Source organism: Pseudomonas sp. B21-053, assembly GCF_026016365.1.
Taxonomy (GTDB): Bacteria; Pseudomonadota; Gammaproteobacteria; order Pseudomonadales; family Pseudomonadaceae; genus Aquipseudomonas; species Aquipseudomonas nunensis.
Genome location: NZ_CP087205.1, coordinates 1,489,708 through 2,409,676, shown reverse-complemented (window position 1 = coordinate 2,409,676; position 919,969 = coordinate 1,489,708). Strand labels below are relative to the sequence as shown.

Genomic DNA, 919,969 nt, shown 5'->3' with positions numbered 1-919,969 from the left:
GCGTGATGGTGAACTCGCCCTCAGGCGTGAGATCACCTTCGACCCGTTCATTGATGATGTCGACCACCGGCCCCGGCGCGATATTGGGCAGGTGCAGGGTCTCAGTGATCGGCGTCGAGCCGAAGTTCAGCGCGGTGATTTGCGTGCCTTTGCCGGCCGGCAATTCGTGGACCATGATCAGCAGCCCTGGATGTTCGACGTCCGGGATCAGGATCTGGCGACTGGCGGCGATGTCGTAGGCGCGACGTGCGGCGAGGATTTTGCGCAGTTGCGAGACGAACGAATCCGGGTCTTTCAACTGGCTCGGCAAGCTGCCGTATAGCGTCTTCGGTCGCGGCATTTGCCCGGCCGACAACGGCGCATCCGGGTTGAGGTCCACCAGGTCATAGGCACCGCGATGAATCCAACGGGTGTCACCGTCGCCCATCAGATGTTCAACCTGTTCCGCCGGCAACGGCAGCGCACCGACCAAATCCCAACCCGACAGCGCGAACACGCCCGGCTGCATGGCGTTGTACATCACCAACAGTAAATGCACCTGGCGAATCTGCTGGATATCGGCGGTGGTAATCGCATCAAGGTCACGAATCCCCAGCGCGGCAGTGATGATGCTCGCGGTGGTGCAGGACACGCCGTTGGTGACGAATTTCAGGTTGTACGGCGCGTGCTCGCCGGCGAGGCGTTCGTACATCTGCTCGCGGATGTGCTCACGCAGGATGCTGCCGGGAAAGGTCTGGCCTTGGAAGAGGTAGGTGTCGTGGGCGTGCAACGTCCAGAAGTGCACCAGTTCCAGGGTCAGTTCGTCGTGATTCTGCAACGCATGGATCAGCGAGCCCGGATCGATGCCCTGGGTGTGCATCTGTCGCAGCATCAGGCGCAGGAATTCGGTATCGCCCATCAACAGCGCATGCTGGTAAGCCGGACGCGTGATGAAGTCGTACGAGAGATCGGCACCGCCATGCGACATCGCAGCGATGTCGTCGACGGTCAGGTTGAGTTCCTGGAAACTGAAACCACCGGCCTTGCGGATCGCCCCGGCGAGCAACTGATTGCCGGTGATCGACAACGGATGGCTTTCAGACCAGGCAGTGCCGTCGAGCTTGCGCTCCACGCCGAGGAAACCGTTGGCGTCCAGGCGCAGAATCTTCGCGCCCATGACATCGATGGCATGCAACGCATCGCCGATGATCATTTGCTGCGCGGCGAAGGTCGGGTCCAGCCAGTTCAGCGAGGGCTGCCCTTCCTTGAAGTAATGCAGGTAGACCCAGCGCCGTGGCTTGCCGTCGACGCCGATCACGACATCGGTGGCGCTCCAGTCGGTTTCCTTGACCCCCGGCTCGAAGAAGATCACACGCTGCAATTGCCCGACGATGTAATGCTTGTCCCTCAGCACATCGACCTGCGCCGGGCTGAGGTTCTGGGCATCGCGGCCTTCGGCGATGTCCGGCAGCAGCGACCAGTCTTCTTCACGGATCTCGACCATGTGGTACAGGCCCGGATAATCCTCATACGCCATCTCGGCCAGGCGGAAATCCGCGCCTTTGCCGGTGTGCGAAGGGATCACGTCATCGATGATCACCGCGTTATGCGCAGCGGCCATGCGGGTCAGCGCCTGAAGCTGGGCCTCGGTGCCCAGTTGCGGGTCGATCTCGAAACTGATGCGGTCGAAATTGCCATCAATCGTCGGCGTGTGTTCAGTCCCCGTCAGGCCACCGGACATCTTCAGCGGCCCGTTGTGGATGCCCTGGATACCGATTCTCGACAGTGCATGCCACAGGGTTTCATCCCCCAACGCCTCCAGCACCGTGCCATTTTCACGGGTCACGATGGAGGCCGGGTACGCGGTGAACCACACCGACGCCAGGGCCGAAGCATCCCGGGGCCGCGTATGCGCATACGGTTGTTGCCACAGCCGGCCTTGCCCGGAATACAACTTGGCCCGTTGTTTTGCCGCATGCAGCATGGATTGCTCGACCAGCCAGGTCACTTGGTTCTTTTCAGCAGCCGTCATAAAACAATTACCTATTGTCGGAGTAAAACCGCAATTGGCCAGTGCCTACGTACAGCAAAGGCTTCGCTCGTCTTTATATGAGGGCCTGGCGTGGCATTCGTTGCGTCGGAGTGGCAGGAAGCTGGAGATAGGCGGCTGGTTCGTAGCCCCGCATCACGCGCGCTGCCTCTGAAGGTCACGTATTGGACGGCGATTGCGGCGTATCCGGATTGAGCTGCTGGCGTCTGAATTGCCCTGGAGGCTGGCCGTGGATCTGCCGAAAGCGTCGCGAGAAATACGCCTCGTCGGCGAAACCGCACAACCTCGCCACCTCCCCCACCGGCCGGGTTCCATTGAGCAAATAATTGCGCGCAGCGTGCATCCGGCGTTCGAGCACCAGCTCGGTGAAGGTCTTGCCGATTTCCTTGCGCAGCCAGTGCGTCAGGTACGTCGGTGACAGGTAGGTCGCCGCAGCCACCTTGATCAGGTTGAGGTCAGGGTCGGCGATGTTCTTGCGCAAGTATTCCGACATCCTGCTCAACGCATCGCGTCGGCTGACCTCGGCGGCATTCTCTTCGGCCAGGCGTTTCAGCGGCTCGGCATACAGGGCGCAGACGCTTCCCACCAATTGCAGCAGCAGGCCCTTGAGCATCTCGCGAGTGCCGAACTGGCGGTTTTCGTCCAGCACGCGCATCTGTTCGATCAGGCCACAGACTTTGTTGAAATCCTCATCGCCGAGGATGAAGTCCAGATGTTCCTGGAAGCGGAACGGCGACAACTCCGGGGCCAGCAGAATCGAGACTTCCTCAAGATCCATCGGGTCGCACTGCAAGTGCGGCAGCAGAAAGGTCTGGGAAAAATTGATCACCATGAAATTGCTGTCGGCCGGGTGCGGAATCACGTGCACGCGATGCGGCAGGATAAACGCCAGCGTGTTGCGCGGAAACGGACGTTCGACGTTGCCAATGTGCTGCACGGTGTCGCCACCGAGGTTGACCTGAATCTGGAAATACTCGTGGCGATGCGGACTGGTTTCGGCGCGCCGGCCCTTTTTATCGCGGATGTAGAAATCCGTCAGTTCGCTGCGCTGCTGCATGACATAGGTGGGGACTCGACTCGGTGACGACATTTCCTGAGGATCCTCGACAGGTGCATGGGCAGGTTGTCGTCGCGCCGAGATGCTGGCGGCGACGTGGGTGATTGTGACGGTGCACATCGGCAGATTTCAACCTGTCATAGGATGACCATGGCTTTCAACGAATTAATTGAGCCCGTGTGCTCTCTATCGCCTGTCCAAAAAGCAAAGTGCGATCACAATTATTTTATCTATATATAACAGCTAGTTATCGACAATTTAAGCAACAAACCTGGAAATGAGCGGACCGCCGTTTTCTTGGACACCCTCAATAATCCCTATTTTCAGAGGAAAAAACGTTCTAACACCTCCGTTGATTTTGAAATGTTGTACGACCACTGTGGCAGCCAATGCAGCCCGATCTTCCAAAAACAATCAAAAGGTGCGCACTCATGAACCGACTTTTTTTCCCCGCGACTCCTCCCCCGACCAGCCCTGTCCGAAGGCGTACCTGAGCGCCTGACAGCAGCTGTCCGCGCCTCCCATTCAAGCAACGATTGCCCTGCCCCGGTACTGGGGGCTTCGGTTTCGGCTGCGCGCGAACATCTCGATTTTCTAACAATAAAAAGGTCCATCCATGTCGAACTCGCAAACCTCCCCGTCCACCGCGTCGTCGGTGAGTATCGGCGCCCGGGACGCCGTACAGACTCAGCGCCTGCCAACCCGTCGGCGCTGGTTCATGCTGTCGTTGCTGCTGATTGCGACCATCATCAACTACATCGACCGCGTGAACATCTCGATTGCCGCACCGTTCATGGCCAAGGACCTGGGCCTGGACAAGATTGAAATGGGCCTGATTTTTTCCGCGTTTGCCTGGACCTACGCCCTCGCTTTGGTACCCGCCGGGTTCATTGCCGATCGCTTTGGGTCGCGGTTCACTTACGGGGTGTCGCTGATCAGTTGGTCGACGGTCACCGTGTGCCAGGGCTTTGCCACGGGATTTGCCTCGCTGTTCGGGCTGCGCCTGGCCGTCGGCGCCATGGAAGCGCCGGCCTTCCCGGCCAATAGCCGTGCGGTGACGGTGTGGTTCCCGGCTCGCGAACGCGGTCTGGCCAGCAGCATTTACGTGTGCGGCCAATATCTGGGCACGGCGTTGTTTACCGGCGTGCTGTTATGGCTGGCGACGACCTATGACTGGCGTCATGTGTTCTACAGCACCGGGATACTCGGCATCGTATTCGGAGTGATCTGGCTGTGCGTGTACCGCGATCCGCTGAGCTGCAAAAAGGTCAGCAAGGAAGAGTTGAAGTACATCGAATCCGGCGGTGGCCTGGTCAAGAGCAGTCAGGAACGCACCCGGTTCAACTGGCGGCAAATCGCCGAGCTGTTCAGCTATCGGCAGATCTGGGCGATTTGCATCGGCAAGTTCGCCAGCACCTCGGCACTGTACTTCTTTCTCACCTGGTTCCCGACCTACCTGATCGAAGAACGCAAGCTGACCATGATCAAAGCCGGGATCTTCGCGGTGCTACCGTTCGTGGGTGCCACGGTGGGCATTTTGCTGGCGGGTATCGTCTCCGACCTGCTGATACGCCGGGGCTATTCCATGTCCTTTGCGCGCAAGTTGCCACTGGTGGTCGGCTCAATGCTGGGCATGTCGATTGTGCTGGTGAATTTCACCGATTCGAACGTGATCTGCATTGCCGTGTTGACCATCGCTTTCTTCGCCCAGGGCATCGCCTCATCGTCGTGGGCCGCAGTGTCGGAAGTCGCGCCCAAAGAGTTGATCGGCCTCACCGGCGGGGTCACCAGCCTGGCGGCCAATATCGGCGGGATTGTTACTCCGATCGTGATTGGCGGCATCGTCCACGCAACGGGCTCCTTTGCCTACGCATTCTGGTTCATTGGCGGCGTAGCGCTGATCGGAACCTTGTCCTATTCGCTGCTGCTTGGCCGCTTGTATCGCATCGAACTCAAGGTGCGCTAAGCCGGAAAAAAGCGTTTTTCTCCAACACGAGGCGGCATTCGTCCAACTTTGCAAAAGAATGCCGCCGTACGCTGACGTGACTAACCGGACGACTACAAAAATGACCATGACCGAATACGTGTTTACCCCGGATCTGCCCGTAACCCTGCCAGTTGCCGGCAGCCCGCAGCGCTTTCCCGTTGGCCGGGTATTTTGCGTCGGCCGCAACTACCCTTGGCCAGACACCCAGGGCCAGTCTCGCCAGCCACCGGTGTTCTTCATGAAACCGGCGAGCACAGTGGTGGATGCTTCCGGTGAAGTGACTTTCCCGCCGCTGACCGAAGAGTTTGCCCACGAAATCGAGTTGGTCGTGGCCATCGGCGAAGGCGGCGCCAACATTCCGGAGAGCCAGGCGCTGGCGTATGTCTGGGGCTACGCTGCCGGGCTGGACCTGACCCGGCGCGATGTGCAGCGCGCCGCCAAGAGCAACGGTATGCCGTGGGAAGGTGCCAAGGTGTTCGACGGCGCCGCGCCGATGACGGCCATCGTGCCGATCACTCGTGCCGGGCACCCTGACGGCGATTTGTGGCTGAGCGTCAACGGCGAAGAGCGCCAGCGCGACAGCCTCGACAGCCAGATCTGGTCAGTGAGTGAAATCATTAGCCGTATCTCGCAGTCGGTAGCCCTGCGGGCCGGCGACCTGATCATGACCGGCAGCCCGTCAGGCGTCGATGTGCTGCAACCAGGTGACATCATCAACGCCGGGATCGACGGCATCGGCCAACTGGAAATGCGTGTCGGCCAGCGGCCTTGAGCCCGGTACATGCCCTCATAAATCGAAAAGGAGATAACAACATGAACAGTCCTTTGAAAGTCGCCCTGGTCACCGGCGCCGGCAGTGGCATCGGCCGCGCCGTGGCCCTGGCCCTGATGGCCGACGGTTTCACCCTGGTCTTGGCCGGACGCCGACCAGAGCCGTTGCAGGCGGTGGTCGAACTGGCGCACAGCGAGGGGCACCAAGCGTTGGCGGTGCCCACGGATGTGCGCGACCCGGCCAGTGTCGATGCGCTGTTTGCAACCATCAGCGAGGTTTACGGACGCCTCGATGTGGTGTTCAACAACGCCGGGATCAACGCCCCTGCGGTGCCGCTGGATGAGCTGAGCTTCGAGCAGTGGCGCAACGTGATCGACACCAACCTCAACGGTGTTTTCCTCTGCGCCCGTGGTGCCTTCGGAATGATGCGCCGACAACAGCCACAAGGCGGACGCATCATCAATAACGGCTCGATCTCGGCGCATACCCCTCGCCCGTTCAGCAGCGCCTACACCGCCAGCAAACACGCGGTGTTGGGACTGACCAAATCCTTGGCCCTGGACGGCCGCGAATTCAACATCGCCTGCAGCCAGATCGACATCGGCAACGCCCTGACCGATCTGTCGGTGCGCATGACCAAAGGCGTGCGCCAGGCCAACGGCACCATCGCTGTCGAGCCGATGGTCGACGTCAAGCACGTGGCCGATGCCGTGCGCTACATGGCCGGCCTGCCGCTGGAAGCGAACGTCCTGAACATGACCGTCATGGCCAGTGCCATGCCGTTTGCCGGTCGCGGTTAAACCGGCTTTTTTATTCTGTCACGAGGTCCACATGAAGCCAGAAGTCTTGCAGCTCAGCCCGATCCTGATCCCTGAAATCAACGCGCGGCTCGATCAGCTGTTCACCGTCAGACGTTACTTCCAGCAGGCCGACAAGCAGGCTTATATCCAGGAGCACGGCGCAAACATTCGCGGGGTAATCACTGGCGGGCACACGGGGATCAGCCAGGCACTCATGGCGCAGCTGCCCAAACTGGAAGTGATCGCGGTCAACGGTGTCGGCACCGATGCGGTGGACCTGGCGTATGCCAGGGATCGCAGGATCCGCGTGACCGCCACCATCGGCGCACTGACCGAGGATGTCGCTGACCTGGCCATCGGCTTGTTGATCGCCGTGTGCCGTGGACTGTGCACGAGTGATCGCTATGTGCGTTCGGGCGAATGGCCCCAGAGTCCAACGCCGTTGGCTCCGCTGCCGCTGGCACGTCAGGTGTCCGGCATGCGCATCGGCATCGTCGGCATGGGCCGGGTCGGTCGTGCAGTGGCGACCCGGGCTGCCGCGTTTGGCTGCCCGATCAGTTACACCGATCTGCAACCGATGAGCGATGTGAGCCACACCTTTGTCGCCGATCTGAAGCAACTCGCCAGCCAAAGCGATGCGCTGATTCTCGCGGCCGCCGCCGATCAAGCTGAGGCGATCATCAATGCCGATGTGTTGCAGGCGCTGGGCAAGGACGGATACCTGATCAACGTCGCGCGGGGCAAACTGGTCAACGAGGCCGATCTGGTGGCGGCGCTCGCCGCTCATGAAATCGCGGGTGCGGCGCTGGATGTGTTTGTCGATGAGCCGAATGTACCCGAGGCGCTGTTCGCCAACGAAAACGTGGTGCTGCAACCGCATCGCGCCAGTGCGACGTTGCAGACCCGCACACGCATGGGAGAAATGGTGGTGGCGAGCCTGGTGGACAGTTTCGCCGGTAGAATACCGCAGGGTTCGGTGACTGACTGAGCCATCGCTGCCGAGGGGACATTGCATCCCCTCGGCGACTCGATGTCAGGTAAACAGATCGACACCCAACTGGAAGGCGACCCACAGCGCCAGGCCAGTGGCAAACAGCAGTGCCACGTTCTCAAACAGGTTGTTGCGATATTTCTTGTCCAGCAACGATTTCTGGTTGGACATGATCAGCAGGCCCAGGGAAATGACCGGCAGGCCAATGATGTTCAGCGCGCTGACACCAATGGTCAGGGTCACGAAATCCGGCATGCCTGGCAACGACCAGATCAACGGAGTCACAAGGATGAACAGCATGAACCATTTGTGCATCGGATCATGGTGAAACTCTTTGCCGTACTTCTCGCGACGCTCAGGAAGAACGTGCTGGAAGGCATCGGTAATCAGCATCGGGAACGCGGTGGTCTTGCCTGAAATACTGGCAAACAGCGTGGCGAATACGCCGATGAAGAATACGTACCAACCGATCGGGCCGAAGAAAATTTCCAGCGCCTTGCCCAGGTCGGCCAGGGTCTTCACCTCGATGCCGTTGGGCCGCAGGATTTCCGCGCCGACGATCCAGATGGCCAGGTTGATGACGATCCCGACGAACACGGCGAACAGCAAATCGTTGCGTTGCACGCGCTTGTGTTGCGGCCCTGTCCAGCCCTTTTGGCGCATGACGTAAGGATGGACGAAGTTGGCAATCGAACCGGCCACCGCGCCGATCACCGAGACCGCCACCAGCAACGCGCCATGCACGCCTTCATCCGGCGGAATACTGAAACCGATGGTGCCTTTGACGATGCCGACGACATCGGGGCCGGACATCACGGCCAGGGCAATGAACGCCAAGGTCATGATCGCCAGCAACACCTTCATCACGCCTTCGATCATCGAATAAATATTACGCCCCACCAGCATCCACACCGCGAGCACCACCGCCAGTGAACACAACAGTGGCTGGTCGATTTTCAACAGCATCGCCAGCGACTCACCTGCCCCTTTGATCATGTAGGCGTTCATCAAGTGCCCCATCAGCAGGGCGTAGACCAACATGAACCAGGCGAAAAACGGATTCAGCTGCGCATAGCCTTGCAGGATGGTCATGCCCTGGTTATTGCACAGCTGGAAGCGAGCGATGATGTTGACGATCAGGTATCTCAAGAGCAGAGAGACCGCCAGCACCCACATCATTGCGTAACCGTAATTGGCACCGGCCACGGATGAGGTGATCAGGTCACCTGCGCCCAGCCAGGACAGCACCGCGATAATGCCGGGGCCCAGCAGTTTGAGTACTCGTGAGAATCGGTTTTGTGCGGGTGCCGCAGCTTTGCCTTCGACCGAAGGAATGCTCGTCATAGAGGGTATCTCCGTTTATTTTTTTTGTGAGACCGAGCGCAGTCGAACACAGTAGATAAGACGTCGTACAACTATTATTGAGCCAGAGTATGTTGAAATGTTTCCGCTGTGTGGCCTTTACCTATTGGCTTTAGCCTGAATTTCCCGCTATCCAGGTAAAACAGGTATTGATGCCATTCAGGGACAGTCATAGGATGACCGATCACAATCATAAAAATAAGGAATCACTGTGGCCAAACCCCTTCTCATCGCCGCTGCCGTTGTGTGCGGTATCAGTCTGCAAGCCAATGCCGCCACCTTTGCCTACATCTCCAGCCCCGGAGACGGTCTGATTTCCCAGTATCGCCTTGACCAGAGCAACGGCGCGCTGAGCCTGATTGAACAGGTCAATGCCGGCGATCAGGTCAACCCGATGGCCATCACGCCTGACGGCAAAGTGTTGTTTGCGGCATTACGGGTCAAGCCGTTTCAGGTGCTGGGTTACCGCATAGATCCCAAGAGCGGACACCTGGCTCCGCTGTCCAAAGCACCCTTGGCAGAAAGCATGGCTTACCTGTCTACCGATAGAAAAGGACACTATTTGCTCGGCGCATCCTATGGGGCCGACACCGTCAGCGTGCAGTCCATCGACAAGGCCTATCAGCCTTCTGCCAGCATCCTGACCTACAAGACCGGCCCACATGCGCACTCACTGCGTACCGACCCGAGCAACCGGTTTGCGTACGCGGGCAATCTGGGCGCTGACAAAGTGCTGCAATATCGCCTCGACGCCAAAACCGGCGCGCTCACGCCGATCGGCAGCGGCTACATCAGTGTCCCGAGCAATACCGGGCCTCGGCACCTGGCCTTTTCCCCAAATGGGAAATACCTGTACGTGGTCGGTGAAATGAGCGGCACCGTCACGGCGTTTTCGATCGATAACAGCACCGGTGCATTGACTCAGATCAGCGTGGCCAATGGCATTCCCGAGCGTTTGAAACTGGCTCACGGCGAAGTGCGTGACGCGCGCAACAACGACCTGAAGGACGACCCCACGCCACGTATCTGGGCCGCCGACCTGCGGATCTCGCCGGATGGCAAGCTACTGTTGATGACCGAGCGCACCAGCAGCTCGGTGTCGGCATTCGCGGTTGATCCTTCCACCGGCCACTTGAGCTTTCTCGAGAACTATCCGGTTGAAGAGAAGCAGCCACGCAATATCGCGTTTTCACCCAACGGTCGCTGGTTGCTGGTGACGGGTGAGAAAAGCGAAAAAGTCGGCACGTATGCCGTCAGCGACAAGGGCGCCTTGAAACGTGTCGGCGAAGCGGCATCGGGCAAAGGCGCACTGTGGATTGAAGTGCTGCAAACGTCGGTGGAGTAACTTTCGGGAGCAAGAAGCACCGGACACGGAGGTCGGGGCGGCGTGATTCGAACACCCGCCCCTCGCCTTCCTCAACACCCTGTGCAGGCTCCCGAGTGAGACGCCACAAACAGCATCACATGACCAGCATGTTCAGGCCGGACGCCATTTTGCACCCGAAAATGATGCATCGACGTTCTTGCGCAATGCCTCAACCAAGAGCGTAAACGCGGGAGACTGCTGACGTCGGCTGGGGAAATAAAGGTGGTATCCCGAAAAAAACGGGCACCACTCATCAAGCACCTGAACAAGCTGACCGGATCGCAGTTGTTCCTGCGCAACGTCTTCAAATATGAATGCCAGGCCGAAACCCTCTACCGCCGCTTGTTGCACCATGCGCATGTTGTTGAACGTCAGCGGGCCATCAACCCGTACATTCAAGTCACGTCCCTGGTGATGGAACTCCCAGACGTAGAGCGCTCCCGAGGATGGCAGACGCACATTGATGCAGGCGTGACGGGTCAGGTCATGCGGCCTGGTGATCGCGGGACTGCGCGCCAGGTACGACGGCGATCCGACGACGATCATTCGCAGGTCAGGACCGATCCGTACGGCGATCATGTCCCGATCTATCTGCTCACCCAGTCGCACTCCGGCATCGAAACGATCAGTGACGATATCGGTCAATGCCGAATCGCTGGATATCTCGACCTTGATGTCCGGATATTCGAGTAACAGCCGTGAAACCGTGGGCCAGAGAATGCCTTCCGCTGCGTGCTTGCTCGCCGTGATGCGCACGCTGCCGGCCGGTTTCTGGCGCATCTCACTCAGCTCGCTCAGCTTGGCTTCAATGTTGCCAAATGCTGGTCGTACGGTTTCCAGCAACCGTTCTCCCGCCTCCGTCGTGGCCATGCTCCGGGTGGTGCGAGCGAGCAATCTGACGCCTAGGCGAGCTTCGAGCCGGCGAATGGTCTGGCTGACCGAAGACTGCGACGTAGAGAGTCGTGCGGCTGCGCGAGTGAAGTTCAGCTCCTGCGCCACGACAAGGAAAACCGCCAGATCGCCGAGCTCAGACCGATCCATTTATTATCTCAAAGTATAAGTTCATGCAGATCCTAGCATCTAATCATGTGGATGCTGGCGTTCTATATTGGTCAGCCATACGCCCCGCGACGGATGAGTCCGACGCCCTTGAAGGTGTGTTGTCGGGCATGGCGATCCAGGATCACACGCACTTTTCAGTAAACGCTCACAGGACAAATACATGTTGAGTTCCATGGCGCACGCTGACGAAAGCCCAGAGATTATTGATGTCCTGAACGCCTATCACACTGCCATGGTGGAGGCTCGTACGCCTGATCTTGATCGCTTGCTCGAACCGGGTTTCTCACTGGTGCACATCACCGGCTACGTTCAGCCCAAGCACGAATGGCTCGATCTCGTCTGGTCGGGAGACTTCAACTATCACCGAATCGAACTGGTGCAGAACTCGCTTGAAGTCAGCGTCAAGGAAACAGACTCCACAGTGCAAGGCCGCGGCATTTTCAACGCCAGCATTAACGGCATGACTGCCCCCTGGAGATTGAGATTCGTTTTAGAACTCAAGCAGCACGAAGGTGCATGGATGATCGCGAGTGCCCGCTACACCGCGTTCTAAAGAACTGCGTTTGAACAGTGGCTGAGATATTTAGAGATCTGCTGATCGATGGCGGTGTCATAGCGGCAATGCGCGCAGGGAACTTGCCCACTCCGGGCTGAAAATCATGGCCTGCGATTGCTTGCGAAAGCGATCAACCGGATGAATCAACTCAAGCCTGACCAAGGATCTGCTCATGAAAAATTATTCAAAAGTGATTGTCGTTATAGGCGCCGGCTCGATCGGACAAGCCATTGCCCGCAGAGTCAGTGCCGGTAAGCACGTCGTATTGGCAGACCTGAAGCAGGAGAATGCTGATGCCGCGGCCAAGGTCTTGCTCGACGCAGGATTCGAGGTCACTACGGCCATCGTAGATGTCTCTTCTCGCGAGTCGGTTCAGGCGTTGGTGCGGACCGCAACGGCAATTGGAGAGATCACCGGCGTCATCCACGCGGCGGGTGTTTCACCCTCTCAAGCGCCGGTTGCAACCATTTTGCGGGTTGATTTGTATGGAACGGCGGTCGTTCTTGAAGAGTTCGGCCATGTCATCGCCGAAGGCGGCTGCGCAATCGTGATCGCTTCACAATCCGGCCATCGCTTGCCCGCGTTGAGCGTCGAACAAAACAAGGCGCTGGCGACCACGCCAGCGGATGACCTGCTCGCGCTCCCGATGCTTCAAGCGGACCAAGTCACCGATCCTTTAAACGCTTACCAAATCTCCAAGCGTGGGAATTCGTTGCGAGTCACGGCAGAAGCTGTTCGCTGGGGCAAACGCGGTGCGCGAGTCAATACGATTAGCCCGGGCATCATCTTCACCCCATTGGCGCGGGACGAGTTGAGCGGCCCACGTGGCGAGGGCTACCGGCGCATGATCGACGTGAGCGCGGCAGGACGCGGTGGAACGCCCGATGAAGTGGGCGCCGTAGGAGCGCTGCTCATGGGACCGGAGGGCACCTTCATTACCGGCAGCGATTTCCTGATGGATGGTGGTGTCACGGCGGCTTACTGGTACGGCGATCTGGCACCCCGGTAAAGGGTGCGCCACGACCGGATTAATGAATACACCTCATCAACCCTTGCCGATTTACCCGTCTAGTCCCCACCCGATAGCTCGCTTACTGTTTGCGCAGCGCTATTGCACATGGCCGACATTCACTGACCGCAGCCTTGTCCGATCTTTGATCTGCAAATCACATGCAGATCGCGACAAGCAGGGAGATTGAAATGCAAAAACGCAAACTCGGAAACAGCTCACTTGAAGTATCCGCACTGGGCCTGGGCTGCATGGGGCTCAGCCATGGCTATGGCCCGGCGACCGACACGAAACAAGCCGTCGCCCTGATCCGCACGGCAGTTGAGCGAGGCATCACCTTCTTCGACACCGCCGAAGTGTACGGTCCTTACCTGAACGAAGAAGTGCTTGGCCAGGCGCTGGAGCCGGTTCGCGATCAGGTGGTCATTGCCACCAAGTTTGGCTTTACCTTCGGGGCCGATAACAAACAACAGATCCTCAACAGCCGCCCGGAGCACATCCGGGTTGCAGTCGAGGGCTCACTGCGCCGGCTGAAGACAGATTTCATCGATTTGCTCTACCAGCATCGGGTCGACCCGGACGTACCCATCGAGGATGTCGCGGGCGTGGTGAAGGCGCTTATCCAGGAAGGCAAGGTCAAGCACTTCGGTCTTTCGGAGGCGGGGGCGCAAACCATTCGACGTGCCCATGCTGTCCAGCCTGTTACCGCACTGCAAAGTGAGTACTCGCTCTGGTGGCGAGAGCCTGAACAGGAAATTCTTCCGACACTTGAAGAGTTGGGTATCAGCTTCGTGCCCTTCAGTCCGCTGGGTAAAGGTTTTCTCACTGGGACCGTGACGGCAGACGCCTCCTACGGCAGCGACGATTTTCGCAGCATCGTTCCCCGCTTCAGCCCCGAAGCCCTTCAGGCCAACCAGGCATTGGTGGTCCTGATCCGCAAGCTCGCGGCCCAAAAGGCCGCGACACCCGCCCAGATCGCGCTCGCCTGGCTGCTCGCCCAAGCGCCCTGGATTGTTCCAATTCCCGGAACCACCAAACTGCATCGCCTGGAAGAAAACATTGGCGGTGCGAGCATCACGCTCACCGAGCTCGATCTCAAGGCAATTGATTCGGCGCTGTCGCAGATCCGCATCCAGGGCGACCGCTACCCCGAGTCTCTCAAGGCTCGTGTCGGGCGTTGACGGTGAAATGCCGTGAATAACGGAATTGAACCGTACACGCCTTGATGTCTGAAATTGGAGTAGATCAATGAAAATTCGCAAGCTGGGCAACGGCCTGGAAGTGTCCGCTCTGGGCCTTGGTTGCATGAGCATGACTTCGGCCTACGGGCCGGCCGCTGACAAACACAGCATGATCAAGCTGATTCGCTCCGCGCATGATCAAGGGATCACCCTGTTCGACACCGCAGAGGCGTACGGCCCGTTCAGTAACGAAGACCTGTTGGGTGAGGCCCTGCAGCCGATTCGCGATCAGGTGGTGGTGGCCACCAAGTTCGGCTTCGACATTGACCTGATCACCGGCGAGCGAGGCGGCGGCACCAACAGCCGGCCGGAGCACATCAGGGCGGTGGCAGAGGCCGCGTTGAAGCGCCTTCGAACGGATCGCATCGATCTGTTCTACCAGCATCGTGTGGATCCCGAGGTGCCGATTGAAGATGTCGCCGGCACCGTCAAGGATCTGATCACCGAGGGCAAGGTGAAGCACTTCGGCTTGTCCGAGGCTGGCGTGCAAACCATTCGCCGTGCCCATGCGGTTCAGCCGGTGACAGCGGTACAGAGCGAATACTCGCTGTTCTGGCGTGGCCCGGAGCACGAACTCCTGGGCGTGCTGGAAGAGCTGGCTATCGGCTTCGTGCCGTTCAGCCCGCTCGGTGCCGGTTTTCTCACGGGCCAGATTGATGAGAACACCCGGTTCGATGCGTCCGACTTTAGAAATTTCGTCCCGCGCTTCTCCCCTGAGGCACGCAAGGCCAACCTCGCACTGGTCGACGTGGTGAAGGCCGTCGCACAACGCAAAGACGCTACGCCCGCGCAGGTCGCGTTGGCTTGGCTGTTGGCGCAAAAGCCCTGGATCGTCCCGATACCTGGCACGACAAAACCACACCGGTTGGAGGAGAACCTTGGGGCTATCGAGCTGGAGCTGACCGGCGAGGATCTACGCTTGATCAATGACCAGATGTCGCGGATTCAGGTGCAAGGTGAACGCCTGCCCGAGCCTGCGCTGAAGATGACCGGGCTCTGAAGCCTCCCCTATGGCTGCTCCACCCGGAGCAGCCTTGCTGTCGGCTCACCACCTTGCAGGAACGCTGCCTATGAATCCCTTGATTGCTCCGCTTGTTGCCTTGTCGCTCTTGGCCGGGGAAGCCTGTGCCCAGGCCTCTAACGAGATCCGGATTACCCGCGTTGGTGCTCAGCCCTCGATCAAGGGCGCAGTAGAAAACTTCACGGGCACGGTGCGTGTTGATGGCATGTTCAAGGGTGATCCCCCGGCTCGCATCGGCGGTGGCACGGTGACCTTCGAACCCGGCGCGCGTACGGCCTGGCATACCCATCCGCTGGGGCAAACACTGATCGTCACCGCCGGCGTCGGCTACGTGCAGCAAGAGGGCGCGCCCCGTCAGGACATTCGCCCGGGCGACATTGTCTGGATCCCGCCGCAAACACGCCACTGGCATGGGGCGACTGCCGACAATGGCATGACCCATATCGCAATCGCCGAAGCCGAAGACGGGAAAACCGTCGCATGGGCTGAAAAGGTGTCGGACGCGCAATACGAAGGCCGAACGCCCGCTCAGGGCCTGTAAATGAAGTATCAGGATGTGTCGGCGCCTCTCGCTCGGCGCGGTTGCTTTCGAGTAACCAACAGCGTGTGCCCCCCGATTCTTCGGCTTTGCGTCATGGTTTCAACGCCCATTGACGCTCGGACTCGTGAACTCTGCTCATGAGTGCTTGCGTAATATTGGGGTTAATCGTCACAACCATCCTCCGTACGATCCAGTGACATCGGCAGGCAAGCCATCACTGACTTTTCTCGCAGCCTGTCTACATCAACCTCACTGGAGCACTGCCTGCATGGCGCAGCGTTGTGCATTGGATGGAGCCTTTTACGATGTCCACTGACACACCGATTGCACATCGCAAGACCACCCCCTTCCCCGCGCTGATAGTCCTGTTTCTGGGCCTTGGATTGGTGTCGGGTATTGCCATTCAGAACGCCGAGGCATCGCCACCCATGACCAGCACACAACCCGCGTCAAAAACGCTGTCAGCCAAGCAACAAAGCATTCCACTGATCGCAGCATTCATGGCAACCAGTGACATGCCTAAGCTCAGCGCTGCATTGAACCAAGGCCTGGACGCCGGCCTGACGGTCAGCGAGGCCAGGGAAATCCTGGTGCAGCTGTACGCCTATGTCGGTTTCCCGCGCAGCCTCAACGCATTGAATGAACTGATGACGGTCGTGCAAGCGCGCAAACAACGTGGCATCCACGACGCGCCTGGACGTGAACCCGACCGCGGCATTCCCACAGGTGAGGCCTTGCTCGCGGCAGGAACAGCCAATCAAACCCGAATTTCGGGCGGCCCGGTCAAGGGGCCGGTGTTCGAGTTCGCCCCGGTCATCAACCAGTTTCTGCAAACCCACCTGTTTGGCGACATCTTCGAGCGCGACAACCTGGACTGGCAGAGCCGCGAGCTGGCGACCGTCGGAGCGCTGGCGGCGACGCCGGGCGTGGAATCGCAGTTGCGCTCGCACATGCAAGCGAGCATGCGGGTGGGCCTGAGCGCCGATCAGTTGCAGCAAGTCACAGAGCTACTGGTCAAGCACGCGGATGAACCAACCGCCAAGCGTGCAAGCGCAGCGCTGATGCAGGCACTCGCAGCGTCTGGAGGTTGAAGATGAAGGTCGGAAAAACTCTGCTGGGCATCACCCTGCTCGGCTTGCTTGCCGCCTGCGCAACTCAGGGCCCCGGTCATGCCAATGGCCCCTTGCTGATTCAGGAACAGGGCAGCTTCGCCGCTGGCGGGACGATGACCACAGCTCCGGGTACGTTCAACCCGCGCAAGCCGATGACGCCTGATGGCCAGACCTACCACGGCGACCATGCCTACACCTTCTACCAAATCCCGGTCGATGCCCGAAAGCTGCCCATTGTCATGTGGCACGGTGCCGGCCAGTTTTCCAAGACCTGGGAAACCACCGCTGATGGCCGGGAGGGTTTCCAGAACATCTTCCTGCGCCGCCAGTTCGGCGTGTACCTGATCGACCAGCCGCGTCGTGGCGATGCCGGGCGCAGCATGGTCGAGACGACGCTCAAGCCGACGCCGGACGAGCAGCTCTGGTTCAACCAGTTCCGTATTGGCCTGTGGCCCAACTATTTCAACGGTGTGCAGGTTGCCCGGGATGCGCAAACGCGCGACCAGTTTTTCCGCGCGATGACACCGAACACCGGGCCGTTCGACATGGGCGTGGTCTCCGATGGCGTATCGGCAGTTTTCGACCGAGTCGGCCCCGGCATCCTGTTCACTCACTCACAGGGTGGCGGTCCGGGCTGGTTGACGGCGATCAAGAACGACAAGGTCAAAGCCATTGTGGCGTTTGAGCCGGGCAGCAGCTTTGTATTCCCGGAGGGTGAAGTGCCCGCACCGATTCCCAGCGCGTTCGACACGGTGCAGGGGGCGGCGGTGCCGATGGATCAGTTCATGGCGCTCACGCGCATTCCGATCCTGATCCTTTATGGCGACAACATTCCGGAGCAGCCCGTCGACCTGCCCGCCCAGGACAGTTGGCGCGCCCGGCTCACGATGGCCAGGCTTTGGCGTGATGCCGTCAATAACCATGGCGGTGACGTGAAGCTGATTCACTTGCCGGAGATTGGCATCAAGGGCAATACCCACTTCCCCATGTCGGACTTGAACAACGTGCAGATCGCGGACTTGGTGTCCAGGTTTCTGGAAGAGAAACATCTGGATTAACGAGAAATCGTGCCGCCACACAGCAGAAACCCGGTCACCCAAAGTCAATTTTTGAAGCGCTCTTTTGCTCAGGAAACTTCACATGAGAAACACAGTTTTAAAAGCCACGCTCATGGCCGCAATGGTCGGTATTTCGGCAGGCGAAGCCGGTGCCGCAGACTACAAAAAGAACCCGTTCACCCTCGCCTACGATGGCGCAATCACCAGGAATGAGCCCGGCAAGGTCAATATTCATCCGGTCACCTACAAGCTCAACGGCCTGGACATCGCTGCCAACGTCTACACCCCTGCCAACTTCGATGCGAAGAAGGTTTATCCAACCGTCGTTGTGGCACATCCGAACGGTGGGGTGAAAGAGCAAGTCGCCGGTTTGTATGCGCAGCGACTGGCTGAGCAAGGCTATATCACGATAACCGCCGACGCTGCGTATCAGGGCGCAAGTGGTGGACAGCCGCGCAGTATCGACAAGCCTGCGTACCGTATCGAGGATATCCACGGCATGGCGGATTTCATCACTCAGTATGCAGGCGTTGATGGGAAGCGCCTGGGTCTGCTTGGCATCTGCGGAGGCGGTGGATACTCCTTGGCTGCTGCGCAAACCGACAAGCGATTCAAGTCGGTCGCGACGGTGAGCATGTTCAACTCGGGACGGGTTCGTCGCAATGGCTACAACGACTCTCAACTGGATTCTGTCCAACAACGTCTGCAACAGGCTTCCGCTGCTCGCGCCCAGGAAGCGGCCGGCGGTGAAGTCCTCTATTCAGGTGATGCCAACCTCACCGATGAGCAAATCGCCAAGCTGCCGTTTGAGTTGTATCGTCAGGGTTACGAGTACTACTGGAAGACGCACGCCCACCCGAACTCGACCTTCAAGTACACCACGAGCAGCCTGCTGGATCTGATGCGCTTCGACGCCACCAATCAGATCGAACTGATTAATCAGCCGTTGCTGATGATCGCGGGCAGCAAGGCCGACAGCCTGTACATGACCCAAGAAGCGTTCCCCAAAGCCACGGGAACCAAAGACAAGGAATTGTTCATTATTGACGGCGCAACGCATATCGAAACCTACTGGGTTCCTGAATATGTGGACGCTGCACTTGGACAGTTGACTCCGTTCTACGCCAGAACCTTGTGATTCGAGGACACCTGCCTATTCTGGTTTCGCCGCCCCTACCGCGCGCCATGGGTAACACTCACCCCGGATCCAGGCGGGACACAGTTACATGGGATAATCCCGCGTTCCTCATGACAGGTTCTCATCAATGTCCCGAGCCAATCTCAACGACCTGCGAGCCTTCGTGGTCATTACCCGCGAAGGCAGCTTTACCCGCGCCGCCGCACAGCTAGGTGTTTCTCAGTCCGCCCTTAGCCATACAATGCGCGCTCTTGAGGCACGGCTCGGCGTTCGACTGCTGACCCGAACCACGCGTAGCGTATCCACCACCGAGGCAGGTCAGCGGCTCTATCTCTCCATGGCACCACGCTTTGAAGAAATTGAACTTGAATTGGCTGCTGTCAGCGAGTTTCGCGATACCCCGGTAGGCAATGTGCGGATATCAGCCTCCGAACATGCAGCGAACAACATTCTTTGGCCCAAGCTATTGAAGGTTCTTCCCGACTACCCAGACATCAAGGTGGAAATCACAGTCGACTACGCCCTGTCCGACATCGTCGCGCAGCGTTATGACGCAGGCGTGCGTCTGGGCGATCAAGTCGCCAAGGACATGATTGCCGTTCCAGTCGGCCCCCAATTACGCATGGCGGTAGTGGGCTCTCCAGAGTACTTCAAGCGGCAACCCTCACCGGAAGTGCCTGGCGACCTCGCGGAACATAGTTGCATCAATCTGCGTTTGCCTACCCACGGAAGTCTTCTGCAATGGGATTTTGAAAAGGACGGCCACGAACTGAAAGCGCGTGTTGAAGGACAATGGACGTTCAACAGCAGCATGCCAATCCTGCGTGCAGCTGTCGCGGGTTGCGGGTTAGCTTTCCTGCCAGAAGATATGGTGATGAAGGAGCTTGCCGACGGAAGCCTTGTGCGGGTACTGGAAGATTGGTGCCAACCTTTTTCTGGCTACCATCTCTACTACCCTAACCGTCGCGAACAGTCGTCAGCGTTTGGCGTAGTGGTTGATGCGCTGCGCTATGAGCGATGAGCCGTCCATCAACAAGGTGCTTTGGCGGCTACAGATCCAGTCGTTTTGTGGGGTAGAAACGACTGAAAACAAAAAGGGGCCGCGAGATAAAATCTCGCGACCCCTTTGAATTATATGGTCGGGACGGAGTGATTCGAACACTCGACCCCTAGCACCCCATGCTAGTGCGCTACCGGACTGCGCTACGCCCCGACTAGGCGTTAAACCTGTTCCTCAGCTCGAGGAACGCTCAAGAATATATCGCAAGCTTTTGAAAACTGGAAGTATTCAAACGCAGGAATTTATTTCTTGAGGACAACCAACACGTCTTCCAACTCAGCAATCATCTGCCGAATCATCTGTTTGTATTGGGTGGTGTCGTCTTTGGCTTCATCGCCGGACAAACGCAAGCGTGCGCCGCCGATGGTGAACCCCTGATCGTAAAGGAGCGCGCGGATCTGCCGGATCATCAGCACGTCTTGTCGCTGATAATACCGGCGGTTTCCGCGGCGTTTGACGGGGTTGAGTTGAGGAAACTCCTGCTCCCAATAGCGCAGCACGTGTGGTTTTACCGCACACAGCTCGCTGACTTCACCAATGGTGAAGTAGCGTTTGCCGGGGATGACGGGTAGCTCGTCGTTATGACTTGGTTCCAGCATAAGCCTCAACTCGGGCCTTCAACTTCTGCCCTGGACGAAAGGTGACCACACGGCGAGCCGTGATCGGGATTTCTTCACCCGTTTTCGGATTGCGGCCAGGCCGCTGGCGTTTGTCCCGAAGGTCGAAATTGCCGAAACCGGACAATTTGACTTGTTCGTTGTCTTCAAGAGCGTGCCTGATTTCTTCAAAAAACAGTTCGACCAATTCCTTGGCCTCCCGTTTATTCAGGCCCAGCTCTTCATACAGACGTTCCGCCATCTCAGCTTTCGTCAGAGCCCCCATACGTCACTTCCTTAACGTGGCGTTCAACCTTTGTTCGAGCGAGGTGAGGATATTTTGCGTCGTGTTATTCACCTCATCGTCATTAAGAGTGCGCGATGGATGCTGCCAGGTCAAGCCAACTGCGAGGCTTTTTCTATCAGGATCAATGCCTTTACCCTGATACACGTCAAATAGCCTGAGGTCCGTCAGCCATTCCCCTGCATTTTCACGGATTACGTCCAGTACGGCGCTGGCTGCGACGTCTTTTTCGGCAATCAGTGCAAGGTCACGACGCACTTCAGGAAAGCGCGACAACTCTTGGAATTCAGGCATTTTACCCAACGCCACTTCCGCCAGAACCAGCTCGAAAACGAAGACCGGACGGTCGAGACCGAGGGTTTTCGATAATTCCGGGTGAATCGCGCCGACGTAACCGACCAAACGACCTTCACGCTCGATGCGCGCAGTCTGACCTGGGTGCAGCGCCGGATGCTTGCCTGGCACGAAAGTGAACGAATCCAGTGCCCCGGCAAAACCCAGTACCGCTTCCACGTCAGCCTTGACGTCGAAGAAGTCCACGACATCGCGACCTTGCGCCCAGCCTTCCGGCAGACGGCTACCGCACACAACACCTGCCAGCATCGGCTCTTGCTTCAAGCCTTCCAGTTGACCGACAAAACGCAGGCCGCTTTCGAACAGACGGACGCGATCCTGCTGACGGTTCAAGTTGTGCTGAAGCGCCTTGACCAGACCTGGCCACAGGGACGAACGCATCGCCGCCATGTCGTTGGAAATCGGGTTGGCCAGCAACAGCGGTTCAACACCCGGATTAAACAGTTCGAACTGTTTCGGATCGATGAAGCTGTAGGTGATCGCTTCCTGATAACCACGGGCTACCAGCAGGCGGCGCAGTTCAGGCAGGTCGCTACGGGCTTCGGCCTTGGCTTGCGGCGCCAGACGGGCTTGCGGGTAACGAACCGGCAGACGGTTGTATCCGTACAGACGAGCCAGTTCTTCGATCAGGTCAACTTCGAGGCTGATATCGAAACGATGACTTGGCACTTCTACGCGCCACTGCCCTGCCCCATCGGCGGAAACGGTCAGGCCCAAGCCGTTGAGCAGGCGCTCGACTTCGGATGATTCCATTTCCATGCCCAGCATCTGGGTGATGCGTTGCGCGCGCAGGGTAACCGGCGCGATTTTCGGCAGGTGCTGCTCGCTGACGGTTTCGATGATCGGGCCGGCTTCGCCGCCAGTGATTTCCAGCAGCAGGCCAGTGGCGCGCTCCATGGCTTCACGGGCCAGTTGCCAGTCCACGCCACGCTCGTAGCGGTGCGAAGCGTCGGTGTGCAGGCCATAGGAACGGGCTTTGCCAGCGACAGCAATCTGATCGAAGAACGCGCTTTCAAGGAACACGTCGCGGGTGGTCGCGGTGTTTACGCCGCTGTGTTCGCCACCCATCACACCAGCAATTGCCAGGGCGCGGGTGTGGTCGGCAATCACCAGCGTATCGCTACGCAGGCTGACTTCCTGACCGTCGAGCAGAACCAGCTTCTCGCCTTCTTCAGCCATGCGCACGCGGATGCCGCCATTGATTTCGGCGAGATCGAACGCGTGCAGCGGTTGACCCAGCTCCAGCATCACGTAGTTGGTGATGTCGACGGCAGCGTCGATGCTGCGCACGTCGCCACGACGCAAACGCTCGACCATCCACAGCGGCGTTGGCTTGGACAGGTCGACGTTACGGATCACACGACCCAGGTAACGCGGGCAAGCAGCAGGTGCCAGCACTTCAACCGAACGCACTTCGTCGTGCACGGCTGGCACGACAGCCACCACCGGACGAGTGACTTCGGCGTTGTACAGCGCGCCGACTTCACGGGCCAGACCGGCCAGGGACAGGCAGTCGCCGCGGTTCGGGGTCAGGTCGACCTCGATGCTGGCGTCGTCCAGGCTCAGGTATTCACGAATGTCCTGACCAACCGGCGCATCGGCCGGCAATTCCATCAGACCATCGTTGCCTTCGCCCACTTGCAGCTCGGCTTGCGAGCACAGCATGCCGTTGGACTCAACGCCACGCAGCTTGGCTTTCTTGATCTTGAAGTCGCCTGGCAGTTCGGCACCGATCATGGCGAACGGGATCTTCAGGCCCGGGCGCACGTTAGGCGCACCGCACACGACCTGGAAAGTCTCCGAGCCATTGCTGACCTGGCAAACACGCAACTTGTCGGCGTCGGGGTGCTGCTCGGTGCTCAGCACCTCGCCCACCACCACACCGGTGAATTCGCCGGCGGCCAGCGTAACGCTGTCGACCTCAAGACCGGCCATCGACAGACGAGCAACCAGCTCGTCACGACTTACCTGCGGGCTTACCCAGCCACGCAGCCATTGTTCACTGAATTTCATCCTGCTCTCCTAAGAATTCGTTACGACTAGCGAAATTGCGCGAGGAACCGCAAGTCGTTGTCGAAGAACAGACGCAAGTCGTTCACGCCGTAACGCAGCATGGCCAGACGCTCAACGCCCATGCCGAAGGCAAAGCCCGAGAACTCTTCCGGGTCGATCCCGGACATACGCAGCACGTTCGGGTGAACCATGCCGCAGCCCATGACTTCCAGCCAGCCAGTCTGTTTGCAGACACGGCAGCCTTTACCGCTGCACATCACGCATTCCATGTCGACTTCGGCGGATGGCTCGGTGAACGGGAAGTACGAAGGGCGGAAACGCACGGCCAGCTCTTTTTCGAAGAACACGCGCAGGAATTCTTCGATGGTGCCTTTGAGGTCGGCGAAATTGATGTCGCGATCGACCAGCAGGCCTTCGACCTGGTGGAACATCGGCGAGTGGGTGATATCGGAGTCGCTACGGTACACACGGCCTGGGCAGACGATGCGGATCGGCGGTTGCTTCGATTCCATGGTGCGGACCTGTACCGGCGAGGTATGGGTGCGCAGCAACATGTTGGCATTGAAATAGAAGGTGTCATGCATCGACCGGGCCGGGTGGTGGCCTGGGATGTTGAGCGCTTCGAAGTTGTGATAGTCGTCTTCGACCTCAGGGCCTTCGGCGATGCCGTAGCCAATGTGGGTGAAGAACTGTTCGATACGTTCCAGAGTGCGCGTAACCGGGTGCAGACCACCAGAGGTCTGGCCACGGCCAGGCAGGGTCACGTCAATGGACTCGGCAGACAGTTTGGCGGCCAGGTCGGCCTCCTCAAACAGTGCCTTGCGGGCATTGAGAACCTCTGTGACACGCTCCTTGGCAACGTTGATCAGTGCGCCGACTTGCGGACGCTCTTCTGCCGGCAAATTCCCCAGGGTCTTCATCACCTGAGTCAATTCACCCTTTTTGCCAAGGTAGTGAACCCGGATTTGCTCCAGGGCATTGATATCTTCAGCGCTTTGCACAGCCTCTAGAGCTTGAGAGACCAGCGCGTCCAGGTTTTCCATGTACAGACTCCAGATACAAAATAGGGGAAGAGCTTGAAGGCTCTTCCCCTATTTATGACGTTTAACACCTGGCCCCACAGAGGTGAGGCCGGGTGACTGTCGGGGGTACTTAAGCCAAGGTGGCTTTAGCTTTCTCGACAATCGCAGCAAACGCCGCTTTTTCGTTCACTGCCAGATCAGCCAGAACCTTACGGTCGATCTCGATGGACGCTTTTTTCAGGCCGGCGATGAAACGGCTGTAGGACAGACCGTTGATACGTGCACCAGCGTTGATACGAGCGATCCACAGAGCGCGGAACTGACGTTTTTTCTGACGACGGTCACGGTAGGCGTATTGGCCTGCCTTGATTACCGCTTGCTTGGCAACACGGAATACGCGCGAGCGAGCGCCGTAGTAGCCTTTAGCAAGTTTCAGAATTTTTTTGTGACGTTTACGGGCAATGACGCCACGCTTTACACGAGCCATGAGTTACTTCCTCTATTCTTGACTAAATTAACGAAGGCGCAGCATGCGCTCGACTTTTGCCACGTCACACGGTGCCAGCAAGCTGCTACCGCGCAGTTGACGCTTACGCTTGGTCGACATTTTAGTCAGGATGTGGCTCTTGAAAGCGTGCTTGTGCTTGATACCGTTAGCAGTTTTCAGAAACCGCTTAGCAGCACCACTTTTAGTTTTCATTTTTGGCATGTTCGGATACTCCGCATTCAGTTGATAAACATAATCAGAAGGCCTGCCGTGCCCTATTGATTACTTCTTCTTTTTCGGGGCGATGACCATGATCAGCTGGCGTCCTTCCATCTTAGGATGCTGTTCGACCGAACCGTACTCGAGCAAGTCACCTTCAACTCGCTTGAGGAGTTCCATCCCCAGCTCCTGGTGGGCCATCTCACGGCCGCGGAATCGCAAGGATACCTTGGCCCTGTCCCCATCACTCAGGAAACGTACCAGGTTGCGCAGTTTTACCTGGTAATCCCCTTCCTCCGTCCCTGGACGAAACTTGATTTCTTTAACCTGGATCTGCTTCTGGTTTTTCTTGGCCGCGGCAATCTGCTTCTTCTTCTCGAAGATCGATTTGCCGTAGTCCATCAGTTTGCAAACAGGGGGTACTGCATCGGCGGAAATTTCCACCAAATCCAGTTTGGCCTCTTCAGCCTTAAGAAGCGCGTCTTCAATTGACACAATCCCAAGCTGCTCACCCTCAGCCCCAATTAACCGAACCTCGCGTGCCGAGATATTCTCGTTGATCGGGGCTTTCGGTGCAGCTCGTTTATCTTGTCTCATTTCACGCTTAATAGTAATTACTCCGAATCTGGGCGACCACGCCGGGAAACCGCTTGAGCGAGGAACTCAGCGAATTGGGCGACGGGCATCGAGCCCAGGTCAGCACCTTCACGAGTACGCACAGCGACAGTCTGCATCTCGACTTCCCGATCTCCGATAACCAAGAGATAAGGAACCTTGAGCAAAGTATGCTCGCGGATTTTAAAGCCGATCTTTTCATTTCTCAAGTCAGACTTGGCACGAAATCCGCTTTCGTTGAGAGTTTTTTCAACCTCAGCGGCGAAATCAGCCTGCTTGTCAGTGATATTCATGATCACTGCCTGGGTCGGAGCCAGCCACGCAGGGAACGCACCCTCGTAGTGCTCGATCAGGATTCCGACAAAACGTTCGAAGGAACCGAGGATCGCCCGGTGCAACATAACCGGGTGCTTGCGACTGTTGTCTTCGGAGACGTATTCGGCTCCCAAACGGACAGGCAGATTAAAATCGAGCTGCAGGGTACCACACTGCCAGACACGGCCGAGGCAATCTTTCAGCGAGAATTCGATCTTCGGACCGTAGAACGCACCTTCACCCGGCTGTAAATCGTACGGCAAGCCAGCACTATCAAGGGCTGCAGCCAAGGCTGCTTCGGCGCGATCCCACAATTCGTCGGAACCGACGCGTTTTTCCGGACGAGTGGACAGCTTCATTTCGACGTCTTTAAAGCCGAAGTCGGCATAAACGTCCATGGTCAGCTTGATGAACGCAGCGGATTCGGCCTGCATCTGCTCTTCGGTGCAGAAGATGTGGGCGTCGTCCTGGGTGAACGCACGTACACGCATGATGCCGTGCAAGGCACCCGATGGCTCGTTACGGTGGCAAGCACCGAATTCGGCCAGGCGCATCGGCAACTCGCGGTAGCTCTTCAGGCCTTGATTGAACACTTGCACGTGGCAAGGGCAGTTCATCGGCTTGATGGCGTAGTCGCGGTTTTCCGACTGAGTGGTGAACATGTTGTCGGCGTAGTTGGCCCAGTGCCCGGATTTCTCCCACAGGCTGCGGTCAACGACTTGTGGAGTCTTGATCTCCAGATAGCCGTTGTCGCGCTGAACCTTGCGCATGTACTGCTCGAGCACCTGGTACAGGGTCCAGCCGTTCGGGTGCCAGAACACCATGCCCGGCGACTCTTCCTGGGTATGGAACAGGCCCAGTCGCTTGCCGATCTTGCGGTGATCGCGCTTTTCAGCTTCTTCGATGCGCTGGATGTAAGCCGCCAGCTGCTTCTTGTCAGCCCAGGCAGTACCGTAAACGCGCTGCAATTGCTCGTTCTTGGCATCGCCACGCCAGTAGGCGCCGGACAACTTGGTCAGCTTGAAGGATTTCAGGAAGCGCGTGTTCGGCACGTGCGGACCGCGGCACATGTCGACGTATTCTTCGTGATAGTACAGACCCATGGCCTGCTCGTTCGGCATGTCCTCGACCAGGCGCAACTTGTAGTCTTCGCCACGGGCCTTGAACACTTCGATCACTTCGGCGCGCGGAGTGACTTTCTTGATCACGTCGTAATCTTTCTCGATCAGCTGCTGCATGCGCTGTTCGATGGCGGCCAGGTCGTCCGGAGTGAAAGGACGTTCGAAGGCGATGTCGTAATAGAAGCCTTCGTCGATGACCGGACCGATGACCATTTTGGCCGTCGGGTACAACTGCTTGACCGCGTGGCCAACCAGGTGGGCGCAAGAGTGGCGAATGATCTCCAGCCCCTCTTCATCCTTTGGCGTAATGATTTGCAGCGTGGAATCGCTGTCGATGATGTCGCTGGCGTCGACCAGCTTGCCATTGACCTTGCCGGCCACGGTGGCTTTGGCCAGGCCAGCACCAATGGATGCGGCGACCTCGGCTACGGAAACCGGGTGATCGAATGAACGTTGACTGCCGTCGGGAAGAGTAATAGTTGGCATGGCGCCTCCTCTCCTAGTGGTGACCCCTACCAAAGGTCACGTGGGTTGGGATGAGCCAGTACAAGATCCGATCCAGGCCATTCAATAACGAACGCCTGCCTTACAGCGGCAGGAGCCTTGCGGCCAACCGGAAAACCGAACCAGAGTGACTGGGATTCAAATCAGGGTTATTCGTGCCTCTGCCGCTACCGGGACCAATGGTCACCGGAGCCCGCAAAAGCCCGAGCGAGGCATGCTAGCACAGATGAACGGTCGTCGCGGTAGAGAGGTTTTCTGCTGGGGCAAATCAGGCGATTTTATGCCAGAGTGATGAACTTGAACCCCGCTTTACCTCTCAGATAACAAGACATTGACCCACAAGGAGCATCCCAGCATGCGTCTGAATCGTTTGTTCGCTGTAGTAGCCCCCATCGTCCTGCTGCTGCCACTGGCCGCCCATGCCGATTGGCCAAAGGGTGAACGCGAGAAATACATGGCTCAGTGCACAGAAGCAGCCACCCCGCAGATCGGTGCTGCGGCAGCTAAAGCTCACTGCGCTTGCGGTGCCGACGCGATCAAATCGTACCCGGCCAAAGACCTTCAAGCCCTGATGGACAACAAAGCTGATGAAGCTTTGCAACGTAAGGCGCTGACCCAGATTTCTTCCTGCAAAGCCGATAACAAGGCAAAAAAATAAGCACTGAAGAGTGCTTTCAAGGCTTATCCAGCCAGTGAAAAGCCTCCGAAAAGCGCTTTTTTGTACAATTTATGCAGGTTTTACAGCTTTTTTTATCGTCTTTACTTTCGGCTGAAAGCCTTTTAAATCGGGGCTTTCAGCCCGATCAAGCAGCAAAGAAAGCACGACTGTTTGGCAAACAACCCCTCCGGGGGGCTCCCAAACCGTACATTTCGACTATGATAGTCCCGTGTGCCCAGTTGGCCTGAGCAGCACAGTACTACTGAAAATATATGTTTCTTGGAGATACACCATGTCTAATCGCCAAACCGGCACCGTTAAATGGTTCAACGATGAAAAAGGCTTCGGCTTCATCACTCCTCAAGGTGGCGGTGACGACCTGTTCGTACACTTCAAAGCTATCGAAAGCGACGGTTTCAAAAGCCTGAAAGAAGGCCAAACCGTTTCCTTCGTGGCTGAGAAAGGCCAAAAGGGTATGCAAGCTGCACAAGTTCGCCCAGAGTAAGTTTCTGGCGCACTAAAAAAACCCCGTCCATGTGACGGGGTTTTTTATGCGCGAAATAAAAGCTGCCAGCGATCAGCCGCAGTTGACGCGCGTGATCACCAGGTTGTCATCGGTGTTCAGGTTCAGGCGATCGGAGCGGTACTCCAGAGTCACCATGTCGCTGGGCTTGAGTATCCGGGCATTCTGCGCGCCTGCGCGAGTGCGAGCCTGTTCCAGCAGTTCTGGCGAGGCCTTTTTGCCGATGGTGAATTGCGCCGCTTCTGAATCACAGCGGCTGTGGCCGGTGTCGGTCACCACAGGGTCCTTTGCTGCCGACTCGGTGGAGGGAGTACTGCAACCGGCCAGCATGGCAACGGCCAACAAAGTACCCAATGACGCGAGCTTCCAAGGCATGAAGCCTCCTTCTTTCAATAGTTAAGCTGAGTTCGTGCGACCGCCAATCCGGCCTTTGGTTTCACAGGCAGCGCTATCGCCCTGCCCCTCTGTCTGGACAATCGTCGAGTTTGCCTGAGCGTCGCCGTGCCGTTCAGCACTCAATCGTGACTGAATATGAACAGCACTCAATAGATGTCGATGTAGTCGAACGGCGGCGTCGGCCAGTTCTCTTTCAGCGCATTGAAGATCTGCATGACCCAGACCTCATCACTGGCGGCGACCAATCCCACGTAGCCCGAGCCCTTGGCCCACGTCTCAAGACGAAACAGCAGCCCACCGATGTCGGTGCCGCCCACAACGCCCGACGATATGTAAGCGATGCCAGCCTTGGTGACCCGCAACTGGGTGTGCTCATCGTCGCTGGCAGAGGCCAGCAGTTGGCGCACAGCTTCAAGGGTCAAACCGTCAGGGGTATTCAAATCGATCTGCACAGCGCTGTCCTTGAAAATCCATCAAAGACCAAGTGTCGCATAGCCCTCCCCTCATGCCTAAGTCGGAGTGCCAAACAGCGCGCAAAATGGTTAACTCGGTACTCAGACTTTTCCGACTTCACGAGCGCCATCATGACCACCCTAAGCATCGACGCCGACATCAAAGCCAAGTGGGCACAGGGCCACAGTTCTTACAGCCCTGGCAGCCCGGAAGAGCTGGCAATCATTGGAATCGATCTGTTGGTCAAGGAACTGGGAACGCAAGCCGCACAGTCATTCATCGCTCAGGTATTCGAGAAATACCCGGCTGACTATCTCGGCGTGGTGGATTCAGGCAGGGAATAAAAACCCGCAGGCTGGCACCTGCGGGTATACGGCTTACTTCAGGCGAGCAAGACGCTGGGTCAGCAGGTCGAAGAAACCCTGAGCATCGCCATTCTCGACCCAGAAAGCATTCTTCGGGGCTTTCAGGCCGTCATACCAATCCACGACAGTCTGGCCAAAGGTGATGCCTTCGCGGCTGTCGATCGCTACGTTGACCGAACGACCGGTGAACAGCTCCGGCTTCAGCAGGTAAGCGATAACGGTGGCGTCATGCACCGGGCCGCCCGGAATGCCGTAGTGCTCCATATCGCCCTTGACGTACTCATTGAGAATATCGCCCACGATCTTGCCGGCATTGTTGTTGAGCGCGGCGATCTGCTTCAGGCGCGCCTCGCTGGTGAGGATCTTGTGGGTCACGTCCAGCGGCAGGTAAGTCAGCTTCACGCCGCTCTTGAGTACCACTTCCGCCGCCTGTGGGTCGGCGAACAGGTTGAACTCGGCCACCGGCGTGATGTTGCCGCCATTGAAGTGCGCACCGCCCATGATCACCACTTCCTTGATGCCCTGAACAATTTCAGGTTCCTGGATCAGCGCCAGGGCCAGGTTGGTCTGCGGACCAAGCATGGCGATGGTGATGCTGTGGGGCTTGGCGGCTTTCAAGGTATCGATCAGGTAATTGACCGCATTGCCCTCGGCCAGGCCTTTCTTCGGCTCGTGCACGGTGACACCCGACAGGCCTTCCTTGCCATGGATGTTCTCGGCGTAGATCGGCGTGCGCATCAGCGGTTTCGGCGCGCCTGCGTAGACCGGCACGTCTTCGCGCCCTGCCCACTCACGAGCCAGCCGCGCATTACGCGAAGTCTTGTCCAGACGCACGTTGCCCGCCACGGTGGTCAGCGCGCGAATGTTCAGTTCTTCCGGCGAAGCCAGCGCAAACAGCAAGGCAACCACGTCATCGGCACCCGGGTCGGTGTCGATGATCAAGTCGATCTTTTCCGCCGCCTGGGCGCTTGTTGCAGTGATGAAAGACAAAAGCAGCAGACTCCGGAGCAGATGATGCAGTTTCTGAGCATAGCGGTGCATAGCGCACTCCTTGTGCGTGGGAAAGCAGAAAAGGATACAGCGAGTTAGAACGTCACCCCGGACACCAGCACGATGTTGCAGTACGGCGAACATTCGCCTGTACGAACAATCGCCCGCGCCTGTCGGCTGAGGACTTTGAATTGCTCATGGCTGAGCAGGTCACGGCGGCCCAGCGAGCCTTCGGCATTCAGCTCATCGAGCGTCGTCAGGGCCGTGGGTTGCTTGTCCAGAATCTCTTGGGCAAGCACATGGCTTTCGACCTGCATTTCGCTAAGCAGCACTTTCAAGGTGCTGACGAAATCCGGAATACCGTGGGTCAAGGCCAGGTCGATCAGTTCGACGCCCGGCGGCACTGGCAGGCCGGCATCGCCGATCACCACCATGTCGCCATGACCCAAGGACGCGATCAGCCGCGACAGAGCGACGTTGAGCAAAGGTGTCTTTTTCATGGTGTCTTAAAGGCCTGTACGTCGGACAAGGTAGGAATCGAAGGCTGGGCACCCGCACGGGTGACCGACAGCGCCGCAGCGACCTGACCGAAACGAATCGCTTCGGCCTCGGTTTTACCGGACGCCAACGCCGCGGCGAAACCACCGACAAAGGTGTCACCCGCCGCCGTCGTATCCACCGCTTTAACGGTCGGCGCAGGGAAATGCTCGAAGCCAGTGCCGTTGGCAAACAGCGAGCCTTGGGCGCCCAGGGTAATGATGACTTTCGCGGCGCCCATGGCGAGCAATCGGGTCGCGGCAGTTTCGGCGGTTTCCAGGGAATCCACCGGCAAGCCGCTCAGGGCCGACGCTTCGCTTTCGTTGGGGATCAGGTAGTCGATGGCTGAGTACCAATCCGCCGGCAGCGGACGGCTGGCCGGGGCTGGATTGAGGATCACGGTCTTGCCCAGTTCACGGCCGCGCTTGAGCGCATGACCGACCGTGGCATCCGGCACTTCCAGCTGACAGATAATCACGTCCGCCGCCTGCAACACCGCGTCGAAACGGTCGATCACTTCAGGCGTCAGCGCACCGTTGGCACCGGCGACAATCACGATCGCGTTCTGGCTGTTGTCATCGACCACGATCAACGCCACGCCACTGGCGCCGTCGACAATGCTCACCGCCTGACAATCGATCTGTTCGGCCAACAGCGCCCCGCGCAGTTCCTGGCCATAAGCATCAGTGCCGACGCAGCCGACCATCGACACCTCAGCACCCAGACGCGCGGCAGCCACGGCCTGGTTCGCACCCTTGCCGCCGGACACCGTGGCAAACGACTGGCCGATCAGCGTTTCACCGCCGCGAGGCAGCCGTGGCGCCCGAGTCACCAGGTCCATGTTAAGGCTGCCTATTACCACTACTTTTGCTGGCATACGTCACTACTCATTAATTCGGTTTCTGCTGTGCTTTCAGCGGAATTCGGAGAACACACCGGCCAGCGGCGCGGTCGACTCTCGCAAGACAATGCTGGGGGTCACGATCCGTTGATCGGTGGCCAGGCCCGGCGTGGCAATCCGGCGCAACAGCACTTCGGCGGCCATCTCTCCCAATTGCAGGATCGACTGGCCGACGGTGGTCAGCGCCGGGTAGACATAACGACTCATCTGGATGTCATCGAAGCCGATCACCGACAACTCGGTGGGCACGCGAATATTGCGCTCGGCAGCCGCTCGCAGCACACCGATGCCGATCATGTCGTTACCGGCGAAAATCGCACTGGGCGGGTTCTTTTCCAGCAGGGTCGCGGCGGCACTGTAACCGCCAGTACTGGTGAAGTCGCTTTCCAGCATGCGCTCGCGCGGCACTTCGACGCCCGCCTCTCGCAACGCCCGGCAGTAACCGGCCAGACGCATTTGCGCCACGCTGGTGTCCGCCGGCCCGCCGATGGTGGCGATGTCCCGATGGCCCAGTTCCAGCAGATGCCGGGTCGCCAGGTAGGCGCCGTATTCGTGATCGATGCGCACCAGGTCGGCATTCACACCATCGAGCCCACGGTCGACAATCACCATTGGTGTGCGCACGCCCGCCAAGCCTTCGGCGAGTACGGCATCGCCACCGGCCGAGGCCACGATCAAGCCGTCAATGCGTTTTTCCAGCAACACCCTTAAATAGCTGCGCTGCTTGTCCGGATTGTCGTCGGAGTTGCAAAGGATCACGCAATAGCCGTTACGCTCGCAGTAATCCTCGATACCCCTGGCCAGTTCGGCGAAGTACGGGTTGAGGCTGTTAGGCACAAGCAAACCGATGGTCGCCGTGGTTTTCGCTTTCAACGAGCGCGCGACGGCGCTGGGCACGTAGTCGAGGCTTTTGATCGCCGCCTCGACTTTCACCCGCACTTCTTCACTGACCGGGCGCGTCTTGTTCACCACGTGGGACACCGTGGTGTAGGAAATTCCTGCGAGTGCCGCCACATCCTTGATCGTTGCCATGAATCAGGTCCGCCGGCTTGCGCGCTGACTGCGATAAGTATCAAGCACCACCGCCACCACAATAACCGCACCGGTGATGATGCGCTTGGTCGGTTCGGTCGCACCGATCTGCGCCAGACCAGCCGCCAATACCGAGATGATCAACACACCGAAGAACGTACTGATCACCGAACCGCGCCCGCCCATCAGGCTGGTGCCACCGATCACCACGGCGGCGATCACTTGCAGCTCCAGGCCGGAACCGGCATTCGGGTCTGCGGCTTCCAGACGGGAAATCTGGAACAACGCAGCGATGCCAGCCAACAGCCCCATCAGGCTGAATACCAGAATCTTGTAGGGTTTTGGATTGATCCCTGCCAGACGCACCGCTTCTTCGTTGGTGCCGATGCCGATCAGGTAGCGGCCGAACACCGTACGGGTCAGCACTGCCTGGGCGACGATGATGATCACAAAGGCAATGATGAACGACGGCGAAATGCCAAAGGCGATCGGGTTGGACAGCCAGGCGAAGGCGTCACCGATGTAGGCCGTACGCGAGCCGGTCATCTGGTACGCCAGGCCACGGGCCATTTCCAGCACGCCGAGGGACACGATGAACGACGGAATGCGCCAGGCCACGGTGATCGAACCAGTGATGGTCCCGGCCAATGCCGCCACGGCCATGCCGAACAGGGCCGCCGGCAAAACGCTCCACCCCCAGCCGAGAATCGCCACGCTGACCGCCGAGGCCGCAAGCGCCAGCACCGAACCGACCGACAGGTCGATGCCGCCGATGATCAGCACGAAAGTCATGCCGACCGCCAACACCATCAAGTCCGGGATCTGGTTGGCCAGGGTACTGAAGGTGTCGTACGACAGGAAATGGCTGCTCAGCATCGAGAACAAAACGATCATCGCCAGCAAGGCACCGGCCAGGCCCAGATAGGTGCCGAGGCCGTAAAAATTGCCACTACGTTTACCGGCAGACGTTGCAGTTTTCATGGAAGATCCTTAGGCGCTGCTTCGTTGAGCAACGCATCACGTTTTTGGTAGCCGGCGAAAGCGGCGGCAAGCAAATCATCCTGGGTCCAGCTGTCGCGCTCGAACGTGTCGATCAGGCGCCCCGCCGACAACACGCCGATCCGGTCGCAGATCAGCATCAGTTCACGCAAGTCACTGGACACCACCACCAGCGCTTTGCCCTGGCGAGTCAGTTCGCCGAGCAAGGCATAGATGTCGAACTTGGCGCCGACGTCGATGCCACGGGTCGGCTCATCGAACAACATCACCGAACAATCGCGTTCCAGCCAACGGCCGATCACGACTTTCTGCTGGTTGCCGCCGGACAGCTCGGAGACTAATTGCGTCGGGCTGGAACTGCGGATCCGCATCGCGCTGATCTGACGTTGAGCCAGGGCCATCTCGTCACCGTTGTTGACGACGCCCGCGCTGGAAATCACCGGCATGTTGCCCAAGGCAATGTTGGCACTGATCGACTGGGTCAGCAGCAGGCCTTCGCCCTTGCGGTCCTCGGTGATCAGGGCAATGCCGTGACCCACCGCGTCGGCCGGCGAACGAATGCTCACGACTTTGGCCGGAGAGCCCAGCGCAACCGTGCCGCTATCTGGCGTGTCGGCGCCGAAGATCAGGCGCAGCAACTCGGTGCGCCCTGCCCCGATCAGCCCGGAAATGCCGAAGATCTCACCGGCGCGCACTTCGAAAGACACGTCACGGACCTTGTCGGAGCGGGTCAACCCCGTGACCGTCAAGGCCGGTGCACCGATGTTGCGCGGCCCCATGTCCATGTGTTCGCCCAACTCGCGACCCACCATCAGGGTGACCAGTTGCTCACTGTTGTAATTGGCCATCGGCTCGACGCAGACCAGGTTGCCGTCGCGCAATACCGCAATGCGCTGGGCCACTCGTGCCAGTTCTTCGAGGCGGTGGGAAATGTAGATGATCGACACGCCACGAGCTTGCAGGCGGGTGATCTGTTCGAACAGCATCTCGACTTCCCGCGCCGTCAGCATCGCAGTCGGTTCGTCGAGGATCAGCACATGGCAGTCGCCGATCAGGTTGCGGGCGATCTCGACCATTTGCTGGTGACCGATGCCCAGCTCGCCGACCAGGGTGTCCGGGTCAATCGCGTCGAGGCCGACCTGGGCCATCGCTTCGATCGCTGCCTTGCGCAATTGCTTGCGGCTGATCCAGCCACCGCTGCTCGGCAGGTTATCGAGAAACAGGTTTTCCGCCACCGACAGGGTCGGCAACAGATTGAGTTCTTGCATGACCATGCGGATGCCCAGGTCTTCAGCCTGGGTACGGCTGCCGGGACGGTATTCCTGACCCTGGAATTGCATCTGGCCGGTGGTCGGTGTGACCAGGCCGCCGATGATCTTCGACAGGGTGCTTTTGCCGGCGCCGTTCTCACCGGTCAGCGCCAGCACTTCACCGCGCATCAGCGTCAGGTCGATGCCGGTCAGGACCGGTTGGGCATAGGTCTTACCGATACCGCTGACCGAGAGGACAGCGTTCGGGGCGGAAACTGACATAAAAACTCTCCATGCGCTCGCCCGGACGGGCGAGCACCGTTGTGTCGCCAGAAGGACTACTTGGTAACCAGCTCTACCGGAGTTTCGATCACGCCGTTGGTACCGCTGTCGACTTTCTCGCCTTTGATGATCTTCAGCGCAGTCTCGATCCCGAACACGGCTTGCTTGGCAGCAAACTGGTCAGCGGTGGCCAGGACACGGCCATCCTTGAGCATCGGCTTGATGGCGTTGATGTTGTCGTAACCGACTACCTGGACCTTGCCTGCCTTGCCGGCGGCACGGACGGCGGAAACGGCGCCAACGGCCATGCTGTCGTTACCGGCCAGCAGGGCTTTGACATCCGGGTATTCGCTGAGGATCGAAGCGGCAACCTTGTTGCCTTTGTCGATTTCCCAATCACCGGACTGCAAGGAAACCACCTTGATCTGCGCCGCTTCCATCGCGTCTTTGAAACCGGCGGTGCGCTGCTGGGCGTTGGTGGTGGTGGACACGCCTTCGATGATGCCGACTTCGTCACCGGCTTTCAGTTGCTTGGCCAGGTACTCACCCACCAGACGCGCGCCTTTGCGGTTGTCCGGGCCTACGAACGGTACGGTGATGTTTTTGCTTTTGACGACGGCCGGGTCGAGTTGGTTGTCGATGTTGATCACGGTGATACCGGCATCGACGGCTTTCTTGATCACCGGCACCATGGCTTTGGAGTCAGCCGGCGCGATGACCAGCGCATTGACCTTGGCCAAAATCATTTGCTCGACGATGCGGGTCTGGCCAGCGGTGTCCGTTTCGTCCTTGATGCCGTTGGAGATCAGGTCGAAATCGGCGGAATGGTCTTTCTGATAAGCCTTGGCGCCGTCTTCCATGGTCAGGAAGAATTCGTTGGCCAGGGATTTCATGACCAGCGCGACTTTAGGTTTTTCAGTATCGGCGAACGCCGAAGAGAGGGGCAACGCGGCGGATGCGGCAGCCAGCATAGCGACAGCGAGAAGACGTCCAGCGAATGGCAGCTTCATGGGTTCACTCCGATCTTATGATTATTGTGAGCAACGCTTGCGCTGGCGTAGGCTACAGGGTGTCCTTCGATGGAACGAGCCATCGAGAACGCCGCGCAAACGTTTGCGTAGACCGAACTATGCGAACCCTGCCGAGATTTGTCAACGAGCAGAATCGACCATTTTGTGCGCTGGCTGGCAAAAAACAGGCATAAGCCTCAGGCCGTGGTATCGACCATCGAGCCGGTGCTGGAGCCCTTGGCCATTTCCTTGACCAATGCCCCGGACACTTCCAGCAGCGCGCCGTTGGTCTCGGCAATCTGACCTTGAATCGCCATGACCACTGTCGACTTGGCTTCCGGCGTCGGATAGGACGCCGCTTGGGCTGCGGCCAGTTGTTGCTGTTGCTCACGCAGTTGCTGTTGCAGCTCTTGCATGCGCTTGAGCAGGATTTTCACCGCGGCGCTCTGGTTGCTCTTTCCTTCAGATGCAGCCTCGGTATTGGTGCTTTTATCCAGCCCTACCGGGCCAGTCTTGACGACCTTGCCGTCGTCTTCTTGAGTGCCCAACGCTTTGGCGGCCTCAGCCTGCGTGGCATCGTTCAACGCGCGGATCGTGGCAGCGGATTTGCCGCCAATGGTCACGCCTGCGGCGTTGGGAAGACCGACTGATAACGACATGTGAACTCCTGAAAAAAGATTCCTTTGAAGACCATCGACCTGTGCGGGGTTTTCTTTAGCACTGATTTGAAATTCGGCAAGGTAACTAATCAACAAGGATCGTAGGTCCTTTCGGAGAACCGAACGCAAATACTCAACGTATTCGGAAACCCGGACAGAAGGTTGTTTAACTTCATTACTGCCGACATAAATACTGATATAAATCATCAGCTTAAAGTTTTCTCTCATTCAAAGTAGGGCTGGTACAGATCCTGCTCTTTCTTGTGCACCCCAGGCGTTCAGATCTGCCGGGGGCGTATCTAGATGAACCTGCATCAGCACCGTCACTACTAGAGAGAAAATAATGAAATCTGCATTCAACACCTTTATTCCGGGCGCTTTGGCCCTCCTGCTGCTCCTGCCCACCGCCCTTCAGGCGAAAGAAGCTGAAACCCAACAGAAACTGGCGAACGTGGTGATCCTGGCCACTGGCGGCACCATCGCCGGCGCTGGCGCCAGTGCGGCCAACAGCGCTACTTATCAGGCTGCCAAAGTCGGTATCGAACAATTGATCGCTGGCGTGCCGGAACTCAGCCAACTGGCTAACGTGCGTGGCGAACAAGTCATGCAGATTGCTTCCGAAAGCATCACCAACGACAACCTGTTACAGCTGGGTCGCCGCGTCGCGGAATTGGCCGACGACAAAGCCGTCGATGGCATTGTCATCACCCACGGCACCGACACCCTGGAAGAAACCGCCTACTTCCTGAACCTGGTGGAAAAAACCGACAAGCCGATCATCGTCGTCGGTTCCATGCGTCCGGGCACCGCGATGTCCGCCGACGGCATGCTGAACCTGTACAACGCCGTGGCCGTGGCCAGCAGCAAAGAGGCACGCGGCAAAGGTGTGCTGGTGACCATGAACGATGAAATCCAGTCCGGTCGCGACGTCAGCAAAATGATCAACATCAAGACCGAGGCCTTCAAAAGTGCCTGGGGCCCGCTGGGCATGGTGGTTGAAGGCAAATCCTACTGGTTCCGTCTGCCGGCCAAGCGCCACACCATGGATTCGGAATTCGACATCAAAACCATCAAGAGCCTGCCTGACGTAGAAATCGCCTATTCCTACGGCAACGTTAGCGACACTGCCTACAAAGCCCTCGCGCAATCGGGCGCCAAAGCGATCATCCACGCCGGCACCGGCAACGGTTCGGTGTCTTCCCGCGTGGTGCCAACCTTGCAAGCCCTGCGCAAGGATGGCGTGCAAATCATCCGTTCGTCCCACGTCAACGCCGGTGGTTTCGTCCTGCGTAACGCCGAACAGCCTGACGACAAGTACGACTGGGTCGTGGCACATGACCTGAACCCACAGAAGGCGCGCATCCTGGCCATGGTCGCACTGACCAAGACCAACGACAGCAAAGAGCTGCAACGGATGTTCTGGGAGTACTGATCCGCCCTCGCCCGACCGATTCCGGTCGGGCACCGCTTGCGCCACTTGCCTGTTCTGGTGAGTGGCATCTCCTACAAAAAAACGTCAACCGTCTTACACCAAACGGAAAAAAACACTGTCAGAGGATTTTCTTGAATTTTAAGCAGTTGCGAAAATGCTTACAGTTAAATACTGTATGCCCGTACAGCTTAATAAGGATAATTCCGTGGCCACTACCGCTGCCTCTCCTGGCTCCTTTGAACGCATGGGTCTGCGCGTTCAAAAAATCATCAATTCCCCTACCGCGCAAAAATCCAAAGCCGCGCTGATTTTCCGTCTGCCGGATGAACCGGTGGACGAATGGGAACAGCTGCTCGAAGAAATCGACGAAAACGATAACGTCACCCTCGCCTATCGCGACGATGGCGGTGTGCAGATTTTCTGGGTTGTGCCGAAGGAAGATTGAGTCAATGAGTGTCCGCTGTTTTGCTTTGCTGTTTCTGTTCATTGCCATGGGCACCCAGGCAGGCGCCCCGCGCACCTTCAACGAAGCCAAGAAAGTCGCGTGGAAGCTCTACGCACCGCAATCCACCGAGTTTTATTGCGGCTGCAAATACACCGGCAACAAGGTCGACCTCGCTGCCTGTGGTTATGTGCCGCGCAAAAGCGCCAAGCGGGCCGCCCGCATCGAGTGGGAGCACATTGTCCCGGCCTGGCAGATCGGCCATCAGCGCCAATGCTGGCAGTCGGGCGGACGCAAAAACTGCACACGCTACGACCCGACCTATCAGAAGGCCGAGGCTGACTTGCACAACCTGGTGCCGAGCATCGGTGAGGTCAACGGTGACCGCAGCAACTTCAGCTTTGGTTGGCTACCGGTGCAATCGGGCCAATATGGTTCGTGCCTGACCCAAGTCGATTTCAAGGCCAAGAAGGTCATGCCTCGTCCATCGATTCGCGGGATGATCGCCCGGACCTACTTCTACATGAGCAAACAGTACGGGTTGAAACTGTCCAAACAGGATCGCCAACTGTATGAAGCCTGGAACAAGACTTATCCGGTGCAAACCTGGGAGCGCCAGCGCAATCAGAGCGTGGCGTGCGTGATGGGACGCGGCAATGAATTTGTCGGCCCGGTGGACATGAAAGCCTGCGGCTGAACAACCGCTGAAAACACAAAGGCCTCGGGCATTAAAACCCGAGGCCTTTGTTGTTTCTAACCGCCGACTTTGTTGTAGCGCCAGTAGCCCATCAGGTTCAGCGACTCCCGGGGAATGCCGCGTTCCTTGATCAGGTACTTGCGCAGGCTCATCACCGCGACCGTCTCTCCGGCGATCCAGCCATAGAAGCCATCACTGGCCGATGCGGAGGTTTCCCAGAGGATCTCCTCGTCCACATTCACTTCCGCCAGTTCCACGGATTCTTTGGAAACATATGACGGCAGGTTCGCCCGCTGGACCGCCTCGACCATCAACGACCCTGCGCTGGCATGCTCGCGAACCAGCCACTCCACCGAAAGCCCCGGCCAATCTGGAACCGGCAACGCATCTTCCAGGCTGTCGACTTCAAAAAAAGCCTGGGTCAGCGGCGGCTCATCAAGGACGGACAACTCGTCGAGGATCCCGAGCGCCGCTGGCAACGCCGTGGCATCGGCGACCAGCAACAATTGCTTGAGCGCTTGCGGCGGCTTCCATTCGAAACCGCCTGCATCCTGGGCCGTGAAGTGCCGATCCGGCGCGGTGATCTGGATCGAAGCACCCGGCACCGATCGAATCGCCCAACGGGAAGCCGGACCGGTTTCACCGTGCAACACAAAATCGATGTCCACTTCGCCTTGATCGGCGCGCAGATGGCGGATGGTGTAAGTACGCATCGCCGGACGCTGGGCTACCGGCATTGAACGGTAACGGGCGTACCAGCCATCTTCATGGGACAGCCGGGCCGGCGATCCATCTTCGGCGGGGAAGAACAGTTTGACCCGCTGATCCGGCGCCCAGGTGGCCATATCGGTGACCATCGGCCCGGCCAGAGTGACGCGCATCATGTGCGGGCTCAGGGCCTGCTTGCGCTGCAAGACCGCGTCGAAGATTTTGTAAGGATTGGCGGAGGCCATGGGGAGCTCCTTCTGGGAATCGACAGTGACTACGTATAAATACGAGTCACCGCGGCCACCCTTTAGGATTCCCCGCTGAACGGCGCCTGAACCGTTACGCGATTACTGAGCCGCCGGACGCTCGATGATCAGCGATTCGATGTTCATCTTTTTTGCCCGGGTCAGCGCTGCGTTCAAGTCAGCCTGCCTGGCCTCAGCCTCGGCTTTGGAAGCGAACGGCCCGAGCAGGATCCGGTCCTTGCCGTTTTCCCGGACCACATTGGAAACGAAGCTGTGCTCGATCAACCAGCCGCTCAAGTCGCTGACGGCCTGGGTTGTTTCGCCCCGCACCTCGAGATCCCATTGCGGACCCGTTGCAACAGCCGGCGCTGTTGCCGGTGCGGAAACAGTCGCAGAAGGCGTCTTTTGAGCGCTCGCATCCTTTCCTTCACCGCATCCCGCCAACGCCAATACTGCGATTACCAAGGCCATTTTGCGCACAACGTTTCCCTCTGAATGCTGAAAGCGCGGATTTTAGCATTCATGAATACTTCCCGAGTGCCGCAAAATGGGCACAAAACAACGAGAATCATGGATGCGGCCTCTGTATAGTTACGCCTTGGGAATTAATGCAGCATCTGCGCGTCAGAAAGAGGCACCCAAACCGTGAGACTTCGCACTAATCTATAACTACACCGACCTCTGCACTGTCTGAATCAGGTGCCCTACAAAGCAATCAAGGAGAAGACCATGCTGATACTCACCCGCAAAGTCGGTGAAAGCATAAACATTGGTGATGACATCACTATCACCATCCTGGGCGTTAGCGGCCAGCAAGTCCGAATTGGCATCAACGCCCCGAAAGACGTTGCCGTGCATCGCGAAGAGATCTATCAGCGCATTCAGGCCGGGCTGACCGCTCCAGACAAGCCGCAACCCTGAATCCTGCTGCAGTCAGTAGCCAGCCCGTTCGCTTCAGCGCAATGGCTGGCTAAAGATTCATGCACATTGTTTCGCCCCGCCCTGCCCCACCGTTCATCCCCCTCGTGATGTGAAGCCGATACTAGCGGCTTCGGCGACGCCTTGGCTGTCAGACCATTCGCTTTAACCCCGACGAATAGGTCACCGCTAGCCGAAGGTCACAGCCCGTGCCATGCCAGTGGCCGCGATGACCATGAGCATCATCAACAGCGCTTCGACATGGCTGATCCGTGCGAACAGCTTCGCCCGCCCCAGATCCACCGAAGCGCCACGCCCCAAGGCGATCCGCCACTTGATCAAAGTGATCATCGGCGCCAGCTCCAGCAGCAGGATGATCACGAACAGCGTCATCTTGAGATGAAACAGCGGCTGATGAAGGTAATAGTCGGTGCCTTTTTCGTACCCGCCGAAGGCCCGCATCAGCCCCGTAATTAGCAAAATCCCCGCAGAGATTCCCCACACGTTATCGGCGACCAGCACGCTGCGAACCTGCGCCGTGCCCGCAGCCAGGCGGCTTAATGCCGTGCCCCGAGTCAGCACACCCCAAAGGCCCATGGCAAACGCCAAGAGATGGATCGCCGCGAGAAACCAGTGAGACAGCATAGGGATGCTCCTGACAGGGAAATGGAAAAGGGCTTGTCAGTAGTAGCCCAAAACCTGGAAATCTGCCTGCCAGTGACCTACAGAAAAAGAGGCCGATTCTGACCAGCATGCTGCGAGTCAAATGCGCCAGAATAGGCACTCACCAAGGATGGAACACATGGACCGATCAAAGCTGCCGACGCTTGTCCTGCTACCGGGAATGGATGGAACCGGCGAACTGTTCAAGCCTTTCGTGTCGGCGTTGCAGCACGCTTGCGACATCGTAGTCGTGAGCTACCCCTGCGATGTCCCGTTGAGTTACGGGGAGCTGGAAACCATTGCCAGACAGTCGCTGCCCACCGACCGACCGTTCGTATTGCTGGGCGAATCATTCTCCGGACCGATCGCCATCGCGCTGACGGCTTTGCGCCTGCCGCAACAGGTCGGGATGGTGCTGTGCTGCACGTTTGCTCGAAACCCTCGGCCGTTGCTCAGTCCTCTGCGCTTGGTAGCCAACATCCTGCCGATAGGAGCCGTGCCCGCCACATGGCTCAGCCCGCTGTTACTCGGTCAATTTTCTACCGCCGCATTGCGCACGCCCCTGAGCCTGGCGATCAATCGGGTCAGCCCCACTGTAATGCGCTCGCGACTGCGGTCGGTGCTCGATGTCGATGTGTCGGCGCAACTTGCCCAAGTGAACGTGCCGACTATTTACCTGCGGGCCACCAAAGATCGCCTGGTTCCACACACCGCCTCCACGCGGATATCTCAACTGAAGCCACAGATGCAGGTGATCGACGTCAACGCTCCGCACTGCCTCCTACAAGCGGCACCCGAAGAGGCCGCGCGCCTGATCATTGAGTTTTTGCGAGCCTCTGACACCTCGTAACGCATTACAACTTTGTCATTGAGTTGTCAGCGAAGGTCGCACCCTCGATTCATACAGTGTCGTCGTCAGCCACCCAATCCGGGGGGCTCGCCTTCTACCGATGATGACAAGGGTCGACACCATGAAACCAATGAACAAACTCTGCCTGATCGCCGCCAGCCTGATGATGCTCGGCACCGGCTCCGCCATGGCCGCCAACATTGCGCCCGTGAAGGCCAACAACGTCGTGCTGGTGCACGGTTCCTGGGCCGATGGTTCGAGTTGGTCCGAGGTGATCACGCGATTGCAAGCCGCCGGTTTGCACGTCACTGCCGTGCAGAACCCGCTGACCTCTGTGGCCAACGATGTTGCCGCCACCCAACGCGTACTCGACCAACAGGACGGCCCGACCGTTTTGGTCGGCCACTCCTACGCGGGCACCGTGGTCAGTGAAGCCGGGGTGGATCCGAAGGTCAGCTCGCTGGTCTACGTCGCGGCACGCGCCCCGGATGCCGGCGAAGATTTCGTCGCCCTCTCCGGCAAGTACCCGACCATGCCCGTGCGTGCCGGCACCGAAGAGCACGACGGCTACGTCAGCTTGAAACAGGACGCCTTCCTTAAGTACTTCGCCAGCGATGTTCCCCACGACAAGGCTATGGAGTTGTTCGCCGTGCAACAACCGATCGCCAAAACCCTGTTTGGCGAGCGCACCACCGCCGCAGCCTGGCACACCAAACCGTCGTGGTACGCGGTGTCCAGCCTCGACCAGACCATCAACCCGGACCTGGAACGCTTCCTCGCCAAGCGCATGGGCGCGACCACCATCGAGCTGCCATCGAGCCACCTGTCACTGGTCTCGCACTCGAAAGAAATCGCTGACCTGATCCTCGAAGCCTCCGGCCGCCAGCCGTAATCCCGGGCCAAATTGCATTACAACTTTGTCATTCAACTGTTGGTCGGCTGTTCGGATCGCCTCGTTAACCTGAGCTCACTGCCCAGTCAATCAACCGGCAGCCACCGCCATCCAGATTAGAGAGAGACACACCATGAAAATGTTAATCCTCGGTTTCGCCGCCCTCCTCGCCACCGGTTCAGCTTTTGCCGACACTCAGCCACAAGCGTCGGTGATTCATGACAAGACCGGTTTCTTCGTCCACATGGACGTCGCGAAAGTGCTGTCCAGCACTGACATCTCACAACAGTGCGGCATTATTCCTGCGCGGCTGGACTACCTGGACCACAGCGGTCAAGAGCACGTGTTGGATTACCAGGTCGAAGGCTCCGGCTGCATCAATGACAATTGAGTATGTTGCGCCCACGATGTGTGGCCCGAGTCACGCGCAATTGATCGGGCTACACTGGCTCACGCCCCTCACGTCGCACTGAATTCTTTACGGACATCGACCATGAACATCCTAGTCGTTGAAGACGAGCCCAAGGCAGGCAACTACCTGCTCAACGGTCTGCAGGAACTCGGTTACTCGGTCAGCCTGGCGCGCAATGGCGTGGACGGCTTGCACCTGGCCCTGGAAACCTCGTTCGACGTCATCGTGCTCGATGTGATGATGCCGAAAATGGACGGCTGGGAAGTGCTGCGGCGCTTGCGCAAGGAAGCTGATACACCGGTGCTGTTCCTCAGCGCCCGCGACGACATCGCTGACCGCATCAAGGGTCTGGAACTGGGCGCCGACGATTACCTGATCAAACCGTTCTCCTTCGCCGAACTGGTGGCGCGCCTGCGCACCCTGACCCGACGCGGTCCGTCCCGGGAAGAAGAACAGCTGCAAGTGGCCGACCTGCAAATCGACGTGCTCAAACGCCGCATCACCCGCGACGGCGTGCGGATCACCCTGACCAACAAAGAATTCGCCTTGCTGCACTTGTTCGCCACCCACCAGGGCCAAGTGTTGTCGCGCTCGCTGATTGCCTCGCGGGTGTGGGACATGAATTTCGACAGCGACACCAACGTGGTAGACGTCGCGGTGCGGCGTTTGCGCTTGAAAGTCGACGACCCGTTTCAACTCAAGCTGATCCACAGCGTGCGCGGTATCGGCTATCGCTTCGATACGCAGCCATGAACGGTCGGCCGCATTCCCTGACCCTGCGCCTGGCATTGTTGTTTGCGTTGCTGGCCTTTGCTTCAGTCATCACGCTGGGCGTGTGTTTGTATCGCGAGCTGGAACGCGAGTTGATCCGGCGGGACGATGCCGCGCTGATCACCCGGGTCGATCAACTGCGCACTTTTCTGAATGACAGCAACACCCTGGACCTGATCAAGAGCAAACCGGCCTTGTTCCAGAACATGCTCGGCAACCGCGAATCGGTGCTGGTGATCGGCGCGGCCGGACAAAAACCGTTGCTGGTGGTCAATCCCGGCAGACTCGACTTGCCAAACTTGTCGCCCGTGACCATGGACCATCCGCTGGTCCTGGCCGATGTGCAGCACTTTTCCGGCGTGGACGGCGTGCCCTTCGCGGCGCTGGCGGCGACCATCGACTCCGGCGACCTGGGCAGCCTGCAAGTCGTGGCCGGGCGGTTGATGACTGAACGCACCAGCGTGTTGGCCAACTACCGGATACGCGTTTACCTGCTGGCCGGTGTCGCCGCCCTATTGCTCGCGGTCTGCGGCTATTTACTGCTCTATCGCGGGCTGCTGCCGTTGCGGCGCCTGGCCAAACACGCCCACGGCATTGGCGTCGGCAACCTCACCGAACGCCTCGACAACCACGGCGCGCCGCTGGAAGTGCAGCCGATGATCGATGCCTTCAACGGCGTCCTCGACCGCCTCGCCAAAGGCTTCGTCCAGCTCGGCCAGGTCTCCACCGACATGGCCCACGAACTGCGCACCCCGATCAACAACTTGCTCGGCGAAACCCAAGTCGCCCTCCAGCAAAACCGCAGCGTCGAAGCCTACCAACAACTCCTCGCCTCCAACGTCGAAGAACTCGAACGCCTCGCGCGCATGCTCGACAACATGCTGTTCCTCGCCCGAACCGACCCCGCCAGCGCCCTGCGCCAACGCCAGGAACTGGACGCCGCAGACGAAATGGAACGCATGGCGGATTACTTTGAAGGGTTGGCGGCGGATGTCGGGATCAGCATCAACGCCCATGGCAGCGGCGTGATCTGGGCCGAGCCGATGTTGCTGCGCCGGGCGTTGGCCAATCTGTGTTCGAACGCCATCAAGTATGGCGCGCCGGATTCGGAGTTGGTGGTGAGTGCGACGCCCTCTTCCGAAGGGATCAGTCTGCGGGTGAGCAATCACGGCGCGACCATTGCGCCGGAGCATCTGCCGAAACTGTTTGACCGGTTTTATCGGGTGGATGAGTCGCGGGAGCGGTCGGCGCAATCGAACGGGTTGGGGTTGTCGATTGTGGCGACGATCATGCAGTTGCATAACGGAGGGTATGGCGTCACCAGTGAGAATGGGGTGACGTGTTTTGAGTTGTTCTTTCCGGGGCGGGTGTTGGAAGGATGATCGGGCTTGATTAGTTTATTTGAGGAGCAGGCCGATACATAACTGGCGAACAGCCATCTATCTCCCTATCATGCCGCCCACTGGCCCTTGCGTAAGGGGTCAGAGGACAATCATTCAAAAGGGAATAGACGTGAAAGAGTTCGTAATTGGCGTAAACAACGTAGTTCTGTATGTCGCGCTGGCCGTTATCTGGATCGCCGCAGTGGTCATGATCTTCGTTCAGGGCTTCTGGTCCGGCGCAGGCGTTTTCATTACCGGCACCCTGACCTGGTGCATCATCTCCGGCTTCTGGTTTGTGCAGTCGGCGACTTATGAAGAACTGAAAAAGTTGAACGCCAAACAAGGCTGACACTTGTTGGCTGGACCTACCGCACAGGTCCGAAAGTGCTTCATGCAACAAGTGTAACGAGGGGGCAATCCCCTCGTTACAGTGCCTGGCGACTACCCAGGCTTGTGGTTATCCAATACCCGATTCACCGCTAACTCACCCAACCTGATTACCTGCTGCAACACCAGCATTCTCTTGCGCTGTGGGCCGTCCATGGTGCTGGCGATCTCACTCACCATTTCGGTGGCAGACCCCAACGATTCGCAGGCCTGGACGAGCAATGTTTCGTCATTCGCCGCTGGGTTGATGATGAAGGTGTCGTTGCTGGGGCTGCGGGGCGGTATCTGCGTTTTCATCGCCCCGGGGTTCAGGTAGAAATTGAGTGCGCGGTCGGCTGCCTCTTTTAGTTTCTTGGGGTCAAGATCAAGGGAAGCGTCGTAGGGTACTGGATTGGTGTGCGGGGGATTGGGCGTTACTTTGAACATGTCTTAGTTCGCTCTAATAAGGCTGCATCCACTTCGCGACTAAACGAAAGGGAGGCAGCTGTGCACAGGTTAGTCGACCGACGAGCTAAGAAATCGGCGCACTCGAGAGTGCCCTGCGCACAGCTACCATCAAGTGCAGGATGAAACCCCTGACTGATTGGCACTTATGCGACTTAGCAACGACAGGCGACTAAACCCGACCACTGATGGGCAGTGGCAGGCAAACGATAGAGCCCAGGCGCAAGAGGCACAAGCCGGCGGATTCTGGCGTACGCGTAGGTAAAGGCGCAAGCGCTTGTAGCCTTTAGGACGTAACACTGGGTGTCTTTAAACGTCCTGCCCTATCCAGTTAAACACCCACCAAAAAAACCCGTAAACCTTCGGTCAGAGCCAGCAAAAAGGTAACGACGCCGTATCCGCCACGAAGGTGAATGGCAGATCGATCAGCGCAAACGGACCAATAAACTGCGCGAGCTGGTACTCAACGTCTAACCCGCTATAGCAGTCGTATGAGTGGTAGGGGTTCGTCACTGCGCCAAGCCAGGCGCAACCGCTCAACTGCAAAATAGCCACTATCAAAACAAGCTTCCGTAGCACGTAATTTCCTTATTACTTTTATACGCAGAACTGCAGAGACGGCATCGCAAGAAGTTAGTCACCAATGCCGAGTTCGTCAGTGACTGCGATGCCCTTGCGCGCTAGATACCTCGGAGCGCGGGATCAACTTATGACTTGCTCGCCTGCCCCTGGAACAGCTTGGTATAGGCGAAATACCCCCCCGCAATCCCAGCGACGGCCAGCACCCCATACACCGCGCCAAACATGAACGATGAGGCGATGAAACCTATCGCCACGATGCCAACAAACACTTGGATGATTTTCAGCGTCTTTTCTTCCAGAGAAAATTTCCCATGCAGAAACAGACCTGCGGCAAGACCAATCAGAACGCCCACAATGATTCGTGCAAACATCACTCAACTCCTTTTGCTGAAAGGTGGGAAGCTTACTCCAGAAAAGACAACCGCACCCCTTCCAGAAGGATTCGGCTGCACTCAATCGCCCCACTACCCTTGACACTACAAGCTGACTTTAAAAACCTGGCCGAGATGACCTATGCTCCTCGGCAGCAACTCCCTTCGAGTGTTCCCTCAATGATCAAACGCTGCACTTTGCTCGACCATAAAGGTTGGCTGCCCCTGCGTATCGCCCTGTGGCCTGATTCCGCCCCGGACAATGACCATGACAAACAAACCCTACTGAGCACGCCAGAGCGCTATCTGGTATTGATCTTCGTTAATGAAGAAGGCAATGCGCTAGGGTTTGCGGAAGCGTCAATCCGAACGGACTACGTTAACGGTACCAACTCCTCGCCCGTGGCCTTTCTCGAAGGTCTATACGTCCAGCCTGCCAGTCGGGGCGAAGGCATAGCGCGGCAACTCGTGGCGCGCATTCGACAGTGGGCCGAAGAAATGGGCTGCACCGAACTGGCTTCGGATGCACTGCTGGATAACCAGGGTAGCCACGCCATGCATAAGGCCCTGGGCTTCGCAGAGACCGAACGGGTGGTTTACTTTTTGAAGCCTTTGGGCAAGGCGAAGTAAAACTGCGTGTATGACCAGCATTCATAACAAAAAAGTGACAGGTTAATTTACCGGTTGGACCAATGAAAAAAATGATCCGCCACTTTTCTACAGTTTACTTTTTTCTGTAAGCGTAGAAAAGCAGTTCCGTCCCACCCCAAGTGGTTGAGTCCCCCACAGGAATCCAATTTGCCCAGAAAACCCAATGTTAACCGGTCAAATAGAGCCCTACAAAACCGACATACTAACCAATGTACTTTTTGCGGAGCACTGGCCCTCGGCAAGAGGGCCTTTGAGATCAGCCGACAAGCTGAGCCTCTGTCGAGGTCTTCCCTTCGCTGCGAGATTTTGACCGGGACTTCAGCAGGCGCTTGGCGGGCTTCTCAATCATGAAATAGCTGCAGGATGCCAGGAACAGAAGCGCCGAGAAATACATCAGCGGGGTTACCGGGAGTTCTGGAACGAACGAAAACGCAAAGATTTTCATAAGGACGAGATGCAGCATGTATATCGAGAAACTGATTTCACCGAGATAGACCAGCACGCGGTTGCTCAGGATCAGGCCAACCACCCCCCTGCCCGATGCGACGACGGCTATTAAAATCGCGAACACCCAGCACGAACCCATGTTGTTTGTAATGACATTCACTAGTACAAAAGACGATGTGGACCCAATTAAAAGTTGTGCCCCATAGAAAATCCACCATACCGTAAAAATCAGAGCGGCAGACTCAACCAAGCTCCAAAAGGCGAATGAAGCATTGTAGTGTCGAATGTACTTATCCCAAACTACCCATAGAGACATACCCAAGCAAAACTCAAACCCACGAAAAATCGGATTGGCATACGCTGCATAGGTAATAACAACCCCGGCGTCTTTCCCCATTGAAGTTTCTGCAAACTTCATCATGACAAACACATAAAAAACTGAAGCCATGGCTGAGACCAATAGTTTTACCGACCAATTTTTCTTGATCCCGATAACCAGAAATGGAAATGCAAGGTAGAAAAAAAGCTCAGTAGAAATACTCCATGACACTGAATTCCAAGAGAACAATATTTTTTCAAATGGAAATATAGATTGCATCAAAGTTAAGTTGAGGGCTAACTGAACAGACCTGTCAAAAAAACCCTCTCCGTTAAACGAGACGTAATCATACCGAACAAACAACACCAAAAAACAAAGGGCAAACAGGTGAACAGGCCAAAGCCTCGAAAGGCGATCACGGATAAAACCAAAATAACTAGTTATCTGTTTTGACGTATACACGTGCGTAAGAATGAATCCTGAAAGAACAAAAAAGAAACTTACACCATGGGTTAATGTTTGTGGAGCACCGGAAAACCAAGACCAGAACATTAACGAATGCAAAACTACAATCATGAATGCAGCAAAGAATCGCAAACTCGTAAGAGGCTTTAAAGTCTCTATTGAGGCGCTACTGGCAGAAACCATTTTTATTCTCGTTTTATTCAGAGGCTCAACAGAACCCCCATCCAATATAATGCACTGAGCTTAGTGCTCACATGCTTCCATGCGAAAAACGAGCGAATAATATCTGCTCCGTCGCTTTACAGGTAGCGAAAAAAAAAATAAATACCCATCCTTCAAGCGGCATATGGCTAGACGGCCTTGTACCAGTCGTTAAGGGTATAGATCGTTATTGGCGCTGCTGGAGCGATTTTAAGAAGAATGGCTGCCCACTCGAAACTAAGCCCAAAGCTCGCTCGATGAAATCGGATTCAAGGTGGCGAAATATAAGAAGGAACCCGGGCACCTGATGGTTGGCCAAATTACCCGACACTATCAGGAGGCACACAGGCAACAAAAAAGGGCCCACCTTTCGGTGAGCCCTTCTAGACCGCCCAGCAGAGCGGATTTTGTTTGGTAGGCGCGATTGGACTCGAACCAACGACCCCCACCATGTCAAGGTGGTGCTCTAACCAACTGAGCTACGTGCCTGCTGTGAGGCGGCATTCTACGGAATTCCGGAGGGGTGTCAACACCTTTTTTCGAGCTAACCCTATGAATATGCAAAATATTTAATTTCGGTGCTGCGACGAAGATTTTCCGGTGGCTGGCGGTGGTTTTTTAACTCGGGTAGGATCGGCGGACTCGTAAAATATATTAAACAGAGGCTGCAGGATGGCGAACACCCCCTACCCAGAGTCCTATTACGCTGCATCGGCGAATGCGGTCCCGCCGCGTCCGGTTTTGCAGGATGACGTAGAGACTGATGTCTGTGTGATCGGCGCCGGTTACACCGGTCTGTCCTCTGCCCTGTTTTTGCTGGAGAACGGTTTTAAGGTAACGGTGCTTGAGGCGGCCAAGGTTGGATTTGGGGCGTCGGGGCGTAACGGTGGCCAGATCGTTAACAGTTATAGCCGTGACATTGATGTGATCGAGCGCAGTGTCGGGCCCAAGCAGGCGCAGTTGCTGGGGCAGATGGCGTTCGAGGGTGGGCGGATCATTCGTGAGCGGGTCGCCAAATATAATATCCAGTGCGACTTGAAGGACGGCGGTGTGTTCGCGGCCATCACGGCCAAGCAGATGGGGCATCTGGAATCGCAGAAGCGGCTTTGGGAGCGCTTCGGGCATACGCAGCTTGAGTTGCTGGATCAGAAGCGCATCCGCGAAGTGGTGGCGTGCGATCAATACGTCGGCGGCATGCTCGACATGAGTGGCGGGCATATTCATCCGTTGAACCTGGCGCTCGGTGAAGCGGCGGCCGTGGAGTCGTTGGGCGGCACTATTTATGAACAGTCGCCGGCGGTGCGCATCGAGCGCGGGGCGAATCCGGTGGTGCATACGCCGCAAGGTAAGGTTCGGGCCAAGTTCATCATTGTTGCGGGCAACGCTTACCTCGGCAATCTGGTGCCGGAGCTGGCGGCGAAGTCGATGCCGTGCGGGACTCAGGTGATTACCACTGAGCCGCTGGGCGATGCGTTGGCCAAGGCGTTGTTGCCGCAGGATTACTGTGTCGAGGACTGTAATTACCTGCTTGATTACTACCGTTTGACCGGGGATAAGCGTTTGGTCTTCGGCGGTGGCGTGGTCTATGGCGCGCGGGATCCGGCGAACATCGAGGCGATTATTCGGCCGAAGATGCTCAAGGCGTTTCCGCAGTTGAAGGACGTGAAGATTGATTACGCCTGGACCGGAAATTTCCTGCTGACGTTGTCGCGTCTTCCGCAGGTCGGGCGGCTGGGGGATAACATTTATTATTCCCAGGGTTGCAGCGGGCATGGTGTGACGTATACGCATTTGGCGGGCAAGGTGTTGGCCGAGGCGTTGCGTGGGCAGGCAGAGCGGTTTGATGCGTTCGCGGATTTGCCGCATTACCCGTTTCCGGGTGGGCAGTTGTTGCGCACGCCGTTTGCGGCGTTGGGGGCCTGGTATTACGGGTTGCGGGATAAGTTTGGGTACTAAGCAATACCGCAACAGCCTGTAGGAGCTGAGCTTGCTCGCGAAGAGGCCGTGTCAGTCGACATTAATATTGCCTGATACGCCGCCTTCGCGAGCAAGCTTCGCTCCTACAGGGGGTTGGGTGTCAGGCGACGGTGACGGTGTCTGACACGGCCTCTTCGCGAGCAGGCTCGCTCCCACAGGTTTTGTGTTGTGCCTGTTAATCGGGGAAGTCTGCGCCTTCGCTGACGCTCGCCCAGCCTTCGAAATCCTTGCGCAGCGCTTCGATCTTGCCTCGGCCACCGGCCAGCGCTGCTTTGCCCAATAGCAGACGCAACGGTGGATTTTCGGCCTCGACCGCATCAACGATCGCCACCGCCGCACGCACCGGGTCGCCCGGTTGTTTGCCGTTGTAGCCACGGATCATGTCCATGCGTTTGCCCGCCGTTTCATCGTAATCGCTGATGGTCCGGTTCGCCTCGTTAGCCGAGCGCCCTGCCCAATCGGTGCGGAATCCGCTGGGTTCGACGATCAGCACCTTGATGCCCAGCGGCCCGACTTCCTGGGACAGGGACTCGGAAATACCTTCCACGGCGAACTTGGTGGCGTGGTAGAAACTGACTGCCGGGAACGCGACGATGCCGCCGACGGACGAGATGTTCACCACCGAGCCGCTACGCTGCTGGCGCATGCCGGGCAACACGGCGCGGGTCATCTGTACGAGGCCCCAGACGTTGATTTCCATCATGTTGCGCACTTGCTCCAGATCGCTTTCTTCGAACGAACCGAAGTAGCCAATCCCTGCGTTATTCACCAGCACATCGATACGGCCGAAACGCGCTTGAGCGGCTTCCACGGCAGCATCGATCTGTGCCGGATCGGTGACGTCCAGTTTCAGGACCAGCGCGATATCTTCGTGACCTTTGACGATGTCTTCGACCTGCGCCGGGTTACGCGCGGTGACCACGGTCGGGTAGCCGAGGCTGAGGGTGTGCAAGGCCAATTGGCGGCCGAAACCTGTTGAGCAGCCGGTGATGAACCAGACCGGTTTTGTAGTCGATGCAGTCATGCGGATCTTCCTCCAGGTAACTGCCCGCGAGTGCGAGCGATGTCCTGAGTATGGACACGCCTGGCTTTGCGAAAAAGAGCCATAATCTGCAAGACCTTTTCGGAAAAACCACACAATGAAAGATCCGGATTTTCAGCAGCTGCGTCTGTTTATGCAGGTGGCCCACGCTAAAAGCTTCACCAACGCGGCCGATGCCACGGGGTTGTCGGTGTCCACGGTCAGCCATGCCGTGCGCGAATTGGAGAAACAGTTGGGGCTGCGTTTGCTGAACCGGACCACCCGCAGCGTCAACATCACGGAAGCGGGCGAACAGTTGATCAGCAAGATCGCGCCGTTGATGGAGGACCTGGGGTTGGCATTGCGCAGTGCGTCGGCTGCAGGTGATGAGGTGGCGGGAACGCTGCGTTTGAGCGTGCCCACCAGCGCCAGTCGGCTGATCCTGCAACCGCTGTTACAGAAGTTTCTGTTGACGCATCCGGGGATCAATCTGGAAGTCGCGGTGGACAACAGCCTGATCGACATTGTCACCAAGGGCTACGACGCCGGCATTCGTTATGACGATGTGCTGGAGGAAGACATGGTAGTAGTGCCAATTCTGACGGACATGCGCTTCGTGGTGGTGGCCTCGCCCGAGTACCTGGCAGGTCGGACGATTCCACAGCAGCCGCAGGATTTGTTGCAGCACGAATGCGTGAATTATCGCAGCGCCACGACAGGCTCCCTGCCCCGCTGGGATTTCGAGAAGAACGGCAAGCACACCCGGATTGCGGTCAAGGGACGCCTGGCGACCAACGACAGTGAATTGCTGCTACGGGCAGCGCTGGACGGGTTTGGCTTTGCGTACTTGTTCCATGCACCGATTGTGATGGACTACTTGGCCAGCGGGGAGTTGGTGTCTGTGCTGGACGACTGGGTACCGGCTGGCACGCTCTATCTGTATTACTTTGAACGCAATAACACGCCAAAAAAGCTGCGGGCGTTTATTGATTTCTTGAAGGGTGAGGTTGCGAACAATTAACCATCGACAACCGCAAATCCCCCTGTGGGAGCGGGCTTGCTCGCGAAGAGGCCGTGTCAGTCGACATCAATGCTGAATGACACACCGCTTTCGCGAGCAAGCCCGCTCCCACAGGGGGAAATGGGGTTAGAGCCGATGACGGGGGATGCCGCTGCGGATTCGCAGGATATCGGCCAGAACGGCCAAAGCAATTTCCGCCGGTGTCTTGCTACCGAGGTTCAGACCAATCGGCGCATGAATCCGCGCCAACTCCACATCCCCCAACCCACCAATTCTGCGCAACCGCTCAAAGCGCTTCTGCGACGTTTGCATCGACCCCATCACACCGATATAAAACGCCTCGGTGCGCACGGCTTCCATCATCGCCAAATCATCAATTCGCGGGTCGTGAGTCAGCGCCACCACCGCCGTATCGCTGTGACAGCCGCCATCAGCGATAAACACCGACGGCAACTGACGCCGAATCTCGACGCCCTGCAGCACCACGCCTTCCAGCACTTCATCGCGAGGATCACAAAGGATCACCTCGAAGCCCAAACCCACGGCAAATTCCGCACACGCCTGGGCCACGCTGGAATACCCCGCCAGCAATAAGCGCTGAGCCGCGCCGATCCGCACGCGCACCCGGTCGATCTCGCGTTCGATGCGCACACCTTGCTCGCTGTCCGCGAACACACTGCGCGCGCCGCTGGCCAGATCGACCTCGCGGATCAACCGACGCTGCCCCAGCAACGCCGATTCCAGTTCCCGCAAATGCGCCTGAACCTCGCAATCCGGTTCAAGCTTCTCCACCAGCAGATCGAGCACGCCGCCACACGGCAGGCTCACTCGCGAACGCGGGTCGTCGCCTTCGCCGTATCGCACGACGCTGACGGCTTGCTCGAACAAACCTTCGGCGACGCGCTCAAGGAAATCCTCCTCAACGCAGCCACCGGACAGCGAACCGATCCACTGCCCATCCGCGTTTACCGCCAGCAGCGAGCCCGGCGCACGTGGCGCCGAGCCGTAGGTGGCGAGCACCGTGCACAACCACACACGCTGACCGGCTACCGACCATTCCAGTGACCGGCGCACCACTTGCAGATCGAGATGCTGCATGTCAGTGCGCCTTGTGCTCGGCCGGTGGTGCGTCCGCTTGCAGCTTCTGCACATCGCTGACCGCCAGCTCACTCGACTGGCCGCCCCAACCCTGACGCAGGTAGTTCAGCAGATCGGTCAGTTGCTCATGATTGAGTTTTTCGGCGAAGCCCGGCATCGGCTGCATGCGTTCGAACCCGGCGAATTTCTGTTCGCCGATGCCGTCCTCGATCACTCGCAACAGGTTGCGCGGATCTTCCAGGCGCAACGTGGTGTTGCCGCGCATGGCCACCGCGATGTGCGGCTTGCCCTCACCGTTCGGCGCGTGGCAACCGGCACACACGTTCAGGTAATCCTGACGACCGCGCTGGGCACTTGGGCTCATCTTGTCCAACGGGACTTCGGTCAGCACTTTGGCCGCAGGCGCTGGATCGCCCAGCAGGTACGTCGCCATTGCCGCCAGGTCAGGGTCGCTGAGGCCTTGGGTGCTGTTGTGGAACACCGGGAACATCTCGTTGAACATCGTGCCCTGGGCGCTCATGCCGTGCTTGAGGAACGTGCTCAGATCCTGTTGATTCCAGCCGCGCGCGGCCAGATCAGTGGCCAACAGGCTTGGCGCCAGGTAGCCGTTGAGCAAACCGCCAGTCAGGCGTTTGTCCATCTGCATCGCACCGGGCAAACCGCGCGGGGTGTGGCATTCGCCGCAGTGACCAAGCACTTCGACCATGTATTCGCCGCGCTTGAAGGCTTCGCTTTTGCCCTCGGTGGGCGCGAGTTTCACGTCCTTGCCGTAGAGCATGTTCCAGCCCATCAAACCCAGGCGCACGTTGAACGGAAAGCTCAGGCTGGTGACTGGTGCTGCGCGCTCAATCGGCTCGACGGTTTTCAGGTAGGCGTGAATCGCATCCGAATCTTCGCGCGGCATCAGGTGATACGAGGTGTACGGCATCGCCGGGTACAGGTTCGCGCCATCCCGGCGTTTGCCTTCGGTGAGCGCGGCGAAGAATTCGTCATCGGTATACCGACCGATGCCATGCTCTTTGCTCGGGGTGATGTTGGTGCCGTAGATCGTACCGAACGGCGAGACGATCGGCAGACCACCCGCATACGGCGCGCCGCCCGGTGCGGTGTGGCACGCCATGCAGTCAGCTGCGCGAGCGAGGTATTCGCCGCGCTTCACCTGATCATCTGCATGTGCCAGCAACACCGGCGCAGCCAGGCCGGCCGCCAACGCTAGGCGGGAAAGTAGTTGCTTCATGCTTAACCCTCCTTGACCAGGCCGAGATCGGTCAGCACGTTGCGCGTCGCGCTGTAGTACCGCACATAGCCGGTGCAGCGGCAGATGTGATGGCCGAGGCTGTCTTCGATGACTTTTTCCAACTGGCTTTTCACGATGGGCTGACGCTGGAGTTTTTCAACCAGCACCGTCGCGGCGTTGACGAAACCCGGTGCGCAATAGCTGCACTGGAAGGCGAATTCATCGACGAAACGTTGCTGGATCGGGTTCAGCTCAGTGACCTTGCCCTGCTCATCGCGGGTCGCATGGCCTTCGATGGTCCGCACTTTCTTGCCTTCGAAGTAATGCGCGCCGGTGATGCAGGTGCGCACTTCTTCACTGGTGCCGTCCGGGTTATCGACGATCACCACACAGGCGTGACAAATGCCCTGCCCGCAGCCGAGGCGCGAGCCGGTGAGGTTTTTGTATTCGTGCAGGTAATCGATCATCGGCAGGTCATCAGGGATGTCCACCGGGCCGACGGATTGACCGTTGAGGGTCAGTTGAAGCGGACGGTTAGCCATTGAGGGCCTCCTTGATGCGTGCGGAAGTGATAGGCAGGTCGCGGACCCGTTTGCCGATGGCGTGCGCCACGGCGTTACCGATGGCGCCGACCACCGGGATCATCACCACTTCGGCAATGCCCTTGGACGGATCGCTCGGCGACAGCGGCGGCAGGATCTCGGCGGTCTGGTTCCAGACGGCAACGTGCCGGGCCATCGGCAAGCGGTAACGGTTGAAGTTCCAGTCACCCTCCCCCGGCCCGCCTTCATACAACGGCATCTCTTCGAGCAGCGCATGGCCGATGCCCATGGCGATCCCGCCTTCGAGCTGGCCCTTGACCAGTTCTTCCACCAGTACGCGACCGCACTCGACCCACGAGTGATGGTTGAGCACTTGCACTTCAGCGGAGCCCTTGTTCACTTTCAATTCCACCAGCGTCGCGACCGGGCTGTAGTACGTCACCGCCGCGTTGTTCAACTGGGTGTCCGGGTAGTGCACGTTCTGGCGATCCAGCAAGTGGAAACCGGCGCTGGTCATCTGCGCTTTCTTCGCGTTCGGGGCACCGTCGCCGTACTTCACCGCCAAGCCGTCGAGAGGCAGACGCTCGCGTACGCCGTCGATGCTGAACTCGGCCTCGGCCCAGCTCCAGCGGTTGAAACCGTGCACGGTTGCGCCGGTCACCAGGCCTTTTTCGTGGGCGTGTTTCGCCAGTTGCTCAAAGCTCAGCGGCTGCATGCCGTTGGCGGTGAGTTTGCCGTCGACCCAATGCGCATCTTCGCGACGTACCACATACGGGTTGGCCTGGCCGCCGTAAGGGCCTTGGCCCCAGATCTGCAACGCCGCCGGCCACAAGCCGTGGTTGAACAGCACGCGGGACGCTTCGCGGGTGGCGTGGCTGAAGTAGTACGCGGAGTTCGTCGCCGACGAGGCCGAAGCGATTTTGCCGACCCAGCGCGGGTTGCGCAGGAAACCGTCCTGTTCGGCCTGGCTCATGATGTACGGGTTGCCGCCGGTGATCAGTTGCAACTCTTTCCATTCGGTTTCGCCGGTCTTCACTTCGGTGGCCGGGATGCCGATGAAATCCGCTACTACCAAGGCTTGGGACGTGGACATGCCGGTGCCGATTTCGATGCCGATGTGGCGCAGGGTCACGTGGCCTTCGGCGGTGAATTCGATGCTGGCCATCGGCGCTTCGGAACCGGTGCCGAAGTCTTTCTGGCAGATGGCGAAACCGACGCCGTACCAGTGATCCGGGTCGGCGGCTTCGCGCTGCAGCTTGATCAGGTCGCGACTTTTCCAGACTTCGTGGGCCGAGGCCTTGTCGAGAATTTCGTGCAGGCGCAAGGCTCCGGCCGGAACCGCGCCCTGGGTATTTTTCATGCCCGAGAGCATGGCGTTTTTCTTGCGCAAATCGATGGCGTCAATGCCGAGGCGACCGGCGATTTCATCGACCATCATCTCGGTCGATGCCATGCTTTGCAGGGTGCCGTAGCCGCGCATCGAGCCAGCTTCAACAGCGCGGGAATGGTAGGCCGTGACCTGCAAATCGTTCTGCGGCATGTAGTAGATCGACTGCGCCGCCGTGGCGCCAACCGCCGCTACTGAAGGGCTGTAGTTGATCCGTCCGCCACCGTCGACGCTCATCTCGGCGCGGAAAATCTTGAAGCTGTGATCGTTTTTGTCCACGGCCAATTGGTAGCGGATGTCGAACGGGTGACGCTTGATGCCGCTCTGGAATTGCTCGTAACGGTCGTTGGCCAGACGCACCGGCACACCGGCGCCGTACAACGCGGCCAATGCGGCGTAGTAGACGAAGATGTTGTGGTCTTTTGAGCCATAACCGACGGTGTAGCCAGGGTGCATATTCAGGTTGGCCAGGCCGAAACGCGACGGTGCGATCATCTTCGCGGTTTCGGTGGCGGCTTCCAGCGGGCACTGGGTGGCGACCACAAAATGCAGGGTTTTGGTCGCCGGGTCGTACCAGCCGTTGCCGTTGTCCGGCTCCATCGCGGCGGGTTCGATCGACGGGGTTTTGTAGCGCTCGTCGAACACCAGCCAGTTGTCCGGCGGCGAGTCGATTTGCTGCTTCATGCGGTCGGCGTAGAACAAGCCGCGCTCGGTCAGGTTGCCGTGCAGATCCGGCTGGGAATTCCACACCGGACGACGGTTTTTCAGCATCGGGAACAGGATCGAATCCTTGAGGCTGGCGAATTCGTCTTCGTCCGCCGAGGTCGCGCCGCCGACCCGCACGTAGCGAAAGCTGCCATACGGATCGCCTTCGTAGAACGGCACCTGAGCACCGTAACGAATCGCTTTGTCATTGAATTTGAGTTTGGCCTTGGCCTGGCGGAAGCGCTCGAAGTCGTTCCAGATCAGGATCGCCACCGGGTGGCCGATGAACATCGGCACCTTGCCTTCGGGCAGCAGCGGATCGGGCGCGTGCTCTTCCGGGAAGACAATGCCGTCCTTGTCGAGGTCGGCGGCGGTGACGATGCGGTCGGGCTGCAAGTCAGCGCCGAGCCATGCCAGGTCTACACCTGCGTAGATGCGGTCGGCCTTGGTGGTTTTCAGCAACATGGCGTGGCCCTGCTGCTGCGGCCAGCCCGGCATGTCCTTGGCGCGGATGTCGCGGGCAAAGACTTTGCTGCCGCAGACCTTGGACAAGGCATCGTTACGCGAGCGCGCCTTGCCGTTGTTGCCGAGCCATTGCTCGGACGGCACGGTCACGCTGTTTTCCATCAAGGCAGCCAGCGCCTGGGAGCTGAGCGGCGTGAGCGTCACGCTCACACCCGCCACCAGCCCGCCCTGAAGGAACGAGCGCCGGGAGATATCACGGTTGGACATGGATCATCCTCTGGGCGGTTATGGGTCCGCCCTTCTGGTTATGTTCTGGGGATCTCGAGTCTTGCAGAAGCGCTTTTGGACGAAGCAAAAGGCTGTATTTGACAGTGCAAAGCTGACCGAAAGGTTAACTTTATAGGTTTCTGCGCTTGCGGCAAACAACCGGTTACAAAAAAACTGACCAACGAATCAAAATATTGCTGCGTTGCGCGGCAATACATCGCTGGAATGCGGGTCCTGTGGGAGCGAGGCTTGCCCGCGAAGGCGTCCTCAAAGGCACCACCTGTAGAAGCAAGGCTTGCCCGCGATAGCGATCTCGACGACGCCTTCGCGGGCAAGCCTCGCTCCTACAGGTTTTACGTGAGCCGGGCAGCTCTAGCTACGTCGGGCTTCGAGTTTCTGGAGGAATTCTGTGCGGCGGCGTTGGTCGGCTTCTTCTTTAGCCAACAGGTCGGGCAGAAGCTCGGCAGCTCGCCCGGCATCGAGGATGTAGACGCCATCATCGTCACCAATGGCCAGATCCCCCGGATGCACCGTCACCTCGCCAACCTGAATCGGCTGATTGACCTCACCCTGAACGCCAATACCACGCGTGGTGTACGCACTGACGCCGCGACAAAACACCGGCAAGCCATGTCGGCGTAGCGCGCTGACATCGGTGACCGCGCCCGACACCACAACTCCGGCCAACCCTTTGATCAATCCGGCCAAGGTCCGCAATTCGCCCCAGCAGCCGCACTCTTGATCACCCACGCATTCGATCACCAGCACATCCCCCGGTTGACTCAGCAACAGCGCCTCACGCAAAACACTACCATCCGGCGGGAAGACTTTGCCCGTGACCACGTTGCCGACCATGCGAATGTCGTTGAACAGCGGCTTGATCCCGCGCAGGAAGCCGTGGTCGGAGAAATGGCCGATGGTGGACGATGGGATCGTCCGGTACTGGGCGATCAACTCTGGGCTGAGGTTTTGCTGGCGGGGATTGATCAGGTAACTCATCGGCATTTTTTCCCCGGACGCAGCAATGGGCAGGTCGAGCAATATTCAGCAGGCTCGGTGGCCAGGTAGTAGAAGCAACAAGTGCGGCGAAAACGAATACTGCGTTGCCCGTCGTCCACCAGCGTCGGCGGTCGGCGGAAATGGCTCAGCGGGTTGTAATCGAGGCCGAACAGCGCGGGTTCGGCTTGGGTCATCAGCCAGGTGAAATCCGCTTCACAGCGCTCACGTACTAAGGGGTCCTCGATTTTCGCCATGCGTTTTTCATACAGCGAGTACACGCGCACCGCAGTGTTTTCCCAAAGGATACGCCGGGAAACACCGGTGATGCGGTTGAAGGTTTGCCACAGCGGTTTCAGCAAGTCGGCGAACAGCGCTTGAACGATGGTTTCGCGCCAGGCTTCGCGTTCGCCCGCTTCATACGTCAGCGGAAAGGAATGGCTAATCGGCATAGACGACGTCCACAACCCGTCATCGTGGCCATACTCGACCACCGTGTTGTCCAGCGACATCAGCAAGCCTTTGTCGTACACCGACATCGCATACAAACACGCGCCGGTCGCCAGAAACGATAAACGCTTGCCCAGCAACGAGGCGGTAATCGCCCGAGTCGGCGAGCCGATCACCGGGCCCAACGCGTCCAGCAGTTGCACGCACACGTCCTCTTGCAACAAATCCCGAGCCATCAACGAACGCAGCGAATCACGTTCCGCGCTGTCCTTTAGCCGCAGCCCGCCGGACAACACCGCCCACTCCGACTCAGTGAAATGGCCAGCCAGATTCATTGCGGCAATTCCCGGCCAAACGGAATGCACAGCGGCGTGCCGAAGAACGGATCGGGAATGATCCGGCAGTTGAGGTCGAACACGGTTTTGACCAGCGCCTCGGTCAGCACTTCATCGGGCCGGCCCTGGGCGAATGCGGTCTGGTTGTGCACCGCGACCATGTGGTCGGCGTAGCGGCATGCGAGGTTGAGGTCGTGCAGCACCATGATGATGGTTTTGTTTTCGAGCCGGTTGAGATCGCGCAGCAGGTCCAGCACTTCGATCTGGTGCGCCAGGTCGAGGAACGTGGTCGGCTCGTCGAGCAGCACGATGCCAGTGTCCTGGGCCAGGGTCATGGCGATCCACGCGCGCTGGCGCTGACCACCGGATAACGCATCCACCGGCCGATCCGCTAGGGCCAACAGACTGGTTTGCGCCAGCGCGCGGTTGACCATGGCTTCATCTTCCGCCGACCACTGTTGCATCCAGCTCTGATACGGATAGCGCCCCAGCGCCACCAATTGCCGCACGGTGATGCCCTCCGGCGCGCTCGGGGTTTGCGGCAATATCGCCAACTCCCGAGCCACGGCGGCGGTGGATTTTTGCTGGATATCCACCCCATTGAGAATCACCGAGCCCTGCTGCGGTTTCAGCAGCCGGGCAAAGGATTTGAGCAAGGTGCTTTTGCCGCAGCCGTTGCTGCCGATCAATACCGAAATCTTGCCTTGGGGCAGTTGCATGTCCAGCGCGTCAATAATCACCTGGCGCTGATAACTCAGGGTCAGGCCGCGACTTGCAATCGACGTCATACGTTGAATTCCTTAATGACGTTGTTTAATCAACAGATAGAGAAAAAAGGGTGTGCCGAGCACGGCGACAAAAATCCCGGCGGGCAGATCCAGCGGCAAAAACAGCGTGCGCCCGGCCAGATCAGCCAGCACCACCAGGTTCGCGCCGACCAGCGCCGCCATCACCGCCTGACCGCCAAACCCCGGCGCTACCAGACGCTTGGCAATGTGCGGCGCAATCAACCCGACAAACGCAATCGCCCCGCCCCAGGCAATCGCCGCACCGGCCAACGCCACGCTGACCAGCAACAGACCGGCGCGCAGCCACTGCACGCGTACGCCGATGCCCATGGCGAGGCTGTCATCCAGTTGTTGCACCATCACCTGCCGCGCCAGAAAAACCAGCAGCGGACAAATGCCCAGCAACCACGAGCCCAGCGCCAGCGGTTCCGGCCAACTGGCACCGTACACGCTGCCGGTCAGCCAGACGTAGGCCGACAGGGTCGTGGTCAACGGACTGAACACCAGAATAAACGTGGTGGCAGCGGTCAACATCGCGGAGATGCCGACGCCGATCAACACCAGCCGCAGCGGTGAAGTCCCCTGCTTCCAGGCCAGCAAATAAATCGCCAATGCTGCCAGCCCCGCACCGAGCATCGCCGCCAGCGGCAGATACTGTTGGCCCAGCGCCACCGAGAAAAACGACAAATACAACACCGCCGCCGCACTCGCGCCGCTGGTAATTCCCAGCAGGTCCGGTGAGGCCAGCGGGTTGCGGATGATGCTTTGCAGGATCAGCCCGGACACCGACAACGCCGCGCCCACCAGCGCCGCCAGCAGCAGGCGCGGAAAGCGCAGTTGCTCGACGATAAACGTCAGGCTGGCGTCCTGGTTCGAGAACAATATGCGCAGCACTTCCAAGGGCGAGAGCATGACTTTGCCCAGGGACAGCGAGCCGAGCATGATCAATGCCGTGACAACCACGGCCGCCAACAAACGCCACAGCGTCGCGACATTGATCCGTCGGGAAAACCCGCTGCGACGCCAGGTCAGGACCTTATCCATAACGACCTCCACGGCGCGCCAACAGAATGAAAAACGGCGCGCCGAACAGTGCGGTCATCACGCCCACCGGCACCTCTTGCGGCAGGATCAACACCCGCGACAAGGTATCCGCCAGCAGCAACACAATCGCACCGAGCAGCGCACTCCCCGGCAGCAACCAGCGATGGTCAATCGACAAACCCTTGCGCACCATGTGCGGCACCAGCAACCCGATAAACCCGATGCTGCCGGCCAACGCCACCGCGCTTCCCGCCAGGCACACCACCAGCACGGCCATCAACAAGCGGATCAAACCCGTGCGCTGTCCGAGGCCAGTGGCAATTTCTTCGCCGGCGTTCAGCACATTGACCTGCCCCGCCAGCAACATCGAGCCGAACAAGCCGAGCACGCCACACAGCAACAACGGCGCGGCGACCGACAGGCTGCGTTCGGTCAACGAACCGGCGAGCCAGAACAGCACCGTGTCCAGTCCATCCTGATTGACCACCAGCAATGCCTGGCTGAACGCGGAAAACAACGCCGCCATCGCCGCACCCGCCAGCACGATACGCAACGGGCTGAGACTGCCCTGCCCCATGTTGCCGATCAGCCACACCAGACTGCCCGCCACCGCCGCGCCGATAAACGCGCACCACAGCCAGGCGTCCGGGGATGCCAGGGAAAACAACGAGGAACCGAGGATGATAAAAAACGTCGCGCCAGCGTTGATCCCGAACAGACCGGGGGACGCCAGCGGATTGCGGGTCAGCGCTTGCATCAACGCGCCGGCCACCGCGAGGCTCGCGCCGACGGCCATTGCCATCAAGGTCCGCGACAGGCGCGTAGTGGTGACCAGCACATGGCTGACGCTCAATGGATCGGGGTGCGCGAATGCTGCGAAAATCTGCGACAACGGAATCCAGGTCGCGCCGACCGCCAGGCTCAACACGCAGCTCAGCAACAACACAACGCCCGCACTCCACATCTTCAACGCATTGCTCATGAAGCTTTAACCAGACGGGCGACATCATCGAGCATCAGATTTGCGCCAAGCATGCCACCCGACAGACTCCACGCCACGCCATCAACCCGCCACACCTGGCCCTGTTGCGGCGCGCGCATTTGCTGCCACAGCGGATGCTGCACCAGGCTTTCATAATTTCGCTGAACTGCCGCTTTCTCCGCGCGCAAGAAGATGAAGAAAATATCGGCATTCACGACCGCCAGGCTTTCCTTGCTGGTGAGTTTGATCGACACCCCGCTCGCCGCCCGACTGGCTTCGCTCCAGTCGAAGCCCAACTCGGTGATCACGGAGCCTGGAAAACTTGCCGGCAGGTAGCTACGGATATGGTCTTCACGCACATCCAGAATCGACACCGTCGGCGGCCAGCGTCCGGCAAACTTCTGCTGCAATTGCAGGCGCAGTTGCGCCACCCGCTGTTGCCAATGGGCCAAGACCTCGTCCGCCTGTTGCTGGCGATGCAACGCCAGGCCCATCAGCGCCAGGGTCTTTTTGAACTCGAACACTTCCTCCAGCATCACCACCGGAGCGATCTGCTTGAGCAACGGGGCGATGCGTTCATGCCGAAAGCGCGAGGCGATGATCACGTCCGGTTTGAGCAGCGCGATGTCTTCAAGACTGGGCTGGGTCTCCAGCCCGACGTGGGGCACATCCTCCAGCGCCCAGCGCAGATAGTGATAGGTGGGTTTCTCGCTCCAGGAATCCACGATGCCGCACGGCGTAACGCCTAACGCCACGGCGCTGTCGGAGGCACCCTGAAACAAGGTGATCACCCGCAGCGGCGCGGCGTCGGTCTGCGCCCATGCGGGCATGGAAAACTTGACTGCAAGCACGCCCAACGACAGGCGCAACAGCGTACGCCTGGTGGGATGAGGTTGAAGGTCAGTCTTCACGATGCAACCGGTGGAACGGGTTCACCACCTGGCCTTTGCCAAACGGCATGCTGCCGGGGCCGCCCGCTCGCTCGATCATCGGCGTGAGCAGCAACTTCTGTGGCCAGTGCGGTGCTTCGAACAGTTGCTGTTTAATCATCGCCCGAGCTTCGGTGTCGAAGTCGATGGTGTCAACCAACTCGTTCAACACTTCGCCCATCGCCTTCCACAAATCGCGCTCCGGCAACGCGTAAACCAGCGCCAGAGTTTCGATGATCGAGCGGAAGTTGACCTGGATGCCGAGGGTCTGCAACCAGAACAGCAGGTCTTCAGGACGCTCGTGATACAGCGTGTTGGCGTGGCCCTTCTTCAAGCGGTACGCCGGATCGGCGAGGCCGTTGCGTTCCAGCCATGGCACGAAGATGCGCAGCGAATCGTGATCGCGCAGCAGCAAGCCCTGGGCATGACCGGCCTTCCACACCAGTACCGCGTTTTGCCCGTGGATCTCGCCGAGCATGCCGATGCGGAACATCCGCAGGTTGATGTCGAAGAAGCTGTGGCTCAATTCGCGGAACAACGTCATCACCGACGCGGCGTTGGCCGGCAGTTGACGGTAGGCCATCCAGTCATCGAAGAAGTGCTGATTGCTGCCGGGCAGCGGCGTGCCGAGGGCGGCCATCGGCACCAGTCGGGTGTCCCGATCTTCCAGCAGCGCCGGTGGATAACCACGGACCATGGCGGCCAAGTGACGCGGTGCTTCGTCGAACAACGTCGCGTCCGGCGGCATGAACGCCCACCACTTGGTTTCATCGCACAGGTGCAGTTTCTCTTGCAGGGTTTCGTCCTTGCCCAATGCCTGGCGCAGCAGCTTTTCACTCAAGCCGCCGTTGATCATTTTCACTGCTGGCAGGTAACGCGAGGCGCCGAGGGAATAGATCGCCATCGGCAACTTGAGGTAATCGGCGCTGTTGAAGCACGGGGTCATCGAACGCAAGGACGAGGTGGCGTAGAAATCACCGTCGTTGAAGTCCAGGCGTTGGCAATCACCCTTGGCGAAGGCGTCGCCGAGCTGCGTTTCCAGCACATGGTCGAACTGCCAAGGATGCACCGGCAGCGCGATATGACTCTCGTAAATGCCCCGTTGCTGCATCTCGTGTTGCAGGCCGGCGTGCAGCGCGAATGGCAGCAAGTGCTCGGCGGGGTTATCCAGCGCCAAGTCCGTCACGCCGTCGCCGCATTGCAGCAACGTGCGATCGATCGCGACCCAGTTCAGCGCCACCGGGCGGGCGAATTCTGCTTGATAGTGCTGATATTCCGCGTCGTTCAAACCCTGCTTGGCTTTGGCCAACGGGTGATAAGGACGATCACGCAACGAAGCCCACTGCTCCATGGTCAGGAAAAAGTCGGCGTTGCTCTTTTCCAGCAAGCGCTCGCTGTTGACCCGATGGGCCAGGGACAACTCGGTCTGGCGCACGCTGGTGCGCAGCACGTCGAGGAACAGCGCAAAGCCCTTTTCATTGTCCTGGTAACGGTCGGTCATCCCGGCCAGTACCTGGGTCATGAAGACTTCAGGAGACAGCTCGATCAGTTGGCCATTCTCGCGACCCAATACCGGCGTGCCCGGCACTTTCTCCCATTGCTGAGTGATGCCGGGGCGCAGGGCGACGAAGATTGAACCCTTCCATTCCCAGATGCGCTGCTCGGCACTCAACCCGCTGAACGGCTGGTCGGCGGCGGGCGCCACCAGGTTCAGCGGCTCGGTCCCGAAAAAATGTTCGGCCAGCAAACAATCGACCAGATCCTGCATCACCCTGTCGGCGGCCATTGTGGTGAAGTTCATCGGATTATTTTCCTTCTGCTGAAGTGGCGGCCAATTTGGCCTGGAGGGCACGAAAAGCGATGCCACGCTCGTCACCCAAAACAAAACTGTTTACGCCGCGAGCCAACCACCGTTCGTGGTCGCCCGGCTGGCGTGGAATCGCGCAGTACGGCACGCCGGTAGCACTGGCGGCTTGCCAACTGGCGAGTAGCGCTTGCTGCACATCGGGGCGGTCGATCTGCCACGGCGTCCCCATCGATTGCGATAAATCCGCCGCGCCTTCGAGGATCATGTCGAGGCCCGGCACCGCAGCAATTTCTGCCGCGCGCCGCACGCCTTCGGCGCTTTCGATCATCGCCACGATCATGATTTGTTCGTTGGCCAGACCGATGTATTCCGCCAGGCTGTGTTTGCCGAATGCACCGGGGCGCCCGGCGTTCAGGCTGCGATTGCCCTGCGGATGGTATTTGCAAGCACGGATGCTTTCGGCCAACGACTCGGGGCTTTCGATCATCGGCAACACGATGCCCTGGGCGCCGCCATCGAGCAGGCGCAGCATGGTTTTCGGATTAAGGTCCGCTACCCGCACCAGCGGCGTGAGCGCGTAGCTCTCGGCGGTGCGGATCATGTTCTCCACGGTTTGCGGGTTGATCAGCACGTGTTCCATGTCGATGATCACGAAATCGAAACCGGCTTCGGCAATCAACTCGATGGCCGCTGGCGCCGGAATCGAGCTGATCAGACCGTAGGCCGACTCCCCGTTAAGGAGTTTCTGCTTGAGCAGATTGGTCCTCAGCATGATTGCGGCCGGAACGCGTGCAGCGGGTTCGGCACCTTTTTGAAGCGACGTTCGCCATCGCCCAACAGGCGGCGCTTGGTCAGTTCTTCGACTTCGTAGAACGGCGCGAACACATCAAACGCGTCGTAGCGCGCACGGTGTTGCGGGTGATCAGCCTGGTAACCGGTGATCACCTCGGCGGTCATCTGCCAGAACTCGGTTTCGGCCAGTTGATAGTGCTGATGCAGGAAGATCGCCATCTCGGCCAGGGCGATGAAGAAGAACGAATCACAGGAGAAATCGCGCACCGCATCCAAATCATCAGTGAGGATGAACGAGTTGCGGTTGAGCTTGGCGTGGCTGGCCGGCAGCGGTACCAGGGTCGGGCTCAGCTCGGGGCGGCCGAGGTGTTGCGGCGAATAGCGCACGCCGTCGTGGAAGTCTTTCAGGGCAATCCGTTGCGGCCAGCCTTGCTTGACGATCAGGACGATGTTCTGCCCGTGGGATTCCATGCCGATGCCTTCGGCGTAGAGCATGTGAATGATCGGCGACACCGCGACTTGCAGCAGTTGGCGGGTCCAGGCGTGCAGGCCGTATTGCTTGATCCAGGCGTCGATAAACGGCGTCTGTTCACCGTCGCCATAACGGTTGTCCACGGAGCTCAGGCCGTTGAATGGCACCGCTTGTTCATCGTCCTCCAGGTACTGGTGAATGCTTTCGCGCCACAGGGTGCCCATGGTGCCGTAGGCCTGGGCCATGCGCGTAGCGGGCAGGTGATCGTAGTCAAAACTGACGCCAACCACTTCGCCGAGAATCACGAAGCCAAGGTCGCGGGCGGTGCTGTCGCTGCGGATCAACTGATGCAACCAGTCGGTGATAATCGGGCCGTTCATCACGGTGTGACGGGCCAGGATGCGCGTGCTGGAGGTGTTGGTCATGCTCAGCGCGAGCTTGACGTAAGGCCGCTGTTTGTCCGTAACGTTGGCCAGGGTGCGGATCGATTGCTGTGCTTTATAACGATCATCCGTGGTGCCGAGATAGATCAGCTCACCGCTGACCAGTTCCGGGTAGAACACCGGAACAACAACGTTTTCCCACTGCCACGGGTGCACCGGCATCAGCCAGTGATCGCCCATCGACTTGCCTTGATCGGAGAGGCTTTCTGCGAGTTCCTGCCAGCGCTGAAGGCCGAATTCCTGCTGGATGAAATCGTCGTAGTTCAGGTGTCGGGAGATGTTCATCGCCCCGCAGGTTTTCGCCACCGCCAACCAGACAATGGCGACTGGCGTGGCGAACTCTGGCCCGTAATTGGCGTTGTCTTTCAGCGAAAAACCGATGCGTGATTTGTAGCAAGGGTGATAGCTGTGGGCATCCATGAAGTGCTGTTCCAGCGCATCGACGTCCAGTTGATACGGTGGCTTTGCAGCCTGATAACCCTGGCTGCGCGATTGCAGGTCCTTGAGCAGGGTTTGTTCCAGTTCATGGGTGAAGCGTGGCAGGTGCGGACTGTCCTGAAGCTCGCTCAACAGTTCGGCCAGCGCCTGATGCAGGCGCGGCTGACTGTGCTTGCCCTGGGCATCGATGCGCTCAAGGCTGGAGTAGTCGAGGCGGATCAGTTCGAAACTGGCGCTGAGCAAACCGGTGCAGTGGTATTCCACCGGTTTTTGCAGGGCGTCGACGCCGCTGACGACAAACCGGTATTGGCTACCAGCCAGAGGTGAATGTTGGTACGGCAGCACGTTTTCATACAGCAGGGTTTGCAGCAGTTGGCCGACCACCCGCTGTTCCACTTGTTGATAGCGCTGTGTGTCAGCGGTCGCCAGCCAGACGCCTGGAACCTGAGGTGTTGCCTGAGATGAGGTCGCCATTGTCATACCTTGTCGATTAAAGAATTAACGCTGTTCGAGGGCCGAAGGCAGTGCCTCGGCCGGCTCGTCGGATGCGTGGACGGGAAAACGCCAGGCGCAGGGCAGCGCCAGCAAAACCAGGATGCCGGTGGCCATGAACACTTCACTGATTGCCCCCGGCGTAGCGGCGGAATCAACCCCGGTGCCAAGTCGAAACTCGAGCCAGAGCGAAGCGATGACGATGGCCAGCGACGACACGAGGCGCCGCGAAATGTTGTTCATCGCCGCGCCCTGGGTAACCATTGGTTCGGGCAGCGCATTGAGCCCGGCGGTGGTAATCGGGATGTACGACAGGCCGAGCCCGGCGCCGCGCACCATCATCAGGAAAAACACCACGCCGATGGAGGAGCCGGCACCGAGCAGGCCCAGGCCCAGCGTCGCGGCGCCGGTCAGCAGCAGGCCCCAGAGCACCACGCCCCGAGGTCCGTGCCGATCCAGCCAGCGACCGCCGAGATGCCCGAACAGACTGGCAAACGCCGCAGTGCACAGCAGCGACAGACCGGTCCAGATCGCGCTGTAGCCCATCACCACTTGCACCAGCAGCGGCAGCAACACCAGGCACTCGAACATGCCGACCGACTGCACCACCGCGATGATCACGCTCAAGCGATAACCGCGCAGGGCGAAGATCCGCAGATTGAGCAACGGTGAGGTGCGGTTCAGTTCCAGGCGCACAAAGGCGACCAGACACAGGATCGCCGCCAGCAACATGCCGAGGTTGAGCGGATCGGTCAGGGCTTCGGCGTGACGCAAACGCCCCACCGCGACCATCAGCAGGCCAATGCCCGTTGCGATCAACAGATAACCCGCCAGGTCGAACGGTTTGCGCTCGGACGCTTCGGACGCTGGCAGCACGGCCACGCCGAGAATCAGCGCCACCAAGCCAATCGGCACATTCATCAGGAACAGCGAACGCCAACTAAACCACTCCAGCATCAGGCTGCCGCACAACGGCCCCAACGCTGGCGCCAGCATCACCGCCGCGCCCCACATCCCCGTGACCCGGCCCCGCTCGCCCTTGGCGTACACCGAAAAAATGATCGCCAACGACAGCGGAATCATCAGCCCGCTGGCAATGCCCTGCACCACTCGCGCGGTGATCACCAGCGCGATGGAGTTGGCCAGCGCGCCCATCAGCGAGCCGCAGACAAACAGCGCCACGCCCCATAAATAGAGACGCTTGCGCCCTACCCGCTGGCTGAGAAAACTGGTGAGCGGCATGGTCATGCCCATGCTCACCATGAATGCCGCGACGATCCACGTGGCCAGCAGCGGCCCGATCTCGAAGGCAGTCATGAACGCCGGCAATGCCGGGTTAAGCGAGCTGTTGTTGAGGCTGACGGTCAACGTGCCCAACAGCACATTGACCACCACCAGCCAGCGCGGAGCGGCGACCGTCAAACCCAAGATGCGCCTCCTGCGTCTTGCACGAACAGCTGTGGCGGTCGCGGATGACAGAGGAAATCGGCGTGGGAAATGTTGTAGCCGTAGGCACCGGCCAGCGGCAGCACCAGCATGTCGCCGACTTCGACACCGGTCAGCGGGCAATCGCGGCTCAGCACGTCCTTGGGCGTGCAGAGCTGCCCGACCACGGTCCACTTCTGCTGCACTGCACCGGAAGTTGCGGGATGCGGTGGCAGATGAATCACCGGGTGATCGTGCCCCTGCGCCACCGGCAGGCGGAAATGGTGAGTGCCGCCGCGACAGACCAGGAAGTGCTTGCCGTGACTGGTTTTGCTGTCCAGCACTTCGATCGCGTAGTAGCCGCAATACGCGCTGATGAAACGACCGGGCTCAAAGCGCACGATCGGCGCATCGGCACACGCCGCCAGGGACTCGCCCAGGTGCGCGCACAAGCGCTGCCAATCGAATTGCTGCGGGCCGAGGTAATTCACACCGATGCCGCCGCCGACATTGAGATGAGTGATGGTCGCCGGATTCGCCGACAACGCCTTCCATTGCGGCCAGCGTTCCAGGTACAGGTCCAGCAGTTGCTCGTGACGTTCCACCAGCGACTGATGGGACATCGCATGCACATGGAAACCCTTGAGCCGCAGGTGACTGGCGTTATCGACCCAGCTCACCGCTTGGGCCAGTTCCGACTCGTCAATCCCGAACGGCGTGGCGGTGCCGGCCATCGCCAGTTTGCTCGACAGTGGCGACGGCAGTTCCGGGTTGATCCGCAGCAACACGTCCTGCACCCGCCCCGCTTCCAGCGCCAGCCGTTGCAGACGCACGATTTCATTCAGGCTTTCGATGTGAATCGCTTCGACCTGATGTTGCAGCGCTGAACGCAGGTCGGAATCGAGTTTGCCGGGGCCGGAGAAGATGAATGGCTTGGGCGTCGGGCAGGTCTGGAGCCGGTCGATTTCGCCGCCGGAGGAAATCTCGAAGCCGTGCACCAACGGCGCCACGGTGGCGAGGATTTGCGGTTCGCTGTTGGCCTTGATCGCGTAGTAAAGCTCCACGCCTTTGGGCAGTGCCGCCATCACTTGAGTGACGTGCTGTTTCAGCGCATCCAGGTCGTAGATGAACAGCGCCAGCGGGTCTTCGTTTTGGATGCGGGCTTCGTCGATGGCGGCCAGCACCGTTGCGGGCAGCTTATCCATGCCGGGTCTCCTTGCCCCACGGGGACTCCAGGGTGACGTAGCCGGCCTGACGATCAGCCTTGGCCGCCAGACGCACTTTCAGGTTGGTCTTGCAGGCAATCGGCTGACCGTCGATCAGCGCATCCAGCTCCGGTGCCGCGCGAGTCAGTTCGGCGCGGATGCTGATCAGTTGCTGCTCGACCCGTTGCCACATCAGCGGCGCCAGGTGCGGACGCTCCCAACTCAGGGCCAGCACGGCCTCGGACAAGTTGTTGACGAACAGGCAATAGACGATGCGGTTCCAGCCTTGTGCGCGGGTATAGAGCAACGACTCACGCACCCGCGGATGTACGTCGGCGTCGATCCGCGAGGCACCGAGTTCTTCGGTCAGTTTCACCCCTTCGAAATCCCGCAGCAGCAGGCGTTGCGGGCGACCGTTATCATGTACCAACACGCTGTTTTGCAGGTGCGGTTCCATGACGATGCCGTGGTTGAAGAACAGCGCCAGCACCGGTCGCAGCAGCAGCGCCTGGTAATCATCGAACCAGCTCAGCAACTGTTGATCGTCGATGTCGTGGCCGTTGAAGCGGCTCAGGAACTCATGCACCAACGGCCGCAGATGCAGGCCGCGAGCGAACAGCGTGCCGGCCATGATGCTGCAGTCGGTGCCGCTGTCGAGGCAGAAGTTCTCGCGCAGGATTGCTCCGGTCTGTTCGCGGAACCAATGGCTGTCGGCTTCGCTGGCTCTGTGCGGCGCCCAGCTCAACAGGCCCGGTTCGGCCACCACCGACAAGCCGCCGAGGGTTTCGGGTTGGGTCAGTTGCAGGTTGCGGAAAATGCGGTCGATCATCAGCGCGCTTTCCAGTTCGTACCAGGCGTTTTTCCGGACGCAATTGGTGATGCGCACGTTCAGCGAGCCCTTGATAAAGAACTCATGACCTTCGATGTACCAGGTGCGGATCGAGGCCGTGGGATTGGCCATCAGGCCCGTGGCGCCGAGATCGACAATCGCTTTGGACTTGAGCAATTGCTGCACCCGGCCGTCCTGCATGAACAACTGCGCCTGGACCGGGTGCATGCAGATGACTGCGTGCCCTGGTCGCGCCTGTGACTGATCGGCAAAACCGGCCAACACTTGCGCTTTGCTCAGGCCGTTGGCGCCGACGCTCAAGCCTTCCAGCGGCACTTCGAACAGGTGCAACGCCGTGCGCGCCTGGAATTCCGGAGCGTAGGTTTCCTGGGCCAGATGCGCTGGCCACAGTCGCGCTTTAGGTGCCGGGTGGTTCGGGTGACCAAACCACAAGCCTTGCTCACTGGCCAGGTAACCGCTGAGCGGGTCCGAGTCCTTCGGCGTGTTGTGGCCGACGATGGCGGCGGTCAGCAACTGGCTTTGCAGCACCTGATCCAGCAGTTCATCGTTGCTGGCGCGAGTCATGTGTTCGCACGCCGTGAGCAACTGCTCGACGAACTCGGCAAACCCCAGGCACGACCAGTCGCCCTCGCCGCGCCGGGCATAAACGTCCGACAGGTAACGGTGACTGCCGAGACCGTCACGGCGGTCCACCATCACAAAGAATTGCTGCTGGTTGGGCAGCTTGATGGTCAGGGGAATGCCCTTCCATTCCAGGCCTTCGAGGTAACTGCCCGGAGCGATACCTTGCATCTGCGTCGGCCAACTGTAACTGAGGCAGTTTTCCGGCAAGGCAAACTCTTTGATCAAGCAATTAAGCAACGCGCACGTCGTTGCCAATTCACTGACCATATTCGGTAACACATTGCGATTTGGATGATTCATGGGTGCTCCACAGTAGCCCGTGAGGTCACTGAATACGTCTCGCGAAAAAATTAGTTGCTGATCGACTGATTTAACGGCCGAAGAAACTCCACATAACGACATGACTTCGTTGAGCCTTTTAAATAATCAATGGCCTCTGCACCAACACCCTAAAACTGAAACAAGGCGATTGGCTTACGCAACTTCGATGGATTAACTCAAGGGCGCAATTGCAATAAAGCAGCGGCCACGGCGTTATCAAAACGCTGGATCACTTGTTGGCATTGTTCATCGTCGATAATCAACGGTGGCAACAAACGGATAACATTGCCCTTGCGGCCGCCGCGTTCCAGCAACAAGCCTTGTTTGAAACACTGTTGCTGGATGGCCACGGCCAGCGCCGGGTCCATCGGGAAATGCCCGTGGCGATCAGCCGGTTGGCGTTCGTCGACAATCTCGATGCCCAGCATCAAGCCGCGACCGCGCACCTGGCCCAGCGCCGGATAGTGCTTCTGCAACCCGATCAACCGATCCTTGAGCCACTGGCCACGGCGCTCGGCGTGGGCTGCGAGGTGTTGTTGTTGCAGCACCTGCATCGTGGCCAGCCCGGCGGCCATGGCCATCTGGTTACCGCGGAAAGTACCGGCGTGGTTGCCCGGCTCCCAGGCGTCGAACTCGCGACGGATGCCTAGCACTGCCATGGGCAAACCACCGCCGAGGGCTTTGGACATGACGATCAGGTCCGGCTCGATTTCGGCGTGCTCAAAGGCAAACATCTTGCCGGTGCGACCAAAACCGGTCTGCACTTCGTCGAGGATCAGCAGGATGCCGTGCTTGCGGGTCACCTCGCGGATCGCCCGCAGCCAGCTGACCGGGGCGCAATTGACCCCGCCCTCGCCCTGCACCGCTTCGAGAATTACCGCCGCTGGCAGCGACACGCCGCTTTCGACGTCTTCAATGAACTGGGTGAAATAGTGGGTCAGAGCCTCGACCCCAGCCTCACCGCCAATGCCCAGCGGGCAGCGGTATTCGTGGGGGAACGGCATGAACTGCACCCCCGGCATCAGGCTCGCTATCGCGTTTTTCGGCGCGGTGTTACCGGTCAGGGCCAGGGCGCCGTGGGTCATGCCGTGGTAGGCCCCGGAAAAACTGATGATGTTGTTGCGCCCGGTGTAGGTCTTGGCCAGTTTCAGCGCCGCTTCCACTGCATCCGCCCCGGACGGCCCGCAAAATTGCAGGCAGTAATCGCGACCCTGGCCCGGCAACAGGCTGAGCAGCGTCTCGCAGAACGCATCCTTGACCGGTGTCGTCAGGTCCAGCGTGTGCATCGGCAAGCCAGACGTGAGGAAGCTGTCGAGGCAGGCCATGACCGCCGGGTGATTGTGCCCCAGGGCCAACGTACCAGCGCCGGCCAGGCAGTCGAGATAAGTATTGCCCTCGACGTCAGTTACCCAGACTCCGTGCGCCTTGGCGATTGCCAGTGGCAATTTACGCGGATAGCTGCGTACATTTGATTCGAACTTGCTTTGTCGAGCCAGATAGTCGGCATTGGTTTTTTGCAATGGATTAGAGTGCAATAAGCCATCATTCAACATCGGTTTATCCTCGATAAGTTTCGATATGCAAACTATTCCCATTTAGAAATGGACGCAACTACTGGCCCTGACTTTTTTGGAATATTTACATAACTTGATATCCAGCTATTAAAACTTTTCGCGCACACAACCTCACAAGTTATGAAAACCTGAGAGTCGATCATCAGTGCCATTATCCGGCCATGTTCTTGTTATAAATCTGACAACTTTGTTATTACCCTGGAGCAGGCACTAACTTATAAAAATGTATCGATAGTTTCTCAAGTCAGGGTGAGCATGGTTTCTTCCTCTAAAGGAAATAGCTGACTGCGGCGCCCCTCCCTGTGGCGCAGCGCACGTTTGAATGGATTTAGAAGTCGACGGTCGCCGACAGGAGGTAGGTTCGTGGGGTCGACAGCGTCAATCCAGGCTCGCTGTCATCCGAGGCACCGGCCGAACTCCAGTAGCGCTTGTCCGCTACGTTCTCGACGTTGGCACGCAAGGTGATGTTCTTTTCGTCGACCTTGAAGGCGTAGCGAGCGCCGACGTCCATACGCGTCCAGGAATCGATTTCCTTGACGTTGGACTGGTCCAGGTACTGCGAACTGGAATAGATGGCGCGGCTGGTCAGGGTCAAGCCTTCCACGGAGCGCACGTCATATTCGGCGCCAACGTTGACGTTGTATTTCGGCGTCGCAGGCGCGCGATTGCCGTCGAAGGTGCCATTGGTGGTGTTTTTCAACTCGCTGTCGATGTACATGACGCCGCCGAGCAGGCGGACGCCTTTGAGCGGTTCACCGAACATGCTCACTTCCACGCCGGTGTTTTCGCGCTTGCCGTTCGGGCCGAAGACGCGCGTCTGGGCGTTGGTCTCATAGGCCGGCTGCTTGATGCGGAATACTGCGGCGGTGACGGCGAACGGGCCCGCGTCATACTTGGCACCGACCTCAACCGAACGGCTGATGAACGGCGGGAAGATTTCGTCTTCGTTCACCGAAGTCGACGGCGCGATCTTGCCCTGGCTCAGGCCTTCCATGTAGTTGGCGTACAACGACAGCTTGTCGGTGGCCTTGAACAGAATGCCGCCCGACGGTGAAACTTTTTCCTCGTCGTAGGCCGTGTCGCCCTTGATATTGTCCGACCAGTCGTCAACCTTCACGCGCTGCCAGCGGGCACCGAGTGTCAGCAGTACACGGTCATCGAAAAAGCCCAGAGTGTCGGACAACGCCACGCCGCTGAAGCGGTTCTCGGTGTAGACCTTGGGATCCTGTCGCGTGGGTCGGACCGGCGTCGGCGTTTCCACCGGGTCATAGAGGTTGCTGGGGGACGCGGCATAACGGGCGCCGCCGTTTTCAAAGTCCATGTAGAAGTAGCTGGCTGCCAGGTTGACTTCATGGCTTACCGGACCGGTGTGGAACCAGTTGCGCACACCGAAATTGGCCGTGCGGACATTTTCGTCACGGGTGAAGTCGCGCGGTTGAACGCTGAAATCACCAGCGTTGTTGGTGATGGAAACGGCATGCCGGAGGAAGTCATGATTACTTTTCCGCGCGCCCACGCCACCGTAGAGCATCACGGAATCACTGACATCGAATTCACCATTCACCGTGCCGAAGGTGTCCTTGGTCCGCGCTTTGCTCCACGGCTGCGCATAGTTGCTGCGGACTTCGCTGGCGTGCGGAACCTGTGCGTTCGCACCGACGATCACACGCTCTTGCGGCGCATCGGTATCACGCTCGGTGTGCCCGACGTCGGTCGAGAGGCGCAGGCGCTCACCGCGAAAATCCAGGCCCAGCACGAACATGTCGCGGTCGACGCTCTGGTGATCCCATTCGGTATCACCGGATTGCTTCACGCCGTTGAAGCGCAAACCGAACTTGTCATCCTCACCAAAGCGCCGACCGATATCCACGGCGCCGCCGATCTGGTTGTTGGACGCGTAATTGGTGGTGAACGAGGTGATTGGCTTGTCGGTGGCGCGCTTGGGCACCACGTTGATTCCGCCACCGACGCTGCCCCGGGGCGAGATGCCGTTGATTAGCTGGCTCGGGCCTTTGAGGATGTCGACGCGGTCGGCCATCTCCATGTCGATCGTGTAGGTCGGCAGCACACCGTAGAGGCCGTTGTAGGAAACATCGCTGTTGAACAGGCTGAGACCGCGAATGGTGAACTGTTCATAACGTCCGCCCGCCGGGTTGGTCGCACGAACGGACGGATCGCTGGCAACCAGATCGCCCAAGGTCCGCGCCTGTTGGTTCTTGACCGCCTCACTGGTGTAGGTGGTCATGCTGAACGGCGTTTCCATGAAGTCTTTTGAGCCCAGCAAGCCTTGCGAGCCTTTGCGCGCGACCTGGCCACCGGCATACACCTCGCCGTCCGATCCGCCTGTGGCACCGAGAATCGAAGTCGGCGCCAGTTGCAGGCTGCCGCCTTCCGGCGCCGGGGTCAGGATGTAGGCCTGTTCGCCTACCGGCTGCAGTTGCAGACCTGAACCCTGCAACAACCGGGCAAAGCCCTCCTCGACGGCGAAGTCACCGGAAAGACCCGGGCTGTTACGCCCGCTGACGAGTGCCGGGTCCACCGACAGATTGACCCCGGCAAGCCCTGCGAAACGGGTCAACGCGGCACTGAGGCTGCCGGCCGGCACCTGATAACTGCGTTTAGACGCATCGGCGGCCCAACCGGAAGTGATGAACAACGGGCAGGCACTCAGGCTCAACAACAGACTCAAGTGCAACAACGGGCGCAGCCTGGATGGAGCCAGACGCGTACTGCAAGGCATCACTGCGGGCATTGAGAATCTCTCTGATTTCGTTTCACTTGCCTTGAATGACAAGCGACGCGAAAAAAGGGGACACGCCTCAAACAATATTTTTGCGCGGCAGCAGCGTTACCCAATAACGCGTACGCGAATGCACCTCCAGCGGCAGGCTGGCCGCTAGCAACGCAAGGATGCGATCAGTGTCTTCCAGACGAAAACTGCCGGTGACGCGCAGGGATTCCAGTTCAGGTTCCCAGCGCAACACGCCAGGGCGATAGATGCTGAGCTCACGCAGAAAATCCCCCAGAGGCTGGTTCTGCGCCATCAGCACACCGTCACGCCAGCCTGGGGCGAGCACGTCGAATGGCTCGACAGCGCCGACGCCCATCGCCTGAAGGTTGACCTGCTGGCCGCCGCGCAACGAAAAGACCGGCCCGCGCAAAGGCTGCAACTGCACCGCGCCTTTAAGCACCGACACCTTGCACCCCGTCTGCCCCTGACGAACGCAGACTTCGCTCTGACTGACGATCACTTGCCCGAAGTGGGTCTGGATCGTCAGCGGCGAAGTCCCAGGCACGTTCAGCGCGATCTCGCCTTCCACGAGTTTAAGCAGCCGATTTTTCATGTCGATATCGACGGCGCTGGCGGTGTTTAATTGCAGCGTGCTGCCATCGGCCAACTGGACTTTCTTGCCCTCCCCGGTCGCCGTTCGCAGGTCGGCGCTCCAGACATCCAGCGGCAACTGTCGACTGATCAGCCAGGCAGTCGGCACCAGCGCCACCGCGCCGACAGCGCGTTTGAGGACGGTGCGCCGACTCGCTTGCGGCCGATCCAGACTGGCCATCGCCAGGGCTGGCGGCAGGTCGGCAAAACGCTGACGCAAGAGTTGCGCCTTTTGCCAGGCTTGTTCGTGACTGGAATGACTGTCGCGCCAGCTCTGCAACTCGGCGCGATCGCGCTCATTGGCAGAGCCGGACTCCATCAGCGCCAGCCACCGCGCGGCGGCCCGCACGACCTGGCGGGCTTCAGCCGAAGGTGCTGAACCGATCACAGCTCCACCAGCAGGCAATGTTCATAGGCTTGAGCCATATAGCGCTTGATCGTGCGTTCCGAGACTTGCAGGCGTTCGGCGATCTCTTGATAACCCAGGCCTTCGAGCTGACTCCAGAGAAACGCCCGTCGCACCGGGCTCGGCAAGCCATCGAGCAATTCGTCCAGGGCTTGCAGGGTTTCCAGCAGGATCCAGCGCTGCTCGGGGGATGGCACGCAGTCCTCGGGCAGCAGCGCCAATGCACTGAGATAGGCCTGCTCCAGGCTGCGGCGTTTGTAGAAGTTGGTCAGCAGGCGCTTGCCCACAGTCGCCAGGTAGGCGCGGGGTTCTTGCAGGTCGGCGATGCTCTGGGAGCTGGCGAGTAAACGCACGAACGTGTCCTGACTCAGGTCCGCGGCATCACTGCCGTTGCTCATGCGTCGTCTTAACCAACTCTCGAGCCAGCCCCGGTGGTCGCGGTACAGGTCGTGGAAGGTTTGCCCCGTCGGCATCGCTGCATCACTCATCTAATGGAACCCTGCGCGAAGAAATATTTTAAATGCGACTCATTCTAATTAGTGATGGGACTTCAAATAAAGCGCTTTGTGCGGTTTGCACCCAGTAAATACTTGAATAAATCAGTCACGAGAGGGGGATTTAGGCGTGCAAGCACCGGTTGATCAGGGCTGCGGGTATTTGAGAGGAATTATCACGAAACGTCAGAATTCATTGCAGATCGCGCCTGTTTGGCGGATGCGAATCCCTGAAGCGAGGGAAAAGGAGGGAAAAGCCAAATCGCAGACACAAAAAACCCCGGTCTTTCGACCAGGGTCTTTGCTATCGACTCGAAGTGGATACTGGCATGACCAGCGTCTTTCTTCGTAGCTTCAAGGCGTTCAGTGGGCCTTGAGGCAGATATGGCGCAGCGGACGGGACTCGAACCCGCGACCCCCGGCGTGACAGGCCGGTATTCTAACCGACTGAACTACCGCTGCGTATCGCTTTGGACTTGCGTCCAATTAACTCGTCTTACTGGAAGCTTCGAGGCTTTCAATCTCGAACCAGGTCAAAACCTGCTTCGGAAATATGGCGCAGCGGACGGGACTCGAACCCGCGACCCCCGGCGTGACAGGCCGGTATTCTAACCGACTGAACTACCGCTGCGCGTCGGTGGAGGCTTTTAAAAGCTTCCATCTTGCTTTCGCAAGACTCTCGGAAGTGGTGGGTGATGACGGGATCGAACCGCCGACATTCTGCTTGTAAGGCAGACGCTCTCCCAGCTGAGCTAATCACCCGTTTGCATCTCCGAGGCCGCGAAATTTACGCAGGTAGCGAACCTAAGTCAATAGCAGGATTGAAGTTTTTCTGAAAAAGACAAAATCGTGTCATTCCGGACGGGGTCGGTAACTGCCAGACCGCTTTCGCGAGCAGGCTCGCTCCCACAGTGGATCGCGTTATTCAGGCAGCATGCTTTGTAGTGTGGGAGCGAGCCTGCTCGCGAATACGACGGCACACTCAATATCAACGCTTCCACACCGAAGCGGACTACTCGCTGTAAATCATCTTCTTGGTCATGCCGCCATCCACCACGAACTCCTGGCCCGTGACGAAACCGGCGTTCCTGGATAACAACCACGCCACCATTGCCGCCACGTCCTCGACCGTCCCTACCCTGCCCGCCGGATGCTGGGCATGGTCGGCATCGGTCAACGGTTCGGCACGTCGTGCCGTTGGATCCCGGGCATCGATCCAGCCAGGGCTGACCGCATTGACGCGGATCTCCGGCCCCAGGCTGATCGCCAACGCATGAGTCAGGGCCAACAGACCACCCTTGCTCGCCGCGTAAGCCTCTGTGTCCGGTTCCGACTGCCCGGCGCGGGTCGAGGCCAGGTTGACGATTGCACCGTTGTGAGCACGCAGGTACGGCGCACAGTGCTTGGCCAGCAACATCGGCCCACTGAGGTTGACCGCCAATACGCGGTTCCAGTAGGCCAGATCGAGGCTTTCGAGGGTGATGTTGTGCGGATCAGCCACCGCCGCGTTGCACACCAGCGCATCCAGGCGCCCGAACTGCCCCAGCACTTCGGCGACGCCCAACGCGACCTGTCCTTCGTTCGAGACGTCCATGGCGATGAACCAGGCGTTGTCGCCCAGCACCTTCGCCACTTTCGAACCGCGCACGCGATCCAGATCCGTCAGCACCACTTGCCAGCCTTCGCTGATCAGCCAGGCCGCGATGCCCAGGCCGATACCGCGCGCGGCACCGGTGACCAGCGCCACACGACCATGGGTGCCCGTACTCGGCGTAGACAACTCGATCACAAGGCAGCCAACCCGCGTGCCAGATCGGCTTGCAGGTCGGCTACATCTTCCAGGCCGACCGCGATGCGGATCAGGCTGTCACGGATGCCCGCCGCTTCACGCTCTTGCGGCGCCAGACGGCCGTGGGAGGTGGTGCTCGGGTGGGTGATGGTGGTCTTGGTGTCGCCGAGGTTGGCGGTGATGGAAATCAAACGGGTCGCATCGATAAAGCGCCACGCGCCCTCTTTGCCGCCCTTGACCTCGAAACTCACGACCGCGCCGAAGCCCTTCTGCTGACGCAGGGCCAGTTCATGCTGCGGATGGCTCTTGAGGCCGGCGTAATGCACCTTCTCGATACCGTCCTGCTGCTCCAGCCATTCGGCCAGTTGCTGGGCGTTGGCACAGTGGGCCTTCATCCGCAGGTTCAGGGTTTCGAGGCCCTTGAGGAAAATCCAGGCATTAAACGGGCTGAGGGTCGGCCCGGCAGTGCGCAGGAAACCGACGATTTCTTTCATCTGCTCACTGCGACCAGCCACCACACCGCCCATGCAACGGCCCTGGCCGTCGATGAACTTGGTCGCCGAGTGCACAACGATGTCCGCACCCAGCTTCAACGGCTGCTGCAAGGCCGGCGTGCAGAAGCAGTTATCAACTACCAACATCGCGCCTTTGGCGTGAGCGATTTTCGACAGTTCGGCGATGTCCACCAACTCGGCCAGCGGGTTGGACGGGGACTCGACGAACAGCAACTTGGTGTTGGCCTTGATCGCCGCGTCCCAGCCGGACAGGTCCGCCAGCGGCACGTAGTCGACTTCGATGCCGAAGCGCTTGAAGTACTTCTCGAACAGACTGATGGTCGAGCCGAACACGCTGCGCGACACCAGCACGTGGTCGCCAGCGCTGCACAGGCTCATCACCACCGCCATGATCGCAGCCATGCCAGTGGCCGTGGCCACCGCTTGCTCGGCGCTTTCCAGCGCGGCGATACGCTCTTCGAACGCACGCACGGTCGGGTTGGTGTAGCGCGAGTAAACGTTACCCGGCACTTCACCGGAAAAACGCGCCGCCGCATCGGCAGCGGTGCGGAATACGTAGCTGGAAGTGAAGAACATCGGATCACCGTGTTCGCCTTCCGGCGTACGGTGCTGACCGGCGCGTACGGCCAGGGTATCGAACGCTACGCCATCGAGGTCGCTGTCCAGCCGACCGGCATCCCAATCCTGACTCATGCTGTCACTCCTTGCCTTGTTCTTTTGGTAGATACAAAACCGGCCCCTCAGGGCCGGTAATTACTCAGTTGTTATACAGATCAATGATCGCGCTGACTGCCTGGGTCTTGACCTTGGAGGCATCGTTACGCGCCTGCTCGATCTTGTTCAGGTAAGCCTCGTCGACGTCGCCGGTAACGTACTGGCCGTCGAACACTGCGCAATCGAACTTCTCGATCTTGATCTTGCCGCCACCGACCGCTTCGATCAAGTCAGGCAAGTCCTGATAGATCAGCCAGTCAGCACCGATCAGATCGGCCACGTCCTGAGTCGAACGGTTGTGGGCGATCAGCTCGTGAGCGCTCGGCATGTCGATACCGTAGACGTTCGGGTAGCGAACGGCCGGGGCCGCCGAGCAGAAGTAGACGTTTTTCGCGCCGGCTTCACGGGCCATCTGGATGATCTGCTTGCAGGTGGTGCCGCGAACGATCGAGTCGTCCACCAGCATCACGTTCTTGCCGCGGAATTCCAGTTCGATGGCGTTGAGCTTCTGGCGTACGGATTTTTTCCGTGCAGCCTGGCCCGGCATGATGAAGGTCCGGCCGATGTAGCGGTTCTTCACGAAGCCTTCGCGGAACTTGACGCCCAGGTGGTTCGCCAGCTCCAGGGCCGCAGTACGGCTGGTGTCCGGGATCGGGATGACCACGTCGATGTCGTGCTCAGGACGCTCGCGCAGGATCTTCTCGGCGAGTTTCTCGCCCATGCGCAGACGAGCCTTGTAGACCGACACGCCATCGATGATCGAGTCCGGACGCGCCAGGTAGACGTGTTCGAAGATGCACGGGGTCAGGGACGGGTTGGTCGCGCACTGACGGGTGTGCAGCTTGCCGTCTTCAGTGATGTAGACCGCTTCGCCCGGTGCCAGGTCGCGAATCAGGGTGAAACCGAGCACGTCCAGGGACACGCTTTCGGAGGCGATCATGTACTCGACGCCTTCGTCGGTGTGACGCTGACCGAAGACGATCGGGCGGATGCCGTGCGGGTCGCGGAAACCGACGATGCCGTAGCCGGTAATCATCGCCACGACCGCGTAACCACCGACGCAACGGTTGTGCACGTCAGTTACGGCGGCAAACACGTCTTCTTCGGTAGGCTGCAACTTGCCGCGCTGGGCCAGTTCGTGAGCGAACACGTTGAGCAGCACTTCCGAATCGGAGTTGGTGTTGACGTGGCGCAGGTCAGATTCGTAAATCTCCTTGGCCAGCTGTTCAACGTTGGTCAGGTTACCGTTGTGCGCCAGGGTAATGCCGTAAGGCGAGTTGACGTAAAACGGTTGAGCCTCGGCCGAAGTCGAGCTGCCCGCGGTCGGATAGCGCACATGGCCAATGCCCATGTGCCCGACCAGGCGCTGCATGTGACGCTGATGGAACACGTCACGCACAAGACCATTGTCCTTGCGCAGGAATAACCGGCCATCATGGCTGGTGACAATACCGGCAGCGTCCTGGCCGCGGTGCTGGAGCACGGTTAGCGCGTCATACAGCGCCTGATTGACGTTCGACTTACCGACGATACCGACGATGCCACACATGCGACGCAACCCCTACTTAATGGATCTGAACTGAACACCACTCACTGAGGCGTTTTGGCCGTCGGCAAGAGGTGATCCTTGAACGGAATTTCAGCGGGTACGCTGATTCCGCTGGCAAGCCACTGACTGCTCCACCCGAGGATCAGGTTTTTGGACCAGTCTGCGACCAATAAAAATTTTGGCACCAGCTGTGATTCTTTCCACCAGCTGTCCTGCTGTACCGGCCCCAGGCTCAACAGCCCGACCGCCACGACCACCAGCAACACGCCACGCGCGGCGCCGAAGGCCATGCCGAGGAATCGATCGGTCCCGGACAGCCCGGTGACGCGAACCAACTCGCCGATAAGATAATTGATCATTGCGCCTACGATTAACGTGGCGACAAACATGATGGCGCAGCCCGTGATCACACGAGCCGAAGGCGTTTCGATGTATCCGGCGAGGTACTCGGACAATGAACCACCGAACATCCAGGCGACGACTCCTGCGATGATCCAGGTCACCAGCGATAATGCTTCTTTAACGAAGCCGCGGCTCAGACTGATCAATGCGGAGATGGCGACGATTGCAACGATCGCCCAGTCAACCCAGGTAAATGGCACAGTGCAGCCTACAGACGGATAAGGCGGCGCATTTTAGCAGAGCCCATGCTTATCGGTAAGCTGCGATTGTCAGTGCATTTCAAATCGGGGCGATAGTATTAACCGCGTTCAGGCTGGAAGCGTACGACAAAACCTTTGAGGTTCTGCTGGCGACCCAACAAATCACGCAGGCGATCGGCTTCTGCACGCTCGATCAGCGGCCCGACAAACACCCGATTCTTGCCATCGGCGGTACGGATGTAGGCGTTGTAACCCTGGCTGCGCAGGGATTTCTGCAGGCTTTCGGCGCTGGCGCGGCTCGACAGACTGGCCAGTTGCACCGACCAACTGACTGACAAGCCATTGGCATCGACGCGGCTCTGGGTGGTGTCTGGTTTTGCCGGCGCGGCTGCAATCGGCTGGGCCGGTGCCGGTTTAGCGACAGGCGCAGGTGGCGGCGTTACCGGTTTTGCGGCAGGTGCCGGGGTCGAAACCACGGGAGCAGCCGGAGCAATCGGTGTCGATGGCGCTTGCTGATCGGCAATCTCGTCGTCGCTCGGCACGGGTTCCTGAGGCAAAACTTGCGGCTCAGGCACCACCACTGGCTCGACCTGCAACTGCGGCACCGACGGTGCTTGCGGCGCAGATGGCGCCTGCACCGTCACCTGACGCTGTTCGTCCTGACGGGAAAACAGCATCGGCAAGAAAATCACTGCCAGCGCGATCAGCACCAGGGCACCGACCATGCGCTGTTTGTACGCCTTATCCAGCAAAGCCATTTGCCGCTTCCTCCGTGGAGCGCCGGGCCAGCCATTCAAGGGCCTCGGCAACACAATAAAATGATCCGAACAACAGAATCTCGTCGTCGCTCGTCGCCAGTGCGCACTGCCCTTCCAGGGCGGCCGCCACACTGCCATAGGACGTTACCGACGCGCCAAGGTTCTGCAAGGCCGCGTGTAAATCCGCAACCGGGCGCGCCCGTGGAGAATCCAGTGGCGCGACAGCCCATGACTGGACACTAGCATTCAATTCGCCGACAACACCATCCAGATCCTTGTCCGCCAGCAATCCGAACACCGCCAGACGCTTGCCAACCGGTGGACGACTGGCCAGGCGCCGGGCCAGATACTCTGCCGCATGCGGGTTATGCCCCACATCCAGCAACACATTCAGCTGTTTGCCCTGCCACTCGAACTGCCGGCGATCGAGACGACCGACGATCCGTGTAGCTTTCAACGCCTCAATAATCTGCGCATCGACCCACGGCAAACCGAGCAGCAAGTAAGCCTGCAGCGCCAGCGCCGCGTTTTCCATCGGCAGGTCCAGCAACGGCAAGTCATGCAACTCGACCACGCGCACTTGAGCGTCGAGGCCGCGCCATTGCCAGTTTTTATCGGTGATGCCGAGGTCGAAATCACGCCCACGCAGGAAAAACGGGCAAGCCAGCTCGCGCGCTTTGTCCAGCAGGGGTTGGGGAGGATTCAGATCGCCACACAGCGCAGGCGCGCCCTGGCGGAAAATGCCGGCCTTCTCGAAGGCCACGGACTCACGGGTATCACCCAGGTAATCGGCGTGATCGACGCCGATGCTGGTGACCAGCGCGATATCGGCATCCACCACGTTGACCGTGTCCAGACGCCCGCCCAGGCCGACTTCCAGCACAACGGCATCGAGACTGGCCTGTTGAAACAGCCAGAACGCCGCCAGGGTACCCATTTCGAAGTAAGTCAGGGTCGTCTCGCCACGGCCGGCCTCGACTGCAGCAAAGGCTTCGCACAGCTCGGCATCAGAAGCTTCAACGCCGTTGACCTGCACCCGCTCGTTGTAACGCAGCAGGTGCGGAGAACTGTAGACACCAACGTTCAAGCCCTGGGCCCGCAGCAACGAAGCCACGAACGCACAGGTGGAACCCTTGCCGTTGGTGCCGGTGACCGTAATCACCCGAGGCGCCGGCTTGCCCAGTCCCATGCGGGACGCTACCTGTTGCGAGCGCGCCAGGCCCATGTCGATGGCCGAAGGGTGCAACTGCTCAAGGTAGGCGAGCCACTCGCCAAGGGTACGTTGGGTCATATGTTGGCAGGTACCGGCGGAACCACGATTGGCTCGATTGGCGCGGCGACGAATTTCGGCGTCGGCAGCCCCATCATTTGTGCCAGCAGGTTACCCAGGCGCGGACGCAGTTCCTGACGGTGAATGATCATGTCGATCGCGCCGTGTTCCAGCAGGAACTCGCTGCGCTGGAAGCCTTCCGGCAGTTTTTCACGCACGGTCTGCTCGATTACGCGCGGACCGGCGAAACCGATCAGGGCTTTCGGCTCACCGACGATCACGTCGCCAAGCATCGCCAGACTGGCGGAAACGCCGCCGTAGACCGGGTCGGTCAGTACCGAGATAAACGGAATGCCTTCTTCACGCAGACGCGCCAGTACCGCGGAGGTCTTGGCCATTTGCATCAGCGAGATCAGGGCTTCCTGCATCCGCGCACCACCGGAGGCGGCGAAGCAGATCATCGGGCACTTGTTTTCCAGCGCGTAGTTGGCGGCGCGAACAAAGCGCTCACCAACGATGGCGCCCATGGAACCACCCATGAAGGAGAATTCGAACGCCGAAACAACCACCGGCATGCCCAGCAGGGTGCCGCTCATGGAGATCAGTGCGTCTTTTTCGCCAGTCGCCTTCTGCGCAGCGGTCAGGCGATCCTTGTACTTCTTGCCGTCGCGGAATTTCAGACGGTCAACCGGCTCCAGGTCAGCGCCCAGTTCGGCACGGCCTTCAGCGTCGAGGAAGATGTCGATACGGGCGCGGGCGCCGATACGCATGTGGTGGTTGCACTTGGGGCAAACGTCCAGGGTCTTTTCCAGCTCTGGACGATACAGCACAGCCTCGCAAGACGGGCATTTGTGCCAAAGACCTTCAGGCACCGAGCTCTTCTTGACCTCGGAACGCATGATCGAAGGGATCAGTTTGTCTACTAACCAGTTGCTCATGCTTTCTTTCTCCAGTACCGGCGGCCCGAACGCTTTGGTTCGCAGCCCCGCGTATGCCCTTGAGCTAAATTCATGTGTATGGCGATGATCAGCGGATTGCCGGGTCAGGGAAACTGACCTGCGTACATCCCAAAAACCCTCAGCCGTGCCTGCTTTCGTGCAAGTGAAGTTATGGACGGCGGCAGTTAGCCAGCCGTCACATCACGTACCGCTTTGATAAATGCGCGGATCTTTGCGTGATCCTTGATGCCTTTGCTCGCCTCTACTCCACCACTGACATCCACCGCATACGGCCGGACCCGGGCAATCGCCTCGGCAACGTTTTCAGGGTTGAGCCCGCCCGCGAGAATGATCGGCTTGCTCAAGCCTTGCGGTATCAATGACCAGTCGAACGCTTCGCCGGTTCCGCCCGGCACCCCTTCGACATAGGCATCAAGCAGGATACCGCTGGCACTCGGAAACGCATCGCATGCCGCCGCAATATCATCCCCGGCCTTGACCCGCAGGGCCTTGATGTACGGTCGATGCCAGCCTTCGCATTCGTCAGCGGTTTCGTCACCGTGGAACTGCAGCAGGTCCAGCGGCACCGCGTCGAGGATCTCGCCCAACTCGCAGCGACTGACATTGACGAACAAACCCACGGTGGTCACGAACGGCGGCAAGGCCTTGATAATCGCCCTCGCCTGCTGAAACGTCACCGCCCGTGGGCTCTTGGCGTAAAACACAAACCCGATGGCATCGGCCCCGGCCTCGACTGCCGCCAGCGCATCTTCTATGCGGGTAATCCCACAAATCTTGCTGCGAACGGCTGACATGTCGATAAAACCCCAGGGCGAATCCGAGAAAGTCCCGGATGGTAACAAATGCGTTCGAGGGCGTCAGCCGTCAAGTTCGGCGAAACCGGTCAAGAAGTGCGGCCCAATGTAACGCTCGGGCAACTGGAACTCATCGCGGTATTCCACCTGCACCAGATACAGGCCGTACGGGTGCGCCGTCACGCCGCCGGAACGGCGAATGCGGCTCTCCAGCACTTCTTTCATCCACTCCACCGGGCGCTCGCCGGAGCCAATGGTCATCAGTACCCCGGCGATGTTGCGCACCATGTGATGCAGGAAAGCGCTGGCGCGGATATCGAGCACGATCATCTTGCCGTGCCGCGTCACCCGCAGGTGGTGCAATTCCTTGATCGGCGACTTGGCCTGGCATTGCCCAGCGCGAAAGGCGCTGAAGTCGTGCGTGCCCACCAGGTACTGCGCGGCTTCGGCCATGCGCTCGACGTCCAGCGGACGGTGGTTCCAGGTGATTTCTTCGTTCAGGTGCGCCGGGCGGATCTGATCGTTGTAGATCACGTAGCGATAGCGCCGGGCGATGGCCTTGAACCGCGCATGAAAATGCGCCGGCATGACCTGCGCCCAACTGACGCTGACGTCGTGGGGCAAATTGATGTTGGCGCCCATGACCCAGGCTTTCAGCGAGCGCTCGACCTGGGTATCGAAATGCACCACTTGACCGCAGGCATGCACGCCCGCATCGGTGCGCCCGGCGCAATGCAGCGACACCGGCGAATCGGCGACTTTGGACAAGGCGTTTTCGAGGGTTTCCTGCACGGTCAGCACGCCAGAGGCCTGACGCTGCCAGCCGCGATAACGCGAGCCTTTGTATTCAACGCCCAACGCGACCCGGAAAAAGCCGTCGGCCGCCATTTCAGCGGCCGGATTATCTATATTTGCCAAGGGGTGACAGCCTGCTGATCTACGCAAAGGCGGGCATTATAAGGCCGCAGGTCGATGACGCCAGAGCTGTGTGGCGTTTGGACCATTGCATCGCTCCCGCCGACTTCGCTATATAGATGACTACACAACGAAAACATAAAACCGAGACCTGATGATGACCGCCACCCTAAAAGAAGCCGTAGGCCTGGCTTATAGCCTGGACGGCATGCTCCACGCCAAACGCAAGACCTGGGAAGCCATCGAAGAAATGGCCCGCCGCGTCAAACCCGGCATGCTGGAATCCGAAGCCCAGGCGATGAGTCTCGAAGTGCTGAACGAACTGGGCATGGACCGCATCTGGCACCCATCAAAGATTCGTTTTGGCGAAAACACCCTGAAAACCTTCAAGCAGCGCTCCGACGGTGATCCGGTGCTGGCGCAAAACGATATTTTCTTTATCGACCTCGGCGTGGTCTGGGATCGTCACGAAGGCGATTCAGGCGCGACCTTCACGGTCGGCGACGATCCCGAGATGAAGGCGTGTGCCGTGGCGGCAAAAACCCTGTTTGATCAGGTTCACGAGTACTGGCGCACGCAACAGGTGGCCGGCCCCGAGCTGTATCGCTATGCCGATGAGCAAGCGACGGCGATGGGCTGGAAGCTGAACCTGGAGATCAAGGGGCATCGAGTCAGCGATTTCCCCCATGCGATTTATCGTGCGGGGGATTTGGGCAATTTCGAAGACTGCCCGAATGTCGGGTTGTGGATTCTGGAGATCCAGATTGCCCACCCTACCCGGCCGTTTGGTGCGTTTTATGAGGATCTGTTGGCCTGATTAGCGCAGTAGATCCCCTTGTGGGAGCGGGCTTGCTCGCGAAGGCGGTGTGTCAGTCACCATCAATGCTGAATGACACACCGCATTCGCGAGCAAGCCCGCTCCCACAGGGAATTCGCGGTGATACAGAAACAAAAACGGCAGCCCCGATGGGCTGCCGTTTTGTTTACAACTGACTTAACCATCAAGCCAGGCGCGAAAGCATTTCCTTGGCTTCGCTCTTCTGCCCTGCATCACCCTCGGTCACCACTTCGTTGAGGATGTCACGGGCGCCGTCGTTGTCGCCCATGTCGATGTAGGCCTGGGCCAGATCGAGTTTGGTGGCGACTTCATCGGTGCCGGAGAGGAAATCGAATTCCGGCTCGTCAGCCACCAAGGCGGCCGCGTCTTCGGCGGTGAAGGTAGGCTCGTTGATGGTCTGGGACAGACGATCCAGCTCGGCGTTGACGTCATCCAGCTCAGCCGCGAACGCATCCTTGGGCTCAGGAACGTCCATTTCGTCAGCCAGGGACAGGTCGAAATCGGCCGGCAGTTCCAGGTCATCCAGCGCCGCTTCGTTCACGGTTGGCGCATCGACAGGAGGCAGGTCTTTGACGCCTTCGTCCAGGTCCAGCAGGAAATCGTCTTCGGCCAGGGTCGCTGGCGAAGCATCGCCACCGAGGTCCAGGTCCAGATCGAAGTCCGACAGGTCGTCGAGGTTTTCCTTGATGTCGGTCTGCTGCTGCAGCACCGACTCAAAGCTCAGGTCGTCGTCCAGCGGGAATTCGTCCAGCTCGGCCAAAGGTTCCGGCACTGGCGTTGGAGCAACCACTGCCGGAGAAGCGTTTTCCAGATCATCCAGGCTCAAGTCGAACGCGCTGTCGAGATCGTCTTCAGCCACAGGAGTTGGCGCTTCAGGTTCATCCAGCAGCAGGTCCTTGACGTACTGGGCGTCCAGTTCGGCGGCAATGGCAGTGGCAGCGATACCACCGGCCGCCGCAAGGGCCATGGCCGGGAAACGGCTTTTCAGCTGTTCGACCTGGGCGAAGTTATCGCCATTGGCCACCAGTTGGCGTTCCTGCGCGACGAACGCATCACGATCGCCTTGCTGACCGTAGACTTCCATCAGCTTCAGGCGCAGATCACTGCGTTGCGGTTCTTGCTTGATGCCGTCTTCAAGCAACGCGGCTGCCTGATTCAGGCGACCCGCGTTGATGTGCGACTGGGCGTGGCTCAGTACGTCATCGTTGCGCTCGGCGGCTGGCGAAACCAGCGGTGCGGCGATCGGCGGAGTGACGATGACCGGCGCAATCACCGGAGCCGGAGCTGGCGGAGGTACTGGCGCCCCTGGCTTGGTGAGCGTCACCGCTGGCGGCGGAACTTCAAGGCCTTCGAAGCTGCTTTCCGGCAAGTCTTGCTCGGTGGAAAACTCTTGCTCTTCAGCCAGGGCACGCGCCATACGCAGGTGCTTTTCGGCTTCTTGCTGGGCTTTGCGGCGACGGGCCAGCAGCAACAGCAACAGCAGCAGGACGATGGCACCACCGCCCACCAGACCCAGCAGGATCGGGTTGGTCAGCAGGTCATTGAATTTCTGGTTGTCGGACGCGGCAGGCGTCGGTTCGACTGGGGTTTCAGCCGGGGCCGGTGTGGCCTCCGGTGCGGTCACCACAGGCGCAGGCGTAACCGGAGCCGTGGCAGTCGGTGCAGCTTCAGCCGGGGTTGCCGCCGGTGCAGGAGCAGGCGTCAGTTCCGCCGAGATCGCCGGAGCAGCAGCCGTCGCCGCTGGAGCTGCCGGAGCAGCAGCGCCTTCAGCCTGCAACTTGGCCAGTTGATTGTTTTTCAGCTCGATCAGGCGTTGCAGCTTGTCCAGCTGACTTTGCAGATCGGTCATGCGGCTTTTCAGTTCGGCGTTGTCACGACGGGTCGTGTCGAGGCTTTCCTGGGTCACCGCCAGTTTGTTGCTCAAATTCTTGGCATCACCGGCGGCACCCTTGCGGCCCTTGCCGGATTCGGCAGACACCAGGCTCAGCTTGTCTTTCGCTGCCTGGGTCGGAGTGGTATCGGCACTCCCACGCTTGGTGGCATCGAGTTGCTGCTGGCCGGTGCCAGGCTTGGCCACATAGCGACGGCCCTGGCGCCACGCGGTGTTCTGCGCGGCGACTTCAGCGATGGCCTTGGGTTGCGGCAGGCTGGTGCTTTGCACCTGATCCGGCATGCGCAGGACCTGGCCGGTTTTCAGCAGGTTGATGTTGCCGTTGATGAACGCATCCGGGTTCAGCGCCTGGATGGCCAGCATGGTCTGTTGCACCGAGCCGCCATTGCGCGCCTTGGCCGCGATTTCCCACAGGGTATCGCGCGGCGTGGTGGTGTAGGTCGATGGCTTGGTGGCACCGGTCATCGGTGCGGTCACTGCCTGGGACGGCGCAGGTTGGGCGGCGGCATCGGCAGTTTGCGGCGAGAATTTGGACGGATCGAGCAGCACGCTGTAATCGCGCAGCAAGCGACCGTTAGGCCACATCACCTGAACCAGGAATTTCACCATCGGTTCGGAGAGCGGTTTGCTGGAGGTCACGCGCAGAATGCTTTTGCCGCTGGCGTTGAGCACCGGGGTGAACGTCAGGTCGTTGAGAAACGCCTGGCGATCAACCCCGGCCTTGGCGAAATCTTCTGGCGAGGCCAGGCTCGGCACCACTTCGGCAGCGGTGAGGTCCTTGACGTCGAGCAGCTCGATTTCTGCGACCAGGGGCTGGTTCAGCGTCGATTTCAGGGTCAGTTCCCCGAGCCCGAGAGCATGCGCCATACCGGAGGACAGCGCCGAGGCGGCCGCTATTGCTAACACCAGTTTGCGAACTTGAACCATAGCCTCATCCTTTGTTTGAACATTCCTCGGCCAGCGAGAAGGTATTGAAAGTCGCTGCCGTAAGGCATTGCGCGCGGCGGCGAAGGGTCGTCGCGCGCGATCATTTCTTTGATGCCCCGGAAAGTCCCGTAGGGTGACTTGCCTTTAGCACTCCGGCCAAGCATAGCGCTCGGCTAGAATCATTCGACAAATTGTTGCCAAGTATCTTTTACAGCAGGTCTTTTATCAACAATTCAGCCACCTGCACAGCATTGAGCGCCGCGCCTTTGCGTACGTTATCTGACGTCAGCCACAAATTAAGTTCCGACAGGTCGTCGACACCGCTGCGTACCCGACCAACGTAGACCACATCCTGCCCGACCGCATCACCTACCGGTGTCGGGTAATCGCCGGCTTCCACCAGTTCGATACCCGGCGCGTCTTCCAGGGCGGCGTTGACTTTGGCCAGGTCGACCGCGCTCGCTGACTGCAAGGTCACGCTAAAGCTATCGCCAAAAAACACCGGGGCTTGAATGCAAGTTGCGGAAATCTTTAATAAAGGTAGCGCCATGACCTGACGCAGCTCTCGCACCAGGCGTTTTTCCAGCAGCGTATGACCTTGCTCGTCAGGTTTGCCGACCTGGGCCAGCAGGTTGAACGCCATCTGCCGATCGAAGAATGTCGGCTCCAGCGGACGCACGTTGAGCAGCTCGGCGGTCTGCCGGGCCAGTTCGGTCACGGCTTCGCGGCCCTGGGCGGAGACGGCCAGGCTGGCGGTCACGTTGACCCATTGCAGGTCGATCACGTCGAGCAAAGGCGCGAGCACCACGGCCAATGTGGTGGCCGACGGGCTCGGGCTGCTGACCTGGAATGGCTTTTTCAGGCCAGCCAGAACATGGGCATTGGCTTCCGGCACGATTTGCGGCGCTTCATCGGCCGACAGTGCGCCGGACAGGTCGATCAGCGAGCAACCGGCCGCGCGGGCACGGGAAGCGAAGCTCAGGGTGACTGCCGGGCCGGCGGCGAAGAACACCAACTGAACCTTGCTGAAATCGAACTCATCGACTTCGCGCACCCGCACGTTCTTGCCGCGAAACGGCACCGAATGCCCGGCGGATTCGCTGCTGGCCAGCAGGTGCAGGTTGGCGACAGGGAAGTCCCGCTCTTCGAGAATCTGCACGAGCGTTTCGCCGACAGTACCGGTGGCGCCGATCACGGCAATATCGAAGGACTGGCTCATGGTTCTACCTCTGGCGAAACGGGGGGAGCGGCACTTTACCGGGTGGGTGGCGTACAGGCAATTCGGTCGGGGATTTGTGGTGGCTGTGCAGGCCTCTTCGCGGGCAAGCCTCGCTCCTACAGGTTCAGTGTCGTTCGTAAAATATGACACAACCTGTAGGAGCGAGGCTTGCCCGCGAAGAGGACCTCACTGGCGACACATCACCCATAAAAAAACCCGTGCATCTTTCAAGGCACGGGTTCTTTCACAGCTTTAAACGATCAACGCTCAAGCAGGATCCGCAGCATGCGACGCAGCGGTTCGGCCGCGCCCCACAGCAGTTGGTCGCCCACGGTGAAAGCGCCAACGTACTGGGTGCCCATGTTCAGCTTGCGCAGGCGGCCAACCGGTACGTTCAGGGTGCCGGTGACTTTCGTCGGGCTCAGTTCCTGGATGCTGGCTTCGCGGTTGTTCGGCACCAGCTTGACCCAAGGATTGTGCTGGCTGATCAGCCCTTCGATATCAGCGATCGGCACGTCTTTGTTCAGCTTGATGGTCAGCGCCTGGCTGTGGCAGCGCATGGCGCCGATGCGCACGCAGATGCCATCGACCGGGATCGGGCTCTTGAAGCGGCCGAGGATCTTGTTGGTCTCGGCCTGGGCCTTCCACTCTTCGCGGCTCTGGCCGTTCGGCAGTTCCTTGTCGATCCACGGGATCAGGCTGCCGGCCAGCGGTACGCCGAAGTTTTCAGTCGGGTACGCGTCGCTGCGCATGGCTTCGGCCACGCGACGGTCGATGTCGAGGATCGCGCTGGCCGGATCGGCCAGTTGATCGGCGACAGCGGCGTGGGTCGCGCCCATTTGCTTGATCAGTTCACGCATGTTCTGCGCGCCGGCACCGGAGGCCGCCTGATAAGTCATGGCGCTCATCCACTCGACCAGGCCGGCTTCGAACAGACCGCCCAGGCCCATCAGCATCAGGCTGACGGTGCAGTTGCCGCCGATGTAGTTCTTGGTGCCCGCGTCGAGCTGCTGGTCGATGACCTTGCGGTTCACCGGGTCCAGCACGATGACCGCGTCATCCTGCATGCGCAGGCTGGAAGCGGCGTCGATCCAGTAACCCTGCCAGCCGGCTTCGCGCAGTTTCGGGAAGACTTCGCTGGTGTAGTCGCCACCCTGGCAGGTCAGAATCACGTCGAGGGTCTTCAGCTCTTCAATGCTGTAAGCGTCCTTGAGCGGAGCAATGTCCTTGCCCACGGACGGGCCTTGGCCACCGACATTGGAAGTGGTGAAAAACACCGGCTCGATAAGATCGAAATCCTGCTCTTCCAGCATCCGCTGCATGAGCACGGAACCGACCATACCGCGCCAACCGATCAGACCTACACGTTTCATCGCAACTACACCTTCTTTAAAAAGTGGGCCGCTGCTTTCGAAGTTGAAAGTGGCAGCGGGCCCGAGAGATTACAGATTCCGCAGCGCGGCGACTACTGCGTCACCCATTTCCTGCGTACCGACTTTAGTGCAACCGGTCGACCAGATGTCGCCAGTGCGCAGGCCCTGGTCCAAAACCAGACTGACGGCCTTCTCGATCGCATCCGCCGCATCCTGCAAGTTGAAGCTGTAACGCAGCATCATCGACACCGACAAAATGGTTGCCAACGGGTTGGCAATGCCTTTGCCCGCGATGTCCGGCGCCGAACCGTGGCACGGCTCGTACATGCCCTTGTTGTTGGTGTCCAGGGACGCCGAGGGCAGCATGCCGATGGAACCGGTGAGCATCGACGCCTGGTCCGACAGGATGTCGCCGAACAGGTTGTCGGTGACGATCACGTCGAACTGCTTTGGTGCGCGCACCAGTTGCATGGCGGCGTTGTCGACGTACATGTGGCTCAGTTCGACTTCAGGGTAATCCTTGGCCACTTCTTCGACAATTTCACGCCACAGTTGGCTGGAGGCCAGCACGTTGGCCTTGTCCACCGAACACAACTTCTTGCCACGAACCATGGCCATGTCGAAACCGACACGGGCGATACGGCGGATTTCGCTTTCGCTGTACGGCAGGGTGTCGTAGGACTGACGCTCGCCGTTTTCCAGGGTACGGGTGCCGCGTGGCGCGCCGAAGTAGATGCCGCCGGTCAGCTCACGGACGATCAGGATGTCCAGGCCCGCGACGATTTCAGGCTTCAGGCTGGACGCCTCGGCCAGTTGCGGGTACAGGATCGCCGGACGCAGGTTGCCGAACAGGCCCAGTTGCGCACGAATCTTCAGCAGGCCGCGCTCAGGGCGGATATCACGCTCGATGGTGTCCCATTTCGGGCCGCCCACGGCGCCCAGCAGTACCGCATCGGCAGCGCGCGCGCGATCCAGGGTTTCGTCAGCCAGCGGCACGCCGTGCTTGTCGATGGCGGCGCCACCGATCACGTCGTGGCTCAGCTCGAAGCCCAGGCTGTACTTGGTGTTGGCCAGTTCCAGCACTTTGACTGCTTCGGCCATGATTTCCGGGCCAATACCGTCACCTGGGAGAATCAGAATCTGCTTGCTCATGCTTTCCTCATGTCATCAGTCGGTGCGCCCTCAGGCACACCCGGAAAAATTCTATCGTTTATCTTTCAGCCATCAGCACCAGTACATCTGTACTGAACGAACCATCGGCCTCAATCTCAAAATATTCGCGTACTTCATTGCCCATCGACTGCTGCAACTCGCGGATCGCCGCGCGCATCACTTGCGGTGTGCGCATGCGTTCGACCCAGCTGTTGTACTCCAGACGCAGCCGCTGACGGGTGGTGCTTCGGGTATGCAACCCCGCTTCGCTGACCTGGCGCAACCACTCGCCAGCAGAATAATCGCGTACATGGCTGGTGTCGCGCAGCACTTCGACGCTTTGCAAGTAGGTGTCGAACAACGGACTGCCCGGCGACAGCACGTCGACGAACGCCGCCACGCCGCCCGGTTTCAGCACCCGGCGCACTTCCCGCAAAGCCAGGCCGAGATCGCTCCAATGGTGCGCCGAATAACGGCTGAACACGAAGTCGAACTCGCCATCGGCGAACGGCAGGCGCTCGGCGGCACCGTTGACCGTGGTGACATTGCTGAAACCACGATCAGTCGCTGCGGCGGCCACCACGTCGAGCATTTGCTGGGACAGGTCGTAGGCCACGACTTCTTTCACCAACGCGGCCACATGAAAACTCACGTGACCGGCGCCGCAACCCAGGTCCAGCACACGGGCCTCGCCCTGCCCGGCCAGTTCAGCCTGTAGCAGCGCGAATTCAGTGCCTTGAGCGTGAACGGCACTGCTCAGGTAGGCCGAGGCCTGTTCACCGAATTGCTTTTGTACGACTTGGCTGTGCTGGGTCATGGGCACTTCCTTTTGGGGTTTAGCCTTGTGGTGTCTGGGCTGCCGTCTTCGCGAGCAAGCCCGCTCCCACATTGGAATTTCGTCGTTCACAAAACCCCTGTGGGAGCGGGCTTGCTCGCGAAGAGGCCGGCCCTGTCTACATCAATCCCGGATCAATCAAACATCGCGAAACAACCAAGGCTGGCTCGCCCGGTGCTTGCTTTCAAAAGATGCAATCGCCTCGTGATCCATCAATGTCAGACCGATATCGTCCAGGCCATTCACCAGGCAATGCTTGCGGAATTCATCCAGCTCGAAGCTGTAGACCTTGCCATCCGGCCGGGTCACGGTCTGGGCTTCGAGGTCGACGGTCAACTGGTAGCCAGGATTCGCTTCGACTTGCTGGAACAGCTCATCAACCTCAGCGTCGCTCAAGATGATCGGCAGCAAGCCGTTCTTGAAGCTGTTGTTGTAGAAGATGTCGGCATAGCTCGGCGCGATGATGCTGCGGAAACCGTATTCTTCCAGGGCCCACGGCGCGTGTTCACGGCTGGAGCCGCAACCGAAGTTTTCCCGGGCCAGCAATACGCTGGCGCCTTGATAACGCTCGGCGTTGAGCACGAAATCCTTGTTCAACGGACGCTTGGAGTTGTCCTGGTAGGCATAGCCCACGTCCAGGTAGCGCCACTCGTCGAACAGGTTCGGACCAAAACCGGTGCGTTTGATCGACTTCAGAAACTGCTTCGGAATGATCTGGTCGGTGTCGACGTTGGCACGGTCCAATGGCGCGACCAAACCAGTGTGTTGGGTAAAAGCTCTCATGTGCGGTTCCTCAGATCAGTTCGCGAACGTCGATGAAACGACCGTTGACGGCAGCCGCCGCGGCCATGGCCGGGCTCACCAGGTGCGTACGGCCACCGGCGCCCTGACGCCCTTCGAAGTTGCGGTTGGAGGTCGAAGCGCAATGCTCGCCCGATTCCAAACGGTCCGGGTTCATCGCCAGGCACATCGAGCAACCCGGTTCACGCCACTCGAAACCGGCTTCGAGGAAAATCTTGTCCAGGCCTTCAGCCTCGGCTTGCGCCTTCACCAGGCCCGAGCCCGGCACCACGATGGCCTGCTTGATCGTCGAAGCGACTTTGCGGCCCTTGGCGATCACTGCCGCGGCCCGCAGGTCTTCGATCCGCGAGTTGGTGCAGGAGCCGATAAATACGCGGTCCAGCTGAATATCGGTGATCGCCTGATTGGCGCTCAAACCCATGTATTTCAAGGCGCGCTCGATGGAACCGCGTTTGACCAGGTCCATTTCCTTCGCCGGGTCCGGCACGTTCTGATCAACCGCCAAGACCATCTCGGGCGAAGTGCCCCAGCTGACTTGTGGCTTGATCTGGGTCGCGTCGAGCTTGACCACGGTGTCGAACACCGCATCGGTGTCGGAAACCAGGTCTTTCCAGGCTTCGACCGCCATGTCCCATTCCGCGCCTTTCGGAGCGAATGGACGGCCCTTGACGTATTCCACGGTTTTTTCGTCTGCGGCTACCAGACCTACGCGAGCGCCGGCCTCGATGGACATGTTGCAGATGGTCATCCGGCCTTCGATGGACAAGTCGCGAATCGCGCTGCCAGCGAACTCGATGGCGTGGCCGTTACCGCCGGCGGTGCCGATCTTGCCGATCACCGCGAGCACGATGTCCTTGGCGGTCACGCCGAACGGCAATTTGCCTTCGACCGACACCAGCATGTTTTTCATTTTCTTGGCGACCAGGCACTGCGTGGCGAACACGTGTTCAACCTCGGAGGTGCCGATGCCGTGGGCCAACGCGCCGAATGCACCGTGAGTCGAGGTGTGCGAGTCGCCGCACACCACGGTCATGCCCGGCAAGGTAGCGCCCTGCTCCGGGCCGATCACGTGAACGATGCCTTGGCGCACGTCATTCATTTTGAACTCAGTGATGCCGTATTCGTCGCAATAGTCATCGAGGGTCTGAACCTGCAAACGCGAGACCTGGTCAGTAATCGCTTCGATGCCGCCCTTGCGATCCGGGGTGGTCGGCACGTTGTGGTCCGGGGTGGCGATGATCGAGTCGACACGCCAAGGCTTGCGCCCGGCCAGACGCAGGCCTTCGAAAGCTTGGGGCGAAGTCACTTCATGGATGATGTGGCGGTCGATATAGATCAGCGACGACCCATCGTCGCGCCGTTTCACTTCATGGGAATCCCAGAGCTTGTCGTAAAGCGTTTTGCCGGCCATCAGACGGTCCTCATCAGCTTGCTTCTATTTTCTATGCCTTGGGTTGTGCAGCGGTTCAATAACCCCTTGGCTTGTGAGGTCGATCCTAGGGGGTTACATTAAATAACTCAAATTCATATTTTTTATGCTTTGGATAACCAACTGGAATACATGAATGGATCTGGCCAACCTCAACGCCTTTATCGCGATTGCCGAGACCGGGAGTTTCTCCGGCGCAGGCGAACGGCTGCACCTGACCCAACCGGCGATCAGCAAACGCATCGCCGGGCTGGAGCAGCAATTGAAGGTGCGCCTGTTTGATCGCTTGGGCCGTGAAGTCGGCCTGACCGAGGCCGGACGCGCCCTGCTGCCGCGGGCTTATCAGATTCTCAACGTGCTGGACGACACCCGCCGCGCCCTGACCAACCTCACCGGTGAAGTAAGCGGTCGCCTGACCCTCGCCACCAGTCACCACATCGGCCTGCACCGCTTGCCGCCCTTATTAAGGGAGTTCACCCGGCGTTACCCACAGGTCGCGCTGGATATTCAGTTCCTCGATTCGGAAGTGGCCTACGAAGAAATCCTGCATGGCCGCGCCGAACTGGCGGTCATCACCCTGGCGCCGGAGCCCCATGCGCTGGTCAAGGCCACGCCGGTGTGGGACGACCCGCTGGATTTCGTGGTCGCCCCCGAGCATTCGCTGATCAGCAACGGCCCGGTCACGCTCGCGGATATTGCCCTGCACCCGGCGGTTTTCCCCGGTGGCAACACGTTCACCCACCACATCGTCCAGCGTCTGTTCGAGGCCCAGGGCCTGACGCCGAACATTGCCATGAGCACGAATTATCTGGAAACCATCAAGATGATGGTCTCGATCGGCCTGGCCTGGAGCGTTTTGCCGCGCACCATGCTCGATGATCAGGTGGCGCGGATAGCTTTGCCGGGCATACAACTCACTCGCGAGCTAGGCTATATCCTGCACACAGAAAGGACGCTTTCGAATGCGGCACGTGCCTTTATGGCCCTGCTGGATGCACAAATTGATCTGCCAAGGACCCACGGCTAACTTGTGCTACTCCTATAGAGCTGCAAAACCCCGTGCCTAACGCCCCATTCAGCCCAAGGCCTGCTGCCAATGCCCAAATCTGTTGACCGTATTCCGCCGATGCCGCGTATTCAGGCCATTGACCCGCAGCGGTCGGAGCAGAGCTGGGAAAGCGCGCCGCAGCTGTTGGCCGCGCTGAACGGTGCGCGCCTGGGGGCGTGGTATTGGGACATCGAACGCGGGCAGATCAGTTGGTCCCGGGGCACCCAGGCGCTGTTCGGCTTCGATCCCAAACAGCCCTTGCCGGCGGATCTGGAATACCTCGACCTGCTGCCCCCGGAGGACCGGGCGAAAACCATTCGCGCGTTCCATCAGGTGATCGCCGGCGCCCCGCTGGAACAAGCGATGCATCACCGCATCCGGTGGCCCGACGGCAGTCTGCACTGGCTGGAGATCAACGGCAGCCTGTTGCCGGATAAACACGGCCGGCCACGAATGATCGGGGTGATTCGCGAGATCACCCACCAGCGGCAACGGGAACAGGCCCTGAGCAGCTCGGAAAAGCGCTTCGCCACGCTGTTCCACCTGTGCCCGAACATGGTGCTGCTGACCCGCCAGGAAGACGGCTTGATCAGCGAGGCCAATCAATATTTCGAAAGCCTGTTCGGCTGGCCGGTGCAAAGCGTCATTGGCCGCACCACCCTGGAACTGGGCCTGTGGGTGCATCCCGAGCAACGTGCATTGCTGGTCAAGGCGACCAAGGCCAAGGGCGAATTGATCAACATGGAAGTGCAGTTTCGCGCCAGCAACGGCCAGGTCCACGATGGCATTCTCAGCGCGCAAAAGGTCGAGCTCGAAGGCCAGCCGTATCTCCTGAGCACGTTCCTCGACACCACTGAACGCAAAGCCGCCGAACATGCGCTCAAGGACAGCCAGGAACGCCTCGACCTGGCCTTGGACTCGGCACAACTCGGTACGTGGGACTGGCACATCCCCAGCGGCATGCTCTACGGCTCGGCGCGGGCGGCGCAGTTGCACGGCATGGAGCCCAAGCCATTCCATGAAGCCTTCGATGAATTCTTCGAAGGCGTGCCCGGCGAAGAACGCAACAGCATGCGCAATGCCTACCGCAGCTTGCGCGAAGGCCCGGCCGGCAATTATCAACTGACCTATCGCGTGCAATTGGCCGATGGCAGCTCGCGCTTCCTGGAAAGCCGTGCGCGGCTCTATCGCGATGAAAACGGCCAGCCGCTGCGCATGGCCGGCACGCTGCTGGACATCACCGATCAGGTCGAGCGCGAGCAGCAACTGGTGGCCTCGGAGGAGAAATTCGCCACGCTGTTCCAGGTCAGCCCCGACCCGATCTGCGTGACTCGCCAGGACAGTGGTCAGTTCATCGAGATCAATTCCAGTTTCACCCAGATTTTCGGCTGGACCACCGACGACGTGATCGGCCGCAGCGCCGATGAAATCGGCCTGTGGGACGCTTCAGCGAAAAGCCTGCAACGGATCGAGCAAGTGATCCGCGAACAAGGCCTGAGCAACGTCGCGATCCTCGTTCAGCACAAGGACGGGCAAACCCTGACCTGTGTGATTTCCAGCCGACAGATCAGCGTCGGCGAACAACCGTGCATCGTCACCACCCTGCGCGACATCACCCAACAACAGCGTTCGGAAGCGGCGCTCAAGGCCAGCGAAGAGAAATTCGCCAAGGCGTTCCACTCCAGCCCCGACGCCATCACCATTACCGAGCGCGACACCGGGCGCTATCTGGAGGTCAACGACGGTTTCTGCCGCCTGACCGGCTACCGCGCCGATGAAGTGGTGGGCAAAACCGTGTATCAAGTCGGCATCTGGGCGGAAGAAAAACAACGTTCGTCGCTGCTGGCCGAATTGCAGATCAAGGGCCGCGTGCACCACCAGGAGATGCTCGGGCGCAATAAACGCGGGGAACTGCTCACCGTCGAAGTCTCGGTAGAACCGATCACCCTCAACGAAACCGCGTGCCTGCTGCTGACCGCTCGCGACGTCAGCCTGTTGAAAAACGCTGAAGCGCAAATCCGTCACCTCGCCTACCACGACCCGCTGACCAACCTGCCCAACCGCGCGCTGTTGATGGATCGCCTGAGCCAGCAGATTGCCCTGCTCAAACGCCACAACCTGCGCGGCGCCTTGATGTTTCTCGACCTCGACCACTTCAAGCACATTAACGACTCCCTCGGTCACCCGGTCGGCGATACGGTGCTGAAGATCATCACCGCGCGACTCGAAGCCAGCGTGCGCATGGAAGACACCGTGGCGCGCCTCGGTGGTGACGAGTTCGTGGTGCTGCTCAGCGGCCTGGAAGGTTCGCGCAGTGAAGTCAGCGAGCAGGTTCGGGACTTGGCCGACACCTTGCGCGAATTGCTCTCGGAACCGATGTTCCTCGACGGCCAGCGCCTGCAAGTCACGCCGAGCATTGGCATCGCGCTGATTCCCGATCACGGCTCGACCCCGACCGACCTGCTCAAGCGCGCCGACATTGCCCTGTACCGGGCCAAGGATTCGGGGCGCAATACCACGCAGATGTATCACAACACCATGCAGAAGGCCGCCAGTGAACGCTTGCGCATGGAAACCGACCTGCGCCTGGCCCTTTCCCGCGGCGAATTCAGCGTGCATTACCAGCCCCAGGTCGATGCCCAGGACAACCGCATCATCGGCGCCGAAGCATTGGTGCGCTGGAACCACCCGGAACTCGGCGCACAATCGCCCACTGAATTCATCAAGGTCCTGGAAGACAGCGGGCTGATTCTGGAAGTCGGCACCTGGATCCTCGACGAAGCCTGCGATGCCTTTAAACAATTGATCGCCAAGGGCCTGATTGACCCGCTCAATTTCAGCCTGTGCGTGAACATCAGCCCACGCCAATTCCGCCAGAACGACTTCGTCGAACGCATCGAACGCAGCCTCAGCAGCCATGGCTTGCCCTGTTCGCTGCTGAAACTGGAAATCACCGAAGGCATCGTCATTCAGAACCTGGAAGACACCATCAACAAGATGCGTCGCCTGAAAAAACTCGGCGTGAGCTTTGCCATGGACGACTTCGGCACTGGCTACTCTTCGCTGACCTACCTCAAGCGCCTGCCGGTGGACACGCTGAAAATCGACCAGTCGTTCATCCGCGACGCCACCACCGACCCCAACGACGCCGAAATCATCCGCGCCATCGTCGCCATGGCGCGCAGCCTGGCGCTGGAAGTGATTGCCGAAGGGGTTGAGACGCCAGAGCAACTGGAGTTTTTGCAGGGGTTAGGTTGCCATTTGTATCAAGGCTATCTGCACAGCCGGCCATTACCGGTGGAGGCGTTTCAGACGCTGCTCAAATAAATCCCTGTAGCAGCTGTCGAGCCCCGGCGAGGCTGCGTCCGGCGGCAAAGCCGTCGTGAAATCAGATGACGCGGTGTATCAGGTAAAACGCGTGCGCTGGGTTTACGACGGCTTCGCCGCCGAACGCAGCCTCGCTGGGGCTCGACAGCTGCTACGGGGCCGGGAATTGCGAGTTTTTCTCTCAGCCTGTAGGGTCGCGTTTTTTGCGCCGCCTCAAAGAGATCAACCATGCAGGATGCAACCCTCCCCCGCCCGGCCTTGCTGGGTATCGACCTTGGGACCACCAATAGCCTGATCGCCGTCTGGCAGGACGGTCGGGCGCAGTTGATTCCCAACGCCCTCGGTGATGTCCTCACCCCCTCCGTGGTCAGTCTCGATGAAGACGACAGCATTCTGGTGGGCAAGGCTGCCCGCGCGCGCCTGACCACGCATCCGGAACGAACGGTGGCGGCGTTCAAGCGTTTTATGGGCAGCGACAAACAGTTCGAACTGGGCGGGCGACAGTTCAGCCCGGAAGAACTTTCGGCGCTGGTGATCGGTTCGCTCAAGCAGGATGCCGAAGCCTGGCTTGGCCACGCGGTGCACGAGGCGGTGATTTCGGTACCGGCGTATTTCAGTGACGAGCAACGCAAGCGCACGCTGTTTGCCGCCGAGTTGGCTGGCCTGAACGTGTCGCGGCTGATCAACGAACCGACCGCCGCCGCCATGGCGTACGGGCTGCATGAGCAGAAGTTTGAGCGCACGCTGATATTCGACCTGGGCGGCGGCACCTTCGACGTCACGGTGCTGGAATATGCCCTGCCGTTGATCGAAGTGCATGCCTCCACCGGCGACAACTTCCTCGGTGGCGAAGACTTCACCGCCGCGCTGCTGCAGGCCTGCCTGAAAGACTGGCAACTCACCCCGCAAATGATCGATGGCCAGGGCTTGGCCAGCCTCGGCGATGCCTTGGAACAACTTAAATGCAAACTCAGTGAAGGCACCCAACACCTGAGCTGGAACGGTGCTGGTGCATTGCGCGAATGGTCGCTGGATGAAGCCTCGGCATTGAACATTTGGGAGCCGCTGCTCGCCCGGTTACGCGCGCCCATCGAGCAAGCGCTGCGCGATGCCCGGCTCAAGCCCCGGGACCTCGACAGCCTGGTGATGGTCGGCGGCGCCACACGGATGCCGGCCGTGCAGCAAATGGTCGCGACGCTGTTCGGGCGCCTGCCCTATCGCCACCTCGACCCGGACACGATTGTCGCGCTGGGCGCCGCCACTCAGGCCGCGTGCAAAGCCCGGGACAGTGCAATCGAAGAACTGATCCTGACCGACGTCTGCCCCTACACCCTGGGCATCTCGACCAATCGCGGAGAAGACGTCAGCGGCGCCTTCTCCCCTATCATCGAGCGCAATACGGTGATCCCGACGTCCAGGGTGAAACGCTTTTACACGACTCATCCCCAGCAAACGCTGATCCGCATTGAGGTCTACCAAGGCGAGCGGCCGTGGGTGCGGGACAATATTTTCATCGATGCCTTCGACGTCGCGCTGAAACCCAGCGAACAGACCGAAGCGCTGGATGTGCGCTTCAGCTATGACATCAATGGTTTGCTCGAAGTTGACGTCACCCTGCTGGCCAGCGGTGAACGTCACAGCCATAGCATCGACCGCAGCCCCACCGGGCTCGACCCGCAGTCGCGGCAAAATAGCCATGAACGGCTCAGCGCCCTGAAAATCCACCCACGCGACACCCTGCCCAACCGCACGCTGCTGGCGCGCCTGGAGCGGGCCTGGGCGCAAAGCCTGGGTGACGAGCGCGAACAGATTGCTGATTGGCTGGATACCTTCACCACCGTGCTCGGTGGCCAGCAATCGGTGGAGATTGCCAGCCATCGCTCACAGCTCAATAAAGCCCTGGATGAACTGCGCCTTTAGTCGTTAAGCCGCCGCAAAGCCACCTGCAAACCGCCGGACAAGGTGTCTTCACCACCGCTGTCCGGTGGCACGCCATAGCGGTTGGGCAGTTTGTCGCCGGGAAAGCCGAACAACAGCAACGGCATGAACGGCAGCACTGGCGACAGACAGCCAAAAATCAGCAGCGTGGGAATCCCGCGACCCATGTCATGCAGTCGACGCAGAATCGCGCCGAGCAGCAACGCGAAGCCCAGCAACAACACGCCAATGCCCGAGAGCGCAGTGCCGCTCATCAACGCCAGATACGGGGTGATCAGCAGACACCCCAGCACTTGCCCGATAAACGCCTTGCGCCCGAGCCGGGAACCCAGACGCCAGAACGCAGTGGCCGGCACAGGCCGAGTGTCGCTGTTGGCCAGCAGCAGGCGTTCGTTCCAGGACAACAGGGCGGTTAGCGCCAGTCGCAGGCCCACGCTGTTCTCGGTGTCATCCTTGCCGTACTGCAAGATGCTCAGCACCTTGTTCCGCGGCACCCCTGCCGCGCCATGACGGACCAGGCTTTTCAGCGTATCGAGGAGTGAATAAACCACCAGTTTCTCGACACCGAAATCCGCCAACACCTTTTCAGGCGGCCACTCCGGCTCGCCTTTGATCAAGCCATTGCGGAACCCTTCGAACCATTCATCTTCGCAACTGACGGCGGCGATGGATTGCAACAGCGCGCGGTGCTGCTCGGCATTCAGAGTCGGATCGTGATACAGCACACCCCAGAGCAACATCAGCCCCAATACATCTTCGCCGCAGGCGTCAGGATCGCTTTCAATGCAGGTATAGAGTTGCGCGTTACCCGGTAGCGCCGCGCTGTCGAGGGCCTGTTGTACGTTGAACAGCTTTTGCACGAGCAAGCCATGCACCGGATCGCTAGGTTGCAACCAACCCAGTAACCCGCTGCAACTCCCTTGTTCGCGTTGCAAACGCCGCAGTAGTGGTTGGAGCCGACTCAAAGGATGAGCCGGGTTGACGTCCAGCCGCTCAAGGCAGGCCGAATCGATCAACGCCAGCCAACGTTCCGGCTGATCGAGCAATGCCAGCAGGAACATCGTTTGAGCGTGCCATTGCCACGTCGACTCGCCATGAGCAATGGCCGGCAATACCACGCCACGTTGCTCCAACTGGACCAGCAGGCTCAAACCGCGCAAGTCCACGTCCGCTTGCGCGTCTTGCAGATCAAACGCCTGATCGATCCGCACCAGCGCGGACTGATCGTAAGGCCGCAGCCTGCGCAACCAGAGGCGGCCGATGTTGTGCGGTTCGTCCTTTTTCAGTTCCTCGGCCAGTTGCGGCTGAACCGAACGACTGCTGAGGTACGACTTCATCGCCAACGGGATCGGCGCCTGAGTCAGCCAGCACAGTTGCTGCTCGGCCTGATACTTGAACCCGTGCAACACCAGGCCTTCGAGGGCATCAATCGGCTGCGGTTCGTCGAGTATTTGTTGCAACAACCCCACATCGCCACGGTGCAAGGCCCAGGCATGTCGGTACAGCTGCTGCAAACGGGAATCCGCAGGCTCGCCTAGCAGCGAGGCCAGCAGCGGCAGTTCATCCCCGGTCATGCGCCAATCGACAAAAGCCGCCGCCAAGCCTTGCAGGCTGAGTTGACCGACTCCAAGCCAGCGAGCCAGCGTCTCGGGACGTTGTGAAGGACTGCCATAGATCTGGCTGCCATCGGCGAGGTCGGTGGGCCAGGCGCGGACGTTCTCCAGACGGTCAAAAGCCTGGATCAGCAGCGCCAAAAAGTCCGGCTGCCGCTTTGCGCAAAGTTCCAGCAAACGGCTTTCGGCCTTCGGGTGGCGATGCTCCTGCCACAGCCGGACCCAGCAAGGCAGCGCCTGATCTTCTAGGCCCAGCAAGCTGTTTTGGCAGGCCAGCAGATACAGCCAGTCGACATCGTCGGGGGCTTTCGCCTGTTGCTCGGCGCACTGTTGCCGCAGACCGGCACCGCCGATACCCGCCTGAGTGAACTGCACCAGCAGACGCTGGATGAATGCGTCATCTGCCGGCAGCGGCACACAGGTGTGGTGGCTGGCGAAGTCTTCGAACTCATGCAGAGGACGATGCTGGAATATGTAGTCGAGGCTGCGGGCATACCAGAGGGTTTCGATTTGCACAGGCACGGGCCAATCGCCCATCAGCGCCGTGTCGAACGGGTCGGGACCCTTGATGCGCTGCAGGAACGCTTCGACTTCTTTCGCCTGGTCGAACTCCAGATCCAGCAATTGCTGTTCCCAGGCCAGCCGTTGCGCCAACAGATTCGCGCAGCGGTACGACAGAGGGCCCGCGTTGGCCAATGGGTGGAACAGCCCCCAACTAAGGTCATCGAGCACGTCCAGCGGCAATTGATCCAGCGCTTTGACAAAGGCTTGCCAGGCCTGCGGATTGAAACGCCGCGCCGGGTCCTGGAGCAGCGCGTAAAAATCCACCAGGGTCTGCGGCATCTCAGGGATGCCCGCACCCTCCTCCGCTTCTACGTCGTCCTCTTCCTGCCGGGCGAAACGGTTGGCGCTTTCATAGGCTTCACGCAGTGCCTGGAAGCCTTCGGGATCACTTTCCGGATGATGCTGCGGCAGACGCGCGCGATAGGCATCCCGAATCAGTGCCTGGTCTTTGGTGGGCTCTATGCCCAGACGTATCCAGCAAGTCATGACCAGTCGAACTCCCCTAAAGATGCCGGGCGCTGCGGCGGATCAAGCTCCAGGTGCCAAGGCAAATCGGCCAGGAAAATCGGCATGTTTTGGCTCAGGCCGCGAGCGATGCGCAGACTGCTCGAACACTCCCCTTGTCGGTCCAGTTCGTAAGCAAGCGTCTCGTCACTGCTGCTCAGGCAGCCCCAGAACGCGCGACCGGTCAGGAATCCGTTGAAATAGGCAAACCAGTCGTCATAGTGATATTGCGCCCTGACGGCCAGACGCCAATGCAGCCAGAGGCTCTCGGAAAGATCGATCCACTCGTTGCGCACGGCACACCGCAACAGAAACCCCATCCGCCCCAAGTCCCACGCCTGGATACCACCGGAGCCGCAGCCCTCAAAGGTACGGCTGGCAAACTCATGCAAGATGCGCTCACGGGGTTCCAGCGTCTCGAGCAGCGCCTGCCACTCACCGGGCAAACAACGTTGCCATGAGCGATATGCTGCTTCGAGGTGTGTGGCGTGACCGTTATCGGTCATTCTTTCGAGCATGCCCAACAACTGTGGCCGGTCATTGATGCCCCAGCTGCATTGCAGGTCGATAAATTCCGGATCGGAATAGAACGCGGGCTCGTCGTATTCGGCACGAGGATTGAGGGCAACCATTGGCGCGGAAAGACCGCATAGCCAACGCTGTTGTATCTCTTCCATGAAAAAAAGCTCCGGGCCGACCAGGCAGAATGGGAGTCGGCAAAACTGCGCGGATTGTAGAGAAACCGGCTCAAGGCAGCAAAGTATGCATTTCGCTTTTTGCTGGAAAACAAAAAGGCCCCGACACGTCGGGGCCTTCATTTAGCGGGTTACAGCGAGATCACGCGAATCTATTTCTGCGCATGACACTCAGTGCTGAAGCGCCGGCTTCTGCGTCCCATTGATCGGGATGCGCTTGGCTTTCGCCTCTTCCGGAACAACCCGCAGCAGGTCGATGCTCAACAGGCCATTGCTCAAGTCGGCGGCCTTGATTTCGATATGGTCCGCGAGACGGAACGACAGTTTGAACGCACGCTGGGCGATGCCTTGATGCAGGTAGGTCACGCTGTCATTGGCGTCACGCTTGCCGCCGCTGATGGTCAGCACACCTTTCTCGACTTGCAGTTCCAGGTCTTCTTCCTGGAAACCGGCGGCCGCGACAACGATGCGGTATTGGTCATCACCGTGCTTTTCAACGTTGTACGGTGGGTAGGTGCTGCCAGGTTCGTTGCGCAGGGCGGTTTCGAAGAGGTCGTTGAAACGGTCGAAGCCTACCGAGGAACGGAACAGTGGCGCGAGGGAAAATGCAGTACTCATGGTTCAAATCTCCTGAAAACAATCAGCAAGGTTTTTTGTCTCCGCGACCCGAATTCGGCATCGCGTAACCCTTAGATAGGGACCGCTGATTGCATTTCAAGAGATTATTTACAGATTTTTTTTACGCTGCTTCGGCGACTTGCAGGCCGAGTAAACGCGAGACCTGATCGAGCTCGGTTTCACGCCGCAGGACGGTGAACAGCTCCACCGCCTCGGGATAATTACGGGTCAGCATCGCCAGCCACTGCTTCAAGCGGCCCGGCGATTGACGGGCCGTCATCTGCGCCTTGGCTTGCAGCCAGAAGTCCTGGATCAGCGGCAGCAACTCCGCCCAGGTCATCTCGACCACTTCTTCACCGGCGCGCGCGGCGGCGATTTGCCGGGCCAGGTCCGGACGCGACACCAGGCCGCGACCGAGCATGATGTCTTCCACGCCGCTGATTTCGCGGCAACGGCGCCAGTCTTCAACGCTCCAGATATCGCCGTTGGCGAACACCGGGACCTTGACCACGTCTTGCACGCGAGGAATCCATTCCCAGTGCGCCGGAGGTTTGTAGCCATCGGTCTTGGTCCGCGCGTGAACCACGATGTGCGCCGCGCCGCCTTCGGCCAGGGCCGTGGCGCAGACCAGCGCGCCGTCCGGGCTGTCGAAACCCAGGCGCATCTTGGCGGTGACCGGGATATGCGCCGGCACCGCACGACGCACGGTTTCGACGATTTGGTTGAGCAGTTCAGGTTCTTTGAGCAGGACCGCGCCGCCACGGGACTTGTTGACGGTCTTGGCCGGGCAGCCGAAGTTCAGGTCGATGACTTCGGAACCCAGTTCGCAGGCCAACGCGGCGTTTTCCGCCAGGCACACCGGGTCGGAACCGAGCAGTTGCACGCGCAACGGCACACCGGACACGGTACGGGCGCCAGTCAGCAGTTCCGGGCCGAACTTGTGGTAATAGGCAGGCGTGAGCAGTTGATCGTTGATCCGAATGAATTCGGTCACGCACCAATCGATACCGCCGACACGGGTCAGCACGTCCCGCAGGATGTTGTCGACCAACCCCTCCATGGGCGCCAAAGCAATTTGCATGGAAAACACACTCAACGAAAAACGTGCGGCAGTTTACAGGTTTCACCCCGTAGGAGCTGCCGAAGGCTGCGATCTTTTGATCTTGGCTTTGCCTTTCCAGATCAAGATCAAAAGATCGCAGCCTTCGGCAGCTCCTACAGGGATTGGGTCAGGTCAGAGCTTACAACGCCGGGCCATAGCCCTCGATAAACTCCGTCGGCATGCGCTTGGGCTTGCCGGTGGACAGTTCGATGCAGACGAAAGTGGTCTGGGCGCGCAGCAACGTGGTGTTGTCGCTGGGGCGCTTGAGCTGGAAGTGACGGGTCATTTTCAGGCGCTGGTCCCAATCGACGATCCAGGTCGCCAATTGCAACTCATCGCCTTCATAGGCGGCGGCGAGGTAATCGATCTCATGCCGAACCACGGCCATAGCCCGATCCAGCCGCCGGTACTCGACCAGATCCAGGCCAAGCCGTTGCGAGTGACGCCAGGCACAGCGCTCGAGCCAGGTCACGTACACCGCGTTATTCGCATGGCCCAGCCCGTCGATGTCTTCGGCGCCGACTTGCAGATCAATGATAAATGGCGTTGCCCGATCCCAGCCCATGCCCCACTCCCGGTCAGATAATTTCAACCGGGGCAGTGTAACGGATGCTCAGGCCGATTGCCGCGCCTGAAGGCTGCGGCCGGACAGCAGTGATAACACCCCATCAATCACCCGAGGGTCTGCCATCACTCGGTGGTGACCGCCCTCTTCCAGGCGCAGCAGGCGACTGTCGAACCAGGCTTCGTGAATCAGTTGGGATTCCTTGGCGCTGACATAGCGATCGTCTTCGGCGTGGACAATCAGCCCCGGCATATCGAGCTGGTAGTGCGCGACATCCAGGGTCGCAGCGCGCATCCCGACGTCTTTCTCGACCTGACGAATAAACGCTGAACGCGCCTTGGGCGGCAGCTTGACCATTCGGGCGAAACCACGCAGCACGCCAAGAATCCGCGCCGGAGCACCAATCGTGACCAGGGTTTCGGTGCGCAGACCCAACTGCACCGCGAGCATCGCACTGGCGCCGCCCATGGAATGGCCGATCACCGCTTGCAGGGGCGGCAACTCAGCGGCAGCTTCGAGCATGGCCCGGGCGAACAGCACCACATTCGCCTCGCGCCCCGGCGAACGACCGTGAGCCGGACCATCCAGGGCCACTACGGTGTAGCCGGCATCCACCAGCGCTGTAATCAGGTTGGCGAACTGGGTAGGCCGACCCTCCCAGCCGTGCATCAGCAAGACCGTCGGGCCCTGCCCCCAGCGCAACGCCGAGAGGCCGAAACGCAGGGTGATCCGCTCGGATTTCGCCAGCAGCGGTAATTCCCAGTCACTGGGGGCAAACGAGCGCGGTGTCATAAACGCCAGGCGCATTTTGCTCGCGACCAGCTGGGGTGCGAACCAGCCCAAGGTGCCATTAACGCCACGAACCCACTTTAACGTGCTCATCGCTCCACTCCTCAGGCCATTTCGCCTTCAGGTCATAGCACCGCTGATTTGGCGGCGCGCAGCAATCGATCGGATAATTCGCCTGGCCCCAGCGCCCGCGCCAGAGCCAAACCACCGACCATCAAGGCCATGTCGGCCAAGGCTTTGTCGGTGTCTTCCGGGCTGGCCGCCAACTGCGCGACCATCAGTTCTACGTGCTCATTCAATGCCACTCGAAATTCATCCGGCAGTCGCCCCAGTTCACCGACCGAAGCCGGAATCGGGCACGCCGAGCTGGAAGAATCACGGTGTTTGCGCGACAGGTAGAACGCAGCCACCAAGGCGCGGCGTTCTTCGCCGGTCAACTCGGCATCCATGTCGGCAATCAGCTCTCGGCGGTGGCCGAGCAACTGCTTGAACGCTTCCAGCATCATCGCGTCCTTGCTTTCAAAGTGCGCGTAGAAGCCGCCGACCGTCAGGCCAGCCGCGCCCATCACTTCGCCCACGCTTGGCTCGGCCGGGCCGCGCTGGATCAGCGCTGCGCTGGCGGCCTTGAGGATGCGTTCGCGGGTTTGAGCTTTTTTATCGTTCATCGTTGCCTCCGAATATTACGACTAGAATATTATTCGCATAATAAATTTGCGCAAGTCATGGGTGTGACCGCTGGTCTGAAGAACAGTTTTGAAGAAAAAGGAGAATTGGCCAAACGCCAGACAAACAAAAGGGCCATTCAATAATTGAATGACCCTTATAAATCCCGCAGAGCGGGTAATCGTGGCGTCCCCTAGGGGACTCGAACCCCTGTTACCGCCGTGAAAGGGCGGTGTCCTAGGCCACTAGACGAAGGGGACACAAACCCTTCTATACAGCTGATCAGTGCTAAGCGCTGATCGATTCAAGGCCGGTGTGGCCAGACCTTGAACTGTAAAATTGGTGGAGCTAAACGGGATCGAACCGTTGACCTCTTGCATGCCATGCAAGCGCTCTCCCAGCTGAGCTATAGCCCCGATTTATCGCCTGGCGGCGGAGCAGCATCTTGCGACACTACTTCTGTAAAACTGGCGTCCCCTAGGGGACTCGAACCCCTGTTACCGCCGTGAAAGGGCGGTGTCCTAGGCCACTAGACGAAGGGGACGCAAACCCTTCTATACAACTGATCAACGCTGAGTGTTGATCGCTTCAAGGCCGGTGTGGCCAGACCTTGAAGTGTAAATTGGTGGAGCTAGACGGGATCGAACCGTCGACCTCTTGCATGCCATGCAAGCGCTCTCCCAGCTGAGCTATAGCCCCTCATCGCTGAGGACGGGGCGAATCTTAATGGCGCATCGGAAGGCTGTCAAACTTATTTTTAAAATATTTCAAAGTTTTTTGCCGACATAACAATCACTTACCGCCCTCCCCCCGTAAATTCGGGGGTGCGCCGAAGAGCAGGATCAAAAGATCGCAGCCTTCGGCAGCTCCTACACAGAGTCAAACGCTGTTCAGGCGATATTGCCCAACAGTTTTTCCCACTCCTTGTTTTCCTTCTTCGACACGCCACCGAGCAAGTCGAGGGCCTGGCGCAGACGGAAACGCGTCAGGTCCGGGCCGAGGATTTCCATCGCGTCGAGCACCGACACCGAACTCGCCTGCCCGGTGATCGCAGCGAACATCAGCGGCATCGCATCACGCAGCTTCAGCTCCAGGGATTCAACCACGGCTTGAATGGTCGCGGTGATGCTGTCCTTCTCCCACTGACGCAGGCTTTCGAGCTTCCACAGGATCAACTGCATCAACTGACGAACCTGATCACCCGAGAGCTTCTTGGACTCGAACAGCTTGGCATCCGGATTCACGCCACCGGCGAAGAAGAACCCGGCCAGCGGTGCAACCTGGCTGAAGGTTTCAACCCGGCCCTGCACGTGCGGCGCGATCTTCATCATGTATTCAGGATTCAGCGCCCAAGTCTGCAAGCGGCTGGCGAACTCTTCCACCGGCAAGTCACGCAGCCATTGGCCGTTGAGCCAGGACAGTTTCTCGATATCGAAAATCGGCCCGCCGAGGGACACGCGGCTCAGGTCGAAATTGTCGACCATTTCCTGCAACGAGAACTTCTCGCGCTCGTCCGGCATCGACCAGCCCATGCGACCCAGATAGTTGAGCATCGCTTCCGGCATGAAGCCCATGCGCTCGTAGAACGTCACCGAGGTCGGATTCTTGCGCTTGGACAGCTTGCTCTTGTCCGGGTTACGCAGCAGCGGCATGTAGCACAGCTCCGGCTGTTCCCAGCCGAAGTACTCGTACAGCAGAATCAGTTTTGGCGCCGAAGGCAGCCATTCTTCACCGCGCAGCACGTGGGTGATGCCCATCAAATGGTCATCGACCACGTTGGCCAGGAAGTACGTCGGCAGGCCGTCGGTCTTCATCAACACTTGCATGTCCATGCGATCCCACGGGATCTCGACGTCGCCACGCAACATGTCCGGCACCACGCAAACACCTTCGCTCGGCACTTTCATGCGGATTACGTGGGGTTCGCCAGCGGCCAGACGACGGGCGACTTCTTCCGCAGACAGCAACAGCGCACGGCCGTCGTAACGCGGGGTTTCGCCGCGAGCCATTTGCTCGGCGCGCATCTGGTCCAGTTCTTCGGCGGTGCAGAAGCACGGGAAGGCGTGACCCATCTCAACCAGTTGCTGGCAGTACTTCTGATAGATATCGCCACGCTCGCTCTGACGGTAAGGACCGTGCGGGCCGCCGACGTCCGGGCCTTCGCTCCAGTCGATTCCCAACCAGCGCAGGGCGTCGAAAATCTGCTGTTCGGACTCGCGGGTCGAACGCAATTGATCGGTGTCTTCGATCCGCAGGATGAACTCACCGCCGTGCTGCTTGGCAAAGCAGTAGTTGAACAATGCGATGTAAGCGGTACCTACGTGGGGGTCCCCGGTAGGCGATGGCGCGATGCGCGTGCGGACGGTGGTCATGGCAAGTCTCGAAATAAAGGTCAAACAAAGGGCGAATGGTAACAGGCGATACCCGCCCGGCTCCAGTCAGCAGGGCATTTAAGCCAAGGTTGCGTCTACAACGCCCGTAAGCCGTGGTGAATGGCCGAATATCAGCCGATGGCATTTACCGTTTATCGGCTGTATGCCAGATTCGCCTGCTGATAACTTTCCTTACAATTTCTCGACTACAGTCTGCCCCATGCCTGCCCAACTCAAGCGTCGCCTGTTCTTCTTCCTGCTGATCGTCCTGTTGATCGCCGGGGGCTTCTTTGCCCATTGGTTTTTCAAGGGGCGCTTTTATGAAAGCACCGACAACGCGTATGTCCAGGGCGAGATCACCCGCATCTCCAGCCAGCTGGGCGCACGCATCGATGAAGTGCTGGTACAGGACAACCAGCACGTTGAGAAAGGCCAGTTGCTGATCAAGCTTGAAGGCGATGATTTCCACCTCGCCGTCGACCGCGCCAACGCCGCCCTGGCCATGCGCGAAGCCGAGCAAGTGCAGGCCCGAAGCAAGCTGACCCAACAATCCAGCCTGATCGCCGCCAGCGATGCGCAAGTCGCGTCCAGCCAGGCCAGCCTGGGTCGTTCGCAAATCGACCTGTCCCGCGCCCAGACCTTGCGCAAACCCGGCTATGTCTCGGAAGAGCGGGTGACCACCCTCTCCGCCGATAACCACATCGCCCGTTCGCAAGTGACCAAAGCCCAGGCCGACGCGCAAAGTCAGCGCCAGCAGGTCAACGCCCTGAGCGCCGAGATCAAGCGCCTCGACGCCATGATTTCCAACGCCAAGACCGAGCTGGCCCAAGCGCAACTGAACCTGACCCGCAGCGAAATCCATGCACCGATCAGCGGCCTGATCGGCCAACGCGCCGCGCGCAACGGCCAGTACGTGCAGGCTGGCGCTTATCTGCTGTCGATCGTGCCGGACCAGGACATCTGGATTCAGGCCAACTTCAAGGAAACCCAAATCGGCCACATGCAGCCCGGCCAGAAAGCCGAACTGACCTTCGATGCCTACGGCGACACGCCGATTGAAGCGCGGGTCAACAGTCTGTTCGCTGCTTCGGGGGCGCAATTCAGCTTGTTGCCGCCGGACAATGCCACGGGCAATTTCACCAAAGTCGTACAACGGATTCCGGTAAAACTGACGTTCGCCGCGGACAATCCGCTGCACGGCAAGATCCGCCCGGGCATGTCGGTCACCGTCAAAGTGAACATCAAAGACGCCCCTGACGATGGCCGGTGATCAACTGATCCGCCCGGCCGGGGAACCGACCCGGCGGGATTGGATCGCGGTGATGAGTGTGATGCTCGGCGCCTTCATGGCGGTGCTCGACATCCAGATCACCAACTCTTCGCTCAAGGACATTCAGGGCGCGTTGTCGGCGACCCTGGAAGAAGGCTCGTGGATTTCCACCTCGTACCTGGTGGCGGAAATCATCATGATCCCGCTGACGGCGTGGCTGGTGCAGCTGTTGTCGGCGCGGCGCCTGGCGGTGTGGGTGTCGCTCGGCTTCCTCGCCGCCTCGCTGCTGTGCTCGATGGCCTGGAGCCTCGAAAGCATGATTGTCTTCCGCGCCTTGCAGGGCTTCACCGGCGGTGCGCTGATCCCGCTGGCGTTCACTCTCACGCTGATCAAACTCCCGGAACATCATCGCGCCAAAGGCATGGCCATGTTCGCCATGACCGCGACCTTCGCCCCCTCCATCGGCCCGACCATTGGCGGCTGGCTCACGGAAAACTGGGGCTGGGAATACATTTTCTACATCAACATCCCGCCCGGCCTGCTGATGATCGCCGGTCTGATGTATGGCCTCGAGAAGAAAGAAGCCCACTGGGAACTGCTCAAAAGCACCGACTACATGGGCATTCTCACCCTCGGCGTTGGCCTCGGTTGCTTGCAGGTGTTTCTTGAGGAAGGCCATCGCAAGGACTGGCTGGAATCGACCCTGATCGTGAGCCTGGGCAGCATTGCGCTGTTCAGTTTGATCACCTTCGTGATCGTGCAATTCTCCAAACCGAATCCGCTGATCAACCTGCGCATCCTCGGTAATCGCAACTTTGGTTTATCGAGTATTTCCAGCCTGGGCATGGGTGTCGGGTTGTATGGCTCGATCTATCTGCTGCCGTTGTATCTGGCGCAGATCCAGAATTACAACGCGCTGCAGATCGGCGAAGTGATCATGTGGATGGGGGTTCCGCAGCTGTTTTTGATTCCGCTGGTGCCGAAGTTGATGAAGTTCATCCCGCCGAAATGGTTGTGCACGATTGGCTTCGGGCTGTTCGGTTTGGCGAGTTTTTCCTCGGGCGTGTTGAATCCGGACTTCGCCGGGCCGCAGTTCAATCAGATCCAGATCATCCGCGCGCTGGGCCAACCGCTGATCATGGTCACCATCTCGTTGATCGCCACGGCGTACATCCTGCCCCAAGACGCGGGGTCGGCGTCGAGTCTGTTCAACATCCTGCGAAACCTTGGCGGCGCGATCGGCATCGCCCTCCTCGCCACCCTGCTGGATGCGCGGACCAAGACGTACTTTGATTATTTGCGCGAGTCGATTGTGCCGAGCAATCCGCAGGTGGCAGAGCGCATGGCGTCGATGGCGGACCGGTTTGGCAGTGACACTGCGGCGTTGGGCAAGATGAGTGAAATCGTGCACCAGCAGGCGTCGATCATGGCCTACAACGATGCGTTTCACTTTGTCGGGATTGCGTTGGGGATCAGTATGCTGGCGGTGCTGTTGACCAAGGCGTTGCCGGCGGGGTTGAAGGCTGGCGAGGCGCATTAAGACCGAGTCGCGCCCTTCGCGAGCAGGCTCGCTCCCACAGGGATCACACTGAACCTTGTAGGAGCGAGGCTTGCCCGCGAAGAGGCCATAACAGCCTCTGCAAAACTCAGACTGAGATCAACCGCTCCCGCAACTTGCCAATCTCATCGCGCATCTGCGCCGCCGCTTCGAATTCCAGATCACGCGCCAACGCGTACATTTTTTCTTCCAGCGCCTTGATCCGCTTGGCGACTTCGCCCGGCGAACGCAATTCGGCTTCGTACTTGGCGCTCTCCTCCGCAGCCTTGGCCATGCCTTTGCGCTTCTTGCTGCGCGAGCCCGGCACGGTGGCGCCTTCCATGATGTCGGCGACGTCCTTGAACACACCTTTAGGCGTGATGCCATTGGCCAGGTTGAACGCAATCTGCTTGTCGCGACGGCGCTCGGTCTCGCCGATCGCCCGCTCCATGGAGCCGGTAATCCGGTCGGCATACAGAATCGCCCGACCGTTGAGGTTACGCGCCGCCCGGCCGATGGTCTGGATCAGCGAGCGCTCGGAACGCAGGAAGCCTTCCTTGTCCGCATCGAGAATCGCCACCAGCGACACTTCCGGCATGTCCAGGCCTTCACGCAGCAGGTTGATCCCCACCAGCACGTCGAAGGTGCCGAGGCGCAAGTCGCGGATGATTTCGACCCGCTCGACCGTGTCGATGTCCGAGTGCAAGTAACGCACCCGCACGCCGTGGTCAGCGAGGTAATCGGTCAAGTCTTCGGACATGCGCTTGGTCAGCGTGGTGACCAGCACCCGCTCTTCCAGCGCCACGCGCTTGCCGATTTCCGAGAGCAAATCGTCGACCTGAGTCAGCGCCGGACGGATTTCGATTTGCGGGTCCACCAGGCCGGTCGGACGCACCAGTTGCTCGACCACGCGACCGGCGTGTTCCGCTTCGTAGTTGCCTGGCGTGGCCGAGACAAAAATCGTCTGCGGGCTGATGTTTTCGAATTCGTCGAAACGCATCGGCCGGTTATCCAGTGCCGACGGCAGGCGGAAACCGTATTCCACCAACGTCTCTTTACGCGAGCGGTCGCCCTTATACATGGCGCCAACCTGCGGCACGCTGACGTGGGATTCGTCGATTACCAGCAAGGCGTCGGCCGGCAGGTAGTCGAACAAGGTTGGCGGTGCCTGACCAGATTCACGGCCCGACAGGTAGCGCGAGTAGTTTTCGATGCCGTTGCAGTAACCCAGCTCCAGGATCATTTCCAGGTCAAACCGGGTGCGCTGCTCCAGACGCTGGGCTTCCACCAGTTTGTTGTTGGTGCGCAGGTAATCCAGGCGCTCCTGAAGCTCGACCTTGATCCCTTCGATGGCGCCCAGCAGGGTTTCCCGTGGCGTCACGTAGTGGCTTTTCGGATAGAACGTGAAACGCGGCAACTGCCGGGTGACTTCGCCGGTCAGCGGATCGAACGCGGAAATTTTCTCCACTTCGTCATCGAAGAGCTCGATGCGGATCGCTTCAAAATCGGATTCCGCCGGGTGGATATCGATCACGTCGCCGCGCACACGGAAGGTCGCCCGGGCGAAATCCATGTCATTGCGGGTGTATTGCAGGTCGGCCAGACGTCGCAGCAAGGCGCGTTGATCGAGCTTGTCGCCGCGATCCACGTGCAAGACCATTTTCAGATAGGTTTCCGGGCTGCCCAGACCGTAGATGCACGACACCGTGGTGACGATGATCGCGTCTTTTCGCTCCAGCAACGCCTTGGTCGCGGACAGTCGCATCTGCTCGATGTGGTCGTTGATCGAGGCGTCCTTCTCAATGAAGGTGTCCGACGACGGCACATAGGCTTCGGGCTGGTAGTAGTCGTAATAGGAAACGAAGTATTCGACGGCGTTGTTCGGGAAGAATGCCTTGAACTCGCCGTACAACTGCGCGGCCAGGGTTTTGTTCGGCGCCAGCACCAGGGTCGGACGCTGCACCTGGGCGATTACGTTGGCGATGCTGAAGGTCTTGCCCGAACCGGTCACACCGAGCAACGTCTGGTGCGCCAGCCCGGCTTCGATGCCCTCGACCATCAGGCGGATGGCTTCCGGCTGATCGCCGGCGGGCTCGAAGCGGGTGACTAGCTGGAATTCAGACATGAAATACCTCTGGGTTCGCACCTTGCACGGTCAAACCGACAGGAGCGAGAAAGGCCGCAAACGACTGACGTCGCCCGAGGAAAAAAACTGGATTGTGCTCAATGTGGAGCCGATTGCCCGCGCTTTCAAGGCAAACGTCCTACATCCCTCGAAGTCTTTGACGATGCCAATCGACTAACGGTCGAAAAATAATCGAAAAAACTTGCTGTAAAAGCCGAATCGTCTGTCGCCATCAATCGCAGATGGCCTCTATACTAGCTCCCCGTTTGTGCACCGCTCTAGTGCATTCGGCTGGAGCGCGACACGTCCCTCCACACTCCATTCAGAGCCGCCGCAAAAATGAGCCTGTTCTCCGCTGTCGAAATGGCACCACGCGATCCAATCCTGGGCCTCAACGAAGCATTCAACGCCGATACCCGTACCAACAAGGTCAACCTGGGGGTCGGTGTTTATTGCAACGAGGAGGGGCGAATTCCACTCCTGCGCGCCGTTGTCGAAGCCGAGACGATTCGCGTCGCTCAACACGCTTCCCGTGGCTACTTGCCGATCGATGGCATCGCTGCCTACGACCAGGCCGTGCAAAAACTGCTGTTTGGCAATGACTCGCCGCTGATCGCCTCCGGTCGCGTCCTCACCACCCAAGCCGTAGGCGGTACGGGCGCACTGAAAATCGGTGCCGACTTCCTCAAGCAACTGCTGCCGAACGCTGTCGTGGCGATCAGCGACCCAAGCTGGGAAAACCACCGCGCGCTGTTCGAAACCGCCGGTTTCCCGGTGCAGAACTATCGCTACTACGACGCCGCGACCCACGACGTTAACCGTGCTGGCCTGCTCGAAGACCTGAACGCCCTGCCGAACGGCTCGATCGTTGTACTGCACGCTTGCTGCCACAACCCGACCGGCGTGGACCTGAGCCCGGCGGACTGGAACAACGTGCTGGACGTGGTGAAAGCCAAGGGTCACGTGCCGTTCCTCGACATGGCCTACCAGGGCTTTGGCGACGGCATCGACGAAGACGCCGCCGCTGTGCGTCTGTTCGCCGAATCGGGCCTGACCTTCTTCGTCTCCAGCTCGTTCTCCAAATCGTTCTCGTTGTACGGCGAGCGCGTTGGCGCCCTGTCGATCGTCAGCGAATCGAAAGAAGAAAGCGCGCGCGTGCTGTCGCAAGTCAAACGCGTGATCCGCACCAACTACTCCAACCCGCCGACCCACGGTGCAAGCATCGTCGCCGCCGTGCTGAACAGCCCGGTACTGCGCGCGCAGTGGGAAGAAGAACTGGCCGAAATGCGCCTGCGGATTCGCGGCATGCGCATCCAGATGGTTGAGGCGCTGGCGAAGCAAGCCCCACAACGGGATTTCAGCTTTGTCGGTCGTCAACGTGGCATGTTCTCGTACTCCGGCCTGACCGTTGAGCAAGTGACCCGCCTGCGCAGCGAGTTCGGTATCTACGCCCTAGACACCGGCCGCATCTGCGTGGCCGCGCTGAACCAGAGCAACATCGACGCCGTGACCAAGGCCATCGTTCAGGTGATCTGAGTCTCGCGCGGTACGAAAAACGGGAAGCCTTTGGGCTTCCCGTTTTTTATTTGTCGCAGATAAGTGTCAAAGCGATGTCTGCGCCCTCTAAACTGCACACAACGATGCACCCTGTAGGAGCGAGGCTTGCCCGCGAAGGCGTCATCACTGACGCTAGAAGCTTCGCGGGCAAGCCTCGCTCCTACAAGTTATGTGTACACCCGAGAATATCTACGAGAACCCACATGAAAAACGATGACCTACGCGCTGACCGGGACGAGCTGGACCATTTTGTGCCCCGCACCCCGGCCAAACGCGGCAACAACCTGGTGCTGCAAGTGGCTGTCGGCGTATTTCTTGGTGGCCTGGCCTTGTGGCTGGTGCAACTGGCCGCCACCTCGCTGTATGCCAAGCTGATGCTCGGCACCTTCACCTTCGGCGGTTAAGCCAGTTCGGTTGCGCGCTGGCTGGCGGCGTCGTCGTAAGCCACGTAAAGCGACTCGGCCACCTGGCTTTTGATCGCCTTGGCGCTTTCCAGGCCAAGGACGAAGCCTTCAGCCTTGCCACCGGCGCGGTTCAATTCGTCAGCGGTGCTGGCCTGAGTGATGGCGTCCAACAGTTTTTCGGCGTGAGGGCCGACACCCTTGGGCAGACTGATCTGGGCGATGCTCATGCGAACACCCCGTTTGTTTGCGATGCGAGTGCTGGATGATTCATGGCGCTTACCTTTTCGGCGAATGGCCGGTAGCGCGTGTCACCACTTCCGGGCAGCTATGGTAGACCTCTCCCACGATTCTGGTAACCGCCAATCAGCGCTAAAACACCACTCGTGCCATTGAATCGATGAAGTTAGCAATGGGTGCTTGACTTCTCTTTTTGAATCAGTAACATACACGCCATTCCGCGATAGCTCAGTTGGTAGAGCAAGTGACTGTTAATCACTGGGTCCCTGGTTCGAGTCCAGGTCGTGGAGCCAGACAGCAACATCGAAAAGCCCCTGAATCGAAAGGTTCAGGGGCTTTTTTGTGGACCTGTGAAAAGTCAAAAGATCGCAGCCTTCGGCGGCGCCCAAAGGCGCGTAGGAGCTGCCGAAGGCTGCGATCTTTTGATCTACAGCCCTTTTTATTTAGCAAATACAGCCGTCAGACATGCTCACCACTTTTCGAATGCGCCGACCGTGGTTCTGCATGCCCATGGTCGGCCTCGATGACCGGGATTTCCTTGCCGTCGCAGTCATGCAGTTTGCCTTCGCTGAAGTAGTCCCCTTCGCGCAACGCAGCCAGGTCCTGGTAGCGCAGGACGCGTTCGGTGCCGGCTGCAAACACTGACTGTTGGTCCGAGTTGCCGGTGGTGAAGTGGTTGAAGGTCAGGTTCAGCACGATGGCCATGATCGCCGACGAGCTGATGCCCGAATGGAAGATCGTCGCAAACCAGCTCGGGAAGTGGTCGTAGAAGTTCGGCGCGGCGATGGGGATCATGCCGAAGCCGATGGAGGTGGCGACGATGATCAGGTTGACGTTGTTGCGGTAGTCGACCTTGGACAGCGTACGAATGCCGCTGGCCGCCACGGTGCCGAACAGTACGATGCCGGCGCCACCGAGTACCGACGTCGGCACAGCGGCGATGACCCGGCCCATGAACGGTAACAGGCCGAGGATCACCAGGAAGATACCGCCAGTGGCGACCACGAAGCGGCTCTTGATGCCGGTTACCGCCACCAGCCCGACGTTCTGGGCGAAAGCACTTTGGGTGAAGGAGCCGAAGATCGGCGCGATCATGCTCGACAGCATGTCAGCGCGCAGACCATTGCCCAGGCGTTTGGAGTCGACCTTGGTGCCGATGATCTCGCCCACCGCCAGGATGTCAGCGGAGGTTTCCACCAGGGTCACCATGATCACGATGCACATCGACAGGATCGCGGCGAAGTGGAAGGTCGGCATGCCGAAGTGGAACGGTGTCGGGAAGCCGAACATCGGGCCTTGGGTGACGGACGAGAAGTCTGCCATGCCCAGGAACACCGCGATCACCGTGCCGATGACCATGGCCAGCAGGATCGATAGACGCGAGATGGTCGCACTGCCGACCTTGCTCAACAGCAGCACCAATACCAGGGTCACTGCCGCCAGACCGATGTTCGCCATGCTGCCGAAGTCCGGGGCGTGGCTGTTGCCGCCCATGGCCCAACGTGCGGCCACCGGCATCAGCGTCAGGCCGATGGTGGTGATCACAATGCCGGTGACCAGCGGCGGGAAGAACTTGGTAATTCGCGAGAACACCGGCGTGATCAGCAAACCGATCAGCGAGGCAGCTATCACCGCGCCGAGGATCGACTGGAAGCCGCCCTCCCCGCCGCTGCTGACAATCGCCACCATGGTCGCGACGCCAGAGAACGACACGCCCTGCACCAGCGGCAACTGACAACCGAAAAACGGTAACCCGAGGGTCTGCAGCAACGTCGCCAAGCCCCCCGCAAACAATGAAGCAGCAATCAACAAACCGATGTCCGCCGGTGAGAGCCCGGCCGCCTGGCCGATGATCAAGGGTACCGCGACGATGCCGCCGTACATGGTCAGAACGTGTTGCAGGCCGTAAGCCATATTCGCGCCGATCCCAAGGTTTTCATCCTCGGGCCGTTGGTGTGAAACATGGGGCGTTTTCATGGTTGGGGGGTTCCCTGGTTTTTGTTATGCGCACACTGTATGCAAGACTCAGGACAAATGTCTATAGAGTTGTATACAACCGACTAGTCAAATTATGGACATCTGTTCATCCTGCTCGTTGAACAGCGCACTTGAGCCAGCAAAAACCTTGCAATACATCCATCCCTGCACAACCCCCACCCCCCGCTAGTCTTTTGCCTTCATGGCGACCGCCGGCACGGATGCCCTCTTTTTTATACATATAAAGTATGCATAATGAAGCCATTCGAAATTCAGTACGACAAAGCAAAGAATGCGGCCAATAAACTCAAGCATAGGGGAGTCAGCCTGGCCGAGACCGAAACCGTATTCAATGACGAGCGAGCCCTGACCTTGCAAGACTGCGATCACGATGGACAACGCTGGATCATCCTGGGACAGGATGCCAAAGGACGTGTGCTGGTGGTTGCCTACACCTGGCGTGACCCGAATTTCGTTCGAATTATTTCCGCGCGCACCGCTACCAAAAACGAGCGCCACCAATACAGGGAGGCATGACCATGAAAGACGAGTACGACTTCAGTAACGCCAAGCGCGGGGCCATTGCTTCCAGCAAAGGCAAGACCCGCATCACCATCATGCTGGATGATGCCGTGATCGAGGCGGCGCGTACGCTCGCGGAGAACGAGGGCTTTGGGTATCAGACGGTGATCAACAATACGCTGCGTCAGGTATTGCTCAGCGATAAGGGACAAGCCGCGAAGGTCGCGCCACACAGCGGTGCCAGCGGCGGCCATCTCAAAAAAGGTGTAACGGCGACTGATCTGAAATGTCTGGAGAAAAAACTCGCTGACGCCCTCAGCGAAATCCATCGGGTGATGGAGCCGGATGTCCGGCCGTAGCTAACAACCTCACCGCCCGGCATCGGTGTCTGGGCGGTATCCAAAGGAAATGGTGTGGTGATTTACAGGCAGGGCAAGAATTGAAACGTCCATCACTGTTAAGGCTTTTAGCCGCCCTGTTAATGCTCTTCGCCAATGGTGCCAAGGCCGAGCTCCAGTGCGACGACTTCTTGGCAAAGCTCAGCGACAAGCCCGGGTTTATCGAGTTTCAGGGCTGTCAGCAGTCAGTCGATCGCCAGGGACAGCCGTTCTCGGCCAGCTACCGGGTGTCGGGGGAAAACGCCTCTAAAGCTGAAAAATACCTCAAGCAACAATTTGGCCAGCCCGCTCTCAAGCGAGTGTGTTGCATATGGGAATCGACAGCACATTTCTATCGAGACAAGCAGACCGACATTGGTTATTCCATCACGATGGGCTCAGGAGAGACGCTGATCCATGATCGGAAATCATGGCCAGCCATCGACTACTTTTACATCGGCGTCGATGCGTATGCAGAAGATCCCTGAAACGCTTGGCAATGACCGCCCGATGCACAGCAGACTCGATCAGGCTTGTTCTTTCGGCTCAATCAAACGCGCAAGCACCTGCCGCAACCGGTCATTGGCCGGCACCTGAATCCCGAACTCGCTTTGCAGCAGCCCGGTCAATTCATCCACATCTGTCACTTGGCGCCGCTCGCTCTCGCTGCCAATCCGGTGGAGCGCAAAGCTGCCGTTGTTCAGCGTCTTGCGCCACCCTTCCCCTGTACGCGCCACCATCAACTGTTTGACGAAAGACGATTCAGGATGCGTCGAGACATACCAGTTGCCGACGGTGTAATCGATGTCTTCCTGGCGTTGCAAATCGAAGATATACATCGCCCGCCATTCATCACCGACCTTGGCGCGAAGGGTGTAGCCGTCGACATGTTGTTCGATGCGATAGGGTTCGTGAGGGGTGAGCTGTTCGTCGGTGCTATCGAGCTTCAGCGGTGCGGTGGGCACCATGCCGCCGAAGCCAACATCGGTGATGTAGCGCAAGCCGTCCAGAATCACCAGGCTTAAGCGGTGGGTACGCGCCGTCCATGCACCTTCGGGCTGGCCCATCACCACACGACCGCTGATGCCGCGAGCGTCGAAGCCCAGTTCCTGCAGCAGAGCGAGGAACAGGTTGTTCAGTTCATAGCAGTAGCCACCACGGCCCTGATGCAGGACTTTCTGCTCAATCGAAGGCAAGTCGATGAGTACCGGTTCGCCGGATAACGTCGTGAGATTCTCAAACGGGAAGGCGCCAGTGTGGCGCAGCTGAAGTTGACGCAAGGTTTCCAGAGTGGGCGCGGGGGGCGCGTTGAAACCCAGGCGTTGTAAATACAGGTTCAGATTCTTCAGGCGTGACTCGCTCATTGCTCAGTCCTTATGTGCGGGGCCGCGGATCACTCCGCCGATGGGCGCCATATATAAGGGAAAAAACCCTGTGACCGACAATTGATTTCGCCAATCGCCACCGGCGGAAATATCAACGCCGCTTGCGCGTGCCCAGCCGGATCCAGGTCGGCGCATGGTCGCTGGCATGGGGCTCGTTACGCACCCAGGCATCGACACCGGCTTCTTGCAGATACGGACTCAGCGCCGGGTTCAACAGTAGATGATCGATGCGCAACCCGGAGTTTTTCTGCCAGTGCTGTCGGAAATAATCCCAGAACGTGTAAAGACGATCCTCGGGATAGAGATGACGCAGGGAATCGGTCCAGCCCTGGTCCAGCAATCGTTGATAACACTCACGGCTCTCGGGTTGCAGCAACGCGTCCTTGAGCCAGGAGCGCGTGTTGTAGATGTCGAGGTCGGTGGGCACCACGTTGTAGTCGCCGGCCAGGACCACCGGATGCTCGCTGACTTGAAGGGCCTGTGCATAACTGATCAACCGTTCGAACCAGGCCAGTTTGTAATCGAACTTCGGCCCCGGTTGCGGGTTACCGTTGGGCAAGTACAGACACCCCACCAAAACCCCGTGCACCGCAGCTTCGAGGTAGCGGCTTTGGGTGTCGCTGTCGTCGCCGGGCAAGCCGCGACGACTCTCGAGCGGCTGCGCGTCCCGGGCCAGAATCGCAACACCGTTCCAGGAGGACTGACCCTGCCAGATCGCGCCGTAACCGGCCGCTTCCAGCTCGGCGGCGGGGAACGCACTGTCGACGGACTTGAGTTCTTGCAGGCAGACAATGTCCGGTTGTTCTCGCGCCAGCCAGGCCAGCAAGTTAGGCAGCCGGGCCCGCAGGCCGTTGACGTTGAACGTCGCGATTCGCAAATTCTTCATCGAACGAGGCTCCTGGCAGCGAGGTGTCCAGGTTGTGACAGCAGCCCGTTCTGGTGGTTGCGCCCGGGAAGTAATCTGCGGCGTAATAAGCGTCCAACGCCCTAGCCGATTTGCCGAGAATAGCGACTCATGGAAACCCGCCTCGAAGGCCACAGAATCCTCCTGCGCCCCTTGCAATACACCGATGCCGACGCTCTGGTCGAGGCGGCCGGGGACGGTGAACTGTGGAACCTGACAGTCACCGTCGTGCCCTCCCCGACCACCGTCGACAGCTACCTGAAAAGAGCTCTTGATGGGCGCGACACTGGCACTGTCCTGCCATTCGTCATCGTGCTCAAGGACACCGGCAAGGTCATCGGCTCGACACGCTTCTGGAAAGTCGACCGACTCAATCGCAAGCTCGAAATCGGCAGCAGCTGGATCGGCGCCAGTTGGCAGAAAACCTTCGTCAACACCGAAGCCAAATACCTGATGTTGCGCCACGCCTTTGAAGTGCTCGATTGCGTGCGCGTGCAATTCACCACCGACGAAAATAACCAGAAGTCACGCAACGCGATCCTCAGGCTCGGCGCGCAGCAGGAAGGCATCGTGCGCCACGAGCGGATCATGCCGGACGGACGCAAGCGCAACTCGGTGCGGTTCAGCATCATCGATGATGAGTGGCCACAGGTTCGGCAGCATCTGGAAAAGAAACTCGCCGAATACAACCCTCACTGACACCACGACTTAATGTGGGAGCGGGCTTGCTCGCGAAAGCGGTATGCCAGTCGCCATCAATGTTGGATGTGCCGACGCTTTCGCGAGCAAGCCCGCTCCCACAGTGGAAGGTCGCCATTCGTCATCTTGTCGGCACCAACCGCGCCTACCCAAACACCAATATCAGGTAACGACTCAACTCTGGAGACGTACCATGATCACGACAAAAATCACCTCATTGCTGCTGGCAGGTTTGCTGTGCGCCGCGCCGCTGGCCAGTTATGCCGCCAACGATGCCCCTGACGCCACCGGCACCAAATCCGGCGGGGTCAGCGGCTCGACACTGCCACCCAACAGCACCCCCGGCGCGCCGTCCGGTGGTAAAGAAACCAATAACGGCACCAACTCATCGAGCACAGGCTCGGGCGTCAATGGCAGCAACGGCGGGACCAGCGGTTCTGGCGCGGGCGGTGGCACCGGGGCGCCCGGTGGCGGGACGGGCGGAGCTGGCGGTGGCACGGGCAGCTGAACGCGAAAAGGCAGCTTCTAGTCTTGAAGGTCGGGAACAGGACCTGTCTTTTTACCTATTCAGCGATCCGAACGCATCAACGCCTCGACGCCACCCTCCAGCGACAGCACCGCCGAACGATTTCGTCCGGAGTGCTTGGCCTGATACAGCGCGGCGTCTGCGCGCTGGATGAAGACTTCGATGCTGTCGCGCCCGGTCGGCACAAATGCATAGCACCCCAGGCTGACGGTTACGTACCCGGTGGGCGAGCCGCTGTGGGTGATGTTCTTGTCCATGACACTGCGGCGAATCTGCTCGGCAATCACCAGTGCACCGTGAATGTCGGTGTCCGGCAGCAGCACTGCAAACTCTTCACCGCCATAGCGCACCGCGAGATCGGCCTTGCGATGACAGCAACTCTTCAGCGCGCGCGCCACTTCGGCCAGGCAATGGTCCCCCGCCACATGACCGTAAGTGTCGTTGTAGCGCTTGAAGAAATCGATATCGAGCATCACCAGGCTCAGCGGGCTCGCCTGTCGGGAACCGCGACCGAACTCGATGTCCAGCGCCCGTTCGAACAGGCGTCGGTTGGCCAAACCGGTCAGGCTGTCATGGGTGGCGATCAGCTCCAGCGCTTCCTGGGCCTGACGCAGATCGGCTTCGATCCGCCCACCGTCGCGCACCTGATGAATGAACACCCAGCCGAACAGCCCCACACCCAATATCACCAGGGCGACGATGACACTCGATTGAAACGCCGTGGCGTACCAGTCCTGGAGAATCGCGTCTTTTGACGAGGCCGCCGACACCACCAACGGATACGCTTCCAGCTGACGGTAGCCATACAACCGTACCGTGCCATCGACCACCGAATTGATCATCGCATTGCCGGAATTTGCACTCGGCAAGTGCCTTTGAAAAATAGCACCTTGGGCCAACGACGTGCCGATCTGCGACTCCACGAACGGTCGCCGCGCCAGCAACGTGCCGTCCGTGAGCGCCAAAAACATCGTGCCCTGCTCATCGATGCTGAAGCTTTTGAAGAACTGATCGAAGTAAGCCATCTTGATCCCGGCCAGCAACACGCCCTGGAAGTTGCCATCCTTGTCGTTGACGCGCTTGGTCACTGGAATGACCCACTCACCGTTCTCGCGACTGCGGATAGCCGGGCCGATGTGCGCCAGGGACGAAACGTTTTGCTGGTGGAACTTGAAGTACTCGCGATCCGATACACCCGAGCCACGAGGCAAGTCCTGGAACGAGGTCACGATCCATTGTCCCTGTTTGTCGAACAGGAAAATCCCGTGCAATTGATGCAAGGCTTGCACTCGCTGCACAAAGGTTTTGTGCAGGCGCGGCAATTGGGTCGCGTCGTAACCGTCGGCCTGAATCCAGTCGGCCAGGCTGGTCAGCACCAGATCGGCCTTCATGAACGTGTCTTCGGCCTGCTGCGCCATGGCCCGGGTCAGGTTCGACGACGCGACTTCTGCCAGCGCCAGGTCATGGCGCCGCGATTGCTCCAGTTGCAGGTACAGCAAACCACACAGGCACAAGCACACCGCCGCGATAAAAAACGCTGCAGCCTTGAGCAAAGGCAAGCGTTTCAGGGCGCCGGGGGCGTGATGCGAGTCGTGAATGGGGATAGGCAAAGGTGTTTCCTGGAGGGCACGGCACGGGCGAAGGCCCAAAGCCCTTATTTTTTGTGAGCTTAGTCTACGGGGTTGTCGGGAGCCAATGGGAAACCCGCTCTGCTAGGATCAAAGGCCTCAGGACCTGTCCCGCAGGTTTACCCATGGAGGAAAACATGAGTGCTCAGTCTCACCCGGTCGCCATCAATACCGCCGTTTTCGATCTCGGCAATGTACTTATCCGCTGGAACCCCAGAAACCTTTACAAAAAATTGTTCGGTGACGACGTAGAGGCGATGGAAACCTTCCTCTCGGAGGTTTGCAACACGGCCTGGAACGAACAACAGGACAAGGGCCGGACCTGGCAGGAAGCTATCGAGGAAGCCATCGCCCGGCATCCTGGCCAGGAAGCGCTGATCCGCGCCTACCGCGAACGCTGGGAAGAAACCCTCGACGGTGCCATCGAAGACACCGTGTCCATTCTTGATGAACTGCATGCCAACGGGATCCGGCTGCTGGCGCTGACCAACTGGTCCGCCGAAACCTTTCCGATTGCCCTTGAGCGTTTTGAGTTCTTGCAGCGTTTCGAAGGGATTCTGGTGTCGGGCGCCGAGGGCGTGATCAAGCCTTCGCCGGAGATTTTCCAGTTGTTGGCGTCACGTTATGACGTTGATTGCAGCCGTGCGGTGTTTATTGATGATCACCGGCCGAACATTGAAGGGGCGCAGCGTGAAGGGTTTCATGCGATCCAGTTCTTCGACGCGGCGCAACTGCGCAAGGATTTGGTGGCGTTGGGGTTGCCGGTTCAAGTTGGCTGAAATTGGGGATACCTCATTCGCGAGCAGGCTCGCTCCCACATTGGATCGGTGTCGTCCACAAATCTCCCTGTGGGAGCGAGCCTGCTCGCGAAAAGGCCCGCCCAGTCACCGCAAAACCTACCGAGCCAACCGCCGCATCGCACTCTGCAAATGCGCCCGCGCACTCTCGGCATCCCCCAATCGCATCTGCTCATACGCCCGCTGGGCAATTTCGTGCGGCACCGGTTTGAGCTCACGCCCGCTCGCCATCGCCAGCAACTGCACCTGAGCAGCACGCTCCAGGTAATACAAATCGTCCCAAGCCTCAGCGATAGTTGGCCCGGCAACGATCACTCCGTGATTTTTCAGGAACAGGATATCGGCATCGCCCATCACGCTGGCAATCCGGTCACCTTCGGACTCATCGAGGGCCAAACCGTTGTAATCCTCGTCCACTGCCGTGCGCCCATAAAACTTCAACGCAGTCTGCCCCAGCCACAGCAGCGGTGGACCTTGCAGCAAACACAGCGCCGTGGCATTCGGCATGTGGGTGTGAAACGCCACTCTCACCCTCGGCAGTTGTTTATGCAGCCGCGCATGGATGTAGAACGCGGTCGCCTCGGGCTGCCCGTCACCCGCCACAACATTGCCATGAAAGTCGCAGACCAGCAGGTTCTCGGCACTGACCTCGGCAAACGCATAGCCGTAAGGGTTCACAAAAAACAGGTCATCGCGCCCCGGCACCATCGCCGAAAAATGGTTGCAGATGCCCTCCTCCAAACCGTGCAGCGCCGCCAGTTGGAAGCACGCCGCCAATTCCGTGCGAGCAATGAGCGCGGCCTCCGAATCCAGATCCAGATTGGCGTAGCGCGCCGGACGGGAACTGCCTGCAAGGGTGTGTGCCATAGCGACTCCGTGAGTTACCAGCCAAGTGAAGTGAATAACGGCACGACCTGATCCAGCGTGCTCAAGATCGCATCAGGTCGATAGTCCGGCAGCAACTGCCGACCGGTGCCGCGGTCGATCCAGACGCAGCGGAACTGCATGTCCCGCGCGGCGGTGTGGTCCAGCATCGGACTGGCGCAGATGTGCACCACCCGATCACGGCGCACGCCCAGCTGTTCATGAGCGTAGTCAAACAACCTTGGATTGGGTTTGTAAGCGCCGGCCTGTTGCGCCGTGATAACCCGATCAATATGCCCACCGAGTTGCGCAACGTTGCCGGCGATGATGTCGTCATCGGTATTGGACACAATGCACAGCTTGAACCCCATGGCTTTCAAACGCGCCAGGGTCTCGATCACTTCGGGAAACGGCGGCATCCGCGGAATCGCCCCGGCCAATCGCTGACTGTCTTCGGGAAGACTCGCCAGCCCCAACTCTTCCAGGGCGAGTTGCAAGCCCTGGGTGCTCAATTGGCGAAACGACCGGTGCGGCGGCATCTGTTCCAGCCGATGTTCATGGCGGTCGTACACCGCGATCAGGCGATCGACATCGACCGAGTGATCGCCCTTGTCACGTAAAATCTCGGCGACCACGGCTTTCAGGCCTTCGTCCCATTGAATCAACGTGCCGTAGCAGTCGAAGGTCAGCCACTCGGGGCGCGGGGTGTGCTGGAGCGTCATGGGGAGATCCTCTGAGATGAGAGCTTCAGCTTATGAGTGCTTGGTGATAGTGTGAAATTAAATCTATACCGCAACCTCAGTTGAAAATCGAATATCAGGAGGCCCGCCATGCTCGATCTCGAATTGCTCAAAAGCTTCGTCTGCGTGGTCGACGAAGGAAGCTTCACCCGCGCCGCCGAGCGCGTGCACCGGACCCAGTCCACGGTCAGCCAACAGTTGCGCAAACTGGAAGAGCTGATCGGTCACCCGTTGCTGATTCGCGACCGCACCGGGCAGAACGTCAGCGTCACCGAACATGGCGAACGGCTGATTGGTTATGCCCGGCGCTTGCTGGCGCTGTCTTCGGAGGCGGTACAAGCGCTGGCCAGCGACGTCGATCTGGAGATCCTGCGCCTCGGTGTGCCGGAAGACTTCGACGCCCGACGCATGGCCACGCTACTCGCCGGGTTCAGCCAGGCGAAACCGCATGCACGACTGGAAACCATCAGCGGCATGAGCCTCGACCTCAAGCAGAAACTCGACGCCGGTGACATCGACATCGCCCTGATCAAACGCGAACCGGACAGCGGTCCGTGCTGGGCGTCCTGGCCGGAAGTGTTGGTGTGGGTTAAAGGTGCAGGAGTGGATTCGGCTAACGGGGTGTTGCCGTTGGCGTTGTTTCCACAGGGGTGTATTTACCGACAACGGGCGATTCGCTTGCTGGATAAGGCTCAGCGGCCGTGGCGCGTGGCGTTCGGCAGCCATAGCTTGACCGGGATTCAAGCAGCGGTGGCGTCTGGATTGGGGATTTCCGTATTACCAGAGTCGGCAGTGCTGCCGGAGCATACGGTGTGTACGGATTTGCCTGAGTTGCCGTCTTCGGAGTTGGCGTTGGTGAGTCGCGAGGGTACGTTGACCGGGTTACAGCGGGGGTTGGTGGAGTTTTTGAAGGAGGCGTTGAGTGGGGAGGCGCGAGGTTGAAGATTGCGCCTCCGGGTTGTCGTCATTTGGATTTTGGCTTGTTGATTTCGCGAAGGAGATCGGCGGTTGGGATGTGCATGGTGTTCGAATAGTAGGGTTTGTAACCGTAGGCGGTAATGACCACTTTGCAGGGGATGTCAGTTTTGTTTGCCAGAATCGGATTCAACTCATCCACCGAAAGATTTCTCCGAGACGTGCCTTTATTGCGTGTTTCGCTCAAAAAGGCACGGGTGACATAGTTGAATGCGCCTTGAACATGACCGGAAGCGCTCTTCTCTATCAAACCATAAGCTGAGCGTTCTATCGTGTTGCCGACGGAAAAATCACTGTCATTTTCCAACGCGCAAATAAGATTAGTTGAAGCCTGCCCCAGCCCTTCTCCTCGCCCATAAAGGTCCTGAAGATCAATATTGGAACTGAAACTGATATCGTACAGTGGAAGTCCTCCCTCCCGCTCGACTGACAAAAACTCCAAATCCGCAGATGGCTTATTATGATCTTTAGCACAAGATGCGCATGCCAGGATCAAAAGAAACAGCACTATCTTTTTCATATCATGGAATCTCTTTCATGATGGATTCATACATCATATCGCTTGCAGACTTCGAACCTGCAATAGGTCTGGTGATCATCGCAACTGCATTATAATGATTGACATCCATAGTTACGTTTATCGCAGGACCACCAGCAACTCGCCATTTCTCACCGAACTCGGCTACTGAATCCGACTGATCCTTTTTGGTCGGCATTGCTTTTATATTGATCCATTGTTCGGCCACCGGAGTAGGCGCCTCTTGGTAGATGTCAGAGCCTATCCAGACCAATGCTCCCTCACCCACCGGATCCAGGGTGATTAACATTTTTATTTTATAGCCCCAATCTGACATTATCTTGGTTAAGTGAGCACCATTCCACCCACCCAAGCTATGCCCAACGATATATATAGGGCACGACTTATAAGGGATCACATTCAAAACAAATTTCTGGATATCCTTCTTCCCTCTAACCTCGTTATAACCCAACCATTCAGAGCGATACTGATCTTTTTCTTGCAAACACACGGTTCGTAAATTGAAGGATGTCTGAGCATCCTTGGCGTTCTCAAAGGTTCCGGAAAAGTAATATTTCTCCTTATCCCCCGCCCCGCCAATAAAAAACACTATCGCCTTGGTACTCTCAATCGGCACAGTCTTCTCGCTGACATCCTTCTTGTCCGTCAACGTATGTTCACTTTGCTGCTTATATGTATTGCCTTTCGCGCACGTAACCGTTTCACCCGCCATGCCTTACTCCTCCAAAAACAACTTGATGCTTTCGGGGAGGTGCGAGCTGATCGTGTGGGTGAACCCCGACGCGTCAGATACGCCATGCTCTTGGCGCCCGTCCGCACGCTGAATCATGTAGGGATGATTCGGCATCGGCTCGCCGGTCGTCGCGTTCACCAGTTTCAACTTGTCGGTGAAGTTGACCGGCATCGGCAATAGTCCGGTGAACGGAGCATTGACCACGGTATCGCCAATAATCACTGTGCCTGAACCACCAATGACCACATTGCCGTGGCCACCTACGCTGTCGAGGGTGGCGGCGTTCAAGCCGTTGATAAACACCGTGGCTGAGACGCCGCCGGTGATCGGGCTGCCGCAAGCCGATTTGTCGGTCATGCGCGCAGCGGCCAGGCCATCGAAGTTCACATTCGGCGAACCGCTGGCGATGGGATTGGTGCCGTGTCCCGGTAGCGGGCAAGCGGTGGGGTCGGTGAGGCGGGCAGCGGGTTTTCCGCTCATGCACAAGCTCCTTGCAGGCTTTTCTGACAATCCATTGAATTAGCGCGCAAGGATGAGGGATGTGGGGGATTTGTTCAAATGCTGGCTTCAAAAAAACCGGCATTATCAAGAACTAAAGAACAACAGCAACCCTGTGGGAGCGGGCTTGCTTGCGAAGAGGCCATATCAATCGACATCAATGTTGGCTGACACACCGCTTTCGCGAGCAAGCCCGCTCCCACAGGTTTTGCGTTTTAATTAAGCGATATCAGCGCGACGGCGGAACCCGGATATCTCCCGCCCGGCATTGGGTCTTCACACCCTTCCCGCACGCGCCGAACTCCAGATCCTTGCCCATGCACACCCGCACTTCCGACAACTCCGGGCCGCTGCACAACACAGCAATGCCGTCCGCCGGAATCCCGGGGTTGCTCTCGCGGAACAGGTCGCTGATTTTCTGCGCCGTGAAGTAATGCGTGCCGCTGAAAGGTTGAAGTTGCTCTGGGACTTTCACGGCAGCCACGGCTTTGTCCGCCGCATCCAGATAACCCGTCGCGCCGAGACCGCTGCAAGTGCCGTGTTTCGACCATTCATGTTCAAGCAACTTCGGCGTCGGGAACAGCGTCAGCCCTTGGGTGCGTTCGGCCGGTGACAACGCGACCATCGGCGGGCACGACTCCGGCCAGCCGCCCTTGGCGTATTGCGGCCAGAGGCCGTGGAGCACAAAGCCGTAGCCTTTGCCGGAGCATTGCACGTCGTCTTTGTGGGTCAGGCAGAAGGTCGGCGACCAGGACAGCGTCAGCAGGTAGTAATCGAATACTCCTGCCACAGACTCGACTGGCGCTTTGCCTTGGTGTGTTTGCCGAGCACTGCTCAGCCCGATGTTGCCGAACGTTATCGCGAGGATCGCGAGGGCTGCGTAAAACTTTTTCATATACCCACTCCTTGGGAATGATGACTTGGTTGAGTCCTTGGCCGACGATCGGCCAAGGGTTGTTTTGTCATGCAGGTGTTTCAATCGCATGACGCAAGGCAAAACGTGCATTACCTTGATAACGCTATGATCACTCTTACATCACGACAGGGAATCGACATGAGTAAGGCAGACGAACTCGCCGCAAAACTGAGAGAGACCCGGCATTCCGGCGTCGACGCAACCAGCGGCACCGATCAGGCGATCGACAGTTGGCCGGGCGAAGTGTACGCAATGTATCACCAGATCGAAGCGTGGCTGAAGCCGCTGCTCGAGGCTGGCCTGAGCATCCGGCGCAACCCCACGCATGTTTTCGAGCGCCATCCTGAAGGCGCGACTTACGCCTACTCCATCGACCAATTGGTGATTGAAGGCAACCACCACAGCCTCACTTTCGTGCCGATCGTGCGCTTCACCGCCGACGGCGCTGGCCGGGTCGAGATTCATCTCAAGGGCAAAGAGATTCCGCTGCTGCGAACCGTCAGCGAGCACGGTGAAAGCCAGTGGTGGTTACAGTCGATCGAGCAATCCGGGCAGCAGCTGGATGCGGTGGCTTTGACTGAGGTGAATCTGCTGTCGGTGATTCAGGAAGGACTGGATCTCTAGACCACATCAGTTCCCCTTGTGGGAGCGGGCTTGCTCGCGAAGGCAGTGTGTCAGTCCCCACATGTATTGACTGATACACCACTTTCGCGAGCAAGCCCGCTCCCACAGGAGATCAGTGCTCATTTCACTGGCTAACCACAATCTTCCCGATCATCTGCGGATGCAGCGAGCAGAAATATTCAAACTCCCCCGGCGTGTTGAACACGTAGGAAAAGCTGTCATTGGTGTCCAGCGCCCCCGAGCGGAACACCTTGTGGGTTTCCGCCACGGTATGCGGGATCTCGTCATCGTTCACCCACGTCACTTTGGTCCCGACCGCTACGGTCATGTCCTTGGGTCCGAACATGAATTCCTTGATATCGATTTTCACGTCCTGAGCCCACACCGGCATCGACAGCATCAGACACACCATCGTCAGCAATAGCTTTTTCATCCTCGCGCCCTCCCCTTAAACCAATGTCGAATCGATCAGCGCCAGCGGATGCTCGCCCTGTGTCGCGCGCACATCAGTGACGCCCAGGTAATTGCGCAGTTGATCCGCCGCGACCGTCATCGGCCCCGGTGACGGCGCCGTGCCCGGTGCGGGTTGTGGATAAGCCGTGCCGCGAGCGGTGTGGAAGGTGATGTTGCCTTCGACCTTCTGGATAACCTGGTGGATATGCCCGTTCAGCACCGTCACCGATCCATACTTGCGCAGCATGGCAATCGCCTGGTCGCCGTCCTCGGTGCCCCAACCCCACGGCTGATAAATCGTCCATAACGGAATGTGGGTAAACACCACGATCGGCGTGCTGGTGCTCACGGCGCGCAAGTCGTCGGCCAGCCAGGCGAGTTGATCAGCGCCCAGGTTCGCTTCGCGTCCGGCCTGGAAGTTGAAGACATTCACCAGCGCGATGAAATGCACGCCGTGATCATCGAAGCTGTACCAGCCGTTGCCTTTGGTGCCCCTGCCGTAGCGTTCGAGATAGAGCTTGCCGCCGCCCTCGTCGAGGGTGTCGTGCTCGCCCGGCACGTAGTGCACGGTGGACGGCAGGCCCTTGAGCAGTTGCGCGGCGGTGTCAAACTCTTCGGCTTTGGACAGGTGGGTGATGTCGCCGGTGTGCAGGATCAGCGCCGGCCGTTTCGGCAACGCGATGACCTTGTCGATGGCCACCTGCAAGGTCTTCACCGGTTCCGGGTTGGCTTCTTTGTTGAAGCCGATGTGCGAGTCGCTGATCTGCACAAAGTGAAACGTGCTGGCCAGTGCCTTGGGGTCGGTGACGTTGCCGGAACTGTCCAGCGCAAAGGCCCGGGGAATGCCGCCGCTCAAAGCCCAGATCACCCCGGCCCCGGCCCATGCGGAACACTTGAGCAGCGTCCTGCGGTCGGGGTTCAGCGGACCGTCGGTACGTCGTTGATGTTTTGATTGAATGTCCATCGGTATGCCCTCGTTGGCGGACTACAGTGAAGTAGCTGACACGAGGTACAACCGGGTAGGACAAGTCTTTATTCCGCGTCGAAAAATATAATTTTTCCCGGGAATAAAACACCGTTAATCACAGTTACAGGAGTGGGACGGTGCGGGAAACACTATGAAGCGATTTGAGGAACTGTTTGCGCCCCACATGGACGCGGCCTATAACCTCGCGCGCTGGCTCACCGGTAACGACAGCGCCGCGCGCGATGTCGTGCAGGAAAGTGCGCTGCGTGCCTTTCGGTTTTTGCACCGCTTCGCCGATGGCAATCCAAAAGCCTGGTTCCTGACCATCGTGCGTAACGAAAGCTACACCTGGCTCAAGGCATCGGCCGGCCACCGCTGGGTCGCCATCAACGATGAACTCATCGACGACGAACCGGCCCTGAGCCACAGCCAAACCCCGGAACTGCTGGCCATTCACACGGAAAACGCGGTGCAGATCCAGCAAGCCCTGAGCGCCCTGCCGCCAGCGTTTCGCGAGGTAATTATTCTGAAGGAGCTGGAAGACCTGCCCTACAAGGACATCGCCCTGGTGGTCGACATTCCCATCGGCACCGTCATGTCGAGACTGGCCCGGGCTCGTGCCATGCTCAAGCTCGAATTACAGAAGATGCACGATCATGAATGAACTCGACTGCACGGCTTGCCAGACGCTGGTTCATGGTTATCTGGACAAGGAACTGGACAGCGTGACGGCGGCGAAAGTAGCCGGGCATTTGGCCGAGTGTGCCGAGTGCGCGCGGCTGCATGATGAGTCGCGGTTGCTGATGAACAGTGTGAAACGGCACGCACCGTATTACGCGGCGCCAGCGTCGTTGACCGCCAATGTGTTGGCATCCATTGCGCCACAGCGGAGCGCTTTCGAACGCTGGCGGACATGGTTCGCACCAGCCTTTTCAGCGGCGGCACTGGCCCTGGCGTTGGTGCTATTTGTGGCGACGCCTGGCAGTGAACAACCGCTGATGGATGAGGCGGTGTCGAGCCATGTTCGCTCATTGATGGGCGAACATTTGAATGATGTGGTGTCGTCAGATCGCCACACGGTGAAGCCCTGGTTCACCGGCAAACTCGACTTCTCGCCACCGGTGTTCGATTACGCGGCGCAAGGGTTTCCGTTGTTGGGCGGGCGGCTGGATTATCTGCAACACCAGACTACGGCGGCGCTGAGTTATGCGCGGGCCAAGCACATCATCAACGTGTTTATCCTGCCGACGACCGAGGCGGATAAACCGCCGCAAACACGGTTGATTCGAGGTTTTAACGTGGTGTCGTGGGAGGAAAATCACATGCGGTTTGTGATGGTTTCGGATGTGGAAAAAAGTGAGCTTGAGGCGCTGGGTCAGTTGCTCAGGAATGGCACCTGAGGTGATCACATAACCTTGTAGGAGCTGCCGAAGGCTGCGATCTTTTGATCTTTAGGATCAAGATCAAAAGATCGCAGCCTTCGGCAGCTCCTACGGGGTGGTTACAGCCGGCCTTGCCCCGCCGCCGCCTGCAAATCCAGCGCCGGCAACTTCGCCGGTGAATTCAGCGCTTTCAACACTGGATTATCGTAGCCATACACATCCGGTTTAAACGCCACTCGCCCGTTGCTACCCATATCCACCGTCCAATACGCCAACAACACCGGCACTTTCACCGGCAAGCGAATGTTCTCGGTCTTGCCATTGGCCAGTTGCTTTTGAATCCCGGCGCTGTTCCAGCGCACCGGATCGTTGAACAGCAACTCGACCAACTGCAATGGGTTCTCCACCCGAATACAGCCCGAACTGGTAGCGCGGACGTTCTTCGCGAACAACTCCCGGTGCGGCGTGTCGTGCAGGTAAATCGCATAGTCATTCGGGAAGCGGATGACCACCTGGCCCAACGAGTTTTCCGGCCCTGCGTCCTGACGCAAAGTAATGCCCTGCGGGTGGCTCCAGTCGATGGTCGCCGGATCTAGCAGATTGCCTTCCCGATCCAGCGGACGAATGCGGTTGGCACTGAGGTAATTTGGGTTACTCAGGATCTTCGGCAATACATCTTCTTTCAAAATCGTTGGCGGCACGGTCCATGTTGGGTTGAACGTGACGTAAGTAATCTCGGCCTGAAAAATCGGCGTGCTACGAAACGGTTTACCGACCTGCACCCGGGAACGCCAGACGGGTTGGCCATCGCGATACAGCGCCACTTTGTACCCGGCGATATCGACAATAACGAACGTGCCCTCCAGCTTATAAAGCAGCCAACGCGCGCGCTCCATGTTGACCCGCACCTGATCGATGCGCGCCTGCACCGGCACGTTCAACGCCGCAAGGGTCGCCGCACCAGCCACGCCGTCCGCGCCCAAGTACTGTTCGGTCTGGTATTTTTTCACGGCCGCGATCACGGCATCGTCGTATTCATTGTTTTTGCTGTGTTTCGAGTCCAGGTAACCGCCCGCCGCCAACCGCGCGCGCAACTGCGCCACAGCGGGGCCGTCCATTCCTGGCTTGAGCGATTGCCCTTCGGTGATTTTCGGCCAGCCGCCACGATCGCGAATCGTGCGCAACTGCGCCAAGGCTTCACGCAAACCGACATACACCGCCTCTTGCGGCGGCGCTTGCGCAAAGGCGCGAGCGACATCATGCGTGTCGAGCGCGATGAAGAAGTTATTCACGTCATCCCGAGGATCGGCGCCGGTAATGTCGAAATTCCAATGCATGTCCAGCCGCGCAGGATCGACCTTGCCCCGGCGCAATTGCAGCAATGCCGTGAGGTAAGTACGGGTGGCCGCGAGGTCGAAGGCAGCTTGCTGGGCCGGCGTCGGCGCCGTGTTCTGCATCGACGCCTGAGCCATGGCCAAATCATCGCCACGAAAATCCGCAGGCTCCAGGCCATCGATTTGCGTGTCGTTGAGGCTTTTCAGCAACTGGGCGACATCATCAGGGTTGGTCCAGGCCGCACGAAATTGGCGATGGGTATAGAAATCCAGCACCACGCGGTTAACGTCGATGCGTTGATGGCGCGGCCGGGTTTGCAACGGTGGGAATGCCGAAATCATCGGCTCCAGCACTGCATGAATCTCCTGGGCGACGTTATCGTCGGGTATCGCCTCGATCATGCTGATCGACGGATTTTCCGGCGCGATCGGCGAAGTTTCAGCGACGGCCGTGCCGCTGATCAGAAAGCCCATAAAAAAGACATGGCTTATGACGAATAACCTTGATAGTTGCCTCATGGATAATCCTTAATCTCGTGCGTTCAGCACTTGTCGTTTGCCCTGCTAAACTCGAAATAACTTAATGAGACATCTCTATGGCGCTAAACCGCTTTGGCTTTCTATGCTCGGCCCTGCTGCTGACGGCAACGTCAATACCGCTAGCCTACGCCGATTCTCTCGCCGCCGCCCTCGCCAAAGCGGCCCCCGGTGCTAACGCCAACGTCATTGGTCTGGCCGTTCGCGCCTCACAATGTCGAATCGCCCAAGGCTCGGCCCCAGTACAACGGCTCGCCGTCATCGATTACTCACTGCCTTCGACCGAACAGCGCCTGTGGGTGTTCGATTTAAAGAAGCGCAAATTGCTGTTTCATGAACTCGTCGCCCATGGCCGCAACAGCGGCGAAAACATGGCCGTCAACTTCTCCAACCAAAACGAAAGCTTCGCCACCAGCCTTGGCTTATACCGCACCCAGTCCAGTTATGTCGGGCAAAACGGCTATTCGCTGCGCATGGAAGGGTTAGAACCCGGGTTTAACGACAATGCGTTTGATCGAGCGATCGTGATTCACGGCGCGCCGTATGTCAGCCCGAAACTGGCAAAGATTAATGGGCGGATTGGTCGTAGCCTGGGATGCCCGGCGGTACGGCCGGCGATTGCGCATCGGTTGATTGATTCGATGAAGGATGGGCAGTTGTTGTTTTCGTATTACCCGGATCAGCGGTGGTTGAAGACTTCTTCGTTTGTGAATTGTGGGAGTGGGACGATGGCGGGGGTTTCTGGGGTGAAGACTACTCGGTGAGCGGGCGGGCCACATGTCTATGGATTTGACTCTGGAACATAAAAATCGGGTACGCATAGCTCTGGCAGAAGCGTTTGTAGACAGCTGGGTTGATTACGCCTACATGGCTGAGCAAATTCGGCCCTATGACTTAAAAATCGTGGAAGACATCCTCTATATGGAAGTCGCACCGGTTTGCTTCTGGAATCTGGAGGCCGCTGTCCCACCGATCTGGACTGGCTTTGAAGATGAATCTCTACTGAGTGAAATCGAGAAGGCGTTGAGCGCTCGAGAGACGAGTACGGTTCAGCGCATCATTGATAGGCTGAAAATCGCTTGGTTGCGTTATAGCTATGGATATATCTGGAAGGAAATCCTGAAAAATTTATGAGTTCCAGGTGAGATCTATACGCTTGGATGCTTCCTCCTCTATTCCGACTTTCGGAATATCCAGTGACTCTCGATGAAGTTGTAGGCAAAATCCGAGAGTTGCGTAAGAGGGTGCGTTTACTGTGCCTTCCGGCTGGCGCACTCCTTGTTGGCCATATCTTCGACGGATACTCTCCTGACGTCGCTGCACATCAGCGACCGGGCTTGGTAACCCGACGAGTTACGCAACGGCGGTCCAATCACAATTCCTTGCGGCTTACGCCTACGAATTTGTGTTATGGCGGCTGTGCGTGGGACGCCCTCGGGCGTGCCGGTTTCCTTGACTCCCGGTTTACCAACCTGCGCATAGCTGCCACCCTTTCGCTTGGTAACGAAAGTGGCAGCTCCTTATGTCAAGGAGTTCGACAATGCACAGCGCAAATCCGTATCAACTCAGCCTTCCCCTTCAACGTAATTCCGCGTCGCGTAATACCCCTTCGCTAGACGTCTCTTGCTGCCTCGCCCGCGCAGGAGGTGAAATATGACCGATCCCACAGAAATTAAAACCCTCGGCTTTACCCCCTGCATTTACTGCCCAGATTCAGAACTGGCAATGTTCCACGTCAGTGCGGATGTACCGGTCAGCGAAGCATTGTTAAAAGCGTCTGACTTGCTATCCCTGGCCAAGGCGCTTGCGCAGGACGCCGCGTTCGAAAGAGACACCGACCGTCACGCCTGGGCCGCGCACTATCTAACGGCGATGGGTAAGGCGATCATTGATGATGTGATGAAAGCTGTTTCACCGCGACCTAACCTTTCGGTAAAGAAAACAGCTAAATAGCAAGAACCATTCTTATATTCGCCCCGAGTAATCGGGGCGTTCGATCCTGATTGTACGAAGGTATGCAAAAAGGAAATCCTGTCCTTCAGGCCCTCCTGAGTTGTATTCAGCATTTTCCTCGATACGAACAAACCCTGCGCACGGCGGGATTCAATGCTTAAGCCATCTGTTCCACGCATGGAAGCACTTATGAAATATGCAACGATCCTTTTGACTACCGCTTTACTCGGCGGCTGCTCCTCTTACAGTGAACGCGGCACCGGCGAAGGCGGAAGGGAAATCAACAACAAGGGTTACACCGTTCGCTGCGATGCGACACCGGCCAACCAACCGGGCTGCTACACCCCGCCGCCATCTTGGTCCTGGTGGCCGTCCAACAACATCAAATTTAAATTGGGTGCGAACTGAACCGGAAAGAACGGAGGTAGGTTTATTTGCTTGGGGCTAAGGATTGGCTGACTTGGTAAACTTGGGCACCACCACGATACACGCGTAGTTATGCAGTACTGATTGGCACTGTCGCCAGCGCGTTTCCTTGTACTGATCGTGGCCGTGGTCAATTTGGTAAAATTTAGAAATGAATAGGTACATCGTACCGGCGCCGCAAAAACATCGGTTCCCCGCCCAAAATCAGCCTCAAACACGTAGAGCAAAATGATACAGAATCTCGCTACAGCCCCAGTAAACACAAGCTCTGCGCCGTCGCGGCGGTTCTCCGTCGCCCCGATGATGGATCGGACTTACTAATCGCCCCACCCTAATAAACAATGGCCCATATACCTGCTCCGAACCGCCCGTACCACTTCCGTACCACCAACAGTTGCTTCCATCCCGCCTACTTCTTCCTTCCGCCCGTTGTAGCAAAATTTAAGCAACCGTTTTCAGCTCCAATCACGAGCACTATCGCTGCCGTACTTTCACGCTGTCGGAAGCTTCCCAAGCTGATACCGAGGGTTCGCTCCCCTTCACCCGCTCCCACTATTTTCAAGGCCTCCAGCAGTATCGAGGTAGCGTTAGGCGGGATTGGTGACAGTTACACAAATTGCTTGGAAGCGTCGGCCAAGCTCCCCTTTCTCCCTGCAATACCCGGTTTTAGGTTGACCCATGGGAAAAAGGTAATTTTGGTAATTCTCTTTTTACATGGCAAAATAACTCAATAAATTCAATAACTTAAGTAACTTATACAAAAGTAATAATAGGGTAAGGAATAGGTTAGAACATTACCTTTGACCCTAGTAATCCCCCGCTTTACAAAACCCTTTAAAATCAGTCACTTGGCAAAATATTACCTCCAGCCTTACCAAATATTACCCTTTGAGGTAATACGCCAAAGCTACGGTTTATAAGGGCTACAGCCCCTTCTCCGCATCGCCTTACCAAAATTACCCTTTCCCCGCCCTCGACCCGAAATTGCCCTTCCGGCCATGCTGTTATGCGTTCAATTTTCCGATTGGAGTTGAAGTCATATCCAGCGAGTATTCGCTCCCGATAGTCCTTGAAAAGATCTCAGAAAATCAGTTAACCCTGGCAGCTGCGATCATGGTACCTAGAATTAAGTAGCTTCCTTCGACTCCACTCTCGGGCATTTGCCACTGCTATCCTTAGCGCTTTCTCGAACGGAGTCGATACGATCCCGGTTGAGCATCGCGCCAAAAACGCGCCCAACGTGGCACCAAACCCCTCAATGCACCATCATCATTTGATAAGGAAATACGGAATATGGGTGAGTTGGCAGTTGCAGAATGGACGCTGGAAGGTGTTTTGGAGGAGATGAAGCACATCCACCACACGATGAAGGACCGACAATTTGCATTCATTCTCGGTGCTGGAGCGTCATTCACCTCAGGCATTCCCACAGGTCAGGATCTAGCCCGGAAATGGCTGACGGACTTGCACCTACGCGAGTGTGCGGACGGCCGTTCTTTGCATCAATGGATTGCTGGGTGCGGTGTTGGTGTTGGTGAACTGAATTGGCAAACGGCAGCCCAGCATTACCCTCAAATCTTCGAACGCAGATTTGAAGGCGACCGAGAGGCCGGTTACGCCGAGCTAGAAGCCGCTATGGAAGGAAAGTCACCTAGCTTAGGTTATTCGCTGCTTGCAGAGATCATTCAACACACTCGTCATAAAGTTGTAGTCACCACCAACTTTGACAACTTGGTAGCTGATGCACTGGCAATGCATGCGCACCAGTCTCCTCTAGTTGTCGCCCATGAGTCGTTAGCTGGATTTGTGCGGCCCCAAATGCGTCGCCCCCTAGTTGCCAAAATCCATCGTGACCTGTATCTGCACCCCATTAATGACCCGGCCGGGGTTTCCACAATGGAGCAAGGCTGGAAAATTGCTTTGAAAAAGCTATTTCAATATTTTACGCCGGTAGTCGTGGGGTACGGTGGAAATGACGGCAGCCTCATGGACATGCTCATGGGTCTGGAGGAAGGAGATATCGCTGGGCGCATGATCTGGTGTTATCGCGATGGCTCCCCTCCGCCAGAAAAGGCATTAGGCGTATTGAGCAAACATCGCGGTCTTCTTGTCAAAATCCCGGGTTTCGACCAATTCATGCTGCAACTTGCTGCAAAATTAGTAACAGACTTCGATGTGGCAGCGATCGCCGAACGGACTGCAAAATTAGGTCAAGAAAGAGCAGTCCGTTATCGTGATCAAGCAAGTAAACTCAGCGAAGATTCCTTAACCGGATCGCCAGCTGAACAACGTGCAGGAGAGGTGTTGACACAGTCGGTGCGCTCTGGACAGAGCTGGTGGGCATGGGAAATCAGAGCCAAAGCCGAGACGGACTTTGAAAAGCGCAATCGCATCTATCTGCAAGGCATCAAGCGCTTTCCGAACAGCCCGGAACTCGCGGGTAACTATGCAATATTCTTGAAGAACTCATTAAAGGACTATGACGCCGCCGAGACGATGTACCTGAAGGCGATGGAGCTCGATCCATTAGACCCAACGTACGTTGGTAACTACGCAAGTTTCTTGGCACATCAGCGCAACAATTACGATGCAGCCGAGAGCTTTTACAAAAAATCACTCGAGCTAGACCCAAATAATTCAGCCAATATCGGAAACTACGCAACGTTTCAGGCCGACATAAGAAACAACTTTGGCAAGGCTGACGAGCTGTATAAAAAGGCTATAGAACTCGATCCAAAAAATGTAAACAACTTCGGAAATTATGCAATATTTTTGAAATCTCAACTCAAAGAATACGATACAGCAGAAACCATGTATAAACGAACTCTGGAGCTCGACCCTTCTAATGCCGGCTACACTAGCAGCTACGCCAACTATCTTTCAGATCAACGCGGCGATTACAATGCGGCAGAGGAATTGTACAAGAGAGCAATCGAGCTAGACCCGTCACATGCTGACTACATTGGCTGTTACGCAAATTTTCTAGCGGACCAGCGCAAGGACTATGATGCGGCAGAGAAGTTGTACAAGAAAGCGCTTGAGCTTGACCCCCAAAATGCAAACAATGTAGGTAACTACGCAAACTTCCTGGAAGATCAACGTGGCGACTATGACGCTGCCGAAAAAATGTACGAGAAAGCTATCGAACTCGACGCCGATCACGCGAGTAACAAAAGAAACTATGCCTCATTTTTAGAAAACCACCGGAAGAGTCCAATGTAGCCAGCCCAGTCATTGCAAGACTTAATAGAAGGGCTATCAAGTAAGGATCCAAAGCCGGTGTTGATATGTTTTTATCAAGATAAAAATTTCGGCAGCAACTAGCAATTTTTCTCCCTCACCTCTCTCGTTATCTGCTTCCCAAGCGATAACGAGGGTTCAATTCCCTTCACCGCTCCACTACTATCAAGTCCTCCAGCGGTATCAAGGTAGCGTGAGGTGAGACTGGTGCCAGTTTTGGTGACAGTTAGTCAGTTTGCGTGGAAGCGCCGGTCAGCATCCCCTTACCTTGCAAGCCTCCTTTTTCAGTTGCCCCGTGGAAAAGAAAATTTGATAATTTCCTTTTTATCATCCTGAAAGACCAATGCAATCAATCACTTACAGAAAGCCTTCAAATGGTAATAGTTGAGTAACAGAGAAGTTAAAAAATTACATCTTCACTCAGTAATACCACCTTATAAAAACCAAATAAATCAGACGCTTGGTGAAATATCACCTCCAGCCTTACCGAATATTACCTATCAGGTTAATGAGTGAAAGCCGGGGCCTGTAAGGGATTCCAAGCCACTCCTTGGCCTCGCTTACCAAAATTACCCTTCCCTACGCAGTTCCTGAAAAACAGACTGTACTTTTCCCCAACAGATGTTTTTTAAGTCCTCCAAATCGCCGCACAGATACGGGTCAGTAGTGGTCATCCGTGCAATTGACTATGTGATCGAGAAGCCAGACGGACCGGGGCTTTCAGGCATATCGACGTTTTTCCTGGTTGACGTCGATAGCTCACCTGGTGCGAGTCATTAGAAAATGAAAAATCAGCAAAACATCTGTTTTCAAAGGCCCTCCCCTTGTAAACCGTGGCCCTCAGAAAACTGCTATCGATCTCCTGCCCTGAGACCGTCGCGAAACGCCCTCACTTCTTTGCAGAACCTTGCACAGCGTGCAATTGCCAAACACAGCACAGACCCCATAGCGGGCCTTGGCGGGGGCATCGTTTACATCACCACCGGGGTTTGCAAAAAAAAGGGATGCAAAGCCCGTCGGCGGGAGGGGGATAAGTGCTTTTTCGTGAGTTTTTTTCTTGGCGATGGGATTTTTCCAATCACTTGCGTCCTTGCCATCAGTCGGCCTTTCGGTGCGACTAGAAGCCGAATCGAAATACTGTTCATGCATACAGTTAATTTGATTTTGCAGGGGTGACGCATGAACAGCGGTTACGGTGGAATGGAAGCGGCGAAGTCTTCGGCGCTGACGCATTGGCAAACAATGCTGCGCGATGAAGTTTCATTGCTGGCTATGCCTGGAGCTCACCACAAGGCGTTGCTCAGGCAAGCCAGGGTCTTGCACCAGGAACAGCTGATCGATGCCGATGATCTCAGCGACTTGTTGGAATTCGCAGATGCGGCGCTTGCCTACGCCATGGAATCACTGCTCGGCATCAAGACCGACTAATAAGGGGCCGTGTATGCATTTACTTGTCACACCTATGCGGTTGCGCGGTATTGCGCTCGATGTCAAAGAGCGGGGTCGTTACCCGGCGATTCGAGGCAATGTCATGGTGAATTCAACCGTGTGCGCCCAGTTGGGTCGGGCCACCAACATGGCCCGCGTTGACGTGGGTATGCCCCTCGATCCTGACCCCTTACCGCCGTTGCTCGATGCAACCCTTGCCGGGATGGCAGTGACAGGATTTGTTCTAAGCGGCATTGAGTACATCGATGGCTGCGCCTTCGCGCAATCTTGGTGGTGTTGTGAGGGGTAACGAAATGTTTCGACTTTGATACAGCGATTCGTTTCGGGGAGAATGCTGGTCGCGAAATGCCACCAGGCCAAGGATCTCAAATGGAAGTCACCCAAATCGCAGCGCTGATCGTCAACCGACTTGACGATCAGCGCCGATATTCAACAGCAATGGAATAACCCCGAGGGCACCCACACGCGCCACTTCGTCGTAGACGGCCTACTCATGGCCGAGATGGCCCAGAACATCTACGATGCGTTTCCACGCAATGCAGACGCGTTCTTCGACAGGCAATCGTTCCGGGAGAAGAAAAAAACACTCACGGATCTATCCGACTATCCGCAGATCCTCAGCGCCATCATTACGCGATGCAGCACCACTCGGTGGTGAACAAGGTCGCTCAATTGGTTGGAATGCACGATATCGTTCCGGACCCTAGCCTCTATGCGGGCGGTCTGTCGATGATGTTCAAAGACGACTTTCTCAATCCACTCATCGACAACAGTCACGATGGCGCGCGCAATCTGTATCGCCGCTTGAACCTGCTGTACTACGTGTCCCCGAACTGGGCCGTGGAAAACGGCGGCAACTTTGAGCTGTGGGACCACGACGTGAAAAAGCAGAAAACAATCGCCTCTCTGTTCAATCGCCTGATGGTGATGGACACGAACAAGTACTCCTGGCATTCAGTGAGTGGGGTTCTCGCTGAGAAGCCTCGGTGCTGCGTCTCCAATTATTATTTTTCAGAGACTTCACCTGACGATCATGAGTACTTCCACGTGACGTCGTTCAGCGGCCGTCCGGAAGAACCAGGGCGTCGTCTACTAGGGATCGTGGACAACAATCTGCGCAACGCGATTTCGAAGGTACTGCGAGTAGGGCGAGGCACGAAGCTGATCAATAAAACGAAAGGATGACCGGAGGCCGCTTGATACGGATCCGTTACCGCCGTTGTTGGATGCAACACTAGCCTGGGATGGCGGTGACAGGTTTTTTGATTGGCGTCGAACATATCGACGGCTGCGTTTATGATCAGTCCTAGTGATGTAGAGGGATAATCATTGCCCTCATCAGGGCCTCGCTATTCTATTGGTTTCGACTAAAGTCTACTCCAAACCATGACGCGAGCCAAACAAAACAGTTTAATCGCAGCCCACCCACTAGGACATGCAATTATGCTAATTAGCCTCTACAACAACGGCATACACTCTCTAGCCCAGGGCTTAAGTTGCTTTCATGATTATGAAAACGGTGAAAAAAACCCATACTTAATGAAAGAGGTCGTTATAAAAATCCACCACGGACTTGAGGCCTTATTCAAAGATATATTATTTCAAGCTAATCCTGTTTTCCTTTTCGAAGACGAAGCAAAGATTTCAAAGGTTATTCAATGCTATCAAAAATATCATGAGAGCAACAACCATCACTTATTCGATGACGAAAAAACCAAGACAATTAACGTAATAGAAGCACTGACCAGAATACAAGCATTATTCGGCGATGCCATATCAAGAAAAGAGTACGGCCAGCTAATAAACTCTTTCAAAGAAATAAATAAATACCGCAATCAACTTCAGCACTTTGCAATAGACACAGACCCTGAATTAATTGTAAAAAACTTAGGGAACGTGATCCCAGCAGCGATTTCATTACTGAAATCACTTTATGGTGCACACCTACAAAATGGCAATTACTTGCCCCACATAGCCATTAAAGGAATGGAACATTTTTATAACGCAGAAGCTAATATAATCGAAAGTCTTCAGAGCGTTTTCCCCGACGCCGAAGAGGCGATCAATCACTTGCAGCACAAGTACTCCACATTACTAAGGGAAGCGATCAAGAATTTCAAAAGCATCTCGGTTGCAGACCTATTTCAAAGAATTGAAATTGTAGATAGCGGAAAATCCGGCGCCCCACCTTACATGCCAAGAATTATGTTGAGCGGCTGGGTAAATCAAGAACTCGATGCGTATCGAAACTCACACGAAAGTTCGCGACAATTTTACGACACAGGAATTTCTGCCACATACAATGCCATCCTAGACATAGGAGAGTTCACACTTACACCTTCCATCGAAAAAGAAACACATTCATTCTCTACGAACATCCTATTGAATAGCGATATCCTAGTCCTTGATCAAACGGAATTTTTCAAACTTAAAGAGTTGAGTGAGCATCTCCCTTTTATTAGGAAGCCGAAAGTAGAGCTAAGCATATCAATGAAAATAAAAGGGCTATGTCAAAAGGACGCACGCCACTTTTACGTAACCGAAGTTATCGAGATCGAAGGTTTTGCCGAAATGGTATTCAGTTCCGCAATTTATGGGGACGATGAAAAATCCCCAACAATCTCCGGAAAACAAATATTAAAGTTAGACAATAAAAACACTTCGCTTACTTACCACGCATTCGTCACCTCAACCGGCGAAATATCAGACAGACGAACTATATCCATAACAATAGATGCATCATCCGAACTAAATTTCAAATAGTATATTTAAATGGTGATCATCCTTAGTTTTAAATTTAATAACTGAAATTGCGTCGCGTTGATTTTAAACGCGGCGGTATCTGCCGGGGCCGGAGTCGGCCCTGGAAGGTGGGTATGTGCTGCGAGCTGTGTGTTCATTTGCTGCAGAAGATCCAGCATGTCGCACACCACCTGGAACAGATTCACACTTTCGGAACCGATCCAGTTTTTTGGTGCCAGTAACTGCTGGCTGATCCCAGCCACGCTCTTGCGCAGGCCCTGAATCTTCTCCTGCATGTCGCCACCCACCGTGGCGTTGTGCTTCTGTCCAACCACCAGGTTCAAATCCCGGCCAGTGGCCTGGTGCAGATCGTCTACTGCCGCCAGGCTAGCCGAACCAGCCGACAGCAACTTGAGTGCTCCCAGCGCCTCTATCTTCTTGACGCCACCCACAGACTCGGTTGAATGGTCGTCCACTGTCCTGGTGTGGGTCTGGAAGCGCTCGGTATTGTCCAAGGCTTCCACTTCGCGCTCGATCGCCTTGTCCTGGATCTTTCCGTCTGTCTGGCGCAGCCAGTTACCGTCGGCGTCCACCCGTTGTTGCACGGCGTCGCTGTGCTGCCACACCTGGTCACCTTTCGGCACCTTGGGCAACGTCAGTCCGTGCGGCAAGATGGTCTGGATATATGGCTTGTTCGGTAAGCCATAAGCGAAACACACCACCACGCTGGTGCCCTCCTCCGGAAACGCAAAGAAGCCCATTTCGTCACCACCTACCGGCATGGGCAGCGGCACGCCCGACAGCGTCGGTAGGTCGGGATCGGGCTCGCCGTCGGGTCGAAGTACCTGCAGGTCAACCGAGTAGCGCGGTCGGAAGTCGTCACACAGCCCAGCATTCGCCGGTGCGTCGGCCACGGCCACCACCTTGGCGAAACGCGGCAAGTGATAGCCGCCGGTGAGTTCGGGAAATTGGCGTTCTACACTGCGCTTTATTGCGTCGTCCATTTGATGGCCATCTGTGTGCCGGCCAACGTCACGTTCGTGATCCGTTCGCCCTGGTTGATTGATACGCCTGGTCGCAGGCCTGGCAAGGCGGCGATCATCGCGCTCTGGCTGCCCTGGTAACCATCGAATAGGTTGACTGGTAGTTGTAGCGGCGATCGAGCGCCGAAGAAACTGTCAGCCCAGGCGCCGACGTAGATCTCGCCGTCACCCTGTTGCTGCCAGATAAAATCTTTGATACCGAACACCCGCGCCATGCTGTCCATCGCCTGGTAACCAGCGGCCAGGTTGTAGAAAAACGGCGTCTTGACCCGCGTATAGACCTGATCCGGAACCCGAAAGCGCAGGCCGGTCTTGCTGCCGATATCGGCCAGCACGGCGCGTAGATCCACATGACGCAAGTTCATGAGCAACGGGTTGGCCAGCACCGCGGCTAACTCGCGACACAGCACCATTTGCTCGATGCCGTTGGTGGCGGTGCAACGCTCTACGTAGCCGATGAAATGACGCTGTAGCACCGCTTCGTTGTAGCCGATATCCACCTGGCCCGTCAGGACTGAAAGAAAAAGAAGCGATGTCGAGGAGTTGGCCCTCCCCGACATCAACCACCACTGAGGGCAACACCATGCAAGCACAGCACCTAAGCAGCAGTGATTCGAAGGCTAACACATTGACCAACATTGACGCCCAGTCCACCCGGCATCTGATGGCTGTTCGGATCGTCGGCACGGCGTTGTTCGAATACCAGGTACGGAAAACCGACGATGCACTGATCCGCCTTGAATGCCTCACCGGCTTTGCCAAGGAGCTTGGCGACATTGATGCGGCCGAATGCGCCGTTGTAGCTCAGCTGTTAGCAGGCCATTCATCGACTAAGCAGGACACGACTGTTCAGGCTTTCACACTTGTAGGAGCAACACTATGAAAACGTTATTTGTCCTCATGGCCCAATATAACGGTCAAGTGGTTATTCCCTTAGAGCGAGTCTGTCAGGATTACTTCACTCATCTCACCACGGACATGTTTCAGCGCAAGGTCGGGGCTGGACAAATCAAAATTCCCATTACGCGTATGGAATCAAGTCAGAAGAGCGCAAAGGGCATTCACATTACTGACCTTTCCGAATACCTGGATGCTCAGCGCGCTGCCGCCGTCAAAGAAAACAATCAGCTGAACAGCGCGCCACGCAGTAGCTAATTCACCTTAGTGTCCTGGCGCCCAACTTTACGGGCGCCTGTAGGATCTTCTCGAACCATTTCCAGCTTTCGTAGGCGTCACCGCGTCCGCGTAGGTGGGTGTAACGCCGCATCGAGTTCCAATCGCGATGCCCCGATACACTCGCTACCCGGGGAATGTCCCAGTCCATTTCGAACAACCGGCTCACGCCGTCGTGGCGCAGATCATGAAAGTGCAGATTCTCGATACCAAGTATCTGACAAGCCCTGGTCCATGACGTGGATACCGACTCGGCACTGTACGGAAATATCTCCGGCAGCACTTTCGGCATGGTTTGAAGAATCGCCCAGGCTTCCGGCGGTAAATGGCACCAAACGTCATTGCCGATCTTCTGGCCAGGGTTTTTCATGTCACGCACCAGTATCCGCTGACCCACCTCATCGAGATCCGTCCACTGGATCCGCGTAATTTCCTCTTGGCTGCGTGTTGAGAACAACGCGAATCCAGTCATCTTGAGCATGTTGATCGACGTCGGGCGACGCTTTTGGATGCCCTGGAAGTGCGTGAGTAGCTTGTCGAGTTCATCCAAAATGGGACGCCGGTCGCGCTCGCGACTTTTCATGTTGTACCCCAGCTTTTTCAAGACTCGCCGGGCATCCGTCATTGCGTGCGGATCGACCGCATAACAGGCGGGCCGAGCGATCGACAGCACCGCACCCAGGTGCGCCAGATCATTACCTGCCGTCTGCGGCTGTACGCTCCCGTCCTCTTCACCCATGCGCCACAGCGCGTACTCCACCAGCACCTGGCTGTTGATGTCCTGGTCATTCAATTTGCCCAGGTACGATTCGCTGATAGCCTTAAGCGTGGCGAGCTTGGTCTTACCCAAAGGCCGGACCTTCTCCATCTCAGTCAAATAACACTCGATCATCTCCTTGACCGTCGCGCACTTGCGGTTTGCCCGTTCAATCGCACCGGGCTCAGCCAACTCCGTTTCGCGTTTTCGAGCCCATGCCACTGCAGCCTGTTTCCGGGCGAAGGTCTGGCACTCTTGGTAGACTATCCCCCCTTTGTTTTTAAGGCGGATCTGGACCGTATAACTGACCGATCCGTCGGCCACTTTCTTGCTTTAATGGTTGCCAACGTTCCAGTGGTACAAATGAGAAAGTGAGTGGTACATTTTTACCACCGGCCTTAAAAAACGTCTGAAAACGCCTAAAAACGGCCCAGAATGCGCAGAGTAAAATGCTAGCTAAAACAGTCACTAACCCACAGAACACAAGCTCTGCGCTGTCTCGCCGCTTCAGCGTCGCCCCGATGATGGATTGGACCGACCGCCACTGCCGTTTCTTCCTACGCCTCCTATCCAAACACGCCCTCCTCTACACCGAGATGGTCACCACTGGCGCGCTCCTTAACGGCGATCACGACCGTTTCCTCCGTCACAACGAAGCCGAACACCCGCTCGCCCTGCAACTCGGCGGCAGTGTTCCGCTCGACCTGGCCGCTTGCGCACGCATGGCGCAGGAGCACGGTTATGACGAGGTGAACCTGAACGTCGGCTGCCCAAGCGATCGTGTTCAGAACAATATGATCGGTGCGGTGTTGATGGGGCATCCGCAGTTGGTGGCGGATTGTGTGAAGGCGATGCGCGATGCGGTGTCGATTCCGGTGACGGTGAAGCATCGGATCGGGATTAACGGGCGGGACAGTTACGAGCAGTTGTGTGATTTCGTCGGTACGGTTCGGGATGCGGGGTGCACGAGTTTTACGGTGCATGCGCGGATTGCGATTCTGGAGGGGTTGTCGCCGAAGGAGAATCGGGACATTCCGCCGCTGCGGTATGACGTGGCGGCGCAGTTGAAGAAGGATTTTCCGGAGCTGGAGATTATTCTCAACGGCGGGATCAAGACGCTGGAGGCTTGCCACGAGCATTTGCAGACGTTCGACGGTGTGATGCTGGGTCGCGAGGCGTATCACAATCCTTATGTGATGGCTGAGGTGGATCAGCAGTTGTTCGGCAGCACGGCGCCGGTGATTACTCGGGCCGAGGCGCTGGCGCAGTTGCGGCCTTATATTGCGGCGCACATTGATACCGGCGGTTCGATGCACCATATCACCCGGCATGTGCTGGGGCTGGGCACCGGGTTTCCGGGGGCGCGCAAGTTTCGGCAGTTGTTGTCGGTGGATATCCACAAGGCGAAAGAGCCTTTGGTGCTGCTGGATCAGGCGGCGGAGTTGCTTGAGGGGCGCTAACCCCTCTCTTCTATTAAGGACGGTCAGGCGGCTGCGGCTGCCGTCCAGTTCACCCAGCCGAATAGCCAGGTCGCCAGAATCAATAAGCCGAAGCCAATCCGGTACCAGGCGAACACCGCGTAGCTGTGGCTGGCGATGAACTTGAGCAAGCCACGCACGGCGATCATCGCGAAGATGAACGCAGTGACAAAACCCAAGGCAAATACCGGCAGGTCGCTGGCCTGGAACAGGTCGCGGTACTTGTAGCCGGAATACACGGCGGCGCCGACCATCGTGGGCATCGCCAGAAAAAACGAGTACTCGGTCGCGGCCTTGCGCGACAGTCCAAACAGCAATCCGCCGATGATGGTCGAGCCTGATCGGGACGTCCCCGGGATCATCGCCAGGCACTGCGCGAAACCTACCTTCAACGCATCCGGCCAGCGCATGTCATCCACATGCTCGACGTGCACCACGTGCTCGCGCCGCTCCGCCCACAACATGACGACTCCGCCCACGACCAAAGCGACAGCGACGGTAATTGGATTGAACAGGTACTCATGAATGTTATCGGCAAACAGTACACCTAGAATAACCGCTGGAAGAAAACCGATTAACAGGTTCAACGTAAAACGTTGCGCCTTAAGTTGGGTTGGCAGGCCTTTGACAATCTCGAATATTTTTGGACGAAACTCCCAGACCACGGCCAGAATGGCGCCCAGCTGAATAATGATATTAAACGCCATGGCGCGTTCACCACCAAAGCCCAACAGGTCTGCAACAATAATCTGGTGGCCCGTACTGGAAATAGGCAAGAACTCTGTCAGCCCCTCTACTGCGCCCAACACCAGTACTTGTATAAACGTCCAAAACTCCATCAATCCTCCGCCAGGCTATTCTTGTTGAACGCCCATTAACCGTATCTAGTTATTAAATAACTACGCAGCAGACTCACACTTAACGCCTACTCAATAATTAAAAGCCTCGGCGAATAATAGGTCTTATCAAACCACCGCCTCAAGTATTGTTAGTAATCGTCCGGCTAACGGACTATCGGAACCGTCGGTATAGAGAGAAGAATCCCGCCACGAGCAAAACGTGATGCAGCACACATATTCATCTTATTTAAGGACTAATCCCCCGCAATCACCACTCTATACCGTGATGGCCTTTTAGAGGCAAAAACGAATCGCCATCGGCTAAAAATAGTGGCACTATTGCATATGGCCATCACGCTGAGACGCCATTTCGTTAGTTCAGCTGATCGCAAGAAGCAATTAAAAGATTGTTTATGTTAGAAAACTCGCTCGCAACGCCTGAAAATGCGTTTTGAATGTTACCAATTGTCAGTCACAGATGAGAACCGGTGCTTTAACATCCTGATGTCAGCACCCATTCGAGTCAAAAAGCATGATGCTTACAGGGAAATTAGCGACTAGAAGCCAGCGCGCGACAAATGAGGAACCCGGTGTTCTCACCTTGGGTCGTACCCGCAGCGTGGCTGAAAATTTTAGAGCGTTAGTCGCAAGGCACGTGCAATCCGATATAGCTCTTGATGCTAGCGCTTACACTAATTTACATAAGAAGAATGAACACCCGGATTTGTATCGGGCTATCTTCATCATTATTGACAGCCCTCATGCACTCGATGAGAGCCTGGCACTGGTGGAAAATCTTCGTTCTACCAACTTGAACCCACTCATATGTGCCGTTATCACGGGACGCGGCACCTATAACAAGATGAAGTTTTATCTTGCTGGCGCCGACTGCTGTATCAAGATCAATACATTGTCCGACGAAAGCACTGCGTTTCTGTCCGAATTCTTCAACAGTGAAGAGTGGCAACGGGACGTCAATCTGGTGTTGGACCCCACGCGCATATGCCTGATGGGCACCCGCAAGAAGCTGGAGATTTCGTTTGCAGAAATGAAAATTCTGGAGGCATTTGCGCAAACCAGTAACCACATATTAAGTCACGATGAAATCGCCCGAATCATGGGGCTGAACACTAATTTCTACGACCCCAGGGCTTTGGAGAAGTCCATCAGTCGTCTTCGCGGAAAAATCAAAGGCATGTATGGCACCAATGCGATTCAAAGCATTCGCGGGTATGGATACCGTTTGATGAGGGGTCTGATCTCGACCGCCTGATTTACCTATGGAAAGGAGTTGTTGCATGAATGCGACTGGAGGTATTTCCCCCGCAAAGGCCCCGTATCGCTATCTCACCCGGCAACTGATCCTGTCACGTGATGATCGCCCCTTTGCCAGTGAGATAAGCACCGGCCCTCTTCCCGCTACGTCGTCGTGCACGACGCAGGCGGGCCAATTGTGTGAGCGCTGCAATGAACCGTCGGCGCACTTGCGCCGGGAGCCCTACTCCCTGAAGGATCGCCGCTTGCACAGACCGGAAAAATATCTGAACCGTACACTCCTCAGTCTTACTGAACCGGGCCTTGCCAGCTTTGCGCTGACCAACGAGCTGATCCAGTCTGGCAACAACCTGCGCGATTTCGGCCACACGCTGGTCGTGTCACTCAAGGGGCGTGCATTCTGGGAAGTGGATTCCAAATATAAAAAAAACATTATTTATCATATGTATCACTTGAAAGATCATGGTATAGAAATCGCGTTGGATGACTACAACATCCAAAGGGAAGCACTAACACGCTTCAATACTCTGAACCTGTTCAACTACATCAAGGTATCGATTTCATCCTTGGGCCAGCGTTTGAAACTCAATAGTGATCCTGAGTTTTTCAATCGACTCCATGACCACATGGTGACACTGACCCACCACAACAAGATTTCGTTTATTGCCGATCGAGTAGAGCATATCGAGAGCCATTCATTGGCCCGGGCGCTGCCCTTTGATTATTTTCAAGGGAGCTATTACTCCCCTGCCGATCATCTTTAACAAAACTTTGGCGACTACTTTAGGAGAGCGACGTGGAAATAAGTACAACCCTCCCCAGAAAATATTTTGTTGTCGTGACTCACAGCATAAGTTCCCAGCGTGAGCTCGAGACCATACTGTCCAGCGAGCGTTTCAACTCGTTTGGTACATCCCAGGCACAAATGTTTATCGAAGGTGTTGCCCCGCCCTCTTCCGCACCTGTGCTGATGGAGTTCACCTACCCCAGTGGGACAAGGAAAAATGTCGCCCACACGATTGAACATGAGACCCAGAACATACTCGCGACCCTAGAGGCGGAATGGTTGGCGGCGCAATCCGGGGCGCGTCCCGTTGTGCTGCCCAATCAAGCTGAACGCGGTGAAACACCCCGGGAAACCGAGGACAACGACGTTTACAGCGAAGCCTGGCAACTCGACGATGATCAAAGTGTGCTGGTCAAAGAGAACGTCGAGATCGCCCTTACTGGACTCGAAGCGGCCCTCGTCAAGAAGATGCTCCATCATGAAGATCGTGTCGTCAGTCGGGATGATCTGATTCTAAGTATCGGTCGGGAACCGGAGCAGTATCGCGGCCTGGAAATGTGCTTGAGTCGATTGCAGGACAAGTTCAAAAGCGCCAGCAAAGGTGAGCGATTATTTCGGGCAGTGAGAAATCGAGGTTATTGCCTTATCCAGGAAGTTGTCTCGGAAGCGCACCACGCCTGATCCACTTTGTACAAACATGTGACAGTGCTATTACAATAATAAAAAGTGCACTTTGTTTGTGACGCCCTCGCTCCAGATACCTCCCTCCTGAATTTCGACCTTTTCTAACACTCAGTACTTTCCACCTCAAAAGTTGGCACTTTGCCATCTTGTTAGAACTCGTCAGACAGCCCTCCCCATCTATAACTTAATCTATTGACTGACGACAGTTCGACCTCTCGGCGTTGTTAGTCTCAGGGCATTAGTTAAAGCAATAACAATCCTGCTTAAACAACTCGCGGTTCAACTGTCGATACCTGAATGGACGTATTTTGGGGATATCGCATGGATCTTACACTTCGTATCAATCGAAATACCGGCCTCAAGGGACTTACCTTTTGGGGCCAATGGGCGCTGGCGCAGGGCTTTGTCGTTACATTGCTGTTTGTACTCGCCGAGCAGCATACCGGAGCGGTGGAGTTCTATTACCGGGTGTGCGCGGCATTGAGCGTACTGGCCTCGGTGCCGGCCTACACGTTCAGTGGCGTCTACCGCAAAAGAGACAGCTATCTGACGGGGTTGGGTCGCCTGTTCATGGGCTGGTCCATGACCATGGCGGCACTGGCCTGCATGGCTTTTATCTGCAAGGCCGATGAGCTGTTTTCGCGGCAGGTGATTCTCAGTTGGGCGGTATACGGCTTCCTCGGGCAGGCGCTGCTGTACGCGCCGTTGCACGGGTTCTCCAAGTACTATCAGCGCTCACGCAAAAGCGAGCATCGGACCCTGATCGTCGGCACTGGCGAACTGGCGTTGGGCCTGGCCAAGAAGTTGAGCAGCGTCGAGAACCTGCCGTTGGTGGGTCTGGTCAGCAACGGCGCCGTTGCCCCGTTGGAGCCGGATGCCCCGCACATCGTCGGTGTGCAGGAGGATCTTCTGGAGCTGATCAGCTTCCATGACATCCGACGCTTGTACATCACCCTGCCGCTGAGCGAAGCGGCAAAAATCGAAGCCATGTATGTCGATTTGCTGGGTGCCAATGTCGACGTGGTCTGGGTGCCGGACTTGAACAGCCTGACGCTGCTCAATCACTCGGTGCGGGTCGTGGACGGTCTACCCGCGATCTATCTGAATGAAAGCCCATTGACCAGCCAGCCCACCGCCGCGCTGAGCAAGAGCCTGGTGGAAAAAGCCGTGGCGCTGCTGGCAATCATTCTGCTGAGCCCGGTTCTGGCGGCGCTTGCCTTGGCCGTGAAGCTCAGTTCGCCCGGCCCGGTGTTCTTCAAGCAGGACCGCCATGGCTGGAACGGCAAGGTGATTCAGGTCTGGAAGTTTCGCTCGATGCGCGTCCACGACGACCATGAAGTGAAACAGGCCAGCCGCAACGATTCGCGCATTACCGCCGTCGGCCGCTTTATCCGCCGCACTTCGCTGGATGAGTTGCCGCAACTGTTCAACGTGCTGCAAGGGCACATGGCCCTGGTCGGTCCACGGCCTCACGCCGTCGCCCACAACAACTACTATTCGGGGAAGATTCTGGCCTACATGGCTCGTCACCGAATCAAGCCGGGGATTACCGGGCTCGCGCAAATCAACGGTTGCCGTGGCGAGACGGACACCATCGACAAGATGCAGAAACGTGTAGAGATCGACCTCAAGTACATCAATAACTGGTCGTTGTGGCTGGACCTGAAGATCCTGGTGAAGACACCCTTTACCTTGCTCTCGAAGGACATCTATTGATGGCGTAACGGTCGAAAACAGCATCACCACAAGGGGACGAAAGTCCCCTTTTTTGTGGCTGGGATTCGCCGGTCGCCTATCCACAAATCCCTGTGGGAGCGAGCTTGCTCGCGAAAGCGGTGTGTCAGTCAATCTATATGTCGACTGACACGGCCTCTTCGCGAGCAAGCTCGCTCCCACAGGGGTTTTAGGTCGTTCAGAAAGACCGGGCCCACCCGAACGAATGTGGGAGCGGGCTTGCTCGCGAAAGCGGTGGGTCAGTCAACACTTATGCTGGCTGACACACCGCCTTCGCGAGCAAGCCCGCTCCCACAGGGTCCAGCGATGATCGTTACTCGGTGATCTTCTCGAAGTTGCGGTAGAACATGTCGTTGTCGCGGCTGTCGGTCATTGAGTGCAACTGGAAGCTGCGATTGAGCCGTGCGCCACCGTCACGGGTCAGTGGCGACCACACGAGGTTGGCGCGGCGCATCGTGGACATGCTCATCAATTCATCGAACGGAATGGAAAGGTACAGGCCCTTATCAAAACTACCCTCGCCATATTCAGCGCCGGTGGCGGTGGTGATCGTCGCCCAGGCGCCAAAGCGCACGCCGTTGGAGAATTCCCGCGAGAGATCGATCGTGGTGCCCCAATCCCCCGCCAGGTAACGTCCGACGCTAACCGCCGCCAGTGTGTCGTAGGGTAAATCGGTATAGCCGGTGATATGCCCGGTGACAACCGAGTAGTCTCGCAGGCCAAAACCCTGGTCGAATTCGCGCTGACGCACGTAGTTCAAATCCGCACCGACCGACCAGCGCTGGCCCGTCGGGCGAAACAGCACTTCGCCGCCGACGCCGGCAAACATTGACTCCAGATAACCGCCGTAGACCATGCCATACAGGTCTTTGTCCAGTTGCTCGGCGTGGCTGACCTGGAACAGCGGCATGGTGACTTCGGACGTGGTCAGGTACTGACGCAAGTCCGTGCGCACTCGTGGCAAGCCACTGGGTGCATCGTATTTGAAGCCATCAAAGTTGTTCAGCAGATTGGCGCTGATCAGGCCGCTCCACCAGGTGTTGCGGTTGAAACGGTACTCGGCGTCCGCATCGGCACTGAACTGATAGAAGAAACCATCAGGGCCGCCGACGTTCTGCTTGAAGCCCAGCCCGGCGCCGTAGCTGAAGGGGTCGCGGGCTTCGGTGTAGAGGGTCTTTTCGTTGTGCGGCATCGCCGGGTTGATCTCGGTGGTGCGGTGCAACGCTTGCAGCGGTTCCTCGTTATTGAGCACTTCGCGAAAGGTCTTTCGAGGCACGCTGGTTTCTTCCAGCGGCAAGTCGTAGCGCTTGTTCACCAGAGTGAACCAGTCGATATCGGCGTTGACGCTGTTGTCCAGAATCCGGCTGGCACGCCCGACCGCTTTGGCCGAATGGAAATAGCGGCCCTGCTCGCCGTAGACGATCAACTCGGACCCGCGCTGGCTGATGCGCTCGACCTTGTAGCCGGCATTTTGCTGCAAGCGCCGGGACACCTCGGGCCAGTTGACCTGATCCATCGCAACGGTCGGAGCCTTGGCCGGCAACGGTTCTGCCGGCGGATCGAAGCTCTTGGCTGGAGCCTTGCGGCTGACGAAGTTGGTATGAAACGTCAGGCCGAACATCGCGGTGTTGCCCCGTTCCCACGCCGCGCTCACGTCCAGCGAATCGGTGACCTTGAACACCGCACCGAGGTTGATCGGTGAATCCTGCTGGATCACGTTGTCCTTGGGCTCGTGTTTATAGTCGTTGCCTTCGTACTCGAGTTTAAGGCTGAGCCGGTCCCAGGGTGTCTGGTAGGTCACGCCGCCAAACAGCGAAGGCTTGCCACGAAAATAGGCGCCTGCGTTGACGTCGCCAGTGCCTTCCATGTTCGGCCGAGTCTTGAAGCGATCATCGAGCCAGCCTGCCGGGTTGTCGAAGTCGCCGCGATTGCCTAGGTAACCCCAGGCAATCCCGGCACTGAAATCAAAATCGTCATAACGCTTGTTGGCCACCAGGAATTCACTGGAGAACAGGCCCGTACCGCCGATGTCTCGGAAGCCCAGCGCCACGTCAGGTGCCCAGTGGGTTTCCTGCCATAGCCGGACTTTGAGATCGACCGCCTTATCCTTGTAGCTCTGGTTGCCGCTCAACGATTCGGGGCCGTAAGGGCGGTTGGTGATGGCGGTGTAGCGAAACGCGCCTTCCAGCCAATCGAACGGCTGTAGCGCCACGCTGTAGCGGCTATAGGGCTCGGTGCGGTTGGCGTTGACGCTCAACTCGCCGGCCGGGGACATCCGCGCGGTCGGCGTCTGCCACAAGCCGACGCCGCCGAAATCATTCTGGGTAAGGCGCGGTTCGGCATGCACCAGGCCACAGGGCAATAACAACACTGCTGCAAAACGTAAATTCAATGAACCACCTCAGCCAATTGCGTGGCAAGAAATTCGGCCAACTGCTGATTCAGTTCAGGGATAGGCGGATCTAGATCATTGTTCTTGACCGGCACCAGGATCTTGCTGCCAGCGGCAGGCACCTGCCCGCGCTCACGATTCCACGGCGCGATGCCGACCTGGCGGGTGACGCCGTTAGGCTGGATCAGCCACAGGTAATCGGCTTCGGCATCGTCCAGGGCTGTGCAGGATTGCAGGTAATCCCGGGCCTCCTGCCCGACGACATGCGGCAACCGGCACGGCGCGACGACAGCGCCGAGCACTTCAACTTCATCGACGCGCAACGGATAGATCAGGCGATCGCCGTCGCCCAGACGAACGTTAGGCGCGAACCCGACTTCGATCGCCACCGGGTCCAACACCGTGACCTGGCGCCCGGTCACCGGCATGGCGCTGACTTGCTCGTACAGACGCGTCGCCAGTGCTGCCCGGCCGGGCCTGTCGAAGATCAAGGCTTCACGCTGCAACACCTGCAAATCGAACAGCACCCCGGTCTTGAGCCGGGCCTGTTCTTCCTGCAACGACTGACGCAGCAACGCCGCCGCCAGCCAGTAGCTCTCGGCATTGGGCACGGCGACGCTGATCACGTCCGACAATCGTCCACCGGGTGGCAGGTCCACCGGTCCCGGGATTTGCACATCACCGGTAACGGTGACCGCCGCCTGGCTCACGCTGGAAATCAACAGCAGGCACGCCGACAAAAACCGCAGCCGCTTCAACGGGCAAACCTGCGTTCTGGGGTCAGTTGCACGATCTTGACCCGCAGGCGCGTGGTCAGTTGTTGCTCACTCTTCAAGATGAAACCGTCAACCGGATCGACCCAATAACGATTGGTCGCACGCAGGCCAATGGCCGGGGCGTCAATCTGTTCATCGACACGTAGCACGGCGTATTCCTTGTTGAGGATGTCGAGGGTTTCCATGGATTTTCGCGAGAAGCGACTGTTCAGGATCACGCCCGTTTCGCTGCCTCGATACAGATCGATCCAGCGCTGGCTGGTGTAGCCATCCGGCAGCGTGTGCAGGCCTTGCTTGAACGGCGAAGTGGCAGACAGCCGCGTGCCGTCGAGATCGCCTTCGACGCCCAGGCCGATGCTGCGCACCGCGAGTCCATCGCGCAGCAGCAACACCTGTTTGCCGGACGCGACCCAGAACTGCAGGTCGCCGCGCTCACGCACCATCGCCAACACCCCGGAGCCGGACGGCGTGGTCAGGGTGAGCTGGGGAAACTCGACCCGGGCCACTTCAGCTTGCGTGACTTCCAACTCATCGGGGCCGACCACCGCCGCCTTGAAGTTGCTCAAGGACGCGGTCATCAGCGGGTTACAGCCACACAACAACACGGCCGCTATCAAGCCGACGCCAACATTCAACGTTTTCACAGACCTGACCTTATTTGCCGTTATCGCGGACTTCACTCAGGTTCTTCGCCGAGGAAGCGCCCACGCCGAGAATGGCCGCCGATGGCACCAATTGGCTGATGAAGCGGTTCCAGCGCGTCACATTGGCAGGGCCCACGTAGACGATGTCCTGGGGCCGAACATTGAAGTGCGTGGCGAGCGCCATGGCGGTCGGCGACTCGGCTTGTAACTGGTAGATTTTCGCCGGTTCCACATCGAGGTTTTCCACCCCGCGAATCACGTACACGGCGTTGCCGTTGGAGGTGGTCTGGCTCAAGCCGCCGACCGAGCCGAGGACATCGGACAGGTTCATGGTGCCGGTCTTGAAGGTCAGCGCGCGCGGCTGATTGACTTCGCCCATGACGTAGATGCGCTTGTTGTCGTTGTACGGCAGGTACAGCTGATCGCCCCCCTTGAGGTAGACGTTCTGCAGTTCGGAATCCTGCTGGTTGAGTGCATCAAGGTTCAGCGGATAGACCCGCCCGTTGCGCGTCAGCAGCAGGCCGGACAAATCCGCATTCTGTGGGTCGATGCCAGCCGTACCGAGGGCTTCGACGACATTCAGCGGGTTGGTGGAAATCGGTTGCGGACCGGCCTTCGATACCGCCCCCGACACCACGACTTTCTGGCTGGCGAAGCGCAACACCGCGACGTCCACTTGCGGGTCGGCAATGAACGCCGACAGGCGTTCGGAGATGTCCGCGCGCAGTTGCTGGATGGTCCGGCCGGCGGCCTGGACTTCCTTGATATAGGGGTAATACAGCGTGCCGTCGGAGCGCACCAGGCGACCATTGGCATCGATCTGCTGTTGCGCGCCGGAGGGTGCGGTCAGCTCGGGATGATCCCAGACCGTGATGTACAGGACATCGTTGTTGCCGATGCGGTATTCGCCAGGCGTCGCCAACAATTCCGCCGGCAGCGACGTGTGTTTCTGCGTCGCCCGGTCCATCGCGATGAGCTTGGGCGTGATCGGAATCAGCTCCACGCGGCTGCTTTCACTGGCGCCCTGGCGCGTGATATCGCTGGTGCTCAGGTATTGCCCCGGGGAAAACATACAACCTTGCAAAGCGATACTGGCCAACAACAAAAAAGGAAAACTACGATTCATAATGGCACTACGCTATTCAAGGGCAAATCCAACAAGGTCACCCGACTTGCATCGGGCGACCTTGTATTACACCTGCAGAGAGACTCAGTTACTGGTGCCGGTTGTCCCGGTAGTCCCTGTGGTCCCGGTGGTTCCGCCATTGGCGTTGCCACCACTGTTGGAAGCGGCCACTGCACCCGCAACCATCGCCGTACTGGCCGCAGGCGCTGTGGAAGCGGCTACGTTACCGGCGACATTAGTTGCTTGTGTCAGCGGTGCTTCCGCCGCGGACGCCCAGTTGCCAAACATCGACAACAGGGCAATTGCCATGACTTTCTTCATATCAACTCCTTTCTAACGTTCTGCTATGTTAGAAAACACAGCATTCAGTTAGAGGTGGAAAGATCAAGCCGCAAAAGTGCGAACAAGATCCGTTGTTCATCCACAATCAAACTTGATTGATAGATGTCGAACGGCAGGGCTTATATCTACGGATTTGCCGGAAGTAACTCCAGCCTAATTTCCCGACGTTACCTAACATTCCTGTCGGTTTATAACATTCGGCACAATCACTACTTATCCGAGATAACCCTTCGGATGATTTGATTGCCAACGCCAAGTGTCAGTCATCATTTGCTGCAAACTGCGCGTCGCCTTCCAGCCCAGTTCACGGGCAGCCTTGGACGGGTCGGCCAGGCTCTCGGCAACATCACCCGAGCGGCGCGGCAATATCCGGTACGGCACTGGCCGTCCCGACGCCTGCTCAAACGCGTGCAATACCTGCATCACGCTGTAGCCGTCACCGGTGCCGAGGTTCCAGATGTTGATGCCGGTGGTTTGGGAAATCGACTGCAAGGCCTTGAGATGCCCGTCCGCCAGGTCCACGACGTGGATGTAGTCGCGCACGCCGGTGCCATCCGCCGTGGGGTAATCGTCGCCGAAAATCGACAACTCTTTCAGGCTGCCCACCGCCACCTGGCTGATGTAGGGCACCAGGTTATTCGGGATGCCATTCGGGTCTTCGCCCAAGTGGCCGCTGGCATGGGCGCCGACCGGGTTGAAGTAGCGCAACAGCGCGATGCTCCAGCGCGGCTCGGCCACACATAGGTCTCGCAGCAGGTTCTCGACGATCAGCTTGGATTGGCCGTAGGGATTGGTCGGGTTGCCCGTGGGGAAATCCTCGCGGATCGGCATCTGCTCCGGCGCGCCGTACACCGTGGCCGATGAGCTGAATACAAGGCGAAACACGCCCGCAGCCGCCATCGCCTGGCACAGCGTGATACTGCCGCCGACGTTGGCTTCGTAATACTCCAGCGGCTTGCGCACGCTTTCGCCGACGGCCTTGAGCCCGGCGAAATGCAGGACCGCATCAATCGCGTGTTGCTGGAAAATCCGGTCGAGCAAGGCTCGGTCGCAGACATCCCCGTGAATCATCAGCGCACTTCTGCCGCAGATGGCTTCCACGGCATGCAGCGCAGCGTCGGAACTGTTGGAAAGATTGTCCAGCACCACCACCTCAAAACCCGCTTCAAGCAGCGCAAGTGTAGTGTGCGAACCGATATACCCGGTGCCACCCGTTACCAGAATCTTCATAGAGCGGTCCATAGTGGGGTCGTGAAGTACGCAATAACGTGTGCCGATCAATAATTACTTCGACCAGACAGTCATACCGGGTACTTATTTAGCACTCTGAAACGCTCACCACTATCAACAGATACCGACGAAAAATAACTAACGAGCCGTCGACCGACAACTCATAACATTACGCTGTTATACACCTGACAATAATTGCCATTAACAACCGATGTCAGGTATTAAAGTAGCCGCTTAATTGTGAAACATACAATGACTGTTTAGCTGCGCCCATGACTTCCAGGATATTTTTATGATTCGTAAATGTTTATTCCCCGCCGCGGGTTATGGCACGCGTTTCTTGCCGGCCACCAAAGCCATGCCCAAGGAAATGCTGCCGATCGTCAACAAACCGCTGATCCAGTACGCGGTAGAAGAAGCACGGGACGCCGGCCTGCAACACATGGCCCTCGTCACCGGTCGGGGCAAGCGCGCATTGGAAGATCATTTCGATATCAGCTATGAGCTGGAGCATCAGATTCGCGGCACCGACAAAGAGAAATTCCTCGCCGGCACCCGCGAACTGATCGAAAACTGCACCTTCTCCTACACCCGCCAGGTCGAAATGAAGGGCCTGGGCCACGCGATTCTCAGCGGTCGTCCATTGATCGGAGATGAGCCTTTCGCCGTGTCGCTGGCGGATGACCTGTGCCTGAACCTGCACGGCCCTAGCGTGCTGGCCCAGATGATCCAGCTCTACAAGAAATACCGCTGCTCGATCGTGGCCATTCAGGAAGTGCCCCGTGACCAGACGCACAAGTACGGTGTGATCGCAGGCGAATTGATCGCCGATAACGTCTACCGCGTCAGCAGCATGGTGGAAAAACCCAACCCGGAAGATGCCCCGTCCAACCTCGCGATCATTGGCCGCTACATCCTGACGCCCGACATCTTTGATCTGCTCGCCGATACCCAGCCCGGCAAAGGTGGGGAAATCCAGATCACCGACGCCCTGATGAAACAGGCGCAAAACGGTTGCGTGCTGGCCTACAAGTTCGACGGCCTGCGCTTCGATTGCGGCGGTGCCGAGGGTTATCTCGATGCGACCAACTTCTGCTACGAGCACCTGTACCTCAAGGGCCTCTGATCAGGCTCTCAACCGTCGCTCACTCTTCAATCAGGCAGGCCATTATGAACATTGCAAAAAACTCGGCAGACATTGAACAGGGCAACGTCGGGGTGATGGCCTGGTTGTCACTGAATCCGTCGTTGCCCTCTCCGGCCGAGACCTGGCTGGGCTCGCTGTTGATGGTGGAACGCATCGGGGTGTTTCCTTCGTCAGGGGAAATCCGCCGGCCCATTCGCGATCCTGACGCGCTCCTCGCCTACCTGAAAAACCTCTACGGCGAGCAGGCGCTGGATATCGACGAACGCGCCGGGCTGAAAGTGATTTTCAACGACTGGCGCTTCCGGGCGCGTGTTGTTGGCAGCGATCCTGCGATCGTGATCACAGTGGAAACCCGGTGTGATCCGCAGCTGATGCCACTCAAGACTGCCGAGCTGATGAGTCAGTTGGAGCACTTCGAGAAAGGCATGCGTTGAACACTCCGCCCCTTTAGGAGCGAGGCTTGCCCGCGAAGGCGGTGTGTCAGTCAAACAAGTTATCGACTGACATGACGCTTTCGCGGGCAAGCCTCGCTCCTACAGGTTCTGCGTCTCGCTCACTGGCAGGTAGTCTGCGGCGCGACGATCAGGCTGTAGAGATAATCCGCAATCACCCGCCCTCCCGCCCCCGGGATCGGGTGAATCCGGTCCGGGCCGATCATCGGCGCGGGTCCGCCCAAGGCATAGCGTTTGACGTCAGCGCCGAACGCGCACTGCATATTCGCGTAACCCAGGTGTTCCTTGCGCGCCCAGGGTTCCAGCACCTGTGCATAAGCCGACATCGGATACGCACTTGAGCGTGTGGTGTCCTGGCGCAGGATCAGGTTGATGCTCGCCGCCGGGTGAATCTCGCGCACCATCCGCACCAGTCCCTGAATGTTCGCCAGATACTGTTCGGGTTTCACGCCAAAACCCTGGTCATTACCGCCCAACATGATCAGGTAAATGTCCGCCGGAATCTTCGACACCACCGATTTCCACTGCGCCTGCCACGGGCCGTCGCTGTGATAGAAATCAGCGGAGGCCGCGCCGGAAGCTGCGAGTTTGGAGACCCTGACGCCGCCCTCGCGATTGCTCAGCCACAGACCGAACAAGGTCGGCGCGCCTTTGACCACTTCGAGTCGAAACGCCCACGCGGCCGTGTCAGACGCGCCAGGCAGCAGCACCTCCTGGACACCCGAACCGCCAAGCTGCAATGAATGCCACGTGTCTGAAGCCGTCCAACGATAGCGCACCTCACTGGTTTTCCCGTCACCGAGATACAGCAACTTCGCCTGGGCGATGGACGTGTCAACGCTGGTTGTCGGGCGCGCATCGATCTCCAGATAAGCGCCGGGCTGGCCGGTAATCGTGCGGCTGTCAGGACTGGCCTGGCCAAGACCGGACACGTCCCACCCACCGCCAAAATACTTTTCACTGCCACGGGTGTACTTGTAGTGCGTCCCGCCAAGCGCCGCGCCGTGGTTGAAACCGACATAACCCGGCCCGGCGAAACCCGCCTCGTGGGTGAGCCGCTGGACGAGTTTATTCAGGTAAAAATCCTGCCCCGCGCTATAGCTGTCGCCGATCACCGAAATGGCCAACACCTTCCCCGCCTTGCCTTCGCGCCATTGCGCAAACCGCTCGCGAGCGTCACCCACTTCGATCACCGAAGCCGGTGCGGGACGCACTTCATCAACTGCAAACATGCGTCACTTCCTTATCCGCCACCACGGCGACAGCTAATTGTTGGTTAAACACACTTTCGTAGCAGCTGCCGAGCCCCGCGAGGCTGCGTTCGGCGGCGAAGCCGTCGTAAAACCTGAGCGCGCGGTCTTCCTGAAACACCGCGTCGCCCGATCTCACGACGGCTTCGCCGCCGAACGCAGCCTCGCGGTGCTCGGCAGCTGCTACGGGGAGCATTACGGGTTAGCCATTGCGATGATCGGCGGTTTTTTGCGGGCGGCGCGCTCACCTAGGAACAGCACCGAGGTGAAGTTGAAGCGACTGAAAATGCTCGACAACAGCACCGGCCCCAGCAAGCCACAGGTCACGCCGCTGAGCACCAGAACGCTGTCATCACTAACTCCCAGGCGCCCCAGCACGGATCGCGAAGTGGCGGCAAACAGCACATGAAACAGGAAAATCCCATAGGAATAACCACCGAGCCAGATCAACCATCGCGCCTGCAAGTTACTCGACAGCAGCGCCACGCAAGACACACACCCTACCAGCAAACCCACCAGGCTACGGCGATCCACGATCAACACGCGATCCACCGTCGCCACATACAGCAGCACCAGCGAGATCAACACAAACACCAACGGCCCGATCACTCTGAACGTTTGCCTGATCTCGCTGACCTTCTCATGGCCAATCATCCCCAGCACAAAAAACGGCAGCAGATAGACCGCGCCATTGATGCCGAACGCGTCCACCGCAAACGGTGGCAGAAGAAACACCGCCGCCGCGAACGCCAGCAACAGGTACTGACGCGTCACCGTCTGCAACAAGCCGCGCCACTCCAGCAGCCCGACAAACATGAAGATGATGAACACCGCCTGCAAAAACCAGAAGTGGTTGATCGGCACATAGAACGACAACAGCGCATCGATCACGCCCACGTCTTTGTTCACTCCGGGCCCGACCGCTTGCAGCACCGAGAACGGCACACCCACGCAAAACAACGGCACGATCAGACGCCGGACCTTGCCGACCACGTAGGCCTGGAAGTCATTGCCACGAATTTTGTAGAGGGAATAGATGTAGCCCGAGATGAAGGTGAACAGCGGCATGCGCACGTACACCATGGAGTCGGCGATCACCCGGAACGGCGATCCGACGTCTATTTTCAAGCCGCCACCCAGCGGCCCGATGACGTGATACAGCACCAGCAGCAGGCAGGCCAGGCCGCGCAGGGTTTCGATTTCCAGCGACTTTTTCTTGCTCGACATAACGCACAACCTCAGCTCAGGATTCTTGCTTCAACCGGCACAGGTTTCTTCGCGCGCAGCTGCAAACCCAGGCCCATGAACAGCACCGGCACCACCATGGAAAAATGCCGGGCGAAGGAACCGAAGTCCGGTTCGAACAAACCCTGCACCAGCAAAAAAGACAGGGGAATGGCGATCAGCTCTCTGACCTTGGTGTCGATGCGCACGCCCTTGTAGTCGCTGGACGTGATCATTTTGAACATCAACAAAGACGTCATCATCATCAACACCACGAAGATGATCTGGCCCAGACCGGACAGCAAAATCAGCTCCACGGGAAACGACAGGCGAAAGAAAATGATCATCGAGTCCAGCGCCTGCGACACGAAGTCGCCGCCGCTAAGCCAGGACACGATCAACGACTTCGAGCCCTCCTCCCCCGCCGTGCGCAGCTCATTGTTGCTGGCGCGAATCGACGACACCGAATAACCGACCACCAGTTGAATCGCGGTGGCGATGGCGAGGTAGAACAGAAACAGCATCAGGAAAAACGTGAGCCGCGACACGTACTTCTTCATCACGCACACGCCGAACCAGGCCAGGGAAAACAGGATCCAGTAGGGCCGGATCAGCACGCCGTAAATCACTGCCGAGCAGAAAAATCCGCCGCGATACCGCCGGGAAAACGAGAACAGCAGAATCGAAATCATCGCCACCGAAACGATGATTTCCTTGGTCAGGTTTTCGAGGAAAAACGAGCGCACCACACCCCACAAACACAGGGTAAAAAAGATCGTCAGCGGCATGCGCCGGAACATCAGCACCGGCACCGCCGTCAGGAACAGGTTGCACGCCATCCCGTAGGCCCAGGCGTTGGTCAGGTTGATGCCGGTGGGTCGCAGCAGGTACGCCGAGCATTCGTAGGAGGAGCGATCCGGCGAGAACGGATTCCAGAAGTTGCAGTTATCGGCGCGGGCGTAGGACGACCACAACGTCATGGCATCGGGTCCCGGATCGCGGTGCATCAGCAGCGGCATTGCCACCGACAGAAACAGACCGCTGAACAGAATCAGGAACGAAATGGACGAGTCGAGTTTTCTGCCGCGAAACTCGATGGAAGGCAATTTCAGCGCCATTACGCGGTCACCTTCACGGGAACAAACCGCGTCAGCAAAGCAATGACGCCGAGCTGCACGCAGATCGAAAACACATTGCCCCAGGCCGCACCATAAATCGAATAGTGCTTGATCAGCAGGTAACTGACCGGCAGCGAAACCAGCAGACAAATCGCCGCGCTGGCGAGTGATACCCGACTGTTTTTCGACGCGATCAAACCACCCCAGACGATGTCGCCAACGGCACGCAGGGCGAAGGAAAAAATCAGCACCGCGAGCAGGTCGTTATCCGGACGCGGCACCGTCGTCGCCACGTAATCCAGCACGACGTTGAAGAACACAACAATCATCAACGCCACGGCGCCGGACAGCAGCAGCGCGCGCGTCACCCACTGATTGACGAACAACTGGCGGACGCTCAGCGGCTGCTGGTCGTTCTGATAGCGCTTGGCGAGCACCGGAATGCCCACCACCGCCACCACCGCGTAGGACAGCGCTTGCAAGGTGTTGGCCGCCGACCAAGCGTAGACGTACTTGCCGAGGCTGGCGTAGGGCTCAAGGTCGATAATCAGAAAGCGCTCGGCGTACTGACTCAACGCGATCAGTCCCGTGCCCAGGTAAAACGGCAACCCGGCTTTCCACACCGAAGCCGTGGTCAGCGCAGCAGTCACTCGTCCACGGTGAACGTTCACCACAATCAGGTAACCGGCCACCATCACCGACACATTGGCCGCCACCCACAACCACAGCACACTGGCGATGTCGGTGACCCAGCCGAGCATCATCCCGCCCAGGGCCAACAGCGCCCAGAGGCCGGTTTTGATGAAGAACAGCAGCGCGCCCAAAGTGGCTTTCTGCGCAGAAAACACGAAGGAATTGATTTCGAACGACAGGTGCTCAGTGAGCAGCAACAGCGCTACACATACGATCAGTGCGGCGCTCGCTTCGATTCCCTGGAACAGCGAATACACCGTGACCGTCGCCAGCGACAACACGATGCCCACGGCGAGGTACAACAGCAGGACCTTATCCACCACCCAGCGCGAACTGCGACCGACGCTGATCAGCCGATTGATCTCGGAACTGAAACCGACGCTGTAGAACTTCGACGCTATCAACGAGGCGGCCACCACCACGCCGTAAAAACCCAACGCGTCATAGCCCAGGTAATGGGTGATGGCCAACACCAGCAGAAACTTCGCGCCTAACGCTCCGCCCCGGAGCAGTAGCCGAAATATCATCGAACGATGCCCTTGATGATCCCGTCCATGACCAGGGTCTTGGCTTCGATTTCCCGGCAGGTGTCGGTCAGCTTCTGGCCAAACCGCGACAGGGCATTCGGTGCGTAAACCGTGTCGATAATGCGCTCGACATTGATGTCGCCGCCATTGATCACCCAGTCCTCCACGCCCATGTCCTGATAGGCGCCAAAGCCCTTGCGCTCATAGCTGATATGGAACGCCGGAACGCCCGCCAGCAGCGATTCGATGGCGCCGTGCAAGCGCACGGAAATCACCAGGTCCGGCTGGTGTTTGGCCAGGGTGGCCTTCAACGGCAGCAAGTCTTCGGTAATGCCCAACTCGCGATAGAACGCGCCATCATCGTTGCCGCGCACCGCGCTTTGCACCGCGCACACCACTTTGCTTTTGTTCTTCAAGCGCTGCAGCAGCAACTTAAGATTGGCCACGTAACCGGCCTTCTTTTCCTTGCTCCACGCCGGTGGTTTACGCAGCACTACGCAGACCACCGCCGGCGTTTGTGCGCAACGGGTGAACTTGGGTTGCTGCAGAATCTTGCTGGCCAGCGCCTGCACGGCCAGGTCCGGTGCGCGGTAGACATTTTCATAGGTGCCGAACAGCTCCGAGGAGCGGTTATCGCGTACAAACACCGCGTCGGCCTGGGCGTAATGCTCGACGATCTTGCCGCCGTCACCGTGGAACGGACCGATGCTTTGCGGCAGGTACACCGACGGCACTTTGCTCAGGATCGCGGTTTCCAGTTGCTTGGCGTGTCCCAGTTTCAACTTGATGTGTTCGAAGGCGCTTTTGGAACGCATGTAGCCGCCGCCGACCCCGACGATCAGGTCGCTCGACTTCAATACATCCGCAAGCCCTGCGTAGGAGTGATTCAGGAACAGTGCCTGCTTGACCCGCCCCAACCCCTTGGCCGCCATCACCGGCGCGTCATGGCGCTGGTACGGCAAATAATGGAAGGATTTCGGGTCCGAGGCCACGACGCTGATCGAGGTGTCGGCACCAAAGTTTCGCAGCACCAGGGCGATGGCCAGGTCCACGAGCAGGCCGTCACCGGAGTTGGAGGCGCTGTAGCCATGCAAAATCGTTACGTTCATAAGCTGATATCTACTTAATAAGTGGGAGCTGAATAGGCGTCGTAGGTCTGCTTGATCATCAACGTGGCACTGAACCGCTCACGGACCTTTTCGCGCCCCTGGACGCCGAGCGCCAGCAAGCCGGGCTTCTGGATGTTCACCAGTAGCTTGGTGAGTGCCTGATGATCGCCGGAGGGAAACACGTAGCCGGTCACGCCGTGGGTGACCAGTTCGGGCAAGGACGTGCAGTCACTGGCAATCACCGGCAGCCCCATGGCCATGCCTTCCAGCGGCACCATGGCAAAGCCTTCCCAGCGACTCGGCACGATCAGCGCATCCGCCGCCTGATACAGCGCATTCACTTCGGCCGGCGTCACCCACGGCACGTACTCGACCCCGTCCATTTCCGGGCAGTCGACGCTGTCCTCGTTGACCGCACTGCCGACCACCGTGAGTTTCAGATCGGTGCGCTTTACGCCGGCAAATGCCTTGAGCAACACATCGAAGCCCTTCTGATAGTCGAGCCGCCCGACAAACAACAGATGAATCGGTGCTTGACCGGTGGTCTTCGGCTCATCGTTTTTGTAAGGAATGCCGTTGTAGATCAACTTCATCCGCCGGCGCTCGATGCCAAACCGCGCGGCCTTATCCAGTTCGTATTGGCTGACGCAAATAATCACGTCCGTGACCTTCTGCAACAGCCGCTCGATCAGCGAATAGACCTTCTGCTTGGCCGGCGAACTCTCCATCAAAAATGAAAAGGCATGCGGGCAGTAGACAATTTTCGGTGACCGCCACGGCCGCAAAAGCACGCACACGCAACGCCCAATCACCCCGGAAAAAGTGCTGTGCAAATGCACCACATCGGGCTTTTCCTTGAAGATCAAACGGCCCAATTGCCAGGCGAATCGCAGCAACGAGCGCACATCACGCTTGGTCCGGTCGAAGGTGCGGATCTGTTTTTCTTCAATGCCGTGCAGCTCTTTTCGCTGATCGAACGGGATCAGATACACCAGCTCATAGTTCGCAGCCTGGCCCTCGGGAGGCGCCGATATCGTGCGAATAACGGTCGCCACGCCACCCTTAATCGTTTCGGCCACATGCAGTATTTTTTTCACAATCCACCCATTTCCATTCAGGTAACGCCAATGCCGAATCAAGCCTTGTCGGACGCATACTCGTAGTTGTAATTGCCGTAGCCGCCGTTCCCGTAATAGCTCGACGCACGCTTCTCGACGCCATTGAACACAGCGCCTTTCAACTGGATGCCGTTCTGGGCAAATCGACGGATCGTCAGTTCGATTTCTTTGGCGGGGTTCACGCCGAAACGGGTGACGATCAGGCTGATCGCGGCTTCACGCCCGACGATCGCGGCGTCAGTCACCGCCAGCAGCGGTGGCGTATCGATGATCACCACGTCATACCGCTCGCTGAGTTGTGCCAGCAGCTCGCGAAAGTTCGCGTGCATCAACAGCTCTGAAGGGTTAGGCGGGACCTGTCCGCGGCTGATGAAGTGCAGGTTCTCGACCTCGGTTTCATGAATGCCCTGCTCCAGGCTGCAGCGCTTGACCAGCAGGTCCGACAAGCCATTGGTGATCGGTGTGTTGAGCGTCTTGTGCAGATGCCCTTTGCGCATGTCGGCATCGATCAGCACAACTTTTTGCCCGCTTTGCGCCATGACGGCGGCGAGGTTGGACGAGACGAAAGTCTTGCCGACCTGCGGGCTCGGGCCGGAAATCATGATGCGGTTGTTAGTCGAATCCAGCCCGGCGAAGTGCAGGCAAGTGCGCAAACTGCGGATCGACTCGATCGACAGGTCGGTCGGATTGCGCAGGGCCAACAGGAACGCCTGGCGTCGCGATTCATCACTCAGGCGCAGTTTTTTACTGTCCTCTTCCTGTTGCAACGCGCTGTAGGGAATCGACGCATACACCGGCAACCCGAGCTGCTCGATGGCTTCCGGCCCTTCCAGACCGCGACTCAGGGATTTGCGCACCAGCACCAGGGCCACACCGACAAACGCGCCGAGGAAGGTCGCGATCAGCACGATCAGCGCCTTGCGCGGTTTGACCGGAGTGGTCTTGTCGACATCCGCCGCATCGATCAGCCGCGCATTGCCCACCGCCCCGGCCCGGACGATGTCCAGCTCCTGGGATTTGTTCAGCAACTGGGTGTAGATCTGCGAGGCGACTTCGACGTCGCGGGTCAGGTTCAGCAACTCTTGTTGCGTGGCAGGCAGGTCCTGAACCTTGCTCTCCAGGCTCTTCTGCTGACGGGTCAATTCTCCGATCTGCGCCATCAACGCGCGATAGACCGGATGCTGTTTGGTGAACTTGCGATCAAGCTCCGCCTGTTGCAGCTTCAACTCGGAAATGCGCGTGTCGAGGGTGACGATCTGTTCCAGCACCGATTGGGTTTCGAGGGAAATGTTGACCGTCTTGCCACGGGTTTGATAACCGTTGAGGGCATCGCTGGCCTTGATCAGGTCGTTCTTGACCTGCGGCAGTTGAGCTTGCAGAAAGTCCAGGCTTTGCGCCGCTTCGGCCGAGGTGCGCTCGACGTTTTGCTGCACATATAACGAGGCGACTTTATTGAGGATCGTCACCGCTTGGGCGTAGTCAGGGCTGGCCAGGGCCAGGCGAATAATGCCCGACTCCTTGCCTTGCTCGGACACGTCCAGGTCATCCTGATAATCGAGGATGGTGACGATTCTTGGGCTGCGCACCACTTGGAAACGCGTGCCAGGATTGGCGGCCAGATCGGCGATCCGTCCCTCGATGCCGTTTTGCGCGAAGGCTTCGCCGACAACGCCGTCCACCAACAGATTGTCGTTGTCATCGAACAGCTGGAACCGCTGCTGCTCGCCGACCACCAGCGTCAGTTTCTTGCCCAACAGTTCTTCCGGCAGGTTGAGCTGTGCGATGTCCAGGCGTTCACCGCCCCAAGCGTAGCTGCTCAGGCCGAAACGCGGTGGCGCAACAGCGTCACCCTTGTAGCGCCGGGCCAGAAAACCGCCAATGACCGGGAAGGTGTTGGGCGTGACGTCGATATCCAGGTGCAGGTCGTCGACGGTTTTGCCGATCACCGCGCGGGACTTGATGATGCCGATCTCGGTCACCGACGGCGATTGCCCATTGAGCATGCTGTTGAGGTCGGAAAAACCGAGCATGTCGTTCTTTTTCGGTTCAACCTGGACCACGGCGTTCGCCAGGTACACCGGCGTCGCCAAAATCGCATAGGCCACGCCGGTCAGCATAAATGCTCCGGTGAGCGCGCCGATTAACCATTTCTGGTCAATTAAACTGCCGAATATACCGAGAAGATCAATATCATCTCGTTCGTTGTCCCGGGTGCCGACTACTGACGGTAACTGCATAAGTGAGTTCTTACCATTTACTGATCTGAAAATTATTCATCAATGCCCAAGGCGCTGCGCCCATGAGCAAACAGCATCTTCAATCAATGCATGGGCATGAATAAAAGCTGCTCTTCCTTGACGATACGGGTCCTGTATTTCTCGCTCACTCTGCCACTTGCCGAGAAGAAACACTTTGCCCCTGGCGTGCGATGCAATCTTCAGCACTTGGCTTACATGCTGTTTTTCCATGACCAGAATCAGGTCTGACTCATTGACGATGTCCGGGGTGATTTGCCGCGCCTTGAAGCCTTCGGCGCAATGCCCGTGGGCTTCCAGCACCTGGCGCGCCGCGGGTTCCATGGCTTCGCCAACGCGAGCGCTCAGGCCCGCCGAGGTGACGGCGATGGTTGAAGACGCCAGCGCATTACGCAGCAGCAGTTCTGCAGTGGGGCTTCGGCAAATATTGCCCACGCAGACGACAAGGATCTTTCTGAACAAGGCAACGCTTCCCGTGTAATGTCGAATCAACCAATGCGTAGTGGGGATTCAAATGAACCCACGGGTTCATCCCGCACTCAGAAACGGATCAACCTTGTAAATACAAGCGTATTAAGTACCACGGCAGCCAAACGCCGCCCAACCAGAATAGCCGGACCAAAAATAACGAACGTTTTCTAACAATGCTTATCCGACAAAACATAACAGTCGTGCACTTAGCAGCCTTATCGCCATCGAACTAATAGCGTCGAAAAACCAATAAACAATGTTATTTCCAGCCCGACGTGAGGAAACCGCCATGAGCTCAGCACCTTTCAAATGCCTTGCCGCTTCGACGCTGCTGATACTCAGTAGTCAGGTTCACGCCAGCACACTGTTTCCGGCCCTGAACGCCGACAAGACTTTCGGCGTCCAGGTGAAGATCCAGACATTCACTCCCGCCGACGCCGCGCAGATCAAAACAGCGGGCTTCGGCTTTGTGCGTTTTGGCGTGTGGACGGACAGCCTCGGTGGCGCGGCGTATCAAAAGCAGATCAGCGATGCGTTCGCCGTCGCCAAAGCCGCCGGATTACCGGTGCTGATGACCATTCGCTCAACCGAGGCGCTGACGACCGCGCCCGGCAATGCCAGTGAACTGGCGGCGGCCGGAACGCAGTTCGCCCAGTCGGTAGTCGCCCTGGAACAGTCCTACCGCACGCAATTGGTGGCGATTGAAATCTGGAATGAGCCGGACCTGGAAAAGTATTGGCCGACCGGCAACTTCGAGACGACGTTCGTGCCGTTCATGAGCGCGATGTGCCAATCCCTCGGATCAAAAGCCCGCACTACGCCGCTGATCGGCTTCGGTTTCTCGAAAGCGCCGAGTGCGGGCTCCGCGTCGACGGTGGCGTTGAACCGGATTGTCAGTGAACACCCCAAATGCCTGAGCGCGATTTCCTATCACCCCTATGGCCTGACCGGTACGCAGATCAGCACCGCCCAGGCATTTATTCAGCAGAATTTCCATTTGCCCGGGGTTATCAGCGAGTGGGGGGTGTCGGCGCTCAGTTCCAATGGCGGGGTCGACGGGCAAGCCAGCAAAGTCAGCACTTTCATTTCCGATGTCGAAAAACTGAAAATCCCGCTGACGTCGGTTTATGAATGGAAGAACAGTGAATCGGGCGGCAACGACCGAGAAAGGAATTTTGGCCTGCAGACGTCAGATGGTCAGCCGAAGCCGGCACAGTTGGCGGTCCAGACCCTGCTTAATGCGCAGTAGGCCACGTTAACGGTCAGTTGCTTTGAACCTGTGCCCCGATTTGGCATCGTATTTACCGATACCACGCCCCGCCATTCAAACACCTGTTTTCAGGTTGTTGCCATTGGGGCCATCGATACGCACACCCGCCCTTGAGTGGCTGTCAGCGCTCGGGTAATGTCATCAGACCCATAGGACAGAGCACGCCCATGACTTCCAAGCTGGAACAACTCAAACAAATCACCACCGTCGTTGCCGATACCGGCGACTTCGAAGCAATCGCTCGCGTTAAACCCGTGGACGCTACCACCAACCCTTCCCTGCTGCTCAAAGCGGCGGCCATTTCCGGTTACGCCGAGTTGCTGAACGCCTGCGTTCACGACTGCAAGGGCGACGTCGGCCTGGCCAGCGACCGTTTTGGCGTCGCGGTAGGGCAAGAAATCCTCAAAGTGGTCCCTGGCCGTATTTCCACCGAAGTGGATGCACGTCTTTCGTTCGACACTGACGCCGTATTGAAGCGCGCGCACCGTCTGATCGAGCTGTACGACAAGGCCGGCATCGGCCGTGACCGCGTACTGATCAAGATCGCTTCCACCTGGGAAGGCATCCGTGCCGCCGAGATCCTGGAAAAGGAAGGCATCCAGACCAACCTGACCCTGCTGTTCTCCTTCGCTCAGGCCGCCGCTTGCGCTGACGCTGGCGTGTTCCTGATTTCGCCGTTCGTGGGCCGTATCTACGACTGGTACAAGAAGGCCAACGGCAACGACTACACCGGCGCGGATGATCCGGGCGTGCAGTCGGTTACCCGCATCTACAACTACTACAAAGCCAATGACTACAAAACCGTGGTCATGGGCGCAAGCTTCCGCAATCTGAATCAGATCGAGCAACTGGCGGGTTGTGATCGCCTGACCATCAGCCCGGATCTGCTGGAGAAACTGGCGGCGGACAACGGCAAGCTGGAGCGCAAACTGGCGCCAGGGCATGCCGGTGAAGCACGTCTGAGCCTGAATGAAGCGCAGTTCCGTTGGTTGTCCAACGAAGATGCGATGGCCACCGAGAAACTGGCCGAAGGTATTCGTCAGTTTGCCCGTGACCAGGAAAAGCTTGAGGCGTTGCTGCAAGCCAAGCTGTGATCTAGTTCAGCGCAATGCAAAAAGGGCGAACCCTCACGGGTTCGCCCTTTTTTGTATGTTGAATTCGCCGCTTGACCAATGTGGGAGCGGGCTTGCTCGCGAAAGCGGTGGGTCAGTCAACATCTATGCTGGCTGATACACCGCTTTCGCGAGCAAGCCCGCTCCCACAAGAGAACTGCTCGGGATCAATGCCGCTCCAGCGCATTCACCAGATCATGGAACGCTTCACGATTGGAGTCGTTCAGGCCCATGAGGATCTTGTGTGCTTCGAGCACTTTGATCCGCACCACTTCTTCGGACTGATCCTGGTCTGGCAGGTCGGTCAGGCACTCAGGGCATGGGATCGGGCGGTCAACGATGTTGAACACCTGCTCGAAGCCCATGGACTGCAGCAGACGGGTGATGTCTTCGTGGGTGGTGACGACGGTCGGCAGCAAGCCGACCTTCTGCCGCGACAGGATCGACAGTTTGGCCAGCAGGCCCAACGTGGTGCTGTCGATGCTGCGGGTTTCGGTCAGGTCGATCACGATCGCGTTGAAGTTCAACGCCGTGAAGATCCGCTCAATAGTCGCATCCAACGCCGAACACAGGGTCAGGCGAACTTCACCGACGAACTTCAGGACGAAGGTGCCGTCCTGCTCGGCGAACTGGATTCTACCGGTACTCATTAAAGATTCCTGCTCAACACCAACAGGGCGATATCATCCGGCATCTCCCCTAGCGTGGCCAATCCAAAAACCTGCCGCAGCCCATCCAGGGTGCCGCCCGCAGCCTTGACCCGTTGGGGCAACGCCGCTTCTTTCTCTTTGAGTGTGGGTTCTGGCAAAAGGTCCAGAATGCCATCAGACATCAGCGTCAGGCTGAACGTCGGAGGCAATTCCATCACGTGGTCTTCGTAGGTGGCTTCATTGAAGAGGCCTACCGGCAGACCACGCCCGTCCAGATAACGAACACTGTCTGGCGTGTACAACACAGGCAACGGCAGATGACCGCCGATGCTATAGGTCAACAAACCTGTCTCCTCGTCGATGACACCACCGACCATTGTGACGTGTTTACCCAGCTTACAACTGATCAGGCCTCGGTTGATATGACCAAGTACCTCTGAAGGCTTGAATTCTGGCAACGTGCCATTGCGCTTGGATTCGAACAGCAGGCGCGTGGTCATGAATTTCAGCAGCACGGTGACGAAGGCTGAAGAAGCGCCATGACCGGAAACATCCGCCAGGTAGAAGGCTACACGACGCTCGTCGACCCGAAAGTAGTCAACGAAATCACCCGACAGGTACAGCGACGGGATGATCTGGTGGGCAAACTGGAACTCGTCGATGGTCCAGGGACTGACCGGCAGCATGTTCATCTGCACCTGGCGACCGGCGTTCTGGTCTTCCTGGAGCAGGTTCAGGCTGGCTTCGAGTTCGCGGTTGGCCTTTTCAAGCTTGTCGCGATAACGCTGGTTTTCCAGCAGCAGGCGCGCACGATCCAAGGCCCGGCGCACGGAGTGCTCGAGCACGGCCAGATCTTCGAGAGGCTTGATCAGGTAGTCCGCCGCGCCCAGGCGCAGGGCCTCGACCGCATCGTTCATCACGCCGGCACCCGACACCACGATAACCGGGGTTTGCGGCGACAGCTCGGTGACCTGGCGAATGAGTTCGAGCCCGCCCATCTGCGGCATGCGCAGATCGCAGATGACCAAGTCGGGCTTGTCTTGCTCGAATACCTGAAGACCCTGCTGGCCATTGCTGGCTTGCAGGACACTGAAACCACTGTCTTCCAAATAGGCGGCGAGGCTCGCGCGCACTACTTCGTCATCATCGATTATCAGCAGCGTGGCACTGGTTTTTGGCATGTGGGCAAACGGCGCCAGAATTAGGTTGGCGTAGCAGGCAGGGGTTTAATCCCGGCTCACACTACTGGATTCGCTTTCTAGCCTCTCTGTTGCACTGTTTTCGAGCGTTTGCCCGACACACAGGTCCACCAGAGGTGCCCTTCTAAGGCGCAGACGGTACTCCCATCCGCGGGGCGTTTCAAGCTCACGCCGATGGTCGCTTGACGTCTTTACTTCTCAAATCACCGGGAGTTATAAGAACAGGTAAAACCGGAACCTAATGGAAGGATCGAACCCATGAGTCAAACCGATCGGGACTACAGCGAAAAGCGCGATTTCATTCGCATGCGGGTCGATGCCGATGTCTCGCTGATTCATGAGGGCGATGAGGTGCCAGCCGTCTGCATCGACCTTTCCAGCAGTGGCATGCAGGTGGAGGCACCGCGCCTGTTCAAGGTCGGAGACCGTCTGAGCGTGCGGATCGATTCCGATCACGCGGCCCTCAAGGGGCTTGAGGCCGACACCGAAGTGGTGTGGGTAAAGGAACAGGACGGCAGCAGCCAGAAACTCGGGCTTACAATCTTGAAGATGAAATAATCAGGATCCGAAAATAAAGAAGGCGGCCAATGGCCGCCTTCTTCGTTTTACCGGGCTGAATCAGAAATCGTCTTCGACTTGGCCGTCTTTGACTTTGAATTCGCGGTTCTGCAGGTAAGCGTTGCGGATGAAGATGTACTTGTCGCCATTGATCAGCTTCTCGGCCGACAGCAGGCTGGCGCGGGTATCGACGATGTTCAGGCCGAATACCGAGTTACGCACTGGCACGTCATTGATGTAACGGTACGGGCCGGTGTAGCTGTCGACGAGCTTGGACGGCGCGTCACGCAACGTGCTTGGGCCGAGCAATGGCAGCATCACGTACGGACCACTGCCGACGCCCCAGTAGCCGAGGGTCTGACCGAAATCTTCATCGCTGCGTTGCAGGCCCATCTTGGTGCCCACATCGAAGAAGCCCAACACACCGAAGGTGGTGTTGAAAATCAGTCGTGCGGTGTCAACGCCTGCGGCGGCCGGTTTGGCCTGCAGGATATTGTTCGCAAGGTTGGTCACATCACCGACGTTGCGGAACATGTTGTGGATGCCGTCTTCCACGAACTGCGGCGTCACGAACTCATAGCCCTGGGCAATGGGCTTCAGCGCGTAGGTATCGACGAAATCGTTGAACTGGTAAATCGGGCGGTTGACGCTTTCCCAAGGATCATCTTCCGAAGCCGCCTGGGCGGCAAACGGAACCAGCAACACGCTGGCACACACACATAGCTGAGCGAGTTGATTGCTCCAGCGCATAGAAAACTCCTTGGATTGTACAAGCGCGGGCGCGCGGCCCAAGCGTAAAGGCGGCTAGTATAAGACGGAAACTCAGGTTTAGGCAGCACTGTGCGAACCTGCCTTCGCAAGTTGCAAAACGGCTGTGAGCGATTCACATCAATGTCACTCAACTGTCACCGTCCTCCCATAGCCTTGTCGCTATTTCAGGGACGTTGATATGCCGCATGCCGAAGCCTTGCCCGATGCCGCACCCAGCCTGACCGCCGTGCTGTTCGGCCTCAGTGGTTGCCTGGTGGATTTCGGTGCCCGCACGCGCCAGCCCGGCGCGCCCTCTGCCGAACATGCCGAAGTCACCCCCGGTGCCCTGGATAGCTTGCGCAGTTTGCAGCGCTTGCAGATTCCTTGCGCATGGCTCGATGAGCTTCCCGCTGCCCTCAGCCACACGCTTGCCGCGAGTCTGCCGGCGTGGATCAAGCCATCGCAACATCCCGCAACAATCAATCCATGGCCGGCGCCGAATGCCTGTTGGCAAGCCTTGATGGCGTTGAATGTCGAGCGTCTCGACGGTTGCGTTCTGGTCAGCGGCGAGCCGCGATTGCTGCAAGCCGGGCTCAATGCTGGGCTGTGGACCATCGGCCTGGCGTCTTGCGGCTCACTCTGCGGTTTGGCGCCGAATGAGTGGCAAGCCTTGAGTCAAAACGAGCGTGAACACCTGCGTGGCAAGGCAACGGTGCAGCTGTTTGGCCTGGGCGTGCATTCGGTGATCGATCATCTTGGCGAGCTCGATACCTGCCTGGCAGACATCAGCCTGCGCCGGCTCAAGGGCGAAAAGCCCTGACAGAGATCATGCAGGCTGCCCGTGAGTGGATTAATCTAAAGGTCAGCCATAGACCTTTGGCGTGCTGCTGCGGTCTATGCCAGTGCCTATCGATAAAAGGAAGAACGCCATGCCTGCCCGCGAACTGCAAGACCAGCTCAATACCCTGCGCGAGCAATTGGAACAGAATCCGCCGCTCTCCGAAGCCGAGCGTGAAGACCTGCACGCGCTGATGCAACAGATCGAACTCGAGCTTGAGCTGGAAACCAAAACCAAGGACTCCAACCTCGCCGACGGCGTGAACCTGGCCGTCGAACGCTTTGAACTCGAACACCCCGCCATTGCCGGCACCTTGCGCAACATCGTGCAAACGTTGGGCAATATCGGGATCTGAACCTGCCAGATGCAAAAAAGCCCTGCTAGCGATAGCAGGGCTTTTTCATATCCGGAACATCAATCAAAAGATCGCAGCCTTCGGCAGCTCCTACAGGGGAATGCATTCCAATGTAGGAGCTGCCGAAGGCTGCGATCTTTTGATCTTATTGGCGGGCCAAACGGTGGTTCGGCAGTTGGACCGTTTCAGTACTGCGATACGGGTTGATATCCAGCCCACCCCGTCGCACATACCGCGCATACACGGTCAATTTCTCCGGCTTCAACAAACGTTGCAGGTCGAGAAAGATCCGCTCCACGCACTGCTCATGGAAGTCCGAGTGCTGGCGGAAGCTGACGATGTATTCCAGCAGACTCGCGTGATCCAGCGCCGCGCCACGGTATTCCACCGCCACGCTGCCCCAGTCCGGCTGACTGGTGACCGGGCAATTGGATTTGAGCAAATGGCTGTGCACAGCCTCTTCGACAATCCGCGAATCATCGCAACGCAACAGCTCCGGACGCGGGTGCTCGTAGTTGCTGACGCTGATGTCCAGCTCATCGATACACACGCCAGGCAAGGCCACGACGCCTTCCGCTTCAACGTCCTTCAGGCTGCGAATCCGCACGCCAACCGGTTTGCCGGCCGCCGCCGACAGGTCTTTCACCAGCGTGGCTTCAAGGCTCGCGGTGTCGGCAAACGGCGTCTGGTTCAGGGAATTGAGGTACAGCTTGAACGACTTGGATTCGATGATGTTCGGCGAATCCGCCGGGATGCTGAATTCACCGATCGCCACCACAGGCTTGCCCGATGGCAGCAGCCACGACAGCTCGAAGCAGTTCCAGAAGTCCACGCCTTTATACGGCAGTGTGTCCGCCGTCAGGCCCAGCTCGGCCCATTTCGCGGTGCGCGGGATCGGGAACAGCAAGGACGGCGTGTAGGTGGCGATGTATTCGCTGGATTTGCCCAGCGGCGAATGTTCGGCTGCGGGATGCATGGCGGAAACCTGACTGAAGAATCAGCGGATTCTATCAGCCTTTGCGCCCGCCTTTGAGTGCTTACTGACTGACAGTCAGTTTGCCGACCATCCCCGCCTGATAGTGACCCGGAATATTGCAGGCAAATTCCAACTGCGTGGCTTTGGAGAACGTCCAGGTCAATTCGGCGGTTTTGCCCGGTGGCACCAGCACGCTATTGGGGTCGTCGTGTTTCATTCCATGGTCCATCCCGGCCATCGAACCGTGGTCCATTTCCTTCATTGCTGTAGGCGTCAGCATGCCGCTCTGCTGCATCGTCAACATTTCCTGCTGGTGCGCGGCGTGCATCGCCGCGTCACCGAGGTTGAATTCGTGCAGCAACTGGCCTTTATTCACCAACACAAAACGAATCGTCTCACCGGCCTTGATATCAATGGCCTTCGGATCGAACGACATATCGCCCATCACTACTTCCACGCTGCGGCTGGCCTTGGCCGCCGGGGCCGGCTGACCGAAGTCGTAAGTCTGCGCAGGCGACGCCCACACCGGCGAACTCAACGCCAGCAAACACGCGGCCAGCACCAGACGATTGCGCAAAAACATAGTCGTACTCCAACAAGATAAGGTTCAGCCTGTGGAAAACTCTAAACTGACACGCCTGCCCGCAACCTGACAGGCAGATTACAACTTTGTCAGGTTGGCCCGCATCGGCAGCCCCCACGGTATAAAGCGTCCGTTCTATTTGCCCAGAGCTATTTATTAAACAGAGCTACCCATGAAACTGCTGATCGTCGAAGACCAAGCGAAAACCGGCCACTACTTGCGCCAGGGCCTGACCGAGGCCGGGTTCAATACCGAACTGGTGGCCGACGGCAGCACCGGCCAGCAATTGGCGCTGACCGGCGATTACGCCTTGCTGATCCTCGACGTGATGCTGCCCGGCCGCGATGGTTGGCAGATTCTGCAAGCGGTGCGCGGCGCCGGCCTCGACACGCCGGTGCTGTTTTTGACCGCCCGCGATGCCGTGGAGGACCGGGTTCACGGCCTGGAACTGGGCGCCGACGATTATCTGGTCAAGCCTTTCGCGTTTTCCGAATTGCTGGCCCGGGTGCGCAGCCTGTTGCGCCGTGGCAGCGCCACGCCGCAGGAAACCACCCTGCAGCTGGCCGACTTGCGCCTGGACCTGATCCGCCGCCGGGTCGAACGCAACGGCCAACGGATCGATCTGACCGCCAAGGAATTCTCCCTGTTGGAAATGCTCCTGCGCCGCCAAGGTGAGGTGTTGCCCAAATCGCTGATCGCGTCCCAGGTGTGGGACATGAATTTCGACAGCGACACCAATGTCATCGAGGTGGCAATCCGGCGCCTGCGCCTGAAGATCGACGACGACTTCCCCAACAAACTGATCCACACCGTGCGCGGCATGGGCTACGTGCTCGAAGAGCGTGACGCCTGATGCGCCGACTGTCCTTGAGCAATCGCCTGGCCCTGCTTTTTGCAGCCTGCACTGCGGTGGTGTCATTGTTTGCCGGGGTGCTGTTCAGCCGCGCCAGCGAAGCGCATTTCGTTGAACTCGATCAGCAGTTGCTGGACGGCAAGTTGATCGGCTTGCGCCGGGCGCTGCATGACCTTCAATCCAGTGAAAGTGAAGTCAAACTGCAAGATGAGTTGAGTCGGCAGGCCGATTTGTCGCTGCGCATTACCGGCAGCGATGGTCAACGCTGGTATGACAGCTCGATTCGCCTGCCCAAGGACCTTCCGCAAACGCCGGGCTTATCGACCCTCAGCAGCGAGGGCACCGACTATCGCGTCCTCAATGCCCCGCTGTTTCCCGACAAACCCGACTCCCCGCAACTGACGCTGTTGCTGGACATCACCCATCACCAACACTTCCTGCAACGCATGCAGAACCTGATCTGGCTGACCGTCGGCCTGTCAGCCCTGGCCACTGCCCTGCTCGGCGCCTGGGCGGCACGCAGCGGTTTGCGCCCTTTGCGGCGCATGAGCGCGGTGGCCAGTGGGGTTTCCGCACATTCGCTCAACGCACGCTTGCCGGAAGCGAACATGCCGCCAGAACTTGCGGAAATGGCCCACAACTTCAACGCCATGCTCGGACGCCTCGACGACTCTTTTCAACGGCTCTCGGCCTTCTCCGCCGACATCGCGCATGAACTGCGCACGCCGCTGTCGAACCTGCTGACCCACACCCAAGTCACCCTCACCCGCCCACGACCGATCGAAGATTATCGCGAGGCACTGCACAGCAACCTCGAAGAACTGCAATGGATGGCGCAACTGGTCAACGACATGTTGTACCTGGCCAAGGCTGACCACGGGTTGCTGATGCCCAAGCGCGAACCGCTGGAACTGGCGGAGGAAGTGGATGTGTTGCTGGAGTTCTTCGCGCCGCTGGCCGAGGACGCGCAGGTGAAACTGAGCCGTGATGGCAGCGCGCAGATAGAGGGCGACCGCAGCATGTTGCGCCGGGCGCTTTCCAATCTGCTGGATAACGCGTTGCGGTTTACACCGGCCGAGGGTGAGGTTCGGGTGCGGATTGTCGATCAGGCCAAAGGTATGAGCCTGACGGTCGAGAACAGTGGGGACGGGATTGCTGAGGCGTTGCTACCGCGATTGTTCGACCGGTTCTATCGGGCTGATCCAGCGCGTCAGGAAGGCAGTAGCGAGCACGCGGGGTTGGGGTTGGCGATTACCCAGTCGATCATTCGTGCCCATGGTGGGCAGATTCGTTGCGAATCGGAGAATGGGTGGACGCGGTTTGTGATTGAGTTGCCCAAGAAGGATTGAGGCCAGCAGGACCGGCCCCTTCGCGGGCAAGCCTCGCTCCTACACAGGGCGATGTAAAACCTGTAGGAGCGAGGCTTGCCCGCGAAGACAATTTCAGCCCTTACGAATACCGCAACGCATGCGCCGGCTCGATCTTCGCCGCACGCCAAGCCGGATAAACCGTCGCCAAAAAGCTCAGGATGAAACCCGCCGAGCAGATCAACAACACATCCCCGCCCTGCAATTCCGACGGCAAGTTGCTGACGAAGTACACGTCCGAACTGAAGATGTGTTGCCCGGTCACCCGCTCCAGCCAACCCACCAGTTCACTGACGTTCAACGCCGCGATCACGCCCAGCACGCCGCCGATCAAGGTGCCGACAATCCCGATCACCGTGCCCTGCACCATGAAGATCGCCATGATCTGGCGTGGCGTGGCGCCAATGGTGCGCAGGATTGCGATGTCTGCGCCCTTGTCATTCACCACCATGATCAAGGTAGCGATGATGTTGAACGCCGCCACCGCGACGATCATCAGCAACAGCAGGCCGATCATGGTTTTTTCCATTTTCATCGCGCTGAACAGGCTGCCCTGGGTGTGGGTCCAGTCGTCAGCCTTGTAAGCGGTGCCGAGGCCATTGGCGATGTCGTTCGACACCTTGGGCGCTGCGTACAAATCCTTCACCGCCAGGCGCACGCTCTGCACCTGGTTCGGCTGCCAATGCTGCATCTGCGCGGCGTCGGCCATGTGGATCAACGCCATCGAACCGTCCAGTTCGGCGCCAACCTTGAATACCCCGACCACGTTCAGTCGCTGCATGCGCGGGGTGATGCCACCCGGCGCGCTGCTGACTTCCGGCACGATCAGGGTGATCTTGTCGCCGACGTTCAAGCGGAAGCGCCGTGCGGTGATTTCACCGACTACCACGCCGAACTCGCCGGGCTTCAGGTCATCGAGACGACCTTGCACGATGTGCTGGGCGACGATGGAGACCTTGCCTTCCTGCGCCGGGTCGATGCCGCTGACCTGGATCGGCTGCATCGAGCCTTTATAAGAAAGCATGCCTTCCATTTCGGTGAACGGCACGGCGGCGGTCACTTCAGGATTTTTCATCGCGGCGGCGGCCACCGGCTGCCAATCGTCGATCGGGTTTACGCCGACGATGGTCGCGTGGGGCACCATGCCGAGGATGCGCGAGCTCATTTCGCGCTGGAACCCGTTCATCACCGAGAGCACCACGATCATCGCCAACACGCCCAGGGCGAGGCCGATCATCGAGGTCATCGAGATGAAAGATACGAAGCGATTGCGGCGCTTTGCGCGGGTGTAGCGCGCGCCGATAAAGATCGATAACGGTCTGAACATTCGCTGGGGCACCGTATAAAAATAAAAGACCCGACGGACTTTTCAGTCACGCCGGGTTTGGGCCGATCAGATGGGCGTCAGGCAACCTTCCTGCAAATGCAGGACGCGGTCCATCTGGCGGGCCAGGTTCATGTCGTGAGTCACCACCAGGAACGCGGTGCGCATCGAGGTGCTGAGTTCCAGCATCAAATCCTGAATGCCTTGCGCGGTGTGGGAGTCGAGGTTGCCGGTCGGCTCGTCGAGCATCACCAAGCCAGGGTTGTTCACCAGGGCGCGGGCGATGGCCACACGCTGACGCTCGCCGCCGGACAACTCTGAAGGTTTGTGCTGCAGGCGATGCCCCAGCCCTACCCGCTCCAGCAATGCGGTGGCACGCTGACGCGCTTCCGGGATCGCGGTCTTGCCGATCAGCAGCGGCATGCAGACGTTTTCCAGCGCGGTGAATTCCGGCAGCAAGTGGTGGAACTGGTACACGAACCCGAGGGAACGGTTACGCAGCAAGCCACGATTTTTCTCGCTCAGGGCCGAGAGCTCTTCGCCGTCGAGCCAAACGCTGCCCTTGGTCGGCGTATCGAGGCCGCCCAGCAGGTTGAGCAACGTACTTTTGCCCGAACCCGAGGTGCCGACAATCGCCACACGCTCCCCCGGATGCAGCTCCAGTTGCAGACCGGCCAACACTTCTACCGACTCCGGGCCTTCCTCGTAGGATTTGCCCAGGTTGCGGCAGCTCAAGATTGCTTTTTCACTCATGCCCGACTCACTCATAACGTAGCGCCTCCGCAGGCTGGGTGCGCGCGGCACGCCAGGCTGGATACAGGGTGGCGAGGAAACTCAGTACCAACGCGGCGGCGCAGACCATCAACACGTCCTGGCTCTGCACTTGCGACGGCAGGTAATCGATGAAATACACGTCGGCGTTCAGGAATTTATGCCCGATCAGCCCTTCGAGGGCCGAGATCGCGGCGCTGACGTTCAGCGCGGCGAAGATCCCGACCACGGCGCCGATCAGCGTACCGACCACACCAATGACCGTGCCCTGGACCATGAAGATCGCCATGATCGAACCCGGCGTCGCGCCAAGGGTGCGCAGAATCGCGATGTCGCCCTTCTTGTCGTTCACCACCATCACCAGCGTGGAGATGATGTTGAACGCCGCCACGGCGACGATCAGCAGCAATAGCAGACCGATCATGGCTTTTTCCATGCGGATCGCCTGATACAGGTTGCCGTGGGTACGGGTCCAGTCGCGGGCGTAGTAATGGTCTTCGCCGAGTTGCTGGGCGAGGGTCCATGCCACGCGCGGGGCCTGGAACAGGTCGTCGAACTTCAGGCGGATGCCCTGGACCTGATCCGGTTTCCATCGATGCAGCCTGGCCAGATCCTGCAGGTTGGTCACGCCCAGGTAGCCGTCCAGCTCACCGGCGCCGACATGGAAGATGCCGACCACGGTAAAGCGTTTCATGCGCGGGAACATCCCGGCCGGGGTCACGGTGACTTCCGGTGCGACGAACGTCAGCTTGTCGCCAATCGACGCGCCGAGCTTGGCCGCGGCCTTGTCACCGATGACGATGCCGAAGCTGCCGGGGGTCAGGTCGTCGAGTTTGCCCTGCTGCATGAAGTTATCAATGATCGAGACCTGGCGCTCCAGCGTCGGGTCGATGGCATTGAGCAACACCTTGGAGACCTTGCCGTTGTTGGTCAGCAGCCCCTGCATCTGGGTGAACGGCGCAACGGCCGTCACCTGCGGGTTCTGCTTGACCTTGGCGGCCAGGCTTTGCCAGTCGCTGATGGGTTCACCGGACTCGATGGTCGCGTGGGGCACCATGCCCAGCACGCGGGTGCGCATCTCATGATCGAAGCCGTTCATGACCGACAGCACGACGATCATCACGACCACGCCAAGGGCGAGCCCGATCATCGAAGTCAGGGAAATGAACGACACAAAATGATTGCGACGCTTTGCACGGGTATAACGCGTGCCAATAAATACGAAGAGAGGTCTGAACATGTCGGGGCTTGTTCGGAGGGAAAAGGAACGTCCTTGTGGCGGGGGTCGATAACCAGCTTTACACTCAGACCACCGCCGCTACCATGGGTTCGCCATGTCGACATTAGATGAAGAAGATCGCCGCGAATACTACCGTATCGAGGACTCGATCGCACTGGAAATTCGGCCCCTGTCTGCTCCCGAAGCCGCAGGCCAGGAAGTGTTGCAGGATGCTTCCCCACTATTCAACCTGCTCAGCGAATTGCACCTGAGTGAATTCGAGTCGCAGCACCTGTTGCGCCAGATCAGTGAGCGCGACCGGGCGATTGCGGCATTCTTGAAATCCCAGAACAAACGCATCGACCTGCTGAGCCAGGTGGTCGCCTTGACCGTGCTCGGGCAGATCGGCGAACCGCAACCGGTGATCATCTCCGAAGGCGGCATCGACTTTCAGCACCCGACACCGATTGCGGTCGGCGCGCACCTGTCGGTCAAACTGGTGCTGATGCCGCAAGCGCTGGGTCTGTTGCTGCGCGCCAGGGTCACCCACTGCGACCGCAAGGGCGACGGCTACGATGTCGGCACCGAGTTCGAATACCCGACCGATGCCCAGCGCCAGTTGCTCGCCCGCTACATCTTGCAGAAGCAGGCCCAGGAACGACGCCTGGCCCGCGAACAAAACGAATCAGGCATTTAATTAAGGAAGAACCGTGACCCTCATCTACGGCCATCGCGGCGCCAAAGGCGAAGCACCGGAAAACACCCTGACCAGTTTTCAGGAATGTCTCAAGCACGGCGTGCGCCGTTGCGAACTGGATCTGCACCTGTCCATGGACGGCGAGTTGATGGTCATCCATGACCCGACGCTCAAGCGCACCACCGACCGTCGCGGCAAAGTGGTCGAGCACTCCGCCAAGGATCTGGTGACCTACGACGCGCGCAAGGGCGGTCCGGGCTGGATCAAGCCGTGCCCGATTCCGACGCTGGAAGAACTGTTCGAGAAATGTGATTTCGAGCACTGGCAACTCGAAGTCAAAAGCGCTTCACGCACCCGCGCCGCGACCACCGTGCTGGCGATTCGTGAAATGGCGGTGCGTCATGGCCTGCTGGACAAGGTGACGATCACCTCGAGCTCGCGCGAAGTATTGAAAGCCGCGCTGGACCTGGTGCCGGACGTGTCCCGGGGATTGGTGGCCGAATACGCCTGGCTCGACCCGTTGAAGGTCGCGCAAAGCTATGGCTGTGAGATTCTGGCGCTGAACTGGACCCTGTGTACGCCAGAACGCCTGCAGAAGGCGCAGCGTCAGGGGCTGCATGTGTCGGTATGGACAGTCAACGAGCCCGCGCTGATGCGCAGACTCGCCGACTTCGGCGTTGACAGCCTGATTACAGACTTTCCCGGTTTGGCCACTGCCACGCTCGAGAATTGCTGAAATCGGTCTCCCCGGCCGGCTCAGGCCACCGGCCGGAGCCGCTCAAAAAAGCCGGTTGAGGCCATCGTACGCCGCTACCCGATAGGCTTCGGCCATGGTCGGGTAGTTGAACGTCGTGTTGACGAAGTATTTCAGGGTGTTCAGTTCGCCCGGCTGGCTCATGATCGCCTGGCCGATGTGAACAATCTCCGACGCCTGATAGCCGAAGCAGTGAACGCCCAGCACTTCCAGGGTTTCACGGTGGAACAGAATCTTCAGCATGCCCTGGGGCTCGCCGGCGATCTGTGCACGCGCCATGCTCTTGAAGAACGCCTTGCCCACTTCGTACGGCACCTTGGCCTGGGTCAGCTCCTGCTCGTTCTTACCGATCGAGCTGATCTCCGGAATGGTGTAGATGCCGGTCGGCACGTCATTCACGAAGCGCCAGCTGTTGTTATCCACGATGCTGCCAGCGGCCGAACGACCCTGGTCGTGCGCGGCACTGGCCAGGCTCGGCCAGCCGATCACGTCGCCGGCACCGTAAATGTTCGGTACGCAAGTGCGATAGGCTTCATCGACTTCGATCTGGCCACGGCTGTTGACCTTCACGCCGATGTTTTCCAGACCCAATGCGTCGGTGTTACCGGTACGGCCGTTGCACCAGAGCAAGGCGTCGGCCTTGATCTTCTTGCCGGACTTGAGGTGCAGGATCACACCGTTGTCCACGCCTTCGACGCGGTCGTAGTCTTCGTTGTGGCGGACTGTGATGTTGTTGTTGCTGAAGTGATAGCTCAGGGCCTGGGAAATTTCCGAGTCCAGGAAGCTCAGCAACTGACCACGGTTATCCACCAGCTCAACCAGCACACCCAGACCACTGAAGATCGAGGCGTATTCGCAACCGATCACGCCAGCGCCGTAAACGATGAGTTTGCGCGGGGTGTGGTTGAGGCTGAGGATGGTGTCGCTATCGTAGATACGCGGGTGATGGAAATCGATGTCCGCCGGGCGATAAGGACGCGAGCCGGTGGCGATGATGATGTGCTTGGCCACCAGTTTCTCGACCACGCCGTTGGCGCACACCACTTCGATGGTTTGCTCGTCGGCGAAGCTGCCGGTGCCGAAGAACACGTCGACGCGGTTACGGGCGTAGTAGCCGGTGCGCGAGGCGACTTGTTTGGAAATGACTTTTTCAGCGCTTTTCAGCACGTCCGGGAACGAGAACCAACGCGGCTCACCAATGGCCCGGAACATCGGGTTGGTGTTGAACTGCATGATCTGCCGGACCGAGTGACGCAATGCCTTGGACGGGATGGTGCCCAGGTGGGTGCAGTTGCCGCCGACCTGGCGACGGCTGTCGACCATCGCCACCTTGCGCCCTGCTTTGGCGGCGTTCATTGCCGCGCCTTCTCCCGCCGGGCCGGAACCCAGCACCACCACGTCGTAGTTGTAGACAGCCATGCGTACTCCTCAGAACAGGCCGCGGCGCCATCGGCACCTGCGGCTAAATCACGCCGATCTGCGGCGTGAAGGAACAATTTGGGGCCAGTGCAGAACCCGGACACAGTCTATAGAAGCGTCAACGCCGCGCACATTAACCCTTGGTCGCGTCGTAGGCTACTTTTGCCTGCGCTACAACGCCAGTCTTCAATGCTCGGATCGCCGTAATCATTCGGTTTTGCCGCCACTGAGCCGTTCAAAAGCCTGATTGGTCCGTGTGACGAAACCTGTATCGGCACGAATCACAAAGAATGCACCGATGTTGTGTTTTTCCGCGTAGTCCCATCCTCGTTCCGGGCCGAGAATCAGCAACAGCGTCGATAAGCCATCGGCCATCAGGGCTGAAGGATTTATTACCGTGACCGACGCGAGGTTGTGGGTAATCGGCGCACCGGTGCGGGCATCGAAGGTGTGGGAATAGCGTCGGCCGCCCTGCTCGAAATAATTGCGGTAGTCGCCGGAGGTGGAGACGCCGTAGCCGTCCACGTTAATGATGCGTTCGGCCACCTGCTGGTCGTCCCGAGGTTCTTCCAAGGCAATTTTCCACGGAGAGCCGTCGAGTTTTTTACCGGCGGCCTTGAGTTCGCCCGTGGCTTCGGCGAGGTAGTTGTGGATGCCCATGCTGTCGAGTCTGGCGGCGATGGTGTCGACCGAGTAGCCGGCGGCGATGCTGTTGAAGTCCACCTCGACGGCGGCGTCCTTGCACAGTTGATCGCCGTCGATGCGCAGGTGCGTGTAGCCGATTCGCTGCATCGCGGTGGTCAGTGCTTCGGGACTGGGGACTTTTTCCTCGCGGGCCTGTGGGCCGAAACCCCAAAGGTTCATCAGGGGCTCGACGGTCAGGTCGTAGGCGCCTTCGCTTTGCAGTGACAGTTGTTCGCCGACGCGAACCAATTCGAGGATTGGAGCGGGCATGGCCTGACAGCGATTGGCCGGCAGATCGTTAAAGCGTTCGATGTCCGAGTCGCTGCGGTAGGTGGACATTTGCAGGTCAACGTCAGCGAGGATTTTTTCGACTTCGGCCTGCACCGCTTTCGGCGCGGGCAGACCTTGGGTTCTTACGTACTTGATCGAATAGGTGCTGCCCATGGTCGGGCCGCCGAAGCTTTCCATGGAATCGCCGTTGCCGCAGCCGGACAGCGCAATGAACAACAACGGGAAAACCCCCTTCCGCTTCAACAATCTCAATCCCCCTGAATACCCCGACACAGCGCCAGTGCCGGCCATTATGCAACACCCCTGTAGGAGCGAGGCTTGCCCGCGAACGCGATCAACCTGACACACCGCCTTCGCGGGCAAGCCTCGCTCCTACGGGTTTCTAAGTCGATCAACCTCTATATCCATACCGGCTAATGGCTATAACGTTTAAGCAGCAGCCTAACTAGTGGTTGCCTATCTATCTTCATACACATATCGTTACAAAACTGTTCGGTGTGTGCCTGTGTGCTTGAGGCCGACAGCCAGGAAGCGTCAAGACCAGGGATTTCCAATAAGACAGCCAAAGTGAGAGCGTTAAAATGTCCTCGAATACGGGCAAAGGCAAAGCGATCTTTCGCGTTGTCAGCGGTAATTTTCTTGAGATGTTCGACTTTATGGTCTACGGCTTTTACGCCACGGCCATTGCGAAGACCTTCTTCCCTGCCGACAGCGCATTTGCCTCCCTGATGCTGTCCCTGGCGACATTCGGTGCCGGGTTCCTGATGCGTCCGCTGGGCGCGATTTTCCTCGGCGCCTACATCGACCGTCATGGCCGTCGTAAAGGGCTGATCATCACTCTTGCCCTGATGGCCGCCGGTACGGTGCTGATTGCCTGCGTGCCGGGTTACGCCACGCTGGGCGTAGCAGCGCCGCTGATCGTGCTGTTCGGGCGCCTGTTGCAAGGCTTCTCGGCAGGCGTGGAACTGGGCGGCGTGTCGGTGTACCTCGCCGAAATCTCCACCCCGGGCCGCAAAGGCTTCTTCGTCAGTTGGCAATCCGCCAGTCAACAAGCGGCCGTGGTATTCGCCGGTTTGCTGGGTGTGGGCTTGAACCATTGGCTCAGCCCGGAACAAATGGGTGACTGGGGCTGGCGCGTACCGTTTCTGATCGGCTGCATGATCGTGCCGGTGATCTTCGTGATTCGTCGCTCGCTGGAAGAAACTCCGGAATTCCAGGCGCGTAAACATCGCCCTACCCTGCAGGAAATCATCCGTTCGGTCGGTCAGAACTTCGGCATTGTCATCGCCGGCATGGCGCTGGTGGTCATGACCACCGTGTCGTTCTACCTGATCACCGCGTACACGCCGACCTTCGGTAAAGCCGAACTGCATTTGTCCGATCTGGATGCGTTGCTGGTCACCGTGTGCATCGGCCTGTCGAACTTCTTCTGGCTGCCGGTGATGGGGGCTGTGTCCGATAAGATCGGGCGTAAACCCCTACTGTTGGCGGCGACCATTCTGGCGATCCTGACCGCCTACCCTGCCCTGTCGTGGCTGGTGGCGAACCCGAGTTTCAGTCATCTGCTGATCGTCGAGTTGTGGTTGTCGTTCCTGTATGGCTCGTACAACGGCGCCATGGTGGTAGCCCTGACCGAGATCATGCCAGTAGAAGTTCGTACGACCGGTTTCTCCCTGGCCTACAGCCTGGCGACCGCGACCTTCGGCGGTTTCACACCGGCGGCGTGCACCTACCTGATCCACGTGCTGGACAACAAGGCTGCGCCGGGGATCTGGCTCAGCGGTGCGGCGGTGCTGGGGTTGATTGCGACGCTGGTGCTGTTCCGTGGCAACAAGCATGAATTGCGGACTGCGCAGGCAGCGGTGGTTGGCGGCGCCCAATAGATCGCATTCGCGGGCAAGCCTCGCGCCTACAGGTCGCGTGCAATATCAAAATTCACGCATAACCCGTAGGAGCGAGGCTTGCCCGCGAAGAGGCCCGCCAGAACACCCAAAAATCACCGATCCGCCACCTTCAGCGACCGATTCCAGCCCCCGCCCAACGCCTTGTACAACGTCACCTGATTAATCTCTCGCGCCAGCTCAAGCTGTGCCCATTTCTGCTGCGCATCAAACAACGAACGCTGGGCATCCATGGTGGAAAAGTAACTGTCCAGACCCGCCTCGAAACGCAAGCGCGATTGCCGATACGCCTCTTGATAATCCCCCACCAGTTTTTTCTGAAACTCCACCTGCGTGAGCATTTCCTGCCGGGCATTCAAGGCATCGGCGGCTTCGCGAAAGGCATTCTGCACGGTGGCCTCATACGCCGCCGCCCGACCGTCGAACCGCGCATGACTGGCATCCACCTGGGCCCGCCGTGCCCCGCCATCAATCAAAGGCATCGAGCCCGCCAGCGCCAGCGACCAGAATTCCGCCGGGCCACTGAGCAGTCGGGAAAAGTCGCCGGTCAGGCTGCCCAGGGCCGAGGTCAGGGAGAACGTCGGAAAATACGCACTGCGCGCCGCACCAATATCCGCGTTGGCAGCACGCAACTGCGCTTCAGCCGACATGATATCGGGACGTCGCTCCACCAGTGACGACGGCAAACCGGCTGGCACATCCAGCGTTGCCAACTGCTCACCCAACGGGCCGGTCGGCAACAAGCCCACGGGCACCGGTTGTCCCACCAACACCCGCAAGGCATTCATGTTTTGCGCCACTTGCATGCGGTAGGTGTTGACCTGCACGGCGGCGGTGTTGGTTTGTGCATCCGCCTGGTGAACATCGATCCGTGCACTGGAGCCCAGGTTGAAACTCTTGCGCAACAATTGCCCGTAACGATCCTGTGACTGGTAGGTGTTTTGCGCCAAATCGAGCAAATGTTGATTGGCCTTGAGGCTCAGCCAGGTATTGGCCACTTCGCCGATCAGCGCCAGCCGCGCCGTTTGATAGTCCGCCTCGGACGCTTCGAAACGTGCCCCGGCGGCATTGCGCTGGCTGCGGATGCGCCCGAACAGGTCCAGCTCGTAGGAGGTAAAACCACCAGTCGCCTGAAACGTATTGGCGATGCTGCCGGCACTGTCGCCGCCGCCCGGCGTACGCACCAGCGGCGGCAGCTTGCTGCGACCGGCGTAGGTGTCGATCCCGATCGTAGGAAACAGCCCGGACTCGGCGCTCGCATACCCGGCCCGCGCCTCTTCAACGCCGGCCGCAAACTGACGCAAGCTGCGGTTATTGGTCAGGGCCATTTCGATCAACTGACGCAGTCGGTCATCGACCACAAACCCGCGCCAGTCCTTGTCGAACGCCTGCTTGCCGACGCAACACTGGCCGGCGGTATTGGCCGGCCATTGCTGATCGATGGGTGCATCAGGTTTTTCGTAAGTGGGCTCCAGCGAGCAACCGCCGAGCAACAACAACGACATCAAGTATGAAGTGGGCAAGCAACGGTTCATGGTGCGCACCTACAAGCGTTGGCCGAGCAAGGCTCGCAACGGAGAAAGAAGCAACGTCCACACACCGGACGACCTGGACACACTGACGGGCGGCAAGGGTTGCTTGCGCGAACGGACCACCACTGGCCGCCAACGCGGCAGCGGGACGTAGGACGATGTCCTGGCGGGCGCAGGCAAACGCGGCGCGTGGTTCTTTTCGCCCAGCAGCGCGCGCCGCAGCAAGGTGCCGAAGGCCAGCGCCGGCTCGGCCTTGCTGACAACATTGATCGTCGCATCGCTGAACAGCCGCGCAATCAGGCGCCGCCGCAGCCCTTCGTCAAAATCAACAAACCTCAAGCCCAATTGGTCGGCACCGTGATTGCGCATGACCTCGACGTCCAGCCAACCGAGCCGGTTAATCCACACCTGGCCGCATAACCCTGGCTTGATCGAGGACGCGAAGGCGCATGTCAACGAAGCGCCGCTGAGGGAAATATCCTTCAAGCGCCCGACCAACGTCTTGCCGCCAAAGCGCAAACCGGTGGGTTTATCGAAAGGAAACCGTTCTTCGCCGTGTAGTCGTGGCCGGTCGACACACGCCACCAGCGTCGCGAGGTTGTAGACCAGCGCGACCACCGTCCAACACAGGTTGAACATCATGTTGCCGTCAAACGCCGCAGCGGTGCTGATAGCGATGTAGGCGCCGATTTGCGAGAACAGCGTCAGCGCGAAAAAGAACCCGAAAAGCTTCCAGTGCACCATCGTCTTTGAGCGGTCGAGGCCTTTGGCAGTGACTTTGAACGGCCGCCCGAACGGACGAATCATGGCGCTGGCAATGGTCGCGGTGACGGCCAGCGAGGCAACGATCTGCGTGACTTCGGTGAAAATCGGCAAGGTGCGCCGGTCGGTGACCCAGGTTCCGTAGCCCCAGAACGCAATCAATGCCGGCATGCCGAAGGCGAGGAAATCCACCGGGTTGGCATAAAACCCGGCAATGCCGAAGTACCAGTACAGCACCGGTGACACCAGCATCATCAAAATGAACGGCTTGGAGAACCAGTGCATCAAGCCGTGGATGTAATGCAATCGGTCGTTGAGCGTGTAGCCGCTGCCGCGCAACGGTCCGTCCTTGAGCAACGCGACCTGGATCGTGCCCAGGCACCAGCGCCCACGCTGGTTGATGTATTCGGTCAAGCCTTCGGCGGACAAGCCGATGGACAGGCGCTCGTTCAGCCAACGGGTGACGTAGCCCTTTTGCAGCAATCGGTAGGTGGTGTAGATGTCTTCGCACACCGAGCCTGTAGGAAAACCGCCTATCTCGGTGATCAAATCCCGCCGCACCACGAAGGACGTACCGACGCAAAACGCCGCGTCCCAGCCATCCTTGGCCGGTTGGAACACATCGAAGAACACCCGCTGTTCGTCCACCCAGCACGCGGACGTGCCGAGGTTGTGCTGGATCGGATCGGGGTTGTAATAAAACTGCGGGGTTTGCACCAGACCGACTCTCGGGTCGTCGAACAGGCCCAGGGTGCGCATCAGGATCGGCTGCTGCGGGGCAAAGTCAGCGTCGAGCACCAGGATGTACGGCGCATTGCTACCGGCCGCTGACTGACGCAAGCCGTTATTCAGGTTGCCGGCCTTGGCGTGGGCATTGTCCGGGCGCCGGGCGTACTGCACGCCGACCTCGGCGCAGTAGTCGCGCAACCAGTCGCGCCGGGTATCGTCGAGCACCCAAATGGTGAAGTTGGGATAGTCGATGGCCTGGGCGGCGATGATGGTTTTCTCGAGGATCTCCAGGCCTTCGTTGTAGGTGGCGATAAACACATCGACTGCCGGCACATTGCGCCCCTCGGCACGCAATCGTCGTTCACCGGCATCCGCCTGCGAACGGTGATCCGAACGACAGAGCATGACGATGATGGAAAACAGCGTGTAGCCGATTGCCAACATCTCGAAGAACAGAAAGGTGTAGGCCCAGACCGTGGCGAATCCGGAGTGGCCGTCGGGCAAGGTGTCGCGAATCCGCCAGGCCGCGTAGTTGACCAGCAACAACGCGGTGACGGCGCCGAAACCGGCGCGCGCCGCCCATTGATCGCGGTGGGTCAGGCAGGTGAACAGAATCACCGCCGCCAGCGTCCAGAAATTGATTTGCAGCAGTTGCAACGAGTCCAGTGCCTGCATGTCAGTCAGCCTCTAGCGAACCGGTAAAGGGATTGACGCCCGTGGCCGCAATCGCCGCCCACGCCGTGGCGCCCAAGTGAGGCAGGTGGTAATAGAAGAAGTCGTTGGTGACGGAGTCCGGGCCTATGGCCAACCCGGTACTGATACGCGGTGCCGGGGTCGCGAACAGCCAACCGTTGCCTGCCTCTTGAGCGAGCAGCACGCTCCACAGCGGCTGCGCCTTGTCACTCAAGCCGCTCAATTGCGCGACCGCGGCAGCCTGGGCGGTGCCTTCAGTCCATAACCCGTCGGGGTCGCGATTGAAACCATAGCCATCGCCCGCACGGTGGGCGTGATCGATAAAGGCGAACACCCGTCGCCAATCCTTGGGTGGATCGTGCAAGGCAATCAACGGCCAGATCTGCGCGTCCAGCCCCGAACGCACGCGGTCCGAAGTCTGGCCATCGGCGCCGGTGCCGATCAGGAAGCGCCCTTCCCCGGCATCCCACTGGCTCGCCACAAACTGCCGCGCGATCTGCGCCTGCCGTGCAAAATCCTGATCCGGTGCCACGGCGTTGAGCCCGCTCCAGGCGGCCGCCAAATCGACGTTGTGCTCGGTAGATTTCCAGTTCTGCTGGGTTTGTTTGTCAAAGTAGCCGTAATAGCCACCGCTGAATCCCGCTGGGGATTGGCCGTCGTAGGTATTTTTCTGCGACCAGTGCAGAACTTTTTTCGCCGCTTCAAGGTATGACGCCTCACCGCTCTGACGAAAAGCTTCCAATAACGCCAACGCAGCCCAGGCCTGATTCCCGGTGGCGCTACTGACTTGATAGGCATCCTGATTCCAGGCGTTGCGTTCGGTGCTCCAGTAACCCGGCAGCTTCATCGGCGCAGTGCCGACCGGCCCGGCGGCATAGGCGTTACGCAAGCGACCGTCCTGGTACTCGGGGTCATGGTGGGTGGCAAAGACCAGCGCATCGGCAATCCGCCGCGCCGACTCGACCTTGCCGCAGGCAAACAGGGCGATGCTGGCCAAGGCGTTGTCGTAAGTGAAGGCAACCCCGCGCAAGGCCAGGATCGGCGCAGGTTGCCCGTTGAGCGGTGGATAACTGGCCACCAGCACAGGGCCGGCCGGCTGCGATGCGACCGCCCGATCCAGTGCCGCGCAGGTCATCGCCACCAGTTGCGGGCGTGCCTGCGCCGCGAGTGCAGTGGCGCCGCTGCCGATCAGGATCACGCCGACGATTCCTCGAAAAACGCTATTCATGGCCGCGACACCTCGGCACTCGCCCACAACCCCGGGTTGCAGGTCATGGCACGTTGAGCATCGGAGAGGTCCGCGGCAAATGTGCCTACGACGTAGACCGAATTCTGTTCGGCATACGGGAACGGCACGCTGTAACTGTTGGCGCGAATGTCCGAAGCGCTGGACAACAACTGCACCACGCTGGCCTTGAGCGGCTCGGCGAGACCGCGAATCTTCACGGTCAGCACGCTGTCGCGATCGATCTTGCTGGCCATGCGCTCGGGGAAGACCGCAATCACGTAGCTCTGCCCACAATCGGTGGCGCGCAGCAGCGTCGAACCGGCCTGCACCAGCGTGCCCTGGGGCGCCAACAACTCCTGAACGGTGCCCGGGGAATAAGCCACCACGTCGTAGCCGGCCATCAACTTGACGCGGTTCTGCTCGGTTTCAATCAACTGATTGAGGTTATCGAGCTCACGTTGGTAGGTCGCCCGATTGCGCGCCTGATTATCGAGGCTGAGTTTGAGGGTGGTCATTTGCGCACTGAGATCGAACATGCGTAGTTGATCCGGATCGAGATACACCTGTTTATTGGCCGCGCTGACATCGCCGTCATTGATCCGCAACTGCGAACGCACCGACTCGGCCGCGCCCTGCAAGGACGCCAACTGAGCTTTGGACGAAGCGACTACGGCACCACTCACCGCGCCTTGGGTAAACAGATCGAGATTGCGTTCGACGGTTTCCTGAGCGTCCATCAAGCGTGCATTCGCGGCACTGCTTTCGGCCTTCAAGGCTCTTTGCGTGAAGAGTTGCCGGGTATGGAACGCGGTTTGGTATTGCTGACTGGTGCGCTCCAACGCCTCGTAATACTGCTGATCCTGCTCGGCCTGACTGGCGGAAGAGGACAGTTGCTGTTCCAGGGTCAGGCGCCGGGTTTGCAGGGTTAGCAAGGTTTCCTGGTTGGCCCGGGGGTTTTCCACCACGGCGATTTTCTGACCCTGCGTGAAGGTTGTGCCGGGTTTGACTTCCAAAGAACTGACGACACCGTCAATCGGGGTGGTCAGCAATATCACCGGCGCATTTAAAATCGCCCGCGTCGCGGACGCCGATACCAACGGCATCAGCAACGTCGACAACAGCAGCCAGACAATAAACCCCAGGACGCCCAATCCCACCAGGCGTGGCAACAGTGACAATAACTTTGAGCGCTCTTCAGCCATGTTCAACTCTCCCGATAGACCCATGAACACACATGGCCATAGCCCGTACTGCGTAACAGTCAGGCAATAGCAGGCCTTGACCGCGAAACACACTTGGCAGGGTGAGCAAGAACGAACGAGTGCAATGGAAGGCAACTAAGCCAACGCTGTTTATCAGGATTTATTGTGATGTGAGCAGGAATGGGATTCCTGTCTTTTTGGAGAGTTATATAGCGTGCAGCACTGACATTAATCATAACGCCAGAGGCAGAGCGGGCGCTGTCATTGGCGACACTATGTTCAGTACTTTGGACTGTCAAGCATTTGAATGACACAAATAAATGACGCCAATATTGTGCCGAATTTTATATTGGATCCAGCTCAAGCAACTAACGACCGCGTGCTGGCAACTGTTTATTTTTTGAAGACATTTTATTGTTTTTAACAGTGAGGAACTTTGTATCGTTTTTTATATAGTTCTGACTGCCTAACCGAACAGATTAAATTGATATAAGTAGCGACACTTCTTCGAGCACAAACAAAAACGCCCCGACCAAAGTCGGGGCGTTTTCATGTGCGGCTAAAGCTTAGCGCGGGAATGCAGGCGGGTTAACCCCGGCCATGTCTTCCATTACACGCACTACCTGGCAGCTGTAACCGAATTCGTTGTCGTACCAAACGTACAGAACAACGCGGTTGTCTTGGCTGATGGTTGCTTCAGCATCCACAACACCGGCGTGGCGCGAGCCAACGAAGTCGGTGGACACCACTTCCTGCGAGTTGACGTAGTCGATTTGCTTATGCAGATCGGAGTGCAGCGCCATGTAGCGCAGGTACTCGTTCATCTCTTCACGGGTGGCGGCTTTCTCAAGGTTCAGGTTGAGAATGGCCATCGACACGTTAGGCGTCGGAACGCGGATCGCGTTACCGGTCAGCTTGCCGGCCAGTTCAGGCAGAGCCTTGGCAGCAGCGGTGGCAGCACCGGTCTCGGTGATGACCATGTTCAGCGCGGCGCTACGGCCACGGCGATCGCCCTTGTGGAAGTTGTCGATCAGGTTCTGGTCGTTGGTGTACGAGTGAACCGTTTCAACGTGACCGTTGATGATGCCGAACTTGTCGTTGACAGCCTTCAGCACCGGCACGATGGCGTTGGTGGTGCAGGACGCCGCGGAAACGATCTTGTCGTCAGCGGTGATTTCGCCGTGGTTGATGCCGTGAACGATGTTCTTCAGCTTGCCTTTGCCAGGCGCGGTCAGCACAACGCGGTCGATACCCGGGCAAGCCAGGTGTTGGCCCAGGCCCTCGGCGTCACGCCATACACCGGTGTTGTCCACCAGCAGTGCGTCTTTGATGCCGTACTGGGTGTAATCCACTTCAGTCGGGTTCTTCGCGTAGATAACCTGGATCAGGTTGCCGTTGGCGGTGATGGTGTTGTTTTCTTCATCGATGGTGATGGTGCCGTTGAAGGAACCATGAACCGAATCGCGACGCAGCAGGCTGGCGCGCTTGACCAGATCGTTCTCGGCGCCCTTGCGGACCACGATGGCGCGCAGACGCAGGCCGTCGCCGCCACCGGTTTTCTCGATCAGGATGCGCGCCAGCAGACGGCCAATGCGACCGAAGCCGTACAGGACAACGTCGGTGCCTTTGCGCGCCGTAGCGTTTTGCTGGCCAACAACGTCAGCCATTTCTTCACGGACGAACTGCTCGGCGGTGCGGCCATTGCCTTCGTTACGGAATTTGAACGCCAACTTGCCCAAGTCTACCGAAGCCGCGCCGAGCTTAAGCTCGCTCATGGCTTTAAGCAGAGGGAATGTTTCGTGGACGGAGAGTTCGCTGTCGTCGGTAGAGCGATGGCGAGCAAAGCGGTGAGCTTTGAGAATCGCGATGACAGACTGGTTGATCAGGCTGCGGCCATAGATCGAGCTCACCACGTTGTTATTGCGGTAGAGCTGACCGATAAGCGGAATCATCGCTTCTGCGAGTGCTTCACGGTCGATCCATTCACCAAGACACTGGTCGGGCTTCTGAGTCACGGGAACCTTCCACATATGTAGGGGCAGAAAAAAGGGGCTACATTATGCCGCCGAGTGCCTCTCGTAGCAATGCGCGCCTGTCGTGCGAGTCGTAACAAATTCCGCTTAAAAAAAATTACGCCCCGCTGGAGCCCAGTAAATACGGGCCTTCCAGCGCAGTCAAATTTTTGGAGGTAGCGCTGCCTTGTCCGTAACCATCCGTAACACTGGTTGTTTTTGCCACTACATAATCGGCAATTTTCACTGAAAAACGGCTGGATTTTGTCTTTACCACTACATTTTGCCCAACCCGCGTAATAGACATATCTGCAACTGACAGCCGGCACCCGAGGCCGCTACAATTACCGACTTTGTCGCAACGCTTGGAGCTCAACCTTCCGTGCCCGTTCTGCGTCTACCGCTACTCCCTGCCGCGGCAGGTAAACAGCACTGGGGCAACCTGCCCGGTGCCGCCCTGAGCCTGGCCATTGCCGAGGCCGCCAGCGCTGCCAAGCGCTTTACCCTGCTGCTGACCGCCGACAGCCAAAGTGCTGAACGACTGGAACAGGAGCTGAGTTTCTTCGCCCCGGATTTGCCCGTGCTGCATTTTCCCGACTGGGAAACCCTGCCCTACGACCTGTTCTCGCCGCACCAGGACATCATCTCCCAGCGCATTGCCAGCTTATATAGGCTGCCGGAGCTGACCCACGGCGTGCTCGTGGTTCCGATCACCACGGCATTGCATCGTCTGGCGCCGACCAAGTTCCTGCTCGGCAGCAGCCTGGTGCTGGACGTCGGCCAGAAGCTCGACGTCGAGCAGATGCGCACCCGGCTCGAGGCCAGTGGCTATCGCTACGTCGATACGGTGTACGAGCATGGTGAATTTACCGTGCGTGGTTCGCTGATCGACCTGTTCCCGATGGGCAGCAAACTGCCATTTCGGATCGACCTGTTCGACGACGAAATCGAGACCCTGCGCACTTTCGATCCGGACAACCAGCGCTCCATCGACAAGGTCGACACCGTTCGCCTGCTCCCGGCGCGGGAATTCCCCCTGCAAAAGGATGCGGTCACGCGTTTCAAGGCGCGCTTCCGCGAACGTTTCGACGTGGACTTCCGGCGCTGCCCGATCTTTCAGGATCTGAGCAGCGGGATTACGCCGGCCGGTATCGAGTACTACCTGCCGCTGTTCTTCGATGAAACCTCGACCCTGTTCGATTACCTGCCGCAAGACACCCAGGTGTTTTCGCTGCCGGGTATCGAACAAGCCGCCGAGAACTTCTGGAACGACGTGCGCAATCGCTATGAAGAGCGCCGCGTCGATCCTTCTCGTCCTTTATTACCGCCCGCCGAATTGTTCTTGCCGGTGGAAGACTGCTTCGCGCGCCTGAAGAACTGGCCGCGCGTCGTGGCCAGTCAACAAGACGTGGAAACCGGCGTCGGCCGCGAACGCTTCCCGGCGCAGCTGTTGCCGAACCTGGCGATCGAAGCCAAGGCCACCCAGCCACTCGCTGCGCTGGCCGGTTTCCTCGACGAATTCCCCGGTCGCGTGCTGTTTACCGCCGAGTCGGCGGGCCGTCGTGAAGTGCTGCTGGAATTGCTCGAACGCCTGAAGCTGCGGCCGAAAACCGTCGACAGCTGGCCAGACTTTGTCGCGAGCAAGGATCGTCTGGCGATCACCATTGCGCCGCTGGACGAAGGCTTGATGCTGGACGATCCGGCACTGGCGCTGATCGCCGAAAGCCCGTTGTTCGGGCAACGGGTGATGCAACGTCGTCGTCGCGAAAAACGCGCCGACGGTAATAACGATGCAGTGATCAAAAACCTCACCGAGTTGCGCGAAGGTGCGCCGGTGGTGCACATCGATCACGGCGTCGGCCGCTACCTCGGACTCGCGACCCTGGAAATCGACGACCAGGCCGCCGAGTTCCTGACTCTGCAATACGCTGAAGGCGCCAAGCTGTATGTGCCGGTGGCCAACCTGCATCTGATCGCTCGTTACACCGGCAGCGACGATGCACTCGCCCCGCTGCACCGTCTCGGCTCCGAGACCTGGCAGAAAGCCAAGCGCAAAGCCGCCGAACAAGTGCGCGACGTCGCCGCCGAGTTGCTCGACATCTATGCCCGCCGCGCCGCCCGCGAAGGTTATGCCTTTGCCGACCCGAAAGCCGACTACGCAACGTTCAGTGCCGGCTTCCCGTTCGAAGAAACCCCGGACCAGCAGACCACCATCGACGCCGTACGCGCCGACATGCTCGCGCCTAAACCGATGGACCGACTGGTCTGCGGCGACGTGGGTTTCGGCAAGACCGAAGTGGCGATGCGTGCCGCATTCATCGCGGTGCACGGTGGTCGCCAAGTGGCGATCCTGGTGCCGACCACCCTGCTCGCCCAGCAGCACTACAACAGCTTCCGCGACCGCTTCGCCGACTGGCCGGTGAGCGTGGAAGTGATGAGCCGCTTCAAGTCGACCAAGGAAGTGAATGCTGCCATCGCAGAGCTGGCCGAAGGCAAGATCGACATCGTGATCGGCACGCACAAGCTGCTGTCTGACGATGTAAAAATCAAAAACCTCGGGCTGGTGATCATCGACGAAGAGCACCGTTTTGGTGTGCGTCAGAAGGAACAGCTCAAGGCCCTGCGCAGTGAAGTCGACATCCTGACGCTGACCGCCACGCCGATTCCGCGCACGCTGAATATGGCGGTGTCGGGCATGCGCGACCTGTCGATCATCGCAACGCCGCCGGCACGTCGCCTGTCGGTGCGGACCTTCGTCATGGAGCAGAACAAAAGCACGGTCAAGGAAGCCCTGCTGCGTGAGTTGCTGCGTGGCGGTCAGGTCTACTACCTGCACAACGACGTGAAGACCATCGAGAAATGCGCCGCCGACCTCGCCGAACTGGTGCCGGAAGCGCGGATCGGCATCGGCCACGGGCAGATGCGTGAACGCGAACTCGAACAGGTGATGAGCGACTTCTACCACAAGCGCTTCAACGTGCTGATTGCCTCGACCATCATCGAAACCGGCATCGACGTGCCGAGCGCCAACACCATCATCATCGAGCGTGCGGACAAGTTCGGCCTGGCACAGTTGCACCAGTTGCGCGGCCGGGTCGGTCGCAGTCACCACCAGGCTTACGCGTATCTGCTGACCCCGCCGCGCCAGCAAATCACTGGCGACGCCGAAAAGCGTCTGGAAGCAATCGCCAACACCCAGGACCTCGGCGCGGGCTTCGTGCTCGCCACCAACGACCTGGAAATCCGTGGCGCCGGCGAACTGCTGGGCGACGGTCAGAGCGGGCAAATCCAGGCTGTCGGCTTCACGCTGTACATGGAAATGCTCGAGCGCGCAGTGAAGTCGATCCGCAAGGGCGAACAACCGAACCTCGACCAGCCGCTCGGCGGTGGCCCGGAAGTCAACTTGCGCGTACCGGCGTTGATTCCCGAGGACTACTTGCCGGACGTTCACGCCCGTTTGATTCTGTACAAACGCATCGCCTCGGCCACCGACGAAGAAGGTCTCAAAGACCTGCAAGTGGAGATGATCGACCGTTTCGGCCTGTTGCCGGAGCCGACCAAGAATCTGGTACGCATCACCCTGCTGAAGTTGCAGGCCGAACAACTGGGCATCAAGAAAGTCGACGGCGGCCCGCAAGGTGGCCGAATCGAGTTCGCCGCCCAGACGCCGGTCGACCCGTTGACGCTGATCAAACTGATCCAGAGCCAACCCAAACGCTACAAATTCGAAGGCGCCACGATGTTCAAGTTCATGGTGCCGATGGAGCGCCCGGAAGAGCGCTTTAATACTGTAGAGGCGCTGTTTGAGCGCCTCCTCCCGAAAACTGCTTGAAGGACGCCGTATGCGCCTGTTTCGCTCGCTGACTTTGTTGATGACGCTGATTGCTCCTTCGGCGTTTGCCGATGATCTGTATCAGGTCGAAATGATTCTGGTCCGGCAGAACGCCGTGCCTGCCATCGTCAGCCGCGCCGCGCCGGAAGACTGGGCTGCCGGCGCACAACGCCTCAGCCCCGACAGCCAGCGCACGCCAAGCCTCAATGGCGAAGTGGAGAAACTCACCGCCAGCAATGATTACACCGTGTTGCTGCACAAGGCTTGGCAACAGACCTTGGGTGAAACCGAAAGCAAAGTTGCAATCAGTGACGGCACAGAACAGTTCGGTCAGTTCCCGATCGAGGGCACGCTGAACCTGAAACTGGGACGCTTCACCGATGTTGACGCAGACTTTTGGGTCAACCAGATCGATGCCAACGGCATGGTCACCGCCAGCGAACGCCTGAAGCAGGAAAGCCACACCAAGAACGGCCAGCTGAACTTCCTCGACAATGGCCACCTCGGCCTGTTGATCAAGATCACGTCGCTGACCGCCCCTGCGCCTCGGCCAGTCCCCGATGAAATTCCGGACTGATTGACGTCCTTATGTCTGCGACCCTGAGCAAACCCCTGGGACCTTCCTGGGTCAGCCGATTCAAGGAACAGAGCCTGGAGCGCGGCCGTCGCTACGCTTTGGAAAACCGCGTCAGGATCGTCGAGGCTGGCGACGCCACGATCATCGCTGCCTGCGAAGGCTCGGGCGGTAACGTTTACCGTCAGACCATTCGCCTGCGCGAGTCAGCCAAAGGCACGCTGCTGATGATCGACGCCAGCTGCACGTGCCCGGTCCACAGCAACTGCAAACATTGCGCGGCGGTGCTGCTCAAAGTCCAGGAAACCCTGGCCTATCCTGCCGCCGCGCAAGATGCCGAACTGCTGGAAAAACTCCAGGCCGTACTGGAAAACCGTAGCCCGAAGGCGCCGCCACAAGTGCTGGTGGATAACGTGCAACCGGTGCCGCGCCTGTGGCTGGCGAGCATCGAGTTCAGCGCTTTCGAACCGCGCAACGGCAAGATGCAGCGCTATATCCAGCATCGCGCGGCGCTGTCCTTCAGTTATCTGGATGAATACGTGTCCGGGCAGAAGAATGCCGACGTGCTGATTCGCCAGGAAACACAGACATTACGGATAAAACGTCACCCGGAAGTCGAACAGGCCTACAGGGAACAACTACGAATCCTCGGCTTCAAGATCGCCACCCGGCAAAGCAAGGCCTTGCCGGAAAGTGCCGGCGAGCTGTTCGAGATGGTCAACGACAGCGCTTGGCTGACGTTCACCCTCAATGAACTGCCGAAGCTGCGCACCCAGGGCTGGGAGTTGCAGATCGACGAGGAATTCGGTTTCGACCTGACCGCCGTGGACGATTGGTACGCCACCGTCGAGCAAGCGCCGGAACGCGACTGGTTTGATCTGGAGCTGGGGATCATCGTCAACGGTGAGCGGCTGAGCTTGCTGCCGATCCTGTTGAACCTGATGCGCTCGCACACCGAGATTCTCAACCCGGAACGCCTGTCCCGACGTCGCGACGACGAGCTGATCCTGGTGAACATCCCGAACCGCCCGAACTCCGAGTACGGTCCGCTGCAGGTTGCCCTGCCCTTCGGTCGTTTGAAACCGGTGCTGGCGACTCTGGGCGAGTTTTATCTGCAAGAGCCCGGCGAAACCACGCTGCGCCTGAGCAAGGCCGACGCCACGCGACTGAATCCGCTGGAAGGCATGCCGTTGCTGTGGGAAGGCGGCGAGCAGATCCGCACCTTTGCCCAGCGCCTGCGGGACATCAAAGACTTCACTACGGTCGCGCCGGAGGGTTTGAACGCGACGTTGCGGCCGTATCAGCTCGAAGGCTTGAGCTGGATGCAATCGTTGCGGCAACTGGAAGTCGGCGGGATTCTCGCGGATGACATGGGCTTGGGTAAAACCCTACAGACCCTGGCGCATATTCTCAGCGAGAAAATCGCCGGACGCCTCGACCGCCCGTGCATGGTGGTGATGCCCACCAGCCTGATCCCCAACTGGCTCGACGAAGCGGCGCACTTTACGCCGAAGCTCAAAGTGCTGGCGCTGTACGGTGCCAGCCGCAAAAAGCACTTCGCGAACCTGACCGATTACGACCTGATCCTGACCACCTACGCGCTGCTGCCCAAGGACGTTGAAACCCTGGCCGCCGTGCCGCTGCACGTGTTGGTCCTGGATGAAGCGCAGTACATCAAGAACCCCAACAGCAAGGCTGCCCAGGCTGCCCGCGAACTGAATGCACGGCAACGCCTGTGCCTGAGCGGCACACCGCTGGAAAACCACTTGGGCGAGCTGTGGTCGCTGTTCCACTTCCTGCTGCCCGGCTGGCTCGGCGATGTAAAAAGCTTCAATCGCGATTACCGGGTGCCGATTGAAAAGCGCGGCAGCGAAGTCAGGCTTCAGCACCTGAACGGTCGGATCAAACCGTTTCTGCTGCGCAGGACCAAAGAGCAAGTCGCGACCGAATTGCCACCGAAAACCGAGATCATCCATTGGGTGGACCTCAACGAAGCCCAGCGCGACGTGTACGAAACCATGCGCCTGGCCATGGACAAAAAAGTTCGCGACGAGATCACCCGCAAAGGCGTCGCGCGCAGTCAGATCATCATTCTTGAGGCTTTGTTGAAGTTACGTCAGGTCTGCTGCGATCTGCGTCTGGTCAATGACGCCGTCCTGCCCACTCGCGGCAGCACGTCTGGCAAGCTCGACAGTTTGATGGAGATGCTGGAGGAGCTGTTCGAAGAAGGTCGGCGGATTTTGCTGTTCTCGCAGTTCACGTCGATGCTGGCGTTGATCGAGGACGAACTGAAGAAACGCGGCGTTGAGTACGCAATCCTGACCGGGCAAACCCGCGACCGCCGCGCACCGGTGAAGGACTTCCAGAGCGGCAAGCGTCAGATCTTTCTGATCAGTTTGAAGGCTGGCGGCGTGGGCTTGAACCTGACCGAAGCCGATACGGTGATTCACTATGACCCGTGGTGGAACCCGGCGACAGAAAACCAGGCGACCGACCGCGCGTATCGCATCGGCCAGGAAAAACCGGTGTTCGTCTACAAGCTGATCGCCCGGGGCACGGTGGAAGAGAAGATTCAGCATCTGCAAAAGGAAAAGTCCGACCTGGCGGCGGGCGTACTGGATGGGCGCTCGGCTGGGGACTGGAAGTTGCAGAATGATGATATCGAGGCGTTGTTTGCGCCGTTGCCGGATAAGTTGGAGAAGCGTTGAGATTAGCGGTGCCTGGTCAATAGCCTTCGCGGGCAAGCCTCGCTCCTACAGGGTTTGCGAGCAACCTCAAACCTGTAGGAGCGAGGCTTGCCCGCGAAGAGGCCATCACTGAAGGAACCATGTATCAGGATTTGAGATGGGGCAACGGCGCAAACAGCGCCTCAATATCACTCTGTTCAAGCTTCAACCCACCCGTTGTCCCGCCTTCAAGCACTGCCCCGGCCAACGCGGCCTTCTCCTGCTGCAACGCCTGGATTTTTTCTTCCACCGTGCCTCGGGCAATCAACTTGTAGACGAACACCGGTTTGTTTTGCCCAATGCGGTAGGCCCGGTCGGTCGCCTGGTTTTCCACCGCCGGGTTCCACCATGGATCGAAATGGATCACGGTGTCCGCAGCGGTCAGGTTCAGACCTGTGCCACCGGCCTTCAGGCTAATCAGAAACAGCGGGACTTTACCGCTCTGGAAATCCTTCACCGGCGCACGTCGATCCGTGGTTTCACCGGTCAGCAAGGAATAGCCAACACCACGCTGCTGCAACTCCTCTTCAATCAAGGCCAGCATCGAAGTGAACTGCGAAAACAGCAGAATCTTGCGGCCTTCACTGAGCAATTCTTCCAGCATCTCCATCAAGCTGACCAGTTTCCCGCTGCCCGAGCGCAGGGCCTTGGCCGTGAGCGTCATCTTGATCAGGCGTAGATCGCAACAGACCTGACGCAGCTTGAGCAGCGCGTCGAGGATGATGATTTGACTGCGCCCCACTCCGCTGCGAGCGATTTCGTCGCGCACCTTCTTGTCCATCGCCACGCGCACGGTTTCATAAACATCCCGCTGCCCATCGCTGAGATCAACCCAATGCACGATTTCGGTTTTCGGCGGCAATTCGGTGGCCACCTGGTCTTTCTTGCGACGTAGCAGAAACGGTTTGATCCGGGCTGTCAGATGCTGCATCCGCTCGCTGTTGCCGTGTTTCTCGATGGGTGTGCGGTAGTCGCGATTGAAGGTTTTGCTGTCGCCCAGCCAACCGGGCAGCAAAAAGTGAAACTGCGACCACAACTCGCCGAGGTGGTTTTCCAGCGGCGTGCCGGACAGACACAATCGCTGACGGGCTTGCAGATCACGGGCAGCTTGAGCGGCTTTACTGACCGGGTTCTTGATGTTCTGCGCCTCATCAAGAATCAGCACGCTCCAGACCTGCGCCTGCAAAACCTCCAAGTCCCTAGGTAACAGCGCGTAAGTGGTCAACACCAGGTCGTATTCGGCCAGGCTGGTGAAGTCTTTCTGCCGTGCCGAGCCATGCAACGCCAAGACCTTCAATTGCGGAGTAAAGCGCAGTGACTCGTCGAGCCAGTTGGGGATCAGGCTGGTGGGCATCACCGCCAGTGCCGGGCGATCAAGGCGGCCGGCCTGCTTTTCCGTCAGCAGATGTGCCAGGGTTTGCAGGGTTTTACCCAGCCCCATGTCGTCGCCGAGGATGCCGCCGACCCCCAGCTCGCGCAGGGTTTGCATCCAGTTCAGGCCTTCAAGCTGATACGGGCGCAGCGTTGCGTTCAGGCCCTCGGGCGCAGGGACATGCGCATGAGTCGACTCCCGTAGACGCTTGGCAAAACTGCGCAGGCGTTCACCGCCCTGCCAAACCAGCGGCACACCTTCCAGCGCACTCAACCGCGCGGCATCCGGGGCAGTCAAACGCAACGAGTCGCCCTCATGCGAGCCCAGGTACAACTCGCCGAGCGTGGCCATCAGCGGTTTGATGCGGCCATAGGGCAGAGCAACTTTCACATGCGCCGTGGAACCGCCAAGCTCGATCAACAGTTGTTCGTCATCGTTGCGCTTGGCCAGACTGGCAGGATCGAGCAACTGTGGCTGGCTGCGCAGCAAATGCAGCAAGATCGGCAGCAGGCTGTGACGCTCGCCGTTGACCACGATGCCCAGTTGCAGATCAAACCACTGGTGCGCCGACTCTTCCTCAACATCGGCATACCACTGCTCTACCGGCTGCACATTGAAGTGAAAGGCATGGCTGATATCGACGTGCCAATTTGCCTTACGCAGCAGCGGGATTCCTTCCTGCACAAAGGCAAGCCAGGCCGAATCATCCGGCAACGCGAACATTTCGCCCGGGCGGTCCACGCTGCTTTTAATCGTAGCCTTTTTAAAACCGTGTTTTTGCAGGGCCTGGCGCAGGGCTTTTTCGGCGGCCGGCTTGCGCTGGATACGCTGGGTTTCGGTGCCGGAAAGGATCAACACTTCGGGGTTTCGGTCCGTGGCCGGGTGCCCGTCGTAGGTGAACGCCAGCGTGGCACGGTGCTCCGCCTCATACTTCCAGTTCTTGTAGCGTTTACCGCTGTTGAGCGTCAGGTGCGCCGTGGGAAAAATGTCATCGACCACCCGTTCCGTCAGTTGGTGCGGCGGGGCCACTTGCGTCGCGGAACTCATCCGATGGCTGAACTGCATCGCCTGACGCGCCGGAATATCCGGCGCCAAGGTCAAATGACACGCCAGTTTTTCATCCTGTTCGGTGAACAAGGTTCCGACTTGCAGTCGCTCGCGGTCAAGGTAGTACAAGGGTTCAATGGCCAGTACCGTTTCCGGCTCGACTTCGTCGCTGCTCCATTGAGGCCGAAAACTGCCGTTGGCTTGTTCGGCCCAGGCAAACCGACCTGCCCTCTTCGCTCCCGAAGCCAGGGGCGGCTGCTCGAAATCGAGGAACAGCCGCGCGGTACGCAGCAACATCTCCAGGAGTTCAGCGCCACTGCTGCCTTCCAAGGGGTAGCCGCCGTAATAGGCGTGATGGGAGTGAATGGCCACCAACAGCCTGGCGATCCGAAGGTCCAGTTCCGCCAGATAGCCGGGTTGGCGCAGCAGCATTTCCGATAACGAGTACACCGGCTTGAGGTCTTGCAAGACGCCGCCCTTGAGTTGGCGGGCCTTGAAAATTTCCAGCGTCCACTTCCCTGCAGCGGGAGTGGCCTTGAGCCGGTAGACCAGGCGCGTATTCGTCCCCAGCGCTGGCTCATCGGGCGTTTTTCCCGTAGCAGGAATACCGTCGAGCCAGCGTTCCAGCTCGCGACTCAGGTGGACCTGGGCGGTGCTTTCGGAAGGTTTATCGCGTTGATCCAGCAGGTGATAAATAACTGCGGCGCAGTGTTTGCAGTTGAACATGACCGGGCAGGAACAGACACATTGCAGCCGCGCTTGCCCACGATGATCTGTGGTGAGCTCGATGACCTGCTGGTACTGCTGATTTTCGGAGCCTATGCACGCTGCAATGATCGCGAAGTCGTCGATCTGATCGATCGTTACACGATCCTCATCCGCGTACCTGCGGGCCTTTTCCAGAGCACGATGACTGAACACCTCTGCCCAGGTTGGCGCATGAAGCTGCTCAGTAATTGTCGTCATGAAATCAACGCCGTTTAAAACTCAGAAAATCGGCCAGGCACTTGCTCTGGCCGCTGAAACTCAACCCGCCAGCACCCGCGCCAACGTCGACTTCACCTTGCCCATCCCGTCATGCAACGCCTGTTCGATCTCGGCCATGGTGATCACCGCCGTGGACTTGCCCGCCGCCGGGTTCACCACCAGCGCGAGGCAGGCGTAATCCAGCTCCAGCTCACGGGCCAGTGCCGCTTCCGGCATGCCGGTCATGCCGACGATGTCGCAGCCGTCACGTTCCAGCCGCGCAATTTCAGCGACGGTTTCCAGGCGAGGCCCTTGGGTGCAGGCGTACACGCCATGACTGCTGTAGCCGACGCCTTCTGCCGCCAATGCGGCGATCAACTGCTGACGCAACGGCTCGCTGTAGGGGTAGCTGAAATCGATGTGGGTGACCTGCTCCAGGTCACCGGCAAAATAGGTGTGCTCGCGACCGCTGGTGTAGTCGATCAGTTGATGAGGTACGCAGAAATGCCCGGTGCCCATCGCGGCATGAATCCCGCCTACGGCATTGACCGCGAGAATCGCTTCGGCCCCGGCCTGCTTCAGCGCCCAGAGGTTGGCGCGGTAGTTCACCTGATGCGGTGGCAAACGGTGCGGGTGACCGTGACGCGCGAGGAACAGGACTTCCTTGCCGGCGTACACGCCGATCTGCACTTCGGCCGAAGGTGGGCCGTAAGGCGTGTCCACCGCCAGTGATTGACGAATATTCAGGCCTTCCAGTTGAGTCAGGCCGGTACCACCGATGATCGCGTAAACCGTCATAACGAAAAGTCCTTATTCAATCAGTTGAGCTTCTTTAAGCGCGCCGACAGCGGTGAGCCAGCGCGGATCCTGGCGGTACTCGGTGCCGGCGAACGACTGCCCGCGCATCCGCGCAATACGTGGCGACGGCTTGACCTTCATGCGCTGGGCGGCGCTCAGGGCCAGTTCCGCAGCGGCGCGGTCGTTGCACACCAGGCCCATGTCACAACCGGCGGTCAGCGCAGCTTCGATGCGGCTGGCAGCATCGCCGACTACATGGGCGCCGGCCATGGAAAGATCGTCACTAAAGATGACGCCATCGAACTGCAGCTCACCGCGCAGGATCTCCTGCAACCAGCGCCGGGAAAAACCGGCTGGTTGGGAATCGACCTGTGGATAAATAACGTGGGCCGGCATGACCGCGGCCAATTGCTTGCTCAATCGAGCGAACGGCACCAGGTCGTTGGCGCGGATTTCTTCGAGGCTGCGCTCGTCATTCGGGATGGCGACGTGGGAGTCTGCCTCGGCCCAACCGTGACCCGGGAAATGCTTACCAGTGGCGGCCATCCCAGCGCTGTTCATGCCGCGAATGAAGGCCCCGGCGAGCAAGGCTGCGCGCTCGGGATTGCCTTCGAACGAGCGGGTGCCGACCACGGCGCTGCGCTGGTAATCCAGGTCCAGCACCGGGGCGAAGCTCAGGTCGAGGCCGACGGCGAGGACTTCGGTGGCCATGATCCAGCCGCACTGCTCGGCCAGGTATTCGGCGTTCGGGTTGTCGGCGATGGCGCGCATGGCCGGCAGGCGCACGAAGCCCTGGCGCAGACGCTGAACCCGCCCGCCCTCTTGGTCTACCGCCAGCAGCAGATCAGGACGAATCGCGCGAATCGCGGCGCTCAGCTCACGCACCTGGCGTGGGTGCTCGATGTTGCGGGCAAAAATGATCAGGCCGCCCACTTCGGGCTGGCGCAACAATTGGCGATCTTCGGCCGTCAGCCAGGTACCGGCGACGTCCACCATCAACGAGCCTTGCAGGCCAGCAGTCATAGGGATTCCTTGAAAACAATAAACCCGGCCCGCACCTGTTCGCCGCCGTGGGCTGTGCCCGGCAGGTCGGCGTATTCAGTGGGAAACGGGTTCAGAACGAGAGTCGGCATGGGCGGCTAGCTTAGCGGATGTCAGCTGCCGCGCCCACCCGTGTGCGGTTAAACCTTGGCGGCAACCGGAGTCGATTTACTGCGCGGACGCAATTGCGCAGTGGCCATGGCGGTATCGGTGACGCCGGTTTCGGCCCGCATGCCAGCGGCCAGGAACGGCACCATCAGGCGCATCACCTGCTCGATAGAGGTGTTGACACCGAAATCGGTCTCGGCAATCGCCCGCAAGGCCTTGATCCCAGACATGCTGAACGCGGCGGCGCCGAGCATGAAGTGCACGCGCCAGAACAGTTCGATGGGTGGAATACGCGGCGCGGCTTCGTTGACCAGCATCATGTAGCGGCGGAACACCTTGCCGTACATGTCTTCCAGATAACGACGCAAGTGCCCTTGGCTCTGACTGAAAGCCAGGCCCAGCAATCGCATGAAAATAGAGAGATCGTTGCCGCTGCGTGGCTGAACCACCAGGGCTTGCTCGACGAGGATTTCCAGCAGCTCTTCAAGCGTCGGCTTGTTTTCCGGCTTGGCCTGACGCCGCTCCAGCTCTTTATCGAGGCTGATGCAGAACGGCCCGAGAAAGCGCGAGAACACCGCCTGGATCAGCGCCTTCTTGGAGCCGAAATGATAGTTCACCGCCGCCAGATTGACCCCGGCCTTGCTGGTGATCAAACGCAACGAGGTTTCGGCGAAACCTTTTTCCGCGAACAACTGCTCGGCAGCATCGAGAATGCGTTCAACGGTTTCCGACTGGGCCATGGCTACTCCGCCTGACAAACACTTGTTTGAAACATACGTTTCAGCCTGTGCAATGTCAAGCCTGCCGGTTCGTTTTGGGAATGGTCGGTCAGCTATTTAACCATACAACTCTGCGTCGTTAATCAGCGAGCTGACTGACCGTCCAGCGGCGAGCGAAAAAAGGGGCATTGCCAAGAAGCTTTCACTGTATATAATCCCAGTCACTGTATAAAAAGACAGAGCGATCAATATGCTAAAGCTGACGCCACGCCAAGCAGAGATTCTGGCCTTCATCAAACGTTGCCTCGAAGACAACGGCTACCCGCCGACCCGTGCGGAAATCGCCCAGGAACTGGGGTTCAAATCGCCGAACGCGGCGGAAGAACACCTCAAGGCGCTGGCCCGCAAGGGCGCGATCGAGATGACACCCGGTGCCTCCCGTGGCATTCGCATTCCAGGTTTCGAAGCCAAGGCCGACGAATCCACCCTGCCGATCATCGGCCGCGTGGCTGCCGGCGCGCCCATCCTGGCCCAGCAACACATCGAGGAATCCTGCAACATCAACCCGACGTTCTTCCATCCACGCGCCGACTATCTGCTGCGGGTGCATGGCATGAGCATGAAAGATGTGGGCATTTTCGACGGTGACCTGCTGGCCGTCCACACCACCCGCGAGGCCCGCAATGGTCAGATCGTGGTGGCGCGGATCGGCGATGAAGTGACCGTCAAGCGCTTCAAGCGCGATGGTAGCAAGGTCTGGCTGATTGCCGAAAACCCTGAGTTCGCCCCAATTGAAGTCAACCTGAAAGATCAGGAACTGGTGATCGAAGGCTTGAGTGTCGGCGTGATTCGCCGCTAAAGGAGGCTTTATGCAGTTCCCACATACACCACAGCAAGCCCAACTGCCGTTGTTCGAGGCGTTCATGGCGCAACCGCTGGCGCCGATCCTGAAAGACGTGGTCGAGTCGCCCTGGAGCGCAGAACCTGAGTTCTTCAGTGAGCTGTCACTGCGTGGTGCAGCAGGGAGCTGCCTGAGCCTTCTGGCGCCGATCCTGCGGGAATTGAGCCAGGACCAGGACGCGCGCTGGCTGACCCTGATCTCGCCACCTGCCAGCCTGACCCAGGCCTGGTTGCGGGACGCCGGTCTCAACCGCGAACGCATCCTGCTGCTGCAACCGCGCGGCACCCAGAGCGCTCAACAGCTGACCTGCGAAGCCTTGCGACTGGGCCGCAGTCACACAGTCGTCAGCTGGCTCAACCCGCTGAACGCTACATCGCGGCAACAACTGATCAGCGCCGCCCGCACCGGGGACGCTCAAAGCCTGAATATTCGACTGGGCTAACTGACTTTCAATGCGCGCTTCAAACAGCGCAGGGCTTCTCCAGGGATAGAGAAGCCGATCTGTAGCGGTATCAGCAGAAACCGACGGACGGGATCAATGAAGGATGCGCGGCTCTTCATCTTTATTGAATTCGCCTTCAACCATGCGCCCTGCCATCTGCACACCGACGCTCAACATCGCCTTGGCGACTTCCACGTGGTTGCCTTGCAGGAACGCTTTGGCGTCCTCGGAGAAATCCAAAGTAACCAGAGAACCCTCGTCCTCGGCTCTGCGCAGCTCGATTCGGCCGTCTGGTAACTCAACAATTTCTAGAAAGGACGTTGGCATAAAGGTCTGTTCTCCACGAAAGGCGGGGATTATATAGGCATCGGCCAGGCTTCGCTCGGGATCTTGACCAGAAGTCATTTCGAAAAAATATCTGCTGGCACTCATCTGAACGGACAACCCAACGGATCGTCCGCGACATCGGTTAATCCTTTAGCACTCGTTCAACCCTTCACGGAAGCGGATCGCCAAACCTTTAAGGTTCTGTCGCCAGCTCTCCAGCTCCTCTCGACTCAGCTCTTGAGGCGCCTCTTCTTCGTCCAGGTTAACCGCCATGATCAATGGCTGCGTCACGTCACCCTTTGGTTTGTGCGGAACCCGTGGCGGCTGAAACAGTGCGGCATGGGCCGCGAGCAGCTTGGCCAACCAGGTTTCCGAATTACCCGCCAACTCGACCATCTCGGCCATTTCAGGAATGGCGATAGCGTCCAGCACCTCACGGGTCAGCAACATCTCCGCGCGCGGCGCATTGGCCTGAGGCAAACGATAGAAGCCGGCGATTTCATGGCACAGGCCCAGCAACGCACCGTAAAGGTGAAACAGCGCCGATTCGCGCCCAGCCTGAATCAACGCCAGGGAGTTCATCGCCCGCCCCTCTTCGGCCCTGGCGAGTGCTTCGAGCGACAGGCCGGCGAAATAAATCTTCTGGTTGGTACGGGTATAGAGTTCGTGGGCCATGACGGCAGCCTCCACAGCGAAATAATTGCGTCACACAGACCCGACAGTGTCGTGGATCACCCAAGCCGACCGCAAGCCCAAAACAAAAGGCCGCATGAAAATCCGAGGATTGTCATGCGGCCTTTTATGTACGGCTGCTTTTAAGCTTTTGCGGCTGGCCGCTTGTCTTCAACCGTCCACTTACCGCCGTCGTAGTACGCCTTCCAGCCTGTCGGCTTACCGTCGACTTCAGTCTGCACGTACTGCTCTTTGGTTTTGCGACTGTAGCGGATCACGGAAGGCAGGCCATCCGGGTCCTTCTTCGGTGCTTCGCACAGGAAGTGGTACTTCGGATCGATCTCATCCTTGTGCGGCACGATCTCGATCACCAGCGGAGCACGGGTCTCGCGGTTTTTCGGGAACTGGCTCGCCGCCAGGAACAGGCCGGAAGCCCCGTCGCGCAGGATGTAGGTGTCGTTGACCTTTTCGCATTTCAGCTCAGGCATCTTCACCGGATCCATCTTCGGCGGCGCCGCGTCACCGCTTTTCAGCAGTTTGCGGGTGTTCTTGCAGGTTGCATTGGTGCAGCCGAAGAACTTGCCGAAACGGCCGGTCTTGAGTTGCATCTCGCTGCCGCACTTGTCGCATTCCAGGCTCGGACCTTCGTAGCCCTTGATGCGATAACTGCCTTCTTCGATTTCGTAGCCGTCGCAATCCGGGTTGTTACCGCAGATGTGCAGCTTGCGCTTCTCATCCAGCAGGTAAGCGTCCATCGCCGTGCTGCAGATCGGGCAGCGGTGCTTGCCGCGCAGCACAAGCGATTCCGATTCACCCTCGTCGTCCGCGGCGATTTCGTCGCCCGGCACCAGGTTAACGGTGGCCTTGCAGCGCTCTTTCGGCGGCAGGCTGTAGCCCGAGCAGCCGAGGAACACGCCAGTCGATGCGGTACGAATCTGCATCGGACGACCACACACCACGCACGGAATGTCAGTCATCACTGGCTGGTTGGCGCGCATGCCGCCTTCAGCGCTTTCGGCTACTTCGAGTTTCTTCTTGAAGTCGCCGTAGAACTCGTCGAGCACGTTTTTCCAGTCGCGTTCGCCCTGGGCCACGTCATCGAGGTTCTCTTCCATGCCGGCGGTGAAGCCGTAGTCCATGAGATTGGAGAAGCTCTCGGCCAGACGCTCAGTGACGATGTCACCCATCTTTTCCGAGTAGAAACGACGGTTGTGCAGCGCAACGTAGCCGCGGTCCTGGATGGTCGAAATGATCGCTGCGTAGGTCGAAGGACGACCGATGCCGCGTTTTTCCATTTCTTTTACCAGGCTCGCTTCCGAGTAACGGGCCGGCGGCTTGGTGAAGTGCTGGGTCGGATCAAGCTTGATCAGCTTCATCGCATCGCCCTGGGCCATGTCTGGCAGCACGTCGTCATCGCCCGGCTTGGCGATTTGCGGCATGACGCGGGTGTAACCGTCGAACTTCAGGATACGGCCCTTGGCACGCAGCTCGAAATCACCGGCACCTACGGTTACCGTGGTCGACAGGTACTGCGCTGGCAGCATTTGGCAAGCGAGGAACTGGCGCCAGATCAGCTCGTAGAGCCGCTCGGCATCACGCTCCATGCCCGACAGCTTGCTTGGCTCGGTATTGGCGTCGGAGGGACGAATCGCTTCGTGAGCCTCTTGTGCGCCTTCCTTGCTGCTGTAGACGTTCGGGTTTTCCGGCAGGTACTTCTTGCCGAACTCGCCTTCAATATAAGTACGCGCCATCGCCACCGCATCAACCGAGAGGTTGGTGGAGTCGGTACGCATATACGTGATGTAGCCCGCTTCGTACAAACGCTGGGCCATCATCATGGTTTTCTTCACCCCGAAGCCCAGGCGGTTGCTCGCGGCCTGCTGCAGGGTGGAAGTGATGAACGGTGCCGACGGCTTGCTGCTGGTCGGCTTGTCTTCGCGCTTGGCGATGCTGTAGCTGGAAGCCTTGAGCTTCTCCAGCGCGGCCATGGCCTGGGCTTCGTTGAGCGGTTTGAAGGCTTCGCCTTTCTCGCGGGCCACGTCGAAGCGCACAGTAGCGCCTTTGGCGGTGCCGAGATCCGCGTGAACTTCCCAGTACTCTTCCGGGTTGAACGCGCGGATTTCACGCTCACGCTCAACAACCAGTTTGACCGCAACCGACTGCACGCGACCGGCGGACAGGCCGCGAGCGACCTTGGCCCACAGCAGCGGCGAAACCATGTAACCCACCACGCGGTCGAGGAAACGACGCGCCTGCTGGGCGTTTACACGGTCGATGTCGAGCTCGCCCGGCTTGGAGAAGGCTTCCTGAATCGCCTTCTTGGTGATTTCGTTGAACACCACGCGCTTGTAGCGGCTGTCGTCACCACCGATGGCTTCGCGCAGGTGCCAGGCAATGGCTTCCCCCTCGCGATCCAAGTCGGTTGCGAGATAGATGGTGTCAGCATCTTTGGCGAGCCGGCGCAGCTCTTCGATGACCTTTTCCTTGCCCGGGAGGATCTCGTACTTGGCTTTCCAGCCATGATCGGGATCGACACCCATACGCGAGACAAGCTGCTTGCGCGCTTTCTCTTTCGGCGTGAGCACCGGACCTTCACCCGCGGCGGCCTTGCCGCGCTTGGCGGCTGGCTCTTTGCTGGCGCTAGCCGAACCGCTGGTGGGCAGGTCTCGGATATGGCCGATACTCGACTTCACCACGTATTGGTTACCCAGATACTTGTTGATGGTCTTGGCCTTAGCCGGGGATTCCACAATGACCAGCGATTTGCCCATGGATCAGAAAATTCCTGAATTCTAGAAGTGAAAGGCGGTTGGCGCCTGACGCGGCACCGCTATATATAGTGGCTACAAGGTGAGGTCAAGCGCAGGGTCTTGCGCGAACTCAGCTTATGGCTTCGAAAAAAGGCTCGGTTCGGCTTGCACCAAAGCAAAGCGTGGGACCTGTTCGCCGTCAACCTCGACCGACTCCAGGAACATGTTCAAGGGACGTACCCAAAAGCCGTAATCGCCATACAGGGCTTGGTAGAAGACCACTTCTTCTTCGGTCTCGGAATGCCGCGCAATACTGAATACACGGTACTGCGGACCTTTGTAATGTTGGTAGAGCCCAGGTTGTATCGGCATGGTTTGGCCCTCACTCAAATCTTTTCAAAATAAAAACAAAAATAAATTCAGAAAAACAAAAACCGGGGCACTTGGCCCCGGCTTCCATCAACGAGACGCTTAAACGCGTTCGAAGACGGTGGAGATGCCTTGGCCGAGACCAATGCACATGGTGGCTACCCCGAAGGTGCCGCCATTTTGCTTCATCACGTTCAGCAAAGTGCCGGAGATACGCGCACCGGAGCAACCGAACGGGTGACCCAAGGCGATCGCGCCGCCGTGCAGGTTAACCTTCTCGTTCATCTTGTCGAGCACTTTCAAATCTTTCAGCACTGGCAGGGCCTGTGCGGCGAAAGCTTCGTTGAGCTCGAAGAAGTCGATATCGTTGATCCCAAGGCCCGCACGTTTCAGTGCTTTCTGTGTAGCCGGTACTGGACCATAGCCCATGATTGCCGGGTCCACACCTGCCACTGCCATCGAACGAATCACCGCCAGAGGCTGGATGCCCAGGTCCTGGGCACGCTGCGCCGACATCACGATCATGCACGAAGCACCATCAGTGATTTGCGACGAAGTACCGGCTGTCACGGTGCCGCCCTTTGGATTGAAAGCAGGCTTCAGAGCCGCCAGGCTTTCCAGGGTGGTTTCCGGACGAATGGTTTCGTCGTAGTCGAACAGTTTCAGGAAACCGTTCTCGTCGTAGCCCTGCATCGGGATGATTTCGTCTTTGAACTTGCCTTCCACAGTCGCCTTGTGAGCGAGCTGGTGGGAGCGCACGCCGAAAGCGTCCTGTTGTTCGCGAGTGATGCCGTGCATTTTGCCCAGCATTTCAGCGGTCAGGCCCATCATGCCCGAGGCTTTCGCCGCGTACAGGGACATGTGCGGGTTCGGATCGACACCGTGCATCATGCTCACGTGGCCCATATGCTCGACGCCGCCAACCACGAACACGTCACCGTTGCCGGTCATGATCGCTTGTGCCGCGGTGTGCAAAGCGCTCATCGACGAACCACACAGACGGCTGACGGTCTGGCCGGCAGCAGTGTGCGGGATCTGAGTCATCAACGATGCCATGCGAGCGATGTTCCAGCCCTGTTCCAGGGTCTGGTTAACGCAGCCCCAGATCACGTCTTCGACTTCGTTCGGATCAACCTTGACGTTGCGTTCCAGCAGTTTGCTGATCAGGTGCGCCGACATATCTTCGGCGCGGGTGTTGCGGTGCATGCCGCCCTTGGAGCGGCCCATCGGAGTACGACCGAAGTCGACAATCACGACGTCTCTTGGATTCAAGCTCATAAAATTTCACTCTCGCTCAAGTGTTGGGACGCTTAACCGAAGAACCGTTGGCCAGTCTTGGCCATTTCACGCAGCTTCGCGGTCGGGTGGTACAGCGCGCCCAAATCAGCGTACTGGTCAGCCAGGGCAACGAACTCGGCAACACCGATCGAATCGATGTAGCGCAGCGCACCGCCACGGAATGGAGGGAAACCAATACCGTAGACCAGACCCATGTCGGCTTCGGCGGCGGTTTCGACAATGCCGTCTTCCAGGCAACGCACGGTTTCCAGGCACAGCGGGATCATCATCCAGTTGATGATGTCTTCGTCAGTGACTTCGCGCTGCTCGTAAACGATCGGCTTGAGCACTTCCAGCACCGACGGGTCGGCGACCTTCTTCTGCTTGCCCTTCTTGTCGGTCTCGTAAGCGTAGAAACCCTTGCCGTTCTTCTGGCCCAGGCGCTTGGCTTCGTAGAGCACGTCGATAGCCGAACGGCGATCGTCTTTCATGCGGTCCGGGAAGCCTTCAGCCATCACGTCACGACCGTGGTGACCGGTGTCGATGCCGACCACGTCCATCAGGTATGCCGGGCCCATTGGCCAGCCGAATTTTTCCATGATCTTGTCGATACGGACGAAGTCCACACCAGCGCTGACCAGTTTGGCGAAACCGCCGAAGTACGGGAACAGCACGCGGTTGACCAGGAAGCCCGGGCAGTCGTTGACGACGATCGGGTTCTTGCCCATTTTCTTGGCGTAGGCAACGGTGGTGGCAACGGCCAACTCGCTGGACTTCTCGCCACGGATCACTTCAACCAGCGGCATCATGTGCACCGGGTTGAAGAAGTGCATGCCGACGAAGTTTTCCGGACGCTTGAGGGCTTTGGCCAGCAAGGTGATGGAAATGGTCGAGGTGTTGGACGCGAGGATGGTGTCCTCTTTGACGTGACCTTCGACTTCGGCCAGTACGGCTTGCTTGACCTTAGGGTTCTCGACGACCGCTTCGACCACCAGATCCACGTGACCGAAATCACCGTAGGACAGGGTTGGACGAATGCCGTTGAGCACTTCAGCCATTTTCGCCGGGGTCATGCGACCTTTATCAACGCGACCGACCAGCAGCTTGGCGGCTTCAGCCAGGCCTTGCTCGATGCCGTGCTCGTTGATGTCCTTCATCAGGATCGGCGTACCTTTGGAGGCCGACTGATAAGCGATACCGCCACCCATGATGCCAGCGCCCAATACGGCAGCCTGCTTCACGTCGCGAGCGATTTCGTCGTAGGCCTTGGCCTTTTTCTTCAGTTCCTGATCGTTCAGGAACAGACCGATCAAGCTCTGCGCGGCAGAGGTCTTGGCCAGTTTGACGAAACCGGCAGCTTCGACTTCCAGCGCCTTGTCACGACCGAAGTTCGCGGCTTTCTGGATGGTCTTGATCGCTTCAACCGGCGCCGGGTAGTTCGGGCCAGCCTGACCGGCCACGAAACCTTTGGCGGTTTCGAAAGCCATCATTTGTTCGATGGCGTTCAGTTTCAGCTTTTCCAGCTTCGGCTGACGCTTGGCCTTGTAGTCAAACTCGCCGGAAATGGCGCGCTTGATCAGTTCCAGGGCGGCTTCCTGCAGTTTCTCAGGTGCAACCACTGCATCGACTGCGCCAACTTTCAGCGCGTCTTCAGGACGGTTTTCCTTACCAGCGGCAATCCACTCGATGGCGTTGTCGGCACCGATGATGCGCGGCAGGCGCACGGTGCCGCCGAAGCCCGGGTAGATGCCCAGCTTGACTTCCGGCAGACCGATCTTGGCCTTGGTGGACATGACGCGGTAGTCCGCCGCCAGGCACATTTCCAGACCGCCACCCAGGGCGATACCGTTGATCGCGGCGACCGTCGGGACATTGAGGTCTTCGAAATCGCTGAAAATCTTGTTGGCTTCGAGGTTGCCAGCGACAAGCTCTGCATCAGGCAGCTTGAAGTTCTCGACAAATTCGGTGATGTCGGCGCCGACGATGAACACGTCCTTGCCACTGCTGACGATCACACCCTTGATCGAAGCATCTGCCTTGATGGTGTCTACGGCCTGACGCAATTCGTTCAGGGTTAGACGGTTGAACTTGTTGACGGACTCACCCTTGAGATCGAACTTCAGTTCGACGATGCCACTTTCAAGAGCCTTAACCGTGATGGCTTTACCTTCGTAAATCATCAACTGATCTCCACGATATGGAAGCTGAACAGTACACGTCGGACGCAGGCGAATGGCTCGGCAGGACGCTTTTCGTCGATGCTAACGCCAATCCACCCGGCACACCCGCCAACGCGATAGTCGGGATTCTGTAGGAGCGTTCTGGAATACAAACGCTCAATTCATACGCCCGTTTGATTTGGGTACGCCACCTTCACGGAATTTCCGGCAATTGTCAATCGCCCAAAATGCTGGTTGAAACGCGACTTTGCAGTCATTTCCGTAAGACGAAGGTTCACAACACGCAGGTGCATGTGAGGCCATTCATAGAATCAATAGTTAGAAAAGTCGCCCTAATTCACGGCAGCCTGCGTTTAAGCAGCTACGCTGGCGGGACATTGAGGAAAAAATTTGAACACTTTTGGCGAATACCCGGCGTAAGATCAGCGCCACAAAGATTTCCGGCCTGCCTGGCCAATCCCAGCCCGATGATGATGTCGGGCTTTTTATTGCCTGTCTGTCAGGCGCGGGCGCTGGTTCTTGTAGGAGCTGACGCAGGCTGCGATCTTTTGACCTGGCATTGAAAGACCAGATCAAAAGATCGCAGCCTTCGGCAGCTCCTACGGAGATCCGGGGTCAGGCGAGAGCTTTCAGTGTGGCGTCGATTTGTTGCAAAACCTCGACTTCGCCCTTCTCGCCCCAATACAAAAAGATCATCTGCTTGTCCGCTTCGATCTTGTAGACGTTGGCTGGCAATTTTTCGAAATGATTGAGCAGCGTCCGATCCTCACAGACCTCCTGCCACTGATTGACCCACACACCCGGCGCTTTTTGCCAGTAACTCCAGCACTTCGGCTGATTGCCTCGACGTGGCCGATGGTACTGCGCACACGGGCTCGGCGGCTCCTGGCTCAGCCAGTGCGGCCACTCCTGCGGCGCCAGTTGCATGGCCAGGCCGATGCGTCGTGCTTCCATTCGCAAGGCCATGCGGCCGCTCTGGTGGCGCGACGGCCGCAACCATGCCAATGGACTCAGTACCACCAGCAGGATTGACACCACTATCCAGACCGTCATATCTGTACTCCCGATTCTTGATGAGCGCTTTGAGTCACTTTGGAACCATCGCGCTTGAAACCAGCCATACTTACCAATATCGCAATCCTCAGGAGGAGCACCTCATGCCCTACCACCATATTCTGGTCGCTGTAGATCTAACCGAAGAGTGCGATCCTGTTATCCACCGCGCTCGCGAACTGTCGGTGAGCAACGGTGCGAAGCTGTCCCTGGTGCACATTGTCGAGCCGATGGCCATGGCCTTTGGCGGCGACGTGCCGATGGACCTGTCCCAGTTGCAGCAGCAACAGTTCGATCAAGCCAAGGAGCGCCTGGACCGACTGATCCTGAAGTACCCGGAGCTCACCAAGGAATACAGCCACCTGACTTACGGCCAGCCGCGTCAGGAAATCCATCACCTGGCCAAGGAACAGACCTGCGACCTGATTGTGGTCGGCAGTCATGGCCGGCACGGTCTGGCGCTGCTGCTCGGCTCCACCGCCAACGACGTGCTGCACGGTGCGCCTTGTGATGTGCTTGCGGTGCGCCTGGTCAAAAGCTGACAACCGACTTCCCTTGTGGGAGCGAGCCTGCTCGCGAAGGCGGCCTTACAGTCAACATTGATATCGACTGACAGGCCCTCTTCGCGAGCAGGCTCGCTCCCACAATGAATCGGTGTCGCCCAGTAGATCGCATTCCATACGAAAAGCCCGGCGTTCATCTCTGAACGCCGGGCTTTTTTATTGCAGGATCATTCAGGCATCCAGCTCGGCCCAACGCTCGACCATCACGTCGAGTTCAGCCTGCAATTGCTCAAGTTGAGCAATCACCGCGGCCGTTTCGGTAGCCGGACGCTGATAGAACGCAGGGTCCGCCATTTGCGCTTCAACTGCCGCAATCTGCGTTTCCATGGCTTCGATCTGGCCCGGCAGCATTTCCAGCTCACGCTGGTGCTTGTAGCTGAGCTTCTTCTTCGCCACTGGTGCTTCGACTACAGCAGCGACTGGCGCCGCTTCGGCCGTCACTACAGCGGAGGTCAGGTCGGCTTTGCCAGACTTGCTCTCGGTCACGCCCAGCAGGCGCGGCGAACCGCCCTGACGCAGCCAGTCCTGATAACCACCGACGTATTCACGAACCTTGCCTTCACCTTCGAAGACCAGGGTGCTGGTGACCACGTTGTCGAGGAATGCCCGGTCGTGACTGACCATCAGCACGGTGCCGTTGAAGGTCAGCAAGACCTCTTCCAGCAACTCGAGGGTTTCGACGTCGAGGTCGTTGGTTGGCTCATCGAGCACCAGCAGGTTTGCCGGTTTGCTGAACAGCTTGGCCAGCAACAGACGGGCACGCTCACCACCGGACAGCGCCTTGACCGGCGTGCGGGCACGCTGCGGGCTGAACAGGAAGTCGCCGAGGTAGCTCAGCACGTGACGGCTCTGACCATCGATGTCGATGAAGTCGCGACCTTCGGCCACGTTGTCGATCACGGTCTTTTCCAGGTCCAACTGATGGCGCAATTGGTCGAAGTACGCCACGTCGATGCGCGTCCCCTCTTCCACGGTGCCGCTGGTTGGCTGCAAGCCGTTGAGCATCAGTTTCAGCAAGGTGGTCTTGCCGGTACCGTTGGCGCCGAGCAGACCGATACGGTCGCCGCGCTGCAGGACCATCGAGAAGTCCTTGATCAGGAACGGGCCGCCCGGGTGAGCAAAACTCACGTTCTCGAGGACCATTACCTGCTTGCCGGACTTGTCAGCGGTGTCCAGCTGAATGTTGGCCTTGCCGGTGCGCTCACGACGCTCGCTGCGCTCGTTGCGCAAAGCTTTGAGGGCACGCACGCGGCCTTCGTTACGGGTGCGGCGCGCCTTGATGCCCTGGCGGATCCAGACTTCTTCCTGGGCCAGTTTTTTGTCGAACAACGCGTTGGCCGTGTCTTCAGCCGCCAGCGAGGCTTCTTTGTGCACGAGGAAACTGGCGTAGTCGCCGTTCCAGTCGATCAGGCCACCGCGATCCAGTTCGAGGATGCGGGTCGCAAGGTTCTGCAGGAATGAACGGTCGTGCGTGATGAACAGCACGGCGCCCTGGAAATCCTTCAGCGCTTCTTCAAGCCAGGCAATCGCACCGATGTCCAGGTGGTTGGTTGGTTCGTCGAGCAGCAGCAGGTCCGGTTCGGAAACCAGGGCCTGAGCCAGCAGGACGCGGCGACGCCAGCCGCCGGACAATTCGGCGAGGGTCTTGTCGGCAGGCAATTGCAGACGGCTCAACGTGCTGTCTACCAATTGCTGCAAACGCCAGCCGTCGCGGGCTTCGAGGTCGTGCTGGACGTGCATCAGCTTGTCCAGATCGGCGTCGGTGACGATGTTCTGGCTCAGGTGGTGATACTGCGCAAGCAGCTCGCCCACACCGTCCAGCCCCTCAGCCACAACGTCGAACACGGTCCGCTCGTCGGCTACCGGCAATTCTTGCGGCAATTCGCCAATCTTGAGGCCGGGTGCGCGCCAAACGGAGCCGTCATCGGGCTTCTGGTCGCCCTTGACGAGCTTCATCATGCTGGACTTGCCAGTGCCATTGCGGCCGATGATGCACACCCGCTCACCACGGGCGATCTGCCAGGACACCTTGTCCAACAACGGCGTAGAGCCGAAAGCAAGGGACACATCGCTGAATTTGAGCAGGGTCATGAGCTTCTCCAAAAACCGGGCGCGCATTCTACCTGACTTGAGGCTTCAGAAGGCCGGCAATTTCACCTCTGTAGCACTCTGCATGACAATTGTTGCGATCTTGCACCGGAAGGCCGGCAAAGCTTTCGCCGGTTGCTGGCAAAAGGCTAAGCTACAGATTATTCAGTGCCGATCCTGTCAGCACTTGTCATGATTTTTCTGCCCGGATGTCTCATGCGCAGTCGCCTTTTCAGTCTTTTATCGTGTTTGCTTCTTTCTGCCACTGCTGCTCAATCAGTCCAGGCGGTGGACTTGTCCACCCAACGCCAGTATTACGATGAAGCCAAGCGTGCCTTGGCCAAGGGCGATTCCGAGCCCTATTTCCGCTATAGCCAGGCACTCAGCGATTATCCGCTGGAGCCGTATCTGGCCTATGACGAACTGACCGCACGCCTTAAAACCGCCAGCAATGCCGAGATCGAGAAGTTTCTCGCCGAACACGGTGACCTGCCCCAGGCCAACTGGATGAAATTGCGCTGGTTGCGCTGGTTGGCGGATCGCGGTGACTGGGCGACCTTCGTCAAGTACTACGACCCCAAGCTGAATTTCACCGAACTGGACTGCCTGAACGCGCAGTACCAGATCGGCCATAACCTCAAGCCCCAAGGCTACGCCAACGCCGAAAAGCTCTGGCTGACCGGCAAATCGCAACCCGCCGCCTGTGATGGCCTGTTCGGGATCTGGGCCGCCGAAGGTCAACTGACCGAACAGAAACGCTGGGAACGCACCAAACTTGCGGCCCAGGCACGCAACTATCCACTGGCCAACAGCCTGGTCAGCGGCCTGACCACCCTCGCCCCGCGCGGTCGCTTGTTGGTAGATGTGGCGCAGAAACCCGAACTGCTCAATCAGCCGTCGCGGTTTGTCCCGGCCGATGAGCCAATGTCCGACATCGTCAGCCTCGGCCTGCGCCGTCTCGCGCGTCAGGATCCGGACAAGGCCATGGACCTGCTCGACGGTTACGCCAGCAGCATGCATTTCTCCCGCGACGAAAAAGTAGCGATCGCCCGGGAAATCGGCCTGACCCTCGCCCGACGTTTTGACCCGCGCGCGCTGGACGTCATGACCAAGTATGACCCGGAACTGCGCGACAACACCGTGTCCGAATGGCGCCTGCGCCTGCTGCTGCGCCTGGCCCGCTGGGATGATGCCTATCAGTTGACCCGGCGCTTGCCGCAGGACCTGGCGACCACCAACCGCTGGCGCTACTGGCAGGCGCGCAGCCTGGAACTGGCGCAGCCGCAAAATCCGGAAGCGCAGACGCTGTACAAGGGCCTCGCCCGCGAGCGGGATTTCTACGGTTTCCTTGCGGCCGACCGCTCGCAACTGCCCTATTCGCTGCTCAACAAACCGCTGGTGCTCAGTCAGGCATTGATCAACAAGGTGCGTAACACCCCTGGTGTGCGTCGCGCCCTGGAATTCCACGCCCGCGGGCAGATCGTCGACGGTCGTCGCGAGTGGTATCACGTCAGCCGTCATTTCAACCGTGACGAAATGGTCGCCCAGGCGAAACTGGCCTATGACCTGAAATGGTATTTCCCGGCGATCCGCACCATCAGTCAAGCGCAGTACTGGGACGACCTGGACATCCGCTTCCCGATGGCCCACCGCGACACCCTGGTGCGTGAAGCCAAGGTCCGTGGCTTGCATTCGAGCTGGGTGTTCGCCATCACTCGCCAGGAAAGTGCCTTCATGGACGACGCCCGCTCCGGCGTCGGTGCCAGTGGCCTGATGCAATTGATGCCCGGCACTGCCAAAGAAACCGCGCGCAAATTCAGCATTCCCCTGGCCTCGCCGCAGCAAGTGCTCGACCCGGACAAGAACATCCAGCTCGGTGCCGCCTACCTGAGCCAGGTTCACAGCCAGTTCAACGGCAACCGCGTCCTCGCCTCCGCTGCCTACAACGCCGGTCCCGGTCGCGTGCGCCAGTGGCTGCGCGGTGCCGATCACCTGAGCTTCGACGTGTGGGTGGAAAGCATCCCGTTCGACGAAACCCGCCAGTACGTGCAAAACGTGTTGTCGTACTCGGTGATCTACGGCCAGAAACTCAACTCACCGCAGCCGCTGGTGGATTGGCATGAGCGGTATTTTGATGATCAATGACCGGTAATGCCGGTCGCGTAGGAGCTGCCGCAGGCTGCGATCTTTTGATCTGCTCCTGAAAAAATGCCCGCATCGATTGATGCGGGCATTTTTGTTTGTGGTTCAAAGGAAGATCAAAAGATCGCAGCCTCGTTTCACTCGACAGCTCCTACGCGGGTCTCGTCGGTACTGATGCCTTGCCGTGCGCAGTCAAACGGTATCGTTGAGCAGGGCTTTTAGGTGAGTCGGGATCGGTCATTTCGATCAAACCAGCGACCAATGCAGGCTTAAGGTAGTTGACCCGAAAGGTCGCCTTATGCGCCAGACCGACCTCTGCCATCAACTCATTGACCTTGAGCGGGTTACTGCCACGGAGCGCCAAAAGCAATTTCGCTACTTGGTCGGTTACTTGGTCGGTTACTTGGTCGGTCAGGGGTTCGCTTCTGGCCGCTTCCGCCAGCGCAAGACTCAACGCCTTAAGCATGAACTCAACAAAAGGCGTCGATTCTGCCAACTGGTCAGCAGCCGACAATGCTGCGTAATACGCATCCTGCTGCTCACGAATCACCGCTTCGACCGGCAGATAAGCCAGCACAGGACGCCACTGACTGAGTATCAGGGTCTGCCAGAGACGCCCCATCCGCCCACACCCGCCTGACGAAACCGCCCGCAATCATCAATCAATCCGTGCATAAGCAGTTCATGAGCGCGGAGCAAATCGGCTCGACTGCCAGGCTTCAAGTCCGGCATCGCTTCATAGGCTGTAAAAGCGTTGCGTACTTCCTGGATTTCCCGTGGCAAACCCAATACGCGCTGCCCGGCCAAGACAGCCGTTACCTGCTCGATGCTGAGGGTGTTGTTTTCGATCGCCAACGAAGCCTGAATCGTACGAATACGGTTACTGCGGCGTAGCTGAGGTGTCTGTCGACTATCACTTACAGCCGACAGCTGACCGATCTGTTCACTGATCTCAGCGATCAACGCCAGTATTTTCGTGGTCAGGGTCAACGGTGGTTGGTAGCGACTCATAGCCTCATCCGGGCAACTTGATCAAGGCGACATGGTGCCCGAACAGAGGGGTTCAGGCAGCTTTCATTCGCAGCTTTCATTTAGAGTCAAAAGATCGCAGCCTCGTTTCACTCGACAGCTCCTACACAGCTCCTACGCAGTTTCTACACAGCTCCTACGCGTGCAGGTCGAGTTCGGTTTTGCCGTCGCTAAACTGCAATGCCGCCAACCGCGCGTACAGCGCATTGCTTGCCACCAACTCCTGATGCGTCCCCACCGCCACCAGTTTCCCTTGGTCCATCACTGCGATTCGGTCGGCGTTTTTCACGGTGGCCAGGCGGTGGGCGATGACCAGGGTGGTGCGGTTTTTCATCAGGCTCGGCAGGGCTTGCTGGATCAGGTGTTCGCTTTGGGCGTCGAGGGCGCTGGTGGCTTCGTCGAGCAGCAGGATCGGTGCGTCGACCAGCAGCGCCCGGGCGATGGCCAGGCGTTGGCGTTGGCCACCGGACAAGCCGAGGCCGCCGTCGCCGAGGTGGGTCTGATAGCCGTGGGGCATTTGCTCGATGAAGTCGTGGGCGTAGGCGATTTTCGCCGCTTCCTGGACTTGGGCCAGGGTTGCGCCTGGATTGCCATAGCGAATGTTTTCTTCGATGCTGCCGAAGAACAGCGCCGGATTTTGCGAGACCAGCGCGAAGCAGCGGCGCAGGTCGAGTGGATCAAGCTGCGTCAGCGGCACGCCGTCGAGCAGGATGCGGCCTTCGGCGGGGTCGTAAAACCGCAGGAGCAAGTCATACACGGTGGACTTGCCCGCACCGGACGGCCCGACCAGCGCCAGGGTTTCGCCCGCATTGATCGTCAGATTCAAGCCATCGACTGCAAAGCTTTCGGGACGCGACGGGTAGGAAAAGCGCACATCCTGCAACTGCAGATTGCCCTTTACCCTTTCAGGCAAGGTCACCAGTCCGCTGGTCGGTGGCTGGATGATGTTTTCCGAACGCAGCAACTCGGCGATCCGCTCTGCCGCACCCGCCGCTCGCTGCAATTCTCCGATGACTTCGCTCAACGTGCCGAAGGCGCTGCCAACGATCAGGCTGTAGAAGACAAATGCCGCCAGTTCCCCGCCGGAAATTCTCCCGGCGATCACATCCATGCCACCGACCCAAAGCATGACGCCCACCGCGCCCAGCACCAGCACGATCACCAGCGTGATCAGCCACGAACGCTGGACGATGCGTTTGCGCGCGGTTTCGAAAGCCTGTTCCACGGTCAGCGCAAAGCGTTGTTCGTCCTGGACCTGATGGTTGTAGGCCTGCACGGTTTTGATCTGGCCGAGGGTTTCGGACACGTAGCTGCCGACATCGGCAATCCGGTCCTGGCTCTCGCGCGACAGGCTGCGTACCCGGCGACCGAAGATCAGGATCGGCGCGATCACCAGCGGCAAGGCGATCACCACGATGCTCGTGAGTTTGGGGTTAGTGATAAACAGCAGCACGATCCCGCCAATGACCATCAGCAGATTGCGCAAAAACAGCGACAGCGACGAACCGATCACCGATTGCAGCAGCGTGGTGTCAGCAGTCAGCCGTGACTGGATTTCGGAGCTGCGGTTGTCTTCGTAGAAGCCCGGATGCAGGTACACCAGATGATTGAACACCTGGCGCCGAATATCCGCGACGACCCGCTCGCCGATCCACGACACTAGATAGAAGCGCGCAAAAGTACCGACCGCCAGGGCAAGCACCAACACCATGAACAGACCAATGGTCTGGTTGAGCAAATGCGGCGATTGGGTCATGAAACCCTGATCCACCAGCAGTCGAATGCCCTGGCCCATGGACAACGTAATGCCGGCGGTGACGATCAACGCCAGCAAGGCGCCCAGTGCCTGTAAGCGATATGGCACGAGAAAACGACTGGCCAGACGAATGGCACGACGGTGACGGGAAGAGAGCATCGGGTTCATCCAGGTTCGCGGTAGAAGCGATTGATGGGGCCAGCCTACACACTCAATGGGGTGGAACTCTGTAAATCACAATGAGTCAGGTTAATTATGTCCGCCAAGACTAGCGGCTAGACGCTATTGGTCTAAAGTCCGGGTGGCAACACTGCGGGATTTCTGGTGGACTGGAGTTGTCGCTTGGGAGAGACCGCAGGGAGTTGTCACAGCCCGGTCACCTGGCGGTTTTAGAGTAAGCACACAACCTGATGAGGAGACAGGCCATGTCCTTGCAAAACAGCAGCGAAGACAAGATTCAAGTGATCCGCACACAGCCAGACCAGTCTCTGGGTTGCTCGATTATCGATGAGGACGGGCACGAAGTACCGATCACTGAAGGCATGATCCAGGACGCCTGCCGCGAACTGGAGAAGCGATTGGTCAAGCCTGCCGAACAAGAGTGATATAGCCACCGTCTTCTTTGACCCGGCCCAGGTTGGCCGGGTTTTTTATGGGCGATTATCCGGACATTGTGGTGCGGCTATTCGCGAGCAAGCCCGCTCCCACAGGGGATTTTTGGTGAACACAAATGTGGTGCTCAACCGAGATCCAGTGTGGGAGCGAGCCTGCTCGCGAAGGGGCCGACTCGATTCCTAGACGGTCACTGCACCAAGGGCCGCCACGATCTTCTGCAACACCGGCGAATCCCCCTCAATCCGCACCTGCAACCCATCAATCTCCCGGCGCGGCGGATAGTTCTTGCGCAGCGCATCAAACGCCGCACGCTGCTCGCTCACATTGCCCACAAGACTGCGGCGGAAATCCGCATCGTCGCGGCGCGGGTCGTACACGCCTCGGCACAACATCGCCAGCGCCCAGGCCGGATCGCTGTCAGCGTGCAAGGTCACTTGCGTCAACCACGGCGCGGGCAGCAAATCACTCAGGCTGACTTCGGCCGGCTGGCCGAGGAAGTCGCAATACGCCTGATAGATCTGCGCCGTGCCGCGCTGTTTGCCGTCGAGGCTGTAGCCGGCGATATGCGGTGTCGCCAGCACGCAAAGGTCAGCCAGTGCCACGTCGACCTCGGGCTCGCCTTCCCAGACGTCCAGCACCGCTTGCAGGTCTTCACGCTGCAGCAACACCTGGCGCAGGGCCGCGTTGTCCACCACCGGGCCGCGGCTGGCGTTGATCAGCCAGGCGCCGGGCTTGAGTCGGTTCAAACGGGGCTTGTCGAATAGGTGCCAGGTTGCCTGAACGCCGTGCTTCTTCAACGGCGTGTGTAAGCTGATGACATCGCACTGCTCGATGATCTGCTCAAGGCTGACAAAATCGCCGCCCTCCGCCGCTTGCCGGGGCGGATCGCACACCAGCACGTTCCAGCCCAGGCCTTGCAGGACCTTGACCAGCCGGCCGCCCACTTCGCCGGCACCGACCACGCCATAGGTGCGTTGAGTCAGGTCGACACCTTCAATTTCGGCGAGAGTCAGCAGGCTGCCAAGCACATAGTCGACCACGCCCCGGGCATTGCAGCCGGGTGCGCTGGACCAGGTGATGCCAGCCTGTTGAAAGTAATCCAGGTCCAGGTGATCGGTGCCGATGGTGCAGGTGCCGACAAACCGTACCTTGCTGCCTTCGAGCAACGCACGATTGACGTTGGTCACCGAGCGCACCAGCAGTACATCGGCCTGCTCGACCATGGCGCGGTCGATGGAACGCCCCGGCACCCGGCGTATTTCGCCGAAACCCTGGAAAAAGGCGTCGAGCAGCGGGATATTTTCGTCGGCAACAATCAGCATGGCGAGGCTCCTTTGGCGGATCGGCAGTGTAGTTGCAGATGACCTGTCACGCCTAGCACGCATCCCCGGCATGGGCTGCGTAGGAGCAATGTCGGGGCCGTGTAGGAGCTGTGTAGGAGCTGTCGAGTGAAACGAGGCTGCGATCTTTTGATCTTGTTTTTAAAAAGCAAAGTCAAAAGATCGCAGCCTCGTTTCACTCGTCAGCTCCTACGGGGGATGTGCAGTAGGTGGAAAGAATTACAAATCCACAACACAGCGCTTTTCCTGACCAGTGCGTCAACGGGGTAGAATGCGCCGCCCTGCGCCTCAAGTACCCTGGACGTTTCGCTCGTGAATTCCGTGACTGATCACCCCGCTGCAACTCCCCTCACCCGCCCGGCCCGGATTCGCCTGGAGCTGAAGACCCTGCTCGCGCTGGCGTTGCCGATCATGATCGCGCAACTGGCGACCACCGCCATGGGCTTCGTCGATGCGGTGATGGCCGGCCGGGTCGGTCCCCGTGACCTGGCCGCCGTAGCGCTGGGCAACTCGATCTGGGTCCCGGTGTTCCTGCTGATGACTGGCACGTTGCTGGCAACCACGCCCAAAGTCGCCCAGCGTTTCGGTGCCGGGACTCACAACGAGATCGGCCCTATCGTGCGCCAGGCGTTGTGGCTGGCGCTGGTGGTGGGGTTGATGGCGACCGGCATGCTGATCGCCGCCGAACCGATCCTGCACATCATGAAGGTCGATCCCGAGCTGATCGGCCCGTGCATGCAATACCTGCACGGCATCGCCGCCGGTTTGCCAGCGGTTGCGCTGTACCACGTGCTGCGCTGCTACAGCGACGGCATGGGCCGTACGCGTCCGGCGATGATCCTCGGTTTGTGCGCCCTGGCGCTGAACATCCCGCTGAACTACGTGTTCATTTATGGGCACCTGGGCGTGCCCGCCATGGGCGGCGCCGGCTGCGGCTGGGCGACAGGGATTGTGATGTGGTTCATGGCCCTCGGCATGATCGTCTATACACGCTGGGCGCCGGCCTACCAGAAAAGCGAGCTGTTCAGCCGCTTCGACTGGCCACAATGGTCGGTGATCAAACGCCTGCTGAGCATCGGCTTGCCGATCGGCATTGCGGTGTTCGCTGAATCGAGCATCTTCGCGGTGATTGCCCTGCTGATCGGCAGTCTCGGCGCGACCGTCGTGGCCGGGCACCAGATCGCCCTGAACGTCAGCTCCCTGGTGTTTATGATCCCCTACTCGCTAGGCATGGCCGTCACCGTGCGCGTCGGTCAGGCACTGGGCCGCAATGAACCGCGTGAAGCGCGCTTCGCTGCCGGCGTCGGCATGGGCACCGCGCTGGCGTATGCGTGCCTCTCAGCGAGCATGATGTTGTTGCTGCGCGAACACATCGCCACGATCTACACCGCCGACCCTACGGTGATTCATGTGGCGGCGATGCTGATTGTGTATTCGGCGCTGTTTCAGTTTTCCGATGCGATCCAGGTCACGGCGGCCGGAGCATTGCGCGGTTATCAGGACACGCGGGTGACGATGATCCTGACCTTGTTCGCGTATTGGGGGATCGGCTTGCCGGTGGGTTACGCCTTGGGCCTGACCGATTGGTTCGGCGCGCCGAGCGGCCCGAGCGGCCTGTGGCAGGGTTTGATCGTGGGCTTGAGTTGCGCGGCGCTGATGCTGTCGATCCGCCTGACGCGCAGTGCACGCAAGCGGATTCGCATCAGCCAATCGATGGGTTAAGCGAGTTTCTTGCGGATCCAGTAGAGGTAGGTGCCTGCCTCTTCGTGCTGCGCCACCAGTTCGTGGTCGAGAAACACACAGAACTTGGGAATGTCGCGCCGGGTCGACGGGTCGGTGGCGATCACCTTGAGCAAGCCACCGGGCGCCAGGTCACGGATGTGCTGGTGCAACATCATCACCGGCTCCGGGCAGTTGAGGCCGGTGGCGTCGAGGGTGCCGTCTACCGGCGTATCAAGCATTTCACTCATGATTCACTCCTGAAACTGGCCGGCATTGTCGCGCATTGCCGGGTGTTCGGTCATCTGTGGCATGACGCCATCCCCCTGTGGGAGCGGGCTTGCTCGCGAAAGCGGTGTGTCAGTCGACATCAATGTTGAATGTCAGCCCGCCTTCGCGAGCAAGCCCGCTCCCACAGGGGATCGTTGGTCTCAGCGGGACTTGGGTTTCTTCACGTCAATCCGGCGCAAATGGCAGGTCACTTCTTCGCGGTCGTGGTACAGCTGTTTGCAGCCGATCTCGACCTTGATCCCGCGCTCCTTGAAGCCATCGGCGATGCGTTCGAGCAAGCGCTTCACTTCCGCGTAACGCTGTTTCATCGGCAGCTTGAGGTTGACCACTGCTTCGCGGCAATGGCCTTCGCCAATCCACTCTTCCAGCATCGCGGCGTTGCGCGCCGGTTTCTCGACGATGTCGCAGACCATCCAGTCCACCGGTTGGCGCGGCTTGAAGGTGAAACCGTCGGCCATCAAGTGTTGCACCAGGCCGGTATCCATCAGGCTTTCGGCCATTGGACCGTTGTCGATGGCGGTCACCAGCATGCCACGGTTGACCAGTTGCCAGGTCCAGCCGCCCGGCGCGGCGCCGAGGTCAACGCCGGTCATGTCGCTATGCAGGCGCTCGTCCCACTGATCACGCGGGATAAAGTGGTGCCAGGCCTCTTCCAGCTTCAGCGTTGAACGGCTTGGCGCGTCACGTGGAAACTTCAGGCGTGGAATACCCATCGGCCACATCGCCGAGTTATTCGACTCAGCCAGGCCGACGAACACTTCACGACCGCTTTTGAAGGTCAGCAACAGGCGCGGCTTGCTGGCGTCTTCCACCAGTTTGCCGGCCGCCATCAGTGCCTTGCGCAGGTGGCCTTCGAATTTCTTGCAGAAGTTCGACAGTTCCTTGCCATCGTTGGTGTCGACCATTTCCAGCCACAGACTGCCGCACACCGGGAAATCGACGATGTGCGCAAGGATCACGCTGATGCGATCGGTTTCCGGCAGGTCGATGAAAATCCCGCGCGCCCATTGGCGCGGGAAGATCAGCTCGGCAAAGCGCTGGCCGCGCATCAGGCGCTCGGCGCCGTCTTCTTCGGTGCAGATGAATTCGGCACAGGCGCTGGCGGTCTTGGCCTTGGCATAGCCGGCCACGTTCAAGCGTGCGGCGTGTTCGGCAATCTCGGAACAGACTTCGCCTTCGAAGCCCGGCCGGCAATGCATAAATAGGGTGTTCATTCTTACTCCTGGGCAGATGGCGAGGAATTCAGCCACTGCGCGATGCCCAGGCTTGCGGTGAAGCAAAGCCTGTCACGAAAACCGGCGCATGATAGCCGAGTTCGGAACATTGGACTTGTCGATAGAGTCCAGTTATTAGCCAGCTACTTAAAACAGGGCTAGGTTTAATGCTCTGTTTGTCCCGTCAGTCCGTAGCCGTGCGGCCCCAAAGGAGTCATTTCAAATGCCGTCCCTCGATAGCCTGAAAACCCTTAAAACCTTACAAATAGACGACAAGACCTACCATTATTTCAGTCTGCCCGACGCTGCCAAGACCCTCGGTGATCTCGACAAGTTGCCGATGTCGTTGAAAGTCCTGCTGGAAAACCTGCTGCGCTGGGAGGACGAAAAAACCGTCACCGGCGCCGACCTCAAGGCCATCGCGGCCTGGCTCAAGGAGCGTCGCTCCGACCGCGAAATCCAATACCGCCCCGCCCGCGTATTAATGCAGGACTTTACCGGTGTGCCCGCCGTGGTCGATCTGGCCGCCATGCGCGCCGCGATGGCCAAGGCTGGCGGCGACCCGCAGCGCATCAACCCGCTGTCGCCGGTGGATCTGGTGATCGACCACTCGGTGATGGTCGACAAATTCGCCAGTTCCAGCGCTTTCGAACAGAACGTCGACATCGAAATGCAGCGCAACGGTGAACGTTACGCGTTCCTGCGCTGGGGCCAGAGTGCCTTCGACAATTTCAGCGTGGTGCCGCCGGGCACCGGGATCTGCCATCAGGTCAACCTCGAATACCTCGGGCGCACGGTCTGGACCAAGGATGAGGACGGCCGCACTTATGCGTTCCCCGACACCCTGGTCGGCACCGACTCCCACACCACCATGATCAACGGCCTCGGCGTACTCGGCTGGGGCGTGGGCGGGATCGAAGCGGAAGCGGCGATGCTCGGCCAGCCGGTATCGATGCTGATTCCGGAAGTGATCGGTTTCAAACTCACCGGCAAGCTCAAGGAAGGCATCACCGCCACCGACCTGGTGCTGACTGTCACGCAGATGCTGCGCAAGAAAGGCGTGGTCGGCAAATTCGTCGAGTTCTACGGCGACGGCCTGGCTGATCTGCCACTGGCCGACCGCGCGACCATCGCCAACATGGCCCCGGAATACGGCGCGACTTGTGGTTTCTTCCCGGTGGACGACGTGACCCTGGAATACCTGCGCCTGTCCGGCCGCCCGCCGGAAGTGGTGAAACTGGTCGGGGCCTACTCCAAGGCCCAGGGCCTGTGGCGCCTGCCAGGCAAGGAACCGATCTTCACCGACAGCCTGGAACTCGACATGGGCTCCGTCGAAGCCAGTCTCGCCGGGCCAAAACGCCCGCAGGACCGTGTCTCGCTGCCGAACGTCGCCCAGGCCTTCAGCGATTTCCTCGGCCTGCAAATCAAACCCACCAGCAAGGAAGAAGGACGCCTGGAAAGTGAAGGCGGCGGCGGTGTCGCGGTGGGTAACGCGGACATGGTCGGCGAGGCGGACTACGAGTCTGACGGCCATACCTACCGGCTGAAAAACGGTGCGGTGGTGATCGCAGCGATCACGTCCTGCACCAACACCTCCAACCCGAGCGTGATGATGGCGGCCGGGTTGGTGGCGAAGAAGGCAGTCGAGAAAGGCCTGAAACGCAAACCGTGGGTCAAGAGTTCATTGGCGCCCGGTTCGAAAGTGGTCACCGATTACTACAAGGCTGCGGGCCTGACGCAGTACCTCGATGAACTGGGTTTTGCCCTGGTCGGTTATGGCTGCACCACTTGCATCGGCAACTCCGGGCCGTTGCCGGAGCCGATCGAGAAAGCCATCCAGAAAGCCGATCTGGCGGTGGCGTCAGTGTTGTCCGGCAACCGCAACTTCGAGGGCCGGGTACATCCGCTGGTGAAAACCAACTGGCTGGCCTCTCCGCCGCTGGTGGTGGCTTATGCGCTGGCGGGTACGGTGCGGATCGACATCAGCAGCGAATCCCTGGGTGATGACAAGGACGGCAACCCGGTTTTCCTGCGGGACATCTGGCCGAGCACCAAAGAGATCGCCGACGCGGTGAATCAGGTCAACACCGCGATGTTCCACAAGGAATACGCCGAAGTGTTTGCCGGCGACGAGCAGTGGCAGGCGATTGAAGTGCCGCAGGCCGCGACTTATGTCTGGCAGGAGGATTCGACGTACATCCAGCATCCGCCGTTCTTCGATGACATCGGCGGGCCGTTGCCGGTGATTCAGGACGTGAAAAAAGCCAACGTGTTGGCGCTGCTCGGCGACTCGGTCACCACCGACCACATCTCCCCCGCCGGCAACATCAAGGCCGACAGCCCGGCCGGTCGTTACCTGCGCGAGAAAGGCGTGGAGCCGCGGGACTTCAACTCCTACGGTTCGCGTCGTGGCAACCATGAAGTGATGATGCGCGGCACCTTCGCCAACATCCGCATTCGCAATGAAATGCTCGGTGGCGAAGAAGGTGGTAACACGATCTACATTCCGACCGGCGAGCGACTGCCGATCTACGATGCGGCCATGCGCTATCAAGCGTCGGGCACGCCGCTGGTGGTGATTGCCGGGCAAGAATACGGCACCGGGTCGAGCCGCGACTGGGCGGCCAAGGGCACCAATCTGCTGGGGGTGAAAGCGGTTATCGCTGAAAGCTTCGAGCGCATTCACCGCTCCAACCTGGTGGGCATGGGCGTGCTGCCGCTGCAGTTCAAGCTGGATCAGAACCGCAAGAGCCTGAACCTGACCGGCAAGGAAACCGTGGATATCCTCGGGTTGACCGGCGTCGAGGTCACACCGCGCATGAACCTGACGCTGGTGATCACCCGTGAAAACGGGACCACTGAGAAGGTCGAGGTGTTGTGCCGGATTGATACGCTGAACGAAGTCGAATACTTCAAGGCCGGGGGGATTTTGCATTACGTGTTGCGACAGCTGATTGCCTCATAAGCACTGCTGCTGACAGAGACACCGCCTTCGGGCGGTGTTTTTGTTTGTGCTGAGAAGTGAACAAAAATACCCTGCACACCAGCGATCAATTGTGGGAGCGGGCTTGCTCGGGAATTCGGTGCACCAGTCGCCTTAATTGTTGAATGACACTCCGCTTTCGCGAGCAAGCCCGCTCCCACAGGGGGTTATGTGTTGTCCACAAATCCCCTGAACTCCACTGACCCACTGTGGGAGCGAGCCTGCTCGCGAAAGCGGTGTGTCAGCCGACATGGATGTTGGATTTGATGGCCCCTTCGCGAGCAGGCTCGCTCCCACAGGGGTAAATGTGTTGAACACACATCCCTTGAACACCACCGCTCCCACAGGGGATCACCTCACACTGCAAAATTTACTGGTACAAGGACTCCAACATGCCCGCTCTGCCATGGCTCTACCTGGCACTCCTCTCCATCGGTTATGCCCTGGCCCTGATCTACGGCCATCTCGGTTGGCTGGCGGCTATCTCTGTCGCCCTGCTGCTGTTCGCCGGTTTCGCCGTGCGCCAGCAAAAGGTTCCAGTCGCCCGCTACCTCGGCCATGGTTTGTTTATCGTCCTGGCGCTGGCGCTGGCGATGCACTGGCTGCCCGGTTTCTACAATGGTCGCGGTATCGATCCACAGCGATTCACCGACGATGCCGTGCCGTTTTCCATGTATTTGAACCAGGACAAACCGCTGATTGGTTTCTGGTTGTTACTGGTGTGCCCATGGATTGTTGGTCGGCGCTCGCTGCGGCTGTCCATCTATGCCACGGCGTTGGCGCTGACCTTGAGCATCGTCCTGGCATTGGGTGGCGCGTTATTGCTGGGCGTGATCAGTTGGGCGCCGAAGTGGCCGGACCAGGCCTGGCTCTGGGTCTTGAACAACTTGCTGCTGGTGACACTGGTCGAGGAAGCACTGTTTCGCGGCTATATCCAGGGCGGTCTGAGCCGGCATTTCAAACATCTGCCCTACGGCGAAAACCTCGCCCTGTTGCTGGCCTCGCTGTTGTTCGGCCTGGTCCATCTGGGCGCAGGCTGGCAATGGGTGTTACTGGCGAGCCTGGCGGGTGTCGGCTATGGTCTGGCCTACCGATTTGGCGGGTTGGGTGCGGCCATCGCTACCCATTTCGGCTTGAACCTGCTGCATTTCGGTCTCTTCACCTACCCGATGCTTGCCGGCTGACGCAACGGTCGTTTTGCGACGCGCCGCTGATTATTGAAATTTAATTTCAATAAATCCCTGACCACGCCGACAACCTCTCAAAGCCTCACGGATTGAAATAGCCATGCGTAACAACCAACCCATTACACAACGCGAACGGACCTTCCCGGCTCAGCAACGGTTGATTTCCACGACCGACGCCAAAGGCGTGATCACCTACTGCAACGACGACTTCGTCGAAATCAGTGGGTTTTCCCGTGAGGAGCTGATCCGTGCGCCGCACAATCTGGTTCGTCACCCTGACGTGCCGGCGGCGGTATTCGCGCACATGTGGGGTACTTTGAAACAAGGCTTGCCATGGATGGGCATTGTCAAGAATCGCTGCAAGACCGGTGACCATTACTGGGTTAACGCCTATGTCACGCCGATTTTCGAAGGCAACCAGGTGGTCGGTTACGAGTCGGTGCGGGTCAAACCCACCGCCGAACAGATCGGCCGGGCCGAAGCGCTCTACCAACGCATCAACCAGGGCAAGTCGGCGATTCCTTCGTCAGACAAATGGCTGCCGGTTCTTCAGGACTGGGTACCGTTTATTCTGGTCAGCCAACTGAGCTTCATGATCGGTGCCTCGCTGAACTCCCAATGGGGTTTTGCCTTGGCGGCCGCTCTCTCCGTGCCACTGGGCCTGCTGGGTCTGAGCTGGCAACAACGCGGTCTCAAGCGCCTGCTGGTCCTGGCCGGACAAACCACTTCCGACCCGCTGATCGCGCAGATGTACACTGACAGCCGTGGCGCCCAGGCGCGTCTGGAAATGTCGATCCTCAGCCAGGAAGCCCGCCTGAAAACCTGCCTGACTCGTCTGCAGGACACCGCCGAGCACCTGACCGAGCAAGCGAAGCAGTCCGACACTCTGGCGCACAACAGCTCCAGCGGTCTGGAACGTCAACGGGTCGAAACCGAACAAGTGGCCACCGCGGTCAACCAGATGGCTGCTACTACCCAGGAAGTCGCCAGCCACGTGCAACGCACCGCTGACGCCACCCAGGAAGCCAATCGCCTGACCAGTCGCGGTCGCGACATCGCCGGGGAAACCCGCGAAGCCATCCAGCGCCTGTCAGTGGTGGTCGGTGAAACCGGTTTGACCGTGACGCAACTGGCCAAGGACAGCGACGAAATCGGCGGCGTGGTCGATGTGATCAAAGGCATCGCGGACCAGACCAACCTGCTGGCACTCAACGCCGCCATCGAAGCGGCACGCGCCGGTGAGATGGGTCGTGGTTTCGCGGTCGTCGCGGACGAAGTGCGCCAACTGGCGCAACGCACCAGCGAATCGACCGGGCAGATCCATGCGCTGATCGCCAAGCTGCAACAGACCGCCAATACCGCCGTGCAGACCATGGACGCGGGGCATCGCCAGGCCGAGGAAGGTGTGGCGCGGGTTCTGGAAGCGGATCAGGCATTGATCGGCATCAGCGAAGCGGTGGCTCACATCACCGACATGACCACGCAGATTGCAGCCGCGACCGAAGAGCAAAGCTCGGTGGCCGAAGAAATCAGCCGCAACATCAGCAACATCTCGCAACTGGCGGACCAGACCTCGGAACAGGCGCAACACTCGGCGTTGCTGAGTGAAGAACTGACCAAGACGGCCAGCACCCAGTACTCGTTGGTGGAGCGGTTTAACCGCTGATTGATGCTGGAAAGACAAAACCCGGACAGCGAAAGCTTCCGGGTTTTTTATTGCCTCGAGATCAAGATCAAAAGATCGCAGCCTTCGGCAGCTCCTACAGGATGTACGCCGAACCCATGTAGGAGCTGGCGGAGCCTGCGATCTTTTGATCTTGCTTCTTATAAAAACCCTGCAACCTTCCCCGCCGCAGCCGCCAAATGCTGCTCATGACTAAACCCGGACGCCTTCAACGGCTTCAAATCATGATCCCCCGCCACCAGCCAGAACACCTCGATGCTCGGCGACAACGCGTAAGCCTCGACCGCCTCACGATTACCCAACGCATCCCGCTCACCCTGCACAATCAAGGTCCGGGTCTTCAGCCCGGCCAGATGCTCGACCCGAGGTTTTTCCGGTTTACCCACCGCATAGAACGGATAACCCAGGCACACCAAGGCATCCGCACCCAATTCATCCGCCAGCAAACTCGCCATCCGCCCGCCCATGGACTTGCCGCCAATGGCCAAGCGCCCAGTGACATGGCGTCGCACCTCGGCATACACCTCACGCCAGCATTCCAACAGTTTCGGTGCCGGATTCGGCGGGCGTTTGCCGCCATCGAGGCGCCGTTGCGCCATGTACGGAAACTCGAAGCGCAGCACGTTGACGCCCTGTGCAGCAAGGCGCGCAGCCATGTCTTTCATCCAGCCGCTGTCCATCGGCGCACCGGCACCGTGGGCGAGGATCAGCGTGGTCGATGACGGCGCCGAAGCCGCATCCCACAACCAGCCATGTTCGGCCACGCACCGCCCCCATTGATCCCCGTCAATACTGGCCTTGTGCTCTTTGTCCATGCTTGCCTCGCTTTTAGTCTGCCTATAACTCCAGGCGAAGGGAGCGCTTGTCTTGCGGCTTACTCGCAAAGACACGCCTCTACTTCGGCTGAACCGTGGATGGGGAACCATGAACACTTCTATCAGTACCGCCTACAACTACAAGGTGGTCCGCCAATTCGCCATTATGACGGTGGTGTGGGGCATCGTCGGCATGGGCCTCGGGGTTTTTCTCGCGGCCCAATTGGTCTGGCCCGAACTCAACTTCAATTTGCCGTGGACCAGTTTCGGCCGCCTGCGCCCGTTGCACACCAACGCGGTGATCTTCGCCTTCGGCGGCTGCGCCCTGTTCGCCAGTTCGTTCTACTCGGTGCAACGCACCTGCCAGACCCAACTGTTTGCTCCGAAAATCGCCCAGTTCTGTTTCTGGGGCTGGCAACTGGTGATTGTCCTGGCGGCCGTCAGCTTGCCGTTGGGTTACACCAGTTCCAAGGAATACGCCGAGCTGGAATGGCCGATCGACATCCTGATCACCATCGTCTGGGTCGCCTACGCCATTGTGTTCTTCGGCACACTGGCCAAGCGCAAGACCAAGCATATCTACGTCGGCAACTGGTTCTTCGGTGCGTTCATCGTCACCGTGGCGATCCTGCACATCGTCAACAACCTGGAAATCCCGGTCAGCCTGACCAAGTCCTACTCGCTGTACGGCGGCGCGACTGACGCCATGGTGCAGTGGTGGTACGGCCACAACGCGGTGGGTTTCTTCCTGACCGCCGGCTTCCTCGGGATGATGTATTACTTCGTGCCGAAACAGGCCGAGCGTCCGGTGTATTCGTATCGCTTGTCGATCGTGCACTTCTGGGCCCTGATCACCCTGTACATCTGGGCCGGCCCGCACCACTTGCACTACACCGCGCTGCCGGACTGGGCACAGTCGCTGGGCATGGTGATGTCACTGATTCTGCTGGCGCCAAGCTGGGGCGGGATGATCAACGGCATGATGACGCTCTCGGGCGCCTGGCATAAGTTGCGCAGCGATCCGATCCTGCGCTTCCTCGTGGTCTCCCTCGCGTTCTACGGCATGTCGACCTTCGAAGGGCCGATGATGGCGATCAAGACCGTCAACGCCCTCTCCCACTACACCGACTGGACCATCGGCCACGTTCACGCCGGCGCGCTCGGCTGGGTGGCGATGATTTCCATCGGTGCGCTGTACCACATGATCCCGAAAATCTTCGGCCGCCCGCAGATGCACAGCCTCGGTTTGATCAATGCGCACTTCTGGCTCGCGACTATCGGCACCGTGCTCTACATCGCTTCGATGTGGGTCAACGGCATCGCCCAGGGCCTCATGTGGCGCGCTGTCAATGAAGACGGCACGCTGACCTACTCCTTCGTCGAAACCCTGGTGGCCAGCCACCCAGGCTTCGTCGTGCGGTTGGTGGGCGGTGCGATCTTCTTCAGCGGCATGTTGCTGATGGCCTACAACACCTGGCGCACCGTGCGGGCCTCGCAGCCTGCCGAAGCCGCCGCTGCCGCGCAGATGGCCTGAGGAGTCCGCCATGAAACACGAAACAATCGAGAAAAACGTCGGCCTGCTGCTGTTGCTGATGGTCCTGGCCGTGAGCATCGGCGGCCTGACGCAGATCGTCCCGCTGTTCTTCCAGGACGTGACCAATAAACCGGTGGAAGGCATGAAACCCTACACCGCGCTGCAACTGGAAGGTCGCGACATCTACATCCGCGAAGGTTGCGTTGGTTGCCACTCGCAGATGATCCGGCCGTTTCGCGCCGAAACCGAACGCTACGGGCACTACTCGGTGGCCGGTGAAAGCGTCTGGGATCACCCGTTCCTGTGGGGCTCCAAGCGCACCGGGCCGGACCTGGCCCGGGTCGGTGGCCGCTATTCCGAAGACTGGCACCGCGCGCATTTGTACAACCCGCGCAACGTGGTACCGGAATCGAAAATGCCGGCCTACCCATGGCTGGTCGCCAATCAACTCGACAGCAGCCACACCGAAACCAAGATCAAGGCCATGCGCACCCTCGGCGTGCCGTACAGCGACGACGACATCAGCGGTGCCGTCGCCTCGCTCAAGGGCAAGACCGAGATGGACGCTTTGGTCGCCTACCTGCAAGTGCTCGGCACTGCCATCAAGAGCAAGAGGTGAGCCATATGGTCTTTGAATTGAGCAGTGGAATGATCCGCGGCCTCGGCACGGTCGTGGTGTTCGTGGCCTTCGTCGGCCTCGCGTTGTGGGTGTTCAGCGGCAAGCGCAGCCCGGAATTCGCCGAAGCACGTTTGCTGCCGTTCGCCGACGAACCGCTTCCCGACGACGCCACCCAAGAACCTGAAACAAGGAGTACCCGGCCATGACCACCTTCTGGAGTACGTGGATCTGCGTACTGACCATCGGCAGCCTGATCGGCCTGACCTGGCTGCTGGTCGGCACCCGCAAGGGCGAGACCAAGGGCAGCGTCGACCAGACCATGGGCCACAGCTTCGACGGCATCGAGGAGTACGACAACCCGCTGCCGCAGTGGTGGTTCATGCTGTTCGCCGGCACGCTGGTGTTTGCCGTGGGTTACCTGGTCCTGTATCCGGGCCTGGGCAACTGGAAAGGCATCTTGCCGGGTTACGAGGACGGCTGGACCGGCGTTCACGAGTGGGAAAAGGAGATGAACAAGGCCGACGCCAGGTTCGGACCGATCTTCGCCAAATTCGCCGCCATGCCGGTGGAAGAAGTCGCCAAGGACCCGCAAGCGCTGAAAATGGGCGGTCGCCTGTTTGCCTCCAATTGCGCGGTGTGCCATGGCTCGGATGCCAAGGGCGCGTTCGGCTTCCCGAACCTGGTCGACAGTGATTGGCGCTGGGGCGGCGATGCCGACATGATCAAAACCACGATCATGGGTGGACGCATGGCGGCGATGCCGGCCTGGGGTGAAATCCTCGGCGAGGCGGGCGTGAAGAACGTCGCCGCGTATGTGCGTCACGAACTGGCCGGCCTGCCGCTGCCCGCCGACAGCAATGCAGACGTGCAAGCCGGACAGCAATTGTTCAGCACTACTTGCGTAGCCTGTCATGGGGCAAATGGCCACGGCACTGAAGCCATGGGCGCGCCGAACCTGACGCACCCGGCCGGATTTATCTACGGTTCAAGCCTGGCGCAACTGCAACAAACCATACGTCATGGCCGCCAGGGCCATATGCCGGCGCAGAACGAATTGCTCGGCAACGATAAGGTGCAATTGCTGGCGGCTTACGTTTTCAGCTTGTCGCAGGGTGTCAGCACCGAGCGTTTGCAGGCTGAAGGCAAAAGCGAATAATTCTTGACCGCTCTGCTGCCGCATTCTCCCGGATGCGGCAGTTCCCCGCTTCTTTGCGACCCATTGTCGCACCCTCCTTCAGTCTCCCTTTCGGTTCCCCGGAATCGGGTCTACGCTTGCTCGATGCGGACTGGCAAAGTACCGGTTCCAGGTCGACCTTAGCCGATGTGTTCGACGAATCTGCTCGATGACAGGCCGCAAAGGCTGGTAGATACCGGCTGTCGTGCAAATTGCCTTCTGTCACCTGAACCTTGCGTTTGAACACACCCCGTTACAACTGACCTGAACCCCTCGCCTTATTCTTCCGCTGCGACATTTTGTCCGGGGGCAATTTTGTCCTTACGCGGCGCATGGAAAGGCCGCAGAATCAGCTTCTGAAAGCATTGACCCAGGTCATGGTGCGTTGCAATGCCCCCCTGCTTTCTACATACTTGCGGCCGATTTTTATCCTAATAAAACACCCAAACCGTGGAACCTTAGAATGAGCACAGCAATCAGTCCGACTGCTTATAACTATAAGGTAGTCCGCCAGTTCGCCATCATGACGGTGGTCTGGGGGATCCTTGGCATGGGGCTTGGTGTCTTCATCGCCTCACAGCTTGTATGGCCGGAATTGAACTTCGGTCTGCCGTGGACGACTTTTGGACGCTTACGCCCGTTGCACACCAACCTGGTGATTTTCGCCTTCGGTGGTTGTGCACTGTTTGCCACTTCTTATTACGTCGTGCAGCGAACCTGCCAAACGCGACTGATTTCCGACAGCCTCGCTGCCTTCCACTTCTGGGGTTGGCAAGCGGTGATCATCGGCGCGATCGTGACCTTGCCGCTGGGTTACACCACCACCAAGGAATACGCCGAACTGGAATGGCCGCTGGCTATTCTGCTGGCCATTGTCTGGGTCGTTTACGGTCTGGTGTTCTTCGGCACCATCGTCAAGCGCAAGACCAAGCACATCTATGTGGGTAACTGGTTCTACGGCGCGTTCATCGTCGTGACCGCGATGCTGCACATCGTCAACCACATGTCGCTGCCGGTCAGCCTGTTCAAGTCCTACTCCGCCTACTCGGGTGCGACGGACGCGATGATCCAGTGGTGGTACGGCCACAACGCGGTGGGTTTCTTCCTGACCACCGGCTTCCTGGGGATGATGTACTACTTCGTTCCGAAGCAGGCCGAGCGTCCGATCTACTCCTATCGCCTGTCCATCGTGCACTTCTGGGCGCTGATCACCCTGTACATCTGGGCCGGTCCGCACCACTTGCACTACACCGCACTGCCGGACTGGGCACAGTCGCTGGGCATGGCGATGTCGATCATTCTGCTGGCTCCGAGCTGGGGCGGCATGATCAACGGCATGATGACCCTGTCGGGCGCCTGGCATAAGCTGCGCACCGACCCGATCCTGCGCTTCCTCGTGGTATCGCTGGCGTTCTACGGCATGTCGACCTTCGAAGGTCCGATGATGGCGATCAAGACCGTCAACTCGCTCTCGCACTACACCGACTGGACCATCGGCCACGTACACGCCGGCGCGCTCGGCTGGGTAGCGATGATCTCGATCGGCGCGATCTACCACATGATCCCGAAACTGTTCGGTCGCGTGCAGATGCACAGCATCGGCCTGATCAACACGCACTTCTGGCTCGCGACCATCGGTACCGTCCTGTACATCGCTTCGATGTGGGTCAACGGCATCACCCAAGGCCTGATGTGGCGTGCAATCAACGACGACGGCACCCTCACCTACTCGTTCGTCGAAGCGTTGCAAGCCAGCCACCCTGGCTACATCGTTCGCGCCCTGGGCGGTGCGTTCTTTGCCAGCGGCATGCTGTTCATGGCCTACAACGTATGGCGTACCGTACGTGCCTCGAACCCGGCTGAAGCCGAAGCCGCCGCTCAGATTGCTGTAGTTGGAGCTCACTGATGAAGCATGAAGCAGTCGAGAAGAACATTGGCCTGCTGGCCTTCTTCATGGTCATCGCCGTCAGCATCGGCGGCCTGACCCAGATCGTCCCGCTGTTTTTCCAGGACGTTACCAACAAGCCGGTCGAAGGCATGAAGCCTCGCCCGGCGCTTGAAGTCGAAGGACGCGACGTCTTTATCGCCAACGGTTGTGTCGGCTGCCACTCGCAGATGATCCGCCCGTTCCGTGCTGAAACCGAACGTTACGGCCACTACTCGGTCGCCGGTGAAAGCGTCTGGGACCACCCGTTCCTGTGGGGTTCCAAGCGTACCGGTCCGGACCTGGCCCGTGTCGGCGGTCGTTACTCCGATGACTGGCAGCGCGCGCACTTGTACAACCCGCGCAACGTAGTGCCTGAGTCGAAAATGCCGGCCTACCCGTTCCTCGTGGAAAACAAGCTCGACGGCAAGGACACCGCCAAGAAACTCGAAGTCTTACGCACGCTCGGCGTCCCTTACACCGACGAAGACATCGCCGGCGCGAAGGATGCCGTGAAGGGCAAAACCGAAATGGACGCGCTGGTGGCCTATCTGCAAGGCCTGGGCACCATCATCAAAAGCAAACGGTGATTTAGATGGATATCGGGATGATTCGTGGCCTGGGCACCGTTGTCGTGATGGTTGCCTTTATCGGTCTGGCGTTGTGGGTGTTCAGCCCCAAGCGCAAGTCGGAGTTTGAAGACGCGACCTTGCTGCCTTTTGCGGATGATCCCGAAGCCATCAAGCACGTCGAGCAAGCTTCTAGGAGTAACAAAGAATGACTACGTTCTGGAGTCTGTACGTCACAGTCCTCAGTCTGGGTACTATCTTCGCCCTGACCTGGCTGCTGCTGTCCACCCGCAAGGGCCAGCGCAGCGAAGCCACCGAAGAGACTGTTGGCCACTCCTTCGACGGGATCGAGGAGTACGACAACCCACTGCCGAAATGGTGGTTCATGCTGTTCGTGGGCACCATCATCTTCGCCCTGGGCTACCTGGTGCTGTATCCAGGCCTGGGTAACTGGAAAGGCCTGCTGCCGGGCTACAACTACCTCGATAACGACAAGCAGACTGCGTTCGCCAACGGCCAGACCGGCTGGACCGGCGTTCACGAGTGGGAAAAGGAAATGGCCAAGTCGGACGCCAAGTTCGGCCCGATCTTCGCCAAGTTCGCTTCCATGCCAATCGAAGAAGTCGCCAAGGACCCGCAAGCCCTGAAGATGGGTGGCCGCCTGTTCGCCTCCAACTGCTCGGTCTGCCACGGTTCCGACGCCAAGGGCGCTTATGGCTTCCCGAACCTGACCGACGCCGACTGGCGCTGGGGCGGCGAGCCGGAAACCATCAAGACCACCATCATGGGCGGCCGTCATGCGGTCATGCCGGCGTGGGCTGAAGTGATCGGCGAGCAAGGCGTGGCAGACGTTGCCTCGTTCGTGCTGACCAACCTCGATGGCCGCAAGCTGCCGGAAGGCACCAAGGCCGACCCGGTTGCAGGGCAGAAACTGTTCGCCGCCAACTGCGCCGTATGCCACGGCCCGGAAGGCAAAGGTACGCCAGCGATGGGCGCGCCTAACCTGACCCACCCGGCGGCGTTCATCTATGGTTCGAGCTTCGCTCAACTGCAGCAGACCATCCGTTACGGCCGTCAGGGCCAGATGCCTGCGCAAGAACAGCTGCAAGGCAACGACAAGGTTCACCTGCTGGCCGCTTACGTCTACAGCTTGTCTCACGGTGAGAAAGCTCCGGCGGCGGATGCCCAGTAAGGCAAACGCTTGAAGCAACATAAAAGGCCCCGCCAGTTCACTGGCGGGGCCTTTTTCATGGGCGCTGGGCAAAGATCGATTTCACTGGCACCGTGCGCAACAGCTCGCGCGTCTGCCACTGGTTGTCTTCCACGAAATTGACATGCAACAGTTTGCGATCCTCGGAGAAACTGGCGATCAGGTACGTCTGCTGGGATGCACTGCCGCTGAGGAAGGTCGGCACGTTGCCCAGGTACAACAGCGCACCGCCGTCTTCATGGTAATGACCAGCGAAGATCGCCGTAACCTCATACTTCGTGACCATGTCCTTGAAACGCTTGAGCTGGTCCCAGTTGCCTTTCCATTGGTCAGGGCTGTGCATGTTGACGATGATGGCGTAGCCCTGGGTTCGAGCCATCTGCAGGTCATTCTCCAACCAGTCCAGCGCATGGGTGATGTTGAACGTGGTAGGGTTCAACAGATGGGAAATTTTCACCTCATAGGTCGGCTCAAAGTTGAGTTGAACCAGATGCACTTCACCAATGTTCTTCGAATAGGCCAGACTGCCCGAATACAATCTGTTCAAAGGCCCGCCAGTCACTTTCAAATCAAACTCATCGACTTTTCCTTCATGATGTTCTTTATAGTCAACAATACTTCCTGCAGCACAACTGTTGGTAAAACAGTCATCGACATTGTTGGCGTAATCGTGATTACCCAGCCCGTACAGGAAGTCTTTATCGAAGTATTTCTTCAACGTCGAATTGATATAGGAGCGCTGCCAACCGTGACCAAACGCGGTCATGTCGCCGTTGATCATCAAGGGCACCTCCGACTGCCCTCCCGACTGTTTCCTGAAATCGGCAATACTCGCGAACTGGCTTTCCACCAGCCATTTCGCGCGCTTTTCAAACTCGACGTCCAACTCGTCTTCCCGCCGATCGGACTTTTCCGTCCATGGATATTGGGGGTCGGATGCAAACACCATATGGCGAGGTGTATTTTCAATCGAATGCGCGAGAGAAGCGATCGACAATAAACCCAGGCCAGCGAGCAGGCTCGTCACTTTACTGATATTCATAGAATTCCATTTCCTTTATTCTTTAACAAGCGCACAACCCGTTTGCTCTGCACCACTGCAAACTATTCGAGGACTAAATAAATTACAAACATCAGATCGCAACTAATTAATATGAATATATGTCCGCAACTTCCAAAGTAAAGCTATCAAGGAGAGAGATGCATTCACAGGTAATCACCAAAGAAGAAATGACCTGTCCTGTTCTGGAATCAGCTATCCCATCCACTTCAAGCAATCCTTTAGTTGCGGCGCTGGAGCCTGGACACTGCACGGGCGGCCTGGGTGGTGGTCGCCACCCTTGAACGAGACCGCTCCTTCGCACCGTGCAGCGCCAACGCGCTTCTCTCGAAGCACATCGTGGATCGTCTATAGTCAATTGATCTGGATCATGCTTTGTTACATCTGCTACACCATCCAGGCTTTTCTCCCAACGCGACCAAAGGTCGCACCCTTGAGCTAGAGCGACAGGCGTATCATTGCGCCACTGCAACACCTCTTTTTGACCGCGGTCGGCACGTACTGACCGAGGCATTTTTCCACTGCCGTGGGATGCAATGATGAGCAATCAGATTCCGGTACACGACGTTACCCCGCCTGCCAAGAACGCGAACAACAGCGTCGATCTCTACGCCTCTCGAGAAAAGATCTACACCCGCGCCTTCACCGGTTTGTTTCGCAACCTGCGGATGATGGGCGGGGCCGGTTTGTTCCTGCTGTATTTCGGTACGGTGTGGCTGAACTGGGGTGGCCACCAGGCCGTCTGGTGGAACCTGCCGGAACGTAAATTCTTCATTTTTGGCGCGACCTTCTGGCCTCAGGATTTCATCCTGCTCTCGGGGCTGCTGATCATCAGCGCCTTCGGCCTGTTCTTCATTACGGTGTACGCCGGGCGCGTGTGGTGCGGTTATACCTGCCCGCAAAGCGTCTGGACCTGGATTTTCATGTGGTGCGAGAAGGTCACCGAAGGCGACCGCAACCAGCGCATCAAGCTCGACAAGGCGCCGATGAGCGCCAATAAATTCCTGCGCAAATTCAGCAAACACTCGATGTGGCTGTTGATCGGTTTTGTCACCGGCATGACCTTCGTCGGGTACTTCTCGCCGATCCGCGAGTTGACCATCGATTTCTTCACCGGCGAGGCGGATGGCTGGTCGTACTTCTGGGTCGGTTTCTTCACCCTCGCCACCTACGGCAATGCCGGCTGGTTGCGCGAGCAGGTGTGCATCTACATGTGCCCGTACGCGCGCTTCCAGAGCGTGATGTTCGACAAGGACACCCTGATCGTCTCCTACGACCCGCGCCGTGGCGAATCCCGTGGCCCGCGCAAAAAAGGCGTGGACTACAAGGCCCAGGGCCTGGGCGATTGCATCGACTGCACCATGTGCGTCCAGGTCTGCCCGACCGGTATCGACATCCGCGACGGCTTGCAAATCGAGTGCATCGGTTGCGCCGCGTGCATCGATGCCTGCGACAGCATCATGGACAAGATGGAGTACCCGCGCGGCCTGATCAGCTACACCACCGAGCACAACCTGTCCGGGCAGAAAACCCATAAACTGCGCCCGCGCCTGATTGGCTATGCGGTAGTGCTGCTGACCATGATCGGCTTGCTGGTGACCGCGTTCTTCATGCGCTCGCTGGTGGGCTTCGACGTCAGCAAGGACCGCGTGCTGTACCGCGAGAACGCCGAAGGCCGGATCGAAAACGTCTACAGCCTGAAGATCATGAACAAGGACCAGCGCGACCACACCTACCTGCTGGAAGCCAGCGGCCTGCCGGACCTCAAGCTGCAAGGCAAGCGCGAGATCAAAGTCGCCGCCGGGGAAATTTTCAGCCAGCCGGTGGAGCTGTCCAGCGCGCCGGAGCAATTGCCATCGAGCACCAATGAGGTGAAATTCACCCTCAAGGATGCCGATGACGACAGCGTCCACGTTGAAGCCAAGAGCCGATTCATCGGCCCACAAATTCGTTGAGAGAAGTGATCATGCCCGCAGCAACTGCCGCAAGCCCTTGGTACAAGCATCTTTGGCCGTGGATCATCATCGGGATTCTGGCCTGCTCGGTGACCCTGACCCTGTCCATGGTGACCATCGCCGTGAACAACCCGGACAACCTGGTCAACGACAACTACTACGAGGCGGGCAAAGGCATCAACCGTTCGCTGGACCGTGAGTTGCTGGCCCAGACTCTGCAACTGCGCGCCAATGTGCATCTGGATGAGCTGACCGGTGAAGTCGACCTGCGCCTGAGCGGCAACAGCCAGCCCAAGACTGTCGAGCTGAACCTGATCTCGCCGACCCAGCCGGAGAAGGATCGCAAGATCACCCTGACCCGCAGTGAAACCGAACAGGGCCGCTACATTGGCCAGATGAGCGACCAGGTCGAAGGCCGTCGGTTTGTCGAATTGCTGGGCGTGCAGGACGACAAGACCTGGCGCATGTTCGAAGAAGAACAGGTCAGCCACGATAAAGACCTGCTGTTGGGCGATGAGCCGCTGCAAGGTGCGGAAGACCTGAAGAGACCGTAAATCCTGCAAAACCTGTAAACCTGTAGGAGCTGTCGAGTGAAACGAGGCTGCGATCTCTTGATCTTGCTTTTGAAAAACAACATCAAGAGATCGCAGCCTCGTTTCACTCGACAGCTCCTACGGGGATGAGGCCATCCCGGAAGACATAGATCCACATCATGACCACCCCAACCCCGTGCTACCACTGCGCCCTGCCCGTCCCGGCCGGCAGCCGCTTCACCGCCGTCGTCCTCGGTGAAACCCGCGAGCTCTGCTGCCCGGGCTGCCAGGCCGTGGCTGAAGCCATCGTGGCCGGAGGTCTGGAAAGTTATTACCAGCATCGCAGCGAAGCCTCGGCCAACCCCGAATCCCTTCCCGTGCAACTGGTGGATGAACTGGCGCTGTACGACCGCGCCGACGTCCAGCAACCCTTCGTTCGTCACGAAGGCGAACTCGCTGAAACCACACTGTTGATGGAAGGCATCAGTTGCGCCGCCTGCGGCTGGCTGATCGAGAAACACCTGCGCAGCTTGCCGGCAGTGGCCGAGGCGCGGCTGAACCTGTCCAACCATCGCCTGCACGTGCGCTGGGCCGACGCCCAATTGCCGCTGAGCCAGGTGCTCGGCGAACTGCGCCACATCGGTTACGTCGCCCACCCTTATCAGGCCGACCGCGCCAGCGAACAACTGGCCAGCGAAAACCGTCTGGCCCTGCGCCAACTCGGCGTCGCCGGGCTGCTGTGGTTCCAGGCGATGATGGCGACCATGGCCACCTGGCCGGAATTCAATATCGACCTCAGCCCGGAACTGCACACCATCCTGCGCTGGGTCGCCTTGTTCCTGACCACGCCCATCGTGTTCTACAGCTGCGCGCCGTTCTTCAAAGGCGCGATGCGCGACCTGCGCACCCGCCACCTGACCATGGACGTTTCGGTGTCGCTGGCGATTGGCAGCGCGTATCTGGCCGGGATCTGGACCTCGATCACCGGAGTCGGCGAGCTGTATTTCGATGCGGTCGGCATGTTCGCGCTGTTCCTGCTGGCCGGACGATATCTGGAGCGTCGCGCCCGAGAACGTACCGCCGCGGCCACCGCGCAACTCGTCAATCTGCTGCCTGCTTCTTGCCTGCGTCTGAGTGCAGACGGCCAGAGCGAGCGAATCCTGCTCAGCGAATTGCGCGTCGGCGATCACGTGCTGGTGCATCCCGGTGCAGTCCTTCCGGCTGACGGCAAGATCCTCGACGGCCAGTCGAGCATCGACGAATCCCTGCTCACCGGCGAATACCTGCCGCAACCGCGTACCTTGGGCGATGCGGTCACCGCCGGGACTTTGAACGTTGAAGGCGCGTTGACCGTGGAAGTATTGGCCTTGGGTCATGACACGCGACTTTCCGCGATTGTTCGCCTGCTCGACCGCGCCCAAGCCGAAAAACCGCGCCTGGCGGAAATCGCCGACCGCGCCGCCCAATGGTTCCTGCTGCTGTCGCTGATTGCTGCCGCCGCCATCGGACTGTTGTGGTGGGAGCTGGATTCCTCACGAGCGTTCTGGATCGTGCTGGCCATGCTGGTGGCGACTTGCCCGTGCGCCTTGTCGCTGGCCACGCCGACCGCGCTGACCGCCGCCACCGGCACGCTGCACAAACTCGGCTTGTTGCTGACCCGTGGTCATGTGCTGGAAGGCCTGAATCAGATCGACACGGTGATTTTCGACAAGACCGGCACGCTGACTGAAGGTCGGCTGGCGCTGCGTTCGATTCGCCCGCTCGGCTCACTCGGCAGCGATGAGTGCCTGAGCCTCGCGGCAGCCTTGGAAAACCGTTCCGAACACCCGATCGCTCGGGCATTTGGCCGCGCCCCGTTAGCCGCCGAAGAAGTCCTCAGCACGCCGGGGCTTGGCCTTGAAGGCTTGGTCGGTGAGCAACGCCTGCGCATCGGCCAGCCGGGCTTTGTCTGCGAACTCAGTGGCGCCAGCGTGCCGTTGATGCCGGATGAAGCCGGGCAATGGCTGCTGCTCGGTGACAGCTTCGGGCCGCTGGCGTGGTTTGTCCTCGATGACCGTTTGCGCGCCGACGCCCCGGCCCTGCTCGCTGCGTGCAAGGCGCGCGGCTGGCGCACGTTGTTGCTGTCCGGCGACAGCTCGCCGATGGTCGCCAGCGTCGCCGCTGAATTGGGTATCGACGAGGCCCGTGGCGGCTTGCGTCCCGATGACAAGTTGCAAGTGCTGCAACAGCTGCACAAGGAAGGTCGCAAGGTGTTGATGCTTGGTGACGGGGTCAACGATGTGCCAGTGCTGGCCGCCGCCGATATCAGCGTGGCCATGGGTTCGGCCACCGACCTGGCGAAAACCAGCGCCGATGCGGTGCTGCTGTCCAACCGCCTCGACGCCCTGGTGCAAGCCTTCAGCCTGGCGCGGCGCACCCGGCGGGTAATCATCGAGAACCTGCTGTGGGCCGGGCTGTACAATGGGCTCATGTTGCCGTTCGCCGCCCTCGGCTGGATCACTCCGGTGTGGGCCGCGGTCGGCATGTCGATCAGTTCGTTGACCGTGGTGCTCAATGCCCTGCGCCTGACTCGGATGCCGAGCACGCCCAAGGCCAGCGCCACGCCAGAAACCCGCCCGCTGCCGGCCTGAGCCGCGCGGGCATGGAGCCTTCCCATGCCAGCTCTATACGTGATGATCCCGGCGGCGCTGCTGATCGTGGCCATCGCCGTCTACATCTTCTTCTGGGCGGTCGACAGCGGTCAGTACGACGACCTCGACGGCCCGGCCCACAGCATTCTGTTCGACGACCAGGACCCGAACCACACCGCGGCGGTCGATGAGGCTAGCGGCCATCCGGCCAAACCGGACGACAAGGCCCCACCCCATGCTTGAACTGGCGCCACTGCTGGTGTCTGCGGTGATCCTCGGCCTGCTCGGCGGCGGGCATTGCCTGGGCATGTGCGGCGGCTTGATGGGCGCGCTGACGCTGGCGATTCCCAAGGAACAACGCAGCCGTCGCTTCCGCTTGCTGCTGGCCTACAACCTCGGGCGAATTCTCAGCTACGCCACTGCCGGCCTGCTGATCGGCCTGGCTGGCTGGGCGGTGGCCAACAGCCCGGCGGCGATGTTCATGCGCGTCATCGCCGGGTTGCTGCTGATCAGCATGGGCCTGTACCTGGCCGGCTGGTGGAGCGGACTGACCCGCATCGAAAGCCTCGGTCGCGGCCTGTGGCGGCATATCCAGCCGATTGCCAACAAACTGCTGCCGGTGTCGAGCCTGCCTCGCGCCTTGTTGCTGGGCGCGCTCTGGGGCTGGTTGCCGTGCGGGCTGGTTTACAGCACGTTGCTGTGGGCGGCGAGCCAGGGTAATGCGCTTGATAGTGGGTTGTTGATGTTGGCATTCGGGTTGGGGACCTGGCCGGTGTTGCTCGCGACAGGACTGGCGGCCGAGCGCGTCACGGCGTTGTTGCGCAAGCGCAGTGTGCGGATGAGTGGCGGGTTGCTGGTGATTCTGTTCGGGATCTGGACATTGCCGGGGCCGCATCAGCATTGGCTCATGGGACATTAGATCGCAGCCCTGTAGCAGCTGCCGAGCCTGCGAGGCTGCGTTCGGCGGCGAAGCCGTCGTGAAATCAGGCAGTGCGGTGTATCAGGATGATCTGGTACTCAGGGTTTACGACGGCTTCGCCGCCGAACGCAGCCTCGCAGGCTCGGCAGCTGCTACAGGGCGATGGTTGGCAATGACACCGTTGATGCAAATCAAGATGCCCCAACGCCGCACCCCATAGACTCGCAGCCACTGCAAGCCTATCCGGGGGAATGCCCGCATGCTCGACGCCATTCGTTGGGACACCGATCTGATTCGCCGTTACGACCTGTCGGGGCCGCGCTATACCTCGTACCCGACCGCCGTTCAATTCACCAGCCAGGTCGGCACGTTCGACCTGTTCCATGCCCTGCGCGACAGCCGCAAAGCGCTGCGGCCGCTGTCGCTGTATGTGCACGTGCCTTTCTGCGCGAACATTTGCTACTACTGCGCCTGCAACAAAGTCATCACCAAGGACCGCGGTCGCGCACTCCCCTACTTGCAGCGCCTGGAGCAGGAGATCCAGCTGATCGCCTGTCACCTGGACCCTGCGCAGAAAGTCGAGCAACTGCATTTCGGCGGCGGCACCCCGACCTTTCTCAGCCACGACGAACTGCGCCAGTTGATGGCTCAGTTGCGCAAGCATTTCAATCTGCTGGACGACGATTCCGGCGACTACGGCATCGAAATCGACCCACGTGAAGCCGACTGGTCAACCATGGGTCTGCTGCGGGAGCTGGGTTTCAACCGGGTCAGTATCGGCCTGCAAGACCTCGACCCGGCGGTGCAACGCGCGGTCAATCGCCTGCAAAGCCTGGAAGAAACCCGCGCGGTGATCGACGCCGCGCGGACCTTGCAGTTTCGTTCGATCAACATCGACCTGATCTACGGTTTGCCGCGCCAGACGCCCGAAAACTTCGCCCGCACGGTGGATGAAGTCATCGCCCTGCAACCGGACCGTCTCTCGGTATTCAACTACGCGCACCTGCCGGAGCGCTTCATGCCGCAGCGGCGGATCAACACTGCCGAACTGCCAACCCCGGCGCAGAAACTGGAGATGCTCCAGGGCACCATCGAACAACTGACCAAGGCTGGTTACCGCTACATCGGCATGGACCACTTCGCCCTGCCCGACGATGAACTGGCGATTGCCCAGGAAGAATCGACCCTGCAACGCAACTTCCAGGGCTACACCACTCACGGGCATTGCGATTTGATTGGGCTTGGGGTGTCGGCGATCAGCCAGATCGGCGACCTGTACTGCCAGAACACCAGTGATTTGAACCTGTACCAAAACACCCTGGCTTCGGCGCAACTGGCGACTAATCGTGGCCTGCTGTGCAACGCCGACGACCGCTTGCGACGAGCAGTGATTCAGCAGTTGATCTGCCATTTCAGCCTGGAATTCACCGGGATCGAACAGGCCTTCAACATCGATTTCCGTGGCTACTTCGCCGAACTCTGGCCGCAATTGCAGGCGATGGCCAAGGACGGCCTGATCGAACTGGACAGCGAGCGGATCACCGTTCTACCGGCCGGACGCTTGCTGGTGCGCTCGGTGTGCATGGTGTTCGATGCGTACCTGGAACAGCAGAATCGTCAGCGCTTCTCGCGGGTGATTTAGGACTTCATGGCCAGCGACGCCGCCTTGAGGACTTGCTCCGGCGTCAGGCCTGCTTGCTTCATCGCTTTACTGAGCGCGTTGTTGGCGACGATCAAACCTCCGTTGAGGTTGTTGATAAACGCTTGCAAGGCACCGAGCTTGGCTTTTCTTTCTTCGGGGCTCAGCCGTTTATCTTTCATCACTGCCTGCATTTCGGCGAGTTTTTCGGCGATCTGCTGCTGCAATTTACGAATCATCTTCAGGATCTGCTGAATGTTGTCCGGCAAACCGCTTTGCTCGATGTCGCTGTTTTCACCCTTGGCCTCGGCGGCTTTTTCAATGCCGGCACCGGACAGCGACACCTTGATGCCTTCGACTTTAGTCGGGGTGTCGACACTCTGCGCCGTGACATCCGAGTCATTGACCGCAGGAGGTCTGGAGGTGTCGAGCAACGACGATAAGCCGCTGCTACCGGGGTTCAACGTGCCAATGGCGGACATGAATGCGGTTCCTTGCAGGCGATCAGTTGACAGGTTATCGGCCATCCGAGCCGTGGCTTTACACGCCTGCGGCAAAATTGCCGTGCGCTGGCCTGAATGTCCTCCCGTGAGTTACCCTTACGGCTTATGTGTGTTTTCCCACAAGGATTAAAGAAATGTCCGAGCCAGTTAAACTGCGCGCTCACAGCCAGGCCCATTGCAAGGATTGCAGCCTGGCCCCCCTCTGCCTGCCACTTTCTCTGAATCTGGAAGACATGGATGCGCTGGACGAAATCGTCAAACGTGGTCGCCCGCTGAAAAAAGGCGAGTTCCTGTTCCGCCAGGGCGACACGTTCGATTCCGTTTATGCAGTACGCTCCGGCGCCCTGAAGACCTTCAGCCTCAGCGATGGCGGCGAAGAACAGCTCACCGGTTTCCATTTGCCGAGCGAGCTGGTCGGCCTGTCGGGCATGGACACTGAAAAGCACCCGGTCTCGGCGCAAGCGCTGGAGACTACATCGGTCTGCGAAATTCCTTTCGAACGTCTCGACGAACTGTCCATTCAGCTGCCGCAACTGCGTCGTCAGTTGATGCGGGTGATGAGCCGCGAAATTCGCGACGATCAACAAATGATGTTGCTGCTGTCGAAGAAGACCGCCGACGAGCGCATCGCGACGTTCCTGGTCAACCTGTCCGCACGCTTCCGCGCACGCGGCTTCTCGGCCAACCAGTTCCGCCTGAGCATGTCGCGCAACGAAATCGGCAACTATCTCGGCCTGGCGGTAGAAACCGTATCCCGGGTGTTCACGCGCTTCCAGCAAAACGAACTGATCGCCGCCGAGGGCAAGGAAATTCATATCCTCGACCCGATCCAGCTCTGCGCCCTGGCTGGCGGTTCTCTCGACTGACTAGTGCAATTGCGGCTGAGCGAAACGGTTCAGCCGCCGTTATACTGCGACGTTTGCAGCCCTGCCAGGACAACTCGACGATGGTCTTCGACTCCTTCGACATCAAATCCCTGATCCGCCCCGTGATCGACTTCCCCAAGCCGGGCGTGATCTTCCGCGACATCACTCCGCTGTTCCAATCGCCGACCGCCCTGCGCCTGGTGATGGACACCTTCGCCCACCGCTACGTTGAGGCCGACTTTACCCACATCGGCGCGATGGACGCCCGTGGCTTCCTGATCGGCTCGGTGTTGGCGTATCAGCTGAACAAGCCGCTGGTGCTGTTCCGCAAGCAAGGCAAACTGCCGGCGGACGTGCTGGCCGAAGGCTACGCGACCGAATACGGCGAAGCCTTCCTGGAAGTGCATGCCGACAGCCTGTGCGAGGGCGATTCGGTGGTGATGTTCGATGACCTGATTGCCACCGGCGGCACGCTGATCGCGGCGGCGAACCTGATTCGACGCATGGGTGCGCGGGTACATGAAGCGGCGGCGATCATTGACTTGCCGGAGCTGCTTGGGTCGCAACGGCTGGAAGATATGGGGATTCCCACCTTCTGCCTGACGCAGTTTGCGTTGTCGGAAAAGTAAGCGGCGTTTGTAAGGACGCCTTCGCGGGCAAGCCTCGCTCCTACAAGGACAGCGCAAGTCCTGTAGGAGCGAGGCTCGCCCGCGAAGACGTCAGCCGCTACACCACAAAATCACAGACCCATCTGCTTGCTGATAATCTCGTTCATCACTTCCCGCGTCCCGCCGCCAATCGACAGAATCCGGTTATCCCGATACAGCCGCTCCACCAGACTCTCGCGCATATAGCCCAACCCCCCCAGAATCTGCACCGCATCCGTGGTGATGCGATCCGCCGTGTCAGTCGCAAAATTCTTGGCCATGGAAATCTCCTTGATCACGCTCTGCCCCGCCGCCATTTTCGCCGCCTGGCGGTAGGTGAATTCCCGTGACACTTCCAGTGCCGTGGCCATTTCGGCGAGGCGGTGCTTGAGCACCTGAAACTTGCCGATCGGTTTACCGAAGGCCTCGCGCTGACGTGCCCATTTCAGGCTTTCTTCAAGAGCAAGCTGCGCGGTCATATTGGCCATCAGCGCCAGGGCCAGGCGTTCGCTCTGGAAGTTGCCCATGATGCAGGCGAAGCCCATGTTCTCGGCGCCGATCAGATTGCCTACAGGCACCAGGCAATTGTCGAAGAATAATTCGGCGGTGTCCGACGCCCACCAACCCATTTTCTTCAGTTGCCGGCCGACGGTGAAGCCAAGGGTGCCCTTCTCGATCAACAACAGGCTGATGCCGCCAAAACCCGGCTCGCCAGTACGCACCGCGACGGTGTAGAAATCCGCACGCACGCCGCTGGTGATAAAGGTTTTGCTGCCGCTGACCCGGTAGAAGTCGCCGTCGCGCACGGCGCGGGTTTGCAGGTTGGCCACGTCTGAACCGCCGCTGGGTTCGGTGATGGCCAGGGCGCTGATTTTCTCGCCGGACAACACTAGCGGCACCACCCGATCACGTACTTCGGGCCGCGCCCACTTGAGGATCGGCGGCAGGCCAATGTCCAGGGAGCCGAGGCCCGCGACCAAACCACCGGAGCCGCAACGCATCAGTTCTTCGCTGGCAGCGACTTTAGCGAACAGATCAGCTTCATGGCTGCCGCCCAGGTCTTCGGGGTAACCGATCCCCAGGATGCCGGCGGCACCAGCCTTGAGGTAGAGCTCGCGGGGGAAGCTTTCAGACTCTTCCCACTGATCAATGTCCGGCAGAATCTCGCGCTCGACGAAACGCCGGACGCTGTCGCGGACCAATTGGTGGCTGGGGTCGAAGTATTCCTGAAAGGCAGGCATCGGCGAACTCCACTGAAGGGTTCCGCGACGTTAACCGAGCGCTTGCTTGGTTTTCAACAGGATTGTGTTAATCAGGTGGACCGCGGTGCATTCTTCGCGGGCAAGCCTCGCTCCTACAGGTCATGTGGCATTCGCAAATAGGCGGAACGACGCGAACCCTGTAGGAGCGAGGCTTGCTCGCGAAGGCGTCGGCTAAGGCACTACAAAGCGATCGGCTTACGCCCCGCAAACGAATGCGCCAACGTCCCGCCATCCACCAGTTCCAATTCGCCACCCAACGGCACGCCATGGGCGATCCGCGAAGCAACCAGGCCTTTGTTGCTCAGCAACTGGGCGATGTAATGCGCGGTGGCTTCACCTTCCACGGTCGGGTTGGTCGCCAGGATAACTTCGGTAAACGTGCCGGCTTCTTCGATCCGGGCGAGCAATTGCGGAATGCCGATAGCCTCTGGCCCGAGGCCGTCGAGTGGCGACAAATGGCCCTTGAGCACGAAGTAGCGACCCCGGAATCCGGTCTGCTCTACCGCGTAGACGTCCATCGGACCTTCCACCACGCACAGCAAGGTGTCGTCACGCCGGGTGTCGGCACATTGCGGGCAGAGGTCGTCTTCGGTCAGCGTGCGGCACAAGCGGCAGTGACCGACCCCTTCCATCGCCTGGCTCAGGGCCAGGGCCAGGCGCGAGCCGCCGCTGCGATCGCGCTCGAGCAGTTGCAACGCCATGCGCTGGGCGGTTTTCTGGCCCACGCCCGGCAACGTTCGCAGGGCATCGATCAGTTGGCGAATCAGAGGGCTGAAGCTCATGGGGAAAAGTCCGACAAAACAACGAGACGCGGTTTATACCCGCGCCTCTGGCCAGCGTCAAATACTCAGTCCTGGGCGACCCGCACCACCAGTTTGCCGAAGTTGCGTCCTTCCAGCAGACCGATGAACGCCTCGGGCGCCTGCTCCAGGCCATCGACGATGTCTTCACGGAACTTGACCTTGCCGTCGCGCACCCACGGTGCCATGGCGCTGACGAATTCCGGCTGACGATCACCGTAGTCATCGAACACGATAAAGCCCTGGATGCGTACGCGCTTGGTCAGCAAGGTGCGCTGCAATTGCGGCAGGCGATCCGGCCCGCTCGGCGCTTCATAGGCGTTGTAGCCGGCAATCAGGCCACACAGCGGAATCCGCGCCTTTGGGTTGAGCAACGGGATGATCGCGTCGAAGACCTTGCCGCCGACGTTCTCATAATAGATGTCGACGCCTTTGGGGCAGGCCAGCGCCAGATCATTGGCAAAGTCCGGGCTCTTGTGGTCGATGCAGGCGTCGAAGCCGAGCTCCTCGACTACGTAGCGGCACTTCTCGGCACCACCCGCCACGCCGACCACCCGCAGGCCTTTGATCTTGGCTACCTGGCCGACCACCGAACCCACGGCACCCGACGCGGCGGCAACCACCAGGGTTTCGCCGGACTTGGGTTGGCCGATGTCCATCAGGCCCATATAGGCCGTCATACCCGGCATGCCGAGCACACCCAACGCCATCGACGGGCTCGGCAGCCCGGACGGGATCGGAATGATGTTGCGGCCATCGCTGATGCTGTGGCTCTGCCAGCCCGTGGCGCCAACTACCAAATCACCTTCGTGAAACTTCGGATTCAGCGAACGCTCGACGCGACTGACGGCGCCACCGGTCATCACCTCGTCGATTTCTACCGGCGCGGCGTAGGACGGCGCGTCACTCATGCGCCCGCGCATGTAGGGATCGAGGGACAGGTAAAGGGTCTTGAGCAACACTTGGCCGTCGGCCAGATCCGGCAGCGCGATGCGCTCCAGGCGGAAATTCTCCGGGGTCGGCGCGCCCACCGGGCGGGACACCAGGACGATACGTTGGTTGAGGGTCAATGCTTGTGGCATGTGAGCGTCTCCTTTGATCGGTGAATTCAGCGGTATAGGGAGCAGACCTTCGTGGCGGTATGGCGTTCGATGTTTATTCGGGTAGATCGCGCCGACTTCTTCGCGGGCAAGCCTCGCTCCTACAGGATTTTCACTGTCCTTGTAGGAGCGAGGCTTGCCCGCGAAGGCGGCCTCCCTGTCACCCTATCCCCAACCACCAGAAACAAAAATGCCAGGCGCAATGCCTGGCATTTTTTTGTAGCCCATCCGACGCGCCTTGGCGAATCAGAATGGCATTTTCATACCCGGCGGCAGTTGCATGCCAGCGGTTACGCTGCCCATTTTGTCCTGGCTGTTGGCTTCGATCTTGCGCACGGCATCGTTGACGGCGGCGGCGAATACGGCCTCCAGCATCTCTTTGTCGTCTTCGCTCAGGCCTTCCACCAGGCTTGGGTCGATGGTCACGCGCTTGACGTCGTGACGACCGGTCATTACCACGGTGACCATATCGCCGCCGGCCTTACCGGTGACTTCGGCGTTGGCCAGTTCTTCCTGCATCTTGGCCATTTTTTCCTGCATCTGCTGCGCCTGCTTCATCAGGCCGGCCATGCCACCTTTCATCATGGTAATCACCTCAAAGTACTTGGATAAAAACAGTGTCCGGCGACGGTCGCCGAACGCCTTCAGTTATTAGCCCTGACTGACCAGGGCTTCGACAGGTTCAATAGTATCGTTACGGATCACTGCGCCGAACTGCTCCATCATCTGCTGGATTAACGGATCACCGTGGATCGACTCCTCGGCCTCGCGCTGACGGTTCACACGACGGCGGGACGCAGCCTGGGCCGGGGTTTCCTGCTCGGGCTTGATCAGCTCCATGCTCAGGTTCAGCGTACGCCCGTGGAACTGGTTCAACGCATCGTTGAGACGACGTTGCTGGGTCGCGTTGAACAAGGCGCTGTGGGCCGGGTCCAGGTGCAACAGCCAATTGTCGCCATCGACCGCGATCAGCGTGCAGTTGGCGGCGATGCTGCCGGTCATGCCGGAAATCGGCAGTTTCGGGAACAGCTCCAGCCATTGCAGCGCCAGACCGGTGGCCGGCATCGCGGCCGGTTCTGGCTCAGGCTCAGGCGTCGGCTCGGCGGTATGCTCGCTGGCCAGTTCGTCAAGGTAGCTGTAGGCCGAGTCGATGTCCGGCTCGATGTAATCCTCGTCCAGCGGCGGCTCGTCATCCAGATCGATACCCGGCGTGGCGGCGTCGACTTCGGCCACGGACGGCTCGGGAATTGGCGCAGCGGCCCATTCCGGCGCGTCCGGCACCACGCTGTCAGGCGTGGGCATCGGCATCGGTGGCAATTCGGGTTGTTCGCTGGCGGTTTCCAGTACGGGCTCGACCACGGGCTGCTGAACGACTTCGGGTTCAACCGGGTCATTCCACGGCAGATCGACAACGGCTTCGACCGCCACCGCTTCCACCACAGGCTCTGGCGCGACCACTGGCGCAACCGGTTCAGGTTCAGGCTCGGGCTCAGGGACCGGCGCAACAACCGGTGCAGGCACAATCGGGGCAACTGCCGCAGGGGCTACCGGCGCGACTTTAGGCGCGGTAGCCACTGAATTTGCGGAATCAACTGTGGCCTGGCTGATCCCCACTGGCTTTAGCGGCTGCCTCGGGGCATCTGCCGTATCCGCCGGCCGGAACGCCAGCATGCGCAGCAGGACCATTTCGAAACCACCGCGCGGGTCGGGTGCCAGCGGCAAATCGCGGCGCCCGATCAGGCCCATCTGGTAATAAAACTGCACGTCTTCGGCCGGCAACGCCTGGGCCAGTGCCAGCACCCGATCACGGTCGCCGTGACCGTTGTCGACGCCTTCAGGCAAGGCCTGGGCGATGGCGACACGGTGCAACACGTTGAGAATTTCCGAGAGCACGCCGTTCCAGTCCGGGCCTTGTTCGGCCAGATGACGGACGGCTTCGAGCAACGCCTTGGCGTCGCCCTCGATCAGCGAATGCAGGACATCAAACACCTGGCCATGATCCAGCGTGCCGAGCATGGCGCGCACGTCAGCGGCCATGACCTTGCCTTCACCGAAGGCGATGGCCTGGTCGGTGAGGCTCATGGCGTCACGCATCGAACCGTCGGCGGCGCGACCGAGCAACCACAGTGCATCGTCTTCGAACGGCACCTGCTCGACACCCAGTACGTGGGTCAAATGCTCGACCACACGTTCCGGCGTCATGTTCTTCAGGGAGAACTGCAGGCATCGGGAAAGAATCGTTGCCGGAAGTTTCTGCGGATCGGTGGTCGCCAGGATGAACTTGACGTAGGGCGGCGGCTCTTCGAGGGTTTTCAACAGCGCATTGAAGGAATGGCTGGAGAGCATGTGCACTTCGTCGATCAGGTAGACCTTGAAGCGCCCACGGCTCGGGGCGTACTGCACGTTGTCGAGCAGTTCGCGGGTATCTTCGACCTTGGTCCGGCTCGCGGCGTCGATCTCGATCAGGTCGACAAAGCGCCCTTCATCGATCTCGCGGCACACCGAGCACTCGCCGCAAGGCGTTGAAGTGATACCTGTTTCACAGTTCAGGCATTTGGCGATGATTCGTGCGATGGTGGTCTTGCCAACGCCACGGGTCCCGGTAAACAGGTAGGCGTGATGCAGCCGCTGGCTGTCCAAGGCATTGATCAGAGCCTTGAGCACATGGGTCTGGCCGACCATTTCGCGGAACGAGCGCGGACGCCATTTACGTGCAAGAACCTGATAACTCATCGAAAACCGTCGCAACTAAGGAACAGAAGCGGCTAATGCTAGCGGAGCAGGCCCGAAATTGCATCCGGTGTGCTCGTCTAATCTGACTAAGCTGCAGTTTGGGGGCTATTTTCGGCTCGGGGTTCATCAGTACCGGAGCGTTTATGCGGTTGGCCGTGGGGGCACTGTTGTGGATAAGTCTGAACGTCGCAGCCGCCGACGCGCCTGTGCGCTTCGTCATGGCCGACAGCTGGGCCATGCCGATGGTGCAACTGGATCGCGGCCGGCCGACCCAGGGCATCCTTTACGACATCATGCTCAGCCTCGCCACCCAGGTCGGGGTGCCGGCCGAATTTCATGTGCTTCCCCGCGCGCGGGTGCAGGGTGCCATGGAACACGGCGAAGTCGATGTGCGCTGCTATGCGGCGCAGTCGTGGCTGCCGAACCAATCCGGGGATTACATCTGGAGCATTCCACTGTTTCTGCAACGCGACCTGCTGGTTACCCGGCAAGGCTCGCCCGCGTCGATTGTCCCGGCCAGCCTGAAACATGAATCCATCGGCACGGTGCTCGGCTATATCTACCCAACGCTGCAACCGCTGTTCGATAACGGCCAGTTACAACGCGAAGACGCGCGCAATCAGGAACAGGTGCTGGATAAACTCCTGTTCGGGCGCTATCGCTACGCAGTCACTAATCAGTGGACCCTGGACTGGTTCAACCAGCGCCTGATGCCGGGCCGACAGTTGCAGGCGGTGGCGGTGTTGCAGGAGCAGAATGTTGGCTGCTACGTGCGCAACGACCCGAAGGTGCCGGTGCAGCGGATTTTGCGCACGTTGCTGCGGATGAAAATGTCCGGGGAGATTGATGACATTATTGGGCTCTATACGGGCGCGGAACCGCATACGCCCTGATCAGCACCGAAATCCTGTGGGAGCGAGCCTGCTCGCGAATGCAGAGTGTCAGACAACATAAATGTTGAATGCTATACCGCCTTCGCGAGCAGGCTCGCTCCCACAGGGGATTTCTGGTGATTACAAAATGTCAGCCAACCTGATCCAGCACTTGCCATTCCACCGGCGCAACAAACCCCGCAACCCAAGCAGGCACCTCGGCGGGCGGCATCGGTTTGGCAATGAAATAACCCTGGGCCACTTCGCAGCCGAGTTCCAGCAACAATCGACCATGCTCGATACTCTCCAATCCTTCGGCGATCACCTGCCGGCCAAACGCCCGGGCGAGGCCGATCACGGCAGTGGTCAGGGCCAGATCGTCGCGGTCGTGAAGAATGTCGCGTACAAAGGATTTATCGATCTTGATCGTTTGCGTGCGCAGGCGCTTGAGGTAGCTCAGCGACGAATAACCCGTGCCGAAATCCCCTAGCGAAAACTGCACCCCCAGCGCCTGGCAGGCCTGCAAACAGGCACTGACATGCTGGATGTTTTCGACGGCCACCGACTCGACGATTTCCAGGTCCAGCAGTTGCGGCGCGACTTGATTATGTCGAGCAAGCACCTGCCTGAGCCGTTCAACGAAATCCGCCCGCTGAAAATGTCGCGCCGCGATATTAATACTGATCGGCCAGCCCTGCCCCGCCTGCTGCCAGTGGTGCAACTGTGACAAGACCTGATCCATCACCCATTCACCGATGTCGATGATCAGATCCGTTTCCTCCACCAACGGCAGAAACTCGCGCGGTAGAACCAGGCCGTTTTGCGGATGCTCCCAACGCAACAACGCCTCGAAACCGACCACCTCGCCGCGACGCATGTTGACCTTGGGCTGGAAATGCAGGCGCAACTCGCCGCCCACCAAGGCCTGACGAACCCGCTCGACGGTCTGGTGCGTGGCTTTAACCTCCTGATCGCGGGACACATCGAACAGATGAAAACGGTTACGTCCGCGCTGCTTGGCCACGTACATCGCCTGATCGGCGTGGCGCAACAGGGTTTCGGCATCTTCGTTGTCGTACGGAAACAAGGTCACGCCAATGCTGGCGAACACATTGACGTCCTTGCCATGCAGCGAATACGGCGCCGAGATCGCCCCCAGCACCCGATTCAGCGCCGCGCGCAGTTCCGGCATGTCCCGCACGTAACGCAACACCAGCACAAACTCGTCGCCGGCCAGCCGCGCCACCACATCTTCGCCGCGCACAATCGTGCGTAAACGCTTGGCCACTTCCACCAGCAATAGATCGCCGCTGGCATGCCCGTAGCCGTCGTTGACGGCCTTGAAGCCATCGAGGTCGAGCATGCACACCGCCAGCGGAATGTTTTCCTGGCGGGAGAACTCCAGCGCCTGATCCAGCAAATCCGAAAGGAACGCGCGATTGGGCAGGCCGGTCAACACATCATGTCCGACCCGCCATTGCAGGGAATGCAGCAATTGACGTTTTTCGCTGATGTCGAAGCGAATCGACAAGTAGCGGTCAACCCGCCCGGTGGTGTCGTTGAGCACCGGCACCATGGTGCTTTCGACCCAATACAGGCTGCCATCCTTGGCGCGGTTACAGATTTCGCCCTTCCAGATCTCACCCAAGGCAATGGTGCGCCACAGGGTGGCGAAGAAATCGGCGGAGTGCAGGCCGGAATTCAGCAGGCGATGGTTTTGCCCGATCAGTTCCTCGCGGCTGTAGCCGGAGATGGCGCAGAACTGATCATTGACGTAGGTGATCCGGCCGCTCAGATCCGTTTCGGAAAAAATGGCGGCGGCGTCCACGGCCCTGCGGTATTTCTCATCCATGAGTCAGGCTCGCCTGTCGCTAGCGGTGGTACCGCTCGACCAGCACACAATGCCCGGAAGAGATGTTTTGAAACGGTCTGCGCAGAGACACGTGCTTACTCCATGACAGCATTTGATGGCCCCGGGACAGCCGAAGATCAACTAGGCTCACAAGCCTCGGCGAAATTGGAAACGGCGATCCAGACACCATTTTGCAAGGCATCAGGCCACTCGCAACGACCCCACACACCCGGCAATGGAACGCAACGCTGGCAGCTCCATGTCGCCTTAACTTCTGAAAGCAGGTCACCAAATGCCCCCTTTGAGCGGCGATTCTACGAAATGCATCACATTTTGCAAAGCAAGGTGATGGATCATGCAGTTGTCTAATGCAAAAATCTATCGTTAAGTTCTTGATTCTAAATGGGAATTGAGCGATGCAAATTTCAAGTTTGGGTCCAGCCATACGACGCTATCGCAAGGTCGCGGGGCTTACTCAGGCTGAACTCGGCGAAAAAACCGGTTTTGACCCCAAAACCATCAGCCGCTTCGAAACCGGCACCTATACCCCCAGCGTGGAAGCATTGTTCCTGCTTGCCGATGTGCTGGGCGTGAAGCTGAAAGCGTTTTTCGCAGATATGGGCGATGAAGACGAACAGCGGGCGTACCTGTTCAGCGTCATACACAAAGCCACCTCAAAGGATCTGGGAAAGCTGATCGCTGCGGTTGACCAGGCCTTGTCCAAGCCTTAGTGCCAGTAATAAAAAGGCAGATCTGTCGACTCGACCGATCTGCCTTTTGTTTATTCGGGCGCCAACAACCGTCTCGAAGAACGTGCACCGGTAATGGCCATCCGATATCCTTGCGTGAAATTAATTCAAAATGTAAGGGAATACGATGAAACGCCTCCGTCCGTTCTTGATGGCCGCATTGCTGTGCGCACTGCATAACCCCGCACAAGCCGCCACCACGCCCCCGCCAGAAACCGTTGAAGCTGCCCAAGTCGAGCAAACGCCCGAGCAGTTTCTGGCCTCCCTGAAGAAACAGCACGGCACCATCACCCTGCCCTCCGGCATTGCGACGATGAAGCTCAACGACGAGTTTTATTACCTCAATCCCAAAGACACCGAGCGGTTGCTGACCGAAGGCTGGGGCAACCCACCGGGCACCGAGACGCTGGGCATGATCATCCCGACCGGCGTGAACCCGCTGACCGCCAGCGGCTGGGGCGTGATCGTCAGCTACAGCGAAGACGGGCACGTTTCCGACGAGGATGCGGCAAAAATCGACTACGCCGACCTGCTCAAGCAAATGCAGGAGGAGGACGAGGAAGACAATAAGGAACGCCAGAAACAAGGCTATGCCGGCCTGCACCTGCTGGGCTGGGCTGAGCAACCGCATTACGACGGCGCCAGCCACAAAATGTATTGGGCACGGGAACTGAAATCCGACGATGCCGAAGACAGCACCCTGAACTACAGCATTCGGGTACTGGGCCGTAAGGGCGTACTGGAGCTGAACGCGGTTGCCGCGATGGCGGACCTGCCGATGGTCAAGAAAGAACTGCCGAAAGTCATCGCCTTCACCAACTTCACCGACGGCAACCTCTATACCGACTACAGCCCAGCCACCGACAAACTGGCGTCTTATGGTCTGGCGGCATTGGTGGGTGGCGGCCTGGCGGCGAAGGCCGGGTTGTTTGCCAAGATCGGCATCTTCCTGCTGGCAGCGAAGAAGTTCCTGATCGTCGGGCTGGTGGTCATCGCAGGCTTCTTGCGCAAACTGTTCAGCCGTAAAAAGGCTTAAGGGCTTGTCCTTCTGCGCTGCCAGATAATCCTGGCAGCGCAGGATTTGCAAACGGCAGGCACAACAAAACCGCCGCAGGACAACGCAGCAGACAAAATAAACTTAGGGATTTTAAAACGAAGCATATCGAAGGATGTTGCGCGCGCAAGCCTCGAAACTAAGGACTTGGCGTTATGGAGGCAACCCCACCAGCCACACCCCGGCACACAATGTTCCCGCTGTGGCTGCTTCCTTCCGGATCTGACCAGGTTCACGGGTAATCGTTGCGGGGGGACCGATGGAGTCACCATAACGACGTTCACCTCACGGCGAACGGCGCCATTGTACCTATCTGAGTCGAAGTTACAACCGTTCGATCCAGATTAAAAATATGAATCAGGTCAAGGACATGCGCCGCGCCCGAAAACCCGCCTCGTAGCAGCTGGCTGCATCGTTCCTATTGCTGCGCCAACACCTCATCCGCCCTGCCGCCCTCCTGCTGGATCACCAGGTGGATAAAGTGCAGCTTGGCGATCACCGCTGGTGGCAGCACGAACGGATAGAAATCCGGCTGGCCCATGCTGCGCGACAACTCGTTGAGCATGCCGGCCAGTTCGATCCACGCATTGACGAACGACAGGAACGCCGCGCCGCCGGGATGCTGCGGATCGTAGAGCGTGCTGGACGGGAATGGCTGGTAATCGAAATCCATTTCCCGGGCGCTCATGCCAAAGCCCAGGGCGGTGTCCACCGCGTCCATCATGTGCAGGTAGTGCGCCCAGGTTTCGGCCCAGTCTTCCCATGGGTGCATCGTCGCGTAGGCGCTGACGTACTGTTGCTGCCAGTCCAGCGGCGCACCTTGCTGGTAGTGGCGTTCAAGGGATTCGGCGTAGCTGGCGCGCTCATCGCCGAACAGACCACGGAACGGTTCCAGCCAGTGGCTGTTGGCGATCAATCGATCCCAGTAGTAATGCCCGACCTCATGACGAAAATGCCCAAGCAACGTGCGATACGGTTCGTGCATCTGCACCCGGATCTGTTCACGGTGGGCGTCGTCGGCTTCCTTGATATCGAGGGTGATCAGGCCATTGGCGTGACCAGTGGTGGGCGGCTTGCCTTCCAGATCGACGCCGATGAAATCGAAGGCCAGGCCGGTTTCCTCGTCCACGGTTTTCGGGATCACCTGCAAACCGAGGCTGACCAGTTGCGCAACCAGACGCCGCTTGGCCGTTTCGACCTTGCGCCAGCGTTCAGGGTTTTCGGGAATCGATAGATCAGGGATGGTGTGATTCAGACTACACGCGATGCATAACGCGTCATGGTCGTTGGCCGGCAGCAGCCAGTTGCAGGCGGCCGGGGAATCCAGATTGGCGCAGCGACGGAACACGCCGGCCTCGGGATCGGCGTCGAGCAGCCAGGTGTCCGTTTGCGGGCCGGGTTGCAGGGATGACAAGCGACTCTGTTCCGGCTGATAGCCCAGCGCCGCCGAACAGGCCAGGCACTGACTGTTGCGAAAGAACAGTGACTGGCCGCAGCGGCACTGCCAGACCTTGCTGTTGCGCGAACTCTCGCCGATAAAGGGCGCGGCGATGCGGGAACTGAGCTGTTCGAAGAAACGGTACATGGCGAACTCTCCCTGAGGGGTGCCAAGACTAGATCATTTCAGACTCGTGATCGTTCCCGTTTTTTGTGTGGGTAAAATCAAAAGATCGCAGCCTCGTTTCACTCGTCAGCTCCTACAGGGGGAGGTACGCCCTTCAATGTAGGAGCTGCCGAAGGCTGCGATCCTGGCGATCTTAAACGTCGATACCGTATTCCTTCAGGAAGTCGACAAACGCTTCCTCATCCAGCACCTTCAACCCTAGCTCATTGGCCTTGGCCAACTTCGATCCGGCACCCGGCCCCGCCACCACGCAATGCGTCTTGGCCGACACCGAGCCCGCCACCTTCGCGCCAAGGCTCTCAAGCTTGTCCTTGGCCACATCGCGGCTCATCAATTCCAGCGAACCGGTCAGCACCCAGGTCTGCCCAGCCAGCGGCAAGCCTTCGACGACTTTCTTCTCGCTCTGCCAGTGCATGCCGAATTTGGACAATTGCACCTCCGCAGTAATCGAACGCTTACGATTTTCCTCAATCGCAAAAAACTCCCGAACGGAATTCGCCTGTTTCTCCGGCAACGCTTGACGCATATCCAACCAATCGGCGTTCATCACACCTTCCAGCGAGCCAAACCTGTCCGCCAGTTTCTGCGCCCCGCCCGGCCCCACCGATGGAATGTGCAGCTTGTCGAGGAACCCGCCGAGGGTGGTGCTCGCGGAAAACTCGGCGCCTAACTCGCCCTGATCCTGAATCTGCAAACCGTGTTTGAGCAGTTCCTCGATCACCTGCTGGTTATGCGCATCTTCGAAGAAACTGTGAATCTCATACGCCACTTCCAGGCCGACATCCGGCAAGTACGTCAACACTTGCGGCAACGCCTGTTGAACCCGCTCCAGCGAGCCCAGGGAGCGCGCCAGCACCTTGGCGGTCTCTTCGCCGACATCGGGAATCCCGAGGGCGTAGATGAAACGCGCCAGGCTCGGCTGCTTGCTGTCTTCGATGGCGCCGAGCAGTTTCTTACTCGACAGCTCGGCAAAGCCTTCCAGGTCGACAATGTCTTCGAACTTCAGCGCATACAGATCAGCCGGCGAACTCACCAGGCCTTCATCGACCAATTGCTCGACGCTCTTGTCGCCCAGGCCTTCGATGTCCATGGCACGACGGGAGACGAAATGGATGATCGCCTGCTTCAGTTGAGCGCCGCAGGCCAGACGCCCGACGCAGCGATACACCGCGCCTTCGCTGACGGTCTCGCGACCTTTGCTGCGCTTGACCAGTTGCGTGCGCTCGACGTGCGAGCCGCACACCGGGCACTGTTCGGGAATCTGCACCGCCCGGGCATTTTCCGGACGACGCTCAAGGACCACTTGCACCACTTGCGGAATCACATCGCCCGCGCGGCGGATGATCACGGTGTCGCCGATCATCAAGCCCAAACGCGCCACTTCGTCCATGTTGTGCAACGTCGCATTGGCCACGGTCACGCCGGCGACCTTCACCGGTTTCAAGCGTGCGACCGGCGTGACGGCGCCGGTGCGGCCGACCTGAAATTCCACATCGAGCAACTCGGTGAGTTCTTCCATCGCCGGAAATTTATGCGCGATCGCCCAACGCGGCTCGCGGGCACGGAAACCCAGTTCACGCTGCGAGGCAATGCTGTTGACCTTGAACACCACGCCATCGATTTCATAGCCCAGCGCATTGCGGCGCTCGCCGATGTCGCGGTAGTAATCCAGGCATTCGCCGATGCCGTGCGCCAGTTTCAGCTCATGACTGATCGGCATGCCCCAGACCTGCAACTGCTTGAGATTGCCGATGTGAGTGTCAGCTATGTCAGCCGAAATCTGGCCGATGCCGTAGCAGCAGAATTCCAATGGACGGTTGGCGGTGATCTTCGAATCCAGCTGGCGCAAGCTGCCGGCCGCGGCGTTTCGCGGGTTGGCGAAAGTCTTGCCGCCGACTTCCAGTTGCGTGGCGTTGAGCCGTTCGAAACCGGCCTTGGACATGAACACTTCGCCGCGCACTTCCAGGGTCGCCGGCCAGCCGCTGCCGTGCAGTTTGAGCGGGATGTTGCGCACGGTGCGCACGTTGACGCTGATGTCTTCGCCGGTGGTGCCGTCGCCGCGTGTGGCGCCGCGTACCAGCACACCGTCCTGATACAACAGGCTGACCGCCAGGCCATCGAGTTTCGGTTCGCAGCTGTACTCCACCGCCGCGCCACCGCCAAACAGATCACCGGTCGGCAGGTCCAGGCCTTCGGTGACACGGCGATCGAACTCGCGCATGTCGGTTTCTTCGAAGGCGTTGCCGAGGCTGAGCATCGGCACTTCATGGCGCACCTGGGTGAACGCCGACAGCGCTGCGCTGCCGACGCGCTGGGTCGGCGAGTCGCTGGTGATCAGTTCGGGATTGGCCGCTTCGAGGGCCTTGAGCTCATGGAACAACCGGTCGTACTCGGCGTCCGGAATGCTCGGCTCGTCCATCACGTGATAGCGATAGTTGTGCTGATCCAGCTCAGCACGCAGCTCTAGAATGCGGGTTTTGGCGGCGGTCATGGGTGTTCTCTCACAAAGCAAAAGAGCAGCCGAGGCTGCTCAATCTCATCAAGATCAAGAGATCGCAGCCTCGTTTCACTCGACAGCTCCTGCGGAAAATCGATCCCTGTAGGAGTTGTCGAGTGAAACGAGGCTACGATCTTTTGCCTTTATCGTTTCTGGGTCAGTGCGCGACGTTCGAACTCGACGATGCGCTGACGGTAGTGCTCAATCGTCTGGGCAGTCAGCACGCTGCGCTGGTCGTCTTTCAGTTCGCCGTTCAGCTCCTGGGACAGTTTGCGCGCTGCAGCCACCATCACGTCGAAGGCTTGCTTCGGATGACGAGGGCCTGGCAGGCCGAGGAAGAAACTCACCGCCGGGGTGCTGAAATGGTCGATGTCGTCCAGATCAAAAATGCCCGGCTTGACCGCATTGGCCATGGAGAACAGCACTTCACCGTTGCCAGCCATGCTTTCGTGGCGGTGGAAAATATCCATCTCGCCGAAACGCAGACCGCTTTCCAGAATGTTCTGCAACAGCGCCGGGCCTTTGAAGCCGGCGGCGTCGCGGCAGATCACGCTGATCACCAGCACTTCTTCGGCTTGCGGTTGTTCTTTATCGCTGACAGCAGGCGAAGCCTTGGTGTCATCCGGGAAATCGTCATCACGGCTGCTGAAGCTCGGGCCGCCGTCCAGGTCCAGGCTGAGGTTCATGTCGCCCTGGGAAGGCTCGGCATGGCCACGCTTGCCGCGCTTGGAACCCGACTCACGGGGTTCCCGGGCCGGCATGCTCACCGACGGCAGATCATGCTCGTCCAGCTGCGGCTCTTTATGTGTATCCAGCACCCGTGGCGGGCCCAACAGCTCGGCGCTGGTGTCCTCGTCCGGCAGGTTGGACAGACTTCGATCAAGACGGAACTTCAGTTTTCCCTTGCCGCCGCGCATACGGCGCCAGCCATCGAAAAGAATACCGGCAATGACAATAATGCCGATGACGATCAGCCACTCGCGCAGACCGATTTCCATGTAATCCCGTGCCTCTATAAAAAATGCTGAAAAATAAGGGGTTTACAACGTGCAAACCGCTTTAAAACGTGGCGCCAACTCTATGTTCTGACAGGCGTTTTGCCCACGTATACGAAAAATTGACATTAAACTAGCACGACCAAAGGCAACTTTACACCGTCTGTCACAATGGCTTCAGCGAATATGTCGATTGGCCAGCAAGTAAAGGGGGAGTAAATAAGCCTACAGCTCCTGAATACTTGCCCTACAGCTAACGACTCAAGCATCCACCATCGCCATCGCCTCCTCGACATCCACTGCCACCAAGCGTGAGCAACCCGGCTCGTGCATCGTCACCCCCATTAGCTGATCAGCCATTTCCATGGCGATCTTGTTGTGGGTGATATAGATGAACTGCACCGTCTGCGACATCTCTTTGACCAGCCGTGCGTAGCGTCCAACGTTAGCGTCATCCAGTGGCGCGTCAACTTCATCGAGCATGCAGAACGGCGCCGGATTCAACTTGAAGATCGCAAAAACCAGGGCCAGTGCGGTCAGGGCTTTTTCGCCACCGGAGAGCAAATGGATGGTGCTGTTCTTCTTTCCTGGCGGTCGCGCCATGATCGTTACCCCTGTATCGAGTAGATCTTCGCCCGTCAGTTCCAAATACGCGCTGCCGCCACCGAAAACTTTTGGGAAAAGTGCCTGAATTCCGGCATTGATCTGATCAAAGGTATCTTTGAAGCGGTTGCGCGTCTCTTTGTCGATCTTGCGAATCACGTTTTCCAACGTATCCAGCGCTTCCACCAGATCGTCGTTCTGCGCATCCAGATAACGTTTACGCTCGGATTGTTGCGTGTATTCGTCGATGGCCGCGAGGTTGATCGCACCGAGTCGCGCAATGCGCGCGGCAATGCGTTCCAGTTCTTCCTCGGCCTCTTTCTCGTTGGCCTCGGCCACCAGGGTTGCGATCACGCCGTGAAGGTCGTAGCCGTCTTCCAGCAATTGATCTTCGAGGGTCTTGCGCCGCACGGTCAGGGCTTGCCATTCCATGCGCTGGTGCTCGAGTTGGCCGCGGATCAATTGCGATTGCTGCTCGGCCTGATTGCGGCGTTTCTCGGCATCGCGCAATTCGCGGTCGGCATCTTCCATGGCGGTTTGCGCGGTCTTGAGTTCTTCGTCGACAGTCATGCGTTTGTCGAGCAACTCTTCGAGTTTGAGGCGCAGCTCTTCCAGCGGCGCCTCACCCTCCTCCAGGTTCAGACTGAGGTGCTCGCGCTTCTCGGTCAGGCGCTCGGACTGCATCTCCAGACGCTCAAGGGCCTGGCGCGTCGAATCGTGTTGCGCCTTGAGCGAACCCAGTCGCACCGCCAATTGATGCGCGTGATCCTTGTGCTGCCGGGCTTCCTGACGCACCCGGTCGAGGCGTTCACGCAAGCTGTCACGCTGGGCCAGCAGCAACTCGCGCTGCTCGATGTCCAGCGCCATGCTGTCGAGCGCTTCCTGCAATTGCAGGCGCGCTTCGCCGATGTTTTCGTGCTCCAGTGCTCGCTGTTCGCCGAGCTCGGTGAGTTCTTCGTCGAGACGCGTACGGCGCAGGGTCAGTTGTTCAGCCTTGGCTTTGCCGGCGGACAACTGCGCTTTCAATTCACCTTGCTGACGGGCTTCGTCTTGCAGCAGACGGCGCAAATGTTCGCGACCGTTTTCCTGCTGACGCTGTTGCGCCCGCAAGTTTTGCAGCTGGGTTTCCAGGGTTTCGACAGAAGCTTCGCGCTCTTCGCGCTCAAGGCCCAGTTGCTGGATTTCCTGACCACGGGCGAGCACGCCGCTTTCCGCTTCACTGGCGCGACGCACGCGTAAAAAGTGTCGACCGACCCAGTAACCATCGCGGCTGATCAGGCTTTCGCCAGGCTTCAATTGAGCGCGTGAGGCCAAGGCCTGCTCGAGACTGTCCACCGGTTTGACCTGCCCCAGCCACGGCGACAGATCGATCTGCGCTTCGACCTTATCGAGCAAACTGCCGGCCACGCGCACGCCATCGCTGGCGGGGCTGAGCAAGCGCAGATCGCCCTGGGAAAACCCGGCCAGATCGAAATCGCCGAAGTCATCGACCAACACCGCTTGCAGGTCGGCACCGAGCACGGTTTCCACCGCCAGCTCCCAACCGGCCTCGACCTTCAAACCTTCGGCCAGTCGCGGACGCTCTGCCAGATTCTGTTCACGCAACCATTCGGCAGTGCCGGTGCCCGGATCGAGCGCGGCTTGCTGCAAGGCCTCAAGGGACGCAAGCCGACCATTGAGGCGCTGCAAATCGCCCTGCGCCTGTTGCTGCGCGGTCAATGCGTGCTGCAATTCCTGACGCAGTTGTTCAAGCTTTTCGACCTGAGCTTGTTCACTGGTCTGCAAATCCTCAAGCGTCGCTTCGGATTCAGCGAGCTGCTCGCTGAGTTCCATGATCGCCGCATCTTCCGGGTCGGCCGAAAGCAACGCTCGCTCCTCGCCCAGACGCTTCTGACGATCAGCCAGGCGCTCCATACTGGTTTCCAGTTGCTGGATTCGCGACTGCTGCACTTCAGACTGACGACGCGGTTCGGCGGCGGTGAGGTTGAACGTGTCCCACTGCTCTTGCCAGGCGTGCATGGTGGTTTCGGATTCTTCCAGCGCGGCGGCGGCCTCTTCGGCGGCGGCGCTGGTGACTTCCTGCTCCGGCGTGAGCATGTCCAGCTCTTCGCCGAGGGTCAGCAGCAAGGTGCGGTCGTGGCCCAGGTGCGATTCGGTTTCCAGACGCGCACGCTCGGCTTCCTTCAAATCGTCCTGCAACTGGCGCAAGCGCTGCTGGCCGTGCTGGATGCTCTGCTCGACCCGGGCGATGTCGCCACCGACCGAATAGAAACGCCCCTGCACCAGATTGAAGCGCTCGGACAGGTCATGGTGACCGTCACGCAAGCGCTCAATCGCGGCATCGGCATTGCGCTGTTCAGCGACTAACGCTTCGAAAGTGATTTCCTGATTGCCGATGACGGCTTCGCGCTGCCCGACCTGTTCGTTCAACGCATGCCAGCGCAGGGCCGACAACTGGGCCTTGAGCTGACGCTCCTCGCCTTTGTATTCCTGATACTTCTTGGCCGACTCGGCCTGACGATGCAAGCGCTCGAGTTGACGCTCAAGCTCTTCGCGCAAGTCGGTCAGGCGCGCCAGGTTTTCGTGGGTGCGGCGGATGCGGTTTTCAGTCTCGCGCCGGCGCTCCTTGTACTTGGAGATCCCCGCCGCTTCTTCAATAAAGTTACGCAGATCTTCGGGTTTGGCTTCGATCAGCTTGGAGATCATGCCCTGCTCGATGATCGAGTAGCTGCGCGGGCCCAGGCCGGTGCCGAGGAAGATATCGGTGATGTCGCGACGACGGCATTTGGTGCCGTTGAGGTAATAGCTGTTCTGGCTGTCGCGGGTGACTTTGCGGCGAATCGAGATTTCCGCGTAGGCGGCGTATTCGCCAACCAGGGTGCCGTCGGAGTTATCGAACACCAGTTCGATACTCGCCTGGCTCACCGGCTTACGGCTGGTCGAGCCGTTGAAGATGACGTCGGTCATCGACTCGCCGCGCAGGTTCTTGGCCGAGCTCTCGCCCATCACCCAACGCACGGCGTCGATGATGTTCGACTTGCCGCAACCATTGGGCCCGACCACCGCCGCCATGTTACTGGGGAAGTTCACCGTGGTCGGGTCGACGAAGGATTTGAACCCCGCCAGTTTGATGCACTTGAGCCGCACGCTTAAGCGTCCGTCAGGGCGGAAACCACCAGATCACAGCTGCGCTGGGCATACGCCGTCAGCACCACGCGGATCTGCGGGAAGTCACGGGCGATCACGGCTGCGAGCAAGCGCTCGAACAGCTCCAGGAATTCGCTCATCTCGGCCTTGCGTTGCTCCAGGGCGAGGAAATACGCGCGGCTCATGGCCGGTTGCAGGTTCTCGACGGTTTCCTGCAAGTACGGATTGTTGGCGAACGGATACGCCGCGCGCATCACGTTGAAGCTGTCGTCGACGAACGTGCGGATGTCCTGACGCTCGTAGCTGGCGGTGAGGCGCTGCTGAATCTGCACGAACGGCGCCAGGTCGGCCTGGACTTGCCAGCCAGTGGCCACGGCGTTGCCGAGCAAGATGTACAACTCGCTCATCAGCGTGCACAGGCTCTGGACCTTGTGCGCGGTCAGTTCGGTCACGTGGGCGCCACGTCGCGGCAGGATCGCGATCAGGTGGCGGCGCTCGAGGATCAGCAAAGCCTCACGGACCGAACCGCGGCTGACATTGAGGGCCAGCGTGACCTTCTGTTCCTGGATGCGCTCTCCCGGCTTCATTTCGCCGCGAATGATACGTTCGGCGAGGTGGTGAGCGATTTGCTCGGCGAGGCTGTCCGGCGCCTTGAACGTCATGGTTGTCCTTCAAACTCTTCGATCTGCACAAGCGGCGCAGTGTAGCGCAATTGGTACGTCATGGCGGAGTGCCCACCCGGCGGTTTTTGGCACGAATTAAGCAAAAAGCAAGCTTTCGAGTCAGGGTCAATACTGATGAAACGTACTGTTGATCGCCAAAACGGGTTTTCCTGACCTTTAAGTCAGAAAATCATTGACCGAAAAGTCAGACCTGATAAATTCGGCTCAATCGGTTAACAACAATAATGAGTCTGCGAGGCCTTCCGTGATCCAGTTTTTACTAAACCAGGAACTCCGTAGCGAGCACGCCCTGGACCCGAACCTGACCGTGCTCAATTACTTGCGCGACCATGTGGGCAAACCCGGCACCAAAGAAGGCTGCGCCAGCGGTGACTGTGGCGCGTGCACCGTGGTGGTTGGCGAGTTGCAAACGGATGACGACGGCCGCGAACACATTCGCTATCGCAGCCTCAACTCGTGCCTGACGTTCGTTTCGTCGCTGCACGGCAAACAATTGATCAGCGTCGAAGACCTCAAGCACCAAGGCGAACTGCACAGCGTGCAGAAAGCCATGGTCGAGTGCCACGGCTCGCAGTGCGGCTTCTGTACGCCAGGCTTCGTGATGTCGCTGTTCGCGCTGCAGAAGAACAGCGACGAACCGGATTCCCATAAAGCCCACGAAGCGCTGGCCGGCAACCTCTGCCGTTGCACCGGTTATCGGCCGATCCTGCAAGCCGCCGAACAGTCCTGCTGCGGCAAGCAACCGGACCAGTTTGACGCTCGCGAGGCCGACACCATCGCCCGCCTGAAAGCCATCGCCCCCACCGACATCGGCGAACTCAACAGTGGCGACAAGCGCTGCCTGGTGCCGCTGACCGTCGCCGACCTGGCCGACCTCTACGACGCTTATCCACAGGCGCGGTTGCTGGCCGGCGGCACTGATCTGGCGCTGGAAGTCACGCAATTCCACCGCACCTTGCCGGTAATGATCTACGTCGGCAACGTCGCCGAGATGAAGCGCATCGAAACCTTTGACGACCGCATCGAAATCGGCGCCGCCACCGCATTGTCCGACTGCTACGAAGCGCTGAACGCCGAGTACCCGGATTTTGGCGAACTGCTGCACCGTTTCGCGTCGCTGCAAATCCGCAATCAGGGCACCCTGGGCGGCAACATCGGCAACGCTTCGCCGATTGGTGACTCGCCACCGCTGCTGATCGCGCTCGGCGCGCAGGTTGTGTTGTGCAAGGGTGAAACCCGACGCACGCTGAACCTCGACGATTACTTCATCGATTACAAAGTGACGGCGCGTCAGGAAAGCGAATTCATCGAAAAGATCATTGTGCCGCGTGCCAGCGCTGAACAACTGTTCCGTGCGTACAAGGTTTCCAAGCGCCTGGACGATGACATTTCTGCAGTCTGCGCCGCGTTCAATCTGCGCGTGGAGAACGGCGTCATCACCGACGCCCGCATCGCTTTCGGCGGCATGGCCGCAATCCCGAAACGCGCCGCCCATTGCGAAACCGTGCTGATCGGCGCGCCGTTCAATAGCGCGTTGGTCGAACGCGCCTGCGCCGCCCTGGCCGATGATTTCACGCCGCTCTCGGACTTCCGCGCCAGCAAGGAATATCGCTTGCTCAGCGCGCAAAACCTGCTGCGCAAATACTTCATCGAACTGCAAACGCCGCACATCGAGACTCGGGTGACCGCTTATGTCTAATCATCACGCTGTAGAGAAGACCCAAGCCGAACTGGCTGAACTGTTCGCCAAGGACCTGACCACCGGTGTCGGCCGTAGCGTCAAGCACGACAGCGCCGCCAAGCACGTGTCCGGCGAAGCGCAGTACATCGACGACCGGTTGGAATTCCCGAATCAACTGCACGTTTACGCACGCCTGTCGGACCGCGCCCACGCGAAGATCATCAGCATCGACACCAAGCCGTGCTACGCCTTCGAAGGCGTGCGCATCGCCATCACCCACGAAGACGTGCCGGGCCTGAAAGACATCGGTCCGCTGCTGCCGGGTGATCCGCTGCTGGCCATCGATGATGTGCAATTCGTCGGACAACCGGTGCTTGCCGTCGCCGCGAAAGATCTGGAAACCGCACGCAAAGCAGCGATGGCCGCGATCATCGAATACGAAGATCTGGAGCCGGTGCTCGACGTGGTCGAAGCCTTGCGCAAACGCCACTTCGTGCTCGACAGCCACACCCATCAGCGCGGCGATTCCGCCGGTGCTTTGGCGACTGCCGAACACCGCATCCAAGGCACGCTGCACATCGGCGGCCAGGAACACTTCTACCTCGAAACCCAGATCTCTTCGGTGATGCCGACTGAAGACGGCGGGATGATCGTCTACTGCTCCACGCAAAACCCGACCGAAGTGCAGAAGCTGGTGGCTGAAGTGCTCGACGTGTCGATGAACAAAATCGTCGTCGACATGCGCCGCATGGGCGGTGGTTTCGGTGGCAAGGAAACCCAGGCCGCGAGCCCTGCTTGTCTCTGCGCGGTGGTCGCGCACCTCACAGGCCAGCCGACCAAGATGCGCCTGCCCCGGGTCGAAGACATGCTGATGACCGGCAAGCGTCACCCGTTCTACGTCGAGTATGACGTCGGTTTCGACAGCACCGGTCGCCTGCACGGTATCGCGTTGGAACTGGCCGGCAACTGCGGTTGCTCGCCGGACTTGTCGGCGTCGATTGTCGACCGTGCGATGTTCCACGCCGACAACTCGTACTACCTGGGCGACGCGACCATCAACGGTCACCGCTGCAAAACCAACACCGCATCGAACACCGCCTACCGTGGCTTCGGCGGCCCGCAAGGCATGGTCGCGATCGAAGAAGTCATGGACGCGATTGCCCGGCATCTGGCCCTCGATCCGCTGGCCGTGCGCAAGGCCAACTACTACGGCAAGACCGAGCGCAACGTTACCCATTACTACCAGACCGTCGAGCACAACATGCTCGAGGAAATGACCGCCGAACTGGAAGAAAGCAGCCAGTACGCCGAGCGCCGCGAAGCGATCCGTCGCTACAACGCCAACAGCCCGATCCTGAAAAAAGGCCTGGCGCTGACCCCGGTGAAATTCGGTATTTCGTTCACCGCGAGCTTCCTCAATCAGGCCGGTGCGCTGGTGCATGTCTACACCGACGGCAGCATCCATTTGAACCACGGCGGCACCGAGATGGGCCAGGGCCTGAACACCAAAGTCGCGCAAGTCGTGGCCGAAGTGTTCCAGGTAGAAATGGACCGCGTGCAGATCACCGCGACCAACACCGACAAGGTGCCAAACACCTCGCCGACCGCCGCGTCCAGCGGTGCCGACCTCAACGGTAAAGCTGCGCAGAACGCTGCGGAAATCATCAAGCAACGCCTGGTGGAATTCGCTGCGCGCCACTACAAAGTCAGCGAAGAAGACGTGGAATTCCACAACGGTCACGTACGGGTTCGCGATCACATCCTGACCTTTGAAGCGTTGATCCAGCAGGCGTATTTCGCTCAGGTTTCGTTGTCGAGCACCGGGTTCTACAAGACTCCGAAAATCTTCTATGACCGTAGCCAGGCACGGGGGCGTCCGTTCTACTACTACGCCTTTGGCGCGGCGTGCTGCGAAGTGATCGTCGACACCTTGACCGGCGAGTACAAGATGCTGCGTACCGACATCCTCCACGACGTCGGCGCCTCGCTGAACCCGGCCATCGACATCGGCCAGGTCGAGGGCGGTTTCATCCAGGGCATGGGGTGGCTGACCATGGAAGAACTGGTGTGGAACAACAAAGGCAAACTGATGACCAACGGCCCGGCGAGCTACAAGATCCCGGCCGTGGCGGACATGCCGCTGGACCTGCGGGTGAAGCTGGTGGAAAACCGCAAGAACCCGGAAGACACGGTGTTCCATTCCAAGGCTGTGGGCGAGCCGCCGTTCATGCTCGGCATCGCTTCGTGGTGTGCGATCAAGGACGCGGTGGCCAGTCTCGGGGACTACAAGCATCAACCGAAGATCGATGCGCCGGCGACCCCGGAGCGGGTGTTGTGGGGGTGTGAGCAGATGCGCCAGTTGAAGGTGGCGAAGGCTGTCGAGGCTGAGCCTGCGGAGTTGGCTTCGCTCTGATACCGAGGTGCGGCCTTCGCGGGCAAGCCTCGCTCCTACAGGATTGATCGTGGTCGCACGATCAACGCAATCCCGTAGGAGCGAGGCTTGCCCGCGAAGAGGCCCGAACAGACAACAAAGATGTCGAGGTGAAACATGTACAACTGGATCGACGCCCTCGCCGACCTGCAATCCCAGGGTGAACCCTGCGTGTTGGTGACCATCATCGAAGAGCTCGGCTCGACGCCACGCAATGCCGGTTCGAAAATGGTCATCAGCGCCCACCAGACCTTCGACACCATCGGTGGCGGGCATCTGGAATACAAAGCCATGCAGATCGGCCGCGAGATGCTCGCCAGCGGCAAGCAGGACACGCACCTGGAGCGCTTCAGCCTCGGCGCCAGCCTCGGTCAGTGCTGCGGCGGCGTGACCGTGTTGCTGTTCGAACCGATGGGCCAGGTCCAGGCGCAGATCGCCGTGTTCGGTGCCGGGCATGTCGGCCGCGCGCTGGTACCGCTGCTCGCCAGCCTGCCCTGCCGGGTGCGCTGGATTGATTCCCGCGAAGCGGAATTCCCCGAACAGATCCCCCACGGCGTGCGCAAAATCGTCGCCGAAGAACCGGTGGATGAAATCGATAATTTGCCCGCCGGCAGCTACTGCATCGTCATGACCCACAACCACCAGCTCGACCTCGAACTCACCACCGCGATCCTCAAGCGCAACGATTTCACCTACTTCGGCCTGATCGGTTCGAAGACCAAACGGGTGAAGTTCGAACATCGCCTGCGTGATCGCGGTTTCGACAGCGACGTGCTGCAACGCATGCGCTGCCCGATGGGCATCGGCGAAGTCAAAGGCAAGTTGCCTGTGGAAATCGCCGTCTCCATCGCCGGCGAAATCATCGCCACCTATAACGCGAATTTCGGCCAGCAGACCGCCAGCGCCGGATCATCGATTGCCAAACTGCTGCCTGCTTCACGCCGCAGCCAAGCCTCTAATTGATAAGCCTAGAAACCGGGAACCTACATGCCTTTCACTCGCAAAGCCTACCGCGCCGCCATCCTGCACAGCATCGCCGACCCTGCCGAAGTGGGGATCGAAGCCTCCTATGAGTATTTCGAGGACGGCCTGCTGGTAGTCGAGAACGGCCAGATCAGCGCCATCGGTCACGCCACCGAGCTGTTGTCGACGCTGCCGGCAGACATCGAGATCACGCATTATCAGGACGCGCTGATCACCCCAGGCCTGATCGACACCCACATCCACTTGCCGCAAACCGGGATGGTCGGTGCTTATGGCGAGCAACTGCTGGATTGGCTCAACACTTACACCTTTCCATGCGAAAGCCAGTTCGCCGACAAGGCCCACGCCGATGAAGTGGCGGACATTTTCATCAAGGAACTGCTGCGCAACGGCACCACCACCGCGCTAGTGTTCGGCAGCGTGCATCCACAATCGGTGAACTCGTTCTTCGAGGCCGCGCAGCAGCTGGACCTGCGGATGATCGCCGGCAAGGTGATGATGGACCGCAACGCGCCGGACTACCTGACCGACACCGCCGAATCCAGCTACGTGGAAAGCAAGGCGCTGATCGAGCGCTGGCACGGCAAGGGCCGCTTGCACTACGCGGTCACCCCGCGTTTCGCCCCGACCAGCACCCCGGAACAACTGACCCTCGCCGGCCAGTTGCTCGGCGAATACCCTGACTTGTACATGCAGACCCACATCAGCGAAAACCTGAAAGAAGTCGAGTGGGTCAAGGAACTGTTCCCGGAGCGCAAGGGCTACCTCGACGTTTACGATCACTACCAATTGCTGGGCGAACGCTCGGTGTTCGCCCACGGCGTGCACCTGTGCGACGACGAGTGCGCGCGGCTGGCAGAAACCGGTTCGGCGATTGCCTTCTGCCCGACCTCGAACTTCTTCCTCGGCAGCGGCTTGTTCAACTTGCCGATGGCCGAGAAGCACAAACTGAATGTCGGTCTGGGCACGGACGTGGGCGGCGGCACCAGTTTCTCGCTGCTACAAACGTTGAACGAAGCGTACAAGGTCATGCAACTGCAAGGCGCGCGGCTGAGCCCGTTCAAATCGCTGTACCTGGCGACCCTCGGTGGTGCGCGGGCGCTGCGTCTTGAAGACAAGATCGGTACGCTGCACCCGGGCACCGATGCGGACTTCCTGGTGCTGGATTACAACGCCACGCCGCTGCTGAGCTATCGCTTGAAGCAGGCGAATAACATTGCCGAGACGTTGTTTGTGTTGATGACGCTGGGGGATGACCGGACGGTGTTGCAGACGTATGCGGCGGGGACATTGGTGCATCAGCGCTGAGGTTCTTTCGGGCATAAAAAAAATCCCCCGCGGCTGTATAGCCCCGGGGGATTTTTATTGCCTGTTGGCAAGATCAAAAGATCGCAGCCTCGTTTCACTCGACAGCTCCTACAGGATTACGAACTCCAATGTAGGAGCTGTCGAGTGAAACGAGGCTGCGATCTTTTCAGCTGTACTCGACAATCAGAGCTTCGCGGTCGACCGCCCTGGCTTCTTGGTCTGCAACAAATGCGAGAACACCGCATGCAAATCATCCGACGCGCTTTCTTCGTCGAGGTTGAGTTTGCTGTCGATGTGATCCATGTGATGCATCATCAGGTCCACCGCCAGCTCACCGTTGCGCGCTTCGATCGCGTCGATCAACTGGGTGTGTTCATCGTAAGAACAGTGCGAGCGATTGCCGCTTTCGTACTGGGCGATGATCAACGAGGTCTGGGACACCAGGCTGCGCTGGAAGCTGATCAGCGGTGCGTTCTTCGCTGCTTCGGCGAGTTTCAGGTGAAATTCGCCCGACAGACGGATGCCGGCGCCGCGATCGCCACGGGAAAAGCTGTCGCGTTCGTCATTGACCATTTGGCGCAGCTCGGCAATCTGCTCGGCGGTAGCGTGCTGCACCGCCAGTTCGGTGATCGCGCGCTCCACCAGACGGCGGGCCAGGAATACCTGACGGGCCTCTTCGACGCTCGGGCTGGCGACGACCGCGCCACGGTTCGGCCGCAGCAATACCACGCCTTCATGCGCCAGGCGCGACAGTGCGCGGCGAATGATGGTGCGGCTGACCCCGAAAATTTCCCCCAGCGCTTCTTCGCTCAACTTGGTGCCGGGCGCCAGGCGCTGTTCGAGGATGGCCTCGAAGATATGCGCGTAGACAATATCGTCCTGGGTACCGCTGCGGCCGGCTTTGCCTGCTCGCGGTTGTTTCTTTAGGGGCTGCAACTGTTCGTTCATGGGCACTCGAGTCGGGAGAACTGCGGCGAATAGACCGTGACTGTAATACGGCACAGTGGGTCGCTGGCAAGTATCGCGTAAAAAACACCGCGATTGTACACAATGGATGGTGGCAACACGACTGTATGGCTGATTGCGGCCACGGCTGTATTGCAACGGTCCGTTACATTTGAGTTTAGGCTTGAACCCGGAATCCGCCGCTGAAATGCAATCTCCCCTGTGGGAGCGGGCTTGCTCGCGAAGGCGGCGTGTCAGTCGACATTGATGTTGGATGTGCCGACGCCTTCGCGAGCAAGCCCGCTCCCACAAGGGTTCAGTGTTGTTACAGCATCTTCACCAGAACAAGGAACACCGCTGTCATGAACGACGCCACGCAATCGCAACTGCGCCCCTTGGCCGACACGTCGCCTTCGGCCATCGTCGCCGGTTTCATCGCCATGATGACCGGCTACACCAGTTCCCTGGTCCTGATGTTTCAGGCCGGGCAAGCGGCGGGCCTGTCCAGCGGGCAGATTTCCTCGTGGATCTGGGCGATCTCGATCGGCATGGCGATCTGTTCGATCGGCTTGTCGTTGCGTTATCGCACGCCGATCACCATTGCCTGGTCCACGCCCGGCGCGGCGTTGCTGATCACTAGCCTGGGCGGTGTGACCTACGGCGAAGCCATCGGCGCCTACATCACCTGCGCGGTGCTGGTAACGATTTGCGGCCTGACCGGCAGCTTTGAACGGCTGGTGAAAAAGATCCCGGCGTCGCTGGCGGCGGCGCTGCTGGCGGGGATTCTGTTCAAGATCGGCAGCGAGATTTTCGTCGCGGCTCAGCATCGCACGGCACTGGTGCTGGCCATGTTCTTCACCTACCTGGTGGTCAAGCGCCTGTCGCCGCGTTATGCGGTGCTCGCCGCGCTGTTGATCGGCACGGCGCTGTCCGGATTCATGGGGCTGCTGGATTTCAGCGGTTTCCATTTGGAATTGGCGACGCCGGTCTGGACCACGCCGCACTTCTCCCTGGCCGCGACCATCAGCATCGGCATCCCGCTGTTCGTGGTGGCGATGACCTCACAGAACATGCCCGGCATCGCCGTGTTGCGCGCCGACGGCTATAATGTGCCGGCCTCGCCGCTGATCACCACTACCGGAATCACTTCGTTGCTGCTGGCACCGTTCGGCTCCCACGGCATCAACCTCGCGGCGATCAGCGCGGCGATCTGCACCGGACCGCATGCCCATGAAGATCGCAACAAGCGCTACACCGCGGCGGTCTGGTGCGGGATTTTCTACGGGATTGCCGGGGTGTTCGGCGCGACGCTGGCGGCGTTGTTTGCCGCGTTGCCGAAAGAACTGGTGCTGTCGATTGCGGCGCTGGCGCTGTTCGGTTCGATCATCAATGGCCTGAGCATTGCGATGAGCGAAGTGAAGGAGCGGGAAGCGGCGCTGGTGACCTTCATGGTCACGGCGTCGGGGCTGACGCTGTTTTCCATCGGATCGGCGTTCTGGGGGATTGTCGCGGGGGTGTTGACGTTGTTGATTTTGAATTGGCGCAAGGCCTGAAAAGCAAAAGATCGCAGCCTCGTTGCACTCGACAGCTCCTACAGGATAAACGCATTCCAATGTAGGAGCTGTCGAGTGCAACGAGGCTGCGATCTTTTGAGCTTAAAAAAACGGCGACCTTAAGGTCGCCGTTTTTTAGAACATCAAGCTACCGGATTGATCGGCTTTTCCGGGTACCAGACGTCGATCAGCGGGCTGACGGTTGCTTCGGTCAGTTCGCTGCGGCCCTTGAGCCAGGCTTCAACAGCTGCACGCTGCTCTTCGGACACCGAGCCACGTTTCTGCAGGCAAACCAGACCGAAGTCGTCGCCGCCAACATAACCCAGACCGTTGGCTTCCATGGCTTCTTTCAGGAACGCGTCGAGGAAAGCATCAATGGCTTCATCAGCCAAATCTTCTTTGAAATCCAGGTTCAGTTCGAAACCCAGCTCTTGAAATTCATCGACGCACAGTTTTTTGCGCAGACGCTGGGAACGGTTAGTCGCCATTGGAACAATCCTCATAAGTAATAACGGGCGGCACTTTAGCAGTTTAAGGCGCCAATTGCCCGTTTCACGGCGGGCACCTGCCTACCGTCGGTAAAAAAATAGCGAATTAGAGGGCCGGGGCTTGGCACACGCCGCGTCACCTTGGGGCATAATGCCGACACTTTCATGACCACTGAGGGATTTTATCTTCATGCCCTCGCCTTTTTCCCCCTCGCCCGTAGGGTTTTACTTCATATGATCAAATCTTTGCGTCCACTGTTACTCGCCAGTCTTCTTCTGCCCCTGGCCCTCCCGGTTTCCGCTGCTCAGATCAATACCTCGCTGACGCCCAACGTTGAAAAAGCCCTCAAGGCCAGCAAGTTGCAGGACAGCGCCCTGTCCCTGGTGATGCTCCCGCTCGACGGCCCCGGCACCCCGACCATTTACAATGCGGACGTCTCAGTCAACCCGGCTTCGACCATGAAACTGGTCACCACGTATGCGGCCCTGGAAATGCTCGGCCCGAATCATCAGTGGAAAACCGAGTTCTACACCGACGGCACCCTCAGCGGCGGCATCCTCAATGGCAACCTCTACCTCAAGGGTGGCGGCGATCCGAAGCTGAACATGGAAAAACTCTGGCTGCTGATGCGCGACCTGCGGGCCAACGGCGTGACCCAAGTCACCGGCAACCTGGTGCTGGACCGCAGCTTCTTCGTGCAGCCGCAATTGCCGGAATTCAATGACGACGGCAATGACGAGAACAAGCCGTTCCTGGTCAAGCCCGACTCGCTGATGGTCAACCTCAAGGCCTTGCGCTTTGTGGCGCGCAACGATAACGGCAGAGTGCTGGTGTCGGTGGAGCCGCCGATTGCGACGATCAACATCGACAATCAGGTCAAGGCGATCAATTCCAAGCAATGCACCGGTGGCGTGCGCTATAACCCGGTGACTCAGGCCGATGGCAGCGTGACCGTGACGGTCGGCGGCCAATTGGGCGACGGTTGCAGCTCGCAGACCTACCTGTCGTTGCTCGACCACGCGACCTACACCGCCGGCGCCGTGCGCGCGATCTGGAAAGAACTGGGTGGCAGCATCCAGGGCAAGGATGTGCTGGGCGCGACGCCAAAAGACGCCAAGGTGCTGGCGCGGGCGTTCTCGCCGGACCTGGCGGAAATCATCCGCGACATCAACAAATACAGCAACAACACCATGGCTCAGCAGTTGTTCCTGAGCCTGGGCCAGAAGTTTCGCAACGATGCCGATGGCGATGATGCCAAGGCTGCCCAGCGTATCGTGCGCCAGTGGCTGGCCCAGAAAGGCATCACCGCGCCGCACCTGGTGATGGAGAACGGTTCCGGCCTGTCCCGCGCCGAACGGGTGAGCGCGCGTGAAATGGCCGGCATGCTGCAAGCCGCTTGGCACAGTCCGTACGCCGCCGAGTTCATCAGCTCGCTGCCGATCGCCGGCACCGACGGCACCATGCGAAAACGCCTGAAGACCACCGCCATGCGCGGCGAAGCGCACATCAAGACCGGTACCCTGAACACCGTGCGCGCGATCTCGGGCTTCAGCCGCGACGTCAATGGCAACACCTGGGCCGTGGTGGCGATCCTCAACGACAAGGCACCGTTTGGCGCTTCTTCTGTGCTGGATCAGGTGCTGCTGGACCTGTATCGCCAGCCGAAAGTGGCGGCAACGGCTTCGGTGTTGTAACCCGATTCTCCAAAACACTGGAGATCAAATGTGGGAGCGGGCTTGCTCGCGAAAGCGATTTGTCATTCAACATTAATGTCGACTGACACGCCCTCTTCGCGAGCAAGCCCGCTCCCACAATGGATTGTGTGCATTCCGGCCTAATGAAGCTGCACCTCAACCCGATCCCTGCCCGCCTGCTTCGCCGCGTACACCCCCGAATCCGCCCGCAGCAGCAGCGCGTCCGCACCTTCGCCGACTTGCCAACTGGCGATCCCGAAACTCGCGGTCACCGTGCCGACGCCTTCAATCGGCGAGCTGCGCAGCGCTTGCCACAACTGCAAAGCCAGGACATGCGCGTGTTCGCCGTTGATGTCCGGGCACAGCACCATGAACTCCTCGCCGCCCAGGCGGCAGAATACGTCGGTGCGGCGCAGGCGATGGCCGATGCGCTCGCACACCGCTTGCAACACCCGGTCGCCCACCGCATGGCCATGCTGGTCGTTGATGCGTTTGAAATGGTCAATATCGAGCATGATCACCGACAACTCGCCGCCGCCGCGTTCGACCCGGGCCATTTCAGTGGTGAGGCGCTCCTGGAAGTAGCGGCGGTTATGAATGCCGGTCAAAGAGTCGGTCACCGATAGCGCCCGCAACTCCTCTTCAACCCGCTTCAGATCGGAGATGTCCGAGATGTAGCCGTGCCAGAGCACACCGCCACCGGGCAATTCCTCGGGGGTCGCCTCGCCGCGCACCCAACGCAGGCCGCCCACGGGCAGTTGCACGCGGTATTCCTCGCGCCACGGGCTAAGGGTGTCCGCCGAGGCGCGGATCGAGGCGCGGACCCGGGTCGAATCCTGTGGATGAATCCGGGTGAAGATCGCTTCGGCGTTGAGCAGCAACACTTCCGGCTCAAGTTCATAGATGTCGCGGATGCCGTCACTGGCGTAGATCACACTGAAACGCCCGTCGAACTCCATCTTGAATTGATAAATGCCGCCCGGCACATGGGCGCTGAGTTTCTTCAGCAGCAAGTCCCGCGCTGCCAGGGCTTCGTGGACACGTTTACGCTCGGTGATGTCGATGCAGATTGCCAGATGCCCGACCCACAACCCCTGCTCATCCAGCACCGGGGTGGCCAGCATGTTCACCGTCAGGTGGCTGCCATCCTGACGCACCAGCGTCCACTCGCGGGCTTCGTGCCCCCCCTCCTCGCCGCCCTCGACCAGCATCGCCTGGCAAGTCGGGATCAGCTTGCCGTAACGCGCGCTCAACTCCGCCGAACGGGCCACCAGCTCCCGAGGGAAATGCAGGTTTTCCAGGGTCATGCGCCCGACCACGTCGGCGGCGCTATAGCCGAGCATCTGTTCGGCGCCGGCGTTGAAGGTGCTGATGACCCCGCGCAGGTCGGTGGCAATGATCGCCACTTGGGTCGCGGCGTTCAGCACGCCGCGCAACTGGCCATGGGTGCCGCGCAATTCCTGCTCGCGGGCGCGCAATTCCTCGGTGCGCTGCTCGACCATTTTCAACGCCCGTTGCCGCTGGCTGACTAACACGTAGAGCAAGGCGCTGAGCAACAGGCTGAGCAGGCCACCGAGCACCACCAGACTGCTCACCGAAGAATGGTTGGCCGCCAGAAACGCCTCGCTGGGCTGAATGTCCACTTGATAGTCGTGGTCGGCCAGGCGCAGCAGGCGACTCGCGGTCAGCTCACTGGCGGCCGGCGGATTCGTCGATTCAAACAGCACTTCGTGTTGATCGCTGGTGGACAGGTCGAGAATGCGCACCGACAGATAATCGCGTCCGGCCTCCGGCAGGCCGTCGGCCAGCAACTGACGCATGCTGATCACCGCCATGACGTAGCCGAAGGGCTTGTCCGTCGTCGCTTCCGTACTTTGCCGACGATTGACCGGTGCAACCAGCAGCACCCCACGGGCATAGGTCGGCTCGACATTCACCAGGTGCATCGGTTGCGACACCGCCATGCTGCCCCGATCCGCCCGTTCCAGAGTGGCGCGGCGCAACGGCTGGGCCTGCAGGTCGTAGCCCAGCGGCGAACCGAGACGACTTTGGGTCTGGCTATAAAGCACCACCACGTACTCGTCGCGCTCGGCCGCGAGTTGCAGTTCGCCGGCAGGATTGAGTTCGCGAATGGAAAAGTCGCTCAGCCCTTCTTCACGCACCTCTTGTTCAAACGCCGGGCGCTCTTCACGCGTCACGCGCTTGGCGAACGAGTACGCCTGGGTGCGCTGCAATAAAGGTTGGGTGTAACCGTCGAATTCGGTGCGGGACACCGAATCGGAATTAGCGAAAAACCGACGCAGGCCGTCGAGGCGCTGCTCCTGATCTTCGAAACGTTCTTCGATACGGCTGTAACGTTCACTGGCCAGCAGTTGGAAGCGTTGCCGCAATTGATGGTGAAACAGATTCAGCGTCGCCCAGGCCAGCAATCCCGTGAGAATCCCGCCAGCGAGCAATACCAGCATCGCGACCAGCCAGGCCGAGACGTCTTCGCTGATAAAACCCAGGATCTTGGGGCGCACGGCGTGCAACGACATAAAACGCAACTCAAAACGCCAGGTGCCGGAAAAGCCCATTGGCCATGGGTTGAGTTATAGCTATTAGCCACTAATTTGGCCAGCCCTGAAAGAATCCAAGAGCCTTTAAAAATCAAGGCTCTGTGGATCCAATCAAATCAAGTGTCAGCGGGCCGTGATTTTCCAGGCACGATGGATCTTGCCGTTGCGGGCAAAGTCCGGATCAATGGTCTTGTCGGTAATTTCCTCGACCGCGTAACGGGTGGTGAGGTTCTCCTCCAGCACGAACTTGCGGAAGTTGTTGGAGAAGTACAACACGCCGCCCGGCGCCAGGCGCGCCATGGCCAGGTCAATAAGCTGCACCTGGTCACGCTGCACGTCGAAGATCCCTTCCATGCGCTTGGAGTTGGAGAAGGTCGGCGGATCGATGAAGATCAGGTCGTACTCGTCACGGCAGGCATCCAGCCAAGCCATCACATCGCCCTGCTCCAGACGGTTCTTGTCGGAGAAACCGTTCAGCGACAGGTTGCGACGAGCCCAGTCCAGGTAGGTTTTCGACAAGTCGACGCTGGTGGTGCTGCGCGCGCCGCCCTTGGCTGCGTGGACACTGGCGGTCGCGGTGTAGCAATACAGATTGAGGAAGCGTTTGCCCTCGGCCTCTTTCTGGATGCGCATGCGCATTGGCCGGTGATCGAGGAACAGCCCGGTGTCGAGATAGTCGGTGAGGTTGACCAGCAGCTTCACGCCGCCTTCACTGACCTCGACGAACTTGCCCTGCGCAGCCTGGCGTTCGTACTGCTTGGTGCCGCTCTGACGTTCGCGACGCTTGACCACCACGCGGCTCTTGTCGATGTTCAACGCCTGCGGAATGGCGGCCAGGGCATCGAACATCCGCGCCGAGGCTTTTTCCGGATCGATGGACTTCGGCGCAGCGTATTCCTGGACGTGGACCCAATCCTGATACAGATCGATGGCCATCGAGTATTCCGGCATGTCGGCGTCATACACCCGATAGCAGTCGATGCCTTCACGCTTGACCCACTTACCCAGGGCCTTGAGGTTCTTTTGCAGGCGGTTGGCAAACATCTGCCCGCCTTCGCTCAAGCGCGGTTGCTCGATCACCACCGGGGCCGGTTTGATCGGGTTGCCGTTCTTGTTGTACTTCTCGTACTTGCTCGGCGCGACGTCGTTGTCGGCGACTTCGACTTCAGCCTGCTCACGCTCGACCTGACGCTGTTCCGGGGTGCGACGCTCGCCGGTGACGAACTGATCCGGGGTGACCTTGATCAGCAACAGTTTGCACGGCAGCGCGCCGTTCCAGAACGAATACTGTTTGTGGCTGCGGATGCCCATGCGCTTGCCGAGGTCCGGCGCACCGGTGAACACTGCGGCTTCCCAGTTCAGGCACGCCTGACGCAGGCGCTCGCCGAGGTTCTGGTAGAGATAGAGCAGGCTCGCCTCGTCACCCAGACGCTCGCCGTACGGCGGGTTGCAGATGACCAGACCTTTCTGGTTCTGGTCTGGACGCGGCTCAAACGTGCCGACTTCGCCCTGGTAGATCTTGATCCACTCGCTGAGGCCAGCACGTTCGACGTTGTTGCGGCCCGGTTGAATCAGGCGTGGGTCAGCTTCATAGCCGCGAATCCACAGCGGTGGCTTGGCCAAACCAGCAGCGCAGCGCTCGGTGGCTTCTTCGTGGAGCTTTTTCCACAGCGCCGGGACGTGGCCAAGCCAAGCGGTAAAGCCCCACTGCTCGCGACGCAGGTTCGGTGCCATATCGGCGGCGATCATTGCCGCTTCGACGAGGAACGTACCCACACCGCACATCGGGTCAGCCAGCGCGCCGCCTTCGGCCGCAATGCGAGGCCAGCCGGAACGAATCAGGATCGCCGCCGCGAGGTTTTCCTTCAGCGGAGCGGCGCCCTGCTGCAAGCGATAGCCGCGCTGGTGCAGGCTGTGGCCGGACAGGTCGAGGGAGAGGATCGCTTCGCCACGGTCCAGGCGCAGGTGAATTCGCAGGTCCGGGTTGAGCTTGTCAATCGACGGACGGTCGCCTTGCGGAGTACGCAGTTTGTCGACGATGGCGTCTTTTACTTTCAAGGCGCCGAAGTGAGTGTTGTCGATGCCCGAGCCGTGGCCGCTGAATTCGACGGCCAGGGTGCCGTCGTTGAGCATGTGGTCTTGCCACTCGATGTCGAGCACGCCGTGGTACAGGTCTTCGGCGTCCTTCATCGGGAATCGCTTGAGCACCAGCAGCACCCGGTTCGCCAGACGCGACCACAGGCACAGGCGATAAGCGGTTTCCATGGTGGCCATGCCGCGCACGGCAGAAGTGTGTTCACGCGCTTCTTCAAGGCCAAGCCCGACGGCTTCCTCGATGAGCAGGCCTTCAAGGCCTTTAGGGCAAGTGAGGAAGATTTCGAATTGATCGGACATTGGAATTTCAGAGCCTTTGGCTAAGTGAACCGACAACGCATTGCCGGTCCGGTTTTCAATCAGGCGCTTTTCTAAAAGAGCGCCCGCGTGGCACGAAGGTGTGCCGTCCCACCCTGACTGCTCGGTTAAAAGAGCTTAGATGCCAGGGCAGATAAAATAGTTGAAGCAACAAAATGTCATAAAGCGACCCTTCGTCGAATAGTACCCCAGCGCAAACGTGGGTCATTCTCACTAAAGGATTAACCTCGTCATACAGCGCGGAGCTGATCATACCGGGGTTTGGCCAATCAACACGGGTCAAACATCGTGTTACTTATGGCCATAGCATCTTTCTGGTTACGTCCTTATGACAAAACGATCATTCCATCAATGTGACGCATTGGTTAGAACTCAACACAGGTTGACGTCGCAACGGCGTCAACACCTTGGCTCGTGACGCCGGCAGCGAGCCGCCAACGGCAGAATTTTTCTGCCAGACCTCGATTGAGGTCAACGCGATAAATACAGTCAACAAGTGAGGGCAACACCCTATGAGAAGACTTAAGCGTGATCCGTTGGAAAGAGCATTTTTGCGCGGATATCAATATGGCGTTGGTGGCAAATCCCGTGAGCTTTGCCCATTTACTCTACCGTCGGTACGCCAAGCCTGGATTAACGGCTGGCGCGAAGGACGCGGCGACAACTGGGACGGTATGACCGGCACTGCGGGAATCCATAGACTCAACGAACTTCACGCCGTTGGCTAACAAAGGGCCTGACACTGCAACACAATCATCTGAATACGTAACACATTAACCACGCACGTCCCATCCGGACGGCGGGCTCCGGCCCAGGGGCACCTTCGAGGTGCCCTTTTTTATGTCTGTAAAACCCAACCCTTGCCTTGACGACGGCATTGCCTGAACACGATCCCCTGTAGGAGCTGCCGAAGGCTGCGATCTTTTGATCTTGCTTCTCGGCGTTATCTGCGCGAATACAAAGATCAAAGATCAAAAGATCGCAGCCTTCGGCAGCTCCTACGGGGTTTAGCGCAGGGCAGCTATGGCGTCGACGGATTCACGGATCAGCGCCGGGCCTTTATAGATGAAGCCCGAGTAAAGCTGAACCAGACTCGCACCCGCAGCGATTTTCTCAGCCGCGTGCTTGCCTTCGGTGATGCCACCCACGGCGATGATCGGCAACCGGCCGGCCAATTCTGCCGCCAGGACCTTCACGGTGTTGGTGCTCTTGTCGCGAACCGGCGCGCCGGACAGACCGCCCACCTCGTCACCATGTTCCAGGCCTTCGACGCCGACACGGCTCAGGGTGGTGTTGGTGGCGATCACCGCGTCCATCCCGGTTTCGATCAGCGCTTGTGCGACCTGTGCGGTTTCTTCGTCGGTCATGTCCGGGGCAATCTTGATCGCCAACGGTACGTGCTTGCCGTGACGCAATGCGAGTTCGGCCCGGCGCTGGGCCAGATCGGCGAGCAGTTGCTTGAGCGAATCACCGAACTGCAGGCTACGCAGGCCCGGGGTATTCGGCGAGCTGACGTTGACCGTCACGTAGCTGGCGTGGGCGTAGACCTTGTCCAGGCAGATCAGGTAATCGTCCACCGCCCGTTCAACCGGGGTGTCGAAGTTCTTGCCGATGTTGATGCCGAGCACGCCCTTGTACTTGGCGGCTGCGACGCGAGCCAGAAGATGATCGACGCCGAGGTTGTTGAACCCCATGCGATTGATGATCGCCTCGGCTTCCGGCAAGCGGAAAATCCGTGGTTTCGGGTTGCCTGGCTGCGGACGCGGGGTGATGGTGCCGATTTCGACGAAGCCAAAACCCAACTGGGCAAAACCGTCGATGGCCGCGCCGTTCTTGTCCAGACCAGCCGCCAGACCCACCGGGTTCGGAAACTCCAGGCCCATGACCTTCACCGGCATTTTCGCAGGCGCCTTGCACAGCAAGCCGTTGAGGCCCAAACGCCCGCCCGCGCCGATCAGGTCCAGAGACAGATCGTGGGAGGTTTCCGGGGAAAGTTTGAACAACAGCTGACGGGCCAGGGTGTACATGGGCGGGTTTGACTCGGATGGCGGCGAAATGAGGCGGCGATTATAGCCGGGCATGGGGGTCGCAAGCGAGGCGCACACACAAATCAGCGTTCGATGGCATATGCCTTGCACCGGCATAGCTATCAGCACTCATGCCAACGACGGGATGAGTCGACGGACAATGGCGTCGTCACCCGGTTCTGCTCGCGCGGTGACCTGGGACGACGCTTTTTTTTGCAAGGTGTTAACGATGAATGAAACCACAGCCGGCCCGCTGGCCTGGGTCAACGGCAGCGATGCCCCGGAGAAGTCCGCGATCAATATCGGCTTCATGGCCCTGAGCGACTGCGCCTCGGTAGTGGTCGCCGCCACCCAGGGCTTCGCCCAACCCTATGGCCTGACCCTCAACCTCAAGCGCCAGTCGTCCTGGGCTAACCTGCGGGACAAACTGGTCAGCGGCGAACTCGACGCCGCCCACAGCCTCTACGGGCTGATTTACGCGGTGCACCTGGGCATCGGCGGCGTCGCGCCCACGGACATGGCGGTGTTGATGGGCCTGAACCAGAACGGCCAGAGCATCAACCTGTCCCACGGCTTGCAAGCGCTGGGGGTGACCAGTCCTGAAGCACTGCACCGGCGCGTGCACCAAACTCGCCCAAAACTGACCTTCGCCCAGACCTTCCCCACCGGCACCCACGCCATGTGGTTGTATTACTGGCTGGCGAGCCAGGGCATTCATCCATTGCAGGATGTCGACAGCGTGGTGGTGCCGCCGCCGCAAATGGTCGCGCACTTGCAGGCCGGGCGTATCGACGGTTTCTGCGTCGGTGAGCCATGGTGCGCCAGCGCGGTCGATCAGAATCTCGGCTTCACCTTGGCGACGACCCAAAGCATCTGGCCCGATCACCCGGAAAAAGTCCTCGGCTGCACCCGCGCCTTTGTCGAGCAGTATCCCAACACCGCCCGGGCGTTGGTGATGGCGATCATCGAAGCTAGCCGTTTTATCGAAGACAGCCAGGAAAACCGTCGCAGCACCGCGCAGTTGTTGAGCGCGCCGGAGTATCTCGACGCGCCTGTGGAGAGCATCGAACCGCGCCTGCTGGGCGATTACGCCGATGGCCTGGGCAATCGCTGGCAAGACCCGCACGCCTTGCGCTTCCATGGCGGCGGAGAGGTCAATCTGCCGTACCTGTCCGACGGCATGTGGTTCATGACCCAATTCCGCCGCTGGGGTTTGCTGCGCGAAGACCCGGATTACCTCGGCGTGGCGCGCAAGGTCCAGCAACTAGACTTGTACCGTGAGGCCGCAACAGCGGTAGGCGTTGCCGCCTGGGGTCAGGAAATGCGCAGCAGTCAGTTGATCGATGGCAAAGTCTGGGACGGTTCAGACCCGGCCGGTTACGCCCGGAGCTTCAAGCTCCACGCCATGAGCGACAGCTCGCCCCTTCTCGCCAGCCGCTGACAGGAGACCGCCACATGTTGCGAATCCTGCTGATCAACGACACGGCGAAGAAAGTCGGGCGCCTCAAAGCCGCCCTGACCGAGGCCGGGTTCGAGGTAATCGACGAATCCGGCCTGACCATCGACCTGCCCGCACGCGTCGAAACGGTGCGTCCGGACGTGATTCTGATCGATACCGAGTCACCGAGCCGCGATGTGATGGAGCAAGTGGTGCTGGTGACCCGCGACCAACCCCGGCCAATCGTGATGTTTACCGACGAGCACGACCCCGGCGTGATGCGCCAGGCGATCAAGTCCGGGGTCAGTGCCTACATCGTCGAAGGCATTCACGCACAACGCTTGCAGCCGATTCTCGACGTGGCCATGGCGCGTTTTGAAAGCGACCAGGCCCTGCGTGCGCAACTGCATGCGCGAGATCAGCAATTGGCCGAGCGCAAGCGCATCGAGCTGGCCAAGGGGCTGTTGATGAAGATGAAGGACTGCAACGAAGAAGAGGCCTACACCCTGATGCGCCGCCAGGCCATGAGCCGCCAGCAGAAGCTGATTCAGGTGGCAGAGCAGATTATCGCCATGAGTGAGTTGTTGGGTTGAAGAACGCCTTCGCGGGCAAGCCTCGCTCCTACAGCGATTTGCGTGATTAACAATTGGCGCAAGACCTGTAGGAGCGAGGCTTGCCCGCGAATGGCCACGACACGATCCCGGCTGTTGGCACAAATCTCGCTACGTAATCCACACAGGTAACCAACGGCGGTTGCCCCACCTACGACAAAGACGTCGCTCACCTCGTTCGCCCCATGGCGGATCAGGTGGCGGCGTTTTTTAGTTTTGGCCCCTGAGACCGGGGCCGGTGGTGCGGCCGTTGCGGCGCCCCACCTGCAAGCTCATGACTCCTTCTCGAGACGCTTAACAGCTGAGGTGCGCGATGAATTCAAGCTTCTGGAAATCCGGCCATGCCCCGACCTTGTTCGCGGCCTTCCTCTATTTCGACCTGAGCTTCATGGTCTGGTACCTGCTCGGCCCCCTGGCGGTGCAAATCGCCGCCGACCTGCACCTGACCACGCAACAGCGCGGGATGGTGGTGGCCACGCCGATTCTGGCTGGCGCGGTATTGCGCTTTGCGATGGGCCTGCTGGCTGATCGCCTTTCGCCAAAAACCGCCGGGCTGATTGGCCAGGTGATCGTCATCTGTGCATTGTTCGGCGCCTGGAAACTCGGGATCCACAGCTACGAACAGGCGCTAGTGCTGGGGCTGTTCCTCGGCATGGCCGGCGCGTCCTTCGCCGTCGCCCTGCCGCTGGCGTCGCAATGGTATCCGCCAGAGCATCAAGGCAAGGCGATGGGCATCGCCGGTGCCGGTAACTCGGGCACTGTCTTGGCAGCGCTGATCGCCCCGGTATTGGCCGCATCGTTTGGCTGGAGCAATGTGTTCGGCTTCGCCCTGATCCCGCTGATCCTGACCATCATTGTCTTCGCCTGGCTGGCCAAAAACGCTCCGGAACGGCCGAAAGCCAAGTCCATGGCCGACTACCTCAAGGCCCTGGGTGACCGCGACAGCTGGTGGTTCATGTTTTTCTACAGCGTGACCTTCGGTGGCTTCATCGGCCTGGCCAGCGCCCTGCCCGGCTACTTCAACGACCAATATGGCCTGAGCCCGGTCACCGCCGGTTACTACACTGCCGCCTGCGTGTTCGGCGGCAGCCTGATGCGTCCGTTGGGCGGCGCCCTGGCGGATCGTTTTGGTGGCATTCGCACCCTGCTCGGAATGTACACAGTGGCGGCGATCTGCATCGCGGCGGTGGGTTTCAACTTGCCGAGCTCCTACGCGGCGCTGGCGCTTTTCGTCTGCACCATGCTCGGTCTGGGTGCGGGCAACGGCGCGGTGTTCCAATTGGTGCCACAGCGTTTCCGTCGGGAGATCGGCGTGATGACCGGGCTGATCGGCATGGCCGGCGGCATCGGTGGCTTCGCCCTTGCGGCGGGCATGGGCGCGATCAAGCAAAGCACCGGCAGCTATCAAATGGCCCTGTGGTTGTTCGCCAGCCTGGGCGTGCTCGCCTGGTTCGGCCTGCACGGCGTGAAACGTCGCTGGAGAACCACTTGGGGTTCGGCAGCGATGACGGCCGCTCGGGTCTGAGGCAACGTCAATGAGCCTGCAACTGAGTTTCGCCGAAGCCAGCGCCATCGGCCCGCGTGAGGAAAATCAGGACGCCTTGCGCCTGGTGACCCCGGCCCCGGCGCTGGCGGCGAGCAAGGGTTACCTGTTCGCCATCGCCGACGGCGTCAGCCAGTGCGCCGATGGTGGCCTCGCCGCCCGTTCGACCTTGCAGGCACTGGCGCTGGATTACTACGCCACCCCGGAAACCTGGGGCGTGGCCCAGGCGCTGGATCGTTTGCTGTCGGCGCAGAATCGCTGGCTGCAGGCGAATGGCGGTGGGCAACCGCTGCTGACCACGGTCAGCGCTCTGGTCATGCGTGGCAGGCGTTTTACCCTGGCGCATGTCGGCGATTGCCGAGTGTATCGCTGGCACGCCGATCAATTGCAGCGAGTCAGCGAGGATCACGTCTGGGATCAGCCGGGCATGCAGCATGTGCTCAAGCGCGCGTTGGGGCTCGATCAGCATCTGGTGCTGGATTTCCTCGATGGCGAACTGCTGCTCGATGAGAGCTTCGTTTTGCTCAGCGACGGGGTTTGGGCGGTGTTGGGCGATACCGCAATTGCCGGAATCTTGCGTGATCAGCCTGATCTGCAAAGCGCCGCGCAGACCCTGGTCAACGCCGCGCATCTGGCCGGCAGCCAGGACAACGCCAGCGCCCTGTTGGTGCGGGTCGATGCCTTGGGTGAAACCAGCATCGGCGATGCATTGATTCATTTGCAGCAATGGCCGCTGCCGCCCGCACTGAAACCGGGGCAGTTTTTCGAAGGCTGGCAGGTCGAGGGTGTCCTCGCCCAGAGCCAGCAATCGCTGCTTTACAGGGTGCGAGACGCGCAGCAACAACCCTGGCTGCTGAAAACCTTGCCCGGGCATTTGCACGACGATCATCTGGCCGGGCAGGCCTTGTTGTCGGAGGAATGGTTTCTCAAACGCGTGGCCGGGCGGCATTTTCCTGAAGTGCATGCCGCCAGCCAGCGTCAGCATTTGTACTACGTGATGCGTGAATATTCTGGATCAACCCTGGCGCAATTGCAGGACCGAACCGGGCCACTGCCCTTGGCGCAGTGGCAAGAACTCGCCGAGCGTTTGCTGCGGGCGGTAGGCATGCTGCATCGGCGGCAGATCCTGCACCGCGACATCAAACCGGAGAACCTGCTGCTGGGGGACGACGGCGAGCTGCGGTTGCTGGACTTCGGTCTCGCTTATTGTCCTGGCCTGTCCGAGGACCAACCAAGCGCCCTGCCCGGCACACCCAGCTATATCGCACCAGAAGCCTTTCGCGGCGAAGCACCGACGCCGCAGCAGGATTTGTATGCGGTCGGTGTGACCCTGTTTTTCCTGCTGACCGGGCAGTATCCCTACGGCGAAATCGAAGCCTTTCAGCGTCCGCGGTTTGGCGTGCCGGTCAGCGCCAGCCGCTACCGTCCCGACTTGCCGGAATGGCTCGCGCTGAGCCTGGAGCGCGCGGTCGCGGTTGATCCGCTGCAGCGCTTCGAAACGGCTGAAGAATGGTTGTTGCTGCTGGAGCAAGGCGAGCGCCGGAGCTTGAGTGTGAGGCCCAGGCCACTGCTGGATCGCGAGCCACTGAAGGTGTGGCGGACGCTGGCCCTGGGCTCGCTGGTGGTGAATCTGCTGCTGTTGTTTCTGCTGTTTCATAACTGAGTGTTGGCACAGCCGACGCCGTTATCCTGTGAGGAAAATTCGATGAGCGCAAAAGTCTGGCTGGTGGGTGCGGGTCCCGGCGATCCTGAATTACTGACCCTGAAGGCTGTTCGGGCCTTGCGGGAAGCGGATGTGGTGCTGATCGACGACCTGGTCAACGAAGCGGTACTGGAACATTGCCCTAACGCGCGAATTATTCCCGTCGGCAAGCGCGGCGGCTGTCGCTCCACACCGCAAGCGTTCATTCATCGGCTGATGCTGCGTTATGCCCGCCATGGCAAATGCGTGGTGCGGCTCAAGGGCGGCGATCCGTGCATTTTCGGGCGTGGTGGTGAAGAGGCGCAATGGCTGCGCGAGCGTGGTGTTGATGTAGAGCTGGTCAATGGCATCACCGCCGGGCTGGCCGGCGCGACGCAATGTGATATTCCACTGACCCTGCGCGGTGTGGCGCGGGGCGTGACGTTGGTCACTGCGCACACGCAGGACGATAGCAGCCTGAATTGGCAGGCCTTGGCCCAAAGTGGGACGACGCTGGTGATTTACATGGGCGTAGCGAAACTGAGCGAGATCCGCGAGCAACTGCTGGCGGGCGGCATGGCGGCGGATACACCGGTGGCGATGATCGAAAACGCTTCACTGCCGCATCAGCGCGAATGTCGCAGCGTTCTGACAGCCATGGAAGACGATGCCCACAGCTTCGAGCTCAAGAGCCCGGCAATCCTGGTGATTGGTGCTGTTGCGGCCTGCGAGGAGATCAAAAGATCGCAGCCTCGTTTCACTCGTCAGCTCCTACAGGAAGATGCGTTGCAATGTAGGAGCTGACTCGCGGAGCGAGGCTGCGATCTTTAAGGGCGCCGCCAAACCTTCGCCGAAACCCAAATCGCAGACAAAGAAAAGCCCGGCCTAAGCCGGGCTTTTCAGAGCTGCAAGATAATTACTTACCTTGTGCTTCAACCTGCGCTTCTACGCGACGGTTTACAGCGCGGCCAGCTTCAGTTTTGTTGTCAGCAACTGGGCGGGATTCGCCGTAGCCAACAGACTGAACGCGGGACGATTCAACACCGTACTGGTTGGTCAGAACTTGTTTAACGGCGTTTGCACGACGCTCGGACAGTTTCTGGTTGTAAGCGTCAGGACCGACGGAGTCAGTGTGACCTTCAACAGTAGTGGTGGTGGATGGGTACTGTTTCATGAAATCAGCGAGGTTTTTGATGTCGCCGTAGCTGTTAGGCTTGACTACCGACTTGTCGAAGTCGAATTTCACGTCCAGCTCAACACGAACAACTTCAGCAACTGCTGGGCAGCCATCAGCGTCAACAGTTACGTTGGCTGGGGTGTCCGGGCACTTGTCAACGTTGTCGCAAACGCCATCGTTGTCGCTGTCGGAGCAGACTTCAGCTGGTGCTGGAACTGGAGCAGCAGCAGGCTTGGAGCCGCCACCGAAGTTCACACCGATACCGACGCTTGGAGCCCACTCGGTGTCGCCCTGGTCGATGTTGTACTGAGCTTCAACGCCTGCACGGGCGTAGAAGTTCTCGGTGAAGTACAGCTTGGCACCGCCGCCAACGTTGGCGAAGGTGGAGCGGTTACGACCGGATTCGTTCTGACCGATGCTCTGATCGGAGAAACCAGCCGAAACGTACGGACGCAGCATGTCGCCCGGGTTGTTGAAGTGGTACAGAGCGTCCAGAGCGGTGTTGGCGCCCTTGATGTTACGGCCGTTGTCTGCACGTACGTTGTGCACTTCGTCGTAGCCCAGACGCAGTTCAACGTCGTCGGTCAGGAAGTAACCAACCGAACCACCGAACAGGTTGCCGTTGTTCTTGAAGTTACGAGCGCTGTCGAATTGTTCTTTCTTAGCGAAGCCTTCGATTTCAACTGCGCCTTGGCCTTGTGCCAGAGCGCCGAACGAAGTGGCAGCAATAAGAGAACCAATGGCAAAGCCCAAGGTGTTTTTCAGTTTCATCCGTTAAATCCCCATCTGGTGATTGTGAAGCAGTCCCGCAAACCGGGGGACAACTCGGCGGCAAGTCTATCAGAACTTGCCTACACGTAAGAGATATTTGCTCTGAACTAAGTTTCAGCAACGCCTGCAAATTTCTCACGCAATTTGTCTAGAGCACGTTTGTAACGCATTTTTGTTGCACTCAAACCCATGTGCATGATGTCTGCGATCTCCTGAAACTCCAGCTCTGCGACAAATCGTAGCACCAGAATTTCACGGTCAATCGGGTTCACATACACCAACCAGCGATCAAGTCCACCCTTATCCTCGGGTTTCGGCGTCTTTTCTTCTGACGCTTCCTCGAGGGGGTCCAGACTCAAAGCGTCCATCAAGCGACGCTTTCGCCGTTCTTTTCGATACTGCGTGATGCACTCGTTGTACGTGATGCTGTAGAGCCATGTCTTGAACTTCGATTTCCCCTCGAAGTTCTTCAACCCGTACAACACCTTCAACATCACTTCCTGACAGACATCGTCTGCGTCGCGATCGTTCCCAAGATATCGCGCACAGACGTTAAATAATGTTCGTTGGTAACGCCGCATCAGTTCTTCATAGGCGCGTGTTACGTGAAACAGCTCGGTATGCGAGCGCGCGACCAACTCCTCATCAGAGAGCTCGCGGGGGTCGTAGCGCGTGGAGAGCGATTGAGCTTTATTCAAAACAAGTCGGGCCGACAGTCAGGTCAATGTCCGCCGCAGTCCCCTCAGGGCAGTTTGCGGCGGCATACATTAGCAGGGTTTGCCGGATTAGCGGCTACTCACATGCTGCTCCAGGAGGATCCGATTGGAGAGAGAGACTAGCTCACCCTCGTCGGTCAGCAATGTGGTTTTAACCGTGCCGATCTCTTCGATCTGACCTTCGACCTCGCCAACACGCACTTGTTGCCCAACCTGATACAACTCACGCACATAGATTCCCGCAAGAATCTGACCGGCAATTTCCCGGCTTCCCAACCCCATGGCCAGCGCAACTGCCAGACCAACGGTAATCAATACGATCACAATCACATGGTTAAGCAGGTCAGTCTTGACCTCCAACTGGCTGATCGCAACCGACAAACTGATAATAATCACCAGGCCCTGAGCAATCCGCCCCAGGCCAGAGGCGTAATCCAGCCCTACGCCTTCTGCCGCCCCGCGCACCAGCCCATTGGCCAATTGCGCCAGCAACACACCCACCAGCAACACCAGCGCGGCGCCAAATACTTTCGGCAAATACAGCGCAAGCATATCAAGCGTAGCTGAAACTCGTTCAAGTCCAAGGGATTCTGCTGCCGACACGAGAAAAATCAGCAAAACAAACCAGTAGACGATCTTGCCGATCAAGGTCGAGATAGGCACCTGAAGGCCGGCACGGGACAACAATTTGGTCAGGCCGGTGCCGCCCATCAGGCGATCAAGGCCCAATTTGGCGAGCAGCTTGGACAACAAGGTGTCCAGAAGCTTGGCTACGACAAATCCCAGGAGTAGGACAACCAACGCACCGAAGAGGTTCGGAATAAAATTCGCAACCTTGGTCCACAACGCAGTCATTGCAGTGACGAGGCTCTGAGTCCAGAGATCAAGTTCCATATTCAATCAGCCTTATCAGCAGTGCGAACGGTAGGTTTACGGTGACGGGAAACCGGCGCGACGTGGGCCGATCCATTGTTCAACGCGATCATCAGCGCGGGCAGCCAACGGCCCAGCAGGCTGAACAGATCGCCGGCGCCGACCTGGCGGTTAGCGGTTTTCAGAACACGGCCAAGGCACGCATCGTCGTCCCGAGTGGACGGAGATGCCTTGAGCATGTCACGCAAAGACTGTTCAAACGGATCGTGCATACGCACCTCTCGTAATGTCAGTGAAAGACGCGATCAAATTTGCCCGGGTCACATGGCTCATCATCACACCCAGCGCAAACGTCGGAATAACCACCACTGCCCGAGGGCCACCGACACCATCATCAGGCACGCGATCAGGAAGCCATACGGGCTCGCCGAGAACGGAATGCCGCCGACATTAATGCCCAGCAGACCCGTCAGAAAACTCATCGGCAAAAAGATCCCGGTGATGATCCCGAAGCGGTACATCGTGCGGTTCATACGCACGCTCAAACGCCGGTCTTCGGCCTCAAGGACCAGCCCCACCCGCTCCCGGGTCAATTCCAGCTCCTCAAGATAACGGGTCAGGCTGTTGTTCAATTCGTTCCAGTAATCGCCGTCATCTTCGACAAACCAGGGCAGTTTTATCCGCGTCAGTTGTCCGAAAATATCCCGCTGCGGAGCCAGGAAACGTTTCAGCCCGGCCGCCCTGCGACGGATCTGCAAAATGGAGCCATGCTCGGGTGTATACCGTTCGTCGGCATCCAGTTTTTCTTCTTCCTCATCGACCACTTCCGAGAGGCAAGTGACCAGATCCTGCACCTTGTTGGTGAGGTACTGAGCCATATAAAGGATGAGTTCGGAGGCGGTTTTCGGCCCTTTGCCTTCGGCGAGCTGCACCAGCAACTCATCGGTGGCGCGCAACGGACGCAAACGCAGGGAAATCACCCGCGGGGCCGAAGCGAAGATACGCACGGAAACCATGTCCTCTGGCTCGGCGCCAGGGTTCAGGTTTACCCCACGCAAAAATAGCAGCAGTTCGCTGTCGGAAAGCTGTAAAAGCCGCGGACGGGTGTTTTCTTCGAGCAGCAAATCGCAGCTGAACTCACTCAGACCGCTGGATTTACGCAGCCAGGTCTGGGTTTGCGGGTGACTGCGATCCCAATGCAGCCACAGACTTTCATGGTCCTGCAGCTGCAAGTCATCGAGATCAGTCCGGGCTATCGAACGCGCACCGCCTTTACCGTCCAGCACCAGGGCATGCACCAGCCCCCACTGCGCGTTTTCTTCCTCGAACATCCTCACCCCATGGCTACTGCGAAAATTTGCATCGACGCTTATTCAGGCATCGTCAGCGGGCTTGGCGAGATGATCACGCCATTGTTGTCCGCATAAATGTAATGACCTGGATGGAACGTCACGCCGGCGAAGGTCACTGGAACGTTAATGTCGCCAAGCCCGCGCCTGTCGGACTTTCTCGGGTGGCTCGCGAGGGCCTGCACGCCCAGATCGGTCTGCGCGAGAATATCCACGTCGCGGATGCACCCGTAGATCACCAGCCCTGCCCACCCGTTTTTCGAGGCTTTCTCGGCCAGCATGTCACCCAGCAACGCATGACGCAGGGAACCGCCACCATCGACCACCAGCACCTTGCCGTCACCCTGGAGTTCAACTTGCTCTTTGACCCGCGAGTTGTCTTCGAAACACTTGATGGTCACGATTTCGCCGCCGAAGGAATCACGGCCGCCGAAATTGCTGAACATCGGCTCCAGCACCTGCACCAGCTCCGGGTAGGCGTCGCACAGGTCAGGCGTAACGTAATGGTTCATCGAGAAACTCCTGTAAAGAGGAAGACAATCGAGGATGTCGCAAAGTGACCAGAAAAGCTCAATGCGTCATATCTTAGCCGCAAGCCGACGGGAGCGAAATGCCCTTGTTAGAGCAGCGCGCTCAGACCGCCGTGGCCAAATCCGGCTTTTCACCCAGCAATGGCGTCTGTTGATCGACCAGCCAGCGCGCCACCAACGGCCAGACTTCGACCTGCGCCGCTTTGCTCACCAGCATTTCAACATGACCGAAATTGTCGGCGAAACCCTGCTCGCGGCCCAGGTTGATGAACTGCTTGTGCTCCGAGCCGAGCTGATCGAACAGCTTGCGACAGGCCCAGGCCGGATCCTGATGGTCACCCGCCGCGCTCACTGCCAGCACGGGCAGTTGAACCTCGGCCAAACCGGCCCACCAGTCCTTGTCCGCATCGCCAAAGCGCCCGAACAGGCCGTACCAGCGCATGCTTTCCAGGGCCAGGCCAATCGGCTCGTCCTCCGGGCCGCGCTTGAGCCGTGAACCGGACAGCTGGGCAAAACGCTTGAGAATGAAGCGCCCGCTCCACTCCACCGGCGGAATCTTCAGCGGCCAGTAGGTGCGGCTGACCTGCGTACCAAAAAATGCCGCCGACGCCACCACCGGCTCACCGATGTACTGACCGCCCAACGCGGCCGCCAGGGTGATGCCGCCCAGGGAGTGACCGATCCAGTGCGGAACCTGGCCACTTTGCTCGCGCACGAACGCACCGATGGCCGGCAAATCGTAACGGGCGTAGTCGGAGACGCGATTCTTGCGATAGTTCTGGTTGCGCTGGGAAAGACCGTGACCGCGCATTTCCGGGATCCACACATCGAAGCCCAGGCGCGTCAGGTAGGCGCCCAACCCCAGGCCTTTTGGGGAAAACCAGAACCGTCGATTGGAAAAACTGCCGTGCAGCAAAATCACCGGAACGCCACGAGCGTCCGAGCCGTCCGCCATACCCAGGCGCGTTACCGCCAGCTCGACGGTGCCGTCGGGGCTGTTGCCGGGTTTCAATCGATACACGTCTTCGCTCAGATCGCCGCGCCGCTCGGCGCTGATCAGGGCGACAGGAAATAGGTTGCTGCTGCTTTGCATAATGCTCTTGCACAAAAAAGGGCGGCGTCCAGAGGAGCCCGCCCTACTTGAATCACTGAAAAGCCCGATCAGTGTGGGAGCGAGCCTGCTCGCGAAAGCGGTGTATCAGCCAACATCCCTGTGGGATGTCAGTGCGCCTTCGCGAGCAGGCTCGCTCCTACAAGGAAGCGGGCCCTTCTCTCACACCATCAGACCGCTGCCTGGCCTTCAGCCAGGAAGAACCAGGTTTCCAGTACGGAATCGGGGTTCAGCGAAACGCTTTCAATGCCCTGCTCCATCAGCCATTTGGCCAGGTCCGGGTGATCCGAAGGACCCTGACCGCAGATGCCGATGTACTTGCCAGCCTTGTTGCAGGCCTGGATGGCATTGGCCAGCAGCTTCTTGACCGCCGGATTACGCTCGTCGAACAGGTGAGCGATGATCCCGGAGTCACGGTCCAGGCCCAGAGTCAGCTGAGTCAGGTCGTTGGAACCGATCGAGAAACCGTCGAAGAATTCTAGGAACTCTTCAGCCAGGATCGCGTTGGACGGCAGTTCGCACATCATGATGATGCGCAGACCGTTCTCGCCGCGAGCCAGGCCATTTTCGGCCAGCAGGTCGATCACTTGGCTGGCTTCGCCCAGGGTACGGACGAACGGCACCATGATTTCAACGTTGGTCAGGCCCATCTCGTTACGCACGCGCTTGAGGGCGCGGCATTCGAGTTCGAAGCAATCGCGGAACGATTCGCTGATGTAACGCGAAGCGCCACGGAAGCCCAGCATCGGGTTTTCTTCTTCCGGCTCGTAGAGTTTGCCGCCGATCAGGTTCGCGTATTCGTTGGACTTGAAGTCCGACAGACGCACGATGACCTTTTTCGGGGTGAACGCTGCAGCCAGGGTGCTGATGCCTTCAACCAGTTTGTCGACGTAGAAGCCGACCGGATCGTCGTAACCGGCGATGCGCTTGTCGACGCTGTCCTTGATGTCCTGCGGCAGGCCGTCATAGTTCAACAGCGCTTTGGGGTGAACACCGATCATGCGGTTGATGATGAATTCCAGACGGGCCAGGCCCACACCGGCGTTCGGCAGTTGCGCGAAGTCAAAGGCGCGGTCCGGGTTGCCGACGTTCATCATGATCTTGAACGGCAGATCAGGCATGGCGTCCACGGAGTTCTTCTTGATGTCGAAGCCCAGTTCGCCTTCGAAGATGTAACCGGTGTCGCCTTCAGCGCAGGAAACGGTCACGCCCTGGCCGTCTTTCAACAGCTGGGTGGCGTTGCCGCAACCGACCACGGCCGGGATGCCCAGTTCGCGAGCGATGATCGCCGCGTGGCAGGTACGGCCGCCACGGTTGGTGACGATGGCACTGGCGCGCTTCATGACCGGTTCCCAGTCCGGGTCGGTCATGTCGGAAACCAGTACGTCGCCTGGCTGGACTTTGTCCATCTCGGACACATCCTTGATGATGCGGACCTTGCCGGCGCCGATGCGCTGGCCGATGGCGCGACCTTCAACCAGCACGGTGCCGGTTTCTTTCAACAGGTAGCGTTCCATGACGTTGGCCTGGGTACGGCTCTTCACGGTTTCAGGACGGGCCTGAACGATGTAGAGCTTGCCGTCGTCGCCGTCTTTGGCCCATTCGATGTCCATCGGGCACTTGTAGTGCTTCTCGATGATCATCGCTTGCTTGGCCAGCTCGCTGACTTCGGCGTCGGTCAGGCAGAAACGCGCGCGATCGGCCTTGTCCACGTCGATGGTCTTGACCGACTTGCCGGCCGTGGCCACTTCGCCGTAGATCATCTTGATGGCTTTGCTGCCCAGGTTACGGCGCAGGATCGCCGGGCGACCGGCTTCAAGCGTTTGTTTGTGGACGTAGAATTCGTCCGGGTTCACCGCGCCTTGTACGACGGTTTCGCCGAGGCCGTAGGCGCCGGTGATGAACACCACGTCACGGAAGCCCGATTCGGTATCGAGGGTGAACATCACGCCGGCAGTGCCGGTTTCGGAGCGGACCATGCGCTGCACACCGGCCGACAGGGCCACCAGCTTGTGATCGAAGCCCTGGTGGACGCGGTAGGAAATCGCGCGGTCGTTGAACAGTGAAGCGAACACCTCTTTGGCGGCGCGAATGACGTTTTCGACACCACGGATGTTCAGGAAGGTTTCCTGCTGACCGGCGAAGGAAGCGTCCGGCAAGTCTTCGGCGGTAGCGGAAGAGCGCACGGCCACGGCCATGTCAGGGTTGCCGGCCGACAGCGTGGCGAACGCGGTGCGGATCTCGGCGTTGAGCTTCTCGGGGAATTCGGCTTCCATGATCCACTTGCGGATCTGGGCGCCGGTCTTGGCCAGGGCGTTGACGTCGTCGACGTCCAGGGCGTCGAGGGCCGCATGGATCTGATCGTTCAGGCCGCTCAGTTCCAGAAAATCACGATAAGCCTGAGCTGTCGTGGCGAAGCCACCGGGCACCGATACACCGGCACCTGCAAGGTTACTGATCATCTCGCCCAGGGATGCGTTCTTGCCCCCTACGTGCTCTACATCATGGACGCCGAGCTTATCGAGGGAAACTACGTACTCTACCAAGGTGATCTCTCCACTAACTGTGTTGGAAAAGCTCAGAAGCCGGCGGCTCGGGGGAGCCTTTGCCGACTGTATGGCCTGGACCTGGAAAATAAGTGAGAATGCGGGCCAACTGGCGGCCTACAAATCGCGTCTATCATATCCAGAAATCTTCACTAGCTTAAGGCCCAAGGTGCAAATGAAACGATCTGCTTTCTTCATCTCCGATGGCACGGGTATTACCGCCGAGACCCTCGGGCAAAGCCTGTTGGCGCAGTTCGAAAACATTACCTTCAGCAAATTCACGCGGCCCTACATCGACAACGTCGATAAAGCGCGGGCCATGGTACAACAAATCAACAAGGCCGCCGAAACCGACGGCTTCCGGCCGATCATCTTCGACACCATCGTCAATCAGGACATTCGTGAGATCCTCGCTACGTCCAATGGTTTCATGATCGACATTTTCTCGACCTTCCTGGCGCCGCTTGAACAGGAACTGACCGAGCATTCTTCCTACACCGTCGGCAAGTCCCACTCCATCGGCACCAACTCCAATTACATGGAGCGGATCGAGGCAGTGAACTTCGCCCTGGACAACGATGACGGTGCCCGCACGCATTATTACGACAAGGCCGACCTGATCCTAGTGGGCGTGTCGCGGTGTGGTAAGACGCCGACGTGCCTGTACATGGCCATGCAATTCGGTATCCGCGCCGCCAACTATCCGCTGACCGAAGACGACATGGAGCGCCTGACCCTGCCGGCCGCCCTGCGTGCCCACCAGCACAAGCTGTTCGGCCTGACCATCGACCCGGACCGCCTCACCGCAATCCGCAACGAGCGCAAGCCTAACAGCCGCTATTCGAGCTATGCCCAGTGCGAATTCGAAGTGCGCGAGGTGGAGAATCTGTTTCGCCGGGAGAACATTGCGCACATCAACTCCACGCATTTTTCCGTGGAAGAGATTTCGGCGAAAATCCTGGTGGAGAAAGGCGTGGAGCGGCGGTTCAAGTAGGCCTTTAGCGCCTGCCCGACCGCCTTCGCGAGCAGGCTCGCTCCCACAGTAAACCGCGTCGATCACTCTACACGCGGTCAATGTGGGAGCGAGCCTGCTCGCGAAGAACGATTACGCGGTTTCAGATAATGCCCCCACCAACGCCCCAAACCCATCCAGCAACAACCGATCATCCCCCACCGAATTACACACACTCGCCCGAATAAACTGCGGCACGGCCCCATGCCCCACCGCAAACGCCTCGGCGGTCGCCACCCAATAGTTTTTCTCCTTCAGCTCCGCCGCAATCTGCGAAGCGCGCCACGGCTCGGGTACCTCGATCCAGAAGTGTGGGCTATGAGGATGCGTCTTGTAGCCGACTTCTTCTAACACGGCGCTGACCAACCGTTTGCGGCGGCTGATTTCGGCGATCTGCTGCCCCAGCAACTGCTCGGCAATACCGTTTTCGATCCACGCAGTCGCCAGCTCCATGGAGAGCGGACTGGCCATCCAGCAGGTCCCGCGCACCGCCGCGCTCAAACGTCCGATCAACGGTTGCGGCGCGTGCAGGTAACCCACGCGCAAACCCGCCGAAACCGCTTTGCTCAGGCTGCCGATCAACACCGAGCGCTCCGGGGCAAAGTGGCTCAAGGGCAAGGGACGCTGCTGCGCCAGCACGGCATGGGCTTCGTCTTCGATGATCAGCAAGTTGTGTTGACGACAGACCTCGGCGATTGCTTCACGGCGTGGGACAGACATCACCGACGCCGTAGGATTCTGGATCGTCGGCGTGCAATACAACGCCAATACCCGATGCTGCTGGCAAACGTCCGACAGCGCATCGGGCAGCAATCCTTCGTCATCCATCCCGACGCCAATCAGTTTTATCCCGAGCATGCGTGCGACGCTGATCAAACCGGGGTAGGTCAAATGCTCAGTCACCAGCGTGTCGCCCGGTTTGAGCAGCGCCATCAACACGCAGAGCAAGCCATGCTGGCCGCCGTTGACGCAAATCACCTGTTCGGCGTTCGGCACAAAGTCCTGGTGCCGCAACCAATGAGCACCTGCCGCCCGGTGTCGCGGTAATCCGCTGTCAGCCATATAGCCGCTGAGCACCTGCAAAGTCTGCGGATCATTGGCCAAGGCTTGCAGGCTTTGGCTGAGGAAGGCTGCTTCCTGCCCCGGAATCGGCTGATTCCGACTCATGTCGAAGAACGGCTGCGGCTCGTCGCTGACATTGCGAAAGCCTACGTCCCGCGCACGTTCCATCCCGCGCTGACGCACATAAGTGCCATCTCCTACACGGGCCACCACCAACCCGACCCGCTCCAGTTCGCCGTAAGCGCGGCTAATAGTCCCGATGGTCACGCCCAGGCTGTCCGCCAACAGTCGATGGGGCGGCAGTTTGCTACCCGGCTCGATCAAGCCTTCGCCGATGCTTTTTTCCAGGGCCTCGGCCAGGCGCTTGTACTTCACGCCGCGCCCATGAGCCAAGCCTTCGCGCAGGATTGACACCGTGGCAATACTTACTTTGACAGTCATTTCCATCCCGAATAGCGTGCTGAAAACAGGTTCAATCAGGGATAGACCCTTTCCGTTATCAGGTCAATTCCGACGACTCACACAGGAGCTCGAACATGTCGATCGCCATCAGCACGCCGTCCATCACGGGAAAACCCTGGCTGGCGGGATTGATCACCAGCACCTTGTTCCTGATCGTCTGCCTGAGTTGGGGCACCACATGGCTGGGGATCAAGATCGCCGTCGAAAGCGTGCCGCCGCTGACCGCCGCCGGCCTGCGCTTTCTGATCGCCTTTCCGCTGTTCTTGAGCTTCGCCCTGCTGCGTCGCGAGCCGCTGCTGTTTCCACGCCAGAGTCGCTGGTTTTTCGTGTTCGTCACGCTGTCGTACTTCAGCCTGCCGTATTACCTGCTCAACTACGGCGAGATGCACGTCTCGTCTGGCCTGACCGCGTTGCTGTTCAGCTGCATGCCGGTGTTTATCCTGATTTTTTCGGCGGTATTTTTGCGGGAGAAAACCTATCCCTCCCAAGTGATTGGCATCGCCATCGGGTTTGGCAGTTTGTTCATGATTATCCGTAGCCAGGGCCTGCATCTGGACCACGCCGAGTTCTTCGGAGTGCTGGCGATTCTGGCGGCAGCGCTGATGCATGCGCTGTGTTACGTGATCACCAAGAAACAAGGCAGTGCGATCAGCGTGATTACCTACAACACGCTGCCTACTGGTCTGGCGGGGTTGATGCTGTTTGTCGCGGGATTGAGTTTTGAGGCGCCGGTGTTCGATGACATCAGCGTGCGCTCGTGGGGCGCCCTGCTCTACCTGGGGCTGGTGGCGTCGGTGGGCGGGTTTATCGTTTACTTTTTGCTGCTCAAACGGCTGAGCCCGATCATTTTGTCGTTCGTGTTTATTATTTTTCCGGTGTTCGCGGTGGTGATTGGCGCCTGGTACGAGGGGCAGAGTATTTCGCGGGAGCTGATGATTTACTCGGCGGTGTTGCTGGCGGGGTTTGCCATCACCAAATTGCCCGTCGAGAAATGGCTCAAGGCCTGAATACATCTCCCCGTAGGAGCTGCCGAAGGCTGCGATCTTTTGATTTTGATTTTTTAAGATCAAAAGATCGCAGCCTTCGGCAGCTCCTACAGGAGATTTGTGTTTATCCGTTCAGATCACGAACAGGTCGACAAACCGGTTAACCGGCGTTGCTTCCAGCGCAGCCTGATCCTTGCACAAGGCAAAAATCTCGGCGCTGCGCTGACCGGTGAAGCGTGTCGCCAGGTTGGCCTTGAACTTGTCTTCCAGCAGCGGGATGCCATCGGCACGGCGACGGCGATGGCCGATCGGGTACTCGACCACCACGTTCTCGGTGCTGGAGCCGTCCTTGAAAAACACCTGAATAGCATTGGCGATCGAGCGTTTGTCAGCCTCCAGATATTCGCGGGTGAAGCGCGGCTCCTCGACGATGACCATTTTTTCCCGCAGCACATCGATGATCGGGTGCGCGGCATGGAAGTCGTCTTCGTACTGCTCGGCCACCAGATTGCCGAAGGCCAGCGGCACGGCGGTCATGTATTGGATGCAGTGGTCGCGGTCGGCGGCATTGGCCAAGGGGCCGACCTTGGAAATGATACGGATCGCCGATTCGTGGGTGGTGATGACGATTTTGTCGATTTCGTGCAGGCGATTGCGGACCTGTGGGTGCAGGGTCACAGCCGCTTCACACGCGGTCTGCGCGTGGAACTCGGCGGGGAAGCTGATTTTGAACAGCACGTTTTCCATCACGTAGCTGCCGTACTGGCGAGAGAAGCTGAACGCGCGTTTGTCGTCGGGCTTGAGCGCCAGATCGTTATTCGTATGGCTGAACAACACGTCATAGAAGCCCCACTGCTTGGCGGTCAGCACGCCGGGGATGCCCATCTCGCCGCGCATCGCAATGTCCGCCAGACGCACGCCACGACTCGACGCATCACCAGCAGCCCAGGATTTGCGCGACCCGGCGTTCGGTGCGTGACGATAAGTACGCAGCGCCTGGCCATCGGCAAAGGCATGGGACAGCGCCGACAGCAATTGCTCGCGATTGGCGCCCATGAGTTTGGCAGTGACGGCGGTCGAGGCAACTTTCACCAGCAGCACGTGATCAAGGCCTACACGGTTGAAGGAGTTTTCCAGCGCGATCACGCCCTGAATCTCGTGGGCCATGATCATCGCTTCGAGTACCGCGCGAATGGTCAGCGACGCATCGCCATTGGCCAGACGTTTTTGCGACAGGTGATCCGCCACCGCGAGAATCCCGCCGAGGTTATCCGAAGGATGGCCCCACTCGGCGGCGAGCCAGGTGTCGTTGTAGTCGAGCCAGCGCACGATGCAGCCGATGTCCCATGCGGCTTTGACCGGGTCGAGACGAAAAGAGGTGCCGGGCACACGGGCGCCGAACGGGACGACGGTGCCTTCGACAATCGGGCCCAGGTGTTTGGTGCATTCGGGAAAACGCAGGGCCAGCAGGCCACAGCCGAGGGTGTCGATCAGGCAGTTACGGGCGGTGTCGAGTGCTTCGGTGGACTCGATTTTGAAGGTGAGGACGTAGTCAGCGATGTCCTGCAGGACCGTGTCGTAGTCGGGGCGGTTGTTCAGGTCGACGTTGGCGCTCATGTTCGATTCACTCGGTTAGTGCTTCGTTGATGGGACCTCGGTTCAGGGGCAATGTAGGAGCTGCCGAAGGCTGCGATCTTTTGATCTTGATCCTAAAAAAAGCAAAATCAAAAGATCGCAGCCTTCGGCAGCTCCTACAGGGGTTGTGTTGGTTAGAACGAATCACCCGGCACGCGCACGAACCCTTCCATCAACACCCGCGCACTGCGGCTCATGATGGCCTTGTTCACGGTCCATTCACCGTTCACCTGGCTGGCCTCGGCACCCACGCGCAACGTCCCGGACGGATGCCCGAAACGTACCGCATTACGTTCGATACCGCCCGCCGCAAGGTTCACCAACGTTCCGGAAATCGCCGCCGCCGTGCCGATCGCCACCGCCGCCGTGCCCATCATCGCGTGGTGCAATTTGCCCATCGACAGCGCACGCACCAGCAGGTCGACATCACCTGCCGCAATCGGCTTGCCGCTTGACGCCACGTAATCCGCAGGCTTGGCCACGAACGCCACTTTCGGCGTGTGCTGCCGCTTGGCCGCTTCGTCCAGGTCTTTAATCAAACCCATGCGCAACGCGCCGTAGGCACGGATGGTTTCGAACATCGCCAGGGCTTTCGGGTCGCTGTTGATCGCGCCCTGCAACTCGGTGCCTGTGTAGCCGATGTCTTCAGCGTTGATAAAAATCGTCGGGATGCCGGCATTGATCATGGTCGCCTTGAAGGTCCCGACGCCGGGCACTTCCAGGTCATCCACCAGGTTGCCGGTGGGAAACATCGAACCACCGCCGCCCTCTTCTTCCGCCGCCGGGTCCATAAATTCGACCTGCACTTCGGCCGCCGGAAAGGTCACGCCGTCGAGTTCAAAATCACCGGTTTCCTGCACTTCACCGTTGGTGATCGGCACGTGGGCGATGATGGTCTTGCCGATGTTGGCCTGCCACACGCGCACCACGGCAACGCCGTTGTGTGGAATGCGGCTGGCGTCCACCAAACCGTTGCTGATAGCGAATGAACCGACCGCTGCCGACAGGTTGCCGCAGTTGCCGCTCCAATCGACGAAAGGCTTGTCGATGGACACCTGACCAAACAGGTAATCCACGTCGTGATCGGCCTTGATGCTTTTCGACAGGATCACGGTTTTGCTGGTACTGGACGTCGCGCCGCCCATGCCGTCGATTTGTTTGTCGTACGGGTCGGGGCTGCCGATGACGCGCAGCAATAATGCATCGCGCGCCGGGCCGGGAATCTGTGCCGCTTCGGGCAGGTCTTTCAGGCTGAAGAACACGCCTTTGCTGGTGCCGCCGCGCATGTAGGTGGCGGGGATTTTGATTTGAGGTACGTGAGCCATGTCATTCCTCTATTGGCCGACAGGGGACGTGAAATCCCCTGCGGCCCTGGATTTTTAAACGGCGACGGCCGATTCAAGGAAGTCCTGGGCAAAGCGCTGCAACACGCCGCCCGCTTCGTAAATCGAGACTTCTTCAGCGGTGTCGAGACGGCAAGTCACCGGCACTTCAATGCGCTCGCCATTCAGGCGGTTGATCACCAGTGTCAACTGCGCACGCGGTGTACGGTCGCCGATCACGTCATAAGTTTCGCTGCCATCGATGCCCAACGTGTGACGGTCGGTGCCCGGCAAAAACTCCAGCGGCAACACGCCCATGCCCACCAGGTTGGTGCGGTGAATGCGTTCGAAACCTTCGGCGGCAATCGCTTCCACACCGGCCAGTCGCACGCCTTTCGCCGCCCAGTCACGCGACGAACCCTGACCGTAGTCGGCGCCGGCAATGATGATCAGCGGCTGCTTGCGTTCCATGTAGGTTTCGATGGCTTCCCACATGCGCATGACCTGGCCTTCCGGCTCGACGCGGGCCAGAGAACCCTGCTTGACCTTGCCGTTTTCCCGGACCATTTCATTGAACAGTTTCGGGTTGGCAAAGGTCGCGCGCTGCGCGGTCAAGTGGTCGCCACGGTGCGTTGCGTAAGAGTTGAAGTCCTCTTCCGGCAAGCCCATTTTCGCCAGGTATTCACCCGCTGCGCTGTCGAGCATGATCGCGTTGGATGGCGACAAGTGATCGGTGGTGATGTTGTCCGGCAGTACCGCCAGCGGGCGCATGCCCTTGAGCGGACGTGCGCCGGCCAGCGCGCCTTCCCAGTACGGCGGACGGCGGATGTAGGTGCTCATCTCGCGCCAGTCGTACAGCGGCGTGACTTTCGGGCCGGTGTCTTCGTGGATGGCGAACATCGGAATGTAGACCTGACGGAACTGCTCCGGCTTCACCGAGGCTTTCACCACGGCGTCGATTTCTTCGTCGCTCGGCCAGATATCCTTGAGGCGGATTTCCTGGCCATCGACCACGCCCAGCACGTCTTTTTCGATGTCGAAACGGATGGTCCCGGCGATGGCGTAAGCGACCACCAGCGGCGGCGAAGCGAGGAACGCATTCTTGGCGTACGGGTGAATCCGCCCGTCGAAGTTGCGGTTGCCGGAGAGCACAGCGGTCGCATACAAATCGCGGTCGATGATCTCTTGCTGGATCACCGGATCGAGTGCGCCGGACATGCCGTTGCAAGTCGTGCAGGCGAACGCGACGATGCCGAAACCGAGTTGCTCCAGCTCACTGGTCAGCCCGGCTTCGTCGAGGTACAGCGCGACGGTTTTCGAGCCCGGCGCCAGGGACGATTTGACCCACGGCTTGCGAGTCAGCCCGAGCTTGTTGGCGTTGCGCGCCAGCAGGCCGGCGGCGATAACGTTGCGCGGGTTGCTGGTGTTGGTGCAACTGGTGATGGCGGCGATGATCACCGCGCCGTCCGGCATTTGACCGGGCACTTCGGTCCACTGGCCGGAGATGCCCTGGGCGGCGAGATCCGACGTCGCGACGCGAGCGTGCGGGTTGCTCGGGCCGGCCATGTTGCGCACCACCGAGGACAGGTCGAAACTCAAGCCGCGCTCGTATTGCGCGCCCTTCAGGCTGTCGGCCCACAGGCCAGTGGTCTTGGCGTAGTTCTCGACAAGCGCTACCTGCTCGTCTTCACGGCCGGTGAGTTTGAGGTAGTCGATGGTCTGCTGATCGATGTAGAACATCGCGGCAGTGGCGCCGTATTCCGGGGCCATGTTGGAAATGGTTGCGCGGTCGCCGAGGGTCAGCGCCGAAGCACCTTCGCCGAAGAATTCCAGCCATGCGCCGACAACTTTTTGTTTACGCAAAAACTCGGTCAGCGCCAGCACCATGTCGGTGGCGGTGATGCCCGGTTGCAGCTTGCCCGTCAGCTCGACGCCGACACTTTCCGGCAGGCGCATCCATGACGCGCGACCGAGCATCACGCTCTCGGCTTCCAGGCCACCAACGCCGATGGCGATCACGCCCAATGCATCGACGTGCGGGGTGTGGCTGTCGGTACCGACGCAGGTATCGGGGAACGCCACGCCGTCGCGCACCTGGATCACCGGAGACATTTTCTCCAGGTTGATCTGGTGCATGATCCCGTTGCCCGGCGGAATCACATCAACGTTCTTGAAGGCTTTTTTGGTCCAGTTGATGAAGTGAAAACGGTCTTCGTTGCGACGGTCTTCGATGGCGCGGTTCTTCTCGAACGCGTCTGGATCAAAGCCACCGCGCTCGACGGCCAGGGAGTGATCGACGATCAGTTGCGTCGGCACCACCGGGTTCACTTGCGCCGGGTCGCCACCTTGCAGGGCGATAGCGTCGCGCAGGCCGGCGAGGTCGACCAAAGCGGTCTGGCCGAGAATATCGTGGCAGACCACACGGGCCGGGAACCACGGAAAGTCGAGGTCGCGCTTGCGCTCGATGAATTGCTTCAGGGAATCGGTGAGCGTGGCCGGGTCGCAGCGACGCACCAGGTTTTCCGCGAGCACGCGGGAGGTGTACGGCAGGGTGTCATAGGCGCCAGGCTGGATCGCTTCGACCGCCGCACGGACGTCGAAATAATCCAGATGGCTGCCGGGCAGCGGTTTGCGGAATTCTGTGTTCATCGGTCAGGACTCGGTCACGGTAGTTGCAAAAGGGTGGGGCCTGGCTTCGGGACTGAATTGAAACCGGATCAAATGTGGGAGCGGGCTTGCTCGCGAAAGCGGTGTATCAGTCGACATCAATGTTGGATGTCAGTCCGTCTTCGCGAGCAAGCCCGCTCCCACAGGGGTTTGCGGTTTATTCAGCAACCCGCGCTGGCCGCCACCGGTCAGCGTTGTTCGATTGGCACGAACTTGCGCTGTTCGACGCCGACGTATTCGGCGCTCGGGCGGATGATGCGGTTGTTGGCACGTTGTTCGAACACATGCGCGGCCCAGCCGGTCAGGCGCGAGCAGACGAAAATCGGTGTGAACAATTTGGTCGGAATGCCCATGAAGTGGTACGTCGACGCATGGTAGAAGTCGGCGTTCGGGAACAGTTTCTTTTGCTCCCACATGGTCTTGTCGATGGCTTCCGATACCGGGAACAGAACTTTGTCGCCCACTTCGTCCGCGAGTTTTTTCGACCAGCCCTTGATCACCTCGTTGCGCGGATCGTTGTCCTTATAGATCGCGTGACCGAAGCCCATGATCTTGTCCTTGCGCTCGAGCATGCCGAGGGTGCCTTTGATCGCCTCTTCCGGCGACTTGAAGCGCTCGATCATTTCCATCGCCGCCTCGTTGGCGCCGCCGTGCAGCGGACCGCGCAGGGAGCCGATGGCGGCGGTGATGCAGGAGAACATGTCCGACAGGGTCGACGCGCAGACACGGGCAGTGAAGGTCGAGGCGTTGAACTCGTGTTCCGCGTAGAGGATCAGCGACACGTTCATCACTTTGACGTGCAGATCGCTCGGCTTCTTGTCGTGCAGCAAGTGCAGGAAGTGGCCGCCAATCGTCTGTTCGTCGGTCACGCAATTGATGCGTTTGCCGTCGTGACTGAAGCGATACCAGTAGCACATGATCGCCGGGAAGGCGGCCAGCAGGCGGTCGGTGACGTCGTGCTGTGCGCCGAAGTCTTTCTCCGGCTCGATGTTGCCCAGGAACGAGCAACCGGTGCGCATCACGTCCATCGGGTGGGCGTCGGCGGGGATGCGTTCCAGCACTTCTTTCAACGCTTGCGGCAGGTCGCGCAGCTTGCTCAGTTTGTCGATGTAGCCTGCCAGTTGCGCTTTGGTCGGCAGTTCGCCGTACAGCAGCAGGTAGGCGACTTCTTCAAACTGCGCATCAGCCGCCAGTTCGCGAACGTCATAGCCACGATAGGTCAGGCCTGCGCCGGACTGGCCCACGGTGGACAGTGCGGTTTGCCCGGCAACCTGGCCACGGAGCCCGGCGCCACTGAGTACTTTTGCTTCGGCCATTGCTGTCTCCAGTTTTTCTTGAATTTGTCAGGGAAACTTGTAGGAGCGAAGCTTGCTCGCGAAAGCGGTGTCTCAGACGACATTAATGTTGAATGTCAGTCTGTCTTCGCGAGCAAGCTTCGCTCCTACGGAGGTATTCATTATTTCTTCGCGGCAAACAACGCATCGAGCTTCTGCTCGAAGGTGTGGTAGTCGATGCGATCGTAAAGCTCCATGCGGGTTTGCATGGTGTCGATCACGTTCTGTTGCGTGCCGTCGCGGCGGATCGCGGTGTAGACGTTTTCCGCCGCCTTGTTCATCGCGCGGAACGCCGACAATGGGTATAGCACCAGCGACACGTCGGCAGCGGCGAGTTGCTCGGTGGTGTACAGCGGCGTCGCGCCGAATTCGGTGATGTTGGCCAGGATCGGCGCTTTCACGCGGCTGGCGAACAGCTTGTACATGTCCAGTTCGGTGATGGCTTCAGGGAAGATCATGTCGGCGCCGGCCTCGATGCACGCCGCGGCTCGATCCAGGGCAGATTCCAGGCCTTCAACGGCCAGCGCATCGGTGCGCGCCATGATCACGAAGCTGTCATCGGTGCGGGCATCGACGGCGGCTTTAATGCGGTCGACCATTTCCTGCAACGACACGATCTCTTTATTAGGACGGTGGCCACAGCGCTTGGCGCCGACCTGGTCTTCGATGTGAATCGCCGCCGCGCCGAACTTGATCATCGACTTGACGGTGCGCGCGACGTTGAACGCCGAGGAACCGAAACCGGTGTCCACGTCCACCAGCAGCGGCAGGTCGCAGACGTCGGTGATGCGGCGCACGTCGGTCAGCACGTCATCCAGGCCGGTGATGCCCAGGTCCGGCACGCCGAGAGAGCCGGCAGCCACCCCGCCACCCGACAGGTAGATCGCCTTGAAACCGGCGCGCTTGGCCAGCAGCGCGTGGTTGGCGTTGATCGCGCCGACCACCTGCAAAGGATGCTCGCTGGCGACCGCATCGCGGAAACGCTGGCCTGGAGTGCTCTTGTTGGAACTCATGACTCACCTCGTTCAGTGGCTGTCTTAGTGGCGCCGTCCTGGTAGTGACGGGCGATATTGCGTTTGGAGGCGCCGATGTGACGACGCATCAACAACTCGGCCAGCTCACCGTCACGGTCGGCGATGGCGTCGAGAATCCGGTGGTGCTCGGCAAAGGCCTGGCGCGGGCGATTGGGTGTGGTGGAAAACTGGATGCGGTACATGCGCACCAGTTGATAGAGCTCGCCGCAGAGCATCTGGGTCAGGGTGCGATTACCGCTGCCCTGGATGATCCGGTAGTGAAAGTCGAAATCGCCTTCCTGCTGGTAGTAACCGACACCGGCCTGGAACGCCGCATCGCGCTCATGGGTTTCGAGGACCCGGCGCAGTTCGTCGATTTCTTCGAGGGTCATGCGCTCGGCAGCCAGGCGACACGCCATGCCTTCCAGGGATTCGCGGATTTCGTAGAGCTCCAGCAACTCGGCGTGACTCAGGGAAACGACGCGCGCCCCGACGTGCGGTATGCGCACCAGCAGGCGCTGGCCTTCGAGACGGTGGATCGCTTCGCGCAACGGTCCGCGGCTGATGCCATAGGTGCGGGCCAGCTCCGGCTCGGAGATCTTGCTGCCCGGGGCGATCTCGCCCTTGACGATGGCCGCCTGGATGCGCCGGAAGACGTTCTCGGAAAGTGTTTCCGAATCATCCTGCGCAATGACCGGGGGATCGGGTTGATCCAGCATATTGTCGACACCTTGTTAGCCAATGCGGCAAAAACTAGCGAATACAGGCCGTAGAGTCAAAGGATAAATAGGTATTGTCGACAATCGTCTAATAACCACCTGCACCATAACGACGCAGCACCCTTGTTTATAGCCCCCTGCCAGCGGTGGCGCCATAAAACCACCGTGCTAGAATGCCGCCCGCATTTGTTTGTCATTTGCATCTGCACGGCTTGTCATAAATAGCTGATAGGCATACGAGGGAGCTTGCGCAGCAATGCCAGGGCCTTGAATCGAAGTACGGACCGCTGCGCACCCAGGATTTATGAGACTCAAGCCCTTCCCCACCTTTCTTTATTTCTTGTTCCTGCCCGGTGTCGCCGCCGCGGGGGAAAAAACCGTGTACGGCCTCAACGAGTATGCCTCGCTGAACGGCATCGACCTGGAAGTTGCTGCCAAACTCGATACCGGGGCAAAAACCGCGTCCTTGAGTGCCCGCGACATCAAACGCTTCAAACGCAATGGCGAATCCTGGGTGCGCTTTTATCTGGCGATCGATGCCGCGCACTCGCACCCGATCGAACGGCCACTGGCCCGGGTCAGCAAAATCAAGCGCCGGGCCGGTGACTACGACCCGGAAGAAGGCAAGAAGTACACGGCCCGCCCGGTGATCGAGCTGGATATCTGCATGGGTTCGGCGTTGCGCAGCATCGAAGTGAACCTGACCGACCGCAGCGCCTTCCAATACCCGCTCCTGATCGGCTCCGAAGCCCTCAAACGTTTCGATGCGCTGGTCGACCCCAGTCTTAAATACGCTGCTGGCAAACCCGCCTGCGCCACCGACGCTCATACCGCAGAGTAATTCCAATGCGCTCTATTAACCTCCACCTGAAAATCCTGATCGCCATTCTGGTGGTGCTGGGCATTTCAGTTACGGCCTACCAGATCTTCGTGCTCGGGATTCCCGTCACCGAAGACGCCACGGACGACTTGTGGAACATCGACGCCAAGGTCGAGTTCGTCGCCAGTGCCAAGGACCCGGTCAAGATCCAGATGTTCGTGCCGCCGCTGAGCCGCGACTATGTGAGCCTGAACGAAAGCTTCATCTCCAATAACTACGGCGTGGCCGTGAACCGGGTCGATGGCAACCGCAAGGTCACCTGGTCGGCGCGTCGGGCCAAAGGTAACCAGACGCTTTATTACCGTTTGGTGCTGACCAAGCGCTACAGCGGCGAAAAATCCAAGATCAAAGGCCCGACGTTCCGCGACAGCATCGCCGTCGAAGGCGCGGAAAAAGTGGCTGCCGAAGCCCTGCTCGCGCCGATCCGCCAACACTCGGCCGACGTCGAAACCTTCGTCGGCGAAGCGATCAAGCGTGTCAACAATCTCAACGATGACAATGTGAAGCTGTTGCTCGGCGGCGATCCGTCCACCGCGAACAAGGCCCGGATCGTCGAGCTGGTCCTCTCCATTGCCCACGTGCCGGTAGAGAAGGTCCACACCGTCCGTCTGGTGGCCGACCAACCGCAAACCCCTGAACTGTGGCTGCGCAGCTTCAATGGCACCGACTGGCTGTACTTCAACCCGGAAACCGGCGAACAAGGCATGCCAACCGACCGCCTGCTGTGGTGGACCGGCGACGAAAACCTGATCACCGTCGATGGCGGCAAGAAAGCCAACGTCACCTTCAGCCTGAACAACAGCGAAATGAACGCTATTCGCCTGGCCAAGCTGACCGACGAAAACACCGACGCCAACTTCCTCGAATACTCGCTGTACGGCCTGCCGCTGCAAACCCAGCAAACCTTCATGATCATGGTGATGATCCCGATTGGCGTGCTGGTGATCCTGATCCTGCGCAACCTGATCGGCCTGCAGACCCTCGGCACCTTTACTCCGGTGCTGATCGCCCTGGCCTTCCGCGAGACGCAACTGGGCTTCGGGATTGTGCTGTTTACCATCATCACGGCACTGGGGCTGTCGCTGCGGTCCTACCTTGAACACTTGAAGCTGCAAATGCTGCCGAGGCTGTCGGTGGTGCTGACCTTTGTCGTGGTGCTGATCGCGGCGATCAGCCTGTTCAGCCACAAACTCGGCCTGGAGCGCGGGTTGTCGGTGGCGCTGTTCCCGATGGTGATTCTGACGATGACCATCGAACGTCTGTCGATCACCTGGGAAGAACGCGGTGCCGGGCACGCATTGAAAGTGGCGATCGGTACGCTGTTCGCCGCCTCCCTGGCGCACCTGATCATGAGCGTGCCAGAACTGGTCTACTTCGTGTTCACCTTCCCGGCGATCCTGTTGATCCTGGTGGGTTTCATGCTGGCCATGGGTCGCTATCGCGGCTACCGCCTGACCGAGCTGGTCCGCTTCAAAGCGTTCCTCAAGGCTGACTCGTAATGTTCGGTTTCTGGAAGACCTGGAAGGCCCTGGAAGCCCGGGGCATCATGGGGATCAATCGGCGCAACGCGGACTACGTGCTCAAGTACAACAAGCGCAGCCTGTACCCGATTGTCGATGACAAGATCATCACCAAGGAACGCGCGATTGCCGCCGGCATTAACGTGCCGGAGTTGTACGGAATCATTTCCACCGAGAAAGAAATCGACAACCTCGACAAGATCATTGGCGGGCGCAGCGACTTCGTGATCAAACCGGCCCAGGGCGCGGGCGGTGACGGCATTATTGTGGTGGCCGACCGCTTCGAGGGGCGTTATCGCACGGTGTCCGGCAAGATCATCAGCCATGAGGAAATCGAGCACCATGTCTCAAGTATCCTCACCGGCCTGTATTCCCTGGGCGGCCACCGGGATCGCGCGCTGATCGAATACCGCGTGACGCCGGACCAGATCTTCAAGAGCATCAGCTACGAAGGCGTGCCGGACATCCGCATCATCGTGTTGATGGGTTACCCAGTGATGGCCATGTTGCGCCTGCCGACCCGCCAGTCCGGCGGCAAGGCCAACCTGCACCAGGGCGCAATTGGCGTCGGTGTGGACCTAGCCACCGGTTTGACCCTGCGCGGCACCTGGTTGAACAACATCATCACCAAACACCCGGACACCACCAACGCGGTGGATGGCGTGCAACTGCCCTACTGGGACGGTTTCATGAAACTCGCCGCTGGCTGCTATGAGTTGTGCGGCCTGGGTTACATCGGCGTGGACATGGTGCTCGACCAGGAAAAAGGCCCGCTGATTCTTGAGCTGAACGCCCGGCCGGGGTTGAACATCCAGATTGCCAATGATTGTGGGCTGACGTTGCGCACCCATGCGGTCGAGGCGCGGCTGGAAGAGTTGAAGGCTCGCGGGATTGTCGAGACCGTGCAAGAGCGGGTGGAGTTTGTTCAGGAGATGTTTGGGCATATTCCGCCGGTTGAGGGTTGATCCGGGATTGAGGTGCGGCCTTCGCTTGTAGGAGCGAGGCTTGCCCGCGAAGACTGACTAACATTCAGCAAATCGCTCAACCCTGCCCCCAATCTGCCAATCCCCGACATCCCCTCTAGGAGCAATTCCTGCAGAGGACTACAATCGCCACCCCGCCTCGATGGCTGATCCGCAACGCTCATGTTGACCTGTTCCGTACACCCGCTCCCCTATCGCACCAACCCCGCCGACTACTTCGCGGCGATTCGTCATGCCCCCGGTGCCGTGCTGCTCGACAGTGGCCGGCCAAGTGCCGATCGCGGGCGCTTTGATTTGCTCAGCGCCTGGCCGCTGGCGCAGTTGGCCGTGCTCGCGGAGGAAAGCGGTGCCGATTTCCTGAAACGCCTTCGGGACAATCTGACACAGCTGGGCGAAGCGTCCGTCCCCGATGAGTTGCCCTTCGCCGGCGGCCTGATCGGTTACCTGAGTTACGATTTCGGCCGTCATCTGGAAAACCTGCCGAGCCAGGCCCGGGACGACCTGCACTTGCCGGATGCGCGCTTCGGTTTGTATGGCTGGGCGTTGATCAGCGATCACCAGCGGAAGACCAGTCAGTTGGTGTTTCACCCGACGCTGGCCGATGACGAGCGGCAACGCCTGATCACGCTGTTCACTCAGATTGAGGTTGACCCGGTACAGCCGTTCAAACTGAACAGCCCAATGCATGCCGACCTCAGCGCCGACCAATATCGCCAGGCCCTTGAGCAGATCCAGCAGTACATCCAGGCCGGTGACTGCTATCAGGTCAACTTCGCCCAGCGCTTTCGCGCGCCATGCGAGGGTGATCCATGGGCCGCCTATTGCGCGCTCCGTGCGGCTTGCCCGACGCCATTTTCCGGGTTCCAGAGCCTGCCCGATGGCGGCGCGGTGCTGAGCCTGTCACCGGAACGCTTCGTCAAAGTCAGCCAGCGTCAGGTGGAAACCCGTCCGATCAAAGGCACCCGCCCTCGCGGCGTGACTCCGGCCGAAGACGCCGCGAATGCCGCCGAACTGCTGGCCAGTCCCAAGGACCGCGCGGAAAACCTGATGATCGTCGATCTGCTGCGCAACGACCTCGGTCGCACCTGCCGCATCGGTTCGGTGCGGGTGCCGGAGTTGTTCAGCCTGGAAAGTTATCCGAACGTGCATCACCTGGTGAGCAGCGTCACCGGGGAATTGGCGGACGATAAGGACGCGCTGGACCTGATCGCCGGCAGCTTCCCGGGCGGCTCGATTACCGGTGCGCCGAAGATCCGTGCGATGCAGATCATTGATGAACTGGAACCGACCCGTCGTGGCTTGTACTGCGGCTCGTTGGTGTACCTGGACGTGCGCGGCGAGATGGACAGCTCCATCGCGATTCGCAGTTTGCTGGTCAAGGATGGGCAGGTGTGTTGCTGGGGCGGCGGCGGGATTGTCGCCGACTCGGAATGGCAGGCCGAGTATCAGGAATCGATTACCAAGGTGAAAGTGTTGCTGGATACGTTGCAAAACCTGTAGGAGCTGCCGAAGGCTGCGATCTCTTGATCTTGCATTTAAAGATCGCAGCCTCGTTTCACTCGACAGCTCCTACGGGGAATGGCTTTACAGGCTGAGCGCGCGATTCGAAGCCTTGATAAATTCCTGCTTCAAATCCGCAAAGCTGTGCACCGCCGGGAACTGCGGGAATTCGCGAATCACGTTGTCCGGCGCATGGAATAGAATCCCGGCGTCCGCCTCGCCCAGCATCGTGGTGTCGTTGTAGGAATCCCCCGCCGCAATCACCCGGTAGTAGAGGCTCTTGAAGGCCAAAACCGACTGACGCTTGGGATCTTTCTGACGCAACTGATAGCTGGTCACCCGCCCGGCATCGTCAGTAATCAGGCGATGGCACAGCAAGGTCGGGAAGCCGAGTTGACGCATCAGCGGCTGGGAAAACTCGTAGAACGTGTCCGACAGGATCACCACCTGGAAGCGCTCGCGCAGCCAGTTGACGAACTCGATGGCGCCGTCCAGCGGTTGCAGCGTGGCGATCACTTCCTGAATGTCCGAGAGCTTCAAGCCATGCTCATCCAGGATCCGCAGGCGCTGCTTCATCAGCACGTCGTAGTCGGGAATGTCCCGGGTGGTGGCCCTGAGGGATTCGATCCCGGTTTTTTCGGCGAAGGCGATCCAGATTTCCGGGACCAGCACACCTTCAAGATCCAGACAGGCAATTTCCACAAGACACTCCCATTTGTATTGATTATTGAGTCGAGCGAGCAAAAGGACTGCCGAACTCTAGCGACTCGGGCGAGCCTGCGCAACGCAGAGGGCGCGCCAGCAGCCGTGGGATTTTGTTACCATCGGCCCCATATAGAGCGCCCAGCGCCACCGACCTGTAGGAAGCCGCCCTGATGAGCCCATCGTTCGATGTCGTGGAACTCGCCACGACCTATGCCAACAAATCCGCTCAGGACATCCTGAAACTCGCGTTCGCCGAGTTTGGCGATGACCTGTGGATATCTTTCAGCGGCGCCGAGGACGTGGTGCTGGTGGACATGGCCTGGAAGCTGAACAAGAACGTCAAGGTGTTCAGCCTCGACACCGGCCGCTTGCACCCCGAGACCTACCGCTTCATCGATCAGGTGCGCGAGCACTACAAGATCGACATCGAACTGGTGTCGCCGGACTACACGAAACTTGAACCGTTCGTGAAGGAAAAAGGCCTGTTCAGTTTCTACAAGGACGGCCATGGCGAATGCTGCGGCATCCGCAAGATCGAGCCGCTGCGCCGCAAACTGTCCGACGTCCCCGCATGGGCCACCGGCCAGCGCCGCGACCAGAGCCCGGGCACCCGCAGCGCGGTCGCCGTGCTGGAAATCGACACCGCGTTCTCCACCCCGGAGCGCACGCTGTACAAGTTCAACCCGCTGGCGCAGATGACCAGCGAAGAGATCTGGGGTTACATCCGCATGCTGGAGCTGCCTTATAACAGCCTGCACGAACGTGGCTTCATCAGCATCGGCTGCGAGCCGTGCACCCGTCCGGTGTTACCGAACCAGCACGAGCGTGAAGGCCGCTGGTGGTGGGAAGAAGCGACGCAGAAAGAATGCGGGTTGCACGCGGGCAATATCATCAGCAAATCCAAGGCATAACCCTCAGCCTCGCAAAAATCCAAATGTGGGAGCGAGCCTGCTCGCGAAGGCGGTGTATCAGGCGACATCGATGTTGAATGTCAGTCCGTCTTCGCGAGCAGGCTCGCTCCCACAGGGGCACATCGCCAACTTCATAAATGTGTACACACGAATGTCACCATAAGTGCCATTTATGTGTGCACTTTTTGTTTCATCGCCCCAAAAAGTTACACCTCTCCTTCCTGACTTCCTCAGTCGACGTTTCCCAAATCCCCCACGGAAAAATAAATACCTGTTCAATCGGTCAATTTATAGCGTTTTATTTTCAGTTACTTAACGCTCACCAATAACAAAACGAAATTAATGCCGAAATACATAGATCCAGAGATGGCATAGATCTGGCTTAAGTGCAAATATGTTTTGTATACAATCCAATTCAAAACATACACACACTTTCGATCCGCAAGCCTGAAGCGCCCTATCCCGTACAGGCTGCAGATGCCCCGTAACCAGTGATTCTCGCCACCCCGCGACGAAGATTTGTCGAGCCAATGCTCATGCACAGTCATCGCGGCGTTCGAGGATCAGGAGCCTGCCGGAATGCGTACTAGCCTATCCAATAACAACATCGCGCTGGATCTGCCCTCCTCTCAACCTGCCCTCAATGTTCACGATCAGCCCCTTCAAACGCCGGTGGTACTCAGCTCGCGCCTGCACAACAAAGACCTGGCGCCGACCAAAGCCGAAGGCCGGCGTTGGGGGCGCTACAGCATCTTTGCCCTGTGGACCAACGACGTTCACAACATCGCCAACTACTCGTTCGCCATCGGCCTGTATGCCTTGGGCCTGGGCGGTTGGCAGATTTTATTGTCGCTGGGGATCGGCGCGGCGCTGGTGTATTGCTTCATGAACCTCTCCGGCTACATGGGCCAGAAAACCGGGGTGCCGTTCCCGGTGATCAGCCGGATCAGTTTCGGCATCCACGGGGCGCAAATTCCTGCACTGATCCGCGCCGTTATCGCCATCGCCTGGTTCGGAATTCAGACGTACCTGGCCTCGGTGGTCTTTCGCGTACTGCTGACGGCGGTGCATCCCGGTTTCGCCGATTACGACCACAACTCGATCCTCGGCCTGTCGACCTTGGGCTGGATCTGTTTCGTGGTGATCTGGTTCGTGCAGCTGGCGATCCTCGCGTATGGCATGGAGATGGTGCGGCGCTACGAGGCATTTGCCGGGCCGGTGATTCTGCTGACCGTCGCTTCCCTCGCCGGATGGATGTACTTCCAGGCCGACGCAACCATCGCCTGGTCGATCCGCGAACCGCTGACCGGTGGTGAAATGTGGCGCAATATCTTCGCCGGTGGTGCGCTGTGGCTGTCGATCTACGGCACGCTGATCCTCAACTTCTGCGACTTCGCCCGTTCCTCGCCGTGCCGCAAGACCATCAAGGTCGGCAATTTCTGGGGCCTGCCGGTGAATATTCTGGTGTTCGCCAGCATCACCGTCCTGCTTTGCGGTGCGCAATTTCAGATCAATGGCCGGATCATCGAAAGCCCGACCGAAATCATCGCCTCAATCCCCAACACCTTCTTCCTGGTGCTCGGTTGCCTCGCCTTCCTGATCGTCACCGTCGCGGTGAACATCATGGCCAACTTCGTCGCCCCGGCCTTCGTGCTCAGCAACCTGGCGCCGAAATACCTGACCTTCCGCCGCGCCGGATTGATCAGCGCGGCCATCGCCGTGCTGATCCTGCCGTGGAACCTCTACAACAGCCCGTTGGTGATCGTGTATTTCCTGTCCGGCCTCGGCGCCCTGCTCGGCCCGTTGTACGGAGTGATCATGGTCGACTACTGGCTTATACGAAAAGGTCAGATCAACGTGCCGCAGTTGTACAGCGAAGACCCCAACGGTGCTTATTACTACAGCCGTGGCGTCAATCTCCGCGCCGTGGCGGCGTTCATTCCTGCAGCCTTGATCGCCATCGTCCTGGCGCTGATGCCGGGCTTCCATCTTGTATCGCCTTTCTCCTGGCTGATTGGCGCCGGGATTGCAGGGATGTTCTACCTGATCATCGCCAAACGGCAGCCGCATTACGACGATGTCAGCGGCGAATGCATCGCGGTCGATAACGTCAGCCATTAATCCCCTGGCGGCCCGGCAGCGTCGGGCCGCAGAACCACCCCGCTATAAGGACTTCCCATGCGAATTCTCGTGGTCAACGTCAACACCACCGAATCCATCACCCAGGCCATCGCCCGCCAGGCCCAGTCCGTGGCTGCGCCCGGCACTGAAATCGTCGGCCTGACGCCGTATTTTGGTGCCGATTCCATCGAAGGCAATTTCGAAAGTTACCTGGCGGCCATCGCGGTGATGGACCGGGTCATGTCCTACGACCAGCCCTTCGACGCGGTGATCCAGGCCGGTTATGGCGAACACGGTCGCGAAGGTTTGCAGGAATTGCTCAACGTGCCCGTGGTGGACATCACCGATGCCGGCGCCAGCACCGCGATGTTCCTCGGCCACGCTTACTCGGTCGTCACCACCCTGGATCGCACCGTGCCGCTGATCGAGGATCGCCTGAAGTTGTCGGGGTTGTGGGATCGTTGTGCGTCCGTGCGCGCCAGCGGTTTAGCGGTGCTGGAGCTGGAATCCGATCCGCAGCGCGCGCTGGAGGCGATTGTTCGCCAGGCGGAATTGGCGGTGCTGGAGGATAAGGCTGAAGTGATATGCCTGGGCTGCGGCGGCATGGCCGGACTGGATGAGCAGATCCGCCAACGCACCGGTGTGCCGGTAGTGGATGGTGTGACGGCGGCAGTGACCATTGCTGAATCGCTGGTGCGGTTGGGGTTGTCGACGTCGAAGGTGCGGACTTATGCGACACCGCGGCCGAAGACGATTATTGGGTGGCCGGGGCGGTTTGGCAGGTAACACCGCGTTTTCGTTCTTCGCGGGCAAGCCTCGCGCCTACAGGGATTTGCGCAGGACCTGTAGGAGCGAGGCTCGCCCGCGAAGGCCTCACCTCGGTCCCAAGTCGAACTCAAATCGCACTAAACCGCTCCCCCAACCCCCGCTCCGCAAACTGCTCAATAATGAAATCCACAAACGCCCGGGTCTTGCCCGGCAACAATTTGTGCTCCGCGTAATAGATCGAAATGTTGCCATCGTCGACGTACCAGTCCGGCAAAACCCGCTGCAACGTCCCCACCTCCAGATACCCCACGGCAAACGGCATGCTCACCAGCGCGATCCCCAAACCCTGAGCCGCCGTGGCACACGCTGCCTCCGAGTCGCTCATGGTCATCCGCGCCTTGAGCACCAACGGGCTGTGTTGCTGAGCGCGACTGGTCAGTTGCCAGGAGCGCACGCGACCGGTCTGCGGTGAGCGGATCAGAATCCCGTCGCACGATTTGAGGTCGTCAGGTTCGACGATCGCCTCACGCCCTGCCAGATAGTCGGCCGATGCCACCAGTACCCGATGCGCCGGCGTCAACTTGCGCGCCACCACGCCCTGAGGCAGTTCGAATCCGCCGCCAATCGCCGCATCAAAACCCTGAGCGATCAGATCGACCTGGCGATTATCGAAATGCCAGTCCGGGTTGATCGCCGGAAAGCGTTTTAGAAATTCCCCCAGTAACGGCACGATATATAACCGCCCGAACACCGTGCCCATGCTGACTTTCAGCGTGCCTGCCGGGCGCCCTTCGGCACTCGCGAGGTTGGCCACGGCGTTTTGAATGGTGTGCAGGCTGGCGCTGACTTCACTCAAAAATAACTGGCCAGCCTCGGTGAGTGTCAGGCTGCGGGTGCTGCGTTGAAACAGCCGCACACCCAGTCTCGCTTCCAGTTTGGCAACGCTCTTGCCCACGGCCGCCGGGGTCAGGCTCAGGCGCCGCGCGGCTTCGGCGAAGCTGCCAACTTCGGCGCTACGCACGAAGCATTCGATACTGCTGAAGGTTTCCATGATCGCCACTATAAACTTTTGGTTTACACAGACTATCGCAATTACCCTCTACACAGCAGGTAATCCGGAATCGATACTAGGCTCCATCAACCGAGACATCTCGCCTCGGGACTTTGGAGATCGATATGACTACTCAGAACCTCAGCGGCAAAGTGGCTTTGATTCAAGGCGGGTCCCGCGGTATCGGCGCAGCCATTGTCAAACGTCTGGCTGCTGAAGGCGCCGCGGTTGCCTTCACCTACGTCAGCTCCACCGCCAAGGCTGAAGAATTGCAGAACAGTATCACCGGCAACGGCGGCAAAGCCCTCGCCATCAAAGCTGACAGCGCCGATGCCGACGCCATTCGCAACGCGGTGACTGCCACCGTAGAAGCCTTCGGTCGCCTGGACATCCTGGTCAACAACGCCGGCGTACTGGCCGTCGCGCCACTGGAAGATTTCAAACTCGAAGACTTCGACCAGACCCTGGCTATCAACGTGCGCAGCGTGTTCATTGCCACCCAGGCCGCGGCCAAACACATGACCGAAGGCGGTCGCATCATCAACATCGGCAGCACCAACGCCGACCGCATGCCCTTCGCCGGTGGTGGCCCGTACGCCATGAGCAAAGCGGCGCTGGTCGGCCTGACCAAAGGCCTGTCCCGCGACCTCGGTCCGCGCGGCATCACCATCAACAACGTGCAACCGGGCCCGGTCGACACCGACATGAACCCGGCCAGCGGTGACTTCGCCGAGAGCCTGATCCCGTTGATGGCGGTAGGTCGTTATGGCAAAGCAGAAGAAATCGCCAGCTTCGTCGCTTACCTGGTCGGCCCGGAAGCGGGTTACATCACCGGTGCCAGCCTGACGATCGATGGTGGTTTCGGCGCCTGATACAGGTCTGCCAACGCCAATCAAATGTGGGAGCGAGCCTGCTCGCGAAAGCGGACTAACAGTCAACATTGTTGTTGAATGTTAAGCCCGCTCCCACATTTACCGCATCACGCCCATTCAAGTGCCGGCAAACCACATTCACTCGGCGTGAACGCCTTCAACGTACGAAGAATCCCATCTGCATGTGCGTACTTTTCGTCCGCCATCGCTGCATCCGGGATCGCTATCGCGGTCATCCCCGCCGCTTTCGCCGCAGTGACGCCAAACGGCGAATCCTCGAATACCAGGCAATCTTCAGGCGCGACACCCAGGCGCCGTGCAGCCGTCAGGAAGATATCCGGTGCCGGTTTGGCTGCACCCACTTCCGGATCATCCGCTGTAACAACAAAATCAAACAGCGCAAACCAGTCACGGTGCAACGTGGTTTTCTGGCCGAATGATTGGCGGGAGGAGCTGGTGCCCACCGCAATCGGAATGTTGTTGGCCTTCAAGTGCCGAACCAGCTCCTCGGCACCCGGCATCGCCAGTGCCTTGGGGAAACGCTCGCGCATCAGCGGCTCGCGGATCACCAGGAATTCTTCGGCAGTGATCGGCAAATCCAGCGCCTCGACCACATAACGCGCCAGGTCACCCGCGCCACGGCCGATGATGTTCTGTTTGATGCTCCAGTCGAAGGTTCGGCCATAACGTTCGACAATCATCGACGTGACCTCGGTGTAAATGCCCTCGGTGTCCAGCAGCAAGCCATCCATGTCGAAAATCACGGCCTTGATCGGGCCGAACGCTTTCAGTGGTGCATTCATCGCATCTGATCCGTTCTTAAAGACATCCCAGGCGGCTCAGGTACGGCCAGTACTCGGATCGATTAAAGGGTTCAGCAGCATAACGAGCGCGGCTGGCTGAGGGCAACGTGCAATGACCGACGGGTGAAAAAACCTGTATTCCTGTGCTGTGGCTGATTTAGCGACTATCCCTACAGCAAACACCTCCTTTCCTGACTTCTTTCCTCGACGATCCCCCGCAAAGTCTCGCGTCCTTTATTGAAGCGCGCGAGTGACTGCGAATGTTCGACCCCAATGGACTCCTGGCCCTGAACAACACCATCGGCCTGATGGTGGTCGCCGCCATGAACCCGGAGCAACCCGATGTCGAAGCGGTACTCGGTGAGTTTCGCCTCTGCCTGAACGACTACGAGCGTTGGGCAGAAAACTTCTGGAGCGGTTGGGCACTGGATGTCGAGCAGGTGTTCAAGGTCGGCAACGATGTTCGTCTTCGCGCTCCGCTGAACCCCCCCACGCCCGTCAGCTCCGTGGTAACCCAATGCCCCGCCGAAGGCCCGTTGACCCTGGTGCATATGTTCGAGGCGGCGCGTTTCGTGCCGATCGGCAACACACCGGTGATGCTCGAACCGGTGATCGCGGATCACAACGGTAAGCTGACATTCGGTGAACCCGTCCACAAGACCATCGGCCCCAGCGGCATTCTCGAAGTTTCCGATTGCAGTCGGGGCCAGCGTTATCGCATCACCTTCTTTCCCGATGTTTCAGTCGAGCACGTCAAGGTGCTCTACGCCTCTTATCAAGGCCTGATCGACGAACTCGAAGGTTGGCTGCGCGCGGAATGGACCAACGAGTTCGAGCCGCTGTGGACAGAATTCGCCAGCGCCGGCTTTCGTGAGCGCTACGGCCTGCTGCAAGAAGCGGACTGGCTGGGTGTCAGAAATTCGTTGCAGGGTGTTTGGGATGACGTGAAACAGGTCTACGCCCTGCTCGCCGACCTGCAAGCCAATAGCGAAAAGTTGCTGGATTACCTGACCCAGGCCGAGCTGGAAGCGCTGCTCGCGGCCTCCGCTGATGCCATCGCCAATGGCTTGTTGCTGCTGAGTGATGAGCCGCTGCTATTTATTCACCTCGCCGCGTTTACCAGTTGGCTGAGGATGCTGCCGCCGCAATTCGTCGCCGAGGTGGTGGCGGAAATTCGTACAGAACTGCTGATCGCTTTCCTACTGATGGCGGTGACCCGCGGACAAGGCGTGAAGATCGCTTTAAGTGCCAAGGTGCTGGGTAAAGTCAAATCACCACGGGCACGGCAATGGCTGGCGGCCGCCACGTTACGCCTGAGCGAGTTGACCGCCGAATCCAGGCTGACTACCCACGCAGATGCGTTCAAACCGCTGGCGGTCAATGCGCGTCATGCGCCGGTGAGGCCAACGCCGACAGTGCCGCTGGAGATTCGTAACGGCGAGTCACCGGTTCTGGTGGTGAAAAACCCGGTGCCCATCGCTCGGGACAAAACTGACGCACAAACGCTATTGGTCTCACACGAACCTCAGCATGACGCGTCGGACCAGGCGACGAATCCTAACGGCGACAGCGCTGATTGCGGGCCGTTGACCTGCACCAATGGCTGCCCGGTGTCGATGGTCACCGGCGAAGAGCTGCTGACCCTGACCGACGGTTCACTGGACGGAATCCTGCCGTTCGAGTTCACCCGGCTGTATCGCACCAGCGCCGTAGAACTCGACTGTGGCCTGGGCTGGGGCTGGACTCATTCCCTCGCCCACCGTCTGGAGCGGGATGGTCAGCGAGTCATCTGGATCGACCATGAAAACCGCCGTACGACGTTTCCGCTGCCGAGTGTCGAGCGCCCGGCGATACATAACAGCCTGTCGCGGGCGGCGATTTACTTAGGGGATGAGCCGCAAGAACTGATTGTCGCGCTGGCGGGCGAGACGCCGAGGTTCTACCACTTCCGAAACGGGAAGTTGACGGCGATCAGCGATGCCTATGGCAACCGGCTACATATCACCCGCGATCGCGAGGATCGCATTCAGCGCCTCGACAACGGGGCCGGGCGTTCGCTGCTGTTGTGTTACGAGCGCCGACACCTCATCGCTATCGAGTATCAGACGTTTCATCCTGCCGACTCCCTGAGTGACGCCTGGCGTACAGAACAGACGCTGGTTTCCTACCGCTACGACGCCCGTCATCACCTGATCGAAGCGACCAATGCCGCGGGCGAAAGCGAACGGTACGACTACGACGATCAGCACGTGATCCTGCAGCGGCAACTGGCGGGTGGGGCAAGTTTCTTCTGGGAGTGGGAAAAGTCCGGCAAGGCTGCGCGATGCATCCGCCACCGGGCGAGTTTTTCGCAGATGGACACCGCTTACACCTGGGATGACCAGGGCGGGGTTGTGGTTAAGAACGTCGATGGCAGCGAAGAAGCTTACGTCCATGACGATAGGGCGCGCTTGGTACGCCGGGTTGAACCGAATGGCGGTGAGCATCGCAAGGCCTATGACAACAAGGGCCGATTGATTGCCGAGCAGGACCCGCTCGGGGCGGTGACGGAATACCGCTATGACGAAGTCGGACGTCTCGTGGCGCAAATTCCGCCAGAAGGCGAGCCGACTTCCTACGAATATCGCAACGGTTTCCTGCATGCCCGGCGTCGCGGCAAAGCGGTGTGGATGTATCGGCGTGACGCTCGGGGGGATGTCACCGAAGCTGTCGACCCGGATGGACAGGTCACCCATTACCACTAAGGCGCGCAGGGGCAGTTGCTGTCGATCCGTTATCCCGACACCAGTCGGCACATGTTCGTCAGGAACGGTCTGGGGCAATTGGTCGAAGAGACGTTGCCGGACGGCGGGCAACGGCGGTTTTCCTACGATGCACTGGGGCGACGGATTACCCGCCAGGACGAACACGGTGCCGTCACCCATTACCAATGGGATGCCGTCGGCCGACTGGTCCAGACGACTTTACCTACAGGCGCCACCCGCGCTTTCAGCTACAACGCCTACGGCAAGATCACCGCCGAGCAGGACGAACTGGGCCGCGTCACTCGCTACGAATATGCCGACGACCTGCATCTGGTCAGCCGCCGCATCAACCCTGACGGCACTCAGCTGAAGTATCGCTACGACAACGCGCAGTTATTGCTGACGCAAATCGAAAACGAATCCGGCGAAAAATATCAGCTGGACTACACGCCCAATGGATTGATCCGACAAGAAACCGGATTCGACGGGCAGCGCACGGCGTATGCCTACGACCTCAATGGGCAACTGCTGGAGAAAACCGAGTTCGGCGATGACGGTTCGACGCTCATCACCGGTTACCAGCGGGACTCGGCCGGGCGCTTGCTGGTCAAGACGCTGCCCGACGGCATCAAGGTCGAATATCGCTATGACAGCCTCGGGCGCCTGGTCAGCGTTGATGATGGTCACGACCATCCATTGGAATTTGCCTACGACCTGCAAGACCGTCTCATCACCGAACACCAAGGCTGGGGCACCTTGCGTTATAGCTACAACGCCTGCGGCCAGCTCAATCACATTCGCCTGCCGGACAACAGCAAACTCGATTACCACCACGCCAAGGGCGGCACGCTGACGGCCATCGACCTTAATGGCGCGCGGCTGACGTCCCACACCTTCGCCACGGGGCGCGAACAGCACCGCCAGCAAGGCTTGTTGCTCAGCGATTACCAGTACGACGACCAAGGTCGCCTGAAAGCCCACTCCGTCAGCCAACAGCGACGACCTCTGTACCGCCGCGATTATGCCTACAGCGCCAACGGCAATCTCGACAGCATCGCCGACACCCGACACGGTCAACGCAGCTATGTTTACGACGCTCTGAATCGCCTGATCCGCGCCCGCCATTCCCGCGACAACCCACCGGAAAGCTTCGCCCACGACCCGGCGGGCAACCTGCTAATGCAAGACCGTCCCGGTCTGGCCAGCGTAAAAGGCAATCGTCTGCTGATGCAGGGCGACCGTCATTACGACTACGACGCCTTCGGCAATCTCATCCGCGAACGGCGCGGCACTGCGCAGAAACTCGTCACCGAGTATCGCTACGACTGCCAGCACCGGCTAATTGGCGTCACGCTACCGAATGGAAGTTGTGCGAATTATCGCTACGACGCCTTCGGCCGCCGCATCGCCAAAACCGTCGATAACAAGACCACCGAGTTCTTCTGGCAAGGCGATAAGGTTGTCGCCGAAAGCAGCTCCGAGCATTACCGCAGCTACATTTACGAACCCGGCACCTTCCGCCCGCTGGCGATGCTCGACGGCAAAGGCCCGCTACAGGCCTGCCCGTTCTACTACCAACTAGACCACCTCGGCACACCGCAGGAACTGACCGACTACAGCGGCGAAATTGTCTGGGCCGCGCAATACACCGCCTACGGCCGACTGACCCGGCTGAACCGCGATACACATCAAGTATTGGACCAGCCGTTGCGGTTTCAAGGGCAGTACTTCGATGCGGATACGGGACTGCACTACAACCGGCACCGGTATTACAACCCGGATGTTGGACGGTACCTGACGCCGGATCCTGTAAAGTTGGCGGGAGGGTTGAACCAGTACCAATACACGCCGAATCCGACGGGGTGGGTTGATCCGTTGGGGTTGAATACTTGTCCTGGAGGGGATGGGTGTAAGCGGCCGGAGATTGGGGAAGAGGATCCGGCTGGGACGGCGATAGTAGAAAATGGTGAACCCGTCCTACCCAAATTGAATGGTGAAGACAAGTACCTATACCGAGGAGACGATCGAGACCCTGATGATGTCTTTGATACTGGCTTCAAGAGCAAAGGAAAAAGTGATGATTTGCTCCTTCACTCTATAGACAGCGACCATCCCCCTAGCAATTTTATTAGTACTTCGACATCTAGAGATGTAGGAAAAACTTTTGCCACAGGTTTTCACACTAAAACGGGATATCTCTACAACCTTCAAAATATTCCCGGATATAATTTAAAGGAGGAGCTTGGCGCAATGTATCAATTTGGAATTGAAAAAGAGATAGCCATTCGAGGCCGCATAAAAAATGAGGACGTGCTCGGTGCAACACTAGTAATTGATGACGGCAGAGAACTTGGTTACTCAATACCAAATCCAAATAGGGTTATTAGAAAATGATATCAACCGTAAGTATAATCATAAGCATCAATGGTAAAAAAGAGCCTGCCGAACTAAACTGCAACAACAAAAAGATCTCTATTGCCTTTAAAATGGCTAGCGGATCTTGCAAAACTTATTTCGACACTGACTTTTTTAGATGTTTCGGCCGCGTCAGACAAGACAATCCAGAAATAAAATTCTTATGCAAAGGATCAAAAATAAACGTCCATACCTCCAGTATGTCCTCCCAAATGTCCCTTGGATTAAAAGCTTATGAATTAACTATGGGGCAGGAATCGACTCTTGACGATGTCATCTATATTTTTGACTATGACGAAAGCGACCTAACAAATGACCCCGATGAACAAAGAGCATTTTATATGCGATGGATCGAATCAGAGAAAACCTGATAATGCTGAACACGACCGATTGGACGATCAAAGTAAACCATCTACAAAAACGAGCTATATAGAGCAGTTGCTTGCTAACTTTTTTCTAAGGCAAATAAGGCTACCGCATCACTGGAAGGAAATTTTGTACACGATGCATTTTTAGCATTTTTGTCGCACGAAGAAAATAAAACGGTGCGGGACAGTTACTAGCAAATAAATTCATCGAACACTAATTAATTTTTGAAAAACCATAAAATTACATCCCGTTTCAAAAAACCAATTATGGAAATTGACAAAATCATAGACCTGACTTTTATCAAGGGAAAAATCACTTATGATGATTTTTCCTTTTTGAAAAACTTCAAAAACTCCAGACAGATTGAATCTCTAAAAGAGAACCTATTTCAAGTGGAATATCTGGACACCTATTTGCTTGATGTCGGCTGGTATGCTTCCTTCGATATAAACGGCTCTTTTGAAATCAGAGTCATCAAGGCTTACGACTGGAATACACCACTGTTTTTTTCACAGACTGAATCAATAAAAACTCTCCTAAGTAAAATAATTGCAGCGCAGAAAAAAATCAAACAGGACCAATTACCCTCTACAAAACCAACCACTAAGACCAAAAATCTTGATACATCCAGAAATTAAAAACTCAAAACCACGAAAAGCCCTAGTCCGCTAAGAGATAAAACATGAAGCACTGGAACAAACTTAATGGCAGTACCTTCTTCAATATAGCATTCCGCGTTCCCATAGAGATTGATGATATAAAACTGTTCACAATCCATATCGACAACAATCAACCGCCCATAGGTATCGGATTTGACATAAAAAGAAATATCAGATAAGCCGTCAAGAAAATGGATAAACAAGGTATTTAATGCGTGTCGCATTGAGCTTAGCTGCAGCGAAACAAGCTATCTAATTACAAAAATATACCGACCAATGAATTACTAAAAGTCTCAATAACAAAGTGTGGCATCACATATAATATATGCGCAAAATCAGAGCGCTCCTTAATAGAGTTCTCGACCAAGCCCCCACGTCTTTACGACCCTTCTGCCTATCTCACCAACACACCAATGTAATCAACCCTATCAAACACGAAAATTTATCCCCCCTAACAAGACTAATGGGCTTCCAACTATTTAAATATCAAAACTCGCCTACTCGACTCGCCCCATCCGCCCCGCAACCTCCTAAATAAAGACGACCGTTTTATTTAAGCTGACAAAAGGCCAATACGATGAAAAATGAAGAACTGGAATATTTGATCGATGATTTCTTAGCCCAGGTTGAAAAGGCTACAGCCCTGCTGGAGGAGAAATTCGGAAAAAGGTGCATTTTAAGGCTATGGGGAACGAAGCAAATCGCCCAGCGAGGGATTGTGAAAGATGATGTCACCTATGAATTACATGGCGTGGGTTGTCGCGTTTATTTGCCGGATACGTGTATCGATTTCGATTATGGACCAGATGGAAGAATCGATGGATTTGATCCATGGAGGCTCTACATATATGCAAATGAAGTCCCAAAAAAACATCCAAAATACACAGAGCTAGATGATGTAAAACGGGATCTGGATGAATATATAACCGCAGGAAAGGTTGAGAGGATAAAAAACTCCATGTCGCGACTATATTTTAAGAACAAGACTCTCTGGTAACGAACAATCCATTTTTATGCGGATAAGGCCCGACAAATGTACGGGCCTCAATACTCAAAAAGCCAGTTTAAATAACTGCAAGGATCTCAACTCGGCTCCCCCGACCCATCCTCCCCGGCAATATCCGGATCATCGGGACTCGCCTCCACATCCCCTCGCTTCACATCACCCTCCGGAACCTGCTCCACACCCGCGTCATCCTCATCATCAGGCGGACGCTGATCACGGCTCAGGGAATCAGTAGGTGAAGGCAGCGGATATTCAGGGGTTTCGTCAACGTCAGCGACTTTCGGATCAGCGTTCATAAGCACCTCTCGAAGGACCTGAAGGGCAGACCCTGATATTTCGAGGGTGGAGCTATGCAGGCGTTCGATCCGAGGGACGATCGGTCAGTCTTCGTCCGAGTCTTCCTCTTCATACTCGGTGTTGCCCACATCCCCTGCATCATCAGAGTCGTTGAGCGGGACGGTTGCATCGTCCATTAACGAACCTGGATCTTCATTTCCAGGATCGTTCAAATAAGGCACGCCGCTGGAGTCCTCTTGCTTATCTTTGTCTTCGGTTTCAAGGGTCATGGCGCGCCTCACAGTTTCAGCGAGTTGATGAAGTTCGGGGCGTCCTACAACCAAGCATTGCAGAGCCCCTACTCACAGAAGTGCTGTCGCTAGACAGTCAAACTAGCGATGTTTGTTTCTGTGTTTGTTCTTGTGTTTGTGGCCGCCACCAGAATGGGAGCTGCCGCTGTCGCTACCCAGGTTGTTGCCGACAGCGCCACCCGCGGCACCACCCAGGCCTGCGCCAATGGTCGAACCGGTGGAGCCACCCAGACTATGGCCGACCACCGAGCCGCCCGCCGCCCCGATACCGCCGCCGACGGCCGCTTCTGTGCGGCTGCCTTTGCGCGCGCCGACTGCGCTGCCTGCGGCGCCGCCCACACCCGCGCCGATCGCTGCGCCGGTGCTGCCGCCCATTTGCTGGCCGACCACATTACCCAGCGCACCGCCAAGACCACCGCCAACCGCTGCGGTACCATCGCCGGCCGCCATGGCGCCCTGAGCGACCAAAAGACCAAGAACCAACGTGGACAATGTCAAACGCATGATATGAACCTCAATTCCGTATTGGAGGAGCGCAAGTGTCTCAACCTGCTCCCACAGTACTCTGCTAGTCGAGAGGGTTGTAAAAGATTGGAGGCGCGCTGAAAAAAAACGTTCAGAAACGAAAAAGCCCGGCATTACGCCGGGCTTCTTGAGCTGACCTTCAGGATCAGTGGCGCTTGTGGCCTTTCGACAGGTTGGTACCTACCGCGCCGCCAGCAGCACCGCCCAGGCCGGCGCCGATGGTTGCACCGGTCTTGCCGCCCAGGCTGTGGCCAATCACCGAACCGCCCGCCGCGCCGACACCGCCGCCGATAGCCGCTTTGGTACGACTGCCCTTCGGAGCGGCAATCGCACTGCCTGCCGCGCCCGCTACGCCAGCACCGATCGCTGCGCCGGTGCTGCCGCCCATGTTCTGGCCGACGACATTACCCAGCGCGCCACCCAGACCGCCACCGAGCGCAGCAGTGCCTTGACCGGCAGCCATCGCACCTTGAGTAACCAAAAGGCCCAGAACCAGAGCAGGCAGTGTTAAACGCATGACGAAAACCTCAAAAAAGGGGGAAACGAAAAGGCGGAGATTGAATGCTTTAGTGACGGCAAAGTCCAGACACAAACCGGCTCAACCTCGCTATAGGCGACGGTTGGACAGCGTTTATGGAAAAGGTTTTATGACAGGCAAAAAAAAGCCCGCTGGGGAGACGGGCTGGAGTACTGCTTTCTAACGGATGAGCTGAGACTACGTAGGTCCTTGTGAAAAGTTTGTGAAAGAAAACCACCAACTGCCCGTAGGAAATTCTTAAGTCCCTCACACGCCACAAATGAAAAACCCCGCTCAATGGCGGGGTCGTTTTTGCTGACGATTATTTCCTGGAAGGTGCTGCAACCTTGGGCAGAAATTTTGACTTCGGCCCTCGAGGCGCCATCGATTTGATCTTGCCAGTCTTGACCTGATCTTCGCCAAAGCCAGCCACATACTCAGTCTGGCCGCACTGCACGCAATTGTTGATTGGAAACTCAGCCCCGTCGTCTTCGATATACGGATCAGCCATCTCTTCGCCCCTTTCAAAAATGGGCCGATACCGGCAAGCCTGTTTTGCCTGAAAAATATCGACCACCAAGGCTTTTGAGACTAGCCGGTCATTACTGGACTTGTGATTCAGATCACCCTGTGCCCGACGAATGGCCGATGCCCGCGTCCTACAAATCGTTCACGTAACAAACAGAAACATGTCGTACGTCCGTTCCGCCCTCAAGATTTCCAGCGACAAGCCGTTGCCCTTATTCCTACGCAAAAAACTCAGGGAGAGAACATGGAAATCAAGGGAATGCCGTCACTGATCAACACCACGCCTATCACGCTCACCCCCGAGCAGATCGCGGCGGGTAAAGCAGGTGGCGAAAAAATAAAGGACATGATCGACTCCGGCGCGATCGACATGAAAAACCCGACGGGCACGCAGCTGACCCCGGGCGTCATCTATCACCCGAGCAATCCGTCGCCCTCCCAGCCGTCCGACCCGGGAACGCCCATGGTCGCCATCGACGTCTACGTTGGCCGCACCGAGCCCACCAAAGACTTTCCCGCCGCTCATGACCGCTTGATGGCAGCCCATGAATACCTCAAGACTTCGTACATGCAGTTTCTGGACGATTTGAAAAACATCGACCCGACACTTGAGGAAAAAGACTTCGGCTTTACCGTCGATCCGCAAGGGCAACTCAAGGCCACTTCCCCTACCGGCTCGGTCAGCGCCGAAGACCTCGCTCGTCTTACCGAGTACATGAATCAATCCGACGCCTTGAAAGACGCCGCCAACGAATATGCGAGCAGCTCGTTCGAGTATGTGAAGGAAGATCGGGAATACCTGGGCACCGGCGGTTTTATTCTGAACAAGGACAACTTCGAAAAAACCATCGACCTTGGCCAATTGTTTACGTATCAAAAGTCGGGCAACACCAAAATGAGCAACTATTTTTTCATGCAGGTCTTCACCAAGGGCGAACGCGCTACGCTCACCGCCTGATCAACCTGACGACGCCCGTGCGCTGACCGCCACGGGCCGCCTCATCTCAATTTGACCGCCGTCCCGGTCACAAACACCACCACCATCCCGCCCTTGCCGGCCGGCATGCTGATCTCGAAATCAAGCCCCACCACCGCATCCGCCTGCAACGCCCTCGCCCGCTCCTTGATCTCGTCCGTCGCCTGAATGCGCGCCTCCTTCAGCGCTCGCTCGAGCGTCTGCGAACGCCCACCAAAAAAATCCCGCATCCCTGCAAACATGTCGCGAATCACGTTAACGCCCTGCACCGACTCGGCGCTGACGATGTCCAGGTAGGCTGTGATTTGCCGGCCTTCGATGGTGTGGGTTGTGGTGGTGATCATGGGGGTTCCGTGTTTGTCCTGGCGCACGTTAGCGTCAGGTAACTGGTAAATAAAAAAACAGTACGTGGCTGGGCTTGGGGATTGAAGAGACGCCCCAGCCTTCGATACTAAACCTTCATACACTCCTCGACGGGCTGGTGGTTTCCAGACTATTGAGGAAGCGCGAAGCGCCGTAGAGGCTGGTACCGGAAGGACCAAGGTTGAGGATTAGAGAAACTTGATCAAAACCGCCGTAACCGTCGCCACCGACCCTATGAGTCCAGTCGCAACCGCCACCGGATACCAAAAAGTCTCACGGGTCATCTTCCCCGCCTCAGCATTCAGGTTGCGCTGCTCCGCCATCAGCTTGACGATTTCCACATGGATCTTTTCCTGCTCTGCCTGATCCATGGTGAGTTCCTGCATAGCGCGCGTGTTTCCATTCGTCCGGGTAGAGGGGCAATCCGTGTGCGATGCCGTTTCATTCATTCTGTACCCCAACGGCGCAAAACGAACAGCCCCACCCACAGACAGCTAATTTAAGGTGCCAACCTCATCAAGGCCCCGCAGCACTGGGCTTTCGAATACCACGTCCTACGCCACCTACGTTTTTCCTACACCAGTTTCAGAAGCGTCTTTAAGCGCCCTACCCAAAACCCAGACGCCAGAAACCACAAAACCCCTGATTTCTCTCGAAATCAGGGGTTCTGGTTACATCGAATTTGGCGGTGAAGGAGAGATTCGAACTCTCGATACAATTTCTTGTATACACACTTTCCAGGCGTGCTCCTTAAGCCACTCGGACACTTCACCGTATCTCTTCAAACATGTTCTGTCTGTCGAGGCGCGCTAATGTAGTCGAAAGCTTTTCCGATGGCAAATATTTTTTTCAGAATTTTCATGCGCTTAGCGATTCAGGCGCTGCGGCGGGTTCGGGGCCATGGCAAACCGGCCAATCTCCGGCTTCGTCCCCTCTTCTATATAGAGGGGAATGCACGGCTGGTGCGGCCGGCTACGCTTGCCGGACGGGTAAAGCATGACCGGCGGGTCAGTCACGGCGCTTTACCTGGCCTGCGGCGGTGGGTAACGTCTGCCCCAACTTTCATACAAGGAATAGCGTCATGAGTGAGTTGATTTCCTACCACCTCGAAGACGGTATCGCGACCCTGACGTTGAGCAATGGCAAGGTCAACGCCATTTCGCCGGATGTGATTGCGGCGTTTAATGCTGCGCTGGATCAGGCGGTGACTGATCGTGCGGTGGTGATCATTACCGGCCAGCCGGGGATTCTGTCCGGTGGTTATGATTTGAAGGTGATGACGGCCGGTCCCAAGGAAGCAGTTGCGTTGGTGACAGCGGGTTCGACCCTGGCTCGCCGTCTGTTGTCGCACCCGTTCCCGGTGATCGTTGCGTGCCCTGGGCATGCCGTGGCCAAGGGTGCGTTCCTGTTGTTGTCGGCGGATTACCGCATTGGTGTCGATGGCCCGTTCAGCATTGGTCTGAACGAAGTGCAGATCGGCATGACCATGCACCACGCAGGGATCGAGCTGGCCCGTGATCGCCTGAGCAACTCGGCGTTGCACCGTTCGGTGATCAATGGTGAGATGTTCAACCCGCAAAGCGCAATCGCGGCCGGCTTCCTGGATGTGGTGGTGTCGGCCGAGGAGCTGCAAGGTGCAGCGCTGGCAGCCGCGCGTCAGTTGAAGAAGATCAACATGACCGCGCACAAGGCCACCAAACTGAAGGTGCGCAAGGCGCTGCTGGAGACACTGGACAACGCGATCATCCAGGATCAGGAACACTTGGGTTAAAGCCCACGCCTGCTGCAGCAAAAGCCCGACCGTCGTGTCGGGCTTTTTCGTAAGTGCCCTGTTGAAAATCCTGCAACCGCTCTAGGCCGCGTCTGACCTACAAGTCGGAAACATGCGCTTAAACATCGTCTATCTCCCACCTCTATAGCGGCAATTGCCGAAAACAGTGCACATCCGTACACTGCGCCACCTTTTGTCCCGGTGGGGCCTGTAAATGCTCTTTGTGTTTCGTATGTTATTGATGGGCCTGCACTTTATTCTGGCCGGTGTGCTGGGGGTGATACTGGGTCTGTGCCGGCCATTCAACCCGGACAACAGCCGTCTGTGCGCCCGCCTCTATGCCTGGCCGGCGATGTGTATTTTGCGTTTGCGGGTGAAGACCGAGGTCGGTCCGTTGATGGACAAACCCGAGAGCTGCGTGATCATCGCCAACCATCAGTCCAACTACGATCTGTTTGTGTTCGGCAACGTGGTGCCCCGCCGCACCGTGTGCATCGGCAAGAAGAGCCTGAAGTGGGTGCCGCTGTTCGGCCAGTTGTTCTGGCTGGCCGGCAATGTGTTGATCGATCGGGGCAACGCGCACAAGGCGCGCCAGTCGATGCTCACCACCACCCACACCTTGCAGCATGAAGACACGTCGATCTGGGTGTTCCCGGAAGGCACGCGCAACCTCGGCGAAGACCTGCTGCCGTTCAAGAAAGGCGCGTTCCAGATGGCCATCGCTGCCGGTGTGCCGATCGTCCCGGTGTGTGTCAGCAGTTACGTCAAACACATGCGATTGAACCGCTGGCACAGTGGGAAAATTCTGATTCGTTCGCTGCCGGCAATTCCTACCGCCGGGTTGAGCATGGACGACATGCCGCTACTGATCGCCCAGTGCCGTGAGCAGATGCGCGAGTGCATCGCTTCGATGGATCGGCAACTGCAAGCCGCCTGAATCAAACCCTGTAGCAGCTGCCGAGCCTGCGAGGCTGCGTTCGGCTGCGAAGCAGTCGTCAAACCTGAGCATTCGGTCTTCCTGTAACACCGCGCTGGCTGATTTTACGACTGCTTCGCAGCCGAACGCAGCCTCGCAGGCTCGGCAGCTGCTACAGGGGCTGACACAATTGCGCCCTGTCGGTGAACTCCGCAGATTTCACTGAATCTCTACAAGCGGGAGGCTAAGCTGGACACTGCCTGCCACTGCCATTATTCATAAGAAGCGAACCACCATCATGGGTAGAGTTGTTGCTGCTGCGGTTTACAGCGCCGGTAAAAAAATCACCAATATCACCCTCGATGAAGGCGCAGCCTGGGCGGCCAAGACCGGCCACTTTGTGTGGATCGGCCTCGAAGAGCCCAACGCCCAGGAGCTGACCAACCTGCAACGCCAGTTCAACCTGCACGAACTGGCCATCGAAGACGCCCTGGAAAAACACAGCCGACCGAAGCTGGAAACTTTCGGCGATGCGTTGTTTATCGTCACATACTCGCCAATCCGCCACGAAGGCAAACTGGAGTTTATCGAGACTCACATTTTTGCCGGCAAGGGCTACATCATCACCGCGCGCAACGGTCACTCGGCGTCCTACGCCCATGTCCGCCAACGCTGTGAGGCGCGTCCGTTGTTATTGGAGCACGGGGAAGATTTCGTACTCTATGCCATCCTCGATTTCGTGATCGAAAACTACCAGCCAGTGGGCGAAGCGATCCACGCCGAGATCGATGAGCTGGAACGCAACGTGCTGTGCAGCGCGTTGAATGAACGCGACATTCAGAACCTCCACAGCCTGCGCCGAGACGTGCTGCGCTTGCGTCGCTATGCCGCGCCGATGGTGGAAATCGGCGAAGAACTGCAGAAGTTGAGCTTCCCGTTTATCGACAAAAACATGCGCCCGTACTTCCGTGATGTGCAGATCCACGTGACGCGGCAGATGGAAGACCTGACGACCCTGGCGGACATTGCCAGCCAGACCATCGAGGTCGGGGTGTTGCTGGAGGCGTCACGCCAGAGCGTGGTGCAGCGCAAGTTTGCTGCGTGGGCGGCGATTCTGGCGTTCCCGACGGCGGTGGCCGGGATTTACGGGATGAATTTCCAGAACATGCCGGAGTTGAGTTGGCATTACGGGTATTTCGCGGTGCTGGGGTTTATAGCGGTGGGATGTGTGGGATTGTGGGCGAGTTTCAAGCGGTCTGGGTGGTTGTAGTAGGCGAGACCGAGTCGTCTGTAAAATTCGCGAGCAGGCTCGCTCCCACACCGATCTCTGCAACAACGGAGATCCACTGTGGGAGCGAGCCTGCTCGCGAAGCTTTTAGCTTTAAACCGCGCCAACCTCAGGCTTATGCGCCACAAACCGCATCATCCACTCCGCAACCGTAGCGCCGTGATGCTCATGCTCAAGGCTCGCCACGCCTTTGGAATAAACCTGTTCGCCCAACGCTTCCTGACGAATGTCCAGCAGCGCCCGTGAGTAGTCGTGAATGAATTCCGGGTGCCCCTGGAAGCACAGCACCTGATCATTGATGTGGTACGCGGCGAACGGGCAGAAATCGCTCGAGGCGATCACTGTGGCGTTTTCCGGCAGTGCGGTCACTTGGTCCTGGTGACTGATCAACAACGTAAGCTCTTCCCGCACCGGGCTCATCCACGGCGCCTTGGCGGCGAGTTTGTAGTTGTGGATGCCCACGCCCCAGCCCTGGGTCGCCCGCTCGCTCTTGCCGCCCAGCAGCAGCGCCAGCAGTTGATGACCGAAGCACACGCCCAGCAGCTTATCGCCGCGTTCGTAGCGGTTCAGCAGGTAGGCTCTGAGGGTTTCGATCCATGGGTCGGTGCCGAAGGAATCGGCCTTGCTGCCCGTGATCAGGTACGCGTCGAACGTCAGCTCATCGCTGGGATATTCGCCCTGCATCACGTTGTAGACGGTGAACTCGGCAGCGATGGGTTGCTGCGAAAACAGACGCTGGAACATCTGCCCGTAACCCTGATATTGATCGACCAGTTCCGGACGCAGGATGTCGGTTTCCAGAATGCAGATGCGTAACGACATAAAAAATACCTGACACGTGATGGGAATAATGCACACCCCAGAGCCTGCCTTGAAACACGGTGGCAAGGCAAGCCCCGAAATGCGTCATCGGTCCCTTAGAACGCCTGCCCTTTTGCGGCTTTTTCCAACAGCAGCGCGGGCGGAGTGAAGCGCTCGCCATACTGCTCGGCCAGGTACTGGGCGCGGGCGACAAAGTCTTTCACGCCATATTGGTTGATGAATTGCAACGCGCCACCGGTCCAGGCCGCGAAGCCGATGCCGAAGATCGAGCCGACGTTGGCGTCCGCTGTCGAGGTCAGCACGCCCTCCTCCACGCAGCGTACGGTTTCGATGGCTTGCACGAACAACAGGCGATCACGCACGTCCTTCGGCGAAATCTGCCCGTCAGCCTTTTCGAAACGGGTTTTCAGCTCTGGCCATAGATGTTTCTGCCCTCCGGCCGGGTAATCGTAAAAACCACCGCCAGCAGCCTTGCCCGGACGCTTGTATTCGTTGAGCAGCAAGTCAATCACGGCGAACGCCGGGTGTTCTATCAGCGGTTTCCCCTCCGCCAGTAGGTCTTTGGCCGTTTGTTGACGGATATGGCTCATCAGGCTGAGGGAAACTTCGTCGGAGATCGCCAGAGGCCCGATGGGCATGCCAGCCTTGCGCGCTTCGGTCTCGATCATCGGCGCGCTCACGCCTTCGCCGAGCATGGCGATGCCTTCATTGGTGAAGGTGCCGAACACGCGCGAGGTAAAGAAGCCGCGACTGTCGTTGACCACGATCGGGGTTTTCTTGATTTGCAGGACGAAATCGAAACCACGGGCCAGGGTTTCGTCGCTGGTGTTCGCGCCCTTGATGATTTCCACCAACGGCATTTTCTCCACTGGACTGAAGAAGTGCAGGCCAATGAACTTGCTCTGGTCCGGCACGGCAGTCGCCAGGCCGCTGATCGGCAGAGTCGAAGTGTTGGAAGCGATCACCGCGTCCGCGCCGACGACTTTCTGTGCCGCCGATGAGACTTTGGCTTTCAGATCGCGATCTTCGAATACCGCTTCAATGATCAGGTCGCAACCGGCCAGGTCCGCATCGTTTTCGGTGGTGTGAATCCGCGCCAGCACGGCATCGCGCTGCTCGACGCTCAATTGCCCACGGGAGACTTTCTTGTCCAGCAGCGCCGCCGAATGCGCCTTGCCCTTCTCAGCCGCAGCTATATTGATGTCCTTGAGCACGACATCGATGCCCGCCGAGGCGCTGACGAAAGCGATCCCGGCGCCCATCATCCCCGCTCCCAACACACCGACTTTTTTCGTGACGTAAGGCGCAAAACCCTGCGGTCGCGAACCGCCAGCATTGATTTCGTTGAGCTGGAACCAGAACGTACCGATCAGGTTTTTCGAGACCTGGCCGGTGGTCAATTCAGTGAAGTATCGGGTCTCGATCAGGTGCGCCGTGTCGAAATCCACCTGGGCGCCTTCCACCGCCGCGCAGAGGATTTTCTCTGGCGCCGGCAGCGTGCCCTGGGTTTTTGTGCGCAGGATCGATGGCGCGATAGCCAACATCTGCGCGACTTTCGGGTTCGATGGCGTGCCGCCCGGGATCTGATAACCCTTCACGTCCCAACGCTGCACAGCCGCAGGATTGGAGAGAATCCACGCCCGCGACTTGGCCAACAGTTCATCGTGATCCGCTGCCAGTTCATCGATCAAACCAGCCTGCAACGCCTGTTGCGGCCGGACCTTCTTGCCTTCGAGCAAGTATGGCAAGGCTTTCTCAATCCCCAACATGCGCACCATGCGCACCACTCCACCGCCGCCCGGCAACAGGCCGAGGGTCACTTCCGGCAGGCCGAGTTGCACCGACGAATTATCCAGCGCCACGCGGTGATGGCAGGCCAGGCAGATTTCCCACCCGCCGCCCAATGCCGCGCCGTTGATCGCGGCGACAACCGGTTTGCCGAGGGTTTCCAGGGTGCGCAGTTGCGCCTTCAGCGTCAGCACCATGCCGTAGAAGGCTTTGGCTTCAGGCTTGCCGACTTTGATCAGTTCATTGAGGTCACCGCCGGCGAAGAAGGTTTTCTTCGCCGAGGTGATGATGACCCCGGCGATGCTGTCTTTTTCGGTAACCAATTGGGCGACGCGGGCGGCCATGGCCTCGCGGTACACCGCGTTCATGGTGTTGGCGCTCTGGCCCGGCATGTCGATGGTCAGGACGACGATCTGGTCCTGGCCCTTTTCGTAACGAATGGCTTCAGTCATGTCACAGTTCCTTGAAATCGGGGCTCAGAGGCGTTCGATGATGGTGGCAATGCCCATGCCGCCGCCGACACACAGGGTCGCGAGGCCATAGCGCAGGCGCCGGTTTTCCAGTTCATCGAGCAAGGTGCCGAGGATCGCGCAACCGGTGGCGCCCAGCGGGTGCCCCATGGCAATCGAGCCGCCGTTAACGTTGACCTTGTCCGGGTCGATCGCCATGTCCTTGATGAATTTCAACACCACCGAGGCGAACGCTTCGTTGACCTCGAACAGATCGATGTCTTCAACCCGCAACCCGGCCTTGGCCAAAGCCTTGCGGGTAGCCGGTGCGGGGCCGGTGAGCATGATGGTCGGGTCGGTGCTGGTGACCGCCGTCGCCACGATGCGCGCCCGCGGCTGCAAGCCCAGCGCCCGGCCCTTGGCTTCGGAGCCGATCAGCATCAGCGCCGCGCCATCGACGATCCCGGAACTGTTGCCCGGCGTGTGTACGTGATTGATCCGCTCGATGTGGCTGTAGACCCGCAGCGCTGTGGCGTCGAAACCCATTTGCCCCATCATTTCGAAACTCGGCTTGAGCTTGCCCAAGCCTTCCAGGGTCGATTCGGCGCGAATGAATTCATCGTGATCGAGCAGGATGATGCCGTTCTGGTCCTGCACCGGCACCAGGGATTTGTTGAACGAACCGTCCGCCCGAGCCCGCGCAGCCTTTTGCTGGGAATGCAGCGCGTAGGCATCGACGTCCTGGCGGCTGAAGCCTTCAATCGTGGCGATCAGGTCAGCGCCCACGCCTTGTGGGGTGAAGTGGCTGTGCAGGTTGGTTTCCGGGTCCAGTGCCCAGGCGCCACCGTCGCTGCCCATGGGTACGCGAGACATGGACTCGACGCCGCCCACAACGACGAGGTCTTCGAAACCGGAACGGACTTTCATCGCGCCAAGGTTTACCGCCTCCAGCCCCGAGGCGCAGAAGCGGTTGATCTGCAGGCCGGCCACGCTGACATCCCAATCCGCGACCTGCGCCGCCGTCTTGGCGATGTCGGAGCCTTGATCGCCGATGGGCGTGACGCAACCGAGCACCACATCATCGACCTGGCTGGTGTCCAGGGACGTGCGTTGTTGCAACGCCGTCAGCAACCCGGCCACCAGGTTCACCGGTTTGACGCTGTGCAGCGCGCCATCGGCCTTGCCTTTGCCGCGTGGCGTGCGCAGCGCGTCGAAAATCAGAGCTTCGGTCATGTGGTCCTCGAACCTGTGCGGGGAATAAATGCTGAGTTCTCACCTTAAGCCGAGCAGCGCCGGATTCAATGACCGCAATGCTCACGGACGTTGACGGTCACGCTCAGACGGACGGTAGTCAGCTATCGGATTAACCGATTCAGGTGACGAAGCTGTCTAGCAAACGGGCGCCCAAGAAGCTGGCAATAGGCCTCATGCCTTTTTAAGAGCTTTTAACGTCAGGACCATACTAAATGGATCTAAACCAAGTGTGACGCGGGCTCTAAGGTGAAGATGTACGAAGTTGTCGTCGGGTTTTGCCGAGGCACTCGTCCTACAGGAAGTGCAGCGCTTTGCCGTCATGGAGATATGCAGGCAGGCATCAGGAAATAACAAAAAAGGCGGTCAGCCATGTTCAAACATTCGAAAGTACGTCAAGCCGGACTCATCCTATTCGCCACTACGCTGTTGTTGATTTTGCCGAACCTGACCAAGGTGATCGGCTAGTCGCTGGTAAAAAAACAGCGTCAGGATTTACTATCGCCTCATAAAAATGTGACTGGCTCGCTACCCGGGCCAGCGTGGCTGTGCCAACCTTCACGGCACTTCCACGACATGGACGGCGATCACTTGAAAGCACTTTTTCTATTGGGGGCCATGCTGGTCGGCTCGCCCCTGTATGCCGCACAGCTGAACCTGGAGCTGGGCGCGAGCAGTCGCACCTGGCAGACCGAGGAGTTGCTCAAGCATCCTCAGGCCCAGACCATCAGCATCAGCAACGACGTCTCCTACAAGCGCGACATGAGTTATCGCGCCTTGCCGTTGGCCGCTTTGTTGAGCGGAATCAAGCCTGACGACCATCTGCAAGCCGTGGCCCTGGACGGTTTTGCCGCTGAACTGGCGGCGGCGCCGTTACTCAATACGAAAGGCGCGCAGGCCTGGCTGGCGATTGAAGACCCGGCCAAGCCGTGGCCGCCACTCTCCGAAGGCAAGCACAGTGCCGGGCCGTTTTATCTGGTCTGGACCAATCCGCAGGCGGGCAATATCAGCCCGGAGCAATGGCCGTTCGAAGTCGCCAGCATCAAGCGCATGGCACCAGTGGCCCAACGCTTTCCTGCCCTGCTGCCTGATCCCGCGTTGAAGGCGGACGATCCGGTGAATCAGGGCTTTGCCTTGTTCCAGAAGAATTGCCTGGCCTGCCATCGACTCAACGGCGCGGGCGATGCGCAGTTCGGGCCGGACTTGAATATCCCGTTCAACCCCACCGAGTACTTCGGCGCGGATTTCCTCAAGCGTTACATTCGTGATCCGCAGAGTTTGAGGCAGTGGCCGCAGGCGAAGATGCCGGCGTTTTCCGAGCAGGTATTGCCGGCGGGGGATCTGGATTTGTTGGTGGGGTATTTGAAGCATATGGCGGGGCGTAAGGTTAAGCCTTAGCTTTGCGCTGGCCGGGCTGGCCTCTTCGCGGGCAAGCCTCGCTCCTACAGGGGATTTGTGCGGATCACAGATCCCCTGTAGGAGCGAAGCTTGCTCGCGAAGCGGTACCCCCGATTACTGCTGCTGGACGGAGATCACCGGCGCGAAAACCGGCGTCGGCGACACGAACACCTTCGCATGCATCTGCTCGCAGCCACCGCCCCGGCGCATCCCGCGCACCGGGCAGGCATCCAGGTAATCCAGGCCCACCGCCAGTTTCAGATGGCGCTCCGGTCGGGCCAATTGGTTAGTCACGTCGAAGCTGTACCACGCGTCATCCAGCCAGGCTTCGGCCCAGGCGTGACTGGCCAGGTGTTCGCTGTTTTCGCTGTACAAATACCCCGACACATAACGCGCCGGAATCCCCAGGCTGCGGGCACAGGCGAGGAACGCATGGGTGTGGTCCTGGCAGACACCGGAACGCCCGGCGAAGGCTTGGGCAGCACTGGTATCCACTTCGGTGGAGCCCGGCGTGTAGGTCATGTGCTGGTTCAGGCCCTGCATCAAGTCGATCAGCGCGGTGCGATCCCGACGCTTTTTGCATTCCTTTTCCGCGAACGCGCGCAAGGCTTCGTCGGCTTCGGTCAATCGAGTGAAACGCAGGAACGGCAGCGCCGATTGGCTCTCGTGTTCAGCTTCGCGCAGTTCATCGATATCGACCTGGCCGCGAGCGCCAATGATGATCGCCTCGTGAGGCTCGTCCATGGTCAGCACGTGCAGGATGTTGCCGAACGGATCGAGTTGCGCGCGCACCGGGCGCGGCAGGTCGAGTTGCCAGCTGAGTACGTGCTGGCGCTCGCTGTCGTGGGGTGTCAGCCGCAGGTACTGGATGCTCGCCCGCACCTGATCTTCGTAGTGATAGGTGGTCTCGTGGCTAATGGAAAGTCTCATGCAGCCTCCAGGTAGGAACTGTGAATGGCGTTGCCCAACTGGCGCACCAGCGGGATGAACTCGGTCAACCAGGCGTGCAGGCCTTCGTCGAGAATTTCGGAGATGCCGGTGTAGCGCAGCCGCGCGTCCATTTCCGCCGCCAGGCGTTGCGCGGGACGGCCGTTGGCCCCCGGTAACTGGGCGAGGATCTGGTCGATTTCTTCGGTGCAGGCGCGCAAGGAACGCGGGACGTCGGCGCGCAGCAACAGCAATTCGGCGACATGCCGGGCGCCCGGTGCATCGCGGTAGATCTCGGTGTAGGCCTCGAACGAGGACAACGCCCGCAACAACGCGCTCCACTGGTAATAGGCGTGTGCCGTGCCGTCGCTGACCGCTTCGGCCTGATCACCGGCCATTTCGTAACGCGCGTCGAGCAGGCGCAAGGTGTTGTCGGCCCGTTCGATAAACGTGCCCAGACGAATAAAACGAAACGCATCGTTACGCATGATCGTGCCGTAGGACGCGCCGCGAAACAGGTGCGAACGTTCCTTGATCCACTCGCAGAAACGGCTCATGCCGTAGCGACTCAAGCCCTGCTCCGCGATCCCGCGAATTTCCAGCCAGGTAGCGTTGATGTTTTCCCACATGTCGGCGGTGATTCGCCCACGCACCGCATGGGCACTGGCCCGCGCCGAACCGAGGCAGCTGTAGATGCTCGCCGGGTTGGCCGCATCCAGGGCGAAGAAATGCAGCAGCCGTTCGGCATGCAACTCGCCGTGGCGCTCCAGATAATCGTCCAGCGTGCCGGTGATCAGCAGCGGCATGGCGAGTTCGTGCAGACCGTCACCGCGGCCGTCCTGCGGCATCAGCGACAGCGAATAACTGATGTCGAGCATCCGTGCGAGGTTTTCCGCCCGCTCCAGGTAACGCGACATCCAATACAAATCCGAGGCAGTTCTACTTAACATGGCAAGCTTCCTTCAATCCTCGACCACCCAGGTGTCCTTGGTTCCGCCGCCCTGGGAGGAATTCACCACCAGGGAGCCTTCACGCAGGGCAACACGGGTCAAACCGCCGGGTACGACCCGGGTTTCGCGGCCAGACAATACAAACGGACGCAGGTCGATGTGGCGTGGCGCGATGCCGTTTTCGACAAAGGTCGGACAGGTCGACAGGGACAACGTCGGTTGCGCGATGTACGCGTGGGGCTTGGCTTTGATCCGTGCGCGGAACGACTCGATTTCCGCCGCCGTTGCCGCCGGCCCCACCAGCATTCCGTAACCGCCGGAGCCTTGGGTTTCCTTGACCACCAGGTCGGGAAGATTGGCCAGGACGTGGGACAGTTCTGAAGGATTGCGGCATTGGAACGTCGGCACGTTCTTCAGGATCGGTTCCTCATCCAGGTAGAAACGGATCATGTCGGTCACGAATGGATACACCGACTTGTCATCCGCGACCCCGGTGCCGATGGCATTCGCCAGCACCACGTTGCCGGAGCGATAGGACGACAGCAGCCCTGGCACGCCGAGCATCGAATCAGGGTTGAACGCCAGCGGGTCGAGGAACGCATCGTCGAGGCGACGATAGATCACGTCGACGGCTTTCGGTCCGTCCGTGGTGCGCATGAACACCTTGTCGTCGCGCACGAACAGGTCCGCGCCTTCCACCAGTTCCACACCCATTTCCCGCGCCAGAAAGGCGTGTTCGAAGAACGCGCTGTTGAAGCGCCCAGGGGTCAGCACCACCACGCTCGGATTATCGATCGGGCTGGAGCTTTTCAGGGTGTCGAGCAACAGGTTCGGGTAGTGGTCGATGGGGGCAATGCGCTGCGCCGCGAACAACTCGGGGAACAGGCGCATCATCATCTTGCGGTCTTCGAGCATGTAGCTCACGCCGCTCGGTGTACGCAGGTTGTCTTCGAGCACGTAGTACGTGCCGTCGCCATCGCGTACCAGATCGACGCCGGAAATGTGGGAATAGATATCCCGGTGCAAATCCAGGCCTTGCATTGCCAACTGGTATTGCTCGTTGGCCAGCACTTGCTCGGCCGGGATGATGCCGGCCTTGATGATGCGCTGCTCGTGATAGAGGTCGGCGAGGAACATGTTCAACGCCTTGACCCGCTGGATGCAGCCGCGCTCGACGATCCGCCATTCGCTGGCGGGGATACTACGAGGAATGGTGTCGAAGGGAATCAGGCGCTCTGTCCCCTGCTCATCACCGTAGAGCGTGAAGGTTATGCCGGCACGATGAAACAACAGATCGGCCTCGCGTCGCCGTTGTGCCAGAAGCTCGTCAGGCGTCTCGGCCAGCCAACGGGCAAACTCCCGATAATGCGGGCGGACCAGGCCGCCGGCATCGTACATCTCATCAAAATAGGTGCGGATCATGCCGTACTCCTTGTCACCCGGACATCTAGGCTTCGCAAGGCCCGTGCCATCGGCATAAACGCTTTGATTTCAATCAGTTGGATAATCGCCCCAAAAGCACCGCACCAATCCTGTGCGGCAAACGCCCCAACCTGATCGCCCCCGCTTCATTGCGAAGCAATGTTGTCGCCTATCACCAGCATAGTCAGAGTTGATTTCACTGCCCGGGAGTTGGTGCGGATAATCGGCGCATTCGTTTCAAAACCTCTCGAACTTCCCTTTGGCCGCCTGTTCAGGCGGCTTTTTTTTGGGTTTTTGAAATGTTGTGAATCAAAAGCGAAGATAAAAAGATCGCAACCTCGTTGCACTCGACAGCTCCTACATTGAACTGTGTCAAATCGCACAAACAAAAACGGCCAACCCGAAGGTCAGCCGTTGCTGGATGTTGTTGCTGTTCATAGTGTTATGCGAGTAGTCCTCGTACCTCTTGCTTGACGCCCCATCCTTCGATGATCCCGCCCAGAGGCTCAACCACGGCCTCGAAGTCCTGCTCAAAGTCGCCGATGCCATCGTAGGTGGCGTACATCACTTTGCTCAGTTCCAGATGCCACGCGCCGTCGTCGCGCACGCTGATCTGGGCATTCAAGGATTCACCACAAAAATGACCTGCCGCCCTGCGTGCCCGCTCCTCGTCCGGGAAAATCGCGTAGAACTCGATGGGATGGAATCTTGAAAAGTCGAACCCGCCTTCCTTCATGCGGCGCAGTACGCTGGTACTGATGTCTTCTTGATAGGCTGTGCTCATGAATCGTCCTCCTAAAACCATATGGATAGACTTTCCGTACTCCCGACGCCCGCAACCGATTGGTGGAGACGATACGGCAACCAGGTTGCCGTCGGGGTTTAAGCATGTAGCTGACAAGACCAGACCTTAGCGATCCGTTCGCTGATCTCGCTTGCAGAGTAGCCCCAAGTCGGAGCCGCTGCCAAGGTCTGGATGTGAATGAGACAGGTGAGGTTCAGACAGGAGTAATGCCGAGGATTTGAATGCTGTTCTGGGTCTTGAGACTTTTTACGCTGGCGTCGTCGGTTCGCCCTTCCAGATCGTTCAGATCCAGTTCGGCAGCAACGGGCAGGAGCCGGGCCTTGATGAGTTTGGCCGCGTGCTCGTTATCCGGGCACTCGTCGCACTCAAAGACTTCATCGACAGTTTCGCCGTGATCATCCACGAAAGTGATTTTCCACTTTTGCATCAGTGCCTCCTCGATCAAACCCGCAAATGGGCTTACAACTATCTGGACTTTTGGCCTGACTGATCGTTCCAACGAATTACCTGGTACACCCTCTAAAAAACACCACAACCCATTGTGGGAGCGGGCTTGCTCGCGAAGGCGTCGTGTCAGTCGACATTAATATTGACTGACACGACCTCTTCGCGAGCAAGCCCGCTCCCACATTGGGACTGTGGATAACTTTTTAATCGTTACTTGGCTTGTTGATCGCGTTCAGCACGTATTGCGGCATGGCGAAGGCGCCGATATGGATTTCCGGATTGTAGTAGCGGGTGATGATGCCGCTGCCGGCGAAGCGCTGTTGCAAGGTTTCGCGGGACAATTTGCGATACGCGGTGTTGGTCGCGCCCCAGGCGAAGGTCATCGCGCCGCCGATGTAGGTCGGCACGGCGGCCTGGTAGAAGTGCCAGTCCGGGAACAGGCTGCGCAGGCGGCCGGCCGTGGTCTGCACTTCGCCCAGTTGCATGAACGGCGTGCCGTTCTGGGTCACCAGGATACCGCCTTCGTTCAGGCAGCGGTGGCAAGCCTGGTAGAAGTTTTCCGAGAACAGCACTTCACCCGGACCGATCGGGTCGGTGGAGTCGGAAATGATCACGTCGAATTTTTCGGTGGTGGTGGCGACGAAACGCATGCCGTCGTCGATCACCAGGTTCAGCCGCGGGTCGTCGTACGCGCCCTTGGAGTGGTTTGGCAGGAACTCTTTGCACATGTCGACCACGGTGCCGTCGATCTCGACCATGGTGATGTGTTCGACGCTGCCGTGCTTGGCCACTTCACGCAACATGCCGCCGTCGCCACCGCCGATGATCAGCACGCGCTTGGCGGAGCCATGGGCGAGGATCGGCACGTGGGTGAGCATTTCGTGGTAGATGAATTCGTCGGCTTCGGTGGTCTGGATCACACCGTCCAGCGCCATGACCCGGCCCATGCGCGGGTTTTCGAAGATCACCAGGTGCTGGTGCTCGGTGCGCACTTCGTGCAGCAGTTTTTCCATGCGAAAACGCTGGCCGTAGCCTTCGTACAGGGTTTCCAGGTATTCGCTGGTCTTGATGGTGCTCATGGGAAGTGCTCCGATGAATGCGGCGGCAACGGACGGTTACCCGCCCATGATGGCCAATCGAAAGGCTCGATTGCCCGGGAAAGGCGCGCATTCTACGTTGCGGAACATGACAGGTCGAACGTCACTTGCTGACGCGGACGCAATCCCATGTGGGAGCGGGCTTGCTCGCGAAGGCGGTGTGTCAGTCAATGTTGATGTCGACTGACATTCCGCCTTCGCGAGCAAGCCCGCTCCCACAGGTCCTGTGTTCCTACAGGTAAACAGGATTCACCTGTCAGATGCGCACATTACCCCGTGGCCCGGCGATGGCCCAGATGATCAGGCCCAGTACCGGCAGCAGCAGGATCAGCAGCACCCAGATGATTTTCATCCCGGTTTCGGCGCCACTTTTCAGCACGTTGATGATGGCCCAGATGTCCAGGGCAAGAATGATCAGGCCAACCAGACCGTTGAACGTGGAACCCATGGTGTCGCTCCCAAGATAGTGGCATGCAGTCTTAGGATAGTCGGCCCTTGCAAGGGTTCCGTTTTATTCCATTAAACGTGGATCGCCACTTTCAGGGCTTCCAGGGAAGGCGCGGCGGCGATGCCGACCTGTGCGCACAGTTCGAGCACACGCGGTACGTCGTTACCGTAGACCAGCACCACTTGCAGTTCATCGTCGAGCAACTGGCTGAAGTTCATCAGCGTGTAACCGCCGTTGTCCTTGTTCATGCTGCCCATCTGCACCTGGATGCGGTTGAGCGCGGTCAGGGCTTCGGTCTTCGCCAGTTGCTTGGGCTTGATGTTGAAGTCGACGCCCGGGCCGAACGAAGCGACGATTTGCGCGAACAGGTCCACGTAGGTGTCGGCCTGGAACAGCACGGTTTCCGGCAGGCTGCCCACCACGACCCATTCACCCAACGGCATCGGGAAGGTGTCGTCATAGTTGATGTCCGGGTTAGCTGTCAGAAAAGCTTGCGGATCGGCGTAGGCCTGGGCCGCTTCGTCAGCGATCTTCAGGATTTCGTCATCGCCCATGCACCCGGAGCTGATTTTACTGATGAGTTCAACGAGTGCGGCTTTCATGGGGATGGATCCTGTAGCGAGGGAAATTTTAGGGCGCGAAGGATACCCCCAATTACATTGTAGGAGCGAGGCTTGCCCGCGAAGAACGATAACGCGGTCATCCTGTTAAACCGAGTTATCGTTCTTCGCGGGCAAGCCTCGCTCCTACAGAGGTTACGACAGCAGTTTCTCAAGCTGCGCAGTGGTATCCACCGCGCCCATGGTCTTCGCCGCATCCAGCGCGGTCACGCCATTGGCGTCCTTGGCTTTCGGGTCGGCGCCTTTGCTGATCAGGTAGTCGACGATTTCGACGCGGTTGAACATCGCCGCCATCATCAGCGCCGTGCGGCCATCAAACGACGAACCTTCCACTTGCGCCCCGCCGTCGACCAGCGCCTTGACCACCGACAGGTCGCCCTTGAACGCGGCGCCGGCAATCGGGCTCTGGCCGTTGTCATTGCGGATTTCCGGGTCGGCCTTGTGTTCCAGCAGCACTTTCACGGTTTCCACGTGGCCGTGGTACGCGGCGAGCATCAGCAAGGTGTCGCCCTTGTGGTTGCGCAGGTTCGGCGGCAGGCCTTTGCTCAGCAGCGCAGCCATCATGGCGGCATCGCCTTCGCGCGCTTTATTGAACACCTGCTCGGCAAATTCGGCAGCTTCTTCGGGCGTCATCTGGCGGCTTTGGTCTGACATGAGGGACTCTCTATTCGGTCAATCGGAAAGCCGACAGTTTCCCGAGCGCTCCGGCGCCTGTCACTCCTTTTTTCTCATGACCCGCCATAGCCAGATTCAATAGCGGTACTTGCCTGCGTGAATATCCGCCAGCACTTGCCCGGTGACTTGCACGTAGGTCTGGGAGCCCGGCAGCCAGGCGTAGATCGGGTCATCGCCGGTCTTGCCGGGGTCGAAAGCTTCGTCCTTGAGTCGGGTCTTCTGGTATTTGAAAGTCCCGGTAGTCTCCATTTTCACCTTCACCCGCAGGAATAAAGGCACCGCGTAGGCAGGCATTTGCTGGCGGGCAAAACTCAGCAATTCGCTGAAATCCAGAGTGGCCAGGGACTCGGCAGGCGTAATCGCTGCCATCCCGGCGCGGCCATTGGTGTTGCGGATTTCTACACCGTAGGCCACCGCCTCGCAGATATTCGGGTGCTTCAACAGGATATTTTCGACCTCGGTGGTCGAGACGTTCTCGCCCTTCCAGCGGTAGGTGTCGCCCAAGCGATCTACAAACTGCGCATGACCGAAACCGATATTGCGCAGCAGGTCACCGGTATTGAAGTAGCGGTCGCCCTTGGCGAACACGTCGTGGAGCACGACTTTCTCGGTTTTCTGCGGATCGGTGTAGCCGTCCAGCGGCGCCTTGTCGTCGATTTTCGCCAGCAACAAGCCCTGTCCGCCCTTGGCGACTTTGCTCATCAAACCCTTGGCGTTGCGAATCGGCGCGCCGCTGTCGTGGTCATACGCCACCAGTTCCCAGGACATCAGGGAGAAACCGATGGTGTTGTCGAAGTTGAGGATATTGGTGAACCCGATGTTGCCGTCGCTGGCCGCGTACAGCTCGCAAATGTGGCTCACCCCGAAGCGCGTCTTGAACTCGCGCCAGGCGCCGGGACGCAAGCCGTTGCCGATCATCTTGGTCACGCCGTGTTTGTCGTCGTCGGCGCTGACCGGTTGATCGACCAGATAGCGGCACAGTTCGCCGACGTAGCCGAGGGTGGTCGCCTGGTACTTGCGCACGTCGTTCCAGAACTGACTGGCGCTGAATTTGCGGCGGATGGCGAATCCCGAGGCGCCGCTGATGGCCGAGCCCCAGCACACGCAAAGCCCGGTGGCGTGGTAGAGCGGCAAGGTGCAATAGACGACGTCTTGCGGCTGCATGTCCAGGGCGATCATGCCGAAACTGGCAGCGCTGCGCATCCAGCGCCCGTGTTTGAACACGCCGGCCTTGGGCAAACCGGTGGTGCCGGAGGTGTAGATATAGAAGCAGGTGTCGTCGAAAAACACCTGCTGGCTGCTGGCCGGGTTGTCGTCGGGGGCGTCGGCGCAGGCCATCATCAGGTTGACGAAATGATCGGGCGAAATGCCCGGATAGCTGAAGGTATCGCGATCAGCCACGAACCAGGTGTGCGTCGCCGGGATGGATACCCGCTCGCGAACCGCCGAAAACGCCGGCACCAGCTCTTCGCCGACGATAATCGCCACCGGCGCCACCAGGTTCAGGCTGTGGGCCAGGGTGTCGCGGGTTTGCGAGGTATTGAGCAAGGCGCTGATGGCACCGACCTTGGCCACCGCGAGGATCGTGACCAGCAATTCCGGGCGATTCTCTATGAACACCGCCACCACATCGCCCTTGCCGATGCCTTGGCTGATCAAATGATGGGCGATGCGATTGGCCCACTGATTGACCTGTGTATAAGTCAGCAGCACCTCATCTTGCAGCAGCGCAACGCCATCAGGATTGCGCAAAGTCGCCTGCTCGAAGCTCCAGCCGAGGCCACACGGTTGGGTCGGGTCCTTGACGTTGGCGACCTTCATGCCCTTTACCACCCGGGGAATGGCTTTGGCGATGGTCGGCAATTTGCGGAGCATCATGCCCCAGGTAATTGTGTTGCTCATGGTGGCTCCCGCTGATTTTCTTATTGTCGGGCGGCGTTGATTGAGCCCGAAAATACGTCAGCGGTTCTGGAGCTGTACACGCGGTTTTTGCAATGTTTTGTATCCGCAGTGGATACGTGTGAAAACGCGAACCCTGGCCGTGTGATTCGTTCCATCGAATTGCGCGCGACCACGCAAAATGCAGGATGCACGATGGCCATTCATGCAGTTTGCACGAAAGCAAAAAATCGACATATAAATAACTTATTGATTTATAACGACTTTTAAAAATTCAGGTGCTGGCACAATCGCTGCAACTACCTCTCCATGCTTGCTAATTAAGCGCTAACGGAGCTGATAGACATGAGCCTGATCCAAGAAAAATTTACCTCGCTGTTCTCCAACTTCGATGTGACCACCCAGGCACGACCTGACGGCGGCATCCTGCTGACACTGCGCAGCACCGAAGGCAAAGTCTTCAAGCGTTCGATTTCCTACCAGCAATTGCATGCTGGCGACCAACTGTCGTGGGTGATCAGCGCGATCCGCCGTGACCTGGCTGAACAAGCCAGTGAATTGCCACAGATCTCGATGCTGCAAAGCCAGCAACGGTTTGCACTGCCGACTTATCATTCGGCGTAAATCGTCAGACGCTGTAAACACACAGGCCGTGAGAGCTTTCGCTTCACGGCCTGAGTTGTTTCTGGACTCACACAAGTTCCTGAACTCACACAACCCCTGTAGGAGCGAAGCTTGCTCGCGAAGGCGTCGGGTCAGTCAACATTAATGTCGCCTGATACACCGCTTTCGCGAGCAAGCCCGCTCCCACAGGGTTACGTGTCGTTTAGAAGGTAGATGGATCAATCCGCGCGAAGCTGTCGACGGTCACATGCCCCGCCAACTCACCACCCTCTCGCGCCAACCCGCAAGTCGCCATACCCGCCGTGCGCGCCGCATCCAGCTCTTCGACGATGTCGGACAGGAACAGAATCTGCCCCGGCTCCAGGCCAATCGCCTGAGTAATACGAGCGTAAGACTGCGCCTCACGCTTCGGCCCCGAGGTCGTGTCGAAGTAACCGCTGAACAGCGACGACAAATCCCCCGCCTCCGAGCAGCCGAAAATCAGTTTCTGCGCCTGGATCGAGCCCGAGGAATACACGAACAGTTGATAACCGTCCTGATGCCAGCGCTTGAGCGCTTCAACGGCGTCTGGGTAAACGTGACCTTTCAACTGCCCCGCCTGATAACCCTGCTCCCAGACCATACCTTGCAACGCCTTGAGCGGCGTGGCTTTGCGGTCTTCGGCGATCCAGCCCAGCAGGATTTCGATCACCCGCTCGACGTTGGCCTCGGGTTCATTGCTGTCCCGGCGCACGGCGTCCAGTTGCTCGGCAACGTCCGCCCGTGCGGCGTGCTGGCGAACGAAGTCCGGCAGGTGTTTGGCCGCATACGGAAACAACACGTCGAACACAAAACTCACCGCGCTGGTGGTGCCTTCGATGTCGGTGAGAATCGCTTTGATCGGCATCGGCTCAGTCCTCCAGGCGCGGAAAGCGGCTGGCGATGTCTTCGCCAGTGAACTTGGCGACCCAGCCTTCCGGGTTGTTGAACAGGCGGATCGCGACGAAATGAGGATGCTCGCCCATGTCAAACCAGTGCGGCGTGCCGGCCGGGACCGAGATCAGGTCGTTTTTCTCGCAGAGCACCGCGTAGACGTAATCGTCGATGTGCAGGGTAAACAGCCCACGGCCGGCGACGAAAAATCGTACTTCGTCTTCGCCATGCCGATGTTCATCAAGGAACTTGGCGCGCAGTTCGGCTTTTTGCGGGTGATCGCTGTTCAGGCTGATGACATCGACGGTGACGTAGCCACGCTCGGTCATCAGCTTGTCGATTTGTTCCTGGTAAGCGGCAATCACTTCTTCCTGGCTGGCGCCGGGCTGGATTTTCGCGGTGGCTTGCCAGCGGTCGAAGCGCACACCCTGTTCGGCCAGGGTCGAGGCGATGTCTTCGAAATGGGTCAAGACCTTGTTCGGGATTTCCGGGCTTGAGACGTGATAAACGGACAGGCTGCTCATGGGGCAATTCCTCGGTATCGGCCGCGCCTTCCGGTTCTTTCAGACCGGTCAGGCCAGACGCTTCATCAGGCAAATGGGCTACTTCTGGTGAAGTCAGCCTTGGCGGTTCATGACGCTGCGGGTCTTCAACTCGCACTCGAACAAAAATTCAAAGGCCTCGATCTGGCGTAGCGCGTCGCTCATGCGGGCGCCCCAGGTATAGAGGCCGTGGCCGCGAATCAGGTAGCCGACGCAATCGGGATGGGCGTCCAGCCAAGGCTGCACCTTGGCGGCCAGGCGCGCAATATCCTGGTCATTGTCGAAAATCGGCACCCGCACCCGCGACTCGTGGGTGGATACGCCGCTGAAGGCTTTTTGCAATTCGTAGTCTTCGAACTCGATGAAGTCTTGCGGGGTCAGGCGCGACAGCACCGTGGCGTTCACCGAATGGGTGTGCAACACCGCACCGATTTCCGGGCGCCAGCTATACAGCTGAGTGTGCAGCAGGGTTTCGGCGGACGGCTTTTTGCCCGGCTCCAGGCTGTTGCCCGACAGGTCGGTGGCCAGCACATCGTCGAGGCCCAACTGGCCTTTGTGCTTGCCGGACACGGTCAGCAACGCTTCGGTCGGCGACAGGCGCGTCGAATAGTTGCTGCTGGTGGCCGGCGACCAGCCGCGACCATACAAAAAACGCCCGGCGTCGATGATTTCCTGGGCGAGGTGTTCTCGGGTAAGGCTCATGGCCGGTCCTCTTGCATACGTGTGGCAATGATAACGGCAGCCGCGAAGGCCGCGAGGCTGGCAATACTAAAAGTCAATGTGGCGCCGAGGGCATTCCAGCTGTAGCCGGAATACAACGCGCCGAGTGCGCCGCCGGTGCCGGCGAGTGCCGCGTACAACGCCTGGCCCTGACCTTGCTGGCGCGCACCGAAACTACGTTGCACAAACTGGATGGCAGCCGCGTGAAAGCTGCCGAAAGTGGCCGCGTGCAATACCTGCGCAAACAACAGCACCGACAAAAATTCAGCGAATGAACCTAGCAGCAACCAGCGCAGGGCCGCCAGCAGAAAACTCGCCAGCAACACCCGGCGTACCGAGAAGCGCGCAAGGATCCGGCTCATGGCCAGGAACATCAGGACTTCAGCCACCACACCCACGGCCCAGAGCACGCCGATCACGCCACGGCTGTAACCGAGACGTTCAAGGTGCAAGGTCAGGAAGGTGTAATACGGGCCGTGGCTCATCTGCATCAGCGCCACACAACCGTAAAACGCCAATACGCCAGGGCTGCGCAGTTGCTTGAGGAAGCCCTCCCCGGTCACTCGTTCGCTCTGCACCGGTTGCGCGTTCGGCACCCACAGGCTGCTGACGACAATCCCGGCCATGATTAACACCAGCGCGACGGGATAGACGTCCAGGCTCAGCCATTCGAAGACCCGCCCGAGCGCGACCACGGTAATGATGAAACCGATGGAGCCCCACAAACGAATCTGGCTGTAACGGGAGGTCTGGCCCTTCAAGTGCGCCAGGGTGATGACTTCGAACTGCGGCAGCACCGCGTGCCAGAAGAATGCATGCAGGGCCATGACCATCGCCAGCCAGGCGTAGGTTTTGCTGACGAAGATCAGCGAGAACGTCAGCAGCGTGCAGACCGCGCCAAAGCGCACGATGGCCAGGCGTCGGCCGGTGTAGTCGCCGAGCCAGCCCCAGATGTTCGGCGCCACGCAGCGCATCAGCATCGGGATCGCCACCAGTTCGCCGATGCGCGCGCTGGAAAAGCCCAGGTGATCGAAGTACAGCGCCAGGAATGGCGCTGTCGATCCGAGCAAGGCGAAATAGAACAGGTAGAAACTGGAAAGCCGCCAGTACGGGAGCGCCGCCAACGTCGTCAGACCCCGGCGGCTTGAAAGTCAGCCATTAAAGCTGACCCAACACCGGCGTGCTCACACGCACATCGGCGTTCTGCCCACGGTGACGCAGCAGGTGATCCATCAAAACGATGGCCATCATCGCCTCGGCAATCGGCGTGGCACGGATGCCGACGCACGGGTCGTGACGACCCTTGGTGATCACGTCCACCGGGTTGCCATGGATGTCGATGGAACGGCCCGGCGTGGTGATGCTCGACGTCGGCTTCAACGCCAGATGCGCGACGATCGGCTGACCCGAAGAGATCCCGCCTAGAATGCCGCCGGCATTGTTACTGAGGAAACCTTCCGGGGTCATTTCATCGCGGTGTTCGGTGCCGCGCTGGGCGACGCTGGCGAAACCGGCGCCGATTTCCACGCCTTTCACCGCGTTGATGCTCATCAGCGCGTGGGCCAGTTCGGCGTCGAGACGGTCGAAGATCGGCTCGCCGAGGCCCGGCATCACGCCTTCAGCGACCACGGTGATTTTCGCGCCGACCGAATCCTGGTCACGACGCAACTGGTCCATATAGGCTTCCAGTTCCGGCACCTTGTCCGGGTCAGGGCTGAAGAATGCGTTTTCCTCCACCGAGTCCCAGGTCTTGAACGGGATTTCAATCGGGCCGAGCTGGCTCATGTAGCCACGAATGACGATGCCCTGGCTGGCCAGGTATTTCTTCGCAATCGCCCCCGCCGCCACGCGCATCGCGGTTTCCCGCGCCGAGCTGCGACCGCCGCCACGGTAATCGCGTTCGCCGTATTTGTGGTGGTAGGTGTAGTCGGCGTGCGCCGGACGGAACAGATCCTTGATCGCCGAGTAGTCCTTGGACTTCTGGTCGGTGTTGCGGATCAACAGGCCAATGGCGCAACCGGTGGTGCGACCCTCGAACACGCCGCTGAGGATTTCGACTTCGTCGGCTTCCTGGCGCTGAGTGGTGTGGCGGCTGGTGCCGGGTTTGCGGCGGTCAAGGTCACGCTGCAGATCCTCCAGGGAAATCTCCAGACCCGGCGGGCAGCCGTCGACAATGGCGACCAACGCCGGACCATGGCTTTCGCCAGCGGTGGTGACAGTGAACAGCTTGCCGTAGGTATTGCCGGACATGCGGGACGCTCCGTGAAATCGAACCTGAATACGTAATGCGCGCCAGTATACGCAGGCTATCCAAGTAGTTCATCCTCGAACCTTATGGGTGCCCGCGAGTCCAACCGGCACCTTATTGATGATGGCGTGATGATGCTGCGAGTTCTAGCCTTGAGCCTTACCCTGTTTACCGGCTTCGTTCAGGCAACTGTCCTACAACGACCGATCAGTTTGGATACCGGCACCGGAGAACTTTTCGGCTCCTTGTTGCTGCCCAAATCCGACGCGCCAGTGCCGGTTGTCCTGATCATTTCCGGCTCCGGCCCTACGGATCGCGACGGAAACAACCCCGACGGCGGACGCAACGACAGCCTCAAGCGCCTGGCCTGGGTGTTGGCCAAACACAACATCGCCAGCGTGCGCTACGACAAACGCGGCGTGGCGGCGAGCCTGGCCGCGACCCCGGACGAGCGCAATCTGTCGGTGGAAGCCTACGTCGCCGACGCCGAAGCCTGGAGCCAGAAGCTCAAGGCCGATCCGCGTTTCGGCAAACTGATTCTGCTGGGTCACAGCGAAGGCGCGCTGATTGCCACGCTGGCGGCGCCGAGCGTCGATGCAGCGGCGGTGATTTCCATGTCCGGCAGCGCCCGGCCGGTCGATCAAGTGCTGCGCCAGCAACTGAGCAATCGCCTGCCACCGCCGTTGATGCTGCGCAGCAATGAACTGCTCGACAGCCTCAAGGCCGGCCACACCGATGACAACGTGCCGCCGCAGTTGCAGGTGATTTTCCGCCCGAGCGTGCAGCCGTACCTGATTTCGCTGTTCCGCCAGGATCCGGCGGCCGCTTTCGCCAAATTGAAGATGCCGGCGCTGATCATTCAGGGCACCAACGATATCCAGGTCGGTGTCGGCGATGCCAAGTTGCTGAAAGCTGCCAAACCGGACGCCGAACTGGCGGTGATCGAAGGCATGAACCACGTTATGCGCATCGTGCCCAACGATGTGAAGCGGCAATTGGCCTCCTACAAGGACCCGAATTTGCCGCTGGCCGCCGAACTTGGCACGCGGATCCTCGGGTTTATTGACGGACTTCGCTCCAGTTAAGCGCTGTTTAAGCGCTGTTTGCCCTCCAGTCTTGAAAAAAACGGCCGATAAGCCTTTGTCGCCAGCGCTATGACTGGCGGCAAGCAGCGCTTGGACAGGACCTCGCCGTTATGACTGATACCCCGACTTCACCCGACACCACCGCTGAAAAAGACACACCGCCAGCGGTCGAGCTGCCGTGGGCGGACGTCCACGTCGAGCACCACAAGATGCTCCGTCTGGCGCCGCTGCAGACCGACCGCAACACCGGCGGACGGCCATTGCGTTTTGTCGAGTTCGGTTACGCCGAGCGCAACGACAAGCAGCGCAGCCTGATGCGCATGACCATTTCGCTGCCCGGCCAGCGAGTGCGCAAGGAACAGAATCATCTGGACGTCTGGGTCGATCATGAAACCCGACGCGTGCATTTCGGCCCCGCCAGCGGTTTGCAGATTGAACCGATGAACCGTGGCATTGGGCGCTTCCTGGCCGCTCAAGGTATTACTTGGGCGAAAAAGCGCTGGCCCGCGTACACCGTCGACGGCAGCGACCTGAACAACAAGGATGCGCTGAACGAAGACACACGCCTGCGTCGCGATCACTTTTTGCGCATGCATGGTTTTGATGTGGTGTACGCCGACGCCCAGCATTTGAAGGGCAGCGTCAAAGAGGTTCAGGTCGGCGACCTGTTGGCGGACTGGAATCGCGAAAAGCTGCAACAGGTGGAAATTCTCGAAGCCGCGCAGATGTTGCAGCAGGCCGAGCAGAACCTGGCCGAGCAGGAAGTGAAGCTCAAGAAGCACGAAGAAAAGGTCAGCAAGTACAAGCGCGAAGACGCTGGGCTGCGCTTTACGATTACGTGCCTGGTGGCGTTTGCGGTGTTTCAGGCGGGGTTGTTGATCTGGATTGCGACGCACCGGTAACCCGCAGTGCGGCCATTCGCGGGCAAGCCTCGCTCCTACAGGGGGTCATACAGGACCTGTAGGAGCGAGGCTTGCCCGCGAAGCTTTCAGGGTCAGACGCGGGAGGCGAACAGTGCCTGATGATCGCGGCACTGCTCTGCGGTCAACATGAACACCCCATGCCCGCCGCGCTCGAAATCGAGCCAGGCGAAGTCGACTTCCGGGTACAGCGACTCAACGTGAACCTGGCTGTTGCCCACTTCGACAATCAGCAAACCCTTCTCGGTCAGGTGATTCGCCGCTTCGGCGAGCATCCGGCGCACCAGGTTCAAACCATCGTCACCGCAGGCCAGGCCCAGTTCCGGTTCGTGCTGATATTCGTCCGGCATGTCGGCGAAATCTTCCGCATCGACGTAGGGCGGGTTCGACACGATCAAGTCGAAACGTTGACCCGGCAAGCCATCAAAGCCATCGCCCTGAACCGTGTATACCCGCTCATCGACGCCGTGGCGCTCGATGTTCTGGTTGGCCACTTCCAACGCTTCGAACGACAGATCGGCCAGCACCACTTCGGCGTTCTGGAACTCATACGCACAGGCGATGCCGATGCAGCCGGAACCGGTGCACAGGTCGAGAATCCGCGCAGGATCGTTGCCCAGCCACGGCGCAAAGCGCTTTTCGATCAACTCGCCAATCGGTGAACGCGGGATCAGCACACGCTCATCGACAATGAACGACATGCCACAGAACCACGCCTCGCCCAACAGGTAAGCGGTAGGAATGCGTTCCTCGATGCGACGCTTGAGCAGGCGTTGCAGATTGACCAGCTCATCCTCTTCCAGATTGCAGTCCAGATAGCTGTCGGCAATTTCCCACGGCAGGTGCAGCGCGCCCAACACCAGTTGACGGGCTTCATCCCAGGCGTTGTCGGTCCCATGGCCGAAAAACAGATCCTCCCCATGGAAACGGCTGACGGCCCAACGGATATGGTCACGCAGGGTACGAAGGCGGGAAGTGATCACAGCGGCGACTCCAAATAAAACGACGGGCAGAAAAAAACGACTGGCAATTCTAACAGCCAAAACGCGCCACGACGACGCAGGAAAAACACCGGATCAGATGTAGGACTTATCCATTTTTCTGCCTGGCTATTGAACAGAATGGGCATCTTGACAAGGCTGCAAGCCAACAACGACGGTGCCTACGATGGTAGCGATTCACAGAACCGCTCAGCCAGAGGACAATGTCGCAAAAGCCCCACTCCAAGGAGCCCCAGAATGTCCGTTCCAAAAACGATGTTTCAACTCAGCGGTCGCGGATACGCGGCGGCCAATCTGAGCCATGCGACCGTGGTCATCATCGATGCCCAGAAAGAATACCTCAGCGGCCCGCTGGCCCTGAGCGGCATGGATGCTGCCGTCGCGAACATCAAGCAAGTGGTGGCCGCTGCCCGTGCAGCCGGTCGGCCGATTGTACATGTGCGTCACCTCGGCACCGTCGGCGGGCTGTTCGATCCACAGGGCGAGCGCGGGGAATTCATCCCGGGCCTGGAGCCACAGGGCGACGAAACCATTATCGGCAAGCTGCTGCCAAGCGCGTTCCACGGCACCACGCTATACGATCGCTTGCAGGAACTCGGCTCCCTGGACCTGATCGTCTGCGGTTTCATGAGTCACTCCAGCGTCAGCACCACCGTGCGCGCCGCGAAGAACCTGGGTTTTCGTTGCACCCTGGTGGAAGATGCCTGTGCGACCCGCGACCTGCCTTACAAGGGCGGTGTGCTCAGCGCCGAACATGTTCAGCAGACCGAAATGGCGATCATGGCGGACAACTTCGCCACCCTCGCCCTGACCCACGATCTGATCTGATCGACTTCAGATGAGCGGTTGATGCCGCCGCTCATCCGCAAAAGCCTATCATTTGCTGCAATTGCCTTAGCCTCAGGAACATCCCGGTCAACTCCCGGTCGAAGGGCCGATACCCATTGAGGAAGGTCGGAATGAAGTTATCCGATGGTTTTGATGCACGCCGCTTGCGGCCCAAAGGCCAAAGCAACTGGCGTTTTCGAATCGGCGCAGCCATTGCCGCCCTGCTGGCGATGCTCGGCGTATTGATGACGCTGGCCGGTGTCGGCAGCCTGCTCGGCCACGCGCCCGCCATGGGCGAGCTGAATACCAACAAGGTCGGTTCAGCAGTGATTCTGGTGATTGGCCTGTTCGTTCTGTACATCGGTGTGTGGCTATGGCGTCGCTGCCGTCGCCGTTCGCGCCAGTCGCAAGCGCTGAACATGGCCCCGCATTTGATGAAAAAACACGACTGAATCCAGGGCCCGGCATTTAGCCGGGCGCCAATTGTTATGGATAGCGTCGCGACTTGGGTAAACTGGCCGCCCTTCGCGGAGGCTGACATGCAAGACGACGATTTTTCCCTGTTCAAAAGTGCGATCCAAGGCGTCAAGCCGATCAAGCACGATCGCGCCGAAACCGGCAAACCCAAGGCTGACCGCGCGCAGATTGCCAAGCTGCGTCAAGCCGCCACCGTGCGCACCGATGCCACCACCGTAGACGGGTTGTCCGATCAGTTTGTGATCGATGTCGGCCCGGAAGACGAGTTGATGTGGGCCCGCGACGGCGTCCAGGAAAGCCAGATCCGCAAACTCAAGATTGGCCAGATCCCGTTCGAAGGCAGCCTCGACCTGCACGGCATGAACGTGGAAAAGGCTCGGGAAACCCTTTGGGCGTTTCTCGCTGAAGCGACCAAATTCGAAATCCGCTGCGTGCGCGTCACCCACGGCAAGGCGGTACGCCTGGACGGCAAGCGGCCGATGATCAAAAGCCACGTCAACACCTGGCTGCGCCAACATTCACAGGTACTCGGTTTTACCTCCTGCCAACCGAAACACGGCGGCGCCGGAGCCGTTTATGTGATGCTCAAACGCACCATGATGGAAGGTCGCGACGACTAAAGCTGTCGCGCCACGCTTGCAGCGCCGTGTCCGCCACCGTACCCTTGCCCTTTGCGAAAAATCCCACAGGTAGTTTCATGTCCCTGGAACAGAATTACACCGCGATTCTCGGCCAATTGGGCGAGGACGTCTCCCGCGAGGGCCTGCTCGACACGCCGAAGCGTGCCGCCAAAGCCATGCAGTACCTCTGCCGCGGTTATGAACAGACACTGGAAGAAGTCACCAACGGTGCCTTGTTCAGCTCCGACAACAGCGAAATGGTGCTGGTCAAGGACATCGAGCTCTACTCGTTGTGCGAACACCACCTGCTGCCGTTCATCGGCAAGGCCCACGTCGCCTACATCCCGAGTGGCAAGGTATTAGGGCTGTCGAAAGTCGCGCGGATCGTCGATATGTACGCCCGCCGCCTGCAGATCCAGGAAAACCTCAGCCGCCAGATCGCTGATGCGGTCCAGCAAGTCACCGGCGCCCTGGGCGTTGCGGTGGTGATCGAGGCCAAGCACATGTGCATGATGATGCGCGGTGTCGAGAAGCAGAATTCGTCGATGATCACTTCGGTGATGCTCGGTGAGTTCCGCGAAAACGCAGCGACTCGCAGCGAGTTTCTCAGCCTGATCAAGTAATTCGCGTCACGAAGAAAACCGGCATTCATCGCCGGTTTTTTTTCGCCTGTGAAAAATCAGGTAAGCTGCGCGCCTTTCACAATTCCCACCGTGAGGCTTTCAACGTGTTCGTAAAAGCGCTTCGTGTCGGCCTTGGCCAACTGATCATCTTTATCGACTTCATCACCCGTCCGGGCAAAAAACAGCGCCCGGCCGAGGCTCAGGCTCAGGTCAACTCCGCCGCCAAGGACCTGACCCTGTATCAGTTCCACGCCTGCCCGTTCTGCGTGAAAACCCGCCGTACCCTGCGCCGCTTGAACGTGCCGGTGGCGTTGCGCGATGCGAAGAACAATGAACAGGATCGCCAGACCCTGCTGGACCAGGGCGGCAAGATCAAAGTGCCGTGCCTGCGGATTGAAGAGAATGGCCAGACCACGTGGATGTATGAGTCCAAAGTGATTATTGATTATCTGGATAAGCGGTTTGCGGCGGTCTGATGGGTTTGCGGTGTGATTGAAGGCCTCTTCGCGGGCAAGCCTCGCTCCTACAAGGATTGGCGGCGTGCGCGAATAATCGTGGTCAACTCGCCCCCGTAGGAGCGAGGCTTGCCCGCGAAGGCGTCAGCTCAACCACCACAAAATCCAGACAAAAATAAACCGGCCCCTGAGCCGGTTTATTCATTTCTCCCCTCCCCTCAAGCCGCTTCCGCCACCAGCGCCTCTCTCACCACCGCCGCCAATCGCTTCAACCCTTCATCCAGCCGCGCCGGATCAATGTGACTGAAATTCAGCCGCAGGTGCCCAGGATGATTGTCCGGGTCCGGAAAGAATGGCTCCCCCGGCATAAACGCCACATCCGCCGCCAGCGCGGCCTTGAGCAAGGTCCGGGTGTCCAGCGGTTGCTTGAGTGTCAGCCAGAAAAACAGCCCGCCTTGCGGCACGTTCCAGTCCGCCAGATCGGAGAAATGCGTTTCCAGCGCTGATTGGAATGCATCCCGACGCACCCGATAGAAGTCCCGCAGTTCGCTGAGGTGCTGCTGGAATTTCTCGGTGCCGATCCATTGCAGCGCCTGCCACTGCCCCACGCGATTGGTGTGCAGATCCGCCGACTGCTTGAGTTTCAACAAGTGTGGGAACAGGTCCGGGCTGGCGATCAGGTAACCGACCCGCAGCCCCGGCAACAGGGTTTTGGACACGGTGCCGGTGTAGATCCAACTGGCCTTTTTCAAGCGACTGACAATCGGCGTGGCACTGCCACCGTCGAAGGTCAGCTCGCGGTACGGTTCGTCTTCGATCAGCGTGACACCGAATTCGTCCAGCAACGCCGCCACCGCATCGCGCTTGGCTTCGCTGTAGCGCACCGCCGACGGGTTCTGGAAGGTCGGGATCAGGTAAATGAAAGCGGGTTTGTGCTGTTCCAGGCGCGCACGCAACTGAGCCAGATTCGGGCCGTCGGCTTCCTGCGGCACGGTGATGCAGTCGGCGCCGAACAGCTGGAAAATCTGCAACGCCGCCAGATAGGTTGGCGCTTCGAGCAGGATCTCGGTGCCTTTGTCGATGTAGAGCTTGGCCGCCAGATCGAGGGTTTGCTGAGAGCCGCTGACCACCAGCACCTGACTTGCCTCGCAAGGCACACCCAACGCCCGCGCCTCTGCGGCCAGGGCTTCGCGCAACGCAGGCTCGCCTTCGCTCATGCCGTATTGGCCCATGGACAGCGGCATGTCGGCCCATTCGACTTTCGGCAGCATGGCTTCGGCCGGCAAGCCGCCGGCGAACGACATCACCTCCGGGCGCTGGGCTGCAGCGAGGATTTCACGGATCAAAGAACTTTTAAGGCGCGAGACACGTTCGGAAAAAGCCATGGGGTCACCGGTAGCGAGGCCTGAGGAAAATGAGTCAAACTGGTTGACCGAAATTACGACAGCTTGAGCGGATACGTCAATATGCTTGACCTTAAAAACCCCACGACCCAGCAACACGCCATGGAAGCGTTTTTCTTCGGCTATCAGGCGTTCACCGCCAAGGCTGACGAAATGCTTGAACGGCGTGGCTTGAGCCGGGTGCATCAACGCATCGTGTTTTTCATCGCCCGTTACCCGAACCTGAGCGTGAAGGAATTGCTCGCGCTGCTCGGCGTGACCAAGCAGGCGCTAAACATGCCGTTGCGGCAATTGGTGGAAATGCATTTGGTGGAGAGCGTGGCTTCAGAGACCGACAAGCGTAAGCGGCTGCTGGAGTTGACCGAGGATGGCGCGCGGTTCGAGCAGTCATTGCGGCGTGAGCAGGTGAAATTGTTGGAGCGGGTGTTTGCCGAGGCTGGGGAGGCGGCGGTGGATGGGTGGTTGGCGGTGAATCTGGCGTTGGGGAAAAGCCAAGTGACCGCGGACTAAGCGGACTGTCTGTTGGATTTTTATGAATTGATCTGGCGCCTTCGCGAGCAAGCCCGCTCCCGCAGGTGATCGGGTTCCTTCAGGGGAATGCGGTCGAGTGTGGGAGCGGGCTTGCTCGCGAAGGCGCCCGACCAGGCGATATATCCCTATCGCCAAACTTTTCGTCGACAAAATCAAAAACATTATTTGCTTTATTTGTATACAAAAGCATAATCCACTTCGTGCGAGTTCCTGACCAAGAGGTCAACAAATTCGCAAGTGCCTCAAAGGGCCGCTGCCACCCTCATGGGTCCGGCCCTGGAAATAAAAATAAAACTCTTGAGGAGTACTCGCTGTGGAAAGCCGCAAATCCGAAGCCCCGTCGCTGGATCTCTCGCCGCCGTTACGCAATGGCTGGCTGGAGCGCATCTTCAAACTCTCCTTGCACGGCACCACGGTGAAGACCGAGCTGATTGCCGGTCTGACAACCTTCATCACCATGGCTTACATCATCTTCGTCAACCCGAACATCATGGCCGACGCCGGCATTGATCACGGCGCCGCGTTCGTCGCCACGTGCATCGCCGCCGCGCTGGGTTGCCTGTTGATGGGCCTGTACGCCAACTGGCCGGTCGGCCTGGCGCCGGGCATGGGCCTCAACGCCTTCTTCACCTACACCGTGGTCGGCACCATGGGCTACAACTGGGAAACCGCCCTCGGCGCGGTGTTTGTCTCCGGCGTTTTGTTCATGATCCTGACCTTCTCCAAGATCCGCGAATGGCTGCTCAACAGCATTCCGGTCAGCCTGCGCTACGCCATGGGCGCGGGTGTCGGGCTGTTCCTGGGGATCATCGGCCTGAAAACCGCCGGCATCGTCGTCGACAGCCCGGCGACCCTGATCAAGCTTGGCTCCCTGCGCGAACCCGGCCCGCTGCTGGCCGCCATCTGCTTCCTGATGATTGCGGTGCTCAGCTACCACAAAGTCTTCGGCGCGATTCTCATCAGCATCATCACCGTGACCCTCGCCGGTTGGGGCCTGGGCCTGGTGCACTACGAGGGCATCATGTCCGCCCCGCCAAGCCTGGCGCCGACCTGGATGGCCATGAACGTGGCTGGCGTATTCAACGTCAGCATGATCAGCGTGGTGCTCGCGTTCCTTTTCGTGCACATGTTCGATACTGCCGGCACCTTGATGGGCGTCGCTCAGCGCGCCAATTTGGTGAACGCTGACGGCCGCATCGAAAACCTGTCCCGCGCCATGAAAGCCGACAGCGCTTCCAGCGTATTCGGGGCGGTGGTCGGTGTTCCGCCAGTAACAAGCTATGTAGAAAGTGCCGCGGGTGTAGCCGCTGGTGGTCGGACTGGTCTTACCGCAGTGACCGTAGGTGTGCTATTTATTGCCGCGATGTTCTTCGCACCGCTGGCTGGCATGATTCCCGCTTACGCAACCGCCGGTGCGCTGATTTATGTAGCGATGCTGATGATGAGCGGCATGGCGCACATCGAATGGGATGAAGCGACCGACAGCATTCCGGCGATCGTCACCGCGATCATGATGCCGTTGACCTTCTCGGTCGCCGACGGTATCGCGCTGGGCTTCATCACTTATGTGGTGTTGAAGGCCGGTACCGGTAAGTACAAGGAAATCTCCGTCAGCTTGTGGGTGCTCTGCGCGATCTTCATCGCCAAGTTCGTTTTCTTGTAAGCGGTCATAGCTTCAAACAGCCTCACCCCGTCGGGTGGGGCTTTTGCATATTTGGAGGAAAGTGATGAGTCTGGAAACCTGGCTGCTGTTCAGCGGCGCTGCGCTGGTGGTGATCCTGATCCCGGGGCCATTGTCTTTGCTGATGATCAGCAACAGTTTGAATTACGGATTGCGCCGTTCTTACCCGGCGTTTCTCGGTGGAGTGATTGCCTCGATTTGCTTGCTCAGTGCCTCGGCATTGGGTCTGGGCGCCCTGCTGCTCGCGTCGGAACAGCTGTTCAGCGCGCTGAAGATTGTCGGCGCTCTGTACCTGTTCTACCTCGCCTGGCAGAGCTGGCAGCAATCGCGTCTGCCATCAGTCGGTGCCGAAGTGCCCCAGGCTGCGCCAGTGCCGCGTTTTCGTGCGCTGTTTGGTCGCGCGTTCGTGCTGGGTGCGAGCAATCCGAAAGACATCCTGTTCTTCGCCGCTTTCCTGCCTCAATTCTTGAGCGCCGAACAACCGTTCCTGCCGCAGTTGCTGGTGATGATTACCACCTGGACCGTGCTCGATCTGCTGTGCAAGTTGGCTTATGGGCTGGGCGCGCATGGCGCGGCGCGGTATCTGCGTACGGGCAAGGGGCAGAGTTGGTTTAACCGGATCAGTGCCGGGTTGTTCAGTGGTGCGGGTGCGGCGTCGTTGTTGAGCCGTTAAGCGCAAAAGATCGCAGCCTCGTTGCACTCGACAGCTCCTACAGGGGAATGCGTTTCCATGTAGGAGCTGCCGAAGGCTGCGATCTTTTGACTTTCCCAAGGGCAAAAAAAAGCCCGCAGTGTGGGCGGGCAAAAGACCAAAGAAGCTTTATGCGCAGATTCTTGGGGGAGTCTAGCTTCCTCTGTAGGTCGAATAGCTATACGGCGAAATCAGCAACGGCACATGGTAGTGATCCTGCTCGGCAGAGATGCCGAACCGCAGCACCACCACATCCAGGAACGCCGGCTCCGGCAGCTGAACGCCACGGGCGCGGTAGTAATCGCCCGCATGAAACTGAACCTGATAGACCCCGGAACGGTAGTCATCGCCTTGCAGCAACGGAGCATCGACACGGCCATCGCTGTTGGTGATCGCACTGGCGACCAATTCCAGTTGCGAGCCTTCAACGCGGTACAACTCGACCTTGATCGAGCTGCCCGGGCAACCGTGTGCAGCGTCCAAAACGTGTGTAGTCAAACGTCCCATTGATTCTGCGCGCCTGCCTGCATACCGCAGTCAGGCCTCGCGCCTCCCGAAGTCAGTTGAAAGGAGACCGCACCGTTTCGGAGCACGAAAAGCTGCGGCGAGCGACTGATTAAGACACTTTTCAAAAAAATTGTACACAATAAAAACGACATTTTTATCCTGACCACCGCCATTTCGCGATTCACGGCGAATCTGACCACAAACCATGCCTACAGCGGACCTTCTATCCATTAGCTGACCAGTCAGGCAGGTTTCTTGCAGTAGCATCCTTTCATGACAGTCAGTGAAAAATGCAAAAATTCAGGCTTACAAAGTGGATATAAAGTTGTATACAATCAGCCCATCGCTGTGACGCCAGCCTGTCATCTGATCGCCAGGCCGCCACACAAACCTGTCAACGAATAAGAAGGAAGACTGCAGTGAGCGCTGACTACCCACGCGACCTGGTCGGTTACGGCAGTAACCCTCCGCACCCACACTGGCCGGGCAATGCCCGCATCGCCCTGTCCTTCGTGCTCAATTACGAGGAAGGTGGCGAGCGCAATATCCTGCACGGCGATAAAGAATCCGAAGCCTTCCTCTCGGAAATGGTCTCGGCGCAGCCACTGCAAGGCGCGCGCAACATGAGCATGGAATCCCTTTACGAGTATGGCAGTCGCGCCGGCGTGTGGCGGGTGCTGAAGCTGTTCAAGGAATTCGACATCCCGCTGACCATCTTCGCCGTCGCGATGGCCGCCCAGCGCCACCCGGACGTGATCCGCGCGATGGTCGAGGCCGGCCACGAGATCTGCAGCCACGGCTACCGCTGGATCGACTATCAGTACATGGACGAAGCCCAGGAACGCGAGCACATGCTCGAAGCGATCCGCATCCTCACCGAACTCACCGGCGAACGCCCATTGGGCTGGTACACCGGCCGCACCGGCCCGAACACCCGTCGGCTGGTGATGGAAGAAGGTGGCTTTCTCTACGACTGCGACACCTACGACGACGACCTGCCCTACTGGGAACCGAACAACCCGACCGGCAATCCGCACCTGGTGATCCCGTACACCCTGGACACCAACGACATGCGCTTCACCCAGGTCCAGGGTTTCAACAAGGGCGACGATTTCTTCGAATACCTGAAAGACGCGTTCGATGTGCTGTACGCCGAAGGTGCCGAGGCGCCGAAGATGTTGTCGATCGGCCTGCACTGCCGCTTGATCGGCCGTCCGGCGCGTCTGGCCTCGCTCAAGCGCTTTATCGAATACGCTAAAAGTCATGAACAGGTGTGGTTCAGCCGTCGCGTCGACATCGCTCGCCACTGGCACGAAACCCACCCGTACCAAGGGGCTGCCAAATGAGCACCTTTCAAACCCTGAAACCGTCGAGCCTGAACCGCGATGCATTCGTCGCCGCGTTCGCCGACATCTACGAACATTCGCCATGGGTGGCCGAGAAGGCCTTCGACCTGGGCCAGGACGCTTCGATCGACCAGATCGAAACCCTGCACCAGCGCATGAGCGACATCCTGTTGAGCGCTGATCACGCAAGCCAACTGGCCCTGATCAACGCTCACCCGGACCTGGCCGGCAAAGCCGCCGTCCAGGGCCAACTGACCGAAGCCAGCACCAATGAACAAGCGGGCGCCGGTATTCACCAATGCACGGCCGAAGAGTTCCAGCGCTTCACCGAGCTGAACGACGCCTACAAGGCCAAGTTCAAGTTTCCCTTCATCATGGCGGTAAAAGGCAGCAACCGGCATCAGATCCTCGCGGCGTTCGAAACGCGCATTCACAACTCGGCAGATACCGAATTCAAATGTGCGCTGGCAGAGATCAACAAGATCGCCCTGTTCCGTTTACTGACCCTATAGCGAGCCTGGCCCGAGAAACCTCATGAACGCTTGCGTTTCCCAGGGCCCTGCAAGCATCCCAAGCCAACTTATTAAAGGCAGACAAGAAGAATGAAAGCTTACGCCGTACCTTTCGAGAAGTTCGTCAACCTGGCCGACGCCCGCCTGGGCACCAAAATCATCTCGGTCACCGATGACTGGTTCGCTGATGCCAACCGCCTGTTCCAGCCAACCCCGGCTGTGTGGAAAGAAGGCGTGTTCGATGACAACGGCAAGTGGATGGACGGCTGGGAATCGCGCCGCAAGCGCTTCGAAGGCTATGACAGTGCCGTGATCCGCCTGGGTGTAGCGGGCTCGATCAAAGGCGTGGACATCGACACTTCATTCTTCACCGGCAACTACCCGCCGTCGGCCTCCCTGGAAGCCTGTTTCCTGGCTGAAGGCGAACCGACCGAAAACACCCAGTGGGTTGAAGTGCTGTCGGCCGTCGAGCTGCAAGGCAACAGCCACCACTATCACGAAATCAATAACGACCAGGCGTTCAGCCACCTGCGCTTCAACATCTACCCGGATGGTGGCGTAGCGCGTCTGCGTGTGTACGGCGTGCCGCACCGCGACTGGTCGGCTGTGGGCGACAACGAGCAGATCGACCTCGCTGCAGCCTTGAACGGTGGCCGCGCCCTCGCCTGCTCCGACGAACACTTCGGTCGCATGAGCAACATCCTCAACCCGGGCCGTGGCATCAACATGGGCGACGGCTGGGAAACTGCACGTCGTCGTACGCCGGGCAATGACTGGGTAATCGTCGCCTTGGGTCATGCCGGCGAAGTCGAGAAAGTCATCGTCGACACCCTGCACTTCAAGGGCAACTACCCGGACACGTGCTCGATCCAGGGCGCCTTCGTGAAGGGCGGCACCGACAGCCAGATCGAAACCCAATCGCTGTTCTGGCGCGAACTGCTGCCAGCGCAGAAACTGGAAATGCACGCCGAACACACCTTCGCCGAGCAGATCAAGGCCCTGGGCCCGATCACCCACATCCGCCTCAATGTGTTCCCGGATGGTGGTGTGAGTCGCTTGCGCGTATTGGGCAAGGTCGCTAAGTAAGCGGCGCGGCCATTCGCGGGCAAGCCTCGCTCCTACAGGTATCACTGACCGTAGGAGCGAGGCTTGCCCGCGAAGGCGCCAGATCAAACAACACAGAACTCAACGAAAAGAAGACCAGCATGCGCACACTGACGATTGAACCGCTGACCAAAGAAGCCTTCGCCCCTTTCGGTGACGTGATCGAAACCGACGGCAGCGATCACTTCATGATCAACAACGGTTCGACCATGCGCTTTCACAAACTGGCGACGGTGCAAACCGCCACGCCAGAGGACAACGCGATCATCAGCATCTTCCGCGCCGACGCGCAGGACATGCCGCTGACCGTCAGCATGCTGGAGCGTCACCCGCTGGGCAGCCAGGCTTTCATTCCGCTGCTCGGCAACCCCTTTCTGATCGTGGTCGCGCCACTTGGCGATGAACCTGTATCAGGCTTGGTCCGCGCCTTCGTTACCAACGGCAGGCAGGGCATTAATTACCATCGCGGCGTTTGGCACCATCCGGTGCTGACGATCGAAAAGCGGGATGACTTCCTGGTGGTTGATCGCAGTGGCACAGGCAATAACTGCGATGAGCATTTTTTCAAAGAGGATGAGCGTTTGATCCTCGCCCCCCACCAATAAGAGAAGGTCTGATCACTCGACAACAGAGTGACAGGCGAGAGGTAAAGACTGTGGAAGCACATCTGTTGGAATGGCTGAACCTGAGCGTGCGCTGGGTTCACATGATTACTGGCGTGGCCTGGATCGGTGCGTCGTTCTATTTCGTCTGGCTGGAAAACAACCTCAATCGGGTCAACCCGAAAAGTGGTCTGGCGGGCGATCTGTGGGCGATCCATGGCGGCGGTATCTATCACCTGGAAAAATACAAACTGGCTCCACCGACCATGCCGGACAACCTGCACTGGTTCAAATGGGAAGCCTACTTCACCTGGATGTCAGGGATCGCGCTGCTGTGCGTGGTGTTCTACTCCAACCCGACGTTGTACCTGCTGGCACCGGGCAGCACCCTGAGCGGTCCTGAAGGCGTGGCCATCGGTATCGGCTCGCTGTTCATCGGCTGGTTCATCTACTCCTTCCTCTGCGACTCGGCCCTGGGCAAACGCCCTGCCCTGCTGGGTTTTATCCTGTTCGTGCTGATCATTGGCGCCGCTTACGGCTTCAGCAAAGTGTTCAGCGGTCGGGGTGCGTACCTGCACGTCGGCGCGATCATCGGCACCATCATGGTCGGCAACGTGTTCCGCATCATCATGCCGGCGCAACGCGCACTGGTCGCGGCGATTGCCGAGAACCGCACACCCGATCCGGCACTGCCGGCCAAAGGTTTGCTGCGTTCGCGGCACAACAACTACTTCACCTTGCCGGTGCTGTTCATCATGATCAGCAACCACTTCCCGAGTACCTACGGCAGCCAATACAACTGGCTGATCCTGGCCGGGATCGCGGTGCTGGCGGTGTTGGTGCGTCACTACTTCAACACCCGTCACGACAGCCACAAGTTTGCCTGGACCCTGCCGGTCGCCGCTGTCGGCATGATCAGCCTGGCCTACGTGACTGGCCCGGCACAGATGCCGAGCGCACCGGAAGTGGCCAAGGCGCCTGGCACCATCGAGTACCAGCCGTTGCCGGAAACCGCCCTCGGCGGTGGCGCCAAACCTGCTGAAGCCAAGCCTGCCGCGCCTGCCGCTGCACCGGCCCAGGCTTCGAACCAAGGCCCGGCGTTCGACAAGGTGCACAGCGTGATTCAGGAACGCTGCGCCGTGTGTCACTCGGCCAAACCGACCAGCCCGCTGTTCAGTGCAGCCCCGGCCGGCGTGATGTTCGACACCCCGCAACAAATCCAGCAATTGGCCCCGCGGATCCAGGCGCAAGCCGTCGCCAGCCAGATCATGCCACTGGGCAACATCACACAGATGACCCAGCAAGAGCGTGACCTGATTGGTGCCTGGATCAACCAGGGAGCCCAGACCAATTGATTCACCGTTAAAAGCTTCGCGGGCAAGCCTCGCTCCTACAGATATGCAGTGTCCCTGTAGGAGCGAGCCTTGCCCGCGAAAGCGTCGGGCCAGTCAACAGAGATGTTGAATGTCATGGCCTCTTCGCGAGCAAGCCCGCTCCCACAGGTTTGCCTGTTGCACAAAATCACAAGAATAAAAAAGATCCGAGGTGTTGCATGTCCGAGCTATCCGAAGCGCGCATCCCCGACGCACCCGCCATTCAGCGTTTGCCCCTTTTGCAACTGATCCTGGTCGGTCTGCAACATGTTCTGCTGATGTACGGTGGCGCCATCGCGGTGCCGCTGATCATCGGACAGGCCGCTGGCCTGAATCGTGAAGAAATCGCCTTCCTGATCAACGCCGACCTGCTCGTCGCCGGTATCGCCACCATCGTGCAGTCTCTGGGCATCGGCCCGATGGGCATTCGAATGCCAGTGATGATGGGCGCGAGTTTCGCCGCGGTCGGCAGCATGGTGGCCATGGCCGGCATGCCGGGTATCGGCCTGCAAGGGATCTTCGGCGCAACCATCGCCGCCGGATTCTTCGGCATGCTGATCGCGCCGTTCATGTCCAAAGTCGTGCGCTTCTTCCCGCCGCTGGTGACCGGCACGGTCATCACCTCGATCGGTTTGTCGCTGTTCCCCGTCGCCGTGAACTGGGCCGGCGGCGGTGCTGGCGCGACGCAATTCGGTTCCCCGATCTACCTGGCCATCGCCGCGCTGGTGCTGGCCACCATTCTGTTGGTCCATCGCTTCATGCGCGGTTTCTGGGTCAACATTTCCGTGCTGATCGGCATGTGCCTGGGCTACGTCGTCTGCGGGCTGATCGGCATGGTCGACCTCAGCGGCATGGCGCAGGCGCCGTGGCTGCAGATCGTCACCCCGCTGCATTTCGGCATGCCGAAGTTTGAACTCGCGCCGATTCTTTCCATGTGCCTGGTGGTGGTGATCATCTTCGTCGAGTCCACCGGGATGTTCCTCGCCCTCGGCAAAATCACCGACCGCGAAGTCTGCCCGCGCATGCTGCGTCGTGGTCTGCTGTGTGATGCCGCCGCCTCGTTCTTCGCCGGTTTCTTCAACACCTTCACCCACTCCTCCTTCGCGCAAAACATCGGCCTGGTGCAGATGACCGGCGTGCGCTGCCGCTCAGTGACCATCGTCGCCGGTGGCTTGCTGGTGGTGCTGAGCCTGCTGCCGAAAGCCGCGTTCCTGGTGGCGTCGATTCCGCCGGCGGTACTCGGTGGTGCGGCGATTGCGATGTTCGGCATGGTCGCTGCCACCGGGATCAAGATCCTGCAAGAAGCCGACATCGGTGACCGTCGCAACCAGTTGCTGGTGGCGGTGAGCATCGGCATGGGCCTGATCCCGGTGGTGCGTCCGGAGTTCTTCGCGCACCTGCCGATGTGGATGAGCCCGATCACCCACAGCGGCATCGCCATGGCCACCTTGAGTGCGCTGGCGTTGAACCTGCTGTTCAACATTCTCGGCGGTAGAGAACGCGCAGCCATCAACGACTGCCACGCTCACCAGCATTGATCAAACCTGTGACATGGCTGCCTTGTGGCAGCCAGCAACTGCCTGCGCCTCAACAATAAAAACAAGAGGAAGCAACAGATGATTTCTACTCTCTCAAGCCTGTCGTTCAACGACGCCAGGCCCACTACCGCTAACCGTGCCCCAAACCTGTCGTCGGTGCGCTGTTGCGGGGCACTTGAGACCTGGCCAAGGAGTCAGTATTCTCCGCGACCGCCCGAATCTGGTCTAAAAAAAAGCCCGGATTTAATTCCTGACCAAAAAGCCAACTTATCCCGGCTCTGGCCAGTACCAAGGCACCCCCGAATCGCTCTCAATCGACTGTTTTCGAACAGCCGAACGGGAGTTTTTTTGCTTTTCGAAAGCCTTGGCTCAGCTCTTGCTAACAGCATCAAAGCTGACCGATTGGATGAATTTTTACAGCAGCAACAAAAGGCGCCACACCAGAGCGCCGACCTAAGAAAAAAAACGTGGAACCACCTACTTTTTGGGAGCAACCGAATGAAACGTACGTGCACCAGCCTGATGCTTGCGGGATCTTTGCTGGCCGGGGGCCAGGCAATGGCCGGCGACCTGCTGCAATGGCAGAACAACAGCCTGACCTACCTGTATGGCAAGGACTTCAAGGTCAACCCGCACATTCAGCAGACCGTCACCTTCGAGCACGCCGATGGCTGGAAGTACGGGGATAACTTCTTCTTCGTCGACAAGATCTTCTACAACGGCGACAAGGATTTCAACGTCGGCCCGAACACCTATTACGGTGAGTTCAGCCCACGTATTTCCCTCGGCAAAGTCCTCGACCAGAAGATCGAGTTCGGCCCGATCAAAGACGTCCTGCTGGCGATGACTTACGAGTTCGGTGAAGGCGATACCGAGTCCTACCTGATCGGCCCTGGCTTCGACCTGGCGATTCCTGGCTTCGACTACTTCCAGCTGAACTTCTACCAGCGTCACACCGAAGGCCCGCGTGCGGGTGACAACGTCTGGCAGATCACTCCAGTGTGGTCCTACACCATTCCGGTGGGCGACTCGAACATCCTGATCGACGGTTTCATGGACTGGGTGGTCGACAACGATTCCAACTCCCACGGCGACTACCACGCCAACCTGCACTTCAACCCACAGGTCAAATACGACTTGGGCAAGGCGCTGAATTTCGGCGAGAAGCAGTTGTACGTCGGTGTGGAATACGACTACTGGAAAGACAAGTACGGGATCGACGACACCCGTGCGTTCACCACCAATCAGAACACCACGAGCTTCCTGGTGAAGTTCCACTTCTGATGAGCTGAACCGCAGCTGCTGTCCGCCACGTGCGCATCCGGGGTGGGGAGTGGTTGTGGTCTTTTGTTTTTCAGCGGCAAGATCAAAAGATCGCAGCCTTCGGCAGCTCCTACAGGGATCGCATTCCAATGTAGGAGCTGCCGAAGGCTGCGATCTTTTGCTTTAAACCAACCCAAGAAACCGACACAACTCATCCCGCTTGGCCAACGCATCCCGTCGCCCGAGATCAATCAACTCGCTGCAATACCCCGCCTCGAACAGCAGATAACTCAGCACCCCCGCCCCACTCGTCTTGGTCGCCCCCGGTCCGCGCAGGAACAGGCGCAGCGCCGCCGGCAATTCCTGGCGATGTCGCGCGGCGATTTCGTCGATTGGCTGGCTCGGTGAAATCACCAACACCTCTACCGGCGCCACGCCCAACGCACGGGTCGGCGTACCGTCCGGCATCAGGTGGCTGAACTGGTTGAGTCGTTGCAACAACTCGATATCGCTTTCCAGGCTGTCAATGAACGTGCTGTTGAGCATGTGCCCACCGATCTGCGCCAAGGTCGGCTGCTGGCCGGTGTAGGCACGTTGCAGCGGTTGTTCCGGGTCGACCCCGCGCGGATTGCCGCTGACACCCACCACCAGCACCCTGCTCGCGCCCAAGTGCAGCGCCGGGCTGATCGGTGCCGACTGACGCACCGCACCATCGCCGAAAAACTCCTCGCCGATTTTCACCGGGGCGAACAACAGCGGAATCGCCGAACTGGCGAGCAAGTGGTCAACGGTCAATTGGGTCGGCACGCCGATCCGGCGATGGCGCAACCAGGCGTCGATGGTGCCGCCGCCCTGATAAAAAGTGACGGCCTGACCGGACTCGTAACCGAACGCAGTCACCGCAACCGCTTGCAACTGCTTTTGCGCGATGGCCTCGGCGATGCCGTGCATTTGCAGTTTGTCATTGAGCAGGTCACGCAGCGGCGAACTGTTGAGCAACGCCACCGGCACTTGCGCGCCGATGCCGAGCAAACTGTGGCTGACGAAGCGGCTGGCCTGATGGATCACCCCCGGCCAGTCGCTGCGCAGCACCAGATGACTGCGAAAACCCTGCCAGAACGCGGTCAGGCGTTCGATAGCACTGCGGAAGTCCAGCGCGCCACTCGCGAGGCTGACCGCGTTGATCGCCCCGGCCGAGGTGCCCACAATCACCGGAAACGGATTGTCCGCCCCCACCGGCAGCAATTCGGCAATCGCCGCCAGCACCCCCACCTGATACGCCGCCCGAGCCCCGCCGCCGGAAAGAATCAACCCTGTAACCGGTTCAGCTGGGCTCATCGCAACACTCCATGGTGCCTAAAGGGATCGCTGGTTCAACCGCGTTTTGCGTACAACTTGGGCTCGCCCGGCGGACGGCTCTTGAAGCGCCGATGGGCCCAGAGGTATTGCTCCGGGCATTCGCGCAAGGCGCCTTCGACCCACTGGTTGATGCGAATGCAATCCGCCTCGTCGGTCTCGCCGGGGAAGTTATCCAGTGGCGCGTGAATCACCAGCCGATAACCGCTGCCGTCCGCCAATCGTTCCTGGGTGAACGGCACCACCAGCGCCTTGCCCAAACGGGCGAATTTGCTGGTAGCGGTGACTGTCGCAGCCTGAATACCGAACAACGGCACGAAGATGCTTTGCTTGGCGCCGTAGTCCTGATCCGGTGCATACCAGATTGCCCGGCCGGCGCGCAGTAACTTGAGCATGCCGCGCACGTCGTCGCGCTCCACCGCCAACGAGTCAAGGTTGTGCCGCTCACGGCCACGTCGCTGGACAAAGTCGAACAACGGGTTTTTGTGTTCGCGGTACATGCCGTCAATCGTGTGCTGCTGCCCGAGCAGCGCCGCGCCGATTTCCAGGGTGGTGAAATGCAGGGCCATCAGAATCACGCCCTTGCCGTCGCGCTGGGCTTTTTTCAGATGCTCCAGGCCTTCGACATGCGCCAATTTGGCCAGACGCTTGCGCGACCACCACCAACTCATGGCCATTTCGAAGAAAGCGATGCCGGTGGAGGCGAAGTTTTCCTTGAGCAGACGCTTGCGCTCGGCAGCGGTTTTTTCAGGAAAACACAGTTCGAGATTGCGCTTGGCAATGCGCCGTCGGTCGCCGGCCACTCGATACATCAGCGAGCCCAGGACACGACCGATAAACAGCAATGCCGGATACGGCAACTGGACAATCAGCCACAACAGCCCCAGCCCGCACCACAGCGGCCAGAAACGCGGAGAAAGAAATGCTGTACGAAAACGCGGGCGATCCATTAAAGGTTCCGGAAAGACAATGGCCGCGCATTCTACATCGTTCGACCCGGCTTGCGGCTCGCGGGCGTTCTCGTTATAAGTCTCGGCACTTTTAGTGACAAGCCGTTGTATGCCGACCATGAGCCAAACCGAACCGCTAGACCAAGATCCCGTGTTCCAGTTGAAGGGCAGCATGCTCGCCATTACGGTGCTGGAGCTGGCCCGCAACGACCTCGAGACCCTCGATCGGCAATTGGCCGCCAAGGTCGCCCAGGCGCCGAATTTCTTCAGCAATGCGCCGCTGGTGCTGGCCCTGGACAAACTTCCGGCCAGTGAAGGCGCCGTTGATCTGCCGGGCCTGATGCGCGTTTGCCGTCAGCACGGCCTGCGCACCCTGGCGATCCGTGCCAGCCGCATCGAAGACATCGCCGCCGCCATCGCCGTCGACCTGCCGGTGCTGCCGCCGTCCGGCGCCCGTGAGCGTGCGCTGGACCCGAACGAAGGCGTGGTGGTGAAAAAACCGGAAAAACCACCGGAGCCAACCGTCAAACCGACGAAGATCATCACGTCGCCAGTACGTGGTGGCCAGCAGATCTATGCCCAGGGTGGCGATTTGGTAGTGATTTCCTCGGTCAGTCCGGGGGCGGAACTTCTCGCCGATGGGAACATCCATGTATACGGCCCGATGCGCGGTCGTGCACTGGCCGGGGTCAAAGGCGACTGGAAAGCCCGGATTTTCTGTCAGCAAATGAGCGCTGAACTGCTGTCCATCGCCGGCCATTACAAGGTTTCCGAGGACCTGCGACGCGATCCGTTGTGGGGCTCGGGCGTACAAGTCAGCCTGTCGGGCGACGTGTTGAACATCATTCGGCTTTAACGGATACTGCCGCATTTTCCAAGCATCTCTAAAACGTAGCGAAAACGGCTCAAACGAAGTAGGAAAAAGGCCGAAAGCAGTGTTTACCGAAGGTACGCGCCGCCCAGGACCGGATTCCAGCCAAGGCTGTCCGACTGCAGTAGTTTTTCAAGAGATGTTTTTCAGGGGCTAAAAGTCCTTTTTCCTTAGGGGTGAAACACCTTGGCCAAGATTCTCGTGGTTACATCCGGCAAGGGTGGTGTGGGTAAGACCACCACCAGCGCCGCTATCGGTACCGGCCTCGCACTGCGCGGTCACAAAACAGTTATCGTCGACTTCGACGTCGGTTTGCGTAACCTCGACCTGATCATGGGTTGCGAGCGCCGCGTGGTGTATGACTTCGTCAATGTGGTCAACGGCGAAGCCAACCTGCAACAAGCCCTGATCAAAGACAAGCGCCTGGAAAACCTCTACGTACTGGCCGCCAGTCAGACGCGCGATAAAGACGCGCTGACCGTCGAAGGCGTGGAAAAAGTCCTGATGGCGTTGAAAGAAGATTTCGACTTCGTGGTCTGCGACTCCCCGGCCGGCATCGAGAAAGGTGCTCACCTGGCCATGTACTTCGCTGATGAAGCGATTATCGTGACCAACCCGGAAGTGTCCTCGGTACGTGACTCGGACCGCATGCTGGGCCTGCTGGCCAGCAAGTCGCGTCGCGCCGAACGCGGTGAAGACCCGATCAAGGAACACCTGCTGTTGACCCGCTACAACCCGCAACGCGTCAGCGACGGCGAAATGCTCGGCGTTGAAGACGTGAAAGAGATTCTGGCCGTGACCCTGCTGGGCGTCATTCCGGAGTCCCAGGCGGTGCTGAAAGCCTCCAACTCGGGCGTGCCTGTAATTCTCGACGACCAGAGCGATGCCGGTCAGGCATACGGCGATGCGGTCGACCGCCTCCTTGGCAAAGAAAAGGAACATCGTTTCCTCGATGTGACGAAGAAGGGCTTCTTCGAGCGCCTGTTTGGAGGTAAATAATGAATCTTTTTGACTTCTTTCGTGCCAGTAAAAAGGTTAGTACCGCGTCGGTAGCGAAAGAGCGTCTACAGATCATCGTGGCGCATGAACGCGGCCAGCGCAGTACCCCGGACTACCTGCCAGCCTTGCAGAAGGAACTGGTGGAAGTGATCCGCAAGTACGTCAATATCGGGTCCGATGACGTGCACGTCGCCCTGGAAAACCAGGGTAGCTGCTCGATTCTGGAACTCAATATCACCCTGCCAGATCGCTAGTCGATCCAGCGGGAGCCACGGCGGCTCAGGCCTGCGCCCCGTGTAGGAGCGAAGCTTGCTCGCGAACCCAGGCAACTCGGTGTATTTGACACACCGAGTTGACGCGATTCGCGGGCAAGCCTCGCTCCTACAGGGGGCGCTGGGTTCTGAGCCGCCGTTGGCGTTTGTTACGAGGCTGTTTTAATGCCGTTGTCCAATGTCCATATCCTCCATCAAGACGACGCCGTCCTGGTGGTGAACAAACCGACCCTGTTGCTCTCCGTCCCTGGCCGGGCCGATGACAACAAGGACTGCCTGATTACCCGTCTGCAGGAAAACGGTTACCCGGAAGCGCGAATCGTCCATCGGCTGGACTGGGAAACCTCCGGCATCATCCTGTTGGCCCGTGACCCGGATACCCATCGCGAACTGTCTCGGCAATTTCACGACCGCGAAACCGAAAAGGCCTACACCGCCCTGTGCTGGGGTCAGCCGGAACTGGACAGCGGCAGTATCGACTTGCCCCTGCGCTACGATCCGCCGACCAAGCCACGCCATGTGGTGGACCACGAATTCGGCAAGAACGCCCTGACCTTCTGGCGCGTGCTGGAACGTTGCGGCGACTGGTGCCGCGTGGAACTGACGCCGATCACCGGCCGCTCCCATCAGTTACGCGTGCACATGCTGTCCATCGGTCATCCGCTGCTGGGCGACGGGCTGTACGCCCACGAACAAGCCCTGGCGGCCTGGCCACGCCTGTGCTTGCACGCCAGCATGTTAAGTTTCACCCATCCTCAAACCGGCGAACGCTTGCGCTTCGAATGTCCGGCCCCGTTTTAAGCGCTGCCTGAGCAGTTGCCCGCTTTAAAAGGATCCCCATCCGGATGAGTTTTAGCGATTTTCTTGAAACACCCGTCAAAAAAACCCGTCACCAACTGCTTTACCTGATCTACGGCGATCAGGATGTTTACCGGCGCGAAGCCAAGTTCAGCATCCTGACCGCACTGTCCCACGTGAAAAATGCGAAATTCCCACGCATCCGGATTCTTACGGATCGCCCTCAGGACTATGCCGGCTGGCCGGTAGAAACCGTGTTCCTGAGCCAGGACATCCTGACCCGCTGGCAGGGCGAAAACGGCTACCTCCATCGGCGCAAGGCCTGCGCCATTGCAGCCGGCCTGAAGCTCGCGGAAAAGACCCTGTTCGTCGATACCGACACGCTGTTCACCAGCGACCCGAACCGGGCCTTTCGCAAGATAAAGCCCGGCCAGTACCTGATGGATCGCTTCGAGTACGACTGGCAATACGTCTGCGAGCGCCCCGAATATCAGAAACTCGGTAAGTGCCTGGACGCCCACGGCGTCACCCCGGACAACGGCTTCAAGCTGTACAACAGCGGTTTGTGCGGCGTGACCCAGCGCGATGGCCCCCTCCTCGACGAATCCATCCGGTTGATCGACGAATGGACCCGGGACGGTTTCGATATCCACACCATCGAACAGATTGCGTTGTCGTTCGCCATGCACGGCAAACCCGTAGGGGAAGCGAAAAAGTACATTTATCACTACTTCGCGGAGAAGCGTTTCTTCCACGCGATGCTGGCTTATTTCTTCGATCGGCATGGCGAACAGTTCAACCTTGAGCTGATCGAGCTGTGCCGCGATGTGCCACGGATCAAACCGTTCCCATCGTCGTGGCAACGGCTGAAAATCAAATGGAAGTTGCGCAACCAGAGCGGCGCCCTGCGCAAGGTCGGGCGTGACCTGTTGTATGGCAGCGCCGCACCCGAGGGCCCGTACTATTCGGCCTGCCGTCATGAATGGTGGGAATGCGCCACACGGGAGATTCTGCGTTGGGACCAGAGCCGTCAGAAAAAGCTGCTGAGCACCCGCAGTCTCTGGCCGGAGCAACTGCCCAAACCGGAAAAACCCGAAGATGAACGGGTGATCATGCAGTACCTGAAAAAACGCGTCGCGGCCGCCGGTTGATACCGGCGGCACATGTCGTGCCCAAAGCCCCAGGCCAATACGTTAAACTGCCGCCCATTGCTGTCTGGAGTTTCTTATGCGCGAAGAGTTGAACCAAGGCCTGATCGACTTCCTCAAGGCCTCCCCTACCCCGTTTCATGCCACTGCCAGCCTTGTTCAGCGCCTGGAAGCGGCGGGTTTTTCGCGTCTCGACGAGCGCGAGCCGTGGACCATCGAAAGCAGCGGTCGTTACTACGTCACCCGTAACGACTCATCAATTGTCGCATTCAAGATGGGCCGTCATTCGCCCCTGCACGGTGGCATCCGCCTGGTCGGCGCCCACACCGACAGCCCGTGCCTGCGGGTCAAGCCGCAACCGGAACTGCAACGCCAGGGCTTCTGGCAACTGGGTGTCGAAGTCTATGGCGGTGCGTTGCTGGCGCCGTGGTTCGACCGCGACTTGTCCCTGGCCGGCCGCGTGACCTTCCGCCGCGACGGCAAGGTCGAGAGCCAGTTGATCGACTTCAAGGCGCCGATCGCCACCATTCCCAATCTGGCGATTCACCTCAACCGTGAAGCCAACATGGGCTGGGCGATCAACGCCCAGACTGAATTGCCGCCGATCCTCGCGCAATTTGCCGGTGACGAGCGCGTGGACTTCCGTGCTGTGCTCACCGACCAGCTCGCCCGCGAACACGGCCTCAACGCCGACGTGGTGCTCGACTACGAGCTGAGCTTCTACGACACCCAAAGTGCGGCGGTCATCGGCTTGCATGGCGATTTCATCGCCGGCGCGCGCCTGGACAACCTGCTGTCGTGCTACGCCGGTCTGCAAGCGTTGCTGACCACCGAAACCGACGAAACCTGCGTGTTCGTGGCCAACGACCATGAAGAAGTCGGTTCCTGCTCAGCGTGCGGTGCTGACGGCCCGATGCTTGAACAGACGTTGCGTCGCGTGCTGCCTGAAGGTGATGAATTCGTACGCACCATTCAGAAATCCCTGCTGGTCTCGGCGGACAACGCCCACGGCGTGCACCCGAACTACGCTGAAAAGCACGATGCCAACCACGGCCCGAAACTCAACGCCGGCCCGGTGATCAAGGTCAACAGCAACCAGCGCTACGCCACCAACAGCGAAACCGCCGGGTTCTTCCGTCATCTGTGCATGGCCGAAGAAGTGCCGGTGCAGAGCTTCGTGGTGCGCAGCGACATGGGCTGCGGCTCGACCATCGGCCCGATCACCGCCAGTCACCTGGGCGTGCGCACCGTGGACATCGGCCTGCCGACCTTCGCCATGCACTCGATCCGCGAACTGTGCGGCAGCCACGACCTGGCACACCTGGTCAAAGTGCTGAGCGCGTTCTACGCCTGCCGCGAGTTGCCGTAACCGCTGTAGGGGCTGATAGGACTGGTAGGAGCTGGTAGGGCTGGTAGGGCTGGTAGGAGCTGGTAGGAGCTGTCGAGTGAAACGAGGCTGCGATCTTTTGATCTTGTTTCTAAAAAAGCAAAGTCAAAAGATCGCAGCCTCGTTTCACTCGACAGCTCCTACACAGCTCCTACAAGCTCCTACAAGTTCATACCATCTCCTACAATTTGATTATCCATTCCGACAAGGCAGTCACCCATGATCTCGATGTCTTCGTTCCACGCCATGCTGATCCCCATTCTCACCGGGATGATCATGTTGGCCATCGGCTTTAACTTCCGTGACAAGAATGCCGGCGTCTTCGCCATGTGGCTCGGCATGCTGTTGATCCTTGCCACGGTTGTTTACAAGATCCTGGCCAAACTCAACGAATAAATCCGCGCGCCCGCTCGCATTGATTTTGACGGGCTCGTACACTCGGCCGATCCGCTCTTCCCGAGGTTGACCGCCTAGTGTTCGCTCGTCTTTTCGCCCTGCCGTATTTCCTCCTTGTCTGCCTCATGACGCTGCTGCCGATGGCGCCTGCCCAGGCGGTCAGTTTGCCGGGGCTGCTGAATAACTCGGCGAAAACCCAGCCCGAAGCCCAGGAACCCCTGGGGCAATCCCTCGACGAAGTCATCAAGTCCCTGGAAAACGACCAGCAGCGCACCAAGTTGCTGGCCGACCTGAAGAAACTGCGCGACGTCACCAAAAAGGCTCAACCGGCCTCCGAAGAAGGCGTACTCGGCCTGATCGGCGGCACCCTGGCCAGTTTCGAAAAGCAGTTTTCCGGGGTCGACAGCCCGATCACGCGCTGGTCCGACGAGTTCGATCTGGCCAAGGAAGAGCTGTCAGCACTGATGCTGCCGGCCAGTGAATGGCTGCCGATCATCTTTGCCTTCGCCATGATCCTGATGGTCTGGAGCCTGCTCGCCGCCGCGCTGATCTGGGTCAGCCATCGGGTGCGCATGCGCTTCGGCTTGACCGAAGAACTGCCGCAACACCCCAAGGCCCTCGACATGCTGCGTTTCGCCTTGCGCAAACTCGGGCCGTGGCTGATTGCACTGGTGATGACGGTCTACATGACCTACGCGCTGCCCTCGTCCCTGGGCAAAAGCCTGGCGATGGTGCTGGCCTATGCGCTGGTGGTCGGCACCTGCTTCTCGGCGATCTGCGTGATTGCATTCTCTGTGCTCGACGGGCCGCACCGCCATCGCGCCTTGTACATCCTGCGCCACCAGGCCTTCCGGCCGCTGTGGCTGATCGGCAGCTTCGCGGCGTTCGGTGAAGCGCTGAGCGATCCGCGCCTGGTGGCCAGCCTCGGCAGCCATCTCGCGCACACCGCCGCGACCATCGCCAATGTGCTGGCGGCGCTGTCCACCGGGTTGTTCATCCTGCGTTTCCGCCGGCCGATCGCGCATTTGATCCGCAACCAGCCCTTGTCCCGGCGCCTGACCCGCCGTGCCCTGAGCGACACCATCGATATCCTCGGTACCTTCTGGTACGTGCCGGCGCTGGTGCTGGTGTGCATTTCGCTGTTCGCCACGTTCATTTCGGCGGGCGATACCAGCACCGCGTTGCGCCAGTCGCTGATCTGCACCGTGCTGCTGGTGTTGTGCATGGTCATCAACGGATTGGTGCGCCGCCACTCGCTCAAACCGCAGCGCGGGGTGAAGCGCCACGCGCTGTATTCGGATCGCCTGAAAAGCTTCTGCTACACCCTCGCCCATCTGTTTGTGTGGCTGGTATTCATCGAACTCGGCCTGCGGGTCTGGGGCATGTCGCTGATTGCCTTCACCGAAGGCGAAGGGCATGAAGTCAGCGTCAAGTTGTTCAGCCTCGCCGGCACGCTGATTTTCGCCTGGCTGATCTGGATCCTCAGCGACACCGCCGTGCACCACGCCCTCACTCGCTCGCGCAAAGGCCTGGCGAATGCCCGGGCGCAGACGATGATGCCGCTGATCCGCAACGTGCTGTTCGTGGCGATCTTCATCATTGCGCTGATCGTCGCGCTGGCGAACATGGGTATGAACGTCACGCCACTGCTGGCGGGGGCCGGTGTGATCGGCCTGGCCATCGGTTTCGGCGCGCAGTCGCTGGTTGCCGACTTGATCACTGGCTTGTTCATCATCATCGAAGACTCCCTGGCCATCGACGACTACGTGGACGTCGGCGGCCACCTCGGCACCGTCGAAGGCCTGACCATTCGTACCGTGCGCCTGCGGGACATCGACGGCATCGTCCACACCATTCCGTTCAGCGAAATCAAAAGCATCAAGAACTACTCCCGGGAATTCGGCTACGCGATCTTTCGGGTGGCGGTGCCCTACAACATGGAAATCGACGACGCGATCAAACTGATGCGCGAAGTCGGCCAGAAGATGCGCACCGATCCGCTGCAACGGCGCAACATCTGGTCGCCGCTGGAGATTCAGGGTGTGGAGAGTTTCGAGTCTGGCAGCGCGATCCTGCGCGCCCGGTTCAAGACCGCGCCGATCAAGCAATGGGAAGTGTCGCGGGCGTTCAACTTGTCGCTGAAGCGGCATCTGGATGAGGCGGGGCTGGATCTGGCGACGCCAAGGATGAGTATTCAGGTGGTGACGGCGGGTGGCGGCCCTCAGAAAGAACAGGAGTGACTGGGCGGGCCTCTTCGCGAGCAGGCTCGCTCCCACAGGGGAATGCATTTCAAATGTGGGAGCGAGCCTGCTCGCGAAGGGGTCGACACGGTCGAGCAGATAAGCCCGGCCAGTCAAACCACATCCACCCCCACATGAATCGCATCATGCCGCCAAAACTCCAGATCACAATCGATCAGCCGCTCATGCTGATCGTAGTTAACCCGGGCAATCCGCAACCCCGGGCTCCCCACCGACACCCGTAAAGCCGCCGCCGCATCCACCGACAACGACGTCGGCACGATCTCGAAGCGCACCCGCCCGTAGTGCAAATCGTAGTGCCGCGCGTACAGCTCGGTAATCGACTGATTCAAATCAAAGTCCAGAATCCCCGGGAAAAACTGCGGATTCAGATAGTGCTCTACATACAACACCAGTCGCCCATCGATGCGCCGGGCCCGGCATATCTGGATCACGCTCGACAACGCCGGCAACTGCAACCACGCACACACCGCCGCCGACGCCGGTTGCAGGCGCGCGGAAATCACTTCCGTAGAAGGCACTCGCCCCTGGGCACTGACCATCGCGTGAAAGTGGCTGCGCTGCATCAAGTTGTAGGCCAGGCGCGGCGGCGAGACGAACCAGCCACGGCGCTCCTCGCGATAAATCTGCCCCTGTGCTTCCAACTGCAACAGCGCCTCACGCACAGTAATCCGCGTGGTACCGAACAACTCACTGAGCTTGCGCTCGGCCGGCAACTTGCTGCCCGCCGCCAACAAGCCGTGGTCGAGCTGCTCTTGCAGCACCTGGCCAATCGCTGTCACCGCTTTTGTTGCCTCGTCGCGCATCAACGTTACCTATCTGGACTAGACCAGCACTGTTTCGGGGCAGAACCGCACGGTAAAACCCGCTTATCCAACATTCTGCAAGCCTAGGCAGTGCAGATGACTGAGAGATGACAGCTGCCAAACGGTCATCCCGAATCTGCCTGCAAACCTTGCAATACATCGGCCAAGTCCCTTGCCCTGCGGGCGTTTAACCATGGTCTACGCTTACCGGGCACCCGCCAATTCCGGGCAAATAAAAGTCCTGTTCGGCGACGATCGACATGAAAGTGTCATGCAGCCCCCTTAAATTGGCTCAGGTATTGCTGACCTAGACCAACACAACCGCAATCGCAGCGTTGAAAACGCCCAAAGGAGCTTCGGATGAAACAGCTTTTCCTGGCATCACTGTTAGGCTCGACCATTGCCATGTGCACCGCCGCCATGGCTGCTGATACGGATTTGAAAACTTTGGAAGCCGCTGCGAAAGCGGAAGGCGCCGTCAACAGCGTCGGCATGCCCGATGACTGGGCCAACTGGAAAGGCACCTGGGATGACCTGGCCAAGAACTACGGCCTGAAACACATCGACACCGACATGAGCTCGGCCCAGGAAATCGCCAAGTTCGCCGCTGAAAAAGACAACGCCAGTGCCGACATCGGCGACGTCGGTGCCGCCTTCGGCCCGATCGCGGTCAAGCAAGGCGTGGTGCAACCGTACAAGCCAAGCACCTGGGCACAGGTCCCGGACTGGGCCAAGGACAAGGACGGCAACTGGGCGTTGGCCTACACCGGCACCATCGCATTTATCGTCAACAAGAAGCTGCTGCACGGTTCCGAAGCACCGACCAAATGGGCTGACCTCAAGACCGGCAAATACAAAGTCTCCATCGGTGACGTGAGCACCGCCGCCCAGGCCGCCAACGGTGTACTGGCTGCAGCGCTGGCCAACGGTGGCGACGAGAAGAACCTGCAACCTGCCCTGCTGCTGTTCGCAGACATCGCCAAGCAAGGTCGTCTGTCGATGGCCAACCCGACCATCGCCACCATGGAAAAAGGCGAGATCGAAGTCGGCGTGGTCTGGGACTTCAACGGCCTGAGCTACAAAGCCAAGATGGCCAACCCGGATGACTACATCGTGCTGATCCCGTCCGACGGCTCGGTGATTTCCGGCTACACCACCATCATCAACAAATACGCGAAGAACCCGAACGCCGCCAAGCTGACCCGCGAATACATCTTCAGCGACGCCGGCCAGATCAACCTGGCGCGCGGCAACGCCCGTCCAATCCGCGCCGAACACCTGCAACTGCCGGCCGAAGTCAAAGCCAAGCTGCTGCCGAACGAGCAGTACAAAGGCGTGACCCCGATCAAGGACGCGGATGCGTGGGAAAAAACTTCCAAAGCCCTGCCGCAGAAGTGGAACGAAGAAGTCATCGTCGAAATGAAGTGATGCGGTAGCCCTTCAATTGACGGGCTAATGGAGATCCCTGTGGGAGCGAGCCTGCTCGCGAAAGCGGACTTACATTCAACATATGTGTTGACTGGTATACCGCCTTCGCGAGCAGGCTCGCTCCCACAGTGGGCCGAGTGAATTTCGAATTACTGTTTTGCGGAGTCATCGCCCCTATGAAGCACAACGTCATCCTTGTCGTGCTCGACGGTCTCAACTACGAGGTCGCGCGCCACGCCATGGGGCACCTGCAGGCTTACGTTGGCGCAGGACGCGCGGCGCTCTACAAACTGGAATGCGAACTGCCGGCCCTGTCCCGACCGCTGTATGAATGCATCCTGACCGGTGTTGCGCCGATCGACAGTGGCATCGTCCACAACGGCGTCTCGCGCCTGTCCAACCAGCGCAGCATCTACCACTACGCCACCGACGCCGGCCTCACCACCGCCGCCGCGGCTTATCACTGGGTCAGCGAGTTGTACAACCGTTCGCCGTTCGTGGCGGCCCGGGATCGCCACACCAACGACCCGACATTGCCGATCCAGCACGGGCACTTCTACTGGAGCGATCACTACCCCGATTCGCACCTGTTCGCCGACGCGGAAAACCTGCGCCTGCGGCATGCACCAAACTTTCTGTTGATCCACCCCATGAACATCGACGACGCCGGGCACAAGCACGGCCTCGACACCCCGCAATACCGCAACAGCGCGCGCTTCGCCGACATCTACCTCGCGGATTACCTGCAAGGCTGGCTCGATGCCGGCTACCAGGTGCTGGTGACCGCCGACCACGGCATGAACAACGACCGCTCGCATAACGGCCTGCTTCCGGAAGAACGCGAAGTGCCGCTGTTCGTCCTCGGCGACGCCTTCAGCTTCAACGCCGGCGCCACGCCGAAACAGACCGAAATCTGCGGCACCGTCTGCGAACTGCTGGGTGTGGCCCACGACAAACCTGTGTGCCGGGAGCTGCTCAAGTGAATTCCATCTCTCGCGGCAAATGGCTGGCAGCCTTATGCCTGGTGCCCTTCGCACTGTTCTTTATCGTGTTCGAAATCGCCCCGCTGGTCTGGGTGATGATCAACAGCCTGCAATCCGAAGAGTTCGGTTGGGGCGTCGAAAACTTCACCAAGATCTTCAGTTCGAAGTTCTACTTGCAGGCGATCCAGTACAGCCTCGAGATCAGTTTCTGGTCCAGCGTGTTCGGGATCATCATCGCGGTGCTGGGCGCCTATTCCCTGCGCCGGGTCGACTCGAAACTGCGCAACTTCGTGAATGCGTTCGCCAACATGACCAGCAACTTTGCCGGCGTGCCGTTGGCCTTCGCCTTCATCATTCTGCTGGGCTTCAACGGCAGCTTCACGATCATGCTGAAACAGGCCGGGATTATTCAGGACTTCAACCTGTACTCGAAAACCGGGCTGATCATTCTTTACACCTACTTCCAGATTCCTTTGGGCGTGCTGCTGCTCTACCCGGCCTTCGATGCATTGCGTGAAGACTGGCGTGAGTCCGCCGAACTGCTCGGCGCCAACGGCTGGCAGTTCTGGCGCCACATCGGTTTGCCGGTGTTGACCCCGGCGCTGCTCGGCACCTTCGTGATCCTGCTGGCCAACGCCCTCGGCGCCTACGCCACGGTGTATGCCCTGACCACCGGCAACTTCAACGTGCTGCCGATCCGCATCGCGGCGATGGTCTCCGGCGATATTTCCCTCGATCCGAACCTGGCCAGTGCGCTGGCCGTGGTGCTGGTGGCGTTGATGACCTTGGTGACCATCGTGCATCAGCTGCTGTTGAAGAGGAGCTACCATGTCTCGCGCTGAATTAGGGCCTGTCGGTGTCTACCACCGGGTCGTGGTGTATTTGCTGTTCGCCATCCTGTTGCTGCCGCTGGCCGGGACGCTGATCTACTCGATCGCCAGCAGTTGGTCGGCGACGATTCTGCCCAGCGGCTTCACCTTCAAATGGTACGTGCAACTGTGGAGCGATCCGCGCTTCCTGCATGCATTCGGACAGTCGTTGCTGGTGTGTGTCGGCGCGCTGATTCTGTCGGTGGTGCTGATTCTGCCGCTGCTGTTTGTGGTGCATTACCACTTCCCGAAACTCGACGCCTTGATGAACATCCTGATCCTGCTGCCTTTCGCGGTGCCGCCGGTGGTGTCGTCGGTGGGGCTGCTGCAACTCTACGGTTCCGGGCCGTTTGCAATGGTCGGCACGCCTTGGATCCTGATCGGTTGCTACTTCACCGTGGCGCTGCCGTTCATGTACCGGGCGATCACCAACAACCTGCAAGCGATCAACCTGCGCGACCTGATGGACGCCGCCCAACTGCTCGGTGCCAGCACCTTTCAAGCGGCGTTCCTGGTGGTGCTGCCGAACTTGCGCAAAGGCTTGATGGTGGCGTTGCTGCTGTCGTTCTCGTTCCTGTTCGGCGAGTTCGTGTTCGCCAACATCCTGGTCGGCACGCGCTACGAAACCCTGCAGGTCTACCTCAACAACATGCGTAACAGCAGCGGCCATTTCACCAGTGCGCTGGTGATTTCCTACTTCTTCTTTGTGCTGGTTCTGACCTGGGCGGCCAATATCTTGAACAAGGACAAAAGCGAATGAGCTATGTCAGCGTCCAACACCTGCAAAAAAACTACGCAGGCACCACGGTGTTCAGCGACATCAACTGCGAAATCCAGAAGGGCGAATTCGTCACCCTCCTCGGCCCGTCCGGTTGCGGCAAGTCCACGCTGCTGCGCTGCATCGCCGGGCTGACTTCGGTGGATGGCGGCAAGATCCTGCTGGATGGCGTCGACATCGTGCCATTGAGCCCGCAGAAACGCGGGATCGGCATGGTGTTCCAGAGCTACGCACTGTTCCCGAACATGACCGTGGAGCAGAACGTCGCCTTCGGCTTGCGCATGCAGAAGGTCAACGCCGACGACAGCCAGAAGCGCGTCGCCGAAGTGTTGAAACTGGTGGAGCTGAACGACTTCGCCGGCCGCTATCCGCATCAAATGTCCGGCGGTCAATGCCAGCGCGTGGCCCTGGCCCGCTCGCTGGTCACCCGCCCACGCTTGTTGCTACTGGATGAACCGCTGTCGGCCCTGGACGCTCGGATTCGCAAGCACCTGCGCGAACAGATCCGTGCGATCCAGCGCGAACTCGGCCTGACCACGATCTTCGTCACACACGATCAGGAAGAAGCCCTGACCATGTCTGACCGCATTTTCCTGATGAATCAGGGAAAGATCGTACAAAGCGGCGATGCCGAAACTCTCTACACCGCGCCGGTGGATGTGTTCGCTGCCGGTTTCATCGGCAACTACAACCTGCTGGACGCCGATGCCGCCTCGAAGCTGCTGCAACGGCCGATCAACCACCGCATTGCGATTCGCCCGGAGGCCATCGAACTGAGCCTCAACGGCGAACTCGACGCGCAGATCCGCAGCCACAGCCTGTTGGGCAACGTGATTCGCTACCGGGTCGAGGCCCGTGGTGTGGAATTGGTGGTGGATGTGCTCAACCGCTCGGCGGCCGATCTGCACCCCGATGGTCAGCGCCTGGCGCTTTCCATCGATCCGACGGCCCTGTGTGAGGTAGCCTGATGCCTTTGCTGATGTTGAAGAGAGAACTGCACTGATGGCCCTGGCAATTTTTGATCTGGACGAAACCCTGATCCACGGCGACTGCGCCACCCTCTGGAGCGAACAGATGGGCCGGCTGGGCTGGGTCGATCCCGAATCGTTCATGCGGCAGAACAACGAACTGATGGACGCCTATAGCCACGGCAAACTGCGCATGGAGGACTACATGACCTTCAGCCTGGAGCCGATGATCGGGCGCACGCCGGAAGAGGTCGATCACCTGGTCGGCCCGTGGGTGGAAGATTTCATTGAGCCGATTATTTTCAGCGACGCCACCAAAACCATCGCCGCCCATCGCAAGGCTGGGGATCGAATTCTGGTGATCTCGGCGTCGGGCACGCACCTGGTGCGGCCGATTGCCGATCGCCTGGGGATCGACGAGATCCTCGGCATCGAACTGGAAGTGGCGCATGGGGTTTACAGCGGGCACACGGTCGGCACCCTGACCTACCGCGAAGGCAAAATCACCCGATTGCTGGAATGGCTGGATGCGGAAGAGGAAAACCTTGAAGGCGCGAGCTTTTATTCCGACTCACGCAACGACTTGCCGTTGTTGCTGAAAGTGGATTTCCCGCACGTGGTGAACCCGGATCCAGTGTTGCTGGAACACGCCCAGAAGGCCGGCTGGCCGATCCATCTCTGGAAGTAACACATAACCCATGTGGGAGCGGGCTTGCTCGCGAAGAGGCCGTGTCAGTCGCTATCAATGTTGACTGACACACCGCCTTCGCGAGCAAGCCCGCTCCCACAGGAATCGCGCTGAACCTGTGGGAGCGAGCTTGCTCGCGATGCGTTTAAAGCCTCAAACCAGACTTTCGTCGATCACCAACACCAACTTCCCTGCCACAGTATTGCTCGCCAACTCCGCAAACGCCGCTTCGGCATCCTTGATCTTGAACGTCTTGGCCAATTGCGGCTTCAACCGCCCTTCTGCAAACAACGGCCACACATGCTGGCTCAGATCACTGAACACATCTGCCTTGAACTGATCGTCACGGCTGCGCAACGTCGAGCCCAGCAGTTGCACACGCTTGCCCAACACCTGCGCCAGATCCAGCTTCGCCTCGCGGCCGCCCATCAGACCGATCAGCACCCAGCGACCATCCAGCGCCGTCAACTTGAGATTCAGCGCAGCGTAATTGCCGCCCACCGGATCCAGGATCACATCGAACGGCCCCAGATCGCTCAAGCTCTCCAGACCCCCGGTGCGCACCACCCCGCCCTGGGCTCCCAGAGCTTCGCAGTAGGCCAAACGCTCGGCAGACCCGACGCTCACCCAGCACGGGTTGCCGAACGCCTTGCACAACTGAATGGCGGCTGAACCGATTCCACTTGCCCCGGCGTGCAGCAGAACTTTCTCACCGGGTTTGAGGCCGGCCAGATGAAATAAATTTAACCAAACAGTCGCATACACTTCGGGCAACGCTGCCGCCTCGGCCAACGACAAACCTTCAGGCACCGGCAGCACATGCCGTCCGTCGACAACCACTTCTTCGGCCATCCCGCCCCCGGCCAGCAAGGCGCAAACCCTGTCTCCCAGCTGCCAGGACGAGCCCGCGCCGACCTCGCTGATCACCCCCGAACACTCTAGACCGAGCACCTGACTGGCTCCCGGCGGGGGCGGATAAAGGCCTGCCTTCTGTAACAAATCAGCGCGATTGAGACCCGCCGCCGCCACTCGGATGCGAACTTGTCCTACATCACAGGTTGGACTCGGCTCTTCAACCCACTCCACTTGACCGTCAACGCCTTGCAATGCTTTCACAGTGCCTCCATAGTGAGTCTGGACTGAGCCCGTAGCGGTAGCGCCGGGCTTTCTTGCATTATGTGACCGGCCCTTTGTGGAACCGGCGACTTCAAAGACGGCCTAATATGCGTGATCAATTGTCCCCGCGTCGAATCAGCATGAAGCAACTGTTTCCCAGCACCGCCCTAGCCCTATTTATTGGTATCGGCCTTTTGCCGATGTCGAGCAATTCGTTTGCAGCCAATAGCTGGGACAACCTTCAGCCTGATCGTGACGAAGTTATCGCCAGCCTGAACGTCGTCGAGCTGCTCAAGCGCCACCACTACAGCAAGCCGCCGCTCGATGATGCGCGCTCCGTGATCATCTACGACAGCTACCTCAAGCTGCTGGATCCATCGCGCAGCTACTTCATGGCCAGCGACATTGCCGAATTCGACAAGTGGAAAACCCAGTTTGACGACTTCCTCAAAAGCGGCGACCTGAACGCCGGGTTCACCATCTACAAGCGCTACCTGGACCGCGTCAAAGCGCGTCTGGACTTCGCCCTTGCAGAGCTGAACAAAGGCGTCGACAAGATCGACTTCACCGCCAAGGAAACCTTGCTGATCGATCGCAAGGATGCCCCGTGGCTCAAGTCCACCGCCGAGCTCGACGACCTGTGGCGCAAACGCGTCAAGGACGAAGTCTTGCGGATGAAGATCGCCGGCAAGGATTCCAAGCAGATCCAGGAAACCCTGACCAAGCGCTACAAGAATCAGTTGTCGCGTCTGGACCAGACCCGTCCGGAAGACATCTTCCAGGCGTACATCAACACCTTCGCCATGTCCTACGACCCGCACACCAACTATCTGTCGCCGGATAACGCGGAAAACTTCGACATCAACATGAGCCTGTCCCTCGAGGGCATCGGCGCCGTGTTGCAGAGCGATAACGACCAAGTGAAAGTCGTGCGTCTGGTGCCTGCCGGCCCGGCCGACAAGACCAAAATGGTAGCCCCGGCCGACAAGATCATCGGCGTGGCCCAGGCCAACAAAGAGATGGTCGACGTGGTCGGCTGGCGCCTGGACGAAGTGGTCAAGCTGATCCGTGGGCCGAAAGGCACCGTGGTGCGCCTGGAAGTGATTCCGGCCAGCAATGCGCCAAACGACCAGACCAGCAAAATCGTGCCGATCACCCGTGAAGCGGTGAAGCTTGAAGATCAGGCTGTGAAAAAGTCGGTCCTCAACCTGAAACAGGACGGCAAGGACTACAAGCTCGGCGTCATCGAGATCCCGGCCTTCTACCTGGACTTCAAGGCATTCCGTGCTGGCGATCCGGACTACAAGAGCACCACTCGCGACGTCAAGAAACTGCTGACCGAGTTGCAGAAAGACAAAGTTGACGGCGTAGTCATCGACTTGCGTAACAACGGCGGCGGTTCCTTGCAGGAAGCCACCGAGCTGACCAGTCTGTTCATCGACAAAGGTCCGACCGTACTCGTGCGTAACGCCGACGGCCGGGTCGATGTGCTGGAAGATGAAAACCCGGGCGCGTTCTACAAAGGCCCGATGGCGTTGCTGGTCAACCGCTTGTCCGCCTCGGCTTCGGAGATCTTCGCCGGCGCCATGCAGGACTATCACCGTGCACTGATCATCGGCGGCCAGACCTTCGGTAAAGGCACCGTGCAGACCATTCAGCCGCTGAACCATGGCGAACTGAAACTGACACTGGCCAAGTTCTACCGGGTTTCCGGCCAGAGCACCCAGCATCAGGGCGTACTGCCGGATGTGGATTTCCCGTCGATCATCGACACCAAGGAAATCGGCGAGAGCGCCCTGCCGGAAGCCATGCCGTGGGACACCATCAAGGCCTCGATCAAACCGGCGACCGACCCGTTCAAGCCGTACATCGCCGAGCTCAAATCCGAGCATGACGTACGTTCGGCCAAAGACGCGGAGTTCGTGTTCATCCGCGACAAGCTGGCTCTGGCCCAGAAGCTGATGGAAGAAAAAACCGTCAGCCTCAACGAAGCCGATCGTCGCAAGCAACATGCCGACATCGAAGCCAAGCAACTGGTCATGGAAAACATCCGTCGCAAAGCCAAGGGCGAAGAACCGCTCAAAGAGCTGAAGAAAGAAGACGAAGATGCGATCGCGGCCGAGCCGGACAAAATCAAACCGGAAGACGATGCCTACCTGAGCGAAACCGGGCGGGTGTTGCTGGATTACCTGAAACTGAGTAACCAGGTAGCCAAGCACTAAGATGATGGCAATTTAATGCTGACGCTCTCCGGAGCGTCATCAAACAGTCATCATTCTGTCGTGAAATACAGGACTGGGAGCGCCTCTTGAATCAAGAGTCCGCTCCCAGTCCTTTTTTTATCGCCAGAGAACGCCATGACCACGACCGAACAGCTGAGTGCCTTGAGTTCAATACTGGCTCAAAGCGGTTTGCACAGTCTGTTCCAGCCAATCATCTCCCTCTCTGAACGACGAATCGTCGGCTACGAAGCCCTCAGCCGTGGCCCCTCCAACAGCCCACTGCACTCCCCCATCGCCTTGTTCGCCGTGGCCCGTCAGGCCGGGCGCCTCAGTGAGCTGGAAATCGCCTGCCGCCAAAGCGCCTGCCGCCGATTTAATGAACAGCAACTGCCGGGCAAGTTGTTCCTCAACGTGTCGCCGGAATCCCTGCTCGAAACCTCGCACCAACCGGGCCGCACCCTGCAACTGCTACAGGACTTCGGCATCCCGCCAAGTCAGGTGGTGATCGAACTCACCGAACAAACCCCGACCGATGATTTCCAACTCCTGCAAAACGCCCTGCATCACTACCGGGCGATGGGGTTTTCGATTGCACTGGACGATCTCGGCGCCGGTTATTCGAGTTTGCGGCTGTGGTCCGAGCTGCGGCCGGACTACGTCAAAATTGACCGGCACTTCATCGACGGCATCCACCAGGACGCGCTCAAACGCGAATTCGTCGGCTCGATCCTGCAAATCGCCAAGGCCTCCCGCGCGCTAGTGATCGCCGAAGGCATCGAGTTGCCGGAAGAACTCGCGATACTGACGGAAATGGGCGTCGACCTGGTGCAAGGCTATCTGCTCTGCCGCCCCCAGGAACATCCGCCACGGGATGCACGGGCACTGATGCCCAAACAGGAAAGCACCGTGGTGGCGCTGAACGACGAAGGCAGCGACCTCAGCGCCCTGCTCAACGACCAACCCGCCGTCGCCCGCAACACCCCGACCGCGACCGTACTCGAAGCCTTCCGCCGCCAAGCCAACCTGAACTCACTGGCGGTGCTCGACGAACAAGGCCAGCCGTGTGGCATCGTCCACCGCCACTCGCTCTCCGACGCCCTGCTCAAGCCCTTTGCCACCGACCTCTTCGCCCGCAAACCCATCAGCCGACTGATGAACGACGACTTCCTCGCCGTCGAAATGAGCCAATCCCTGCAACAAGTCAGCCGCCTCATCACCAGCCGCGCCCGACAACGCATCGAAGAAGACTTCATCATCACCCTCAACGGCAGCTACCTCGGCCTCGGCCGCGTCATCGACGTACTCAAACTGATCACCGAACTCAAAATCCAACAAGCCCGCTACGCCAACCCGCTCACCCTGCTACCCGGCAACGTACCGATCCAACAATGCCTGACCCGCCTGCTGCAACAAGCGCGGGAATCGGTGATCTGCTACGTCGACATCGACAGCTTCAAACCCTTCAACGACATCTACGGATATGGCCGTGGGGACGAAGTCCTACTGTGTCTGGCGCAGTGTCTGAATGATCGCGTAGACCCTTCCCGCGACTTCGTCGGACATATCGGCGGGGATGACTTTTTGCTGGTGCTCGGGCCGGAGGATTGGCGCAAACGTTTGAACCAGTTGCTGGATGATTTTCATAGCCAGTGTCGTCGGTTCTATCGCGCTGAACATCTTGAGGCTGGGTGCTTCATCGCGCCGAATCGCCAGGGCGTAAGACAGGAATTCCCACTGCTTTCACTGTCCATCGGCGTGGTGCACCTCCATCCCGAAGCCTGTGGACAACTCGATGCGAGTCAATTGGCAGAGATGGCGTCACAAGCCAAACACCACGCGAAGAATGTGCCGGGGTATAGCGTGCATGTGATTGATAGCCTTGCGGTGCCTGGGCGAGAGGATGAACTGCTGATGGGACAGCGGTGATCGACCTAACGCATTCGCGGGCAAGCCTCGCTCCTACGGGGTTTAGCGTAATGCCCAATTTTTGCAACCAACACAAAACCCTGTAGGAGCGAGGCTTGCCCGCGAAGACGCCAGATCAAACACCCAAGACCTGTAAAACTATTCCGCCGAAGGCATAGCTCGCAACCGCCGCCCCAAAACACCCAACACATCACACCCATCCCGCAACGGAATGGCACACAGCAACGCAAAGTCACTGAGGATGAAGGACTCACACTCAATCGACCCACGCATGGACATGTTCTCCAGCACCTGAGTTACCGCGCGAATTCGATAGTTAGCCGTCATACAAAACATCAAGCGGCGCATGGGTATCGACGAACAAGGTAGGCATGTCGTCGCAATTGCTGGTGAGCGCCATGAAACGGCTTTTGGGGTGGGGCGTTGGTTTTTCGTAGGGTGGATCGGGATGTAGTGTTGGCATTTTTAGAACTCCAGGAAAAATAGGAGCTGCCAGATGCCTTCCTACAGGCATGGGTGGCAGCCATACGCGGGGTAGGAATATCGAGCCCCAGAGACACTCGACCACACCGAAGCGTGCCCGCGCACAGCCGCCGCGACGGATTTTACGGATGCAAGTCAGCAGCCGCAAATCAGAAGTCGACACTGATGCCGTCTTTGGGAGATTGAAGGGTTCCTACACCCTGTCACTGAACATTCAGCGACCACCAAAGCCTACCGATTGACTTCACCGCGCACCAGTTCACCAAAACCGCCGCAACTCGAAGGAAATTTCCGAAGACCTTGCCCGGAAATTTCGCTCAAGTAGAAGAGCAAACTGTGCGAGCAACTTCGCTACAGCCCTGCCCTATTTTTCCATTCGACGGGGGTGACCGTTTTCGGCCGAAAGCAGCCGTTTGCACCGCGAACGGACTAAAGGAGTATTTGTGGTATTTAAGATGGATTAATCGAGGGAGTAGTCGAAACACTCACGCGGAAACAGAACGCAGAACCAAATTCTATGGGGTCAGGGTATAGAAATTGCCGCATCTGAAATTTTGAAAACCTATCCAGAATCGTGGTCGCAGCAGTATCGCAATGACGTATAAGCTGATTGGCGAAATTATCGGCCTTGTCTGATGAGGCGTAGAGCAGCTTTACTCCGGGAGGGAGGGCGGTACCATCGAAGTACGTAGCACGACCAGCATTGATGTCAGCGTGTTTACCTAAGTCATGATCGGTGATGAGGCCGACGCGTTTATTGGCTTGACGTGCCAATACGGTATGACGACTTATCGCAAGATGCCACCCTAATAGCTCAGGGCTAATAGACGAATCCTCACTGGCGTCACAGATAAGGTATGACTCCACATGCATAGCACTGTCACTCGGGCCAAGTCGGGCAAGCTCGTTGGAAAAACAGTAAATTGAACAGACGCTTATGCGAATGCCACTCTTGCGCTCCTTGAGCGTGTTCGTGTCTACCGCCATAAGATAATCAAAGTGTTGCACCAACTCAGCCCACTGACTGGCTTCGTGCGTAAAGTCAGTCGCCGGGGCAGCATAGATCACCTTGTCTTGTTTACCTTCCCGCTCATGAGTTAGGCGTCTCTGGATGCTTGCAGGATCAATCTCGGGAATGCTAATCCGACCTTGGGCATCAATGGTGACGGTGAGCGAGGTTACGTTCTCAAGGACGCTGCCATACACCGCGTCAAGCCGTGGCATAGTCTGCTGAGCCTGCCGCTTTCGGTTTCTTTTACTTTGCTTTCCGCTCATGCCTACGCCCCTGTGATGACTGAAGCAGAATGCCATGTGCTCTGACTTCGAGACAAAGGAATTCATAGCGTCGCTGTGGGGTCGTCAGTCCCATGGCAACGGGTTGTCCGCTAGATATGTTGCCGTATTCCCTGAAACCACGCAGGGGTTACGTCTAGAGTGGCCAGCTCATCGGCGAAGATTGTGAACGCCTTCAGCACGGTAACAGGGGCTTAACTTAATCCGTATGCTACTGGCAGCTTTGGGTGGTTTTCTGCCGCTCACGACAGACTGCCTTCGTCCGAAAGCTACCTCTCATCAGGGGCCAAAACGACTAGATGCGAGTAACTGTGCGTGCCATGTCCGCAGCGTTAGAGGAAGATTCGCTTGTGCCTTTTGTCCCACATAGATAGCGTAGCGCTCTGTTATCTAATGCAGAGTTTTTGATGAAATTTCACTCCGTAGTCATTGATGCAAATTTTCTCATGCGCGACTATCCGCTACGCGGCAATGCACTGCAGAAAATGATAAAAACCAAGAGCTTCTATGCGCTGGAGATTTGCATCCCAGAAGTTGTTCGTGATGAATGCATCGGAAACTACGCTAAGGACATGGAAGTTGCTAGCAAAGAACTAATTGGACTGTCCGATAAACTTGATAGGCTAGGTTTGCAGGGGGTGTTGAGCAAAAATACTGTTGCCAAGAAGTTGGATTCATCACGTCAAAAATACACGCGCCGATTAGATGATTTTATTGCTGTTAACGGTGTGAAGTTACTTCCTTACCCTGCTGTCAGGCATAAGGATGTCGTGGAGAGAATGTATCAGCAAAAAAAGCCGTTTACGGATGTTGGGGTGCGGGAGAAAGGCTATAAGGATTTTTTGATCGTTGCATCTATTGAGGAGTACCTGAAGCGGGGCGTGCAAGATAACGTACTCCTCCTCACTGAAAATGTTGCAGATTTCGCTTGCGCTAAGGCATTGTCTAAGAAAGAGAATCCGTTGCTGCCGTTGGACGACCAGTATGGTTTGTCTAACGTATATGTGGCTCGTTCGGCGACGGTGCTGTTTAGTGCACTGAGTTCGAATATCGGGCAATCATGCAGCAGTGAAGTCATCAGCACATTCAATGAAAAATTGGTAAGAGCCGTTAGGGTGCGGCTTTCCGATGTGGACGCGGAACTATTGTTGGACATATTTGGAGCTTTTTTGGATGTGAATATCGAACAAGACACTATCCGCTGCGAAGTTATTGAAAGCCAGATCCAAATTGATGATGAGGTGGACATCATGGAGGCCAAGGGGATCATCAAGGTCTCCTTTCGGTGTACGTTCTCTGTGGATAACTTCGATGTGCAGTTTAAAATAGTGGACGATCAGTTCGTTTTTATGAAGCAGGTTAAAGATAGAGTTTTTCAAGAGCGCCTGCCTTGGCGCGGAGAGTGGTCGGAAAACTTTTCTAATGTGGAGTTCAGCAAGGAGTTCTTGTTCGAATACATTGATATTGACTATGTGGAAAATAATGAAGGTGTGACTCGGGAATTAGATATATTGTATCTTTCCGTCTCCAGATTGTAATTGCGCGGATTTGGAATCGAGTGATGTTTAAGGGTCGAGCTATATGATTTTGCATAGAACGCTCGCGTTTTTTTTGCAATAAAAATGATTCTTAAAGATAATTTCTCGGGTGCCGTTAGGGTCAAACACTCGCAATATGCGGAAAAAATTTCCTCCGCCGCTCCTTCATAACAGCGATGGTAGCTTCGGGCTTGCTTCACTTTAAAGCGAAAACGCTCGGGGCAGCTCGCTCATATCATACCCACGGGAAAGGTTTAGTCGGTAGTTGCTAGAGTCGGTTATCGGCTAGGAAGGATGCTGAATGTCCGCTTTTGGCCGATTGCTGCCTTCCGTAAATAGCGCAATCGCCCCCAAAGCGGTCATTCCCAGACAGCTTTAGTTAGCAGCTAACGCCGAAGTTACGGCAGTGACCGTGGCGACCATCGATAATCCCTGAGTGCCCGTAGGTAATAAACTCGTTATCTTTGCCCCCGAGAAGACTGCGCCAGAAACTCATCAATCAACGAAATAACCTGCCCCTGAATCACCTCCCGCGCTCTCCCACCCTCCCCATCCCCACAAATAATCCCATCCCCAGGCACATCCTCTTCAAGCATCCTCACCGCCCCAGGCTTACACACCGCCATAAAACTAAAGTGACTAGCATCACTAACCTCAACATAGCGCGTCGACGCTTGCGGCAGACGCTTAACCAAATCAGCAGACTCCAACTGCGCGGGAAGCTCTTCAGACGGCACACCCGCCGCAATCACCAACGTCGGCACCGGCAACTTCGCGAGACTTTCATCAGTCATCCCACGCGATAACCCCAAGTCCAATGAAACAACGGCAGTAACACGTTTATCTCGCAGATCAGCAGCCAACCGGGCCGTCGATGCCGGAGTGCTCGCGGGGTTCATCGCTTGGTAGGCGGTGCAACTGGCCAACTTCGAATGGTCAATGCAGTCCTTGGCAAACCGATCAGGATCAAACCGTGCCCCGGCGATTTCCATGACGGTCCACCCGCCAAGCGAATGCCCCACAGCCGCAATTCGATGCTTGGCGACCACACCAAATTTTTCCGGCTGAGCCGTGACTGCGTCGATAGCCCGACTGAGGTCGGCGGGTCGTTGCCATAGTTGTGCGGCGGCTTGGGGGTTGCGGTCTCGGCTGGTGGTGCCGGGGTGGTTGACTGCCGCGACGATGTAACCCTTGTGGGCGAGTGCGCTGGCCAGCCATGTCTGGTTGATCCAACTACCGCCGTTACCGTGGGAGATCACCACTAATGGGTGTTCGCCAGCAGTCGGTGGGGCGTTGGGCACAGCGAGGGCGCCGACGAATACGGGATTGTCGCCGAACAGTTGCGGGGTGGCGGTGCTTGCAGTGGGGTACCAGACGACCATCTCCACCGGCCGTTGGTTTTGCGGGTCTGGCAGCGTGGAGGCCTGGAAGCCGACGGAGTCAGCGAGTGCGCTGGTGGTCAGGCAAACCAATAACAGGGCGCCGATAGCTGTTTTCACTATTTTTATCTTCCTTGATTGGATTTAACTCATTAACACCTGACATCCGCTGTCAGGTGCATCAATGACTCTGTGGGTTAAATGATGCCCAACGCCTTGAGTATCACCAGCGATTTCCCGGCAAACGCTTCAGCCTGTTCGGTCAGTTCGGCAATATTTTCTTCAGCCGTGGTCAGCGCTTTACCGTCCTTGAGCAGACCTTCGCCATGTTCGTTGATGACGTTCCAGGCCAGTTGCGCCCATTCCGCAGGGTGTTTTTTGCCTTGTTTGATTGATATCAGGAACAGCTGCTGGAAGCGGCTGATCGGCACGCCGCCACCCGTTACCGGACTGGCCAGGACCTGGATTTTGTTGCTGAGCAGCGAGCGTTTGCAGAGCTGCAAGTTGAGGGTGCTGCAGCGTGCCTGTACCAGCTTCTCGGCCGCTTCGCTCTGGCACGGTGCCGCTGCGTTCATCCCTACCAGTACGGTGATGGCCTGCACCAGATCGTCGTAAGACATCGAGGGCACGGCCCCTGATAACTGGCGCAACGTTTTGGGCATATAGCCGCTGGCCGCCAGCGCTTCGAGTACGGGGCCATATACTTCTGCCTGTAGCGACGCTTCGCCTGCCGGCCCCTTGATGGTATCGGAGACACTGTCTGCCGCCTGCAGCAGGACAAAACGTGTATTGAACATGCCTTGGCGCTGTTCCGAAGCGGACAGTCGGTTGGCACCGCGCACGTACACATCTCGACGGAAATTCTGATTGACGAAGTAGTCACGCGCTTGTTCGCGCACGATCGGATGATCGATGCCCTCCAGAAAGTCCATGCCTTCTGCACTCAAGTTGAGCGGATCGACCGTATCCAGTGGCACGGCCGTCGTGGCGAAGTCGAGTTTGGCCGGCGCCAGGGCTTCGACCACGTCGGTGAAGTACATGCAGTTCCAGTCGCGGTTGAAGTATTCGTGGGCGACGTACTGCCGATCCTGGCCTTTGATGCTCTGCAACTTGGTGTTCAGGTTCGGGGCCGAGGCGGCGTAGTTAGGGTTGGCCGCCAGCAGCGCTTCGGAGAATTGCAATGCGGCGTCTATGCGCTGGTCCGGGCTTTCGGAACGGTTTGTCCCAAAGCGGTCGTGCAGGCTGAACAGATGACGCAATGGCGCCAAAGGCGACCAGCCGGGGAAGCAGTTGTAGCTGATGTACAGCAGACCACCTGGCTTGAGGTGACGACGGGCGAATTCGACGATCAATTTTTGATTGTCGCGACTGACCCACGTCCAGATGCCATGCAGGCTGATGCTGTCGAATTGCGGCAAATCATGACGGGCCAGCAGTTGCTCGAAGCTGTCGTCATACAGTTGCGCATCGCTGCCCCAGGCAGTCGCAAGCGCATTGGCATGAGCCGCCTGGCCCGGATGGAAGTCAGTGCCTACCCAGGACCCTGGATTGGCTGCGGCATGGATATTGATCGAGACGCCCTGCCCGAAGCCCAACTCGCAGTGATAGCCCTCGGTTGTCTCCAGGCTGGCAAAACCACGCAACAACAAGCAATAGCGCAGGAAGACTGGATTGATTTCACGGCTGTAGCTGTAGGTGTAGCCTTCGTCGGTGAAATACCCTTCATTCCAGGCATTGCTCATGCTCGTATCCTTTTACTTCGAGAGGGAAAGTTGCCTTTATAAGGGGTAGTCATTGCGTGCGACAAGCGTAAAGACGCGGGCGGGTATTTTTCGTGAACGATCGTAGGATTCACCCCGCCGCGTCTGCTTATTGATCAATCGGCGGATCACTGCGAATCGCTATCGCTCGGCAACCCTTTCAATTTGATCTCAGCCAACGGATGTCCAGCCTTCAGCGCAATCCGCCAGAATCGCGCCGCTTCCACCGGGTCCGGCGCTTTGCTCGGCGTGCCCGCCAAACTGATCACGCCAATCTGATACGCCGCTTTGCCATCCCCCGCCAACGCCGCCAGGCGCAGTAATCGCACGCCTTCCTCGCGAGCACCAAGGCCAACGCCGCGAAAGGTCAGGATGTGGCCGTAGAAGCTTTGCGCGCCGACGTCGCCGAGGTTGGCCATACGGGCGAATTGGCCTTCGAGCCATTTCCAGCCTCGGGGCTGTCGCACGAACCATGACCAGTGAAACAGCCTACGGGCCAGTCGGTAACCGGCCCACGCCTTGAGTCGTAAAAACACTCAAGCCTCCGCGGATTCGGGGTACTCGTATTCGAACACCCGCACCACTTCCGAGGCATGCCAAGAAGCAGCGGCGACACCGTCGGATGGGCCGGAGAAGCGCCCCAGGCGTTCGACGCATTCGAAGAAGCCGGTGCGCGGCAGGCGGCTCGCGCCCTGGCTGATCACCAGTGAGCTGCGCAGGGGCTGCTCGGCTTTAGCGTCGAGTGCGGCGAGGTGTTCAAGGGCAGCGGTGAGGGTTTGCATGGCCGGTGTGGGCAATTGCAAACGCTCGAGCAGTGCTCGGTAGGTCAGTAGATGGCGCTGGCGGCGCGCCTGGTCCAACTCGCCCAATAACCCGTCCCAATGTTGACGACTGATGCGTACGCTCACGATTCATCCCTCCACCCTGGCACCGTCAATTCCCAGGCCAGGCTGCGGCGAATCGCAGCGTCGGGTAGACGCTCGCCACTTTCGATCAAGGCCAGATAAGACGGGCTGATGCCTACCGTGCGGGCGAGCGCCTCAATGGCGATGCCCTTCCCTTCGCGCAAACTGCGGAGTTGATCCAGACCCGGAAGAATCTGGTCTGGTGTTGCCGTCGGACGCTCTGGAGCGGCCCGCGGCGGTTGTGGATCGATGCCTGCTGCTTTCAGTAGAGCCTGATACTGAGCCCATGGCAAAACCGCATATTCGGGCTCGCCTTCGCGTGTGATTATCTGAATATCCATGACTTCCCCGTAGGACAACGACACTTAGCGAGTCGGCACTTTTCCCTTGAAGTGTAATCCTAACAGCGGCCAAGGTCGCGGGGGCATCAATCTATGGACGAAACTCAATCAATCCGGTCTTTTTTTGGCGCTTGGAGCTGAAGTTGTTCCGGGGTATCGGGCAGTCGTTCGACCACCGCGAGCTTCTCCGGCAACTGCCGATTGCGCCAGGCGCGGAAGGCGTTGAGTTCGTCGTCGAGGGTTTTCATCACCCAGGCCAGCACGGCGATGTCGTCGAGCATGCCGAACACCGGGATAAAATCCGGGATGGCGTCGAGTGGACTGAGGAAGTACATCAGGCCAGCCACGACGGTCAGGATCGATTTGCGGCTGATGGCCCGATACTCGCCACGCCAGTAGGCCAGGCACAGGGCCTGCAACAGGCGCAGGTCGTCCTTGAGTTTGCCTAGGCGACCACCTTCGCTGGCGCCTTTGCTGGCCACGGCGAACAGCAGGGTCGGCAGGCGACCTCGGGCGAGAAGGCGTCCGGCCAATGGCAGGAAACGAGCGAAATTCCAGGGTGCTTTCATCTTTTCCTCCCGCTGAAATGTTATCCACACAAATTGTGGATAACCTTGTGAACAGAGCTGCATTTCACGGCTGAGAGCCCCGTTTTATAAGGGCTCAACTCAGATCGGGCGTTTTTTACTCACATAAAAAAACCCAAGATTTCATTGACTTGGCGGTCCGGTGCGGCTAGCCCAAGCGCTCACACTGGCTATGACTCCAGCCTACAGCATCCGTTCGCTTTCTTTGTGCTTTGCCAAATGCCAGATACAACAACGCCCCGCTGAATGCGAGGCGTTGTTTTTGTAGCAGACGTCGATTACTTGGCGGCGTCTTGTTTCGCTGGATCTTTGATTGCCAGCAGTTCCAGGTCGAATACCAGCACCGAGTTGGCCGGGATTGCCGGGCTTGGGCTTTGCGCGCCGTAAGCCAGGTCGCTAGGAATGAACAGCTTGTACTTCTCGCCGACGTGCATCAGTTGCAGGCCTTCGACCCAACCCGGGATCACACCGCTGACCGGCAGATCAATCGGGCTACCGCGATCAACCGAGCTGTCAAAGGTAGTGCCGTTGGTCAACTTGCCGGTGTAGTGAACAGTCACTACGTCGGTCGGCTTAGGCTGAGGGCCGTCGGCTTTTTTCACGACTTCATATTGCAGACCGGATGCAGTGGTCACTACACCGGCTTTCTTGGCGTTGTCTTCGAGGAATTTCTTGCCAGCGGCTGCCGACTCTTCGCTCATTTTCGCCATGCGTTCTTCTGCACGCTTTTGCAGTGCTGCGAAGGCCTCGACCAGTTCGTCGTCCTTCAGCTTTTGTTCTTTCTTGCCGACGGCATCTTCGATGCCTTGGGCTACGGCCTTGGAATCCAGATCATCCATGCCTTCCTGAGCCAGGCTCTTGCCCATGTTCAGGCCAATCCCGTAGGAAGCTTTTTGCGCCGGGGTTTTCAGCTCTACGCTGGTCTGCGAATCACAACCCGCAAGTACCAGGCTTACCAGGGCCACCGCCGCCGCCAACCGATGCTGTTTCATGCTATTTCCTTGTTCATGCGCCTAAAGGGCAATCGAATAAAGCCGCGAGCTTATCAGGCGGCCACGACCAATGGCTACCGGCATGAGAGCAGGATACTGCTGATAAGTTCAGGTCTTTTAAAGCATTTCGGGAATGAGCTGGATGAAGTTTCTGTCATCTTCTTCTTATAGACGTCGATGCCGGATCCCACAACATCTGGCGTAATGGCCACTTGCCGCCACCCATGGAGCTGAGGCATAAGAGAGCTAAAAATCGACAAGGATGTTTATCTTGCGCCTCTTATCCCGCTTGCTGGTTCTGACCGTTGTGCTGCTGGTGCTCGGGTTGGCCGTGGTTCTGTACTACGTGGCCAATCCGAAGCTGCCCGACTACTCCCCCGCGCAACAGGTGCATTACCTGGAGCAGTGGAGCGCGGCTGATCGTCAGACTTACTACTTCACCCCCCAGGGCACCCAGGTCAAAGGCCTGCGTTACGAATGGTTCGAGGCGTTGGAACTGCCGTTTTCGCAGCAGCGATTCGCCGCCCCTGAATACCTCGCGCGCTTCGGTTTTCTGATCGATCCCGCGCAGAAAGCCGCGCAGAACAACCCGGGCAACTTGCCCGTGGGCTTTGCCCGGCACCAGAATCCCGGCAGTCAGGAGCAATTCCTCGACATCACCTGTGCCGCTTGCCACACCGGCGAATTGCGCTTCAAAGGCCAAGCCGTACGGATCGATGGCGGCACGGCGCAGCATGTGCTGCCGTCCAGCGTGCCGACCTTGCGCGGTGGCAGTTTCGGCCAGGCATTGGTCGCCAGTCTTGTGTCGACGTATTACAACCCGTGGAAATTCGAACGTTTCGCACGCAACGTGTTGGGCGCGGACTACGACGCTGGACATAAAGCCCTACGCGAGAACTTCAAAGACTCACTCGATACCTTTGTGAAAGTCGCGTGGAACGACACGCATCGCGGACTCTATCCGACCGAAGAAGGCCCCGGCCGCGCCGATGCGTTCGGACGTATCGCCAACGCCACCTTCGGCGATGCGATTTCCCCCGCCAACTACCGCGTGGCCAATGCTCCGGTGGATTATCCACAGTTGTGGGATATCTGGACGTTCGACTGGGTGCAGTGGAACGGCTCGGCGCAGCAACCGATGGCGCGCAATATCGGCGAAGCACTGGGTGTCGGCGCGACGCTGAATTTCTTCGACGCCAACGGCCAGCCGCTGCAAGGCGATGCTCGCTACCCTTCGAGCGTGCGCGTGCGCGACCTGAACCTGATCGAAGAAACCCTGCAACGCCTCAAACCGCCAGCCTGGCCGGAGGATGTGCTGGGCAGCGTCGATAAACCCTTGGCCGCTCAAGGTCGAGCGTTGTTCGCCGAAAACTGCGCCGGTTGCCATGTGCCGCGAGTGAAGCCGGTTGACGGACGCGAGGTGCAACAACTCAAACTGATTCCGGTCGCCGCCATCGGCACCGACCCCACGGCTGCCGACAATATCGCCGACCACCGTTTCGACCTGACGTCGCTGCAATGGGACCCGGCGGAGCTTGGGCAACTGGACGTGCAATTGCATCCCAAACCCACCGAGCCGCTGGACTTGAGCAAGCTCTCAGTGGCCAAGGGGCTGGCCTACGTCACGGCGTTCGTCGAGAACCGGGCGTACCGCGAGGCCAACGTCACGCCAGCAGAGCGACCGAAACTGGATGGTTTCGGCTTGCCGATTGGTGTCCAGGAACTGCGCGCCTATAAGGCCAGGCCATTGGCCGGCGTGTGGGCCACGGCGCCGTTCCTGCACAACGGTTCGGTGCCGAGCATTTATCAGTTGCTCTCGCCCCAGGACGAGCGCGCGACCACTTTCTATAAAGGCAGCTTCGAGTACGACCCTCGGCATCTTGGTTATCGCACCGAAGCCTTTAACAACGGCTTTGTGTTCGATACGCGCATCACCGGCAATCACAACAGCGGCCACGAATTCCGCGCCGGTGAGCGTGGCAACGGCGTCATCGGCCGCTTGCTGCAACCGCAGGAACGCTGGGAGCTGCTGGAATACCTGAAAGTCCTGGGTGGTCCGCTGGAGGCGCAATTGCCATGAACCCTGTCTTCGTCAAAAGGATTTGCTCATGCTGATTACGCTTTGGCTGCGCCTCGGCGCCCTCCTCGGAAAACTTCTGATTTGGCTGCTGGGCCTGGGGCTTTTGGGTTGGGCGTTGGCCACTGCGTGGTTTGCCTGGCAGCACAGCGGCGCGGTATCCGCCGATGAGCAGATCCCGGCCGGTGAAGCGGCGATGACCCAGGACATCATCCAGACCGCCGTGCGCATCGTCGATCAACACCGTGAAAGCACCCGCTATCTGCGCGATGCCCATGCCAAGGCCCATGGCTGTGTGAAGGCTGAGGTCCAGGTGTTGCCGGATCTGGCGGCGGAACTGCGTCAAGGTGTGTTCAGTGAACCGGGTAAAACCTGGCAAGCCACCGTGCGCCTGTCGAATGGCAACGCCTATCCACAGTTCGACAGCATCCGCGATGCCCGGGGTATGGCGATCAAGTTGCTCGATGTGCCAGGCAACCCGTTGCTGCCCGATCAGGCGAATCGTCACGAGCAGGACTTCGTGATGTTCAGTCATCCGAATTTCTTTGTCAGCGATGTCGCCGAGTACCGTCAGAATGTGGCCGCACAGGCTGACGGTAAGTCAGTGATGGCGTTCTTTCCAGGTTGGGATCCGCGCACGTGGCAGGTGCGTCATTTGTTTATTGCCCTGGCGACGCTCTCCCCTGCCCCGGACAGTCCGACGCAGACTACGTACTTTTCGGTTTCGCCTTACAAGTTCGGGGAAGCCAATGCCAAATTTCGGGTGATGCCGGATCCAGGAAGCTGCCCGGTCTATAACCTGCCGAAGCAGAATCAGGACCTGCCGAACTTCCTGCGCAGTGCGCTGAATCAACAGTTATCCACAGACCGCGTGCCGGCGTGCTTCGTCCTGCAGATCCAGCGCCAGGATGCGAACAAGTACATGCCGATCGAGGACACGAGCATTGAATGGCGCGAGAGTGATGCGCCGTTCGAGACGGTCGCGAAGATCAACGTGCCGGCGCAGGATTTCGATACCCCGGCGCTGAATCTGCAATGCGATAACCAGTCGTTCAACCCGTGGTTCGGGCTGGAAGCGCATCGTCCGATTGGCGGGATTAATCGTCTGCGCAAAGCGGTATATGAAGCGGTGAGCGATTACCGCCACAGCCGCAACGCCGAGCAATAACCCACAAATACACACAACCCCTTGTGGGAGCGGGCTTGCTCGCGAAAGCGGACTGTCAGCCAACATCTTCGGCGCCTGACACACCGCTTTCGCGAGCAAGCCCGCTCCCACAGGGGAATCGCGGCAGTCAGTCAAATCCCAGACGACAAAAAGCCCGCATTAAGCGGGCTTTCTGTGTGGTGACCTGGCGTTCAGCGTTCCAGGTTACCGAATATGGCGCAGCGGACGGGACTCGAACCCGCGACCCCCGGCGTGACAGGCCGGTATTCTAACCGACTGAACTACCGCTGCGCGTAGCGTGAAAGTGGTGGGTGATGACGGGATCGAACCGCCGACATTCTGCTTGTAAGGCAGACGCTCTCCCAGCTGAGCTAATCACCCTTTACCTTCGTTGCGGGGCGCATTGTGCCACAGATTTTCATAAAGTGTTGATTTAATTGAATATTTTTTCAAATAAATCTGAAAACCGGTGAAACGACACGACCTGCGGGAACAACGTACAAACTTGAGGCAGAAAAAAACCCGCGTGAGCGGGCTTTTCCGTGGTGACCTGGCGTTCAGTATTCCAGGTTACCGAATATGGCGCAGCGGACGGGACTCGAACCCGCGACCCCCGGCGTGACAGGCCGGTATTCTAACCGACTGAACTACCGCTGCGCGTAACACTAAGAACGAATGGTGGGTGATGACGGGATCGAACCGCCGACATTCTGCTTGTAAGGCAGACGCTCTCCCAGCTGAGCTAATCACCCTTCGCTTCGGTGTGGCGCGCATTCTACGGAGCACCCCAACCTCTGGCAAGCACTTTTTTAATTAATTTTCTCAGGCCTTCCAAAGGCTTAGAGAAGGGTTGGCCTATGGCGCCGCGAAGAGAATAATGCCCCCCTTTGTATAAAGGAGAGACTCGCCCCATGTGGTTCAAAAACCTGCTTATCTATCGCCTGACCCAAGATCTGCCTTTTGATGCCGAGGCGTTGGAAACTGCACTGGCGACCAAACTGGCGCGTCCTTGTGCAAGCCAGGAGTTGACCACCTACGGTTTCGTCGCGCCATTCGGCAAGGGCGAAGATGCTCCGTTGGCCCACGTCAGCGGCGACTTCCTGCTGATCGCCGCCCGTAAAGAAGAACGCATTCTGCCGGGCAGCGTCGTGCGTGACGCGGTGAAGGAAAAGGTCGAAGAGATCGAAGCCACGCAAATGCGCAAGGTCTATAAGAAGGAGCGTGACCAGATCAAGGATGAAATCATCCTGGCTTTCCTGCCGCGCGCCTTTATCCGTCGCTCGTCGACCTTCGCCGCCATCGCGCCGAAACAAGGCCTGATCCTGGTCAACTCGGCCAGCCCGAAACGCGCCGAAGACCTGCTGTCGACCCTGCGTGAAGTAGTCGGCACGCTGCCGGTACGTCCGCTGACCGTGAAAATGGCCCCGACCGCCACCATGACCGACTGGGTCAAAACCCAGAAAGCCGCGGACGACTTCTTTGTACTGGACGAGTGCGAACTGCGCGACACCCACGAAGACGGCGGCATTGTGCGCTGCAAGCGTCAGGACCTGACCAGCGAAGAAATCCAGCTGCACCTGAGCACCGGCAAAGTGGTGACTCAGTTGTCCCTGGCCTGGCAGGACAAGTTGTCGTTCATGCTCGACGATAAAATGACCGTCAAACGCCTGAAGTTCGAAGACTTGCTGCAGGATCAGGCGGAACAGGACGGCGGCGAAGAAGCCCTCGGCCAACTCGACGCCAGCTTCACTTTGATGATGCTGACCTTCGGCGACTTCCTGCCGGCGCTGGTTGAAGCGTTGGGTGGCGAAGAGACCCCACAAGGCATCTAAAGCTTTGTGATATCCACTGTGGGAGCGAGCCTGCTCGCGAAAGCGGTCTATCACTCAACACTTATGTTGTCTGATACTCCCCCTTCGCGAGCAGGCTCGCTCCCACATTGCTATCCCACATTCGATTTGTGGTGTTACTTAATAATAAGGATCAGGCCATGCGCGCCCTCGCCGCTTTAAGCCGCTTCGTCGGCAACACCTTCGCCTACTGGGTGCTGATTTTCGCCGTCGTGGCGTTCTTGCAGCCTGCGTGGTTCATTGGCCTGAAAGGCGCCATCGTGCCGCTGCTGGGGCTGGTGATGTTCGGCATGGGCCTGACCCTCAAGCTTGAAGACTTCGCCGAAGTCGCTCGCCATCCGTGGCGCGTGGCTCTGGGCGTGGTCGCTCATTTCGTGATCATGCCGGGTATGGCGTGGTTGCTTTGCCAGGTGTTTCACCTGCCGCCGGAAATCGCGGTCGGCGTGATTCTGGTCGGTTGCTGCCCAAGCGGCACGTCGTCGAATGTGATGACCTGGCTGGCTCGCGGTGATCTGGCGCTGTCGGTGGCCATTGCCGCCGTCACCACCCTCCTCGCCCCGCTACTGACCCCGGCGCTGATCTGGCTGCTGGCTTCGGCGTGGTTGCCGGTGTCGTTCATGGAGTTGTTCTGGTCGATCCTGCAAGTGGTGCTGCTGCCGATCGTGCTCGGCGTGATTGCGCAACGGGTACTCGGCAACAAGGTGCGTCACGCGGTAGAAGTGTTGCCGCTGGTGTCGGTGGTGAGCATCGTGATCATCGTCGCGGCGGTGGTGGCGGCCAGTCAGGCGAAGATTGCCGAATCCGGCCTGCTGATCATGGCGGTGGTGATGCTGCACAACAGCTTTGGCTACTTGCTGGGTTACTTCACCGGGCGCCTGTTCAAGCTGCCGCTGGCCCAGCGCAAGTCGCTGGCACTGGAAGTCGGCATGCAGAACTCCGGTTTGGGCGCCGCGCTGGCCAGCGCGCACTTCTCGCCACTGGCGGCGGTGCCGAGCGCGTTGTTCAGTGTGTGGCACAACATTTCCGGGGCGCTGCTCTCGACTTATTTCCGCCGGATGAGCGAGAAAGAAGACCGCGAAATCGCCGCGCGGGAAGCAACGGAGTAAGCGCCAAACTTGATCCCCGGGTTAAGGATTGGCACTCTATGGCGCAACGCGAGGACGACCTCGCGGCTCGATCGAGTCATTAATCTGGGGACGACCCCGTCAATCGATGGAGGTCTTTCATGTCCTGGATCATTCTGTTTTTCGCTGGCCTGTTCGAAGTCGGCTGGGCCGTCGGCCTGAAATACACCGACGGCTTCAGCCGCCCGCTCCCCACCGCACTCACCGTCGTCGCCATGGCCATCAGCCTGGGTTTGCTCGGCCTTGCCATGAAGGAATTGCCGCTGGGCACGGCCTATGCGATCTGGACGGGCGTGGGTGCGGTGGGCACGGTGATCGCCGGGATTATTCTGTTTGGGGAATCGATGGCGCTGTTTCGGTTGGCGAGTGTGGCGTTGATTATTGCCGGTTTGATTGGGCTTAAGGTTAGCGCTTAGGCGGCTACCGCTTTCGCGAGCAGGCTCGCTCCCACAGTGGATTAATGGTGTGTCTGCTATTTGTGACACACCAAATTTCTAATCTGGGAGCGAGCCTGCTCGCGAAGAGGCCCTCAATCACACCAACTACCTAACGGCCCCACGCAACTCCCCCACCATCGCCTGCAACTTCGCCGGCTCAGCCACTTCAACCGCCACCGCCGGCCCTGCCACGATGGTCACCCGCGACCACAACCGGCGGAACAAACCCTTGCCCGGATCGCGGCTGAAGAAACTCCCCCACAACCCTTGCAACGCCAGCGGAATCACCGGCACCGGTGTCTCTTCGAGAATCCGCGTCAGCCCGCCCCGGAACTCATTGATCTCACCGTCAGCGGTCAGTTTTCCTTCAGGGAAGATGCACACCAACTCGCCGTCCTTCAGATACTGGGCAATCCGCTTGAAGGCCTTTTCGTAGATCTGGATGTCTTCCTGACGCCCCGCGATCGGAATCGTCCCCGCCGTGCGGAAGATAAAGTTCAGCACCGGCAGGTTGTAGATTTTGTAGTACATCACAAAGCGAATCGGCCTACGCACCGCGCCGCCAATCAGCAAGGCATCGACAAACGAAACGTGATTGCACACCAGCAACGCCGCGCCTTCGTCGGGAATCAGGTCGAGGTTGCGATGCTCCACGCGGTACATGGAATGGCTGAGCAGCCAGATCATGAAACGCATGCTGAACTCGGGAACGATGCTGAAGATGTAGGCGTTGACGCCGATGTTGAGCAGCGACACCACCAGGAACAATTGCGGGATCGACAGTTTCACCATGCTCAGCAGCACGATCGAGACAATCGCCGACACCACCATAAACAATGCGTTGAGAATGTTGTTGGCCGCGATCACCCGCGCCCGCTCGTTCTCGGCCGTGCGTGATTGAATCAGGGCATACAGCGGCACGATGTAGAAACCACCGAAAATCCCCAGCCCGAGGATGTCGATCAACACCAGCCAGGTATGGCCGAAACCAAGGACTTCGATCCAGCCATGGCCGGTCACGCTGTCCGGAATACCGCCGGAATGCCACCACAGCAGCAAGCCAAACACGGTCAGACCAAACGAGCCGAAAGGCACCAGACCGATCTCGACTTTGCGCCCTGAAAGCTTCTCGCAGAGCATCGAACCGAGGGCGATACCCACCGAGAACACGGTCAGGATCAACGTCACCACGGTCTCGTCGCCGTGCATCCATTCCTTGGCGTAGGCCGGGATCTGCGTCAGATAAATCGCCCCGACAAACCAGAACCACGAGTTGCCGACAATCGAACGCGACACCGCTGGCGTCTGCCCCAGGCCCAGCTTCAAGGTGGCCCAGGACTGAGTGAAAATATTCCAGTTCAGGCGCATCTCGGGGGAAGCGGCCGCCGCGCGGGGGATGCTGCGGCTGGCCAGGTAACCGAGCACCGCGACACCGACAATCGCGGTGGAGACGATGGGCGCGTAGTGCCCGGACGACATCATGATCCCCGCGCCAATGGTCCCGGCGAGGATCGCCAGGAACGTGCCCATTTCCACCAGGCCGTTGCCGCCCACCAGTTCCTCTTCACGCAAGGCTTGCGGCAGGATCGAATACTTCACCGGCCCGAACAGCGCCGAGTGAGTGCCCATGGCGAACAGCGCCACCAGCATCAGCGACAGGTGATCGAACATAAAGCCGACCGCGCCGACCGCCATGATCGCGATTTCGCCAAGCTTGATCAGACGAATCAGCGCGTCCTTGGCGAATTTTTCCCCGAACTGCCCGGCCAGCGCCGAGAACAGAAAGAACGGCAGGATGAACAACAGCGCGCACAGGTTGACCCAAATCGAGCGGTCACCGTCGATGGTCAACTTGTACAGAATGGCGAGGATCAACGACTGCTTGAAGATGTTGTCGTTGAAGGCCCCGAGGGACTGTGTCACGAAAAACGGCAGGAAACGCCGGGTGCGGAGCAAGGTGAACTGTGAGGGGTGACTCATCTTCCGTGTTTCCCTGATGTTGGGTAGCTGATGTTAGGTAGAGAGCGGCGTGGATGTTGTTATTCGAATATCGAACGCCGATCCAGGCCACACATTACCTAAACTTTGCAGGTTATTTCTTTAATCCTGCAATGCACGGCGATACAAACAGCTCGCCACGCCACGCGCCCTGCACGGTGCGCTTGCCGACAATCAGCCACATCACCGCCAGCAACGCCACCAGCACACAGCCGAAGACACTGAAAAAGGTGAGGTTCAAGGTGCTGGCCAGTTTCAACGTTGCCAGAGAATAGACGCCCAGCGGGAAAGTGAAACCCCACCAGCCAAGGTTAAACGGGATGCCGGCGCGCATATAACGCACGGTGATCAGCACCGCGATCAACATCCACCACAGCCCGAAGCCCCACAGCGTGATCCCGGCCACCAACCCCAGCCCCTCGGCGATTTCGCCAATGCCTGGCAAGCCATTGGCGGCGAAGATTGCCGGGGCATCGGCGCCCAGCAGCAACATGCCCAGCGCGCCAGTGCCGATTGGGCCGAGCGCCAGCCAGCTCGAGGCGGCCATGTTTTCGTGGGGCAGTTTATGCAGCGCCATGCGCAACAACAGAATTGTCAGAATGCTGAACGCCACCGGTAGGGAAAATGCCCACAGCACGTAGCTGGTCACCAGCACCACCAGTTGCGCATGGGCCTCGGCCAGGTGCGGCGCCAACAGTCCACCGCTGGCGGCCGCCACTTCTGCCGCGACCACGGGCAATAGCCAGACAGCGGTCATTTGGTCGATGCTGTGTTCCTGACGGGTGAACATCATGTACGGAATCAACACCCCGCACGCCAGGGACATCGCCACATCCAGCCACCACAACACTTCAGCCACATGAATCACCCCGTCGCCCCAACGTGGCAAACCGAACACCAGGAAGCCGTTGATGATGGTCGCCAGGCCCATGGGAATCGTGCCGAAAAACATCGAAACGGTGGAGTGACCGAAAATCCGTCGCGCCTCATCGAAGAACAATACCCAGCGCGCGGCGTACAACCCGGTAAACAACACAAACAGAAAGATATTGAACAGCCACAAGCCCTCGGCCATCGCGTGCAAACCGGGGATCGCGACGGGCACTTGCGCGAGCGCCAACGCGAGCACGCCCGTGCCCATGGTCGCGGCGAACCAGTTCGGGGTGAACTGGCGAATCGCTTCCAGCGGACGCGGAAGAAGACTTAAAGGTTTGTAACCGGGCTTGGCAGCATTGGGGCAGATCATGGCGAACTCCTGTCCTCTGATGAGGTAGAGCCCATGGTAGATCCGGATCGAATATCTATATAAAGGGTAATATCTCTAACTGTTATCTGTTTTACAGATATACGGTCAGACGCTGCCCTCTGATTCGATCACCAAAATCCGCGCCACGCCGACGGGATGCGCCACATGCGCAGTGCCCACCGATGCATAAAAAATATCGCCGACTTCGAGCAAGGTTTGCTGCTCGACGCCCTCTTCGCGGTAATGCATTTGCACTTGCCCATCGAGCACCACAAACACTTCCTGACCATCATTGACGTGCCATTTATACGGCTGGTCGGTCCAGTGCAAACGCGTGGTGATGCCGTTCATGTTGGCGATGTCCAGCGCGCCCCAGGCACGCTCGGCAGTGAAGGATTTGCTGCGGATGATCTTCATGGGGCGGTCCGTCGAATGGGTGGCGAGGCCAAGGCTAACTCAAACCGGCGAACAACTGCGCCAGCCAATCAATAAACACCCGCACCCGGTTGCTCAGGTGGCGGTTCGGCGGGTACAGCACATGAAACGGATAGCGCGGCGGGCGCCAGTCTTCAAGGATCGGCACCAGCTCGCCGCGCTCGATGTGCGCCTGCACGCTGTAGGTGAAGGTGTGAATGACCCCGAGTCCGGCGAGCCCTGCAGCCAGGTGCGCATTACTTTCGTTGACACTGAATCGCCTCTGGCCGCGGATCTCCAGTTTTTCGCCATGGCGTTCGAACCGCGCCGGCATCACGCGCCCGGTGCGGGCCGAGTGGTAGGTGATTATGTGATGGTTTTTTTCCAGGTCGCGCGGGTCGGACGGCGTACCGAAACGTTCGAGATAGCCCGGCGTCGCACAGGTGACCCATGACGACGTCCCCAACGGACGCGCTGCCATGGAAAGCTCATCCAGCGGCCCACCGCGAATCACGCAATCGACGTTTTCACTGATCAAGTCGACCTGCCGATCACTGACGCCCATTTCAATCTGGATATTCGGATAACGCGCATAGAAATCCGGCAGCGCGGGAATGATCAGGAGCGTCGCCACTGAACCACCGACGTCCACGCGAACCTTGCCCCGGGATTGGCCCTGGGCGCAGGCGAAGCTGTTGTCCAGATCATCCAGCTCCACCATCAACTGCATGGCGCGCTCGTAATAAGCCATGCCATCGGCCGTGACGGTGAGCCGGCGCGTGGTGCGCTGCAGCAGCCGTACGCCGAGGTGCTCCTCCAACTCGGCGACCAATTTGCTGACGGAGGTTTTCGGCAAACTCAAGGAGTCAGCGGCTTTGGTAAACGACCCCGCCTGCACGACGCGGGCAAACACGCGCATGGCCAACAATTGATTCATGACGAACACCTCAGGCAACAGGCCCTGAGTATTGTCCACAACCATGTACAAACAAACCCGATTCTGGTGATTTTTCTGCTGAATCTTGAGGCATAGAGTGGGTTCAACGGCGCACAACCTGGCCGACCAATTCCTACATGACTCAGCGGAGATTCACACAATGAGCAGCACCCTCAAAGGCAAAATCGCATTGATCACTGGCGGCACCACCGGCATCGGCCTGGCCTCGGCTCAAGCCTTCGTCGACCAGGGCGCGACGGTCTTCATCACCGGTCGCCGTCAGGCGGAACTGGATGCGGCGGTGGCCTCCATCGGCCACAACATCACCGGGATTCAGGGCGACGTGTCGAACCTGGCCGATCTGGATCGGATCTTTGCCGTGATCAAAGACCAGGCCGGCGCGCTGGATATTGTGTTCGCCAACGCCGGCGGCGGCGACATGCTGCCACTCGGTGCAATCACCGAAGAACACTTCGACCGGATCTTCGGCGTCAACGTCAAAGGCCTGCTGTTCACCGTGCAGAAGTCCCTGCCCCTGTTGAAGGACGGCGGTTCGGTGATCCTCACGGCGTCCACCACTGCCACCAAAGGCACGGAAAACTTCAGCGTCTACAGCGCCAGTAAAGCTGCGGTGCGCAACTTCGCCCGCTCATGGTTGCTGGATTTGAAAGCACGCAAGATTCGCGTCAACGTCATCAGCCCCGGCCCGATTCATACGCCTGGCTTGACCGGAATTGCGCCGCCGGATCAGCAGCAAGGCCTGCTGGACTTCCTGACCAGCCAGGTTCCAATCGGTCGCCTCGGCGAGCCGGGCGAAGTGGGGAAAGCGGCGGTGTTCCTGGCTTCGGATGACAGCAGCTTCATCAACGGGATCGAGCTGTTTGTGGATGGCGGGTTCGCGCAGATTTGATCGGTGCCATAAAAAACGCGGCGCCTTGATGGGCGCCGCGTTTTTTATGATTGGCAGACTTTCAGTGATCGTTGGCGCATCAATGTCGCCAGCGCCCCCACGGACAGGACGATCAATACCGCGCCATAACCATCGGTGGTCGCGATCAATCCAAAGGTGCGGGTCAGGTTTCCGGCCAGCAATGACGGCAAGCAGAACGCCAGATAGCTGAGCACATAAAATGACGACATCAAACCGGCCCGTTCATGGGGCAAGGCCAGCGATACGAGGCTGCGCACGGCACCGAGGAAACCGGCGCCGAAGCCGCAGCCCGCCACCAGCGTACCAATGAAAAACAGCGGCAGGCTGGCGATGTGAACCGCCGTCAGGATCAGCACAATGCCTGCCGGCAGCAGACTGGCGCCCAGGCGCAGGACCTTGTCCGCCGGCCGATTGCGCAGGGTGTAGATCATTAACGCACCGGTTACCGACAACGCGGCGACGGTCGATCCGCCAATCAGGTTCGAGGTCGAACCGGTGGCGGTGCGCACCAGCGACGGCGCCAAAGACGCGAAGAAACCACCCAGCGCCCACACCGCCGTGTTGATCGGCAGCACCGCCCACAATGTGCGCCGCGCCTGCACCGGCACATGCAAAGTCGGGCGCAGCGAAGCCCAGACGCCAGGCTGCGGACTGACAGTTTCCGGCAGGCGCCAGACGTACAACGCCTGCATCGCAAACAACGCAAGCAGCACCCAAAAGGTCAGCTGTAATGGCAGCGGCGCAAATTCGGCCAACAAGCCGCAACCCATCGCCCCGACGGCCATACCCAGCAACGGCGCGACACTGCTGATCAACGGCCCGTGCTGGCGGTGAGTATCCAGCAACGCAGCGCTCAACACGGCGGTGGCCATGCCTGTCGCAAACCCCTGAAGGACCCGGGCGCTGATCAGCCAGGTGACGCTGTCGGCATTGATAAACAGCAACATCGCCAAAATGTTCAGCACTGTCGCGGTGAAGATCACCGGTTTTCGCCCGAGGAAATCCGAGAGTGAACCGACGGTCAGCAGCGCCACCAGCAAGCTGAGGGCGTACACGCCGAAGATCAGGGTCAGGGTCGCGGCGGAAAACTGCAGTTGATCCTGATACAGGTGGTACAACGGCGTCGGCGCCGTGGAAGCGGCGAGAAAACTGAGTAAAGTGATCGCCAGAAACCACAGGCTGGAACGATTTGATGCTGGATGAGACATGGGCACACTCCGCAAAAGCTAAGTTTTTGCTTTTGCGGAGTGTGCTACTGACCAGCGCTTAAAGCAAATTCTTTGTGTTAAGGTCCGATCCATGGCTATTAAAGAAGGTTTACGCCCGGGCGGCAGAAGCGCCCGAGTGCAAGAGTCGATTCATTCGGCGGTCCGCGCGCTCCTCGAAGAGCAGGACCGCGCGTCCGTGACCGTGCCGCAAATCGCCGCGCGCGCGGGGGTGACGCCGTCGACGATTTATCGGCGCTGGGGCGATTTGTCGGTGTTGCTGGCCGACGTCGCCCTCGCCCGCATGCGCCCCGACAGCGAGCCGGCCAACACCGGCAGCCTGCGCGGCGACCTGCGCGCGTGGGGCGAGCAGTATCTGGATGAGATGAGTTCAGAACTGGGTCGCAACCTGTTGCGCGACATACAGTGCAGCTCTACGCCGGGCTTTTGCGTGGCGATCATCGGCGGGCAATTGCAGACCATTCTGGATCGATATCCGGATCAACCACTGCCGAGCGTTGATCGCCTGATCAACCTGATCTCGGCACCGACGGTGTTTCGCGTGCTGTTCTCGGCGGCGCCGCTGGAGGTTGAGGAATTGCATCGGTTGATTGAGATTGCGTTGAGTCAGTAATACCCCCATTCGCGAGCAGGCTCGCTCCCACATTGGAATGCGATCAAATGTGGGAGTGAGCCTGCTCGCGAAGAGGCCCGCCCAAACACCCAAGATCCGAAGCCCTGCCCCCCTGCGACACCCCGCCACGCCACGACCTTGGTCGACACTGACGAACCCGTGCCATCGTGCGAGACTGTCTGTCCGGGCCTGAACCCCGGTGTCTTTTGTCTGGAGTTTCCATGTCGCTGTCCAGCGGGCTGATCGCCGCCGTTGCCCTGGCCTATATGGCCATCATGTTCGCCATCGCCTTCTACGGTGACCGTCGCAGCGCGCCGTTGCCGCCGCGTGTGCGTGCCTGGGTCTACAGCCTGTCGCTGGCCGTGTATTGCACCAGTTGGACCTTCTTCGGTGCCGTGGGCCAGGCCGCCGAACAGCTCTGGTCATTCCTGCCGATCTACCTCGGGCCGATCCTGCTGCTGGTGTGCGCGCCGTGGGTTTTGCAAAAAATGGTGATGATCAGCAAGCAGGAGAACATCACCTCCATCGCTGACTTTATCGCCGCGCGCTACGGCAAATCGCAATCGCTGGCGGTGGTGGTGGCGCTGATCTGCCTGGTCGGCGTGTTGCCCTACATCGCCTTGCAGCTCAAAGGCATCGTCCTCGGCGTGAACCTGTTGATCGGCGCCGGGGCCGACGCTATGGGCACCCGCGCCCAGGACACGGCGTTGATTGTCTCGCTGGTATTGGCGCTGTTCACCATCGTGTTCGGCACGCGCAACCTCGACGCCACCGAACACCACCGCGGCATGGTGCTGGCGATTGCCTTTGAGTCGCTGGTCAAGCTGTTCGCTTTTCTGGCGGTCGGCGCGTTCGTGACCTACGGCTTGTACGACGGTTTCGACGACTTGTTCGACCAGGCCATGCTCGCCCCGCGCCTGGAGGAATACTGGAAAGAAACCATCAACTGGCCGTCGATGGTGGTGCAGACCGGCGTCGCGATGATGGCGATTATCTGCCTGCCCCGGCAGTTCCACGTCACGGTGGTGGAGAACATCGAGCCCCAGGATTTGCGTCTGGCCAAGTGGGTGTTTCCGGCCTACCTGGCATTGGCGGCATTGTTTGTAGTCCCGATCGCCCTCGCCGGTCAGATGTTGCTGCCGAGTTCGGTACTGCCGGACTCCTTCGTGATCAGCCTGCCGCTGGCCCAGGCCCACCCGGCGCTGGCATTGCTCGCATTTATCGGTGGCGCTTCGGCGGCCACCGGCATGGTGATCGTGGCCAGCGTGGCGCTGTCGACCATGGTCTCCAACGACATGTTGCTGCCGTGGTTGCTGCGCCGCAATAACGCCGAGCGGCCATTCGAAGTGTTCCGCCAATGGATGCTTTCGGTGCGCAGGGTCACCATCGTGGTGATTTTGCTGCTGGCGTACGTCAGCTATCGCCTGCTCGGCTCGACCGCGAGCCTGGCGACCATCGGCCAGATTGCTTTCGCCGCCGTAACTCAATTGGCCCCGGCCATGCTCGGCGCGTTGTACTGGAAACAGGCAAACCGTCGCGGTGTTTTTGCCGGCCTCGCCGCCGGGACATTCCTGTGGTTCTACACCTTGATCCTGCCGATTGCCGCCCACAGCCTCGGCTGGTCGCTGAACAGTTTCCCCGGACTGGCGTGGCTGCACAGCAACCCGCTGAACCTGCCGATCACCCCGTTGACCCAAGGCGTGGTGCTGTCATTGGCGGGCAACTTCACGCTGTTCGCCTGGGTCTCGGTGCTGTCGCGCACGCGGGTGTCCGAGCATTGGCAGGCGGGGCGATTCATTGGTCAGGAAATCAGTGCCCGACCCAGCGCCCGCTCCATGCTGGCGGTGCAGATCGACGATTTGCTGCAACTCGCCGCGCGGTTTGTCGGTGAAGAACGTGCGCGCCAGAGCTTTATCCGCTTCGCCTATCGCCAGGGCAAAGGCTTCAACCCGAACCAGAACGCCGACGGGGAATGGATCGCTCATACCGAACGCTTGCTGGCCGGTGTCCTCGGCGCTTCTTCGACCCGCGCGGTAGTAAAAGCTGCGATCGAAGGTCGGGAAATGCAGCTGGAGGACGTAGTCCGCATCGCCGACGAGGCGTCGGAAGTGTTGCAGTTCAACCGCGCGCTGCTGCAAGGCGCGATCGAGAACATCACCCAAGGCATCAGCGTGGTCGACCAATCGCTGAAACTGGTGGCCTGGAACCGGCGTTATCTGGAGTTGTTCAACTACCCGGACGGCTTGATCAGCGTTGGCCGACCGATTGCCGACATCATTCGCTACAACGCCGAGCGCGGGCTGTGCGGCCCCGGTGAAGCGGAAGTGCATGTCGCCCGACGCCTGCACTGGATGCGTCAGGGTCGTGCCCACACCTCCGAGCGACTTTTCCCCAATGGCCGTGTGATCGAGCTGATCGGCAACCCGATGCCCGGCGGCGGTTTCGTCATGAGTTTCACCGACATCACCGCGTTCCGCGAGGCCGAGCAGGCACTGACCGAGGCCAACGAAGGCCTGGAACAACGGGTGACCGCGCGGACTCACGAACTCTCGCAACTCAACGTCGCCCTGACCGAAGCCAAAGGCACCGCCGAGTCGGCCAACCAGTCGAAAACACGTTTCCTGGCGGCGGTCAGCCATGACTTGATGCAACCGCTGAATGCCGCGCGCCTGTTCTCCGCCGCCCTGACCCATCAGGACGACGGCTTGTCCAGCGAAGCGCAGAAACTGATCCATCACCTGGACAGTTCGTTGCGCTCGGCCGAGGACTTGATCAGTGATTTGCTGGACATTTCCCGCCTGGAAAACGGCAAGATCAACCCCGATCCCAAGCCGTTCGTGCTCAATGAGTTGTTCGATATCCTCGGCGCCGAGTTCAAGGCGCAGGCGCAGGAACAAGGGCTGAAATTCCGTCTGCGCGGCAGCACGTTGCGCATCGACAGCGACATCAAGTTGCTGCGACGGATCCTGCAAAACTTCCTCACCAACGCCTTCCGTTATGCCAAAGGCCCGGTACTGCTGGGCGTTCGCCGGCGCAAGGGTGAACTGAGCCTGGAGGTCTGGGACCGTGGGCCGGGGATTCCGGAAGACAAGCAGCAAGTGATTTTCGAAGAATTCAAACGCCTCGACAGCCACCAGACCCGCGCCGAGAAAGGCCTGGGTCTGGGCCTGGCGATTGCCGACGGCTTGTGTCGGGTGTTGGGCCACACCTTGCGCGTGCGCTCCTGGCCGGGACACGGCAGCGTATTCAGCGTCAGCGTGCCATTGGCCCGGGCGCAGACAATGGCGCCGAGCAACGTGGTCGAACTCAATGGCAAATTGCCGAGCGGCGCGCAGGTGCTGTGCATCGATAACGAAGACAGCATTTTGATTGGCATGAACAGCCTGTTGACGCGCTGGGGTTGCCAGGTCTGGACTGCGCGCAATCGTGAGGAATGTGCTGCGTTGCTCAGTGACGGGATGCGTCCGCAGTTGGCGTTGGTGGACTATCACCTGGATGACGGTGAGACCGGCACCGAGTTGATGGCGTGGCTGCGTACCCGTTTGGGTGAGCCCGTGCCAGGGGTGGTCATCAGTGCGGATGGGCGACCGGAGACAGTGGCGCAGGTGCATGCGGCGGGGCTGGATTATCTGGCGAAACCGGTGAAACCGGCGGCGTTAAGGGCGTTGTTGAGTCGGCATTTGCCCTTATAAAAGCAAACGTCAAAAGATCGCAGCCTTCGGCAGCTCCTACAGGTTTTTGTGTACCCCCGTAGGAGCTGCCGAAGGCTGCGATCTTTTGATCTTTATTCCGGCAACTCGGCCAATCCATCCACATCGGTCATCGCCCGTTCGAGCAAATCCGCCGGCAGGCTCTTGCTCGCTCGCGCGCCCAACAGCTTCAGTTGCTCGCTGCGGCTGACCAGGTTGCCGCGCCCTTCTGTCAGTTTGTTGCGCGCCGAGCTGTAGGCTTTATCCAGTTGCTGCAAGCGATTGCCGACTTCGTCCAGGTCCTGAATAAACAACACAAACTTGTCGTACAGCCACCCCGCCCGCTCGGCGATTTCCCGGGCGTTCTGGGTCTGGCGTTCCTGTTTCCACAGGCTGTCGATAACCCGCAACGTCGCGAGCAACGTAGTCGGGCTGACGATCACGATGTTGCGGTCGAATGCTTCCTGGAACAGCGTCGGCTCGGCCTGCAACGCCGCGGAAAATGCCGCTTCGATCGGCACAAACAACAGAACGAAATCCAGGCTGTGCAGACCGTCGAGGCGCTTGTAATCCTTGCCGGACAGGCCTTTGACGTGATTGCGCAGGGACAGCACGTGCTGCTTGATCGCGATTTGGCCGATGGCATCGTCGTCGGCAGCGACGTATTGCTGATAAGCCGTGAGGCTGACCTTGGAGTCGACCACCACTTGCTTGTCGCCGGGCAGATAAATGATCACGTCCGGCTGGAAACGCTCGCCGTCCGGGCCTTTGAGGGTGACTTGAGTCTGGTACTCGCGGCCCTTCTCCAGGCCGGCGTGTTCAAGCACGCGTTCGAGAATCAGCTCGCCCCAGTTGCCTTGGGTTTTCTGGCCTTTCAAGGCACGGGTCAGGTTGGTGGCTTCGTCGCTCAGACGCAGGTTGAGCTGTTGCAGGCGCTCCAGTTCCTTGGCCAGGGAAAAGCGTTCACGGGCTTCGGCTTGATAGCTTTCTTCAACGCGTTTTTCGAACGACTGGATGCGCTCTTTCAGCGGATCAAGCAACTGTCCGAGGCGCTGCTGACTGGTTTCGGCGAAACGCTGCTCGCGCTCGTCGAAGATCTTGCCCGCCAGCTCGGCGAACTGCGCCCGCAATTCATCCCGTGAGCCCTGAAGGTCGTTGAGACGTTGCTGATGGCTTTCCTGCTGTTCGCGCAGCTCCGCGTTGAGGGAAGCGGTCTGCGCGTCCAGGCGACGCAACTCAGCCTCTTTGCCGGCGCGTTCGATATTCCAGGCGTGGGCCGCATCGCGGGCGTCGTCGCGTTCGATTTGCAGCAGCTCGACTTCACGGCGCAGCGCGGCAAGATCAGCTTGCTTGGTGGAGTTGGCCTGGCTCAGGTCACCGATTTCGTCGCGGCACGCATCGAGCTGGGCATTCAGGCCGTCCTGGGCCAATTGGGCCATGGCCAGTCGCTCTTCCAGCAGTGCGATGCCGGCCTGCCCTGCACTCGCGCGGCGCTGGATGTGCAAGGCCAGCGCCAACAATGGCACTGCTGCGCCCGCCAGACCGAGCAATATGCTGGTCAAGTCCATAGCCATAGCGACTCCTGCCGATGAGATAAAGCCTGAAGGTTAACCAAGGCGTCAGGTCTTGGACAGCTCAGTCTTCGATCAGCCCCAGTTCCTGCTGGGCGCGGCGGTCACCGGCGCGGGCGGCCTGGCGCAGCAGGTCGTGGCCGATGCGCCGATCCCGGGCGTTGCCACATTCGCGGCACATCAACTGTCCCAGACGACTTTGCGCGGCCACCACGCCTTCGCGGGCCGGTTGCTTGAGCAAACGTCCGGCAAAATGTTTGACGTTGTGGTTATCGCCCAGGCGCGGGCTGTCCAGTAGCCACTCGGCCACACGCATGGAAAAGCGCTTGGGTGGGGTAACAGTCGGGGGCGTTGCGGTAACAGCGGTTGATACTGAGCGAAACTTCATAAAGCACTGTAGGGCAGATCGGAAGGCGCGCCACTCTACTCTTTTTTTCTTACAGGTAAAGTCGAAAAAAACCCGGCACGCCCGTCCTAGAGCAAGCGCTTGGGACAATCCACAGAAGCTGTGGATAACTCAGTGGACAACCGCCCTTGAACTCTCGCAAAGCCCTGTGGAATGGGGCTCGCAGTCAAACTGACGATTTTTTCACCAGTAAAAAAAAGCGATGTTTTTCATTGACTTAAATTTTCATTACAGGCACCCACTGCGATTGAAGCCAAGGTGACAGTGGCGTGACAGGCTGCGCAACTTATGTGCACAAGTACCTTTACGACGGTTATATCAATGCGCTTTTTCGGCGCGTTTTGCAGCCAAGGCCTGGGGATAAGCCTTGGCAGCGAGGCGACCGACGGCAAAGGCCTGGGCCATTGCGGGGCAACCTCGTTGTTTTCAGCCTATAATCACGCCCCCGGAAGTGACTGAATGGCCGCGCCAACAATCTTTTTTGCTAACACACTTCCTTTCTCAAATTCAATCCGTTAGTATCCGCGGCGTTAGTACCAAGCTGAAAGTCAATTCTGGTCGAACAAATCCCCCCGGTCAGCCTTCCCGTAGAGAGAAGCCTCCACCGACAAAGCGGGATCGACCACCTCGATGGTTTCCAGGTAAACCTTGTGTCAACACTGCCTTTGAAATGAATGCAAAGGGTGTTGCGAAGCTCACTTACTCTGACCGAACCAGCCTGCAAATTGATCAGGATCTTCACCCCGGGCCCCGAACCTTTGCCCTTGATGTGTTGCCTGCCCTCCTAAGTACCTACCTGCCAGCCCAAGCGCGCCAATTATCAGCGCTTCAAACTGGCTGCTTTGTTCCAGTCGGGTTCTTCGTTCGACCAATGGTGGTCGTCGTCACTGGAACGTTTTAATTTTGCACGGTTCTTATCCGTGTCGCTTGTAGGAACACCTAATAATGTCTACTCAAATCCACACTCAGGATGCCATTCGCACCCTAACTAACGCTTTTGCCCCAATGAACTGCCTGATCATGGCCGCTCGCAAAGGCTGCTTCAGCTTCACTCTGGTCAACGAACACGGCATCGCCCGTCACAGCGAACGCCTGTACCCCGATCAATACTCCAGCGCTGAACCGCTGCAGGCCGTGATCGATCGTACTCGCCAGGCACTGGTTGCCTGAGACGCCAGAAAGACTGAAAACCTCAAAAGCCCTGCTCAAAAAGCAGGGCTTTTTATTGCCCGATATTTCTCATTCCCCGCTCAACGCTTAAGCACTAACCGATATAACGGTTATAACTGGCTGCCGGAAATATTTTAAAAACAGTCCTTTACGGCGCGAATATGACACTACACTTCAACTCAAGCGGCTTGATCCGCTTCCGGCGAGCCTGATTCGATTCACTGCTGCCAAGCCCCTTCAGGTATCGCCGCCCATTTCATGTTTCGAGGGCTTTATGGGTATCGCTGCCAGCGAACTGTGCCGTTATGTGATCCGCCCGACCTTGATTTACCTCGGGCGCCATAGCGCAACTGCCGAATCCCTGTTGCTGGGCATCGCCGCCAGCCAGTCAGCCCTTGGCTCCGCCCTGCATGACCGCCGTGGACATGGCCTGTATCGAATTGCCGAGCCCCGTCATCGGGCGTTGTGGGATCACTATCTGGCCCTCGACCCTGAGCGAGCGAGCCTGGTGCGTGGCCTGGCCAGCCAGCACGCCTTTTTAAGCAGCCCGCATCTGGAATTGACCGTTAACCTGCGTTACGCCACCGCCATCGCCTGGCTGTTGGTAGAAGAGCAAAACACTCCCCTCCCCGATCCCGATGATTTGCTGGGCATGGCCCGAATCTGGCGCCAGACCTTCCAGCCTCAGGGACGCCTGCGCGATTTCACCTGCGCCTGGCAAACTTGTGTTTCATCGATGAATCAAGTCGCTTGCTGACCTCCCCGTTTCACAAGATCTCGCAACAGGACGCGAATCTGGTCTGATTGTCCTACAAAACCGCTCTAACTCAACCCATACAGGCTATAGCGCTGGGACGAAAATGTTGGTAATTTTCGCCCCGGTGATCACCAGGAGTTCTAATAATGAAAAAAGTCATGCTCAAAACCACCCTTAGCCTCGCCGTTACCTTGGCATCCACCCAGCTCTTCGCAAGTGGCTTCGCCATCAACGAACAAAGTATTAGCGGGATGGGTACAGGTTTTGCTGGGCGATCTTCCTCTGCCGATGACGCAAGCACCATTTTTGGCAACCCTGCCGGCATGTCCCGCATCAAGCGCGAACAAGTCACCGGCGGCGCTGCAATGCTCGACGCACACACCGATATCAGCAAAGCCAGTTCCAGCCCGAACAGCGGCAGCAACCACGGCGACATGGTGCCGTTCATCGCCGTGCCGATGGGCTACTACGTCAAGCCTATCGATGATCAATGGGCAGTCGGTGTAGGCGTATACGCACCGTTCGGCCTGGTGACCGACTACGAGCACGGCTTCGCCGGCCGTTACTTCGGCAGCACCAGCGACGTTAAAGTCGTGACCCTGCAACCCACCGTGAGCTACGCCTTCAACGACAAGGTGTCGATCGGTTTCGGCCCGACCATCAACCGTATCGACGGCAAGCTGGAGTCGAACATCTCGGCTACCCAGGCCGCTCCGGATGGCGAAGTCAAAATCAAGGGCGACGATACCGCGCTGGGCTACAACATCGGGATCCTGGCTCAGTTGACCGACAGCACACGTGCTGGCCTGACCTATCACTCGAAAGTGAAGTACAAGCTCGAAGGCAACACCAAGGTCAACTACGGCGTACTGGGCCTGCTGGGCCAGAACCCGAGCCAGAAGTACGACGCTTCGCTGGACCTGACCACGCCTGAATCGGTGGATTTCTCGGTCACTCACCAGCTTGATGACAAGTGGACCCTGTACGCAGGCAGCACCTGGACTCGCTGGAGCCGCCTGAAAGAAATCACCGTGGAAAACAAAGGTGTTCCGACCATTCTGAACGGTCAATTCGGCTCCATCACCGAAGAACAGAACTGGCACGACACCTGGGCTCACGCCATCGGCGCGTCCTACCAGCTGAACAAGCAATGGGTCCTGCGTACCGGTCTGTCCTTCGACCAGGCGCCGACCAACAACGTCGACCGTTCCCCACGCATCCCGACTGGCGATCGCAAGATTTTCAGCCTGGGCGCCGGCTGGAGCCCGACCGACGACCTGACCATCGACGTCGCGTACTCGTACCTGCGCGAAGAGGCGGTGACGGTCAACAACACCAACGACCGTGGCCAGAGCTACAACGCCAAGTATGAAAACTCGGCGAACGGTTTTGGTGTTGGCGCAACCTACCGCTTCTGATGACTCACAGCGAGGCTGAACCGCTCGCTGCCTGAATCGAAAAAGCCCCGCTCTCTTGTACAGAGGCGGGGCTTTTTAGTGGGTGTCGATCAGGGTTTCGAGGCCAGGGCTTTCTCGACAGCCTCGATGAACTCAGGGTTGTCGGGTTTGGTCAGGCTGGAGAAATTGGCAATCACCTTGCCTTGGCGATCGACCACGTATTTGTAGAAATTCCACTTCGGCGCGCTGCTCTGTTTGGCGAGGCTCTTGAACAGATGGGTCGCATCGTCACCGCGGACTTTCTGCGGCTCGGTCATGGTGAACGTCACGCCGTAGTTCACGTAGCAGACCTTGGCGGTCTCGGCGCCATCCTTGGACTCCTGCTTGAAGTCATTCGACGGAACGCCGATCACCTCAAGCCCTTGATCCTTATAGCGCTGATACAGCGCTTCAAGGCCTTTGAACTGCGGGGCGAAACCGCAGAAGCTGGCGGTGTTGACCACCACCAGCGGCTTGCCAGCGAAGCGCTGGCACAGATCGATGGACTCCTTGGCCCGCAACTTGGGCAGCGAGCCCTGTAACAGCTCGGGACAGTCGGCCGCCTGGGCCAATCCGGTAAACGCCATCAGTAACGCGGGGACTGCAAGCCAGCGTTTCAGCATGTCGGTGGATCCTTGAAAAGTCGTCAGAAAACGAAGTTACTCGCCCTCCTATATGGCTAGCAAGCACCCATGCCCAACTGCATCAGCGCCAGCCCGCCCTGATGCCAGCCCCACCAGGCCAGGGCCAGCAGCAATGCACCGCCGGCGACTGCAATGATGCGCGGCCAAAGACTGTTCATATCGCACTCATTTGGGTTTGCAGCCGCGCCACCGGCCGCTCGCGTACCGGCCAGTTCAAGGCTGCCGCCAACAGGCTTAAAAGAATCGCCACTTGCCAGATCAAGTCGTAGCTCCCGGTCCGGTCATACACCACACCGCCCAACCAGCCGCCGAGGAACGAACCGAGCTGGTGAAACAGGAAAACAATCCCACCGAGCATGGACAGGTTTCGTACACCGAACAAGGTCGCTACGGTGCCGTTGGTCAATGGCACGGTGGATAACCACAAAAAACCCATCGCCATGCCAAACAGATACGCCGTGGTCGTGGTGACCGGCGCCCACAGGAACAGACCAATCACCACCGCTCGTAGCAGATACAGACCCGTCAGCAAACGCGGCTTCGACATCCGCCCGCCGAGCCAGCCGGCGGTGTAGGTGCCGAAGATATTGAACAGCCCGATCAGCGCCAGCACCGTGGTGCCCACGGAGGCCGGCAAATGTTGATCCACCAGATAGGCCGGCAAGTGCACGCCGATAAACACCACCTGGAAGCCGCAGACAAAAAAGCCGAACGCCAGCAGCCAGAAACCGGAGTGGGAACAGGCTTCGCGCAGCGCTTCGGACAAGGTTTGCTCATGGCCGAGGGTCGGCAGTGGCTTGTCCTTGAGCATGCTCACCAGCGGCACGATCAGCGCCACCAGCAGGCCCAGCACCAGCAACGCGGCGGACCAGCCGAGCCAGCCAATCAGCCCCAGCGTGCCGGGCAACATGGCGAACTGGCCGAACGAACCGGCGGCGCTGGCAATGCCCATGCCCATGCTGCGTTTTTCCGGCGGCACCGCACGGCCGACCACGCCGAGGATCACTGAGAACGAGGTGCCCGACAGGCCGATACCGATCAACAGACCGGCGCTCAGGGACAAGGTCACTCCCGAGTCGGCAAAGCCCATGCAGATCAGGCCCGCCGCATATAACACGCCGCCGACCAGCACCACTTTTGCCGCACCGAAGCGATCAGCCAAAGCGCCGGTGAACGGCTGCGCCAGGCCCCAGATCAGGTTTTGCAGGGCGATGGCAAACGCAAACGTCTCACGGCCCCAGCCGAACTCGGCACTCATCGGCGCCAGGAACAGCCCGAAGCCGTGTCGCACGCCCAATGACAACGCCAGAATCAGCGCACTCCCCACCAAAACCCAACCGCACGTACGCCACATCGATGTCATTCTTATTCTCCGGTAGCGGGTATATACCCGCTTAAGGTCGGACTAACCGGCGTCAAGCCAGTTCGTCCAGCAATCTCAGTAAGGTTTCACGTTTTTCGGCGCCCAGACGGTCAGTCAACCGCTGCTGCGCCGCTTCCCAGGCCGGCAAGGCGGCTGCCAAACGTTCTGCGCCAGCCTCGGTGAGCTTGACGATGCGGTTGCGCATGTCCTCGCCCTCGACCAGCATCACCAGCCCTTCGCCTTCCAGCACGCGCAAATTGCGCCCCAACGTGCTGCGGTCCAGGCCCATGGCTTCGGCCAGGGTGGAAATACTCGGTTGATCCAGACGCTGCAAATTGCACAGCAAAGAATACTGGGCAACGTTGATCCCGAAGCCATCAAGAGCGCCGTCGTAATGCCTGCTGACGCCACGGGCGGCGCGACGCAGGTTGATACATAAACATTGGGAATCGAGCATGGTGCGTGTATATACCCGCGGTTAAATGAAAGCAAGGTTCAAAAATTGTTTAAGCCGGCAGGACGCCTTCGCGAGCAGGCTCGCTCCCACAGGTGGCCGCATTACCATGTGGGAGCGAGCCTGCTCGCGAAAGGGCCAGCACATCCAACCAATATCCATCAGAGCAGCGCCAGTCCTACGAGCACCGCCATCTCCAGCAACTCCAGCAACGCCCCCGCCGTATCGCCCGTGGTCCCGCCCAACCGCCGCACCATCACCTGGCGCAACCAGACAAACCCCACCGCCGCCAGCACGAGCGCAACCAGACCTTTGAAAACACCCGCGATCAACACACAGGCCAGTGCACTAAGCACCAGCACCTGCCACCCCATCTTGCGCGGCAGATGATCGGCTAACGCCTGCCCCAACCCACCGGCCCGCACATACGGCGTGGTCAGGAACAATCCCAACAACGTCGCACGCCCGATCAACGGCACGATGATCAAGACAACGCCGTGCCCCTGCTCGATCAACGCGAGCAACGCGGCGAATTTCAGCAGCAACACCAACACCAGCGTGACCACCGCAATCGGTCCGCTGCGCGGGTCTTTCATGATGGTCAGTGTGCGTTCACGGTCGCCAAACCCGCCTAGCCAGGCGTCGGCGCTGTCGGCGAGCCCGTCCAGATGCAGCGCGCCGCTGAGCAGCACCCAAACCGTCAGCAGCAGCGCGGCGTGCAGCAACAATGGCGCGCCCGATAACAATCCGTTCAACGTCCACAACAGACCGCCGAACAGCAGCCCCACCAGCGGATAAAACAGCAGCGAACGCCCAAGTTCCTGAGGCGCCGGCATGCCCGGCAGACGAATCGGCAGACTGCTCAAGAATTGCAGGGCGATCCAGAACGGCAACATGATCAGAATGCTTCCCGTAACAACGGGCCGGCGCCGACCGACAGTGAATGTAACGACGCATGGGCGACTTCAACGTTGAGCAACTGCTCACGGGGCAAGCCACGGGCCTGGGCCAGCAGCAACTTCATGACCCCGCCGTGGGTGATCAGCAGCACCCGCTCGCCCGCATAAGTCCCGTGCAGCCGCTCGATCGCCGCCAGCACACGCGCGGAAAAATCTGCCACCGGCTCACCCTCGGGCGGCGTGAACGAATACGGATCGGTCCAGAACAATCCCAACGCCTCGGAACTGGTTTCCATCAACGCCGCCGTGCTCTGCCCTTCCCAGGCGCCGAAATGCAGTTCTTGCAGGTCTTTTTCCAGTTGCACCGGCAAACCGAGCTGCCCACCGAGTTCTTCGGCAAACCGCGCGCAACGCTGCAACGGCGAGCTGACCAGGCGATCCCACGACCCCTGCCCAATCACCGCCGCACGCAATTGCGCCCAGCCCTTCTCAGTCAGGGCATCGTCGAGACTGCCGCGCAAGCCGCCGCCGAGTTCGGTTTCGCCGTGACGCAGCAAATCCAGACGCAAGGTCATGCCGGACGATCCGCCACCGCAGCTTCAGCGAAGGTCGCCATCTGCCCATGAAGATCGCAAGCCAGGCGCAACAACGGCACCGCCAACGCCGCACCGCTACCCTCGCCCAGGCGCAGGCCGAGATCGAGCAAAGGCTCGGCGTTCAAGGTTTCCAGCACATGACGATGACCCGGCTCGGCGCCGCGATGGCCGAACAGCAACCACTGACGGCACTCGGGATTCAAACGCACCGCGACCAACGCGGCGACGCTGCAAATAAAGCCGTCCACCAGCACCGCAACGCCTTCCTGGGCGCAGGCCAGATACGCACCGACCAACGCCGCGATTTCAAAACCGCCGAGGTTGAACAGGGTTTGCAACGCATCGCCAAGCTGGGCGCTGTGCAGCGCGAGCGCACGCTCGATCACTTGCGCTTTATGGCTGACACCCGCCGCGTTCAAACCCGTGCCCGGCCCGGTCAGATGCACCACCGGGCAATCCAGCAAAGCGCAGGCCAAAGCGCTGGCCGCCGTGGTGTTGCCGATGCCCATTTCGCCACCGATGAACAACTGCGCACCCGCCGCGACGGCGCGCAGCACGCTGTCGCGACCGGCCTGTAGCGCCAGTTCACCTTGGGCCGCCGTCATCGCCGGGCCGTTCACAAAGTTCGCGGTGCCCGGGCCGACATTCAGGTGACGCACGCCGGGCAGGTTCAGCGACGGCGTGACGGTGCCGAGATCGACCACTTCCAGTTGAGCGCCCAACTGCCGCGCCAACACGCTGATCGCCGCGCCGCCGGTGACGAAGTTGTGCAACATCTGCCCGGTGACTTCCTGGGGAAACGCCGATACGCCTTCAGCGACCACGCCATGATCACCCGCGAAGATCGCGATCCAGAGTTGATCGAGACTCGGTTTGACCTGCCCCTGCAACCCGGCCAATTGCACCGCTACCGATTCCAGCCGGCCGAGGGAACCGGCGGGTTTGGTCAGTTGCTGCTGCCGGGCTTCAGCCTGTTCGACGACGGCCGCATCGATCGGTTTGCACGGGTTCAGCCACCAGGTTTGAGTCATAACGCAGTACCTTTCAGAGTCAGGGGCAGGCCGGCGACGGTCAGGACGACACGCTGACAGCGCTCAGCCAGGGCTTGATGCAGCCAACCGGCTTCATCGACATAGCGGCGAGTCAATTCGCCCAGCGGCACGACACCCATTCCGGTCTCGTTGCTGACAAAAATGATTTCACCCGGCAGCGAAGCCAGGCAGTCCAGCAAGGCATCGCGCTCGGCGATCAGGCGCTCGGGGTTGTCGAGCATCAGCAGATTGGTCAGCCACAGGGTCAGGCAATCCACCAGCAGGCAACGCTCGGGGCCGGCGTTTTCGCGCAGGACGCGGGCCAGTTCCAGCGGTTCTTCGATCAACGCCCATTCGGCGGGACGACGGGCGCGGTGATGGGCGACCCGTTCATTCATCTCGCCGTCCAGGGGTTGGCTGGTGGCGATGTAGGTGACCTGGAGTTGACTGTCGGAGGCGAGTTTTTCCGCCAGGCGACTTTTGCCGGAGCGGGCGCCGCCGAGGATGAGTTGGAGCATGGTTTATTCCTTAACGTGTGCGGTGGGGTGACGGGCCTCTTCGCGGGCAAGCCTCGCTCCTACAGGTAACGCGGTGTTCGCAAATGGGTGGCACGACGCTCACCCTGTAGGAGCGAGGCTTGCCCGCGAAGGCGTCCTCAAACCCACCTCAAAACCCACAAAGCTCACGCAGCAGCGCGGTGTCCAAATGCTTCTCCACCAAATCCGCCAACCGCTCGATATCCCGCTCGCGCAAGGCGTGGTAATCCACCGTCTGCACGTTCTGCAAACCCGCCCAGCGCAACAACGCACTGCTCGCCGCAGGTGATTCAAACAGCCCATGCAGATAAGTGCCGAAAATCTGCCCATCGAGGCTTTGCGCGCCATCGCAGCGACCATCGTCCAACTGCACCGCCGCGTTTTCCAGCGCCGGCCCAGTGGTTACGCCAGCATGGATTTCATAGCCACTGACCTCGGCGTTTTCCAACGCCAGTCGCCCACGCACATTGCGCAATTGCTTCTCTTCTTCGAGCAACGTTTCGAACGCCAGCAAACCCAATCCGGCGCTGGAACCCGGCGCGCCTTCGAGGCCCAGTGGGTCATGAACCTGTTCGCCAAGCATTTGCAGCCCACCGCAGATCCCCAGCACTTTGCCGCCGTAGCGCAGGTGACGGGAGATCGCCGTGTCCCAGCCATTCGCCCGCAGGTACGCGAGATCGTGGCGCACGCTTTTCGAGCCGGGAAGAATAATCAGGTCGGCAGACGGAATCGCTTGGCCGGGGCCGATGAATTGCAGGTCGACTTGCGGGTGCAGGCGCAGCGGATCGAAATCGGTGTGGTTGCTGATGCGCGGCAGCACCGGCACCACGACTTTGAGCACTTGATCGGCCTTGTCGGTCTGGCGCTGATCGATGCCGTCCTCGGCTTCCAGGTGCAGGTCCATCACATACGGCAGGACGCCGATCACCGGTTTGCCGGTGCGCTCTTCCAGCCAGTCGAGGCCCGGTTGCAGCAAGGCGATGTCACCGCGAAAACGGTTGATGATGAAGCCTTTGACGCGCGCTTGTTCGCTGGGCGACAGCAGCTCCAGCGTGCCGACCAGATGCGCAAAAACCCCGCCGCGATTGATGTCGGCGATCAGCACCACCGGGCAATCCACCGCTTCGGCAAACCCCATGTTGGCGATGTCGCCAGCACGTAGATTGATCTCCGCCGGCGAGCCCGCGCCTTCGACCATCACCACCGGATACGCTGCGCTCAGCCGTTCGTGAGAGGCGAGCACCGCTTGCATGGCGATCGCTTTGTAGTCGTGATACGCGACCGCGTTCATGGTGGTGACGGCGCGACCATGAATGATCACTTGGGCGCCGGTGTCGCTATTGGGCTTGAGCAGCACCGGGTTCATGTCGGTGTGCGGCTCCAGATTCGCAGCCTGGGCCTGCACCGCTTGGGCGCGACCGATCTCGCCACCGTCGGCGGTCACGGCACTGTTCAACGCCATGTTCTGCGGTTTGAACGGCACGACGCGCACGCCATGGCGCGTGACCCAGCGACACAACGCCGTCACCAAGGTGCTTTTACCGGCGTCGGACGTGGTGCCCTGCACCATCAACGTAGTCATTGGATTTCCTTGGCGAAGGCTTGCAGGGCTTGTTCGAGGCGGGCCTCTTCGGCGGCATCGGCAGGCAAGCCGAAACGCAGGCTGCTGTTGTGGGTGAACAGCCGCAGCAGGATGCCGCGCCGGGCCATGAACTCATGCAGTTCTTCGGCGCGCTCGGTGATCAGCCATTGAAACAAGGCGCAACCGCCCTGGGGTTTGAGATCATAACGTTCCAGCAGTGCGGCCAAACGCTGGCTGGCCTCCTCACTGCGCAACCGTTGCCGGGCATGGCCTGCGGTGTCCTGCAAACAGGCCTGGCCGAGTACGCGGGTCGGACCGCTGACCGCCCAAGGCCCGACTTGCTCGGCGAGCAATTTGAGCAACTTGCGCTCGGCCAGGACGAAGCCCAAACGCACGCCGGCAAGACCGAAAAATTTGCCGAACGAGCGCAACACGATCAACCCGACCTGATTGGCAAACGGTGCCACGCTCAGTTGTGGCGTGTTGTCCATGAACGCTTCATCGACCACCAGCCAGCCACCGCGTTGGGCCAGTCGCGAGTGCCAATCGAGCAGGCGACTCGGACTCAGGCTCAGGCCCGTGGGATTGTTCGGGTTGACCACCACCAACACGTCGAGGCTGTCGAGAAAGAAGTCGACTTCTTGCTCCAGCACTTCGCGCACGATATAGCCGTTACGCCGCCAGGCTTCGGCATGTTCGGCATAACACGGCGAGAGCACGCCGACCTTACCGGAGCGGCGCAAACGCGGCAGCAACTGGATCGCCATCTGCGAACCGGCCACCGGCAGCACTTGAGCTGCGCCGTAATAATCGCAAGCAGCCTGCTCCAGACCGTCGTCGGTTTCCGGCAAACGTGCCCAGGCTCGCAGCGGAATCTCCGGGATCGGAAACGGCCAGGGTGCGAGTCCGCTGGACAGGTCGAGCCAATCGGCTTCGGCGATGCCGTAACTGAGCGCCGCCTTACGCAGCCGGCCACCGTGCTCAAGCATAGAATTCAGCTCCCACGCAGAGAATCAGCAGCCATAACCATACGCCGCGCTGGACCAATTGCCAGCCACGGTCGATGGAGTCGGCATCCGCCGCCGGGCCTTCGCCGAGTTGCGGACGCTGATGCAATTCACCGTGATAGATCGCCGCCCCGCCCAACTCGACGCCTAGCGCGCCAGCACCGGCCGCCATCACCGGCCCGGCGTTCGGGCTGTCCCAGGTCGGGCCTTGAGTGCGCCAGCATTTCAACGCGAGTCGGGTTTTGCCCAGCAGCGCGTAGGTCAACGCCACCAGGCGTGCAGGAATGTAGTTGAGGACGTCGTCGATTTTCGCCGCCGCCCAGCCGAACCGTTCAAAGCGTTCGTTGCGATAACCCCACATGGCGTCGAGGGTGTTGCTCAGTCGATAGAGGACCACGCCCGGCGCACCGGCCACGGCAAACCAGAACAGTGCAGCGAATACCGCGTCGCTGCCGTTTTCCAGCACCGATTCGGTGGCGGCGCGGGCGACTTCGGTTTTATCCAGTTCGCTGGTCTGGCGGCTGACCAGATAACCCACGCGTTTGCGCGCCTCATCCAGATCATCGCTGCGCAGGGCCTTGGCCACCGGCTCGACATGTTCGCCAAGGCTGCGCATGCCGAGGGCGCAGTACAGCGCGAGGATCTCGACCAGCCAACCGACATAAGGCGCCCAGGAAAGCGCCGTGGCCAGCAAGGTCAGCGGAATTACCGCGATCACCCACGCGGTGACGCCATGACTGCGCCAGCCACGGCCACCGGAGTTGAAGCGTTGCTCGATGCGATCGGCAAAACCACCGAACGCCACCAGCGGATGCCAGCGTTTGGGTTCACCCAGCAGCGCATCCAGCGCAACCGCGGCGACACTCAACAACGCCACACTCATTGACTCACTCCCCAAAAATTTTCATACAACATTTCACTGAGTGGACGCGCCTGCGCCCAGCCTTCGAGTACCAGCATCGGCGCCGGATAGAATTCCTTGACCGGGCCGAGGCAAAGGATTGCCAACGGTTTGGCGCCGACGGGCAAACCCAGCAGGTCCGCCAGGGCTTGCGGCTCGAACAGCGAGACCCAGCCCATCCCCAAGCCTTCGGCACGGGCGGCCAGCCACAGGTTCTGGATTGCGCAGGACAGCGACGCCATGTCCATTTCAGGCAAGGTGCGACGACCGAAGATGTGGCGTTCGCGATCATCCATCAGCGCGGCGACCAGCACTTCGGCGCAGTCGTTGATGCCTTCGACCTTGAGCTTCATGAACTCGTCGGTGCGCTCGCCGAGGGCTTCGGCGGTGCGGATGCGTTCTTCTTCCACCAGTTGCTGGATCTGGTCGCGCAGGGCTTTATCGCTGATGCGGATGAAGCGCCAGGGTTGCATCAAGCCGACGCTTGGAGCCTGGTGTGCGGCTTCTAGCAGGCGACGCAGCAATTCGGGCTCGACGGTGCCGCCGCTGAAATGGCGCATGTCGCGGCGTTCGGCGATGGCTCTATATACCGCTTCGCGTTCGGCCGGGCTGAATGCGTTGTCGGTCATGGCCTCTTCGCGAGCAAGCCCGCTCCCACATTAGATGGAGTGCTATCTGAAGAAACTCGGTCGACTGTGGGAGCGAGCCTGCTCGCGAAGGCGGCCTCAAGATCAGGCGCAAACAGCGCGGCAATCGCCGACGGATTCGACGGAAAATAAAAGTGCACATAAGAGGCCGTCATCCGCCCCTCACGATAAACCGCCTCCGCCCCGCGCCCGCCGTTAGGGCTCAGGCCCCGGGCAATCGGCTCCAGCTCAGTGCTGGTCAACGAATGGTGATAGGTGTGCCCGCGCAACAGGCCTTCCGGCAACTCGACTGCTTGCAACGCCAACGCTGCCAGACGCTTTTGCATCACCGCATCACCGGCCAGTAAACCGACCAATTCAGCGCGAGTGCCTTCGACATCGGTCAACGAATCGAGCAGGTACAGCATGCCGCCACATTCGGCCAGCAACGGTTTACCTGCGGCGTGATGCGCGCGAATCGCGGTCAGCATCGTGGTGTTTTGCGAAAGCGCCACATGGTGCAGTTCGGGGTAACCGCCCGGCAGATAGAGGCTGTCGGCTTCCGGTAATTCGGTATCGCGAATCGGCGAGAAGAATGACAACTCGGCGCCCATGGCCCGTAGCAAATCGAGGCTGGCGCCGTAGGTGAAGGCGAACGCTTCGTCACGTGCCACGGCGATTCGCACGCCCGCCAATAATGGCTCGGCTTCAAGCACATCCGGGGCGGCGAATTCCACGGCCGGTGGCAGCGCTACCTCGCAGCTGCTGGCCAACGCATCGGCTGCGGCGTCGAGGCGCAGGTCGAGGTCGTTCAACTCGCTGGCCTGGACCAGACCGAGATGCCGGCTCGGCAATTCGATCCCGGTTTCCCGGGACAACGCGCCGTACCAGCGCAAACCTTCGGTCAGGCTGCCTTCGAGCAATTGCGCGTGACGCAGGGTGCCGACGCGGTTGGCCAGGACGCCGGCAAACGGCAAGTCCGGCTGATACTTCGCCAACCCCAATGCCAACGCGCCAAAGGTCTGGGCCATCGCGGTGCCGTCGATCACACCGAGCACCGGCACACCGAAGTGCCGCGCCAGGTCGGCGCTGGACGGCGTGCCGTCGAACAGGCCCATGACGCCTTCAATCAGAATCAGATCCGCTTCACCGGCGGCTTCCCACAACAGCCGACGGCTTTCCTGCTCGCCGACCATCCACATGTCCAATTGATAAACCGGCGCACCGCTGGCGCGCTCGAGAATCATCGGGTCGAGGAAGTCCGGTCCGCATTTGAACACGCGCACCTTGCGCCCCTGATTGCGATGCAACCGGGCCAACGCGGCGGTGACGGTGGTCTTGCCCTGACCGGAGGCCGGCGCGGCAATCAGTACCGCCGGACAATGACGTATGCTTTTCATAAAATAGTATTCACAGCTCGACGCCTTTTTGCGCTTTGATCCCGGCCTGGAACGCATGCTTGATCACGTTCATTTCGGTGACGGTGTCGGCCAGCTCGATCATTTCCAGCTTGGCGCCGCGACCGGTGACGACCACGTGCTGCATCGGCGGACGCGCTTGCAAGTCGCTGAGCACTTGATCGAGATCGAGGTAGCCGTGCTTGAGGGCGATGTTCAGTTCATCCAGCACCACCAGGCCAATCGACGGATCGCGCAGCAGTTCGCGGGACACGGCCCACGCCGCTTCGGCGGCAGCGATATCACGCTGACGGTCCTGGGTTTCCCAAGTGAAGCCCTCGCCCATCACATGAAAGCGCACTTGCTCCGGGAAGAGGCGGAAGAACAACTCCTCGCCAGTGCTGTTGCGGCCCTTGATGAACTGCACCACACCGCATTGCATGCCATGGCCCATGGAGCGGGCGAGCATGCCGAAGGCCGAGCTGCTTTTGCCTTTGCCATTGCCGGTCAGCACCAGCAGCAGGCCGCATTCGTTCGGCGAATTGGCGATGCGCTCGTCAATCACGGCTTTTTTGCGCAGCATGCGCGCCAGGTGGCGTTCGTCACGATCGGGGGTATCAGTCATGGGGGAGCTCTCCGTTGAGGCTGGATAACGGCGGGCAGGCACAAGAATAGACGGCAAAAAGCCTGGCATCGCCCACCGTGATGCCGCTGGATGGATCAGGCCGGTCTCCGGGCTCATGAGCGGCGTTACGCCAGACTGCGCGCCTTCCCATGTCAGTCGACACAGTGGCTCAAGACGCAGCTTTCACTCATTTACCGTTGCGGGGGCAGCGCCGGGATCGTGGTTGTTCATCAATGAACAACGTCACTCACCGGCTTCCCTGTTTCACTCTGTCGACCACGGCCACAGAGCACCTGAAACAAGCCGCGAAGGTTAGAGGGTTGGGGGTGGAGCGTCAATTAAAGCCGGGACGCCGCCGGGCGAATTTCTGCCGCCGATCAATTATCCGACGTCATTCTTGTGCCACACTCTGAGCAGTGATATCAAAGAGCCACAATCTCACAACACAATAATAAGGGTGAGCCACATGCAAGGCATGATCATCAGCAATCCGAAGCTGGAATTCCTGCGCCCGCTGCTGGAACGCTGGTTTGACTGTATCGACCGCTATAACGCTGTGCGCGGCGATAATGATGCGCCGTACTGGTTCGACGAAAAAGCCAATCTCAGCCTGCTCTCGGCCGCGGCCTGGATGGCGGAAATGGTCACGCTGCAACAGACGCCGACCCGCAAACAGACCGAAGAAGGCGAACGCAATGCTCGCGCCGATCTGTTGATCGCCGCCAGCGAACAACGCGCTTACCTTCAGGCCACCCAGCGCTGGCCCAAGGTCAACAGCCTGAACCTGACACAAGCCCTGGTCGATATCACCGGCGACGCCAAGCGGATCAGCTACGCCAGTGACCTGAAACTCGGCTGCCTGTTCGTGGCTCCGCAAAAAGCCCAGCAAAGCGCCACCCCCGAAGAACTCCAGGACATGGTCGACGACTTGCAGAAGGAACACACCTGCGCCGTGGCCTGGTATTTCCCCTACGCCTACCGCAAGTTGCGCAACGAATCCGGGCAGTATCACCCAGGCATCGCGGTGCTGTTCAAAGAGGCCCGTGGCTGATCGGTTGAACCATCGCGGCTGTTTACTTCTCTAGATTAGATCAGTGCATTCATAGGGAAGATCAGCATGCGCAAACCCCAGCTCGTTCTCGTTATCGCGCTCGCCGGAGGGCTTGTTGCCTGCGGCGAGACCTCCAGCCTGCAAGTCACGGACGGCACCGGCCCATCGCCCAAGCTGCCAGAACCGAACAAAACCCTGATCCCGACGGTGAATATCGCCCCGGCAATCGGCTGGCCGGCTGGCGCCAAACCGACCCCGGCGGCGGGAACCCAGGTGGCGGCATTTGCTGAAAACCTCGATCACCCGCGCTGGCTCTACGTGTTGCCTAACGGTGATGTGCTGGTGGCGGAAACCAATGCCCCGCCCAAGCCCGATGACTCCACCGGGATCCGCGGCTGGGTGATGAAGAAAGTCATGGGCCGCGCCGGTGCCGGTGTTCCAAGCCCGAACCGGATTACGCTACTGCGGGACAAGGACCACGACGGTGTGGCCGAAACGCGCACGGTGTTCCTGGAAAATCTCAGCTCGCCCTTCGGCATGGCGCTGGTCGGCAACGATCTGTACGTGGCCGACTCCGACAAGTTGATCCGTTTTCCGTACAAGGACGGCGAAACCTCCATCACCGCGCCAGCCACCAAAGTTGTCGATCTACCGGGCGGCACGCTGAATCACCACTGGACCAAAAACGTCATCGCCAGCAAGGACGGCAGCAAGTTGTACGTGACGGTAGGCTCCAACAGCAACGTCGGTGAAAACGGCCTGGATAAAGAAGAAGGTCGCGCGGCGATCTGGGAAGTGGACCGCGCCACCGGCAATCACCGGATCTTCGCCTCAGGCTTGCGCAACCCCAACGGCATGGGCTGGGAACCGAGCAGCGGCGCGCTGTGGACCTCGGTCAACGAGCGGGATGAGATCGGCAGCGACCTGGTGCCGGACTACATCACCTCAGTCAAAGACGGCGCGTTCTACGGCTGGCCGTTCAGCTATTACGGGCAGCACGTCGATGTGCGCGTCGAGCCGCAAAATCCGGAAATGGTCGCCAAGGCCATCGCCCCGGATTACGCCGTCGGCCCGCACACCGCTTCGCTGGGCTTCACCTTTGCCGAAGGCAGTAAATTGCCGGCACCGTTCACCAACGGCGCCTTCGTTGGCCAGCACGGTTCATGGAACCGCAAACCGCACAGCGGCTATAAAGTGATTTTCGTGCCGTTCACCGCAGGCAAGCCAACCGGGCAACCGGTGGATGTACTGACCGGGTTCCTGGATAAAGATGAAAACGCCCTGGGTCGGCCAGTGGGTGTAGTGATCGATCAGCAGGGAGGCTTGCTGGTGGCGGATGATGTGGGGAACAAGGTTTGGCGGGTTTCTGCGGCTAAATAAAACTCTTCCTGCCAACACCAAACCCAATGTGGGAGCGGGCTTGCTCGCGAAGAGGGTGTGTCATTCAACAATAATGTCGACTGATACACCGCTTTCGCGAGCAAGCCCGCTCCCACATTTATAAGCGTCAGCGTTTACGGCAAAGCGTTAATCCATCGCCAATCGGCAACAACGACAAATCCACCCGCCCATCATCCTTCAATGCTCGATTGAGCTTCTGAATCGCCCGCGTGTCGACGCTCTCGGGATTGCTCTCCAGCACCCGCCCGCTCCACAACGTGTTGTCGAATATCGCCAGACCACCCACCCGCAGCAAACGCAGGGCGTGCTCCAGATAACGGGGGTAGTTAGCCTTGTCGGCATCGATGAAGATCAGATCAAACACGCCCGGTTGTTCCAGCTGAGCCAGAGTTTCCAGCGCTGGCGCCAGACGCAAATCGATGCGTGCAGTAAGCCCCGCCTCCTCCCAATAACGCCGCGCAATGGCGTTGTAGTCACCGGGAATATCGCAACAGATCAACGAACCGTCCTCCGGCAACGCCGCCGCCATGCACAAGGCGCTGTAACCGGTGAAGGTGCCGATTTCCAACAGACGTTTGGCGCCGGTGAGCTTGACCAGCAAGGCGAGGAACTGCCCTTGTTCCGGCGCCACTTGCCAGCGCGCCATGGGCAGCGTCTGGGTTTCATCGCGCAGACGCTTGAGCAGCGACGTTTCCCTGAGGGAAACGTCGAGCAGGTATTGATACAGGGAATCGTCGAGATTGAGCGTGCGATTGGTCATCACAACCTCTGCGTAAAAATCCTACGGATTACGCGCCAAATGCTCTGGTTGCAAGACGCGTTTGGCGCTCAGGTAGGCTTTCTGCCAATAGGCTTTGGACAGACTGTCGAGCTTCACCGTGCCGCCGGTGGCAGGCGCGTGAACAAAGCGGCCTTCGCCGACGTAGATGCCGGCGTGGCTGACCTGGGAGCCGCCATTGGTGGCGAAGAAAATCAGGTCACCGGTTTGCAGGCCTTCCTTGCCGACATTGGCCGCTTGCATGCTGATCATTTCGCGGGTGGTGCGCGGCAGGGAAATGCCGGTAACGTCACGGTAGACGTAACCGATCAGGCCACTGCAATCGAATCCGGAATCTGGCGTATTACCGCCCCAGCGATAGGGCGTGCCCACCAGGCCGAGGGCGCGAAACAACACGTCTTCCGCTTCAGGGGAGAATGCTTGGGCGGGGCCAAAAATAATCGGCGCTCGAACCACTGGCGCGGGCTGCGGCGGTGGCGTGCGGCTGGCGCAAGCGCTGAGCAGCGCTGCAAAGAGCATCAGGGTGAGGCGGGCCGACATCGTCATAAGCAGAGCATCCTGATCTGGCTGCGGCTTTTTTCTGCCGGGAAGACAGAAAAGAAAACCGCCTGCGCAGAGCACAGGCGGTTTGCCATCAATAATAGACAGGATTCTAGCGCTTATGTGCCAAACTTCAAGTAAGACTTTAAGTTCGCCTTACATAAAGTGTGCTTACTTGCGAGCGGTGACTACAGTCGGGGCCATCGCGAGTGCGCGCTTGGCTTCGATGAAGGTCTTGCTCCAGTAGCTGTCGCCCAGGCTATCGACTCGCACGCCACCGCTTTTGCGGCTGCTGGAGTGGATGAACTGGTCATCACCAAGGTAAATCCCGGCGTGACTGACACGACCGCGACGACCATTGGTGGCGAAGAACAGCAGATCACCGGGCTTGAGATTGTTGCGCGAAACCAGCGGGGCGTCCACGTTGATCATTTCGCGAGTGGAGCGCGGCAGGTTCATGCCGGCCTCTTCGCGGAACAGGTAGCCGATGAAGCCGCTGCAGTCGAAACCGGCTTCAGAGGTACCGCCGAAACGGTAACGGGTACCGATCAGGGACATGCCACGTTCGAGGATGCTGTCAGCAAGGACCGGAAGCTGGTAAGACTTGCCGTCGGCGAAGCTGGCCAGTTCTTTTTCGGTGGCCGTTTCTTCCTGGAAAAGAGTGTCCTGATACAGGACGGAAGATTGGGCGGTAACAGAGTTTTTAACCTGCTGTTGTTGCTCTTGCTGAGTCACTGGGGAGTGAGCAGCGCAACCGAACAACAGGGTGACGAGTGCGAGAGGCACGAGGGGTGCGAAGCGATTTAGCATGGGCACGACCGTGGCTGATAGTTGTAAAGAAGCCGAGACTATGCCCGCTATCAACCTCATTTGCAAATTCAATCGAACTTAATGTGACTTCCCGGTTTCTCGTTTACATCTAAGCGCTTAAACCCGTTCTGAATCTTTACGCAGCCTGCAGCCATGCAGGAAAGCGGATTTTCTGGCGCCTGGAATATGCCAAAAGCCGCTAAAGGCCTTGGTTTACCAGCCTAAAGTCTCTTTCAGAAACGGGATCGTCAGCTTGCGCTGAGCTTGCAGGGAAGCCTGATCGAGACGTTCAAGCAGCTCGAAAAGCGCGCTCATGCTGCGGGTGCCACGGGTCAAAATAAAATGCCCGACTTCGTCCGTCAGGTGCAGTCCGCGACGGGAGGCGCGCAATTGCAGGGCGCGCAATTTATCTTCGTCGGAGAGTGGGCGCATCTGGAAGATCAGCGCCAGGGTCAGGCGTGATTTGAGGTCCGCCAGCTTCACCGGCAATTCACGCGGCGAGGTCGAAGCGGCGATCAACAGGCGCCTACCGCTGTCACGCAGCCGATTGAACAGGTGGAACAGCGCCTCTTCCCAATCCGCTCGCCCGGCGACAGCCTGCAAGTCATCGAGGCAGACCAGTTCGTATTGTTCGAGGTTGTCGAGGATTTCGATGCCGCGATCCAGCAACTCGGCGAGCGGCAAATACACCGCCGGTTCGCCCATCTGCTCGAAACGCAGGCAAGCAGCCTGCAACAAGTGCGTGCGCCCTACCCCGTCCTTGCCCCAGAGGTAAATCAGGCTTTCGGTCCAGCCGGCGTCGGCTTCGCATAGCCGCTCGACATAGCCGAGTGCAGCGGCATTGGCGCCTGGGTAGTAATTGATAAAGGTAGCGTCATCACGCAGACGCACACCTAGGGGCAGCTGAATCGGTTTCATGCTGACTGAACAGTTCCAAAGGAACCGTTAGTGGCCTCTGTGTAAAGTTTGCGAAGTTTATACCCGTGGGGCAGCCCGCACAATGCGGCAGACCACAAGCAAAATCAAAGGTTTGCGTTAACGCACTGGTTTTGTGACAGATTCTTTGGCGGTGCATGTGACAGCCAATAGAAAGAAGCGGGCCAGCCTGGCACGTAACCAGGCCGCCCGTTACGAGATATCAGACAGTTTTACAGCTCGGGCTCATCCACCCCACTGTACACATCTGAATCCTTATACAAATCATGCAGATGGCGCACCAGTACCATGATCACCGCCGCCACCGGCAACGCCAGCAGTACACCGGTGAAACCGAACAGCTCGCCGCCGGCCAGAATGGCGAAAATCACCGCCACCGGGTGCAGGCCGATCCGGTCCCCTACCAGCAATGGCGTCAGCACCATGCCTTCCAGCGCCTGACCGACCATGAACACCGCGACGATACCGAGCATGGGATACAGATCGCCATGGAACTGGAACAGACCGGCAATCAATGCCGCGCCAATCCCGATCACGAAACCCATGTACGGCACGATCGCCGCCAGACCGGCAATCAGGCCGATCAACAGCCCCAGTTCCAACCCGACCAGCATCAGGCCCGCGGCATAGATCACGCCCAGCGCCAGCATCACCAGCAATTGCCCGCGCACAAACGCCCCGAGCACTTCATGGCATTCACCGGCCAGCGACACCACACGCTCTTCGCGATCGCGGGGCAACAGGCTGCGGATCTTGGCCATCATCAGGTCCCAGTCCCGCAGCAAGTAGAAACTCACCACCGGGATCAGCACCAGGTTGGCCAGCCAGCCGATCAACGCCAGCCCGGAGGCCGTCGCCTGGCTCAGCACCACGCCGACAATGTCGGTGGTCTGGCCCATGTGCTCGCTGATCGCAGCCTTGAGCTTGTCGAACTTCCAGAAGTTATCCGACAGGCCAAATTTCGACTGCGCCCACGGCAGCGCCGTGTGCTGCAACCAGTCGAGCATCTGCGGCGCCAGTTCGTACAAGCGAAACAACTGCTTGGCGAGCATCGGCACCAGCACCAACAGCAAGGTCGTGAAGATCAGGGTAAACAGCGCGAACACCGCCACCACACCCCAGGTTCGCGACAGGCCGGCCTTCTCCAGGCGATCCACAAGAGGATCGAACAGATAGGCCAACAGCAGCGCCACCAGAAATGGCGTCAGGATCGGATGCAATAGCCAGACAAACGCGCAGAGCAGGACCACCCCACCCAACCAGAACCAACGCCGCGTATCGGCCATGTACAACTCCCTATGCTTCTATATAAAGAAAGAAAACCTTACCAACGGAATCGCAGCTGCGGCACGGGTGCCGGAGCGGGCGCTACAACCGGTGCCGAACCCTCGGCCGGCTGAACCGGTGCGACAGGCGCCGGCGCTTCACCGGCCGGAACCTCCTGCAACTTCGCCAACGACAGCTGCGAGCGCAATTGCTCGGCACTGCCATTGACCCGATAAACAATACGATCGCCATCGACGCTGACCAGACGCCCGCCAAACGGATCCAGCAAGCGCCCCAGCGCCGCGTAGCGCTCCAGATTCATGCCCTGCACTTCGAGCAACTGTTCGCTCGAGACACCGGCCTTGACCACAAAGCGCGGCGCCATACGCTGAGCGACCGCCAGCATCACCGCATCGGCCACAGCGGCTTGATCCGCGCCCTGCACCGTGCCCGCTTCCTTCTGGTCGCCGAGCCACAAATGCCACTTGGCCTGCCATTGGCCACCCTCTTCCCGGGCATGCACCGCGAGCAGGGCATCGGCGTTGTAACGTTCGGATGCGCCACGCAATGGCGCCGCATCCGTCCCTTCAAGATTCGGCGCTGTAGCGACCAGTTGTTCACTCAAGTCCGCCAGCGGCAAGCGCAACGGCAAACCACGGTGCTGGGCCGCGCGACGCAATGGCGCGGCAGTGGCCTGACCATCGCCGACCAGGCTTGAACCCTCGGCGGAGTCGTTCAGCCACCAGCCCAGGATCGACGGCCGATTCGCGCCCCACAACGACAGCCCGGCACGACGCAGCGCCTGCTCGGTGGTGGCCGGGTCGAAATCGACTTTCAGCACTTCCGGCGGCCCGGCGTCAAAACCGTACTGACTGATGATTTGCTGCGGGTCCTTGCGGATCGCCGCCAGCCCCGGATTTTGCGCAGCCTTGGGGTCGCCGGTCAGGCGCAACACCAGCGTGTCCAGTGCCTCCTGGGTCGCTTGATCGCGCACCTCGGGACTCTGGCTGCTGACAGGCTGACGCACCTGATAAAGGCCTTTCACGGTTTCGGCATGACTTGCCAGGCTGAAAAGCGACAAACAACCCACAACTAAATATTTGGAGAAAAAACGCATGGAAGATTCCTGACGACAAGAGCGGCTGGAACTGGCCGCGAGAACGTGTTGAGCAAGGCTGTGACCACCGCCCTGAGCAAAACATTCACCCGGCCCCGATAAGTTTTTGGCACTGCCCTAACGATAGACGGTTAATGGCGATACCTTATACAGGCATGAGGGAGGCGACCAACACGGGCAATAACGGTTTTTTTCGGCCGATATGCCCCTGCCGTCGGCGCGAGGATGGCCGCTGCCTCTCAAGCCTGATAAAATCGCGCGCCTTCGCAGACCGGCAACAGCCGGGCAGTGTCGGAATAGCGCGCATGGCTTTCGCCTACGCTGTTTCGGCGGCCCTAATGGACTCGGTCGTTACCCCTGAATCCCCCCTAAAGGCCTGGATCATGAGCAAGCAACCCTCCCTGAGCTACAAGGACGCCGGTGTAGACATCGACGCCGGTGAAGCATTGGTCGAACGCATCAAGAGCGTCGCCAAGCGCACTGCGCGCCCGGAAGTCATGGGCGGCCTGGGCGGTTTCGGCGCCCTCTGCGAAATCCCGGCCGGCTACAAGCAGCCAGTGCTGGTTTCCGGTACTGACGGCGTCGGCACCAAGCTGCGCCTGGCGCTGAACCTGAACAAGCACGACAGCATCGGCATCGACCTGGTCGCCATGTGCGTCAACGACCTGGTGGTATGCGGCGCCGAGCCGCTGTTCTTCCTCGACTACTATGCCACCGGCAAACTCAACGTCGAAACCGCGACCCAGGTCGTGACCGGCATCGGTGCAGGCTGCGAACTGTCCGGCTGCTCCCTGGTCGGCGGCGAAACCGCTGAAATGCCTGGCATGTACGAAGGCGAAGACTACGACCTGGCCGGCTTCTGCGTTGGCGTCGTGGAAAAATCCGAAATCATCGACGGTTCCAAAGTCGCTGCCGGCGATGCCCTGCTCGCCCTGCCGTCTTCCGGTCCGCACTCCAACGGCTACTCGCTGATCCGCAAGATCATCGAAGTGTCGGGTGCCGACATCGAAAACATCCAGCTCGACGGCAAACCGCTGACCGACCTGCTGATGGCTCCGACCCGTATCTACGTGAAGCCGCTGCTCAAGCTGATCAAGGAAACCGGCGCTGTCAAAGCCATGGCCCACATCACCGGTGGCGGCTTGCTGGACAACATCCCGCGCGTTCTGCCAAAAGGCGCTCAAGCCGTGGTTGACGTCGCGAGCTGGACCCGCCCTGCGGTGTTCGACTGGCTGCAAGAAAAAGGCAACGTCGACGAAAACGAAATGCACCGCGTGCTGAACTGCGGCGTCGGCATGGTCATCTGCGTGGCTCAAGAGCACGTTGAAACCGCGCTGAATGTGTTGCGTGAAGCCGGCGAGCAGCCTTGGGTCATCGGCCAGATCTCCACCGCTGCCGAAGGCGCGGCTCAGGTCGAACTGAAGAACCTTAAGGCGCACTAATGTCCGCCACCTGTGATGTCGTGGTGCTGCTCTCCGGCACCGGCAGTAACTTGCAGGCCTTGATCGACAGCACGCGGACCGGCGACAGCCCGGTCCGCATCGCTGCGGTGATTTCCAACCGCGCCGACGCCTACGGCCTGCAACGCGCCAGGGAGGCGGGTATCGACACCCGCTCCCTGGATCACAAGGCTTTCGATGGCCGCGAAGCCTTCGATGCCGCGCTGATCGAACTGATCGACGCCTTCAACCCCAAACTCGTGGTACTCGCCGGTTTCATGCGCATTCTCAGCGCAGGTTTCGTGCGTCACTATCAGGGTCGCCTGCTGAATATCCATCCCTCGCTGCTACCCAAATACAAAGGGTTACACACTCATCAGCGCGCTTTGGAGGCCGGCGACACCGAACACGGCTGCTCCGTGCACTTCGTCACCGAGGAACTCGATGGCGGACCACTGGTCGTACAGGCAGTAATACCGGTAGAGTTGCACGATTCGCCGCAGAGTCTGGCGCAGCGGGTCCACGTTCAGGAACACCTGATCTACCCGATGGCCGTACGCTGGTTTGCCGAAGGTCGTCTGTCCCTCGGCGAACACGGTGCTTTACTGGATGACACGTTACTCGCGGCCAGCGGCCACTTGATTCGAACCTAGGAGATATTATGCGTCGCGCCTTGCTCTTCGCTTGCGCTCTGCTCGCCCTGCCCTTCGCACAGGCCGCAGACCTTCAACCTTTCTCCGCCAGCTACACCGCCGACTGGAAACAGCTGCCCATGAGCGGCACTGCCGAACGCAGTCTGACCAAGGGCGCCAACGGCGTTTGGACACTCAGCTTCAAGGCGTCGATGATGATCGCCAGCCTGTCCGAACAAAGCACCCTGACCCTGGACAAAGACACGTTGCTGCCCCAGTCCTACCACTTCGAACGTGGCGGTTTGGGCAAAGCCAAGAAGGCTGACCTGGACTTCGACTGGTCCACCAAAATGGTCACCGGCACCGATCGTGGTGACGCGGTCAAGATCCCGCTCAACCGCGGCATGGTCGACAAATCCACTTATCAGCTGGCCCTGCAACACGATGTGGCCGCTGGCAAGAAAAGCATGAGCTACCAGGTCGTCGATGACGGCGAAGTCGACACCTATGACTTCCGGGTGCTGGGTTCGGAAAAAGTCGATACCAAGGCTGGCCAGATCGATGCGATCAAGGTCGAGCGCGTGCGCGACCCGACACAAAGCAAGCGCATCACCGTAATGTGGTTCGCCAAGGATTGGGATTACCTGCTGGTCCGTCTGCAACAGGTTGAAACCGACGGCAAGGAGTACAACATCATGCTCCTGGACGGTACGGTCAACGGCAAGGCTGTCAAAGGCAGCTGATCCGGCTAGACACCAAAAGCCCCGCGATTGCGGGGCTTTTTTTTGAATCAAAAGATCGCAGCCTGCGGCAGCTCCTACAGGAGAATGCATTCCAATGTAGGAGCTGCCGAAGGCTGCGATCTTTTGACCTTCATCTGGAGGCAGTAGATCAAACCGAAAACCGCGCCACCATACTGTTCAAATCCACCGCCAACCGCGACAACTCCTGGCTCGCCGCACTGGTCTGGTTCGCCCCCGCCGAAGTCTGCAACGCCAGGTCGCGGATGTTCATCAGATTGCGATCCACCTCCCGCGCCACGGCCGCCTGTTCCTCCGAGGCACTGGCGATCACGATGTTGCGCTCGTTGATCAAGGTGAACGCCGAGGCAATCTCCTCCAGCGCCACGCCCGCGGCTTTCGCCACTTCCAGGGTCGAACGCGCGCGGCTATTGCTCTGCTGCATCGAGCTGACGGCAGAATCGGTGCCTTGCTGGATGCCACTGATCATCTGCTCGATTTCCTGAGTCGATTGCTGCGTCCGGTGCGCCAGCGCTCGCACCTCATCCGCCACCACGGCAAAACCGCGCCCGGCATCGCCTGCACGCGCCGCTTCAATCGCCGCGTTCAGGGCCAACAGATTGGTCTGCTCGGCAATCGAGCGAATCACATCCAGCACCTTGCTGATGCCGTAGACCTTCTGCGCCAAATCCTCAACCTGACTGGCATTGGCTGTCACATCGTCCGCCAGGGACTCAATGGACTGCACGGTCTGATGCACCTGCGCGCGGCCATGCTGGGCGATCCGGTCAGATTCCCGGGACGCTTCGGAAGTCGCCACCGCGTTGCTCGCCACTTCCTCCACCGCCGCCGTCATCTGATTCACCGCTGTAGCGGCCTGCTCGATTTCCAGGCTCTGCTGATGCAGCCCACGGGTCGCGTCTTCCGTGACGCAACTGAGTTCTTCCGAGGCCGAGGCCAATTGGCTGGACGAGTCAGAGATACGCCGAATGGTGTCGCGCAAGCTCTGCTGCATGCTCTTGAGCGCGTGCAACAGCCGCGCCGGTTCGTCCTTGCCACTGATGCTGATGTCGCCGGTCAGATCACCGCCCGCCACCACTTCGGCCACCCGCAACGACTGGGACAACGGCAACACAATGCTGCGGGTCAGCAGCAACGCGAGGCCAATGGTCATCAACGCCGCCAGCGCAACCATCACCCCGACCCAGACCCGCGAGTTGCTGAACACCAGGCGTGCCGCCTCGGTGGCCAGGTTGGCGTTGCGTTTGTTCAGCTCGACCAGCGACTTGAGGGTGACCGCGATTTCGTCGGCCAATGGGCTCATCTCGCCATTGACGATAGCCGCCGCGTCTTCGATCCGGTCTTGGGCAGACAGGGTCATCACCTGCCCCTGAAATTGCAGGTACTTTTGCTCCGAGGCCTTGAAGCGATCGAACAGCGAACGCTCCTCGGGCAGCACGATCAACGCGTTGTAGCGCTGCTGCGCATCGCCGAGTACGCCTTTGAGCTCATTGAGTTTGCCGACGTTCTGCGCCAGCGCCGCCGGGTCGCGGTTGATCAGCAGGCGCATGGTCAGGGCACGCAGCCGCAGCATGTCCTGACTCATCTCCCCGACCGCCATCACGCTGGGCAGCCAGTTGTTATCGACCTGATCGGACTGAGTGCGCATGTTCGACATTTGCGCCAGGGCAAACGCGCCCAAGCCAAACACCATCAACGCCAACAGGCCAAAACCCAGGCTCGCGCGCGGGGCAATATTGAGACTGCGGATGCTCATCGCTTTGGTTCCTTCCAAAAATGCACTGCATATCCCTGCAGCGGGTTGCTTTAGAAGGTATCGGCCCGGAGAAAATTTGCGTAAGACCAAAACGTGATATCAAAACGCCTTGCTACTTCGATCGTCCGGCGGGAACGATTCAGCGCGCAACTTTGGGCAACACTGCCAGAAAATTATCTCTCGCGACTTTTCTCGCAACACCTTCCGGCAACGCATCGAGAAACGGGTCGAAGCTGTGCATTTCCTGACCCAATTTATCGAAGCGTCCTACGACATCCGACCCCAGCATGAAACGCTCCGGAAAGCGCTCCACCAGTTTCAGCCATTCGTCCCGTGGCTTGCCCTGCTCATCCAGCAGATAGGGCGTGAGCATGCTCCAGGACAGGTCGATGAACAGATTCGGGTACGCCTCAAGCATCCGGGTCAACGTCGGCAACAGAAAATCCAGCTGCGTCTGGTGCCGATGGATTTCCACGCTGGTGCCGGCATGCGCCCAGATAAACCGCGTGTGCGGGTGATTACGCAACGGCTCTTCCATTTCCGCCAGGTACAGTGGATTTCTCTCACGCTTGGAGGTGATGTTCGAATGCAGCATCACCGGCAGGTCATTTTCGGCGGCGAGGTGATAGATCCGCGTCATCGCCTCGTTATTGGCCCGTGGCGTATCACCCGACGTCAGCGCCGTCAGGTCATCGTGCCGGGTGAAGACTTCGCCGATGCCCTGCCACAACCCCGGGTTGAGATCGAGCATGCGCTGGATGTGCGCCTCGGAGTTTTTATCGTTGGGGTTGAAGCCTGACAGGAATGGGTGAAAACGCTGACGCTGCTCCGGCGTGAGCTTGTTCACCGCGGCGGCGACAATCACGTCGGTCGCGCTGTACCAATAGGCATCGGCGTCGTCACCGGCGTAGTAACGCGGGCGCTTGGGTTCGTCTTCATGCCATTTCTTCGCTACCGGGATGCCGGAAATCATCACGTGATCGATGGAGCTGTCAGCCATCGACTTGAGCAAGGCAGGCATCCCGGCAGTTTCCTGGAAGAAGTCCACGTAATGCAGGTGCGCATCGCTGTAGGCATAGTCGCGGGCGTCCGCGTATGAACTGCAAAGCACCAACCACCAGGCGAGACTCAAGCGGATCCGGGGCACGGGCATTCTCCAATGACATGAGCCCCATAGACCTCGCCGCGCCAATCAGGGTTCAGCCCGCAAGAAAGTGGAACGCAGCACAGCACGAATGCTCTATACCTTCAGGGTCCGTTTTTGCTCGAATGACTTTTCCTACTGCCGAAGAGGTTTCCCATGACTGTTACCGTCAATACCGTTTCCAGTGAAGGCTTTCGTCACACTGTCCAGATCGATGACCACGAACTGTTTGCCGATGTACCGAAGTCCGCCGGTGGCGAAGGCTCGGCGCCGGAACCCCATGATTACTTCGACGCCGCGCTCGGTGCCTGCAAGGCGCTGACGCTGAAAATGTATGCCAAGAAGAAAGACATCCCGCTGACCGGCGTGGGTGTCGAGGTCAAACGCGACAACAGCGAAGAGCAGAAAGGCAAATATGTCCTGCACGTGACCCTTACGCTCAAGGGCGTGCTCACCGACGACCAGCGCGCGGAGTTGTTGCGAGTCGCTGACCGTTGCCCGATTCATAAACTGATGACCACCACCGACGTCACCATCGAAACCCACGCGCCACAGGGCTTCGACAGCCAGTAATTACGACGATGCCAGCGGCGGGTTATGCTCCACGCATTACCCGCCCAGCCTGGAATGCAGCATGAACACGCCCCTCGTGATCCGCCCCCGCGCCGAAGATGTTGAAGGCCAGCCGATTCTTCGCCCGTTGCCGTCAGCCAAATGCCGCAGCGTCGGGCCTTTCGTGTTTTTCGACCACATGCTCGAAACCCGTTATCCGGCGGGTAAAGGCATGAACATCCGACAACATCCGCACATCGGTCTGTCGACCCTGACTTATTTGTTCAAGGGGCAGATCCAGCACAAGGACAGCCTCGGTTCCGATCAAGTGGTGGACATCGGTGACGTCAGCTGGATGACAGCGGGCAGCGCAATTGCCCACGTTGAACGCACGCCTGAAGCGCTGAAAGACAGCGGCTTCACGATGCATGGCTTGCAGATCTGGCTGGCGTCGCCCAAGGAGCATGAGCAAGGCCCGGGGCATTACAGCCATCATCCGGCCGCCACGCTGCCGGTCAGCGATAACCTCGGCGTGAAGATCCGCATGATCGCCGGGTCAGGCTTTTGCCTGGAATCGCCGGTGCCAGTGCTTTCTCCTACGTTGTACGCCGAACTGAACTTGCAAACCGCGACGACATTGCTGATTCCCACCGAGCATGAAGAACGGGCACTGTATGTGCTGGACGGCGAGGTGCAACTCGATGGCGAGCTAATAGAACCGCATTCGCTGGTGGTGTTGCCGGTCGGGGAAGAGATGACGTTGTTTGCCGAAAGCGACTGTCACGCCGTGCTGTTCGGCGGCGCGCCACTGGATGGGCCACGGCGGATCAACTGGAATTTTGTCGCGAGCGATCCGGCGGCCATCGATGAAGCGCGTCGGCGCTGGGCGGCCGGGGATTGGCCGACGGTGCCGGGGGAAAGTGAGCGGATTGAATTGCCTTAAGGGCAAAAATCAAAAGATCGCAGCCTTCGGCAGCTCCTACAGAATGTCACCGTCCCTGTAGGAGCTGCCGAAGGCTGCGATCTTTTGATCTTGAGAGCTATTAGTCGCTAAACACTTCATCCAGCAAGTTATGCATCGACACAAACGCCCGCCCTGCGGTTTTCGCGTCGTACATCATCTTGCCCGGCACATTCGCATGCGGATCGGTAAACGAGTGCACCGCCCCACCGTAGCTCAGCAATTGCCAATCCACGCCCGCTGCGTTCATTTCTTCTTCAAACGCCGGCAGTTGCTCTTTCGGCACCAATGGATCGGACGCACCGTGCAGCACCAGCACCGAGCCTTTGATGTTTTTCGCATCGTCCACGTTCGGCGTATCCAGCGAGCCATGGAACGACACCGCCGCTTTCACTGGCGCACCGCTGCGAGCCAGTTCCAGCGCGCAGCAACCACCAAAACAGAAACCGAAGGTCGCCAGTTTCGAGGTATCGACCGCGACGTCGCCCTGCCCTTGCAACTGCTCGAAAGCCGCCTGCATACGCTGGCGCAGCAAACCGCGATCATTCTTCAACGGCATCATCGCCGCGCCGGCCTCGTCGCCATTCTGCGGACGTACCGACTGACCATAAAGGTCGGCGATCAGGACTACATAGCCTTTGGACGCCACTGACTTGGCGATCTCTTCGGCACCGGCGCTGATGCCCATCCAGTTCGGCGCCATCAGCAAACCCGGGCGCGGGCTCTTATGGTCGGCATCGAAAGCCAGACGGCTTTCATAAGACTGGCCATCTAGCTGATAGACCACGGAACGCACAGTGACTTGGCTCATCTCAAACTCCTAAGACTCAAGAATAAAAAAACCCGCCGAAGCGGGTTTTTGTACAACTCAGTTAAACCGACAGTTCAACCAGCAACTTGTTGAGACGGCGCACATAAGCCGCCGGGTCTTTCAAGCTGTCGCCGGCCGCCAGGGCTGCCTGATCGAACAGGATGTGCGACAGGTCGCCGAAGCGCTCGTCGCTCTGCTCGTTGTCGAGTTTCTCGATCAGCGGGTGAGCCGGGTTGAATTCGAAGATCGGCTTCGAATCCGGAACCTTCTGCCCGCTGGCTTCGAGGATCTGACGCATCTGCAAGCCCAGGTCCTGCTCACCGATGGCCAGGATCGCCGGAGAATCGGTCAGACGGTGGGAAACCCGTACTTCAGCGACGGAGTCGCCCAGTGCGGTTTTCAGACGCTCAACCAGGCCTTCTTTGGACTTGGCGACTTCTTCCGCGGCCTTCTTGTCCTCTTCCGAGTCCAGGTTGCCGAGGTCCAGGTCACCGCGTGCCACGTCGACAAAGCTCTTGCCGTCGAAGTCGCTGAGGTAGCTCATCAGCCACTCGTCGATGCGGTCGGTCAGCAGCAGCACTTCGATGCCTTTCTTGCGGAAGACTTCCAGGTGCGGGCTGTTTTTGACTTGGGCGTAGGTTTCGCCGGTCAGGTAGTAAATCTTGTCCTGACCTTCCTTGGCGCGAGCCAGGTAATCAGCCAGGCCAACAACCTGCTCGCCTTCTTCGCCCTGAGTGGACGCGAAGCGCAGCAGGCCAGCGATTTTCTCTTTGTTGGCGAAATCTTCAGCCGGGCCTTCTTTCATCACCTGGCCGAAGTTTTTCCAGAAGCCTTTGTATTGCTCAGGCTCGTTCTTCGCCAGTTTTTCCAGCATGTCGAGTACACGCTTGGTCAGCGCCGACTTCATGGAGTCGATGATCGGGTCTTTCTGCAGGATTTCCCGCGACACGTTCAGCGACAGGTCGTTGGAATCGACCACACCTTTGATGAAGCGCAGGTACAGCGGCAGGAACGACTCGGCCTGATCCATTACGAATACGCGCTGCACGTACAGCTTCAGGCCTTTCGGCGCTTCACGCTGGTACAGGTCGAACGGAGCACGGGTCGGTACATAAAGCAGCGAGCTGTATTCCAGCTTGCCTTCGACCTTGTTGTGGCTCCAGCTCAGCGGGTTTTCGAAGTCGTGAGCGATGTGTTTGTAGAACTCCTGGTATTCCTCGTCCTTGATCTCGGTGCGAGGACGGGTCCACAGGGCGCTGGCGCGGTTGACGGTTTCCCACTCAACGGCTGGCTTCTCTTCGCCTTCAACGGCTGCCACTTCTTTCGGCAACTCGATCGGCAAAGCGATGTGATCGGAGTATTTCTTGATGATGTTGCGCAGACGGTAGCCATCGGCGAACTCGTCTTCACCGGACTTCAAGTGCAGGACGATACGGGTGCCGCGCTCGGCTTTGTCGACGGTGGCAACTTCAAAGTCGCCTTCGCCCTTGGACGACCAGTGCACGCCTTCGCTGGCGGCAGCGCCGGCACGACGGCTGAACACGTCGACTTTGTCAGCGACGATGAATGCCGAGTAGAAGCCCACACCGAACTGACCGATCAGGTGCGAATCTTTCTTCTGATCGCCGGACAGGTGTTTCATGAAATCAGCGGTGCCGGACTTGGCGATCGTGCCCAGGTGGGTGATCGCGTCTTCGCGGCTCATGCCGATACCGTTGTCTTCGAGGGTGACGGTTTTCGCGTCTTTGTCGAAGCTCACACGGATTTTCAGTTCGGCGCCACCTTCCAGCAACTCAGGCTTGGACAGGGCTTCGAAACGTAATTTGTCGACAGCGTCAGAGGCATTCGAGATCAACTCGCGAAGGAAAATTTCCTTGTTGGAATACAGCGAATGGATCATGAGGTGCAGCAGTTGCTTCACCTCGGTCTGGAAGCCCAGGGTTTCCTTTTGAGTTTCCACACTCATGGTCATCAAACTCCAATCAGATGGCAGTGGCCGCGACCTTCAGGGTCGACGGCGGGTTGTCATCAGAGTTTGGGGCTGAGTTCAGGATTTCAAGGGCTCTTCGATTTTGAAATGCCCTCGGGCCGTGGCAATCGGCTCGGATTCGGTGCTTTGCCAGGCCGTCACCGCCACGTTGGCCACCCGCCGGCCCTGCCGGCATACCTGGCAGCGAGCCCAGGTATCACGAAATTGCCCGGTGCGCAGGTAATCGAGGGAGAAGTCGATGATCTTCGGCACACCCGGCGAGCCGGTGAAGATCAACAGGTGCAACGCCGCAGACAGCTCCATGAACCCGGCAATCACGCCGCCATGAATCGCCGGCAATAAAGGGTTACCAATGTTGTCCTTGTTGGCCGGCAGGCGAAACAGCAGGTCATCCCCGACCCGCGAACATTCGACGCCGATCAACTTGGCGTAGGGAATCAGGTGCAGCAGCGAGGCGTAGTCCCCTTGCGCGTGGGCTTGCTGGAGTTGTTCCTTGAAGGAGTCCGTCATTTCGCACCTCCGGTGATGGCGCCACCAAAGCCTTTGGTGCCCTTGATGCCCTTGCCCATGCGCATAAAGGTGCCAACGACGTGGGCGATGGGTTGTTGCGGGTCGTCCTGATAGGCAAAGCCTCGGGCGAAGATCACATCGGTGGTGACCCGGTAGCATTGGGCGAAACCGTAGACGTCCTTGTGAGGTTCGGCGGCGTGCATGTAGTCGATGCGCAAATCCAGGGTTGGGCAGACTTCGAATTCCGGCAAAACGCACAGGGTGGACATGCCGCACGCGGTGTCCATCAACGACGTCAGGGCGCCGCCGTGAATGACACCGGTTTGCGGGTTACCGACGATTTGCGGGCTGTAAGGCAGGACGACCGTTAGTCCGTCAGTACTCGCGCTGTGAACGCGCAAGCCCAGCACCTGGCAATGCCGCAGCGCTGACAGGAATCGTGTTGCACGCTCAAAAACGGGGTTTTCGGCCATTTGATAAATCCCTTCTTAGTATCCCGACAAAGCCTCAGATGAATCAGGCAAAAGTTCCATCGCGTTTAAAACTTATATATCTGTATGAAATGAGGAACTTATCGATGACGGCTGTGCTCGAAAGGCCAGTAGATATATTCCATAAGGAGAAACACCCCATGCGTAAGACTTTAGCTATTGCCTTGATGTTGACCGCTTCCCTCGGTCTCGCTGCCTGCGATAAAAAATCCGAGGACAAAGCTCAAGATGCCAACCAACATGCTGAGCAAGCTCAGCAAGACATGAACAAAGCTCAGGATAAAGTGAACGACGCTGCGAAAGAAAACGCCGAAGCTGCCAAAGCTCAGGCTGAATCGAACAAAGCCGCTGTTCAAGAGTCGGCTCCAGCCGCTCCTGCTGAAGCACCTAAAAACTAAAACAGTTTTTAGCGTGACAAAAGAAAACCCGCCATGTGCGGGTTTTCTTTTGCCTGTTAGTTGGTGATTTAGATCAACACGGTTCTAAAAGTCGGACTAATCATCAGCAATAACGAGCAGACTAACCCGATCAACCACACCAGGCTGCGCTGCCAGGCTAGATCCGCCCAATAACACAATAAATAGAGGATGCGCGTGATCACAAAGATGATCGCCAGCGAATCGATCAGCCACCCTGCCGTCTGCGTGGTGTGCGCCATCAACACCCCCACCGCAAATAATATGAACGCTTCAAAACAATTCTGATGGGCCGCTACGGCGCGGGCACCGAAGCCGGTCAGTTGCGCCTGTTGCTGGCGCGGCAAGTGATTGTTGTAGCCGCCCTGCTCTTTCATGGCCCTGGCCACGGGCATGCGGGCCACGTAGATCAGCAATGCACTGATAAACACACACCAGAACGGAATACTCATCAAGCGGCCTCTTTGTTGGCTTCGGGCAATGGCGCCTCTGTAGGGGTATAGACCATCACGTCGAGAACGTCGGAATGAAACTCCCGGCGATACAACACCAGCACGACGCCGGCGCTCATCAACATGAACAACCAGGGGCTGACGAACCACGCGAGCATGGTCATGCCGAAGTAGTAGGAGCGCAGGCCGAAGTTGAACTGGTTGGCCGCCATCGAAATCACCCGCGCCGCCCTTGCCGCAAAGGCTTTGCGCTCCTGCTCGGAAACGTGTCGCTCACCGATCATCGGCGCTGACCCCACCAGAATTGCCGCGAAGTTGTACTGACGCATGCACCAACTGAAGGTGAAGAACGCATAGACAAACACCAGCGCCAGGCACAGCAACTTGATCTCCGACATGCCTTGGGACGCCTGCTGAACCATGGGAATATCCGCGAGCAACGACACGGCTCGTTCGGATGCGCCGAGCACCGTGAGAATGCCTGCCAGGATAATCAGCGTGCTGGAGGCGAAGAACGAGGCGTTGCGCTCCAGGTTGCCGATTACGCTCGCGTCGGCGATGCGGTTGTCCCGCAGCAGCATGCGGCGCATCCAGTCTTCGCGGTACAGGTGCAGCACGCTGGCCAGGCACGCGGTGTCGCGGCCCTTCCACGTCGCATAACGGGTGTAACCGCCCCAGCAGATGGCGAACCAGAGTGCGGCGATGAAGTGGATCAGGTTGGCGTGGATGAACGACATGCAGGTCCTTTTGATGGATTTGGCAAAGCAAAACTGTGGGAGCGAGCCTGCTCGCGAAGACGGTGGATCAGCCAACATCAACATTGAATGATAAGACGCCTTCGCGAGCAGGCTCGCTCCCACATGGGTGTTCGCAATGGTTCGACGTTAGCTCGCGGAAAAAGACACTGCCTCATCCCCATAAAAAATGCCCCGTATCGATTGATACGGGGCATTTCTGTTTAACCGACTGCCCGCTTGTGACGGGCGATCAGGTTTACGCCAAGGCTTCGTCGCGCTTGCCCAGCATGCGGTCGCACGCGGCGGCGACGACCAGGGTCATCACCGACGGCACCAACCACGCCAGGCCTTGCTCGCTCAGCGGCAGGTGCGACAGCTGCGTCGGCATCCAGTCCGCCAGGCCGGCGCCCTTGAGCGCGTCGATCAGGCCGAAGATGAACGACACCAGCATCACCGGACCGACAATGCGGCTCTGCTCACGCCAGAAGTCCTTGCAGAAGCTCAGGGCGACCAGAGCGATGCACGGCGGGTAGATCGCGGTCAGCACCGGGATCGAGAACGCGATCAGCTTGGTCAGGCCCAGGTTGGACACAAACAGCGAGAACACCGCCAGGATGATCACCAGTGTCTTGTAGGACAGTGGCAGCACGCGGCTGAAGTATTCGGCGCAGGCGCAGGTCAGGCCGACCGCCGTCACCAGGCAGGCCAACGAGATCAGCACCGCGAGGAAACCGCTGCCCAGCGAACCGAAGGTGTGTTGCACGTAGGCATGCAGGACGGCCGCGCCGTTCGCGGCACCAGCGGCCACTTCATGGCTGCCCGAACCGAGACGGAACAGGCTGACATACACCAGCGCCAGACCGACGCCGGCAATCATCCCGGCAATGATCGCGTAACGGGTGATCAGCGCAGGCGATTCGACACCACGGGAGCGGATCGCGTTAACGATAACGATGCCGAACACCAGCGCGCCCAGGGTATCCATGGTCAGGTAACCATTGATGAAGCCTTGGGAAAACGGTGCCGCCACGTATTCCGGGGTGGCCACGCCGATATCACCGGCCGGCAAGGCGAACGCGGCGATGCCGAGCACGGCCAGGGCGATGATCTTCAGCGGCGCGAGGAAACGTCCTACGGTATCCAGCAGACGGCCCGGATACAGCGAGATGAAGAACACCAGCAGGAAGTACACCGAGCTGTAGAGGAACAGTGCCAGCGGGCTCTCGCCGGTCAACGGCGCCAGGCCCACTTCGAAGGACACGGTTGCAGTGCGCGGCGTGGCGAACAACGGGCCGACCGCCAGGTAGCACGCAGCGGCCAGCAGGCCACCGGCGACTTTACCGATCGGGCTGCTCAACGCATCCATGGCACCGCCGACCTTGGCCAGCGCGACCACGGTGATCACTGGCAAACCGACCGCCGTGATCAGGAAACCCAGCGCCGCCATCCAGACATGAGGCCCGGACTGCAAACCGACGATAGGCGGGAAGATGATGTTGCCAGCCCCGACAAACAGGGCGAATGTCATAAAACCAAGTGCCAGGATGTCCTGGCCTTTCAACACTTTCATTAAGGAAATACCACACTACTGAATCGGAATTTAGAGAGGGATTTCCCTGTTGGGTGAGGGAAATGCTGTCGATCCGTATAGGACCAACCCGTTTAGCGCGTAGCGGCCTTGTGGGCTGCGGACGCAAAAATGGCTGCTAGCCTAACGAATTTGCCCGACGAACGCACTGTTAGAGGGCGAACTATCCGATACGCGACATTTCTGTGTCGCGTTTACATATCTAAATTTCATCAAAAACAGCAAAGATCAAAAGATCGCAGCCTTCGGCAGCTCCTACATGGGATTGCGCTCAAACTGTAGGAGCTGCCGAAGGCTGCGATCTTTTGATCTTCAGAAACAACAAAGGCCACCCGAAGGTGGCCTTTGTCTGGTGAAGCGTCAGCTAAGCGCGAGGCTTACTTGATCGCCCAACCGGTCAGCTCGGACAAAGCCTTGCCGATGTCTGCCAGCGAACGCACGGTTTTAACGCCTGCGTCTTCCAGGGCAGCAAACTTCTCGTCTGCAGTGCCTTTGCCGCCAGAGATGATTGCGCCAGCATGGCCCATGCGCTTGCCCGCAGGGGCAGTCACACCAGCGATGTAGGAAACAACCGGCTTGGTCACGTGTGCCTTGATGTAGGCAGCCGCTTCTTCTTCAGCCGAACCGCCGATCTCGCCGATCATAACGATCGCTTCGGTCTTCGGGTCTTCCTGGAACAGCTTCAGGATGTCGATGAAGTTCGAACCCGGGATCGGGTCACCGCCGATGCCGACGCAAGTCGACTGACCGAAACCGGCGTCAGTAGTTTGCTTCACAGCTTCGTAGGTCAGGGTGCCGGAACGGGAAACGATACCGACCTTGCCTGGCAAGTGAATGTGACCTGGCATGATGCCGATCTTGCATTCGCCTGGAGTGATCACGCCTGGGCAGTTAGGACCGATCAGGACTACGCCCAGTTCGTCACACTTGACCTTGGCATCCAGCATATCCAGGGTAGGAATGCCTTCAGTGATGCAAACGATCAGCTTGATGCCGCCGAATGCTGCTTCCAGGATGGAGTCTTTGCAGAAAGGAGCTGGAACGTAGATAACGCTGGCGGTGGCGCCAGTGGCAGCTACAGCATCTTTCACGGTGTTGAACACTGGCAGACCCAGGTGCTCGGTGCCGCCTTTACCAGGAGTAACGCCACCCACCATCTTGGTGCCGTATTCGATGGCTTGCTGGGTGTGGAAACTACCTTGCGAACCGGTAATACCCTGGCAGATAACTTTGGTGTCTTTATTGATCAGGACGCTCATTATTTGCCCTCCGCAGCTTTGACAACTTGTTGAGCAGCGTCGGTCAGGCTGGTAGCAGCGATGATGTTCAAACCGCTTTCTGCCAGTACTTTAGCGCCCAGCTCAGCGTTGTTGCCTTCAAGGCGAACAACAACCGGGATTTTCACGCCGACTTCTTTCACTGCACCGATGATGCCTTCGGCAATCATGTCGCAACGAACGATGCCGCCGAAGATGTTGACCAGTACTGCAGCGACGTTAGTGTCGGACAGGATGATCTTGAACGCTTCGGTAACGCGTTCTTTGGTAGCACCGCCGCCCACGTCGAGGAAGTTGGCTGGTTTGCCGCCATGCAGGTTGACGATGTCCATGGTACCCATGGCCAGGCCAGCACCGTTGACCATGCAACCGATGTTGCCTTCCAGTGCTACGTAGTTCAGTTCGAACTTGGCAGCGTGCGCTTCGCGCGGATCGTCTTGCGACGGATCGTGGAAAGTCTTCAGCTTAGGCTGACGGTACATGGCGTTGGCGTCGATGTTGATCTTGGCGTCGAGGCAATGCAGATCGCCGTCAGCCTTGATCACCAGCGGGTTCACTTCCAGCAGAGCCAGGTCGTGATCCTTGAACAGCTTGGCCAGACCTACGAAGATCTTGGCGAACTGAGCAACTTGCTTGCCTTCCAGACCCAACTGGAATGCCAGCTCGCGACCCTGGAATGGCTGAGCGCCAACCAGTGGATCGATAGTGGCTTTCAGGATTTTTTCTGGAGTGTCGTGAGCGATTTTCTCGATGTCCACGCCACCTTCGGTGGAAGCCATGAACACGATGCGACGGCTCGAACGGTCAACGACAGCGCCCAGGTACAGCTCTTTAGCGATATCAGTGCACGATTCAACCAGGATCTTGGTGACTGGCTGACCATTGGCATCAGTCTGGTAAGTCACCAGACGCTTGCCCAACCACTGTTGAGCGAATGCTTTGGCGTCTTCTTTGCTGCGAACCAGCTTAACGCCGCCCGCTTTACCGCGACCACCTGCGTGAACCTGGGCTTTGACAACCCATTCGGTCCCGCCGATTTTGTCGCACGCTTCTGCTGCTGCTTCCGGGGTGTCTACGGCGAAACCCTGGGATACTGGCAGGCCGTATTCAGCGAACAGCTGCTTACCCTGATACTCGTGAAGATTCATGCTTATTACCGTCTTCGTTAGGTACTGCGCATTCGGTGCTGCACTTATTCAAGTGCCGCACCACCTGTGACTGCTGCTTGCGTAGGTGTTCCGGATAACCGGTGAGACTACGCAAGGCTGCGTCCGGCGGACATTCCGCGGTGAGTCTTGCACGCAAGGCTCACGACGGGCCTTCCGCCGTGGTTTCTTATTGTCTTGTCTTAACGCTTCTTGCGGTTGGCGATGTGAATGGCGCCGCCATTCACTGCCAGAGCAGCTTCGTGCAAGGCTTCGGACAGGGTCGGATGGGAGAAAACCATCATGCCCAGGTCTTCGGCACTGGTGCCGAATTCCATACCGATCGCGCCCTGCTGAACCAGTTCTGCAGCGCTCGGGCCAATCACGTGGACGCCCAGTACGCGGTCAGTCTTGGCATCAGCAATGACTTTCACGAAACCGCCGGTGTCGTTGGCTGCCATGGCACGGCCACTGGCTGCGAACGGGAAAGTGCCGACGTTAACTTCAACGCCTTCAGCTTTCAAGGTTTGCTCGGTTTTACCGACCCACGCGATCTCCGGGTGAGTATAAATAACAGACGGGATCAGGTCATAGTTGATCTGGGCTTTGTGGCCCTTGATGCGTTCTACAACCATGATGCCTTCTTCGGACGCCTTGTGCGCCAGCATCATGCCGCGAACCACGTCACCGATTGCGTAAACGCCCGGAACGCTGGTAGCGCACTGGTCGTCAACGAAAACGAAACCACGTTCGTCGATGTTCACACCGCTGTCAGCTGCCAGCAGCTCGGTGGTCACTGGACGGCGACCAACGGCAACAATCAGCTTGTCGAACGTGATGTTCTGTTCGCCATTGGCATCGGTGTAGTTCACAACGACTTCGTCGCCATTCACTTTGGAACCGGTGACGCGAGCGCCCAGCTTGATGTCCAGACCTTGTTTGGTCAGGGTCTTGAAGGCTTCTTTCGAAACGGCTTCGTCAGCGGCTGGCAGGAACTTCTCCAGCGCTTCCAGAACCACGACTTCGGAGCCCAGACGGGACCAGACCGAACCCAGCTCCAGACCGATCACGCCAGCGCCGATCACGCCCAGACGCTTAGGTACGGTTTGGAATTCCAGCGCGCCGGTCGAATCGACGATCACGTTCTGGTCAACCGGAGCCGGTGGAATGTCGATCGGACGCGAACCGGAAGCCAGGATCACGTTCTCGGCTTCGATGATTTCAACGGTGCCGTCTGGCTTGGTCAGCTCGACTTTCTTGCCGGCCAGCAGTTTGCCGTGGCCTTGCAGGGAAGTAACGCCGTTAGCCTTGAACAGGGTAGCAACGCCAGAGGTCAGGCCTTTGACGATGTTGGCTTTACGGCCAACCATTGCTGCCACGTCCATGGTCACGCCAGCGTGATTGATACCGTGGATCGCGAAGCCTTCTTTGGCTTCCTTGTATTTCCAGGAGCTGTCCAGCAGCGCCTTGGATGGAATGCAGCCGACGTTCAGGCAAGTACCGCCCAGAGCCAGTTTGCCTTCCTTGTCGGTGTATTTCTCGATGCAGGCAGTGCTGAGACCCAGTTGCGCTGCTTTGATGGCAGCCACGTAGCCGCCAGGGCCCGCACCGATCACTACTACGTCAAATTTCTGCGACATTCAAAAAATCCTCTTTTGGCAACAAGCTTGAAGCCGCAAGCCTCAAGCCAAGCTGCAATTGCTTGCAGCTTGAAGCTTGAAACCTGCAGCCGCTTCTATCAGATATCCAGCAGCAAACGAGCCGGGTCTTCCAGCAGGTTCTTGATGGTAACCAGGAAGGTCACAGCTTCTTTGCCATCGATCAGACGGTGATCGTAGGACAGAGCCAGGTACATCATCGGACGGATAACGACCTGACCGTTGATCGCCATAGGACGCTGCAGAATGTTGTGCATGCCCAGGATGGCCGCTTGCGGCGGGTTGACGATCGGAGTCGACATCATCGAACCGAAGGTACCACCGTTGGTGATGGTGAACGTACCACCGGTCATTTCGTCCATCGACAGCTTGCCGTCACGCGCCTTTTTGCCGAAAGCAGCGATGCCGCCTTCGATTTCAGCCAGGCTCATCAGTTCGGCGTTACGCAGGACCGGTACAACCAGGCCGCGGTCGCTGGAAACAGCCACGCCGACGTCGGCATAACCGTGGTAAACGATGTCAGCACCGTCGATCGACGCGTTGACAGCCGGGAAGCGTTTCAGCGCTTCGGTGGCAGCCTTGACGAAGAACGACATGAAGCCCAGGCGTACGCCGTTGTGGGACTTCTCGAACAGGTCCTTGTACTTCGAACGCAGGGCCATGACTTCGGTCATGTCGACTTCGTTGAAAGTAGTCAGCATCGCCATGTTCGACTGAGCTTCTACCAGACGCTTGGCAACGGTGGCTCGCACGCGGGTCATCGGTACGCGCTTCTCGATGCGGTCGCCAGCAGCGAACACAGGAGCAGCGGCGGCCGGAGCAGCAGCCTTGGCAGGTGCGGCAGCCGGAGCGGCTTTCTTGGCAGCAACAGCGGCTACGACGTCTTCCTTGGTTACACGACCGCCTTTGCCGGTGCCGGCAACGGAAGCGATGTTGATGCCGTTTTCTTCAGCCAGCTTGCGAGCAGCCGGTGCAGCAACAGGATCGTCTTCGCCTTCGGCAGCCGGGGCAGCAGCTTGTGTAGCGGCCGGAGCAGCGGCAGCAGCTGGAGCGGCAGCAGCAGCGCCGCCCTCTTCGATCGAGCCCAGGACTTCGTCGGACAGAACGGTGTCGCCTTCGTTCTTGACGATTGCGCCCAGCACGCCGTCGGCGGTAGCCAACACTTCCAGTACCACTTTGTCGGTTTCGATATCGACGATCAGGTCATCACGCTTGACGGCGTCGCCTGGTTTTTTGTGCCAGGTGGCAACGGTGCCATCGGCAACCGATTCCGGGAAAGTGGGGGCTTTGATTTCGATAGCCATTATCTGTGGGTCCTTAAATTCGGTTTCAGGTGCGCGAAGGCGTTAAACAGTAAAGGCGTCTTGCAACAGTTTTTCCTGCTGCTCAGCGTGCATCGATGCATAACCACAAGCAGGTGCAGCAGAAGCATCACGGCCGGCGTACTCGAGAACGAGTGCCTTGTTGTGATTGCCAATGATGCGGCGCATGTGGTGTTGGCTGCAGTACCAGGCACCCTGGTTCATCGGCTCTTCCTGACACCAAACGATATGTTTGAGGTTGGTGTACGGAGCCAGGACTTCGTTCAAGTCGTCCTCAGGGAATGGGTACAGCTGCTCGATACGCACGATGGCGATGTCATCACGACCTTCGGCACGGCGTTTTTCCAGCAGGTCGTAGTAGACCTTGCCGCTACACAGAACAATGCGCTCGACCTTTTTCGGGTCTTGAACATCGATTTCCGGGATAACGGTCTGGAACGAACCTTCGGCCAGATCTTCCAGGGTCGAAACGGCCAGTTTGTGACGCAGCAGCGACTTCGGTGTCAGCACGATCAACGGCTTGCGCAGCGGACGAATCACCTGACGACGCAGCAAGTGGTAGATCTGGGCCGGTGTAGTCGGCACGGCAACCTGAATGTTGTGCTCGGCGCACAGCTGCAGGTAACGCTCCAGACGAGCCGAAGAGTGCTCCGGACCCTGACCTTCATAACCGTGCGGCAGCAGCATGGTCAGACCGCAAAGACGGCCCCACTTGTGCTCGCCACTGGTGATGAACTGGTCGATAACCACCTGGGCACCGTTGGCGAAATCGCCGAACTGGGCTTCCCAGATCACCAGCGCCTCAGGCGTGGTGGTCGAGTAACCGTATTCGAACGCCAGTACGGCTTCTTCGGACAGGAACGAATCGAACAGGTCGAAACGTGGCTGGCCCTTGTACAGGTTCTGCAACGGGATGTAGCTGCCCGCGTCTTTCTGGTTGTGCAAGACAGCGTGACGGTGCGAGAACGTACCGCGACCGATGTCCTGACCCGTCATGCGGATCGGGTGACCTTCGAACGCCAGGGTCGCGTACGCCATGGTTTCGGCGTAACCCCAGTTGATCGGCAGGCCGCCGACTTGCATTTTCTGACGGTCTTCGTAGATTTTCGAAACCTGGCGCTGAACCACGAAGCCTTCTGGAATTTCCAGCAGCTTGGCGGACAGTTCCTGCAAGGTTTTCAAGTCGAAACGCGTGTCGTGACGTGCAGTCCAGGCGTGGCCCAGGTACGGACGCCAGTCCACGAACAACTCTTTGTTCGGCTCTTTGACCAGGCTTTTCACAACATGCAGACCGTTGTCCAGCGCGTTGCGGTATTCGTCGATCTTGGCCTGTACACGCTCATCATCCACCACACCGGACTGAGTCAGGCGTTCGGCGTACAGCTCACGGGTGGTGCGCTGCTTGGTGATTTGCTGGTACATCAGAGGCTGGGTGCCGCTTGGCTCGTCAGCTTCGTTGTGGCCGCGACGACGGTAGCAGACCAGGTCGATTACCACGTCACGCTTGAACTGCATGCGGTAGTCGATAGCCAGCTGGGTCACGAACAATACGGCTTCCGGATCATCACCATTCACATGGAGGATCGGCGCCTGGATCATTTTCGCGACGTCGGTTGCGTACTCGGTGGAACGCGAGTCCAGCGGGTTGCTGATGGTGAAACCAACCTGGTTGTTGATCACGATGTGCACGGTGCCGCCGGTTTTGAAACCGCGGGTCTGCGACATCTGGAAGGTTTCCATCACCACGCCCTGACCGGCGAATGCCGCGTCACCGTGGATGGAGATCGGCAGAACCTTCTCACCGGTAGGGTCGTTACGACGATCCTGACGGGCGCGAACCGAACCCTCGACCACTGGAGAAACGATTTCCAGGTGGGACGGGTTGAAGGCCATGGCCAAGTGAACTTCACCGCCGGCGGTCATGACGTTGGACGAGAAGCCCTGGTGATATTTAACGTCACCGGAACCCAGCTCGACCTTCTTCTTGCCTTCGAACTCGTCGAACAACTCGCGCGGGTTCTTGCCGAAGGTGTTGACCAGCACGTTGAGACGGCCACGGTGGGCCATGCCGATCACGATTTCCTTGGTGCCGTAGGAACCGGAACGCTGGATCAGCTCATCGAGCATCGGAATCAGGCTCTCGCCGCCTTCCAGACCGAAACGCTTGGTACCCGGGTATTTGGTGCCCAGGTATTTTTCCAGACCTTCGCCGGCAGTAACACGTTCGAGCAGGTGGCTCTTGATGTCGGCGGAGTACGTCGGACGGCCGCGCACGCTTTCCAGACGCTGCTGGAACCACTGGCGCTGCTCGGAATCGGTGATGTGCGTGAATTCAGCGCCGATGGTGCGGCAATATGTCTGCTGCAACGCTTCGTGAATTTCGCGTAGGCTCGCCTCCTCTTTGCCGATGAACAGGTCGCCGGCACGGAAGGTCGTATCAAGATCGGCATTGGTCAAGCCGTAATGATTGATCGACAGGTCTGCAGGTGCAGGACGCTGCCACAGCCCCAGCGGGTCAAGCTGGGCTGCCTGGTGGCCACGCATACGGTAGGCCTGGATCAATCGCAGCACTTCAACTTGCTTCTTCTCGTGCTCACTGCTCACGCTGCCGGCGGAAACCGGTTGTGCGCGGCGCTGGTTCTTTGCCAGCAAGACGAAATGATCGCGAATTGTGGAGTGCGAAACATCGGTGGCAGTGTTGCCGTCAGCAGGCAACTTCTGAAAGTAGGTGCGCCACTCTTCTGGCACAGCGTTAGGGTCGTGCAGGTAGAGCTCATAGAGCTCTTCCACATAGGCAGCGTTACTACCGGATAGGTAGGCGCTGTTCCACATGCGCTGCATCACGCTTTCTTGCATGCTTGGTCACCCTCGGTTAGGGGAACACCACCGGCGTCGACACCGAGCAAACTTGCAGAAGTCCGAATGCAGCGACTAAAACAAGCCACTTAGGATCACGCTGATAGTCCGGGTACCAGCCCGGATGCCCCTGCTTGTCTCATTTCTTCAAAATACGAGCGGCAGCTTTATGGGCTACTGCTCAGGTTAAAACTACGGCGCCGGTTGAAGCCTGCGCCGTAGCATCTACGGGTACAGCGGTCCTGCGATTACAGCCTGAATCACACGCCGCTTTGCAGCAGCATGTTACGTACGTGTCCGATGGCCTTAGTCGGGTTCAGGCCTTTCGGGCAGACGTTGACGCAGTTCATGATCCCGCGGCAGCGGAATACGCTGAACGGGTCATCCAGCGAAGACAGACGCTCGGCAGTCTTGGTGTCACGGCTGTCTGCCAGGAAGCGGTACGCTTGCAGCAGGGCAGCTGGACCCAGGAACTTGTCCGGGTTCCACCAGAAGGACGGGCAAGAGGTCGAGCAGCAAGCGCACAGGATGCACTCGTACAGACCGTCGAGCTTTTCACGCTCTTCAGGGGACTGCAGACGCTCGATGGCCGGAGCCGGCGTGTCGTTCTGCAGGAATGGCTTCACCTTCTCGTATTGCTTGTAGAAGATGCTCATATCGACGACCAGGTCACGGATAACCGGCAAACCTGGCAGCGGACGAACGATCAGCTTGTTACCTTTTACGACAGCGGACAGCGGCGTGACGCAGGCCAGGCCGTTTTTGCCGTTGATGTTCATGCCGTCGGAACCGCAAACGCCTTCACGGCAAGAGCGACGATAGGAGAAACCTTCGTCCTGCTCTTTGATCAGGGCCAGCACGTCCAGCACCATCAGGTCTTTACCACCGGTATCGACCTGGAATTCCTGCATGAACGGCGCGGCGTCCTGATCAGGGTTGTAGCGATAAACACTGACTTTCAACATGGCAGCCACCCTTAATAAGTCCGAATCTTAGGTTCAAAAGTCGGAACAGTCTTCGGCGAGAAGTTCACGGCACGCTTGGTTACGCGCTTGTCACCCGGGAAGTACAGGGTGTGGCACAGCCAGTTTTCGTCGTCGCGGTCTTCGTAGTCTTCACGGGCGTGAGCGCCGCGGGACTCTTTGCGGATTTCTGCAGCGATGGCAGTGGCTTCGGCCACTTCCAGCAGGTTTTGCAGTTCCAGCGCTTCGATACGAGCGGTGTTGAACGCCTGGCTCTTGTCGTTGATCTTGACGTTGGCGATACGGCCACGCAGGTCAGCGAGCTGGGCGATACCCTTCTGCATGTATTCGCCGGTACGGAACACACCGAAGTAGTTCTGCATGCAGCTTTGCAGTTCTTTACGCAGGGTAGCGACGTCTTCGCCTTCAGTCCGCGCGTTCAGGCCGTCTAGACGTGCCAGGGCAGCGTCGATGTCGGACTGACGTGGGCGAGCGTAGTCGACGCCTTCTTTCAGGGTCTGTTCCAGGAACAGGCCGGCAGCACGACCGAATACCACCAGGTCGAGCAGCGAGTTGCCGCCCAGACGGTTGGCACCGTGAACCGATACGCAAGCCACTTCGCCTACTGCGAACAGGCCAGGAATGATCTGGTCAACGCCTTCAGCGTCCTGGGTGATTGCCTGACCATGAATGTTGGTCGGCACGCCGCCCATCATATAGTGGCAGGTTGGAACGACCGGGATCGGCGACACGGCTGGATCGACGTGGGCGAAGGTCTTGGACAGTTCCATGATGCCTGGCAGACGGCTGTGCAGAACTTCTTCACCGAGGTGATCGAGTTTCAGCATTACGTGGTCGCCGTCCGGACCGCAACCGTTGCCGGCGATGATTTCTTTAACCATCGAGCGAGCAACCACGTCACGACCAGCCAGGTCTTTGGCGTTCGGAGCATAACGCTCCATGAAACGCTCACCGTGCTTGTTGATCAGGTAGCCGCCTTCACCGCGGCAACCTTCTGTAACCAGTACACCGGCGCCGGCGATGCCGGTCGGGTGGAACTGCCACATTTCAATATCTTGTACCGGCACGCCAGCACGCAGAGCCATGCCGACGCCGTCACCGGTGTTGATCAGGGCATTGGTGGTGGACGAGTAGATACGGCCTGCACCGCCGGTCGCCAACACAGTAGCGTTCGCACGGACGTAGGAGGTTTCGCCGGTTTCGATGCAGATGACGATCATGCCGACAAAGGCGCCGTCTTCGTTCTTAACCAGGTCGACGCCATAGTATTCGTTGAGGAATACGGTGCCGGCCTTCAGGTTGGCCTGGTACAGGGTGTGCAGCAGTGCGTGACCTGTACGGTCGGCAGCGGCGCAAGTACGGGCAGCCTGGCCACCTTTACCGAAGTCTTTCGACTGACCGCCGAACGGACGCTGATAAATGCGGCCCTGTTCGGTACGGGAGAACGGCAAGCCCATGTGCTCGAGCTCGAAAACCGCTTCCGGGCCTACGGAACACATGTATTCGATAGCATCCTGGTCACCGATATAGTCGGAACCCTTGACGGTATCGTACATGTGCCAGCGCCAGTCATCGTTCGGATCAGCGGACGCGATGGCGCAGGTGATGCCACCCTGTGCGGATACGGTGTGCGAGCGAGTCGGGAAAACCTTGGTTACCACGGCAGTCTTGTGACCACCTTGTGCCAGCTGCAGGGCAGCGCGCATGCCGGCACCGCCGCCGCCAACGATGATGGCGTCGAACGAAAGCGTATTAACTGTAGTAGACATGAATCAGATACCCCAAAGAATCTGCACACCCCAGACGAAGTAGGCGAACATTGCAACGCCGCATACTGCCTGGAAGAGGAAACGTATCGCAGTGGCGGACTTGCCGAACGCCATTGGCGTCAGGTAGTCGGTCGCGATGGTCCACATGCCGACCCAGGCGTGAGCGCCGAGGGCAACGAGGGCCAGGAGACTGAAGATACGCATCCAGTTGCTTGCGAACAGTTCATGCCATTGGGCGTAGCCGATGCCTGGGTGGGCAACGACGTATCCGATCAGGAAAATGAAATAAGCCGCGAGAACGACCGCAGACACACGTTGTGCCATCCAGTCATAGAGGCCCGAACGCGACAGGTTCGTGACGTTAGTTACCATATCCAAACTCCTGCCAGAACGATTACCACCACGGAAACGGCGATAACGATTTTCGAGCCCAGTTTGCCGCCTTCAAGCGTCTCACCGATGCCCATGTCCATGATCAAGTGGCGCACACCGGCAACCAAGTGATACAGCAAGGCGGACAGGATGCCCCAAATCACTAGCTTGGCTAGCGGACTGGTCAGACACGCTTTCACCTGACCGAAGCCTTCTTCTGAGCTCAGCGATTTGTCCAATGCATAAAGCATGATGGCCAGGCTGACAAAGAGAATGACACCGGAGATTCGGTGAAGAATGGACGTGTAAGCAGTGACTGGGAGTTTGATGGTCCTTAGGTCTAGGTTTACAGGTCGTTGGCTATTCACGGCTTTTTTTCACACTGAAGAGCCCCTAACAATCAGGGCAAAGTTGTTGGGGAGTGCACTGGTCAGGTACCCACCACCCAGGGAGTGCGACCCCCAGCAAAGCAGGCCCAAAAGCCCCTGGCGGTCGGAGGCCGAGTATAGACAGTTAGGCTACTAATGACAACGCAATCACCTTCCCCTAATAGCGCATTGCACAAGTCGGATAAAAGGCGTAAATGGCAGGTAATTTCGAGGAAAAAGTCCGGTTAAAGCCTTCTGGAGCAAGACTTTAGGCAAATTGACATTCGAATTTATCTCACTATAGTGGTGCGGGCCCTGCGTGGGGGGTCTGTCTGATGATTTCAAGCATAAATAGGAGGCCACATGGCTGACAAAAAAGCGCAGTTGATCATCGAGGGCGCAGCCCCCGTCGAGCTGCCCATTTTAACCGGCACCGTTGGTCCCGATGTAATTGATGTTCGGGGCCTGACGGCCACGGGCCGTTTCACCTTTGACCCTGGCTTCATGTCGACCGCCTCTTGCGAGTCGAAGATCACCTATATCGACGGCGACAACGGTATCCTGCTGCACCGCGGCTACCCGATCGAACAGCTGGCTGAAAAGTCGGACTACCTGGAAACCTGCTATCTGCTGCTCAACGGCGAACTGCCGACCGCAGAACAGAAGGCCCAGTTCGTCAGCACCGTGAAGAACCACACCATGGTTCACGAGCAGTTGAAGACCTTCTTCAACGGCTTCCGTCGCGACGCCCACCCAATGGCCGTCATGTGCGGTGTAGTCGGCGCCCTCTCGGCCTTCTACCACGACTCCCTCGACATCAATAACCCGCAGCATCGCGAAATCTCCGCGATCCGCCTGGTTGCCAAGATGCCGACCCTGGCAGCGATGGTTTACAAGTACTCCATGGGTCAACCCATGATGTACCCGCGCAACGACCTGACGTACGCGGAAAACTTCCTGCACATGATGTTCAACACCCCGTGCGAGATCAAACCGATCAGCCCGGTACTCGCCAAGGCAATGGACCGGATCTTCATCCTCCATGCCGACCACGAGCAAAACGCTTCGACTTCGACCGTACGCCTGGCAGGTTCTTCGGGTGCCAACCCGTTCGCCTGTATCGCCGCTGGTATCGCTGCACTGTGGGGCCCTGCCCACGGCGGCGCGAACGAAGCTGTCCTGACCATGCTGGACGAAATTGGCGATGTATCGAACATCGACAAGTTCATCGCCAAGGCCAAGGACAAGAACGATCCGTTCAAACTGATGGGCTTCGGTCACCGGGTTTACAAAAACCGCGACCCACGCGCTACCGTCATGAAGCAGACCTGCGACGAAGTATTGAAGGAACTGGGGATCAACAACGATCCGCAACTCGAACTGGCCATGCGCCTGGAAGAGATCGCCCTGACCGACCCGTACTTCATCGAGCGTTCGCTGTATCCGAACGTCGACTTCTACTCGGGGATTATCCTCAAGGCGATCGGCATTCCGACCAGCATGTTCACCGTGATCTTCGCTTTGGCGCGGACTGTCGGCTGGATCTCCCACTGGAAAGAAATGCTCTCCAGCCCGTACAAGATTGGCCGTCCGCGCCAGTTGTACACTGGCTATGAGTCGCGTGACATTACCAAGCTGGAAGACCGCAAATAAGACCTGTCTTGCGATAACGTCTTGAGTTGTACCGGGAACGGCCTCTATTTATATAGGGGCCGTTTTTGTTTGTGTGCTCTGAATGGTCTCAGCGGCCTGAGGGCCGACTGGGTTTGGTTTTGGGTTGGGTGTATATCCGTTGCTTTGGTGATGGCGGCTGGCGGTTTCGCTCTTACAGCGAGTCACTTTTGACAAACGCCTCAAAAGTAACCAAAAAGTCTTCGCCCCGGCGTACGGCATCTCGCTTCGCTCGATGTACCCTCGCTACGGTGTCCATCAGAGGGCATCGCCTACGGTCTGCTTCGCGACGACCTCCTCTCGATGTGTGCGGCTTCGCCGCACGGCGCTACGCGCCTAACCCCCTGATGAACACCTACGCTCGGCCTGCCGAAGGGGCGAGAGATCAAGATCGACATCAAAATCAACGTCAAAAGCCACAGCCACAGCCACAGCCACAGCCACAACCACAACCACAACCACAGAAGATCTAGGGTTTGGGCTCGGATCAAAAGATCGTAGCTTCGGCAACCCAGATATCAGTACCTCAAAAAGAGATGAGTCGACCATCAGACCGCCTTCGCGGGCAAGCCTCGCTCCTACAGGGGGTACGCCACCCGCCCCTCACCACTCAACAGGCCGAGCGTTAGCTCGCCTGCAGCTCTTGATCTTGCTGTGCCCGCCCCTTCGGGAGGCTGAGTGGAGGTGTTCATCTGGGGGTGGGCGCGTAGCGCCGTGCGGCGCAGCCGCACACATCGAGAGGAGGTCGAAGCGAAGCCGACCGTAGGCGATGCCCCCAGATGAATACCGGAGCGAAGGAACGCCGAGCCTAAGCGAGGGGCCGGACGCTCGGGGCGAGCCTTTTTTTGCTTACTTTTTTTTGGCGTTTGAAAAAAAAGTGAGTCGCCGTAAGGGCGAAACCCTAAGCCGCCGTTACCGTAGAAACGGATATGTACACCATCCAAAAATACGATCAACCCGAAGGACGCCTTCGCGGGCAAGCCTCGCTCCTACAAAAACCAAAGCCAAAAAAATGCCCCGATCTCTCGACCAGGGCATTTCCATTCAACGCAGCTTATATATAAAAGCCAGAAGCCTTAGTGCGAAACCGCCCCACTCGCCCCCAACCCAGTCTGCGAACGCACAAATTGCGGGAAAAACAACGCCCGCTCATTGTCAGCCGCAGCAGACTTATCAGTAATCGAGAAAAACCAAATCCCGATGAACGCAATCGCCATCGAAAACAGCGCCGGATACTCATACGGGAAGATCGCCTTCTCGTGATGCAGAATCTGCACCCAAATGGTCGGACCAAGCACCATCAAGCCAACAGCACTGATCAGCCCCAACCAGCCACCGATCATCGCCCCACGAGTAGTCAGCTTCTTCCAATACATCGAAAGCAACAGCACCGGGAAGTTACAGCTAGCCGCAATGGAGAACGCCAAACCAACCATGAACGCAATGTTCTGGCTTTCGAACAAAATACCCAAGCCAATCGCCAACACACCCAATGCGATGGTGGTGATTTTCGAAACGCGGATCTCATCCTTATCGTTGGCCTTGCCCTTCTTGATCACACTGGCATACAGGTCGTGAGACACCGCCGTAGCACCCGCCAGGGTCAAACCCGCCACAACCGCCAGAATGGTCGCGAACGCTACCGCCGAGATGAAGCCGAGGAAAATACTGCCACCCACCGCGTTGGCCAGGTGCACCGCCGCCATGTTGTTGCCGCCCAACAGCGCGCCAGCAGCATCTTTGAAGGCCGGGTTGGTGCTGACCAGCAGGATCGCGCCGAAGCCGATGATGAAAGTCAGGATGTAGAAGTAGCCGATGAAGCCCGTGGCATATAGCACGCTCTTACGTGCTTCTTTCGCGTCACTCACGGTGAAGAAGCGCATCAGGATGTGCGGCAGGCCAGCGGTACCGAACATCAGTGCCAGGCCCAGGGAGAACGCCGAAACCGGATCTTTCACCAGCCCGCCCGGGCTCATGATCGCCTCACCTTTAGGGTGAACCTTGATCGCCTCGGAGAACAGCAGGCTGAAGTCGAAGTTGACGTGCTTCATCACCATCAGCGCCATGAACGAGGCACCGGACAGCAGCAACACGGCCTTGATGATCTGTACCCAAGTGGTCGCCAGCATGCCGCCGAACAACACGTACATGCACATCAGGATACCGACCAGGATCACCGCAACGTAGTAGTCGAGGCCGAACAGCAGCTGGATCAGCTTGCCGGCACCGACCATTTGCGCGATCAGGTAGAACGCCACGACCACCAGCGAACCGCAAGCGGACAGCGTGCGGATCTGGGTTTGCCCGAGGCGGTAGGACGCCACGTCGGCAAAGGTGTATTTACCCAGGTTACGCAGGCGCTCGGCGATCAGGAACAGGATGATCGGCCAGCCCACCAGGAAGCCGATCGAGTAGATCAGGCCGTCGTAGCCGGAGGTGAACACCAGGGCGGAAATACCCAGGAAGGACGCCGCGGACATGTAGTCACCGGCAATCGCCAGACCGTTCTGGAAACCGGTGATCTTGCCGCCTGCTGCGTAATAGTCAGCCGCCGAGTTGTTGCGCTTGGAGGCCCAGTAGGTGATACCCAGGGTCAAACCAACGAACGCGACGAACATCAGGATCGCAGAAACATTGAGGGGTTGTTTGTGCACTTCGCCGGTCAGGGCTTCAGCCGCCCAGGCGGCAGGTGCAAAGGCTGCGATGCTCAATAGAGCCATTAGACGCCGGATCATTGCTGAGCCTCCTTGAGAATCGCATTGTTCAGGTCGTCGAATTCGCCATTGGCGCGTCGTACATAGATTGCAGTCAAGATAAAGGCCGAAATAATCAGCCCGACACCAATCGGTATCCCCCAGGTAATCGAAGACTCAGGACTGATTTTCGCCCCGAGAATATGCGGCCCGTAAGCAATCAAAAGGATGAATCCGGAGTAGAGCCCAAGCATGATCGCCGAAAGAATCCAGGCGAACTTTTCTCGCTTTCTGACCAGCTCCTTGAAGCGCGGGCTGTTTTGAATCGAGAGGTAAATGCTGTCGTTCATTGTTTTTATCCTCGCAGCACAGATTATTGTTAGAACGTAGCCACTTTATGCGGCTGCGGGATGGGTTCCAGACGACCTTAGTATTAGAACGACATGACAGAATCGCCAATTTCTGGAACAAAATAATTAGCTAGCTTTGTACCTGTAGGAGCAAGGCTTGACCGCGATGGCGCCCTGGCGATCGCCATCGCGGGCAAGCCTTGCTCCTACAGGAATGCAAAAGGCCCCTTGGCAGTTAAGCCAAGGGGCCTTTAGAGGTACTGACTAGACGCTTGCGATCAAATCACTTGATCCATTCGGCAACACGGTCCGGGTGTTTCGCGACCCAATCCTTTGCAGCGGCTTCAGGTTTGGCACCATCCTGGATAGCCAACATGACTTCGCCGATTTCGTCTTTCGACGCCCACTGGAAGTTTTTCAGGAACTTGGCCACTTCCGGTGCTTTGGTCGCCAGTTCTTTGCTACCGATGCTGTTTACGGTTTCAGCAGCGCCATATACGCCTTTCGGGTCGTCGAGGAAGCGCAGTTTCCACTTGGCGAACATCCAGTGCGGCACCCAACCGGTGACGGCGATGGATTCGTTTTTCTTCTCGGCGCGGGTCAGCTCGGCAATCATGCCGGCGCCAGAACTGGCCTTGAGGGTGTAGTTGGTCAAGCCGTAATCCTTGATCGCCTGATCAGTCTTGAGCATCACGCCCGAACCGGCGTCGATGCCCACGATGCGGCCCTTGAAGCTGTCATCGGTTTTCAGATCGTCGATAGTCTTGGCTTTCACGTATTCCGGCACGATCAGGCCGATTTTTGCGTCCTTGAAGTTCGGGCCGTAATCGACGACCTGATCCTTGTTCTTGGTCCAGTATTCGCCGTGGGTCACGGGCAGCCAAGCGGAGAGCATGGCGTCGAGTTTGCCGGTGGCCACGCCCTGCCACATGATCCCGGTGGCGACGGCTTGCAGCTTCACGTCATAACCGAGTTTCTGCTTGATCACTTCGGCGGCCACGTGAGTGGTCGCAACGCTGTCGGACCAACCGTCAACGTAACCGATGCTCAGGGTTTTGCTCTCGGCATTGGCGAATGTGGAGCCAATCGCAAGTACCAGAGCGGCACTCGCGCCTAAAAGTCGTCGCATCTTCATCGTTACTTCCCCGAAAGTGCTGCGCCCGACGGATGCCGAGCGGCGTCAACGTATTGTTATGGTGCGAAGCGCCCCATCACGCCTCACCGCAAACTCGTTCGATCGTCAGCGTGATTTAGCAATGAGAACACTGACGCCTCGATAATCAACCTCACGACATCAACGACCTGTGCTGCCAGCGACCTCAAGGCATCGAGAAACGACATCAGAACGCCATTAATCGTGAGCGCCCTAAACAACCCGTCCGATCCGCCCGAACTTTGCATGTCAAAATCATGCAGGCCACCAAGCCCGGGGTAAATGCAGGTAACATGCGCGCCTTTGCTCCCAGACGGCCTGACCATGCCCGCGACATCACGCTTTCCTTTTTTGGCTTATCTTTTCGCCTGCCTGCTCGGGCTGTTTGCCCTCGGTGGTTTTTGGTACGGCCTCGGTAAACCGGTGATCCTGCCGGACGTCGCCAGCGCCACGCACAAGTTGCAATGCGCTTCCTACACCCCGTTCGACAAGGACCAATCGCCGTTCGACCAGCCGTTCAAGTTGCGCCCGGAACGCATGGACGCCGACCTCGCGCTGCTGTCCAAAAGCTTCGAATGCATCCGCACCTACTCCATGACCGGCCTCGAGGCCCTGCCCGACCTGGCGCGCAAGCACGGGTTGAAGCTGATGATCGGTGCCTGGGTCAACAGCAATCCGGTGGACACCGCCAAGGAAGTCGACCTGCTGATTGCCTCGGCCAACGCCAACCCGGACGTGGTGACCTCGGTGATCGTCGGCAACGAAGCGTTGCTGCGCAAGGAAGTCACTGGCGCACAACTGGCGAAGCTGATTAATCAGGTCAAAGGCCAGATCAAACAGCCTGTCACCTATGCCGACGTGTGGGAGTTTTGGCTGAAACACCCGGAAGTCGCCCCGGCGGTGGATTTCCTGACCATTCACTTGCTGCCGTACTGGGAAGATGATCCGTCGAACATCGACGCCGCCCTGCAACACGTGGCCGAAGTGCGCCAGGTGTTCGGCAACAAATTTGCGCCCAAGGATGTGTTGATCGGTGAAACCGGCTGGCCGAGTGAAGGCCGCCAGCGTGAAACCGCGCTGCCGAGCCGGGTCAACGAGGCCAAGTTCATCCGTGGTTTTGTCGCCATGGCCGAAGAGCAAAACTGGCATTACAACCTGATCGAAGCTTTTGACCAGCCGTGGAAACGTGCCAGTGAAGGTGCGGTCGGTGGCTATTGGGGGCTGTTCGATGCCGATCGCCAGGACAAAGGCGTGTTGGCCGGTCCGGTATCGAACGTTCCTTATTGGTCGCAATGGCTGGCGGTGGGCGGCTTGATTTTCCTTGGCACGTTGCTGCTGGGCGGTCGGGTTCGCAGCACCCGCGCCGCGTTGGTGCTGCCACTGCTGGGCGCGCTGGCGGCCTGCTCGATCGGGGCTTGGGGCGATCTGGCGCGGGTGACCACCCGGTTTGCCAGTGAATGGTTGTGGGTCGGTTTGCTGACGGCGTTGAATCTGCTGGTGCTGGCGCATGCCGCGCTGACATTGAGCGCTCGCACCGGTTGGCGTGAACGCGCTTTCAACGTGCTGGAACGCCGGGCGGGTTGGCTGGTGGCGGCGGCAGGCTTTGCGGCGGCGGTGATGATGCTGGAACTGGTGTTCGACCCGCGTTATCGCAGTTTCCCGAGCGTCGCGTTTATCCTGCCGGAGCTGGTGTACCTGTGCCGTCCGGTGAGTGTGCCGCGTCGGGAGATTGCCTTGCTGACCTTCATCATCGGTGCCGGCATTGCGCCGCAGCTGTTTCGTGAAGGGTTGCAGAACCAGCAGGCCTGGGGTTGGGCGCTGGTGAGTGTGTTGATGGTGGCTGGGTTGTGGCGTTGTTTGCGGGTTCGCAAAGGGTAAACATCGGTAAGGCAAGATCAAAAGATCGCAGCCTTCGGCAGCTCCTACAGGGATATGCATTCCATGTAGGAGCTGCCGAAGGCTGCGATCTTTTTCTATCAGGCGCTACGCGACGCCCGGACCAGACGCAAAGCCGCAATCACCACCGCAAACACCGCCAGCGTCGTGTTGTACAACGCCAACGCCGGGAACCCCAGTACCAGCGCCAACACCGCCAGCCACCACCCTGCCCGGCCCGGCACGACAAAACCGATCACTGCTGCGGCCAATGCGCCCCAGCCCAAGACCTTGAAGTGGATCATCAGCCCGAGGTTCGACCGAACCTGGCATTCCCAGCGGCTTGCCTCGTCCACGCAGAGGCCGACCCATTGCGCATCCTCCATGAAGCCATAACGCGCGCCATAACTGGCGGCCAGCCATAAAGGCAGCAAAACAAGCAGCAGAATCACGGGCAGACGGCGGGACATGAAGCACTCCAATAGACGAAAACGGCCGCCAGCTTAATCGCCCGGCGGCCTTGTGCAAGCGTTAACAACAGTTAACTGGGCAACGAATCGCTGCAAAGTGTATCGTCCAGCTACTATTACTCCGAATTTAGCCCTGATTGGTGCCGATCCATGGCACTTTGGCGCAAACCCCGTGGTCATAGCCTGCGAACTTCATTCGGCACCTTTCTCTAAGGGATCTAGTCATGCTCCGTTCCTTGCGCTTCGCCGCCCTGTTTGGCGGCCTTATTTTGAGTGCGTCCGCACTGGCGGTCGATATCGACGCCGCCAGCTATGGCTACCCCTTGACCAACCCGTTCGAGGCGACGATTGCCACGACTCCACCGGAGTTGCGCCCGGAGTTGCCGGCCAACGAAGACATCAATCAGCAAGACCGCAGCGTGCGGTTGCGCCCGGAGCGTGAGTTCAGCCTGCCAGACAACTTCTGGCCGGTGAAGAAACTCACCTACCGCATTGCGACCCAGGATCACGCCGCCCCGCTGATTTTCCTGATCGCCGGCACCGGCGCGCGCTATGACAGCAGCCTCAACGAATACCTGAAAAAGCTCTACTACAAGGCTGGCTACCACGTCGTGCAGCTGTCGTCGCCGACCAGCTTCGACTTCATGAGCGCCGCTTCACGTTTCGCTACGCCTGGTATCACCAAGGAAGACGCCGAAGACATGTACCGGGTGATGCAGGCCGTACGGGCGCAAAACCCGAAAACGCCAGTCACCGAGTACTACCTGACCGGCTACAGCCTGGGCGCCCTGGATGCCGCGTTCGTCGCGCACCTGGACGAAACCCGTCGCAGCTTCAACTTCAAGAAAGTCTTGCTGCTGAACCCGCCGGTCAACCTCTACACCTCGATCACCAACCTCGACAAGCTGGTACAGACCGAGGTCAAGGGCATCAACAACAGCACCACGTTCTATGAACTGGTGCTGAACAAACTGACCCGCTACTTCCAGCAAAAAGGCTACATCGACCTCAACGATGCCCTGCTCTATGACTTCCAGCAGTCCAAGCAGCACCTGACCAACGAACAGATGGCCATGCTGATCGGCACCTCGTTCCGTTTCTCGGCCGCCGACATTGCCTTTACCTCCGACCTGATCAACCGCCGTGGCCTGATCACGCCGCCGAAGTACCCGATCACCGAAGGCACTAGCCTCACGCCGTTCCTCAAGCGTGCGCTGCAATGCGACTTCGACTGCTACATCACCGAGCAAGTCATCCCGATGTGGCGCGCCCGCACCGACGGCGGCAGCCTGCTGCAACTGATCGACCAGGTGAGTTTGTATGCGCTGAAGGATTACCTGCACGACAGCCCGAAAATCTCGGTCATGCACAATGCCGATGACGTGATCCTCGGCCCTGGCGACCTGGGCTTCCTGCGCCGGACCTTCGGCGACCGCTTGACCGTTTACCCATTGGGCGGCCATTGCGGCAACCTTAACTATCGCGTCAACAGCGACGCCATGCTGGAGTTCTTCCGTGGCTAAATATCTCCTGCTTATCGCAGCGTTACTCTGTGCAGGCGTCGCCAATGCCGACAACAGCAAAGCCAACGCGCCGGTCGTGATCGGCAACGACGGCTTCAAGGAACCGCTGACCAAACTCAAATTCAACCCGGGCCTGGACCAGCGCGAGTTCGAGCGCTCGACGCTCAACGCATTGAACGTCTACGACCCGCTGGAAGAGTGGAACCGCCGGGTTTACCACTTCAACTACCGCTTCGACCAATGGGTGTTCTTGCCGGTGGTCGATGGTTATCGCTACATCACTCCAAGCTTCCTGCGTACCGGTGTGAGCAACTTCTTCAATAACTTGGGTGACGTGCCGAACCTGCTCAACAGCATGTTGCAGCTCAAGGGTCATCGCTCGCTGGAAACCACCGCGCGCCTGCTGCTCAACACCACCATCGGCGTCGCCGGCCTGTGGGACCCGGCCACCGCCATGGGCCTGCCGCGCCAGAGCGAAGACTTCGGTCAGACTCTGGGTTTCTACGGCGTACCGAGCGGTGCCTACTTCGTGCTGCCAATCCTCGGCCCTTCCAACCTGCGTGATACCGCAGGCCTGGTGGTCGATTACACCGGCGAGGCGGCGGTCAACTTCCTGAACGTCTCCGAAGTCAGCTCCAACCACCCGGAAATCTGGGTCCTGCGCGGCGTCGACAAGCGCTACCAGACCAGCTTCCGCTACGGTCAGCTGAACTCGCCGTTCGAGTATGAAAAGGTGCGTTACGTGTACACCGAGTCGCGCAAGTTGCAGATTGCCGAGTGACAACCCGTGCCGCCGCCGAGTGCATTTGATGCCTCGGCGGCGGCAACTTTTCAGGCATCGACTACCAGCACCTGACCGGTGATGAAACCGTCTACCGATCGCTCGAACGCCTTGCCAACCAGACTGCCCGGTACTGGCTGGAAACCCGGCATCATCTCGCCATAAACGTCCCACGCCTCGGTCAGCACGGTCGGATTGACCACGTTGATGCGGATGCCTCTCGGCAATTCATTGGCAACGCATTTGACGAAGGTATCAATGGCACCGCTGGTGGTGGCGTCTGCGATGGCCCAAGGGATAGGTTTCAAGTTCAGGATCCCGGAGATCAAGGTGAATGATCCGCCGTCGGCAATGTACTCAGCGCCTATTTTGACCAGATTGATCTGACCTATCAGTTTGCTGCCAATGGTGGTGTCCCACTGCTCTGCGGTCATGTCCATAAACGGCGCGTACTCACAAACACCTACTGTATTAACGACGGCATCAAACTTGCCGACCGTTTTGAACAGCTGAACGATGGACGCCGTATCGGTGATATCGACTTTATAGTCACACCCTTCCCCTGAGCGACTTGCGGTAATTACCCGATGTTTGCTCATACCCGACATTGCCGCCCGGCCCATTTTTCCCTGCGCACCAATCACAATTACAGTCTTCATAAATCACTCATCATTAGAAAAAGTATTTTGTTGAAACCGCTGGCAGTCTAAAAAACCGGCGATACAATAAAAAACAATCTTTCCTTGTAAGTGATACAAGCAATCATGGTAGATCGCATCGAAATCAAGCATATGCGCGTGTTTATGCACCTGATGAAAGAAAAAAACGCGTCCCGGGTGGGCCTGCAAATCGGCCTGTCTCAGCAGGCAATCAGTGAATACCTGAAAAAACTCCGTGAAGAATTCAACGACGTCCTGTTCGTCAGAAACAGTAACGGCCTCACGCCAACTGACTTTGCGTTCGAACTGGCGATCAAGTTTGAGCGGGTATTGGCCGAAGTCGACAAGCTGAACGACGACACGCCTTATGACCTCAAGAGTTTGAAACGCGAATACACGATCATCGCCAATGAACATGCGCAACAAGCGATCATTCCGATATTGGTGTCGAAAGTCATAGCCAGCGCACCCAACATAAGTTTCAAGATTCTTGATTTTTACCCAGAACAATACAAAGACATGTTGTTGTCGGGGGAAGCGGATCTTTTAATTGGGTTCAAGGCCTTTATTGATCAAGGGCTCAATCAGATCGAGTTGAAAAAAGATCACTACGCCTGCGCGGTGGGCAATCGCTCCGACTTGATCAACCAGATTCACAGCCTGAAAGACCTGGAAAAATTCCCGCATGTCTCGGTCAGCAACCGGAAGGACCAGCTCAACGACACGGTGGACAGCTTTCTCAAAAAGCACGACATATCAAGAAAGGTCATCGCGGTATTGCCTTGCTACACCTCTTTGCAACGGTTCCTGGACGCCAACGACGTCATTACGTTCCTGCCCTCGGCACTGGCACCGGGGGCCAATCTCAAGCTACTCGATCTTGACGACCAACCCGAGAGCTTCGACATTGTTGCCGCGTGGCATGGCAGGTCGTCACACAATCAGTTTCACAAGTGGATGATTGAAACGCTTCTGGGTTTGAATTGAGACAACCAGTTTTCAGAACACCACTAATCCAATGTGGGAGCGGGCTTGCTCGCGAAAGCGTTGTTTCAGTCAACATTTCTGTTGAATGTGACACCGCTTTCGCGAGCAAGCCCGCTCCCACATTGGGTTGGGGCTATCTCTGGAGATAACCAGGCTTCAGCCTTTTACCGACTTCCAGATTTTGCTCACCAGCATGACACCGGCCAACACAATGGCACCCGCCACAATCCCCGCCACGGCATTCAACAACGTCGGCACGATGAACCCGGCCCCGCCGGCACTCGCGCTAACGCCTTCAATCCAGTGATGCACCACCGGCACGCCATGGGTCAGGATTCCGCCACCGACCAGGAACATCGCCGCTGTACCAATCACCGACAGGCTTTTCATCATGTACGGTGCTGCACGCAGGATCGCCCCGCCGATGCTTTTGGCCATCTGCCCTGGCTTCTGGGTCAGCCACAGACCGAGGTCGTCGAGTTTGACGATGCCCGCCACCAGGCCATAGACGCCGATGGTCATGACGATGGCGATGCCCGACAGCACGATCACTTGCTGAGTCAACGAGGCGTCGGCCACGGTGCCGAGGGTGATGGCGATGATTTCCGCCGAGAGGATGAAGTCGGTGCGAATCGCGCCTTTGATCTTGTCCTGTTCGAACGCCACCAGATCGGTCGCCGGATCAGCCACGGCCTCGACCAGTTGCGCGTGTTCGGCGTCGTCTTCAGCCTTGCTGTGCAGGAATTTGTGCGCCAGCTTCTCGAAACCTTCGAAACACAGGTAAGCACCACCGATCATCAACAACGGCGTGACCAGCCACGGAATGAACGCACTGATGGCCAATGCCGACGGCACCAGAATCAGTTTGTTGCGAAACGAGCCCTTGGCCACGGCCCAGACCACCGGGATTTCCCGTTCGGCGCGTACACCGCTGACTTGCTGGGCGTTGAGCGCCAGGTCGTCACCGAGCACGCCGGCGGTTTTCTTGGCGGCCATTTTGGTCATCAACGCCACGTCGTCGAGGACGGCGGCAATGTCGTCGATCAGCACCAGCAAACTGCTTCCTGCCATGAATCAGGTTTCCTTCGAATAGTGAATGCCGCGCAGCATAGCGCGAGCCGATGCGCTGCGGGGCATTCTTGAGCGCCGCGCGAGGCCGGTGCTACCATGCGCAACCGCCAGAACAGGCAAGGAACCACCTGGTTTATGAGCACTATCCGCGAGCGCAACAAAGAACTGATCCTGCGTGCCGCCAGTGAAGAATTTGCCGACAAGGGCTTCGCTGCGACCAAAACCAGTGATATCGCGGCCAAGGCGGGATTGCCCAAGCCCAACGTCTACTACTATTTCAAATCCAAGGAAAACCTCTACCGCGAGGTCCTGGAAAGTATCATCGAGCCGATCCTGCAGGCCTCGACGCCATTCAACGCCGATGGCGTGCCCAGCGAAGTGCTGAGCGGCTACATCCGCTCCAAGATCCGCATCTCCCGCGACCTGCCCTTCGCCTCCAAGGTGTTCGCCAGCGAAATCATGCACGGCGCCCCGCACCTGAGCGCCGACCTGGTCGAACGCCTCAACGGCCAGGCCAAGCACAACATCGACTGCATCCAGACCTGGATCGACCGCGGCCAAATCGCCCCCATCGACCCCAACCACCTGATGTTCAGCATCTGGGCCGCGACCCAGACCTACGCCGACTTTGACTGGCAGATCTCGGCGGTGACGGGGAAGGCGAAGCTGGACGAGGCGGATTATGAGGCGGCGGCGCAGACGATAATTCGGTTGGTGTTGAAGGGATGTGAGCCGGACTGATAGACCGAGCGCACCCATTCGCGAGCAGGCTCGCTCCCACACTCGATCTTCGGTGTTCAATAATCCCCTGTGGGAGCGAGCCTGCTCGCGAATGAAGGCAACCCGGTTTCAGTTCAAACCCAAATCGCATCCCACAGCGGATAGTCACCATACTTGGCAACCAGCCCTGCCCTCACTGGGTTGGTGACAACATATCGAGCAATATTCACCAGATTTTCCTCACGGCGCAGCGCTCGATCATGAAAGCCTCTCTGCCATAGACCAGTCCTGCGACCGGTGGCCAGTTTCACCGCTTTGGTACTCAGAGATTTGGTTCTTTGCATCAGCTCGCTCAGTGAGCCCCGCTGCAACTCAATCAGCCAATGAATATGATCAGGCATAACAACCCAGGCCAATGAGTTGGCACAACCCTGGTTCTGAGCAGCTCGGAATTGTTCGACCACTAGTCGGCCCAAGAAAAAGTCTTTGAAGACTGGCTCTCTGCCAAAAGTGTTGGTGGTTAAAAGATAAACTCGGTTCTGTTCGGCATAGCGGCCGATGCGCAGGCGATGTGAAGCAGCTAGATCCGGCATTCCTTTGCCCTTTCATGATTAAGTCATGAAGAAGGCTAGACCTGTAAATGCCAAAGGGTGGGGCAGACTTTTAGCAGGATGTGTCTGGGAAATTGCCTCCGCGAGCAGGCTCGCTCCCACAGGGGATTTTTGAACACTGAAGATCCACTGTGGGAGCGAGCCTGCTCGCGAAGGCGGTCAATCAATCACCACAAATCAAGCAGTAACCCCCGCATCCGCCCGCAACCCCTGCGCTTCAATCGCGCTGATCGCACATTGCTCATCCACGTCCGACAGATCCCCGCTAATTCCCACCGCTCCCAGCACATTCCCATCCTGATCCCGGATCAACACACCACCCGGTGCCGGCACCACGCTGCCCTGCCCCAGACTGTTCAGCGCGGCGATAAACGCCGGCCGCTGTTGTGCATCCAGCGCCAGCAATCGGGAGCCTTTGCCTAGCGCGATGGCGCCCCAGGCTTTGCCGATGGCGATTTGCGGGCGTAGCAGGCTGGCGCCGTCTTCGCGTTGCAAAGAGATCAGGTGGCCGCCGGCATCGAGTATCGCGATGGTCAGTGGTGCTGCGGATATTGCACGCCCTGCGGCGATGGCCTGGTTGCTCAGGCTGACTGCGTCTTTCAAGGTTAAAGCGCTCATGGTGCCGTCCTCATTTTGTTATTGGAAAACGGTGGGGCTGCGGTTTTGTGCCGCAGTCCGATGCAACAAATAGAACACAATAGATTATTTATTTGTATACAATAATTCTCGAAAAGCGCCACATGCGACGAAAAGCCACAGCAGAACGGGCTTCCGACGAATGAAACAGTCGCTTGAGAAAATGGATTGACCTGCGCCGTCCGCCGTGAATACACTCTGCGCAAAGCCACTTGTATACAATTACAAAACGTAAGAGGCACCAAAACCATGAGCAAAATGAGAGCAATCGAAGCCGCCGTTCTGGTGATGCGCCGTGAAGGGGTTGATACCGCTTTTGGCATCCCGGGCGCCGCGATCAACCCGCTGTACTCCGCCCTGCAGAAGGTCGGTGGCATTGATCACGTGCTCGCTCGCCACGTTGAAGGCGCTTCGCACATGGCCGAGGGCTACACCCGCACCAAGGCCGGCAACATCGGCGTGTGCATCGGTACTTCCGGCCCGGCCGGCACCGACATGGTCACCGGCCTGTACAGCGCCTCGGCCGACTCGATCCCGATCCTGTGCATCACCGGCCAGGCACCACGGGCGCGCATGCATAAAGAAGACTTCCAAGCTGTCGACATCACCGCCATCGTCAAGCCAGTGACCAAGTGGTCCACCACGGTCATGGAACCGGGCCAAGTGCCGTACGCGTTCCAGAAAGCTTTCTACGAAATGCGTTCCGGCCGCCCAGGCCCAGTACTGATCGACCTGCCGTTCGACGTGCAGATGGCCGAAATCGAATTCGATATCGATGCCTACGAACCACTGCCGCTGGCCAAGCCCACCGCTAACCGCGTGCAAATCGAGAAGGCCCTGGCCATGCTCGACCAGGCTGAGCGTCCATTGCTGGTAGCCGGTGGCGGCATCATCAACGCCGACGCCAGCGAATTGCTGGTGGAGTTCGCCGAGCTGACCGGCATCCCGGTCGTCCCGACCCTGATGGGCTGGGGCACGATCCCGGACGATCACCCGTTGATGGTCGGCATGGTTGGCCTGCAAACCTCGCACCGCTACGGCAACGCGACCATGCTGAAATCGGACATGGTGCTGGGCGTCGGTAACCGTTGGGCCAACCGTCACACTGGCTCGATCGACGTCTACACCGAAGGCCGCAAGTTCATCCACGTTGACATCGAACCGACCCAGATCGGCCGCGTGTTCACCCCGGACCTGGGCATCGTGTCCGACGCCGCTGCCGCGCTGACCGTGTTCATCGAAGTCGCTCGCGAATGGCAAGCCGCCGGCAAGCTGAAAAACCGTAGCGCCTGGCTGCAAGACTGCCAGCAGCGCAAGGCCAGCCTGCACCGCAAGACCCACTTCGACAACGTGCCGGTCAAGCCGCAGCGTGTGTACGAAGAGATGAACCAAGTGTTCGGCAAAGACACGTGCTACGTCAGCACCATCGGTCTGTCGCAGATTGCCGGCGCGCAGTTCCTGCACGTCTACAAGCCGCGTCACTGGATCAACTGCGGCCAGGCCGGCCCGTTGGGCTGGACCATTCCGGCGGCGCTGGGCGTGGTCAAGGCTGATCCGACTCGCAAAGTCGTGGCGTTGTCGGGCGACTATGACTTCCAGTTCATGATCGAAGAATTGGCGGTGGGCGCGCAGTTCAAGCTGCCGTACATCCACGTTGTGGTAAACAATTCGTACCTGGGGCTGATCCGTCAGGCCCAGCGCGGTTTCGACATGGACTACTGCGTGCAGCTGTCCTTCGATAACCTGAACGCTCCGGAACTCAACGGTTACGGTGTCGATCACGTGGCAGTCGCCGAAGGCCTCGGTTGCAAGGCGCTGCGTGTGTTCGAACCGGGTCAGATCCAGCCTGCCCTGCGCAAGGCCCAGGAACTGATCGAAGAGTTCAAGGTGCCGGTGATCGTCGAGATTATCCTGGAGCGCGTGACCAACATTTCCATGGGCACCGAGATCAACGCCGTCAACGAATTCGAAGACCTGGCGCTGGTCGGCAACGATGCGCCAACCGCGATTTCGTTGCTCGATTAACAGCTTAACGCTTCCCCTGTAGGAGCGAGGCTTGCCCGCGAAGGCGTCGTACCATTCAACATTGATGTCGACTGACACGACGCCTTCGCGGGCAAGCCTCGCTCCTACAGGGGGGAGCCCAAACATACACGGGAGACCACCATGCCGCGTTTCGCAGCCAACCTGTCCATGCTGTTCACCGAACAGGATTTTCTTGCCCGTTTTGAAGCGGCCGCCAAGGCCGGTTTCAGTGGTGTCGAATACCTGTTCCCTTACGACTTCAGCTCCGCCGAGATCAAGGCCAAGCTCGACGCCAACGGTCTGACCCAGGTGCTGTTCAACCTGCCGGCCGGCGACTGGGCCAAGGGCGAACGCGGTATCGCGTGCCTGCCGGATCGGGTCGAAGAGTTCCGCGCCGGGGTCGACCTGGCCATCGCTTACGCCAAGGTGCTGGGCAATAGCCAGGTCAACTGCCTGGCGGGTATCCGTCCACAAAACGTCGATGACGCCACCGTGGAAAAAACCTTCGTCAGCAACCTCAAGTACGCCGCCGACAAGCTGCAAGCGGCGGGCATCAAGTTGGTGATGGAAGCGATCAACACCCGCGACATCCCGGGTTTCTACCTGAACAACACGGCGCAAGCCCTGTCGATTCGCGAACAGGTGGGCAGCGCCAACCTGTTCCTGCAATACGACATTTACCACATGCAAATCATGGAAGGCGACCTGGCCCGCACCCTGCAATCTCACCTGGGAGAGATCAACCATGTGCAGTTGGCGGACAACCCTGGCCGCAACGAACCGGGCACCGGTGAAATCAACTACCGCTTCCTGTTCGAACACCTCGATCGCATTGGTTATCAGGGTTGGGTGGGTTGCGAATACAAGCCGCTGACCACCACAGAAGCGGGCCTCGGCTGGCTGAAAACCCATAACGCGATCTGACACAGATCCCTGTGGGAGCGGGCTTGCTCGCGAATGCGGTGTGTCAGACGACACGGATGCCGAATGACACACCGCATTCGCGAGCAAGCCCGCCCCCACCCAGAGCAGCACTCCCCTATTTGCTTGAAGCAGCATAAAAACAAGAGGATTTTCTCATGGCTAAAATCGGATTTATCGGCACCGGCATCATGGGCCACCCAATGGCGTTGAACCTGCAGAAAGCCGGTCACAGCCTGTTCCTGTCGGCGCACCACGACGCTGCCCCGGCTGATCTGATTGCCAGTGGCGCTATCGCCTTGGCCAACCCGAAAGAAGTCGCGCAAGAAGCCGAATTCATCATCATCATGGTGCCGGATACCCCGCAGGTCGAAGACGTGCTGTTCCGCGCCGACGGCATCGCCGCCGGTGTTGGCAAGGGCAAAGTCGTGATCGACATGAGCTCGATCTCGCCGACCGCGACCAAAGCGTTCGCCGCCAAGGTCAACGAAAAAGGCGCCCAATACCTCGACGCGCCAGTGTCCGGCGGTGAAGTCGGCGCCAAGGCTGCGAGCCTGAGCATCATGATCGGCGGTGATGCCGACGCCTTCGAACGCGCACTGCCGCTGTTCCAGGCCATGGGCAAGAACATCACCCTGGTCGGCGGTAACGGCGACGGTCAGACCGCGAAAGTGGCGAACCAGATCATCGTTGCGCTGAACATCCAGGCTGTGGCCGAAGCCCTGCTGTTTGCTTCGAAAAACGGTGCCGATCCAGCCAAGGTGCGTGAAGCGCTGATGGGCGGTTTCGCTTCGTCGAAGATCCTCGAAGTGCACGGCGAGCGCATGATCAAAGGCACCTTCGACCCGGGCTTCCGCATCAGCCTGCACCAGAAGGACCTGAACCTGGCCCTGCAAGGCGCCAAGGAACTGAACATCAACCTGCCGAACACCGCCAACGCCCAGCAAGTGTTCAGCACCTGCGCGGCCATCGGTGGCAGCAACTGGGACCACTCGGCGCTGATCAAGGGCCTGGAACACATGGCGAATTTCTCGATTCGCGATAAGAAGTAAGCCGTCCCCTCTCCCCTGTAGGAGCGAGGCTTGCCCGCGAAGGCAGCGCCTCGGTCTGACTGACTCTCAACGGCGTTAGTACTGAAGCCTTCGCGGGCAAGCCTCGCTCCTACAGGGGTTCGAGTCGTCTTCTAATAACAAGAAATTCCGGGAGCCCGCCATGTCGGTCGATCCGCAACACCTGCTGCGCGAACTGTTTGCCACAGCCATCGACGCGGCCCATCCGCAGCAAGTCCTCGAAGCCTATTTGCCCAAAGATCGCAGCGGTCGCGTGATCGTGATCGGCGCCGGCAAAGCCGCAGCCGCCATGGCCCAAGTGGTCGAGCGTTGCTGGCAGGGCGAAGTCTCCGGCCTGGTGGTCACCCGCTACGGCCACGGCGCTCCGTGCGAAAAAATCGAAGTGGTCGAAGCCGCGCACCCTGTACCGGACGCCGCTGGGTTGGCCGTGGCCAAACGCGTGCTGGAGCTGGTCAGCAACCTGAGCGAAGACGACCGCGTGATCTTCCTGCTCTCCGGCGGTGGCTCGGCGCTGCTCGCCCTTCCAGCCGAAGGCATCACCCTCGCCGACAAGCAGTCGATCAACAAAGCCCTGCTCAAATCCGGCGCGACCATCGGCGAGATGAATTGTGTGCGCAAGCACCTCTCGGCGATCAAGGGTGGCCGTCTCGGCAAAGCCTGCTGGCCGGCGACTGTGTATACCTACGCGATTTCCGATGTGCCGGGCGACCTCGCGACGGTCATCGCTTCCGGCCCGACCGTGGCCGACCCGAGCACGTCCGCCGAAGCCCTGGCGATCCTCAAGCGCTACAGCATCGAAGTCCCGGCCTCGGTGCGCACCTGGCTGCAAAGTCCGGAATCGGAAACCGTCAAACCCGGCGATCCGAGCCTGGCCCGCAGTCATTTCCAATTGATCGCCCGCCCACAGCAATCCCTGGAAGCGGCGGCGGTGAAATGCCGTCAGGCCGGTTTCAGTCCGTTGATCCTCGGTGACCTAGAAGGCGAATCCCGGGAAGTGGCGAAGGTCCACGCCGGCATCGCTAGGCAAATCGTGTTGCATGGCCAGCCATTGGCGGCGCCGTGCGTGATTCTGTCCGGCGGCGAAACCACGGTCACCGTGCGCGGCAATGGGCGCGGCGGGCGTAACGCCGAGTTCCTGCTGAGCCTGACCGACAGCCTCAAAGGCTTGCCCGGCGTCTACGCCCTGGCCGGCGACACCGATGGCATCGACGGCTCCGAAGATAACGCCGGCGCGATCATGACCCCGGACAGCTACGCTCGCGCCGTAGCCCTCGGTCTGAGCGCCAGCGACGAGTTGGATAACAACAACGGCTACGGCTATTTCGAGGCGCTCGACGCGCTGATCGTCACCGAACCGACCCGCACCAACGTCAACGACTTCCGCGCCATCCTGATCCTCGAGAGCACAAAAAATGACGCCTGATAAAAAGGTCAAAATCCTCGCCACCCTCGGCCCGGCCACGGACGGGATCGATGACATCCGCGAGTTGGTCGAGGCCGGGGTCAACATCTTCCGCCTGAATTTCAGCCACGGCGATCACGCCGACCATGCCCAGCGTTATCAGTGGATTCGTGAAGTCGAGCGCCAATTGAATTACCCGCTCGGGATTCTGATGGACCTGCAAGGCCCGAAACTGCGGGTCGGCAAGTTCGCCGAGGGCAAGGTGCAATTGCATCGCGGCCAGGCTCTGCGCCTTGATCTCGATTCGACGCCGGGGGATGAACGCCGGGTCAACCTGCCACACCCGGAAATCATCGCCGCCCTCGAGCCGGGCATGGACCTGCTGCTGGACGACGGCAAGCTGCGCCTGCGGGTCATCACCAAATACGCCGACGCCATCGACACCACCGTGCTGAATGGCGGCGAATTGTCGGATCGCAAAGGCGTGAACGTGCCGCAAGCGGTGCTCGACCTGAGCCCGCTGACCGCCAAGGATCGCCGCGATTTGAGCTTCGGTCTGGAGCTGGGTGTGGACTGGGTCGCGCTGTCGTTTGTGCAGCGTCCGGAAGACATCCGCGAAGCCCGCGCGCTGATCGGCGACAAGGCGTTTTTGATGGCGAAGATAGAGAAGCCGTCGGCGGTCACGCAGTTGCGGGAAATCGCCGAGTTGAGCGACGCGATCATGGTCGCTCGCGGTGATCTGGGTGTGGAAGTGCCGGCCGAGAGCGTGCCGCAGATCCAGAAAAACATCATCACCGTTTGCCGTGAACTTGGTAAGCCGGTGGTGGTGGCGACGCAGATGCTTGAGTCGATGCGCTTCTCCCCGGCTCCGACCCGCGCCGAGGTGACCGACGTTGCCAACGCCGTGGCCGAAGGTGCGGACGCCGTGATGCTGTCGGCGGAAACCGCGTCCGGCGAATACCCGCTGGAAGCGGTGCAGATGATGAGCAAGATCATTCGTCAGGTGGAGAACGGTCCGGATTATCAGACGCAACTGGACGTGAGCCGGCCGAAGGCTGAAGCCACTGTTTCCGATGCAATCAGCTGTGCGATTCGCCGCATCAGCAATGTGCTGCCAGTGGCGGTGCTGGTGAATTACAGCGAGTCCGGCACTTCGAGTTTGCGTGCGGCGCGGGAGCGGCCGACGGTGCCGATCCTGAACCTGACGCCGAACCTGCAAACCGCTCGCCGCCTGACCGTGGCGTGGGGCGTGCACTCGGTGGTGAATGATCGGCTGCGGCAGGTCGATGAGGTGTGCTCGACGGCGCTGGAGATTGCTCAAGCGCAAGGGATGGCACAGCGCGGCGATACGTTGTTGATTACCGCGGGTGTGCCGTTTGGGCAGCCGGGGTCGACTAACTCGTTGCGTATCGAGACGTTGATTTAGCGCCTGTACCGGCCTCTTCGCGGGCAAGCCCGCTCCCACAGTTGATTTGTGTTGTTCGCAAATCTGATGACTGAACAGAGATTCAGTGTGGGAGCGGGCTTGCTCGCGAATGGGGCGACTCGGTCTCCCTGACACACCAAAGACTTCATCATGCCTGCCAACCACTTCAACACCCACTGCCCCGACTGGGCCACTGCCCTGCTCAACGGTTTCAGTCAGATCTTCCTCCAGCGCCATCCGCTGTGCGGCCTGCTGTGCCTGTTGGCGATTCTTTTTACCGCGCCGGCGCTGCTCGGCGGTGCGCTGCTGGGCGGGGTCGCCGGGTTGCTCACCTCGCAACGTCGCGGCTATGCCAAGGCTGATCGACAGGCCGGCCTGTTCAGCTATAACGGTGTTTTGCTTGGCCTGCTGCTGAGCCTGTATTTCCCGTGGTCCGCCCTGTTGCCTCTGATGATCATCGCCTGCGGCGGCCTGAGCGCGATGCTGACTCAGCAGTGGCTCAAACGCGCGCGGCTCAGCCAATATTTGCCGGCCTACACCACACCCTTCGTGGGGATGAGCTGGTTGCTGCTGTGCTTCGCCACACCGTCGACCACGGCGCATCTGATCGAAATCAACACGCTGAACATGCTCGCAGCGCCCCTCAAAGGCCTTGGCCAGGTGATGTTTCTGGGGCATCCACTGGCCGGTGCGATGATTGCCGCCGGTTTGCTGATCGCTGATCGCCGCGCTTTCTGCTGGGCGTTGTTCGCGTCCGTCGCGGGCATGGGCTGGAGCCTGTTGCACCACGACTTCTACGGCGCATTGCTGGGACTCGGCAGCTATAACGCCGTACTCACCGCCCTCGCCTTCAGCTCGCAGCGTCAACAATCGTGGCTGCCGTTGCTCGGCATTGCGGCGGCGCTGTTGCTGACGCCGGTGTTTGCCACCATCGGTCTGCCCACGCTGACCGCGCCGTTCATCCTCGCCTGCTGGCTGGTCCGTGCCGCCACTCAAAAGCTCGGCAACGCCACAGTCGTCCGTGAGCCTTGCGCTCCTGGGGAGAATCAACCTAGGCTTCGCTGATTCTCGGTTCAGGCGGTATCCATGGACAGCAGCAAAAACTGGCGTGAAGAGCTTTACGTCATGGTTTTCCAAAGCGACACCAAGGCGGGACGTCGCTTCGACGGCATCCTGCTGTTGATCATCCTCGCCAGCATCATCATCGTGATGCTCGACAGCATCGACTCGATCCACCAGAACTACGCCAACGTGCTGGCGTACATCGAGTGGGGCTTCACGGTCATCTTCGCCATCGAATACGGCCTGCGCCTGTACTGCTCGCCCAAGCCGTTGCGCTATGCGTTCAGCTTTTACGGGCTGGTGGATTTGCTCGCGATCGTGCCCGGCATCCTTGCGCTGTATTACGCCGACGCGCAGTACCTGCTGATTATCCGGATCATCCGGATGCTGCGGATTTTCCGCGTGCTCAAGCTCAGCCCGTACCTCAAGCAAGCCAACTATTTGATGTCGGCGTTGCGCGGCAGCAAGCAGAAGATCGTGGTGTTCCTGGTCAGCGTCTGCACCCTGGTGACGGTGTTCGGCACCTTGATGTACGTGATCGAAGGCCCGGAACACGGTTTCACCAGCATTCCCAAAGGCATCTATTGGGCTATCGTGACGCTGACCACCGTGGGCTTCGGCGACATCGTGCCGAAGACGCCGTTAGGCCAGGTGATTTCGTCGTTGGTGATGATCACCGGTTACTCGATCATCGCTGTGCCAACGGGGATTTTCACCGCGGAATTGGCCAACGCCATGCGCGGCGAACAACTGCAACACGACTGCCCGGTGTGCAAGAAAAACAGCCATGAACATGGCGCGGCGTTTTGCTCGCGGTGTGGCAATGCGCTGTTTAAGAAACTGGAATAAGCAAAGTGCTTTTTAATCTTTAAAGGACTATGCGAGCCCGGCTATAGTCGCTGGCAAAACGGTGGCAACACCTCTCTTAATGATTGAAAAACAACCTGTAGGAGCTGCCGAAGGCTGCGATCTTTTGATCTTCGCGGAAGATCAAGATCAAAAGATCGCAGCCTGCGGCAGCTCCTACGCAAAACAAGGAATGCGCAGTGAAAAAACTCTTTGGCGCCTCACTTCTGGCCGCTGGCCTGGCACTGACCAGCGTGGCTCAGGCCGCACCGACCCTGCTTAACGTTTCCTACGACGTGATGCGAGATTTCTACAAGGACTACAACACTGCGTTCCAGAAGCACTGGCAAGCCGAGCACAACGAAAACATCACGCTGCAGATGTCTTTCGGCGGCTCCAGCAAACAGGCGCGTTCCGTGATCGACGGCCTGCCGGCGGATGTCATCACCATGAACATGGCTACCGACATCAACGCCCTGGCGGACAACGGCAAACTGGTCCCGGACAACTGGGTGACTCGCCTGCCGAACAACAGCGCGCCGTTCACTTCGGCCACGGTGTTCATCGTGCGCAAAGGCAACCCGAAAGCCCTGAAAGACTGGCCTGACCTGCTCAAGGACGGCGTACAGGTGATCGTGCCCAACCCGAAAACCTCGGGTAACGGCCGCTACACTTACCTCTCAGCCTGGGGCTACGTGCTGAAGAACGGCGGCGACGAAAACAAGGCCAAGGCCTTCGTCGGCAAACTGTTCAAACAAGCGCCTGTGCTGGACACCGGTGGCCGTGCCGCCACCACGACTTTCATGACCAACCAGATCGGCGACGTGCTGGTGACCTTCGAAAACGAAGCGGAAATGATTGCCCGCGAGTTTGGTCGCGATCAGTTTGAAGTGATCTACCCAAGTGTTTCCGCCGAGGCCGAGCCGCCAGTGTCGGTCGTCGATAAAGTCGTCGATAAAAAAGGCACCCGCGCCGCTGCTGACGAATACCTGAAATACCTGTGGTCGCCGGAAGGTCAGGAAATTGCTGCGGCAAACTACCTGCGTCCGCGTGATCCAGCGGTGTTGGCCAAGTACACCGATCGTTTCCCGAAAGTTGATTTCCTCTCGGTAGAAAAGACCTTTGGTGACTGGCGTACTGTGCAGAAGACCCACTTCAATGATGGCGGGGTTTTTGATCAGATTTATGCGCAGTAAGGGCTAAGCAGCCATGAAAAAGGCGACCTGCAGAGGTCGCCTTTTTTGTGCCCGAACAACAGATTTATATTCACTGAAGATCCCTGTGGGAGCGGGCTTGCTCGCGAAGAGGCCGTGTCAGTCGACATTAATGTTGCCTGACACACCGCCTTCGCGAGCAAGCCCGCTCCCACAGGGGGATTGGGAGTCGGCGCTTACATCGGCGGTGTCACGCCATCCTTGCCAGCCGAAATCGACTGCGCCGTCAGCGTGCCGTCCGCGCTCTGGGTCACGAACGTCACGATCTTCACCCCAACCTTCAGCAAGCTGCGATCTCCCGGCATCAGATTGACGATCGGCACGTCCTCCGGCACCAGAATCTTCTGCTGGCCGCCCTTGTAGTTGACGGTCAATGTGCGGCCGTTGCTGACCACCAGATCACCGACGCTGCCATTAGTCATGCTGCTGCCCTTAGCCAGATCGAAGGGTCGATGGCCGTCGCCGCTGCCCGCCAGTTCCGGCGGGAAGACGTGGACTTCCAATGCCTTGAGGGTGCCGTCATCCTGGGGAATGGCCGCCGAGCCGATGTAGCTTCCGGGCTTGATGTCTTCGATATTGGCCAGGGTGACCGCGCGGACCTTCGTGTCATTGGTCAGCTTGATGACTACGTTCTCGCCGCTGTTGGCGTGGACTTTCAAGCTGTCGGCGCTGACGCCGGTGATCTCGCCGCGCACGCCGATGCGCATGCCCGGCGCTTCGGCAGCCTGGACAGCGCCCGCCGTGAACAAACTGATCAAGGTAACCACTGACGCACTGCGAATCAGGTGACGAAACATCGCATTCATGGAAGTGCCTTCCTGTTATGAAACGTGAAGAGAGAACATAAGCACGCTATCGAACAAGATGTAAGTGAATGTATCATCACACCTCAATGTTTTGACGCCAGGCTCACCGGTAGACATCACGCGCGTCCGTCACTCATTCCGCAATGGAATGATTACTATCACTCCAACCTCTCTTCCGCCGTACCAGTCAGCCGATTAGCCTGCGCGCATCCTCTATTGCTCAGCGAGACACGTTATGAACCCAGCGACCCAGGCGCCCCACGGCGCCACGACAATGACCAAAGGCATGGTGCTGCTGTTTGCCTTCTGCTGCGGCGCCATCGTTGCCAACATTTACTACGCCCAGCCGATCATCGGCCTGATCGCGCCGGACATCGGCCTGACCAGCACCATGGCCAGCTTCATCGTATCGCTGACCCAGATTGGTTATGCGCTGGGCCTGTTTTTCCTGGTGCCGCTGGGTGACCTGCTGGAAAACCGCAAGCTGATGATCATCACCACAGTGGTAGCGATTGCCAGCCTGCTGGGCGCGGCGTTTACCGATCAGCCGAATGTGTTTCTGTTGATCTCGTTGCTGGTGGGTTTCAGTTCGGTGTCGGTGCAGATCCTCATTCCTTTGGCCGCACATCTGGCGCCGGAAGAGTCTCGCGGCCGAGTGGTCGGCGGGATCATGGGCGGTTTGCTGTTGGGGATTCTGCTGGCGCGGCCGGTGTCCAGCGTGGTGGCGGACCACTTCGGCTGGCGCGCAATGTTCATCATTGCAGCGGCGTTGATGGCGGCGATCAGCATCGTGCTCGCGTTGACGATTCCCAAGCGCCAGCCTGATCACAATGCTTCATATGGCCAGTTGCTCGGTTCGCTGTGGACCTTGCTGCGCCAACAACCGGTGTTGCGTCAGCGGGCGTTCTACCAGGGTTGCATGTTCGCCACGTTCAGCCTGTTCTGGACCGCCGTGCCACTGGAGCTCGCACGCAATCATGGCCTGAGCCAGACCCAGATCGCGATCTTCGCCCTGGTCGGCGCCATCGGTGCCATCGCCGCGCCGATTGCCGGGCGCCTGGCCGATGCCGGCCACACCCGCATCGCTTCACTGCTGGCCCTGGTGTTCGCCAGCCTGAGCTTCCTGCCCGCGTTCATCCACCCGCTCTACAGCGTCATCGGCCTGGCCGTCACCGGCGTGGTCCTCGACTTCTGCGTGCAAATGAACATGGTCCTCGGCCAACGCGCGGTCTACGCCCTCGACGCCAAAAGCCGCAGCCGTTTGAACGCGCTCTACATGACCAGCATCTTCATCGGCGGCGCGTTCGGTTCGTCGGTGGCCAGTGCGGTGTATGAACACGGCGGCTGGTTGTGGATCGTGATTGTGGGCAGCGCGTTTCCGCTGTTGGCGTTGTTGCGGTTTTTGAGTGTTTCAGAAAAGCGTTCGCTGGCGACGGCGTGAAGCCTTAAAAGCTTCGCGGGCAAGCCTCGCTCCTACAGGTCTTCGCTAACCTTGTAGGAGCGAGGCTTGCCCGCGAACGCGATTTATCAGGCGCCTCATTCTTCCCAAGAATGAATCCTATGCCCCCCACCCACGTTCCGCTCTCCCCTTCCCAAGGTCACCATTGATCCCAGCCAACCGGCTTCCTCTTCAAGGATTACGATCATGACCCTGCAAGCAAAGCTCGATGCGTTCAAAGCTGACTTCAAGGCGGGTAAACCGCCCTACAACGCTCCGGCTGAAATCCACCCGATCATGGAGCGCGCCACCGCTGAGTTGATTGCGTCCGGCGCGGCGGGCAAAGCACTGAAGGTCGGGGATAAGGCGCCGTTGTTTACGCTCAAGGACCCAGACGGCAACCCTGTGTCCTCCGCCGATCTGCTGGCCAAGGGTCCGTTGGTGCTGACGTTCTATCGCGGTGTCTGGTGCCCGTATTGCAACATGGAGCTGCAAGCCTTGCAGGCGTTCCTGCCGACGTTGCAGGAAGCTGGGGCGAACCTGGTGGCGATCTCGCCGCAGATCGCCGCCAACAGCCGCAAATCGGTGCGCACCAATGGCTTGGAGTTCCCGATCCTGAGCGACACTCTCAACGATGTGGCGCAGGCTTTCGGTCTGCGTTTCGCGTTGCCGGATTACCTGGTCGAGTTGTACAAAAACCTGCGCAACGACCTGCCCACCTTCAACGATGACCCGTCCTGGACCCTGCCGATGCCGGCGCGTTATGTGATCGGTCGGGATGGCGTGATCCGTTACGCCGAGGTCAACCCGGATTACACTCAGCGGCCAGAGCCTGAAGCGATGCTGGATGCGCTTCGCGGCTGAACCGATCAAGTGCCGCGTTACCCGCGGCACATCCTGATAGGAGTTGTCATGACCCGACGTACGTTTCTCATCACCGGCGCCAGCAAAGGCATTGGTCGTGCCGTGGCCGAGCACTTGGACCGTGCCGGTCATCGCGTGGTCGGGATTGCCCGGACACCCGACCTGTCGTTTCCCGGCACGCTGTTTCCACTCGACCTGAGCGACCGGACGCTGACCCGGGAAGTATTGGCCGATCTGGCCAGCCAGTACGAGTTCGATGGGCTGGTGAACAACGTCGGCCTGGTCCGACCGCAGGTGTTGGGGGAAATCGACCTCGACACCTTTGACGATGTGATGCGGGTCAACCTGCACTCGGCCCTGCAAGCAACCCAAACGCTGCTGCCGAACATGCGCGCCAAAGGCTGGGGCCGAGTGGTGAACATTTCCAGCCTGACGGTGCTCGGGATCACCCAGCGCACGGCGTATGCGGCGGCGAAAGCGGCGCTGGTCAGCTTCACCCGATCCTGGGCGCTGGAACTGGCGCAAACCGGGATCACGGTCAACGCCGTGGCACCCGGCCCGACGGAGACGGAGCTGTTCCGCGAGAACAATCCGATCGGCAGCGAAGGTGAAGCACGTTATCTGGCTAGCGTACCGATGGGTCGGTTAGGGCAACCGGAAGAAATCGCTTCGGCGATTGCCTTTCTGTTGTCCGAGCAAAGCGGGTTTATTACCGGGCAGACGTTGTTTGTCGATGGTGGTGCTTCGGTAGGCAAAGCGGCGTTTTGATGGTTTTTTTCAGATCACATAAATCCCCTGTGGGAGCGAGCCTGCTCGCGAAAGCGGTCTGACAGCCGCCATAGATGTTGAATGACATGTCGCCTTCGCGAGCAGGCTCGCTCCCACATTAGATTTATGACAGTCACCACATTTGCACAAGGACTCAAGATGGACCGCCTCGGCGCAATGGAAACCTTCGTCTACGTGGTGGAAACCGGTTCGTTTTCCGCGGCGGCCCGGCGTCTGAATATCGGCCAGCCCGCCGTGTCGAAAACCATCGCGCAACTGGAAACCCGTCTCGCCGTGCGATTGCTGTTGCGCTCGACCCGTGGCCTGACCCCCACCGAAGCCGGGCTGGCTTTCTTTGACCGGGCCAAACGCGCCATCGAAGAAGCCGACGAGGCCGACAACGCCGCTCGCGGTGCCGCCAGCGGGCTGACCGGCAACTTGCGGATCTGCGCCGCCGTGACCTTCGGCCGGTTGCACATCGTCCCGCACCTGGGGCCGTTTCTCGAACAGAACCCTGAACTGAACATCGACCTGATGCTCAATGACCGCAATATCAATCTGGTGGAAGAAGGCGTCGATGTGGCCCTGCGCATGGGCGCTTTGAGCGACTCCGGCCTCACCGCCCGCAAGATCGCCGAGTGCCGGCGCGTGGTGCTGGGCACACCGCAGTATTTCCACAAACACGGCAAACCGGCCTGCCCTGCCGATCTGACTAAACATCAAGCCGTTGTTTACAGTTTGGGCGGCGGCGCGAATTGGCCCTTCAAGCAAGGCGACGAAGAACACCCGGTGATCATCAGCGGCCGCATCCGCGTCAACGCCGCCGAAGGCCTGCGTGAATCAGTGCTGGCTCATCTGGGGCTGACCATGGCGTCCGAGTGGATGTTTGCGCCGGAACTCGCCAGTGCTGCAGTCGTGGAAGTGATGAGCGATTGGGAGTTGCCGAATCAGGACCTGTGGGCGGTGTTTCCGACGGGAAGGATGGCCAGTGCGAAGGCGCGGGCGTTTGTGGATTACGTTCAGGCGCTGCTGGCAAAAGAGTCTTAAACACGCTTCAGTTTCGTTTATTGCGATTTTCGTTTGATTCGAATAGCCTTCCAGCATCGATACTCAGAATGTTGGAAACCATCATGTCTTTAGTCATCCATCCACCGATCAACCTGCCCATAGCCCGCGAAGTTCAAGCTGCCATCGAAGGTCAACGCGCGCTCTCTGCGTATCTCGCGACGCAATTCGAAACCCAACGCATCCAGATTTTCGACGAACAAAATGAAGCTCACAATGTCGAGCTACCGACTTCAGCCCTGCGATTGCTGGTCGACATCCTGGCCGCATTAGCAGAAGGCAATGCCGTCAAAGTCGTCCCGGTTCACGCGGAATTGACCACCCAGGAAGCAGCAGACCTGCTCAACGTCTCACGTCCGCACCTCATCAAACTGCTGGAGTCCGGCGAGTTGTCCTACCACAAAACAGGCAAGCACCGACGTGTGCGCTTTGCCGATTTGATGGATTATAAAAACCGGCGCGACACCGCCAGCGAGCAAGCAATGACGCTTCTCGCCGAGCAAGCACAAGCGTTAAGGACAGGATACGAGTGAGGCACTCCCCGTTTACCGCTGTATATGACGCATGTGTTTTGTACCCTGCCCCTTTGAGAGACTTCCTGATGTGGCTCGCGCTCTCGGGACGTTTCAGGGCGCGATGGTCACTGGAGATACACAACGAATGGAAGCGCAATCTGTTGAAGAACCGTCCAGACCTGACCACGGAACAACTGGATCGAACCTCCGAGTTAATGGATCAAGCCATCCCCGACGCCAATGTCTCTGGATACGAAGACCTGATTGAAGGACTAACGCTGCCGGACATGAATGACCGCCATGTCCTGGCAGCCGCCATTCGCTGCAATGCCAGCGTCATCGTGACCTTCAACCAGAAAGACTTCCCCTGCACATCGCTGGAGCCTTTTGGAGTGGAGGCGCAGCACCCTGACGAGTTCGTCGACAACCTCTTTGATCTGGACCCGGCAGCCGTTGTCGGTGCAGCCCAACGGCAACGCAAACAACTGAAAATGCCGCCGATGGATGTCAGTACCTATCTCGACCTTCTGTCACGACAAGGCTTGGTTCGGTCAGTCGAGACGCTGACCACCTACCGCACCATTCTTTGATGTCCCAGTGCGCTGGATCTTTTCGTATTTCAGACAGTAAAACGGCGATCCGAAGATCGCCGTTCTTATTCATTCCCCAAACTGTCTGCCCAACCCACCCGGCACGCCGTGGATGTCGGTGTCTTCCCACGGGCCGTTCGGGCTGATGGAGCGGCTCCAGCCGTTGTTCCAGCGGTAGTAGGTGCGCTGACGGTAGAAGGTGTTGGGTTGGTCATCGAGGACGTAGACGCCCATCTTCGCATCCCAATGGCTGTTGCCACCCGGTGGCGGGGCGAAGCTGGCGGAGGTGCGAGGCAGCGGTTTGGCGGGTTTGGCCGGGATGCTTGGCTTGCTCGGCGTTGGCGTCGGGGACGGCGTCGGGCTGGGTTGCGACGGCGGGATCGGCGGCAGGGTCTGTTGCGGTGGCCGTTGGACCGCACAAGCGCTTAACCCCAGGACGAGACTGAGCAGGGTGATACGAGCGATGGCGGTCATGTAGGCGCTTCCTGTTATTTATCCGGGCTGTCGATGGTCAGTTGCTGCTGCGCAGTGGTGCTGCTGGCCAGGGGCTGGCTGCGACCGATCCATTCGCCGGCAGTCGGTTGGCCGGCGCGGGAGATGCGCGCAACCAGTTGGACTTCAGGGAAGTTCGACAGTTTCAACTGCGGCATCATTGCATCGGCATCGCCCAGTTCGACGGTGGCCGGCAGGTCAGCCACGGTCAGGCGTTTGGCCGCCAATGGTGCCGGAGGACCGGAGGTGGCACGGGCGAAGATGAATACGCTGTCACCCGGTTGCACCTTGCCTTTCAGGTCGGCCGCCAGCTCCACACGCACCTTGAGCAACGCGCCCTTCACGGCTGGCGCCTGGACAACTTTGCCACCGCTGGCTTCGAGCTTCTCGGTGGCCCGCGCAATCCCGCCTTGCAGTGCGCCACGGGAATTGTCGTCCGGCGGCAGTTGCGCCAGCAGGCGATTCCAGTAGTCGATGGCGTCCTGATAGCGCTGGGCTTCAAACGCGGCGATGCCAAGCAGGCCAAGGCTGGTGACTTCTTTCGGATCGGCTTTCAGCGCTTCGTCAGTCAGGGCCTGGATCTTGTCCGACCACTTCTTGCCATCGGCGAAGTACTGGGCCTGAGCCCACTGGCCGAGCAGTTCCGGTTGGCGACCGGCAAGGTTCACCGTGCGCTCGAAAATCTTCGCTGCGTCAGCCGGACGATCCTGAGCCATGTACGTGCGACCGAGGAAGTACAAGCCTTCCGCCGAATCCGGCTGAGCCGCAACCGCACGCTCCAGGCGATGGGTCATTTCTTCCATCGACTGCGGTGCCTGGGAGAATTCCCGGGTCAGTTCGACTTTATCGCTAGCACCGAAATGCAGGTACAGGCCAAGGCCCAACACCGGCACCAGGATTGCGGCCAGCAACGGCAACGATTTACCCAGGCGGGACACGCGCGGCGCGGCAACGCCTTCGGTGTCGGCCAGCAACTCACGCGCCGCTTCGGCACGACCGCTGTCCATTTGCGCGGCGTCGAGCACGCCCTCTTCCTGCTGAGTCTGCAACTCAGCCACGCGCTCTTGATACAGCGCGACGTTCAGGGCAGTACGATCCTCTTCGAGTTGAGCGCGACGAACGCGCAAAACCGGGATCAACAGAAAACTCAGGGCAACCAGAAGTAGCAGACCTGCAGCGAGCCAGAAATCAATCATTCTTGGTTTTTTTCCAACAGGTGGTCGAGGCGCTCACGCTCCTCGGCAGAAAGCGTGTCCGGGGTGTCAGCGCGTTGCACGCGACGACGGCGGACGATCACGGCGATAACCACGAAGCCGCCCAGCAACAGGCCGGCGGGGCCGAACCAGAGCAAGGCTGTCTTGGCGTTCAGAGCGGGTTTGTAGCGGACGAAATCACCGTAGCGATCGACCATGAAATCGATGATCTGCTGGTTGTCCTTGCCCTCGCCGAGCATGCGGAAAATCTCTTTGCGCAGGTCGGCGGCAATCGGTGCGTTGGAATCGGCAATGTCCTGATTCTGGCACTTGGGGCAGCGCAGCTCTTTGGTCAGCTCGCGGAAACGCTCGCGGTCGCCTTCTTTGGCGAATTCGTAGGTATCGATGGCCGCGTGCGCCACGCCGGCCATGCTCAAGCCCAATACAGCGGCGGCGATCCAGCGCTTCATGGCTTGGCCTCGTCGACCAGCGCCTGATACTTGGCCGCCAGTTTTTCGCGCCAGACTTGCTCGTCGATCACGCCGACATACTTGTCGCGGATGATGCCCTTGGCGTCGATGAAGAAGGTTTCCGGCGCGCCGTACACACCGAGGTTCAGGCCCAGGGTGCCTTCGTCGTCGCGGATATCCAGTTGATACGGGTTATGGAATTCCACCAGCCACTTCAAGGCGTCGGCGTTGACGTCCTTGTAGTTGATGCCGTAGATCACCACGCCCTTCTCGGCCAGCTTGTTCAACACCGGGTGCTCGACCCGGCATGAAATGCACCAGGTGCCCCAGACGTTGACCAGCGCCGGTTTGCCGAGGATGTCGGCCTTGGTCAGGGTCTTGTCGCCCTGCACCGCTGGCAGGGAAAACTCCGGGAACGGCTTGCCGATCATCGCCGAAGGCAACTCGGCCGGGTCCAGGTACAACCCGCGATACAGGAAAACAGCCACCACCAGAAAAATCGCCAGTGGCAACAGCATCAACCAACGTCTCATGCAGTGGCTCCCGTCATGCCGAGCGCTTCACGCACGCGGCTTTTCACCTTGACTCGATAACGTCGATCCAGTGCCGCCAGCAACCCGCCGAAACCGGTGAGCAAGCCGCCGAACCAGATCCAGCGCACGAACGGTTTGACGTGCACGCGCACAGCCCAGGCGCCATCGCCCAGCGGTTCGCCGAGGGCGACGTAGATATCACGGGTGAAGCCGGCATCGATCCCGGCTTCGGTCATCACCGAGTTCTGCACGGTGTAGAGACGTTTTTCCGGGTGCAGCACGCTGACTTCCTTGCCGTCGCGGATGACCCGCACGGTGCCCTTGTCGGAGGTAAAGTTCGGCCCTTCGAAGTGCTTGGCGCCTTCGAAAATGAAGTGATAACCGGCCAGGTCCATGGACTCGCCCGGCGCCAGGCGCAAGTCGCGCTCGGCACTGTTCTGGCTCGACAACACGACCCCGAGGGCGCAAACGGCGATGCCCAAATGCGCAACCTGCATGCCCCAATAGCTGCGGGTCAGGCTCGGCAGGCCTTTGATCAGGCCTTTGTGGCGGGTCTTGTCGAGGATGTCGCGCACGCCGGCCAGCAACACCCACGCAGCGAGCATGAACGTCGCGATCACTGCCCAGTTGAAATCGCCGTAAGCGACGCCGGCCACCACGGCCAGCGCGGCGCTGCCGAGCAATACCGGGGTCAGCATGCCCACCAGCCATTTGACCGGCGTGTCTTTCCAGCGTACTAGCATGCCGACCGCCATCACCACCATCAGCAACGCCATCAACGGAATGAACAGCGCGTTGAAGTACGGCGGGCCGACGGACAGCTTGGCGCCGGTCATTGCATCAAGGATCAGCGGATACAGGGTACCGAGCAGGATCATCGACGCTGCCACCACCAGCACCAGGTTATTACCCAGCAACAGGGTTTCCCGGGACCAGAGGTTGAAGCCGACATGGCTCTTGACCACTGGCGCGCGCAGGGCGAACAGCGTCAGCGAACCGCCGACCACAAACAGCAGGAAGATCAGGATGAACACACCGCGCTCAGGATCGGAGGCAAACGCGTGCACCGAGGTCAACACGCCGGAACGCACGAGGAAGGTCCCGAGCAGGCTCAACGAGAACGCCGCGATGGCCAGCAACACGGTCCAGCTCTTGAACACGCCACGTTTTTCCGTAACGGCCAACGAGTGAATCAGCGCTGTGCCGACCAGCCAAGGCATGAAGGACGCGTTTTCCACCGGGTCCCAGAACCACCAGCCGCCCCAGCCGAGTTCGTAGTACGCCCACCATGAGCCCAAGGTGATGCCGATACCGAGGAAGGCCCAGGCGACGATGGTCCACGGACGCGACCAGCGTGCCCACGCGGCATCAAGTCGACCGCCCAGCAGCGCGGCAATGGCGAAGGCGAAAGCCACGGAGAAACCGACATAACCCATGTACAGCATCGGCGGATGCACGATCAGGCCGATGTCTTGCAGCAATGGATTGAGGTCGCGACCGTCCGCCGGGATCTGCGGCAGGATCCGCGCGAACGGGTTCGAGGTCAGGATCAGGAACATCAGGAAACCGGTGCTGATCATGCCCATCACCGCGAGGACGCGGGCGAGCATGACTTGCGGCAACTGCCGGGAGAACACCGACACCGCAAAGGTCCAGCCGCCGAGGATCAAGGCCCACAGCAGCAACGACCCTTCGTGGGCGCCCCACACTGCGCTGAACTTGTAGTACCACGGCAATGCGCTGTTGGAGTTGCTGGCCACATAAGCGACCGAGAAATCATCGGTCATGAAGGCGTAGGTCAGGCAACCGAAGGCAAACACCAAGAAGGCGAACTGCCCCCAGGCCGCCGGTTGCGCCAGGCTCATCCACAAACGATCGCCACGCCAGGCGCCCATTAGCGGGACCACGGCCTGAACCAGCGCGAAACACAACGCGAGAATCATGGCCAACTGGCCCAATTCGGGAATAAACAGTGCAGAGGTCATCATCAACCCTCCTTGGCTTGAGTAGGCGCCGACTGACCGCTGTCTTTCAGGGCCTTGGTCACTTCGGGCGGCATGTATTTCTCGTCGTGCTTGGCCAGCACTTCATCGGCCACCACCACGCCGTCAGCGTTGAGTTTGCCCAGGGCGACAATGCCCTGCCCTTCGCGGAACAGGTCCGGGAGGATGCCGCGATAGCTGATGGTCACGGATTTGTTGAAGTCGGTGACGATGAATTTCACGTCCAGGGAATCACCGGAGCGTTGCAGCGAGCCCTTCTCGACCATGCCGCCGGCGCGGATGCGCGTGTCTTGCGGCGCTTCGCCGTTGGCGATCTGGGTCGGGGTATAAAACAGATTGATGTTCTGCTGCAGGGCGCTCAGGGCCAGGCCGACGGCTGCGCCGACACCGACCAGGATCGCGAGAATGATGATAAGACGCTTTTTGCGCAGCGGATTCACTTGCCGTTCTCCCGGCGCAAACGACGCGCCTCTTGTTGCAGATACCGCTTGCGGGCCAGGATCGGCGCCGCCACGTTGAGGACCAGCACTGCCAGGCAGATGCCGTAGGCTGACCAGACATACAGGGCATGATGGCCCATGGCGAGGAAGTCGCCGAATGAAGCAAAACTCATCGAACGGCCTCCAGACTGTTCTGCACTTCAGCTTTAACCCAGCTCGCCCGGGCTTCGCGCTTGAGCACTTCAAGGCGCATGCGCAGCAACAGCACCGCGCCGAAGAAACAGTAGAAACCCAGCACCGTCAGCAGCAGCGGCAGCCACATCTCGGCAGGCATCGCCGGTTTTTCGGTGAGGGTGAACGTCGCGCCCTGGTGCAGGGTGTTCCACCACTCCACCGAGTACTTGATGATCGGGATGTTGATCACGCCGACAATCGCCAGCACCGCGCAGGCCTTGGCCGCGCTATCACGATTGCTGATGGCGTTGCCCAGTGCAATGAGACCGAAGTACAGGAACAGCAGAATAAGCATGGACGTAAGTCGCGCATCCCACACCCACCACGAGCCCCAGGTCGGTTTGCCCCAGATCGCGCCGGTGACCAGCGCCACGGCGGTCATCCAGGCACCAATCGGCGCCGCGCATTGCAGGGCGACGTCGGCCAGTTTCATCTTCCACACCAGCCCGACCACGCCGCACACCGCCAGCATCACATAGCAGGACTGGGCCAGCATGGCGGCCGGAACGTGGATATAGATGATGCGAAAGCTGTTGCCTTGCTGGTAGTCCGGTGGCGCAAAGGCCAGGCCCCAGACCACACCGACGCTAATCAGCAGCAACGCCGCGACGCTCAGCCACGGCAGCAGTTTGCCACTGATGCCATAAAACCATTTGGGTGAGCCGAGCTTATGAAACCAGGTCCAGTTCATTACTGTTTCCATCACGGTTGCTCTTCGCTGTGAAGAGCCAAGGGTCTTTACTGGTTAAATTTTAACCAGACCTCATTATTCGCCGACGCTGATCTTCAGGCCAGCAGCTATTGCAAAAGGTGTCAGGGTTATCGCCAGGGCGGTCAGGCTACCAAGCCACAAGAGATAACCGGTCGCCGGCATGCCTTGGAGTGCGGCCTGCAGGGCGCCACTGCCAAGAATCAACACCGGGATGTACAGCGGCAGAATCAGCAGCGCCAACAACAGACCGCCGCGTTTCAATCCGACCGTCAGGGCCGCGCCCACCGCACCGAGCAGGCTCAGCACCGGTGTACCCAGCAATAACGAAAGCAGCAACACCGGCAGACAAGCGGCAGGCAAACCGAGCATCAACGCCAGCAGTGGCGCGAGCAAAACCAGTGCCAGGCCGGAGAAGGCCCAGTGTGCCAGTACCTTGGCCAAAACCAGAAGAGCCAGGGGGTGCGGCGAAAGGACCCACTGTTCGAGCGATCCATCTTCGAAATCACTGCGGAAGAGCCCGTCCAGCGAGAGCAGGACCGATAAAAGTGCCGCCACCCAGACCAGTCCCGGAGACAAGGTTTGCAACAATTGAGACTCGGGTCCGACGGCCAGCGGGAACAACGACACCACGATGGCGAAGAATACCAGCGGATTGGCCAGCTCTGCCGGACGGCGAAACAACAAGCGAGCCTCACGGGCGACCAATAGGCCGAAAACACTCATACGGCCCAGTTCCCCAGATCAATGTCGCGATAGCCGGCCGGTATGCGGCTCAGTGTGTGGTGAGTGGTCAGAATCACCATGCCGCCCCGCTCGCAGTGGCCGGCCAGGTGTTCTTCGAGTTGCGCCACGCCCTGCTTATCGAGCGCGGTGAAAGGTTCGTCGAGGATCCACAGCGGTGGACTGTCGAGGTAAAGCCGTGCCAGCGCCACACGACGTTGCTGGCCGGCGGACAAGGTGTGGCAAGGCACATCCTCGAAACCGCGCAGCCCGACAGCGGCCAGGGCTTGCCAGATCGCTTCGTGGCTCGCCGGCTGGTGCAAGGCGCAGAGCCAGCTAAGGTTTTCTTCCGGGGTCAGCAAATCCTTGATCCCGGCGGCATGCCCGATCCACAGCAGGTTGCGCGCCAGTTCGCTGCGTTGCTCGTTCAGCGGCTGGCCATTGAGCAACACTTGACCGGCGGTCGGTTGCATCAACCCGGACAACAAGCGCAATAAACTGGTCTTGCCGCTGCCATTCGGCCCGCTGATCTGCACCATTTCGCCACTGGACAGTCTCAATTCGAGATTTTCGAAGAGCAGCCGAAGGTCTCGCTCACAGGCGAGGGCAACGGTTTGAAGGACTGGACTGGTCAAGAGATCACTGGGCCTTTACGTTTCAGGTCGGCGGTTCAAGTCGGCAGTGGCGCGGCCGCTAAAGAGATGCAGCATAGATGCATTGGCGGCCGGTTTTAGAGAGCTGCGTCAAAACAATTGCAATGTTTTCACCGCTCTCTCAAAGACGGGCGGCATTATACATGCCATGCCTTACTCTAAAGAGCGCATTTTCCGAAGGTTGTGACCGCGTATGACAGGCGAAATGAACATCCTCCCGGTCCCCCAGACCACGCAGACGGCCACGCGCCCGATGGTGGTCAGTGGCGACTTGCTCAAGCTGCTGACGCCGATGGAGGGCCTGATCAGCGCCGGCCAGACGGCCAGCGCCGAGGTGCTGTCGCTGAAGCAGTCGGATCAGACTTTTCAACTGTTGCTCAAGGTCACCGTCGATGGCGGCCGCCAGACCACGGTCCAGGCCACCAGCACGCAACCGCTGCCCACCGGCACCAACCTGGCGATTACTCAGCCGTCCGCCAGCAACCTGGCGATTACGGTGCAACAGGCGATTGCCTCCAGCGTCGCCACCCTCACCCGCATCGACACCGCGCAACTGCCGGTCGGCACGTTGCTGCAAGGCAAAGTGCTGACCTCGCAGGTATTGCCGCAGACGCCGGGGCAACCGACCGTTTTTCGTTCAATGGTGAGCCTGCTCAACACCGCGCTGAGCGGTAGCACCTTGACCATCGACAGCCCGCAACCGCTGCGCATCGGCACGTTGTTGAGCGCCTTGGTGCAGGACACGCAGACGTTGAAATTCCTGCCGCTGAGCAATCGCCAGGACCAGTTGGCGGTCTCGCAGCAACTGACCACCCAGCAGAGCCGCCAGGGTTCGCTGGACGGCTTGCTCAGCGCCTTGCAGAACCTGCCGCAGTCCGATGAGACCTCCGCCGACCTGCAAGCCGCGGTGAACAAATTGCTCGCTGGCCTTCCAGACGTGCAACAACTGAGTACACCCAAGGGCCTGGCCCTGGCGTTGGCCAACAGCGGCCTGTTCCTCGAAACGAAATTGCTGACCGGCCAGACCCCGACGCTGGCCCCGGACATGAAAGCCGACCTGCTCAAACTGATCGCGCAACTGACCCCGCCCAACACCAATCTCGGTGCCGTCATCGCCGCCAACACCCTGGCCCAGGCGATGCCGAGTTTTGTGCGCAGCGCGTTGGGCATGCTCGGCCAGGTCAGCGCCAAGCCGTCACCCACCAGTTTTCCGCTGCCCGACCGGCTGTTGCAGAGCCAGGACGGTGAAGGCGATCTTGAGCATTTATTGCGCCTGGCCGCTGCGGCGGTTTCGCGCCTGCAAAGCCATCAACTGTCGAGCCTGGAACAAACCGGCGTCACCGACGATGGCCGGCTGATGAGCACTTGGCAGCTGGAAATCCCGATGCGCAACCTGCAAGACATCGTGCCGTTGCAGGTCAAGTTCCAGCGCGAAGAAGCCCCGGAAAAACAGCAGCAAAACGAACGCCGCGAAGAGCGCGAACCGAAACAGCAACTGTGGCGAGTCGAGTTGGCGTTCGACATGGAACCCCTCGGCCCGCTGCAAGTTCAGGCGCAGCTGATACAGGGCAGTCTGTCCAGTCAGCTATGGGCCGAACGGCCGTACACCGCGAGCCTGATCGAAAGCAATCTGTCAGCCCTGCGCGAGCGCTTGCTGGCGTCCGGCCTGAACGTCGGCGATCTGGATTGCCACCTCGGCACACCTCCCCAAGGCGCGCAAACCCGCCTCGAACAACGCTGGGTCGACGAAACCGCATGAGAAACCCCAACGCCCCACGCCAGGCCATCGCCCTCAAATACGACGGCAGCCACGCCCCGACCCTCACCGCCAAGGGCGACGAAGAACTGGCTGAAGCCATTCTGAAGATTGCTCGCGAATGCGAAGTACCGATCTACGAAAACCCCGAGCTGGTGAGGCTGCTGGCGAAGATGGAGTTGGGGGACAGTATTCCGGAAGAGTTGTACCGCACGATTGCGGAGATTATTGCGTTTGCGTGGAACCTGAAGGGCAAGTTTCCTGAGGGACAGGATCCGAATGCGCCAATGGTCGAGAAGGATGTTACTGATCGCGGGGATGATTATTGATGTGTGTTGAATGCAAAAGATCGCAGCCTCGTTTCACTCGACAGCTCCTACATTGGGATTGCGTACACCCTGTAGGAGCTGTCGAGTAAAACGAGGCTGCGATCTTTTGATCTTTCTCAGTTCTTGTGCAACTTGCGCATCAACTCCGCCTCAGCCTGGGTCAACCCGCAAGACTGAGTCAGTTCATCAACGGTGGCGCCCATGCCCACCAATCGCGCCGCCTGGGCAAACGACAGGCTCGACGGGTCGCGTTGTTCCAGCTGCGCCAGTTTTTCCGGCAACGGCGAAACCACCGCGCGCAGTTCGTGCAGGTCTTCACCCATGCGCACATTGCCGCTCTGGTAATTGTCGACGCGCTTGGCCAGGTCCTTGATGCGCTGATCGCGCAGCGCATCACCCTCGGCCTGTTGCGCCGCGATCAGTCGCTGACCGCGGATGTACGCCAGGAACATCGCCAGCGTGCCTGCCCAAAACAGGAACAGGACAATGACAGCAACCTCAAGAATCAATCAGATGTTCTCCAGATCCGACCATTCTTCTTCGCTCATCATCTTGTCGAGTTCGACCAGGATGAGGAGTTCGTTGTTCTTGTTGCAGACGCCCTGAATGAACTTGGCGGATTCTTCGTTACCGACGTTCGGCGCGGTCTCGATTTCCGACTGACGCAGGTAAACCACTTCGGCGACGCTATCGACCATGATCCCGACGACTTGTTTGTCGGCTTCGATGATGACGATACGGGTGTTGTCGCTGATCTCGGCGTTCATCAGGCCGAAGCGCTGACGGGTGTCGATCACGGTGACCACATTGCCGCGCAGGTTGATGATGCCCAGCACGTAGCTCGGGGCACCCGGGACCGGGGCGATTTCGGTGTAACGCAGGACTTCCTGAACGCGCATCACGTTGATGCCGTAGGTTTCATTGTCCAGTTTGAAGGTTACCCATTGCAGGATCGGATCTTCAGAACCTTTTGCATTCGTCGCTTGATTACTCATACCCTGACCCCTCGAAAAACCGCTTCTGGCGGTGTGTGTTCTGTTGGCGGCGTTCAACAACGCCGTCGCATACTTGTTATGTCGGCAGCTATGTCGGTTTGTGTAGCGGCTTGCTGCTGCCCATGTGCTTTGCCCCGCCGCTGGCGATCAACTCGGCCAGTGCGGAAACGTCCAGCAATGCACACATGTGCTCAATCACCGTGCCGGCGAGCCATGGCCGCTGACCTCGGTGACTTCTCCATTTGATCTCGTTCGGGTCCAGGCGCAACGAGCGGCTGACCTGATGCACCGCCAGCCCCCACTCGTAGCCCTGCACCGAAATAACGTATTGCAGGCCCTGGCGGAAGTCATCGCGATAACGGTCCGGCATGACCCAGCGCGCGGTATCCAGCACCTTCAGGTTGCCGGCCTGGCTCGGCAGGATCCCGAGGAACCATTCCGGCTGACCGAACAACGGCGTCAGCTCGTGACCGGCCAGGGAATAAATCGAACCCAGGCACACCAGCGGCACGGCCAGGGTCAGCCCGGCGACATCGAACAGCAGGCATTCGAACGGCTCGGCGGCCCAGGACGGACGGCCATCGGTTTCCACCGGTGGCGGCGTGTTGCTCGGCGGCAAGTGGACTTCGACCACCGGCGGCACCAGGGCTTGCAGCAATGGTGCGATGGTCGAGACCGGCGCGAGGATCGGTGCCGGGGCTTCGATCACGGCGAGCGGTGCTTTCTCAACGACCGGCGCAACCACTGGCGCAGCCACGGCAGGCGCCGGGCGTGCATCACGCGCCTGTTCTTCGAGCACGGCCAACTGAAACTCGTCCAGCGCGGCTTCGACCTCGACCGTTTCAACGACCTCGATGACTTGCGCCACCGCTTCGACTTCCAGCGGCAACTCTTCAGTCGCCTCCATCAACAGGTTGTCCAGATAAGACTGGAGCGCCAATTGTGGACGCGAAGTGGTTTTTACCGGGCGGTTCATGCGCGCACCACCGTAGGAGCTGCCGAAGGCTGCGATCTTTTGGCGGATTCGAAGGTGTCCCAAAGCAAGATCAAAAGATCGCAGCCTGCGGCAGCTCCTACGGGGATTGGGTTCATCAGGCCACCGCCGGGACAAGTTGTGCGGTCAGCAGATGCTTGAGCAGTGCGCGATAGGCGAGAACGCCACGGCTCTTGCCGTCGAATTGCGAAGGCGTGACACCGGCGCGGCTCGCATCACGCAGGCGGGTATCCACCGGGATGTAGCCTTGCCAGATTTCTTCCGGGTACTTGTCGCGCAACACACGCAAAGTCCCGAGGGAGGCCTGGGTGCGGCGGTCGAACAACGTCGGGACGATAGTGAATGGCAACGCCTGTTTGCGTGAGCGGTTAATCATCGCCAAGGTGTTGACCATGCGTTCCAGGCCTTTGACGGCCAAGTGCTCGGTCTGCACCGGGATCACCAACTGCTGGCTCGCGGCCAGGGCGTTGACCATCAACAAGCCAAGCAGCGGCGGGCTGTCGATCACCGCGTAATCGAAGTCTTGCCACAATTGCGCCAGACTCTTGGCGATCACCAGGCCCAGGCCACTCTGGCCCGGCGACTGACGCTCAAGGGTCGCCAGCGCGGTGCTCGACGGCAGCAGGGAAATATTTTCGTGACTGGTGGGCATCAACAACTGGCCGGGCAAGCCCTGGGGCACGCTGCCCTTGTGCAGGAACAGGTCGTAGCTGCTGTGTTCCAGGCTGTCGGGGTCGTAGCCGAAATAGCTGGTCATCGAGCCATGCGGGTCAAGGTCCACCATGACCACGCGCTTGCCCGCCTCGGCCAGTAACCCGGCTAAAGCGATAGAGGAAGTGGTTTTACCAACACCACCCTTTTGATTGGCAACTGCCCAGACTCTCATTCGGATTGTTCCTCCCGGTCGATCAGCTCGACCGAGAAATAGCTCAATGTGTTAATGCGGGTGACGGAGAATTGACGGCGCTCTCTCGTCCCGGCGACTTGACCGGGGTCGGTGCAGTTTGTGTGCCAGCACGCTTCAACGCGGCATCCGGTTTCGCATTCGCGGTTCCGGTGCCCGTCAGGCTGCGGCGTACATCGAGATTTCGCGAAACAACCAGTACCACCCGACGGTTGCGCGCACGGCCTTCAGCAGTGGCGTTATTGGCCACAGGCTGGAACTCACCGTAGCCCACCGACGCCAGGCGCCCGGGGTTCACACCCTGCATCGCCAGCATGCGCACGATGCTTGCCGAACGGGCCGAGGACAGTTCCCAGTTGGTCGGATACTGCGAAGTGCGGATCGGTTGATCGTCGGTAAAGCCTTCGACGTGGATCGGGTTGTCGAACGGTTTCAGGATCCCCGCGACCTTGTCGATGATGTTGAACGCCATGTCGCTGGGCATCGCATCGCCGCTGGTGAACAACAGGCTGGAGTTGAGTTCAATCTCGACCCACAACTCGTTGCCGCGCACGGTCATCTGATTGGATTTGATCAAGTCGCCGAACGCGGCGCTGATGTCATCGGCAATGCTTTTCAAAGGATCGCTGGCACCGGAGATACCGGCGTCAACCTGCTCACTGTCCTTGACCAGCGGCTTGGCCGGGGTCACGGTCACCGGCCGTTCTTCACCGATCGGGATCGGCTTGAGCGCGCGGTCCGAGTCAGTGAACACGCCGATCAACGCTTCCGAGATGACTTTGTACTTGCCCTCGTTGATCGAGGAGATCGAGTACATCACCACGAAAAAGGCGAAGAGCAAGGTGATGAAGTCGGCGTAGGAAACCAGCCAACGTTCATGGTTTACATGTTCTTCAGGTTGCCGGCGACGAGCCATATTCCGTTACTCCCATCAATCCATGAAGCCCTGAAGCTTCAACTCAATAGAGCGAGGGTTTTCACCTTCGGCGATCGACAGAATCCCTTCCAACAACATTTCGCGATAACGCGACTGGCGCAACGCGATGGACTTGAGCTTGGCCGCGACCGGCAGCAACACCAGGTTGGCACTGGCCACGCCGTAGATGGTCGCGACGAATGCCACGGCAATGCCGCTGCCCAGTTGCGATGGATCGGCCAGGTTGCCCATGACATGGATCAGGCCCATGACCGCACCGATGATGCCGATGGTCGGCGCGTAGCCGCCCATGCTTTCAAAGACTTTGGCGGCTTCGATGTCGCGGCTTTCCTGGGTGTAGAAATCCACTTCCAGGATGCTGCGAATCGCTTCCGGCTCGGCGCCGTCCACCAGCAATTGCAAGCCTTTGCGCGAGTAGTTGTCCGGTTCGGCGTCAGCTACCCCTTCCAGACCGAGCAGGCCTTCCTTGCGCGCGGTAAGGCTCCAGTTCACTACACGATCGACGCCACCGGCCAGATCCACACGCGGTGGAAACAGAATCCAGGCAAGGATCTGCATGGCGCGCTTGAATGCGCTCATCGGCGATTGCAACAGCGCCGCACCGACGGTCCCACCGATCACGATCAACGCCGCCGGGCCGTTAGCCAATGCGCCGAGGTGACCGCCTTCAAGGTAGTTGCCGCCAATGATGGCGACGAACGCCATGATGATCCCGATAAGGCTCAGTACATCCATCAGATACAAGCCTCGACCAGGTGCTTGCCAATGTCGTCCAGGCTGTAAATCGCGTCCGCGAGGTCAGCTTTGACGATGGCCATCGGCATGCCGTAGATCACGCAACTGGCTTCATCCTGAGCCCAGATCGCACTGCCGCCCTGCTTGAGCAGGCGCGCGCCTTCACGACCGTCGGCGCCCATGCCGGTCAACACGACCGCCAGAACTTTGTCACCGTAGGATTTGGCCGCCGAACCGAACGTGATGTCCACGCACGGCTTGTAGTTCAGACGCTCGTCGCCCGGCAGGATTTTCACCGCGCCACGGCCATCGATCATCATTTGCTTGCCACCCGGCGCCAGCAGCGCCAGGCCAGGACGCAGGATGTCGCCATCCTCGGCTTCCTTGACGTTGATGCGGCACAGCTTGTCGAGGCGTTCGGCGAAGGCCTTGGTGAAGGCTGCCGGCATGTGCTGGATCAGCACGATTGGCGCCGGGAAGTTGGCCGGCAATTGGGTCAAGACCCGTTGCAGCGCAACCGGGCCGCCGGTGGACGTACCGATGGCCACAAGCTTGTAGGCTTTGCGTTTCGGTGCTGGCGACGACGGGCCGGTAGACGCTGGCGCACGGGTCGGCAAAGGTGCCGGAGCCGGACGCGCGGGCGCACTGCTGCCATACGTGCTGCCGTAGCTGCTGGTGCTCGAAGGCGTCGGTGCAGGCGCGGCCACCGGGGCTGGGGCCGGGGCACTGTAGGTATTGGCGCGACGGTTACTGCGCGAAATGCTCAGGATCTTTTCGCACAGCAGTTGCTTGACCTTCTCCGGGTTGCGGGAGATGTCTTCGAAATTCTTCGGCAGGAAGTCCACCGCACCGGCATCCAGCGCATCCAGGGTGACCCGGGCGCCTTCGTGCGTCAGCGAGGAGAACATCAAGACCGGAGTCGGGCAGCGCTGCATGATGTGCCGCACCGCCGTGATGCCATCCATCATCGGCATCTCGTAGTCCATGGTGATCACGTCTGGCTTGAGGGCCAGCGCCTGATCAATCGCCTCTTTTCCGTTGGTTGCCGTACCGACAACCTGGATGTTCGGATCCGCTGAAAGAATTTCCGAGACGCGGCGGCGGAAAAACCCCGAATCGTCCACCACCAGGACTTTGACTACCATAAACACTCCGTTAGACGCAGCGGGGCGTTGTCGCCCCGCTGCGGCAGAATCAAATACGCCGTGCGGCGTAACGCTTGAGCATGCTCGGGACATCGAGAATCAGCGCGATGCGGCCGTCACCCGTGATGGTGGCGCCGGACATGCCCGGGGTTCCCTGGAGCATTTTGCCCAATGGCTTGATGACCACTTCTTCCTGGCCCACCAGTTGATCGACGACAAAGCCGATCCGCTGGGTGCCCACCGAAAGGATCACCACATGGCCCTCGCGCTGCTCTTCATGAGCGGCGGAGCTGACCAGCCAGCGTTTGAGGTAGAACAAGGGCAGTGCCTTGTCCCGCACGATCACCACTTCCTGGCCGTCCACCACGTTGGTGCGCGACAGGTCGAGGTGGAAGATCTCGTTGACGTTCACCAGCGGGAACGCAAACGCCTGGTTGCCGAGCATGACCATCAGCGTCGGCATGATCGCCAGGGTCAATGGCACCTTGATGACGATCTTCGAGCCTTTGCCCTTGGTCGAGTAGATATTGATGGTGCCGTTGAGCTGGGCGATTTTGGTTTTCACCACGTCCATGCCCACGCCACGACCCGACACATCGGAGATCTCGGTTTTGGTCGAGAAACCCGGTGCGAAAATCAGGTTGAAGCAGTCCGACTCGCTGAGACGGTCCGCCGCATCCTTGTCCATCAAACCTTTCTTGACCGCGATACCGCGCAGAACATCGGCATCCATGCCCTTGCCGTCATCAGAGATGGACAGCAGGATGTGGTCGCCTTCCTGTTCGGCAGACAGAATCACCTTGCCGCTGCGAGGCTTGCCCATCGCTTCGCGTTCGCTCGGCTCTTCGATACCGTGGTCGACCGAGTTGCGCACCAAGTGGACCAGCGGGTCGGCCAGGGCCTCGACGAGGTTCTTGTCGAGGTCGGTTTCTTCGCCGACCAGCTCCAGGTTGATCTCTTTCTTGAGCTGGCGAGCCAGGTCGCGAACCAGGCGCGGGAAGCGCCCGAAGACTTTCTTGATCGGTTGCATCCGGGTCTTCATGACCGCGGTTTGCAGGTCGGCCGTGACCACGTCGAGGTTCGACACAGCCTTGGACATGGCTTCGTCGCCGCTGTTGAGGCCCAGACGGACCAAGCGGTTACGCACCAATACCAGTTCGCCGACCATGTTCATGATTTCGTCGAGACGCGCGGTATCAACCCGCACGGTGGTCTCGGCTTCACTGGCCGGTTTTTCCGCTGGCGGTGCAGACGGCGCGGCGCGAGCCGGTGCCGGTGCAGCCGCGGCTGCCGGTTTCGGCGCTTCAGCTTTAGGCTCGGGCGCTTTGGCCGCCGGTTTCGCGGCAGCCGCAGGTGCCTTGGCGGCAGGCGCTGTCACCACAGTGCCGGTGCCGACTTCGGTGAACTTGCCTTTGCCGTGCAATTCGTCGAGCAACGATTCGAATTCGTGATCGGAGATCAGATCACCGCCGGCCGCTTTAGCGGTAGGCGCAGCCGGGACCGGTGCCGAAGCAATCGCCGATTCCAGCGCATCCACGGCAAAGTTGCCCTTGCCGTGCAATTGATCGAGCAGTGCTTCGAATTCGTCGTCGGTAATGTCCGAGCTGTCGCCGGCCGCTTTTGGGGCTGCTGGAGCTGCTGGTGCAGCAGGCGCTGCCACCGCATCGACCGCGAACTGGCCTTTGCCGTGCAACTGATCGAGCAACGACTCGAACTCGGCGTCGGTGATTTCGTCGCTGGCCGCGGCATTGCTGCTCGGCGCTGGCGCAGCTACCGGGGCTTCGGCCTGGGCCTTGACGGCGTTCAGCGAGTCCAGCAGTTGTTCGAATTCGTTATCGGTAATGTCGCCCGACTCGCTTTCCGCGGCCGGTTCTTCCACCGCTTCGGCAACCGGAGCTGCTTCATCGGCGGTTTGCGGCTCGGCCAGACGGGCCAGTGCCGCAAGCAATTCTGGAGTAGCAGCCGTGATCGGGCTGCGTTCGCGGACTTCGGTGAACATGCCGTTCACCGCATCCAGCGCTTCGAGAACCACGTCCATCAGTTCCGAGTCGACGCGTCGTTCACCCTTGCGCAGGATGTCGAACACGTTCTCGGCGATGTGACAGCACTCCACCAGCTCATTGAGCTGGAGGAAGCCGGCGCCCCCTTTTACAGTGTGAAAACCGCGAAAAATTGCATTGAGCAAGTCCGCATCATCTGGTCGGCTTTCCAGCTCGACCAGCTGTTCGGACAGTTGCTCTAGAATCTCGCCGGCCTCAACCAGGAAATCCTGAAGGATCTCTTCATCGGCGCCGAAGCTCATTAAGGGGGTGCTCCCAAGGTCTAAAAACCTAAAAAACCTAAAATGCTAAAACTCTAAAATCCTAGGCTGGATAACAAATCGTCCACATCGTCCTGACCGGACACAACGTCTTCTCTTTTATCGGCATGAATCTGCGGACCTTCACCCTGAGAGAGATGTTTTTGCGGATCTTTTTCAGCAAGCATCGCTTCACGGTCATGTTCGATACCCGCAAAGCGGTCTACCTGGCTGGCCATGAGCACGAGCTTGAGCAGGTTGCTTTCAACTTCGGTGACCAATTGGGTCACGCGCTTGATCACTTGACCGGTGAGGTCCTGGTAATCCTGAGCCAGCAGAATGTCGTTCAGGTTGCTCGACACCACGCGATTTTCTTCGCTGCTGCGCGTCAGGAAACCGTCGACCCGCCGGGCCAGTTCACGGAACTCTTCAGCCCCAACTTCGCGACGCATGAAGCGTCCCCAGTCAGTGCTCAATGCCTGGGCTTCCTGGCTCAGGCCATTGACCAGCGGCGTGGCGTTTTCCACCAGGTCCATGGTGCGGTTGGCAGCGGCCTCGGTCAGCTTGACCACATAACCCAGACGCTCGGTGGCATCCGTGATCTGCGAGACTTCCTCGGCTTGCGGCATGTTCGGGTCAATCTGGAAATTGACGATCGCGCTATGCAGCTCACGAGTGAGCTTGCCCACTTCCTGATACAGGCCGCGGTCACGGGTCTGGTTGAGCTCATGGATCAGTTGCACAGCGTCGCCGAACCTGCCCTTTTCAAGGCTTTCGACCAGTTCGACCGCATGTTTTTTCAGGGTCGATTCAAAATCGCCCTGTGAAGATTCGTTATGCTCCATAGCTCCCCCGTGGCGCAGTTGCTCAACCGATGCGTTCGAAAATCTTTTCGATTTTTTCTTTCAACGCCTGGGCCGTGAAGGGTTTGACCACATAGCCGTTAACACCGGCCTGGGCCGCTTCGATGATCTGCTCGCGCTTGGCTTCAGCGGTCACCATCAGCACTGGCAAGTGCTTGAGTTTTTCATCGGCGCGCACGTGGCGCAGCAGGTCGATGCCGGTCATGCCAGGCATGTTCCAGTCTGTTACCAGAAAGTCGATGCTGCCGCTGTTGAGAACCGGAATGGCAGTGGTGCCATCGTCAGCCTCGACCGTGTTGGTGAACCCAAGGTCACGCAACAGGTTTTTAATGATCCGCCGCATCGTTGAGAAGTCATCAACGATGAGGATTTTCATGTTCTTGTCCAATTCGACCTCCAAGCAGTCTTAAACGCGCCCAGCACCTGGACGCGCCATTTCAATCAATCCGGCAAAGCACTCAAATGACTGTCTGGAGCACAACAGATCGAGACCGCTGCAGTTCAACACCACACCAGCCTCGTTCGCAGTGTCCCCACACTGCCTTCAGCGCGCTCGCCACTCCCCCAAACGCCCCCGCAAGCGGGCCGCGCACTGGCTGTGTAACTGGCTGACACGCGATTCGCTGACACCCAGGACCTCACCGATTTCCTTGAGGTTCAGCTCTTCGTCGTAGTACAGCGCCAACACCAGTCGCTCACGCTCCGGCAAATTGGCAATCGCGTCCGCCAATGCAGCCTGGAAACGTTCATCTTCCAGATCGCGCGACGGCTCCATATGAGCACTGGCGCCATCCTCGTGCAGCCCTTCGTGTTCGCCGTCCTGCAACAGGTCGTCGAAACTGAACAGGCGGCTGCCCAAGGTATCGTTCAAAATCCCGTAATAATCGTCGAGACTCAATTGGAGTTCGGCCGCAACCTCGTGATCTTTAGCGTCACGGCCGGTTTTAGCTTCAATCGAGCGAATTGCGTCGCTGACCATACGGGTATTGCGGTGGACCGAACGTGGTGCCCAGTCCCCCTTGCGTACTTCATCGAGCATCGCGCCACGGATTCGAATGCCCGCGTACGTTTCGAAACTCGCGCCTTTGCTGGCGTCATATTTGGTCGACACTTCAAGCAGGCCAATCATCCCGGCCTGGATCAGGTCTTCCACCTGGACACTGGCCGGCAAACGCGCCAGCAAGTGGTAAGCAATGCGTTTAACCAGTGGCGCATAACGCTCGATCAGCTCGTATTGCGAATCACGCGCCGATTTCTTGTAGAGGTTGTAGCCACTGGCTGTCATAGGACGGGTCCTGCGGTCTGTTGCACGAGACGCTCGACGAAAAATTCCAGGTGCCCGCGCGGGTTGGCCGGCAGCGGCCAGGTGTCGACTTTCTGGGCAATCGCCTTGAAGGCCAGGGCGCACTTGGAGCGCGGGAAGGCTTCGTAGACAGCACGTTGCTTCTGCACGGCCTTGCGCACGCTTTCGTCATAAGGCACAGCACCGACGTATTGTAAGGCGACGTCGAGGAAGCGGTCCGTGACCTTGGTCAACTTGGCGAACAGGTTGCGACCTTCTTGCGGGCTCTGGGCCATGTTGGCCAGGACGCGGAAGCGGTTCATGCCGTAGTCGCGGTTGAGCAATTTGATCAGGGCGTAGGCATCGGTAATCGACGTCGGCTCGTCACACACCACCAGCAACACTTCCTGGGCTGCGCGAACAAAACTGACTACCGAGTCACCAATACCCGCAGCAGTGTCGATCACCAATACGTCGAGGTTGTCGCCGATATCGCTGAAAGCCTGGATCAGGCCGGCGTGTTGGGCCGGGCTCAGATGCACCATGCTCTGAGTGCCGGACGCGGCCGGCACGATGCGAATACCGCCCGGGCCTTGCAACAGAACGTCGCGCAGCTCGCAGCGGCCTTCGATCACGTCGGCCAGGGTACGTTTGGGCGTCAGTCCCAGCAGAACGTCGACGTTCGCCAGACCCAGATCGGCGTCCAGCAGCATGACGCGCCGGCCAAGCTCTGCTAGAGCCAGGGACAAGTTCACTGACACGTTAGTCTTCCCGACGCCACCTTTGCCGCCGGTCACCGCGATCACCTGTACGGGATGCATGCTGCCCATGTTATTTCTTTACCTTGTCTTGCATAGACGGAGGCCACATTACTGGCTGCGCGTTCATCAACTGAACAATGCATGGCAGACCATCGATGTAGGTACAAAAATTGTTCATTAGTACCTCAGCCAACCTGCTTGGTCGGGCTGTGGTAAATATCAGCGAACATGTCAGCCATGGCTTCTTCGCTGGGTTCTTCCTGCATTTGCACGCTGACCGCGCGACTGACCAACTGGTGACGCCGCGGCAGATGCAAATCATCTGGAATCCGTGGGCCATCGGTGAGGTAAGCCACCGGCAATTCATGACTGATGGCCAGGCTCAACACCTCGCCCAGACTCGCCGTCTCATCCAGTTTAGTCAGGATGCAGCCGGCCAGCCCACACCGCTTGTAGCTGTGATAAGCAGCGGTTAGAACCTGTTTCTGGCTGGTGGTTGCCAAGACCAGATAATTTTTCGATTTGATCCCGCGACCGGCCAGGCTTTCGAGTTGCATGCGCAGTGCCGGATCGCTGGCTTGCAGGCCTGCGGTATCGATCAGAATTACGCGTTTGCGCAGCAACGGATCCAGCGCCTGCACCAGGGACTGGCCCGGATCGACGTGGGTCACCGACACATTAAGAATGCGGCCCAGCGTCTTGAGTTGTTCCTGGGCGCCGATGCGGTAGCTGTCCATGCTCACCAGCGCGATGCTCTGCGCGCCGTACTTGAGCACATAACGGGCCGCAAGCTTGGCCAGCGTGGTGGTTTTGCCCATGCCGGCTGGGCCGACCATCGCAATCACGCCGCCCTCTTCCAGTGGCTCTACTTCCGGTGTGGCGATCATCCGCGCCAGGTGCGCCAGCAACATGCGCCAGGCCTGACGAGGTTCTTCAATATCGGTAATCAGTGCCAGCAGGTCGCGGGACAACGGGCCGGACAAGCCGATGCGTTGCAGGCGACGCCACAGGTTGGCCTGGGCCGGACGGCTGCCTTGCAGCTGATTCCAGGCCAGGGAGCCGAGTTGCACTTCCATCAGTTCGCGCAGGCTGTTGAGCTCGAAACGCATCGAGTCGAAAGCCCGCGGGTCGACACCGCCGGCGGCTGGCGCAGGGGCCGGCGCTGCACGACGAGGTTCGGAATACGTTGGTTCGATCAGCGGCTCGGCGGCGGTCAACGGCAGGCCGGCGAACAGCTGGCGATTGGTGGTCTTGTCACCGTTGGTCTCGCCTTCGCCACGCAGGCTCAGCTCGGCCTGGGCAGTGACGATGCGCGACTGGGTCTTGCGCAGCTCATCCTCGAGTTCCATGTTCGGAACACGCGGGGCCAGCGCCGACAGTTTGTAATCCAGGGCAGCCGTCAGCTCCACACCACCGGCGATCCGGCGGTTGCCAATAATGGCCGCGTCAGCGCCCAGCTCATCACGAACCAGTTTCATGGCCTGACGCATATCGGCGGCGAAAAAACGCTTAACTTGCATAAACCACTACCTCAGCCGTTGGGCCCTACTGTCGCAACGATGGTCACTTGCTTGTTGTCAGGGATTTCCTGATACGCCAACACGTGCAAACCCGGGACTGCCAGCCTGCCGAAACGCGACAACATCGCACGAACCGGACCGGCTACCAGCAGAATCACCGGTTGACCTTGCATCTCTTGACGCTGTGCCGCATCGATCAACGAGCGTTGCAGCTTCTCTGCCATGCTTGGCTCCAGCAGAACGCCCTCTTCCGAGCCTTGTCCTGCCTTCTGAAGACTATTGAGCAATATTTGTTCCAACCTTGGCTCCAAGGTGATAACTGGCAGCTCCGACTCAGTCCCTACAATGCTTTGGACGATTGCGCGGCTTACGCCGACGCGCACGGCGGCCACCAGCGCGGCAGTATCTTGACTCTTGCTGGCGTTGTTGGCGATGGCCTCGGCAATGCTGCGAATGTCGCGAACCGGCACTTGTTCGGCGAGCAACGCCTGCAAGACCTTGAGCAGTTGCGACAGCGAGACCACGCCCGGCACCAGCTCTTCAGCCAGTTTCGGCGAGCTTTTGGCCAGCAATTGCATGAGTTGCTGCACTTCTTCGTGGCCAATCAGCTCACTGGAGTGCTTGTACAGAATCTGGTTCAAGTGGGTTGCCACCACCGTACTGGCATCCACCACGGTGTAGCCGAGGGACTGTGCCTGGGCACGCTGGCTGATTTCGATCCAGACCGCCTCCAGGCCAAAAGCCGGATCTTTGGCGGTAATGCCGTTCAGCGTGCCGTAGACCTGGCCGGGGTTGATGGCCAGCTCGCGATCCGGGTAAATCTCGGCTTCAGCGAGGATCACGCCCATCAGGGTCAAGCGATAGGCGCTCGGCGCCAAGTCGAGGTTGTCACGAATGTGCACAGTCGGCATCAGGAAGCCCAGGTCCTGGGACAGCTTCTTGCGCACGCCCTTGATCCGCGCCAGCAACTGACCACCCTGGTTACGGTCCACCAGCGGAATCAGGCGATAGCCGACTTCCAGGCCGATCATGTCGATCGGGGTCACGTCATCCCAGCCAAGTTCCTTGGTTTCCTGGGCGCGGGCCGGGGATGGCAGCAGCTCTTGTTGACGCTTGACCTCTTGCAGGGCCTGGACCTTGACCACGCTCTGCTTCTTCCAGAACAGGTACGCGCCGCCGGCCGCCAGGGCCGCCATGCTGAGAAAGGAGAAGTGCGGCATGCCAGGCACCAGGCCCATCACCGCCATCAAACCTGCCGCCACCGCCAACGCTTTGGGCGAGGCGAACATCTGGCGACCGATCTGCTTGCCCATGTCTTCCGAGCCGGAAGCACGGGTCACCATGATCGCCGCTGCTGTAGATAACAACAGTGATGGCAATTGCGCCACCAAACCGTCACCGATGGTCAACAGCGCGTACACCCGACCGGCATCGCCGAAGGTCATGCCGTGCTGGAAGATACCGACCGCCATCCCGCCGATCAGGTTGATGAACAGAATCAGCAGGCCGGCGATGGCGTCACCGCGCACGAATTTGCTGGCACCGTCCATGGAACCGTAGAACTCGGCTTCCTGGGCGACTTCCATGCGGCGCAATTTGGCCTGGTTCTGATCGATCAGGCCGGCGTTGAGGTCGGCGTCGATGGCCATTTGTTTGCCGGGCATCGCATCGAGGGTGAAGCGCGCGCTCACCTCGGAAATCCGCCCGGCACCCTTGGTCACTACGACGAAGTTGATGATCATCAAAATCGCGAAGACCACGATACCGACCACGTAGTTACCGCCGATCACCACCTCACCGAAGGCCTGGATCACCTTACCCGCTGCGGCGTGACCTTCCTGACCGTGAAGCATCACCACCCGCGTGGAGGCCACGTTCAGCGCCAGGCGCATCAGTGTCGCCACCAGCAGGATGGTCGGGAAAACCGCGAAATCCAGTGGCCGCAAGGCGTAGACGCAGACCAGCAGCACAACGATCGACAAGGCGATGTTGAACGTGAAGAACACGTCCAGCAGGAACGGCGGCACCGGCAACATCATCATGGCCAGCATGACCAGCAGCAACAGCGGCACACCCAGATTGCCCCGACTCAAGTCGGCGACGTTTGTGCGAGCACTGTTGATTAACTGAGAGCGATCCACCGGTTTTCCCCGTTCCTTTAAAGCAAACTTTTGACGCCTGAAGCAGACGCAGAGCGGCTACTGCAAGAAGCCTTCCAACTTTTGCGGGGCTTGGAAATAGAGGTTTGTGTGGGCCAGAAAGATCAAAAGATCGCAGCCTCGTTGCACTCGACAGCTCCTACACAGCTCCTACGCAGCTCCTACGTGAAATCCGATCCGGTGTAGGCGCTGTCGAGTGCAACGAGGCTGCGATCTTTTAAGAATCGCGACGCAGATCCGGCGGGATCGGCAGGTCGTCCTTGAGCGGATCCGGGCGCTTGCCCTTGCCGGCGCGATGCTGGCGGATCTGGTAGACGTACGCCAACACCTGGGCAACGGCCAGGTACAGGCCGCCAGGGATTTCCTGGTCGAGTTCGGTGGAGTAGTAGATCGAACGCGCCAGGGCCGGCGATTCGAGCAGCAGCACTTCGTTGGCCACGGCGATTTCGCGGATCTTCAGGGCCAGGAAGTCGCTGCCCTTGGCGAGCAGCATCGGCGCCCCGCCCTTCTCCGGGTCGTACTTGAGCGCCACGGCGTAGTGGGTCGGGTTGGTAATGACCACGTCGGCATCCGGGATCGCCGCCATCATCCGGCGCTGGGACATCTCGCGTTGCAGCTGACGAATCCGCTGCTTGACCTCCGGCCGCCCCTCCTGATCCTTGTGCTCGTCGCGCACTTCCTGCTTGGTCATCAGCAGTTTCTTGTGGCTTTCCCATAACTGCACCGGCACATCGACCGCTGCGATGATGATCAGCCCGCAGGCCATCCACAACGTGCTCCAGCCCACCACTTGCAGGCTATGAATGATCGCCAGTTCCAGTGGTTCGTGGGCAATGCGCTGCAAGTCATCGATGTCCGACGACAACACCGCCAGGGCCACGAACAGCACGATAATGAACTTGGCAAACGCCTTGAGCAGCTCCACCAATGCCTTGGTGGAAAACATTCGCTTAAGGCCGCTGAGCGGGTTCATGCGGCTGAACTTCGGCGCCAGGGAGCCGAACGCAAACAACCAGCCGCCCAGGGAAATCGGACCGATGATCGCCGCCAGCACCAGCGAGATCATGATCGGCTGAATCGACCACAAGCCGATTTGCCCGGAATGCAGCAAGTAATTGGCCATGGATTTCTGGTCCATGATCACTTCCCGGGGCAGGGTGAAGTTGATGCGCATCAACTCCATCATGTCCTGGGCCAGGGCACCGCCGAAAATCAGCAGCGCAGCGGAACCGACCAGCATGATCGCCAGGGTGTTGAGCTCCTTGGAGCGCGCAACCTCGCCTTTGTCGCGGGATTCTTTCTTGCGCTTGTCCGTGGGGTCTTCTGTTTTGTCTTGACCGCTTTCGCTCTCAGCCATGACTCAGCGCGCCTGTGCCAGTTCGCGTAAAAACTGCAGGGCCTCGACGGCCATGGGTTGATACTGGTTGAGAATGTCGCCCAGGCTGACCCAGAGAATGAACATCCCGAGCACCAGGGTCAGCGGAAAACCGATGGAAAAGATGTTCAGTTGCGGCGCCGCCCGGGTCATCACGCCAAATGCAATGTTGACCACCAGCAACGCAGTGACCGCCGGCAACACCAGCACCAACGCCGCACCAAGGACCCAACCGAGCTTGCCGGCCAGTTCCCAGAAATGATTGACCATGAAGCCACTGCCGACCGGCAGCGTGGTGAAGCTTTCGGTGAGGACTTCGAAGACCACCAGGTGGCCATTCATCCCCAGGAACATCAGCGTCACCAGCATGGTGAAGAACTGCCCGATCACCGCCACCGACACGCCGTTGGTAGGGTCGACCATGGACGCGAAGCCCATGCCCATCTGGATCGCGACAATCTGCCCCGCCACCACGAACGCCTGGAAAAATAGCTGCAACGAGAAACCAAGCACCGCGCCGATGATGATCTGCTCGCCGATCAGCAGCAGCCCGCTGAGGTCCAGCGGGTTGACCGGAGGCATCGGCGGCAGCGCCGGCGTGATCACCACCGTAATCGCCAGGGCCAGATACGCCCGCACGCGCCGGGGCACCAGGGTCGTGCCGAAAATCGGCATGACCATCAGCAATGTGCCGACGCGAAACAGCGGCAACATGAACGTCGCCACCCAGGTGCTGATCTGGGTATCGGTCAGTTGCAGCAGCGACATGGCTTAGCCGATGACCATAGGAATGCTGCCGTACAACCGCTGGATGTACTCCATGAAAGTCTGCACCAGCCACGGGCCGGCGACGATCAGCGTCACCAGCATCACCAACAGGCGCGGCAGGAAGCTCAAAGTCTGTTCGTTGATCTGGGTCGCCGCCTGGAACATGGCGACCAACAGGCCCACCAGCAGGCTCGGAATCACCAGCACCGCGACCATCATCGTGGTCAACCACAGCGCATCCCGGAAGATGTCTACGGCGACTTCTGGCGTCATGGCGAAACACCTCCGAAACTGCTGGCCAATGTGCCGATGATCAACGCCCAGCCATCCACCAGCACGAACAGCATGATCTTGAACGGCAGGGAAATGATCAGTGGCGAGAGCATCATCATGCCCATGGCCATCAGCACACTGGCCACGACCAGGTCGATGATCAGGAACGGAATGAAGATCATGAAGCCGATCTGGAAAGCGGTCTTAAGCTCCGAGGTCACGAACGCCGGCACCAGGATGGTCAGCGGCGCCTGATCCGGCGTGGCAATGTCCGTACGCTTGGACAGGCGCATGAACAATTCCAGATCGCTGGTGCGGGTCTGGGCCAGCATGAAGTCCTTGATCGGCACTTGCGCCTTGAGCACGGCATCCTGCGCGGTCATTTTCTCCGCGAGGTAAGGCTGCAAGGCATCGTTGTTCACTCGGTCGAATACCGGCGCCATGATGAACATGGTCAGGAACAGCGCCATGCCGGTGAGGATCTGGTTCGACGGCGTCTGCTGCAAGCCCAGGGCCTGGCGCAGGATCGAGAAGACGATGATGATCCGGGTGAAACTGGTCATCAGCATGACGAACGCTGGAATAAAGCTCAGCGCGGTCATGATCAGCAGGATTTGCAGGCTGACCGAATATTCCTGCGCACCCTGCGCATTGGTGCCCAGGGTGATGGCCGGGATCGACAGCGGATCGGCGGCAAATGCCAGCGGCGCTGCCAGCATCAGGGCCAGGGTCAAGACGATGCGGAGCGCACCCATTACTTCTTATCCTTCTGATCCTTGCCCAACAGTTCCATCAGGCGCTGGGCAAATTCCGGGGTCGATTTTTCCGTCGCGCTCGGCACGTGCACCGGCTCTTTGAGCACGTGCAACGCGGTGATGGTGCCAGGGCTCAGGCCGAGCAGAATCTGCTCGTTGCCGACCTGCACCAGCATCAACCGGTCACGCGGGCCCAAGGCGCGGGAACCGATGATATCGATCACCTGGCCCTTGCCGGCGGGTCCGGCTTGCTGCACCCGGCGCAGCAGCCAGGCGAGGAAGAAGATCAACCCCAGCACCAGCAGCAGGCCGAAGACCAATTGCGTCAATTGCCCGGCCATGCCGCTGCTGGCTACCGGTGCAGCGGCGGCCGTCGCGGTGGCCACCGGCTCGGCAGCCAAAGCACTGAGCGGCAACGCCAGTACAAACCCCAGAACCTTGTTCACTTAGCGCAGCTTCTTGATACGTTCGCTTGGGCTGATCACGTCCGTCAGGCGGATGCCGAACTTCTCGTTGACCACAACCACTTCGCCGTGGGCGATCAGGGTGCCGTTGACCAGCACGTCCAGCGGTTCACCGGCCAGGCGATCAAGCTCGATCACCGAACCCTGGTTGAGTTGCAGCAGGTTACGGATGTTGATGTCGGTGCTGCCGACTTCCATGGAGATCGACACCGGGATGTCGAGGATCACGTCCAGGTTCGGGCCGTCCAGGGTGACCTGCTCGTGGTTCTTCGGCACGCTGCCGAACTCTTCCATCTGCAGACGGTTGGAGGCCGAGCCACCAGTGTCGGCGGCCAACAGGGCATCGATATCGTCCTGGCCGGCATCACCGGTTTCTTCCAGTGCGGCAGCCCATTCATCAGCCAGTGCCTGGTCGTCCTGGGCGTTCATATCGTCGTTCATCGTGTGTCCTCGGTAACTCTTCGATCAGAAGCAGTCATGTGGCAAATAGGGGGTTGGAGCGCCGGTCAGCGGCGCTCGATCGGCTCGATTACCTGCAACGCGAGGTTGCCTTTGTGCGAGCCCATCTTGACCTTGAACGCAGGCACGCCGTTGGCGCGCATGATCATTTCGTCCGGCATCTCGACCGGGATGATGTCACCCGGCTGCATGTGCAGGATGTCGCGCAGGCGCAACTGGCGGCGGGCCACGGTGGCGCCAATCGGCACATCCACGTCCAACACGTCCTGGCGCAGGGCGTTGACCCAGCGCTCGTCCTGGTCATCGAGGTCCGACTGGAAGCCGGCATCGAGCATTTCGCGCACCGGCTCGATCATCGAGTACGGCATGGTCACGTGCAGGTCGCCGCCACCGCCATCGAGTTCGATGTGGAACGTGGACACCACAATCGCTTCGCTCGGGCCGACGATGTTGGCCATGGCCGGGTTCACTTCCGAGTTGATGTACTCGAAGTTGACTTCCATGATCGCCTGCCAGGCTTCTTTCAAATCGATGAAAGCCTGCTCCAGCACCATGCGCACCACACGCAGCTCGGTCGGGGTGAATTCACGCCCTTCGATCTTCGCGTGACGGCCATCGCCGCCGAAGAAGTTGTCCACCAGTTTGAACACCAGTTTGGCGTCAAGGATGAACAGCGCGGTGCCGCGCAACGGCTTGATCTTGACCAGGTTGAGGCTGGTCGGCACGTACAGCGAGTGCACGTATTCACCGAACTTCATCACCTGCACGCCACCGACGGCAACGTCCGCCGAGCGGCGCAGCATGTTGAACATGCTGATGCGGGTGTAGCGGGCGAAACGCTCGTTGATCATTTCCAGGGTCGGCATGCGTCCGCGGACGATCCGATCCTGGCTGGTCAGGTCATAACTTTTGACGCTGCCGGGTTCGGAAGCGGTATCGGTCTGTACCAGACCATCGTCGACGCCATGCAACAGCGCATCGATCTCATCCTGGGACAGCAGGTCCTGCACGGCCATGTCGTGTTCCTACTGCAGTACGAAATTAGTGAAAAGCAACTGTTCGATCACCACTTTGCCGAGCTCTTTCTGCGCCACTTCCTGGACGCTGGCGGTGGCCTTCTGACGCAACATTTCCTGGCCGACCGGGGTCGCGAGGGTGGCGAAATCCTGGCCGGAGAACAGCATGACGAGGTTATTGCGAATGACCGGCATGTGCACTTTCAGCGCTTCCAGATCCGCCTGGTTACGACCCTGCATGGTGATACTCACCTGCATGTAGCGCTGGCGGCCGTTCTGGTTGTAGTTGGCGACGAAGGCCGGCGCCATCGGCTCGAAAACTGCGGGTTGCTTGCCGGCCGGTGCGGTTTCAGCCGCTACGGCAGGTTTGCTCTGGGCACTGTGCATGAAGTACCAGGTGGCCCCCACGGACAAACCGATCGCCAGCAGCACCGCCACTACGATCGCAATGATCAGCTTGAGTTTGCCTTTGGTTGCAGGGTCTTTAACCACTGCTGCTGCTTCGCTCTTCGCCATGCCAATAATCCGTCACTATTCAGGTTTTCACAGTTGCACGGCAAGGCAAGAGCAAGTGTTATGCCAGAAGTGGCGCTGAGAAATTAAGCGAGGACTGACTAAGCACCACAAACCAATGTGGGAGCGGGCTTGCTCGCGAATGCGGTGTAACAGACGACATAAATGTTGAATGTTGAACCGCATTCGCGAGCAAGCCCGCTCCCACAGGGTATGGCATTTGATCAGGCGTAGTAGTCGACGGCGCTGGAGCCGATGACGCTGGTGGTGCTGGCGGCCACTTCGGCGATGCTCGGCACAATCTCGTCATCCATGCCATCCACCCGACCACCACTGGCGCTGGTGCGACCGCTCTGCCCCTGCTGTGCCTGTTGATCCTGTCCCTGGCCCTGCCAGCCACGGGACTGGTCGGACACGTTGACATCGACCTGGCCCATGCCCTGTTGCGCGAACATGTCACGCAGGCGATGCATTTGCCCGTCCAGTGCTTCGCGCACGCTCGGGTGAGCACTCATGAAGGTCACTTGGGTCTGCTGGTCCGGCACCATGTTCACCCGAATATCCAGGCGCCCCAGCTCGGCCGGTTGCAACTGAATGTCGGCGGCCTTGAGGTTGGTGCTGGACAGGTACATGACCCGGTTCACCACTTCCTCGGTCCAGCCACTCTGGTGCATGGCGATCGGCTGATTGACCGGCAGCGCATTGGCGGTTTTCGGCGTGGCAGCCTGGGTCAATGCCGCGAGACGGCTGGCGAAATCATCGACCCGGGTATCGCTGCTGGAAGACGTCAGGTCCTTGAGCCCTTCATTAAGCAAACCACTGAAAGCTTTTTCGCCGCCCTGACTGGTGCTGTCCTTGTCGCCTTTCACATCGAGCATGGTCGCCATGCCAGCGGCGAAGTTTTGCGCCGAGGTCAGGTCGCCGTCGGCGGAGGCCTGGGCCGGTGTCGCTTTGGATTGAGACTGGCTGGAGGCGGACACGTGACCGCTTTGCTCCATGGCCATGCGCAGGGCTGGCAGCGCATCGAGAGGATCGGCCTCAGGATCGAAATCCGTGTCGGCGGTCGCGGCAGCTTGCGCCGGAACGGCAGTCGCAGCGGCAGCAACAGCCGGCAACTCGGTTTGTGGTTGTTCAGTCGCGACCACGGCTGGTGTCTGCGCTACTGGCGCGGGAGTCACTGGCGCCACCGCTTGCATCACGGCAGGATCCAGCGTCGGGTCAACCGGCGGAGTATCGACCGCGACCGGCGTATCGGTAACGTCCGCGCCCGCTTCACTGTCGCTGGCGCTCTGGTCGTCCGTGGATGTCGGCGCCGGTTTATCGGCGGGCAAGGATTTGCCGCTATCGGCAACCGTCGGCTTCGAGGCGGCAGACTTATCGTTGCTGACGTCCTTTTTTGCCGGGCTGTCCGGGGTTTTATCCTTGCCCGGTTTGACTGGCGCATCAGCCACCGCGGACGGCTTGTTTTGGGCCTGATTGGCGAAGACGTTGGCGAAGCTGGATGCTTTATCCCCAGGCTCAGCGGCCACTGCCGGCGTATTGGCGGTGGCGGCTTGAGGCTTGGCCTTGGCAGCGGCCTGAAGAAGCGAATTGGGGGTAACGGGCATGACGCGGTCTCCGCTGCACTGGGATCGTAGGTACAGTTGCGAGAGATAACTGCAAAGGTCGAGCCAGGCCAGCCAAATAAAGTCTAAAAGCGCCGGACGGTCGCACTGCCAGCCAGTGAGCGTTGGCGCTCGGCTTCGTAGAGCGGGCGAACAATCGCGAATTCGCCGTCGATTTCCCCGACCAGTTGTTCGATGCCGGCGAGGCTCTTTTGCCTGGCGCGTTGCTCCAGCTCATTGCACAGCTCGGCCAGGCGAATGGCACCCATGTTGCTGCTGCTGCCTTTGAAGCTATGGGCAGCGTTCATCAGTTGCGCAGCATCTTCAGCTTGGCGCAGGACGCGCAAGCGCTCTTCGGAGTCGGCGATGAAGGTATCCAGCAAAGTCGGATACTCGTCCTCCATCACTTCCTGCAACGCGCTCAGTACGTCGCGATCCAGATGTGTGTCAGCCACTTGTTCACTCCTTGATCAAGAATTCGCGGATTATGACAGAGCCTCCCAGTAAAACTCCACGTGTGCACTACGACCATCGTCGGACCAGCTCGCCTTGCGGCTCAACTGGCGGATCAGACTGACACCACGCCCCGATAGACGGACGCCATCCACGGGCCGCTCCATCACTCGCGCCACATCGAAACCTTTGCCACTGTCATCGACCCGAATGCTCAGGCGACCACCCTCACCTTCGGGCGTCACCTGCAAATGCAAGCGCACATAACCGTCCTGCAACTGGTCCAGACGTGTATTGCGCTCCTGATAATAACGCGCAAAACCCGAGGCATCGCGTTTGAGCGTGGAGTCCAGCCCGAGTACTCCGTGCTCCAGGGCATTGGAATACAGTTCGGCCAGAACACTATACAACGCGCCGCTTTGCGCCCGCAGGCCGTGGACCTCAAGCAATAATTGCAATAGATAGGGCAGCGGATTGAAGCGTTTAAGGGTAGCGGCGCGGAACTCGAAACTCACCGACCAATCCAGCGGGCAGGACTGGCCACTGTCGGAATACACCAGCGCCGGCGGGTTCAGTTGGGCCGCCTCCAGTAGACTGACTTCGACCATGCTCACATCGTCCCGGGCTTCGCCCCGGAAGTCGTACAGGGCCTGTTCGATCTCCTCGAACAACGCATCGGGTCGGCGGTTGGCGGTAAACACCTGTTCCAGGCGCTCCACGCCAAACAGTTGCTCGTTGGCATCGCAGGTATCGATCACCCCGTCGGACAACAGGAAGACCCGATCACCGACCGCCATCGGAAACACTTCCGTGCGATCGTTAAAGGTTTGCGGGCTCAATACGCCCAATGGCAAGTGCCGTGCGGTCAGCGGCGTACGCTCGCCAGTGGTGTTGCTGTGCAGGTAACCGTCCGGCATCCCGCCATTCCAGACTTCCACCGAACGACGCTGGAAGCTCAGGCACAGCAGGGTTGCGCAACAGAACATGTCCACCGGCAGGATGCGCTTGAGCTTGGCGTTCATCTCCCGGAGCATTTCGGACAAGCCGTAGCCTTTGGCAGTCATGCCGTAGAACACTTCCGCCAGCGGCATGGCGCCGACGGCGGCCGGCAAGCCATGGCCAGTGAAATCGCCGAGCAGCACGTGCATGTCGCCAGCCGGGTTAAACGATGCCAACAGCAAATCGCCGTTGAACAGCGCATAGGGCGATTGCAGGTAACGGATATTCGGCGCGTTGAGGCAACCAGAGTGGGCGACTTTATCGAAAACCGCCTTGGCCACCCGTTGCTCGTTGAGCAAGTACTCGTGGTGCCTGGCTATCTGGTCACGCTGCTCAAGCACTGTGGCTTGCAAGCGGCGCAAGCGGTCCATCGCCTTGATCTTGGCGGCGAGGATTACCTGGTTGTAGGGCTTCGCCAGAAAGTCGTCGCCGCCAGCCTCCAGGCAACGAGCCAAGGCTTCGCTTTCGGTCAATGACGTCAGGAAGATGATCGGCACCAGGGTTTCCCCGGCCAGCGCCTTGATCTGCCGCGCCGCCTCGAAACCGTCCATCACCGGCATCATGGCGTCCATCAACACCAATTGCGGACGTTGCTCGCGAAACGCTTCGACCGCCTCGGCACCGTTGGCCGCTGTCAGTACTTCATGGCCCTGGCGCCGGACGATACTCGACAGCAGCATTCTATCGGCCGCACTGTCTTCAGCGATCAGGATCGTCAGCGGTTCGAACAACGGCTGCACGGCGTTCACGCCACGTCGAAGATTTGTTCGAAGTTGGAGATCGCGAGGATCTTGCGCACGTCTGCGTTCGCGTGGGTCAACGAGATCTCGGCGTTCTCGCCTCCGGCGTGATCACGCAACAGCAACAACATGCCGAGGGCCGAACTGTCGAGGTAAGTGGCGTCCTTGAGGTTGACTTCGAAGGACTCGGGTTTGGGTTGGAGGTTTTCGTAGGATTCACGAAATTCCTGATGCTTGGCAAAATCGAATCGTCCCTTGATCGAAATCGTCAGCTTTTGCCCATCTTGGGAGACTTCTGTAACGACTGACATTTAACGGCTTCCTTGTCATTGAACAACGTGTGTACAAGGTTTAGCACTTGGCGGGGACGGCGGCAAGGCGGGAAGTGTCTGTAAATCTGGACATTCTCGGTGAATGTGAGGGCCTCTTCGCGAGCAAGCCCGCTCCCACAGGGGGATCCGCTGTGTGACGGAGATCAAATGTGTGCGAGCCTGCTCGCGAAGAACGATGACGCGGTCAACCTGCTTTAATACGGATCCTGCCGCGGCAAGCGCTGGGACAGTTCATCCAGCAGCTTCTGCTCGCGCCGGTCTTCGAGCTTGCGCGCCTCGTCCATGTAGCGCTGCACAAGTTTGCGCAAACCTTCAACCCGGGCAAACGCCTGCTGCCAGGAGTCCCGCGCTTTGGTCAGGTTGTTTTGGTGCCACACCAGGCTCTGGCGCTGCTGATCGATGGCCGTGCCCAGTTGCGCCAGAAAGCCCTGATAACCCAGCAGCCACTGGCCGGAAACGCCACTGCTGCCACGGATGATCCACTGTTCCTGGTAATCGAGGCGAAAGGCTTCAAGGTCGGCGAGTTTGCTCTCGGCCAGGCGCACCTGGCCCTGGAAGTGCCCCAGACGCTGGACCGCGGCTTTCTCGGCCTTCTCGGCCATTTCAACCACGGGTGCCAGGCGCCCTGCGCGACTCTGGGCCATGACCGGTTAACCGCCGGCCGCAGGGGCGAAGATCGTGCCGAGGTAGGCTTCGCTTTCGCCCAGGCTGATGCTGTCGTTCAAGCCTTGGCGCAGGTAGCGGACCAATTGTGGCTGCAATGAGATCGCCAGGTCGGTTTCCCGATCGCCACCGGCCACATAGGCACCGACGCTGATCAAGTCGCGACTCTGCTGATAACGCGACCACAGCTGCTTGAAATACTGGGCGCGCATCATGTGTTCCGGGGTGACCACCGACGGCATGACCCGGCTGATCGACGCTTCGATGTCGATGGCCGGGTAATGCCCTTCCTCGGCCAGGCGCCGGGACAGCACGATGTGGCCGTCGAGCACGCCTCGCGCGGCGTCGGCAATCGGGTCCTGCTGGTCATCGCCTTCGGACAAAACCGTATAGAACGCGGTGATCGAACCGCCGCCCTTCTCGGCATTACCGGCCCGCTCCACCAGTTTCGGCAACTTGGCGAACACCGACGGCGGATAACCCTTGGTCGCAGGCGGCTCACCGATGGCCAGGGCGATTTCCCGCTGGGCCTGGGCGAAACGAGTCAGCGAATCCATGAGCAACAGAACATTCTTGCCCTTGTCGCGGAAATATTCAGCGATGCGCGTGCAGTACATCGCGGCGCGCAGACGCATCAGCGGCGCATCATCCGCTGGCGAGGCGACGACGACCGAACGCTTGAGCCCTTCTTCACCGAGAATGTGCTCGATGAATTCTTTAACTTCACGACCCCGCTCACCGATCAGCCCGACCACGATAATGTCGGCCTCGGTAAAACGGGTCATCATGCCCAGCAGCACCGATTTACCGACACCGGTACCGGCGAACAGCCCCAGACGCTGACCGCGACCGACCGTCAACAAACCATTGATGCAACGAATGCCAACGTCCAGCGGTTCGCTGATCGGGTGGCGCTTGAGCGGGTTGATCGTCGGGCCATCCATCGGCACCCAGTCTTCGGCTTTCATCCCGCCCTTGCCGTCGAGTGCGCGACCGGCACCGTCGAGCACCCGGCCGAGCATGCTCATGCCCATCGGCAAACGACCGGTATCGGCCAGCGGCACCACGCGCGCGCCGGGCGCAATGCCGGCGACGCTGCCGACCGGCATCAGAAAGACTTTGGCGCCGGAGAAGCCCATGACCTCGGCTTCGACCTGTACCGGATGATAACTGTCGTCGTTGATGACCATGCAGCGGCTGCCCATGGCGGCGCGCAAACCTTCAGCTTCTAGGGTCAGGCCAACCATGCGCAGCAGGCGACCTTCAAGGATCGGCGCGCCTTCCAGTTCCGTGGCCTCGGCGTAGCCGCTCAGGCGCTTGGCGAAACTGGTGCGTTCAAGGCGCATCGGGGGTGTCCGGTTCTGGCGGCAGTTCGGCTTCTGGCTCAACCGCAGGTTTTGCCTCAACCGGCAGTTCCAGGCTCAAGTCCGGTGCTGCCGGGTGCAAGGCTTGTTCATGCAGTTGATCGAACAGTTTGTCCATGATCCGCGCGACGCGGGTTTCGACGGTGGCATCGATGCGGCTGTGCTCGGTTTCAACCCGGCAACCACCGGGCAACAGCGCCTCGTCCTCGACGATGCGCCAGGTTTCTTCATGGCGCTCGCGCAGGGCTTTGACCTGTTCGAAATCCTGGGGATTGATGTACAGCCGCACATTGCCCACGCCCAGCGGCAGCAGCTTGAGGGCTTCACGCATGACGCTTTCGATCTGCGTGGAATCGATGGCGAGTTCGCGCTGAATCACCTGCTTGGTGATGTGCTGCACGAGATCAACCAGCGACTTTTCGATCTGCGAATCCTGCTCGGCGATGGGCTCGAACAGATGGCCCATCAGCTGTTCCAGGCTCGCAATCTTGGCGGTCAGGGCCACTTCGGCTTCCTGACGGACCTTGAGCGTGGTGCTGTGGAAACCTTCTTTTTCGCCCGTGGCGAAGCCTTCGTTGTAAGCCTCCTGGCGGATGCTTTCGAGTTCTTCGAGGGTCAGTGGCTGGACTTCTTCCAGCGGCACTTCTTCCATTTCCGGCGGTTCGGGCTCGGGTTCCGGCTCGGGCTCCGGCACATGCGGGTCGAAGCTGGGCAACGACCAGACGTCGAACCCACTGACCCCGGTGCCACGGATCAGGTCAGTGTTGGACTCATCATGTTTGGACGACATAGTGACCTTAGATCATCTCTTCGCCACCCTTCCCACCGAGAACGATTTCTCCGGCTTCGGCCATACGGCGGGCAATGGTGAGGATTTCTTTCTGTGCGGTTTCCACGTCGCTGACACGTACCGGGCCTTTGGCCTCGAGGTCGTCGCGCAACAGTTCGGCCGCTCGTTTGGACATGTTCTTGAAGATCTTTTCCTTGACGCCTTCGTCCGAACCCTTGAGGGCCAGCACCAGTACGTCGGAAGACACTTCGCGCAGCAATGCCTGGATGCCACGGTCGTCGACATCGGACAGGTTGTTGAACACGAACATGAGGTCTTCGATCTGACCGGACAGGTCTTCGTCGACTTCGCGGATCGAGTCCATGAGCTGACCTTCGATCGAGCTGTCGAGGAAGTTCATGATATCGGCCGCACGCTTGATGCCACCCAGGGTGGTGCGCGAGGCATTCGAGTTGCCGGAGAACTGCTTCTCGAGAATCTGGTTGAGTTCTTTCAGGGCCGCTGGCTGCACGGTGTTCAACGACGAGACGCGCAGGATGATGTCCAGGCGCACCTTGTGGTCGAAGTTGCCGAGTACTTCACCGGCCTGATCCGGGTCGAGGTACGCCACGACGATCGCCTGGATCTGTGGGTGCTCGTAACGGATAACGTCGGCGACGGCGCGCGGTTCCATCCACTTCAGGCTGTCGAGGCCGCTGGTGTTGCCACCCAGCAGGATGCGGTCGATCAGACCGTTGGCCTTGTCTTCGCCCAGGGCCTGGGTGAGCATTTTGCGCACGTAGTCGTCGGAGCCGACGCCCAGGCTGGTCTGATCGCCGACGATTTCGACGAACTCGCTCATCACCTGCTCGACCTGCTCGCGGTGCACGTTACCCATTTGCGCCATGGCCACACCCACACGCTGGACCTCTTTAGGCCCCATGTGGCGCAGCACTTGGGCGGCGTCAGTCGAACCGAGGGACAGCAGCAGAATCGCGGCTTTATCGACCCGGGACAGTTTGGCGACAGCGGCTCGGTTATCACTCATCTGCGTTAATCCACTCTTTCACGACCTGGGCCACACGACCCGGATCTTCTGCCACCAAACTTTTGATTGCATTCAACTGTGCGTCATAGCCTTCGCTCGGGCTCGGCAGCAGGATGCTTTGCGGGCCGCCGAGGCTGACGCGGTCGTTGGCCAGTTCGCCGTCCAGGCCGCCCATGCCACCCAACTCGACGTCGCTGCCCAGACCGGCCAGTTGTTTGCCTTTGCCGCCACCGGTGATGTTGTTGAGCACCGGACGCAACACGCCGAACACCAGCACCAGAATGAACAACACACCCAGCACTTGTTTGACGATGTCCCAGAACCAAGGCTGGGAGTAGAACGGAATATCGGCAATCACTTCGCCGCGCTCGGCGGAGAACGGCATGTTGATCACGCTGACGCTGTCACCACGGCTGGCGTCGAAACCGACGGCGTCCTGGACCAAGCGAGTGAAGCGCGCCAATTCGTCGGCGCTCCACGGCGCACGAGTGGTTTCACCGTTGGCCGCATTGATCTTGACCTGGTCATCCACCACCACCGACACCGACAGGCGATTCAAACGGCCCTGTTGCTGTTTGGTGTGGCTGATGGAGCGGTCAAGCTCGAAGTTCTTGGTGGATTGTTGACGCTTGTCCGCCGGGTAAGGTGCAAGCATAGGCTGACCGGTGGTCGGGTCCATGATTTGCTGACCATTGGCATCGAGCAATGGCTGGCCTGGCTGCACCATGCCGGCCGACGCGGTGGCGCCACCGGTGGTTTGTGGCGCCGAAGCAGGCGATGGCGGTTGGTTGCTCAGGGCACCCGGCACGCCTTGCGGACCATTGCTGGCGGTGCGTTGTTCAGAGGTCGATTGCTCGCTGCGCAACGCCGGTTGGTCCGGGTTGAACTGCTCGGAGGTCGATTCGACAGCGCTGAAATCCACGTCAGCCGAGACTTCGGCTTTATAGCGGTCGTTGCCCAACACCGGTTGCAGGATGTTGTGCACACGCTGGGTCAGCATGCTTTCCATGCGGCGGCTGTAATCAAACTGCTTGCCGGCCATGGTCAGTTCGGAGTTCTCCGCCTGATCCGACAGCAGGTTGCCCTTCTGGTCGACGACGGTGATCTGCGACTTGCTCAGTTCGGGAACACTGGTGGCCACCAGGTTGATGATCGCCAGTACCTGACCTGGCTCCAGGGAGCGGCCGGAATACAGTTCAACCAGGATCGAAGCGCTCGGCTTGCGCTCATCGCGCACGAACACCGAACTTTTCGGAATCGCCAGGTGCACGCGGGCACCCTTGACGTTGTTCAGGCTGGAGATGGTACGCGCCAGTTCACCTTCGAGGCCGCGACGATAACGGGTCGCTTCCATGAACTGGCTGGTCCCCAGGCCCTGGTCCTTGTCGAGGATTTCAAAACCGACGTTGCCATCGCTGGGAGTGACACCAGCGGCCGCGAGCTTGAGTCGCGCACGGGACACATCATCGGCCTTGACCAGCAAGGCACCGGAGTTCGGTTCAACGGTGTAAGGAATGTCAGCGGCGGCCAGGGTTTCCATGACCTGCTTGGCGTCCATACCGGCAAGGCTGCCGTACAGAGGCCGGTAGTCCGGCTGCTGCGACCACAGCACCACGGCAAAGCCAATCGCCACGCTCGCAGCCAGGCCGACCAACAGGCCTACCTGACGCAACATGGTCATCTCTGAGAGGTTTTCCAGGAAGGACAACCCGAACAGCGGCGGTTTGCCGTCTATTGGAGTGGCCTTGGCCGGAACATTATCGACGGCTGCTTCTGCCATGACTCAATCTCGTCCTTAAACCGGCATCTGCATGATGTCTTGGTAAGCCTGAACCAGCTTGTTACGCACTTGGGTCAACGCCTGGAAAGATACGCTGGCCTTCTGCGAAGAAATCATCACATCCGTCAGATCAACGCCGCTCTTGCCAATTTCAAAGGCACTGGACAGCTGACTGGACGCCTGTTGGGTGTCGTTCACTTTATTGACGGCCTGACCGAGCATGTCGGCAAAGCTGCTGCCACCCAGTTCGGGAACAGCCGCAGTCGATTTCGGTGCCGACATCGCGTCCATTTGCATGGAGCGCATGTCCAACATCAATCGATTAAATTCAATACCTTGGCTCATGGTCTACTCTCTCTGGCGACCCGCAATTTTTTGACACTCACTCGGCGGGTACTGAGGTGTTAGCAACAAGGGTGCCAGCTCGACAGCCTTGCTTCACAAAAGCCGTCCGCAGCAAAAACCATTGTGGGAGCGGGCTTGCTCGCGAAGGCGGTGTGTCAGGTACACAAATGTCGACTGACACTCCCTCTTCGCGAGCAAGCCCGCTCCCACAGTTGGATCAAGTGGCGAACAAATACGCTTCTACATCCATCCCCGCATCGCGCATTTGCGCCAGCTTGTAGCGCAAGGTGCGCGGGCTGATGCCCAGGCGTTCGGCGGCCTCTTTGCGCCGGCCGCGCTCAGAACGCAAGGTATCGATGATCATCTGGAACTCATGGCGGCGCAGGTCGTCGCCCAGGGCGCTGGCCGATTCAGCCTCGATTTCCGCGACCCGCATCGGCGCGGGCGCCAAGGCTGGCAACGGCGCACAAGCGACCGGCCCCGACAAGCAGAAATCCTGCGGCTGAATCAATCCGCCCTGCTGCAGAATCAGCGCACGCTGGATGGCGTTATCCAGCTCACGGACATTGCCTGGCCACGGATAAGCGATCAGGCATGCCTGGGCCTCCGGCGACAATCTCGCCGCCGCATGCTTCATTTTATTGACGTGTTTGGCCAACAGGCGCTCGGCCAGCGGCAGGATATCGGCGGTGCGCTCGCGCAGCGGACGCCAGGCCAGCGGAAAAACCGACAGCCGATAGTAAAGGTCTTCACGAAAACGCCCCGCCGCCACTTCACCGGCCAGATCACGGTTGGTGGTGGCGACCACACGAATGTCCAGGCTGATCGGCTTGCGCGCGCCAACCCGCTCGACTTCACGCTCCTGCAACACGCGCAGCAACTTGGCCTGCAGGCCCATGGGCATTTCGGAGATTTCATCGAGCAGGATGGTACCGCCGTCAGCCTGTTCAAACTTGCCGGCCTGGGCGGCGATGGCGCCGGTGAACGAGCCTTTCTCGTGGCCGAACAACGTGGCCTCGAGCATGTTGTCCGGGATCGCCGCGCAGTTGATTGCAATGAACGGCTGGCTGGCACGATGGGAATGCTGGTGGATATAGCGCGCCAGCACTTCCTTGCCGGTGCCGGACTCGCCGGAGATCAACACCGTCGAATCGCTGCGCGCCACACGGGCGGCCAGTTCCAGCAATTGCGCACTGGCCGGCTCGAAAGCAATCGGGCCTTCGCCGTCGCTGGCGCCGAGATTGCCCAGTGCATGCCGCGCGACCAGATCGAGCAAAGCCTTTGGCTCGAACGGCTTGACCAGATAATCCGCCGCGCCTTGGCGCATCGCATCGACGGCCCGCTCCACCGCGCCGTGCGCCGTCATCAGCAGCACCGGTAATTGCGGCTGTCGAGCCCGCAGCAATCCGAGCAACTGGTGGCCGTCCATGCCCGGCATGTTGACGTCACTCACGACCAGATTGAACGCCTCGACGCCGACCGCTGCCAGCGCTTCTTCAGCCGAACCGACCGCCTTGTAATCGTGCCCCGCGAGCAGCAGCGTATCCGCCAGTGCCTCCCGGAGCGCGCGGTCATCCTCGACCAGCAGAACCTTGATTGCCATTTCCTTCACTCCGCATCCGATGCGCTGGAAAACAACGGCAGGGACACCAGCGCACAGGTGCCGCGACCGAGCCGCGAGCGCAACTGCAATTCTCCCTGATGAGCGCGAGCCACTGCCTTGACCACGGTCAGGCCCAGGCCGGTTCCAGTGGTCTTGGTGGTAAAAAATGGCTCGCCGAGGCGCGCCAGCACGACCTCATCAATCCCGCTGCCGCTGTCACTGACACACAGGCGCAGGTTGTTGCCACGGGTATACAGATGAACCTTGAGGCGCACCGCACCGCCACTGGCCTGAATGGCATTCTCGATCAAATTCAGAATCGCCCCGACCAGGGTGTCGCGATTGCACAGCAACTCCCCGGCATGACTGTCGCACTGCCAGCGGATCGGCAATTCGTGGACATGGGTCAGCGCCGCCGCTTGCAGCGACTGCATCAATTCCTTGGGGGTAACGCGATTGGTCAGCGGCAGTTCGCCGCGAGCAAATACCAGCATGTCGCGTACTTGATGCTCCAGCTCATGCAGACGCTCTTTCAAGCGCCCGGCGAAGCGTTGCTGGGTGGCGACCGGCAATTCCTGTTCAGTCAAATGACTGGCGTAAAGCAAAGCAGCGGAAAGCGGTGTGCGAATCTGATGGGCCAGCGAGGCGACCATGCGCCCCAGGGATGACAGGCGCTCATGACGCGCCAGTTGACCTTGCAGTTGGCGGGTTTCGGTCAGGTCGTTCAGCAACACTAACTGACCGGGCTCGGCGTCCAGCGAACGCGTGGCGATCGACAGGCGTCGACCGTCCTTGAGGGATATTTCATGACCGTCGTCTTCACGAGGTGCAAAGCAGCGGGCAATCACTTGGCGCCATAGCTCGCCTTCCAGAGGCAGGCCGAGCAATTCGCACGCCGCCGGGTTGGCTTCGCGCACCATGCCTTGGGCGTCGATGACGATGACGCCACCCGGTAACAGATCAAGGAGATTTTGCAGACGGTTGGCCAGGCGTTCTTTTTCCGCCAGTTCCTGCATGCGCTGGGCACTGACGACCGCCAGCTCACCCTTGAGCTCGGTGACCCGGGCTTCGAGCATGCTGTAGGAGTCGGTCAATTGGCTCGACATCTGGTTGAACAGGGCGAATGCCTGCTCAAGGCCCAGCCGGCTTGCCTGTTCTACGGACGACGGTTGCCCCGAAGCGTCAGGGACAGAAGACATCTGGGCGGCTTGGGGCATCGTGCTCTCTCGCTTGGCTGACCGTCAGTGAAACGGAACGTTGCGAGAGCTGTAGCAATACCCGTGCCTAAAAAAAACCGCCTATATATGAAGGACTTGAAAAACAGGCGTCAATCATCCGCCTGTTCATCACCATCACGACGACTCATGCCGTACTTGCGCATCTTCTCCACCAGGGTGGTGCGACGAATACGCAGACGTTCGGCGGCGCGCGCCACGATGCCGTTGGCATCATCCAGCGCCTGCTGAATCAGGCCTTGTTCCAGACCACCGAGGTAATCCTTCAAGTCCAGGCCTTCGGGCGGCAGCAGTGCATTGGCGCTGAAGTCCGGGGTGTGACCGTTGATGGCCACCCGCTCTTCCAGATCGCTGCGCAGGCTGTCGACCAGTTGCTCGTCTTCGTCATCGACGTAGCGGAATTTCTTCGGCAACTCGACCACGCCGATCACCCCGTACGGGTGCATGATCGCCATGCGCTCCACCAGGTTGGCCAGCTCGCGGACGTTGCCCGGCCAGCCGTGGCGGCACAGGGACATGATCGCCGCCGAGTTGAAACGGATCGAACCGCGCTTCTCGTGCTCCATGCGCGAGATCAACTCGTTCATCAGCAGCGGGATGTCTTCTACGCGTTCGCGTAGCGGGGCCATCTCGATCGGGAATACGTTCAAGCGGTAGTAGAGGTCTTCGCGGAAAGCGCCGATCTCGATCATGCTTTCGAGGTTCTTGTGGGTCGCCGCGATGATGCGCACATCGGCGCTCTGGGTCTTGTTGCTGCCCACGCGCTCGAAGGTGCGTTCCTGCAGGACCCGCAACAGCTTGACCTGCATCGGCAACGGCATGTCGCCGATTTCGTCGAGGAACAAGGTGCCGCCGTTGGCCAGTTCGAAACGCCCGGCACGGCTGGTGATCGCCCCGGTAAAGGCGCCCTTCTCGTGGCCGAACAGTTCGCTTTCCAGCAACTCCGCCGGGATCGCCCCGCAGTTGACCGGAACGAACGGCGCGTCACGACGCTTGGAGTGGTAATGCAGGTTGCGCGCAACCACTTCCTTGCCGGTGCCGGACTCGCCGAGGATCAGCACACTGGCATCGGTGTCAGCCACTTGCTGCATCATCTGGCGTACGTGCTGGATCGCGCGGCTGGTGCCGACGAGGCTGCGAAACAGATTGGGCTCACGGTGACGACCGCGCTCGCGGGCCTGGTCGTACATCTCGCGATAGACCTGGGCACGGTGCAGGGAATCGAGCAGCTTGCTGTAGCTGGGCGGCATTTCGAGGGTCGAAAGCACCCGGCGACGCTGGTCTTCAGGCAGGTCAACGGAAGAATTATCGCCCATTAACAAAACCGGAAGGAACTCATCCCAGGTTGAGAGTGTCTTTAACAGGCCCAAAAGCGCACCAGGAGCACTTACCGTCCCGATCAGTACGCAAATGACTTCACGACTTGACGACAAAGAGCCGACCGCCTGCTGCCAGTCATGGCTGCCGCAGGGTAAATTTTCTTCGCCGAGAAAATTTAAGATCACCGCTAAATCGCGGCGACGGACGCTATCGTCATCAATCAGCAGAATTTTGGTTTCACGCCACATGCAATAGCAACTTCCCTAGTCAACTCAATGCCCGAAATGAGGGGGCAAGCTAGACGCTTGCAGACACGTTATGCCTGTAGACGCCTGAAATCTGGAACCAGCCACTAGTTAAGTCAAAAAACCGTGCACAGTCAAATTTATGGCGCACTATGTTTGGATTAACCTGGGATTAATTAACCAAACAGATGGTAAACCTTTGCGGCGTTTTGCGCTTGGTGGATCTGAGACATCTCGTCGACTATCGCTTGTCTCTCCCCCATCGCCACCTCAAGAAGCTCCTTGTACACCCCAAGCAACTCCTCAAGATTGGCGCGCAACGCCACCTCGTCCAGCGAAGCTTCACTCAAGACGTCTTCCATGCAGGAACGGCAATCCAGGTCCAATTGACCGATGGCCTCCCAGTTGCGCTCGGCCAAAGCACCGACCAACGCTTCACGGGTTTGTTCGATTCGCTGCAATACAAGACTCATGGTGATCTCCTTAGAACTGCGGACCAGGCGCGGCGATGGCATCCCATCCTTCTTTTACCGTGCGCAGCAGACCGGCGACTTCATCGAGAATCCGCGGGTCACTCTTGATGTTCGCCTCGGCGAGACGCTTCATCATGTAGGCGTAGAGACGGTCGAGCTCACCGACGGTATCGGCAGCTTTTTCAAGATCCAGGCCTTCACGCAAGCCACCGATGATCCCGATAGCCTTGCTGATCGACGTTCCCTTGCCGGGAATGTCCTTGCGCTCCATGGCGCCTTTGGCCTGAGCAATGCGATCCAGGCCGCCTTCCATCAGCATCTGCACCAGACGGTGCGGGCTGGCTTCGGACGTCTGGGCTTGCGCCCCAACCTTCTGATATTGCCGAAGGGCTAACATCGGATTCATGTTCTACCTCATTGCCACTCAATGACTCGTATGACCAGTGTATCGTCTGCGAGCCTGGAAACTTTAGACCAGAAGACAAAAACCCGGCGCACGCCGAAAAGCGTAGCCGGGTTTTTGTCGTCAGCCCATGACTACTTGGCGGACTGCTGAGCGTTCAAAGACGCGAAGAAGCCAGTGATGTTACTGGCAGTGGCCTTCATCTGGCCGACCAAAAGGTCCATCGCGTTGTATTTGGCAGTCAGGGATGCCGTCAGGTTGGTCACCCGCAGGTCCAGCGCCGTCTGCTGGCTGCTCAGGTCCTTCTGGACCTTGCTCAGGCTGGTATTGCGCTGATCGAGGATGCCGCCGGTCTGGGAGTACGGTGTGATGGCCGCCGACATGCGTGCCAGCAAGCCATTTTTGGTGTCGGTACCGGAGAACAGGGTTTGTACCGAACTGCTCATCCCCGGGGTCGCCATCGCCTTGGCGTACTTGGTCGCATCGATGGTCAACGTACCGGTCTTCTGATCGGTCTGGATACCCAACTGCGACAACACCGACAATTGACCGCCCGCCCCTGGCGCCACCAGTTCATTGCGCACGGCAGTGATCAGGTTACGTGGCAGGGAGTCACCGGTCATGGCTGCGCCGATGGTCGGGTTGCCCTCATCATCCAGGCTTGGCTTGGTGAGAGTGGTCAGGGTGTTGATCACGGTGTTATAGGCGTCGACGAACGTCTGCAACGAGGTTTTCAGGCCGTCGGTGTTGGTGCCCACGGTCACCTTGACTGGTGTCGCGCTTTCCGCCACCAGAGTCATGCTGATGCCGCCGACCGCCCCGCTGATGGTGTTGCTTTTGCTGGTAACGGTCAGGCCATCAATGACGACCGTTGCATCCTCGGCCAAACCGCCGATGTTGCCCGATGCGCCAGCGGCCGGGGTCGTTCCAAGGCTGGTAGAACCGTCGATCTCCAGGCCGGCAATACCGCTGACCTTGAGGTCCGAGCCCGCACCCGTCACCGTCGAACCGATGACCAGGCGCGAACCGTTGGAGTCGGTGACGATGTTGGCGCTGATGCCTTTGCCTTGCAGCGTGGAGTTGATCGCGTCGCGGGTCGACTGCAAGGTCGCGCCGCTGGCAATGGTCACCGGGTAATCAATACCATTTTGACTGATTTTCAAAGTACCAGTCGGAATGGCACTGCTGGCACCGCCGGCAAACGCCGCACTGGCCACTTTAGAACTGGTTGCCAGGTTAGTGACTGTAACGTTGTAGGTGCCGTTTACCGCGGTGTTATCCGAGGTCACGGTCAGCGTCGCCGGTGTGCTCGACGTCGCGGTAAAACCGGAAAACGAAGGCGTATCTTTTTTGCCCAGGTTGGTCATCGCGGTCTGGAATGCTGCCAGCGCCGACTTCAACGAACCGGTAGCGGAAATCTTGGCCGTGTTGATCGTCGTCTGATTGGTGATCAGCGTCTGTTTGGCCGATTTGTCGGAGTTGACCAGCGCGGTCACGATCGCACCGATGTCGAGACCGGACCCTAGACCCGAACCCGGTAGAATTGGACTTGCCATGTGCATCTCCCTATCTGAGTGTCGCCGGTCTTTTGACCACTACGCGCGGACAATGATCGTACAAACACGTTTCATGCCAGTGTCAGGCTTTGGCATCGAACAAAACGTTACTGGCGTTGTGCAGGCTTTCAGCCAGTTTCATGGCCTCGGCCGACGGAATCTGTCGAATCACTTCACCGGATTCGCTGGCAATCACCTTGACGATGACCTTGCCGGACGTTTCGTCGATGGAAAACTCCAGGTTACGCTTGACCGACTGAACAAACTTTTCGATCTCCTGAACGGCCATTTTCAACTTATCCGAGTTGTCCGAAGTGTCCGAGTTGTCTGAATTCGAGCTTTTTGCAGTTGCAGCGACAGCCTGGGGAATTTCGGCGCGAGGCGCATCCGCCGGCTTATCGGTAGTGCTGACCGCCGGTTTAGCGGCCGGGTAAGACAAGTTCAGCTTCACGCTCATGTCCATGACCATCACCTCTTAACCTTTTAAACGGAAAAAGCGAGAGAGCACGCAAGCGCACTCCCCCGCCAAAACACTATCCGATATTACTGAAGCAGTTTCAGTACAGCGGATGGCAGCTGGTTAGCCTGGGCCAGAACAGCGGTGGAAGCTTGTTGCAGAGTTTGCTGTTTGGTCAGGTTAGCGGTTTCTGCGGCGAAGTCGGTATCTTGTACGCGACCTTGAGCAGCAGTAACGTTTTCAGTGATGTTTTGCAGGTTGGAGATGGTGCTGGTCAGACGGTTTTGCGAAGCACCCAGGTTTGCACGGGTTGCACCGATGGCAGCGATTGCAGCGTCGATCGCGGTGATCGCGTTGTCGATGTTGGTTGCAGCGGAGCCAGCACCCGAAACAGCGGTGGTACCGGTCAGAGCTACAGTACCGCTACCTACGGACAGGCTGACGGCGTCGAACTTGGAGCTCAGGGTCAGGTCGATGTGGTTGGCAGTACCGGTGTTGGAACCCACTTGCAGGGTCATGGTGCCAGCCGAACCGTCCAGCAGTTGCTTGCCGTTCAGGTTGGTCGAAGCCGCGATACGAGTCAGTTCGTCAGACATCTGAGCGAATTCGGCGTTGGTTGCGGTCTGGTCAGCAGTGCCGTTGGTGCCGTTACGTGCTTGTACAGCCAGTTCACGCATACGTTGCAGAATGTTGGTGGATTCTTGCAGAGCGCCTTCAGCGGTCTGAGCCATCGAGATACCGTCGTTGGCGTTTTTTACCGCAACGTTCTGGCCACGGATCTGGGAGGACATACGGTTGGAGATCTGCAGGCCGGCAGCATCGTCTTTAGCGCTGTTGATTTTCAGGCCGGAAGAAAGACGAGACATCGAAGTCGACAGAGCGTCGGAAGCGCGGTTCAGGTTTTTCTGAACGTTCAACGACGTGGTGTTGGTGTTTACTGTTAAAGCCATGACGAATTCCTCGTTGGTTGGGTACTGCGGCTTCCGGCCCTGGCAACCGCCGGGTATGGCCTAGAGAACCTTCGTAATAGTTATCGTCGGAAATGCAGGTTGCTTGAGGGCTTTTTTGAAAAATATTGCCATCACACTGCCACCCCCTAGAAAACAAAGGCTTAGCAGCCTCTCACCAGCCGAAAAATGACGCCATAAAACCGTCCGACACCCAAACATCCCAACCAGAGCCGTTGGTCGACTTTCAAAGCTGGACGCTTTCCAGCAAATCAACCAGTTCGTATTCCATGAAGTCGGCCAGTCCCAACCAATCCTGGCGCTCCTGGCACGCGAGCATTTGAGTGAGTACCTGCGTCCATTTCAGCTGAATGTCCCGAGGCGCCGTCGACAACAAGCGCTGCGCCTCATCGAACACATCGACCATGGCCAGTGCCGCTTCGACATCCCGGCCCAGGCGGAACAGTCCGGCGCACTGCCGGCACTCGTCAACGCATTGCTCCAGTGCACTCATTGCACGAACTCCTGATTGAAGCGCGTGCCGGCAATCATCGCGCCCGCCCGACTGCTGTTATAGAAGCGCACCTCAGGGTGTCCGGCGATGTATCGCTCCAGCTCACACAGGTAACTACGGAAATTCAGCTGCGTGCGGACCCGCTCGCCATGCCCGTCGCGCACCCAGTGACGGGCCAGATTCACCCCGGGCCCCAGATCACCATCACTCCAGCCGGCATGGGTCTTGTTCATCGGGAAGGCAAAGTCGGCGCCAAACAACGTAATGCGCTCGGCGCCCATTTTCACGGCCAGGTCCACGGCCGGGTGAATCACACTGCCGCCCACATACAGTTCCGCCCTGGCGTACTGGCGTCGCAACGAGGCATAGACCGGGCTGGCCGAGTAGCCGCCATACCGCTTGCCCCTCCAGGCCTTCAACACCTCGGGATCGCTCATGGGCAGGTACACCAGCGGAATGCCGTCGGAGTCCTCAAAAGGCAAATGCCGGAAACTGATGCGCTGATCGATGCTCACCACCAGATCAGGTTTGATCCCGTGCTCGCGCAACGGTCGATAGGCGGTGTCGACACAAACGAACAGCGGTCGCTGCGCCTGTTCGCGAATCGCCGCCAATTGCTGGAAATGGCTTTCCAGACTCGGCCCGGTGGCGATCACGTAGATTTCCTGACCGGCGCAGGTTCCGAACAGTTGCGCGACGTCATCGTCGGCGAGCAGCAGTTCAAGGCTGTCCTGCAAACGCTGGAGAATCACCGGGGACTGCGGATCGAAATCACGGTTGTTGAAGCTCAGGTGCACTTCACTGACCAGACGATCGCGAATTTTCGCGTTGAAGTCGTCCGCCAGCACCATCTCGGAGGGCAGCGCAAAGAACGGTGTGTAGATATCCGGTTGATCACCGGCGTACAGCAACTCCACGCGAGGGTCGTCGAGCCATTGCCGCTGGTCGAGCAGCTGCAGGACCAAGGCAAACAAGGCGCCGTTGAGAATGTGCACATACAGCCGCTCAAGGTTGTCGCGCTCAAGCAGCACGGCGGGCAAATCCCCCAGGCCGGTGCCATAGACATGTAACCGCGCCTTGTCCGTCGGCAGGCTGGCCGCCTGCACCCGGGCTTCATGCACACGGTCATGCCGACTGGTGAGCTGGATGCCACCGATACTCAGCGTCGAACCCAGCCCTTCGGACAACTCGGCCTGGATGGCCGTGCTGTCTTCCAGCATCAACCGCGTATAGAGCGTCGGCCAGCGCCGTTCTATCACCCGGGCATTGTCGTCAAAGCTGTCGCTCATGCTGCCTCGCTGTACTTACAGGCAAAAAAATAGCGTTCAAGGTTAACCCTTGAACGCTATTTTTGTATCAGCCTTCTGATTTTAAAAGGCCGCAGAACAACCCTGTAGGAGCTGCCGAAGGCTGCGATCTTTTGATCTTGATCTTTTCAAGATTGCCGAAAAACAGGATCAAAAGATCGCAGCCTTCGGCAGCTCCTACGCAAGCAGGGTCAAGGACGATAGATGATCGCCGAACCCCACGACAGCCCTACACCAAAACCGCTCAACGCCACGCGCTTCCAGTCCGAGTCCAGGACGTGTTTTTCCAGCAACAACGGAATGCTCGACGACACGGTATTCCCGGTCTCGACCATGTCCTTGATGAACTTCTCCGGCTCGCCTTCGAAACGCCGGGCCACCGCATCGACAATCGCCGCGCTGCCCTGGTGAATGCAGAAGGCATCGATGTCGTCAGCCTTGAGGCCGGATTCATCGAGCAATTCATGCAAATGCGCCGGAACCTTGAGCAGCGCGAAGTTGAAGACCTGACGGCCGTTCATATAGAACACGCCATCGGTGACCTTCAAATGCGGGGCGCCGGAACCGTCTGTGCCGAACTTGGCCTTGCCCAGCTGCCATGGCGCGCCCTCGCCCATCCAGGTCGCGGTGGCGGCATCGCCGAACAGCATGGTGGTGTTGCGGTCTTCCGGGTCGACAATTTTCGAATACGGATCGGCGGTGATCAGCAGGCCGTTCTTCAGGCCGGCGGCTTCCATGAAGCCCTTGATCGCGTAGATCCCGTAGACATAACCCGAGCAGCCCAGGGAAATATCGAACGCTGCCACGTTAGTCGACAAGCCCAGCTTGTCCTGCACGATGGCGGCGGTGTGTGGCAGGCCTTCTTCGTCACCGTTCTGGGTGACAACGATCAGCACGTCGACGGCTTCACGTTTCAAATCAGGGTTGTTGGCGAACAGCGCATTGGCTGCTTCGACACACAGGTCCGAGGTTTCTTGCTCAGCGTCTTTGCGCGGCAGGAAGGCCGAACCGATCTTGCCCAGGATGAACTCTTCATCCTTCTCGAATTTTGCACCTTGTGCGTAATTGTCCACGCCGGCTACAGGAACGTAGCTCGCAATGCTTTTTATGCCAATCATTACGGCTTCCCAATAATAAACAGCCCAATACCACCGCTCGCAAGGATTCGAGGGGCGCCGACATACAAAGATTTTCAGCCGCCCGCGACGGGCGACAGCGGGGAGCGTCAAGGGCTATCACTGGACCCGATAAAGGGCCAGGCGCCATCTCCCCGGTCAATACAATACAGTGAAGATGCGCGTTATGACTCACAGGTCACGCTATTTTGCCGAATCAACCCGACAAGGGTTATTCGACCAAGGACCAGTCCAGCGCGGTTCCGCGCTTGATCGCCTGGCGAGCGCGGCGGCCCAGAAGGCTTTCAGCGTGTTTGGGCGCCAGCCCCAGGCCCGGGCGGATGGCCCGCAGATTGGCGACGGTGAAGGCTTCGCCGGCAGCCATGTCCTGGGTGACGTATAACGAGCGGCGGTACACCAGCGATTTGCGCTCGGCCTCGGTCACGCCGTAATGCACCTGCCCCATGGCTTGCCAGGCGCGCTCGGTTTCGATCACCAGGCTGGCCAGTTCGGCAGGCTCCAGGGAGAAACTGGCGTCAACCCCGCCAGCGGCACGGTCAAGGGTGAAGTGTTTTTCCACCACCGTCGCCCCGAGCGCCACCGCCGCGACAGAAACGCCGACGCCCATGGAGTGATCCGACAACCCGACTTCGCAACCAAACAACTCGCGCAGATGAGGAATCGTTCGCACATTGCTGTTGGCCGGCGTCGCCGGGTAGGTACTGGTGCATTTGAGCAACACCAGATCCTTGCAACCCGCCTCACGGGCGGCACGCACGGTTTCGTCGAGCTCGGCGATGCTGGCCATGCCGGTCGAGATGATCAGCGGTTTGCCGGTGGCGGCGACCCGGCGGATCAGCGGCAAGTCAGTGTTTTCGAAACTGGCAATCTTATAGGCCGGCACGTCGAGGCTTTCGAGGAAGTCCACGGCCGTATCGTCGAACGGCGTCGAGAAGGCGAGCATGCCCAACTCCTTGGCCCGAGCGAAAATCGGTGCGTGCCATTCCCACGGCGTATGAGCCTTCTCGTATAACGCGTACAACGAAGTGCCGGTCCACAGGCTGTTCGGGTCCTTGATGAAGAACTCGCCTTCATCGAGGTCCAGGGTCATGGTCTCGGCGGTATAGGTTTGCAGTTTCAAGGCATGGGCGCCGGCCTTGGCCGCAGCCTCGACGATTTGCAGGGCTACCTCCAGCGACTGGTTATGGTTGCCACTCATCTCGGCAATGATGAATGGCGGCGCGTCGGCACCGATCAAGCGCTCGCCAATCTTGAAGCTAGTCATTGCGGTGATCCTTTAAAACGCGGGTGAACGCGCAAGCATGCTGGGTGAAACCGGCTTCGCGAAACAGACTCAGCGACGGCTGGTTGGCAGGTAATACTTGAGCAGTGATGGTGTGCAGTTGCGGCCAACGGGCCTTCACGAACGCTTCGCCGCGAGCCAGTAGCGCCCTGCCCCAGCCCAGCCCAAAGCGCCCTTGGAACAGATAAATCGAGACTTCGGCGCTGGCACCGTGAAGGTCATAACGCAGCGCACCCACCGGACCGTCACCCGCTTCGGCGATCAACAGCAACCGTTGCGGATTGTCCAGGCTTGCGGCCAGCCAGGCTTGATGCGCAGGCCAGTCGATGACGCGGCTGTCCAGCGACCAGCGCCGCACGGTGTCGGCATTGCGCCCCTCGAACAACAATTGCGCATCGTCCAACGTCGCCTCTCGTACCGGCAGCACCGCACCGACCAGCGCGGCCGCCACCCGTTGCGCTCCACGGCCATCGACCAACCGACGGGAACGCTCGGCCAGACTCTGGCGCAACCCCTGATTACCGGCGACAAAACCGATGGCCTGGCGCAGTTGCTCGACACTGACCTGCTCACGCGCCCCGAGGAATACATGGGCGCCCGAAGTGGCCATGACCTCGCCATTGGCCTGCTGGTTATTCGACACGGCAATGCAAATCGTCGGCAGCCCCATGGCCGCCCGCTCCCAACTGGTGCCGCCACCGGCGCCGACAAACAGGTCGGCCTCGGTCATCAAGCGATAAAAGTCGCTGACGAAACTGTGCAGGCGCCAGTTCGGACGATCAGCCGCCAGCGCTTGCATTGTCTCCCAGGCCGGGTTGTGGGCCCCGGCGACGAAGTCGACTTCCAGCTCATGAAAATCCGCCAGCGCCAACATCGCGTGATGGGTTTGCCGCGCCGCATCGAAGCCGCCGAAGTTCACCAATACGCGCCTGGCCCGGGGTTTGATTTCTATCGCCGGGCAGCAGAACTCTTCGCGCAGCATGGCGAAGCGAGGCCCGAACAGGGTTCGGCAATCGGCACCAATCAACCCGACATAAGCTTCGGGAGAACCCGAGAGATTCTGATTGAGCAGCAAATCGACGTCATAAGTGCGCGTCGCAAGATCATCCACCACTGCGATCCGAGGCGCCCAGCGCCGCGCGGCGGTTTGCCAGCGATGATCGAGGCCGTAGTGGTCGACGATGATCCAGTCGAAGGACGCGTGGTTTTCCAGTGCCAGGCCCAGCGCGGCAATGTCCGCCTGCCACGGCAGCATCGATTCGATGGCCTGCTGCGGATCTTCATCGGGATAGTGATCGGGCAAACGCAACGCTTCAAAGCCTTCGGATGCCAGACTGTCCAGCCGATGGCCCGGCAACTCACGACAGGCAAAAGCGACGTGCGCACCTTGTTTGCACAAGGTCCTGGCCAAGGGCAGCAAGCGCGCGATATGACCGCTACCAATGGTTGGCGAGGCGTCGGAGCGAATCAGCACCCTCATTGCAATTCACCGCCCGCCTTCAAAGCGGCATACAGGTATTCGGCGCGCTTCCAGTCTTCAGGCGTGTCGATGTCCTGCACCAGATAGCGCGGCAGGATCACCGGCAGGCTTCGCGGTGAATACAGCACGTCGCCGCGCAGCCACGCATCGGTGCGCCCCCAGTAAAACTGCCCGGCATCCTGATAGGCCGGCGGCAAGTCCTGGGAGCGCGTCTCACGAAACTCTGGGTACAGCGCGGTCAAGGCACCCTGATCATCAAGGGTCAGGGCCCGCTGCACCGGAAAACCGAAGTCGCAGACCGAGAACGCGAAAGCTTTGTCCGGGTGCTGCTCCAGCAACTGCATGCCCTGTTGCAGGAATCGCGTTTGCAGCAGTGGCGCCGTGGCGTAGACGCAACAGGCAAAATCAAACTCCTGGCCCTGCAACGTTTGCATCGCATGAACAATCACCGCCGCCGTGCCGGTGAAATCATCTGCCAGTGCCGCTGGCCGCATGAATGGCACCTGCGCACCGCAAGCCCGGGCAAGGTCGGCGATTTCTTCGTCATCGGTGCTGACCACCACTTGGGCGAACAACCCCGAATCGAGGGCGGTTTTAATCGAACGGGCAATCATCGGCACGCCGTCGAACGGCTTGAGGTTCTTGCGCGGTATGCGTTTGCTGCCACCGCGGGCCGGGATGATTGCGACGTTGTTCAAGGGCGTTTTTCCAGAAGGAACCAGGTGATGTCATCCACGGGGAATTGCGGATCGCGGTGGTAACCGAAACCGTAATCCACCAGTTGCAAGTCATCATAACGATCGAGCATCTCACCGGCAAAATCACGCTTGAACAACTTGCCGCTGTTGCCGCGATACGAGACTTCGACCGGCGCCGGGTTGTAGTACTCGGCGATCAGGATGTAGCGCTGGCTCAATTCATACAGCTGCGCGTAGGCCGCCGAGAGCAGCTCCGGCGCCAAGTGGATCAGCACGCCTTTGCTCAGGGTCAGGTCAAAGCGACGCTCGCGGGGGAAATCAAACAACGAGCCGTGCCAGATCTGCGCGATCCCCAGTGCCTGGGCCTGGGCATGGGCGCTGGCATTGATCTCCACGCCGAACAGCTCGCACTGTGGCAACAACTGATGCAACGCCTGCAAATTGTTGCCGGCGTTGGTGCCCAGTTCCACCAGACTTTCAATCCGCCCGGCCCGGGTCAACGCCTTGGCAAACAACGCCAGGTTGGCGGCTACCAGCGGTTGGCCGACGTTGCGGTCGACGTATTGATTGCCGAAGTCGCCCTGCCAGAATTTTTCCTGCTCACTGAGTTCACGCATTGCACACTCTTATCTGCTGATCAATGGCACCTGATGCTATCCCTGTAGGAGCTGCCGAAGGCTGCGATCTTTTGATCTTGTTTTTCGGCGATATTGAAAAGATCAAAAGATCGCAGCCTTCGGCAGCTCCTACGGGGGCGTGGCGTTTATTCGGTCAGTCGTCGCAATTGCTCAACCACATAATCCTGCTGCTCATCACTGAGCAACGGAAACAGCGGCAGGCTGATGGCTTCGGCGTAGTAACGCTCGGCCTGCGGGAAGTCCCCTTCGGCAAAACCCAAGTCACGGTAGTACGGCTGCAAATGCACCGGAATGTAGTGCAGGTTCACCCCCACTCCGGCCGCTCGCAACCCTTCGAACACCTGGCGATGGCTGAGGCTGATGCGATCCAGCTGCAAGCGCACCACGTAAAGATGCCACGCCGACTCGGCCTCGGGCTGAGGGCTGGGCAAGGTCAGCGGCAAGTACGCGAGCAAGCGGTCATACCGCGCCGCCAGTTCACGTCGGCGCGCGATGAAGTCATCCAGTTTGTTCAGCTGTGACAGCCCGAGCGCTGCTTGCAGGTCGGTGATGCGGTAATTGAAGCCCAGTTCCACTTGCTGGTAATACCAGGGGCCGTGGCTGGGTTCGGTCATCTGCGCGGGATCGCGGGTCATGCCGTGGCTGCGCAGGCGTTGCAGGCGCTCGGCCAAGTCCTGGCGATTGGTCAGGACCATGCCACCTTCGGCGCTGGTGATGATTTTCACCGGGTGAAAGCTGAACACCGTCATCGCGGCGAAATCACCACAACCCACCGGGCGCCCGGCATAGGACGCGCCGACTGCGTGGGAGGCGTCCTCAATGATCGTGAAGCCATAACGCGCGGCCAGTTCGGCGAGCATGCGCATGTCGCAGCTCTGCCCGGAGAACGCCACCGCCACCAGCACTTTGGGCAGCGTGCCGCTGTCCTCCGCCGCTTCGAGTTTGGCTTTCAGGGCGTAGGCATCGAGGTTCCAGGTCAGCGGGTCGATGTCGACAAAGTCCACCTCGGCGCCGCAGTAACGTGCGCAATTGGCCGAGGCCAGAAAGGTATTCGGCGTGGTCCACAACCGATCACCCGGCCCGAGACCAGCGGCCAGGCAAGCAATGTGCAGCGCCGCCGTGGCGTTACACACCGCCACCGCGAAATCGGCCTGGCAACGCTCGGCCATGGCCTGTTCGAAACGCTCGATGGTCGGGCCCTGGGTCAGCCAGTCGGACTGCAACACGGCGACTACCGCATCGATGTCGGCCTGATCGAGACTTTGCCGACCGTAGGGAATCATGCCGACAGGTCCGCGTGCAGATCGGCAATCTGGCCGACCGACAGGTAATGCGGATTGGTGTCGGAGCGGTACTCGAAATCTTCGCTGACCGGTTTGCCCTGCTCGCCCAATTTGTCCACGGCAAAATCCACGTCGACGCTGGTGAAGCGGATCGACGGCTGGATGGTGTAGTGATCAGCGAACTCAAGCGTCATGCGCGCATCGTCCAGCGGCACCATCAGCTCATGCAGCTTTTCACCCGGACGAATCCCCACGTGTTTGTGCGGCAAATGTTCGGCCATGCCTCGCGCCAGATCGACAATGCGAATCGACGGGATCTTCGGCACGAACACTTCACCGCCGTGCATCCGGGCGAAGCTGTCGAGCACAAACTGCACGCCGTGATCGAGGGTGATCCAGAACCGCGTCATGCGTTCATCGGTAATCGGCAATTCGGTGGCGCCCTCGTTGATCAGCTTGCTGAAAAACGGCACCACCGAGCCGCGCGAGCCGGCCACGTTGCCGTAGCGCACCACGGCAAAACGGGTCTGCTGTTCGCCGGCGATGTTGTTGGCGGCCACGAACAGTTTGTCCGACAGCAGCTTGGTCGCGCCGTACAGGTTGATCGGGCTGGCGGCCTTGTCAGTGGACAGCGCGACCACCTGCTTGACGCCATTATCGATGGCGGCAGCGATGATGTTTTCCGCGCCGTTGACGTTGGTGCGGATGCATTCGGTCGGGTTGTACTCGGCGGCCGGCACCTGCTTGAGGGCGGCGGCATGCACCACGTAATCGATGCCGCGCATGGCCTGGCGCAAACGCTCGGCGTCGCGCACGTCACCAAGGAAGTAACGCATGCACGGAGCGTTGAACGTCTGCTGCATCTCGTACTGCTTGAGTTCGTCCCGGGAGAACACCACCACGCGCTTGGGCTGGTATTGCTCCAGCAAGCGGCGGATGAAGTTGCGCCCGAACGACCCTGTGCCGCCCGAGATGAAAATCGATTTACCGTTGAACATGCCGTGAATCCTTTTAGGCGATCAACTGTGCCCAGTTGATCGAAGTGCTTTCACCCAAGGCGAAACCTTTGCCGGTAAGAGCCAGGTTGGCGTTGTAGGCCTGATCCTGAGCAAACGCGGCGGCCCATTTGTCACGCAAGGCGTCGAGTACCTGTGGCGCCTGAGGCACCACACCCGGATGAACGACCTGCACCAGCGGCGTCCACACCGTGAGGTAACCGGCCTGGCCGGCCTTGAGGCACAGATCGACGTCGCTCAAGCCTTCGGCGAACGTCACGTCATCCAGGCCACCCAAGGCGTCAAACAGTTCTTTGCGCACCATCAGGCACACCTTCGACACTGCCGAGTAGTTCTGCTCCAGCACCAATCGCTGCAGATAGCTGCCGCTGGCGTCATAGCGCTGGCCGGTAAAGGCCGAACCGACGCCGCCATTCAGCCCCAGGATCAAACCGGCTTGCGTGACCTTGCCTTCACGATCGACCAGTTTGGCACCGACGATACCCACCTCCGGACGCTGGGCATGGTTGAGCAGCGACTCGATCCAGTTCGGGTTGACCAATTCACTGTCGGTGGCCAGCAGCACCAGATATTCACCTTGGGCCTGCTGGCTGGCGGCGTTGTACAACGCCACATTGTTCAGCGGTCGATCGGCGCGCAGCACGTGCACTTTGGCGTGCTGATGGGCCCCAAGCCAATCGTTGACCTCGGAAGACTGATTCGGGTTGACCGCGATCAGTACTTCATAGCGGGTGTAGCGGGTACGCAGCAACACACCTTGCAGGCACTGTTGCAACACCGCCAGATCGTCCCCGGCCGGGATAATGATCGACACCAGCGGACGTTCGGTATGGCGGTAATCAATCTGGTAGGTGCCAGGCGTCGCCGAGGTGACCTTGGCTTTGTAGCCACGGTTGCCCAGATGACGCAGCAAGGCCAGGCGCTCGTGGGCATTGTCTTCCAGCACCGGAGCCCGGGCGATCAGCAAGGGCTCGTCGAGGTGGGCCAGGCCACTCAGGCCACCCGTCTCGATGATGCGCAGCAGCAGATCGAATTCCAGCGCCTTGCTGAAGTCAGGTTGGTAGCCACCGGCCTCGATCAACACGTCGCGACGGATCAGCCAGTGCCGCGCCATCAAGGCGGGCAGGCTTTGCAGCAGGTCAAGGTTGAAGCCGGGACGGAACACATCCACCAGGGCGCCGTTGTCGGTGCGCTGGATTTCATCGGTGGCCACGGCGCGAACGTCGGCGGCGGACAGCAGTTCCAGGCTGGCGCGCAGCAGGCCGCCGGCAGTGAACTCATCGCCCGCCTCCGCCAGCAGCAGCCAGTCACACGGCGACTGAGCGGCGCTCAGGTTCAGCTTGTCGACGAAATTGCTCTGTGTGACCCGGACAAAGTGCAGGGTGTTTTGTGCCGTGGTCGCCGCCGGGGCTTCGCCGGTGGTGAACACCACGACCTTGAATGCTTTGCTGTGACCTTCGAGCAGGCTATCGAGGGTGACCTGCAATTTGTCGACGTTGTTATCCAGGTCCAACAGGAAAATGCCGAACTGTGGGCCGCCGTCATTCGCCGCCAGGTGCCGGGCAATCGACTCGGCTTGCAAGGCGTCAGGCTGACGGGGTTCCAGCCACTTGAGCAGACGACCCGACAGCATAGTGTCGAACGTCGGGCGATGATCCTCGTCCGATACCGCGTCAATGCGCTCGCTCCAGTCACGCATCGACTGCGCTTCTTCGTCTTCGCCCAGCAGTTCCAGTTGCGCCACCAGACGCTTGACCACCGTACGGTTGAACGCGTTGGCGTCGTAGGCCTGCCACAAACGGTCAACCACGCTTTCCGGGGTATCGTTGTTGCGCGGGCTCAGCAAGTGTTCCTGGCGGGTCCATACGCCTTCCAGTTCTTCGAGCTGGAGACGGCCGGCCGGCATGGCATGCAGGAGAAATTCGAAGCGGGTCAACTGATCGAAAAAAGCCTGATTGTAAAAAGGCATCTCGACGTATTGCTGCGGCCCGAAGCGACGCTTGGGCTCCTTCAGGGCATTGTTCCAGAGGGACCCGAAAATCAACTCCGCCGTCAGCGCCCGGCCGGTTTGCAGGCTGTCGATCATGGCATCGAAACTTTCTTGCACAAACGCTTTGCCCTGCGCCGGATCAAGGTCGGTGATGCCGGTTGGCAACGCGGCCAGGAACTCGATAAAGGACTCGCGCTCGGCCACCGATTTGGCATCGGTGTAGGTCAGCGAGTGATACACCTCGGTGTTGTGCTCGGAGTTGCCATAGTTGATCTCGCGCACCACATAAGCGGTCGGCAGGATCCGCGCCTTGGCGCACGCCAGCATGTAGTAGACGTGACCGATTTCCTGCCATTGGAAACTGGTGCCCGGCGGCAACAGCGCATACCAGGATTTCATCAGCGAAGTGCGGGTCACTGCGTAGAACGGCGGCAGGTACTGGCGCATGTACTCGACCACGCGATCCTGCGGCCGCTCGGAGGAATAGTCCTCGCAGACCTTTTTGTCGCGACGGTAATAGCTCACGTTGCCGGCGAGGGTCAGGTACATCAGGCAATAGCCGTGGCACATCCCGTAGTCGCGATTGGCTTCGAGGAAGTCCACCGACTCGGCCAGCGCCTCGTGCACGATGAAGTCATCGTCGGCCGCCAGCACCATGTACGGCGTGGTCACTTGCTCCACGCCATAGGCGATCTTGGCCTGGAAGCCACTGTAGGCAAACTGCGGCACATGACGGTATTCGACGTCGGGGATTTCGCCCTGGAAATACTCGGTGGCGGAATCGAGCACCAGGACTTTGCAAGGCAAGTCGCCGTAATACTTCATCGCCCTGCGCAAAAAAGCCGGACGGTTGTGGGAAATCAACACCACCGTCAGCAGCTCATTCAACGGCAACATGTGCTCAGAAACGGACTTGCCTTGCATAACCTCTCCCACGACCGGCGAAACGCCTGGTTAACGCTTTAATGATGTGCCGAAATTAACGAACGCGACGCAGGTAACCGTCCGGTGCCACGGTGAGCAGCAGTTTGTTTTGCATCTGCTGGTCGATCTCGAAATCCTTGTTCTCTTCGAGGTATTTCCACACGGCGGTTTTCGGGTTATCGCCCGGGCCCCAAGGACGGTCAGGGAAGAAATCGGCCGGCATGTCTTCAACCACGGTGTCCATCACCACGCAGTAGCTGTCGACGGAAACCAGTGGCGCGTAGAGACGCAGCTCTTCCAGCACGTGGTCGTGGGTGTGGTTGGAGTCCAGCACCACGATGACTTTCTTGCCTTCGGCGGCAGCACGCACCTGAGCGGCGATTGCCGGGTCGATGCTCGAGCCTTCGATCATTTTGATGCGCTTGCTCATCGGGTGGCTTTCGATGGCTTCGCGGTTGTGCGGACGGATGTCCAGGTCGATGCCCAGTACTTCGCCGTGGCCTTGCAGTTCCAGCAGGGACGCGTAGTAGATGATCGAGCCGCCGTGGGCGATGCCGCATTCAATCACCAGGTCCGGCTTGACGTTCCAGATGATCTCTTGCATCGCCAGCATGTCTTGCGGCAACTGGATGATCGGACGGCCCATCCACGAGAAGTGGTAGCTGTACTTGTGCTTGGCCGATTCGTTGAAGAAATCCCGGGCCAGGCCGGTGAGTTTCTGGTCGTCGCCCTGACGCGCGATTTCTGCCTGGCACTCGGCTTCGAAAGCTTTATTGATGGTGTTGTCGGTCATTTTAAAAGTCTCAATAGTCACTGGAACGAAGCGCTGTCTACGGCGTGATAGACGTAGCGTCCACCGGTCATCCGCTTGATTTCTTCGAGGTAGTTAGAGTTCATCACAAACAGGTTGGCGCCTTCGGGCAACGCATCCATGGCCTCTTGGGGCGAGGACACCCGTACACCACTCAGGGGCAGATAACGTCCCTGCTTGGCCGGGTTGATGTCCACCACGCGATCCACTGCTACCCCGGCGCGTTGCAGGAACAGCGAATAGATCACGCCTTTGGACGACGCACCCCAGATAGCCGAACCCTGCTGCGGATTGGCCTGGATGATCTGCACCGCACGCTCGAGGCTGCTGGTGAAGTTCTCAGGCAGGTCCAGTCGCGGGACCGGTTGTTCCGGGGTCAGGCGCAAGGTCGACAGGTCGGCGACGATGTACAGGTATTGGCCACCGAACAGGTGACCGGCCTCGTGCACAGTGCCGAACATCCGGCGCAGGTCATCGAGGCGGAAATAATTGACGTGCTCGTAGAACAGATCGAACCAGGCGCGGTGCTCCAGAATCCAGTCGAAGCACGGCACTTCGATGTAGATCTGCCCGCCCTGATTGGCCTCGGCCATTTGCGCGAGGAAACTCACCGGATCCTGGATATGTTCCAGCACATGGCGCAACACGATGGCATCCGCCGCCAGGCCCAAACCACGGGTAAACGGGGCCTTGATCACGTCGGCATTGTTGCCTTCATAGGCCGGGTCGATGCCGGTGATGGCGTAGCCCAGGCCCTTGAGGAGTTCGAGAAAATAACCTTTGCCGCAGCCAACTTCGATCAACTCCTGGCCTTTGAAGTGGCGGGCAATAATCCCTTCCACATCGCTCAGGTGCTGCTGGAACTGGCCGGAATGCGCCTGTTCGTTCTGGTAGTCGGCGTCGTAGCTGAGTTTGTCGGCGTCGAAGGCGTCGTTGAAGATCAACCCGCTCTGTTCATCCTGCACCAGCACCATGTCGGCGCAGGCCGAGGCCCGGGCCGATTGCGGGTCGGCGAAGGTGCGATTCTGCAACACCGGCAGGTCAGCGACCCGATACAACTCATGCTTCATGATTGCCTCCCAACAGTTGTTGCAGACGCTCAGCCACGCCCCAGAACGCCATCGGCTCATGCGTCGGGTATGGGTAGTGGCCGAGGTTCAAACCGATGGAGGCGCCGCGTTCACGCAGCCGCTGTTCCACCAGTGTCCTGACCGATATCGGCTGGCCGCTAGAACAATTGACCAGCCCATTGAAATCCCGCTGTTGCAGGATCGCCGCCAGGTAACCGGCGGCGGTGTCGATGGGCAGGTAATCGCGCAGCTGTTCGCCGGCCGACATATTGAAAGTGGCATCACCGGCATCGATTGCCCGGTCCAGCGCCGCCAGCAAACTGTTGGGGTTCTGTCCTTCGCCATGCAGGTAAAACAATCGCGCCCATTGCAGGGTGAACGGCTGGACCCGCTGCAAACTTTCCAGAAACAACCGCAAGGTGTTTTTCGCCAACCCGTAGGGATTGCCCGGCTGCGGCGCGGATTGCTCGGTGAGCGGCCCGCTCTGCATGCCGTATTCGAAACAGGTGCCGGTGACCAAAACCTGCGACACGCCCGCCTCGACCGCGCCCTTGATAAACCGGTAGTCGGCCATCAGGTTGTGTTCGAAATGGAACAGCGCCTGATAGTTCGGCAAACCGGGCCAGGCCAGATGCGCCAAGGCATCGACGCCCTCGGTCAACGCTGGGATATCCAGGTCGGCGGCGTGAATATCCGCTGCGATGAATTCCACGTCATTGATCCACGGCAAACCCGCAGCAGTCTCGGCATTGCGCGCCACGGCGCGCACCTCACAACCCCGGGCGAGCAACGCTGCGACCAGATGCCGGCCGACGAACCCGGTAGCGCCGGTGACCAGCACCTTCACAGGACGGTCAACTCGGGCACGGCGATCACAAAGCGGCCGTCCCACTCACGGACCTGGGCCAGTTGCTGGCTGACTTCGTGCAACAGGTTCCACGGCAGTACCAGCACGTAATCCGGTTTTTCGAGGTCGATCTGCGCCGGCGACACAATCGGGATGCGGCTCCCCGGCAGGTACTTGCCCTGCTTGTGCGGGTTGGCATCGGCGACCCACGCGAGCAGGTCTGGCTTGACCCCGGCGTAGTTGAGCAATGTGTTGCCCTTGGCTGCGGCGCCATAACCGACCACGCGCTTGCCCTCGGCCTTGGCCTGCAACAGGAAGCGCAGCAGTTCGTGCTTGATGCGTTCGGCAGCCGGCGCCAGGGTCGCGTAGTACTCGGGGGTTTTCACGCCTGCCGCGAGTTCGGCTTGCAACTGTTGCTGCACCGCCGGTTGCACGTCACGACGCTGGCCATCGAGGCGCTGCACAAATACCCGCAGCGAACCGCCATGGGTCGACAACTGACTGACGTCGAATACTTCCAGGCCATTGCGCGCGCACAAGGTTTGCACGGCGGTCAGGGACAGGTAGGAATAGTGCTCGTGATACAGCGTGTCGAACTGCTGGCCAGCCATCAGCGTCAGCAGTTGCGGAAACTCGAAGGTCGCCACGCCGGTCGGTTTGAGCAAGGTCGCAAAACCGCCGAGGAAATCATTGATGTCCGGGACGTGGGCCAGCACGTTGTTGGCGGCCATCAGGTCGGCGGACCAGCCTTCATTGACCAGTTGCGCGGCGGTGTCGCGACCGAAAAACAGTTCGCGAATCTCCAGGCCTTTTTCCCGCGCCGCTTGCGCAGTGCTGCGAGTCGGCTCGACGCCCAGGCACGGAATGCCGCGCTTGGCGACGTACTGCAACAGGTAACCGTCATTCGCGGCGATTTCCACCACGCGGCTGTCGGCAGTCAGGCCAAAGCGTTCAACCATTTCGGCCACATAGCGCTCGGCATGGGCCAGCCAGGTGCTGGAGAACGAACTGAAATACGCATACTCGGCGTCGAACAGGCTGTCGGCGCTGGTGTAATCCTCGGTCTGCACCAGCCAGCAGTGCTGGCACACCGCGACTTTCAACGGCACCCACTGCTCGGCCTGCTCGAGTTGATCGGCACGCACGTAGGCGTTGGACGGCGGCGACGTGCCGAGGTCGATCAGCGGCAAGGCCAGCGGCGTAGCGCAACCACGGCAATTCATACACGCACTCCGGCGAAGTGTTCATCGAGCACGGGATGGCTGGCGTCCCGGGCTGACAGATTATTGACAGGCAACGGCCAGGTAATCGCCAGCCGTGGATCGTTCACCGACAAACCGCCCTCGTGGGCCGGTGCGTAATCGGCGCTGTGCAGATAGAGCAATTCGGCGTCATCGGTGAGGGTCTGGAAACCGTGGGCGAACCCGGCCGGGATCAGCAAACTACGCCCGTCGCCGGCCCGCAGGTGCTCGGCGTGCCAGTGCAGGAAAGTCTCGGAGTCAGGGCGCAGATCCACCGCCACGTCCCAGACTTCACCGCGCAGGCAGGTGATCAATTTGGCTTCTGGTGCATCGGCGTTCTGATAATGCAAACCACGCACACTGCCCCGCGCGCGGGTGCAGGAATGGTTGATCTGACGAATATGAAACGCCTGGCCGAACGCGCTCAGGCTGCCTTCGCAGAACAACCGCGCGAAGTGCCCGCGATCGTCTTCAAAGCGCTTGTGCTGCACGCTGAACAAGCCGTCCAGCGGCAACGCGTTCAATAGAAATTCGCTCACAGCGCGCCTCGGTAAACGTTCAACTGGCCCAGGGTGATGGCGCGCATGTCGTCGCCGTTTTGCCACGCCAGGTGCCAGTCGAGGGTTTGCGTCAGGCACTGTTGCAACGACCAGCGCGGCTGCCAACCGAGCAATTGACGGGCGCGGCTGCTGTCCAGGCGCAGCAGGCCAGCCTCGTGCAAATCACTCGGCTCGATGCGCAAGCCTCGGGCTTGCGGCCAGCGACTGGCGAGCAGCTCGACCACTTCGCCGACGCTGCACATGTCCGCTTCGCTCGGGCCGAAGTTCCACGCACCGGCGTATTCCGGACCTTGTTGGTAGAGGCCAGCGGCCAATTGCAGATAACCGGCCAACGGCTCTAGTGCGTGCTGCCAGGGGCGCACGGCTTGCGGGTAACGCAGGGTCACCGGTTCGTCGGCGGACCAGGCTTTCAGCACGTCCGGGATCAGACGCTCCGGGGCAAAATCGCCACCGCCTAAAACGTTGCCAGCGCGGGCCGTGGCCAGGGCCAGACCGTGTTCGTCATGCTTGTCGGCCGGGAAGAACGACGCCGCATAAGACTGCGCCAACAATTCGCAGCAGGCCTTGCTGCTGCTGTAAGGATCGTGGCCGCCGAGGGCTTCGTCTTCGCGGTATGGCCACAGCCATTCCTTGTTGGCGTAGACCTTGTCGGTGGTCACCAGCACGCAGGCGCGCACGCAACCGACCTGACGGATCGCTTCCAGCAAGTTGAGCGTGCCCATGACGTTGCTGGAATAGGTGCCCAACGGATCGCGATAACCTTCACGCACCAACGGTTGCGCCGCCAGGTGCAGGACGATCTCCGGCTCGGTGTCGGCGATGATCTCAAGCAAGGCACCGAGGTCACGCAAGTCGCCACGCTGATCGTTGATGCCTTCGTGCACCCGCGCCAGTTCGAACAGGCTCGGCTCGGTGGACGGGTCCAGGGCAAAACCGCTGACCTTGGCGCCGAGACTTTGCAGCCACAGCGTCAGCCAACTGCCCTTGAAACCGGTATGCCCGGTGACCAGAACCCGCTTGCCGCGCCAGAATTCCGGGCTCAGTCCCATTGTTTCCATGGGGCCTCCCCGCTCAGCCACAACGCTTCGAGGTGATTCTTGTCGCGCAGGGTGTCCATCGGATGCCAGAAGCCGTCGTGCTGGAAGGCCTGCAATTGTTCTTCGCTGGCCAGTGCCGCGAGGGGCTCGGCTTCCCAGGACGTCTGGTCGTCGGCGATGTACGGCAAGACCTTCGGCGACAGGACAAAGAAGCCGCCATTGATCCAGCCGCCATCACCGCGCGGCTTCTCGATGAAGCCTTTGACGCTGTCACCGTCGCGCTCCAGGGCGCCGTAACGGCCTGGCGGTTGCACGGCGGTCACGGTGGCGAGCTTGCCGTGGGCCAGGTGAAAGTCGACCAACGCGCCGATGTTCAAGTCCGAGACGCCATCGCCGTAGGTAAAGCAGAAGGCTTGTTCGCCTTCCAGATAGCGCGCGGCGCGACGCAGACGGCCACCGGTCATGGTGTCTTCGCCGGTGTCGATCAGGGTCACGCGCCACGGTTCGCTGTAATTCTGGTGAACGTCCATGCGGTTGTTGCACATGTCGAAGGTGACGTCGGAGGTGTGCAGGAAGTAGTTGGCGAAGAAGTCCTTGATCGCGTAGCCCTTGTAGCCAAGGCAAATCACGAAATCGTGGATTCCGTGCGCGGAGTACTGCTTCATGATGTGCCAGAGAATTGGCTTGCCGCCGATCTCGATCATCGGCTTGGGCTTGAGGTGCGACTCTTCGCTGATTCGCGTGCCCAGGCCACCCGCCAAAATAACTGCCTTCATCCTCTTCCCCTCTTGTTCGTCACAGGGCCCGGCCAAGCTGTATCAAGCTTTTGCCGGCCTTCTGGATAAAACGCTCAACGCCGCTGTGTGCACTGCCCGCCGAGGCGCGAGTGCTCGTTTTATGGCGATATGAAGGGGGACTTGCAGGAAACGCGCCAGCTCTGTGGGCCTGGAAGGCGCCCAGAGGGAAGAGAAGCTGTGGGAGCGGGCTTGCTCGCGAAGGCAATCGGTCATCCGACATTGATGCCGACTGACCTAGCGCTTTCGCGAGCAGGCTCGCTCCCACAGGGGAGGTGCTTGTTAGCCGAAAATCATTCAGCCAAACATGGCAAAGCCATCAGCGCTGGTTGGCAAATTGAAGGCCTGGCCGTCGGCGGTCTGGATGTGCTCGATGGTGGCGAAACCGGCGAACCAATCCTGGAGCTTCACGCCGTTATCCAGAACCGCTCCCGACGCAGGGCTGGTGTTGCTGAGGTAAAGGTCATCGCCCACCCGCGTGACATTCAGGTCGGCGGCGGTGGCGACGTTGTTCAGGATCAAGGTGTCATTGGTGAAATAGCCCTGGCCGTCATCCCTGATCGTCACCAGGTTGCTGGTGTTGACGGTGTAGGTGTCGTCATTCTCCCCGCCATTGGCAAAGCCGCTGGCGTTCATGATCAATTGGTCGAAGCCATTGCCGCCCAACAAAACGTAATCGTGGCCGATGCCCGTCAACACATCTTCGCTTTCCCCACCATCGGCCGTGCCGCTGGTGACTGTGATGGTGTCATTGCCATATTCGCCATAGGCGAAGCTGCCCCGATCATTGACCGCGGTGACAATCACGTCGTCGCCGTCGCCGCCGTACAACATGTCGGCCTGGGGAACGCTGCCGGTATCGACTTCGGTGGAAGGACCGCTCGCGGGTCCAAAACCGCCATAGAGGTGATCGGCGACCCAACCACCGTGGATGACGTCATCGCCCAGGCCGCCTTCAAAGTAGTTACTTTCCAGGCCTTTACCTGTCAGCGTGTCGTTGAAGTGACTGCCGCGCAGGATTTCAATATCCCAATACTGGTCGCCTTCAGCGATACCGGAATTCTGCCTAGCCTGCAGATCGATGCTGACCCCCACATCGCTGTCGCCATAGCTGACGGTATCCAGGCCTTCGCCACCGATGAAAAGGTCCGGCCCAGCGCCGCCAAACAGCAGGTCGTTACCCTGGCCGCCCACAAGGGTGTTCTCCAAGTCATTGCCAAAACCGGTGAAGTCGCCGGTGCCGGTATACGTCATTTTTTCAATGAATGACTCCAGGGACTTCACCGCCAGGCTGGTGCGCACCTCATCATAGCCGCCGAGGAAATCCTGTTCGATGACTGTCACGCCCTCGGCATTGATGTTGTAGATATCGTCGCCCCGACCACCTTCGAACGTCACGCCACCGACGGAGCTGGTGAAGGTGTCGGCACCGAACGAACCGATGACCTTTTCCACATTGGCCAGCGTGTCGCCTTCAGCTCCGTTGCCAACGCCGGGCATGCCGATACCTTCGCGGATATCGACGCTCACCGCACCATTGGACCAGGAATAATCCACGGTATCGAAACCGGCCCCGCCATCGAAGCCGATCGGCAAGTCATTGGCCCTGAAAAAGTCATCGAAGTTCGACCCCAGGATCAGCTCGATACCGGTGTAGGTATCACCCACTGCTACGCCGGTGTTCAGTTGCCCGGATATCAGGTCAACCGTCACCCCCTCGGTGCTGTCGGCATAACTCGCGGTATCCAGGCCCGCGCCGCCGATCAAGTGGTCCGCGCCCTCCCCGCCCACCAGCACATCGTTACCGACGCCGCCGGTAATGGTGTTGCCGCCAGCATTGCCGTAACCGGTGAATGAACTCTTCCCGGTATAGGTCAGCGACTCAATGTTGGCGTCCATGGTGTAGGAAGACAGGCCAGTACGAATTTCGTCGATGCCCATCGCGAAGTCGCGCTCGGAAATCGTGACACCCGTGGAATTGATCACGTAAGTGTCATCCCAGATGGTGCCAATGACGTGTTCGATATTTTTCAGCGTAACGCCTTCGGCGTCGCCGCCAATCCCGGGCTTGCCCGTGCCGTTACGGATATCGAGGGTGACCCCCGCTTCCGACATCGAGTAATCCACTGTGTCAAAACCGTCGGCACCGTCCACGGACTTGAACGCTGTACCGCCCAAAAACACGTCATCGTGGTTGGAGCCGCGAATGGCTTCGATATCGGTGAAGGTATCGCCGGCGGCGATTCCGGAGCTGTTGTTACCGTACTTCAGATTAATGTCCAGGGTCAGACCCTCGGCGCTGTCGGTGTAGCTCGCGGTGTCCCACCCTGCGCCGCCGATCAAGTGGTCGGCACCGCCGCCGCCCAGCAGCACATCATTGCCCGCCCCGCCGGTGATCACGTTATCGCTGGCGTTGCCGTAACCGGTGAATTTACCGGTGCCGGTATAGGTCAGGCGTTCGATGTTCTCGTCCAACCGGTAGTGGGCCTGATTGGTCAGCACCTGATCGTCATAACCGCCAGCCCAACCACTCTCTTCAATGATTTTGCCGCCGTCGGCATTGACGATGTAGGTGTCGTTGCCGCGCCCGCCTTCAAGGGTCCGGCTGCCCAACGTGGTGGTGAAGGTGTCATCGTAATCACTGCCAATGACCTTCTCGATATTCTTCAGCGTGTCGCCTTCGGCATCGCCGCCGGTTCCGGGCTGGCTGACGCCGCTGCGCAGGTCGATGCTGATCCCGGCCGAGGACCAGGAGTAATCCGCCGTATCGAACCCGGCACCACCGTCGAGCTGGTCCGCGCCGGCGCCGCCGATCAGAACGTCATCGCCGCGCAGTCCTTTGATCACGTCATCCTCATTCGTACCGATCAGCGTATCCGTGCCGTTTGTTCCATTCATAACTGCCATGTCTTCTTCCTTGCCTTGGTGAGAAAAAACGAAATCCTTGGGCAACTATCGACCACTGACGCTTCAAGCTTGAACCTGCGGACGAAAAAAAAGGCGACCCAAAGTCGCCTTCTTTTCGAGAGCCAGGTGAAACGGTCAGTCCGCCAACCAGCCATTTTCCCAGTAGCGCAGGTTGTCGCCGCGCAGCACGTAGTCGCGCAGCACCACTTCGCGCAATTGATCGCCCAAGCGGTAGCTCGCGTCCGGGTCCGCCAGGTGCATGCGGATGGCTTGCAGCCATTCATCGGTGCTGTTGGTCTTGATCCGGGTACACGGCAAATACCCGCGATAGGCCTCGGTGTCGGTGCAGATCACCGGGTAGCCGCAAGCCCCGTATTCCAGCAGGCGCAGGTTGCTCTTGCAGTCGTTGAAGATGTGGAACTCGAGCGGTGCCAACGCCAGGTCGAGGTTCAGGCTGGCGAGTTTGGCCGGGTAGACATCCAGCCCGATCACCCCGTGGAACTCGTGCATGTAGGGACGCAAATCATCCGGGCACATGCCGAAGAATACCCAGTCGACTTCATTCGCCAGTTCGCGGACCACATCGGCAATCACCGCCAGGTCACCGTGGTGACTGGTACCGCCGCCCCAGCCGACCCGAGGTTTTTTCGAGGTGCGGCGCTGGCTGCGCATGTCGTTCCACAGGTGCCTGGACAACATGTTCGGCACCACGCGAATGTCCTGGTGCATATCCGACAGCGCATTACCCAGCGCTTCGGTGGAGACCACTACACGGTCACACATGCCGATGGCACGCCGCACCAGGCGCTCCATCTCCTCCTTGTTCGGCATATTGCGGATATGCGCGTTGCGATGCGGAACGTTGATGACATAGTCATCCAGCTCGTAGATCCGCCGGGCATTGGAGTAGGTTTGCAGCGGTACGATTTCGTTGATCGTGCCTTCGGAATAGCGCCCCTGCAGGATGATCACGTCAGGTGTCTGGCGCTCGATTTCAATCATCGAGGGCATGTTGTAGTGAATGCGCCCCTCAGCCCGGCCCGCAGCTTCCAACTCGATCATCGGCTGCGTTACGCGATAATGGCCAATCGCGGAGGCATTGATCGGAACGGCGAGGATCTTCGGCAGCTGTGCTTTGGAGAACGGACTCCAACCGGTACGCAAACCTGGCTCAAGGCTGAAGCTCGACCCGCCCAGCCCCTGCAATGACAGGTTGATGTTGTAGGCCGGGTCACGGGCGATAATCGGCAGCCAGCGTTTGTAAAACACTTCCTGTTCCTGGCTGCGCAACGCCGGTTCGCCTTCCTGCGGCAGCACGACCGGGCGCGCACCCAGCGCCAACCGGGCATACGGCGTCCACACCACCAGATAACCGTCCTGGCCGATCCGCAAACACAGGTCGGCTTCATTGAGGGACTGGGCCAGGTGCGTTTCATCCAGGCCACCGACTGCGTCGAACACGGCCTTGCGCACCATCAGGCAATCACCGCCGACGGCACTCAGGTTGTGCGCGACCTGCAACCGGAACATGTAGCCTGCCGCTTGAAGGGACTCGCCGTAAAACGGCACGCCGGCCGGCCCTTGCAAACCGAGAATCAAACCCGCGTGCAGCACCCGCCCGTCCGGGTTGAACAGCTTGGCACCGACCACGCCGACTTCCGGACGCTGGGCGTGATTGAGCAGTTCATCCAGCCAGTCGCCCTGAGTGATCACCGTGTAAGGGTTGAGCATCAGGATGTAATCGCCGGCGGCCTGCTTCACCGCAAAGTTGCACACGGCCGCGGCATTGCCTTGCTGTGGGTACGCCAGCACGCGAATCCGCTCGCTGCCCAGCCCTGCCATGCCGGCCAGCCAGGCCCGCGCCTCGGCACTTTGGCTGCCATTATCGACCAACAGCAATTCGTAATCGGCGTAGGCGGTTTTCTCCAGCAGGCTTTCAACGCAACGCTGCAAAGCGACGGTCTGGTCCTTGCTGACGATGATGATCGACACCAGCGGCCGCGCCGTGTGCTGATAGTCGACACGGTTGATCAATTCGCCGCTGGCGCTGCGGTTCTCATAGTCCACGCCCAGGCGTTGCAAATGCGCGTCCAGCAACAACGGGCTGTTATCCACCACGTCAGCATGAGCCAGCCACTTGCCCAGATCGAACGTCGACTCCAGCAACACCTCGGCGATATGTCCGATCACCTGGGTGCCTTCATCCTCGACCATGCGCCAGAGCACATCGTGTGGCGCCAGTTCCCCGTGCACCGAGTCGAAACCGCCCAGGGCCAGGAAACGTTCGCGCTTGAATGCCAAGGCTCGCCCGACGTAAGGGTAGCTGCGCATCAGGTCGAGGTTGAAGTCGGGTTTGAAGGCCGGCTCGGCCGACTCCCCCTGACGCAAACTGCCTTCGTCGCTGTAAAGGCACGCCAGGGCCGGCGACAGGACAATCCGCTCCGCCATGGCCAACAAGGCCGGCGCTACCAGGCGATCACCGGCACGCAACAGGTAAAACCAGTCGGCACCTTGCAACTGCGGCAACAGTTCATTGACCTGCGCCAGCCAGTCCTCTTGCAATGGCAAACGGAAAACCCGTTCATCCAGCGCAGCGTCGGTGCACGACGCGGACAACACCAGTGTCAGCTCGGGCGCGTAATCCTGCGCGGCAAGCGACTGCAGGGTCAGGTCCAGGGCTGATCGGCTGCCGAGTTCATCGATGATGACCGGGACGATTTTCGGGGTGTGGGTCCAACCGGCGATGGTGTCAGGCAATAGCAACCGTTGACCGTCATTGAGAACACGGCACGCCAGCCACTGCGCGTAGAGTTCGGCAAAACTGTTGCTGGCGATGCCGACAAGCCATTCCTGGGCACTTTGTTTGGTGCCCAGGGTTCGGCTCAAAGGCAGTTCTTCCCAGACCCGGGGCGATTCTTCGGTCCGGGTCAGCGGCAGATAACGAACCCAACCCGGTGCCGGCGCAGACTCGCCACTGCGAGCCTTGAGCATCTGCAAAATCCATTCACGCTCAACCTCTACGGCGTCTTTCATCGCCTGCTGGGCGCTCAAGCGCTCCGGGTACAGGCGCTCGACACTGAGCACGTTGTTGGACATCACCAGATTACCGCGCCGCAACAGGCACACGTACAAGGCAAAATCCAGGGTCGCCACAAAGCAGTGGCCCGGCTGGGACAGCGCTGGCAACAACTCCAGCACGTCCGCCCGACGGAACAGTGCATTGCTGAAACCACCAAGGATGTTGACCGGGAAATTCTCGAAAATCGCCAGCAGGTCGTCACCCTTGAACAGGCCGCTCACCGGGGACAGCGACGTGTTCTCCAGCCGCGAAGGCAGCAGCATGTCATCGGCGTCCCAGAACAAACGCTGGGCCAGCACCAGGCTCACTTCATCACGCGTCATCAGCTCATGGGCCTGCTGCTCGATGCAGGCGGTGAACAGGTGATCGTCATCACACAGAAACTTGATGAACTCGCCCTGGGCCTCTTCCAGGCAAGCCTGCAAGTTGCCCACCATCCCGAGCGTGCGCGGATTGCGCACATAGCGCACGGCAACGCCGGATTGCCCGGAGATCGCGATGGCCGCCTCCTCGATCTCACTGCCACGACTGTCGTCGCACACAATGATCTCGAGATTGCCATAACCCTGAGTCACGGCACTGTGCAACGCACGACTGAAAAAGCGCGGATTGAAGGCAGGAATGACGAGGCTGACAAGCGGGAGTGAATTCACGGCGGACTCGCAGGCGGCGTGAGCTCGCCCAGTAAAGCGAGCCCTTTGAACCGCGGAAAAAGACAGTAGATATCAGAGGGGCAGCAGTGACCGGGCGCCTGAGCGCCCGGCCACCGTCAGATTTTGTTGAACAGGCCCAGCGACGTGATCTTGCTGAACGCCAGTTGCGCGGCTTGCAGCATGGTCTGTTGCAGGGTCAGGCGAGTCATCACTTCAGCAGGATCGGAGTCACGAATCGAGCCTTGGGTAGCGGTGTTCGCCAGGCTCAGGCTCTGGTTGGTCGTGGACTGATCGTCCAGCGACTGACCGCGCGCACCAATCGAAGTAACGGCCGAGCCCAACTGGTCGGTGGCGCTGTCCAGGTTGGCCAGGCCCGAGTCCATGGCTGCCTGGAATTGCTGCTTGGCCACGGTGTTGCCGTCGATTGGCGAGTTCAGTGCGGTGATCATCTTGCCCAGGGTATCGAGCACGTTCTGGGTCTGGTGATCATTGGCCTGCACGGCGAACTGATCGCCGGCGCCCGGTGTACCGCCGCCCAGCGTGAAGGTCACGCCTGCCGCGGTGGCCGTAGCCGGAGGACCCGCCACCACAGCACCCGACGATACCGGACGGCTGTCGGCCGTCACTGGCGCCGCGTACAAATCGAACGCGGTAGCGCTGGTGAACTTGAGGATCGCCCCGCCCGACGGGAACGCCGCGTTGTAGGCCGTCGGGTCGGTCACCGAAGAACCGGTGACGACCGCAGTGGACGCGTTGCCGGCGCTGCGCACGGCACCGATGGTGTCCGGGTTGGCCGTCAACTGGAAGGTATGACCGGCAATGACCGTGTCCGCCACATCACCCGACTTGAGGTTGATGTTCAGGTTCAGGTCGACACCACGGAAGTTGACCACCTGGTTGGCGCCGTTGCTGTTGCTGAACGCGCCGTTCTGGCTGGCCTCGGTCGTGACGTCGTTGCCCAGCCCGTCGGTGATCTTCAACTGGGTGCTGCTCAGGAAGGTGACCGTGTACGGCTGGCCGCTGGCGAACTTGGCGTCGTAGGTGGCGCTGTTGGTCACCTGGCCGTTGGACAAGACCACGCGACCGTCATCCACCGCCGGAGCGGTCATGGCCGCCTGAGTACGACTGGTGTTGATGGTCTGCTGGAACGCGTCCCAACCCGTGGTGTTGCTGGCCACGGTCAAGCCGTCGCCGATGCCCAGGTCGATGTGGGTCTGGTCACCGTTGTAGCTGTAGGTGCCGTCGGAATTCTGCGTGTACGGCGGGGTGTCGGTTTTCGAACCGGAGAACAGATAATTGCCGGAGGAATCCTTGGAGTTCATCAGGCCCAGCACTTGTTGCTGGATCTGGCCCAATTCTGCCGCAAAGGCCTTGCGGTCATCGTCGGTGGTAATGCCGTTGTTGGCGCTGAGGCCGATTTCCTTGGCGCGCTGCAAGGCAGTGCCGATGGAATCCAGCGTGGTCTCTTGCAGGCTCAGCGAACTCTTGGTCGAACTGATGTTGGCGTTGTACTGATCCAGCATCGCGCTCTGCTGACCCAGTTGCAGCAAACGACCGGCACCGATCGGATCGTCGGAAGCCGTGTTGACGCGAGTCAGGCTGCTGGCTTCGTTGCTGGTCGCGATCGCCTTGTTGAAGTTGCGCTGATAGTTGGCAGCGGTTGTCTCGTAATACTGGGCGGTGGAAATGCGCATGAATTACGACTCCTTAAAGGCTGTTGATCAGCGTGCTGAAAGTTTCCTGCGCAGCCTTGATGATCTGCGAAGAGGCGGTGTAGTACTGCTGGTATTTGACCAGGTTGCCGGTTTCTTCATCCAGGTCGACCCCGGACAGCGAATCACGGGCGCCCTTGGCCTGGGTCAGGATCGCCGTGGTGGCGGCACTGTCGGACTTGCCCTGTGCGGCCTTGCTGCCGACGTTGGTCACCAGCGTGTTGTAGGCGTCGGTCAGGCTGATGCCCTTGCTCGCCGAACCGGTGTCCACGGTCTGCTTGGTTTGCAGGCCGACCAAGGCCTGGGCGTTGCGGTTGTCCGAGGACGCCGCGCCGGTCAGCGACATGGAGAAGCTCTCGCCAGTGCCTGGCGAACCACCCACGGTGGTCTGCACAGTGAAAGTCTTCTGCACCGCCGGCGTACCGCCGTCGGTGATCGGATTGCCGCTGGCATCGACCATCGGTACTTTCAGGTTCAGGGTGTTGTCCTGGCCCGGAACGATGGTGCCGCTGCCTATTGAGGTGCCCTTGGCGTCGGTCATGGTGTAAGTCTGGCTGCCACCGCTTGGAGCACCGAAGGTGATCTTGACCGGCGTCGAATACTTGAGCGCGGTCTGCATGTCGGCCTGGTTCGCCGAGTTGTAGATATCGATGGTGCTGCTGAGCGCCGGCTGGGTGTAGGTACCGGTCGCCTTGGAGCTGGCCAAGCCGGTCAACGGAGCGGCCGCTGCGATTTTTTTCGGGTCGGTCAGGACGGTCTGGATGCTTGCTGCGGCGCCGCGAGTCGGGGTCACCTTGAAGCTGTCGCCAGCGCTCAGCGCACCGCCGTTCAGCGACAGGCTGAAACCGTCGATCACCGGTGGCGGCGTGGTCGTGGTGCTGAAGGTGCCCATGTCAGTGCCATCGGAACGCTTGACGCTGTAGTCCGTGGCGCTGGTGAAGGTCACCTGATAATCGCTGGTGGTCAGCTTGCCGGTGTCCTTGATAGTGACATCCAGGTTACCGGAACCTGCGCTGTTGCTCGCATTGCCGATGCTGCGCTGACTGATCAGCGCGGCGCTGTTGATGTTGTTGAAGATCGCCGCGCCGAACTCGCCGTTCTTGTCGATGCCTTGCGCTTGCTGACTGTTGATCTGGTCAGCCACGACCAGGGCCACACGCCCCAGCTCATTGAGCGACGGATCGAGCACTTCCTTACGGTAACTGAGCAGACCACCGATTTCGCCGCCGCTGACCACCGACGTGATGTCGATGGTGCTGGAGCCACGGTTCATCTGCAGCGCCATGCGCGACGGATCATCCTTGCTCGGTACGGTTTCCAGCGTGTTGGTGGTGTTGCCCATCACCAATGGCTGGCCGCTACCGACATAGATGTCGTAGCTGGTGCCGCGCTCGACGACTTGCGCACCGACCATCTCGGACAGTTGGCGCACGGCTTCGTTACGGGTGTCGAGCAGGTCGTTCGGCTGGCCGCCGCTGGTGGAGATTTCGCCGATCTTCTGGTTCAGGTTGGCAATCGAGGTCGCCAGTTTATTCACCTGGGCCGCCATGTCAGCCAGGCTGCCATTGATAGTGGTGTTCTGGTCATTCAACTGTTTGGCGATGCTGTTGAAGCGCGCGCTCAACGCCTGGGCACCGGTCAATACCGACTGGCGCGAGGTATCGTCAGTCGCCGAGGTCGAGACGCCCTGCATCGAAGTGAAGAATTTCTGCAACACGCCGGTCAGGCCGGTGTTGGTGTCGGACAGCGAGGCGTCGAGTGGCGTGGCCTGGTCCAGGTACGAGGCGGCTTCGCTGTTCAGCGAAGTGGCCGTGCGCAATTGCGAATCGAGGTAAGAGTTGTACACCCGGCGCACATCCGCCAGGGTCGTACCGGTGCCGATGAAGACGTTCCCGTACTGCTGCGAGGCCTTGGTGCCCTGCACGGTTTGCTGACGTGAATAACCGGCGGTGTCGACGTTGGCAATGTTGTTGCCTGTGACAGCCAGGGAGGATTGGCTAGCCGCCAGACCCGACATCCCGATATTGAGCAAACTCATGGTTCAGACCTTATGCCTTGTGCCTATAAAGGCGTGGTGGTAGCGCCCGCCGCAGCGTAGTTTTGGTAACTCGTCATCTGCTTGGCTATCTGCGAAATCTTGCTGGCGTAGTTCGGGTCGGTTGCATAACCGGCCTTTTGCAACTCACGCACAAACTGTTCTGGGTTATCGGCCGACTTCACGACATCTTGATAGCGATTATTGGATTGCAGCAACGTCACAAGGTCATGGAAGCTGTCCTTGTAAGAGGCATAGGAACGGAACTCGGCCGTCTCCTTGACCATCGCGCCATCCCTGAATTCGCTGGTGATCGCCCGCGCCGAATCGCCCTTCCAACTGCTGCCGGTCTTGATGCCGAACAGGTTGTGACTGCTGCTGCCATCCTGGGCGCGCATGACCGATTTGCCCCAACCGGTTTCGAGCGCGGCCTGGGCCACCAGGTAACGCGGATCGACGCCAATCCGGTCGGCAGCTTCCTTGGCCATCGGCAGCATGGTGTTGACGAATTCGTCGGAGGAACTGAACGCTTTCTTGGCCGGCGCGAGAGGAATCTGCGCCATCGCGCGGCCGTAAATCTGCATCTGCCCGCTCGACGCCGATGACGTTGGCGACGGCAGCCAGTCGCCGTTGTACAACGGACCGGCACCGGTTGCCGTAGCGGTGGCGCGCTCAGGCAACAGGTTTTTCAGGGAGGTGGCAGCGGTCGTGGTACTGGTCGCGGTGGACGGCACCAGACCGGCGAGCAAACGATCGGCCAGTTTCGGCGGCAAGGCCAAGCGCCGCTGGTTGAGCAGCGCCACGTCATTGCTGTGCGCAGCGGTCGCCGTCGGTGTCTTGACCCCACGCGAGGCCCACAACGGACGCTCGCCGTTAAGGCGCGACAACGGGCCGTTCGTGGCGACCGTACCGGCAGCTACAGGCGTCGTAACGGCTTCGACCTTGGCTTTCGCTGCTTCCTGCTTGGCTGCGGAATTCGCCGCCGCCTCACCCGGAGCCAGCGGTTTGTTCTTCGACATCTGACGCATCAACACGTCCGCCAGGCCAATACCGCCGCCTTCGCGAGACATGGACACAGCCATCTGCTGGTCGGACATTTCCTGATATTGCTTGGCAGCCGGCGTGTTGAGCGGATTGTCCTTGCCCAGTTCGTCGGTGGCCGAGCGCATGGACTTGAGCATTTCACCGAGGAACAGCGACTCGAATTCCTGCGCTACTTTGCGCATGTTCGCGTCGCTGTTCTTGTCGCCGATCTTGAGCTGGTTCAGACGATTGAGGTCGGAGTAAGAACCCGAGTCGCTGGTGCTGAGCGTGCCGCTCTTGCGCATGTCCATGGGTGCCTTCCTCAGATCACGATCAGGTCGGCTTGCAGCGCGCCGGCCTGTTTCAGTGCTTCAAGGATGGCCATCAAGTCACCTGGCGCCGCGCCGACCTGGTTCACCGCACGAACGATTTCGTCGAGGGTGGTGCCCGGACCGAACTTGAACATTGGCTTGGCTTCTTGCTGGGCGTTGACCCGCGAGCGCGGCACGACCGCCGTCTGCCCATTGGACAGAGGACCGGGCTGGCTGACGATCGGGTCTTCGGTGATGGTCACGGTCAAGCTGCCGTGGGTCACGGCGGCCGGGGACACTTTGACGTTCTGGCCGATCACGATGGTGCCGGTCCGCGAGTTGATGATGACTTTCGCCACCGCCTGACCCGGATCGACTTCAAGGTTTTCGAGGATCGACAGGTAGTCGACGCGCTGGCTCGGATCGAGTGGCGCGGTGACGCGGATCGAACCGCCGTCGATAGCCTGGGCAACACCAGGACCGAGCAGGTCGTTGATCTTGTCGACCACGCGCTTGGCGGTGGTGAAGTCGGAACGGTTGAGGTTCAGGGTCAGGCTGTTGCCCTGGTTGAAACCGCTCGGCACCGAACGCTCGACCGACGCACCGCCAGGGATACGACCGGCCGACGGAACGTTGACAGTGATCTTCGAACCGTCACGACCTTCAGCATCAAAACCGCCGACCACCAGGTTGCCCTGGGCGATGGCGTAGACGTTGCCGTCGATACCTTTGAGTGGCGTCAGCAGCAAGGTGCCGCCGCGCAGGCTCTTGGAGTTACCGATCGACGACACGGTGATATCGACCTGCTGACCCGGTTTGGCAAACGCCGGCAAATCAGCACTGATCGAGACTGCCGCGACGTTCTTCAACTGCACGTTGCCCGAACCCGCCGGCACCTTGATCCCGAACTGCGAGAGCATGTTGTTGAAGGTCTGCAGGGTGAACGGGGTCTGGGTCGTCTGGTCGCCGGTCCCGTTAAGCCCGACCACCAGGCCGTAACCGATCAATTGGTTGGTCCGCACGCCGGAAATGCTGGCGATGTCCTTCAACCGCTCGGCTTGAGCGGTGAAGGCTGCGGACATCAACAAGGCAGCGACCATGAGACTTCTGAAGTTCAACGTAGCCACCTAGAAAGGGAACAGCGGGCTAAGGAAGAAACGGTCGAACCAGCCTGGCTGACTCGCATCGGCAAACGCGCCGGTGCCCGAATAGGTGATACGTGCATCGGCGACACGGGTCGACGACACGGTGTTATCGGTGGCGATGTCATCGGCGCGCACCAGGCCGGCAATCCGCACCAGCTCATCGCCCGAGTTCAGGGTCATCCACTTCTCGCCGCGCACGGCAATGATGCCGTTGGGCAAGACGTCGGCGACGGTCACGGTGATCGAGCCGGTCAGGCTGTTGCTCTGGCCGGACTTGCTGGCGCCGTTGGTGGCACGGTCGCCGCTGTAGCCTGCGTCGAGACTCAGGCTGCCACTGCCGACTGGATCATTGGTACTCAGGCCGCCACCGAACAACGACGTCAGACCGATATTGGTCTTGCTGGTCTTGTCGATCTGCGAGTTGGCGCCTTTGCTGGCCTGGGTCCTTTCGTTCAGGGTGATGGTGATGATGTCACCGACCCGGAAAGCCTTGCGGTCGCTGTACAGGTTCTGTTCGAAACCGGCCTGGTAGATCGAGCCATTGTTGGCGGCAGCCGGCAACGGCGTGCGCGGCAACACCGGGGCGTAATACGGGTCATTGGGCTTGGGCGTCGGCGCGACGCAGCCCGCGAGTGCGACTACCCCACTCAGTGCCAGAACAGATACAAAGCGATTCATGACCCTACCTCACGGTGTTGCTGGCGACCGATGGCCGCCCCATAGACTTGATTACAGATTCTGCGTTACGAACGAGAGCATCTGGTCGGCGGTGGAGATCACCTTGGAGTTCATCTCGTAGGCGCGCTGAGTGGTGATCATGTTGACCATCTCTTCAACGGTGCTGACGTTGGAACCTTCCAGGGTGTTCTGCAGCGTGGTACCAAAACCGTTCAGGCCCGGGGTGCCGACTTGCGGCGCGCCACTGGCAGCGGTTTCCAGGAACAGGTTGTTACCCACGGCTTGCAGGCCGGCCGGGTTGATAAAGTCGGCGGTTTGCAAGTTGCCGATCACCTGAGAAGCCGGGTTGCCGGGAACGGTGATGGACACCGTGCCGTCAGTACCGACCGTGAAGGTCTGGGCGTTGTTCGGGATGACAATCGCTGGTTCCAGGGCGAAACCGCTGGCGTTCACGATCTGGCCATTGGAGTCGAGGTGGAAGGTGCCGTCACGGGTGTAGGACGTGGTGCCGTCCGGTTGCAGAATCTGGAAGAAACCGCGACCGTCGACCGCCAAATCCAGCGGCTGCTCGGTGGTTTGCAGGCTGCCGGCCGAGAAGTTTTTCTGGGTGCCGACGATGCGCACACCGGTACCCAATTGCAGACCGGACGGCAGTTCGCTGTCCTGGGTCGACTGGGCGCCAGGCTGGCGTTTGATCTGGTACAGCAAGTCCTGGAACTCGGCGCGATCACGTTTGAAACCCGTGGTCGATACGTTCGCCAGGTTGTTGGAAATGGTGGTCAGGTTAGTGTCCTGGGCGGACAGACCTGTTTTGGCAACCCATAGAGCCGGAAGCATTTCGATTCTCCTCGTGCGCCTGTTTTACGGCGCGACGTTCTGGTAATTAGCTGATCTGCAAGACCCGAGCCATGGCCTGGTCATCGTCTTTGGCGGTGTTCATCATTTTGATGTGCAGCTCGAACTGCTTCGACAAGGCCAGCACCGAGGTCATTTCTTCCACGGCGTTGACGTTGCTCGACTCCAGGAACCCGGACACCAGCTTGACGCCTGCATCGGCTTGCGCCGGCTTGCCGTCCTTGGTGTGGATCGAACCATCCAGGCCTTTGGTCATGTTCTTCAGGTCTGGGTTGACCAGTTTGATGCGGTCGATTTCGGCCATCACGCGCGGGCCTTCACCCATCGAACGAATGCTGATGGTGCCGTCTTCGCCCACTTCGATTTTCTGCTCGGGCGGCACGGCAATCGGCCCGCCATTGCCCATCACCGGCATACCGTTGCCGGCACGCAGAACGCCGAGGGCGTCAATGTTCAGGCTGCCAGTGCGCACGTAGCTTTCGCTGCCATCGGGGCTCTGCACCGCGATCCAGCCGTTGCCGGTCACGGCCACGTCGAGGTCACGACCAGTCTCCACCATCGAACCTGGCGAGAAGTCAGTGGCCGGACGTTCACTCATGGCAAAGGCACGCGCCGGAAAGCTGTCACCAAACACCGGCATCGAACGGGCCTGTTCCAGGTCCTTTTGAAAACCGTTGGTGGAGATGTTCGCCAGGTTGTTCGCGTGAGCCTTCTGCGCCAGTGCATTCTGGCTGGCGCCGGTCATTGCCACATAAAGGTACTTATCCACACTCAATCCTCTGCATGCCGGACGTTTGCCGCCCACTGCTGTACTGATGAGCCTTAAGCAATTTGCAGACCAACTTTTTTCTGACGGCCCGGGGCCCGGCAAACAAAGGACTTGAGGGGTTTGGAGGGGATGAGGGGATTGTGTCGAAGTCGAAAAACCGGCGGTGTTATGCCGTTTGGTGGCAAGGCTCAGCCTTTGCGGCGAACACAAAACAATGTGGGAGCGAGCCTGCTCGCGAAGGGGCCAGCACATTCAGCATCAATGTTGACTGGAATACCGCATTCGCGAGCAGGCTCGCTCCCACAAGAGATCGGCGTTTTACTCTTTGCCGACTTCGTACTCGCGCAACTTATTGGCAATGGTCGTATGCGAAACCCCCAACCGCTTGCCCAACTGCCGACTGCTCGGGTGCTCTGAATACAACCGCTCCAGCACCGCTTTCTCGAAGCGCCCGACAATCGCATCCAGCCCGCCTTCCAGCGAGAAATCGCCAAGCGGCTGACGCACGCCGTAGTCCGGCAAGCGAATGTGCTCGGCCTTGACGGTCCCGCCCTCGCACAACGAAACCGCCTGGAACAACACGTTTTCCAACTGCCGGACATTGCCCGGCCAGTGGTAATGACTGAGCCGCTCCATGGCCGCCGGCGCCAGTTTCGGCAGCGGGCAACCGATCTGCCGACTGGCCTGGTCGAGGAAGTGCTCTACCAGAGGCGTCAAACCGTCGAGGCATTCGCGCAGCGGCGGGATGTGCAACGACAGCACGTTCAAGCGGTGATACAAATCCTGCCGAAATTCGCCGCGTGCGCACAACTCAGACAAGTCCACCTGCGTCGCGCAGATCACCCGCACGTCCAGGTAAACCTCTTCATCACTGCCTACACGACGGAAGCAACCGTCCTGCAAGAAGCGCAGCAATTTCACCTGCAAGCGCGGGCTCATTTCCCCGACGCCATCGAGAAACAGCGTACCGCCGGCCGTCAACTCCAGCAGCCCGAGCTTGCCTTCGGCCCGCGCCCCTTCAAAAGCGCCGGGGCCGTAGCCGAACAACTCGGTCTCGGCCATGGACTCCGGCAGACCGGCGCAGTTAAGCGCCATCAACGGTGACTGACCGCGCGGACTCGCCAGGTGACAGGCCCGCGCCAGCAGTTCTTTGCCGGTGCCGGTTTCGCCTTCTATCAATAGCGGCGCATCCAGCGGCGCCATGCGCCGGGCCTCGCGCACCACCGCTGCCATGACTTTCGAACTCTGGAAGATGCTGTCGAAACCGCGCAGTTCTTGTTTGCGCACGTTGTAGATTCGCTCGCCGACCCGATCCGCCCGGTGCAACGTCAACACCGCGCCGGCCATGGCCTCGCTGTCGTCGTGTTCCGATTGCAGCGGGGCGATGTCGGCGAGGAACACGTCACCCTTGACCTTCACCCGCAGCCCGTTGATCCGCGACTTGTTGGCGCGCACCAGTTCCGGTAAATCGAAATCCTCGGCGTAACGGGACAAGGGAATCCCCGGCACCTCGTCCACCCGCACCCCGAGCAACTGCGCCGCCGCACGGTTGGCCGCGACGATCGAGCCGCCCATATCGATCGATAACACCGGGAACTCCAGTGCGCCGAGCAGCGCATTGAGCTCCATGTGCCGACGCTCGCTGGGCATCAGCCCTACACGCTTGACGCCGAATACCCCGCCAATCGCCTCGAATTTCGGACGCAACGCCTGGAACTGGATGTTGATCAGGTTCGGGCAGTGCAGGTAGATCGCGTTGCCATGCTCACCGCCGACCTCGCCGCGCGCGACGTTGATCCCGTATTCCACCAACAGGTTGAGGATGTCGCGCAGGATGCCGATGCGGTTTTGGCAGTGGACTTTGATACGCATATAAAAGGCCTGAAAAAGCGATGAGTGAATTGGATGCCAAACACATAACCCTGTGGGAGCGGGCTTGCTCGCGAAGGCGTCGGCACATCCAACATCAATGTGTCAGACAGACCGCTTTCGCGAGCAAGCCCGCTCCCACAAGGGGATTGCGGTGTCCTCGGGGGAATTTTTCTGCGAGGACACTCAGATAGTCGTCAAGATTATGTGACACCCAGAGTGCTTTTCAAACCCGGAAAACTCAATACCTGCGCCACAACCCTCAATCCGTAACGAAAACTTTACGAAAAATACGGATTTCTCCTACACGCGACCCGAACCACCTGCTGCATCACCGCACGCCTTGGGGTATCTCTAAGTCCATAGCTGTACATAACAAGAACGACTTCCCCCTAGCAGGAGAGCAGCATGAAGCAGACGCAATACGTGGCTCGCGAGCCCGATGCGCAAGGTTTTATCGACTACCCCGCCGAAGAACACGCGGTGTGGAACACGCTGATCACTCGCCAACTGAAAGTGATCGAAGGGCGTGCGTGCCAGGAGTACCTGGACGGTATCGAGAAACTCGGTCTGCCCCACGACCGCATTCCGCAACTGGGCGAGATCAACAAAGTCCTCGGTGAAACCACCGGTTGGCAAGTGGCCCGGGTTCCGGCGCTGATCCCCTTCCAGACCTTTTTCGAATTGCTCGCCAACAAACAGTTTCCGGTGGCGACGTTTATTCGTACCCGCGAAGAGCTGGATTACCTGCAAGAGCCGGACATTTTCCACGAGATCTTTGGTCACTGCCCGCTGCTGACCAACCCGTGGTTTGCTGAATTTACCCACACCTACGGCAAACTCGGCCTACAGGCCACCAAGGAAGAACGCGTGTACCTGGCGCGCCTGTACTGGATGACCATCGAGTTCGGCATGGTCGATACCCCAGAGGGCCTGCGCATCTACGGCGGTGGCATCCTGTCCTCGCCTAAAGAAACTGTTTACTGCATGTCGGACGAGCCGGAGCATCAAGCCTTCGATCCGCTGGAATGCATGCGCACGCCGTATCGCATCGACATCCTGCAGCCGCTGTACTTTGTGCTGCCTAACCTCAAGCGCCTGTTCGACGTAGCCCATGAAGACATCATGGCCATGGTCAAGCAAGGCATGCAGTTGGGCTTGCACGCACCGAAATTCCCACCGAAACCCAAGGCCGCGTGAACCGCGACTTTTACTGACAAGTGAGCCTGTCAGTCGGCGCGGCTTTGGTTTAGCGTGTCGGCATTGACGGCCGATAAAGCCCATATAAAAAAACATTCGATACAGGAAACAGACCATGTCCGCTTTGAACCAAGCCCACTGCGAAGCCTGCCAAGCTGGCGCCCCTCAGGTCAGCGACGAAGAGTTGCCGGTACTGATCAAACAGATCCCGGACTGGAATATCGAAGTCCGCGACAGCGTGATGCAGCTGGAAAAGGTTTTCCTGTTCAAGAATTTCAAGCACGCCCTGGCGTTCACCAACGCGGTCGGTGAAATCTCCGAGGCCGAAGGTCACCACCCGGGCCTGCTGACCGAGTGGGGCAAAGTCACCGTGACCTGGTGGAGCCACTCCATCAAGGGCCTGCACCGCAACGACTTCATCATGGCCGCGCGCACTGACGAAGTGGCCAAGGATGCCGAGGGCCGCAAATAATGCATTTCGACGCCATCGGCCGAGTACCCGGCGACCCGATTCTCGGCCTGATGGAGGCCTATGCGCAGGACCCCAACCCGCGCAAATTCGACCTTGGCGTGGGCGTCTATAAAGACTCCCAGGGCCTGACGCCGATTCCGCAATCAGTGAAACTCGCCGAGGCGCGCCTGGTGGATCGCCAGACCACCAAGACCTACATCGGTGGTCACGGCGAGCCAGCGTTTGGCAAAGTCATGAACGAGCTGGTGCTCGGTGCCGATTCGGCGCTGATCGCCGAGCAACGTGCTGGCGTCACCCAGACGCCGGGCGGCACTGGCGCATTGCGTTTGAGCGCGGACTTCATCGCGCAAATGCTGCCGGGCCGTGGCGTGTGGTTGAGCAACCCGACCTGGCCGATCCACGAAACGATTTTCGCCACGGCCGGGGTCAAGGTCAGTCATTACCCATACGTGGGCAGCGACAACCGTCTCGACGTTGACGCGATGCTCGCGGTGCTCAACGAAGCGCCCAAGGGTGACGTGGTGTTGCTGCACGCCTGCTGCCACAACCCGACCGGTTTCGATCTGTCCCATGACGATTGGCGCCGGGTGCTCGACGTGGTGCGCCGCCGCGATCTGCTGCCGCTGATCGACTTCGCTTACCAAGGCTTCGGCGATGGACTGGAACAGGACGCCTGGTCCACCCGGTTGTTCGTCGACGCGTTGCCGGAAGTGCTGATTACCAGCTCCTGCTCGAAGAACTTCGGCCTGTACCGCGACCGCACTGGTGCGCTGATTGTCTGCGCGAAAACCGCCGAGAAGTTGGTGGATATCCGCAGTCAGCTGGCCAACATCGCCCGCAACCTGTGGTCGACTCCTCCGGATCACGGCGCGGCGGTAGTGGCAACCATCCTCGGCGACCCGGAGCTGAAAAGCCTCTGGGCCGACGAAGTGGAAGCCATGCGTTTGCGTATCGCGCAACTGCGCAGCGGCTTGCTCGACGCCCTTGAACCGCACGGCTTGCGTGAGCGCTTCGCGCACATCGGCGTGCAACGCGGGATGTTCTCCTACACCGGGCTGACGGCGGAGCAGGTTAAACAGCTGCGCGATCATCACAGCGTATACATGGTCAACTCCGGCCGGGCCAACGTGGCGGGGATTGACGCGACGCGCCTGGCGCTGCTGGCCGAGGCGATTGCTGAAGTCTGCAAGTAATCCAGGCCATTACACATCCCCCTGTGGGAGCGGGCTTGCTCGCGAAAGCGGAGTGTCAGTCGACATAAACATTGACTGACACACCGCATTCGCGAGCAAGCCCGCTCCCACATTTGATTTGCGTAATTGCTACTGACCTGTCTAGACAATCCCATCCGTCGAAACAAATGGAGATAAAAGTCTGTTTGTCATTTCTCCTGCTGTATCCTGCCCAAGCTTTTTAAAAGCGCGGATCTACCAGATCTATCAACAGACTTTGCGAGGAGCGCGAACATGCACGAGATCCCTAATCTCCCCTTCCCAAGCCTGCACGAAACTGAGCAGACAACCCCGCAACAAGCCAGTGCCCAACAGCCTGAGCCGAAAGAAGCCACTGACAGTCGAAAGGCTGACAGCGAAGACTGAAACACCTGCAATGCCAGACCGTGTGGAAAGCGCTAACATGCGCTTTCCACACCGCCTGAACCCCGAGCCCCCCGCCATGACCGATGATTTTAGTTCGACTTTTAATGAAGAGCAGCAGGCCAGCGTTCTGATCGGCACCGCCGAGAAAATGATCGAGATCTGGAATCGCCTCTCCCCGGAAAAACAAGCCGCCCTGCTCGCCCGTTTCGGCAGTGAAGAAAACGCCCTCGCCGCCCTGGTCACCACGCAACTGGTCGCCCCGGCCAAATCCTGACTCATCCCGCCCAACAAATAGTTTTACTTTTCCACGACCGCTCGCCCCTCGCGCCGCTATCATAAGCAGCCTATCTATCCTGCTGCCCCGTGGACTTTTACCCATGTCAGAAAACCAGCGCCCCCTGGCGGTCACGCTGCAAGTCGTTTCCATCGTCCTGTTCACCTTCATCGGCTACCTCAACATCGGCATTCCCCTGGCCGTATTACCGGGTTACGTCCACAGCGACCTGGGTTTCGGCGCGGTGATCGCCGGGCTGGTGATCAGCGTGCAATACCTGGCCACCCTGCTCAGCCGGCCTTACGCCGGGCGCATTATCGACAACAAGGGCAGCAAACTGGCGGTGATGTACGGCCTCGCTGGTTGCGGTTTGAGTGGGGTGTTCATGCTGATTTCGGCGTGGACGCAAAGTTTGCCGATGCTCAGCCTGATCAGCTTGCTGATCGGCCGACTGGTGCTCGGCAGCGCGGAAAGCCTCGTGGGCTCGGGCTCGATCGGTTGGGGCATCGGCCGGGTCGGCGCGGCGAACACCGCCAAAGTGATCTCTTGGAATGGCATCGCCAGTTACGGCGCCATCGCCATCGGCGCGCCGTTGGGAGTGCTGCTGGTCGATCAAATGGGTTTGTGGAGCATGGGCGTGAGCATCGTGCTGCTGGCCGTGTTGGGTCTGGCGCTGGCCTGGCCGAAAACCGCCGCGCCAATTGTGGTCGGTGAACGCCTGCCGTTCATGCACGTGCTGGGTCGGGTGTTGCCGCACGGCTGTGGCCTGGCGCTGGGCTCGATCGGTTTCGGCACCATCGCCACCTTCATCACCCTGTATTACGCCACGCAGCATTGGTCGAACGCGGTGCTCTGCTTGAGTCTGTTCGGCGCCAGCTTCATTGGTGCGCGACTGCTGTTCGGCAACCTAATCAACCGCCTCGGCGGCTTTCGCGTGGCGATTGCCTGCCTGTCGGTGGAAACCTTGGGCTTGTTGCTGCTGTGGCTGGCACCGGATGCGCATTGGGCATTGGCCGGTGCGGCGTTGAGCGGTTTTGGCTTCTCGCTGGTGTTTCCGGCGCTGGGCGTGGAAGCGGTCAACCTCGTGCCGGCCTCCAGCCGAGGCGCGGCGGTCGGGGCTTATTCGCTGTTCATTGACTTGTCGCTGGGGATTACCGGGCCACTGGCCGGGGCGATTGCGGCGGGATTCGGCTTTGCGTCGATCTTCCTGTTCGCTGCCCTCGCCGCGCTGAGCGGTCTGGCCTTGAGCGTCTACTTGTACCGGCAGGCGCCAAAGCACCGTGAAGCGCGCGACGCCGCTTAGAAATCCACCTTGCCCCGCCCGGCCTTGATGCTGCCGCGCTTGGTCTTGGACTCCAGCCGACGCTTCTTCGAACCGAAGGTCGGCTTGGTCGGGCGGCGCTTCTTTTCGACTTTGGTGGCGCTGAGGATCAACTCGACCAACCGCTCCAACGCATCCGCGCGATTGGCTTCCTGCGTGCGGTATTGCTGGGCCTTGATGATCAACACGCCGTCGCTGGTGATGCGACTGTCGCGCAGCGCCAGCAGCCGTTCCTTGTAGAACTCAGGCAAGGACGAGGCCGCAATGTCGAAGCGCAGGTGCATCGCACTGGAGACCTTGTTGACGTTCTGCCCACCCGCGCCTTGGGCACGAATAGCGGTCAACTCGATCTCGGCATCCGGCAGATGCACGTTGTTGGAAATCACCAGCATGGAAAAAAGCGTCCGTATTCAGAAGCCGCAGGATACCGCGAATACGCCAAAGGAACGCGGTCCCTGTGGGAGCGAGCCTGCTCGCGAAGGCGGTGGGTCAGTCGACATCAATGCTGAATGTACCGGCCTCTTCGCGGGCAAGCCTCGCTCCTACAGGGGTTGGGTGGTGTTCGCGGAGGGTGTGTTTGGCGCAGATCCACTGTGGGAGCGGGCTTGCTCGCGAAGGCGTCGGCACAGCCGACATCAATGCTGAATGTACCGGCCTCTTCGCTGGCAAGCCTCGCTCCTACAGGGTTTCGCATAAGCGCCGCGCTTCGTAGTGCCTGGCCTTCTGGCAGTTGGGTTCTACGCTAAAGCATCCGGATCACGCCGATCAGTCGTTTAAATGGAGAGACCCATGCCTCGTCGCTTGCTTGCTGCTTTCTGCCTGCTGCTGTCATTCAACGCCGCACAGGCCGTCGAACGCTGGGAAACACTGCCGGCCACCCCTGCCCCGATCACCAGCGCCAAAACCGGTCGTGCCGACGTCAATGGCATCAAGCTCTATTACTCGATCACCGGCCATGGCTCGCCCGTCGTGTTGCTTCACGGCGGTCTGGCCAACTCCGATTACTGGGGCAATCAGGTCAAGGCTCTCTCGGCGAAGCACACCGTCATCACACTCGATAGCCGTGGCCATGGGCGTAGTTCGCGAGATGCGCGACCTTACGGTTATGACTTGATGGCGGACGACGTCATCGCGGTGCTCGACAAACTGAAGATTGAGCGCGCCGATTTCGTGGGCTGGAGTGACGGCGCGATTCTCGGGCTGGATCTGGCGATGCGCTATCCGCAGCGCGTCGGCAAAGTGTTCGCCTTCGCCGCCAACACCCAGACTTCGGGGGTCAAGGACGGCGTCGAGAAAAACCCGACCTTCGCCGCCTACATCGAACGCGCCGGTAAGGAATACGCAAAGCTGTCGCCCACCCCTAAAGAGTACGACGCGTTCGTCGAGCAAATCAGCCACATGTGGGCGAGCCAACCGAACTGGACCAGCGAAGACCTGGCGAAAATCAAAAGCCCGGTGCTGATCGTTGACGGCGACCATGACGAGGCGATCAAACGTGAACACACCGAATACATGGCCTCGGCCATCCCCGGCGCCGGCCTGCTGATCCTGCCGAATGTCAGCCATTTCGCGTTTATCCAGGACCCGGCGTTTTTCAATGCGTCGGTGCAGAGCTTCCTGGATGAAAAGTAATCACTGACAGCACCTACAAGGGGTTGGGTGGTGTTCGCCGCGGGTGTGTTTGGCACAGATCCACTGTGGGAGCGGGCTTGCTCGCGAAGAGGGAGTGTCAGACGACATCATCATCGACTGACACGACGTCTTCGCGGGCAAGCCTCGCTCCTACAGGGGGTTTTGTGTGAATCCTGAAACGACAAACCCGGCACATGGCCGGGTTTGTTGTTGCGCCCTGCGTTTACTTCACGCTTGAGTTGGCAGCCTGCAGGGTGTGTTGCGCGCTGCGCTTGTTCTTGATGCCGTAGCAGATCCACATGAACGCGACCCACACCGGGATCGCGTACACCGAGATCTGGATCCCCGGAATCAGCAGCATCACGCACAGGATGAACGCCACGAACGCCAGGCAGATGTAGTTCCCGTACGGGTACCACAGGGCCTTGAACAGCGGCGTTTGTTGGGTCTTGTTCATGTGCTGGCGGAACTTGAAGTGCGAGAAGCTGATCATCGCCCAGTTGATCACCAGGGTAGCCACCACCAGCGACATCAACAGTTCCAGCGCGTTTTGCGGGATCAGGTAGTTCAGCAGAACGGCGATCAATGTCACCGCCGCCGACGCCAGGATCGAACGCACCGGCACGCCGCGCTTATCGATCTTCGCCAGCGCTTTTGGCGCATCGCCCTGTTCGGCCATGCCCAACAGCATGCGGCTGTTGCAGTAAGTGCCGCTGTTGTACACCGACAATGCCGCGGTCAGGACCACGAAGTTGAGGATGTGCGCGGCGGTGCTGCTACCGAGCATCGAGAACACTTGCACGAACGGGCTGCCGCTGTAGGAATCGCCCGACGCGTTGAGGGTCGCCAGCAGGCTGTCCCATGGCGTCAGCGACAGCAGGATGACCAGGGCGCCGATGTAGAAAATCAGGATCCGGTAGATCACCTGGTTGATGGCTTTCGGGATCACGGTTTTCGGCTTGTCGGCTTCGGCTGCGGTGAAACCGAGCATTTCCAGACCGCCGAAGGAGAACATGATGATCGCCATGGCCATCACCAGACCGCTGACACCGTTCGGGAAGAAGCCGCCGTGAGACCACAGGTTACTCACCGACGCTTGCGGGCCGCCATTACCGCTGACCAGCAGATAGCTGCCCAGGGCGATCATGCCGACGATCGCCACGACTTTGATGATCGCGAACCAGAACTCGGCCTCACCGAAGACTTTGACGTTGGCCAGGTTGATCAGGTTGATCAGCACGAAGAAACCGGCAGCCGAAACCCAGGTCGGGATATCCGGGGCCCAGTAGTGGATGTACTTGCCGACCGCAGTCAGCTCCGACATGCCCACCAGGATGTACAGGATCCAGCAGTTCCAGCCCGACAGGAAACCGGCGAAACCGCCCCAGTATTTGTGCGCAAAGTGGCTGAAGGAACCGGCGACCGGCTCCTCGACGATCATTTCGCCGAGCTGGCGCATGATCATGAACGCAATGAAGCCGCAGATGGCGTAGCCGAGGATCATCGACGGGCCGGCGGATTTGAGGACGCCCGCCGAGCCGAGGAACAGCCCGGTACCGATCGCGCCACCGAGGGCGATCAGTTGAATATGGCGATTTTTCAGGCCGCGTTTCAGCTCGCCTGAATGCGAGTTTTGTCCACTCATGAAAAGGGTCTCACGCAAGGTTTGATGATGTTCAGTAGACGTTGCTGCTCGGTTGCAATTTCAAGCAGCGCCGATCAAACCCCAGCGCAAGCACCAGGAGTTCAGCGTATTAACAACGGTCATGCGTCACCTGTTTGTTTTTATCTGTGACGAAATCGAACCCGACACGCTTGTGGCGCGGCGGAGTGAACAAGACGGGTAGCCTTGAAATTTGCGCAGATGCGCAGGAGGTCACAGTTAAAACGCGGCGCATTGTACACCGCTAACCCCCTGCTGCCAGACACCGCTGAATCAGCGCGTCGGTTGCCGGGATTGCCTGTGTCCGCCTCGGGGGTGCCGGGCGGCTGCAAATAAGAAGTCAGACCTTTGCAGGTCATCGACGCAGGCGAGTAAAAAACCGGCCCACGGGGAGAGATGGAGATGAGTCACGGCGTTCATTGCGCCTCCTTCTTGTTATGCACCTGCACGGCAGGCATGGGGCGCATCTCACCCTTCCTACGTCGCTGAAACAAGCACGCCAGAGCCTTTCGCGATCGTCCGTGAACGGCGATGCGGAAGGTTTTCCTTACAACCATAAAAATTGGCGTAATCCATGGATGTTGACGGTGGATTTCGTAAATTGTCCGTTACACGCCGTAACGAAAACTTGCCAAATCAGATCTTTCCGCAGGCTGACTGCAAATTGACGTTAGGAAGCTTCCTAAGGAAAAGGTCGAGTCAGTTTTCTGTTTTTTATAAAGAAATTCGCGCTCAAAAAATGGAATAAAAAATTCAAATAAATCTTATTTAATTATTTTTTTGCATTCCAAAACCCTGTGAACTAGGTTTTCAGCGACTTGCCGGACCGCATCAATCGACAAGTTGGCGAGTTATTCACTGATTGAAAAACACGCCGCTGTTCCTATTCAACAGTCGTAAAAGTCATCTGGGAGATTCACTTATGCAACTGGACAAAGACTTGGAAACAGAACTGCAACTGGACGATTGGTTTGAAGCGCCGACCCATGAAGCCGCCGTTGAAATGATGCAAGCCGACGCGGTTGTTCCGTTCGGCACGGCGATGTGGCCTCTGTAAGCCACTCCGGCGGGCACGATCCGGCCGGTTGTGCCTGCCACATTTGCTCGGTTTGTCAGGGAGGACTACATGGATAAGCAACGCGCTATCTCGCATTTCCTTTACTACCTCGAACAACACCCGGCCCTGGTCGGCATCAACCCGGCAAAGGTCCTGCTCGGACACACCGCCGATTACGAGGCACTGACCGGCGCCATCGCCGAACAGGCCGCTAACAGCTCACTGTTCAGTTTCAGCGCCCTGCGCCTGGATCTGGAACCCACGGATTTTCTGGCCCAGGCAATTGCCGACAGCGATCTGTACATTTTCTTCTACGACTCTTCCACCCTGCCCAACCCACGCCCCGAAGGCCCGGAATTCCTCCGCGCACTGCAAGGAGTGATGGCGCAAAACTGGAAGAAGTCGCTGCTGTTCAAGGATTACGGCGATTACTTCTACGACACCTTCAGTGTCACGCCGCAGCGCATTGCCGGGTTGAACAGCCACTTGATCCAGCGCATGTCCCACGCGACAACCCTCAGCTTCAAAGACGAGCATGGCTCGTGGTTTGAAACACCGCTGAGCAGTATCAAGAAGTGGACGGACATCAACGGTGTCGGCAACTTCGATCTGGCACCCGGCGAGATTGCCACCCACAGCGAGGAGATCAATGGCCGGGTGAAGTTCATGGGGACGTTCCTCAGCACGATTCCGTTTGCGCGCAAGTACGGCGTGCTGGAGTCACCGCTGGAGTTGTGGATCGAGAACTCGACCATCAGCAGAATCGCCACGGACGTGCCGGGGCTTGAGCATGACTTCAACAAATACCTGGATGCCAATCCGTCGAACCGGCGAATCGAAGAGTTGGGCATTGGCACCAACGAAGGCGTGAAGGATCTGTATGCGCGCAACGCCGGGTTCGAGGAGCGCCATTGCGGCTTGCACCTGGGATTGGGTGGCGGGGCCAAGGGCAGCCATCACCTGGACCTGATCTTCTCCGGTGGCGTGTTGGCGCTGGATGATGAGCCGGTGTTCGATGGGCGGTTTGTGTTTTAGGGTTTAACCCGGCCGACGCCTTCGCGGGCAAGCCTCGCTCCTACAGGTTTTGCGTCGCCCTTGTAGGAGCGAGGCTCGCCCGCGAAGAGGCCCTGATATTCACCCCATCACTAAAGCCAGACCAAAAAAAAACGCCAACCCGAAGGTTGGCGTTTTTTATGCGGCGCTTACCGATTACTCAGGCTTGCGACGACCAAAGCCCGGACGCTGGCCCGAACCGGCTGGCGCGCCACGGCGTTTGCCCGATGGAGTGTCCTTGTCGACCAACACGATGCCTGGGCGTTTCTTCCCGACTGGCTTGGCCGGGCGCTTGGTGTCGGCCGGACGATCCGCCACTGGCGTACCGCGACTCGAATCACCACGAGGAGCACCGCGATCGCTACGACCACCGGACGGAGCACCACGGCCTTCACCGCGCTCGGTGCGACCGTTGGCCGGACGTGGCGTGCGTGGACCGCGCTCGCCATCAGCGCGTGGCGCTGCTGGTTTGCGGGCTGGACGCTCACCTTCGATTTGCGGTTCACGGGAGTCACGCGGCGTAGCAGCGGTCTGGTTACCGATGGCTGGACGCAACGAACGCACGCGCTCGGTCTTGCCCATCGGACGCGACGATTTACGCTGCATGCGATCGAGCTTGTCTTTGCTCTTGGCGTTCATCTGCGGCATGGCCACAGGCGTCAGGCCCACTTCAGCACTCAGAATGTCGACTTCGTACTGGCTCATTTCGCGCCAGCGACCCATCGGCAGGTCGGAGTTGAGGAACACCGGACCGAAACGCACGCGCTTCAGACGGCTGACCACCAGGCCCTGGGATTCCCACAAGCGACGAACTTCGCGGTTGCGACCTTCCATCACCACGCAGTGATACCAGTGGTTGAAACCTTCGCCACCCGGAGCCTGCTTGATGTCGGTGAACTTGGCCGGGCCGTCTTCGAGGACGACGCCTGCTTTCAAGCGCTCGATCATCTCGTCATCGACTTCGCCACGCACACGTACCGCATATTCACGGTCCATCTCGTAGGAAGGGTGCATCAGGCGGTTGGCCAGTTCACCGTCAGTGGTGAACATCAGCAGACCGGTGGTGTTGATGTCCAGACGACCGATGTTGATCCAGCGACCTTCTTTTGGTTTCGGCATCTTGTCGAAAACAGTTGGACGGCCTTCCGGGTCAAGGCGGGTGCAGATTTCGCCGTCGGGCTTGTTGTACATGATCACGCGGCGTACCGACTCGGCGGCTTCTTCGCGCTTGATCACCTTGCCATCGATGGTGATGGCGTCGTGCATGTCGACGCGCTGCCCGAGGGTGGCGTCTTTGCCATTGACCTTGATGCGGCCGTGGCTGATCCAGGCTTCCACGTCACGGCGCGAGCCGACGCCGATACGGGCGAGGACTTTCTGCAGTTTTTCGCCTGCTGGGCCGATTTCCTGGTCGTCTTTCTGGTCGTTGATACTCATCTGGGCACCTCCCGGTGTGGTCTGTTCAGGCCTTGCCTGAAGCGATGTAAAACTGGTTCTCGGACGAAGGGATCGCCGGAGGGTCGCGAATCATACGCTCATGCAAGCGTTCGCGCATCAGAGACTAGCTGATGAATGGTGACTTACTTGTGTTTCCGCCGACCGGTGGCACCGAGTTTGATCAGCCGCAGCGCCGCTTCGGCCAGCACAATGCGCTTGTCAGCCTTGTCGAGCTTCTTCCAGGCCTTGATTTCCCGCTTGCTGCGGCCACAGCCGAGGCAGATGTCGTCGGTGAATTTGCAGACGCTGATGCAGGGGTCTTTGGTAGAACTCATTGATGCCTCCAAGATCAAAAGATCGCAGCCTTCGGCAGCTCCTACAGGGGAAATGAGTACATCCGTAGGAGCTGCCGAAGGCTGCGATCTTTTAGCGGCCTCTCAGTCGTCGAATTCGCGGCGTTCAGCTTCGATCGCTTCGGCCAGGGCGCGGGCTTCGGCTTCTTCGTCGCTCAGCTCGGGCTCGGGTTCCGGTTTGTGCTGCTCTAAAGCAGCGACGGCGGCCAGGAGTTTTTCGCGCGCTTCGGCGACACCGAGCACATCGTCTTCCAGTTCTGCTTCCGGTTCTTCTTCGATTGTGGCTTCAGGCTCGGGCTGAAGTTCAACTTCAATCTCCGGCGCGGGTTCCGGCTGCTCCAAAATCTCTTCGGTCTCAGTCACCGCCCCATCGCGCAACAAGTCATCAAAGTCGGTCTTGATCCCCTGCTCCATGTCATCCAGTTCCAGCAACAGCGTGTGGAAACTGGTTTCTTCCTTGGGTTCTTCCGGCTCGGCGCTGGCGTCGGCCAGTTCCTGCAGCCCGGCCGGGACCGGCGCGTCGTCGAAGTCGAGCACCGGGTCAGGCTCCATCTCCCGCAGTTCGGCCAGCGGCGGCAGGTCGTCGAGGTTCTTCAGGTTGAAGTGATCGAGAAACACCTTGGTGGTGGCGAACATCGCCGGTTTGCCCGGCACATCGCGGTAGCCGACGATGCGAATCCACTCGCGCTCCAGCAACGTCTTGACGATGTGGCTGTTGACCGCCACGCCTCGCACGTCTTCGATTTCGCCCCGAGTAATCGGCTGGCGATAAGCGATCAACGCCATGGTTTCGAGCATGGCGCGGGAGTAACGCTGCGGACGTTCTTCCCACAAACGGCCGACCCACGGCGAAAACTTCTCGCGAATCTGCAAGCGATAGCCGGAGGCGACTTCCTTCAGTTCGAAGGCGCGGCCGTCGCAGGACTTGGCCAGGATCGTCAGGGCTTTCTTGAAGACCGGCGGCTCCGGGCGCTCGCCCTCTTCGAAGAGTTCGAACAGGCGTTCAAGCGATTGCGGTTTTCCCGAGGCCAACAGAAAGGCTTCAAGCAGTGGCGCCAGCTCGCGGGGTTCAGTCAGGTTCATGATTCAACTCGTTATTCGGCTCGGGCCCGCACATGGATCGGCGCGAACGCCTCATTCTGCACCAGCTCGACCAAGGATTCCTTGACCAGTTCGAGGATCGCCATGAAGGTCACCACCACCCCCAGCCGTCCTTCCTCAGCAGTGAACAGCTCGACAAAGGGCACGAAACCGCCGCCCTTGAGCCGTTCCAGCACATCGCTCATGCGCTCGCGGGTGGACAACGCCTCGCGACTGACCTGGTGACTTTCGAACATGTCGCCACGGCGCAGGACCTCGGCCATGGACATCAGCAATTCCTCCAGACTCACGTCCGGCAACAGTTTGCGCGCCCGGGCTTCCGGGGCGTCGAGCTTGGGCACCACCACGTCGCGGCCAACCCGGCTCAGGCCATCGATACCCTCGGCGGCAGCCTTGAAGCGTTCGTATTCCTGCAAGCGGCGAATCAGTTCGGCGCGCGGATCGTCTTCTTCAGCCTCGATGGTTTCCGCGCGTGGCAGCAGCATCCGCGACTTGATCTCGGCCAGCATCGCGGCCATTACCAAATACTCGGCGGCCAGCTCCAGGCGCACCGATTGCATCAACTCGACATAGCCCATGTATTGGCGGGTGATTTCCGCCACAGGGATGTCGAGGATGTTGATGTTCTGTTTGCGGATCAGGTACAGCAGCAGGTCGAGGGGGCCTTCGAAGGCTTCGAGGAATACTTCGAGGGCGTCCGGCGGGATGTACAGGTCCAGCGGCATTTCCATGACCGCCTGGCCATAGACCATGGCGAAGGGCAGCTCTTGCTGGGCTCCGGCCTGACTGTCGACGGGTTCTACTGCAGACATCTACGCCTCGGCCATAAACGGCGTCGGATCACCGCAACCGACGCGGATCACTTCAGGTTCGCCGTCGGCCAGGTTGATCACCGTGGACGCCTTGATCCCGCCGAAACCGCCGTCGATGATCAGGTCCACCTGGTGCTCCAGCAACTGGCGCATTTCATGGGGATCGCTCAGAGGATCGGTGTCGCCGGGCATGATCAGGGTCACGCTCATCAGCGGCTCGCCGAGTTCCGCCAGCAACGCCAGGGCGATTGGATGGCTCGGCACCCGCAGACCGATGGTGCGTTTCTTGGCATGCAGCAACAGGCGCGGCACTTCACGCGTGGCGTTGAGGATAAACGTGTAAGGCCCAGGTAAATGGGCCTTGAGGATGCGGAAAGTGCCGGTGTCGATCTTGGCGAACAGCCCCAACTGCGAAAGGTCACTGCAGATCAGCGCGAAGTTGTGCTTGTCGTCGAGCTGACGCAAGCGGCGTACGCGCTCCACGGCGTTCTTGTCGCCGATCTGGCAACCAATGGCGTAGGACGAGTCTGTGGGATAAATCACCACCCCGCCTTTGCGGATGATCTCGACTGCCTGTTTGATCAGGCGCGCTTGCGGGTTTTCCGGATGAATCTGGAAAAATTGACTCACATTCTCTACCTGTTCAGACGGCGGCAATAATTGGGTCATGTTTGAATCGACACCATAACGGTGGCAGATCCTCCGGAACCGGGCGGTATTCACCGATTTCCGACCAGCCTCCAGGGCCATGAAAATCACTGCCGGCGCTGACCAGCAGACCGAACTCGCGGGCAAGAATGGCCAGACTGCCGACCTGTTCGGCGGGCTGATGGCCATTGACCACTTCGATAGCGTGGCCCCCTGCTTGAATATAGTCGGCAATCAGGCGACGACGCTTGCTGCGAGTGAAATCGTAGTGCCACGGATGCGCCAGGCTGACCCAGGCACCGGCGGCACGCAGGGTGGCGACGGTGTCTTCGAGGGTCGGCCAGTGTTGCTTGACGTCACCCAGCTTGCCGGCGCCCAGCCATTTGCGGAACGCTTCAGCGCGATCCTTGACGAAACCTTCGCGCACCATCCAGTCGGCAAAATGCGGACGGGCCGGCGCGTTACCGCTGTCGCCGAGCGCCTGCTGCATCTCGCGGGCACCGTCCATCGCGCCTGGCATACCTTTGAGCGCCAGTTTGCGGCTTATTTCTTCGGACCGTAGCCAACGGCCATCGTGCAATTTGGCGATGGCCTCGACCAACGGTACGGCATTCACGTCAAAGCCGTAGCCCAGCACATGAATGGTCGCACCGCCCCAGGTGCAGGACAATTCGACGCCGTTGACCAGTTGCATCCCCAACGCCGTCGCGGCGCTACGGGCCTCATCGAGGCCTTCGAGGGTGTCGTGATCGGTCAAGGCCAGGACTCGCACGCCTTTCTCGAACGCACGCGCAACCAGTACCGCAGGCGCCAGGGCGCCATCGGAGGCCGTGCTATGGCAGTGCAAATCAACATTCACAGGGCTTTGTAACCTCAAATCAGCTGGCGCTATCGCGCGCCAATATGTTTGTTATTATGCCGACACATCCTGCTTCTGGCTGCCACTGTGAAACAATTCATCGACTTCATCCCGCTTCTGCTGTTTTTCATTGTCTTCAAAATCGATCCACGGGTCGTCGACATTGCCGGTCATGAGGTCACTGTAGGCGGTATTTACAGCGCCACCGCCATGCTGATCATCAGCTCGCTGGTGGTTTACGGCACCTTGTTCATCAAGCAGCGCAAGCTGGAGAAGAGCCAGTGGCTGACCCTCATCGCCTGCCTGGTCTTCGGTAGCCTGACCCTGGCGTTCCACAGCGAGACCTTCCTGAAATGGAAAGCCCCGGTGGTCAACTGGCTGTTTGCCCTGGCCTTCATTGGCAGCCACTTCATCGGCGACCAACTGCTGATCAAGCGCATCATGGGCCACGCACTGGCCCTGCCGGATCAAGTCTGGACCCGCCTGAACATCGCCTGGATCGGGTTTTTCCTGTTCTGCGGTGCTGCAAACCTGTTTGTCGCGTTCACCTTCCAGGACTACTGGGTCGACTTCAAAGTCTTCGGCAGCCTGGGCATGACCCTGCTGTTCCTGGTCGCACAGGGCATCTACCTGTCCCGCCACCTGCATGACGCCGATACCACTACGCCAAAAACCGAGGACTGACATGCTTTACGCAATCGTTGCTACAGACGTCGCCAACTCCCTGGAAGCTCGCCTGGCCGCACGCCCGGCGCACCTCGAGCGCCTGCAAGTGCTCAAGGGCGAAGGCCGCATCGTATTGGCCGGCCCCAACCCTGCCGTTGACAGCAATGACCCGGGCGCCGCTGGTTTTACTGGCAGCTTGATCGTGGCCGAGTTCGAATCCTTGACCGCCGCGCAGGCCTGGGCCGATGCTGACCCTTATATCGCCGCAGGCGTCTACGCCAACGTTTCCGTGAAGCCGTTCAAGCAAGTCCTGCCGTAAATTTCCCCTACGCGATGAACCTTGTCGGTTCATCGCGCTCTCAATCGCTCATTATTCTCGTTTGCCTGCCGACAACTTGCCCAATAACTCGATTGGAATCAGGAGTCGTGATGCGCAAGGGTCCGTTGTGTCTGATGTTGGTGACGTTGTCGATCGTGGCTCCCGCACACGGTGAAGAGGCTGCCACTGGCAGCAATTCCACGCCGCTGTCCCTGAGCGCCGGCAGCCAGATCGCCGAGTTGCAGCAACGCTTGAAAGTCAGCGAGCAGCAACGAGAAGAACTGAACAAACAACTGCAAAATGCCGATGCCGAGCGCGAAAGCGCCCAATTGGCCCGGTTGCGCCAAGAGAACCAGCGCCTGAAGCTGCAACTCAAGGAAGCCCAGGCCAACGGTCCGCTGCCACGCTTGCTGACTGATCAGCAGCAATGGTTCGTCACCGGTGGCGGAGTAGCGCTATTGGCCCTGCTCTGCGGTATCTTTGCCAGTGGAGCAAGTCGAAAACGTCGGCAATGGCTAAATTGAGTGAGTCATGAGCGAGCTGTTATTAATTGATGATGACCAGGAGCTGTGTGAGCTCCTGAGCAGTTGGTTGAGCCAGGAAGGTTTTGTGGTCCGCGCCTGTCACGACGGCCAGAGTGCCCGCCGTGCGCTGGCCGAAACCTCACCCGCCGCGGTGGTGCTGGATGTGATGCTGCCTGACGGTAGTGGCCTGGAATTGCTCAAGCAACTGCGCAACGACCATCCGGACTTGCCCGTGCTGATGCTCTCGGCCCGGGGCGAACCGCTGGACCGCATCCTCGGCCTGGAACTCGGCGCCGACGATTACCTGGCCAAGCCCTGCGACCCGCGGGAACTGACAGCCCGGCTGCGCGCCGTTTTGCGCCGCAGTCATCCGACGGCAGTGTCCAGCCAGCTCGAACTCGGCGACCTGTGCTTCAGCCCGGTGCGCGGCGTGGTCAGCATCGATGAACAGGAATTCACCCTCACCGTCTCCGAAAGCCGCCTGCTCGAAGCCCTGATCAAGCAACCCGGCGAGCCCCTGGATAAACAGGAACTGGCGCAGATCGCCCTCGGTCGTAAACTGACCCTGTACGACCGCAGCCTGGACATGCACGTCAGCAACCTGCGCAAGAAGATCGGCCCGCATCCTGATGGCCGTCCGCGCATCGTGGCGCTGCGTAGTCGCGGTTACTACTACAGCCTCTGATCGGGATCTGCTGAACGCAAAAAATCCCCGTAGGAGCTGCCGAAGGCTGCGATCTTTTGATCTTGATCTTTGGCGGGGTTGAAAATCGCCAGGATCAAAAGATCGCAGCCTTCGGCAGCTCCTACCCGGACCGTGTGTAAATCGCCAGAATTGTCAGGTCGGCACAAAACTGTCTTTACCCAAGCTTTACGCTCCGCTGACCGCCGCTGACCTTGATCTCCGTAATCTGAACTCATCCGGAACGTACCGGGAACGAGACAAGGAGATTCACCATGCGCAAGACTCTTATCGCTCTGATGTTCGCCGCCGCCCTGCCGACCGTTGCCATGGCCATGCCTGAAGGTGCCGGCCCGATGGGTGGCCCGCTGGATGGCCCGCGCCACGGCGGTCAGATGCATGACATGCACGGCAAAGGCCCGTACAGCCAGCTGGACCTGAGCCGTGAACAGCGTGAGCAGATCCGCAAAATCATGGGCGAGCAGATGCATGATCGCAAACAACTGGTCGAGAAATACCTGGAGAAACTCTCCCCGGCTGACCAGAAAGCCATGAAAGACGAAATCGCCACCAAGCATCAGAAAACCCAGGCCGATGTACGCGCCGTGCTGAAACCGGATCAACAGAAGAAATTCGACGAGATCCAGAAAAAACAGGCCGAGCGTCGCGCCGAGTGGGCTGAGTTCAAGGCCTGGAAAGCGCAACAGCCGCAAAAAGCGCAATAATGCGTTAACCCCGGACCCAACGGCCAACACCGTTGGGTCTTTTGCCATTCTGTTCAATGTGGAAGCCAACCCCCTGTAGGAGCGAGGCTTGCCCGCGAAAACGATTTAACATTCAACATCGCTGTTGATCATGAAATCGCCTTCGCGGGCAAGCCTCGCTCCTACAGGGGTGGGGTTCGCTCCCACATGGGATTTGTGTTTGCTTGAGGATTTTCTGTGCGCTCATTGTTCTGGCGTATTCTGGCCAGCTTCTGGCTGGCCATCGCTCTGGTTGCAGGGCTTTCGATTCTGCTGGGGCACATGCTCAATCAGGATGCGTGGATCCTCAGCCGTCATCCGGGCCTCAACACCCTGGCCGAAGAGTGGACGCAAACCTACGAAGCCCAAGGCGAAGAAGCGGCTCAGGACATCCTCGAACAACGCAAACGCCAATATCACATCGACGTCCAGGTGCTCAACGAGAGCGGCGACCCAGTGGTGCGTGGCACTTTCCCGCGTCGCGCCGCCGCATTTGAAGCGCGGCAGAACGACGATGACCGTCGCCTTCCGTGGCGCCGCCTGACCGCTGAATACACCAGCGACAAAACCGGCAACACCTACCTGCTGATCTACCGCATCCCGCACCCGGAACTGGATTCCTGGCACCGCGAAAGCCTGCTCTGGCCGCTGAGTGCGCTTGGCATCGCGTTGGTAGTACTGACTTTGTTTAGCCTGCTGGTGACGCTCTCGATCACCCGCCCACTCAGCCGTTTGCGCGGCGCGGTGCATGACCTGGGGCAAACCACTTACCAGCAGAACAGCCTGGTGAAACTGGCCAACCGCCGCGATGAATTCGGCGTGCTGGCCAACGATTTCAACCGCATGGGTGCGCGCCTGCAAAGCCTGATCGGCAGCCAGCGCCAATTGCTGCGGGACGTGTCCCATGAATTGCGCTCCCCGCTGGCCCGATTGCGCATTGCCCTGGCCTTGGCCGAGCGGGCCAATCCTGAGGAACGGGAAAAACTCTGGCCGCGCCTGACGCGTGAATGTGACCGACTGGAAGCGCTGATCAGCGAAATCCTGGTCCTGGCGCGAGTGGATGCGGATAACGCCAGTGCCGAAGACGTCGATCTCAACGCCTTGCTGCACACCCTGCAAAAGGACGCGCAATTGGGCTTTCCGGAACAAACCGTGCGCCTGGAAGCCGAGCCGCAGCTGAATCTCAAAGGCTGGCCGACCATGATCGAGCGCGCCGTGGACAACCTGTTGCGCAATGCCCAGCGCTTTAACCCGGTGGATCAACCGATTGAAATGCAGGCCTCACGCCAGGGCGAACGGATGGTGGTGAGCGTGCGCGACCACGGGCCGGGGGTCGAGGCCGAGCACTTGAACCTGCTGGGCGAACCGTTCTACCGCGCGCCGGGGCAGACAGCAGCCGGGCATGGCCTGGGGCTGGCCATTGCACGCCGAGCCGCGGAACGGCATGGCGGCAGCCTGGTGCTGGCTAATCACCCGGACGGCGGGTTTATCGCCAGTCTGGAATTACCGTTGGTGCCGGGGGCTGTGGTTCAGCCCTAAAAATGGGTGATGCGAAAAGATCGCAGCCTCGTTGCACTCGACAGCTCCTACGGGCATTCACATAACACCTGTAGGAGCTGTCGAGTGCAACGAGGCTGCGATCTCTTGATCTTTAAGCCTTACCAGGCCAGGCGCTGACGAATTCGGCCAGATCAACCTTCTCTGCCACCCGCGGCTCTTTCTGCGGTGTGCCAAGATAAAGGAATGCAATCACCTCTTCCCCGTCCGCCAACCCCAAGCCCTTGGCCACATGCGCCGAGTAAGCCAGTTCACCGGTACGCCACACCGCGCCAATCCCCTGGGCATACGCCGCCAGCAAAATCCCATGCGCCGCACACCCCGCCGCCAACAGTTGCTCGGACTTCGGGTATTTGACGTGATCCTGCAACCGCGCAATCACCACCACCACCAACGGCGCGCGCAGCGGACCATTGCGCGCCTTGTCCAGCACCGCTTCGGGCGCTTCGCTGTCCTGCAACTTCGCCGCTTCAGCCAGCAACTCACCCATTTGCTCACGTGCCGCGCCTTCGACGGTCAGGAAGCGCCAAGGCTGCAAATGGCCGTGGTCCGGCGCACGCAATGCAGCGCCAAACAGCACTTCCCGCTGCTCGGCGGTAGGGGCCGGTTCGACCAGTCGGGGAACGGAAACACGGTTGAGCAAAGCGTCGAGAGCCTGCATCGGCCACCTCCTGAAAAAAATGTTTGGCTATTCTAGCTGCAACCCTGCGGGAGTGCCGGTTTACATGGCAGACCTCACAGGTAGAATGGCGCCCTCCCCACTTTCAGCCCGAGCGGACTTCATGGCGTTGCCGACCTTACGGACTATTGGTTTCATCATCGGCATCTTCCTGATCACGCTGGCCATCGCCATGGTCGTGCCCATGGCCACGCTGGTGATTTTCGACCGCACCGGCGACCTGCCATCGTTCCTCTGGGCCAGCATGATTACCTTCGTCGCCGGCCTGGCGCTGGTCATTCCCGGACGCCCCGAACACGTACACCTGCGCCCTCGGGACATGTACTTGCTGACCGTCAGCAGTTGGCTGGTGGTGTGCATCTTCGCCGCGCTGCCGTTCCTGCTGACCCAGCACATCAGCTACACCGACTCGTTCTTCGAAAGCATGTCCGGCATCACCGCCACCGGGTCGACCGTGCTCACGGGCCTGGACAGAATGTCTCCCGGCATCCTGATGTGGCGCTCGTTGCTGCACTGGATCGGCGGCATCGGCTTTATCGGTATGGCGGTGGCGATTCTGCCGCTGTTGCGCATCGGCGGCATGCGGCTGTTCCAGACCGAGTCGTCGGACCGCTCCGAAAAAGTCATGCCCCGCTCGCACATGGTGGCGCGCCTGATCGTGGCGGCCTACGTCGGCATCACCATCATCGGCAGCCTGGCGTTCTGGTGGGCCGGAATGAGCCTGTTCGATGCGATCAACCACGCGATGTCGGCGATTTCCACCGGCGGGTTCTCCACTTCCGACGAGTCCCTGGCCCACTGGAAACAACCGGCGGTGCACTGGGTCGCGGTAGTGATCATGATTCTCGGTAGCCTGCCGTTCACCCTGTACGTGGCGACTTTGCGCGGTAACCGCAGGGCGTTGATCAAGGATCAGCAGGTCCAGGGTTTGCTCGGCATGTTGCTGGTGACCTGGCTGGTGCTCGGCACCTGGTATTGGTGGACCACCAACCTGCATTGGCTGGAGGCGTTGCGGCATGTGGCGCTGAACGTGACGTCGGTGGTCACGACCACGGGGTTTGCACTCGGGGACTACAGCCTGTGGGGCAATTTCTCGCTGATGCTGTTCTTTTACCTGGGCTTTGTCGGCGGCTGTTCAGGCTCGACGGCGGGCGGGATCAAGATTTTCCGTTTCCAGGTCGCCTACATCCTGCTCAAGGCCAACCTTAACCAGTTGATTCACCCACGAGCGGTGATCAAGCAGAAGTACAACGGTCACCGGCTCGACGAAGAAATCGTGCGTTCGATCCTGACCTTTTCGTTCTTCTTCGCCATCACCATCTGCGTGATCGCGCTGCTGCTTTCACTGCTGGGCGTGGACTGGATGACCGCACTGACCGGCGCGGCGAGCACCGTGTCCGGCGTCGGTCCCGGCCTGGGCGAGACCATTGGCCCGGCGGGCAACTTCGCCACCCTGCCGGACGCTGCCAAGTGGATTCTCTCGTTCGGCATGCTGCTGGGCCGACTGGAGATTATTACGGTGTTCGTTCTGTGTATTCCGGCGTTCTGGCGTCACTGACCTGCTTGGGCGCATCCATCAAACGCGCCCGGTACTCGCCGGGCGTCGCGTCGAACCAGCGGCGGAAGGCGCGGAAGAAGTTACTCGGGTCGGCAAACCCCAGCAGGTAGGCAATTTCCAGCAGGGTCATGCTGGGCTGCGCCAGGTATTGCTCGGCCAGTTCGCGGCGGGTGTCGTCGAGCAAGGTCTGGAAACTCGTGCCCTCTTCCTGCAAGCGTCGCTGCAAGGTGCGTTGCGACAGGTGCAATGTCTGCGCCACCGTATCGCGCTTGGGTTCGCCCTGGGGCAGCAAACGGCATAGCACCTGCCGGGCCTTGTGGGTCACGCGACTTTCAGAAAATCGCGCCAAGTATTCGCCGGCAAACCGGTCATGCAGCAACGCCATCGCCTCGTTCGCTGTGGGCAGCGGCGCCTCCATGTCAGCACGCTCGAAGATCAACGCATCGTAAGGCGCGTTGAACACCAACGGCGCGTGAAAGGCTTGTTTATAGGGTTCGAGATCGGCGGGTTCATCGCCCTGCACCAACACCTTGCGCGGTTGCAGGGTGCGGCCGGTCAACCAGCCGCACAGCGCCAGGGCGCAGGCCAGTGAGGCTTCGGCGCTTTGCCGGGTTGGCGGCAGGTGGTCACCATGCACCGTCAGGATCAGCGCATAGCCTTCTTCCAACAGGCGGAAACTCAGGTCAGCACTTTCGGCGATGATCCGCTGATAGCGCACCAACCGCTGGAAACCTTCGGCCAGGGTCTGACTGGACATCAGCGCGTAGCCGGCGACATGAAAGGATGCCGGTCGCACCACTTTGCCCATGTTCAGGCCGATTGCCGGGTTACCGGACAGCTCGACCGCGCGCTGCCAGAGCCGCGTCATGGAATCTTGTGGGAAGCGTGCATCCGGATCATCCAGTGCCGCGTAGTCGAGCCCCAGCTGTTTGAACAGAACCCGGCAATCCAGGCCGTCCATTTCCAGTGCTTTGACAATCCCCATCGCCCAGCTTGCAGAAGTCGTTCGTTCGCTCATGGCGTTTACTTACATGATGAGCCGCATCTCACGGCCAATTACCGAAGGATACTAAAGTGGCGCCCATTGTCACTGGCTGATGCCAATGATCACTCTAGACTCAAATAAGCTACCCGCAGAACAACTTGCCATCAGAACAATAACCACAGAGATCGCAGTCGTGGAAAACACCAAGCGTTTCAATAGCTTCGCTGAGTTCTACCCGCATTACCTCAGCGAACACAGCAACAGTACGTGCCGACGATTGCACTTTATTGGCACCACGCTGGTTATCTTCATTTTGGCGCTGACCATCGGCAAAGGCGCGTGGTTGCTGCTGATCGCCCTGCCGCTGGCCGGTTACAGCTTCGCCTGGGTCGGGCATTTCTTCTTCGAGAAGAATCGTCCTGCCACCTTCCAGCACCCGTTCTACAGCCTGCTCGGCGATTTCGTCATGTACCGCGACATGATTCTGGGCCGCGTGCCGTTCTAGGCTTGCCGGGCCAGCAAAGCGTCCCGTGCAGACAGTGCGCCAGTGGATCCAAGTTCTACACTCAATCCGTCACTTCGCAAATAAGAAGATCGCCGATGAACGCCAATGCCCGTTTCACCCACATGCAGGACGGCACGCAGGAAGACTGGGCGATCATCGCCGCAGACTTCAGTGCCTACGCACGACAATTGCCGACACGGATTGTGGCGCACCTGAAGTTGCTGGAGGGTGATTTTGGCGGGTTCCCGGTGGATCGCCTGACCCATTCGCTGCAAACCGCCACCCGTGCCTGGCGCGATGGCCGCGACGAGGAATACGTGGTCTGCGCCCTGCTGCATGACATCGGCGACACCCTCGGCTCCTACAACCACCCGGACATCGCCGCAGCGATCCTCAAGCCGTTCGTCAGCGCCGAGAATTTGTGGATGGTGGAGAAACACGGGATTTTCCAGGGTTACTACTTCTTCCATCACCTGGGCATGGATCGGCATCTGCGCGAGCAATTCAGCGGGCATCCGCAGTATCAGGCGACCATCGAATTCTGCGCCAAATACGATGCGGCGGCGTTTGATCCGGCGTATGAGACGCTGCCGCTGAGCTTCTTCGAGCCGATGATGGAACGGTTGTTTGCGCAGCCGAAAAATTCGATCTACAAGGCGGCGATGGAAGAACACGCGCCGGCATGAAGATCAAAAGATCGCAGCCTTCGGCAGCTCCTACAGGAGATCACATTCCCATGCAGGAGCTGCCGAAGGCTGCGATCTTTTGATTTTGCTGTTATGCCGGTTCGGCGACCTTCACCGCTTTCAACTCCGCCTCTCGCGCCTGGGCATCCGCCAACCGATACAGCTCGATGGTGCCGTCCCAGTGCTCGATCAACGCCGTGCACGATTCCACCCAGTCCCCGCAATTGAGGTAATCCACCCCGCCAACCTTGCGAATCTCGGCATGGTGAATGTGCCCGCACACCACGCCATGCAGCTCGCGCTTGACGCATTCGTGGGCGATGGCTTCTTCGAAGTCGCTGATGAAACTGACCGCGGTTTTCACCTTGTGCTTGAGGTACGCCGACAGCGACCAGTAACCGTAGCCATACCGGGCGCGCCAGTGATTGAGCCAGCGGTTGAGGGTCAGGGTGAATTCGTAGGCCGAGTCACCGAGAAAGGCCAGCCAACGGTGATAGCGAGTGATGACGTCGAACTGGTCGCCGTGGATCACCAGCAGATGCCGGCCATCGGCGGTCACGTGCACCGCCTCGTCCACCAACTGAATGTTGCCCAGGATCAGCTTCGAATAACGACGCAGGAATTCGTCGTGGTTGCCGGTGACGTAGATCACTTCGGTGCCGCGCTTGCTCATGGTCAACAAGCGACGGATCACGTTGGTGTGGGCCTGGGGCCAATACATGCCGCTGCGCAGTTTCCAGCCATCGATGATGTCACCCACCAGGTAGATCTTGTCGGTGTGGTAGCCCTTGAGAAACTGCGACAGGTGCTCGGCCTGGCAATCCCGGGTGCCCAAATGCACATCGGATATCCATAAGGTGCGAACACGTTGTTTACGACTGGGTTTGGCGAGCTCGGCGCTGGTCATAGGCAACCCTCTGGGATGTTTTTACAAGCTTGCGCCGGTCGGGTTAATTGCCCATGACAGTGACGAGTCAATCCTGTGACAGCGCCCGGCCGGTGTAGACTGGCCGCATCTTGCCAGGAGACCTGCGATGAGACCGATCCTCACGCTTCGCCAATACAGCCACGACCTGATCGTCCACAGCCACGACCACGCGCAACTGGTGTTCGGCTTGTCGGGCGCGCTGGATTTCGAGGTGGACGGCCAGGGCAGCCAGGTGGTGCAGCAGAGTTTCGTGGTGATCCCGGCCGGCATGCATCATGCCTGCGGCAGTCCCCATGGCAGTCGTTGCCTGGTGCTGGATGTGCCCGACGATCAGTGGATTGCCCAGTCGTTGGGGGAGCACGCCGACGCCAGCCGCCGCTTGCTCGACAACGCCGGACGCCTGCCGCTGGATGCCGGGCAAAGCCAGTTGGTCAGCTGGCTGGCGGGCAGTCCGGTGAGCGATCCGCTGATTGCCCAGCAAGGCGCGGTGCTGTTATTGGCCAGCCTCAACCACATCAAACCGGACGTCATTGGCGGGCGACGCCTGCCGTATGCGGCGCTGAATGCGCACATCGATCAGCATGCGGCCTATCCGCTGCAAGTGGCCGATCTGGCGCGCATCGCCGACCTCTCCAGCGCGCGCCTGCATGCGCGGTTCGTAGCGGAATGCGGACAGACGCCGATGGATTACATTCGCAGTCGGCGGCTGCACATTGCGGTGAGTTTGTTGCGCGATTCGGCGCTGCCTATTGGCGAGATCGCCAGCCGGGTTGGCTACAGCTCCCAGAGTGCGTTCGCGGCGGCGGTGTTGCGCGAATTTGGCGCTTCACCCGGAAAATTGCGCCGCGAGGCTGGCGACAAAAGTCGATAGTTTGCCGACAGACAATCCTGGCCTCACAGGTTTCAATGTAGGAGCTGCCGAAGGCTGCGATCTTTTGATCTTAAAAAGACAAAGTCAAAAGATCGCAGCCTTCGGCAGCTCCTACAGGTGATCGTCGTCGCCTGATTTATACGTTTTCCTAAGGACTCCAATGACTCCCCGTACCGCCCTTGGCGCCCTGCATATCGGCGCACTGATGTTTGGCCTGACCGGTGTGTTCGGCAAACTCGCGGCCGCCACCCCGGCGGTCATCGTCTTCGGTCGTGCGGCGTTCGCGGTGCTGGCGCTGGCGTTTTTTGCGCGGTTCGCCAGCAACACCCGCTGGCAGAAACTCGAAGCCGTGGACTGGCGCCGCCTGTTGCTCAGCGGCTTGCTGCTGGCCGGGCACTGGGTGAGTTTCTTCATTGCGGTAAAAGTCGCGGGAGTGGCGATTGCGACCCTGGGTTTTGCCAGCTTCCCGGCGTTTACCGTGATCCTCGAAGGGCTGATCTTCCGCGAGAAAATCCGCGCCAATGAAATCCTGCTGGTGGTGCTGGTCAGCGTGGGTCTGGTGCTGGTAACGCCGTCCTTCGACCTCGGCACCGGCGCGACCGTCGGCCTGCTCTGGGCAGTGGCTTCCGGTTTGCTGTTCGCCCTGCTGTCCCTGACCAACCGCGCCAGTTCCGCACGCATCCCGGCGGTGCAGGCTGCGCTGTGCCAGAACGTGGTGGTCGCGTTGTGCCTGCTGCCGGTTGCCGCGCCACAGTTGAGCGAAGTGCGCGCCCTCGACTGGTTGTGGATCGGCCTGCTCGGGGTGTTCTGCACCGGCGTTGCCCACAGTTTGTTTGTCGCCAGCCTGGCGGTGATCAAGGCGCGGACCGCCGCAGTGGTGTTCGCCCTGGAACCGGTCTACGGCATCACCATGGCCTGGCTGCTGTTCGATGAAAACCCGACGCTGCGTATGCTGCTCGGCGGCGCGTTGATCATCATCGCGATTGTGGTGTCCAGTCGCTTATCCGGCAGTTCGAGCAAGAAAGCCGTGGCCGCCGAAGCCGCCTCTCACTGAGTGCGATCGTTGTGCCCGAGGTCGCGGTCCGGGTCGATCTGATCCCGGACTCGCTGCTTCAGCACCTTGGCTTCCGGAAAACCGCCGTCCGCCTTGCGCTCCCAGATCTGCACCTCGTTACAAAAAATATGAAAGACCCCGCCCGTGCCCGGCACCAGCGACACTTTGCCCAAGTCATCGCCAAAGGTGCTGAGCAGTTCCTGGGCCAGCCAGGCCGCGCGCAACAGCCACTGGCATTGCGTGCAATAGGTGATGACGATTTCCGGTTTTTGCATGGTCATGATCGCTGAAACTCCTGAGCCAGAGGGGCGCCGCTATAATAGCCGCCTTTATCGCTTGCCCCGAGATTCACGATGCGCCGTTTACTGTACTGCCTGTTGCTTTGCCTCTTCCCTCTGATCGTCCAAGCTACTGACGCAGCCCGACCGAAAATCGGCCTGGTGCTGTCCGGCGGCGCGGCCCGTGGCCTGGCGCACATTGGCGTGCTCAAGGCGCTGGAAGAACAAGGCATCAAGATCGATGCGATCGCCGGCACCAGCATGGGCGCGGTGGTCGGCGGGTTGTACGCCTCGGGTTACAAGATCGATGAACTGGAAAAACTCGCTCTCAACATCGACTGGCAACAAGCCCTGTCCGACGCCCCGCCGCGCGAGGACGTGCCGTTCCGTCGCAAGCAGGATGACCGCGACTTCCTGGTCAAACAGAAACTGAGCTTTCGCGACGACGGCAGCCTCGGCCTGCCACTGGGCGTGATTCAAGGCCAGAACCTGGCGCTGCTGCTCGAAAGTTTGCTGGCCCACGCCAGTGACACTCGCGACTTTGACAAACTGCCGATCCCGTTCCGCGCGGTTGCCACCGACATTTCCACCGGCGAAAAAGTCGTGTTTCGCAAAGGCCACCTGCCCCAGGTGATCCGCGCCAGCATGTCGATCCCGGCGGTGTTCGCACCGGTCGAACTCGGGGGTCGGCTGCTGGTGGACGGCGGCATGACCGACAACATCCCGCTCGACGTCGCGCGGGAGATGGGTGTCGACATCGCCATCGTGGTCGACATCGGCACCCCGCTGCGCAACCGCAAACAGCTGACCACCGTGGTCGATGTGCTGAACCAGTCGATCACCCTGATGACCCGGCGCAACTCCGAAGAACAACTCGCCGCCCTGCACAAGGACGACGTGCTGATCCAGCCGTCACTGGCGAGTTTCGGCGTGACCGATTTCGGCCGCGCCCAGGACATGATCGACGCCGGTTACCGTGCGACCAAGGCCCTCGACGCACGCCTGGCGCAACTCAAACCGGCGCAACCGCTGGACGCCGAACTGTCCGCCGCCCGGGCTCCGAGCCAGCGCACGCCGATCATTACCGGGATCAAAGTGGAAAACGACTCGAAAGTCAGTGACGACGTGATCCGCTACTACATCCGCCAACACGTCGGCGAACCGCTGGACATCGGGCGGCTGCACACCGACATGGGCACCCTGTACGGCCTCGATTACTTCGAGCAAGTGCAATACCGCGTGGTGCACAAGGGCGACGATCACACCTTGGTGATCAGCGCGCGGGGTAAACGCAGCGGCACCGATTACCTGCGGGTCGGCTTGAACCTGTCGGACGATATGCGTGGCGACAGCGCGTTCAATCTCGGCGCGAGTTACCGGGTCAACGGCATCAACCGCCTCGGCGCCGAATGGCTGACCCGGGCGCAGATCGGCGACAAACAGGAACTCTACAGTGAGTTCTATCAACCGCTGGATGTCGGTTCACGCTACTTCATCGCGCCTTATGCAGCCTTTGAAGCGCAGAACGTCGACGCGGTCCTGGACAACGACCCGATCGCCCAATACCGCGTCGAACGTTATGGTTTTGGCCTGAATGTCGGCCGGCAGATTGGTAACAGCGGCGAGATTCGCTTTGGCGTCGGCGAGGCCTGGGGCAAGGCTGACGTGCGCATCGGCGATCAGGATCTGCCGAGTGAAAGCTTCAACGAGGGCTTTTACGAGCTGAAGTACTCGTTCGATTCGTTCGACAACGTCTACTTCCCCCACGAAGGCAAAGACATCGGCCTGGCGTTCCGGCAGTTCGAACCGGGCCTGGGCTCGGACAAGCGTTACCGCCAATGGGAGTTCAAACTGGACAAGGCCATGAGCAGCGGCCCGGACACCTTCATTCTGGGCGGGCGTTATGGCCGAACGCTGGACGATGCCAACGTCGTGACTTCGAGCTTCCTGCTCGGCGGCGCACGGCAGTTGTCGGGGTTTCGCGAGGATGCGATTTCCGGGCAGAACGTCAGCCTGATGCGCGGGGTTTACTATCGCCGCCTGACACCGCGTTCGTACCTGCCGCTGGATTTCCCGATGTATATCGGCGGGTCCCTGGAACGGGGTCGGGCGTGGAACAATGACAATGAGTTCGACAGCGGCTACATCAATGCGGCCAGTGTGTTCATCGGTTTTGATACGCCATTGGGACCATTGAACTTCAGTTATGGCTTCAATGATGCGGATGAACAGGCGGTGTATCTGAATTTGGGGCAGACGTTTTAGCCCGAGCACCACTGTGCCAATGTGGGAGCGGGCTTGCTCGCGAAAGCGGTGTGTCAGTCAACATAGATGTTGAAAGTTAAGCCGCCTTCGCGAGCAAGCCCGCTCCCACATTAGAGATGTAATGACCGCGCTAGCGGATGCCGGCCAATAAAGTCCGCGCTGTCTGCTTGAGCGGCTCGTCGCCCTCTTTGAGCAATTCGTTGAGCAACTCGATGGCGCTGTCCAGATCGCCGTCATCAATGCAGGTCTGGGCTTGTTCCAGCTTGCCGGCACCCGCTGGCACGAGCTCGGGCAGCGGTTCCAGTTCCAGCGACTGGCCGGGCTCGTTGAATGCGTCGAGAAAGTCGTCGTCCAGCGATTGCGCTTCGGGTTCGGCGCCCCACTCCAGCTCCGGTTCGCCCAACGCAGGCTCATCGGGCATTTCATAAACATCCGGCATCACATGCAGGTTTGAGGTGAACGCAGGTTCCTCCGGCAGCGGCGGTTTAGCCGTCGGCGAGGGTGAATCTTCGAAAGGGCTGACCAGATCCCAATTGGAATCCATCGACAGGTCGTCCAGGTTCAAATGGAAGTCATCGCCAGATGCCGCTTCGGGGACCACCGCCGCAACGGTCGCAATGACCGGCGCAATCGGCGCAATCGGCGCGACCGGTACGGCACTCGCCAGTTTAGGGAATCGGGCCCGGAGATCCGCCAGCTGCTGCGGGTCAACCCCGGCGTCAAGCAGGCTGCTTTCCTGGGCGTCATAAGCCGGTGTATCGCCCTGCTTGCCCAGCACTTCCAGCAGATGCAACGCCAGATCGGTGCGCTGCGGCTCCTTGGCCAATGCCTCACGCAACAGGCCCGCTGCTTCGGAGAATCGGCCATAGGCCATGTAGATGCCAACCCCTTCCAGCACATCGCCGGCCGGCGTCTCTTCGCGATGATCGGGAAGCGGCGCGGCGACACGGACAGCGTTTGGCGGGATCTCACGCTCAGGTTCATCGTGCAGCGGCGCGGTCGATAACGGTTCGGTCAGCGCTTGCTGGCGTTGCCGGCGAACAAACAGCCCGAGCAACACCAGCAGCGCCAGCGCCAGCACTCCTGCAATCAACAACCAATTGCTGCTCTCGGGTTCTTCAACCACAACCGGCGCAGGTGCCACGGCGGCGACAGGTGCGGCAGCAGGTTTCTGCGCGACCTCGGCCAAGCGCGTCTGCAAGTCGCTGACCTGCTTGCGCTCATCGGCGATCTGCTCGTCCTGAGTCTTGATCCGGGCATTCAACTCTTCAATGGTTTTTTGCATCTGCTGGTTTTGCAGGACGCTGGCGGCCAGTTGTTCGGCGACCTCATCATTCGCGGGCGCGACCGGTGGTGCAGCGCTTGCGGTGGGCGCTGGGGCCTTGCTCTTGGATAGCGCTTTCGGCGCCGGGGTCGGTTCGACGCTCGGGAACCCGGAGGTCGGTTCTTTGGCCGAGGGTTCGTCCGTCGCGGGAACAATCCCCGGAGAACCCGGCGGATCGATCAACACCGTGTATTCGCGCAGCAAACGACCGTTGGGCTGATTGAGCTGCACGAGGAAATTCAGAAAGGGTTCATTGACCGGTTTGCTGGAGGTCACCCGGATCAGCGTGCGACTGCCCCGCAGGATCGGTGAGAATTTCAGGTTATTGAGGAAGAACACCCGTTCGACGCCGGCCCGGCTGAACTCGTCGGCCGTGGCCAGGCTGATCGAAAGATCGCTTTCTGCCAGGCCCGCCGCATCTACCAGAGCAATATCGGCGCTGAACGGTTGACTCAGCGCCGAATGCACGGTGATGTCACCCAAGCCCAGGGCCGGAGCCAATGCCGAGTAAGTGACCGCACCACCGACCAGAAGCAGTTGGGTGCAATAGCGCAAAACCACGTGCCAACTCTCGAGCATGAGCATCCCTTAGATTAAGCAGAACCAACCTGTACGCGTTCGCACATCCGGTACGAACACGATATTGCCTAGTAGTTCTTTATAGTCTGCCCAACGGGGTATCTCAAAAACACGGCGTAAGGTTTTGCCTCAAGACTTTTCGAGGTTGGCCAGGATGTGACCGTGAACACGCATGCAGACCTTCAGATCAGCCTCATCGACGCCTTCGAACAGCTCGTGGCGCAGTTGAGTCGCAATGGTTTCAATCTGTTCGATCAATGGCCGGGCCGGGGCACAGAGGACGATTTTTTTCGCCCGACGGTCTTCCAGCACTGATTGGCGTTGCACCAGGCCCTGGGTTTCCAGGCTGTCGAGCAGCCGGGCCAGGGTCGGCCCTTCGACGCCGACGCTCTGCGCCAGTTCGCGCTGGGTCGGGGCTTCCTCGAAACGCGCCAGGTGCAGCAGCACCAGCCAACGGGCCTGAGAAAGTCCCAGACCGGCCAGGCGGCGATCCAGTTCGGCACGCCAGCCACGAGACATCTGGGCCAGTTGCATGCCAAAGCGGTGTTGATCGGTTAACGGCATAGAAAACTCATGATTAGACTGAAATAGAGAAAAACTAATTATTAGTCAGCTAAGCATGACCTTTCGCTATAGGCAAGGTTTGCTCTGTACTGAATCGTTACATCTATGCGCCCGGTCACTTAAATCTCGAATTCGGACTGCAGCGCCGCCCGTACACAGTACAAAACCCCTTCCGGAACACGACCGGCAAACAACGCGGCAATTTCCGCGACCGGCGGCAACTCGCCTTCGCCGTCGAGGAACGCGTCCTGGATTTCGCCCATCAGCTCTTCCGGCAGATCCAGTGCCTGTTCCAGCGACAATTGCTGCTTGCCGATGGCTTCGGCGAGCATGGTGTAGACGTTCTTTTCCGAGCATTGCAACTGCCCGGCGATTTGCAGCGGCGTCATGCCGGCACGGGCCAGCGTGATCAGTTCGTGGCGCACGTCGGCCACCACTTTCGGTGCCTCGACCTGGCCGCCGAGCACTTCGAGGAAGGCCTCGCCATAACGTTCCAGCTTGCGTGCGCCGACGCCGCTGACCGTGGCCATTTCCGCCAGCGAGGTCGGTTGACTGCGCAGCATTTCCAGCAACGTCGAGTCGGGGAAGATGACGTACGGCGGCACGCCGTGTTCTTCGGCGAGCTTGCGACGCAGGGCACGCAGGGCTTCCCACTGTTCGCGCTCTTCGCCACGAACCAGTTGGCTCGCCTGGCTCTTGCTGCTTTTGGCGGTGGTTTGCGGCTTGAGGTCGCGGCGCAGCTCCAGGGTCACTTCGCCCTTGAGCAGCGGCCGGCAGGTGTCGCTCAGGCGCAGGCCGCCGTAGCCTTCAAGGTCGATGTCCGCGAGGCCACGCGCAACCAGTTGGCGGAACAGGGAGCGCCATTCGCTCTCGCCCATCGCCTTGCCGACGCCATACACCGACAAATGTTGATGGCCGAAGCTGCGGACCTTTTCGTTGTCCTTGCCCAGCAACACATCCACCAGATGGCCGACGCCGTAGCGCTGGCCGGTGCGGTAGATCGCCGAGAGCGCCTGACGCGCGGGCTCAGTGGCGTCCCAGGTCTGCACGCCGTCGACGCAGTTATCGCAGTGGCCGCACGGCTCGGGCATGTCTTCGTCGAAGTAGGCCAGCAGCGTCTGGCGCCGGCAGCGAGTTTCTTCGCAGAGCGAGAGCATCGCGTCGAGCTTGTGTTGCTCCAGACGCTTGTGGCGCTCGTCGCCTTCGGAGTTCTGCAGCATTTGCTTGAGCATCACCACGTCTTGCAGGCCGTAGGCCATCCACGCATCCGCCGGCAGACCGTCTCGGCCGCCGCGACCGGTTTCCTGGTAATACGCTTCCAGGGATTTCGGCAAGTCGAGGTGAGCGACAAAACGCACGTTGGGTTTGTCGATGCCCATGCCGAACGCCACGGTGGCGACCATGATCAGGCCTTCCTCGTTGAGGAAGCGCTTCTGGTGATGCGCGCGCGTTTCGTTGGGCAGACCGGCGTGGTACGGCAGCGCCGGGAAGCCTTGTTCGCTTAGGAACACCGCCACTTCGTCGACTTTTTTGCGCGACAGGCAGTAAACGATGCCGGCATCGCTGCGCCGCTCGGCGAGGAACGCCAGCAATTGCTTGCGCGGCTGCTCCTTGGGGACGATGCGGTAGAAAATGTTGGGACGGTCGAAACTCGACAGGAAACGCTCGGCGTCCTGCAAATGCAGGCGATCGACGATTTCTTCGCGGGTGCGCTTGTCGGCGGTGGCGGTCAGGGCAATGCGCGGGACGCTGGGGAACAGCTCCGCCAACTGACCCAGTTGCAGGTATTCGCGACGGAAGTCGTGGCCCCATTGCGACACGCAGTGCGCTTCATCGATGGCGAACAAAGCAATTTCAAGGCTTTGCAGGAAGGCCAGCATGCGCGGCTGCACCAGGCGTTCGGGCGCCAGATAGAGCATTTTCACTTCGCCGCGCTTGATCCGTGCGGCCAGGTCGCGTTGCTGTTCGGCGCTCAGGGTCGAGTTCAATGCAGCGGCGGCCACGCCCAGTTCTTCGAGGGTCGCGACCTGGTCGTCCATCAAGGCGATCAGCGGCGACACCACCACCGCCAGGCCTTCGCGCAGCAGCGCCGGGACCTGGAAGCACAGGGACTTGCCGCCACCGGTAGGCATCAACACCAAAGCGTCGCCGCCATTGGCCACGCGCTCAATGATTGCACCCTGGCGGCCACGGAAACTGTCGTAGCCGAAGATGTCCTTGAGGACGCGTTGAGCCTGTTCGAGCATAAAAACTCCAAAAATCACCGAAACATCCCTGCAAGGCTGGTTCAGAACCACGCAGGCTGCACTGACAAATAGTAAGTGCGCATTGCATGACGCTTCACATCTCAGCCGCGACGCCGGCAGGGCATCACAAAACGCGGGAGTATACCCGACCCCTCCGCTGCAAAGGGTGCCGCTGAGAAGACACACAATGACAAACACTGATCCCCCCTGTAGGAGCTGCCGCAGGCTGCGATCTTTTGATTTTGCTTTTAAAAGGCAAGATCAAAAGATCGCAGCCTGCGGCAGCTCCTACAGGGAGAGCGGGCGTGAATGAGGGGCAAATATCCCGCGCGGCTGGCCTGGGGGCTCAAGAAGGCCTAGAATTCCCGCATCTGTTTAATTCCCCAAGGTAGCTTTTAATGTCCTTCGCTGAGCAACTAACCCGCCTGCAAGTCTTCCTCGACGCCGATGAACTGCATGACGAGGCGCTGGACTACGTGGCCGCCCACGGCTACCTCACTGCGCTGTCGATCTGTTCCGAAAGCGTTCCCGACCGTGAATGGATCGACGCCCTCTTCGCCGAAGAGCCGCATTACGCCGACGACACCGAGCGTGAAGCGATCGAATCCACCCTGCTGGCCCTCAAGGCTCACATCGCGCGCCAACTGGCGTCCGACGAAGAGTTCGAGCTGCCATGCGACCTGGACCTGGGCGAAGAGCCGGATGACTCCGACCTGCGCGGCTGGTGCATCGGTTTCATGGAAGGCGTGTTCCTGCGCGAAGCGGCCTGGTTCGAAACCGCCGAAGACGAAGTCAGCGAAATGCTGCTGCCGATCATGGTCGGTTCGGGTCTGTTCGACGAACAGCCTGAGTTCGAAGACATCGCCAAAGACGCGAACCTGATGGACGACATGATCGTGCAGATCCCGGAAGCCCTGACCGCGCTGTACCTGCTGTGCCAGGCTCCCGACGAAAAACCGGCGATCCTCAAGCCACGTCACCACTAAGGTCTTGCCTATGGACAAACCCATAGGCAACCGCTCCCTGATGTTGCGCTACCTGCTGCTGGCCATCGGCTGGCTCAGCGTAGCGTTGGGGGTGATCGGGATTTTCCTGCCGGTATTGCCCACCACGCCGTTCCTGCTGCTGGCCGCCGCGTGTTTCGCACGCAGTTCGCCGCGCTTCTATCAGTGGCTGGTCGAACATCCGCGGCTTGGGCCGTGGATCCGCGACTATCTGGATGGCAACGGCATCCCGCTCAAGGGCAAGGTCTACGCCATCGTCCTGATGTGGGTGAGCATCCTGTTCTCCTGCTACCTGGTGCCGCTGCCGTGGGCGCGGGGGTTTATGTTGACCAGTGCGGTGCTGGTGACGATCTACATCCTCAAACAGAAAACCCTGCAAAAACCCTGAAACACGCCCTGTAGCAGCTGGCGAAGCCTGCGTTCGGCGGCGAAGCCGTCGCAAATTCTACATGCAAGGTTTTACTGACCTGCCGCGTTGCCTGGTTTTGCGACGGCTTCGCCGCCGAACGCTGCCTCGCGGTGCTCGACAGCTGCTACCCGTGCGCGTACCAACCGACGATCTACCCTGCCTTTCAAAAAACACCACCTAAACTCCAGTCATCTGCACCCGAGCAGCCAGACATGTCCAACAGTCGGCGTCGTCCAGGATGGCCAACGCTCCGACTTCGGTTCGGCGGCTGGCTGCTGGCGATGTTTTTGCTGGCCGGGCTGGGCAGTGTGTGCGCCGACTGGAATTTCGGGCAGATCCTGCAAACCGCCGAAAAACGCTACGGCCCCCTCGGTCCGGCACAGGGGCGAATCGAGGCCTGGAACCAGATGCTGCAAGGCGAACGCAACCAGCCAGAACGCGAGCAACTGAACGCGGTCAATCGCTTCTTCAATCAGCAATTGAGTTTTCAGGACGACACCCGCATCTGGCAGCAGATCGATTACTGGGCCACGCCTGAAGAATCTCTGATCAAGGGTGCTGGCGACTGCGAGGACTACGCCCTGGCGAAATATTTCAGCCTGCGCCAGCTCGGGGTGCCCAGCGAGAAATTGCGCATCACCTACGTCAAGGCCCTGACCCAGAACCAGGCGCACATGGTCCTGACTTTCTACAGCAGCCCCACGGCCGATCCGCTGGTGCTGGACAACCTGATCGGTGAGATCCGCCCCGCTTCCCAGCGCAAAGACCTGCTGCCGGTGTACGCCTTCAACGCCGAAGGCCTGTACCTGCCAGGTGCAAATGGCGGCAAGCGCAGCAGCGATTCGAAAAAGCTGTCGCGCTGGCAAGACGTATTGAAAAAGATGCAGGCCGAAGGGTTCGCCGTGGGCGACGGCTAGCCGCCACAGCAAGGAGCGTTTTATGTCATTGCGCAAACAATTGTTTCTCGCCATTTGCCTGTTTCTGCTGGTGGCATTCAGCGGCAGTTTTTTTGTCAGCCTGGAAAGCTCCCGCGAGCAAATGCTCGGCCAGTTGCGCTCCCACGCCCAGGACGCCGCCACGGCGTTGGGACTGTCGCTGACCACGCAGATCGACGACACGGCGATGATTGAATTGATGGTCAGCTCGATTTTCGACAGCGGTTATTTCAGCAGCATCCGCATCATCAACATCGCCGATGAACAGGTGCTGGTGGAGCGCGACGCACCGGCGCGAATCGAAGGCGTACCCGACTGGTTCGTGCGCCTGGTGAACCTTCATGCCCAAGGCGGCGATGCGTTGATCATGCGCGGCTGGGAGCAAGTGGCGCGGGTCGAAGTGTTGAGCAATCCGCAGTTCGCCCTGGCCAAACTTTGGGACAGTACGCTCGGCAGTCTCGTTTGGCTGCTGCTGTGCGGGTTGCTCAGTGCGATGTTCGGCGGCTGGTTGCTGCGTCGGCAATTGCGCCCGCTGGACAAAATGGTCAAGCAGGCCGAGGCCATCAGCAAACGCGAGTTTCTCAGCCTGCCAAAACTGCCGCGCACCCCGGAGCTGAGACGGGTGGTGCTGGCGATGAACCAAATGGTCGAAAAGCTCAAGGCGCTGTTTGCCGAAGAGGCCGCACGCAGCGAAAAACTGCGCGCCGATTCCTATCAGGACAGCCTCACCGGGTTGGCGAATCGACGCTTGCTGGATGAGCAACTGGCCGACCATTTGCTGGTCAGCGAACAGAGCAGCGACGGCCATTTGCTGATGCTGCGGATCAACGACCTCGCGGGCCTCAACCAGCGCCTGGGCGGCCAGCGCACCGATGCCTTGATCGGTGCCGTCGGCGAGTTGCTCAAACGCCTGACGCAACTCCCGGAGCGGCGCACCTGGCTGGCGGCGCGCAATCGTGGCGGTGAGTTCAGCCTGCTGACCCCGGGCCTCGACGACAAGGACGCCGCGCGCCTGTGCGCCGAGATCAGCGCCACCCTGGAGAACCTGCGCCTGACCGGCGCCAGCGACAGCATGCCCGTGGCGCATTTGGGTATCGTCGCTTACCAACCGGGCGAACCGGCGGGCGATGTGCTGCTGCGCCTCGATCAGGCCTTGACCCAAGCCCAGCAGCATCCCGAGCGACCATGGGTGCACCTCGATCACGCCAACACCGCGCCGAACCAGTCCCAGCACGACTGGCGCAACTGGATCGACGACGCCCTGACCCACGGCAAATTGCAGCTGTATTTCCAACCGGTGGTGCAATGCGCCGACACCAGCCAAGTGCTGCATCACAAAATCCTCGCGCGCCTGCTCGACCCGCGAGGCGAAGCGATTGCCGCCGGGCATTTCCTGCCGTGGATTGAACGCCTCGGCTGGTCGGCCCGCTTCGACCTGGCCATGCTCGACGCCACCCTCGACTACCTTGCCGTCAACCGCTGGCCTCTCGCACTGAGCTTGTCCGGCACCACGCTGCGCGACCCACAGTCGTTGCAACAGATATTGCAAACCCTCGACTCCCTGCCGGAACTCGCGCCGCTGCTGATCCTTGAAATCGACGAACGCCAACTACCGCCCCCAGACGAACTACAGCGCCTGAGCCACAGCTTGCTCAGCACCGGTTACCGCATCGGCTTGCAGCATTTTGGCGGTAGCTTCAGCCAGATCGGCAACCTCACTCAGTTGGGGTTGGCGTACCTGAAGATTGATGGAAGTTACATCCGGGGGATTGATCAGCAGAGTGATAAACGCCTGTTCATCGAAGCGATTTTCCGGGCGACAAACAGTATTGATCTGCCGTTGATTGCGGAAAGGGTCGAGACGCAAGGGGAGCTGGAGGCGATCAAAGAGCTTGGGTTGTTCGGGGTCATGGGGCGGTTGATTGGGCCACCGGAGCCGATGTGAGTTTGCCAGCAACACCGCATTGTCGTTCTTCGCGAGCAGGCTCGCTCCCACAGGGGACTGGTGTCGTACCCAACATTTGCTGACTACCCAGATCCAGTGTGGGAGTGAGCCTGCTCGCGAAAGCGGTGGGTCAGCTGACATCTCTATCAACTGGCATGGCCTATTCGCGAGCAAGCCCGCTCCCACAGGGGAATGGTGTCGTACCCAACATTTGCTGACTACCCAGATCCAGTGTGGGAGTGAGCCTGCTCGCGAAAGCGGTGGGTCAGCTGACATCTCTATCAACTGGCATGGCCTATTCGCGAGCAAGCCCGCTCCCACAGGGGAGTGGTGTCGTACCCAACATTTGCTGACTACCTAGATCCAGTGTGGGAGCGAGCCTGCTCGCGAAGGCATTCCTGCAGCCACCGCATGACTAAAAGCCAGACCACAAAAAAACCGCCACTCCCTTTCGGAAATGGCGGGTTTTGTCGTTTCAGCCCTACCGCATCAAACCGTGTCCACCTTCAGCGAATGGTCATTGAGCATGCCGGTGATGATGGTCGCCGTGTCATGTCCGCCTGCGACCACCCCGCCCGCTCCCGGCGTGACGCCGTAGTGGCTGGCCAAGTTGACGCCGGCCAGGTCGATGGTCTGGGTCGGTGTGGCGCCGGCCATGGCGCTGACGTCGATGCTGGTGACCAGGCTCGCACCGCTGCCGGTGACGGTGAAGTGCAGGTAGTCATCCAGCGAAGCAGTGGAGCCGTTTTCGCCTTGCAGCAGTTGTGACAGGTCGAGCTTGTCGGTGCCTGGAGTGAAGTCGGTGACCACGTCATGGCCGCTGTTGCCGGCCAGCCACTGGAAGGTGTCGGCACCCGAACCGCCGGTGAGAGTGTTGTTGCCCAGACCGCCGATCAGCAGGTCGTCGCCGCCACCGCCATTGAGCGTGTCGTTGCCCAGGCCGCCGTTGATCACGTTGTTGTTACTGTCTCCGGTCAAAGTGTCGTTGAAGTTGGAACCCACCAGGTTTTCGATGCCGGTGAGGGTGTCGGTGCCCGCTCCGAGGGTGTTCTGCGCAGTGAGCAGGCCCAGGTTGACGTTGACCCCGGCCGTTGCATGCGCGTAGCTCGCGGTGTCGATGCCGGTGCCGCCGTCGAGCAGGTCGTTGCCCGGCCCGCTGTACAGCAAGTCGTTGCCGGCACCGCCGTGCAGTTCGTTGTTGCCGCTGCCTGCGGTGAGCACGTCATTGCCGTCGCCCGCGTTGAGGATGTTGTTGCCGGTGCCGGCCACCAACACGTCATCGCCCGAAGTGCCGGTGAGGGTATGTCCATCCTGATAGCTGATGGTCACGTTCGCCGTGTCGCTGCCGCCATGGTTGTCGTTGGCGGTGTAGGTGCCGTGATAGTCCGGGGTCAGGTCATGGGCCCCGGCGTAGTTGACGGTCATGGTCAGCTGATAGTTCTCGGACCCGTTAGTGTTGCTGCCACTGGTGTTGGTGATGTTGGTGACGTGGATCTGGTAGGTGCCATCGGCTGCCGCAGTGATGGTCCCGCCGTCGGCGATGCTCACGAACGCACCGCCATTGAGCGAGTACTCCATGGTGACGTGACCGGCCGCCAGGTTGTGGTCCAGGTTGAGGGTCTCGCCCTGTTTCAGTTTGACGGTGATGAGGTCTTCATCGTTGGCGTTGGACGTCGTCACCGCGCCCAGGTAGCCGCTGATCACCAGTACGGCGGTCATCGCTGCCGAGTTCGCCGCGAACAAATTACGCACATCCGCCAGCGCTTGGTTGGCGGCGTTGTTGCCGGTGCCAGTGAAGCTGATGGCGCCCGTGCCGGTGAAGTCCGCCCCCTTCGCCACCCAACCGGTGTTGAAGGTGGTCGGGGTTGCCGTCATCGGATCGCCATTGGCGTCGGTGTCATTGGCCAGCAGCAGCTCGCCCGGCACCACGATGTTGCTCGACAGCACGTTGGTGATGATGTGGTCATCGACCGCCACCGGTGGTGCGTTCGGGATGACTTTGACGGTCAGCGTCGAGCTGGCCAGGTCGCCGTCGTTGTCGCTGACGGTGAAGCCGATGTTTTCGGTAATCACTACCGCAGTGGTTTTCTGCGAGGTGTAGGTGTACTCGCCGGTGTCCAGGTTCACTACCAGCGTGCCGCTGTTGTTGGTAGCGATGCTGATGGTGTTGTTCACCGTGTTGAACGTGCCGTGGTTGGTGCCACTGAACGTCAGCGCGCCCTGGTTGCTGTTGCCTTTCGGGTCATAGGTGTAAGTGGTGCCGTCGACCACCAGGGTTTTGATGAAGCCGCCATCGGCGCCGAACGAGCCTCCCTCCAGCAGCGAGCCAGTGACCGGTGCGCCCTGCACGGTGCCCGAGAGCACCGAGTTGAGTTGATTCAGATCGGTCACCACCACCGCGTTGGTGTTGGTGTGGGTGCTGCCGTCATAGGCCAGCGGGTCGAGGTTGGCGTTGCTGACGCCATTGCCCAGGCCGATTGCATAGTTCTTGATGCCATTGGCGTCGAGGAAGTTTTTCAGCGCGGCCTCGTCCGCCGTGCCGATGTCCCCTTCGTTAGGTTTGCCATCAGAGAAGAAATACCCGACGTTCTGCGCCCCGGTGAGTTTGCCCGACGTATTGAACGCGGTTTGCATGGTCGCCACAGCCGCGTCGTAGTTGGTGCCACCGCCAGCGGTGAGTCCGGCGATGATCGACTTGGCCGTTGCGACATCAACCCACACGGTGGTTTTGTCGGTGGCACTGCTGCTGAAGGTGACGATCTGCACTTTCACATCGCCCAGGTCATCGTATTTGTCGAGCAAGGCACTGATCGCTTGCTTCGCCAGCGCCAGCCGCGACAGGCCTGGCACCCCGGAGGCGTCGGCCATACTGCCGGAGACGTCGATCACCAGCAGCAGGTTGGAATCGACTTCCACCGCCGTCACCGAACGGTCCGACGCCACGGCTTTTGGCACGTCATCGACGATGTTCACCACGATGGTGCTGGTGGTGCTGTTGCCCAGCGCATCGGTGGCTTTGTAGGTGAAACTTTCGCTCAGGGTGTTCGGCCCGTCGTTGGCACCCGGCGAGGTTTTCGGCGCCGAGGTCAGGGTGTAGGTGTAGCTGCCGTCCGGGTTGATCAGGATTTGCCCGTAGGTCCCGGTGGCGCTGCCGACCAGGCTGTAGGTGAACGTGCCAGTACCGCCGGTGACCGAACCGACCAGCGTACCGGTGGCGGTTTCGCCAGTACTTGTAGGGTCGCTGCCGGTGACTGTGCCGGGAGCCAGGTCCAGGCCATCCTTGCTCAGGTCGAGGGCTTTTTCGAAGACCGTCACGTCCTGATCGACCACCGCTTTGAGGGCGCTGTCGGTGACGTTGATGGTGATAGTGGTGGTGCTTTCATCGCCGTCGGAATCACGCACGGTGTAGACGAACGTATCGGTGGCCCCCGCCACGCCAACCGAGTTCGGGTTGCTGTGGTAGACGGCGTTACCCGCCGCATCCAGGGTCAAGTAGCCGTAGGTGCCATTGATATTGGTGCCCAGCCCGCCCACCGCCGAAGTGGCCGTGTTGCTGCCGGCGCGCACGCCAATCACTGCACCGCCGGCTGCCGCGCCGTCGGCACCCAGCACGTCGTTGCCGAGCACGCTGATGTTGATGGTCGAGCCTTCAACGGCGGTGCCGGTGTCGGGCGCTGCCGTCGGCAAGTCATCGACGATGTTGACATTGATCTGGCCCGACGCGGTGCTGCCGTCGGTGTCCGTCGCCACCACGTTGAAGTTCTCGGTGAGGCTGTTGGCGCCGTTGGCGGTCGGATGGGTTTCGTTGTCCACCAGGGTGTAGCTGTAGCTGATCACGCCGGTGCTCGCGTTGTAACCGGTGATGGTCAGCGTACTGCCCAGCGGGGTCACGATCGATTGCGGGAAGCCTGCCGCTACGCCGCCCGCGACCACATGAATGCCGCCGACATCGAGGGTTTGCAGACCGTCCAGCGCGGTGACGGTGAAGGTGCCGCTCTGGGTCAACGCCGGGCTGTTGGGGCTGGTGCCGTCGCTGAGGTTTTTCTCGTAGACAGTCAGCTCGCCGCCATTGACGTTGAGGCCGTTGAGCACGACCGGATCATCGTTGTTGTGGATATTCAGCACCAGGTTGGCGGTGCTGGTGTCGCCGTCCGAATCAGTGATGGTGTAGGCGAAAGTTTCCGTGCCGTTGCCGCCGCCGTGCAGGTTTTTGAAGTCGGCATCATTGGCGTTGAGGGTGTAGGTGTAGGTGCCGTTGGCATTCAGGACCAGCGTCCCGTACGTCCCGGTGAAGGTGCCGGGGGTCACAGGACCGGCGTTCGGCCCGGTGGCGACAAGGTCCGCGCCCTGAATGTCGTTGGTCAGCACGTTGCCATTGAGCGTCAACGCGGTCTCCGACGCCGCACCGACGTTGCTGTCGTTCACGGCTTTTGGCACGTCATCGACGATCTGCACGACGATGGTGCTGGTGCTGATGTTGCCCAGCGAATCGGTGGCCTGGTAGGTGAAGCTTTCAGTCAGCGAGTTGGCGCCGTCATCGGCATGCGGCGTGGTACTCGCCGGCGAGGTCAGGGTGTAGGTGTAGGTGCCGTTGGGGTTGAGCTGGATCTGGCCATAGTTGCCATTCGCGCTGCCCACCAGGGTGTAAGTGATCGCGCCGATGGCCCCGGTGACCGAGCCGACCAGCGTGCCACTGGCGGTTTCGCCGGTGCTGGTCGGGTCGCTGCCGACCACGGTGCCGGCCGCCAGGTCCTGGCCATCTTTGCTCAGGTCCAAAGCTTTTTCGTAGACGGTGACGTCGGTATCGCTGACCGCCTTGATGCAGCTGTTCGACACGTCGATGGTGATGGTGGTGGTGCTTTCATCGCCATCGGCATCGCGCACGGTGTAGACGAAGGTATCGGTGGCGCCCGGTGCGTTCACTGCGTTGGGATTGCTGTGATAGACCGCGTTGCCGTTGGCATCCAGCGTCAGGTAACCGTAGGTGCCATTGATGTTCGAGCCCAGGCCGCCGATGGCCGAGGTCGAGGTGTCGCTGCCGGCACGAACGCCCACCACGGCACCGGTGACCGCCGGACCGTCGGCCCCGCCGATGTCGTTATCCAGCACGTTGCCCGAGACCGTCCCGCCTTCGGCCACCGACGCGCTGTCCGGATGAGCCGTCGGCAAGTCGTCGACGATGTTGACGTTGATCTGATTGGTTGCCGTGCTGCCATCGGTGTCCGTGGCCACCACGTTGAAGTTTTCAGTGATGCTGTTCGCACCGTTGGCGGTCGGGTGGGTTTCGTTATCCACCAGGGTATAGCTGTAGCTGACCACGCCGGTCGTCGCGTCATAACCGGTGACGGTCAGCGTACTGCCCAGCGGCGTCACGATCGATTGCGGGAAGCCGGCAGCCACGCCACCGACCACCACATGAATGCCGCCCACATCAAGGGTTTGCAAACCGTCCAGCGCGGTGACAGTGAAGCTGCCGCTCTGGGTCAACGCCGGCGTGTTGGGGCTGGTGCCGTCGCTGAGGTTTTTCTCGTAGACGGTCAGCTCGCCACCCACGACGTCGAGGCCGTTGAGGGTCACCGGGTCGTCGTTGTTGTGGATGTTCAGCACCAGATTGGCGGTGCTGGTATCGCCGTCGGCATCGGTAATCGTGTAGGTGAAGGTTTCCGTGCCGTTGCCATTGCCATGCAGGTTTTTGAAGTCGGCGTCGCTGGTGTTCAGGGTGTAGGTGTAGGTGCCGTTGGCATTCAGCACCAAGGTGCCGTAAGTGCCGGTGAAGGTCCCGGCGGTGATCGGGCCAGTGGTTGGTCCGGTGGTTACGCGGTCGGCACCTTGCACGTCGTTGGTCAGTACGTTGCCGTTGAGGGTCAACAGGCTTTCCGAGGCGGTGCCGGCGTTGCTGTCGTCCAGCGCTTTTGGCAGGTCGTCGATGACGTTGACGTCCAGGGTCGCGTTGGCGGTGGTGCCGTTGTCATCGACCACGGTGACGGCGAATTGCTCAGGCAGATTGTTCGCACCGGCTGCGGTTGGATGCGCTTCGGTGCCGTTCAAGGTGTAGCTGTAGCTGACAACGCCGGTGGTTGCGTCGAACCCGGTGATGGTCAGGGTGTTGCCCAAACCGGTTGGAATCGATTGTGGGAAACCGGCGGCCACACCGCCGCTGACCACGGTGATACCGCCGACCGTGAGGGTTTGCACGCCATCCAGAGCGGTGATGGTGAAAGTGCCGCTTTGGGTCAGCTGAGTGCTGTCCGGGGCGCTGCCGAGGCTGAGGTTTTTCTCGTAGACCGTGAGCTCGCCGCCCTCGACGTTCAGGCCATTGATGATGACCGGGTCGTCGTTGTTGTGGATCTGCAGGACAAGGTTGGCGGTGCTGGTGTCGCCGTCGGAATCGGTGATGGTGTAGGTGAAGTTTTCAGTGCCGTTGCCGCCGCCGTGCAGGGCTTTGAAGTCTGCGTCGGTGGTGTTGAGCGTGTAGGTGTAGGTGCCATTGGCGTTGAGCACCAGAGTGCCGTAAGTCCCGGCGAAGGTGCCGGGGGTCACAGGGCCGGTAGCCACGCGATCCGCGCCTTGCACGTCGTTGGTCAGTACGTTGCCGTTCAGTGTCAGCAGGGTTTCCGACGCGGTGTTGGCGTTGCTGTCGTCCACGGCTTTTGGCAGGTCGTCGATCACATTGACGTCCAGCGAACCGTTGGCCGTGGTGCCGTTGTCGTCGACCACCGTCACCGAAAATTGCTCAGGCAGATTGTTTGCGCCGCCCGCAGTCGGATGCGCGTCGTTGCCGTTGAGGGTGTAGCTGTAACTGACCACGCCAGTGGTTGCGTCGAACCCGGTGATGGTCAACGTGTTGCCCAGACCGGTCGGAATCGATTGTGGGAAACCAGCGGCCACGCCACCGCTAACCACGGTGATGCCGCCGACCGTGAGGGTCTGCACGCCATCCAGCGCGGTGATGGTGAAGGTGCCGCTTTGGGTCAGCTGAGTGCTGTCCGGGGCGCTGCCGAGGCTGAGGTTTTTCTCGTAGACCGTGAGCTCGCCGCCCTCGACGTTCAGGCCATTGATGATGACCGGGTCGTCGTTGTTGTGGATCTGCAGGACAAGGTTGGCGGTGCTGGTGTCGCCGTCGGAATCGGTGATGGTGTAGGTGAAGTTTTCAGTGCCGTTGCCGCCGCCGTGCAGGGCTTTGAAGTCTGCGTCGGTGGTGTTGAGCGTGTAGGTGTAGGTGCCGTTGGCGTTGAGCACCAGGGTGCCGTAAGTACCGGCGAAAGTGCCGGGCGTCACAGGGCCGGTGGCCACGCGATCGGCGCCTTGCACATCGTTGGTCAACACATTGCCGTTCAGCGTCAGCAGGGTTTCCGAAGCCGTGTTGGCATTGCTGTCGTCCACCGCTTTTGGCACGTCGTCGACGATGTTGACGTCCAGCGAACCGTTGGCCGTGGTGCCGTTGTCATCGACCACGGTCACTGCGAATTGCTCTGGCAAGTTATTCGCGCCGCCAGCGGTTGGGTGCGCGTCATTGCCGTTCAAGGTGTAGCTGTAACTGACCACGCCCGTGGTCGCGTCGAACCCGGTGATGGTCAGGGTGTTGCCCAAACCGGTCGGAATCGATTGTGGGAAACCTGCCGCCACGCCGCCGCTGACGACGGTAATCCCGCCGACGGTGAGGGTTTGCACGCCATCGAGGGCGGTGATGGTGAAGGTGCCGCTTTGGGTCAACGCGGTGGAATCCGGCGCACTGCCCAGGGTCAGGTTTTTCTCGAAAACGGTGAGCTCACCGCCTTCAACGTTCAACCCGCCAATCGTCACCGGATCGTCGTTGTTATGGATTTGCAGGACGAGGGTTGCAGTGCTCGCATCGCCATCGGAATCGGTGATGGTGTAGGTGAAATTCTCGGTGCCATTACCGCCGCCGTGCAACGCTTTGAAGTCCGCGTCCGTGGTGTTCAACGTGTAGGTGTAAGTGCCGTTGGCATTCAACACCAACGTGCCGTAAGTACCCGCGAAAGTACCCGGAGTCACTGGCCCGGTGGCCACACGATCCGCGCCTTGCACATCGTTGGTCAGTACATTGCCGTTCAGTGTCAGCAGGGTTTCCGACGCCGTGTTGGCGTTGCTGTCGTCGACCGCTTTTGGCACGTCGTCGATGATGTTGACGTCCAGCGAACCGTTGGCCGTGGTGCCGTTGTCGTCGACCACGGTCACTGCAAATTGCTCAGGCAGATTGTTCGCGCCGCCAGCGGTTGGATGCGCGTCATTGCCGTTCAAGGTGTAGCTGTAACTGACCACGCCTGTGGCGCTGTCAAACCCGGTGATGGTCAGCGTATTGCCCAGTCCGGTGGAAATCGATTGCGGGAAGCCAGCCGCGACGCCGCCGCTGACAACGGTGATCCCGCCGACACTTAACGTCTGCACGCCATCCAGCGCCGTGATGGTGAACGTGCCGTTCTGGGTCAACGCCGTGGCATCGGGCGCACTGCCCTGGCTCAGGTTTTTCTCGAAGACAGTGAGTTCGCCACCCTCGACATTCAGCCCGCCAATCGTCACCGGATCGTCGTTGTTGTGAATTTGCAGCACCAGGTTGGCGGTGCTGGAATCGCCGTCAGCGTCAGTGAGGGTGTAGGCGAACGTTTCCGTGCCGTTGCCACCGCCGTGCAGCGCTTTGAAATCCGCATCGTTGGTATTGAGCGTGTAGGTGTAGGTGCCGTTGGCGTTGAGCACCAGAGTGCCGTAAGTCCCCACGAAAGTGCCGGGGGTGATCGGGCCGCTGGTTGGGCCAGTCGGGACGCGATCCGCACCTTGCTCATCGTTGGTCAGCACGTTGCCGGTCAACGTCAGCAGCGTCTCGGACGCGGTGCCGTTGTTGTCGTCCACAGCCTTGGGCACGTCATCGGTGATGTTGATGTCGAGCGAGCCAGTGGCCGTGTCGCCATTGGTGTCCCCGGCGACCACGGTGAATTGTTCGCTGAGGTTGTTGGCGCCATCGCCGGCCGAATGGGTTTCGTTGCCGTTGAGGGTGTAGCTGTAGCTCACCACGCCAGTGGCCGGGTTGTAACCGGTGATGGTCAGGGTGTTGCCGAGTTGGGTGGTGATCGATTGCGGGAAGCCGGAAGCCGCCCCGCCACTGATCACGCTGATGCCGCCGATGTTGAGGCTCAGCAAACCGTCGGGCGCGCTCACGGTGAAGGTGCCGGTCTGGGTCAGGGCCGCCGGATTGGCTGCCGAGCCGTCGGGCAGATTGGCTTCGTTGAAGGTCAGTTCACCGCCCACGGCATTCAGGCCGCCGAGGGTGACGAGATTGTTCACCGGCGGCACGACCACCGGGGTGTTGTCGTCTTGCTGAACATCGGCGTTGTGCCGTTCTTCAGGAAACTCCGGGATGCCGCCAAAACCGGCAGTCGGGAATCCGATGGTTGGATCGACCCGTCCGCCCACTTCTTCCAGCAATACGAAATTGTGACCGCCGCCCAAGGCACCGCCGGGGGCACCTGTGGAGGTCGGGCCGGCCGCGGTGGCTTCACCGGTTTGGGTCGGGTCAGCGCCGGCCGCAATGGCTTTTTGCAGCTGTTCGACATCGGTCAGTTGCGCCTGGCTCGGCGTCACGGCTTCAGCCGTGTCCACATGGGGCGCCTGATGCGCGAGCAATTGCGAAGTCATTTGCAGACTGCTGCCACGCCCCAGTGTCAGCTCCTGGCCATTTTGCAGATGCACCGCCACCGCGCCTTCGGCCCCGGTGATCAGTTGATCGCCGGCAAATAACCGGTCGCCCTCGACCAACGCACGTCGAGTACCGTCGGCCGCAACCGCGAACACCTGACCAATAACCTTACTGACGATTCCGATGAGCGTAGCCATGTGCATCTCCTCCGCTGCCAACACCTGTCGGCACCTGTTTGCGCGAAGAGCGTGCTCATGGCGAAAAGCGGGCTGCCTGGCGGATCGTCTACCGGAATGCGTGTTTACCGAAGTAAACCGCTTCCCTGGCGACGTTCACGCCAAGCATGTCACTCGCGGGCCATGTGTCCGGCTCGGCATAAAACCCTCTGCAATCAATGGCATCGGGCCTCCACTGCGGAACAACCTCCCTGCGAGCGATGCGTAACGGTTCTGAACCAACCGAGTGACAAAAAAATGTCGCTCTAAAACCGTCCCACTTCCCTCCCCTCCAGCACTTCTCCGCCCTATGTCGCTAAGTGGATGGAACTTTCCTCAAACCCTCTGGAGCTCCCTAAGGCTCATGAATCAAGGGCTTTCGCATTGAACAATGTGCTGGATTTTTCAGAGCGCATAAGTTTTTTTTGGCATAAACCTTATGAGAAATAGTTCTTAGGTTTTGCCCAGAATGTTCTTAGCTCTGTTGTTACAAGAGTGAAACGGTTTTACCTACAAATAGCGTCAAGTATTTGACGACAAGTAAGCACCATCAGGAAACAGGGAGAAGTACCCATGCGCCTTTTAACCCCCCTCTGCAGCGCGGTTTTGCTGGCCATGGCCTGCACTTCTCAGGCTCAGGCCATGTCGTTGACCGACGCGATCCAAAGCACCATTGCGACGCACCCCGAACTTGCGTCGCGCGTGGACGCGCGGCTGTCGGCGGATGAGCAAGTGAAAGTTGCCAAAGGGGGCTTCTATCCATCAGTCGATTTGAACGCCGCTTACGGGCGCGGCTACAGCGATAACACCAACACTCGGGCGTTCGGCAACCACCACACCGAGATCCTCAATTACACCCAATCGGAACTGCGCCTGCGGCAGATGCTGTTTGACGGTTTCAACACCGCCAACGAGGTCGAGCGCACCAAAGGCGTGTCCAACTCCCGGGCCTATTACGCTCAGGGCACCGCCCAGGATCTGGCCTTGCGCACCATCGAGGTCTACCTCGAAGTGCTCAAGCGCCGTGAACTGGTGACGCTGGCCACCAACAACCTGCAAGCGCACATGCGGGTCAACGACCAGATCGGCCTGCGCACCCAGCGCGGTGTCGGCAGCAACGCCGACTCCGATCAATCCACCGCTCGCCGGGCATTGGCGCAGAACAACCTGGACACTGCGGAAGTGGATCTGGCGGACGCCGAGTCGAACTTCTACAGCGTCGTCGGACGCATCCCCGATGAACTCGAAGCACCGCCCTCGACCCGTGGCGAGTTGCCGACCAGCCTGCCGGAAGCCCAGCAGAGCATGGTCGAAAACAACCCGTACCTGAAATCCGCCCAGGCTGACGTGCAATCGGCCGAGAGCCAGTACGAAGTCGCCAAGTCGCCGTTCTACCCACGCTTCGACGCTGAAGCCGCGGTGGGCGCGAACAACAACGTGCAGGGCGATGAAGGTCACGACAACGAATGGCGTGTCGGCGTGATCATGAACTACAACCTGTTCCGTGGCGGCAGCGACAAGGCGCGCCTGGCGTCCGATGCGCACCAGATCAACCAGGCGATGGACATCCGCAACAACGCCCTGCGCCAGCTCAACGAGAACATTCACCTGGCCTGGAACGCCATGGTCAACGCGAAGAAACAAACCCCGACCGCGCGTGAATACGCGGAAACCACTAAACGCGTGCGCGCTGCCTACCAGGATCAGTTCGGCCTCGGCCAACGGACCCTGCTCGACTTGCTCGACAGTGAAAACGAGCTCTACAACGCCAACCGCCGCTACACCGAAGTGCGCTACACCGAGGAGTACTCGATGTACCGCGTACTGGCGAACATGGGTCAGTTGCTGAGCAAACAACGGGTGGTGCTGCCCGCCGATGCGATCGCCTCCTCGGAAGTGAAAAACGAAGCACGTTTGCCTGAACTGAAGTAACCCCCCGTAGGAGCTGCCGCAGGCTGCGATCTTTTGATTTTGATTTTTTGAAGATCAAAAGATCGCAGCCTGCGGCAGCTCCTACGCCGGGTGATGTGTAGTGACCTATGCCGACAGGAGCGATCAATTTGACTAGCATGGAACCCGGCAACACGGGTGTCGATCCGCGCCTTAGCTTCGATGACCCGCTTCTGGACGGTCTGTTGATCCTCTGCAAACTCCACGGTGCGGCGGTCAGCCGCGCCAGCCTGAGTGCCGGCCTGCCCCTGAACAAGCAACGCATGAGCCTGGACCTGCTGCCCCGCGCAGCGGCCCGGGCGAGTTTGCAGGCGCGTTTGCTGCGTCGGGACCTGGCGGATATTTCTGCCCTCAACCTGCCGGTGTTACTGATCCTCAACGATGGCCGCACTGCCGTGCTGCGCCGTTTTGGCGATGACGGCCAGTTGCTGATTCTGCCCTGCGAAGCCGAGGGCGGTGAACAATGGGTCAGCCGTGAAGAGCTGACCGCCAATTACAGCGGCCAGGCATTGTTCGCCCGGCCGCGCCATGAACTCGAAGACTTGCGCTCGCCGCTCGTGCCGCGCGTCGAAGCGTGGTTTCGTGACACGCTGAAGCTGTCGAAATGGCTGTACAGCGATGCGATCCTCGCGAGTTTCCTGATCAACCTGCTGGGGCTGATGGTGCCCTTGTTCGTGATGCAGACCTACGACCGGGTAGTGCCGAACCAGGCCACCTCGACCCTGTGGGTGTTGGCCATCGGTTTGCTGATCGGCACCGGGTTCGAACTGGTGCTGCGGGTGGTCCGCGCGCACCTGCTGGACACCGCTGGCAAGAAAACCGACGTGATCCTTTCCGCGACCCTGTTCGAACGCATCACCGGCATGGCGATGAAAGCCCGGCCAGCGACCATCGGCGGTTTCGCCCAGAGCATCCATGACTTCCAGGGCCTGCGCGAATTTCTCACCGCCGTAACCCTGACCAGCCTGATCGATCTGCCGTTCGCCGTATTGATGCTGGTGGTGATCGGCCTGCTCGGCGGCTGGCTGGTGGTGATTCCGTTGCTGGCGTTCCCGATCACGATCATCTTCGCGATGGTGATCCAGGTACGCCTGCGCGACACCGTGCAAAAAAGCCTGAGCCTCGGCGCCGAACGCCAAGCGCTGCTGATCGAAACCCTCGGCGGCCTGGAAACCCTCAAGGCGTGCAGCGCCGAAAGCGAGCGCCAGCACAAATGGGAAAGCACCCACGGCGCCCTAACCCGCCTCGACAGCCATGCGCGCAACCTCTCGGCCCTGGCGACCAACGGCACGCTGTTCATCCAGCAATTTTCCGGCATGGCGACCATCGTCGCCGGGGTTTACAGCATCATCGCCGGCAACCTCAGTGTCGGCGCGCTGGTGGCAACCTACATGCTCGGCAGCCGCGTGTTGGCACCGCTGGGGCAGATCGCCGGCTTGATCACCCGCTACCAGCAAGCGCAATTGACCATGCGCAGCACCGATGCGCTGATGTCGTTGCCGCAAGAACGCGATTCGAAACAACGGCCACTGGAGCGCACGCAACTGCAAGGCGCGATGGACGTCAGCGGCGTGACCTTCCACTACAACGGGCAGAACGCGCCGGCTCTGGCCAACATCAGTTTCAGCGTCAAACCCGGCGAACGCATCGGCATCATCGGCCGCAGCGGTTCGGGCAAAAGCACCCTCGCCCGCTTGGTGATGGGCTTCTACGCACCGGAAGAAGGCCAGTTGCTGCTCGATGGCCTGGACCTGCGGCAACTCGACGTCGCCGACCTGCGCCAACAGATCGGTTACGTCGCCCATGACCTGCCGCTGCTGGCCGGCAGCCTGCGCGACAACCTGACCCTCGGCGCCCGCTACATCAGCGATTCGCGAATGCTCGAAGTCGCGGAATTGACCGGTGTCACCGAACTCGCGCGCCAACATCCGCAGGGCTTCGACCGGCCTGTGGGTGAGCGCGGGCAATTGCTCTCCGGCGGTCAGCGTCAGGCGGTGTTGCTGGCCCGGGCGTTGTTGCTCGACCCGCCGATCATGCTGCTCGACGAACCCACCAGCGCCATGGACAACAGCAGCGAAGATGTCCTGCGGCAAAAACTCCACAGCTGGGTCCAGGGCAAAACCTTGCTGCTGGTGACCCACCGCACTTCGATGCTCAGCCTGGTGGATCGGCTGGTGGTGCTGGACAACGGACGGATCGTCGCCGACGGTCCGAAAGAAGCGGTCATCGATGCACTGCGCAAGGGCCGTGTCGGCTCTGCGGCTGTCTAGGAGTTGCCCATGGCTCGTTCATCGTCCGATGTCTCAAAGGATCGCGGCTACTTCGGCAGCTTCAGCAAAAGTGCGGAAAGCGAATACATGCCGGAAACCGCCGGCGCCGCATTGCAGGACTCCCCGCGCCTGTCGCGGATCACCGTGTGGCTGGCGGCGGGACTGCTGATTTCGGCGCTGGTCTGGGCCAAGTTCGCAGTGCTACAGGAAGTGACCATGGGCGAAGGCAAGGCGATTCCGTCGAGCAAGGTCCAGGTGATCCAGAACCTTGAGGGCGGCATCGTCACCGAAATCTTCGTGCGTGAAGGGCAAATGGTGAACAAGGGCGACACCCTGCTGCGCTTGGATGACACGCGGTTTCTGTCGAACAAGGGCGAGAGCGAGGCGGATCGTTATGCGTTGACCGCGCAAGTCGAACGCTTGTCGGCGGAGGCTGAGGGGCGCCCCTTCAAGCTTTCACCCGAAGTGATCGCCAAGGCGCCGCAAGTGGCCGAAGACGAACGCTCGCTGTACGAACAACGGCAACGGCGACTGGCCAGTGAACAACGCACCCTGAGTGAACAACTTCGGCAAAAAACCCAAGAACTGGCAGAATTCCGCTCGAAACAGGGGCAATTCAGTTCGAGCCTGGCGTTGCTGAACCAAGAGATGAACATGTCGGCGCCACTGGTGGGCACCGGGGCGGTGTCGCCGGTAGAAATCCTGCGGCTGAAACGCAGCGCGGTGGAAATTCGCGGCTCGTTGAATGCGACGACCCTGGCGATTCCTCGGGCGGAGTCGGCGATCAATGAGATCAAGAGCAAGATCGACGAATCGGAACAATCCTTCCGTTCCGACGCGGCCAAAGAGTTGAATGAGAAACGCACCGACCTGTCGAAAATCACCGCGTCGAGCATTGCCATTGACGACCGCGTGACCCGCACCACGGTGGTGTCGCCGGTGCACGGGATTATCAAGGTGCTGAAGGTCAACACCATCGGCGGCGTGGTTCAACCGGGCAGCGACATGGTCGAAATCGTACCGCTGGAAGACAACCTGCTGATCGAAGCCAAGGTCCGACCACAGGACGTGGCATTTCTGCATCCCGGCCAGAAAGCCATGGTCAAGTTCAGTGCCTACGACTACACGATTTATGGTGGGCTGAGCGCCAAGCTGGAATTGATCGGCGCGGACACGATTACCGATGACAAGGGCAACAGCTTTTACCTGATTCAGGTGCGCACCGATAAGAATCACTTGGGCGGGGATGTGAAACCGTTGCTGATTATTCCGGGGATGGTGGCGACGGTGGACATTATTACCGGGGAGAAAAGTGTGCTGGATTACCTGTTGAAACCGGTGCTGAAGGCGCGGACAGAGGCGATGCGCGAAAGGTAGCCAGCATCTTGGATCTTTAGGGATTGTTCCACCGCCTTCGCGAGCAAGCCCGCTCCCACATTTTGATCGCGTTCCTCCTGGAAAAATGCGATCCCCTGTGGGAGCGGGCTTGCTCGCGAAGAGGACCTCACAGCCGCCGACTATTTCGGCCCATGGTTACGCTGGAAGGTTTCCTCCCCCATCGCCGCAATCTGGCCTTCTATCAACGCCTCGAAGGGCTTTAACAACGGCTCGAACGTGGTCGGCGCTTCGAGGGTCTGCAACGCCTGCACAATTGCTTCCACCGTCGACAACGCTCCCGGCCCCGGTGCCTTGCGCAAGCGATAGCGCGATACGCCGCCCTCCGCCAACGTCACCCGAGGCAACGCCGCCAGCAGCGGATTGAGGTGCAACATCTTGCGCGCCTTGCGCCAGGTGCCGTCCGGGACCACCAGCAGCAAGGGTTCATCGGTTGAGGTGTAAGCCTGTAACGGCTGCGCCTCTTCAGCGGGAAACAGTAATCGCGCCTGATACCCCGGTCGATTCAACAACACCGGCAAATCCTCAAACACTTCACCGACAATCAACTCGGCATTCTTCAGCCCCAACGCCGCCAGACGCGCAGTGTTCTGCGCATGGTTCACTTCGCTGGGATGCTGCAACAGCAAGACCCGGGTGCGGCTGTCGAGGCTCGGGATCAATGGGCACAGGCAATGGGTTTGCGGGCGCAGGCAGCGTGGGCACTGGATTCTGGACATAGTCTTAAGCCTGGTTGAGCTGTGCTTTGAGCAAATCACGGAAGGTCTGGATCAACGGCTCGCGGCTGCGGCCACGGCGCACGATCATCGAGAACGGCGCCTGATAACCAAACGTCGCCGGCAGCAACACCCGCAAGTCGCCCTTGTCGGCCCAGGCCTGGGCGTAGTGTTCCGGCAGGTAGCCGATGTAGGCGCCGGACAGCACCAGAATCAGCTGGGCTTCCATACTTTCCACGGTCGCGGCGCTGTGTTTGAAACCATGGCGCGCCAGTTCCGCCTGGCTCCAATAGCCACGCCCGACCATGCGTTGCTGGGTGATGACTTGCTCGGGAATGCGCCGTTCAGTGAACAGCGGATGCCGGCTGCTGCAATACAGCCAGTGCTGCTCGCGGTACAGCGGCATGTAGACCAGCCCGCTCATGCGCGTGGAAAACGCACCGATGGCCAGGTCGAGACGGTTGTCCTGCACACCGAGTTGCAGTTCATACGGGCTCATCACCGACAGGTGCAAATGCACGGCCGGGTGTTCCTGGCTGTAGGCGCCGATGGCTTCTGCGAAGGGCAAGGCCTTGTCGCTGACGGTGGAGTCGATGACCCCGAGGTTCAGCGTGCCGCGCAACTCGCCCTTGAGCGCTGCCGCGTATTGCTCGAAACCTTCGAGTTCGCCCAGCAGCCGCAAGGTTTCCTGATGGAACAGCTCGCCCTTGCTGGTCAGGCTGAAACCGCCGCGCCCGCGATGGCAGAGCACTAGGCCCAACGCCGCTTCGAGCTGGCTCATGTAGGTGCTGATCGCCGACGTCGAGAGGTTGAGTTCTTGCTGGGCGTTGGCGAACCCCTGATGGCGGACCACGCTGACGAAGATGCGCAATAGTTTCAGGTCGGGTAAAGCGTTGGCCATGGGGTTCTCCAAAAACCAGCGAAGTCGTCGTTTCGTTCCGTACGAGCCCCTTGTAGGAGCTGTCGAGTGAAACGAGGCTGCGATCTTTTGACTTTGATTCTTTAAAAAAACAAGATCAAAAGATCGCAGCCTCGTTTCACTCGACAGCTCCTACAGGCAATCGCCTCAGGCGGAGAAGTCTATCGCCCCCTCAACCATTAGTTTAGAAAAATCTGAACTAAGTATTTGCCCGTAGCGATTCTTCTCGCCCACTACATTTCGCATGATCGGCCCACAGCGGTGCCCGTACCTTCCGTGAACGGCGTGCCGACATAAATAAAACAACGACGATGAGGCCTTACCCGTGGACAAGATTCTTCACCAACCACTGGGCGGCAATGAAATGCCGCGCTTCGGCGGCATCGCCACCATGATGCGACTCCCCCATTTGACTAACGCTGCCGGCCTGGACGCTGCCTTTATTGGCGTGCCGCTGGACATCGGTACTTCCCTGCGCCCCGGCACCCGTTTCGGACCTCGCGAAATCCGCGCTGAATCGGTGATGATCCGCCCGTACAACATGGCCACCGGCGCTGCACCGTTCGATTCGCTGTCGGTTGCCGACATCGGCGACGTGGCGATCAACACCTTCAACCTGCTCGACGCCGTGCGGATCATCGAAGAGTCCTACCACAGCATCCTCGAACACGACGTGATCCCGCTGACCCTGGGCGGCGACCACACCATCACTTTGCCGATCCTGCGTGCGATCCATAAAAAGCACGGCAAGGTCGGCCTGGTGCACATCGACGCTCACGCCGATGTGAACGATCACATGTTCGGCGAGAAAATCGCCCACGGCACCACGTTCCGTCGCGCCGTCGAAGAAGGTCTTCTGGACCCCGACCGCGTAGTGCAAATCGGCCTGCGCGCCCAGGGCTACACCTCCGAAGACTTCAACTGGAGCCGCAAACAAGGCTTCCGTGTGGTTCAAGCCGAAGAGTGCTGGCACAAATCCCTGGCACCGCTGATGGCCGAAGTTCGCGAGAAAGTCGGCGGCGGTCCGGTGTACCTGAGTTTCGACATCGACGGCATCGACCCGGCCTGGGCACCTGGCACCGGCACCCCGGAAATCGGTGGTCTGACGACCATTCAGGCGATTGAAATCGTGCGTGGCTGCCAAGGCCTCGACCTGGTCGGTTGCGATCTGGTAGAAGTCTCGCCCGCTTATGACACCACCGGTAATACCTCGCTGCTGGCCGCCAACCTGCTGTACGAAATGCTCTGCGTACTGCCTGGCGTGGCCCACCGCTGAGGATTGGTCATGAACGAACGCGATCAGGTTTTGAAAGCCGCCGCCGATCTGGTGACTGCTTTCGCCCGTAACGATCGCGAAGCCTACTTCGGCGCCTTCAGCGCCGATGCCAGCTTCGTGTTCTACACCCTCGAACAGCCCCTGCTGTCGCGCGATGCCTATCAGGCGTTGTGGGACAACTGGCGCGCCGAGGATGGCTTCGAAGTGCTTTCGTGCACTTCAAGCAACGCCTTCGTCAGCCTGCAGGGTGACGTGGCGATTTTCATCCATGACGTGGCCACCGAGCTGCGCATGCAAGGGGAGCAACACTTCAGCCAGGAGCGCGAGACGATTGTTTTCAAGAAACAAGCGTCTGGCCAAGAACAACAAGGCCTATGGCTGGCCTGTCATGAACATTTGTCCGCAATGCCGGAAGGGCTGCCATCCCCTTAGCCAAACAGGTGACGCTCACACACGATGAGCGCGCCTTTATGATCGGAGCTGATCATGAATAACAACAACAAAGACAAAGACCAAAGCCTTACGCAAATTGAAACCTACGGGGTCGAACAGATCCCGGACAGCGAACGCACCGCAGGCCCGACGGACTTGTTCCGGATGATCTTCGGCGGTTCCAACACCTTTGCCACCGCCGTGCTCGGCAGTTTCCCGGTGCTGTTCGGCCTCTCGTTCCAGGCCGGTGTCTGGGCGATCGTGCTGGGCGTGTTGCTGGGTTCGCTGATCCTCGCGCCGATGGGCCTGTTCGGCCCGATCAACGGCACCAACAACGCCGTGTCTTCCGGTGCACACTTCGGCGTGCACGGGCGGATCGTCGGGTCGTTCCTGTCGCTGTTGACCGCCATCGCCTTCTTCTCGCTCTCGGTGTGGAGTTCGGGTGATGCGTTGATTGGTGGCGCCAAACGCCTGATCGGCCTGCCGGAAACCGACCTGACCCTGGGCCTGGCCTACGGTCTGTTCGCGATTCTGGTGCTGACCGTGTGCATTTACGGCTTCCGCTTCCTGTTGTGGGTCAACAAGATCGCGGTGTGGAGCGCCAGCCTGTTGTTCCTGCTGGGCATCTTCGCGTTCGCAGGTCCGTTCGATGTGAACTACGCCGGCACCGTCAGCATGGGTCAACCAGGGTTCTGGGCCGCGTTCATCGGTGCTGCTTTGGTGGCGATGAGCAACCCGATTTCCTTCGGTGCGTTCCTCGGTGACTGGTCGCGCTACATCCCGCGCGACACGCCAAAAGGCCGGATCATGGCGGCGGTGGTGATCTCGCAGATCGCGACCTTCATCCCGTTCCTGTTCGGCCTGGCCACCGCGACCATCGTGGCGATCAAGGCACCGGACTACATCGCGGCCAACAACTACGTCGGCGGTCTGCTGGCGGTGTCGCCGAGCTGGTTCTTCCTGCCGGTGTGCCTGATCGCGGTGATCGGCGGCATGTCCACCGGCACCACGTCGCTGTATGGCACCGGGCTGGACATGTCCAGCGTGTTCCCTCGGGTGCTGTCGCGGGTCAAGGCCACTTTGCTGATTGGTGTGATGTCGATTGCCTTCATCTTCATCGGGCGCTTTGCGGCAAACCTGGTGCAGAGCGTGTCGACCTTCGCGGTGCTGATCATCACCTGTACCACCCCATGGATGGTGATCATGATCATCGGCCTGGTGGTGCGTCGCGGCTTCTACTGCCCGGATGACCTGCAAGTGTTCACCCGTGGCGAGAAAGGTGGCCGCTACTGGTTCACCCACGGCTGGAACTGGCGTGGCCTGGGAGCCTGGATCCCGAGTGCACTGGTCGGCCTGTGCTTCGTGAACCTGCCGGGGCAGTTCGTTGGTGTGCTGGGCGACCTGGCCGGCGGCATCGACATCAGCCTGCCGGTGACCCTGGGCCTGGCTTCGCTGGTGTACCTGACATTGCTGAGCCTGTTCCCGGAACCGCGGGAAGTGTTTGGGCCGCAGGATGCGCGGAGCAAAGACACCAACACCGTCGCAAAGCCTGAACTCCGTCAGCCCGCCTGACACAGATCCACCTGTGGGAGCGAGCCTGCTCGCGAAGGCTGCGGCACATTCAACATCGATGTGACTGAAAAACCGCATTCGCGAGCAAGCCCGCTCCCACAGAGAAGCGCCCCACAGAAACACCTTTGTTTCACCATAAAAAAGACAATCGGAGACACGCCATCATGGCATTGGATTTATTCGTCGTACTCATCTACGCCGCCGCGATGCTGATACTCGGCTATTACGGCATGCGCAAAGCCAAGACCAACGAAGACTTTTTGGTCGCCGGTCGTAACCTCGGCCCGAGCCTGTACATGGGCACCATGGCCGCCACCGTACTGGGCGGCGCGTCCACCGTTGGCACCGTGCGTCTGGGCTACGTGCATGGCATCTCCGGCTTCTGGCTGTGTGCCGCACTCGGTTGCGGGATCGTGGCGCTGAACCTGTTCCTCGCCAAACCGCTGCTGAAACTGAAGATCTACACCGTCACCCAAGTCCTGGAAAAACGCTACAACCCGATGGCTCGCTCGGCGAGCGCGGTGATCATGCTGGCGTATGCGCTGATGATCGGCGTGACCTCGATCCTGGCGATCGGCACCGTGTTGCAAGTGCTGTTCGGCCTGCCATTCTGGGTCTCGGTATTGCTCGGCGGTGGCGTGGTGGTGATCTACTCGGCGATCGGCGGCATGTGGTCGCTGACCCTGACCGACATCGTCCAGTTCGTGATCAAGACCGTGGGCCTGATGTTCATTCTGTTGCCGATCTGCATGTATCGCGTCGGCGGCTGGGATGAATTGGTGCTGAAACTGCCGGCAGCCGCCTTCAGCTTCACCACCATCGGTTGGGACACCATCATCACCTACTTCATGATCTACTTCTTCGGGATCCTGATCGGTCAGGACATCTGGCAGCGAGTGTTCACCGTCAAGTCCGCCAAAGTCGCGCAGTACGCCGGTACGTTCGCCGGTTTCTACTGCATCCTCTACGGACTGGCCTGCGCGCTGATCGGCATGGCCGCTCACGTGCTGATCCCGGACCTGGACAACGTCAACAACGCCTTCGCCGCCATCGTTAAGCTGTCCCTGCCGGACGGTATCCGTGGCCTGGTGATCGCTGCGGCCCTGGCCGCGATGATGTCCACCGCCAGCGCCGGCCTGCTCGCCGCCGCCACCACCCTGACCGAAGACCTGCTGCCGAAACTGCGTGGCGGTAAACAGTCGAGCCTGCGCATCAACCGCCTGTTCACCCTGTTCACCGGCATCGTGGTGCTCGGCATCGCACTGGTCGTGAATGACGTGATCAGCGCCCTGACCCTGGCCTACAACCTGTTGGTGGGCGGCATGCTGATTCCGTTGATGGGCGCGATCTTCTGGAAACGTGCAACCACCGCCGGCGCTATCGCCAGCATGGGCATGGGCTTCGCCACCGCGCTGGTATTCATGTTCAAGGACGGCCTGGATGCGAACACCCCGATCTACTACAGCCTGGGTGTGGGTCTGGTGAGCTTCGTGCTGGTGAGCTTGCTGTCCCGTCGCCCGGCCGTGATGGCGAGTGCCGTCTAAGCTTTCTATAAAGAACTGATGCTTTCTTCGACGGGTGTGGCGTCGGTTGCCACACCCGTTTTTTTTCGTCTGGAGAAAACCTTTGATAAAGATTGTTTCTCGCGACCAGTGGTTCGAGGTCAAACAGCTCAGTGATGGCATTCGCCTGATTCACGAGCCTTACATCCGACCGTTCTACCGCTGCAATCTCTGGCACATCCAGGGTCGCAACAAGGACCTGCTGCTGGACAGCGGCTCGGGGCTGGTGAGCCTGCGCGAGCAATTGCCGTGGATCACCGAGCGGCCGCTGGTGGCGGTGGCCAGTCATTGCCATTTCGACCACATAGCCGGGCATCACGAATTCCCCGAGCGGCTGGTGCACCCGGCCGAAGCGCAGATCCTCGCCGAGCCCGATGGCGAGAACACCTTGAGCACGGCGTTTGTCGGCGACGAGATGTTCGAAGCGCACCCCGACTGCCCGTTGTGCTACGCCGAATACCGGGTCAAAGCCGCGCCGGCCACCGGGATGATTGAAGAAGGTGACGTGCTGGACCTGGGTGATCGCGTGCTGCACGTGCTGCACACGCCGGGGCATTCACCGGGCGGCATCAGTCTGTATGAAGCGGCGACCGAGACGTTGTTCAGCGGCGACATCATCTACGACGGGCCGCTGATCGAAGATGCCTACCACTCCAACCTCGACGACTACGCCCGCAGTTTGCAGCGCTTGCACGCGTTGCCGATCCGCACCGTGCATGGCGGACATTTCGGCAGTTTCTCCGGGGAACATTTGCGCACGATGATTGACGAGTGGCAGCGCTCCCACGGCTGAAGCCTGCTGTACTCAGCCAGGGACAACAACAATAACGCCCTCGAAGAACGACCATGAAAAGAGCCGCCGTGCGTGCTGCCGTGCACCGTTTCATCAGCCGCCTGCTGGAACGTCAGGATGACTTCGACGACAACGCCAGCCTGGCGCAGTTGGGCCTGGATAAAGAAGATATCGAAGAATTGATCTTCCATCTGGAAGATGAGTTGGGGTTGACGGCGTTTACGGCGGAGGAAGACCGGATGCTCAAGGACGCCAGGACGGCGGAGGATTTGAGTCGGTTTTTAGTGAGGATTGGCCGACATTGAATTAGCGCGGCCCTTGTACTTGTAGCACCGCGAGGCTGCGTTCGGCTGTAGCAGCTGCCGAGCCTGCGAGGCTGCGTTCGGCGACGAAGTCGTCGTGAGATCAGGCGGTGCGGTGTGTCAGGAAAACTATGCACACAGGGTTAACGACTGCTTCGCAGCCGAACGCTGCCTCGCGGTGCTCGACAGCTGCTACAGGCAGCGCTCGGCAGTTGCGACATGCGTTGCTCGGCAGTTGCGACACGCGTTGCTCGGCAGAACTTACCGGCGACGCGGCTGGCGTCGGCGCTGTTCGTCGTCAGTGCGAATAGGCACAGGTTGCAGAGGCGGTTCGATCAAACCGAGTGCGACACCCAAGTCGTGCAGCCAGTTTTGGATTTTCTCTTTCATGGTGCCCCCTTCAGGGTAGTGCCGAGTGGCCGGAATTCTGTAGCCACTTCGCACTGATAATAGTCCGAAGTCCTACGCAATGCTCGCCCAAGATCGCAATGATCTGTTACTGAATTGATCAAAATAGCTGACCAATAGTTCAAGCCGTCGCCAACACCTGGCTCGGCACTGTCGGATAGGCCTGTTGTTGCTGCTCAAGCCAGGCATTCAGATTCGCCCCAACCATGCCTTTGCGCCACATCAGCCACGTGGTCGCGCTGGCAAACGGCTCGGCCAACGGGTGCACCGCCACGCTTTCGCGCCCCGGCAGGCTGGCGAGCATCGACTCCGACATCAGCGCCACGCCAGAGCCAGCGACCACGCAGGCCAACATCCCCGGATAAGACTCGATCTCTATCGCCCGCCCCATCGCCGCGTGGTAGTGCGCGAACCAGGCTTCCAGGCGCATCCGGTACGAACAGCCCTGGCGAAAGGTGAACACCGAGCGCCCTTGCACATCCATCGCACTGAGAATCGGCGGGTGATCGGCCTCGCTGATCAGCACCAGCCGTTCGTCGCAAAACGGCACGCCGTCGAGGCCCGCCAGTTCCAGCGGACCGTCCACCAGCGCCGCGTCGAGCCGCCCGGTGAGCAAACCTTCGAGCAATTCGCCGCTGGGGCCGGACTGCACTTGCAGGTTCACCGCCGGATACGTGCGGTGATAACGCGCCAGCAGCCCCGGAAGATGGATAGCAGCCGTGCTGTACATGGTGCCGAGCACGAAGTCACCGGCCGGTTGCCCGCCCTGCACCGCCGCACTGGCTTCGTCGTGCAGGGCAAACAGCTTGGCGGTGTAGTCCAACAGGACTTTTCCCGCAGGCGATAACTGCAAACGCTGACGTTCACGCAGGAAAAGTTCGACGCCCAGTTGCTCTTCCAGTTGTTTAAGCCGGGTCGACAGGTTCGACGGCACCCGGTGCAGGCGTTCGGCAGCGCGGGTGATGGAACCTTCCTGTGCGACTGCCTGGAAAATCCGCAATTGGCTGAATTCCACGATCTTCTCCAAATCAGAACAAGTTACTCACTATTATTCATTTTAAAAGAAAGTCAATCAGTCCTAGCCTGACGGTCATTGATCCATTGCAGGAATTCAGGCCATGTCCCCTCTGATTCGCTTAACCGCCAGCTTCATCGCCTTGATGATGGCCATGGGCATCGGGCGTTTCGCCCTGACGCCGCAACTGCCGCACTTGCTCAGCGAAGGTCAGATCGACCTGACCGCCGCCGGTCTGATTGCTGCGGCCAACTACCTCGGCTACTTCGTCGGCGCAGTGGACGCGATGTTCGCTCGCCGCCATCACCACGTTCGTCTGCGCTTGCTCGGTGGTTCGTGGCTGTGCGTGCTGCTGACCCTGGCATCGTTCTGGGCCAACGGCTTTTGGTCCCATCTGCTGCTGCGCTTTGGCACCGGCGTGGCCAGCGCCTGGGTATTGGTGATGATCACTGCGCTGAGCCAACCATTGGCTGTGGCGGCCGGTCGCCCACGGTTGGGCGCCCTGGTATTTGCCGGACCGGGTTTGGGGATTTTTCTGACGGGGTTGTTGGCCTTGGGCTCACACCTGCTGGGGCAAACTTCCGCCACCTTGTGGCTGATATATGCCGCCGTCGCGCTGGTGATGTTGCTGGGGATTTTGCCGTTCCTGCCGCAACCAGCTACCGCAGTCGTTGCACCGACCGTTAATACATCAGGCAACCAGGGCATCGGTCGCTTAGGGCTGATCTATGGTTTGTACGGCTTGGGCTACATCATCCCGGCCACGTTCCTCTCGCAGATGGCCAACGCGCAGTTCCACGGGCAATGGATGGCGGACCTGTTCTGGCCGTGCTTCGGCCTCGCGGCAGCGATTGGTGTCGTATTGGTGAGTTTGCGTCGGCACAACCCGAACGCCACGCGGCATTGGCTGATGGCGACATTGTGGTTGCAGGCCGCCGGGGTCTTCGCTTGCTTGCTGGGCAGCGGCCCGGGCCTGGCGTTGGGCGTCATCCTCTGCGGCACACCGTTCCTGGCCTGCATGCAATTGGTGATGCAACGCTCCCGGGAGCTGGCGCCCCACGCCACCCAGCGCAACGCCGGATTGCTGACCGCGTGTTTTGCCGTGGGACAACTCGCCGGGCCGTTGCTGGCCGCAACCAGCAGCCATTTCAGTGGTGGTTTGCAACCCGCGCTGATCGTCGCCGGCAGCGGTTTGCTGGTTGCCGGCGGCTTGCTGCTGGGCCCGCTCAGTGCTGGCCGAGGGCTCTGCGCAACCGACGGCGCACCCACTGCTCAGCACTGACAAAAGTGATGCCGAGCAGCACCAGCACCGCGCCGATCACGAAGTTGAGGCTCAGGTCTTCACCCAGTAAGACCACGCCGAACGTGACGCCGAACAACGGCGTCATGAACGAAAACACCGCCAGGTTTGCCGCCAGATAGCGGCGCAACAGCCAAAACCAGGTCAGGTAACTGAAAAACGACACCACCAAACCCTGGAACAGTACGCTGGCCACCGCCACGGTGGTCAGGCTGACGTGGGTGACCTGGCCGCTGAGGACCGCGATCAGCAACAGGCCGACAAAGCCGACGATCAGTTGATAGAACAACGTCAGGGTCACCGGAGCTTCCGACAGGCGCGAAGCGCGCACCACCACCGTGGTCGCGCCCCACGAGGCGCCGGCCAGCACGCCCAACGCATCGCCCATCAGCATCCGATGGTCGAGGTTGTCCCAAGACACGCCACCGGCAAACGCGACGGCGATCCCGACAAACGCGAGAAAAATCCCCAGCCATTGCACCGGTCTCAAACGCTCGCTCGGCAACAGCCAGTGAACGCCCAGCGCGGTGAAGATTGGCGCGGTGTAGAGGAACACCGACATGTGCGCGGCGGTGGTCAGTTGCAGGCCTTCGGAAATAAAGAAGAACTCCAGGCCAAACAGCGCACCGGCCAGTAGTCCACCGCGCCACGTATGGCTGACCTGATCCCAACCACCCTTCCAGCAGATGAGAAGTCCTACAAGCAAAGCAGAAATGCCCGAGCGTCCGGCGGCTTGCATGACTGGCGCAATGTCCGGCGCGGCCCATTTGATCATCACCTGCTGCACGCCCCAGATCAGGCACAGCCCGAGCATCACTTGCAGGGCAAACCCATCGGCGCTACGCCGGGTGGCGCTCACCGAAACACCTCGAAAATACAATCCATGGCAGTGACTCGACAGTAAAAAGCAAAGCCCCGGCGTGCTTGTTTAAAAAGCATCGCCGGGGCGAAAAATTATGCTGTCGATTATTAACCAGATGGCCAGAAAATGCCGCCTGTAAGAGATATACCGAGCAAAGACAATCCTGTGGGAGCGGGCTTGCTCGCGAAGAGGCCATTACATTCAACATTGTTGTTGAATGACAGACCGCTTTCGCGAGCAAGCCCGCTCCCACAATGGACTGCGTTTAGCCAGTGGTCACCATCGCGACCGTGGGCCGGGTTTGCTCACGCCAAGCCAAAACGAAGTAAATCGCGCCGCCGAGGAAGCACCCCGTAAACCAGGCAAAGTTGGCCATCGGTTGCAGCACTGGCGTGAAGGTGATCGCCACGCCCATCAGCGTTGCAGGAATCAGCGCCTTGACCGCCGTCCAGTTGACCCCGCCGCTGTAGTAATACTTACCGTCCGGCCCGTCATTGAATAGCGCATCCACATCGATCTGCTGCTTTTTGATCAGGTAGTAATCCACCAGCAGAATCCCGAACAACGGACCGATAAACGCCGCGAGTACATCCAGTGTGTAATGGATCACTTCGGGGTTGTTAAACAGGTTCCACGGAGTGATGAAGATCGACGCCACGGCGGCAATCATGCCACCGGCGCGCCAGCTGATTTTGCTCGGGGCGACGTTGGCGAAGTCGAACGCCGGAGACACGAAGTTGGCGACGATGTTAATGCCGATGGTCGCGGTCACGAAGGCGAAGGCACCGAGCAGCACTGCCACGCTGTTATCGATGCGCGCCACGGTGGCGATCGGGTCGTGGAGCATTTCACCGAACACCGGCAAGGTGCCGGAGACGATCACCACCGTGACCAGGGAGAACGCCAGAAAATTTACCGGCAAGCCCCAGAAATTGCCCCGGCGCACGTCCGCCATGCTGCGGCAGTAGCGACTGAAATCGCCGAAATTCAGGGTCGGCCCGGAAAAGTACGACACCACCAACGCTGTCGCGACGATCACTTGTCCGAAAGCTTCCCAGCCAGAGAGGGATTTTTCCGCGAGGGTAAAGCTGATATTGCTCCAGCCGGCCTGCCAGACAATCCAGCCCGCGAGCATGAACATCACGCCATACACCACGGGACCGGCCCAATCGATGAAACGGCGGATCGACTCCATACCCGTCCAGAACACCAGCGCCTGGACGAACCAAAGACTGAGGAAACCGAACCAGCCCAAGTAGGACAAACCGGCGAAATGCGGTTCGGCGTAGGCCGCCATCGTCGGAAAAAACCGCAGCACCACGATGATCAGCGCACTCGATGCCAGGTACGTCTGAATCCCGTACCAAGCGACTGCGATAAGGCCGCGAATGACCGCAGGGATATTCGCTCCGAATACGCCGAACGCCAATCGGCAGATCACCGGGTATGGCACCGCCGCTTGCTGGCTCGGCTTGGCCACCAGGTTGGCGATCAACTGCACGATGCAGATCCCGCCGAGCAAAGCGATCAACACCTGCCAACTCGCCAGCCCGAGGGCGAACAGACTGGCGGCAAATACGTAACCGCCGACGCTGTGCACGTCGCTCATCCAGAAAGCGAAGATGTTGTACCAATTCCATTTTTGCGGCAGCGGCCCCAAGTCCTGGTTATACAGGCGGGGGCTATAGCCGTTGGGCACTTGCTCGGTCATCGCGGGCTCCTCGTTAGAACCGGAGCGCCGCACTGCGTACGGGACCCGGCATCGTTTGTATACGAGTTGATAGGCAGAATGCGTGCCATAGGTGCTCAACGTGTGACAGAACACGGTTTTCAAGCTGCGAGGGGATGGGTTTCAGATTGGTTTTCGGGCAACAAATGCCCATGAACAGGGCGTAGGCGCCTGCTAACGGTGCAGAGTTTTATGTATACAACTGGAATGGATGACTGCTGCGCAGCCAATTCGCGAGCAAGCCCGCTCCCACAGGGTTATGCGTCGAATGTAGAGCTCCGGACAAATACAGACTCACTGTGGGAGCGAGCCTGCTCGCGAAAGCATTCGTCCAGCCAGCGAAAATCACGGCTTGGTATTGGCCACTCTGTTCGCCACAAAAAAACCAACCAAACAAGCCACACACGTCGCAAAAGCCCCCCACACCATATCCATCACCGCCAACTGCGCCGACCACCCGTTCAGCGTCGCCCAGTTGCTCAGGTCATAAGTGCCATAAGCCACCAACCCCAACAACGCGCCCAGGCGTGCGGCCCGTTGCCAGCTCTGCGTCGGCAACACCACAAACACCACACAACCGAAGACATAAAGGAGATAGAACACCGCTGCCGGGGCCAGCAGCGGTTGGTCGAGAATCAGCGAGCCGAGCAGCGCGCGGTAGGTTGGCGCCATCAGCACGCCGAGCCATAGGCCGTCGAGCACGAGAAACGCCAGCAAGGTGCCGACGTAAGCCAGAAGAGCCTTTTTCATCGCAGTCCAACCCCATGTCATCGATTTACATGGGGCCGGCGCGAGGTCAGCTTAGTTCAATGCGATCCGCATGAATGACGATCTGACCGTTCTTGTACAACGCGCCGATGGCCTTCTTGAAGTTGCCTTTGCTGACACCGAACATGCTGCTGATCAGGGTCGGATCGCTCTTGTCGCTGATCGGCAGAGTGCCGTTGTTGTCGCGCAACTTGGCGAGGATCTTCGAGTTCAGGCTGGTGGCCGCTTCTTCGCCGACCGGTTGCAGGCTCAGGCTGATCTTGCCGTCGGTACGGACTTCTTTGATAAAGCCCTTCTCTTCTTTACCGGCGCGCATGAACTTGAAGATTTCGTTCTTGTGGATCAAGCCCCAATGCTTGTTGTTGATGATTGCCTTGAAGCCCATGTCGGTCGCTTCGGCCACCAGCAAGTCAACTTCCTGGCCCGGGGTGTAGTTGGCCGGGGTCTTGTCCAGGTAACGGTCCAGGCGCGCGGTCGCGGTGATGCGGCGGGTGTGCTTGTCGAGGTAGACGTGCACCACCACATACTCGCCGGCAGTCATCTGGCGTTTTTCTTCGGAGTACGGCAGCAACAGATCCTTCGGCAGACCCCAATCCAGAAACACGCCGATGCTGTTGACTTCAACGACTTTCAAACTGGCGAATTCACCGACCTGAACTTTCGGCGTTTCGGTAGTTGCGATGAGTTTGTCATCGCTGTCCAGATAAACAAAAACGTTGAGCCAATCTTCATCTTCGCTGGGAATATCTTTAGGGATATAACGATTAGGCAGAAGGATTTCCCCGTCCGCGCCACCGTCAAGATATAAACCGAAGTTAGTGTGTTTAACCACTTGCAAACTGTTGTAACGCCCGACTAAAGCCATTTCCAATACCCTCATTGCGTGGGCGGCATTCTACCCGGTTTTGCGGGCCGCGTTCGCCGGCCGGCCGGGTGGCGAGAGAAATTCCTCTGGAAGCCTTAATTTTCCTGGGCTCGTGGACGGGCCTGAGGCCGCTCGTCTGACGGATCCTGCGCCCTCTTCCAGTCCCAGCCGAGACGAATGAGCTTTTTGACAGCCTGTCTTCTTATTTAAAACAGCAGCTTAGCCGGACAATTCGCACAATAACTTGTGAATAATCGAGTGATGCCCTTGGTTATTTCAGGGGGATATTTACCAAGCAATTGTCAAGTATTTCCTGTACGATGCCTGGCCAAGTTAATTTTCTACAGGTTAATGGCCGCCATGCGTGTAAAAGCATCCAATAGCAAAGCAAAGCCAGCTCCAGCCGTTGAAACCAGCGAATCTATCAACAACCAGATTGCTGCTTTCCTCAAGTCCGGTGGCGAGATCCAGCAAATTGCCAAAGGCGTCAGCGGCCAGACATTCGGCCCGTCGAAGCAAATCACGCTCGGCAAAAAGTAACACCCTGCTTTAACTGGTCCGTAAGCGCTTTGAGCTTCGAAGCGCTTGGACTGGAACCTCCGCAACACCCCGCAAAACCCAATCAATATTCCAGAAATCGACGAACGGCCCTCAATGCCGAGCATTCGCCGGTATGCTTGCACACGTCTAGATTAAGCGTTTCAGCAGATTCGGTTACTGCTCCTCGCGGTCATGGAGTGACGCATGCTCAAACCCTCCTATCTATTGCTCGGCACCCTCCTCTTGTCGTGCTCGAGTGCCAACGCGCAAATTTTCCAGCGTGAATTGGGTGACTTCGACCTCAAGCTCGGCACCACCCCCAGCCGCAGCATGGCCCAAGGGCTGGTGAAGCCCGCCAGCACCGGCTCGTTCCACGGTGGTCTCGACCTGAGTCATGACAGCGGCTTCTACGTCGGCCAATGGTCGCCGAGCATGGGCTTGAGTCCAGGCAGTAACCTTGAAGTCGATTCCTACATGGGCTTTAAACAACCCTTCGATAAAACCCTCGGCTATGAAGTCGGCATGATCCATTACAGCTATCCGAAAGTGGACACCCTCGACAGCCAGGAGCTGTTCGGTGGCCTGACCTTTCTCGGCAGCCGTTTCGGCGCCGCCTTCAGCAACGACCCGGATAAACAGAACAGCACCGTGTTCGCCGACCTGGGTGGCAATCAGCCGTTCAGCATCGGTATCAGCATGAAATACACCACCCACCAGCTCAACACCCCGGTGTCCGTCGACGGCGGCGCGATCGGCAGTTTCACCGACTGGTCGCTGCAACTGTCCCGAGCGTTCATGGGCGTCGACCTGGACCTGATCTACAGCGACTCCAACCTCAGCGGCAGCGATTGCTCCGCGTACTCCGGGCACAACAGCCAATGCGACGGGCTGGTCACGCTGAAGGCCGAACGCTCCTTCTATTGATTGGCTTGAACTGCCGGGCTTATCTTGCGTTCACATAGAGACACCTTCAAAGAAGCCAGGCTTCGCAAGGACTCGCCCATGTCGCGCTGGTTTAAACGCATTGCCCTCCTCGTCACCATCACCTTGGCCCTCGGCGCTTGCAGCCGCGTGGGACTGGCCTACCGCAATCTCGACGTGATCATTCCGTGGACGCTCAGCGACTACCTGGACATGAACGGCGAGCAAAAAGGCTGGTTCAACGAACGCCTCAAGGAACACCTGAGCTGGCACTGCACCACCCAACTGCCGGGTTACCTGGACTGGCTGGACCGGTTGCAGGCGATGGTCGAGACCAATCAGGTCACCGATGAAGCGCTCAAGGCCCGCACCCAGGAAGCCAAGCAAGCCATCGCCCAGACCGCCAAGGAAATCACCCCGTCGGCCATTGAGTTGCTGCAAGGACTGAATGACCAGCAAGTGGCGGAGATGAACGACGCCTTCGCCAAGGACCAGCGAAAACGTCAGGAGGATTACCTCAAGCCGCCCCTCGATCAGCAAATCAAGGACCGTGGCGAGCGCATGGACAAACGCCTGAACGACTGGCTCGGCCCGCTCAGCCCCACTCAGCAGCAACGGGTGACGGCGTGGTCGAAGGCCTTGGGTGACCAGAATCAACAGTGGATCGCTAACCGTGTGCATTGGCAGAAGCAATTCAGCGCGGCGGTGGCGCAGCGCCAGAGTGCAGAATTCCCACAGCGGATCGAGATGCTTCTGGTCAATCGCGAGAGTTTATGGACACCGGCTTACCGCCAGGCCTACGCCAACACCGAGGATCAGGCCCGAGGGCTGCTCGTGGATTTGATGGCCGAGAGCACGCCGGAGCAGCGGCAGCGGTTGTTGAAGAAAATTGATGGGGTGCGGAAGGATTTCAATGATTTGAAATGTTTGAAGGCAGTGAAGCAAGGCTAAGCCAAACACCAATCCCAATGTGGGAGCGAGCCTGCTCGCGAATGGGCCATTACATTCAATATAGATGTTGAATGTTAGACCGAATTCGCGAGCAAGCCCGCTCCCACATTAGTTTTGCGGTGTTCTTCAGGCGATCTGCGCTTTCGACGCCACCTGATCAAACGTCACTTCATCCAGCGCATCCTGCTGCTCATCCAGCACTTGGCGCGGATGATCATTGCCCGGAATGCTGCTGTCGATCAGGCTCAATAAGCTCGAGCCACGTAGCGTCAGAATGTAGTTCGAACCACTGCCGCCCTGCTCTTCCGGCCGGGGCTCGATATAACCGCGCTCCAGCAGTAACTTTTCGTACTCGCCGGCCACCGCTTTCAGGTGGTCCAGGTTTTCAGTCTGTTCGCCTTCCGACGCTTTCTCCGCCGCGTACTGCTCGGCATAGGCCCGAGGCGTGTAGCTGCCTTCACCGTGCTGCACTTCGTGCAACAAGCGTTCAATCAAATCCCAGTTATAAGTCGTCATCCTTTCAACCTCCAAGCCAGAGTGTGTGATGGCCTTCATAGGTTGTGACAGGCAGGTTGGGTAGCCGTTCAGCCGGGGTTTTGAACGGCACCGACCGGTGGTATGTCGAATTTCCCACAAGCCAAACGACTAGCCTGTGTAAGCCAACTCCCAGCATCGCGCAGGAGAAAACCCATGAACATTCAGAATCATCCCGTCGTCTCGCGAGAAGAATGGCTCGCCGCCCGCAAGCAACACCTGGTCCACGAAAAAGCCTTCACCAAGGAACGTGACAGACTCAGCGCCGAACGTCGCGCCCTGCCTTGGGTGAAGATCGACAAGGATTACCGCTTCCAGGGCCCGAACGGTGAATTGAAACTGGCCGACCTGTTCGGCGACAACAGCCAACTGATCATCTATCACTTCATGTTTGCCAAAGGCTGGGACGCAGGCTGCACCGGCTGCTCGTTCCTGTCCGATCATATCGACGGCGCCAATCTGCACCTGGCCCACCATGACGTGGCGGTGGTGGCGGTTTCCCACGCTCCATTCGCCGAATTCCAGGCCTTCAAGCGGCGCATGGGCTGGAAATTCGACTGGGTGTCGTCAGACGGTTGCGATTTCAACTACGACTTTGGCGTCTCCGCCCGCGCCGAAGACATCGCCGCAGGAACGGCGACCTACAACTACGAAAAAAATCCCTGGACCGAAGAAGAACTCCCCGGCCTCAGCGTGTTTTATCGCAACCCAGCCGGCGATATCTTCCACACCTATTCCAGCTATGAACGGGGCCTGGACTTGCTGGTCGGCGCCTACAACTACCTCGACCTGACGCCCAAGGGGCGCAATGAAGAGGAAATCATGGAGTGGGTGAAGCACCACGACCAATACGACGACAAGGCGTCGTCCAGTTGCTGTCATGGGGGGTAGTTCCGAGGGACCGAGGTGCAGCGGCCATTCGCGAGCAGGCTCGCTCCCACATTGGAATGCACTCTCCTGTGGGAGCGGGCTTGCTCGCGAAAGCGGTGTGTCAAACAACATCGATGGTGACTGACACGACGCCTTCGCGAGCAAGCCCGCTCCCACACTAGGATCAGGAATCCGGTGGCATCGGTTTTTTCACAAAATCCACAAACGCCCGCAGCGCCGGGGCGATCTGTCGCTGACTCGGGTAATACAGGTAAAAACCCGGAAAGGCCGGCGTCCACTCTGGCAGCAGATGCACCAGCCGCCCGGAAGTGATGTGCTCGCGAACCTGATGTTCAAACAGGTACGCAATGCCCGCCCCTTCAAGCGCCACGCGGGTGAGCATTTCCGGCTCGGTAACCACCAGCGGACCATTCACCGAAATCGCCAGCCGTACACCCGCGCGCTCGAACTCCCAGCGATACAGACTGCCGTCCGTGGGCCAGCGATAGGACAGGCATTGATGCTCGCTCAAATCATGCGGCGTGTGCGGCGTACCGAACTGCTCGATGTACGCCGGTGACGCCACGACCATCATTTCCAGATGCCCGCTCAGCTCCACCGCGATCATGTCCTGATCGAGGCTTTCACCGAGTCGGATCCCGACATCAAAACCACCCGCGACCATGTCCAACAAACGCTCGTCGGTGACGATGTCGAGACTCACGCCGGGATAAGTGTTCAGGAACGGACCAATCAAAGGCGCCAGATAATGAATCGCCGCAATCCGGGGCGCATTGATGCGCAGTCGTCCGCTAGGCGGCGTGCCCGGTGTTTGCGTGACCCCGGCCAGCGCTGCGTCGACCTCGTTGAGCGCCGGTTGCAGGCGCAACAACAGCCGCGCGCCGGCATCGCTGGGCGACACGCTTCGAGTAGTGCGGTTGAGCAGACGCACGTCCAGCCGCTCTTCCAGTTGGCGGATGGTCTGGCTCAGCGCAGAGGCCGACATGCCCAGATGAGCCGCCGCCCGCACGAAACTGCCATGCTCGACCACCGCGACAAAGGCCCGAAGCTGGGCGTATTCACTGCCTCGCATTATGTATGGGTTCCTTAATAAGTCGGATCGATACTAACGCATTATCAAAGCAATGCCCCTTCGTGATTTCAACCCACACACCGCCAGGGGCTCGACAGGCTGAACTTTTGACGCAATCAACCCCTCAACCGGGTAACGCGCCTTAACCGGAACTGAGGCCTGTCCTATGAAAACCCTGATGAAGCTGACCCTCGCCGCCGCTCTAGTCTGTGCCCTGCCTGCGTGGGCGTGTACCCCCGAAGAAGCCACCGCCAAGCGCGAACAACTGGCCAAGGAAGTGACCAGGCTCACGCAACAGAATCCGCAGAAAGCCAAGGAAATAAACGACGAACTGCAGAAGATGGATCTGGGCACGGCCAGTGCCGATCTGCCGGACAAATGCCAGTTGATTGATCAGCGGTTGAAGGAACTGGATACGGCGGACAAGAAAGCCGAGGGTTAAACGCTAGATCAAAAGATCGCAGCCTTCGGCAGCTCCTACGAAATTCGTGCCCAACCAAAAAATATTGTACGGACGCGAACCCGTGTAGGAGCCGCCGAAGGCTGCGATCATTTGATCTTGTTTTTGCATTAGCGCATTAATTATTTGCATAAACGCATATCCACACCTAAGGTTACATCGAGTCCGGATCGGAGCGGCCATCAAACATGGCAAAACGCATACGCCGATCGCTCGGCAACACCGCTGTACACCCACTAGCTGGACGCTAGTTTTCATTCATGGAGGATTGAAAAATGTTAACCACTGAAGCAACACGATTCACCGGCGAAACACTGCCAAGGTGCCTGGCAAATCATCTGCTCGACCCGCATCTGGTCGAGGTCGAATCGGCTGCACCACTCAGCGCACTCGCCGCTGGCAGCCTCAATTTCACGATGCAGCAACAAACCCAGACCAACTGGTGCTGGGCGGCGGCCTCCGCCTCGGTCGGCAACTATTACGGCACCGGGTCCTGGACCCAATGCGGTGTGGCCAGCGCTGCGCTGGACCGTAACTGCTGCAATCAGGCGGGGCCGTGCAACGTGTACGGCTATCTGGATAACGCCCTGCGGATCACCCGCAGTTTCAACGGGATGAATCAGGGTTCGCTGCAAATGTCGGCGATTCAGAACCAGATCAACATGGGCCGCCCGGTCTGTCTGCGTTGTGCCTGGTACGGCGGCGGTGCGCACTTCCTGGCGATCTATGGCACCAACGGCAACTACGTGCTGGTCGCGGATTCGATCTACGGCTATTCGACCCGCGCGCTGAACTCGTTCCCCGGTTCGTACAACGGCGGCGGCAACTGGACCAACACTTACTTCACCGTGAAAAACTAGGAGGGCGACATCATGCAACTGACTTATCCAAAGGCGCCTTCCAACGGCGTGCAAACCTTGCGTCCGGCGCTGCAAGCGGCGCTGCAAACTCAAGGGTTCGGTATCAATCGCCAGTTTGCCAATGCTACACCGAGCAAGATCAGCCTCAGCGAAGCCTATCGCGGTTACTCGCTCAGCCTGGAGGATTTGAGCCAGGGCAAAGGCCTGAAAGCCGCCAAGGTTGGCGACTGGCATTACCTGGTGTTTTCCGATGGCGTGACGATAGCCGATGCGCAATTGGCCGATGTGCGCGGGCATGTCGAGTTTTCCTCGCTGAACCACGGGGCCATGGCGGCCGCCACGGTCGGTGCGTTGAAACTGGCGGAACAGTCGCCGCAACTGCAGGGTAAAACCGTTGAATTGCGAGTGCTGTTTGTCTCGGCCATTCACCTGGTCGCGATCTGGCTGCATGCCGACACTGAAGACGTGCTGATTCCGATCGAGCCGACGCCCAAGGAATTGGCGGTTACTCAGCTGTACAGCGAAGCCGCCCTGCTCGCTTCGCTGAAACCGGCGGCGAATCAGGCCAAGCAACGCTTTGATGCAGACAGCAGTGGGTTGTTAGGGAGCTGACAAACGCTGGACATAAAAAAACCCGGACATTGTCCGGGTTTTTTATTGGAAGACTACGGCGCTTTATTCAGCAGCCGGCGCTTCCGGCTTGCGGCGCTTGAGCGGCGCCATGCCGTCCTTGCTGACCAGCGACAGGGCGTCGGTCTTCGGGCGGTTGGCGATTTTGCGCTTGGTCGGTGCCTTGGCGCCGGTTTTCTTCTTGTCGCCTTTGGCGTCGACTTTTTTCTTCTTCACGCCAACGGCTTTGCCCGAGGCCTTGACCTTTTTCGGTCCGCCGTAGGTGCCTTTGACTTCCTTGATGGTGCGGCGCTCGAAGCTCTGCTTGAGGTAGCGCTCGACGCTCGACATCAGGTTCCAGTCGCCGTGGCAGATCAGCGAGATGGCCAGGCCATCGTTGCCGGCACGCCCGGTACGACCGATACGGTGAACATATTCGTCGCCGCTGCGCGGCATATCGAAGTTGATCACCAGGTCCAGGCCTTCCACGTCAAGACCGCGAGCGGCAACGTCGGTAGCAACCAGGATTTTCACGCCGCCCTGCTTCAGACGGTCGATCGCCAGTTTGCGATCCTTCTGGTCCTTGTCACCGTGCAGCACGAACGCTTTGTATTCCTGCGCCACCAGACGGCCGTAGATACGGTCGGCCATGGCCCGGGTGTTGGTGAACACGATGGCCTTCTGGTAGGTCTCGTTGGCCAGCAGCCAGTTCACGATCTGTTCTTTGTGCTGGTTGTGGTCAGCGGTAATGATCTGCTGACGGGTCGTCGCGTTCAGGTCGCTGACGTTGTTGAGCTGCAAGTGCTCAGGGTTGTTCAGGACTTTGGCGACCATCTCGCGCAGGCCCGAACCACCGGTGGTGGCGGAGAACAGCATGGTCTGCTGGCGGTTGGTGCACTCTTCCACCAGACGCTGCACGTCTTCGGCAAAACCCATGTCGAGCATGCGGTCGGCTTCGTCGAGCACCAGTACTTCGACTTCTTTCAAGTCGAGGTTGCCGGCGTTCAGTTGCTCGATCATCCGGCCCGGCGTACCGATCAGGATGTCCGGCACCTTGCGCAGCATGGCGGCCTGGACCTTGAAGTCTTCACCGCCGGTGATCAGGCCGGACTTGATGAACGTGAACTGGGCGAAGCGCTCGACTTCCTTGATGGTCTGCTGGGCCAACTCGCGGGTTGGCAGCAGGATCAGGGTCTTGATGCTGACGCGGACTTTGGCCGGGCCGATCAGACGGTTGAGGATCGGCAAAACGAACGCAGCGGTTTTGCCGCTACCAGTTTGCGCAGTCACCCGCAGGTCACGCCCTTGGAGCGCCAGCGGAATAGCCGCTGCTTGCACTGGCGTTGGCTCGACAAATTTAAGCTCGGCCACGGCTTTGAGCAGGCGTTCGTGCAGGGCGAATTGGGAAAACACGGGTGCTACCTCGAAGAAATACAAAAAAACAGCTGCATAGGGTAACGGTTTCGAGCGCGAAGGCCGAGTTTCTTTATGCAAACGACAGTAAACAGTGGCTTTTTTGTTGCCTGATTTGTCCCCAAACGTCATCCGCAGCGTCTTAAATGCTCTAATCGCCCCGACGCAACCTACAGAAGAATCGTTTTCGCCCATGGATATCAAACAGCTCTGGCTCAATGCCCAAGACCTTTGGGGCGCCCTCGACCAGCATCCGCTCCTGCATTCCAGCCTGGCGCTGATCCTGCTATTAGTCGTGGCGCTGGTCCTCGGACGAGTGGCGCGCTACTTGATCCTGCACGCCACCAAGATGCTCGGCCGCCAACCGGCGCTGCACTGGGTCAACGACCTGCGGCATAACAAGGTCTTCCACCGGCTGGCGCAAATGACGCCGTCGCTGGTGATCCAGTTTGGCCTGTACCTGGTGCCGGAACTGAGCAAGACCAGCCGGATCTTCCTCGGTAACGTGGCCCTGTCGTTCACCATTCTGTTCCTGCTGCTGGCGGCCAGCGCCCTGCTCAGTGCCCTGCTGGACATCTACGCCCGCACCGAACACGCCCGCACGCGCTCGATCAAAGGCTACGTACAGCTGACGAAAATGGTCTTGTACGTGCTCGGCGCGATCATCATCGTCGCCACGTTGATCGACCGTTCGCCGTTGCTGCTGCTCTCGGGTCTGGGCGCGATGTCGGCGGTAATTCTGTTGGTCTACAAGGACACCCTGCTGTCGTTCGTTGCCAGCGTGCAACTGACCAGCAACGACATGCTGCGGGTCGGCGACTGGATCGAGATGCCGCAAGTCGGTGCCGACGGTGACGTGGTCGACATCACCCTGCACACGGTCAAAGTGCAGAATTTCGACAAGACCATTGTGTCGATCCCGACCTGGCGCCTGATGTCCGAATCATTCAAGAACTGGCGTGGCATGCAGCAATCCGGTGGACGTCGGATCAAGCGCAGCCTGTTCATCGACGCCAGCGGCGTGCGGTTTGTGCGCGATGACGAAGAATCGAAACTGGCCCAGGTGCACTTGCTGACCGACTACATCAGCCGCAAACAAGCCGAACTCAAAGCCTGGAACGAAGCCCAGGGTAACGTCGCGGCAATGTCGGCCAACCGCCGGCGCATGACCAATATCGGCACCTTCCGCGCCTATGCGCTGGCGTATCTGAAGAGCCACCCGGAGATCCAGCCGAACATGACCTGCATGGTCCGCCAGATGCAGACCACCGCCCAGGGCATCCCGCTGGAAATCTACTGCTTCACCCGCACCACCGCGTGGGCGGATTACGAACGGATCCAGGGCGATATCTTCGATTATCTGCTGGCGGTACTGCCGGAATTTGGCTTGAGCCTGTATCAGCAGCCGAGCGGCGGGGATTTGCGCGCCGGGTTACTACCAGCAGTGCTCGGCGCGAGCCACATTCCCGAGCCGGAAAAACACGTCATGTAGTACCAAATCCCCCGTAGGAGCTGCCGAAGGCTGCGATCTTTTGATCTTGCTGTTACGAACAACATCAAAAGATCGCAGCCTTCGGCAGCTCCTACAGGGGGTGTGCATCCTGTTCGATCCTCAACTGATCACCGCGCCCTTTGGGCCACTGGCAATCAGGGCAGCACCGCACGCGGTTTTCATCCCGTCCAGCGCCACTGCGATACCGCCGACGGTGTAAGTGCTGCTGCCCTCGGCAATCGGAAAAATCCCTTTGCACAGTGGGCAACTGACCTTGTGGCCGACACCGGCAATCGGTTTGCCGTTGAGGTCGGTTTGGGAAAAGGCTTCCAGTACCACGCCACCGTGGCTGGTGGAGTCGCCCAAGCGAATGATGTCTTTCATGATTTGGCCATCCCTGTAAAAACCGAACATCCCGTGAAACGTTGAAAACGCTCGCCAGTCAGCGAGCATCTTTCAGTCCAGGCAATCATATTGGCATGTGCCGCGAACGCATTCACAGACCGACTGACTTCAACCCCTCACGCACACCCTCATCGGCGCCCTTGCACCAGGCTTCAACACCCTGAGGTGCAGCGCTTTCCACGCTCTCGTACTTTCCGTCCGGCCCCTTGCCCTTACCCTCTCGACCATAGGCTTCGTTCTTATCCCCGTCACGGGTGTCCAGACCGCCAGGCATACCCGCCGCGTACGCCACCATCTTCTTGGCGTTTACAGTACTGTCGGACTTCAGAAAACCTTTATCGACACAATAAGTAATGAGACCGGAAATGTTGCGTGTGGAATCGTAGACATTCTTCAGCACTGCGGGATCAACATCTTCTGCCTGCGCGAGGTTAAAGGTTGAAAAAGTGCTTGCGAGTACAAAGATCAATGCTGTGTTTTTCATATTCATCCTTAAATTAATAGTGCTCGGTCTACTGGACTTACTTGAACAACTTCACAATGGCATCCGAATACAGATCAGGTACATCTTTAGCTGACTTCAGTACATTTTGACGCACCGTTTGGCCTTTCGCACTTGGATATTCGGCCACATATTCCGGTGGGAAAGCGAGAGCATCCTTATCAGCACCTGCTGCCATCAAGGCCTTGGTGCAGTCAGGATTGTGGTGGATTGCGCTTTCCAGCAAAGGTGTGCCAACAGGCCATGCCTGCTGCTGTGGCTGAAATGCATCAATCGAAGTGCCGGCCTTGTGCAGCAGGGCAATCCGTTGTGCAGCTTGCGGATCAGGTTGATCGCTCAGCCCATAGGCGCGCTCGCAAACAAAATGCAAAGCAGTTGAACCTACCTTGGTGACACCATAAGGATCGGTGCCAGCGGCAATCAATACCTTGATAACATCAAGATCAGACGCCGACTTCATGAGTGGCGAGAACCCCTGCGGGGTCACCATCTTGGCATCAGCGCCAAACTGTAAAAGTAACTTAATCAGCTCCGGCGCCGATGAGTTCTCTAGCTTCGCCGCCGCAATAAGTGGGGTATTAGTCCCGCCCTGAGCAATTACATTAGCATCGGCACCAGCCTTGAGCAGACTATGCACAATGTGCGTTGTATCTTTGAGCTCGTCTGGATCGCCCATATGCCCCAGCATGGACAACAGTACTGTTTCACCGTTGTCACTAATGGGCTGATTGATATCAACCGGAAATTCAAGAAAACGATCAACCAGGTCAGGACTCTTGTAATAAGCGGCATGCCACAAAATCTGAATATCAGGTTTGGCGCCACTCTTGAGTAACCGGTTCACGGCATCAAGATCTTTCTGCTCTTTGGAATAAGCGTATTGAAGCACCGCATTATCCAGTTGCTTGGACACGTCCGCTGACTGAGCTTGCACCAGGCTCGGACCGCAGAGGAGAACCGAAGTGACGATACAGGCAGTGCGGAAACGGTTAAAGACAGGAGTTAATTGCAGCATACAAAAATCTCATATTGGGATCCCTAAACATGTCAAACGTTGTTCGACAACATAAAACCCTATAGTGCTTCACGCTACATCGTTCCTGGACACGTGAACACTTTAGCTTCTCTCTTTGGTTCTTCGCACGAGCATGAGAGAAAAAAAATAAGTTGGTCTACTTTTTTCCATCTGCTCTCCTTTTACTGAAACAATCACCAGCAGAAAATCTAGCGAGCATATCCCCGCCGCTCTAAGTTATTTTTTGCCGCACTCACTACATCTTCATCTGCATCCATTAACAGGCTCTCCAAGACCGTCCTTGGCGCCTTATTATTCGCTGCAATTTCGACCCTTACATCAGCATCCAAATCATTGGAAAGAAGCTCGAAAAGCTTAAGCGATAGCTTTCTTTTTGAGGCAATAAATCGTCTCACATCCGACGAAAAAACGCATAACTCCTCAAGAATCTCAAGAGGAACCGTCTTGTTATGCGCAACCCACTTCCTATAGTCAGGATACTCACTTATAACTTCGCGCCACACAGATATAGGAGCTTCTTCCATTGCAGCTCTATCGTATTCGTCTTTTATTTGACTACTGCGTAACGCAACAAACTCCTCCGCTGTCTCAATCATTTCGCACCTTTACACTTCATAGAATTAAAATTCAAATTCTTACCTGTATCACCCTTATGCTTTCCTTCCATATAGTCGCCATACGCATCAGCATCAGCGATCCACTCACCGCTTTTACTATGAACTTTCCAAGCACTTTCCCCATGACCGGTCTGGTCTTCAGACCACCACCGTTTATTGTCGGGATCGCGATAATATTTCACATAACCTACGCCTGGCACGTGACCTTCGCATACTCGGTCATAGCGATTTATTTCCCACTTTTTTCTGCACGGACATTTTGAGTTTTGATTAGGTTTATCAGACTGTTGTTTGCGCCCTGCTCCACCTGAAGATTTTGCCAAGCCCAAGGGGTCCACCCATTCAATCGGGTTTGGAGCATAGGCGTGTAGATTGAAACCACCTGCCAATCCAATCGGATCCTGCGAAACAAACCGTCCAACCCCCGGATCATAGTACCGATACCGGTTGTAATGCAGCCCCGTCTCATGGTCGTGATACTGCCCCTGGAACCGTATCGGGTTCACCACCCCGTGCTGCCGCGCCCATTCCGAGCGCTGCTCCGTCACCTGCCCCCACGCCTTGTACTGCGCGGTCCAGGCCATGTTGCCCTGCGGGTCCGTCAGTTCCTGCGGAGTGCCCAGGTGATCGCACTGGTACCACGCCAACGCATCAAACGCTGAGGCGGTTGCCTTGTGATTCCACAACGGATCTTCATCAAGGCTGTACTCGCCGCTGTAATCCGGTTGGCCGAGCAGATTGATCGGTGCGTGACGCACAGCCTGGGCGACCGGGACGAAGCTGCCGGGTTCGAAGAGGTAGTGGACGGTGCGGCCGGGCGCGCCGTCGGTTTGTGTCGGGCTGCTTTCCCAGGCGAGGTTGTCGCCGTCCCAGCCGTAGAGGGTGAAGCCGCAGCCGTATTCGCGTTGTTTGCGCGCGTGCTCGCTGCGGTTCCATTGCGAGCCGGCCTCGGGGCGCTGTTTGTAGTGGGCCGTGGAGTTTTTGTGCAGGCGTCGTCCCAGGGCATCGTAGGCGAAATCGACGGCCAGGCGTGGGTCTTCGAAATGCACGAGCCGATCAAACAGGTCCCATTGCAGGTCGCTGCGGGTGCCGTTGTGCCAGCGCTGGATCTGGTTGCCGCGCTCGTCGTAGTCGTAGTGGGTGCCGGCGTATTCGCGTAGCAGGTTGTCGACCAATTTGCTGCGCGGCGGGGTTTGATCCAGTGGACGGCGGATTTCGGCGGTTTTGGCGTCCAGCAGGTTGCTGGCCGGGTCGAAGGCGAAGGTTTCCACGCCTTGGCGGGTGGTGGCGCTGAGCAGTCGGCCGACCGGATCGTAACGGTACGCAAGCGGCCCACGACGGCTGTCGTTGATGTCGGTCAGTTGGCCGGCGGCGTCGTATTTGTAGTCGCGTTTAAGCAGCGTGGACGGGGCGTCGCTGCGCCCCAGCAGCTGTTCTTGCAAGCGGCCAGCCGGGTCCCATTTTTGCGTTTGCAGCAGACGGTTGCCTTGATGGCGGGCGACTTCGCGATGCAGGTCGTCGCGTTCGTAGCCGATCAGTTCATGATCGTCCAGACGCAGGCCCAGCAAGTGGCCGCTGCCGTAGGTCAGCCAGCTGACGCGGTGACCGTCCGGGCGCACGGTGGCGACACGTTGGTTAAGCACGTCGTACTCGTGCTGCCAGATCGCGACCGTGGGGTTTTCCAGACCGAGGTAGTGCTGGTGTTCACGCAGCAGGTTACCGGCCGGGTCGTGGAACCATTGCAGACGGCTGTCGGCGTTGTTGGCCATGACGAGATTGCCGTTGCCGTCGTAGGCGAAGGTCTCGCTTTGCGACTGGTCGCCCAGGCTGGCGCGGCGTTCGGTCAAGCGGCCCATGGGGTCGAAGCTGACCGAAATCACGCGTTCGCCGTTGACGGTGTGGGCCAGGCGCCCGGTCTGAGCGTCGTATTGATAGCGGGTGGTGCGGCCGTCGAAGCCGGTTTCTTCCAGCAGGCGACCGACCGGGTCGTAGTGGAACTGCGCGCGTTGTTCGTTTTCGTTTTCCAGGGCCAGCAACTGGCCGAGTCGGTCCCAGCGGTAGCGCAAGGTTTGTTCGGCGGCATCGACCCGTTCGGCGATCAAACCGGCGGCGCTGTAGCTCCAGGTGGTGCAACGATCGAGGCCATCAACATGCGCCAACAGCCGACCTTCTGCATCACGCTCAAAACGCTCTTCGGTTTTGTCCGGGTGTTTGATCAACACCAACTGCCCGGCCTTGTATTCGTATTCCGTGCTCTGCCCGGCCGGGTCAGTGAAGCAAATCATCTGCCCGAGTTCGTTGTATTCCCAGGCACTGGTTTTGCCCGAGCAATCGACGTATTCCACCAACTGCCCGGCGTCGTTGTAGGCCAGGGCTTTTTCGTTGCCGTTGGCGTCTTTGATCGCGGTGGGCAGGCCGGCCTTGTTGTAGGCGTATTCGGTTTTGTTGCCCAGTGGATCGATCGCTTCGACCAGGTTGCCCTGATCGTCGTAGGCTCGCTGCCATTGGCCGCCTTCGGCATCGCTGATCTTGATCAGCAAGTCCTGATCGTCGTAGGCGTAATGCATGACGGTGTGGTCGGCGCGGATGTGTTGCAGGCGGTTGCCGCGTTCGTCGTAGGTGCAGCGATCCGTGCTGCCGTCGGTGTGGACATGACGAATCAGGTTTTTAGCCTCGTCACGGAAGAACCATTCCGAGCGCTCATCGGGGTGACGAATGCGGTAGGTGTAGCCAAGGATGTCGTAGTAGTGCCAGGTCTCGTTACCGTGGGCGTCGGTGACGTAGGTCAGGCGGATGTTTTCGTCCCACTCCAAGCGCGTGTCGAAACTGCCGTCATCGGCCCATTCGCGGATGGCCTTGGCGTCGGTGCCAACACCTTGCCACTCCAGATTCATGCCGCGCCCGGTACGGTCGGTGTAACGGGTGATCAGGTGATGCTGGTACTGATACGACCACGCCGCGCCGTTCTCGTCCTGGGCCTGAATCAGGTCGCCATTCCCGTCATATTGGTAGGCGCAGAGTTGCCGCAGAGGAACGCCGTCAACGATTTGCCAGAGGCCGATCAAGCGGCCGTGATCGTCGATCAGCGTGCCGAGGTGCAGGTGGACTTTGCTGAAGTCGTTTTCCTGATAGGTGATCAGGTCCGACAGCACCGACAACTCGCCGTGGCGATGCTCGTAATGCAGCATGATCCCGGCGCCGTTGCGCAGCGAGACGTTGGTCAGTACATAACGCTGACCACGACGGACGTAGGTTTCCTTGCGCTCGAAACCACGGCACAGCAGGAGCTGGTCTTCGCCCGAGCGCACCAGGGTGATGTTTTCGATGGCGTCATAGTGGAACAGGCCGACTTTGGGCAGCGGGTAATTGTGGCTGCGACCGTCAGCGTCGTGAAACTTCAGGCCATCGTTAACGCAGTCGAAACGCGTGGTGAACTCGGTGATCCAACGTGCACCGAGTTCGCTCTGGTCATAAGCGCCCAGACGCGAATTGTAGGCGCGCGACCATTCGACCGGGAACGGCCCCGGCAGGCTGAAATCGGTGTGGCTAAGGCTTTCCGAACCCAAGGCAAAATTGATGCTGTTGCAGGTGCCGGTACAGGTGGCGTTTTTCTTGGCATCGGCGGCATTCGTTGCCGGTGCCTGACGACTGGTGGCCTCCAACCGACCTTCGCCCGCCTTGTGCTCAGCCTGACTGGTCGCCGCAGGTTTGACGCTCGCCCCCTGCCCATGAGCCCGACGCTTGCGCCACGTGGCAACCGCGCCACCCAGCATCTGCAACAACCAACCAATGGAATGCCGAGTCCCCGGATCCCCCAGTTTGCTGAGTTGTTTGTTGATCTCCGGGCCCATGATTCGTAATGAACTGGTGTGGGTCAGCACCAACGCTTTGGCTTGATCGGGCAGGAGATGTTTCGCCGCACTGTTGGAAATGCCCTTGCCCACAGCCTTGTAAAGACTGAACACGGCACCGAGGTAATTGCCGGCGGCCTGCTTGGGATTACTCCAGACCTTTTCGTAAGCCGCAGTGATGTTATTGCGAGCTGCCTTGGCATCACCTTTTGCGTCAAGGTCACCGTTGACCACGGCTTCCAGGCCCGTAGCAATATCACCGACGACTTTTTCGCCGAGTTGGCCGGCGTCCGAAAGGATGCCCGACAGCTTGCCTTGGGCCTGGGTGACGAAGTCATCCAGGGTGCCGATGATGGTCGCGTTGAGGTGTCCGACCAGCACCTCGATCATCGAATCGCCCAGCAGCATCTTGGCGCTGCTGCGCAGCTCCTGACGCACCAGAAACAGGGTCGGGCGCAGGCTCATGCGCGCCGCCGCCATGGTCGGCGGTGCCGGTAAAACACCAATCAGGTTGATGCCGAGGCTGACCCAGTCGAGCAACTCCCGTTGTTTGCTTTTGCTCAGGGTGACGATATCGCCCAACGCATCGACCAGCGCCATGATGTTGCCGATCACAGGCAAGCCACCGGCGACGTTTTTCAAGCGATCAAGGGTGACCACGCCGCCACTGATTTCTTGTAACCAGGCATCGAATACCGCCGCACCGCGCCCGACGTCCTGGACGTCGATGGTGTTGAGCGGAACGATGGCAACCTGAGGTTCACGTTTTACAATTTCAGTGGTCATGACAGCATCTCACCGGCCAGCAGGCCCGGGGTTTTAAAGGAGGTCTTGGGAGGTGTTACCGCTGGCAGACTCGGCAACTTGCCGCTCCTGCTCGCCGCGCCAAGCAAGCTCGAGGCGCTCGGCATCGCCGCACTGGCGAGCTTCGGCAACCCGGCCACGCCGCCCTGCACTGCGCTTTTGACTTGCTGTGCGGTTTGCATGGCGCCTTGCGCAGTTTGCACGGCGCTCATGCCGGTCTGCGCCAGGGCTTTACCTTTCTCCAGCACGTCCCAGTTCTTGCTCGGCAATACCTGCGCGACCATCGCTTGCACCGGGCCAGGAATGTCCTCCGCACTCGGCGGACTCAGCGGCCATTGCGCTTTGCCGATGTAGCTGCCATCGCTCCAGGTGTCCGCCGGGTCCTTGCCAAACATCACCCGCGCCGGCCCCGGGGCCGCGCCGGAGACCGTGGCAAAGCCCTTGGCATCCAGCGTGCCCTTGAGGCTTTTGCCCAAGGCGTCGACGACTTCGAAATCGCCGCCCTTGATGCCTTGAAGCCCGGCGTACTGGTTGAACAACTCCAGATTGCCCTTGCCTGGTTTCGGCGGTTCGGGAAACACGCCCGCGAGACTTTTCGCCCCGGTGTAGGCGAAGTTCGCCGCATGCGCGGTGTACGGCCCGGTGGTGGCGTGGGTGATGCCGCCGGCGTTGTAGGTCGTGGCGCTGCCGCCGCCCTGGATCACCAGTTCGGTTTTCGCGGTAATCGTGATGCGGTCGGCGTTGGCGGTGATGTTGAGTTTGGCCAGCAGGTTGATGCTGTCCTTGAGCGCGCGGATGTCGATGTCACCGGAGGCCGCGACCAGCCGCCAACCGAGGTTTTGCACAAACAGTCGCATGCCCTGACTGGCACTGGCGAGCAGGCGTTTGCCGATCGACAGGCTGGTGTGACCGGTGCTGCTCAACGCCAGGTGTTCGCCGGTGGCGATGTGGCTGGAGCGCGGGGTGCTCAGGGCGATGCCGGCCGGGCTGGCGAGCACCAGATGCGCTTCGGTGAACTCGGGGAATTCGTTGGCGCTCATGTTCGCCGGGCCGCTACCGAGGATGCCCTGATGCTGCGCGTGCAGGGCTTTGGCCACGTCGTCCTGATCGCCGGGTTCCTGGGCTTGCAGTTCCTTGGCTTGCAGCGCAAAACCGTCCTGCTGCTCGCTGGCCGTGGCCAGGCGTTCGGCGGTTTCCGGCAGGTCCTTGTGGTGCTTGGATTCGTTCGGTCGTGGCTCGGTGGTGATCAGCAACCCGGCGGCCGCGCGCACCGCGCCATGGCGGTCGGTGCGCAGTTCAAAACCTTCGCCACGCGGTTGGCCGCCGGAGGGGCGTGGATGGGTCAGGTAGCCGAGGTTGATCGCACTGGCGCCGTGGTCGCTGCGCAGCGCGATGCTGATCTCGCTGGTGGTGTCGTCGATCCGCAGTTCGTTGGCGCGGCTGCCTTTGTATTCCTTGCTCTTGACCGTGGCCAGGGTCTTGAAATCGGGCAGTTTGTACGGCGGCAGGTTGGCGCCGTGGTACAGGCAACCGGTGATCAACGGCTGATCGGGATCGCCTTCGAGGAAGCTGATCAGCACTTCCATGCCGACGCGTGGCAGGTTGATTGAACCGAAGGTCTGCGCGGCCCAGTTCGTGGCGACACGCATCCAGCAGCTGGTCTTGTCGTCGTGCTGGCCTTCGCGGTCCCAGAAGAACTGCACCTTCACCCGGCCGTACTGGTCGCAGAAAATCTCTTCGCCTTCGGGGCCGGTGACCACCGCGCTCTGGGTGCCGAGGACTTTCGGTTTCGGGTGATCAAGCGGTGGGCGGTACGGCACGTCCCACGGGGTCGCGCTGAAACGGTTGCGATAACCCTGGTGGAAATCGTCCTTGTGATCGGTGACGTCGCTGCTGATCACCTCTTCCAGCACTTGCGGCTGTTTGCCTTCGTGGAAGATTTCGGTGAGCAGCCACAGGTCGTTCCACGCCGGATTGGCGTGCGCGGCCAGGGCAAGGAAATGCCCGGTGACCAGCAGCGGTTGATCGCTGCTGCCTTCGGCGAGGCGGTAGTCACTGCGATGGCGTTCCAGAGCACGATTAGCCAGGTGTTTACCGCGTTCGCGATCAACGAAACGGCCAGGATAATCGTAATCCTCGAGGTCCGGTTTGGCCGCGCTTTTGGCGTCGCTTTCCAGTTCGATTTTTGGTTTGGTGAAGTCGTAATCACGCCGTGTGGTGCGGCTGGTGCGGGTGATCATGCGCAGGCCGAAACGCTTGATCACCGGCTGATCGGCGACCAGCCCGGTGTCCTGCTGATAGGTCACCGGCGCGAGTTTCGGGAACACCGTCTGGTCATCGCCGAACACCAGCAGATGGCCGCTGGCACTGTGCTGGAAGTGGTAGTGAATGCCCTCTTCTTCGCACAGGCGCTGAACGAAGTGCAGGTCCGATTCGTCGTACTGCACGCAGTAGATGCGCTCGGGGTACACCGCGCTGAGCTGGAACTTGTGTTCGCTGGCGAGAATGCCGTGTTCCTCCAGCACCTGCGCAATGATCTGCGGCACGGTCATTTGCTGGAAGATCCGCTGATTGACCCGGTGCGCCAGGTACGCCAATTGCGGACGCAGCGAGATTTTATAGCGGGTCAAACGCTTGCCGGCCTCGCCCTGGGCGATGCTGTAGACCAGACCGTGGATGCCGGAGCCGTTTTGCGTGAGCTGCAAAAATGCCAGTTTGTGCAGCAGGCTTTCGAGGTTCAGAGAGGCCTTTTCGCTGACCAGTTCCAGTTCGAATTCGAACGGCTGGTTGAGCGCTTCCCGGCCAGTGAAGGACAGCACCTGGAATTGGCTGTCGGCCCCGTCGATGGTCAGGGCAAAGTGAGTCTGATTGGCCGGTGCGAACATTCCCTGTTCCTCATGCGATGTGGCGGCAGGCGTCAACGCTCGACGACTGCAAAAAATTCTTTAGGGACAACAAACCGCCTCGGCCGCTCGGGCCGAGGCGGTGCAACAGTCGACCTGAATCAGGCGACCGGCAGACGCCAGTCATCGGAACCCGAAGTACCGGATACTTCGTGGGTCCAGGTGATTTTGCGGTAGGTGAACTGCACTTCTTCCAGGTGCGTGAAGTGCGAGTTCGACGGATCCTGGCAGTTGTGCATTTTGTTGTTGATGGCGACGATGATCGCGTCTTCCAGTTTGGTGGTGTAGTAGTGCTCTTGGGTCCCTTGGGCCGAAGTGCGGTACCACTGGATAACGATTTCGCTCAGGCGCTCGCCGGAAGTCAGCGCCGCTTGCAGCAGTGGCGATGCCTTGTCGTAGACCTTGGTGATCGCAACTGGCTTGTGCACGCGCTGGCCGGTCGGCTGGCCGGACTGTGGGTCACGCGGGATGATCACGTCGTGGCTGAACGCCTGAACCATGACTTGGTCTTCGTGACCTTCTTGATAGGTGTTGCCAACCGAGTCGGCAGTGAAGGCGCCGGCGGTGATCAGACCTTGTTTTTCGCCAGTGACGGACATGTAGGCAGGTGTTGCCATGGGGTGCTCTCCTTGCTTGAAAGACAGGACCGGACGGCGTGATTGCCTGTCCAGCTGTCGAAGGAGATATCAAAAGTTGTGCCAGCCAACATGTGCCCATTACGCTTCAAGGGTTTGCGGCCCATGCATGGGGATTTTTCGATTTTGGCCGTAGGAAACGACGTCAAAGTGCGCAAGAAGTTGCGCAGTACTGTGCAACTTCTTGCGCACTTGCCTGTAGGCCTTTAACGGCGTGGCTTGCAGCGATTTTTCAGGCTGATTTCGCCCATTCACTGCGCAACTTCTTGCGCACTCGTCTTTACGAAGCCAGCGCAGTCCGGCGTACGCCCAACCGACTGATCCACACCGCCATCAAAATCACCGACCCACCGAGGAACAAGCGCCCCAGTTCTTCATGCTGATTCCAGATCAGCAAATTGATCAGCAACCCCACCGGCACATGCAGATTGTTCATCACCGCCAGCGTGCCGCCATTCACCAGGCATGCGCCTTTGTTCCACCAGTACAGCCCCAACGCCGTCGAGACCAGGCCGAGGAATACCAGCACGCCCCATTGCAGCGGCGCTTCAGGCAAGAAGTTCTGTTTGCCGAACAGCAGGAACGCCGGTAATGCGACCGCCAGTGCGCCGAGGTAGAAATAGCCGAAACGCCGATAGTGCGGCAGATCGCTCGGGTGCCGCGCCACCAGATGCTTATAAAGCACTTGCCCGGCGGCGTAGGTGAAGTTGGCCAGTTGCAGCAACAGGAAGCCCATGAAGAAGTCCGGGTTGATCCGGTCATAGCGAATCACCGCCGCGCCCGCCACCGCCACCAATGCCGCGACCAACGCCCACGGATTGAAACGCCGGTTCAGCGCATCCTCGATCAGCGTGACGTGCAGCGGTGTGAGAATGGTGAACAGCAAGACTTCCGGCACCGTCAGCACCCGGAAGCTCAGGTAAAGGCACACGTAAGTCACGCCGAACTGTAACGCGCCGATCAGCAACATGCCGCGCATGAAGGCGGGCTCCACCGAACGCCAGCGCGTCAGTGGAATAAACACCAATCCCGCCAACAGCACCCGCACCAGCACCGCGAAGTAACTGTCGACATGCCCGGCCAGGTATTCGCCGATCAAACTGAAGGAAAACGCCTGGATCAGCGTGACAAAAAGTAGATAGCCCATGCTCGCCTCGTTTTGAATGGCGGCGACGATAGCGGGTTTTGCATTCTGCAACCAACATAAATCCCCTGTAGGAGCTGTGTAGGAGCTGTGTAGGAGCTGTCGAGTGAAACGAGGCTGCGATCTTTTCAAAAGATCAAAAGATCAAAAGATCAAAAGATCAAAAGATCAAAAGATCAAAAGATCAAAAGATCAAAAGATCAAAAGATCAAAAGATCAAAAGATCGCAGCCTTCGGCAGCTCCTACAGGGGATCGTGTGAACCAGATAAATCGCAGGCAAAAAAAAGCCCGATCTCGCTAAAGCGTTCAATCGGGCTACAGCACTCAGGAGCAACAAGTGCAAAGGGAGGTTCGATGCGCATGCAAACTTGAAGGGTTGCGCCAGGTCACTTGAACATCAAGGGATTATCTGGCGATTAAAGCCTCAAGCCACTTGGGAAAGCTTGGCGTTGGCCTGGTTCAGGCCCTTCTCCTGGAAGTCACCGCCCAGGTTCATGCCTTCGGCATGGATGAAGGTCACGTCGTGGATGCCGATGAAGGCCATCACCTGGCGCAGGTACGGTTCCTGGTGATCCGCCGGGCCACCGGCGTAGATTCCGCCGCGAGCGGTCAGCACGTAGGCACGCTTGCCGCTGAGCAGGCCTTGCGGGCCGGTGTCGGTGTACTTGAAGGTCACGCCGGCACGCAGCACATGATCGAGCCAAGCCTTGAGGGTGCTCGGGATCGCGAAGTTGTACATCGGCGCGGCCATGACCAGTACGTCGGCAGCCAGCAATTCATCGGTCAACTGGTTGGAGCGGTCCAGGGAAGCCTTTTCGATGTCGTTGCGTTGTTCGGCAGGTTTCATCCAGCCGCCCAGCAAGTTGATGTCCAGGTGCGGCACCGGGTTGACGGCGAGGTCACGGACGGTGATCTGGTCGGCCGGGTGTGCAGTTTTCCATTGGCTGATGAAGGTCTGGGTCAGCTGACGGGATACCGAGTCTTGCTGACGGGCGCTGCTTTCGATGATCAGAACGCGGGACATGGGATGTAGCCTCCATCTGAGAATGCTGTAAGTCGATGGAGTGGAGATTAAACAGAGTTATATCGATGAAAAAGCGCAAATAACTGCTATAAAGCATCGATAAATTCGTTTATAAGCTGAGCGAACGCTGTATTTGTGGGAGCGGGCTTGCTCGCGAAAGCGGTGCGTCATTCAACATTTGTGTCGACTGGCACACTGCTTTCGCGAGCAAGCCCGCTCCCACAGGTTTATTTAGGCGAGCAGCTCAGGTTAATGCGCATCTTGATAATGGTACGGGTGAATTTGGCCGTGGCGTTTTTGTGTTTGCCGGCGGGCACTTCGATGGTGCGGGTACGCGGCGATTCCGGGCCGTTGTTGAACACCACCTTGCAGACCGCATCCGTGGCGCCGTAGTTGTTCACCTGAATAGACGCGATGTCGTTATCCGTGTCGTAGGCGTTGTAGTCGATGCTCAGGCCATTGAGCTGTTTTTGAACATCGATCGGATAGGCAAACGCAGTCAGCGGCAGCATCGCCAACACTACACAACAGAATTTTCTCATTCGGCAGTCTCCAATATGGACCGCCAGCTTAGGACAAGAGGAGCTCATCATGAAAGCGCCCCGCGTGACCCTTGATCAATGGCGAACGTTGCAGGCCGTGGTCGACCACGGCGGTTTCGCCCAGGCCGCCGAAGCGCTGCACCGCTCGCAATCGTCGGTCAGCTACACCGTGGCCCGTATGCAGGACCAGCTCGGCGTGCCGTTATTGCGCATCGATGGCCGCAAAGCGGTGCTGACCGAGGCCGGCGGCGTGTTGCTGCGCCGCTCGCGGCAACTGGTCAAACAGGCCAGCCAACTGGAAGACCTGGCCCACCACATGGAACAAGGCTGGGAAGCGGAAGTGCGGCTGGTGGTCGATGCCGCTTACCCGAGCGCCCGTCTCGTGCGCGCCTTGACCGCGTTCATGCCGCAAAGCCGTGGCTGCCGGGTGCGGCTGCGCGAAGAAGTGTTGTCGGGCGTCGAAGAGGTCCTGCTTGAAGGCGTGGCCGACCTGGCCATCACCGGTTTCAGCATTCCTGGCTACCTTGGCGCGGAATTGAGCGACGTCGAATTTGTCGCCGTCGCGCACCCCGATCACGCGCTGCACCGCATGAACCGCGAACTGAATTTCCAGGACCTGGAAACCCAGATGCAAGTGGTGATCCGCGACTCCGGCCGACAGCAGCCACGGGACGTCGGCTGGCTCGGCGCCGAACAGCGCTGGACCGTCGGCAGCCTGGCCACCGCCGCGACATTCGTCAGCAGCGGCCTGGGTTTCGCCTGGTTGCCCCGGCACATGATTGAACGGGAATTGAAGGAAGGTACGCTCAAGCTGCTACCGTTGGACCAGGGTGGCAGTCGCAACCCGAGCTTCTATCTGTACTCGAACAAGGACAAACCCTTGGGCCCGGCGACGCAAATCCTCATCGAACTGCTGCGCACTTTCGACACCGCGCCGCTGGATGCGCCCTTCGCCGCCCCAGAACAAGCCTGACACGGAGTAAACGAATGGCCTATTTCGAACATGAAGGTTGCAACCTGCACTATGAGGAATATGGCCACGGCGCTCCCTTGCTGCTGGTCCACGGGCTGGGTTCCAGCACCCTGGACTGGGAAATGCAGATCCCGGCGCTGTCCGCCCGCTACCGGGTAATCGTCCCGGACGTGCGCGGTCACGGTCGCTCGGACAAACCTCGCGAGCGCTACAGCATCGCCGGGTTCAGCGCCGACCTGATCGCGCTGATGGAACACCTGAAACTCGGCCCGACCCATTACGTGGGCCTGTCCATGGGCGGCATGATCGGTTTTCAACTGGCCACCGATCAGCCGCAAGTGCTCAAGAGTTTGTGCATCGTCAACAGCGCACCCGAGGTCAAGTTGCGCAGCCGCGACGATTACTGGCAGTGGTTCAAGCGCTGGAGCCTGATGCGTGCGCTCAGCCTTGGCGCCATCGGCAAGGCCTTGGGCGCCAAGCTGTTCCCCAAACCGGAGCAAGCGGATTTGCGACAAAAAATGGCTGAGCGCTGGGCAAAAAACGACAAACATGCTTATCTCGCCAGCTTCGATGCCATCGTTGGCTGGGGTGTCCAGGAACGACTTTCCAAGGTCACCTGTCCAACCCTCATCATCAGCGCCGACCGTGACTACACACCGGTCGCACTGAAAGAAACCTATGTAAAACTGCTGCCCGATGCGCGGCTGGTGGTGATCGCCGATTCGCGCCACGCCACCCCGCTGGATCAACCCGAACGCTTTAACCAAACCCTGCTCGAGTTTCTCACCGCAGTCGACACCACTACTCAGGATCACTGACCCATGCTGAAAAAAATCGCCCTCGTCGCCGGCTCCGTACTGTTCGCCGCCAACCTGATGGCCGCCACGCCCGCCAAGGCGCCGCATGTGCTGCTGGACACCACCAATGGCCAGATCGAAATCGAACTGGACCCGGTCAAGGCGCCAATCAGTACCAAGAACTTTCTGGACTACGTCAACAGCGGCTTCTACAACAACACGATTTTCCACCGTGTGATCCCGGGGTTCATGGTCCAGGGCGGCGGTTTCACGCAACAGATGCAGCAGAAAGAAACCAAGGCGCCAATCAAGAACGAATCCAAAAACGGTCTGCATAACGTGCGTGGCACGCTGTCCATGGCCCGCACCTCTGTGCCGGATTCGGCGACCAGCCAGTTCTTCGTCAACGTCAAGGACAACGACTTCCTCGACCAGGGCGACGGTTACGCTGTGTTTGGCAAAGTCGTCAAAGGCATGGACGTAGTGGACATCATCGTCAACACGCCAACCACTACTCGCGGCGGCATGAAAGATGTGCCTGCCGATCCTGTGTTCATCAAGTCGGCCAAAGTCATCGACTAAGCTGCACAAGGAATGTTGAGCGGTCGCCGGGTCTTTACGGCGCCGCTCATCGTGCTCAAAGGAAAGCCCCTGCGCGGGCGGAGAACCAATGCTTTATCGCCGTTTTGAAAAACTGATCGACATCTTCCGCGACGCACCGACGGCAGCCCCGCCGGATCGGGTTTTCCCCTTCTATACCTATTACTTGAAGCAGGTCTGGCCGAGTTTCGCCGCCCTGCTGATCGTCGGCCTGTGTGCCTCGTTGATCGAAGTCGCGCTGTTCAATTATTTGAGCCGCATCATCGACCTGGCCCAAGGCACGCCGAACCCGAATTTCTTCCAGGATCACGCCCTCGAACTGACCTGGATGGTGGTGGTCACCCTGATCCTGCGCCCGATTTTCTTCGCCCTGCACGATCTGCTGGTGCACCAGACCCTGACCCCGGGCATGACCAGCCTGATCCTGTGGCAGAACCACCGCTACGTGCTCAAGCAGAGCCTGAATTTCTTCCAGAACGACTTCGCCGGGCGCATCGCCCAACGCATCATGCAGACCGGCAACGCCCTGCGTGATTCGGCCGTGCAAGCCGTGGACGCGCTGTGGCATGTGCTGATCTACGCGATCAGCGCGCTGGTGCTGTTTGCCGAAGCCGATTGGCGCCTGATGATCCCGCTGATGACCTGGATCGCAGGCTTTATCGGCGCGCTCTATTACTTCGTGCCACGGGTCAAGGATCGCTCGGTGCAGTCTTCCGATGCGCGCTCCAAACTCATGGGGCGGATTGTCGACGGCTACACCAACATCACCACCCTGAAACTGTTTGCCCACACCAATTTCGAACAGCATTACGCCAAGGAAGCGATCAAGGAGCAAACCGAAAAAGCCCAGATGGCCGGCCGCGTGGTCACCAGCATGGACGTGGCCATCACCAGCATGAACGGCCTGCTGATTGTCACCACCACTGGCCTGGCCCTGTGGCTGTGGACCCAGTCGCTGATCTCGGTGGGCGCGATTGCCTTGGCCACTGGCCTGGTGATCCGCATCGTCAACATGTCCGGCTGGATCATGTGGGTGGTCACCGGCATTTTCGAAAACATCGGCATGGTCCAGGACGGTTTGCGCACCATCGCTCAACCGGTCAGCGTCACCGACCGCGAGCACGCCAAGCCACTGGCGGTGGCCAACGGCGAAGTGCGCTTCGAGCACGTCGATTTCCACTACGGCAAGAAGAGCGGGATCATCGGCGGCCTCAACCTGACCATCAAACCCGGCGAAAAAATCGGCCTGATCGGCCCGTCCGGCGCCGGCAAATCGACCCTGGTCAACCTGCTGCTGCGCCTCTACGACGTGGAAGGCGGACGCATCCTGATCGATGGCCAGAACATTGCCGAAGTCGGCCAGGAAAGCCTGCGCGAACGCATCGGCATGATCACCCAGGACACCTCGCTGCTGCACCGCTCGATCCGCGACAATCTGCTTTACGGCCGGCCCGACGCCACCGACGCCGAACTCTGGGAAGCCGTGCACAAGGCCCGAGCGGATCAATTTATCCCGTTGCTCTCGGACGCCGAAGGTCGCACCGGTTTTGATGCTCACGTGGGTGAGCGCGGGGTGAAACTCTCCGGCGGCCAGCGTCAGCGGATCGCTATCGCGCGGGTGCTGCTCAAGGACGCGCCGATCCTGATCATGGACGAAGCCACCTCGGCGCTGGACTCGGAAGTAGAGGCGGCGATCCAGGAAAGCCTGGAAACCCTGATGCAAGGCAAAACCGTGATCGCCATCGCCCACCGGCTCTCGACCATCGCCCGCATGGATCGGTTGGTGGTGCTGGAAAACGGCAAGATCGCCGAAACCGGCAGCCACGCCGAACTGCTGGCCCATGGCGGGTTGTATGCAAGGTTGTGGGCGCACCAGACGGGTGGGTTTGTCGGTATCGACTAAACAAACCCGGACCCTGTGGGAGCGGGCTTGCTCGCGAAAAGGGAGTGTCAGTCGATATCAATGTTGCCTGACACACCGCCTTCGCGAGCAAGCCCGCTCCCACAGTTGGATCTGCGGCACACCAGAAAACCGCCACAGCCCTCTAACCACGGGCCCTGGCGGTTTTTTATCGCCTGCTGGAATTCCTCTAAAACCCTGCTGTACTCAGCCAAGGTTCTGGAGATGAACCTGTCGTAAATCTGCAGGAAGCATCACGCGATAAAGTCTCGATAGGTCGCCTATCAAGGACGCTCTCATGTCTCTGTTCAAACGTTCAGTCACTGAGTTGTTAGGTACGTTCTGGCTGGTGTTGGGTGGGTGCGGCAGTGCGGTGTTGGCCGCGTCTTCGCCGTTGGGTATCGGGGTGTTGGGGGTGGCCCTGGCGTTTGGTCTTACCGTGCTGACCATGGCGTTCGCCATTGGCCATATTTCTGGATGTCACCTCAACCCTGCCGTGTCGGTGGGATTGTTCGTCGGCGGTCGATTCCCTGCCAAAGAGTTGCCCGCCTACATCATCGCCCAGGTGATCGGCGGGATCATCGCGGCGGCGCTGCTCTACTACATCGCCAGCGGCAAGGAAGGCTTCGATCTGTCGGCAGGGCTGGCCTCCAATGGCTACGCCGAGCACTCCCCCGGCAAATACTCGATGGCCACAGGCTTTGTCTGTGAGCTGGTGATGACGGCGATGTTCGTGCTGATCATCCTCGGCGCCACCGACAAACGCGCCCCGACGGGACTGGCACCGATCGCCATCGGCCTGGCCCTGACGCTGATCCACCTGATCTCGATTCCCGTGACCAACACCTCGGTCAACCCGGCCCGCAGCACGGGGCCGGCGCTGATGGTTGGCGGTTGGGCCATCGCGCAATTGTGGATGTTCTGGGTCGCGCCGTTGTTGGGCGCGGTGGTTGGCGGGGTGACTTATCGCTGGCTGGGCAAGGAAGGCACCTGAGCGGCTGGGCGAGGATTTGTCATGTCTGCTGGCATGGCAATCCTCGCTTCCTCGACATGTTTCAGTCACTCGGCGCAACTACTAAGTGCGTGGCACTTTATTAATCAACTTTCACTCAACAAACACAACCTGCAAAGCCCTCACACAAGCAGAAGCAAACATCTCTTAGGCCTTATTTAAAGTCGTTGTTAATATCCCACCCCTTGAACCACTGGTTCAACCCATCAGCTAAACAACCGGAAAACATTCATGATCAAAAAGATTTTGGTCCTCAGCGTATTGCTGAACATCGGGCTGTTTCAAGGTGCGGCTTTCGCGGAGAACAAAGGGCCCTTCGTTGAGGCAAGCACTCCTCACCATGGCTCCATGCCGCCTCCTGTACCAAGATGCCCGCCAGGCTATATCTGGAGTTCCGTGCAGAACACTTGTACCCGTTAAACACCTAATAAAATCAATTTCCAGCCAGTACCCCTGAAATAAAGCATCAAAAAGCCTGGCTCATTTAAATAAATACCCATGTCTTCTGCAGATACTTAGCCATTATGAAACGCCGCGCCCCTAACAACAGGGGCCGGCGTACTTCCCGCTCACACGAAACAGTTCCTGAAGCCAACTAATACACTAATGAATCGTCAAACCTGCCGATAAGGCAACGCCGTTCTCGCCTCTTCCGCATACGCCAGCACCCCAACTCGCTCCTGCTGCAAGAAGTCTTTGACCGCCGCTTTCAACCCCGGATGACGCAAGTAGTGCCAGGAATGAGTGATCACCGGTTCAAACCCACGAATCAACTTGTGCTCGCCCTGGGCGCCGGCGTCAAAGCGCTGAAAGCCGTTGGCGATGGCATACTCCATGCCCTGATAGAAACACGTCTCGAAATGCAAACGGTCGTACTCCGCCAGACAACCCCAGTAACGACCATAAAAGCTGTCGCCACCCACCAGGCTGAAGGCCATGGCCACCGGCCGTGAGCCTTGCTTGGCCAGCACCACGCGAATCGATTCCGGCATGCGCTCGGCCAACAGGCTGAAGAATTCCCGCGTCAGGTACGGCGTTTGCCGACGCACCGCGTAGGTATTGGCGTAGCACGCGTAGACGAAATCCCACTGCGCCTGGGTCAGTTGCGCACCCTCAAGCCATTCAAATTCGATGCCCTGCCCGGCCACTTGCTCGCGCTCCTTGCGCATCTGCTTGCGCTTGCGCGAACTGAGCGCATCGAGGAAGTCCTGGAAGTCCCGATAGTCGCGGTTCTGCCAGTGATACTGACAACCGATGCGCTGCAACCAGCCAGGTTGTTCGGCCAGCGCAGCGTCGGTGAACGGGTCGGTGAAATTGATGTGTGCGCTGGAAAGTTCTTCGATTTCCAGATAGCCCGGCAGGCTGTTCAGCAACTCGAAACCATCCTCCACGTTGGCCGCCAACAAGCGCGGGCCGCTGACCGGGCTGAACGGCACGGCGGTCAACAGCTTGGGGTAGTACTCGATACCGGCACGGGCGCAGGCGTCGGCCCAACCATGATCAAACACGTACTCGCCGTAGGAATGCCATTTGCGGTAGCTGGGCAATGCCGCAATTAAACGATCGCCTTCGATGTGCAGCAGATGCTCAGGCTGCCAGCCGGAATGCGGGCCGACGCTGCCACTGTCTTCCAGCGCACTGAGGAACGCGTGGCGCAGGAACGGCTGACTTTCGGGTACCAGCGCGTCCCACGTCTGGGGCGCAATTTCGGACAGATTTTCCAGACATTGCAGCGGCATCGGCATTCTCACAGTTCGTTGCGTGACAGCTTCGCGAGTATCGCCTATCGCCGCGCATCCCACACCTTTCATCCGCCGACAGCGCTCTAGAACGATGGTTCATGAAAGATTTGTATCGTCATCGAGACGCCATCACTTTGCCACTGCACTGTCATAAACCATCGCGATACTGGCGCCTGTTTTTAGAGCGCCGGGTTCTTACCCGGTCACTGTTTTCCGTCCGACAACGGTCGGTTGTGTCCTGGATGGCTCAGTCATCCCTTTCATCTTCGGAGATTGATATGCGTCTTGCTTCCACGAAAACTGCGGCGGCCCTGTGTGGCGGCCTGCTGCTGGCCATGAGTGTTCCAGCGAGCGCCGCAGTCGACGCCAAACTGCTCGACATGCTCAAGGCAAATGGCTCGATTTCCCAGGCGCAATACGCCGAACTGCAAGCCGAACTGGCACGGGATCAGAAAGACCAGCAAATCGCCCGCCAGGCTCAGCAAGAGACCAACGAACAGATCGCGGCAACCGCGAAAAAAACCAATGAACTGAGCACCTTCGACCAGAAACTGGCATGGGCGGCCAAGACCCAATTCAAGGGTGACGTGCGCTTCCGTGAAGAAACCGTGCACAACGATGGTGTTTCGAACAACAAAGACCAGGATCGCCAGCGCATTCGTGTACGCCTGGGTGCCTACAGCGAAATCAACCCGCAAGTCGACACCGGTATCCGTATCGCCACCGGCAACAACGACGACGCTCGCTCCACCAACCAGAGCCTGGACGGTTACTTCGACAAGAAGTCGATCTGGCTGGACCAGGGTTACGTGGACTACCACCCTGATTTCCTGAAGAACCTGCACGTGGTTGGCGGCAAGATGCCGCAACAATGGGTGAGCATGGGCGACATCATCTGGGATAGCGACATCAGCCCTGAAGGTCTGGCACTCACTTATAAATACCCGTTGGGTGGCAGCACCGAGCTGTTCGGCAGCGCCGGCCACTACACCCTCAAGGACAACGTCGACGGCGACGGCGTGCAGTTCAAGCACGACCTGCGTCTGTACGCCGGCCAGTTGGGCGCGCGTTTCGCCATCACCGACAACCTGAAACTGACCCTGGGTGGCAGCGTCTACGGCTACGACAACGACGACGACATCACCGCCGGCGGCACCACCACGCCATCCATCCTGGCCACCAACGGCAACACCCCGAACGAACAATTCAAACTGTACGAAGGTTTTGGCCAGTTGGACGTCGCCGGCCTGCCACTGCCGCTCTCGGTATACGGTCAGTACGTCACCAACAAAGACGCCAGCAACGATCAGGACGCTGCCTGGTTGGCCGGTGTGAAGACCAAGCTTTACGGCTTCGCCGTGGACTACAACTATCGCGACGTACAGCGTAACGCGGTGGTCGGTGCCTTCACCGACTCCGACTTCGCCAACGGTTTCACCGGTTCGCGCGGCAGCAAGTTGAAAGTCAGCTATGAAATCGACAAGAACTTCGCCCTTGGCGCGACGTACTTCCTGGCCAAATCCGACTTCACCAACGCCACCATCCGCGATTCGGACATCAAAACCCTGCAACTGGATGCCGAAGCCAAGTTCTGATACCCCGCAATACGACCCGGGCAAGGAAGCCCGGGCGCTTCTTTACAGCCTCGCGTTGGTCTATCGGTCCCCATCATCCGTCCGATAGACCCACGCGGGGCTGTTTTCATAAAAGCGCCCCACAAAAAAAGATCGCAGCCTGCGGCAGCTCCTACAGGATCGGGTTTCAACTCAATATTGAAGTTGAACCCGATCGGCGTAGGAGCTGCCGCAGGCTGCGATCTTTTAGAGCGAACTCAGCGCTTGCGCAGAATCACGCTACCAATCGAATACCCGGCACCAAACGAACTGAGCACGGCCAGCGAGCCTGCTGCCAGGTCATCCTGATTCTTGTGAAACGAAATCACCGAGCCCGCGGAGCTGGTGTTGGCGTAGGTGTCGAGGATCACCGGTGCCTCTTCTTCGGTAGCTTCGCGGCCCAGCAGTTTCTTGACGATCAAGTGGTTCATGCTGAGGTTGGCCTGGTGCAGCCAGAAGCGCTTCACGTCGCTGATGTTCAGCTTGTTCTCTTCCAGGTGCATAGCGATCAGCTCGGCAACCATCGGGCACACATCGCGGAACACCTTGCGGCCTTCCTGCACGAACAGTTTGTCCTTGGCACCGATGCCCTCTTCCGCCGCGCGGTTGAGGAAACCGAAGTTGTTGCGGATGTTGTTGGAGAACTTGGTCAGCAATTTGGTGCTAACAATGTCGAACTGGTATTTGGACGTCGCCAGGTCGGCACGCTCAATGATCACCGCAGTGGCGGCGTCGCCGAAGATGAAGTGGCTGTCGCGGTCGCGGAAGTTCAGGTGACCGGTGCAGACTTCCGGGTTGACCATCAGGATCGCCCGGGCCTGGCCCAGTTGCACGCTGTTGGTCGCAGCCTGAATGCCGAAGGTCGCCGAGGAGCAGGCGACGTTCATGTCGTAACCGAAACCCTGGATGCCCAAGGCTTCCTGGACTTCGATGGCGATGGCCGGGTAGGCACGTTGCAGGTTGGAGCAGGCGACGATCACTCCGTCGATGTCCGCGGCGGTCTTGCCGGCACGCTGCAAGGCTTGTTCGGCAGCGCCGATGGCCATCTGGCAGAGCACCGACCATTCGTCGTTGGAACGCTCCGGCAGGCGTGGCGCCATGCGTTGCGGGTCGAGGATGCCTTCCTTGTCCATGACAAAACGGCTTTTGATGCCGGAGGCTTTTTCGATAAACGCTGCACTGGACTCGGTCAACGCTTCGATCTCGCCGCGCGCGATGGCGTCGGCATTGTCGGCGTTGAATTGCGCGACGTAAGCGTTGAAAGACTGCACCAGCTCTTCGTTGGAGATGCTGTTGGCCGGGGTGTACAGGCCGGTGCCGCTGATGACGACGTTATGCATGGTCGTTTCTCTAATCTGTTCAGGCAGAAAGTGCTGGCACCGACGTACCAACACACAAAGGGTCTTTTCCCATTCCGTGGAGTCCAACCTGGCATCGCTTTATTCCGATCCGCGGCGCCTGCGAAGGCTCAAAATCGCGGTGACGGCGTTTATAGGCGCGAAGTTTGCCATAAACGTTAGGTTTTGGCGCCTTTTGCTGGATCAAGCGACATAACGCGATACCCATGTAGGAGCTGCCGAAGGCTGCGATCTTTTGATCTTCCGGTGTCGCGACAAAGAAAGATCAAAAGATCGCAGCCTTCGGCAGCTCCTACGGTGGATCCCGGTGATCCACAGAGATCGCAGGGATCACGGTGATCGCAGAGGATCGGGGGCTATGGTTCGACCTGGGTCCACTGTTTGCTCAGGCGCTTATCGGAGATCGGCACCTTGGTTCCCAGTTGCTGGGCGAACAGCGAAACCCGATATTCCTCCAGCCACCAGCGATACAGTTCCAGCTGCGGATCGCGCTTGCCTTCCTGGGCATGTTTGTTGGCGCGGGTCTGGTATTGCGTCCACAAACCGGACAACTCGCCGGCCCAGACCCGATCCCGCTGCACTTGCGCGCCGATTTTCTCGAAGCGCTGCTCGACCGCTTTCAGATAACGCGGCAGCTCCTTGAGCCACTGCATCGGGGTTTCCCGGACAAAACCCGGATACACCAGATGACTGAGCTGCTGCTTGATGTCATTCAACGCCACGGCTTGCGCGAGGTCGATCTTGCCCTTGAAGCGCTTTTGCAGACCGTGCCAGAGCTTGAGAATCTCCAACGTCAATTTGGCCAGACGCTCGGCGTGCTCGGTCCAGCCGCCGCGCTTGCGCTCCGCCAGTGAGGCCAACCCGGCGCCGTCGCGTGGCAACGGGTCTTCGCCGTCGAGAATGCAGCTATCGAGGCTCGCCAGCAGAATGTCTTCAACCAAGGCATCGATGCGCCCCAGTTCGCGGTACATCAGCCCCAGCTCGGTCAGCCCCGGCAACTTGCCGCGCAAGAACTTGGCCGGCTCGGCCAATTGCTGCATCAACAAACGCTGCAACGCACGGCGATGCTGGAACTCAGCCTCGGCCGGGGTCGAGAAACGCCCTTCCTTGACCGTACCGCTCTCTTCCACCAATGCCGGGTACACCGTCATCGACAGCCCGGCGATCTTCTGCTGGGTTTTCTCGGCGACGGCGGCGAAGACTTTCGGCTCCACCGGTTGCTGGTTTTTCGCGGTTTGCGGCACCGCCAACGCCGCTTGGCTGGCCTCAGCGAAACGTGCGGTCAACTCGGCCAGATCCCGCCCTTCGCCAAGGAACTTGCCCTGGCCGTCGACGATTTCCAGGTTCATCCGCAAATGACTGTCGACCTGTTGCGAGGCTTCCGCCCAGGCTTCATCGCTGACCCGCGCACCGGTCATGCGCAACAGTTCGCGGCCCAACGCCAGGGGCAACGAGCCCTCGGCGAAAGTCATGCGCTGCAACGCGGCTTTGACGAAGTCCGGCACCGGTACGAAGTTCTTGCGCAGGGCTTTGGGCAGGTTGCGCACCAACGCCACGCATTTGGCTTCGATGACGCCGGGCACCAGCCATTCCAGGCGTTCCGGCGGCAGCATCGGCAACAGCGGCGCCGGCACGCGCAGGGTCACACCGTCACGCGGGTGGTTCGGTTCGAAGTGGTAACTCAGGGCCAGTTCCAGATCACCGATGTGCAAGGTGTCCGGGTAATGCAGCGCGGTGACTTCACTGGCCTCGCGGGCCAGCACGTCTTCTTCGCGCATGATCAGCAACTGCGGGTCTTTCTGGCTGTTGACCCGATACCAACTGTCGAAGGTCGCGGTCTGATGAATCTCCGCCGGCAGTCGCGCGTCGTAGAAAGCGAACAGGGTTTCTTCGTCGGCCAGGATGTCACGACGACGAGCCTTGGCTTCCAGTTCGTCGAGCTGTTCCAGCAACTGCGCATTGGCGGTCAGGCATTTGGCCTTGGACTGAATCTCGCCGCGCACCAAACCTTCGCGAATGAAAAACTCGCGGGACACCACTGGATCGATCGGCCCGTAATGCACCGGCCGGCGACCGACAATGATCAGCCCGAACAAGGTGATCTGTTCGAACGCCACGACCTGACCGCGCTTCTTCTCCCAATGGGGTTCGAAGTGGTTTTTCTTGATCAGGTGCCCGGCCAACGGCTCGATCCAGTCGGCGTCGATCTTGGCGACCATCCGCGCATAGAGCTTGGTGGTTTCCACCAGCTCGGCGGTCATCAGCCATTGCGGACGTTTCTTGCCCAAGCCCGACGACGGGTGAATCCAGAAACGCCGCTGACGCGCGCCGAGGTAGTCGCCGTCCTCGGTTTTCTGGCCGATCTGACTGAGCAGCCCCGAGAGCACGGCTTTGTGCAGTTTCGGGTAGTCCGCCGGCTCTTTATTCAGGCTGAGCTGCATGTCGCGGCAGATCAGGCTCAATTGGCGATGAGAGTCGCGCCACTCGCGCAGGCGCAAATAGTTGAGGAAATTCTTGCGGCACCAGTTACGCAACGGACTGGCGGTCAACGCCTGGCGCTGTTCTTCAAAACCGCGCCACAGATTGACCAGCCCGGCGAAGTCCGAGTCCACGTCTTTCCATTGGGCATGCGCCTGATCTGCCGCTTGCTGGCGTTCCGGCGGTCGTTCGCGCGGGTCTTGGATTGACATGGCGCTGGCGACGATCAGCACTTCCTGCAAGCTACCGAGTTTCGCCGCTTCCAGCAGCATGCGGCCCATGCGCGGGTCCACCGGCAAGCGCGCCAGATTGCGCCCTAGCGGCGTCAGTTGGCTGTTGCGGTCGACTGCCGAGAGTTCTTGCAGCAGGTTGAAACCGTCGCTAATGGCCTTGCCATCCGGCGGTTCGATAAACGGGAAATCGGTGATCTCGCCGAGGCGCAGGTGCAGCATCTGCAGGATGACGGCGGCGAGGTTGGTACGCAGGATTTCCGGGTCGGTAAATTCCGGCCGTCCGATGAAATCTTCTTCGCTGAAGAGGCGAATACAAATGCCCGGCTCGACCCGCCCGCATCGACCTTTACGCTGATTGGCGCTGGCCTGGGAAATCGCTTCGATGGGCAGGCGTTGGACCTTGGCGCGATAGCTATAACGACTGATGCGCGCGGTGCCGCTGTCGATCACGTAACGAATGCCCGGCACGGTCAGCGAGGTTTCCGCGACGTTGGTCGCCAGTACGACTCGGCGTCCCGGATGCGACTGGAAAATCCGCTGCTGCTCGGCCGGCGATAAGCGCGCGTACAGCGGCAGAATCTCGGTGTGCTTGAGCTGGGCCTTGCGCAGCATGTCGGCGGCGTCACGAATCTCGCGCTCGCCGGGCAGGAACACCAGCACATCGCCGGGGCTCTTGCGCTCGCTGCGTTCAAACGCGGCGATTTCGTCGAGGGTGGCGAGAATCGCCTGGTCCACGGTCAAGTCGTCCTCGACGCGGTTGCCCTCTTCGTCCTGCTCAAGCGTCAGCGGGCGATACCAGGTTTCCACCGGGAAGGTGCGGCCAGAGACTTCGACAATTGGCGCGTCATCGAAATGCTTGGAGAACCGCTCCAGGTCGATGGTCGCCGAAGTGATGATGACTTTGAGGTCCGGGCGGCGCGGCAACAGGGTTTTCAGGTAACCGAGCAGGAAGTCGATGTTGAGGCTGCGTTCGTGGGCTTCGTCGACGATGATCGTGTCGTAGCGTTCGAGGTAGCGGTCGTTCTGGGTTTCCGCCAGCAGGATGCCGTCGGTCATCAGCTTGATCAGGGTGTTGGAATCGCTCTGATCCTCGAACCGCACCTGATAGCCGACCAGCGCGCCCAACGGCGTCGCCAGTTCTTCGGCCACCCGGCTCGCCACGCTGCGCGCCGCAATCCGACGCGGCTGGGTGTGGCCGATCAGGCCATGCTGGCCACGGCCGATTTCCAGGCAGATCTTCGGCAACTGGGTGGTTTTGCCCGACCCGGTTTCGCCAGCAATGATCAGCACCTGATGCTTGAGCAGCGCCTCTTTGATTTCGTCGCGCTTGGCGGCGATCGGCAAACTGTCGTCGTAACGAATCACCGGCAGGCTGGCCCGCCGCGCCAACACCTGATCACAGGACGCCTGCATGCGCGTCACCCACTGGGCCAGCTTGGCCTCATCAGGTTTCTTGCGCAGCTCAAGCAACTGCCGCCGCAGCCGGTGGCGGTCGGCGAGCATGGCGTGATCGAGGTTTTTCAGCAGTTTGTCGATGGAAGGCGATTCGTCAGTCATCAGGTACGCAATAAGTCGTCTAGTGGCGCAGGGTGCGGATTGTCGCAGATTTAACGGACGAACGAGATCCCTTGTAGGAGCTGACGAGTGAAACGAGGCTGCGATCTTTTGACTTTGATTCTTTAAAAAACAAGATCAAAAGATCGCAGCCTCGTTTCACTCGACAGCTCCTACAGGCTCCTACAGGCGCCTACAGGGGGCATGGCATGGGGTTATTCGTTGTCCATGCCTTTGCGCCGATAGGGGAACACGTCGATGACTTTGCCGGCGCGAATGGCTTCTTGCAGGCTCTTCCAGTAATCGGCGTTGTACAACTCACCATGCAACTGATCGAACAACTTGCGCTGCCCGGAATCGGCGAACAAAAACGGCGGAAACTCTTCCGGAAACACATCCAGCGGCCCGATCGAGTACCACGGTTCCGACGCCATCTCATCCTCCGGCGTGCGCGGTTGCGGGATATGCCGGAAATTCGCCTCAGTCAAAAAGCAAATCTCGTCGTAGTCATAAAACACCACGCGCCCGTGCCGGGTGACGCCGAAGTTCTTCAGCAACATGTCGCCGGGAAAGATGTTCGCCGCCGCCAGTTGTTTGATCGCCAGGCCGTAATCCTCCAGCGCCTCGCGCACCTGCGCCTCGTTGGCGTGTTCCAGGTACAGGTTCAGCGGGGTCATGCGCCGTTCGGTCCAGCAGTGGCGAATCAGCACCGTGTCGCCTTCGACAGACACCGTGGACGGCGCCACGTCGAGCAGTTCTTCCAGGCACGCCGGTTCGAACTTGCTCAGGGGGAAACGGAAGTCGGCGAATTCCTGGGTATCGGCCATGCGCCCGACGCGGTCGACGCTTTTCACCAGGCGATACTTCTCGATCACCGTGGCGCGGTCGACGTTTTTCGACGGCGAGAAACGGTCCTTGATGATTTTGAATACGGTGTTGAACCCCGGCAGGGTGAACACGCTCATGACCATGCCGCGCACACCGGGGGCCATGATGAACTGGTCGTCGGTGTTGGCCAGGTGGTTGATCAGCGCCCGGTAGAACTCGGACTTGCCGTGTTTATAGAAACCGATCGAGGTGTACAGCTCGGCAATGTGCTTGCCCGGCAGGATGCGCTTGAGGAAGCCGATGAACTCCGCCGGCACCGGCACATCCACCATGAAATACGAGCGTGTGAACGAGAAGATGATCGACACGTCCGCCTCATCGGTGATCAGCGCGTCGATCTGGATGCCGCGCCCTTCGCGGTGCAGCAACGGAATCACCAGCGGCCATTGTTCGTCCTGGGTGTAAATCCGTCCGACCAGATACGCGCCCTTGTTGCGGTAAAGCACCGAGGAGAACAGTTCGACGGACAGCTCCGGGTCCTTGCAGACCCAGTCCGGCAGGTTCTCGCGCAGTTGCGCTTCGAGGCGGCGCAGGTCGCCGGACAGGTCGGCGTAATCCTCGCTGAAGCGGTAGTCGGCAAAGATGCTCGCCAACATTTCGGACAAATGCCCCTGGGGCTTGTAGGTGCGGGTTTGCGCGGCCCGGGCCCGCCGCAGGCTCGGCCGGGTGGTGTGGATGAACATGCAGCCGTCGCTGATCAGGTCGTGGCTGAACAGCCCGCAGAAGATCGAGTTGTACCAGGTCTCGGACAGCTCATCGTCGAAACGCAGGTCGATCAACGTGATGTAGGCGCTCTTGACCAGCGGCCAGCAGGTCACATCCATCAGCGTATCGGTCTCGAAGGCGCCCCGCAGCCGCTCGACCGTTTCGCCGACTTTTTCTTCGTACAGATTGATCCGCGCTGCCGACGCCGATTGCGTCTCCTGCCACTGGGCCTGCTCGAAACGGGCCCGGGCACCGTCGGTGATCTGCCGGAAATGTTCGCGGTAGTCATCAAAGCCATCGAGGATCAATCGGGCGATATCGGCGGCGGGCCATTGCTGCGGCATGGTGAGACCTCTGCGAAAGTGCGGAAGCCTGAGCTTAGCCAGTGAACCGGGTGCAGGAGAAGCGTAATTTTTGCCATTGATGTCGAGAGTCGAGCGAACCTCATGCTGGATTTTTTTCAGGTTTTTTAATCGACCGATTGGTCAATAAACACTCCACTCGGTCATGCCGACCGCGCTTAATCGATTCCGCTGAACACCCCCAATCCTCTGCGTTACGCACGCAAACAGCCCTGCCAAATAACCTTCTGAATGAGCGCTCTTGCTTGTTCCGCCCTGCAGCGCCCGGAACAGAGCCTTCAAGATTGGTCTTACCAAAATGATGGCACTTTGATATATAGCCCGCCATCACCCGCCTAAAAACAAGATCCTCGGTCCACGAGGGCTCCCTCCCAAAACGCCCAAGGAGCACATTCGATGTCTATCAGAAACATGCGTATAGGTTTGCGTGCCGGTCTGAGTTTTGCCGTTTTGGCCAGTCTGCTGGTAGTGGTTGGTCTGTTCGGTCTGGTGCAAATGGCGACCCTTCGCCAAAGCGCCACAGTGATTGAGGAGTCGTGGATGCCGAGCATCGAAAGCATTCATGACAGCGCGGCAAACATTGCGACTATTCGCCTGGAATCCCTGCGGTTGATCGCCAACAGCCAACCGGCCGTGCGGGAAAAGAGCAAAGGCATCCTCATCAACCAGCGTCAGGAGTTGCTCAAGCGCCTGAACGATCACAAGACATTGGTCTCCAGTGACCAGGAACGGGGCATGCTCGCCAGCCTGAACGCGGACGTGACCAAGTACATGGCGATTCTCGACCAGATCCTTGCCCAGATCGACGCCGGCCAGTCGGAGCAAGCCTACACCCGCCTCAATACGGAACTGGCGCCCCAAGGCAGCGTGCTGGATAAATCCCTGGAAGCCATGATCAGTTTCAACCAGCAAGGCGCCGATGCGGCGTCCGACGACGCCGCGCGGATGTATCAGCGGGCGCAGTGGATTGTCGGCACGATCATCGTGATTGCGCTGATCGCCACCCTGCTGCTGGCGTGGCTGCTGACGCGCAGTATCACCACGCCGATCAATCAGGCACTGAACGTGGCCCGGCGGATCGCTTCGGGTGACTTGAGCGGTAAAGTGCTGAGCGAGGGCGACGACGAAGCGGCGCACCTGCTCGATGCCCTGGCCGACATGCAAAGCAACTTGCGCACGACCATCCGTGGCATCAGCGACTCGGCGCAGCAGCTCGCTTCCGCGGCCGAGGAAATGAGCTCGGTGATGGAAGAAAGCACCCGTGGCCTGCAACAGCAGAATGATCAGATCGAACAAGCCGCGACTGCCGTTACCGAGATGAGCACGGCGGTGGATGAAGTGGCCGCGAACGCGGTGTCCAGCGCCGAAGCGTCCCAGGCGTCGAACGAGGACAGCAAGCACGGGCATGTTCAGGTCAGCGAAACCATTACCTCGATTCAAGGGCTGGTGAGCGAAGTGCTCGGCGCCTCGCAACAGGCGGAAGGCCTGGCCACTCAGGCCCAGGACATCAGCAAGGTGCTGGAAGTGATTCGCGGGATCGCCGGGCAAACCAACCTGCTGGCGCTCAACGCCGCCATCGAAGCGGCCCGGGCCGGTGAGGCCGGGCGCGGGTTCGCCGTGGTGGCCGACGAGGTGCGTTCGCTGGCCCAGCGCACGCAGAATTCCACCGAAGAAATCGAGCTGATGATCAGCAATATCCAGCAAGGCACCGGGGCCACGGTCAGCGCGTTGCAAAGCAGCGCCGAGCAAGCCAGCCAGACCTTGCGCCGGGCCAACAGCGCCGGGCATGCGCTGGAAAAAATCACCGCGTCAATCTCGCAGATCAACCAGCGCAACCTGGTGATCGCCAGCGCTGCGGAACAGCAAGCTCTGGTGGCACGCGAGGTCGATCAGAACCTGGTGAACATCCGCGACCTCTCGACCCAGACTGCCGCTGGCGCCACCCAAACTTCCGCCGCCAGCCAGGAACTGTCGCGTTTGGCTGTGGACCTGAATGGGCTGGTGACCCGCTTCATTATTTAAATCTGTGTAGGCATTCACCTGTGGCGAGGGAGCTTGCTCCCGCTTGAGTGCGCAGCGCTCACAAAATAGTGGGGCCGCTGCGCAGCCCGGCGCGAGCAAGCTCGCTCGCCACAAATAAGCTCCCCACCCCAGGCAAGTTCGCTAGACACAGAAATTTAATGCCCGATTTACGGTTGCGATCCTCAGGGCTCTCGGCAACACTTCCGTCCCCATAAAGGAAGGAGTGCACCGTGAGCCCTGTCGATATTTTCCGTTTACTGTCGCTGGCGGCGATCTGGGGCGCGAGTTTCCTGTTTATGCGCGTGATCGCCCCGGTGATCGGCACCATTCCCACGGCGTTTTTCCGGGTCTCGATTGCCGCTGTCGGCTTGCTGGTGATCCTCGGGCTGATGCGCATCAGCTGGGATTTCAAAGGCAAACTCAAGACCGTGATGCTGCTCGGGGTGATCAACTCCGGAATCCCGGCGACCCTGTATTCCGTGGCCGCGCAAGTGCTGCCGGCCGGTTACTCGGCGATCTTCAACGCCACCACGCCGTTGATGGGCGTACTGATCGGCGGGCTGTTCTTCCACGAAAAACTCACCGCCGCCAAACTCGGCGGGGTATTCCTCGGCCTGTTCGGCGTCGGCGTGCTGACCCGCGCCGGCCCGGTGGCGTTCGACATGCAATTGCTGATGGGCGCCCTCGCCTGCCTACTCGCGACCACGTGCTACGGCTTCGCCGGATTCCTCGCCCGGCGCTGGCTCGATCACGCCGGTGGTCTCGACAGTCGTTTGTCGGCGCTCGGCAGCATGCTCGGCGCGACCTTGTTCTTGCTGCCACTGTTCGGCTACAGCGTGATCAGCAATCCACCGGCGAGCTGGGGCGGCTGGAGCGTCTGGTTGTCGCTGCTGGGTCTGGGCCTGGTGTGCACCGCGTTTGCCTACATCGTTTACTTCCGCCTGCTCAGCTCGATCGGCCCGGTGAAGTCGATGACCGTGACCTTCATGATCCCGCCGTTCGGCGTGTTGTGGGGCGCGTTGCTGCTGGATGAGCCATTGTCGATGGCGCACATCTATGGCGGGGTATTGATTGCGGCGGCGTTGTGGCTGGTGTTGAAGCCGGCGGCGGTGAAGGTGCCGGAGTTGGCGGAGCGATAACAGCTCTCAAACCTGGCGATAACCCTGTGGGAGCGAGCTTGCTCGCGATGGCGGCCGGTCAGTCAACATTGATGCTGAATGTAATGGCCTCATCGCGAGCAAGCTCGCTCCCACATTTGATCTCTGGTGTTCACACAATCATTGTGTGTTTGTCGTTATACCGTCGCTTTGTAGCCGTCTTCGCGCTGACGCGCTCGGGCCTGGACCACATTGAGCATCGCGCAGCCTTCGCGCGCCAGCAGGTGGACGGCGCTGGTGACACGGGTCAGGTCGCAGTCGGAAATGCCGGTGAGGTTGAGGCTGGTCAGGGTGTCGGTCAGGTCGCGGATCACCGTGAACCGGTGCATGGCGCAAGCGGCGATGTCGCTGAGTTCTCGGTGGGTGTTGATGTAGAGGACTGGGTTGTCGGCGTCGTAAGTGTCGATGGGGAGGTAACGCGGCATGATTTGGTCGTGCATGGGTAAAACTCCAAATAGGGCTACCTCAAGTCCGCGGCCAAGCGAAAAAGGTGGCAGCTGTGTACGGGTTGGCCGACCGGCACCCATCAAACCGGCACACCCGAAGGTATCCCGCGCACAGCTGCCATAACACAGCATCCAGACATGAAACATGCCTGAACAATGACGCTGATGCGTTTTGATGATCGACCGGCCAAGGTCATTTCGCGAAGTTTTCCGCGAGCCCAAACTATAGAGGTCGATACCGAAACGCGGCAACAGGGTACGTCGTAGGAAACGTCTTGGAAAGTTGTACGCTGCCGCGTCATCCCCCACACCCGCTGTAGGAGCGCTCTTTCCCTCCCGCACAAACGCCGCCAAGGACTACAACGCCTGTGCACTTATCTCCCCGTCCACCAAGCGCCGAATCCCCAACGGATTAGCGTTCTGCAGCGCCTCGGGCAGCAGCGCGTCCGGATAATTCTGGAAACACATTGGCCGCAGGAAACGATTGATCGCCAGTGTTCCCACCGACGTCCCGCGCGAATCCGACGTCGCCGGATACGGCCCGCCATGCACCATCGCGTCGCAAACCTCCACACCGGTCGGGTAACCGTTGAGCAGAATCCGCCCGACTTTTTCCTGAAGTATTTCCGCCAACCAGCGGTACTCCAGAAGTTCGTCCGCCTCGCCAATCAGCGTCGCTGTGAGCTGGCCACGCAAGCCCTGCAACGCTGCCGCCAATTGCGCCTGATCCTCGACTTCGATGACGATGGTGGTCGGGCCGAAGACTTCTTCCTGAAGCAGCTCATCGCCCTTGAGCAACAGGCTGACATCAGCCTTGAACACTTGCGGCTGAGCCTGTCCGCCCTGCTGCGGTTGGCCCGCCAGGTGCGTCAGCCCGGGATGTTCGTGCAACGCTCCGAGTCCCAGGCCATAGCTGATCAACGCGTCGGCATTGAGCATGGTTTGCGTTGGTTGCTCATTCATATGCGCGCAAAACTGCTGCAGGAACGCGCTGAACTGCGGCGAGCGCAGGCCGATCACCAGGCCGGGATTGGTGCAGAACTGGCCACACCCCAGCGTAACCGAGCCCGCCAGTTGCGCGGCAATCTGCTCGCCACGCACCGCCAGTGCCTCGGGCAGCAGGAACACCGGGTTGATGCTCGACATCTCGGCAAATACCGGGATCGGCTGCGGCCGGGTCGCGGCCATGTGGCTCAGGGCATTGCCGCCCTTGAGCGAACCGGTGAAGCCCACCGCCTGGATCGCCGGGTGCTTGACCAGCCATTCGCCGACACCTCCGCCATAAATCATGTTGAACACCCCGGCCGGCATGCTGGTGCGTTCGGCGGCGCGCAGGATCGCGTCCGCCACCCATTCGGCGGTTGCCATGTGTCCGCTGTGGGCCTTGAACACCACCGGGCACCCGGCGGCCAGTGCCGACGCGGTATCGCCGCCCGCCGTGGAAAATGCGAGTGGAAAGTTGCTGGCGCCAAACACGGCGACTGGCCCGAGCGCGATCTGGTACTGACGAATGTCCGGGCGCGGCAAAGGCTGACGTTCCGGCAAGGCACGGTCGATGCGCGCGCCATAGAAGTCACCGCGACGCAGGACTTTGGCGAACAGTCGCAGCTGACCGCTGGTGCGCCCGCGTTCACCCTGGATGCGTCCGGCGGGCAATGCGGTTTCACGGCACACGGTGGCGACGAATTCATCGCCCAGGCCATCGATTTCATCGGCGATGGCATCGAGGAACGTCGCGCGTTTTTCTGCGCTCAGGTTGCGGTAGATCGGGTAGGCGGAGGCGGCAGATTTGGCGGCGGCGTCCACTTCGGCTTCGGTGGCCTGGAAGAAGGTGCCTGGTAGTGGTTGGCCGGTGGTGGCGTCGAGGCTTTGCAGCTGCACGGTGCCGTTGGCGCTGCGGTGGGGGCCGATGTAGTTGTGTCCGAGGGGAGTGGTCATTGGGGGGTCCTTCACCGGCTGACTGTGCCAGTGGTTGAAGATGTTGGAGGATTTAAGATCCACCCCTCACCCCAGCCCTCTCCCCATAGGGGAGAGGGGGAAAGGGAGCTGATCTTCAAGCCTTTCAAATGAGCGCCTGACTCAGGTTCCACACTTAAAGCGTTCGAACTTTTCCGATGGCCAACGGCTGGGCACTTTCGCCGATGCCGTTTTCCAGTGGTGCGCCGAATTCGGCGAGGCTGATCTGAAAGCGGTCGCCGGGCTGGGTTTTGACGCCGTCGGCAAACGACAGTGTGGCGGTGCCGAAGTAATGAACGTGGACATCGCCCGGACGCAAGAACTGCGCGTATTTGAAGTGGTGGAATTCGAGGTTGGCGAGGCTGTGGCACATGTTGTCTTCGCCGCTGAGAAATTCTTTTTCCCAGAGGGTTTCACCGTTGCGCACGATGCGGCTGGTGCCGGCCAGATGCTTGGGCAGTTCACCGACGCGCAGCTCCGGGCCGTAGGCGCAGAAGCGCAGTTTGGAGTGCGCGAGGTACAGGTAATTGCGCCGCTCCATCACATGGTCAGAGAACTCGTTGCCCAGTGCATAACCGAGGCGATACGGCTGGCCGTCGTCGCCGATCACATACAGGCCCGTCAGCTCCGGTTCTTCGCCAGCGTCTTCGGCAAACGGCGGCACCGGAAAGTCCGCGCCGGGGCGCACGACGATGTTGCCGTCACCTTTATAGAACCATTCCGGCTGCGCACCGACCTGCCCGGCCGACGGTTTGCCACCCTCCAGGCCCCACTTGAAAATGCGCATGGTGTCGGTCATGCCAGCTTCAACGGCGCCGTCCTGCTGGTGCATTTTGTCCCGGGCCGAGGCGCTGCCCAAATGGGTCAGGCCGGTGCCGCTGATCAGGCAATGCGCCGGGTCTTCGTGGTCCAGCGGCGGCAACACCCGGCCCTGTTGCAGCAGTTGCAGGTAGTCCGGGCCCGGCTCGGTGCCGCGCCAGCTGACTTCATCTTGCAGGCTGCGTTGCCCACGGATCGCGGCGAGTGCCAGCTCACGAGTGCTGCGGGTGCCATTCAGCACTTGGACGTGTGAACCCTCGACGAGGCCGACCTGGCGCTCGCCGGCGGTGTTTTCAAATTGAATCAGGCGCATGTCCGGCCCTCCAGAAAGTCGTGGATAGCGCCGCTGGCTGCGGCGCTTGAAAGATCACTCGATGATGTTGAAGTCGCTCAAGTACTCATCGGAGATTTCCAGGCCCAGACCCGGCGTGTTGTCGTCGAGCTGGATGTAGCCGTTGACCGGTTGCGGCTCGCCCTTGAACACGTAGTAGAAGAGTTCGTTGCCGACTTCGACGTCGAACACCGGGAAGAACTCGGCCATCGGCGAGGCCGTGGTGGACATGGTCAGGTGATAGTTGTGCATCTGCCCGGCGTGTGGGATGACCGGCACCGACCAGGCTTCGGCCAGTGCATTGATTTTGCGCGCTGCGGTGATGCCGCCGACGCGGTTGGTGTCGTACTGGATCACGTCGACGGCGCGGCGCTCCAGCAGGTCTTTGAAGCCGTAGGAGGTGAACTCATGCTCGCCGCCGGAGATCGGCATGATCCCCATTTTTTTCAGCTCGATGTAACCCTCGATGTCGTCGGCGATCACCGGTTCTTCGAGCCAGCGCGGTTCGAATTCAGCGAGTTTGGGTAACATGCGACGCGCGTATTCCAGGGTCCAGCCCATGTAGCATTCGAGCATGATGTCGATGTCGGGGCCGGCGAGGTTACGCAGGGCGCGCACCTGTTCGATGTTCTTGCGCATGCCCGCCGGGCCGTCTTTCGGGCCGTAGCCGAAACGCATTTTCAGCGCGGTGAAACCCTGGTTCAGATAGCCCTGGGCTTCTTCGAGGAACAGGTCGAGGTTGTCGTTGGCGTAGAGCTTGGACGCGTAGGTCCAGATCTTTTCCTTGGTGCGGCCACCGAGCAACTTGAACACTGGTTTGTTGACGGCTTTGCCCATGATGTCCCAGATCGCGATGTCGATCGCCGAGATCGCCGCCATGCCGATGCCTTTGCGGCCCCAAGCGTGGCTCTGGCGGTACATCTTCTGCCAGATGTATTCGTTGTCGAACGGATCTTCGCCGATGGCGATGGGCGCCAGGTAGGTGTCGATGATTTCCTTGGCCACACGCGGCGCCAGGGCGCAGTTACCGATGCCGACAAGACCGGTGTCGGTCTCGACTTCAACCACCAGCCAGCCGTGGAAACGGAACGAGCCCATGGCGTCGCCGCGCTCGAACAGGATGTCGCTGGCGTTGGTGCAGAAGTGCGCTTGCGGTGGGACGACTTTGCCTTTCCACTCGAAAACGCGGGTACGGATTGCTTTGATTTTCATGAATACAGTTCCTTGCGCTGCCGGCTTTTTGTAGTTGTTGAGTCGCTGCGCAGAACCGCTCGGGCGGCCGGTTCTGGTCATTCGATGGGCCGACTTTAGCCAGCGCTTGGGGGTGGCGGATAATCACTTATGCGTATCCGGCGATAACCTGGGGTGATAGGAAAAAGCGAATATCCGGTAGATAGGGTTATCAGACCTCACACAAAAAAAATGTGGGAGCGGGCTTGCTCGCGAAGGCGGTAGATCAGGCACCCATTTAGTGACTGACAGACCGCTTTCGCGAGCAAGCCCGCTCCCACAGGGATGGGTGGGGGGATTGTGTGGTTTTCAGTAGTTGTTGGTGCCCATCCGGCAGGCAATCTCGAACGCCTGGCGGATCGCGCCGACGTTCGCCTTGCCCTGCCCCGCGATATCAAACGCGGTGCCGTGGGCCGGGGTGGTGATCGGGATCGGCAAACCGCCCTGCACCGTCACGCCACGGGAGAAGCCCATCAACTTGATCGCGATCTGCCCCTGGTCGTGGTACATCGTCACGACCGCGTCGAAGGCACTCGCATCGCCCTGGACCTTGAGGAAAATCGTGTCTCCCGGATACGGCCCTTCAGCCGCAATCCCCAACGCCTGAGCCGAACGCACCGCAGGACCAATGATGTCCAGTTCTTCGCGCCCGAACGAGCCGTTGTCGCCGTTGTGCGGGTTCAAGCCGCACACGCCGATGCGCGGTTTTTCCAGGCCGTTGCGCTTGAGCGCGGTGTCGATCAATTGAATCGCTTCCACCACCCGCGCCTGGCTGAGCATCCCCGGCACCTCGGCCAGGGCCACGTGGGAGGTCACTCGCGATGTCCAGAGATTATCGAGCACGTTGAATTCGCAGAACGGGCCGTGGAAATCCAGCAACTCGGCGAACCAGTGCAGCTCATCGTTATGCGCCATGCCAGCCATGTGCAGCGAGGTCTTGTTCAACGGCCCGAACAGCACCGCATTGGTGGTGCCAGCCTCGGTCAGGCGCAGGGCCTTTTCCAGGGTGTCGAGGCTGTAGCGACCGCCAATCACACTGGCCTCACTGCGCGGAAATTCACCCAAGGTGTCGCCGCGAAAGTCGTAGAACAGCGGCGTGTCATCGACGAACGACAACTGGTCCAGCGACTCCACGCGCCGATAAGGAAAGGTCACACCGGCGATGCGCATGCCGCGCTGCATTTCCGCTTCGTCGGCAATCAGGATCACGTTCGCCTGGCTGCGCACAGTCGGCTCGCCGAGCAGGCGTGCGATCAGTTCCGGGCCGATGCCCGCCGGGTCCCCCAGGACCATGGCGATGGTGGTTTTGTTCATGCTTCACTCCTCAAGGCGTCAGGCCATGTCCGGTCGATGGCGCAAGGTTCGCAGCGATAAACCCGCTGCGCGTTGCTGTAGAACAGTCGCTCCTGATCGGCGCGTGGCCGGTCAGCAACGATGGATTTGAAACCGCTGTAAATGGCGTCGAACGAGCCGCACAAACTGTCCACCGGGAAGTTGCTGGCGAACATCGCCCGCTCGCTGCCGAACATCGCAATCACTTCGCGCACGATCCATACATTGTCTTTGGCGCGCCAAGCCTGGCCGCCCTGGCCGAGGCCGGAAATCTTCACCTGCACGTTCGGCCACTGGGCCAGCCGCGCCATCGCCAGGCGCCAACCGGCCAAACCTTCGGCACTGCGGTCGCTGGGCAAACCGGCGTGGTTGAGAATCAGCGTGGTGCCGGGAAAATCCCGGGCCAGGCGTTCGGCCTCGTGCAGGTTCCACCAGGGTGTCTGCAAGTCGAAATGCAGACCCAGCCCTTGCAGCGCGGCGTAACTGCGGCGCCAGTGTTCGTCGCTCATCAGGCTGCGCACATGGCCAACCTGCCCCGGCGCGGTCGGGCCACCGGGTTTGTGGCGAACGCTGCGCACACACTTGAAACTCGCTTGCTCGCTGAGCACCGCGATGGCGTCCGGGTGATCGAGCCAGGCTTGCGCAACAATCGCGTTCGGCACGCCATAACGAGCGGCCAAGCCTTCGATGAAACGGGTTTCGCCAATCGGGTCTTGCGGGTTCCATTCGGTCTCGATGTACACCGTTTGCACGACGTTGTGAGCGCCTGCATCGGCGAAATAATCTTCGGGGAAATAGCGACGCTTGATCGCGCTGTAGTCACCGTAGCGAAACGGAATATTGGCTTCCGGCGCCAGCCACGGATGATCATTGATCGACGGGTCCCAAAAGTGATGATGGGCGTCGATGATCGGGCCGTTCCAATGCTCACCCATAACGCACCTCATCCAGACTGATGAACAACGTCGCCAAAACGAAGACCGCCGAGCACACCGCAAAGAACCCCAGCACCGGCGCAAAACCGCCAGCCATTTGCAGGATGATCCCGACCAGAATCGGCACCGCGATACCGCCGGTACTGCCGGCCATGTTCATCACGCCACCGATCAAACCGACCCGCGCCGGCGCCGCCAGCAACGCCGGGAAGCTCCAGTAGAGGCTGCCCCACATAAGAAAAAACGCGGTCATGGCCAACAACGCCACGGCCGCAAAAGGATTGCTCAGGGTTGGCAGCAACAGGAACGCGCCCAGCGCCACCAGACCGGAAAACGCCAGCAGGCTCTTGACCGCCACGCCACGACTGACGCCTTTGCGGATCAGCCCGTCGCAAAGGAAACCGCCGGTCAACGAACCCAGCGCACCACACACAAAGATCACAAACGTAGCCGCACCAATCCCTTTGATATCAAACCCGCGGGCCTGCGCCAGATAACTCGGCCCCCAGGTCAGCAGACCGAAATACACCATCGCCCAACTGGCGCGACCGATCAGCAAACCGCTCAAGGAGCGTGCCGCGATACCCAAGCCTTTGACCGGCACCCGCGCCGCTTCGGCAGCCGGGGTTGCGCGGCCGGCGTTGATCTTTTCCAGTTCTTCGACATTCACCTGCGGGTGAGTCGCCGGGTCATCGCGCAGATAACGCCGCGCCAGCCAGGCCAGTACCAATGTCGCGATGCCGGCGATCACAAACGCCAAACGCCACGAATCCAGCGAAGCGATCAGGTAGGCAATGATCAACCCGCCGAGCGCCACGCCCAGCGGGCTGCCACTGTCCATCAGCACCGCGCCGCGACTGCGCTCGCTCGGCGCCAGCCACAGGGAAATCAGCTTGCCGCCCGAGGGAAACAACGGCGCTTCCGCTGCACCGAGCGCGACACGGGCGAACAGCAACGACAAGCCGCCGGTGGCAAATGCCGCGATGACCTGGAACGTGCCCCACAACCCGGTGGACCAACTGATCACCCGGTGCGGCCCGAAACGATCGATCATCCAGCCGCCCGGAATCTGCAACAGCGCATACGCCCAGAAGAAGCTGCTGAGGATCAGCCCTTGCATGCTCGGCGAGAGGGAAAACTCGTGGGCAATGGTCGGCATCGCAATCGACAGCGATACCCGGTCGATCAGATTAACCATGGTCAACGCGAAGATGATCGCGAAGATCCGCCAGCGAACACTGCTGGCCTTGCGGGTGACGGCCAACGGCGTCGCGGCGGCTGTGATCGGTTGGGCAACTGCGCCAGGCAGATGCAGGGAAGCACTGGGACGAGCCATGGTGCGTACCTCGATTTATTATTTTTGTGTGATACCGCATTGCCGCTTCAGGGCGGCGCTGATGAGCACTATCGAAGGCTGGCTGATAACCGTCTAATCAATGATTGAGATACGGCGATAGCCTCGGGTTATGGCAAAGCCTGTTTTCAGGCCACTTTCAGCTTAGGCCGCCTATATCGACTTTCCCCTCAAACCGCTCTGGCGCAAAGCCTTCAGCGCAAATCACCGATTTGCCCGCCTCGACCTATAACCCCAGGCTATCGGTGTATGTATTGTTTTGACTAGACGCCGGCTCCGGTCCTTCACACACTCAGGCCAGGCTTGCAGCTTCCAAGCGTCGACAAGCCACTTATAACAACTACAAAAAAACGAGGCCCTTCCATGCGAAATGCATTCGTCCGTCGCACATCCCGTCTGTTTCTTGGCTGCACGCTGGTCGCCGCCGGCGCCCTTCCCGCTCTCGCTCACGCCTGGCAACCGGACAAGAATGTCGAAATCGTCGTGGCCGGCGGCCCCGGTGGCGGCACCGATCAACTCGGCCGACTGATCCAGTCGATCATCACCACGCACAAGTTCCTCGAGGTGAACACCATCGTCCTCAACAAGGGCGGCGGCAATGGCGCCGAAGCCTTCCTCGACCTGAAAATGAACAAGGGCGATCCGGAAAAACTGGTGATCGGCACTAACAACATCTACCTGTTGCCGCTGGTTTCCAAGCTCGGTTATCAATGGCAGGAACTGACCCCCGTCGCGGCCCTGGCCGAAGATGACTTCATTCTCTGGAGCTACAAAGACGCGCCGTGGAAGGATGCCAAAGGCTTCTACGAAGCGGTCAAGGCTGACCCGTCGAACCTGCGCATGGGCGGCAGTCAGTCCAAGGATGTCGACCAGACCCTGACCCTGCTGCTGAACCAGACCACCCACAGCAAACTGGTGTACATCCCGTTCAAGAGCGGCAGCGAAGCCGCGACCCAACTGGCCGGCAAACACATCGCCGCCAACGTCAACAACCCCAGCGAAAGCATCAGCCAATGGCGCGGCGACCAAGTCGAACCCCTCTGCGTTTTCAGTAAAGAACGCATGGCCTACACCGAGAAGGTTGCCGGCGACAAATCCTGGGCCGACGTTCCGACGTGCCACGAACAGGGCCTGGGGATCGATCAGTACCGCTTCCCGCGCACCGTGTTCATGCCCGGCGACGTCACCGCCGAACAACGGGCGTTCTATGTCGACCTGATGCGCAAAGTCACCGAGACCCCGGAGTTCAAGGCCTACGTCAAACAGAACGCGCTGGTGCCGACCTTCCTCGAAGGCGAGCCACTGACCGCCTACATTGAAAAGGACACAGCCCGGGTCACGCCGGTCTTCAAAGAAGCCGGCTGGCTGAAAAACTGAGTTGTCCACGGCCGCCCGCCTGCGCACGGCCGTCACCTCTGGAGGTGCTTTCATGTCCCATTCTTCGGATTCACCGGCGCTGGTCGGCACCCGCTGGGTCGAGCTCGGCCTGACACTCTTCACCGCGCTGATCGGCGCGGTGGTGATGTTCGGCAGCATCGAACAAGGTATCGGCTGGGGCGATTCCGGCCCCGAGCCGGGTTACTTTCCCTTCTACATCGGCCTGATGCTGAGCGCCGCCAGCGTGGCCAACGGCGTACTGACCGTGGTGCGCTGGCAAGCCCTGAGCATTGCGTTTGTCAGCCGTAGTGCGTTCAAGCAAGTGGTGTCGGTGTTCATCCCGATTGCACTGTTCGTCGGCGCGATGCCGTTCACCGGCATCTACGTGGCCTCGGCCTGTTTCATCGCCTGGTTCATGTGGCGTGACAAGGTGCGGGTCAAACCGTATGGCAAATGGATGATCGGCAGCGTATCCCTCGGCGCGGTACTCGCCAGTTACCTGATCTTCGCGCTGTGGTTCAAGGTCCCGCTGGATGCCGGCCCGATGGGCGACTGGATTGCCCTGGCCGGGAGAAATTTCAAATGAGCGAGTTCGATTCCCTGCTGCAAGGCATGAACCTGATCCTGACCCCGGGCCACATCGGCCTGATGGTGATCGGCGTGCTGCTGGGCATTCTGGTCGGTGTGTTGCCCGGCCTCGGCGCCCCGAATGGCGTGGCATTACTGTTGCCGCTGACCTTCACCATGTCGCCGGTGTCGGCGATCATCCTGTTGTCGTGCATGTATTGGGGGGCGCTGTTCGGCGGTTCGATCACCTCGATCCTGTTCAACATCCCCGGCGAGCCCTCATCGGTCGCCACCACATTCGACGGCTACCCGATGGCCCGCGAAGGTCGCGCCGCCGAAGCACTGACCGCCGCCTTCAGCTCGGCCCTGATCGGCGCGCTGGCCGGGGTGTTGTTGCTGACGTTCCTCTCGACCCGGATCGCGGCGTTCGCCATGTCGTTCAGTTCGCCGGAGTTCTTTGCGGTGTACCTGTTGGCGTTCTGCACCTTCATCGGCATGAGCAAGAACCCGCCGCTGAAAACCGTGGTGGCGATGATGATCGGTTTCGCCATGGCGGCGGTCGGCATGGACACCGTGTCCGGCAACCTGCGCCTGACCTTCGACCAACCGGCATTGATGACCGGCATCAGTTTCGAAGTGGCGGTGATCGGCTTGTTCGGCATCGGCGAAATCCTCTGCACCGTCGAAGAAGGCCTGGTGTTTCGCGGCGAACATGCGCGGATCACGCCGATGATCATCCTGCGCACCTGGGCCAAGTTGCCGCGTTACTGGTGGACGATTGTGCGCAGCACATTGGTCGGTTGCTGGATGGGCATCACGCCGGGTGGCCCTACCGCTGCGTCGTTCATGAGCTACAGCCTGGCGCGGCGTTTCTCGAAGAACCGCGAGAACTTCGGCAAGGGTGAACTCGAAGGCGTGATCGCCCCGGAAACCGCCGACCATGCCGCTGGCACCAGCGCCCTGCTGCCGATGCTGACCCTGGGCATTCCAGGCTCGGCAACCGCTGCGGTGATGCTCGGCGGCCTGATGATATGGGGCCTGCACCCTGGCCCGACGCTGTTCGTCGAGCAGCATGATTTTGTCTGGGGCCTGATCGCCAGCATGTACCTCGGCAACGTGGTGAGCCTGATCGTGGTGTTGGCCACCGTGCCGCTGTTCGCCTCGATCCTGCGCATTCCGTTCTCGATCATTGCGCCGATTATCATCATGGTCTGCGCCATCGGTGCTTACTCGGTGCACAACTCGTTCTTCGACGTGGTGCTGATGTTGGGCTTCGGCGCGCTGGGTTATCTGTTCAAGAAACTCGGCTACCCGATTGCACCGCTGGTGCTCGCCGCTGTGCTGGGCGACAAGGCTGAAGATGCGTTCCGCCAGTCGATGCTGTTCTCCGACGGGCACCTGGGGATTTTCTGGTCCAATGGGCTGGTGGGCAGCCTGACCACGGCGGCCCTGCTGATGTTGTTCTGGCCGTTGATTTCCAAAGTGCTGGGGGCGCTGACAGGCCTACGCAAACCACCGGTCAGCAAAACCAAATCGGTGCTGTGACACAGCAATGCTGGCAACGCCTGACATTTGTTGTCAGGCTTGCCGCAGTCTTTTTTGCGAGCACGGCCCATGACCCGAATTCCAGAAGCTAACGTGATCCACAGTCGACTGCGTCTGCGCCAACTGCGGTTGATGCTGGCGTTGCAGGAATTCGGCTCGTTGCGCCGTGCCGCCGATCACATCGGCATGACCCAACCGGCGGCGACCAAGATGCTGCACGAAGCCGAGGACTTACTCGGCGTCGAGCTCTTCGAACGCCTGCCTCGGGGCATGCGCTCTACCCCGTTCGGGGAAACCGTCATCTATTACGCGCGCATGGTGTTTGCCGAACTCAGCGGCATGCGCGAAGAACTGGTCGCGCTGGAATCCGGCAACCTTGGCCGGGTCGCGGTCGGCGCGATTCCGGCGCTGGCTTCGGGGTTGTTGACCCGGACCATTGCGACCTTGAAACAAAGCCATCCACGCTTGTCCATGAGCATCCAGGTCGATACCAGCGACGTGCTGGTGCAGGCGCTGTTGCAGGATCAACTGGATATTGTTTTGGGACGGATTCCCGCCGGTGCGCGGGCCGAAGAGTTGCTGTTCGACAGCCTAGGCGAAGAAGCCTTGTGCGTGATTGCCGGCGCGCAGAATCCATTGGCGCAAGAGAAAAACCTGAGCTGGGCGGAGTTGCAGAACATGACCTGGGTGCTGCAACAGCATCCAAGCCCGATGCGCGCGATCATCAATCAGGTGTTCCACAATGCGCGGGTCGACATCCCCAACAGCATCGTCGAAACCACGTCGATCATGACCTTGCTGTCGTTGATCCAGCAGACTGACATGCTCGGCGTCACGCCCGTGTCGGTGGTCGAGGATTATGCCGGCCGTGATTTGCTCGCCGTGTTGCCGATCAAGTTTGAAGCGCGGTTGCCGCCGTACGGGTTGATCACCCGGCGTCATCGCATTCAATCGTCGGCCATGCAGGCGTTCATGAATTCGGTGCGGGCCGAACAGGCGCTGAGCAAATAAAAAAGGCCCGGAACAGTGTTCCGGGCCTTAGCGTTTTCAAGCGGTTTTTCGGAAGACGAAGACCAGTCCGACAATGATCAGCAGCATGCCCAACACGCTCAACAGCGCCAGTCGATTACCAAAAATCAGATAATCCATCACCGCCGTCACCGCCGGCACCAGATAAAACAGGCTGGTGACGTTCACCAGATTGCCCCGGGCGATCAACCGATACAGCAGCAGCGTCGCCAACACCGACACCACCAAGCCCATCCACAACACCGGCACGACAAAACCTGCGCTGTGTTCAAAATGAAACGGCTGGAACGGTACGAAGATCCCGCAGACCAGCAAACCGGCCAGGTACTGCACCGGCAGCGTGCCGAGTGGATTGTCGGTGATTTGCTTCTGCATGATCGAACCGAAGGTCATGCTCGCCAGCGCCAGCAGCCCAAACAGCATCCCGGCCAGCGACATCCCGGCCAGCCCGATACCTTGGTAAACCACCATGATTAACCCGGCCAGCCCAAGCGCCAAGCCGAACATCCGGCTGAGCGAGCGCTGACGTTCCATGATCACCACGGTGAGGATCGGCTGCACGCCCATGATCGTCGCCATCACGCCGGGGGTGACCTTCAGGTCCAGGGCCAGCAGATAGAAAATCTGATAAGCCCCCAGCAGCACCACACCGGTGGCCATTGCGTACAACATCGGCCGGCCGCCCTTGGGCAGCTTCAGCTTGAGCAACGGCACCAGCAGCACCAACCCGCACAGGGCGATGACGAAGCGAAACAGCAGAAAGGCAAAGGGTGAAGCGTGGGCCAGACCCCATTTGGAGAAAATCGCCCCGCTGCTCCACAGCAGGACGAACAGGCTCGTGGACGCCGCCGCGAGCGCGGATTTTTTCGAAAGGACAAACATGAATACCACCTGTCATCAGGCAAATAAAAAGCCAACTCAGCCGAAGCTGAAGTTCAGTAGTTTTTTCAGACGGGCATGGGGGGAACAGCAGAGAAAGCTGATCAGCCCGAAATGCCAACGCCTGGCGGTGATACGACTGCGCACACCGGCGTGCTACTGACAGGAGGGGGGTAATGACTGATCTGCGCAGGCTGCTGAATCCCGCACGGCACGACGCCAGCGTTGACCGCTGAATCGACTACCGCGTTGATGTGGGATGCAGGCATGGGCTGATCTTTTTTGAGGGCCGTGCTGGGAAGCAGGCGAGCGCCGACTATAACCAACGCTCGACATGGATTGCAATGACTTGCCGCGAAGGCCCGGCGAGCCTGAACTGCGTACCTCTGGCGCGTGGCGACTCAAGGAGAGCCACGCGCCAGTCACACGGACTCAGACGTAACGTTTGTTGCCGCTGTTTTCCGGCGGATAGCCTTTGAACACAGCGGGGCCATCCATGGTGATCTCCAGTTTGTCACCCTTGCGCGACAGCCAAGGGGTCGCTTCACTGGTGCTCTTGGAGGTCTTGCCGGACGGGCTCAGCTCAATGTGATCCAGATCGATTTCGATCAGGCCGATCACGTAGGTGTAAATCGCGCTGCTGAAAAAACCGTCCTTGAACTCGAAAGCGCACTCGACCACCTGGTCGCCGTATTCCATGCGCATCTTCGGTTTCAGCGATGCCACCGAAACTGCCCCGTTGTCCACGGCGGAGTAAACGCTGCAGACCAGCGCAACCTTGCCGCCCATGCGCTGGGAGATGGCAGGGTTGATGTCGACCGTTTCTATGCCCGGCGCAGATGCGCTCGCGCTGACCACGTCGCCAGTGTGGAAAACGAACGGATCGACGTCAAACGCACCGCTCTTGTCGGGCGCCTGAATGATGGACATCCGGCCATCCGGTCGAAGAATGCCGATCCTCAGGTCGAGATCATCGTTGTCCTCGCCATCGCCGTTATCAATCCAAGTCGCGCTGACCCGGATGACCTTTGGTGCGGACGGGCCTTTTTCCAATGACACCTTGTGGCTGGTGCCAGGCTTGTCCAGGGTGATAACGGACTTGGCGATGTTGACGGGTTTCGGCGCTGGCGTTGGCGAAACCGGCGGCGCAGATGGCGCTTCGTCATCCACCTCAATCCCGTAGAGACCGCAGAGCCCGGACAGGCCCGAAGCGAACCCCTGCCATACCGAACGCGCCTTGAGCTGGCCGTTTCGAACGTACAACTCAAGCACGATAATCCCGGTCTCTTGAGAGAACGAACCGGGCGCGAGCTCCAGGACCTGGTCGCCGACAATCACTTGTGCGCGCAGATCCTTCACCGCAGCAAAACCGCCGGCGCTGCCATCTTGTGTCAGGGTAATGGCGATCTTGGTGATACTGGCCGGCAGGCGGGACAGATCAAAGCCGATGCGGTGGCTGACGGTGCCACTTTGTGTGACCGGTGCGATAAACATGGCGGCACCGGACGCGTGTTCCGGCGCGTTGAAGAAAACCATGCCGCTGTCATCCGTCACCTTGCCGGTTTCGGTGACAAGGAAGGCCGTGAGGTTAACGTCCAGGTTGTCGCCGGCAGCATGAGTGACCACGACGTGCCCTTTGGGCAGATCGAGGGTGGTGTTTTCGCCGGGCTTGAGGGATTGATTCAATGGGAGTCGCCTATTCCATGGGGTGTATGGCAGCACACTGCATGTGTGCTGCGCCTTCATTGAGCAAGTGCGCGAGCCTGCCAAAGGAAAAGCCAGGCTTTCAGGGCGGTACCGCGGGGGGAGTTTAATCGCTTGCGTCGGTCTGTGGCGCTTTGTGTACGTTCTGGCCCGCATAAAAAAACCGCTCATACAGAGCGGTTTTTTGTTCAGTTGCCGGTTTTAACCAAACAGCCAATACCCCAACAACGTCAACACCACCACCGCCAGCACCGGCCGCAGTACGCGATAGGCCTTGGGATGACGGCGTTTCCACTGTTTCACCACACCGCTGAACTTGTCGCTGAAGTTCTTGCTCCAGGCGTAAGCCTGGTTGATCCCGCCAACGCGCTCATCATCCAGGTTCTGCGGAGCGGTGGCGCGGCCCAGCAGGCCACTGATCCAGCGGTTGATGCGGGTCATGACGCGATTACTCAGCGGTCGTTCGATGTCGCAGAACAGGATGACCCGGGTTTTCTCGGTTTCATTCTTGACCCAGTGCACGTAGGTCTCGTCGAACATCACGTCTTCGCCGTCACGCCAGGCGTAGACCTGACCGTCGACAAAGATGCGGCAATCGTCGGAGTTCGGGGTCGACAGGCCCAGGTGATAACGCAAGGAACCGGCGAACGGGTCGCGGTGCGGGTTCAGATGGCTGCCGCCCGGCAACAGGGCAAACATGGCGCCTTTGACGTTGGGGATGCTACTGACCAGCGCCACGGTTTTCGGGCACAAGGCTTCAGCCGATGGCAAGGGTTTGTCGTACCACTTGAGGTAGAAACGCTTCCAGCCCTTCTTGAAGAACGAGCCGAAACCGGCGTCGTTGTTCTTTTCGGCGGCGCGAATATAGCCTTCGTCGAACAGGTGCATGGCTTCGTCGCGGATGACTTCCCAGTTGTCCCGAAGCACGTCCAGTTCCGGGAACTTGCTGCGGTCCAGGTACGGTTTGGACGGAACGCCGGAGAACAGGTACATCAACGCGTTATAGGGCGCGAACAGCGCTGAATGGTTGACGAACTGCCGCAGGACCGGCAACCGTGCCTTGCCGCGCAAATGCACATAGAGCGTACTGCCGAGGAATAACAGCAACACCGACGCTTTCGCGGCCAGGGAAAAGGTCATCAACGACTCCTTGAGAATAAGCAACTTTGCACCGCGCCATTTACCCGACGTGGCAGCCGGCCATGATAACCACTACCGGCCCGGGGAAAAACCCACTTAACTGAAGATTCAGTGTTAAGGATTGCGCAACAAAGCACTTATTAACATAAGGTTCCTGAACGAAGGCTGACCCGCGTCAGCCTTCTGTTGCGAGATCAAAAACCAGATCAAAAGATCGCAGCCTTCGGCAGCTCCTACGCACCTGTGGGCGCCGCCGCAGGCTGCGATCTTTTGATTTTTCGATTACTGCTGGGTTTCTGCCTCCGTAAACAGATCACTGAACAACATGCTCGACAGATAACGCTCGCCGGAGTCCGGCAGAATCACAACTATAGTCTTGCCTTGCATTTCCGGGGTTTCGGCCAGGCGCACCGCCACTGCCATCGCTGCACCACACGAAATACCGCACAAAATCCCTTCTTCCTGCATCAGGCGCAGGGCCATGGCCTTGGATTCGTCATCGGTCACCAGTTCAACCCGGTCGACGATCGACAAATCGAGGTTTTTCGGTACAAAACCGGCACCAATGCCCTGGATCTTGTGCGGGCTCGGCTTGATCTCTTCACCGGCCAACTTCTGGGTAATCACCGGCGACGACACCGGCTCCACGGCTACCGAGAGAATCGGTTTGCCCTGGGTATTCTTGATATACCGCGAAACTCCAGTAATGGTTCCACCGGTTCCGACGCCTGCTACCAACACATCAACCGCGCCGTCGGTGTCGTTCCAGATTTCCGGGCCGGTGGTTTTTTCGTGGATGGCCGGGTTGGCCGGGTTGTCGAACTGCGCCGGCATGAAGTATTTGGCCGGGTCGCTGGCGAGAATTTCCGCAGCCTTTTCGATCGCACCCTTCATGCCCTTGGCCGGCTCGGTCAGCACCAGTTCAGCCCCCAGGGCCTTGAGCACCTTGCGCCGTTCGATACTCATGGACGCCGGCATGGTCAGCATCAGCTTGTAACCACGGGCGGCGGCGACAAACGCCAGGCCGATGCCGGTGTTGCCCGAAGTCGGCTCCACAATGGTCATGCCAGGCTTGAGTTTGCCGGTGCTTTCGGCGTCCCAGATCATGTTCGCGCCGATCCGGCATTTGACCGAGTAACCGGGGTTGCGCCCCTCGATCTTGGCCAGGATGGTCACGCCGCGAGGCGCGATACGGTTGATCTGTACCAGCGGCGTATTGCCGATGGAATGGGCGTTGTCAGCAAAAATACGACTCATGGCTGGGTCCTTATGCAGCGTTGAATAAGCGTTCAAAGGTATGCCTGTTGCCGATGGTCGTCCAGTCAGGTCGAACGTCCGGTAACGCCCGTAGTCAATGGCTGTACACCGCCAAGGAATTGCCATCATGAAGCGTCGATACAGTTGGCCCCTATGGACCGTTGCCGGCCTCGTTGTACTGCTGGTTGCCCTGGACATTGCCCTGCCCTACCTGGTGCGCAATTATCTCAACGACAAGCTGGCCGACATGGGCGATTACCGTGGCCAGGTCACCGACGTGGACCTCGCCCTGTGGCGCGGCGCCTACAAAATCAACGGGCTAAAGATCGTCAAGGTCGACGGCAAAGTCCCCGTCCCCTTCGTTACCGCGCCGCTGATCGACCTTTCGGTCAGTTGGCATTCGCTCTGGTACGACCATGCCGTGGTGGCCGAGGTGCAGTTCATCCAGCCCGAGGTGAACTTCGTCGATGGCGGTGCCAACAAGCAGAACTCCCAGACCGGTCGCGGCACCGACTGGCGCGCTCAATTGAGCAAACTGCTGCCGATCACCCTGAACGAAGTGCGGATCGACGACGGCAAAATCAGCTTTCGAAACTTCAGCTCCAGCCCACCGGTAAACATGAACGCCACCCAGGTCAACGCCACCCTCTATAACCTGACTAACGTGGTCGACACCGAAGGCAAGCGCGACGCCCGCTTCGATGGCAAGGCCCTGCTACTGGGCCACGCCCCGCTGGAATCCACCGCGACCTTCGATCCCTTGAGCAACTTCGAAGACTTCGAATTCCGCCTGCGCGCCAAGGACATCGAACTCAAGCGCATGAACGACTTCGCCTCGGCCTACGGCAAATTCGACTTCAACGCCGGTCACGGCGATGTGGTGATCGAAGCCGAAGCCAACAAAGGCCAGCTCAAGGGCTACATCAAACCGCTGCTGCGCGACGTCGAAGTGTTCAATTGGCAACAGGACGTCGAGAACAAGAACAAAGGCATCTTGCGCTCGGTCTGGGAAGCCATCGTCGGCAGCACCGAAACCGTGTTGAAAAACCAGCGCAAGAACCAGTTCGCCACCAAAGTCGAACTCAGCGGCAACGTACACCAGCAAGATATCAGCGCCTTCCAGGCGTTTTTGCAGATTTTGCGCAATGGTTTCGTCCAGGCGTTCAATGCGCGGTATGAACAGCCGAAGCCGGATGCGGGTTAAGGTTTGCGCGTGACGGTATAGCGGCCCGTTTCCTCCGCCGCCATCGTTGAAGGTTGTCGTTGCAAGGAATCCCAGCCCAGGCAGGCCAGGGCCAATGACTTTGGCACCGCTTCGCGTCCGCTGCTGTAGCGACTGATACTTCGAGCACTGACACCCAGCGCTTCGGCTGCTTGATTCAAAGGCAACCCCGTGCGGGCACGCCAGTCGATGAAAATGCGGGTGTTTTCGTCAGCCGAGTTCTGCGCGAGGGCGTCCAGATACAAAGAATCCGCGCCAATCTGAATATCCGGCTCAACCCATTCCACCGTCCAGCCATCATCGCCAAGCGTTGCACCCTCAAAGACGCGAACCTCAAGCAACGGTTGCAACCCTGGATAGGCGTGTAAATCGCGGCTCAAATTCAGCGTCAACTGTTGCCCATCGATAAAGGTCAACGCCAGGCGGTACTCCGGCAAAGCCTTTACAGCCTTCAACCGTGGTCGCTTCATGGGTAACATCGTTTCCAGTCCTCCAGCAATTGCACCTGATGAGTTCCCACCCATTCCAATGCTTCCCTGATAATCAGCGGTGGCGCCCTTCCTGCCATCACTTCGACGGTTTCAAGGCTAAGCATCACGTCCAGCCCGCCACCGGTCAGATGGACATGCGGCGGTGGATGATCCTTCTCACGCAACTGAATACGGTATTTGTCGCGAAATCGGTATTTAGTAGACATGCCACAAAGCCTATCGCCAAATCGGCGATACCTGAATGCTGGCCTTGCGCCGAGACTGAGTCAAGATGTGACGCCCCATTCAGAGACTGAATAACCCGTCTGCGTTCACAGTCGACCGGGCAGCGCGTTATAGTCGGGCATCACATTTATTCCGTCCCGCCCTGCCCGTTCAGGTCGGCGCTACCGTTCGAGGATTAGCAGATGAAGTTCGAAGGCACCCAGGCCTACGTCGCCACCGATGACCTGAAGCTGGCGGTCAACGCCGCCATCACCCTGGAGCGTCCGCTGCTGGTCAAGGGCGAGCCGGGCACTGGCAAGACGATGCTGGCCGAGCAACTCGCCGAGTCCTTTGGCGCCAAGTTGATTACCTGGCACATCAAGTCCACGACCAAGGCGCATCAAGGCCTGTACGAGTACGACGCGGTCAGCCGCCTGCGCGACTCGCAACTGGGCACGGAAAAGGTTCACGACGTTCGCAACTACCTGAAAAAGGGCAAGCTGTGGGAAGCCTTCGAGTCCGACGAGCGGGTGATCCTGCTGATCGACGAAATCGACAAGGCGGACATCGAGTTCCCGAATGACTTGCTGCAAGAACTCGACAAGATGGAGTTCTACGTTTACGAGATCGACGAGACCATCAAGGCGAAGAAACGCCCGATCATCATCATTACCTCCAACAACGAGAAAGAGCTTCCGGACGCGTTCCTGCGCCGCTGCTTCTTCCACTACATCGCCTTCCCGGATCGCGTGACGATGCAGCGGATCGTCGACGTGCACTACCCGGACATCAAGAAAGACCTGGTCAGCGAAGCGCTGGACGTGTTCTTCGACGTGCGCAAAGTGCCGGGCCTGAAGAAGAAGCCGTCGACTTCGGAACTGGTGGACTGGCTGAAATTGCTGATGGCCGACAACATCGGCGAAGCGGTGCTGCGCGAACGTGATCCGACCAAGGCTATCCCGCCGCTGGCCGGAGCCCTGGTGAAGAACGAACAGGACGTGCAACTGCTTGAGCGTCTGGCGTTCATGAGCCGTCGCGGCTCTCGCTAAGTATCGCTTTTTTTAACAAAAGCGGAGGCGATCGCCATGCTGCTCAACCTGTTCAATGAAATGCGCGCCGCCAAGGTGCCGGTCTCGGTGCGCGAGCTGCTGGACCTGATCAACGCGCTGAAACAGCGCGTGGTCTTCGCCGACATGGACGAGTTTTATTACTTGGCCCGGGCGATCCTGGTGAAGGACGAAAAGCATTTCGACAAGTTCGACCGGGCCTTCGGTGCCTACTTCAATGGCCTGGAAAAACTCGACGACCATCTTCAGGCGTTGATTCCCGAAGACTGGCTGCGAAAGGAATTCGAGCGCTCCCTGAGCGATGAAGAGCGGGCGCAGATCCAGTCCCTCGGCGGCCTCGACAAGCTGATCGAAGAGTTCAAGAAACGCCTCGAAGAACAGAAGGAACGCCACGCCGGCGGCAACAAGTGGATCGGCACCGGCGGCACCAGCCCATTTGGCTCCGGCGGTTTCAACCCTGAAGGCATCCGGGTCGGCGATGCCGGCAAGCGCCAGGGCAAAGCGGTCAAGGTCTGGGATCAGCGCGAGTACAAGAACCTCGACGATTCGGTGGAACTCGGCACGCGCAACATCAAGGTCGCCCTGCGCCGTCTGCGCAAGTTTGCTCGTCAGGGTGCGGCGGAAGAGCTGGATATCGATGGCACCATCGACCACACCGCCCGCGATGCCGGCCTGCTGAACATCCAGATGCGACCGGAACGACGCAACACCGTCAAGTTGCTGCTGCTGTTCGACATCGGCGGCTCGATGGACGCCCACGTGAAGATCTGCGAAGAATTGTTCTCGGCCTGCAAGACCGAGTTCAAGCATCTGGAGTACTTCTACTTCCACAACTTCGTGTACGAGTCGGTGTGGAAGAACAACATGCGCCGCACCTCCGAGCGTTTTTCGACTCAGGATCTGCTGCACAAGTACGGCGCCGACTACAAAGTGATCTTCATCGGTGACGCGGCCATGGCGCCCTACGAAATCACCCAGGCTGGCGGCAGCGTCGAGCACTGGAACGAAGAGCCGGGCTATCTGTGGATGCAGCGTTTCATGGAGAAGTACAAGAAGCTCATCTGGATTAACCCGTATCCGAAAGATACCTGGGGCTATACCTCGTCAACCAATATCGTGCGGGATTTGATTGAAGACCGGATGTATCCGCTGACGTTGCGGGGGTTGGAGGAAGGGATGCGGTTTCTTTCCAAGTAATCTTTTTTGTTGCCTGTCAGGGCCCCTTCGCGAGCAAGCCCGCTCCCACATTGTCTTGCGCAAGTCAGTGTGGGAGCGGGCTTGCTCGCGAAGCTTTTAGCGGCCTGAAAATCGCCGCAGATAGGCGACCTGCTCCCGATGCGCCACATCCTGCACCACCGGCCGCAACCTTACCTTGGCCCCTGGCAAACACTGCGCCAGCCGTGCCAGCGCCAACGGCGTCAACGCGCCCAATCGCGGATAACCGCCGATGGTCTGCCGATCATTGAGCAACACAATCGGCTGTCCGTCCGGCGGCACCTGCACCGCGCCGAGCGGGATGCCTTCGGAGATCATCGGTTTGCCCTGATATTCCAGCGCCGTGCCCAGCAGGCGAATGCCCATGCGGTCGGCACGGCTGTCCAGCGACCAGACGCTGTTGAACGCGTCGAACAGGCTTTGCCCGCTGAATGCGCCAATCTGCGCACCGAGCACCAGGTCCAGCGGCGTATCGAGTTTGAAGTCCGGGACATGCTCCTGCGGTAACTCCCGCAGCAGGATTAACGGACTGCCCGAATAACTCAGCTGCGCTTCCTTGGCCAACGGCCGCCCCATGCCATCGAGCCCGCCGAGTTCCTCACGGACCACCGTCGCACTGCTGCCCAATACCTTCGGCGCATCAAACCCGCCCGGTGCGGCGAGATAGGCCCGCGCGCCCAGCAACGGCTGAGTGAACTGCAAGCGCTGACCTTTTTGCAGCCGGAAGCTGCGCCACGGCGCCAATGCCTCGCCATTCACTTGCGCACCCAAGTCCGCTCCGGCCAGCGCCAGCACGCAATCTTCCTCGGCCACCACGCTGAGTCCGCCGAGGGTGATTTCGATCACCGGCGCATCCAGCCCATTGCCCAGCAGCCAATTGGCCCACGACATCGAGCGCCAATCCAGCCCGCCGCCCTGGGTCACGCCCAGATGCCGCACGCCGAATCGTCCCGCGTCCTGCAACAGGCACAGCGGCGTACTCGCTTCAATTCTCAGTCGGCTCATGCCTGGGCCTCCAGTGGCGTGTCGTCGCCGCCCAGGTTGATGAACTCAGCGTGGCTGACGGCTTCGAAGCGCACCGTGTCGCCGGGCTGCATCAAGCTGTAGCCGTCGCGTTCGCGGTCGAACAGTTTGGCCGGGGTGCGGCCGATCAGGTTCCAGCCGCCGGGGGACACCACCGGGTAAGCGGCGGTTTGCCGCTCGGCAATGCCCACACTCCCCGCTGCCACTTTCTTACGCGGCGTATTCAGACGTGGCGCGGCGAGGACTTCTTCCACCAGGCCCATGAAGGCAAATCCCGGCGCGAAGCCCAACGCGAACACCTGATACTCGCGCTCGCTGTGACGACGAATCACCTCGTCCACCGCCAAGCCGCTGCGTTGCGACAACAGGCTCAATTCCGGACCGACACTCAAGTCATACCAGACCGGCAGCACATGGCATTTGCCCGTGGTGCTGGCGTTGGGCGACAGATCGATCAACGCCTCGGCAATCAATTCCCGCGCCTGGGCCGGACTCAGCGCGGTCAGGTCGTAATGCACCATCAACGTCGTATAAGACGGCACCAGATCGATCAAATGCCCGGCAAACGCGGCCCGCAGACTTTCGCTGGCGGCGAGCATCCACGGCATGTTGGCTTCGGCGATTTCATCGAACAGGCGCACCATCAGGCAGTCCAGCGCCACCACTTCTACCCTTGGTTTCATGACGCGCTCTGCTGATTCAAGGCCTGGCGAATACGCTGCACGGCGGCCACCGAACTGGCGTTGTCGCCGTGCACGCATAAGGTGTTGGCCTGCAAATGCAAGGCGCTGCCGTCATTGGCCATGAGGTGATCGCCACGGGCAATGATCAGTGCCTGTTCGATGATTTTTTCCGGATCGTGATGCACCGCGCCCGGCAGTTGCCGTGAAACCAGCATGCCGGCGCTGTCGTAGGCGCGGTCGGCGAAGGCTTCGAACCACAGGGTCACGCCGTATTCATCGCCCAATTGCTGCGCGGCGCTGTTGTCGCGGGTGGCCATCAACATCAGCGGCAAGGTGCGGTCATAGGCGGCGACGGCCTGAATCACCGCACGCAATTGCGCCGGGTTGGCCATCATGTCGTTGTACATCGCGCCGTGGGGTTTGACGTAGCTGACTTTGCCACCCTGGGCCCGGCAGATGCCGTCGAGGGCGCCGATCTGGTAATGCAGGATGTCTTGCAGTTCCTGGGCGGTGTACGCCATGGAACGCCGGCCGAAGCCGACCAGATCCTGATAGGCCGGGTGCGCGCCGATCTGGACGCCGTGGCTCAGGGCCAGGCTGACGGTCTTGCGCATGATGCTCGGGTCGCCGGCATGAAAGCCGCAGGCGATGTTGGCGCAATCAATGAAGGGCATGACCTCGGCGTCCAGACCCATGGTCCAGTTGCCGAAGCTCTCGCCGATGTCGCAGTTCAATAGCAGGCGGCTCACGGTGAACACTCCTGTAGGCATATTCTTTTTTTACTGCCGGATAGATACGCAGCAGATTATCAGTTACTCGGCGTCCAGTTGCTTGCCGCGGGTTTCCGGCAGGCTCAAGGCTGCGAGGATCACCACCCCGTAGGACACCGCCGCAAACGCCCCGATGCCGACGCTCAGCGGCACTCTCTGGCTGAGCAAGCCGATCAACAGTGGAAACAACGCGGCCAGCGCCCGACCGATGTTGTAGCAAAAACCCTGGCCCGAACCGCGAATCCGCGTCGGGAACAACTCAGTCAGGAATGCGCCCATGCCACTGAAAATCCCCGAGGCGAAGAAGCCCAGCGGGAAGCCCAGCCACAGCATCACCGCGTTACTGACCGGCAATTGGGTGTAGAGCAAAACGATGGTGAATGAGCCGACAGCGAACAGGATGAAGTTCTTCTTGCGACCGAGGATGTCGGTCAAATAGGCGCTGATGACGTAGCCGATGTAGGAACCGACGATCACCATCGCCAGATAACCGCTGGTGTTGAGAACGCTCAAGCCGCGCTCGTTCTTCAGGAAAGTCGGCAGCCACGAGGTAATCGCGTAGTAACCGCCGAGTGCGCCGGTGGTCAGCACCGAAGCGCGGATGGTGGTGAAGAGGATCCCGGGGGCGAAGATCTCGTAGAACTTCGCCGGGTTGCTCGGCTCTTGCTTGGCCTTGGCTTCGCGATAGATTTCCGGGTCCTTGACCAGGCGGCGGACGAAAATCACGAAAATCGCCGGGACGATGCCGAGGATGAATAGCGCACGCCAGGCGTCTTCCGGCGGCAGTACCGAGAACAACAGCGCATACAAAATCGCCGTCAGGCCCCAACCCAGCGCCCAGCCCGATTGCACCATGCCCACCGCTTTGCCACGGTCCTTGGCGCGAATCACTTCGCCCATCAGCACTGCGCCGGCGGTCCATTCGCCGCCGAAACCGAAGCCCATCAAGGTGCGGCTGATCAACAGTTGTTCGTAGTTTTGCGCGAAGCCGCAGAGGAAGGTGAAGAAGGCAAACCACAGCACGGTCAGTTGCAAGGTGCGCACGCGACCGATGCGGTCGGAGAGAATCCCCGCCACCCAGCCGCCGATGGCCGAGGCGATCAAGGTGCTGGTGTGAATCAGCCCCGCTTCACCGGTGGTAATGCCCCACATGGCAATCAGGGTTGGCACCACGAAGCTGAGCATCTGGGTGTCCATGCCGTCCAGGCCATAGCCGATCTTGCAGCTCCAAAAGGTGCGGCGTTCCTGCTTGTTGATGTTGCGATACCAGTCGAAAGGTCCCGGGCGAGTTGTAGCCTTGGGGATGTCGAGGGTGTCGGGCGCACTCATGGCAAGTCTCCGTACATATTTTATTGGTATTGTTCTGAGCCCCGACGACGCCTATCGTGGGAACCGGATGGCCTGATTTTTGGGCGCCCGGCCCTGCGGCGTCCAACTAATAAAAACCCGCCCTAGACATAAGAATTCTTTATCCCCGAGCAAATCCCATGAATTTGAAGTTCCTCGAGACCTTTGTCTGGGTCGCCCGACTCAAGAGTTTTCGCCTGACTGCGGACAAGCTCTTCACCACCCAGGCGTCGATTTCCAGCCGCATCGCGGTGCTCGAAAGCGAGCTAGGGGTGAAGCTGTTCCTGCGCGACTCCCGGGGTGTGAGCCTGACGCCCGAAGGCTTGAAAGTGCTCGAATACGCCGAGCAGATGATGGACACCATGCAGGCGCTCAAGCAGTCGATCGAGACCCGATCAAGCAAGGTCGGGCGGGTGCGCATCGGGGTGATGGACACGGTGATTCACACTTGGCTGAGCCCGTTGGTGGCGCAGATGATGGATCACTATCCGCTGGTAGAAATCGAGCTGGTGGCGGATACGTCGCTTAACCTCTGCGATCAGCTGCAAAAAGGCTTTCTCGACCTGATCCTGCAAACCGACCTGCTGCGCCAGGAATCCGTGCGCAGCCTGGAACTCGCCAGCCACCCGATGGGCTGGATCGTCGCCAGCAATTCCATCTACAACCGCGAGTATTCAGGCGTGGCCGACCTGGCCCGCGAGCGGATCATCACCTATTCGAAAAACTCCCATCCGCATCAGGACGTTCTGGCGTTGATGCAGGCCAACGGCGTGATGACGCCACGGCTGAACTGCGTGAACTCGGTGTCGGCGATTACCCGGTTGCTGCGGGACGGCTTTGGCATTGGCGCGTTACCGCCGGTGCTGGTGGCCGAGGAACTGGCGCGGGGGGAGTTGACCTTGCTGGCGATCGACCAACGGCCACCGAATTTGCAGGTGGTGGTGTCGTGGCGAGTCGGGGTGGAATGGGTCGAGGAGATTGTGACGTTGTGTCAGCAGGTGCTGGAGGGGTATGCGCGGAAGGTGGGTGACGGTTACATCGTTTTAGCTCATTGATCGTTCCCACGCTCAGCGTGGGAACAATCAAAAATCAAAAGATCGCAGCCTCGTTTCACTCGACAGCTCCTACACAGCTCCTACAAGGGTTTGGCATTCTCCTGTAGGAGCTGTCGAGTGAAACGAGGCTGCGATCTTTGGCGGATCAAAGGCCGCGCACGTCCCGATCTTCGATCGGCCGGCTCTGGCGCAGGCGTTTGCCGCCCAGCACCACCCAGTCGATCAGCCGGAACAGGCATTCAATGCCGAACGACAGCAACAACGCGCCGCTCATGCCCCAGATCATCGCTTCCGGGGTCAGCAAAATCTGATAGCTGTAGCCATTCCAGGTTTCCTTGCGGATGTCCGGATCAGCGGCCAGCGCCACTTGCAGGAAGCGGATGTACCACGGGCCCTGCATGGCCTGGAACTGTTTATCGAGGGCAATCTGACGGATCAGCAGGTTGCTCAGGCTGTCCGCATCGCTGCGAAAGATCGGGTCTTCACTCGCCCGGTAATGCGCGACCAAGGCCTGCATATCGCCCTTGAAGAATTGATTGGCGGTGCCCTGGAACCCGCTCAAACCGGTCTGCGCCTCAATCAGGTGCGCTTCGACCCGCTTGGCGTAGTCGCTGATGAACCCCGGCACCTGGACACCGATCAACAGGCCCGCCGCAAACAACACCAGCCGTAGATAACTGAGCAACATGGGGGTAAGTCCTTATTCGGTCTTGCCCTGGCTGACGCATTCGCCGCGTCGCCAGAGGCTCCATTGGCCCGGTTCGTAGCGGGTCCAGGTTTCGTTTTCGGTCAAAGGCTCGGTGGCGATCACCGTGACCACGTCGTTGGGCGTGGTTTCGGCCTGGAAGTCGACGATCACATCGACGTCCTTCAAGCGCGCCGGGCCGAACGGTGCGCGACGGGTGATCTGCGCCAGTTTGGTCGAGCAATAGCAGAACAGCCAGTCGCCGTCGCTGAGCAGGCAGTTGAACACGCCTTTGTTGCGGTATTCGGCGCAGGCAGCCACCAGGTCCGGCAGCAGTTCTTCGATTTCCACCGGTTCCGGGAACGCCGCACGCACGCGGTTGAGCAAGTCGCAGAACGCCGCTTCGCTGTCGGTATCGCCAACCGGGCGGTAAAAACTCTTGATCGGTTCGAAATCCGCGAGCTGTCCGTTGTGGGCGAAACACCAGTTACGGCCCCACAACTCGCGCACGAACGGGTGGGTGTTGGACAGGCAGACCTTGCCGACGTTGGCCTGGCGGATATGCCCGATCACCACTTCGCTCTTGATCGGGTAACGCTGCACCAGATTCGCGACTTCGGACTCGCAACTCGCCGCCGGGTCCTGGAACAGGCGCAGGCCACGGCCTTCATAGAAGGCGATGCCCCAACCGTCACGGTGCGGCCCGGTACGCCCGCCGCGCTGCATCAGCCCGGTGAAGCTGAACACGATATCGGTCGGGACATTGGCGCTCATGCCCAATAACTCACACATGCTCGGACTCTCGCTGAAAGGCAGGGGCAAAGTTACAAACGCGGTTCGATTCGCGAACGCTGGGGGTTGTTCGGGATCGGTGGACGGCCATAGCGATCGTCGCCGGCCACGCCGAACGGTTGCTCGTCTTCATAGTCGTCAGGCTTGATCGCGGCCTTGGCGGCGGCAGCCTGTTCCTTGCGGGCGTTGGCTGCGCGCTCGATGGGAAAGCGGATCAGCACGAAAATCAGGTACAGGCCAAAGGCGATCATGCCGTACATGAACAGGTCGGAAATCGCCCGCCAGGCGTTGTTGCCCACCTTGAACGCGAGGTCCAGGGCAGTAATGGCGATGGCCGGGGCGACTTTTTCCTTCACCGGGTCGATGATGGTCGGGCTGAACAGCAACACCGCCATCAGCAAACGCAGCGGCTCACGCAGGTAGCGCCACATCCAGCGGGTCAGGCGCATCCACACCAACAGGCAGCCTAAAGCGGCAAAGGCGTAGAGGCCCCAAGCGATCAGATAGTCGTTCTCGGTCATGGTGTCCATGGCAAGGCAGGCAAAGAGGCGCTTATAGTAACGACTTTTCGCCTGTCCGGCTTGTCCCAATACCAGCCTGCTATGCGCGGCCCCTGTGGGAGCGGGCTTGCTCGCGAAAGCGGTGTGCCAGACAACAGAAATGTTGAATGTGCCGGCCCCTTCGCGAGCAAGCCCGCTCCCACAAGGGTATGCAGCGGCATCAAGACCCGCGAAACCCTTTTTCCGACCATCGTCCGAGAGCCCTTCATGCCCTTATCCGCTAACGTCACCAGCGCCCCGATTGCCCGCAAGGCCGATGGGGTTGACCCGTATGCCTGGCTCCAGGAGCGCGACACCGACGCGGTGCTCGACTACCTGAAGGCTGAAAACAGCTACCAAGAGGCGCAAACCGCCGATCAGGCCGGGTTGCGCGAAACCCTGTTCGAAGAGATCAAGGGCCGGATTCTCGAAACCGACCTGTCCCTGCCCTCCCCGTGGGGACCGTATCTGTATTACACGCGCACCACGGCGGGTGACGAATACGCCCGACACTACCGCTGCCCGCGCCCGGCGGACGACAGCCTGGTCATCGACGAAAGCCAGGAACAACTGCTACTGGACCCGAACGAACTGGCCAATGGCGGCTTTTTCTCCCTCGGTGCCTTCAGCATCAGCCCGGACCACCAGCGCCTGGCCTACAGCCTCGACACCACGGGCGACGAGATTTACACGCTGTTCGTGAAGGAATTGTCCAACGGCCGTGTCAGCGAACTGGAATTCCAGGACTGCGACGGCAGCATGACCTGGGCCAACGACAGCGTGACGCTGTTCTTCGGCGAACTGGACGACACTCATCGCCCACACAAGCTGATGCGCTATCGACTGGATGGCACGGCGGCCGAAGAAGTGTTCCATGAGCCGGACGGCCGCTTCTTCCTGCATTGCTACCGTTCGAGTTCCGAACAGCAATTGCTACTGTCCCTGGGCAGCAAAACCACCAGTGAAGTCTGGGTGCTCGATGCTTTCCAGCCGCACCTGGCCTTTACCTGCCTGGCGCCACGGGTCGAGGACCACGAATACGACGTCGACCACGGCGCCCTCAATGGCGAATGGACCTGGTTCATCCGCACTAACCGCGACGGCATCAACTTCGCTCTGTACACCTCTCTCGATACCGGCGTGGCGCCGACCGAGGCCGACTGGCAGAACCTGATCCCGCACAGCGACACCGTGATGATCGAGGGTCTGAGCCTGAACGTCGAAGCCGTGACCCTGAGCCTGCGCGAAGGTGGCTTGCCGATTATCGAGGTTCGCCCACAAGGACTGGCGCCTTATCGCGTGCAATTGCCGGACGCGGCCTACAGCCTGCATGTGCAAAACAGCCTGGAATTCGTCAGCGACAGGATTCGCCTGCGTTACGAGGCGTTGAACCGTCCGGCGCAGGTTCGTCAGCTGGAACTGGCCACCGGCGAGCAGAAAGTCCTCAAGGAAACCCCGGTACTCGGCCCGTTCGACGCCGATGCCTACGTCAGTCAACGCCTGTGGGCCACGGCACCGGACGGTACGCAGGTGCCGATCAGCCTTGTCGTTAAACGCGAAGCCCTCGGCAGGCCGACGCCGCTTTATCTGTATGGCTACGGCGCTTATGGCGAAAGCCTCGACCCGTGGTTCTCCCATGCGCGCCTGAGTTTGCTGGATCGCGGCGTGGCGTTTGCCATCGCCCACGTGCGCGGCGGCGGTGAACTGGGGGAAGCCTGGTACCGCGCCGGCAAGCAGGAACACAAGCACAACACCTTCAGCGACTTCATCGCCTGCGCCGAGCATTTAATCGCCAATGGCTTTACCAGCCCGCAGCAATTGGCGATCAGCGGCGGCAGCGCCGGGGGTTTGCTGATCGGCGCGGTGCTCAATCAGCGTCCGGAGCTGTTCGCGGCGGCGATTGCCGAGGTGCCGTTTGTCGATGTGCTCAACACCATGCTCGACCCGGACCTGCCACTGACCGTCACCGAATACGACGAATGGGGCAATCCTGAAGAGCCGGACGTCTATGATCGGATCAAGGCCTACGCCCCGTACGAAAACGTGACTGCCCAGGCGTATCCGGCGACTCTGGTGATCGCCGGCTACAACGACAGTCGCGTGCAGTACTGGGAAGCGGCCAAGTGGGTGGCGAAATTGCGCGCGACCAAAACCGACGACAACCTCCTGCTGCTCAAGACCGAACTGGGCGCCGGGCATGGCGGGATGAGCGGGCGTTACCAGGGATTACGTGACGTAGCCCTCGAATACGCATTTGTTTTCCAGGTTTTGCGCATTGCGTGAGGAACTTGGCTTGGCGTACCGGTCTTAATCTCGTACGCCGACCTACCCTTGTAGGAGCGAGGCTTGCCCGCGAAGAGGCCATAAGTCCAACATCAATGTTGGCTGATACATTGCCTTCGCGGGCAAGCCTCGCTCCTACAGGAGGATGAGCATCAATCAGCAAAAAACAAAAAAGACCGTGACGACATGTCAGAACCGACCTTACTGAACAACGAAATCCGCGACTGGCTGATGGACTGCGGCCTGTTCGATCAACTGCTGCCGGTCGACTTTGCCGCCGCTTCCGGTTATTTCAGCATCAGCACCATCGCCCAGGGCGAAGAGATTTTCCACGAGGGCGATGCCGGCAGCTTCATGTGCATCATCCACACCGGCCAGGTGTCGGTGCAAAAGACCAACAGCGATGGGCAAACGGTGGTCATGGCCACCCTGCGCAGCGGTCGGGCGTTCGGCGAGATGGCCGTGCTCGATGGCGAGCGGCGTTCGGCCAGTTGCGTGGCGGCGAGTAATTGCCAGTTACTCAACCTGGGCAAGGACTCGCTGGAAAAGATGCTCAACGACGCGCCGAAGATCGCCGCCAAGATCATCCGCGCCCTCGCCGTCTCCCTGTCAAAACGACTGCGCATGGCTGATGGGCAACTGTTGTCCCAGCAGGTCTAACCGCCCGGCGATTTGATTTTCGTGCTGTTCGGCTCAAGGCCCGGCAACGGCTGGTCCTTGGTCGGCGGGCTGGGCATTTCGATCGGCACAAGGGGCGGGCCGCCACTGCCAACCCCGGTCCGGGGCACGCTGGTTGGGGTGATCTGCGGGTATGGCGTGGGCGTCGCGGTGCCGGGCGAACCGGACATCGGCGCCGGGCTGGTGGGGATGGTTTGCTGCTCCTGGGCCTGCACTGCAGTTATCGAGAGCGCGGCCAAGGCAATGACCGTTAGAATGGTGCGCTTCATCAATGGCTCCGTTGGCCTTGTTGTCTGCTTGCAGGCTACTCCCAACCGCGTCCGTTTGCCTTATGCCAATTTTTCCAAGAGCCCGCCATGAAACGTTTCGTACTGCTCGACACCGCCCCCATCCCTGAAAACGGCGGTGCCCTGTGCCTGTTCGAATACGGTGAGGATTTCGTCATCAAGATCCAGGGTGGCGACGGCGGGCAATTGATGAACACCCGCATGCACGGCTCCGAAGACGCCCTGGCCGAGATCCCGTGCCGTAAGGTCGCCGGCCGGCCGAACTCCCGCGTATTGATCGGCGGTTTGGGCATGGGCTTCACCCTCGCCTCCGCCCTCAAGCACCTGGGCAAGACCGCCGAAGTGGTGGTCGCCGAACTGGTGCCCGGCGTGGTCGAGTGGAATCGCGGGCCGCTCGGTGAAAAATCCGGTAACCCATTGCTCGACCCGCGCACCGTGATTCGCATGGAAGACGTGGCCAAAGTGCTGCAAGCCGAGCCCCAGGGTTTCGACGCGATCATGCTCGATGTCGACAATGGCCCCGAAGGCCTGACCCAGCGCGCCAACAGCTGGCTCTACTCGTCCGGCGGCCTCAGCGCCTGCGCCAAGGCCCTGCGGCCAAAAGGCGTGCTGGCGGTGTGGTCGGCCAGCGCTGACAAGCAGTTTTCCGACAAGTTGAAGAAGGCCGGTTTCAAGGCCGAAGAAGTCCAGGTCTTTGCCCACGGCAACAAAGGCACGCGCCACACGATCTGGATTGCCGAGAAGCTCAAGGGCTGAGCTAAACTCTGTTCATAACCGTCATTAGTCTTCTACAAAGGTGAACCCATGAGTTCGTCCACCCCGACCAATACCTCGAAGCTGGATCGCATCCTCGCCGACAACCAGCGCGACAAGGAAATGGGTTACCGCGACAAAGCCCTGAAGATGTACCCGCACGTGTGCGGCCGCTGCGCCCGTGAGTTCTCCGGCAAACGCCTGAGCGAACTGACCGTGCACCACCGCGACCACAACCACGACAACAACCCGCAAGACGGTTCGAACTGGGAACTGTTGTGCCTGTATTGCCACGACAACGAACACTCGCGTTATACGGATCAGCAGTACTTCGACGAAGGCTCGCTCAGCAGCCCGAAAATTGCCAAGGCCACCCACAACCCGTTCGCGGCGCTGGCCGGGCTGATGAAAAAAGAAGACTGACCGTTTCCACTATCCCGTGTGGGAGCGGGCTTGCTCGCGAAGAGACCGTGTCAGACAACATCAATGTCGACTGACCCACCGCCTTCGCGAGCAAGCCCGCTCCCACAGGGGGATTTGTGTTTCCAGCGGCAAATGCTTGCCGCTTCCGGCAAGCTTGCCGCGCCACCAACATGTCAAAACCGCTACAAACCCTTCATCTAACGCGCCCTCCCCCCGCTGGCACTGTTCTTGCGATGTATCAGCATCAATACACGCCAGGCAATGAATGCGATGAACGTCACTTCAACCTTCAACAGCCCCGCCATGGTGGCTTATCAGGCTGCAGCCCAGGCCAAGGCTAAAACCAGCGCCACCGAGCAGTCTGCCAAAGACGCCAAGAACGATGACGCGGTCAGCCTCTCGAAAAAATCCACCGACTACAGCGGTTCGATCGGCAACAACATGCCGTACTTTCCGGTGCGTGCGGGCATGAACGCGGATGCTTTGGTGCTAGGCGTCACGCAACCCGGCGCGGTGTCCAGTTCCAAGGACAAGTCCTTCGCGGAAGTAGCCGTGGATGCGCGCAAACGCATGGACGACAAATACGCGCAGATGAAGGCCGGCGAAAAGCCTTACAGCGGCAGCGTCGAAGACAAGAATGCGTTGATGGGCGATCTGGATCGTCGTTCGCTGAACGCCGTGGCCACCAATGAAGGCGGCAAGTTTTCCAGCGAAGAGCAGGAAGCCGCCAAGGCGTTGATGCAGCAACAGGCTCGGTTGGCCTCGGGTCATTACAGCGGCCCGGAAGATCAAAAGAAAAACTGGAAAGACCCGTTTGCCAACGACCCGATCGGTCGCGCCAAGGCTGCGCTGAATTTCCTCGACAACATGAGCCCCGAGGAAAAGACCAAGCCCGAATGGTTGTCCCAGCACCAGACGTTGCAGGACGCGCTGGCTCAGTACGACAAGGGTGACGTGGCCGCTGGCGGCAAGAAGAAAGACGGGCACTTCAACAATCTGGCGGAAATCCTCGCGGGTGTAGACACCAGTGGCTCGGGGAGCAAAGACCCGGAGGGCAACAAGATCACCAACGCGGCCAGCGCGATGATGGACAAGCTGAAAGCGATGCTGCCTGCAACCAAGTAATCCCCGATTGGATACATAACCTGTGGGAGCGAGCCTGCTCGCGAAGAGGGAGTGTCAGTCAACAAAGTTGTTGGCTGATCTGACGCCTTCGCGAGCAAGCCCGCTCCCACAGGGGATTGAGGTCGCCCATGAAAAAGCGCAGCGCGGTATAGCGCATTTCCTTTGTATCGCACATGAAACTTTCCTCAGCAAACCGCTAACCGTTTATTGGCAAAATCGCGACATCCGGAACTCTGAACAGGTAACCGACATGTCCCGAATCTTGACCATCGAAGACGATGCCGTGACCGCCAAGGAAATCGTCACCGAGCTGCAAAGCCACGGCTTTGAAGTGGACTGGGTGAGCAATGGCCGCGAAGGCCTGGTGAGCGCGGTCAGTGGCAATTACGACTTGATCACCCTCGATCGCATGCTCCCCGAGCTGGATGGCCTGGCGATTGTCACCACGCTGCGCGCGATTGGCGTGGCCACGCCAATCCTGATGATCAGCGCCCTCTCCGACGTCGATGAACGTGTGCGTGGCTTGCGGGCCGGTGGCGATGATTACCTGGCCAAGCCGTTCGCCACCGACGAGATGGCGGCGCGGGTCGAAGTGCTGCTGCGACGCAAAAGCCCGGCCAAGACCTTCGAAACCACCCTGCGCATCGCCGACCTGGAACTCGACCTGATCAGCCACGAGGCCAACCGTGCGAATCAGCCGCTGAGCCTGTTGCCCACCGAGTACAAATTGCTGGAATTCATGATGCGCAATCCAGGGCAGATTCTGTCGCGGATGATGATTTTCGAAGAGGTCTGGGGTTACCACTTCGACCCGGGCACCAACCTGATCGACGTGCACATTGGCCGGTTACGCAAGAAGATCGACCCGCCGGGTTTGCCGCCATTGATCCGCACGATGCGCGGGTCGGGCTATGTGATTGCTGACCCGCTGTAGGAACACCACAACCCCTGTAGCAGCTGGCGAAGCCTGCGTTCGGCTGCGAAGCAGTCGTAAATACGGATAACACGGGTTAACTGACACACCGCGCCGTCTGATTTTGCGACTGCTTCGCAGCCGAACGCAGGCTTCGCCAGCTGCTACAAGGGTTTCGTCGCCAACAATGCTAGCCGGGCATGCACTGGAAATCGTCAGTCTGCGCCACCTGCTTACCGTGCGAATCCTCAAGCCGCGCGCTCACAGCCTGGCCCAGGCTCGACTCCACCAACTGATAATGCTCGCCCGCCTTGAACTGCGTGTAATGGACCTTGCCTTGGCAGTCTTCCTGATTCGAATCACCACTCGGGATTTCGAACAGCGTCACCGCCAGGTCATGCGCACCGGGCGTCACTTCAAAGAAGCGCCCGTCATCGATGCGACGGCCATCCACCCGTTCGGCCAGCATGTCATTCGGCGACTCTTCCTGAAGCCCGATCCAAGCCAACCCCAGATCAGGTTTGGGCATCGGGCCGGCGCAGGCGGACAGCAGACAAACCACGCTCAGGCCAGGAATCAACAGCAGCTGTTTAAGTGTCATTGGAATGTCCTTCCTAAAATCTTGAAAACACCAAAGTCCCCTGTGGGAGCGGGCTTGCTCGCGAAAGCGGTGGGTCAGTCAACATTGATAGCGACTGACACACCCTCTTCGCGAGCAAGCCCGCTCCCACAGTGTTTGTTTTTGCATCCAGCTCAGGAGCACCGAAAGCCCCTGCTCTGTGCCACCTGATTACCGTGGGAATCCATCAGGCTGACACCCGCCTTCAACCCCTCGCTCGACGCATTGACCTGGTAGTGCTCGCCAGCCTTGAACTCGCTGTAGCTCAGGTGCCCGGTGCAACTGAGGTCCAGCGAATTGCCGTCCGCGCCGCTGATCAATGTCATGTCCAGGCGATGCGCCCCCGGCTTGACCTCGAAATAACGCCCGTCATTCACCTGCTGCCCATCGATCCGCTGCGCCAGCAAATCAGCACTTCCCGGTTGCTCCAGACCAATAAAGGCTTCGCTCGGATCAGCCTTGGGCATCGGTCCCGCGCACGCCGACAACAGACACACCAGGCCCAGGCCCGGCAGCATTAACAGGGGTTTGAATGTCATGAAAAAACACCTCGCAAAATGGACGCCGATACCGCCGCCAGGTGTGGCGGTGGGCACTCGGCTTGAGGTGAAGAGTGGCGGGCTAGAGCGCTGCGAACAAATGAATCCCCATGAAAGGATTTTCAGCAAATGCTTAAAAATTTCTTCATCCCCGTGAAGGCAAATCTTTAAGTAACAACCGCAAGACTGCCCGGCAATTGCACTTCAAGACCTCGGAGGTTTACGGCATGCTCGGGCTGGTAAAGACTGCACTGCTCAAGCCCTACACGTTTATCGTGCTGGCGATTTTCATCTGCATCATCGGGCCCATGGCGGCCCTGCGCACACCCACCGATGTGTTTCCCGACATCGGCATTCCAGTGATTGCAGTGGTCTGGCAATACAACGGCCTGGCGCCGCAGGACATGGCCGGGCGGGTGATTTACACCTACGAGCGCTCCCTGAGCACCACGGTCAACGACATCGAACACATCGAGTCGCAATCCCTGCCGGGCATGGGCATCGTGAAGATTTTCTTCCAGCCCGGCGTGGATATCCGCACCGCCAACGCCCAGGTCACGGCGGTGTCGCAGACCGTGCTCAAACAAATGCCGCCGGGCATCACGCCGCCGCTGATTCTCAACTACAGCGCCTCGACCGTGCCGATTTTGCAGATGGCGTTCTCCAGCCCGACGCTGTCGGAAGCGAAGATCCGCGACCTGGTGCAGAACAACATCCGCCTGCCACTGACCTCGGTGCCGGGCCTGGCGATCCCGACGCCGATGGGCGGCAAACAACGGCAAATCACCCTCGACCTCGACCCGCAGGCGCTGGCCGCCAAAGGCCTCTCGGCGCAGGACGTCGGCAACGCGCTGGCGGCGCAGAACCAGATCATCCCGGTGGGCACCGCCAAGCTCGGGCCCAACGAATACACGGTACTGCTGAACAACAGCCCGAAAGCCATCGACGAACTCAACGACCTGCCGATCAAGACCGTCGACGGCGCGTTGATCACCATCGGCCAAGTGGCCCATGTGCGCGACGGCTCGCCGCCGCAGACCAATATCGTGCGGGTCGACGGCCGTCGCGCGGTGCTGATGCCAGCACTGAAGAACGGCAATATTTCCACGCTGTCGATCATCGACGGCATTCGCCAGATGCTGCCGCGCATCAATGAAACAGTGCCGCCGTCGCTCAAGACTTCGCTGCTGGGCGACGCCTCGGTGTTCGTCAAACAGTCGGTGGGCAGCGTGGCCAAGGAAGGCATCATCGCCGCGTTGCTGACCAGCGCGATGATCCTGCTGTTTCTCGGCAGTTGGCGTTCTACGCTGATCATCGCTGCGTCGATTCCGCTCGCGGTGCTGTCGGCCATCGCCCTGCTCGCCGCCAGCGGCCAAACCCTCAACGTGATGACCCTCGGCGGGCTGGCGTTGGCGGTGGGGATTCTGGTGGACGACGCCACGGTGACCATCGAGAACATCAACTGGCACCTGGAACAGGGCAAAGTTGTGAAGACCGCGATCCTCGACGGCGCGAAGCAGATCGTCGGCCCGGCCTTCGTTTCGCTGCTGTGCATCTGCATCGTGTTCGTGCCGATGTTCCTGCTCCAAGGCATCGCCGGTTATCTGTTCCGGCCGATGGCGCTGGCGGTGATTTTCGCCATGGCCAGTTCCTTCATTCTGTCGCGCACGTTGGTGCCGACCCTGGCGATGTTTTTGCTCAAACCGCACAGACCGGAACAAGGTCCGGGGCATCACCCGGAAGATGAATTCATCAACCATCACGAGGGCGAGCAGCACCGCAAAACCCATCATCCATTACTGCAACGGGTGCTGAATTTCCAGCAGGGTTTCGAGCGGCATTTCTCCAACCTGCGGGACACCTATTTCGGTTTGCTGGAGCTGGCGCTGGAGTATCGCAAGCGTTTCCTTCTCGGGTTCCTCGCCTGTGTGCTCGCCTCATTTGCGCTGCTGCCAAGTCTGGGCGAGGATTTCTTCCCCGCCACCGACGCCGGCGCACTGTCGCTGCATGTGCGCTTGCCGCTGGGTACGCGGATCGAAGAAAGCGCGGCGGCGTTCGACCGGATTGAAGCGCGGATTCGCGAGATCATCCCGGCGGAGCAACTGGACACCATCGTCGACAACATCGGCATCCCGCTGAGCGGCATCGACATGGCCTACAGCAACAGCGGCACCATCGGTCCGCAGGACGGTGATATTCAGGTCAGCCTCAAGGCCGATCACAGCCCCACCGCCGATTACGTGAAGCGTCTGCGTGAAGCCTTGCCGGAAAGTTTTCCCGGTAGCCACTTTGCGTTTCTGCCGGCGGACATCAGCAGCCAGATCCTCAACTTCGGCGCACCGGCACCGCTGGACGTGAAAATCTCCGGCCCCAACGACGAGACCAACCGCGCCTACGCCGTGGAACTGGAGCGACGCCTGCAACATGTAGCCGGGGTCGCTGACCTGCGCATCCAGCAGTCCACCGGTTATCCGTCGTTGCAGGTCAACGTTGATCGACTGCGCGCCAATGGCCTGGGCATCACCGAGCGCGATGTGACCAACAGCATGGTCGCGTCGCTGGCCGGCAGCTCGCAGACCGCGCCGACCTTCTGGCTCAACCCGGCCAACGGCGTGTCCTACGGCGTGGTCGCGGCAACGCCGCAATATCGCCTCGACAGCCTGCCGTCGCTGGAGGCCTTGCCGGTGACCGGCAGTGACGGGCAATCGCAAATCCTCGGTGGTTTGGCGAGCATTTCCCGGGTGCAGAGCCCGGCAGTGGTCAGTCACTACAACATCATGCCAACCCTCGACCTGTACGCGAATGTGCAGGGCCGCGACCTCGGCGGCGTGGCCAGGGACATCCAGAAAGTGCTGGATGACACGGCCTCGATGCGACCCAAAGGCGCGGTGATCAGCCTGCACGGGCAGATCGATGCGCTGCACGAAGCGTTCAGCGGTTTGAGCTTCGGCCTGCTCGGCGCGGTGGTGCTGATCTACTTGCTGATCGTGGTCAACTTCCAGTCGTGGGTTGATCCGTTCGTGATCATCACCGCCCTGCCCGCCGCGCTGGCCGGGATTGTCTGGATGCTGTTTCTCAGCGGCACCTCGCTGTCGGTGCCGGCCCTGACTGGGGCGATCCTGTGCATGGGCGTGGCCACGGCCAACTCGATTCTGGTGGTGAGTTTCTGCCGTGAACGCCTGGCCGAACACGGCGATGCGCTCAAGGCTGCGCTCGAAGGCGGCTACACGCGCTTTCGCCCGGTGTGCATGACCGCCCTGGCGATGATCATCGGCATGCTGCCGCTGGCCCTGTCCGAAGAACAGAACGCGCCGTTGGGCCGTGCTGTGATCGGCGGCCTGATCCTCGCCACCACCGCCACTTTGCTGTTCGTCCCGGTGGTGTTCAGCCTGGTTCACGGACGCCAATCATCTCGTACTGTTGTTGGAGAAAGCTCTCATGTCGCCTGATCAAAAACCGTCGCGCAAACGCCTGATGTGGGTGGGGGTCGGCGGCCTGACCCTGGCCGCGTTGCTGGTGGCCAACGGTCTGGCCGCCCGCACCCGCCACGAGAAAGCCGTGGCGGCCTGGACCGAAACCGCCGCCATGCCGCTGGTCAGCGTGTTCCAGCCGCAACAGAACGTGCACGGCGACAGCCTGCGCTTGCCGGCGCATCTGGAGGCTTGGAGCAAGGCGCCGATTCATGCGCGGGTCAGCGGCTATCTGAAGGACTGGAAAACCGACATCGGCAGCCAGGTGAAGGCCGGGCAAATTCTGGCCGAGATCGACAGCCCGGACCTTGATCAACAAGTCGCGCAGACCCACGCACGACTGATCCAGGAACAGGCCAACGCGCGCCTGGCCGAGACCACGGCGAGCCGCTGGCAAAACCTGTTGGCGACGCATTCTGTGTCGCGTCAGGAGGCCGATGAAAAACGCTCCAACGCTGCTGCCGCCAAGGCCAACGCGGATGCGGCCGCCGCTGATTACGCGCGGCTCTCGGCGCTTGAGGACTACAAGACCATTCGCGCGCCGTTCGCCGGGACCATCACGGCGCGCAACACCGATATCGGCCAGTTGATCAAGGCTGATAACGATAGCGATCCGGAGCTGTTCGACATCGCCGACACCCACCAACTGCGCCTGTACGTGCCGGTGCCGCAGAACTACGCCAGTGTGATTCGCCCTGGCATGCAGGCTGAATTGATTGTGCCGGAACATCCCGGCGAGCATTTCAGTGCGCGGTTGATTGGCGACTCTACAGCAGTTGACCGACGCTCCGGCACCTTGCTCGCGCAGTTCGTCGCGGACAACCCGGACGGCGCGTTGTTGCCCGGCGACTATGCCGAGGCAACCTTGCAGATTCCAGCGGACACCCATGGCGTGAGCATTCCGGCGAGTTCGCTGATCTTCCGCGCTCAGGGCACGCAAGTGGCGGTGCTTGATCCGGATAACCACGTGCATTTGCGTGACATTCATATCGGCCTGGATCTGGGTGAGCGACTGGTGATCGATCAGGGTTTGAAGCCTGCGGATCGGGTCGTCGATAACCCGCCGGATGCCCTGCGTGAAGGCGATACGGTGCAACTGGCCGACGCTGGAGGTGTGCATGCGCCCAAGGCTTGAGCTGCTGATCATGGCGCTGGCGTTACAAGGGTGTTCAATGGCGCCGGCGTACAAGGCGCCGGTTATCGACTTGCCGGCGCAGTATCGCGAGCAGACCAGCGATGGTCCGTGGCACCTGGCCAAAACTCAGGAGTCGAGCCCGGAATGGTGGCAGATTTATCAGGATTCGCGCCTGAACGACCTGCAACAGCAACTGCTCAAGGCCAATCCGGACCTGGCGGCAGCCCTCGCGCACTTTGATGCGGCGCAGGCGTATGCCGGCCAGTTGCATGCCGGGTTGTTCCCGCAAATCACCGCCAGCGCCCAACCGCTGCGCCAGCGTCAGTCGGACGGCAAACCGTTGCGCGGCAGTAATCAGCCGTCGGTGTACAACAGCGACACTGCCGGGTTTGCGCTGAGTTTCGACTTCGATTTGTGGGGGCGAATTCGCAATCAAGTCGCGGCAGGCGATGCCCAGGCTCAGGCTTCGGCGGACGACTTGGCCGCCGCTCGATTGAGCCTGCAACAGCAACTCGCAACGCTGTACATCCAGCTGAATGGGTTGGATGCGCAGAACAAAATCCTCACCAGTTCCCTCGATGATTACACCCAGGCGCTGCAACTGACCCGCGACCGCTATGAAGGCGCCATCGCTTCGGAACTGGACCTGACCCGCGCGCAAAGCCAATTGGCCGAAGCCCGGGCGCAACTCGACGATGTGCGCGCGCAACGGGATCTGGCCGAACATGCGATGGGGGAACTGGTGGGTGAGCCGGCGAGTGTTTTCCGGCTCCAGGCCAGCGATCAGCCATTGGCGTTGCCCTCAGTCCCCGGCGCACTGCCCAGCACGTTGCTGCAACGCCGCCCGGACATCGCCGCCGCCGAACGTCGGGTGTTCGCCGCCAACGCCAACATCGGCGTGGCTCGCGCGGCGTGGTATCCGGATTTCAGCCTGACCGGCCTGCTCGGCGGGCAGACCGCCGGCAGCGGCAATCTATTGGCCGCCGGCAATCGCTATTGGGCGCTGGGGCCGTTGGTCAACCTGCCGATTTTTGATGGCGGTCGCCTCGACGCCAACGAACGCCAGGCCAAGGCCGAATTCGAAGAAGCCGCCGCGCATTACCGTAGCCAGGTGCTGCGAGCGGTGCGGGAGGTTGAAGACAACCTCGGGCAACTGCGTGATCTGCAACAGGAGGCGGAGGATGAGCAGGCGGCGGTCGAAGCGGCGCAACGGACCCAGACGCTGGCGATGAACAGCTATGAGGCCGGGGCGGTGAATTATCTGGATGTGGTGACGGCGCAGACCTCGGCGCTACAGGCGCAGCGGCGGTTGCAGAGTTTGCAGACGCGGCAGTTGCAGGCGAGTGTCGGGTTGGTGGTGGCGTTGGGTGGGGGTTGGAGCAGCGGCGAAGATTGATGTTGGCTGTACCGGCCCTATCGCGAGCAAGCTCGCTCCCACAGGGTTCTGCGCCGAACGCCATATTTGTGCACACCCGAGATCTCCTGTGGGAGCGGGCTTGCTCGCGAAGAGGCCGTGCCAGTCGACATCGTTGTTGAATGACCCACCGCTTTCGCGAGCAAGCCCGCTCCCACAGTTGATCGCGTTTCCCTGTGGGAGCGAGCTTGCTCGCGATGACGGCCGCACTGGCACCATCAATCTACAAACTGACCACCCTGCGGCAATCCCCGTATAATCGCCCTCTTTTTCCCGAAGGCACCCCGCTCGTGGCAGACAAACGGTACAGCTGCATTGGTTTGTATAACCCCAAATCACCGGAGAACGTCGGTTCGGTGATGCGCGCCGCTGGCTGTTATGGCGTGGCGTCGGTGTTCTACACCGGCAAGCGCTATGATCGCGCCGCCGACTTCGTCACCGACACCAAACGTGTGCACTACGACATCCCGCTGATCGGCATCGACGACCTGAAAAAGATCCTGCCCCTGGGCTGCGTACCGGTGGCCGTGGAACTGGTGGAAGGCGCCCGTTCTCTGCCGGAATACACCCACCCGGATCGCGCCCTCTATATCTTCGGCCCGGAAGACGGCTCGCTGGATAAAGAGATCCGCGACTGGTGCGAAGACGTGGTCTACATCCCGACCACCGGTTGCATGAACCTGGCCGCCACGGTCAACGTCGTGCTCTACGACCGCATGGCCAAAGGGCTGAACACCCGCTCCGGTCCGAAATTCCGCTGAATCGCCGCACATCCGATGGAACAAGCGGCCCGCTTCGGCAGTCAGCTTTACTATCCTTCCCTGCCTGGAGATAGATCATGAGCGAACTCAAACGCGTAGAACGCATCGAATCCACCCCGTTCCAGACTCGCCACGAACAGAACGTCGAGGGCTGGGAGCGCATTGGTTCCTTGGCCGGCGGCGTGGTGATGATGGGCAAAGGCCTGCGTCGCGGCGGCGTGTTCGGTTTGATTCAAGTGGCGATCGGCGGCGTGGCCCTGGCCCGTGGCATTACCGGGCACAGCTCGGTGAAAAGCCTGCTGGAGAAAAGCCGTCAGGACATGAACAACGTGCGAGCGAAGATTCAACGGGCGGGTGATGAGTTGAACCAGTTGAAGGCGGCTGCAGAAGCGGCCACCAAGACAGCGACCGTTACCGGGAATGATTCGTTGAAATCGCCTAAAGCTTAAGATCAAAAGATCGCAGCCTGCGGCAGCTCCTACAGGTGTACGCAAAACCCTGTGTAGGAGCTGCCGCAGGCTGCGATCTTTTGATTTTTACTGCAACAACTCGGTATCGAGGACTTTGGAGGGCTCGCCAATCACGCTTTCGGCGAGCTGGACAAACTCCTTGGTATCCACGCTTTCCAGATGCATCGCTCCGCGCTGAACATCATCCAGCGACCGCTTGTTGCGGGTCTTGATGCGAATTTCCTGATCCAGTTCCTGTAGCAACAACACTGCCCGGGCAATCTGCGCCGGGTTGACCTGCGAGCCGCGCAGGGTCGTCACTTTCTGGCTGTCCTTGGCCAGTTTCTTCTGCAAACTCTCATAGCGCTCATCGCTCATGCCGCCGGCACGCCGCACCAGTTCGATGGCGTAGTACTCGGCCAGGCCTTCGCTGATCCATTCGCTATGTTGTTTGTCGTTGACCCGGCCGAACACCTGGGCCAGTTCGCGCACCAGCACACTGGTGCCGCTTTCGCTGACCAGTGGCAAACGGCTGTTGAGGTAGATCGATTCCCGCGCCGCCAGGCTGCCGCGCCACATCGGGTCGTTGGCGCCGACGATCAGCAGTTTGCTCGGATGGCGTGGGAACACAGCTTGGGCTTGCGGCCAGACAAAGGTCAGCAGCGTCAGCACGTCCATGCGATGCATGCCCTGCCCCACTGGCGAGGCGACGGTGACTTCGGTTTCGCCCAACCGTGTGCGGCGGCTGCCGAGGTGGCCGGCAAGCATCCAGCCAGTGGGCCGGTCGAACAGGCGCGAGACGTTGTTGATGCGGAACGTGTTCTTGCCGATACGCGGCCAGGCGGTCTCGACGCTTTTCCAGCCGCTGGGCAATTCGAATTCCAGGCGCGATACCAGTTCGATGCCGTCCTGCTGATCGAGTTTGGCCGCCGGCACCAGGTCGTCGCCGCGCATCAGTGCCCAGTTTGGCGTCATGCGCGTGTCGAAACTGCCGTTCTTGCGCCCGTGGCTGATGCGTACGCGGTAAGTCAGGCTGGCCTTGTCGGCGGCCGGGTGCCAGACACCCCGGGCGGTTTTGCCCGGTGTGAGCTGCCATTGGCCGTCGGCCTTGAAATCGCTGTAGTGGCTGCCGTCGCCCAGGTCAAAGTCGAGGCTGCGCACCGCCGAGCCTTGGGCCAGCGTCAGTCGCACTTCGGCCTGATCGCTTTGCGGCAACAGGCGCACGTGGTAATCCAGATCGACCTTCTTCGCCGCCCACACCGACGAACTCAGGGCCAACGCCCCGACGGCCAATGCCAGCCGCAATCCCCCAGCCATACACACTCCTTGTGGCAATAATCACTGCCTATTTATTGGGTGAGTGCTTCGCACTCAAGCGGGAGCAAGCTCCCTCGCCACAAAAGCCCACCCCACAAAAGCGGTGGACCTTTAGCCCGCCCGGAAAATCAGGTGATCTTCCCAATCGTCTTCCGGCACGCTGCCTTCGGCGAGCATGCGCCCGGACTGGGAAATGCGTTCGTGGTGCACCGCATCGCGATCACCGCACACCAAGTGATGCCAGAGTGGCAGGTCCTTGCCCTCGCTGACCAGCCGATAACCGCAGGTCGGCGGCAGCCACTGGAACTCTTCGGCCTTGCCCGGGGTGAGCTGGATGCAGTCCGGGACGAAGTCGCGACGGTTCGGGTAATCGGTGCACTGGCAGGTGTCCAGGTCCAGCAGTTTGCAGGCGATGCGCGTGTAGTAGACGCTGTTGTCTTCTTCATCTTCGAGCTTTTGCAGGCAGCACAGGCCACAGCCGTCGCACAGCGATTCCCATTCCTGCGGATCGAGTTGATCGAGGGTTTTGCGTTTCCAGAACGGTTCGACTGTAGCGGCCATGGCTCAAGCATCAACATCAGGTGGTGAAAAGGCCGCCAGTCTAGTGCCCAAGGCCTTGCGGGCCAAGCGCTGGCGACTGCCGGTAAGAACTTCACTTGTCAGTTTTGGCGCCACGAAGTAGCTTTGCCAGTCGCAACGAGCCAAACCTGAAGGCCATTAACGCGCAACCGCGTTGCATTCCGGTGAACTGCCACGGCTCGAAAAACCTCATCGCTCAGCTCAACTGTGGCCGCTGGTTTTTATTTCGACTCCCTGACCCAAACGTAGTAAGGAACCTCTGCATGAGTGCCAATCCACGCGTTGCCGAATATGCCATTCACCCACAGTTCACTGATCGCTGGTCGCCACGGGCCTTCACCGGCGAAGCCATTCCGGAAGAAACCCTGCTGAGCTTCTTCGAAGCCGCGCGCTGGGCGCCGTCCGCCTACAACTCGCAGCCTTGGCGCTTTCTCTACGCGCGCCGCGACACGCCGAACTGGGAGCGTTTCCTGGGTCTGCTGAATGAGTTCAACCGCGGCTGGGCGCAACACGCCTCGGCGCTGGTGATCGTGATCTCGAAAACCACCTTCACCGCGCCCGGCGCCACCGAAGAAACTCCGGCGCTGTGGCACACCTTCGACACCGGCTCGGCCTGGGGCCACCTGGCGCTGCAAGCCAGCATCAGCGGCTGGCACACCCACGGCATGGCCGGTTTCGACCAGGACCTGACCCGCAAGGAGCTGAACATTCCTGAAGGTTATGCGCTGCACGCGGCGGTTGCCGTGGGCAAACTGGGCGACAAGGCAACCCTGGCGGAATACCTGCAAGCCCGCGAAGAACCAAGCCCGCGCCGTCCTCTGAGCGAACTCGCAGCTGAAGGCGACTTCACCCTCTAAACCACACCGCAAAACCCAATGTGGGAGCGGGCTTGCTCGCGAAGGGGTCGTCACATTCAACATCTCTGTTGGCTGGTAGACCGCTTTCGCGAGCAGGCTCGCTCCCACAGTTGATCTCGGGTGTTCACGAATTCTGAGTTTCACAGTGGATACCAATGTGGGAGCGAGCCTGCTCGCGAAGGGGCCGTCACATTCAACATCTCTGTTGGCTGACAGACCGCTTTCGCGAGCAGGCTCGCTCCCACATTTTGGTTTCGGTGTGTTCAGTAACCGCGGTTGAAGTCCACTTCGCCGCGCAACGCTTCGCCTGCCTGGTAGGCCCGCAGGTTTTCGACGAACAGGTCCACCATCATCGTTGGCGATGTCGGGGCCGAGCTGTGGCCGGTCAGGAGCAAGCCCCAGGCAGTCCAGAATGGATGCCGTTGCGGCAGCGGTTCCTGGCGGCAGACGTCGATCACTGCGCCTGCCAGGTGCCCTTCTTTCAAGGCTTCCACCAGGTCCGCATCGACCACTGCCACGCCGCGCCCGACGTTGATGAACACGCCGGTCGGCTTGAATTGCTTGAACAGCGCCGCGTCGTACAGATCGTGGGTGTTAGGCGTGTTCGGCAGCAGGTTGATCACGTAATCCACTTCACCGACCAGTCGCGGCAAGTCGGCCAGCGCGGCCACTTCAACAAACGGTGCCTGCTCGCGGGCTTCGCTGGCGATGCCGTACAACTCGACGCCAAACGGCACGAGGAAATTCGCCACGGTCTGGCCGATGTCGCCAGTGCCGACGATCAGCACTTTGCGTCCCGCCAGGCTTTGGCCCTGACGACTATCCCACTTGCGCTCGACCTGGCTGACCAACCGCGCCAGCACCTCGCGTTCGTGGCCGAGCATGTAGGTCAAAACGTATTCAGCCATGACCTGACCGAAAATCCCCACCGCCCGGGTCAGGCGATAGTGACGTGGCAAGCCGTCGGCGAGCAGCGGCGTGATGCCGGCCCAGGTCGATTGCAGCCATTGTGGCTGGTGGCCCTGACGCAGCAGGTTGGCCAGCAGGTCCGGCTGGCCGAGCCAGATCGGGCAATCGGCGGCCTGGCGCGCCAGTTCGGCGGAGTCGCCGCTGGTCAACACTTCCAGCTCGGGCGCTGCCTGACGCAGCAGTTGGGCGTACACAGGGTGGTCGTGTTCAGCAATCAGAACGCGCATGGCTCAAACCTTTCAAAACAGTGCAGACGACCGCGGACGGAGTATCGCTCCATCGCCGCGGCCATCATAAAAATCATTCCAGTCTTTCACACAGGTTCTGAACAGAACCTGTCTGCCGATCACATCGGGTCGTTGCGACGCAGCAATTCTTCGGGCAAGTGCTCGATGTACTCGTCCTCGGCCGGCGGCATTTGCAAGTGATAACCCTGTTTCTCAAGGTTTGCCAAGACCACGGTGATGTCCTCGCGCGACAGTTTGCGCTCGGGGCTCAGCACCAGGTCAAAGGCGTGATGCGGCTTACCGAACGCCGCCATCAGCGATTCCGGGACGCGCTCCAGTGCATCGCTTTTGAGCACATAGAGGTACATCTCGTTTTTCTTCAGGCTGCGGTAAATGGAGCAAATACGTTTCAAGGCTGTTCTCCGGCGGTGGCCAGGCTGTCGAGCAGCGCCTGGCCCATCAATTCGCGGCGCCAGCCACGCAGCGAATCAGGCAATTGGTAAGGACCGTTGGGGTAGCCGCTCTTGAGCAGCGCTTCCAGGGTTTTCTTGCGCAGCATCAGTTCTGGCGCGATGTTCAGGCGTTCGGCTTCGGCCTGGCCGATGGCCCGCAGTTGCTTGACCAGCACCGCGGCGTCCACGGGCAATGGCTCCGGGACAGCGGGCGGCCATTGATCCGGCGACACATTGGCCGAGCGCTTGATCAGGTCCAGCAGGAATTCGCCGTCCTGGCGCACGGTACGCGGGTGCATGTCTTCGATTTTCGCCAGCGCACCGAGGTTGTCCGGTTGCGTGCGGGCCAGCGGCCACAACGAATGCTCACGCACGATGCGGTTACGCGGCAGATCCCGGGCGCGGGCTTCGTGTTCACGCCAGGCGCAGAGCTCACGCAAGACCGCGAGTTGGGCACGGGACAACTTCCAGGCGAGTTTGGCTTCGCGGTAGACCTCGTACGGATCGACCTCGCGGCGCAGGTTTGCCACCAGTTCGGCGCCGTCCTCCAGCACCCAGTTGTATTTGTCTTCGGACAGCTTCGGTTGCAGGCGTACGTACACTTCCGCCAGGTGCAGGGCGTCTTCGGCGGCGTAGCTGATCTGGGTATCGGACAGCGGACGTTGCAGCCAGTCGGAACGGGTCTCGCCCTTGGGCAGGTCGATGCCGAGCACTTCCTGGACCAGTCGCGAGTAACCCATGGAGAAACCCAGGTTCAGGTAAGCGGCGGCCAGTTGTGTGTCGAACAGCGGCGCCGGCAGGCTGCCGGTCAGGCGCAACAGGACTTCGAGGTCTTCGCTGCACGCGTGGACGACTTTGACCACGGCCGGGTTTTCCAGCAACGCGGCCAATGGCTGCCAATTGTCGATGGTCAGCGGATCAATCAGGTAAGCGCGTACGCCATCGCCGATCTGCAGCAGGCCTGCGATCGGGTAAAAGGTGTCGACCCGCATGAATTCGGTGTCGAGGGCAACGAACGGCAGCTGCTGCCACTCGGCGCAAAACTGACCGAGGCTATCGTTGTCGCGAATCCAGTGAATATCGATGGCCACACGGCTCTCCCTTGAAGAATGGCGCGCAGTATATATCGCCCCCGGCGATTTCCGCGCATCCACTGAACAAGAGCTTTAGCGAAAAGACCTGCTTAAAGGCAAGAAATGTCTGACGAAGGGAGGTTAACCGGCCTTACGCAACACGTAGACCCGCATCCGCGCGCATCCGGGAAAGAAGTCCTGATGACTGAGCAGGCTGAAACCCGCCTGCCTGAACTCGGCTTCCAGCAACAGCTTGCCCGGCAGCGGCAGGGGCTCGAAGCCCTTGGCGGCGGATGGCCGACGTCCGAAGCGGCTTTGCAGGCGCACCGCGACAATCACCGTGTCACGGCTGACGCGGTGGAATTCCCCGAGCATGGCCAACCGGTGGTCGGGGCTGGCGATATGTTGAAACAATTGCATGCAAATCATGCAATCCACTGAGTTCGCCGACAAATCGAGAGTGAACGCCGAGCTCTGAAAGGTCTTGATCCGCTTGAGCAACTGCTGCGAGTGATGAGTGCGGGCGTGATCGAGCATGTCCTGGGACGGATCCGACGCAAGGATCACCCGGTTGCCGTGCTCCGCCAGCACCGGCCAGAAACGCCCGGCGCCACAGGCCACATCCAGCAGCAACCCCGGCTCACCAGCGACCTTGAGGGCGTTGCGCACCAGTTGCTCGGCGCGCCAGAACGCCAGGCGTCCGGCCAGGCCACGGGGTTGCGGCTGCAGGCAGACGCGGGCGTGTTCCTGATCGTAGCGCCGGGCGAACTCAAGTTCGATGGCGGATGGGGGCAGCGATGACATGTGCATGGGCTCTTGTTGGAAGATCTACCGCGCGCAGGTTAGCGGCCGGTCCGTGAAAAATAAGTCGAAGCCCTCATTTTTTTGCCAGCACGCCGTCGATGATCGGCGCGCGGCAGCCGGCGAACATATCGAGATCCGGGTTGTAGACCTTGCTGTCGACCTCCAGCAGACCAAGCATCGAATGGAACAGGTTGTCCTGGCTCAGGGGTTTTTCGCGGCTCAATTGCAGGCAATGGGTGTCCACTGCGAACGACTTTTGATAGCTGTCGGAGAACCACGCCAGCATGGCCACATGTTTCTGTTGTTCCGGCGCCATCATGTAAGGCGTGCCGTGCAGGAACAGGTTGTACTCGCCCAGGGATTCCCCGTGGTCGGACAGGTAGAGCATCGCGGTATCGACTTTGTCCTGGTTGCTGCGCAGCAGATCAATCAGGGTCGACAGCACGTGGTCGGTGTACACCAGCGTGTTGTCATAGCCGTTGACGATACTGTCGCGGCTGCAATTGTTCAGCGCATTACTTTCACAAACCGGGGTGAAGTGTTCGTACTCTTTGGGATAACGCTTGAAGTATTCCGGGCCATGGCTGCCCATCTGGTGCAGGACCAGCACGGTGTCTTTATCCAGGGTGTCGATAAAGTGCTGCAAACCTTGCAGGAGAATTTCATCGCGGCACTCGCTGCTGGAGCACAACAGCGGATCCTTCAAGTTGCTGACATCATCGATGGTGACCCGATCGCAGGTGCCTTTGCAGCCTGACTGGTTATCGCGCCAGATCACGTCCAGGCCGGCACGCTTGAGCACATCCAGCAGGCCTTCTTCGTTCTTCGCCTTGCTCGCGTTGTAATCCTTGCGCCCCATGTTGGAGAACATGCACGGCACCGACACCGCCGTTTCCGTGCCGCAGGAATGCACGTCAGTGAAGGCGATCAGCCCGGCTTCTTTACTGAGTTTGGGCGTGGTGTCGCGCTCATAACCGAGGACCCCGAAGTTCTCGGCCCGGGCACTTTCACCGACCACCAGCACCGTCAGGGATTTGCGCCCGTGGGTCTGCCAGCTCAGGTCTTTGCGGGCGTCTTCGCCGATCTTGACGAAGGGCTGTTGCGCCGAGGCGACTTGCTCGCGCAGATAACCGATCGAGGCGCCGATGTAGTTGCTCGGCACCACCATCAAATGCAACTCATGGTGATTGCGAAACAACGACGACAGGCCCTGATAGTTCACCAGCGCTACACCACCGATGACGGCCACGGAAGCGACACTCACCAATACTTTACTTAATAGGTCACGGTGCCAGGCGCGATAACTGATCGGTGTTTTCCACAATAACCACGTTGGCAAAACACCCAGTACAACAATATAAGCCAGCAACTTTATCGACAATAAGTCACGCACTTCCGTGGCATTGGTTTCGGCAAAGTTACGGAACATGCCGGCGTCGATCAGCACGCCATATTGGCTCATGAAGTAAGCCACGCCGGCACTGACCATGAAGATCAACGTCAGCAGCGGCTTGAGCACGGGCCGGAAGGCCAGCAGGGTCAGGACAACGTTGAAGGCGCCGAGCACCATCACGCCAAACGCCACGCGCATGGCAATGCCCTGAGCGTTGGTGGCGGTGATGTCGAACAGGTGCTGCCAGAGCACCAGATTGAATCCGGCCAATAAAAAGGCGCTGGCAATCAGTGTCACCCACTCGGGGCGCACGGCTTTTAATTTCAACATGCGGATGGACTGTTCCTGAAAAGAAGTGCCGCCGGCAAATGTGAAAATTTCATTTTCCGCGACAGCACAAACTTTAAGCAGCCAACCATCAATTTTTCGTGAAAAAGAAGCCAACGATTAGTTGGCTCCCGATAGAGACGTGAAACTTTTAATGTATTTGAGAAACTGTCAGGCCTGGTTCAGGTACCAGCGCCAATCCTGCTCCCCGACCTCGCCCATGAACTGCCGATATTCGGCACGTTTCACCGCCAGGTACACGCCGAGGAACTCACCGCCGAACGCTTCCCGCGCCCAACCCGAACCTTCCAGCGCGCGCAGTGTGGTCAGCCAGTCGGTGGGCAGCAGTTCGGTGGCCTGCGCGTAACCGTTGCCTTCTACCAGCGCACCGGGGTCGAGTTGCTCGCGAATGCCACGGTGAATGCCGGCCAGGATCGCCGCCGCTGCCAGGTACGGATTGGCGTCGGCCCCGCAGATGCGGTGCTCGATGTGCCGGGAGAACGCCGGCCCGCCGGGAACCCGCAGGCTTACGGTGCGGTTGTCCACGCCCCAAGTGGCGGCCAGCGGCGCGTAGCTGTTGGTCTGGAAACGCCGATAGGAGTTGGCGTTCGGGCAGAACAACAGCAGCGAATCGAGCAAGGTGCTGAGCATGCCGCCCACCGCGTGCCGAAGCAGCGGCGTGCCGTCCGGCGCTTCGCTGGCGAACAGGTTGTTGCCGTCCTTATCCGCCAGACTGACGTGCATGTGCATCCCGGTGCCGGCCAGGTCATCGAAAGGCTTGGCCATGAAACACGCCGCCATGCCGTGCTTGTGCGCCACGCCTTTGACCAGGCGTTTGTAGCGCACGGCTTCGTCCATCGCCTGCAAGGCATCGGTGCGGTGTTCGAGGGTGATTTCCACCTGTCCCGGCGCGTATTCGGAAATCGCCGTGCGCGCCGGAATGCCCTGGAGTTTGCAGGCGCTGTAGAGGTCGGCGAGGAACGGTTCGATCTGCTCCAGTTCGCGCAAACCGTAGACTTGCGTGGCCCGTGGCCGTCCGCCATCGACGTCCCGGGCCGGTTGTGGCCGACCGTTGCTGTCGCGTTGTTGATCCAGCAAGTAGAACTCCAGCTCAGCCGCCATCACCGGGTAATAACCGTCGGCCTGCAAGCCTTCGATGACCTTCGCCAGCAGGTGACGCGGGTCGGCAATGGTCGCCGGCAGGCCTTCCTTGGGGTGCATGCTGACCTGCACCGCCGCCGTGGGAATCAAGCGCCACGGCATGCGTTGCAAACTGCCGCTGACGGGATAGGCGCGGCAATCGATATCGCCGACGTCCCACACCAGCCCGGAATTTTCCACGTCATCGCCATTGATCGTCAGGCCGAGAATAGTGCTCGGCAAGGGCCGGCCGCTTTCATACACCGCCAGCAGTTCATCGCGATGCAGCAACTTGCCCCGGGGCACGCCGTTGTTGTCGAGGATGAACAACTCGAACATCTCGATATCCGGGTTCTGTTCCAGAAAGGTCAGGGCTTCTTGCTTGGTCGCGAAGGAGGTCGTGGCACAACTCATGGGAATTCTCGTTTTTCCGTGTCAGGCAAACGCGCAGGCGTTGCCGGTATGATCCCGACGCATGGCGCGGGACCTGTAGGAACAATCAACGGGAAACGCAGGAATCAGGCGGGCGCGCGTGACGGCAATGCCACAGCGCCCAAAAGGCCAGTTCGGAGGGAAGTGCGGAGAGGGTTGGCGCGGTGGCAGGCAGGAATCGACGACCGAGGCTGGATGCTTGGTGGTGGAGTGCGACTGGCCAACCGTCCATAGAAGAAACCGCAAAAAACAGATGAGCAGCAGCGTCACATGGGTGGATGGGGGGTTAAATCGGGAATTGAAGAACTTTGGTTGCAGACTGACTAAACATTCACCCGGCCGACTGCAAGGTGACTTGCAGCAGCTGGCGAAGCCTGCGTTCGGCTGCGAAGCAGTCGTGAAATCAGACGACGCGGTGTTTCCTGAAGACCGTGTGTTCAGGTGGGACGACTGCTTCGCAGCCGAACGCAGCCTCGTACCTCGGCAGCTGCTACAGATCGCGTTCCGGATTAAAGCCGCGGTTCATGGCAGTTTATTTAATTTCTAGATACCGCCCCAGACTTTCTGATTTGCCGCTGCCCGGCCCCTCACGCCTAATCAAGACCTTGTTCTTGAAGGCTTGCTTATGGAAAACGTTCGCGCAACTACCCGCCCTGCCCTCTGGCTGATCGCCAGTATTATTCTCGTCGCATTGAACCTGCGACCGTCCATGGCCGCCGTCGGCCCCTTGCTGTCGGCGATTCGCGGGGATATCCCGCTGAGTTTCAGTACCGCTTCGCTGCTGACCATGCTGCCCGTCATGGCCATGGGTCTGGCGATGTTCCTGGGCATGCGCGTCGCACAGCGCTTCGGTGAACACCGCACCATCGTCCTGTCGCTGGTGATCATCGGCGTGGCCACGGTCTCGCGGCTGTACCTGGACAGCACCCTTGAACTGATCCTCAGCGCGGTACTCGCCGGGGTCGGGATCGCGCTCATTCAGGCGGTAATGCCGGCGCTGATCAAGTCGCGCTTCAGCGACAACGTCTCGCTGTTCATGGGTTTGTATGTCACCTCGATCATGGGCGGCGCGGCTATCGCCGCTTCGTTCTCGCCGTTCGTGCTGGCGCAGACCGGCAGCTGGCGCATGGGCCTGGCAATCTGGGCCTTGCTCGCGTTGCTGGCCCTGGGTTTCTGGTTCGCTCAACGCTCGGCCATCCCGCAACTACCCGCCGCACCGCAAGGTCGCCAGGAGTCGTTTGTCGGTAACTCGCGGGCCTGGTTGCTGGCGATTTTCTTTGGTTTGGGCACGGCCTCGTACACCTGCGTGCTGGCCTGGCTTGCGCCGTATTACGTGGAAAAAGGCTGGAGCGAACAGAACGCCGGTTTGCTGCTCGGGTTTCTGACCGCCATGGAAGTGATCTCAGGTCTGGTGACCCCGGCGATAGCCAATCGCAGCCAGGACAAACGCCTGGTGCTGGCGGTGCTGCTGGCGTTGATCATGGCCGGTTTCTGCGGCCTGATCCTCAGCCCGGAGCGCTTCAGCCTGCTGTGGCCGTGCTTGCTGGGCTTGGGCATTGGCGGTCTGTTCCCGATGAGCCTGATCGTGTCCCTTGATCACCTGGATAACCCGCGCCGTGCGGGCGGGCTGACCGCTTTCGTGCAGGGCATCGGCTACCTGATCGCCGGGCTCTCGCCGCTGATTGCCGGGATGATCCGCGACCAGTTGGGCAGCTTCGAATGGGCCTGGTGGTCGCTCACCGCAGTGATGGCGGTGATGATTGTGATGGTGCTGCGCTTCAACCCGAAACGTTACGCGCAACACATCCAATAAGCCTCGACGGTCCTTTCAAGGCCTGCCTCCTGGCTGATCAGCCATTTCCTTGAAAGGGCCTCTGCAAGTAATTGCAGTCATGTATTTAAAAACTCGCCCGTGCCCGCAGGCCGGCCTACCTATCATTGGCGTCTTGCACTTAAACGCTGGGGAGCACTCATGAAACAAGTCGGTTTTGCAGCAGCTCATTGGGGCATGTTGATCTGGGCGATGCTGATCGCCGCGTCTTTTTTTGCAGCGGCGGAGGTCAGCCAGGCGATTGATCCGATCCTGTTGACCGGCCTGCGCCTGTTGTTTTCAGCCTTGATGTTCCTGCCGCTGCTGCTGTTGAAAAACCACTCGCCGATCTCGGTCAAAGGCTTGCTTGCGCATGCGGTGCTCGGGCTGTTGCTGGCGACGTATTTCGGTTCGCTGTTCGAAGCGCTGCGCTACACCACGGCGGTGAACACCGCGACGCTGTACACGCTGGTGCCGCTGATGACGCTGTTCTTTGAAGTGTTCCTGTTGCCGAGCCCGAGCCTGAAAACCCGCTTGCTGCCGATGCTGATTGCGGCGGTAGGCGCGGTGTTGCTGATCCTCAAGGGTTCGGCGCCTGGAGAATTGCCGGCGCTGTATCCGGTCGTGGTGTTCGGCATTGGTTGCCTGGCGATGGCGCTGTATTCACCCCTGAGCCAGCGCTTCAAGGCCAAGACCTTGAAGGGTCGTGACCCGGTGGCAATGACCTTCTGGAACATGCTGTTTGGTTCGTTGTTCCTGCTGGTGTTCTGCCTGTTCAGCGGCGGCTGGCGCAGCGGTGCACAACTGGCGGTCAGCGATATGTTGTGGCTGGTGTACCTGGCGCTGTTTGGCACCCTGGCGACGTTCTGGTTGCTGCACCGGGCGATCGGGGTGATCTCGCCGTCGACGGTGATCTCGTATGTCTATCTGAATACGTTGTTTGTCACGCTGTTCCATTGGTTCTGGCTGCGGCAGCAACCGGCGTTGATCGAAGTGTGCGGGGCGGTGTTGGTGGGGATCGGGATGTTGGCGCTGGTGGTCAGCAGCCGGAATATGAAAGCTGTTACGGCTTGAAAAATGTGGGAGCGAGCCTGCTCGCGAAAGCGTCGTATCAGTCGACATCATCGTCGGATGACACACCGCCATCGCGAGCAAGCTCGCTCCCACATTTGGTCTTCGGTGAACTCGATATTTGACTCAACTCCGATCCCCTGTGGGAGCGGGCTTGCTCGCGAAGGCGTCGTGTCAGTCGACATCATTGTTGAATGACATACCGCTTTCGCGAGCAGGCTCGCTCCCACATTTGGTCTTGGGTGAACTCGATATTTGATTCAACTTCGATCCCCTGTGGGAGCGAGCTTGCTCGCGAAGGCGTTGTGTCAGTCAACATCATTGTTGAATGACATACCGCCTTCGCGAGTAAGCCCGCTCCCACATGGATATCACTGTGTGACTGGGTTCACCGGGCTCCAGCGGGTCATTTCTCGTTCGAGGAAGTTGGCCACGGCCAGCAGCCGTTCTTCTTGCCAGTGCGGGCCGATGATCTGGATGCCGATCGGCATGCCGCTGACCGGGTCGTGCCCGGCGCGGATGACCACCGCCGGCGAGCCGGACAGGCTGAACGGGAACACGAAGGCGTAGCGATCACGGTCCAGCAGCGATTCGCCATGGGCGAACGCCACGTCCGGGAACACCGGGCAAATGAACAGATCGTGCTGATTGAAGAACTTCGCCAGTTGATAGCGAAACGTGTCGATCATGATCCAGTCGCGCTTCATTTCATCGACGCTCAACTCGACCTCTTCGCTCAAGCGAATCAGTTCCGAGGTGGCCGGCGTGTAGGCCTGTTTGTTCATCGACGCAAACAGTTTCTTCCAGCTACGGCCGGCATCCGCGCCGGTGATGAACACCCGCCACAACACATCGCTGGCGTCATCGAGCATCGGCGGCGTGGTCGAAGTAACGTCCGCGACCACACTGCCCAGGCACGCTTCGACCTGTTGCAAAACCTGCTTCACCGCCGGGCTGACTTCGGTCCGCGCCGACTCCCAGGACAATGCGACACGCAGTTCAGACAAGGGTTTGCTGTCATTGAACGGCACGTCCACAGTGTCCGGATCATGACCGTCAGCGCCGCTGATGAGTTGCCCGAGCAGTGCCAGGTCGTCGACGTAACGCCCCATCACGCCAAACGCCGAGGTCAGGTGGAACAGCCCCGAACGGTCGTTGGGAAACTGCCCGGTCAATGGCACGCGACCCTGGGTCAACTTAAGGCCGCAGATACCATTGAAGTGCGCCGGAATCCGCACACTGCCGCACGCATCCGAGGCCAGCCCGGCCGGTGAACAACCGGCCGCGATGGCCGCCGCTTCACCACCGCTGCTGCCACCGGCGGAGCGCTGCGGGTCACAGGGGTTGAGCGTGCGGCCATACAACAGATTGTCGGTTTCGAAGGCCATGCACAGCTCGGGCACGTTGGTGATGCCGAGGATAATCGCGCCGGCCTCGCGCAACCGGGCCACCACCGTGGCGTCCTCTTGGCTGGCTGCGCCGAGCAACTCTTCCAGCCCACGGGACATGCGGAAGCCGCGCACATGGCAGACGTCCTTGATGGTCATCGGGATGCCGTGCAACGGGCCACGAATATTGCCGATGCGCGCCATCTCATCGGCCTCCCGGGCCTGCCGACGCAATTCGTCGGCGGACTCCAGTTGGATCAGCGCATTGATCTGCGGATTACGCTCGGCAATCCGCTGCAGATAGAACTCCAGCAGGCTGACGCTGGTCAGCACGCCGCGTCGCAGCAGGCCGGCCATTTCGCGCAGGGTCAGGGTGTCCGGATTGAAAATGCTCATCAGCGCTCCGCTTTGCTGCGTAGCAGCTTGTTGGGGATGTGGTACATGTTGCGGACCACCAGGGAAAACGCCTTGACCGCGAGTTTCGGCCGGCGGGCGATGGCTTCCAGGGCTTCTTCGGTCATGGTCAGGACATGCCGCAACGCTTCGGGGGTGATGTTCAGCGGCGGGTAAAAACGCAGCACCGGATGCTCGGCTTTTTCATTCATCGAATGCCCGGCGTGCACGCCACGCTTGCCCAACTCCATGCTCATCAGCGCCTCGTAGACCGAGCCGCGCAAGCGCAGGCCAGTCATCAGGCCGACACCAGGCACGTCTTCAACAATCTGCGGATAACGCTGGGCCAGCCGTTGCAGACCATGGCGCAGCAAACCGCCATTGATCCGCGACGCCTCAACCAGGTTGTGCTTGTCGATGAAGTCGATCGCGGCCAGCGCCGAGGCGCAGCCGACCGGATGCCCGCCGTTGGTACGCTGGTCCGGCTCGATCTCGCGCAACGGGTATTGCGTGCTCAGGCGCTGGCTGTACATCGCGCAGGCGAACGAGGTGTAGCCGCCGGTCAGGCCTTTGGAGAGGATCATGATGTCCGGCACGATGTCGTCGTACTGCACGGCGAACCATTTGCCGCAGCGGCCGAAACCGGTCTGGATTTCGTCGGCGATCAGCAACGTATCGGTGGCATCGCACAGGGCGCGAATGTTCGCCATGTAGCCCACCGGCGGTACCTGCAAATGCGCGCCGCCGAGGATTGGCTCGACGTACACCGCACACACGCCCTCGCCCACGGCTTTTTGCAACGCAGCGAAATCGCCGTACGGCACGTAGGTCACTTCCGAAGCGGCGGTGCCGTAACTGCGATGGTGCTGTTGCTGGCCGAGGATGCTCATCGCCGCCAGCGTCTTGCCGTGGTAGGAATCGCTCATGACCACGATCCCGCGCCGGTGCTTCTGCACCTTGAGCACATAACGCATGCTCTGTTCGATGGCTTCGGCGCCGGAGACCATGTACTGCACATCGCCCCACTCACCCGGCACCAGATCGCGCAAACGTTCGGTCAGTTGTTCTTGCACCGGGTGCACGCGACCTTCAGGGACCCAGGCCATCTGGTGCAACTGGGTCTGCACGGCCTCACGCACCGACGGGTTGCGATGGCCGACGATAAACACGCCGTAGCTACAGGCGCAGTCAATAAAGCGCTTGCCGGTATGGTCCGTGACATAGATGCCATCGGTTTCCTGCTCGACGCTGGTCTTGCCCATGCGATACAGCTTGGTCGCCGAAGCACTCCAATGCCGCTGGCAATCATCCAGCAGTTGTTCATGCGGCATGGTTAAGGACATGGCTGAAAGTCTCCTTGATGATAGTGGCAGCACGCTGGATATATTCCGCACGCGCGGTGACCGGGCAACGCAGAATCAATTCGCGGCCACGGGGCGGGCTGACATAGACGCCACGCTGATAGAGTTCTTCGCATAAACGGCCCGGATTGACGTCGCTGGCCAGCGGCAGGCTGACCCAACCGCCACACGCCACCGCACCGAAGGCGAAGAGCGCTTGCGCGAGGATCTGGCCGTTGTTGAAAGACTGTTTGGCCGAGTCGTGGGCCAACACATAATCGAGTGCCGCCATGGCGGCGACGCACGCCATCGGGTTGCCGGCGGTGGTGCTGCCATGTTTGGCCGGGCTGCTGCGACCATAAACCTGATAGGCCATTTGTTCGCTGCAGGTATAGGTGCCGATCGGAATCGCGCTGCCGCCCAGTGCGCCGCCCAACACCACGATGTCCGGCGTGTTGTGGTAACGCTGGAAACCAAACAGCGTGCCCAGGCTGCCCAGGCAACTTTGCACATCGACCGCAACGACTGGCGCCGAGACCTTGGCCGCCGAGTCATAGAGCTGATCGAGCAGCGTCTGGTCGATCAGGCGCAGCCGACCGTCCGCATCAATCACGGTGCTGGTGTGGCACACGGCAAAGCAATCATTCCAGTTCACCTTGGCCAGGTCGCGAGCATCACTGACCGCCACCAAATCGAAGCCGAGGAAACGCTGGATCTCCAGATATTCCTGCGGCGCACCGAGGCAACGTCCGTAGCTCAGCGAGCCGTAGTCGCCGCCCTGGACAAACACGATGGTGTTGCCCTTGGGCTTGAGACCCTTGCACAGTTTCAAGGCCCCTTCGAACGCTTCATCGCCGGAGCTGCAGATATACGAGCTGACCAGTGGCGCCGGCAGCAACTCGGCCAAACGCCGGCAGAACGCGATCAACGGCTCGGACATCAGCACGCGATTGGACAGGCCCATGCGGTCGGCTTGCTGACTGACCGCTGCAATCACCGACGGCACCTGAAAGCCGAAGCCGCCGGACAGGTCGACGATCTGGCGGCCGTCGCCATCGGTGTACGTCTCGTACTGACCCGAAATGATCTGTTTGTTATTGGTTTTCATAAGTAGGTCTCAGCGGTAGCTCAAGGCGTTGAAAATCCGACGACGCTCGTCAACGATGGCTTCGCGGCCATGCATCACCCGACGGTTGTCGATCATCACCATGTCGTGGTCGCGCCAGCCGACCGGGTAGGTGTATTGCGCAGACACCGTGGCGATTTCTGCCAGGAACTCAGCGGGAATCGGCTGCCCGGATACGGTGTCGATCACCGGCACTTCGTAGTTGAAAGACGGCCCGAGGATGCTGTTGGCAAAGGCCGGGCGCTGGCTGAATTCGGAGACCAGGATCGCCGACGTGCTGAAGGCGTAATGGATCGAATCGTCATCAGGGTTGAAGGTGATCACGGTCTGCGGATCAGTGCCGACGATCTGCATCAGATCGTTGATGCTGACCGCCGCCGGGTCCGACAGCGTCGATGAATAGTGACAAACCAGACGCCGCCATTTGTCGCCAGCCACGGTGCGGCTGTAGCGAATCGGGTTTTGCTCGAAGAAGGTGCGGCAGGCCGGCGACAGTTTCGCCAGGACTTTTTCACCGTCGCACAGGGTTGTTTGCGAACCTTTGCGCGGCGCTTCCTGGCAATAGAACCAAGTGATGTCCGGCCAGAACGGCGAGTTGCCATTCTCGCAATGCAGACCGATTTCCTGACGGCCCGCGTCCACCAGTTGTGCCGCGCCACCGACCATGATCCGCGCCGGATCGAGGCTCAGGCGCGAACTGTTTTGCCGCACATAGCTGCTGAAATCCTCAGGGTTGTGGATGCAGTTGCGCAGCAGCACGACACCGTAGTGCCCGAGCAATTCGTACAGCTCGGACTTGCCGAGGCTGGCGAAATGGTGGGCCTCGATAATCGAGATGTCGGAACTTTCACAGCGATAGGCAGGCGTGTTCATCAGCAGCATTCCCTTGCAGGTCGGCAAAAACAGTGGCGATATCGGCGCGTTTCGGGCGGCCGGTGACGGTATAGAGTTGTTCCAGCAGTGGATCGTCCTTGGTCAGCAACCAGAGACGGCTCGGGCGCTCGATGTCGGAAAAGCGTCGGGTTGACCAGGAAGCCAACTCGTCGCGGTCCGGCGCCGATTCGACACAGAGCAGCGCCACCAGGCCGTGGGTTTCATCGAAGAACACGGCGGCATCGCGCACGCCGGGAAACTCGCGGTATTCCAGCTCGACTTGCTCCGGGCTGACGTTGCGGCCATTCGGCAGGCAGATCACATTCTTCTTGCGGCCACGGACGTAGAGATAGCCATCGGCATCCAGCTCACCCAGGTCGCCGGTGTCCATCCAGCCGTCGTCGGACATTGAACAGGCGCTCGGGTCCTTGCCCGAATAACCGCTGAACAGCGAACTGCTCTTGACCTCGATGGTCTGGTCGGCGCCGATGCGCACCTGCACATGCGGCAAGGGTTTGCCGACGCTGCCCAGACGCTGGTGCTGCGCGGTGTTCATGCTGACCACCGAGGCGTTTTCGGACAGTCCATAACCCTGGAACACCGGGATGCCGTCCTCGGCGAGGGCGTTGAGGATGTCGATGCCGACCGCCGCGCCGCCGCAGGTGATATGCACGCCCGAATGCAGATATCGAGACAGCTGATCACTTTGCGCATCGCCTTGGGCGAGTTGCTCGTAGAAGCGATTGAGCATCACTGGCGGGACTGTCAGGGCCGTCGGTTCGACTCGCAGAATCCACGCGATCAAACGTTGCGGCGAAGTGCCCGGTTCGCCGAGCAATGGTTCGCCTTCTGGCAGGAAGTGCACGGTGCCGCCGGCCAACAGCGGCAGGTACGCGGCGGTGACTTGTTCCAGCAACAGACTCAACGGCACCAGCGACAGGTAACGGCGATGGGCATCGACCGGCATTCCTTGGCGCAAGGAAGCCAAAACCGCGCCGACTGCCTTCGTGCTCAGGCGCACGCCTTTAGGCCGACTGGTCGTGCCCGAGGTGTGAATGATTTTGCAGATCCAGTCGCTGACGCCATCCGGCTCACGCAGCAATGGTTGCTCGAGGGCCGGCTCGCTGAGGCGCCTCAAGCGGCTCTCGGGAAAATCCAACATCCAGCGTTCGGCCAGGGTGCGTTCGCCAGCGGCATCCACCAGGAAACCGTCGCAGCGCTCGGCCAAATGTTCGGCTTGCGCTTGGCTAAATGCCAGTGGCAGAGGCAGCGCGGTAATCCCGGCAAACAGGCACGCCAGATCGGCCACCAGCCAATCGCTGCTGTTACGCGTGGCAATCCCCAGCACGACGTGGTCGCCATGGGCCGGGGTGTCGAAACGCCGTTGCAATTCAGCTGCCAGGTTCAGCGCCCGGGACTCCAATTCGCCGAAGGTCATGACCGTGGCGTGTTCCAGCCCGGACGCGGCGCAATCGACAGCACAGACTTTCTCGCGATTGGCCTGTAGCGCCTGGCGCAGGTCCGCAATAAAGCGGCCACTCATGATTGCGCCCTCTCCGGCAGATCCGTCGGCAACTGGGTAAACAACGTACCGAGGGTCATCGCGGCGAATCGCGAACGTTTCGGGTCCACCCGGATAAAACCGGTGACCGGCATTTTCGAGTAATAGGAGCCCCAGTTCTTCCCGCCATCATTGGCCAGGCGCTCTGGATCAGCTGTCAGCAGCGGTTCGAAATCGATCTGGCAGCTTTCCATCATCTCCCGGACCCGGGGTGTAACGGTGCACAGTAGATAGTGACCACCCATGCACCAAGCCAACAACGGGATCATGTTGACCATGATCATTCCCGCCGTCAGGTGATGAGAAATCAAACTACCGATTTCAACGATAGTTGACCGATCGATCGGCTTTTCAAAGCGTTCGGAGAGTATCGTTTCTATCGGTTGCGACAGATATTGTTCAGAGAAGAGTGTGCGGTGATCGGCAAACGTTATACCGGCACAAGAAAGAATGCGCTCCTCATTATCCAGAGTTACCGCAAAATACTGCGGACTGGGCTCTACTGTCGCCTTATAAGAACTGCGAAATTTTTCCTTCACAACTTCAGTGGCTTGCACCCATAACGGTGTCTGACTTTCCGTGACACGTACCAACACTTCGACCTCCCTGTCCCTGTTCAGGACGCCTCTTAAAGTGAGCGAGAATATATTGAGGAAATCTCCGACAGACTATTTAAAAAACCAATTGCTTCCGCTAATATATAAATAAATAACCTTGTCACAAAAATAAAAGATAGTGACGCGCATGGATTTTCACCGAGACGGATTTTATGCTTAATAGTAATTTGCTCAGAAAACTCGATATGCAGGATCTGATGGTGTTCGTTGCCGTATACGAACAAAGCAGCGTCACCGAGGTCTCTGAAACCCTTTGCGTCAGCCAGTCCACCGTCAGTTACTGCTTGAAAAAGCTGCGCACGAGCTTCGACGACGAGCTGTTCATCAACACCCGTAATGGCATGTGGCCGACTAACAAGGCCACCACCATGTATGGCCATGTGTTGAAAATCCTGAAAAGCATAAACATATGCCATTCCGGCTTACACGCATTCGACCCCACGCAAAAAGAGATTACGTTTAATATCTGCGCACCGGAGTACTTTGAACTCCTGATACTTCCAAATTTGTTGAAGCGCTTTATTGGCAGTAGTTTTCCGGTCATTGTAAACATCCAGAAGTTTCACAGAGACATTCCAATCGAAGAGCTTATCGACGGTCGTTTCGATCTGGTTATTTGTTTCGGCCCCAACTTCCATCGCAGCTCAAAAAGTTTGAAGTCACAAGTTCTGCTGGAAGATGATCTTGTCTGTGTCGTTGATAAAAACTCTGCCCCGGCGGAGGGTGAATTCAGCCTGGACAGCTTTGTCGCGCGCCAGCACATCTTCCCGACCCCGTGGACTTCAGACACCAACATGGTGGATGGCTGGCTTAGCAAATGGGCTTACAGCCGCCAGATAGTGGCGCGGGCCAACAGTTACGTGGCGGCACTGAACATGATTCCCGGAACTGATTTCGTGCTGACGTTGCCTCGGCGTATCCAGATGCTGATCAGTAACGAAGATAAATTCGCACATTGCCAACCGCCCACCGGTTTACCCAACTTTACGCTGGACATGTTGTGGAACGAAAAGCCCGGGCAGGACAGCGCGAATAACTGGTTTCGCGAACAAATTGTCAGCGTCTGCGCACAAGACGGCCTGCTGTAATAAGAACTATTAACAGACAACTTCGAATTGAATGACCCACCGACGCCAGAATCGGCGCATAGCCTCAGCACTTGGCGGGTGGGTCATTATCGGGGCAGTTTGGCGCTGATCGCTTTCTGCCAGCAGGTCGTGTTACCTACACGATGTGTCCCACATCTGACACTGAAGTCTCCTACAGGGCATTCTCCTGGCACCATCGTTCCGTTACGATCGTTCGCACACGTTTGCGCACCCTCAGCGCAAGGAGCACAGCGAGACAGAACGGATGCTAAACAGTAACTTGCTTAGAAAGCTCGATATGCAGGACCTCATGGTGTTTACCGCCGTGTATGAGCAAAGCAGCGTCACCGGTGTGTCGGAGGCACTCTTCGTCAGTCAGTCCACCGTAAGTTACTGCCTGAAAAAACTGCGCACCAGTTTTGAAGACGAGTTGTTTATCAACACCCGCACCGGAATGCGCCCCACCTACAAAGCCAGCACCATGTACAACCATGTGCTGAAAATTCTTGAAAGTATCAACCTCTGTCACGCCAGCGGCCAGGCGTTCGATCCGACTTCACAGCCCGTCACCTTCAATATTTGCGCACCGGAATACTTCGAGCACTTGATTCTGCCGCGCCTGTTGAAGCGCTTCGATTTCGCCGATTTGCCGGTAGCGGTCAACCTGCACAAATTCGAAACCGATATCCCGGCCGATGAGTTGCGCGACGGCAGCCTCGACCTGCTGATCTGTTTTGGTCCGAATGCTCATCCGGGTCAAACCGACTTCAGGTCACGGATGTTGCTGGAGGACGACCTGGTCTGCGTCTTCGACAAACGCGCCACGCCATTGGAACCACGCTTGAGTCTGCAAGCCTTTACTGAACGCCAGCACGTGTTTTCGACACCGTGGTCAGCCGCCACCGACAAGGTCGATGGCTGGCTGGCGCGGCAGGCGCAAAAGCGCGAGATCGTCAAACGCTCGAACAGCTACAGTGCGGCGCTGAAGATGATCACCGGGACTGATTTCATCCTGACCCTGCCCCGGCGTATCCAGCGCCTGCTGGCCAACGAAGCGGTGTTCAATCATTGCGAAGCGCCTAACGGCCTGCCGGGTTTTACCCTCGACATGCAATGGAGCCAAACCGTGGATCAGGACAGCGCCAACACTTGGCTGCGTGAGCAAGTGCTAGAGGTCTGCGCCGAGCAGCAAGCCGCCTGAAACTCAGAAGCCGATGGCGGTCTTGGTGTAGGACTCACGATCGATGTCGAGGATCTCCACGCACAACTGGACTTCGACATCCATCGGCCATTCACACAAATCCTGCACCACGGCCAACAGGCTGTCGGACAGCTGTTTCTTGATTTGCGGCGAGCGACCGCTCAGCAACGCCAGCTTCACGTGCACGAACGCCCGCTCGCCCAAGCCAGTGCCGACCTTGAAGGTTTCAACCTTCAGGGCACGGCTCTTGATATCGTGCTCAGCCGCAAACTGACCGGAACCCACCAACGTATTGTTGAGCCGGATCAACGCGACATCGGCGTTCAACCCGGGCAGGTTGGCGGTGTATTCCATGTGCAGGTGAGGCATGACGATGCTCCTGAGGATTGGCAGAAAGGGTCTACATATATCACAGAGCCGCCCGGCTTCCGGCGGACTTTTAGTGCTGCAACGCACCCAGTCAAAGTGAACCGGCGCTGTGCATGTCGGCCAGACCGCGTTCACTCATGAACGCTTCGAGGCGCGAGCGCAGCCAGCGTTCGGCCGGGTCAGTGTCGACGTGGCTGAGCCAGACCATGGACAAGTCCAGGGTTGGCGTCTTGAACGGGAACGGTTCCTGGAACAAATGGCCGGACGCCGCCATGGCGCTGGCGGTGTAGTCCGGCAGGCTGGCGATCAGGTCCGTCCCCGCCAGCAGGGCTGGCAATGAGCTGTATTGCGGCACGGAAAGGACGACATGGCGTTTGCGGCCAATCTCCGCCAGCCACTCATCGGCGTAGCCACTGACGTTGGCGGTGTGGGAAACCAGCACGTGAGGGCGCGAGCAATATTCATCAAGGGTCAACGGCGTGTCGGACGCATCGGCGCGCAAAAGGCTCGGCTGGATATGCCGTAGTAATTTGCGCTTGGCGTTGGCCGGCAAGCCGCGGGTCTGGCTGATGCCGACAGTAATATCGCCGGAGGCCAACAGATCGGGAATCCGCCAGTAATCGACATGCTGGACCACAAACACCACCTTCGGCGCTTCCTGGCGCAAGGCCCGCAGTAACGGGGGCAACAGGCCGAATTCGACATCGTCCGAAAGCCCGATCCGAAAGGTCATGGTGCTGCTGGCCGGGTCGAAATCGTGGGTCAGGCTCAAGGCCACCGACAGCGAATCCAGCGCGGGCGACAGGTGCTGGATGATTTCTTCGGCCCGGGCCGTCGGCTCCATGCGATGGCCGACGCGAATGAACAGCGGATCATTGAACATCGTGCGCAGACGGTTGAGCGCGGCACTGATGGTCGGCTGGCCGAGAAACAGCTTCTCCGCCACCCGCGTCACGTTACGTTCGAGCATCAACGTCTCGAACACCACCATCAGGTTGATGTCGGCCTTGCGTAGTTCATTACGATTCATCCACTGCACCCCGTCCCCAAGACTTGCGCCAGTTTAGAAAGGCCGGGGGGTGGCGTCTATCGGCATGATCGCCGCCATACGCAGGATCACTGCACCGTCAGCGACTTCATGCCCAGGCCCATGACACGCTGATCCTCCCCAAGCCCCAACTGTTTCGGGCTGATCGCATCGGGCAACTGCACTTGAATCCGCATCAGCCTGTCGCCGGCAATGGCTTCGCGCATAGCCGGGGTGATCGAGATTTCGATGCGATTGCCTTGAACCGTTGTCAGACGCGTCGTCAACGCCTGTACGCCGTTGATACTGAAGACCATCGTCTGACCGGCATGCATCGGCAGGACGAAGGCCAGCGCATCGATGACGATGGAGCTTGCCTGTGGCGGAACCCGAAGCTGGATCTCAGCCTGCGCGCCGTCAGACCAGGTGCCCCAGGCTTCCGGAGTTCCCCAGCCCTGAACCAAGTGAAGGGTCGTGTGGTTGAACAGTTGCTGCTGCCCGACCTTGATCAGTGGCATTGACTGCATCGCGCGTCCTTCGTCCTCGACCGCGAGGCATCGCGCGCATTGCTTCCAGCCCGGCGCCAGCACCACCATGCCATCGATGCGGGTGAGCAGATCCGTGGCACTGTTCACGGTTTTCACCGCCTCAAGCCTGGCCTTTTCATCGAGGATATACAGCGAGTCCGGGTCGTATTGTCCCGTTTCCAGCATCCGCCGAGCCTTTTCCCCAGCCTGTTCCAACGCCGTCGTGCTCATTCGGCCCAGATAAGCAGCGTCGGTTTTCATCCCATGGGTCGCCGCAAAGTCGGCCAGTGGCTGCCAGGTGTCCGGCTGATTCTGGGGCGACAACGAACGAATGTTGGCGTAGTGCAATGCCGCACTTTTCCAGAAAGGGTCTTGCAGGGGCGTCGCCCATTCACTGGCCGGCTCCATCATTCTGCTCTGCCGCAGGCCTGCCCAACCGTTGCGGGTATCGACAACCTGGACACACAGCGCCACCGCCAGCAGGCACACCGCCGTGCGTGGCCGGTTGCCGCGCACCACGAGATAAATGATGGCAAACACAATGACGTAGAACACCGGCCAGAACATCCGGCCCGATGCCCGGAAGATATTCGCCAGTTTGACGAACGCCTTGGGCAACGGATAGTGAGCATTGAGCAGGCCGAGGCCGATGTCGTTGGACAGTGCAAACAGCAGCAGGCCAACCAGCGCGAGCATCAGGACCGGCAGGCTGCGCACCGCCCTGCCGAAGTCGGTATTACGGCGCAGCAGCGCGACGGCGGCGAAGATCGCCGCCAACAGCGTCCCCGCGCCGAGGAAGTTGAAACCCTCATAGTCGCCGGGACCTTCCGGCAAGTCCGGCACGATCGAGGACCAGCCGCTGGCGTCGATCAGCGACAACACATTCATGCGGTACAAGCCAAAGCCACCCGCCACAGCGCCTTTGCCGATACTGAAATAGCCCGCCTGCCAGCAACACAGGCTTACCAGCAAAAACAGCACCAGCAGTTCGATCAGTGCGGTACGCCGGGTCAACTGACCGTTGCGGGTTCTACCCGCCAGATCCGCAATCCAGATCAATGCCACCATCGCGAGCAAATAAGCGTGTACCAGCGCCGTCGCCGCCAATAGCACGCCCCAGGCCAATCGCCGCTTCTGCACGCCAGGGTGCAGCGCCAGGTAAAGCGCCGCCAGAACCAGAAAATGCCCGGCGAGAGATAAATGCCCGCCCATGCGCAAAAACATCGGCGGCGAAAACAGGAATAGGCCAGCCCCCAGCAACTTCAGCGCGACATTGGGCGTCACCAGCCCCACCAGCTTCCAGGCAAACCAGGCTTGCAGGACGAAACACGCCATCAACCAGATACCGAAGTATTGGAATGTCTCAGGCAGCCATGCGCTGAAGGGTTTGAACACAAAGGCCAGCAGCGGATTCGAGTCAGAAAAAATGATCGCGCTACCCAGCTCCAATCCATAGGACGGGTTAAGTCCGAGCGGAAAAGTCCAAGGCGAGTGTCGGAAAAATACCCAGCCCAGGTAATGAGTCGCCGGATCGCCACTGTCCAGCCAGGCGATGTTTTGCGGGTCCAGGGCGCGCGGCCCGATCACGATGAAAAACGCCACCACGCCCATCAATAAGGGCAACAACTCCAGCGCCCAATGCTTGCCAGAATCCTTCATCGATACGTCCAGAAATTGTGCAATACAAAGGTGAAGGCCGGAATGGTCAATGCCACCGCGCCGATCCCCATCAAGTAATTGAGCCCGGCAATCTGTGCCGCCCAGGCCACGAACATCGCCAGCATGAAACCTGCGCCGGACACCATCATGAAGCGCAGCAACGTGCGGCCATGCAGTCGGGCGGAAAAACTCCAGGTCGTGTTGATCAAGTAAGACACCACCGTCGCCACGGCGAATGCGACGCCATTGGCCAGAGGTGGCATGGGCATTACGAAGTTGATGAATAGAACAGCAACGACCGCGTGAAGCGCCGTGACAAACAATCCCGTCACAGCAAACCTCAATGCTCTTTTGATCAGTGCGGATTTTTCGGCTGACGTCACGGCTTCTGCGCCAGCACGAACACCGTCAGGCCGGCCAGGCGATTCGCCCCCATGAACGGCAGCTCAATGCTGCACAAGGTCTTGAGGATCGAATTCACCACCGGATGATGCTGCTTGAGCTGCGAACGCGGCGGAGACGGTTGTGTGCCTTTGGGCAACAGCCGCAGCGTCGCCGCTATCGGGAACACCGCACCGAAATAGTAGGCCCCCTGCTTCACCGTCAAACCGGCATCACGAGCCACTGTTTCAAATTGCGCCAGGGTGTAACGACGTTTGTGTTCCAGGAAGTCATCGTGACCGCTCCAGAGAAACTGGAACGCCGGCACCGTCATCAAAAAGCGGCTGCCGGAAGGGACTTTATCGACGTAGGCCTTGAGCAATCCGACGTCATCATCCACATGCTCCAGCACGTCCATCAGCAGCACCAGATCGGCGTCCACCGAATCGATGCCGCGCCGATAATGCACCGGTTTTCCAGAGGTGCTGGCGTCCGAGTCGATGTCGTAACTGATATCGACGCACCAGGCTTCGTTCGCGGCGGTGTGGGTCAGCAGGTGATGGGTAAAAAACCCGGAGCCGGCGCCGACGTCGAGAATCTTCTTGATCGGCGTATCGCCCAGCAGACGCTTGGTCGCTGCGGCTTTCGACGAGTAATACCAGTGCTGGTCAATGCTTGAACCGAGGATGTCGGTTTCCTTGAGATCCATGGTTCAGTCCTTGGGGTTATAGACACGCCGCACCAGATAAACCGGCCGGCGTTTGGATTCGATGTAGGTGCGGCCCAGGTATTCGCCGAGCACCCCGATGCCGATCAGTTGCAGACCACCCAGAAACGTCACCGCGACCATCAGCGAGGCGTAACCCGGTACGTCGACCCCGGTAATCAACGTGCGCAAAATAATGAAAATGGCAAACGAGAAAGACACCAAGGACACGAACAGCCCCAGATACGTCCAGACCTTGAGCGGGTCGGTACTGAAACTGGTGATGCCTTCCAGCGCGAAATTCCACAGGCGCCAACCATTGAATTTGGTCTCACCCGCCACCCGTTCCGGGCGCTCGTAATCGACGCGCGTGGTGCGAAATCCGACCCAGGCAAACAGGCCTTTCATGAATCGCCGAGACTCGGGCAACGACTCCAGCGCCTCGACTACACAGCGATCCATCAACCGGAAATCACCGACATCCTTGGGCAGCGGTTGATCCGAGATTCTGTTGTGCAGGCGGTAGAACCAGTTGGCCGAGGTTTTCTTGGCCCAGGAGTCGGACTTGCGACTCACACGATGGCCCAGCACCACTTCATAGCCTTGTCGCCACTGGGCAATCATCTGCAGGATGACTTCCGGTGGATCCTGCAAATCGGCATCAATCGGCACTACCACGTGGCCGGTAGTGGCCTGCAAGCCAGCGGTCAATGCCGCTTCCTTGCCGAAGTTGCGGCTCAGGTCGATGACTCGAATGCGCGGATCAGACTGCTGGCGCTCCAGAAGCAAATCCAGCGTTGCGTCGGTGCTGCCGTCATTGACGAACACCATCTCCAGCCCCACCAGCGCCTCATCCTTGAAGACGTCAGTAATCCGCGCGATGAACAAATCAATGGTCGCCGCTTCATTGAATACCGGGATGACGAGCGAAAGCTCCACATGCCCGGCCAGTTGCGTTCCTTGCTGATGAGTCAATTGATTGCTCTTTTTTATAGTGTTTTTTCAACAATCTTCGGTCGCCGAAGTATTTCCGGCGCCATGAGCTGCCCCGTATTAAGCAGGAGCAAGAGAGGTGATGCAAGGGCGAAACTGCGGCGGTTTTGGCCATCCTTCCAAGGCTCGGCCAACTGTAGGAAAAGCCCTCAAATCATTGGAAACAAATGCCTGATGGCCAAAAAAACCAGCTCCGCTAGGCTTGCTGACATGCGGCACACAGGTTGTCGAAATTAACCAATCGCATGGAGCGAGATGAATGTATTTTGAGATTTACAGGCAATCGAAAGGCACCCCGAGTACTGGAAAAGGGCAATGGCGCTGGCGGCTGCGGGCGGGGAATCATGAGACGGTTGCGAGCGGGGAATCGTATGTGAACAAGACGGATTGTTTGCATGTGATCGAGTTGATCAAAGGGGTGCATGGGGAGACTCCGGTCAAGGAAATTTAAGGGCGCGGTGAATTCCCACTCCCTCAAAATGAAAAGCCTCGCGACGTAATGGCGGCGAGGCTTTTCGATACTTTGCGCGCATCCAGCGGCCGCCCCCAACCTTGATCCAGACGCTTCCCATGCTGTATACCTAAAAAGACCTATCGTCACACCGAAGGAAATAACACCGCCTTATGCACGGAATCACACGTATCGATCGCCTTGTCGGCCCACTCTCCGCAGCCCTGATTGCGCACTGTGGGCCTAACGTCAAACGCTGCGCTGGCGCAGCCACAGGGCTTGTTTCCCGTCTCGTTGCACTCCTCGCTCTACACCGCTTGCGACCTCGTTTGTCGGACTGGTGCGCTCATCGGCGCCATTGCTCCGTCCCTCCGCCCGCTTGTTTCTGATCGTCAGCCACTGAATCGACGCCTGCATCTACCGTTTTCTCGCGGAGTTTGTGCTCGCGTGGCTTTTCTTTCTGAACCCATCACTTCCTGAGCGAGACATCGCCCGGTCGGCCTTTGCGCCTCGAACCGTGCCCGTCAGCTCCAGGCCAGCAAATTTTGCTTGCGCAGTGCCCCTCATGAGGCGGCTTTGCGTCGAGCCTCCCCACGGTACAAGGAGTATCAATCGATGATTTATTTCCAGGGAAAAAGAATTCTCAGCGCCATCTTCGACATGGATGGCACCATGTTTGACACCGAACGCCTGCGCTTCAAAACCCTCAAGCAGGCGTCCAGCGAAATTTTCGGCAAGCCGTTGAGCGAGGAAACCCTGATCGGCTCGCTCGGCCTAAGCGCCAAGAAGGCCGAGGCGCTGGCCAAGGCCCACAACGGCGACGACTTCCCCTACGCCGAGATCCGTCAGCGCGCCGATGAGCTTGAGCTGGCGTATGTGCGCAATGAAGGCGTGCCGATCAAGCCAGGTTTGCTGGAAGTGCTGGAGCGCTTGCGCAAGTACGGCCTGACCATGGCGGTCGCGACTTCAAGCCGTCGAGCGATTGCCGAGGAGTATTTGATCAATGCCAACGTGCTCAAGTATTTCGACATCACCGTGTGTGGCGACGAAGTCACCCAGGGCAAGCCCCATCCCGAGATCTTCCTGCGGGCGGCCAGCGCACTCAATTGTGAGCCGGGCCACTGTTTCATGGTCGAGGATTCGGAGAACGGCCTGCTCTCGGCAATCCGCGCCGAGGGGCAGCCGATCCTGATCGAGGACATCAAGCCACCCGCGCCCGAGGTCAAGGCCGGCGCACTCAAGGCTTACGGCAACATGCAGGAATTTCTCGGCGACCTGACCGAATGCATGCCCGACCTCGGCACGCCCGAGCTGACCGAAACCTTCCCCCAGGCACTCAACCAGTTTCGTGCAGGCATCCACGGCTTCGGTGCGATGGGTGGCGGCTACCTGACGCAGATTTTCTCTCACTGGGACGGCTACACCCGGCCCTGTGAAATCATCGGCGCCACCCGCTCGCGCATGCTGCGCGAAACGGTCGAGGCCTTCGGCCGATTCAGCGTGCGCTACAGCGCGACGTCCTTCGACCAGACCATCGAAAACCTGCGGATGATCGACATGGACGACGCCGAAGCGGTGATCGATATGTACGACGTCGCGGAAATCGTCGGCCTGAGCCTGCCCGAACCGGCCATCCGCAAACAGGCAGATGTGATCGCCAAGGGCTTGATCCGCCGCTTCGAACGCCGCAAGCGTGAGCTGACCATCCTGATCGTGCTGAACAAGGTCGGTGGCGCCGCCTTCGTGCGTCGCCATGTCGAAACGCAGTTGCTGCTCCTGGTGTCACCCGAGACCTGCCAGCAGATCCTCGACAAGACTCACTTTGCCGAGACGGTCGTCAGTCGCATTGTCTCGAAGATCTCCAACGAGGCCCTGCTTCGGCAATTGCGGATCAAATCGAAGATTTTCCAGAACAGCCTGAGCGATGAACCGACCACTCACTCAACATCGACGGCCGTCAAAGCCCCCGAATACGAACGGCTGATCGGGCGTTTTCGGCCCTTCGCCCAGTCCAGCAACGCCCTCAGCCAGATGCACCTGATCCTGTTCAACAGCGAACCGGACATGCCTCTCTACGTCGAGCGCGGTAGCAACTTGCTCGAGCGACTGCGCCAGGTGAAAACCGTGGAAGACATCACCCAGACCCAGGTCATCAAGAACCTCCTGTGGAACGGCCCACACGCGATCATTGCCTGGTACGCCAGCCTGCTGGGTTATTCGTGGTTGGGCCAAGGCATGGGCGACCCGCGCGTCAGCGCCTTGGCCGAACGCCTGATCCGCCAGGAAGTCGGCCCGGCCCTGATCGCCGAAAACCCGCACATGAGCGAGGCCGTCGCCGGTTTCGCCAAAACCTTTCTTGAACGCTGCAACACATCCTTCAAAGACCCTTGCGCCCGCGTCGGCCGTGACCCTTTGCGCAAACTGCAACGCAATGAACGCATCCTGCGCAGCATCGACCTGGCCCGAAAACACGGCATCGACTCCACCGGCCTGGAGTTCGGCACGGCGTTAGCCCTGCACTACGCCCTGCGTTCGACGGACGCCAAGGATCAGGAAAGTCAGTTGATGCGCACGCTCTATGAAGAGAACGGGAGTGTCGAGGCAATGTTGACGTATACCGGGAGCTATAACGGCAAACCGTATCCGGGACTGGACCCGGTCAGGGATGCGGGGTTGGTTGAAGGGATTGGGGGGCATTTTGAACGGCTGGTGAAGCCGGATGCCGGGCATTGGGGGTGGCCAGCCCAGGGATAGGTGAAAGAGGACTAGCGTTAATGCAAAAGCCCCCGTAATCAGCAATGACTACGGGGGCTTCGTCTTATTCAATAATGGCGCAGAGCTAGAGGTTGGAGCTTTCAGCTGCTTATCGTTGAAGACCGCGCGCAAGATGGGAGTTGTCAGTCCCGCTTACTTTCCAAACTCGCATCCTTGGTCAAAATATGGGAACCGTACTGCAGAAAATCATCGAGATGCTTTGTGATTATCGCGACAGTAATCGGCAATTGGAGGGGTTGATATTCGTGTACGGCAATATTACGAAACCTCACCATGTTCTTCAGACTGCCAAGCAGCGATGCATTGACCCATCCACCCTTGGATAACAGTTCAAACACGTCACGTGCACTCTGTGGCACCCCTAGACGCTCACGACGAATTAGATGCTGCCCCATGTCCAACGCGGCTTCGCAGGCACGCTGAATATTCAGAATCGCGGCGTCCTGGCGAGTGAGATCAGTAGCGAAACTGACGGGATCCTTCTCATATTCCTCACGAGCCCGAGCTACACAACGCTCAATGCTCGCAGCTTTATTGATGAGAACATCATCGACCATACACTTTCCCATCCTTCTGGATATCTGCCAGCAGCCCCGCTCTTGCGGTATCCAGTGCAGTTTTTTCGCTCAGGATAAAGCTCTCGAAAAGACCTGCCTGGCTGTCCTTGGACCAGAGGCGACGGCCCGTGGTCAGTACCTGGTATTGCATCACTGTTGAGGCGGCGCGCAGATCAAGCAAATCGACGGGAACGCCTACGATATCAGCAAGCTCTCCAGACAGCCGCCAAAGCGCTAACGGCTCGACCAGCCCTGAAGAAAGCACCGCCACATCCAGATCACTTTCAGCGCCAGCATCACCGGTCATCTGACTGCCGAATACGTACACAGCCAATAGATCAGGCAACTGGTCCTGCAAGAGTGTCGGCGGTTTTTCCAAGTTCATGACTGATATCCAGATAGCCATTTAACCAAGACCGTAAAAGAATTAGTCACGTTGTTTTTGCCCTGAAACAAAAACCAGGCGTACATAGGCCCATGACGGCCTGAGTTTTGCCCTAAAAATCCCCTGAGATTATCTTCTACAACACGGAGGGCCTAGTGTTTCTTCCAAGACTGAAACCCATACGCAGGCACGGTCGCTTTGCGGGTCGCCGGACCTCCTTTTAAAACGATTTCTGATAAAGTCGACCTCAGTGAACGTACTGACAAGGAGTCAAGAATGGCAAAGCCTGCCGCACGTATTACTGATCCCACCAATTGCCCTATTCCTGGGCATGGCCCCAAAGCGATCGCCACGGGATCCCCCGACGTCTTTTACGATGGGCTTGCAGCTGCAAGCCGAGGCGACACCTGCACCTGCGGCAGCGCTTTGTCATCAGGTCTATCCTCGACGGTTTTCATCAACGGCAAGAATGCCGCTGTACAGACCAGTGGCGGAACTCATGGTGACATCGTGATCGGAGGTTCCGGCACAGTGATTATCGGCGACACCCATACCCCTACGCCGTTCACGCCCCCGCTTCCGCTTTTACTGCAGAAAACCTACGGCCACAGCTTCAGCATTGTTGGTAGCGAGTCCGGGCAACCTTTATCCGGAAGAAGTTTCATTGCGACCGTCAGCGGTAAAAAAATTAGTGGTGTCACAGATGGTAATGGAATAGCGCATGTCAAAACCCCTAACAAAGATGCCACTATCTCCATAAGTATCGAATTTACTTCTCCTGCTCGGACGCTTAACGAACTCACGGATTGATCAAAAATGGCTGAACAATTTACTACTGAAGCAAAGGCGGCTGAGGTCAAACCAAGTCAGCCAGTAGCCCCTACCACCATCACTGTCAATGATAGGGCTGCTACGAGAGAGGCAATCATTCGCCTGCTCCATAAAAAGGGATGTGAATTTGTAGAGCGCTCTTCCTGGGGAGCGCATAAAGCAAAAGGCGAAATGATTGATGACTGGGATTACTCGATGATCGCATTGCACCACGCAGGTCGAAGTGCAGGCTGTGGTGCTGGTGCAGGACAAATGCACTCGATTCAGAGTGAACATCAGACTAAGTTTGATGATATCGGTTATCACTTTGGCATTGACTGCATGGGCAAAGTCTTTGAGGGGCGCGATATCCGATTCAAAGGTTCAAGCGTACATAATTACAATACGGGTGTAATTGGCATCGTTCTGTTAGAAAACCTGACAACTGCCGAAGAAGGTGGCGATATGGTTGCCCTCTCCCGTCAGGCTCTTGAAACCATCAATGGAAATATGGATCAGAAAATCCCTGCTATACAGCTCGACTCATTACTGACATTAATTCAAACACTGACCCGCGTTTTCAGGGTGACAACTTTGGGCGGCCATCGCGAATTCCCAATGCAAGCCGGAGAAGGAAAAATCTGCCCTGGCAACATTGGTATGGAATTAGTGAGAAACCTGCGTATCAAAACCAAACTTTTTCGGCCACCTTCATAATGAAGTATCTATTTATAATAGTTCTGACCGCATTAGCCGCCGCTCTCTACATTGGCTTTTATGAAAAGATGGAAGATGCCTACCCGGAGAAGGTATTTTTCATCAAGAAAAGCCCGACACTTCAAATAAAATTTGAAAATATTTTCGCGTACGAGTCAGATGATAAGAGCCTGACCGAACTCAGCGAGACGGAGCGACAGTCGGTAATTCAATACTGTAAGTATCGACTAGGTAAAGTTTCAACTCTGCAAAACCAGCGTGAGTTGGAGGAGTGCAAGAAAAGATAGTACAGCCGGCCTCGTCAGAAAAGTCCACCAAGCGGATCTGTGTGGTGGGAAGAGAGGAATGAGGCGATCGGCAAGGCGGCATTTGCCGCCCATCCAAGGAACGTTGGGTGTAGATATTGATAGCAAGACCATTACTGTATGGATAAACAGATTCCAGATTCCCTGCGCTTCGTGCACGAAGCAGGAGCCTCGGCTGGACTTGCAGGGGCAATCTGCAGGTGAAGCGATGGGTTGGATGTTGACGCATCCATCCCATCGCTCCTTTTTTAATGGATTTTCAAGGAAACAAACATAAAGATCATGAGCATGAGCATGAAGCGATTTTGGCAACGAAGTGAAAAGATTTTAAAAGTTGAGATTGTAAATCCGAAACTAACTTGCCAGGAAAAATGCAGCGCTCAAACATCATCATCCGACACTCCAGTAAACCCGCCTGTTAAAGAATTAAACTTTGACCTCTCATTAAAAGTTTTGGCGCTCACAGCATTAGTACTCAACAGCTGTCTCGCAATTATGGGATATGTAGATTTTACGGGATACTTACAAGCATTCGGAATAAGCACAAACGAATTAGATTTGAGCTTATCCACACTGCTTTTTCAAGGATACATAGAAATTGTGGTGGCCTCGTTCAGCGCAGCAGCAGACCACTTTTTACTAGGCGCCACAGCTATATTGATCGTGATGACGTGCATCTTTCTATTTCCCGCATCGATATTTTTCAAGAACAGAGACCGCGTTGATAAAACTGTAGCAGCCATGATGATTGGTTATCTCGCTTTTATAGTACTGATAATCCCTATAGTAGGACTCCATAGAGGTGAAGAAAGAGCAATCCTACTCTTCGACAAACAAAACGGCGTCAACTCAACTAAAAAATTGAATACCAGCCACACTATAAAAACGAAAGAGGGAACTTCTGTATCTGGAGAGACTATTTTTGCATCACCACAATACACCTACATATTGCAACGTCGCGAGCTATATAAAATTTCGAACAGAGACAATCATATTGTGAGCGTCGCAAATGTAGAAGAGGCTCCCAAAAAAGGCGGGGCATCTACCAGTGACTCAAAGTAGTTTTTCATCGACTACTGACTTTATGTAGCTTTGACACGCAGTCAAGGCAATCAGCCCCCTGTCGCCGGCATCGGTGATGCCGATAATTCGTTGAGCATGCGCTGGGTCAAGTTGGGCTCTTGTGGCGCCATGAACCACGCCGCTGGTGGTGGGGGGCTGACACTGAGTCACCGCCAGCAACAGCGGTGGCAAGGCGGTGGCGCAGGCGACCTTGATCACGTTGGGCATCGCTCAATACTCGGTAATGGGTTTGTTCACTGGCCGACAGCCATTGCTCTAGGGCCAGACGTTTGTCCTGCTCGGCATGCTGCTGCGTCGCGGCGGCTTGGGTTAGTTGATTCAGCGTCTCGGCCTGTAGGCGGGCTTGCTGCTCCAGATGCTGGCCGTAACGCCAATCCTGAACCTGCCACGCCAACGCGGCCAACAATACACCGCTGGCTAGCAGCCGATACGGCGCCGGGATCAAGTCGACGAGACGCATAGCACCGCCCTCGCCCGCTTTCACAGCCCCAGCCGATCATCCAGCCCATTGAGACCGCCGTTGATCTTGCGGGTGATCGCCTCGAACTCGTCCCGATCCGCCAGCGCGTTCAGCTCGCGCCCCCACCAGAACCACGCGGCCGACTCGGCGGCCTATTGCGGCAGCTCCAGCAACTCGGGAGTGCGCAGCAAGCGCTCGTCGCCAAACGCAGCGAAGGTAGTCGTGGGCTAGTTCAAAGCCCCCAAAGAACGCTCCAGGGTAAGAGTCGTCGAGCTGATAGACCAGAAAGATGAGACCTGCCAGATGATTTGATGGAAACGCAGAGAACACTTAATCGGCGTATGCCCTAAAAATGCCCCTAAATAAAACGCCAGAAACGAAAAAGCCCCCGCAATCAGCAATGATTACGGGGGCTTCGTCTTGTTCAATAATGGCGGAGAGATAGGGATTCGAACCCTAGGTACCGGTGAAGGTACAACGGATTTCGAATCCGTCCCATTCGGCCACTCTGGCATCTCTCCAACGGCGCGCATCATAACAACACTTTTGCCGGAAGCGAACCCCCTTATGCAAATTTTTTCCGTGCTATCAGATGCTTGCGTCGGTTAAAGCGGTACGCCCAGACGATTGGCGACTTCTTCGTAGGCTTCGATGACGTCACCGAGGCCCTGGCGGAAGCGATCCTTGTCCATTTTCTTGCCGGTGGCCTTGTCCCACAGGCGGCAGCCGTCCGGGCTGAATTCGTCGCCCAGGACGATGGAGCCGTCGGAGAACACGCCGAATTCGAGTTTGAAGTCGACCAGCAGCAGGCCGGCGTCGTCGAACAGTTTGCTCAGGACTTCGTTGACCTTGAGCGACAGTTCTTTCATGCGAACCAGTTGCTCGGCGGTGCCCCAACCGAATGCCACGACGTGGGATTCGTTGATGAACGGGTCGCCCTTGGCGTCGTCCTTCAGGAACAGTTCGAAGGTGTAAGGGTTGAGCTTCATGCCTTCTTCGACGCCCAGGCGCTTGACCAGGCTGCCGGCAGCGTAGTTACGCACGACGCACTCGACCGGGATCATGTCGAGCTTTTTCACCAGGCATTCGTTGTCGCCCAGCAGTTTGTCGAATTGGGTCGGCACGCCGGCGGCTTCGAGTTTCTGCATGATGAAGGCGTTGAACTTGTTGTTCACCATGCCTTTGCGGTCGAGCTGCTCGATGCGCTTGCCGTCGAACGCCGAGGTGTCGTTGCGAAACAGCAGGATCAAGCGGTCAGCGTCGTCGGTCTTGAAAACCGATTTGGCTTTGCCGCGGTAGAGTTCTTCACGTTTTTCCATGATGGGCTCCGCTTGCTAAGTAGGTGGGCTAGGCGATGTGTCGCCAGTCGAGCCCTGAATCTTGATCGGCCAGTTGCAGCCAGTCCGGGTCGCACCCTAGGGTGTCGACAAAACATTGCCGGGCCAGCTGCGGCAGGTTGTTCTTGCTACTCAGATGGGCCAGGACCAGGTGTTGCAGGCCTTGCCAGCCCAACTCAGACACCAGGAATGCCGCCTGGTGGTTGTTCAAATGTCCCAGTTCACCGCCCACCCGCTGCTTCAGGAAGTAGGGGTAGTGACCGCGAGCCAGCATGTCACGGCAATGGTTGGACTCGATCATCAACGCATCGAGGTCCCGATAGCCGTCCAGCACCTTGTTGCAATACGAGCCCAGGTCGGTCAACAGGCCGAAGCGCCGCTCACCGTCATTGAAAACGTACTGGGTCGGTTCCTGTGCATCGTGGGCCACGGCAATGACTTCGATGTTCAGGGCGCCGACTTGCAATTGCTCGCCGCCGGCCAGGAAGCCCGCGGGTTCGATCGGTTTGCGCATCCCGCGCAGGGTCCCGCGACTGAGGTAGACAGGTAGATTGTAGCGCCGAGACAGCAAACCCACGCCATGCACATGATCGGCATGTTCGTGGGTCACGAGTATCGCGCTCAGCTGCGCCGGGTTTACCCCAAGGCGCAACAGGCGTTTTTCGGTTTCCCGCAGGGAGAAACCACAATCCACCAGCACATACGTATCAGCGCTGGCTATCAGCGTGCCGTTCCCTTGGCTACCGCTGCCGAGAACGGCAAAAACGCATGTGATATCAGCCCAGGTTGTCCTGAATCACGCTCAACACTTTGCGGGCCACTTCGGCTGGCGCAACGGTGTTGATGTTTTTCTCGACGGTGACCTGGACGTTCTCGCCAACCTTGCTCAGGCGAACCTGATAACGCTCGGCACGGGCTTCAACTTCTTCCTTGGACGGCGCACTGCCGAACAGGCTGCTGAAGAAACCAGGCTTCTCGTCTTTCTTCTCGGCTTTTTCAGCCAGGTTGATGTAGTACAGGCCCAGGCTGCGGTTGATGTCTTCAACGCGCCATTCGCCTTGTTCCAGTGCACGACCGACGCTCGACCAGGCGCGATCCAGATCAGGACCGACGTTCAGGACCGGGTTGCCGCTGCCGTCTTCGCTCAGGCTGACACGATTTGGCGTATCGAAATCACGCGAAGCCAGCATGGAGACCGAACCGCCCTTCTCTGCCGTGCGGCTCATGCTCGCGAGCAGATCGTCCACCAGTGCCGCGTCCAGGCCAGTGTTGACCGAACGGTTGGTGAAATCGACGTCGGCGGTGCTGCCCGAAGGACGCTGGGCGCTGACCACGTAGATTTCACTGGTGTTGCGCTGCACGCCTGGCTCGATGCGGACCCGCACGCGGGTTTCGCTGTCGGCGCTGATGCCGGCCGCGCTCAGGCGCTTGGCCATGGCTGCGGACAGTTCGTCGGAATGCTGCCAGGTCGTGGTGAATTCGCCGGTTTGCGGGCGTTGCTCATCCAGACGGAAACCGTTGTCCTGGAAGAACTGTACCGCCACTGGCCAGACTTCGGCCGGTGGGTGCTGGCCCATGACCCAGCTCGAGTCACCGCTTTTTTGCAGGGTGTAGTCGCTGGCGTCAGCAATAGCCGACAGCGGCTGCGGACGCGGCACGATGTATTCGCCCTTCGCGGTGTCATCGGCCACGTTACGCGGGATCGGCAACAGCGGATCCAGACGTTTGGCGGTGCTGACATTCGGTGGCAGTTGCATCGGTGCAGTCTGTTGCGCTTCCAGGTAATCGCTACCACGGTCACGGAAGTAACCTTCCGGGCCCCAGACCCATCCGCAGCCACTGGTGCTGGAGATAATCAAGGCAAGTGCGGAAAGTCCGGCCATTCGCTTCATGCGTTGTACTTCCTCAATTAAACCAGGACGCCGGACTGGCGCATGGCCTGCCGCAGCGGTTCGTGACAGGCAGCGCTGAGCCAGGTGAGCGGCAGACGGATACCGTCCGGCATCAAGCCCATTTCATGCAGTGCCCATTTCACGGGAATAGGGTTGGATTCGATGAACAGTGTCTTGTTCAGCGGCATCAGTTTTTCGTGGAGGGCGCGAGCGGTCACGGCGTCGCCCTTGAGCGCGGCGTTGCACAGGTCGGCCATGTCACGCGGGGCGACGTTGGCGGTTACCGAGATGTTGCCTTTGCCGCCCAGCAGGATCAGCTCGACTGCGGTGGCGTCGTCACCGGAAATCACCAGGAAGTCTTTGCTGACACCGTCGATGATCGCCTTGGCACGGCCCAGGTCGCCGGTGGCTTCCTTGATGCCGATGATGTTTTTTACGGTCGACAGACGGATAACGGTGTCGGCCAGCATGTCGCACGCGGTGCGGCCAGGCACGTTATAAAGGATCTGCGGGATATCGACGGCTTCGGCGATGGCCTTGAAGTGCTGGTACAAGCCTTCCTGGGTCGGCTTGTTGTAATAAGGCGTGACCAGCAGGCAGGCGTCGGCGCCGGCGCTCTTGGCATTGGTGGTCAGCTCGATGGCTTCGCGCGTCGAGTTCGCACCGGTACCGGCGATAACCGGGATGCGCCCTGCAACCTGCTTGACCACGTAACGGATCACTTCGATGTGCTCGTTCACGTCTAGCGTGGCCGATTCACCTGTCGTGCCGACCGCCACGATGGCGTGGGTGCCGTTTTGCAGGTGAAAGTCCACCAGTTTGCTCAGGCTGTCCCAGTCGAGACGACCTTGTGCATCCATGGGTGTGACCAGTGCCACCATACTGCCCGCAATCATGCAACCGCTCCTGCCGGAAAAAGAGAGCCGTAATGGTACTGGCGCCAAGATGCTTGTACAAGCGAAGTACTGCGCTGCTGCCATTCCCCTTGGCGCTGCTTTTCGCTACCCTTCAGACTTTGATCGGTACTGATAAGCTCGTACGCCGGGTTCCAGCCTCCATTTTCGGCATCACAAGCCCCGATCCAGCGTTGCCACCCCTCGCTCCCGCCACTCTGGAGCACGTTGCAACCTTCGGCTCGGGTTTTTTGAATTCGTCTGCGCAGGGTCGCCCCCGGTAAAAAAAGCCCGTAGAAGTATCGACCGCTCATCGCTTTAGGAATGCTGCATGTCCACCCCCACAGTTCGCGAACAATTCCTTGTCATCAGTGCCCTCGGCGCCAACCCCATGGAGCTGACTAACGTCCTGTGCCGCGCCAGCCATGAAAACCGCTGCGCCGTGGTCACCTCTCGCCTGACCCGTCATGGCGAGTGCAGTGCCCTGATCCTCGAGATCTCCGGCAGCTGGGACGCCCTGGCTCGCCTGGAAGGCAGCCTGCCGATCCTCGCCAAGAAGCACGCCTTCACGGTCAATGTGGTGCGTAGCGCCGCCCTGGAGAATCGTCCCCAGGCCTTGCCGTACGTCGCCTATGTCAGCTCGGCCTATCGCTCGGACATCATCAACGAGCTGTGCCAGTTTTTCATGGACCACAACGTCGAACTGGAAAACCTGACCTGCGACACGTATCAGGCACCTCAGACCGGCGGCACCATGCTCAACGCCACGTTTACCGTGACGCTGCCGGCCGGCGTGCAAATCAGCTGGCTGCGCGATCAGTTCCTGGATTTCGCCGACGCGCTGAACCTGGACGCCCTGATCGAACCGTGGCGCCCACAAAACCCAATGTAAGGAAGCTTTCATGGCCGTTGCTATCGACCAACCGGTTACCGACTTCGAAGCACCCGCCACCAGCGGGCAGACCGTCAGCCTTGCGAGCCTCAAGGGCAAGCAGGTGGTGATTTACTTCTATCCGAAGGACAGCACGCCGGGCTGCACAACCCAGGGCCAGGGCTTTCGCGATCAACTGGAAGCTTTCAAAGCCGCCAACACGGAAGTCTTCGGCGTGTCCCGCGACAGCCTGAAATCCCACGAGAACTTCAAAGCCAAGCAGGCCTTCACCTTCGAGCTGATCAGCGACAAGGAAGAAGCGCTCTGCCAGCTGTTCGACGTGATCAAGCTGAAAAAGCTCTACGGCAAGGAATACATGGGCGTTGATCGCAGCACTTTCCTGATCGACAAGGACGGTGTGTTGCGTCAGGAATGGCGTGGCGTGAAGGTGCCGGGGCATGTGGATGCGGTTTTGGCTGCAGCTCAGGCGCTGAATAAGGCCTGATTTTTTGGGGCGTCTATTCGGACGCCTTCGCGAGCAAGTCGGATCGCCGCCCGCTCGCTCCTACAGTTTCCGTGCGATTCCTGTAGGAGCGAGCGGGCGGCGATCCGACTTGCCCGCGAAGAGGCCCTAAAGACAAACAATCAAAGCAGCGGCGCCACCACCGGCTCCTTGCGCGGCCATGCATCCAGCACAGCTTTGAACAGCGTCGCAAGGGGAATCGCAAAGAACACTCCCCAAAAGCCCCATAACCCGCCAAACAACAACACCGCACAAATGATTGCCACCGGGTGCAGGTTGACTGCTTCCGAAAACAGCAGCGGCACCAGCACGTTGCCATCCAGGGTCTGGATGATCCCGTAGACCGCCATCAGATAGATGAACTGATCACTCCAGCCCCACTGGAACAACGCGATCAACATCACCGGCACGGTCACTACCACGGCGCCGACGTAAGGCACCACCACCGACACGCCCACCAGCAACGCCAGCAGTGCCGCGTAGTTGAGCCCCAGCACGACGAAACCGATGTACGTCACGCCACCGCAAATGAAAATCTCGATGACCTTGCCACGAATGTAGTTGGCGATCTGCCGATTCATTTCATGCGCGACACGGGTAATCAGCGCCCGCTCACGCGGCAAGTAGCCGCGAACCCACTGCCCGATCATTTCCCGGTCTTTCAGGAAGAAGAACACCAGGATCGGCACCAGCACCAGGTAGATCATAATGTTGACCAGCAGCGGCAGGCTCGACAACGAGAACGTCAGCGCCCATTGACCAAACTTGCCGATCTCGCCCCGGGCCACTTCGATGGCTTGCAGCACTTGCTCATCGGACACCAGATGCGGGTAGCGCTCAGGCAGCAGCAACAGCAGCGATTGCCACTTGGCGAGCATGCCGGGCAACTCGTTAAACAATGTGATCAGTTGATGCCAGAGCAACGGCACCACGACCACGATGAACACCAGCAACACCCCCATGAACAACGCGAACACCAGCCCCACGGCCACGCCACCCGGCACACGCAAGCGCTCGAGGGTGACGACCAGCCCCTGCATCAGATACGCCAGCACCATCCCCGCCAGCACCGGCGCGAGCATGCCGCCCAAGGTGAGCACGGCGGTAAACCCCAGAAACAGCAGCACCGCCAACACCACGGCTTCTTCATCGGAGAAATAGCGCTGAATCCAGTCGCGTAACACTTTGAACATCAATAATCCTTAGTAACGAACGCAGCAGGTTTCAGGCTTTTTTCAACCAATAGCGGTAAACGCCTGACTCGTCTTCTTCAAGCAGCAGCGTATGACCGGCCAATCGGGCAAAGGTGCGGAAGTCGCGCTGGGAGCCGGCGTCCGTGGCGATTACCTTGAGTACCGCGCCGCTGGCCATCCGGTTGAGCTCCAGCTTGGCCTTGAGCAATGGCAACGGACAATTCAGGCCACTGGCGTCCAGTTCAACGTCATGGGCTACAGCATCGGTCATTGCATCACTCCGGATCAGGTGGTTGAGCGGCCTAGAATATCTGGTCCCAAGCCCACTGTCCGGCTACAGTAAGGTCTTTGTCGACTAAGGCTTTGTGCATGACTTTTTTGCGCCCCACCCTGCTGACGCTCGCTTGCCTGCTCGCCTCACCAGGCTTCGCCGACGACCTGCCGTCACTCGGTGATGCCAGTTCTGCCATTGTCTCGCCACAACAGGAATACCAGTTGGGCCGCGCGTGGCTGGCGATGTTGCGCAGCCAGGTCCAGCAGTTGAGCGACCCGCAGCTCAAGGATTACGTCGAATCCAGCGTCTACAAGCTGGTTGAGACCAGCCAGGTCAGTGACCGACGCCTCGAGTTCATTTTGATCAACAGCCCGGAGCTGAACGCCTTTGCCGCGCCAGGCGGGATCGTCGGGGTCAACGGCGGCTTGTTCCTCAATGCGCAGACCGAGGGCGAATACGCGTCGGTACTCGCCCACGAATTGGCTCACTTGTCGCAACGCCACTTCGCCCGCGGCGTTGAAGCGTCGCAACGCATGCAAGTGCCGATGATGGCCGCCCTGCTCGCCGGGATCGTGATTGCCGCCGCCGGTGCTGGCGATGCAGGGATCGCCACCATTGCCGGCACGCAGGCGGCAGCGATCCAGGAACAACGGCGCTTCTCGCGCCAGAATGAGCAGGAAGCTGACCGGATTGGCATCATCAATCTGGAAAAGGCCGGTTACGATCCGCGCTCGATGCCGAATATGTTCGAACGCCTGATGCGCCAGTACCGCTACGACGCCAAGCCGCCGGAATTCCTGCTGACTCACCCGGTAACCGAATCGCGGATCGCCGATACCCGCAACCGTGCCGAGCAAGCCAAACAGGGTGGAATCGAAGACAGCATGCGTTATCAGTTGATTCGCGCACGGGTGCAGCTGATTTACGAAGAAACCCCAGGCCTGGGCGCCAAACGCTTCCGCGCCCAACTCGATGAAAACCCGAAAAACGATGTCGCCCGATATGGCCTGGCCATTGCCCAGATCAAGGGTGGCCAACTGAATGAAGCGCGGGAGAATCTCAAGCTTCTGTTGGCCACGGCACCAAACGAAATCATCTACAACCTGGCCCAAGTTGATCTGGACATCACCAACAATCGGCTACCGGACGCCCAGGCACGGGTCGACCGGTTGCTAACCCAGTTTCCGGGCAACTATCCGTTGAACCAGGTACGGGTTGATCTGTTGCTGAAACAGAACCGCACGGCCGATGCGGAAAAAGCCCTGGAGAACCTGCTCAAGTCCCGTCCTGACGATCCGGACGTCTGGTACATGGTGGCGGAAACTCGCGGGCTGTCGGGCAACATCATCGGCCTGCATCAGGCGCGCGCCGAATATTTCGCGTTGGTCGGCGACTACCGCCAGGCCATTCAGCAGCTGGACTTCGCCAAGCGCAAGGCCGGCGGCAACTTCCCTTTGTCATCGCGGATCGATGCGCGGCAACGGGAGCTGATGGAGCAGGAACGAATGATCAAGGACATGATGGGCTGATGCTTGTTTCATAAAATCCGGACACAAAAAAACCGCCTCTTTCGAGGCGGTTTTTTATTCAGCCAACAACCGGTTTATTCAGCCAGTTTGAAGGTGATGAAGCTGGCACGACCTTGACGCAGAACCCGCATCGACACCGAGCGGTTCTTAGGCAATGCCTTGGCAATGTCGGAGAACTCCTTGGAGGACCCAATCGCCTGGTTGTTCAGATGAGTAATGACGTCGCCAGGCTGCAAGCCAATCAGCGAAGCAGGACCGTCCTGAACATCCTTGATCACCACACCACCCTTGAGGTCGTAGGTTTTCTTCTGTTCATCAGTCAGCTCGGTCACGGAAACACCCAAGCGGTTGCTGCTGCCCTCGACACCGGATTTCGGCGCGCCGTCCAACTCCTTGCCTTCTTCCGGGATCGCACCGACGGTCAGCTCGACATTCTTGCGCTTGCCCTCGCGGATCACTTCAAGATTGGCCTTGGAGCCTGCCTTGAGCGCGCCGACCAGATGCGGCAGATCCGCAGACATGACGATCGGTTGACCGTTCATGCTCAGGATCACGTCGCCCACTTGCAGGCCACCTTTGGCCGCCGGGCCATCGTCCTGGATCTGAGCCACCAGCGCACCGGCCGGTTTATCCAGGCCGAACGATTCAGCCAGGTCCTTGTTCACTTCCTGAATCACCACGCCCAACCAGCCACGGCTGACTTTGCCGCCACTTTTCAGCTGATTGGAGACGTCCATGGCCACGTCAATCGGGATCGCGAACGACACGCCCATGAAGCCGCCGGAACGGGTGTAGATCTGCGAGTTGATCCCGACCACTTCACCGTTCAGGTTGAACAGCGGACCACCGGAGTTGCCCGGATTGATCGGCACGTCGGTCTGGATGAACGGAACATAGTTTTCGTTCGGCAGACTGCGACCGATGGCGCTGACGATGCCTTGGGTCACGGTGTGGTCAAAGCCGAACGGCGAACCGATGGCGACAACCCATTGGCCGGCCTTCAGGTCCTGGGATTTGCCGAGTTTCAGAACCGGCAGGTCCTTGCCTTCGATTTTCAGCAGCGCCACGTCGGAACGCGGGTCAGTGCCGACCAGCTTGGCTTTCAACTCACTGCGGTCGGCCAGGCGGACAAGAATTTCGTCGGCGTCGGCGATGACGTGGTTGTTGGTCAGGATGTAGCCATCCGGCGAGATGATGAAACCCGAGCCCAGGGATGTGGCTTCGCGCTGACGATCACCACGGGGCGAACGCTGTTGCGGCATGCCGCGCTCGAAGAACTCGCGCAGTGCTGGCGGCAAGCCTTCAAGATCCGGCATCTGGCCTGACACTTTGCGATCCGGCAGCTTTTGCGTGGTGCTGATGTTCACCACCGCAGGCGAAGCCTGTTCGACCAATTGCGTAAAGTCAGGCAATTCGGCCGCCTGGGCAGGGACCGCCTGACCGAGCACTAGCACGGTGGCAAAAATGGAAAGATAAGACTTCAAGCGTGGTATCGACATACGGCTCCCGTTACGACGAGCATGGTTAAGCGATATGGAGCAAGGAACACCGGGAACGATACGCCGGTATTTTTGTTCCGGGAACAACAAACAAGGCCAGAGCCGAGAGGCTCTGACCTATAGAAAAATTCAGGGGTATTTGCAAATGAAAATGCTCACCAAACATTTCGACATCTCAACGGCGGGATAGGCATTACTGACCTCTCGCACAATCAAATCGCCGATCCATGAGCATCGTAATTCAGCTCACTGTTTGGCCGTAGCAGCATTGTTGCGCATGGACAGCGCAATCCGTTCGGCGGTACCGATGGGAATTTCACCGACTACGGTGACCATCATCTCGCCTTGGGGTGTGGTCAAGCGTCGGGAAACGGCAACGGTTGGACCCAACTGGGTACGCGTATCGGTGACCGTCGCGCCATTCAGCGGCTCAAGGAACACCGAGAAGCGGGCCAGGCCGTCGTCGTACATCAGACTGCTGACTTGGGTTTTGGTCTCGGGGTCTTTGCGCGAGGAGCTGCTACTGAGTTCGAAACCCGGCGGCAGCCAGTCCGAATGCCAGACCTCGGCGGTTTTCACAGCCGTAGCCTTGTCAGTGTCGAGAGTGAGCGCCTTGCAATCAGGACCTGCCAGCAAATCTTTGTCCGACGGGACATCGGCGGTATCCAGTTGCGTGAACTGGAAGCGCTCGAGCAACTGCCCTTTGTCATTGAGCAGCAATGACTTCAGGGGCAAGCCCGTTTCTTTGTCCAGGTGTAATTCAAAACCGTAACGATGCTGATCGCGCGGCGTCAGTGAAACAATCACTGCCGCACGCCCAGCCACACGCGACTTGCCGATGACGGCAAGGTCGTACCAATTCTTGAGCTTTTGTGGATCGAGTGCACGAGCGGCAGAGTTGGGAGAGTCCCCCAGCCCTGCGATCAGGGTGCCGCTGACGCATTGAGTATGTCCATCAATGCGCACGACTTCCTGTGCCGAGCCGTCGAGCTGGAGTAAACGCTCGCGGACCTTGCCATCCTGGACGCGGTGCCAGATGTTATGGGTAGAAAAACTACCGTTACGCTCGTAAACAAAAGTGCCGTGAAAGCTTTGCTGTTGCTCGGCCTGGCCCAGACGTGTCAACCAGTCCTGGGCTTCGTCGGCATGGGCTGGAACAATGAACCAGCCACCGAGCAGAAGCGTAAGTAAAGGTATGGCGCGCATGATCCTCCTTAGCGGTTTTCCAGGCTTGCTGCACGAGCGTAAGGCAGAGCGCTTTCAGTGCCTTTCAGTGCAGCCTGTTGAGCATGTTGGCGCAAGTAGCTTGGCAGACGCTGATCGTGCCAGCCCGGCTGACCTTGCAAAACGCCGTTGGCCATAGGACCAGTGGCTTCCGAACTCTCACTATAGCCTGCTAATACAGCTGGGCCCTTGACCTGTGGAGCGGCCAGGGTGGACTGCGTGGATTGCTGAGCCAGTTCGACCCCGGCAATTTCGTCCTGGTTGTAAAGACGAACACCCGCCAGTACAGCGACGGTTACCGAAGCAGCGACGGCCAAACGACCCAGGCTGCGCCATGGACCAAGAGATGCCTTGGCCGGGACGGCTTCATCTTCCAGCGCAGCAGAGACTGCCGCAGCGATGTCCAGACGTGGAAGCAACAGATCCTTATGCATGACTGCCCGAGCGATCTGGTAACGAGCCCAGGTTTCGCGGGTTTCAACGTCGTCAAAGGCATTCAGTACCCGACGCAATTCCAGCTCGTCCGCTTCGTTATCCATCACTGCGGACAGCGATTCCTGCAGGGCTTCACGACTCATGGCGTTCCTCTCTTGGCTGTCGCCGCTGTCTCAGTTTTCCTGCAACAACGGCTGCAGGGCTTTATCGATGGCTTCCCGAGCCCGGAAAATCCGGGAGCGCACGGTACCCACCGGGCATTGCATGACGGCTGCAATGTCCTCGTAACTCAGACCATCGAATTCACGTAAAGTTAAGGCCGTACGCAAATCTTCTGGAAGTTGCTGGATGGTTCGATGGACGGTGCCTTCGATCTCATCCCGCAGTAATGCGCGTTCTGGCGACTCGAGATCCTTGAGGCCATGATCGCCGTCGTAGAACTCTGCGTCTTCGGAACTGACATCACTATCCGGCGGCCGACGGCCGCGTGAAACCAGATAGTTTTTCGCCGTGTTAATGGCGATGCGGTAAAGCCACGTGTAAAACGCGCTGTCTCCGCGGAAATTACCAAGTGCACGGTAAGCCTTGATAAAGGCTTCCTGTGCGACATCCTGGGCTTCATGGGTGTCGTGCACGAAACGCACGATCAACCCGAGAATTTTGTGCTGATATTTCAGCACTAGCAGATCGAAAGCTCGCTTGTCGCCGCGTTGAACGCGCTCGACGAGCTGCTGATCCTCTTCCTGGGTTAGCATGAACACTCCTCGATAAGCTCGAAGGAGGCTTGCATAACTAAACGACCAGACTTGCAAACATAGACTCGGGCTTTTCGCAAAAGTTCTCCCCCTCCAAGCAAGTTTCCTGCGGGCTCTGATTTGGCACGCACGAAAAGCGCAGCTCGGGTTAACCCGGCTGCGCGAATAATCTTGTCATCGGATTCGCCGGCAAGGACCAAACCGCAGATCCCGCTCCGAAGCCGACACTGTCCCCTTGATTCAGGCAACCAGCTATTGATCTTGGGCCTTTGGCAAAAGTTCCAAATATTTATAGCCGGGTGCAACCGACATTGTGCAACCGTGGAGCGAAAAAGACTGTTAAATCCACGATACAGTCGTCTTGTCGCCGAACCGGCGAAAAAAACATCCGACGAAGCGCGCGGTCTATTCCGTCACAGTAGTTTCACAATGCCATGTAGGCCCGGCTATTGTGCCGATCCCCCCCTCTATATACTAGTGGGCTGTGTGGCTGCCTGACTCGCCGATCCAGGTGTCTTGCGCCAACCCCGACCCGGGTCGCTTTGAGCGGAATCCTGAAATGAGCCAACAGTTTCAACATGATGTCCTGGTGATTGGCAGCGGCGCTGCCGGCTTGAGCCTTGCGCTGACCCTGCCCGGTCACCTGCGCATCGCCGTACTGAGCAAAGGCGACCTCGCCAATGGCTCGACGTTCTGGGCCCAGGGCGGTGTCGCCGCCGTGCTGGATGACACCGATACCGTTGAGTCCCACGTCGATGACACCCTCAATGCCGGCGGTGGCCTGTGCCATGAAGACGCCGTTCGCTTTACCGTCGAGCACAGTAAAGAAGCCATCCAGTGGCTGATCGATCAAGGCGTCCCGTTTACCCGCGACGAGCAGTCCGGCACTGAAGACGGCGGTTTCGAATTCCACCTGACCCGTGAAGGCGGCCACAGCCATCGGCGCATCATCCATGCCGCCGATGCCACCGGCGCGGCAATCTTCAGAACCTTGCTCGATCAGGCCAAGAAACGCCCGAATATCGAATTGCTGGAACAGCGGGTCGCGGTCGACCTGATCACCGAAAAGCGCCTTGGCCTGGAAGGCGATCGCTGCCTCGGCGCCTATGTGCTCAATCGCGCCAGCGGCGAAGTCGACACCTACGGCGCACGCTTTGTGATTCTCGCGTCCGGCGGTGCCGCCAAGGTCTACCTCTATACCAGCAACCCCGATGGCGCCTGCGGTGATGGCATCGCCATGGCCTGGCGTTCGGGTTGCCGGGTGGCGAACCTGGAGTTCAACCAGTTCCACCCCACCTGCCTGTATCACCCGCAGGCCAAGAGTTTCCTGATCACCGAAGCCCTGCGCGGCGAAGGTGCGCACTTGAAGCTGCCGAACGGCGAACGCTTCATGCAACGCTTCGACCCGCGAGCCGAACTGGCGCCACGGGACATCGTCGCCCGGGCCATCGACCACGAGATGAAGCGCCTGGGTATCGACTGCGTCTACCTGGACATCAGCCACAAGCCCGAAGCGTTCATCAAGAGCCATTTCCCGACGGTGTACGAACGTTGCCTCGAGTTTTCCATCGACATCACCAAACAGCCGATCCCGGTGGTGCCGGCGGCGCACTACACCTGCGGCGGCGTGATGGTCGATCAGCAGGGCCGCACCGATGTGCCGGGGCTATACGCCATTGGCGAAACCAGCTTTACCGGCTTGCACGGCGCCAACCGCATGGCCAGCAACTCGCTGCTGGAATGCTTCGTCTATGCGCGCTCGGCGGCGGCGGACATTCTCCAGCAGTTGCCGCAGGTGTCGATCCCGATCGCCCTGCCCGTCTGGGATGCGAGCCAGGTTACCGACTCTGACGAAGACGTGATCATTGCGCACAACTGGGATGAACTGCGGCGCTTTATGTGGGACTACGTCGGCATCGTGCGCACCAATAAGCGCCTGCAACGGGCTCAGCACCGGGTGCGCCTGCTGCTGGACGAAATCGATGAGTTCTACAGCAACTATAAAGTCAGCCGGGATTTGATCGAGTTGCGCAACCTGGCCCAGGTGGCCGAGTTGATGATCCAGTCAGCGATGGAACGCAAGGAAAGTCGCGGACTGCATTACACCCTCGACTACCCGAACCTGTTGCCAGAAGCCCTGGACACTATTCTGGTGCCGCCCACCTACGTCGACTGAACGTCAAACGGACACGCAGGCGTCGGTGCAGATCCGCCGTCTGCGAATCCCGAGGCACGCAAATCGTGCTGACCCGCCGTTCGCCGCGCCGACGAAAGCGCAGCACCACGACCAACGGTAGCGCCAGGCTGTCCGGCCGCAACTGCACAGGCTGCCAACCCTGAGCCTGACTCCACAATTGCCAGCCATCGGCATCGCGGCGCAGGCCGCGAATTGCCTGAGGGTGTGTCAGCAGAATCTGGCGCGGCAATGCCCAAAAACCGTGGGCCACGCACAGCAACATGCCGAGCGCGTAAGCCCAGGCCGGTATGGAAAGAAGAAACAACGAGCCCAGCGCGAACAGCTGGGCCAAACCGTAAGCCGCCAGCAACAGCCGTGAGGCATGCCAGCGGCATTCGAACGTGTTACTTGGGCTGGACACGATCCAGGATCATGCGAACCATGCGCTGAAGTTCCGGATCTTCGGATTCGGCACGCTCCATGAACCAGCCGAACATGTCCTGATCTTCGCATTCAAGCAGCTTGCGGTAGCAGTCGCGGTCGACATCATTGAGGTGCGGATAGACCTCTTTCACGAACGGCACCAGCAACACGTCAAGCTCAAGCATGCCGCGGCGGCTGTGCCAGTAGAGGCGATTCAGTTCAACATCTTCGACCATGGAGCGCTCCTCAAATAGGCGGCAAGTATACAGCCCAAAGCCTGAGCGAACAGTCGGCTTTGGTCGGGCCTCCTGTCCTTTTGTGAACTACCCATTTCATGGGCGCCCCCTTATGATGTCCTCCAGACTCTTTACCCTGCGATGACCCATGGCCGATTCTGCTTTTTTCTGCACCCTGTCACACGAAGGCGTTCTCGCGGTTCGCGGCGCGGATGCCGGCAAATTCCTGCAAGGCCAACTGACCTGCAACCTTAACTACCTGAGCGACACCCAGGCCAGCCTCGGCGCCCGCTGCACCCAGAAGGGCCGGATGCAGTCGAGTTTCCGTATTTTGCTGCAAGGCGACGGCGTGCTCCTGGCCATGGCCAGCGAACTGCTGGAGCCGCAACTGGCGGACCTGAAAAAGTACGCGGTGTTTTCCAAATCCAAACTGACCGATGAAAGCGCCGCCTGGGTTCGCTTCGGCCTCGACCATGGCGATGCAGCACTGCGCAGCCTCGGTCTTGAGTTGCCGGCAGACACCGACAGCGTTGCACGCAATGACGACCTGATCGCCATTCGCGTCTCACCTGAGCGCGCCGAACTGTGGGTCGCCGCCGACCAGGCCGACGCTATCAAGGCCAAGCTGTCCGCCCTGCTGGCCGAAGGCGAGCTGAATCAATGGTTGCTGGGCCAGATCCGCGCAGGCATCGGCCAGGTCATGCCGAGCACCCGTGAGCTGTTCATCCCGCAAATGCTCAACCTGCAAGCCGTCGGCGGCGTGAGTTTCAAGAAAGGCTGCTACACCGGCCAGGAAATCGTCGCGCGGATGCAATACCTGGGCAAACTCAAGCGTCGCTTGTATCGCCTGAAGCTGGACGGCAGTGAATTGCCGGAGCCCGGCACCCAGCTGTTTGCCCCGAGCCACAACAGTTCGATTGGCGAAGTGGTGATTGCCGCTCGCGGCGAGCAAAACATTGAACTCCTGGCCGTGCTGCAAGCCGAAGCAGCAGAGACAGGCGACATCCACTTGGCGGCGCTCGAAGGCCCTGCCTTGCACTTGCTCGACCTGCCCTACGCACTGGATCGCGATAAAGAAATCCAGCGCTGAGCGCAGTATTTTTATGCAAGACCCTAGAGAACAGAAATGAGTGAGCTGGCGGATAAGGTCCAACAGGATTTGGTTGAGGCCATCGATAACGATGACCTGGTTCTGCCAACATTGCCGGAAGTGGCCCTGCAGATTCGCAAGGCCGCTGAAGATCCGGAAATCAGCGTTAGCACCCTGAGCAAAGTGATCGGTCGCGATACCGCGCTGTCGGCGCGCCTGATCAAAGTGGTCAACAGCCCGTTGCTGCGGGCAACTCAGGAAGTCACCGACCTGCACACCGCCATCACCCGACTGGGCGTGAACTACAGCAGCAACCTGGCCATTGGTCTGGTGATGGAGCAGATTTTCCACGCCCGCTCCGAGGTGGTGGAACAGAAAATGCGCGACGTTTGGCGCAAAAGCCTGGAAATCGCCGGGATCAGCTACTCGCTGTGCCGCAGCTATACCCAACTCAAACCTGATCAGGCGGCGCTGGGCGGGTTGGTGCATCAGATTGGCGTGCTGCCGATCCTGACCTACGCCGAAGATCACTACGAGCTGCTCTCGGACCCGGTCAGCCTCAATCATGTGATCGACCGAATTCATCCGCTGCTCGGCGACAAACTGCTCAGCGTCTGGGAGTTTCCAGAAATGCTGGTGAAATTGCCGGGGCAATACCTCGACTTCAAGCGTGATTCCGCAAGGGTGGATTATGTCGACGTGGTGCAGGTCGCCTGCCTGTATTGCCACAAAGACACTGACCATCCGCTAGCCCGAATCGATGCGTTCAATGTGCCGGCGTTCAAGAAGCTGGGGATTGATCCTGAGAACGAAGCGATGTGCAGGGATCTGGAAGAGTCGCGATCGATGTTTTATTAGGCAAGACCGAGTTGCCTCATTCGCGAGCAAGCCCGCTCCCACATTGGATTTCCGGCGATCACGTATTTTGTGTACGACAGAGATAACCTGTGGGAGCGGGCTTGCTCGCGAAGAGGCCATCACAAACACCCTCACTCCCCCGCAATAAAACTCACCCGAACCTTCAACCCCGCCCGCTCCCCGTCATGCAAACTGATTTGCGCCAAATGCGCGCGGCAGATCTCGCCGACAATCGCCAAGCCTAACCCTGATCCCGCAACCTGCTGATTGCGCCGATAAAAGCGCTCGAACACCCGATCGCGCTCTTCCAGAGGAATTCCCGGCCCATCGTCCTCGACCTCCAGCACCGCCGGTGCCGTCACGCGCAAAATCACATTGCCTCCCGGCGGCGTGTGCGCCAGAGCGTTGTCCACCAGATTGCTCAGCAACTCGTTCAACAACGTCGGCTCGCCACGCAGCCACACCGGCTCCTCGGCCTCCAGCGCCAGCGCCACGCCGCGTGCATGAGCCAGCGGCGCCATGGCCATGCCCAGTTCCCGGGCCAACTGGCTCAAGTCGAGCAACTGCGCGCCGCCCTCGGCAATCGCTCGCGCGCCGTTTTCGACCCGGGCCAGCGACAGCAACTGATTGGCCAGGTGCGTCAGGCGATCCGTGCCCTGGGCGGCGGTTTCCAGTGTGCTACACCAGGTTTGTGGCTCGCTTGAGCGCAAGCCCAATTCGAGTCGCGCCTTGAGCGCCGCCAGTGGCGTGCGTAATTCATGCGCGGCATCGGCAATGAACTGCGCCTGACGCTCGAACTGCCCGCGCAAACGCTCGGTAAAGTGATTGAGCGCCCGCACCAGCGGCCACAATTCATGCTGCACTTCCACCAGCGGCAAAGGACGCAAGTCGTCCGATTGCCGCTCCTCCACCGCCGTGCGCAGACGCTCCAGCGGACGCAGCGCCGCACTGACCGCGAACCAGACCAACAGCAACGCGCCAATCGCCAACATGCCCAGTCGCAGCAACGTATCCGCCGCCAGACTGCGGGCCATGCTGACCCGCGCCTCATCGGTTTCCGCGACACGGATTTCCGCCATACCATTCATGTTCGGCTCGCTCACCGGCTTGAGCAGGCTCACCACGCGCACGTTCTGCCCGCGATAAACGGCGTTGTAGAAACGCGCCAGCGCCGGATAGTCATCGGTGCGCGGCGTTCCTGGCGGCGGTGGCGGAAGATTTTCGTAACCGGAGATCAGGTTCTGGTGAATGTCGTTGACCAGATAAAAAATGCGCCCGGCGCTGTCGTAGGCAAAGGTGTCGAGCGCCACGTAAGGCACATCGGCGCTGAGAGTGCCGTCGCGCTGGGAAACCCCGGCGGCAATGGTCCGCGCCGAGGCCAGCAAGGTGCGGTCATAAGCGGTATCGGCGGCTTCGCGACCATTCCAGTACGCGCTCAAACCACTGGCCAACATCAACACCACCAGCAACGACGCCAGGTTCCACAGCAACCGCCAACGCAGGCTGCTGGGCTTATGCATCGCGGCTTTCCAGCAAATAACCGAGGCCGCGGAAGGTCACGATCGCCACCGGTTGGCCATCGAGTTTCTTGCGCAAGCGGTGGACGTAGATTTCGATGGCGTCGGGGCTGGCTTCTTCATCCAGGCCAAACACCTGGGAAGCCAGTTGCTCCTTGCTCATCACCCGACCGGGACGCGCGATCAGCGCTTCTAGCACTGCCTGCTCGCGAGAAGTCAGGGTCAGTAGTTCTTCGCCGAGGGTGAAGCGCCGGGTGTCCAGGTCGTAGGCCAGCACGCCGCAACGTTGCTGACGTTCGCCGCCTAACACGCTGCGCCGCAGCAAGGCTTTGACCCGGGCTTCGAGTTCGGTCAGTTCAAACGGTTTGGCCAGGTAATCATCGGCGCCCAGATTCAAGCCATGAACCCGGTCCTTGACGTCGCTGCGGGCGGTCAGCATCAACACCGGCAGGTTCTTGCCCCGGGCCCGCAGGCGCGCCAGCACTTCGAAACCATCCATGCGCGGCAGGCCGACATCAAGGATCGCCATGGAGTATTCCTCGCTGCTCAAGGCCAGGTCGGCCGCCACGCCGTCGTGCAAAACATCCACGGTCAACCCGGTGCTCTTGAGCGCCTGGGCGACACTTTCGGCGAGCTGCAGATGGTCTTCGACGAGCAGGACACGCATGGATATTCACCTCATTCAGGGATGGTCGACGCCATTCTTTGGCGCGGAGTTTACATCCGCATCCGCCGCTGTGAAGCCCGAAAACCGTGAAAGCCAGCTGAAAGGTTAGCGAAAGGTTCGACCGTTAGAGTCGGCCACGGATGGTTTCGACTGCAGGCCATCGAATCGTGCTTTGAAATGTAGCTCCCGAAAAACGCCTTGATGCGTTTTCGCCAATAAGAACAATAACGAGGTACTGCACCATGCTGTCCATACAGCTCCAGATTTGCCCGCCCCACCCCTTTTCCCGATCCCTATCGTTTACGCTTGCCCGCGCGCTGACCGGCTGCGCGACGCGAAACTGCCGCCTCTGAAACATCCCAAAAAACAATAACTCCCGTGGAGACACTTATGAATCGATCACTGCGCCGTTTCGCCCTTGCCGCCAGTTGCATGCTGTTCGCCGGCCAACTCATGGCCGAGCCCAAGCGCCCGGAATGCATCGCCCCGGCCTCCCCCGGCGGCGGTTTCGACCTGACCTGCAAACTGGCGCAAAGCGCGCTGGTGAATGAAAAGCTGCTGACCAAACCGATGCGTGTGACCTACATGCCCGGCGGTGTCGGCGCAGTGGCGTACAACGCCGTAGTCGCCCAGCGCCCGGCCGATGCCGGCACGCTGGTGGCGTGGTCCAGCGGCTCGCTGTTGAACCTGGCCCAAGGCAAGTTCGGGCGTTTCGATGAGACCAACGTGCGTTGGTTGGCAGCGGTCGGTACCAGCTACGGCGCGATCGCGGTGAAAAGTGATTCGCCCTACAAGACCCTCGACGATCTCGTTCAAGCATTGAAGAAAGATCCAAGCAAAGTGGTGATCGGTTCCGGCGGCACCGTCGGCAGCCAGGACTGGATGCAAACCGCGCTGATCGCCAAGGCTGCCGGGATCAACCCGCGTGACTTGCGTTACGTCGCCCTCGAAGGCGGCGGTGAAATCGCCACCGCGCTGCTTGGCGGTCACATCCAGGTCGGCAGCACGGATATTTCCGACTCCATGCCGCACATCCAGAGCGGCGACATGCGCCTGTTGGCGGTGTTCTCCGAGAAGCGTCTGGACGAGCCGGAAATGAAGGACATCCCGACCGCCAAGGAGCAAGGCTACGACATCGTCTGGCCAGTGGTTCGCGGTTTCTACCTCGGGCCAAAAGTCAGCGACGAAGACTACGCCTGGTGGAAAGACGCCTTCGACAAACTGCTGGCTTCCGACGAGTTCGCCAAGCTGCGCGATCAGCGTGAACTGTTCCCGTTCGCCATGACCGGCCCGGAGCTGGACACCTACGTGAAGAAGCAAGTCGCGGACTACAAAGTGCTGGCCAAAGAGTTCGGCCTGATCCAGTGATCGTCTCTGTCTAGCGGCTGCGGCCTCGCTTGCGCGGGGTCGCGGCCCAGGAGTTCCTCATGCTCTTACAACGCATTTTTGCTTCGGTGCTGCTGGCGATCTGTGTCGGCCTGGCGCTGATGGCATGGCCGTATCAAGCGGCTTTCTCCTACGAACCCGTGGGGCCTCGGGCCTTTCCGCTGTTGATGCTCGGGCTGATGGGCCTTGGCTTGCTGTACATGCTGTTTCGCCCGACGCCCATCGTGCACAGCGATGACGACCCGAAACTCGACCGCGAAACCCTGAACAAAATCGGCATCTGCATCGTCTTGCTGCTGATCTTCGCCGGGCTGTTCGAACCGTTGGGCTTCATTCTCAGCAGCATCCTGATCGGCATTCCGATGGCGCGTCTGTACGGCGGTCGCTGGGTGCCGAGCATCGTCGTCACCACGCTGATGAGCATTGGTCTCTACCTGCTGTTCGACAAGTTGATGGACGTGCCGCTGCCCCTGGGCCTGCTCGACGTTCTGGAGAACTGATATGGATACTTTTGGCTATTTGGGCCAGGGTTTCGGCGTCGCGCTGAGCCCGTACAACCTGGTGACCGCACTCTGCGGCACGCTGATCGGCACCGTCGTCGGCCTGTTGCCGGGCCTGGGCCCGATCAACGGCGTGGCACTGTTGATCCCGATTGCCTTCGCCCTCGGTCTGCCGCCGGAATCGGCGCTGATCCTGCTGGCGGCGGTGTACCTGGGTTGCGAATACGGCGGGCGGATCAGCTCGATCCTGCTGAACATTCCGGGCGAAGCGTCCACTGTAATGACCACCCTCGACGGTTACCCGATGGCCCGCAAAGGCCTGGCCGGTGTGGCGTTGTCGCTGTCGGCGTGGAGTTCGTTTATCGGCGCGTTCATCGCCACTTGCGGCATGGTGCTGTTCGCCCCACTGCTGGCGAAATGGGCGATCGCCTTCGGCCCCGCGGAATATTTCGTACTGATGGTGTTCGCGATTGTCTGCCTCGGCGGCATGGCCGGTGATCGTCCGTTGAAAACGTTTATCGCGGCGCTGATCGGCCTGTTTCTGTCGAGCGTCGGGATCGATGCCAACAGCGGCGTGTATCGATTCACCGGGGACAACATCCATTTGACCGACGGCATTCAGTTCGTCGTGTTGGTATTGGGCCTGTTCTCCATCAGCGAAATCCTCCTGCTGCTGGAAAAAACCCATCGCGGCCAGGAAGCAGTGAAAGCCACCGGCCGGATGATGTTCAACTTCAAGGAAGCGTCTTCGGTGTTCGTGGTGAACATCCGTTGCGGTCTGTTGGGCTTCATCATGGGCGTATTGCCGGGTGCCGGCGCGACACTCGCCAGCGCCGTGGCGTACATGACCGAGAAACGCATCGCCGGTGCCAAAGGCACGTTCGGCCAAGGCGACATGCGCGGCCTCGCGGCGCCGGAAACCGCGATCGGCGCATCGGCCTGTGGCGCATTGGTGCCGATGCTGACCCTCGGCGTTCCGGGTTCGGGCACCACGGCGGTGATGATCGGCGCCCTGTCGCTGTACAACATCACGCCGGGCCCGCTGCTGTTCCAACAGCAACCGGACATCGTCTGGGGCCTGATCGCCTCGTTGTTCGTCGCCAACATCATGCTGGTGATCCTCAACATCCCGATGATCCGCATCTTCACCCGCATCCTCGCCGTGCCGAACTGGGCGCTGGTGCCAGTGATCGCGATCATTACCGGGATCGGCGTCTATGCGGTGCACGCGACTACGTTCGATCTGTTCCTGATGGTCGGCATCGGTATCTTCGGCTACATCCTGCGCAAACTGGACTTCCCGTTGTCGCCGGTATTGCTCGGGTTCATCCTCGGCGGCTTGATGGAGCAGAACCTGCGGCGCGCCCTGTCGATTTCCAACGGTGCACTGGAAATCCTCTGGTCGAGCCCGATCACGTTTGGTGTCTGGGTGCTGACTGCGCTTATGCTGCTGATGCCACTCCTGCGGATCTGGCGTAAACGTTCGGTTGCGAGGCGCGCCATTGCCGATGTCTGATCGTCCCTTCAAAACCTGGTGGGGAACACCGCTGGTCGGCCTGCTCGGCGGTTACCTCGCCAGCCAGGTCGGCTGGCCGCTACCGTGGATGGTCGGCTCGTTGCTGGCGATCATCCTGGTGCGCTGCCTCACACCTTGGCAACTCGCGGAAATCCCTGGCGGGCGCAAATGCGGCCAGTGGATCGTCGGCATCGGCATCGGCCTGCACTTCACCCCGGTGGTGATGGAGCAGGTGTTGAGCCACTTCGGCTTGATCTTCTTCGGTGCGTTGGTCACCAGCCTGTCCAGTGTGGTCGGGGTCTGGTTGATGCGGCGCACCGGGGAGGACCGCGCTACCGCGTTCTTCTCCAGCATGCCGGGCGGTTCCGGCGAGATGGTCAACCTCGGCGCGCGTAATGGCGCGGTGCTTAGCCGGGTCGCGGCGGGGCAAAGTTTGCGGGTGCTGGTGGTGGTGCTGTGTGTGCCGGCGGCGTTCAAGTATCTGCTGGGGGACGGCACGCCAATCTCGCATGCCACGGCGGTTGATTGGCGTTGGCTGGCGATTCTATTCCCGGCGGGCGCCCTGCTCGCCTGGGTCTGGCAGCGGTTGCGTCAGCCCAATCCTTGGCTGTTCGGGCCGTTGCTGGTGAGCGCGGCGGTCAGTATCAGTTGGGATTTGCACATCGGTTTGCCCAACGGCGGCAGCCAGATCGGTCAATGGCTGATTGGCAGTGGCTTGGGTTGTCACTTCAATCGGCAATTCTTCCGGCGCGCACCGTCGTTTATGGGACGGACATTGATTGGCACGGTGCTGACCATGTTGATCGCCACGGCGGCGGCGCTAGGATTGAGTGCGCTGACCCATCTGGATTTGCGTTCGCTGACATTGGGCATGATGCCCGGCGGGATTGCGGAGATGAGTTTGACGGCGGAGACCCTGCAATTGTCGGTGCCGCTGGTGACGGCGATGCAGGTAATGCGGCTGTTGTTTGTGTTGTTTCTGGCGGAGCCGTTGTTCAAGTATTGGAACAAAATGCCGGAATAAGACCGAGGCGCCTGCTTCGCGAGCAAGCCCGCTCCCACATTGGATTTGTGAACACCACAAATCCAATGTGGGAGCGGGCTTGCTCGCGAAGGGGCCCTGACGGTCAGCGCATCAAACCGGCGGCAACCGCCACTCGATCGGCGCCTCGCCATTCTGTTCCAGAAACTTGTTGGTCCGGCTGAAGTGCCCGCAACCGAGGAAGCCGCGATAGGCGGACAACGGCGACGGGTGCACCGAGGTCAACACCAGATGCTTGGTCGCATCGATCAGCTTCTGCTTGCTCTGGGCATGCGCGCCCCAGAGCATGAACACCAGATGCGGCTGATGCGCGCTAACCACTTCGATGATCCGATCAGTAAAAAACTGCCAGCCCTTGTCCTTGTGCGCATTGGCATTCGCGCGCTCGACGGTCATGGTGGTGTTGATCATCAGCACGCCCTGATCAGCCCAGCTTTGCAGGTAGCCATGGCTCGGGATGTCGATGTTCAGGTCGCGTTTCAACTCTTTATAGATGTTGACCAACGACGGTGGCGCCGGCACGCCCGGTTGCACCGAGAAGCACAAGCCATGCGCCTGGCCCGGGCCGTGATACGGGTCCTGGCCAAGAATCACGACCTTGACCTTGTCCAGCGGCGTCGAGTTGAGCGCGTTGAAAATCATCGGGCCTGGCGGATAGATTTCCTTGCCGGCCGCGCGCTCTTGTTGGAGGAATGAACGCAACTCTGCCATGTAGGGCTGGTCGAATTCGTCACGCAGCGCTTCCTTCCAGCTCGGTTCGAGTTTGATACGGTCGTCAGCAGTCATGGTCATACCCGGCAAAAACAATGGGGCGAACCCTAGGAAAGCTGGGCAGGCTTGTCAATTGATCTGACACAGAACCGGCACTTTCCTGCAATGCGATCATACTGAACGCTCAAATTCCCGATCGAGGTCACGATGAATCTGCACTTCGAAGAACTCACCGGCACCGACGGCGCCCGCATCGGCATCGCCAGCCTGGATGCCGAAAAGTCGTTGAATGCCCTCTCCTTGCCGATGATCAACGCCCTGCGCGACCAGATGGACGCCTGGGCCAAGGATCCGCAAATCGTCTGCGTTTTGTTGCGCGGCAACGGCGCCAAGGCCTTCTGCGCCGGCGGCGAAGTGCGCAGCCTGGTCGAAGCTTGTCGCCAACATCCCGGAGAAGTGCCGCCCCTGGCCGCACAGTTCTTCGCGGCGGAATATCGCCTCGACTTCAAGTTGCACACCTACCCCAAACCGCTGATCTGCTGGGGCCACGGTTACGTCCTCGGCGGCGGCATGGGCCTGCTGCAAGGCGCGAGCATCCGGATTGTCACGCCGAGCAGCCGTTTGGCGATGCCGGAGATCAGCATCGGCTTGTACCCGGACGTCGGCGCCAGCTGGTTCCTGTCGCGGCTGCCCGGCAAGCTCGGGTTGTTCCTCGGCCTGACTGGCGCGCATATGAATGCCCGGGATGCGATCGATCTGGATCTGGCCGACCGTTTCCTGCTCGAAGGGCAACAGGAAGAACTGGTCGAAGGCCTGCTGCAACTGAACTGGCAGGAACAGACCTCGATGCAGCTCAACAGTCTGCTCAAGGCCTTGCAGCAAGAAGCCGTCGCACAGATGCCCGAAGCGCAATGGCTGCCGCGCCGCCAGCAGATCGACGAATTGCTGGATGTCAGCGACGTGCGTTGCGCCTGGAAAGCCATCAGCCATTTGCGCGATTCCACTGATCCTCTGCTCAACCGTGCCGCGAAAACCATGACAGAGGGTTCGCCGGTGACCGCTCATCTGGTCTGGGAACAAATCGCCAGGGCCCGGCATTTGTCGCTGGCCGAGGTTTTCCAGATGGAATACACCCTCAGCCTTAACTGCTGCCGTCACCCGGAATTCAGCGAAGGCGTACGGGCGCGGTTGATCGACAAGGATCAGAAGCCGCACTGGCACTGGCCGGACATTAACAATGTGCCGGATGCGGTGGTGGAGGCGCATTTCCATAAGGTTTGGGAAGGTCGGCATCCGTTGGCGGATTTATCGGATTACTGAAATCCGGGCACAAAAAAAGCGGCGCTTAATGCGCCGCTTTTTTATTGCTGGCTGTTGGAAATATCAGCGGTGACCACCCCGGCCTCCGCGACCGTCGCGACCATCGCCACGTCCACCCCGGTGATCGCGTCCATCGTGACCACGGGAGTTGTCCCAGTTGCCCCGATTGCGGCCATCCCAACCGCCTCGGTCATGTCCTTGCCAGCCACGGTTGTGGGACTGGTAGTAGCGCGGTTGCGCCTGGTAATAACGCGGCGCCGAGTAATAACGCGGAGCCGGCTGATAGTAACGCGGTGCTGGTTGGTAATAGCGTGGAGCCGAGTAGTAGCTTCCACCGCCCGAGTAGTAAGCCGGCGCGGGGGACGAGTAGACCTCAGAACTGTAGTAGCTGCCTCCATCTCCGTAGGAATAGGGAACGCATGCACCAAGGGAAAAACTCAACACGACCAGCAGAAGAATTCGGCGATACATGGCGGCCTCCTGGACCGCGAGTAGCCACACCAGCGACGCTGGCAGGCGACAGCCAATTGTTGGCGACTGTCGAAAGATCAGACATCGATTTCGGAATCTGGTGCGTTCTTGAAACACATTGATACAAGTCGCCGATGAAAGGTTTTTCATCTTCGCGCTAAAAAAACGGCGCTTCCTTATCAGAGGAAGCGCCGTCGTGATCAGTGGCGACCGTAACGGCCATCACCGTGGTAATAACCCGGTCCGCGACCGCCGTAATAGCCGTGGCCGCCGTAGTAATAGTAGCGATAGCGCCCGTAATACCGGGGGTAGGAATAGCCGTAGTAATAAGGCGAGTAGTAATAACCGGGGTAGTAATACGGCGTTGCGTAAATGTCGGCGGTGCCAGCGTAGTAGTAGCAACCCGACAGACCCAAGCCCAACACCCCGCCCAGCAATAATCGACGAAGCCATTTTTGATAAACCATGGCGGCCTCCTGAAAGACCCGCGACAGCAGTCGGCACTGGCCGACTCACACCTGGTTTGACTGTGAAACCTTGATCAAGTGCGCGATGGCAAAAACCTTCGGATCAGCGGCCCATTGCGGTGCGCCGGCGCACCATGACAAGGCAATCACACGCCCTCTTCCATCGGTCAATCGGCGTCATCCCCCAGCCCAGACGCCTCGTAGCGACTTGGCACGGCTCTCGCTTTAGTAAAGGCGTGCAGGAGTCATCACAGGTTCGCGGCACCACAATTTGCAATGGCTGACTAGGGTTCCGGCTCGCTTAGGCGAGTGACTGGTCCGAGAGTTGGCGACCTCCAGTTGAGGTTACACGGCGGGACAAAAGCCCGGGAGACAAGCCACCGTTCGCGGTGCCGCGTTGACTCCTGCCCGCCCTTGATCAACTGGAGAACCATCCCATGACCCGACTTCGTATACCCGCCCTGCTCGCCGCCGCATTCGCCGCCCTCGTCAGCGTCTCGTCCCACGCCGCCCAGAAAGATCACTTCAGCGTGTGCTGGACCATCTACGCCGGCTGGATGCCCTGGGAATACGCCGGCAGCCAAGGCATCGTCGACAAATGGGCGAAGAAGTACGGCATCAAGATCGATGTGGTGCAGCTCAACGACTACGTCGAATCCATCAACCAATACACCGCCGGCCAGTTCGACGGCTGCACCATGACCAACATGGATGCGCTGACCATTCCGGCGGCCGGTGGCGTCGACAGCACCGCGCTGATCGTCAGCGATTTCTCCAACGGCAACGACGGCATCGTGCTGAAAGGCGAAGGCAAGAAAGTCGCCGACCTCAAGGGCATGGACGTCAATCTGGTGGAGCTGTCGGTCTCCCACTACCTGCTGGCTCGCGCGCTCGATTCGGTCGATCTCACCGAGAAAGACCTGAAAGTCGTCAACACCTCCGACGCCGACATCTCCGCCGCCTTCAACACCGATCAGGTCAACGCCGTCACCACCTGGAACCCGATGCTCTCGGACATCAAGGCCAAGCCCGGCGTGACCGAAGTCTTCAACTCCAGCCAGGTGCCCGGCGAAATCATGGACATGATGGTGGTCAACAGCGCCACCCTCAAAGACAACCCGGCCCTCGGCAAAGCGCTGACCGGTGCCTGGTTCGAAGTGGTCGAGTTGATGAACGCCAAGAACGCTGCGAGCAAAGCCGCTCTCGAACACATGGCCAAAGCCTCGGGCACCGACCTGGCCGGGTTCCAGTCGCAACTCGACACCACCAAGCTATTTGCTACTCCGCAGGAGGCGCTGGCGTTTTCCACCAGCAAGCAATTGCCGGAAACCATGCGCAAGGTCGCCGAGTTCTCCTTCCAGCACGGCTTGCTGGGCGAAGGCGCCAAGGACACCAGCGCCGTCGGCATGGCCTTCGCCAACGGCGTGACAAGCGGAGACAAGACCAACCTCAAGCTGCGCTTCGATCCGAGCTACGTGCAGATGGCCGCCGACGCCAAGCTGTAAACAGGAGGACCTGGCCATGCGCCTGATCAATCGCCACCCGGATCGCCCGAGTCGCTTGCTGTTGGTGATCCTGCCGTTCGCCCTGGTGCTGCTCGCCTACTTCCTGGGCTCGGCCGAGCGGCTGACGGAAAACCCCAACGACAAGTTGCTGCCCAGCGCCGTGCAAATGACCGACGCGGTGAAACGCCTGGCGTTCGTCGCCGACAGCCGCACCGGTGACTACCTGCTCTGGCAAGACAGCGCCTCCAGTCTACGACGGCTAGCCATCGGCCTCGGCATCAGCGCACTGGCCGGGCTATGCCTGGGCATGGCGGCCGGCACCTTGCCGCTGTTTGGCGCGCCGTTGTCACCGCTGCTGACGGTGTTGTCGATGGTGCCACCGCTGGCGATCCTGCCGATTCTGTTCATCGTCTTCGGTCTGGGCGAGTTGTCGAAGGTGATGCTGATCGTGATCGGCATCACCCCGGCGCTGGCCCGTGATCTGGAACAACGCGCCCGGGAAATACCGGTCGAGTTGCTGATCAAGGCCCAGACGTTGGGCGCTTCGACCTGGACCTTGATGCTGCGGGTGGTACTGCCGCAATTGCTGCCACGACTGCTGATATCCCTGCGGCTGATGCTCGGTTCGGCGTGGTTGTTCCTGATCGCCGCCGAAGCCATCGCGTCCACCGACGGCCTCGGCTACCGGATTTTCCTGGTGCGTCGTTACCTGGCGATGGATGTGATCCTACCCTACGTGGTGTGGATAACCCTACTCGCCTGGCTGATGGATTGGGGGCTCAAGCGCCTGACTCAACGTGCGTTCCCTTGGTATGAAGGAGCCCGCGCATGAGCTTCATCACGGTGAAAAACGTCTGGCAGCAGTACGCCGATCAAGTGGTGCTCGAAGGGCTGAATCTGAACGTCAATGAAGGTGAGTTTTGCACTTTGGTCGGCGCTTCGGGTTGCGGCAAATCGACCTTCCTGCGTTTGCTGCTGGGTCAGGAAAAAGCCAGTCGCGGCGAGATCCTGCTCGACGGCCAGGCCCTGGCCGGCGAACCGGATTCGAGCCGTGGCGTGGTATTCCAGCGCTACTCGGTGTTCCCGCATTTAACCGTGCTGGACAACGTCGCCCTCGGCCTCGAACTGCCGCGTTCGCCACTGCTCGGACGCCTGTTCGGCAGCGCGAAAAAAGACGCCCGCGAACAAGCCTCGGTGCTGCTGCACAAAGTCGGCCTCGGCCACTCGCTGGACAAGTACCCGGCGCAGCTCTCTGGCGGCATGCAACAACGGCTGGCCATCGCCCAGGCGCTGATCATGAAGCCGCGCGTGTTGCTGCTCGACGAACCGTTCGGCGCCCTCGATCCGGGCATCCGCAAAGACATGCACGTCCTGCTGCTGGAGCTGTGGCGCGAGACGCAACTGACGGTGTTCATGGTCACCCATGACTTGTCCGAAGGTTTCAGCCTCGGCACTCGCTTGCTGGTGTTCGACAAGGTCCGCGTCGACCCGCACGCCCCCGGCGCCTATGGCGCGCGCATCACCTACGACATCCCTTTGAACAGCGACCGCCGCGCCACTCGCGCCGCCGTCGATGCCTTGCCGGCTGAGCTGGCAGGCACGCTTCGTACCGCTTAAGAGGATTTTGCACATGACTGATTCGACCCAACTGTTCCCGCCCTTCGCCGAAGAAATGCTCCCCGGCGGCGGCCATCGTTCCTTCGTATTGAAACGCGGCCAACTGCTGCGCCTGACCGACCTGCGCGGCGGCGCCAACGTCAGCCTGACGCTGCTCAACGCCAACGAAAAAACCGAACGCCTGAACCTGCCCGACAGCCTCAAGTGCCAACACACCGCCAAGCTCACCGCCGGCCATTGTTTGTACTCGGACATGGGCCGCGTATTGGCCGCGATCACCGCCGACACCTGCGGCTGGAGCGACAGCCTCGGCGGCGTGCTGTGCGCTGAAGAAGTCGCGGAAAAATACGGCGCCGGCCGCTACCAGGAACTGCGCAACGGCTTCTTCCGCAACGGCACCGACAACCTGTTGGTGGAGCTCGGCAAGTGGGGTCTGGGACTTTCGGATTTGCTGATGACCCTCAATTTGTTCAGCCGCGTGAATGTCGATGAGGCCGGGCGCTTTCACTTCGTCGAGGGCAACTCCAAGGCGGGCGACTACATCGAGTTGTACGCGCCAATGGACACGCTGGTGGTGCTCACCGCGCTGCAACATCCGATGGACCCGTCGCCGGAATACGCACCAAAACCACTGAAGCTGAGCTGGATGAACGCCGACGCCAGCGTCGCCGAACACTGCCGCACCTCGCGCCCGGAAAACGAGCGCGGCTTTATCAACACCGACCGTTTGTTCGCCTGAGGATCGCTGCCATGTCACTTGCCATCGCTACTGCCACCCAGCAGCCAGAAACCGCGATCTACCGCGCCACCATCCCCGCCGGCGAACCCTGGCTGATGGAGGTCAAGGCCGGCCAGACCCTGCGCATCCTCGACCTGGAAGGCAATCAAGCCGTCGACACCTTGTTCTACAGCGTCGCCAATCCGAAGGAGCGTTACGACGTACAACGCACCTTGCGTCGGCAGAACAGCGTCTACCTGAGTACCGGCAGCGTGCTGTATTCCAACCTCGGCAAACCGATGCTGACCATCGTCGCTGACACCTGCGGGCGCCACGACACCCTCGGCGGTGCCTGCGCGCAAGAGAGCAACACCGTGCGTTATGCGCTGGAAAAACGCTACATGCACAGCTGCCGCGACAACTATCTGCGGGCCTGTGTGCATGACGGGCGATTGGGTAAAGGAGACATCGGGCCGAACATCAATTTCTTCATGAATGTGCCGGTTACCGCTGATGGTGGGCTGACCTTTGAAGACGGGATTTCGGCGCCGGGGAAATACGTGGATCTGCGGGCGGAGATGGATGTGATTGTGTTGATTTCCAACTGCCCGCAGTTGAACAACCCGTGCAATGCCTATAACCCGACACCTGCGGAGTTGCTGGTATGGAACTGAAAATAGCGCGGTTGCGGCGGTGGTTGTTTGCCCTGTGCCAGGCGCGTTCAGGCCAGTGCCTCAAATCGTCCAAACACCACTAATCCCAATGTGGGAGCGGGCTTGCTCGCGAAAGCGGTGTATCAGACACATTGATAGCGACTGACACGCCCTCTTCGCGAGCAAGCCCGCTCCCACAGGGGGTCAGCGGTGTTTTCAAGTTTGGTGATTTTGCCGTCGGGGACGACCCCGGCGCCTATCGAAAAACTGCGGGACGGCCCGCATCCCAGGTCGAGGCTGATGTGTTATCGCCTCCGGGGGTTTTGCCATGTTCGAAAAAGTCCTGATTGCCAACCGTGGCGCGATTGCCTGCCGCATCCTGCGCACCTTGGGTGAATTGCAGGTCAAGGGTGTCGCCGTCTACTCCGAAGCCGACGCCGCGAGCCTGCACATCCTGCAAGCCGATGAAGCCCACAGCCTCGGTGAAGGTGCCGCTGCCGGCACCTACCTGGCGGTGGATAAAATCCTCGCCATTGCCCAAGCCTCCGGCGCCACGGCGATCCATCCCGGCTACGGTTTTCTCTCGGAAAACGCTGCCTTCGCCGAAGCCTGTGAAGCGGCCAACATTGCCTTTATCGGCCCGACGCCAGAGCAACTGCGGGTGTTCGGCCTAAAGCACACCGCCCGCGCCCTGGCCAAGCAACACGGCGTGCCGATGCTCGAAGGCACCGAGCTGCTCGACAGTCTCGACGCGGCGCTGATTGCCGGTGAACAAGTCGGCTATCCGGTGATGCTGAAAAGTACCGCGGGCGGTGGCGGCATCGGCATGCGCGTGTGCCGCAGCGCCGCCGAGTTGAGCGAATCCTTTGAAGCGGTAAAACGCCTGGGCCAGAACAACTTCAGCGACGCCGGGGTGTTCATCGAGAAGTACATCCAACGCGCGCGGCATCTGGAAGTGCAGGTGTTCGGCGACGGTCGCGGCGAGGTGATTGCCCTCGGCGTGCGCGACTGCTCGGTGCAGCGGCGCAACCAGAAAGTCCTCGAAGAAACCCCCGCGCCGAACCTGCCCGAGGGCATGGCGGATGAGTTGTGCCTGGCAGCGATCAAACTGGCCAAAGCGGTGAATTACCGCAGCGCCGGGACTGTGGAATTTGTCTTCGACAGCGCAGACCAGCGCTTCTATTTCCTGGAAGTGAACACGCGATTGCAAGTGGAGCACGGCGTCACCGAACAGGTGTGGGGCGTGGACCTGGTGCGCTGGATGATCGAACTGGCAGCCGGTGATTTGCCGCCGCTTTATGAATTGAGCAAAGGTTTGAAAGCGCATGGTCATGCGATTCAGGCGCGGCTGTATGCCGAAGATCCGGGCCGGGATTTCCAGCCGAGCCCGGGCCTGCTGACAGCGGTGAACTTCCCCGCCGCCGATGGCAAAAAACTGCGCATCGATACCTGGGTCGAGGCGGGTTGCGAGATCCCACCGTACTTCGATCCGATGATTGCCAAGGTCATCAGTTGGGCGCCAACCCGCGCTGAAGCGGCTGCCGATCTGCATCAAGCCTTGGGCGACAGCCTGCTCTACGGGGTGGAAACCAACCGCGATTATTTGCGGCAGATTTTGCTCGATGCGCCCTTCGCCAGCGGCCAACCGTGGACGCGTTGCCTGGAGGGTCTGGTGTATCAGGCCAACACCTTTGAAGTGCTCAGCGCAGGTACGCAAACCAGCGTTCAGGATTATCCGGGGCGCCTCGGTTACTGGGCGGTCGGCGTGCCGCCGTCGGGGCCGATGGACAGTCGGGCGTTGCGGTTGGGCAACCGTTTGCTGGGTAATGACGAAGGTGCGGCGGCACTGGAAATCACCATGAGCGGGCCGTTGTTGCGCTTCAATTGCGACGCGGTTGTGGCGGTCACGGGGGCTGTGATTCCGCTGACGTTGAATGGCGAAGCTGTGCCGATGAACACTGCGCTGTTGATTCCCGCAGGTTCTACGCTAAGCCCCGGCACCATCGCAGGCGCTGGCGCCCGCAGTTATCTGTGCCTGCGCGGCGGTCTGCAAGTGCCGGATTATCTGGGCAGCAAAAGTACCTTCACCCTTGGCCAGTTTGGCGGGCATGGCGGTCGAGCGCTGCGGGCTGGGGATGTGTTGCATGTGCCGGGCTTGAGTGATCGCAGCGTCGGGGCGCAACTATCTGAAGTCGCTGAGTTGCCTGCCGTGCGGCAGATTCGGGTGATCTACGGCCCGCATGGCGCGCCGGAATACTTCACCGAAAACTACATCGGCATTTTCTTTGCGACGCAATGGGAAGTGCATTTCAACTCCAGCCGTACCGGCGTGCGATTGATCGGGCCGAAGCCGGAATGGGTGCGGGCCGATGGCGGTGAGGCGGGGCTGCATCCGTCGAATATTCATGACAATCCGTATGCGATTGGGGCGGTGGATTTCACTGGGGATATGCCGGTGATCCTTGGGCCGGATGGTCCGAGCCTGGGTGGGTTTGTGTGCCCGGTGACGGTGATCGAGGCGGATCTTTGGCAGTTGGGGCAGCTTAAGGCTGGGGATAAGGTGCAGTTCCAACCGGTTGTTCTAAAGACCGCCCGAACGCTCGCCCTGAAATGGGATACCCCCTGTGGGAGCGGGCTTGCTCGCGAAAGCGGTGTATCAGACCCATCAATATCGACTGACATGACGCCTTCGCGAGCAAGCCCGCTCCCACCGGGGATTGAGTCGCCTGTGGTGTTGGATTTGGGTCAGGGAGATACAAGGCTGGTCGCGAGGTTGTCGGGCGACACTCACCTGCTGCTGGAAATCGGCGCGCCCGAGCTTGACCTGGTCCTGCGCTTCCGCGCCCACGCCTTGATGCAGGCCCTGGAAAGCAAACACCTGCACGGCGTGATCGACCTCACGCCCGGTATCCGCTCCTTGCAAGTCCACTACCAGCCCGAACGACTGCCCCTCGCCGATTTGCTAGGCATCATCGCCGGTGAATGGGACGCCGTGTGCGCCGCCAAGGACTTGCAAGTGCCGTCGCGCATCGTGCATCTGCCGCTGTCCTGGGACGATCCGGCGTGTCAGTTGGCGATCGAAAAATACATGACCACTGTGCGCAAGGACGCACCGTGGTGCCCGAGTAACCTGGAGTTCATCCGCCGCATCAACGACCTGCCGAACCTCGACGAAGTGCAGCGCACGGTGTTCGACGCCAGTTATCTGGTGATGGGTTTGGGCGACGTTTACCTCGGCGCACCAGTCGCCACCCCGCTCGACCCGCGCCATCGTCTGGTGACCACCAAATACAACCCGGCGCGCACCTGGACCGCCGAGAATTCGGTGGGCATCGGTGGCGCGTATATGTGCGTGTACGGCATGGAAGGCCCAGGCGGTTATCAGTTCGTTGGCCGCACGTTGCAGATGTGGAATCGCTACCGCGAAGTCGCGGCGTTCGACGGTAAACCATGGCTGCTAAGGTTCTTTGATCAGATTCGCTTCTACCCGGTGAGCGCCGATGAATTGCTGCGCATCCGCCGGGATTTCCCCCTCGGGCGCTTCGAGCTGAACATCGAGCACAGCCAGTTGAACCTGGCGGATTACCAAGGATTCCTGGCCAAAGAAGCCGAGAGCATTGCGGCGTTTCGGGATCAGCAGAAAGGCGCGTTCAACGCCGAGCGTGAACGCTGGATCGCCAGCGGCCAGGCGCATTTCGACAGTGAGGATCTGGTCCCCGAAACCACCGAAGACGCGCCGTTGTCCAGCGGTCAACAGAGCGTCGACAGCCACATCGCCGGCAACCTCTGGCAGGTGCAGGTTGAGACCGGAGCGCGGGTCGAGGCCGGGGATGTGTTGGTGATTCTGGAGTCGATGAAGATGGAAATCCCGCTGCTCGCGCCGATGGCCGGAGTGGTGCGGGAGATTCGTGTGCAACCGGGTTCGGCGGTGCGCGCCGGGCAGCGGGTCGTGGTGCTGGACCTCGACTGAACTCATTTTGAAAAGGATCGAATCATGAATTTCAATCTGCAACTCGACGCCCTGCGCAGCGCCTATCGCGATGGTCAAATCACGCCTCAGCAACTGCTGCTGAGCCTGCGCGACAAAGCCGCGGCGCTAAACCCGGATTATCACCTGTTCATCCATTTGCTCAGCGTCGAGGAACTGGAACCGTACCTCGCCGCGCTCGACGCGCGTGATCTCGACAGCCTGCCGCTGTACGGCGTGCCGTTTGCGATCAAGGACAACATCGACCTCGCAGGCATTCCTACCACTGCCGCTTGTCCCGCGTTTGCTTATGTGCCGGAGCGTTCGGCGACCATCGTCGAGCAGTTGCTGGCGCTGGGGGCGATTCCGCTGGGCAAGACCAATCTTGATCAATTCGCCACCGGCCTGAACGGCAGTCGCTCGCCGTATGGCGCGTGCCCGAACAGCGTGTTGTCGGAGTATCCATCGGGTGGTTCTAGCGCCGGGTCTTCGTTGGCGGTAGCGTTGGGCGTGGCGAGTTTTTCTCTTGGGACCGATACGGCGGGCTCCGGCCGGGTGCCGGCGGCGCTGAATAATCTGGTGGGGTTGAAAGCTACCAAAGGGCTGATCTCCACCGGCGGCGTGGTGCCGGCCTGTCGCACGCTTGACTGCGTCACGACCTTCACCGCGACTGCTCGCGAAGCCAGCCAGTTGCTGGCGCTGACCGCGCGTCTCGATCCACGGGATTCTTACAGCCGCAGCAATCCGTTGTGGAATGACGGCTCGGCATTCGGTGCGCCTCGGCCCTTCCGTTTCGGCGTGCCCCGCGCACAGGATCTGCAATTTTTCGGCTGCCCGGAAGGCCCGTTGCTGTTCGGTGACGCCATCGACCAGCTCAAAGCCATGGGCGGTGAAGCGGTGGAGCTGGATCTGTCGCCGTTCCTCGAAGCCGCGCAGTTGCTTTACGAAGGCCCGTGGGTGGCCGAGCGCTACAGCGTGGCCGGCGAGTTGATGGAGCAAAACCCGCAAGCGGTGCTGCCGGTGATTCGCGCGGTACTGGCCAAGGCCCCGGCGGTAACCGGCGTGCAAACTTTCCGCGCGCAGTATCGACTGCAAACCTTGAAAGCCCTGTGCGACCAGGCCCTGGAAGGTCTGGATTGCGTGCTCACGCCGACCATCGGCCGCCCTGTCACCTTGGCCGAACTGGCAGCGGAACCGGTGCTGCGCAATTCGGAACTGGGTTACTACACCAACTTCATGAACCTGCTCGACTACGCCGCCGTCGCCGTGCCCAGCGGGTTCATGGACAACGGCTTGCCGTGGGGCGTGACGTTGTTTGGCCGGGCGTTTACCGATCAATATTTGTTGAGCGTGGCGGATGGGTTGCAGCGTCAGCAAGGTTCGCCTGCGCCGACGGCAGTTGCCCGCAATGACCGTGCACGACTGGTGGTGTGTGGTGCGCATCTGGAGGGGTTGGCGTTGAACTGGCAACTCAAGCAGCGTGGGGCGCGGTTGGTCGAATCGACCTTGAGTTCGCCGGACTATCAGTTGTACGCGCTGGCCGGTGGCCCGCCGTTTCGTCCGGGGATGGTGCGGGTGAAGGACGGTGGCGTGGCGATTGCGGTGGAAGTCTGGGAATTGCCGAGCAGTGAATTGGGCTCGTTCCTGACCGGGATCCCGGCGCCGCTCGGGCTGGGCAAGGTGCAACTGGCGGATGGGCGCTGGGAGAGCGGGTTTATTTGTGAGGCGTATGGGCTTGAGGGCGCGGTGGATATCAGCCATCTCGGCGGGTGGCGGGCTTATCTGACAGATCGGCGTTGATCTTTCGATTCGCGGGCAAGCCTCGCTCCTACAGGATTACGCGCCCCCTGTAGGAGCGAGGCTTGCCCGCGAAGGCGCCAGTACAGGCACTACCGCCTCTGATCCTTGCCGATTCACCCCACAAATCCCGCAGTTATTTCCCCGCCATCCCACTAGAATGCATGCCATCGGGTTATTGCCAACGGAACCACCATGCCGCTTCGCTCGCCGCTGTATTCCCAACGTTCGTTGGTCCTCACGCTGATTGCGTTATTGGGCGCCGGTTTCCTCGCCACCTCGTTTCTCAGCTACTACGCCTCGCGAGCGTCGATCCGCGACAACATCGTCAATACCGAACTGCCGCTGACTTCCGACACGGTCTATTCGGAAATCCAGAAAGACCTTGTCAGACCGATCCTGATTTCCTCGATGATGTCCCGCGACACCTTTATGCGCGATTGGGTGGTCAACGGCGAGCACGACCCCGACCAGATGACCCGCTACCTCAATGAGGTCATGACCCACTACGGTGCCTACACCGCGTTTTTCATCTCCAACAGCAGCCTGACCTACTACCACGCCAAAGGTGTGCTCAAACAGGTCAAGATCGACGAACCCCGGGACGCCTGGTACTTCCGCGTCCGCGACATGAAAGAACCCTACGAGATCAACGTCGACCCGGACTTGGCCAACAAGGACAACCTGACGTTCTTCATCAACTACAAGGTCTACGACTACGACGGACGCTTCATCGGCGCGGCCGGCGTCGGCCTGACGGTGGATGCGGTGATCAAGCTGATCGACAAGTACCAGCAGCGCTATCAACGCAGCGTGTACTTCGTCGATACCTTCGGCCGGCTGGTGCTCACCGGCGCCGAGGGCGGTCCCGAAGGCGCGCGGGCCGGCCGGAGCCTGGGCGATCTCGACAGCATGAAAGGCCTGGTCAGCCAGTTGCCCAAGCCCCACAGCGGCAGCTACGAATATTCTGTCCACGGCCAGGGACATTTCCTCAACGTGCGGTTTATTCCGGAGCTGAACTGGTACTTGTTCGTCGATAAACGCGAAGACGGCGCCCTCAGTGAAATCCGCCAGTCGCTGTACCTCAACTTGCTGATCTGCCTGCTCGTCACCTCGATTGTGCTGGTGCTGCTGAACCGGGTAATCAAACGCTATCAGGGCAAAATCCAGGCCCAGGCCATCCTCGATAGCTTGACCGAACTGCCCAACCGTCGCGGCTTCGATTTGTTGGCGGCGCAAGCCATGCACGAAGCCCAGCGCGAACCGAAACCACTGACGGCGCTGCTGCTGGACCTTGATCATTTCAAAGTGTTGAACGACACCCACGGCCACCTCGCCGGTGATCAGGTGCTGATCGGTTTCGCCCGGGACCTGGAAAGCTGCCTGCGGCATTCCGACATCGTCTGCCGTTGGGGCGGCGAGGAATTTATCGTGCTGCTCAAGGACACCGACGGTGAGACCGGTCAGAAAATCGCTGAGAAAATTCGCCAACATGTGGAAAAACAGCGTTATGCCTACGACGGCAAGGAACTGCAGCTGACCGTCAGCATTGGTCTGACCACCCTGCAACCGGATGAGACCTTGCATACGTTGCTGTCCCGGGCCGATCATGCGATGTACCGGGCCAAGCAAGCCGGCCGCAACCGCACCTGCGTGGAAATGCCTCACTCTGTTTATGAATAAGCCACAACTATGCCCGGCCTGCGGCGCTCCCAACGACTGCAGCCTGGCCGACCCACGAACCGCCGACCGCGCCTGCTGGTGCTACGGCGTCAGCATCGACCCGGCGGTCCTTGAAGCCCTGCCGGCGGAACTGCGCGACCTCTCCTGCCTGTGCCCGCGTTGTGCCCAGGTCGAGGCGCAGCTGCAAGCAGCCGCCCGGCCGATCACGTAAGATGCGCGCCCCTTCTCCGTCCGATTTCTGACCGATGCGTGTAGACCGTTTCCTCAGCAACCTGCCGCGCTTCAACCGTAAGCAGGTTCGTCTGTTGCTGGTGGAAAAACGCGTGCGCATCGACGGAAAAGTCGTCAACGATCCTCATAGCGAAGTGCTCGAATTCAGTTGCGTCGAAGTCGACGACGAAGTGCTGCAAGTCGGCAAACCGGCGCGCTACTTCATGCTGAACAAGCCGCCCGGCTGCGTCAGCGCGACCCGCGATCCGCAACACCGGACCGTGCTAGATCTGATCCACGAACCGGACAAGGATGACCTGCACATCGCCGGGCGCCTGGACTTCAACACCACCGGCCTGATGATCATCACCAACGATGGCAGCTGGTCGCGACGCCTGACCCAACCGCAAACCAAACTGCCCAAGGTCTATTACGTCGAGACCGAGCAGGACATCGGCCCGGAGTATGCAATCACCTTCAACGAAGGGCTGTACTTCGCTTTCGAGGATCTCACCACGCAACCCGCCGAGCTGGTGCTGCTCGGGGCAAGAGCGGCACGGTTGAGCATCATCGAGGGTCGTTATCACCAGGTGAAGCGCATGTTCGGCCATTTCGACAACAAGGTGCTGCGCCTGCACCGCGAAAGCATGGGCCCGCTGCTGCTCGATAACGCGCTAAAACCGGGCGAGTACCGCCCTTTGCGCACCGAAGAGATTCAATTGATCTAAGCAGGCGACCGCTCAGCAGAAGTTGTCGAACAATTTACGAATGACACTTGCGCGATGCCGTCGCCCCTGCTTGAATCAGGACGTCGGCCAGATTGTGACCGATGAGTCACAACATACTTCTAAGAAACTTTTTGCCGGTCAGGAGCTCTCAGGTTCCGCATTCCACCGGCAGACTGCCCGCCAATAACAATACCCGTCGACCTGCATTACCGGATCGACATGGGCCTCCAAATTCCAGGCGTATGCCTACCTGTCACAAAGCTCGTGCAATCTCATTTGCGCGCATACCCGCTTGCTCAGGAGTCTTATGACATGAGGCCAGAAATCGCTGTGCTGGATATACAGGGTCAGTATCGGGTTTACACGGAGTTCTATCGCGCAGACGCCGCAGAGAAGACCATTATTCTGGTCAACGGCTCGATGGCCACGACTGCGTCGTTTGCTCAGACCGTGAAAAATCTCCATCCGCAGTTCAATGTGGTGTGCTACGACCAGCCCTACGCGGGCAAGTCAAAAGCCCACAACCTGCACGAGAAATTGCTCACAAAGGAAGTCGAAGGACAGATCCTGCTTGAGCTGATCGACCACTTCGCCGCCGAACACGTGCTGTCGTTTTCCTGGGGTGGCGCCGCGACCCTGGTCGCCCTCGCCCAACGGCCACGGCGCATCGAAAAAGCCGTGATCAGCTCGTTCTCCCCGGAAATCAACGAGCACATGCGCGACTACCTGGAACGTGGCGTCGACTACCTCGGCAGCCGGGATGGCGACCGGGTCGGCAACCTGGTGAACAGCACCATCGGCAAACATCTGCCGTCGCTGTTCAAACGCTTCAACTATCGCCACGTCAGCAACCTGGCCGAACACGAATACGGGCAGATGCATTTCCACATCAGCGACCTGCTGCACAGCGATCGCCAGTGCTTCCTCAAGGCTGCCGAAAAAATCGACGTGCCGGTGCTGTTCATGAACGGCGAATGGGACGAATACACCGCCGCCGACGGCGCCCGGCTCTTCGCCAACCACGTGCAACACGCCACCTTCAGCACCCTGCAAGCCACCGGGCACTTTCTCGACATGGAACACAAAGCCGCCTGCCGAGACAGCCAAAACGCACTGCTGGGCTTCCTGAAACCCGAGCAATACGCCAGCCGACCGCGTTACCACTACGTCCAGGACCACCATGCACTGGCAATCTGAAACAGAGTCATCGCGAGCAAGCCCACTCCCCAGCGCATCTGTAGGAGCAAGGCTTGCCCGCGAATGGCCATCACGCGGTCCATGCCTTCGTGTCACTTCGTGCTAAATGCAGCGCGCATAAAGAAAAACTTCAAATCCACGCGCACATCTGGTACAAAGTCAGCCGCTCTGAGCGGGTGTCGTATAATGGCATTACTCCAGCTTCCCAAGCTGATAACGAGGGTTCGATTCCCTTCACCCGCTCCAATCGAATTTTGGTCTCACGTTGAGGTTTTTGACGGGGGATGTAGAGATAGAAAAAAAACCGGTCCTGGTGGCCGGTTTTTTTGTGGGCGGGATTTGAGTTATGTCCGCGCTTTTAAGCAGCCGTAAAACCCCGCAATACAGAAAATCTTCCGCCTTATCACAGCCTCCTAGACTCGTTCCTGCCATCTGCTTATTCGTATCCAAAGGAGCTCGGTGGTTATAGTGTTGATTAGATAAATTCAGTAGGTATAGTAACCACCTAAGCACACCACACGGAGGTGATGTGAATAGCCGATTTTTGATAAGCCAAATCGTCGCAGATGGCTGGTATCTAGTCCGAATCAAGGGCAGTCACCATCACTTCAAGCACCCGACCAAGCCGGGGCTGGTGACAGTACCTCATCCGAAAAAGGACCTGCTCAAGAAAACGGCTATGAGTATTTTGCGCCAGGCGCTGCTCTGACGAGCTCAATGCGTGATGTTCGAGGAGGACAAAGAACATGCTTTACCCAATTGCGATTTCAATGGGCGACGATGAACATGCTTGGGGCGTGGAAGTGCCGGATATTCCTGGTTGCTTCTCTGCTGGCGAGGATCTGGATGATGCGATGGCCATGACTCGCGAAGCCATTGAAGGCCATTTCGAAATTCTGGCTGAGGACGGTTCGCCGATTCCGCCTGCCAATAAAGTCACCTTGCATGCCGCCAATCCGCAATACGCAGGCTGCACTTGGGCGCTGGTGGATATTGATGTCACCAAGTATTTGGGCAAAGCTCAGAAGCTGAACATCACATTGCCTGGCTACCTGCTCAACCGCATTGATGAGTACGTACAGCATCATCCGGAAGAGAAAAGCCGCTCGGGGTTTCTGGCTTCGGCAGCGCTTAAGGTTTTGCAACAGAGCTAATGACTTTTTCTAGCATTCCCTCACCTGCAACCACCCTCCCCCTTGCGCGGCCATCAACGAATACGCGCCATCACTCTTCGAGGGAAACCAATCGGCGGCAACTCGTGCCGCTCGTGACGAACTCAATAGAGCAATCCGAACATGACGCAAAACATTTACGACGATCCGGAATTTTTCCAGGGCTACAGCCAGATGGGCCGCTCCATCGGTGGACTGGATGCCGCGCCTGAATGGCCGGCGCTCCGATCCATGTTGCCGCCGATGAAAGGTTTGAAGGTGGTGGACCTGGGCTGTGGTTACGGTTGGTTCAGCCGTTGGGCGAGTGAGCAAGGCGCTCACAGCGTGCTTGGTCTTGATGTGTCGGAGAAGATGCTGGAGCAGGCGCGTAGGACGACTTCCGCCGCCAACATCCAATATGCGCGCGCCGATCTGGAGCAACTTGACCTACCCGCAAGTAGCTTCGACCTGGCCTACAGTTCGCTGGCGTTGCACTACATCAAGGATCTGCCCGGCCTGTTCAAAAATATCCACGCAGCCTTGAAACCTGGTTCGCGCTTTGTGTTTTCCATCGAGCATCCAATCTTCATGGCGCCGCGTAATCCGGGCTGGTTGATTGATGGCGAAGGTCTTAAGCGTTGGCCGCTGGACAGTTATCAGTTCGAAGGCGAGCGGGTGACTCATTGGCTGGCTGAGGGTGTGATCAAGCAGCACCGCACGGTGGGGACTTTGTTGAATGCGTTGATTGCGGCGGGGTTCACGATTCAGCATGTGAATGAATGGGGCCCGACGGATGCGCAGGTGGCAGCGCAGCCGGCGTTGGCGGAGGAGCGTGAGCGGCCGATGATGATGTTGGTTCGGGTTGAGCGCTGAGATTGTCAATCGACTAATGGCGTAAATCCTGTGGGAGCGAGCCTGCTCGCGAAAGCTGTCTCAGGCTCAACACATGTGTTGTCTGACAGTCCGCTTTCGCGAGCAGGCTCGCTCCCACAGGTTCAGAGTTTCAAATGCCTAGCTCATTGGCCTTTTTACCGGGTTGCCACAATGAACAACCGAGGAAACGGCAACAACACCGTCCCATCCTCAAGCGCCGGATAAGCCTGCTCAATCGCCGCCAGATACTGCTTCAAATACTCCGCTCGCTCGCCCTCATCCAGCGGATCAAGAAACGGCCGCAATCCACTCCCCTTGAACCACTCCACAACCCCCGAAGCCCCACCCGCCAGCGGATGATGGTAGGTCGTGCGCCACACATCGACCCGCTTGCAGTGTGGTCGCAGCATCGAGTAGTAAGCGCTGGCACTGGCCATTTCCGTGCGCTGCCCGGCAGCGTCTGCCAATTTGCTGGCCCACGGGCCATTCGCGGCGACTTCGCGCATTAAACGGTGGGAAGGTTCATTGAGGTTGTCGGGCATCTGGATCGCGAGGCTGCCGCACTTCGTCAGTCGGGATGCCAGCGAAGGCAACAGCGCCGCGTGATCAGGCAACCACTGCAACACCGCGTTGGCGAATATCACGTCGAACGGGCCGCTATCGTTCCAGGTTCCGATGTCAACGGTGTCGAACTGCACGTCAGGCAAGCGCTTGCGGGCGGCGTCGATCATGTCGATCGAACTGTCTACGCCACGCACCAAGGCATTGTCGAAACGCTCTACCAACAACTCGGTGGAGTTGCCGGGGCCGCAGCCAATGTCGACGGCTGTGCGAGCGTCCACGGGCGGGATCGCTGCGAGCAGGTCGCGGGCCGGGCGGGTGCGCTCATCTTCAAAAGCGACGTATTGTTTGGCGGACCAACTCATTGCGTTCTCCTGTCGAGGGATTGTCCTGGCCTGGGCCGACAACCGGTTCGCTACGATACCTCGACCCGCGCGCCAGCCCTATTCGACTTATGTAACACGGTGGATCTGAAGCGCGATTTTCTTATCGCCAAATCATCGGAAATCATAACCAAATCGACCGTTCGTCGAGCGAATCGCCAAGCAATTTTGACAGCCTATATTTCGCATCTATAGTCCTAATCGCGGCCAGTCGGAAGGAACCCGACCTGTCAATTTGCACGCATGGAGCAAGGCCTGTTCAAGCCTCGTGCATGGTGGGTTCCGCCCGTAGTGTTTCAGCAACGGCCGTAAGGCAAGCAAGCGTTGTCATGCCTGGAAAGTTGCCGGGCAATCACTATGAACAAGGAGCTTTACTATGTCTCGAGTCACGGATGTGCTGGTCTCAATCGACACCGAAACCATTCTGAAAAACTACCCGAACATCAGCAAGAATCCCGCGTCGCCAACGATGATCGACGTCAATCATGTGTACATGGTGACTAACCGGGACAACGTGATCAATGGTCAGGCCGGTGGCGAACTCAACTTGAAAGCCCAGGTAGGCGACTTGATTCGCTGGCGTGAAACCAGCCTGTCGCAGAGCTTCGAGACCGCGGTGATTTTCTACAAATTCATCGGTAACGTCGGCAACGAATTGATCTCCACGCCAACGCCACGCAAGGCCACAGCCTGCGTCGCCGTTCCTAATACCAGCAACCCATCCGTGCCGAGCTGCCAGAAAGTCGACAACCATTACTGGTCTTCGGAAACCCTGTCGAGTGGTAGCGTGACCTATCACTTCCATTTCCTGATCGTCGATCGCGACTGCAAAGTCGTCGGCTGCTGCTCGTGGGATCCGTTCATCACCATCCGCAACTGACGAAGGCTGGCCCCTTGGCGACAAGGGGCCTACCCCGTTCGTTGCCGTTTCGGCAGGAACAGGATGTCTTGCATGAACCGAAGCGGCTGCCGTCTTGTGCCAACATCATGAAAGGAATCCATGATGACTTCCGAACCGATCAAATCGCCTTCATCCAGTGTCGCTACAGCCAACAATGTGTTGCTGGTGGTTGATGCTGAGTCGCTGCTTGCAAAGTATCCAACCCCCAGCCTAGACGCGGAAAACCCGACGACTATCAGCGATGAGTTTATCTACGTCGCCAGCGGGGAAGATACCGTTAAAAATGACAGTAAATTGACATTGACCACCAGTAACGGAAAAACCTTCCATATTCGTGGCAGAACCGTGAGCCTGATCGCCGAACACAGCGTCGTGTTCTACGACATGACCGTGGGCGACACCCAAGTGCTGTCGCTGCCAAAACTGCAAGTCATCAGCGGCCTCACCGTCCCAGCCCCTGACCCGGAAAACCCGACCCAACCCGGCAGCCACCTGGCCGATGATCACTATTGGGAATGCACGCACCTGAACCCCGGCGTTGCAGCCTGCGAATTGAGTTTCATGCTGGTGAATCAAAGCTGCGAAGTGGTGGGGTGTTTCAGTTGGGAGGTTGAGGTGACGCTTTCTGCTTGAACAGATCCCACAAAAAAACCTGCATCAAACTCACAAAGATCGCAGCCTTCGGCAGCTCCTACGCCGATCGCATTCCCCTGTAGGAGCTGCCGAAGGCTGCGATCTTTTAGGGCCCCCCCCCTTAAAAAAAGAAATTCCAACAAGCCGTCGCTGTCTGAATTTCAGGCGCATCCCTATAAGGAACACGGCAATGAAATTCGCAAAGATCTCCCAGAAGCTTGCCTTGTGGGCCGGCAGTCCGACGACGTTTTTGATCGCGATCATTCTGATTGTTGTGTGGGGATTGACCGGGCCGATCTTCGGCTACAACGACACCTGGCAGCTGATCATCAACACCTCGACCACCATCATCACGTTCCTGATGGTGTTCCTGATCCAGAACACCCAGAACCGCGATACGGATATCTTGCACTTGAAGATCGATGAGTTGCTGCGGGTAACGAAAGACGCGCAGAACGCGATGCTGGGGCTGGAGGCGCTGGATTTGAAGCAACTGGAAGAGTTGCGTAAGCAGTACCGCAAGATCGGCGAGGGCGAAACGATTGCCATGGACGTCGCCCCGAGCGGCGACAAGCCGAAACCAAAGTTCGACCAATGCTGAGACGCCTGTCGCGGGTGACTTCGGTCACCCGCGCCGCATAAGGGTTAGCGGCTGGCTTGCAGGGCCTTGGCCATCTGCAGGTGATTTTGCAGTTTGGGCAAGGTTTCTTCAGCAAACGCTTTGATTTCCGGAACGTCGGTGGTCTGCGCTTCCTGCTCGATCTGTGCGATGGCTTCCTGGGTGGTTTTCACCTGACTGGCCGCGTAGGCCTGGTCGAAGGTCGGGCCATCCTTCACTTCCGGGATCATCGTTTTGGACTTGTCGATCACTTCTTCCCGAGGCGCCACCGGCAACTCGAGCTTCTTGGCGATTTTAGCCAGGTGCTGGTTGGCGGTGGTCAGGTCGTTGATGACCACGACGGTGTAGTCCTTGACCTCTTTGGATTCGGTTTTCTGGTGTGCCAGGCGACTGGCTTCGATGTCGGCCATGCCTTTGGCGGACGCATCGTTAATGAAGTCGGCAGGCGACTGGGCAAAGGCGCTGCTGGCAAACAGGCTCAGCAACGTGACAAAACTGGCATTGCGTAAATGGGTGGCCATCCGGCTCATGGTCGCGCCCTCCTCGAAATAAAATTCAAACGGGAGCTTACGCCCCCGTCTCTCAATCAAAACTACTTACGCCACTACCGAGATTTCTGACCACCTTTGCGGCCCATATCGGTTTTCGCAGGGTCTTTCTCGACAGTCGTAGTGGTAGTTTTCCCACCTTTGCGACCGGCTTCAGACGCCTTCGTTCGATCGTTGGCGAAGTTTCCCGAGTTAGAGTTTCTTGAAGTAGGCATGATTCTCATCCTCTTGGTGTTGATCGCGGCGAGCAAACGCCCGCATAGGATCAGAATTCTCATCCGGGCAAAGGTTTAGAAAAACTGCGGATGCTGCGACGAACGGCAGCGAACATTCAGACTTCAAGCGGCCGGTGACGAAGACGTTTGACGGCGTACATCGCCTCGTCGGCGTGGCGGAACAATTGCTTTTCTTCAAGGCCGTGCTCAGGGTAAAGCGCGGCACCGATGCTCGGTTCGATGTTCAGGCTGTGGCCGTCCAGGCGCAGCGGTTGCCCCAGGACCTGACGGATTTTTCCGGCGACGCTTTCGGCATCTTCTGCGGCATGAATGCTGTGCAGCAGCACCACGAACTCATCACCACCGATGCGCGCCACCGTGTCGGTGTCCCGCACACAACCTTTGATACGATTGGCCACCGCTTGCAGCAGCATGTCGCCGACCGCATGGCCATGGGTGTCGTTGACCTGTTTGAAGCGGTCGAGATCGACATACAACAATGCCATTCGTCCGCCTTCTGAACGGGCAAGCGCCAGCGACGCCTTGAGCCGATCACGCAACAACTCGCGGTTGGGCAACTGGGTCAGTTGATCGTACTGGGCCATGCGCTGCAGCCGCGCGTGCAATTGTTTGCGCTCGATGGCGGTCGCCACCTGGGCGCAGACGAATTGCAGCAGTTCTTTGTCCTGCTCGGTGTAGCGTTCACCGCCCGCCTCGCTTTTGACGATCAGCGCGCCAATGGTGCCGTTTTGCGAGTTCAGCGGCACGCCGAGCCAGCAGGGTGAATCCTGCCCAGCCACCAGCACTTCGAAGCCCTCGGGCAGTTCGCTCTGGTCCGGGGTCAGCAGGATCGGCTGGCCGCTGCGCATTACCTCGGCGCACAAACGTCCGGTGACGGTACCGGGCAGTTCGGGCTGATGCTCGCGGTCATCGACGTGATAGGGGAAGTTCAGCTGCGCGCAGTGCTCGTCGTATAGCGCGACGGAAAAATTCAGCGCCGGCAGCCATTCGCCGATGATCGTGTGGATGCGTTTGAACAGCGCCAGCAAGTCTTCCGCCGCGTGAGCCGCTTCGGAAATCGCGTACAACGCCGCTTGTCGCGACTCGGCCTGCTTGCGTTCGGTGATGTCCCGGGCCACGGCGATGCGCAGTTGATCGACTTCCGACCAGCGCGCCGACCAGAGGATGTGCACCACCCCACCGTCCTTGCGCAGGTAGCGGTTTTCGAAGTTGAGCTTGGGTTCGCCGCCCATGATTTCCCGCGCGGCGTCGAGGGTACGCTGGCGGTCGCCGGGGTGCACCAGGTCGATCATCGGCCGGCCGATCAATTCGTCCGGGGTGTAGCCGAAAATACGCTCGCAGGCCGCACTGACAAATACAAAACGACCCTGTTTATCCACCGCACAAACGGCATCCAGCAACAGGTCGATGTAGCTCGCCAAAGGCGCGGAATTTCGGGTTGCCATGGTGCAGGGCGCGTTTCCGGACAATGCAGCGATAAAAAACCGTCCCTGACCGGTCAACGCCTGAGCGCTGACTGTGCGACTGACGCCTCCCTGCGTTCAGTCTCAAGCCTTGTTCGACACCAACCCCGGCAGCGCATGCGCCAGTGCGTTGATGGCGAAACCGATAAACATCACCCCGCACAACCGCGTGATCAACAACTCATGGCGTTGATACACGGTGCGCACTCGCCGCGCACCGACAATGCCTATGAGAATAGCGTACGCCAGCAATCCGCCCACGAAGCTCAGGGCAATCAGCCACGGCAACATCGACCAATGCAGCAATTCGGCGCGACTGGACAGCAGCGCGGTAAATGTCGCCACCGCCACCGGATAGGCTTTCGGGTTGGTCAGACCGAACAGAATGCCGTGCCAGAACGGCTGCCGCGCCGGCCCTTGCGGCGTATCGGCGCTGCTGCGGCGAGCACGAATCGCGCGCAGGCCGAGCCAAAACAGATACAGCCCGCTGAGCACGCCCAGCACATCAAACGCCGTGCTGCCGATTTCCCGGGCGCCGACAATCGCGATCAACGCCGTGCTGCACCAGACCACGTCCCCGAGCAAGTGCCCGCACAAGAATCCCGCCCCCGCCCGCCGACCGCGCGCCGCGCCAATTCCGAATACCGCCAGCACGCCCGGGCCGGGGGTGATGCCGTAGATGAAGCCGGAAGCGAGAACGGCCATTAGCAGCGATGGGGTCATGGGAAAAGTCCTGTTTGTGGCGATTGCTCGCAAGTCTATCGCAGGTCCTGAGGTTCAACTGACTGATCGTCGAAGAACTTCATTCCTGCGTAGGGCTTCTGCCGACAGGCGTTTAGCCGAGAGGCAAGATCACCGACGTGGACTTCAAGCTTGTGGCCATCCGGGTCGAGGAAGTAGAACGACGCGCCCTCGCTGCGGTTGTCGCGCCACTCCTTCACGCCGGCAGATCGCAGGCGCTCGACGAATGGCAGGAAATCCGCAGCGCTGAGGGTGAAGGCGTAATGGGTGTAGTCGGCGGCGGGTTCGGCGTTGCGCAGTGGGTCGAGGGACAGGCACAACCACAGGCCCGGTAGCGAGAGGTAGGCGCCGGTGTCCCAGGTTGCGTCGAGGCGCAGTTGCAGCAGGTTTTGATAGAACGCCACGCTGCGGTTCAGGTCTGTGACGGCGAGGGTCAGGTGGTTGAGGCCGGTGAGCATGGGTGATTAACCTTTGAGCGCTTCTGGCACGACGTATTGCTTACCGTCGTAGCTCAGGGTGACCTGAGTTGTCTTCAACTTTTTGGACTTGCTTTCGCACTTTTCGCCGACGACGAAGTTTTTGGTTTCAGTCACCGTGGAACTGACCACAAGATCTGCAAAGCCGTTATGCATTGTTTTGCCAATATCGACGGTTCTTTGAGTTCGATCGCCCTGCCCCGCGCAGTTGCCGTCCCATTCACCCCGGCCCATGGCAATAACCAGCCCTTCCAGCACAGGGCGCAATGCGTCGCCATCCTTGAGATACAGGGCCAGTTCGGTTTTGTGGTACGGACTTACGCTTGAGCCGTGTTCAAACTTCGATCGAATACCAAATGCGCGATCATCCGGCGTCAGTTTGTACCGCGCCGTATCAATGGCCAGCCCTTCATACGCCACGGCATCCGAATAATAGGCGTCTGTCTTGCGGTAAGTGGCCAGGGGTTTCGAGCTTGTCGAATGAATAATCGATAATTCCAGATCGACGTTTCCGCCGTCATTGTTGCCGCCTTCGGAATCCGGCTTGAATATCGATGTGGCGACGATGGTCTGGTCATCGTACGCCGGCCAGACTTTGCAAATAGTGAACGATAGCGTGCTGAAGGGCCGTTCTTCGCAACCCGCTTGCGCCTGCTGCACAACCGTAATCAAGCCAAACATGGCGAGTGAGTTCAGCAGTTTCCTTGTGGTCATCATGTTCTTCCCTGATCGATGCGCCGTCTTTAGACGCCTTTGAAGTCGCCTGGCAGCACGTAGTTTTTGCCGTCATAGCGAAGTGTTGTCTGCACCGGTTTGGCGGTCACGGAATTGGATTCACACGCATCACCCTCGCCCTTCCCAATCGTGTCCATCTTCACGGTTTTGACGATCAGATCCGCGAAGCCATGTGAACTGGTTTTGCCGATCTCCAGCGTCCGGGTGATTTCAAACCGTCCACCGGCGCAATCACCATCCCATTCTCCACCGTACTGATAGGTGATGAGTCCATCCATCACCGGACGCAGCGTGGTGCCCTCTTTGACGTACAGCGTGAGCACTGTTTCATCCGATGGATAGAGGCGTGACGAGCCTTTGAACGTGGCGCGCACACCAAAGGCTCGCAGCTCAGGCTTGAGCTTGTAGCGCGCGGTATCGAGTCCCAGGTCTTCAAAAACAACAGCATCCGACTCAAAAGCATCAGACTTGTGATACGTCGCCAACGGCTTCGACTCACCCGCCGAGACAACGGCCAGATCGAGATCATATTTCCCCTCAGGCCCGGAGCCGCTTGCCGAAAATCCCGATTCAAACTGCGACATCGCCGTAATCGTCAGCCCCGGATATGCAGGCCAATCTTTGCACGTCGAATGACCGAAATCGCCATACAACGTTGGTTTCTCACACTCAGCAAACGCCTGCGTCGCCATCACCAAACCGCACAGCGCTGCACACCCCATCAACCCAGACTTCAATGTCATTCCCTGTTCCTTGTGTGTATCAATAAATATCAGACGAATTCAGCCGCGCACTATCCTCGGCAAGAAGCGTCCGTTCAACCAATTGTTACGACCGTAACGCCCCTGCGTGTGTTTTCTGAAATTAATCAGCGACTGGTTTTATTCCCTGCTCAATCCGCCCATTCAACCAATTCAACGCCTGATCCCCACCCCGCCGCTTATGCCAGACCAACACAAAGCTAAACGACGGGATATGAAATGGCGGCGCAACGACGATCAACGACTGCTCATCAATCCCGCGCAACCCACGGGAAGCCACGGTCAGGATCAAATCCGTCCCGCTGATAAACTCCGGCGCCACGCTCCAGTGCGGCAGGCTGATGGCCACGCGACGGCGCTCTCTTAACGCAGTCAATGCCCGTTCTATTTCCGGGGTGCCGCTGCCGCGCATTTCCAGCAAGACGTGGGGGCGGGCCAGGTAGGTTGGGAGGTCGAGCGTGCCGTCGGCGGGCAGGCTGTGGCGGTCGACGAGGCAGGCGTAGTGCTCGTCGAACAGCGGCGTGCTGCGCAATTCGTTTGGCAGTTCGGGAAACACGCCCGCCGCCACGTCGATGTCACCGTTGAGCACGCCATCGAGCATGCCTTCGCGGCTGGCATGGCTGATTTGCAGGTCGATGCCCGGCGCTTCCCGGCGCAGGGTGCGGATCAGCCCCGGCAGGACGATAGCGGCGCCGTAGTCGGACATCGCGAGGCGAAAGGTGCGCTTGGCGGTGGCCGGGTCGAAGGTGTTGGGCGCCAGCAGCGATTGCACCTGGGCCAGGGCTTCGGCCAGTGGCGCGATCAACTCCAGCGCGCGAGGGGTCGGCACCAGACTGGCCCCCGCGCGCACCAGCAACGGATCGCCGAGCAGATCGCGCAAACGTCCCAACGCATGGCTGACCGCCGGTTGACTCAGGTGTAAACGCTCGGCGGCGCGGGTTACGTGTTGTTCGCTGAGCAAGGCGTCGAGGATGACCAGCAGGTTCAAATCGATGCGCCGAAGATCATTCATCTGATGCATGTTCCGGATAGCAAAACGGAATTTAAATCTGCGCGACGAATACCCTACAGTCCAGCAAAACCTGTTGGAGACATGATCATGAGTACGTTGCAGTGGGCCGGTCTGTTGTTGCTGGCGGTGATTGCCGGGGCGGTGGTGCCGTTTCAGAGTGCGATCAACGCCAACCTGAATCGCGGCCTCGGGCATCCGCTATGGGCGACGCTGGCCTCGTTGCTGGTGAGTTTGCTGGTGCTGTTGCCGATCATCCTCGCCCTGCGCTTGCCGCTGCCGTCAGTGGCGTTTATCAGCAAGGCGCCGCTGTGGATGTGGGCGGGAGGCGTATTCGGGGTGTGCTTTGTGGCGCTGGCGGTGATGTTGCTGCCGAAACTCGGCGCGTCGGGCTTTGTGGTGCTGGCGCTGGCCGGGCAAGTGATTGCCTCGATGGTGCTCGACCATTTCGGGCTGTTCGGGTTGCTGGAGCGGCAGTTGACCTTGCCTCGGGTGTTTGGCGCTGTGTTGCTGGTGGCGGGGGTGGTGTTGATTCAGTTCAGTGATTCACCTGCGAAAGCGGTGATTGCTACTTCTTGAAGATCAAAAGATCGCAGCCTCCGGCAGCTCCTACAGGGGTGCGTGGCCTCTGTAGGATCTGCCGAAGGCTGCGATCTTTTAAAACTTGTCGAGCGTGCGCAGTTTTTGCGGCAACCCCCACAACAGCAGCGCAGCAGCAATCAGCGCAGCGACACCGATGACGTACAGCGCCGGGGTGGTGCTGCCGGTCAGGTCTTTAATCCGCCCTACCATCACCGGGCTGACGATGCCGCCAAACTGCCCGAGGGTGTTGATCACCGCGATCCCGCCCGCCGCACCGGCACCCGCACCGGCCAACAGTTTTGGCGGCAGGGTCCAGAAGCTCGGGATGCAGGCAATGATCCCGGCACCGAGCAAGCCCAGCGCGACAATCAGGAAGGTCGTGTGGTTGGCGAAGATCCCGGCGCAGAAGAATCCGACCGCGCCCAGCGTCACCAGGCCGGCGACAAACTTGCGCCGCTCACCGGTCGAGTCCGACAACCGCCCGATCACCACCATGCTGATCGCGCCGCAGATATAAGGGATCGCCGTCAGCAAACCGATCATCACCGGGCTTTCTGTACCGGCGCTGCGGATCAATTGCGGGGCCCAGAAATTCAAGCCGTAGGACGCGACCTGGATCAGGAAGTAGATCAGCCCCAAGGTCAGGAACCCCGGAATCCGCAATGCCGCAAGCAATGAACCGCCGCCCTTGTGTGGCTCATGGTGGGCAATGCGACTGGCCAGCAACGTCTTCTCCGAAGGCGTCAGCCAATGCGCGTCTTCAATGCGGTCCTTGAGCAACTTCAGCACCAGGAAACCGAGCAGGATGCAGGGCACGCCGCCGAGCAGGAACAGCCAGTGCCAGCCGCGCATGTCCATCACCCCGTCGAGGTGTTGCAACACCAGACCGGAGAACGGAGCGCCGACCAGACCGGCAAACGCGGAGGACAGAAACAGCATCGAGGTGATGCGCCCGCGATAGTGCTGCGGGAACCACAGCGTCAGGTAATACAGGACACCTGGGGCAAAACCCGCTTCCATCGCGCCGATCACAAAGCGCAGCGCGTAGAACTGCCATTCGCTGTTGACGAAGACCATGGCGGCGGTAGCGACGCCCCAGGACATCATGATCCGGGCGATCCAGCGCCGGGCGCCGACCTTGTACAGCATCATGTTGCTGGGCACTTCAAACAGCACGTAACCGACCACGAACAGGCCGGCGCCGAGGCCGTAGGCGGTGTCGCTCAGGCTCAGGTCGGTCTGTAGCTGGAACTTGGCGAAGCTGATGTTGATGCGGTCGAAAAACGCGAACAGGTAGCAGACCATGATCAGCGGCATCAGGCGCCAGGCCACTTTGCTGACCAGGGCTTTTTCGACATCGTGGCTAACGGACGGGCTCGCGCCCGCCTCCAGTACATTGAGGCTCATGGGGTTTCTCCAGGCGGACTTCCCGTGGGTGTCCGATTGTTTTTGTTGTCTGGTTGAGGTGCTTGGAATGCTTCTTACTGTGGGAGCGGGCTTGCTCGCGAAAGCGGTGTGTCAGTCAATATGGATGGCGACTGACACGACGCCTTCGCGAGCAAGCCCGCTCCCACAGGGGATTTTTGATGTCTGTCAGGACGGGGTCGGGTGCAGGTCGCAATTGCGTCCGGCCTTGGCCAGTTGACCGGGCACTTCATGGCCCAGCAGCGCCGGCAAGCCTCGGGACAGTTTCAGCAGCAACGGCAAATCGATGCCGGTGTGAATGCCGATTTCATCGCACAGGTTGACCAGGTCTTCGGTGCAGATGTTGCCCGAGGCTCCCGGTGCAAACGGGCAACCGCCGAGCCCGCCCAGCGCGGCGTCGAAGCGTCGGGCACCGGCCTCGTAGGCAGCGAGGACGTTGCATAGGCCCAGGCCACGGGTGTTGTGGAAATGCAGTGTCAGGTCCGCCGGCGCAACCCGTTGCAACACCCGGCGCACCAGTCGATCCACTTGCCGTGGATTGGCCATGCCGGTGGTGTCGGCCAGGGTGATGCCTTGGATGCCGAGTTCCTGATAGGCCTCGACGATCTGCAACACGCGATCCTCATCGATCTTGCCCTCGAACGGACAACCGAACGTGGTGGCGATGCTGCCGTTAAGCCGCACCTGCGTGCCGCCGACGTAGTGCACGATTTCGCCGAACGCCGCCAACGAGTCTTCGCAACGCATGCGCATGTTGGCCAGGTTGTGGGTCTGGCTGGCGGACATCACCAGGTTCAGCTCATCAGCCTGTGTCGCCAGCGCCCGTTGTGCGCCTTTGAGGTTGGGGATCAGCGCGACATAGATCACGCTGGGCTGCCGAGTGATGCCCTTGAACACCAGCTCACCGTCGCGCAATGCCGGAATGGCTTTCGGCGAGACGAACGAACCGGCCTCGATACGACTGAACCCGGCCAGCGACAGTTGATCGATCAGCGCGATCTTGTCGACGGTTTCAACCCAGGTCGGCTCGATCTGCAAACCGTCCCGCGGCGAGACTTCCTGGACGATCAGCGTCTCGGAAAAGTCAGTAATCATTGCACCACCCCTTCGGCTTTCAGCCGTTCGATGTCAGCACCGGTCAGGCCCAACCCGGCGAGGATGCCGTCGGTGTGCTGGCCCAGTTGCGGCCCGGACCAGTTCACACCGCCGGGGGTTTCCGAGAGTTTCGGCACGATGCCCGGCATCTTCACCGTGGCGCCGCCGGGCAGGTCGGCGTTGAGCAGCATGTCCCGCGCCTGATAGTGCGGATCGGCGACGATATCGGCCACGGAATAGATGCGCCCGGCCGGGACTTCGGCGGCTTCGAGGGCCGACAGCACGTCGTTGATCGGCAGGCTGCTGGTCCAGTGGGTGATCGCGGCGTCGAGCACATTGCTTTTCAAGGCACGCCCGTCGTTGTGGGCGAATTCCGGCGCGTCAGCCAGATCGCTGCGACCGATCACATTCATCAAGCGCTTGTAGATCGGGTCGCTGTTGCCGGCGATCACCACATAAGCGCCATCCGCCGTCAGGTAAGTGTTGGACGGTGCGATGCCCGGCAACGCGCCGCCGCTGCGTTCGCGGATATGGCCCTGCATGTCGTATTCCGGCACCAGGCTTTCCATCACGTTGAACACGCTTTCGGCCAGTGACACATCGACCACTTGTCCGCCGCCCTGCCCGGTCTTGACCCGCAGCAACGACATCAGCGCGCCGATCACCGCGTGCAGCGACGCCAGTGAGTCACCGAGGCTGACGCCGACCCGGGCCGGTGGCGAACCGGGGGTGCCGGTGGTGTAGCGAATCCCGCCCATGGCCTCGCCGATGGCGCCGAAACCCGGACGGTCGCGGTAAGGGCCGGTCTGGCCATAGCCGGAGATGCGCACCAGGGTCAGGTTGGGGTTGAGGGCGTGCAACACGTCCCAGCCCAGGCCGAGTTTTTCCAGGGCTCCGGGGCGCAGGTTTTCGATCAGCACGTCGGCGCTGGTCGCCAGTTGCTTGACCAGTTCGATGCCTTCAGGGGATTTCAGATTCAGCGCCAAGGACTTCTTGTTGCGCGATTGCAGGTACCACCACAGCGAGGTGCCCTCGTGCAGCTTGCGCCATTTGCGCAGGGGATCGCCCTGGCCCATGGCTTCGATCTTGATCACCTCGGCACCGAACTCGGCGAGCATGCGCGCGGCAAACGGCGCAGCGATCAGCGTGCCGATCTCGATTACTTTGATTGCACTCAAGGGGGCAGTCATCGCGGGGTACCTCTTGTTCTTGGAATATGTGCCAAGGCTAGAGGACCGGGGGGTGGGGAATCCAACCTTCAGTTGGCAAGGGGTGTTCGTGAAACGCGAACGCTCTGAAAGATTGTCGCGACCTCAGGACCGTCTTCGCGAGCAGGCTCGCTCCCACAGGGGGATTTCCTGCGTGGACAAAATCTACATTCACTGAAGATCAATTGTGGGAGCGAGCCTGCTCGCGAAGAGGCCAGCCCATTCAATACACATTTGTCAGGACTCCCCACGCAACTGCTCAAACAACATCCGACTCACCGGCGACAACCCCGCCTCATCCCGCACCACCAGAATCAACGCCCGATCCGACCACTCATCGGTCAACGGCACCGCATGCAACCCCAGCGCGCGTCCGAACAATTCATAGGCTTTCTGCGGCAAAATCCCGATGCCCATGTTCGCCTGGACCATCCGGCACATCGCATCAAACCCCGGCACATGAATCCGCAACCGCAGCACTTTGCCCGCCTTGCGCGCCGCCGCGTGGGTGCGCATGTTGATCGAACTGGCGGCATGCAAACCGACATAGTCGCTGCCCAGCGTGTCGGCAAACGCCAGGGTTTCGCGGCCAGCCAGGGGATGCTCCGCTGGCATCAACACCACCAGTTTGTCCTGGCGATAGAGCACGCTGTGCAACCCCTTGACGTCGCTGTCGCTGGAACAAATCCCGAGGTCCGCCACGCCGTCGAGCACGCCTTGAATCACCCCGCTGCTGGGCCTTTCCTCAAGGTCAGTCTTCACTTGCGGATGACGCTCGGAAAAGTCCCGCAGGTCTTCCGGCAAGAACTGAATGATCGCCGACAGATTCGCCAGCATCCGCACATAACCGCGAATCCCGTGGCTGTGCTCGCCCAGTTCCAGGCCCATTTTCTCGACATTGAACAGCATCTGCCGGGCATGGTGCAGCAAGGTTTCACCGGCCGCCGTCAGGGTCATGCCCTTGGCCTGACGCACGAACAGACTGATGCCGAATGCTTCCTCCAACTCCATCAAACGCTTGCTGGCCGCCGACACCGCGATGGCCTCACGGGTGGCGGCACGGGTCAGCGTGCCCTCTTCGTGAACGGCGACGAACAGTTGGAGGGTGATCAGGTCGAGACGGCGGATCAGGCTTTTTTGCAGCATGGGAGGCTCGATGACTTGGGTTCGGCTGAGTCGGCAGGATAGCCCGATTTTGGCCTACAGCCTCACAACACACCTTCCTACACATAAATCTCTTGAAACACTCAACCCTGCCGGAATCGGCCGATTCAATGCTTCCGCCGCCCTCTGTAAAGTCTGGAAACACACACGGACCGCTTCATCAACCAAGGAAAGGCACGCTCACATGGACCAGACAACACACACGCAAAACACCTTCACCAACTATCGAAAACTGATCGCGCTGGCGGATCACGATTGGGAAACCGCCGAAGCCGGGAAAGTCGCCGGACTCAACGTCGACATCCGCAGCGCCAACCGCATGGTTGATCAATACGGGCGGGTATTTCATCACTTCTGCACCACCTCTTACCTGGGCCTGGATCACCATCCCGATCTGCTCAAGGGCGCCATGAGCACATTGTGGGAAACCGGCACCCTGCGCGTCGCCAACTCGAAAAATCGCTGCAAACTGGCGATTCTGGATCAGTACGAAACCGAGCTGTCCGAGCTGTTCGGCACCCGTTGCCTCAGCACCCTGTCGTGCAGCGCGGCGAGCGCCGGGATCCTGCCGTTGCTGGCCAGCGGCGTCTTCACCGAAAACCGTCCTCCTGTCATGGTGTTCGACCGCTTGGCGCATTACTCGATGAATCACCTCAAAGCTGCGTGTGCGGACGAAACCAGAGTCGTGACGTGCCCGCATAACGACATGGATTTCCTGGAACAACAGTGTCAGCAAAACACCACGGTCGCGTACGTGGCCGATAGCGCCTACAGCATGGGTGGGGTGGCGGACATGGACAGTCTGTTGTACCTGAAGGATCGCTATGGGCTGTTTCTCTACCTGGACGATTCCCACGCCCTTTCCGCTGTCGGAAAATTCGGCGCCGGTCTGGCTCGCCCCCGGTTTCAGGCCCTTGATGATGACTGCCTGATCGTCGCGTCACTGGGCAAGTCGTTCGGTGCCAGTGGCGGCGTGGTCATGCTTGGCAGCGAACGCCAGAAGAAGCTGATTCAGCGTTACGGTGGCCCAAGCAATTGGTCGCAGAGCCTCAACAGCGCAGCCATTGGTGCCGGCCGGGCTTCGATCAAGCTGCACCACACTCCGGAATTCGCCGCGTTGCAGGAAAAACTTCAGGTTAATATCCAGCTCTTTGACAGCCTGATCCACACCGAACAGCACGGCAGCAACATGGCGATCCGCCTGATCCGCTGTGGCGAAGCGGCGCTCGCCAACAGCCTGGCGACCGAACTGGCCAATCTCGGGTTCTTCACCTCGGCGGTGTTTTTCCCGGTGGTTGCGCAAGGTCAGGCGGCCATCCGGATTACGTTGCGCGCTGACATGGAAGCCACGTTGATTCGCCACTTTTGTGAACTCATCACCGAGCTTTTGCGCACTCACGGTCGGGACGTCAACTGCTGAACCCAGGGAAGATTCCATGAAAAGCACCACCACCCTCCTCGTCACCTGCAGCACGGTTTTTCTCGCGCAACTGGGCATGAGCATTTACCTGCCGGCACTGCCGGAGATTGCCCGGCATTTGTCCGCCGAGCCATCGCAGGTGTCCTGGGGGTTGGCGGTGTACCTGATCGGCATGGCGCTGCCGATGTTGTTCTGGGGCAGCCTTGGCCAGCGAATCGGGCGTAAACCGGTGCTGCTCGCGGCACTCGGCATCTATGGCCTGGGCAACCTGGTCCTGCCCTTGAGTCAGACGCTGGAGTCCTTCCTGTGTTTTCGACTGATTCAGGGCATTGGCGCCAGCGGGATTTCGGTGATGGCCCGGGTGTTGATCCGCGACAGTTTTCGCGGTGATCTGCTGGCCAAGGCGCTGTCCTGGATTTCGATTTCCTTCGTGGTGGCGTTGGGGATTGGCCAGTATTTGGGGTCGATCATTCAAGTCGCCTTAGGCTGGCCCGCGATCTTTTACCTGTTGGGCGGCGTGAGCGTTTTGCTGGCCGTGATCGTGGCGCAGGTCACTTTCCCGGTACTGACAGAGGAGAATGCTCAGTCATCTGCGTGGCAAAGCTACTGGCGCATCCTTCGTCATAAAGCGTTCCTGCTGCCAGCCCTCGCCGGTGGCCTCGGTTACGGAGTGATCATCGCATTCAACAGCGCAGCGCCATTGATTCTGCAAGGACCGTTCAACTGGTCCGCCGTGGAATACGGATTGCTGGGCTGGCCAATCAGTGCAGCGTATTTCCTCGGAGCGCTGGGCGTGAATCGCTTCGTGCTGCGAACCGGTCAGCATTGGCTGATGACTTTAGGCGTTGGGCTGGTGCTGGCCGGCTGCGGCGTGATGTTGCTGGGGAGTCTGGCGGGGACATCGGTGGCGCTGCTGTTCTGGCTGCCCTACTGCTTTGCGGTGCTCGGCCAGTCGTTGAATTATCCGATCAGCCTGTCGCTGGCCAACGACGGTTCACCGGTCGGCGGTGCCTATGCGATGGCACTGAGCGGTTTCATTCATCAACTGATGGCCGCCGTCATTGGCGGCATCGCCAGCCTGATCGCCAGTCAACAGGCGTGGCCGTTGTCGTTGCTGTGCACCTTGCTGGCCCTGGGCGCGATGCTCTGCGTGAAGCTCGCGCCGGGTCGCAAAACCGTTTAGAACGCGCTGCGGAAAATCTCCTCGATCTGCCGTTGATCCGCCGCGCGCGGGTTTGTCAGGCCACACGCGTCTTTGAGGGCGTTGGTGGCGAGGATCGGGATGTCGTTGAGCTTGGCGCCGAGGTCACGCAAGCCGCCGGGGATTTCCACGTCCCTGGCCAAACTGCGAATCGCCGTGATGGCCGCTTGCGCGCCCTCTTCCGGGCTGAAGCCACGAATGTCCGCGCCCATGGCGTGGGCCACGTCGGTCAGACGATCGGCGCAGACCAGCGCGTTGAAGCTCTGCACATGTGGCAACAACACTGCGTTGCACACGCCGTGGGGCAAGTCGTAGAAACCGCCCAACTGGTGGGCCATGGCGTGGACATATCCCAGCGAAGCGTTGTTAAACGCCATGCCGGCGAGGAACTGCGCGTAAGCCATGTTTTCCCGGGCAGCCATGTCGCTGCCATCGCGCACGGCCAGACGCAGGTTGTTGCTGATCAGGGTGATGGCTTTCAGTGCGCAGGCGTCGGTGATCGGGTTGGCGGCGGTGGAAACGTAGGCTTCGATGGCGTGGGTCAGCGCGTCCATGCCGGTGGCGGCGGTCAGGCTTTTGGGCATCGCGACCATCAGCGCCGGGTCGTTGACCGACAGCAACGGCGTAACGTTGCGATCAACGATGGCCATTTTCACGTGGCGCGATTCGTCGGTGATGATGCAGAAACGCGTCATCTCGCTGGCGGTGCCGGCCGTGGTGTTGATCGCGATCAGCGGCAGTTGCGGCTTCTCGGATTGATCGACGCCTTCATAGTCGCGGATCTGCCCGCCGTTGGTCGCACACAGGGCGATGCCTTTGGCGCAGTCGTGGGGCGAACCGCCGCCCAGCGACACCACGAAATCACAGCGACTTTCCTTGAGCAGGCCCAGGCCACGCTCAACGTTGGCGATGCTCGGGTTGGGCTTGGCGCCGTCGAAAATCACCGAATCAATGTCCAGCACCGCCAGTTTCTCGGCAATCATCGCCGCCACGCCGGCCTTGGCCAGACCGGTGTCGGTGACGATCAGCGCCTTGCGAAAACCGTACTTGCGAATGGCGTCCATGGCTTCGTCGAGGCAACCGATGCCCATGATGTTCACGGCGGGGATGAAAAACGTGCTGCTCATGAGCGAATCTCCTGCGAGGGGCCGAATCGATAGCTCCAATTCAGCGGATGAACACAGGATCGACCGATCGGTCACGGCGCATGTTGATCTGGCTCAACCCCCGGTCGTGATAAAGTCGCCGCCCATCCGACCTTTCGCTTTTGAGACGACCAACGCAATGACCGATTTCCAGGATGTTGATGCCCAACTTGAAGACTGGAACGCCTTGCGCACCACCGCTTCGTTCAGCGGCCTGCTGCTGGGCAACGGCGCCAGCCGCGCGGTGTGGGATGACTTTGGCTACGACTCGCTGTTCGAAAATGCGCGCACCGTCGAAGAAAAACCCCTGAGCCAATCCGAGCTGAGTGTGTTCGATGCGATGCAGACCCGCAGCTTCGAGCAGGTCCTCAGCGCGCTGAAAATCACCAGCCGCGTCAACAAGGCCCTGGCCGTCAGCTCCGCCGCGCCGCGCAATCGCTACTACGCAATCAAGGAAGCGCTGATCAACACCGTGCACGCGGTGCACATTCCTTGGCGACTGGTGGTGCCGTCGACGTTGGCGACGATCAACCGGGAACTGGCCAACTATCAGACGGTGTTCACCACCAATTACGATTTGCTCGGTAACTGGGCGATCCAGCACCAGCCTGATGCGATCACCGACCTGTTTCACGGCACGGAGCCTAGCTTCGACTTGAGCGCCAGCGCGACCGACAAACCGCGTTTGCTGTACCTGCACGGTGGTCTGCACCTGGTGCGCAATCAGGACGGCACCGCGCGCAAATTGATGTCGACCGAGGGCACATTGCTCGGCAGTTTCGCGATCAACAACACGATCAAGACCCTGGATGACGTGCCGCTGTTCGTCAACGAAGGCCCGGCCCAGGACAAACTCAAGACCATCCGCAGTTCGGATTATTTGTCGTTTTGCTATGACCAGTTATTGGGGCATGGCGAGGGGTTGTGCATCTTCGGGCATGCGCTGGGCGAGCAGGACAGCCACATCATCCACGCGTTGCGCCAGGCAAAACCGAAGGTGGTGGCGGTGTCGATTTATCCGCGAACCAAGGCATTTATCCAGCACCAGAAGCGGCATTACGCGAAGGTGTTTGAGGGGACGGGGGTTGAGTTGAGGTTTTTTGATTCCAAGACTCATGGGCTCGGCAGTCCGACGCTGGCCGTGCCCGTGGAGCGTTAAGATTTAACAACTGGGTCAGTCTTTAAGGTTACCCTGTACTATCACATTTGGAATGGAACTTTGTACGATATATAATGAAGCCAAATTATTACCACGCAAGTCATTTTTCTTGAGAGTAGCTTGCGCGTCATCTCCTATAAAAATACCACGCTTACCGTTTTTATTTATGACATTGTTATTCAAGGTAGGATTCGCCTGATCCTTTACCAGAAACCCGTTATTCTTATTCGAAAAAATCTCATTCTCCTCAAACAGACCACCCCCACCCTCATAGCAATACACCCCTCCCTGTTTATTATCATGAATTTTGTTTCGATAACAAACAGGCTTACTGCCCTCACCTACTAAAACACCTGCGTATGCATTAGTATGAATATCATTCCGCCGTAACTGCGGCGCACTGTCACCTTCAACTAACACTCCCGCCCGACCATTACCAAAAATCTCATTATCTTCTATCGAACCTAGACCACAAGCACTCACTAAAACCCCATGCTTTTTGGACTCGTACAAACGATTGCGACGAATCACCGGACCACCATCGTCCTTAATAATCACTGCTACGGTACCATTCCCAAAAACTTCATTATCTTCAAACAAACCATATCCCTGTTCAAAAATATATATCCCACTTTGTTTAGATTCAAAAATACGATTACGCCGAAACGTTGGATTAGCTCCCGCTTTTACAGCTACATTTGAGAAGAAATTCCCAAAAATCTCATTATCCTCGAATGTACCTGAACTACCTTCACGTATCAAAACACCGGATTGCCCACAACTGTGAATTTTGTTGCGTCGAAATTGGGGCGAAGCACCCGAACGCACAGAAACCCCAGAAAGCTTTTTACTGGTTATATCGCAACCATCTACATCCAGACGGCCTTGAGAGATATCAATACAAAAATATTTCTCACTTCCCATCTGACGTAATACGAGATTTGAAAGTCTGCCCATAGTGCTATGAAATCTGACCGTTGTGGCATTCTTCGACTCGATTACTACCTCTCCGATTGGTCCATCACCAATAATCTCCAGAGGTTTATCAATCACAATAGCCTCCTGATAAGTTCCCGGCCTAACCAGTATCTGATCTCCAGCCTTAGCAACTTTCAACGCTTCAGATATTGTTGTGAAATGACCTCGATGAAGAGCATCAACAATATGCGTAGGCGGCTCTGACCTATTTTCTATTTTGTGGGACCTTAGTTGGGCATGACTCACATCCGGCTCGACACCGGACTCAAATTTCGCCTCGACCTCGTCAACATCTTCAGTTACTGTTACTATCGGTTTCTGAAAATTTACATCCCGCTCCATCGCCTCAACAATTTGTTGAGCCATTCGGTTGAAGGTCCGCCACATTTCTGGATTAGTGAAAGGCTCAAATCTCATATCTCTCCAATCAATACGATTACGAGTATGAATAATTTGCGCTAAAGGGTCCTGCAACCTCTTTTCCTCATCCTCCAGAACACCACATGTAACATAATAAACTGGAAATATCAGATCATTGCGACCCAATTTTTTCTCTCTAACTAAAAAACGTTCTAACTCCTCGCGACATGCCGAACTCTTAAAAAAGCCCGCCGTTATGATAGGAATAAGAAAAGTTGCACCATCAATAGTGTCATCAATACGCTGCTTCCACTCCTGCCCCCAGGTAATATTTTTGCGGTCCTGGAAAATCTCGAAGTGCTCTCCAGTATGCATGCGCACTTCACCACTCAAGCGCTTACAAAACTCAGTCAATCTTCCATTTTCGTGCTCATCGACAAAACGCACATAACTCATAAATCCAATCGGTTGCTTACTCATATCACGCTACTTGGTCGTTCAGTATTTATCAGCAACCCGTACGGCTGGGTTCCTTCCCTTTTTGCACGACACTTCAGGCGCGCTTGAGACGGTCGACAGAAAAAAGCCCATCCACACATCGAATTTTTCAAAATTGGAACGATACTAATGTGCCACCACCCTGTCCACCCGAAACCTGACTCACTCTTCCGAGCTATGCACCACCACCAACAACTGCGCCTGAACCTCCCCCACTGAGCGTATCCGATGCGGTTTCTGCGCATTGAAGTGCAGCGCATCCCCGCGATTGAGCAGCACCCGCTCGTTCATGAAGTCCACTTCCACCTGCCCTTCGTGGACGAACAGAAACTCCTCCCCCAAATGTTCCTTGAAGGTCTTGTCGGTGAATTCCTTCGGCGGGTAGATGATGAACGGCAGCAGGCTGCGTTCACTGACCTGATGCGCCAGCACCGCGTAACCGGGGCTGTGGTCGTTGGCGGCCAGGGATTGGCGCTCGTCGCTGCGCACCAGGCTGTAGCTGTCGAGGCTGATGTTGTCTTCGGAGAACAACTCCTCGACCTTCACGTTCAACGCCTTGGCCAGTTTCAGCGCAGCCGCGATCGACGGGGTGTTCAGCCCGCGCTCGACTTTCGACAGATAACTCTTGGTCATGCCGGACTTTTCGGCCAAGGCCTCCAAGGTCACGCCAAGTTTTTTCCTGAGTAATTTCAAACGGATAGACATGCGAAGCGATTAATCCATCAAGGAGCCGACGATTTGTGCTTGCCAATGACACAAAGTGTCATATAGCCTCTTTAGTGTCATTTGCATTCACCCACGACCTTGCAAGCAACGGGTAAAACGCAAACCCGACGTCCGTTGAACCAGCCAAAGGACACCGATATGGCCAAGACCTTAGCACTCCCCAAAGACCAACTGGTCAAGCAAGCGCTGATCCAGATGCAAAACACCCTGGCGGATAATACGTGGACCGACCGGCAAAAGCTGGCCCTGACCTGCCGCATCCTGTTCGAGAATGGTCACGACTCCGGCCTGGCCGGGCAAATAACCGCCCGAGGCCCGCAACCTGGCACCTATTACACTCAGCAACTGGGCCTGGGTTTCGATGAAATCACCGCCGGCAATCTGTTGCTGGTCAACGAAGATCTGGAAGTGCTTGAGGGCCACGGCATGCCGAACCCGGCCAACCGTTTCCACAGTTGGGTGTACCGCGCCCGGCCGGATGTGAACTGCATCATTCACACACACCCGACTCATGTGGCCGCGTTGTCGATGCTTGAAGTGCCGTTGCAGGTTTCGCACATGGACCTGTGCCCGCTCTACGAAGACTGCGCATTTCTTGAAGCCTGGCCCGGTGTGCCGGTGGGCAATGAAGAAGGCGACATCATTGCCGGCGCGCTCGGCGACAAACGCGCGATCCTGCTTTCCCACCACGGCCAGTTGTCCACCGGCGCGAGCATCGAAGAAGCCTGTGTGATTGCGCAACTGATCGAACGCGCGGCGAAGTTGCAGCTGCTGGCCATGAGCGCCGGGACGATCAAACCGATCCTGCCGGAGCTGGGTCGCGAAGCCCATGACTGGATTTCCAAATCGAAACGCCACGCCGCCGCGTTCAACTACTACGCTCGGCAGAACCTGCGCCAACACGCCGATTGCCTGAACTGATCTCATTCATTTTCAAAAGGAGCGACCCCATGTCGACCCCAACCATTCACGGCATCATCGGCTACACCATCACCCCGTTCACCGCCAATGGCGAAGGTGTCGATCTGCAGGCGCTCGGGCGTTCCATCGACCGCCTGATCGACAGCGGCGTCCACGCCATCGCGCCGCTGGGCAGTACCGGCGAAGGCGCTTACCTGAGCGACGCCGAGTGGGATCAGGTCAGCGAATTCAGTATCCAGCACGTCGCGAAACGCGTGCCGACCATCGTCAGCGTGTCCGACCTGACCACTGCCAAAGCGGTGCGCCGCGCGCGTTTCGCCGAAGCTCATGGCGCCGATGTGGTGATGGTGCTGCCAGCGTCCTACTGGAAACTCAGCGAAGCGGAAATCCTCGCCCACTACCGCGCCATCGGCGAGAGCATCGGCGTGCCGATCATGCTCTACAACAACCCGGCCACCAGCGGCACGGACATGTCGGTGGAGTTGATCCTGCGGATTTTCAACGCTGTGGAAAACGTCACGATGGTCAAGGAAAGCACCGGCGACATCCAGCGCATGCACAAGCTGCAACTGCTCGGCGAAGGTCAGGTGCCGTTCTACAACGGTTGCAATCCACTCGCGCTGGAAGCGTTTGCCGCCGGGGCGAAAGGCTGGTGCACGGCGGCGCCGAACCTGATCGCGCAGCTCAATCTGGATTTGTATGCAGCGGTGTTGGCCAATGATTTGGGCAAGGCGCGTGAGTTGTTCTATCGCCAATTGCCGCTGCTGGACTTCATCCTCAAGGGCGGCTTGCCGGCGACGATCAAGGCCGGGTTGCGCATGACCGGGCTGGAAGTGGGTGATCCACGGCTGCCGGTGTTTCCGTTGAGTGAGGCGGGTTGCGGGCAGCTTCAAGGATTGCTGAAAGCACTGCGCTGATTTCAATACATACATAGAACCAATGTGGGAGCGAGCCTGCTCGCGAAAGCAATCTGACATTCAGCATATTTGTCGAATGTTAAGCAGCCTTCGCGAGCAGGCTCGCTCCCACAGGGGGATTTGTGTTGGGGTTCAAAGCACCGGCAACGTCTTGTCCTTGATCACCGTCGTCGGCCCGTTCGCCTTGACGCTGGCGATGCCCTTCTCCCGCGCAGCGTCCGAGGAATACGCTTCGCTGCTGCCAATCACCTCGTGATTACCCGCCTTGAGGTTGAAGTAAGGATGACCATCCTTGGTGGTCTTTTTCTCGTAGCGTTCATCCAGCGGACTGTTTTTCTGCACGGCGGCAATCCCGCCCTCGGCAGCGGCGCGGGTGGTGTAGTGCTCGCTGTTCAGAATGATTTCGGCATTCGCCGCTTTCAGCACAAAGCGAAACTGCCCGATGCTGGTTTTGCTCAACTCATACCATCCAGACATGGTGCTTCTCCTGTCGATTGATCCAGTCAAAGTTGCCTGACAGTAAAGACCCTCCACACGGTTTAGCCACTTCTTGAGATTAGCCCTCACGTGCCAGAAGACAAATAGCAATAATTCTCGATATCATCCGCGACTTTCTGCACCGCGCTTCGTCGAGAAGGATATCCATGCCTCGCCTCACGCCCGACCCGTTGTCGGCTGACTCCTTTCGCCGGTTCTACGGGGACATCCTGCATTACCTGCGCAAACGCACGGATAACCCCAGCGACGCGGCGGACATGACCCAGGACGTGTTCACCCAATGGCTCGACTACGGCGACCGCGCCAAGGTCGAACAACCACGGGCATTTCTGTTCCAGATGGCACGTAACCTGCTGCGCGATCACTGGCGTCGGCAGAAGGTGCGACACATCGTGCAGCCCCATCACGAGGCAGACCCGGAACCCGTTTCCGACGACCAGCATGACCCATTGGCCGGCGCGCAACGCCTGCAACGTCTGGAGCAACTTAAAGGTGTTCTCGCCGAACTCTCGCCGCGCCGTCGAGAAGCCCTTATGCTGCACCGCTTTGAAGGCCTGAGTCAGGCACAGATTGCCGAGCGCATGGGCATTTCCCTGAGCATGGTGGAAAAGCACATCGCCTTCGCCCTGTTGCATTGCAAGCAACGCCTGGACCACAAGAACGGCACGGAGCAGCCAGAATGAATCCCCGACACGAGATCGACAGCGATCTGCCGGATGACGGCATCGACGCCCAGGCCGCGAGCTGGTTTGTGCGCAATCGCCAGGAAGATGGCAACGCCGATCGCCAGGCCTTCGAGCTGTGGATGAACGAGCCTGAACACGCCAAGGCCTACCGGGCGTTCGAAGAATTGTGGGCCGACCTCGCTGAACTCCAGCAACAGAACAAACCGGTGCCGCTGATTGTGCAGCGCAAACCGAATGCCTGGCGCCCGGCCCTGGCTGTTGCCGCGGCACTGGTGTGTGCGGTGCTGGCGTTCAGCCTCGGCACGCCCCATGGCGTCTATCAAGACCAGATTGCAGCCCAAGCCAAAGGTGCACGCACCTTCAATCTGCCCGACGGCAGCACCTTGTCGGTCAACGCCAACACCCGGCTGCGCATCGCATTCGATGGGCAGCAGCGGCAGATTTATCTGGATCAAGGCCAGATCTATCTTGAAGTGGCGCCCGACAAAGAGCGCCCACTGTGGGTGCATACCGGCGAATCGACGGTGCGGGTGGTCGGCACCGGTTTTGATGTGCGGCGCACCGACAAACAAGTAGTGGTGAGCGTCGCCCATGGCCAGGTCGCGTTTGCCCCCGACAGCAAGACGCAAACCCTGCTCGGCGCGCAGCAGCAGGCCTCGCTTGACCTGGCCAGCGGCACCCTGCAACAACAATCCCTGACTGACGGGCAAGTCGCCGACTGGCGCAGCGGCCACCTGTCGTTTCGCAATCGCGAACTGGCCAGCCTGATCGACGAGTTGAACCTCTATCGTGCGCGGCCGGTGCTGTTGGCCGAGGGAAAACTGGGGCGTTTCAAAGTCTCCGGCAACCTCGATGTGAATGATCCCGATGCCTTGCTTAACGCACTCCCGGCGCTACTCCCGGTGAAAACCGTCGCCCTCGCCAACGGTCAGATCCGAATCGAAGCGCGCTGAAAAACCTCACATGAGAATATTTTTCATTCGCATGTGAGGTTTTTTTTGCCTGCCGCGTCTTCCTCCGGTCTGCGTTGTGTACGCAGACCTTTTTGGCCTTTTTCGCCGCCCTGGGGGATTCAATGTTTCGCGTGTCTTCGTCCTATCCGCTCGCCTGCCTTCGCCCGACCCTGCTCGCCGCCTGCCTGTCGCTGAGCCTGCAAGCCCACGCCGAGTCGATCAATCTGCACCTGCCGGCGCAATCGCTGGCCACGTCGTTGAGCCAGATTGCTCGACAAGCGAACATCCAGTTGCTGTTCGACGAAGCTCAATTGCGCAACCTCAAGGCCCCGGCCATTGATGGCGATTACAGCGCCGAAGCGGCGATTCGGCAGTTGCTCGGCAACAGCCAATTCGGCCTGATCAAGATCAATCAGACCTACGTTGTGCGTCCCGAAGAACCGGTGACCAGCAGCAGCGACGGGATTCAACTCGACGCCTTGAGCGTGATCGGCAGCGGCACCGAGGTCGATTCCAGCACCGTCGGCCGCTCGACCCTGACCCAGGCCGACATCGACCGCCACCAGCCGAGCAACATCCCCAGCCTGCTGGCGACCCTGCCCGGCGTGAGCATGGGCGGCTCGATGAAACCCGGCGGCCAGACCATCAATATCTGGGGCCTGGGCGATGCAGAGGACGTGCCGCTGACCGTGGACGGCGCGACCAAAAGTGGCTTCGAACGCTACCAGCAAGGCACGATTTTCATCGAGCCGGAGCTGATCAAACGCATCGAAGTGGAGAAAGGCCCGCACTCGATGCTCACCGGCAACGGCGGTTTCGGCGGCACCGTGCACATGGAAACCAAGGACGCCCCGGACCTGTTGCAAGAGGGCCGCAACAGCGGCGCGATGATCAAATACGGCTACGCCAGCAACGATCATCAACAGACCTACAGCGGCGCGGTGTTTGGCCGTACAGATGACGGTCGCGCCGATGCGCTGGTGTACCTGACCAAGCGCGATGGCGACGACATGAAACTCGCCGGCACCCCACCGGACCCGGACCACAGCTACCCGATCAATCCCCAGCGCCTGCCCAACAGCGCCCAGGATCTGGACGGTCAGTTGCTCAAATTCAATCTGCACCTCACTGATGAACACAGCGTCGGCCTGTCGTATTCGCGCTCCCAAAGCGAGCGCTGGACGCCCTTTTCGTCCGCCAGCTACCCGACGCCGCCGACCCAGTCGAACATCAAACAGTACGGTTACGAAAATGCCTTGCGGCGTTTTCTGGCCAACCGCGAAACCATCGACACCACCTGGTCGACCAAGTACCAGTACCAGCCGCTGGACAACCGCTTGATCGACTTCAAGCTCAGCTACTCGGAGTCCAACACCGACCAGACCGACGAGCGCGATGCCACGGCGTTTTTCCAGACCGCCACCGGCGGGCGCAAGATGGACACCGCGTATAAGGACCGGATTGTCGAGGCGAGCAACATCAGCCTGTTCGACACCGGCGTCCTGGCGCACGCGGTGACCAGCGGCATCCAGATCCGCAAGCACAGCCGCGACACAGAGATGTGGATGCCGGGCAAAACCTACGACGTGCCGAAGTACAACTACGGCTACTTCCAGCCGAGCTTCATGCCCCAGGGCAAAGTCGACACCCACAGTGCTTACCTGCAAGACGCGATCACATTGGGGGATTTCACCCTCACGCCGTCCGTGCGCTACGACCATGTGCGTAACCGTGGCGAGGCCAACGATGCGCCGTATTACAACAACCCGGACCCGGCGATCGGCCACGATTACAGCGACCGCACCTACACCGGTTGGTCGCCACGGCTGTCGGCATTCTGGCGGGTCACGCCGGACGTCGGGTTCTTCGTCGACTACAGCAAGACCTGGCGCGCGCCGGTGATCGACGAGCAGTACGAAGTCCAGGGACTCGGCAGCCGCACTGCCACCAGCGTCGACCTCGATCCGGAACGCATCACCGGTTGGCGCGCCGGTAACATCAGCAACTTTGCCAACGTGTTCCAGGACCACGACAACGTACAGATCCGCACCACGTTGTTCCGCAACAAGATCGACGACGAGATCTTCAAGGCCACTGGCGTCGGCTGCGAAAACCAGGCGATCAAGGGCGGCACCATCGCCACGGACTGCCAAGGCTCGGGCGCGATGAGCAACTACCGCAATATCGGCGGGCTGACGATCAAGGGCTTCGAAGTGGAAAGTTTCTACGACTCGACGTACCTGTTCGGCTCGCTGTCCTACTCGTGGATGACCGGTAAGCACGAAGGCGCCTACACCAATCCTTGGGGCCCGGACGTTTGGGTGCGCGACGTGCCGCCACCGAAATGGATCGCCGTATTAGGCGTGAAGATCCCGAGTTGGGATGCGCAGGTCGGTTGGCAGGGTGAGTTTGTGCGTAAGTCCGACCGCTTGCCGAGTGACAACTATGGTTCGGGCAAAAATACGGTGGGTGATGTGTTTTATGACCAGTACGCCAACGATCGCTACAACGTGCAGGGTTTGTTTGCGAATTGGAAACCGCAGCAGGCTTATTTGAAAGGGACGGAGGTGAATCTGACCGTCGATAATCTGTTCAATGAGGATTATCGACCGGCGTTGAGCGGGGATCGGGCGTATAGCCAGGGGAGGAATGCCAAGGTGAGTGTGACGCGGTTCTTCTGATCCAGAATAGATGTCGCCTGGCCTGGCGCCTTCGCGGGCAAGCCCGCTCCCACAGTGGATCTCAGTGTGATCACAATTTTGTGTACACCAAAGAAACCCTGTGGGAGCGGGCTTGCTCGCGAATGGGTCACCACGGTCGAACCTATTTCACCGCCGTGCGCACCACCGACAACTCCGGCGCAACCACCCGCCGCTGACTCAAATACCGCATACAACTCACCCGCAGGAACGAAGCAAAATTCACCACTTCCCCGCGATAGTCCATCACCTCTTCATACAGCTTGGCGATCAACTGGTTGGTGGTCATGCCGTCGACTTCGGCGATTTCGCTGAGGATGTCCCAGAACTGATTTTCCAGCCGCAGGGTGGTGACCACCCCGCAGATGCGCAGCGAGCGGGAGCGCGATTCGTAGAGGATCGGATCGGCTTTGACGTAGAGCTCGCACATGGAAACGTCCCTCGTTACAGCGTGATTTTGGTGCCCAGCAAACCGAGGAAACCGGCGAGCCAGCTCGGGTGCGCCGGCCAGGCTGGAGCAGTGGCCAGATTGCCTTGAACGTGGCCTTCCGTCACCGGGATATCGATGAACGTACCACCAGCGAGGCGAACTTCCGGCGCGCAGGCGGGATAAGCGCTGCACTCGCGACCTTCAAGAATCCCCGCCGCAGCGAGCAATTGCGCACCGTGGCATACGGCCGCGATCGGCTTGCCGGCCTTGTCGAAATCTCGCACCAGCTCCAGGACTTTTTCGTTCAGGCGCAGGTACTCCGGCGCACGGCCGCCCGGCACCAGCAGCGCGTCGTAGTCGGCGGCTTTTACCTTGGCGAAGTCGAAGTTCAGGGCAAACAGGTGACCGGGTTTTTCACTGTAGGTCTGGTCGCCTTCGAAGTCATGGATCGCGGTGCGCACGGTCTGGCCGGCGCTCTTGTCCGGGCACACGGCGTGCACGGTGTGCCCGACCATCAGCAGCGCCTGGAACGGTACCATCACTTCGTAGTCTTCGACGTAATCGCCGACCAGCATCAGAATTTTCTTGGCAGCCATGGGGAGGACTCCTCTGGGAATACGTGGGCGTGCAGGAGTATTCAAGGTAGTCCTTAATCGGCATGGCAGGTAATACCCGAGTACTACGCCGATCACACGTAGGAGCTGCCGAAGGCTGTGAACTTTTGATCTTGATCTTCAGCGATTCAGGAAAAGATCAAGATCAAGGTCAGGATCAAAAGATCGCAGCCTTCGGCAGCTCCTACGTTGCGAGGATTACTCGCAACTGTACGCCTAACTCTGCGCCTAGCTGTAACAGAGCAACCCCCGCGATTTATGGCTAGATGAACCCACGTCCAATCATCCCTGAATCCTGGTTACCCTCATGTCCTCGCGCGAAAACACCGGCATGGCCCTCGGCCTGCTTGGCGTCGTCATTTTCAGCCTCACCCTGCCCTTCACACGGATCGTCGTGCAGGAAATCCATCCACTGCTCAATGGCCTGGGCCGTGCGTTGTTTGCGGCGGTGCCGGCGGCGTTGCTGTTGCTGTGGCGACGGGAAAAGTGGCCGACCTGGAAACAGGTCAAGGGTCTGACGCTGGTGATCGCCGGGGTGATTCTCGGTTTCCCGGTGTTGTCAGCCTGGGCGATGCAGACCTTACCGGCGTCCCACGGTGCACTGGTCAACGGCTTGCAACCGCTGTGCGTGGCGCTGTACGCCGCGTGGTTATCGCATGAACGCCCGTCGAAAGCCTTCTGGGTCTGCGCCGCGCTGGGCAGTGCGTTGGTGCTCGGGTATGCGTTGATCAGCGGCGCCGGCAGCATTCAGGCCGGTGATTTGCTGATGCTCGGGGCGATTGCCGTGGGTGGCCTGGGTTACGCCGAGGGTGGCCGATTGGCGAAAGAGATGGGCGGCTGGCAGGTGATCTGCTGGGCGCTGGTGCTGTCGACGCCGTTGCTGATCGGCCCGGTGACGTACCTGGCGTTGCAGCATCAGGGCGAGATTTCGGCCAAAACCTGGTGGGCGTTTGGTTACGTTTCGCTGTTTTCGCAGTTCATCGGGTTCTTTGCCTGGTACGCCGGATTGGCGATGGGCGGGATTGCGCGGGTCAGTCAGATTCAATTGCTGCAGATCTTCTTCACGATTGCGTTCTCGGCATTGTTCTTCGGGGAACACATCGAGCCGATTACCTGGCTGTTTGCGGCTGGGGTGATTGTGACGGTGATGCTGGGCCGCAAGACAGCGGTCAAACCCGCGCAGGTGGCCACGGCATAAAGCAAAATCAAAAGATCGCAGCCTTCGGCAGCTCCTACATTTGGACGGCGTACACCTGTAGGAGCTGCCGAAGGCTGCGATCTTTTAGGGATTAGCTCAGATAACCGTCAGCCCGCAGCAACGTTTCCAGGCAATGCTCAGTGATCTGATAGAAATCCTTCAATTCCTGAATCTTCACCAACAACTGCGCCGGGTCCACCGGTTCGGCGCGTTTGACCGCCAGGATCATTTTGTTCTTGTTGGTGTGGTCCAGTGAGATGAACTCGAACACCTTGGTCTCGTAGCCGCAGGCCTCAAGGAACAACGCGCGCAGGCTGTCGGTAACCATTTCCGCCTGCTGGCCCAGGTGCAGACCGTATTGCAGCATCGGCTTGAGCAGCGCCGGGCTCTGGATTTGCAGGCGGATCTGTTTGTGGCAGCACGGCGAGCACATGATGATCGAGGCGCCGGAACGGATGCCGGTGTGAATCGCGTAGTCGGTGGCGATGTCGCAGGCATGCAGGGCGATCATCACGTCCAGCTCGCTCGGCGCGACGCTGCGCACGTCGCCGCACTTGAACACCAGCCCCGGATGTTCCAGCTTCGCCGCAGCGGCGTTGCACAGGTTAACCATCTCTTCGCGCAGCTCGACGCCGGTGACTTCGCCTTCAGCGTTCAGGGTGTTGCGCAGGTAGTCGTGGATCGCGAACGTCAGGTAACCCTTGCCCGAGCCGAAATCCGCCACCCGCACCGGTTTATCCAGCGCCAGCGGCGAAGTGGTCAGGGCATGACTGAAGACTTCGATGAACTTGTTGATCTGCTTCCACTTGCGCGACATCGCCGGGATCAGCTCGTGCTTGCTGTTGGTCACGCCCAGATCAGCGAGGAACGGCCGGCTCAGGTCGAGGAAGCGGTTTTTCTCACGGTTATGCTCGGCGGACGGTACTTCGCGCAATTGCTGGGGTTTGCTCTTGAACAGCGAAGATTTGCCCTTTTTGCTGTATTCGAGCTGGGCTTCGTCGGTCAGGGACAGTAAATGCGCATTTTTGAACGACTCCGGCAACAGCGCGGCGATGGTCGCCACGCCTTCGGCAAGCGGGAAATTCTTGGTGATGTCGCGGGTTTTGTAGCGGTAGACGAAGGACAGGCAAGGCTGATCCTTGACCGTGAGCTGCTTGATGATCAGCCGCTGCAAATCCACTTCGGCGCCGACGTACTTGGCCAGCACCAGTTTGATGAAGGCGTTGGCGTCGAGGCTGGTTTGCAGCAGATCGATGAACTGGGCGTGGTGATCCGGCGCGAGGCTGGCGGGAGTGGCGGTAACGGACATGGGCAAAACGGCCTCGGGCGGTGCGAATCGGGGAATGGCGGGTATTTTAGGGGGGATGGGGTGCGAGGGCACGGGTAATTTCCCGAACGGTGCAGAATCAAAAGATCGCAGCCTTCGGCAGCTCCTACGCTGAACGCATTCCCCTGTAGGAGCTGCCGAAGGCTGCGATCTTTTGATCTAACCCAACACCACCAACCGATTCGGCAATTCGTTCCTCACCTGCGTCACCGGCACATGCACCTTCAGCAACTCGCCGCACGCTTCGATACAGGTCACAAACCCCTGCAACGTCTGCCCCTGCTTCACCTGTTGGGTGAACGCCGCGACGATCGCCTCCCAGTTCTTGTTATCCAGGCGCTTGGAAATCCCTTCATCCACCAGGATTTCCACATAGCGCTCAGCCTCGCAGACAAAAATCAGCATGCCCGTGCTACCGACGGTGTGGTGCAGGTTCTGCTCCAGAAATTGTCGGCGCGCCAGGTTCGACGCACGCCAATGCCGAACCCGGCGCGGGACCAGATGGGTGGTGACTTTGGGAATGCGGAACACCAGGCACAGCACGATAAAACTGGCCCATTGCACCAGCAACAGGCTGTGCATGGTCAGCACGCCGGTCAGGTAATGCACGACACCCGGCACCACCAGCGCCAGCAAACTGGCCCACAGCAGTGGAATGTACGCGTAGTCGTCGGCGCGGGCCGCGAGCACGGTGACCAGTTCGGCATCGGTATCGCGCTCGACCCGGGCAATCGCCTCGGCGACTTTGCGTTGTTCGTGTTCAGTCAGTAATGCCATGTTTAGAAATGCCTGCTCATTATTATTGTCATCACCAGCCGCCCGACGAACCGCCGCCCCCGAAACTGCCCCCGCCGCCGCTGAAGCCCCCACCGCCTCCACCGCCGCCGCCAAACCCTCCACCGCCGAAACCGCCACTTGAACCACCGGAACCGCCTCGGCCGGTCGGCAGGATACCGAGCATCTGGCAGATGAAAATAGTCAGGATGAACAACATCACCAGAAAGATGAACACGCCGGGATGCCGCGAGACGAAATCGCTGTCCTCATCACCTCGCGGCTCATAGACAGTCGACGGTTCGTCCAGCGGACTGCCGCCCAACACCACCAGCATCGCCGCGACCCCGTCGCTGATGCCCTTGCTGAAATTGCCGGTCTTGAACGCCGGGGTGATCACCTGGTTGATGATCACCGAACTCTGGGCATCGGTCAGGCGATCTTCCAGGCCATAACCGACTTCGATCCGCAGCTTGCGCTCATCCCGAGCGACGATCAGCAGCGCGCCGTTGTTCTTGTCTTTCTGGCCGATACCCCAGGCGCGCCCGAGTTGGTAACCGAAATCGGCGATGTCGGTGCCCTGCAAGTCCGGCAGCGTCACCACCACCAATTGCTCGCCGGTCGCGGTTTCGTGGGCCTGGAGTTGCTGGCTCAACTGCTCGCGCACCGCCGGCTCGATCATCTGCGCGTTGTCCACCACCCGCCCGGTCAGCGGCGGGAACTTCAACTCGGCCTGAGCCGTGACCGCAACGACCCAGAGCAACAGCACCAGGCCCATCTTCAACACGCGCATTGGCAACCTCGTCCGTGTACCGCCATCAACACCTCCCCGGGTAGGAGCTGCCGAAGGCTGCGATCTTTTGATTTTGTTTTTTAAGATCAAGATCAAAAGATCGCAGCCTTCGGCAGCTCCTACGGGGTTAATCACATGTCCTCACGGACGTGTTTAATCCCTTTAGAACTTCACTTGCGGTGCTTTTTCGGCGTCCGGGCTGGTCGCTTCGAAGGTTTCGCGGATCGGCAAATCGCTGTACATCACGCTGTGCCACAGACGACCAGGGAAGGTGCGGATTTCGGTGTTGTACTTCTGCACGGCGAGGATGAAGTCGCGGCGGGCTACGGCGATGCGGTTTTCGGTGCCTTCAAGTTGCGATTGCAGCGCCAGGAAGTTCTGGTTGGCCTTGAGGTCCGGGTAACGTTCGGACACCACCATCAAACGGCTCAGGGCACCGGACAGTTGATCCTGGGCCTGCTGGAACTGCTTGAGTTTTTCCGGGTTATCCAGCGTGCTGGCATCGACCTGGATCGACGTCGCCTTGGCCCGGGCTTCAATTACCGCGGTCAGGGTGTCTTCTTCGTGCTTGGCGTAGCCCTTGACGGTTTCCACCAGGTTGGGGATCAGGTCGGCGCGGCGCTGGTACTGGTTCTGCACCTGGCCCCAGGCGGCCTTGGCCTGTTCATCGAGGGTCGGAATGTTGTTAATGCCGCAGCCGGCCAGCAGTGTGGTCAGCAGCATCAGGGCTGCGACTTGCAGGCTCGAGCGATAGTTGAGTCGTACATTCATGTAGTAGGTGCTCCCGTGCACATTCCGTTGAAAAACAACCTGCGGCCTTCAAACCCGGCGGATGAGGCATAATCTGCCACCACCACTGGATTGCATCGGGCCAATGGGCTAAAAGATGCCCTGCGCGAAAAAGAGTTCAGAAGTGTGCTGCATTTTCCTGAACAACGCCCGAACAACAATAGTCGCTCCCTAAATTTTGGCTGACCGGCGCGTATTCACTGCCGTTTAGGCCTTTGAGAAAACTATTCATGAAGAAGCTGTGTTTGCTGGGCCTGTTCGTCAGTCTGGCCAGTCATAACGTACTGGCCGCCACGACCCCCGCACCCCTGGAGAACAAGGACGCCTTCATCAGCAACCTGATGAAGCAAATGACCCTCGATGAAAAGATCGGCCAGTTGCGCCTGATCAGCATCGGCCCAGAAATGCCGCGTGAGCTGATCCGCAAGGAAATCGCCGCCGGCAACATCGGGGGCACGTTCAACTCGATCACCCGCCCGGAAAACCGTCCGATGCAGGACGCGGCCATGCGCAGCCGGCTGAAGATCCCGATGTTCTTCGCCTACGACGTGATCCACGGCCACCGGACCATTTTCCCGATCCCGATTGCCCTGGCCTCGAGCTGGGACATGGACGCGATCGGGCGTTCCGGGCGCATCGCCGCCAAGGAAGCCGCGGCGGACAGCCTCGACATCACCTTCGCGCCGATGGTCGATATCTCTCGCGATCCGCGTTGGGGTCGTACGTCCGAAGGTTTCGGCGAAGACACCTATCTCGTCTCGCGGATTGCCGGCGTAATGGTCAAGGCCTTCCAGGGCCAGGGCGCCAACGCGGCCGACAGCATCATGGCCAGCGTCAAGCACTTTGCCTTGTACGGCGCGATCGAGGGCGGTCGCGACTACAACGTGGTCGACATGAGCCCGGTCAAGATGTACCAGGACTACCTGCCGCCGTACCGTGCTGCGATTGATGCCGGCGCTGGCGGGGTGATGGTTGCACTGAATTCGATCAACGGCGTACCGGCCACCGCCAACACTTGGCTGATGAACGACCTGTTGCGCAAGGAATGGGGCTTCAAGGGCCTGGCAGTCAGTGACCACGGGGCGATTTTCGAGCTGATCAAGCACGGCGTCGCGGCGGATGGTCGTGAAGCGGCGAAGCTGGCGATCAAGGCCGGCATCGACATGAGCATGAACGACACCCTTTACGGCAAAGAGCTGCCGGGGCTGTTGAAGGCCGGCGAGATCGAGCAGAAAGATATCGATAACGCCGTGCGTGAAGTGCTGGCCGCCAAGTACGACATGGGCCTGTTCAAGGACCCGTACCTGCGCATCGGCAAGGCCGAGGATGACCCGGCCGACACGTATGCCGAAAGCCGCATGCACCGCCCTGAGGCCCGCGACGTTGCGCGCCGCAGCCTGGTATTGCTGAAAAACCAGAATGAAACCCTGCCGCTGAAGAAGACCGCGAAGATTGCCTTGGTCGGTCCGCTGGCCAAAGCGCCGATCGACATGATGGGTAGCTGGGCAGCCGCCGGTAAGCCGGCGCAATCGGTGACCCTGTTCGACGGCATGAACGCCGCCGTGGCCGACAAGGCGACGCTGATCTATGCGCGGGGTGCCAACATCACCAGCGACAAGAAAGTCCTCGATTACCTCAACTTCCTCAACTTCGATGCCCCTGAAGTAGTGGATGATCCGCGCTCGGCCCAAGTGCTGATCGACGAAGCGGTGAAAGCCGCCAAAGACGCGGATGTGGTGGTAGCAGCGGTGGGCGAATCCCGTGGCATGTCCCACGAATCGTCGAGCCGTACCGACCTGAACATTCCGGCCAACCAGCGCGAGCTGATCAAGGCGCTGAAAGCCACCGGCAAACCGCTGGTGTTGGTGTTGATGAACGGCCGTCCGCTGTCGATTCTCGAAGAGAAAGACCAGGCTGACGCGATTCTGGAAACCTGGTTCAGCGGCACCGAAGGTGGCAACGCCATCGCCGACGTGCTGTTCGGCGACTACAACCCGTCGGGCAAACTGCCGATCACCTTCCCGCGTTCGGTGGGTCAGATTCCGACCTACTACAACCACCTGAGCATTGGCCGGCCATTCACACCGGGCAAACCGGGCAACTACACCTCGCAGTATTTCGATGACACCACCGGGCCGCTGTTCCCGTTCGGTTTCGGCTTGAGCTACACCACGTTCAGCGTGGACGACATGGCGCTGTCGTCGACCACCCTGAACAAGACCGGCAAGCTCGACGCCAGCGTCATGCTGAAAAACACCGGCAAGCGTGACGGCGAAACCGTGGTGCAGTTGTACATCCAGGACGTGACCGGCTCGATAATCCGCCCGGTCAAGGAACTGAAGAACTTCCAGAAAGTAATGCTCAAGGCCGGCGAACAGAAAGTCGTGCACTTCACCATTACCGAAGACGACCTGAAGTTCTACAACGCCCAGCTCAAGTACGGCGCAGAACCGGGCAAGTTCAACGTGCAGATCGGTTTGGATTCCCAGGACGTGACACAGCAGAGCTTCGAATTGCTGTAATTAGCCAAACGCCACAAAACCTGTGGGAGCGAGCTTGCTCGCGAAAGCGGTCTGACATTCAACTGATGTGTTGAATGTTCAGCAGCCTTCGCGAGCAGGCTCGCTCCCACAGTTGTTTCGGGTTGCCATCAAATCTTGTGCCCGACGCCATCCCCTGTAGGAGCGAAGCTTGCTCGCGAAGAGGCCGTCACATTCAGCATCTCTGTTGACTGTCAGGCCGCTTTCGCGAGCAGGCTCGCTCCCACAGTTGTTTCGGGTAGCCATTAAATTCTGCGCCCGATGCCAATCCCCTGTGGGAGCGGGCTTGCTCGCGAAGACGGTGTGTCAGTCGACATCAATTTTGAATGACACACCGCTTTCGCGAGCAAGCCCGCTCCCACATTGGGCATTGGGTGTTAGCGATTAGCCGCGTCGATCCAGCAGGTTGACCACCAACCGATCCACCCATCCCCAAATCCTTTGCTTGACCCGTCGCCACAGCGGTCGGCGTTGCCAGGCCTCCAGGCTGACTTCCTGGCTCAGGGCAAAGTCTTTCTCGAAACTCGCCACCACTGCCGCCGTCAACTTGGGGTCCAGCGCTTCGAGGTTGGCTTCCAGGTTGAAGCGCAGGTTCCAGTGGTCGAAGTTGCACGAACCGATGCTCACCCAATCGTCCACCAGCACCATTTTCAGGTGCAGGAAACACGGCTGGTACTCGAAGATTTTCACTCCAGCCTTGAGCAATCGCGGGTAGTAGCGATGCCCGGCGTAACGCACCGAGGGGTGATCGGTGCGCGGCCCGGTCAGCAGCAGACGCACGTCAATACCGCGCGCGGCAGCTTTGCGCAACGAGCGGCGGACTTTCCAGGTCGGCAGGAAATACGGGGTGGCCAGCCAGATACGTTTCTGGCCGCTGTTCAACGCGCGGAACAGCGACTGCAGGATGTCCCGGTGCTGGCGGGCGTCAGCATAAGCGACCCGGCCCATACCTTCGCCCATGGACGGCACGCGGGGCAAACGTGGCAGGCCGAAGTGCGACGCGGGTTTCCAGGCGCGACGGTGGCGGTTGGCGATCCATTGGCGGTCGAACAGCAATTGCCAGTCGAGCACCAGCGGGCCGCTGATTTCCACCATCACTTCGTGCCAGTCGCTGGTGTCTTTGCCCGGCGTCCAGAATTCATCGGTGACACCGGTGCCACCGACCACCGCCAGACTCTGGTCCACCAACAGCAGCTTGCGATGATCACGGTAGAAGTTGCCGACCCAACGCCGCCAGCTAAGGCGATTGTAGAAACGCAGTTCCACACCCGCCGCCATCAAGCGCTGACGCAAATTCAGCGTGAACGCCAGGCTGCCATAGTCATCGAACAGGCAACGTACTCGCACACCACGTTCGGCGGCTTGCACCAGCGCCTGGACCATCGCCTCGGCGCAGGCCCCCGCTTCCACCAGATACAGCTCCAGTTCGACCTGTTCTTCAGCGCGGGCAATCGCCACCAACATGCGCGGAAAGAACTGCGGACCGTCGATCAGCAATTCGAAATGGTTGCCTTCACGCCACGGAAATACGGCACCGGCCATGTCAGCGGGCCGTGAAAATCAGCACCGCACTCACCGGCACCGACAGACTGATGGCCGACAAGCCGGCGACCTTGCGCAAACCTTCCAGCCCTGGGGCCAGGTCAAAATCTTCAGCGTTGATCACCAGCGGCTCCAGGGTCACCACTTGAAAGCGCCGGTCATCGAGACGGGTCGCCAGCAGCTCGGCGGTGTATTCGTGTTGTTTGCCGTGAAGGCTGACGGTCAGCGGCAAACGCAATTCCAGCTGCGCGCCAGGGGCCAGGTCGTTGATCGGGCGCAGGTCGATCTGTGCGGTGATCAGCGCTTCAGGGAACGTCTGGATCTCGAACAGGTCCTTGCGCATCCGCTCGTCACGCAGCGGGATGCCGCTGTTCACCGAGTCCATCTCGACTTCCACGCGCGCCAGGCCTGTCGGCTCGACCTTGCCGTGCAGCACCAGAAAGCGCTGCACTTCGGACATATTGGTGTTTTTGGTGCTGATGAACGACAGCCGCGAAGACTCGCCGTCGAGGTACCAATCGGCGTGGGCCGACAGCGTGGCGCCCGCCAGCAGCAGGAAGGCGAGGGTTTTGCAGAGGACGCGGTTGAACATAGACACTCGTGGGGCAGATAAACCTGAGCGAACCTTAACCGGGCGGAGACAGGTTGCAAACCTTGAAGATCAAAAGATCGCAGCCTTCGACAGCTCCTACAGGGGAATGGCGTGCATCCGTAGGAGCTGCCGAAGGCTGCGATCTTTCAAGGCGACAACCGGCAGCCCTGGCGCTCGCCGAGCCACTGCGCGCTATTGCTGCGCCCCATGCCGCTGACGGTCACGCGCTTGCTTGCTTCGTCATCGGTAAACCCGCTGAAGGGCAACCACTGCTTCACGTACCCACGGCAGTACCCGGCGTCGTTGTTCATCACGTAACGACACGAACAATATTCCTTGGCGGTGTAGGCGCTGATGATGTCCGGGAATGCCCACAGCGCCACCCGCTCCTGCCAGACCCAGCCGAGCAATACCACCAGCAGCAATAACAGCACGCTGCTAAAAGGACGACGGCGAACAAAACGGCTCATGGCTGCACCTTCCCGGCAAACGCCTTCAGTGCGAGCTTGAGCAATTCGTTGTGCCGGTAGCTGCCGTCGCGATCATCGCCATAACGCACGATCACCAGATTTTCACTCGGGATCACATACAGCGCCTGCCCCCAATGGCCCAGCGCCGCAAAGGTATCGGCGGGCGCATCCGGCCAAGGTTGCGCCGCGCCGTCTACCGCACGATTGAGCCACCACTGGCCACCAGGCACCGTTTCATCCTGATGGGCGCGATACCCGGCAAACGGTTCGCGATTGAACGCGACCCAGTCCTTGGGCAGCAATTGCCGATCGCCCCAACGACCGTCGCGAGCCATCAACAAGCCGACCCGCGCCAGATCCCGGGCGGTGAGGTAGGCGTAGGACGAAGCGACAAACGTGCCGGTGGCATCGGTTTCCCAGACTGCATGACGAATCCCCAAGGGTTCGAACAATGCGGTCCACGGATAGTCCGGGTAACGACTCGCGCCGACGATGTTTTTCAGTGCCGCCGCCAGCAGGTTGCTGTCGCCACTGGAATAACGAAACGCCTGGCCCGGCGCCGCATATTCATCGTGCCCGGCGGTGAACGCCGCCATGTTCGAATGGCCACGGGTGTAGAGCATGGCCACCACCGAGGATTTCAGCGGCGCGTATTCGTAGTCTTCCTGCCAGTCCAGGCCGGACGCCCAGTGCAGCAGGTCGGCCAGGGTGATCGCCGGGTGATTTTCCAGCGCCGGGTAAAACTTCACCGCCGGGTCCTGCAATGTGAACAAGCCTTCGCCATACGCCACGCCAAGCACTGCGGCCATCAGGCTTTTGCTGATGGACCACGTCAGGTGCGGGGTGTCGGCGGTGGTCGCGCCGGCGTAGCGTTCGTAGATCAGTTGGCCGTTGCGGATCACCAGCAAGGCGTCGGTGCGGATGCCGGTTCGGGTGGCGTCATCGCGGGTTGGGAAGGCGTAGGTTTCCAGGGCTTCGAGGGTCGGGCCGGTGACTTTCGGGCCTTTTGGCCATTGTTCGGCGGGCCAGTTTTCGGCGTGGGCCGTCAGGCTGAGCAGGAGCATGAAAAGCAGGGAAACGCCTTTGAACATGGTGAGGGCTCGGGGGGATGGGCCTGCTGAGACTAGTTGAGGTTGGTTACAGTTTTGGGGGTTGCGGTGTAAATGCCACCGCCTTCGCGAGCAGGCTCGCTCCCACATTTGAAATGCATTCCCCTGTGGGAGCGAGCCTGCTCGCGAAGAGGCCCGTCAGATCACCGCTAAAGCCTTGGCCAACCGCTTCCCCCGCGCCCCCGCCGCCAGATCCATCACCGCTTGATCGCGCTGCCACATCGTCGCCCACAACGGCGGCCCACCCGCCAACGCCTGATCCACCTCGGCCTTGAGCCCATCAAACTGCGCAAACAAGCCACCGAGTACCACATGCCCGGCCGCACTACTTGGCGCCTGACGACTGACCTCAGCACACCCGGCCAACAGCGCCAGCAAACGCAGTTGCAGGGTTTGCGGCCAGTCACTGTCCTGACCGACGCCATACAGCCACGCGGTCATGGCGCTCAACACATAGATGTCTTCAAGCGTGCGGAACGGTTTGACGTAGGCATCCCAACCATCCCCCGCCAGCAACTCGCAGTAGGCGTTATCGAGAAACACCCGACCATGGCTGATGTCCGGCATCAGCGCGATGGCCGGGAGTTTTTCCAGGCGCACACCCGGCTCGCCGGGATACACCACCGCCAGGCTCAGCCGTGGCTTTTCACCGGGTTCCTCACTGCGGGCGGCAATCAGCAGCCAGTCGGCAGCATCGCCAGCGGTGACGAAATCCTTGCGCCCGTTCAGCCGCAGATCCTTGAGTCGGGTCTGCATGTCTGCCGGACGCAAGCTGCGTTGTTCGGTCGCACACAGGGCGCCGAGGCTCTGCGGCGCGCTCGGCCAGAGCACGCGCAACGCCGCCTGATAACCCACCAGAAACGCCAGCCCCGGTGTCGCCATCAAGCGAGCGCCGGCCACCGCCAGTTCGAACGGCGTGACCGTGCCCAACTGATGCAACAAGGTCGCAAAGCCTTCGGCCAGGTCAACATTGGCGGGCAGGCGTTCGCGGCGATTGAGCAGGGTTTGCCAGGGCATAAGAGGCTCCTTGTGGGCTGTCATATAAGCATCACCAAAGCTTCATGGCGATGACACCGGGGCTACATAGCCTGACTTTGCACAACACGGCTGCATAAAGAAAGTCGATCGGCTGCAACCCACGACGGGTGCCCGGCCCGTACGGAGATTCACAATGACTCAGATCGCCCGCATCAGCGACACCGGCAATGAACGCCGCCTGCAAGCCGAACGCCTGATCGGCAGCGAGGCATTGCAAGAAGCCCAGGCCTTGCGCTTCAACGTGTTCAGCGGCGAATTCAACGCCAAGCTGAAAGGCGCGGAACGCGGTCTGGACATGGATGACTATGATGTTCACTGCGCCCACATCGGCGTGCGAGACTTGAACACCGGCCGTTTGGTGGCGACTACACGTTTGCTCGACCACACCGCCGCCAGCAGCCTGGGCAAGTTCTACAGCGAAGAAGAATTCAGCCTCCACGGTTTGGTTTCTCTGAAAGGCCCGATCCTGGAAATCGGTCGTACCTGCGTCGACCCGGCCTACCGCAATGGCGGCACCATCGCCGTGCTCTGGGGTGAACTGGCCGAAGTCCTCAACCAGGGCGGCTACAGCTATTTGATGGGCTGCGCGAGCATCCCGATGCAGGACGGCGGGATTCAGGCCCACGCGATCATGCAGCGTCTGCGCGAGCGTTATCTGTGCACCGAACACCTGCGGGCCGAACCGAAGAAACCGTTGCCGACCCTGGATATTCCTTCGAACGTGATCGCGGAAATGCCGCCACTGCTCAAGGCCTACATGCGCCTGGGCGCGAAGATCTGCGGCGAGCCGTGCTGGGACGAAGACTTCCAGGTCGCCGACGTGTTCATCCTGCTCAAGCGCGACGAACTCTGCCCGCGTTACGCCAAACACTTCAAGGCGGCCATGTAATGAGCCGTCTTCGGGTGTACGCGCGAATTGCGCGAGTGCTTTTTGTGGTCGCGTTGGGGTTGACCATGGCCAGCGTGTTTGGCCTGTTCGAGCGCGCGGGGATTGCCCATTCGATGGTTCGTCGTCAGCGTTGGTCGCGGTTTTTCATGGCGCGACTGAGCAACGCCCTGCCCTTTCGCGTGACGGTTCACGGTGAGCTGCCGAAGACGCCGATGCTCTGGGTCAGCAATCATGTTTCCTGGACCGACATCCCGCTGTTGGGCATGGTTACGCCGCTGTCATTCCTGTCCAAGGCCGAAGTGCGCACCTGGCCGGTGGCTGGTTGGTTGGCGGCCAAAGCGGGTAGCCTGTTTATCCGCCGGGGTTCGGGGACAGTCAGTTGATCCGCAAGCAGATGACCCGTCACCTGGAGCAACAACATCCCCTGCTGATGTTCCCGGAAGGCACCACCACCGATGGCCGTTCGCTGCGTACCTTCCACGGGCGCCTGTTGTCAGCGGCGATTGACTCCGAAGTGAAGCTGCAACCGGTGGCGATTCGTTACCTGCGTGACGGGCAAATCGATTCGCTGGCACCGTTTATTGGCGACGATGATTTGCTCTCGCACCTGATGCGGTTGTTTGCCAATGATCGGGGGGATGTGGAAATTCATCTGCTCAAGCCGATTGCGTGTGAAGGTCGCGAGCGTGCGGCGCTGGCGTTCGAAGCACAGCAGGCGGTGCAGAAGGTGTTGTTTGGGGCGATTCCTGAAGCCCACCCGATTCCGATGCGTCCCGCGATTGCCGCCTGACCCGGATCCCCTGTGGGAGCGAGCTTGCTCGCGATAGCAATCTAACAGTCACCCCTCAATGTTGACTGTCAGGGCCTCATCGCGAGCAAGCTCGCTCCCACATGGGCTCGTGCAAATTGCTGAAGCTGCGGATAGAACAACCGAAAGTCATTACTCAACGGCTCATACAACACCCGTAATTCCTGCATCGCTCCCGCCAACTCCTCAGGCTTGGTCAAGCGCCGGGAAATCCCCCGCAGCACCTGCGCCAGCACTTCGAAATCTTCGTAGGAACCCAACCAGTCATTCGCCACCATGTGCGGCGCAATCTGCGCCAGACGTTCCGGCAGTTGCGGCTCACTGGACAGCACCCGGTACACGTCCGAGGTGAACAGCGCCAGCGGCTGATCCGCGTAAAGCGTCCAGTCCCGCGCCAGGCAATGGTCGAAAAACACGTCGAGGACGATCCCGGCATAACGCCGACGGGTGACGGAAAACCGCGACAACGCGATGTCCACCAACGGATGGCGGTCGGTAAATACGTCGATGCTGCGATGCAGCTGAATGGCGGCTTCGATCTCCGGGTCGAACTGCCCTTGCAGCCGTCCCTTGACGAAATCGCCATACAGGCTGCCGAGCAATTGACCGGGGCGCTGGCCACCGAGGTGCAGATGTGCGAGATAATTCATGGGCGCAGCTTAGCACTGCGCATTCGTATCGACACCCAACGTATCGTTATAACCCGATATACCGATTTACTCGGTCGTCAGACCAAAATCATATTGGTATATCGGGATATACCGATTTAAAGTTCGCCCCATCGCGATATAGCGTTTTACTCATCACGAGCCCACACCATGACCCTTGACCTCGACGAAATAATAAAAGCCCTGGCACACCCAGTACGCCGAGACATTCTCATCTGGCTGAAAGACCCCAAGGTCCAGTTCCCGGAACAGATCCACAACCACGAGTACGGCATTTGCGCCGGGCAGATCGATCAACGCTGCGGCCTGTCGCAGTCGACCGTCTCCGCGCATTTGGCAACGTTGCAACGGGCGGGTCTGATCAGCAGCCAGAAAGCCGGTCAATGGCACTTCTTCAAACGCAACGAGGACGTGATCCAGGCAGCCCTCGACGCCATCGTCAAAGAGCTCAGCGCTCCGACAAGGAATTAATCAATGCCCCTCTCGCTACTCATTCTGGCCCTGAGCGCCTTTGCCATCGGCACCACCGAGTTCGTCATCATGGGCCTGCTGCCCGATGTGGCGGCCGACCTCGGCGTGTCGATCCCTGGCGCCGGCTGGCTGGTGACCGGTTACGCCCTGGGCGTGGCCATCGGTGCGCCGTTCATGGCGCTGGCCACCGCCCGCTTGCCGCGCAAAGCCGCGTTGGTAGCGTTGATGGGGATTTTCATCATTGGCAATCTACTGTGCGCCCTGGCCAGTGATTACAACGTACTGATGTTTGCCCGGGTGGTTACCGCCCTGTGCCACGGTGCGTTCTTCGGTATCGGTTCGGTAGTAGCGGCAGGCCTGGTGCCCGCCAACAAACGCGCTTCGGCCGTGGCCCTGATGTTCACCGGGCTGACCCTGGCCAACGTGCTCGGCGTGCCGTTGGGCACTGCGCTCGGTCAGCAATATGGCTGGCGTTCGACTTTCTGGGCAGTGACCGTCATCGGCGTGATCGCACTGATCGGCCTGATCCGCTTCCTGCCGGCCAAGCGCGATGAAGAAAAACTCGACATGCGCGCTGAACTGCGCGCCCTCAAAGGCGCCGGGATCTGGCTGTCGTTGAGCATGACCGCGTTGTTCGCCGCCTCGGTCTTCACCCTGTTCACCTATGTCGCGCCGCTGTTGGGCGAAGTCACCGGTGTCTCGCCACGCGGCGTGACCTGGACCCTGATGCTCATCGGCCTGGGCCTGACGGTCGGCAACATCATCGGCGGCAAGCTCGCGGACAAAGGCATGGCGGCCACGCTGATCGGTGTGTTCATCACCATGGCAGTGGTGTCCACCGTGCTGACCTGGACCAGCGTTGCCGTGATCCCTACCGAAATCACCCTGTTCCTCTGGGCCACCGCGTGTTTCGCCGCTGTCCCGGCCCTGCAAGTGAACGTGGTGACCTTCGGCAAAGCGGCACCCAACCTGGTGTCGACCCTGAACATCGGCGCGTTCAACGTCGGCAACGCACTCGGTGCCTGGGTCGGCGGCAGCGTCATCGCCCACGGCTTCGGCCTGACCAGCGTGCCACTCGCGGCTGCCGCACTGGCGGTACTCGCCCTGCTGGTAACCCTGATTACTTTCCGTCAGAGCGGCGATCCCGAACTGGCCCCTGCAACTACTAATTGATCTTCAAAAGAGAGCTATTTCAATGACGACTATTTTCGATCCGATCAAACTGGGCGACCTCGAGTTGGCCAACCGCATCATCATGGCTCCGCTGACCCGCTGCCGCGCCGACGAAGGCCGTGTGCCGAACGCGCTGATGGCCGAATACTACGTACAACGTGCCTCGGCCGGCCTGATCCTCAGCGAAGCCACTTCGGTCACGCCGATGGGCGTCGGCTACCCGGATACTCCAGGCATCTGGTCCAACGACCAGGTGCGTGGCTGGGCCAACGTGACCAAAGCGGTCCACGCGGCCGGCGGCAAGATCGTCCTGCAACTGTGGCACGTTGGTCGGGTTTCCCACCCGTCGTACCTGAACGGCGAAGCACCGGTTGCACCGAGCGCCATCCAGCCGAAAGGTCACGTCAGCCTGGTTCGTCCGTTGGCCGACTACCCAACCCCACGCGCCCTGGAAATCGAAGAAATCGCTGACGTCGTCGACGCTTACCGCGTCGGTGCCGAAAACGCCAAGGCTGCCGGTTTTGACGGCGTGGAAATCCACGGTGCCAACGGTTACCTGCTCGACCAGTTCCTGCAAAGCAGTACCAACCAGCGCACCGACAACTACGGCGGCTCCCTGGAAAACCGTGCACGCCTGCTGCTGGAAGTGACGGACGCCGCGATCGAAGTCTGGGGCGCCGGCCGCGTCGGTGTGCACCTGGCACCACGCGCTGACTCGCATGACATGGGCGACGACAATCTGTCCGAGACCTTCACGTATGTGGCTCGCGAACTGGGCAAACGTGGGATCGCCTTTATTTGCTCCCGCGAGAAAGAAGCTGGCGACAGCCTGGGCCCACAATTGAAAGAAGCTTTCGGCGGCCCGTACATCGCCAACGAGCGCTTCACCAAGGACAGCGCCAACGCCTGGTTGGCCGAAGGCAAGGCCGATGCGGTCGCGTTCGGCGTGCCGTTCATTGCCAACCCGGACCTGCCTGCACGCTTGAAGGCAGACGCGCCGCTTAACGAAGCGCGCCCGGAACTGTTCTACGCCAAGGGTCCGGTCGGCTATATCGACTACCCAACGCTGTAAGAATATCGCCGACATTAAAAAGCCCCGACTCGAAAGAGCCGGGGCTTTTTGGTATGCGCCGTTCATAAAATGCTCAGATTCAGGTGCATTTGCGCGTTTATTTACAGGTGTTCACACGGACGAAACAAAATCACTACAAATTACGTAGCTCGCTACCTATCAACCTGCTACTAGTCCGTATATAAAAGCACACCATGTTTCGAAGGCGAGCAAAGCAGATCCGCCGCCTCGAGCATTGACACAACCTGTTCCAATTACGCATTTTGTTTCATTTGCGCAGGCTGGGGCTCAAGCGCAGCATATCCAACCCTGTATCGACCCACCGCTCGGCTTCGACGTGCAGCTCAAAGCTGTCCGGCGCCAGCAACCACTGATACAGGATGCCGTCGATGTAAGCATGCAGGCTGATCGCCGCGCGGGCGGTGTCGAGATCTTCCGGCAACTGCCCCCGGTTCACGGCATTGGTCAGGGCCAGGGCGATTCGCACATTGCAGTCGAGGCTGACCGCCCGGCGTTGCTGGCGCAGGTCACACATTTCATCGGTGAATTCGCACTTATGAAAAAGAATCTCGTTGATGCGTCGGGTCTTCGGGTCCAGGGCAACTTGATGAAACAAATGAGTCAGCAGCTTGCGCATGCAACCCAGCGGATCGAGTTCGTGCTCGCTCTCGCTGGCCTTGGCCATTTCATCCAGTGGCTCATGCAGGCTATCAAGCATCGCCTGCACCAGGTCCGCCTTGTTGCTGAAATGCCAGTAGATAGCCCCGCGAGTGACGCCTGCCAGGGTGGCGATGTCCGACAGCGTCGTGCGCGCCACGCCCCTTTCATAAAAGGCCTTCTCTGCCGCTTCGAGTATCTGGCTACGGGTTTCTTGAGCTTCCTCTTTGGTACGACGGACCATGGCAGTACAACCTCAATCAGGATGCCTCAGCGATGTCTGAACAACCGCTGAATAAAAGTGGGGCGAACGCTCTTGGGAGTCGTCCCCGGCCTACAATTCAAACCTTCGAACGGCTTTTGTAACGGTGTGGGTACGCAGCCAAGGTATTTACAAACAACCATGAACGTAAGTATATTCCTTAGCAAGCTACTTATCCACTCAGCGCACATTTTTTAACCTTCCACATTTCTAGTGCGCATCTTGCGCGCCTGACCCGAGGATTTTCATGCAATTCAAGCCAGCTGTTACCGCTCTGGTCACCGCCGTCGCCCTCGCATCGCTGCTCAGCGGATGTAAAAAGGAAGAGGCACCTCCTGCCGCTCCCACCCCTCAGGTCGGCGTCGTAACCCTGCAACCCCAAGCCTTTACCCTGACATCCGAGCTTCCAGGCCGTACCAGCGCGTACCGCATTGCCGAAGTCCGTCCTCAGGTCAACGGCATCATTCTCAAGCGCCTGTTCAAGGAAGGCGGCGACGTCAAGGCTGGCCAGCAGCTCTATCAGATCGATCCGTCGGTCTATGAGGCCACCCTGAAAAGCGCCGAGGCCAACCTGCAACAGACCAAGTCGATCTCTGATCGCTACAAGCAACTGGTCCAGGAGCAAGCCGTCAGCCGTCAGGAATACGACACTGCCACGGCTAATCGCCTGCAATCGGAAGCATCCCTGCAATCGGCTCAGATCAACGTGCGCTACACCAAGGTCTACGCACCGATCACCGGTCGTATCGGCCGCTCTTCGGTGACCGAAGGCGCACTGGTCACCAGCGGCCAGACCGATGCGATGGCCGTGATTCAGCAGCTGGACCCGATCTACGTCGACGTGACCCAGTCTTCGGTCGAGCTGCTTGAACTGCGCCGCGAACTTGAAAGCGGTCGCCTGCAAAAGGCTGGCGACAACTCGGCCGCGGTCAAGCTGACCCTGGAAGATGGCAGCCAGTACAAGCAGGACGGCAAACTGGAGTTCTCCGAAGTCTCGGTTGACCAGACCACCGGTTCCGTCACCCTGCGCGCCGTGTTCCCCAACCCTGATCACACCCTGCTGCCTGGCATGTTCGTACACGCCCAGCTGCAATCCGGTGTGAACAGCGCAGCGATCCTGGCCCCGCAACAAGGCGTGACCCGCGACCTCAAAGGCACCCCGACCGCACTGGTCGTCGGTCCGGATAACAAGGTCGAGCTGCGTCAGCTCAAGGCCAGCCGTACCGTGGGCAGCCAATGGTTGATCGAAGACGGTCTCAAGGCAGGCGATCGCCTGATTACCGAAGGGCTGCAATTCGTCAAACCTGGCGTTGAAGTCAAGGCCACGGAAGCAACCAACGTTGGCAAGAACCCGGCCCCCGCTCAGACAGCTGACAAGGCTTACAGCGGCAAAGGGGAGTAAACCATGTCGAAATTTTTTATCGACCGTCCGATTTTCGCCTGGGTAATTGCCCTGGTGATCATGCTGGTCGGGGCTCTATCGATCCTCAAACTGCCGATCAACCAATACCCGAGCATTGCGCCTCCGGCCATTGCGATCCAGGTAACCTACCCAGGCGCGTCCGCACAAACCGTGCAGGACACCGTGGTGCAGGTCATCGAGCAACAGCTCAACGGTATCGATAACCTGCGTTATGTCTCGTCGGAAAGTAACTCCGACGGCAGCATGACCATTACCGCGACCTTCGAGCAGGGCACCAACTCCGATACCGCGCAGGTTCAGGTCCAGAACAAACTGAACCTGGCCACCCCGCTGCTGCCGCAAGAAGTGCAGCAACAGGGGATCCGCGTGACCAAGGCAGTGAAAAACTTCCTGCTGGTCATCGGCGTAGTGTCGCAAGACGGCAGCATGTCCAAGGACGACTTGTCCAACTACATCGTGTCGAACATGCAGGATCCGATCTCCCGGACCGCCGGTGTCGGTGACTTCCAGGTCTTCGGTGCCCAGTACGCAATGCGCATCTGGCTCGACCCGGCCAAGTTGAACAACTTCAACCTGACCCCGGGCGATGTCAGTGCCGCAATTTCGGCGCAGAACGTTCAAATTTCCTCCGGTCAACTCGGTGGCTTGCCGGCCATGCCTGGCCAGCAACTGAACGCCACGATCATCGGCAAGACCCGTCTGCAAACTGCCGAGCAGTTCAAGGCGATCCTGCTGAAGGTCAACAAGGATGGCTCGCAAGTGCGTGTCGGTGATGTCGCCGATGTCGGTCTGGGTGGCGAAAACTCCAGCATCGCAGCACAGTTCAACGGCAAACCGGCTTCCGGTCTGGCAGTGAAACTGGCCAACGGCGCCAACGCCCTCGATACGGCCAAGGCGCTGCGTAAAACCATCGACGATTTGAAGCCGTTCTTCCCGCAAGGGATGGAAGTGGTATTCCCGTACGACACCACTCCGGTGGTGACCGAATCGATCAAGGGTGTGGTTGAAACCCTGGTCGAAGCGATCGTGCTGGTGTTCCTGGTGATGTTCCTGTTCCTGCAAAACTTCCGCGCCACCGTCATCACCACGATGACCGTGCCAGTGGTATTGCTGGGTACGTTCGGGATCCTCGCGGCCTTCGGTTTCAGCATCAACACCCTGACCATGTTCGGTATGGTGCTGGCCATCGGATTGCTGGTGGACGATGCCATCGTCGTGGTGGAAAACGTCGAGCGGGTGATGAGCGAGGAAGGCCTGTCACCCAAGGAAGCCACCAAGAAATCCATGGGGCAGATCCAGGGCGCGCTGGTCGGTATCGCGTTGGTGCTGTCGGCGGTACTGCTGCCGATGGCGTTCTTCAGCGGTTCCACCGGTGTGATCTACAAGCAGTTCTCGATCACCATCGTCTCGGCCATGGCCCTGTCGGTACTGGTTGCCCTGATCTTCACCCCGGCGCTCTGCGCCACCATGCTCAAGGCAATTCCGAAAGGCGAGCACGGCACACCGAAACGCGGCTTCTTTGGCTGGTTCAACCGCAACTTCGACCGTGGCCTCAGAAGCTACGAGCGCGGTGTCGGCAACATGCTCAAGCACAAGATCCCGTACCTGCTGGCGTACCTGCTGATCATCGTCGGCATGATCTGGCTGTTCACCCGCATTCCAACCGCGTTCCTGCCGGAAGAAGACCAGGGCGTACTGTTCGCCCAGGTGCAAACGCCGGCCGGTTCCAGTGCCGAACGCACCCAGGTGGTGATCGACGAGATGCGTTCCTACCTGCTGGAGAAAGAATCCGGTGCGGTAGCTTCGGTGTTCACCGTGAACGGCTTCAACTTCGCCGGTCGCGGCCAAAGCTCCGGCCTGGCGTTCATCATGCTCAAGCCATGGGGCGAGCGTAACGCTGACAACAGCGTGTTTGCCCTGGCAGGCCGTGCCCAGCAGCACTTCTTCACCTTCCGCGATGCGATGGTGTTTGCCTTCGCACCGCCGGCGGTACTGGAGTTGGGTAACGCCACCGGTTTCGACGTGTTCCTGCAAGACCGCGCCGGTATCGGTCACGACAAGTTGATGGCTGCACGTAACCAGTTCCTCGGCATGGCGGCACAAAGCAAAGTGCTGTATCAGGTGCGTCCGAACGGCCTGAACGATGAACCGCAATACCAGCTGGAAATCGACGACGAGAAAGCCAGCGCCCTGGGCCTGACCCTCTCCGACATCAACAGCACGCTGTCGATCTCCTTCGGTAGTAGCTACGTGAACGACTTTATCGACCGTGGTCGGGTGAAGAAGGTTTACGTACAAGGCAAACCAGGTTCGCGGATGAGCCCGGAAGACTTGAAGAAGTGGTATGTGCGCAACAGCGCGGGCACCATGGTGCCGTTCTCCGCGTTCGCCAAGGGTGAGTGGGTCTACGGTTCGCCGAAACTGGCCCGTTACAACGGCGTAGAAGCGATGGAGATTCTCGGGGCTCCGGCGCCGGGCTACTCCACCGGTGAAGCCATGGCCGAAGTCGAAGCCATTGCCAAGAAACTGCCGGCGGGTGTGGGCATTTCGTGGACCGGTCTGTCGTACGAGGAACGCTTGTCCGGCTCCCAGGCGCCAGCGCTTTACGCCTTGTCGCTGCTGATGGTGTTCCTGTGTCTGGCGGCCTTGTATGAAAGCTGGTCGATTCCGATTGCGGTCATGCTGGTGGTGCCGCTGGGGATCATCGGTGCGCTGATGGCTACCAGCCTGCGTGGGTTGTCCAACGACGTGTACTTCCAGGTGGGCCTGTTGACAACCATCGGTCTGGCATCGAAAAACGCCATTCTGATCGTCGAGTTCGCCAAGGCGCTGCACGAGCAAGGCAAGTCCCTGCGCGAGGCCGCCATCGAGGCCTGCCGCATGCGTCTGCGACCGATCATCATGACGTCGCTGGCCTTCGTGCTCGGTGTGGTTCCGCTGGCGATCTCCACTGGCGCCGGTTCGGGTAGCCAGCATGCGATCGGTACCGGGGTAATTGGCGGTATGATCACCGCCACGATCCTGGCGATCTTCTGGGTCCCACTGTTCTTTGTCACCGTGTCGTCCATCGGCCAACGCAAAAACGCCGACCAAGATGACGCCAATGAAACTCCTAAAGAGGCTGGCCAATGAGCAAGTCGCTACTTTCCCTAGCTGTTGCCGCTTTCGTGCTCGGTGGCTGCTCGCTGATTCCTGACTATCAGCAGCCCGCGGCACCGGTGGCGAACCAGTTCCCGCAAGGTCCGGCGTATTCGCCGGCCCAGGCGCCGAGCCAGGCTGCGGCCGAACAGGGCTGGAAGCAGTTTTTCCATGACCCGGCATTGCAGCAGATGATCCAGGTCGCCCTGGAAAACAACCGCGACCTGCGTGTTGCGGCCCTGAACATCGACGCCTTTGCGGCGCAGTACCGCATCCAGCGTGCCGATCTGTACCCGGCGATTTCGGCCAATGGCACCGGCAGCCGTCAGCGTACGCCGGCGGACATGTCGCAAACCGGTCAGGCTGGCATCACCAGTTCCTACTCGGCCACTGTCGGCATCAGCGCCTATGAACTCGACCTGTTCGGTCGGGTTCGCAGTCTGAGCGAAGAAGCCCTGCAGAAATACTTCGCCACCGAAGAAGCACGCCGCAGTACCCAGATCAGCCTGGTGGCCAGTGTGGCCAACGCCTACCTGACCTGGCAGGCCGACAAGGAACTGCTGAAGCTGACCCAGGACACCCTCGGCGCGTTCGAGGAGAGCTACAAGCTCACCTCGCGCAGCAACGAAGTCGGTGTCGCTTCGGCGCTGGACCTGGCGCAGTCGCGTACCTCGGTGGAAAACGCCCGGGCGCAACTGGCCAGGTACACCCGTCAGGTCGCCCAGGATGAAAACAGCCTGGTGCTGCTGCTCGGCACTGGCGTCCCGGCCAACCTGCAAGCGGGCAAGCCTTTGTCGGACGACCTGCTGAGCGACGTACCGCCAGGCCTGCCGTCGGACTTGCTGCAACGTCGTCCGGACATCCTCCAGGCCGAATACAACCTGAAGGCGGCCAACGCCAACATCGGCGCGGCACGTGCTGCGTTCTTCCCGAGCATCAGCCTGACCGCCAATGCCGGGACCTTGAGCCCGGACTTGTCCGGTCTGTTCAAGGGTGGTTCGGGAACCTGGCTGTTCTCGCCGCAGATCAACCTGCCGATCTTCAACGCCGGCAGCCTGCGCGCCAGCCTGGATTACTCGAAAATCCAGAAAGACATCGGCGTGGCGAACTACGAGAAGTCCATTCAAACGGCCTTCCAGGAAGTCGCCGACGGCCTGGCCGCGCGCCAGACCTACACCGAGCAATTGCAAGCCCAGCGCGATTTCGTCGCCGCCAACCAGGACTACTACCGTCTGGCCGAGCGGCGCTACCGCATTGGTGTCGACAGCAACCTGACCTTCCTCGATGCCCAGCGCCAGCTGTTCAGTGCCCAACAGACACTGATCACCGACCGTCTGGCGCAACTGAACAGTGCCGTGAATCTGTACAAGGCGCTGGGTGGTGGCTGGAACGAACAAACGGCGAAGAACGAGCCGTTGAAAGAAGAAGCGCCGAAGCTGAAGTTGTTCTGATAGCGCTTTGAATACAAGAAGCCCACCGATTGGTGGGCTTTTTGTTGGCTGCGGGAAAAGGTGTATTGCCTGGTCTGGCGCATTCGCGAGCAGGCTCGCTCCCACATTAGATTTGCGCTCACCACAGTCCCCTGTGGGAGCGAGCCTGCTCGCGAAGAGGCCAGCCAACCCACCACAAAACCCAAGCCAATCTTGCGTTCGATAATCGCCCAAAACCCGCTTCCCCCAATTGAATCCCCCCGCCCATCCCCCGCACCATTCGCCCCACAAAACCAATAACAACAGGTTCGACACCATGCCCCCGCGCCCTGCCCTGTCCGGCTGATCTCGCCCGTTTCGCCCCCGGTTCCAACCCCTTGTGTCTGCACCCCCAGGTTGAGGCAGCGCCCCGTTTCATCCCTAACAATTAGAGAGACCCGAGCCCATGAAGCCTTCCACCGCGCAGTACATGTTTCCCAGCCTTATCGCCGCCGCATTGGCGGCCAGCGCCCTGCCGGCTGTCGCCGAGGAAGCGGGTTTTGTCGAAGGGGCCAAGGTCAACCTCAACCTGCGCAACTTCTACATCAACCGCAACTTCACCAACCCGACCAAGGCCCAGGGCAAGGCTGAAGAATGGACACAAAACTTCATCCTCGACGCCAAGTCCGGTTTCACCCAAGGCACAGTCGGGTTCGGCATGGATGTGCTGGGGCTGTACTCGGTGAAGCTCGACGGCGGTAAAGGCACCGGCGGTACGCAGTTGCTGCCGCTGGATCACGACGGGCGCCCGGCCGACAACTTTGGCCGCACCAACGTGGCGTTCAAGGCCAAGCTGTCACAGACCGAAGTGAAGGTCGGCGAGTGGATGCCGGTGCTGCCGATCCTGCGTTCGGACGACGGCCGTTCCCTGCCGCAAACCTTCCGTGGCGGGCAGATCACCTCGAAGGAAATCGATGGCCTGACGCTCTACGGCGGCCAGTTCCGCGCCAACAGCCCACGGGACGACAGCAGCATGAGCGACATGTCGATGGTCGGCAAAGCGGCGTTCACCTCCGACCGCTTCAACTTCCAGGGCGGCGAATACGTATTCAACGACAAGCACACTCAGATTGGCCTGTGGAACGCTGAACTCAAGGACATCTACAGTCAGCAATTCATCAACCTGATCCACACGCAGCCCCTCGGCGACTGGACCCTGGGCGCCAACCTCGGTTTCTTCTACGGCAAGGACGACGGCAGCGCCCGGGCCGGCGAGCTGGACAACAAGACCTGGTCCGGGATGTTCTCGGCCAGGTACGGTGGCAACACCTTCTACGTCGGCCTGCAGAAACTCACCGGCGACAGCGCCTGGATGCGCGTCAACGGCACCAGCGGCGGGACCCTGGCCAATGACAGTTACAACAGCAGCTACGACAACGCCCAGGAACGCTCTTGGCAACTGCGCCACGACTACAACTTCGTCGCCCTCGGCATTCCCGGCCTGACCCTGATGAACCGCTACATCAGCGGTGACAACGTGCACACCGGGGCCATCACCAACGGCAAGGAGTGGGGCCGTGAGAGCGAACTGGGCTACACCGTGCAAAGCGGCACGCTCAAGGACCTGAACTTCAAATGGCGCAACTCGACCATGCGCCGGGACTTCAGCAACAACGAGTTCGACGAGAACCGCTTGATCGTCAGCTATCCGATCAGCTTGCTATAACCACCGCCCTTGCGGGAGCGGCGACGCTCCCATTCAAACGATCTACTTGGGAAGCAGACCTGCTTCCTTGTTTTGGATTTTTCTCACGCCGTAACCTAAAAAGTAGTGCCAGTTTTTTCCCGACTGCAAAGCGGCATCGGTCCAGAAATAGCTATCCGGTATTTTTGAAACCGTCCCATCCGCAAACTTCACACCTTTATGCGCCTGCTTTTTAAGTATCCGGGCGAGGCAACTGGAGACTGCTTTTTCAGTCTCGCTGGGATCTCCGGCAAACGTGGAGGCGCCAAGAGCCTCCTCATCGTCGCCACCGTAGCGAATATCGACAAACCCCTTGCGATCGCTGCGCGTCAACTCTCGCTGTCCCTTACCCAGGATTCTTTCGCCATCGGCACGACTGCCGATCATCAACGCCAGGAATCGCGAGTCGTTGTAGAGATCGTACTCATCAACCCTGACTTCACTCACCTCGACAAAGGGTGATTCGTAGTTTTGCGAACGATAAAGACTTAAATCCGCGTCATCTTTAAGTTGATTCACCACGTTCGAAAAATCATTGAATGTCATAAAGACTGCGCGATCCATATCACTTCCTTAAAGAGCACATGCCGCAACGTTATAGCCCCGAAACTGAACATCATCCGGCTTTTGGCTACCCGAAGTTTTCGTACGAAGATCGTCCATGGCCTCCCGTTCACGTGTAATAGGTGTCTGGCCATCAGCGGCGACTTTACCGACATTACCGTAAACCAGCGTGCCGTCGGCAGGCTTGAAAATGATATCTGGCCGCCGTCCCTCTTTATGCCCTCCCGGTGTCGGGATGAGTGTTTCTTTGCCACCACCACCGAATAGAACGGTGCCGTTATTCGCCCGTACCTCATTGCCCCAGGCTTCAATCATTTCATTGTGCGGACCCTCTCCATCGGTTTTCGGACCTCTTTTCGCCAGACCCAGCGGGTCAATCCATTGCACCGGGTTCGGCGCATAAGCGTAGAGGTTCAAACCACCCGCGTAACTGAGTGGGTCCTGACTGATAAACCGCCCAACCTGCGGATCATAGTATCGATAGCGGTTGTAATGCAGCCCGGTCTCATGGTCGTGGTACTGCCCTTGAAAGCGCAGCGGGTTCGTCAGTCCCTGCTGCTGCGCCCATTCCGAACGCTGCTCGCGTGCTTCGCCCCACGCCTTGTAATGGGCGCTCCAGGCGATGTTGCCCTGCTGATCGGTCAACTCCTGCGGTGTACCCAAGTGATCGCATTGGTACCAAAACAGCGCATCAAAGGGTTGCACAATCGGTTGCTGATTCCACAGCGGATCGTCATCCAGACTGTAGTCGCCGCTGTAGTCCGGTTGCCGTAACAACTCGATGGGTTTGTGCCGCAGCGCCTGGGCCAACGGGATGAAGGTGCCCGGCTCATACACGTAGTGCACCGTGCGTCCCACCGCTCCGTCCACGTCGCCGGGGCTACTTTCCCAGCCAAGGTCGTCACCGTCCCAGCCATACAGGGTGAAGCCACAACCGTATTCGCGCTGTTTGCGCGCCTGTTCGTGGCGATTCCATTGCGAGCCGGCTTCAGGACGTTGCTTGTAGTGCGCGCGGGAGTTTTTATACAGCCGCCGTCCCAACGGGTCATAGGAAAAATCCACCGTCAGACGCGAATCTTCGAAATGCACCAGGCGGTCGAAGAGATCCCATTGCAGATCGCTACGCTTGCCGTTGTGCCAGCGCTGGATCTGATTACCGCGTTCGTCGTAGTCGTAGTGAGTGCCGGCATACTCTCGCAGCAAGTTATCCGTCACTTTGCTGCGTGAAGTGTCTTGATCCAGCGGTCGACGTACGGGTTGAGCCGACTCATCCAGCAGGTTGAGAGCCGGGTCAAAAACAAAGGTCTCCATGCCCAGCCGGCTACCAGCACTGAGTAATTGGCCAATCGGGTCGTAGCGGTACACCAATGCGCCGCGACGACTGTCGTGAATATCGGTCAACTGGCCGGCAGCGTCGTAGAGGTATTCGCGTTTGATCAGCGTGGACTTGTCATCAACCCGAGCCAGCAGTTGTTCCTGCAAGCGCCCTACAGGATTCCACACTTGCGTTTGCAGCAGCCGGTTCCCTTGGTAACGGGCGACTTCGCGGTGCAGGTCATCGCGCTCGTAGCTGACGAGTTCTTGGTCGTCCAGACGCAGACCGAGTAAATGCCCACTGCCATAAGTGAGGCAACTGACCCGGTGACCGTCTGGCCGTACCGTAGCGATGCGCAGGTTGAGGGCATCGTATTCGTGCTGCCAGACCGCGACCGTTGGCTGCTCCAACCCCAGATAATGCTGGTGCTCACGCACCAGATTCGCGGCCGGGTCGTAAAACCACTGCAAACGACTTTGATCGTTGCAAGCCATGACCAGATTGCCGTTACCGTCGTAGGCGAACGTTTCGTTTTGAGACTGATCACCCAGGCGGGCGCTGCGCTCGATCAAACGTCCCATGGGATCAAAGCGGCTGGCGATGCTGCGCTCACCGTTGAGGGTGTCGGACAGCCGTCCGGTTTCCGGGTCGTAGCGATAGCGAGTCACGCGCCCATCAAAGCCGCTTTCCTCCAGCAAACGGCCCACCGGGTCGTAGTGGAACTGCGCGCGCTGTTCATTTTCGTTTTCCAGCGCCACCAGTCGGCCGAGGCGGTCCCAGCGGTAACGCAGAGAGTGTTCGGCGGCATTCACGCGTTCGGCAATCATGCCGATGGCGTTATAACTCCAGGTGGTGCAGCGCTCTAACGCATCGACATGGGCGAGTAATCGCCCCTCGGCATCAAACTCAAAGCGCTCCTCGGTCTTGTCCGGGTGCTTGATCAGCACCCGTTGTCCGGCCCGGTATTGATACTCGGTGCTCTGACCGGCGGCGTCGGTAAAGCAGATCAACTGCCCCAGCTCGTTGTACTCCCAGGCGCTGGTCTTGCCCGAGCAGTCGGTGTATTTGATGAGTTGCCCGGCTTCGTTGTATTCGAGGGCTTTCTCGTTACCGTTGGCGTCCTTGATCGCGGTAGGCTGGCCGGATTTGTTGTAGGCGTATTCGGTTTTGTTGCCCAGCGGATCGACCGTCTCGATCAGATTGCCCTGATCGTCGTAGGCCCGCAGCCACTGCCCGCCCTCGGCATCGCGGACTTTTATGAGCTGATCGTGATCGTCATAGGCGTAATACACCACGGTATCGTCGGCGCGAATGTGTTCGAGACGATTGCTGCGCTCATCGTAGGTGTAGCGGTCGGTAGTGCCGTCAGCGTGTACGTGGCGGATCAGATTCCTGGCGTCATCGCGGAACAACCATTCCGAACGCTCGTCCGCATGACGAATGCGGTAGGTGTAGCCAAGGATGTCGTAGTAGTGCCAGGTCTCGTTGCCGTGGGCGTCGGTGACGTAGGTCAGGCGAATGTTTTCGTCCCACTCCAGGCGCGTGTCGAAACTGCCGTCATCGGCCCATTCGCGCACTGCTTTGGCATCGGCGCCCTGGCCATTCCATTCCAGATTCATACCGCGCCCGGTACGGTCGGTGTAACGGGTGATCAGGTGATGCTGGTACTGATACGACCACGCCGCGCCGTTCTCGTCCTGAGCCTGAATCAGGTCGCCATTCGCGTCGTATTGGTAGGCGCAGAGTTGGCGCAGAGGGGCGCCGTCAACGATTTGCCAGAGTCCGAGCAGGCGGCCGTGATCGTCGATCAGCGTGCCAAGGTGCAGGTGCACTTTGCTGATGTCGTTTTCCTGATAAGTGATCAGGTCCGACAGCACCGACAACTCGCCGTGACGGTGCTCGTAATGCAGCATGATCCCGGCGCCGTTGCGCAATTCCACGTTAATCAGCACAAAGCGCTGACCACGGCGGACGTAGGTTTCCTTGCGTTCGAAACCACGGCACAGCAATAGCTGGTCTTCGCTGACGCGAACCACCGTCACGTTTTCGATGGCGTCGTAGTGGAACAGGCCGACTTTGGGCAGCGGGTATTCGTGGCTGCGGCCGTCCACTGCGTGGAACACCAGGCCGTCGTCGACACAGTCGAAGCGGGTGGTGAACGGACTGATCCAGCGAGCACCCAGTTCGTCCTGATCGTAAGCCTCGAGACGTGAATGGTAGGTGCGTGACCATTCGACCGGGAACGGCCCCGGCAGGCTGAAATCCATATGCCTGAGGCTTTCCGATCCCAGGGCAAAACTGATGCTGCGCCTGGTACCGGGCCTGACCCCGTTCTTACAAGGATTGCTGTTACCCCGCGCCGGGGCCTGACGGCTTGTGGCCTCCAGCCGACCTTCGCCAGCCTTGCGCTTAGCCTGAGTAGTCGAGCCGGGCTTGACCCCTGCACCTTGGCCATGGGCATGACGCTTGCGGAAACTGGCCACGGCACCTGCCAGTACCTGAAGCAACCAGCCGATGGAATGCAGAGCACCGGGATTGCCCAGTTTGCTCAGTTGGCCACGCAACTCGTGGCCCATCGCTTTCAATGTGGTGGTGTGCGTCAGCACCAATTGCCGGGCTTGTTCAGGCAGTAAATGCTTTGCCGCACTGTTGGCGACCCCCTTCCCTGCCGCCTTGTAGGCGCTGAACGCTGCGCCGAAGATATTGCCGATGGCGGCCTTCGGATCATTCAGCAGTTGGCTACCCGCCGCGCTCAGCTTTTGTTTGGCGGCCTGCGCATCACCTTTGGCGTCGAGCCTGCCATTGACCGTAGTCTCCAAACCCTTGGCAATCTCGGTCACCGCGCTTTCGCCCAATTTGCCGGCGTCGTCGAGAATGCCTGCCAGCTTGGGTTGCGCCTGCTTCACAAAGTCATCGATGGTGCCGACGATGGTTGCATTGAGGTGCCCGATCACCACCTCGATCATCGAATCACCCAACAGCATCTTGGCGCTGTTACGCAGTTCCTGCCGGACCAGAAACAGAGTTGGACGCAAGCTCATGCGCGCCGCAGCCATCGTCGGTGGCGCGGGTAAGACACCGATCAGGTTGATGCCCAGGCTGACCCAGTCGAGCAACGCTCGTTGCTTGCTTTTGGCCAGGGTGACGATGTCGCCCAAGGCATCAACCAGCGCCATGATGTTGCCCACCACTGGCAATGCACCGGCGACATTCCTGATCCGGTCGAGGGTGACCACGCCGCCACTGATCGACTGCAACCACGCATCAAACACCGCCGCGCCACGTCCGACATCCTGGATGTCGATGGTGTTGAGCGGAACGACCGCCACCTGAGGCTCACGTTTCGACTCAGTCGTCATGACGGGCACTCACAACAAGCACATTGGCGGCTTTTCGGGTCGGTGCGAACATTCCTTGTTCCTCGTGCGACGTTTCGACATGCGTCAACGCTGCTGGCTCAAAACAGCGAGCGGACGGCGTGATGGACGGCCCAGGCAGGGACAATGGGATCAAAATGCGTGCCAGCCATCCGCGAGCCATTAGTTTTCAAAAACTTGCGAAAGCACGGGGGCTATTTCTCGGTTTTGGGTGATGAAAAAGGACTTGAAGTGCGCAAGAAGTTGCGCAGTACTGCGCAACTTTTTGCGCACTTGTCTGTAAGTCTCGTAAAACGGGGCTTACAGCGGTTTTCGGGAGAAGATCCAGGCGCTAACTGCGCAACTTCTTGCGCAGTTGAACCGTCAGTTAAACCGCCAGGAGATGCCGGCCACCCGTCAGCTTGGCTGGCACTTTGCCGCCTATCTATTACAGTGAAAAAACCTGACAGGACTCAGGCGCTTTTCAACCCTCCTCGACTTCCGTTATCTGTTGTTGTGGGTCCCAGGACTTAGCCAGGCTGTCATCGGAAGACACCGCTGATCACCAGAGGACCACCTCATGATCACTCGACCCAACCCCGCACCGGGCAATAACCGGTGGGATGCCAAGGCGTACCAGCAGTTTTCCAGGCTCAGGCAACGACCGGTCAATGAATTGCTCGACCGCGTTCAGCTCAAACACCCCAAATGCATCTATGACCTGGGCTGCGGCACCGGCATTGCTACCCAGCTACTTGCCAAACGCTGGCCCCGGGCCCGATTGATGGGCGTCGACAGCTCGGAGCAAATGCTGTCCGAGGCCCGGAGCTTGCCGATCAAGGCCATGTGGAAACACTGCGATCTGCTGGACTGGCAACCGGAACAACCCGCCGATTTACTGCTCGCCGCCGCCGTGCTGCACTTTGTCACCGGCCACGAACAGTTGCTGCCAGGGCTGCTCGGCCAGCTCAATCCCGGCGGTTGCCTGGCGGCGCACATGCCCGACTGGCGCGACGCGTTGTGGTATCAACTGATGCTCGAAACCCTCGAAAGCGGCGGCCCGGATGGCGCCCCGCTGGGATCATTGGAGCTGCGCCAGAGAATGGCCGCGCGGCCGTTACTGTCACTGGAAGATTATTACCGGCTGCTCGCGCCGATCACCCGGACACTGGACATCTGGGAAACCGAACAGCTGCAGGTGGTGGACGGCAAGTCGCCGATCTATGACTGGGTCAAGGTCTCGGCACTACGGCCGGTGATGCAGGGGCTCAAGGAGGACGAACTGACACGCTTCATTTATCACTACCTGATGCGCGTGCATAAGCATTACCCGCCGGAGCATGACGGGCGCACGTTGTTTCCATTCAAGCGGATTTTCATCGTCGCCACGGTCTGAAGCCACCCGATCCCCCTGTGGGAGCGAGCCTGCTCGCGAAGGCGGTGTGTCAGGCAAGATTTATATCGACTGATACTCAGCCTTCGCGGGCAAGCCTCGCTCCTACAGGAAGTCGCGTTCCTCTGTAGGAGCGAGGCTTGCCCGCGAAGGCGTCAGCTCAAACACCGCAAACGTCAAAGATCACTCCCGCGACTCACCCCCCAACTCATCCCACACCGACTCCGCCAGGTGGAACGTGGCGTTCGCTGCCGGGATCCCGCAGTAGATCGCGCTTTGCATGATCACTTCCTTGATCTCGCCACGGGTCACGCCGTTGTTGGCGGCGGCGCGCAGGTGCAGTTTGAGTTCTTCGTTGCGGTTCATGCCGATCAGCATGGCGATGGTGATCAGGCTACGGGTATGGCGCGGCAGGCCCGGGCGGGTCCAGATATCACCCCAGGCGTGGCGGGTAATCATTTCCTGGAACTCCGAGTTGAACTCGGTCAGGGCATTCAGGCTGCGATCGACATGTGCGTCGCCAAGCACTGCACGGCGAACTTCCATGCCTTCGTCGTAACGTTGTTTCTCGTCCACAAAGATCCCCTCAATGATTCGCCAGAAACGCCAGGACTCGCTCGCTGAACGCGGCGCCGGCCTGGACGTTGGACAGGTGCGCGGCATAGAACTCGGCGTACTCGGCGCCCTGCACGTGTGCCTGAATAAAGTGCCCACCGGACGGCGGCGTGACCGCGTCGTCGCTGCCGGCAATCACCAGCAGCGGCACCTTGATCGAGGACAACTGATCGCGGAAATCGGCATCGCGCACAGCGGCGCAATTGGCCGCATAACCTTCAGGCGAAGTGGCCGCAAGCATGTCGGTAATCTTCTTCGCCGCCGCCGGATTGGCTTCGGCAAAGTCCGGAGTAAACCAGCGCGCAATCGACGCATCACGCAAGGCAATCATCGCCGCCGGACCGTCACGCAGCACAGTTTCGATTCGCGGGTTCCACACCGACGGATCGCCGATTTTTGCTGCGGTGTTGCACACGATCAGCTTGTTCAGCCGCTCGCCAGCGTTGATCCCCAGCCACTGCCCGATCAGGCCGCCCATAGACAAACCACAGAAATGCGCACGCTCGATGTGCAGCGCATCCAGCAGCGCCAGCACGTCGTGGCCCAGTTGTTCGATGGTGTACGGCCCCGGCGTCACCAGCGACTGGCCATGGCCACGTGTGTCGAAACGCAGCACCCGGAAATGCTTGGTGAACGCCGCCACCTGCGCGTCCCACATGTGCAGGTCTGTGCCCAGCGAGTTGGACAGCACCAGCACCGGCGCCTCCTCCGGGCCATCGAGTTGAGGCCCTTGAATTTGATAGTGCAGTTCGCCCTCGGCGAGTTGTACGAATGCCACGGCAGCCTCCTTCAGGCAGTCAACGCAAAATGTTCAGCCACCGCGCGCTCGACCCAGGTATGGGCCTGGCCGAGGTAATGGGCAGGGTCCAGCAATTGATCCAGTTCAGCGTCCGACAGTTGCGCCGTCACTTGCGGCTCGTCACCGAGGACCGCACGCAGATGACGCTGTTCGGCCACCGCGCGTTTGCAGCAATGTTCCAGCAGATGATGCGCGGTATCGCGGCCGACCCGTTGCGCGAGGACGATGCTCACCGCTTCGGCCAGCACCAGGCCCTGAGTCAGGTCGAGGTTGCGCGCCATGCGGGTCGCGTCGACTTCCAGGCCGTCGGCCAGCAGCAACGCTTGTTGCAGGCTGCCGGACACCAGGCAGCAAATCTCCGGCAGGGTTTCCCACTCGGCATGCCACAAGCCCAGGCTGCGTTCGTGTTCTTGCGGCATGGCGCTGAACAGGGTCGAGAGCAAGCCCGGCACCCGGGTCGCCGCGCCGATCAACACCGCCGCACCCACCGGATTGCGCTTGTGCGGCATGGTCGAGGAACCGCCCTTGCCCGGCGCCGCAGGTTCAAAGACTTCAGCAGCTTCGGTCTGCATCAACAGGCTGATGTCGCGGCCGAATTTGCCGAGGCTGCCAGCGATCAGGCCAAGCACCGCGCCAAACTCCACCAGACGATCGCGCTGGGTGTGCCAGGGTTGTTCCGGCAATGTCAGTTGCAGCTCTTCGGCCAAGGCGTTGGCAATCGGCATGGCCTGCTCGCCAAGGGCCGCGAGGGTCCCGGAAGCGCCACCAAATTGCAGCACCAACAAGCGTGGTTTGAGTTCGCGCAAACGCTGGCGACTGCGAGTCACCGCGCCCAGCCAACCGGCGATCTTCATGCCAAGGGTCACCGGCGTGGCGTGTTGCAACCAGGTGCGTCCGGCCAGCGGCGTGGCCACGTAGCGCCAGGCCTGGGTCGCCAGGGTTTCCCCCAGTTGCGCCAGATCGCTTTCGATCAGCTCCAGTGCCCGGCGCAGTTGCAGCACCAGACCGGAATCCATCACGTCCTGACTGGTCGCGCCCAGGTGCACGTAGCGCTCGGCCTCGACATCGTTCGCGGCAATCTGTTTGCCCAGGGCCTTGACCAATGGAATCGCCGAATTGCCCGCCGTGGCTATCGCTTCACCGAGGGCGGCGAAATCGTAATGCCTCGCCTGGCACGCCGCCTCAATGGACGCGACAGCACTGTGCGGAATCAACCCGACCCGCGCTTCGGCCCGGGCCAACGCCGCTTCGAAATCGAGCATGGCCTGCACCCGGCCCTGATCGCAGAACACGTCGCGCATATCACGGGCAGTGAAATAGGCATCGAACAATTGATTGTTCGGTCGCTGGTTCATAAACAATCCTTGAGGGCGTGGGCCACTGGGGCCCACGGGTAAAGATCAAAGGTCGTGGTGCAAATACTTCGCTTGCTTGGGCAGACGCAGGCTGAACAGGAACGCCACCGCCATCATCACCGTGACGTACCAGTAGAAGGAGTTTTCCATGCCCACGGCTTTGAGGCTAAGGGCGACGTATTCCGCCGAACCACCGAAGATCGCGTTCGCCACCGCATACGCCAGGCCGACGCCCAGTGCGCGCACTTCGGGTGGGAACATTTCGGCTTTTACCAGGCCGCTGATCGAGGTGTAGAAACTGACGATCGCCAGCGCCACGGTGATCAGCACAAACGCCAGGAACGGACTGCTGACACTTTTCAGACTGAGCAGGATCGGCACGGTGAACAGCGTCCCCAAGGCACCGAACCAGAGCATCGAGTTACGCCGGCCAATCTTGTCCGCGAGCATGCCGAACAACGGCTGCATGCACATATAAAGGAACAGCGCGCCGGTCATGATGTAACTGGCGGTCTTGGCGTGCATCCCGGCGGTGTTCACCAGGTATTTCTGCATGTACGTGGTGAAGGTGTAGAAAATCAGCGAGCCACCGGCGGTGTAGCCAAGCACGGTGATGAACGCGGCTTTATGGTCGCGGAACAGCGCCATGATGCTGCCGGCGTCCTTGTTTTCGCGCATTTCCTTGCTGGTGGTTTCTTTGAGCGAACGACGCAGGAACAGTGAGATCACCGCCGCCACCGCACCGACCACGAACGGAATCCGCCAGCCGTAGGCACGCAAGTCTTCTTCAGTGAGGAACTGTTGCAGGATCACCACCAGCGACACCGCCAGCAATTGCCCGCCGATCAGCGTCACGTACTGGAACGAGGCGAAGAAACCGCGCTGGCCCTTGAGGGCGACTTCGCTCATGTAGGTCGCGGTGGTGCCGTATTCGCCGCCCACCGACAAGCCCTGAAGCAGGCGCGCGAACAGCAACAGGATTGGCGCCCAGACGCCGATGTCTTTGTAGGTCGGCAGGCAAGCGATAAGCAACGAGCCAAAGCACATCATCAGAATCGAAATCAGCATCGAATTCTTGCGCCCGTGCTTGTCCGCCACACGGCCGAAAATCCAGCCACCGATGGGCCGCATCAGGAACCCGGCAGCGAACACACCGGCGGTGTTAACCAATTGCACCGTCGGGTTGTCGGAGGGGAAAAAAGCAGGCGCGAAGTAGATGGCGCAAAAGGCGTAAACGTAAAAGTCGAACCATTCGACCAGGTTGCCGGACGAGGCGCCGACAATGGCGAAGATGCGCTTGCTGCGCTCTTCCCCGGTGTAGTGCTCTGTAGAAGCAGTGGTAGTTGTCATTGTTTTTCACTCAATGGGGACAGTGAGAGTCTAGACACACTTCGCAACAGTCCCGTTCCGCAGTTTCATAAGGCAACGCAATCCCCCCTGTGGGAGCGGGCTTGCTCGCGAAAGCGGTGGGTCAGTCAATATTGATGTCGACTGACACGACGCCTTCGCGAGCAGGCTCGCTCCCACAGTTGGACAGGGTTACTTAGTAATCGAAGAACACCGTCTCCGCATCAGTGCCTTGCAAGATCACATTCCACTGGTAAACACCCGCCGCATCAGCCTTCGCCAGCAACGTGCTGCGGCGTTCAGCCGGCACGCATTCGAGCAACGGGTCCGCCACGTTCGCCGGCTCCCCATCAAAGTAAATCCGCGTCAGCAGGTGCTTCACCAACCCGCGCGCAAACACCAATACCACCAGGTGCGGCGCCTGGGTCGTGCCATTCAGCCCCTCAACCGTACCGGGTTTGATCGTAGTAAAACGAAAGCGCCCTTCGGCATCCACCGGCACCCGGCCAAAGCCTTCGAAGTTCGGGTCCAGCGGTTTGTCCTGCTCGTCTTCGGGGTGGTCGTATTTACCGGCGGAGTTGGCTTGCCAGACTTCCAGCATCGCGTCGTTGACGAAATCGCCATTGCCATCGACGACTTGCCCGGTGATCGCCACGCGCTGGCCCAGGGTTTGTTCGACGGTCAGGTCTTCGCGGTTCAGCCAGGTCAGGCCGATGTGGTAATACGGCCCGACGGTGTGGGACGTGGTCGCGTTCAGCGTCATCTTATTTCTCCATCGGCGTGGCTTCGCGGCCGCGCAAGACGATGTCCCAGCGATAACCGAGGGCGTAGGAAGGAATGGTTTTTTCCAGGTCGAAACTGGCGATCAAACGCTCTTTGGCGCTGGTATCGGGCACGCAGTTGTAGATCGGGTCATAGGCCAGCAACGGGTCGCCCGGGAAATACATCTGGGTCACCAGGCGCGTCAGAATACTCGGCCCGAACAGTGAGAAATGGATGTGCGCCGGGCGCCAGGCGTTGTGGTGGTTGCCCCACGGATAGGCGCCAGGCTTGATGGTCTGGAACTGATACCAGCCATCGGCGTCGGTCACGGTGCGACCGGTGCCAGTGAAGTTCGGGTCCAGCGGCGCGTCGTGCAGGTCACGCGCATGGTTGTAGCGACCGGCGGCGTTAGCCTGCCAGATCTCCACCAGAATCCCTGGCACCGGCAAGCCGTCTTCATCCAGCACGCGGCCGTGAATGATGATGCGCTCGCCCAATGGCTCGCCGTTGTGCTGGGCGGTCAGGTCGTTGTCCTGCTCGTTTATGCGCTCGGCGCCAATGGTCGGGCCGGTGATTTCCGACAGCGAATGCGGCAAAAACACCAATGGCTTGGACGGCGCGCGACGGTTGGTGGATTGATAGGTCGGGTGCAGGTATTCCGGCTGGGTGCCTTCCTTCGGACGACGGTAACCAGGCTTGTCAGTCATTTCGCTTTTCCTCTGTTCTTATTAGTCGGCGGCGGTCAGACGCGTTCGATCGCGAGTGCCAGACCTTGGCCGACGCCGACGCACATGGTTGCCAGACCTTTCTTGCCACCGGTCTTTTCCAGCTGATGCAACGCGGTCAGCACCAGCCGCGCACCGCTCATGCCCAGTGGATGACCCAAGGCAATCGCGCCGCCGTTCGGGTTGACCTGGGCTGCATCGTCGGCGATCCCCAGTTCACGCAACACCGCCAAACCCTGGCTGGCGAAGGCTTCATTGAGTTCGATCACATCAAAATCGCTGACGGCCAGACCCAGACGTTCGGTGAGTTTGCGCACCGCTGGCACCGGGCCGATGCCCATCACGCGCGGCGCAACGCCGGCGCTGGCCATGCCGAGCACTTTCGCGCGGGCAGTCAAACCGTGTTTCTTCACCGCTTCGGCGGACGCCAGAATCAGCGCCGCCGCGCCGTCGTTCACACCGGAAGCATTGCCGGCGGTGACGGTTTTGTCCGGGCCGTTGACCGGTTTCAGTTTGGCCAGGGTTTCCAGGGTGGTGTCGGCGCGTGGATGTTCATCCTGGGTGACGACGGTTTCGCCCTTCTTGTGGGCAATCCGCACTTCAACGATTTCTTCAGCGAAAAATCCTGCGGCTTGCGCGGCGGCGGTTCGCTGCTGACTGCGCAGTGCAAAAGCGTCCTGATCCTCGCGGGACACTTCGTAGTCGTCCGCCACGTTGTCGGCGGTTTGCGGCATCGCATCGACGCCGTACTGGGCTTTCATCGACGGGTTGATAAAACGCCAGCCGATGGTGGTGTCTTCCAGCTTCATGTTGCGCGAGAACGCCGCATCAGCCTTGCCCATCACGAACGGTGCGCGGGACATCGACTCGACGCCGCCGGCAATCGCCAACTCCATTTCGCCGCTGGCGATCGCACGGAACGCGGTGCCGATGGCGTCCATGCCCGACGCACAGAGGCGGTTGAGCGTAACGCCGGGAATGCTCTCCGGCAGACCCGCCAGCAACAGCGCCATGCGTGCCACGTTGCGGTTGTCTTCGCCGGCCTGGTTGGCGCAACCGAGGAACACCTCGTCCACTGCATTCCAGTCAACCGACGGGTTGCGTTCCATCAAGGCCTTGATCGGCACGGCGGCCAGGTCGTCGGCGCGAACCGCCGACAGGCCACCGCCGAAACGGCCGATGGGCGTGCGAATCGCGTCGCAGATATAAACGTCACGCATCACGCTTCTCCGGGTGCTTGGCCGTGGGCCGCAGCGGTGCGGGCTTCCAGATCCCGCAGCGCCTTGAGTTCAATCTCGCTGGGCTCGGCGGTGTTTTCAACGTGCTCGGCAAAACGAATCGCCCAACCGGTGGCCGCGACCACTTGCTCGCGGGTCACGCCCGGATGCAGCGCGGTGACCACGAACTCATGCGTCCCGGCTTCCGGTTCCATGATGCACAGGTCGGTGATGATCCCGACCGGACCGGCGCCCGGCAGGCCCAGACGCTTGCGCGAATCGCCGCCCTCGCCATGGCCGACCGAGGTAATGAAGTCGAGTTTGTCGACAAACGAACGCGCCGACTGTTTAAGGATGATCAACACGCTCTTCGCCGAACCGGCGATCTCCGGCGCGCCACCGGCACCCGGCAGACGGACTTTCGGCTGGTGGTAATCGCCCACGACCGTGGTGTTGATATTGCCGAAGCGGTCAACCTGCGCCGCGCCGAGAAAACCGACGTCGATGCGTCCGCCCTGCAACCAATAGCGAAAAATCTCACCGGTCGGCACCACGGTGTCAGCGGTTTCGGCCAGCTCGCCGTCACCAATCGACAGCGGCAACACGCTCGGCTTGGCACCGATCGGACCCGACTCGTAAATCAGGACTACGTCTGGCGAAGACGTCAGCCGCGCCAGGTTGGCGGCTTTCGACGGCAGGCCGATGCCGACGAAGCACACCGAACCGTTCTTCAGACGGCGGGCGGCGGCGACGGTCATCATTTCATTGGTGGTGTAAGTCATTACTTGGCCTCCGAAGCAGCGGCCAGCTTGGCCTGGAACTCGCTGAAGTCAGCGCAGCCGTGGATGTACTCGTTGATCCACGCGGTGAAGGTGTCGCGGTCCCGGGCAATCGGGTCCCAAGCCTGGTAGAAACGGTTGTCGCGCTCGTTGTAACCGTGGGCGTAGGACGGATGCGCGCCGCCAGGCACATGACAGACCGCGCTCAAGGCCCAGGTCGGCAGCACGCAGGAGTTCATCGGTGCATTGAGGTCATCGACGATTTCTTCGACGGTGACAATGCAGCGCTTGGCGGCCAGCGCCGCTTCTTTCTGCACACCGAGAATGCCCCACAGCAGCACGTTGCCTTTACGGTCGGCTTTCTGCGCATGAATCACAGTGATGTCCGGGCGCACCGAAGGCACGGCGGCCAGCACTTCGCCGGTGAACGGGCAGGTGACAGTTTTGATCAGCGGGTTGACCTTAGGCAGATCGGAACCGGCGTAGGCACGCAGCACCGCGAACGGTAGGCCGGAGGCACCGGCGACGTAGGCATTAGCCAGGTCGGCGTGGCTGTGTTCTTCGATTTCCAGTGGATGCGGCCACTGTTTCTCGACCGCGTCACGCAGACGGTGCAACGAACCCACGCCAGGGTTGCCGCCCCAGGAGAAAATCAGCTTGCGAGCACAACCGGCACCGATCAACTGGTCGTAGATCAAGTCAGGCGTCATCCGCACCAGCGTCAGATCTTTCTTGCCCTGGCGAATGATTTCATGACCGGCCGCCGTCGGAATCAGGTGAGTGAAGCCTTCGAGCGCGACGGTATCGCCGTCGTTGACGAATTGCTTCACCGCGTCATGCAGCGAAAGGATTTCAGCCATGGGGCAGGCTCCCGTTTTGTTGTTTACCGACAGTGGAAGAAAAAGGCGCGAGGTTCAGCGCCGAAGTCACTGAAGAGTAAGCCGCAGAAAATGGCCAAACAATCCGATAATCGACTGAGTGTTCGTTTATCGAACAGATTGTTGTTTGGCTATCGACCTTTAAAAGCTTCGCGGGCAAGCCTCGCTCCTACAGGGCTATGCATATTCCTGTAGGAGCGAGGCTTGCCCGCGAAGAGGCCCTCAAATTCAACAAAAACCCTGAAACCTGCCCTCAGGTCGCATCCGCATGACTGACCATGCCCTTGATCACCACCGCCGTGGTCGCCAGCGCCGCCGGAATCACCAGCGCCGTCAGCACCTGCTCGAAGTTCCAGCCCAGGCCCAGCAACGTCGCGCCCATCCACGCCCCGAGAATCGCGCCAAATCGACCAATCCCGAGCATCCACGACACACCGGTCGCCCGGCCCTGGGTCGGATAGAACCGCGCCGCCAGCGAAGGCATCGCCGATTGCGCACCGTTGACGCACATCCCCGCCACCAGCACCAACGTCGCCAGCAGCGTGATGTGCCCCAGGCTCTGCCCGACCGCGTAGGCAAACACCCCGGCCAACAGGTAGAAAGTGCCGATCACCTTGTGCGGATTGAACCGGTCCATCGCCCAACCTACGCCAACCGCGCTCAATACCCCGCCGAACTGGAACAACGCCCCGATAAATGCGGCCTGCTCCATGCTCGCGCCACTGTCACGCATCAGCGTCGGCAGCCAACTGGTCAACAGGTAAACGATCACCAGGCCCATGAAGTAGGTCAGCCACAGCAGCAAGGTGCCGGTGCTGTAGGTGCCGGAGAAAATCACCGCGAACACATTGCGTGCCTTCACGGTTTTCTGTTCCGGCACACTGAAACTGGAGGCCTGGGCCACCACCACCGGATCAATCGGCGCCAGGGTTTTGCGCACTTTGTCGGTGCCACGGTTACGGACGACAAGGAAACGCGCCGATTCCGGCAGCCAGAACAGCAATACGACGGCAAGGATCAGCGGCAGAATCCCACCGATCAACAGCAGGCTGTGCCAGCCGAACGCCGGGATCAGCTTGGCGGAAATGAATCCGCCACCCGCCATGCCGAGGTTGAAGCCGCAGAACATGCTGGTCACCAGCAGGGATTTCTTGCGCTCGGGGGTGTATTCCGACAACAGCGTGGTGGCGTTCGGCATGCCCGCGCCCAAGCCCAGGCCGGTGAGGAAACGCAGCACCAGCAATTGATCGACGTTACTGCTGTAGGCCGAGGCCAGGCTGAAAATGCCGAACAGAAATACCGCGCCCACCAGGACGACTTTTCGTCCGAAGCGGTCAGCCAATGGCCCGGAACCGAGTGCGCCGAAGACCATGCCGATCAGCGCGGCACTCATCACCGGACCGAGGCTGGCGCGGTCGATGCCCCAGTCCTGGGACAGGGCCGGCGCGATGAAACCCATGGCCGCGGTGTCGAGGCCATCAAGGAAGACAATCAGGAAACACAGGATCACCACTCGCCACTGGTAGCGCGAGATGGGTTGGGCATTGATGAAGGACTGCACGTCGAGGCAGTTTCCAACAGCAGACTGAGGCTGGTTCATTAT

The 919,969-nt window shown here is 59.4% G+C and carries 835 protein-coding genes, 17 tRNA genes, 1 other RNA gene, 7 pseudogenes and 2 riboswitches (1 of these 862 cut by a window edge); of the genes and pseudogenes, 348 read left to right on the top strand and 512 right to left on the bottom strand.

Translation table 11 applies throughout. The features are described 5' to 3' along the window. A protein-coding gene (gene treS, locus LOY68_RS11105) for a maltose alpha-D-glucosyltransferase (RefSeq protein WP_265044597.1) crosses the window boundary here: on the bottom strand, positions 1-2,011 show its 5' portion. Its footprint begins 56 nt before the window's first position; 2,011 of the gene's 2,067 nt are visible here — the first part of the coding sequence; the start codon lies at positions 2,009-2,011; its stop codon lies beyond the left edge, outside the window. A 175-nt stretch (positions 2,012-2,186) separates the two neighbouring features. Further along, on the bottom strand, positions 2,187-3,119 hold the full coding sequence (locus LOY68_RS11100) for a helix-turn-helix transcriptional regulator (protein WP_163909378.1): 933 nt from the start codon (positions 3,117-3,119) through the stop codon (positions 2,187-2,189). Between the two features lie 583 nt (positions 3,120-3,702). Here LOY68_RS11100 and LOY68_RS11095 point away from each other — a divergent pair. The 4 genes from LOY68_RS11095 to LOY68_RS11080 all read left to right on the top strand — a co-directional run bounded on the left by LOY68_RS11095 (position 3,703) and on the right by LOY68_RS11080 (position 7,633). Further along, positions 3,703-5,052: an MFS transporter gene (locus tag LOY68_RS11095; protein ID WP_054615416.1), complete on the top strand. Its 1,350-nt coding sequence runs from the start codon at positions 3,703-3,705 to the stop codon at positions 5,050-5,052. Positions 5,053-5,152: 100 nt separating this feature from the next. After that, a complete protein-coding gene (locus LOY68_RS11090) occupies positions 5,153-5,845 on the top strand; it encodes a fumarylacetoacetate hydrolase family protein (protein WP_265044595.1) in 693 nt (230 codons plus the stop codon). A 41-nt stretch (positions 5,846-5,886) separates the two neighbouring features. After that, positions 5,887-6,645 (top strand): SDR family oxidoreductase, encoded by a 759-nt coding sequence (locus tag LOY68_RS11085; protein WP_265044593.1) that lies wholly within the window; start codon positions 5,887-5,889, stop codon positions 6,643-6,645. A gap of 31 nt (positions 6,646-6,676) precedes the next feature. Continuing rightward, the gene (locus LOY68_RS11080; RefSeq protein ID WP_265044592.1) at positions 6,677-7,633 is read left to right on the top strand and encodes a 2-hydroxyacid dehydrogenase; all 957 of its coding nucleotides are present in this window, start codon (positions 6,677-6,679) and stop codon (positions 7,631-7,633) included. Between the two features lie 45 nt (positions 7,634-7,678). On the opposite strand, the gene LOY68_RS11075 is transcribed toward LOY68_RS11080, so the two are convergent. After that, positions 7,679-8,980, bottom strand: a complete 1,302-nt coding sequence (locus tag LOY68_RS11075) for an Nramp family divalent metal transporter (RefSeq protein WP_265044590.1) — start codon at positions 8,978-8,980, stop codon at positions 7,679-7,681. Positions 8,981-9,209: 229 nt separating this feature from the next. Here LOY68_RS11075 and LOY68_RS11070 point away from each other — a divergent pair, with 229 nt between their 5' ends. Then, positions 9,210-10,343, top strand: coding sequence for a lactonase family protein (locus LOY68_RS11070; RefSeq protein ID WP_265044588.1), 1,134 nt, complete (start codon positions 9,210-9,212; stop codon positions 10,341-10,343). Positions 10,344-10,475: 132 nt separating this feature from the next. On the opposite strand, the gene LOY68_RS11065 is transcribed toward LOY68_RS11070, so the two are convergent. After that, positions 10,476-11,405 (bottom strand): LysR family transcriptional regulator, encoded by a 930-nt coding sequence (locus LOY68_RS11065; protein ID WP_265044587.1) that lies wholly within the window; start codon positions 11,403-11,405, stop codon positions 10,476-10,478. A gap of 181 nt (positions 11,406-11,586) precedes the next feature. On the opposite strand from LOY68_RS11065, the gene LOY68_RS11060 reads away from it, so the two are divergent. The 9 genes from LOY68_RS11060 (at position 11,587) to LOY68_RS11020 (ending at position 20,123) form a co-directional block, all read left to right on the top strand. Then, entirely contained in the window at positions 11,587-11,979 is a 393-nt protein-coding gene (locus LOY68_RS11060; RefSeq protein WP_265044585.1) for a nuclear transport factor 2 family protein, read from the top strand. 175 nt (positions 11,980-12,154) lie between these two features. After that, complete coding sequence (locus LOY68_RS11055; protein WP_265044584.1) at positions 12,155-12,991, top strand: SDR family oxidoreductase; 837 nt, start codon at positions 12,155-12,157, stop codon at positions 12,989-12,991. Positions 12,992-13,182: 191 nt separating this feature from the next. After that, positions 13,183-14,172: an aldo/keto reductase gene (locus LOY68_RS11050; RefSeq protein WP_265044582.1), complete on the top strand. Its 990-nt coding sequence runs from the start codon at positions 13,183-13,185 to the stop codon at positions 14,170-14,172. A 67-nt stretch (positions 14,173-14,239) separates the two neighbouring features. Further along, on the top strand, positions 14,240-15,232 hold the full coding sequence (locus tag LOY68_RS11045) for an aldo/keto reductase (RefSeq protein ID WP_265044580.1): 993 nt from the start codon (positions 14,240-14,242) through the stop codon (positions 15,230-15,232). 70 nt (positions 15,233-15,302) lie between these two features. After that, entirely contained in the window at positions 15,303-15,794 is a 492-nt protein-coding gene (locus LOY68_RS11040) for a cupin domain-containing protein (protein ID WP_265044578.1), read from the top strand. Positions 15,795-16,099: 305 nt separating this feature from the next. After that, on the top strand, positions 16,100-16,885 hold the full coding sequence (locus tag LOY68_RS11035; protein WP_265044576.1) for a carboxymuconolactone decarboxylase family protein: 786 nt from the start codon (positions 16,100-16,102) through the stop codon (positions 16,883-16,885). 2 nt (positions 16,886-16,887) lie between these two features. Continuing rightward, complete coding sequence (locus LOY68_RS11030) at positions 16,888-17,964, top strand: alpha/beta hydrolase (protein ID WP_265044574.1); 1,077 nt, start codon at positions 16,888-16,890, stop codon at positions 17,962-17,964. 82 nt (positions 17,965-18,046) lie between these two features. Continuing rightward, the gene (locus tag LOY68_RS11025) at positions 18,047-19,102 is read left to right on the top strand and encodes an alpha/beta hydrolase (protein WP_265044572.1); all 1,056 of its coding nucleotides are present in this window, start codon (positions 18,047-18,049) and stop codon (positions 19,100-19,102) included. 127 nt (positions 19,103-19,229) lie between these two features. Next, positions 19,230-20,123, top strand: a complete 894-nt coding sequence (locus LOY68_RS11020; RefSeq protein WP_265044570.1) for a LysR family transcriptional regulator — start codon at positions 19,230-19,232, stop codon at positions 20,121-20,123. 115 nt (positions 20,124-20,238) lie between these two features. Here the strand turns inward: LOY68_RS11020 and LOY68_RS11015 are convergent. The 9 genes from LOY68_RS11015 to thrS all read right to left on the bottom strand — a co-directional run bounded on the left by LOY68_RS11015 (position 20,239) and on the right by thrS (position 27,694). Further along, a tRNA-Pro gene (locus LOY68_RS11015) sits at positions 20,239-20,315 on the bottom strand. Between the two features lie 89 nt (positions 20,316-20,404). Next, positions 20,405-20,761 (bottom strand): MerR family transcriptional regulator, encoded by a 357-nt coding sequence (locus tag LOY68_RS11010; RefSeq protein WP_003179985.1) that lies wholly within the window; start codon positions 20,759-20,761, stop codon positions 20,405-20,407. Continuing rightward, the gene (gene ihfA / locus LOY68_RS11005) at positions 20,742-21,044 is read right to left on the bottom strand and encodes an integration host factor subunit alpha (RefSeq protein ID WP_002553164.1); all 303 of its coding nucleotides are present in this window, start codon (positions 21,042-21,044) and stop codon (positions 20,742-20,744) included. The genes LOY68_RS11010 and ihfA overlap by 20 nt, the downstream gene beginning before the upstream one ends. Positions 21,045-21,047: 3 nt before the next feature. Further along, the gene (gene pheT / locus LOY68_RS11000) at positions 21,048-23,429 is read right to left on the bottom strand and encodes a phenylalanine--tRNA ligase subunit beta (RefSeq protein WP_265044569.1); all 2,382 of its coding nucleotides are present in this window, start codon (positions 23,427-23,429) and stop codon (positions 21,048-21,050) included. Positions 23,430-23,455: 26 nt separating this feature from the next. Continuing rightward, positions 23,456-24,472, bottom strand: coding sequence for a phenylalanine--tRNA ligase subunit alpha (gene pheS, locus LOY68_RS10995; RefSeq protein ID WP_007905876.1), 1,017 nt, complete (start codon positions 24,470-24,472; stop codon positions 23,456-23,458). Between the two features lie 109 nt (positions 24,473-24,581). Further along, the gene (gene rplT / locus LOY68_RS10990) at positions 24,582-24,938 is read right to left on the bottom strand and encodes a 50S ribosomal protein L20 (protein ID WP_007905879.1); all 357 of its coding nucleotides are present in this window, start codon (positions 24,936-24,938) and stop codon (positions 24,582-24,584) included. Between the two features lie 27 nt (positions 24,939-24,965). Beyond that, entirely contained in the window at positions 24,966-25,160 is a 195-nt protein-coding gene (gene rpmI, locus LOY68_RS10985; protein ID WP_008145659.1) for a 50S ribosomal protein L35, read from the bottom strand. A 60-nt stretch (positions 25,161-25,220) separates the two neighbouring features. Continuing rightward, on the bottom strand, positions 25,221-25,772 hold the full coding sequence (infC, locus tag LOY68_RS10980) for a translation initiation factor IF-3 (RefSeq protein ID WP_169857083.1): 552 nt from the start codon (positions 25,770-25,772) through the stop codon (positions 25,221-25,223). After that, on the bottom strand, positions 25,772-27,694 hold the full coding sequence (thrS, locus tag LOY68_RS10975) for a threonine--tRNA ligase (RefSeq protein WP_010455934.1): 1,923 nt from the start codon (positions 27,692-27,694) through the stop codon (positions 25,772-25,774). The genes infC and thrS overlap by 1 nt, the downstream gene beginning before the upstream one ends. 373 nt (positions 27,695-28,067) lie before the next feature. Between thrS and LOY68_RS10970 the strand changes: the two genes are divergently transcribed. Further along, complete coding sequence (locus tag LOY68_RS10970) at positions 28,068-28,370, top strand: hypothetical protein (RefSeq protein ID WP_163909360.1); 303 nt, start codon at positions 28,068-28,070, stop codon at positions 28,368-28,370. A 292-nt stretch (positions 28,371-28,662) separates the two neighbouring features. Next, complete coding sequence (locus tag LOY68_RS10965) at positions 28,663-28,875, top strand: cold-shock protein (protein WP_003179963.1); 213 nt, start codon at positions 28,663-28,665, stop codon at positions 28,873-28,875. Positions 28,876-28,947: 72 nt separating this feature from the next. Here LOY68_RS10965 and LOY68_RS10960 read toward each other — a convergent pair whose 3' ends face one another. Further along, positions 28,948-29,268 carry an I78 family peptidase inhibitor gene (locus LOY68_RS10960; protein ID WP_054615463.1) on the bottom strand — a complete coding sequence of 107 codons (321 nt, stop codon included), beginning with the start codon at positions 29,266-29,268 and terminating at the stop codon, positions 28,948-28,950. A gap of 167 nt (positions 29,269-29,435) precedes the next feature. Beyond that, the gene (locus LOY68_RS10955; RefSeq protein WP_054053050.1) at positions 29,436-29,741 is read right to left on the bottom strand and encodes a hypothetical protein; all 306 of its coding nucleotides are present in this window, start codon (positions 29,739-29,741) and stop codon (positions 29,436-29,438) included. Positions 29,742-29,873: 132 nt separating this feature from the next. On the opposite strand from LOY68_RS10955, the gene LOY68_RS10950 reads away from it, so the two are divergent. Next, complete coding sequence (locus LOY68_RS10950; protein WP_054053047.1) at positions 29,874-30,086, top strand: hypothetical protein; 213 nt, start codon at positions 29,874-29,876, stop codon at positions 30,084-30,086. A 33-nt stretch (positions 30,087-30,119) separates the two neighbouring features. On the opposite strand, the gene LOY68_RS10945 is transcribed toward LOY68_RS10950, so the two are convergent. The 8 genes from LOY68_RS10945 to LOY68_RS10910 all read right to left on the bottom strand — a co-directional run bounded on the left by LOY68_RS10945 (position 30,120) and on the right by LOY68_RS10910 (position 37,767). Further along, positions 30,120-31,148 carry a nucleoside hydrolase gene (locus tag LOY68_RS10945; protein ID WP_163909358.1) on the bottom strand — a complete coding sequence of 343 codons (1,029 nt, stop codon included), beginning with the start codon at positions 31,146-31,148 and terminating at the stop codon, positions 30,120-30,122. 44 nt (positions 31,149-31,192) lie between these two features. After that, positions 31,193-31,597 carry a D-ribose pyranase gene (gene rbsD / locus LOY68_RS10940; protein WP_163909357.1) on the bottom strand — a complete coding sequence of 135 codons (405 nt, stop codon included), beginning with the start codon at positions 31,595-31,597 and terminating at the stop codon, positions 31,193-31,195. Continuing rightward, positions 31,594-32,511 (bottom strand): ribokinase, encoded by a 918-nt coding sequence (rbsK, locus tag LOY68_RS10935; RefSeq protein ID WP_163909356.1) that lies wholly within the window; start codon positions 32,509-32,511, stop codon positions 31,594-31,596. Before rbsK ends, rbsD begins: the two co-directional genes overlap by 4 nt. Positions 32,512-32,547: 36 nt before the next feature. Then, a complete protein-coding gene (locus LOY68_RS10930; RefSeq protein WP_163909355.1) occupies positions 32,548-33,567 on the bottom strand; it encodes a LacI family DNA-binding transcriptional regulator in 1,020 nt (339 codons plus the stop codon). A 3-nt stretch (positions 33,568-33,570) separates the two neighbouring features. After that, entirely contained in the window at positions 33,571-34,548 is a 978-nt protein-coding gene (locus LOY68_RS10925; RefSeq protein ID WP_265044524.1) for an ABC transporter permease, read from the bottom strand. Beyond that, positions 34,545-36,098 carry a sugar ABC transporter ATP-binding protein gene (locus LOY68_RS10920; protein WP_265044523.1) on the bottom strand — a complete coding sequence of 518 codons (1,554 nt, stop codon included), beginning with the start codon at positions 36,096-36,098 and terminating at the stop codon, positions 34,545-34,547. The genes LOY68_RS10925 and LOY68_RS10920 overlap by 4 nt, the downstream gene beginning before the upstream one ends. 56 nt (positions 36,099-36,154) lie before the next feature. Next, positions 36,155-37,108, bottom strand: a complete 954-nt coding sequence (locus LOY68_RS10915) for a sugar ABC transporter substrate-binding protein (RefSeq protein ID WP_265044522.1) — start codon at positions 37,106-37,108, stop codon at positions 36,155-36,157. Positions 37,109-37,305: 197 nt separating this feature from the next. Continuing rightward, positions 37,306-37,767 carry a hypothetical protein gene (locus LOY68_RS10910; RefSeq protein WP_265044520.1) on the bottom strand — a complete coding sequence of 154 codons (462 nt, stop codon included), beginning with the start codon at positions 37,765-37,767 and terminating at the stop codon, positions 37,306-37,308. 343 nt (positions 37,768-38,110) lie between these two features. On the opposite strand from LOY68_RS10910, the gene LOY68_RS10905 reads away from it, so the two are divergent. The 3 genes from LOY68_RS10905 to LOY68_RS10895 all read left to right on the top strand — a co-directional run bounded on the left by LOY68_RS10905 (position 38,111) and on the right by LOY68_RS10895 (position 40,338). Further along, positions 38,111-39,199, top strand: a complete 1,089-nt coding sequence (locus tag LOY68_RS10905) for an asparaginase (RefSeq protein WP_054053030.1) — start codon at positions 38,111-38,113, stop codon at positions 39,197-39,199. A gap of 154 nt (positions 39,200-39,353) precedes the next feature. Then, a complete protein-coding gene (locus tag LOY68_RS10900) occupies positions 39,354-39,644 on the top strand; it encodes a DUF1654 domain-containing protein (protein ID WP_054615469.1) in 291 nt (96 codons plus the stop codon). Between the two features lie 4 nt (positions 39,645-39,648). Next, positions 39,649-40,338, top strand: a complete 690-nt coding sequence (locus tag LOY68_RS10895; RefSeq protein WP_265044518.1) for an endonuclease I family protein — start codon at positions 39,649-39,651, stop codon at positions 40,336-40,338. A gap of 56 nt (positions 40,339-40,394) precedes the next feature. Here the strand turns inward: LOY68_RS10895 and LOY68_RS10890 are convergent, their stop codons facing one another. After that, entirely contained in the window at positions 40,395-41,291 is an 897-nt protein-coding gene (locus tag LOY68_RS10890) for a siderophore-interacting protein (protein WP_265044516.1), read from the bottom strand. Between the two features lie 102 nt (positions 41,292-41,393). Beyond that, on the bottom strand, positions 41,394-41,771 hold the full coding sequence (locus LOY68_RS10885) for a hypothetical protein (protein WP_054053023.1): 378 nt from the start codon (positions 41,769-41,771) through the stop codon (positions 41,394-41,396). A gap of 249 nt (positions 41,772-42,020) precedes the next feature. Between LOY68_RS10885 and csrA the strand changes: the two genes are divergently transcribed. Beyond that, a complete protein-coding gene (gene csrA / locus LOY68_RS10880) occupies positions 42,021-42,212 on the top strand; it encodes a carbon storage regulator CsrA (RefSeq protein WP_017337657.1) in 192 nt (63 codons plus the stop codon). 186 nt (positions 42,213-42,398) lie between these two features. Here the strand turns inward: csrA and LOY68_RS10875 are convergent, their stop codons facing one another. Next, positions 42,399-42,854 carry a DUF2214 family protein gene (locus LOY68_RS10875; protein WP_265044512.1) on the bottom strand — a complete coding sequence of 152 codons (456 nt, stop codon included), beginning with the start codon at positions 42,852-42,854 and terminating at the stop codon, positions 42,399-42,401. A 157-nt stretch (positions 42,855-43,011) separates the two neighbouring features. Between LOY68_RS10875 and LOY68_RS10870 the strand changes: the two genes are divergently transcribed. The 6 genes from LOY68_RS10870 (at position 43,012) to LOY68_RS10845 (ending at position 47,528) form a co-directional block, all read left to right on the top strand. Continuing rightward, entirely contained in the window at positions 43,012-43,722 is a 711-nt protein-coding gene (locus LOY68_RS10870) for an alpha/beta fold hydrolase (protein ID WP_265044511.1), read from the top strand. A gap of 121 nt (positions 43,723-43,843) precedes the next feature. Next, the gene (locus LOY68_RS10865) at positions 43,844-44,614 is read left to right on the top strand and encodes an alpha/beta hydrolase (protein WP_054053017.1); all 771 of its coding nucleotides are present in this window, start codon (positions 43,844-43,846) and stop codon (positions 44,612-44,614) included. Between the two features lie 133 nt (positions 44,615-44,747). Next, the gene (locus LOY68_RS10860; protein ID WP_265044510.1) at positions 44,748-45,005 is read left to right on the top strand and encodes a DUF2790 domain-containing protein; all 258 of its coding nucleotides are present in this window, start codon (positions 44,748-44,750) and stop codon (positions 45,003-45,005) included. A gap of 102 nt (positions 45,006-45,107) precedes the next feature. After that, positions 45,108-45,779, top strand: a complete 672-nt coding sequence (locus LOY68_RS10855; RefSeq protein ID WP_054053013.1) for a heavy metal response regulator transcription factor — start codon at positions 45,108-45,110, stop codon at positions 45,777-45,779. Further along, on the top strand, positions 45,776-47,179 hold the full coding sequence (locus LOY68_RS10850; RefSeq protein WP_265044509.1) for a heavy metal sensor histidine kinase: 1,404 nt from the start codon (positions 45,776-45,778) through the stop codon (positions 47,177-47,179). Before LOY68_RS10855 ends, LOY68_RS10850 begins: the two co-directional genes overlap by 4 nt. Before the next feature lie 130 nt (positions 47,180-47,309). Further along, positions 47,310-47,528, top strand: coding sequence for a hypothetical protein (locus tag LOY68_RS10845; protein ID WP_054053006.1), 219 nt, complete (start codon positions 47,310-47,312; stop codon positions 47,526-47,528). A gap of 92 nt (positions 47,529-47,620) precedes the next feature. Here LOY68_RS10845 and LOY68_RS10840 read toward each other — a convergent pair whose 3' ends face one another. Both LOY68_RS10840 and LOY68_RS10835 read right to left on the bottom strand, forming a co-directional pair. Further along, positions 47,621-47,992 (bottom strand): DUF6124 family protein, encoded by a 372-nt coding sequence (locus LOY68_RS10840; RefSeq protein WP_265044507.1) that lies wholly within the window; start codon positions 47,990-47,992, stop codon positions 47,621-47,623. 725 nt (positions 47,993-48,717) lie between these two features. After that, the gene (locus tag LOY68_RS10835; RefSeq protein ID WP_265044505.1) at positions 48,718-48,963 is read right to left on the bottom strand and encodes a hypothetical protein; all 246 of its coding nucleotides are present in this window, start codon (positions 48,961-48,963) and stop codon (positions 48,718-48,720) included. 180 nt (positions 48,964-49,143) lie between these two features. Between LOY68_RS10835 and aac(6') the strand changes: the two genes are divergently transcribed. Next, complete coding sequence (gene aac(6'), locus LOY68_RS10830) at positions 49,144-49,593, top strand: aminoglycoside 6'-N-acetyltransferase (protein WP_265044503.1); 450 nt, start codon at positions 49,144-49,146, stop codon at positions 49,591-49,593. Between the two features lie 277 nt (positions 49,594-49,870). Here the strand turns inward: aac(6') and LOY68_RS10825 are convergent, their stop codons facing one another. Together LOY68_RS10825 and LOY68_RS10820 are read right to left on the bottom strand one after the other, a co-directional pair. Next, a complete protein-coding gene (locus LOY68_RS10825; protein WP_265044501.1) occupies positions 49,871-51,028 on the bottom strand; it encodes an acyltransferase family protein in 1,158 nt (385 codons plus the stop codon). Positions 51,029-51,458: 430 nt separating this feature from the next. Beyond that, positions 51,459-51,535 (bottom strand) — tRNA-Val (locus LOY68_RS10820). Positions 51,536-51,718: 183 nt separating this feature from the next. Here LOY68_RS10820 and LOY68_RS10815 point away from each other — a divergent pair. Continuing rightward, positions 51,719-53,002 (top strand): NAD(P)/FAD-dependent oxidoreductase, encoded by a 1,284-nt coding sequence (locus LOY68_RS10815; protein ID WP_265044500.1) that lies wholly within the window; start codon positions 51,719-51,721, stop codon positions 53,000-53,002. A gap of 196 nt (positions 53,003-53,198) precedes the next feature. On the opposite strand, the gene LOY68_RS10810 is transcribed toward LOY68_RS10815, so the two are convergent. Beyond that, positions 53,199-54,047, bottom strand: coding sequence for an oxidoreductase (locus LOY68_RS10810; protein ID WP_163909336.1), 849 nt, complete (start codon positions 54,045-54,047; stop codon positions 53,199-53,201). 115 nt (positions 54,048-54,162) lie between these two features. Here LOY68_RS10810 and LOY68_RS10805 point away from each other — a divergent pair, with 115 nt between their 5' ends. Beyond that, entirely contained in the window at positions 54,163-55,065 is a 903-nt protein-coding gene (locus LOY68_RS10805) for a LysR family transcriptional regulator (protein WP_265044499.1), read from the top strand. A gap of 126 nt (positions 55,066-55,191) precedes the next feature. Here LOY68_RS10805 and LOY68_RS10800 read toward each other — a convergent pair whose 3' ends face one another. The 32 genes from LOY68_RS10800 to truA form a co-directional block, all read right to left on the bottom strand. Next, positions 55,192-56,163, bottom strand: a complete 972-nt coding sequence (locus tag LOY68_RS10800) for an XdhC family protein (protein ID WP_265044497.1) — start codon at positions 56,161-56,163, stop codon at positions 55,192-55,194. A gap of 1 nt (position 56,164) precedes the next feature. Next, positions 56,165-57,400, bottom strand: coding sequence for a c-type cytochrome (locus tag LOY68_RS10795; protein ID WP_265044495.1), 1,236 nt, complete (start codon positions 57,398-57,400; stop codon positions 56,165-56,167). Positions 57,401-57,402: 2 nt separating this feature from the next. Continuing rightward, entirely contained in the window at positions 57,403-57,942 is a 540-nt protein-coding gene (locus LOY68_RS10790) for a (2Fe-2S)-binding protein (protein ID WP_007982256.1), read from the bottom strand. Continuing rightward, positions 57,935-60,766, bottom strand: a complete 2,832-nt coding sequence (locus tag LOY68_RS10785) for a xanthine dehydrogenase family protein molybdopterin-binding subunit (protein ID WP_054615491.1) — start codon at positions 60,764-60,766, stop codon at positions 57,935-57,937. The genes LOY68_RS10790 and LOY68_RS10785 overlap by 8 nt, the downstream gene beginning before the upstream one ends. 372 nt (positions 60,767-61,138) lie before the next feature. Continuing rightward, positions 61,139-61,771, bottom strand: a complete 633-nt coding sequence (locus LOY68_RS10780) for an RraA family protein (RefSeq protein WP_265044484.1) — start codon at positions 61,769-61,771, stop codon at positions 61,139-61,141. Then, a complete protein-coding gene (locus LOY68_RS10775; RefSeq protein ID WP_265044482.1) occupies positions 61,762-62,547 on the bottom strand; it encodes an IucA/IucC family C-terminal-domain containing protein in 786 nt (261 codons plus the stop codon). Before LOY68_RS10775 ends, LOY68_RS10780 begins: the two co-directional genes overlap by 10 nt. Then, a complete protein-coding gene (locus LOY68_RS10770) occupies positions 62,544-63,335 on the bottom strand; it encodes an ABC transporter ATP-binding protein (protein ID WP_054615494.1) in 792 nt (263 codons plus the stop codon). The genes LOY68_RS10775 and LOY68_RS10770 overlap by 4 nt, the downstream gene beginning before the upstream one ends. 12 nt (positions 63,336-63,347) lie before the next feature. Next, positions 63,348-64,379 (bottom strand): FecCD family ABC transporter permease, encoded by a 1,032-nt coding sequence (locus LOY68_RS10765; protein WP_265044479.1) that lies wholly within the window; start codon positions 64,377-64,379, stop codon positions 63,348-63,350. Next, complete coding sequence (locus tag LOY68_RS10760) at positions 64,372-65,361, bottom strand: FecCD family ABC transporter permease (RefSeq protein WP_265044477.1); 990 nt, start codon at positions 65,359-65,361, stop codon at positions 64,372-64,374. The genes LOY68_RS10765 and LOY68_RS10760 overlap by 8 nt, the downstream gene beginning before the upstream one ends. Further along, positions 65,358-66,272, bottom strand: coding sequence for an ABC transporter substrate-binding protein (locus LOY68_RS10755; protein ID WP_265044475.1), 915 nt, complete (start codon positions 66,270-66,272; stop codon positions 65,358-65,360). The genes LOY68_RS10760 and LOY68_RS10755 overlap by 4 nt, the downstream gene beginning before the upstream one ends. Then, positions 66,262-68,091: an IucA/IucC family protein gene (locus LOY68_RS10750; protein WP_265044474.1), complete on the bottom strand. Its 1,830-nt coding sequence runs from the start codon at positions 68,089-68,091 to the stop codon at positions 66,262-66,264. Before LOY68_RS10750 ends, LOY68_RS10755 begins: the two co-directional genes overlap by 11 nt. Before the next feature lie 4 nt (positions 68,092-68,095). Beyond that, a complete protein-coding gene (locus LOY68_RS10745) occupies positions 68,096-68,869 on the bottom strand; it encodes an HpcH/HpaI aldolase family protein (protein WP_265044472.1) in 774 nt (257 codons plus the stop codon). Continuing rightward, positions 68,863-70,722 (bottom strand): IucA/IucC family protein, encoded by a 1,860-nt coding sequence (locus LOY68_RS10740; protein ID WP_413787174.1) that lies wholly within the window; start codon positions 70,720-70,722, stop codon positions 68,863-68,865. Before LOY68_RS10740 ends, LOY68_RS10745 begins: the two co-directional genes overlap by 7 nt. An 18-nt stretch (positions 70,723-70,740) precedes the next feature. Continuing rightward, on the bottom strand, positions 70,741-72,156 hold the full coding sequence (locus LOY68_RS10735; protein ID WP_265045761.1) for a DHA2 family efflux MFS transporter permease subunit: 1,416 nt from the start codon (positions 72,154-72,156) through the stop codon (positions 70,741-70,743). After that, complete coding sequence (locus LOY68_RS10730) at positions 72,153-73,364, bottom strand: type III PLP-dependent enzyme (RefSeq protein ID WP_265044468.1); 1,212 nt, start codon at positions 73,362-73,364, stop codon at positions 72,153-72,155. The genes LOY68_RS10735 and LOY68_RS10730 overlap by 4 nt, the downstream gene beginning before the upstream one ends. Continuing rightward, complete coding sequence (locus LOY68_RS10725) at positions 73,357-75,138, bottom strand: IucA/IucC family protein (RefSeq protein ID WP_265044467.1); 1,782 nt, start codon at positions 75,136-75,138, stop codon at positions 73,357-73,359. Before LOY68_RS10725 ends, LOY68_RS10730 begins: the two co-directional genes overlap by 8 nt. A 197-nt stretch (positions 75,139-75,335) precedes the next feature. Continuing rightward, positions 75,336-76,712 carry a diaminobutyrate--2-oxoglutarate transaminase gene (locus tag LOY68_RS10720; RefSeq protein WP_265044465.1) on the bottom strand — a complete coding sequence of 459 codons (1,377 nt, stop codon included), beginning with the start codon at positions 76,710-76,712 and terminating at the stop codon, positions 75,336-75,338. Positions 76,713-77,061: 349 nt separating this feature from the next. Next, positions 77,062-79,485, bottom strand: coding sequence for a TonB-dependent receptor (locus LOY68_RS10715; RefSeq protein WP_265044464.1), 2,424 nt, complete (start codon positions 79,483-79,485; stop codon positions 77,062-77,064). A 67-nt stretch (positions 79,486-79,552) separates the two neighbouring features. Next, positions 79,553-80,503, bottom strand: a complete 951-nt coding sequence (locus tag LOY68_RS10710) for a FecR domain-containing protein (protein ID WP_265044462.1) — start codon at positions 80,501-80,503, stop codon at positions 79,553-79,555. Next, positions 80,500-81,009, bottom strand: coding sequence for a sigma-70 family RNA polymerase sigma factor (locus LOY68_RS10705; protein ID WP_054052949.1), 510 nt, complete (start codon positions 81,007-81,009; stop codon positions 80,500-80,502). Before LOY68_RS10705 ends, LOY68_RS10710 begins: the two co-directional genes overlap by 4 nt. 391 nt (positions 81,010-81,400) lie before the next feature. Further along, a tRNA-Asp gene (locus LOY68_RS10700) sits at positions 81,401-81,477 on the bottom strand. A gap of 92 nt (positions 81,478-81,569) precedes the next feature. Then, positions 81,570-81,646 (bottom strand) — tRNA-Asp (locus LOY68_RS10695). Positions 81,647-81,701: 55 nt separating this feature from the next. After that, positions 81,702-81,777 (bottom strand) — tRNA-Val (locus tag LOY68_RS10690). A 250-nt stretch (positions 81,778-82,027) separates the two neighbouring features. Next, positions 82,028-82,804: an SDR family oxidoreductase gene (locus tag LOY68_RS10685; RefSeq protein ID WP_054052947.1), complete on the bottom strand. Its 777-nt coding sequence runs from the start codon at positions 82,802-82,804 to the stop codon at positions 82,028-82,030. After that, the gene (locus tag LOY68_RS10680; RefSeq protein ID WP_054615508.1) at positions 82,801-84,012 is read right to left on the bottom strand and encodes an O-succinylhomoserine sulfhydrylase; all 1,212 of its coding nucleotides are present in this window, start codon (positions 84,010-84,012) and stop codon (positions 82,801-82,803) included. Before LOY68_RS10680 ends, LOY68_RS10685 begins: the two co-directional genes overlap by 4 nt. A 64-nt stretch (positions 84,013-84,076) precedes the next feature. Next, positions 84,077-85,582, bottom strand: a complete 1,506-nt coding sequence (purF, locus tag LOY68_RS10675) for an amidophosphoribosyltransferase (protein WP_131059546.1) — start codon at positions 85,580-85,582, stop codon at positions 84,077-84,079. 41 nt (positions 85,583-85,623) lie between these two features. Further along, a complete protein-coding gene (locus LOY68_RS10670) occupies positions 85,624-86,184 on the bottom strand; it encodes a CvpA family protein (RefSeq protein WP_054615509.1) in 561 nt (186 codons plus the stop codon). A gap of 98 nt (positions 86,185-86,282) precedes the next feature. Further along, on the bottom strand, positions 86,283-86,942 hold the full coding sequence (locus LOY68_RS10665) for an SPOR domain-containing protein (RefSeq protein WP_054615510.1): 660 nt from the start codon (positions 86,940-86,942) through the stop codon (positions 86,283-86,285). Continuing rightward, positions 86,926-88,233, bottom strand: a complete 1,308-nt coding sequence (folC, locus tag LOY68_RS10660; protein ID WP_265044458.1) for a bifunctional tetrahydrofolate synthase/dihydrofolate synthase — start codon at positions 88,231-88,233, stop codon at positions 86,926-86,928. Before folC ends, LOY68_RS10665 begins: the two co-directional genes overlap by 17 nt. Further along, the gene (gene accD, locus LOY68_RS10655; protein ID WP_054052935.1) at positions 88,230-89,150 is read right to left on the bottom strand and encodes an acetyl-CoA carboxylase, carboxyltransferase subunit beta; all 921 of its coding nucleotides are present in this window, start codon (positions 89,148-89,150) and stop codon (positions 88,230-88,232) included. The genes folC and accD overlap by 4 nt, the downstream gene beginning before the upstream one ends. A 185-nt stretch (positions 89,151-89,335) precedes the next feature. Then, positions 89,336-89,965, bottom strand: a complete 630-nt coding sequence (locus tag LOY68_RS10650) for a phosphoribosylanthranilate isomerase (RefSeq protein ID WP_054052933.1) — start codon at positions 89,963-89,965, stop codon at positions 89,336-89,338. Between the two features lie 63 nt (positions 89,966-90,028). Further along, positions 90,029-90,853 carry a tRNA pseudouridine(38-40) synthase TruA gene (truA, locus tag LOY68_RS10645; protein WP_054052931.1) on the bottom strand — a complete coding sequence of 275 codons (825 nt, stop codon included), beginning with the start codon at positions 90,851-90,853 and terminating at the stop codon, positions 90,029-90,031. A 184-nt stretch (positions 90,854-91,037) separates the two neighbouring features. Here truA and LOY68_RS10640 point away from each other — a divergent pair, with 184 nt between their 5' ends. After that, positions 91,038-91,697 (top strand): aminopeptidase P family protein, encoded by a 660-nt coding sequence (locus LOY68_RS10640; RefSeq protein ID WP_265044456.1) that lies wholly within the window; start codon positions 91,038-91,040, stop codon positions 91,695-91,697. Positions 91,698-91,881: 184 nt separating this feature from the next. Here LOY68_RS10640 and LOY68_RS10630 read toward each other — a convergent pair whose 3' ends face one another. From LOY68_RS10630 to leuC, 7 genes are all read right to left on the bottom strand, one after another. After that, positions 91,882-94,536, bottom strand: coding sequence for a FimV/HubP family polar landmark protein (locus LOY68_RS10630; protein ID WP_265044455.1), 2,655 nt, complete (start codon positions 94,534-94,536; stop codon positions 91,882-91,884). A 208-nt stretch (positions 94,537-94,744) separates the two neighbouring features. Continuing rightward, positions 94,745-95,755 (bottom strand): aspartate-semialdehyde dehydrogenase, encoded by a 1,011-nt coding sequence (locus LOY68_RS10625; RefSeq protein ID WP_265044453.1) that lies wholly within the window; start codon positions 95,753-95,755, stop codon positions 94,745-94,747. 260 nt (positions 95,756-96,015) lie between these two features. Further along, positions 96,016-97,128, bottom strand: a complete 1,113-nt coding sequence (gene asd, locus LOY68_RS10620; protein WP_054052925.1) for an aspartate-semialdehyde dehydrogenase — start codon at positions 97,126-97,128, stop codon at positions 96,016-96,018. Positions 97,129-97,197: 69 nt separating this feature from the next. Further along, positions 97,198-98,280 carry a 3-isopropylmalate dehydrogenase gene (gene leuB / locus LOY68_RS10615; RefSeq protein WP_265044447.1) on the bottom strand — a complete coding sequence of 361 codons (1,083 nt, stop codon included), beginning with the start codon at positions 98,278-98,280 and terminating at the stop codon, positions 97,198-97,200. 58 nt (positions 98,281-98,338) lie between these two features. Continuing rightward, positions 98,339-99,097: a class I SAM-dependent methyltransferase gene (locus LOY68_RS10610; protein ID WP_265044446.1), complete on the bottom strand. Its 759-nt coding sequence runs from the start codon at positions 99,095-99,097 to the stop codon at positions 98,339-98,341. A gap of 156 nt (positions 99,098-99,253) precedes the next feature. Further along, positions 99,254-99,898, bottom strand: a complete 645-nt coding sequence (leuD, locus tag LOY68_RS10605) for a 3-isopropylmalate dehydratase small subunit (RefSeq protein ID WP_054052919.1) — start codon at positions 99,896-99,898, stop codon at positions 99,254-99,256. 10 nt (positions 99,899-99,908) lie between these two features. Further along, the gene (leuC, locus tag LOY68_RS10600; RefSeq protein ID WP_054052917.1) at positions 99,909-101,327 is read right to left on the bottom strand and encodes a 3-isopropylmalate dehydratase large subunit; all 1,419 of its coding nucleotides are present in this window, start codon (positions 101,325-101,327) and stop codon (positions 99,909-99,911) included. A gap of 154 nt (positions 101,328-101,481) precedes the next feature. Here leuC and LOY68_RS10595 point away from each other — a divergent pair, with 154 nt between their 5' ends. The 3 genes from LOY68_RS10595 (at position 101,482) to LOY68_RS10585 (ending at position 107,640) form a co-directional block, all read left to right on the top strand. Further along, a complete protein-coding gene (locus LOY68_RS10595; protein WP_054052915.1) occupies positions 101,482-102,372 on the top strand; it encodes a LysR family transcriptional regulator in 891 nt (296 codons plus the stop codon). Positions 102,373-102,441: 69 nt separating this feature from the next. Then, complete coding sequence (locus LOY68_RS10590) at positions 102,442-105,720, top strand: PAS domain S-box protein (protein WP_054052913.1); 3,279 nt, start codon at positions 102,442-102,444, stop codon at positions 105,718-105,720. 228 nt (positions 105,721-105,948) lie between these two features. Then, complete coding sequence (locus LOY68_RS10585) at positions 105,949-107,640, top strand: molecular chaperone HscC (RefSeq protein ID WP_265044442.1); 1,692 nt, start codon at positions 105,949-105,951, stop codon at positions 107,638-107,640. Here the strand turns inward: LOY68_RS10585 and LOY68_RS10580 are convergent. From LOY68_RS10580 to gltX, 12 genes are all read right to left on the bottom strand, one after another. Continuing rightward, positions 107,637-110,321 carry a DUF805 domain-containing protein gene (locus LOY68_RS10580; RefSeq protein WP_265044440.1) on the bottom strand — a complete coding sequence of 895 codons (2,685 nt, stop codon included), beginning with the start codon at positions 110,319-110,321 and terminating at the stop codon, positions 107,637-107,639. The two genes, LOY68_RS10585 and LOY68_RS10580, sit on opposite strands and share 4 nt — an antisense overlap. Beyond that, complete coding sequence (locus LOY68_RS10575; RefSeq protein ID WP_265044439.1) at positions 110,318-111,016, bottom strand: DUF1266 domain-containing protein; 699 nt, start codon at positions 111,014-111,016, stop codon at positions 110,318-110,320. The genes LOY68_RS10580 and LOY68_RS10575 overlap by 4 nt, the downstream gene beginning before the upstream one ends. A gap of 189 nt (positions 111,017-111,205) precedes the next feature. Continuing rightward, positions 111,206-111,652: an Hsp20 family protein gene (locus LOY68_RS10570; RefSeq protein WP_054054113.1), complete on the bottom strand. Its 447-nt coding sequence runs from the start codon at positions 111,650-111,652 to the stop codon at positions 111,206-111,208. 121 nt (positions 111,653-111,773) lie between these two features. Beyond that, positions 111,774-112,733, bottom strand: a complete 960-nt coding sequence (locus LOY68_RS10565; RefSeq protein WP_265044437.1) for a tRNA dihydrouridine synthase — start codon at positions 112,731-112,733, stop codon at positions 111,774-111,776. Positions 112,734-112,893: 160 nt separating this feature from the next. Further along, complete coding sequence (locus LOY68_RS10560) at positions 112,894-113,319, bottom strand: acyl-CoA thioesterase (protein ID WP_265044435.1); 426 nt, start codon at positions 113,317-113,319, stop codon at positions 112,894-112,896. 48 nt (positions 113,320-113,367) lie between these two features. Then, positions 113,368-114,201, bottom strand: a complete 834-nt coding sequence (locus tag LOY68_RS10555; protein WP_054615521.1) for an alpha/beta fold hydrolase — start codon at positions 114,199-114,201, stop codon at positions 113,368-113,370. Positions 114,202-114,233: 32 nt separating this feature from the next. Then, on the bottom strand, positions 114,234-114,773 hold the full coding sequence (locus tag LOY68_RS10550; RefSeq protein ID WP_054054121.1) for a TetR/AcrR family transcriptional regulator: 540 nt from the start codon (positions 114,771-114,773) through the stop codon (positions 114,234-114,236). Positions 114,774-114,955: 182 nt separating this feature from the next. Then, positions 114,956-115,031: transfer RNA gene (locus LOY68_RS10545), tRNA-Glu, on the bottom strand. An 80-nt stretch (positions 115,032-115,111) separates the two neighbouring features. Then, positions 115,112-115,187: transfer RNA gene (locus LOY68_RS10540), tRNA-Ala, on the bottom strand. Between the two features lie 52 nt (positions 115,188-115,239). Then, positions 115,240-115,315: transfer RNA gene (locus tag LOY68_RS10535), tRNA-Glu, on the bottom strand. A 79-nt stretch (positions 115,316-115,394) separates the two neighbouring features. Continuing rightward, positions 115,395-115,470, bottom strand: a tRNA-Ala gene (locus tag LOY68_RS10530). A gap of 191 nt (positions 115,471-115,661) precedes the next feature. Next, the gene (gene gltX, locus LOY68_RS10525) at positions 115,662-117,143 is read right to left on the bottom strand and encodes a glutamate--tRNA ligase (protein ID WP_054054123.1); all 1,482 of its coding nucleotides are present in this window, start codon (positions 117,141-117,143) and stop codon (positions 115,662-115,664) included. 220 nt (positions 117,144-117,363) lie between these two features. Here gltX and LOY68_RS10520 point away from each other — a divergent pair, with 220 nt between their 5' ends. Next, positions 117,364-118,413: an HlyD family secretion protein gene (locus tag LOY68_RS10520; RefSeq protein WP_265044431.1), complete on the top strand. Its 1,050-nt coding sequence runs from the start codon at positions 117,364-117,366 to the stop codon at positions 118,411-118,413. Positions 118,414-118,462: 49 nt separating this feature from the next. Continuing rightward, on the top strand, positions 118,463-119,953 hold the full coding sequence (locus LOY68_RS10515) for an MDR family MFS transporter (protein WP_265045760.1): 1,491 nt from the start codon (positions 118,463-118,465) through the stop codon (positions 119,951-119,953). Positions 119,954-120,059: 106 nt separating this feature from the next. On the opposite strand, the gene uvrB is transcribed toward LOY68_RS10515, so the two are convergent. After that, positions 120,060-122,075 carry an excinuclease ABC subunit UvrB gene (uvrB, locus tag LOY68_RS10510; protein WP_054054130.1) on the bottom strand — a complete coding sequence of 672 codons (2,016 nt, stop codon included), beginning with the start codon at positions 122,073-122,075 and terminating at the stop codon, positions 120,060-120,062. On the opposite strand from uvrB, the gene LOY68_RS10505 reads away from it, so the two are divergent. The 3 genes from LOY68_RS10505 to LOY68_RS10495 all read left to right on the top strand — a co-directional run bounded on the left by LOY68_RS10505 (position 122,074) and on the right by LOY68_RS10495 (position 124,036). After that, on the top strand, positions 122,074-122,253 hold the full coding sequence (locus LOY68_RS10505; protein WP_163909305.1) for a hypothetical protein: 180 nt from the start codon (positions 122,074-122,076) through the stop codon (positions 122,251-122,253). The two genes, uvrB and LOY68_RS10505, sit on opposite strands and share 2 nt — an antisense overlap. A 161-nt stretch (positions 122,254-122,414) precedes the next feature. Further along, positions 122,415-123,611 carry an amino acid aminotransferase gene (locus tag LOY68_RS10500; protein ID WP_265044429.1) on the top strand — a complete coding sequence of 399 codons (1,197 nt, stop codon included), beginning with the start codon at positions 122,415-122,417 and terminating at the stop codon, positions 123,609-123,611. A 224-nt stretch (positions 123,612-123,835) separates the two neighbouring features. Next, the gene (locus tag LOY68_RS10495) at positions 123,836-124,036 is read left to right on the top strand and encodes a hypothetical protein (RefSeq protein ID WP_265044427.1); all 201 of its coding nucleotides are present in this window, start codon (positions 123,836-123,838) and stop codon (positions 124,034-124,036) included. Here LOY68_RS10495 and LOY68_RS10490 read toward each other — a convergent pair. Continuing rightward, on the bottom strand, positions 124,033-124,263 hold the full coding sequence (locus LOY68_RS10490) for a hypothetical protein (protein WP_054054139.1): 231 nt from the start codon (positions 124,261-124,263) through the stop codon (positions 124,033-124,035). The genes LOY68_RS10495 and LOY68_RS10490 overlap by 4 nt on opposite strands. A 227-nt stretch (positions 124,264-124,490) precedes the next feature. On the opposite strand from LOY68_RS10490, the gene LOY68_RS10485 reads away from it, so the two are divergent. After that, positions 124,491-124,566 (top strand) — tRNA-Asn (locus tag LOY68_RS10485). A gap of 166 nt (positions 124,567-124,732) precedes the next feature. Here LOY68_RS10485 and LOY68_RS10480 read toward each other — a convergent pair. Then, entirely contained in the window at positions 124,733-126,250 is a 1,518-nt protein-coding gene (locus LOY68_RS10480) for a nucleobase:cation symporter-2 family protein (protein ID WP_054054140.1), read from the bottom strand. A gap of 255 nt (positions 126,251-126,505) precedes the next feature. Between LOY68_RS10480 and LOY68_RS10475 the strand changes: the two genes are divergently transcribed. From LOY68_RS10475 to LOY68_RS10465, 3 genes are all read left to right on the top strand, one after another. After that, positions 126,506-126,787, top strand: coding sequence for a BrnT family toxin (locus tag LOY68_RS10475; protein ID WP_265044425.1), 282 nt, complete (start codon positions 126,506-126,508; stop codon positions 126,785-126,787). A 2-nt stretch (positions 126,788-126,789) separates the two neighbouring features. Then, positions 126,790-127,131 carry a BrnA antitoxin family protein gene (locus tag LOY68_RS10470; RefSeq protein WP_265044424.1) on the top strand — a complete coding sequence of 114 codons (342 nt, stop codon included), beginning with the start codon at positions 126,790-126,792 and terminating at the stop codon, positions 127,129-127,131. Between the two features lie 80 nt (positions 127,132-127,211). Continuing rightward, the gene (locus tag LOY68_RS10465; RefSeq protein WP_265044422.1) at positions 127,212-127,637 is read left to right on the top strand and encodes a DUF4952 domain-containing protein; all 426 of its coding nucleotides are present in this window, start codon (positions 127,212-127,214) and stop codon (positions 127,635-127,637) included. A gap of 39 nt (positions 127,638-127,676) precedes the next feature. On the opposite strand, the gene LOY68_RS10460 is transcribed toward LOY68_RS10465, so the two are convergent. After that, entirely contained in the window at positions 127,677-128,513 is an 837-nt protein-coding gene (locus tag LOY68_RS10460) for an arylamine N-acetyltransferase family protein (RefSeq protein ID WP_265044420.1), read from the bottom strand. A gap of 112 nt (positions 128,514-128,625) precedes the next feature. Next, a complete protein-coding gene (locus LOY68_RS10455; protein WP_163909299.1) occupies positions 128,626-129,420 on the bottom strand; it encodes an exodeoxyribonuclease III in 795 nt (264 codons plus the stop codon). 129 nt (positions 129,421-129,549) lie between these two features. Here LOY68_RS10455 and LOY68_RS10450 point away from each other — a divergent pair, with 129 nt between their 5' ends. Together LOY68_RS10450 and LOY68_RS10445 are read left to right on the top strand one after the other, a co-directional pair. Beyond that, positions 129,550-130,137, top strand: coding sequence for a GNAT family N-acetyltransferase (locus tag LOY68_RS10450; protein WP_265044418.1), 588 nt, complete (start codon positions 129,550-129,552; stop codon positions 130,135-130,137). Positions 130,138-130,330: 193 nt separating this feature from the next. Beyond that, positions 130,331-130,645 (top strand): hypothetical protein, encoded by a 315-nt coding sequence (locus LOY68_RS10445; protein WP_054615529.1) that lies wholly within the window; start codon positions 130,331-130,333, stop codon positions 130,643-130,645. Positions 130,646-130,704: 59 nt separating this feature from the next. Here LOY68_RS10445 and LOY68_RS10440 read toward each other — a convergent pair whose 3' ends face one another. Next, complete coding sequence (locus LOY68_RS10440; protein ID WP_163909296.1) at positions 130,705-132,273, bottom strand: GGDEF domain-containing protein; 1,569 nt, start codon at positions 132,271-132,273, stop codon at positions 130,705-130,707. A 155-nt stretch (positions 132,274-132,428) separates the two neighbouring features. On the opposite strand from LOY68_RS10440, the gene LOY68_RS10435 reads away from it, so the two are divergent. After that, positions 132,429-133,070: an HAD family hydrolase gene (locus tag LOY68_RS10435; RefSeq protein WP_265044415.1), complete on the top strand. Its 642-nt coding sequence runs from the start codon at positions 132,429-132,431 to the stop codon at positions 133,068-133,070. 117 nt (positions 133,071-133,187) lie between these two features. On the opposite strand, the gene LOY68_RS10430 is transcribed toward LOY68_RS10435, so the two are convergent. Together LOY68_RS10430 and LOY68_RS10425 are read right to left on the bottom strand one after the other, a co-directional pair. Next, on the bottom strand, positions 133,188-133,955 hold the full coding sequence (locus LOY68_RS10430) for an aldolase (protein ID WP_265044413.1): 768 nt from the start codon (positions 133,953-133,955) through the stop codon (positions 133,188-133,190). 14 nt (positions 133,956-133,969) lie between these two features. Continuing rightward, positions 133,970-134,674, bottom strand: a complete 705-nt coding sequence (locus LOY68_RS10425) for a haloacid dehalogenase type II (RefSeq protein WP_265044411.1) — start codon at positions 134,672-134,674, stop codon at positions 133,970-133,972. Between the two features lie 108 nt (positions 134,675-134,782). Between LOY68_RS10425 and LOY68_RS10420 the strand changes: the two genes are divergently transcribed. Continuing rightward, positions 134,783-135,634 carry a LysR substrate-binding domain-containing protein gene (locus tag LOY68_RS10420; RefSeq protein WP_265044409.1) on the top strand — a complete coding sequence of 284 codons (852 nt, stop codon included), beginning with the start codon at positions 134,783-134,785 and terminating at the stop codon, positions 135,632-135,634. 22 nt (positions 135,635-135,656) lie between these two features. Here LOY68_RS10420 and LOY68_RS10415 read toward each other — a convergent pair whose 3' ends face one another. The 4 genes from LOY68_RS10415 to LOY68_RS10400 all read right to left on the bottom strand — a co-directional run bounded on the left by LOY68_RS10415 (position 135,657) and on the right by LOY68_RS10400 (position 138,331). Then, on the bottom strand, positions 135,657-136,187 hold the full coding sequence (locus LOY68_RS10415) for a hypothetical protein (RefSeq protein WP_265044407.1): 531 nt from the start codon (positions 136,185-136,187) through the stop codon (positions 135,657-135,659). Between the two features lies 1 nt (position 136,188). After that, positions 136,189-136,917, bottom strand: coding sequence for an alpha/beta hydrolase (locus LOY68_RS10410; protein WP_265044405.1), 729 nt, complete (start codon positions 136,915-136,917; stop codon positions 136,189-136,191). A gap of 3 nt (positions 136,918-136,920) precedes the next feature. Continuing rightward, the gene (locus tag LOY68_RS10405) at positions 136,921-137,418 is read right to left on the bottom strand and encodes a PAAR domain-containing protein (protein ID WP_265044403.1); all 498 of its coding nucleotides are present in this window, start codon (positions 137,416-137,418) and stop codon (positions 136,921-136,923) included. A gap of 247 nt (positions 137,419-137,665) precedes the next feature. Next, positions 137,666-138,331: a ribonuclease T2 gene (locus LOY68_RS10400; RefSeq protein ID WP_265044401.1), complete on the bottom strand. Its 666-nt coding sequence runs from the start codon at positions 138,329-138,331 to the stop codon at positions 137,666-137,668. 159 nt (positions 138,332-138,490) lie between these two features. Between LOY68_RS10400 and LOY68_RS10395 the strand changes: the two genes are divergently transcribed. After that, positions 138,491-138,976 (top strand): hypothetical protein, encoded by a 486-nt coding sequence (locus tag LOY68_RS10395; RefSeq protein WP_265044399.1) that lies wholly within the window; start codon positions 138,491-138,493, stop codon positions 138,974-138,976. Between the two features lie 124 nt (positions 138,977-139,100). On the opposite strand, the gene LOY68_RS10390 is transcribed toward LOY68_RS10395, so the two are convergent. Both LOY68_RS10390 and LOY68_RS10385 read right to left on the bottom strand, forming a co-directional pair. Further along, positions 139,101-139,409: a cupredoxin family copper-binding protein gene (locus LOY68_RS10390; protein WP_265044397.1), complete on the bottom strand. Its 309-nt coding sequence runs from the start codon at positions 139,407-139,409 to the stop codon at positions 139,101-139,103. A 15-nt stretch (positions 139,410-139,424) separates the two neighbouring features. Continuing rightward, positions 139,425-140,393 carry a metallophosphoesterase family protein gene (locus LOY68_RS10385; RefSeq protein ID WP_265044395.1) on the bottom strand — a complete coding sequence of 323 codons (969 nt, stop codon included), beginning with the start codon at positions 140,391-140,393 and terminating at the stop codon, positions 139,425-139,427. A 154-nt stretch (positions 140,394-140,547) separates the two neighbouring features. On the opposite strand from LOY68_RS10385, the gene LOY68_RS10380 reads away from it, so the two are divergent. After that, positions 140,548-141,060 carry a sigma-70 family RNA polymerase sigma factor gene (locus LOY68_RS10380; RefSeq protein ID WP_265044394.1) on the top strand — a complete coding sequence of 171 codons (513 nt, stop codon included), beginning with the start codon at positions 140,548-140,550 and terminating at the stop codon, positions 141,058-141,060. Further along, on the top strand, positions 141,053-141,796 hold the full coding sequence (locus tag LOY68_RS10375) for an anti-sigma factor family protein (RefSeq protein WP_265044392.1): 744 nt from the start codon (positions 141,053-141,055) through the stop codon (positions 141,794-141,796). Before LOY68_RS10380 ends, LOY68_RS10375 begins: the two co-directional genes overlap by 8 nt. 101 nt (positions 141,797-141,897) lie before the next feature. Here LOY68_RS10375 and LOY68_RS10370 read toward each other — a convergent pair whose 3' ends face one another. Then, positions 141,898-143,631, bottom strand: coding sequence for a L,D-transpeptidase family protein (locus tag LOY68_RS10370; RefSeq protein WP_265044390.1), 1,734 nt, complete (start codon positions 143,629-143,631; stop codon positions 141,898-141,900). Positions 143,632-143,708: 77 nt separating this feature from the next. Here LOY68_RS10370 and LOY68_RS10365 point away from each other — a divergent pair, with 77 nt between their 5' ends. From LOY68_RS10365 to LOY68_RS10320, 10 genes are all read left to right on the top strand, one after another. Next, positions 143,709-144,413 (top strand): murein L,D-transpeptidase catalytic domain family protein, encoded by a 705-nt coding sequence (locus tag LOY68_RS10365; protein WP_163909283.1) that lies wholly within the window; start codon positions 143,709-143,711, stop codon positions 144,411-144,413. Between the two features lie 13 nt (positions 144,414-144,426). Next, entirely contained in the window at positions 144,427-144,783 is a 357-nt protein-coding gene (locus LOY68_RS10360) for a hypothetical protein (RefSeq protein WP_265044388.1), read from the top strand. Positions 144,784-145,302: 519 nt separating this feature from the next. Continuing rightward, the gene (locus LOY68_RS10355) at positions 145,303-145,602 is read left to right on the top strand and encodes a DUF3077 domain-containing protein (protein WP_054054191.1); all 300 of its coding nucleotides are present in this window, start codon (positions 145,303-145,305) and stop codon (positions 145,600-145,602) included. A 189-nt stretch (positions 145,603-145,791) separates the two neighbouring features. Then, the gene (locus LOY68_RS10350) at positions 145,792-146,010 is read left to right on the top strand and encodes a hypothetical protein (protein WP_265044385.1); all 219 of its coding nucleotides are present in this window, start codon (positions 145,792-145,794) and stop codon (positions 146,008-146,010) included. A gap of 1,311 nt (positions 146,011-147,321) precedes the next feature. Continuing rightward, complete coding sequence (locus LOY68_RS10345; protein WP_265044384.1) at positions 147,322-149,250, top strand: tetratricopeptide repeat protein; 1,929 nt, start codon at positions 147,322-147,324, stop codon at positions 149,248-149,250. Between the two features lie 1,197 nt (positions 149,251-150,447). Continuing rightward, positions 150,448-150,696, top strand: coding sequence for a hypothetical protein (locus tag LOY68_RS10340; RefSeq protein ID WP_265044382.1), 249 nt, complete (start codon positions 150,448-150,450; stop codon positions 150,694-150,696). Positions 150,697-150,709: 13 nt separating this feature from the next. Further along, a complete protein-coding gene (locus LOY68_RS10335) occupies positions 150,710-151,006 on the top strand; it encodes a hypothetical protein (RefSeq protein ID WP_265044380.1) in 297 nt (98 codons plus the stop codon). Positions 151,007-151,126: 120 nt separating this feature from the next. Then, a complete protein-coding gene (locus LOY68_RS10330; RefSeq protein WP_265044379.1) occupies positions 151,127-151,375 on the top strand; it encodes a hypothetical protein in 249 nt (82 codons plus the stop codon). Then, positions 151,372-151,902, top strand: a complete 531-nt coding sequence (locus LOY68_RS10325; RefSeq protein ID WP_265044377.1) for a 2OG-Fe(II) oxygenase — start codon at positions 151,372-151,374, stop codon at positions 151,900-151,902. The genes LOY68_RS10330 and LOY68_RS10325 overlap by 4 nt, the downstream gene beginning before the upstream one ends. 258 nt (positions 151,903-152,160) lie before the next feature. Further along, entirely contained in the window at positions 152,161-153,480 is a 1,320-nt protein-coding gene (locus LOY68_RS10320) for a hypothetical protein (RefSeq protein ID WP_265044376.1), read from the top strand. 5 nt (positions 153,481-153,485) lie between these two features. Here LOY68_RS10320 and LOY68_RS10315 read toward each other — a convergent pair whose 3' ends face one another. Continuing rightward, positions 153,486-154,463 carry a hypothetical protein gene (locus LOY68_RS10315; RefSeq protein ID WP_265044374.1) on the bottom strand — a complete coding sequence of 326 codons (978 nt, stop codon included), beginning with the start codon at positions 154,461-154,463 and terminating at the stop codon, positions 153,486-153,488. Further along, entirely contained in the window at positions 154,448-155,062 is a 615-nt protein-coding gene (locus LOY68_RS10310; protein ID WP_265044372.1) for a hypothetical protein, read from the bottom strand. The genes LOY68_RS10315 and LOY68_RS10310 overlap by 16 nt, the downstream gene beginning before the upstream one ends. A gap of 23 nt (positions 155,063-155,085) precedes the next feature. Here LOY68_RS10310 and LOY68_RS10305 point away from each other — a divergent pair, with 23 nt between their 5' ends. Beyond that, a complete protein-coding gene (locus LOY68_RS10305) occupies positions 155,086-155,385 on the top strand; it encodes a hypothetical protein (protein WP_265044370.1) in 300 nt (99 codons plus the stop codon). Next, positions 155,382-155,657: a pyocin activator PrtN family protein gene (locus LOY68_RS10300; protein ID WP_054615583.1), complete on the top strand. Its 276-nt coding sequence runs from the start codon at positions 155,382-155,384 to the stop codon at positions 155,655-155,657. Before LOY68_RS10305 ends, LOY68_RS10300 begins: the two co-directional genes overlap by 4 nt. Position 155,658: 1 nt before the next feature. On the opposite strand, the pseudogene LOY68_RS10295 reads toward LOY68_RS10300, so the two are convergent. After that, a pseudogene (locus LOY68_RS10295) lies at positions 155,659-156,779 on the bottom strand (tyrosine-type recombinase/integrase). Positions 156,780-156,881: 102 nt separating this feature from the next. Here LOY68_RS10295 and dusA point away from each other — a divergent pair. After that, the gene (dusA, locus tag LOY68_RS10290; protein ID WP_265044366.1) at positions 156,882-157,892 is read left to right on the top strand and encodes a tRNA dihydrouridine(20/20a) synthase DusA; all 1,011 of its coding nucleotides are present in this window, start codon (positions 156,882-156,884) and stop codon (positions 157,890-157,892) included. 23 nt (positions 157,893-157,915) lie between these two features. Here the strand turns inward: dusA and LOY68_RS10285 are convergent, their stop codons facing one another. Beyond that, positions 157,916-158,749, bottom strand: coding sequence for an undecaprenyl-diphosphate phosphatase (locus LOY68_RS10285; RefSeq protein ID WP_265044364.1), 834 nt, complete (start codon positions 158,747-158,749; stop codon positions 157,916-157,918). A 532-nt stretch (positions 158,750-159,281) separates the two neighbouring features. On the opposite strand from LOY68_RS10285, the gene LOY68_RS10280 reads away from it, so the two are divergent. The 4 genes from LOY68_RS10280 (at position 159,282) to LOY68_RS10265 (ending at position 163,211) form a co-directional block, all read left to right on the top strand. After that, a complete protein-coding gene (locus tag LOY68_RS10280; RefSeq protein WP_163909278.1) occupies positions 159,282-160,022 on the top strand; it encodes a winged helix-turn-helix domain-containing protein in 741 nt (246 codons plus the stop codon). A gap of 25 nt (positions 160,023-160,047) precedes the next feature. Continuing rightward, a complete protein-coding gene (locus LOY68_RS10275; protein ID WP_265044361.1) occupies positions 160,048-160,788 on the top strand; it encodes an EAL domain-containing protein in 741 nt (246 codons plus the stop codon). A 32-nt stretch (positions 160,789-160,820) separates the two neighbouring features. Further along, positions 160,821-161,492 carry a winged helix-turn-helix domain-containing protein gene (locus tag LOY68_RS10270; RefSeq protein WP_265044359.1) on the top strand — a complete coding sequence of 224 codons (672 nt, stop codon included), beginning with the start codon at positions 160,821-160,823 and terminating at the stop codon, positions 161,490-161,492. 324 nt (positions 161,493-161,816) lie between these two features. Next, positions 161,817-163,211: an undecaprenyl-phosphate glucose phosphotransferase gene (locus LOY68_RS10265; protein ID WP_054615588.1), complete on the top strand. Its 1,395-nt coding sequence runs from the start codon at positions 161,817-161,819 to the stop codon at positions 163,209-163,211. A gap of 331 nt (positions 163,212-163,542) precedes the next feature. Here the strand turns inward: LOY68_RS10265 and LOY68_RS10260 are convergent, their stop codons facing one another. The 6 genes from LOY68_RS10260 to galE all read right to left on the bottom strand — a co-directional run bounded on the left by LOY68_RS10260 (position 163,543) and on the right by galE (position 169,739). Next, the gene (locus LOY68_RS10260) at positions 163,543-165,621 is read right to left on the bottom strand and encodes a YjbH domain-containing protein (RefSeq protein WP_265044357.1); all 2,079 of its coding nucleotides are present in this window, start codon (positions 165,619-165,621) and stop codon (positions 163,543-163,545) included. Beyond that, complete coding sequence (locus LOY68_RS10255) at positions 165,618-166,379, bottom strand: capsule biosynthesis GfcC family protein (protein ID WP_265044356.1); 762 nt, start codon at positions 166,377-166,379, stop codon at positions 165,618-165,620. The genes LOY68_RS10260 and LOY68_RS10255 overlap by 4 nt, the downstream gene beginning before the upstream one ends. Beyond that, positions 166,376-167,041 carry a YjbF family lipoprotein gene (locus LOY68_RS10250; RefSeq protein ID WP_054054209.1) on the bottom strand — a complete coding sequence of 222 codons (666 nt, stop codon included), beginning with the start codon at positions 167,039-167,041 and terminating at the stop codon, positions 166,376-166,378. Before LOY68_RS10250 ends, LOY68_RS10255 begins: the two co-directional genes overlap by 4 nt. Before the next feature lie 10 nt (positions 167,042-167,051). Then, complete coding sequence (locus LOY68_RS10245; protein ID WP_054054323.1) at positions 167,052-168,113, bottom strand: polysaccharide biosynthesis/export family protein; 1,062 nt, start codon at positions 168,111-168,113, stop codon at positions 167,052-167,054. A 138-nt stretch (positions 168,114-168,251) separates the two neighbouring features. Next, complete coding sequence (locus LOY68_RS10240) at positions 168,252-168,488, bottom strand: hypothetical protein (protein WP_054054211.1); 237 nt, start codon at positions 168,486-168,488, stop codon at positions 168,252-168,254. Between the two features lie 234 nt (positions 168,489-168,722). Continuing rightward, a complete protein-coding gene (gene galE / locus LOY68_RS10235) occupies positions 168,723-169,739 on the bottom strand; it encodes a UDP-glucose 4-epimerase GalE (protein ID WP_265044353.1) in 1,017 nt (338 codons plus the stop codon). 292 nt (positions 169,740-170,031) lie between these two features. On the opposite strand from galE, the gene galU reads away from it, so the two are divergent. Both galU and LOY68_RS10225 read left to right on the top strand, forming a co-directional pair. Then, positions 170,032-170,865, top strand: a complete 834-nt coding sequence (gene galU / locus LOY68_RS10230; protein WP_265044351.1) for a UTP--glucose-1-phosphate uridylyltransferase GalU — start codon at positions 170,032-170,034, stop codon at positions 170,863-170,865. A 44-nt stretch (positions 170,866-170,909) separates the two neighbouring features. Continuing rightward, positions 170,910-171,320 carry a mannose-1-phosphate guanylyltransferase gene (locus LOY68_RS10225; protein WP_265044349.1) on the top strand — a complete coding sequence of 137 codons (411 nt, stop codon included), beginning with the start codon at positions 170,910-170,912 and terminating at the stop codon, positions 171,318-171,320. A 119-nt stretch (positions 171,321-171,439) separates the two neighbouring features. On the opposite strand, the gene LOY68_RS10220 is transcribed toward LOY68_RS10225, so the two are convergent. From LOY68_RS10220 to LOY68_RS10180, 9 genes are read right to left on the bottom strand one after another with little or no spacing between them, the layout of a single operon-like run. Continuing rightward, positions 171,440-172,570 (bottom strand): SGNH/GDSL hydrolase family protein, encoded by a 1,131-nt coding sequence (locus LOY68_RS10220; protein ID WP_265044348.1) that lies wholly within the window; start codon positions 172,568-172,570, stop codon positions 171,440-171,442. Continuing rightward, positions 172,557-172,784 carry a hypothetical protein gene (locus LOY68_RS10215; RefSeq protein WP_265044346.1) on the bottom strand — a complete coding sequence of 76 codons (228 nt, stop codon included), beginning with the start codon at positions 172,782-172,784 and terminating at the stop codon, positions 172,557-172,559. Before LOY68_RS10215 ends, LOY68_RS10220 begins: the two co-directional genes overlap by 14 nt. Then, complete coding sequence (locus tag LOY68_RS10210; RefSeq protein ID WP_265044344.1) at positions 172,784-173,815, bottom strand: acyltransferase family protein; 1,032 nt, start codon at positions 173,813-173,815, stop codon at positions 172,784-172,786. The genes LOY68_RS10215 and LOY68_RS10210 overlap by 1 nt, the downstream gene beginning before the upstream one ends. An 11-nt stretch (positions 173,816-173,826) precedes the next feature. Further along, positions 173,827-174,930 carry a hypothetical protein gene (locus LOY68_RS10205; RefSeq protein WP_054615595.1) on the bottom strand — a complete coding sequence of 368 codons (1,104 nt, stop codon included), beginning with the start codon at positions 174,928-174,930 and terminating at the stop codon, positions 173,827-173,829. Further along, the gene (locus LOY68_RS10200) at positions 174,930-176,150 is read right to left on the bottom strand and encodes a polysaccharide biosynthesis C-terminal domain-containing protein (protein WP_265044342.1); all 1,221 of its coding nucleotides are present in this window, start codon (positions 176,148-176,150) and stop codon (positions 174,930-174,932) included. Before LOY68_RS10200 ends, LOY68_RS10205 begins: the two co-directional genes overlap by 1 nt. Continuing rightward, the gene (locus tag LOY68_RS10195; RefSeq protein ID WP_265044339.1) at positions 176,147-177,259 is read right to left on the bottom strand and encodes a polysaccharide pyruvyl transferase family protein; all 1,113 of its coding nucleotides are present in this window, start codon (positions 177,257-177,259) and stop codon (positions 176,147-176,149) included. The genes LOY68_RS10200 and LOY68_RS10195 overlap by 4 nt, the downstream gene beginning before the upstream one ends. Before the next feature lie 14 nt (positions 177,260-177,273). Then, positions 177,274-178,356, bottom strand: coding sequence for a glycosyltransferase (locus LOY68_RS10190; RefSeq protein ID WP_320110092.1), 1,083 nt, complete (start codon positions 178,354-178,356; stop codon positions 177,274-177,276). A 38-nt stretch (positions 178,357-178,394) separates the two neighbouring features. Beyond that, positions 178,395-180,614: a polysaccharide biosynthesis tyrosine autokinase gene (locus LOY68_RS10185; RefSeq protein WP_265044336.1), complete on the bottom strand. Its 2,220-nt coding sequence runs from the start codon at positions 180,612-180,614 to the stop codon at positions 178,395-178,397. 39 nt (positions 180,615-180,653) lie between these two features. Next, the gene (locus LOY68_RS10180) at positions 180,654-181,094 is read right to left on the bottom strand and encodes a low molecular weight protein-tyrosine-phosphatase (protein WP_265044334.1); all 441 of its coding nucleotides are present in this window, start codon (positions 181,092-181,094) and stop codon (positions 180,654-180,656) included. Positions 181,095-181,392: 298 nt separating this feature from the next. On the opposite strand from LOY68_RS10180, the gene LOY68_RS10175 reads away from it, so the two are divergent. Together LOY68_RS10175 and tal are read left to right on the top strand one after the other, a co-directional pair. After that, positions 181,393-182,352 carry a glycosyl hydrolase family 5 gene (locus LOY68_RS10175; RefSeq protein WP_265044332.1) on the top strand — a complete coding sequence of 320 codons (960 nt, stop codon included), beginning with the start codon at positions 181,393-181,395 and terminating at the stop codon, positions 182,350-182,352. Positions 182,353-182,540: 188 nt separating this feature from the next. Beyond that, the gene (gene tal, locus LOY68_RS10170; protein ID WP_054054237.1) at positions 182,541-183,467 is read left to right on the top strand and encodes a transaldolase; all 927 of its coding nucleotides are present in this window, start codon (positions 182,541-182,543) and stop codon (positions 183,465-183,467) included. A 185-nt stretch (positions 183,468-183,652) separates the two neighbouring features. Here the strand turns inward: tal and rssC are convergent, their stop codons facing one another. Continuing rightward, positions 183,653-184,135 (bottom strand): anti-sigma factor antagonist RssC, encoded by a 483-nt coding sequence (gene rssC / locus LOY68_RS10165; RefSeq protein WP_007935262.1) that lies wholly within the window; start codon positions 184,133-184,135, stop codon positions 183,653-183,655. After that, a complete protein-coding gene (rssB, locus tag LOY68_RS10160; protein WP_054054239.1) occupies positions 184,135-185,316 on the bottom strand; it encodes a two-component system response regulator RssB in 1,182 nt (393 codons plus the stop codon). The genes rssC and rssB overlap by 1 nt, the downstream gene beginning before the upstream one ends. A gap of 276 nt (positions 185,317-185,592) precedes the next feature. On the opposite strand from rssB, the gene LOY68_RS10155 reads away from it, so the two are divergent. Further along, a complete protein-coding gene (locus LOY68_RS10155) occupies positions 185,593-185,892 on the top strand; it encodes a PilZ domain-containing protein (protein ID WP_054054242.1) in 300 nt (99 codons plus the stop codon). A 60-nt stretch (positions 185,893-185,952) separates the two neighbouring features. Here the strand turns inward: LOY68_RS10155 and LOY68_RS10150 are convergent, their stop codons facing one another. Then, complete coding sequence (locus LOY68_RS10150; RefSeq protein WP_054054244.1) at positions 185,953-186,642, bottom strand: VacJ family lipoprotein; 690 nt, start codon at positions 186,640-186,642, stop codon at positions 185,953-185,955. Between the two features lie 199 nt (positions 186,643-186,841). On the opposite strand from LOY68_RS10150, the gene LOY68_RS10145 reads away from it, so the two are divergent. Together LOY68_RS10145 and LOY68_RS10140 are read left to right on the top strand one after the other, a co-directional pair. Continuing rightward, complete coding sequence (locus tag LOY68_RS10145) at positions 186,842-187,462, top strand: hypothetical protein (RefSeq protein WP_054054246.1); 621 nt, start codon at positions 186,842-186,844, stop codon at positions 187,460-187,462. A gap of 109 nt (positions 187,463-187,571) precedes the next feature. Continuing rightward, a complete protein-coding gene (locus LOY68_RS10140; protein WP_054054248.1) occupies positions 187,572-187,835 on the top strand; it encodes a DUF4404 family protein in 264 nt (87 codons plus the stop codon). A gap of 145 nt (positions 187,836-187,980) precedes the next feature. Here the strand turns inward: LOY68_RS10140 and queF are convergent, their stop codons facing one another. Both queF and LOY68_RS10130 read right to left on the bottom strand, forming a co-directional pair. Beyond that, the gene (gene queF / locus LOY68_RS10135) at positions 187,981-188,811 is read right to left on the bottom strand and encodes an NADPH-dependent 7-cyano-7-deazaguanine reductase QueF (protein ID WP_054054250.1); all 831 of its coding nucleotides are present in this window, start codon (positions 188,809-188,811) and stop codon (positions 187,981-187,983) included. A 61-nt stretch (positions 188,812-188,872) separates the two neighbouring features. Beyond that, a complete protein-coding gene (locus tag LOY68_RS10130) occupies positions 188,873-189,394 on the bottom strand; it encodes a cupredoxin family protein (RefSeq protein ID WP_265044325.1) in 522 nt (173 codons plus the stop codon). A gap of 172 nt (positions 189,395-189,566) precedes the next feature. On the opposite strand from LOY68_RS10130, the gene LOY68_RS10125 reads away from it, so the two are divergent. After that, the gene (locus tag LOY68_RS10125) at positions 189,567-190,247 is read left to right on the top strand and encodes a heavy metal response regulator transcription factor (RefSeq protein WP_265044323.1); all 681 of its coding nucleotides are present in this window, start codon (positions 189,567-189,569) and stop codon (positions 190,245-190,247) included. Next, complete coding sequence (locus LOY68_RS10120; protein ID WP_265044321.1) at positions 190,247-191,596, top strand: heavy metal sensor histidine kinase; 1,350 nt, start codon at positions 190,247-190,249, stop codon at positions 191,594-191,596. Before LOY68_RS10125 ends, LOY68_RS10120 begins: the two co-directional genes overlap by 1 nt. A 100-nt stretch (positions 191,597-191,696) precedes the next feature. On the opposite strand, the gene LOY68_RS10115 is transcribed toward LOY68_RS10120, so the two are convergent. From LOY68_RS10115 to LOY68_RS10105, 3 genes are all read right to left on the bottom strand, one after another. Next, positions 191,697-192,941: a lipoprotein-releasing ABC transporter permease subunit gene (locus LOY68_RS10115; protein ID WP_054054257.1), complete on the bottom strand. Its 1,245-nt coding sequence runs from the start codon at positions 192,939-192,941 to the stop codon at positions 191,697-191,699. Positions 192,942-193,007: 66 nt separating this feature from the next. Next, a complete protein-coding gene (gene lolD / locus LOY68_RS10110) occupies positions 193,008-193,691 on the bottom strand; it encodes a lipoprotein-releasing ABC transporter ATP-binding protein LolD (protein ID WP_166655989.1) in 684 nt (227 codons plus the stop codon). 7 nt (positions 193,692-193,698) lie between these two features. Then, entirely contained in the window at positions 193,699-194,949 is a 1,251-nt protein-coding gene (locus LOY68_RS10105) for a lipoprotein-releasing ABC transporter permease subunit (RefSeq protein WP_054054260.1), read from the bottom strand. 94 nt (positions 194,950-195,043) lie between these two features. On the opposite strand from LOY68_RS10105, the gene LOY68_RS10100 reads away from it, so the two are divergent. Together LOY68_RS10100 and LOY68_RS10095 are read left to right on the top strand one after the other, a co-directional pair. Next, positions 195,044-195,625, top strand: a complete 582-nt coding sequence (locus LOY68_RS10100) for a PilZ domain-containing protein (protein ID WP_163909252.1) — start codon at positions 195,044-195,046, stop codon at positions 195,623-195,625. A gap of 13 nt (positions 195,626-195,638) precedes the next feature. Next, the gene (locus LOY68_RS10095) at positions 195,639-196,361 is read left to right on the top strand and encodes a glycerophosphodiester phosphodiesterase (RefSeq protein WP_054054264.1); all 723 of its coding nucleotides are present in this window, start codon (positions 195,639-195,641) and stop codon (positions 196,359-196,361) included. Between the two features lie 42 nt (positions 196,362-196,403). Here LOY68_RS10095 and sthA read toward each other — a convergent pair whose 3' ends face one another. Both sthA and LOY68_RS10085 read right to left on the bottom strand, forming a co-directional pair. Next, positions 196,404-197,798, bottom strand: a complete 1,395-nt coding sequence (sthA, locus tag LOY68_RS10090) for a Si-specific NAD(P)(+) transhydrogenase (protein WP_054054267.1) — start codon at positions 197,796-197,798, stop codon at positions 196,404-196,406. A 207-nt stretch (positions 197,799-198,005) separates the two neighbouring features. Next, positions 198,006-198,950 carry an FAD:protein FMN transferase gene (locus tag LOY68_RS10085; RefSeq protein ID WP_413787189.1) on the bottom strand — a complete coding sequence of 315 codons (945 nt, stop codon included), beginning with the start codon at positions 198,948-198,950 and terminating at the stop codon, positions 198,006-198,008. 404 nt (positions 198,951-199,354) lie between these two features. Here LOY68_RS10085 and LOY68_RS10080 point away from each other — a divergent pair, with 404 nt between their 5' ends. Further along, the gene (locus LOY68_RS10080; protein WP_265044316.1) at positions 199,355-200,656 is read left to right on the top strand and encodes an MFS transporter; all 1,302 of its coding nucleotides are present in this window, start codon (positions 199,355-199,357) and stop codon (positions 200,654-200,656) included. Positions 200,657-200,769: 113 nt separating this feature from the next. On the opposite strand, the gene LOY68_RS10075 is transcribed toward LOY68_RS10080, so the two are convergent. The 5 genes from LOY68_RS10075 to LOY68_RS10055 form a co-directional block, all read right to left on the bottom strand. Then, positions 200,770-202,197, bottom strand: coding sequence for an efflux transporter outer membrane subunit (locus LOY68_RS10075; RefSeq protein ID WP_265044314.1), 1,428 nt, complete (start codon positions 202,195-202,197; stop codon positions 200,770-200,772). Between the two features lie 21 nt (positions 202,198-202,218). After that, positions 202,219-204,372 (bottom strand): glycosyltransferase family 2 protein, encoded by a 2,154-nt coding sequence (locus LOY68_RS10070; RefSeq protein WP_265044313.1) that lies wholly within the window; start codon positions 204,370-204,372, stop codon positions 202,219-202,221. Position 204,373: 1 nt separating this feature from the next. Continuing rightward, positions 204,374-205,618 (bottom strand): hypothetical protein, encoded by a 1,245-nt coding sequence (locus LOY68_RS10065; RefSeq protein WP_163909247.1) that lies wholly within the window; start codon positions 205,616-205,618, stop codon positions 204,374-204,376. Further along, a complete protein-coding gene (locus LOY68_RS10060) occupies positions 205,615-206,820 on the bottom strand; it encodes an HlyD family secretion protein (RefSeq protein ID WP_265044311.1) in 1,206 nt (401 codons plus the stop codon). The genes LOY68_RS10065 and LOY68_RS10060 overlap by 4 nt, the downstream gene beginning before the upstream one ends. A 566-nt stretch (positions 206,821-207,386) precedes the next feature. After that, on the bottom strand, positions 207,387-208,850 hold the full coding sequence (locus LOY68_RS10055; protein ID WP_054054272.1) for a glyceraldehyde-3-phosphate dehydrogenase: 1,464 nt from the start codon (positions 208,848-208,850) through the stop codon (positions 207,387-207,389). 364 nt (positions 208,851-209,214) lie between these two features. Between LOY68_RS10055 and mfd the strand changes: the two genes are divergently transcribed. The 3 genes from mfd to LOY68_RS10040 are packed head-to-tail and all read left to right on the top strand — an operon-like array spanning position 209,215 to position 215,946. Next, positions 209,215-212,664, top strand: a complete 3,450-nt coding sequence (mfd, locus tag LOY68_RS10050) for a transcription-repair coupling factor (protein WP_265044309.1) — start codon at positions 209,215-209,217, stop codon at positions 212,662-212,664. 10 nt (positions 212,665-212,674) lie between these two features. Continuing rightward, entirely contained in the window at positions 212,675-213,241 is a 567-nt protein-coding gene (locus LOY68_RS10045) for a CsiV family protein (RefSeq protein WP_163909244.1), read from the top strand. Positions 213,242-213,252: 11 nt separating this feature from the next. After that, entirely contained in the window at positions 213,253-215,946 is a 2,694-nt protein-coding gene (locus LOY68_RS10040) for a DEAD/DEAH box helicase (RefSeq protein WP_265044307.1), read from the top strand. A gap of 124 nt (positions 215,947-216,070) precedes the next feature. Here the strand turns inward: LOY68_RS10040 and LOY68_RS10035 are convergent, their stop codons facing one another. Further along, positions 216,071-219,109, bottom strand: coding sequence for a DEAD/DEAH box helicase (locus LOY68_RS10035; protein ID WP_265044306.1), 3,039 nt, complete (start codon positions 219,107-219,109; stop codon positions 216,071-216,073). 21 nt (positions 219,110-219,130) lie between these two features. Between LOY68_RS10035 and LOY68_RS10030 the strand changes: the two genes are divergently transcribed. Next, the gene (locus LOY68_RS10030) at positions 219,131-219,367 is read left to right on the top strand and encodes a hypothetical protein (RefSeq protein WP_265044305.1); all 237 of its coding nucleotides are present in this window, start codon (positions 219,131-219,133) and stop codon (positions 219,365-219,367) included. A 42-nt stretch (positions 219,368-219,409) separates the two neighbouring features. Here the strand turns inward: LOY68_RS10030 and LOY68_RS10025 are convergent, their stop codons facing one another. The 3 genes from LOY68_RS10025 to LOY68_RS10015 form a co-directional block, all read right to left on the bottom strand. Next, entirely contained in the window at positions 219,410-220,147 is a 738-nt protein-coding gene (locus LOY68_RS10025) for an S-methyl-5'-thioinosine phosphorylase (protein ID WP_163909241.1), read from the bottom strand. A 12-nt stretch (positions 220,148-220,159) separates the two neighbouring features. After that, positions 220,160-221,158 (bottom strand): beta-N-acetylhexosaminidase, encoded by a 999-nt coding sequence (nagZ, locus tag LOY68_RS10020; protein WP_265045758.1) that lies wholly within the window; start codon positions 221,156-221,158, stop codon positions 220,160-220,162. A 170-nt stretch (positions 221,159-221,328) separates the two neighbouring features. After that, positions 221,329-222,036, bottom strand: coding sequence for a TetR/AcrR family transcriptional regulator (locus tag LOY68_RS10015; RefSeq protein ID WP_105339557.1), 708 nt, complete (start codon positions 222,034-222,036; stop codon positions 221,329-221,331). Positions 222,037-222,265: 229 nt separating this feature from the next. Here LOY68_RS10015 and lexA point away from each other — a divergent pair, with 229 nt between their 5' ends. Further along, positions 222,266-222,874, top strand: a complete 609-nt coding sequence (gene lexA / locus LOY68_RS10010) for a transcriptional repressor LexA (RefSeq protein ID WP_054054288.1) — start codon at positions 222,266-222,268, stop codon at positions 222,872-222,874. 10 nt (positions 222,875-222,884) lie between these two features. Continuing rightward, positions 222,885-223,358: an SOS-induced cell division inhibitor SulA gene (sulA, locus tag LOY68_RS10005; RefSeq protein WP_265044304.1), complete on the top strand. Its 474-nt coding sequence runs from the start codon at positions 222,885-222,887 to the stop codon at positions 223,356-223,358. 93 nt (positions 223,359-223,451) lie between these two features. On the opposite strand, the gene LOY68_RS10000 is transcribed toward sulA, so the two are convergent. From LOY68_RS10000 to LOY68_RS09970, 7 genes are all read right to left on the bottom strand, one after another. Beyond that, positions 223,452-223,685 carry a hypothetical protein gene (locus LOY68_RS10000; protein WP_054054325.1) on the bottom strand — a complete coding sequence of 78 codons (234 nt, stop codon included), beginning with the start codon at positions 223,683-223,685 and terminating at the stop codon, positions 223,452-223,454. 150 nt (positions 223,686-223,835) lie between these two features. Further along, a complete protein-coding gene (locus LOY68_RS09995; RefSeq protein ID WP_054054292.1) occupies positions 223,836-224,360 on the bottom strand; it encodes a DUF6586 family protein in 525 nt (174 codons plus the stop codon). Between the two features lie 140 nt (positions 224,361-224,500). Then, positions 224,501-227,128 (bottom strand): type I DNA topoisomerase, encoded by a 2,628-nt coding sequence (gene topA / locus LOY68_RS09990; RefSeq protein ID WP_163909238.1) that lies wholly within the window; start codon positions 227,126-227,128, stop codon positions 224,501-224,503. 114 nt (positions 227,129-227,242) lie between these two features. Next, positions 227,243-227,479, bottom strand: coding sequence for a DUF1653 domain-containing protein (locus LOY68_RS09985; RefSeq protein ID WP_090182094.1), 237 nt, complete (start codon positions 227,477-227,479; stop codon positions 227,243-227,245). Between the two features lie 99 nt (positions 227,480-227,578). Next, the gene (gene fadA / locus LOY68_RS09980) at positions 227,579-228,754 is read right to left on the bottom strand and encodes an acetyl-CoA C-acyltransferase FadA (protein ID WP_008028488.1); all 1,176 of its coding nucleotides are present in this window, start codon (positions 228,752-228,754) and stop codon (positions 227,579-227,581) included. A gap of 32 nt (positions 228,755-228,786) precedes the next feature. Further along, positions 228,787-230,934, bottom strand: coding sequence for a fatty acid oxidation complex subunit alpha FadB (gene fadB, locus LOY68_RS09975; protein ID WP_054054295.1), 2,148 nt, complete (start codon positions 230,932-230,934; stop codon positions 228,787-228,789). Positions 230,935-231,549: 615 nt separating this feature from the next. After that, positions 231,550-231,987, bottom strand: coding sequence for a hypothetical protein (locus LOY68_RS09970; protein ID WP_265044303.1), 438 nt, complete (start codon positions 231,985-231,987; stop codon positions 231,550-231,552). Positions 231,988-232,091: 104 nt separating this feature from the next. Between LOY68_RS09970 and LOY68_RS09965 the strand changes: the two genes are divergently transcribed. Further along, entirely contained in the window at positions 232,092-232,529 is a 438-nt protein-coding gene (locus tag LOY68_RS09965; RefSeq protein ID WP_054054300.1) for a universal stress protein, read from the top strand. A 192-nt stretch (positions 232,530-232,721) separates the two neighbouring features. Here LOY68_RS09965 and LOY68_RS09960 read toward each other — a convergent pair whose 3' ends face one another. Further along, positions 232,722-234,641: an ATP-binding cassette domain-containing protein gene (locus tag LOY68_RS09960; RefSeq protein WP_265044302.1), complete on the bottom strand. Its 1,920-nt coding sequence runs from the start codon at positions 234,639-234,641 to the stop codon at positions 232,722-232,724. Positions 234,642-234,854: 213 nt separating this feature from the next. Between LOY68_RS09960 and LOY68_RS09955 the strand changes: the two genes are divergently transcribed. Beyond that, positions 234,855-236,783: a transglycosylase SLT domain-containing protein gene (locus LOY68_RS09955; protein ID WP_163909235.1), complete on the top strand. Its 1,929-nt coding sequence runs from the start codon at positions 234,855-234,857 to the stop codon at positions 236,781-236,783. Positions 236,784-236,931: 148 nt separating this feature from the next. Here the strand turns inward: LOY68_RS09955 and LOY68_RS09950 are convergent. After that, positions 236,932-237,791: pseudogene (locus LOY68_RS09950) on the bottom strand (Fic family protein). 154 nt (positions 237,792-237,945) lie between these two features. After that, positions 237,946-239,733, bottom strand: coding sequence for an ABC transporter transmembrane domain-containing protein (locus LOY68_RS09945; protein WP_163909234.1), 1,788 nt, complete (start codon positions 239,731-239,733; stop codon positions 237,946-237,948). A gap of 257 nt (positions 239,734-239,990) precedes the next feature. Here LOY68_RS09945 and LOY68_RS09940 point away from each other — a divergent pair, with 257 nt between their 5' ends. After that, positions 239,991-240,170 (top strand): PA1571 family protein, encoded by a 180-nt coding sequence (locus tag LOY68_RS09940; RefSeq protein ID WP_054054311.1) that lies wholly within the window; start codon positions 239,991-239,993, stop codon positions 240,168-240,170. Positions 240,171-240,359: 189 nt separating this feature from the next. Here LOY68_RS09940 and pdxB read toward each other — a convergent pair whose 3' ends face one another. After that, the gene (gene pdxB, locus LOY68_RS09935; protein ID WP_265044301.1) at positions 240,360-241,502 is read right to left on the bottom strand and encodes a 4-phosphoerythronate dehydrogenase PdxB; all 1,143 of its coding nucleotides are present in this window, start codon (positions 241,500-241,502) and stop codon (positions 240,360-240,362) included. A gap of 330 nt (positions 241,503-241,832) precedes the next feature. Between pdxB and LOY68_RS09930 the strand changes: the two genes are divergently transcribed. Next, complete coding sequence (locus LOY68_RS09930) at positions 241,833-243,242, top strand: MATE family efflux transporter (RefSeq protein WP_054615618.1); 1,410 nt, start codon at positions 241,833-241,835, stop codon at positions 243,240-243,242. Here LOY68_RS09930 and tusA read toward each other — a convergent pair. Continuing rightward, a complete protein-coding gene (tusA, locus tag LOY68_RS09925) occupies positions 243,239-243,490 on the bottom strand; it encodes a sulfurtransferase TusA (RefSeq protein ID WP_054054315.1) in 252 nt (83 codons plus the stop codon). The two genes, LOY68_RS09930 and tusA, sit on opposite strands and share 4 nt — an antisense overlap. A 180-nt stretch (positions 243,491-243,670) precedes the next feature. Further along, positions 243,671-244,744, bottom strand: a complete 1,074-nt coding sequence (rlmM, locus tag LOY68_RS09920; protein WP_054054317.1) for a 23S rRNA (cytidine(2498)-2'-O)-methyltransferase RlmM — start codon at positions 244,742-244,744, stop codon at positions 243,671-243,673. Positions 244,745-244,967: 223 nt separating this feature from the next. Between rlmM and acnA the strand changes: the two genes are divergently transcribed. From acnA to LOY68_RS09905, 3 genes are all read left to right on the top strand, one after another. After that, complete coding sequence (acnA, locus tag LOY68_RS09915; protein WP_265044300.1) at positions 244,968-247,709, top strand: aconitate hydratase AcnA; 2,742 nt, start codon at positions 244,968-244,970, stop codon at positions 247,707-247,709. A 410-nt stretch (positions 247,710-248,119) separates the two neighbouring features. Further along, positions 248,120-248,911, top strand: coding sequence for a CPBP family intramembrane glutamic endopeptidase (locus LOY68_RS09910; protein WP_265044299.1), 792 nt, complete (start codon positions 248,120-248,122; stop codon positions 248,909-248,911). Between the two features lie 103 nt (positions 248,912-249,014). Further along, a complete protein-coding gene (locus LOY68_RS09905) occupies positions 249,015-250,580 on the top strand; it encodes a methyl-accepting chemotaxis protein (RefSeq protein WP_163909229.1) in 1,566 nt (521 codons plus the stop codon). Between the two features lie 158 nt (positions 250,581-250,738). On the opposite strand, the gene LOY68_RS09900 is transcribed toward LOY68_RS09905, so the two are convergent. Beyond that, positions 250,739-251,413, bottom strand: a complete 675-nt coding sequence (locus tag LOY68_RS09900; RefSeq protein ID WP_265044298.1) for an alpha/beta family hydrolase — start codon at positions 251,411-251,413, stop codon at positions 250,739-250,741. Between the two features lie 109 nt (positions 251,414-251,522). Between LOY68_RS09900 and ccoN (LOY68_RS09895) the strand changes: the two genes are divergently transcribed. The 8 genes from ccoN (LOY68_RS09895) (at position 251,523) to ccoP (LOY68_RS09860) (ending at position 258,425) form a co-directional block, all read left to right on the top strand. Then, a complete protein-coding gene (gene ccoN, locus LOY68_RS09895) occupies positions 251,523-252,947 on the top strand; it encodes a cytochrome-c oxidase, cbb3-type subunit I (protein WP_163909227.1) in 1,425 nt (474 codons plus the stop codon). Between the two features lie 10 nt (positions 252,948-252,957). After that, entirely contained in the window at positions 252,958-253,566 is a 609-nt protein-coding gene (gene ccoO, locus LOY68_RS09890; RefSeq protein WP_054054093.1) for a cytochrome-c oxidase, cbb3-type subunit II, read from the top strand. Between the two features lie 5 nt (positions 253,567-253,571). Then, the gene (locus LOY68_RS09885) at positions 253,572-253,772 is read left to right on the top strand and encodes a cbb3-type cytochrome oxidase subunit 3 (RefSeq protein WP_163909226.1); all 201 of its coding nucleotides are present in this window, start codon (positions 253,572-253,574) and stop codon (positions 253,770-253,772) included. Beyond that, positions 253,769-254,722 (top strand): cytochrome-c oxidase, cbb3-type subunit III, encoded by a 954-nt coding sequence (gene ccoP / locus LOY68_RS09880; RefSeq protein ID WP_054054089.1) that lies wholly within the window; start codon positions 253,769-253,771, stop codon positions 254,720-254,722. Before LOY68_RS09885 ends, ccoP (LOY68_RS09880) begins: the two co-directional genes overlap by 4 nt. A 481-nt stretch (positions 254,723-255,203) precedes the next feature. Continuing rightward, a complete protein-coding gene (ccoN, locus tag LOY68_RS09875) occupies positions 255,204-256,646 on the top strand; it encodes a cytochrome-c oxidase, cbb3-type subunit I (protein WP_054054087.1) in 1,443 nt (480 codons plus the stop codon). After that, positions 256,646-257,254 (top strand): cytochrome-c oxidase, cbb3-type subunit II, encoded by a 609-nt coding sequence (gene ccoO / locus LOY68_RS09870; RefSeq protein WP_054054085.1) that lies wholly within the window; start codon positions 256,646-256,648, stop codon positions 257,252-257,254. Before ccoN (LOY68_RS09875) ends, ccoO (LOY68_RS09870) begins: the two co-directional genes overlap by 1 nt. Positions 257,255-257,259: 5 nt before the next feature. Next, a complete protein-coding gene (locus LOY68_RS09865; RefSeq protein ID WP_003175465.1) occupies positions 257,260-257,445 on the top strand; it encodes a CcoQ/FixQ family Cbb3-type cytochrome c oxidase assembly chaperone in 186 nt (61 codons plus the stop codon). Continuing rightward, the gene (gene ccoP / locus LOY68_RS09860) at positions 257,442-258,425 is read left to right on the top strand and encodes a cytochrome-c oxidase, cbb3-type subunit III (protein WP_123599364.1); all 984 of its coding nucleotides are present in this window, start codon (positions 257,442-257,444) and stop codon (positions 258,423-258,425) included. Before LOY68_RS09865 ends, ccoP (LOY68_RS09860) begins: the two co-directional genes overlap by 4 nt. A gap of 55 nt (positions 258,426-258,480) precedes the next feature. On the opposite strand, the gene LOY68_RS09855 is transcribed toward ccoP (LOY68_RS09860), so the two are convergent. Beyond that, positions 258,481-259,485, bottom strand: a complete 1,005-nt coding sequence (locus LOY68_RS09855; protein ID WP_265044297.1) for a metallophosphoesterase family protein — start codon at positions 259,483-259,485, stop codon at positions 258,481-258,483. A gap of 557 nt (positions 259,486-260,042) precedes the next feature. Here LOY68_RS09855 and ccoG point away from each other — a divergent pair. The 6 genes from ccoG (at position 260,043) to hemN (ending at position 267,182) form a co-directional block, all read left to right on the top strand. Further along, positions 260,043-261,458, top strand: a complete 1,416-nt coding sequence (gene ccoG / locus LOY68_RS09850) for a cytochrome c oxidase accessory protein CcoG (RefSeq protein ID WP_163909223.1) — start codon at positions 260,043-260,045, stop codon at positions 261,456-261,458. Between the two features lie 11 nt (positions 261,459-261,469). After that, complete coding sequence (locus tag LOY68_RS09845) at positions 261,470-262,012, top strand: FixH family protein (RefSeq protein ID WP_163909222.1); 543 nt, start codon at positions 261,470-261,472, stop codon at positions 262,010-262,012. Positions 262,013-262,170: 158 nt separating this feature from the next. Beyond that, complete coding sequence (locus LOY68_RS09840; RefSeq protein WP_163909221.1) at positions 262,171-264,621, top strand: heavy metal translocating P-type ATPase; 2,451 nt, start codon at positions 262,171-262,173, stop codon at positions 264,619-264,621. A gap of 24 nt (positions 264,622-264,645) precedes the next feature. Next, on the top strand, positions 264,646-264,864 hold the full coding sequence (gene ccoS, locus LOY68_RS09835; RefSeq protein WP_047531427.1) for a cbb3-type cytochrome oxidase assembly protein CcoS: 219 nt from the start codon (positions 264,646-264,648) through the stop codon (positions 264,862-264,864). Further along, the gene (locus LOY68_RS09830) at positions 264,857-265,540 is read left to right on the top strand and encodes a sulfite exporter TauE/SafE family protein (RefSeq protein WP_054615626.1); all 684 of its coding nucleotides are present in this window, start codon (positions 264,857-264,859) and stop codon (positions 265,538-265,540) included. Before ccoS ends, LOY68_RS09830 begins: the two co-directional genes overlap by 8 nt. Before the next feature lie 259 nt (positions 265,541-265,799). Next, a complete protein-coding gene (gene hemN / locus LOY68_RS09825; RefSeq protein WP_163909220.1) occupies positions 265,800-267,182 on the top strand; it encodes an oxygen-independent coproporphyrinogen III oxidase in 1,383 nt (460 codons plus the stop codon). Here the strand turns inward: hemN and LOY68_RS09820 are convergent. Beyond that, positions 267,179-267,661 carry a hypothetical protein gene (locus LOY68_RS09820; RefSeq protein ID WP_265044296.1) on the bottom strand — a complete coding sequence of 161 codons (483 nt, stop codon included), beginning with the start codon at positions 267,659-267,661 and terminating at the stop codon, positions 267,179-267,181. The two genes, hemN and LOY68_RS09820, sit on opposite strands and share 4 nt — an antisense overlap. Before the next feature lie 155 nt (positions 267,662-267,816). On the opposite strand from LOY68_RS09820, the gene fnr reads away from it, so the two are divergent. Together fnr and LOY68_RS09810 are read left to right on the top strand one after the other, a co-directional pair. After that, positions 267,817-268,548, top strand: coding sequence for a fumarate/nitrate reduction transcriptional regulator Fnr (gene fnr, locus LOY68_RS09815; protein ID WP_054615628.1), 732 nt, complete (start codon positions 267,817-267,819; stop codon positions 268,546-268,548). A gap of 80 nt (positions 268,549-268,628) precedes the next feature. Beyond that, entirely contained in the window at positions 268,629-269,177 is a 549-nt protein-coding gene (locus tag LOY68_RS09810; RefSeq protein WP_054054065.1) for an adenine phosphoribosyltransferase, read from the top strand. A gap of 110 nt (positions 269,178-269,287) precedes the next feature. On the opposite strand, the gene LOY68_RS09805 is transcribed toward LOY68_RS09810, so the two are convergent. The 5 genes from LOY68_RS09805 to dnaX all read right to left on the bottom strand — a co-directional run bounded on the left by LOY68_RS09805 (position 269,288) and on the right by dnaX (position 275,090). Then, entirely contained in the window at positions 269,288-270,436 is a 1,149-nt protein-coding gene (locus LOY68_RS09805) for an acyl-CoA dehydrogenase family protein (protein ID WP_265044295.1), read from the bottom strand. Between the two features lie 200 nt (positions 270,437-270,636). Next, the gene (gene recR, locus LOY68_RS09800) at positions 270,637-271,239 is read right to left on the bottom strand and encodes a recombination mediator RecR (protein ID WP_163909218.1); all 603 of its coding nucleotides are present in this window, start codon (positions 271,237-271,239) and stop codon (positions 270,637-270,639) included. 65 nt (positions 271,240-271,304) lie between these two features. After that, complete coding sequence (locus tag LOY68_RS09795; protein ID WP_163909217.1) at positions 271,305-272,339, bottom strand: NADP-dependent oxidoreductase; 1,035 nt, start codon at positions 272,337-272,339, stop codon at positions 271,305-271,307. A 264-nt stretch (positions 272,340-272,603) separates the two neighbouring features. Beyond that, positions 272,604-272,942, bottom strand: coding sequence for a YbaB/EbfC family nucleoid-associated protein (locus tag LOY68_RS09790; RefSeq protein WP_054054057.1), 339 nt, complete (start codon positions 272,940-272,942; stop codon positions 272,604-272,606). 66 nt (positions 272,943-273,008) lie between these two features. Beyond that, positions 273,009-275,090, bottom strand: a complete 2,082-nt coding sequence (gene dnaX, locus LOY68_RS09785; RefSeq protein ID WP_265044294.1) for a DNA polymerase III subunit gamma/tau — start codon at positions 275,088-275,090, stop codon at positions 273,009-273,011. A gap of 143 nt (positions 275,091-275,233) precedes the next feature. On the opposite strand from dnaX, the gene LOY68_RS09780 reads away from it, so the two are divergent. Next, the gene (locus LOY68_RS09780) at positions 275,234-275,983 is read left to right on the top strand and encodes a substrate-binding periplasmic protein (protein WP_265044293.1); all 750 of its coding nucleotides are present in this window, start codon (positions 275,234-275,236) and stop codon (positions 275,981-275,983) included. A 130-nt stretch (positions 275,984-276,113) separates the two neighbouring features. Here the strand turns inward: LOY68_RS09780 and LOY68_RS09775 are convergent, their stop codons facing one another. Beyond that, a complete protein-coding gene (locus LOY68_RS09775) occupies positions 276,114-277,814 on the bottom strand; it encodes a putative bifunctional diguanylate cyclase/phosphodiesterase (protein WP_054054052.1) in 1,701 nt (566 codons plus the stop codon). A 416-nt stretch (positions 277,815-278,230) separates the two neighbouring features. On the opposite strand from LOY68_RS09775, the gene LOY68_RS09770 reads away from it, so the two are divergent. Continuing rightward, complete coding sequence (locus tag LOY68_RS09770) at positions 278,231-278,545, top strand: helix-turn-helix domain-containing protein (RefSeq protein ID WP_054054050.1); 315 nt, start codon at positions 278,231-278,233, stop codon at positions 278,543-278,545. A 145-nt stretch (positions 278,546-278,690) separates the two neighbouring features. Then, a complete protein-coding gene (locus LOY68_RS09765) occupies positions 278,691-279,599 on the top strand; it encodes a DUF2167 domain-containing protein (RefSeq protein WP_163909213.1) in 909 nt (302 codons plus the stop codon). Positions 279,600-279,782: 183 nt separating this feature from the next. On the opposite strand, the gene ffs is transcribed toward LOY68_RS09765, so the two are convergent. From ffs to LOY68_RS09735, 6 genes are all read right to left on the bottom strand, one after another. Continuing rightward, an RNA gene (gene ffs / locus LOY68_RS09760) (signal recognition particle sRNA small type) lies at positions 279,783-279,879 on the bottom strand. A 156-nt stretch (positions 279,880-280,035) separates the two neighbouring features. After that, positions 280,036-281,202, bottom strand: coding sequence for a putative zinc-binding metallopeptidase (locus tag LOY68_RS09755; protein WP_265044292.1), 1,167 nt, complete (start codon positions 281,200-281,202; stop codon positions 280,036-280,038). 172 nt (positions 281,203-281,374) lie between these two features. Continuing rightward, positions 281,375-283,732 carry an NAD-dependent DNA ligase LigA gene (ligA, locus tag LOY68_RS09750; RefSeq protein WP_265044291.1) on the bottom strand — a complete coding sequence of 786 codons (2,358 nt, stop codon included), beginning with the start codon at positions 283,730-283,732 and terminating at the stop codon, positions 281,375-281,377. Positions 283,733-283,881: 149 nt separating this feature from the next. Beyond that, on the bottom strand, positions 283,882-284,736 hold the full coding sequence (gene zipA, locus LOY68_RS09745) for a cell division protein ZipA (RefSeq protein ID WP_054054043.1): 855 nt from the start codon (positions 284,734-284,736) through the stop codon (positions 283,882-283,884). 258 nt (positions 284,737-284,994) lie between these two features. Then, positions 284,995-288,483, bottom strand: a complete 3,489-nt coding sequence (smc, locus tag LOY68_RS09740) for a chromosome segregation protein SMC (protein WP_265044290.1) — start codon at positions 288,481-288,483, stop codon at positions 284,995-284,997. A 2-nt stretch (positions 288,484-288,485) separates the two neighbouring features. Continuing rightward, positions 288,486-289,145 carry a GntR family transcriptional regulator gene (locus LOY68_RS09735; protein ID WP_265044289.1) on the bottom strand — a complete coding sequence of 220 codons (660 nt, stop codon included), beginning with the start codon at positions 289,143-289,145 and terminating at the stop codon, positions 288,486-288,488. 265 nt (positions 289,146-289,410) lie between these two features. Between LOY68_RS09735 and xdhA the strand changes: the two genes are divergently transcribed. From xdhA to guaD, 4 genes are all read left to right on the top strand, one after another. Next, positions 289,411-290,865, top strand: a complete 1,455-nt coding sequence (gene xdhA, locus LOY68_RS09730) for a xanthine dehydrogenase small subunit (protein WP_163909208.1) — start codon at positions 289,411-289,413, stop codon at positions 290,863-290,865. Continuing rightward, positions 290,858-293,260: a xanthine dehydrogenase molybdopterin binding subunit gene (xdhB, locus tag LOY68_RS09725; protein WP_163909207.1), complete on the top strand. Its 2,403-nt coding sequence runs from the start codon at positions 290,858-290,860 to the stop codon at positions 293,258-293,260. Before xdhA ends, xdhB begins: the two co-directional genes overlap by 8 nt. A gap of 135 nt (positions 293,261-293,395) precedes the next feature. Continuing rightward, the gene (xdhC, locus tag LOY68_RS09720; protein ID WP_265044288.1) at positions 293,396-294,241 is read left to right on the top strand and encodes a xanthine dehydrogenase accessory protein XdhC; all 846 of its coding nucleotides are present in this window, start codon (positions 293,396-293,398) and stop codon (positions 294,239-294,241) included. A 24-nt stretch (positions 294,242-294,265) separates the two neighbouring features. Next, entirely contained in the window at positions 294,266-295,570 is a 1,305-nt protein-coding gene (guaD, locus tag LOY68_RS09715) for a guanine deaminase (protein ID WP_054054030.1), read from the top strand. A 183-nt stretch (positions 295,571-295,753) separates the two neighbouring features. Here the strand turns inward: guaD and LOY68_RS09710 are convergent, their stop codons facing one another. Next, positions 295,754-296,518 carry a GntR family transcriptional regulator gene (locus tag LOY68_RS09710; protein ID WP_054054029.1) on the bottom strand — a complete coding sequence of 255 codons (765 nt, stop codon included), beginning with the start codon at positions 296,516-296,518 and terminating at the stop codon, positions 295,754-295,756. Positions 296,519-296,877: 359 nt separating this feature from the next. On the opposite strand from LOY68_RS09710, the gene LOY68_RS09705 reads away from it, so the two are divergent. After that, the gene (locus LOY68_RS09705; RefSeq protein WP_265044287.1) at positions 296,878-298,068 is read left to right on the top strand and encodes a benzoate/H(+) symporter BenE family transporter; all 1,191 of its coding nucleotides are present in this window, start codon (positions 296,878-296,880) and stop codon (positions 298,066-298,068) included. Between the two features lie 143 nt (positions 298,069-298,211). On the opposite strand, the gene LOY68_RS09700 is transcribed toward LOY68_RS09705, so the two are convergent. Beyond that, positions 298,212-298,556 (bottom strand): YggL family protein, encoded by a 345-nt coding sequence (locus tag LOY68_RS09700; protein ID WP_007896965.1) that lies wholly within the window; start codon positions 298,554-298,556, stop codon positions 298,212-298,214. Between the two features lie 234 nt (positions 298,557-298,790). Here LOY68_RS09700 and dacB point away from each other — a divergent pair, with 234 nt between their 5' ends. Continuing rightward, the gene (gene dacB / locus LOY68_RS09695; protein ID WP_163909203.1) at positions 298,791-300,251 is read left to right on the top strand and encodes a D-alanyl-D-alanine carboxypeptidase/D-alanyl-D-alanine-endopeptidase; all 1,461 of its coding nucleotides are present in this window, start codon (positions 298,791-298,793) and stop codon (positions 300,249-300,251) included. 140 nt (positions 300,252-300,391) lie between these two features. Here the strand turns inward: dacB and LOY68_RS09690 are convergent, their stop codons facing one another. Both LOY68_RS09690 and rlmKL read right to left on the bottom strand, forming a co-directional pair. After that, positions 300,392-302,788: a diguanylate cyclase gene (locus tag LOY68_RS09690; protein ID WP_265044286.1), complete on the bottom strand. Its 2,397-nt coding sequence runs from the start codon at positions 302,786-302,788 to the stop codon at positions 300,392-300,394. Between the two features lie 144 nt (positions 302,789-302,932). Further along, complete coding sequence (gene rlmKL, locus LOY68_RS09685) at positions 302,933-305,203, bottom strand: bifunctional 23S rRNA (guanine(2069)-N(7))-methyltransferase RlmK/23S rRNA (guanine(2445)-N(2))-methyltransferase RlmL (protein WP_265044285.1); 2,271 nt, start codon at positions 305,201-305,203, stop codon at positions 302,933-302,935. A 530-nt stretch (positions 305,204-305,733) separates the two neighbouring features. Between rlmKL and rmf the strand changes: the two genes are divergently transcribed. Further along, entirely contained in the window at positions 305,734-305,949 is a 216-nt protein-coding gene (rmf, locus tag LOY68_RS09680) for a ribosome modulation factor (protein WP_003223300.1), read from the top strand. 279 nt (positions 305,950-306,228) lie between these two features. Here the strand turns inward: rmf and LOY68_RS09675 are convergent, their stop codons facing one another. Then, positions 306,229-307,248 carry a quinone-dependent dihydroorotate dehydrogenase gene (locus tag LOY68_RS09675; protein ID WP_265044284.1) on the bottom strand — a complete coding sequence of 340 codons (1,020 nt, stop codon included), beginning with the start codon at positions 307,246-307,248 and terminating at the stop codon, positions 306,229-306,231. Positions 307,249-307,477: 229 nt separating this feature from the next. Here LOY68_RS09675 and LOY68_RS09670 point away from each other — a divergent pair, with 229 nt between their 5' ends. The 5 genes from LOY68_RS09670 to cobA all read left to right on the top strand — a co-directional run bounded on the left by LOY68_RS09670 (position 307,478) and on the right by cobA (position 313,325). Beyond that, the gene (locus LOY68_RS09670) at positions 307,478-308,689 is read left to right on the top strand and encodes a CmpA/NrtA family ABC transporter substrate-binding protein (protein WP_265044283.1); all 1,212 of its coding nucleotides are present in this window, start codon (positions 307,478-307,480) and stop codon (positions 308,687-308,689) included. A gap of 14 nt (positions 308,690-308,703) precedes the next feature. Continuing rightward, positions 308,704-309,279, top strand: a complete 576-nt coding sequence (locus LOY68_RS09665; protein WP_018925269.1) for an ANTAR domain-containing response regulator — start codon at positions 308,704-308,706, stop codon at positions 309,277-309,279. Between the two features lie 331 nt (positions 309,280-309,610). Further along, the gene (locus tag LOY68_RS09660; protein WP_054054016.1) at positions 309,611-310,822 is read left to right on the top strand and encodes a nitrate/nitrite transporter; all 1,212 of its coding nucleotides are present in this window, start codon (positions 309,611-309,613) and stop codon (positions 310,820-310,822) included. Between the two features lie 10 nt (positions 310,823-310,832). Further along, a complete protein-coding gene (locus LOY68_RS09655) occupies positions 310,833-312,503 on the top strand; it encodes a bifunctional protein-serine/threonine kinase/phosphatase (protein WP_265044282.1) in 1,671 nt (556 codons plus the stop codon). Positions 312,504-312,545: 42 nt separating this feature from the next. After that, positions 312,546-313,325, top strand: a complete 780-nt coding sequence (gene cobA / locus LOY68_RS09650) for a uroporphyrinogen-III C-methyltransferase (RefSeq protein WP_265044281.1) — start codon at positions 312,546-312,548, stop codon at positions 313,323-313,325. 112 nt (positions 313,326-313,437) lie between these two features. On the opposite strand, the gene LOY68_RS09645 is transcribed toward cobA, so the two are convergent. From LOY68_RS09645 to ppsA, 8 genes are all read right to left on the bottom strand, one after another. Further along, a complete protein-coding gene (locus tag LOY68_RS09645; RefSeq protein WP_054054009.1) occupies positions 313,438-314,469 on the bottom strand; it encodes an OmpA family protein in 1,032 nt (343 codons plus the stop codon). 107 nt (positions 314,470-314,576) lie between these two features. After that, positions 314,577-315,167 (bottom strand): RNA polymerase sigma factor SigX, encoded by a 591-nt coding sequence (gene sigX / locus LOY68_RS09640; RefSeq protein WP_163909195.1) that lies wholly within the window; start codon positions 315,165-315,167, stop codon positions 314,577-314,579. Positions 315,168-315,254: 87 nt separating this feature from the next. After that, a complete protein-coding gene (locus LOY68_RS09635) occupies positions 315,255-316,079 on the bottom strand; it encodes a mechanosensitive ion channel family protein (protein WP_054054005.1) in 825 nt (274 codons plus the stop codon). A 2-nt stretch (positions 316,080-316,081) separates the two neighbouring features. After that, a complete protein-coding gene (locus tag LOY68_RS09630; RefSeq protein WP_008146303.1) occupies positions 316,082-316,330 on the bottom strand; it encodes a hypothetical protein in 249 nt (82 codons plus the stop codon). Positions 316,331-316,393: 63 nt separating this feature from the next. Next, a complete protein-coding gene (locus LOY68_RS09625; RefSeq protein ID WP_054054003.1) occupies positions 316,394-317,389 on the bottom strand; it encodes a zinc transporter ZntB in 996 nt (331 codons plus the stop codon). A 38-nt stretch (positions 317,390-317,427) separates the two neighbouring features. Beyond that, a complete protein-coding gene (gene rraA, locus LOY68_RS09620) occupies positions 317,428-317,919 on the bottom strand; it encodes a ribonuclease E activity regulator RraA (protein ID WP_163909193.1) in 492 nt (163 codons plus the stop codon). Between the two features lie 121 nt (positions 317,920-318,040). After that, positions 318,041-319,030: an alpha/beta fold hydrolase gene (locus LOY68_RS09615; RefSeq protein WP_054053999.1), complete on the bottom strand. Its 990-nt coding sequence runs from the start codon at positions 319,028-319,030 to the stop codon at positions 318,041-318,043. 188 nt (positions 319,031-319,218) lie between these two features. Beyond that, on the bottom strand, positions 319,219-321,594 hold the full coding sequence (ppsA, locus tag LOY68_RS09610) for a phosphoenolpyruvate synthase (RefSeq protein ID WP_054053998.1): 2,376 nt from the start codon (positions 321,592-321,594) through the stop codon (positions 319,219-319,221). A 175-nt stretch (positions 321,595-321,769) separates the two neighbouring features. Between ppsA and LOY68_RS09605 the strand changes: the two genes are divergently transcribed. Continuing rightward, on the top strand, positions 321,770-322,588 hold the full coding sequence (locus LOY68_RS09605) for a pyruvate, water dikinase regulatory protein (protein WP_054053996.1): 819 nt from the start codon (positions 321,770-321,772) through the stop codon (positions 322,586-322,588). Positions 322,589-322,699: 111 nt separating this feature from the next. Here the strand turns inward: LOY68_RS09605 and LOY68_RS09600 are convergent, their stop codons facing one another. Further along, positions 322,700-324,109 carry a PLP-dependent aminotransferase family protein gene (locus LOY68_RS09600; protein WP_265044280.1) on the bottom strand — a complete coding sequence of 470 codons (1,410 nt, stop codon included), beginning with the start codon at positions 324,107-324,109 and terminating at the stop codon, positions 322,700-322,702. 140 nt (positions 324,110-324,249) lie between these two features. Here LOY68_RS09600 and LOY68_RS09595 point away from each other — a divergent pair, with 140 nt between their 5' ends. Then, positions 324,250-325,137 (top strand): DMT family transporter, encoded by an 888-nt coding sequence (locus LOY68_RS09595; RefSeq protein WP_265045757.1) that lies wholly within the window; start codon positions 324,250-324,252, stop codon positions 325,135-325,137. A gap of 111 nt (positions 325,138-325,248) precedes the next feature. On the opposite strand, the gene prpD is transcribed toward LOY68_RS09595, so the two are convergent. The 6 genes from prpD to LOY68_RS09565 all read right to left on the bottom strand — a co-directional run bounded on the left by prpD (position 325,249) and on the right by LOY68_RS09565 (position 333,806). Continuing rightward, positions 325,249-326,733 carry a 2-methylcitrate dehydratase gene (prpD, locus tag LOY68_RS09590; RefSeq protein WP_265044279.1) on the bottom strand — a complete coding sequence of 495 codons (1,485 nt, stop codon included), beginning with the start codon at positions 326,731-326,733 and terminating at the stop codon, positions 325,249-325,251. Between the two features lie 152 nt (positions 326,734-326,885). Further along, a complete protein-coding gene (gene prpF, locus LOY68_RS09585; protein ID WP_265044278.1) occupies positions 326,886-328,076 on the bottom strand; it encodes a 2-methylaconitate cis-trans isomerase PrpF in 1,191 nt (396 codons plus the stop codon). 54 nt (positions 328,077-328,130) lie between these two features. Further along, positions 328,131-330,722 (bottom strand): Fe/S-dependent 2-methylisocitrate dehydratase AcnD, encoded by a 2,592-nt coding sequence (acnD, locus tag LOY68_RS09580; protein ID WP_265044277.1) that lies wholly within the window; start codon positions 330,720-330,722, stop codon positions 328,131-328,133. 206 nt (positions 330,723-330,928) lie between these two features. After that, the gene (gene prpC / locus LOY68_RS09575; RefSeq protein WP_265044276.1) at positions 330,929-332,056 is read right to left on the bottom strand and encodes a 2-methylcitrate synthase; all 1,128 of its coding nucleotides are present in this window, start codon (positions 332,054-332,056) and stop codon (positions 330,929-330,931) included. Positions 332,057-332,196: 140 nt separating this feature from the next. After that, positions 332,197-333,087: a methylisocitrate lyase gene (prpB, locus tag LOY68_RS09570; RefSeq protein ID WP_008146328.1), complete on the bottom strand. Its 891-nt coding sequence runs from the start codon at positions 333,085-333,087 to the stop codon at positions 332,197-332,199. Further along, entirely contained in the window at positions 333,084-333,806 is a 723-nt protein-coding gene (locus tag LOY68_RS09565) for a GntR family transcriptional regulator (protein WP_265044275.1), read from the bottom strand. The genes prpB and LOY68_RS09565 overlap by 4 nt, the downstream gene beginning before the upstream one ends. A gap of 304 nt (positions 333,807-334,110) precedes the next feature. Between LOY68_RS09565 and LOY68_RS09560 the strand changes: the two genes are divergently transcribed. The 4 genes from LOY68_RS09560 to pabB all read left to right on the top strand — a co-directional run bounded on the left by LOY68_RS09560 (position 334,111) and on the right by pabB (position 338,689). Then, positions 334,111-334,647, top strand: a complete 537-nt coding sequence (locus LOY68_RS09560; RefSeq protein ID WP_054053979.1) for an ATP-dependent zinc protease — start codon at positions 334,111-334,113, stop codon at positions 334,645-334,647. A gap of 5 nt (positions 334,648-334,652) precedes the next feature. Beyond that, on the top strand, positions 334,653-336,185 hold the full coding sequence (locus tag LOY68_RS09555; protein WP_163909186.1) for an inactive transglutaminase family protein: 1,533 nt from the start codon (positions 334,653-334,655) through the stop codon (positions 336,183-336,185). After that, positions 336,185-337,171 (top strand): alpha-L-glutamate ligase-like protein, encoded by a 987-nt coding sequence (locus tag LOY68_RS09550; protein WP_163909185.1) that lies wholly within the window; start codon positions 336,185-336,187, stop codon positions 337,169-337,171. Before LOY68_RS09555 ends, LOY68_RS09550 begins: the two co-directional genes overlap by 1 nt. A gap of 180 nt (positions 337,172-337,351) precedes the next feature. Next, positions 337,352-338,689 (top strand): aminodeoxychorismate synthase component I, encoded by a 1,338-nt coding sequence (pabB, locus tag LOY68_RS09545; RefSeq protein ID WP_265044274.1) that lies wholly within the window; start codon positions 337,352-337,354, stop codon positions 338,687-338,689. 84 nt (positions 338,690-338,773) lie between these two features. On the opposite strand, the gene thrH is transcribed toward pabB, so the two are convergent. Then, positions 338,774-339,391: a bifunctional phosphoserine phosphatase/homoserine phosphotransferase ThrH gene (thrH, locus tag LOY68_RS09540; RefSeq protein ID WP_054053971.1), complete on the bottom strand. Its 618-nt coding sequence runs from the start codon at positions 339,389-339,391 to the stop codon at positions 338,774-338,776. A 173-nt stretch (positions 339,392-339,564) separates the two neighbouring features. Between thrH and LOY68_RS09535 the strand changes: the two genes are divergently transcribed. From LOY68_RS09535 to LOY68_RS09525, 3 genes are all read left to right on the top strand, one after another. Beyond that, positions 339,565-340,305 (top strand): phosphoadenylyl-sulfate reductase, encoded by a 741-nt coding sequence (locus LOY68_RS09535; protein ID WP_265044273.1) that lies wholly within the window; start codon positions 339,565-339,567, stop codon positions 340,303-340,305. Between the two features lie 579 nt (positions 340,306-340,884). Then, positions 340,885-342,426 (top strand): NCS1 family nucleobase:cation symporter-1, encoded by a 1,542-nt coding sequence (locus LOY68_RS09530; protein WP_265044272.1) that lies wholly within the window; start codon positions 340,885-340,887, stop codon positions 342,424-342,426. A gap of 57 nt (positions 342,427-342,483) precedes the next feature. After that, a complete protein-coding gene (locus LOY68_RS09525; protein WP_054053967.1) occupies positions 342,484-343,212 on the top strand; it encodes an aspartate/glutamate racemase family protein in 729 nt (242 codons plus the stop codon). Between the two features lie 109 nt (positions 343,213-343,321). Here LOY68_RS09525 and LOY68_RS09520 read toward each other — a convergent pair whose 3' ends face one another. After that, positions 343,322-344,245, bottom strand: a complete 924-nt coding sequence (locus LOY68_RS09520) for a LysR family transcriptional regulator (RefSeq protein ID WP_265044271.1) — start codon at positions 344,243-344,245, stop codon at positions 343,322-343,324. A 125-nt stretch (positions 344,246-344,370) separates the two neighbouring features. Here LOY68_RS09520 and LOY68_RS09515 point away from each other — a divergent pair, with 125 nt between their 5' ends. Further along, positions 344,371-345,117, top strand: coding sequence for a 3-oxoacyl-ACP reductase family protein (locus LOY68_RS09515; protein ID WP_054053963.1), 747 nt, complete (start codon positions 344,371-344,373; stop codon positions 345,115-345,117). Between the two features lie 107 nt (positions 345,118-345,224). On the opposite strand, the gene LOY68_RS09510 is transcribed toward LOY68_RS09515, so the two are convergent. Next, positions 345,225-345,920 (bottom strand): HAD-IA family hydrolase, encoded by a 696-nt coding sequence (locus LOY68_RS09510; protein ID WP_054053961.1) that lies wholly within the window; start codon positions 345,918-345,920, stop codon positions 345,225-345,227. 260 nt (positions 345,921-346,180) lie between these two features. Between LOY68_RS09510 and LOY68_RS09505 the strand changes: the two are divergent. The 4 genes and pseudogenes from LOY68_RS09505 (at position 346,181) to LOY68_RS09490 (ending at position 353,104) form a co-directional block, all read left to right on the top strand. Then, a pseudogene (locus LOY68_RS09505) lies at positions 346,181-351,058 on the top strand (RHS repeat-associated core domain-containing protein). Further along, positions 351,055-351,450, top strand: a complete 396-nt coding sequence (locus LOY68_RS09500; protein WP_265044270.1) for a hypothetical protein — start codon at positions 351,055-351,057, stop codon at positions 351,448-351,450. Before LOY68_RS09505 ends, LOY68_RS09500 begins: the two are co-directional and overlap by 4 nt. Positions 351,451-351,714: 264 nt before the next feature. Continuing rightward, positions 351,715-352,086, top strand: coding sequence for a hypothetical protein (locus LOY68_RS09495; protein WP_265044269.1), 372 nt, complete (start codon positions 351,715-351,717; stop codon positions 352,084-352,086). Between the two features lie 598 nt (positions 352,087-352,684). Next, the gene (locus LOY68_RS09490) at positions 352,685-353,104 is read left to right on the top strand and encodes a DUF6896 domain-containing protein (RefSeq protein ID WP_265044268.1); all 420 of its coding nucleotides are present in this window, start codon (positions 352,685-352,687) and stop codon (positions 353,102-353,104) included. An 86-nt stretch (positions 353,105-353,190) separates the two neighbouring features. On the opposite strand, the gene LOY68_RS09485 is transcribed toward LOY68_RS09490, so the two are convergent. The 5 genes from LOY68_RS09485 to LOY68_RS09465 form a co-directional block, all read right to left on the bottom strand. Next, the gene (locus LOY68_RS09485) at positions 353,191-353,409 is read right to left on the bottom strand and encodes a hypothetical protein (protein ID WP_163909177.1); all 219 of its coding nucleotides are present in this window, start codon (positions 353,407-353,409) and stop codon (positions 353,191-353,193) included. Between the two features lie 84 nt (positions 353,410-353,493). Continuing rightward, complete coding sequence (locus LOY68_RS09480) at positions 353,494-353,679, bottom strand: hypothetical protein (protein ID WP_054053957.1); 186 nt, start codon at positions 353,677-353,679, stop codon at positions 353,494-353,496. Positions 353,680-353,781: 102 nt separating this feature from the next. Beyond that, entirely contained in the window at positions 353,782-354,204 is a 423-nt protein-coding gene (locus LOY68_RS09475) for a hypothetical protein (RefSeq protein WP_054053956.1), read from the bottom strand. 166 nt (positions 354,205-354,370) lie between these two features. Continuing rightward, the gene (locus LOY68_RS09470) at positions 354,371-354,742 is read right to left on the bottom strand and encodes a hypothetical protein (RefSeq protein ID WP_054053953.1); all 372 of its coding nucleotides are present in this window, start codon (positions 354,740-354,742) and stop codon (positions 354,371-354,373) included. Between the two features lie 322 nt (positions 354,743-355,064). Further along, a complete protein-coding gene (locus tag LOY68_RS09465; protein WP_054053951.1) occupies positions 355,065-355,253 on the bottom strand; it encodes a hypothetical protein in 189 nt (62 codons plus the stop codon). Positions 355,254-355,514: 261 nt separating this feature from the next. On the opposite strand from LOY68_RS09465, the gene LOY68_RS09460 reads away from it, so the two are divergent. Then, positions 355,515-356,228 (top strand): hypothetical protein, encoded by a 714-nt coding sequence (locus LOY68_RS09460; protein ID WP_265044267.1) that lies wholly within the window; start codon positions 355,515-355,517, stop codon positions 356,226-356,228. Between the two features lie 41 nt (positions 356,229-356,269). Here the strand turns inward: LOY68_RS09460 and LOY68_RS09455 are convergent, their stop codons facing one another. The 3 genes from LOY68_RS09455 to LOY68_RS09445 all read right to left on the bottom strand — a co-directional run bounded on the left by LOY68_RS09455 (position 356,270) and on the right by LOY68_RS09445 (position 357,382). Next, the gene (locus LOY68_RS09455; RefSeq protein ID WP_054054102.1) at positions 356,270-356,590 is read right to left on the bottom strand and encodes a YbjQ family protein; all 321 of its coding nucleotides are present in this window, start codon (positions 356,588-356,590) and stop codon (positions 356,270-356,272) included. Between the two features lie 207 nt (positions 356,591-356,797). Then, positions 356,798-356,980: a hypothetical protein gene (locus tag LOY68_RS09450; protein ID WP_265044266.1), complete on the bottom strand. Its 183-nt coding sequence runs from the start codon at positions 356,978-356,980 to the stop codon at positions 356,798-356,800. A 312-nt stretch (positions 356,981-357,292) separates the two neighbouring features. Beyond that, positions 357,293-357,382: transfer RNA gene (locus LOY68_RS09445), tRNA-Ser, on the bottom strand. A gap of 308 nt (positions 357,383-357,690) precedes the next feature. Here LOY68_RS09445 and LOY68_RS09440 point away from each other — a divergent pair. From LOY68_RS09440 to LOY68_RS09430, 3 genes are all read left to right on the top strand, one after another. Continuing rightward, a complete protein-coding gene (locus tag LOY68_RS09440) occupies positions 357,691-358,380 on the top strand; it encodes a crotonase/enoyl-CoA hydratase family protein (protein ID WP_054053945.1) in 690 nt (229 codons plus the stop codon). Positions 358,381-358,594: 214 nt separating this feature from the next. After that, positions 358,595-359,317 carry a 1-acylglycerol-3-phosphate O-acyltransferase gene (locus LOY68_RS09435; RefSeq protein ID WP_265044265.1) on the top strand — a complete coding sequence of 241 codons (723 nt, stop codon included), beginning with the start codon at positions 358,595-358,597 and terminating at the stop codon, positions 359,315-359,317. Between the two features lie 277 nt (positions 359,318-359,594). Then, a complete protein-coding gene (locus LOY68_RS09430) occupies positions 359,595-360,566 on the top strand; it encodes a magnesium and cobalt transport protein CorA (RefSeq protein WP_054048547.1) in 972 nt (323 codons plus the stop codon). Between the two features lie 111 nt (positions 360,567-360,677). Here the strand turns inward: LOY68_RS09430 and LOY68_RS09425 are convergent, their stop codons facing one another. From LOY68_RS09425 to LOY68_RS09415, 3 genes are all read right to left on the bottom strand, one after another. Next, on the bottom strand, positions 360,678-361,406 hold the full coding sequence (locus LOY68_RS09425; RefSeq protein ID WP_265044264.1) for an amidotransferase: 729 nt from the start codon (positions 361,404-361,406) through the stop codon (positions 360,678-360,680). Between the two features lie 95 nt (positions 361,407-361,501). Then, on the bottom strand, positions 361,502-363,646 hold the full coding sequence (locus tag LOY68_RS09420) for a 3-hydroxyacyl-CoA dehydrogenase NAD-binding domain-containing protein (RefSeq protein WP_265044263.1): 2,145 nt from the start codon (positions 363,644-363,646) through the stop codon (positions 361,502-361,504). 24 nt (positions 363,647-363,670) lie between these two features. Further along, positions 363,671-364,876 (bottom strand): acetyl-CoA C-acetyltransferase, encoded by a 1,206-nt coding sequence (locus tag LOY68_RS09415; protein ID WP_265044262.1) that lies wholly within the window; start codon positions 364,874-364,876, stop codon positions 363,671-363,673. A gap of 594 nt (positions 364,877-365,470) precedes the next feature. Between LOY68_RS09415 and LOY68_RS09410 the strand changes: the two genes are divergently transcribed. After that, positions 365,471-366,292, top strand: coding sequence for a c-type cytochrome (locus tag LOY68_RS09410; protein ID WP_265044261.1), 822 nt, complete (start codon positions 365,471-365,473; stop codon positions 366,290-366,292). Positions 366,293-366,406: 114 nt separating this feature from the next. Here the strand turns inward: LOY68_RS09410 and LOY68_RS09405 are convergent, their stop codons facing one another. From LOY68_RS09405 to LOY68_RS09360, 10 genes are all read right to left on the bottom strand, one after another. After that, positions 366,407-367,222, bottom strand: a complete 816-nt coding sequence (locus LOY68_RS09405) for a transglutaminase family protein (RefSeq protein WP_054048557.1) — start codon at positions 367,220-367,222, stop codon at positions 366,407-366,409. Then, on the bottom strand, positions 367,219-368,169 hold the full coding sequence (locus LOY68_RS09400; RefSeq protein WP_133836635.1) for an alpha-E domain-containing protein: 951 nt from the start codon (positions 368,167-368,169) through the stop codon (positions 367,219-367,221). The genes LOY68_RS09405 and LOY68_RS09400 overlap by 4 nt, the downstream gene beginning before the upstream one ends. Before the next feature lie 12 nt (positions 368,170-368,181). Continuing rightward, positions 368,182-369,591, bottom strand: a complete 1,410-nt coding sequence (locus LOY68_RS09395; protein WP_054048561.1) for a circularly permuted type 2 ATP-grasp protein — start codon at positions 369,589-369,591, stop codon at positions 368,182-368,184. A gap of 442 nt (positions 369,592-370,033) precedes the next feature. After that, a complete protein-coding gene (locus tag LOY68_RS09390; protein ID WP_054048564.1) occupies positions 370,034-370,375 on the bottom strand; it encodes a ribonuclease E inhibitor RraB in 342 nt (113 codons plus the stop codon). Between the two features lie 214 nt (positions 370,376-370,589). Continuing rightward, positions 370,590-370,823, bottom strand: coding sequence for a hypothetical protein (locus LOY68_RS09385; RefSeq protein ID WP_162440601.1), 234 nt, complete (start codon positions 370,821-370,823; stop codon positions 370,590-370,592). 223 nt (positions 370,824-371,046) lie between these two features. Then, positions 371,047-371,922 (bottom strand): polyamine aminopropyltransferase, encoded by an 876-nt coding sequence (speE, locus tag LOY68_RS09380; protein WP_163909170.1) that lies wholly within the window; start codon positions 371,920-371,922, stop codon positions 371,047-371,049. Between the two features lie 274 nt (positions 371,923-372,196). Next, positions 372,197-372,388 carry a PLDc N-terminal domain-containing protein gene (locus tag LOY68_RS09375; RefSeq protein ID WP_054048570.1) on the bottom strand — a complete coding sequence of 64 codons (192 nt, stop codon included), beginning with the start codon at positions 372,386-372,388 and terminating at the stop codon, positions 372,197-372,199. 71 nt (positions 372,389-372,459) lie between these two features. Continuing rightward, a complete protein-coding gene (locus tag LOY68_RS09370; protein ID WP_265044260.1) occupies positions 372,460-372,990 on the bottom strand; it encodes a hypothetical protein in 531 nt (176 codons plus the stop codon). A 153-nt stretch (positions 372,991-373,143) separates the two neighbouring features. Further along, entirely contained in the window at positions 373,144-373,662 is a 519-nt protein-coding gene (locus LOY68_RS09365; RefSeq protein WP_265044259.1) for an ankyrin repeat domain-containing protein, read from the bottom strand. A gap of 96 nt (positions 373,663-373,758) precedes the next feature. Then, positions 373,759-375,585, bottom strand: coding sequence for a long-chain-acyl-CoA synthetase (locus LOY68_RS09360; RefSeq protein WP_265044258.1), 1,827 nt, complete (start codon positions 375,583-375,585; stop codon positions 373,759-373,761). Between the two features lie 342 nt (positions 375,586-375,927). Here LOY68_RS09360 and LOY68_RS09355 point away from each other — a divergent pair, with 342 nt between their 5' ends. Next, a complete protein-coding gene (locus LOY68_RS09355) occupies positions 375,928-376,206 on the top strand; it encodes a DUF3509 domain-containing protein (protein WP_054048577.1) in 279 nt (92 codons plus the stop codon). A 202-nt stretch (positions 376,207-376,408) separates the two neighbouring features. Here the strand turns inward: LOY68_RS09355 and mtnC are convergent, their stop codons facing one another. From mtnC to aroC, 5 genes are all read right to left on the bottom strand, one after another. Beyond that, positions 376,409-377,092 (bottom strand): acireductone synthase, encoded by a 684-nt coding sequence (gene mtnC, locus LOY68_RS09350; protein ID WP_265044257.1) that lies wholly within the window; start codon positions 377,090-377,092, stop codon positions 376,409-376,411. A gap of 4 nt (positions 377,093-377,096) precedes the next feature. Further along, entirely contained in the window at positions 377,097-377,642 is a 546-nt protein-coding gene (locus LOY68_RS09345) for a 1,2-dihydroxy-3-keto-5-methylthiopentene dioxygenase (RefSeq protein WP_054048581.1), read from the bottom strand. Between the two features lie 93 nt (positions 377,643-377,735). Continuing rightward, a complete protein-coding gene (locus LOY68_RS09340) occupies positions 377,736-378,362 on the bottom strand; it encodes a methylthioribulose 1-phosphate dehydratase (RefSeq protein ID WP_054048583.1) in 627 nt (208 codons plus the stop codon). Beyond that, the gene (locus LOY68_RS09335) at positions 378,359-379,504 is read right to left on the bottom strand and encodes an MFS transporter (RefSeq protein ID WP_265044256.1); all 1,146 of its coding nucleotides are present in this window, start codon (positions 379,502-379,504) and stop codon (positions 378,359-378,361) included. Before LOY68_RS09335 ends, LOY68_RS09340 begins: the two co-directional genes overlap by 4 nt. A gap of 34 nt (positions 379,505-379,538) precedes the next feature. Further along, complete coding sequence (gene aroC, locus LOY68_RS09330) at positions 379,539-380,630, bottom strand: chorismate synthase (protein WP_054048587.1); 1,092 nt, start codon at positions 380,628-380,630, stop codon at positions 379,539-379,541. An 84-nt stretch (positions 380,631-380,714) separates the two neighbouring features. On the opposite strand from aroC, the gene LOY68_RS09325 reads away from it, so the two are divergent. Together LOY68_RS09325 and LOY68_RS09320 are read left to right on the top strand one after the other, a co-directional pair. Beyond that, a complete protein-coding gene (locus tag LOY68_RS09325; RefSeq protein WP_265044255.1) occupies positions 380,715-381,713 on the top strand; it encodes an alpha/beta hydrolase in 999 nt (332 codons plus the stop codon). 110 nt (positions 381,714-381,823) lie between these two features. Next, positions 381,824-382,615, top strand: a complete 792-nt coding sequence (locus LOY68_RS09320; protein WP_054615671.1) for a hypothetical protein — start codon at positions 381,824-381,826, stop codon at positions 382,613-382,615. A gap of 92 nt (positions 382,616-382,707) precedes the next feature. On the opposite strand, the gene prmB is transcribed toward LOY68_RS09320, so the two are convergent. After that, the gene (gene prmB / locus LOY68_RS09315; protein WP_054048595.1) at positions 382,708-383,616 is read right to left on the bottom strand and encodes a 50S ribosomal protein L3 N(5)-glutamine methyltransferase; all 909 of its coding nucleotides are present in this window, start codon (positions 383,614-383,616) and stop codon (positions 382,708-382,710) included. Between the two features lie 255 nt (positions 383,617-383,871). Between prmB and LOY68_RS09310 the strand changes: the two genes are divergently transcribed. The 5 genes from LOY68_RS09310 to LOY68_RS09290 all read left to right on the top strand — a co-directional run bounded on the left by LOY68_RS09310 (position 383,872) and on the right by LOY68_RS09290 (position 386,658). Then, complete coding sequence (locus LOY68_RS09310; protein WP_054048597.1) at positions 383,872-384,462, top strand: cysteine hydrolase family protein; 591 nt, start codon at positions 383,872-383,874, stop codon at positions 384,460-384,462. A 131-nt stretch (positions 384,463-384,593) separates the two neighbouring features. Further along, positions 384,594-384,914 (top strand): hypothetical protein, encoded by a 321-nt coding sequence (locus tag LOY68_RS09305; RefSeq protein ID WP_054048599.1) that lies wholly within the window; start codon positions 384,594-384,596, stop codon positions 384,912-384,914. Positions 384,915-385,001: 87 nt separating this feature from the next. Beyond that, positions 385,002-385,559 carry a Smr/MutS family protein gene (locus LOY68_RS09300; protein WP_054615672.1) on the top strand — a complete coding sequence of 186 codons (558 nt, stop codon included), beginning with the start codon at positions 385,002-385,004 and terminating at the stop codon, positions 385,557-385,559. Between the two features lie 77 nt (positions 385,560-385,636). Continuing rightward, on the top strand, positions 385,637-386,182 hold the full coding sequence (gene folE / locus LOY68_RS09295) for a GTP cyclohydrolase I FolE (RefSeq protein WP_003204506.1): 546 nt from the start codon (positions 385,637-385,639) through the stop codon (positions 386,180-386,182). 104 nt (positions 386,183-386,286) lie between these two features. Beyond that, a complete protein-coding gene (locus tag LOY68_RS09290) occupies positions 386,287-386,658 on the top strand; it encodes a glutathione S-transferase N-terminal domain-containing protein (protein WP_054048702.1) in 372 nt (123 codons plus the stop codon). A gap of 197 nt (positions 386,659-386,855) precedes the next feature. Here LOY68_RS09290 and LOY68_RS09285 read toward each other — a convergent pair whose 3' ends face one another. Next, on the bottom strand, positions 386,856-388,022 hold the full coding sequence (locus tag LOY68_RS09285) for a PLP-dependent aminotransferase family protein (RefSeq protein WP_265044254.1): 1,167 nt from the start codon (positions 388,020-388,022) through the stop codon (positions 386,856-386,858). 81 nt (positions 388,023-388,103) lie between these two features. Here LOY68_RS09285 and LOY68_RS09280 point away from each other — a divergent pair, with 81 nt between their 5' ends. From LOY68_RS09280 to LOY68_RS09270, 3 genes are all read left to right on the top strand, one after another. After that, the gene (locus LOY68_RS09280) at positions 388,104-388,550 is read left to right on the top strand and encodes a MarR family winged helix-turn-helix transcriptional regulator (protein WP_265044253.1); all 447 of its coding nucleotides are present in this window, start codon (positions 388,104-388,106) and stop codon (positions 388,548-388,550) included. Positions 388,551-388,884: 334 nt separating this feature from the next. Continuing rightward, positions 388,885-390,234 carry an NCS2 family permease gene (locus LOY68_RS09275; RefSeq protein WP_163909163.1) on the top strand — a complete coding sequence of 450 codons (1,350 nt, stop codon included), beginning with the start codon at positions 388,885-388,887 and terminating at the stop codon, positions 390,232-390,234. 64 nt (positions 390,235-390,298) lie between these two features. Next, the gene (locus LOY68_RS09270; RefSeq protein ID WP_265044252.1) at positions 390,299-390,925 is read left to right on the top strand and encodes a LysE family translocator; all 627 of its coding nucleotides are present in this window, start codon (positions 390,299-390,301) and stop codon (positions 390,923-390,925) included. Positions 390,926-391,096: 171 nt separating this feature from the next. Here the strand turns inward: LOY68_RS09270 and uraH are convergent, their stop codons facing one another. Next, positions 391,097-391,450: a hydroxyisourate hydrolase gene (uraH, locus tag LOY68_RS09265; protein WP_010456673.1), complete on the bottom strand. Its 354-nt coding sequence runs from the start codon at positions 391,448-391,450 to the stop codon at positions 391,097-391,099. A gap of 419 nt (positions 391,451-391,869) precedes the next feature. On the opposite strand from uraH, the gene puuE reads away from it, so the two are divergent. The 7 genes from puuE (at position 391,870) to LOY68_RS09230 (ending at position 399,209) form a co-directional block, all read left to right on the top strand. After that, positions 391,870-392,796 carry an allantoinase PuuE gene (gene puuE / locus LOY68_RS09260; RefSeq protein ID WP_265044246.1) on the top strand — a complete coding sequence of 309 codons (927 nt, stop codon included), beginning with the start codon at positions 391,870-391,872 and terminating at the stop codon, positions 392,794-392,796. Further along, positions 392,793-393,308 (top strand): 2-oxo-4-hydroxy-4-carboxy-5-ureidoimidazoline decarboxylase, encoded by a 516-nt coding sequence (gene uraD / locus LOY68_RS09255; protein WP_054048714.1) that lies wholly within the window; start codon positions 392,793-392,795, stop codon positions 393,306-393,308. The genes puuE and uraD overlap by 4 nt, the downstream gene beginning before the upstream one ends. Positions 393,309-393,398: 90 nt before the next feature. Continuing rightward, a complete protein-coding gene (gene alc, locus LOY68_RS09250; protein ID WP_054048716.1) occupies positions 393,399-394,394 on the top strand; it encodes an allantoicase in 996 nt (331 codons plus the stop codon). 119 nt (positions 394,395-394,513) lie between these two features. Beyond that, positions 394,514-395,017 (top strand): ureidoglycolate lyase, encoded by a 504-nt coding sequence (locus tag LOY68_RS09245; RefSeq protein WP_010456681.1) that lies wholly within the window; start codon positions 394,514-394,516, stop codon positions 395,015-395,017. Positions 395,018-395,067: 50 nt separating this feature from the next. Continuing rightward, positions 395,068-396,369, top strand: coding sequence for a urate hydroxylase PuuD (locus LOY68_RS09240; RefSeq protein WP_054615676.1), 1,302 nt, complete (start codon positions 395,068-395,070; stop codon positions 396,367-396,369). Positions 396,370-396,566: 197 nt separating this feature from the next. Then, positions 396,567-397,925, top strand: coding sequence for a nucleobase:cation symporter-2 family protein (locus tag LOY68_RS09235; protein WP_265044244.1), 1,359 nt, complete (start codon positions 396,567-396,569; stop codon positions 397,923-397,925). A gap of 498 nt (positions 397,926-398,423) precedes the next feature. Continuing rightward, a complete protein-coding gene (locus LOY68_RS09230) occupies positions 398,424-399,209 on the top strand; it encodes an outer membrane protein OmpK (protein WP_265044243.1) in 786 nt (261 codons plus the stop codon). Positions 399,210-399,371: 162 nt separating this feature from the next. Here LOY68_RS09230 and LOY68_RS09225 read toward each other — a convergent pair whose 3' ends face one another. Beyond that, a complete protein-coding gene (locus LOY68_RS09225) occupies positions 399,372-400,526 on the bottom strand; it encodes a patatin-like phospholipase family protein (RefSeq protein ID WP_163909159.1) in 1,155 nt (384 codons plus the stop codon). A 35-nt stretch (positions 400,527-400,561) separates the two neighbouring features. Then, entirely contained in the window at positions 400,562-401,494 is a 933-nt protein-coding gene (locus tag LOY68_RS09220; protein ID WP_054049608.1) for a lipid A biosynthesis lauroyl acyltransferase, read from the bottom strand. Between the two features lie 118 nt (positions 401,495-401,612). Between LOY68_RS09220 and minC the strand changes: the two genes are divergently transcribed. The 8 genes from minC to LOY68_RS09180 all read left to right on the top strand — a co-directional run bounded on the left by minC (position 401,613) and on the right by LOY68_RS09180 (position 409,605). Beyond that, the gene (gene minC / locus LOY68_RS09215; RefSeq protein WP_265044240.1) at positions 401,613-402,350 is read left to right on the top strand and encodes a septum site-determining protein MinC; all 738 of its coding nucleotides are present in this window, start codon (positions 401,613-401,615) and stop codon (positions 402,348-402,350) included. Positions 402,351-402,551: 201 nt separating this feature from the next. Beyond that, positions 402,552-403,364, top strand: a complete 813-nt coding sequence (gene minD, locus LOY68_RS09210; protein WP_054049606.1) for a septum site-determining protein MinD — start codon at positions 402,552-402,554, stop codon at positions 403,362-403,364. After that, positions 403,364-403,618 (top strand): cell division topological specificity factor MinE, encoded by a 255-nt coding sequence (gene minE / locus LOY68_RS09205; RefSeq protein WP_007898843.1) that lies wholly within the window; start codon positions 403,364-403,366, stop codon positions 403,616-403,618. Before minD ends, minE begins: the two co-directional genes overlap by 1 nt. Positions 403,619-403,801: 183 nt before the next feature. Beyond that, positions 403,802-404,437 (top strand): RluA family pseudouridine synthase, encoded by a 636-nt coding sequence (locus tag LOY68_RS09200; RefSeq protein ID WP_054615679.1) that lies wholly within the window; start codon positions 403,802-403,804, stop codon positions 404,435-404,437. A gap of 44 nt (positions 404,438-404,481) precedes the next feature. After that, positions 404,482-405,585 (top strand): hypothetical protein, encoded by a 1,104-nt coding sequence (locus LOY68_RS09195; RefSeq protein ID WP_163909158.1) that lies wholly within the window; start codon positions 404,482-404,484, stop codon positions 405,583-405,585. Between the two features lie 76 nt (positions 405,586-405,661). Then, a complete protein-coding gene (locus tag LOY68_RS09190; RefSeq protein ID WP_163909157.1) occupies positions 405,662-406,951 on the top strand; it encodes a M18 family aminopeptidase in 1,290 nt (429 codons plus the stop codon). A 237-nt stretch (positions 406,952-407,188) separates the two neighbouring features. Continuing rightward, on the top strand, positions 407,189-407,365 hold the full coding sequence (locus LOY68_RS09185) for a hypothetical protein (protein ID WP_177331444.1): 177 nt from the start codon (positions 407,189-407,191) through the stop codon (positions 407,363-407,365). Positions 407,366-407,442: 77 nt separating this feature from the next. Beyond that, on the top strand, positions 407,443-409,605 hold the full coding sequence (locus tag LOY68_RS09180) for a mechanosensitive ion channel family protein (protein ID WP_163909156.1): 2,163 nt from the start codon (positions 407,443-407,445) through the stop codon (positions 409,603-409,605). Positions 409,606-409,718: 113 nt separating this feature from the next. Here LOY68_RS09180 and LOY68_RS09175 read toward each other — a convergent pair whose 3' ends face one another. Then, positions 409,719-410,432: a UTRA domain-containing protein gene (locus tag LOY68_RS09175; RefSeq protein WP_054049597.1), complete on the bottom strand. Its 714-nt coding sequence runs from the start codon at positions 410,430-410,432 to the stop codon at positions 409,719-409,721. Positions 410,433-410,792: 360 nt separating this feature from the next. Here LOY68_RS09175 and LOY68_RS09170 point away from each other — a divergent pair, with 360 nt between their 5' ends. The 6 genes from LOY68_RS09170 (at position 410,793) to LOY68_RS09145 (ending at position 416,146) form a co-directional block, all read left to right on the top strand. Further along, positions 410,793-411,860, top strand: coding sequence for an ABC transporter substrate-binding protein (locus LOY68_RS09170; RefSeq protein WP_054049595.1), 1,068 nt, complete (start codon positions 410,793-410,795; stop codon positions 411,858-411,860). Positions 411,861-412,036: 176 nt separating this feature from the next. Beyond that, entirely contained in the window at positions 412,037-412,843 is an 807-nt protein-coding gene (locus tag LOY68_RS09165) for an alkaline phosphatase family protein (protein WP_054615683.1), read from the top strand. Continuing rightward, a complete protein-coding gene (locus LOY68_RS09160; RefSeq protein ID WP_054049591.1) occupies positions 412,840-413,685 on the top strand; it encodes an ABC transporter permease in 846 nt (281 codons plus the stop codon). The genes LOY68_RS09165 and LOY68_RS09160 overlap by 4 nt, the downstream gene beginning before the upstream one ends. Further along, on the top strand, positions 413,672-414,472 hold the full coding sequence (locus LOY68_RS09155) for an ABC transporter permease (RefSeq protein WP_054049589.1): 801 nt from the start codon (positions 413,672-413,674) through the stop codon (positions 414,470-414,472). The genes LOY68_RS09160 and LOY68_RS09155 overlap by 14 nt, the downstream gene beginning before the upstream one ends. Continuing rightward, a complete protein-coding gene (locus LOY68_RS09150) occupies positions 414,469-415,458 on the top strand; it encodes an ABC transporter ATP-binding protein (RefSeq protein ID WP_265044226.1) in 990 nt (329 codons plus the stop codon). The genes LOY68_RS09155 and LOY68_RS09150 overlap by 4 nt, the downstream gene beginning before the upstream one ends. Positions 415,459-415,492: 34 nt before the next feature. Further along, the gene (locus tag LOY68_RS09145; RefSeq protein WP_054049585.1) at positions 415,493-416,146 is read left to right on the top strand and encodes an HAD family hydrolase; all 654 of its coding nucleotides are present in this window, start codon (positions 415,493-415,495) and stop codon (positions 416,144-416,146) included. A 153-nt stretch (positions 416,147-416,299) separates the two neighbouring features. Here the strand turns inward: LOY68_RS09145 and LOY68_RS09140 are convergent, their stop codons facing one another. Further along, positions 416,300-417,262, bottom strand: coding sequence for a zinc-binding dehydrogenase (locus LOY68_RS09140; protein WP_265044225.1), 963 nt, complete (start codon positions 417,260-417,262; stop codon positions 416,300-416,302). 140 nt (positions 417,263-417,402) lie between these two features. On the opposite strand from LOY68_RS09140, the gene LOY68_RS09135 reads away from it, so the two are divergent. Together LOY68_RS09135 and LOY68_RS09130 are read left to right on the top strand one after the other, a co-directional pair. Further along, a complete protein-coding gene (locus LOY68_RS09135) occupies positions 417,403-419,484 on the top strand; it encodes a carboxy terminal-processing peptidase (protein ID WP_177332725.1) in 2,082 nt (693 codons plus the stop codon). 135 nt (positions 419,485-419,619) lie between these two features. Then, complete coding sequence (locus tag LOY68_RS09130; RefSeq protein WP_163909149.1) at positions 419,620-421,410, top strand: bifunctional diguanylate cyclase/phosphodiesterase; 1,791 nt, start codon at positions 419,620-419,622, stop codon at positions 421,408-421,410. A 138-nt stretch (positions 421,411-421,548) separates the two neighbouring features. Here LOY68_RS09130 and LOY68_RS09125 read toward each other — a convergent pair. Beyond that, positions 421,549-421,873 (bottom strand): annotated as a pseudogene (locus LOY68_RS09125) (hypothetical protein). 470 nt (positions 421,874-422,343) lie between these two features. Beyond that, positions 422,344-423,168: a hypothetical protein gene (locus LOY68_RS09120; protein ID WP_163909147.1), complete on the bottom strand. Its 825-nt coding sequence runs from the start codon at positions 423,166-423,168 to the stop codon at positions 422,344-422,346. Positions 423,169-423,593: 425 nt separating this feature from the next. Between LOY68_RS09120 and LOY68_RS09115 the strand changes: the two genes are divergently transcribed. Continuing rightward, positions 423,594-424,724, top strand: a complete 1,131-nt coding sequence (locus LOY68_RS09115; RefSeq protein WP_265044224.1) for a PIN domain-containing protein — start codon at positions 423,594-423,596, stop codon at positions 424,722-424,724. A 458-nt stretch (positions 424,725-425,182) separates the two neighbouring features. On the opposite strand, the gene LOY68_RS09110 is transcribed toward LOY68_RS09115, so the two are convergent. The 7 genes from LOY68_RS09110 to LOY68_RS09080 all read right to left on the bottom strand — a co-directional run bounded on the left by LOY68_RS09110 (position 425,183) and on the right by LOY68_RS09080 (position 430,688). Beyond that, positions 425,183-426,223, bottom strand: a complete 1,041-nt coding sequence (locus tag LOY68_RS09110) for an alpha/beta hydrolase family protein (protein ID WP_265044222.1) — start codon at positions 426,221-426,223, stop codon at positions 425,183-425,185. Positions 426,224-426,300: 77 nt separating this feature from the next. Continuing rightward, a complete protein-coding gene (locus LOY68_RS09105; RefSeq protein ID WP_265044221.1) occupies positions 426,301-427,845 on the bottom strand; it encodes a class I SAM-dependent methyltransferase in 1,545 nt (514 codons plus the stop codon). 146 nt (positions 427,846-427,991) lie between these two features. Further along, positions 427,992-428,399, bottom strand: a complete 408-nt coding sequence (locus LOY68_RS09100; RefSeq protein WP_054049564.1) for a sel1 repeat family protein — start codon at positions 428,397-428,399, stop codon at positions 427,992-427,994. Continuing rightward, on the bottom strand, positions 428,400-428,771 hold the full coding sequence (locus tag LOY68_RS09095) for a hypothetical protein (RefSeq protein ID WP_003223109.1): 372 nt from the start codon (positions 428,769-428,771) through the stop codon (positions 428,400-428,402). It lies immediately after the preceding gene. After that, complete coding sequence (locus tag LOY68_RS09090; RefSeq protein WP_054049562.1) at positions 428,768-429,109, bottom strand: helix-turn-helix domain-containing protein; 342 nt, start codon at positions 429,107-429,109, stop codon at positions 428,768-428,770. The genes LOY68_RS09095 and LOY68_RS09090 overlap by 4 nt, the downstream gene beginning before the upstream one ends. A gap of 104 nt (positions 429,110-429,213) precedes the next feature. Beyond that, positions 429,214-429,678, bottom strand: coding sequence for a YkvA family protein (locus tag LOY68_RS09085; RefSeq protein WP_054049560.1), 465 nt, complete (start codon positions 429,676-429,678; stop codon positions 429,214-429,216). Positions 429,679-429,974: 296 nt separating this feature from the next. Further along, complete coding sequence (locus tag LOY68_RS09080; RefSeq protein ID WP_054049558.1) at positions 429,975-430,688, bottom strand: FKBP-type peptidyl-prolyl cis-trans isomerase; 714 nt, start codon at positions 430,686-430,688, stop codon at positions 429,975-429,977. Between the two features lie 271 nt (positions 430,689-430,959). Between LOY68_RS09080 and LOY68_RS09075 the strand changes: the two genes are divergently transcribed. Both LOY68_RS09075 and LOY68_RS09070 read left to right on the top strand, forming a co-directional pair. Next, a complete protein-coding gene (locus LOY68_RS09075) occupies positions 430,960-432,768 on the top strand; it encodes a cytochrome c (RefSeq protein WP_265044205.1) in 1,809 nt (602 codons plus the stop codon). 28 nt (positions 432,769-432,796) lie between these two features. Continuing rightward, the gene (locus tag LOY68_RS09070; RefSeq protein WP_265044203.1) at positions 432,797-433,933 is read left to right on the top strand and encodes a catalase family protein; all 1,137 of its coding nucleotides are present in this window, start codon (positions 432,797-432,799) and stop codon (positions 433,931-433,933) included. 214 nt (positions 433,934-434,147) lie between these two features. Here the strand turns inward: LOY68_RS09070 and LOY68_RS09065 are convergent. The 4 genes from LOY68_RS09065 to LOY68_RS09050 form a co-directional block, all read right to left on the bottom strand. Beyond that, a tRNA-Asp gene (locus LOY68_RS09065) sits at positions 434,148-434,224 on the bottom strand. 14 nt (positions 434,225-434,238) lie between these two features. Beyond that, positions 434,239-434,314: transfer RNA gene (locus LOY68_RS09060), tRNA-Val, on the bottom strand. Positions 434,315-434,513: 199 nt separating this feature from the next. Continuing rightward, positions 434,514-434,590 (bottom strand) — tRNA-Asp (locus tag LOY68_RS09055). A 19-nt stretch (positions 434,591-434,609) separates the two neighbouring features. Then, positions 434,610-434,685, bottom strand: a tRNA-Val gene (locus LOY68_RS09050). Positions 434,686-434,844: 159 nt separating this feature from the next. On the opposite strand from LOY68_RS09050, the gene rdgC reads away from it, so the two are divergent. The 3 genes from rdgC to sugE all read left to right on the top strand — a co-directional run bounded on the left by rdgC (position 434,845) and on the right by sugE (position 437,323). Continuing rightward, positions 434,845-435,765: a recombination-associated protein RdgC gene (gene rdgC, locus LOY68_RS09045; RefSeq protein WP_054049554.1), complete on the top strand. Its 921-nt coding sequence runs from the start codon at positions 434,845-434,847 to the stop codon at positions 435,763-435,765. A 158-nt stretch (positions 435,766-435,923) separates the two neighbouring features. Further along, a complete protein-coding gene (locus tag LOY68_RS09040) occupies positions 435,924-436,889 on the top strand; it encodes a bile acid:sodium symporter family protein (protein ID WP_054049553.1) in 966 nt (321 codons plus the stop codon). A gap of 119 nt (positions 436,890-437,008) precedes the next feature. Next, positions 437,009-437,323, top strand: coding sequence for a quaternary ammonium compound efflux SMR transporter SugE (gene sugE, locus LOY68_RS09035; RefSeq protein WP_265044202.1), 315 nt, complete (start codon positions 437,009-437,011; stop codon positions 437,321-437,323). Between the two features lie 126 nt (positions 437,324-437,449). Here the strand turns inward: sugE and LOY68_RS09030 are convergent, their stop codons facing one another. The 4 genes from LOY68_RS09030 to LOY68_RS09015 all read right to left on the bottom strand — a co-directional run bounded on the left by LOY68_RS09030 (position 437,450) and on the right by LOY68_RS09015 (position 441,939). Continuing rightward, positions 437,450-439,324, bottom strand: coding sequence for an MFS transporter (locus tag LOY68_RS09030; RefSeq protein ID WP_054615695.1), 1,875 nt, complete (start codon positions 439,322-439,324; stop codon positions 437,450-437,452). Between the two features lie 112 nt (positions 439,325-439,436). After that, positions 439,437-440,588 (bottom strand): TDT family transporter, encoded by a 1,152-nt coding sequence (locus LOY68_RS09025; RefSeq protein WP_265044200.1) that lies wholly within the window; start codon positions 440,586-440,588, stop codon positions 439,437-439,439. A 105-nt stretch (positions 440,589-440,693) separates the two neighbouring features. Continuing rightward, on the bottom strand, positions 440,694-441,005 hold the full coding sequence (locus tag LOY68_RS09020; RefSeq protein ID WP_265044199.1) for a cupin domain-containing protein: 312 nt from the start codon (positions 441,003-441,005) through the stop codon (positions 440,694-440,696). Positions 441,006-441,039: 34 nt separating this feature from the next. Next, positions 441,040-441,939: a LysR family transcriptional regulator gene (locus tag LOY68_RS09015; protein ID WP_163909138.1), complete on the bottom strand. Its 900-nt coding sequence runs from the start codon at positions 441,937-441,939 to the stop codon at positions 441,040-441,042. Between the two features lie 160 nt (positions 441,940-442,099). Between LOY68_RS09015 and LOY68_RS09010 the strand changes: the two genes are divergently transcribed. Then, entirely contained in the window at positions 442,100-442,849 is a 750-nt protein-coding gene (locus LOY68_RS09010) for an SDR family NAD(P)-dependent oxidoreductase (protein ID WP_265044198.1), read from the top strand. 44 nt (positions 442,850-442,893) lie between these two features. On the opposite strand, the gene LOY68_RS09005 is transcribed toward LOY68_RS09010, so the two are convergent. After that, positions 442,894-444,078, bottom strand: coding sequence for an MFS transporter (locus LOY68_RS09005; protein WP_265044196.1), 1,185 nt, complete (start codon positions 444,076-444,078; stop codon positions 442,894-442,896). Positions 444,079-444,169: 91 nt separating this feature from the next. Between LOY68_RS09005 and LOY68_RS09000 the strand changes: the two genes are divergently transcribed. Both LOY68_RS09000 and LOY68_RS08995 read left to right on the top strand, forming a co-directional pair. Continuing rightward, positions 444,170-444,709, top strand: a complete 540-nt coding sequence (locus LOY68_RS09000; RefSeq protein WP_163909135.1) for a TetR/AcrR family transcriptional regulator — start codon at positions 444,170-444,172, stop codon at positions 444,707-444,709. 221 nt (positions 444,710-444,930) lie between these two features. Beyond that, positions 444,931-448,401 (top strand): PAS domain-containing hybrid sensor histidine kinase/response regulator, encoded by a 3,471-nt coding sequence (locus LOY68_RS08995; protein ID WP_265044194.1) that lies wholly within the window; start codon positions 444,931-444,933, stop codon positions 448,399-448,401. A 92-nt stretch (positions 448,402-448,493) separates the two neighbouring features. Here the strand turns inward: LOY68_RS08995 and rmuC are convergent, their stop codons facing one another. Continuing rightward, positions 448,494-449,858 (bottom strand): DNA recombination protein RmuC, encoded by a 1,365-nt coding sequence (rmuC, locus tag LOY68_RS08990; RefSeq protein WP_163910401.1) that lies wholly within the window; start codon positions 449,856-449,858, stop codon positions 448,494-448,496. A 175-nt stretch (positions 449,859-450,033) separates the two neighbouring features. After that, positions 450,034-450,357 carry a sel1 repeat family protein gene (locus LOY68_RS08985; RefSeq protein WP_265044193.1) on the bottom strand — a complete coding sequence of 108 codons (324 nt, stop codon included), beginning with the start codon at positions 450,355-450,357 and terminating at the stop codon, positions 450,034-450,036. Between the two features lie 963 nt (positions 450,358-451,320). On the opposite strand from LOY68_RS08985, the gene LOY68_RS08980 reads away from it, so the two are divergent. The 3 genes from LOY68_RS08980 (at position 451,321) to LOY68_RS08970 (ending at position 453,720) form a co-directional block, all read left to right on the top strand. Continuing rightward, positions 451,321-451,545 carry a hypothetical protein gene (locus tag LOY68_RS08980; protein ID WP_003214941.1) on the top strand — a complete coding sequence of 75 codons (225 nt, stop codon included), beginning with the start codon at positions 451,321-451,323 and terminating at the stop codon, positions 451,543-451,545. Positions 451,546-451,819: 274 nt separating this feature from the next. Then, complete coding sequence (locus tag LOY68_RS08975) at positions 451,820-452,302, top strand: hypothetical protein (protein WP_054049533.1); 483 nt, start codon at positions 451,820-451,822, stop codon at positions 452,300-452,302. Between the two features lie 146 nt (positions 452,303-452,448). Beyond that, positions 452,449-453,720, top strand: a complete 1,272-nt coding sequence (locus LOY68_RS08970) for an OmpP1/FadL family transporter (protein ID WP_163909133.1) — start codon at positions 452,449-452,451, stop codon at positions 453,718-453,720. Positions 453,721-453,809: 89 nt separating this feature from the next. Here LOY68_RS08970 and LOY68_RS08965 read toward each other — a convergent pair whose 3' ends face one another. The 14 genes from LOY68_RS08965 to cobO form a co-directional block, all read right to left on the bottom strand. After that, a complete protein-coding gene (locus LOY68_RS08965; RefSeq protein ID WP_163909132.1) occupies positions 453,810-454,361 on the bottom strand; it encodes a glutathione peroxidase in 552 nt (183 codons plus the stop codon). Positions 454,362-454,417: 56 nt separating this feature from the next. Continuing rightward, the gene (locus tag LOY68_RS08960) at positions 454,418-454,540 is read right to left on the bottom strand and encodes a hypothetical protein (RefSeq protein ID WP_256735438.1); all 123 of its coding nucleotides are present in this window, start codon (positions 454,538-454,540) and stop codon (positions 454,418-454,420) included. Continuing rightward, on the bottom strand, positions 454,537-455,745 hold the full coding sequence (locus LOY68_RS08955; protein WP_265044185.1) for an MFS transporter: 1,209 nt from the start codon (positions 455,743-455,745) through the stop codon (positions 454,537-454,539). Before LOY68_RS08955 ends, LOY68_RS08960 begins: the two co-directional genes overlap by 4 nt. A gap of 52 nt (positions 455,746-455,797) precedes the next feature. After that, the gene (locus LOY68_RS08950; RefSeq protein ID WP_265044184.1) at positions 455,798-456,202 is read right to left on the bottom strand and encodes a MarR family winged helix-turn-helix transcriptional regulator; all 405 of its coding nucleotides are present in this window, start codon (positions 456,200-456,202) and stop codon (positions 455,798-455,800) included. A 158-nt stretch (positions 456,203-456,360) separates the two neighbouring features. After that, positions 456,361-457,095 carry an adenosylcobinamide-GDP ribazoletransferase gene (locus tag LOY68_RS08945; RefSeq protein ID WP_265044182.1) on the bottom strand — a complete coding sequence of 245 codons (735 nt, stop codon included), beginning with the start codon at positions 457,093-457,095 and terminating at the stop codon, positions 456,361-456,363. A gap of 2 nt (positions 457,096-457,097) precedes the next feature. Further along, the gene (cobC, locus tag LOY68_RS08940; RefSeq protein ID WP_265044181.1) at positions 457,098-457,673 is read right to left on the bottom strand and encodes an alpha-ribazole phosphatase family protein; all 576 of its coding nucleotides are present in this window, start codon (positions 457,671-457,673) and stop codon (positions 457,098-457,100) included. Further along, entirely contained in the window at positions 457,670-458,725 is a 1,056-nt protein-coding gene (gene cobT, locus LOY68_RS08935) for a nicotinate-nucleotide--dimethylbenzimidazole phosphoribosyltransferase (RefSeq protein ID WP_265044180.1), read from the bottom strand. The genes cobC and cobT overlap by 4 nt, the downstream gene beginning before the upstream one ends. Further along, positions 458,722-459,243, bottom strand: a complete 522-nt coding sequence (gene cobU / locus LOY68_RS08930; protein ID WP_265044178.1) for a bifunctional adenosylcobinamide kinase/adenosylcobinamide-phosphate guanylyltransferase — start codon at positions 459,241-459,243, stop codon at positions 458,722-458,724. Before cobU ends, cobT begins: the two co-directional genes overlap by 4 nt. Positions 459,244-459,391: 148 nt before the next feature. After that, complete coding sequence (locus LOY68_RS08925) at positions 459,392-460,843, bottom strand: cobyric acid synthase (protein WP_265044176.1); 1,452 nt, start codon at positions 460,841-460,843, stop codon at positions 459,392-459,394. Beyond that, a complete protein-coding gene (cobD, locus tag LOY68_RS08920; RefSeq protein ID WP_265044175.1) occupies positions 460,840-461,832 on the bottom strand; it encodes a threonine-phosphate decarboxylase CobD in 993 nt (330 codons plus the stop codon). Before cobD ends, LOY68_RS08925 begins: the two co-directional genes overlap by 4 nt. Then, a complete protein-coding gene (gene cbiB, locus LOY68_RS08915) occupies positions 461,825-462,733 on the bottom strand; it encodes an adenosylcobinamide-phosphate synthase CbiB (RefSeq protein WP_054615713.1) in 909 nt (302 codons plus the stop codon). Before cbiB ends, cobD begins: the two co-directional genes overlap by 8 nt. Beyond that, a complete protein-coding gene (gene bluB, locus LOY68_RS08910) occupies positions 462,730-463,380 on the bottom strand; it encodes a 5,6-dimethylbenzimidazole synthase (RefSeq protein WP_163909123.1) in 651 nt (216 codons plus the stop codon). Before bluB ends, cbiB begins: the two co-directional genes overlap by 4 nt. Continuing rightward, complete coding sequence (locus LOY68_RS08905; RefSeq protein ID WP_265044172.1) at positions 463,377-464,777, bottom strand: cobyrinate a,c-diamide synthase; 1,401 nt, start codon at positions 464,775-464,777, stop codon at positions 463,377-463,379. The genes bluB and LOY68_RS08905 overlap by 4 nt, the downstream gene beginning before the upstream one ends. Before the next feature lie 10 nt (positions 464,778-464,787). Beyond that, entirely contained in the window at positions 464,788-465,399 is a 612-nt protein-coding gene (gene cobO / locus LOY68_RS08900; protein WP_265044171.1) for a cob(I)yrinic acid a,c-diamide adenosyltransferase, read from the bottom strand. Positions 465,400-465,479: 80 nt separating this feature from the next. Further along, a riboswitch (cobalamin riboswitch) is annotated at positions 465,480-465,711 on the bottom strand. A gap of 154 nt (positions 465,712-465,865) precedes the next feature. Between cobO and LOY68_RS08895 the strand changes: the two genes are divergently transcribed. Next, a complete protein-coding gene (locus LOY68_RS08895) occupies positions 465,866-466,450 on the top strand; it encodes a hypothetical protein (RefSeq protein ID WP_054049502.1) in 585 nt (194 codons plus the stop codon). A gap of 66 nt (positions 466,451-466,516) precedes the next feature. Next, positions 466,517-467,830: a PQQ-dependent sugar dehydrogenase gene (locus tag LOY68_RS08890; RefSeq protein WP_054049500.1), complete on the top strand. Its 1,314-nt coding sequence runs from the start codon at positions 466,517-466,519 to the stop codon at positions 467,828-467,830. A gap of 127 nt (positions 467,831-467,957) precedes the next feature. On the opposite strand, the gene LOY68_RS08885 is transcribed toward LOY68_RS08890, so the two are convergent. The 6 genes from LOY68_RS08885 to LOY68_RS08860 all read right to left on the bottom strand — a co-directional run bounded on the left by LOY68_RS08885 (position 467,958) and on the right by LOY68_RS08860 (position 473,298). Next, positions 467,958-468,611 (bottom strand): O-methyltransferase, encoded by a 654-nt coding sequence (locus LOY68_RS08885; protein WP_265044168.1) that lies wholly within the window; start codon positions 468,609-468,611, stop codon positions 467,958-467,960. A 21-nt stretch (positions 468,612-468,632) separates the two neighbouring features. After that, complete coding sequence (locus LOY68_RS08880) at positions 468,633-469,175, bottom strand: C40 family peptidase (RefSeq protein ID WP_054049496.1); 543 nt, start codon at positions 469,173-469,175, stop codon at positions 468,633-468,635. 165 nt (positions 469,176-469,340) lie between these two features. Next, the gene (locus LOY68_RS08875) at positions 469,341-469,979 is read right to left on the bottom strand and encodes a C40 family peptidase (RefSeq protein ID WP_054049494.1); all 639 of its coding nucleotides are present in this window, start codon (positions 469,977-469,979) and stop codon (positions 469,341-469,343) included. Positions 469,980-470,192: 213 nt separating this feature from the next. Next, entirely contained in the window at positions 470,193-470,897 is a 705-nt protein-coding gene (gene hda / locus LOY68_RS08870; protein ID WP_054049492.1) for a DnaA regulatory inactivator Hda, read from the bottom strand. Between the two features lie 230 nt (positions 470,898-471,127). Continuing rightward, complete coding sequence (locus LOY68_RS08865) at positions 471,128-472,201, bottom strand: AI-2E family transporter (RefSeq protein WP_163909116.1); 1,074 nt, start codon at positions 472,199-472,201, stop codon at positions 471,128-471,130. A 38-nt stretch (positions 472,202-472,239) separates the two neighbouring features. Continuing rightward, the gene (locus tag LOY68_RS08860; RefSeq protein WP_265044163.1) at positions 472,240-473,298 is read right to left on the bottom strand and encodes a DUF2066 domain-containing protein; all 1,059 of its coding nucleotides are present in this window, start codon (positions 473,296-473,298) and stop codon (positions 472,240-472,242) included. A 383-nt stretch (positions 473,299-473,681) separates the two neighbouring features. On the opposite strand from LOY68_RS08860, the gene purM reads away from it, so the two are divergent. The 3 genes from purM to LOY68_RS08845 are packed head-to-tail and all read left to right on the top strand — an operon-like array spanning position 473,682 to position 476,112. Beyond that, positions 473,682-474,740 carry a phosphoribosylformylglycinamidine cyclo-ligase gene (gene purM / locus LOY68_RS08855; RefSeq protein WP_008148639.1) on the top strand — a complete coding sequence of 353 codons (1,059 nt, stop codon included), beginning with the start codon at positions 473,682-473,684 and terminating at the stop codon, positions 474,738-474,740. Further along, a complete protein-coding gene (gene purN / locus LOY68_RS08850; protein ID WP_163909114.1) occupies positions 474,740-475,390 on the top strand; it encodes a phosphoribosylglycinamide formyltransferase in 651 nt (216 codons plus the stop codon). The genes purM and purN overlap by 1 nt, the downstream gene beginning before the upstream one ends. An 8-nt stretch (positions 475,391-475,398) precedes the next feature. Further along, complete coding sequence (locus LOY68_RS08845) at positions 475,399-476,112, top strand: DUF3108 domain-containing protein (protein ID WP_054049485.1); 714 nt, start codon at positions 475,399-475,401, stop codon at positions 476,110-476,112. A gap of 148 nt (positions 476,113-476,260) precedes the next feature. Here LOY68_RS08845 and LOY68_RS08840 read toward each other — a convergent pair whose 3' ends face one another. Beyond that, the gene (locus LOY68_RS08840; RefSeq protein WP_265044159.1) at positions 476,261-477,886 is read right to left on the bottom strand and encodes a methyl-accepting chemotaxis protein; all 1,626 of its coding nucleotides are present in this window, start codon (positions 477,884-477,886) and stop codon (positions 476,261-476,263) included. Positions 477,887-478,025: 139 nt separating this feature from the next. Then, the gene (locus tag LOY68_RS08835; RefSeq protein WP_413787173.1) at positions 478,026-479,039 is read right to left on the bottom strand and encodes an amidohydrolase family protein; all 1,014 of its coding nucleotides are present in this window, start codon (positions 479,037-479,039) and stop codon (positions 478,026-478,028) included. 147 nt (positions 479,040-479,186) lie between these two features. Here LOY68_RS08835 and LOY68_RS08830 point away from each other — a divergent pair, with 147 nt between their 5' ends. Next, complete coding sequence (locus tag LOY68_RS08830; RefSeq protein WP_265044156.1) at positions 479,187-479,603, top strand: OsmC family protein; 417 nt, start codon at positions 479,187-479,189, stop codon at positions 479,601-479,603. A 61-nt stretch (positions 479,604-479,664) separates the two neighbouring features. Next, positions 479,665-480,525: a pirin family protein gene (locus LOY68_RS08825; RefSeq protein WP_265044154.1), complete on the top strand. Its 861-nt coding sequence runs from the start codon at positions 479,665-479,667 to the stop codon at positions 480,523-480,525. Positions 480,526-480,625: 100 nt separating this feature from the next. Here the strand turns inward: LOY68_RS08825 and LOY68_RS08820 are convergent, their stop codons facing one another. The 4 genes from LOY68_RS08820 to LOY68_RS08805 all read right to left on the bottom strand — a co-directional run bounded on the left by LOY68_RS08820 (position 480,626) and on the right by LOY68_RS08805 (position 484,327). Further along, positions 480,626-481,354: a dienelactone hydrolase family protein gene (locus LOY68_RS08820; RefSeq protein ID WP_265044152.1), complete on the bottom strand. Its 729-nt coding sequence runs from the start codon at positions 481,352-481,354 to the stop codon at positions 480,626-480,628. 61 nt (positions 481,355-481,415) lie between these two features. Continuing rightward, positions 481,416-483,320 carry a molecular chaperone HtpG gene (gene htpG / locus LOY68_RS08815; RefSeq protein WP_265044151.1) on the bottom strand — a complete coding sequence of 635 codons (1,905 nt, stop codon included), beginning with the start codon at positions 483,318-483,320 and terminating at the stop codon, positions 481,416-481,418. An 81-nt stretch (positions 483,321-483,401) separates the two neighbouring features. Further along, positions 483,402-483,854, bottom strand: a complete 453-nt coding sequence (locus LOY68_RS08810) for a PaaI family thioesterase (protein WP_163909109.1) — start codon at positions 483,852-483,854, stop codon at positions 483,402-483,404. Then, positions 483,851-484,327, bottom strand: coding sequence for a PaaI family thioesterase (locus LOY68_RS08805; protein ID WP_163909108.1), 477 nt, complete (start codon positions 484,325-484,327; stop codon positions 483,851-483,853). The genes LOY68_RS08810 and LOY68_RS08805 overlap by 4 nt, the downstream gene beginning before the upstream one ends. A 158-nt stretch (positions 484,328-484,485) precedes the next feature. Between LOY68_RS08805 and LOY68_RS08800 the strand changes: the two genes are divergently transcribed. Further along, positions 484,486-484,743, top strand: coding sequence for a hypothetical protein (locus LOY68_RS08800; protein WP_054049624.1), 258 nt, complete (start codon positions 484,486-484,488; stop codon positions 484,741-484,743). A gap of 68 nt (positions 484,744-484,811) precedes the next feature. On the opposite strand, the gene LOY68_RS08795 is transcribed toward LOY68_RS08800, so the two are convergent. The 12 genes from LOY68_RS08795 to sdhC all read right to left on the bottom strand — a co-directional run bounded on the left by LOY68_RS08795 (position 484,812) and on the right by sdhC (position 499,288). Beyond that, complete coding sequence (locus LOY68_RS08795; protein ID WP_265044148.1) at positions 484,812-485,213, bottom strand: MAPEG family protein; 402 nt, start codon at positions 485,211-485,213, stop codon at positions 484,812-484,814. Beyond that, on the bottom strand, positions 485,213-485,950 hold the full coding sequence (locus LOY68_RS08790) for a DUF599 domain-containing protein (RefSeq protein ID WP_265044146.1): 738 nt from the start codon (positions 485,948-485,950) through the stop codon (positions 485,213-485,215). The genes LOY68_RS08795 and LOY68_RS08790 overlap by 1 nt, the downstream gene beginning before the upstream one ends. Positions 485,951-486,206: 256 nt before the next feature. Next, positions 486,207-487,520, bottom strand: a complete 1,314-nt coding sequence (brnQ, locus tag LOY68_RS08785) for a branched-chain amino acid transport system II carrier protein (protein WP_054049466.1) — start codon at positions 487,518-487,520, stop codon at positions 486,207-486,209. A gap of 395 nt (positions 487,521-487,915) precedes the next feature. Further along, positions 487,916-488,797, bottom strand: a complete 882-nt coding sequence (gene sucD, locus LOY68_RS08780; RefSeq protein ID WP_008148605.1) for a succinate--CoA ligase subunit alpha — start codon at positions 488,795-488,797, stop codon at positions 487,916-487,918. Beyond that, entirely contained in the window at positions 488,797-489,963 is a 1,167-nt protein-coding gene (sucC, locus tag LOY68_RS08775) for an ADP-forming succinate--CoA ligase subunit beta (RefSeq protein WP_008148602.1), read from the bottom strand. The genes sucD and sucC overlap by 1 nt, the downstream gene beginning before the upstream one ends. A 200-nt stretch (positions 489,964-490,163) precedes the next feature. Next, positions 490,164-491,600: a dihydrolipoyl dehydrogenase gene (gene lpdA / locus LOY68_RS08770; RefSeq protein ID WP_054049464.1), complete on the bottom strand. Its 1,437-nt coding sequence runs from the start codon at positions 491,598-491,600 to the stop codon at positions 490,164-490,166. Positions 491,601-491,698: 98 nt separating this feature from the next. Continuing rightward, positions 491,699-492,922: a 2-oxoglutarate dehydrogenase complex dihydrolipoyllysine-residue succinyltransferase gene (odhB, locus tag LOY68_RS08765; protein WP_265044142.1), complete on the bottom strand. Its 1,224-nt coding sequence runs from the start codon at positions 492,920-492,922 to the stop codon at positions 491,699-491,701. A 42-nt stretch (positions 492,923-492,964) separates the two neighbouring features. Continuing rightward, on the bottom strand, positions 492,965-495,796 hold the full coding sequence (locus LOY68_RS08760; RefSeq protein WP_054049460.1) for a 2-oxoglutarate dehydrogenase E1 component: 2,832 nt from the start codon (positions 495,794-495,796) through the stop codon (positions 492,965-492,967). A gap of 260 nt (positions 495,797-496,056) precedes the next feature. After that, on the bottom strand, positions 496,057-496,761 hold the full coding sequence (locus LOY68_RS08755; protein WP_054049457.1) for a succinate dehydrogenase iron-sulfur subunit: 705 nt from the start codon (positions 496,759-496,761) through the stop codon (positions 496,057-496,059). An 11-nt stretch (positions 496,762-496,772) separates the two neighbouring features. Continuing rightward, positions 496,773-498,548 carry a succinate dehydrogenase flavoprotein subunit gene (sdhA, locus tag LOY68_RS08750; protein WP_054049455.1) on the bottom strand — a complete coding sequence of 592 codons (1,776 nt, stop codon included), beginning with the start codon at positions 498,546-498,548 and terminating at the stop codon, positions 496,773-496,775. A gap of 3 nt (positions 498,549-498,551) precedes the next feature. Further along, a complete protein-coding gene (gene sdhD / locus LOY68_RS08745) occupies positions 498,552-498,920 on the bottom strand; it encodes a succinate dehydrogenase, hydrophobic membrane anchor protein (protein WP_027922414.1) in 369 nt (122 codons plus the stop codon). Further along, a complete protein-coding gene (sdhC, locus tag LOY68_RS08740; RefSeq protein ID WP_054615726.1) occupies positions 498,914-499,288 on the bottom strand; it encodes a succinate dehydrogenase, cytochrome b556 subunit in 375 nt (124 codons plus the stop codon). Before sdhC ends, sdhD begins: the two co-directional genes overlap by 7 nt. Before the next feature lie 363 nt (positions 499,289-499,651). Here sdhC and gltA point away from each other — a divergent pair, with 363 nt between their 5' ends. After that, a complete protein-coding gene (gene gltA / locus LOY68_RS08735; protein WP_003222994.1) occupies positions 499,652-500,941 on the top strand; it encodes a citrate synthase in 1,290 nt (429 codons plus the stop codon). 1,094 nt (positions 500,942-502,035) lie between these two features. Here the strand turns inward: gltA and LOY68_RS08730 are convergent. The 3 genes from LOY68_RS08730 to LOY68_RS08720 form a co-directional block, all read right to left on the bottom strand. Next, a complete protein-coding gene (locus tag LOY68_RS08730; RefSeq protein ID WP_163909105.1) occupies positions 502,036-503,694 on the bottom strand; it encodes a cation acetate symporter in 1,659 nt (552 codons plus the stop codon). After that, positions 503,691-504,002, bottom strand: a complete 312-nt coding sequence (locus LOY68_RS08725; protein ID WP_163909104.1) for a DUF485 domain-containing protein — start codon at positions 504,000-504,002, stop codon at positions 503,691-503,693. Before LOY68_RS08725 ends, LOY68_RS08730 begins: the two co-directional genes overlap by 4 nt. A 283-nt stretch (positions 504,003-504,285) precedes the next feature. Further along, entirely contained in the window at positions 504,286-505,137 is an 852-nt protein-coding gene (locus LOY68_RS08720; protein ID WP_163909103.1) for a glycine betaine ABC transporter substrate-binding protein, read from the bottom strand. Positions 505,138-505,437: 300 nt separating this feature from the next. Here LOY68_RS08720 and LOY68_RS08715 point away from each other — a divergent pair, with 300 nt between their 5' ends. Beyond that, positions 505,438-507,033 carry a beta (1-6) glucans synthase gene (locus tag LOY68_RS08715; RefSeq protein ID WP_265044141.1) on the top strand — a complete coding sequence of 532 codons (1,596 nt, stop codon included), beginning with the start codon at positions 505,438-505,440 and terminating at the stop codon, positions 507,031-507,033. A gap of 98 nt (positions 507,034-507,131) precedes the next feature. On the opposite strand, the gene LOY68_RS08710 is transcribed toward LOY68_RS08715, so the two are convergent. Beyond that, positions 507,132-507,500 (bottom strand): hypothetical protein, encoded by a 369-nt coding sequence (locus tag LOY68_RS08710; protein ID WP_163909101.1) that lies wholly within the window; start codon positions 507,498-507,500, stop codon positions 507,132-507,134. A gap of 224 nt (positions 507,501-507,724) precedes the next feature. Here LOY68_RS08710 and LOY68_RS08705 point away from each other — a divergent pair, with 224 nt between their 5' ends. Continuing rightward, positions 507,725-509,023 (top strand): serine/threonine protein kinase, encoded by a 1,299-nt coding sequence (locus tag LOY68_RS08705; protein WP_054049439.1) that lies wholly within the window; start codon positions 507,725-507,727, stop codon positions 509,021-509,023. Then, positions 509,016-509,804 carry a VacJ family lipoprotein gene (locus tag LOY68_RS08700; RefSeq protein ID WP_163909100.1) on the top strand — a complete coding sequence of 263 codons (789 nt, stop codon included), beginning with the start codon at positions 509,016-509,018 and terminating at the stop codon, positions 509,802-509,804. The genes LOY68_RS08705 and LOY68_RS08700 overlap by 8 nt, the downstream gene beginning before the upstream one ends. Positions 509,805-509,854: 50 nt before the next feature. On the opposite strand, the gene LOY68_RS08695 is transcribed toward LOY68_RS08700, so the two are convergent. Then, positions 509,855-510,463, bottom strand: a complete 609-nt coding sequence (locus tag LOY68_RS08695; RefSeq protein WP_265044140.1) for a short chain dehydrogenase — start codon at positions 510,461-510,463, stop codon at positions 509,855-509,857. A gap of 105 nt (positions 510,464-510,568) precedes the next feature. Here LOY68_RS08695 and LOY68_RS08690 point away from each other — a divergent pair, with 105 nt between their 5' ends. Continuing rightward, positions 510,569-511,450, top strand: a complete 882-nt coding sequence (locus tag LOY68_RS08690) for a LysR family transcriptional regulator (RefSeq protein ID WP_265044139.1) — start codon at positions 510,569-510,571, stop codon at positions 511,448-511,450. Positions 511,451-511,606: 156 nt separating this feature from the next. Here the strand turns inward: LOY68_RS08690 and LOY68_RS08685 are convergent, their stop codons facing one another. Beyond that, the gene (locus LOY68_RS08685) at positions 511,607-512,521 is read right to left on the bottom strand and encodes a DUF808 domain-containing protein (protein ID WP_054615732.1); all 915 of its coding nucleotides are present in this window, start codon (positions 512,519-512,521) and stop codon (positions 511,607-511,609) included. A 135-nt stretch (positions 512,522-512,656) separates the two neighbouring features. Between LOY68_RS08685 and LOY68_RS08680 the strand changes: the two genes are divergently transcribed. Continuing rightward, positions 512,657-513,262, top strand: a complete 606-nt coding sequence (locus LOY68_RS08680; RefSeq protein WP_046046335.1) for a TetR/AcrR family transcriptional regulator — start codon at positions 512,657-512,659, stop codon at positions 513,260-513,262. Between the two features lie 113 nt (positions 513,263-513,375). On the opposite strand, the gene LOY68_RS08675 is transcribed toward LOY68_RS08680, so the two are convergent. Together LOY68_RS08675 and LOY68_RS08670 are read right to left on the bottom strand one after the other, a co-directional pair. After that, complete coding sequence (locus LOY68_RS08675; RefSeq protein WP_265044138.1) at positions 513,376-513,834, bottom strand: REP-associated tyrosine transposase; 459 nt, start codon at positions 513,832-513,834, stop codon at positions 513,376-513,378. Positions 513,835-514,029: 195 nt separating this feature from the next. After that, positions 514,030-514,470 carry a GlcG/HbpS family heme-binding protein gene (locus LOY68_RS08670; RefSeq protein WP_163909094.1) on the bottom strand — a complete coding sequence of 147 codons (441 nt, stop codon included), beginning with the start codon at positions 514,468-514,470 and terminating at the stop codon, positions 514,030-514,032. Between the two features lie 267 nt (positions 514,471-514,737). Between LOY68_RS08670 and gcl the strand changes: the two genes are divergently transcribed. The 8 genes from gcl (at position 514,738) to LOY68_RS08630 (ending at position 524,436) form a co-directional block, all read left to right on the top strand. Continuing rightward, positions 514,738-516,513: a glyoxylate carboligase gene (gene gcl / locus LOY68_RS08665; RefSeq protein ID WP_054615735.1), complete on the top strand. Its 1,776-nt coding sequence runs from the start codon at positions 514,738-514,740 to the stop codon at positions 516,511-516,513. Between the two features lie 141 nt (positions 516,514-516,654). Continuing rightward, positions 516,655-517,437: a hydroxypyruvate isomerase gene (hyi, locus tag LOY68_RS08660; RefSeq protein WP_163909093.1), complete on the top strand. Its 783-nt coding sequence runs from the start codon at positions 516,655-516,657 to the stop codon at positions 517,435-517,437. 155 nt (positions 517,438-517,592) lie between these two features. Then, positions 517,593-518,486, top strand: a complete 894-nt coding sequence (locus LOY68_RS08655; RefSeq protein ID WP_265044137.1) for a 2-hydroxy-3-oxopropionate reductase — start codon at positions 517,593-517,595, stop codon at positions 518,484-518,486. 160 nt (positions 518,487-518,646) lie between these two features. Next, on the top strand, positions 518,647-519,927 hold the full coding sequence (locus LOY68_RS08650) for a glycerate kinase (RefSeq protein WP_265044136.1): 1,281 nt from the start codon (positions 518,647-518,649) through the stop codon (positions 519,925-519,927). Continuing rightward, a complete protein-coding gene (pyk, locus tag LOY68_RS08645; RefSeq protein WP_163909091.1) occupies positions 519,917-521,332 on the top strand; it encodes a pyruvate kinase in 1,416 nt (471 codons plus the stop codon). The genes LOY68_RS08650 and pyk overlap by 11 nt, the downstream gene beginning before the upstream one ends. Before the next feature lie 150 nt (positions 521,333-521,482). Further along, complete coding sequence (locus tag LOY68_RS08640; protein ID WP_265044135.1) at positions 521,483-522,397, top strand: urea transporter; 915 nt, start codon at positions 521,483-521,485, stop codon at positions 522,395-522,397. 21 nt (positions 522,398-522,418) lie between these two features. Beyond that, complete coding sequence (locus LOY68_RS08635; RefSeq protein ID WP_054049413.1) at positions 522,419-523,243, top strand: ion transporter; 825 nt, start codon at positions 522,419-522,421, stop codon at positions 523,241-523,243. 197 nt (positions 523,244-523,440) lie between these two features. Further along, complete coding sequence (locus LOY68_RS08630; RefSeq protein WP_054049411.1) at positions 523,441-524,436, top strand: sulfate ABC transporter substrate-binding protein; 996 nt, start codon at positions 523,441-523,443, stop codon at positions 524,434-524,436. Between the two features lie 194 nt (positions 524,437-524,630). Here the strand turns inward: LOY68_RS08630 and LOY68_RS08625 are convergent, their stop codons facing one another. After that, complete coding sequence (locus LOY68_RS08625; protein WP_265044134.1) at positions 524,631-525,260, bottom strand: DUF5666 domain-containing protein; 630 nt, start codon at positions 525,258-525,260, stop codon at positions 524,631-524,633. Positions 525,261-525,495: 235 nt separating this feature from the next. On the opposite strand from LOY68_RS08625, the gene LOY68_RS08620 reads away from it, so the two are divergent. The 6 genes from LOY68_RS08620 to LOY68_RS08595 all read left to right on the top strand — a co-directional run bounded on the left by LOY68_RS08620 (position 525,496) and on the right by LOY68_RS08595 (position 530,500). After that, on the top strand, positions 525,496-526,701 hold the full coding sequence (locus LOY68_RS08620; protein ID WP_265044133.1) for an MFS transporter: 1,206 nt from the start codon (positions 525,496-525,498) through the stop codon (positions 526,699-526,701). Between the two features lie 204 nt (positions 526,702-526,905). Continuing rightward, entirely contained in the window at positions 526,906-527,562 is a 657-nt protein-coding gene (locus LOY68_RS08615) for a peroxiredoxin-like family protein (RefSeq protein WP_265044132.1), read from the top strand. 48 nt (positions 527,563-527,610) lie between these two features. Next, on the top strand, positions 527,611-528,330 hold the full coding sequence (locus LOY68_RS08610; protein ID WP_265044131.1) for an SDR family oxidoreductase: 720 nt from the start codon (positions 527,611-527,613) through the stop codon (positions 528,328-528,330). Between the two features lie 159 nt (positions 528,331-528,489). Then, on the top strand, positions 528,490-529,377 hold the full coding sequence (locus LOY68_RS08605) for a LysR family transcriptional regulator (RefSeq protein ID WP_265044130.1): 888 nt from the start codon (positions 528,490-528,492) through the stop codon (positions 529,375-529,377). Between the two features lie 83 nt (positions 529,378-529,460). Beyond that, positions 529,461-529,928: a helix-turn-helix domain-containing protein gene (locus tag LOY68_RS08600; protein WP_054049618.1), complete on the top strand. Its 468-nt coding sequence runs from the start codon at positions 529,461-529,463 to the stop codon at positions 529,926-529,928. Next, positions 529,925-530,500 (top strand): PIN domain-containing protein, encoded by a 576-nt coding sequence (locus LOY68_RS08595; RefSeq protein WP_265044129.1) that lies wholly within the window; start codon positions 529,925-529,927, stop codon positions 530,498-530,500. The genes LOY68_RS08600 and LOY68_RS08595 overlap by 4 nt, the downstream gene beginning before the upstream one ends. A gap of 69 nt (positions 530,501-530,569) precedes the next feature. Here LOY68_RS08595 and LOY68_RS08590 read toward each other — a convergent pair whose 3' ends face one another. From LOY68_RS08590 to ccmA, 10 genes are all read right to left on the bottom strand, one after another. Beyond that, positions 530,570-530,974, bottom strand: coding sequence for a hypothetical protein (locus LOY68_RS08590; RefSeq protein ID WP_265044128.1), 405 nt, complete (start codon positions 530,972-530,974; stop codon positions 530,570-530,572). Positions 530,975-530,988: 14 nt separating this feature from the next. Beyond that, positions 530,989-532,188 carry a c-type cytochrome biogenesis protein CcmI gene (gene ccmI / locus LOY68_RS08585; RefSeq protein ID WP_265044127.1) on the bottom strand — a complete coding sequence of 400 codons (1,200 nt, stop codon included), beginning with the start codon at positions 532,186-532,188 and terminating at the stop codon, positions 530,989-530,991. Beyond that, on the bottom strand, positions 532,185-532,655 hold the full coding sequence (locus tag LOY68_RS08580; protein ID WP_054049393.1) for a cytochrome c-type biogenesis protein: 471 nt from the start codon (positions 532,653-532,655) through the stop codon (positions 532,185-532,187). Before LOY68_RS08580 ends, ccmI begins: the two co-directional genes overlap by 4 nt. Then, the gene (locus tag LOY68_RS08575; protein ID WP_054615743.1) at positions 532,652-533,188 is read right to left on the bottom strand and encodes a DsbE family thiol:disulfide interchange protein; all 537 of its coding nucleotides are present in this window, start codon (positions 533,186-533,188) and stop codon (positions 532,652-532,654) included. The genes LOY68_RS08580 and LOY68_RS08575 overlap by 4 nt, the downstream gene beginning before the upstream one ends. Further along, positions 533,185-535,173 (bottom strand): heme lyase CcmF/NrfE family subunit, encoded by a 1,989-nt coding sequence (locus tag LOY68_RS08570; protein ID WP_054049389.1) that lies wholly within the window; start codon positions 535,171-535,173, stop codon positions 533,185-533,187. Before LOY68_RS08570 ends, LOY68_RS08575 begins: the two co-directional genes overlap by 4 nt. 2 nt (positions 535,174-535,175) lie before the next feature. After that, the gene (gene ccmE, locus LOY68_RS08565; RefSeq protein WP_054615744.1) at positions 535,176-535,631 is read right to left on the bottom strand and encodes a cytochrome c maturation protein CcmE; all 456 of its coding nucleotides are present in this window, start codon (positions 535,629-535,631) and stop codon (positions 535,176-535,178) included. Beyond that, on the bottom strand, positions 535,628-535,804 hold the full coding sequence (ccmD, locus tag LOY68_RS08560; RefSeq protein ID WP_027922383.1) for a heme exporter protein CcmD: 177 nt from the start codon (positions 535,802-535,804) through the stop codon (positions 535,628-535,630). Before ccmD ends, ccmE begins: the two co-directional genes overlap by 4 nt. Beyond that, the gene (locus LOY68_RS08555) at positions 535,801-536,556 is read right to left on the bottom strand and encodes a heme ABC transporter permease (protein ID WP_054049385.1); all 756 of its coding nucleotides are present in this window, start codon (positions 536,554-536,556) and stop codon (positions 535,801-535,803) included. Before LOY68_RS08555 ends, ccmD begins: the two co-directional genes overlap by 4 nt. 75 nt (positions 536,557-536,631) lie before the next feature. Further along, positions 536,632-537,300 carry a heme exporter protein CcmB gene (gene ccmB / locus LOY68_RS08550; protein WP_007980754.1) on the bottom strand — a complete coding sequence of 223 codons (669 nt, stop codon included), beginning with the start codon at positions 537,298-537,300 and terminating at the stop codon, positions 536,632-536,634. Continuing rightward, entirely contained in the window at positions 537,297-537,932 is a 636-nt protein-coding gene (gene ccmA / locus LOY68_RS08545) for a cytochrome c biogenesis heme-transporting ATPase CcmA (RefSeq protein WP_163909080.1), read from the bottom strand. The genes ccmB and ccmA overlap by 4 nt, the downstream gene beginning before the upstream one ends. A 211-nt stretch (positions 537,933-538,143) precedes the next feature. Between ccmA and LOY68_RS08540 the strand changes: the two genes are divergently transcribed. Continuing rightward, complete coding sequence (locus LOY68_RS08540; protein WP_265044126.1) at positions 538,144-539,709, top strand: flagellar hook-length control protein FliK; 1,566 nt, start codon at positions 538,144-538,146, stop codon at positions 539,707-539,709. Continuing rightward, a complete protein-coding gene (locus tag LOY68_RS08535; RefSeq protein WP_265044125.1) occupies positions 539,706-540,035 on the top strand; it encodes an EscU/YscU/HrcU family type III secretion system export apparatus switch protein in 330 nt (109 codons plus the stop codon). The genes LOY68_RS08540 and LOY68_RS08535 overlap by 4 nt, the downstream gene beginning before the upstream one ends. A 116-nt stretch (positions 540,036-540,151) precedes the next feature. Here LOY68_RS08535 and LOY68_RS08530 read toward each other — a convergent pair whose 3' ends face one another. From LOY68_RS08530 to LOY68_RS08200, 67 genes are all read right to left on the bottom strand, one after another. After that, complete coding sequence (locus tag LOY68_RS08530; RefSeq protein ID WP_163909077.1) at positions 540,152-540,544, bottom strand: DUF2802 domain-containing protein; 393 nt, start codon at positions 540,542-540,544, stop codon at positions 540,152-540,154. Further along, positions 540,545-541,030, bottom strand: a complete 486-nt coding sequence (locus LOY68_RS08525) for a chemotaxis protein CheW (RefSeq protein ID WP_008155806.1) — start codon at positions 541,028-541,030, stop codon at positions 540,545-540,547. An 88-nt stretch (positions 541,031-541,118) separates the two neighbouring features. Then, positions 541,119-542,006: a CheW domain-containing protein gene (locus LOY68_RS08520; protein WP_054049376.1), complete on the bottom strand. Its 888-nt coding sequence runs from the start codon at positions 542,004-542,006 to the stop codon at positions 541,119-541,121. A 115-nt stretch (positions 542,007-542,121) separates the two neighbouring features. Further along, complete coding sequence (locus LOY68_RS08515) at positions 542,122-542,910, bottom strand: ParA family protein (RefSeq protein WP_054049373.1); 789 nt, start codon at positions 542,908-542,910, stop codon at positions 542,122-542,124. Positions 542,911-542,953: 43 nt separating this feature from the next. Continuing rightward, positions 542,954-543,844 (bottom strand): flagellar motor protein MotD, encoded by an 891-nt coding sequence (gene motD / locus LOY68_RS08510; RefSeq protein ID WP_054049371.1) that lies wholly within the window; start codon positions 543,842-543,844, stop codon positions 542,954-542,956. Positions 543,845-543,859: 15 nt separating this feature from the next. Further along, positions 543,860-544,600 carry a flagellar motor protein gene (locus tag LOY68_RS08505; RefSeq protein WP_054049369.1) on the bottom strand — a complete coding sequence of 247 codons (741 nt, stop codon included), beginning with the start codon at positions 544,598-544,600 and terminating at the stop codon, positions 543,860-543,862. Then, the gene (locus LOY68_RS08500) at positions 544,600-545,745 is read right to left on the bottom strand and encodes a protein-glutamate methylesterase/protein-glutamine glutaminase (protein WP_265044124.1); all 1,146 of its coding nucleotides are present in this window, start codon (positions 545,743-545,745) and stop codon (positions 544,600-544,602) included. The genes LOY68_RS08505 and LOY68_RS08500 overlap by 1 nt, the downstream gene beginning before the upstream one ends. A 49-nt stretch (positions 545,746-545,794) precedes the next feature. Further along, complete coding sequence (locus tag LOY68_RS08495) at positions 545,795-548,047, bottom strand: chemotaxis protein CheA (protein WP_265044123.1); 2,253 nt, start codon at positions 548,045-548,047, stop codon at positions 545,795-545,797. Positions 548,048-548,100: 53 nt separating this feature from the next. After that, positions 548,101-548,889 (bottom strand): protein phosphatase CheZ, encoded by a 789-nt coding sequence (locus LOY68_RS08490; RefSeq protein ID WP_054049363.1) that lies wholly within the window; start codon positions 548,887-548,889, stop codon positions 548,101-548,103. 22 nt (positions 548,890-548,911) lie between these two features. Next, on the bottom strand, positions 548,912-549,283 hold the full coding sequence (locus LOY68_RS08485) for a chemotaxis response regulator CheY (protein ID WP_003183998.1): 372 nt from the start codon (positions 549,281-549,283) through the stop codon (positions 548,912-548,914). A 168-nt stretch (positions 549,284-549,451) separates the two neighbouring features. Then, positions 549,452-550,192 (bottom strand): RNA polymerase sigma factor FliA, encoded by a 741-nt coding sequence (fliA, locus tag LOY68_RS08480; RefSeq protein ID WP_054049361.1) that lies wholly within the window; start codon positions 550,190-550,192, stop codon positions 549,452-549,454. Then, a complete protein-coding gene (fleN, locus tag LOY68_RS08475; protein ID WP_003222917.1) occupies positions 550,189-551,019 on the bottom strand; it encodes a flagellar synthesis regulator FleN in 831 nt (276 codons plus the stop codon). The genes fliA and fleN overlap by 4 nt, the downstream gene beginning before the upstream one ends. A 116-nt stretch (positions 551,020-551,135) precedes the next feature. Continuing rightward, complete coding sequence (gene flhF, locus LOY68_RS08470; RefSeq protein ID WP_054049359.1) at positions 551,136-552,470, bottom strand: flagellar biosynthesis protein FlhF; 1,335 nt, start codon at positions 552,468-552,470, stop codon at positions 551,136-551,138. Between the two features lie 11 nt (positions 552,471-552,481). Further along, on the bottom strand, positions 552,482-554,611 hold the full coding sequence (flhA, locus tag LOY68_RS08465) for a flagellar biosynthesis protein FlhA (RefSeq protein WP_163909074.1): 2,130 nt from the start codon (positions 554,609-554,611) through the stop codon (positions 552,482-552,484). A 235-nt stretch (positions 554,612-554,846) separates the two neighbouring features. After that, positions 554,847-555,986, bottom strand: a complete 1,140-nt coding sequence (flhB, locus tag LOY68_RS08460) for a flagellar biosynthesis protein FlhB (protein WP_163909073.1) — start codon at positions 555,984-555,986, stop codon at positions 554,847-554,849. Between the two features lie 3 nt (positions 555,987-555,989). Then, a complete protein-coding gene (gene fliR, locus LOY68_RS08455) occupies positions 555,990-556,772 on the bottom strand; it encodes a flagellar biosynthetic protein FliR (protein ID WP_163909072.1) in 783 nt (260 codons plus the stop codon). Between the two features lie 3 nt (positions 556,773-556,775). After that, positions 556,776-557,045 carry a flagellar biosynthesis protein FliQ gene (fliQ, locus tag LOY68_RS08450; protein ID WP_054049350.1) on the bottom strand — a complete coding sequence of 90 codons (270 nt, stop codon included), beginning with the start codon at positions 557,043-557,045 and terminating at the stop codon, positions 556,776-556,778. After that, positions 557,042-557,800, bottom strand: a complete 759-nt coding sequence (gene fliP, locus LOY68_RS08445; protein ID WP_054049348.1) for a flagellar type III secretion system pore protein FliP — start codon at positions 557,798-557,800, stop codon at positions 557,042-557,044. Before fliP ends, fliQ begins: the two co-directional genes overlap by 4 nt. Continuing rightward, positions 557,800-558,246 carry a flagellar biosynthetic protein FliO gene (gene fliO / locus LOY68_RS08440; protein ID WP_054049346.1) on the bottom strand — a complete coding sequence of 149 codons (447 nt, stop codon included), beginning with the start codon at positions 558,244-558,246 and terminating at the stop codon, positions 557,800-557,802. The genes fliP and fliO overlap by 1 nt, the downstream gene beginning before the upstream one ends. After that, positions 558,247-558,705 (bottom strand): flagellar motor switch protein FliN, encoded by a 459-nt coding sequence (gene fliN / locus LOY68_RS08435; RefSeq protein ID WP_054049344.1) that lies wholly within the window; start codon positions 558,703-558,705, stop codon positions 558,247-558,249. Between the two features lie 65 nt (positions 558,706-558,770). Beyond that, a complete protein-coding gene (gene fliM, locus LOY68_RS08430; protein ID WP_054049342.1) occupies positions 558,771-559,739 on the bottom strand; it encodes a flagellar motor switch protein FliM in 969 nt (322 codons plus the stop codon). A 9-nt stretch (positions 559,740-559,748) separates the two neighbouring features. Next, entirely contained in the window at positions 559,749-560,255 is a 507-nt protein-coding gene (gene fliL, locus LOY68_RS08425) for a flagellar basal body-associated protein FliL (protein WP_054049339.1), read from the bottom strand. Between the two features lie 221 nt (positions 560,256-560,476). Next, entirely contained in the window at positions 560,477-561,859 is a 1,383-nt protein-coding gene (locus LOY68_RS08420; RefSeq protein WP_265044122.1) for a flagellar hook-length control protein FliK, read from the bottom strand. 83 nt (positions 561,860-561,942) lie between these two features. Beyond that, positions 561,943-562,311: an Hpt domain-containing protein gene (locus tag LOY68_RS08415; protein ID WP_163909070.1), complete on the bottom strand. Its 369-nt coding sequence runs from the start codon at positions 562,309-562,311 to the stop codon at positions 561,943-561,945. Between the two features lie 30 nt (positions 562,312-562,341). Next, positions 562,342-564,048, bottom strand: a complete 1,707-nt coding sequence (locus LOY68_RS08410; protein WP_265045756.1) for a fused response regulator/phosphatase — start codon at positions 564,046-564,048, stop codon at positions 562,342-562,344. A 5-nt stretch (positions 564,049-564,053) separates the two neighbouring features. Next, on the bottom strand, positions 564,054-564,359 hold the full coding sequence (locus LOY68_RS08405) for an STAS domain-containing protein (RefSeq protein ID WP_054049335.1): 306 nt from the start codon (positions 564,357-564,359) through the stop codon (positions 564,054-564,056). Between the two features lie 215 nt (positions 564,360-564,574). After that, a complete protein-coding gene (fliJ, locus tag LOY68_RS08400; protein ID WP_054049333.1) occupies positions 564,575-565,024 on the bottom strand; it encodes a flagellar export protein FliJ in 450 nt (149 codons plus the stop codon). Positions 565,025-565,030: 6 nt separating this feature from the next. Continuing rightward, positions 565,031-566,389, bottom strand: a complete 1,359-nt coding sequence (gene fliI / locus LOY68_RS08395; protein WP_054049331.1) for a flagellar protein export ATPase FliI — start codon at positions 566,387-566,389, stop codon at positions 565,031-565,033. Beyond that, positions 566,379-567,197 (bottom strand): flagellar assembly protein FliH, encoded by an 819-nt coding sequence (gene fliH, locus LOY68_RS08390; RefSeq protein WP_265044121.1) that lies wholly within the window; start codon positions 567,195-567,197, stop codon positions 566,379-566,381. The genes fliI and fliH overlap by 11 nt, the downstream gene beginning before the upstream one ends. A 7-nt stretch (positions 567,198-567,204) precedes the next feature. Beyond that, the gene (fliG, locus tag LOY68_RS08385; protein WP_054049327.1) at positions 567,205-568,224 is read right to left on the bottom strand and encodes a flagellar motor switch protein FliG; all 1,020 of its coding nucleotides are present in this window, start codon (positions 568,222-568,224) and stop codon (positions 567,205-567,207) included. Continuing rightward, entirely contained in the window at positions 568,217-570,004 is a 1,788-nt protein-coding gene (gene fliF / locus LOY68_RS08380) for a flagellar basal-body MS-ring/collar protein FliF (protein ID WP_163909068.1), read from the bottom strand. Before fliF ends, fliG begins: the two co-directional genes overlap by 8 nt. 15 nt (positions 570,005-570,019) lie before the next feature. After that, a complete protein-coding gene (fliE, locus tag LOY68_RS08375) occupies positions 570,020-570,349 on the bottom strand; it encodes a flagellar hook-basal body complex protein FliE (protein WP_163909067.1) in 330 nt (109 codons plus the stop codon). Between the two features lie 217 nt (positions 570,350-570,566). Then, entirely contained in the window at positions 570,567-571,952 is a 1,386-nt protein-coding gene (locus tag LOY68_RS08370; RefSeq protein WP_163909066.1) for a sigma-54-dependent transcriptional regulator, read from the bottom strand. A gap of 5 nt (positions 571,953-571,957) precedes the next feature. Continuing rightward, positions 571,958-573,151 (bottom strand): sensor histidine kinase, encoded by a 1,194-nt coding sequence (locus tag LOY68_RS08365; protein WP_265045755.1) that lies wholly within the window; start codon positions 573,149-573,151, stop codon positions 571,958-571,960. A 128-nt stretch (positions 573,152-573,279) separates the two neighbouring features. After that, entirely contained in the window at positions 573,280-574,755 is a 1,476-nt protein-coding gene (locus tag LOY68_RS08360) for a sigma-54 dependent transcriptional regulator (protein ID WP_054049316.1), read from the bottom strand. Between the two features lie 173 nt (positions 574,756-574,928). Then, a complete protein-coding gene (locus tag LOY68_RS08355) occupies positions 574,929-575,225 on the bottom strand; it encodes a hypothetical protein (protein ID WP_054049314.1) in 297 nt (98 codons plus the stop codon). Positions 575,226-575,235: 10 nt separating this feature from the next. Next, positions 575,236-575,631: a flagellar export chaperone FliS gene (fliS, locus tag LOY68_RS08350; RefSeq protein WP_054049312.1), complete on the bottom strand. Its 396-nt coding sequence runs from the start codon at positions 575,629-575,631 to the stop codon at positions 575,236-575,238. Between the two features lie 131 nt (positions 575,632-575,762). After that, a complete protein-coding gene (fliD, locus tag LOY68_RS08345) occupies positions 575,763-577,184 on the bottom strand; it encodes a flagellar filament capping protein FliD (RefSeq protein WP_163909065.1) in 1,422 nt (473 codons plus the stop codon). Between the two features lie 82 nt (positions 577,185-577,266). Further along, positions 577,267-577,647, bottom strand: a complete 381-nt coding sequence (locus tag LOY68_RS08340; RefSeq protein ID WP_163909064.1) for a flagellar protein FlaG — start codon at positions 577,645-577,647, stop codon at positions 577,267-577,269. A gap of 80 nt (positions 577,648-577,727) precedes the next feature. Beyond that, positions 577,728-578,591: a flagellin domain-containing protein gene (locus LOY68_RS08335; RefSeq protein ID WP_123409194.1), complete on the bottom strand. Its 864-nt coding sequence runs from the start codon at positions 578,589-578,591 to the stop codon at positions 577,728-577,730. A 244-nt stretch (positions 578,592-578,835) separates the two neighbouring features. Then, entirely contained in the window at positions 578,836-579,102 is a 267-nt protein-coding gene (locus LOY68_RS08330) for a hypothetical protein (RefSeq protein WP_054615756.1), read from the bottom strand. After that, a complete protein-coding gene (locus LOY68_RS08325) occupies positions 579,099-580,391 on the bottom strand; it encodes a motility associated factor glycosyltransferase family protein (RefSeq protein ID WP_265044120.1) in 1,293 nt (430 codons plus the stop codon). The genes LOY68_RS08330 and LOY68_RS08325 overlap by 4 nt, the downstream gene beginning before the upstream one ends. Before the next feature lie 209 nt (positions 580,392-580,600). Beyond that, positions 580,601-581,527, bottom strand: coding sequence for a ketoacyl-ACP synthase III (locus LOY68_RS08320; protein ID WP_265044118.1), 927 nt, complete (start codon positions 581,525-581,527; stop codon positions 580,601-580,603). Between the two features lie 229 nt (positions 581,528-581,756). Next, positions 581,757-582,809, bottom strand: a complete 1,053-nt coding sequence (gene pseI / locus LOY68_RS08315; protein ID WP_054049298.1) for a pseudaminic acid synthase — start codon at positions 582,807-582,809, stop codon at positions 581,757-581,759. Beyond that, positions 582,802-584,307: a UDP-2,4-diacetamido-2,4,6-trideoxy-beta-L-altropyranose hydrolase gene (pseG, locus tag LOY68_RS08310; RefSeq protein ID WP_265044116.1), complete on the bottom strand. Its 1,506-nt coding sequence runs from the start codon at positions 584,305-584,307 to the stop codon at positions 582,802-582,804. The genes pseI and pseG overlap by 8 nt, the downstream gene beginning before the upstream one ends. After that, entirely contained in the window at positions 584,304-585,005 is a 702-nt protein-coding gene (gene pseF, locus LOY68_RS08305) for a pseudaminic acid cytidylyltransferase (RefSeq protein ID WP_265044114.1), read from the bottom strand. The genes pseG and pseF overlap by 4 nt, the downstream gene beginning before the upstream one ends. Continuing rightward, positions 585,002-585,622 carry a pseudaminic acid biosynthesis-associated methylase gene (locus LOY68_RS08300; protein ID WP_265044112.1) on the bottom strand — a complete coding sequence of 207 codons (621 nt, stop codon included), beginning with the start codon at positions 585,620-585,622 and terminating at the stop codon, positions 585,002-585,004. The genes pseF and LOY68_RS08300 overlap by 4 nt, the downstream gene beginning before the upstream one ends. 146 nt (positions 585,623-585,768) lie before the next feature. Continuing rightward, positions 585,769-586,926 carry a UDP-4-amino-4,6-dideoxy-N-acetyl-beta-L-altrosamine transaminase gene (gene pseC / locus LOY68_RS08295; RefSeq protein ID WP_265044110.1) on the bottom strand — a complete coding sequence of 386 codons (1,158 nt, stop codon included), beginning with the start codon at positions 586,924-586,926 and terminating at the stop codon, positions 585,769-585,771. Then, the gene (gene pseB, locus LOY68_RS08290) at positions 586,923-587,924 is read right to left on the bottom strand and encodes a UDP-N-acetylglucosamine 4,6-dehydratase (inverting) (protein WP_054049288.1); all 1,002 of its coding nucleotides are present in this window, start codon (positions 587,922-587,924) and stop codon (positions 586,923-586,925) included. Before pseB ends, pseC begins: the two co-directional genes overlap by 4 nt. A 13-nt stretch (positions 587,925-587,937) precedes the next feature. Further along, positions 587,938-590,856 (bottom strand): glycosyltransferase family 2 protein, encoded by a 2,919-nt coding sequence (locus LOY68_RS08285; protein WP_163909056.1) that lies wholly within the window; start codon positions 590,854-590,856, stop codon positions 587,938-587,940. Between the two features lie 55 nt (positions 590,857-590,911). Beyond that, positions 590,912-591,649, bottom strand: a complete 738-nt coding sequence (locus LOY68_RS08280; RefSeq protein ID WP_163909055.1) for a cephalosporin hydroxylase family protein — start codon at positions 591,647-591,649, stop codon at positions 590,912-590,914. Between the two features lie 17 nt (positions 591,650-591,666). Then, positions 591,667-592,737, bottom strand: a complete 1,071-nt coding sequence (locus LOY68_RS08275; RefSeq protein WP_163909054.1) for a class I SAM-dependent methyltransferase — start codon at positions 592,735-592,737, stop codon at positions 591,667-591,669. Then, complete coding sequence (locus LOY68_RS08270) at positions 592,727-593,584, bottom strand: NAD-dependent epimerase/dehydratase family protein (RefSeq protein ID WP_265044107.1); 858 nt, start codon at positions 593,582-593,584, stop codon at positions 592,727-592,729. Before LOY68_RS08270 ends, LOY68_RS08275 begins: the two co-directional genes overlap by 11 nt. Next, positions 593,581-594,807 (bottom strand): class I SAM-dependent methyltransferase, encoded by a 1,227-nt coding sequence (locus tag LOY68_RS08265; protein ID WP_265044105.1) that lies wholly within the window; start codon positions 594,805-594,807, stop codon positions 593,581-593,583. The genes LOY68_RS08270 and LOY68_RS08265 overlap by 4 nt, the downstream gene beginning before the upstream one ends. Then, entirely contained in the window at positions 594,804-595,364 is a 561-nt protein-coding gene (locus LOY68_RS08260; RefSeq protein WP_265044103.1) for a dTDP-4-dehydrorhamnose 3,5-epimerase family protein, read from the bottom strand. Before LOY68_RS08260 ends, LOY68_RS08265 begins: the two co-directional genes overlap by 4 nt. After that, positions 595,361-596,443: a CDP-glucose 4,6-dehydratase gene (gene rfbG / locus LOY68_RS08255; RefSeq protein ID WP_265044102.1), complete on the bottom strand. Its 1,083-nt coding sequence runs from the start codon at positions 596,441-596,443 to the stop codon at positions 595,361-595,363. Before rfbG ends, LOY68_RS08260 begins: the two co-directional genes overlap by 4 nt. Continuing rightward, the gene (gene rfbF, locus LOY68_RS08250; RefSeq protein ID WP_054049272.1) at positions 596,425-597,198 is read right to left on the bottom strand and encodes a glucose-1-phosphate cytidylyltransferase; all 774 of its coding nucleotides are present in this window, start codon (positions 597,196-597,198) and stop codon (positions 596,425-596,427) included. Before rfbF ends, rfbG begins: the two co-directional genes overlap by 19 nt. Before the next feature lie 315 nt (positions 597,199-597,513). Further along, complete coding sequence (locus LOY68_RS08245) at positions 597,514-600,123, bottom strand: beta strand repeat-containing protein (RefSeq protein WP_265044098.1); 2,610 nt, start codon at positions 600,121-600,123, stop codon at positions 597,514-597,516. 135 nt (positions 600,124-600,258) lie between these two features. Next, the gene (locus LOY68_RS08240; RefSeq protein WP_265044096.1) at positions 600,259-603,855 is read right to left on the bottom strand and encodes a glycosyltransferase; all 3,597 of its coding nucleotides are present in this window, start codon (positions 603,853-603,855) and stop codon (positions 600,259-600,261) included. A 116-nt stretch (positions 603,856-603,971) separates the two neighbouring features. Beyond that, positions 603,972-605,549 (bottom strand): flagellar hook-associated protein 3, encoded by a 1,578-nt coding sequence (locus LOY68_RS08235; RefSeq protein WP_163909047.1) that lies wholly within the window; start codon positions 605,547-605,549, stop codon positions 603,972-603,974. 13 nt (positions 605,550-605,562) lie between these two features. Continuing rightward, a complete protein-coding gene (flgK, locus tag LOY68_RS08230) occupies positions 605,563-607,605 on the bottom strand; it encodes a flagellar hook-associated protein FlgK (protein ID WP_265044094.1) in 2,043 nt (680 codons plus the stop codon). Positions 607,606-607,628: 23 nt separating this feature from the next. Then, complete coding sequence (gene flgJ / locus LOY68_RS08225) at positions 607,629-608,936, bottom strand: flagellar assembly peptidoglycan hydrolase FlgJ (RefSeq protein WP_265044092.1); 1,308 nt, start codon at positions 608,934-608,936, stop codon at positions 607,629-607,631. Between the two features lie 11 nt (positions 608,937-608,947). Next, positions 608,948-610,036 carry a flagellar basal body P-ring protein FlgI gene (locus LOY68_RS08220; RefSeq protein WP_265044090.1) on the bottom strand — a complete coding sequence of 363 codons (1,089 nt, stop codon included), beginning with the start codon at positions 610,034-610,036 and terminating at the stop codon, positions 608,948-608,950. A 27-nt stretch (positions 610,037-610,063) separates the two neighbouring features. Next, positions 610,064-610,759, bottom strand: a complete 696-nt coding sequence (gene flgH / locus LOY68_RS08215; RefSeq protein ID WP_163909043.1) for a flagellar basal body L-ring protein FlgH — start codon at positions 610,757-610,759, stop codon at positions 610,064-610,066. A 51-nt stretch (positions 610,760-610,810) separates the two neighbouring features. Continuing rightward, positions 610,811-611,596 carry a flagellar basal-body rod protein FlgG gene (gene flgG / locus LOY68_RS08210; protein ID WP_054049256.1) on the bottom strand — a complete coding sequence of 262 codons (786 nt, stop codon included), beginning with the start codon at positions 611,594-611,596 and terminating at the stop codon, positions 610,811-610,813. A gap of 46 nt (positions 611,597-611,642) precedes the next feature. After that, complete coding sequence (locus tag LOY68_RS08205) at positions 611,643-612,383, bottom strand: flagellar basal body rod protein FlgF (protein WP_054615772.1); 741 nt, start codon at positions 612,381-612,383, stop codon at positions 611,643-611,645. 318 nt (positions 612,384-612,701) lie between these two features. Continuing rightward, positions 612,702-614,255 carry a sigma-54-dependent transcriptional regulator gene (locus LOY68_RS08200; protein ID WP_265044088.1) on the bottom strand — a complete coding sequence of 518 codons (1,554 nt, stop codon included), beginning with the start codon at positions 614,253-614,255 and terminating at the stop codon, positions 612,702-612,704. Between the two features lie 405 nt (positions 614,256-614,660). Between LOY68_RS08200 and phhA the strand changes: the two genes are divergently transcribed. The 6 genes from phhA (at position 614,661) to LOY68_RS08170 (ending at position 619,099) form a co-directional block, all read left to right on the top strand. After that, positions 614,661-615,452 (top strand): phenylalanine 4-monooxygenase, encoded by a 792-nt coding sequence (gene phhA, locus LOY68_RS08195; RefSeq protein ID WP_054049250.1) that lies wholly within the window; start codon positions 614,661-614,663, stop codon positions 615,450-615,452. A 115-nt stretch (positions 615,453-615,567) separates the two neighbouring features. Then, positions 615,568-615,924 carry a 4a-hydroxytetrahydrobiopterin dehydratase gene (locus LOY68_RS08190; protein ID WP_123409221.1) on the top strand — a complete coding sequence of 119 codons (357 nt, stop codon included), beginning with the start codon at positions 615,568-615,570 and terminating at the stop codon, positions 615,922-615,924. After that, on the top strand, positions 615,924-617,117 hold the full coding sequence (locus LOY68_RS08185; protein WP_054049246.1) for an amino acid aminotransferase: 1,194 nt from the start codon (positions 615,924-615,926) through the stop codon (positions 617,115-617,117). The genes LOY68_RS08190 and LOY68_RS08185 overlap by 1 nt, the downstream gene beginning before the upstream one ends. A 273-nt stretch (positions 617,118-617,390) precedes the next feature. Next, positions 617,391-617,522, top strand: coding sequence for a hypothetical protein (locus tag LOY68_RS08180; RefSeq protein ID WP_256207532.1), 132 nt, complete (start codon positions 617,391-617,393; stop codon positions 617,520-617,522). Positions 617,523-617,598: 76 nt separating this feature from the next. Next, complete coding sequence (locus LOY68_RS08175; RefSeq protein ID WP_265044084.1) at positions 617,599-617,796, top strand: hypothetical protein; 198 nt, start codon at positions 617,599-617,601, stop codon at positions 617,794-617,796. A gap of 103 nt (positions 617,797-617,899) precedes the next feature. Beyond that, entirely contained in the window at positions 617,900-619,099 is a 1,200-nt protein-coding gene (locus tag LOY68_RS08170; RefSeq protein ID WP_265044082.1) for an MFS transporter, read from the top strand. On the opposite strand, the gene arfB is transcribed toward LOY68_RS08170, so the two are convergent. Beyond that, positions 619,096-619,509, bottom strand: coding sequence for an alternative ribosome rescue aminoacyl-tRNA hydrolase ArfB (gene arfB / locus LOY68_RS08165; protein WP_265044080.1), 414 nt, complete (start codon positions 619,507-619,509; stop codon positions 619,096-619,098). The genes LOY68_RS08170 and arfB overlap by 4 nt on opposite strands. A gap of 397 nt (positions 619,510-619,906) precedes the next feature. Between arfB and LOY68_RS08160 the strand changes: the two genes are divergently transcribed. Next, entirely contained in the window at positions 619,907-620,749 is an 843-nt protein-coding gene (locus tag LOY68_RS08160) for an alpha/beta fold hydrolase (RefSeq protein WP_265044078.1), read from the top strand. Positions 620,750-620,972: 223 nt separating this feature from the next. Here the strand turns inward: LOY68_RS08160 and LOY68_RS08155 are convergent, their stop codons facing one another. Continuing rightward, positions 620,973-622,394, bottom strand: a complete 1,422-nt coding sequence (locus LOY68_RS08155; protein ID WP_163909039.1) for an amino acid permease — start codon at positions 622,392-622,394, stop codon at positions 620,973-620,975. A gap of 940 nt (positions 622,395-623,334) precedes the next feature. Between LOY68_RS08155 and LOY68_RS08150 the strand changes: the two genes are divergently transcribed. Together LOY68_RS08150 and LOY68_RS08145 are read left to right on the top strand one after the other, a co-directional pair. Further along, on the top strand, positions 623,335-623,469 hold the full coding sequence (locus LOY68_RS08150; protein ID WP_054049237.1) for a hypothetical protein: 135 nt from the start codon (positions 623,335-623,337) through the stop codon (positions 623,467-623,469). Between the two features lie 69 nt (positions 623,470-623,538). Then, a complete protein-coding gene (locus LOY68_RS08145) occupies positions 623,539-624,504 on the top strand; it encodes a leucyl aminopeptidase (RefSeq protein WP_265044075.1) in 966 nt (321 codons plus the stop codon). Positions 624,505-624,678: 174 nt separating this feature from the next. Here the strand turns inward: LOY68_RS08145 and rluB are convergent, their stop codons facing one another. From rluB to LOY68_RS08115, 6 genes are all read right to left on the bottom strand, one after another. Further along, positions 624,679-625,959, bottom strand: a complete 1,281-nt coding sequence (gene rluB, locus LOY68_RS08140) for a 23S rRNA pseudouridine(2605) synthase RluB (protein WP_054049232.1) — start codon at positions 625,957-625,959, stop codon at positions 624,679-624,681. A 143-nt stretch (positions 625,960-626,102) separates the two neighbouring features. Beyond that, the gene (locus tag LOY68_RS08135) at positions 626,103-626,294 is read right to left on the bottom strand and encodes a DUF1289 domain-containing protein (RefSeq protein WP_265044073.1); all 192 of its coding nucleotides are present in this window, start codon (positions 626,292-626,294) and stop codon (positions 626,103-626,105) included. Positions 626,295-626,396: 102 nt separating this feature from the next. Continuing rightward, positions 626,397-627,395: an SMC-Scp complex subunit ScpB gene (scpB, locus tag LOY68_RS08130; protein WP_265044071.1), complete on the bottom strand. Its 999-nt coding sequence runs from the start codon at positions 627,393-627,395 to the stop codon at positions 626,397-626,399. An 11-nt stretch (positions 627,396-627,406) separates the two neighbouring features. Then, positions 627,407-628,165 (bottom strand): segregation and condensation protein A, encoded by a 759-nt coding sequence (locus LOY68_RS08125; protein WP_177331463.1) that lies wholly within the window; start codon positions 628,163-628,165, stop codon positions 627,407-627,409. Positions 628,166-628,225: 60 nt separating this feature from the next. Continuing rightward, complete coding sequence (locus LOY68_RS08120) at positions 628,226-628,855, bottom strand: L-threonylcarbamoyladenylate synthase (protein ID WP_054049612.1); 630 nt, start codon at positions 628,853-628,855, stop codon at positions 628,226-628,228. Between the two features lie 13 nt (positions 628,856-628,868). Further along, a complete protein-coding gene (locus LOY68_RS08115) occupies positions 628,869-629,732 on the bottom strand; it encodes a PHP domain-containing protein (protein ID WP_054049224.1) in 864 nt (287 codons plus the stop codon). Positions 629,733-629,819: 87 nt separating this feature from the next. Between LOY68_RS08115 and LOY68_RS08110 the strand changes: the two genes are divergently transcribed. From LOY68_RS08110 to LOY68_RS08085, 6 genes are all read left to right on the top strand, one after another. Continuing rightward, positions 629,820-630,416, top strand: coding sequence for a septation protein A (locus tag LOY68_RS08110; RefSeq protein WP_163909035.1), 597 nt, complete (start codon positions 629,820-629,822; stop codon positions 630,414-630,416). A gap of 1 nt (position 630,417) precedes the next feature. Beyond that, complete coding sequence (locus LOY68_RS08105) at positions 630,418-630,717, top strand: YciI family protein (protein ID WP_054049220.1); 300 nt, start codon at positions 630,418-630,420, stop codon at positions 630,715-630,717. A 110-nt stretch (positions 630,718-630,827) separates the two neighbouring features. Beyond that, entirely contained in the window at positions 630,828-631,241 is a 414-nt protein-coding gene (locus LOY68_RS08100) for a translation initiation factor 2 (RefSeq protein ID WP_265044067.1), read from the top strand. 7 nt (positions 631,242-631,248) lie between these two features. Beyond that, positions 631,249-631,926: a response regulator transcription factor gene (locus LOY68_RS08095; RefSeq protein WP_054049215.1), complete on the top strand. Its 678-nt coding sequence runs from the start codon at positions 631,249-631,251 to the stop codon at positions 631,924-631,926. A 272-nt stretch (positions 631,927-632,198) separates the two neighbouring features. Next, positions 632,199-632,648 carry a Spy/CpxP family protein refolding chaperone gene (locus LOY68_RS08090; RefSeq protein ID WP_265044065.1) on the top strand — a complete coding sequence of 150 codons (450 nt, stop codon included), beginning with the start codon at positions 632,199-632,201 and terminating at the stop codon, positions 632,646-632,648. Positions 632,649-632,864: 216 nt separating this feature from the next. Then, complete coding sequence (locus LOY68_RS08085) at positions 632,865-634,205, top strand: sensor histidine kinase (RefSeq protein WP_265044064.1); 1,341 nt, start codon at positions 632,865-632,867, stop codon at positions 634,203-634,205. 112 nt (positions 634,206-634,317) lie between these two features. On the opposite strand, the gene LOY68_RS08080 is transcribed toward LOY68_RS08085, so the two are convergent. Continuing rightward, positions 634,318-634,884 (bottom strand): nitroreductase family protein, encoded by a 567-nt coding sequence (locus LOY68_RS08080; protein WP_163909030.1) that lies wholly within the window; start codon positions 634,882-634,884, stop codon positions 634,318-634,320. Positions 634,885-635,005: 121 nt separating this feature from the next. On the opposite strand from LOY68_RS08080, the gene LOY68_RS08075 reads away from it, so the two are divergent. Further along, complete coding sequence (locus LOY68_RS08075; protein ID WP_265044062.1) at positions 635,006-636,460, top strand: TrkH family potassium uptake protein; 1,455 nt, start codon at positions 635,006-635,008, stop codon at positions 636,458-636,460. Here LOY68_RS08075 and LOY68_RS08070 read toward each other — a convergent pair. Continuing rightward, positions 636,417-637,478 carry an AraC family transcriptional regulator gene (locus LOY68_RS08070; protein WP_204280787.1) on the bottom strand — a complete coding sequence of 354 codons (1,062 nt, stop codon included), beginning with the start codon at positions 637,476-637,478 and terminating at the stop codon, positions 636,417-636,419. The genes LOY68_RS08075 and LOY68_RS08070 overlap by 44 nt on opposite strands. 160 nt (positions 637,479-637,638) lie before the next feature. Here LOY68_RS08070 and LOY68_RS08065 point away from each other — a divergent pair, with 160 nt between their 5' ends. Both LOY68_RS08065 and LOY68_RS08060 read left to right on the top strand, forming a co-directional pair. Beyond that, positions 637,639-637,950 (top strand): DUF962 domain-containing protein, encoded by a 312-nt coding sequence (locus tag LOY68_RS08065; RefSeq protein ID WP_123509084.1) that lies wholly within the window; start codon positions 637,639-637,641, stop codon positions 637,948-637,950. Positions 637,951-638,045: 95 nt separating this feature from the next. Next, complete coding sequence (locus tag LOY68_RS08060; RefSeq protein ID WP_054615784.1) at positions 638,046-638,636, top strand: HD domain-containing protein; 591 nt, start codon at positions 638,046-638,048, stop codon at positions 638,634-638,636. Between the two features lie 91 nt (positions 638,637-638,727). On the opposite strand, the gene LOY68_RS08055 is transcribed toward LOY68_RS08060, so the two are convergent. Beyond that, positions 638,728-639,543 (bottom strand): UDP-2,3-diacylglucosamine diphosphatase, encoded by an 816-nt coding sequence (locus tag LOY68_RS08055; protein ID WP_054049199.1) that lies wholly within the window; start codon positions 639,541-639,543, stop codon positions 638,728-638,730. A 127-nt stretch (positions 639,544-639,670) separates the two neighbouring features. Here LOY68_RS08055 and LOY68_RS08050 point away from each other — a divergent pair, with 127 nt between their 5' ends. Together LOY68_RS08050 and LOY68_RS08045 are read left to right on the top strand one after the other, a co-directional pair. After that, on the top strand, positions 639,671-640,435 hold the full coding sequence (locus LOY68_RS08050) for a helix-turn-helix transcriptional regulator (protein WP_054049197.1): 765 nt from the start codon (positions 639,671-639,673) through the stop codon (positions 640,433-640,435). Positions 640,436-640,595: 160 nt separating this feature from the next. Next, positions 640,596-641,489, top strand: a complete 894-nt coding sequence (locus LOY68_RS08045) for a DMT family transporter (RefSeq protein ID WP_054049195.1) — start codon at positions 640,596-640,598, stop codon at positions 641,487-641,489. Here LOY68_RS08045 and LOY68_RS08040 read toward each other — a convergent pair. Beyond that, complete coding sequence (locus LOY68_RS08040) at positions 641,483-641,770, bottom strand: SelT/SelW/SelH family protein (protein ID WP_054049193.1); 288 nt, start codon at positions 641,768-641,770, stop codon at positions 641,483-641,485. The genes LOY68_RS08045 and LOY68_RS08040 overlap by 7 nt on opposite strands. 72 nt (positions 641,771-641,842) lie before the next feature. On the opposite strand from LOY68_RS08040, the gene LOY68_RS08035 reads away from it, so the two are divergent. After that, positions 641,843-644,032, top strand: a complete 2,190-nt coding sequence (locus tag LOY68_RS08035) for a patatin-like phospholipase family protein (RefSeq protein WP_265044056.1) — start codon at positions 641,843-641,845, stop codon at positions 644,030-644,032. 130 nt (positions 644,033-644,162) lie between these two features. On the opposite strand, the gene LOY68_RS08030 is transcribed toward LOY68_RS08035, so the two are convergent. The 3 genes from LOY68_RS08030 to recQ all read right to left on the bottom strand — a co-directional run bounded on the left by LOY68_RS08030 (position 644,163) and on the right by recQ (position 648,745). Next, a complete protein-coding gene (locus LOY68_RS08030; RefSeq protein WP_265044054.1) occupies positions 644,163-645,935 on the bottom strand; it encodes a FimV/HubP family polar landmark protein in 1,773 nt (590 codons plus the stop codon). 129 nt (positions 645,936-646,064) lie between these two features. Beyond that, positions 646,065-646,499, bottom strand: coding sequence for a MarR family transcriptional regulator (locus tag LOY68_RS08025; protein WP_054049187.1), 435 nt, complete (start codon positions 646,497-646,499; stop codon positions 646,065-646,067). A gap of 119 nt (positions 646,500-646,618) precedes the next feature. Further along, complete coding sequence (gene recQ, locus LOY68_RS08020; protein WP_265044052.1) at positions 646,619-648,745, bottom strand: DNA helicase RecQ; 2,127 nt, start codon at positions 648,743-648,745, stop codon at positions 646,619-646,621. Positions 648,746-649,143: 398 nt separating this feature from the next. On the opposite strand from recQ, the gene LOY68_RS08015 reads away from it, so the two are divergent. From LOY68_RS08015 to lapD, 4 genes are all read left to right on the top strand, one after another. Beyond that, positions 649,144-649,731 (top strand): YecA family protein, encoded by a 588-nt coding sequence (locus LOY68_RS08015; protein WP_030130067.1) that lies wholly within the window; start codon positions 649,144-649,146, stop codon positions 649,729-649,731. A 10-nt stretch (positions 649,732-649,741) separates the two neighbouring features. After that, complete coding sequence (locus LOY68_RS08010) at positions 649,742-650,137, top strand: YbaN family protein (protein WP_265044048.1); 396 nt, start codon at positions 649,742-649,744, stop codon at positions 650,135-650,137. 233 nt (positions 650,138-650,370) lie between these two features. Next, the gene (lapG, locus tag LOY68_RS08005) at positions 650,371-651,075 is read left to right on the top strand and encodes a cysteine protease LapG (protein ID WP_163909021.1); all 705 of its coding nucleotides are present in this window, start codon (positions 650,371-650,373) and stop codon (positions 651,073-651,075) included. A 22-nt stretch (positions 651,076-651,097) separates the two neighbouring features. Further along, positions 651,098-653,038: a cyclic di-GMP receptor LapD gene (gene lapD / locus LOY68_RS08000; protein WP_265044045.1), complete on the top strand. Its 1,941-nt coding sequence runs from the start codon at positions 651,098-651,100 to the stop codon at positions 653,036-653,038. Positions 653,039-653,527: 489 nt separating this feature from the next. On the opposite strand, the gene LOY68_RS07995 is transcribed toward lapD, so the two are convergent. Then, the gene (locus tag LOY68_RS07995) at positions 653,528-662,887 is read right to left on the bottom strand and encodes a retention module-containing protein (protein ID WP_265044043.1); all 9,360 of its coding nucleotides are present in this window, start codon (positions 662,885-662,887) and stop codon (positions 653,528-653,530) included. Positions 662,888-663,478: 591 nt separating this feature from the next. On the opposite strand from LOY68_RS07995, the gene LOY68_RS07990 reads away from it, so the two are divergent. From LOY68_RS07990 to LOY68_RS07980, 3 genes are all read left to right on the top strand, one after another. Continuing rightward, a complete protein-coding gene (locus tag LOY68_RS07990) occupies positions 663,479-664,837 on the top strand; it encodes a TolC family outer membrane protein (RefSeq protein WP_123509062.1) in 1,359 nt (452 codons plus the stop codon). A gap of 128 nt (positions 664,838-664,965) precedes the next feature. Then, positions 664,966-667,125: a type I secretion system permease/ATPase gene (locus LOY68_RS07985; protein ID WP_265044040.1), complete on the top strand. Its 2,160-nt coding sequence runs from the start codon at positions 664,966-664,968 to the stop codon at positions 667,123-667,125. A gap of 9 nt (positions 667,126-667,134) precedes the next feature. Then, a complete protein-coding gene (locus LOY68_RS07980) occupies positions 667,135-668,502 on the top strand; it encodes an HlyD family type I secretion periplasmic adaptor subunit (protein ID WP_265044038.1) in 1,368 nt (455 codons plus the stop codon). A 140-nt stretch (positions 668,503-668,642) separates the two neighbouring features. On the opposite strand, the gene LOY68_RS07975 is transcribed toward LOY68_RS07980, so the two are convergent. Continuing rightward, positions 668,643-669,239 (bottom strand): tRNA-uridine aminocarboxypropyltransferase, encoded by a 597-nt coding sequence (locus LOY68_RS07975; RefSeq protein WP_265044037.1) that lies wholly within the window; start codon positions 669,237-669,239, stop codon positions 668,643-668,645. A gap of 4 nt (positions 669,240-669,243) precedes the next feature. After that, complete coding sequence (locus LOY68_RS07970) at positions 669,244-670,137, bottom strand: LysR family transcriptional regulator (protein ID WP_007945995.1); 894 nt, start codon at positions 670,135-670,137, stop codon at positions 669,244-669,246. Positions 670,138-670,480: 343 nt separating this feature from the next. Here LOY68_RS07970 and speB point away from each other — a divergent pair, with 343 nt between their 5' ends. From speB to LOY68_RS07940, 6 genes are all read left to right on the top strand, one after another. Next, on the top strand, positions 670,481-671,431 hold the full coding sequence (gene speB, locus LOY68_RS07965; RefSeq protein WP_265044030.1) for an agmatinase: 951 nt from the start codon (positions 670,481-670,483) through the stop codon (positions 671,429-671,431). A 9-nt stretch (positions 671,432-671,440) separates the two neighbouring features. Further along, the gene (locus LOY68_RS07960; RefSeq protein ID WP_054049160.1) at positions 671,441-671,863 is read left to right on the top strand and encodes a YybH family protein; all 423 of its coding nucleotides are present in this window, start codon (positions 671,441-671,443) and stop codon (positions 671,861-671,863) included. A gap of 54 nt (positions 671,864-671,917) precedes the next feature. After that, positions 671,918-673,435: a purine-cytosine permease family protein gene (locus LOY68_RS07955; RefSeq protein ID WP_265044028.1), complete on the top strand. Its 1,518-nt coding sequence runs from the start codon at positions 671,918-671,920 to the stop codon at positions 673,433-673,435. A 164-nt stretch (positions 673,436-673,599) separates the two neighbouring features. Continuing rightward, on the top strand, positions 673,600-674,979 hold the full coding sequence (locus LOY68_RS07950) for a sodium:solute symporter (protein WP_163909014.1): 1,380 nt from the start codon (positions 673,600-673,602) through the stop codon (positions 674,977-674,979). An 85-nt stretch (positions 674,980-675,064) separates the two neighbouring features. Next, positions 675,065-675,790, top strand: coding sequence for an MBL fold metallo-hydrolase (locus LOY68_RS07945; protein WP_265045754.1), 726 nt, complete (start codon positions 675,065-675,067; stop codon positions 675,788-675,790). A gap of 53 nt (positions 675,791-675,843) precedes the next feature. Beyond that, positions 675,844-676,095: a phosphopantetheine-containing protein gene (locus LOY68_RS07940; protein ID WP_054049151.1), complete on the top strand. Its 252-nt coding sequence runs from the start codon at positions 675,844-675,846 to the stop codon at positions 676,093-676,095. Positions 676,096-676,353: 258 nt separating this feature from the next. Here the strand turns inward: LOY68_RS07940 and LOY68_RS07935 are convergent, their stop codons facing one another. Next, positions 676,354-676,482, bottom strand: a complete 129-nt coding sequence (locus LOY68_RS07935) for a PA1414 family protein (protein ID WP_003184145.1) — start codon at positions 676,480-676,482, stop codon at positions 676,354-676,356. 139 nt (positions 676,483-676,621) lie between these two features. Continuing rightward, positions 676,622-677,515, bottom strand: a complete 894-nt coding sequence (gene ptrR / locus LOY68_RS07930; protein WP_265044014.1) for a putrescine utilization regulator PtrR — start codon at positions 677,513-677,515, stop codon at positions 676,622-676,624. A 103-nt stretch (positions 677,516-677,618) separates the two neighbouring features. On the opposite strand from ptrR, the gene LOY68_RS07925 reads away from it, so the two are divergent. Continuing rightward, entirely contained in the window at positions 677,619-678,797 is a 1,179-nt protein-coding gene (locus LOY68_RS07925; RefSeq protein WP_265044012.1) for an MFS transporter, read from the top strand. On the opposite strand, the gene LOY68_RS07920 is transcribed toward LOY68_RS07925, so the two are convergent. The 4 genes from LOY68_RS07920 to LOY68_RS07905 all read right to left on the bottom strand — a co-directional run bounded on the left by LOY68_RS07920 (position 678,742) and on the right by LOY68_RS07905 (position 683,039). After that, positions 678,742-679,674 carry a DMT family transporter gene (locus LOY68_RS07920; RefSeq protein ID WP_054615797.1) on the bottom strand — a complete coding sequence of 311 codons (933 nt, stop codon included), beginning with the start codon at positions 679,672-679,674 and terminating at the stop codon, positions 678,742-678,744. The genes LOY68_RS07925 and LOY68_RS07920 overlap by 56 nt on opposite strands. Positions 679,675-679,942: 268 nt before the next feature. Further along, on the bottom strand, positions 679,943-681,388 hold the full coding sequence (locus tag LOY68_RS07915) for an NCS1 family nucleobase:cation symporter-1 (protein ID WP_265044009.1): 1,446 nt from the start codon (positions 681,386-681,388) through the stop codon (positions 679,943-679,945). 363 nt (positions 681,389-681,751) lie between these two features. Beyond that, positions 681,752-682,156: a DUF2177 family protein gene (locus LOY68_RS07910; protein ID WP_265044007.1), complete on the bottom strand. Its 405-nt coding sequence runs from the start codon at positions 682,154-682,156 to the stop codon at positions 681,752-681,754. A gap of 46 nt (positions 682,157-682,202) precedes the next feature. Next, positions 682,203-683,039 carry a S1 RNA-binding domain-containing protein gene (locus LOY68_RS07905; RefSeq protein ID WP_054049140.1) on the bottom strand — a complete coding sequence of 279 codons (837 nt, stop codon included), beginning with the start codon at positions 683,037-683,039 and terminating at the stop codon, positions 682,203-682,205. 351 nt (positions 683,040-683,390) lie between these two features. Between LOY68_RS07905 and LOY68_RS07900 the strand changes: the two genes are divergently transcribed. From LOY68_RS07900 to LOY68_RS07890, 3 genes are all read left to right on the top strand, one after another. Continuing rightward, positions 683,391-683,579 carry a hypothetical protein gene (locus LOY68_RS07900; protein WP_017337097.1) on the top strand — a complete coding sequence of 63 codons (189 nt, stop codon included), beginning with the start codon at positions 683,391-683,393 and terminating at the stop codon, positions 683,577-683,579. 204 nt (positions 683,580-683,783) lie between these two features. Then, entirely contained in the window at positions 683,784-684,503 is a 720-nt protein-coding gene (locus tag LOY68_RS07895; RefSeq protein WP_265044005.1) for a TorF family putative porin, read from the top strand. A gap of 78 nt (positions 684,504-684,581) precedes the next feature. Beyond that, positions 684,582-685,451 carry a DUF6279 family lipoprotein gene (locus LOY68_RS07890; RefSeq protein WP_265044004.1) on the top strand — a complete coding sequence of 290 codons (870 nt, stop codon included), beginning with the start codon at positions 684,582-684,584 and terminating at the stop codon, positions 685,449-685,451. A 126-nt stretch (positions 685,452-685,577) separates the two neighbouring features. Here LOY68_RS07890 and LOY68_RS07885 read toward each other — a convergent pair whose 3' ends face one another. Further along, positions 685,578-685,967: a transcriptional regulator gene (locus tag LOY68_RS07885; RefSeq protein ID WP_265044002.1), complete on the bottom strand. Its 390-nt coding sequence runs from the start codon at positions 685,965-685,967 to the stop codon at positions 685,578-685,580. Positions 685,968-686,141: 174 nt separating this feature from the next. Between LOY68_RS07885 and LOY68_RS07880 the strand changes: the two genes are divergently transcribed. Then, complete coding sequence (locus LOY68_RS07880) at positions 686,142-686,876, top strand: DUF899 domain-containing protein (RefSeq protein WP_265044000.1); 735 nt, start codon at positions 686,142-686,144, stop codon at positions 686,874-686,876. Between the two features lie 163 nt (positions 686,877-687,039). Here LOY68_RS07880 and LOY68_RS07875 read toward each other — a convergent pair whose 3' ends face one another. Next, entirely contained in the window at positions 687,040-687,948 is a 909-nt protein-coding gene (locus LOY68_RS07875) for a LysR family transcriptional regulator (protein ID WP_265043998.1), read from the bottom strand. Positions 687,949-688,114: 166 nt separating this feature from the next. On the opposite strand from LOY68_RS07875, the gene LOY68_RS07870 reads away from it, so the two are divergent. The 3 genes from LOY68_RS07870 (at position 688,115) to LOY68_RS07860 (ending at position 689,880) form a co-directional block, all read left to right on the top strand. Beyond that, positions 688,115-688,390 carry a hypothetical protein gene (locus LOY68_RS07870; RefSeq protein ID WP_054049128.1) on the top strand — a complete coding sequence of 92 codons (276 nt, stop codon included), beginning with the start codon at positions 688,115-688,117 and terminating at the stop codon, positions 688,388-688,390. Positions 688,391-688,683: 293 nt separating this feature from the next. Then, complete coding sequence (locus LOY68_RS07865; protein ID WP_265043995.1) at positions 688,684-689,268, top strand: papain-like cysteine protease family protein; 585 nt, start codon at positions 688,684-688,686, stop codon at positions 689,266-689,268. A 12-nt stretch (positions 689,269-689,280) separates the two neighbouring features. Beyond that, on the top strand, positions 689,281-689,880 hold the full coding sequence (locus LOY68_RS07860) for a hypothetical protein (protein ID WP_265043993.1): 600 nt from the start codon (positions 689,281-689,283) through the stop codon (positions 689,878-689,880). A gap of 63 nt (positions 689,881-689,943) precedes the next feature. Here the strand turns inward: LOY68_RS07860 and LOY68_RS07855 are convergent, their stop codons facing one another. Next, entirely contained in the window at positions 689,944-691,290 is a 1,347-nt protein-coding gene (locus LOY68_RS07855; RefSeq protein WP_008153197.1) for a DEAD/DEAH box helicase, read from the bottom strand. 193 nt (positions 691,291-691,483) lie between these two features. Here LOY68_RS07855 and LOY68_RS07850 point away from each other — a divergent pair, with 193 nt between their 5' ends. Beyond that, positions 691,484-692,782: a mechanosensitive ion channel family protein gene (locus LOY68_RS07850; protein ID WP_054049120.1), complete on the top strand. Its 1,299-nt coding sequence runs from the start codon at positions 691,484-691,486 to the stop codon at positions 692,780-692,782. A gap of 120 nt (positions 692,783-692,902) precedes the next feature. On the opposite strand, the gene LOY68_RS07845 is transcribed toward LOY68_RS07850, so the two are convergent. The 10 genes from LOY68_RS07845 to LOY68_RS07800 form a co-directional block, all read right to left on the bottom strand. Beyond that, complete coding sequence (locus tag LOY68_RS07845) at positions 692,903-693,166, bottom strand: PAAR domain-containing protein (protein WP_163909000.1); 264 nt, start codon at positions 693,164-693,166, stop codon at positions 692,903-692,905. 112 nt (positions 693,167-693,278) lie between these two features. After that, positions 693,279-693,671 carry a hypothetical protein gene (locus LOY68_RS07840; protein WP_265043987.1) on the bottom strand — a complete coding sequence of 131 codons (393 nt, stop codon included), beginning with the start codon at positions 693,669-693,671 and terminating at the stop codon, positions 693,279-693,281. Positions 693,672-693,708: 37 nt separating this feature from the next. After that, positions 693,709-694,704, bottom strand: a complete 996-nt coding sequence (locus LOY68_RS07835; RefSeq protein ID WP_265043985.1) for an ankyrin repeat domain-containing protein — start codon at positions 694,702-694,704, stop codon at positions 693,709-693,711. A gap of 209 nt (positions 694,705-694,913) precedes the next feature. After that, positions 694,914-695,321, bottom strand: coding sequence for a hypothetical protein (locus tag LOY68_RS07830; protein ID WP_265043983.1), 408 nt, complete (start codon positions 695,319-695,321; stop codon positions 694,914-694,916). Continuing rightward, the gene (locus LOY68_RS07825) at positions 695,318-699,979 is read right to left on the bottom strand and encodes an RHS repeat-associated core domain-containing protein (protein ID WP_265043981.1); all 4,662 of its coding nucleotides are present in this window, start codon (positions 699,977-699,979) and stop codon (positions 695,318-695,320) included. The genes LOY68_RS07830 and LOY68_RS07825 overlap by 4 nt, the downstream gene beginning before the upstream one ends. Continuing rightward, a complete protein-coding gene (locus tag LOY68_RS07820) occupies positions 699,976-702,882 on the bottom strand; it encodes a type VI secretion system tip protein VgrG (RefSeq protein ID WP_265043979.1) in 2,907 nt (968 codons plus the stop codon). The genes LOY68_RS07825 and LOY68_RS07820 overlap by 4 nt, the downstream gene beginning before the upstream one ends. Positions 702,883-703,001: 119 nt before the next feature. After that, positions 703,002-703,517, bottom strand: coding sequence for an Hcp family type VI secretion system effector (locus tag LOY68_RS07815; RefSeq protein ID WP_163908996.1), 516 nt, complete (start codon positions 703,515-703,517; stop codon positions 703,002-703,004). A gap of 298 nt (positions 703,518-703,815) precedes the next feature. Beyond that, complete coding sequence (locus LOY68_RS07810) at positions 703,816-704,682, bottom strand: carboxylate/amino acid/amine transporter (protein WP_163908995.1); 867 nt, start codon at positions 704,680-704,682, stop codon at positions 703,816-703,818. 422 nt (positions 704,683-705,104) lie between these two features. Further along, on the bottom strand, positions 705,105-705,704 hold the full coding sequence (locus tag LOY68_RS07805) for an FMN-dependent NADH-azoreductase (RefSeq protein ID WP_265043977.1): 600 nt from the start codon (positions 705,702-705,704) through the stop codon (positions 705,105-705,107). A 227-nt stretch (positions 705,705-705,931) separates the two neighbouring features. Next, on the bottom strand, positions 705,932-706,246 hold the full coding sequence (locus tag LOY68_RS07800) for a hypothetical protein (protein ID WP_054049111.1): 315 nt from the start codon (positions 706,244-706,246) through the stop codon (positions 705,932-705,934). 49 nt (positions 706,247-706,295) lie between these two features. On the opposite strand from LOY68_RS07800, the gene LOY68_RS07795 reads away from it, so the two are divergent. From LOY68_RS07795 to aqpZ, 5 genes are all read left to right on the top strand, one after another. Next, complete coding sequence (locus LOY68_RS07795; protein ID WP_054049109.1) at positions 706,296-707,219, top strand: LysR family transcriptional regulator; 924 nt, start codon at positions 706,296-706,298, stop codon at positions 707,217-707,219. A 14-nt stretch (positions 707,220-707,233) separates the two neighbouring features. Then, entirely contained in the window at positions 707,234-708,037 is an 804-nt protein-coding gene (locus tag LOY68_RS07790; RefSeq protein ID WP_265043973.1) for an alpha/beta fold hydrolase, read from the top strand. Positions 708,038-708,040: 3 nt separating this feature from the next. Continuing rightward, the gene (locus tag LOY68_RS07785) at positions 708,041-708,598 is read left to right on the top strand and encodes a peptidylprolyl isomerase (protein ID WP_163908993.1); all 558 of its coding nucleotides are present in this window, start codon (positions 708,041-708,043) and stop codon (positions 708,596-708,598) included. 88 nt (positions 708,599-708,686) lie between these two features. Continuing rightward, complete coding sequence (locus LOY68_RS07780; protein WP_265043971.1) at positions 708,687-710,519, top strand: ABC transporter ATP-binding protein; 1,833 nt, start codon at positions 708,687-708,689, stop codon at positions 710,517-710,519. Between the two features lie 295 nt (positions 710,520-710,814). Beyond that, entirely contained in the window at positions 710,815-711,510 is a 696-nt protein-coding gene (aqpZ, locus tag LOY68_RS07775; RefSeq protein ID WP_265043970.1) for an aquaporin Z, read from the top strand. A 632-nt stretch (positions 711,511-712,142) separates the two neighbouring features. On the opposite strand, the gene LOY68_RS07770 is transcribed toward aqpZ, so the two are convergent. Further along, on the bottom strand, positions 712,143-713,267 hold the full coding sequence (locus LOY68_RS07770) for a GNAT family N-acetyltransferase (RefSeq protein WP_163910397.1): 1,125 nt from the start codon (positions 713,265-713,267) through the stop codon (positions 712,143-712,145). Positions 713,268-713,548: 281 nt separating this feature from the next. Here LOY68_RS07770 and LOY68_RS07765 point away from each other — a divergent pair, with 281 nt between their 5' ends. Continuing rightward, positions 713,549-714,865 carry a putative porin gene (locus LOY68_RS07765; protein ID WP_054049092.1) on the top strand — a complete coding sequence of 439 codons (1,317 nt, stop codon included), beginning with the start codon at positions 713,549-713,551 and terminating at the stop codon, positions 714,863-714,865. Positions 714,866-715,101: 236 nt separating this feature from the next. On the opposite strand, the gene LOY68_RS07760 is transcribed toward LOY68_RS07765, so the two are convergent. The 3 genes from LOY68_RS07760 to aceK all read right to left on the bottom strand — a co-directional run bounded on the left by LOY68_RS07760 (position 715,102) and on the right by aceK (position 722,443). Then, the gene (locus LOY68_RS07760; protein WP_265043967.1) at positions 715,102-716,223 is read right to left on the bottom strand and encodes a beta-ketoacyl-ACP synthase III; all 1,122 of its coding nucleotides are present in this window, start codon (positions 716,221-716,223) and stop codon (positions 715,102-715,104) included. Between the two features lie 374 nt (positions 716,224-716,597). Continuing rightward, positions 716,598-720,509 carry an ATP-dependent RNA helicase HrpA gene (hrpA, locus tag LOY68_RS07755; RefSeq protein WP_265043966.1) on the bottom strand — a complete coding sequence of 1,304 codons (3,912 nt, stop codon included), beginning with the start codon at positions 720,507-720,509 and terminating at the stop codon, positions 716,598-716,600. 212 nt (positions 720,510-720,721) lie between these two features. After that, entirely contained in the window at positions 720,722-722,443 is a 1,722-nt protein-coding gene (gene aceK, locus LOY68_RS07750) for a bifunctional isocitrate dehydrogenase kinase/phosphatase (protein ID WP_265043964.1), read from the bottom strand. Between the two features lie 414 nt (positions 722,444-722,857). Between aceK and LOY68_RS07745 the strand changes: the two genes are divergently transcribed. Both LOY68_RS07745 and LOY68_RS07740 read left to right on the top strand, forming a co-directional pair. Beyond that, entirely contained in the window at positions 722,858-724,483 is a 1,626-nt protein-coding gene (locus LOY68_RS07745; protein WP_265043962.1) for a methyl-accepting chemotaxis protein, read from the top strand. 230 nt (positions 724,484-724,713) lie between these two features. Next, on the top strand, positions 724,714-725,622 hold the full coding sequence (locus LOY68_RS07740) for a DMT family transporter (RefSeq protein WP_163908987.1): 909 nt from the start codon (positions 724,714-724,716) through the stop codon (positions 725,620-725,622). Between the two features lie 155 nt (positions 725,623-725,777). Here LOY68_RS07740 and LOY68_RS07735 read toward each other — a convergent pair whose 3' ends face one another. From LOY68_RS07735 to LOY68_RS07705, 7 genes are all read right to left on the bottom strand, one after another. Continuing rightward, the gene (locus tag LOY68_RS07735; RefSeq protein WP_054049079.1) at positions 725,778-726,080 is read right to left on the bottom strand and encodes a hypothetical protein; all 303 of its coding nucleotides are present in this window, start codon (positions 726,078-726,080) and stop codon (positions 725,778-725,780) included. Positions 726,081-726,443: 363 nt separating this feature from the next. Beyond that, a complete protein-coding gene (locus LOY68_RS07730) occupies positions 726,444-728,024 on the bottom strand; it encodes an aldehyde dehydrogenase (NADP(+)) (protein WP_265043960.1) in 1,581 nt (526 codons plus the stop codon). A gap of 154 nt (positions 728,025-728,178) precedes the next feature. Next, positions 728,179-729,174, bottom strand: coding sequence for an AraD1 family protein (gene araD1 / locus LOY68_RS07725; RefSeq protein ID WP_265043958.1), 996 nt, complete (start codon positions 729,172-729,174; stop codon positions 728,179-728,181). A 54-nt stretch (positions 729,175-729,228) separates the two neighbouring features. After that, entirely contained in the window at positions 729,229-730,404 is a 1,176-nt protein-coding gene (locus LOY68_RS07720) for an L-rhamnonate dehydratase (RefSeq protein ID WP_054049072.1), read from the bottom strand. Between the two features lie 327 nt (positions 730,405-730,731). Next, positions 730,732-731,736 (bottom strand): 4-hydroxythreonine-4-phosphate dehydrogenase PdxA, encoded by a 1,005-nt coding sequence (locus LOY68_RS07715; protein ID WP_265043956.1) that lies wholly within the window; start codon positions 731,734-731,736, stop codon positions 730,732-730,734. After that, positions 731,733-732,689, bottom strand: coding sequence for an amidohydrolase family protein (locus tag LOY68_RS07710; protein ID WP_265043954.1), 957 nt, complete (start codon positions 732,687-732,689; stop codon positions 731,733-731,735). Before LOY68_RS07710 ends, LOY68_RS07715 begins: the two co-directional genes overlap by 4 nt. Beyond that, positions 732,682-734,025, bottom strand: a complete 1,344-nt coding sequence (locus tag LOY68_RS07705) for an MFS transporter (RefSeq protein WP_265043952.1) — start codon at positions 734,023-734,025, stop codon at positions 732,682-732,684. The genes LOY68_RS07710 and LOY68_RS07705 overlap by 8 nt, the downstream gene beginning before the upstream one ends. Before the next feature lie 381 nt (positions 734,026-734,406). On the opposite strand from LOY68_RS07705, the gene LOY68_RS07700 reads away from it, so the two are divergent. The 4 genes from LOY68_RS07700 to LOY68_RS07685 all read left to right on the top strand — a co-directional run bounded on the left by LOY68_RS07700 (position 734,407) and on the right by LOY68_RS07685 (position 738,543). Beyond that, positions 734,407-735,420, top strand: coding sequence for a Bug family tripartite tricarboxylate transporter substrate binding protein (locus LOY68_RS07700; protein ID WP_163908981.1), 1,014 nt, complete (start codon positions 734,407-734,409; stop codon positions 735,418-735,420). Positions 735,421-735,472: 52 nt separating this feature from the next. After that, complete coding sequence (locus LOY68_RS07695; RefSeq protein WP_265043950.1) at positions 735,473-736,006, top strand: tripartite tricarboxylate transporter TctB family protein; 534 nt, start codon at positions 735,473-735,475, stop codon at positions 736,004-736,006. After that, positions 736,003-737,532: a tripartite tricarboxylate transporter permease gene (locus tag LOY68_RS07690; protein ID WP_163908979.1), complete on the top strand. Its 1,530-nt coding sequence runs from the start codon at positions 736,003-736,005 to the stop codon at positions 737,530-737,532. The genes LOY68_RS07695 and LOY68_RS07690 overlap by 4 nt, the downstream gene beginning before the upstream one ends. Positions 737,533-737,601: 69 nt before the next feature. Continuing rightward, positions 737,602-738,543: a LysR family transcriptional regulator gene (locus LOY68_RS07685; RefSeq protein ID WP_054615823.1), complete on the top strand. Its 942-nt coding sequence runs from the start codon at positions 737,602-737,604 to the stop codon at positions 738,541-738,543. 36 nt (positions 738,544-738,579) lie between these two features. Here the strand turns inward: LOY68_RS07685 and LOY68_RS07680 are convergent, their stop codons facing one another. The 5 genes from LOY68_RS07680 to cysK all read right to left on the bottom strand — a co-directional run bounded on the left by LOY68_RS07680 (position 738,580) and on the right by cysK (position 743,541). Further along, on the bottom strand, positions 738,580-739,443 hold the full coding sequence (locus LOY68_RS07680) for a DMT family transporter (protein ID WP_265043947.1): 864 nt from the start codon (positions 739,441-739,443) through the stop codon (positions 738,580-738,582). Positions 739,444-739,544: 101 nt separating this feature from the next. Then, positions 739,545-739,709 (bottom strand): hypothetical protein, encoded by a 165-nt coding sequence (locus LOY68_RS07675; protein ID WP_177332722.1) that lies wholly within the window; start codon positions 739,707-739,709, stop codon positions 739,545-739,547. A 163-nt stretch (positions 739,710-739,872) separates the two neighbouring features. After that, positions 739,873-741,126, bottom strand: a complete 1,254-nt coding sequence (locus LOY68_RS07670; protein ID WP_265043945.1) for a TerD family protein — start codon at positions 741,124-741,126, stop codon at positions 739,873-739,875. A 219-nt stretch (positions 741,127-741,345) separates the two neighbouring features. Continuing rightward, positions 741,346-742,284, bottom strand: a complete 939-nt coding sequence (locus tag LOY68_RS07665) for an aspartyl/asparaginyl beta-hydroxylase domain-containing protein (protein WP_265043943.1) — start codon at positions 742,282-742,284, stop codon at positions 741,346-741,348. A gap of 282 nt (positions 742,285-742,566) precedes the next feature. Further along, the gene (gene cysK / locus LOY68_RS07660) at positions 742,567-743,541 is read right to left on the bottom strand and encodes a cysteine synthase A (protein ID WP_265043941.1); all 975 of its coding nucleotides are present in this window, start codon (positions 743,539-743,541) and stop codon (positions 742,567-742,569) included. A 127-nt stretch (positions 743,542-743,668) separates the two neighbouring features. On the opposite strand from cysK, the gene LOY68_RS07655 reads away from it, so the two are divergent. Continuing rightward, positions 743,669-744,745, top strand: coding sequence for a DUF748 domain-containing protein (locus tag LOY68_RS07655; RefSeq protein WP_163908973.1), 1,077 nt, complete (start codon positions 743,669-743,671; stop codon positions 744,743-744,745). Here LOY68_RS07655 and LOY68_RS07650 read toward each other — a convergent pair. Beyond that, entirely contained in the window at positions 744,742-745,242 is a 501-nt protein-coding gene (locus tag LOY68_RS07650; RefSeq protein ID WP_265043939.1) for a DUF2442 domain-containing protein, read from the bottom strand. The two genes, LOY68_RS07655 and LOY68_RS07650, sit on opposite strands and share 4 nt — an antisense overlap. Beyond that, positions 745,230-745,460, bottom strand: coding sequence for a DUF4160 domain-containing protein (locus LOY68_RS07645; RefSeq protein ID WP_123410597.1), 231 nt, complete (start codon positions 745,458-745,460; stop codon positions 745,230-745,232). Before LOY68_RS07645 ends, LOY68_RS07650 begins: the two co-directional genes overlap by 13 nt. A 201-nt stretch (positions 745,461-745,661) precedes the next feature. On the opposite strand from LOY68_RS07645, the gene LOY68_RS07640 reads away from it, so the two are divergent. Both LOY68_RS07640 and LOY68_RS07635 read left to right on the top strand, forming a co-directional pair. Next, positions 745,662-746,507 (top strand): AAA family ATPase, encoded by an 846-nt coding sequence (locus LOY68_RS07640; protein WP_163908972.1) that lies wholly within the window; start codon positions 745,662-745,664, stop codon positions 746,505-746,507. A 36-nt stretch (positions 746,508-746,543) separates the two neighbouring features. Beyond that, on the top strand, positions 746,544-747,722 hold the full coding sequence (locus tag LOY68_RS07635) for a vWA domain-containing protein (protein ID WP_054049045.1): 1,179 nt from the start codon (positions 746,544-746,546) through the stop codon (positions 747,720-747,722). Positions 747,723-747,818: 96 nt separating this feature from the next. On the opposite strand, the gene LOY68_RS07630 is transcribed toward LOY68_RS07635, so the two are convergent. The 4 genes from LOY68_RS07630 to LOY68_RS07615 form a co-directional block, all read right to left on the bottom strand. Then, a complete protein-coding gene (locus LOY68_RS07630) occupies positions 747,819-748,745 on the bottom strand; it encodes a biotin-dependent carboxyltransferase family protein (protein WP_265043936.1) in 927 nt (308 codons plus the stop codon). Further along, positions 748,742-749,446, bottom strand: a complete 705-nt coding sequence (locus LOY68_RS07625; protein WP_163908970.1) for a 5-oxoprolinase subunit B family protein — start codon at positions 749,444-749,446, stop codon at positions 748,742-748,744. Before LOY68_RS07625 ends, LOY68_RS07630 begins: the two co-directional genes overlap by 4 nt. Then, positions 749,443-750,195, bottom strand: coding sequence for a 5-oxoprolinase subunit PxpA (locus tag LOY68_RS07620; protein ID WP_163908969.1), 753 nt, complete (start codon positions 750,193-750,195; stop codon positions 749,443-749,445). The genes LOY68_RS07625 and LOY68_RS07620 overlap by 4 nt, the downstream gene beginning before the upstream one ends. A 63-nt stretch (positions 750,196-750,258) precedes the next feature. Further along, a complete protein-coding gene (locus tag LOY68_RS07615; protein WP_265043933.1) occupies positions 750,259-751,545 on the bottom strand; it encodes an MFS transporter in 1,287 nt (428 codons plus the stop codon). A 158-nt stretch (positions 751,546-751,703) separates the two neighbouring features. On the opposite strand from LOY68_RS07615, the gene LOY68_RS07610 reads away from it, so the two are divergent. Next, positions 751,704-752,618: a LysR family transcriptional regulator gene (locus LOY68_RS07610; RefSeq protein ID WP_163908968.1), complete on the top strand. Its 915-nt coding sequence runs from the start codon at positions 751,704-751,706 to the stop codon at positions 752,616-752,618. 145 nt (positions 752,619-752,763) lie between these two features. On the opposite strand, the gene LOY68_RS07605 is transcribed toward LOY68_RS07610, so the two are convergent. The 3 genes from LOY68_RS07605 to LOY68_RS07595 are packed head-to-tail and all read right to left on the bottom strand — an operon-like array spanning position 752,764 to position 754,625. Continuing rightward, on the bottom strand, positions 752,764-753,306 hold the full coding sequence (locus LOY68_RS07605) for a DUF2937 family protein (protein WP_265043930.1): 543 nt from the start codon (positions 753,304-753,306) through the stop codon (positions 752,764-752,766). Between the two features lie 12 nt (positions 753,307-753,318). Further along, on the bottom strand, positions 753,319-754,095 hold the full coding sequence (locus LOY68_RS07600) for a class II glutamine amidotransferase (protein ID WP_265043928.1): 777 nt from the start codon (positions 754,093-754,095) through the stop codon (positions 753,319-753,321). A gap of 32 nt (positions 754,096-754,127) precedes the next feature. Beyond that, entirely contained in the window at positions 754,128-754,625 is a 498-nt protein-coding gene (locus tag LOY68_RS07595) for an MFS transporter (protein WP_163908967.1), read from the bottom strand. A gap of 237 nt (positions 754,626-754,862) precedes the next feature. Here LOY68_RS07595 and LOY68_RS07590 point away from each other — a divergent pair, with 237 nt between their 5' ends. Further along, positions 754,863-756,917 carry a S9 family peptidase gene (locus LOY68_RS07590; RefSeq protein ID WP_265043925.1) on the top strand — a complete coding sequence of 685 codons (2,055 nt, stop codon included), beginning with the start codon at positions 754,863-754,865 and terminating at the stop codon, positions 756,915-756,917. Positions 756,918-757,103: 186 nt separating this feature from the next. Next, complete coding sequence (locus tag LOY68_RS07585) at positions 757,104-757,577, top strand: cyclic nucleotide-binding domain-containing protein (protein ID WP_054049022.1); 474 nt, start codon at positions 757,104-757,106, stop codon at positions 757,575-757,577. On the opposite strand, the gene LOY68_RS07580 is transcribed toward LOY68_RS07585, so the two are convergent. Continuing rightward, positions 757,574-757,864, bottom strand: a complete 291-nt coding sequence (locus tag LOY68_RS07580; RefSeq protein ID WP_265043923.1) for a hypothetical protein — start codon at positions 757,862-757,864, stop codon at positions 757,574-757,576. The genes LOY68_RS07585 and LOY68_RS07580 overlap by 4 nt on opposite strands. An 87-nt stretch (positions 757,865-757,951) precedes the next feature. Between LOY68_RS07580 and LOY68_RS07575 the strand changes: the two genes are divergently transcribed. The 4 genes from LOY68_RS07575 (at position 757,952) to LOY68_RS07560 (ending at position 761,117) form a co-directional block, all read left to right on the top strand. Further along, on the top strand, positions 757,952-758,638 hold the full coding sequence (locus LOY68_RS07575; RefSeq protein ID WP_163908963.1) for a spermidine synthase: 687 nt from the start codon (positions 757,952-757,954) through the stop codon (positions 758,636-758,638). A gap of 48 nt (positions 758,639-758,686) precedes the next feature. Beyond that, positions 758,687-759,058 (top strand): YajD family HNH nuclease, encoded by a 372-nt coding sequence (locus tag LOY68_RS07570; RefSeq protein ID WP_008153129.1) that lies wholly within the window; start codon positions 758,687-758,689, stop codon positions 759,056-759,058. A gap of 270 nt (positions 759,059-759,328) precedes the next feature. Beyond that, the gene (locus LOY68_RS07565; protein ID WP_265043918.1) at positions 759,329-760,183 is read left to right on the top strand and encodes a hypothetical protein; all 855 of its coding nucleotides are present in this window, start codon (positions 759,329-759,331) and stop codon (positions 760,181-760,183) included. 250 nt (positions 760,184-760,433) lie between these two features. Beyond that, a complete protein-coding gene (locus LOY68_RS07560; protein WP_054049014.1) occupies positions 760,434-761,117 on the top strand; it encodes a response regulator transcription factor in 684 nt (227 codons plus the stop codon). Positions 761,118-761,286: 169 nt separating this feature from the next. Here LOY68_RS07560 and LOY68_RS07555 read toward each other — a convergent pair whose 3' ends face one another. Both LOY68_RS07555 and LOY68_RS07550 read right to left on the bottom strand, forming a co-directional pair. Continuing rightward, positions 761,287-761,697: a hypothetical protein gene (locus LOY68_RS07555; protein ID WP_265043916.1), complete on the bottom strand. Its 411-nt coding sequence runs from the start codon at positions 761,695-761,697 to the stop codon at positions 761,287-761,289. Between the two features lie 152 nt (positions 761,698-761,849). Then, a complete protein-coding gene (locus LOY68_RS07550; RefSeq protein WP_054055142.1) occupies positions 761,850-762,254 on the bottom strand; it encodes a hypothetical protein in 405 nt (134 codons plus the stop codon). Between the two features lie 227 nt (positions 762,255-762,481). Between LOY68_RS07550 and LOY68_RS07545 the strand changes: the two genes are divergently transcribed. The 5 genes from LOY68_RS07545 (at position 762,482) to LOY68_RS07525 (ending at position 769,483) form a co-directional block, all read left to right on the top strand. Beyond that, positions 762,482-765,703 (top strand): efflux RND transporter permease subunit, encoded by a 3,222-nt coding sequence (locus tag LOY68_RS07545; RefSeq protein ID WP_265043914.1) that lies wholly within the window; start codon positions 762,482-762,484, stop codon positions 765,701-765,703. Beyond that, entirely contained in the window at positions 765,693-766,859 is a 1,167-nt protein-coding gene (locus LOY68_RS07540) for an efflux RND transporter periplasmic adaptor subunit (RefSeq protein ID WP_265043912.1), read from the top strand. The genes LOY68_RS07545 and LOY68_RS07540 overlap by 11 nt, the downstream gene beginning before the upstream one ends. Beyond that, positions 766,843-768,255, top strand: coding sequence for an efflux transporter outer membrane subunit (locus LOY68_RS07535; protein ID WP_265043910.1), 1,413 nt, complete (start codon positions 766,843-766,845; stop codon positions 768,253-768,255). Before LOY68_RS07540 ends, LOY68_RS07535 begins: the two co-directional genes overlap by 17 nt. A 308-nt stretch (positions 768,256-768,563) precedes the next feature. Then, complete coding sequence (locus LOY68_RS07530; RefSeq protein ID WP_054055178.1) at positions 768,564-769,034, top strand: RNA methyltransferase; 471 nt, start codon at positions 768,564-768,566, stop codon at positions 769,032-769,034. 77 nt (positions 769,035-769,111) lie between these two features. Then, entirely contained in the window at positions 769,112-769,483 is a 372-nt protein-coding gene (locus tag LOY68_RS07525; protein WP_265043908.1) for a DUF2892 domain-containing protein, read from the top strand. Between the two features lie 87 nt (positions 769,484-769,570). Here the strand turns inward: LOY68_RS07525 and LOY68_RS07520 are convergent, their stop codons facing one another. Together LOY68_RS07520 and LOY68_RS07515 are read right to left on the bottom strand one after the other, a co-directional pair. Then, positions 769,571-770,800, bottom strand: a complete 1,230-nt coding sequence (locus LOY68_RS07520; protein ID WP_163908955.1) for a hypothetical protein — start codon at positions 770,798-770,800, stop codon at positions 769,571-769,573. A gap of 111 nt (positions 770,801-770,911) precedes the next feature. Continuing rightward, a complete protein-coding gene (locus LOY68_RS07515) occupies positions 770,912-771,361 on the bottom strand; it encodes a YcgN family cysteine cluster protein (protein WP_265043906.1) in 450 nt (149 codons plus the stop codon). Positions 771,362-771,642: 281 nt separating this feature from the next. On the opposite strand from LOY68_RS07515, the gene LOY68_RS07510 reads away from it, so the two are divergent. Next, positions 771,643-772,236 (top strand): nitroreductase family protein, encoded by a 594-nt coding sequence (locus LOY68_RS07510; protein ID WP_265043904.1) that lies wholly within the window; start codon positions 771,643-771,645, stop codon positions 772,234-772,236. Between the two features lie 263 nt (positions 772,237-772,499). On the opposite strand, the gene LOY68_RS07505 is transcribed toward LOY68_RS07510, so the two are convergent. From LOY68_RS07505 to LOY68_RS07480, 6 genes are all read right to left on the bottom strand, one after another. Beyond that, the gene (locus tag LOY68_RS07505) at positions 772,500-773,432 is read right to left on the bottom strand and encodes a D-2-hydroxyacid dehydrogenase (RefSeq protein ID WP_054615844.1); all 933 of its coding nucleotides are present in this window, start codon (positions 773,430-773,432) and stop codon (positions 772,500-772,502) included. A gap of 119 nt (positions 773,433-773,551) precedes the next feature. After that, complete coding sequence (locus LOY68_RS07500) at positions 773,552-773,845, bottom strand: YcgL domain-containing protein (protein ID WP_054055162.1); 294 nt, start codon at positions 773,843-773,845, stop codon at positions 773,552-773,554. Then, positions 773,842-774,975, bottom strand: coding sequence for a ribonuclease D (gene rnd, locus LOY68_RS07495; RefSeq protein WP_163908953.1), 1,134 nt, complete (start codon positions 774,973-774,975; stop codon positions 773,842-773,844). The genes LOY68_RS07500 and rnd overlap by 4 nt, the downstream gene beginning before the upstream one ends. A gap of 123 nt (positions 774,976-775,098) precedes the next feature. Further along, positions 775,099-775,761: a class I SAM-dependent methyltransferase gene (locus LOY68_RS07490; protein ID WP_265043901.1), complete on the bottom strand. Its 663-nt coding sequence runs from the start codon at positions 775,759-775,761 to the stop codon at positions 775,099-775,101. A gap of 73 nt (positions 775,762-775,834) precedes the next feature. Continuing rightward, positions 775,835-777,484, bottom strand: a complete 1,650-nt coding sequence (locus tag LOY68_RS07485; RefSeq protein WP_265043899.1) for a phosphoethanolamine transferase — start codon at positions 777,482-777,484, stop codon at positions 775,835-775,837. 168 nt (positions 777,485-777,652) lie between these two features. Next, complete coding sequence (locus LOY68_RS07480; RefSeq protein ID WP_265043897.1) at positions 777,653-779,035, bottom strand: glutamine synthetase family protein; 1,383 nt, start codon at positions 779,033-779,035, stop codon at positions 777,653-777,655. Positions 779,036-779,678: 643 nt separating this feature from the next. Here LOY68_RS07480 and LOY68_RS07475 point away from each other — a divergent pair. After that, on the top strand, positions 779,679-780,866 hold the full coding sequence (locus tag LOY68_RS07475; protein WP_054615848.1) for a cyanate transporter: 1,188 nt from the start codon (positions 779,679-779,681) through the stop codon (positions 780,864-780,866). 159 nt (positions 780,867-781,025) lie between these two features. Further along, positions 781,026-781,937, top strand: coding sequence for a DMT family transporter (locus LOY68_RS07470; protein ID WP_265043895.1), 912 nt, complete (start codon positions 781,026-781,028; stop codon positions 781,935-781,937). 368 nt (positions 781,938-782,305) lie between these two features. Here the strand turns inward: LOY68_RS07470 and LOY68_RS07460 are convergent, their stop codons facing one another. From LOY68_RS07460 to LOY68_RS07435, 6 genes are read right to left on the bottom strand one after another with little or no spacing between them, the layout of a single operon-like run. Next, positions 782,306-783,718, bottom strand: a complete 1,413-nt coding sequence (locus tag LOY68_RS07460; protein ID WP_265043893.1) for an amidase — start codon at positions 783,716-783,718, stop codon at positions 782,306-782,308. Beyond that, the gene (locus LOY68_RS07455) at positions 783,718-785,058 is read right to left on the bottom strand and encodes an aspartate aminotransferase family protein (protein WP_054615854.1); all 1,341 of its coding nucleotides are present in this window, start codon (positions 785,056-785,058) and stop codon (positions 783,718-783,720) included. Before LOY68_RS07455 ends, LOY68_RS07460 begins: the two co-directional genes overlap by 1 nt. Further along, the gene (locus tag LOY68_RS07450; protein ID WP_265043890.1) at positions 785,036-786,163 is read right to left on the bottom strand and encodes an aminotransferase class III-fold pyridoxal phosphate-dependent enzyme; all 1,128 of its coding nucleotides are present in this window, start codon (positions 786,161-786,163) and stop codon (positions 785,036-785,038) included. Before LOY68_RS07450 ends, LOY68_RS07455 begins: the two co-directional genes overlap by 23 nt. A 9-nt stretch (positions 786,164-786,172) precedes the next feature. Continuing rightward, positions 786,173-787,054, bottom strand: a complete 882-nt coding sequence (locus tag LOY68_RS07445) for a TauD/TfdA family dioxygenase (protein ID WP_054046672.1) — start codon at positions 787,052-787,054, stop codon at positions 786,173-786,175. Further along, positions 787,029-788,597 carry an AMP-binding protein gene (locus tag LOY68_RS07440; RefSeq protein ID WP_265043887.1) on the bottom strand — a complete coding sequence of 523 codons (1,569 nt, stop codon included), beginning with the start codon at positions 788,595-788,597 and terminating at the stop codon, positions 787,029-787,031. The genes LOY68_RS07445 and LOY68_RS07440 overlap by 26 nt, the downstream gene beginning before the upstream one ends. Beyond that, positions 788,594-789,211: a thermostable hemolysin gene (locus tag LOY68_RS07435; protein ID WP_054046676.1), complete on the bottom strand. Its 618-nt coding sequence runs from the start codon at positions 789,209-789,211 to the stop codon at positions 788,594-788,596. Before LOY68_RS07435 ends, LOY68_RS07440 begins: the two co-directional genes overlap by 4 nt. 173 nt (positions 789,212-789,384) lie before the next feature. Here LOY68_RS07435 and LOY68_RS07430 point away from each other — a divergent pair, with 173 nt between their 5' ends. Together LOY68_RS07430 and LOY68_RS07425 are read left to right on the top strand one after the other, a co-directional pair. Continuing rightward, complete coding sequence (locus LOY68_RS07430; protein ID WP_054046678.1) at positions 789,385-790,320, top strand: LysR family transcriptional regulator; 936 nt, start codon at positions 789,385-789,387, stop codon at positions 790,318-790,320. 265 nt (positions 790,321-790,585) lie between these two features. Next, positions 790,586-791,521, top strand: coding sequence for a LysR family transcriptional regulator (locus LOY68_RS07425; protein ID WP_265043885.1), 936 nt, complete (start codon positions 790,586-790,588; stop codon positions 791,519-791,521). 3 nt (positions 791,522-791,524) lie between these two features. Here LOY68_RS07425 and LOY68_RS07420 read toward each other — a convergent pair whose 3' ends face one another. The 6 genes from LOY68_RS07420 to LOY68_RS07395 form a co-directional block, all read right to left on the bottom strand. After that, complete coding sequence (locus LOY68_RS07420) at positions 791,525-791,890, bottom strand: 5-carboxymethyl-2-hydroxymuconate Delta-isomerase (protein WP_265043883.1); 366 nt, start codon at positions 791,888-791,890, stop codon at positions 791,525-791,527. Positions 791,891-791,981: 91 nt separating this feature from the next. Beyond that, the gene (locus LOY68_RS07415) at positions 791,982-792,920 is read right to left on the bottom strand and encodes a LysR substrate-binding domain-containing protein (RefSeq protein ID WP_054615859.1); all 939 of its coding nucleotides are present in this window, start codon (positions 792,918-792,920) and stop codon (positions 791,982-791,984) included. A gap of 86 nt (positions 792,921-793,006) precedes the next feature. After that, a complete protein-coding gene (locus LOY68_RS07410; protein ID WP_265043881.1) occupies positions 793,007-795,103 on the bottom strand; it encodes a DUF6311 domain-containing protein in 2,097 nt (698 codons plus the stop codon). Continuing rightward, positions 795,100-795,486 (bottom strand): GtrA family protein, encoded by a 387-nt coding sequence (locus LOY68_RS07405; protein ID WP_320110091.1) that lies wholly within the window; start codon positions 795,484-795,486, stop codon positions 795,100-795,102. Before LOY68_RS07405 ends, LOY68_RS07410 begins: the two co-directional genes overlap by 4 nt. Beyond that, a complete protein-coding gene (locus LOY68_RS07400) occupies positions 795,483-796,193 on the bottom strand; it encodes a class I SAM-dependent methyltransferase (RefSeq protein WP_054046690.1) in 711 nt (236 codons plus the stop codon). The genes LOY68_RS07405 and LOY68_RS07400 overlap by 4 nt, the downstream gene beginning before the upstream one ends. Before the next feature lie 3 nt (positions 796,194-796,196). Continuing rightward, on the bottom strand, positions 796,197-797,165 hold the full coding sequence (locus LOY68_RS07395; RefSeq protein WP_265043877.1) for a glycosyltransferase family 2 protein: 969 nt from the start codon (positions 797,163-797,165) through the stop codon (positions 796,197-796,199). A 277-nt stretch (positions 797,166-797,442) separates the two neighbouring features. Between LOY68_RS07395 and LOY68_RS07390 the strand changes: the two genes are divergently transcribed. Next, on the top strand, positions 797,443-797,634 hold the full coding sequence (locus LOY68_RS07390; protein ID WP_123507621.1) for a YegP family protein: 192 nt from the start codon (positions 797,443-797,445) through the stop codon (positions 797,632-797,634). Positions 797,635-798,249: 615 nt separating this feature from the next. Further along, positions 798,250-800,388: a bifunctional mannitol-1-phosphate dehydrogenase/phosphatase gene (gene mtlD / locus LOY68_RS07385; protein ID WP_265043874.1), complete on the top strand. Its 2,139-nt coding sequence runs from the start codon at positions 798,250-798,252 to the stop codon at positions 800,386-800,388. 143 nt (positions 800,389-800,531) lie between these two features. Here the strand turns inward: mtlD and hepT are convergent, their stop codons facing one another. Both hepT and mntA read right to left on the bottom strand, forming a co-directional pair. Then, entirely contained in the window at positions 800,532-800,966 is a 435-nt protein-coding gene (gene hepT, locus LOY68_RS07380) for a type VII toxin-antitoxin system HepT family RNase toxin (RefSeq protein WP_265043872.1), read from the bottom strand. Further along, positions 800,956-801,351 (bottom strand): type VII toxin-antitoxin system MntA family adenylyltransferase antitoxin, encoded by a 396-nt coding sequence (gene mntA / locus LOY68_RS07375; protein WP_265043870.1) that lies wholly within the window; start codon positions 801,349-801,351, stop codon positions 800,956-800,958. Before mntA ends, hepT begins: the two co-directional genes overlap by 11 nt. A gap of 276 nt (positions 801,352-801,627) precedes the next feature. Here mntA and LOY68_RS07370 point away from each other — a divergent pair, with 276 nt between their 5' ends. The 3 genes from LOY68_RS07370 (at position 801,628) to LOY68_RS07360 (ending at position 804,245) form a co-directional block, all read left to right on the top strand. After that, positions 801,628-802,161, top strand: coding sequence for a PAAR domain-containing protein (locus LOY68_RS07370; protein ID WP_265043869.1), 534 nt, complete (start codon positions 801,628-801,630; stop codon positions 802,159-802,161). 6 nt (positions 802,162-802,167) lie between these two features. Then, entirely contained in the window at positions 802,168-802,878 is a 711-nt protein-coding gene (locus LOY68_RS07365) for a peptidoglycan recognition family protein (RefSeq protein ID WP_265043867.1), read from the top strand. Positions 802,879-803,471: 593 nt separating this feature from the next. Next, entirely contained in the window at positions 803,472-804,245 is a 774-nt protein-coding gene (locus LOY68_RS07360) for a hypothetical protein (RefSeq protein WP_265043866.1), read from the top strand. Here LOY68_RS07360 and LOY68_RS07355 read toward each other — a convergent pair. From LOY68_RS07355 to dapA, 7 genes and pseudogenes are all read right to left on the bottom strand, one after another. Beyond that, positions 804,237-804,726 (bottom strand): annotated as a pseudogene (locus LOY68_RS07355) (lysis protein). The gene LOY68_RS07360 and the pseudogene LOY68_RS07355 overlap by 9 nt on opposite strands. Before the next feature lie 20 nt (positions 804,727-804,746). Further along, positions 804,747-804,944: pseudogene (locus LOY68_RS07350) on the bottom strand (glycoside hydrolase family 19 protein); the annotation flags it as partial. A 213-nt stretch (positions 804,945-805,157) separates the two neighbouring features. Then, positions 805,158-805,247: transfer RNA gene (locus LOY68_RS07345), tRNA-Ser, on the bottom strand. 84 nt (positions 805,248-805,331) lie between these two features. Beyond that, positions 805,332-806,045, bottom strand: a complete 714-nt coding sequence (gene purC / locus LOY68_RS07340; protein ID WP_008034929.1) for a phosphoribosylaminoimidazolesuccinocarboxamide synthase — start codon at positions 806,043-806,045, stop codon at positions 805,332-805,334. A 28-nt stretch (positions 806,046-806,073) separates the two neighbouring features. Continuing rightward, positions 806,074-806,838, bottom strand: a complete 765-nt coding sequence (locus LOY68_RS07335; protein ID WP_265045753.1) for an MBL fold metallo-hydrolase — start codon at positions 806,836-806,838, stop codon at positions 806,074-806,076. A 1-nt stretch (position 806,839) separates the two neighbouring features. Then, the gene (bamC, locus tag LOY68_RS07330; RefSeq protein ID WP_163908936.1) at positions 806,840-807,955 is read right to left on the bottom strand and encodes an outer membrane protein assembly factor BamC; all 1,116 of its coding nucleotides are present in this window, start codon (positions 807,953-807,955) and stop codon (positions 806,840-806,842) included. Positions 807,956-807,972: 17 nt separating this feature from the next. Then, the gene (gene dapA / locus LOY68_RS07325; protein ID WP_054046701.1) at positions 807,973-808,851 is read right to left on the bottom strand and encodes a 4-hydroxy-tetrahydrodipicolinate synthase; all 879 of its coding nucleotides are present in this window, start codon (positions 808,849-808,851) and stop codon (positions 807,973-807,975) included. A 328-nt stretch (positions 808,852-809,179) separates the two neighbouring features. On the opposite strand from dapA, the gene LOY68_RS07320 reads away from it, so the two are divergent. Together LOY68_RS07320 and LOY68_RS07315 are read left to right on the top strand one after the other, a co-directional pair. Then, positions 809,180-809,740: a glycine cleavage system protein R gene (locus LOY68_RS07320; RefSeq protein ID WP_054046705.1), complete on the top strand. Its 561-nt coding sequence runs from the start codon at positions 809,180-809,182 to the stop codon at positions 809,738-809,740. Between the two features lie 10 nt (positions 809,741-809,750). After that, on the top strand, positions 809,751-810,224 hold the full coding sequence (locus tag LOY68_RS07315; protein ID WP_163908935.1) for a peroxiredoxin: 474 nt from the start codon (positions 809,751-809,753) through the stop codon (positions 810,222-810,224). A 140-nt stretch (positions 810,225-810,364) separates the two neighbouring features. Here the strand turns inward: LOY68_RS07315 and LOY68_RS07310 are convergent, their stop codons facing one another. Both LOY68_RS07310 and LOY68_RS07305 read right to left on the bottom strand, forming a co-directional pair. After that, positions 810,365-811,435 (bottom strand): AI-2E family transporter, encoded by a 1,071-nt coding sequence (locus LOY68_RS07310; RefSeq protein ID WP_163908934.1) that lies wholly within the window; start codon positions 811,433-811,435, stop codon positions 810,365-810,367. A 31-nt stretch (positions 811,436-811,466) separates the two neighbouring features. Then, a complete protein-coding gene (locus LOY68_RS07305; RefSeq protein WP_054046711.1) occupies positions 811,467-811,706 on the bottom strand; it encodes a sulfurtransferase TusA family protein in 240 nt (79 codons plus the stop codon). 98 nt (positions 811,707-811,804) lie between these two features. On the opposite strand from LOY68_RS07305, the gene LOY68_RS07300 reads away from it, so the two are divergent. Beyond that, complete coding sequence (locus LOY68_RS07300) at positions 811,805-813,238, top strand: M48 family metalloprotease (protein ID WP_163908933.1); 1,434 nt, start codon at positions 811,805-811,807, stop codon at positions 813,236-813,238. A 74-nt stretch (positions 813,239-813,312) separates the two neighbouring features. Here the strand turns inward: LOY68_RS07300 and LOY68_RS07295 are convergent, their stop codons facing one another. From LOY68_RS07295 to rpoE, 4 genes are all read right to left on the bottom strand, one after another. After that, positions 813,313-814,737 carry a DegQ family serine endoprotease gene (locus tag LOY68_RS07295; protein WP_054046715.1) on the bottom strand — a complete coding sequence of 475 codons (1,425 nt, stop codon included), beginning with the start codon at positions 814,735-814,737 and terminating at the stop codon, positions 813,313-813,315. A gap of 246 nt (positions 814,738-814,983) precedes the next feature. Further along, a complete protein-coding gene (locus LOY68_RS07290) occupies positions 814,984-815,943 on the bottom strand; it encodes a MucB/RseB C-terminal domain-containing protein (protein WP_163908932.1) in 960 nt (319 codons plus the stop codon). Between the two features lie 8 nt (positions 815,944-815,951). Next, positions 815,952-816,539: a sigma-E factor negative regulatory protein gene (locus tag LOY68_RS07285; protein ID WP_265043857.1), complete on the bottom strand. Its 588-nt coding sequence runs from the start codon at positions 816,537-816,539 to the stop codon at positions 815,952-815,954. Between the two features lie 30 nt (positions 816,540-816,569). Then, positions 816,570-817,151, bottom strand: a complete 582-nt coding sequence (gene rpoE, locus LOY68_RS07280) for an RNA polymerase sigma factor RpoE (protein WP_007944079.1) — start codon at positions 817,149-817,151, stop codon at positions 816,570-816,572. A 559-nt stretch (positions 817,152-817,710) separates the two neighbouring features. Here rpoE and nadB point away from each other — a divergent pair. Further along, positions 817,711-819,327, top strand: a complete 1,617-nt coding sequence (nadB, locus tag LOY68_RS07275) for an L-aspartate oxidase (RefSeq protein WP_265043850.1) — start codon at positions 817,711-817,713, stop codon at positions 819,325-819,327. On the opposite strand, the gene LOY68_RS07270 is transcribed toward nadB, so the two are convergent. Together LOY68_RS07270 and LOY68_RS07265 are read right to left on the bottom strand one after the other, a co-directional pair. After that, positions 819,296-819,748, bottom strand: coding sequence for a protein YgfX (locus tag LOY68_RS07270; protein ID WP_265043848.1), 453 nt, complete (start codon positions 819,746-819,748; stop codon positions 819,296-819,298). The two genes, nadB and LOY68_RS07270, sit on opposite strands and share 32 nt — an antisense overlap. Next, positions 819,732-819,986: a succinate dehydrogenase assembly factor 2 gene (locus LOY68_RS07265; RefSeq protein WP_007944081.1), complete on the bottom strand. Its 255-nt coding sequence runs from the start codon at positions 819,984-819,986 to the stop codon at positions 819,732-819,734. The genes LOY68_RS07270 and LOY68_RS07265 overlap by 17 nt, the downstream gene beginning before the upstream one ends. 148 nt (positions 819,987-820,134) lie before the next feature. Here LOY68_RS07265 and LOY68_RS07260 point away from each other — a divergent pair, with 148 nt between their 5' ends. Both LOY68_RS07260 and LOY68_RS07255 read left to right on the top strand, forming a co-directional pair. Further along, positions 820,135-821,076 (top strand): YgfZ/GcvT domain-containing protein, encoded by a 942-nt coding sequence (locus LOY68_RS07260; protein WP_265043838.1) that lies wholly within the window; start codon positions 820,135-820,137, stop codon positions 821,074-821,076. 36 nt (positions 821,077-821,112) lie between these two features. Beyond that, a complete protein-coding gene (locus LOY68_RS07255; RefSeq protein ID WP_054046727.1) occupies positions 821,113-821,934 on the top strand; it encodes an HDOD domain-containing protein in 822 nt (273 codons plus the stop codon). Between the two features lie 131 nt (positions 821,935-822,065). On the opposite strand, the gene LOY68_RS07250 is transcribed toward LOY68_RS07255, so the two are convergent. Together LOY68_RS07250 and LOY68_RS07245 are read right to left on the bottom strand one after the other, a co-directional pair. After that, complete coding sequence (locus LOY68_RS07250) at positions 822,066-823,454, bottom strand: sensor histidine kinase (protein ID WP_265043836.1); 1,389 nt, start codon at positions 823,452-823,454, stop codon at positions 822,066-822,068. Then, positions 823,447-824,118, bottom strand: a complete 672-nt coding sequence (locus LOY68_RS07245; protein WP_265043834.1) for a response regulator — start codon at positions 824,116-824,118, stop codon at positions 823,447-823,449. Before LOY68_RS07245 ends, LOY68_RS07250 begins: the two co-directional genes overlap by 8 nt. Before the next feature lie 390 nt (positions 824,119-824,508). Here LOY68_RS07245 and LOY68_RS07240 point away from each other — a divergent pair, with 390 nt between their 5' ends. Genes LOY68_RS07240 through LOY68_RS07225 form a run of 4 tightly spaced genes read left to right on the top strand, consistent with a single transcriptional unit; the run spans position 824,509 to position 828,544 of the window. After that, positions 824,509-825,486: a Bug family tripartite tricarboxylate transporter substrate binding protein gene (locus LOY68_RS07240; protein ID WP_163908927.1), complete on the top strand. Its 978-nt coding sequence runs from the start codon at positions 824,509-824,511 to the stop codon at positions 825,484-825,486. Positions 825,487-825,545: 59 nt separating this feature from the next. Further along, on the top strand, positions 825,546-826,004 hold the full coding sequence (locus LOY68_RS07235; protein ID WP_054615871.1) for a tripartite tricarboxylate transporter TctB family protein: 459 nt from the start codon (positions 825,546-825,548) through the stop codon (positions 826,002-826,004). A gap of 1 nt (position 826,005) precedes the next feature. Further along, positions 826,006-827,520 carry a tripartite tricarboxylate transporter permease gene (locus LOY68_RS07230; RefSeq protein WP_265043831.1) on the top strand — a complete coding sequence of 505 codons (1,515 nt, stop codon included), beginning with the start codon at positions 826,006-826,008 and terminating at the stop codon, positions 827,518-827,520. Beyond that, entirely contained in the window at positions 827,513-828,544 is a 1,032-nt protein-coding gene (locus LOY68_RS07225; protein WP_265043830.1) for an AbrB family transcriptional regulator, read from the top strand. The genes LOY68_RS07230 and LOY68_RS07225 overlap by 8 nt, the downstream gene beginning before the upstream one ends. A 111-nt stretch (positions 828,545-828,655) precedes the next feature. Here LOY68_RS07225 and ung read toward each other — a convergent pair whose 3' ends face one another. Next, on the bottom strand, positions 828,656-829,348 hold the full coding sequence (gene ung / locus LOY68_RS07220; RefSeq protein ID WP_163908925.1) for a uracil-DNA glycosylase: 693 nt from the start codon (positions 829,346-829,348) through the stop codon (positions 828,656-828,658). A 132-nt stretch (positions 829,349-829,480) separates the two neighbouring features. On the opposite strand from ung, the gene LOY68_RS07215 reads away from it, so the two are divergent. Further along, a complete protein-coding gene (locus LOY68_RS07215; RefSeq protein WP_265043827.1) occupies positions 829,481-830,593 on the top strand; it encodes an enoyl-CoA hydratase/isomerase family protein in 1,113 nt (370 codons plus the stop codon). 63 nt (positions 830,594-830,656) lie between these two features. Here the strand turns inward: LOY68_RS07215 and LOY68_RS07210 are convergent, their stop codons facing one another. Together LOY68_RS07210 and LOY68_RS07205 are read right to left on the bottom strand one after the other, a co-directional pair. Then, positions 830,657-831,064: a hypothetical protein gene (locus tag LOY68_RS07210; protein WP_082356625.1), complete on the bottom strand. Its 408-nt coding sequence runs from the start codon at positions 831,062-831,064 to the stop codon at positions 830,657-830,659. A 200-nt stretch (positions 831,065-831,264) separates the two neighbouring features. Next, a complete protein-coding gene (locus LOY68_RS07205; protein ID WP_265043825.1) occupies positions 831,265-831,531 on the bottom strand; it encodes a hypothetical protein in 267 nt (88 codons plus the stop codon). Positions 831,532-831,804: 273 nt separating this feature from the next. Then, a riboswitch (guanidine-I (ykkC/yxkD leader) is annotated at positions 831,805-831,905 on the top strand. A 63-nt stretch (positions 831,906-831,968) separates the two neighbouring features. Here LOY68_RS07205 and LOY68_RS07200 point away from each other — a divergent pair. From LOY68_RS07200 to LOY68_RS07130, 15 genes are all read left to right on the top strand, one after another. Beyond that, complete coding sequence (locus tag LOY68_RS07200; protein WP_265043823.1) at positions 831,969-833,036, top strand: putative urea ABC transporter substrate-binding protein; 1,068 nt, start codon at positions 831,969-831,971, stop codon at positions 833,034-833,036. A gap of 16 nt (positions 833,037-833,052) precedes the next feature. Next, the gene (locus LOY68_RS07195) at positions 833,053-833,868 is read left to right on the top strand and encodes an ABC transporter permease (protein ID WP_054046747.1); all 816 of its coding nucleotides are present in this window, start codon (positions 833,053-833,055) and stop codon (positions 833,866-833,868) included. After that, positions 833,865-834,653 (top strand): ABC transporter ATP-binding protein, encoded by a 789-nt coding sequence (locus LOY68_RS07190; protein ID WP_265043821.1) that lies wholly within the window; start codon positions 833,865-833,867, stop codon positions 834,651-834,653. Before LOY68_RS07195 ends, LOY68_RS07190 begins: the two co-directional genes overlap by 4 nt. Positions 834,654-834,666: 13 nt before the next feature. Next, the gene (locus tag LOY68_RS07185) at positions 834,667-835,392 is read left to right on the top strand and encodes an urea amidolyase associated protein UAAP1 (RefSeq protein ID WP_054046751.1); all 726 of its coding nucleotides are present in this window, start codon (positions 834,667-834,669) and stop codon (positions 835,390-835,392) included. Between the two features lie 11 nt (positions 835,393-835,403). Further along, positions 835,404-836,045, top strand: a complete 642-nt coding sequence (locus LOY68_RS07180; RefSeq protein ID WP_054046753.1) for an urea amidolyase associated protein UAAP2 — start codon at positions 835,404-835,406, stop codon at positions 836,043-836,045. Between the two features lie 307 nt (positions 836,046-836,352). Next, positions 836,353-839,994, top strand: a complete 3,642-nt coding sequence (gene uca / locus LOY68_RS07175; protein ID WP_265043818.1) for an urea carboxylase — start codon at positions 836,353-836,355, stop codon at positions 839,992-839,994. Positions 839,995-840,018: 24 nt separating this feature from the next. Further along, on the top strand, positions 840,019-841,791 hold the full coding sequence (gene atzF, locus LOY68_RS07170; RefSeq protein ID WP_265043816.1) for an allophanate hydrolase: 1,773 nt from the start codon (positions 840,019-840,021) through the stop codon (positions 841,789-841,791). A gap of 192 nt (positions 841,792-841,983) precedes the next feature. Next, on the top strand, positions 841,984-843,471 hold the full coding sequence (locus tag LOY68_RS07165; RefSeq protein WP_265043814.1) for a sensor domain-containing diguanylate cyclase: 1,488 nt from the start codon (positions 841,984-841,986) through the stop codon (positions 843,469-843,471). Then, on the top strand, positions 843,464-843,682 hold the full coding sequence (locus tag LOY68_RS07160) for a cysteine-rich CWC family protein (protein WP_169371209.1): 219 nt from the start codon (positions 843,464-843,466) through the stop codon (positions 843,680-843,682). Before LOY68_RS07165 ends, LOY68_RS07160 begins: the two co-directional genes overlap by 8 nt. Before the next feature lie 34 nt (positions 843,683-843,716). Further along, positions 843,717-844,409: a pseudouridine synthase gene (locus LOY68_RS07155; protein ID WP_265043810.1), complete on the top strand. Its 693-nt coding sequence runs from the start codon at positions 843,717-843,719 to the stop codon at positions 844,407-844,409. Positions 844,410-844,721: 312 nt separating this feature from the next. Beyond that, the gene (locus tag LOY68_RS07150) at positions 844,722-845,606 is read left to right on the top strand and encodes an alpha/beta fold hydrolase (RefSeq protein ID WP_054046765.1); all 885 of its coding nucleotides are present in this window, start codon (positions 844,722-844,724) and stop codon (positions 845,604-845,606) included. Between the two features lie 172 nt (positions 845,607-845,778). Beyond that, a tRNA-Gly gene (locus tag LOY68_RS07145) sits at positions 845,779-845,852 on the top strand. Between the two features lie 283 nt (positions 845,853-846,135). Then, complete coding sequence (locus LOY68_RS07140; RefSeq protein ID WP_265043808.1) at positions 846,136-846,315, top strand: type II toxin-antitoxin system HicA family toxin; 180 nt, start codon at positions 846,136-846,138, stop codon at positions 846,313-846,315. Between the two features lie 37 nt (positions 846,316-846,352). After that, complete coding sequence (locus LOY68_RS07135) at positions 846,353-846,760, top strand: type II toxin-antitoxin system HicB family antitoxin (RefSeq protein ID WP_265043806.1); 408 nt, start codon at positions 846,353-846,355, stop codon at positions 846,758-846,760. A gap of 141 nt (positions 846,761-846,901) precedes the next feature. Further along, positions 846,902-847,630, top strand: a complete 729-nt coding sequence (locus LOY68_RS07130) for a class I SAM-dependent methyltransferase (RefSeq protein WP_265043805.1) — start codon at positions 846,902-846,904, stop codon at positions 847,628-847,630. Between the two features lie 155 nt (positions 847,631-847,785). Here the strand turns inward: LOY68_RS07130 and tam are convergent, their stop codons facing one another. Next, positions 847,786-848,556 (bottom strand): trans-aconitate 2-methyltransferase, encoded by a 771-nt coding sequence (gene tam / locus LOY68_RS07125; RefSeq protein WP_265043804.1) that lies wholly within the window; start codon positions 848,554-848,556, stop codon positions 847,786-847,788. A 394-nt stretch (positions 848,557-848,950) separates the two neighbouring features. Between tam and LOY68_RS07120 the strand changes: the two genes are divergently transcribed. The 3 genes from LOY68_RS07120 to LOY68_RS07110 all read left to right on the top strand — a co-directional run bounded on the left by LOY68_RS07120 (position 848,951) and on the right by LOY68_RS07110 (position 850,709). After that, entirely contained in the window at positions 848,951-849,454 is a 504-nt protein-coding gene (locus tag LOY68_RS07120; protein WP_163908912.1) for an inclusion body family protein, read from the top strand. 123 nt (positions 849,455-849,577) lie between these two features. Further along, positions 849,578-850,108 carry an inclusion body family protein gene (locus tag LOY68_RS07115; protein ID WP_265045752.1) on the top strand — a complete coding sequence of 177 codons (531 nt, stop codon included), beginning with the start codon at positions 849,578-849,580 and terminating at the stop codon, positions 850,106-850,108. 190 nt (positions 850,109-850,298) lie between these two features. Next, complete coding sequence (locus LOY68_RS07110; RefSeq protein ID WP_163908910.1) at positions 850,299-850,709, top strand: low affinity iron permease family protein; 411 nt, start codon at positions 850,299-850,301, stop codon at positions 850,707-850,709. Between the two features lie 44 nt (positions 850,710-850,753). Here the strand turns inward: LOY68_RS07110 and LOY68_RS07105 are convergent, their stop codons facing one another. The 8 genes from LOY68_RS07105 to LOY68_RS07070 form a co-directional block, all read right to left on the bottom strand. After that, complete coding sequence (locus LOY68_RS07105; protein ID WP_265043802.1) at positions 850,754-851,257, bottom strand: DUF4142 domain-containing protein; 504 nt, start codon at positions 851,255-851,257, stop codon at positions 850,754-850,756. Between the two features lie 74 nt (positions 851,258-851,331). After that, on the bottom strand, positions 851,332-851,490 hold the full coding sequence (locus LOY68_RS07100; RefSeq protein WP_082356627.1) for a KGG domain-containing protein: 159 nt from the start codon (positions 851,488-851,490) through the stop codon (positions 851,332-851,334). Positions 851,491-851,606: 116 nt separating this feature from the next. Beyond that, positions 851,607-852,956 (bottom strand): bifunctional diguanylate cyclase/phosphodiesterase, encoded by a 1,350-nt coding sequence (locus LOY68_RS07095; protein ID WP_265043800.1) that lies wholly within the window; start codon positions 852,954-852,956, stop codon positions 851,607-851,609. Positions 852,957-853,058: 102 nt separating this feature from the next. Further along, positions 853,059-853,697: a LysE family translocator gene (locus LOY68_RS07090; protein ID WP_054615891.1), complete on the bottom strand. Its 639-nt coding sequence runs from the start codon at positions 853,695-853,697 to the stop codon at positions 853,059-853,061. 35 nt (positions 853,698-853,732) lie between these two features. Next, positions 853,733-854,173, bottom strand: coding sequence for a fosfomycin resistance glutathione transferase (fos, locus tag LOY68_RS07085; RefSeq protein WP_265043799.1), 441 nt, complete (start codon positions 854,171-854,173; stop codon positions 853,733-853,735). 6 nt (positions 854,174-854,179) lie between these two features. After that, positions 854,180-854,905, bottom strand: a complete 726-nt coding sequence (locus LOY68_RS07080; protein ID WP_265043797.1) for a hypothetical protein — start codon at positions 854,903-854,905, stop codon at positions 854,180-854,182. 29 nt (positions 854,906-854,934) lie between these two features. Then, on the bottom strand, positions 854,935-855,669 hold the full coding sequence (locus tag LOY68_RS07075; RefSeq protein WP_265043796.1) for a hypothetical protein: 735 nt from the start codon (positions 855,667-855,669) through the stop codon (positions 854,935-854,937). Between the two features lie 121 nt (positions 855,670-855,790). Beyond that, positions 855,791-856,708, bottom strand: coding sequence for a LysR substrate-binding domain-containing protein (locus tag LOY68_RS07070; protein ID WP_265043794.1), 918 nt, complete (start codon positions 856,706-856,708; stop codon positions 855,791-855,793). A 78-nt stretch (positions 856,709-856,786) separates the two neighbouring features. On the opposite strand from LOY68_RS07070, the gene LOY68_RS07065 reads away from it, so the two are divergent. Continuing rightward, complete coding sequence (locus tag LOY68_RS07065) at positions 856,787-857,275, top strand: DMT family transporter (RefSeq protein WP_265043793.1); 489 nt, start codon at positions 856,787-856,789, stop codon at positions 857,273-857,275. Positions 857,276-857,353: 78 nt separating this feature from the next. Here LOY68_RS07065 and LOY68_RS07060 read toward each other — a convergent pair whose 3' ends face one another. The 4 genes from LOY68_RS07060 to LOY68_RS07045 form a co-directional block, all read right to left on the bottom strand. Next, positions 857,354-858,685 (bottom strand): MFS transporter, encoded by a 1,332-nt coding sequence (locus LOY68_RS07060; protein ID WP_054046794.1) that lies wholly within the window; start codon positions 858,683-858,685, stop codon positions 857,354-857,356. Positions 858,686-858,871: 186 nt separating this feature from the next. After that, a complete protein-coding gene (locus LOY68_RS07055; protein ID WP_265043792.1) occupies positions 858,872-859,798 on the bottom strand; it encodes a hydroxymethylglutaryl-CoA lyase in 927 nt (308 codons plus the stop codon). Then, complete coding sequence (locus tag LOY68_RS07050) at positions 859,795-860,988, bottom strand: CaiB/BaiF CoA transferase family protein (protein WP_054046798.1); 1,194 nt, start codon at positions 860,986-860,988, stop codon at positions 859,795-859,797. The genes LOY68_RS07055 and LOY68_RS07050 overlap by 4 nt, the downstream gene beginning before the upstream one ends. A gap of 255 nt (positions 860,989-861,243) precedes the next feature. Then, the gene (locus tag LOY68_RS07045; protein ID WP_265043791.1) at positions 861,244-862,152 is read right to left on the bottom strand and encodes a LysR family transcriptional regulator; all 909 of its coding nucleotides are present in this window, start codon (positions 862,150-862,152) and stop codon (positions 861,244-861,246) included. Positions 862,153-862,354: 202 nt separating this feature from the next. Here LOY68_RS07045 and LOY68_RS07040 point away from each other — a divergent pair, with 202 nt between their 5' ends. Then, complete coding sequence (locus LOY68_RS07040) at positions 862,355-863,590, top strand: aminotransferase class I/II-fold pyridoxal phosphate-dependent enzyme (RefSeq protein WP_265043790.1); 1,236 nt, start codon at positions 862,355-862,357, stop codon at positions 863,588-863,590. A 16-nt stretch (positions 863,591-863,606) separates the two neighbouring features. Then, positions 863,607-864,773, top strand: coding sequence for a multidrug effflux MFS transporter (locus LOY68_RS07035; RefSeq protein WP_265043788.1), 1,167 nt, complete (start codon positions 863,607-863,609; stop codon positions 864,771-864,773). Here LOY68_RS07035 and yiaY read toward each other — a convergent pair. Further along, positions 864,770-865,918: an L-threonine dehydrogenase gene (yiaY, locus tag LOY68_RS07030; protein WP_163908897.1), complete on the bottom strand. Its 1,149-nt coding sequence runs from the start codon at positions 865,916-865,918 to the stop codon at positions 864,770-864,772. The two genes, LOY68_RS07035 and yiaY, sit on opposite strands and share 4 nt — an antisense overlap. Positions 865,919-866,075: 157 nt before the next feature. Between yiaY and LOY68_RS07025 the strand changes: the two genes are divergently transcribed. Then, positions 866,076-867,095 carry a DUF4917 family protein gene (locus LOY68_RS07025; RefSeq protein ID WP_265043787.1) on the top strand — a complete coding sequence of 340 codons (1,020 nt, stop codon included), beginning with the start codon at positions 866,076-866,078 and terminating at the stop codon, positions 867,093-867,095. Between the two features lie 15 nt (positions 867,096-867,110). On the opposite strand, the gene LOY68_RS07020 is transcribed toward LOY68_RS07025, so the two are convergent. Together LOY68_RS07020 and LOY68_RS07015 are read right to left on the bottom strand one after the other, a co-directional pair. Then, positions 867,111-868,913, bottom strand: a complete 1,803-nt coding sequence (locus LOY68_RS07020) for a right-handed parallel beta-helix repeat-containing protein (RefSeq protein ID WP_265043786.1) — start codon at positions 868,911-868,913, stop codon at positions 867,111-867,113. Between the two features lie 180 nt (positions 868,914-869,093). Next, entirely contained in the window at positions 869,094-869,636 is a 543-nt protein-coding gene (locus tag LOY68_RS07015; RefSeq protein ID WP_265043785.1) for a helix-turn-helix domain-containing protein, read from the bottom strand. Positions 869,637-869,795: 159 nt separating this feature from the next. Between LOY68_RS07015 and LOY68_RS07010 the strand changes: the two genes are divergently transcribed. Together LOY68_RS07010 and LOY68_RS07005 are read left to right on the top strand one after the other, a co-directional pair. After that, positions 869,796-870,578 (top strand): aldolase, encoded by a 783-nt coding sequence (locus tag LOY68_RS07010; RefSeq protein WP_265043783.1) that lies wholly within the window; start codon positions 869,796-869,798, stop codon positions 870,576-870,578. 29 nt (positions 870,579-870,607) lie between these two features. Further along, the gene (locus LOY68_RS07005; RefSeq protein WP_265043782.1) at positions 870,608-871,495 is read left to right on the top strand and encodes a dihydrodipicolinate synthase family protein; all 888 of its coding nucleotides are present in this window, start codon (positions 870,608-870,610) and stop codon (positions 871,493-871,495) included. Positions 871,496-871,627: 132 nt separating this feature from the next. On the opposite strand, the gene LOY68_RS07000 is transcribed toward LOY68_RS07005, so the two are convergent. Beyond that, entirely contained in the window at positions 871,628-871,972 is a 345-nt protein-coding gene (locus tag LOY68_RS07000; RefSeq protein ID WP_265043781.1) for a YegP family protein, read from the bottom strand. A gap of 167 nt (positions 871,973-872,139) precedes the next feature. Between LOY68_RS07000 and LOY68_RS06995 the strand changes: the two genes are divergently transcribed. The 3 genes from LOY68_RS06995 to LOY68_RS06985 all read left to right on the top strand — a co-directional run bounded on the left by LOY68_RS06995 (position 872,140) and on the right by LOY68_RS06985 (position 876,313). Beyond that, positions 872,140-872,676, top strand: coding sequence for an RNA polymerase sigma factor (locus LOY68_RS06995; RefSeq protein WP_054046817.1), 537 nt, complete (start codon positions 872,140-872,142; stop codon positions 872,674-872,676). Beyond that, complete coding sequence (locus tag LOY68_RS06990; protein WP_163908889.1) at positions 872,673-873,632, top strand: FecR family protein; 960 nt, start codon at positions 872,673-872,675, stop codon at positions 873,630-873,632. The genes LOY68_RS06995 and LOY68_RS06990 overlap by 4 nt, the downstream gene beginning before the upstream one ends. Positions 873,633-873,754: 122 nt before the next feature. Next, positions 873,755-876,313, top strand: coding sequence for a TonB-dependent receptor (locus tag LOY68_RS06985; protein WP_265043780.1), 2,559 nt, complete (start codon positions 873,755-873,757; stop codon positions 876,311-876,313). Positions 876,314-876,455: 142 nt separating this feature from the next. Here LOY68_RS06985 and LOY68_RS06980 read toward each other — a convergent pair whose 3' ends face one another. Together LOY68_RS06980 and LOY68_RS06975 are read right to left on the bottom strand one after the other, a co-directional pair. Beyond that, positions 876,456-876,761, bottom strand: coding sequence for a ribbon-helix-helix domain-containing protein (locus LOY68_RS06980; protein ID WP_054046824.1), 306 nt, complete (start codon positions 876,759-876,761; stop codon positions 876,456-876,458). Between the two features lie 14 nt (positions 876,762-876,775). Next, positions 876,776-877,357, bottom strand: coding sequence for a DJ-1/PfpI family protein (locus tag LOY68_RS06975; protein ID WP_054046826.1), 582 nt, complete (start codon positions 877,355-877,357; stop codon positions 876,776-876,778). A 325-nt stretch (positions 877,358-877,682) separates the two neighbouring features. Between LOY68_RS06975 and LOY68_RS06970 the strand changes: the two genes are divergently transcribed. Then, complete coding sequence (locus tag LOY68_RS06970; RefSeq protein ID WP_265043779.1) at positions 877,683-878,573, top strand: DMT family transporter; 891 nt, start codon at positions 877,683-877,685, stop codon at positions 878,571-878,573. 91 nt (positions 878,574-878,664) lie between these two features. Here LOY68_RS06970 and LOY68_RS06965 read toward each other — a convergent pair whose 3' ends face one another. From LOY68_RS06965 to LOY68_RS06950, 4 genes are all read right to left on the bottom strand, one after another. After that, complete coding sequence (locus LOY68_RS06965; protein ID WP_265043777.1) at positions 878,665-879,882, bottom strand: class I SAM-dependent methyltransferase; 1,218 nt, start codon at positions 879,880-879,882, stop codon at positions 878,665-878,667. Positions 879,883-880,059: 177 nt separating this feature from the next. After that, on the bottom strand, positions 880,060-880,677 hold the full coding sequence (locus LOY68_RS06960) for a TPM domain-containing protein (protein ID WP_054046832.1): 618 nt from the start codon (positions 880,675-880,677) through the stop codon (positions 880,060-880,062). Between the two features lie 31 nt (positions 880,678-880,708). Further along, on the bottom strand, positions 880,709-881,467 hold the full coding sequence (locus LOY68_RS06955; RefSeq protein WP_265043775.1) for a TPM domain-containing protein: 759 nt from the start codon (positions 881,465-881,467) through the stop codon (positions 880,709-880,711). Positions 881,468-881,629: 162 nt separating this feature from the next. Next, a complete protein-coding gene (locus LOY68_RS06950; protein ID WP_265043774.1) occupies positions 881,630-882,238 on the bottom strand; it encodes a LemA family protein in 609 nt (202 codons plus the stop codon). Between the two features lie 248 nt (positions 882,239-882,486). Here LOY68_RS06950 and bglX point away from each other — a divergent pair, with 248 nt between their 5' ends. Next, positions 882,487-884,778, top strand: a complete 2,292-nt coding sequence (bglX, locus tag LOY68_RS06945) for a beta-glucosidase BglX (RefSeq protein WP_265043773.1) — start codon at positions 882,487-882,489, stop codon at positions 884,776-884,778. 402 nt (positions 884,779-885,180) lie between these two features. On the opposite strand, the gene LOY68_RS06940 is transcribed toward bglX, so the two are convergent. The 5 genes from LOY68_RS06940 to LOY68_RS06920 all read right to left on the bottom strand — a co-directional run bounded on the left by LOY68_RS06940 (position 885,181) and on the right by LOY68_RS06920 (position 889,526). Next, positions 885,181-886,338 carry a phospholipase D-like domain-containing protein gene (locus LOY68_RS06940; protein ID WP_163908881.1) on the bottom strand — a complete coding sequence of 386 codons (1,158 nt, stop codon included), beginning with the start codon at positions 886,336-886,338 and terminating at the stop codon, positions 885,181-885,183. Between the two features lies 1 nt (position 886,339). Next, positions 886,340-886,930 (bottom strand): YceI family protein, encoded by a 591-nt coding sequence (locus LOY68_RS06935; protein WP_163908880.1) that lies wholly within the window; start codon positions 886,928-886,930, stop codon positions 886,340-886,342. A gap of 146 nt (positions 886,931-887,076) precedes the next feature. Further along, a complete protein-coding gene (locus LOY68_RS06930) occupies positions 887,077-887,400 on the bottom strand; it encodes an amidase (RefSeq protein WP_265043772.1) in 324 nt (107 codons plus the stop codon). Beyond that, positions 887,397-888,491: a serine hydrolase domain-containing protein gene (locus tag LOY68_RS06925; RefSeq protein WP_265043770.1), complete on the bottom strand. Its 1,095-nt coding sequence runs from the start codon at positions 888,489-888,491 to the stop codon at positions 887,397-887,399. Before LOY68_RS06925 ends, LOY68_RS06930 begins: the two co-directional genes overlap by 4 nt. 156 nt (positions 888,492-888,647) lie before the next feature. Next, the gene (locus LOY68_RS06920; protein WP_265043768.1) at positions 888,648-889,526 is read right to left on the bottom strand and encodes an acyl-CoA dehydrogenase family protein; all 879 of its coding nucleotides are present in this window, start codon (positions 889,524-889,526) and stop codon (positions 888,648-888,650) included. 154 nt (positions 889,527-889,680) lie between these two features. On the opposite strand from LOY68_RS06920, the gene olsB reads away from it, so the two are divergent. Both olsB and LOY68_RS06910 read left to right on the top strand, forming a co-directional pair. Continuing rightward, positions 889,681-890,436: an L-ornithine N(alpha)-acyltransferase gene (gene olsB / locus LOY68_RS06915; RefSeq protein WP_054046852.1), complete on the top strand. Its 756-nt coding sequence runs from the start codon at positions 889,681-889,683 to the stop codon at positions 890,434-890,436. After that, a pseudogene (locus LOY68_RS06910) lies at positions 890,436-891,226 on the top strand (lysophospholipid acyltransferase family protein). Before olsB ends, LOY68_RS06910 begins: the two are co-directional and overlap by 1 nt. A gap of 68 nt (positions 891,227-891,294) precedes the next feature. Here the strand turns inward: LOY68_RS06910 and LOY68_RS06905 are convergent. Then, on the bottom strand, positions 891,295-891,894 hold the full coding sequence (locus LOY68_RS06905) for an ACP phosphodiesterase (protein ID WP_265043767.1): 600 nt from the start codon (positions 891,892-891,894) through the stop codon (positions 891,295-891,297). 168 nt (positions 891,895-892,062) lie between these two features. On the opposite strand from LOY68_RS06905, the gene LOY68_RS06900 reads away from it, so the two are divergent. From LOY68_RS06900 to LOY68_RS06890, 3 genes are read left to right on the top strand one after another with little or no spacing between them, the layout of a single operon-like run. Continuing rightward, positions 892,063-892,383: an ArsR/SmtB family transcription factor gene (locus tag LOY68_RS06900; protein WP_054046859.1), complete on the top strand. Its 321-nt coding sequence runs from the start codon at positions 892,063-892,065 to the stop codon at positions 892,381-892,383. A gap of 3 nt (positions 892,384-892,386) precedes the next feature. Further along, positions 892,387-893,556: an MFS transporter gene (locus tag LOY68_RS06895; RefSeq protein ID WP_054046861.1), complete on the top strand. Its 1,170-nt coding sequence runs from the start codon at positions 892,387-892,389 to the stop codon at positions 893,554-893,556. Between the two features lie 22 nt (positions 893,557-893,578). Continuing rightward, positions 893,579-894,628, top strand: a complete 1,050-nt coding sequence (locus LOY68_RS06890; protein ID WP_054046862.1) for an alkene reductase — start codon at positions 893,579-893,581, stop codon at positions 894,626-894,628. A gap of 268 nt (positions 894,629-894,896) precedes the next feature. On the opposite strand, the gene emhR is transcribed toward LOY68_RS06890, so the two are convergent. Then, positions 894,897-895,529 (bottom strand): efflux system transcriptional repressor EmhR, encoded by a 633-nt coding sequence (gene emhR / locus LOY68_RS06885; RefSeq protein WP_054046866.1) that lies wholly within the window; start codon positions 895,527-895,529, stop codon positions 894,897-894,899. A 265-nt stretch (positions 895,530-895,794) separates the two neighbouring features. Here emhR and emhA point away from each other — a divergent pair, with 265 nt between their 5' ends. The 4 genes from emhA to LOY68_RS06865 all read left to right on the top strand — a co-directional run bounded on the left by emhA (position 895,795) and on the right by LOY68_RS06865 (position 903,243). After that, positions 895,795-896,949: an efflux RND transporter periplasmic adaptor subunit EmhA gene (gene emhA / locus LOY68_RS06880; protein ID WP_054046869.1), complete on the top strand. Its 1,155-nt coding sequence runs from the start codon at positions 895,795-895,797 to the stop codon at positions 896,947-896,949. A 3-nt stretch (positions 896,950-896,952) separates the two neighbouring features. Continuing rightward, positions 896,953-900,102: an efflux RND transporter permease subunit EmhB gene (emhB, locus tag LOY68_RS06875; protein WP_163908872.1), complete on the top strand. Its 3,150-nt coding sequence runs from the start codon at positions 896,953-896,955 to the stop codon at positions 900,100-900,102. Further along, the gene (gene emhC / locus LOY68_RS06870; RefSeq protein ID WP_265043764.1) at positions 900,099-901,559 is read left to right on the top strand and encodes an efflux RND transporter outer membrane subunit EmhC; all 1,461 of its coding nucleotides are present in this window, start codon (positions 900,099-900,101) and stop codon (positions 901,557-901,559) included. Before emhB ends, emhC begins: the two co-directional genes overlap by 4 nt. Before the next feature lie 424 nt (positions 901,560-901,983). After that, positions 901,984-903,243, top strand: coding sequence for an OprD family porin (locus LOY68_RS06865; protein ID WP_163908870.1), 1,260 nt, complete (start codon positions 901,984-901,986; stop codon positions 903,241-903,243). Between the two features lie 42 nt (positions 903,244-903,285). On the opposite strand, the gene LOY68_RS06860 is transcribed toward LOY68_RS06865, so the two are convergent. Both LOY68_RS06860 and LOY68_RS06855 read right to left on the bottom strand, forming a co-directional pair. Beyond that, on the bottom strand, positions 903,286-903,825 hold the full coding sequence (locus LOY68_RS06860; protein ID WP_163908869.1) for a hypothetical protein: 540 nt from the start codon (positions 903,823-903,825) through the stop codon (positions 903,286-903,288). 9 nt (positions 903,826-903,834) lie between these two features. Continuing rightward, positions 903,835-908,499, bottom strand: coding sequence for an RHS repeat-associated core domain-containing protein (locus tag LOY68_RS06855; RefSeq protein ID WP_265043761.1), 4,665 nt, complete (start codon positions 908,497-908,499; stop codon positions 903,835-903,837). A 577-nt stretch (positions 908,500-909,076) separates the two neighbouring features. Here LOY68_RS06855 and LOY68_RS06850 point away from each other — a divergent pair. Then, the gene (locus LOY68_RS06850) at positions 909,077-909,892 is read left to right on the top strand and encodes a methyltransferase domain-containing protein (protein WP_265043760.1); all 816 of its coding nucleotides are present in this window, start codon (positions 909,077-909,079) and stop codon (positions 909,890-909,892) included. Positions 909,893-910,072: 180 nt separating this feature from the next. On the opposite strand, the gene pcaC is transcribed toward LOY68_RS06850, so the two are convergent. The 10 genes from pcaC to LOY68_RS06800 all read right to left on the bottom strand — a co-directional run bounded on the left by pcaC (position 910,073) and on the right by LOY68_RS06800 (position 919,966). After that, a complete protein-coding gene (gene pcaC, locus LOY68_RS06845) occupies positions 910,073-910,465 on the bottom strand; it encodes a 4-carboxymuconolactone decarboxylase (RefSeq protein ID WP_265043759.1) in 393 nt (130 codons plus the stop codon). A gap of 10 nt (positions 910,466-910,475) precedes the next feature. Then, positions 910,476-911,282 carry a 3-oxoadipate enol-lactonase gene (pcaD, locus tag LOY68_RS06840; protein ID WP_163908865.1) on the bottom strand — a complete coding sequence of 269 codons (807 nt, stop codon included), beginning with the start codon at positions 911,280-911,282 and terminating at the stop codon, positions 910,476-910,478. An 11-nt stretch (positions 911,283-911,293) separates the two neighbouring features. Beyond that, complete coding sequence (locus LOY68_RS06835; protein WP_265043757.1) at positions 911,294-912,658, bottom strand: 3-carboxy-cis,cis-muconate cycloisomerase; 1,365 nt, start codon at positions 912,656-912,658, stop codon at positions 911,294-911,296. Between the two features lie 45 nt (positions 912,659-912,703). Beyond that, positions 912,704-914,008 (bottom strand): MFS family transporter, encoded by a 1,305-nt coding sequence (locus LOY68_RS06830; RefSeq protein WP_163908863.1) that lies wholly within the window; start codon positions 914,006-914,008, stop codon positions 912,704-912,706. A gap of 193 nt (positions 914,009-914,201) precedes the next feature. After that, a complete protein-coding gene (gene pcaG, locus LOY68_RS06825) occupies positions 914,202-914,768 on the bottom strand; it encodes a protocatechuate 3,4-dioxygenase subunit alpha (protein WP_265043755.1) in 567 nt (188 codons plus the stop codon). Position 914,769: 1 nt separating this feature from the next. After that, positions 914,770-915,474 carry a protocatechuate 3,4-dioxygenase subunit beta gene (pcaH, locus tag LOY68_RS06820; protein WP_054615929.1) on the bottom strand — a complete coding sequence of 235 codons (705 nt, stop codon included), beginning with the start codon at positions 915,472-915,474 and terminating at the stop codon, positions 914,770-914,772. Between the two features lie 35 nt (positions 915,475-915,509). Further along, on the bottom strand, positions 915,510-916,715 hold the full coding sequence (gene pcaF, locus LOY68_RS06815) for a 3-oxoadipyl-CoA thiolase (RefSeq protein ID WP_265043753.1): 1,206 nt from the start codon (positions 916,713-916,715) through the stop codon (positions 915,510-915,512). After that, positions 916,712-917,491 carry a CoA-transferase subunit beta gene (locus LOY68_RS06810; RefSeq protein ID WP_265043751.1) on the bottom strand — a complete coding sequence of 260 codons (780 nt, stop codon included), beginning with the start codon at positions 917,489-917,491 and terminating at the stop codon, positions 916,712-916,714. The genes pcaF and LOY68_RS06810 overlap by 4 nt, the downstream gene beginning before the upstream one ends. Further along, complete coding sequence (locus tag LOY68_RS06805) at positions 917,491-918,348, bottom strand: CoA transferase subunit A (RefSeq protein ID WP_054046891.1); 858 nt, start codon at positions 918,346-918,348, stop codon at positions 917,491-917,493. The genes LOY68_RS06810 and LOY68_RS06805 overlap by 1 nt, the downstream gene beginning before the upstream one ends. A gap of 271 nt (positions 918,349-918,619) precedes the next feature. Further along, on the bottom strand, positions 918,620-919,966 hold the full coding sequence (locus LOY68_RS06800; RefSeq protein ID WP_054046893.1) for an MFS transporter: 1,347 nt from the start codon (positions 919,964-919,966) through the stop codon (positions 918,620-918,622). Between the last annotated feature and the right edge of the window lie 3 nt (positions 919,967-919,969).

What these genes read in the sequence shown, in the direction of transcription:
- LOY68_RS07370 (WP_265043869.1), top strand. Translation starts at nt 801,628, where the DNA reads ATGGCAAAGCCTGCCGCACGTATTACTGATCCCACCAATTGCCCTATT.
- emhB (WP_163908872.1), top strand. Translation starts at nt 896,953, where the DNA reads ATGTCGAAATTTTTTATCGACCGTCCGATTTTCGCCTGGGTAATTGCC.
- LOY68_RS07025 (WP_265043787.1), top strand. Translation starts at nt 866,076, where the DNA reads ATGACCGATTTCCAGGATGTTGATGCCCAACTTGAAGACTGGAACGCC.
- LOY68_RS10960 (WP_054615463.1), bottom strand. Translation starts at nt 29,268, where the DNA reads ATGCCTTGGAAGCTCGCGTCATTGGGTACTTTGTTGGCCGTTGCCATG.
- LOY68_RS10585 (WP_265044442.1), top strand. Translation starts at nt 105,949, where the DNA reads ATGCAGGATGCAACCCTCCCCCGCCCGGCCTTGCTGGGTATCGACCTT.
- LOY68_RS10915 (WP_265044522.1), bottom strand. Translation starts at nt 37,108, where the DNA reads ATGAAGCTGCCATTCGCTGGACGTCTTCTCGCTGTCGCTATGCTGGCT.
- aqpZ (WP_265043970.1), top strand. Translation starts at nt 710,815, where the DNA reads ATGTCTCTGTTCAAACGTTCAGTCACTGAGTTGTTAGGTACGTTCTGG.
- LOY68_RS06980 (WP_054046824.1), bottom strand. Translation starts at nt 876,761, where the DNA reads ATGTGCGAGCTCTACGTCAAAGCCGATCCGATCCTCTACGAATCGCGC.
- LOY68_RS09395 (WP_054048561.1), bottom strand. Translation starts at nt 369,591, where the DNA reads ATGATCCGCACCTATTTTGATGAGATGTACGATGCCGGCGGCCTGGTC.
- LOY68_RS10795 (WP_265044495.1), bottom strand. Translation starts at nt 57,400, where the DNA reads ATGAAGCAACTACTTTCCCGCCTAGCGTTGGCGGCCGGCCTGGCTGCG.
- LOY68_RS10220 (WP_265044348.1), bottom strand. Translation starts at nt 172,570, where the DNA reads ATGTTTGCAGTTGATGAAGTGCGTCCCGCACCGGCTTCGGTGATCGAA.
- bluB (WP_163909123.1), bottom strand. Translation starts at nt 463,380, where the DNA reads ATGACCGACAACGCATTCAGCCCGGCCGAACGCGAAGCGGTATATAGA.
- rraA (WP_163909193.1), bottom strand. Translation starts at nt 317,919, where the DNA reads ATGAACCATTACGTTACGCCTGACCTGTGCGACGCCTACCCGGAGCTG.
- fliI (WP_054049331.1), bottom strand. Translation starts at nt 566,389, where the DNA reads ATGCGCCTTGAACGCACCAGTTTCGCCAAGCGCCTGAGCGGCTACGCC.
- LOY68_RS09480 (WP_054053957.1), bottom strand. Translation starts at nt 353,679, where the DNA reads ATGACCCTTGAAACCGAAGACAAAGATAAGCAAGAGGACTCCAGCGGC.
- LOY68_RS10395 (WP_265044399.1), top strand. Translation starts at nt 138,491, where the DNA reads ATGAGTAAGGCAGACGAACTCGCCGCAAAACTGAGAGAGACCCGGCAT.
- LOY68_RS09010 (WP_265044198.1), top strand. Translation starts at nt 442,100, where the DNA reads ATGAGCAGCACCCTCAAAGGCAAAATCGCATTGATCACTGGCGGCACC.
- LOY68_RS07045 (WP_265043791.1), bottom strand. Translation starts at nt 862,152, where the DNA reads ATGCTGCAAAAAAGCCTGATCCGCCGTCTCGACCTGATCACCCTCCAA.
- sulA (WP_265044304.1), top strand. Translation starts at nt 222,885, where the DNA reads ATGCAGTTCCCACATACACCACAGCAAGCCCAACTGCCGTTGTTCGAG.
- LOY68_RS07285 (WP_265043857.1), bottom strand. Translation starts at nt 816,539, where the DNA reads ATGAGTCGTGAAGCCCTGCAGGAATCGCTGTCCGCAGTGATGGATAAC.
- LOY68_RS08055 (WP_054049199.1), bottom strand. Translation starts at nt 639,543, where the DNA reads ATGACCAGCGCCGAGCTCGCCAAACCCAGTCGTAAACAACGTGTTCGC.
- LOY68_RS09115 (WP_265044224.1), top strand. Translation starts at nt 423,594, where the DNA reads ATGAAATTTCACTCCGTAGTCATTGATGCAAATTTTCTCATGCGCGAC.
- LOY68_RS10300 (WP_054615583.1), top strand. Translation starts at nt 155,382, where the DNA reads ATGAAAACGTTATTTGTCCTCATGGCCCAATATAACGGTCAAGTGGTT.
- cbiB (WP_054615713.1), bottom strand. Translation starts at nt 462,733, where the DNA reads ATGAGTGTGGCGTTGTTGAGTGTCGCCGCGGTTGCGCTGGATGCGCTG.
- LOY68_RS07745 (WP_265043962.1), top strand. Translation starts at nt 722,858, where the DNA reads ATGTCTATCAGAAACATGCGTATAGGTTTGCGTGCCGGTCTGAGTTTT.
- LOY68_RS07535 (WP_265043910.1), top strand. Translation starts at nt 766,843, where the DNA reads ATGCGCCCAAGGCTTGAGCTGCTGATCATGGCGCTGGCGTTACAAGGG.
- LOY68_RS08245 (WP_265044098.1), bottom strand. Translation starts at nt 600,123, where the DNA reads ATGGCAGTTATGAATGGAACAAACGGCACGGATACGCTGATCGGTACG.
- dnaX (WP_265044294.1), bottom strand. Translation starts at nt 275,090, where the DNA reads ATGAGTTATCAGGTTCTTGCACGTAAATGGCGTCCGCGCTCGTTCCGC.
- LOY68_RS08830 (WP_265044156.1), top strand. Translation starts at nt 479,187, where the DNA reads ATGACTGTTACCGTCAATACCGTTTCCAGTGAAGGCTTTCGTCACACT.
- LOY68_RS09385 (WP_162440601.1), bottom strand. Translation starts at nt 370,823, where the DNA reads ATGCAAAAGTGGAAAATCACTTTCGTGGATGATCACGGCGAAACTGTC.
- sdhD (WP_027922414.1), bottom strand. Translation starts at nt 498,920, where the DNA reads ATGGTAACTAACGTCACGAACCTGTCGCGTTCGGGCCTCTATGACTGG.
- LOY68_RS06960 (WP_054046832.1), bottom strand. Translation starts at nt 880,677, where the DNA reads ATGGCATTACTGACTGAACACGAACAACGCAAAGTCGCCGAGGCGATT.
- LOY68_RS08835 (WP_413787173.1), bottom strand. Translation starts at nt 479,039, where the DNA reads ATGCCCGTGCCCCGGATCCGCTTGAGTCTCGCCTGGTGGTTGGTGCTT.
- LOY68_RS07315 (WP_163908935.1), top strand. Translation starts at nt 809,751, where the DNA reads ATGGCCGTTGCTATCGACCAACCGGTTACCGACTTCGAAGCACCCGCC.
- LOY68_RS10785 (WP_054615491.1), bottom strand. Translation starts at nt 60,766, where the DNA reads ATGTCCAACCGTGATATCTCCCGGCGCTCGTTCCTTCAGGGCGGGCTG.
- LOY68_RS06810 (WP_265043751.1), bottom strand. Translation starts at nt 917,491, where the DNA reads ATGACTTACACCACCAATGAAATGATGACCGTCGCCGCCGCCCGCCGT.
- LOY68_RS10085 (WP_413787189.1), bottom strand. Translation starts at nt 198,950, where the DNA reads ATGGAAAGCTTCGGCGGCCCGACCATGGGCAGCACCTATTCGATCAAG.
- galE (WP_265044353.1), bottom strand. Translation starts at nt 169,739, where the DNA reads ATGAAGATTCTGGTAACGGGTGGCACCGGGTATATCGGTTCGCACACT.
- LOY68_RS10055 (WP_054054272.1), bottom strand. Translation starts at nt 208,850, where the DNA reads ATGTGGAAGGTTCCCGTGACTCAGAAGCCCGACCAGTGTCTTGGTGAA.
- LOY68_RS07995 (WP_265044043.1), bottom strand. Translation starts at nt 662,887, where the DNA reads ATGGCTACGCTCATCGGAATCGTCAGTAAGGTTATTGGTCAGGTGTTC.
- LOY68_RS07460 (WP_265043893.1), bottom strand. Translation starts at nt 783,718, where the DNA reads ATGAGCATTTTCAATCCGGACACCCTGACCCTGCGCGAAATGGCCGGC.
- lapG (WP_163909021.1), top strand. Translation starts at nt 650,371, where the DNA reads ATGTCCAACAGTCGGCGTCGTCCAGGATGGCCAACGCTCCGACTTCGG.
- LOY68_RS09510 (WP_054053961.1), bottom strand. Translation starts at nt 345,920, where the DNA reads ATGAATGCACCACTGAAAGCGTTCGGCCCGATCAAGGCCGTGATTTTC.
- LOY68_RS10130 (WP_265044325.1), bottom strand. Translation starts at nt 189,394, where the DNA reads ATGTTTTTGCGCAATCGTCTGGTGCTGGCCGCGTGTTTGCTGGCGTTG.
- LOY68_RS07210 (WP_082356625.1), bottom strand. Translation starts at nt 831,064, where the DNA reads ATGTATCGCCGAATTCTTCTGCTGGTCGTGTTGAGTTTTTCCCTTGGT.
- ccoG (WP_163909223.1), top strand. Translation starts at nt 260,043, where the DNA reads ATGAGCAATCAGATTCCGGTACACGACGTTACCCCGCCTGCCAAGAAC.
- LOY68_RS09485 (WP_163909177.1), bottom strand. Translation starts at nt 353,409, where the DNA reads ATGAACGCTGATCCGAAAGTCGCTGACGTTGACGAAACCCCTGAATAT.
- LOY68_RS07625 (WP_163908970.1), bottom strand. Translation starts at nt 749,446, where the DNA reads ATGAAACCAAGGGTAGAAGTGGTGGCGCTGGACTGCCTGATGGTGCGC.
- LOY68_RS09605 (WP_054053996.1), top strand. Translation starts at nt 321,770, where the DNA reads ATGAAACGATCTGCTTTCTTCATCTCCGATGGCACGGGTATTACCGCC.
- LOY68_RS08605 (WP_265044130.1), top strand. Translation starts at nt 528,490, where the DNA reads ATGGACCGCCTCGGCGCAATGGAAACCTTCGTCTACGTGGTGGAAACC.
- LOY68_RS09400 (WP_133836635.1), bottom strand. Translation starts at nt 368,169, where the DNA reads ATGTTAAGTAGAACTGCCTCGGATTTGTATTGGATGTCGCGTTACCTG.
- LOY68_RS07700 (WP_163908981.1), top strand. Translation starts at nt 734,407, where the DNA reads ATGCGAAATGCATTCGTCCGTCGCACATCCCGTCTGTTTCTTGGCTGC.
- LOY68_RS07475 (WP_054615848.1), top strand. Translation starts at nt 779,679, where the DNA reads ATGGAAAACGTTCGCGCAACTACCCGCCCTGCCCTCTGGCTGATCGCC.
- cobT (WP_265044180.1), bottom strand. Translation starts at nt 458,725, where the DNA reads ATGACTCAAACCTGGTGGCTGAACCCGTGCAAACCGATCGATGCGGCC.
- LOY68_RS07570 (WP_008153129.1), top strand. Translation starts at nt 758,687, where the DNA reads ATGAGTTCGTCCACCCCGACCAATACCTCGAAGCTGGATCGCATCCTC.
- LOY68_RS07885 (WP_265044002.1), bottom strand. Translation starts at nt 685,967, where the DNA reads ATGACGACTTATAACTGGGATTTGATTGAACGCTTGTTGCACGAAGTG.
- LOY68_RS07850 (WP_054049120.1), top strand. Translation starts at nt 691,484, where the DNA reads ATGGATATCAAACAGCTCTGGCTCAATGCCCAAGACCTTTGGGGCGCC.
- pcaG (WP_265043755.1), bottom strand. Translation starts at nt 914,768, where the DNA reads ATGACGCTGAACGCGACCACGTCCCACACCGTCGGGCCGTATTACCAC.
- LOY68_RS07780 (WP_265043971.1), top strand. Translation starts at nt 708,687, where the DNA reads ATGCTTTATCGCCGTTTTGAAAAACTGATCGACATCTTCCGCGACGCA.
- LOY68_RS07605 (WP_265043930.1), bottom strand. Translation starts at nt 753,306, where the DNA reads ATGTTGCTCAGTTATCTACGGCTGGTGTTGTTTGCGGCGGGCCTGTTG.
- LOY68_RS07645 (WP_123410597.1), bottom strand. Translation starts at nt 745,460, where the DNA reads ATGTCTACTAAATACCGATTTCGCGACAAATACCGTATTCAGTTGCGT.
- LOY68_RS07205 (WP_265043825.1), bottom strand. Translation starts at nt 831,531, where the DNA reads ATGGTTTATCAAAAATGGCTTCGTCGATTATTGCTGGGCGGGGTGTTG.
- pheS (WP_007905876.1), bottom strand. Translation starts at nt 24,472, where the DNA reads ATGGAAAACCTGGACGCGCTGGTCTCTCAAGCTCTAGAGGCTGTGCAA.
- LOY68_RS07665 (WP_265043943.1), bottom strand. Translation starts at nt 742,284, where the DNA reads ATGACCTTTTCCCTGGCCGCGAAAGCGTCGGTGTTGCTGTTATTCCTC.
- LOY68_RS09840 (WP_163909221.1), top strand. Translation starts at nt 262,171, where the DNA reads ATGACCACCCCAACCCCGTGCTACCACTGCGCCCTGCCCGTCCCGGCC.
- LOY68_RS11050 (WP_265044582.1), top strand. Translation starts at nt 13,183, where the DNA reads ATGCAAAAACGCAAACTCGGAAACAGCTCACTTGAAGTATCCGCACTG.
- LOY68_RS09150 (WP_265044226.1), top strand. Translation starts at nt 414,469, where the DNA reads ATGAGCTATGTCAGCGTCCAACACCTGCAAAAAAACTACGCAGGCACC.
- LOY68_RS10015 (WP_105339557.1), bottom strand. Translation starts at nt 222,036, where the DNA reads ATGGCCCAGTCGGAAACCGTTGAACGCATTCTCGATGCTGCCGAGCAG.
- LOY68_RS08730 (WP_163909105.1), bottom strand. Translation starts at nt 503,694, where the DNA reads ATGATCCGGCGTCTAATGGCTCTATTGAGCATCGCAGCCTTTGCACCT.
- LOY68_RS09225 (WP_163909159.1), bottom strand. Translation starts at nt 400,526, where the DNA reads ATGAGCCCAGCTGAACCGGTTACAGGGTTGATTCTTTCCGGCGGCGGG.
- LOY68_RS10725 (WP_265044467.1), bottom strand. Translation starts at nt 75,138, where the DNA reads ATGAATCATCCAAATCGCAATGTGTTACCGAATATGGTCAGTGAATTG.
- LOY68_RS09135 (WP_177332725.1), top strand. Translation starts at nt 417,403, where the DNA reads ATGAAGCAACTGTTTCCCAGCACCGCCCTAGCCCTATTTATTGGTATC.
- LOY68_RS09490 (WP_265044268.1), top strand. Translation starts at nt 352,685, where the DNA reads ATGAAAAATGAAGAACTGGAATATTTGATCGATGATTTCTTAGCCCAG.
- LOY68_RS07240 (WP_163908927.1), top strand. Translation starts at nt 824,509, where the DNA reads ATGAATCGATCACTGCGCCGTTTCGCCCTTGCCGCCAGTTGCATGCTG.
- LOY68_RS11030 (WP_265044574.1), top strand. Translation starts at nt 16,888, where the DNA reads ATGAAGGTCGGAAAAACTCTGCTGGGCATCACCCTGCTCGGCTTGCTT.
- LOY68_RS09070 (WP_265044203.1), top strand. Translation starts at nt 432,797, where the DNA reads ATGCTGATTACGCTTTGGCTGCGCCTCGGCGCCCTCCTCGGAAAACTT.
- LOY68_RS09425 (WP_265044264.1), bottom strand. Translation starts at nt 361,406, where the DNA reads ATGTCGTTACGCATCTGCATTCTGGAAACCGACATCCTGCGTCCGGAA.
- LOY68_RS10745 (WP_265044472.1), bottom strand. Translation starts at nt 68,869, where the DNA reads ATGCTGAGGACCAATCTGCTCAAGCAGAAACTCCTTAACGGGGAGTCG.
- prpD (WP_265044279.1), bottom strand. Translation starts at nt 326,733, where the DNA reads ATGAGCGCCAACGTCGACCTGAACAACCGCCCCGACTACGACACGGTC.
- LOY68_RS11095 (WP_054615416.1), top strand. Translation starts at nt 3,703, where the DNA reads ATGTCGAACTCGCAAACCTCCCCGTCCACCGCGTCGTCGGTGAGTATC.
- rfbG (WP_265044102.1), bottom strand. Translation starts at nt 596,443, where the DNA reads ATGGAAACAATGGGACTGAGCCCGGAATTCTGGCGCGGCAAGCGGGTT.
- hda (WP_054049492.1), bottom strand. Translation starts at nt 470,897, where the DNA reads ATGAAACCGATTCAGCTGCCCCTAGGTGTGCGTCTGCGTGATGACGCT.
- LOY68_RS10945 (WP_163909358.1), bottom strand. Translation starts at nt 31,148, where the DNA reads ATGCACCGCTATGCTCAGAAACTGCATCATCTGCTCCGGAGTCTGCTG.
- LOY68_RS09775 (WP_054054052.1), bottom strand. Translation starts at nt 277,814, where the DNA reads ATGGATGAGAAATACCGCAGGGCCGTGGACGCCGCCGCCATTTTTTCC.
- LOY68_RS07525 (WP_265043908.1), top strand. Translation starts at nt 769,112, where the DNA reads ATGAGCGAACTCAAACGCGTAGAACGCATCGAATCCACCCCGTTCCAG.
- tal (WP_054054237.1), top strand. Translation starts at nt 182,541, where the DNA reads ATGACTTCCAAGCTGGAACAACTCAAACAAATCACCACCGTCGTTGCC.
- LOY68_RS10335 (WP_265044380.1), top strand. Translation starts at nt 150,710, where the DNA reads ATGCATTTACTTGTCACACCTATGCGGTTGCGCGGTATTGCGCTCGAT.
- atzF (WP_265043816.1), top strand. Translation starts at nt 840,019, where the DNA reads ATGAATTTCAATCTGCAACTCGACGCCCTGCGCAGCGCCTATCGCGAT.
- LOY68_RS09310 (WP_054048597.1), top strand. Translation starts at nt 383,872, where the DNA reads ATGTCCGTTCCAAAAACGATGTTTCAACTCAGCGGTCGCGGATACGCG.
- LOY68_RS07925 (WP_265044012.1), top strand. Translation starts at nt 677,619, where the DNA reads ATGTCCCCTCTGATTCGCTTAACCGCCAGCTTCATCGCCTTGATGATG.
- LOY68_RS10215 (WP_265044346.1), bottom strand. Translation starts at nt 172,784, where the DNA reads ATGCTCCCCGTAGCAGCTGCCGAGCACCGCGAGGCTGCGTTCGGCGGC.
- LOY68_RS08715 (WP_265044141.1), top strand. Translation starts at nt 505,438, where the DNA reads ATGCAGGTAACATGCGCGCCTTTGCTCCCAGACGGCCTGACCATGCCC.
- LOY68_RS07040 (WP_265043790.1), top strand. Translation starts at nt 862,355, where the DNA reads ATGGACCAGACAACACACACGCAAAACACCTTCACCAACTATCGAAAA.
- LOY68_RS07715 (WP_265043956.1), bottom strand. Translation starts at nt 731,736, where the DNA reads ATGAACAAAACCACCATCGCCATGGTCCTGGGGGACCCGGCGGGCATC.
- LOY68_RS07555 (WP_265043916.1), bottom strand. Translation starts at nt 761,697, where the DNA reads ATGACACTTAAACAGCTGCTGTTGATTCCTGGCCTGAGCGTGGTTTGT.
- LOY68_RS06995 (WP_054046817.1), top strand. Translation starts at nt 872,140, where the DNA reads ATGCCTCGCCTCACGCCCGACCCGTTGTCGGCTGACTCCTTTCGCCGG.
- LOY68_RS08300 (WP_265044112.1), bottom strand. Translation starts at nt 585,622, where the DNA reads ATGCGTGAACTCAGTGAGCAGGAAAAATTCTGGCAGGGCGACTTCGGC.
- fliR (WP_163909072.1), bottom strand. Translation starts at nt 556,772, where the DNA reads ATGTCGCTGCTGCAACTGACCGATACCCAGATCAGCACCTGGGTGGCG.
- LOY68_RS09795 (WP_163909217.1), bottom strand. Translation starts at nt 272,339, where the DNA reads ATGCCACAAGCATTGACCCTCAACCAACGTATCGTCCTGGTGTCCCGC.
- LOY68_RS07010 (WP_265043783.1), top strand. Translation starts at nt 869,796, where the DNA reads ATGGCCAAGACCTTAGCACTCCCCAAAGACCAACTGGTCAAGCAAGCG.
- LOY68_RS09845 (WP_163909222.1), top strand. Translation starts at nt 261,470, where the DNA reads ATGCCCGCAGCAACTGCCGCAAGCCCTTGGTACAAGCATCTTTGGCCG.
- LOY68_RS07800 (WP_054049111.1), bottom strand. Translation starts at nt 706,246, where the DNA reads ATGAGAAAATTCTGTTGTGTAGTGTTGGCGATGCTGCCGCTGACTGCG.
- LOY68_RS07870 (WP_054049128.1), top strand. Translation starts at nt 688,115, where the DNA reads ATGAAAACCCTGATGAAGCTGACCCTCGCCGCCGCTCTAGTCTGTGCC.
- LOY68_RS09755 (WP_265044292.1), bottom strand. Translation starts at nt 281,202, where the DNA reads ATGTACCGTTTCTTCGAACAGCTCAGTTCCCGCATCGCCGCGCCCTTT.
- sucC (WP_008148602.1), bottom strand. Translation starts at nt 489,963, where the DNA reads ATGAATCTTCACGAGTATCAGGGTAAGCAGCTGTTCGCTGAATACGGC.
- LOY68_RS09515 (WP_054053963.1), top strand. Translation starts at nt 344,371, where the DNA reads ATGACTACTCAGAACCTCAGCGGCAAAGTGGCTTTGATTCAAGGCGGG.
- hepT (WP_265043872.1), bottom strand. Translation starts at nt 800,966, where the DNA reads ATGGTCGATGATGTTCTCATCAATAAAGCTGCGAGCATTGAGCGTTGT.
- LOY68_RS10895 (WP_265044518.1), top strand. Translation starts at nt 39,649, where the DNA reads ATGAGTGTCCGCTGTTTTGCTTTGCTGTTTCTGTTCATTGCCATGGGC.
- LOY68_RS06895 (WP_054046861.1), top strand. Translation starts at nt 892,387, where the DNA reads ATGCCCCTCTCGCTACTCATTCTGGCCCTGAGCGCCTTTGCCATCGGC.
- LOY68_RS10275 (WP_265044361.1), top strand. Translation starts at nt 160,048, where the DNA reads ATGAATGCGACTGGAGGTATTTCCCCCGCAAAGGCCCCGTATCGCTAT.
- LOY68_RS10805 (WP_265044499.1), top strand. Translation starts at nt 54,163, where the DNA reads ATGAAAGATCCGGATTTTCAGCAGCTGCGTCTGTTTATGCAGGTGGCC.
- LOY68_RS09970 (WP_265044303.1), bottom strand. Translation starts at nt 231,987, where the DNA reads ATGACGGTCTGGATAGTGGTGTCAATCCTGCTGGTGGTACTGAGTCCA.
- LOY68_RS09320 (WP_054615671.1), top strand. Translation starts at nt 381,824, where the DNA reads ATGACTGATACCCCGACTTCACCCGACACCACCGCTGAAAAAGACACA.
- LOY68_RS07805 (WP_265043977.1), bottom strand. Translation starts at nt 705,704, where the DNA reads ATGTCCCGCGTTCTGATCATCGAAAGCAGCGCCCGTCAGCAAGACTCG.
- LOY68_RS08505 (WP_054049369.1), bottom strand. Translation starts at nt 544,600, where the DNA reads ATGGATGTACTGAGCCTTATCGGGATCATCATGGCGTTCGTCGCCATC.
- LOY68_RS10410 (WP_265044405.1), bottom strand. Translation starts at nt 136,917, where the DNA reads ATGGCGGGTGAAACGGTTACGTGCGCGAAAGGCAATACATATAAGCAG.
- LOY68_RS07035 (WP_265043788.1), top strand. Translation starts at nt 863,607, where the DNA reads ATGAAAAGCACCACCACCCTCCTCGTCACCTGCAGCACGGTTTTTCTC.
- LOY68_RS10965 (WP_003179963.1), top strand. Translation starts at nt 28,663, where the DNA reads ATGTCTAATCGCCAAACCGGCACCGTTAAATGGTTCAACGATGAAAAA.
- LOY68_RS09530 (WP_265044272.1), top strand. Translation starts at nt 340,885, where the DNA reads ATGCGTACTAGCCTATCCAATAACAACATCGCGCTGGATCTGCCCTCC.
- LOY68_RS08890 (WP_054049500.1), top strand. Translation starts at nt 466,517, where the DNA reads ATGCGCAAACCCCAGCTCGTTCTCGTTATCGCGCTCGCCGGAGGGCTT.
- LOY68_RS09230 (WP_265044243.1), top strand. Translation starts at nt 398,424, where the DNA reads ATGAAACGTACGTGCACCAGCCTGATGCTTGCGGGATCTTTGCTGGCC.
- LOY68_RS09300 (WP_054615672.1), top strand. Translation starts at nt 385,002, where the DNA reads ATGCAAGACGACGATTTTTCCCTGTTCAAAAGTGCGATCCAAGGCGTC.
- LOY68_RS07515 (WP_265043906.1), bottom strand. Translation starts at nt 771,361, where the DNA reads ATGGCCGCTACAGTCGAACCGTTCTGGAAACGCAAAACCCTCGATCAA.
- LOY68_RS09175 (WP_054049597.1), bottom strand. Translation starts at nt 410,432, where the DNA reads ATGCGCGACGAGGCAACAAAAGCGGTGACAGCGATTGGCCAGGTGCTG.
- LOY68_RS07245 (WP_265043834.1), bottom strand. Translation starts at nt 824,118, where the DNA reads ATGCGTGTCCTGCTCGTCGAAGACCATCTGCAGCTCGCCGAAAGTGTC.
- LOY68_RS07955 (WP_265044028.1), top strand. Translation starts at nt 671,918, where the DNA reads ATGAATAACAACAACAAAGACAAAGACCAAAGCCTTACGCAAATTGAA.
- LOY68_RS07055 (WP_265043792.1), bottom strand. Translation starts at nt 859,798, where the DNA reads ATGATTACTGACTTTTCCGAGACGCTGATCGTCCAGGAAGTCTCGCCG.
- LOY68_RS09660 (WP_054054016.1), top strand. Translation starts at nt 309,611, where the DNA reads ATGAATTCAAGCTTCTGGAAATCCGGCCATGCCCCGACCTTGTTCGCG.
- cobU (WP_265044178.1), bottom strand. Translation starts at nt 459,243, where the DNA reads ATGCTCCAACTCATCCTCGGCGGCGCCCGCTCCGGCAAAAGTCGCCTG.
- fos (WP_265043799.1), bottom strand. Translation starts at nt 854,173, where the DNA reads ATGCTCACCGGCCTCAACCACCTGACCCTCGCCGTCACAGACCTGAAC.
- LOY68_RS07915 (WP_265044009.1), bottom strand. Translation starts at nt 681,388, where the DNA reads ATGACCGAGCAAGTGCCCAACGGCTATAGCCCCCGCCTGTATAACCAG.
- LOY68_RS07215 (WP_265043827.1), top strand. Translation starts at nt 829,481, where the DNA reads ATGAATCTGCACTTCGAAGAACTCACCGGCACCGACGGCGCCCGCATC.
- LOY68_RS08885 (WP_265044168.1), bottom strand. Translation starts at nt 468,611, where the DNA reads ATGACCAATCGCACGCTCAATCTCGACGATTCCCTGTATCAATACCTG.
- LOY68_RS07890 (WP_265044004.1), top strand. Translation starts at nt 684,582, where the DNA reads ATGTCGCGCTGGTTTAAACGCATTGCCCTCCTCGTCACCATCACCTTG.
- flgH (WP_163909043.1), bottom strand. Translation starts at nt 610,759, where the DNA reads ATGAATCGCTTTGTATCTGTTCTGGCACTGAGTGGGGTAGTCGCACTC.
- prpF (WP_265044278.1), bottom strand. Translation starts at nt 328,076, where the DNA reads ATGGCTCACGTACCTCAAATCAAAATCCCCGCCACCTACATGCGCGGC.
- LOY68_RS08985 (WP_265044193.1), bottom strand. Translation starts at nt 450,357, where the DNA reads ATGAAGTTTCGCTCAGTATCAACCGCTGTTACCGCAACGCCCCCGACT.
- LOY68_RS07295 (WP_054046715.1), bottom strand. Translation starts at nt 814,737, where the DNA reads ATGTCGATACCACGCTTGAAGTCTTATCTTTCCATTTTTGCCACCGTG.
- LOY68_RS10870 (WP_265044511.1), top strand. Translation starts at nt 43,012, where the DNA reads ATGGACCGATCAAAGCTGCCGACGCTTGTCCTGCTACCGGGAATGGAT.
- LOY68_RS07875 (WP_265043998.1), bottom strand. Translation starts at nt 687,948, where the DNA reads ATGCGAGGCAGTGAATACGCCCAGCTTCGGGCCTTTGTCGCGGTGGTC.
- LOY68_RS10035 (WP_265044306.1), bottom strand. Translation starts at nt 219,109, where the DNA reads ATGTTCAACTGCAAACACTGCGCCGCAGTTATTTATCACCTGCTGGAT.
- LOY68_RS07005 (WP_265043782.1), top strand. Translation starts at nt 870,608, where the DNA reads ATGTCGACCCCAACCATTCACGGCATCATCGGCTACACCATCACCCCG.
- LOY68_RS07445 (WP_054046672.1), bottom strand. Translation starts at nt 787,054, where the DNA reads ATGAACACGCCTGCCTATCGCTGTGAAAGTTCCGACATCTCGATTATC.
- LOY68_RS11060 (WP_265044585.1), top strand. Translation starts at nt 11,587, where the DNA reads ATGTTGAGTTCCATGGCGCACGCTGACGAAAGCCCAGAGATTATTGAT.
- fliM (WP_054049342.1), bottom strand. Translation starts at nt 559,739, where the DNA reads ATGGCCGTGCAGGACCTGCTGTCCCAGGATGAGATCGATGCGCTGTTG.
- LOY68_RS07160 (WP_169371209.1), top strand. Translation starts at nt 843,464, where the DNA reads ATGAATAAGCCACAACTATGCCCGGCCTGCGGCGCTCCCAACGACTGC.
- flgG (WP_054049256.1), bottom strand. Translation starts at nt 611,596, where the DNA reads ATGCTTCCGGCTCTATGGGTTGCCAAAACAGGTCTGTCCGCCCAGGAC.
- LOY68_RS11010 (WP_003179985.1), bottom strand. Translation starts at nt 20,761, where the DNA reads ATGCTGGAACCAAGTCATAACGACGAGCTACCCGTCATCCCCGGCAAA.
- hyi (WP_163909093.1), top strand. Translation starts at nt 516,655, where the DNA reads ATGCCGCGTTTCGCAGCCAACCTGTCCATGCTGTTCACCGAACAGGAT.
- LOY68_RS09450 (WP_265044266.1), bottom strand. Translation starts at nt 356,980, where the DNA reads ATGGATCAGGCAGAGCAGGAAAAGATCCATGTGGAAATCGTCAAGCTG.
- LOY68_RS09985 (WP_090182094.1), bottom strand. Translation starts at nt 227,479, where the DNA reads ATGCCGATACAACCTGGGCTCTACCAACATTACAAAGGTCCGCAGTAC.
- LOY68_RS07015 (WP_265043785.1), bottom strand. Translation starts at nt 869,636, where the DNA reads ATGTCTATCCGTTTGAAATTACTCAGGAAAAAACTTGGCGTGACCTTG.
- LOY68_RS08960 (WP_256735438.1), bottom strand. Translation starts at nt 454,540, where the DNA reads ATGAACAGTCTTTGGCCGCGCATCATTGCAGTCGCCGGCGGTGCATTG.
- LOY68_RS09735 (WP_265044289.1), bottom strand. Translation starts at nt 289,145, where the DNA reads ATGACGTTCAAGGCGCCGGACAGCCTCGCCGAGCAAATCGCTCACCAC.
- ccmI (WP_265044127.1), bottom strand. Translation starts at nt 532,188, where the DNA reads ATGATTGATTTCTGGCTCGCTGCAGGTCTGCTACTTCTGGTTGCCCTG.
- LOY68_RS07185 (WP_054046751.1), top strand. Translation starts at nt 834,667, where the DNA reads ATGACTGATTCGACCCAACTGTTCCCGCCCTTCGCCGAAGAAATGCTC.
- LOY68_RS09245 (WP_010456681.1), top strand. Translation starts at nt 394,514, where the DNA reads ATGCGCACACTGACGATTGAACCGCTGACCAAAGAAGCCTTCGCCCCT.
- LOY68_RS06850 (WP_265043760.1), top strand. Translation starts at nt 909,077, where the DNA reads ATGATCACTCGACCCAACCCCGCACCGGGCAATAACCGGTGGGATGCC.
- LOY68_RS09145 (WP_054049585.1), top strand. Translation starts at nt 415,493, where the DNA reads ATGGCCCTGGCAATTTTTGATCTGGACGAAACCCTGATCCACGGCGAC.
- LOY68_RS07840 (WP_265043987.1), bottom strand. Translation starts at nt 693,671, where the DNA reads ATGAAAAACACAGCATTGATCTTTGTACTCGCAAGCACTTTTTCAACC.
- LOY68_RS08495 (WP_265044123.1), bottom strand. Translation starts at nt 548,047, where the DNA reads ATGAGCTTCGGCGCCGATGAAGAGATCCTTCAGGATTTCCTGGTTGAG.
- LOY68_RS07765 (WP_054049092.1), top strand. Translation starts at nt 713,549, where the DNA reads ATGCGTCTTGCTTCCACGAAAACTGCGGCGGCCCTGTGTGGCGGCCTG.
- scpB (WP_265044071.1), bottom strand. Translation starts at nt 627,395, where the DNA reads ATGAACCTGACTGAACCCCGCGAGCTGGCGCCACTGCTTGAAGCCTTT.
- LOY68_RS10750 (WP_265044474.1), bottom strand. Translation starts at nt 68,091, where the DNA reads ATGAACTTCACCACAATGGCCGCCGACAGGGTGATGCAGGATCTGGTC.
- LOY68_RS07845 (WP_163909000.1), bottom strand. Translation starts at nt 693,166, where the DNA reads ATGAAAGACATCATTCGCTTGGGCGACTCCACCAGCCACGGTGGCGTG.
- LOY68_RS07190 (WP_265043821.1), top strand. Translation starts at nt 833,865, where the DNA reads ATGAGCTTCATCACGGTGAAAAACGTCTGGCAGCAGTACGCCGATCAA.
- LOY68_RS07510 (WP_265043904.1), top strand. Translation starts at nt 771,643, where the DNA reads ATGAGTGCCAATCCACGCGTTGCCGAATATGCCATTCACCCACAGTTC.
- fliH (WP_265044121.1), bottom strand. Translation starts at nt 567,197, where the DNA reads ATGTCGTCCAAACATGATGAGTCCAACACTGACCTGATCCGTGGCACC.
- recQ (WP_265044052.1), bottom strand. Translation starts at nt 648,745, where the DNA reads ATGCTCGAACAGGCTCAACGCGTCCTCAAGGACATCTTCGGCTACGAC.
- LOY68_RS08220 (WP_265044090.1), bottom strand. Translation starts at nt 610,036, where the DNA reads ATGGTCGCTGCCTTGTTGATGTCCGCAGCCTTCACCGCTCAAGCCGAG.
- ccmB (WP_007980754.1), bottom strand. Translation starts at nt 537,300, where the DNA reads ATGAGTGTTTTCGGCCTATTGGTCGCCCGTGAGGCTCGCTTGTTGTTT.
- LOY68_RS09495 (WP_265044269.1), top strand. Translation starts at nt 351,715, where the DNA reads ATGGAAATTGACAAAATCATAGACCTGACTTTTATCAAGGGAAAAATC.
- LOY68_RS06920 (WP_265043768.1), bottom strand. Translation starts at nt 889,526, where the DNA reads ATGCCCTGGCAAACCCTGCTCAATCGCCGCGAACGCCTGCCCGCCAAT.
- LOY68_RS07595 (WP_163908967.1), bottom strand. Translation starts at nt 754,625, where the DNA reads ATGGACACCATGACCGAGAACGACTATCTGATCGCTTGGGGCCTCTAC.
- LOY68_RS09765 (WP_163909213.1), top strand. Translation starts at nt 278,691, where the DNA reads ATGAAACGCCTCCGTCCGTTCTTGATGGCCGCATTGCTGTGCGCACTG.
- LOY68_RS07540 (WP_265043912.1), top strand. Translation starts at nt 765,693, where the DNA reads ATGTCGCCTGATCAAAAACCGTCGCGCAAACGCCTGATGTGGGTGGGG.
- hemN (WP_163909220.1), top strand. Translation starts at nt 265,800, where the DNA reads ATGCTCGACGCCATTCGTTGGGACACCGATCTGATTCGCCGTTACGAC.
- LOY68_RS10375 (WP_265044392.1), top strand. Translation starts at nt 141,053, where the DNA reads ATGAATGAACTCGACTGCACGGCTTGCCAGACGCTGGTTCATGGTTAT.
- LOY68_RS10575 (WP_265044439.1), bottom strand. Translation starts at nt 111,016, where the DNA reads ATGGAAGAGATACAACAGCGTTGGCTATGCGGTCTTTCCGCGCCAATG.
- fliE (WP_163909067.1), bottom strand. Translation starts at nt 570,349, where the DNA reads ATGAGCCAAGGTATTGAATTTAATCGATTGATGTTGGACATGCGCTCC.
- LOY68_RS10780 (WP_265044484.1), bottom strand. Translation starts at nt 61,771, where the DNA reads ATGCCGATGAGTTACCTGATCAATCCCCGCCAGCAAAACCTCAGCCCA.
- flhB (WP_163909073.1), bottom strand. Translation starts at nt 555,986, where the DNA reads ATGGCTGAGAGCGAAAGCGGTCAAGACAAAACAGAAGACCCCACGGAC.
- LOY68_RS10875 (WP_265044512.1), bottom strand. Translation starts at nt 42,854, where the DNA reads ATGCTGTCTCACTGGTTTCTCGCGGCGATCCATCTCTTGGCGTTTGCC.
- LOY68_RS10435 (WP_265044415.1), top strand. Translation starts at nt 132,429, where the DNA reads ATGAGTGCTCAGTCTCACCCGGTCGCCATCAATACCGCCGTTTTCGAT.
- LOY68_RS07600 (WP_265043928.1), bottom strand. Translation starts at nt 754,095, where the DNA reads ATGTGTGAGTTATTGGGCATGAGCGCCAATGTCCCGACCGATATCGTG.
- LOY68_RS08030 (WP_265044054.1), bottom strand. Translation starts at nt 645,935, where the DNA reads ATGCTCGAGAGTTGGCACGTGGTTTTGCGCTATTGCACCCAACTGCTT.
- LOY68_RS07430 (WP_054046678.1), top strand. Translation starts at nt 789,385, where the DNA reads ATGCTTAATAGTAATTTGCTCAGAAAACTCGATATGCAGGATCTGATG.
- LOY68_RS08190 (WP_123409221.1), top strand. Translation starts at nt 615,568, where the DNA reads ATGTCCGCTTTGAACCAAGCCCACTGCGAAGCCTGCCAAGCTGGCGCC.
- LOY68_RS09020 (WP_265044199.1), bottom strand. Translation starts at nt 441,005, where the DNA reads ATGAAGATCATCCGCAGCAAATCCTTCACTGCCGAGCGTGCCTGGGGC.
- LOY68_RS10900 (WP_054615469.1), top strand. Translation starts at nt 39,354, where the DNA reads ATGCTTACAGTTAAATACTGTATGCCCGTACAGCTTAATAAGGATAAT.
- cobD (WP_265044175.1), bottom strand. Translation starts at nt 461,832, where the DNA reads ATGCTTGAGCACGGTGGCCGGCTGCGTAAGGCGGCGCTCAGTTACGGC.
- rbsK (WP_163909356.1), bottom strand. Translation starts at nt 32,511, where the DNA reads ATGCCAGCAAAAGTAGTGGTAATAGGCAGCCTTAACATGGACCTGGTG.
- fliL (WP_054049339.1), bottom strand. Translation starts at nt 560,255, where the DNA reads ATGGCGAAGAGCGAAGCAGCAGCAGTGGTTAAAGACCCTGCAACCAAA.
- lpdA (WP_054049464.1), bottom strand. Translation starts at nt 491,600, where the DNA reads ATGTCGCAGAAATTTGACGTAGTAGTGATCGGTGCGGGCCCTGGCGGC.
- phhA (WP_054049250.1), top strand. Translation starts at nt 614,661, where the DNA reads ATGAAGCAGACGCAATACGTGGCTCGCGAGCCCGATGCGCAAGGTTTT.
- LOY68_RS07000 (WP_265043781.1), bottom strand. Translation starts at nt 871,972, where the DNA reads ATGTCTGGATGGTATGAGTTGAGCAAAACCAGCATCGGGCAGTTTCGC.
- LOY68_RS07135 (WP_265043806.1), top strand. Translation starts at nt 846,353, where the DNA reads ATGCTTTACCCAATTGCGATTTCAATGGGCGACGATGAACATGCTTGG.
- LOY68_RS07640 (WP_163908972.1), top strand. Translation starts at nt 745,662, where the DNA reads ATGAAGTTCGAAGGCACCCAGGCCTACGTCGCCACCGATGACCTGAAG.
- LOY68_RS07900 (WP_017337097.1), top strand. Translation starts at nt 683,391, where the DNA reads ATGGCCGCCATGCGTGTAAAAGCATCCAATAGCAAAGCAAAGCCAGCT.
- LOY68_RS08330 (WP_054615756.1), bottom strand. Translation starts at nt 579,102, where the DNA reads ATGAGTGCACTGGAGCAATGCGTTGACGAGTGCCGGCAGTGCGCCGGA.
- ccoP (WP_123599364.1), top strand. Translation starts at nt 257,442, where the DNA reads ATGACTACGTTCTGGAGTCTGTACGTCACAGTCCTCAGTCTGGGTACT.
- LOY68_RS08720 (WP_163909103.1), bottom strand. Translation starts at nt 505,137, where the DNA reads ATGAAGATGCGACGACTTTTAGGCGCGAGTGCCGCTCTGGTACTTGCG.
- ung (WP_163908925.1), bottom strand. Translation starts at nt 829,348, where the DNA reads ATGACTGCTGACGACCGTATCAAACTCGAACCGAGCTGGAAGGAAGCG.
- ccmD (WP_027922383.1), bottom strand. Translation starts at nt 535,804, where the DNA reads ATGAGTTTTGCTTCATTCGGCGACTTCCTCGCCATGGGCCATCATGCC.
- LOY68_RS07935 (WP_003184145.1), bottom strand. Translation starts at nt 676,482, where the DNA reads ATGAAAGAGAAAATCCAAAACTGGCTGCACGACTTGGGTGTCGCACTC.
- motD (WP_054049371.1), bottom strand. Translation starts at nt 543,844, where the DNA reads ATGGCTCGTCGCCGGCAACCTGAAGAACATGTAAACCATGAACGTTGG.
- LOY68_RS07835 (WP_265043985.1), bottom strand. Translation starts at nt 694,704, where the DNA reads ATGCTGCAATTAACTCCTGTCTTTAACCGTTTCCGCACTGCCTGTATC.
- LOY68_RS10360 (WP_265044388.1), top strand. Translation starts at nt 144,427, where the DNA reads ATGTCTATGGATTTGACTCTGGAACATAAAAATCGGGTACGCATAGCT.
- LOY68_RS10225 (WP_265044349.1), top strand. Translation starts at nt 170,910, where the DNA reads ATGAACATTGCAAAAAACTCGGCAGACATTGAACAGGGCAACGTCGGG.
- LOY68_RS10120 (WP_265044321.1), top strand. Translation starts at nt 190,247, where the DNA reads ATGCGCCGACTGTCCTTGAGCAATCGCCTGGCCCTGCTTTTTGCAGCC.
- LOY68_RS07440 (WP_265043887.1), bottom strand. Translation starts at nt 788,597, where the DNA reads ATGAGTGGCCGCTTTATTGCGGACCTGCGCCAGGCGCTACAGGCCAAT.
- emhR (WP_054046866.1), bottom strand. Translation starts at nt 895,529, where the DNA reads ATGGTCCGTCGTACCAAAGAGGAAGCTCAAGAAACCCGTAGCCAGATA.
- LOY68_RS08865 (WP_163909116.1), bottom strand. Translation starts at nt 472,201, where the DNA reads ATGGCCGATACGCGGCGTTGGTTCTGGTTGGGTGGGGTGGTCCTGCTC.
- LOY68_RS07425 (WP_265043885.1), top strand. Translation starts at nt 790,586, where the DNA reads ATGCTAAACAGTAACTTGCTTAGAAAGCTCGATATGCAGGACCTCATG.
- LOY68_RS07390 (WP_123507621.1), top strand. Translation starts at nt 797,443, where the DNA reads ATGTATTTTGAGATTTACAGGCAATCGAAAGGCACCCCGAGTACTGGA.
- LOY68_RS10500 (WP_265044429.1), top strand. Translation starts at nt 122,415, where the DNA reads ATGAGCCTGTTCTCCGCTGTCGAAATGGCACCACGCGATCCAATCCTG.
- LOY68_RS09645 (WP_054054009.1), bottom strand. Translation starts at nt 314,469, where the DNA reads ATGAAACTGAAAAACACCTTGGGCTTTGCCATTGGTTCTCTTATTGCT.
- LOY68_RS07195 (WP_054046747.1), top strand. Translation starts at nt 833,053, where the DNA reads ATGCGCCTGATCAATCGCCACCCGGATCGCCCGAGTCGCTTGCTGTTG.
- LOY68_RS09710 (WP_054054029.1), bottom strand. Translation starts at nt 296,518, where the DNA reads ATGAACGAACAGTTGCAGCCCCTAAAGAAACAACCGCGAGCAGGCAAA.
- LOY68_RS09600 (WP_265044280.1), bottom strand. Translation starts at nt 324,109, where the DNA reads ATGACTGTCAAAGTAAGTATTGCCACGGTGTCAATCCTGCGCGAAGGC.
- LOY68_RS07310 (WP_163908934.1), bottom strand. Translation starts at nt 811,435, where the DNA reads ATGTTCAAAGTGTTACGCGACTGGATTCAGCGCTATTTCTCCGATGAA.
- LOY68_RS08040 (WP_054049193.1), bottom strand. Translation starts at nt 641,770, where the DNA reads ATGACCATGCAAAAACCGGAAATCGTCATCACCTATTGCACGCAATGC.
- LOY68_RS07585 (WP_054049022.1), top strand. Translation starts at nt 757,104, where the DNA reads ATGTCAGAACCGACCTTACTGAACAACGAAATCCGCGACTGGCTGATG.
- LOY68_RS10195 (WP_265044339.1), bottom strand. Translation starts at nt 177,259, where the DNA reads ATGAACGTAACGATTTTGCATGGCTACAGCGCCTCCAACTCCGGTGAC.
- LOY68_RS09170 (WP_054049595.1), top strand. Translation starts at nt 410,793, where the DNA reads ATGAAACAGCTTTTCCTGGCATCACTGTTAGGCTCGACCATTGCCATG.
- leuC (WP_054052917.1), bottom strand. Translation starts at nt 101,327, where the DNA reads ATGGCCGGCAAAACGCTTTACGACAAGCTCTGGGATTCCCATGAAGTG.
- LOY68_RS09900 (WP_265044298.1), bottom strand. Translation starts at nt 251,413, where the DNA reads ATGGACAAAGAGCACAAGGCCAGTATTGACGGGGATCAATGGGGGCGG.
- LOY68_RS07300 (WP_163908933.1), top strand. Translation starts at nt 811,805, where the DNA reads ATGACTTTTTTGCGCCCCACCCTGCTGACGCTCGCTTGCCTGCTCGCC.
- LOY68_RS07880 (WP_265044000.1), top strand. Translation starts at nt 686,142, where the DNA reads ATGAACATTCAGAATCATCCCGTCGTCTCGCGAGAAGAATGGCTCGCC.
- LOY68_RS10580 (WP_265044440.1), bottom strand. Translation starts at nt 110,321, where the DNA reads ATGACTTGCTGGATACGTCTGGGCATAGAGCCCACCAAAGACCAGGCA.
- LOY68_RS07610 (WP_163908968.1), top strand. Translation starts at nt 751,704, where the DNA reads ATGAATTTGAAGTTCCTCGAGACCTTTGTCTGGGTCGCCCGACTCAAG.
- flhF (WP_054049359.1), bottom strand. Translation starts at nt 552,470, where the DNA reads ATGCAAGTTAAGCGTTTTTTCGCCGCCGATATGCGTCAGGCCATGAAA.
- LOY68_RS08335 (WP_123409194.1), bottom strand. Translation starts at nt 578,591, where the DNA reads ATGGCTTTAACAGTAAACACCAACACCACGTCGTTGAACGTTCAGAAA.
- mtlD (WP_265043874.1), top strand. Translation starts at nt 798,250, where the DNA reads ATGATTTATTTCCAGGGAAAAAGAATTCTCAGCGCCATCTTCGACATG.
- LOY68_RS09625 (WP_054054003.1), bottom strand. Translation starts at nt 317,389, where the DNA reads ATGTTCGAGGAAGAAAACGCGCAGTGGGGGCTGGTGCATGCCCTGGTG.
- LOY68_RS10450 (WP_265044418.1), top strand. Translation starts at nt 129,550, where the DNA reads ATGGAAACCCGCCTCGAAGGCCACAGAATCCTCCTGCGCCCCTTGCAA.
- LOY68_RS08615 (WP_265044132.1), top strand. Translation starts at nt 526,906, where the DNA reads ATGACCCTGCAAGCAAAGCTCGATGCGTTCAAAGCTGACTTCAAGGCG.
- rssB (WP_054054239.1), bottom strand. Translation starts at nt 185,316, where the DNA reads ATGCCAAAAACCAGTGCCACGCTGCTGATAATCGATGATGACGAAGTA.
- fliN (WP_054049344.1), bottom strand. Translation starts at nt 558,705, where the DNA reads ATGAACGACGATATGAACGCCCAGGACGACCAGGCACTGGCTGATGAA.
- pseB (WP_054049288.1), bottom strand. Translation starts at nt 587,924, where the DNA reads ATGTTCAACGGTAAATCGATTTTCATCTCGGGCGGCACAGGGTCGTTC.
- LOY68_RS07200 (WP_265043823.1), top strand. Translation starts at nt 831,969, where the DNA reads ATGACCCGACTTCGTATACCCGCCCTGCTCGCCGCCGCATTCGCCGCC.
- LOY68_RS10150 (WP_054054244.1), bottom strand. Translation starts at nt 186,642, where the DNA reads ATGCGCTGGAGCAATCAACTCGCTCAGCTATGTGTGTGTGCCAGCGTG.
- uraH (WP_010456673.1), bottom strand. Translation starts at nt 391,450, where the DNA reads ATGGGACGTTTGACTACACACGTTTTGGACGCTGCACACGGTTGCCCG.
- LOY68_RS08045 (WP_054049195.1), top strand. Translation starts at nt 640,596, where the DNA reads ATGACTCCCCGTACCGCCCTTGGCGCCCTGCATATCGGCGCACTGATG.
- LOY68_RS06935 (WP_163908880.1), bottom strand. Translation starts at nt 886,930, where the DNA reads ATGTTCAACCGCGTCCTCTGCAAAACCCTCGCCTTCCTGCTGCTGGCG.
- LOY68_RS10565 (WP_265044437.1), bottom strand. Translation starts at nt 112,733, where the DNA reads ATGCAAATTGCTTTGGCGCCCATGGAGGGGTTGGTCGACAACATCCTG.
- truA (WP_054052931.1), bottom strand. Translation starts at nt 90,853, where the DNA reads ATGGCGGCCGACGGCTTTTTCCGGGTCGCGTTGGGCGTTGAATACAAA.
- LOY68_RS07550 (WP_054055142.1), bottom strand. Translation starts at nt 762,254, where the DNA reads ATGACATTCAAACCCCTGTTAATGCTGCCGGGCCTGGGCCTGGTGTGT.
- LOY68_RS09430 (WP_054048547.1), top strand. Translation starts at nt 359,595, where the DNA reads ATGGGTAGAGTTGTTGCTGCTGCGGTTTACAGCGCCGGTAAAAAAATC.
- LOY68_RS10550 (WP_054054121.1), bottom strand. Translation starts at nt 114,773, where the DNA reads ATGAACGATAAAAAAGCTCAAACCCGCGAACGCATCCTCAAGGCCGCC.
- LOY68_RS10070 (WP_265044313.1), bottom strand. Translation starts at nt 204,372, where the DNA reads ATGCAGGCACTGGACTCGTTGCAACTGCTGCAAATCAATTTCTGGACG.
- LOY68_RS10405 (WP_265044403.1), bottom strand. Translation starts at nt 137,418, where the DNA reads ATGAGCGGAAAACCCGCTGCCCGCCTCACCGACCCCACCGCTTGCCCG.
- LOY68_RS08640 (WP_265044135.1), top strand. Translation starts at nt 521,483, where the DNA reads ATGCCTGCCAACCACTTCAACACCCACTGCCCCGACTGGGCCACTGCC.
- LOY68_RS10460 (WP_265044420.1), bottom strand. Translation starts at nt 128,513, where the DNA reads ATGAGCGAGTCACGCCTGAAGAATCTGAACCTGTATTTACAACGCCTG.
- LOY68_RS10625 (WP_265044453.1), bottom strand. Translation starts at nt 95,755, where the DNA reads ATGAGCCAGTCCTTCGATATTGCCGTGATCGGCGCCACCGGTACTGTC.
- LOY68_RS06860 (WP_163908869.1), bottom strand. Translation starts at nt 903,825, where the DNA reads ATGGATCGCGCAGTCTTTATGACATTCAATGATTTTTCGAACGTGGTG.
- topA (WP_163909238.1), bottom strand. Translation starts at nt 227,128, where the DNA reads ATGGGCAAATCGCTGGTCATTGTGGAATCCCCGGCTAAGGCCAAGACC.
- LOY68_RS09200 (WP_054615679.1), top strand. Translation starts at nt 403,802, where the DNA reads ATGCCGTTGTCCAATGTCCATATCCTCCATCAAGACGACGCCGTCCTG.
- LOY68_RS10720 (WP_265044465.1), bottom strand. Translation starts at nt 76,712, where the DNA reads ATGTTGAATGATGGCTTATTGCACTCTAATCCATTGCAAAAAACCAAT.
- rssC (WP_007935262.1), bottom strand. Translation starts at nt 184,135, where the DNA reads ATGAGTACCGGTAGAATCCAGTTCGCCGAGCAGGACGGCACCTTCGTC.
- LOY68_RS08725 (WP_163909104.1), bottom strand. Translation starts at nt 504,002, where the DNA reads ATGAACGACAGCATTTACCTCTCGATTCAAAACAGCCCGCGCTTCAAG.
- LOY68_RS08010 (WP_265044048.1), top strand. Translation starts at nt 649,742, where the DNA reads ATGGACAAACCCATAGGCAACCGCTCCCTGATGTTGCGCTACCTGCTG.
- odhB (WP_265044142.1), bottom strand. Translation starts at nt 492,922, where the DNA reads ATGGCTATCGAAATCAAAGCCCCCACTTTCCCGGAATCGGTTGCCGAT.
- LOY68_RS10115 (WP_054054257.1), bottom strand. Translation starts at nt 192,941, where the DNA reads ATGTTCAGACCGTTATCGATCTTTATCGGCGCGCGCTACACCCGCGCA.
- LOY68_RS11035 (WP_265044576.1), top strand. Translation starts at nt 16,100, where the DNA reads ATGTCCACTGACACACCGATTGCACATCGCAAGACCACCCCCTTCCCC.
- LOY68_RS08170 (WP_265044082.1), top strand. Translation starts at nt 617,900, where the DNA reads ATGTCAGAAAACCAGCGCCCCCTGGCGGTCACGCTGCAAGTCGTTTCC.
- LOY68_RS09865 (WP_003175465.1), top strand. Translation starts at nt 257,260, where the DNA reads ATGGATATCGGGATGATTCGTGGCCTGGGCACCGTTGTCGTGATGGTT.
- LOY68_RS07760 (WP_265043967.1), bottom strand. Translation starts at nt 716,223, where the DNA reads ATGCATAACGTCGTCATCAGCGGCACCGGCCTGTACACCCCGGCCAAC.
- LOY68_RS07150 (WP_054046765.1), top strand. Translation starts at nt 844,722, where the DNA reads ATGAGGCCAGAAATCGCTGTGCTGGATATACAGGGTCAGTATCGGGTT.
- LOY68_RS10665 (WP_054615510.1), bottom strand. Translation starts at nt 86,942, where the DNA reads ATGGCTTTGCTGGATAAGGCGTACAAACAGCGCATGGTCGGTGCCCTG.
- LOY68_RS10415 (WP_265044407.1), bottom strand. Translation starts at nt 136,187, where the DNA reads ATGAAAAAGATAGTGCTGTTTCTTTTGATCCTGGCATGCGCATCTTGT.
- LOY68_RS07260 (WP_265043838.1), top strand. Translation starts at nt 820,135, where the DNA reads ATGGCCGATTCTGCTTTTTTCTGCACCCTGTCACACGAAGGCGTTCTC.
- LOY68_RS07575 (WP_163908963.1), top strand. Translation starts at nt 757,952, where the DNA reads ATGAAACGTTTCGTACTGCTCGACACCGCCCCCATCCCTGAAAACGGC.
- LOY68_RS10340 (WP_265044382.1), top strand. Translation starts at nt 150,448, where the DNA reads ATGAACAGCGGTTACGGTGGAATGGAAGCGGCGAAGTCTTCGGCGCTG.
- LOY68_RS07795 (WP_054049109.1), top strand. Translation starts at nt 706,296, where the DNA reads ATGAAAGCGCCCCGCGTGACCCTTGATCAATGGCGAACGTTGCAGGCC.
- LOY68_RS09410 (WP_265044261.1), top strand. Translation starts at nt 365,471, where the DNA reads ATGGACGGCGATCACTTGAAAGCACTTTTTCTATTGGGGGCCATGCTG.
- LOY68_RS07580 (WP_265043923.1), bottom strand. Translation starts at nt 757,864, where the DNA reads ATGAAGCGCACCATTCTAACGGTCATTGCCTTGGCCGCGCTCTCGATA.
- LOY68_RS08980 (WP_003214941.1), top strand. Translation starts at nt 451,321, where the DNA reads ATGTCTACTCAAATCCACACTCAGGATGCCATTCGCACCCTAACTAAC.
- rmf (WP_003223300.1), top strand. Translation starts at nt 305,734, where the DNA reads ATGAGAAGACTTAAGCGTGATCCGTTGGAAAGAGCATTTTTGCGCGGA.
- LOY68_RS09030 (WP_054615695.1), bottom strand. Translation starts at nt 439,324, where the DNA reads ATGAGTCACCCCTCACAGTTCACCTTGCTCCGCACCCGGCGTTTCCTG.
- LOY68_RS07615 (WP_265043933.1), bottom strand. Translation starts at nt 751,545, where the DNA reads ATGAGTGCGCCCGACACCCTCGACATCCCCAAGGCTACAACTCGCCCG.
- LOY68_RS08965 (WP_163909132.1), bottom strand. Translation starts at nt 454,361, where the DNA reads ATGCTGAAACGCTGGCTTGCAGTCCCCGCGTTACTGATGGCGTTTACC.
- LOY68_RS08570 (WP_054049389.1), bottom strand. Translation starts at nt 535,173, where the DNA reads ATGACCTCTGCACTGTTTATTCCCGAATTGGGCCAGTTGGCCATGATT.
- LOY68_RS09185 (WP_177331444.1), top strand. Translation starts at nt 407,189, where the DNA reads ATGATCTCGATGTCTTCGTTCCACGCCATGCTGATCCCCATTCTCACC.
- pcaH (WP_054615929.1), bottom strand. Translation starts at nt 915,474, where the DNA reads ATGACTGACAAGCCTGGTTACCGTCGTCCGAAGGAAGGCACCCAGCCG.
- cobA (WP_265044281.1), top strand. Translation starts at nt 312,546, where the DNA reads ATGAGCGCAAAAGTCTGGCTGGTGGGTGCGGGTCCCGGCGATCCTGAA.
- folE (WP_003204506.1), top strand. Translation starts at nt 385,637, where the DNA reads ATGTCCCTGGAACAGAATTACACCGCGATTCTCGGCCAATTGGGCGAG.
- LOY68_RS09475 (WP_054053956.1), bottom strand. Translation starts at nt 354,204, where the DNA reads ATGCGTTTGACATTGTCCACGTTGGTTCTTGGTCTTTTGGTCGCTCAG.
- LOY68_RS10390 (WP_265044397.1), bottom strand. Translation starts at nt 139,409, where the DNA reads ATGAAAAAGCTATTGCTGACGATGGTGTGTCTGATGCTGTCGATGCCG.
- LOY68_RS10370 (WP_265044390.1), bottom strand. Translation starts at nt 143,631, where the DNA reads ATGAGGCAACTATCAAGGTTATTCGTCATAAGCCATGTCTTTTTTATG.
- LOY68_RS10970 (WP_163909360.1), top strand. Translation starts at nt 28,068, where the DNA reads ATGCGTCTGAATCGTTTGTTCGCTGTAGTAGCCCCCATCGTCCTGCTG.
- LOY68_RS09270 (WP_265044252.1), top strand. Translation starts at nt 390,299, where the DNA reads ATGAGTCTGGAAACCTGGCTGCTGTTCAGCGGCGCTGCGCTGGTGGTG.
- LOY68_RS10210 (WP_265044344.1), bottom strand. Translation starts at nt 173,815, where the DNA reads ATGTCGAGCAAGAAAAAGTCGCTGGAAATCGAAACCCTGCGCGGCCTG.
- LOY68_RS07080 (WP_265043797.1), bottom strand. Translation starts at nt 854,905, where the DNA reads ATGACCACAAGGAAACTGCTGAACTCACTCGCCATGTTTGGCTTGATT.
- rlmKL (WP_265044285.1), bottom strand. Translation starts at nt 305,203, where the DNA reads ATGTCCGATCAATTCGAAATCTTCCTCACTTGCCCTAAAGGCCTTGAA.
- uvrB (WP_054054130.1), bottom strand. Translation starts at nt 122,075, where the DNA reads ATGTCTGAATTCCAGCTAGTCACCCGCTTCGAGCCCGCCGGCGATCAG.
- rpmI (WP_008145659.1), bottom strand. Translation starts at nt 25,160, where the DNA reads ATGCCAAAAATGAAAACTAAAAGTGGTGCTGCTAAGCGGTTTCTGAAA.
- LOY68_RS07905 (WP_054049140.1), bottom strand. Translation starts at nt 683,039, where the DNA reads ATGGCTTTAGTCGGGCGTTACAACAGTTTGCAAGTGGTTAAACACACT.
- guaD (WP_054054030.1), top strand. Translation starts at nt 294,266, where the DNA reads ATGCCTTTCACTCGCAAAGCCTACCGCGCCGCCATCCTGCACAGCATC.
- LOY68_RS10155 (WP_054054242.1), top strand. Translation starts at nt 185,593, where the DNA reads ATGAGTCAAACCGATCGGGACTACAGCGAAAAGCGCGATTTCATTCGC.
- LOY68_RS09555 (WP_163909186.1), top strand. Translation starts at nt 334,653, where the DNA reads ATGCGCTCTATTAACCTCCACCTGAAAATCCTGATCGCCATTCTGGTG.
- LOY68_RS08705 (WP_054049439.1), top strand. Translation starts at nt 507,725, where the DNA reads ATGCTCCGTTCCTTGCGCTTCGCCGCCCTGTTTGGCGGCCTTATTTTG.
- uca (WP_265043818.1), top strand. Translation starts at nt 836,353, where the DNA reads ATGTTCGAAAAAGTCCTGATTGCCAACCGTGGCGCGATTGCCTGCCGC.
- lolD (WP_166655989.1), bottom strand. Translation starts at nt 193,691, where the DNA reads ATGAGTGAAAAAGCAATCTTGAGCTGCCGCAACCTGGGCAAATCCTAC.
- fadA (WP_008028488.1), bottom strand. Translation starts at nt 228,754, where the DNA reads ATGAGCTTGAATCCAAGAGACGTCGTGATTGTCGACTTCGGTCGTACT.
- LOY68_RS09460 (WP_265044267.1), top strand. Translation starts at nt 355,515, where the DNA reads ATGGAAATCAAGGGAATGCCGTCACTGATCAACACCACGCCTATCACG.
- LOY68_RS07790 (WP_265043973.1), top strand. Translation starts at nt 707,234, where the DNA reads ATGGCCTATTTCGAACATGAAGGTTGCAACCTGCACTATGAGGAATAT.
- emhC (WP_265043764.1), top strand. Translation starts at nt 900,099, where the DNA reads ATGAGCAAGTCGCTACTTTCCCTAGCTGTTGCCGCTTTCGTGCTCGGT.
- LOY68_RS09440 (WP_054053945.1), top strand. Translation starts at nt 357,691, where the DNA reads ATGAGTGAGTTGATTTCCTACCACCTCGAAGACGGTATCGCGACCCTG.
- LOY68_RS06940 (WP_163908881.1), bottom strand. Translation starts at nt 886,338, where the DNA reads ATGGCCGGTGCCGTATTTCCGTGGCGTGAAGGCAACCATTTCGAATTG.
- LOY68_RS08590 (WP_265044128.1), bottom strand. Translation starts at nt 530,974, where the DNA reads ATGACCGCCATCGCTCGTATCACCCTGCTCAGTCTCGTCCTGGGGTTA.
- dusA (WP_265044366.1), top strand. Translation starts at nt 156,882, where the DNA reads ATGCTAGCTAAAACAGTCACTAACCCACAGAACACAAGCTCTGCGCTG.
- LOY68_RS07940 (WP_054049151.1), top strand. Translation starts at nt 675,844, where the DNA reads ATGAAAAGAGCCGCCGTGCGTGCTGCCGTGCACCGTTTCATCAGCCGC.
- mntA (WP_265043870.1), bottom strand. Translation starts at nt 801,351, where the DNA reads ATGAACTTGGAAAAACCGCCGACACTCTTGCAGGACCAGTTGCCTGAT.
- LOY68_RS07155 (WP_265043810.1), top strand. Translation starts at nt 843,717, where the DNA reads ATGCGTGTAGACCGTTTCCTCAGCAACCTGCCGCGCTTCAACCGTAAG.
- LOY68_RS10185 (WP_265044336.1), bottom strand. Translation starts at nt 180,614, where the DNA reads ATGCAGTTACCGTCAGTAGTCGGCACCCGGGACAACGAACGAGATGAT.
- LOY68_RS10365 (WP_163909283.1), top strand. Translation starts at nt 143,709, where the DNA reads ATGGCGCTAAACCGCTTTGGCTTTCTATGCTCGGCCCTGCTGCTGACG.
- LOY68_RS10790 (WP_007982256.1), bottom strand. Translation starts at nt 57,942, where the DNA reads ATGGCTAACCGTCCGCTTCAACTGACCCTCAACGGTCAATCCGTCGGC.
- LOY68_RS10590 (WP_054052913.1), top strand. Translation starts at nt 102,442, where the DNA reads ATGCCCAAATCTGTTGACCGTATTCCGCCGATGCCGCGTATTCAGGCC.
- LOY68_RS09000 (WP_163909135.1), top strand. Translation starts at nt 444,170, where the DNA reads ATGGCTATTAAAGAAGGTTTACGCCCGGGCGGCAGAAGCGCCCGAGTG.
- LOY68_RS08795 (WP_265044148.1), bottom strand. Translation starts at nt 485,213, where the DNA reads ATGAGTATTCCGTTCTGGTGTGTGTTTATCAGTGCATTGCTGATCTAC.
- LOY68_RS07235 (WP_054615871.1), top strand. Translation starts at nt 825,546, where the DNA reads ATGCTCTTACAACGCATTTTTGCTTCGGTGCTGCTGGCGATCTGTGTC.
- LOY68_RS08670 (WP_163909094.1), bottom strand. Translation starts at nt 514,470, where the DNA reads ATGAGCGCTTTAACCTTGAAAGACGCAGTCAGCCTGAGCAACCAGGCC.
- LOY68_RS09630 (WP_008146303.1), bottom strand. Translation starts at nt 316,330, where the DNA reads ATGCACGATCCGTTTGAACAGTCTTTGCGTGACATGCTCAAGGCATCT.
- ccoO (WP_054054093.1), top strand. Translation starts at nt 252,958, where the DNA reads ATGAAACACGAAACAATCGAGAAAAACGTCGGCCTGCTGCTGTTGCTG.
- LOY68_RS09235 (WP_265044244.1), top strand. Translation starts at nt 396,567, where the DNA reads ATGTCCGAGCTATCCGAAGCGCGCATCCCCGACGCACCCGCCATTCAG.
- ihfA (WP_002553164.1), bottom strand. Translation starts at nt 21,044, where the DNA reads ATGGGGGCTCTGACGAAAGCTGAGATGGCGGAACGTCTGTATGAAGAG.
- LOY68_RS10705 (WP_054052949.1), bottom strand. Translation starts at nt 81,009, where the DNA reads ATGAGTGATGCAGCGATGCCGACGGGGCAAACCTTCCACGACCTGTAC.
- LOY68_RS10775 (WP_265044482.1), bottom strand. Translation starts at nt 62,547, where the DNA reads ATGAATCTGGCTGGCCATTTCACTGAGTCGGAGTGGGCGGTGTTGTCC.
- brnQ (WP_054049466.1), bottom strand. Translation starts at nt 487,520, where the DNA reads ATGAAAGTGTTGAAAGGCCAGGACATCCTGGCACTTGGTTTTATGACA.
- fliS (WP_054049312.1), bottom strand. Translation starts at nt 575,631, where the DNA reads ATGAATCCGATGTTAGCCCTTCGGCAATATCAGAAGGTTGGGGCGCAA.
- LOY68_RS10595 (WP_054052915.1), top strand. Translation starts at nt 101,482, where the DNA reads ATGGATCTGGCCAACCTCAACGCCTTTATCGCGATTGCCGAGACCGGG.
- LOY68_RS10475 (WP_265044425.1), top strand. Translation starts at nt 126,506, where the DNA reads ATGAAGCCATTCGAAATTCAGTACGACAAAGCAAAGAATGCGGCCAAT.
- LOY68_RS10630 (WP_265044455.1), bottom strand. Translation starts at nt 94,536, where the DNA reads ATGGTTCAAGTTCGCAAACTGGTGTTAGCAATAGCGGCCGCCTCGGCG.
- LOY68_RS07785 (WP_163908993.1), top strand. Translation starts at nt 708,041, where the DNA reads ATGCTGAAAAAAATCGCCCTCGTCGCCGGCTCCGTACTGTTCGCCGCC.
- LOY68_RS10610 (WP_265044446.1), bottom strand. Translation starts at nt 99,097, where the DNA reads ATGACCCAGCACAGCCAAGTCGTACAAAAGCAATTCGGTGAACAGGCC.
- LOY68_RS11025 (WP_265044572.1), top strand. Translation starts at nt 18,047, where the DNA reads ATGAGAAACACAGTTTTAAAAGCCACGCTCATGGCCGCAATGGTCGGT.
- LOY68_RS10740 (WP_413787174.1), bottom strand. Translation starts at nt 70,722, where the DNA reads ATGACAATGGCGACCTCATCTCAGGCAACACCTCAGGTTCCAGGCGTC.
- LOY68_RS07545 (WP_265043914.1), top strand. Translation starts at nt 762,482, where the DNA reads ATGCTCGGGCTGGTAAAGACTGCACTGCTCAAGCCCTACACGTTTATC.
- fliJ (WP_054049333.1), bottom strand. Translation starts at nt 565,024, where the DNA reads ATGGCCCAGAGTCGCGCAGGGCGCCTGGCACCCGTGGTTGAAATGGCC.
- LOY68_RS07320 (WP_054046705.1), top strand. Translation starts at nt 809,180, where the DNA reads ATGTCCACCCCCACAGTTCGCGAACAATTCCTTGTCATCAGTGCCCTC.
- LOY68_RS07990 (WP_123509062.1), top strand. Translation starts at nt 663,479, where the DNA reads ATGCGCCTTTTAACCCCCCTCTGCAGCGCGGTTTTGCTGGCCATGGCC.
- emhA (WP_054046869.1), top strand. Translation starts at nt 895,795, where the DNA reads ATGCAATTCAAGCCAGCTGTTACCGCTCTGGTCACCGCCGTCGCCCTC.
- LOY68_RS07975 (WP_265044037.1), bottom strand. Translation starts at nt 669,239, where the DNA reads ATGTCCAGAATCCAGTGCCCACGCTGCCTGCGCCCGCAAACCCATTGC.
- LOY68_RS09615 (WP_054053999.1), bottom strand. Translation starts at nt 319,030, where the DNA reads ATGCAAAGCAGCAGCAACCTATTTCCTGTCGCCCTGATCAGCGCCGAG.
- LOY68_RS08485 (WP_003183998.1), bottom strand. Translation starts at nt 549,283, where the DNA reads ATGAAAATCCTCATCGTTGATGACTTCTCAACGATGCGGCGGATCATT.
- LOY68_RS10140 (WP_054054248.1), top strand. Translation starts at nt 187,572, where the DNA reads ATGCCTGCCCGCGAACTGCAAGACCAGCTCAATACCCTGCGCGAGCAA.
- queF (WP_054054250.1), bottom strand. Translation starts at nt 188,811, where the DNA reads ATGCATCCCGCAGCCGAACATTCGCCGCTGGGCAAATCCAGCGAATAC.
- leuD (WP_054052919.1), bottom strand. Translation starts at nt 99,898, where the DNA reads ATGAGAGCTTTTACCCAACACACTGGTTTGGTCGCGCCATTGGACCGT.
- LOY68_RS10305 (WP_265044370.1), top strand. Translation starts at nt 155,086, where the DNA reads ATGCAAGCACAGCACCTAAGCAGCAGTGATTCGAAGGCTAACACATTG.
- LOY68_RS09360 (WP_265044258.1), bottom strand. Translation starts at nt 375,585, where the DNA reads ATGAGCAACACAATTACCTGGGGCATGATGCTCCGCAAATTGCCGACC.
- LOY68_RS09345 (WP_054048581.1), bottom strand. Translation starts at nt 377,642, where the DNA reads ATGAGCAGCCTGTCCGTTTATCACGTCTCAAGCCCGGAAATCCCGAAC.
- LOY68_RS09560 (WP_054053979.1), top strand. Translation starts at nt 334,111, where the DNA reads ATGAGACTCAAGCCCTTCCCCACCTTTCTTTATTTCTTGTTCCTGCCC.
- LOY68_RS08695 (WP_265044140.1), bottom strand. Translation starts at nt 510,463, where the DNA reads ATGAAGACTGTAATTGTGATTGGTGCGCAGGGAAAAATGGGCCGGGCG.
- LOY68_RS09325 (WP_265044255.1), top strand. Translation starts at nt 380,715, where the DNA reads ATGGGTGCCCGCGAGTCCAACCGGCACCTTATTGATGATGGCGTGATG.
- tusA (WP_054054315.1), bottom strand. Translation starts at nt 243,490, where the DNA reads ATGAGTGAAATGCTTGATACGCCGGTAGACGGCACCCTCGACGCCACC.
- rlmM (WP_054054317.1), bottom strand. Translation starts at nt 244,744, where the DNA reads ATGAACACCCTATTTATGCATTGCCGGCCGGGCTTCGAAGGCGAAGTC.
- LOY68_RS07520 (WP_163908955.1), bottom strand. Translation starts at nt 770,800, where the DNA reads ATGGCTGGGGGATTGCGGCTGGCATTGGCCGTCGGGGCGTTGGCCCTG.
- LOY68_RS08955 (WP_265044185.1), bottom strand. Translation starts at nt 455,745, where the DNA reads ATGACATCGATGTGGCGTACGTGCGGTTGGGTTTTGGTGGGGAGTGCG.
- LOY68_RS10950 (WP_054053047.1), top strand. Translation starts at nt 29,874, where the DNA reads ATGACCACCCTAAGCATCGACGCCGACATCAAAGCCAAGTGGGCACAG.
- LOY68_RS11055 (WP_265044584.1), top strand. Translation starts at nt 12,155, where the DNA reads ATGAAAAATTATTCAAAAGTGATTGTCGTTATAGGCGCCGGCTCGATC.
- LOY68_RS07365 (WP_265043867.1), top strand. Translation starts at nt 802,168, where the DNA reads ATGGCTGAACAATTTACTACTGAAGCAAAGGCGGCTGAGGTCAAACCA.
- LOY68_RS07865 (WP_265043995.1), top strand. Translation starts at nt 688,684, where the DNA reads ATGTTAACCACTGAAGCAACACGATTCACCGGCGAAACACTGCCAAGG.
- araD1 (WP_265043958.1), bottom strand. Translation starts at nt 729,174, where the DNA reads ATGCGCCTGATTCAATTTGAAAACACCGCCGGCGAGCGCCAGGTCGGC.
- minE (WP_007898843.1), top strand. Translation starts at nt 403,364, where the DNA reads ATGAATCTTTTTGACTTCTTTCGTGCCAGTAAAAAGGTTAGTACCGCG.
- LOY68_RS06965 (WP_265043777.1), bottom strand. Translation starts at nt 879,882, where the DNA reads ATGTCCGTTACCGCCACTCCCGCCAGCCTCGCGCCGGATCACCACGCC.
- LOY68_RS08235 (WP_163909047.1), bottom strand. Translation starts at nt 605,549, where the DNA reads ATGCGCATTTCCACCGCCCAGTATTACGAGACAACCGCTGCCAACTAT.
- prpC (WP_265044276.1), bottom strand. Translation starts at nt 332,056, where the DNA reads ATGGCCGAAGCAAAAGTACTCAGTGGCGCCGGGCTCCGTGGCCAGGTT.
- LOY68_RS06955 (WP_265043775.1), bottom strand. Translation starts at nt 881,467, where the DNA reads ATGCGCGTGTTGAAGATGGGCCTGGTGCTGTTGCTCTGGGTCGTTGCG.
- LOY68_RS07110 (WP_163908910.1), top strand. Translation starts at nt 850,299, where the DNA reads ATGAAATTCGCAAAGATCTCCCAGAAGCTTGCCTTGTGGGCCGGCAGT.
- fadB (WP_054054295.1), bottom strand. Translation starts at nt 230,934, where the DNA reads ATGATTTACGAAGGTAAAGCCATCACGGTTAAGGCTCTTGAAAGTGGC.
- LOY68_RS08090 (WP_265044065.1), top strand. Translation starts at nt 632,199, where the DNA reads ATGCGCAAGACTCTTATCGCTCTGATGTTCGCCGCCGCCCTGCCGACC.
- LOY68_RS08950 (WP_265044184.1), bottom strand. Translation starts at nt 456,202, where the DNA reads ATGCTCGATTCCCAATGTTTATGTATCAACCTGCGTCGCGCCGCCCGT.
- LOY68_RS08160 (WP_265044078.1), top strand. Translation starts at nt 619,907, where the DNA reads ATGCCTCGTCGCTTGCTTGCTGCTTTCTGCCTGCTGCTGTCATTCAAC.
- LOY68_RS07860 (WP_265043993.1), top strand. Translation starts at nt 689,281, where the DNA reads ATGCAACTGACTTATCCAAAGGCGCCTTCCAACGGCGTGCAAACCTTG.
- LOY68_RS07590 (WP_265043925.1), top strand. Translation starts at nt 754,863, where the DNA reads ATGCCCTTATCCGCTAACGTCACCAGCGCCCCGATTGCCCGCAAGGCC.
- LOY68_RS06905 (WP_265043767.1), bottom strand. Translation starts at nt 891,894, where the DNA reads ATGAATTATCTCGCACATCTGCACCTCGGTGGCCAGCGCCCCGGTCAA.
- LOY68_RS08620 (WP_265044133.1), top strand. Translation starts at nt 525,496, where the DNA reads ATGAACCCAGCGACCCAGGCGCCCCACGGCGCCACGACAATGACCAAA.
- LOY68_RS08925 (WP_265044176.1), bottom strand. Translation starts at nt 460,843, where the DNA reads ATGACTACGTTGATGGTGCAGGGCACCACGTCCGACGCCGGTAAAAGC.
- cysK (WP_265043941.1), bottom strand. Translation starts at nt 743,541, where the DNA reads ATGAGTCGTATTTTTGCTGACAACGCCCATTCCATCGGCAATACGCCG.
- bglX (WP_265043773.1), top strand. Translation starts at nt 882,487, where the DNA reads ATGAAGAAGCTGTGTTTGCTGGGCCTGTTCGTCAGTCTGGCCAGTCAT.
- speE (WP_163909170.1), bottom strand. Translation starts at nt 371,922, where the DNA reads ATGAGCACCATCAAGACCAGCGAATACCTGGAAACCCTGTACGAAGGC.
- LOY68_RS10770 (WP_054615494.1), bottom strand. Translation starts at nt 63,335, where the DNA reads ATGACGTCGATTGCAAGTCGCGGCCTGACCCTGAGTTATCAGCGCCAG.
- mtnC (WP_265044257.1), bottom strand. Translation starts at nt 377,092, where the DNA reads ATGCCGATCAAAGCGATTCTCACCGACATCGAAGGCACCACCAGCGCG.
- LOY68_RS09420 (WP_265044263.1), bottom strand. Translation starts at nt 363,646, where the DNA reads ATGACTGAAGCCATTCGTTACGAAAAGGGCCAGGACCAGATCGTCGTC.
- LOY68_RS10315 (WP_265044374.1), bottom strand. Translation starts at nt 154,463, where the DNA reads ATGGACGACGCAATAAAGCGCAGTGTAGAACGCCAATTTCCCGAACTC.
- LOY68_RS10420 (WP_265044409.1), top strand. Translation starts at nt 134,783, where the DNA reads ATGCTCGATCTCGAATTGCTCAAAAGCTTCGTCTGCGTGGTCGACGAA.
- LOY68_RS07360 (WP_265043866.1), top strand. Translation starts at nt 803,472, where the DNA reads ATGAGCATGAAGCGATTTTGGCAACGAAGTGAAAAGATTTTAAAAGTT.
- LOY68_RS09955 (WP_163909235.1), top strand. Translation starts at nt 234,855, where the DNA reads ATGCGCAGTCGCCTTTTCAGTCTTTTATCGTGTTTGCTTCTTTCTGCC.
- LOY68_RS09375 (WP_054048570.1), bottom strand. Translation starts at nt 372,388, where the DNA reads ATGGGTTCCACGTTCAACGGTCTGGTTGGCCTGATCATTCTTGCCCTG.
- LOY68_RS09280 (WP_265044253.1), top strand. Translation starts at nt 388,104, where the DNA reads ATGCTTGACCTTAAAAACCCCACGACCCAGCAACACGCCATGGAAGCG.
- LOY68_RS08975 (WP_054049533.1), top strand. Translation starts at nt 451,820, where the DNA reads ATGGGTATCGCTGCCAGCGAACTGTGCCGTTATGTGATCCGCCCGACC.
- ccoN (WP_163909227.1), top strand. Translation starts at nt 251,523, where the DNA reads ATGAACACTTCTATCAGTACCGCCTACAACTACAAGGTGGTCCGCCAA.
- LOY68_RS08515 (WP_054049373.1), bottom strand. Translation starts at nt 542,910, where the DNA reads ATGAGAGTCTGGGCAGTTGCCAATCAAAAGGGTGGTGTTGGTAAAACC.
- LOY68_RS10105 (WP_054054260.1), bottom strand. Translation starts at nt 194,949, where the DNA reads ATGTTCAGACCTCTCTTCGTATTTATTGGCACGCGTTATACCCGTGCA.
- LOY68_RS10240 (WP_054054211.1), bottom strand. Translation starts at nt 168,488, where the DNA reads ATGAAGAAAGTCATGGCAATTGCCCTGTTGTCGATGTTTGGCAACTGG.
- LOY68_RS09025 (WP_265044200.1), bottom strand. Translation starts at nt 440,588, where the DNA reads ATGATCTGCCCCAATGCTGCCAAGCCCGGTTACAAACCTTTAAGTCTT.
- LOY68_RS07060 (WP_054046794.1), bottom strand. Translation starts at nt 858,685, where the DNA reads ATGAGCCTCAATGTACTGGAGGCGGGCGCGAGCCCGTCCGTTAGCCAC.
- LOY68_RS08790 (WP_265044146.1), bottom strand. Translation starts at nt 485,950, where the DNA reads ATGTCGTTCATCCACGCCAACCTGATCCACTTCATCGCCGCACTCTGG.
- accD (WP_054052935.1), bottom strand. Translation starts at nt 89,150, where the DNA reads ATGAGCAACTGGTTAGTAGACAAACTGATCCCTTCGATCATGCGTTCC.
- rplT (WP_007905879.1), bottom strand. Translation starts at nt 24,938, where the DNA reads ATGGCTCGTGTAAAGCGTGGCGTCATTGCCCGTAAACGTCACAAAAAA.
- aceK (WP_265043964.1), bottom strand. Translation starts at nt 722,443, where the DNA reads ATGCCGCAGCAATGGCCCGCCGCCGATATCGCCCGATTGATCCTCGAT.
- LOY68_RS09810 (WP_054054065.1), top strand. Translation starts at nt 268,629, where the DNA reads ATGGTCTTCGACTCCTTCGACATCAAATCCCTGATCCGCCCCGTGATC.
- LOY68_RS07100 (WP_082356627.1), bottom strand. Translation starts at nt 851,490, where the DNA reads ATGCCTACTTCAAGAAACTCTAACTCGGGAAACTTCGCCAACGATCGA.
- LOY68_RS08760 (WP_054049460.1), bottom strand. Translation starts at nt 495,796, where the DNA reads ATGCAAGAAAGCGTGATGCAGCGCATGTGGAACAGCGCCTACCTATCC.
- LOY68_RS10760 (WP_265044477.1), bottom strand. Translation starts at nt 65,361, where the DNA reads ATGAGCAATGCGTTGAAGATGTGGAGTGCGGGCGTTGTGTTGTTGCTG.
- LOY68_RS08840 (WP_265044159.1), bottom strand. Translation starts at nt 477,886, where the DNA reads ATGAGCATCCGCAGTCTCAATATTGCCCCGCGCGCGAGCCTGGGTTTT.
- rdgC (WP_054049554.1), top strand. Translation starts at nt 434,845, where the DNA reads ATGTGGTTCAAAAACCTGCTTATCTATCGCCTGACCCAAGATCTGCCT.
- LOY68_RS08355 (WP_054049314.1), bottom strand. Translation starts at nt 575,225, where the DNA reads ATGAGTCTTGTATTGCAGCGAATCGAACAAACCCGTGAAGCGTTGGTC.
- galU (WP_265044351.1), top strand. Translation starts at nt 170,032, where the DNA reads ATGATTCGTAAATGTTTATTCCCCGCCGCGGGTTATGGCACGCGTTTC.
- LOY68_RS08685 (WP_054615732.1), bottom strand. Translation starts at nt 512,521, where the DNA reads ATGGCAGGAAGCAGTTTGCTGGTGCTGATCGACGACATTGCCGCCGTC.
- dapA (WP_054046701.1), bottom strand. Translation starts at nt 808,851, where the DNA reads ATGATTGCGGGCAGTATGGTGGCACTGGTCACACCCATGGATGCACAA.
- LOY68_RS09885 (WP_163909226.1), top strand. Translation starts at nt 253,572, where the DNA reads ATGGTCTTTGAATTGAGCAGTGGAATGATCCGCGGCCTCGGCACGGTC.
- LOY68_RS09090 (WP_054049562.1), bottom strand. Translation starts at nt 429,109, where the DNA reads ATGGATATTCAGATAATCACACGCGAAGGCGAGCCCGAATATGCGGTT.
- asd (WP_054052925.1), bottom strand. Translation starts at nt 97,128, where the DNA reads ATGAAACGTGTAGGTCTGATCGGTTGGCGCGGTATGGTCGGTTCCGTG.
- rpoE (WP_007944079.1), bottom strand. Translation starts at nt 817,151, where the DNA reads ATGCTAACCCAGGAAGAGGATCAGCAGCTCGTCGAGCGCGTTCAACGC.
- LOY68_RS10145 (WP_054054246.1), top strand. Translation starts at nt 186,842, where the DNA reads ATGCCGCATGCCGAAGCCTTGCCCGATGCCGCACCCAGCCTGACCGCC.
- LOY68_RS06865 (WP_163908870.1), top strand. Translation starts at nt 901,984, where the DNA reads ATGAAGCCTTCCACCGCGCAGTACATGTTTCCCAGCCTTATCGCCGCC.
- LOY68_RS09340 (WP_054048583.1), bottom strand. Translation starts at nt 378,362, where the DNA reads ATGAGCCTTACCCGAGAACACCTCGCCCAGGAAATCATCGACGCCGGG.
- LOY68_RS10560 (WP_265044435.1), bottom strand. Translation starts at nt 113,319, where the DNA reads ATGGGCTGGGATCGGGCAACGCCATTTATCATTGATCTGCAAGTCGGC.
- LOY68_RS06890 (WP_054046862.1), top strand. Translation starts at nt 893,579, where the DNA reads ATGACGACTATTTTCGATCCGATCAAACTGGGCGACCTCGAGTTGGCC.
- htpG (WP_265044151.1), bottom strand. Translation starts at nt 483,320, where the DNA reads ATGAGTGTGGAAACTCAAAAGGAAACCCTGGGCTTCCAGACCGAGGTG.
- LOY68_RS08275 (WP_163909054.1), bottom strand. Translation starts at nt 592,737, where the DNA reads ATGAAGCATGAGTTGTATCGGGTCGCTGACCTGCCGGTGTTGCAGAAT.
- LOY68_RS07830 (WP_265043983.1), bottom strand. Translation starts at nt 695,321, where the DNA reads ATGATTGAGACAGCGGAGGAGTTTGTTGCGTTACGCAGTAGTCAAATA.
- LOY68_RS10280 (WP_163909278.1), top strand. Translation starts at nt 159,282, where the DNA reads ATGATGCTTACAGGGAAATTAGCGACTAGAAGCCAGCGCGCGACAAAT.
- alc (WP_054048716.1), top strand. Translation starts at nt 393,399, where the DNA reads ATGAAAGCTTACGCCGTACCTTTCGAGAAGTTCGTCAACCTGGCCGAC.
- LOY68_RS10125 (WP_265044323.1), top strand. Translation starts at nt 189,567, where the DNA reads ATGAAACTGCTGATCGTCGAAGACCAAGCGAAAACCGGCCACTACTTG.
- LOY68_RS08035 (WP_265044056.1), top strand. Translation starts at nt 641,843, where the DNA reads ATGCGCCGTTTACTGTACTGCCTGTTGCTTTGCCTCTTCCCTCTGATC.
- LOY68_RS09550 (WP_163909185.1), top strand. Translation starts at nt 336,185, where the DNA reads ATGTTCGGTTTCTGGAAGACCTGGAAGGCCCTGGAAGCCCGGGGCATC.
- tam (WP_265043804.1), bottom strand. Translation starts at nt 848,556, where the DNA reads ATGAGTTGGTCCGCCAAACAATACGTCGCTTTTGAAGATGAGCGCACC.
- folC (WP_265044458.1), bottom strand. Translation starts at nt 88,233, where the DNA reads ATGACCCAACGTACCCTTGGCGAGTGGCTCGCCTACCTTGAGCAGTTG.
- LOY68_RS08025 (WP_054049187.1), bottom strand. Translation starts at nt 646,499, where the DNA reads ATGCCGTTAACCGATCAACACCGCTTTGGCATGCAACTGGCCCAGATG.
- LOY68_RS07690 (WP_163908979.1), top strand. Translation starts at nt 736,003, where the DNA reads ATGAGCGAGTTCGATTCCCTGCTGCAAGGCATGAACCTGATCCTGACC.
- LOY68_RS08905 (WP_265044172.1), bottom strand. Translation starts at nt 464,777, where the DNA reads ATGAAAAGCATACGTCATTGTCCGGCGGTACTGATTGCCGCGCCGGCC.
- LOY68_RS07565 (WP_265043918.1), top strand. Translation starts at nt 759,329, where the DNA reads ATGAACGTCACTTCAACCTTCAACAGCCCCGCCATGGTGGCTTATCAG.
- LOY68_RS10385 (WP_265044395.1), bottom strand. Translation starts at nt 140,393, where the DNA reads ATGGACATTCAATCAAAACATCAACGACGTACCGACGGTCCGCTGAAC.
- LOY68_RS07560 (WP_054049014.1), top strand. Translation starts at nt 760,434, where the DNA reads ATGTCCCGAATCTTGACCATCGAAGACGATGCCGTGACCGCCAAGGAA.
- ccoO (WP_054054085.1), top strand. Translation starts at nt 256,646, where the DNA reads ATGAAGCATGAAGCAGTCGAGAAGAACATTGGCCTGCTGGCCTTCTTC.
- LOY68_RS09855 (WP_265044297.1), bottom strand. Translation starts at nt 259,485, where the DNA reads ATGAATATCAGTAAAGTGACGAGCCTGCTCGCTGGCCTGGGTTTATTG.
- gltX (WP_054054123.1), bottom strand. Translation starts at nt 117,143, where the DNA reads ATGACCACCGTCCGCACGCGCATCGCGCCATCGCCTACCGGGGACCCC.
- LOY68_RS10860 (WP_265044510.1), top strand. Translation starts at nt 44,748, where the DNA reads ATGAAAATGTTAATCCTCGGTTTCGCCGCCCTCCTCGCCACCGGTTCA.
- thrS (WP_010455934.1), bottom strand. Translation starts at nt 27,694, where the DNA reads ATGCCAACTATTACTCTTCCCGACGGCAGTCAACGTTCATTCGATCAC.
- LOY68_RS08520 (WP_054049376.1), bottom strand. Translation starts at nt 542,006, where the DNA reads ATGAACCGCCCGGTAAAAACCACTTCGCGTCCACAATTGGCGCTCCAG.
- LOY68_RS07710 (WP_265043954.1), bottom strand. Translation starts at nt 732,689, where the DNA reads ATGGGTGAGCATTGGAACGGCCCGATCATCGACGCCCATCATCACTTT.
- LOY68_RS11085 (WP_265044593.1), top strand. Translation starts at nt 5,887, where the DNA reads ATGAACAGTCCTTTGAAAGTCGCCCTGGTCACCGGCGCCGGCAGTGGC.
- ccoS (WP_047531427.1), top strand. Translation starts at nt 264,646, where the DNA reads ATGCCAGCTCTATACGTGATGATCCCGGCGGCGCTGCTGATCGTGGCC.
- fliF (WP_163909068.1), bottom strand. Translation starts at nt 570,004, where the DNA reads ATGGCAGAAGCAGCCGTCGATAATGTTCCGGCCAAGGCCACTCCAATA.
- LOY68_RS06950 (WP_265043774.1), bottom strand. Translation starts at nt 882,238, where the DNA reads ATGAATGTACGACTCAACTATCGCTCGAGCCTGCAAGTCGCAGCCCTG.
- olsB (WP_054046852.1), top strand. Translation starts at nt 889,681, where the DNA reads ATGACTCAGATCGCCCGCATCAGCGACACCGGCAATGAACGCCGCCTG.
- ccoP (WP_054054089.1), top strand. Translation starts at nt 253,769, where the DNA reads ATGACCACCTTCTGGAGTACGTGGATCTGCGTACTGACCATCGGCAGC.
- LOY68_RS08360 (WP_054049316.1), bottom strand. Translation starts at nt 574,755, where the DNA reads ATGTGGCGTGAAACCAAAATTCTGCTGATTGATGACGATAGCGTCCGT.
- xdhB (WP_163909207.1), top strand. Translation starts at nt 290,858, where the DNA reads ATGTCTAATCATCACGCTGTAGAGAAGACCCAAGCCGAACTGGCTGAA.
- LOY68_RS08100 (WP_265044067.1), top strand. Translation starts at nt 630,828, where the DNA reads ATGCGCAAGGGTCCGTTGTGTCTGATGTTGGTGACGTTGTCGATCGTG.
- LOY68_RS07410 (WP_265043881.1), bottom strand. Translation starts at nt 795,103, where the DNA reads ATGAAGGATTCTGGCAAGCATTGGGCGCTGGAGTTGTTGCCCTTATTG.
- LOY68_RS08365 (WP_265045755.1), bottom strand. Translation starts at nt 573,151, where the DNA reads ATGTCTTCTGTCCCTGACGCTTCGGGGCAACCGTCGTCCGTAGAACAG.
- LOY68_RS09130 (WP_163909149.1), top strand. Translation starts at nt 419,620, where the DNA reads ATGACCACGACCGAACAGCTGAGTGCCTTGAGTTCAATACTGGCTCAA.
- xdhC (WP_265044288.1), top strand. Translation starts at nt 293,396, where the DNA reads ATGTACAACTGGATCGACGCCCTCGCCGACCTGCAATCCCAGGGTGAA.
- LOY68_RS07485 (WP_265043899.1), bottom strand. Translation starts at nt 777,484, where the DNA reads ATGTTGAAATTAAAAGCCGTGCGCCCCGAGTGGGTGACACTGATTGCC.
- LOY68_RS09370 (WP_265044260.1), bottom strand. Translation starts at nt 372,990, where the DNA reads ATGAAAGCCGCACTCGTTGAACTCATCAGTAAAATCAGCTCCGGGTGC.
- LOY68_RS10640 (WP_265044456.1), top strand. Translation starts at nt 91,038, where the DNA reads ATGACCGCCACCCTAAAAGAAGCCGTAGGCCTGGCTTATAGCCTGGAC.
- LOY68_RS10025 (WP_163909241.1), bottom strand. Translation starts at nt 220,147, where the DNA reads ATGACGGTTTACGCGATCATCGGTGGTACCGGCCTGACTCAACTGGAA.
- LOY68_RS08825 (WP_265044154.1), top strand. Translation starts at nt 479,665, where the DNA reads ATGAACACGCCCCTCGTGATCCGCCCCCGCGCCGAAGATGTTGAAGGC.
- LOY68_RS09155 (WP_054049589.1), top strand. Translation starts at nt 413,672, where the DNA reads ATGTCTCGCGCTGAATTAGGGCCTGTCGGTGTCTACCACCGGGTCGTG.
- LOY68_RS07490 (WP_265043901.1), bottom strand. Translation starts at nt 775,761, where the DNA reads ATGTCATCGCTGCCCCCATCCGCCATCGAACTTGAGTTCGCCCGGCGC.
- sthA (WP_054054267.1), bottom strand. Translation starts at nt 197,798, where the DNA reads ATGGCTGTCTACAACTACGACGTGGTGGTGCTGGGTTCCGGCCCGGCG.
- LOY68_RS08810 (WP_163909109.1), bottom strand. Translation starts at nt 483,854, where the DNA reads ATGACGGACTCCTTCAAGGAACAACTCCAGCAAGCCCACGCGCAAGGG.
- LOY68_RS08405 (WP_054049335.1), bottom strand. Translation starts at nt 564,359, where the DNA reads ATGTCAGTCGTTACAGAAGTCTCCCAAGATGGGCAAAAGCTGACGATT.
- LOY68_RS08015 (WP_030130067.1), top strand. Translation starts at nt 649,144, where the DNA reads ATGTCCTTCGCTGAGCAACTAACCCGCCTGCAAGTCTTCCTCGACGCC.
- LOY68_RS09960 (WP_265044302.1), bottom strand. Translation starts at nt 234,641, where the DNA reads ATGACCCTGCTCAAATTCAGCGATGTGTCCCTTGCTTTCGGCTCTACG.
- LOY68_RS09805 (WP_265044295.1), bottom strand. Translation starts at nt 270,436, where the DNA reads ATGCCTGCCTTTCAGGAATACTTCGACCCCAGCCACCAATTGGTCCGC.
- LOY68_RS07250 (WP_265043836.1), bottom strand. Translation starts at nt 823,454, where the DNA reads ATGCATAAGCCCAGCAGCCTGCGTTGGCGGTTGCTGTGGAACCTGGCG.
- LOY68_RS10505 (WP_163909305.1), top strand. Translation starts at nt 122,074, where the DNA reads ATGAAATACCTCTGGGTTCGCACCTTGCACGGTCAAACCGACAGGAGC.
- LOY68_RS09780 (WP_265044293.1), top strand. Translation starts at nt 275,234, where the DNA reads ATGCGGTTGGCCGTGGGGGCACTGTTGTGGATAAGTCTGAACGTCGCA.
- LOY68_RS06900 (WP_054046859.1), top strand. Translation starts at nt 892,063, where the DNA reads ATGACCCTTGACCTCGACGAAATAATAAAAGCCCTGGCACACCCAGTA.
- LOY68_RS07165 (WP_265043814.1), top strand. Translation starts at nt 841,984, where the DNA reads ATGCCGCTTCGCTCGCCGCTGTATTCCCAACGTTCGTTGGTCCTCACG.
- LOY68_RS10265 (WP_054615588.1), top strand. Translation starts at nt 161,817, where the DNA reads ATGGATCTTACACTTCGTATCAATCGAAATACCGGCCTCAAGGGACTT.
- LOY68_RS06805 (WP_054046891.1), bottom strand. Translation starts at nt 918,348, where the DNA reads ATGGCTGAAATCCTTTCGCTGCATGACGCGGTGAAGCAATTCGTCAAC.
- LOY68_RS09665 (WP_018925269.1), top strand. Translation starts at nt 308,704, where the DNA reads ATGTTGCGAATCCTGCTGATCAACGACACGGCGAAGAAAGTCGGGCGC.
- LOY68_RS07635 (WP_054049045.1), top strand. Translation starts at nt 746,544, where the DNA reads ATGCTGCTCAACCTGTTCAATGAAATGCGCGCCGCCAAGGTGCCGGTC.
- LOY68_RS06855 (WP_265043761.1), bottom strand. Translation starts at nt 908,499, where the DNA reads ATGACGACTGAGTCGAAACGTGAGCCTCAGGTGGCGGTCGTTCCGCTC.
- LOY68_RS08710 (WP_163909101.1), bottom strand. Translation starts at nt 507,500, where the DNA reads ATGTCCCGCCGTCTGCCCGTGATTCTGCTGCTTGTTTTGCTGCCTTTA.
- LOY68_RS10910 (WP_265044520.1), bottom strand. Translation starts at nt 37,767, where the DNA reads ATGTCGTTATCAGTCGGTCTTCCCAACGCCGCAGGCGTGACCATTGGC.
- LOY68_RS09905 (WP_163909229.1), top strand. Translation starts at nt 249,015, where the DNA reads ATGCGTAACAACCAACCCATTACACAACGCGAACGGACCTTCCCGGCT.
- flgJ (WP_265044092.1), bottom strand. Translation starts at nt 608,936, where the DNA reads ATGGACATGCGCAAGAGCGGCACGCTCAGCACCAGCGACTCGGGTTCT.
- pyk (WP_163909091.1), top strand. Translation starts at nt 519,917, where the DNA reads ATGACGCCTGATAAAAAGGTCAAAATCCTCGCCACCCTCGGCCCGGCC.
- LOY68_RS07735 (WP_054049079.1), bottom strand. Translation starts at nt 726,080, where the DNA reads ATGCACGACCAAATCATGCCGCGTTACCTCCCCATCGACACTTACGAC.
- fnr (WP_054615628.1), top strand. Translation starts at nt 267,817, where the DNA reads ATGTCCGAGCCAGTTAAACTGCGCGCTCACAGCCAGGCCCATTGCAAG.
- nadB (WP_265043850.1), top strand. Translation starts at nt 817,711, where the DNA reads ATGAGCCAACAGTTTCAACATGATGTCCTGGTGATTGGCAGCGGCGCT.
- LOY68_RS10000 (WP_054054325.1), bottom strand. Translation starts at nt 223,685, where the DNA reads ATGCCAACGTCCTTTCTAGAAATTGTTGAGTTACCAGACGGCCGAATC.
- rbsD (WP_163909357.1), bottom strand. Translation starts at nt 31,597, where the DNA reads ATGAAAAAGACACCTTTGCTCAACGTCGCTCTGTCGCGGCTGATCGCG.
- LOY68_RS08265 (WP_265044105.1), bottom strand. Translation starts at nt 594,807, where the DNA reads ATGAATTGCCGTGGTTGCGCTACGCCGCTGGCCTTGCCGCTGATCGAC.
- LOY68_RS08755 (WP_054049457.1), bottom strand. Translation starts at nt 496,761, where the DNA reads ATGTTGAAAGTCAGTGTTTATCGCTACAACCCTGATCAGGACGCCGCG.
- LOY68_RS07420 (WP_265043883.1), bottom strand. Translation starts at nt 791,890, where the DNA reads ATGCCTCACCTGCACATGGAATACACCGCCAACCTGCCCGGGTTGAAC.
- LOY68_RS10480 (WP_054054140.1), bottom strand. Translation starts at nt 126,250, where the DNA reads ATGAAAACGCCCCATGTTTCACACCAACGGCCCGAGGATGAAAACCTT.
- LOY68_RS08280 (WP_163909055.1), bottom strand. Translation starts at nt 591,649, where the DNA reads ATGACCGACAACACCATCAATAAAGCTTTCGAAGCCGAGTGCCAGGCA.
- LOY68_RS09080 (WP_054049558.1), bottom strand. Translation starts at nt 430,688, where the DNA reads ATGAAACAGCATCGGTTGGCGGCGGCGGTGGCCCTGGTAAGCCTGGTA.
- LOY68_RS11045 (WP_265044580.1), top strand. Translation starts at nt 14,240, where the DNA reads ATGAAAATTCGCAAGCTGGGCAACGGCCTGGAAGTGTCCGCTCTGGGC.
- lapD (WP_265044045.1), top strand. Translation starts at nt 651,098, where the DNA reads ATGTCATTGCGCAAACAATTGTTTCTCGCCATTTGCCTGTTTCTGCTG.
- LOY68_RS07650 (WP_265043939.1), bottom strand. Translation starts at nt 745,242, where the DNA reads ATGTTACCCATGAAGCGACCACGGTTGAAGGCTGTAAAGGCTTTGCCG.
- LOY68_RS09520 (WP_265044271.1), bottom strand. Translation starts at nt 344,245, where the DNA reads ATGGAAACCTTCAGCAGTATCGAATGCTTCGTGCGTAGCGCCGAAGTT.
- pseC (WP_265044110.1), bottom strand. Translation starts at nt 586,926, where the DNA reads ATGATTCCCTACGGTCGGCAAAGTCTCGATCAGGCCGACATCGATGCG.
- LOY68_RS10455 (WP_163909299.1), bottom strand. Translation starts at nt 129,420, where the DNA reads ATGAAGAATTTGCGAATCGCGACGTTCAACGTCAACGGCCTGCGGGCC.
- cobO (WP_265044171.1), bottom strand. Translation starts at nt 465,399, where the DNA reads ATGACTGATACCCCCGATCGTGACGAACGCCACCTGGCGCGCATGCTG.
- pheT (WP_265044569.1), bottom strand. Translation starts at nt 23,429, where the DNA reads ATGAAATTCAGTGAACAATGGCTGCGTGGCTGGGTAAGCCCGCAGGTA.
- LOY68_RS07815 (WP_163908996.1), bottom strand. Translation starts at nt 703,517, where the DNA reads ATGGCAACACCTGCCTACATGTCCGTCACTGGCGAAAAACAAGGTCTG.
- LOY68_RS08860 (WP_265044163.1), bottom strand. Translation starts at nt 473,298, where the DNA reads ATGCGTTTTTTCTCCAAATATTTAGTTGTGGGTTGTTTGTCGCTTTTC.
- LOY68_RS08340 (WP_163909064.1), bottom strand. Translation starts at nt 577,647, where the DNA reads ATGGACATGAGCGTGAAGCTGAACTTGTCTTACCCGGCCGCTAAACCG.
- LOY68_RS07455 (WP_054615854.1), bottom strand. Translation starts at nt 785,058, where the DNA reads ATGTCCTTAACCATGCCGCATGAACAACTGCTGGATGATTGCCAGCGG.
- LOY68_RS11080 (WP_265044592.1), top strand. Translation starts at nt 6,677, where the DNA reads ATGAAGCCAGAAGTCTTGCAGCTCAGCCCGATCCTGATCCCTGAAATC.
- dacB (WP_163909203.1), top strand. Translation starts at nt 298,791, where the DNA reads ATGATCAAATCTTTGCGTCCACTGTTACTCGCCAGTCTTCTTCTGCCC.
- LOY68_RS09820 (WP_265044296.1), bottom strand. Translation starts at nt 267,661, where the DNA reads ATGTCCGCCATTGGCACGTTGAACCCCGGTAGCAGCGGCTTATCGTCG.
- LOY68_RS10175 (WP_265044332.1), top strand. Translation starts at nt 181,393, where the DNA reads ATGAGCTCAGCACCTTTCAAATGCCTTGCCGCTTCGACGCTGCTGATA.
- LOY68_RS09910 (WP_265044299.1), top strand. Translation starts at nt 248,120, where the DNA reads ATGCCCGCTCTGCCATGGCTCTACCTGGCACTCCTCTCCATCGGTTAT.
- LOY68_RS09465 (WP_054053951.1), bottom strand. Translation starts at nt 355,253, where the DNA reads ATGGCTGATCCGTATATCGAAGACGACGGGGCTGAGTTTCCAATCAAC.
- LOY68_RS09535 (WP_265044273.1), top strand. Translation starts at nt 339,565, where the DNA reads ATGAGCCCATCGTTCGATGTCGTGGAACTCGCCACGACCTATGCCAAC.
- LOY68_RS10285 (WP_265044364.1), bottom strand. Translation starts at nt 158,749, where the DNA reads ATGGAGTTTTGGACGTTTATACAAGTACTGGTGTTGGGCGCAGTAGAG.
- LOY68_RS08970 (WP_163909133.1), top strand. Translation starts at nt 452,449, where the DNA reads ATGAAAAAAGTCATGCTCAAAACCACCCTTAGCCTCGCCGTTACCTTG.
- LOY68_RS10905 (WP_054053030.1), top strand. Translation starts at nt 38,111, where the DNA reads ATGAAATCTGCATTCAACACCTTTATTCCGGGCGCTTTGGCCCTCCTG.
- LOY68_RS08050 (WP_054049197.1), top strand. Translation starts at nt 639,671, where the DNA reads ATGAGACCGATCCTCACGCTTCGCCAATACAGCCACGACCTGATCGTC.
- LOY68_RS09405 (WP_054048557.1), bottom strand. Translation starts at nt 367,222, where the DNA reads ATGAGACTTTCCATTAGCCACGAGACCACCTATCACTACGAAGATCAG.
- LOY68_RS09790 (WP_054054057.1), bottom strand. Translation starts at nt 272,942, where the DNA reads ATGATGAAAGGTGGCATGGCCGGCCTGATGAAGCAGGCGCAGCAGATG.
- arfB (WP_265044080.1), bottom strand. Translation starts at nt 619,509, where the DNA reads ATGCTGGTGATTTCCAACAACGTGCATCTGCCGGATGCCGAGATCGAG.
- LOY68_RS08555 (WP_054049385.1), bottom strand. Translation starts at nt 536,556, where the DNA reads ATGAACTGGACCTGGTTTCATAAGCTCGGCTCACCCAAATGGTTTTAT.
- LOY68_RS09690 (WP_265044286.1), bottom strand. Translation starts at nt 302,788, where the DNA reads ATGTCGTTGCACGCCGTGCGCCCCAAGATCCTGGGTTTTATCAGCGAA.
- LOY68_RS10730 (WP_265044468.1), bottom strand. Translation starts at nt 73,364, where the DNA reads ATGGATAAGCTGCCCGCAACGGTGCTGGCCGCCATCGACGAAGCCCGC.
- LOY68_RS09455 (WP_054054102.1), bottom strand. Translation starts at nt 356,590, where the DNA reads ATGATCACCACCACAACCCACACCATCGAAGGCCGGCAAATCACAGCC.
- LOY68_RS10470 (WP_265044424.1), top strand. Translation starts at nt 126,790, where the DNA reads ATGAAAGACGAGTACGACTTCAGTAACGCCAAGCGCGGGGCCATTGCT.
- LOY68_RS09565 (WP_265044275.1), bottom strand. Translation starts at nt 333,806, where the DNA reads ATGCTGGATCAACCCGATCCCCCGGTCATTGCGCAGGATGATTCGGAA.
- purM (WP_008148639.1), top strand. Translation starts at nt 473,682, where the DNA reads ATGAGCAAGCAACCCTCCCTGAGCTACAAGGACGCCGGTGTAGACATC.
- LOY68_RS08325 (WP_265044120.1), bottom strand. Translation starts at nt 580,391, where the DNA reads ATGAGCGACAGCTTTGACGACAATGCCCGGGTGATAGAACGGCGCTGG.
- pseG (WP_265044116.1), bottom strand. Translation starts at nt 584,307, where the DNA reads ATGAGGGTGCTGATTCGCTCCGACGCCTCGCCAACCATTGGTAGCGGT.
- LOY68_RS10835 (WP_265044505.1), bottom strand. Translation starts at nt 48,963, where the DNA reads ATGTTTGCACGAATCATTGTGGGCGTTCTGATTGGTCTTGCCGCAGGT.
- LOY68_RS08125 (WP_177331463.1), bottom strand. Translation starts at nt 628,165, where the DNA reads ATGGTCTATGGCCAGGCGGTCATGGAAATGCCGCTGGACCTGTACATC.
- LOY68_RS07065 (WP_265043793.1), top strand. Translation starts at nt 856,787, where the DNA reads ATGAGTACGTTGCAGTGGGCCGGTCTGTTGTTGCTGGCGGTGATTGCC.
- yiaY (WP_163908897.1), bottom strand. Translation starts at nt 865,918, where the DNA reads ATGAGCAGCACGTTTTTCATCCCCGCCGTGAACATCATGGGCATCGGT.
- LOY68_RS07415 (WP_054615859.1), bottom strand. Translation starts at nt 792,920, where the DNA reads ATGAATCGTAATGAACTACGCAAGGCCGACATCAACCTGATGGTGGTG.
- LOY68_RS08285 (WP_163909056.1), bottom strand. Translation starts at nt 590,856, where the DNA reads ATGCAAGGCAAGTCCGTTTCTGAGCACATGTTGCCGTTGAATGAGCTG.
- rfbF (WP_054049272.1), bottom strand. Translation starts at nt 597,198, where the DNA reads ATGAAGGCAGTTATTTTGGCGGGTGGCCTGGGCACGCGAATCAGCGAA.
- LOY68_RS09995 (WP_054054292.1), bottom strand. Translation starts at nt 224,360, where the DNA reads ATGGCCCACGAACTCTATACCCGTACCAACCAGAAGATTTATTTCGCC.
- LOY68_RS09700 (WP_007896965.1), bottom strand. Translation starts at nt 298,556, where the DNA reads ATGGCGACTAACCGTTCCCAGCGTCTGCGCAAAAAACTGTGCGTCGAT.
- LOY68_RS10380 (WP_265044394.1), top strand. Translation starts at nt 140,548, where the DNA reads ATGAAGCGATTTGAGGAACTGTTTGCGCCCCACATGGACGCGGCCTAT.
- LOY68_RS09670 (WP_265044283.1), top strand. Translation starts at nt 307,478, where the DNA reads ATGAATGAAACCACAGCCGGCCCGCTGGCCTGGGTCAACGGCAGCGAT.
- LOY68_RS08580 (WP_054049393.1), bottom strand. Translation starts at nt 532,655, where the DNA reads ATGAAGCGCTGGATCGCCGCCGCTGTATTGGGCTTGAGCATGGCCGGC.
- LOY68_RS09220 (WP_054049608.1), bottom strand. Translation starts at nt 401,494, where the DNA reads ATGGATCGCCCGCGTTTTCGTACAGCATTTCTTTCTCCGCGTTTCTGG.
- LOY68_RS09365 (WP_265044259.1), bottom strand. Translation starts at nt 373,662, where the DNA reads ATGTCAGACCAAAGCCGCCAGATGACGCCCGAAGAAGCTGCCGAATTT.
- LOY68_RS10555 (WP_054615521.1), bottom strand. Translation starts at nt 114,201, where the DNA reads ATGAGCACGTTAAAGTGGGTTCGTGGCGTTAATGGCACCTTGGGCTGG.
- LOY68_RS10520 (WP_265044431.1), top strand. Translation starts at nt 117,364, where the DNA reads ATGCCTGCCCAACTCAAGCGTCGCCTGTTCTTCTTCCTGCTGATCGTC.
- LOY68_RS10650 (WP_054052933.1), bottom strand. Translation starts at nt 89,965, where the DNA reads ATGTCAGCCGTTCGCAGCAAGATTTGTGGGATTACCCGCATAGAAGAT.
- LOY68_RS07820 (WP_265043979.1), bottom strand. Translation starts at nt 702,882, where the DNA reads ATGTTCGCACCGGCCAATCAGACTCACTTTGCCCTGACCATCGACGGG.
- minC (WP_265044240.1), top strand. Translation starts at nt 401,613, where the DNA reads ATGAGCCAAACCGAACCGCTAGACCAAGATCCCGTGTTCCAGTTGAAG.
- LOY68_RS07075 (WP_265043796.1), bottom strand. Translation starts at nt 855,669, where the DNA reads ATGACATTGAAGTCTGGGTTGATGGGGTGTGCAGCGCTGTGCGGTTTG.
- LOY68_RS09190 (WP_163909157.1), top strand. Translation starts at nt 405,662, where the DNA reads ATGCGCGAAGAGTTGAACCAAGGCCTGATCGACTTCCTCAAGGCCTCC.
- LOY68_RS09470 (WP_054053953.1), bottom strand. Translation starts at nt 354,742, where the DNA reads ATGCGTTTAACACTGCCTGCTCTGGTTCTGGGCCTTTTGGTTACTCAA.
- LOY68_RS08155 (WP_163909039.1), bottom strand. Translation starts at nt 622,394, where the DNA reads ATGAGTGGACAAAACTCGCATTCAGGCGAGCTGAAACGCGGCCTGAAA.
- LOY68_RS06835 (WP_265043757.1), bottom strand. Translation starts at nt 912,658, where the DNA reads ATGAACCAGCGACCGAACAATCAATTGTTCGATGCCTATTTCACTGCC.
- LOY68_RS10060 (WP_265044311.1), bottom strand. Translation starts at nt 206,820, where the DNA reads ATGGCTGAAGAGCGCTCAAAGTTATTGTCACTGTTGCCACGCCTGGTG.
- LOY68_RS08490 (WP_054049363.1), bottom strand. Translation starts at nt 548,889, where the DNA reads ATGGAGCATAACGAATCTTCACAGGGCGATTTTGAATCGACCCTGAAA.
- LOY68_RS07910 (WP_265044007.1), bottom strand. Translation starts at nt 682,156, where the DNA reads ATGAAAAAGGCTCTTCTGGCTTACGTCGGCACCTTGCTGGCGTTTCTC.
- fliP (WP_054049348.1), bottom strand. Translation starts at nt 557,800, where the DNA reads ATGGGTGCGCTCCGCATCGTCTTGACCCTGGCCCTGATGCTGGCAGCG.
- LOY68_RS08185 (WP_054049246.1), top strand. Translation starts at nt 615,924, where the DNA reads ATGCATTTCGACGCCATCGGCCGAGTACCCGGCGACCCGATTCTCGGC.
- LOY68_RS07730 (WP_265043960.1), bottom strand. Translation starts at nt 728,024, where the DNA reads ATGACCACTCCCCTCGGACACAACTACATCGGCCCCCACCGCAGCGCC.
- LOY68_RS07230 (WP_265043831.1), top strand. Translation starts at nt 826,006, where the DNA reads ATGGATACTTTTGGCTATTTGGGCCAGGGTTTCGGCGTCGCGCTGAGC.
- leuB (WP_265044447.1), bottom strand. Translation starts at nt 98,280, where the DNA reads ATGAGCAAGCAGATTCTGATTCTCCCAGGTGACGGTATTGGCCCGGAA.
- LOY68_RS11065 (WP_265044587.1), bottom strand. Translation starts at nt 11,405, where the DNA reads ATGGATCGGTCTGAGCTCGGCGATCTGGCGGTTTTCCTTGTCGTGGCG.
- LOY68_RS11090 (WP_265044595.1), top strand. Translation starts at nt 5,153, where the DNA reads ATGACCATGACCGAATACGTGTTTACCCCGGATCTGCCCGTAACCCTG.
- LOY68_RS08370 (WP_163909066.1), bottom strand. Translation starts at nt 571,952, where the DNA reads ATGGCAATCAAGGTTCTGCTGGTCGAGGATGACCGCGCGCTCCGGGAG.
- LOY68_RS08575 (WP_054615743.1), bottom strand. Translation starts at nt 533,188, where the DNA reads ATGAGACGTTGGTTGATGCTGTTGCCACTGGCGATTTTTCTGGTGGTG.
- LOY68_RS08625 (WP_265044134.1), bottom strand. Translation starts at nt 525,260, where the DNA reads ATGAATGCGATGTTTCGTCACCTGATTCGCAGTGCGTCAGTGGTTACC.
- LOY68_RS07255 (WP_054046727.1), top strand. Translation starts at nt 821,113, where the DNA reads ATGAGTGAGCTGGCGGATAAGGTCCAACAGGATTTGGTTGAGGCCATC.
- LOY68_RS08820 (WP_265044152.1), bottom strand. Translation starts at nt 481,354, where the DNA reads ATGAGCCAAGTCACTGTGCGTTCCGTGGTCTATCAGCTAGATGGCCAG.
- LOY68_RS10930 (WP_163909355.1), bottom strand. Translation starts at nt 33,567, where the DNA reads ATGGCAACGATCAAGGATGTGGCGGCACTCGCAGGAATTTCCTACACC.
- LOY68_RS10200 (WP_265044342.1), bottom strand. Translation starts at nt 176,150, where the DNA reads ATGATATTTCGGCTACTGCTCCGGGGCGGAGCGTTAGGCGCGAAGTTT.
- purN (WP_163909114.1), top strand. Translation starts at nt 474,740, where the DNA reads ATGTCCGCCACCTGTGATGTCGTGGTGCTGCTCTCCGGCACCGGCAGT.
- sugE (WP_265044202.1), top strand. Translation starts at nt 437,009, where the DNA reads ATGTCCTGGATCATTCTGTTTTTCGCTGGCCTGTTCGAAGTCGGCTGG.
- LOY68_RS09415 (WP_265044262.1), bottom strand. Translation starts at nt 364,876, where the DNA reads ATGACCGAAGCTCTGATTTTCGACGCGCTGCGCACGCCACGCGGCAAA.
- LOY68_RS10855 (WP_054053013.1), top strand. Translation starts at nt 45,108, where the DNA reads ATGAACATCCTAGTCGTTGAAGACGAGCCCAAGGCAGGCAACTACCTG.
- LOY68_RS11020 (WP_265044570.1), top strand. Translation starts at nt 19,230, where the DNA reads ATGTCCCGAGCCAATCTCAACGACCTGCGAGCCTTCGTGGTCATTACC.
- LOY68_RS09390 (WP_054048564.1), bottom strand. Translation starts at nt 370,375, where the DNA reads ATGAGCACAGCCTATCAAGAAGACATCAGTACCAGCGTACTGCGCCGC.
- LOY68_RS09830 (WP_054615626.1), top strand. Translation starts at nt 264,857, where the DNA reads ATGCTTGAACTGGCGCCACTGCTGGTGTCTGCGGTGATCCTCGGCCTG.
- LOY68_RS06985 (WP_265043780.1), top strand. Translation starts at nt 873,755, where the DNA reads ATGTTTCGCGTGTCTTCGTCCTATCCGCTCGCCTGCCTTCGCCCGACC.
- lexA (WP_054054288.1), top strand. Translation starts at nt 222,266, where the DNA reads ATGCTAAAGCTGACGCCACGCCAAGCAGAGATTCTGGCCTTCATCAAA.
- LOY68_RS09675 (WP_265044284.1), bottom strand. Translation starts at nt 307,248, where the DNA reads ATGTACACCCTGGCCCGTCAGCTGTTGTTCAAACTTTCCCCGGAAACC.
- LOY68_RS08070 (WP_204280787.1), bottom strand. Translation starts at nt 637,478, where the DNA reads ATGAGCGAACGAACGACTTCTGCAAGCTGGGCGATGGGGATTGTCAAA.
- LOY68_RS08095 (WP_054049215.1), top strand. Translation starts at nt 631,249, where the DNA reads ATGAGCGAGCTGTTATTAATTGATGATGACCAGGAGCTGTGTGAGCTC.
- LOY68_RS09770 (WP_054054050.1), top strand. Translation starts at nt 278,231, where the DNA reads ATGCAAATTTCAAGTTTGGGTCCAGCCATACGACGCTATCGCAAGGTC.
- LOY68_RS09705 (WP_265044287.1), top strand. Translation starts at nt 296,878, where the DNA reads ATGAACGACGCCACGCAATCGCAACTGCGCCCCTTGGCCGACACGTCG.
- LOY68_RS10865 (WP_054053017.1), top strand. Translation starts at nt 43,844, where the DNA reads ATGAAACCAATGAACAAACTCTGCCTGATCGCCGCCAGCCTGATGATG.
- LOY68_RS10310 (WP_265044372.1), bottom strand. Translation starts at nt 155,062, where the DNA reads ATGTCGGGGAGGGCCAACTCCTCGACATCGCTTCTTTTTCTTTCAGTC.
- LOY68_RS10680 (WP_054615508.1), bottom strand. Translation starts at nt 84,012, where the DNA reads ATGAGTCAGGATTGGGATGCCGGTCGGCTGGACAGCGACCTCGATGGC.
- LOY68_RS07655 (WP_163908973.1), top strand. Translation starts at nt 743,669, where the DNA reads ATGAAGCGTCGATACAGTTGGCCCCTATGGACCGTTGCCGGCCTCGTT.
- LOY68_RS06970 (WP_265043779.1), top strand. Translation starts at nt 877,683, where the DNA reads ATGTCCTCGCGCGAAAACACCGGCATGGCCCTCGGCCTGCTTGGCGTC.
- LOY68_RS10765 (WP_265044479.1), bottom strand. Translation starts at nt 64,379, where the DNA reads ATGGATAAGGTCCTGACCTGGCGTCGCAGCGGGTTTTCCCGACGGATC.
- ligA (WP_265044291.1), bottom strand. Translation starts at nt 283,732, where the DNA reads ATGACCGCCGCCAAAACCCGCATTCTAGAGCTGCGTGCTGAGCTGGAT.
- LOY68_RS10100 (WP_163909252.1), top strand. Translation starts at nt 195,044, where the DNA reads ATGTCGACATTAGATGAAGAAGATCGCCGCGAATACTACCGTATCGAG.
- LOY68_RS07630 (WP_265043936.1), bottom strand. Translation starts at nt 748,745, where the DNA reads ATGAGCCGACTGAGAATTGAAGCGAGTACGCCGCTGTGCCTGTTGCAG.
- LOY68_RS07090 (WP_054615891.1), bottom strand. Translation starts at nt 853,697, where the DNA reads ATGACCCCATCGCTGCTAATGGCCGTTCTCGCTTCCGGCTTCATCTAC.
- fliD (WP_163909065.1), bottom strand. Translation starts at nt 577,184, where the DNA reads ATGGCAAGTCCAATTCTACCGGGTTCGGGTCTAGGGTCCGGTCTCGAC.
- purF (WP_131059546.1), bottom strand. Translation starts at nt 85,582, where the DNA reads ATGTGTGGCATCGTCGGTATCGTCGGTAAGTCGAACGTCAATCAGGCG.
- LOY68_RS10495 (WP_265044427.1), top strand. Translation starts at nt 123,836, where the DNA reads ATGAAAAACGATGACCTACGCGCTGACCGGGACGAGCTGGACCATTTT.
- LOY68_RS10850 (WP_265044509.1), top strand. Translation starts at nt 45,776, where the DNA reads ATGAACGGTCGGCCGCATTCCCTGACCCTGCGCCTGGCATTGTTGTTT.
- LOY68_RS06800 (WP_054046893.1), bottom strand. Translation starts at nt 919,966, where the DNA reads ATGAACCAGCCTCAGTCTGCTGTTGGAAACTGCCTCGACGTGCAGTCC.
- pabB (WP_265044274.1), top strand. Translation starts at nt 337,352, where the DNA reads ATGTTGACCTGTTCCGTACACCCGCTCCCCTATCGCACCAACCCCGCC.
- LOY68_RS07470 (WP_265043895.1), top strand. Translation starts at nt 781,026, where the DNA reads ATGAAACAAGTCGGTTTTGCAGCAGCTCATTGGGGCATGTTGATCTGG.
- LOY68_RS07970 (WP_007945995.1), bottom strand. Translation starts at nt 670,137, where the DNA reads ATGGCCAACGCTTTACCCGACCTGAAACTATTGCGCATCTTCGTCAGC.
- LOY68_RS08995 (WP_265044194.1), top strand. Translation starts at nt 444,931, where the DNA reads ATGTCGCTGTCCAGCGGGCTGATCGCCGCCGTTGCCCTGGCCTATATG.
- LOY68_RS09655 (WP_265044282.1), top strand. Translation starts at nt 310,833, where the DNA reads ATGAGCCTGCAACTGAGTTTCGCCGAAGCCAGCGCCATCGGCCCGCGT.
- LOY68_RS10810 (WP_163909336.1), bottom strand. Translation starts at nt 54,047, where the DNA reads ATGACTGCATCGACTACAAAACCGGTCTGGTTCATCACCGGCTGCTCA.
- LOY68_RS09195 (WP_163909158.1), top strand. Translation starts at nt 404,482, where the DNA reads ATGAGTTTTAGCGATTTTCTTGAAACACCCGTCAAAAAAACCCGTCAC.
- LOY68_RS06925 (WP_265043770.1), bottom strand. Translation starts at nt 888,491, where the DNA reads ATGTTCAAAGGCGTTTCCCTGCTTTTCATGCTCCTGCTCAGCCTGACG.
- LOY68_RS07095 (WP_265043800.1), bottom strand. Translation starts at nt 852,956, where the DNA reads ATGGCAACCCGAAATTCCGCGCCTTTGGCGAGCTACATCGACCTGTTG.
- LOY68_RS07695 (WP_265043950.1), top strand. Translation starts at nt 735,473, where the DNA reads ATGTCCCATTCTTCGGATTCACCGGCGCTGGTCGGCACCCGCTGGGTC.
- fliA (WP_054049361.1), bottom strand. Translation starts at nt 550,192, where the DNA reads ATGACAGCCAGTGGCTACAACCTCTACAAGAAATCGGCGCGTGATTCG.
- LOY68_RS10815 (WP_265044500.1), top strand. Translation starts at nt 51,719, where the DNA reads ATGGCGAACACCCCCTACCCAGAGTCCTATTACGCTGCATCGGCGAAT.
- fliQ (WP_054049350.1), bottom strand. Translation starts at nt 557,045, where the DNA reads ATGACGCCAGAAGTCGCCGTAGACATCTTCCGGGATGCGCTGTGGTTG.
- LOY68_RS11040 (WP_265044578.1), top strand. Translation starts at nt 15,303, where the DNA reads ATGAATCCCTTGATTGCTCCGCTTGTTGCCTTGTCGCTCTTGGCCGGG.
- LOY68_RS07895 (WP_265044005.1), top strand. Translation starts at nt 683,784, where the DNA reads ATGCTCAAACCCTCCTATCTATTGCTCGGCACCCTCCTCTTGTCGTGC.
- prpB (WP_008146328.1), bottom strand. Translation starts at nt 333,087, where the DNA reads ATGAGTTCCAACAAGAGCACTCCAGGCCAGCGTTTCCGCGATGCGGTC.
- pdxB (WP_265044301.1), bottom strand. Translation starts at nt 241,502, where the DNA reads ATGCTGATTGTTGCCGACGAAAATATCCCGCTGCTCGACGCCTTTTTC.
- cobC (WP_265044181.1), bottom strand. Translation starts at nt 457,673, where the DNA reads ATGACCTTGCGTCTGGATTTGCTGCGTCACGGCGAAACCGAACTCGGC.
- LOY68_RS07265 (WP_007944081.1), bottom strand. Translation starts at nt 819,986, where the DNA reads ATGGTCGAAGATGTTGAACTGAATCGCCTCTACTGGCACAGCCGCCGC.
- sdhA (WP_054049455.1), bottom strand. Translation starts at nt 498,548, where the DNA reads ATGTCTACTACAGTTAATACGCTTTCGTTCGACGCCATCATCGTTGGC.
- LOY68_RS08875 (WP_054049494.1), bottom strand. Translation starts at nt 469,979, where the DNA reads ATGCTAAATCGCTTCGCACCCCTCGTGCCTCTCGCACTCGTCACCCTG.
- LOY68_RS07130 (WP_265043805.1), top strand. Translation starts at nt 846,902, where the DNA reads ATGACGCAAAACATTTACGACGATCCGGAATTTTTCCAGGGCTACAGC.
- LOY68_RS08200 (WP_265044088.1), bottom strand. Translation starts at nt 614,255, where the DNA reads ATGCGTATCAAAGTCCACTGCCAAAACCGCATCGGCATCCTGCGCGAC.
- LOY68_RS07825 (WP_265043981.1), bottom strand. Translation starts at nt 699,979, where the DNA reads ATGACCACTGAAATTGTAAAACGTGAACCTCAGGTTGCCATCGTTCCG.
- recR (WP_163909218.1), bottom strand. Translation starts at nt 271,239, where the DNA reads ATGAGCTTCAGCCCTCTGATTCGCCAACTGATCGATGCCCTGCGAACG.
- LOY68_RS09525 (WP_054053967.1), top strand. Translation starts at nt 342,484, where the DNA reads ATGCGAATTCTCGTGGTCAACGTCAACACCACCGAATCCATCACCCAG.
- LOY68_RS08420 (WP_265044122.1), bottom strand. Translation starts at nt 561,859, where the DNA reads ATGCCCGTTACCCCCAATTCGCTTCTTCAGGCCGCTGCCAAGGCCAAG.
- LOY68_RS08500 (WP_265044124.1), bottom strand. Translation starts at nt 545,745, where the DNA reads ATGGTAGTCAAAGTCCTGGTGGTGGACGATTCGGGGTTTTTCCGCCGC.
- LOY68_RS08845 (WP_054049485.1), top strand. Translation starts at nt 475,399, where the DNA reads ATGCGTCGCGCCTTGCTCTTCGCTTGCGCTCTGCTCGCCCTGCCCTTC.
- LOY68_RS07980 (WP_265044038.1), top strand. Translation starts at nt 667,135, where the DNA reads ATGGCTCGTTCATCGTCCGATGTCTCAAAGGATCGCGGCTACTTCGGC.
- zipA (WP_054054043.1), bottom strand. Translation starts at nt 284,736, where the DNA reads ATGGAAATCGGTCTGCGCGAGTGGCTGATCGTCATCGGCATTATTGTC.
- LOY68_RS07120 (WP_163908912.1), top strand. Translation starts at nt 848,951, where the DNA reads ATGTCTCGAGTCACGGATGTGCTGGTCTCAATCGACACCGAAACCATT.
- LOY68_RS07400 (WP_054046690.1), bottom strand. Translation starts at nt 796,193, where the DNA reads ATGGATCTCAAGGAAACCGACATCCTCGGTTCAAGCATTGACCAGCAC.
- LOY68_RS08525 (WP_008155806.1), bottom strand. Translation starts at nt 541,030, where the DNA reads ATGAGTAATCAAGCGACGAATGCAAAAGGTTCTGAAGATCCGATCCTG.
- csrA (WP_017337657.1), top strand. Translation starts at nt 42,021, where the DNA reads ATGCTGATACTCACCCGCAAAGTCGGTGAAAGCATAAACATTGGTGAT.
- LOY68_RS09120 (WP_163909147.1), bottom strand. Translation starts at nt 423,168, where the DNA reads ATGAGCGGAAAGCAAAGTAAAAGAAACCGAAAGCGGCAGGCTCAGCAG.
- ccoN (WP_054054087.1), top strand. Translation starts at nt 255,204, where the DNA reads ATGAGCACAGCAATCAGTCCGACTGCTTATAACTATAAGGTAGTCCGC.
- LOY68_RS10080 (WP_265044316.1), top strand. Translation starts at nt 199,355, where the DNA reads ATGTCCTCGAATACGGGCAAAGGCAAAGCGATCTTTCGCGTTGTCAGC.
- LOY68_RS10350 (WP_265044385.1), top strand. Translation starts at nt 145,792, where the DNA reads ATGAAATATGCAACGATCCTTTTGACTACCGCTTTACTCGGCGGCTGC.
- LOY68_RS08180 (WP_256207532.1), top strand. Translation starts at nt 617,391, where the DNA reads ATGCACGAGATCCCTAATCTCCCCTTCCCAAGCCTGCACGAAACTGAG.
- LOY68_RS09105 (WP_265044221.1), bottom strand. Translation starts at nt 427,845, where the DNA reads ATGAGCAATGCCTGGAATGAAGGGTATTTCACCGACGAAGGCTACACC.
- LOY68_RS10715 (WP_265044464.1), bottom strand. Translation starts at nt 79,485, where the DNA reads ATGCCCGCAGTGATGCCTTGCAGTACGCGTCTGGCTCCATCCAGGCTG.
- LOY68_RS08080 (WP_163909030.1), bottom strand. Translation starts at nt 634,884, where the DNA reads ATGCAGGCTCTCGACGCTTTGCTCAACCGTGTTTCCGTTCCCCGACTG.
- LOY68_RS08680 (WP_046046335.1), top strand. Translation starts at nt 512,657, where the DNA reads ATGAGCACTATCCGCGAGCGCAACAAAGAACTGATCCTGCGTGCCGCC.
- LOY68_RS08135 (WP_265044073.1), bottom strand. Translation starts at nt 626,294, where the DNA reads ATGAGTTCTACCAAAGACCCCTGCATCAGCGTCTGCAAATTCACCGAC.
- LOY68_RS07480 (WP_265043897.1), bottom strand. Translation starts at nt 779,035, where the DNA reads ATGAGTTGTGCCACGACCTCCTTCGCGACCAAGCAAGAAGCCCTGACC.
- LOY68_RS09285 (WP_265044254.1), bottom strand. Translation starts at nt 388,022, where the DNA reads ATGGCTTTTTCCGAACGTGTCTCGCGCCTTAAAAGTTCTTTGATCCGT.
- LOY68_RS10040 (WP_265044307.1), top strand. Translation starts at nt 213,253, where the DNA reads ATGTCTGCGACCCTGAGCAAACCCCTGGGACCTTCCTGGGTCAGCCGA.
- LOY68_RS11075 (WP_265044590.1), bottom strand. Translation starts at nt 8,980, where the DNA reads ATGACGAGCATTCCTTCGGTCGAAGGCAAAGCTGCGGCACCCGCACAA.
- LOY68_RS07505 (WP_054615844.1), bottom strand. Translation starts at nt 773,432, where the DNA reads ATGCGCGTTCTGATTGCTGAACACGACCACCCTGTGTACGCCCAACTG.
- LOY68_RS10065 (WP_163909247.1), bottom strand. Translation starts at nt 205,618, where the DNA reads ATGAATAGCGTTTTTCGAGGAATCGTCGGCGTGATCCTGATCGGCAGC.
- fliG (WP_054049327.1), bottom strand. Translation starts at nt 568,224, where the DNA reads ATGAGTGATAACCGAGCCGCTGTCGCCAAACTGTCCCGGGTCGATAAA.
- LOY68_RS07960 (WP_054049160.1), top strand. Translation starts at nt 671,441, where the DNA reads ATGAACGAACGCGATCAGGTTTTGAAAGCCGCCGCCGATCTGGTGACT.
- LOY68_RS11100 (WP_163909378.1), bottom strand. Translation starts at nt 3,119, where the DNA reads ATGTCGTCACCGAGTCGAGTCCCCACCTATGTCATGCAGCAGCGCAGC.
- LOY68_RS08805 (WP_163909108.1), bottom strand. Translation starts at nt 484,327, where the DNA reads ATGGCCGAAAACCCCGTTTTTGAGCGTGCAACACGATTCCTGTCAGCG.
- purC (WP_008034929.1), bottom strand. Translation starts at nt 806,045, where the DNA reads ATGGAAAAACGTGAAGAACTCTACCGCGGCAAAGCCAAATCGGTTTTC.
- LOY68_RS09500 (WP_265044270.1), top strand. Translation starts at nt 351,055, where the DNA reads ATGATATCAACCGTAAGTATAATCATAAGCATCAATGGTAAAAAAGAG.
- hrpA (WP_265043966.1), bottom strand. Translation starts at nt 720,509, where the DNA reads ATGACTGACGAATCGCCTTCCATCGACAAACTGCTGAAAAACCTCGAT.
- acnD (WP_265044277.1), bottom strand. Translation starts at nt 330,722, where the DNA reads ATGAACACAGAATTCCGCAAACCGCTGCCCGGCAGCCATCTGGATTAT.
- LOY68_RS10320 (WP_265044376.1), top strand. Translation starts at nt 152,161, where the DNA reads ATGCTAATTAGCCTCTACAACAACGGCATACACTCTCTAGCCCAGGGC.
- flgK (WP_265044094.1), bottom strand. Translation starts at nt 607,605, where the DNA reads ATGAGTTTGCTCAATATCGGGATGTCGGGTCTGGCGGCTAGCCAATCC.
- LOY68_RS10045 (WP_163909244.1), top strand. Translation starts at nt 212,675, where the DNA reads ATGCGCCTGTTTCGCTCGCTGACTTTGTTGATGACGCTGATTGCTCCT.
- LOY68_RS10205 (WP_054615595.1), bottom strand. Translation starts at nt 174,930, where the DNA reads ATGGCGCTGAAATTGCCTTCCATCGAGTTTCGCGGCAGAAAACTCGAC.
- LOY68_RS10925 (WP_265044524.1), bottom strand. Translation starts at nt 34,548, where the DNA reads ATGAAAACTGCAACGTCTGCCGGTAAACGTAGTGGCAATTTTTACGGC.
- LOY68_RS07450 (WP_265043890.1), bottom strand. Translation starts at nt 786,163, where the DNA reads ATGAAAACCAATAACAAACAGATCATTTCGGGTCAGTACGAGACGTAC.
- LOY68_RS09635 (WP_054054005.1), bottom strand. Translation starts at nt 316,079, where the DNA reads ATGGAACTTGATCTCTGGACTCAGAGCCTCGTCACTGCAATGACTGCG.
- aroC (WP_054048587.1), bottom strand. Translation starts at nt 380,630, where the DNA reads ATGTCCGGCAATACCTACGGCAAGCTGTTCACTGTCACCACCGCTGGC.
- gcl (WP_054615735.1), top strand. Translation starts at nt 514,738, where the DNA reads ATGAGCAAAATGAGAGCAATCGAAGCCGCCGTTCTGGTGATGCGCCGT.
- LOY68_RS09085 (WP_054049560.1), bottom strand. Translation starts at nt 429,678, where the DNA reads ATGAAAGCACCCTGGAATTTCGCTCGTTTCCTGCCATTGGCCGGACGC.
- LOY68_RS07950 (WP_163909014.1), top strand. Translation starts at nt 673,600, where the DNA reads ATGGCATTGGATTTATTCGTCGTACTCATCTACGCCGCCGCGATGCTG.
- LOY68_RS08175 (WP_265044084.1), top strand. Translation starts at nt 617,599, where the DNA reads ATGACCGATGATTTTAGTTCGACTTTTAATGAAGAGCAGCAGGCCAGC.
- LOY68_RS06830 (WP_163908863.1), bottom strand. Translation starts at nt 914,008, where the DNA reads ATGACAACTACCACTGCTTCTACAGAGCACTACACCGGGGAAGAGCGC.
- LOY68_RS07290 (WP_163908932.1), bottom strand. Translation starts at nt 815,943, where the DNA reads ATGCGCGCCATACCTTTACTTACGCTTCTGCTCGGTGGCTGGTTCATT.
- LOY68_RS08150 (WP_054049237.1), top strand. Translation starts at nt 623,335, where the DNA reads ATGCAACTGGACAAAGACTTGGAAACAGAACTGCAACTGGACGATTGG.
- LOY68_RS10345 (WP_265044384.1), top strand. Translation starts at nt 147,322, where the DNA reads ATGGGTGAGTTGGCAGTTGCAGAATGGACGCTGGAAGGTGTTTTGGAG.
- LOY68_RS10400 (WP_265044401.1), bottom strand. Translation starts at nt 138,331, where the DNA reads ATGAAAAAGTTTTACGCAGCCCTCGCGATCCTCGCGATAACGTTCGGC.
- bamC (WP_163908936.1), bottom strand. Translation starts at nt 807,955, where the DNA reads ATGAAGCGAATGGCCGGACTTTCCGCACTTGCCTTGATTATCTCCAGC.
- acnA (WP_265044300.1), top strand. Translation starts at nt 244,968, where the DNA reads ATGCCGTCCCTCGATAGCCTGAAAACCCTTAAAACCTTACAAATAGAC.
- LOY68_RS08075 (WP_265044062.1), top strand. Translation starts at nt 635,006, where the DNA reads ATGGCGTTGCCGACCTTACGGACTATTGGTTTCATCATCGGCATCTTC.
- LOY68_RS07810 (WP_163908995.1), bottom strand. Translation starts at nt 704,682, where the DNA reads ATGGGCTATCTACTTTTTGTCACGCTGATCCAGGCGTTTTCCTTCAGT.
- LOY68_RS10355 (WP_054054191.1), top strand. Translation starts at nt 145,303, where the DNA reads ATGACCGATCCCACAGAAATTAAAACCCTCGGCTTTACCCCCTGCATT.
- LOY68_RS10890 (WP_265044516.1), bottom strand. Translation starts at nt 41,291, where the DNA reads ATGGCCTCCGCCAATCCTTACAAAATCTTCGACGCGGTCTTGCAGCGC.
- LOY68_RS07180 (WP_054046753.1), top strand. Translation starts at nt 835,404, where the DNA reads ATGTCACTTGCCATCGCTACTGCCACCCAGCAGCCAGAAACCGCGATC.
- LOY68_RS07020 (WP_265043786.1), bottom strand. Translation starts at nt 868,913, where the DNA reads ATGAGTAAGCAACCGATTGGATTTATGAGTTATGTGCGTTTTGTCGAT.
- LOY68_RS07770 (WP_163910397.1), bottom strand. Translation starts at nt 713,267, where the DNA reads ATGCCGCTGCAATGTCTGGAAAATCTGTCCGAAATTGCGCCCCAGACG.
- LOY68_RS09165 (WP_054615683.1), top strand. Translation starts at nt 412,037, where the DNA reads ATGAAGCACAACGTCATCCTTGTCGTGCTCGACGGTCTCAACTACGAG.
- pseI (WP_054049298.1), bottom strand. Translation starts at nt 582,809, where the DNA reads ATGACTAGCTTCAAGATTGGCGAGCGCTTGATCGGTGCCGACGCGCCG.
- LOY68_RS07115 (WP_265045752.1), top strand. Translation starts at nt 849,578, where the DNA reads ATGACTTCCGAACCGATCAAATCGCCTTCATCCAGTGTCGCTACAGCC.
- LOY68_RS09940 (WP_054054311.1), top strand. Translation starts at nt 239,991, where the DNA reads ATGTCCTTGCAAAACAGCAGCGAAGACAAGATTCAAGTGATCCGCACA.
- fleN (WP_003222917.1), bottom strand. Translation starts at nt 551,019, where the DNA reads ATGGGCAGCATGCATCCCGTACAGGTGATCGCGGTGACCGGCGGCAAA.
- LOY68_RS07105 (WP_265043802.1), bottom strand. Translation starts at nt 851,257, where the DNA reads ATGAGCCGGATGGCCACCCATTTACGCAATGCCAGTTTTGTCACGTTG.
- LOY68_RS08690 (WP_265044139.1), top strand. Translation starts at nt 510,569, where the DNA reads ATGGTAGATCGCATCGAAATCAAGCATATGCGCGTGTTTATGCACCTG.
- LOY68_RS08880 (WP_054049496.1), bottom strand. Translation starts at nt 469,175, where the DNA reads ATGACGATGTCGGCCCGCCTCACCCTGATGCTCTTTGCAGCGCTGCTC.
- uraD (WP_054048714.1), top strand. Translation starts at nt 392,793, where the DNA reads ATGAGCACCTTTCAAACCCTGAAACCGTCGAGCCTGAACCGCGATGCA.
- LOY68_RS07050 (WP_054046798.1), bottom strand. Translation starts at nt 860,988, where the DNA reads ATGACTGCCCCCTTGAGTGCAATCAAAGTAATCGAGATCGGCACGCTG.
- LOY68_RS10800 (WP_265044497.1), bottom strand. Translation starts at nt 56,163, where the DNA reads ATGCAGCATCTCGATCTGCAAGTGGTGCGCCGGTCACTGGAATGGTCG.
- rluB (WP_054049232.1), bottom strand. Translation starts at nt 625,959, where the DNA reads ATGAGTATCAACGACCAGAAAGACGACCAGGAAATCGGCCCAGCAGGC.
- LOY68_RS08610 (WP_265044131.1), top strand. Translation starts at nt 527,611, where the DNA reads ATGACCCGACGTACGTTTCTCATCACCGGCGCCAGCAAAGGCATTGGT.
- LOY68_RS10425 (WP_265044411.1), bottom strand. Translation starts at nt 134,674, where the DNA reads ATGACGCTCCAGCACACCCCGCGCCCCGAGTGGCTGACCTTCGACTGC.
- LOY68_RS08145 (WP_265044075.1), top strand. Translation starts at nt 623,539, where the DNA reads ATGGATAAGCAACGCGCTATCTCGCATTTCCTTTACTACCTCGAACAA.
- LOY68_RS08060 (WP_054615784.1), top strand. Translation starts at nt 638,046, where the DNA reads ATGAACGCCAATGCCCGTTTCACCCACATGCAGGACGGCACGCAGGAA.
- LOY68_RS07225 (WP_265043830.1), top strand. Translation starts at nt 827,513, where the DNA reads ATGTCTGATCGTCCCTTCAAAACCTGGTGGGGAACACCGCTGGTCGGC.
- LOY68_RS06975 (WP_054046826.1), bottom strand. Translation starts at nt 877,357, where the DNA reads ATGGCTGCCAAGAAAATTCTGATGCTGGTCGGCGATTACGTCGAAGAC.
- LOY68_RS08650 (WP_265044136.1), top strand. Translation starts at nt 518,647, where the DNA reads ATGTCGGTCGATCCGCAACACCTGCTGCGCGAACTGTTTGCCACAGCC.
- LOY68_RS10920 (WP_265044523.1), bottom strand. Translation starts at nt 36,098, where the DNA reads ATGTCAGTTTCCGCCCCGAACGCTGTCCTCTCGGTCAGCGGTATCGGT.
- LOY68_RS07720 (WP_054049072.1), bottom strand. Translation starts at nt 730,404, where the DNA reads ATGAAAATCAAAGCAATCCGTACCCGCGTTTTCGAGTGGAAAGGCAAA.
- LOY68_RS08540 (WP_265044126.1), top strand. Translation starts at nt 538,144, where the DNA reads ATGACAGGCGAAATGAACATCCTCCCGGTCCCCCAGACCACGCAGACG.
- LOY68_RS08105 (WP_054049220.1), top strand. Translation starts at nt 630,418, where the DNA reads ATGCTTTACGCAATCGTTGCTACAGACGTCGCCAACTCCCTGGAAGCT.
- LOY68_RS06930 (WP_265043772.1), bottom strand. Translation starts at nt 887,400, where the DNA reads ATGAGCCGTTTTGTTCGCCGTCGTCCTTTTAGCAGCGTGCTGTTATTG.
- LOY68_RS10825 (WP_265044501.1), bottom strand. Translation starts at nt 51,028, where the DNA reads ATGGTTTCTGCCAGTAGCGCCTCAATAGAGACTTTAAAGCCTCTTACG.
- LOY68_RS09305 (WP_054048599.1), top strand. Translation starts at nt 384,594, where the DNA reads ATGAAGTTATCCGATGGTTTTGATGCACGCCGCTTGCGGCCCAAAGGC.
- LOY68_RS08535 (WP_265044125.1), top strand. Translation starts at nt 539,706, where the DNA reads ATGAGAAACCCCAACGCCCCACGCCAGGCCATCGCCCTCAAATACGAC.
- LOY68_RS10570 (WP_054054113.1), bottom strand. Translation starts at nt 111,652, where the DNA reads ATGAGTACTGCATTTTCCCTCGCGCCACTGTTCCGTTCCTCGGTAGGC.
- LOY68_RS08655 (WP_265044137.1), top strand. Translation starts at nt 517,593, where the DNA reads ATGGCTAAAATCGGATTTATCGGCACCGGCATCATGGGCCACCCAATG.
- sucD (WP_008148605.1), bottom strand. Translation starts at nt 488,797, where the DNA reads ATGAGCGTCCTGATCAATAAAGACACCAAAGTTATCTGCCAGGGTATT.
- LOY68_RS07680 (WP_265043947.1), bottom strand. Translation starts at nt 739,443, where the DNA reads ATGTTTGTCCTTTCGAAAAAATCCGCGCTCGCGGCGGCGTCCACGAGC.
- LOY68_RS10490 (WP_054054139.1), bottom strand. Translation starts at nt 124,263, where the DNA reads ATGAGCATCGCCCAGATCAGTCTGCCCAAGGGTGTCGGCCCTCACGCC.
- LOY68_RS08945 (WP_265044182.1), bottom strand. Translation starts at nt 457,095, where the DNA reads ATGTTGCCGTTCTGGATCGCCCTGCAATTCTTGAGCAGTCTGCCGATT.
- LOY68_RS10245 (WP_054054323.1), bottom strand. Translation starts at nt 168,113, where the DNA reads ATGTTTTCCCCGGGGCAATACCTGAGCACCAGCGATATCACGCGCCAG.
- LOY68_RS09355 (WP_054048577.1), top strand. Translation starts at nt 375,928, where the DNA reads ATGAGCCTGATCCAAGAAAAATTTACCTCGCTGTTCTCCAACTTCGAT.
- LOY68_RS09005 (WP_265044196.1), bottom strand. Translation starts at nt 444,078, where the DNA reads ATGTCTCATCCAGCATCAAATCGTTCCAGCCTGTGGTTTCTGGCGATC.
- LOY68_RS08675 (WP_265044138.1), bottom strand. Translation starts at nt 513,834, where the DNA reads ATGCCGGATCTAGCTGCTTCACATCGCCTGCGCATCGGCCGCTATGCC.
- LOY68_RS06990 (WP_163908889.1), top strand. Translation starts at nt 872,673, where the DNA reads ATGAATCCCCGACACGAGATCGACAGCGATCTGCCGGATGACGGCATC.
- LOY68_RS07070 (WP_265043794.1), bottom strand. Translation starts at nt 856,708, where the DNA reads ATGCATCAGATGAATGATCTTCGGCGCATCGATTTGAACCTGCTGGTC.
- LOY68_RS07675 (WP_177332722.1), bottom strand. Translation starts at nt 739,709, where the DNA reads ATGCCTGCATCCCACATCAACGCGGTAGTCGATTCAGCGGTCAACGCT.
- LOY68_RS08320 (WP_265044118.1), bottom strand. Translation starts at nt 581,527, where the DNA reads ATGATTGGCATAAAAAGCATTGCGAGCTACGTTCCTGTAGCCGGCGTG.
- LOY68_RS08800 (WP_054049624.1), top strand. Translation starts at nt 484,486, where the DNA reads ATGCGTAAGACTTTAGCTATTGCCTTGATGTTGACCGCTTCCCTCGGT.
- LOY68_RS08895 (WP_054049502.1), top strand. Translation starts at nt 465,866, where the DNA reads ATGCAAGGCATGATCATCAGCAATCCGAAGCTGGAATTCCTGCGCCCG.
- LOY68_RS09965 (WP_054054300.1), top strand. Translation starts at nt 232,092, where the DNA reads ATGCCCTACCACCATATTCTGGTCGCTGTAGATCTAACCGAAGAGTGC.
- gltA (WP_003222994.1), top strand. Translation starts at nt 499,652, where the DNA reads ATGGCTGACAAAAAAGCGCAGTTGATCATCGAGGGCGCAGCCCCCGTC.
- LOY68_RS08635 (WP_054049413.1), top strand. Translation starts at nt 522,419, where the DNA reads ATGGACAGCAGCAAAAACTGGCGTGAAGAGCTTTACGTCATGGTTTTC.
- LOY68_RS09435 (WP_265044265.1), top strand. Translation starts at nt 358,595, where the DNA reads ATGCTCTTTGTGTTTCGTATGTTATTGATGGGCCTGCACTTTATTCTG.
- LOY68_RS10430 (WP_265044413.1), bottom strand. Translation starts at nt 133,955, where the DNA reads ATGGCACACACCCTTGCAGGCAGTTCCCGTCCGGCGCGCTACGCCAAT.
- LOY68_RS09040 (WP_054049553.1), top strand. Translation starts at nt 435,924, where the DNA reads ATGCGCGCCCTCGCCGCTTTAAGCCGCTTCGTCGGCAACACCTTCGCC.
- LOY68_RS09015 (WP_163909138.1), bottom strand. Translation starts at nt 441,939, where the DNA reads ATGAATCAATTGTTGGCCATGCGCGTGTTTGCCCGCGTCGTGCAGGCG.
- LOY68_RS07685 (WP_054615823.1), top strand. Translation starts at nt 737,602, where the DNA reads ATGACCCGAATTCCAGAAGCTAACGTGATCCACAGTCGACTGCGTCTG.
- LOY68_RS08600 (WP_054049618.1), top strand. Translation starts at nt 529,461, where the DNA reads ATGTCTTTAGTCATCCATCCACCGATCAACCTGCCCATAGCCCGCGAA.
- LOY68_RS07705 (WP_265043952.1), bottom strand. Translation starts at nt 734,025, where the DNA reads ATGGCTCGTCCCAGTGCTTCCCTGCATCTGCCTGGCGCAGTTGCCCAA.
- LOY68_RS10840 (WP_265044507.1), bottom strand. Translation starts at nt 47,992, where the DNA reads ATGTTCAAAGTAACGCCCAATCCCCCGCACACCAATCCAGTACCCTAC.
- LOY68_RS09945 (WP_163909234.1), bottom strand. Translation starts at nt 239,733, where the DNA reads ATGAACCCGATGCTCTCTTCCCGTCACCGTCGTGCCATTCGTCTGGCC.
- LOY68_RS07305 (WP_054046711.1), bottom strand. Translation starts at nt 811,706, where the DNA reads ATGACCGATGCTGTAGCCCATGACGTTGAACTGGACGCCAGTGGCCTG.
- LOY68_RS10445 (WP_054615529.1), top strand. Translation starts at nt 130,331, where the DNA reads ATGATCACGACAAAAATCACCTCATTGCTGCTGGCAGGTTTGCTGTGC.